This is a genomic window from Streptomyces rishiriensis (assembly GCF_030815485.1).
In the GTDB taxonomy this organism is placed as follows: Bacteria; Actinomycetota; Actinomycetes; order Streptomycetales; family Streptomycetaceae; genus Streptomyces; species Streptomyces rishiriensis_A.
This window is the reverse complement of sequence record NZ_JAUSWV010000002.1, coordinates 3,840,097-4,762,842: the sequence shown is the minus strand read 5'-3', so window position 1 is coordinate 4,762,842 and position 922,746 is coordinate 3,840,097. Positions and strand designations below refer to the sequence as shown.

Sequence of the window (922,746 nt, the reverse complement as noted above, 5' to 3'; positions counted from 1 at the left end):
ACATGGCGGGCGTGGCGGGCAGCGGGCGCGGGCATCGCGGGCATGGCGTGGAGCCCGGGTGGGGGCCAGGGGGCCTGGCCGCCGGGCTGCCGTGCCGGGTGGGTCCGGTGGTGATCCAGGGGGCCGGTCGGTTGGTGGCCGGTGGGCGGGCCGGCTCGTGGCTCGGGGCGGTCAGTTGAGGTCAGTGGGCGGGTCAGTTGGCGGTTCGGCGTGGAAGGAGGGCCATTTCTCGGGCGTTTTTGATCGCTCGGGACAACTGACGTTGCTGTCGGGCGGAGATGCGGGTGACCCGGCGGCTGCGGATCTTGCCCCGGTCGGAGAGGAACCTCCGCAGAAGGTCGGTGTCCTTGTAGTCGATGTACGTGATCTCGGCCTGGTCGAGCGGGTTGGGGCGGGGCTCGGCGGGCCGGCGTTCGCTCTTGCGGGGCATGGGTCAGACCTCCAGGAGGGTGTCGAAGGCGGGCGGCAGCCGCTTCCAGGCGGCCCGGCCCGCGGCGTACTCGGCGTCGGTGAGCAGGCAGGATTCGAGGAGACGCGCCAGGCCGTCGCGGTCGAGACCGGGAGACGTGAAGACCAGGTGCTGGCAGCGGTCGCCGTGCTCGGGGTGCCAGTCCAGCGCGGCGGCGGCCCGGCGCACCGGCGGGACCATGTCCCAGGCCGCGTCGGGCAGGGACGCCAGCCACGGACCGGCCGACTCCAGACACAGCGCTCCGCCGGCCGCGTCCCAGTGGAGCAGGACGTCGGGCTTGTCGGCGAGCCGGAAGCGGCCCCGGCTGCGGGCGGCGGCACAGGTCAGATCCTCCAGCGCCGCGTACAGCCGCTCCGGGTGGAACGGGCGGCGCCGGTGCCAGACGAAGGTGCTCACCCCGTGCGCGTCGGCCTCGGCGGGCAGCAGCGCACAGGCCGGGTGCTGGGCGGCGGCGGCCGACTCGACGTCGAAGCCGGCCAGCACCGCCCGGGCGAGCGCCGACCGCGCGTCGGCAGGGTCGGCCGGCCCGATCGCGACCCGACGGGCCGTCGGGTGCAGTTGCGCCAGCAGTTCGCGGTCCTCGTCGTCGGCCTCCGGGGAGTCGACGACGGCCAGCACGGGCGCGTACTCCAGCTGGCGCGCGAAGGTGTCGGCGACCGTGCGCCGGTCGGTGGCGGCCGCGGCGAGACCGCACTCGGCGAGGTCGTCGCCGTTGCCGAGGCAGGGCAGGAGCAGCGCCGGGTCGACGGCGGTGACGACCCCGGTGAGCGTGAGCCCGCCGGCCACGACCACCTCGGCCATGGCCTTGGGCTCGACGGAGTCCCACAGTTCGACGACCGCGAGACGCGTGCTGCCGTCGTCGGCGAGGCGGCGCAGTTCGGGGACGAGATCCTCGCGCAGGGCGCAGCAGGCGCAGTCGTTCACGAGGGGCGTCTCAGCGGCGGAGAGGATTCCGGTGGCGTCGCCGACGGTCCGTACGACCGTACCCGCCACGGCCGTCGAGAGGTCGTGGTGCAGGACGACGCTGCCCGGGACGTCGGCGAGCAGACGCCTGACCGTCGCCCGGCGGGCATCGGCGTGCAGCCCGCCGACGATGACGACCGACAGGCTCACGCCTCGCCCCGCTTCCCGTAGCGCCGCTCGAAGCGCTCGACCCGGCCGGCCGTGTCCAGGACGCGGGCGGTGCCTGTGTAGAAGGGGTGGCTGACGTTGGAGGTCTCGACGTCGACGACGGGGTAGGTGTTGCCGTCCTCCCATTCGACGGTCTTCTGCCCGACCGCGGCGGTCAGCGTCGAGCGGGTGAGGAAGGCGTGGTTCGCGGCGCGGTCACGGAAGACGACGGGACCGTAGGCCGGGTGGATTCCCTTGCGCATGGCGGAGTTTCAGCGCTCCTCTCGGAAGTCGACGTGACGGCCGACGACGGGGTCGTACTTGCGCAGGGTCATGCGGTCCGGGTCGTTGCGGCGGTTCTTGCGGGTCACGTAGGTGTAGCCGGTTCCCACCGTGGACCGGAGCCTGATGACCGGGCGGAGTTCGTTGCGTGCCATGCTGATACCTTACTGAAAATGAATTCCATTAGCATCATGGTCCTGGAACCGACGAGGAGAGGTACGTCACCCGTGTCCGCCCACTGCATGCTGACCGGCGCCCGGCCGGGCTTCGGCCGTCGCATCTCCCACTCCCACCGGCGCACTTCGCGCCGCTTCGACCCGAACATCCAGTCCAGGCGCTACTGGTTGCCGAGCGAGAGCCGCCGGGTACGGCTGCGGCTGAGCACCAAGGGCATCAAGACCGTCGACACGATCGGCGTGGAAGCGGCCGTGGCACGCATCCGCGCGCGGGGGGTGCGGATCTGATGGCGAAGAAGAGCAAGATCGCGAAGAACGGCAAGCGGCAGGAGACCGTCGCGCGGTACGCGGCACGGCGGGCCGCGCTCAAGGAGACCATCCGGCGGCCGTCCTCGACGGAGGTCGAACGGGAGGCCGCCCGGCAGGAGTTGCGCGCCCAGCCGCGGGACGCCAGCGCGACGCGGGTACGCAACCGGGACCAGGTTGACGGGCGCCCGCGCGGGTACTTCCGTACGTTCGGACTGTCCCGCGTGGGTCTGCGGGCGCAGGCCCACGCGGGGTATCTGCCCGGGGTCCGGAAGTCGTCCTGGTAGGTCACGGGCCGCCCCCGGTGCTCTGCCGGGCCTTGCTGGTAGCTTGCTGCGGTCCCTACCTACCGGTCCGTACGGCCTCACGGTCCGTGCGGCCCACGGTCCGTGCGGTCGACCCGGTCGGCCGGCTACAGCTTGGGAGCTTGCAGTGACTTCGGCGATCTTCACGCGGGGCGCGTCCCGTCGGCCGGTGCGCGCCACGGCCGTTGCCGTGGCCGCCACACTGGCGGGCGTACTCGTGCTGACGGGGTGCAGTGACGACGGAGGGTCCGACGACGGCTCCTCCGCGACGCCCACGACGGCGACCGGCGGCACCGGCGGCACCGGCGACGCGACGGGCTCCGCGTCCGCCTCGGTCTCGGCCTCCGGCGAGCTGGAGGGCAGTTGGCTCGCCACTACGGACGGCAAGGCAGTCGCCCTGATCATCACCGGGAAGCAGGCCGCCCTCTTCGTGACCGGCGGGTCGGTGTGCAGCGGGACCGCCGGCGAGGAGGCGGGCATGCAGATGATCCACCTCAAGTGCACCAGCGGGAAGGACGACCGGACGACCGGCATGGTCGACTCCGCCGACGCGAAGTCCCTGAAGGTCACCTGGTCCGGTGCGGTCGGCAAGGAGACCTTCGCGAAGGCGGAGGACGGCCAGTGGCCGTCGGGACTGCCGACGCCCGGCCTCGGGTAGTCCGGCCGTCCCCTTCGGTGGAGGAAGACTTCGGAGGCCCCAGCGGCCCGGGCGACCTGGACGCGAAGCGGTCAAGAGCGGGGGCGCGCGACACATGCACGCGCGCGTGCGTGATGATCCTTCGAGCACCGTCACGAAACCCTAGGGATCACTCATGCGCGCCGTTCCCCTCACCGTCACCGCCCTCGCCGCGGCCCTGCTCCTCACCGCCTGCGGCGGCGGGGACGACAGCGCGTCCGACACCGACGCGAGCAAGGCCTCCGAATCGACCGGCTCCGGCTCCGCCGGCGGCACCTGCGCCGCCGCCGACCTCGGCCAGGAGGTCGGCCCCGTCAACGCCGCTCCCGCCGCCGGCGACAGCGGCAACGTCACCGTCACGCTCACCAACAAGGGCGCGGAGTGCACCCTGAACGGCTTCCCGACCGTCACCCTCGCCTCCGACGGCGGCTCCGCGGACGTGCCGAAGGACGAGGCCGCCGAGGCTCAGGCGCTGACCCTCCCGGCGCAGGGCACCGCCACCTTCACGATCACCTACGTGCGCGGCGAGGACGGCGGCGACAAGAGCCTCGCCGTCAAGACGGTGAAGTACGGCCTGCCGGGCGCCTCGGCCGACCAGAGCTTCCCCTGGTCGTACGGCGATGTCGCCCTCAAGAGCGGCAAGGTGCCGGACGCGACGGTCAGCGCCTTCCAGCAGGCGGGCGACTGATCCACCGGGCACCTGCCTGTCCCTGCCTGCCCCCACCTGGGGTGCCATGGGAGCCGGGGCCGGGGCGTCACGGGAGCCGGGGCCGGGTGTCCCGGCAGCGCTGGCGTCACGGCAGCGGAGGGGCGGGGGGTGATGTCCCGCGCTCGGGCAGCCTCGCGCGGCTCCGTGGTCGGTGGTGCAGGTCCGCGAGCGGTGGTCGCGGCGCGTGCGCCGGCGCACGCGTGTGGCGGCGGGACATCCCCGGGCGGGGCGTCACGACAGCGGGGGGCGGGGCGTCACGGCAGCCGTGGACGGGATCGCATCCGGGCCCGGTCCGCCGCTTCGGCGCCCTCGGTCCAGCCCGCCTCGTCGGTGACTCCCCGCAGGCGGGTGGAGACCGTTGCCGGGAACATCCGGTCCGTCGCGGCAGTGACCGCGACCTCGCGGGAGGCGAGGACCGGCAGCAGTTCGTCGTTCACCTGGGTCTCGGCGGCGGCGGTGACCTCGCCCAGACGGGTGCCGATGCGGTGGGCGTAGGCGGCGAGGAAGGACTGCCGGAAGGTCTTGGTCCGCTTTCGGCCGCCGGCCCGCTGGGCCGCCTCCGCCCTGGCCATCGCCGACTGCGCCTGCACCAGCAGCGAGGTGTAGAGCAGTTCCACCGACTCCAGGTCGGCCTCGAAGCCGACGACAGTGGAGAAGCCGAAGGGTTCGTTCCACACCGCCCGGCAGTGGTTGGCGTCGGCGACCGCGTTCAGCAGCACCGCCTTCGCCTGTTCGTACGGCGGCTCGACGCCGATCCGGCAGGCGCCCGGCGCGTCCGGGGCCGTGGCCTGGGCGTCGAGCAGCGCCTCGTCGACGCTGTGCCGGGCCATCAGCTCCTGCGCCTTCGCGGTGAGCGCCTCCGCCTCCTGCGGATACCCGGTCGCCTCGGCCTTGGCGAGCAGCGCGCGGATGCGGGTGAGCATGCGCGAGTGCGAGCCCGGGCTGGACTGCCGGTGCGGTTCGCGTTCCTCGAGAGGTTCGAGGGCGGGCAGGCGCAGCAGCAGGCGGTAGAGCTCCAGGACCGTGGTGGCGTGCGAGAAACGGTCGGTGACGGGCGCGGGCGGAGTCTCGGCGGACAGCTCCGCCAGCTGGGCCGCCCAGCGTCGCCCGCGCGCCCGGTCGTCCCGCGCCTGCGTCAGGATCAACTGCGACACCAAACCCACATGGACGTCGTCCAGCTCGCGCCGCACGAGCCGTACGAGGTCGGCGGGCTGCCAGCCACGACGCCAGGCCGTCGCCACGAAATCGGCGCCCCGCCGGGCCAGTTCGGCGTCCGCCGCGCGGTCGGCGGCGAGGAGCGAGGCGCCGGTGTCGAGGGCGGCGTCGGCGGTGTCGTAGAGGGCGGCCCGGAAGGCACGTTCGACGGTGCCCGACGGCTCGCCGGACGACTGGCCGGACGACTGACCGGAGGAGTCGCCAGGGCGGTCGTCACCAGGGGCGGTGTGGTCGGTGCTGCTCACCGGTCGATCGTGTCACGGGGCGCGGCAGCGCATTCCACGGGAGTGACAACCTTGGGTTGACACTCCGCTACTGTCAACCTACGGTTGACACATGACGTCTCCACGACCCGGCACCACCTCGTCCGTCCGTCTCGACGACCTCATCGACGCCATCAAGAAGGTCCACAACGAGCCGCTCGACCAGCTTCAGGACGCCGTCATCGCCGCCGACCACCTGGGCGACGTGGCGGACCATCTGATCGGCCACTTCGTCGACCAGGCCCGCCGCTCGGGCGCCTCCTGGACCGACATCGGCCGGAGCATGGGCGTCACCCGGCAGGCCGCCCAGAAGCGGTTCGTGCCGAAGGAGTCGGCCGGCCTCGACGCGAGCCAGGGCTTCGCCCGCTACACCCCCCGCGCGCGGAACGTGGTCATGGCCGCGCACAACGCGTCCAAGACCGCCGGCAACGCCGAGGGGCTGCCCGCGCACCTCGTCCTCGGCCTGCTCGCCGAGCCGGAGGCCTTCGCGGCGAAGGCGATCGCCGAGCAGGGCGTCTCCCTGGAGGCGGTCCGTGAGGCCGCGACCGCCGCGCTCCCGCCGGCCGCGGACGAGGTGCCCGAGCTGGTCCCCTACGGCCCGGACGCCAAGAAGGTCCTGGAGCTCACCTTCCGCGAGGCGCTCCGCCTCGGCCACAACTACGTCGGCACCGAGCACATCCTGCTGGCCCTGCTGGAGTACGAGAACGGCGAGGGCCTCCTCAGCGGCCTCGGCATCGACAAACCCGGCACCGAACGGTACGTCGCGAAAACCCTGGCCGCGATCTCGACGACACAGGAGCAGGAGCAGAGCCAGGAGCGGGGACAGGAGCAGGAGGGGGGACAGGCGTAGCAGGAGCAGCGGAAGCAGGCGGCAGGAGCAGGGGAGCGGGAGTGGCCGGCAGCGGCCGTTGTCAGACCCTGCTGCCACACTCGCAGCATGGCCGACCGGTGGGCACTCGCTCCGGCCGAGGACGGTGGCGTGGAAGTCGCCCCCCTCGGTCCCGACGGGTTGCCCACCGGTCCGGTGCTACGGGAGGCGGACCTCGCGCGGGCCGTGCGCGAGCGGCCCGACGTCGCCCGCTGGGTCTGGCGTTCCACGGCCGAGGTGTATCCGCGTCTGCTCGCCTCGGGGGTGCGGGTGGAGCGGTGTTACGACGTCGAGGACGCCGAGAGCCTCCTCCTGGGCCACGAGGGGCGCTCGGGTGAGCCCCGGTCGGCGGCGGCCGCGCTGGCCCGGCTGCGCGGCGGCCCCGTACCGCCCGACCCGCCGCAGCGCTCCGCAGTGCCCGGCGCGCAGTCCTCGCTGTTCGAGGCGCAGGACACCGCCGTGCGGCTGCCCCTCGCCGACCTCCTCGCCGTCTATGCCGATCAGCAGCGGCGGCACGAGCTGGCCGAGCACCCCACGCGGATGCGGCTGCTGACGGCGGCCGAGTCGGCGGGGATGCTGGTGGCCGCCGAGATGAACCGGGCCGGGCTGCCCTGGAGCGCGGAGGTGCACCGCGCGGTACTGCACGACCTGCTCGGCGAGCGGTACGCGGGCGGGGGCGAGCCCCGGCGGCTGGCAGAGCTGGCCGAGGAGGTGTCTGCCGCGTTCGGGCGCCGGGTCCGCCCCGACCTGCCCGCGGACGTGGTCAAGGCCTTCGCGCAGGCCGGCATCCGGATCAAGTCCACCCGGCGCTGGGAGATCGAGTCCCTCGACCACCCGGCCGTGAAGCCGCTGATCGAGTACAAGAAGCTGTACCGCGTCTGGGTGGCCCATGGGTGGTCCTGGCTCCAGGACTGGGTGCGGGACGGCCGGTTCCGGCCGGAGTTCCTCGCCCACGGCACGGTCACCGGGCGCTGGGTGACCAACGGCGGGGGCGCCCTCCAGATCCCCAAGGTCATCCGGCGGGCCGTGGTCGCCGACCCGGGCTGGCGGCTCGTCGTCGCCGACGCCGACCAGATGGAGCCGCGCGTACTGGCGGCGATCTCACGCGACCCCGGGCTGATGGAGGTCGCCGGCCGGGAGACCGACCTCTACCAGTCCGTCTCCGACCGCGCCTTCTCCGGCGACCGCGCCCAGGCGAAACTCGCCGTGCTCGGCGCGGTCTACGGGCAGACCTCCGGTGACGGCCTGAAGAACCTCGCCGCGCTCCGCCGCCGCTTCCCGCGCGCGGTGGCGTACGTCGACGAGGCGGCCAAGGCCGGCGAGGAGGGGCGGCTCGTGCGGACCTGGCTCGGCCGGACCTGCCCACCGGCGACCGGGGCCCGGGACGAGGGTACGGAGGAGGCCGGCATTCCCATGGACTCCGCCGGCCTCGGCGGTCGCGGCAACCCGGGCGATCCTGGCGGCTCTGACGGCTCTGGCGGCTCTGGCAGCCCTGGTGGCTCTGGTGGCTCTGGTGGCTCTGGTGGGGACGACGATCCGTTTGGCGACCGGCAGTGGGTGCCGGGGTACGCCTCGAGCAACGCACGCGCGCGTGGCCGGTTCGCCCGCAACTTCGTCGTCCAGGGCAGCGCCGCCGACTGGGCGCTGCTGCTGCTCGCCGCACTACGGCGCACCTGCGCCGGAATGGCGGCCGAGCTTGTCTTCTTCCAGCACGACGAGGTGATCGTGCACTGTCCGCTGGAGGAGGCCGAGACGGTCGTGGCCGCCATCCGGGAGGCGTCCGGCCTGGCCGGGCGGCTGACGTTCGGGGAGACACCGGTGCGCTTCCCGTTCACCACGGCGGTGGTGGAGTGCTACGCCGACGCGAAGTGACAGAGCTCGGCCGAGTGACCGGCTCCAGGCGAGTGACCGGCTCCGGGCGAGTGACCGGCTCCGGGCGAGTGGCTGGTGGGTGGTCGGCCGGCTCCGGTCGGCCACCTCCGTCGGCGTTCACGCCGTCGACGTTCCCTCCGTCGACCTTTGCTCCGTCGACCTTTGCTCCGTCGACGTGCGCTCCGCCGGCGTTGGCTCCGTCGACGTGCGCTCCGCCGGCGTTGGCTCCGTCGACCTTCGCCTCGTCGGCCACCGTCCCGTCGGCCTTCGCGAGTTCGCGGGCGAAGTCCCGTACCAGGTCGTGCGGGGTGTAACGGCCGTAAGTGTGCTCCTCGAGGAGCGCCACGTCGACGAGTCGGTTCAGGGCTGCTTCGGCGCGCGGCTCGTCGGTGCCCGTGAGTCGGGCCAGGAGCGGGATGCCATAGGCGGGCAGGTCCTGCGCGCCGATGCGGCGCAGGGCGAGGGCCGCGTCCCGGTCGGTCTGACGTCCGGAAGCGGCGAGCGCGTCGTGGGCGACGGCAAGAGAGCGGCGGACGCTGAGATCGTCGTACTCCAGATGGGCCAACCTATTTTCGGCGTCCGCCAGTTGATCGGCCAGCCCGTCCGGGGTGAGGGCGCTGCGCGCGGCGAGTCGAGCGGCGACGACGCGCAGCGCGAGCGGGAGGCGGCCGGTGAGGTCGACGAGCGGGTGGGCCGCGTCCAGACCGGCACGCCCCTCGCCCGGGCCGGAGGCCGCGCGCAACAGGGCCGCGCTGTCCTCGCCGGACAGCGGTCCGAGCGGGAAGCGTTGGGCGCCGTCGAGCGTGGTGAGCGGCGAGCGACTGGTGACGATCACCGCGCAGCCGGGGCCCGCCGGCAGCAGCGGGCGGACCTGCGAGGCGGTCGCGACGTCGTCCAGCACGACGAGCGTGCGGGTCGGCGCGAGCAGGGTTCGCAACAACGCGGATGCGGCGTCCGGGTGTTCGGGTATACGCCGGGGTCCCATACCGAGATCGCGCAGCAGGGCGGTGAGCGCCTGGGCCGCGGTGAGGGGGGTCATGCCTGGGGTGGCGCCGTGCAGGTGCAGGTACAGCTGCCCGCTGGAGAAACGTTCCTTCAGAGCGTGTGCCACGCGCAACGCCAGCGCGCTCTTGCCTACGCCGGCCATACCGCTGAGAACGACGACCGGCTTTGCGCCCGCAAGGGTGCGGTGGAGGAGGCGCCGGGTCTCGACGCGGCCCGTGAAGTGAGCCGGTGCCGGGGGGAGTTGCGCGGGCCGGGTGAGCGGTCCGACGGGACCGGGCGTGGCCGACGGTGGTCGCTCTGGCTGGGGACTGCGTTCGGGATCGGGATCGGGTTCGGTATCGGCGGCCGGGATGGGAGCCGAGGCCGACGCCGACGCCTGAATGGGAGTCTGAGACGGAGTCGGAGCCTGCGCGGAAACCGGAGTCGCAGTCGAAGTCGAAGCCGGGTTCAATCCCGAAGCCGAAGGTGAAGGTGCAGCCGAAGCCGAAGGTGCAGGTGCAGCCGAAGCCGAAGGTGCAGGTGAAGCCGGGGGCGAAGGTGAAGGTGCAGGTGAAGCCGGAGTCGGAGTTGAGGTCGGCGTCAGAGTCGGGGAATCGACGGGCGTGGGAGCCAGTATCTGCACGTGGGCGTCGCGTATCGCCGGGCCTGGTTCGATGCCGAGTTCCTCGACGAGGCGGGCGCGCAGGTCGCGGTGGACGGCGAGGGCCTCGGCCTGTCGACCGGTGCGGTGCAGGGCGATCATCAGCTGGCGGTGGTAGGCCTCGCGCAGTGGATGTTCGGCGACCAGGGCCGTCAGCTCCGGGACGAGGCGCTCGAACCGGTCGCCGCCGAGACCGAGTTCGGCGTCGTGGCGCCACTCGAGCAGGAGCAGCCGGGCCTCCCGCAGGCGTCGCACGAAGGCGTAGCCGCCGACCTCGGCCGGGAGTCCGCTCAGCGGGGTGCCTCGCCACAGTGCGAGTGCCGCCGCGCACTCGCGCGCGACGCGTTCCCAGTTCCCGGCGGCGTGCGCGGCACGTGCCGCGGCGACATGTCGCTCGAACACATGGACGTCCAGCTCACCGCGTTCGACTCTGAGCCGATAGCCCGGTGCTATCGCACGCAGCCGCTCGGGGTCGTCGAGCAGCCGGCGCAGCCGGGTGACGTGGTTGTGCAACGAGGCCTGCGCGGACGTCGGCGGCGCGCCGCCCCAGAGCGCCTCCTTGAGCGACTCGACGGGAACGATCCGGCCGGCGTCGAGGAGCAGGGACGTCAGCAGGGCACGTACCTTCGGGCTGCGGACCGTGTCGTAGGGAGGGACGCCCGCCTCGCATTCGGCGTCCGACGTGTCGACCGCGAACAGGACCGGTGTGCCCAGCAGTCCGAACCGCAGCCCGTACCGCCGCATCACGCCGCCCATCACCTTTCCACGCCCGGTCCACACCGGTGCCCGTACCGACTTGCCTTACTTGCCCGAGTTCCCTTGCCGGGTCGCATGATCGAGTCGAATCACCGAGTCGCATTGCCGGGTCGCATGATCGAGTTGCTCGCGTTCGTGATGCGTACCCAGCCCCAACACGGGAACACCAAGTGACCAGTGACGACGCGCATCCGGTCGGCCACATGTTAGCGATCCGTTGGCGCGATCTGATGTGATCACATCATCGGAATCGGCCCGACGGTGCGCGCGTATCCACGCGCAACTCGGGGGAGTGTCGCCGCCGCGGCCGGATCCGGGGGCGCGCGGGGCCTCGGTCGGCGGAGGTGACCGACCGGGCCCCGCGCCCCGTTTCGCGCCGGTCCCTCAGAGCTCTCGACGGAGCCTCAGATGATGGGCGGCCTGCCCAGCCTGGTCAGCCGCCACACCGTCCGCCACTGCATGGGCCGCCTACGTCCGGCCGGCTTGCGCACGCCCTCCGCGAATCCGCCGAACCAGGCCTTGAGGCCACCGAGCGAGCGGGTGCGCAGGAGCGTGACGGCGATCCAGACGCCCAGGTGGACGGGGATGAGGAGCAGCGGAAGGTTGCGCCGGACCAGCCAGACCCGGTTCCGGGCCGTCACCCGGTGGTATATCGCGTGCCGGGCGGGCGAGGTCTTGGGATGCTGGAGCAGCAGCTCAGGCGCGTAGAGGATCTTCCAGCCGGCGTCGGTCGCCCGCCAGGCCAGGTCGGTCTCCTCGTGCGCGAAGAAGAACTCGGCGGGCCAGTCGCCGGTCTCCGCGAGCATGGCCATGCTCAGGGCGTGGCCGCCGCCGAGGAAGCCGGTGACGTAGCCGCCCCGCATCGGGTCCGAGGCGCCGACACGCGGCACATGCCGACGCTGGGTCTCGCCGTGCTCGTCGGCGATACGGAAGCCGACGATGCCGAGTCGTGCGTCCGCGGCGTACAGGTCGCGTATGCGGCTCAACACGTCGGCGTCCACCAGCAGCCCGTCGTCGTCCAGTTCGACGACGACGTCCACATCGCCGTACTCCCTCAGCCGGGCGAGGGCGACGTTGCGACCCCCGGGGCAGCCGAGGTTCTCGTCGACGTCGATCGCGGTGACCTCGCCTGGCAGGGAGAGGCGCCGGGCGAAGTCGGGAAGTGCGCAGCCGTTGCCGACGATCACGATGCGGGCGGGCGCCAGGTCCTGCTTGGCCACCGACTCCAGCAGCGCGTCGACCTCGTCGGGCCGGTTGCCCATGGTCACGACGGCCACGGCGATCCTCGGCTCCGCCATGTCCCCGATGTCCGACACGTCCACCACGTCCCTCACTCCGTCCGGCCCTCGACGCGACCGTGTCCCGTCCACGCGCGGGCCCGTCGTTCACCTAGATGTTGCCTCAGGTGCGGGCGTTGCTCCGACGCCGCCTCATTTTGCCTCCCCTATGTGCCGGTCCGGCCGCGTCGGTCCTGCCTGCGTCGGACGAACTTGAGCCCCGACCAGTCCTCCCCCAGCGCGGCGACCTTGACGTCCACGACGCCGAGGGGGAGGAAGAGGTCGCGGAGGGCGTTCTCGGTGAGGTCGCTGACATGTCCGGCCGCCTTGCGGGGCCAGGCGATCCAGAGCATGGCGTCGTCGGCGAGGTCAAGGACGAGGGCCGGGGTCTCGGCGGCGAGGTGGGCGTGGTCGCGGTAGAAGGCCACGGTGACGTCGGCGTCGCGGGGGCCGCCCGGGGCGACCTGGACGCCGTCGGGGAGTCCGGGGACGTCCCAACCGGCCGGGGCGTGTCGCAGTCGCACCCGGTGGCCGGGCTTGACGCCGAGCTTCCTGGCGAGGGGGGTGCCGGAGTAGCCGCCGGTCGCGGCCGAGTCGCTCACGGGCTCGCCGTAGCCTCGGACCGGACCTGTTCCCGGTCGGAATCACCCCACCCGGAGGAAAGCCGTGCCCTTCCGCTGTGCCGTACTCGACGACTTCCAGAACGTCGCGACGACTCTCGCCGACTGGTCGGCGCCGGCGTCGGACGAGGAGGTGGAGGCCGTCTCCTTCACCGAGCATTTCGATGACGAGGACGAACTCGCCGCGGCGCTGGCCGACTTCGACTGTGTGGTCACTTTGCGGGAGCGCGTCTCCTTCCCGGCGTCGCTGCTGGACCGTCTCCCCCGGCTGCGCCTGCTGATCGCCTCCGGCATGCGCAACTCGGTGATCGATTACGCGGCGGCCAAGGCGAACGGCGTGACGGTGTGCGGTACGGAGAGCTCCTCGACTCCGCCGGTGGAGCTGACGTGGGCGTTGCTGCTGGGCCTCGCGCGCGGGCTGGTGCAGGAGAGCACCGCTCTGCGGGAGGGCGGGCCGTGGCAGTCCACGGTCGGCGCGGACCTGCACGGACGGCGGCTCGGGCTGCTGGGCCTGGGGAAGATCGGCACGTCGGTCGCCCGGGTGGGCCTCGCCTTCGGCATGGAGGTGAGCGCGTGGAGCCAGAACCTGACGGCGGATCGGGCGGCGCAGTCCGGCGTGCGGCTGGCCTCCTCGAAGGAGGAGCTTCTCTCCGGGAGCGACTTCGTGTCGATTCACCTCGCCCTGAGCGACCGCACCCGGGGGCTGCTCGGCCCCGCCGAACTGGCTCTCCTCAAGCCGACGGCGTACCTGGTCAACACCTCGCGGGCGGGGATCGTCGACCAGGCGGCGTTGCTGGCGACGCTGCGGGAGGGCCGTATCGCCGGCGCGGGCGTGGACGTCTTCGACATCGAACCCCTCCCCGCCGACCACCCGATGCGCACGGCTCCCCGCCTGCTGGCGACGCCGCACCTCGGGTACGTCTCCCGGGCGAACTACGAGCGGTACTACGGGCAGGCGGCGGAAGGAGTCCGGGCGTATCTGGCGGGAAAGCCGGCACGCGTACTGAGCTGAGCCAACCGGACACCCGCTGCATGCCTGCCCCGCTGCCTCTGCCTGGCTGCCAGGGGGCCTGCCCGCCCTGCATGCCTGGCTGCCTGTCTCGCGGAGGCGGCAGCCCGGCCGCCACGACCGAGCGTCATCGTGGTGTCGAGGGGCTTCCCCTGATACCGAGCTCGGAAGCCTGATCAAGGCGGAAAGGCTCGTCCAGATTCCGTACTCAACTGCGCATACGCTCAACGAGTTTGGCGATCTTTTCGTTGTGGTTCAATGAATGCGCCGTGATTCGGTTTACGCGGGCGGAGCAGCGTTGATCAAGGAAAAGACCTTCGAGGCCACTTCGGCGCTGCTCACCGAACTGCTGGCCACCCAGCCGCGATATCGGGGCCGGTGGCGCGCACGTGTCCAGCGGGACCGTTCGGGCGGCCGGGTGAGCATCGCCGCCGTGGCTCAAGTCCTGGCCGAACACCTGTGGGATTCCGGCGAGTTCCCCGAGTCCGAGCAGTCCCTCGCCCGCAACCTGAAGGACCGCGTCCGCCGAGCGCTCGACGGTACGATGATCACAGCAGAGACGCTGACCTGGCTTATCGACGCCTTTCGCGTGGACGAGCGCGACGCCGTGTGTCTGCGGGCCACGCACGAAAGCGATTCCGGAAACCGGCCCGACGGAATCTCCGACGCGGTCCAGGAACCCCGGGAAATGATCAGACGCCAATGGCATCGCACGGTGACGGTATTCGAACGCTATTTCCTCGACAGTGAGGGACAGTTGACCGAACGCCGCACCAAGCATGTGATCATGGCTCTCGAGGACGGAGTGGACAGCTACCTGTTCAATCACGAATCCTCCGTGGCGGCCATCGAGGTGTTGCACGGCGGAACTCTCGGACCGGAACATCATTACGACGGCCTGGTTTCCCACGAGATCGCATTCCCCCAGCCGCTCAAGCAAGGTCAGCGCACCTCGTTCGAATACCGGACCGCCTACCGTCCCGCGCCGCAACCCCCTCAGGAGGTACGGCGCCCCGCCCGCGGCCGGATCGAGAACTTCGACATCGCGGTGCACTTCGAGCCGCGTCGGTTGCCCAGTCGGCTCTGGTGGGCGACCTGGTCGGACCACCACCTCGGCGACCCGGTGCAGTTGGAGCCCGCCGAAGTGTGCGAAGCGGGCAGTGCACATCGCTATGTGCCTTTCGTCGAGCGGTCGGTGGTCGGCTTCCGCTGGAACTGGTGAGTGGCGCAACGGAGTTGAGCGCACCCTGTGCGCCGTAAGGGCGCTCCGTGCGCCGTAAGTGCGCCATGCCGCGTGTTCACTTCCCCCGTCAGTCAATCGGACGATCTCGGGGGGACACCGTGGGAATCCTCAACCAGTTCGACGTCATCGACTCCTTCAACCAGCTGATCCCCGGCGCGGCCGGGCACTCCGACAGCTACCTGCGCGAGGTCGCCAAGGCGACCCAGGATCAGGGCCTGCCCGTCGAGATGAACCTGGAGAACAACTCCGACGGCCTCTTCGCCGCGATGCGCGGGCAAGGGGCTCGGAGGTTCCTCGTCGTCCAGCCGTTGGACCGCAAGGCCCGAGGCCTGCGGATGATGCACTACGGCTTCCCGGTCGGCACCAACCTCACCGCAGGCTGGCTCCTCACCGGAACCACCGGCAACCTCAAGCTCTTCGACTACCTCGACCTCACCGCTGTCATCGAGTCCGTCCACGGACTCGCCGTCGCCCCGGCGCTCTACAGCGTCGCGGACAGCACCGGCTTCGCCCGCGAGGAGATCCGCAAGTACCAGAGCGGATTCTTCGGCGTCTGAGCCGCGTCGCCCCACCATCCGGATCCACGACGCTCCGAGCCGTCACGGAAGGACAGCCATGGGCTGGGTCATCTTCTTCGTCTATGTCGCGGGCATCATCGGGACCACCCGCTACGCGATGAGTCTCTTCAACCTGCACTGGGCCGACATCAACGGGTCCGGTCTGAACGGCATCGGCGCCCGCTTCAAGACGATGGTGCCGGGCACTTTCTGGCCCATCGGTCTGCCGATCCTTCTGCTCGTGGCGCAGCAGCGGCAGGGAAACCGCCAGGTCGCCCGGCAGAACGTGGCCAACCTCATGAGGGGCGACGACAGCCCGCGGAACGCCCCCGCGCCGCAGCCCGAGCACCGCACCCGCAACCCGTTCGACGAGATCTGAGCCGCCGACACCCGCTTTCTCCAGGAGGTGACAACGTGCAGTGGCCCCCGGACGTCCGTCATGACACAGCCGTGATCTGGGCAGACACGGATTTCTTCGCCAAGCCGGACTGCTGGGCCACTGCGGCGGCCCGGATCGTCTCGGGCCCCCGAGCGCCCGAGACGGCCGGTCCCGCAGAGAGCGGCGCGGCGATGCGCGCCGTCTCCACCCGAATCGTGCAGGCCCTGCGGGGCTGGGCGAACCGCGCGGCTCTGGAGGTCCGGTACACCGCGCCCGCCTCCGGTCGCCCCCAGGGCATCGACTGCCACCTCATCGCCCGCGCCGCGGGCAGCACGCCGTCCGAGGCCGACGTGGCCGCCCAGCAGTTGCTGGGCGCGGCGGCGCGGCTGCTGCCCGCCGGCTTCGTCGTGGAACCGGCCGACCCGACGGACCTCGTCATCCCCACAGGCCCGGTGACCTGTGCCGAGGTCCGGAGGCACGAGGAGATCGTCGCCCCCGCCCTGGCCGACTACTCCGCCGCCGAGTACTACTACCTGCCCGGGCGGCTGCACGGCGACGGCTCCGCCTGGGATCCGTTCCTGCGTACCCTGCTGCACACCCCGTCCCTCGTGCTGGTCAGCCTGGTCTTCCTGCCGACCGCGCTGTCTCCCCTGGAGAGCGAGGCCTACGGTCACCTCTGCTCCGGCCTGGAGTACGAAGCCACCGCCCGGACCGTCCATGAGTACCTGGGGCCACTGGAACTGCCGCCCGACGACAACGCCCGCCGCGCCCTGGAGGCCTGGCGCCGCTTCGGTGACAGCTCGGCCAAGATCCTGGCGCGGGCCACGGTCGTCGGCGACCGGGCGACCACCGACACGGTTGCCGCCACGCTCGCGGCGGCCGTCGGGTCGTCGTACGAGGTGACCGAACGCGGGATGACCGGCGGCGTGAGCGTCGTGCGGCCCGGCAACGTCGAGGAACTTCGGCTGGCCGCACAGTGCCTGGCCGGCGGCTCGGTCGCGCCCTGGGGCGGCCACCCTGTCTGGCAACTGCCCCTGGCCCCCGAGTCCATACGCCGCGTGCCCTATCTGTTCGGGCCCGAGGAAGCCGCCTCGATGCTCGTCCTCCCGGTTCCCGGCCCCGACGGCTGCCCCGGTCTGGAGGTGTCTTCGCCCGCACTGGAGCAGGTCACCCCGGCGCCCGCGCCCGATCCGGACACCCCCGTGCTCGCCCTGGGCGACCGGATCAGCGGCGGCCCCGCGGCCGCCCTCCACCTCCCGCTCGACGACCTCGTCAGCCACGCCCTGATCGTCGGCGCGCCCAACACCGGCAAGTCGACCACCCTTCAAAGCCTTCTCGTCCAGCTGTGGCGGGACCACAAGGTGCCCTGGCTGGTCATCGAGCCGGTCAAGACGGAGCACCGCGGCATGCTCGCCGTACCCGGCATGGAGGCGCTGCGCATCCACACTCTCGGTGACTCGGAACGTGCACCGTGGCGGTTCAACCCTCTCCAGCCTCCCCCGGGCGTCTCCGTCCACGCGCACATCTCGTCGCTGATGGCCGTCTTCCGCGCCGTAGTGCCCGACATGGACAGCGCGCTGCCGCTCATCCTCGAACAGGCTCTGGAGGAGACCTACGTCCGGGCCGGCTGGGACGGCGGGCGCGAGCTGCCCGGCCCCGTGCCGACCTTGCGCGCACTGCTTCCCGTTCTCGACACGCTCCAGGACGACAGTGCGTACCGAGGCCAGGCCCTCAACGTCTTCCCCGCCCTCGTCACCCGCGTGCGGGCGCTGCTCAGCGGTGAGCACGGCTACATGTTCGACACCGTCGAGCAGACCGACTGGGCCGGCCTCCTCGACCGGCCCGCCGTACTGGAACTGGCCTCCATGGCAGACCCGGCCGCGATCGACATGACCCTCGGCTTCCTGATCTCCCAGTTGTCCGCCTTCGCCCGGCTGCGCGGCAGCCAGAACCGCCGGCTGCGCCATCTCCTCGTGCTGGAGGAGGCCCACCGCGTCTTCGCCCGGCCGACCGGCGGCCCCGACCGCAGGTCGGCGGAGGCGGTCTCCGCCCTCGCCAACGCCCTCGCCGAACTCAGCTCGTTCGGGCAGGGCTTCGTCCTCGTCGACCAGGTGCCCGAACGCCTGGACGAGGCGGCAACCGCCTTGACCGGCGTCAAGATCATGCACGCGCTGCGCAGCGCGCAGAGCCGTCAAGCCATGCTCGACGACATGGGCGCCGGTCCCCGTTCCGCGCAGACCGCGGCCACCCTCCGGCGCGGCCAGGCGCTCGTCACCACCCCCCGCACCAGCGATCCCCTGCTCGCCGGGATCCGGTCCGACCCGGCTGTGGACACCGCACGCGTCGTCGATGACGACTCCGTCGTACGGCATATGGCGGAGCCGACCCGCGCTCTGTCCCGGCTGCTGCCGTACGAACTGTGCTCCCGCGACATCTGCCGGGACGGCTGCGCACCGCCGCGCAGGGAACAAGGGCGGGCCCTCGCCTTCGCCCGGCGCCGGGAGGCACGCGCCGAGGCACACCGGACGCCCCACGGTGAGCCACACCGCACGCCCGCCCTCGGTGACCTCGCCCAGTCCATGGCCCGCGCCTGTGCCGGCGAGGTGGCCGACACGTACTGCGCGATGGTCCACGTGGACCTCGACAGGCCGCTCCCCGGCCTGACCCCTCAGGGGCGGCAGTCCGATCTGACGGCGGTGGTACGCAAGCAGGCGGCACGGGCGGGAGGCGCACGGTGATCCTCCACGACACACCCGAGGACGAGCGGGAACACGAGGAGATGCTGCGTCAGGCTCTCGACGACCACCAGGATGTGCATCCCGACCACCACCGGGAGCGGGGGCGGGTCGCCGAGTTCCGGGACCGGGACGCGGAGTACCGCGAACTGTCCGACCGGCTGCCTCCGTCCGGAGTCGACGTGCTCAGCGACCTGTACCGCGAGGAACTGCGCGACGTCGGGCACGCGATCGACAAGCACGTGGGGTGCTCCCTCGACGAGCTACGGGAGTTCGATTCGTACGCCTCGGAGTCGGGCGCGTCCTCCTTCGACACCCCCGGTCAGGCCGCCGATGCCGTCAACGACGCCCTGTACGACTCCGCCGACGACATGGTCACGTGGCTGGTCGGCGACGACCTGCGCCCCTTCGTCTGCGACGCCGATCTGGGCAGGGCAACCGGTCGCTGGGCCCGCGCCCGCGACCACGCGGACGGCACCGAGGTGACCGGCGTCCGCGTGGTGCTGGCCAGGGACACCGACGATCCGCGCGGTTTCGTGTTCCGCACGGCGTTCCCGATCCCGGCGGATCAGGTACGGGGCGCAGGACGGCGACGGCCATGAAGGACATACGGCAGCAGATCACCGTCGGGATCGTCTGCCTGGTGTGGCTCGCCCTCGCCCTGCTCACCGGTGAGGCACTGTCCCCGGCACCGCTGCGCCTCTTCTCCGCGGCCGGAACCACGGTGGCCATCGTGGCCCTGGCGTACGAGAGGTCCCTGTGGCAGTGGAAGCTCGTACGCCGGTTCACCGGGATCCCGCTGCTGCACGGCACCTGGCGGGGCGAGGTGGTCACCTCCGTCATCCGTGAGGACGGCGACCCGGTGCCCCCGATCCCCGCCGTCCTGCACGTGGTGCAGAGCGCCTCGCGCGTCAGCGTGTCCCTTTTCACCGCGGACTCGGTGTCCACCTCGACCCATGCCTCGCTGCTGCGCGGGGACGACGGCCGATGGTGTCTGCGCTGGCAGTTCACCAATCAGCCCCGGCCCGGGGCCCGACAGCGCAGCCAGCGGCACCGCGGGGTGGCGGAGCTGTGGATCGGCGCCGTACCCGGCGAAGGGCTCAGCGGTGAGTACTTCACCGACCGGCGGACGTACGGCGAACTGACCTTCGTGGAGTGGAGCCCGCGGCGCTACGGCAGCGCGTCTACGGCCCTCGCGGCGACGGACTTCGCGCTCGTGGCGCCATACGCGGCGAGCTGACGCACCCCCTGCCCGCCTGGGCCGTCCCCGCCGTGCCGGGGGCTCCCCCGCTCACCGCTCTCGCGTCCGACCCAGCCCCCGAAAAAAGCAAAAGCCCCAGGTCACGGCGAGTGAGTCCTGAGGCTTTTACAGAGCCGCCTTCGGGATTCGAACCCGAGACCTACGCATTACGAGTGCGTTGCTCTGGCCATCTGAGCTAAGGCGGCACGCTGTCCGCACCATGGTGCGATCAGCAACGTCGGTAAGTCTACACAGTTTCGAGGGGTGCTCCGAACAGCCCCCGGGAGCGGTACTCCCGGGGCCGGCGACGGTGGCTACTTGCAGCGTTTGCCGTCCGTCGGAGGGGTTCCGTGGAGCAGGTAGGTGTCGATCGCGGAGTCGATGCAGGCGCTGCCGCGGCCGTAGGCGGTGTGGCCGTCGCCCTCGTAGGTGAGGAGGCGGCCCGAGGCGAGCTGGTGGGCCAGGGACCGGGCCCAGCGGTACGGGGTCGCCGGGTCGCGGGTGGTGCCGACGACGACGATCGGGGCGGCGCCCTTCGCCTCGATACGGTGCGGCTCGCCCGTGGGGCGCACCGGCCAGTAGGCACAGTTCAAGGAGGCCCAGGCGAGGCCCTCGCCGAAGACCGGGGACGCCTTCTCGAAGGACGGGACAGCCTTCTCGACCTGCTCCGGGGTGGAGAAGGCGGCGGGGAGGTCGAGGCAGTTCACGGCGGCGTTGGCGGCCATCAGGTTGGCGTAGCGGCCGTCGGGGTCCCGCTCGTAGTAGCTGTCGGAGAGGGCGAGCAGGCCCGCGCCGTCCTTGTCCTTGATCGCTGAGGACAGCGCCTCGCGCAGCTGCTCCCAGGTGCTCTCGTCGTACATCGCCGCGATCACGCCGGTGGTGGCGAGGGCCTCGCCGAGTTTGCGGCCGTCCGGGTCGCCGGTGGGGATCGGGTGCGCGTCGAGTGTGCGGAAGAAGGCTTTGAGGTTCTCGCCGACCTTGGCGGGAGCCGTGCCCTTCCCGCCGAGCGGGCAGTCGGACCGCGTGACGCAGTCCTTCGCGAACGACTGGAACGCCGTCTCGAAGCCCGCCGTCTGGTCCAGGTTCAGTCGGCGGGCGGGCAGCGACGGGTCCATCGCGCCGTCCAGGACGAGCCGGCCCACCCGGTTCGGGAAGAGCCCCGCATATGTCGCCCCGAGGAACGTCCCGTACGACGCCCCCACGTACGTCAGCTTCCCGTCGCCCAGGACCGCGCGCAGGATGTCCATGTCACGGGCCGCCTCCACGGTGGAGACGTGCCGCAGCAACCGTGCCGAGTGCGCGCCGCAGCTCTCCGCGAACTCCTTGTATGCGTCGACGAGTTCGCCGGACTCCCGCTGGTCGTCGGGGGTGGTGTCCGTCTGCGTGTAGGTGTCCATCTTGCGCCCGTCGAGGCACTCCACGGGCTCGCTGCGGGCCACGCCCCGCGGGTCGACGGCGACCATGTCGTAGCGGGCGCGGACCCCGGCGGGGTAGCCGATGCCGGCGTACTGCTGGAGGTAGCCGACCGCCGAGCCGCCCGGTCCGCCCGGGTTCACCAGCAGCGACCCGAGCCGCTTGCCCGGGCCCGTCGCCTTCTTGCGGGCGACCGCGAGCCGGACGTCGCCGCCGCCCGGCTCGGCGTAGTCGAGTGGCGCCTTCAGGGTGGCGCACTCGAAGCCCGGCACACCGCAGCCGCGCCAGCTCAGCTTCTGCCCGTAGTACGGCGCGAGCGCCGACGGCGTGGCCCGTGGCAGCGCGACGAGCGCCGCCACCGCCGTGGAACCGGCGGAGCTCGTCGACTCGGCGGCGGAACAGCCGGAGACGAGCAGCGCGGCGAGCGAGAGGAGAGTGACGCCGGTACGGAACCTGCGGGGAGAGCGCCTGATGTACATCCAGCGAGCGTAACTCTGTGCAACGGTGCGAACGCCTTACGTACGCGAACGGACACGGACGAGTGATGCCGTCAACCCGAGATCGACCTGACCGACGCCGACGGGACTTCCCGTCCCCGAGCCGCTCGTCGAGCGTCGGCCCGCGTCGGCTCGACGGGGACGGCGCCGGTTCGCTCGCCGCCTTACGCGTCTACTCGCCGCCTTACGCGTCTGCTGGCCGCCTTCGGCGTCAGCCCGCTCTCAGCGCCATCGTCATCGCCTCCACCGCCAGCAACGGAGCCACATTGCGGTCGAGGGCCTGTCTGCACGCGGCGATGGCCTCGATGCGCCGGAGCGTGGACTCCGGACTGCTGCCACGGGCGAGCCGCTCCAGGGCGTCCTCGGCCTCCACGTTGGCGATCGCGACGCGGGAGCCGAACTGGAGGGCGAGGACATCGCGGTAGAAGGCGGTCAGGTCGGTGAGCGCGAGGTCGAGGCTGTCGCGCTGCGTCCGCGTTCTGCGGCGCTTCTGCTTGTCCTCGAGGTCCTTCATCACCCCCGCCGTACCGCGCGGCATCCGGCCGCCCTGAACCGCGCCCATCGCCGCCTTCAGCTCCTCGGTCTCCTTGCCGTCCATCTCCTCCGCGAGCTGCTTGGCGTCCTCGGTGGCCGCGTCGACCAGCTCCTGGGCCGCCCGCAGGCAGCCGCCGACGTCGTCGACACGCAGGGGCAGTTTCAACACGGACGCGCGGCGTTCGCGGGCGGCGGGGTCGGTGGCCAGTCTGCGGGCCCGGTCGACGTGCCCCTGGGTGGCCCGCGCGGCGGCCGCGGCGACGGCCGGCTCGATGCCCTCTCGCCGGACGAGCATGTCGGCGACGGCTTCGACGGACGGCGTACGCAGGTTCAGATGCCGGCAACGGGAGCGGATGGTGGGCAGCACATCCTCCAGGGAGGGCGCGCAGAGCAGCCAGACCGTCCGAGGGGCGGGCTCCTCGACGGCCTTCAGGACGGCGTTGGCGGACTTCTCGTTCAGCCGCTCGGCGTCCTCGACGAGGATGATCTGCCAGCGGCCCGTAGCGGGCGAGGTATAGGACTTACGGACCGTGTCGCGCATGTCCTCGGCAAGGATCTGCGAACCGACCGCGGCGACGGTGTGGACGTCGGCGTGGGTACCGATGAGCGCCGTATGACAACCGTCGCAGAACCCGCAGCCCGGGACGCCGCCGAGCGCCCGGTCCGGGCTCACGCACTGGAGGGCGGCGGCGAAGGCCCGCGCCACCTGGCCCCGACCGGCGCCGGGCGGGCCGGTGATCAGCCAGGCGTGCGTCATCCTCGACGTCTCGGGCGGTGGGGCGGCGGAGCCGGCCGCGGTGACGAGCGCGTCGGCGTCCCGAGCGGCGGCGGCGAGCTGATCGCTCACTTTCTCCTGCCCGACGAGGTCGTCCCACACGGTCATGCGTCACGCCGCCCTTTCGTCACGTTTCGCGATGCGGCTTCCATTGTGCGGGGCGCCACTGACAATCGAGTCGAGCCCCGGGTGAGCTCGGCGTCCCACCGACGACCGACCGTCGACCGGAGTCTGCCGCCGACGACCGGCCAGCGACGACCGGCAGTCACAGTCGGCAGTCGGCAGTCGCCAGTCGGCGATCGAAGATGGGCGTCCGGCGTCCGACGTCCGACGCCCGATGCCCGATGCCCGACGCCCGACGCCCGACGCCCGACGACAGGACGCCAGGCGGCGCCGGAACGCTCAGCGGCGTCGGCCCCGCCCGCGGCCCTCGTCGTTCCCGTCCTCGTCCCGGCGCGGGCCCAGCAGTTCGTCCGCCAGCGTCGGCAGATCGTCCAGCGGGGTCTCCTCGGCCCAGTCCGGCCGGGGTCGCTGCCGGGGCGCGCCCTCCTCGTCGACCTGCGGCAGCTCGCGCGTGCGGTCGTCGGTCCCGTCCGGCCGCGCCCGGTCGCGTCCGCCTCTGTCGTCACGCTCGTCGCGCTCGTCGCGCTCGTCGCGGAAGTATCCCGGCGGCACCCGGTCCGAGGGCTTCTGGTCCCTTACGGGAGGCAGCACGGCCGTCTCGGCGGCAGGGTTCTCCTCGCGGACCGGAGGCAGTACCGCTGTCTCGTCCTCGGAGCCTCCGGTGCGCACGGGAGGCAGTACCGCCGTCTCGTCAGCCGCCCCCGGCGGGATCGAGGGCTGCGGCAGCTCCGCCGTCACCTCGGCGTCGGCCCCGCCCGCAGTGCCGGAAGGCTTCCCGGATCCGGACGCCTTCCCGGACGGCCGGGAGGGCTGCGCGGGCTCCTCGTCCATCCGGATCGGCGGCAGCACCGCCGTCTCGTCCACCGGTCCGCCCGACGCGTTCGTCGGAGTCACCACCGGCGTCGGCACCGTGACGGCCTCCGGCGGGACGGCCGGAGCCGCAGCCGCCGTGGGGCGCGCCGGCTTCGGTCCGACCTGTGCCGCAGCGGCGGCCTGCTCCGCCGCGCGCCGGGCCTGCTCCGCCCGCAGCAGCGCCTCCTCGGCCTTCCGCTGCTTCTCCAGGCGCCGCGCCTCGGCCTCGGCGCGCAGCCGCGCCTCTTCCTCGGCCTGCTGGCGGCGCCGCTCCTCATCCGCCCTGCGGCGGGCCTCCTCCTCGGCGCGGGCCTTCTCCTCCGCGAGGAGCCGGACCCGCTCCTCCTCGGCACGCCTGCGTGCCTCCTCGGCGCGCAGCCGCGCCTCCTCGGCCTGCCGTTCGGCCTCGCGCCGCTGCGCCTCCTCGAGCTCGCGCCGCTTGCGCTCCTCCTCCTCGGCACGCAGCTTGGCGAGCTGCTCCTGGCGCTCGCGCTCCAGGCGCTCCTCCTCGGCCTTGCGGGCGGCCTCTTCCTCGGCCTTGCGGCGGGCCTCCTCCTCGGCCTTCCTGCGCGCCTCCTCCTGGGCCTTGATCTCGGCCTCGGACAGGGGCAGCAGCTGGTCGAGCCGGTGCCGGACGACAGCGGTGACCGCCTCGGGCTCCTGGGCCGCGTCGACCACCAGATAGCGTCCCGGGTCGGCTGCGGCCAGCGTGAGGAAACCGGCGCGCACACGCGCGTGGAACTCGGCCGGCTCCGACTCCAGCCGGTCCGGCGCCTCCGTGAAGCGCTCGCGGGCGGCTTCCGGCGACACGTCCAGCAGGACGGTCAGGTGCGGGACCAGGCCGTTCGTCGCCCACCGGGAGATCCGCGCGATCTCGGTCGGGGACAGGTCGCGGCCCGCGCCCTGATAGGCCACGGACGAATCGATGTACCGGTCGGTGATGACCACCGCGCCGCGCTCCAGGGCGGGCCGGACGACGGTGTCGACGTGCTCCGCGCGGTCCGCCGCGTACAGCAGCGCCTCCGCGCGGTGCGAGAGCCCGGCGCTGGAGACGTCCAGCAGGATCGAACGCAGCCGCTTGCCCACGGGCGTGGCCCCCGGCTCACGCGTGAGGACGACCTCGTGGCCCTTGGCCCTGATCCACTCGGCGAGCGCGTCGGCCTGTGTGGACTTGCCTGCGCCGTCACCGCCCTCCAGGGCGATGAAGAAGCCCGTCCCGACCGACGTCTGCACCGGGTCGTCGCCACCGAGCAGCGCGTCCCGCAGGTCCTGCCGCAGGGGTACGCCGGAACGGTCGTCGACCTTGGCCAGCACCAGCGCGGCCACCGGCAGCAGCAGCGCGCCGACGAGCATCAGCGTGAACGCCGCCCCGCCGTGCGCGAACACGAACTTGCCGTTCTCCAGCCGGTGCGGCCCGATGAGCGCCGCCACCAGCGGCGCGATCACCACGCCGAGCGCCACCACGACCCGTACGACGGCGTGCAGGTGCTCCGTCGACCGCGACCGGCGGTGCTCCTCGGTCTCCTGGTCGAGCAGGGCATGCCCGGTGTTGGCGGCCACGCCCGCGCCGACGCCGGCCAGGGCCAGGATCAGCAGCACGCTGGTGACGTCCGGGACAAGCCCGGCGGCCAGCAGTGCCACGCCGGTGAAGGCGATGGCGAGCGCGAGCAGCCGGCGCCGCGACAGCGAGGCCAGCACCTTCGGCGCCGTACGGACGCCGGCAACGACTCCGCCGGTCAGGGCGAGCACGAACAGCCCGTACATGACCGGACCGCCGCCCAGGTCCTTGGCGTGCAGCACGGCCACGGCGACGGCGGCGGCGACCGCCCCGGCCACGGCGGCACAGGCGAGGACGAGCAGCGGGATCGCGCCGGTGCGGCCCGCGTCGACGCCGGTGGCGGTCCTGGGCCGGCGCAGCCCCTCGAGCGGCGACCGCGCGCGCGGAGTGCGCACCGCGGGCAGCTCGAGGAAGGTCACGATGGACAGGGATCCGGCGAAGAGTCCCCCGGCGACGTACGAGGCGAGGGCCGCCTGGTGCTGCCCGAACCAGTCGATCCCGGCACCCAGGAGATTGTTGAACAATGCCGCGACGACCAAGGTGGCCGCGCCCAGCGGGATCGTGACGAAGCCCGTGCGCAGCGACAGGCGGCGCAGGGCGTCCATGTGGTCCGGCAACGGCCGTACGGTCGCGCCCTCCAGCGGCGGGGCGGGCAGCAGGGCCGGGGACGCGCTTTCGCGGGCGACCGTCCAGAACCTCTCGGCCACTCCGGTCACGAACACCGTGACGAGCAGCAGGGCCAACGCGTCGTCCGGCATCCAGTCGATCCACAGCGGCGCGACGATCAGCAGGGCGGCGCGCACACCGTCGGCGCCGACCATGGTCCAGCGGCGGTCGAGCGGGCCGTCCGGTGAGGTCAGTGAGGTCAGCGGGCCCAGGAGGACGGCGCCGAAGAGGAGGGTGGCCAGGATGCGCACCGCGAAGACGGTCGCCACCGCGAAGGCCACACCGCGGTAGCCGCCCCCGAAGGAGCCCTCCACGATCGCCGCCTGGAGGACGAGGAGGACGAACACCAGGAGTGCGAGGGCGTCCCCCACACCGCTCACCAGCTGCGCGCTCCAGAGCCGCTTGAGCTGCGGCTCGCGCAACAGGGCGCGCACAGCGCGTTCGCGGGAGTCCGCCACCAAGGCGTCGTCCGCTGCCGGGTGGTGGGCCGTTGGCTGCTCGGCTCGCGTCATGCTTTCAGCCTATCGGCCGCGACTGACAGCCTGTCGCCCCCGTCCACGCGTGCGACCGCCCCGACATCAAAGTGATGCCGGGGCGTGCGTTTAACAAACCGCCGTGGAGGAACCGCGACCGGCTCGCTCGTCGTTCAGGCGTCGCTCGGGGATCCGGCGTCGCTCGTGGTTCAGTCCTCCGACGAGGCCGGGGAAGCCGTCGCCTTCTTGGCGACCGTCTTCTTCGCCGTCGTCTTCTTGGCCGTCGTCGTCTTCGCGGCGGTCTTCTTCGCGGCCGTCTTCTTCGCCGGGGCCGCCTTCTTCGCCGTCGCCTTCTTCGCGGGCGCCTTCTTGGCCGTCTTCTTGGCCGGCGTCTTGGCGCGCTTCTCGGCGAGCAGCTCGTAGCCGCGCTCCGGGGTGATCTCCTCGACGCTGTCACCGGAGCGCAGGGTCGCGTTGGTCTCCCCGTCGGTGACGTACGGGCCGAAGCGACCGTCCTTGACGACGACCGGCTTTTCGCTGATCGGGTCCGTGCCCAGCTCCTTCAGCGGCGGCTTGGCGGCGGCCCGGCCACGCTGCTTGGGCTGGGAGTAGATCTCCAGCGCCTCTTCGAGGGTGATCGTGAAGAGCTGGTCCTCGGTCTGGAGCGACCGCGAGTCCGTGCCCTTCTTCAGGTACGGGCCGTAGCGGCCGTTCTGCGCGGTGATCTCCACGCCCTCGGCGTCCTTGCCCACGACACGCGGCAGCGACATCAGCTTGAGGGCGTCCGCCAGCGTCACCGTGTCCAGCGACATCGACTTGAACAGCGAGGCCGTACGCGGCTTCACGGCGTTCTTACCGGTCTTCGGGGTGCCCTCGGGGAGCACCTCGGTGACGTACGGGCCGTAGCGGCCGTCCCGGGCGATGATCTGGTGGCCGGACTCGGGGTCGGCGCCCAGCTCGAAGTCGCCGCTCGGCTTGGCGAGCAGCTCCTCCGCGAGCTCGATGCTCAGCTCGTCCGGGGCCAGGTCCTCGGGCACGTCGGCCCGCTGGTGGCCCTCGGAGTCCTTCTCGCCGCGCTCGATGTAGGGGCCGTAGCGCCCGACCCGCAGCACGATGTCGTTGCCCACCGGGAACGACGACACCTCGCGCGCGTCGATCGCGCCCAGGTCGGTCACGAGCTCCTTGAGGCCGCCGAGGTGGTCGCCGTCGCCGTTGCCGGCCTCCGCGGCGACGCCTTTCGCCGTGCCTTCGCCGAAGTAGAACCGCTTCAGCCACGGCACCGCCTGCGCCTCACCGCGGGCGATGCGGTCGAGGTCGTCCTCCATCCTGGCGGTGAAGTCGTAGTCGACCAGGCGGCCGAAGTGCTTCTCCAGGAGGTTGACCACGGCGAAGGACAGGAAGGACGGCACGAGCGCCGTGCCCTTCTTGAAGACGTAGCCGCGGTCGAGGATGGTGCCGATGATCGAGGCGTACGTCGACGGCCGGCCGATCTCGCGCTCTTCGAGCTCCTTGACGAGACTGGCCTCGGTGTAGCGGGCCGGGGGCTTGGTGGCGTGCCCGTCGACCGTGATCTCCTCGGCGGTCAGCGGGTCGCCCTCGCCGACCTGGGGCAGCCGGCGCTCGCGGTCGTCCAGCTCGGCGTTCGGGTCGTCGGCGCCCTCGACGTACGCCTTCAGGAAGCCGTGGAAGGTGATCGTCTTGCCGGAGGCGCTGAACTCGACGTCCCGGCCGTCGGCCGCGGAGCCACCGATCTTGACCGTGACGCTGTTGCCGGTCGCGTCCTTCATCTGGGAGGCGACCGTCCGCTTCCAGATCAGCTCGTAGAGCTTGAACTGGTCGCCGGTCAGGCCTGTTTCGGCAGGCGTGCGGAAACGATCACCCGAAGGGCGAATCGCCTCGTGCGCCTCCTGCGCGTTCTTGACCTTGCCGGTGTACGTGCGCGGCTGGGGCGGCAGGTAGTCGGCGCCGTACAGCTGCGTGACCTGGGCGCGGGCGGCGGAGATCGCCGTCTCGCTCAGCGTCGTGGAGTCCGTACGCATGTAGGTGATGTAGCCGTTCTCGTACAGCTTCTGCGCGACCTGCATGGTGGCCTTGGCGCCGAAACCGAGCTTGCGGCTGGCCTCCTGCTGAAGCGTCGTCGTACGGAACGGGGCGTACGGCGAGCGGCGATAGGGCTTCGACTCGACGGACCGTACGGCGAACCGGGTGTTCTCCAGGGCGACGGCCAGGGCGCGGGCGTTCGCCTCGTCGAGGTGGAGGATGTTCGCGTTCTTCAGTTGTCCCAGGGAGTCGAAGTCGCGGCCCTGCGCGACCCGCTTGCCGTCGACGGCCTGGAGGCGGGCGACCAGCGACGACGGGTCCGACGGATCCCCGGCGCGGCCGGTCGAGAAGGTGCCCGTCAGGTCCCAGTACTCGGCAGAACGAAACGCGACGCGCTCGCGTTCCCGCTCCACGACGAGACGGGTGGCGACGGACTGGACACGGCCGGCCGACAGGCGCGGCATGACCTTCTTCCAGAGGACCGGCGAGACCTCGTAGCCGTAGAGACGGTCGAGGATGCGGCGGGTCTCCTGCGCGTCGACGAGCTTCTGGTTGAGCTCACGCGGGTTGGCGACGGCCGCCCGGATCGCGTCCTTGGTGATCTCGTGGAAGACCATCCGCTTGACCGGGATCTTCGGCTTGAGGACCTCCTGGAGGTGCCAGGCGATCGCCTCGCCCTCACGGTCCTCATCGGTGGCGAGGAAGAGCTCGTCGGATTCCTTGAGGAGGTCCTTGAGCTTCTTGACCTGCGCCCGCTTGTCGGCGTTGACCACATAGATCGGCTGGAAGTCGTGTTCGACGTCCACACCGAGGCGGCGCACCTCTCCCGTGTACTGGTCCGGCACCTCCGCGGCGCCGTTGGGAAGGTCACGGATGTGCCCGACGCTGGCCTCGACGATGTAGCCGGGGCCGAGGTAACCCTTGATCGTCTTCGCCTTGGCAGGCGACTCGACGATCACGAGTCGGCGGCCGCCCTTCGCGGTCTCGCTGGTCGGGGACAACTTCGCTCTTCTCTCCGGTCGACGCTGGGGGCCTCGCCCAGGCCTTGCTCCCGGGGTCGGGTCATGGTGACGCTGCGGAGTGTGACGGTACATCCCGCCCCCGTGTCAAACGGGAAAAGCCCGCAACGGCCACTCGAACGGTAACCCGACTACCGCCATTCCTGCCGCCCGGAGTACCGACCGGCTCTTTTCCGTACGACCGGAACCCGTCTTCCCCTTTACTGGCGCCTCCACGTTCACGCGGTGCGGACGCGGGTCCGGCCAGATCGGCGAAGGCGGCCTCGCAGTCGGCCTCGTGGATGGTCCCGCAGGTGGTCCCGCAGGCGGCTTCAGAGCCGGGTGAAGCACCACATCCCGACGGCCAGCGCGGCGACGGAGGCCAGGGTCGCCAGGGTCGCCGATGCGACGGGGCTCACATCGTGGGCCACGGGTTCACGATGCCGTACCCGGATCGCGGTCCACGCCAGCAGCGCGCCCCCGAACAGGGCGAACACCGTCCCTGTGAAGATCGTCGGTCCGCTTTCCATGATCGTCCCCGCCCCTTTTGCTCGGCCCCCGCCTGCCCCGGCCACGGGAGGCTGTCACGCGCGCGCGGCGCCCCGGCGAACCCGAGGTGAACGCCGGGGCTACGGGTGGGGGCGAGGGGTTCGGCGAACCGCCGGCCGGCCGCGGTCGGGGAAGGACCGGCGGGCCCTCGGACCGCGAATGCGGGTGGCCCCAAGACCCGCGGGGCACACCGGTCCGGGTGCGGGCCTTTCCGGCCGACTTCATCGCAGTCGGCGTTGTCGATCGGCTCACACTGCATACGATCTTGGCGGATCGGAGCCGGGAGCGAAGAAAACAGGGAGAGCGGGACCGAACGGCGCGGAGCCGGCTGAAGCCGGCCGCGCTCCAAAGACTCCGGGTGACGTCCCGGATGACATCCGGGACGGGGTCCGGGACGCCGTCCGGGACTGGGCCCGGGATGCGGTCCGGGATGACGTCGTCCCGTGGCATCCGGGACGGCTTATCCTGCGATGCTCCCGTCGACGTGACTTCTGCTGCGATGTTCCCGATGACGTCCCGGGTGCGGTTCCGGGTGCGGTTGCGGGCGCGGTTGCGGGCCGTCCTCCGGATGACGTCCGGTAGCCCGCTCCTACGGACCGGGAACGGCCGGACCGGGGCCGGCCCCGACCGGGTCGGATCCAGCCGGATGCGACCGGGTCACTCCGCCGGTTCGAGGAAACCCTGCTCGACCAGCAGGCGGATCTGTGCCGGAGTACGGTCGCGCAGCAACACCGGATCCTCGTCGACCAGTTGGGCGATGGCGTCGAGAATGCGGCCGGCGCTCAGCGAGCCGTCGCACACGCCGGCGAAGCCCGCGCCGACCGTGTCCACCTTGGTGGCCCGGCGCATGCCGCGGTGCTGACGCAGCACGACGTGCTCCGGGTCCTCGGCGCCAGGCAGCCCGACCTGTTCCTGGACGACCTCCGTGACCAGCCGGAAGCGCCCGGCGAGCAGGGCCGCGTCGTCGTGGGCACGCAGGTAGTCCAGCCGTCCGAAATGCGCCAGGACGGCGTCACCCAACGGTTGTTCCACCGGGTGCGGCCACTCCTCCACCGTGATCACCGGCTCGGCGGCCGACGTCCTGCGCAACGTGATCCAGCCGAAGCCGACGGCCTTCACCTTGCGTGCCTCGAATTCGTCCAGCCAGGTGTCGTAGTGCGCCTGGTACGCGGCCTGGTCGCCCCGGTGATCACCGGCGTCCCTCAGCCAGAGCTCCGCGTACTGCGTGACGTCCTGCACCTCGCGCTGCACGATCCAGGCGTCGCACCCGCGCGGCACCCACGACCTGAGCCGGTCCTGCCAGTTCTCCCCTTCCACGTGCTGCCAGTTGGCGAGGAACTGTGCGAAGCCGCCCTCGCTCAGCCGTTCCCCCGCCCCTTGAACGAGCGAGCGGCACAGATCGTCCCCGCCCATGCCGCCGTCCCGATAGGTCAGCCGGGCGCCCGGCGAGATCACGAACGGAGGATTCGACACGATCAGGTCGTACTTCTCGTCGTCCCGGAGCGGCTCGAACAGCGAGCCCTCGCGCAGGTCCGCCGCCGGAGCCCCGGACAGCGCGAGCGTGAGCGCGGTGATGTGCAGCGCGCGCGGGTTGAGGTCGGTCGCCGTCACCCGCGTGGCGTGCTGGGCGGCGTGCAGCGCCTGGATGCCGCAGCCGGTCCCGAGGTCGAGAGCGGCGGAGACGGGCGTGCGCACGGTGATGCCGGCGAGGGTCGTCGACGCGCCGCCGACGCCGAGGACGACGGCCGTGTCCGCCTGACGGCCTTCGCTTCCGCTGCCGCCCGCGCCACCGACCGCGCATCCCAGGTCGGAGATGATGAACCAGTCCTCGCCGCCGGGCCCGCCGTACGGCCGTACGTCCACGGTCGCGGCGACCTCGTCCTCACCCGTACGGACCAGCCAGCCGCTCTCCACGCACGCGTGTACGGGCAGGAACTCCGCCACGCGCGCGTGCGGCACCGGCTGCTGGAGCAGGAAGAGGCGGACGAGCGTCTCCAGCGGCGTGTCCCCGCGGGTCGCGCGCAGCGCGGGCACGGTCTCGCTGCGCGCGAGGGCCGCGTAGGCGGGCGCGCCGAGCAGTTCGAGGAGACCGTCCGCGGTGAAGGAGGCCGCGAGCAGCGCCTCGCGCAGCCGGGCGGCCACGTCGGGGCGGTCGGCGGAGGGCAGGGGGGAGAGGGTGGCGTTACTCACGCCCCCCATTGTGTCCCGTCACCGCCGGGGGCGCGTTCCCCCGGATCGTTCCCGGCCGCGCGGCCTCAGCTGGTCGTCGCGCGGGCCGAGGCGGAGGACGCCACCTTCTTGCAGCTGGCCTGGTTGGCCATGGCGTTCTTGACGTCACCCTGCTCGAGGTTCTTCAGCGCGGTGTTGCCGCTCTTGCTGAGCTCGCCGAGATCGGTGGCGATGTCCTGCAGGCCGTCGGCGAACTTCGCCTGGTCCTTCGTGTCCAGCGCGTCGACCTGCTTTTTCAGGCCCGCGTAGGAGGTCGAGAGGGTGGTGAGCGCGGAGACGGCGTCCTTCTGCTTCTTCTCGCCGTCCTCGACGCCGGGCGGTGTCCCGGCCTTCTGGACGGCCTGGGCGAGCGCCCCGTAGGCGTCGGACATGTCCTGGAAGGCCTGCGAGTCGGTCTTCTGGACGTTCGCCGGGGCGTTGTTGTCGGTGGCGGCCTGCTTGATCGCGGCGTTGGCCGCGTCGACCTTCGCGTCCTGGGCAGGCAGCGCGTCGCAGACCTGTTTGGCCCAGGCGTCGAGTTCCTTGTTGCCGTCGTCGTCGCTGCTGCATCCGGACAGCGCCAGTACCAGTACCGCACCGCCGGACACCACGGCCGCGAGCTTCTTGTTCACCGGGTTCGTCCCTTCCATGGCTCTCGGCCCCGGAACATACACGGCAACCGGGCGAGAACCCCAGAACGAATGTCCGCTATGCAGGTTATTACAGCCATTTGCACCAGGAGAGAGAAGGCTCACGGCTCCCCCACATACTCAACACAACGGGCGGGCGACGCGACAACGCGCGTCACCCGCCCGCCCCTTGAGCTGGGCACCGGTGGGCCGTACTACGAAATCACCGCCGGATCGGCGGACTTGGACGAGGAACCGGCGTTGTCTTCGTCACCCACGGCGATCCCGCGCCGCTTGGAGACGTACACCGCGACCACGACCACCGCGAGCGCCAGGACCGCGACCAGGATCCGCACGCCGATGCTCTTGTCCTCGCCGTAGCTGAACTTGATCACGGCGGGCGCGATGAGCAGCGCCACGAGGTTCATGACCTTCAGCAGCGGGTTGATCGCGGGACCGGCGGTGTCCTTGAACGGGTCGCCGACCGTGTCCCCGATCACCGTGGCCGCGTGGGCCTCGCTGCCCTTGCCGCCGTGGTGGCCGTCCTCGACGAGCTTCTTCGCGTTGTCCCACGCGCCGCCGGAGTTGGCGAGGAAGACGGCCATCAGCGTCCCGGTGCCGATCGCGCCCGCCAGGAAGGCGCCGAGTGCGCCGACCCCGAGGGTGAAGCCGATGAAGATGGGCGCCAGGACGGCGAGCAGTCCGGGAGTGGCCAGCTCGCGCAGGGCGTCCCGGGTACAGATGTCGACGACCTTGCCGTACTCCGGCTCCTCGCTGTAGTCCATGATCCCGGGGTGCTCGCGGAACTGCCGACGCACCTCGAACACCACGGCACCCGCCGACCGCGACACCGCGTTGATCGCCAGCCCCGAGAAGAGGAAGACGACCGCCGCGCCCGCGATGAGACCGACGAGGTTGTTGGGCTGCGAGATGTCCATCATCAGGCTCATCGGCGCGCCCGGCCCGGAGAGCTGCTCCCCGACGTCCCGCGCACCCGTCGTGATGGCGTCCCGGTACGACCCGAAGAGCGCCGACGCCGCCAGGACGGCGGTGGCGATGGCGATGCCCTTGGTGATGGCCTTGGTCGTGTTGCCGACGGCGTCGAGGTTGGTGAGCACCTGCGCGCCCGCGCCCTGGACGTCACCGGACATCTCGGCGATGCCCTGCGCGTTGTCCGAGACCGGCCCGAAGGTGTCCATGGCGACGATCACGCCGACCGTGGTGAGCAGACCGGTGCCGGCCAGCGCCACCGCGAACAGCGCCAGCATGATCGACGTACCGCCGAGCAGGAACGCCCCGTACACACCCAGGCCGATCAACAGGGCGGTGTAGACGGCCGATTCGAGACCGACGGAGATGCCGGCCAGGACGACGGTGGCGGGGCCCGTCAGCGACGACTTGCCGATGTCGCGCACGGGTCGGCGACTGGTCTCGGTGAAGTAGCCCGTCAACTGCTGGATGACCGCGGCCAGCAGGATGCCGATCGCCACCGCGATGAGCGCGAGAACGCGCGGGTCGCCGTTCTTTCCCTGGATCGCCGCGTCGGTGACGCCGTCGAGGTCGGCGTACTTGCCGGGGAGGTAGAGGAAGACGGCCACCGCGACCAGCGCGAGCGAGATCGCCGCGGAGATGAAGAAGCCCCGGTTGATCGCGGTCATGCCACTGCGGTCGGTGCGCCGCGGGGCGACCGCGAAGATGCCGACCATGGCCGTGAGCACGCCGATGGCGGGAACGAGCAACGGGAAGGCGAGCCCGGCGTCGCCGAAGGCCGCCTTGCCGAGGATCAGCGCGGCGACCAGGGTGACGGCGTACGACTCGAACAGGTCTGCCGCCATGCCCGCGCAGTCGCCGACGTTGTCGCCCACGTTGTCGGCGATGGTCGCGGCATTGCGCGGGTCGTCCTCCGGAATGCCCTGCTCGACCTTGCCGACCAGGTCGGCGCCGACGTCGGCGGCCTTGGTGAAGATGCCGCCGCCCACCCTCATGAACATGGCGATGAGGGCCGCGCCGAGTCCGAATCCCTCCAGCACCTTCGGCGCGTCGGCCGCGTACACCAGCACCACGCAGGAGGCGCCGAGCAGACCGAGCCCCACCGTGAACATGCCGACCACGCCGCCCGTGCGAAATGCGATCTTCATTGCCTTGTGCGAGACGGCGGTGAGATCCTTTTCCGGTTCGCCTTCCGCCGGAGTCGCTTCCCGGGCCGCCGCGGCGACGCGCACATTGCTCCGCACGGCCAGCCACATGCCGATATATCCGGTGACGGCCGAGAACCCGGCACCGATCAGGAAGAAGATCGACCGTCCGGCGCGCTGATTCCAGTCGTCCGCGGGCAGCAAGAAGAGCAGGAAGAACACCACGACGGCGAATACGCCGAGTGTGCGCAACTGTCGGGACAGATAGGCGTTGGCGCCTTCCTGGACCGCGGCCGCGATCTTCTTCATGCTGTCGGTGCCCTCGCCGGCCGCGAGCACCTGGCGCACCAGCACGCCCGCAACCACGAGCGCGGCCAGCGCCACGACCGCGATGACCACCACGAGCAGGCGATTTCCGTCGGTCAGTACTGCGGCTGCGAAGGTTGTGGGTTGATCAAACCGATGAGGGGAAGAAAGCCCCGCCATTCGTCCTCCTTGACGCTTGGGCTGAGCTCAAGATGTGGACGGATTGTAGGTACCGGAACCTGATCAAAACAGTGTGCGGCAAGCGGAATTCGCCTTCGCGCGCGAAACCCGCACGATCTCGCCAGGTAATGCCTTGAGAGCATTGGGGTTCGTGAATTGATTCACGACATTCGAAGCAAGATTCACTTCGCCAAGATTCACTTCACCGAGATTCCAAGATTCATTTCACGGAACCACTGTAAACGCGGTCGGCGAGGTCCGCACATGCCGAAGGGCCCTACGTGGTAGGGCCCTTCGGGTGAGTCGATCGCGAGATCAGGTCAGGACAGCGTCGCGGTCACCGGCGTGGTCGGCCAGGTCATGCGGATCAGCCCACCGTGCTCGCCTGCGGAGACCTCTACGTCGTCGACGAGGCCGCTGATGACCGCCAGGCCCATCTCGTCCTCCTCGGTGTCCACGTCGCCGTCTCCGCCCGAGCCGGGTGCCCGGTCACCGGGCACCGAGCGCGGCGCCTCGTCACCGACCTCGATGGAGAACTGTTTCTCCTCCTCGATCAGCGACACCTTCACCGGCGCGGTGATGCCGCCGGTCTGGTGCAGTCCGACGGCACGGGTGCAGGCCTCGCCGACGGCGAGCCTGACCTCGTCCAGGACGGCCTCGTCCACTCCGGCCCTGCGCGCCACCGCCGCCGCCACCAGCCGGGCGGTCCTGACATGCTCGGGCAGCGCGCTGAAGCGGAGTTCAACGGTGGCCATGCGTCCCCCTCGGAACTACGGGCGTGCTGTCGGGGGGCCGGGCCGCCAAGCCCGGACCCCCTCTTTGTTCAACCAGCCGTGCCGGGCCGCGCGGGCCCGGGACGGGATGGTCAGTCGGTGGCAGCGACCGCTTCGTCGACCGAGGTGTGGATGGGGAACACCTTGGTCAGACCGGTAATGCGGAAGATCTTCAAAATACGCTCCTGGTTGCAGACCAGACGGAGCGAGCCCTCATGGGCGCGCACCCGCTTCAGTCCGCCGACCAGCACGCCGAGCCCGGTGGAGTCGAGGAAGTCCACGCCCTCCATGTCCACGACGAGGTGGAAATTCCCGTCGTTCACCAGCTCGACCAGCTGCTCGCGCAACTTGGGCGCGGTATATACGTCGATTTCGCCACCGACCTCGACGACCGTACGATCGCCGACGGTACGGGTCGACAGAGACAGGTCCACGGATCCTCCAGCACCTTGCTATCGAGCGGTCGCCCCTCGGAACACCTGGGCAGGAGTCCCCGGGACGGTACGCCAGCCGCCATGGCATTCAATCACTTACCGGCAGGCGTGCACGACGCCTTGGCCCCATTGTCCGTCACGCCGGTGACACACTCGGTGCCGATGGCCAAGAATCACCGATCCGATGGACCCTCGCCCGAGGCCGTGCCCCGCCTGTCCCCGGCCACGGTCCTGGACCGGCTCGCCCCGGGACCGAGCCGCGCGTCGCGCATCACTCATACGGAGCACTTGCCCCCGCGTGAGGGCCGCCATGCCGTCTGGCCGGACCGTATTCGTCCCGAGGTCATCGCGGCCGTGCAGGCCTGCGGCATCGAACACCCCTGGGCCCACCAGGCCCGGGCCGCCGAGCACGCCCTGGACGGCGAGTCGGTCGTGGTCGCCACGGGCACCGCGTCCGGCAAGTCCCTGGCCTACCTCGTACCGGTCCTCACGGCCCTCCTGGAGGGCTCCGAGGCCCCGAACGGCCGCGGGGCCACCACCCTCTACCTGGCCCCCACCAAGGCCCTGGCAGCGGACCAGTGCCGCTCCGTGAAGGAACTTTCACAACCGCTGGGCCACGCCGTACGGCCGGCCGTGTACGACGGCGACACTCCGTTCGAGGAACGGGAATGGATCCGGCAGTACGCCAACTACGTCCTCACCAACCCGGACATGCTGCACCTGGGCATCCTCCCGTCCCACCCCCGCTGGTCCTCCTTCCTGAAGTCCCTGAAGTACGTCGTCATCGACGAGTGCCACACCTACCGCGGCGTGTTCGGCTCCCACGTCGCCCACGTGCTGCGCCGCCTTCGGCGCCTGTGCGCCCGCTACGGCTCCTCCCCGGTCTTCCTGCTGGCCTCCGCCACCGCCGCCGAACCCGCGGTGGCCGCCGGGCGCCTCACCGGGCTCCCGGTCGTCGAGGTGGCCGACGACGCCTCACCCCGCGGTGAACTGGTGTTCGCCCTCTGGGAGCCGCCGCTCACCGAGATGGTGGGCGAGAAGGGCGCACCCGTCCGGCGTACCGCCACCGCCGAAACCGCCGACCTGCTGACCGACCTCGCCGTCCAGGGCGTGCGCACCGTCGCCTTCGTCCGCTCCCGACGGGGCGCCGAGCTGATCGCGCTGATCGCCCAGGAACGCCTCGCCGAGGTAGACCGTTCACTGGCCCGGCGTGTCGCGGCCTACCGCGGCGGTTACCTTCCCGAGGAACGACGCGCCCTGGAGCAGGCCCTGCACTCGGGCGAGCTCCTCGGTCTCGCCGCGACCACCGCCCTGGAACTCGGCATCGACGTCTCGGGTCTCGACGCCGTCCTGATCGCCGGCTACCCGGGCACGCGTGCGTCCCTGTGGCAGCAGGCCGGCCGCGCCGGCCGGTCCGGGCAGGGCGCACTGGCGGTTCTCGTCGCCCGGGACGACCCGCTGGACACCTTCCTGGTCCACCACCCGGAGGCGCTGTTCGACCGCCCGGTGGAGTCGACCGTCCTCGACCCCGACAACCCCTACGTCCTGGCCCCGCATCTGTGCGCGGCCGCCGCGGAGCTCCCGCTGACGGACGAGGATCTGGCTCTGTTCGGCCCGGAGACCGAGGGCCTGCTGCCGCAGCTGGAGGCCGCGAAGCTGCTGCGCCGCCGGACCAAGGCCTGGCACTGGACCCGCCGGGAGCGGGCCGCCGACCTCGCTGACATCCGCGGCGAGGGTGGCCGGCCCGTCCAGGTCGTGGAGGCGGGCACCGGCCGACTGCTCGGCACGGTCGACGCCGGCTCCTCCCACACCACCGTCCACGAGGGCGCCGTCCACCTCCACCAGGGCCGTACGTATCTCGTGCGTTCCCTGGACCTGGAGGACTCGGTCGCCCTGGTCCAGGAGGCCGATCCCCCGTATTCGACGGTGGCCCGCGACACGACGTCGATCTCCGTCCTGGAGACGGACGTGGAGATCCCCTGGGGCCAGGGCCGGTTGTGCTACGGCTCGGTCGAAGTCACCAACCAGGTCGTCTCCTTCCTGCGTCGCCGTGTCATCACCGGTGAAGTCATGGGCGAGTCGAAGCTCGACCTCCCTCCGCGAACGCTGCGCACGCGTGCTGTGTGGTGGACCGTGACCGAGGACCAACTGGACGCGGCCCGGATCAACCCCGAGATCCTCGGCGGGGCCCTGCACGCCGCCGAACACGCCTCGATCGGCATGCTCCCTCTCTTCGCGACCTGCGACCGCTGGGACATCGGCGGCGTCTCGGTCCCTCTCCACCCAGACACCCTGTTGCCCACGGTCTTCGTCTACGACGGCCATCCCGGCGGCGCGGGCTTCGCGGAGCGGGCCTTCCACACGGCGCGCTCCTGGCTGACGGCCACCCGCCAGGCCATCGCCTCCTGCGAGTGCGACGCGGGCTGCCCGTCCTGCATCCAGTCCCCCAAGTGCGGCAACGGCAATGAACCGCTGCACAAGAGGGGAGCCGTACGGCTGCTCACGGAACTCCTGCGGGAGGCTCCCGAGGAGAAGGCTCCGGAGCAGCCGGCTCCAGAGGGGGAACCTCCGACAGCGCCGGAGAAGAGGCCCCAGAAGGCGCATGCGAAGGGGGCGACGGCGGCAGCCGGTGAGGTTGCGAGGGCGGAACCGCATCCGCAGGACCCGCCCGCGCCCTGACCTCGGCCGTGAACAGCCCCCGTCCCGACGCCGCCGTCACGTCGGAGATCGCACCGACGACCACGCACCGCACCAGTCGCGCGCCCTGCGCCCGGGCCACCCGCTCCGCCCGGTCACAGGCCCGCGCGGCGCCTTCCGACCAGTTGTCGGCTGCCGCGAGCGCCGCGAGATCGGCGCCGCCCGCGGCGCGGTGCCGGGCCGCCACGGCCTGTCCGAGGGCGAGCACGATCCCGAACACCACACAGAGCACGGCGATCGCACCCACACTCCAGACGGTGGCGGAACCCCGGTCCGCATCCCGGTGGCGCCCACCGAGGACCCGAGCCAACAGATGAGCGTCCTTGCGGCGCCCACCGACGTCTTGGGCCCCCGCGAGCCCTGCGCCACCCACAGCACCACGCCCAGCGTCGCGCCCCGCACCACGCCCAGCGTCGCGCCCCGCACCACGCCCAGCACCGAGTCCCGCGCCGCGCCCAGCGCCAAGCGTCGCGCCGCTCACGGCAGGTCTCCCAGCGTCCGTGGCGTCCGTGGGGCGTCTCCTGGCGCACCCTCGGCCGACTTCACCGTCACCACGGCCTCCTCCGCTGCCGCCACGGCCTCCTCCCGCACCTCGAAGGGCAGGCCCCGCAGGACCGGCGGCTTGGCCACGACCACGACGCGGACGTGGTCGCCCTCCCTGCTGATCGTCACCTCCGCCCCGCGCGGCGCCGTCGCGCGCGTCACCTCGAGGACCGCGTCGGCCGGATCCTGCCGGGCCGCCGCGCGGGCGCCGGTCCTGGCCGCGTCCACGCACTGGATCTGAGCCGCCATGGCCAGCAGCCCCCACACCAGCGCCGTCGCGAACACCACCAGCACCGGCAGCACCACGGCCGACTCCGCCGTCACGAACCCCCGGTCCCCGACGCACTCCCGTCGGCCTGCGCGACGAGGCTCCCGTCCCCCCTCACGCCCCCGCACTGAGCGCCCGCTTCACGATGGCCTGCAGCTGAGCCGCGACCACCTCGCTCGTCACCACCTGGTAGAGGAGCACCGCGAAGCCCACGGCCGCCACGATCCCCATCGCGTACTCGGACGTCACCATCCCCGCGTCACCGCGCGCCGCACGCATCCTGCACACCAGGGCGCTCAGCCGCGCCCACACCGCCTTGTACATCTCAACCCCCGTGAGGTTCCGTTGTGTTGATCTCTGTCTTGTTCGTCTGTTCGGCTGGTCGGCTGGTCGGCTACTTCGCGTCAGACCGTTGGCCGTTGGCCGTTGCCCTTCGCCGTTCGGCCGTTCGGCCGTTCACCGTTCGCCGTTCGGCCGTTCACCGTTCGACCTCCCGCTGGTCGACGGCCGGTTCTTCAGCCACCCGAGCTCTTCAGCCACCCGAGCCGGCGCTCCTCGTTAGTCACGTCATCCAGGCCGTCATCGACCACCTCCTCCCAGCACGCCGCCCGCGAGCCCGATGACGATGGGCAGCACACCGACCGCGATGAAGGCGGGCAGGAAGCAGAGCCCCACCGGCACGGTGACCATGACGGCCGCCCGCCGGGCCCGGGCCGTCGCGGCTCGCGACCAGTCGGCGCGAGTGTCGGCGGCCAGCCGGGCGACCGGTCCGGCCGCGGGCAGGCCCGAGACGTCGGCCCGCTCCAGCAGGCGGGCCAGGGACGCGGCGCCCGGTGTCGAGGCCAACCTCCGCCAGGCGTCGGCCGGTTCGCCGCCCAGCCGTACTTCGGCGGCACCCCGCGCAAGCCCTTCCCCCACGGGACCGCCGAGGGCCTCGCCCACGGCCTGCGCCGCGACCACCGGGCCGGCGCCGGCCGCGATGCACGCTGCCAGCAGATCGGCGGCGAGCGGGAGCTGGCGTGCGGCGAGCTGGGCATCGGCGTCGCTGACCACACCCGCCGCCTGTTGCCGACGGCGCCACCGCCCCAGTCCCACAGCACCGATCAACCCCAGGGCGAGACCGGCGAGGCCGCCGACCATCACCCATCCGGCACCGACCACCAATGCGTCGGGAAGCCACCGCCGGACGGCTTTCCGCAGCAGCCCGGCCCCTCGGGGTGTCGCCGTCCTCCCCGAGGCGAACAGTTCGGTCAGTCGCCGCCGTGCTGTGCGTCGCCGTCGCGCAGTCTCCCACCAGCCCATCAGCCAGCAGAGGGTCACCACGATCCCCACGGCCGCCCCCAGCCTGTGGACAACTTCCACGCTCATGTCTCCTCCGTCCACGTCGCCCGCCTCCCTCTCCGCGCCTCACTTCGCTTCCGCGTGGCGGACGATCCGCAGTGCCCACCACATCCCCACGCCCTCCAGCACGCCGCCGACGAGCAGGCAGCCCAGCCCCGCTCCGGTGTGCAGCAGGACGTGCAGCGGGTCCGCCCCGAGCGCGGCGCCCAACAGGAGGCCGAGGACCGGCAGGCCGGCGAGCATCACCACCGTGGCGCGTGGTCCGGCCAACTGAGCCCGTAGATCCGCACGTTGATCGCGCTCTGCACGCAACGCCGCCTCCAGTCGGTCGAGTCCGGCCGCGAGACCGGCGCCCTGGTCCACGGCAACCCGCCAGCACGCGGCGAGACCCAGCAGCCCGTCGGCACCCGGTTGCCGGGCGGCGGCCGCGAGAGCCCCGGGCACGTCACCGCCGAACCGTGCCGCCGCCAGTACCGCGGGTTGCGCCGCCCCGAGTCCTCCGGAGTCCTGTGCGGCCCGCCGCAGCGCCTCCCCTGGCTGCCGGCCGGTGAGCACCTCCCCGGCCAGCGCCGCGCACAGCGCGATCACCGCGTCCCCTCGGCGCTCGCCCGCCCGTCGGGTCACGGCGGCCCGCCGTGCCCGGCCCAGCAGGGGCACTCCGGCGACCCCCGCGACGACCGGCAGCACCGAACCTCCCAGTACCGCCAGGACCAGTCCCGCGACCGGTGCCCACCATTCGGGTCGCCAGCGCCGCCGGAGCCTCCACAGCTCGCCGGTGAGCTGCCGCCACGGCGCGGGCCCGCTGCCGACCACACCGCCCCCGGCCAGGAGCAACCGCGCCCGCCTGGCCCCTGAGTACGGTCCACCCATCAACCAGGCCGCCGCTCCGGCACAGGCCACGGTGGCAGCCGTCGACATCTCACTCATCACTCCCGACCGTCCCTTCGTTCTCTTCGCCGTTCCCCTCGCCCCGCAGCAGCTCCCGCAGCCGCCCCCATCCCCGCTCGTAGGCGAAGGCGTCCGCCCGCCAGCGCAGTGCCGGCACGGTCCGCACCAGCCCGGAGGGGTCCCGCTCCAGCACGTGCACCTCGGAGATCCGCCGCCGCCCGGCCGGGTCGCGCACGAGGTGCAGGACCACCGACAGAGCCGCCGCCAACTGGCTGTGCAGAGCGGCCCGGTCGAGCCCGGCCGCCGTCCCGAGCGCCTCGAGCCGCGCGGGGACGTCCGCGGCGGCGTTCGCGTGGACGGTTCCGCAGCCGCCCTCGTGACCCGTGTTGAGCGCGGCCAGCAGATGGACAACCTCCGGCCCGCGCACCTCTCCCACCACCAGCCGGTCCGGCCGCATCCGCAGGGCCTGCCGCACCAGGTCCTCGAGCGTGACGAGCCCCGCTCCCTCCTGGTTGGCCGGTCTCGTCTCCAGTCGGACGACGTGCGGATGATCGGGCCGCAGCTCGGCGGAGTCCTCGGCGAGCACAATCCGCTCCCCCGGCCCGACCAGACCCAGGAGCGCGCTCAGAAGGGTCGTCTTGCCGCTGCCGGTACCGCCGCTGACCAGGAACGACAGCCGCGCCCGCATCAGGTCCCGCAGCACGCCGTCCCCGCCCGGCGGCACCGTCCCCGCGGCCACCAGTTCGCCGAGCGTGAACGCCCGGGGCCTCGCGACCCGCAGTGACAGACAGGTGCAGCCGACGGCGACCGGGGGCAGCACCGCGTGCAGTCGTGTCCCGTCGGGCAGCCGGGCGTCGGCCCAGGGCCGGGCGTCGTCCAGGCGCCGCCCGGCCACGGCGGCCAGACGCTGCGCGAGGCGCCGTACGGCCACCGCGTCCGGGAAGGAGACGCCGGTCAGCTCCAGGCCGCCGCCCCGGTCGACCCAGACCCGGTCCGGAGCCGACACCAGTACGTCGGTCACCGCAGGGTCGGTGAGCAGTGGCTCCAGCGGCCCGCTGCCGATCAGCTCTGACCGCAGGTGCTCGGCCGCCCCGAGGAACTCCGCGTCGCCAAGGACCCGCCCCTGTTCACGCAGTGCCTGCGCCACACGCGCGGGCGTCGGTTCGGCACCGCTGTCGGCGAGCCACTGCCGTACGCCGTCGAGCAGTGTGCCGTTTCCTTTCGCCCGTTCGAGGCCGGACGGCGTGCTCATGAGCCACCCGCTTCGATGAGGGCGCGCTCCCAGAACTCCTTGCAGAAGCGGGCGAGTGGCCCGCGCCGGGTCGCGCCGGGCGGCGCCTTGCCGCCGTCCGGACGCAGCAGCCCCGGTTCGACGGGTACCTCACCGGCCAACGGCAGACCGAGCAGCCGGGCCACTTCGCTGTCGTCGAGTCCGGGCCCGAAGGGGCCGCGCACCGCCACCCGCAGGTCGCGCAGCACCATGCCGACGGCGGAGGCCACGCGCTTGCCCGCCGCGACGGCCCGCAGTTCGGCGGGGACCACGAGAAGCCCGAGGTCGAGCTGGGCGAGGATCTCGGCGACGCCGTCGTCGACGCGGCGCGGGAGGTCGACGACGACCGTGCCGCCCCGGCGCCGGGCCGCCGCCAGCACCGCGCGTACGGCCGAGGGCGCGATGGCCACGCAGTCGCCCCGGTCCCAGCTGAGCACCCGCAGCGAGTGCAGCCTGGGCAGCGACTCCTCGAGGGCGCTGCCGCCGACCCTGCCGCGCGAGGCGGCGAACGCCGGCCAACGCAGGCCCTCCGTGCTCTCACCGCCGAGGAGGACGTCGAGTCCGCCACCCAGGGGATCGGCGTCGACCAGAAGGGTGCGCAGCCCTTCTCGCGCGGAGGTGACGGCGAGGGCGCACGCGAGCGTGGACGCTCCGGCGCCGCCGCGACCGCCGATGACGCCGACGGTGAGGGCGGGCCGTCCGACGCCCTCGGCGACGTCGGCGATGCGGTCGACCAGCCACTGTTCACCGTCGGGCAGCATCAGGACGTGGTCGGCGCCGATCTCCACGGCGCGCTGCCACACCCCGGAGTCGTCCTGATCGCGGCCGATGAGGACCACTCCGCGTCGACGGGCGGCCCCACGGACACGGCGTGCCGCGTCGTCGCCGACCAGGACGAGCGGCGCGGACTCCCAGCTGCCCCGGCGTTCCGGCACCGAGTGGTGCACCTCCGGTGTGGCGCCGGCGGCGGCGCACAGGCGCAGCAGATCGTCGAGGAGCTCGGCGTCCTCGGTGACGATCAGTGGCTTGCCCGGTCCGCCTCCGGCGGTGGGCGGCGGGTCGTGTGTGACGGCTCCGGTCACGATTTCCATCCCCCTTCACTGCGGGGCGCGCAGTCGCTGCGGTCCCGCGATTCCGAACGTGTGAAGAACCGGAAGCCGGTCTCCATATGAACGGCCGACAGAATCCGGCCGGACGCCCCCGGCAAACGGAACCGGCCCTCTGGAGCCGGCCCGGAGCGGACGCGTTGGAATCACGGTGCAGCGAACCCGGAAATCGTGTTGATCTTGGTCGAAAACTGTGGACGAGCGGGTGGTTGTGAATATCGCCGTCACCCATACCGGTGAGCACTGCACCCCCTGCTGTGCGACTTCCGCAGAGGAGTCCGACGACTACACACGGTGACGGAGTGCGGGCAAGCAGAAGAGGCGGCCGCAGCCGCCTCGATGCGACCCGAAGGCCGCGTTCAGAACTGGAAAATGCACCCGGACATGCGACGACCCCCGCCGGGGGGGAGAGCGGGGGTCGCCTTCACGGCCGACTCGGGGGGGGAGGAGCCGGACCGCGTTAGCACGGTCGCGAACGATCCGTGACTTCCATGGTGTACCCGAGAGCCTTCTCAGGCAAACCCACGCGCCAAGCTTACGCCGAATGGGCTGCCCCTATGCTCATGGTTGTGGAAAACCACTCCTTGCCCCGCACAGCGGCCTTCTTTGACCTGGACAAGACGGTCATTGCGAAGTCGAGCACGCTCACCTTCAGCAAGTCCTTCTACCAAGGCGGTCTGATCAACCGCAGGGCCGCCCTGCGGACCGCGTACGCCCAGTTCGTGTTCCTCGTGGGCGGTATGGACCACGACCAGATGGAGCGGACTCGCGAGTACCTGTCCGCACTCGTGCGCGGCTGGAACGTCCAACAGGTGAAGGAGATCGTGGCCGAGACCCTTCACGACCTGATCGACCCGCTGATCTACGACGAGGCGGCCTCCCTGATCGAGGAACACCACACGGCCGGCCGGGACGTCGTGATCGTGTCGACCTCGGGCGCCGAGGTGGTCGAGCCGATCGGTGAACTGCTCGGCGCGGACCGCGTGGTCGCCACCCGCATGGTCGTGGGCGAGGACGGTTGCTTCACGGGCGAGGTGGAGTACTACGCCTACGGCCCGACGAAGGCGGAGGCGATCAAGGAGCTGGCCGAGTCCGAGGGCTACGACCTGTCGCGCTGTTACGCGTACAGCGACTCGGCGACCGACCTGCCCATGCTGAAAGCGGTGGGGCACCCGCACGCCGTGAACCCCGACCGGGCCCTGCGGCGCGAGGCCGTTGCGCGGGGGTGGCCGATTCTCGATTTCCACCGTCCGGTGCGCCTCAAGCAGCGGATTCCCTCGTTCTCCGTACCGCCCCGCCCCGCGCTCGTCGCGGTAGCGGCCATAGGAGCGGCGGCGGCCACCGCGGGCCTCGTCTGGTACGCGAGCCGACGCCGGGCGACGACCGTCTGAAAAGGCCGCCCGCGCGCGGGTGGCCCGTCACCACTGGGATCGTCACCACTCAGGATGCCCGTTCCCTACCTGTTTGGGAGCAAAGCAAAGAACTGGTGCCAGCACTTCCGCTTGTCCAGGTCCAGGAGTACAAAGGACTTAACGGCCCGCGAGACCAAGGACATCCGAGAGGATGACCTTAATAACGCATTCGGCCCCACGGACCGCGCATGGCCACTGGGCACCCACGCGACGTCGACCCGTCGATTACGGGCCAGCCGCACCAGGTCACGGGCAAAGTTCCCGGCCTGATGGGCAATATTTCGAGGACGCTTGGTAACCGGGTGAGCATGCCAGCGGCGGTACGACGACTCGTACCGCCGCAACCCTTTGTGAGGCCCCCCGCGTGAGGGGCCTTTCGCGTACCCGGGGTTCACGCGCGCGTGTGGCTCACGCCGCCCCGCGCTGAAGCGCCTCGCACACCGCCGTCGACTCGCGGGCGCCCAGCTCGACCGCCCTGCCGCAGTGGGCGATCCAGGCCGCCATGCCGTCCGGGGTGCCGGAGACGTAGCCCTCCAGGGCCGCCAGGTAGGCCGCCCGCCCCAGTTCGGCGTGCCCCACCTCGGCCGGGCACACCGACTTGGGGTCAAGACCGCTGCCGATCAGGACGATGCGCTCGGCGGCCCGCGCGACCAGGCCGTTGTGGGAGGTGAACGGGCGCAGGGCCAACAGCTCGCCGTGGACGACGGAGGCCGTCACCAGGGCGGGCGCGGAGCCTCCCGCGATGATCAGCTCGGACAGCCCTTCCAGGCGGCCGGCCACCTCGGCGGCGCCCGGCAGCGGCAGCTCGATCAGCGGCTCGTCGACCGCTTCGCCGGCCTGGCGCGGACGTCCGACCTGGTCGTCACCGGTCGCCGCGGCCACCAGGTGCAGCCGCGCCAGCACCCGCAGCGGCGACTGGCGCCAGATGGACAGCAACTGTCCCGCCTCGGCGGACAGCCGCAGAGCCGCACCCATGACGCGCGACTCGTCGTCGGCGCTGAAGTCGGTGCGCCGACGTACCTCTTCCAGCGCCCAGTCCGCGCCGGACAGGGCAGCCGAGCCACGGGCGCCGCGCAGTGCGGCCTCGGAGGTGATCTCGGTGCTGCGGCGGCGCATGACGCGGTGTCCGTAGACCCGGTCAACGGCCTTGCGCATGGTCTCCACGGACTCGGCCACACCGGGCAGGGAACCCAGGGCCGCGAGCGGATCGGCGGACGCGCCTGTCGTACTCATGAGTACGACAGTACGCAACGAGCACGCGGACCCCACGAAGGAGTGGTCTTCTTCACGCACTCCTGCCACGTACAGCGATCACGGCACTACTCTTTGTGAACATGAAAATTGCTTTCGTCGGGAAGGGCGGCAGCGGCAAGACCACCCTGTCCTCCCTGTTCATCCGCCACCTCGTCGGCGACGGTCGGCCCGTGATCGCGGTCGACGCGGACATCAACCAGCACTTGGGCCCCGCTCTCGGCCTCGACGAGGCGGAGGCCGCCGAGCTGCCCGCCATGGGCGACCGGCTCCCGCTGATCAAGGACTACCTGCGCGGCTCCAACCCTCGCGTCGGCTCGGCCGAAACGATGATCAAGACGACACCGCCCGGCGAGGGCTCCCGTTTGCTGCGGGTACGCGAGAACAACCCGGTGTACGACGCCTGCGCACGGCCCGTGGAACTCGACGGCGGCGCCGTCCGTTTGATGGTGACGGGCCCCTTCACGGACGCCGACCTGGGGGTCTCCTGCTACCACTCCAAGACGGGAGCGGTGGAGCTGTGCCTGAACCACCTGGTGGACGGCCGTGACGAGTACGTCGTGGTCGACATGACCGCGGGCTCGGACTCCTTCGCCTCCGGGATGTTCACCCGCTTCGACATCACGTTCCTCGTCGCCGAACCGACCCGGAAGGGGGTCTCCGTCTATCGCCAGTACAAGGAGTACGCCCGCGACTTCGGCGTCGAGCTGAAGGTCGTCGGCAACAAGGTGCAGGGTCAGGACGACCTCGACTTCCTGCGCGCCGAGGTCGGGGACGACCTGCTCGTGACGGTCGGCCACTCGGACTGGGTCCGCGCCATGGAGAAGGGCCGGCCGCCTCGGTTCGAACTTCTGGAGGACACCAACCGCCAGGCCCTGCGTCTGCTCCGGACGACCGTCGACTCGGCGTACGAAAGGCGCGACTGGGAGCGCTACACCCGGCAGATGGTGCACTTCCACCTGAAGAACGCCGAGTCCTGGGGCAATGCGCGGACCGGGGTCGACCTGGCGGCCCAGGTCGACCCCGGATTCGTCCTCGGCGAAAGCCTCACGGCCTCCGTGTGACGACTTCTGAATGACCGCCTCCGGGTGACGGCCTCCGGGTGACCGCCTCCGGGTGACCGCCTTCGGGCGACCGCCTTCGGGCGACCGCCTTCGGGTGACCGCCTTCGGGTCACGGTTCCTGGCGGTGAAGGCCCTTGGCCGTGACGGTTCCGTCAGGTGGCACCCCTCGCTGTGGCGCCTGTCCCGTCCGGGCGCCTACTGCCTGACCGCGGGAGCCCCGGGCACGCCCTTCGGAGCCGGGGCGGGGCTGCCGGGCAGGAAGGACGCCCAGCCGTGCTTCGGGGACTCGCCGACCTCGAGCGTGCGCAGCTTGGCCAGGGCCTTCGGGTCCTGGGCGTCCAGCCAGTCGGCGAGCTGCCGGAAGGACACACAGCGCACGTCCGGCTTGTTGCAGACGTTCTCGACGACCTCCTGGACGGCGCGCATGTACGTGCCGCCGTTCCAGGACTCGAAGTGGTTGCCGATGATCAGCGGCGCGCGGTTGCCGTAGTAGGCACGGTCGAAGCCCTTGAGCAGCCCGTCACGCATCTGGTGGCCCCAGAACTCGCGCTTGTCGGGGTCGCCCTGGCTGGAGGTGCCGGACTGGTTGACCATGAAGTTGTAGTCCATGGTGAGCTGCTCGTAGGAGTGGCCGGGGAAGGGCACGAGCTGCATCGACAGGTCCCACAGGCCCTGCTTCTTGCCGGGCCACACCTGGTTGTTGACGCCGCTGGTGTCGTAGCGGAAGCCCAGCTCGCGGGCGGCCTTCATGAAGTTCTTCTGGCCCTCGAGGCAAGGGGTGCGGGCGCCGATGAGTTCCTTGTCGTAGTCGAAGGGCAAAGGCGCCGCGTCCTTCATCCCGGTGTTGGTCTTCCAGGTCCTCACGAACCGCTTGGCCTGGTCGATCTCCTCCTTCCACTCCTCGACCGACCACTCGCCGACACCACCGTTCTTGCCGCAGAAGTGGCCGTTGAAGTGGGTGCCGATCTCGTTGCCCTCCAGCCACGCCAGACGCAGCTGCTTCACGGTCTCGGCGATGCCCTGCTCGTCGTTGAAGCCGATGTCGGAACGGCCCGGCGAGTGCTGTGGCGGCCTGTACAGGTCGGCCTTCTCCTCCGGCAGCATGTACACGCCGCTGAGGAAGTACGTCATGGTCGCGTGGTTGGCCTTGGACACCTGGCGGAAGTGGGAGAACAACTTCTGACTGTCCTCGCCGGCGCCGTCCCAGGAGAAGACCACGAACTGCGGTGGCTTCTGGCCCGGGTTCAGCCGCTCGGGGCGGGGCAGGTGGGGCTGCGCTCCGGTGTACGCGGTGGAGCCGTCGCCGATCAGGCGGACGACGCTCTTGGGAGCCGGAACCGGTTTCGCCTTCTGCGGGCCCGGCACTCCTTCCTCGGCACCGCGGGAACCCCCGGTTCCCGATCCGCAACCGGCGAGCGATGCGGCGACAGCCGCGGCGACCACTGCGCCCGCGGCGATCCTCTGGGTGGCGGCCATCTTCCGCCCACCTTCTTCCTTCTCTCGGCCAACGCCGACGAGGGCGTTCTCTGGTGACGCGCCGGGACGAGCCGGCAGCGCCGTCAAGGTCGCACGGAGTCGAGAAGGAATTAGTACGACAAGCCGACAAAAAGGCCACTTCACCCTTGGGAGTGATTACATGCCCCATTTGCCGCAAAAATCCATGCTTGGCCTTTACTCTGCATTACGATCTGTTTACCGAGCGTTGATTTTCATCCCGCCGCTGCACGCCGTGACCCACGGCCGCGACCCCCCGCCCCAACCGGGGGACCACATGTTCCGCGACCGCGCTGCCCCGGAGGAGACGGGAACCATGTCCGCCTGCGCCCCCACCCGCACCGCCCACTCGACGCACGCACAGCGCGTCCAGCCACCCCACGCCCCCCCACCGGCCCCGCACCGCCGCTTCCGCATCGCGGGCGCCGACGTGTCCGCCTCGATCGCGGTCTTCCTGATCGCCCTCCCCCTGTCCCTCGGCATCGCCCTCGCCACCGGCGCGCCCCTCCAGGCCGGTCTCGTCGCCGCCGCCGTGGGCGGGATCGTCGCCGGGTCGATCGGCGGTGCACCGCTCCAGGTCAGCGGCCCCGCAGCCGGCCTGACGGTGGTCACCGCCGATCTCATCCAGCGCTACGGCTGGCGCACGACATGCGCCATCACCGTCCTCGCCGGACTCGCCCAGCTGGGTCTCGGCTGCCTTCGCGTGGCGCGCACCGCCCTCGCCGTCAGCCCCGCCATCGTGCACGGCATGCTCGCCGGCATCGGCGTCACCATCGCCGTCGCCCAACTGCACGTCGTCCTCGGCGGCACCCCCCAGAGTTCGGTCCTCGACAATCTCCGTGCTCTGCCCGCCCAGTTGGCCGGACTGCAACCTGCGGCCGTCGCCGTGAGCGCGCTGACCCTGACCCTGCTGCTGCTCTGGCCGCGCATCCCCGGCCGGGTGGGCCGCCTGGTGCGGAAGGTGCCCGCCGCACTCGTCGCGGTCACCGGCGCCACAGCTGTCGCGGCGCTGGCGGGTCTCACCCTGCCCAAGGTGGACCTGCCGTCCTGGAGCAGTCACGCGCTGGCGGGACTGCCCGAGGGACCGGTGCTCGGGATCGTGGCCGCCGTCCTCACGACCACCCTGGTGTGCAGCGTGCAGTCGCTGCTCGGCGCGGTCGCCGTGGACAAGCTGATCGCCTCGCGTCCGGACCTGCTCAGCGCCCGCTCCAGCCGTGTCGGCCGTTCCGACCTGGACCGCGAACTGCTGGGCCAGGGCGCGGCCAACATCGTCTCCGGAGCACTCGGCGGACTGCCGGTGGCGGGCGTGGCCGTGCGCAGTTCCGCAAACGTCCAAGCCGGTGCCGTGAGCCGGAACTCCACGATGTTGCACGGCGTTCTCGTAGTAGTCGCCGCGCTGCTGATGGTCCCCATCCTGGATCTCATCCCGCTCGCCTCACTCGCCGCCCTGGTGATGGCCGTCGGCATCCAGATGGTGTCCCTGCACCACATTCGCACGGTGACCCGCCACCGTGAGGTGCTGGTGTACGCCGTCACCACCCTCGGCGTGGTGTTCCTCGGCGTCCTGGAGGGCGTGACGATCGGCATCGCCGTGGCCGTGGCCGTCGCCCTGCATCGCCTCGCCCGCACCCGCATCACGCACCACGAGCAGGAAGGAGTCCATCACGTACACGTAAGAGGCCAGTTGACGTTCCTCGCCGTGCCTCGACTGAGCCGCGTCCTGCATCTCGTACCCCGAGCCACCCGGGCGGTCGTCGAGTTGGACGGCTCCTTCATGGACCACGCGGCGTACGAGGCCCTACAGGACTGGCAGAAGACGCACACCGCCCAAGGCGGCTCCGTCGAGCTGACCGGCCGCCGCTCCGGTACGGGGTTCGACTCCGGAATCGACGTCGAGGCGTACGCCGAGGCAGGCGTCGGCTCCCGCAGCAATACCAGCGCCGACATCGGTATCGGTACCGGAGAGGGTGACTCGACCGCTCCCCCAGCCCTCGATCCCGCTCGCGTCGGCGAGGCACCTATCGCGGACTGCCGGTGCCGTCCCTGGACGCCATGGCGCAACCACCAGTGCGAAGTCCCACGGGGAACGACGCAGACAGCACAGACACCACAGGCGCCGGAGACCACGTCGGCGCCCACACCGGCACCGGCTTGGGCGCCGCTGACAGCACAGCCGACGGAGGTGACCGCCGCAGCACACCCAGCGGAGGCGGCGGGGTCGCCCGAAGCAGCCCGGAGGAGGGGACGGGAAGAGACGACAGAGTTCACGGAGCTCACAGAGCCGGCGAAGCCAGGAGACTCGGAACAGCCGGAACAGCCGGGGCAGTCGAGGCAATTGGGACAGCCGGAACAGGAAGGGCAGCCGGCCCAGGAAGGGCCGGAGGTCGTCGAGCCGAGTGGGCGTCAACTGGTCCGTGGTATCAGCGCGTTCCAGCGCAACACCGCACCGCTGGTGCGGGGCGAGCTGGCGCGGCTGGCCCGGGAGGGGCAGCAGCCCACCCAGCTCTTCCTCACCTGCGCCGACTCCCGGCTCGTCACCTCGATGATCACCTCCAGTGGTCCGGGAGACCTGTTCGTGGTGCGCAACGTCGGCAACCTCGTGCCGCCGCCCGGTGAGGAGTGCGGGGACGACTCGGTGGCGGCGGCGATCGAGTACGCGGTGGACGTGCTGAAGGTGCGGTCCATCACGGTCTGCGGGCACTCCGGGTGCGGCGCCATGCAGGCACTGCTCGACGCCGAACCGGGCGAAGCGCGGACCCCGTTGCAGCGGTGGCTGCGGCACGGTCTGCCGAGTCTGGAGCGGATGGTCGACGACGGCCGTCCCCGCGCCGGACTGGCCGGGCGTGCGCCGGCGGACGCGGTGGAGCAGCTCTGTCTGACCAACGTGGTCCAGCAGCTGGAGCACCTACGGGCCCACGACTCGGTGGCCCGCTCCCTGCGAAGCGGGGCGCTGGAGCTGCACGGACTGTACTTCCACGTGGGCGAGGCCCAGACGTACCTGCTCGCCGAGATGGCCGCGGGCTCGGGTGAGGCCAAGGGCGAGTTGTTCGGTCATGTGGGAGACGCGGACCTGCCGGCCTGAACCGGCGCGATCGCGATGCCTCACGCGTCCCCGCCCTCTCGCGACTTCGCGCGGGGCGGGGACGCGGGCGGTGCAGCGCGCGGCACGGCTGGATGTGAAAGGCGTTACACGGGCTGAACTACGTCCGGTCCTGGTCCGTGGGTACGGATGACCCCCTGGCCCATCCAGGGGGGCGACCTCCGGCCACCGGGAACAAGGTCGAGAAGCAGTGGACTCCGACAGGTCTAAACCAATTTCCGGTCGGCCCTTGTCACCGGACCCCCGGGTCTGATGAGCTGTGGCCTGGGACACAACGGACACGGACACCCTTCGAGAGGGAGATGTCGTGAGCAACGAATCCTTGGCCGACCTGCTGAGGGAGGAGAGGTAATGACCGACGAACGTTCTTCACTCTCCAACCTGCTCAAGGAAGAGCGCAGGTTCGCGCCGCCCGCCGAACTGGCGGCCGACGCCAACGTCACGGCGGAGGCGTACGAGCAGGCCAAGGCGGACAGGCTCGGCTTCTGGGCCGAGCAGGCCCGTCGGCTGACCTGGGCCAAGGAGCCGACCGAGACGCTGGACTGGTCGAACCCGCCGTTCGCCAAGTGGTTCAAGGACGGCGAACTCAACGTCGCCTACAACTGCGTCGACCGGCATGTGGAGGCCGGGCACGGCGACCGGGTCGCCATCCACTTCGAGGGCGAGCCCGGCGACAGCCGCTCCCTCACCTACGCCGAGCTCAAGGACGAGGTCTCCAAGGCCGCCAACGCCCTGGTGGAGCTGGGGGTCCAGAAGGGCGACCGGGTCGCCGTCTACATGCCGATGATCCCCGAGACGGCGATCGCGATGCTGGCCTGCGCCCGGATCGGCGCCGCGCACTCCGTCGTCTTCGGCGGGTTCTCGGCCGACGCGCTGGCCACCCGGATCCAGGACGCGGACGCACGGGTCGTCATCACGTCCGACGGCGGGTACCGGCGCGGCAAGCCGTCCGCGCTGAAGCCGGCCGTCGACGACGCGGCCGACCGCGCCGGCAACGTCGAGCATGTGCTCGTCGTCCGGCGCACGGGCCAGGACGTCGCCTGGAACGGTGAGCGGGACGTGTGGTGGCACGAGATCGTCGAGCGTCAGTCGGCCGAGCACACGCCCGAGGCGTTCGACGCGGAGCACCCGCTCTTCATCCTGTACACGTCCGGCACCACGGGTAAGCCGAAGGGCATCCTGCACACCTCCGGCGGTTACCTCACGCAGACCGCGTACACCCACCACGCTGTCTTCGACCTCAAGCCGGAGACCGACGTCTACTGGTGCACGGCCGACGTCGGCTGGGTCACCGGCCACTCCTACATCGTCTACGGACCGCTGGCCAACGGCGCGACGCAGGTCATGTACGAGGGCACGCCCGACACCCCTCATCAGGGCCGCTTCTGGGAGATCGTGCAGAAGTACGGGGTGACGATCCTGTACACGGCGCCGACCGCCATCCGTACGTTCATGAAGTGGGGCGACGACATCCCCGCGAAGTTCGATCTCAGCAGCCTGCGGGTGCTCGGCTCGGTCGGTGAGCCGATCAACCCCGAGGCCTGGATCTGGTACCGCAAGCACATCGGCGCCGACCGCACCCCGATCGTCGACACCTGGTGGCAGACCGAGACCGGCGCGATGATGATCTCGCCGCTGCCGGGCGTCACCGCCACCAAGCCCGGCTCCGCACAGACACCGCTGCCCGGCATCTGCGCCACCGTCGTCGACGACGAGGCGAACGAGGTGCCCGACGGCGGCGGCGGCTACCTGGTCCTCACCGAACCGTGGCCGTCGATGCTGCGGACCATCTGGGGCGACGACCAGCGCTTCCTCGACACCTACTGGGCGCGTTTCGAGGGTCGCTACTTCGCCGGTGACGGGGCGAAGAAGGACGACGACGGCGACATCTGGCTCCTCGGGCGGGTCGACGACGTGATGCTCGTGTCGGGCCACAACATCTCCACCACGGAGGTCGAGTCGGCGCTCGTGTCCCACCCGGCCGTCGCCGAGGCGGCCGTCGTCGGCGCGGCGGACGAGACCACCGGACAGGCCATCGTCGCCTTCGTCATCCTGCGGGGCACGGCGAACGCCGAGGACGAGCAGCTCGTCGCCGACCTGCGCAACCACGTCGGCGCCACGCTCGGCCCGATCGCCAAGCCCAAGCGCATCATGCCGGTCGCGGAGCTGCCGAAGACCCGCTCCGGCAAGATCATGCGCCGGCTGCTGCGGGATGTCGCCGAGAACCGCCAGCTCGGGGACGTCACCACGCTGACCGACTCCACGGTCATGGACCTCATCCAGGCCAAGCTCCCGGCCGCGCCCAGCGAGGACTGAGCCGGCGAGGACTGATCCCGTCAGGGAAGGGCGCCCGGCGACCATCGAGCCGGGCGCCCTTTTCGCGCCTATCATGAGGGTTGTCGGATTTATCCGAGCGTGTTCTAGGTAGGCTGAAGAAAAGGTGCGCCGGGAAGTCTGGTCGGCAAGTACTCAGTGCTGCCCACCGACCGGAGGCCCCCACCGTGCCCGCGCCCCGCAACACCGCCCCCCGTAAGGTCCTCGGACGGCTGTCCCTCCCCGAGCGGAACTTCGTCGCGGAGGCACTGCGCGCCGAGACCGTCGGCGGTGTGCTGTTGCTCGTCGCCGCCGTCGCCGCACTGGTCTGGGCGAACGCACCCGGGCTGCACGACAGCTACGAGAGCGTCAGCCACTTCCACCTCGGACCCGAAGCCCTCGGCCTGAACCTCTCGGTCGCGCACTGGGCCGCCGACGGCCTGCTCGCGATCTTCTTCTTCGTCGCCGGTATCGAACTCAAGCGAGAACTCGTCGCCGGCGATCTCAAGGACCCCAGGGCCGCCGCGCTCCCCGTGGCGGCCGCGCTGTGCGGGATGGCCGTGCCCGCGCTCGTCTACACGCTGACCAACATCAGCGGCGGTGGCTCAACGGCTGGTTGGGCGGTGCCCACGGCCACCGACATCGCGTTCGCGCTCGCCGTGCTGGCCGTCATCGGCACATCCCTGCCGAGCGCGCTGCGCGCCTTCCTGCTCACCCTCGCGGTCGTCGACGACCTGCTCGCGATCCTGATCATCGCGGTGTTCTTCACGAGCGGTATCGACTTCGTGGCGCTGGGCGGCGCGGCCGTCGGCCTCCTCGTGTTCTGGCTGCTGCTGCGCAAGGGCGTGAGCGGCTGGTACGTCTACGTCCCCCTCGCGCTCGTCATCTGGGCGCTGATGTACAACAGCGGCGTGCACGCCACCGTCGCCGGGGTCGCGATGGGCCTGATGCTGCGCTGCACGACGCGCGAAGGTGAGGACCAGTCACCCGGCGAGCGGATCGAGCACCTCGTCCGGCCTCTCTCCGCGGGCCTCGCGGTGCCGCTGTTCGCCCTGTTCAGCGCCGGTGTGGCAATCTCGGGCAACGCGCTCACGGATGTCTTCGGCAAGCCGGAGACGCTCGGCGTCGTCCTCGGTCTCGTCGTCGGCAAGACGATCGGCATCTTCGGCGGGACCTGGCTGACCGCGCGCTTCACCCGCGCCTCGCTGAGCGAGGACCTCGCCTGGGCGGACGTCCTCGCCGTCGCGTCCCTCGCCGGCATCGGGTTCACCGTGTCGCTGCTGATCGGCGAACTCGCCTTCGAGGGCGACCCCACCCTGACCGACGAGGTCAAGGCCGCCGTCCTGCTCGGCTCGCTGATCGCGGCGAGCATCGCGACGGTTCTGCTGAAGCTGCGCAACGCCGAGTACCGCCGGATGTGTGAGGCCGAGGAGCGCGACGACGACCTCGACGGCATCCCGGACATGTACGAGGAGGACGACCCGGCCTACCACCTGAGGATGGCGGAGATCTACGACGGCAAGGCCGCCGAGCACCGCCGCCGGGCCGAGGAGCTCGACCGCGAGAGCCGCCCCGAGGAGACTCGCGGAGAGGCCGGGGAGGGGCCGACACGCGCCACGGGCCTACCGAAGTGACGGGCGGGGCAGGCGAGGAGGGCGACCGTCCGGCATGATCTGACGGGACGGTACAAAAGAAGCCAGAAGCAGCACAGCAGCAGGAGAGGGAGAACGCGATGAGCGCACCCGACGGCAGCCCGGTCGGCGCCGAACGCAGCATCGGCCAGCTGTTCGCCTCGGCGACGACCGAATTGTCGGCGCTGGTGCACGACGAGATCGCACTGGCCAAGGCGCAGCTGAAGCAGGACGTCAAGCGCGGGGCCATGAGCGGTGGGGCGTTCTCGGTGGCCGGCGCGGTCCTGGTGTTCTCCCTTCCGATGCTCAACTTCGCGCTGGCGTACGGCATCCGGACCTGGAGCGACTGGAACCTCGCGATCTGCTTCCTGCTCTCCTTCGCGGCGAACGTGCTCGTCGCGCTCGTCCTCGTGCTGATCGGCGTGGTCTTCGCGAAGAAGGCGCAGAAGGGCAAGGGCCCGCAGAAGGTCGCCGCCTCCATGAAGGAGTCGGCGGGCGTCCTGCAGAACGCCAAGCCGCACCCGCGGCCCGAGCTCCCGCAGGACCGGGTCCCGGAAGCCATCGAGGCTGTGGCACGCTCGTCCTCATGACGGACCCCGCCACTCCTCCGGCCCAGCCCGCTTCGGTCGTACGGCCGGACGCCGTCTGCGGCGTGCAGGTCACCCATCGCGAGGTCGCCGCGAACGGTGCCCGCTTCCACATCGCCGAGGTCGGCGACGGTCCGCTGGTCATGCTCGTCCACGGCTTTCCGCAGTTCTGGTGGACGTGGCGGCATCAGCTGGTCGCGCTGGCCGACGCGGGCTTCCGGGCCGTCGCGATGGACCTGCGGGGCGTGGGCGGCAGCGACCGCACGCCGCGCGGCTACGACCCGGCGAACCTGGCTCTCGACATCACCGGCGTGATCCGTTCCCTGGGCGAGCCGGACGCCGCGCTGGTCGGCCATGACCTGGGCGGTTACCTGGCGTGGACGGCGGCCGTGATGCGCCCCAAGCTCGTCCGGAGGCTCGCCGTCGCCTCGATGCCGCATCCCCGGCGCTGGCGCTCGGCGATGCTCGCGGACGTCCGGCAGACGACCGCGAGCTCCCACATCTGGGGGTTCCAGCGGCCATGGATCCCCGAGCGGCAGCTCACCGCCGACGGCGGCGAACTGGTGGGCCGGCTGATCCGGGACTGGTCCGGGCCGCGCCTGCCGGAGGACGACGCGGTGGAGACGTACCAGCGCGCCATGTGCATCCCCTCCACCGCGCACTGCGCCGTCGAGCCGTACCGGTGGCTGGTGCGCTCGATGGCCCGGCCGGACGGCGTCCAGTTCTACCGGCGCATGAAGCGGCCCGTGCGCGTGCCCACGCTGCATCTGCACGGATCCCTCGATCCGGTGATGCGCACCCGTAGCGCGGCCGGCTCCGGGGAGTACGTCGAAGCGCCGTACCGCTGGCGGCTGTTCGACGGTCTCGGCCACTTCCCGCATGAAGAGGACCCGGTCGCTTTCTCCACCGAACTGGTCAACTGGCTGAAGGATCCCGAGCCAGATCGGTGACCGCGCGGTCGCGCCCGGCACCCGGTTCTGAACGCCTGTACGACGACCGGCCAAATGCCCGGCGCATAGGCCAATTGGCCGCTCCGATAGCGGTTATCGACCTTGGGGCAGGGGCAGACGTCGGTGTATGGGCTGGACGCACGACTACAGTGATGCAGCACGCAACCGCCGCTCGGCCAGTGGCCTGAGCCCCCACCAACGAGGTGCCGACCCGCAACTGCCGGGCTCCGAGCTCCGAGTGGGCATTCCGCGCATCCTGCGCCGCCGGGCCCGTTGGGTCTCGGTCCGCTTGCGTCACCCTCGAGGCTGACCCGGCGAAGGATTCGAGGGGCCCTTGGCGGGGCCCCTCGGCAGGATCCTCTCCGGTGTTCGTCAAAGGGCGCAGCTGTCGCTGTCCACCTGCTGGCCCGCGGTACGCCCCTCGGTGATGTCCTGCTGAATCTCGTCCGCGGTGAGGGCGTAGCCGGTTTCGGCGTCGTCGAGGGACTTCGCGAAGACCACGCCGTACACCTTGCCGTCGGTGGTGAGCAGCGGGCCTCCGGAGTTGCCCTGACGGACCGTCGTGAACAGCGAGTACACGTCACGGCGCACGGTGGTGCGGTGGTAGATGTCCGGGCCGTTGGCCGTGATGCGACCGCGCACCCGCGCGGCGCGGACGTCGTACGACCCGTTCTCCGGGAACCCGGCGACGATCGCGTCGTCACCGCTCACCGCGTCCTTGGTGGTGAACTCCAGCACGGGCGCGTCGAGATCGGGTACGTCCAGGACGGCGATGTCGCGCTTCCAGTCGTACAGGACGACCGTGGCGTCGTACTTGCGGCCCTCGCCGCCTATCTGGACGGTGGGTTCGTCGACGCCGCCCACGACGTGCGCGTTGGTCATGACGCGACGCTCACCGAAGACGAAGCCGGTGCCTTCCAGGACCTTGCCGCAGCTCTCCGCGGTGCCCATGACCTTGACGATGGAACGCTGCGCGCGCTTGGCCACCGCGCTGTTCGCCAGGGCCGGGTCGGGCGGCTGGACGTCGGTGATCGGCTCGTTGGAGAACGGGCTGAAGACCTGCGGGAAGCCGTTCTGCGCGAGGACGGAGGAGAAGTCGGCGAACCAGGTGTCGGCCCGGTCGGGCAGCGCGTCGGACACCCCGTGCAGCACCTTGGAGCTGCGGACCTCCTTGCCCAGCGTGGGCAGGGTGGTGCCGGCGAGGGCGGATCCGATCAGCCACGCCACCAGCAGCATCGCCACGACGTTGACCAGCGCGCCGCCGGTCGCGTCCAGCGCGCGGGCCGGCGACCAGGTGATGTACCGGCGCAGCTTGTTGCCGAGGTGGGTGGTGAGGGCCTGGCCGATCGAGGCGCAGACGATCACGACGATGACCGCGACGACGGCGGCCGTGGTGCTCACCTCGGAGTTGTCGGTCAACGCGTCCCAGATCACGGGCAGCAGGTATACGGCGACGAGGCCGCCCCCCAGGAAACCGATCACCGACAGGATCCCGACGACGAAGCCCTGGCGGTAGCCGACGACCGCGAACCAGACGGCCGCTACCGACAACAGGATGTCCAGCACGTTCACCGCTTCGCGCCTCGCCTCGTCAATTCGCGGTCACCACAGGCCGGCCGGGGGTCCGACCCGCCGCGAAGCGGCGATGGGGCACAGCTTCCCCCGGACATACACAGCACGGTGGACACCCTGTCATGACCGCCAGTCGAGCGGGACCTGCTTCTCGCGGTCCCAGGGGCGCTCCCAGCCCGCGAAGTGCAGCAGGCGGTCGATCACACCGGCCGTGAAACCCCACACCAGGGCGGATTCGACCAGAAATGCCGGGCCGCGGTGACCACTGGGGTGCAAGGCCATGGCACGGTTGTCCGCGTCCGTGAGATCCGCCACGGGAACGGTGAAGACGCGGGCCGTCTCCGCCGGGTCGACGACGCCGACCGGGCTCGGCTCACGCCACCAGCCCAGAACCGGGGTGACGACGAAGCCGCTGACCGGGATGTACAACTTGGGCAGCACACCGAAGAGCTGGACGCCGGCCGGATCGAGCCCGGTCTCCTCCTCGGCCTCGCGCAGGGCGGCCCGGAGCGGCCCGTCGCCGTGCGGGTCGCCGTCCTGCGGGTCGAGGGCGCCACCCGGGAAAGAGGGCTGGCCGGGGTGGGAGCGCAGGGAGCTGGCGCGCTCCATGAGCAACAGCTCGGGGCCGCGCTCCCCCTCACCGAACAGGATCAGGACGGCGGACTGGCGCCCCGCGCCGTTCTCCGGGGGCAGGAAGCGGCTGAGCTGGAGGGGCTGGACCGTCTCCACAGCGTGCACCACCGGGTCCAGCCAGGCGGGCAGGCCTTCTTTGCTCAGCGCCACCGCACCGCCCTGCGTGTTGCTCGCACGTGTCATCGGCACACCACCCCCCGTTCTGCCCTGTCCAACGCCCGGGAACCGACAGATCGTTCCGCGGGCCGTCCCCCGATCGTGTGTGTCACGGGTGTCCTGCGGGCCGCACCCGTCGTGCGGGCCGTACCCGTCGCCGCAGGTGTCCTGCGTGCCGTACCCCTTGTACCCGTCGTGCGGCCGGCACGCGTCATGCGAGTCGTACGCGTCGTGGCGGCCGTACCCGTCGCGTGGGCGGCACGCGTCCTGCGGGTCGTCCGCATCGTGCGGGTCGTACGCGTCGTTCGGGTGCCGACCGGCGTCAGCCCTTCCCTCATCCGGCCCCCAGCGGCGGGGCCGGCCTGCCGCCCGCGTCCAGGTAGGACTGGGGCGGGTTCAGACGCTGGCCGGGGAAGCCGCCCTTCTCGTACTTCAGCAGCTTCTTCGCCTTCTCCGGGTCCGTCTCGCCCTCGCCGTACGCCGGGCAGAGCGGGGCGATGGGACAGGCGCCGCAGGCCGGCTTGCGGGCGTGGCAGATGCGGCGGCCGTGGAAGATCACGTGGTGCGAAAGCATCGTCCAGTCACTCTTGGGGAAGAGCGCGCCGACGGCCGCCTCGATCTTGTCGGGCTCGGTCGCCTCCGTCCACCGCCAGCGCCGTACGAGCCGCTGGAAGTGCGTGTCCACGGTGATCCCGGGCCGGCCGAACGCGTTCCCCAGCACCACGAAGGCGGTCTTGCGGCCGACGCCAGGCAGCTTGACCAGGTCCTCGAGCCGACCGGGGACCTCACCGCCGAACTCCTCCACCAGGGCCTTGGAGAGACCCATCACCGACTTGGTCTTGGCCCGGAAGAAGCCGGTGGGACGGAGGATCTCCTCGACCTCCTCCGGAGCGGCGGCGGCGAGGTCCTCGGGGGTGGGGTACTTGGCGAAGAGGGCGGGCGTGGTCTGGTTCACCCGCAGGTCGGTGGTCTGGGCGGACAGAACGGTGGCGACCACCAGTTGGAACGGATTCTCGAAGTCCAGCTCGGGATGGGCATAGGGGTAGATCTCGGCTAGCTCGCGGTTGATGCGACGGGCACGGCGGACGAGAGCGGTACGGGACTCGGGCTTGCCCACCGCGGCACTCCTGCTCACGGCGTCCTTCTCCGCGGCCCCTCTGCCCGGTGCGTCCTTGCGCGCTGCGTCCTTGTCAGTCGGGGCCTTGTCCGTCGGGGCCTTGGTTGCGGCGCGCTTGGCCGCGACCTTCTTGACGGCCGCCTTACCACTGTCGGCCGCTTTCTTCGCAGGCATCTCGTTTGTCACCTTTGACGCTTTCCTACCACCGCCGGGGTCCTGTTCGCCCACAGCGGAAACGCGACGTACAGCCACCCGCCCAGCCCCCTTGGCCTGTGCTCTCACCGGCGTTTTGGACACTCGGCCAGCCTAAAGCCCGACACCGACATCCGCCCCGGACCCTGAAGATCGGCCCCCAATTGGACCCCTGCCGCTTACCTCGGGACACGTGTGCGGCATCCTTGTGACAGATCACACTGTTTTGGAACGTCCAGCAAAATGGGGAACACGGTCCCCTGGTAAGCGGGGGAGCAAGATCCCCTGAGCAGGTCGACAAGGAGAGAACTCGTGGACGACGTTCTGCGGCGCAACCCGCTCTTCGCGGCACTCGACGACGAGCAGGCCGCAGAACTGCGCGCCTCCATGAGCGAGGTGACTCTGGCCCGTGGTGACTCCCTCTTCCACGAAGGTGACCCGGGCGACCGGCTCTACGTCGTCACCGAGGGCAAGGTCAAGCTCCACCGCACCTCCCCGGACGGCCGGGAGAACATGCTGGCCGTGGTGGGTCCCAGCGAGCTGATCGGAGAGCTGTCGCTCTTCGACCCGGGCCCGCGCACGGCGACCGCCACCGCCCTCACCGAGGTCAAGCTCCTCGGTCTCGGCCACGGCGACCTCCAGCCCTGGCTGAACGCCCGGCCCGAGGTGGCCACCGCGCTGCTGCGCGCCGTCGCGCGGCGTCTGCGCAAGACCAACGACGCCATGTCGGACCTGGTCTTCTCGGATGTCCCCGGCCGGGTGGCCCGTGCTCTGCTGGACCTCTCGCGCCGCTTCGGCGTGCAGTCCGAAGAGGGCATCCACGTCGTCCACGACCTGACGCAGGAGGAGCTGGCCCAGCTCGTCGGCGCGTCGCGCGAGACCGTGAACAAGGCGCTGGCGGACTTCGCCCAGCGCGGGTGGCTGCGCCTGGAGGCACGTGCGGTCATCCTGCTGGACGTGGAGCGACTGGCCAAGCGGTCACGCTAGCCGTCGCGTCGGCCACGGCCTACGAGGCCGACGAGGTCGACTGTGTGAGCTTCGTCGGCGGCTCGGTTCGCCGGTCGCCGGTCGCCGGTCGCCGGTCGCCGGTGTGAGCGTGACCGGGGCCGGCGTCCCCGGCTGTCGTTTGTCGGCGGTCGGCGGTCGGCCCTGAGGGGCTTGCCCTCCTTCGCAGGACGGGCTTGTCTCCGCGTCCGCGTCCGCACCGGCCTCCGCCCCCGTGCCGGCGTCCACAGCGTGCCTCCTCCCGCGCTGACTGTCGTGCCGCCTCCCCCGCCGGAAAACGGTCCGCCGGAACGCTTGTGAGGCAGCACAGTGGGCTCATGGCAGAAACGTCTCTCTTCCGAGGCCTCGACTCCCGGGGAAACATCGCGCGCGAAGGCTCCCTCGCGCGCGTGGCCGACGCTTTTCGGCCCGTCGTGCTGGCGGCCCGGGAACGGATCCCGGACGTCTTCGGAGACCGGCTGCACAGCGCGTACCTCTACGGGTCGATTCCGCGCGGTACCGCGCGTGAGGGCCGCAGCGATCTGGACCTTCTCGTCGTCCTGCGGGAGGAGCCGACCGACGCCGACCGGACCGACGGCCGTGCGCTCGACGAGGCCCTCGACAAGGAGTTCCCGCAGATCGACGGTGGCGGGACGCTGCTCGTCGGCCACGCGCGCGTGCTCAGCGACCTGGAGAGACACGACCTGGGGTGGTTCCTCGCGTGCCTGTGCACGCCGCTGCTCGGAGAGGATCTCGCCGAGTACCTCCCGCACTACCGTCCGGACTCCCTGCTCGCGCGCGAGACCAACGGCGACCTCGCCCTCGTCCTGCCGCGCTGGCGCGAGCGCATCGCCTCGGCGGCCGACTCCGAGGAGGCCCTGCGACCTCTCGTCCGGGTCATGTCCCGTCGGCTCGTGCGCACCGCGTTCACGCTCGTCATGCCCCGCTGGAACGGCTGGACGAGCGACCTGCACGAGATGGCGGAGGCCTTCGGCCTCTACTACCCGCAGCGTGCGGAGGAGCTGCGGGCGGCGGCTGTCCTCGGCTACGAGCCGACCGGCGACAGCGCGGTCCTCGCGTCCTACGTCGACGATCTCGGCCCCTGGCTCGCCGAGGAGTACGCGCGCGTGCACGGCGTGAAGGCCGACAGGCCCAAGGAGCCTTAGGCCGGTCCCTGGATGAGCCCGTGCTCCCTCAGGTACTCCAGCTGCGCCCGTACGGACAACTCGGCCGCCGGCCACAGCGAGCGGTCGACGTCGGCGTACACACGGGCGACGACCTGGGCGGGGGTGCCGTAGCCGTCCTCGACGGCCGTCTCGACCTGGGCGAGGCGGTGGGCACGGTGGGCGAGGTAGAACTCCACGACGCCCTGTGCGTCCTCCAGGACCGGTCCGTGGCCCGGGAGGACGGTGTGGACGCCGTCGTCGACCGTGAGGGACCTCAGCCGGCGCAGGGAGTCCAGGTAGTCGCCCAGGCGGCCGTCGGGATGCGCGACGACGGTCGTACCCCGGCCGAGGACCGTGTCGCCGGTCAGCACGGCCCGGTCGGCCGGGAGGTGGAAGCAGAGGGAGTCGGCGGTGTGACCGGGCGTCGGGACGACCCGCAGTTCCAGGCCGCCCACCGTGATCACGTTCCCGGCGGCCAGACCCTCATCGCCCAGCCGCAGCGCCGGGTCCAGGGCCCGCACCTTCGTGCCGGTCAGCGCGGCGAAGCGGGCTGCGCCCTCGGCGTGATCGGGGTGGCCGTGCGTCAGCAGGGTCAGCGCGACGCGCTTGCCGGCCCGTTCGGCGGTGTCGACGACCGCGCGGAGATGGCCGTCGTCCAGCGGGCCCGGATCGATGACGACCGCGAGGTCCGAGTCGGGCTCCGACACGATCCAGGTGTTCGTGCCGTCCAGGGTCATCGCGGACGCGTTCGGCGCGAGGACGTTGACCGCGCGCGGGGTGGCCGGGCCGGAGAGGACCCCGCCTCGCGGCTGTCCGGGGAGAGCGGCTGCGTCGGTCATGCGAACGGGCCTTCCATAGGGCTGGACGGAACGTCACCTGGGCGGCCGGGGCCGGCGACCGGCGCGGCGCATCGAGGCGCTCCAGGCGGCAGGAGGGGCCCGTGAAGGACCCGCCGGTCGCCACGGGGCCGGTGTCGAAGACCGCTCGCGTCCGCCCGCCTGCGGAAGTCCGTGTGCGTCATGCGGAGCCCCCGCGCGCGTCCGTCACGGCGGTCGGGTCCGCCACGGCGGTCGTCTCCGTCGGGATGTGCTTGGTGAACTCGTCGTGCCCCGGCCACGACAGCACGACCTCGCCCTCCTCCAGGCGGGCCCGCGCCAGGACCGGCGTCAGGTCGCGCTCCGGGGCCGCGGCGAGTGCCTCGGCGGCCGTGGCGTACGGGACGAGCCGGCGCAGCGTCGCGATCGTGGGCGGCATCATCAGCAGCTCGCCCCTGTCGTACGAGGCCGCCGCGTCCGCCGGGCGGATCCACACCGTGCGGTCGGCCTCGGTGGAGGCGTTGCGGGTGCGCTGGCCCTCGGGAAGCGCGGCCACGAAGAACCAGGTGTCGTAACGACGGGACTCGAACTCCGGCGTGATCCACCGTGTCCAGGCTCCGAGGAGGTCGGAGCGCAGGACCAGGCCACGGCGGTCGAGGAACTCGGCGAAGGACACTTCACGGGCGGCCACCGCGGCCCGGTCGGTCTCCCAGTCGGCGCCCGTGGTGTCGCCCACGACGGAATCGGGCGTCGGTCCGGCGAGCAGGACGCCGGCCTCCTCGTAGGTCTCGCGCACCGCCGCGCAGACGATCGCCTGGGCCGCCGTCTCGTCGACGCCCAGCCGCTCGGCCCACCACGCGCGCGTGGGGCCCGCCCAGCGGACGTGAAGGTCGTCGTCGCGTGGGTCGACGCCGCCACCGGGATAGGCGTACGCGCCACCGGCGAAGGCCATGGAAGCGCGTCTGCGCAGCATGTGGACGACAGGGCCGCCGTCGGTGTCCTTCAGGAGCATGACGGTGGCCGCGCGCTTCGGGACGACCGGAGTGAGGGCGCCGTCCGCGAGCGCGCGGATGCGTTCCGGCCAGTCCTGGGGGAACCACTGCCCATTCGCCATGGTCGCGAGGCTATCCCGTGGTGCGCGAATGTTCGAGAGGCCCCCGAGGTCAGAGCCCCTCCACGGGGTGCCTGGGGGGACGCCTCCGGGATGCCGGCGCGGCACCCGGGAGGGCGTCCGGAAGGCGCCCACAGGGCGGAGGCGCCTACGGGACGGAAGCGACTACGGGACGAGCTCCACCTGGATCTCGACCTCGACGGGCGCGTCCAGCGGCAGCACCGCGACACCCACCGCGCTGCGCGCGTGCACGCCCTTGTCGCCGAGGACCTCGCCCAGCAGTTCGCTCGCGCCGTTGAGGACGGCGGGCTGGCCGGTGAAGTCCGAGGCCGACGCCACGAAGCCGACGACCTTCACCACGCGCGCGATGCGGTCCAGGTCGCCCGCGACCGACTTGACGGCGGCCAGGGCGTTCAGCGCGCAGGTGCGGGCCAGCTCCTTGGCCTCCTCTGGGGTGACCTCGGCGCCGACCTTGCCGGTGATCGGCAGCTTGCCGTCCACCATGGGCAGCTGGCCGGCCGTGTACACGTACGGTCCGGACCGCACGGCGGGCTGGTAGGCCGCGAGGGGCGGCACGACCGCCGGCAGGGTCAGCCCGAGCTCGGCGAGCCTCGTCTCGACCGCGCTCACGCCTTCGCCCGCTTCAGGTAGGCGACGAGCTGCTCCGGGTTGTTCGGCCCGGGCACGACCTGGACGAGCTCCCAGCCGTCCTCGCCCCAGGTGTCCAGAATCTGCTTCGTTGCGTGGACGAGCAGCGGCACGGTTGCGTATTCCCACTTGGTCATGGGGCCGACTGTATCCGCTGTCGTCGGAGGGCCCGTTCCACGGGCCATGTGGCCGATATCGGCCCCCCTTGTCCACAGTCTCCCGATTGCCTCGGGCGCCGAATGGTTACGCTCGAAGACGTGAGCAGGCTCCAGGTCGTCAGTGGCAAGGGCGGGACCGGTAAGACGACGGTCGCCGCGGCCCTCGCGCTGGCCCTCGCCACGGCAGGGAAGCGGACGCTTCTCGTCGAGGTGGAGGGTCGGCAGGGCATCGCACAGCTCTTCGAGACTCAGGCGTTGCCCTATGAGGAACGCAAGATCGCCGTCGCCTCGGGGGGCGGTGAGGTGTACGCACTGGCCATCGATCCCGAACTGGCCCTTCTGGACTACCTCCAGATGTTCTACAAACTGGGAGGCGCCGGACGGGCCCTGAAGAAGCTCGGCGCCATCGACTTCGCCACCACCATCGCGCCCGGCGTGAGGGACGTGCTCCTCACCGGCAAGGCGTGCGAGGCGGTACGCCGCAAGGACCGCAACGGACGGTTCGTGTACGACTACGTCGTCATGGACGCCCCGCCCACGGGACGCGTCACCCGCTTCCTGAACGTCAACGACGAGGTCGCCGGGCTGGCCAGGATCGGCCCGATACACAATCAGGCGCAGGCCGTGATGCGAGTGCTGAAGTCGTCGGAGACGGCCGTGCACCTGGTGACCCTGCTCGAGGAGATGCCCGTCCAGGAGACCGCGGACGGTATCGCCGAGCTGCGGGCGGCGAAGCTTCCGGTGGGGCGGGTCATCGTCAACATGGTGCGGCCCGAGGTGCTGGACGAGGACGGACTGGAACTCGTACGGAGCGTGACTCGTTCCTCTGTCGCCCGGTCGCTGTCCGCCGCCGGGCTCGGCGGAGCGCGGCGCGGGGGGCACGCCGAGCGGCTGGTGGATCCGCTCCTCCAGCAGGCCGAGGAGTACGCCGAGCGGCACGCGCTGGAGCACGAGCAGCGCGCGGCCCTCGGCGAACTCGACCTGCCACTGCACGAACTGCCGTTGCTCGCCGAGGGCATGGACCTCGCGGGCCTGTACCAGCTCGCCAACGAACTGCGGAAGCAGGGGATCGCATGAGTCCGGACCAGACTCACGACCAGGGAAGCACCCGGCGCATCTCCTCCGCGCCCGTGCTGGACCTCGACCCACTGCTCGACGACCCGTCGACCCGCATCGTGGTGTGCTGCGGCTCGGGCGGCGTCGGCAAGACGACCACGGCGGCGGCGCTGGGGCTCCGGGCGGCCGAGCGGGGCCGCAAGGTGGTGGTCCTGACCATCGATCCGGCCCGCCGGCTCGCCCAGTCCATGGGCATCGACTCGCTGGACAACACCCCGCGCCGCGTCAAAGGCGTCGAGGGGGACGGCGAACTGCACGCCATGATGCTCGACATGAAGCGCACCTTCGACGAGATCGTCGAGGCGCACGCGGACGGCGACCGGGCGACCGCGATCCTGGGCAACCCGTTCTACCAGTCGCTCTCGGCGGGCTTCGCGGGCACGCAGGAGTACATGGCGATGGAGAAGCTGGGACAGCTGCGCGCGCGCGACGAGTGGGACCTGATCGTCGTCGACACACCGCCGTCCCGCTCGGCGCTGGACTTCCTTGACGCGCCCAAGCGGCTCGGGTCGTTCCTGGACGGCAAGCTGATCCGCGTCCTGCTCGCGCCCGCCAAGGTCGGGGGCCGCGCGGGGATGAAGTTCCTGAACGTCGGGATGTCGATGATGACCGGCGCGCTCGGCAAGGTGCTCGGCGGACAGCTGCTGAAGGACGTGCAGACGTTCATCGCGGCGATGGACTCGATGTTCGGCGGCTTTCGTACGCGCGCGGACGCCACGTACAAACTGCTCCAGGCGCCCGGCACGGCGTTCCTGGTGGTGGCGGCTCCCGAGCGGGACGCGCTGCGGGAGGCCGCGTACTTCGTGGAGCGGCTGGCAGCCGAGGACATGCCACTGGCCGGCCTGGTGCTGAACCGCGTGCACGGCAGCGGCGCCGCCCAGCTGTCCGCCGAGCGGGCGCTCGCCGCTGCGGAGAACCTCGACCTCGTCCATACCCGTGCTGCGGAAAATCTTGAAGAGCCCCGCATTGTGGATCAGGACGGCGGGAAAGCTGGTCTTCGTAACTCTCCCGACACGTACGGCAGTTCAGAATCTCCCGCAACCGATCCGGAGCGCGACGCCCCCACCGGCGCGAACCGGCCCACGGCCACCGACACGGACCGGACAGCGAGCGCCGACACGCACACCGGCGTGCCTTCCGGCGCGGACGCGGACCGGACCGTGGACGACCTCACCGCAGCCCTGCTGAGACTGCACGCGGAACGCATGCACCTGCTCTCCCGTGAGCAGCGCACGCGTGACCGCTTCACCGCGCTGCACCCCGAGGTCGCGGTGTCCGAAGTGGCCGCGCTCCCCGGCGACGTGCATGACCTCACGGGGCTGCGGGACATCGGGAACCGGCTCGCGGCCAACCAGCCGGAGCTGCCCGAGGCTGCCGACGCCTGAGCCGAGGGTTCTCCTCAGCCCACCGCCGCGTAGTTCTCGTAGATCTGGTCGTCGTCGAGCGGCAGGATGCCGGCCCCACGCTCGTACTCCGAACGCGCCGTCTCCAGCAGGCGGCGCCAGGAGGTCACAGTCGGACGCCTGCGCAGCAGTGCGCGGCGCTCGCGCTCGGTCATGCCTCCCCACACACCGAACTCGACACGGTTGTCGAGCGCGTCGGCCAGGCACTCGGTGCGTACCGGACATCCGGTGCACACCGCCTTGGCCCTGTTCTGCGCTGCTCCCTGAACGAACAGTTCATCCGGATCGGTAGTGCGGCAGGCAGCCTGCGCACTCCAGTCGGTTACCCAGCCCATACCGGCGCCGTCCTCTCCCGAATCGAGGCTCCCCCACGGCGGCAGCGGCATATTCACCGCCGCCAGTTGAGGACGTTACGGAAGGTGGGCACAGCGCAACACCCCCTTCGGGCCCAATCTTGAATGGCCCGAACGGACTATGCGTAAGCGGCAGATCACCCGGGGGAGTGAGCCCGCGACATATGCGACTTTCCCGGCAACCGGGATAGTTCAGTTGAGTCACAACGGACGCCGGGTGACACACAAGGCGGATTCGGACACGTCCCCATCAGAAAGTCGGGGAACCTCCGGAACGATTCGGGGTCGCCGGACGTATTGATACGTAGCCCTGCTGCTGTGACAGTTGAGAGCAGCTTAGGCCAAGGCATTGACGCGTGTCCGGCGAATGAGAACGTAGGCTGCCCCCATGCCAAAGAAGCGCTCGGGCGGTGGTCTGTCGCCAACGCAGCAGGCCGCCAAGTTCCTCGGTGTCAGTGTGCTCGCGGGAGCCCTGCTGGCCGGTATCGCCCTGCCCGCGTTCGGCGCGCTGGGCCTCGCCGCCAAGGGGTCGGTGGAGTCGTTCGACGAACTCCCGGCCAACCTCAAGACGCCCCCGCTGAGCCAGCGCACCACGATCCTCGACGCCGAAGGCGGCCAGATCGCCACGGTCTACTCGCGGGACCGCACGGTGGTCGACCTCAAGAACATGTCGCCGTACATGCAGAAGGCGATCGTCGCGATCGAGGACTCGCGCTTCTACGAGCACGGCGCGGTCGACCTGAAGGGCATGCTCCGCGCGCTCAACAAGAACGTGCAGAGCAGCGGCGTATCCCAGGGCGCCTCCACGCTCACCCAGCAGTACGTGAAGAACGTCTTCGTGGAGGAGGCGGGCGACGACCCGACGAAGGTCGCGCAGGCCACCGAGCAGACCATCGGCCGCAAGATCAAGGAGCTGAAGTACGCGATCCAGGTGGAGGAGGAGCTCGGCAAGAAGAAGATCCTCGAGAACTACCTGAACATCACGTTCTTCGGCGAGCAGGCATACGGCGTCGAGGCGGCCTCACAGCGCTACTTCTCCACGCACGCCAAGGACCTCACCCTCCCCCAGGCGGCGCTGCTGGCCGGCATCGTCCAGTCCCCGAGCGTCTACGACCCGGTCAAGGACGACGTCACGGCCACCAACCGCCGAAACGTCGTGCTGCAGCGCATGGCCGAGGTCGGTGACATCACCCAGGCCGAGGCCGCGAAGGCGCAGCAGGCCCCGCTCGGCCTGAAGGTCACCCAGCCGAAGAACGGCTGCATCACCGCCGTGAAGGGCGCCAGCTTCTTCTGCAAGTACGTGGAACGCGTCTTCCTCAGCGACCCGGTCTTCGGCAAGACCAAGGAAGTGCGGGCGAAGCTCTGGAACCAGGGCGGCCTGACGATCAGGACGACGCTCGAACCGCAGTCCCAGAAGTCCGTCCAGGACTCGCTCAAGGACCACGTCTACAAGTCGGACAAGGTCGCCGCGGCCGCCACGCTCGTCGAGCCCGGCACCGGCAAGATCCTCGGCATGGGCCAGTCGAAGCCGTACGGCTACGGCAAGAACGAGACCGAGTACAACTACTCCGTCAACGCCTCCATGGGCGGCTCGAACTACGGTTTCCCGACCGGCTCCACCTTCAAGCCGTTCGTGGCCGCGGCCGCGCTGGAGGAGGGCCGCCCGGCGAACCAGAGCTACCCGGCGCCGTACGAGATGCCGTACCCGGACACCGTCCAGACGTGCAGCAGCAAGCCGTGGACCAACGAGGGCAATGACAAGCTGGAGAACGAGAGCGAGTCCGAGAAGGGCCCGTACCAGCTGAAGAAGGCCATGGAACTGTCGGTCAACACCTACTTCGTGCAGATGCTCGCCGACATCGGCATGTGCCCCGTGGTGAAGATGACCGACAAGCTGGGCGTGGTCCAGGGCAACGGCGACAAGGTCCCCGAGGTGCCCTCGTCGATGACCCTCGGCTCCACCGGCCTCTCCCCCCTGACGATGGCGAGCGCGTACGCGGCCTTCGCCAGCCGGGGCATGTACTGCACCCCGGTCGCGATCGAGTCGATCACCCAGACCGTGGGCGGCGCGAAGAAGTCGCTGGAGGTGCCGAAGTCGACCTGCTCGCGCGCGATGAGCGAGAAGACCGCGGACACCGTCAACACGCTGCTGAGCGGTGTGACCGACTCCGGTACCGGCCAGCAGGCCGGCCTGTCCGGCCGCGCGAACGCCGGTAAGACCGGTACCACGGACTCCCGCAAGAACGCCTGGTTCGTCGGTTACACCCCGAACCTCGCGGGCGCCGTCTGGGTCGGCAGCGCCACCCAGAAGGTCGAGATGACCAACATCACCATCGGCGGCGTCTACCACTCCCAGGTCTACGGCGGCGACACCCCCGGACCGATCTGGCGCGACGCCATGACCGGCGCGCTCGAGGGCAAGGAAGCCCCGCCCTTCAACCTCGTCGACATCCCGAAGCCGCCCGACAAGGACCGCGGCAACGAGAACAACGACGACGGCGACAACGGGGACGGCAACACCGGCAACACCGGCAACGAGGACGACGGCTTCCTCACCGGCCTGCTCACCAACGGCACGACGAACGGCGGCAACTCCAACGACGGAGGCACGTTCTTCCAGGGCCAGAGCAACGGAAACGGCAACGGCGGACGCGGCTGAGACTGAGGCGACCGGCCCTCCAGCGAACGGCCCCATTGCGAACGGCCCCTGCTTCTCGTACGGGAATTCTTCTCGTACGGCGAGGTGGGGGCCGTTCGTCGTGCGGGGACCGGTCGCCGTGCGAGGGCCGTTCGTCGTGCGCGGCCGCTCGCCGTGCGGGCGCCGGGCGCCGGGCGCCGTGCGGGCGCCGTACGCCGTGCGGGCGCCGTACGCCGTTTGGGGCCCGTGGCGCTCGGCGGAGGCGGATGTACAGAAGAGGCACGTGCCCGGGGCCAGCCCGGGGCAGAAATCCGGGGGCAGCCCGGGATCAGCCCAGGGATGGACTGGGGGTGGACTGGGGGGCGCTGGGTCAGCTCGGACTCAGCCCGAGGGTGGACTGGGACCGGTTAAACCCGGGGTCAGCCCCCGGGATCAGCCCGGGGGCTGGTCCCGGGGGCGGACCGGCTTGGCCCGGGGTCAGCCCGCGAGCAGCTTCTTCACGACAGCGGCGACGCGGCCGCCCTCGGCCAGACCCGCCACCTTCGGGTTCACGATCTTCATGACGGCGCCCATCGCCCGCGGCCCCTCGGCACCGGCCGCCCTCGCCTCCGCGACGGCCTGGGCGACGATGTCGTGCAGCTCCTCTTCGCCGAGCTGCTTGGGCAGGTAGGTGGCGAGCAGCTCGCCCTCCGCCTTCTCCCGCTCGGCCGATGCGGCCCGCCCACCCTGCGCGAAGGCGTCGGCGGCCTCACGGCGCTTCTTCGCCTCCTTGGTGATCACCTTGAGGACCTCGTCGTCGGAGAGCTCGCGCTTCTCCTTGCCCGCGACCTCCTCCTTGGTGATGGCGGTCAGCGTGAGCCGGAGCGTCGAGGAGCGGAGCTCGTCGCGCTCCTTGATCGCGGCGTTGAGGTCTTCCTGCAGCTTCGACTTGAGCGTGGTCATGCGTGTGATTGTCGCAGGTGTCGGTAGCCGCACGCCCCGATTTAAGGGGCGGCGGGGCAAAGGACGTTGGCGGCGTCTGACACGATGGACGTATGCGCGCGCGATACGGAGTACCACTGTCCATTGCGGCGGCCGGCGCCGCCGGTCTGGTGTACGCGGCGGGCTTCGAAGCCCGCTCGTTCCGCCTGCGACGGGTGACGGTCCCCGTCCTCCCCGCCGGGATGCGTCCCCTGCGCGTGTTGCAGGTCTCCGACATCCACATGGTCGGCGGACAGCGCAAGAAGCAGCGCTGGCTGCGTTCCCTGGCCGGCCTGCGCCCCGACTTCGTGATCAACACGGGCGACAACCTGTCCGACCCGGAGGGCGTGCCCGAGGTCCTGGACGCCCTGGGCCCGCTGATGGAGTTCCCGGGCGCGTACGTCTTCGGCTCGAACGACTACTACGGCCCGCGGCCGCGTAATCCCGCCCGCTATCTCCTCGAGAAGGCCCAGGGACGCCACGGCCTGAACGGCAACCCGCCGGTCGTCGACGTGGTCCACAACCCGTGGGAGGACCTGCGCGAGGGTTTCGACGCGGCGGGCTGGCTGAACCTGACGAACACCCGGGGCGTGCTGAAGGTCGAGGGCGCGTCGATCGAGCTGACGGGTCTGGACGACCCGCACATCAAGCGCGACCGCTACGCGAAGGTGGCCGGCGGCCCGTCGACGTCGTCCGACTTCTCGATGGGCGTGGTGCACGCGCCGTACCTGCGGGTCCTGGACGCCTACACGGCGGACGGCTACCCCCTGATCCTGGCCGGCCACACCCACGGCGGCCAGATCTGCGTCCCCTTCTACGGCGCCCTGGTCACCAACTGCGACCTGGACGCGAAGCGCGTGAAGGGCCTCTCGACGCACACGGCGGAGGGCCACACGTCCTACCTGCACGTTTCGGCAGGCTGCGGAACCAACCGCTACACGCCGGTACGGTTCGCCTGCCCGCCAGAGGTGACCTTGCTGACCTTGGTCGGGAAGGACTAGGAGGGGAAGAGGCGGAGGCCGAAGAGGCGGGAAAGGCGGAAGGGGAAGGCCGAGGGCGCGCGGCGGGGGCGCGGAACAGGTACGGCAGCGCTTTCACTCGGACGGTCCACCCGTATCGCCCCTTTTGCCGCGCTTGCCTAGCGTGAGGGTATGACCGCGCCGATACCCAGGGACATCCCGGATCTGCCCGCGATCCCGCGGACCCACGCGCTACTTCTCTCCTCCGTCCCCGCCTCGGCGGTGGTGGCCCCCGTACGCCGCCCGCTGGCCGCCGTCGTCCGCCTGCTCCTGGCCAGCACGGCTGCCGCGGGCGTGACGCTGGCCTTCATGCTGGGCAGCCCCTTGCGGGTCCTGAGTCACTTCGCGATCCAGAGCAACATCCTGCTGGCTCTGGTCACGCTGCTCTCCGCCCGCCGCGCATGGACGGCCCGTCGCCCCCTCCCCGCCGCCCTGACCGGCGCCGCACTGCTCTACGTCACGATCACCGGCCTGGTCTACCACCTGCTCCTGACGGACGCGGCGGTCCCCTTCTCGGTGACCGGCACGACGACCGCGCCCACCGGCTGGCACCTGGTCGCCGGCCATCTCATCCACACGGTGACCCCGACGGCCGCCGTCCTGGACTGGCTGCTGCTGACGCCCCCCGGCCGACTGCGCCTGCGCCGGGCCGCCACCTGGATGATCTACCCCGTCGCCTACCTGGCGTTCTGCCTCGCCCGCGCCCAGCTGATCCCGGCCGGCGCCCCGGGCCGCTACCTCTACCCCTTCTTCGACGTCGAGGCCCACGGCTACAAACACGCCCTCGCCAACGCCCTGCTCCTCGGCCTCTCCTTCTACGCCCTCGCGGTCGTCCTCGTGGCCCTCGACCACGCCCGCCCGAACCCGCTCAGCCACCGCGCCAAAACCGGATTTCGTCTCGGGCCACCGGTGGGCTAAAGTAAACGACGTCGCCGCGACAAGCAGGACAAGCAGCGACATCGGGGTGTAGCGCAGCTTGGCAGCGCGCTTCGTTCGGGACGAAGAGGTCGTGGGTTCAAATCCCGCCACCCCGACAGTTAAACCGCAGTTCAGAGGGCCCTTACCGAATCGGTAAGGGCCCTCTGGCGTTGCTGCGTGTCTAACTGCGTGACTATCGATTCCTGAGTGGCCGGCTGCGTGACTACGACGGCTACGGCCGCCACGGATCGGTGCCGAAGATGCCGTCCATGGCGACGGCCCCGGTCTGGATGACGGGCCTGATCTGCTTCCGGTAGACCTCCTCCGTCACAGCCGTCCCAGAGTGCCCGACGAGCCGCGAAATCACTTCCAGCGGCACGCCACGGTCAGATAGCAGCGACACGAAGCTGTGCCGGAGCTCCCGCGGAGTCCACTCGTCGGCGTCGATCCCGTCGACGTCCTTGAGTGCCTGGCGGAAGGCGCGGCGGACGTTGGCGGCGTCGAGCGGCTTGCCGACGGCTGAGGAGAAGACGAGCCCGTGTTCCTCCCACTTCTCGTCGGCGGCGAGCCGGTCCCAGCCCTGATCTTCGAATTGCTGCCACAGAGCATCGACGCAGCGCGTCGGCAGAGCGAGCGTGCGCCGGGACTTCCGGGTCTTGGTGTCCCCGCTCTTTCGGACCGAGCGCCACACGGCGATATGCGGAGGCTGCGGCGGGTCGGCATCCGGCTTGCCCTTGAGGAAGACGTGGCCTAATCAGACTGTTCCGCTTGTCGGCCGTCGGCTGCCCTCTCACGCCAGGCTCCTGCACGGAAGCGCGGGCACGAGACCGTGTACACCTGGCCGTTATCGAGGGGTCAGGGGTCGGAGGCCAACGCGCCGACGAGCCGGTCACTTGGGCGGAGCAACGGCCGGGTCTGCCATCGGGAGGCGCACATGCCGGGTCGGGTGAACACCGGTTTGATCTGGCTGAACTTCCAGGTCACCACCCGCGATAGTGGCGACAGGTCGATGGCCCGCAGCTTCCGGGGCTGGAGGTTTGGCCAGGCGTACGGCCTCCGGAAGCGGGCGAGCAGGTCGGACGCGCATACCTCACGAGCCCCAGCAGACCTCAGGACACACCCCGAGTTAGGCTCGCGGCCTTGGCATGGATCTGCCATCCATCTTGGGGGTCGTGGGAATGTCCGTTCTTGTTTCCGTACCGCGCAGAGCGACGAGCGTGGCGTTCGTGGCCGTACTGCTCGCTGGGGGGTCGGTAGCCTGCGGAGGGGGTGCCAAGAGCGATTCCGCGGTTGAAGACCCACCCAAGGTGACTCCCGCGGCGGCCGTGGCGAAGGCTGCGAAGAACCTCGAGGACATCACGTCGCTTCACTATCGGATCAGCGGAACCGTGCCAGCGAAAGGCCGCTTGAATGCCGAGGCCTTTATGAACACGCAACCACTGGCCATGAGTATGAAGATGACCCCTGCGACCGCCCGGGCCGGGGACGGCCAGCTGGAAATCCGGTTCGTCGACGAGGTGATGTACGTCGGCGGGAGTGGGGTGCGTTCCCAGAAGCTGAACGGCAAGAGCTGGCTGAGCGCTGCGCCGGCCACATGGGGAGGCAGCGGGGTGAACAACCAGTCCTACGGCGTGCTGCCGAGCCAGCTGCAGGAAACCCCGACCGCGCAGGCCACGCTTCTGAGCAACTCCAAGGACCTGCGGCTGATCGGCACGGAGACGGTCGACGGCGCCAGGACCACGCACTACAAGGGGACGGTCAACAGCGACGGCCTGATGGGAGAGCGCCTCGATCAGCTCCAACAGCTGGAAGTTTCCGACCCGCTCGTTATGGACTTGTGGATAGACGGCGACGACCGCACCAAACAGTTCCGCGTGCGGGGCAAGCACAGCGACCTGCTTGCCGGCGCCGGAGACGGGCCGCTCGACCTGACCATCACCTTCCTCGACACCAATCAGCCTGTGGCCATCACAGCCCCGCCGACCAAGGACACCGTCCCACTCGCGGACGACGCGCGAGAAGGCTAGTCACTGTCCGGCGGATCATGTGGCCGGGATGGCACCAAGTTAGTTATCGCGGGCCGGAGTGCGCACGGTTGCGAGGCGATTCTGCCCCTCGGGCATGGGCAGGACCGCCAGTGCGGTGTCTGCGATGTTCCGCAGCGTCTCCGGGTCCAGGCCGGCCTTGCCTACCGCCTCGATACCGCGGACCACCGTCAACAGCAGTGCCGCCAACCGCTCCGGATCCGCAGCGCTATCGATGTCGCCGTGGCGCTGGGCGGCGCTGATCTCCGTCCGCAGCAGGGTCAGCAGTGCCGTCATGGTCTCGGCCGACCGTCCGGCGACCGTCGGATCGTGCTGGGCCAGTTCCGCCGCGCCCTTGGCCAACAGGCACCCGCGGCGCTCGGCGTCCGAGGCGGTGTTCTCCGCCATGAGGTGCACGTATCCCGACAGCCGCGCCAGGGCCTCAGCGTCCGGGCCACCTGCCAGCCGCTCTTCGGCCACCTCAACGACTGCGGTGCACCAGTCGCCAAACACACGGTGGAACAGCTTGCCCTTGTCGCCGAATGCGCCGTACAGGCTGCCCTTGCCCAGGCCGGTCGCCTGGGCGATGTCGTCCATCCGGGTTCCTGCATAGCCGGTCGCCCAGAACTGTTCCCGGGCACGCTCCAGGACTTGGCGTTCGTCGAATGCGCGTGGTCTCGGCATGATCTCAGCCTAGCCATTCTTGACTCGATCGTCCATTACTGCCTACGTTATGGACGATCCATTCCACAACTGAAGGGGTTCGACATGCCAGGCGTGCTGCAGGAGAAGGTGGCCGTGATCACCGGAGGGACCAGCGGGATCGGGCTGGCCATCGCCCACCGCTTCGTCCGAGAGGGCGCACGGGTCTTCGTGACCGGCCGGGACATCGCCCGCCTCGAAACGGCAGTCAAGGAGATGGGCCCTGCGGCCACCGGCGTACGATCCGACGTCTCGGTCCTGGCCGACCTGGACGCGCTCTACGCGCGAGTCCGCGAGGAGGCCGGACGCATCGACGTGCTGGTGGCCAACGCGGGAATCGTCGCGGACGCCGCGCTCGGCGCCCACACCGAGGCGAACGTCGACCTCACACTCGCCGTCAACGTCAAGGGCCCACTATTCACCGTCCAGAAGGCGCTTCCGCTGCTGGCGGAGAACGCCTCCATCCTGGTCATCGGCTCAAGCAACAGCGTGCGCCCCAATGAGCATCTCGAGGTCTACAGCGCCTCGAAGGCAGCGTTGAGCAACCTCGTGCACAACTGGGCCCGGCAATCGCGAGAGCGTCGATTCCGGGTCAACGTCCTCAGCCCGGGACCCACGCGGACCCCTGCCCTGCTGCGCGCCGCGGGGCCGGACGTCGACCGGTTCGCCGAGGCCGTCGTGCCACTGGGGCGGCTGGCCGAAGCCGAGGAAATAGCCGAGGCCGCCCTCTTCCTGGCTTCGGACGCCTCGTCGTTCGTCACCGGCGCCGAACTCTTCGCCGACGGCGGCTACACCCGGGCCTGAACGACGGCCGGTGGTGCGCATCCGGTTCCCTCGAAGCGACGGGGCGCACTCCCGGCCGCGCGTGTGCGTCGTACGAGGCCCAGTGCGCTCGAAGCAACGCGATCGTGGCCGCGGCCTCTTTGGATGACGTCGGCCGCCACCCCGACTGCCGGCTCGGCAACGCCGACCTCCGCTGGGTGCTCATCCATCTCGTCGAGGAGACCGGACGGCACGCGGGGCACGCGGGGCCCCCGCACGCGGTCCAACGCCCCGCCACCACAGTTGTAAAGCGTGCGTCCGCCCACGCGAGAGGGGGTGCGCGGCCGGCGCTGACAGGTCACCTCGTGGCCATCGACGAAGCCCGACCGTCGGTTAGGTCCCGGACAAGTCCCCGAGCCGCCCCCAGACAGGCCGGGGATGAAACCATCCCTTCAGAGCTGGAACCCCCGGAAGCCGACCGCGCGTTCGAGACCATAGGCGCAAGCACTGACATTGATGCTGATACTCGGGTTCCGGTGGTCGTGACCCGGGCACTGACTGACGCCCTGCTGGACTGTCTTCGCGTTGTTCTGTCCGGCCGCCGGGATCTGTTCTCATGGCCCCGGCCGGGCGGAACATGACCTGATAGGAGCTTGGTCAGAAGCCCCTTCAATGTCCTGTCTGCGCCACCCGGCCGGCGCCTACCTTCGGCTGGGAAGGCTGTATCAGCATGACATCAGAGGGTGCGGCGGACATCGTGGACCAGGATGTGTTCGGCGGGGTCGACTCCCACACCGACACCGTCCACGTCGCTGTCATCAGCGACAACGGAGGCCATCTCGCCGACGCGGAGTTCGCCACCACCACCGCCGGATACGCGGCGGCCCTGGCCTTCCTGACCGCCCACGGGCGGGTGATCGCGGTCGGGGTGGAAGGCACCTCGTCCTACGGGGCCGGCTTCACCCGGACTGCCCGCTCCCACGGACACCAGGTCATCGAGGTCAACCGCCCCGACAAGGCCGAACGTCGCCGCACCGGCAAGTCCGACCCCATCGACGCCTACGCCGCCGCACGCGCCGCCCTGTCCGGACGCGCCACCAGTTCCCCCAAGGACGACACGGTCGGTGGGATACGCGCCTTGCACAACACCGCCCGCTCGGCCGTCAAGGCCCGCACCGCCGCGCTCAACCAGATCGGCCAGGTCCTCGTCACCGCTCCGGAGGCGATCCGCTCGAAGTACGGGCAGCTCAAGCGCACCGACCGCACCGAGGCCCTGGCTCGGCTGCGACCGGCCGGCGACGCCCTGCACACCGCTGTCCTGACCGCGCTGAAAAGCCTCGCCCGCCGCGTCAAGGAACTCACTGCCGAGCACGAGACGCTGACGCGGGCCCTGGATGCCGAAGTCACCACACACAACCCCGGCCTGCGGGCGACCTACGGTGTCGGCCCCGACACCGCCGCGCAGCTGCTGATCACCGCGGGCGGCAATCCCGAACGGATGCGAACCGAGGCGTCCTTCGCGGCTCTGTGCGGAGCCGCCCCGGTCCCCGCATCCAGCGGCCGAACCAACCGCCACCGCCTCTCCAGGGGCGGGGACCGGACCGCCAACTCCGCGCTCTACCGCATCGCCCTGGTCCGTATGTCCGGCGACGTCCGAACTCGCGCCTACGTCACACGGCAAGTCGCCGCCGGACGGACGAAGAAAGAGGTTATCCGGATGTTGAAGCGGGCCATCGCCCGGGAGATGTTCCGCTGTCTCACCACCACGCTCAACATTCCAGGCATAGCCGACCTACGGCCTCTGCGGCAGGCCAAGAACATCACCCTCACCACCGTCGCCCAGCACTTCGGCGTCTGGCCCACCACCATCTCCAGACTCGAAAGGGGACTCAGCAGGGACGACGACCTCGCTCACGCCTACCGCGACTGGCTCCGAGCCGCTTGACAGCAATAGGAGCATCAACGCACCTGTCGACGATCGACGGTTCGGGCCACACCAGCCAACGGCCAGGCCGGGCACCCCTTGCTCTGATCGATGAAGCACAGACACCGCCAGGTCTGCGCCCTGCGCCAGTCTGGATGACGGGCCGGTTCTGCTTCCGGTGGGCCTCCTCGGTCACGGCCGTCCCAGAGGGCCCGGCCAAGCCTGGAGATCCCCTTCAGTGGGGCGACCCGGTCGGAGGGGAGGGAGCACGAAGCCGTGCTTCCGGAGCCAGTCGGTGATCGCGGAGAAGTCCGGGTCCGCGAGGCCCCGGGCCGGTTCTACGCGATGAAGCAACGAAGGCCCCGGGTGTTGGGCGGAGACCCAGAGACGGTCCATGGAGCCGATCTCGTCGTCGACCCAGATGAACGGTCGGCCGTCGGCCCACTCGACAAGGTGCCGGGTCTTCCCATGGAGGCCGCGCGGGTCCTTCTCGGCATCGGCATGGCCGTCCGGCCACTCCGCCACGGGCAGTTTCGGAAGCCCTATCCGTGGGGCGACAACCTCGTTCGCCTGCTCCAGCCAGGTCGTGGCCCAAACGAGTTGGCAGCCCAAGGCCATGAGACGCGCCCCGATCCCGGGATCAAGCCGATCCAGCAGTGGGTTTCCCTGATCGACAGGTGTCGAGGCGCGGGTGGTGGCGGCAGGTGGGTGATCGGGTGACGACCCGAACGGGATGAGCGGACCATCTACGTCGAGGAAGAGGAGGGGGCGTTCCGCCGCGCTTGTCACAGCCTCACGGTAGCCCGGCACGGGCCGCCCAGGACTGGGCTGTGTTCCACGCCGCCTCCGAGAGCCGACGTGCGATCCGACTCCGGCGCGGCGAGAGGCCTCGACGCGTTTCGCCCGGTGCAGTTTCCGTCCCGTTCGACATCGTGGGCGGCTCTTTCGGCGGTGAGGGTGTCAGAGCTCGATGGCATGGTGTCCGGCATGGAGACACCCATGGCCCCTGACAGCGGGGATGAGGAGCACGCCGTCATCGCGTACTTCCGGCTTGCCGGTGACGGCTTCGGCGACGTCGACCAGCGCGAGCGGATCTACGACGCCGCGCAGGCGATGGAGGCGGCGAGCGAGGAGGCCGGCGTCGGGGAGGTCGACGGGAACGAGTTCGGAGGAGGCGAAGCCGCCGTGTACGCCTACGGGCCCGATGCCGATGCGCTGTTCACGGTCCTCGAGCCGGTTCTGCGCAGCGTGCCGTTCCGACCGGCGCACGTCGTTCTCAGGCGGGACGACAACGAGACACGACGTGTCGATCTGTAGGGCTGCCCGGTAACGCGGGGCGGCGGGGAGCGGGGCATGAGCGCATGCACACGATGCGCGAGGACGAGCGGGCATCACGGTGAGAGCACGGTGCCCAGCCACAGGATGTCGCGGGCTCGGGTCATGGCTACGAAGAGGCCGCTGCGGAGGAGTTCCTCGCGCTCGCGTCGCGTTTCGGATACTTCGGCTTCGGGTGGGCGGGAGCCGTTCGTCAAGGCCGCGTTGTGTTCAGGGAGGTAGACCCGCTTGAACTCCAGTCCCTTGGCCCGGCGGTAGCTGCCGAGTTTGACGGCGTCGACGGGGCGGCCGTCGTAGTGCTCCAGCTGGCATACAGGGATGCCTGCCCGTTCGAGAAGGCGCTGGTAGTGGCCGATGGCGCGCATGGAGGGGCACAGCACTGCGGCGTCGGCGCGCGCTGCGAGCGGCAGGCCCAGCAGGGCTTCCAGGAGAGCTTGGTCGTGCTCGGCCAGGGTCGACCGCGTCACCCGGAGGACGTGTCCGTCGTGGTACGTGAGGTCGACGTCCCGGCGGCCTGGGGTACGCAGCCCGTCGATGTCCTCGAAGGAGTCCTCGGCGACGACGGCGAGCGCCGCGTCCAGGATCTCCTTGCTGTTGCGGTAGTTGGTGCGCAGCACTTGTCCACGGTCACCGCGGATGTCGATGCCGGCATCGGACAGGCGGAAGCCGCCCGGATAGACGGCCTGTTGGCCGTCGCCGACCAGCAGCAGCCCGTTGGGTGCGTCACCGACAAGGGCGTGCAGGAGCCTCACTCCGACCAGGGTCAGATCCTGGACCTCGTCCACGATCACGGCTGCGTAGCGCGGTCGTCCCGGGTGGCGGAGCGCCTCTGCCAGGGCGAGGGAGAGGACGTCGTTGAAGTCGTGCACGCCACGCTCGGCGCGCAGCGCTTCGTACGCCTCGTGCAGCGCCCAGACCGCCTGTCTGTGGGGACGGCGCAGACTCGCGCGGCGTCGCCTGCGGGGCACCGTGGCGTACTCCTCGAAGGAGGTGATGCCTCGGCCCTTGATGACGTGGTCGATCTCCTCCTTCCAGTAGGCCGGGGCCGGGTCGATCTCGGCCAGGCAGCTGTCGCGGCCGACGTGCTTCCAGGCGAGGCTGAAGGCTGTCTGGGCCTTGTCTCCGTGCAACCGGACCGGGACGCCGTGTTCGTTCAGGAACTCCTGGGCCCAGGAGTGGAGGCTGCGGAATTCGACCCGGTCGGCCACGGCGGGAGACATGGCCTTGAGGAAGGTGGCCTGCACGCGAGGCAGGTTGTTGGCGAAGGTGACGTACAGGATGCGGCCGGTGGTGCGCTGGGCGAGATGGGCCGCTCGGTGCAGGCCCACCACCGTCTTACCGGTGCCGGCCGGGCCGCTGATCCGTGCGGGACCCGCCCAGTTACGGCGTACGAGAGCCACCTGGTCGGGGTGCAGGAAGGTCATCCACTGTTCGATCGGGGCCCGCAGCGCTTCCTCGAGAGCCGCTTCGCGCAGACCGTCGAGGTCGAACAGCCCGTCGGGGAGCGCTTCTTGGGACTGTTCCCGTGGTGGGGCCGGGGTCACCCCCGGTGCCACGGCGGAGCCCTCGTGCTCGGGGAAGACCCGCTCCAGGTGATCGGCGATCGCCCGTACGGATTCGGCGCGCAGTCGGTGGCGCTCCGACAGCAGGACCGGTCCGACCTCGTGCTCTCCCAGCAGGCGAATCCTGCCCAGTTCCGCATCGACGCGATGCCCCGCGAAAACCATGAGGGGCTGGACCGCCACCGGAGACATCCCCAGGCTCGCCACCGCCGACTCGGCCGCCTTCGTCACGGCCAGGAGCTTGGCCACGTGGTCGCCACGGGGCTCGCCGCCGACGCGGAGCCTTCCCTCGTGGGCCTCCGGTGCGGAGCGCCAGTTCTTGACGTCGACGACGAACACCCCGCCGGGACCGACCAGCAACATGTCCACGTTGGCCGCCCTGGTCCCCGGCCACCTGCGGTCCACCAGTAATCGCCACCCGCGTGCGGTCAGGACCAACAGCTGCGCCGCGACCCTGCGTTCACCCTCACTCGCGGCTTCCCATCGACGTGCTTGTCGCCGGGCCGCCTGCCACTGCTCCCTCAGCAACCGTTCCTGCCGCCGCGCCTCCTGTGCCCGCCGCGATGCCGATCCACCAGCCGCCATGCCACGCCCCCTCGTACGCAGAGTAGTGATCATAGGACGACCAGCGACGACGAGACAGGGCGCACGACCGACGCGGTTTCGTCACCGCGTCGGGCCTTCGGCTCGGGTAAAGATCGCCGTTTCCCCGTGCCCCGGCCAGAGTCGAGGGTGCGAGGGACGGCGGTGGCGGAGGGTCCCGCCCGTGGAGCGGAGGCGGTGCGGACGGGCAGCGTGGTGGACCAAGCACAGGCGCAGCCGCAGCCGCAGCCGTAGTCGGCGTCGGCGTGCTGCGGCGTGCTTCGGCGTGCTGCGGCGCTCCGTCGGTCGTCGAGAGCGCGGGGTCGATGGCGGCGGTGTTCAGGTCTCTTGGGCGGGCAGTCGTCCGGTCCGGAGGGCGGTGACGAGTGCCTCGTGGTCGCGTTCGTTCTGGTCGGCGTACCGCTCGGCGAAGGTCATCAGCGCGCGGTCGAAGCTGTCGCCGCCGCCCAGATAGGCGGCGATGGCGATCCGGTCGCCGGATCTCGCGTGGGCCCGGGCCAGGGTCGCGCCGCACAGGGCGCCGAAGGTGCGCATACCGCGGGGCACCATGTCCTCGGCCACGGCGACCCACTTCCAGTCCCGCAACTGCCGTACGTAGAAGTCCCGTCGTCGGCCGTCGATGCCCTCGACGCGCTCCCAGCCCAGGAAGATGTCGCTGGTGGCCTGCATCAGGCGTTGTCCGGCGACCACCCGCTCGCCCTGGGTCCGGTACGCGCTCACCCCGGCGTAGGGCGCCAGGACCGACTCGTCGGCCTCCTTGGCCTGGAGGAACAGCGGATCCTCGTCGTCCTTGCCGAGCAGCAGCACGATCCAGCAGCGGGTGCCCACGCTGCCGACCCCGACGACCTTGCGTGCCATGTCGGCCACCCGGTACTGCTCCAGCAGGTACCGCCGGTCCGACTGGATGGATTGGCCGTAGCGCTCGATGAGCCGGCGGATGCCCTTCTCCACGTCGCCGCCCCGTCCCTCACCGGGCATCAGGTCGTCGAGGCGGGTGATGAGCGGTGGGTCGGGGGCGATGAGGCGTCTGCCGTCGACGACGTGGGTGAGCTTGTCGAAGACCTGGAGGGTGTCGTGCGAGAGGGCTTTGGTCACGGCCTGCGCCCACCGCTCGCGGCCCCGCGCGGACAGGTCCGCCCCGAACCGGTCCCGGACCCACTTGACGTCGAACTGGGCGTACCAGACGGCCAGGTTGCCGAGTCCGGCGAAGGAGCGCATGTTCTCGCGGTAGGACCGCACGGTGGCCTCTACGATCGAGGCCCGCTGCTTGGTGCTGAAGCCGTTCGCCCGGCCCGCGATGACGAGGCTCGCGGCCAGGCGCTTGACGTCCCACTCCCAGGGGCCCGGCAGCGTCTCGTCGAAGTCGTTGATGTCGAACATCAGGCGCCGCTCGGGTGAGGCCAGCAGCCGGAAGTTCAACATGTGGGCATCACCGCACAGTTGGGTGCGCAGTCCCGTCGTCGGGGTGTTGGCGAGATCGGACGCCATGATGGCGGCGGCTCCCCGGTAGAACCGGAACGGCGACTCGGACATCCTGGCGTAGCGGATCGGCACGAGTTCGGACAGCCTTGTGGCCGACTGCCTCTCGATGATCTCCAGCGGGTCCCGCCGCCCCGGTCCGGGCGCGAACTCGGCGTGACTCGAGCGGGGCACGTCGGCCCGCGCGGCCTTGCCTAGCGCGGCCCGTTCCTGCGGGGCGCGGTGCCGCACGTCGTCTCCGGCCGGGCGGTTGTCGGTCATGGCTGCGGCTCCATGGGTGGTCTCGCCGGACGCCCGGGGCGGTGGCGGTGGCAGTGGCAGTGGCAGTGGCGGTAGTCATGGCCATGGCGTGGGGCCATGGCGATGTCGTGACTCCCTTCGGACGTCGGGGCTCCCTTCGGCCGATCACGGGCGGTCGGCTCCGCGTGCCCACGCCTAGGGGAACGCGGTCGGCGCCGGCGGTGCGAGCTCCCGGGCGCCCGCCGCGTCGCCGATGTGTGCGCTTCCAGGCCACCAGTGATCCGCGCCGCGGACTTCACCCGCCCAGGGTGATCTCCCGCCCCGGTGACGTCTCAGGCTCGAGGGGGCGGTGCCGCACGTCGCGTATCACCGACGACGACAGCTACGTCTCCACCCCCGACTACGTCTTCCAGTTCGTCCTGACGAGCTGGGGCTGGATCCAGCTGGTTCTCGGAGTGATCGCCATCGCCGTGAGCGCCGGCCGGCCTCTTGCACCGCTCTGGGGGAACGCTGACGCCCGTGCGGCCGGATCACGGCGAACCGCCACCCGGCTGACCCCGCCGCCGAACCGCCACCCGGCTGACTCCGCTGGCGAGCCGCGGAGCCGTTCCGTGCCACCGTTGCGAGACTCCGAGGATGAGTCCCCCAGCAGACACGCACGGTCGTTCGGGAACGGCGCGGATGGTCCTGCTGACCCTCGCGGCGGGCCAGTTCCTGATGGCTCTCGACAGCTCCGTCATGAACGTGTCGATCGCCACCGTGGCCGAGGACGTGGGCTCGACCGTGACCGGGATCCAGGGCGCGATCACGGCGTACACCCTCGTGATGGCCATGCTCATGATCCCCGGCGGCAAGGTCGGCGCGCTGATCGGCCGCAAGCGGGCCTTCATGATCGGCTGTGTCGTCTACGGATGCGGGTCGCTGACCACGGCGCTCGCCCCGAACCTGCCGGTGCTGCTGGTCGGCTGGGCGCTCCTGGAGGGGATCGGGGCGGCGCTGATCCTGCCCGCGATCGTGGCCCTCGTCGCCGGCAACTTCACCGTGGAGCGGCGCCCCGCCGCCTACGGGCTCGTCGCCGCCGCCGGGGCGGTGGCCATCGCGGTGGGGCCGCTCATCGGGGGCGTGGCCACCACGTACTTCTCCTGGCGGTGGGTGTTCGCGGGGGAAGTGCTCCTGGTGTTCGGCATCCTGGTGCTGGCCCGGCGGGTCGCCGACGCGACGCCCGACAGACGTCCGCGCATCGACCTCGTCGGGACCGGGCTCTCCGCCCTCGGGCTCGGGATCTTCGTGTTCGGCGTCCTGCGCTCGTCCCAGTGGGGCTGGTTCCGGCCGAAGCCCGACGCGCCCTCGTGGCTCGGCGTCTCGCCGGTCGTCTGGCTGATGCTCGCGGGCCTGTTGCTGATCTGGGTCTTCCTCCGCTGGGAGACCCGGCTCGTCCGCCGGGGCCGGGAGCCGCTCGTGCAGCCGGCCCTGCTGGAGAACAAGCAGCTCACCGGCGGCCTGACGATGTTCTTCTTCCAGTACCTCGTGCAGATGGGCGTGTTCTTCGTCGTACCGCTCTATCTGTCCGTCGCGCTCGGCCTGTCGGCGCTCAGGACCGGCGCGCGCATCCTGCCGCTGTCGCTGACCCTGCTGGCCGCCGCGATCCTGATCCCGCGGCTCCTGCCGGACGTCTCACCGCGCAAGGTCGTGCGGCTCGGGATCCTGGCGATGTTCGCGGGGGCGGTGATCCTGATGGCCGCCCTCGACGCGGACGCCGGCGCGGAGATCGTCACGGTCCCGCTGCTGCTGATCGGGCTGGGCATGGGCGCGCTGGCGTCCCAGCTCGGCTCGGTCACCGTCTCGGCCGTGCCGGACGAGCAGAGCGCAGAGGTCGGCGGCGTCCAGAACTCCGTCACCAACCTCGGCGCCTCGATCGGTACGGCACTCGCCGGGTCGATCATGATCGCCACGCTGACCACCTCGTTCCTGACCAGCGTCGAACAGAGCCCGGAGGTCCCGGACCGGGTCAAGAGCGAGGCTGCCGTCCAGCTCCAGAGCGGCGTGCCCTTCCTGTCGGACGCCCAGCTCAAGTCCGTGCTCGACGACGCCGACGCGTCCGCGGCCGTGACCGACGCCGCGCTCGACGCGAACTCCGAGGCACGACTCGACGGCCTGCGCGCCGCCCTCGCCGTCCTCGCGCTCGCCGCTCTCCTCGCGCTGTTCTTCACCCACCGGATCCCGACGACCCAGCCGGGCTCGACCGAGCCGTAGCGGGGAGCCACCGCCGTCCGCCGCGTCAGGACCCGCCTGCGGGCCCCGCGCCCGGGCGGGACGACCGCGCGGCGCCGCCTCGGCCCGCGGTTCGCGGCGCGGATCGCTCGACAGTTCCGCGCCGTGGATCGCTTCGCGGTTCCGCGTCGTGGATCGCTCCGCCGCGGTTCGCTCCACGTTCGCTCCGCGCGGACCTGCCCATCGGGCACGAGGGCGGGGACGTGGGGCCAGAGCACGGGTCCAGGGGTCCAGGGGTCCGGCGCGGTTACCGTCATCGGTGTCGCAGTCTGAGGATCGTCACACGCCGCACCGTTCGGCACCGGTCCCTCCCCTCGTGCGGACCGGTGACGAACGGTGCGGGCGGAGTCGACCACGCCATGGACGGCGCGGTTCGCGCGCCGGGCGCGCGGTCGCCCGCGTACGCCCGGAAATGCGCTTCTGTCTGCGGATCCTGCCAGCTGCGGCCCGAACCGAGGAGGATCCGATGTCCGGTCACCCACTTAACCGCAGGTCAGCCATATAAAGTGGTTTTTCCGGTCCGGATTGCACGTGCGGGGTAGTTAGGGGTGGAGGCCTTGAGTTCCGACTCGGGCGCACGCACAGCCTTCGCGGAACGACTCGCGCTGTTGTACAGGGAGGCCGGCAACCCTCCGCTCAAGCGCGTGTCCGAGACGGTCGCCCGGCTCCAGCGGGTCGACGAACGGGGACGCCCCGTCAGGGTGTCCACCCAGCGGATCAGCGACTGGAGACGGGCCAAGAACGTACCCGCGCAGTTCGCCGCCCTCGCCGCGGTGCTGCACGTCCTGATACCCGAGGCGCGGCGCGCGCGGCCCGCACCGGTGTCCACCGGACTGTACGACCTCGGCCAGTGGCAGCGGCTGTGGGAGCGGGCGGTGGCCGATCCGGTCGTCGGTGATGTGGCCGTCGCTTCCGTGACGGAGGACGAGGGCGAGCGGCCGGCGGCCGAGGCTCCGGGCGTCCCCGGCGGGGTGTGCCCCTACCGCGGGCTCGCCTCGTACCGTGAGCAGGACGCCCGTTGGTTCTTCGGCCGGGAGCGGAGCACGGACGCTCTCGTCGGCCAGCTCCGCGCGGCGGAACGCACGGGCGGCATGGTCATGCTGGTCGGCGCCTCCGGGGCGGGCAAGTCCTCCCTGCTCAGCGCCGGTCTCGTGCCCGCCCTGCAGAACGGTGCGGCGGCCGACCGGAACAACGGCGGCCGGGCGACCCGGACCGGCGACTCCGCGCGCGTCCTTCACCTGGTGCCGGGGGCCGATCCGCTGGCCGAGCTGACCAGGGGAATCCCCGAGCTCGCCCCTTTCACCGCCGCATCGGCATCGACCCCTGCGTCCGCGGCGTCCGCATCGGCATCGGCGTCTGCACCGGCGTCCGTGTCCGCATCGGCCACTGGGCGTGCCTCCGCCTCTCGCCCTCGCCCTGGCTCTGTCTCTGGCTCAGACACAGGCACGGCCGCGGCCGCGGCCACCGCCGGTGTCGCCGGCGGGACACCCGGCACCCCTGGCTTCGCGCGGGCCGTACGGGAGGCCGTCAGCGCCTGGGCGCGACGGGTCGCGGCCCCCTCCTCCGAACCTGGTGAACCTTCCGGACCTTCCGATCCAGCCGCCCCCTCCGCCCGCACCGCCCCCTCCGCCCGCACCACCGGCTCCGCCCGCCACGCCACCTCCGCGCCCTCCGGCCTCCCCGCCACCTCCGGCCTCCCCGCGCGGCCGGTCATCATCGTCGACCAGTTCGAGGAGGCCTTCACCCTCTGCCCCGACGAGGCGGACCGGCGGCTCTTCATCCAGCTCCTGCACGCCGCCTGCACTCCCGCCGACCCCACGGACCCCACCGACCCCACCGACCCCACCGACCCGCCCGAGACCACCGGCCCCTGGAGCACCAGGGCCAGCACAGGCACCAAAACCCCCACAGACGCCACCGGCACGGCTCGCGCTGCGTTACCGCCCCCCGTCCTCGTCGTCCTCGGTGTCCGTGCCGACTTCTACGAGGAGTGCCTCAGCCATCCCGAGCTCTCCGACGCGCTCCAGCACCGGCACATGGTGCTGGGGCCGTTGTCCACTTCGGAGCTGCGCGAGGCGGTGACCGGGCCGGCCAGGGCGGTGGGGCTGGAACTGGAGCCGGGGCTGGCCGAGTTGATCATGCGTGAGGTGACCGTCGACGGTCCGCGCGGAGCACACGCGGGCGCGCTACCCCTTCTCTCGCACGCGCTGCTCGCGACCTGGCAGCGCCGGAAGGCGGGACGGCTGACGCTGGCCGGCTACCGAGCGGCGGGCGGTATCCAGGGCGCGGTGGCGGCGACCGCCGAGCGGGCCTGGTCCGGGCTCGACCCGGCGGCGCGGACGGCGGCCCGGCTGCTCCTGATGCGGCTGGTCCGGCTCGGCGAGGACACCCAGGCCACCCGGCGCCGGGGCACCCGCCGGCAACTGGCGGAGGAGTCGGCCGACCCCGGCAAGACGGAGGAGTCGCTCGAGGCCCTGGTGCGCGCCCGGCTCGTGACCCTCGACGCGGAGACCGTCGAGATCACCCACGAAGCGCTGCTGCACGCCTGGCCCCGGCTCCGCGACTGGATCGACGAGGACCGCAGCGACCATCTGCTGCGTCAGCGGCTGGAGGAGGACGGCCGGGCCTGGGACAACTCGAACCGGGACGCGGCGCTGCTCTACCGGGGTTCCCGGCTGGAGCAGGCCCACAGCTGGGCGAAGTCGGCGGGCGACACCTTCCTGACCCGCAGCGCGGTGGAGTTCCTGGCCGCGTCGGTCAGGCTGCGCAGGCGCATCGTGTGGATCAGCCGGGGCGCGGTGTCGGCGCTGGTGGTGCTGGCGATCGTCGCCGTCGGCGCGGCCGTGGTCGCCTGGCAGCAGCGCAACGACGCCGTGTTCGAGCAGGTGGTCGCGGAGGCCGACCGCGTCCAGTACACGGATCCGTCGCTGTCCGCGCAGCTCGACCTCGTGGCGCACGACCTGCGGCCCGGCGACGCGGGCACCAACAACCGCCTGATCTCCATCGTGAACGCGCCGCTGGCCACGCCGCTCCTCGGCCACACCGGCGCCGTCTACCTCACCTCGTTCAGCCCGGACGGCAAGGTCCTGGCCACCGCCAGCTACGACCGGACCGTCCGGCTGTGGGACGTCGGCGACCGGTCCCGTCCCGAGCCCCTGGGCAAGCCCCTCACCGGCCACAGGAGCTGGGTGAGCAGCGCGGTGTTCAGCCCGGACGGCCACACGCTCGCGAGCGCCGGCGACGACGGCACCGTCCGGCTGTGGGACGTCCGGGATCCCGCCCGTCCGCGCCCGCTCGGGAAGCCCCTGACCGGCCACACCGGCACGATCTACCTGCTCGCCTTCAGCCCGGACGGGCGGACCCTGGCCTCCGCGGGCGAGGACCACACCGTACGGCTGTGGGACATGTCGCAGCCGGCCCGGCCGACGGCGCTCGGCACGCTGACCGGCCACACCGCCGCCGTGCGTTCCGTGGCGTTCAGCCCGGACGGGCGGACCCTCGCGGCCGGCGGCGACGACAACACGATCCGGCTGTGGGACACGGCCGACCCGCGCCGGCCGCGACGGATCGACCGGGTCCTGACGGGTCACACCGACACCGTGCACTCCCTGGACTTCAGCCCCGACGGGGACACCCTCGCCAGCGGCAGCACGGACGACACGATCCGGCTGTGGAACGTCACCGACCCCGGCCGGACGACCCAGCTCGGCCCACCGCTCACCGGGCACACCGGCCCCATATGGTCGGTGGCGTTCAACCCCGCCGGGACCATGCTGGCCGCCGGCAGCGCGGACAGCACGGCCACCCTGTGGAACGTCAGCGACCCGGCGTACCCCTCACAGGTCGGCGAACCGCTCGCGGGGGGCAGCGGCGAGATGTACGCCGTCGGCTTCAGCCCCGACGGCCGTACCCTCGCCACCGGCAACGGCGACAGCAAGGTCCGGCTCTGGTCGATCCCCACGTCGGACATGATCGGCCGCAGCGGCTCCTTCCGGCCGGACGGGCGAGTGCTGGCCACGGCCGCCCGCGACGGCAGGGTCCGGCTGTGGAACGTTGCGGACCCCGACCGGCCCGTGACGCTGGGCGCGCCCTTCATGCCCGACGACGGCGGCGAGCGCACCCTCGCGTTCTCGCCCGACGGCCGTACCCTCGCGGTGCTGACGGCCAACCGGGCGGTGTACCTGTGGGACGTCACCGACCCGGCCCGGCCGGTCTCCGCGGGCCCGCCCGTCGAGCTGCGCACCCGGTTCCTGGGCCCCGACGCGCTGGCCTTCGCGCCGGACGGACGCACGCTGGCGACCGCCTACGACGACCGCACCATCCAGCTGTGGGACGTCGGCGACCCCGCCCACGCCACCGCGCTCGGGCCCCCGCTCACCGGGCACCGGGGGTTCGTCAACGCCCTCGTGTTCAGCCCGGACGGCCGCACTCTCGCCAGCGGCAGCGCGGACCACACCGTACGGCTCTGGAACGTGACCGACCCCCGGCACACCAAGGCCGTCGGCAAGCCGCTGACCGGGCACGTCGGCCCCGTCAACGCGCTCGTCTACAGCCCGGACGGCCGAACGCTGGCCAGCGGCAGCGACGACGACACGGTTCGGCTGTGGAACGTGACGGACCCGGCGCAGGCGTCCGGGCGGGGATCGCCCCTCACCGGTCACACCGAGGCGGTGGTGTCGCTGACCTTCAACCAGGACGGCGACACCCTCGCCAGCGGCGGCAACGACAACACGATCAGGCTGTGGAACGTGACCGACCCGGCCGGGGCCTCGGCCATCGGGCAGTCGATGAGCCCCAACGCCAAGACCGGCAACTTCCTGTCCTTCAGCCCCAACAGCCACATGCTCGGCGTCTCCAGCGGCGCCGACACCGTACGGCTGTGGAATCTGGACGTGGACGAGGCGATCACCCGCATCTGCGCGACCACGCGAGGCGTGCTGACGGCCGACAAGTGGCACGAATACCTGCCCCGGCTCTCCTACGAGCCTCCGTGCGAGGACTGACCGGGAAAGTGATCCCGATCACAACGGCAGGGCAGCTGAGAAGTCGGCTCCCGCCGGCCCGGCAGCCTTGTTAGCCTTGGCCATAGCCCGGTCGCTGGTGCATCCCCCGTCGCCAGCGACCGGGCCTTTTCCTGCCCTTCTCCCGCTCCGCTCCCGGCTCTTCCCCGTCCCCTTCCCGGCCGGCCCGTGCCGGTGCGCCCCGGTGCACCCTCGGTGAGTTCCGGCGACCGGGAGTCGTAGGCTGGCGGCGTGCCGATACCCAGCAAAGTGATCGCGGTCCGTGACAGCGAGGGGTGCGAGCGCTCAGGGCGCCTCGGACTCCCAGTACTTTGCCGGGAAGTGTCCTCGTGAGCCGGCGCATCGTCATCGTCACCGCCGTGCACGCGCCTTCGGCCCGCTATCTGCCCGAGGCCTACGAGTCCCTGTGCGCGCAGGAGTTACCCGCCGGCTGGGACTGGCACTGGGTGATCCAGGAGGACGGCACGACGGACGAGGTCGCGCCCCGCGTCCCCGACGACCCCCGGGTGACCTTCCGTCAGGGACGCCCGGGCGGGCCGGGAGTAGCCCGCACGATCGCGCTCGCGCACGCCGAAGGCGAGTACGTGAAAGTCCTGGACGCCGACGACCGGCTCGCGCCCGGCACCCTCGCCCGCGACCTCGCCGCCCTCGAACGCGATCCGGGCCTCGGCTGGGCGACCTCGAGCGCCCGCGACCTCATGCCGGACGGCTCCACGGTCGGCTTCCCCGGCGATCCCGCCGAGGGGCCGATCGAGCGGGGGGCCGTACTCGACCACTGGAAGGCGAACGACTTCCGCGCGCCGGTGCACCCCGCGAGTCTCTTCGTACGGCGGGACCTGCTCACCGCGCTCGGCGGCTGGATGGCCCTGCCGGCGTCCGAGGACACCGGCGTCCTGCTGGCGCTCAACTCGGTGAGCCGCGGCTGGTTCTCGGCGCGGACCGGGCTGCTCTACCGGAAGTGGGACGGTCAGGTGACGAGCCGGTCCGCGCATGTCGACCCCGCCGAACGGGAGGCGCGCATGGCGGTGGTGGAGGCGCGGACCCGGGCGCTGGAGTCCTTCCGCTGGAGCTACCCGCCCCGGGGCACCCCTAGAGACTGATGGCCTGCGAAGGGCAGCGCTCGGCCGCGTCCCGCACCTCCGGGTCGTCGCCCGTGTCCTCGCGTCCCGGCACGACGGCACCGAGGCCGTCCGCCGTGGTGAAGACGGAGGGCAGGCGGAAGGCGCATTCGCCGGAGCCGTAACAGAGTTCGCGGTTCACGGAGACCGTCATACGAGGTGTCTGCCCTGCGGCCGGCTCACTCAACCGGCCCGCCGGCCAGGGCCATCCAGTGGGCGACCCTGCGCAGCGTGGCCTCGTCCACCTGGTCGACCAGGGTGCGGACGGCCCTCTCGTCGTCCGGCGCGAGGTCGTAGAGGCCGGCCCTGCTCAGGCCCGCCATGAGGACCTGCTGCCGACGGTCCTCCATGCGTTCCGCGAGCCTGGCGTGGCCGGGCCGCGCGGCGCCGTCGCCCGGCGGCGGGGGCGCGGCCTCCGGGGCGATCGCGGCCGGGGACGGGTCGAAGCGCTGCCACTCACCGTCCTGCGGGCCCCACAGGGCGACGGCGACCTCGTCGCCCCGGGCCCGTTTGACCTGCGTCATCTCGCCGATCGCGTACAGCACGGGCGTGCGGTCGGGGGATTCGGCGCCCGGTCGCCAGGACCCCGAGACCGGGTCGTGGAACATCGCCACCCAACGGGGTTCGCCCGGTGGCTGAGGGCTGGGGGAACGTCGGGTCGGACGGTCCGGGTCGCTCTCCATGGCACTCGCCCCTTCCGTATCGGCATCCGTTTCGCATCGGCACCGGGCTCCGGCACCGGGCATCGGCACGATAGGGCGACCATAACTGACGGGTCATCAGCTCACCAGACGCCCGGGGCGGGTCGCCTCGTGACGGGTTGCTCACCTGACGACGGGGTGTTCACCTGACGACGGGGTGTTCCCTGACGGGGTGTTCACCGGCGGCCGCCGCGATCGCCGCACGCGTAGGCGCCCGGAGGGCCGCCCGGCTCCGGGTGACAGGGATGCGGACGTCTAGATGCCGCCGGCGGTCTCGCGGGTGAGCGCCACTTCCCGGTCCTCGTTACAGCGCGGGAGGGCGGTCATGTCCACGGCCGGGTGCCTCTGGTGGGCCTGGAGGGCGGCGCTGACCAGCGTCATGAGCAGGTCGATGTCCGTCTCGCACTCCAGATGGACGGTCACCCAGGGCGAACCGGGCAGCAGCCGGATCGCGGTGGAGTGCCGCAGGTCCCTCTCGAACCGGTGGATCGCCTTGCCCGTGAGATGCAGGTCGACACTCTGGTCGGAGTGGAAGTGCGCGATCTCGACCCCGCCCGAGCGCAACGCCCGACCGGTGCCGCAGCTGGGGCGGACCTCCGCGAGGTCCGGCCAGGTCGCCAGTCGTGTCAAGGCACGCGAGGCCGCCGTCATGGTCCCCATCATGAGGCGCTCACCGTCCGGCCACCAGAGGTTGAGGGTGCCTTAACCGAGCTGTATCGCGGAGAGTGGCGCCCTCAGTTGTTCCACGACTCGTCGTAGGGGTCCCGGGGGGCCGGAGTCGGTTTCGCGGTGGTCACCTCGATGAAGGGGATCGGGCCGTCGTTGACCGGGTCGTGGGTGGTGCGAGGGGTGTAGGTGCCGGTGACGGTCAGCCAGGTGTCCGGCTGGAGGACCGGGGGCATGTCGCCCGTCAGGCCGACCTTGACCGGCTGGGCGTCGGCGGCGCAGCAGTTGAGGGCCATGCGGACCAGATAGGGCGTGCCCTCGTGGTCCAGGGCCACGAAGCCGGTCAGGCGGACTTCGCGGCCGGCGAGGGTGCGGCCGTGGTCGTACACGGCTCGGCCCGCGTAGTCGACGACACTCAGGGGCAGCGGATCCGTGGCGGGGAGGGACGGGTAGGCGAGGGGCTCCTGGAGAGCAGTGCCCGTGCGGGTCGCGCTGTACGAGCCCAGGGCCGGCGGCGCGACCAGGATCAGCGCGAGCAGAGGAAGGATCAGAAGCCAGGAAACCCAGGGTTCGGGGTGGGCGTGGTCGGGACGGGCGTGGTCGGGGTCGGCGCGTTCGGAGCGGACGTGCGTTTCCACGTCGGTTTCGTGCCGGTACTGCCGCTCCTGCCTGCCCTTCGTCCTCGTCCTCGTCCTCGTCCTCGTCCTGCGGTGCTCGTACCACGCCGTCGCCAGCGCCGTGACGATCAGGATCGCGCCGGACGCCAGCAGCAGCGGACGCAGGCCCGACTTGACGTAGCGGAGGTACAGGTCGGTGGTGCCGGCGTGCAGCAGGGCCGCGCCGAGGAGGAAGAGAACGGCCGCCTGGGACTGTCGGTTCACAGCAGCACCCATCCCGTCAGGGCCGCCGACCCGATGGCCAGCACGAAGGTCGCCGGGGCGAAACGCAGCGCGAAGCCCCGGCCGAAGGTGCCCGCCTGCATCGCGAACAGCTTGAGGTCGATCATCGGGCCGACCACCAGGAAGGCGAGCCGGGCCGTGAGCGAGAACTGGGTCAGGGACGCGGCGACGAACGCGTCCGCCTCCGAACAGATGGAGAGGACGACCGCCAGAACGGCCAGCGTCAGGACGGCGACCGCCGGGTTCTCCGCGGCCGTGCGCAGCCAGCTCTCCGGAGCGACGGCCTTCAGGGTCGCCGCCGCCATCGCGCCCAGGACCAGGAAGCCGCCCGCGTGCATCACGTCGTGCCGGACCGAGTCCCAGAACGCGGCGCCCTTCGTCTCCCCCTCGTGCGGCGCGTGGGCCGGCAGACGCAACCAGTCCGTGCGGCCCAGCCGTTGCCACAGCCAGCCCATCACGCACGCCACGAGCAGACTGGCGACGAAACGGGCCGCGACCATCTCGGGGTTGCGGGGAAAGGCGACGGCCGTCGCCGTCAGCACGATGGGGTTGATCGCCGGGGCGGAGAGCAGGAACGCGAGGGCCGCGGACGGGGCCACGCCCCGGCGGACCAGGGCGCCGGCCACGGGGACCGACGCGCACTCGCAGCCCGGCAGCAGCGCGCCCGCGGCCCCGGCGACCGGGACGGCGAGCCCTGGGCGGGCCGGCAGGGCGCGGGCGAAGAAGGAGGGCGGTACGTAGACCGCGATCGCCGCCGACAGCAGCACCCCCAGCACCAGGAACGGCAGGGCCTGCACCACCACCGCGACGAACACCGTCGTCCAGCTCTGCATCACCGGGGCGGACAGCGCGCGGCGGATGGGGCTCTGCAGCAGCACCATCAGGAGCAGCACCATGGTGAGGACCAGGGGCGAGGTGAGGCGCGCGGGTTCTTCGGGCGGCGCGGGCGGGGCCTGCGGTCGGTCCCGGCGGGCGCCCTCCTCGGGCGGGGCCGCTCTGGTGATGGCCACGGCTCGCGCACCTCCGGCTTCCGTGTTCTCCCTGACGCCTGTTTCTCGCATCCCCTCCCCTTTCTTACGGGGGTTCCGTACGGGTTGTTCACCCGTGTTCATCTCATCCGTGGAACCTCCCGCCTCGGTGAGGCAGTCTTCTCCCTCGTGAGCGTTCCGAATCAGGGTCGGCCGCCGGGTGCCGCCGGCGCGCACATGGTGGTGTGCGGTGACGACGGTCTGGCGCACCGGCTCGCCGCCGAGCTGCGGGGGGTGTACGAGGAGCAGGTCACGCTTGTCGTGCCGCCCGCCGAGCGGACGGTACGGCCGCCGGTCGTGGGACGGGCCCGCGCCGTGTCGGCGGCGCTGCTCGACCGGGTGGTGAACGCGGCCGTCAACCGGGCGGCGGGCAACGGCACGCCCACCGTCCTGGGCGAACCGGCCGACGGGCAGCGGATCTTGGAGGCCGTGGAGGCCACCGAGGCCGTGCTGGCCGAGGCGGGTGTGGAGCGGGCCGCCGCGCTGGCGCTCGTGTACGACGACGACGAGACCAACATCCGCGCCGCCCTCACGGCCCGTCGGCTCAACCCCCGGCTGCGCCTCGTTCTGCGGCTCTACAACCGGCGATTGGGCCAGCACATCGAGGAACTCCTCGACCAGGCAGCCGCGTTGGCCGCCGAAAGCGCGGGTGGGGCGGGGGACGCCTATGACGCGTTCTCCGGTGACGCCTCGACCACCGTGCTGTCCGACGCCGACACCGCGGCCCCCGCGCTCGCCGCGACCGCCGTCGTCGGCACCAGCAAGGTCGTCCAGACGGACGGGCTGCTGCTGCGCGCGGTGGAGCGGCCGCCGACCGGCCCCGGGGAGTCCGACCCGCCGGGCCTGCCCACGCTCGCTCTGCTCTCCGCCGATGCCGGCGACCCGGCCTTCGCGGACGGTTCCGAGGCCAGCGGCGAGCAGGGGCCGCTGCTGTTGCCCGACGCGGCGGCCGTACGGGAGGCGGCCGTGTCCGGCAGGCGCGGGTCCGTCGTCCTGGAGCAGGTCGCCTACTCCGCCGGGCCCGCGTTGCCCGCCGGGCGGGGCGTCGGGGTCGTGGCGCCGTTCGCCTCGCTGTTCTCGCGGCGGTTGCGGTGGTCGCTGGCCGGACTGGTCGGGTGCGTGTTCGCGCTGGCGGTGGCGTTGTGGCTGGTGACCGGCATCCACCCGCTGGGGGCGCTGTACCTGACGCTGCTGGATCTGTTCGCCATCAACGACCCGGCCGTCGGGGCCACCACCGAACGCCAGGTTCTCCAGCTCCTCTCCGGGCTGATGGGGTTGCTGCTGCTGCCGGTGCTGCTGGCGGCGGTGCTGGAGGCGCTCGGGACGTTCCGTGGGACGGGAGCCCTGCGCCGGCCGCCCCGGGGGCTCGGCGGACATGTCGTGCTGCTCGGGCTGGGCAAGATCGGCACGCGGGTGCTGACACGGTTGCGTGAGCTGAACATCCCCGTGGTGTGCGTCGAGGCGGGGCCGGACGCGCGGGGGCTCGCGGTGGCGCGCCGGCTTCGGGTGCCGGTGGTGCTGGGGGACGTCACGCAGGAGGGGGTGCTGGAGGCGGCGAAGATCCACCGGGCGCACGCGCTGCTCGCGGTGACCAGCTCCGACACGACGAATCTGGAGGCCGCGTTGTACGCGCGGTCGCTGCGGCCCGACCTGCGGGTCGTGCTGCGGCTGTACGACGACGACTTCGCGACCGCCGTCTACCGCACCCTGCGGGCCGCGCATCCGCAGGCGCTGACCCGGAGCCGGAGCGTGACCCATCTCGCGGCGCCGTCGTTCGCCGGCGCGATGATGGGGCGGCAGATCCTGGGGGCGATCCCGGTGGAGCGGCGGGTGTTGCTGTTCGCCGCGCTGCGGGTCGGGGGGCATGCGCAGTTGGAGGGGAAGACGGTCGGGGAGGCGTTTCGGGCGGGGTACTGGCGGGTGCTGGCGCTGGACAGGGGGCGGGAACCGCAGGGTGGGTCGGGGCTGGTGTGGGATCTGGCGGACACGTATGTCCTGCGGGGCTCGGATCGGGTGGTGCTGGCCGCTACCCGGCGGGGCCTGGCGGACCTGCTGCGCCGCAGGCGCCGGGGCTGACCGGGGCTGGCTTCCGCCCCGCCCGGAGGGTTCCTCGCCCCCGCCGCCCCTATCCTTCCCGTCCCCGGGGTGCTCCGCCCCCGGACCCCCGCTCCTCAAACGCCGCAGGGGCTGAGGGCCGGGCACGGGAGGCCGGGAGCCCGCGAGAGGCCGAGGGTGCGGGCAGGGGAACCCTGGGCGCCCGAGGGGCTGAGGCCGGGCAGGGGAACCCTGGGCGCCGGAGGAGTCGAAAGGTTCGGACACGGGAGTCCGAAGGCGCCCAGGGGCTGGAGGTCAGTAGGTCAGCGGGGCAGATGGCGCTCCGCGAATTCCAGTTCCAGTCTTACCTGCTTGATGCGCTCGTCCACCACCAGTGAGCCGTGGCCCGCGTCGTAGCGGTACACCTCGTGCACCGCCCCCCTGGCCTCCAGGCGCTTGACGTAGTTGTCGATCTGGCGGATGGGGCAGCGGGGGTCGTTCACACCGGCCGAGATGTAGACGGGGGCCCGCACCTTGTCGACGTACGTCAGCGGGGACGAGATCTCGAAGCGTTCCGGGACCTCCTCCGGGGTGCCGCCGAGCAGCGTGCGGTCCATCGCTTTCAGGGCCTCCATCTCGTCGTGGTAGGCCGTGACGTAGTCGGCGACGGGGACGGCGGCGATGCCCAGGGCCCAGGCGTCGGGCTGGGCGCCGAGGCCGAGGAGGGTGAGGTAGCCGCCCCAGGAGCCGCCGGTGAGGACCAGCCGGGCGGGGTCGGCGAGGCCCGAGCCCACCGCCCATTCCCTCACCGCCTCGATGTCCTCCAGCTCGATCAGGCCCACCCGGTGCTTCAGGGCGTCCGTCCAGGCACGGCCGTACCCGGTGGAGCCGCGGTAGTTGACGCGGACGACCGCGTAGCCGTGGTCCACCCAGGCCGCCGGGGCAGCGGCGAAGGCGTCGCTGTCGTGCCAGGTCGGGCCGCCGTGGATGTCGAAGACGGTGGGCAGCGGGCCGGTGGCGCCGACGGGTCGCTGGACCAGTGCGTGGATGCGGCCGCCCGGCCCCTCCACCCACACGTCCTCCACCGGGACCGAGCCGGGGGACTTCATGCCGGGCGGGTCCAGGACGACTTCGCCGGTCGTCGAGCGGACCGCCGGCGGCCGGGCCGCGGACGACCACAGGTACTCCACGCTGCCGTCCGGGCGGGCCGTGGCCCCGGAGACCGTGCCCGGCGGGGTCGTGATCCGCTCGAGCGCGGCGCTCGCGAGGTCGTAACGGAACAGCTCGCTGCGGGCCTCGAAGCTGTGCACGATGAGCAGGCCCGAGCCGTCCGGGTACCACTCGGCGCTGACGTCGCCCGGCAGGTCCAGGTCCAGGTCGGTCTCCGAGCAGGTGGCCACGTCCCAGACCAGGGGCTCCCAGCGGCCTCGGCGCTGGTGACCGATCAGCAGCCTGGTGTCGCCGTCGACCGGGGCGAAGCCCAGCACCTCCAGGCCCAGCTCCTCGGCGCCGCCCTTGGTGTCGTCCAGCTCGGCGACCTTCGAGCCGTCGAGGCGCAGGACCCGCAGCGCGGAGTGCATCGCGTCGCCGTGCTCGGTGTGCTCGACGGCGACGAGGGCGCCGTCGTGGGAGAGGTCGCCCACGCCGGCCGACTCCCGGTGGCGGTACAGCTCGAAGGGGGGCTCGCCGTGCCGCGTCACATGGATCGTCGTGCCCTCCTCGTCCGTGGAGCGGCCGACCACCGCGGTACGGCCGTCCCGGCCGAGGGCGAGGCCCGCCGGGTAGGAGGCGTCCAGGCCCGGGGTGGCGGGCTCGTCGGTTCCGCCGTCGAAGGGCTGACGGCGCCAGACGCCGAACTCGTCGCCGTCCTTGTCGTCGAACCACCAGATCCACGCGCCGTCCGGGGAGAGCACGCCGTCCGTGGTGCCGTTGGCCCGGTCGGTCACCTGGCGCTGGTGGCCCGTGGCCCGGTCCCAGGCGTACAGCTCGTACGTCCCCGTCGCATTGGAAACGAACAGGGAGCGGTCAGGCGCGTCCTGCGCCCAGTCGGGCAGCGACACCCGGGGCGCCCGGAAGCGCTTCTCCCAGTCCGGCATCTCCTCGTACTGCTCGGGTGCGGCGGACCCGTTGCTCTCAGTCATGACCCCATACTGCCCGTCCTTGACGACATTGGGACGCCAGGGTCCCCAGGCTGTGGATAACTTCCCACCGACTTCGCACCTTCTTCCCACGGATGAACCCGGCCGAGCCTCACCCCGCGGGTCGCCGCCCGGCGCCCGCCCCGTACCGTGGAGGGCGTGTACCGGTTCCTGCTGACGCCCCGCTGGTGGGGGATCAACGTCTTCGTGCTGCTGGCCATCCCCTTCTGCGTGTTCATGGGGTCCTGGCAGCTGAGCCGGTTCGAGGCGCGGGTGGACGACCACCGCAGCGCGAAGGAACAGGCCGAGTCCGCCCGCACGCAGGCGGCGCGACCGCTGGCCGAGCTGCTGCCCGTCGACAAGGCGACCTCCGGCCGGCGCACCACCGCCACCGGGCACTACGGCACGCAGCTGCTGGTGCCCGACCGCCAGCTGGACGGCAGGGACGGGTACTACGTGCTGACCCTGCTGCGCACCGACGGCGGCGAGGCGCTGCCCGTGGTGCGCGGCTGGCTGCCCGGCAGCGCCGACTCCGCGAAGGCCCCGAAGCCGCCGGCCGGCCAGGTCACCGTCACCGGCACGCTCCAGGCCTCCGAGACGCCGGGCGACAACGGAGTGAGCGCACAGGGCGGTCTGCCGACCGGACAGACGTCGGTGATCAGCGCCGCGTCACTGGTCAACCTGGTGCCGTACGACCTCTACGACGCCTGGATCACGCTCGACACCGCCGACCCGGGGATGACGGCGGTGCCCGCGACCGCGGCGGCCGACACGGGGCTCGACCTGAAGGCGTTCCAGAACCTGGGCTACACCGGCGAGTGGTTCGTCTTCGCCGGGTTCGTGGTGTTCATGTGGTTCCGGCTGCTGCGCCGCGAGGTGGAGTTCGCGCGGGACGCGGAGCTCGGCATCCTCCCGGAGGAGCCCGGCGCCGGATCGGCCGACCGCCGGGAGCCGGTTCAGGAAGACGCCAGCACGCCCGTCCGGTAGAGGGTCCCCGCGCACGCGCCGGACACCGTGGCCACACTCGTCGGGGAGCCGCTCTCGGCCGTGTACGACACGTTCACGCTGCCGTCGGCCGTGCCGTCCTCGGTGTACAGCTGGGCCGCGGTGCCGGAGGTGGTCTCGCCGGTCGTGCTCGACTGCTCGGTCGGGGTCGGGGAGGGGGACGCCGAGCCGCCGCTGTCGCCGCCGCTGCTGCCGCCCGTGCCGGGGCAGGTCTCGGAGGGCACCCAGGCGAACTTCACCTCGTAGGCCGAGCCGGGGGCGAGCGCGTGCTGGGAGACGTAGAGGGAGGGGTCGGGCAGGCCGGCCGCCGCGTCCCCGGAGGTGTGTTCCACGACGGTGATCTTCGAGGCGTCGGCCGCGCCCTGGGCGGTGAACGTCACGGTGACGGCGCCGCTGACGGTGCAGGTCGCGCCGGAGGCGTTCCGGACGTGGAAGGTGCCGTAGACGGTGCCGGCCGAGTCGGGGACGTCGACGCCGGGGGTGCCGGCCTCGAGCTGGTCCGTCGTGCAGGCGGGCGCGCTCGCCGCGGACTCGGAGGTGGGGCCGGCGCCGCCCGAGGCGGTGCCGCTCGCGGACTCCTTGCCCTGGCCGGAGTCGGTGGCGCCGTCCTTGCCCTGCTCACCGGTCGCGCCGGAGGAGTCGCCGACCTTGCCCGAGGAGCCGCCGTCGGGGTCCTTGCCCTGATCCGTGCCCCCCTGCGCCTGTGAGGCCTGGCCGGCGATGGAAGGGTTGGCGTCGGAGCCGCCGGCGTTCGAGACGTGCAGTACGGCCGGGACGGCGGTGCCGAGGAAGAGGGCCGCGGCCGCCATGCCGACGGCCGCCTGCCGCTTGCGGGCCCGCCGCACGGGCACGGCCCGCCGCAGGTGGTCCAGCGAGCCGTCGCGCGGCTCCATCTCCTGGACGGCGTCGTGCAGCATCCGGCGCAGTGCCAGCTCGTCCGAGTCGAGCCCGTCCGGGCTCTGGTCGTCGAGGTGGTGGTTCACGGTTGAGTTCCCAGCGTGCGATTGCTTCGGCTCTTGTGTACGCGACGAGCCCGTCGGCTCGTGCCAGGCGAACGGCTCGTGGCGCTCGTGACTGTCGTGGCTCCCGTGTGGGCCCTGCCCTTCGGCTTCCCCGCTCACGCCGGCGCCTCCATGGCTATGCGCAGGGCGGCGATGCCGCGCGAGCCGTAGGCCTTGACCGAGCCGAGGGAGACGCCGAGGGTCGCGGCGACCTGGGCCTCGGTCATGTCGGCGAAGTAGCGCAGCACCAGGACCTCGCGCTGACGGCGCTGCAGGCCCTTCATCGCCTTGATGAGCGAGTCGCGCTCCAGCTGGTCGTAGGCGCCCTCCTCCGCGCTGGCCATGTCCGGCATCGGCTTGGAGAGCAGCTTCAGGCCGAGGATGCGGCGGCGCAGGGCGGAACGGGAGAGGTTGACGACCGTCTGACGCAGGTAGGCGAGGGTCTTCTCCGGGTCGCGGACGCGCTTGCGCGCGGAGTGGACGCGGATGAACGCCTCCTGGACGACGTCCTCGCAGGAGGCGGTGTCGTCGAGGAGGAGGGCGGCGAGACCGAGCAGCGAGCGGTAGTGGGCCCGGTAGGTCTCGGTGAGGTGGTCGACGGTGGTGCCGGCCGCCTCGGCGTTCTCGGCGGCGACGGTCGCTTCGGCGGCTTCGGCGCCGTCACGCTGGCTGGGGACGCGGGCGGGCCGCGCTGCGGGCATGGGCGCGATCACCGGCATGCCGCCGGGCGTGCCGGGCATGCGGGGTCGGAGGACGGCTCGCGGCGGCCGAAGGGCCGCGCCGCGGGGCGCCACTGGGAGTTCGAGTACCTCTGCCACGCCAGTTGGACACACATCCCCCCGTGGGGGTTGTACGCGTCCGGCGTCTCTTTCGCGTCGACCAAGGCCCCGCGCACCCGTCTCATGTGTCCCGCTCTTCCCCTATATGCCATATGAACGGGCGTCCCCACGCCCGGACCACCGCGTCCCCGAACGCTGTGATCGTTCACACGTCTGCGCACACCCCGCAGGGTGACCGCAAAGACGCTCCCCGCCCTGCGCACGGTTGCGGAGAGCGGGGAGGAAAATCTTCGGATGCCAAAGGTGTCCGATACAAGTGGTTCGGACCGACGACCGGCTCACATTGCACTGGAGATCCTACAAACCCACCAAGCCCTGGTCAGCGCTTTTTATCCGGGAAGCGCCTCGCCGCCGCCGGTGCGAGCGCCTCAGGCCAGCTCGGCCGCCACCAGCTCGGCGATCTGCGCGGTGTTCAGCGCGGCGCCCTTGCGCAGATTGTCCCCGCACACGAACAGTTCCAGCGCCGTCGGGTCGTCCAGGGCCCGTCGTACGCGGCCCACCCAGGTCGGGTCGGTGCCGACCACGTCGGCCGGCGTGGGGAACTCCCCGGCCGCCGGGTTGTCGAACAGGACGACACCGGGCGCCGTCGCGATGATCTCGCGGGCGCCCTCGACGGTGACCTCGTCCTGGAAGCGGGCGTGGACGGTGAGGGAGTGCGTGGTGACCACCGGGACGCGCACACAGGTCACGGCGACCGGCAGCTTCGGCAGCCCGAGGATCTTGCGGGACTCGTCCCGCACCTTCATCTCCTCCGACGACCAGCCGTCCGCGCGCAGCGACCCGGCCCACGGGACGACGTTCAGCGCCACCGGCTCCGGGAAGGGACCGGTGGCGTCGCCGACGGCCCGCCGCAGGTCACCGGGGTTGGTCCCCAGTTCGGTGCCGGCGACCAGCGCGATCTGCCGCCGGAGGGTGTCCACCCCGGCCCGTCCGGCACCGCTCACCGCCTGGTACGACGACACCACCAGCTCGCGCAGCCCGTACTCGGCGTGCAGCGCGCCCAGGGCGACGATCATCGAAAGCGTCGTGCAGTTGGGGTTGGCGACGATCCCGCGCGGCCGGGACCGCAGCGCGTGCGCGTTGACCTCCGGGACGACCAGCGGCACCTGCGGATCCATCCGGAAGGCGCCGGAGTTGTCGACGACGACCACGCCCTTGGCGGCGGCGACCGGCGCCCACTGCGCCGCGACCTCGTCGGGCACGTCGAACATGGCGACGTCGACCCCGTCGAAGGCCTCCTCCGACAGGGCCACCACCTCGACCTCCTCCCCCCGCACGGCCAGCTTGCGGCCGGCCGAGCGCGGGGAGGCGACAAGCCGGATCTCGCCCCAGATGTCGGCCCGCTGGGACAGGATCCTGAGCATGACCGTGCCGACGGCCCCGGTCGCTCCCACGACCGCGAGGGTCGGACGCACCTTGTCGGCCATCAGCGGCCGGTGCCCCCGTAGACGACGGCCTCGTCGCTGTCGGAGTCCAGCCCGAAGGCGGTGTGCACGGCGCGCACGGCCTCGTTGACGTCGTCGGCGCGCGTCACGACCGAGATGCGGATCTCGGACGTCGAGATGAGCTCGATGTTGACGCCCGCGTCGGACAGGGCCTTGAAGAAGTCGGCCGTGACGCCCGGGTTGGTCTTCATCCCGGCGCCGACGAGGGAGATCTTGCCGATCTGGTCGTCGTAGCGCAGCGAGTCGAAGCCGATGCCCGACTTGTTCTTCTCCAGGGCGTCGATGGCCTTGCGGCCCTCGGCCTTGGGCAGCGTGAAGGAGATGTCCGTCAGGCCGGTCGCGGCCGCGGACACGTTCTGCACGATCATGTCGATGTTGATCTCGGCGTCGGCGATCGTCCGGAAGATCACGGCGGCCTCGCCCGGCTTGTCCGGGACACCGACGACCGTGACCTTGGCCTCGGAGGTGTCGTGCGCGACACCGGAGATGATGGCCTGCTCCACCGGCTTTTCCCCTTGCTGCTGTGTCTTGACGAGTGGCTCACTGCTGACCCACGTGCCCTGGAGCCCGCTGAAGGACGAGCGGACGTGGATCGGGATGTCGTAGCGGCGGGCGTACTCCACACAGCGGTGGAGCAGCACCTTGGATCCGGAGGCCGCGAGCTCCAGCATGTCCTCGAAGGAGATCCAGTCGATCTTCCGCGCCTTCTTCACCACGCGCGGGTCGGCGGTGAACACGCCGTCCACGTCGGTGTAGATCTCGCAGACCTCGGCGTCGAGCGCGGCGGCGAGGGCGACGGCCGTGGTGTCGGACCCGCCACGTCCCAGCGTGGTGATGTCCTTCTTGTCCTGGCTGACACCCTGGAACCCGGCGACGATGGCGATGTTGCCCTCGTCCAGCGCGGTCCGGATGCGCCCGGGCGTGACGTCGATGATCCGGGCCTTGTTGTGGACCGAGTCGGTGATGACGCCTGCCTGGCTGCCGGTGAACGACTGGGCGCTGTGGCCCAGGTTCTTGATCGCCATCGCCAGCAGGGCCATGGAGATCCGCTCTCCGGCGGTCAGCAGCATGTCGAATTCCCGGCCGCTGGGCATCGGGGACACCTGCTCGGCGAGATCGATCAGCTCGTCCGTCGTGTCGCCCATCGCGGAAACGACGACGACCACTTGGTGGCCGTTCTTCTTCGCTTCCACGATCCGCTTGGCGACGCGCTTGATGCCCTCGGCATCGGCTACGGAGGAACCTCCGTACTTCTGCACGACAAGGCCCACGTGCGCTCCTCGCTCAGTTTGTCTGTTTCCGCACATACGCCCTTGTACTGCGGGTCGGCTCAGTCTAACGAGCGCCCGAAAACCGCCTCCCGAGTACCGCATGGTGAGACTCGGCGGAACTCGCGGAAGAGGCCGGAAAGAGGCCCGGGCGCCCGTCGTCGGGTCTTCCCTTCCCACTGGAACCGAAGTGATAGCTGTGAATTAAGTTTCAAGCACTATCGTGCGGCTGTGCACGTACTCCTGGTGGAAGACGACGAACCGGTCGCCGAGTCGCTGCGACGCGGACTGCAGCGCTACGGCTTCGGGGTCACCCGGGTCGCCACGGGCGCCGCCGCGCTCGCCCACTCCGGCCCCTGTGACGTCGTCCTGCTGGACCTGGGCCTGCCGGACACCGACGGCCTCGACGTGTGCAAGGCCCTGCGCGAGCGCGGCGACATCCCGATCATCGTGATCAGCGCCCGGAGCGACGAGACGGACCGCGTGGTCGGCCTGGAGCTGGGCGCCGACGACTACGTGTCCAAGCCGTTCGGCGTGCGGGAGGTCATCGCGCGGATACGGGCCGTGATGCGGCGCGTGCGGCCGCGTACGGCGCAGGACGGCACGACCGGCGGCCCGGACCGCTACGGCTCCCGGCTGACCGTCGACCGCAAGGCCGCCCGCGTCCACGTGGACGGCGAGGAGGTCGCGCTCACGCCGAAGGAGTACGACCTGCTGTCCTTCCTCACCGAGGAGCCGGGCGCGCTGATGTCGCGTGAGCAGATCATGGAAGCGGTCTGGGACGCGAACTGGTTCGGGCCGACGAAGACGCTGGACGTGCATGTGGCGGCGCTGCGGCGGAAGCTCGCCGGGGTCGTCGCCATCGAGGCGGTGCGGGGTGTGGGGTTCCGCCTGGAGATAGCCGGCCGGACCGCTCCCGGCCCGGGCGGCCCACCGTCATGATCAAGCAACTCATCCGCAGCTATGTGCTGCTGGTCGCCGTCGCCATCCTGCTGTTCACCGTGCCGGTGGCCTTCACCCTCACCGCCCAGCTGCGCGGCGACACCGAGGTGTCCATCGAACGCGAGGCGACCACCATGGCGCTGCTGCTGGGCAACGGCGACACCGCCTCCTGCCAGGCCCTGGAGGAGATGGCCAGGGCGTACGCCGTGGAGACCGAGGACGAGGTGCAGGCCACCACCACCGCCCGGTGCGGGCCGGCCCTGCCGCGCCCCGAGCGGGACGCGGCGCTGGCCGCGGCGCTGGAACGGGGCCGGCCGACCACCGACTGGGGATCGGACCTCATCTGGGGCCGCGACCTGGTGATCACCGTCCCCGCGAAGGACGGCGGCCAGGTCGTCGGCGCCGTACGGATCGTCTACTCGACCTCGGGGCTCACCCACAGGCTGTGGACGATCTGGGGGTTCCGGGCCGGCCTGGCCGTGGCGGTGCTCGGCGTGGCGGCGCTGATCGGCGCGATCGTCGCCCGCCGCATCACCCGCCCCCTGCGCCAGCTGAACGCCATGGCGAGCAGGTTCAGCGACGGCGACCTGACGGCCCGCTCCCCCGTGACGGGCCCGCAGGAGACGCAGACCCTGGCGCGCACGCTCAACCAGGCCGGCGAGCGCCTGGACACGCTGATCGCCTCGCAGCGCATCTTCGTGGCGGACGCCTCGCACCAGCTGAGGACCCCGCTGACGGCGCTCCGCCTCTCCCTGGACAACATCGCGGACGGCGTCGACGACGCGTTCGTACGGGAGGACGTGGAGCAGGCCACCGCCGAGGTGGTGCGGATGAGCCGGCTGGTCAACGGCCTGCTGGTGCTGGCCAGGGCCGAGGCCAAGGTGACGGCGGCGGAACCGCTGTGCCTGACGGACATCGTGGCGGAACGCCTGTCGGTGTGGAGGCCGGCCGCCGACGAGCGCGGAGTCACCATCGCGCTCGGGGGGAGTGTCGTCGACGACCGGCCGTCTGTGCTGGCCAGCCCCGGCAATCTGGACCAGGTGCTGGACAACGTGCTCTCGAACGCTCTGGAGGTGTCACCCGACGGCGGGGAGATCACCGTCCGGGCCGATGCGCGGGGCGACCGGGTGGTGCTGTCCGTCCTCGACGACGGTCCGGGCATGTCCGACGCGGAGAAGTCCCGCGCCTTCGACCGCTTCTGGCGCGGCCAGGGCCTCACCGGTCGCTCCGGTTCCGGCCTCGGCCTGGCCGTCGTCAAACAGCTGGTGACGGACGACGGCGGGACGGTGGCCCTGACGGACGCTCCCGGCGGCGGCCTCTGCGTGACGGTCAGCCTCCGGGCATCACAGAGGAGTGGTGGTTGACGATCTTCCACTCGCCGTTCCGCTTCTCCCACTCGTAGGTGTAGCGGGCCTTGACCACGCTCTTCCTGCCGGTGTCGTGGTCGGTCAGCGAGAACTGATAGACGCCCGCGTCCAGCACCGAGTTCGCGTCGAGGACGTTGATGTGCGTCTCGATCTTCTTGCCGAACGGCTTGTTCGCGAGGAAGTGCTCGAAGTAGTCGATGCGGCCGGCGCGGTCGGTACGGACCTCGTCGGAGAGGGTGGGCAGCAGCACCGCGTCACCGGCGTAGAGGTCGGCGACCTGCTGCGGATCACCGGTCTGCAACGCCGCGTTCCACGTGTCGAACAGGGCGGCGGCCTGCCTCTTGGTGGGCTCGGCGGGCCGGTTGCCGCCGGCCGCGCTGATCCCGGCCGACACCGTGGCGGCGGTGACGACGGCGGTGGCGGTGACGAGGGCGGCGCGTATGCGGGTCTTGCGGGTCATCGCAACTCCTGTGCGGCTGAGCGCTGTCGGGATGACCCAAGATTCGCGTCCGGCCGGTCAGCGCCCGTGCAGCCCGCGTACAGGGGACGTCCAAGTCCCTGCCAATTCTCAGGAGGCGGCCCTTCCTCCCCGGTCACGGACCAGGCTGACGCCGGCCCCGAGCGACACGACGCCCATCCCGGCGGCCGTCATCACGCCCTGCGCCCCGTCGACGACGAAGGGCGCGACGGCGGCGACCGCGAGGTTGAAGAGGAAGAGGAACCACAGGACGGGACGGGAGGAGAGCAGAGCCTTCATGACGGGCTTCCTTAGCGGCAGTGGTGACAGTGCGGTCCGGGGAGATCCGGAGAAATCCGGAAAGATCCCGGGTTTTCGCTTGCGAGATCAACGATCCCGTCCCCGACCTGCGCAAACGAGGGAGCGCACTCCCGAAGGCATGGTGTAGGCAGGTACACCATGACGATGGATGTTCTGCGCTATGTGGCCTTCGGCACCGATCCCGCGGGTGGCAACCCCGCGGGCGTGGTGCTCGACGCCACCGGTATCGACGACGCGACCATGCTGGCCACGGCGGCCGAAGTCGGCTATTCGGAAACGGCGTTCGTGACGCCGTCCGACGACGGCACCCTGTCCGTGAGGTACTTCAGCCCGCTCGCCGAGGTGCCGTTCTGCGGTCACGCGACGATCGCCACGGCCGTCGCCCACGCCGACCGGCACGGCACCGGACCCCTGACCCTGCGCACCGGCGTGGGCGTCGTCCCCGTCACCACCGCGGTGGCCGCAGACGGTACGACCGTGGCGACCCTGGTGAGCGTCGCGCCGCGCACGGAGCCCCTGGCGGCGGCCGACCTGGCGGAGCTGCTGTCCGCCCTGCGCTGGTCGGCCGACGAGCTCGATCCGGCGCTGCCGCCCCGCGCGGCCTACGCGGGCGCCTGGCATCCGGTCATCGCCGCGGCCGACCGGAGCCGGCTGGCCGACCTCGACTACGACATGCCCGCGCTCACCGCGCTCATGGCCCGCCGGGGCTGGACCACCGTCGACCTGGTCTGGCGGGAATCACCCACCGTCTTCCACGCCCGCAACGCCTTCCCGCCCGGCGGGGTGGTCGAGGACCCGGCCACCGGAGCGGCGGCCGCCGCCTTCGGCGGCTATCTGCGCGAACTCGGACTGGTGGCCACCCCGGCGACCTTGACGATCCATCAGGGCGAGGACATGGGCCGTCCGAGCACCATCACGGTCTCCGTGCCGGCCGAACGGGACACCGGCATCGCCGTCACCGGCGCGGCCGTACCGATCTGACCTGCGGCCGGGTGCCCGGTCGGGGCATCCGGCCGGGCACGGCCGCCGCTACTTCGCCGGGCGTACGCCCAGCTGTCCGCCGATCTCCTCGGCCATGACCCGGCCCGCCTCGAACTCGAGGGTCTCGTCGCCCAGCGCGGACTGGTCGGTGTCGAGGCCGTTCAGCTCCTCGAGGGGCTGGTCCAGGCGGATGTGGGCGAGGACCGAGTGCAGGGCGCGCAGGGTCGCCGAGGCCGTGGAGCCCCAGTTGGAGAAGTAGGAGAACTGCCACCACCACAGGGCCTCCGTGGTGCGGCCCGCGCGGTAGTGGACCATGCCGTGGCGCAGGTCGGCGATGACATCGGCGAGGTCGTCCGAGATCCGGGCCGGGACGGGCGCCTTGCGGGGCTCGTAGGGGTCGAAGACCTCGGAGTAGACGTCGACCGGCTCGAGGAGGCGGGCGAGGTTCTCGCGGAGTTCGTCGGCGTCCGGCTCGAAGCCCGGGTCGGGCTCGTAGCGGTCGTCGGGGACGATGTCCTCGTGGGCGCCGAGGCGGCCGCCGGCCAGCAGCAGCTGGGAGACCTCCAGGAGGAGGAAGGGGACCGCCAGGCCCGGCTCGTCGCCCTTCGCCACCTCCGTGACGGCTACCAGGAAGCTTTCGACCTGGTCCGCGATCTGGACCACGAAGTCGTCCGGGTTGTGTTCGGTCGCGTGCAGCGTGGCGTCAGACATCTAGGAGTCGTCTCCCCTCGAAGGCGCGACCGAGGGTCACCTCGTCCGCGTATTCCAGGTCGCCACCCACCGGGAGGCCGCTGGCCAGGCGGGTGACCTTCAGGCCCATGGGCTTGATCATGCGGGCGAGGTACGTGGCCGTCGCCTCGCCCTCCAGGTTCGGGTCGGTGGCCAGGATCAGCTCCGTGACCGTCCCGTCGGCCAACCGCGCGAGAAGTTCTCGTATCCGCAGGTCGTCGGGGCCCACACCTTCGATGGGGCTGATCGCGCCGCCCAGGACGTGGTACCTGCCGCGGAACTCACGCGTGCGCTCGACCGCCACGACGTCCTTCGGTTCCTCGACCACGCAGATGACGCTCGGGTCGCGGCGCGGGTCGCGGCAGATGCCGCACAGCTCCTCCTGCGCCACGTTGCCGCAGGTCGCGCAGAAGCGGACCTTCGCCTTGACCTCCAGCAGGGCGTGCGCGAGCCGCCGTACGTCCGTCGGCTCCGCCTGGAGGATGTGGAAGGCGATCCGCTGCGCGCTCTTGGGACCGACGCCGGGCAGTCGCCCCAGCTCGTCGATGAGGTCCTGGACCACGCCTTCGTACAACGGACTGCCGTCCTTCCTGGGGTTCCTTGCGGTACGTACCGTAGTTGGCCGAGGCCGGTCTTAGAAAGGCGGACCGGCCCTAGAAAGGCAGTCCCGGGATGCCGCTGCCGCCGCCCAGACCCTGGGCCAGCGGACCGAGCTTCTGCTGCTGGAGCGTCTGCGCGTTCTCGTTGGCCGCGTGAACGGCCGCGACGATCAGGTCGGCGAGGGTCTCGGTGTCGTCCGGGTCCACCGCCTTCGGGTCGATCCGCAGCGCGCGCAGCTCGCCGGAACCGGTCACGGTGGCCTGCACCAGTCCGCCGCCCGCCTGCCCGTCGACCTCCGTGTTCGCCAGCTCCTCCTGGGCACGGGCCAGGTCCTGCTGCATCTTCTGGGCCTGCTGGAGCAGCTGCTGCATGTTGGGCTGGCCACCACCGGGAATCACGATCAGCTCCTGTGTCCTACGACTGTCGGGCGTGCCTTCGGGCGGGTTTTTTCCCGCTCGGCACGAGCCTACGTGGTCTGTGCGGGTGTCGCCCCAGCACTCTTTCGAGTGAGTCGGGTGTGGGGCCTATACCTGATCAAGGCCCACTTCCGGGCGTAAAAGAGATGAAACCTTCCTCTTCGCCACCCATTGGGAGGTAGGAAAGGTCCAGCGCAGCAGCATCATGCGTCACGGGTGTCACGCAACGTGAGCGGTCGGGATCCGTCGGGTTCCATCGGTCCGGATCAGTAGGGAGTGCCGGGTGGGTCAGCAGCCGGAGATGCAGCCCGAGGGTCCGCCTCAGGACGGGCGGAGTGAGGGCGCGGCCGGGCTGCGGCCGGGCGATCTGGCCGGGCGGACGTTTCCGCTCGGGGACTGGGGCGAGCCCGCCGAGCGGCTGGACGAGCTGTACCGGTGGGTGGAGCGCGGGGCGCTGGAGACCTCCGCCTGGTACCTCGCGGACCGGGTGTGGAAGCGGCGGGGCGCCCGGGGGCTGCGCGCCGGGGCGTCGGCCGGAGCGGTGTGCGCGGCCGCGCTGCCGTTGCTGGACCTCACCCGGGTGCTGGGCGGTGTCGCTCCCTGGGGGTATCTGGCGCTGCTGGTCGCGGTGGGGTGCGTGGCGGTGGACCGCTTCTTCGGGTTGACGTCCGGCTGGATAAGGGACGTGGCCACCGCGCAGGCCGTGCAGCGCCGGCTCCAGGTGCTCCAGTTCGACTGGGCCTCGGAGAGCGTCCGGGAGGTGCTGGGCCCGGCGGACGGTACGGCGAGCGAGGCCGCGGAGCGGTGCCTGGCGGTGCTGCGGCGGTTCTCGGAGGACGTCTCGGAGCTGGTGCGTACGGAGACCGCGGACTGGATGGTCGAGTTCCGGACCGGGCCGGCGCCCATGGGGATCCAGGGGGCGGTCGCCTCCGGCGGGCGGGCGGACGTGGGTGGAGGGTACGGACGGTTTCCGCTGCCGCCGGGGGCGAACGCCCGGCCGAACATGCCTCGGCAGCGGCCGCCCGAGCCTCGGTGAGAGGTCGGCTCCGCCGCGTTTCCCGCCCCGCCGCCCCGTCCTCGGGGGCCCTCCCCGTCCTCGGGGCCCGTCACGTCCCCGCCGCCCCGGCCCGTCCTCGGGGGCCCGTCACGCCCGCCGCCCCGGCCCGTCCTCGGGGGCCCGTCACGTCCCCGGGGGCCCCGGCCCCGAATCTCCGCCCCGGAACCTCCGTCGCCGAATGTCCGCCGCCGGGCTTCGGAGGGCGACCGGCACAGGCGCGTGTCCTCCGGGGAGGGTGACCGCACCGACGTTCACCGACGGGTGTAGGTCAGCTTCTCCCCGGTGCCGGTGTTCACCCGGCGCAGGGCGCCGTCGGCGAGCAGCGTGATCTCGGAGGCGGCGCCCGGGCTGCACGAGGAGAGGGGTTCGCCGGCGGTGACCTTGGACGGGCCTATCCTCAACGGGCCTTCGCCGCCCGGCCGTTCGGAGAGAGTGGCGCTGAACTCGCAGTGGTAGCCCTCCCCGTCGGCGACGAGGGCCAGCACCGCGTCGCCCACCTTGCCCTGGGCGAGGGTCAGCCGGCGCGTGTTCGTGCCGCTCTCGTTCTCGATCGTGGTGGTCCAGGTGCCGAGGTAGGCCGCCGGGACGACCCCGTCCGTCGAGGACGGGGAGGGGGACGCGGAGGGGGACGTCGACGAGTCCGGCGAGGGCAGCTCCGAGGCCTTCGCGGAGGACGGCGTCGAGCCACCGGACGCGGTGGGCGCCGGGTCCGCGGTGGCATCGCCGTCGCCGTTCATGAACGCGTACACCGAACCGCCCGCGGCGATCGCGACGATCAGGGCGACCGCGACGAGCAGGGCGGTCGTCCGGCCCTTGCGGCGCGGCGGCTCCTGCGGGCCGGCGGGATCGGCCGGCCCGTACGGGTCGTGCGCCGGAGTGGCGCCGGGGCCCGCCGGGCCGTCCGCGTACGGGTTGTACGGCGCCGCCCGGCCGGGCGCCGCGGACCAGGCGGCCGGCGGCTGGTGCGGGTGGCCGTAGGCGGCCGGCTGCGGATGCTGCTGGGGGTAGCCGTACACCGGGTGGGGCGGGGCTGCCGGACCGCCGGGCGGGAGGGGCTGCCGCGGGATGCCGTCGGCGCCCGCGACCCGCGTGGGGCGGGGATCCGGCGAGGGAGCGCCGCCGCGCGGGCCGGAGTGCTCCGGGAAGGCCTCGGAGGCGGCAGCCGAGTGGTGCGGGAGGGCGGGGCGCGTGGGGTGGCCGGAGTGGGACGAGACGCCCTCCGGGTCCTCCACCTCCAGCAGCCGCACGGCGTGGCGGCCGAGTTGCGCCACGAGGGCGCCGGGCAGCCAGGGGTCGCGGGAGCGGCCGTCGGAGACGGTGTCGTCGACGCCGGTGAGTTCCAGGACGCGGTCGAGGGAGGGGCGGGCGGCCGGGTCCTTGCGCAGACAGGCGCGGACCAGGTCGGCGATGCCCTCGGGGACGCCGGAGAGGTCGGGTTCGTCCTCGGCGATGCGGAACATCAGGGCGTGCGCCCCGCTGTCGGCGGAGCCGAAGGGGAGGGTGCCGGTGGCGGCGTAGGTGATGACCGAGCCGAGGCAGAAGACGTCGCTGGCCGGCGTGACCGCGTCGCCGCGCAGCTGCTCGGGGGCCATGAAGCCGGGCGAGCCGATCACCGCCCCGGTCTGGGTCAGCCGGCTGTCGCCGGTCACGCTCTCCAGCGCCCGCGCGACGCCGAAGTCGATGACCCGGGGCCCTTCGATGGTGACCATCACATTGGACGGCTTGAGGTCGCGGTGGACGATCCCGGCCGCGTGGATGTTGGCCAGCGCGTGCGCGAGCCCGGCGGCGAGGATGCGCACCGACCGCTCGGGCAGCGGACCGTGGTCGTGGCTCACGACCTGCTGGAGGCTCGGCCCGGCGACATAGCCGGTGGCGACCCAGGGCACGGCGGCCTCGGTGTCGGCGTCGAGGACGGGCGCGGTCCAGAACCCGCCGACGCGCTGCGCGTTGCGCACCTCCTGCCGGAACCGCGCGCGAAACTCCTCGCGTGCCGCCAGCTCCCGCCTGACCAGCTTCACGGCGACCGTGCGCCCCCGATCCGAGCGGGCGAGGTAGACCTGCCCCATGCCGCCCGCTCCCAGTCGCGCGAGCAGCCGGTAGCCGCCGATGCGCTGCGGGTCCTCCGGGCCCAGCTTCTCCATCGCAGCGCCGCCTTTCCCGCACATGTGTGATCGAGACATGTGCAACCCAGCCGAGAATAATCCGGCCGTTCGGGGAGTAGGGCGGCGCGGTGTCTACGGTTGCGTAACAGCGGAGTCCAGCCCGTCCAGCACCTTGGACAGCCGTTCCAGTACGTGTACGGCCTCGGCGAGCTCCGTCTCCCCGAACGCCTCCGCCAGCCGGTCGGCGAGGGCCGCGTGCCCGGGGTGGACGCGCGCGACCGCGGCGCGGCCCTCCTGCGTGGGCGCGAGCAGCTTGGCGCGCCGGTGGGCGGGGTTGGGCCGGTACTCGGCGAGGCCCTGCTCCACCAGCAGGTCGGCGACGCGCTGGACGCTCTGCCGGGTGATGCCCATGGCGCGGGCGATGCCGGACACGGGCAGCGGGTCGCCGAGCACCGCGCCGAGCACCTGCCACCGGGCGGCGGTGAGCCCGGCGGGCCCGGCCAGTTCCTCCGCCACGGCGAGGAACTGGCCGTTCAGCCGGAACACCCCGAGGGCACTGCGGCTGAGCAGATCCTGTCGTTCCCGGCTCACCGGCCGGCCGTCGCCTTCTCCAGTACGGCGTACGCCGCCGCGTCGGAGTCGTGGAACAGCCGGTACCAGGCGTCCAGCACCTCGCCCTCGTAGACGCCGAGCAGCCGGAAGATCTCGCGTGCGAAGGCGACCGGCTCGGTGGGACCTGCGGTGATCAGGCCCGTGTCGGTGACGGCGTCCGCCTCGACGTAGCGGTCGGCGCCCCCGTAGCCGGTCGCCGCGAGGTAGAAGGAGACCGCACCGGTGTGGTCGCGGTCGTCGAGCAGGCCTTCGCGGGCGAGTCCCGCGGTGGCCCCGCAGATCGCGGCGACCGGCACCCCGGCGTCGAGGAACGCGCGTGCCGTGCGGGCGAAGGGCGCGAGATCGTCGGAGGTGTCCCAGAGGTCGGCGCCCGGGAGGATCAGCAGCGAGCTGTCCTCGGGCCGTACGGCGTCCAGCGCCAGGTCGGGCCGGATCCGCAGTCCGCCGGTGCTGGTCACCGGCTCCCCGGAGCCGCCGACGGTCCGGATCCCGTACCCGTTCCGTGCGAGGTACGCCGTCGCGAACCCCGTCTCCCAGTCGGCGAGCGTGTCGTACACGGCGAGATGCACCGGCTTGCGGCTCATGGTTCCTCCTCGTGAGCGGATCCCTGCGAGAGCCCGATGACAGCAGCCTGTCATTTCGACAGCAGGCTGTCAATCTGGGGAGAGGCTCTCCGCACGCCCGACAACCTGTCGCGGAATCGCCCCGTCCAGGGAACAGGACGCCGATACCGCTTCCGCATCGCGGACATTTACGCTCGCTGACATGACCCCTCAGTCCAACCCCCAGGCCGGCGCCGCCGTGAAGGCCGCGGACCGCGCGCATGTCTTCCACTCCTGGTCCGCCCAGGAGCTCATCGACCCGCTCGCCGTGGCCGGCGCGGAGGGGTCGTACTTCTGGGACTACGACGGCAAGCGGTACCTCGACCTCACCAGCGGGCTCGTCTACGCCAACATCGGCTACCAGCACCCGAAGGTCGTCGCCGCGATCCAGGAGCAGGCCGCACACCTGACCACCTTCGCGCCCGCCTTCGCCGTCGAGGCCCGCTCGGAGGCGGCCCGGCTGATCGCCGAGCGGACCCCCGGCGACCTGGACAAGATCTTCTTCACCAACGGCGGGGCGGACGCCGTCGAGCACGCCGTGCGCATGGCCCGGCTGCACACGGGGCGCGCCAAGGTGCTGTCCGCCTACCGCTCGTACCACGGCGGCACCCAGCAGGCCGTGAACCTCACCGGCGACCCGCGCCGCTGGGCCTCCGACAGCGCGACGGCGGGTGTCGTCCACTTCTGGGCGCCGTACCTGTACCGCTCCCGTTTCTACGCGGAGACGGAGGAGCAGGAGACCGCGCGGGCGCTCGAGCATCTGGAGACGACGATCGCCTTCGAGGGGCCGGGGACGATCGCCGCGATCATCCTGGAGACCGTCCCGGGCACCGCCGGGATCATGGTCCCGCCGCCCGGCTATCTCGCCGGGGTGCGGCAGCTCTGCGACCAGTACGGGATCGTCTTCGTCCTGGACGAGGTCATGGCCGGATTCGGTCGCACCGGTGAGTGGTTCGCGGCCGACCTGTTCGGTGTGACGCCCGACCTGATGACCTTCGCCAAGGGCGTGAACAGCGGTTATGTGCCGCTCGGCGGGGTCGCGATCTCCGGCGGGATCGCGGAGACCTTCGCCCGGCGGCCCTACCCGGGCGGTCTGACGTACTCCGGGCATCCGCTGGCCTGCGCGGCCGCCGTCGCGACGATCAACGTCATGGCGGAGGAGGGCATCGTCGAGAACGCGAAGAACCTGGGCGCCTCGGTCGTCGAGCCGGGGCTGCGGGAACTGGCCGAGCGGCACGGATGCGTCGGCGAGGTGCGCGGGGTCGGCATGTTCTGGGCGCTCGAACTGGTGAAGAACCGGGAGACCCGCGAGCCGCTCGTGCCGTACAACGCTGCGGGCGAGGCCAACGCGGCCATGGCCGCGTTCGGCGCGGCCGCCAAGAAGGCCGGGGTGTGGCCCTTCGTGAACATGAACCGCACACACTTCGTGCCGCCGCTCAACGTCTCCGAGTCCGAGATCAAGGAGGGCCTCGCAGCCCTCGACACGGCCCTGTCGGCAGCCGACGAGTACACGGACTAGAACCCGGCGGAAGGCCGCGCGGGACCGGACGAGGGCCGCCCCGGGACCGCACGGGCCGCACGGGGGCTGGTCCCGGCCCCGGCGGGCCGGTGGCGCGGGCGGGCACGACGGGTCCGGCCGGGGCAGGGCCAGGACACGGTCACGGCGCCCCCCTCAGGACGCGGGGAACCGCGCGACCGGCCCCCCTCGGACCCTGCCCGACGACGCAGCAATCGTCCAAGGTCTTGTTTTCGTCGAACGCGTAAGGTGGCGTGCTCGTACATACCGACGAGCACGCCACTTTCCCGTACCCGACGATGGAGACGCCGCGACCATGCCCGGCAGCACCGGCAACGGAGCCGTGACGCGCAGCACCCTGCGACAGCAGATCGCCGACGCGCTGCGCGACGAGGTGCTGGGGGGACGACTCCAGCCGGGCCAGGAGTTCACCGTCAAGGAGATCGCCGATCAGTACGGCGTCTCCGCGACCCCCGTCCGCGAGGCTCTCGTCGACCTCTCCGCGCAGGGCCTCCTGGAGGCCGACCAGCACCGGGGCTTCCGGGTCCACGAGTACTCCGTCGACGACTTCCGGGGCATGATCGAGGCGCGCAGCCTGATCATCGAGGGGATGTTCCTCGCCCTCGACGAGGGACGGCAGCGCCACCACAACTACGAGGACCCGCGGACCGCCGCCGCCATAGCGGGGGTGCGCCGCCGCGGCGACGAGGCGCAGCGGGCCGCCGCCGCGGGCGACCTCACCGTCCTCATCGGTTACGACCTGCGCTTCTGGCGCGAGCTGAGCTCCCTGTTCGGCAACCCCTATCTCGCCGACTTCCTGCACCGGCTGCGGCTCCAGTCCTGGGTGTGCACCGTGCAGCAGCTGCGCCGGCCGACCGATCTGCGCGGCCACCTGTGGTCCGGCCACACCGAACTCGTCGACGCCCTGTACGACCGCGACACCGCCACCGCCCGGGCGATGCTCGCCGCGTACAACGAGGACTCCATCGCCCTGATCGAGCGCCTGGCGGCGGAGTGAGCGGGGCGGACGCCCTCGGCCCACCCGCCCCCGCGCCCCGCACCGCACCCGTCGAACTCTCCGTCGTCATCCCCGCGTACAACGAGGAGCGCCGGCTCGGCCGCACCCTGGACGCCGTCACCCGCTACCTCGACGCGGGCGGAAGCCACTGGCGCAGCTGGGAGATCCTGGTCGCCGACGACGGTTCCACCGACGCCACCCGCGACCTCGTCACCGTCCGCCGCGACCCCCGGGTGAAGCTCGTCGCGGGCTCCGGCAACCGGGGCAAGGGCGACGCGCTGCGCCGCGGTGTGGCAGCCGGACGCGGCCGCCAGGTGCTGGTCATGGATGCCGATCTCGCCACTCCCGTCGAGGAGTTGGAGCGGCTCGAGAAGGCGCTCGCCGACGGCAACGCTGCCGCGATCGGCTCACGGGCCGTACCCGGCGCGACCCTCGGGGACCGCCAGCACCGGATACGCGAACTCGCCGGGCGGATGGGCAGCCTGCTCATACGCCGGACGACCCTGCGGGGCACCCGCGACACCCAGTGCGGGTTCAAGCTGTTCGACGGCGACAAGGCCCGCGCCGCCTTCGCCGCCTCCCGCCTCAACGGCTGGGCCATCGACGTGGAGGTGCTGCGCCACTTCGAGCGGCTCGGCTGGCCGGTCGCCGAGGTGCCCGTGCACTGGTCGCACCAGCCCGGCTCGAAGGTCCGTCCGGCGGACTACCTCCGGGTCCTGCGCGACCTGGTCCGGCTCCGGATCCCGGTGCCGCGACCCGGGGACGCGGTGGCCGTCCTGCTGTTCCTCGCGATGGCGACGGCCCTCTGCTCCGGCCGCCTTCCCGACCCGGCCCACCGCTACCTCACCGACTCCCTCCAGGACCAGAACCAGTGGGAGTGGTTCTTCGCGGTGACCGCCGACAACATCGCTCACCTGCGCAATCCCCTGTTCACCGACCTCCAGGGCGCCCCGGACGGCGTGAACCTGATGGCCAACACCACGATGCCGGGCCTGTCCGTCCCGCTCACCCCCGTCACCCTGCTGCTCGGCCCGGCCGTCACGCTGAGCCTGGTGATGACGCTGGGCCTGGCCGCGACGGCCGTCGCCTGGTACCGGCTGATCGTGAAACGGCTCGTCCGCCGACGTGCCGCCGCCTTCGCCGGAGCCGCGCTGGCCGCCTTCGCGCCGCCCATGGTCAGCCACGCCAACGCGCACCCGAACTTCGTCGTGCTCTTCATGATCCCGCCGATCGTCGACCGCGCGCTGCGGCTCGCGGCCGGGGAACGGGTCACCCGCGACGCGGTCCTGCTCGGCCTGATGGCGGCATATCAGCTCTTCCTCGGCGAGGAGCCGCTGCTGCTCGCCGCGATGGGCATGCTGCTGTTCGCGGCCGCCTACGCAGCCGTACGCCCCGACGTCGCACGCAGCGCCGTACGGCCCCTGCTGAACGGCCTCGCGATCGCCGCCGCCGTCTGTCTCCCGCTCGTCGTCTACCCGCTGGCCTGGCAGTTCTCCGGCCCGCAGAGCTACACCGGCATCGACCACGGCACCGCGCCCGGCGTCGCCAACTCCGTCCGGGCGCTGCTCTCCTTCGCCGAGCGCTCCCTGATCGCGGGCGACGCCCACCGCGCCGACGCCCTCTCCCTGAACCCGACCGAACAGAACGCCTTCTACGGCTGGCCGCTGGTCCTGCTCGCGTGCGCGACAGCGGTGGGGCTGCGGCGGCGACCCGTGGTCAAGGCGCTGGCCGTCACGGCGTCGGCCGCGGCCGTGCTGTCCCTCGGCGCGCGCATCCCCCTGCCGTTCACCGACACCACCGTGCCCGGCCCCTGGGCGCCGCTCGCCGGGCTGCCCCTCTTCGGCTCGGTCATCGAGAGCCGGATCGCGCTGGTCTGCGCCCCGGTCCTGGGCATGCTGCTCGCCCTGGCGCTCGACCGTCTCGCCGGGGCCCGTCGGCCGGGCACGCGGTACGCCGGTCTGCTCGCCGTCTGCCTCGCCCTGCTCCCCCTCGTTCCCGCCCCGCTGAAGTCCGAGCCGCGCGCCGAGACGCCCGCCTTCTTCACCGACGGCACCTGGAAGTCGTACGTCCGGGACGGCGAGACGCTGGTGCCGGTGCCGCTCGCCGAACCCGAGGACGCCGAGGCCCTGCACTGGCAGACGGCGGCCGGTCTCGGCTTCCGGATGCCCGGCGGCTACTTCAACGGCCCCTACGGCGGTGGCGACCGGACCGGCGTCTACGGCGTCCCGCTGCGCTTCACGGCGAGCCTGCTGCGGGACGTGCGGTACACGGGCGTGGTGCCGGTGATCGACGCCCCGGCCCGGGCCCGGACCCGCGAGGACCTCGCGTACTGGCGGGCGGGCGCGCTCGTGCTCGTCCCGCAACCGCACGAGGACCGGCTGCGTGAGACGGTGGAGAAGCTGGTCGGCCGACCCGGTGGGAGGGTGGCCGGAGTGTGGGTATGGGATCTGCACGAGGGGAGCTGATGCGTGCCGCACCGACTAGTCTTCCCTGACCGGTCAACGTACTGAGTGAGGAGCTCTCTTTGGCCTGTGACCTGTGGCTGGTGCCGCTCGTCGACGTGTTGTGCCACACCCCCGACAATCCCTTCGCCGACGAACTCGCCCAGTACAACAAGGTGCTGGCCGAGGCGGGTCTGCCGCCCGTGCCGGTGTACCAGTACATGCCGGGGCTGTCCGGCGAGGTCGCCCCGGTGGCCGGCTTCGACTACGACGCCCTGCACTTCCTGCGCCGCGCCTACCTCCTCCAGGTGTGCGGGCTGCCGGTGACGCCGGTGGACGAGCTGGGCGGCGACTACGAGCAGCTCCTGGAGATGTTCGAGGCGACGGCCCAGCAGTCGCACCTGGTCTGGCACTACGACCACGCGGGTGCGTACGTTCCCGTCGACTTCCCGCAGCCCCTGTCCAACGACGAACTCCTCGCGGGCGGCGGACCCCTGGGCTCCGCGCAGTCCCTGCTGCGGGAGCTGGAGTTCGTGGCCCCGTCGATCGGCATCGATCCGGCCAATCCACCGGCGGCGCCCCAACCCCCCGCGGCGCCCACGGAGTTGGAGGAGCCGGCCGTGCCGGCGCCGTACGACTCCAGCCCCTTCGCGCGCGAGCGGCACGTCTGGCTCGGGCTGCACGCGGCGGCGACGCGGAGCCTGGCGCAGGGATCGATGATCGTGTTCAGCTGAGCGGTCGCGTCGAGCGGACGGTCAACGGCCGAGCTGCGAGAGGCCCTTCTGCACGTCCTCTCTGTTCATCACCGGGGTGTAGGAGACCTCCGCCCCGAGGTTGAGGAAGAAGGGCTCGCTGAGCACGGGCATCTGCGCACTCTCCTCCATGTCGAAGAACAGGAAGGCGGTGCGCCGGCCGTGCTCGGTGGTGAAGTAGGCCGCCTCGGGCTTGAGCTGCGCCATGGACTCCTCGATCAGCTTTCCGAGGGTCCCGTTCCTGATGGCCTCGTTGGCCTTCTCCGTGTCCATGGACGCCTTCAGCATCATGCGCATCGCAGTCACTTCCTTCTGGTCGACACACATGTCTCTCGACCTCAGGATATGCCCATACGCACCTTTTACCCATGCCGTCGGAGCCGGGTGCCCGAGGTGCGGCCACCCGCGTGGCCGCCCGCTCGCGCGGGTCGCGGGCGTCACCGCGAACAGGCCACGGGCCGGTCCCGGACGTCCAGGACCGGCCCGTGCCGACGTACCGCCGGGTGTTCTACAGGAACGAGTTGATCTCGATCGTCTCGTCCCGGCCCGGGCCCACGCCGATCGCGGAGATCGGGGCGCCGGACATCTCCTCCAGCGCCTTGACGTACGCCTGGGCGTTCTTCGGCAGGTCGGAGAAGGACTTCGCCTTGGTGATGTCCTCGGACCAGCCGGGCAGGGTCTCGTAGATCGGCTTCGCGTGGTGGAAGTCGCTCTGCGAGTACGGGAGTTCCTCGACGCGCTTGCCGTCGATCTCGTACGCCACGCAGACCGGGATCTGCTCCCAGCCGGTCAGGACGTCCAGCTTGGTCAGGAAGAAGTCCGTCAGGCCGTTCACGCGGGTCGCGTAGCGGGCGATGACCGCGTCGAACCAGCCGCAGCGCCGGTCACGCCCGGTCGTCACGCCCCGCTCGCCGCCGATGCGGCGCAGCGCCTCGCCGTCCTCGTCGAACAGCTCGGTCGGGAACGGGCCCGAGCCGACGCGGGTCGTGTAGGCCTTCAGGATGCCGATGACCCGGCTGATCTTCGTCGGGCCCACGCCCGCGCCCGTGCAGGCGCCGCCCGCGGTCGGGTTCGACGAGGTGACGAAGGGGTACGTGCCGTGGTCGATGTCGAGGAGGGTGCCCTGACCGCCCTCGAACAGCACGACCTTGTCGGCCTCCAGGGCCTGGTTGAGCAGCAGGACCGTGTCGGTGACGTACGGAGCGAGCTTCTCCGCGTAGCCCAGCAGTTCCTCGACGACCTGGTCGACGGCGATCGCGCGGCGGTTGTACAGCTTGGTCAGCAGCTGGTTCTTGCCGTCGAGCGCCGCCTCCACCTTCTGGGTGAGGATCGACTCGTCGTACAGGTCCTGGACCCGGATGCCGACCCGGTTGATCTTGTCGGCGTAGGTCGGGCCGATACCGCGGCCGGTGGTGCCGATCTTGCGCTTTCCGAGGAAGCGTTCCGTCACCTTGTCGACAGTGACGTTGTAGGGGGTGATGATGTGCGCGTTGCCGCTGATCAGCAGCTTCGACGTGTCGACGCCGCGCTCGTTCAGACCGCTCAGCTCGGAGAGCAGGACCGACGGGTCGACAACGACACCGTTACCGATGACCGGCGTACAGCCGGGTGACAGAATTCCCGAAGGGAGCAGGTGGAGTGCGTACTTCTGGTCGCCCACGACGACCGTGTGGCCGGCGTTGTTGCCGCCCTGATAGCGCACTACGTAATCCACCGAGCCACCGAGAAGGTCGGTGGCCTTTCCCTTGCCTTCGTCACCCCACTGAGCACCGAGCAGCACAAGTGCGGGCACGCGCGTACACCCCTTCCGGGTGGGGCATGTCCAAGGCCAGGGGCGTACGCGGTGGCACTTCCCACCGCGTGCACCACGTGCACAGCGACCGTCGTCGGCCGCCGCTTGTCGGACCCGGATGCCCCGGAATAGACCAAGCCCCTGGCGCAATAGCGCAAGGGGCTCTTGCACAAAGATGCTACCCGAGGAAGCGAGGCAGGACCGAGGTGGCGACTTCTCCGACGTCCGATCAGCTGCTGGTGATCATCGATCCGGTCGCCCGGCACACGGACGGGGAGTCCGTTCGAATCGCGAAAGACGTGCTCAGCGCAGGTGCGGCGAGCACGAAGGTCTGCCTCCCGGACGACCCGGAGGAGTTCGCCCGGGCGCTGTCCCGGCGGGGTTCGCGCCGGCCGGTGGTCATCGGTGACGACCGCGCGCTGATGCTCGCGGTGGCCCTGCTGCACCGGCAGCGGACCCTCGCCGAAACCGTACTGTCGGTGGTGCCGGTGGGTGCCGCCCTGGGCGTCTCGCACGCCCTGGGGGTGCCCACGGGGGCGGTGGCGGCGGCCCGGGCCGTCCTGGACGGCGCCGAGCGGCGTCTGGACGTACTGGTGGACGACAGCGACGGGGTGGTGCTGGGCGTGCTGCGGATCCCGCCGGTGCCGCTCGCTCCGCGGCCGGAGCCGTCCGTGGCAGACGCCGGGCTCCCGCAGAGCGGCGGCCACCCCTGGCTGCGGACCTACCAGTCCCTCTTCCGGACCCTGGTGCCGTCCCGGCCGGCGCGGCTCTCCGCCGCCCCGGGCCCGCCGGGACCGGCCCGGCTGCGGATCGAGGTGGACGGGGTGACGCTGATCGACCTCGACCAGCCCGTCGAGGCGGTGTCGGTGACCCCGGGTTCCTCCGGCACGGCGGTCGTGCGGGTACGGCCGCTGTCCCTGGGCGCGGTGGCGGTCCCCCTGGAGGCCCGGGGGCGGACGGTGACCGTCTCGGGCGCGGACTTTCGCTACCGGGCGGACGCGGCGGTCGCCGGACCGGTGCGCGTGCGCACCTGGACGGTGCGCGAGGGCGCGCTGGGGCTGATGCTGCCGGAGCGGTGACCCGCTCGCGCCGCGGACCGGGCTCCCCCTCGCGCGCGACCATGTGCTCGACGTCTCCGAGCGGATGGGCGGCCGCTCGGACCTGTCGGACGCGTTCCTCGCCTCGGTGATCGCCATGCTCGGCCCGATCCGGCCCCGACGGGGACACGGCCGACCCGGGCGGGGAACCCCCGGGCGGCCCGCCCGCGTCCGTCCCGGGCATGGGACAACGTACGCAGGCCGCCGGGGGCTGCCTCGCCATGGCGCTGGGCTGGGGCGCCGGGCTCGCGGTGTGGGCCGTCGGTGTCCGCGACCGCCTCCGGCGCTTCGAGCAGAGCCCCGACTGGAGCGTTCTCTACGCCGAACTGCCGCTGGCCCTGCTGGGCGGGACGGCCGCGGGCCTGGCACTGTGGGCCCTGTTCGCCCGCCTCGGGGGCCGCCTCAGAGGGTCACGCCGAGCCCCTCCAGGCCCCGGATCACGAAGTTCGGCTTGCGCCGCGGCTCCGCCGCCAGGGCCAGGGTCGGGGCCCGTTCCAGCAGGGCCGTCATGGAGGCGGCGAGTTCGATACGGGCCAGCGGGGCGCCGATGCAGTAGTGGATGCCCGCGCTGAAGGAGATGTGCGGGTTCTCGGCGCGGGCGAGATCGAGCCGGTCCGGATCGGCGAAGACGGCCGGATCGTGGTTCGCCGACCCGAAGAGCATGGCGATCTCCGCGCCCCGGGGCACGGTGGTCCCGTCGATCTCGATGTCGTCCAGCACCCAGCGCTCGAAGAGCTGGAGCGGAGTGTCGTACCGCATCAGCTCCTCGACGGCGGAGGGGACCAGCGCGTGGTCGGCGCGCAGCGCGGCCAGCTGCTCCGGGTTCCTGAAGAGCGCCCACCACCCGTTGACGGTGGCGTTCACGGTCGCCTCGTGCCCCGCGTTGAGCAGCAGCACCGCGGTCGAGATCATCTCCTGCTCGGTGAGCCGGTCGCCCTCGTCGTGCGCGGCGATGAGACCGGAGACGAGATCGTCGCCGGGCTCCTTGCGCCGAGCGGCGATGAGCTCCAGCAGATACTCGGAGAACTCCACGGAGGCCCGCACCGCCCTCGCCGCGGTCTCCTTCGACGGGCTGAGCTCGTACATCCCGCAGATGTCGGCCGACCAGGGCCTGAGCGGTCCCCGGTCCGACTCCGGGATGCCCAGCATCTCCGCGATCACGGCGACGGGCAGCGGCTCGGCGACATCGCTCAGCAGGTCGCCCCCGCCGGCCTCCACCAGCCGGTCCACCAGCTCCCCGGCCAGCCGCCGCACGTACGGCTTCAGCCGCTCCACCGTGCGCGGGGTGAACGCCTTCGACACCAGCCGCCGGATCCGGGTGTGGTCGGGCGGCTCCAGATCGAGCATCCCGTGATCGTTGAGCGTGTGGAACGGCTCCTGCTCGGCCGGAGGCGCCGTCCGCCCGAAGTCCTCGTGCGTGAACCGGTGCTGATACGTCCGCCCGAGCCGCCGCTCGCGCAGCAGCGCCGAGACATCCGCGTGCCGCGGCACCAGCCACTGGTCGGTCGGCTCGTAGTAGATCACCCGCCCCCGCTCCCGAAGCTCGGCGTAGGCCGGGTAGGGGTCCGAGACGAACGCGGGATCCCAGGGGTCGAAGGAGAGAGCGTCAGCTACTGCCATGAACGGACGCTAGCCGGTGAACGGACTGCTGACCAGGGGGGTCTTCCCCGTCGGCCACTTCACCGCAGCGCCTCGAAGTGCCCCGAAGCGCAATCCACGGATCCGGTCGGTTCCGGCGTTCGCGCCTTCATGAGTCCGCCGCCCGGGCCGCTTCGACGACGTACAGGCGGACGACGTCGTCATCGCCCTCCCACAGGGGTTTCCGGGGGCGCGCGCGGGTCTGCCAGCACGCTTCCTCCCGCGGGAACGGGAGGCGGTGGCCGGCCGCGCGGTTGCGTCTGGCCCATCTGCGCCAGCGGGCCTCGCGCGGGTCCGGCAGTCGCCACACGTACGGGTCCGGCATCCGTACCTCCCGACCCGCGTCCCGGTCCCGGTCGTTCGGTACGGGACCGTTCTTGTGCCGCAGCCCGGCGAGCGCCTCATAGATCCGCCGGAACATGGGTCCTCTCCGGCCGTTCCCCGAGCGTGAACCGAGCCCACACGCACTTCGTGTGCCGCTGTTGTACATGCCCCCAGGCACTGGCCAGCCGCCCGACCAGCGCGAGGCCGCGTCCACCTTCGTCGTCCGGGCCGCAGGCGCGAGGCGCGGGCAGTCGGTCCCGGTCCGGGTCGTAGACCTCCAGGAACAGGTACGGCCCCTGGAGATACAGCGTGATCCCGACCTGCGCGTGGGACACCCGGCAGTGCGTCACCGCGTTCGTCACGAGCTCGTTCGCCGACAGGGTGACGGCATCGGCCAGTTCACCGCCGACACCCCAGCCCGCGAGGACCTTGCGGACCTGGTTCCGGGCGACTGACACGTGTCTTCTGTGCTTGGGGATACGGAAGGTTTCGGTTTCGGGCATGGGGGTGCCGTACCTCCTGACGTGCTGTCAAGAATGCGCTGTTCGTCGGCGTGCATGTGGAGGCTAGGGCCACAAAGGGAACTGTCGCAAGGAAATGAATCAGCATGTATGCGGCAGTACAACTGTGCGATACCGGGGCTGTTCTACAGTTGGCTTGCGAGAGAGAGGGGTCTGCGATGCCCGCAGGGGGACGTCCGACCGTGCGCAGCAGGCGACTTGGCGCGGCTCTGAGGCGCTACCGGCAAGCGGCCAAACTCGACCAGCCGCAGGCAGCCGAAGTGATCGCAGCCCATCAGACCAGGGTCAGTCGCATAGAAACAGGCCACGTCATCGCACGACCCATCGAGATCCGGGCCATGTTGAAGGCGTACGGCGTGGGTGACCCAGACGTCCGCGAAAAACTCGAGGCGTTGGCACGGCACTCGAAGAACCGAGGCTGGTGGCTCGAACATGCCGCGCATCTGCGACCGGACTACCTCGACCACATCGCCCTGGAGGACGACGCAACCTACATCCGCGACTGGCAGCCCGTTCTGGTTCCCGGCCTCCTGCAAACTCCGGCCTACGCGAAGGCGGTCATCATCGGTGGCCCGAACTACGTCGCTTCGGAACGTGTCGAGCAATTGGTCAAGGTGCGTACGGGTAGGCAGGCCAAGATCGAGGAAGGCGGTGCCTCGTACGCGGCCATCCTCTGGGAAGCGGTCATCGCGCACCCGTTGGTCGACATCAGCGTTCACCGCGGGCAGTTGTCCGCGATCCTGGAGATCGGAAAGCGGAAGAACGTCACGGTGCAGGTACTGCCGTTCAGCGCCGGAGCTGTTGCGGGCACGACTTACGCCTTCTCCTCCTTCAGCTTCGAATCGGAGCCGACGGTCGAAGCAGTGACGATGGAGAACCTGAGGGGTACCTCCATCCTCGAAGCACCTGAGGATCTTGCCGCTTACGCCAATGCATACGACCAACTACGATCGGCAGCACTGTCACCGGACGCCAGTGCGCGGCTCATTCGAAGCGCACTGCAAAGCACCAAGGAAGGCGCATCGTGACCGAGGTCGTAAGCACCTTCTGGAAGTCGTCGTACTCCGGGCAGGAAGGCAACTGCGTGGAGGTCGCAGTGACAGCCACCGGCGGCCGTGCCGTCCGCGACAGCAAGGAGCCGCACGGCCCCCTCCTCACCGTCTCCGGTGAGGGCTGGCGCGCCTTCGTTCAGCAGTTCTGAACGAGTCCGGTACCGCGCGTGCCCTCACAGCGAGCGCCGCGCCTACGCGTCGGTTCATGCGGGGGTGGCGGCATGACGCTGCCGGAGTCCTGGGCGCCGCCCTGCGCCGCTGCCGGGTGTGAGCCGAGCGCCGAGCCGTACCGGGGCCTCGTCCTCGACGGAGTACCGCCCGCGACCTGATCCGGTGGGACCGCCGACCGGGACCGCCGACCGGGACTACCGGGCAGCCGCCGGCCGCGTTTCCCCTAGCCCGGCGTGACCAGCCGGGCCTCGTAGGCGAAGACCGCTGCCTGGGTGCGGTCCCGCAGGCCCAGCTTGACCAGGATCCTGCTCACATGGGTCTTGATGGTCGACTCCGCGACCACCAGCCGGCCGGCTATCTCCAGGTTCGACAGACCCTGGGCGATGAGGACCAGCACCTCCGTCTCCCGTTCGGTCAGCTCGCCGTAGGCCGCCTGCGCGGTCGGCGACAGTCGCGGGGTGTCGGACAGCTTGGAGAACTCCGTGATCAGGCGCCGGGTGACGGACGGGGCGAGGAGCGCCTCGCCGGCCGCCACCACCCGCACTCCGTCGGCCAGTTGGCGGGCCGACGCGTCCTTCAGCAGGAAGCCCGAGGCGCCCGCGCGCAGCGCCTGGTAGACGTACTCGTCCAGGTCGAAGGTCGTCAGTACCAGGACCTTCGCCGAGCCGTCCGCCGCCACGATCTCCCGCGTCGCCTCGATACCGTTCAGCTCCGGCATCCGGATGTCCATCAGGACCACGTCGGGCGCGAGTTCACGGACGCGATCGATCGCCTCCCGGCCGTTGACCGCCTCACCCACCACCTCGATGTCCGGCATCGCGTTCAGCAGGACGGAGAAGCCCTCGCGCACCATCATCTGGTCGTCTGCGATCAGTACGCGGATCGTCATGTTCCACTCTCGCTCGCGGCGGGCACCGGCAGGAACACCGTCACCTCGTAGCCGCCCGCCGGGGTCGGCTCCGCCGTCATCTCACCGTTCAGCATGCCGACTCTCTCCCGCATCCCGGTGATGCCGTGGCCGGCGCCCGGCGAGGGTTTGATCAGGGACGGGTTCGGCGGTGCGCCGTTGACTATGCGCAGCCCCAGGCCGCCCAGCACATAGCCGATCTCCACGCGGGCGCCCGCCCCGGGAGCATGGCGCAGGGTGTTGCTCAGCGCCTCCTGGACTATCCGGTACGCCGACAGCTCCACGCCCTGCGGCAGCTCCCGCACCGCGCCGGTGACCGTCTTCTCCACCTCCAGGCCCGCCTCCCGCACATTGCCCAGCAGCCCGTCCAGTTCGGCGAGTGTGGGCTGCGGGGCGTCCGGGACCTCGTAGTCCTCGGCGCGGACCACGCCCAGGACCCGGCGCAGCTCCGTGAGAGCCGCCACCGCGTTCTCCCGGATCGTGGCGAAGGCCTTCTCCAGCTCCGGGGGCGGGTTCTCCACCCGGTAGGGGGCGGCCTCGGCCTGGATGGCGACCACCGACATGTGGTGGGCGACGACGTCGTGCAGCTCGCGGGCGATCGTGGTGCGCTCCTCCAGCAGGGTGCGGCGGGAGCGCTCGTGCGCGGTCACCGTCTGCTGGGCCGTGACCTTCTCCTCGGCCTGCCGGCGGATGTGCCAGACGGTGACGGCGAGCAGGAGGAGCGCCGAGAAGACCAGCATGGGCGCGACGTTCGTGAAGTAGTGGCCCCAGCTGAAGACGGTCTCGGCGACGAAGCCGTAGGCCGCCGTCAGCATCCACATCCACGCCGCCGTGCGCGGGCGGGTGCGTATCGCCACGACCGTCAGAACGATCAGGTGGGCGGCGAAGCTGCCCGGCAGCCAGGGCCACTCGGTGTACGTGGTGCCGATGACGGCGACGACGGTGGTCCCCGCGAGCGAGAGCCAGAACGCGCCGACCGGCCGCACCAGCGTCAGCAGCACCGGGGCCAGGGCGAGCAGTCCGATCAGGAGACCGAGGCCGCTGCCCTGGGCGTCCGCCCAGCCGATCAGCATCGCCAGGACGCCGGCCGCCCCGACCATCGCGTGCCGGGACCAGGCCGCGTACTCCCGCCTGCGGCCCTTCAGGCGGCCCAGGACGCGGCCTCCGCGCTCCTTGCGGGGCAGCGGGCGATAGGCGAAGGCCTCGTGGAAGAGGTCCTCCCGCAGGCCGCGCAGGGCGCCCACGGCCGCCCGGAACTCCGGACTGCGCGGCCGGTAGACCTCGTAGGAGTCGTCCGGGTCGTCCGGGCGCGTGGTGTGCGTCTGCGTCGTCTCTGTCACGTTCAGAACGGTATGCGGAGCAGGGGGTCGCGGTCGTCACCAGTGAGAGGGGTTCGTGCGGATCCCTCTCAAGTACTACGGGTCCGACGGGGAGGGACTGGACACCGCCGACAGGGGGCGCGGGGCGCCGCCCGACCGAAGGCACGGGGCACCGCGGCGACCGGGGCACCGGGGCGGCATCGCTCAGTACCCCGAGGGTCTCACCAGCCCCGACTCGTACGCGAACACCGCCGCCTGGGTGCGGTCCCGCAGCCCCAGCTTCACCAGGATGCGGCCCACGTGCGTCTTCACGGTCTGTTCGGCCACGAAGAGGTGGTCGGCGATCTCCGCGTTGGACAGGCCCTGCGCGATCAGGGTGAGCACCTCCGTCTCGCGCTCCGTGAGATCGCCGACCCGCTCCTTCAGCGGGGCTCTGGGCTTGCCGTCGAGACGGGAGAACTCGGCGATGAGCTTGCGGGTGATGACGGGGGCGAGCAGGGCGTCGCCGGCCGCCACCACCCGGACGGCCTCGGCGAGCCGGTCGGCTGAGGCGTCCTTCAGCAGGAAGCCGGAGGCCCCGGCCCGCAGCGCGTCGTACACGTACTCGTCGAGGTCGAAGGTGGTGAGCACCAGAACCTTGATGTGCGGGTGCGCGAGAGTGATGCGTTGCGTGGCGTCGATGCCGCCGAGCTCGGGCATGCGGATGTCCATCAGCACAACGTCCGGGGCGAGTTCGTCGACCTTGGCGATGGCGTCCAGGCCGTGCACCGCCTGCCCGACCACCTCGATGCCCGGATGGGCGTTGAGCAGCACGGTGAAGCCCTGCCGGACCATCTCCTGGTCGTCGGCGATCAGTACGCGGATGGTGCCGCCGGTCGTCATGGGGTTCCTTCTCCTGTCGGGGGCGGGGCGCCCACGTCGTGCACATCGTCCTGGTCGTCCTGGTCGTCCTGGTGGTCCGGGTCGTCCGGGTCGTCCGGGTCGTCCGGGTCGTCCGGGAAGACGAGTTCGAGGCCCTCGGGGACACCGGGATCCGCGGAGTCCTCCGCGGACCGGGAGGCGGCGAAGGCGTCCGGGCCGTCGTGGGGCGCGGCCGCGCCGTCCTGCGGGAGGAAAGCCGACACCGCGAATCCGCCGTGCAGGGTGGGATAGGCGTTCACATGGCCGCCCAGCATGACCGCCCGCTCGCGCATCCCGAGCAGACCGTGCCCCGCCCCCGGGGAGGGCGGCACGGGTTCGCGCGGGCGGGAGTTGGTGACCTCCAGGTACAGGCCCCGGGCATGATGGACGACCTCCACCCGCACCTGGGAACCCGGCGCGTGCCGCAGGGCGTTGCTGAGCGCCTCCTGGACTATCCGGTACGCCGACAACTGCACGCCCGGCGGGTACACGGGCGCCTCGCCCTCGACGGTGGCGACCACGTCCAGCCCCGCGGCGCGGGTGTTCTCCATGAGGGCGTCGAGCCGGTCGAGCGTGGGCTGCGGTGTGTCCGGTGCGGCTCCGGTGCCGGCCGCGCCGAGTCCGTAGGGGTCCTCGGGGTTCTCCGAGCGCAGCACCCCGAGCACCCGTCGCAGCTCGCCGAGCGCCTCCAGGGCGTTCTTCCGGATGCCGGCGAGGTTCTCCTTGAGTTCCTCGGACGGGTTGTCCACCAGGTGCGGGGCGACCTGGGCCTGGATGGAGATCACCGACATGTGGTGGGCGACCACGTCGTGCAGTTCGCGCGCGATCCGGTTGCGCTCCTCCAGCAATGTGCGTCGGCCGCGTTCCTCGGCGGTGATCGTCTCCTGTTCGACGAGCTGGGTGCGCGCCTCGCCGAGACCGCGGAAGGCGGCGCCGACGAGCACGACGGCCCCGAAGACGGCGACCGCGGTCAGCCCCGTCGAGGTGTAGGCACCCCCGCCGATCAGGCCCTGGATCAGCCAGGTCGTCACAGCGGTGGCGGTCAGCGCCGCGAAGGACACCCGGGCCCGCATGCGGAGCGCCAGGAACAGGAGCACGAGGGCGTGGGCGAGGACTTCGCTGGTGTTCCACGGCCAAGGGGGACCCGGCAGCGGGTGCCCCACCAGGGCCGGCCGGGCGGACACCGCGGCGACGAAGACGCCGGCCAGCGACAGCGCCCACGCGGGGACGGGCCGCCACAGCGCGAGGGCGACGGCCGCGCCCTGCGCGAAGCCGGTCAGCACTCCCAGTTCCGTGCCCAGGTCGTAGCGGCCCATCTGATCCGTGGCGGCCAGCGCGATCCCGAGGGAGATCCAGCACACCACCACGTACCCGGGCAGCCGCAGCAGACGCCAACCGCGCCGGCGCGGGGCGGCTCCCGCGGAGCGGGACGCGCCGAAGCCGTCGCGCAACGGCTTACGCAGGCGCTGGAAGCGGGCCGGGCCGGTGGGTGCGAGGGCGGCGCGCTCGGACCGGGTGCTGCTCTCCTCGCCGTTCACGGGCTCAACCCTAGGCACTGGGGGCCGCCTTCGACTCCGTCCGGCCGGAACGGTGGTGGACGCGGATCACCCGGGACCCCCGGCCGTCGGAACGGCGTGGCTCGCGCGGCCCGCGTTCGCAGGCGTGGAACGCCGCCCGGCACACCGCCAGCACCAGGGCGAAGACCGGCAGCCACAGCAGCCGGGCCGCCACCCACTCCAGCCCGTCGGGGTCCGTGTGCAGGCCGGTCAGGCGACCCGCGAGAAGGCCCATGGCGGTGGTCGCCATCATGGCCGTCTGGTGCCAGAGGAACACCGTCATCGCCGAGAGGTTGAGCAGCGCGACGGCCGCCCAGGCCAGGGGCCCGCGCATGGCCCGGCGCAGCCGGTCCCGCAGCAGCAGGGCCAGTCCGCACTGGGCGAGACCGAACGTGACGGCGGCCAGCGTGGGCGGGTTGAGGTTGGAGACCGCCGCGCCCGGCACACCCACCATCGACGCCGGGTAACCGGCCCAGCCGACGAGCAACGCCGTGGCGACCGCCCCGCCGACCAGCAGGAGCCGGCCCGACCGGGGCCGCTCCAGCTCGCCGCGGGTCCAGGCCGCTCCGACGGTGTACGGCACCAGCCAGCCCGCCACCACGTTCACCCAGCCCAGCCATGCCGGGCCGCCCAGGCCGAAGCGCACCAGATCCACATGGAGGACGACGGCCAGCGGCCACAGCGGGTTGAGCCGGACCAGCAACGGGGTCGCGGCCGTCAGCACGGCGAACACCAGCAGGAACCACAGTGGGGACAGCGCGAGTTTGACCACGGTGTGCACGGTGACCATGGACGCGCCGCCGAGCAGGAGGCCCACCGCGGCGACCGTCCACACGGCCAGTACGGTGGCGACCGGGACGAACAGCCGCGCCAGCCGGGTCCCGAGCCACGCGCCGTAGGTCCCGCCCCGCGCACGGGCCGAGGCGAGGCTTCGGGTCGCCACATGGCCGCCCACCATGAAGAACACCGCGAGGGTCTGGAACGTCCACGACACCGGAGCCAGCCAGGGCATGGGCCCCAGCGGACTCGCGGCGCGCAGGGTCGCGCCGTCGGCGACGAGTGCCGTCACCAGCCAGTGGCCGAGGACGACGCCGAGGATCGCCAGTGCCCGCAGGGCATCGACGGCCCGGTCACGCTGCGGCGGCGTGGCCGCGTCGATGCGGACGGCGGCCCGCCGCATCCGGAACGACGCCCGCCGCTGCTCACGCTCCTCGGGCCCAGGCACCGGTGACTCACTGCCCTGGACGTCATGCACCGGTGACCTCCGCGGTCGCGCCGAGGACGATCCGGGCGATGTTCTCCAGGGAGGGAGAACCGGGCCGGAAGTAGTCGCTGTGGCCGCCGGAGCCCGCAGCGAAGACACGGGCGCCGAACGACGGGGACAGGGGATCGGTGCCGAAGCCGACCGTCGTGCCGAACAGGTCGGCGCTGACGTGCGGGACGTCCGCCACCCAGTCGTCGGCGCCCCGGGCCGCCCAGATCCGCGCGCGGGTACGCAGGTCGGCCGCCGACTCCGCGCCCGTTCCCGGGCTGCCCAGGAGGACCAGGTCCGTCACCTCCAGGTGCGGGGCGGCGCGGCCGCACACGACCGTGCCGTACGAGTGGCACAGGAGGGTGAACCGGGATCCCGGCGCGGTGACGGCGCGCAGCCCGCGCAGGAACTCCCGCAGCTCTGGGGCCGCTTCCTCGGCGCGGCCCGGCGTGATCACGGCGGCGCTGACCGTGCCCGGGGTGGTGTAGCCGAGCCAGGCCACCACCGCCGTACGGGAGCCGGCGGCAGTCTGTGCGGAGAGCCGGTGGTGCAGTGCGGCCGCACCCGCCCGGAAGCGGCCGAAGGTGTCCAGCGAGGTGTCGGAGCCCGGTACGAGGACGGCGACCCGGTCGGCGTGGGCGAGGTCCCCGAACACCTCGACCGCCCGGCCGGAACCCCGGCCGTCGAAGGAGAGCAGGTGGCGGGACGGGGCGGCCAGCTCCCGCTCGGCGGCGGCACGGTGGCGGTCCCCGTGGGCGGCGGCCATCGCGGACGCCAGCGCGGCGTTGGCCCGGTTGGCGGCGTACGCCTTCTCCAGGGTCGCCGCCGTCGGCGGGGCCAGGGCGGCGGGGGCCGGGGCGGGGATGTCCGGCCGGACCGCCGCCGTGAGGGGGACGACCACGGCGGCGGTGATGAGGACGGCCAACAGGGCGCGGACCCAGTGCCGCCCTCCGTGCGACTTCCCCGCACGGCGCCATCCCCCGCGAAAACGAACCTCCGCCATCCCGCCCCTCCCCCGCCAGTGCGCCCGGCCATCGGGCCTTTCTGGCTTGGAAGTTACGGATCGGCGCTCGTCGTTCGCGTCCCGCTGGGGAGCTCTTCTTCGGCGTAGCTCTCAGGTACTACGGGTACGACCCGGGGGCTTCACGCCGCCGAACCGGGGCCACGGCTACCACGCCAGTTGGGCGATCTCCTCCGCCACGACCGCGCACGCGTCCGCCGCCGGGTCGATCAGCGGGAAGTGGCCGACGTCCTCGAGAAGGGTCAGGCCCACCACCTCCCCGGCCTTCGCCGCCGCGTCCGCGTACGCCTCGGCGACCGCCTGCGGGACGACCAGGTCGGTGCGGCCCTGGACGAGGGTCGTCGCGACACCGGTCGGCAACAGCAGCGCGGGGTCGGCGAACGGCTGCCGCTCCTCGAACCGCTCCTGACCGCCAAGGAGTTGACGGGCCGCTCCGCCGCACACGTCCAGCTTCTCGGCGACCGCGAAGTCGGCGATCGGGGCCAGCGCGACAACGCCCCGCAACCAGGCCGAATCCGCGGTGCGCCAGGGCGCGTCGGCGGGCAGCACATGCCGGGCCGCCGCCCACAGGGCGAGGTGGCCGCCCGCCGAGTGACCGGTCAGCACCGTGCGGCGGGCGTCGGCCTGCGGCACGGCCTCCCGGACGAGGGCGGGGAGGGCGTCGAGGGCCGCGGCCACGTCGTCGAAGGTGTCCGGCCAGCGTCCCGCGACCGGGGATGTCCCCTGCGGGTCGGCGCTCCCGGTGCCCCGCCGGTACTCCACGTTGGCCACGGCGAAGCCGCGCTGGGCCAGGTAGTCCGCGAACGGCGTGATGTGCCGGCGGTCGTAGGGCGCCCGCCAGGCCCCGCCGTGCAGCACGACGACGAGCGGAACGGAACCGCCCGGGCCGACCTGCGCCCGCGGCACGTAGAAGTCGATCACCTGGTCGGGGTGATCGCCGTACGCCGTGGTGACGTCGGGCTCGACGGGCGGATGCGCGAAGGCCGACGCCTCCTCGGCGGCGGCCCGGGCTTCGACAACGTCGTCCGGCATGCTCCAACCTCTCAGCGGCGATGGGTTACTCCCAGGCTTTCGGCACTGGGGGAGGATGTGGCGGACCAGATGAGAATTCGGCCGTTGGCCGGGACGGTATCAGGCCCGTGACGTGCGCCGACACGCGGATATCACGCTCGGTGAGAGGTGCCCGGTCCACATGAACGGTTCTGCTGTTCCGCCGCCCCGGCAGACCCGCCCGCCGGACATCCCCCTGGGCGTGCCCCTAGGTACGCCCAGGAGTCCCGGCCGGTTCAGCCGACCGGGACTCCCTGCCCAACCCGCCGCCGGGTCAGCGCAGTTCCTCCGCCAGCACCCGCGCCGCCCGCTCCACGTCCGCGAAGCCGACGTACAGCGGGGTGAAGCCGAAGCGCAGGACGTCCGGGCGGCGGAAGTCGCCGACCACACCGCGCCCGATCAGCCGTTTCATGACCTCGCCTGCCTCCTCGCAGCGCAGCGCCACCTGGCTGCCGCGCTCCTCGTGAGACACCGGAGTCAGCGACTCGACCCGCCCCTCGGGGACGTACGCGGCCACGCACTCCAGGAAGAAGTCCGTCAGGGCCAACGACTTCGCCCGTACCGCCTCGACCGAGACCCCGTCCCAGACCTCGAGCGCCGCCTCCAGGGCGAGCATCGACAGGATGTCCGGGGTGCCGACCCGCCCGCGCGGAGCGCCTGCCGCCGGCTCGTACGTCTCCCGCATGCCGAACGGCTCGGCGTGCGAGTTCCAGCCGGGCAGCGGGGAGTCGAACCGGTCCTGGAGGCCGCGGCGCACGTACAGGTACGCCGGCGAACCCGGTCCGCCGTTCAGGTACTTGTAGGTGCAGCCGACCGCGAGGTCCACGCCGTGCTCGTCGAGACCGACGGGCAGGGCGCCCGCGCTGTGGCACAGGTCCCAGACCGCGATCGCGCCGACCGCGTGCACCGCGGCGGTGAGCGAGGGCAGGTCGTGCAGCCGTCCGGTGCGGTAGTCGACGTGGTTGAGCAGTACGGCGGCCGTGCGCTCGGACAGCGCCGCGGGCACCTCGCCCGGTGCCACCGCACGCAGGGTGCGGCCGGTGAGACGGGCCGCCGACCCGGCGATGTAGCCGTCCGTGGGGAAGGTCGTCGCGTCGACGAGGATCTCGTCCCGGGCGTCGTCCACCAGACGGACCGCTCCGACAAGTGCCTTGAAGACGTTGACACTTGTCGAGTCGCCGACCACGATCTGACCGGCCGCCGCGCCCACCAGCGGGGCGATCCGATCACCGATCCGCTCGGGCGCCGTCCACCAGCCGCTCTCGTCCCAGGACCGGATCTTCAGCGCGCCCCACTGACGCCGTACGACGTCCTCGACGTGCCCGGGGACGGACCGCGGGAGCGCGCCCAGCGAGTTGCCGTCGAGGTAGACGCCGTCGTCGAGGAGGAACTGGGCGCGCTTGCCCGCCAGCTCGTCGCCGCTGTCCAACTCCTTCGCCCTGAAATCGAGTTGCGCGAATCCGGGGCGCTCAGACATGGGACCTGGCCGTCCACAGCTCGGGGAACACGTTCTTCTGCGCACGCTTCTCGAGCCAGGCCACACCGGCCGAGCCGCCCGTGCCGGCCTTCGCGCCCATCGCGCGGCGGGTGGCGACGAGGTGGTCGTTGCGCCAGCGCCACACCAGCTCGGCGACGTCCGTCAGGGCCTCACCGAGGCGCGCGATCTCGTCGCCCTCGTCACCCGCGTACACGGCCGTCCAGACCGCCTCGACCTCCGCCGAGGGCTCGTACCGCCGCGTGATGTCCCGCTCCAGGACGGCCGACGGGATCGCGTGGCCGCGCCGGGCCAGCAGCCGCAGCACCTCGTCGTACAGGCTCGGCTCGTGCAGCGCCTTCTCCAGCTCCGCGTGGACGCGGGGCGCGCCGCGGTGCGGGACCAGCATGGACGCGGACTTGTCACCGAGCAGGAACTCCATGCGCCGGTACATCGCCGACTGGAAGCCGGAACCCTCGCCGAGCGACGAGCGGTACGAGTTGAACTGCGCCGGGGTCAGCTGCCCGAGCGGCCGCCAGGACGCGTTCAGCGCGTCCAGTTCACGCACGGACCGCTTCAGCGCGTCGATCGCCACCGGCACCCGGTCCTGGCGCAGCGCCTTCGCGGCGGTCTCCCACTCGTGCACGATGACCGTGAACCACAGCTCCATGACCTGGGTGGTGACCAGGAAGACCATCTCTCCGGGATCGTCGGAGAGGGTGTGCTGGAGGTGGGTGAGCACGTCCGCCTTGACGTAGTCCTCGTACGGCGTCGTGCCGGCGAAGTCGAGATGCGGGGTCTCGGGCTCCGAAGCCTCTTGGGGCTGAGCCTGCTGGGACATCGCTGTCTCCTGATGTGTACTCCGGGTAGCGGTCCGCCCCTGCCGTTACCGACACGGGGGCCCCGGTCCCCACCGGCACATATTGCGCAATGCTCTCCCGAAAACGCAAGGCCCGCCTGGTCACACCAGACGGGCCCGGAAGAACGCACAGGTGAACGGCTATCCCAGGGTCTGGGCCGCCGTCGCCGAGGAGTCCTTCAGGAACTGCGAGCAGCGCTCGTACTCCGCCTGCTCGCCGATCGCCTGCGCGGCGCGGGCGAGGCCGTGCAGGGCACGCAGGAAACCGCGGTTCGGCTCGTGCTCCCACGGCACCGGGCCGTGACCCTTCCAGCCGTTGCGGCGCAGGCTGTCCAGGCCGCGGTGGTACCCCGTGCGGGCGTACGCGTACGACTCCACGACGCTGCCCCGCTCGAACGCGTCGTCGGCGAGCTGCGCCCAGGCCAGCGAGGACGTCGGGTACTTCGCGGCGACGTCGGCGGGCGCGGTGCCGTTCGCGAGGAGCTCGCGCGGCTCGGGGTCGTCGGGGAGGTGGGTCGGGGGCGGGCCCCCGAGGAGGTTTTCGTGAAGGGACATGCGTCCAGTCTGCGCCATCCGCGGAGCCCCGGCCCCGGCCCGCCGGGAAACCCGGACGGCCTTCGCCCGGGACGGGGGGCCGGCCGGACCCGGCTAGGACAGCCGGCCCTTGGTCCGCTCCCCCTCGAGAGGCGGCGCCAGCACGCTCCCGTGGGTCCTGCACTCCGGCCTGCGGCAGTCCGGGGCCGGGCGGCGCACCGTCGCGAAGGCGACCACCGCGCCCACCGCCAGCACCCCCGCACAGAGCACCATGGCCCGCCGGAACGCGTCGTCGAAGGCGGCGGCCGAGCGGTACGCCTCCGCGCTCATCCCGGTCAGCAGGGGCAGCGCGGCCACGGCGACGAGACCGGCCGCGCGGGCGGCCGCGTTGTTGACGCCGCTGGCCACCCCGGCCCGTGCGACGTCCACGGAGGCCAGCACGGTCGCGGTGAGCGGGGCGACCAGCGCGACCATGCCGAAGCCCAGCACCAGGACGGCAGGGAGGACGTCGGCGGCGTAGGACGCGCCGGTCCCGACGCGCAGCATCAGGAGCATCCCGGCGGCGCACAGCAGCGGGCCGACGGTGAGCGGGATCCGCGGCCCGATGTGCTCGGCCAGTTCGCCGGAGCGGGCGGACAGCAGCAGCATCAGCACGGTCGTCGGCAGCAGCGCCGTACCCGCTTGCAGGGCGGACCAGCCGGCCACCACCTGGAGCTGGACCGCGGACAGGAAGAAGAAACCGCCGAAGGCCGCGTACACGCACAGGGTGACCAGGTTGACGGCCGTGAACTGGCGGGACGCGAAGATGTCCGGCGGCAGCATCGGGTCGGGGCTGCGACGCTCCACCGCCACGAAGGCGACCCCGGCCACCACTCCGGCGACCGCCGCCCCCGTGACGACCCCTACGGGTCCGCTCCGGGCCTCGATCAGCGCGTAGGTGACGAGGGCGAGCGCCAGCGCGCCCAGGAAGGCGCCCAGCACGTCGAAGCGCGCGTGCGGACTCCCTGTCGCGCTCCCGGCCGCTCCCCCGGGCACATGCCCGGTCCCGGTCCCGCTCCCGGTGGCGGTGGCGGCCGCGCGGGGGCGCGCGGGCCGCCCGTCCGACTCCGGTACGTGGCGCAGTGCGACCGGCACGCACACCGCCGCCAGCGGCACGTTCAGCAGGAACACCCACCGCCAGCCCGGCCCGTCCACCAGCCAGCCGCCCAGGAACGGCCCCACGGCCGCCCCCATGCCGCCGAACCCGGACCACAGGCCCACCGCCCGCCCCCGGTCCTCCCGGTGGAAGGAGGCCTGGATGAGCGCGAGGGAACCCGGCGTGAGGAGCGCGCCGCCGACCCCCTGCAACGCCCGGGCCGCGATCAGCACGCCCGCGTTCGGGGCGATCCCGCACAGCAGCGAGGCGACGGCGAACCACACCACCCCGACCACGAACACCTTGCGCCGCCCGTAGTGGTCGCCCAGGGAGCCGCCCAGCAGGATCAGTCCGGCCAGCGTGAGCAGATACGCGTTGACGGTCCACTGGAGGGCGGCCAGGTCGGCGTCCAGGTCGCGGCCGATGCGCGGGAGGGCCACGTTGACGACGGTCGAGTCCAGCAGGGCCATGCTGGAACCGAGCACGGTGGTGAGCAGGATCCACTTGCCCTGCGGCGAGGCCAACCGGACGTCAGGCATGCCCCAGGTATACAGCGAGCCCGGCGCCGTAGACAGACGCCGGGCTCACCGCTGCCCGTAGCACCTCCGGGGTACCTCCAGAGGGTCCAGGGGTACGGCGAAGGTTCCTTCGGGGACTACTTGATCTTCTGGCCCGCCGAGCGCAGGTGCTGCGTGGCCTCGACGACGCGCGCGGCCATGCCCGCCTCGGCCAGCTTGCCCCAGGTCCGCGGGTCGTAGGTCTTCTTGGAGCCGACCTCGCCGTCGACCTTCAGGACGCCGTCGTAGTTCTTGAACATGTGGTCGGCGACGGGACGCGTGAAGGCGTACTGCGTGTCCGTGTCGAGGTTCATCTTGACGACGCCGTTGTCCAGCGCGGTCGCGATCTCCTCCGCGCTGGAGCCGGAGCCGCCGTGGAAGACGAAGTCGAACGGCTGGGAGCCGGCCGGCTTGCCGTACTTGGCGGCGATGCCCTCGTTCAGCTCCTTGAGCAGGTCGGGACGGAGCACGACGTTGCCCGGCTTGTACACGCCGTGGACGTTGCCGAAGGACGCGGCCAGCAGGTAGCGGCCCTTCTCCCCCAGACCCAGCGCCTCGACGGTGCGCACCGCGTCGTCGACCGTCGTGTAGAGGGAGTCGTTGATCTCGTGGGAGACACCGTCCTCCTCGCCACCGGTCGGGGTGATCTCCACCTCGAGGATGATCTTCGCGGCGGCGGCGCGGGCGAGCAGCTCCTGCGCGATGGCGAGGTTGTCGGCCAGGGTCTCGGCGGAGCCGTCCCACATGTGCGACTGGAAGAGCGGGTTGCGGCCGGCCTTCACGCGCTCCTCGGAGACCGCGAGCAGCGGGCGGACGTACCCGTCGAGCTTGTCCTTCGGGCAGTGGTCCGTGTGCAGCGCGACGGTGACCGGGTACTTCTCGGCGACGACGTGGGCGAACTCGGCGAGGGCGACCGAGCCCGTCACCATGTCCTTGCTGTACTGGCCGCCCAGGAACTCGGCGCCACCCGTGGAGATCTGGACGATGCCGTCGCTCTCCGCCTCGGCGAAGCCGCGCAGTGCCGCGTGCAGGGTCTGCGTCGAGGTGACGTTGATGGCCGGGTAGGCGAACTTGCCTGCCTTCGCCCGGTCGAGCATCTCGTTGTAGACCTCGGGGGTTGCGATGGGCATCTGTCCGCTCCTTGGTATCTGCGGGTTGGCGATCTGTTCGATCTGCGTACTACGGCCCTGACCTAGACCTGGGGTGCGACGTCATCGTCGGCCCCATCTTTCCAGACCTGGGCGAATGGTCCATGCCTGGTCCACGCCCCGGTCAAGTGCAGGTCAATACGGCCCGTCAGTCCAGACCCAGTTCATCCTTCGAGAAGGCGAACAGGTACGGCACGCCCGCGCCCTCGCGGATCTTCTCGTCGGCGCCGGTCGCCCGGTCCACGATCGTCGCCACGGCCACGACCTCGGCGCCCGCCTCGCGCACGGCCTCGACGGCGGCGAGCGGCGAGCCGCCGGTGGTGGACGTGTCCTCGACGACCAGGACGCGCCGGCCCTTGATCTCCGGGCCCTCGACCCGCCGCTGCAGGCCGTGCGCCTTCGCCGCCTTGCGGACCACGAAGGCGTCCAGCCGCCGGCCGCGCGCGGCGGCCGCGTGCAGCATGGCGCCGGCCACCGGGTCGGCGCCCATGGTCAGACCGCCCACCGCGTCGAAGTCCAGCTCGGCGGTCAGGTCGAGCAGCACCTGCCCGACGAGCGGGGCGGCTTCCCCGTCGAGGGTGATCCGGCGGAGGTCGATGTAGTAGTCCGCCTCCAGCCCCGACGACAGGGTCACCTTGCCGTGCACCACGGCCTTGTCCTTGATCTGCTGAAGCAGCGCGCCACGTGTGCCCGACGGCATCACTTCGTTTACGTCCGTCATGCCCCTCAGCTTAAGGGCGGCGGCCGGAGGCGGAACTCAGAGCCGGGTCCAGTGCCACGTGGTGCCGGCCTCCAGCGGCTCCAGGGGCGTGACCAGGCGCGGAAGCGTGTTCAGGCCGTCGGGCGGGCCGGTCTGCGGCTCCACGCACACGGCCGCCTCCTGCTCGTCGTAGACGACGACCCACGCCTCGGGGCTGGTCACCCTCAACTCCAGCCGGCCCGGCCAGGTGAGGCCGACGGCGACACCGCCGGGCATGCCGAAGCAGTCGTCCCACGGGCCGGGCTTCGGCGCGATCCGGTTGCCGGTCGGCAGATGGTCGTCGCCGCGCTCCTCCTGCCACTCGGGGTCGAAGGAGACCCGCACGTCCTGGTCGTCCGGCCCGCCCAGGTTGCGGTTGAACCAGGGGTGCCAGCCGATCTGCGCCGGGAAGGACGAGCCGTGCGTCTCCACGGCCATCGCGAGGGACAGGCTGTCCTCGGTCAGCGTGACCACCTGGGTGACCAGACCGGGGTAAGGCCACGGCTCCACCAGGCGGTACGTCAGCACGGCCTCGTCGGCGGTCCGCCGCGCCACCTTCCAGGCACCGTCGCGGACGGTGCCGTGGATGGCGTTGGGCGCCGCGTTGAGCGGCATCTGGTGAACGGTGCCGCCGTCCCGGAACCGGCCGTCGCGGATCCTGCCGCACCAGGGGACCATGGGGAAACACCCGAACCGATCCCCCTGGCGCAGCAGTTCGAGGCCGCCGACGCGCAGCCCACCGATCCGGCCGCCGTTGTCCGGCTGCACGGTCACCTCCGCGTCGCCCGCGGTCAGCGTGATCTCTTCGTCACTCACGGGACGACCCTACTGGGACGATCGGAGCGGTCGGGTCGCGGACCGGCCGGGACGCCGTGCGGGCAACCGGGCCGCGCCGCCGGCCCCGGCCCCGGGCCGTTCGGTGTCGCAGGCCTCAGCCGCGTCGGCGCAGTGCCCGGCCCACCACGATCGCCGACGCCACGACGAGCGCGGCCGCCGGCGCGGCCCACCGCAGCGTGCTGTTCGGTACGACGGTCTGCGGGGCCGGGACCGGCGCGTAGCGCCCGCGCGGCGGAGCGTGGTCCACCTCCTCGGCGCTGCGCCCGATCATCGTCCGGCGCGCGTGCGCGGCCTCGGCGGCCGGCTCTCCGGGCCCCGTGAGGTCCTCGAGCCCACCGGCCGGCACCTCCGCCTCGAAGACGGCGCCGGGGGTGGGCACGTCGTCGACGTCGTCGACGTCGTCCACGTCGTCCAGGTCCACGTCAGCGACCTCGTCGACGGCGTCCGCGACCTCGTCCACGGCCTGCGCGACCTCGTCCGCGGCGTCCGCCGCCACGGCTTCCGCGGCTTTCACGGCTTCGGCCGCTTCCGCCGCCAGGTTCGCCGCGAAGCGGTTCAGCAGCCGGGTGACCGCCGACTCCACGGCCTCCGGAGGCAGTTCCGCGATCCGGCCGTCCGCCGACGCCGTCCCCTCGAAGCGGAGCGTCGTGCCCGCTCCGGCCTCCCGCAGCCACAGCGTGAGGACCGGTTTCACCACCCCGCTGCCGCGCACCTCGGTCGCGTCGCCCTCCACGGCGTACGCGCCGTCCTCCCGCACGCGCACCCGTACGGCGCCCCGGTACGTGATGGTGTGGCCGCCGACCCGCACCTTCAGCCGCCCCGCGACGGGATCGGTGCCCGCGTCCTGCTGGAGCCCGGGGACCGCCCGGGCCACCTGCGCCGGATCTGCGAGGGCCGCCCTCAACCGCTCGGCCGGAACCGGAACGAACACCTCTTGCTCCATGACACCGGAGCCTACCCAGCGGGCGCCGGAAAGCACCCGGCGAAACCGGGAATCGGCTCCGCCGCGCTCCGGCCGGTGATACACCGCCGGCGCCGGATCAGTACCGCGGATGCACCAGCGTCGAGGGCCGCAGCCCCGTCACCCGGGTCGCCTCCGCCGCCCGCGCGTCCGCCGTCAGCTCCGCCTGGGTCAGGGTGCGCGGCGGCTCCCGCCCGTCGAGGCGCAGCGGCGGGCGGGTACCGGCGGTGGACAGGACGAAGCCCCAGTCACCGGGGGCCCGGGAGCCGCCGGCGCCGCGGTCGGGGCCCGCGCCGCGGTCTGCGTCGCGGCCGTCCACGCGGTAGGGGGCGGTGTGCAGGCCCGCCGCGCGCATCGTCGTCTCGACCGTCCAGAACGCGCGTGGCCGGCCGGCGACCGGACCGGCGTGCACGACGAGCCGGCCGCCCGGGGCGAGGGCCCGGCGGGCGAGACCGTAGAACTCCTGTGAGTAGAGCTTCGTGCTCGCCGTCATGCCGGGGTCGGGCAGATCCGCGACGACCACGTCGTACGTCGCCGGAGGGGCCCCGCGCAGCCACCGGAAAGCCTCCTCCGTGGCGACGTGGACCCGCGCGTCGCCGTAGGCATGGTCGTTGAGGCGGGACAGGGCCGGGTCGGTGCGGGCCAGTCGGACCAGGCCGGGGTCGGTCGCGACGATGTCGACGCGGCGCACGCCGGGGTGGCCGAGGGCCTCGCGGGCGGCCATGCCGTCGCCGCCGCCGAGGATCAGCACGCGCGCGTGCGGGCCGCTCATCGCGGGGCGGACCAGGGCCTCGTGGTACCGCCGCTCGTCGTGGCCCGCGAAGCGGAGGCGGCCGTCCAGGTAGAGGTCGAGGGGGCGGCCGTCGGTGCCGCCGGCGAGCACGATCTCCTGGACGCCGGTCCGCACCGCCACGCGCACGTCGTCGCCGTACACCGCCTGCCGGGCCGCCCGTTCGAAGTCGTCGACGAGGACGGCGGCGGAGGCGAGGACGCCGAGGACGGTGATGTTGGCGACGAGCAGCACCGCGCGCGCCCGGCAGGTGAGGTCGCGGCGGAAGAGGCCCAGGACCAGGGCGGCGCCGGCCACGACGTTGACCCCGCCGGTCAGCAGGGAACTGGTCAGCTGGCCCAGGAAGGGCAGCAGCAGGAAGGGGAAGGCGAGGCCGCCCACCAGCGCGCCCACGTAGTCCGCGGCGAACAGGTCGGCCACCGCGCCGCCCGCGTCCTGGCGGCGGATGCGCTGGATCAGTTCCATGAGGAGGGGCACCTCGGCACCGATGAGCACACCGATGGCGAGCGAGAACGCGACGAGGAGCACACGGGGGCCGTGGGCCCACAGGCCGCCCCAGTCGCCCGTCCACGCGAACACCGCGTACAGCGCCATGGCACTGCACCCGCCCACCAGGGCGAGGGTGGCCTCCAGGGCGGCGAAGCCGGCCGCGGCGAACCGGCGCAGCCGTTTGGCGGCGAGCGAGCCGACGCCCATCGCGAAGACCATGACGGACAGCACGACGGAGGCCTGGGTGACGGAGTCGCCCATCAAGTAGGAGGCCAGTGCGACGAGTTCCAGTTCGTAGACGAGACCGCAGGCCGCGCAGACGAAGACGCACGCGAGAACCAGGAACCGCCCGGTGTCCGGCCGGACCGGAAGCCGCGCGACCCCGTGCGGTGGCGGCTCCCGGTCTTGCCGGACACGGGGCGGGGCCGGCGCGTGCGGTTCGATCACGACTGCGACGTTACGTCACGGCATGGGTGCCCTTCGTCACCCACACGTGTGGAATCCGAGGTCGTTCACGCGGCGGACGTTTGAGGCGCCCGCGCCTCAGAGTGCCTGGGCCGAGGCGCTCACGGACAGGCCGGGAGCGCCCGACCGCACGCCGACGGCCACGCGCGTCCTGGTCGCCACCAGCTCCCCGTCCTGCGGATAGGCGTGCCAGGTGCGCCAGTGCACCTGGCCTTCGCTGCGGTGGGCGAGCAGGGCGGTGAAGGCGTGCGGGCTGCCGGGGAAGACGCCTGCGAGGCCGTGCGGGTGCTCGGAGACGAGGGCCAGGAGTTCCTGGGCGCGGCCCGCGAACTGGCCGGGCGAGAGCTCCTCGACGCGCGCCGCGAACTCGTACTCCCAGTCGCCGACCCGCTTGGCGACGCCCAGCGGGAGCGGGGTGCTGCTGCCGGGGAGGCAGGCCACCGTCTCGGAGCAAGAGCCCTGCTCCTCCTCCAGCAGCACTTGATGCGAGGCGCCGAGCAGTCTGAGCTGCAACGTGGCGCCGGACAGTTCGAGGTCGAGTGTGGCGAGGGCGGGCAGCGGCTCCCGCCCCAGGGCCCAGGCGAGATCGGCCGCGCGCGTGTCGGTGTAGGAGGTGTTCAGGGTCGTGAGCATGGATCGGCTCCGCGGAGACGCAAAGAGGAGAGGGGGCAGGTCGGCGCAATCCGGTCGAAGCCGGGAGAACGGCCCCGGTCGGCCCGGTCCGGAAGGTCGTCCGCAGGGGACGTCCGAAGGGGTCCGAGGGGCTGCGTTGGTGGTTTAGAGGGAATCATGAACTGCGGTGGCTCCACAGCGTTTTTACCCAAGTTCGTGCGGTTTCCATCCCTCGGGGGGACCACAGCTCAATTGTTCAACCACGGCGTACCCCGGGCGGCCCAGGCGTGCATCCGCGCGCCCCACATGAAAGGCGCGACCGGGGGTAGACGATGCGGCCGCCGTCACCGGTGCGACCGCGGAGCCCGTGGTCGGGATCGGGCCCCGCGGTCCGGATGCGGCTCCCCCCGAGGGGAGTCAGCTGCCCCGTGTCAGCTGCCTCCGCCGCATCCGCCGCCTCCGCCTCCGCCGCAGGACGATCCGCCGCCTCCGCAGGACGACCCCCCGCCGCAGGAGTGGCCGCCTCCGTGGCCGCCGGTGTCGCCGCCGCCGGAGCCGCCGTCGCCGGCCCACCAGCTGCCGCCGGCGGCTGCGGAGCCGCCCCCGCCGCTGTACCGGCGCGACCGGCCACCGCGGTGCGACCTCGCGGCGCCGCGCCTGCCGGCGTTGGCCAGCAGGGCTGCCACGAGCACGATTCCGATCACCGCCAGGATGATGCCGAAGACCATGGCGTCACCCTCCTTCCGTGTCCCCCGAAGCGGCCCCCCGTGGGCGCCTCGCGTGGCGCCCGAGCGCCGCGTGAACGGGGGATGCCCGCCTGTCTCAGCTGCCAAAGCAGAGTTGAGGAACTCCAGAGCTTCGGCGCAGGATGACGGGCATGACCTCCACCGCGCGCCCCTTCCTCAACCGCCGTCTCGCCGAGTTCGGGACGACGATCTTCGCCGAGATGTCCGCCCTCGCCGCGGCGACCGGCGCCATCAACCTGGGACAGGGCTTCCCCGACACCGACGGCCCGGAGGAGGTCCGCGAGGCGGCCGTGCGGGCGCTGCGGGACGGCCGCGGCAACCAGTACCCGCCGGGCCCCGGCGTCCCCGAGCTGCGCGCGGCGATCGCCGACCACCAGCGCCGCCGCTACGGCCTCTCCTTCGACCCGGACACCGAGGTCCTGGTCACCGCGGGCGCCACGGAGGCCATCGCCGCCACCCTGCTCGCGCTGCTGGAGCCCGGCGACGAGGTCGTCGCCCTCGAGCCGTACTACGACTCCTACGCGGCCTGCATCGCGATGGCGGGCGCCTCGCGGGTGCCGGTCACCCTGCGCCCGGACCCCGAGCAGGCGCGCTTCCGCCTCGACCTGGACGAGTTGCGCGACGCGGTCACCGGGCGCACCCGGCTGCTGCTGATCAACACCCCGCACAACCCGACCGGCACGGTCCTCACCCGCGAGGAGCTGACGGCGATCGCCGAGCTGGCGGTGGAACGGGACCTGCTCGTCGTGACGGACGAGGTGTACGAGCACCTGGTCTTCGACGAGGCGGAGCACGTGCCGCTGGCGACGCTGCCGGGGATGCGGGAACGGACGGTCACCATCGGGTCGAGCGGCAAGACGTTCTCGTTCACCGGCTGGAAGGTCGGCTGGGTCACGGCGGCGCCCGGGCTGGTCACGGCGGTGCGCTCGGCGAAGCAGTTCCTGACGTACGTGTCGTCCGGGCCGTTCCAGTACGCGGTGGCCGAGGCGCTGGCCCTGCCGGACTCCTACTTCGAGGCGTTCCGCGAGGACATGCGGGTGAAGCGGAACCTGCTGTCGGCGGGGCTCACGGAGGCGGGCTTCGAGGTGTTCCGGCCCTCGGGCACGTACTTCATCACCACGGACATCCGCCCCCTCGGCGCTGTGCTGTCCGAAGGCGGCGACGGCTTCGCCTTCTGCCGCGCCCTGCCGGAACGGGCCGGCGTGGTCGCGATCCCGAACGCGGTCTTCTACGACCACAAGGACGCGGGTGCCCCCTACGTCCGCTTCGCCTTCTGCAAGCGCACGGAGGTCCTGACGGACGCGACGGACCGACTCCGCAAGACATTCGCGCACTGACCGCCGCCGCACGGGGGCCGGTCGTCGTATTCCTCGTCGTCTGCCGCGCCTCACCCGCCCGGAACCCTCACTCCGCAGGCCACCCGTCGAGGCCGTCATTCCGTGGTTGCCACACGAAAGAGACCGACGTACAATTTCTTGTACGTGAAGGAGGGTCGATCATGAAGACCATGACGTATTCCGAGTCGCGCGCACGGTACGCCGAGGTGCTCAACTCCGTCACCGACGACCGCGAAGAGGTCGTCATCACCCGGGCCGGACATGAGCCGGTCGTCATCGTCTCCCTTGAGGACTACGAGTCCCTGAAGGAGACGGCCTACCTGCTGCGGAGCCCGGCGAACGCCCGGCGCCTGCTCGCGTCCATCGACGAGCTGGAAAACGGCGGCGGCACCGTACGCGAGCTGACGACCGACGAGTAAGGGCCGCGAGTGAAGATCACCTTTTCCTCCCGGGCCTGGGAGGACTATCTGTGGTGGCAGCTTCAGGACCGGAAGACCCTGAAGCGCATCAACACACTCATCGCGGACATCGCCCGGAACGGCAACGAGGGGATCGGCAAACCGGAACCGCTCAAGCACGGATTCCAGGGCTACTGGTCACGCCGCATCAACGACGAGCACCGACTGATCTACAAGGCCACCGAGGACGGCGTCCTGATCGCGCAGTGCCGCTACCACTACGAGAGCTGACAGGACTCAGGGATCGAGCACAGCACCTGCTGACCCCTCCTGCGTCACACAGTGCTCACCCAGGCCGACAATGGTTGAAGCGGGTTCTGGATCCTTCAAACCGGACAACAACCGGGACGCGAGCGGACTGGTCCGACGGCAGACCACCCCGGCTCCGCTCCTGGCGAAACCGTTGGACCGTCGAGGGCCGCGACGCCCAACTATTTCGCGGTCTTCCGCCCGGCCGGCACGTACTTCGTCACGACCGACATCCGCCCCCTCGGCGAGTCCGACGGCTTCGCCTTCTGCCGCTCGCTGCCCGAGCGCGCGGGCGTGGTCGCCATCCCCAACGCCGTCTTCTACGACCACCGCGAGGCGGGCGCGCCCTTCGTACGGTTCGCGTTCTGCAAGCGGGTGAGCGTGCTGGAGGAGGCCGCGACCCGGCTGAAGGCGCTGGCCGGCTGAGGCGGGGCCGGACGCGCGCGGGGCGCACGGAAGCAGCCCCACGCGAGCGGGCGCCCGTCCACAGGCTGTGGACGGGCGCCCGCTCGGCGTACCGGCAGGTCGGGGGGACCTACTCGTCGTCCTCGGCCTTCTCGACGTTCTCGGCGCCGTCGCCGGGCTTCTCGTCGCCCTCGGCGACCGCCGACTCCAGGCCCAGCTGTTCCACGAGCCACTTGTCGAACTCGATCGCCGCCCGCACCCAGCTCACCGTCGAGGAGACGAAGAGCTCGATGTTCACACCGGCGCCGATCAGCAGCTGCGCCTCGCCGATGAGACGGACGGTGCCGTCGTCGTGGGTGTGGGTGTAGACCTTGGGCCACAGGGTGCGGCGGTTCCAGTCGTCGATCGACTCGAGCAGCTGCGCCTTCTCGTCGATCCCGTGGGGCCGGTCGTAGAACGTCCGCACCGAGTAGACCGCCTGGTCACCCTCGCCGCGGAACATGAAATACGTACGGAACTCCTCCCACGGCGCCGCGAGGTCACCCTCGTCGTCGACGACGTACTTCAGCTCCATCTGGTCGAGGAGCTGCTTCACGAGATCCTGGTCCGGGACGACGGGGCCCGCCGGTCCACCCTGGGGCTGCGGCTCTGGCTGGCCCCCGAAGTTCGGAATCGAGGACGGGTCGATGCTCACCGTGTTTTTCCCTTCGTACGGATCCCGCCATCCTCCCCCAGGAGGGGCGGGGGATGGCAAGCCGGGCCCGGTGTGTAAGCCGTGGGCTGACAGCATCCGGCCACCGCTCAGCCCTGCGGGGCGGCCAGACGGGTCGCGACCGCGCGCCGGTCGATCTTGCGGTTGGCGCTCAGGGGAAAGGCGTCGAAGTGGGTGAAGGCGCGCGGCAGCATGTACGTCGGCAGGCGGTCCGTGAGGTGGGCGCGCAGGGCCCGGGGGTCCTGCGGGGTACCGGTGTAGGCGGCTTCCAGGCCGGGCTCGGCGCCCTCGGCCGTCCCGACCGTGACCACCGCCTCCTCGACGCCGTCGGCCGAACGCAGCGCGGCCTCGACGTCGCCGAGTTCGATGCGGTGGCCACGGATCTTGACCTGCTGGTCGAGGCGACCCAGATGGAGCAGCGCGCCGTCCACGTCGCGGCGGACGCGGTCGCCGGTGCGGTAGTAGAGGTCGGGTGCGGGCGCCTCCCGGCCCTCGTGCACCGTGGCCCGGCGGCCGTCGAAGCGGACGAAGCGGCCCTGGTTCTCGGCCGGGTCGAGGTAGCCGGGGAAGCGCTGCGGGCCGCGGACGCACAGTTCACCCTCGTCGGCGGGGTGGCCGTCCTCGTTCAGGACCAGGAAGTCCAGGTGCGGGTACGGCGTGCCGATGGGGACCGTGCCGTTGGCGGTGGCGGGCCAGTCGGCGGGGTCGGCGGGCAGGCGGTGCTGGGTGCAGGAGACGGTGACCTCGGTGGGACCGTAGAGGTTCTCCAGCACGCTGCCCGGGGCCGCGGCCTGCCAGACGGCGGCCTGGGCCAGGGTGAGCGGCTCACCGCCGAACAGGGTCCAGCGCAGGGACGGCAGCGAGTCGGGGGCGAGGTCGCGCAGCCGCTGGGCGTAGGTGATCACCGAGGGGACCGAGAACCAGTGGGTGACACCCGTGCGTCGGATGAAGCGGGCCGGGCGGACCAGTTCGGCGCGGGCCGGCACCACGAGGGCCGCGCCGGCGCTCCACGCGGTGAACATGTCCCACGCGGTCGGGTCGAAGGTCAGGTCGAACGTCTGTGAGACGCGGCTCCCGGGGCCGATGCCGTAGCGGTCGACGGCGTAGTCCAGCATCGCCGCCGCGTTGCGCTGGAGCACCGGTACGCCCTTCGGGGTGCCGGTGGAGCCCGAGGTGAACACGATGTAGGCGACGGCGTCCGGACGCGCCTCGTACGGCGAGAGGACGGGATGCGGCTCCCGTTCCGGCTGCGCGCCGCCGGTGTCCTCGTCCGGCTCGGTGAAGGGCAGCACGGGGCACGGGAAACCGACCGAGCGCCCGTGGTCCACCGCGCTCTGCTCCGCCAGCACCGCGTCGAGCGCCGCCGCACGGCCCACGGCGGCGAGCCGGACCGGCGCGACCTCCGGGCCGAGCGGCACGGCGGCCGCGCCCAGACGCTGCGCTGCCAGGTAGGAGGCGTACGCGGCCACGCTGCGGTTGGCCAGGACGCCGATCCGTTCGACGCGGCGACCGTCCAGGGCGGTGAGCAGGCGGGCCGCGGTGTGCTCGGCGAGGCGGCGCAGGGCGGCGTAGGTGAGGACGCGTCCGCCGGTCTCCAGGGCGGTCCGGTCGGGGTGCGCGTCGGCGGACGCGGCGAAGCGCTCGTAGAGGGTGGACACGTCAGCCACGGTCGGGGTCCTCGGGATCCTGGGTGACGTAGGCGTCGTAGTAGACGGGCGTGCCGAGGAAGGACGAGGTGAACACTCCGCCGACATGTGATCCGGTCGCCGCCAGGTACACGTAGGAGAACAACGGCACCAGCGGCACATGACGGGTCGTCAGGGTCTCGTCCAGGGCCGCCCATTCGCCGGCCGCGCGGTCGGCGGGGAGGGCGGAGATCCGGGCGATCTCGGCGTTGACCCCGGGATCGTCGAAGTAGGTGTAGTTGGCGTTGCCCGTCGGGCGCAGGGTGCGCCCGTCGAAGCCGGTGAGGAGCGTCGAGGCGCCGGGCCAGTCGGCGGCCTGGCACATCAGGTACAGGTCGGCGTCGTGGCCTCGGGTGAGGACGGTCGCGTTGTGCTTCGGCCGCTCGATCTCCACCAACTCGACCACGAAGCCCGCCTTCTCCAGGGAGCGTCGGACCGCCCGGGCGCCGGCGGTGAAGTAGTCGCCGTCCCGGCTGAGCAGACGCAGGGTGCGGCCGTCCCAGCCGTCCGGCAGTCCGCGCGGGCCGCCCGCGTGGGGGTCGGGGTAGGGGCGGTGGCCGATGGTGGCCGGGGAGAGGATCGTGTGGGTGATCTCGCCCTGCGCCCGTCCGGGCATCGCGTCGCGCACCGCCTCCTTGTCCACGGCACGGGCGATCTCCCGGCGGACCTCCACGTCGGTCACCCGGGCCGTATTGATCGCCAGGTACCAGACGAGGGGGGTGCGGTCGCGGCGCAGGCGCCGCGCGAGACCGGGGTCCTCCAGGAGCGTCCGGGCCACGTCCTCGGGCGCGTTGTTCTCCGCGACGGCGAAGGCGTCGGCGCCCTCCGATGCGCGGGCGCGCAGGCTCTGCGCGCCCGCCCCGACGGCGAGTTCGATCTCGACGCGGTCCGGGTGGTCGTGCCGTACGGCGTCCGTGGCCGGGTCCCAGTGCGGGTTGCGCTCCAGGACCAGGCGGTCGCCGGGGATGTGCTCGGCGATGCGGTACGGGCCGGAGGCGAGCGGGGCCCTTGCCGTAGCTCTCGCCGGTGTCGGCGTCCGCCGGGACGGGCACGGTCGTCACCAGGGCGGCGGCGAACGGCAGGTCGGGGCGCGGCTCGGGGAAACGGAGGACCAGGACGCGGGCGTCGCGCACCTCCAGGCCCGGGACCTGCTCGGCGCCGTCGGTGAAGGGGCCCGCGTAGGGGCCGTTGCCGTGCAGCCAGTCCTGGAGGTGGTGGGGGCCGCCGGCGAGGCTCTCCTCGAAGGAGCGGGCGATGCCGTGGGCGACGTCCGCGGCGGTGATCTCACGGCCGTCCTCGAAACGCAGGCCCTGCTTCAGGGTGAACTCCCAGGTCCGGCCGTCGCCGTCGACGTCCCGCCCGGGGTTCTCGGCGAGGTCGCCGACCAGCCGCCAGCCGCCCTCGCCGTCCTCGGCGAACATCGTCAGCGTCCGGAAGAGGAGGTGGCCGAGCGCGGTGGCCTGGAGGGTCTGGATGCGCTGGGGATCAAGGTGGTCGTAGTCGCCGTCGCGCAGGATGCGCAGCGTCCCGCCGCGCACCGCCCCCGGCACCGGCCGGGCCGGACCCGCACTGTCGCGCGGGTCCCAGGCGATGGATGTCGTCGTACTCATGAGCGTGCTCCGAGGGATGCGGGGCGGGACGGGGGGTGTGCTCCGAGGGTCGGGGCCGGGCCCGGTACTGCGAAGTCGCTGTTCACGAACAGCAGCGGGCGGGCGGTGTCGAGCAGGCCGAAGGTCTCGACGCGGCCGACGACCAGGGTGTGGTCGCCGACCGGATGAGCGGCCCGGACCGCGCAGTCGAACCAGGCCGCGCCGTCGCTGAGGACGGGGCAGCCGGAGGCCGGGCCCTTCGTCCAGGGGTCGGCCGTGAAGGCCGCCTCGCCGACCGGACGGGCCGGGTCGGCGAAACGGCGGGCGGTCGGCTCCTGGTGGTCGGCGAGGACGGTCACCGCGAACCGGCCCGAGCGCAGGACGTGTCCGTGCGCCCGGGCGCGGTGCCCGATGCCGACGGCGACCAGCAGTGGGTCGAGGGAGAGCGTCATGAAGGCGTTGGCCGTCATGCCGTACGGCTCGCCGTCGGCGAGGGTGGTCACCACGGTCACCCCGGTCGGGAAGCGGCCCGCCGCCCGCCGGAAGAGCGCCGTGCGGTCCGCTGTCGCCGCGGCGGCTGTCACCGGGCGGCCCCCGCCGAGGCCACACGCAGCGCGTTCAGGTGCTCCAGGCCCGCGAGCACCTCGCCGTGGCCCACCCCGAAGTCGATCAGGCAGGCCAGCTCGTCGACGCCCGCCGCACGGGCCCGCTCCACCACGGCCGCCGCCTGCTCCACCGTCCCGAACAGACCGCTGGTCGTGTAGTACGTGTCGAACGAGCGGCGGACCAGGAAGTCGATGTCGGACTCGCGCAGCTTGTCCGGGTCGAAGCCGGACAGGATGCTTCCGGCGGAGCGGGCGATGAGGCCGAAGGAGCTCTTCAGATACGTGGTGAACGGCTCGCGGACCGTCTCCTTCACCCGGTCCGGGTCCTCGCCCAGGTACGTGTGCAGCATCAGCGCCACATGGCCGGGCCGGCCGTCGTGTCCTGGACGGTCGGCGAGCGCCTTGCGGTACAGGGTGATCTTCTCGGTGAGCTGGTCGAAGTCCTGGCCCAGCAGGTGGGTCAGCACGCCTGCGCCGGCCGCGCCCGCCGCCCGGAAGGTCTCCGGGCCGCCCGCGCTGGTCACCCAGACCGGCAGCTCGGGCTGGACGGGCGGCGGGAAGATCCGCACCTCGGCCGGGTTGCCGGCGCCGTCGGTGACGGTCAGCGGCTCACCCCGCCACAGCGCGCGCACCTGCTCCACCGCCTCGATGACGGCGGTCTTGCGGCCCGCGTAGCCCTCGGGACGCAGCGCGAAGTCGACCGCGTTCCAGCCGGACGCCAGCGACAGCCCGACCCGGCCGCCGGAGAGGTTGTCGACGACCGACCACTCCTCGGCGATGCGCACCGGGTGGTGCAGCGGGGCGACCACGCTGCCCGCGCGGATGCCGACCCGCTCGGTGACGGTGGCGACGGCGGCGCCGGTCACCGACGGGTTCGGGTAGAGCCCGCCGAAGGGGTGGAAGTGCCGCTCGGGGGTCCACACGGCGGTGAAGCCGTGCGTGTCGGCGAACTTGGCGCCGTCCAGCAGCAGGTCGTAGCGGCCGCCGCCGCTGCCGTCCACACTGCCGTCGGCGAAGTAGAAGAGACTGAAGTCCATCGCAGGGCCTCTCTGACAGGTCGTCGGCGTCGGTCAGCGCAGGCTGAGCGGGCGCAGGTCGGTCCAGACGGTCTCGATGTGCTCCAGGCACGCGGCGCGGGCGCCGGTGAAGCCGGTGGCGCGCCAGCCCTCGGGGAGAGGCAGCAGGGCGGGCCACACCGAGTACTGCTCCTCGTGGTTGACGACCACGGTGTGCGGCGGCTCGGCGGAGGCGTCGTGGGTCGGGTGTGTGTCGTGCGGCTGGGACATCAGGCTTCTTCCTTGATCTGGATCTGGGGCGGGAGTTCGTACCTGATCCGGGCCAGCGAGGACAGGGCCAGCGGGACCAGCGCCGACGACAGTCCGATCGCGGTGACCAGGACCGTCGTGCGCAGGCCGACGGAGCCGCCGAGGAAGCCGCCGACGAGGGCGCCCAGCGGGGCGATGCCCATGGCGACGAAGCGGTTGGTGGCGGCGACGCGGCCCTGGAGGGTGTCCGGGGTGAGGGTCTGGCGGATGCTGAGGACGGTGACGTTGTTGGCGACGCCGAACGAGGCGAAGAGGAAGTTGATCAGCATCAGGGTGCCGACGGCGACGACGCCGGAGCCGTGCACGGTGGCGAGGCCGAGCATCACCAGGTTGGCGACGGAGGCGGTGGTCAGCATGGTGCGGCCGTAGCCGAACTTCTGGGGGAGCCGGCCCGCGAAGGCCGCGCCGACCAGGAAGCCGGGGCCGAGCGCGGCCATGACGAGGCCGATCTCACCGGCCGACAGACCGAGGGTGCGCGGCATGAACTGGAGGAAGGCGACCTCCAGCGCGGTGAACGACAGGTTGAAGATCGACGCCATCACGGTCATGGCGCGCAGCGGCTCGTTGCCGAACACGAACTTCAGGCCCGCCCACACCTCGCGCAGCGTCCCCGCGGGCGTGGCGCCCCGCGCCTGTTCGAGCCGGTCCTCCTTGTGCCGGATGCCGGCGATGGTGAGCGCGGACACCAGGTAGGACGCCGCTCCGGCCAGCACCGCGACCGGCGCGGTCAGCCACTGCACCAGCACACCGCCGAGCGCCGGCCCGCCGATGGTGGCCGCGGACTGGCTGGCGCCGAGCGCGGAGTTGCCGCGGGTGAGCTGGTCGCGCCCCACGATCTGCGGCAGATAGGCCTGCCCGGCCACGTCGAACAGCACACTGCCGCAACCGGCGAAGAAGCCGAGGACGTACAGCCAGCTGATGCCGAGCCGGTCGGTCCAGTACAGAACGGGTACGACGGACAGCACGAGGGCGCGGCCGAGGTCGGTGACGATCAGGATGTTCCTGCGCCGGACCCGGTCCACGAGCACGCCCGCGAACAACGAGACGAGCAGGTAGGGCAGTTTGACCACCGAGGTGAGCAGGCCGACCTGCTCGGAGGTGGCGGCCAGGGCCAGCACCGCGACCAGCGGCAGGGCGAGTTCGCTCACCTGGGCCGCGAACAGGGAGGCGGTCTGCCCGGTCCACAGCTTGGTGAAGTCGGCGTTGCGCCACACGCCGGCGGCGGGCTGGGCGCCCGCCTCCTCGACTGCGGCGGCGCCCGTGGTGGCGTCCGTCATGGAAGTGCTCCTACTGGGATGGCCCCGCTGGGGGCGTCCTACGGGGGTGGGGGGAAAGGGCGTCAGGACTCGGCGACGACACCGCGCGGGCGACCGGCGGCCGCGTCCTCCAGACGGCGCGCGACCTCGGGCACGTTGGGCTGCTCGAGCATGCTGAAGTGGTTGCCGGGCGACTCGTCGATCAGGAGGGTGCCGCCGACGCGCGGCTGCCAGCCCATGTGCCAGCCCTCGAACAGCTCGGTCTCGGCGCGGATCAGCACCGCGTCGCCGCGCAGCGGTTCGCGCGGGGTGTCCCGGTAGGTGAGCAGGGCACGGGCGTGCCGGGTGTAGAGCCGCACCAGGCGGCGCAGGTCCTCCACCGAGCGGGCGTCGGCCCGCTCGTGACCGGTGCCCTGGGTGAGCCGGACGACGTGTTCGAGGCGGGCCTCGGGGTCGAGGGCCTCCAGCTCGGCCTCGGTGACGTCGATGCGTCCGGCGAAGGCGCCGAGGATGGCGGCGGACTCGCTGGTGGCGTAGCGCGGCGGGACCGGGTCGTCGATGCTGGCGCTGATGATCGTCAGCATGGCGACCTCCTCGCCCGCGGCCTCCAGCTGACGGGCCATCTCGTAGGAGACCATGCCGCCCATGCACCAGCCGCCCAGGTGGTAGGGGCCCTCGGGCTGGACGGCGCGGACCTCGGACAGGTAGAGCGCGGCGATCTCCTCGACGCTGTCCGGACGGGGCACGTCGGGGCCCGCGTACTCGGGAGCCTGGAAGGCGTACAGCGGACGGTCCGGATCGAGGACGTCGACGAGTTCGCTGTAGCAGAAGACACTGCCGCCCAGCGGGTGGACCAGGAAGAACGGCGCCTCGGTCCCGGTCGAACGCAACGGGACGAGAGTGGAGGCGGCCTGCTGCCGCTCGCCGCTGACGATCGCGGCGAGCCGCTCGATGGTGCCGCCCTCGAAGAGCGCGGCGACGGGCACTTCCACGTCGGTGATCTCGGGCAGCCGCATGATGACCCGCAGCGCGGAGATGGAGTTGCCGCCCAGCTCCAGGAAGGCGTCGGTGACGCCGACCTTCCCGACGCCGAGAACGTCCTGCCAGATCGTGGCGAGCGCCTCCTCGGTGGGGGTGCGCGGCGCGACGAACGCACCCGCGGTGGTCTCCTCGCGGCCGGGGGCGGGCAGCGCGAGCCGGTCGACCTTGCCGTTCGGGGTGAGCGGGAAGGCGTCGAGGACGACGAAGGCGCTGGGCACCATGTACTCGGGCAGCGCCCCTGCGGCCAGGGCCCGCAGGTCGGCCGCGGCGGGCGCGGCGCCGGCCTCCGGGGTGAGGTAGGCGGCGAGCCGGGCGTCGCCCGGCTGGTCCCTGCGCGCCACGACGACGACCCTGCCCACCTCGGGGTGGCGGGACAGCACGCTCTCGATCTCGCCGAGTTCGATACGGAAGCCGCGCACCTTCACCTGGTGGTCGGAGCGGCCCAGGAACTCCAGCCGGCCGTCGGGCAGCCACCGGGCCACGTCACCGGTGCGGTACATCCGGGCGCCCGCCCCACCGGCGTACGGGTCGGGCACGAAGCGGTCGGCGGTCAGGTCGCCGCGGCCGGAGTAACCGCGGGCCAGGCCGTCGCCGGCGATGTACAGGTCGCCGGGCACGCCCTCGGGGACCGGCGCGAACGCCTCGTCGAGCACGTACACGCGGGTGCGGGCGATGGGGCGGCCCAGGGTGACGGGCTCGCCGGGCAGGACCCGGTCCAGGCAGGACCAGATGGTGGTCTCGGTGGGGCCGTACGCGTTCCACACCACCGGGAAGCGGGCGGTGAGCTCCCGCGCGAGGTCCTCGGGCAGCGCCTCGCCGCCGGAGACCACCCGCAGCCGTTCGTCCGCGCCGAGTCCGGCCTCGACCAGCAGCCGCCAGCTGGACGGCGTGGCCTGGATGACGCTCGCGCCGGACCGCTCGACGGCCTCCTTCAAACGGGGCCCGTCGACCGCGATGTCGGGCGCGACGATCAGCTCGGCGCCGGTCAGCAGCGGCAGGTACACCTCCAGGCCCGCGATGTCGAAGGAGAGCGAGGTGACCGCCAGCAGCCGGTCGTCCTCGGTGAGTTCGAGGTCGCGGCCGAAGGAGCGCAGCAGGTTGAGCAGCGCCCGGTGCGGGATCTGCACACCCTTGGGGCGACCGGTGGAGCCCGAGGTGTAGATCGTGTACGCCAGGTGCTCGGGGCCCGCCGTGGGCAGCGGGTCGGCGTCGGGCCGGCCGGCGGCGACCGACCGGTTCACCTCGATGACGGTCGTGCCCTCGGGGGCGGCGGGCGCGGTCAGCCCGCTGCCGTTCAGCAGCACCGGCACGCGCGCGTCGTCGAGCATGTACTCCAGGCGCTCGCGCGGGTATCCGGGGTCCAACGGCACGTACGCGCCGCCCGCCTTCAGCACGGCGGTCAGGGCGACGATCAGCTCGACGGAACGCTCCAGGTGGACACCGACCAGGGTGTCCGGCCCGACGCCGAGATCGCGCAGCTCATGGGCGAGACGGTTGGCCCAGGCGTTGAACTCGCCGTAGGTGAGGGCGGTGTCGCCGAAGCGGACGGCGGTGCGGTCGGGGTGCTTGGCGGTGCGCTCGGCGAGCAGCTCGGGCAGGGTGCGGTCGAGGTCCCAGTCGGCCCGGGTGTCGTTCCACCGGGTGAACAGCCGGTCGAGGTCGGCCGGGGCGAGCAGCGCGGTGGCGTGCACGGCGGCGTGCGGGTCGGCGACGAGGGCGGCGAGCGCGTCCGCGTAGTGGCCGCCGACGACGGTGATCCAGGCGTCGGTGAACCGGGCGGCGTCGTAGTTGATCCGCAGCCGGACCTCGCCGGTGACCGGGTCGGTGCCGAAGTTGGCGGTGAAGGGAAAGTTGGTCTGCTCGAAGAAGTCGCCGCCGGTGACGGCGAGGTGGTCGAGCGCCATGTCGTAGCTGCGGAAGCTGCGGTGGTCGACGACCGTCTCGAAGAACTGGGGGCGGCGCAGGTCCTGGAGCATCTGCGCCATCGGGTAGCGGCGGTGCGGCAGGGCGCCGTTCTCGGCGGCGTGGACCCTGCGGGCCAGTTCCAGCCAGCTGGTGGCGGAGACGTCGACGACGAGCGGGAGGGTGTTCAGGAACAGGCCGACGACCTGGTCTCCGTCGGCGGTCTCGGGGCGGCCGTTGCCGACCAGCCCGGTGACGACGCGGCGCCGGCCCGACAGCAGCGACAGCACGCGCGCGTGGGACGCGAACATCACCGACTTCACCGGCACGCGGGCCTCGGCGGCGACCGCCCGCAGCTTCTCCCCGAGCCCCTCGGGCAGCGGCACCTCGTGGACGCGCGCCTCGCGGACGGAGGCGAGCGCCGGGTCCTCGCGGCGGGGCAGGCCGGTGAACGAGGTGTTCTCGAGGACGTCCGCCCAGTACGCGGCGGACTCCTCGCTGGCCAGCGCCTCCTGTTCCAGCGCCAGGTAGTCGCGGAACCGGGTGACCGGGGCGGTCGCCGGGTCGGGGCGGCCGGCGAGCCGGGCGTCGTAGCCGGTGATCAGCTGGGAGGTGACCAGGGACAGGCTCCAGCCGTCCAGGATCGCGTGGTGGAAGCTCAGATTGAGCTGGAAGTCGTCGTCGGCGAAGACGTGGACGTGCAGGGTGAGCAGCGGAGCCCGGGTCGGCGCGAACGGTGTCGCCTTCTCCCGTTCGGTCCACTCCGCCACCCGCCGCCGCTGCTCGCCGTCGTCCAGGCCGCGCAGGTCCTCGACGGTCAGCGGGGTCTGCACCGAGGCGTGCACCAGCTGCATCGGCTTGCTGAAGCGGGTGAGGTCGAAGGAGCTGCGCAGGATGTCGGAGCGCTCGATCACGCCGGCGAGGGTGGCGCGCAGGGCGTCCTCGTCGAAGCGCCCGGACAGCCGGATGGCGGAGATGTCGTGGTAGGTGGGGGTGTCGCCGTCGGCATAGCTGTGGAAGAGCATGCCGGACTGGAGCAGGGTCAGCGGATAGGCGTCGGTGATGTCGTCGTGGGACGGCACGGTTGTTCCTCCGGGTGCGTGGGGCGTCGAGGTGGCGGGCGCGGACTCGGTCAGGACCTGAGGCGGGCGAGGTCCTCCGGGGACAGCAGGCCGAAGGCGGTGACCTCCTGCCGCGCGGGCCCGCTGTCGGTGCGGTCGGCCAGCCACCGGGCGAGGACCTCGACGGTCCGGCTGGTGAACAGCTGCTGGAGCGGGATCTCGCGCCCGGCGTCACGTGCCAGGCCCACGATCCGCACGGCGTGCATCGAGTCGCCGCCGATCTCGAAGAAGTCGTCCCGGGTACCGACCCGCTCCAGTCCCAGGACCCGCTGCCACAGCCCGGCCAGCAACTCCTCCTCGGCGGTGGCCGGGGCGGTGAACGGTGCCGTGGTGCCACCGGTGCGGTCGGGCGCGGGCAGCGCCTTGCGGTCGACCTTGCCGTTGGGGCTCAGCGGCAGCACGTCGAGGATCACGAAGGCGCTGGGCACCATGTGCTCGGGGAGCCGCTCGGCGAGGGCGGAGCGGAGACCGCCGACGGACAGGACGCCGCTCGCGCCGCGCCCGGCTGCCGGGGCGGGCGTCAGGTAGGCGACGATCCGGCGGTCGCCCGGCCGGTCCTCGCGGACCACGACCACCGCCTGGCCCACCCCGTCCAGGGCGAGCAACTCGGCCTCGATCTCGCCGGGTTCGATGCGGAATCCGCGCACCTTGACCTGGTGGTCGGCACGCCCGAGGTACTCGATGTGGCCCTCGGCGTGCCAGCGGGCCACGTCACCGGTGCGGTACAGACGGGCGCCGGACGGCCCGAACGGGTCGGGCACGAAGCGGTCCGCGGTGAGGCCGGGCCGACCGCCGTAGCCACGGGCCAGCTGTACGCCGCCCAGGTACAGCTCGCCGGGCACGCCGATCGGGGCGGGCCGCAAGAGGCTGTCGAGGACGTAGGCGCGGGTGTTGGCGATCGGCGCGCCGATGGGCAGCGCCGGGCCGGTCCAGTCCGGGCGGCACGACCAGCGGGTGACGTCGACGGACGCCTCGGTGGGGCCGTACAGGTTCTCCAGGGCGGCCTCGGGCAGCGCGCGGTGGAAGCGGCGCGCCAGGTCGGCGGGGAGGGCCTCGCCACTGCACACCACCAGGCGCAGCGCCCCGCAGTCGGCGGTGCGGCCCGCGGCGAGGAACGTGTCCAGCATCGGCGGCACGAAGTGGCAGACGGTCACCCCCTCGTCGCGCACCAGGTCGGCGATGTGCCCGGGGTCGCGGTGCCCGCCGGGCTCGGCCAGGACGATGCGGGCGCCGGTCAGCAGCGGCCAGAACAGCTCCCACACCGACACGTCGAAGCTGATCGGCGTCTTCTGGAGCACGGTGTCCGCGCCGGTCAGCCCGTACGCGTCCTGCATCCAGCGCAGCCGGTTGACGATGCCCCGCTGCGGTACCTGCACGCCCTTGGGGCGGCCGGTGGAGCCGGAGGTGTAGATGACGTACGCCAGGTGGTCCGGGCCGGCACCGGGTTCGGGCGCGGTGTCGGGGAAGCCGTCCCCGGCCCGCTCGTCGACGGTGACGACGGTGAGCCCGTCGGCGGCGAACTCCTCCCCGCCGCCGGGGTGCGCGAGCAGCACCGGCACCCGGGCGTCGGCGAGCATGAACGCCAGCCGCTCCCGCGGGTATCCGGTGTCCAGCGGCAGATAGGCACCGCCCGCCTTCAGCACGGCGAGCAGGGCCACCATCAGCTCCAGGGAGCGTTCCAGGTGGACGCCGACGACCGTGTCCGGTCCGACGCCCAGGCCGCGCAGCCGGTGCGCGAGCCGGGCCGCGCGCCGGTGCAGCTCGGCGTACGTCAGCTCGCGGCCGGCGAAGCGGACGGCGACCGCGTCGGCGTGCCGGCCGGCCGCCTCGGTGAGCAGGCCGGTCAGGGTGTCGCCGTCGGGCCAGTCGACGCGCGTGTCGTTCCAGGCGTCGAGGAGCCGGGCGCGCTCGTCGGCGCCGAGCGGGTCGACGAGGGGGACGACGGCGGCGGGGTCGGCGGCGACGGCCGTCAACACGTTGGTGAAGTGCTCGACGAACCGCTCCACGGTGGCCGCGTCGAACAGCTCCACGTCGTGGTCGAGCCAGCCCACCAGCTCGCGCCCGGTGTCGATCATCCGCAGGTTCAGGTCGAACTGGCTGTTGGCGGCGGACACGTCGACGTACTCGCTGTCCACACCCGGCACGTCGAGGGTGCCCAGCTCGACGTTCTGCAGCGCGAACAGCACCTGCACGAGCGGGCTGCGGGACAGGTCGCGCTCCGGGGCGAGCCCGGTCACCAGCCGTCCGAAGGGGACGCGCTGGTGGGCGAAGGCCTCCAGGGAGCTGTCGCGGACCCGGCCGAGCAGTTCACCGAAGGCCGGTTCGCCGTGCAGGTCGACACGGAGGGGCAGGGTGTTGAGAAAGCAGCCCGGCAAGTCCTCGAACTCGGCGCGCGACCGGTCGGCGACCGGGGTGCCGATCAGCAGCCGCTCCTGGCCGCTCCAGCGGGACAGGACGACGCCGTACGCCGACAGCAGGGTCATGAACAGCGTCGAGCCGTGCTCGCGGGCCAGCTCGCGCAGAGCGGTGGCGGTGGCCGCGTCGACGGTCAGCCGGCGGCGCGCGCCCCGGTGGGCGCTCACCGCCGGGCGGGGCCGGTCGGTGGGCAGCTCCAGCACGCGGGGCACACCGTCCAGGTGTCCGCGCCACCAGTGGACCAGTGCGTCCAGCGCGGGCCCGTCGAGCTCGGCGCGCTCCCAGCGGGCCACGTCGGCGAACTGGAGCGCGGGCCACGGGAGTTCCCGGCCCTCGTAGGCGGCGGACAGCTCGCGCAGCAGCACGCCGAAGGACCAGCCGTCGAAGACGATGTGGTGCACGGTGAGCGCGAGGACGTGGTCGCCGTCGGCGATCCGCAGCAGCACGACGCGCAGCAGCGGGCCGCGGGCCGGGTCGAAGGGTTCCTTGACGCTGTCCATGGCCGCGGCGACGGCCGCCGTCCACGGGTCCGGACGGTCCGACAGGTCGGCGACGCGTATCAGGACCCTGGCGCCGTCGACGGCCCGCTGACGCGGGGTGCCGTCCTGCGCGGTCTCGAAGACGGTCCGCAGCACGGCGTGCCGGGCCACGACCGTGTCCACGGCCCGTTGCAGCGCCGACAGGTCCAGCGGGCCGCGCAGCCGCAGCACGACGGGCATGTTGTAGGCCGCGTCGCCGGGCCGCAACTGCTCCTCCAGCCAGAGCCGTTCCTGCGTCCAGGACAGGGGGGCGGGCTCGGCGGGGTCGGTGCGCGGGATGTCCGTGCGGGGCGCGTCCGCAGCCGGGACGGCGTCGGTCAGCAGCTCGGCGAGCGCGGCGACGGTCGGTCGGGCGAAGAGGTCCTGGAGGGTGAGGCGTTCGGCCGCCGGGCCGGGGAAATCACGCCGGACACGGGCCAGCAGCCGGGTCAGCAGCAGCGAGTGGCCGCCGAGCGCGAAGAAGTCGTCGGTGGCGCCGACGCGTTCGCGCCGCAGCAGCTCGCGCCACTGCGCCGCGAGCCGCTCCTGCACGGGCCCGCGCGGGGCGGCGTACGCCCCGGTCGCGGCCTCCGCCCGGTGTTCGAGGGCCAGCAGGGCGGCGCGGTCCAGCTTGCGGTTCGCGGTCAGCGGGAGGGCGTCGACGACGACGTAGGCGGACGGTACGAGGTGGTCGGGGAGCCGGCGGGCCAGTGCGGCGCGGACCGCCGTGAGGTCGGGGGCGGACCGGCCGCCGGTGGCGAGGAACGCGACGAGGCGGTGGTCGCCGTCCCCGTCCGGGACGGCCAGCACGGCGCTCTCCCGCACGCCGTCCAGCCCGTCGAGCACGGCCTCGGTCTCGGCGGGCTCCACCCGGAAACCGCGCACCTTGGTCTGCCGGTCGCCCCGCCCGAGGTAGTCGACGAGCCCGTCGGGCCGCAGCCGGGCCTGGTCACCGGTCCGGTAGACGCGGTCACCGGGCCGCCCGGAGAAGGGGTCGGACCGGTAGCCGGTGCCCTCGCCCTCCTCCGCGTACGACGCCAGATACGGCGTCCTGACGACCAGTTCGCCGATCTCTCCGAGACCGGCGGGGCGGTCTCCCACGAGGACGAGGAGCTGGACGCCGTCGATGCCGGGCCCGAGCGGGACCGGACCTGCGGGCACCGCGTCGGCGGGCGTGTCCGCGCGGTGGGCGAGGTGCACGGAGACCGCCTGCGGGGTCTCGGTGGCGCCGTACAGGTTGAGGAGGTCGGCGTGGGGGGCGAGGCGGGCCCAGGTGCGCAGGGTGCGGCCGCTCAGGGCGTCACCGCCGAAGCCGACGAGACGCAGGGCGGGGTAGACGGCGGGACCCGTAGCGGCGGTGGGAGCGGTAGGAGCGCCAGAAGCGCTGGATGCGATGGGAGCGGTAGGGGCGGTAGGGACGACGGCATGAGCCCGAGGAGCCTCCCCGCCCCCGTCGGCCACACCGGGCCGCTCGGGCGGTCCGGGCCGCTCGGCCGCACCGGGCCGCTCGGTCCGGTGAGCCGGGGCGGTCCGGTAAGCCGGGTCGGTCCGGTGGGCCGGGTCGGTCCGGTGGGACGGGGCGGTCCGGTGGGACGGGGCGGCCGTGCTCGCCGGGTTCTGCGCGTCGGGCGTCCCGTCCGCAGCGGCCCGCTGCGGGCCACCCGTCCGGTCCGCCAGCGCACGCGCCAGGGCCGGGGTCAGGTGGGCGACCGTCGGGGCCGCGGTGGCGAGCCAGCTCGCGACGGCCGCGGTGTCCCGTACGTCCGTGTCGGGGAAGACCGCCGCCGCGCCCGCCCACAGGGGGGCCAGGACGTCCCGCAGGAACGGGTCGTGGCCCAGGCCGGAGAGGGTGGCGAAGCGGTCGGCGGGGCCGAGGCCGAAGCGGCGGGTGTACCAGTCGAGGAAGTGGGTGAGCGGGCGGTGCGTGCCGACGACGCGGCGGGGCCGGCCGGTGGTGCCGGAGGTGAAGGCCACGTAGGCGGGGTCGTCGGGCTCCACCGAGACGGGGGCGCCGTCGGGCAGGCCGGCCAGGGCCCGCTCCAGCGCCTCGCCGGGTTCGATGCGCAAGGCGGGACCGGTGACGAAGCCGGGCAGCGGGCGACCGGGGGCGCAGCTGATCCAGGCCCGCGGGGCCAGTGTCCCGGCGCGGGTGCGCAGGACCTCCTCGGGGTACCGCGCGTCCAGCACCGAGAAGACCGCGCCCGCCTTCACGGCGGCCAGGACACCGAGGACCACCGCCGGGTCGCGCTCGGCGTGCAGCGCGAGCACGTCACCGGGCCGGATGCCGCGCGCGTGCAGCAGCCGGGCCAGGCGGCCGGTGACGCGGTCGACCTCGGCGTACGTCCAGACGCGCGCGCCGGTGACCAGCGCGGGCGCGTCCGGGGTGGTCGCGGCGTGCCGGGCAAGGCGGTCGGTGAGCGGCTCGGGTGCCGTGGGGTCGAGGACGGCGGTGAGGTCGGGACGCAGGGCGGCCGCGCGGTCGGTGGCCAGGTCGAAGCCGCCGACCGGGCGGGCGGGGTCGGCCGCCGCCTGGGCGAGGACCGCGCGCAGCTGGTGCAGCAGGTCGTCGACGCGCGCGCCGTCGTACAGGCCCGCGTCGTACACCGCCTCCAGCGTGAAGCCGCCGCCGGCACCGGCGCCCACGTACAGCGTGAGGTCGAACTTGTTGTCGATGTCCCCGAACGGCAGCTGCTCCACCGTGCAACCGGGCAGCTCGGGCGTCACGGCGGGCGGCAGCATGTTGAAAAAGACCTGCACGAGTCGGCCCCGGGACAGGTCACGCTCCGGGGCGAGGTCGGCGACCAGCCGCCCGAACGGCACCCGCTGCCGGGCGAAGGCCTCCAGAGCGTCGCGGCGGACCCGGCCGAGCAGCTCGGCGAACGTCGGGTCGCCGGCCGCGTCCACCTTCACCGGCAGCGTGTTGAGGAAGCAGCCCACGAGGTCGCGGCTGCCCGCGCCCCGGGTGGACGCCGGTGTGCCGACGACCATCCGCTCCTGCCCGGTCTGCCGGGCCAGCACCACGCCGAAGGCGGCGAGCAGCGCCATGAACGGCGTCGCTTCGTGGGCGCGGGCCAGCGCGCGCACGGCCTGCCCGGCCGCCGCGTCCACCTCGAGCCGACGGCTCTCACCACGGTGGCCGCGTACGGCGGGCCGGGGCCGGTCGGCGGGCAGGTCCAGCACCCGCGGCACGCCGTCGAGGTGCCCACGCCACCATGCCACCAGCTCGTCCGCGGCCTCCTCGCCCAGCTCGGCGCGCTCGGCCGCCACGGCCTCGGCGAAACCCCGGCGCAACGGCTTCAGCGCCGCGTCGGCGTCGGCGTACAGCCGGGACAGCTCGCGGAAGAGGATCGCGAACGAGTGACCGTCCGCGACGAGATGATGGGCCGTCACCGTCAGCAGGTGCGCGTCGTCGGCGTACCGCACGGCGAGCACCCGCAGCAGCGGCCCGTGCGCCAGGTCGAACGGCTCCCGTGCGGCCCGCCGTACGGCGGCCCGCGCCGCCCCCTCCGGGTCGGCGAGTGCCCGTACGTCCTGCGTGCGGACGGGTACCGCCGCCTCGGCGAGGACGCGCTGACGGGGCGTCCCGTCGACGGTCGTGAAGACCGTGCGGAGCGCGTCGTGCCGGGCCACCAGGGCGCCCACGGCGTCTCCCAGCGCCTCCAGGTCGAGCGGCCCGCGCACCCGCAGGGTCACCGGCATGTGGTACGCCACGTCCCCCGGACGCAACTGCTCCTCGAACCAGATCCGTTCCTGGGTCCAGGAGAGCGGGGCGGCATGGTCGGTCATGTGTGATCCTCGGGTGCGCGTCGGAGGGACCGGGTGGGGACGGTGGGTCCCTCGATGAGGTCGGTGAGGCCCGTGGTGAACAGTGCGGCCGTCTCGGCGAGGGTCGCCGGGTCCAGCAGGCCCTCGGGGGCGGTGAGGGCGCCGGTGAAGCTGCGGCCGTCGTCCCAGAGCTCGCAACACAGCTCGGTCTGGGGGCCGAGGGCCGGCGCCGGCAGCGGGGTGAGGCGCAGGGCGGCCGCCCGGGCCGGGGTGGCCACGCGTTGCAGGACCAGCAGGTTCTGGTAGAGCGGGGTGCGGCCGCCGGGCGGGCGGGGTGCGAGCGCGGCGATCTCGTCGGTGCCGAGCGCGGTGTGCGCGAGGACCTCCAGGAGCCGTTCCCGGACCAGCGCGAGCAGCGCAGGGGCGGGCAGGGCCGGGTCGGCGGCGACGCGCACGGGCAGGCCGTTGGCGAAGTAGCCGACCGTGCGCTCGTACGCGGGCGCGCGGTCCTCCACGATGGTGCCGAGCGCGAGATCGCTCCGCCCGGTGATCTTGGCCAGCGCCCGCCACCAGGCGGCGAGCAGCGGCACGAGCACCGGGTGCCGGTCCCGGACGGCCGACGCGCGCAGCGCGGACGTCAGGTCGGCGCCCAGGTCGAGGCGGTGGGCGACCAGGGGACGCGTCCACAGCTCGCGCGTCCCGAGCGCGACGCCGCCGGGCCAGCCGGGCGCGGTCAGCCCGTCGAGCCGCCCGCGCCAGAACTGCCGCGCCTCCTGGGCGCCGAGGCGCTCCCCGCCGGCCGGCGGGGCGGGGGCCGGGGCCGGGGTGCGGCCCTCGTAGGCGGCGGCGAGGTCGGCCACCAGGACGTCCTCGGAGCGGCCGTCGTAGACGATGTGGTGCACCGCGAGGAGGATCAGGTGCCGCTCGGGTCCGGCGCTCAGTACGCCCGCGGCGAGCAGCGGGCCCGTACCCACGTCCCGCACCAGACCCGTCAGTTCGCGGGTCAGGGCGTGCTCGGCGGGGGTGGGGACCGGGGTGCGGTCCCAGTCGGGCGCGGGGGCGGGCGCGGTGAGCAGCGGCGGTGATGCCGGAAGGTCCGCCACCGCCCGGCGCGGACGGGCGCCCTCGCGGGGGAACGTGGTCCGCAGCGCGGGGTGCGCGGCGGCGGTCGCCGTCAGGGCGTCCCGCAGGCGGTCGGCGTCCAGGGGGCCGGTGACCGAGACACGGCTGACGGCGATGTGCCCGGGGGCGTCGGGCACCAGCCGCGAGGCCAGCCAGAACCGGCGCTCACCCGCGGAGAGCGCGGAGGACGGGGCGGCCGGGAGATCGCCGGCCTCCGCCTGCCCGGCGTGCCCGGCCTGCCCGGCCCGGCGGTCCGCCGCGAGCGCCTCCAGCGCCGCCGCGCTCGGGTGGTCGTACACGTCACGGGCCGACAGCCGTACCCCGAGCAGCCGGGAGAGCCGGGCGGCGATCCGCAGCACGTGCAGCGAGGTGGCGCCGGCTTCCAGCAGATCCGCTTCGGGGGGAAGGCCGGTTCGCGCGAGGACGGCACGCACCTCGCGCAGGGCGGGCCCGGCGGCGACGTCGTCCGGTGCGGCCCGGCCCGCCTGTGCGATCCGCTCCGCCACCCGGGCCTCCACGGCCCGCAGGTCCGCCTTCCCGGTGGGTCCCAACGGCACGGGGTGCAGGTGCAGGAAGCGTTCGGGGCGCAGATACGCCGGCAGGACTGCCGCGGCTGCCTGCCGCAGGCCGTCTTCCGGCAGCGGCGCACCGTCCTCGCTCGCGTAGGCGCACACGGTCGCGGTGACGGTGGAGTGCGCGTCGCGCAGCGGGACGAGGAACGCGTGCCGCACGCCGGGGAGGGCGGCGACGCGCCGCTCCACCTCGCCTGGCTCCACCCGGTACCCGCGGATCTTGAACTGGCGGTCGGCGCGGCCGACGTAGGTGAGCCGGCCCCGGTCGTCCATGCGGACGCGGTCGCCGGTGGCGTAGGCCCGCACGGTGCCCCGTCCGGGCACGTCGACGTGGGCGAAGCGACGGGCGTCCTCCTCGGGTCGCTCGAGGTAGCCGAGCGCGAGCCCGTCACCGGCCACCCACAGCTCGCCCTCGGTACCGCGGGCGACGGGCCGCCGGGTGGCGGCGTCGAGGACGGCGAGGACGGTGCCGCGGACCGGGCGGCCGACGGGAATGCCGGACGGGTCCGCGGTGTCGGCGGGGCGCACGTCGTGGGCGCTGACGAAGACCATGGACTCGACCGGGCCGTACCCGTTGGTGACGCGCAGGCCGGGGTGACGGTCGAGGAGGGCGGCGATGTGCGCCGGGGACAGCCGCTCGCCGCCGCACATCAGGTGGCGGACGCCGGTGAAGGCGCCGGGGTCCTCGTCGACGACGAGGTTGACGAGGGAGCTGGTGAGCCACAGCGTGTTCACGCCGTGCCCGGTGACGAGGGAGCGCAGTCCGTCCGGGGTGATCAGCGGCTCGTCCGGTACGACGCAGGCGCCGCCGTTCATCAGCGGCCCGAACGTCTCCAGCGCGCCCGCGTCCCAGTAGGGCGCCGCGAGCAGCGGCATGACGGTGCCGGGACCCAGGTCGGCGTACCCGCCGTCGACGAAGGTGCGGACGAAGGCCCGGTGCGGCAGCAGCACGCCCTTGGGGCGGCCGGTCGAACCGGAGGTGAAGAAGACGCAGGCGGGGTCGTCGGCGCCGACGTCCGTCCGGTCGCCGCCCGCGGGCCGGGCCGAGCGCACGGCCGGGCCGGGCAGCCGCAGGGTCCGTACGTCGGCCGGGAGAGGTCCCGCGTCGCCCGTGGCGTCGAGCGCGACGCGCGCGCCGAGGTCCTCGACGACGCCTTGCAGCCGCCGCGCGGGCCAGGCGGGATCCACGGCGGCGTAGGCGGCGCCCGCCAGCAGTGTGCCGAGCGCGGCGACGACGAAGTCCTCGCCGGCCGTGGCCACCACCGGCACGAGCGTGCGGGGACCGGCTCCCGCGTCCGCCAGGAGGTCCCGCACCGCGCGGGCCCGGTCCACCAGGTCGGCGTAGGTCAGGCGGGTACCGCCCGGTCCGCGCAGGGCGGTGGCCAGCGGGGACCGGGCGGCCTGCCGCAGTACCGCCTCGTGGGCGGTGGCGTCGGCCGGGACGGGACGTCCCGGGCCGACGGCGACCGAGGTGCGCGGACGGGTCATGACGGCCGGCGCGCCGCGCGCAGCGCCTCCGCGAGCTCGGCCGGAGTCGACTGCAGTACGGCGGTGAAGTCGGCCTCGATTTCCCAGAGCTCTTCGATGCGTTCGACGACGAGCACGGCGTGGAAGGAATCCCCGCCCTGGGCGAGGAAAGAGGAGTCGTCGCTGATTTCGCCGCCCAGGACGTCGGCGAAGACCAGTCGGATGCTTTCGGCGTCGATAGCCGGTATGGCGTCAAGCTGCTTCATGTCGCTTTCTCCGTTGTTCCGCCGGCTTTACCGGAAGATCGGGTTCCTAGCTCCAGCCGCTGTCGCCGAAGGGCGCTGCGGCGGGGACGTCGACCCCGTCTGTTTCGGACAGAGCGACACTCGGAGCCCGGTCCGTCGACTCCGCGGTGACGGCTTCCGCCCCGACAGTGAGCCCGGCCGCGACCAGAAGAAGAAAAGCGGCAAACTTGGACTTACCCATGAATAGAACCCCCGTTTTCGCCACACCGTGTGATCGGCCCACCGCGCGGCAGACCTGTTTCACGATGTTGTAATCCCGCCGGATGGCTGTCCAGGAACCCCGGCGCGCATGATGGTGCGAACAGGAAACTGCAGGGGGGAACAATTGGACAAAATCCTGGAAAACGACCCTTCTCAGCTTCTCCAGCAGCTGGCGCCGGATCACATACGGCTTTATCGCTGGGGAGCGACTCAGACTTTTTTCACCGCGGAAGAGGCAGCGACGGCACTGGACACCACCGAGGGCGCGGCGACCACGGCGATCAAGGCGCTGGAGGAATTCCATCTGGTGGACCAGGCGCACGGCTCGGTGAACCTGCAGGGCTTAGGAAATTACGGCCCTTCATGGCGTGTCGTGCACCCTCATCTGGCCGCCGCCAGGATGGCCAACGCCGAATCACAGCTGCGCCGCCGGCTTTTCGAACTGAGCACGCGACGCGATTCCCTGGACGCGCTCGCCTCGGTCCACGTGACCCGGGCGGACGAGCGGGAGGCCACCGAGGTCGTCGAAGTGGTCGACCGGCTCAGCGACGTGATCACGCTCATCGAGCAGGCCAGCGCCGAGTGCGAGCACGAGATGATCAGCTGCCAGCCCGGAGGCGGACGCCCCACGGAGGAGTTGGAGCAGGCGATCGCGCGGGACACCGCGCTGCTCACCAGAGGGGTGCGGATGCGCACGCTCTACCAGCACTCGGCCCGCAGACACGCGCCCACGCAGGCCTATGCGGAGCGGGTCTCGCTGGCGGGGGCGGAGGTGCGGACGATGACCGAACTGTTCGGGCGGGTGATCGTCTTCGACCGCCGGATCGCCTTCGTCCCCCACCATCAGTGCCGCGGCGGCGCGGCAGTGGTGCGCTCGCCGGCCGCCATCGGGTTCCTGGTCAACGCGTTCGACCGGGCCTGGGACCTCGCCGTCCCGTTCGGCGAGCCGGAACACACCCCGGTCGCCGTCGACGACCTGCGTCAGGGCATCCTGCGGCTGCTGAGCAAGGGCCTCAAGGACGAGGTGATCGCCCGCCGCCTGGGCATCTCGCTGCGCACCTGCCGCAAGCACATCGCGGACCTCTTCCAGGAACTGGGCGCCGACAGCCGCTTCCAGGCGGGCTATCTGGCGGCGACCCGCGGCCTGCCCGGAAGCCTCGAGGACGAAGCCTGACCCCGCCGGCCCGATCCCGCCGGCCGATCGGGACATCTCCTCTCCCGGCCGGTGGATCAGCCCGTCCGGCGGGTGAGGGCGCGCGCGTGGGGGCCGGGCCCGTCCAGGGCGGGCAGCGGCGGCAGTCCGGGGGCACGGCCCCCGGAACGGAAGGGGCAGGGGCCGTGGGGTGTTCTCGCCCCACCGCCCCTGCCCGCGACCTGCCGCACGTCAGAGCGTCTTGTCCGGCTTCGCCGTCGCCGGGCCCACGATCAGGCCCTCGCCCTCGCCGAAGGTGTCCACCCGGACCGTGTCACCGTCCTTGACCTCGCCGGCCAGGATCTCCTTGGCGAGCCGGTCGCCGATGGCCGTCTGGACCAGGCGGCGCAGCGGGCGGGCGCCGTACGCCGGGTCGTTGCCCTCGTCGGCGAGCCAGGCCAGGGCCGCGTCGGTGACCTCCAGGGTGAGGCGGCGTTCGGCGAGCCGCTTGGCCAGGCGGTCGATCTGGAGACGGGCGATCCGCTCCAGCTCCTCCTTGTTCAGGGCCGAGAAGACGACCAGATCGTCGAGCCGGTTCAGGAACTCCGGCTTGAAGGAGGCCCTGACCACCTCCAGGACCTGTTCCTTCTTCTCCGCCTCGGTGGACAACGGGTCGACCAGGTACTGGCTGCCCAGGTTCGACGTCAGCACCAGGATGGTGTTGCGGAAGTCGACGGTGCGGCCCTGGCCGTCGGTCAGCCGGCCGTCGTCCAGCACCTGGAGCAGGACATCGAAGACCTCCGGGTGCGCCTTCTCCACCTCGTCCAGCAGGACCACGCTGTACGGGCGCCTGCGCACCGCCTCCGTGAGCTGGCCGCCCTCCTCGTAGCCGACGTAACCGGGAGGGGCGCCGACCAGACGGGCGACGCTGTGCTTCTCGCCGTACTCCGACATGTCGATGCGGATCATGGCCCGCTCGTCGTCGAAGAGGAAGTCGGCGAGGGCCTTGGCCAGTTCGGTCTTGCCGACGCCGGTCGGGCCGAGGAAGAGGAACGAACCGGTGGGGCGGTCGGGGTCGGCGATACCGGCGCGGGAACGGCGTACGGCGTCGGAGACCGCCTGCACCGCCTCCGTCTGGCCGATGAGGCGGCGGCCCAGCTCCTCCTCCATGCGCAGCAGCTTCTGCGTCTCGCCCTCCAGGAGGCGGCCCGCCGGGATGCCGGTCCAGGAGGCGACGACGTCGGCGATGTCGTCCGAGCCGACCTCCTCCTTGACCATGGTGTCCTTCGCGGCCTCCTCCTCGGCCTCGGACGCGGCCTCCAGGTCGCGCTCCAGGGTCGGGATCTCGCCGTACAGCAGCTTGCTGGCGGTGTCGAAGTCGCCGTCCCGCTGGGCGCGCTCGGCCTGGCCGCGCAGGTCGTCGAGCTTCTCCTTCAGCGCGCCGACCCGGTTGAGGGACTGCTTCTCCTTCTCCCAGCGGGCGGTGAGCAGGCGCAGCTCCTCCTCCCGGTCGGCGAGGTCACGGCGCAGCTTGTCCAGCCGCTCGCGGGAGGCGGCGTCCGTCTCCTTGCTGAGCGCCAGCTCCTCCATCTTCAGCCGGTCCACGGACCGCTGGAGCTCGTCGATCTCGACCGGCGAGGAGTCGATCTCCATACGGAGGCGGGAGGCCGCCTCGTCGACCAGGTCGATGGCCTTGTCGGGCAGGAAGCGGGAGGTGATGTAGCGGTCGGAGAGGGTCGCGGCGGCGACCAGGGCCGCGTCCGCGATCTGGACCTTGTGGTGGGCCTCATAGCGGCCCTTGAGCCCGCGCAGGATCGCGATGGTGTCCTCGACCGACGGCTCCGCCACCAGCACCTGCTGGAAGCGGCGCTCCAGCGCCGGGTCCTTCTCGATCCGCTCCCGGTACTCGTCGAGCGTCGTCGCGCCGACCATGCGCAGTTCACCGCGCGCGAGCATCGGCTTGAGCATGTTGCCGGCGTCCATGGCGGAGTCGCCGCCCGCGCCCGCGCCGACGACCGTGTGCAGCTCGTCGATGAAGGTGATGATCTGCCCGTCGGAGTTCTTGATCTCGGCGAGGACGGTCTTCAGCCGTTCCTCGAACTCGCCCCGGTACTTGGCCCCCGCGACCATGGCGCCGAGGTCGAGCGCGACGAGCCGCTTGTTCCGCAGGGACTCGGGCACGTCGCCCTTGACGATCCGCTGGGCGAGCCCCTCGACGACGGCGGTCTTGCCGACGCCGGGCTCGCCGATGAGGACCGGGTTGTTCTTCGTGCGCCGGGACAGCACCTGCACGACGCGCCGGATCTCCTGGTCCCGCCCGATGACCGGGTCGAGCTTGCCCTCGCGGGCGGCGGCGGTGAAGTCCGTCCCGAACTTCTCCAGGGCCTTGTACTGCCCCTCGGGGTCGGCGCTGGTCACCCGGCGCCCGCCGCGGGACTTCTGGAAGGCCTCCTGGAGCTTCCTCGCGGTCGCTCCCTGCCCGCTCAGCACCTCGCCGGCCTGTCCGCCCTTGGCGGCGATGCCGATGAGCAGGTGCTCGGTCGACAGGTACTCGTCGCCAAGGTCGCGGGCCCGGCTCTGCGCGTCGGCGATGACGGCCAGCAGCTCGCGGTTGGGCTGCGGGGGCGCGACGGTCGACCCGGTCACGCTGGGCAGCGCGCCGAGCACCTTCTCGACCCCGGCCCGCACGGCCGCCTGGTCCGCGTCCACGGCGGCCAGGAGGTCGACGATGTTGTCGTTCTCCTGGCCCTGGAGCAGCGCGAGCAGCAGATGGGCGGGGATGAGGTCGGCGTGTCCCTGGGACACGGCCCTGTTGCTGGCCGCGTTGATCGCGTCCCGGCTCCGGTTGGTCAGCTCGGCGTCCACGTTCGCTTTCTCCTCCTGGCGTCAGCAGTCTCCCGTGTCTGACTCAGTCAGCGTACACAAAGTTGAGTCTATTCCGCTCAAGGTGTGCGCGGGAGTCCGGGAAGGGGTTAGGTTCCGGGCCATGGCCGCATACCCCCAGGACCCGGGCGCCCCGGACGCGCCGTATCTCGCCTTCTGGCGCGAACGGCACCTGTGCACCCTGACCACACCACGTCCGGACGGCAGCCCGCACGTGGTTCCGGTCGGAGTGACCTACGAACCCGGGGCCCGCCTCGCCCGGGTCATCGCCGACAAGCGCAGCACGAAGGTCGGCAACGTACTGGCGGCGGGCCCGGACGGCGCCCGGGTCGCGGTGTGCCAGGTGGACGGCCGGCGCTGGGCCACCCTGGAGGGCAGGGCGTACGTACGCGGGGAGCCGGACCGGGTCGCGGAGGCGGAGCGCCGGTACGCCGAGCGCTACGGGCGCACGCCGAGCCCGAACCCCGCACGCGTGGTGATCGAGATCGAGCTGACCCGGGCGATGGGACGCGGGTGACGTGAGGGGCGCCGGTGGCCCGGATGACCAAAACCGATTCCGTCGTTTTTCGGCCAACGCTCAAGCAGGGGCATGTAGGGAAATGTCCCGGTAAACACAGCGGCGTCACCGTGTTCAGGTCACGGTGACGCCGCTGCGGGGGGAAGCACCTGAGCGATCTGTTACGACGGGGGAATCGCGTCAGGCACTGCGGGGGGTGGCTGAGATGGTCTTCACGGGCGCCGTCTCGGGCTCTACGAGCCTGTGGTCCCGCTGGTCCAGGTTCACAAAGATCATTCCGTACCGAATGGCGCACCGCACGGGCTGCGGCGCTCCCCGGGGCTTGCGCAGGCACCGGTAGGCCCGTACGTCCTCGTCCTCGTCGCGCGTCACGACCACCGGCTCGCCGAACACGGTCACCATCAGCGAGTCACCACTGTGGGGGATGGCGGTGACCAGATCGATGAAGTGCCAGCCGGAGCGGTAGGCGGTGGCCATTTCGCGGCGGAAGGAGCGGTCGTCGGGTGGCGTGGTCATGACTCGGCGACCCACGTACTGTCGCTGGGAGCGACCCAAGTGCTGTCACCCGGCACGCCTGCCGCCGTGATCACCCACGTGCTGTCACGGGGCGCGACCCACGTACTGTCCGCGGGCGCTGCGACGGTCTCGGTACCCGTGCTCCAGGTACTGTCGCGCGCCGTGTCACCCGTCGTTCCTGCAAGGCCACTCAGCGCCCCGAAGGCCAAGGCAGCGGAGAAGGCGGCGGCAAGCGCCGAGCGAAGCATTCTCTTATGCATAGTCGGCTTCGTCCTCATTTGAAGGTCACCTCTCCCCCGTCCACTACGACGATGGCCCATTCGGGCACGTCATGGCCACACAATCGATGCATCATGTTCCTGCACGTTCAGGACCCTGGGGGGTGGAGATTTGACGAAAAATGAGACAAAGCAGACACATCCTCATGCGTCGACTGAGCTGTGCGAGGAAGGTCGCCGTCTCTATGGGAACGCTCTTCGGACGGGCCGCATAGCCCGCGCCGACGTGGAGCCTGCTCCGTGTTTGATGGAGTTCGCCCTGCTTCATGCGGACCCTGACGACGCGAACTGGCTACGTCCGGTACCCCCGTCGATCGCCCTGTCCCAGCTGCTCAACCCGATCGAACGCGAGATCACCCGGCGCAGGCGGCTGTCGGTGGAGCTCGCCGACGCTTTCGAGCCGTTCATGACCCTCAGCGCCCAGCCGACGCCCACCACACACTCGATCACGGTGCTGGAGGGCATCGACCGGATCAACGCGGCACTCGATCTGGCCACCTCCCAGTGCCAGACCGAGATGCTCACCGTCCAGCCGAGCCGCCGGCGCCTCGAACACACCCTCGTGCAGGGCCTCGAGCGCGACCGACCGCTGATCGAACGCGGCTGCCGGATCCGGACCCTCTACCAGCACACGGCCCGCTACAGCCCCGAGACGCTGGGCTACGTCTCCCAGTTCACCGACGGCAAGGTGGAGTACCGCACCATCGACGAACTCGTGGAGCGGCTGATCATCTGCGACGAGACCGTCGCCTTCATCCCGACCCGGGACGACGGACAGGTCGCCCTCGAACTCCGCCACCCGGGGCTCGTCCGCTACCTGATCAAGGTGTTCGAATTCATGTGGGGCCGCGCGGTACCGCTGGCCACCGGCGCTCCCTACGAGACCGCCCCCGACGGCATCACGGACATCCAGCACTCGATCGCCAAGCTCCTCGTCGAGGGGCATGTCGACGAGGCCATAGCCCGCCGCCTGGGCATGAACGTCCGCACCTGCCGAGCCCACATAGCGAAACTCGCCACGGCTCTCGGCAGCGGCAGCCGTGCCCAACTCGGCTTCCTCATAGCCCAGTCGGGGATCCTCAAACAGGAACCCTGACCGTGCGGGCGGGCCCGGAACCGAGAACCGGGACCGGCACGCCCGCAGCACCGCTGCCACCCGGCCACCCGGCCACCCGGCCACCCGGCCACCATCCGCCGCCCGTCGCCCGTCGCCCGTCGCCCGTCGCCCACCATCCTCCGCCCGTCGTCTCGAACAGGAGAGAGATTCGCAGTGAACGCGCCGCCGCACTCCCACCACGGCGTGGAGAACCTGTGCGCCGCCGGCACGAGCCTCTACGAGGCGGCCCTGCGCGACGGGCGGGTCAAGACCGAGGAAGCCGAGGCGGCGGCCCCCTGTCTGCTGTCCTTCGGCCTGCTGCACCCGGTCGTGGACGACCCGGACCAGCTCGAACCCGTCTCCCCGGCCCTGGCCCTGCACCGGCTGCTGCGCGCCTCGGGCACCCGTATCGCCGACGAACGGCGACGGGAGGAACGGCTGGCCACCCTCTTCGAACCCCTGATGCGGATCACCGGCAGCCGCACCGCCGCCGCCGATCCCGCCTCCCTGCGACTGCTCAGCGGCACGGAACAGATCAACGGCGCCATCACCGAGGCGACGGCCGAGGCCACGGACGAACTGCTCTGCATCCAGCCCAACGTCCACTACAGCGGCCCGCGCGGCGAGACGGCCCAGACGGTGGCCATGGCCCGCGACCAGGCGCTGCTCGACCGGGGCTGCCGTATCCGCACCCTCTACCAGCACACCCAGCGCCACCAGCCCCTCGTACTGGCCCGCTACGAGCAGCTACGGGGCGACGTGGCGGCCCGCACCCTCGACGAGGTCACCGACCGTCTGATCGTCATCGACGGCAAGGTCGCCTTCATCCCCGCCGGCGAGGACGGCCGACTGGCCCTCGAGGTCCGCCACCCCGCCCTCCTGACGTACTTCACCATCACCTTCGACCGTCTCTGGCGACTGGCCACCCCCATGTACCCCCAGGCCGTGCACCGCCCGTCCCTCAACGGCGTCACCCCCCGGCAGCAGGCCATCGCCGCACTCCTCGTCGAAGGACACACCGACGCCGTCATCGCCGACCGCCTCGGCATGAACATCCGGACCGCCCGTGTCCACATCGCCAAACTCGCCACCACCCTCGGCAGCGAGAGCCGCGCCCAACTCGGCTATCTCATCGGGCAGTCGGGGATCCTTGACCGGGAACAGAACCGGAACCGGGTGACGGAGCAGGCCCAGGAGCAGGTGTAGGCGCAGGAGCAGGTGTAGCAGCGGGAGCAGGTGTAGCAGCGGGCGCGGCGGCCGGGCCCGGGCCTCCGCCCGCCGCCGTGGCACCGAGCGACGACGGCTCCGCCTCCCCGGACGGCCGGTCGAGGCCGACCTGCGCGATCCGCACCCCCAACTGGGTCCGGCTGGCCGCGCCCAGGGTTTCCGAGAGCCGTGCGATGTGCGCACGGCAGGTGCGGACGCTGATGCCCAGCCGCTCGGCGATCACCGCGTCCTGGTGTCCCTCGGCCAGCAGGGCGGCGATGGACTGCTCCCGGTGCGAGATGCCGTCGATCCTGGTCTCGGGCAGTGGCGCGGTGAGCGGGATCGCCAGCCGCCACAGCCGCTCGAAGACCGTCACCAGGTAGGAGACGAGGGCCGGGTGGCGCAGCTCCAGCGCCATCGTGCGGTCGGTGTTCGCCGGGATGAAGGCGACCGTGCGGTCGAAGAGGATGAGCCGGTCGATGACCTCGTCCAGCGTGCGGGCCTCCACCGCGTCGCCCATCAGCTCCAAGTAAGTGAGGAGCCCCTGGCCGTGCCGGGCGACGTGGTTGTAGATGTCCCGCATGCGCACGCCCCGGCCGCGCAACTCCAGCGCCCGGTGCAGGCCTTCCGACAGCTCGTGTTCACGCCGGATGCCGCCGGGCTGCACGGTGAGGACTTCGGTCGTGCACGCCTCGGTCGCCGCGTCCAGGGCGGCCTGGATGCGGGAGGCGCCGTCCAGGACCCGGATCGCCGCACCCTCGCCGGCCGTCCCGCCCCGCGTGGGGCCGCCCAGGCCCGCGTACCACTCGAAGGCGGCGACCGCCGAGCCCATCCGGCGTCCGCTCGCGCTCACCTCGTCGTACAGACCGCGCAGCAGCCGGGTCATGACCTCCTGCGGGGAGGTCGGCACCAGCCAGTCCATGTCGTCGGGATCGGGGTGCAGCAAAGCGAGCTCGAGGAGGCACGGGACCGGCTCGGCGTCGAGCCGCGCCACCCGACCGCGCCGTACGGCCCGGGAATACACGCGATCCCCGGCCTCGCACAGTCGGTCGGCACCGTGTGGATGCTCCTCCGTCCCGTGCCCGGCCATCGCCCATCCCACCCCCGCCGTACGCCTCTTCCGGAGCGCAACTATGCGCGGCCTGGACCGGCTCCGCAACACGGCTGCCCCGGCCGACGCCCCGGAAAACCACCGATCTGTTCCTGTTTCTCCCGGCCTCCTTCCCTCACACTGCAACAAGCTGACGGTGGTGCGGGGCGACGGCCGCAGTGCATCGTTGGTTTCGCTTGCCCCCGGGTGCTCCCCACTCGGGGGAGAGCGCAGCCAACCCGGCCGGACCACGGGGGAGTCCGGCCGGGCTCAGGCCACGGCCGACCCACTGCTCGAGCGGCCTGAAGAGGTCAGCACGGCCCACGAGCCGGCACCGGCGGCGCTCCGGACGCTCACGCCGGGCGAACTGCCTCCCCGCGCCGCCGAGATGGCCCGCGCCTTCGAGGACGGCGCCGACCCACCCGGCGGGGTACGCATCACCGGCATCGGCAGCGGCGCGGCAAGGGCAGGGGCATCGGCGGGGGTATCGGCAGGGGCATCGGCAGGGGCATCGCCATCGGCAGGACCCAGGACGCCCAGGACGAGGCCGGGGGCTTCCATGACTCCTGGACAACGTACGGGTCCCAGCGGGGTGTGTACGTCATCGAGAACACGGTTAGGAGGCGCCGGAGAGGCCGCAGGAGCCCGAGAGGCCGCAGGCCGCCGGAGGGCTTCTCCCGCGTGGCGTCAGCGGTGGGAGCGGGCGGGGGCGCGGGCGCTGTCCGGGCGGGCCGGCGGCCCGCCCGGAGACCGTGGCTCAGATGAGGTCGAGGGCCTGGCAGGCAGCCTTGTACTTGGCGGTGCAGATCTCGGAGACCTTGTAGATGCCGTCGGCGATGATGGTCGACTTGAGGTTGTCCTTCGTCAGCGCGACCACGGTCACCAGCTTGGCCGGGATGTCCTTCTTCGTGGGGCTGTCGACCCGGTCGCGGGTGAGGGCGTCGAACTGGAGGTCGCGACCCTGGACCTTGGCGACGGCGGCCTCGGCGGCGGCCTCGGCCTCACTGGGGTACGGCTTGTAGACGCTCATGAACTGCTCACCGCTGAGGATGCGCTGCACGGCCGCCAACTCCGCGTCCTGGCCCGTGATCGGGGGCAGGTCGCCGCTGCTGACGCCCGCGGCCTTCAGGGCCTTGATGATGCCGCCGGCCATGGCGTCGTTGGCGGAGTAGACGCCGGAGATGTTGGACACGCCCAGCGCCTCGATCGCCTTCGTCATGTTGGCCTCGGCGACCTCGGGGCTCCACTTGTCGGTGTCGTACGACTTCGCCACCGTGACCCGGCCGCTGAGCTCGTTGAGCGCGCCCGCCTTGAACTGCCCGGCGTTGGGGTCGGTGGGCGAGCCGTTCACCATGACGATCTTGTCGCTGGCCTGGACGTTGGGAATGGCCTCCACGAGGGTGCGGCCCTGCACCTCGCCGACGAGCTCGTTGTCGAAGGAGACGTACCCGTCGATCGGCCCCTGGGCCAGACGGTCGTAGGCGATGACGGGGATGTCCGCGTCCTTGGCCTTCTGCACCATCGCCGCGATCGACTTCGAGTCGACGGCGTCGAGCAGGATGACGTCGACCTTCTCGTCGATCATCTTCTGCATCTGGGTGAGCTGCGCCTTGGCTTCCCCGTCGGCGTTCGCGTACTCGGTCCTGCCCTTGTTCTGGGTGAGCTCGGCGACCTTCTTCTTGATGATGGGGTAGTCGAAGTCCGCGTACCGGGTGTTGGTCTTCTCCGGCATCAGCACGCCCACCGTGACGTCGTTGCTCCGGGTCGGTGTCGCGCTGCTGCTGTTCTCCGAGGCTCCCAGCATTCCGCACCCGGCGAGCGACAGGGACATCGTGGAGGCGACCACAGCTATGGCGATACGACGCATTCGGGGCTCACTTCAGGTGCGTTCGGTGCGATTCCGGACACATGGGTGTGACAGGTAGACCCAGGTGTCTGAAAAGACAACGCGGCGGCGGCCGTCGGCGTCAAGCGGAACTACTTAACGAAGTAGCAACATCACACTCCGCTCAGCAGGTGAAGACGCATGGAGACCACGCGGAGACGTTGCGAAGACCTGGACAGAGAACCACCAGACGAGTGGGCAGAAAGTCGCACGATCAAGGCTGTTCCCGATGCGTCACGATCACGAAGGCCTTTTTTCCGACCAGGGGAACGCATGAATCCCGCCAGACTCGCCAAGGCCGTCGGCATGCCGGCCACGACCGGCGGCCTCCTCACCACCGCTGCCGCCGCCGCCCCACCGCCTCGCCCGCGACAACCTGCGCCCCGCCGGTCCACCAGCGCCGGATCCTCGTCGGTACCATCGGCCCTGTCGGCTCCTGACCAGCGGAATCGTCGCTTCCGGCGCTGTTGCGAAGTGGTGACGGAGCGACGATTGATCACCTGAGGGATCCAGGTGAAGATGAGTGCACCGCGAGCCGCCGGGGGGACAAGCAGTACCGGCGGGCGGTCACTTCTCTTCCTTCTGTCGCACGTGCCGCTCGTCGCACTTCGTCGTCGCCACGCTTCTGTTGTTCGCCGCACGTCGTCGTCGCACTTCGTCGTCGTACTTCGTTGTCGTACTTCGCCGTCGTCACGCTTCCAACGCAGGTCATGCCGCGGTCATCCCGGCGTGCCCCTGCTGATCGATTCCTTGGGGGGATTCATCATGTCCGCTCGTTCCGTCGCCGCCCGCCGCATCCGCACCGTGGCCGCGACCGCCGTCGTCACCGCTGTCGCCGGCGCCGCCTTGGTCCCGGGCACCGCGTTCGCCGCCGACAAGGCGGGCGAGCACGCGCTGAGGATGACGCTCGGCGCGCCCGCCCCCACCGGCCCGCTGAAGCGCGGCGGGGCGACGGAGTCGATGATCCTGACGGTCGCCAACTCCTCCGACAAGGCGCAGGACTTCTCCGCCTGGCTGCCGGGCACGCCGGACGGTCCGAGCCCGGTGCTGAAGGACTCCATCGTCTTCGGCGTGACCGCGATCGACGCGCCCGCGACCAAGTCGGCCGTCGGGCGCCAGGACGGCTCGTTCCAGGGGCTGTTCTTCCCGGCCACCGGGAACGCGGCCTCCCACTTCTCCATCCCGGCGAAGACCGAGTACACCTGGAAGGTCACGGTCGGCCTCGGCGCCTCCTACCCCACCAACGACGGTGACTTCACCCTCACCGCCGGGCGGCTGATCGGCGACACCGACGACGACCCGGCCCGCAACACCCAGGTCTTCACGATCGACCCGGCGATCACGCCCGGCAAGCTGAACGTGGCGTGGGAGCAGAAGACGGGTGCCGTCGCCCGACCGGGTCAGCGTGCCGAGCTGGTGCTCGACGCCACGGCCACCGGCCCCGGCGAGTTCCCCGCCGAGCTCCGGCGCACCGTGTCGGCCCAGCAGTTCCGTGAGGGCGCCGGCCATCCCGACTTCGTCCTGGAGGCCGAGGTCGACGGCAAGATCGTCAAGCTGAAGGAGTTCAACGACAGCGAGTGGGAACTCCCGGTCATACCCAAGGGGTTCGGCGCCTCCGCGGGTACCGCGAGCATCAAGCTGTACCTCTCGCTGGGCGAGAAGAGCGACATCAAGAAGGACACCGTCGTCCCGCTGGAGGCGCTGTTCTCCATGGGCGACACCTGGGGCTTCAACGGCGCCGAGACCCAGGTGAAGGCCGGCCCGGCCCTGGCCGCCACGCCGAGCGGTACGCCGTCCACGACCCCGTCGACGTCATCCTCCACGACCCCGTCGACGTCGGCCTCCCCGTCGGCATCCGCCACCGGCTCGGCAGCCGCCACCACGGGTGGCACGACCGGCGGCACGACGAACACCACGAGCGCGACCGGTTCGCTGGCCGCCACCGGTTCGGGCGCGGGCCTCTACGGCGCCCTCGCGGCCGCTCTGCTGGCCGTCGGCGGTGCGGCGGCCTGGCTCGGCACGCGTCGTCGCCGGGCGGCACGCGCCTGATCACCGGACGACCGGCAGACCGGCAGACCGGCAGACCGCGGGGAGTTCGCGCGGAGACACCGGGAGCCACGGGGGAATACGGCGTAACACGGGATGAGGGCCCGGAGGCATCCGCCTCCGGGCCCTCATCCTTCATTCCTCATCCCTCTCGCCTCTTTGTGCCGCCGCCGGCTCAGCGCGCCCCGGGGTCGTACTTCTTCAGCGAGGCCTGGACCTCGGCGGCGTACCCGCCCTCCCACCACGGGACCGTCTCGACCAGCACCGGCTTGGTGCCGGAGGCGAGGACGAGGGCCCGGCCGGGCGGCATCGCGCCGAGGTCGGAGACCTGCAGGACGCGCTCGCGGCGCGTGGACTCGCTGATCGCGCGGTTGCCGGACCAGCCGCCGAACTCCGACTCACGGCTGGTCTGGTACTCGCGCAGCTCGTACTCGCCGGCCAGCTCGCTCAGATCACCCAGGAAGCGGGTGTCCGAGACGCCACCGCCGTAGACGCGGACGTTCGCGGCGGACCACAGCTTCTCCATGCCGCGCTCGCCCCACACCTCGATGCCCTGCGCCCAGGACTGGAGGATCGTCATCAGGATGATCCCGCGCGAGCCGTAGTGCGAGTACAGGTCGGGCAGGTTCCGCCAGCGGCACACGTTGGCCGCCTCGTCGAGGACACCGACGAGGGGCAGCGGGAGACGGCCGCCGCGCTGGGTGGTGGCGTACTCCTCGGCCGCCTCGACGACGGCCACGGTCAGCGCGGTCACCAGTGGCCCGGCGGAGTCGCGTCCCTCGCGGCTCAGCGAGTACAGGGTGCCGCCGCCCCGGACGAACGCGTGCGGGTCGAACTCGCCCGCGTACTCGTCGGCCGGGGGCGTGACCCACCGGTTGACCTCGGGATTGACCAGGCAGGACGCCATCTGCTGGGCGACGCCGTAGATGCCGCTGCGCTGCTTGTCGGGGGCGTTGATCACGCCGGACAGCCCGTCCGCGGACATGGCGTGGCCGGCGCCGCGCAGGATCCGCTCCGGAGCGTCGTCCCTGGGGTTGGACAGCCAGGTGTAGATCTGCGTGATCGGCGCCTTGGCGCAGGCGGCGGCGAGCAGCAGGTTGGCGAGCAGGTCCTGTCCCGCCGGGTCGAAGAAGGCGTCGGTGGAGGCGTTGGCGTCCCGCGAGCCGCTGGCGAAGTGGTCGGCCATCTTGCGGGCCCTGGCCACGTCGGTGACGTACGACAGCGGGTTCCACCACCAGCTCGGCTCCTCCTGCGCGACCTGCTGCGGGTCGAACACCCACACCGGGCCGCGCGCGGTCCGCGGACCCCGGGTCGCGTCCACGATGTCGCGCTTGTTGGAGGTGACGAGGACGGCGCCGGGCCCGTCCAGGATGGCGGGAATGGCCCGCCGGGTCGTCTTGCCGGTCCGCGGGCCCCAGATGTCGACGTGCATGTCCTCGTACGACCCGTACAGCGGCTGACGCCCCTTGACGGACCGTCCGATGAACACGCCCGGCGTGCTCGACTGCACGCCGAGACGCTCGGCGGTGGCGGCCGCGCCCTTCATGGTCAGCTTGCCGAGCTCCTCGCCCTTCGCGAGGTGCCGGGCGGCGCCGTCCACCTTGGGCTTGTTCCTGAACCGCTCCCGCACCCGGTGGGCGACCAGGCCGAGAATCCCGACCACCACCCCCTCGCCGGCCGCGACGGCACTGGCCGCCGAACCCGGCCAGCTGTAGTCGCCCTTGATCACCTCGACGAGGAACGTCAACGGATTGCCGGCCGGCGCGGGCGCGTCGGCGTACCCGGCCCCGACCTTCGCCGCCAGCCAGGCACCGGCGCCGACGAGGAGCACGACCGCGACGGCGATGACGATCTCGAAGGTCCAGTCGTCCTCGGCGCGGGGCTTCTTCTGCTGTTCTGCGGTCACCCGCGGGTCCGTCCTTTCTGGACTTCGGAACTGTCTGGGAAGCTCGGTCGAGCGGTCCGGTCAGGCCCTCGTCGCCGCGAAGGCGAAGAGAGCGTTGTCGGCGGTGACGAGCGTGTAGCCGTTGCTGGTGAACTCCAGGGGGATGTCCACGTCCTCGGGGAGCATGCCGAGAAGCAGGCCGCTCCCCGTCGCCAGGGCCGCGGCCTCCTGGTCGAGTTCCGCGTACAGGACACCCCGGGGCGTCACGGTACGCGGCCGGATGTCCTTGCCGCCCGTGTCCTGCCGCCACAGTTCGACGCCGGTGCGGGTGTCCCACGCCACCGCTTCCTCGGCGAAGTTCACGGCGGCGATCCACCCGTCCCCGTGCTCCGGTCGATCACCGACACGGGCTCGTTCACGCCGGTGCCCCGGGTCGCGTATCCGCGGCCGGTGTCGAGCAGTCGGGCCTCGGCGGGCAGGACGAGATTCCGGCCGCCGCCGATCGGGGCGAGGCCGGGGATCGCCTCGCCCGGGTAGCGGGCCAGCCGGGTCGTGGAGGCCGAGGCCCTGGGCCGGTCCTGGCGGGTCGCCTCCGCGCCCGCCCGACCGTCGTCGCCCCCGCAGCCGGTGACGAGTCCCCGTGACAGGACGGTGCCGGCGGCGACGGCCGACAAGGGGTGCCGTGCGGTGGCCACCGTCTCAGGCGCCCTTCTCTTGGCCCGTGCCGTCGCCTTCGACCGGGTCCGTGCCCGGCGGGATCGGGACGCGGTAGACGCCGGTGATCTGGTCCTGGTAGTCCCACTTGCTGAACTCGACCGTCTTGCCCGGCCGCGGAGCATGGATGATTTTGTGGCCCTTGGGGTCCCAGACCAGGCCCACGTGGCCCGAATGGCCGGCCTCCGGCCGGAAGAAGATGACGTCGCCGGGCTGGGCCTCGGACAGCGACACCTCGTACTTCTTGAGGTAGGGCTCCTGCGTGTACGTCGTCGTGCCGATGTTGATCTTCCCGCCGCTGGCCATGTAGTACACCCACTGCGTGAAGCTCGAGCAGTCGAAGCTGGTGGGGCTCTGGCCCTGGAGTCGCGGAGCGCCGAACACATAGGGGACGCCGATGCCCCGCTGGGCCCAGCCGAGGACCGCGCGGATCACGGGGTCGTCGGCGTCGGGGATGACGCCGGAGGCACCGGCGCCGTCCGGGGCGACGGCCGCGCTGCCGTTCTCCTCCGCGCAGTCGGCGTACTGGGCGTCCTTGCCCTGGTCCTCGTCGACGGAACCCGGAACGGTGCCGTAGTCCGGGTTGGCGGTGATCCGGCCCTTCATCCATGCCTGAGGGTCGACCATGCCGGGGCCCGCGTCCTGACCGCCGACGAACGGGTTGTCGACCCCCGGGACCCGCACCTCCCAGTGCAGGTGGGGCCCGGTGACGTTACCGGTCGCGCCGACCGTGCCGATCTGGTCGCCGCGTTTGACCGTCTGTCCGACGGACACCTTGATCGAAGTCTGGTGGGCGTACAGCGTGATGACGCCGTCGGCGTGCTGGATCTCCGTCTCGTTGCCGTACGAGCCGCCGGGGCCCGCGTGGACGACCTTGCCGTCGGCCGGGGCGTAGATCGGGGTGCCGGAGGTCGCCACGAGGTCGAGGCCGGTGTGGTAGCCGAGGCTCCACATGCTGCCGTTCTCGTGGTACTTGGTGCCGAGGGTGTAGCTGCCCTCCTTCAGGGGCCACTGCCAGCCGGCCCCACCGGTGGGCTGCTTCGCCTCGGGGAAGGCGACGGTGCCGACGCCGGTCGTGTCGAGGGTGCTCGTGGTGTACGCGGCCGGCGCCATGGCCGTGGTGGTCTGCGCGTCGTCGCCCGCGTCCAGCGGCGGGGTGGACCACGAACGGGGGGAGGTCGCGGCGATGCTGAGGGCCGAGCCGGGCTGGGCGTTGTTGCCGACCGGCTCCGGGATGTCCGACTGCTGCCCGAGCGTGGGGAAGTCGGGGTTCTTCTCGACGGTCTCCTTGAGATGGGCGTACCAGCGCTTGATCAGAGCCTGATCGCCCGTAAGGACCCCGTGATAGCGGGTGGCCTGGGTGATGACGACACGCGGGTAGATCGTGTTGGAGGCCGTGGATCCGGAGTAGATCTGCAACGCCTTGAAGGGTGCGGTCTCGGCCTTCTTGGCGTGCAGGAAGTTGGCGGCGGCCCAGGCCGCGTCGTCGATGTTGTAGAGGTCCTTCTTGCCGTCCCCGTTGCCGTCGGCGCCGTAGTCCGTCCAAGCAGGGGTGCCGAACTGGAGGATGCCCATGTAGCCGAGGGAGTTCTTTCCCCCGGGTGCTGCCGACTTGTCCTGACCGAACTTGGTCTCCTGGTACATCTGCCCGGCGATGAGGGCCCAGTCGAGGCCCTCGTAGCGGGCGGCGGCGCGCATCGCGGCGAGGATCATCTTCGGCGGTATCTCGTTGCGTGCCGCCTCGCTCGGCATGTACACCTTGCCGGCCGGCAGGATCGGGTTCGTGGCCGCGGCGTCACCGGTGTTGCCGGCGCTGGCGTTGTCGGCGTAGTCGCCGCAGGCGGCCGCGACAGCGCCGTTCCCGGTCCCGCCGATCATGCCCATGAGGATGATGGTCACCAGGGATATGCCACCGAATGTCAGCAGTCCGCCGCTGCCGCCGAGGATGAGCCAGAGCTTGAGGTTGCTCTTGTCCTTGCCCTTGTCGTCGCCCTGGCCGCCTCCCCCGGACGCGGCCTGACGGGCCTTCTTGGCGGTCTTGGCGATCTTCGCGGCCTTCTGCGCGGCCGCCAGTACGGCGGGTGCCACCATGCCGGATCACTCCCCCGATTCGTCAGAGGCGCCCACGTCGCCGAGACCGAAGATGTCGAAGCCGGAGACGACCCACACGCCGCTCTCCTCCTTGACGGTCACCAGCCACCGGTTGGACTCCGTGACGGTCTGGCCGTCGGTGGTCCGTGCGGCGGTCACGTTCACGACGCTGGAGATCGACCGGCCGCTGTCACGCACCAGGTCGTCCGAGATCATCGCGTCCCGCACGACGGTCGCGGTGCCCTTCGAGGAGCACCGGCCTGCCTCGCACTGGGCCCAGTCCTTGCCGGTGGGCAGGGCGGTCACCTGCTCCATCTGCGTGTCACCGGTGGTCAGTTGCAGCAGCGGGGCGCTCCAGGCGGCCGGCTTGCTGGCGTGGTCGTACGTGTTGAGGCCGGCCATGTACTTCGCCATGACCTCGTGCGCCGCGGCCACCTCGGTGAGCGCGACGATGGGGGTGGCGCCGCCGCTCGGCTGCTGTGTTCCGCCGGATCCGGAGTCCGCGTTCGCTCCGTCCTGCCGTGCGGCCGTGGCGGCGGAAGTCGCCGCGCCGTCGTCGCCGCCCGAATCGTCCCCGTCGAAGACGGTGAACACCGTGAGCACGGCGACCAGCAGAACTCCGAGCACCGCCAGGGCGAGCAGCCCCGAGCGCTTGCCCTCCTCAGGCACATCCACGCTTCCCGCGCCTCCCTTGTGCTGATCCGGTACGGCGGGTGACCGGGACACGGTAGGTGGAGGCGGACGAGGGAGGCCGCGAGGATTCCCGGCAGGGAAAGGCCGCGCCAGAGCCGGGAAAACACGGGAAATCGGTTCCGCTCCGGCCGCCCCGATCACTCGGGACGTGGATCCACCGGCAGCGGGTCGAACGGGTACGCCGTATGCCCGTCCTTGGGTGAACAGGCCGCGAAAGGACCGGAGTCGGCGTCCATCAGGACCCGCAGATGCGGGTCGGCGTGGTGCAGCCACCACGTCGACATGCCGAGCGCCGGATCCTGACGCAGGTGTTCCCAGGCCAGCCAGAGCGCGGAGAGGCGAGCGCCTGCCTCGGGGTGCTCCCACCACGTGGGGCACCAGGTGGCCGTGGCGCCGTTGACCCGGCGGCGGATCATCTGGGCCAAATAGTCGGAGACGAAGACGAAGACGTCCGCGAAGTAGAACTCCGGTTCCTCGGCTGCGGGTTCGGTATTGGTCATCGTTCGACTCCTGCGGGCTGCTGTCGGGGAAGCGTCGGCGGCACGGGCGAAGGCCGCGGCCCGGTCGTGGACCCCGTGGCCCGCGGCCTGCCCGCGCGGGGCGGCGGGACGGGCGACGGGGCGTACGTCGACGCCGGGGAGGGACGCGTTGACGGCGGCGGGCCGCGAGGTCTTCGCCCGTGCGTCCACCATCAGACGATCACCCGGTCCGTCCGCGCGATCAGGTCAGGACGATACCGAGCAGCAGCAGTACGACCACCACGGCGCCCATCACGATGCGCGCCGTCGGGTCCTCGCGTTCCCACAGATCGTGGACGACGGCCCAGCCCGTCAGGCGCGCGGCCCGACCACTGTGGATGTCGGACGCGGACGCCTGCTGTCCCTCGTCCACGACCTCCTCGTCCGCCGACGACGGTTCGGGGTCCTCGTCGAACCCGACCGGCATCCCCTGCTGCTCCTGCGCCACCAGGACCATCTGTTCGAGGAGTTCGGGAATCGTGTTCGGTGTGAGGGGATAGGCGAAGGTGCCGTACGGCGTCTCCACGCACAGGCTGGCCTGCCAGGGGTTGCCGGGCTCGTAGCCGTCGATCCAGGCGTGCCCGGCCTGGAAGACCTGTGGGGCCGGTACGGCGGCGGGGACAGGGGCGGGGACCGGCGCCGGGGCGGGGGCAACTGCGGGGGTCGTAGCAGGGGCCGGGGCCGCACCAGGGACCTGTTGGACCGGCGGAACCTGCTGAGGGATCTCCCAGGTGCGCGGGTCGGGCTGCTCCGGGGATTGCGGCTGCTGCGGGTACTGCGGCTGCTGCGGGTGCCCGTTGTGGTCGGTCAACTCTCGTCCTTCGCCGGGTCCGTCGGGTCCAAGGGGTGGTGCCGGGTGGCGGTAGCCGGGCACCGCGGGCGCACGTGCCCAGCGCATTGTGGGCCCAGGGCGGGCCGGGGCGGCACGGCAGCTTCCCGCCGTGTTCCTGACACTTTTCCCGACCGGTTTCCTCATGGGCACGACATCGGGAATTCCCGCAGTCCCGGCGAGGAAAGCGACACCGGTCCGGTGACAGGTCTTTGTCACACTGCCAAGCGCACCTGGCCGGGCCAGGGCCCGTCGTGCGGTGCGGTCGTGAACCCGCCCAGGCGGACGGGGAACCGACTCGCTGGAGTAACCGACTCGATGACAGACCACAACAGCCCTGCTGGCGCGGTCGGCGGAGGCCAGCCTTCCGGGCAGCCCGGGTCCTTCGGTCCCTCCCAGCAGCCGCCGCAGCAGGCGTGGCAGGGGCAAGGGCAGCAGGCCCCCGTTCCGCAGCCGGCCCCGGCCCCGCAACAGGCCGCCCCGCAGCAGCCGCAGCCGCTGCCCTCCGACGCGGCCCGCGCCCAGGTCGCCGCCGCCTGGGTGCGCAGTACGCCCCGGGCCGGCCAGGCCGCCGTCCCGTCGCTGCCGCCGCGGGAGACGCGGTCCCAGGGCGAGTCGAAGAAGGACAAGCGCGAGCGCGAGCGGGCGGCGCGCAAGGCGGCGTACGAGCAGAAGAAGGCGGAGAAGGAGCAGCGCAAGCGCGGCGGTACGGCGACGGCCGCCACCGCCCCGGCGCCCGCTCCCGCGCCCGTCACGACCGCCCCGCATCCGCCCCAGCACGGCCATCACGCCCCCGCCCACAGCTCTTCCACCATGTCGCTGAGGGCCACGGCCGCCCCGACCACGGGCGCGTCCGCCCCCGGCGCAGGCCCCGTCGGCACCGGCGCCCCCGGCCAGGCCGCCTCGAAGCCCGCCCCCGCGCGCGACTTCGTCGTGCCCAAGCCCGGCGGCCGTATCTCCACCGGCGGCCGCCGCACGCACGTCGCACTCCGCGCCACGCTGCTGATCACCACCTGTGTGTTCGCGCTGGGCTCCTGCGGCGTGATGGGGCTGGTGATCGGCAAGTCCTCCGGTCCCAAGACCGCCGGGCTGGACACCGCCGACGTGAACAAGTACCGCCTCACCGACTTCCCGACCCGGCAGGCGGCCACCTTCGCCGAGCAGTACGCCCTGCTGTGCATGACGTTCTCTCCGGAGACCGCGTCCACCCGCCGGGCGAACCTCGCCCGCTACGCCTCCTCCGGCGTCGACGCCGAATGCGGTTGGAGCGGCGAGGGAACCTCCACGGCCGTCTCCGCCACCTGGGACGGGACCGCCGAGAAACTCGCCGAGTACGGCGACCACGGCCGCTACATCGGGGTCCAGGTCCGCACCGACGACGGCACGCTCACCACGCTCACCGTCCCCGTCTACGTGAAGAGCCTCACGACGGGCGAGGGCATGCGCGTCGCCGGCGATGTCGGCCAGATGCCCCTGCCCGGCCGCGCGGACGTGCCGGAGACGGACCAGGACGACGAGGTCGTGGACGACGCGCTGGGGCAGCAGCTCCAGCAGCAGGTACTGCCTGGCTACTTCGCGGCCTGGGGCGCCTCCGACGCCACCGCGATGACCCGCTTCACCACACCCGACGCTTCGCAGTCGGCCACCTCCGGCCTGGCCGGACGGCTGACGACCCCGACGATCAACGACGTCGTCGCACTCGTCCCGAAGAACGTGCGGAACACCGACCCGTACGCGTACCCCGCCGGACAGGCCGTCGAGATCCGCGTGGTCGTCGACTGGGGTGACCCGAAGGGCGAGACGGTACGCCGCGCCTACCGGATGACGGTGGTGAACACGGCCCAGGGCTGGTTCATCAAGGACATCCGCGGCGGCGTGCTCGACGCGCAGGGCGGACGGGCCGACAGCGAGGGGGGCACGAGCGCCGGTACCGGCGCCGCCTCCCCCTCGACGAGTCCTTCCACCTCCGCCTCTCCCTCCAGCTCCGCCTCCACGACCACTCGGTCGTCCACGGGCCGACCGCCCGGCAAGTCCTGACCGGGACCGCGCCACCCTCGACCCCAACGCCTGCCTACTGCTTCACCACCCGAGAGGAAACACCGTGTACCTGGCCGCCACCACCATGGAGGACATGTTCGGAGAGATCGAGACGATCCTCCGCAACGCCGGCACGATGGTCGCCGTCATCGCCCTCCTCATCCTCGGCATCCGCATGCTCCTGTCGATGAAGCGCGGCGACGGCATGCGCGAGGCCTTCCAGGGCTTCGGCATGATCGCGCTGGCCGCCCTCATCATCGGCGGCGCCACCGGCCTCGCCGGTCTCCTCATCGACCTCGGCGGCCAGATCGGCGGCGGCAACGGCTGACTCCGTCGCCGGATGGACCGTCAGTAGCCGTCCCCACCAGAGGAGTTCGCAGACATGAGCCAGGAGGCACCGGAGCCGCTGGTCGCGTACGACCACACCGATCTGGTCAACCGCCCCAAGAGGATCTGGAACTGGGGCAACATCCCGCTGCCGGGCCTGCTGCTGCCGGCGCTGGGCGCGGCCTTCGGCTTCGGGCTGATCTGGCTCATCGTCCTGTTCACGATGTCGGCGTTCCTGCCGTTCCTCGGCATGTCGATGTGGACGTCGATCCTCTATTTCGGGCCGCCGTTGGCCGTCTACTTCGTCTGGGGACGGCCGCTGCCCTCGGCGCTCACGCTGAGCCAGCAGATCGTGGTGTGGACCGACTGGTGGTTCCAGCCCAAGCGCCTCCAGGGCCTCGCCGCCGACCAGGAGCCGGAGGAACTGCACTGGCAGGTCATCCTCTTCGCTCCCGGCTCGCAGCGCTGGCAGTCCCGTTACGAGGCCGCGCGCCGGGCCGCCGCCGAGCGCGGCAGCGCCTTCTCCACCTACCGCTGACCCTCTACACGTCAACTACCCCAGGGTGACTCCTCCATGTTCATGTTGATCCTTTTGGGCGGGGCGGCCGCCTTCTTCGTGGTCGCCATGATCATGGCCGCCTCGTCGAGCAAGAAGAACGGCCAGGGCGGCTCGCGGCAGTCGTCCCCGGGGCGTTCCAAGCCGTCCGGCTCGTCGGCCGCCGCCCGCCGCGAGGACCTCCGCCTCCCCTACCGCTACGCCGACGACATGATCTTCGTGCACGGCGACTCGGTGTGGACGGGCATCGTCCTGCCCAACGCCATCGACGAGTACCTGAACGCCGGCGAGCTCCAGGCGATGGCCGAGGGCCCCGCCCGCGGTCTGCTCAACCTGGCCCGCGGCGACCGCAACGTCGAGTGCCACTACCGCAAGGTCTACCAGCCGATCACGGCCATGACCTGGGCGGAGGAGCTGAACGCGGTCGCCTGGGAGCCCACCGAGAACTACAAGGCGTACAACCTGCGCAAGGCCGAGTACCAGGAGCGCATCGGCGCCAAGCGCGAACGCAACATCCTGCTGGTGAAGCTGGGCTCGCTCAAGCGCACCAACGGCGGCAGCGGGGTCGTCGCCCAGGACGACGAGCCGTACGACGAGCCCGGCCTGCTCCAAGGCGTCCGCGGCGCCGCCGACCAGGCCGCCGCCACCGCGACCGGCGTCGCCGACGAGTACCTCTCCCCGCACGTCCTCGCCGAGTGGACGCAGGTCGCCGTCGAGGTCCACGAGAGCCTGGAGGGCCTCAAGGGCACCCCGCTCAGCCGCGAGGAGCTCGTCTGGCTGATCCGCAAGCCGCTCCACGGCGACCTGCCGGTCCCGCCGGAGCCGGTGCTCGGCTCACGCGCCTGGGGCCCGAACCAGTTCGACCTGGTCGTCGACTTCTCCGGCGAGAACCGCAAGACGCACATCGTGCTGAACCAGTACGACGAGGTGACGGGCGAGCAGCAGACCAGCTACACCACCACCCTCGTGGCCGCCAACTGGCCCGCGGAGACCCGCTTCCGCCAGTCGACCGCGTGGGCGCGCTACGCCGCCCAGCACGTGGACTTCCCGGTCGAGATCGACATGCGGTTCACGCTCATCCCGTACCTGAAGTTCAAGGACCGCGCCGACAAGATCCGCGGCAACCTGGTCGACGAGATGAACGACATGGCCAACTCCGGCCGCAGCCCCGACACGAAGCTGGCCACCCAGGTCACCCGCGCCCAGGAGCTCGTCGACGACATCGACGAGCACAAGATGCCGGGCATGGAGGCGCAGATCCGCTTCACGATCTCGGCGCACGACGTGAAGGAGCTCGAGCGCCGGCGGCGTGTGCTGGAGATGCAGTTCAAGCAGGACCTGAAGGTCACGCTGCTGCGCCCGACCCGCCAGCAGTGGCGGCTGCTCCAGGCACAACTCCCCGGCGACGCTCCCAAGTTGCCGATCGCGCCCTACCTCCGGCTCCAGGAGGTCGAACAGCTCGGCGCCGGCCTGCCCACCGCGGGCACGGAGCTGGGTGACAACCCCGAGCACCGTTCCGGCAAGCGGCTGGGCTGGGTCGGCAACCTGGTCGGCTGGGCGGGCAAGATGCCGGTCCACTACTCGCTGCACGTCGGCCCGGCCCGCAACGACGGCGGTGGCCTGGCCATAGTCGGCGCCTCCGGCGGTGGCAAGTCCTCGCTGGCTTTGCAGAAGTTCTACGAGGAGTCGGAGTCGGGCGTCCGCTGCCTGGTCATCGACCCGAAGACCGACTTCGCCCAGCTCTGCTACTACCTGGGCTTCGGTGCCCAGGTGAACGACCCGGACTTCGCGAGCGACGCGGAGACGGGCCTGCTCGGCACCCCGGCCAGCAAGTTCCAGCCCGTGAACCCCGAGTTCTGGGCGGAGACGGAGGTCGTCGACCTCCTGAAGGGCCAGGCCGGCGTCCTGGACCCGTGGGTCATCGCCCGGGACGTACCGGCCGGCCGGCTGCTCGCCGAGTCCATGCTCCGCGGCTTCCTCGGCGACGAGGACTACCAGCGCGTACGCCTCCCCGTCATCGAGGGCATGGCGACCGTCATCGGCCGCTACAACTCCGCGATCCGCCAGGCGGTCGAACAGGGCTACACGGCCCGCGACGCCGAACTCGCCGTTCCGCGACCGACGCTGTGGCAGGTGGTCGACGAGGTCGTGGCGGCGTACGACCACGCGGTGGCGTCCGGCGACCGCGAGGCCATCAAGGATTTGAAGCTCGCGCAGATGCTCCTCACCGAGCTGCGCACGCTCCCCTACGCCCGGCTCTCCTTCGCCGAGCGCCCGCAGCCGCTGTCCAGCATGCGCAAGCGCCGCACGGTCATCACCCTGCGCGGCTTCCAGTCCCCCGCGGCCTCCGACCCGCGCAGCTGGAACCCGGCGGAGCGCCTCGCGGCCACGGCCCTCATGGCGGTCGTGGAACTGGGCAGCCAGATGCTCGACGTCGGCTACGAGAAGAACCCGGTGACCGGCGAGATCGGCCTGCGCCCGAAGGCGCTCTTCGTCGACGAGGCATACGTCGTCACCGCCACCGAGTCGGGCCGCGACCTGATGCGCCGCGCGCTGAAGCAGGGCCGCTCCTACCTCGCGGTCACCGTCCTGATCACCCAGCAGGCCATCGACCTGGTCCAGATCGAGGACTCCGAGGCCCGCAGCGGCGGCGCCAACCAGATCCACACGGTCTTCGCCTTCAAGCAGAAGTCGGCGCAGGAGGCGTCCATGGTGGCCCCGCTCCTCGGCCGCCCGGAGAACGACCCGAAGGTCATCGCCGCCCTCCAGGAACTCCGCACCGGTGTCTGCCTCCAGCGCGACGCCGACAAGCGCGTCGGCACGGTCGCCGTCGACCTGGTCTTCAAGGAGATCCTCGCCGCCACGGACACCAACGGCACCACCCGCCCGGCCCGCCAGGGCGTCAACCCGCCTTTGAGCGTCTGGGACTGGACGTTCCTGCAGGAGGTGGAGGAGGACCCGGCACGTTCGGCGACACACGCGGCGGAGACAGCGCCCGTATGACGCCCGGACTTCACTGGCACCCGGTGGCCACCGCACCGCGAACGCACTGGCTGACGGCTGCGTGCTGACCAACTACCCCTCCGAACAGGTGAAGAAGCATGCGAATCAGGCGAGTACTCGTGATCGGCACCACCCTCGTCGCGCTGACGGCGGTGGCGGGGTGCGGGGGCGACGACGACAAGAAGAGCGGTGACAAGGGCTCGTCCGCCAGCCCTTCCGGCAGCACCGGGCAGGACGCGAACAGCAGCCTGCCCAAGGCGGCGGACCTGGCGTCCATCGCCTACTACGTGAACAAGTTCACCCCCTGTCTGGACTTGAAGACAGGCGCCGACTACGACGCCGACCACGACGGCGACAAGACCGCCTGGGGGGCCGACGAGGCGGCGGACCCGTCATGGGGCATCAAGGAACGGGGTGTGTGCAGCGACGGGTCCGGCGACCCGGTCGCCCTCCTCTCCGTGGCGGACATGAAGACATTCCAGACCGCCGCCAAGGCGAACAACGAGCAATTCCTGGTCGGTCAGGACTTCGCGGTCATCCCGGTCGGGGGCCAGGCGATCCAGGAACTGCAGAAGTCCGAGCTCCTGTTCATGACCTGCGATCCGGACTTCTCGGCGCCGAGCGGCTTCGACAAGAGCCCGGGACTCGTCGACGGCTGCGTGCTGAGCAATTACTTCTCCAGCTGAACCGGCCCGCCTGTTCGGCTCCACTCTGTTCCCGCGTTCCCGAAGGATTCCAGATGCCCTCGCGCAAAGCGTTGCAACGGGCCCTCACCAAGGCCGCCACAGCCGTCCGCGCCGTCGTCTTCGTGGCACTGGCCCTGACGGCCGTCTCCCTGGCCATGCCGACCCCGGCGTACGCGGGCTTCTCCTGCGACTTCACGGGCGATGACAGCTACCAGATGGACACGCCCGGCACCAACGGCGAGTCCATGTTCGCCGCGGTCATGCAGTGGGACAAGGACACCAAGCAGTCGACGACGCTCCTGGACGACTCGGGGACGACGACCGGTGCGGTGAAGATGGCGAACCCGCCCGACACGTACACGATGTACGAACTCGACGGCATGCGCGGCATGAACTGGTCCCAGACCTTCAAGGGCCAGGGTGACGCCTCGGAGAACAACGGCGACTGGGGCAGCGGCGCCGACGACTGCTCCGTGATGTCCTACATCAACAACGGCATCGCCGACTCCATCTTCAACGGCACCAAGATCTTCACCCGGGCCGCCATCTCCATCAAGGAGTCCGCCTCCAACCCCAGCCCGCTCGCCGGCCTCTACGAGGGCCGCGACAGCGTCGTGACGACGCTGAAGGAGAACGTACTGCGTCCGGCCGTGCCGGTCATGATCGTGCTGGTCGGCCTGTGGGTGTTCACCAAGTGGCGCAAGGGCGACATGCGCGAGGTGTGGGCGGGCATCTCGTGGTCGGCCCTGACGATCATCGCCGTCACGGCGTTCCTGACGGGCGGCAACTACGACAAGTTCGTGAGCACCGCCGACTCCTACATTGCCCGGACCAACTCCGCTCTGACCGAAGTCGTCCTCGCAGGCGTCTCGGGCGAGACACAGGCGCCGTGCGACCTGGACAAGGGCGCTTACAACCGTGGTCTGCGCATCTCCAGCTGTGCCATGTACGACACGCTCGTCTTCCGTCCCTGGGCCCTCGGACAGTTCGGTGACGCGGGCAAGAACTGCATCTTCAAGAAGGAGGGCGGCGGCGAGATCAAGAACGGCGTCTGCGTCCCTGCCGAGAAGAGCAAAACCTGTGCCTGGGGCAAGGGGGCCCGCTGCGAGGACCTGCGGGTGATCCAGCTCGTGGCCCAGTCGAAGACGAACGTCGACGCCTTCAGCGACAAGAAGCTCGACAAGTTCAAGGACGACTGGATACCCATCCGCCAGGACATAGCGGGCGGCAAGGACAAGGGCGACGACGTCGGGGACATGCACATCTACCCGGTGTCCTTCGACGAGTGGGCCGGAAGGAACGCCGGCAACCGGGTCGGACTCGCCTTCTACTCCATCATCGCCGCGCTCATCGTCGGCCTGATGGTCATCGTCCTCAGCGGCCTGACCCTGCTGTGGCACGCGGTCACCCTGATCCTGGTCATTCTGCTTCCGCTGGTGGCCACGATCGGCATCCATCCCTCTCAGCAGAAGCTGCTGAAGAGCTGGCTGGAGACGTTCATCCACAGCTTCGTGCTACGCGCCGGCTTCGGCGTGATCCTGACCGTGCTGCTGGTGCTCTACCAGATGATCCTGCCGGCCAAGGTCGCCCTCGGCACGCAGTTGCTCATGCTGCTCCTGGTCACCATCGCCATCGTGATGATGCTGAAGAAGCTCCTCGGCGGGAACTTCACCCCGCAGGTCGCGGGCGGCGAGGACATGCTCGGCCTGCGGGACGTCGCGGGCAAGGTGACCGCCATGGCACCGGGTCTCGCCGCCTCCACGGCCAAGACCTCGGGCCGCGTCGCCAGCGGTGGCGCGAAGGGCGTCGCCTGGACGGCGGACCGGGTCGTCACCGGAGGCAAGGGCCGCGGCAAGATGCAGCAGTGGGGCTGGGTCGGTCAGTCCAAGCGCGAGCAGCGCAAGTCCCAGAACCAGGCCTCGGAAACGACACGCATGAAGTACGAGCAGACGCGCGAGGAGCACGAGGCACGCTCGGCGCCGGAGCCGGAGGCGCCCGGCGCGCCCAAGCGCGGTGGCCGGGTCAGCGGCGGCGCAGGCCAGTCGTCCCCGCAGCCGACGACCCCGTCCGAGCCCCGCCCGGCGTCGGCTCCCGCCCCTGCTCCCGTCCCCCGGCAGCCCCAACAGCAGGCCCAGCCGCAAGCGCCCCGCCCCCGGCCCGCACCCGTGGAGCAGCCCCCGACCCCGACCCCGCCATCCCCGCCACCCAGGGACCCGCGCGGCCCCAGCGGTCGCGTCTAGCCCCGCACTGCCGCCTCCGCCTCCCCTCAGCCACCAAGGAGCCATCCGATGCCCGCCCTGACCGCCGACCGCAGTCCCGACCAACTGGTCGCGGAACTGGAGCGGCTCATCGGCGTGGACTGGCCCACGGTGTGGGCCGGGGTTCCGGAGGACGCGGAGAAGCGGGCGAGGTGGTGCGCCGGGTTCGGCTGGCGTCCGCTGTGGGCCGAGGCGGGACTGCGCGTCCGTACGGCCCTGGGCGGCCGCCTGCACCTCGTCTCCGCCACCCCCGGCGGCCCGGTGACCCGGATCGACCACACGGTGTGGTCGGCCCGGTCCCGGGACACGGACGAGAACGCCCACGTCACCGCTGCTGCGGAGGAGCGCTGGACCGCCTGCCTGACCGCCCTGCGCGGCCTGCTGGGAAACCCGACCTGGAACGGCACCTGGGACACACCGGACTTCCCGGAACTGCCGGGTCCCGGAGCCTGGCCCGACGCCGGATGGCGTACGGAATACCGGGACCCGCACCACGTCGCCGTATGGCGGTTCCGAGTGCCACAGGCGCCGGTGTTCGAGCTCAGGGCGACGCTCGGCGCAACGGCGCGACGTGGTCCGGTTCCGGCCGATGCGAGGATCGGACTCGTCTGCCACGACCCCGATCACGTGGAGTCCCGTCGGCAGGCGCGGCGCGGATGAACCGGAGCCGCGCGGAACGCGAGGAAGGTGACAAGCGATGACGACCCTCAAGATCGACCGCAGCGCCGAGCAGCTGGCCGAGGAGCTCCGGGGGCTGGAGCACGTGGACTGGCCGGCCGTCTGGGCGGGCCCGCCGAACCCCGGCCAGGCACTGGACGACTGGTGCGCGCTGTTCGGCTGGCGCCCCCTGCCGGGTGAACGGGTCCTGAGCGTCCACAGCGCCACCGGCCAGCGCATGACGCTGTATCCCGTCCACGGCGGTGGATGGGCGCCGGTGCAGAACCTCAACTGGAGCACCTGGCACCTGCGTGCCGACAGTGCGGACGAGAATGATCTGGTCCTGAGGCGAGCGGCCGAGGCCTGGAACGCGTTCGAGTCGGCGGCGCGCACCGCTCTCGGCGATCCCGCGTTCTCGGGCAGCTGGGACGACCCGGCCTTCCCTGAGCCTCCGCGCGAGCACCACTGGCTCGTGCAGCGCGAGAACCGCCTGGAGGACATGGACCCCTACCGAATGGCCGTGTGGCCGGCCGCCGGTCCGGAGGGCTGCGACACGGTGCTCACCGTGAATCTCGGGCTCGCGCCCCTCCCCGGAGAGACGCGAGGCGCACTGATCAACGTCGACTGCTATCCGCCGGAGGCCTTGTGACCGAGCAGCAACTGGCTGATGAAGTCGTCACGGGCGCGCGCGAGCGGGCCACGTTGGCCCATCTGGACGCAGGCCTGTCGGACGCGGAAGCCAGAAAGATCGTCAGGGAGCTGAAAGCGGGCGCCCTGAGGTCCGGTATCAAAGTGGAGGAACTGACGGAAAAGTTGCCCTCCTACATCGTCGGCCTCGTCGGCGAGATGGACGTCGACCTGCCGGCTCCGGACACGAAGTCCGCTTTCTGGTCCTGGGCCCTCGAAAACCACCCTCAGCTCGGCGAGGGCGAAAAGATCCGCAGCATGCACGTCGCTGCCGCCTACGCCGACGTGGAGAATGCGGCGTCCCACCAGGATGCCGTGCGCTACTTGGAGGGAACCCCCGGCGGTCAGAAGCTAGGTGAACTGCATCTGTGGGACAAGACTCTCCACGGCGCCCTGGGCCTGGACGCGGCCAGTGGTGAGGCCATGGCAGGAAGTGCCTGGGACGCGCTCTCACAGAAATACGCCGCGAAGACGGAGAACGAAGCCCTCTTCTTCATGGCCGAACTCAACCCCGGAACCGTCGCCTACCAGACGGAGTCCCGTCAGCTCCGCCAGGACGGCAAGCTCGACATCATCCAGTTCATGTATCCGGCGCCGACGCAGAAGTACACGGATCTCGCCCCGGAGACCCAGGAGTTGCTGGCTTCCCAGGTCGTCCGCGCCCAGGTCCACACCTTCCCGTACGAGGAGAGCGACCCGAAGTACACGCCACTGACCAAGGCGGGCCACCTGGACCTCCAGCAGCTCGCGGCGCTCCCCACCCCCGAGGCCCAGCGTGCCGCCGTGCTGGAGGTGTGCGCCCGGGTGGCGACCATGGACGGCCCCGCTCGATCGGCCGATGTGGAGAAACTCGTCGAGGAGATCAAGGTCCTGCGCCCGGACCACGAGATCACCCTGCCCAGCGTCGAGGACCAGCAGTGGGCGGCCGAACAGCGCGGCCCCGAACTGGACTCACCGGCAGGACCACCTGCCGTCGCTGTCAGCACCCACGGCCAGTACCTCCCCGGTGTCACGGTCAACGCCAGAACGGGACCGGCCCCGCTCGAGCCGCTCACCCTCCCGGCCCCGGGGGCCGCCGCCGTACAGGCCCACAGCTTCCTGCCCGGTGTCACACCGCAGGCGAAGTCGGTCGTCGCCCCGGGCAGAACCGACACCCCGGCGGCTCCTTCGAAGGCGCCTCCGTCCCCGGAGCAGTCGAACGACGCCGGAAGGGGAATGTGACCCGCCCATGAGCCGCACTCCGGGCAACGCCCGTACCCCTCGAATCCGCCCCCAGGGGTCTCCCGGCACGAAGAGGCAGACGCCCGCCTCCGCACCGCACCGCCTGCGCCGTCTCCTCCACCAGGACAAGAACGATCCCTGGGCGATCAGGCTCCTCCCTCGCATCGTCTTCGGCATCGCGGCCGCCTACACCTTGTTCACCCTGGCCTCCCAGAGCGGCTCGTCCTTCGTCGCGGTCGGCACGCTGATCGTCCTCGGCATCGTCGTCTGGCTGCTCCGCCGCCGCGTCCAGCTTCTGCTGGCGCTGGCCTCGACGACGATCGGCGCCGCACTCACCGGCTACTTCTCGGCCGCAGGCGACGCCGCTCGGTGGAACACGGGCGCGGCAGTCAGCGGACAGGCTGTGTTCGGCTACTGGGCCCTGGCCGGAATGGCCCTCCTCGGCGCCTGGATGGTGAAGGAACACCCGGGCCGACGAGGCGTCACCGTCGTCCTCGCGGATGTGATCCTCGTCATCGCATCCGTCGCCGGGATGTTCCTCCCGGAAGCAGGTGTACCGCTCGGTTTCCTCGGCGTGCTCGGCGTGCTGGCGATACGCGGAAGCAGCGCGAAAGCGGTTACGGGCCGGGCCCGCCAGGCACTCGGCCGCCTGCGGAGGCGCAAAGCCAGTGACCCGGCGGACAGTTGAGGCCCGTGTGAACGTTTCGTCTCGTCACTGTGCCAAGTCGGCACATGCTTTGCAGATGCGTTGCACGGGGTTGACGGAACGTCTTAGGCTCCCCCCCGATCACGTATCACCACGGGGGACGACACACATGCCTATGGCCAGCCATACGGCGCTTCCCGCGCGCCCCGCGCGCGGGCCGGTACGGGGAGCGGGGGCGGGGGCGGGGGCCCACACTCCCGACGCCGCTCTGCCCTGCCAGCGCCGACCGGACGTCTTCCAGCATCCGCTGCTGGAGGCACCCACGGACATTCCGCACACCTCGCCCGAACAGCGCCACCAGCACCTCGTACTGCTCCGCACCGCCCGCGACCTGTGCGCTTCCTGCCCGTTGTGGGCGGAATGCCTCCAGGACGCCGTGGCCCACGCAGAGCCCTACGGCTACGCGGCCGCGACCACGCTCGACGACCGTCGCTGGATCCGCCGCGCCCTCGGTGTCGGCGACGCGAACGGCGACCTGCCCACCCACACGGTGGACGGCCCCGGCGCGGGCCCCGGTTACAGCTCCGGCGAAACGTCCCGCCGCCTGCTCCGCCTGCGCTCCCTCAGCACCGGCACGGCCGCCCGGCACGACGCCGAGCCCGGTCAGCCCGTGCTGGAGCGAATCCTCGACGCTTTCGACGCGCGCCAGGACCAACTGGCCAGGCAGCGCAGTGAGTTGCCTGCCATCCCGAGGCAGTTGCACGAGCACACGACCTCACAGCAGACGCAGGGCGACGGTCACCATTCCAGACGTACCCACCCGGAAAGCAGGAGCGAGGACATGGCAACGGCCGAGTCCGGGCAGCGGATCGCCTTCTCGTACGAGGATCCCGCCCAGGCCGTACGACAGGCTCTGCTGGCTCCTCTGATCCGCTCCGCCCTGCCCACGCTCACCGGCCTGGAGCAGCTGGTCGTGATGCTGGCGAGCGTGCCCGGCGGCGAGATCGCGCCGGAGCTGCCGGACACCATCCGCGGTGCGCGCAAGGCCGTGGAGGCACTGGCTCCGCAAGGCGGCCGGGGTTCCTGCGACCCCGCCGGGACCGCTCCCGACACCGCCGGCCCGCTGCGCGCCCTCACCGGCTCGGTCTCCGTCGAACTCGCCACCACCGACCCGGTGGCGGCCCTGCGCCGCGACTTCCTGGAACCGCTGCTGCGCGAGCTGGCCACATCGCTCGCCAACATCGAGAAGGTGACGACGATGCTGGCCGCGACCGGGGCCCCGGACGGCGACCGGATCCCTCTGGAACCGATCCGCATCGCGCTCCAGGGCATCCGCGCGTGTCTCCCCCACCCCGCCCCGTCCGGCAGGACGTCCGCCGGCACGGGTCAGGCCGCCACCCTCGTGCCCTCCGGCGCCCCCAGCATCCGGGCAGCCGTGGAAACGGCCGTCTCGACCTTCCCCGCCTCCTTCTCGGCCCGTGACGTCCTGCGCGCGCTCCCGCCCGGCGTGTACGGCGACCCCTCCAAGACGATCAGCAACGTGCTGTCCGCCCTCGTCAAGTCGGGCCGCCTTCAGCGCCTCGCCCGGGGCACGTACGCTCGCACCGTCGACGTCCCCATCGACGTCGTCGAACAGGACGAGGCGAAAAGCGCCTGAGCCGGAACTGATCCGGAACCGAGCCGGAAGGACCCAGAGCCCCGATGACCGAACCGACGCCGCCACCCCCCGCCACGGCGGACGCCCAGGTGCACGTCTTCTCCCCCAACGCCGGCCTGATCGACGGCGTCCCGGTCACCGCCCCGCCCTACGGCGACATCCAGGACGTCGTCCTGGCGATCCTCCAGCAACGCGCCCAGCAGCTCGGCGCCCCCACCCCGGCCACCATCACCGACAACCGCTACGGCGGCGCGATCCGCCTCCTGATCCACCCGGACGGCACAACGGAACAGCTGGGCTGAGCCCTGTCCGCCGGGCCCGCACTCAGGCCTGCGGCCCGCTCTGGCCGGGCGGGCGGCTGACCTCGTCGATGTCGGCGAGGATCTTCCGCGTGAGGTCGATGTCCATCTGGAGGATGTCGCGGTCGAACTTCGCCGGCTCCCGCTCGTAGCGTGCCCTGCCCGCCTCGGAGGTGAAGGCGGAGGCGGGGACCGCGTCCTGGCCCGGAGGGATGAACTTCAGGACCTCCTCAGAGGCGGCCAGCGCGTACGCCATCGCACCCCGGTACCTGTGGTGCTCGGATTCGGGTGAGTTGAGCATCTCCAGTCCTGCGCGGCGCGAGACGTCGTGGGCGACCCCGACGAACTCACCGGGGTCGATGATCTCGGACGGCTCAGGGCCACCGAAGGCCGGCGGAGGCGGGGGGATCTCGTCGGCCATCAGGAAGGCGAAGTTCCGGTTGCGGCCGCACTGGGTGCAGGGCCCCTCGTACACGGCGACGATGCCGTCACCGCGCTGCTCCAGGCGGTGCCGGCGGACGAAGTCGGAGCTCCCGCACTCGCATGGATGCAGGTCCATGTACAGGTGCGCTTCAAGTGAGGAACGGGCTCTCAACATGGGATGATCCTAAAGTCTGTTGTGCGGTGTGCATATGTACAGAGCCTGGGGGAGGGCATCACGTGGACACATCGGCCGATCCGCAGATCTTCATGGGGACGCTCGGGCCGGGCGGAACCGTACAGCAGCAGGATCTCGTGTGGGCCGCGAGGCGGGACATGGGCGCGGTGGCAGCCGTCGTCCTGGGGGACGGACTGGCCTCCCTCACCCCGGCCCAGACCGAGGACGGCCGCCAGTATTTCGTGTTGCAGGACAGTCGCGGGGAATCCGCCCAGATCTGGGTGGACGCCATTCCATTGACGACGGGAGCGATCGCCGACACGGCGACAAACACCGCCTCCCAGAACTACGTCATCCGGGTGTCCGACCGCCTTCCGACCGCGATGCTGGGGCGAGTCCTCGCCCACGAACTCGGTGAGCTCGCTGCGGTGCGCGAACGCGCCGCCGAAGGTCTGACCCCCGTACGGGAGAGCCTCCTGCGCGAAGGAGCGGAACTCCCCGCGGACCAGCAGCTGTCCGCAGCGGATCGAGGCCGCATAGGTGAGCTCAACTGGCTCGCCGCGCGTAGCGCGGACCCCGATCTCTCCCCTCAGCAACAGAGGGAAGCGCGTGCGGAGTTCTCGGCGCTGCTTGATCCGTACGGCATCCGCCCGACCGCTGCCATGAGCGACGAGGAAGCGTTCCGCCCCCAGGAGAGGGCGGCACGCGTGCGACACCGGGCGTCGGCCGATTTCCTCTCCGCCGGCTCCCGGCGCTTGGTCACCGCCCTCGCCCACCCCATAGAAAACCTCTCCCCCGCCGACGCCGCCGCCCTCCAGGCCTCCCGGGACGCCGCTCTCCGGGCGGAACGGCAGGTCGAGGCGTTCATCGGGCGGCGGGACGTCACCATGCCCATGCCGGGCTACGACCAGAACGGCCTCCCCCTCCCCCGCGACGAGCTCGAACCCGCCGCCGAACGGTGGGCCGAGTACCGCGCCCAGGTCAGCGAACGCACCGTACGGACGCTGGAGGGGCAACTCGCCGAAGGCCAACTCCCGCTGCGCAAGGTAGTGATCGGTGGCGGGGCGAGTCTCACCGGGCGCGACCCGGAGGCGCTGCTGGTGGACGGCGCGGGCCGCTGGCACCTGGACCCCGGTGACGGGATCGTGCAGTCGGCGGACCAGGACCGCGACCTCGCGCAGTGGATGGGCGTCGACCCGTACGCGGCGGTCGAGGACCCCCGGCACCGCATCTCCATCCACGCCGTCCGGGTCTGGGAGGACCAACTCGCCACGCAGGGCGACGTGGTGAACGGCCACGCCCGTCTGCGGCTGGGCCGGGACGGCGAACTCCTCGCCGAGGTCCGCACGTTGGGCGAGGACGGCACGGAGAAGGCGACCCCCCTCTGGGTGGCGTGCGACGGCACCCCCAGCATCGCCACCGGCCTCACACCGGAACTCGTACCGGGAACGCCGCGTGGAGAATTCGCCGTGGAGAGCCGCATCGAAGCAGTACGGCTGATCGGTGAGCGGCTGCGGGAGTTGGAGGGGCAGGGGTTCGCCGGTGCGGGCGAGATGCGCACCTGGCTGACCCAGGCCGAACGCAGCGGCGCGGACACCGCAACCCTCCTCGGCGCCCTGGACTCGTACGCCGCACTGAAGGACGCCCTCTCGGCCGGCCTGGGCACCGCGGACGAGACCCGCATGAGCAACTGCTTCACCGCTCTCGACTCGACGCAGAAGTGGGAGGCGGCGCGCGAAGCCGCGGAGGGCCGGGCGCTGCTGGGCGACGAGGTCGCCGAGAACCGTTTCGATCCGCAGGCCGCCAAGGAGTGGATCGTCGTGGGTTCCGGCGGCACCGCCGTCGCCAACGCGGAGATCATCCTGATCCGGAATCCGGACACCCACGTCACGATCATCGGCTCGGCGCCGCCGCCGGCGTTGCAGCACCAGGTCCAGTTCCCGGCGATGGAACAGAGATACGGCCATGGCGAGGGCGGCCAGAAGCGCCTGTCCTTCGTCGAGGCACGTGTCGGGGCCATCGAGACCTACCAGGACGAGCAGGGCGAGACCCGTTTCCAGGTCCCCTACGTCGAGAAGGGCACCGGGGAACGGAGAGTGGCCCGCAGCGACGGCTACGTCACCAGCCTCGGCCGCACCAACCCCCTCCCGCCCGCCCTCCAGGTCCTCGCCGACGAGGTGCGGGACCGGGGTGGCGAGATCTCCGGGGACCTGCTGTTCGACAAGGACGACCAGTACATCGGCTACGGACTCACCTTCGCCGTGGACGGCAGGGAACACCGCGTCGACGTGGACGGCGCGGCCTCCTGGCAGCTGCCGCGCGAGATCTTCGCCCCGGAGACGGGAATCCAGGGCCAGTTGAACGGGATGGGCGTCCGCGGCCTGCCCTCCGAGACCGGCAACGCGGCCCCGGGTTTCTCGCCGATCGCCCGCCAGAGCGCCCTGCGCGCACGCGCCGTCGCGGCGGCAGCGGCAGGCGACCCCGACGCCGTACGACGGCTGTCGACGATCCCGGAGCGCTGGCGCCGCCCGGACCTGAGCCAGGACCTGAGCGGGGCTGGCAGCCCGGACCTGAGCCAGGATGGCAACCGGGACCTGGGCCAGGATGGCAGCCGGGACCTGGGCCAGGATGGCAGCCGGGACCTGGGCCGCCAGGACCCGAGCCGCAACGCCAGCCCCGACCCGAACCAGGACCTGAGCCAATTTCAGAGCCTGGACCAGGGCCTGGACCAAGCCCGGGACCAGGGCCGAGGCTCGGAGCCGCCGACCACGAGCCCCCAGAGCCCCGCCCCGCCCGCAGAAACCAAGGAAAAGTCCGAACCCACGGCGGAGCGGACCCCGAGCGCGGAACAGACCCCGAGCGCAGAGCAGCCCCCGAGCGCAGAGCAGCCCCCGAACCCTGTCACCGCCCCAGCCCCAGCACCCGCCCCAGCACCACAACCCGCACCGGCGCAGCCTTCAGCCCCGGGCCCGCCCCCAGCACCGGCCCCAACCCCCGCCCCGTCCCCCACCTCCCGTGTCTCCCCCGCCGCCCCCGCCTCCCCCGCGTCCCGCATCTCCGGCTCGCACCTCTGGCAGCTGGGGATACCGCAGGGCGGCGCCAACCGGGCTCCCGCCCCTGCCCAGGAGCCGCCGCAGCAACAGCCGCCCGGGCACGAACGGCCCGAGCCGGACGTCGGCGTGGGCAGCTGACGGCTGACGGCCGACGGCCGACGGCCGAGAAGAACCGACGGCCGAGAAGAACCGACGGCCATGGACAGACAGTGGGGGAGGGGCCCGGAGACGAATCTCCGGGCCCCTCCCCCACTGTCTGTCCGCGTGCTGCCGCGCCGTCGGTCAGTCGGACGACGGCTGCTGCTGCCGCTTCGGCCGCCAGACCACCAGCGCGCTGGTCTGCTGCACCTCCTGGTACGGCACCAGGTCCCGGCGGTAGGAGGCGTGCACCGCCGCCTCCCGCTGCTGCATCGTCGCGGCCGCGCCGTCCAGCGCGGCCTCCAGCTCCGCCGCCCTGGCCTGGAGCGCGGCCACCTGGTTCTCCAGCTCGATGATCCGCTTGATGCCGGCCAGGTTGATGCCCTCGTCCTGGGACAGAGCCTGCACCGTGCGCAGCAGCTCGATGTCGCGGGCCGAGTAACGGCGCCCCCGGCCGGCGGTGCGGTCGGGGGAGACGAGACCCAGGCGGTCGTACTGGCGTAGCGTCTGCGGATGCAGGCCCGAGAGCTGGGCCGCCACCGAAATGACGTAGACCGGAGTCTCCTGGGTCAGTTCATACGGGTTACGCCGACGGCCGTCCATCACTCTCATGCTCCCTTCGCGGCCTCGAACAGCTCCGCCCGCGGGTCCTCGCCCGCGGTCGCCTCGCGATACGACTCCAGCGCCTCACGAGCCTTCCCCGACAAGTCCTTCGGGACACTCACCTCGACGGTGACCAACAGGTCGCCGCGAGTGCCGTCCTTGCGGACCGCGCCCTTGCCCCGCGCCCGCATGGTGCGGCCGTTGGGCGTGCCGGGCGGAAGCTTCAAGGTCAGGGACGGCCCACCGAGCGTCGGCACCCTGATCTCGCCGCCGAGTGCCGCCTCGGTGAACGTCACCGGGACGGTCACCGTCAGGTTGTCCTCCTTGCGGCCGAACACCGGGTGGGCGCCGACGTGGACGACGACGTACAGGTCGCCCGCCGGGCCACCGCGCTCGCCGGGGGCGCCCTTGCCGCGCAGCCGGATGCGCTGACCGTCCGTCACCCCCGCGGGGATGCGGACCTGCATGGTCCTCGACGACTTCGCGCGGCCGCTGCCCTTGCAGTCCAGGCAGGGATGCTCGGCGATCAGCCCCCGGCCCTTGCAGTCCGGGCAGGGGTCGGTCAGCGAGAAACCGCCACCCGAACCCCTGGCCACCTGGCCCGTGCCGACGCAGGTCGGGCACACGCGCGGGGTGCCGTTCTTGTCGCCCGTTCCCGAACACGCCTTGCAGGGGGCCTGCGAGGACATGCGCAGCGGGACCGTCGCGCCCTCGATCGCCTCCGTGAAGGTCAGGGTGACCTCGGTGTCGATGTCCTGGCCGCGCCGGGGCTGGGTGCGGGTCGTGCCGGGGCCGCCGCGGTTGAACAGGCCGCCGAACACGTCCCCGATGCCGCCGCCGAAGCCGCCCTGGGCACCGCCGCCCTGGGCGCCGCCTCCGAAGAGGTCGCCCAGGTCGAAGTTGAAGTTGCCGCCGGCGCCCGGGCCGGGACGGAAGCCGCCGTTGCCGAAGAGGGCGCGTGCCTCGTCGTACTCCTTGCGCTTCTTGGGGTCACCGAGGACGTCGTTCGCCTCGGAGATCTCCTTGAAGCGCTCCTCCGCCTTGGCGTTGCCCTTGTTGGCGTCCGGGTGGAACTCACGGGCGAGCTTGCGGTACGCCTTCTTGATCTCGGCCTCGGTGGCGTCCTTGGGGACGCCGAGGACCTTGTAGAAGTCCTTCTCGACGAAGTCCTTGGTGCTCATCCTCGACGTCCCTCCTCCCACCGGCTCATCCGATCGAGCTCAGCCCTCGTCCGGGCCACCGCTCTCCTTGTCGTCGGCCGCCTCCGCCTCGTCGGCCTTCGCCGCCTGCGCACCGGGCTGCGGTTCGGCGACGGCCACCCGCGCGGGGCGGATCGTGCGTTCGCCGATCCGGTACCCGGGCTGAAGGATCGCCACGCACGTCGTCTCGGTGACGTCGGGTGCGTAGCTGTGCATCAGGGCCTCGTGGATCGTCGGGTCGAAGGGCTCGCCCTCCTTGCCGAACTGCTGGAGGCCCATCTTGGCCGCGACGGTCTCCAGCGATTCGCCCACCGACTTGAAGCCGCCGACGAATTCGCCGTGTTCCCGCGCGCGGCCGATGTCGTCGAGGACGGGCAGGAGCTCGGTCAGGAGGTTCGCGATGGCGATCTCCTTGACCGCGATCCGGTCGCGCTCGACCCGGCGGCGGTAGTTCTGGTACTCGGCCTGGAGGCGCTGGAGGTCCGCGGTGCGCTCGCCGAGAGCGGTGCGCACCTGGTCCAGCTGGGCCACCAGACCGGCTGTCTGGTTCGCGTCCCCGGCCGGGGCCTCCCCCGCCGCCGAGGCGGAAGAGGGGTCGGCCTTCGGCTCGGCGTCTTCAGGGGTGGCGCCGGAGGGGACGTCAGGCTTCTCCTCGAAGCCCGGAGTCTCCTCCGTCACGCGGCACCGTCCTTGCGCTCGTCGTCCACGATCTCGGCGTCCACGACGTCGTCGTCGCCCTTCGGGGCGTCGGCCTGGGGAGCGTCGGCGCCCTGACCGGCCTGGGCGTCGGCGTACATGGCCTGGCCGACCTTCTGCGAGACCGCGGCGACCTTCTCGGTGGCGGTGCGGATCTCGGCGGTGTCCTCGCCCTTGAGCGCGGCCTTCAGCTCCTCGACGGCGGCCTCGACCTCGGTCTTGACCTCGCCCGGGACCTTGTCCTCGTTGTCCTTGAGGAACTTCTCCGTCTGGTAGACGAGCTGCTCGCCCTGGTTGCGGGACTCGGCGGCCTCGCGACGGCGGTGGTCCTCGTCCGCGTACTGCTCGGCCTCCTGGCGCATGCGGTCGACCTCGTCCTTCGGCAGCGAGGAGCCGCCGGTGACGGTCATCTTCTGCTCCTTGCCGGTGCCGAGGTCCTTGGCCGTGACGTGCATGATGCCGTTGGCGTCGATGTCGAAGGCGACCTCGATCTGCGGGACGCCGCGCGGCGCCGGCGGCAGACCGGTCAGCTCGAACATGCCGAGCTTCTTGTTGTAGGCCGCGATCTCGCGCTCACCCTGGTAGACCTGGATCTGCACCGACGGCTGGTTGTCCTCGGCCGTCGTGAAGATCTCCGAACGCTTCGTCGGGATCGTCGTGTTGCGCTCGATCAGCTTGGTCATGATGCCGCCCTTGGTCTCGATACCGAGGGACAGCGGGGTCACGTCGAGGAGCAGGACGTCCTTGACCTCACCCTTGAGGACACCGGCCTGGAGCGCGGCGCCGATGGCGACGACCTCGTCCGGGTTCACGCCCTTGTTGGCGTCCTGACCGCCGGTCAGCTCCCTGACGAGCTCGGCGACGGCGGGCATCCGGGTCGAACCACCGACGAGAACGACGTGGTCGATCTCGGAGAGGTTGATGCCGGCGTCCTTGATGACGTTGTGGAACGGCGTCTTGCAGCGCTCCAGCAGGTCGGCCGTCAGCTGCTGGAACTGGGCGCGCGTGAGCTTCTCGTCCAGGTGCAGCGGGCCCTCGGCGGACGCCGTGATGTAGGGCAGGTTGATCGAGGTCTCGGTGGACGAGGACAGCTCGATCTTCGCCTTCTCGGCGGCCTCGCGCAGACGCTGGAGCGCCATCTTGTCCTTGGCGAGGTCCACACCGTGGCCGGCCTTGAACTGCTGCACCAGGTAGTCGACGACACGCTGGTCCCAGTCGTCACCACCGAGGTGGTTGTCGCCGTTGGTGGCCTTCACCTCGACGACGCCGTCACCGATCTCCAGGAGGGACACGTCGAACGTGCCGCCACCGAGGTCGAAGACGAGGATCGTCTGGTCGTCCTTGTCGAGGCCGTACGCGAGCGCGGCCGCGGTGGGCTCGTTGACGATGCGAAGGACGTTGAGACCGGCGATCTCGCCGGCTTCCTTCGTCGCCTGACGCTCGGAGTCGTTGAAGTACGCCGGGACGGTGATGACCGCGTCGGCCACCTTCTCGCCCAGGTAGGCCTCGGCGTCGCGCTTGAGCTTCTGCAGGATGAAGGCGCTCATCTGCTGCGGGTTGAAGTTCTTCCCGTCGAGCTCGATCGTCCAGTCCGTGCCCATGTGACGTTTCACGGAGCGGATGGTCCGGTCCACGTTCGTGACTGCCTGGCGCTTGGCCACCTCGCCGACGAGCACTTCACCGTTCTTGGCGAAGGCGACGACGGACGGCGTGGTCCTGGCACCCTCGGCGTTGGTGATGACGGTGGGCTCGCCGCCCTCCAGAACGCTGACGACGGAGTTTGTTGTGCCCAGGTCGATGCCGACCGCACGTGCCATGGTGATCTTCCTCCAGCTGACTTGAGTGGAACGGACTCAAGTGTGCACGAGCCTCCCCTCTGGGTCAACAGACCTGAGTCACACCCACTCAACTCTTATCCGTTCCTTACGCGCAAGGAGGCGTTGACCTGCGGCGATACAGATCGCCCGGTCCGCCGTACACCGGATTCCGGGTGATGCGCATGGTCCTCGGATTGACGTCGGCCCTCGGATTGACGCCGGGGCGCGTACACCGAAGCGGACCCCGATCCGGGGCGAGGGGCGGGGCGAGGGGCGGGGGCACGCTGCGCGCCCCGGGCCCGTCGGTCGCGACGGCCACGCGCGCGTGGCGGCCCGTACACCGCGACCCGCAGCATCCCGAGCACGACGACGAGTACCACGCCGGCCACCCACCACACCGCCCGCGCGTCCGCCCACCCGGCGTGCACCAGCACCCCGACGAGCACCGCGCCGAAGGCCGCCACGCCGAGCAGTACGGTCACCCCCTGCGCGGTCAGCCCCAACCGCCGCAGCCGGTGCGCGAGGTGGTCGGACGTGCCACGCAGCAACGGCCGTCGGGCCAGCCGCCGCGACACCACGACCAGGACGACGTCGGCCACGGCGACCGCGGTGAGCGCGAACAGCACCCCCGCGCCGGCGACCGGAGCGTGTCCCGCGCGGGCGGTCACGGCGGCGGCCGCGAGGAGGAAGCCCGCGAAGAGCGACCCGCACGCCCCGAGGGCGACACGCGCGGGAGGCCAGTTGTGCATCAGGAAACCGGTCAGCGCGGCGGCGAACACGCTCAGCAGCACCGCCAGCCCGTCCATGACCTCGACGGCGGCACAGGCGGCCACCCCGAAGGCGGTGACGACCCCTACGGTTCCGGCCACGCCGTCGGCGTGATCGAGCGAGCGGAAAGCCAGGGCGACGAAGGTGATCCAGCCGACACTTGCCACTCCGGCCACCACCCCGGTGTCGCCGTACGGCACCACGAAGGCGGCCGCGGTCGCGGTGCCGACCACCAGGAACCGCGCGTTGAGCCGCCACACGTCCGCGACCAGCCCGAGGGCGGCGACGGCGCCCCCCGCGGCGAGCAGCACCTCGATGCCGTCCCCGAGCGGGGCGATGCCCGTCCAGTCCCCGGCAACCGCGACGAGACAGGTGGCGAGCACCACGGCGGCGCCCCCGAACAGCGGCACCCGCCGCTGCCGCTGCCGCCGGTCGAGCAACCCCAGGCGCAGGGCGGGCACACGCAGCAGCGCGGCGAGGACGGCGGCGAGGAACAGGGCGGTGATGGCGGCGACGATCCCGTAGAGCACGGATATAAATTAGTCACATATGTATCAATTTGGTACGAATAACACGGCCGAATCGCGACCTGATCCCTACCGGAACCCGACCCTCCCCCACCCTGGAGTCATCCCGGGAACGACCCGGCCCCCCACCCGGACCCGGATTCGTCCCCCACCACCCCCGCCCTGAACCCCACCGGGATCCCAGCGGAACCCCACCGAAATCCCACCGGGATCCGGCCCGAACTCGGCCGGATTCTGAGGCAACCCTGAGCGACTGAGATCACTCCGCACCCCGCTACAGTGCGACGGAGAATACGGGGTAGTCTCAAACGGACTGCATAAGTTACCGCTTAGTAATTTCCCTCGCAGGCCCGAGGAGCCCCCAAATGCAACTCGCCGCGATCATCGTGTCGCTGCTTCTGACCGTGGTCGGCGTCGCCCTGATCGCACGTGCCATCGGCCAGTTCGTCCGGTACTTCAAGCTGGGCCAGCCGCTCCCCGCCGGAGCCCGGACAGACAACCCCTACGCGCGCAGCGTGACGCTGGTACGGGAGTTTCTCGGCCACACGCGGATGAACCGCTGGGGCATCGTGGGCTTCGCCCACTGGTTCGTGGCGATCGGCTTCCTGACGCTGCCGCCGACCCTCGCCCAGGCGTTCGGCCAGCTCTTCGAGGCCGACTGGGTGCTGCCGGTCATCGGCGACTTCCTGCCGTTCGAGCTCTACATCGAGTTCATCGGCGTGATGACGATCCTGGGCATCGTCGTCCTCATGGCGATCCGCCTGCTGAACCTGCCCTCCCGCGCCGGCCGCAAGTCCCGCTTCGCCGGCTCCAAGGCCGGTCAGGCCTACTTCGTCGAGTACGTCATCCTCACCATCGGCCTCGCCATCTACGTGCTGCGGGGCCTGGAGGGCGCACTGCACCACGTGGAGCACTACGAGGCCGGCTACTTCGCCTCGTACCCGCTCGTCCTGGCCTTCAAGGGACTGGGCGTCACCACGCTCCAGAACCTGGTCTACCTCGTCGCGATGATCAAGATCGGGACGTCGTTCATCTGGATGATCGTGGTCTCGCTGAACACCAACATGGGTGTGGCCTGGCACCGCTTCCTGGCGTTCCCCAACATCTGGTTCAAGCGCAACGCCGACGGCGCCACCGCGCTGGGCGCCCTGCTGCCGATGACGTCGGGCGGCAGACCGATCGACTTCACCGATCCCGGCGACGACGACGTCTTCGGCGTCTCCCAGGTCGAGCAGTTCTCCTGGAAGGGCCTGCTGGACTTCTCCACCTGCACCGAGTGCGGCCGCTGCCAGTCGCAGTGCCCCGCCTGGAACACCGGCAAGCCGCTCTCCCCCAAACTGCTGATCATGTCGCTGCGCGACCACGCCCACGCCAAGGCCCCCTACCTCCTGGCCGGCGGCGGCAAGACCGCCGAGGGCGAGGAGAAGGCGACGGCGCAGCAGCTCGAGAACGTGCCCGCGCCCGCCCTCGCCGAGGCCGCACGCCCGCTGGTCGGCACCGCCGAGGAAGGCGGCGTCATCGACCCGGACGTGCTGTGGTCGTGCACCACCTGCGGCGCCTGCGTCGAGCAGTGCCCCGTCGACATCGAGCACGTCGACCACATCGTCGACATGCGCCGCTACCAGGTCATGATCGAGTCCGCGTTCCCCTCCGAGGCGGGCACGATGCTCAAGAACCTGGAGAAGAAGGGCAACCCCTGGGGCCTGGCGAAGAAACAGCGCCTGGAATGGACGAAGGAAGTCGACTTCGACATCCCCGTCGTCGGCCGCGACATCGACGACCTCACCGACGTCGAGTACCTGTACTGGGTCGGCTGCGCCGGCGCCCTGGAGGACCGCGCGAAGAAGACCACCAAGGCCTTCGCCGAACTCCTGCACATCGCCGGCGTCAAGTTCGCGATCATGGGCGGCGACGAGAAGTGCACCGGCGACTCCGCCCGCCGCCTGGGCAACGAACCCCTCTTCCAGGAACTCGGCACCGACAACGTCATGGCCCTGAACACCGCCTTCGGCGAGGAACTCGACGACGACGGCAAGGCCACCCAGGAATCGAAGAAGCCGCAGTCCGCGAAGAAGATCGTCGCGACCTGCCCGCACTGCCTCAACACCCTCGGCAACGAATACCCGCAGCTCGGCGGCGACTACGAAGTCATCCACCACACCCAGCTGCTCCAGCACCTCATCGACGAGGCCAGACTCATCCCCGTCACCCCCGTCGAGGGCCTCATCACCTACCACGACCCCTGCTACCTCGGCCGCCACAACAAGATCTACACACCCCCGCGCGAGATCATCGCCAGCGTCCCCGGCCTGCGCAACGAAGAGATGCACCGCCACAAGGAACGCGGCTTCTGCTGCGGCGCCGGCGGCGCCCGCATGTGGATGGAAGAGCGCATCGGCAAACGCATCAACAACGAACGCGTCGACGAAGCCCTCTCCCTCGACCCCGACATCGTCTCCACCGCCTGCCCCTTCTGCCTCGTCATGCTCACCGACTCCGTCAACGGCAAGAAGAACGAAGGCAAGGCCAAGGACACCGTCCAGGTCGTCGACGTCTCCCAGCTCCTGCTCGAATCCGTCAAGACCCCGGTCGACGACGAGCCCCCGGCGGGCGGAACGGCGACCGAGAACGAGCCGGAGCCGCAGCCGGTGAAGTAACCCGGGTAGCAGTCACCGGGAAGTAACCCGAACGGCTGTACCGCAGCGATACCGACGCCCCCGTGCCCCCCGTGGCCACGGGGGCGTCGCCGTTCGCGCCGCACTCCTCCACCACCCCGACGCCCCGTACGACCTTCCCCTGAAGAACCACTGATTCCCGTCCCGTTACTCCCCTTAGGGGATGTCACAGCTCGGCAGCAAAGCCGTGCCCGGACGGCAGGCCCCGGCACGTGGCTCTCCGGGACCAGGTACGTTCGAAGACGTGGCTGGATTCAGGATCGGACGCGGCGGCCGGGACAACCGTGCCCCGCAAACGCGACCGCAACAACCTCCGTACGGGCAGCAGGCGCCCCAGGGACCGTCGCGGTCCTCAGGGCCGTCGGGACCCTCGGGGCCGTCGTACGGCTACCCGTCGGCCCAGCAGCCGTACCCGCAGCAGCGTCCGCAGTACGGCGGCACGGGTGCGGGCGGCGGCCAGTGGCCGCAGGCGAACGGCGGAGGGTACGGCGGCCAGAACGGCGACGAGCCGGAGTACTTCGGCGGTGACGCCCCGTACGGCGCTCCGGGCGGCCCCGGTGGCCCGGGAGGCGTCCCGCACGACCCGTACGCCGCGAACAATCCGGGCCACACCCAGGCCTTCTCGATCGACGAGCACCACCAGTACGACCAGTACAACCAGGGTGGTACGTATCACGCGGGCTCGGCCCCGGCGGGCCCGGTCGGTCCGCGTCTGCGCTGGAAGGAACTGCTGAAGGGCATCGTCCTCGCCCCCAAGCAGACGTTCCTCCAGATGCGGGACTACACGATGTGGGGCCCCGCCCTCGTCGTCACGTTCCTCTACGGCCTGCTCGCGGTCTTCGGCTTCGACGACACCCGCGCGGACGCGATCAACGCGACGCTGTCCAACGCGATCCCGATCGTCCTGACGACGGCCGTCGCGATGGTGCTGAGCTCCTTCATCCTGGGCGTGGTCACCCACACCCTGGCCCGCCAGCTGGGCGGCGACGGCGCCTGGCAGCCCACGGTCGGCCTCTCCATGCTGATCATGTCGCTCACGGACGCCCCGCGTCTGGTCGTCGCGATGTTCTTCGGCGGCGACGCGTCGTTCGTACAGCTGCTGGGCTGGGCGACGTGGGTGGCGGCCGGCGCCCTGCTGACCCTGATGGTCAGCCGCTCCCACGACCTGCCGTGGCCGAAGGCGCTGGGCGCGTCGTCGATCCAGCTGATCGCACTGCTGTCGATCGTGAAGCTCGGCACGTTCTAGCACCTGGCGGACATCACGAGGGCCCTCGGCGGGTTGGCCGGGGGCCCTTGGCATGCCGTCACCGAGCGCAGCCTCCCACGAGCGCCATACGGAGCAAAAAACCAGAAATACCGCATGTCGCACCATGGCAACTACAGAGCGTAATACATTGTGACTGTTCCCTACACCCTCCTATACAAGGAGTGCGCGTGAAAGCTCGCTTTGGCGTGAGGCGGGGAACGGCGCTCGTGGCCGCCCTGCTGGTCGCCGTCATCGCCCTGATCCTTCCGGGATCGGCAGCCGCCCGGACGGACGACGGCCCCACCCACTCGGACCACTGGGGCGTGATCGCCCGCAACACGATCGGCTCGCCGGTCGCCGAACTCCGCAACGGGCCCTACGGCCCGTTCGGCACGACGGGCGCCGCCGCCAGACCGCCGTACGGGCGAGGCAGTCTCGGCATCGAGGTGGCGGACGACTCCACCACGCTGACCCCTCCCAGCGAGAAGGTCGACTTCGGCAATGAGGTGGACTTCTTCGGCAAGCAGGTGCTGGGGCTGCGCCGAGTCGGTTTCCACGTGTTCCAGACGGGCGAGAACGTCGGCTACGGGGGCCCGACGAACATGCCGAACATCAGGTTCGAGATCGACCCGAACGTGACGTCCACCGACGACTACTCCACGCTGGTGTGGGTGCCGACCGCGTCCCCGGTGACGAACGGCTGGAGCCCCTTCCTCGACGCCACGAGGACGGGCTACTGGTACCTCACGGGCGGCGAGACGGCCTGCACCCAGGCCGCCCGGTGCACCTTCGCCCAGCTGAAGACCTCGTTCACCGCCGTCAACGCCAGACCGACGGTCTACACGGTCGCCGTGGGCAAGGGACGGGACTTCATGTGGATCGGCGCGATCGACGGCCTCCGGCTCAACGACTACGTCTACGACTTCGAGCGCGACGGCGTCAAAGTACTGCGCGCGAAGTGACACGGGACGGCGGGCAGTAACGCGGAGAAACAGAAGGAAACCTCAGCCGGATCGGGCCGGCCGACGCCAGAAACTGGCCGGCCCCGGTCGTTACTACAGGGCTTCCTTGGAGGGCGTGACGGGTTCCCCCGCCTTACGCACGACCGGCAGGACGCTCCACGGGAAGTTGATCCAGTCGTCGGTCCGCTTCCACACGTACTCGCACTTCACGAGCGACTGCGTCTTCTCGTAGATGACGGCGCTGCGCACCTCGGCGACGGCGTCCAGGCAGAAGTCGCGGACGAGCTTGAGCGTCTTGCCCGTGTCGGCGACGTCATCGGTGATCAGGACCTTCTTGTCCGAGAAGTCGATGACGTCGGGGACGGGCGCGAGCATGACGGGCATCTCGAGCGTGGTCCCCACCCCGGTGTAGAACTCGACGTTCACCAGGTGGATGTTCTTGCAGTCGAGGGCGTAGGCCAGCCCGCCGGCGACGAACACTCCGCCGCGGGCGATGCTCAGCACGACGTCGGGTACGTAGCCGTCGTCGGCGATGGTCTGCGCGAGTTCACGGACGGCGGTGCCGAACTGCTCGTACGTCAGGTTCTCCCGCGCCACGTCCGCGCCGCTCACGTCGTCAGCGCTCACACCTGGGTCCGGTGGAAGTTGAGGAACGACCGGGAGGCCGTCGGCCCGCGCTGGCCCTGGTACCTGGACCCGTACCGCTCGCTGCCGTAGGGGGACTCGGCCGGCGAGGTGAGCCGGAACATGCACAGCTGGCCGATCTTCATACCGGGCCAGAGCTTGATCGGCAGGGTGGCGAGGTTGGACAGCTCGAGCGTCACATGACCGGAGAACCCGGGGTCGATGAACCCGGCGGTGGAGTGGGTGACCAGGCCGAGGCGGCCGAGGGAGCTCTTGCCTTCGAGCCGCGAGGCGAGATCGTCGGGCAGCGTGATGACCTCGTAGGTGCTCGCCAGCACGAACTCCCCCGGGTGGAGGATGAACGGCTCGTCGCCCTCGGGCTCCACGAGCCGGGTCAGGTCCGCCTGCTCGACGGCGGGATCGATATGGGGGTACCGGTGGTTCTCGAACACCCGGAACATCCGGTCGAGCCGCACGTCGATGCTCGACGGCTGCACCATGGATTCGTCGTAGGGATCGATCCGTACTCGCCCGGCATCGATCTCGGCCCGGATGTCCTTGTCTGAGAGAAGCACGTCCCGAGGATACGCAAAGCGCGCGGAGCGACCACCATCGGACGACTCCGCGCGCCAGGCCGGCGGCGTCGGCGGCGCCTCCGGCTCTCCTTGCCGCTACCGCTTCTCGAGCGTCACCGGTACGGCACTGCGCAACCGGGTACACCGAGGACACCGGACGAGCCGCCCGGGACCGAGCCGCTCGGCCTGCTGCATCGGGAACGAAGCGGTACTGAACACGTGCCCATCGGCACAGCGGACGACGGTGCGCTCCATCAAGTCCTGAAGTCCCTTCCCCAAGAGCCCTGTCCGGCTGCTACCCACCGGACCACGAAAGCCACATTACGGGACGAACGGGACGACCCTCCAGGCGGCACTCCGACCCCGCCCGACCCCACTTCCACGCCCACACCGTACGCCCCAACTCCGGCCGCCCGCAGCCGCATCCCTCCCCGGAGACGCACGCGGGCCCCGGGGCTTCATCGCCCGGGGCCCGGCATGAGGTAGAGTGACGGAGCGTTCCGACCCGGTGCGAACCGGCGTCTTACGCGGGTGTAGTTTAATGGTAGAACATCAGCTTCCCAAGCTGAGAGCGCGAGTTCGATTCTCGTCACCCGCTCCGTGAAGAAGGCCCAGGTCATCGACCGGGGCCTTTTTGCTGTGCTTGGCGGTCACTCGCCGCGTGTCGGAAACGTGCCGGGAGGGTGATCGTCGGGGGCGGTTCGGAGGGGTGTGGCGTGTCCTGTCGGGCGGCTGTGCGCAGGGCGGCGACGACGGCGCTGGTCGCCGTCTCGGTACGGCGTGTCGCGGCGAACAGCGGGCGCAGGATCGGGTGGTCCTCGATAAGCCGATGGCTGTCCGGCTCGTCGAGGTGTTGACCACCTCTTCGACCCCGTGAGCGAGCACCCGTGTCCGTCCCCGGTGAATGGCCCCCGCGCGCGCCGAAACCGGCACACGGCATCCAGCGGCGTCTGCGGGCATCGGCAGGCATCATGCAGGCGTGATCACCATTCATCTGAAGTACGAGATCGACGCCGACAAGATCGAGGATTTCGAGGAGTACGGTCGCCGCTGGGTCCGGCTCGTCAACCGGTTCGGCGGGACGCACCACGGCTACTTCCTGCCGAGTGAGGGCGACAGCGACATCGCCTACGCCCTCTTCTCCTTTCCCGGCCTGGCCGCGTACGAGCAGTACCGCACGGACAGCATGTCCGACCCGGAGTGCCAGGAAGCCATCCGACTGGCTCGGGACACCGGCTGCATCAGGCGGTACGAGCGCCGCTTCCTCCGGCCGCTCGACGGTGCGTCCCAGCCGACAGGAGGTGTGACGGGTTGAGCGAACCGCGGGCGCAGGATGGCGACGGTGCCGCCCGCGACACCCTCCCCGTCCACAGCCTGTGGACGGGGAGGCGGACAGAACGACTCTCGTCGCCCGTTGATCCCATCTCGACGGCTCGGAAGTCGCTTGTGGGGCAGTCGATCTGACGGACCGTCTGCGCGGTGATGCCACGACGGGGCACTCGACACCGGCGAGTCGAAAGCGAGGTGCGTGTGGGCCGTTCGGTCCGCGCGAACGACAACCGGGAGTCTTCGATGACGAGTTATGGCAGCTCATCCGCCGCGTCCTCCGGATCACGCACCAACGGTCTGGCGATCGCCAGTCTCTGCTGCGGCATCGTCGGACTGTTCATCCTGAACATCGTTTTGGGTCCACTGGCCATCATCTTCGGTGCCGTCTCCCGACGGCAGGCGGCGGTCAGGAACGGCGCCGGAATGGCGAAGGCCGGCATCATCCTCGGCATCGTCGACGTGGTGCTCTGGCTCGTACTCCTGGCCGTCGCCGCCAGCAACGGCGGCTTCAGCTGGTACGTGGGCGGCTGACGGTCGCGGATGCCGCCGAGACGACGCCCGGATGACACCGGATGGCAGCGCGACGGCGTCGGGACGACCGGGACGGCATCGCGGGTACGGGAGAGAAAAGTCCGTTATGGGGCTTTTCTGCGCATGAGCGGTGCCCAGGCGGATACCCGTACGGAATGGTGAGGACACTGAGGCCGCACAGGCGGCACGGCGAGCGCTCGGCCGACCGTGAGGGCGAGACAGGTCGGGGCCCGGCCACCGCCGGTCCCGACGAGCAGGTGGAGCGGCAGGCCCCCGACAAGCCCACCGACCTGCCGAAAGGCTCCTGGTCCGCGGTGCTGAAAGGCACCCTGAAGGAGTTCAAGAAGGACGAGCTGACCGACCGGGCAGCCGCCCTGACCTACTACTCGATCCTCGCGCTGTTCCCCGCGCTGCTGGCGCTGGTGTCGCTGCTCGGGATCGTCGGGCGGTCGGCCACGCAGACGGTCCTGGACAACATCCAGAAACTCGCGCCGGGCGCGGCTCAGGACGTCCTGCGCAACGCCGTGCAGCAGATGCAGGGCAAGGGCGGGATCGGCTCGGTCATGGCGATCGTGGGCCTGCTGCTGGCGGTCTGGTCGGCGTCCGGCTATGTCGCCGCGTTCATCCGCAGCGCCAACGCGGTCTACGACATACCCGAGGGCCGTCCGGTGTGGAAGGTGCTCCCGGTGCGGGTCGGCCTGACCGTGGTGCTCATGGTCATGGCGGTGATCAGCGCGCTGATCGTGGTGTTCACCGGCAGCCTGGCCCGGCAGGCCGGCACCACCCTCGGGCTCGGTGACACGGCGATGACCGTGTGGTCGATCGCCAAGTGGCCGGTGCTGGTGGTGCTGGTCACGGTGATGATCGCGGTCCTGTACTGGGCCAGCCCCAACGCGCGGGTGCGCGGCTTCCGCTGGATCACGCCAGGCAGCTTCCTGGCCCTGCTGATCTGGATGGCCGCGTCCGCCGGGTTCGCGCTGTACGTGGCGAACTTCGGCTCGTACAACAAGACCTACGGCGCCCTCGCCGGGGTGATCATCTTCCTGGTGTGGCTGTGGATCACCAACCTGGCCATCCTGCTCGGCCTGGAGTTCGACGCGGAGATGGTCCGCCAGCGCGCCGTAGCCGGGGGTCACCCGGCCGACGACGAGCCGTACGTCCAGCCACGCGACACCCGCGCGTGGGACGAGGAGGACCACCGCCGCCTCGGATCCTGACCCTCGCGCTCGGGACACGCGCGGTCAGGACACCGGCCGCCGTCGGCCCGGTTCCAGGGAAATGTGGGGGGACAGGGCCCGGAGGAAGTCCGGCGCGTCGAAGATCTCGCCGGCGGAGGCGACACCGACCGTGCGGGTCCGGCCCGTGAGGATGCGGTCCACCGCCTCCACCGCGAGCGGCGCGCTGACGGCGTAGATGTCCCGGCCGCTCGCCACGGCGCGTCGCTCGACGTCGCCGGATCGTACGACGGCCTCGACGAGGAAGGTCTGGTCGGACCGCCCGTTCCCGTCGGTCGCGGTCGGCGCCGGTGTGTCCGCGGTCGCCAGGTCCGTGGCCGCCTCGGTCGTCATATGGGTGCGTACGACAGGGATCGAGAGGTGACTGGGGACGGTGACCACATCCGCCATCGTGAAGTCCTCGACGACCTCCCTGGTGCCCAGTGGTTCGGGGAAGGGCCACTTCAGAAGCGTCGGCCGGTCGTCGTGGTACTCCAGCCGACCGCCGGAGTAGCGGACGCGTCGGCCGCCGCGCCGCTCCCGGGAGACCGCACCGGCGGTGCGTGTACCGGGGGTGGGGTGCCAACCGCTCAGTCCGTACGCGACGGTCGCCTCGTCGGCCGCCGTCCAGTCGCCCATCGCGACGGTGGTCAGCAGGTCGCCGAGCCCACCGTAGAAGGCCATCGCGGGGACGATCACCGCGCCCATCGCACGGGCCCGGTCCGCGAAGTGCGCGAACGTGTCGGCGTTGGCCTCGATCTCGGCCGCCACGTCGACGTACGGGATCCCGGCGCGCAGGGCCGCCTCGATCACCGGAGCGGCGGTCGTGGCGAAGGGCCCGGCGCAGTTGATCACGGCGTCCGCGCCGGCCAGGGCACGGTCGAGCGAGGCGGGGTCCTCCACCGACGCCGGCCGGACCTCCGGCCCGGTTGCGGACGCGGGTGCGGACGCCTCCGCCGCTGCGGCCGCCACCCGCAGCTTCCCGGCGTCACGGCCGGAGAGGACCGGGACGAACCCGCGGTCCCGCAGGTGCGCCACGACGAAGCGCCCGGTGTGGCCGTACGCGCCGTACACCGTCACCGTCCGCCCCGGGCCCTGCTTCGATGCTGATCCTGATACCGGTCCCATGGGTTCTCCCCCGCCCTCGAACGATCAGCGTGATCTCTGGTGATGCGTGCGATCCGTTGATCCGTGATCGGTGTGATCCGTCGAGAACATCCTGGCTACGGCGGGTGGCTCCCGGTGAGTGTCCGGAACGACACGCCCCGTACACTTTCGGACATGGGTACCGTCGCACTGGCCGTAACCGAGGGGATGCTGCACTTCGAACTGTCCATGGCGTACGAGGTGTTCGCCGCCGCTCCGGTCGGCGTCACCGTGCCCTGGTACGACGTCGAGGTGTGCGGGTCGGACGCCGTGCGGGTCGGTCGGTTCCGACTGGAGCCCGACCACGGGCTCGACCGTCTCGGCCGCCTCCGGCACACCGACACGGTGATCGTCCCCGGCTGGGCGGACGTCGACGAGGAGCCGCCCGCCGAACTCGTCGGCGCGGTGCGCGCGGCCCACGAGGCGGGTGCGCGCGTGGCCTCCCTGTGCACGGGCGCGTTCGTACTGGCCGCCGCCGGGCTGCTGGACGGCAGGCGCGCGACCACGCACTGGGCGCACACCGAGGTGCTGGCCGCCCGTCACCCGCTGCTGGACGTCGATCCCGACGTGCTCTATGTGGACAACGGCAGCGTGCTCACCTCGGCCGGCAAGGCCGCCGCGATGGACCTGTGCCTGCATCTGGTCCGTCTCGACCACGGCTCCTTCGTCGCCAACGCCGTCGCCCGCCGTCTGGTGGTGCCGCCGCACCGGGCGGGCGGCCAGGCCCAGTTCGTCGCCGCCCCGGTGCCCACCCGGGACGACCACCCGCTCGCCTCGCTGTTCCCCTGGGCGATCGAACGCCTCGACCGGCCGCTCACCGTGGAGGACCTGGCCCGCCGGGCGGGGATGAGCTCGCGCACGCTGGGCCGTCACTTCAGGTCGGCCACCGGCACCACTCCGCTGCAATGGCTGCTGACCCAGCGGATCCGCCGCGCCCAGGAGTTGCTGGAGACCACCGACGACGTCGTCGACGTCATCGCGACTGCCACCGGCATGGGCACCGCCACGACACTGCGTCGACACTTCAACCGCACGGTCGGCGTGCCCCCGGACACCTACCGCCGGACCTTCCGCTCACGGCCCGGCACCGACCCGACACCGACCACGCAGGTGCCGGTCACCTAGCTGCCCATCAGATAGCTGCCGGTTACACAGGCGCGAGACACACAAGAGCCGGCCACACAGGCGCGGGACACACAGGGCCGGGACACACAGGGCCGGCCACGCCGGTGCCCGCCCCACAGGTTCAGGGCGCGCTGCGCCGAGGAGGTCGGGGCCGTGACCCGGACCGGTGGTGGCCTGGGGTGGCGGCGGGCGCCGGGCCGACGCGGCGTCACGGCGGTTGCCCGTTCCTTCTCCCCGGGCCTGGCCCGAACCCCCGAGCGCCCGGGCCCGAGCCCGGCCCGCGTCCCGTTAAGCCCCCGGGCCACCGGGTACTCGGCAGCGCGTCCGGTAACCGCGACCACCTGTTTCACCTGGGAGAGAAGATGCCCGACTTCGGATACTTCCTGTCGTGCGAGGAGCACAGCCCGGCAGAACTCGTCGAACAGGCCCGGATGGCCGAGCAGGCCGGCTTCGACTCTCTCTGGATCTCGGACCACTATCACCCGTGGAACGACCGGCAGGGCTCGAGTCCGTTCGTGTGGACAGTGATCGGCGCCCTGTCACAAGCCGTCTCGCTGCCCGTCGAAACCGCGGTGACCTGCCCTCTCGTCCGCACCCACCCCGCCGTGATCGCCCAGGCGGCCGCCACCAGCGCGGCCCAGCTGGGCGGCCGTTTCCGGTTGGGGGTAGGTACCGGCGAGGCGCTCAACGAGCACATCCTGGGCACGCCGTGGCCGGAGGCGTCGGTGCGTCTGGAGATGCTGGAGGAGGCGCTGCAGATCATCCGTCAGCTGTTCACCGGCGAGCAGACGAGCCACTACGGCAAGCACTACACGGTGGAGAACGCCCGTCTGTACACGCTGCCCGACGAGCCGGTGCCCATCGATGTCTCCGCCTTCGGCCCGCAGGCCGCGGAGGTCGCGGCACGCATCGGCGACGGCCTGATCACGATGATGCCCGACACCGCCCTGGTCGAACGCTTCCGTCGCGGTGGCGGCGGCACCAAGCCGGTGTACGGCGGGACGAAGGTGTGCTGGGGCCCGGACCGCCAGGAGGCGATCCGCACGGTGCACCACCTGTGGGCCAACGAGCAGCTGCCCGGGGAGCTGCCACAGATCCTGCCCACCCCACGCCATTTCGAGCAGGCGTCCGAGCTGGTCACGGAGGAGCAGGTCGCGGACTCCGTACCGTGCGGCGACGATCCCGACGCGCACATCGAGGCGCTGTCCGCGTTCGTCGACGCGGGGTTCGACACCGTCTACGTCAACCAGATCGGCAAGGACCAGCAGGGCTTCTTCGACTTCTACCGTACGAAGGTGCTGCCGGCACTGCGGGGCTGACAGCCACGACCCGACGTCCCCCGTACGACCACGACGAGGCCGAACTGCTCGTGAGCGGACTGCTCGTGAGTGAACTGCCGTGAGTGGACTGCTCATGGCCGCTGCTCGTTGCCGACTGCCCATGGCCGACTGTCCGTAGCCAACTGCTCGTGGCCGACTGTCCGTAGCCGACTGCCTCGTGGTCGTACGTCCGCCGGGTCGTGCCCGTCCTCGCGGAGGGCCGGCGCGGCCCGGGGTGTCAGTCCCGGACGAGCTGGTCGGCCAGGCGGTGCGCCTGGGCCAGCAGCGTTCCGTACGTCACCAGTGCGTCCGGGTCGTCGGGCACGGCTCCCGGCAGCCGCCGACGGAACTCCTCGAGGGTGCGGTGGAGTTCCGCGACCGCTTCGCGCAGTTGCTCCGCCGCACGATCGCCCGGTTCGCCGGTTCCGCCGGGGTCGCCCGGGGCGAACCGGGTCCGTGCGTAGAGCCGGACGGCACGCGCCGTGTGGCGCAGGAAGTCCGCGTAGGCGCGGGTGATGCCCGCCGGCGGCCGGGCCTCCTCCCCGCGCTCCGCGATCTCCCACACGGTCCGGGTGACTCCCACGGTGTGGACGGCGACCTGGTCGAGCACGATCAGGGCGTCGTCGTAGGCCTTCTCACGCGGGGAGAGGAGCCGGGTGCGACGCCCCCGCGGGTTGCCGCGCATGCTCTCCCGGCTCCAGCCGATCGCCGACCGCGCCTGGTCGACCAGCCGCCCCAGCCGCAGGGCCCGCTCGTGGCGGCTCCCGGCCGCCTGCCCGTCCCACTCGCCGTCGGCCAGCCCGTCGGCCACCGCGTCCAGGATCTCCCGCGCCTCACGGGCCGCGTCCTCCAGTGCGGCGCGGGCGTCACGCAGGTAGACCGGCGGCCTGATGAGCACGTTGACCGCCACCCCGACCACCGCGCCGAAGGCGGCCTCCGTGATCCGCGCGGCCGAAAGGGCGACGCTCACCTGGCCACCGGTCAGCACGAAGAGGGCGCCGGTGGCGGCGTAGACGCCCTGGCTTCCCAGGCGCCGCCACTGGCCGAGCAGCAGCACCGCCGGAAGGACCAGGGCCATGGCGGCCATGGTGCTGCCCAGCGCCAGCGACACGGCCGTCGCCACCACCGTGCCCACCCCGATCGCCGCGAGCTGCTGGAGCCCGTGCGCCACGGACCGATACACCGTCGACTCCACCAGCACGACCGCGACCCACGGCGCCACGAACGCCATCGGGGCGTCGAGCCACCAGCCCACCACCGCCCACGCCAGCCATGCGGCCAGCGCCGCCTTGCCCGCCTGCACCGCCAGGTCCCGCTCCCGGCCCGGGCTCCGCACCGCCCGCCGCACCGCGGCGACGGCGGACCCGGTCCAGCGGCGGACGGCCCGGGCCGCCCAGGTCGCCCCATGTGTCCACTCCATGGGACAGCGAGTGCCACATCTGGGACGAGACGCACCTGCCGATCACGATCTCCCTCGTCGACCTTCAAACGCGAGCGACCCGGGCGACCCGAGTGACTGCCGGGCGACCCGAGGGACCCGGGCGACCCGGCACGGTGTCACGGTCCGAGGATCCGCGGGGCGGGATGCCGATCAGAGGGTCGAACCGGGATCGCCGGGCCGGATGCGGCCCCGCCAGGCGCCCGTCTCGCCGCCGCGCTGCTCGATGTAGTCCTTGAAGCGGTGCAGGTCACCCTTGACCCGGCGGTCGATCATGCCGAGCATGTCCGCACCCTTCTCGGCCATGCCGGTGGGCTCGACGTCCATGGTGAGCTCCACCCGGGTGTGGCTGTCGTCCAGGCGCTCGAACCGGACCGACCCCCGCTGCCGTGACTCGCCGTCGACGACCCGCCAGGTGATCCGGTCGTCCGGCAGCTGGTCGACGATCTCGGTGTCGAACTCCCGCCGCACCCCGCCGATCTTGGTGGTCCAGTGGTTGTGCCGCTCGTCGAGCTGGCGCACCTCCTCGACGCCCTCCATGAAGTTCGGGAACTCCTCGAACTGCGTCCACTGGTTGTAGGCCGTGTGGACGGGGACCTCGACGTCCACCGCTTCCTTCACCGTGCTCATCGTTCCTCCTCCTCGCTGTCGGTCGTTCCGTTCGGCAGACGGCCGGGTACCCGGTGCGCAGGAATGAAGACCAACATATGAGGGCGTATCGCGGCGTATCCCGGCGTCCGGCGGGCACTCGGCCGCCATGAACGCCGAGACAGGAACCCACGGCTCCTACTGGCTGGAGACCGCGCCCCCCGGCGCCGCCGCACCCCCGCCCTCCGGTGACCTCACCGTCGACGTCGCCGTGGTCGGCGGCGGCATCGCCGGGCTCAGCACGGCCTGGGAGCTGGTCCGGCAGGGACGTGAGGTGGCCGTGCTGGAGGCGGACCGGATCGCCGCCGGGGTCACCGGCCACACGACGGCCAAGCTGACCGCCCAGCACACCCTGATCTACGACCATCTGCGGCGCACCCGCGGCCCGGAGGGCGCCGCCCTGTACGCGCGCTCGCAGAGTGAGGCGATCCGGCACGCCGCCGACATCGTCGGCGAACTCGGCATCGACTGCGCATGGGAGGAGGCGGCGGCCTTCACCTACGCCGAGGACCCGCGGCACGTCGCGGAGTTGCGGGCGGAGGCCGAGGCCGCACGCGAGGCGGGGCTTCCGGCCGAGTTCGTGACCGAGACCGAGCTGCCCTTCGCGGTCGCCGGCGCGGTCCGGGTGAGCGGACAGGCGCAGTTCCACCCCCGCAAGTACCTGCTGGCGCTCACCGAGGACCTGGTCCGGCGGGGCGGCACGGTGTACGAGGGGACACGGGTCGTCGGGCTCACCGAGGGCGAACCGTGCGTCCTGCGCACCGAAACCGGTGTGTCGATCCGTGCCCGCGAGGTCGTGGTCGCCACGCACTACCCGGTGTTCGACCGGGCCCTGCTGTTCACCCGGCTCAGTCCGCGCAGAGAACTCGTCGTCGCGGCGGCCATCGACGAGGACCGCGCCCCGCGCGACATGTACATCACGCCGGAGCGGTCCACCCGTTCCGTGCGCACCGCTCCGTACCGCGACGGTGAGCGCCTGCTGATCGTCACCGGGGAACACTTCACTCCCGGCACCGCCGACGCCGAGGAGGGGTTCGCCCGGCTGACCGCCTGGGCCGACGACCACTTCAGCGGGCTCACCTTCACCCACCGCTGGGCCACCCAGGACAACGACTCGACCGACTCGGTACCTCTCGTCGGACCCCTCCACCACGGCAGCCGGCACACCTATGTGGCCACCGGCTTCGGCGGCTGGGGCATGAGTGGCGGCATCATGGCGGGCCGTCTCCTCAGCGACCTGGTCAACGGCCGCGAGGCCGAGTGGAGCGGCCTCTACGATCCGCGCCGGCTGACGTCCGTGGTCCGCGAGGGAGCCACCTTCCTGAAGCACCAGGCCCAGGTGGCCCGGCACTTCGTCGGCGACCGGCTGCCGTCGGTGACGGCCCCCGCGCCGGACGACATCCCCCCGGGTCACGGCGCCGTACTGCGCCTGGGCGGACGGCAGTACGCCGTCCACCGGGACGAGGACGGTTCCCTCCAGGCGGTCTCGGCGCGCTGCACCCACCTCGGCTGCATCGTGGCCTTCAACCAGGGCGAGCAGGCCTGGGAGTGCCCCTGCCACGGCTCGCGCTTCGCCCCGGACGGACAGGTCCTGCAAGGCCCGGCGGTCCAGCCGCTGGAGAAGCGGGACCTTCCGGAGTAGGGGGCGTCCTCCTCGGCTCCGCCCGCGCGTCCGGCGGCCCCGTGGCCCGGACGGCCACACATACGAGCGGCGCGCCCGTGCCCTGGAGGGCCAGGCGCGCCGCCTGTTGCGCGCCGGTGTGCCGAGTCAGGTGTTCATCGGCTCACCGGTTCGGGGTCGGTCAGTGGCGGTTGCCGTGATTGCCGCCGTGGTTGCCGCCGTGGTGACGGTTGCGGCCCCAGGACTCGTCGTCGACGAAGCGGCCGTGGTCGTTGCGCAGGGTGGCGGTGTCGGAGCGGTTGTCCCACACCTCCTTGTGGCGGTCCTGGAAGAGGTCCCCGCGGGTGTCGCGGCCCTCACCGGTGTGGATCCGGACGGTGGCGCGGCCCTCCAGGCGGTAGTGGTCGAAGGTGTAGGCGCGGCCGTCCTCGTTCTCGAGGGTCCAGCCGTCGAGGTTGATCGTGTGGCGCGTGGTGTTGGTGAGTTCCACCCACTCCCTGTTCAGCGAGCTCCGGGAGCGGTCGTCACGTCCGGGGGCGTCGTACTGGACGGCGCTGATCCGCACCTCGGGGCGGTCGGGACGAGCGTGGTCGGACGCGGAGGCCGGCAGTGCCATGGCGCCGACCACGGCGCCGGCCGTGAGGGCGGCGGCGGTCAGGCGACGGGCGGTGACAGAAGCGGAAGTGGACAAAGAGTTCCCCTGGGATGTGCGGGCACCTTTCCACTGCGGCCTTCGAGGACGCCGTGGAAGTCGATGCGATGTGCGGGTGCGGTCGGCTGGCCGCACACACACTCTGTCCACGGGGTGCGGAAGATGGGTGGGAAACGTGGCGTGTGTTACGTGTTGTCCATATCTCTGTGACTCTCGGCTGCAACGTCCATGTAAGTGAACGTGTCGCGAAGTTGACGTCCCGACAGCCGACACCCTCTTACGGGAGCTGACCTGTGCCGCCCGGACGCCATGTCACGCCACCCCACCGGAAGACGGGCCGTCACTCGAAAGTGGGTAACGGTCGGCGTCGGTGAGCGGCGGACGGCGTGGACCGGCGGGTCGCGGCCGCCCCGCGGCATCCGGAGGCGGTCGGCGCGGGGAGCCGGTCGGCGGACGCGAAGCGGGGGCGGACGGCCTAGAGGTAGTCCTCGAGGCGGGCGACCGTGAAACCCTGTTCCTGGATGTGCCGCAGCATGTTCGCCGTCATCTCGGTCATGGTCGTGCCCTTGAGCTCGGACGGTCCACGGAAGTGGGCCAGCACGATGTCGCCCGGGTGGAGCTGCTTGTCGCCGCGCTGGTACTGCATGTTCTTGATCTGCATGGACTCGCGCCACAGGACGATCGCCTCGATGCCGCAGGACGCGGCGGCGGCCCGGGTGTCCTCGTTCCAGTTGCCGTAGGGCGGCCGGAACAGCCGGGGCGCGGTGCCGTATCGATCCTTCAGCTTGGTCTGCTGGCCGCAGATCTCGCGTTTCTGCGCGGCCGCGCCCAGGGTGCGCAGGTTCGGGTGGGTCAGCGTGTGGTTCTGGACGCCGTCGCCGAGAGCCTGGAGCCTGCCGAAGTAGCCGTAGTCCGCGCTGATGGCGGAGTCCGTCAGGAACATCGTGAAGGGGATCTTCAGTTCCCGCATCATCGTCAGGAACTCCGGGTCCTTCTCCGCGCCGTCGTCGAAGGTGAGAAAGACGATCTTCTCCTGGGTGGGTATCTCGCTGATCACCGGCACCGGGCCGGCGGCGGCCGGCAGCCCGACCGGCTTGGCGTCGGGCGGGGCGGGCGCCGCGGCCAGCGGTTCGAGGCCCCACTTGGCGTATGCCGCCTCGACGCCCGCCCGCGCGCCCGCCTCGCCGCCGGGTGACCCGGTGGGCGACCCGGTGGGCGCCACGGAGCGGGACGGGGCGGTGGGGCGGCGGGACTCCGCCGGGGGCTCGGTCGCGCAGCCCGTCGCGACACCCGTCACGAGAAGGACGCAGGCCAGCGCCGCTCCCCTGATCCGCCTGTCCATCGCGTGCACCCCATGTCATCCGTACGCCTCGGCCCGCCCACTGCTTGATGTCGAACGGACGTCCGAGGTTCCGCTCCGGAGCGGACCAGGTGCCGCGTCTCCCCGGCGCGGGCGGACACGGGATGATGGCCGGTATGCGCATCCGCATCGACGCCGTCGACCTGCCCGGCCTCACCCGACCGGCCTCCGCCGACGGCAGGGTCCCCGCGTACGGCAACCTGCACGTCGCCGTGCAGCGCCGCGACCGTCCGGCCGAGCTGCTCGAGCCGCAGCCCGGCGACGCGCCGTCCGCGACCTGGACCCTGGACTGCACCACGAGCGCCTCCCCGAACGGCATCGAGGTCAGGGGGCCCTACGTCCAGGACCGTCTGGGCCGGCGGTTCGTCTACCTGTCGTGGGGAACGGTCGACGGATCGGGCGTCTTCACGATGTTCCGCCGCGCCAAGCTCATGCTCGACGCCGTCCCGGCCGACGTGCTCGACGCCGCCGCCCGGGGCGGACTGCTGGTCGGACGCCTCGGTCTCACCGACGCGCAGGGCGGGCCCCTCTGCGCACGCGTCGAGCCCCCACGCATCACCTGGACCGCCGGACGCGCCGACTAGAGCGCCTTGGCTACGCTTGGCATCAGTGCCTGATTCGGGGCAATCGCGGACAAATGCCCTAAGGAACCGAAGATGGGTCTCGGTGCCGGCCGTCCGGCCGTGAAACGCAGGTCCCGCACCCGCGCGTCCCTGGCGGTCGCCGCCGGTCCCCTCCTGGCCAGGGCCTGCGGCGGAAGCGAGGGGGACGGCGACGGTGACGGCAGTCTCACCGTGGGGGTGCTGCTCCCGGGCGGCGGGGCCTCACGCTTCGGACAGTTCGACAAGCCCCTGCTCCAGCGGCAGCTGAAGCGGCTCTGCCCGGACCGCCCGGCGCCGACCGTCGCCGCCACGTCCGACCCGGCCGTCCAGCGGCAGCAGATCGAGTCCATGATCACCCGACAGGTGGACGTACCGATCCTCGCCGCCGTCGACCCCCAGCTGCTGCGCCCGTCGGTCGAGGCCGCGCACCGGGCCGGTATCCCGGCCGCCGCCTACGACCGGCTCGCCCAGGGCCCGATCTCCGGACACGTGACCTTCGACGGCGCGACGGTCGGCAGGCTCCAGGGCGAGGCGCTCCTGAAGGCCATGGCCGCCGAGGCCCGCGGCGACAGGATCGTCATGACGAACGGCGCCACGACCGAGGACGTCCCGGCGGTCCTGCTCCCGTCCGTCCCGGTGACCGTCGGCACTATCAAGGACACTGTGGTCAAGGACGGTATGTACACCGTCGACCAGCTATGCACCCCCGAGCTCAGGTCCGCCCGCGACAAGGCCGGACTCACGTGACGCGTCTTCCCCGAAGGCGGAAGGAGGTGACCCCGTGGCGGCTCAGCCCTTGCTCGCGTTGCGCGGTGTCTCCAAGCGGTTCGCCGCCGTCCAGGCACTGGCGGACGTCGAGCTGGAGATCAGGGCCGGGGAGGTGGTCGCTCTCATGGGCGACAACGCCGCCGGTAAGTCCACCCTGGTCAAGGTGATCTCGGGGGTCGGCCCAGCCGACCGGGGCGTCATCGAGTGGCAGGGCAGTGCCGTCCAGATCAGGCGTCCGCAGGACGCCCAGATGCTGGGGATCGCGACCGTCTACCAGGACCTCGCGATGTGCGGCAACCTCGACGTCGTCGCCAACCTCTTCCTCGGCCGGGAGATCCACCGGCTCGGCATCCTCGACGAGGTGGAGATGGAACGCCGCACCCGCGAACTGCTCAAGACCCTGTCCATCCGCATCCCGGACGTGCGCGTGCCGCTCGCCACCCTGTCCGGCGGCCAGCGGCAGGTCGTCGCGATCACCCGGTCGTTCCTGGGCGAGCCCCGCCTGATCCTGCTCGACGAGCCCACCGCCTCCCTGGGCATCGAGCAGACGAGCCAGCTCCTCGACCTCATCGAGGAGCTGCGCGACCGGGGCCTCGGGGTGCTCCTCATCAGCCACAACATGGGGGACATCAAGGCCGTCGCCGACCGGGTCGCCGTCCTTCGCCTCGGTCGCAACAACGGCTTCTTCGACGTCACCACCACCTCCCAGGAACAGATCATCGCCTCGATCACCGGCGCGTCGGACAACGCCGTGGCGCACCGCACGACCCGCCCGGAGGAAGCGTGGCCCTGAGGGGGAGGAGAGACCCCGACCACGCCTCGACTCGCTGACACGGCGCTCCGCGGAGTCGCGCGGCCGGGTCCGGGAGTGGCCGCAGCGGCGGCCCGGAGCACCACCCCGGGCCGCCGCCGTCGCGGCAGCGAATCACTGGTGACGCGCGCGAGCCGTCACGACGCGGTGGGGACTTCCGGCGTCTTCCGGCATTGTCCGGCCCTGGAAAGATCGGTGATCTTCCGAAACATTCGAAGATATGGCCAGTGTTCATTTGATCTTGCATTTACCGATCTTGCTCAGGTGAATTGACGAAGAAGCCCCGATAGGCCCTTGAGCAGCGCATATATGCCCCCGCGCATGCCACACAGACTCCGAATGTTTCGAAGCGTAAACCGAAAGTATTGACAGTTGTCGTGCCCCGGCCAACACTGGCGCCGTCATCGGCCGTATGAGGACGAGGAGGAAGCACGCACATGAAAACCGCACCCGCACAGCGACTCAGGCTGCTCATCAGCGGTGTCTGCACCATGCTGCTGGTCGCCGTGGCCGCGCTCACCCTGCCCGGCACCGCACACGCCGACACGGTGGTCACCACGAACCAGACCGGCACCAACAACGGCTACTACTACTCGTTCTGGACCGACTCGCAGGGCACGGTCTCGATGAACCTGGGCTCCGGCGGCAACTACAGCACCTCATGGAGCAACACCGGGAACTTCGTCGCAGGAAAGGGCTGGAGCACCGGTGGGCGCCGCAGCGTCACCTACTCGGGCACCTTCAACCCGTCCGGCAACGCCTACCTGGCCCTCTACGGATGGACGTCGAATCCGCTCGTGGAGTACTACATCGTCGACAACTGGGGCACCTACCGGCCCACCGGCACGCACATGGGGACCGTCACCAGCGACGGCGGTACGTACGACATCTACAAGACGACGCGCTACAACGCCCCGTCCGTCGAGGGCACCAAGACCTTCGACCAGTACTGGAGCGTCCGGCAGTCGAAGCGGACGGGCGGCACCATCACCACCGGCAACCACTTCGACGCCTGGGCCCGCGCCGGAATGCCCCTCGGCAACTTCAGCTACTACATGATCCTCGCCACCGAGGGATACCAGAGCAGCGGCAACTCCAACATCACGGTGGACGGCGCCGGTTCGGGCGGTGGCGGTGGCGGTGGCGGCGGTGGCGGTGCCTGCACCGCGACCCTGTCCGCGGGCCAGCAGTGGAGCGACCGGTACAACCTCAACGTCGCGGTCACCGGTTCCAGCAACTGGACCGTGACCATGAACGTGCCCTCCCCGGCGAAGGTCCTCTCCACCTGGAACATCAGCGCCGCCTATCCCAGCGCCCAGGTACTGACCGCCAAACCCAACGGCAGCGGCAACAACTTCGGCGTCACCATCCAGCCCAACGGCAACTGGACCTGGCCGACGGTCTCCTGCACCGCGAGCTGACCCCCACCCCCCGCACCAGGCTGGAGGAGCACTCCGTATGAGCACCCGACCCCATCACTCCTTACGCGCCCTGGTCACGAGGCTGGTCGTCGTCGCGACGGCCGCCGCGTGCACCCTCACCGTCCAGGCAGCCGCCGCCCCGGCACAGGCCGCCGCGTGCGGCGGGTACGTCGGGCTCACCTTCGACGACGGCCCCGGCGGCACCACGACGGCCCTGCTCAACGCCCTCACCCAGAACGGGCTGCGGGCCACGATGTTCAACCAGGGCCAGTACGCGGCCGCCAACCCCTCCCTGGTCCGGGCCCAGGTCAACGCCGGTATGTGGGTGGGCAACCACAGCTACACCCACCCGCATCTGACCCAGCTCGGCCAGTCGCAGATCGACTCGGAGATCTCCCGGACCCAGCAGGCCGTCGCCGGCGCGGGGGGCGGCACCCCGGTGCTGTTCCGCCCGCCGTACGGCGAGACCAACGCGACCGTGAAGGCGGTCGAGGCCAAGTACGGTCTGACCGAGATCATCTGGGACGTCGACTCGCAGGACTGGAACAACGCGAGCACCGACGCGATCGTGCAGGCCGCCGGCCGGCTCACCAACGGCCAGGTCATCCTGATGCACGACTGGCCCGCCAACACCCTCGCCGCGATCCCGCGCATCGCGCAGGGTCTGGCCGCTCGCGGCCTGTGCGCCGGGAAGATCTCCGCCCAGACCGGCCGGGCCGTGGCCCCCGACGACAGCGGCGGCGGTGGCGGCGGTGGCGGTACCGGTGCCTGCACCGCCACCCTGTCCGCGGGCCAGCAGTGGAGCGACCGGTACAACCTCAACGTCGCGGTCACCGGTTCCAGCAACTGGACCGTGACCATGAACGTGCCCTCCCCGGCGAAGGTCCTCTCCACCTGGAACATCAGCGCCGCCTATCCCAGCGCCCAGGTACTGACCGCCAAACCCAACGGCAGCGGCAACAACTTCGGCGTCACCATCCAGCCCAACGGCAACTGGACCTGGCCGACGGTCTCCTGCACCGCGAGCTGACCCCGGCATTCCCGCAACACCGCCTCCGTGGCGCGGCGACCCCGGTCGCCGCGCCACACCACGGCCCGGCGGCGCCGGTGAGGCATTATCTGTCGTCGCGAAGTAAGAAATGGACGGGACGCACGATGAGTATTTCTCGACCGACAGACGGAGCGTAATTATCGGTCACGCGCTGTCGATCGTGGCGTGCTACTGTCTTTAGCAGTTGCAGTTGTGGTCTCCAGAAGGTTCTTTCCGACGGGGTGATCATCACGGCGACCGGGATCCGCACAGGGTGGATTCCGACACCGTTCCCGAAGGAGATTCAAAATGGCTGCTGGCACCGTGAAGTGGTTCAACGCTGAAAAGGGCTTCGGCTTCATCGAGCAGGACGGCGGCGGTCCCGACGTCTTCGCCCACTACTCGAACATTGCCGCCCAGGGCTTCCGCGAGCTCCAGGAGGGCCAGAAGGTGACGTTCGACATCGCCCAGGGCCAGAAGGGCCCGACGGCCGAGAACATCGTCCCCGCCTGACCCACGCTGACGCGGACACAATAGTTTCGCAGCTGGGGCCCGCACCTTGGGGTGCGGGCCCCAGCTCGCTGCATTCACGCGGTAAAACCCGCGGCGCATCTTTTGCCGTCGACCTGATTCGACGCCATCGCCTTTGGCCCGTTCTCGCGATTCTCAGCGCCGCACCTGTGCCGCGGGAATTCCTTGATACGCGCCGACGCATCAAGGAAGGTCCCATGAACTACGCACGCACGCCCACCCGCAGGAACGATCGCTTCGCCGATCACCGCTCCCGGCCCGACCGCTCCGGCGTTCCTCGCCGCGGCAACGACGGCGGACGCCGGCGGATCTCGCCGCAGGGCGAGTTCGCGCTGCCGAAGACGATCACTCCCGCGCTGCCCGCGGTCGAGTCGTTCGCCGACCTGGCGATGCCGGACCGGCTGCTGGCCGCGCTGGGCCGCGAGGGCATGGCCATACCGTTCCCGATCCAGGCGGCGACCCTCCCGAACTCGCTCGCGGGCCGCGACGTGCTCGGCCGCGGCCGCACCGGCTCGGGCAAGACCCTCGCCTTCGGTCTCGCGGTGCTCGCCCGTACGGCGGGCCGACGCGCCGAACCGCGACAGCCGCTCGCGCTGGTCCTCGTACCGACCCGCGAACTCGCCCAGCAGGTCACCGACGCGCTCGCCCCGTACGCCCGCTCCGTGGGTCTGCGGCTGGCGACCGTGGTCGGCGGGATGTCGATCGGCAGGCAGACCGGCGTGCTGCGCAACGGCACGGAGGTCGTCGTGGCCACGCCGGGGCGGCTCAAGGACCTGATCGACCGGGGCGCCTGCCGACTGGACGCCGTCGACATCACCGTCCTCGACGAGGCCGACCAGATGGCCGACATGGGCTTCATGCCCCAGGTCACCGCGCTGCTCGACCAGGTGCGGGCCGACGGGCAGCGGATGCTCTTCTCCGCCACCCTGGACCGCAACGTGGACCTGCTGGTCCGCCGCTATCTGGTCGACCCGGTGGTCCACTCGGTCGACCCGGTCGCGGGTGCCGTCACCACGATGGAGCACCACGTTCTCCACGTGCACGGCACGGACAAGCAGCAGACGACCACCGAGATCGCGGCACGGGACGGCCGGGTGATCATGTTCCTGGACACCAAGCACGCGGTCGACCAGCTGACCAAGCACCTGCTGCACAACGGCGTCCGCGCCGCGGCCCTGCACGGTGGCCGGTCCCAGCCGCAGCGCACCCGGACGCTGGCCCAGTTCAAGGACGGCCACGTCACGGTGCTGGTGGCGACCAACGTCGCGGCCCGGGGCATCCACGTCGACAACCTCGACCTGGTCGTCAACGTGGATCCGCCGAGCGACCCCAAGGACTATCTGCACCGCGGCGGCCGTACGGCACGGGCCGGCGAGTCCGGCAGCGTCGTGACCCTGGTGACCCCCGACCAGCGGCGCGGCATGAGCCGGCTGATGGTCTCGGCCGGCATCACCCCGCAGATCACCCAGGTCCGCTCGGGTGAGGCGGAGCTCAGCCGCGTCACCGGTGCCCGGACGCCCTCCGGTGTCCCGGTCGTCATCACCGCGCCGGTCGCGGCCACGCCTCGTCGGCGCACACCGTCGTCCTCGTCCCCCTCGTCGTCCTCGTCCCGCTCCTCCTCGTTCCGGGGCCGCCGCGGGCGGCCGAGCCTGAACCGGCCCGCCGTCAACCCGGCGGCCTGATGCCGGACCCGGCCCACTCGGCCGGAAGGCTCCCCCATCTGCGCAGGAGGCACCAGTGACATCGGTCCAGACGCACCCGCTGCGTACGCGGCGGCATCACGACGAGTCCGGCCCCCGGGTCCGTGACGACATGACCGTCGAGGTGGCCCTGTCCGTCATGGCCGGTGCGCAGGTCGATCACCTGATCCTCTGCGACGGCGACGACCAGTGCACGGGCTCGGTCACCCGAGCCCAGCTGGCCGTTCTGCGCGCGGGGGCCACGTACACGGACCGGCTCCGCCTGCGGGACGTGCTCGACGCTGCGGTCCTGCCCTCGTCGAGGCCCTGCTCCTTCTCTCTGTGAGGCAACATGCGCTGTGTCATCGCCCGGTACCCGTTCGACCTCACCAAGGACGGCGTCATCGACTCGATGAAGGGCATTTCGCCCGAGCCCGTCACAGGTGAGTCCGTGACCATCGGCCGCCGCCGGTACCCCGTCAAGCAGGTGGGGGAGATCATCACCCGCCAGGACCGCCGTGACTTCACCGGCGGCGAGGTCGTCCGGGCCATGGCCCGCCTCGGCTTCACCTGCCACGATCACCCCGCCGAACCCGTACAGGTTCTGACGCCGCTGGAGAGCGCTTCGGCGCTGCTCGGCGCCCCCGCGACGTGGGAGGCCTGACGGGTCGAAGACCCGGTAACACCGTGAGGGCCCTGCCGACATCTGTCGGCAGGGCCCTCACCGCGTGGTGGGTCCGCGCGGCGCCCCTGCCCGCCGAAGGATTGAAATCTACTCTGGTGAAGGTAGACATTGGCATGCGGCTTGGGTAGCGTTTCTTTCGTAGACGCGACCAGCCAGTGGTCGGTTCAGAGGAAGGACGGAAACGCATACGCCATCAGGATCGCCCGGCCCGAGGAAGCCTCCGGGTACGGGTACCGCAAGGCCATCGATTGGAAGGTGGTCCCCGGTCACGCAGCCGCGATCCTCGCGCCCCCGCCCCGAGAACGGGCCCGGGTAGCGAAAACAGAAGGTCGGCGCAGCAGTACAGCCGACCGATGGTGTTGAATTTCCCTCGGGGCCCTGGTGCCGTACGGCACCAGGGCCCCTCGACGCGTTGTACTACGAGGTGACATGACAGCAGATACCCCGCTCGGCGGTCGTCTGGAAGACGACGACTATCCCGCGTACACGATGGGCCGGGCCGCAGAGATGCTCGGCACCACTCCGGGCTTCCTCCGAGCCATCGGCGAGGCCCGGCTGATCACGCCGCTCCGCTCGGAGGGCGGACACCGCCGGTACTCCCGCTACCAGCTACGGATCGCCGCCCGCGCCCGCGAGCTCGTCGACAAGGGCACCCCGATCGAGGCCGCGTGCCGCATCGTCATCCTCGAGGACCAGCTCGAGGAGGCTCAGCGCATCAACGCCGAGTACCGCCGCGCCGCGAACGAGACGTCCGACAGCTCCGGCTCCGGCTGAGCTCGCAGCGTCCGGTCCGGGCGCTCGCCCCGGCGCGGGGCGCGGGCGCGCCAGCCGATGACCGTGGCGTCGACCAGCGCGCCGAACGCCACACCGACGAGAAACATCGCGACGCCCTCCGGCAGCACGGGGAACACCAGTCGGCCCGGGTGGCGGTGGCGAGCGGCGGGAGCACGCCCGCCAGGGACTCGCCCGAGCCGTCGACGGCGCCTGCCACGGGCGCCCCCACACCAGCAGGTCCGCGCAGAGCGCCGGGTGGAGACGGGCGAAGACGTCGCCGAGTACCTGGCCCGCACGGTCGCGCAGCCGATGTCGCGGACGTCGCGCGGAAAGGTCCGGCCGAAGCGGTACCGGTCACGGGAAGGCCGTCCGGCACCCGGCACCGGCTTCCCCTGCATGACCTGCGCCACACTCGCCCCACGCGGCTCCTACGGGTCCCGGCGTAGAGGTTCGTACGCGCGCCGTCACTTCCGGCGGTGTTCGGCGGCGGTCTTCAGGTCGTGGAGCCAGGCTTCGAGACCCGCGCCGAGCGCCGCGGTCGCGGTGGGGACATCTGCTTCGACCTGGTCGCCGGTCCAGGTCTCCTCGGTGTGGACGCGGACGCCGCCCTCGACCTCGGTGAAGGTCCACAGGTGGACGCCCTCGTCGATGCGCAGTCCCCGACCGATCGCGGGCCCGCTCCACAGGACGCAGGTCCGGTGACGGAGTTGGCGGACGGTGGAGGTGATCTCGAGGGCGGTGGCGGGGGTGGTGGGCGTGGCGGGCACGGGAGTGGTCCAGCGGAACGCCGAGCCCGTGCCGAGCCGGCCGGTGTCGAGGCGTGCGGCGGTGAGGACGGGCGGCTGCCAGGACGGCCAGCGTTCGACGTCGGTCTGCAGCTTCCAGACGGTGCTCAGCGGCGCCTCGATCACCACGTCGGAGTGGTAGCGGATGCGGGCGGAGGCATCCACCCCCTGGCCTCGGCACTGAGACGTACGGCTGTGCCGGACGGCGGCCGGGGCGGGCGTCACCCGATCGGCCGGGGCGGCGGTGGCCGGGACGGGGATGGCGACCGGGGCGGGGACGGCTGCCGGGGCCGGGGTGGCGAGGGTGCCGACGACGGCGAGTGCGAGCGGGAGCGCGAATGTCAGTGTCCTGGTGCGGGGCATGAGGGTTCCTCGGTCCGATGGCATGGCGGCTCGATGGCTCGATGGCCTCGTGGGCCGGTGTGGCGGGTGTGGGCGGGTCGTTCAGCAGGTGGCGGAGCCTTCAGGTGGAGGAGACCCTCCGGACGGAGAGCGCCCGCGAGGGAGCACCTCTACGGGTGGAGGACGACCTTGCCGGCAACCGTTCCGGACTCGGCCAGACGGAGGGCGTCGGCGATGTCGGCGAGCGGGAGCCGGGCCGCGATCCGGGGTGTCACGTCGCCGCGCTGGAGGGCGGCGAAAACCTCGGTGAGGTCGGCCCGCAGGCGGGCCCGGAAGCGGTTCCTGGCCAGGGCGCGGCCGGCCCAGACGTTGAAGAAGTAGGCGCGGCGGCGGTTGGGCAGCGCGTTCCACAGCCACAGTCGGCCGAGCAGCTTCAGCACGGGCCACTGCTTGGACCCCTCGTCGTCCCGCGTGGAGGCGGTGCCGTACGAGACGAGCGTGCCGCCGGGGGCGAGGAGCCGCCAGGAGTCGACGATGCCCCGGCCGCCGACGTGGTCGAAGACGGCGTCCACGCCGCCGGGGGCGAGTTCGCGGATACGCGCCGCCAGGTCACCGGCGCGGTAGTCGACGGGGGTGACTCCCTGCTGCCGCAGAGCGTCGTGGTGGCGGGTCGACGCCGTGCCGATCACCCGTACACCGGCGGCCCGGGCCAGCTGGACCAGGATCGAGCCGACGCCGCCGTTGGCGCCGTGCACGACGACGGTGCCGCCCGAGCGGATCCGTGCCCTGCGGTGCAGCATCTGCCAGGCGGTGATGCCGTTGACCACCAGGGTCTCCGCCTCCGCCGCGTCGATCCCGGCGGGTACCGGCACCACGTCGGCGGCGTCGACGAGGACATGACTGGCCCAGCCGCCGACCTTGAGCAGGGCGGCCACCCGGGTGCCGGCCAGCTGGGGCTCCACGCCGTCGCCGGTCGTCAGCACCGTGCCGACCAGGTCGTAGCCGGGGACGAAGGGGAAGGGCGGCTGGTCGTAGTAGCGGCCGCGGCGCATCTGCTGCTCGGCGAAGGAGATCCCGGTCGCCTCCATGCGGATCAGCACCTGCCCGGGCCCCGGGGTGGGGACGGCTCCGTGCCGGATCCGCAGCCCTTCCGGCTCGACCTTGCCCGGCAGGACGACCTCGACGAGTCCCTCGGGGTTCATGACGACCTCCAATGAGCGTTACCTCTGCTTGCGTTCGTTAGAAGTTGTAACGCAGAACGCAGGAGGGTGTCAATAACGTTCGTGATAGCCTCTAACTAAATCTTGGGGCTGTAGAAGCGGCAGCCCGAGAGCGTGCGAGTGGAGAGGTGGCGGCAGGGTCATGGCGGAGACGGGCACGACCACCCCGCGCGAGCGCTACCGCGCCCAGGTGCGGGCGGAGGTCAAGGAGCGCGCCTGGGAGCAGATCGCCACGGCGGGGGCGTCGGCGCTCTCCCTCAACGCGATCGCCAAGCAGATGGGGATGAGCGGACCCGCGTTGTACCGGTACTTCGCCGGCCGCGACGAGCTGATCACCGAACTCGTCCGGGACGCGTACCGAAGCCTCGCCGACGCCTTCCGCGCCGCCTCGGCCGCGGGCGGCGGCCTGACCGGGCTGGCACACACCCTGCGCGACTGGGCTCTGGACGATCCCCAGCGGTACTTCCTCGTCTACGGCACCCCCGTCCCGGGCTACCACGCGCCCGACGACGTCACCACGATCGCGTCCGAGATCATGACGGCCCTGCTCGACGCCTGCGCCGGCCTGCCCGCCGACGGCTCCCCGACGCCGCTCGCCGCCCACCTCGAAGGCCTCGGCGACCAGTGGACGGGCGGCCACCCCGCCCCGCCCGCCGCCCTCCAGCGAGCCCTGACCTGCTGGACCCGCCTGCACGGCGTCCTGTCCCTCGAACTGGCGGGCCACTTCACCGGAATGGGCTTCGACCCCGCCCTGCTCTTCACGGCCGAACTCGACGCGTTGACCGGCCGGTCGGCGAGCTGACCGGCCCGATCTCACCCACGGACACGAAATACCCAAGGCCGCACGGGAGTTGACGTCGTCATGACTCAAGGTCCCGCGCCCCGCACCCTGTCCGACGAAGCACTCTCCGAACTGCTCGGCCGACAGCGGTTCGGCACACTCGCCACCGTCCGGCGTACCGGCCACCCGCACCTGACCACGATGGTCTACAGCTGGGACGCCGACGCGCGGATCGTGCGGTTCTCGACGACGGCCGACCGCGTCAAGCTCCGGCACCTGCGCCGCGACCCGCATGCCGCCCTGCACGTAGCGGGGGACGACGTGTGGTCGTTCGCCGTCGCCGAGGGCGAGGCCGAGGTCTCCGAGGTCACGGCCGTCCCCGGTGACGCGGTCGGGCGGGAGCTGCTCGGGATGATCCCGGCGGACGCGCGGCCCGAGGACGAGAACGGCTTCCTGGAGCAGCAGGTCGCCGAGCGCCGCGTGGTCGTCCGGCTGAAGGTGGACCGGCTGTACGGCACGGCGCTCGACATCGACGGCTAGGAACCGTCCGGCGGATCGTGCCCCGGACGCCGCGTACGGGTGCGAGGGGAAGCCTCCCCCGGCACCCGTACCGGCCGCTCGGCTAGAGCGTCACCCTGCTGCCGCCCAGCGTCACCACCAGCTGGCCGGTCGAGGCGAAGGACCAGGCGAGCGCGCCACCGTAGGCGGAGGCGCACCGGGAGCCGTTGGCGCCGGTCCAGAACTGGTTGGTGCTGTCGGCGTCACCGACGGTCTTGTCGTTGGAGCCGCTGACGTTGTACCGGCAGGACGTGTTGTTACGGAACACCGAGGTCCCCGCGTCCCACGAGTAGTTGCGCTCGGCGTTGTCGATGCTCAGGTTGTTCGACACGGCCATCGAGCCCGGGTTGCTGTTGTACGTGAACCCGTGATGGCCGTTGCGGTAGGCGATGCTGCGCCGTACGACGTGGTTGACGGCGATGTCGTCGCCGCCGAGCTTGTAGCCGTTGCGGTCGCCGTTGGTGTTCACGGTGCCGTCGGAGAGGGTGCCGTTGTTGTAGGAGAGGGAGTCCTCGACGGTCACCGGACCGATGGCTCCGGTGTCCGTCTTGGTGTAGAGGTCCCAGCCGTCGTCGATGTTGTTGTGCGCGACGGCGTACCGGAAGACGTTGCCGGTTCCGGTGGTGAGCTTCGCGGCGAACCCGTCGGCGTCCTCGCCGTCGGAGTCGGCGTTGTCGTGCGACTCGGCGCTCAGGACCAGATTGCGGGCCGGCCACTGGGCGGCGGGGGTACTGGAGGCGATCCGGCCGAGCTGGAGCCCGGTGTCGCGGTTGTAGCGGGTGACGGTGCGCTCGATGACGTTGTCGCTGCCGCCGACGTAGATCCCGTTGTCACCGGCGTGTTCCACGACGAGACCGTAGACATGCCAGTACGAGCCGAACAGCTGAAGCCCGCGGTTCGTCGAACTCTCGCTCTGCGCGGAGAAGTTGAGGACCGGCGTCTCACCCGGGTAGGCGGACAGGGTGGTGCGCGCGGCCGCCGTGCCGCTGCTGGTCGCCGGGACGGTGACCGTCGACGACTGGGCGTACGTGCCGCCGCGCAGATAGATCGTGCCGCCCGCGGTGACCCGGCTGATCGCCGAGGTGAGGGTGGTCGGCGCCGACTGGGTGCCGGCCGCGCCGTCCGTGCCGCCCGGTGCGACGTAGATCGCGCCGCCGGCCGGGGGTGTCGTGCTGTCGGCGGTCGTCGCCTCCAGGTAGTCGACGTTGGGCAGGCCCGCCGCGGCGGTCGGGGTGAGCCGGACGGTGTTGCTGCCCGCGTTGAGGGACACGGTGAGCGTCTTGGTCACCCAGGTCGTCCAGGCGCCGGTGCCCTCGAAGGACGGCGTCTGCACGGCCGTACCGTTGACGACCAGGGAGGCCGGGCGGGCCGTGGTGGTGCCGTTGGCGAAGCGGACGTTCAGCGTCGCCGTGCCGGCCGTCGCCGCGTTCACGGTGAACTGGGCGTAACCGCTCGTCGCGTTGGTGCCGTTGCAGAACCCGCTGCCGGAGTAGCCGGTCCAGTCGGAGTCGATGGTGCCGGCGCAGACCGCCGGGGAGGTCTCGGCCTCGTAGCGGGTGGTGGTGGCCGCCTGGGCCGTGGTGCCGGATAGCGCGACGAGCGCCCCTGCCAGCAGGCTGACGCAGGTCGTGACGGATCTCAGCTGCATGATTCATCTCCAGGAACGGAACGAGTGCGGTCGGCCGAACCAGAAAGCGCTTTCCATCGGAAGTTAGGTGCGTGGCGTGAGCGCGTCAAGAGACGCGTACCTGTTCTCTGTTCACATCTGTGGACGGAGACGATGTGCGTGTCCGGGTACGCCCAACCTCCTCAAGGGATCCGTGCAGGAGCGTCACACAGACTGCACACAGTCCTCCGAACGACTCGTTAGCGTTCCGGCCATCGGACCCCCGCGTAGGAAGACCGCAGATGGACTACTGCTCCACGTGTCGCCGGCATCTCAACGGCGCCCTGGTGTGCCCCGGATGCGGGGCCTACGCTCCGGACATCGCGCCGGTCACGGTCGGCCGCGGCATCGCACCGGCCCGGGTCGCGATGCCGACCCGGACAACGGCCCCGTCGCCGTCGCCGACGCGGATGTCCGCTCCCGCGCCGGCACGGACGTCGCCGACGACGACGTACACCGATGTGGCGCCGTCGGCCGCCGCATCGCCCGACCACGAGAGCGAGCCGTCCGCTCCCCCCGCGCCCCAGGGGCGTGCGGCCCGGCGGCGGCAGCTGGCCCGCTGGAAGAAGAACCAGCGCCGGGCCGTGGTCGCCACGGCCGTCGCCCTCGTCGGAGGCGGACTGACCTTCGCCGCGCTGGACCGCCAGACCGGCGACCAGGCGCAGGCGGCCACGGCTCCGGAGACCCCGCCCACGGCGGGCGGTGAGGAACCGACGCTGGAACACACCCGCCCGACGGTGACCCGCTCCGACGCGCACCGGGCCACGCCCTCGACCGGCGCCCCGTCGCGGTCGTCGGCGAACACCCACCCGGACTCGCTCGCCTCCACCCCCGCCACGGAGCCGTCGGCCCCCCGGCAGCAGCGGACCGGATCCTCGTCCTCCGACGGACACGTCACCGCTCCCGCCGGCACGGCCGGCACCACGGACACGACCGGTATGAGCGGAACCGGCGGGCAGCAGTCGTCCGCTTCCACCGCGGACGACGCCGCGGATTCGTCGACCTCGACCTCGACCTCCGCCTCGAACGCCTCCAACTCATCCGGTTCGTCGTCGACTTCGTCTTCCTCGTCTTCTTCGTCCTCCTCGTCGAGCGGCGCGCCCGCGGGGACCTCGCCATCGGACGTCTGCCTGCTCGGACTGATCTGCCTCAGCTGACTGTCCGGACCGGGGGCTGCCCGACCGGGCTGCCGGGCCGGGCTGCCGGGCCGGGCTACCGGGGCGCTTGGGGCGCCCGGGGCCGGGGGAACTTATCGGGGCGGCTGTGAGTTTCTACGTTGCTGTAGATCCTGTGCAGTCACTTGTCTCCGCCCCGACCTTCTGGAGTTCTCATGGCCCTGTGGGACCGCGTCAAGGAGTCCGCGTCGACGATGCAGACCCAGCTCATGTCGAAGAAGAACGACCTCAAGAGCGGCGCCTTCCGCGACGCGAGCATGGCGATGTGCGCCCTGGTCGCGGCGGCGGACGGCACCATCGACCCGGCCGAGCGGCGCCGGGTGGCGCAGCTGATCGCGACCAACGAGGTGCTGCAGAACTTCGACGCCACGGATCTCCAGCGCCGCTTCGACGACAACCTCAACAAGCTGACCACCGACTTCGACTTCGGCAAGGTCAGTGTTCTGCAGGAGATCGCCAAGGCGAAGAAGAAGCCGGCCGAGGCACGGGCGGTCATCCAGATCGGCATCGTCATCGGCGGCGCCGACGGCGACTTCGACAAGACCGAGCAGGGCATCGTGCGGGAGGCCTGCTTCACCCTCGACCTCCCGCCGCACGAGTTCGACCTCTGAGCGCCCTGGACGCCCTGAACACGTGGGGGACTGACGCCGGTTGGAACGGGCCGGCTCGTCGTCCCGGGCCGGGCGGCAGCGGTTCCGCAGGGTGAAGCCGCGCCGGTGAAACGGCCGGCCGGACGATGGTGCGGGACGACCGGATCCACTCCTCCCGCACCCCCGTCGACGTCAGGAGCGGATCGTCCGGTCCTCGCACCGGCGGCGGTCGGCCCGTGTCTGTCGGCGACCGCCCGCCGGCCGAGATCCGTCAGCCGAGATCCGTCAGGCCTGTCGCCGTGCCGTGCTCGTCCCAGTCGACCGCCAGGACGCGGGTCACGGCGTCCCGGTCGATCGGTCCGAACACGTGCGGGAACAGCGTGTCTTCGGCGACCCCGGGCGGCGGGACGGGCGCGGCCGCCTCCCACGCGCAGGTCGCGGTGAGCCGATCCTCGTCGAGCACGAGCGCCAGCAGCGGCCGGGCGCCGGTCCGGTAGAACGCGTTGACGACGGCGAGCGTGGTCCTCTCGTCCGGCGAGCAGTGCACGAACCCGTCCTGCGCGAGCGAGGCGGGCGCGTAGGGCCGCTCGGGGTCGGTGTTCCAGTCGTCGAGCGGTACGACGTGATAAATCATGATCCCGTTATACAAGGGGAGGCCCGGGTGCTCACCGGTCTCCGGGCAGCTGGACGATCTTGACGTTCTCGTCGGGGGACGCGCGTGCTCGACACAGGTGTGTGACGTCCGCCCGGTCCCCGGCCCCGCATCCGGACCTGTGCTACCGTGATAAAAGTGGCAGTTTCGGTTACCAGAGGCTTTTGAGTGCTCTTCGACCATCCGTCGACGGGCACTCTTTTTGTTTTCGGTGCTTTCCCGATCCTGCCGCACCCGGGTCCGCAAGGTGCGGAGTCCGGGCATTGCCCCATAGGGAGATTCAACATGGCATCTGGCACCGTGAAGTGGTTCAACTCGGAAAAGGGCTTCGGCTTCATCGAGCAGGACGGTGGCGGCGCTGACGTGTTCGCCCACTACTCGAACATCGCCACGTCCGGCTTCCGTGAGCTTCAGGAAGGCCAGAAGGTTACCTTCGACGTCACTCAGGGCCAGAAGGGCCCGCAGGCGGAGAACATCCAGCCCGCCTGAACCGCCTGACGCCGCCTGACGCTGACGCTGACGCGATCGGCTGCGCATCACGCGGACTAGTGGCCGGGGCCCGTACTCCTGAGTGCGGGCCCCGGCCCATGGCATTTTGCCCTTTCGAGGAAGGTATCGGATGAACCGCAACAGCTCCGTCCGCTCCCGTACGGACCGGCGCCAGGGCGCCCCCTCCCGTTCGGCCAAGCCCGGGCGGAGTGGACGCGGGAGTCGTCCCGCCGCGTCCGGCGGTGAATTCGCGCTGCCCGTCACCCTCACCCCGGGGCTGCCGGCGGTCGAGTCGTTCGCCGAACTCGACATGCCCGAACCGCTGCTCACCGCCCTCGGTACGGAAGGGGTGACCACCCCGTTCCCGATCCAGGCCGCGACGCTGCCGAACTCGCTGGCCGGCCGGGACGTCCTGGGCCGTGGTCGCACCGGTTCCGGCAAGACCCTCGCCTTCGGCCTCGCGCTGCTGGCCCGTACGGCCGGGCAGCGGGCCGAGCCCCGGCAGCCGCTGGCCCTGGTCCTCGTGCCCACCCGGGAGCTGGCCCAGCAGGTCACCGACGCCCTCACCCCCTACGCCCGCGCCCTGCGGCTGCGGATCGCCACGGTGGTCGGCGGTCTGTCGATCGGCCGGCAGGCGAGCGCCCTGCGCGGCGGCGCCGAGGTGGTCGTGGCCACGCCCGGCCGCCTCAAGGACCTCATCGACCGGGGCGACTGCCGGCTGGACCGGGTCGCCATCACCGTCCTCGACGAGGCCGACCAGATGGCCGACATGGGCTTCATGCCGCAGGTGACGCAGCTGCTCGACCAGGTGCTTCCCGGCGGTCAGCGCATGCTGTTCTCGGCGACCCTGGACCGTAACGTCGACCGGCTGGTGCGGAACTACCTGCACGACCCCGTCGTCCACTCGGTCGACCCGTCGGCGGGCGCCGTCACCACGATGGAGCACCACGTGCTGCACGTGGAGGACGAGGACAAGCACGCCACGACGACGGAGATCGCCGCCCGCGACGGACGCGTGATCATGTTCCTGGACACCAAGCACGCGGCGGACCGGCTGGCGAAGAAGCTGCTGGCGGTCGGCGTGCGCGCCGCGTCCCTGCACGGCGGCAAGTCGCAGAACCAGCGGACCCGGACGCTGGCCCAGTTCAAGGACGGCCACGTCACGGTGCTGGTGGCGACCAACGTCGCGGCCCGCGGCATCCACGTCGACAACCTCGACCTCGTCGTCAACGTCGACCCGCCCGCCGACCACAAGGACTACCTGCACCGCGGCGGCCGTACGGCACGCGCGGGCGAGTCCGGCACCGTCGTCACCCTGGTCCTGCCCAGCCAGCGCCGGGAGATGACGCGTCTGATGGCCGACGCCGGCATCACCCCGCAGACCACCCGGGTCCGCTCGGGCGGGACCGAGCTGACCCGGATCACCGGTGCGCAGGCGCCGTCCGGCGTGCCCGTCGTCCTCACTCCGCCGCCGGCCGCCGAGGAGCGTCCCGCGCGCTCGGCGTCCACCGCGCGCTCGCGCCGTGGCCGTCCCGCGGCCCAGGGCGGCGGCCGTCCCACCGCGCAGGGCGGACGACCCACCGCCCAGGGCCGTCGCCGGGCCCCGGCCAAGGGCAACGGCAACGCCGCGAACGGCCGCTGAGCCCCGGCAGGGGCCCGGCCGGGGCTCACGCCCCGGCGTCCTCCGCCAGCGTGTGCGCGACCAGCGCGTTGGCGTGGCCGTGCCCCAGACCGTGCTCGGTCTTCAGCCAGGACACGAGCTCCATGTGCCGGGTGAGCGGCGAGGCCCGGATCAGGGTCTTCCACTCGGCGATCGGACGTCCGTACTTCTTCTCGATCGACGGGAAATAACTGGCAGGGCCCTTCACAGGTTCAGTCATGTCCGTACGACCGGCGCCGGGGCGGGAAGTGATCGCCGCCGCGGAGTGATTCGCGTCACCTTTCTCCGGCCGTTGCGCGGGACGTCGAGGACGACGAGCGGCGGCGCGACGAACCCGCCGGCGTGCCGGAAGCCGCAGCCCTGGCCTCGCGCCCTTGGATGTGCCCGGGCGTCGGGGGTCAGAGGGGGGCGCCGCCGAAGCCGATCTCGTTGCCGTCCGGGTCGTGGTAGGTGATCTTGCGTACGCCGTTGGAGTAGGTCTCGCGCTGCGTCGGGGTCAGACCGCGCTCGTTGATGGCGGCGACGCGGGTGTCGAGGTCGTCGACGAAGAGCGTGTGCAGGGCGTGGCCCCCGTGACCCGGGCGGTGCTCGATGTACAGGTAACGGTGTTCGGCGAGCTCCCAGACGGCCTCCTTGTCGTTCGGCAGGAACGCCGGCGGGTCGCCGAGCAGCCGCTCGTACCAGGCGAGGGCCGCTGCGTAGTCGTTGACGGGGATGCCTGCGAAGAGGTCGACGGCCATGTCCTCATCGTAGGTCCGGGGGTACGCGGCCACCCGGTGCCACGCAGCCGCCTCAGTCGACCAGCACTCCCCGCAACTCGCCCCTGCGCCGGATGCCCAACTTCCGGTAGGTGCTGGTCAGGTGGGTTTCCACGGTGCGGCGCGCCACGTGCAGGAGCTCCGCTATCTCGGTGTTGGTGCGGCCTTCCGCCGCGAGTTCCGCGATACGGCGTTCGCTGCCGGTGAGGGCCCCGGAGCCGGTGTGGGCGGGGGTGGTGCGGCGGCCGCCGGCGGTGCGCAGGGCCTGTTCGGCGTGGGTCAGGAGGCGGACGCTGCCGAGCCGTTCGGCGCGTTCGGCACCCTCCCGCAGATGGTCGCGGCCCCGCCCGCGTTCACCGGCGTCGGTCAGCTGCCTTCCGTGGGCGAGGAGGGACGCCACGAGTTCCGCCTCGGCCGGGGAGTCCCGCAGCACGGCCACGGCCTCGGCGCCCAGTTCCAGACCCCGTCGGCCCCGGGTCGCCCGCCCCAGGACACGCAACGCGCGTCCCGTCGTGCGCGGGGTGTTCCACACCCGGGCCAGTCGCAGTTCCTCCGTCGCCAGGGCCAGCGCCTCCTGGGGATTGCCCAGGGCCAGCCGGCACTCCGCGGCCGCCGTCCGCCACGGCGTGACGACCGGACTGAGGACGGCGCGGGCGGACTGACGCCGACCGCATTCCAGGAAGTCGTGCAGGGCGCCCGCGACATCGCCCTCGGTGAACCGCAGCACGCCTCGCGCGTAGAGGAACCGGTTGAGCTCCCAGGAGTCGGGGGTGGCGCGCAGGTCGAAGGTGTCGGCCAGCCGGCGGGCCTCCGGCGTACGGCCCGTCTCGACCAGCGCCAGCAGGGTGTGCGCGTCGGCGTTGACGGGGCCGCCGCCGGTGCTCCGGGCGCGGGCCGCCCCGGGGAGGGCGGCGAGCAGGGTGCCGTAGTCCCCCCGCGCCGCCGTGATGTCCCACCTGGTGTCCAGCAGGGCCTTCTCCATCGGGTGCAGCAGGCTCGGATGCTGGCCGGCCAGGCCGCGTTCCACGAGGCGTTCCGCCTCGTCGAGCTCGTCGGCCCACTGGGCCACCGCGGCGGCCGTGCCCAGCAGGAACGGCTCGGCGAGGGGATCCGCGGGTTCCGTCAGGAGCGTGCGCATCCGGCGCATCGCCTCCCGCGCCGGGAGATCGCCCGCGGTCGCCGCGTAGCGCACGAGCAGCGCCTGGCCGGAGGCGCCGACGAGTTCCGGGGAACGCTCGGCGGTGTCGGTGAGCCAGCGGTAGGCCTCCCGGCGGACCGTCTGGTCCTGGTCCGAGAGCAGCGCGGACGCGGTCTGGAGGGTACGCGCCAGGTCGGGATGGGCGGCCAGCCTGGCCTCCAGCCGGCGCAGCACCTCCACCGCCGTACGGACCTCCCCCCGGCCCGCCAGCGCGGTCCCCAGCGCGATGGCCGTACGGACCTGGTCACGGGGTTCGGCGGGCAGGTCGAGCGCCTCGGCCAGCCGGGGGATGCCCGCCGGGGTGTCCGCGGAGGCGTACTCCAGGGAGCCGAGTTCGGTGAGCAGCCGCTGACGCAGGTCGTCGGGCAGCGGCTCCTGGAGGGCTCGGCGCAGATAGCGGACGGCGTCGCCGGGGCGGGCATCGCGCGCGGCCACGGTGGCGGCGTCGCGCAGCACGCGCAGCGCCCAGGGCAGGCCGGCCGGTGCGCTGCCCAGCAACTGCCGGGCCACGGCGTCGAGATGGTCACCGCGGCGCAGCATCGCCTGGGCGAGCGCCCGGTGCGCGTCCTGCCGGCGGGCGGTGGACCAGCCGCCGAGCACGGCGTCCCGCAGCAGCGGGTGCGCGTAGCGGGGCCGGCCGGCCGGGTCCGGGCGCAGCACGCCGAGCCGCGTCATGGCGGTGAACCACCCGCAGACCCGGGCCGGGTCGGCGCCGGAGGCGTCGGCGACGAGGGCGGCGAGGGTGTCGGTGGCGGCATCGGTGGCGGGCAGGGCTTCGTGGACGGTGCCGGAGGTGGCGTCGGAGGCGGACAGGCCTGCGGGATCGGTGTCCTGATCGGGGGCCGGCGCGCGTGCGGGCCCGGGCCCCGGGACCGGGCCGGGAACGGAGACGGGGGCGGGGTCGGGAACGGGGACTGGGCCTGGGCCTGGGCCTGGGCCTGGGCCTGGGACGGTGTTCCGGGCGGCGGTGCTCTCCGGCCACTCGCTGCGCTCTGCCCGCTCGGCTCGTTCCCTCCGTGCCGTGCGCTCGGCACGCTCGGCGTGTTCCCTGCGTTGTTCGGCCTGTTCCAGCGCCGCGAGGGTGCGGGCCACCTCCGCCGTCGCCGGGCCCGCGCTGTCCAGCCACCAGGAGACGGCCGCCGGGTAGGAGCCCGGGTACAGCGCGGCGCACGTCCTCGGGACGGCCGTCGGCGGTGGGGCGCCGCCGAGGTCGTCGAGGAGGGCGTGCAGAAGCAGCGGGCTGCCCGCGCCGGCCCGCACACAGTCCGCCGTCCACCGGTCGGAGGCCGTCGGGAAGGCGGCCCGGACCAGGTCGGCCGAGGCGTTGTCGGTGAGCGGGGCGAGAGTGTGGGTGCGCACCTCGGAGGGGGACAGGGCGTGGGTCAGACCGGCCGGCCGCGGGCCGATGTCGTACTGACTGCGCTCGGTGACCACCAGGAGTACCGGTAATCGGTCGATACGGCGGGCCGCCTCCACGAACCAGCGGCGCGAGGCCTCGTCGGCGAGGTGGACGTCGTCCACGGCCACCATCAGCGGCGTCTCGTCCGCGTAGGAACGCAGCAGCCGCCACAACCGCGCCGCGCTTCCCCGGTCGTCGCCGCCCGGCCCTACGTCCGCGAACTCCGGTACCGAACCGAGGAGGTGGAGCACCGAGGAGAACGCCAGCGTGGTGTCGTCGGGCGAGCAGCGGGCCCTCAGCACCCGCAGGCCGAGGTGGGTGGCCTGCGCGGCGGCGGCTTCCAGGACGGCGGACCGGCCGGTGCCCGTGGCTCCGCGCAGCAGGACGAGCCGGCCCTGGCCGGCCCGGGCCCGCTCCGCCTCCGCCGTGAGCAGCGCCTGTGCGTCCTCGCGTTCCCGCAACGGTCCGGTCATCCCTGCCTCCTGCTGTCGGGCACATCGGACTTGTCCATGTACACGTAGAGGTCGTGCGGTTCGTCACGGGTCCGCGCGGCCGCTGTGGCGAGGCTCACGGTGACCACGTCCACACCGGCCAAAACGGCCTTGACCTGCGACGATGCAGGTGAACCGTGGTGGTGGGGGGCTTGCTCTCGTGGTCCGCCTCGTGGTGCTCCACGATTGCGCGCGCCCCGGAGATCCCAGAAGTCTGGACCGTACCCACCCGTCACCGGTCCCCATCGGACGGCGGGCCCGTGAACTTGGGGGAAACGGTTGCTCAGCTCACCACGGACACCAGAGGCCGGCGCCTCGGTCATCGCCTCGATGGGCGCCGCGGTTCCAGGCCCCGCCATCGGCATGCGGCGGCGGATTCCCGTGGCCGTCCAGGCCCCGGACCCGATCTCCCGCGAGGGCGCCGTCAGCCAGTTGCGCGGACGCCCCGAGGTCGAGGTCCGCGACGAGGTCTCGGCCGCCGCCGGCACGGTGGCGCTGCTCATCGAGGACACCCTCGACGAGGGGGCGCTGGGCCGGCTGCGAAGGATCGTGCGCAGCGAGGGGGCGCGGGCGGTGCTCGTGGTGGGCACGATCCGCGAGACGGAACTCCTCGACGTCATCGAGTGCGGGGTCGGAGCCATCGTCTGGCGCCGCGAGGCCACCGCACACCGGCTGGTGCAGGCGGTGCTGGCCGCCCACCGGGGCGACGGCGACCTGCCCGCCGACCTGCTCGGCCGGCTCATCAGCCAGGTGGGCACGCTGCACCGCGGTGCGGCGGGCAGGCCCGGCGCCCCCTCCCTGGGACTCGCGCCACGGGAGGTGGACGTCCTGCGGCTGGTCGCCGAGGGCCTGGACACCGGAGAGATCGCCAGCAAGCTTTCCTACTCCGAACGAACCGTCAAGAACGTCATGCACGGACTCACGACGCGGTTGCATCTGCGCAACCGGGCGCACGCTGTGGCATATGCCCTGCGGGAAGGCTACATCTGACCGAACGGGCAATCGAAGGCGGACACGCGGGCAGCGGGCCCTGCCCGGACGCCGACCCTGCCGTGCCTGCGGATCCGGGGCCGTCCGGGGCACGATCGTCGGACGGTGGGTGCGGCAAGGCAAGTTGAGGAGCACGACGGTGATCCACGAGGTGGACGAGGTCCTCAAGAAGCTGCTCGAAGGCGGCGCGCTCGCGGGGTCCGGGATCGACGTCTCCTTCGAGGCGCCGACCCGGGACTGGGCGGCCCGACGCAACGCCCCTGTGATCAACGCCTACTTGTACGACATCCGCGAGGACGTGACCCGTCGGCAGCGCGGCCAGATGGCGGTGCGGGACGAGCGGGACGTCATCGTGAAGCGCCGTCAACCACCGCGCTGGTTCCGTCTGTCGTACCTGGTGACCGCCTGGACGCGGACGCCGCAGGACGAACACCGGTTGCTGTCAGCCGTGTTGGCGACTCTGCTGCCGCGCGAGATGCTGGCGGCCGACGAGCTGCCCGGCTCGCTGCGCGCGCTGGGGCTCGCGATGCCCGTGACGGTGGCCGGCATCCAGACCGAGTCCCGTTCCCTCGCCGAGATCTGGTCCGCCCTGGGCGGTGAGCTGAAGCCGTCGCTCGACCTGGTGGTCACGGCGCCCTTCCCGGCGTACCCCGAGTACGACGCCGGGCCGCCGGTCACGGAGGGCGCGGCGGTCCGCCTGCGCGGGATGGACGGTGACCCCCCGGAGTCCGGCGAACGCGCCCACCGCCCCCACCAGGTGGCCGCGGCCCGCGCCGCCCGCGAGGCCGGCGCCCGCCACCCGGACCAGCAGTGACCGGCACGCACACCGCGGCATCCGCGCCCGCCACGAACACCCCCGCACCCGCCACCGAGCCGGTGGCGGCCGACACCGAACCACTCGCGACCGGCTCCGGAGCGACCCCGGGCGGCCCTGTGGGCCCCGGGACGCAGCCGCGCTCCGGGGCTTGCGCAGCCCACGCCGAGGCGGACCGGGGCGACGCGGCCGCCACCCGCCCGTCCGCAACCGGCACCGACGCGTCCGCAACCGGCACCGGCACCGACGCGGTCGCGGCCGAGGCCGGGCCGGGTGGCGTCGACGGCGGGCCGGGTGGGGTCGGGGCCGCCGTCGGCATCGACCCGCCCGTGGGCGGCCCCGGGGGGCACAGCGGGGATCGGCGACTCGATTCCCGGGACGGGGGCGCCGCGTTGCTCGTCCGGCTCGGTGCGCTGCGGGACCGGGTCGGGGCCCTGGTCGACCGGCGGGCGGCCGTCGACCCGACGGCCGCCGATCCGCTGCGCGGCCTGTACCTGTCCGAAGAGGCGGTACGCCATCTGCTCAGCGGCGGTCCGGCCGACGCCGGGTCGGTCGTGGCGCCGGGTCCGGGTCCGGTCGACTCGCTCAGTGCCCTTGCCGTCCGGCTCCGGCTCACCGAGCTCGACGCCGCGATCCTCCTCATCGCCCTCGCGCCCGATCTGGACCGCGACTTCGAGCCGCTCTACGGGTATCTCAACGACGACGTGAGCAGGCGGCGGGCCACCGTGGGTCTCGCCCTCGAACTGTGCGGGGCGCCCGCCCACCGGGCCGCGGCCCGCGCCCGCTTCCACTCCTCGGCGCCGCTGCACGCGTACGGGCTGCTGGACGTGGAGGAACCGGAACGGCCTTTCCTGTCCCGCTCGTTGCGCGTGCCCGACCGGCTGCTCGCCCACCTTCTCGGCGACGACACGCCGGACGCCGCCCTGCACGGACACCTGCATCCGCTGCCCCCGCCGCTGCCCGCCGCCGACGACGAGTTCGTCGTCCGGCTGGCGCACCGGATGCGGGACGGCGGCCCGCTCACCGCCTATCTGCGCGAGCACCGCGAGGGCGACGGCCTCGCGGTGATCACCTCCGCCCTGCGCGCGGCCGGAATCGGGGCCCTCCGCTTCACCGGGCCCGACGACCGCGTTCCCGGCCTGCTGCGCGAGGCGCGCCTCGGCGGCCGGGCGGTCGTGCTGTCCGGGCTGCCGGACCAGCCGGGACAGCTGATCGGCGCGCTGGCCGACGCACCGGACGTCACCGTCCTGCTCACGGACCCGCGCCCCTACGACCCGCACTGGTCCACCCACGATCCGCTGGTCCTGGACGCACCGCGTCGCCGGGCCGGCGGTACGGCTGCCTGGGCCGCCGCGCTGGACTCCGCCGGCACCCCCGACACCGCCCCCGGCTTCGACCTCGCCGCCACCGTCGCCCCCTACCGCCTGGGCGGCGAGCGGGTGGTCCGGGCCGCGCGGGCCGCCTCCGTCCTGGCCGCCTTCGAGGGCGGGCCGCTCACCGCCGACCATGTACGGCTGGCCGCGCGCCAGCAGTCGGCGTCCGGCCTGGAACGGCACGCGCGGCGGATCCGTCCGGACGTCGGCTGGCAGGACCTCGTGCTGCCCGAGCGGCCGCTGACCCAGCTGCACGAACTCGCCCTGCGGGCCCGGCACCGCGACCGGGTGCTCGGCGACTGGCGGCTCAGCGCCGGCGGCGGACGCGGCCGGGGGGTGCTCGGGTTGTTCGCGGGCGAGTCCGGCACCGGCAAGACGCTCTCCGCCGAGGTCGTCGCCGCCGAACTCGGCCTCGATCTCTACGTCGTGCAGCTCTCGTCGGTCGTCGACAAGTACGTCGGTGAGACCGAGAAGAACCTGGAGCGCATCTTCTCCGAGGCCGACCGCACCGACGCCGTGCTGCTCTTCGACGAGGCCGACGCCGTCTTCGGGAAGCGGTCGGAGGTCAAGGACGCGCACGACAAGTACGCCAACATGGAGAGCGCCTACCTGCTCCAGCGGCTGGAGTCCTTCGACGGCATCGCGCTGCTCACCACCAACCTGCGCGCCAACATCGACGAGGCGTTCACCCGGCGCCTGGACCTGGTGGTCGACTTCCCGTTCCCCGACGCCGGGCAGCGGCTCGCGCTGTGGCGGCACGGGCTGCGCCACGTGCCGTGCGCCGCCGACGTCGACCCCGGGCCGCTGGCCGCGGACTTCGAGCTGGCCGGCGGCTCCATCCGCAGCGCGGTCGTCACCGCCGCCTACCTCGCCGCCGGACGCGACGAACCGGTCGGCGACGGCGACCTGCTGGAGGGGGCACGCCGCGAGTACCGCAAGGCGGGCCGCCTGGTGCCGGGCGAAGCCAACTGGTGAGCGCCGGGCGGGCTCACCCACCCGCCGGGGCCTACTGCGCGCGCCACTTCTGGTTGGGCGTGCCCGAGCACGTCCACAGCTGGAGCTTGGTGCCGTTGCCGGTGCCGTTGTCCTTGGCGTCGATGCACTTGTCGGCCTGCGGGTTGACCAGGTCGCCGTACTGGCTCAGCACCCACTGCTGAGCGGGATTGCCGGAGCAGTTCGCCACCTGGATGACCGCGCCGTCGTCCTTCGAGCCCCAGGCGACGTCCATGCACAGGCCGAGCGCGCGCACGGTGCCGTCGCTCTTGAACACCCACTTCTGGTTGGCCGACCCGGCGCAGTCCCACAGCTGGAGCGGGGTGCCGTCCTTGCCCTTGCCGTTCTGCGCGCCGGTGATGTCGATGCACCGGTCCGAGGCCTGGCCGATGATCACGGCGCCGGGTACCGGGGCCGTCGTCTTCGTGCCGCCCGAACCGCTGGATCCGCTCCCGCCGCCGCTGCCCGACTCCGGGGAACCGCCGGACCCGGAACCGCCGCTGCCGTCCTGCTCCTCGGCCGGTGCGGAGGACGTCTGCTGCTCGGGCAGCGGTGCGGCGGAGGCGTCCACCTTCGGCGCGGACGGCGCGGACACGGACGGGCTGGGCAGCGCCGTGCTGCCGGCCTCCGCGAGTTTCTCACTGGCGCTGGTGGTGACCTGCGGCTTGTACGCCAGCCAGATCATCACGAACGCGATCGCCAGGGCCAGCGACAGACTGAGCGCCGTCGCCAGCCAGCGCGGCAGGAACCCGCGCTGCACGAACGTGCCGTCCACCGAGAGCGGCACCGCCCCCGACCGCTGCACGTTCAGCGCGTACGGCCGCTGCTCCTTCGAGCCGAACCAGATGATCTGACGGGGGCGCAGCGTCGTGTCGACGAACACCGCCCGTCCCGGCTCGATCTGCACGCTGCCCGGCCGGAACTCGTACCCGAGGTGGTCACCCATGTCGGTGCCCGCGACGGAGGCCGTCACCCGGGTGTTGCCGATGTTGTCGATCGCGAGCCGGGGCCGGCCGCGGAAGCGTCCCTTGACCGTCGGCGGGACCAGTTCCGCCCGCACCTCGGTGAACGGGGTGACCGTCAGGTTCCCCTCGGGGACCGTGACCGCTTCGGGGTGTTCGGTGGGCGTGATGCGCACCGCGTAGGGGTTGGGGCCGGCCGTCGCGTCCGGGGTGCGCGGCGGGGCGAAGGTCAGTTCGACCGTGCCCGTCGTACCGGGATAGAGACGCAGCGTCTGCGGCTCCACCGTCGTCCAGGGCGCCACGGCGCCCACCGGCTCGAAGCGGTACTCGTCGACGACGTCACCGGTGTTGCGCACCCGCAGCCGTACGGTCGTAGTGCCGCCGGGGTCCACGGTCGCCGCGGCCGGTTCCAGAGAAGTCCACAGAGTCACCTGTCGACGCTATGACGCCGGGCGGGGGCGCGTCAGGAGGCCGTGGGGCACCACCGCTGCCCGAAAGGGACGGGCGGTCCTGCCCCCGCAGACGGTTCACGGCCGCGGGCCCCCATCCCGGCCCGGGCCCCGGGGCCCGGGACTGCGCGGACTGCGCGTCAGACCGTGAAACGGACCGCCTCGAGCTGGAGCTTCTGCTCCATGGGGCTGCCGCCGTAGATCCAGTCCCCCGGCTTGGTGCAGCCGTTGCCCAGCCAGCCGCGGTCCTTGACGTGCGCGTTCTGGCAGACGGAGTCCTCGAGGGTCTTGATCGTGAACCCCTCCATCGCGGCGACCGCCGGCTTGCTGGAGCCCATGTACATGTTGACGCCGTCGGACGCCTTCGACCACTTGTCACCGGTCAGCCAGCCCCCGACCACATGGGCGGCGTTGCCCGTGACACCGCCGGTCCTCGCCGTGGCGATGTTGAGGGCCTTGATCGCCAGGTTCTTGCCGGTCGTGCCGGCGATCGCGCCGTCGCAGACCGGGTCCTGCCAGCCCTTGTCCGCCACATAGGCGCGGTAGCAGATGTGGCGCCCGTCGCTGCGGGCCGCCAGCTTGTTCACGGCGTCGGCCGCCGTCTCCTGCTTGGGCTTCACGGGGGCCTTCGACTCGCTCCCGCCGCCGTCCCCGCTGCCGCCGCCGCTCGCCGGGGCCTCACTGGTGGCGGGGGCCTCCACCACGGCGGGCGCGGTCGGGGTGGGCACCAGCGCCGGGGCGCTGGGCGTGGCCGACGGACTGGGCGCCAGGGTGCTGACGCCCGCCTCCGCGAGTTTCTCGCCGGCACTGCTGGTGACCTGCGGCTTGTACGCCAGCCAGATCATCACGAACGCGATCGCCAGAGCCAGCGACAGACTGAGCGCCGTCGCCAGCCAGCGCGGCAGGAACCCGCGCTGCACGAACGTGCCCTCCACCTCCAGCGCCTGCGCGCCCGACCGGCGCACCGCCAGGTGGTAGCGCTGCTCCTCCTTCGAGCCGAACCAGATGATCTGGCGCGGGCGCAGCGTCGTGTTCACGAACACCGCCCGCCCCGGTTCGATCTGCACGTTGGCGGGCTGGAGTTCGTACGACAGCCGGTCACCGTTGTCGCTGCCGCTCAGCGAGGCGGTGAGCTTGGTGTTGCCGATGTTGTCGATCGCGAGCCGGGGCCGGCCGCGGAAGCGTCCCTTCACCGTCGGTGGGACCAGTTCCGCCCGCACCTCGGTGAACGGCGTGACCGTCACGTTCCCCTCGGGGACGGTCACCGCCTCCGGATGCTCGGTCGGGGTGATGCGCACCGCGTAGGGGTTGGGGCCGGCCGTCGCGTCCGGGGTGCGCGGCGGGGCGAAGGTCAGCTCGACCGTGCCCGTCGTGCCCGGGTACAACCGCAGGGTCTGCGGCTCCACCGTCGTCCAGGGCGCGGTCGGGCCGACCGGCTCGAAGCGGTACTCGTCGACGACGTCACCGGTGTTGCGCACCCGCAGCCGGACGGTCGCGCGGCTGCCGGGGTCGACGGTGACGGAGGCGGGTTCGAGGGAAGTCCACAGGCTCACGCGCCGACGCTACGGGGAGGACCGCGGGCGGGGTCAGAGGCGACGGGGCAGGGTGCGTGCCCTGCCGGGCCGCGACCGGCTGCCCGAGGGGACCCGACGGGCCCTGCGCCACCCCCGGGTCGGCCCCCGTGCTGCCGTCGGTGCCCCCGTCGTACCCGCGGTGACGGGGGCGGCGCGCACGGGTTCCGGCGGCCCGCGCTGCCTTCGAGGGCAACAGCCGTGCCCCGGACCGTGCACCGGAAGCCGTTTCGGGGGACGCGCTTCGCGCGTGACGGTGAAAGACGTCCTGACGCGTACCCCGAGGAGAGCACAGCATGCCGTCCTACCTGTCGCCCGGCGTATACGTCGAGGAGGTGGCCAGCGGCTCCCGCCCGATCGAAGGGGTGGGCACCTCGGTGGCGGCCTTCGTCGGGCTCGCCCCGACCGGCCCCCTCAACGAGCCGACCCTGGTGACCAACTGGACCCAGTACGTGGCCGCGTTCGGTGACTTCACCGACGGCTACTACCTGGCGCACTCCGTCTACGGGTTCTTCAACAACGGCGGCTCGGCGGCGTACGTCGTCCGTGTCGGCGGCTCCTCGGCGGGTGCCGCGGGAGACGCCAAGTCGCCCGCCGCGGTCGCGGGTTCCGGCCCCGCGCCGGCCGCCCTCCCGGCCGGTGAGCCGAAGCAGCTCGGCACGTTCACGGTGACGGCCGTGGCGCCGGGCGAGAACGGCGGCGCGCTGAGCGTGGAGGTCGCGGACGCGGAGGGCGAAGGCCCCGCCGAGCGCTTCAAGCTGATCGTCAAGGACGGCGACAAGGCCGTCGAGACGTTCGACGTGTCGGCGAAGAAGGGCAACCGCTCCTACGTCGTCACCCAGGTCAAGGAGCGCTCCAAGCTCATCACCGTGGCCGAGGCCGCGCCCGCCGCGCAGCTGGCCCGCCCGGACAACCAGACGGTCGCGCTGGCCGCGCCGCCCGCCGGCGCGCCGGCCGGCGCGGTCGAGGCCGCGCAGCCCGTCGGCCCCGCGCAGTACCTGGGCGACAGCTCCGACCGCACCGGCTTCGGTGGCCTGGAGGCCGTCGACGAGGTGTCCATGGTCGCGGTGCCCGACCTGATGGCCGCCTACCAGCGCGGCGCGATCGACCTGGAGTCGGTCAAGGCCGTCCAGCTGGGCCTGATCGCGCACTGCGAGCTGATGGGCGACCGCGTCGCCATCATCGACCCGCCGCCCGGCCTGAACGCCCGTCAGATCCGGGTGTGGCGCCAGGAGACGGCCGGTTACGACTCCAAGTACGCGGCCCTGTACTACCCGTGGATCAAGTCCTTCGACCCGTCCGCCGGCAAGGCCCGGCTGATCCCGCCGAGCGGCCACGTGGCCGGTGTGTGGGCCCGCAACGACTCCGAGCGCGGCGTCCACAAGGCGCCCGCGAACGAGGTCGTGCGCGGCGCGGTGGACCTGGAGATCCAGATCACCCGCGGCGAGCAGGACCTGCTGAACCCGATCGGCGTGAACTGCATCCGGGCGTTCCCGGGCCGGGGCATCCGCATCTGGGGCGCCCGCACCCTCTCCTCGGACCCGGCCTGGCGCTACCTGAACGTCCGCCGGTACTTCAACTACCTGGAGGAGTCGATCCTGATCGGCACCCAGTGGGTGGTGTTCGAGCCGAACGACCACGCCCTGTGGGCCCGGATCCGGCGCAACGTCTCGGCGTTCCTCGTGAACGAGTGGCGCGGCGGCGCGCTGTTCGGCGCCCGTCCCGAGGAGGCGTTCTACGTCAAGTGTGACGAGGAGTCCAACCCGCCGGAGTCGGTCGACCTCGGCCGCGTGATCTGCGAGATCGGCATCGCACCGGTCAAGCCCGCCGAGTTCGTGATCTTCCGGCTGGCCCAGTTCTCCAGCGGCAACGGAGAGCTGGAGGAGTAGGCCCCTCACGCCTCTTCGGCCCTCCGTCGTCGGATCGTCGTCGGATCGAACCTCCTCACCACACTTAGAAGGAAAGCCAGATGAGTCTCCAGCCGGGTGACGCCCTTACTTCACACAATTTCGGCCTCCAGATCGACGGCGTGATGGTCGAGTACCTCGCCGAGGTCAGCGGCCTCAGCCTCGAACAGGACGTCATCGAGTACCAGCAGGTCTCCGCGCAGGGCAAGCCCGTCACCAAGAAGCTGCCCGGCGTGAAGAAGGCGGGCACCTGCACGGTCGTCCGCGGCATGACCCAGTCCGCGGCGTTCAACCAGTGGATCACCGAGTCGATCAACGGCGTGATGGGCACCGCCCGCAAGAACGCCACGATCATGGTGATGGACTACCAGAACAACCCGGTCAAGCGGTACAACATGCGCAACGCCTGGTGCAGCAAGATCGACACCAGCTCGGTGAAGGCCGGCGAGGCCTCCGCGCTGACCGAGACGGTGACGATCACGTTCGAAGAACTGGTCATCGAGTAATGCGGCGCACGGCTGTCCGGGCCGCGGCGGCGAGCGGGGAGCCGCAGGAGGCGCTCCCGGCCACCGCCGTGCCCGAGTCCGAGTCCCTGTCCGGCTCCGCGTCCGCGTTCTCCGCGCCGGGCGCGGCCGCCGCCCCGGCCCCGGCGCCGTACCGGCTCCAGACGGAGTTCCCCTTCGAGCTGCCGCGCGGTTACGTCGACGACGCGGGCACGGTCCACCGCGACGGCGTGATGCGGCTGGCGACGGCGCGGGACGAACTGGTCCCGCTCCGCGACATCCGCGTCCAGGAGAACCCGGCGTACCTGTCGGTGGTGCTGCTGGGCCGGGTCATCACCCGGCTCGGCAGCCTCCCGCTGGTGCACGACGGCGTCGTGGAGAACATGTTCGCCTCCGATCTGGCGTTCCTCCAGGACTTCTACCGCCAGGTCAACGCCGAGGGGCACACCCGCGCCTCGGTGCAGTGCCCCCACTGCTCGGAGCCCTTCGAGGTGGAACTCGGCGGGAGCCGCCTGGGGGAATCGTGACGTACGCGACCGACCGGCTGCACGAGGAGATCGCGTACGTCGCCTACCACTTCCACTGGAGCCAGGACGAGATCCTGGACCTGGAACACCACGACCGGCGCCGCTACGCCGACCAGATCGCGTCCCTGGTGACCCGGGGCGGGGCGGAGGGCTGAGGCATGGGGTTCCTGGAACGGTTCCGGGGCGGCCGCGGGAGCGGACGCGCGGACGGCTCGGGCACGTCACCGGCCGCCGCCACCGGTGCGCCGGCCCCGAGCAGCGGCGCTCCGGCGCCGGTGAGCGGTGTCGGTGCGGTGCCGCGCGTCGTAGCGGCCGCCTGGCCGACGCTTCCGCCCATCCAGCGGGCGGCGTCCGGCGGCACGTCGGGGGTCGCCGACGCCGGGTTCGGCGGCCGGCTGGCCACCTGGCAGAACCCGTCCTTCACCGGCACCGGATTCCAGGCCGTGCTGGACGCGGCGCCTGGCGGGCTGATGAGCAGTCTGCGGACGGCTCCGCCGGCCGCCGAACCCGAGCGGGTGGCCGCACCGCCCCGGCCGACGCCCCTGCAGCGTTCCGTTCCCGCCTCCCCGGCGGCCGCACCCCGTCCGGCCGTGACCGGCCCGGGCGCGACGGCCGGTCCGGGTGCACCGAGTGCCACGGGCGCCAGGCGCGGTCCTACCGCCGGTGCCACGGGCGCTGCGGGTACTGCGGGTACTGCGTCCTCGGGTACGGCACCGCGCCCGGCCGGGTCGGCCGCTTCCCCGTATCCGACGGGGGGCGCTCTGCCTGCGGCTCCGGCTTCCCCGGCGGTGCCTGTGGTGCCGTCCCGCCCGGCGGAGCCGTCCGCTCCCGCCGCCTTCCCGGCGCGGGGCATCCGGGTGTCCCCGGCCGGCCCGGTCCCCTCGACCGGCCCGGCCCCGTTGACGAGGTCCGTGTCGGCGCCGGTACAGCGACGCAGCCTCCCCGCCCGACCGGCGTCCCCGTCCGCCTCCCCGGCATCGGCCCCGGCCCCTGCCTCGTCCGCCGGCGGCGGACCGGCCCGGGCGTCCGGCCGGGGTGCGGACACCGACGGCGCAGGCCCGGCGAGCGCCAAGGAGCCCGCTCCGGGCCCGCGCGGAGGTGTCGCCGCGGCTTCACCGGCGGTGGCGGGCGACTCCGGCGCGGGGGAGGCCCGTAAGGCTGCCCTCCCGCCCGTCGGGCTCCAGCGAGCGGTGCCTCTTCACGACGGTCCGGGGCCCAGCGGCGCCCCGGTGCGAGTACAGCGAGCGGTACCCGGCGCGGTCTCGGGCACGGGTGACGCCGGTGCGACTGCCGCCGGCCCGTCGGCGCCGGGTGGCGTCACACCCGCCGCGCGGGCCGGCACGGCTCTGCCCTCGTCGGCGAACCCGCCCTCCGCAGCGACCGGTTCGGCTTCCTCGGCTGCTTCGCGGGCAGCGGCCGTTCCGGCGGCCGGTTCCACCGGGTCTCCCTCGGCGGGCGCCGGTCACCCCGTGCAGCGTGCTGTTCCGGCGCGTACGGCCCCGTCCGCCTCCCCCGGCGGGGCGCCCGGCGCGAGCGGCCCGGGGGCGCCGGGCAGCGGCCCCGCCGTACCTCGGCCGGGAGGAGCGGAACGTGGCTCGTCGCCGACGTCCGCCGCCGGTCCGCCCGCCCGGACCGTCCCGCCCGCCCCGACCGTCCAGCGCTCCGGCGCGGTCGCTCGGGTTCCGGTGAGCGGACGTCCAGCGGCCGACGCGAACTCCGCTCCGACCGCCGACGCCCCGACCGGGCCGTCGGCCGCCCGTGGTTCGGGTTCCCGATCCGGTTCCGGTCCCGGTACCGACTCGGGTTCCGGTTCCGGACGGGTGCCCGGCTCCGGTTCTGTGCCGGCCCCGGGATCTTCCTCCGCCCCGACCGCCGCTGCGACCTCCGCCGCCGCTCCCGGCCCCACGCGAGGCTCCGGTCCTGCGCCGGGCCCGAGCCCGAGCACCGGTCCCGGTTCGCCCACGCGTCCCGGCCAGACCTCCGGTGGTGGCGGTCGTACGTCGTCCCCCAGCGTGCAACGGGCGGCGACGACGCCGGACTCGTCCACGGGCCGCACCGCTTCCTCGCGTGACGGTGGCCGCGCATCGACGCCCGGCGTGCAGCGCGCCGTGACGGCACCGACCCCGGCCTCCGGAACCGGCCCGAGTTCCGCATCCGCTTCCGGTTCGCGTGCGGCCTCCGGTCCTGGTCCTGCTTCGGCGCCCGGCCCCGCCGTGTCCCCGCCCGACGGTGGCCGCGTGCCGACGCCCGGCGTGCGGCGCGCCACGGCGGCGCCGTCTTCGCCCACAGGCTCCGGCCGCCCCGCCTCGACGCCACGCCCGGCCCCGGGTCCCGGCGATGCCGGCCGCGCATCGACGCCCGGCGGGCAACACGCCGTGGCAGCACCGGCCCCGGCACCTGTCCCGGCGCCGTCCCCGCCGACGACCACGCCTGCGCCCGCGCCACTCCCCGCGCCCACCGGCCTTCGTACGGGACCCATCGACGTGCAACGTTCCGTCTCAGCCCCCGTTGCGGCCACTCCGCCCGCGCGGGCCGCCGCCCCCGCTCCGGGTGGCGTGAGCGATTCGGTGCCGGCGCACACCGGCCCGGCGCTGCCGGCCCGCTCCGCCGCCGACCGAACGGCCCCCGCTGCTGTCTCGACCTCCGCGTCCGCCCACGCATCCACTCCCGGGTCCCCTTCCGCGACGAGCGTCCAGCGGGCGGCCGCCGGGCAGCCCGCCCCCCGGCGTCGCGCGGGCCTCGGTGCTCCGACGAGCCTTCCCCCGGGCCGACCGGGCCCGGTGGCACCGCCCCACCCGCCCACCGCGTCGCCGACGCCTGCCGCGGCACCGGCTGCGGCCCCCGTCCGCACGCCCCAGGTCGCCGATCCCGCCCACCGTGCCGACGCCCCGAGCGCCCTGGCCGAACCGCTCCCTCGGCCACGGCGTGCCACCCCGCTGGGCGCCCCCGTGCAGCGCGCCGCCGTGCCGGTCACCGCCGCCGCGCAGCCCCCACGCACCGCGCCCGCGCGCCCCGCGCTGGGCGCTCCGCTCTCCACCCGCCCCGCCGACGCGGCACCGTTGAACGCACCGCTGAACACACCGAGCGGTATCCCGATCGCGTCCCAGGACGGGGCCTCCCGTACGGCGACCGGTCCCGCAGGCACCGCCTCGGTGCTCCGCCCGCCCACGGCCCCCGTCGTGCAACGCAGCACCGCAACGCCCGGCGCCCCCCAACTCCCCCTCCACACAGCGGCGTCCGGCCACGGCACCGGCATTGGCTCCCCGACGCGTCGTCCGGCACCCCTGCCACAGGACACCTCCCCCGCCCCCATGGGCGCCGCCCCTCACGCGGCCGCCACGACGGCGGCGACCGGACAGGGCCACCGGCACCGCCCCGAGGCTCCCGTCTCCCTCACCGGCAGGCCGCCGGGGCCTGCGGTGTCCCCGGCGCCCTTGCAGCGCCTCGCCGTCAAGGCGCCCGTGCCGTTGCGCCGGACCACGCCGTCCGCGGCCGCCGACCGGCCCGTGGCGCATCCGTATCCCACCCCCGCCCCGGCACCCGCCCCGGCACCCGCGGCCCTGCCCGCCGCCTCCGCCCCGCCGACTCCGTTCGTCCAGCGTCGACCGCTGCCCGCCCCCGTATCGGCGGCCACGGCCCCCGTACGTCCCTCCGCACCACCCGCATCACCGGCCGAGGCGGCACCCGCGCCGGTCCCGGCACCCGCGCCCAGGCCCCTGCCCGCGGCTGCGACGCCGCCCGCCCCCGTGGTGCAGCGGCGCGCCGCCCCACCGCCTCCCGCACCGCCCAAGCCGCCCCGTCGCGCCGGCGGGCCCCCGGCCGACGCCGACCGGGGCGCGGCCGATCCGGCTCCCTCGCGGGCGCATCACGGTTTCGATCCCCGCGACCTCACCGACTTCCAGCTCGACGAGCTGACGCACCGCCTGACCGGCCGCATCACCCGTCTGCTCCGCACCGAACTGCGGCTCGACCGCGAACGCATCGGCAGACTCCGCGACCCCCGCCACTGATCCCCGACGCGCCCGACGCCCCCGACCTCCCCCTCTCCCAGAAAGGCCAGGCTCCCGATGCCCTCCGATCTCGACCCGGGCTCCACCATCTTCTTCACCCTGACCATCGACGGCGAGAGCCTCGGTTTCTTCAACGGGTGTGAGGGGCTCTCGTCGCAGGTGGAGATCGAGCACCGCCAGGAGGGCGGCAACAACGGCTTCGTCTGGCAACTGCCCTCCCGGGTCACGTTCTCCACGATCCGGCTGACCCGGCCGCTCACCCCGGACACCACCAAGGTCGCCAAGTGGATCTCGTCGGTCACCACGGGGGTGACCAGGCCGACCGCGCAGATAGCGGCGCTGCGCGCGGACGGTTCCGAGGTCGCCCGGTGGGGGCTCATCGACGTGCTGCCGGTCAGCTGGCAGGGACCCTCCCTCAGCCCGGACAGCCCGGGTGTGGCCACGGAGGTCCTGGAGATCACCCACCACGGCTTCACGGACTGAGGACCGGCACGGGAAGCGGACCAGGACCAGGACCAGGACGAGGCAGGGAGTAGCAAGCCATGGCCAAGGGAAGCAAAGGCGGCGCCGGCAAGAGCCTGGTCCGTGCCACCCTCGCGATCCACGAACCGCCGGTGGGCACGAGCACGACCCCCGGCGGGCTGATCAAATCCTTCGGGTTCGACTTCAACCCGTCGCAGCTCCAGCTCGGCCGCCGGGCCCAGTGGAAGGTCACCCCCACGGCGGCCGTCCGGGACGGCTCCGTACCGGAGTTCATGGGCCCGGAGCCCCGCGAGATGACCGTCGAGATCTTCCTCGACACCTCGGACCAGCCCGGCAGCAACACCGTCCTGAAGAAGGTCGAGTCGCTGCTGGAGTGCTGCGAGGTCACCACCAAGAGCATCGCCGCCAAGCAGCCCTCGCCGCCGTGGGTGGTGTTCCAGTGGGGTTCGTTCTCCACCGCCCGCTTCACCGCCTACGTCAGCAGCATCGACGTCACGTACTCGCTCTTCGGCACGACCGGCGTGCCGATCCGCGCCACCTGCCAGGTCCGCCTGAACGAGATCCCCAGCAAGACCAAGGGCCAGAACCCGACCTCCGGGGCCCTCACCGCGCAGCGCGTGCACCGGGTCGTCGCCGGTGACTCACTCCAGTCGCTGGCCTGGCGGGAGTACGGCGACGCCTCCGCGTGGCGGTCCATCGCCGAGGTGAACGGCATCGACGACCCCTCCCGGCTGCCGACCGGCATCGAGCTGGTCCTGCCGGCCGCCGAGGAGGTGCGCCACTAGTGGTCCAGTCCGCGTTCTCCAGCGTCATCCAGGTCACCCTCGGGGGCGGTCCCCTCCCCGTCGACATCGCGCCACTCCTCGTCGACGGCTGGGTCGACCAGGGGCTCGGTGTGCCGGCCGCCTTCCGGCTCACGTTCCGCGACCCCGGCCGTCAGGTCCTCGGCAAGCTGAACGTCAAGTTCGGCACCCCCGTCGTCCTCGCCCCGATCGCCGACGGCAAGGGCGCCTCCGACCCGCTCTTCACCGGCGAGGTCTGCGGCCTGGAGGCCGACTACGACGGCACCGGCTCGTTCACCGTCATCCGCGGCTACGACTTCGGCCACCGTCTGATGCGCCAGCGCCGCGTCGCCGCCTACCGCAACCAGAGCGCCTCCGACATCGCCCGCAAGCTGGCCGCCCAGGACGGCGTCCCGGTCGGGAAGATCCAGTCCACCAAGACCGTCTACGAGTTCATCAGCCAGGCCAACGTCACCGACTGGGACTTCCTCGCCCGGCTGGCCGACGAGAACGAGATGGTCATGTCGGTGGACTCCAAGGGCAAGTTCCAGTTCGTCAAGCCGGACCCGGCGTCCGGTGCGCCGCCCACTTCCACCCCCGGCGACAAGAGCCCGTTCGTCCTCGAGGCCGGCACCGACATCCTCCGTCTGCGGGCCGCCGTCACCGCCGCCGAGCAGGTCGGCTCCGTCGAGGCGCGCGGCTGGGACGTGACGACGAAGAAGAAGCTCACCGCGACCGCGCCCGCCAGGACCAACCCGGGCATCAGCATCGGCACGACCCCCGGTGAGGCCGCCGCCAAGTTCAAACCGGCCAAGCTGGTCGACGCGCAGACGCCGTACGACCGGCAGTCGGAGGTGAAGTTCGCGGCCGAGGCCCTCGCCGACGACGTCACCGGATCCTTCGCCGAGCTGGAGGTCATCGCGCGCGGCACCCCGAAGCTCCGCCCCGGGCTGCCCGTCACCCTCGCCGACGTCGGCGCCCCCTTCGAGGGCAAGTACACCGCCACCTCCGTTCGGCACGTCTTCGGCGACGGCAAGCACTACGAGGCCTGGGTGACGGTCAGCGGACGGCAGTGGCGGTCGCTGTACGGCCTGTCCTCCGGCGGCGGGAACGCGTCCAACGGCCTGAACCTGCCCGGCACCGTCAACGCCCTGGTCACCGACGTGGGGGACCCGCTCAGGCAGGGACGCGTCAAGCTTCAGTTCCCCTGGCTCGACGACGCCTACGTCAGCGACTGGACGCGCGTGGCGCAGTGGGGCGGCAAGCGCGGCGGCTCGATCTTCCCCCTCGACGTCGGGGACGAGGTGCTGGTCGCCTTCGACCGGGGCGCCCTGGACCACCCGTACGTCATCGGCGGCCTCTACAACGGCAGGGACAAGCCGACCCCCGTCAAGGACGTGCCCCTGCACGACGGCGCCCGGCAGCGGGCTTCCCGGCACACCCTGTCCGACCGCGAGGGCAACCGGATGGACCTGCTCAGCCAGCGGACCGGCGGTAAGCAAGGCGTACGGCTGACCAGCGGCGACGACAAACTCGTCATCAACCTGGACCGGGCGCAGACCGAGATCACCGTGGACAGCAAGGGCACCGTCAGCATCACGGGCAGCCGCTCGGTGACGGTCAAGGCGGGCACCGACCTCACCCTCACCGCGGGCCGCAACATCGCCATCAGAAGCGGCGGCTCCATCACCCTGCGGGGCAACCTGATCAACATCAGGTCGATGACGGGCATGGTGTCGGTGGACGCGGCGGGCCTGCTCAACCTCAAGGCGGGCGGTGCGGCCACGTTCAGCGCGGGCGCCGCCGTCCAGATCAACTCCACCGCCAACGTGGGCATCCGGGCCGCCACCCTGCTGCTCCAGGGCATGGTCATGGTCAACGCCAAGCCGTACCCGCTGCCGTGACGCGCGGACGGCACGCCGTGAGAATCAGGAGAAGGCAGGTGGCCCTCTGATGGCCGAGCAATTCGTCGGTTCGGGCTGGGCGTTCCCGCTCCGCATCGGCCCCACCGGGGGCATCGCCCTGGTCAGCGGGGAGCGCGAGATCGAGGAGGCCATCCGGCTGATCCTCGCCACCGCGCCGGGCGAGCGCCCCATGCGCCCGGAGTACGGCTGCGCCATCCACGACCTGGTCTTCGCCCCGGTCAACGAGGCGACGGCCGGGCGTATCCAGCACGAGGTGTACACCAGCCTGGACCGCTGGGAACCGCGCATCGAGGTCACCGACGTCGAGGTCACCGCCGGCGCCGAACAGGGCGTGCTCTTCATCGACGTCCAGTACGCGATCCGCGGCACCAACAATCCGCGCAGTCTCGTCTTCCCCTTCTACGTCATTCCGTCCCACGACGAGCCGGGTCTTCCCGGTCCGTCCGGTACGGCTTCCGAAAGCGATCGCTGATGGCCCTGCCCTCCCCGAACCTGGACGACCGCCGCTTCCAGCAGTTCGTCGACGACGCCAAGCGCTACATCCAGCAGCGCGCACCGGAGTGGACCGACCACAACGTCTCCGACCCGGGCGTGACGCTCGTCGAGACGGTCGCCCACATGGCCGACCAGATCGTCTACCGCCTCAACCGCGTCCCCGACAAGAACCACCTGGCCTTCCTGGACCTGGTCGGCATCCGCCTCTTCCCGCCGTCGGCCGCCCGCACGGAGGTGACCTTCTGGCTGTCCGCGCCGCAGGACGAGCCGGTTCTCCTCCCGGTGGGCACCGAGGTGGCGACGGTCCGCACGGAGAGCGAGGAAGCGGTCGTCTTCGCGACGGAACGCGAACTCAACGTCGTGCCCAGCGAGTTGCAGCACCTGGTCGTACAGCACCGGGGTGAGCCGGTCACCGACCGGACCAGCGACCTCACCGAGGGCAAGGACCTGCTCTGCTTCGCCGAGGCGCCGCAGCCCGGCGACTGCATGCTGTTCGGCCTGAGCGCCGCCGTCCCGCACTGCGCGGTGGTCCTGGAACTGGACAGCCGCGTCGACGGCGTCGGCGTCGACCCGCGCCAGCCCCCGCTGGTCTGGGAGGCGTGGACGGAGGACGGCTGGCAGGAGTGCGAGATCGACCGCGACGGCACCGGCGGCCTCAACCGCCCCGGCGAGGTAGTCCTGCACATCACCGGCGGCCACGTCCTGTCCCGCTCCGGCGGCCAGGAGGCCGGCTGGCTGCGCTGCCGCGTCACCGAGCCCCTCCCCGGCCAGCCCTTCTACACGACCTCCCCGACCGTGCGCTCCGCCGAGGTGTTCACGGTCGGCGGCACCGCGCCCGCCGTGCACGCCGAGACCGTCCACGACGAGGCCCTCGGCGAGTCCACGGGCCTCCCCGGCCAGCGCGTCGGCCTCGCGCACTACCCCGTCGTCGGCGACCATCCGCCGCTCCTGCTCCAGACCGCCGAGCACGAGGGCTGGTCCGACTGGCAGGTCGTCCCGCACTTCGCCGCCTCCGGCCCCGACGACCGCCATGTCACCCTCGACGCGGCCACCGGCGAGATCGCCTTCGGCCCGTCCGTCCGCGAACCCGACGGCAGACTCCGCCAGTACGGGGCCGTCGCCCCCAAGGGTTCGGTGATCCGCGCCCGCCGCTACCGCACGGGCGGCGGCCGGGCCGGCAACGTGGCCCGGGGGGCGGTCCAGGTGCTCCGCACCTCCGTCCCGTACGTCTCGGAGGTCGTCAACCGGGAAGCGGCGCGCGGCGGGGTCGACGGCGAGACGGTGGAGGAGGCGAAACTCCGCGCGCCGATCACCCTGCGCGCCCAGGAGCGGGCCGTGACCCTGCGCGACTACGAGGAACTCGCCCGCCGCGCCGCACCCGAGACCGCCCGCATCACGTGCCTGGAGGGGCAGCCCGACGAGCACGGCTCCTACGCGGTACGGGTGCTGGTCGTCCCGCAGGCCGTGCCGGACCCCGGCGGCCGCCTGCGCTTCGAGCAACTGGTGCCCGGCGACTCCCTTCTGGACCGCATCACCCGCCATCTCGACGAGCGCCGCCTGATCGGCACCAGGCTGGCCGTCGGCCCGCCGTACTACCAGGGTGTGACGGTGGTGGCCACGGTGCACGCCTTCCGGGGCGTCGACACGGACCGCGTCCGCCGTCAGGCCCACGACGCCCTCTACCGCCACCTCGACCCGCTGACCGGCGGCGCGGACGGCAAGGGCTGGCCCTTCGGCCGCCCGGTGCAGTCGGGCGAGGTCTTCGCCGTCCTCCAACGCGTCCCGGGAGTGGAGCTGGTCGACCAGGTCATGCTGCACCCCGCCGACCCGCTGACGGGCAAGCGCGGCGAGGCCACCGACCGCATCGACCTGGCCGCCCCGGCCCTGGTGTTCTCCTACGACCACCGGGTGCGAGTGATCGGGGACGGCGCATGAGCGACGCGAACGCACGGAAGGGCACGGGACGTTGAGGGGCTCGGTGGACGGACTCGGCTCCTCCGTCCCGATCGGCGCGATGCTGCCGGCGGTCTTCGCCGACGACGACCTGGCCCAGCGCTTCGTCGGGGGTCTGGACGAGGTGATGGCCCCCATCCTCAACGTCCTCGACTGCCTGCCCGCCTACTTCGACCCGGCCCTCGCCCCGGTCGACTTCACCCGCTGGCTGGCGGGCTGGGTCGGTGCGGAGACCGACGGCACGGAACCGGAACCGAGACTGCGGGCGGCGGTCGCGGCGGCCGCGTACCTGCACCGGGTGCGCGGCACCCGGCGCGGCCTGTCGGAGACGGTCCGGCTTGCCTTCGGCGTGGAGCCGGAGATCTCGGAGAGCGGCGGCGCCGCCTGGAGCGCCCGGCCGCTCGGTCCGGTCCCCGGCGAGCCGCGGCCGCATCTGCACGTCACGATCCGGCTGCCCGACCCCGGCCCGGCGGACGAGCACCGCCTGGACACCCTCGTGGCCGCCGCCCGCCCCGCCCACATGCCGTACTCGGTCAAGGTGACCGCCGCCGAAAGGACCCCGGAGAGATGACCACCCAGAACTGCGCCGAGTGCGGCACGCGGGCCGAGCCCGGCCAGTCGTTCTGCGACGCCTGCGGCGCCGTGCTGAGCTGGACGGACCGCCCCGGGGCGCGCACCGGCGCGGGCCCCGGCCCGGGCTCGGGGTCGACCTCCGGCGCGGGCACGGCCCCGGGGCCCGGGGCGGGCTCGGGATCAGGGTCGGCCGCCGCCGGACCCGGGACAGGCGCCGGAACAGGTGCCGCCGCCGGGTCGGCGCCGGACTCCGGGTCCGCTCCCGGGTCCGCGTACGCGGCCGGGGCCGGAGCCGGGGCCGGAGCTGCGGCCGGGACACCGTCCGTTCATGGATCGGGGTCGGCGTCGGGCTCCGGGTCCGCGTACGGCTCCGGCTCGGCCACCGGCCCCGGCCCGGGTCACGGGTCCGGCGCAGCGGCCGGTGCGGACTCCGGGGCCCCGCGTGGCGGCGCCGGGGCCGGTCAGCGCTCGCCGGAGGGCACCCGGGAGCCGGCGGGCGCCGCGGGGCAGGAGGCCGGTGCGGTCTCGCGTACGGCTGCCGTCCCCGCCGCCACCACCGCTGCCGCTCCCGCCGCCGTATCCGGTACGGCGGTGGCGAACGCGTCGGGACGAGTCTCGCCCCACGCCACTCCCGAGCCCCCGACGACCCGGGCCGCCGCCCCGCCCACCGATGACGACTACGACCCGGACGACGAGGACACCACGGAAACTCCCCTGCCGGTCATCCCGCCGGAGGACGGCGCCGCCGCTCCGTCGGGCGCAGCACCGGCCCCCGCGCACGCTCCCGCCCCCGGCCACACCGGCCCGGCCACACCCGTACCGGCGGCGGCCCCCGCTCCCGCCCTCGGCGACACGATGGCGGCCCGGGCCCGCTCCCTCCTGGTCCCCGTCGCCGACGCGGAGCCCCGCCCCGCCGCGCCCCCGTCCGTGGCCCCGGTCCTGCCGGGCAGGCCGGTCGCGGACCGTCCGCAGGTACGCGCGCCCGGCCCCGTCCAGGGCGAGCAGTACGGCGTCGCGTGCCCCTGGTGCGCCACGCCCAACAACCCCGACCGGCACTTCTGCGTCCGCTGCGCGATGCCCATGACGCTGGAGGACCGCTCCTCGCTCCGCCTGCCCTGGTGGCGCCGTCTGTTCAACCGCAACGGCACGACCCCGTGGGCCGGCGACCGCCCGCGTCTGCGCCGTACGTTCGACCGCATCCTCAGCTGGGTGGTGGCGGCGGTCGTCCTCACCCTCCTGATCATCGCCGGGGTGAACACACCGGCCGCGATCCAGGCCACCCGCGACCACTTCGCCAAGCGCGCGCCGGTCGCCCCGGACTCGTTCGCGGCCTCGCGCTCCTACCCGGGGCACAAGCCGGAGCTGGCCTTCGACAAGATCAACAACAGTTGGTGGGGTCCCGGTGTCTCGCAGTCGGGCGAGGGCGAGTGGATCGAGGCCCGCTTCGACGAGCCGACCCGCCTGCTGGACCTGATCATCACCTCGGGCACGTCGGTCCGCGCCGACCAGCTCAGCCAGTCGGCCCTGCCTCACCGCATCAAGGCGACGATCACGCTGAAGGACGGCAAGACGACGACCAGGGAGATCATCCTGGACCAGAGCTCGGGAGGCCAGCGGCGCGCCTTCCGCGTGGGCGAGGTGACCAAGGTCCGGTTCACCATCGAGTCGTCGTACATGGCTTCCGCGAGCAAGCAGGTGTCGATAGCCGAGATCGAGTTCTTCGGCCGGTCGAGCGCGAACTCGTCGTGACGGCTCGGCGCTCGCCGCGCGACGGCTGACGACACGTGACGGTGTGACGTTCCGGCCCGGCGGTTCAGGGCTCCGGGTGATCGGGAGGCAGGTCTCCCGATGATCCGGAGCCCTTCCCTCGTAGGACGAGGCAGCACCCGCCGACTGCGCCGACGTCGCCGAAGTGCCCCCCGCACGCGGGAAAACGAACGAGTCCCACCCCGTCTGACACGGGATGGGACTCGTTCCACATGGAGCGCCGGGCAGGCCTTGCACCTGCATCTCCCCGCAGGAAGCGGGGCGTCTTTCCTTGGACCACCAACGCAGAGGTCGTTCACCGTTTTTCTTCCGGTGACCGGCTCAAGATCAAGCTTACCCCATCTCCGGGGTGCTCTTGACCATGTACATCGTCACGTCGGACGCCTCGTCAGGCGACGTCGCCGATCTTCAACTCCGGCCCGACGACCAGGGTGACGACGCCCGGAGCGGCCGAGGCGTCGGCGGTGGCCTTCCCGCCGGGCAGCCGGGACGCGAGGACGGCGGCCTGGCTTTCGAGGCCCGCCGGGTAGGTGACGGCCGTTCTGGTCACCGTCTCGGGGGCGTTGCCCGTGCCGGTGACGGTGTATCCGGCGTCCTTCAGCTTCTCCGCGACGGCGGCGGCGCGTCCGGAGACCCCGGTGCCGTTGAGGACCTGGACCCGCACGCTGGAGGCGTACACCACGTTCTTCCTCGCCGCCTCCAACTGCGCCTTGGTGACCTCCTTGTCCTTGGCCAGGGAGGTGAACAGGTCGGCGGCCTGCGGGTACTGCCAGACCACGTTGGCCTTGTCGGTGGGCTGGTCGGCCTCCCGCCCGTAGTTGGGCACGGTGAGGAAGCTCAGGCGGTCGCTCGGTATCCCCTTGAGCTCGTCGGCCAGCCCGTACAGCGGCTTGATGCCGGCCATGTCGGGGTCGGTGGTGAGCGACTTGGTGATCGACTGCAGGAAGCCGTACATGGCGTCCGGGCTCGTGAGCTTGGACTTGGCCTTCTTGGCCAGGGCGTCCATGAACTCCTGCTGGCGGCCGATGCGTCCGATGTCGGACCCGTCGCCGACGCCGTAGCGGACCCGGACGTACGCGAGTGCCGTCTCGCCCTTCACGGTCTGGCAGCCGGCCTCGATGTCCAGGTGGGACTTCTTGTCGTGGATCGCCTGCTTCGGGCAGACCTCGATGCCCTCCAGCGCGTCGACCATGCCCTTGAAGCCGGAGAAGTCGACCGACATGAAGTGGTCGATGCGCAGACCGGTGTTGGCCTCGACGGTCTTGATGCTGCACGCGGCGGCCTCACCGACCTTGCCGTTGCTGCCGCCGAGCGCGAACGCCTCGTTGATCTTGAAGTGGTGCGGGGAGGACGAACTGCCGTCGCCCTTCTCGCAACTGGGTATCTCCACCCACGAGTCGCGCGGGAAGGAGACGACCGAGGCCCATTTACGGTCGGCGGGGATGTGCAGCACCATGAGCGTGTCGGACTGCATGGTGGTCAGGTCCTTGCCGTACTTGGCGTTGGCGCCGTCGCGGCTGTCGGATCCGACGATCATGATGTTCTTGGAACCGGGACTGAGGTTCTCGGGCCGGTTCTCGCCCAGCTTGTCGTCCACGTCGGCGGAGTTGATGTTGTTGTTGAGGTCGTTGTAGACCCAGGCCCCGACCCCGCCCACACCGAGGACGACCACGGACGTCACGCCCGCGCCCCACACGAGGATCCGCCCCCGTCGGGTGAGCCGCGTCCTGCCGGTTCCGCCCGTCCTGCCGGCGGGCCCGCCCGTCCTGCCCCTGCTGCCGCGGCCGGCCGCCTCCACCGGAGTACGCCCGCGCCTCCTCGTCCCGCTCACCGGCGCTCGCTCCTCCGCCTCGGCTGTTTCACCCCGTACACCGTGCTCGGATCGTCGGCGTTGGTCACCGCCGAACGTCGGAACCCTACACGCGTGCAGGAATACGTCCGAAAAGCACAGATGACTCAGGAGACTCACGGAGCCCCCCAAGGGTTGCCCCCGAGGGCAGGTGACCGCCGGGCGCGTCCGACCGTCTTCCGCTCACCGCGGGTGCAGCGGTCCCGCCGTCCGTTCGACCTCCGGCCTCGGCGTGGGCCGGTGCCGTGCGGTGAACGTGGGCACGTACGGCCACATGACCTGTCCGCCTGCGTGCGTCGCGGGAGTCGCCGCCCAGACGACACCGTCGCGGTCGGTCCAGTGCGGCCAGTAGGCGGCGGCGCCACGAGCCATATCGACGCGCAGTCGCTCGACGAGGGCGGCCGGGACCGCCCTGACCCGGGGCGGCGGGGGCCGCCAACCGGGCAACGGCCCCCGGAAGCCGACGCCGTGGCGACGGCGCAGGAGGAACACCTCCACCACGGCGGTGACGGTGACGCCGGCCGGACCCGCGAACAGGGCCGACCAGTAGGACGAGGTCGGGTGCGCGTCGGGCAGGGCCGCCACGGCGTCGACGAGGGCGTAGTGCGCGAGTGCCGTCAGCCAGACGAGCGGGACGCTCGCCAGGGGACGGACGAGGGGATGGCCGCCGACGCCGAAGGCGTTGCGGTGGATGAGGAAGAGGACGGAGCCGGAGAACACCATGAGCCAGGGACCGAAGACCACCAGCGGGAGCAGCCAGGTCGCGCTGTCGGGCTCGTAGTCGTAGCCGTGGATCGCCCAGAGCACGAACAGTGCGCAGAAGAGGGTGGTGATCAGCGCGGTGAGGAAGGGGCGGGCGCACAGCCGGGCCACCGTCACCCGGGTTCCGGGGCGGGCCAGGGCGACGAGCGGGGCGCAGGCCAGGAGCAGCGCCACCGGCCCGGTCGCGAGCATCAGCACCGCGTCGGTGAGCCACTGTTCGGCCGGACCGAAGAGATCGCCGTCCGTGAACAGGCCGATGACGAACACCAGGATGCCCAGTCCCAGCAGCGCCCGGGGCAGCAGCAGCCGTTCGATGAGCGGATCGGCGGCCGGCTCGACGAGGGCGGCCGCCACCGGGGGCTGCCCGAATCCGCCCAGCCCCACCGCGTCGGCCGCGTCGAACCGGAACATCGCGAACGGGCCGTAGATCCTGCGGGCCAGCCGCCAGGGCAGCAGTGCGTCGATCGCCCACGCACCCGGCCCGCTCAGGCGGGCCGGGGCGCGGGTGACGCGGTACGGCGGCCGGTCGTAGGGGTCGGGGGCATCAGGGGGTGCGGTGAAGGGGCGCATGGCACCACTCAGCCTGACATGTGCACCGCCAACGCGCCTTTCGATTAAGGGGCGTTGATCAGGCCGACCGGCGGGACCGAGACCGTGCGGGCACCCTCGGCGCCGCCCAGGACGACCTTGCGCAGGGAGACGTTGTTCTTGGTGTCGCTCTCCTGGAGGCGGTTCGCCGGGTTGGCGACGACCTGGATGTAGTAGGTGCCGTTCGGCAGGCCGGTGATGTCGAAGGACTGGCCGGGACGGTACTGGGTGTACGTGTCACCGGAGCCGACGTCGAGGACCTCCCGCACGGAGATCGAGTTCTGCTGACCGCAGGCGGTCGACAGATCGGTGTTGAACGGGTGCCAGTTGGCGTTCTTCACCGTGTAGTCGATGGCGTCGGTGTTGGCGAGGCAGAACGCCTCCTTGCCGCTCTTGACGATCTCCTTCTGGTCGGCGGCGAGCAGCCGGTAGCTGGCGAAGTCGGTGAAGTGCCAGTGCTCGTGGCCGACCCGGGGGTCCCACTCCATGGTGCCGGCCGGCGCGTAGCCGACCTGCTTGCCCTTGGCGTCGTAGAAGTACTGGTACGAGTCCATCAGGTCCGCGCCCGGCTTGCGGAAGCCGTCCACGACGAGCGGCGCGGGGCCGGCGTTCCAGACGTTGGCGCTGAAGGCGAGGTAGTCCTTGCCGGCCACGTCGCCGTCCTCGCCGTCGGTGACCGCGATGTCCCAGGCGGGCAGCGAACGCAGGTCCGGCTTGGGCACGCCGGCCGGTACGCCCGCCCGGCCGGTGGGCCGCTCGGCGGCGGACTTCAGCGCGGGCGCGACCCGGGAGCCGTCGGTGTGACCGGCGCCGTCGCCCAGGTGGTGGGCGAGACCGCGGGCCTCCAGGGCGTGCGAGAGCGCGGAGGGCGTGGGGGCGTCGGCGCCGCGGGGCCCGTAGTGATGACCACCGTGACCACCCCCCACGCCGGCCATGCCCTCCATGCCTTCCATGCCGGCCATGTCGTGCGACGCGCCATGGCCGCCGTCGGCACCATGGGCGCTGCGGGCGGTGAGACCGGCCCCGCCGCCCCCTCCGGCTCCGCCTTCCCCGCCGTCGCTGATCTCCCGGACGGTCAGTGCGATGGTCGGCCGGTCGTCGGGGATGCCGAACAGGTCGCGGTACTTCTTCGCCACCGCCACCTTGACGGTGTACTCACCCGCCGCCAGATCCAGCGGCCTGTCGTAGTCGAAGGCGGAGGTGTTGGCCGCCCAGCCCTTCTCGACACCCCAGACCGAGCCGAGCGTGAAGGGGTTGGTGGAGCAGCTCTCCGGATAGTGCGAGGTGGCCGGGGCGTCCGGGCGCAGCCGGCCTGCGGCGTTGTTCAGGCAGAAGTTGCTCTTGCTCTTCTGCACCTCCACCCCGGCCGCGTTCCTGATGGAGACCTCCAGGAAGTCCGGGAGACCGCCGAAGTTCTTGACGAGCCCGGCGGGCAGCGTCTTCGTCGTCACCTTCGACCCGTTGCGCAGGATCTGCTGGGCGACGATCGGGTCCTTGTACGACTTGCGCGTCACCTTCAGCTCCAGCGGAGCGTTGTCGACGGTGACGTACGTGCCGAGGTCGAGGTAGACCCCGGGTTCCCCCTCGTACCGGTCGGCGGTCACGGCCTTCGACGCGGCGACGAGCGCGAGCTTCGGCGTCCCGGCCGGGGTCGCGGGCGCGGCCCCGGCGCCGGGAGCGGAGCCGGCTACGGCGGCCACGACGGTGAGCGCGGCCCCCGCGGCGAACGCCGCGCGCTTGGGGCCCTTGCGGTGTTGCGATCTGGTCATCGGTTCCTCGTCTGCGAGTGCCATGGTCAGTGGCATCGGACTGGACAGCCCAGACCTCCGGCCGGGTCGGAACACACCCCTCGCACCCCGGCCGAAGCTTTGAGCAACCTGTGAGAGAGGCAAATGGCCTGCCGGGGTTGCCTGTTGGGTGAGAAACCGACCGAAGAAACCCAGAAGTCGGCGGGTTCCCAGGTGGCGCCGGAAGTCGCGGAGCGGGAAGCAGCACCGGCCGGTGCCCGGGTCGCCGCCGGCCCTCGGCGGGTCGCCGCTCGCCGGCCGTAGCATCTGTGCCATGGCGGACTGGGTGACCCGGCCGGCCACGGCGGACGACGTCGAGGCCGTGGCGGAGGTGCGGGCGGTGGCGATGAGGGCCGATCTGGAGCGGCTCGGGCGCTACGACGAGCACCGTGTGCGACAGCGGCTGCGCGACGGGTTCGTGCCCGCGCACACCCGGATCATCGAGCTGGACGGCGTCCTCGCCGGCTGTGCCGCCCTGCGTCCGGCGGACGACGCGCACTGGCTGGAGCACTTCTACCTCGCGCCGCACGCCCAGGGGCGCGGTATCGGGACGGCCGTCCTGCGGGAGCTGCTCGAAGGGGCCGACCGCTCGGCACTCCGGCTGCGCGTCGACGTCCTCCGCGGCAGTCCGGCCCGTCGCCTCTACGAACGGCACGGCTTCAGGTTCGAACACGAGGTCTCCGTAGACGTGTTCCTGGTACGGGAGCCCCGTGCCCGGCCCCGTTCGCGTCCATCATGAGCCGGTGTTCCGCTTCCTTCGCCTCCTTCGGGCTCCGCTGACCGCGCTTCTCGCCGCCTGTGCCCTGCTCGCCGGGCCCGCCTCCGTCCCCGTCGGGCGGGGGGTCGGCGCGCCGCCCGGGGCCTTCGGGGCGTACGTCGGGTACGACGACGCCGGTGTGCGGCGGATCGCGGCGCTCGACGGGTGGCTCGGGGCGGCCACGCCCCGGGTCGGGCACGCGTATCTGCCGGGGGACCGGTGGAGCAACATCGAGGGGGCGCCCGGGTATCTGGAGTACTGGGCGCGGTGGCGGCGGGAGCGCGCCGACCGGATGTTCGTGCTCAACGTGCCGATGCTGGAGGGCACCGAGGACCATGTGCCCGACCGGGTCGTGCGGCAGGAGCTGCGCAGAGGGGCGCGCGGGGACTACGACGGGCACTTCCGGGTCCTGGCCCGGCGGCTCGTCGCGCTCGGGGTGCCCGATGCCGTGCTGGTCGTGGGGTGGGAGATGAACGGGATCACCTACACCCACCGGTGCGGGCCCGACCCGCTGGCCTGGAAGCGGTACTGGGCGCGGATCGTCGACGCCATGCGGTCCGTGGAGGGAGGGCAGCGGCTCCGGTTCGAGTTCACGCCCAGTCGCGGGCCGGACGCCGTCCCCTGGAGCGACTGCTATCCCGGCGACCGGTACGTCGACGTCATCGGCATGGACGCCTACGACCAACCGCACGGCATGTCCTTCGAGGAGCAGGTCGCCGAGCCGTACGGCCTCGCCGCGCACGTGCGGTTCGCGCGGGCGCACGGCAAGCCGGTCTCGTATCCGGAGTGGGGGCTGTACCGCAACGGCGACAACCCGGAGTACGTGCGGGGCATGCTCACCTGGTTCGCCGAGCACCGGCCGCTGTACCAGACCATCAGCGACTACTGCCCGCACGGCGTGTGGCGGTGTGCCGGCAATCCACGGTCGTCGGCCGTGTACCGGTCCCTGGTCGGGGGGCCGTTCGGCTGAACCCGGCCGCCACGCGGGCCGGCTGCCGTCCTCGACCGCCCCATCGGTCCGATGATCACACAATGGGACGAGAACACCACGCGCGTCTCCCGCGAACGCGTACACACTGGCGGGTGCGCTTCCGTACGGCGACCGGGGCCGCGAGCGGCGCCGCCCTGCCGGCCCTTCTGCTGCCGGCCCTCCTGCTGCTCGCGCTCGCCGCCGTGCCCGCCGACGCCGGGAGCGACGGGTTCCGCAAGGAGGCCGCCCGTGCCGTCCGCGCGCACGAGCGCGCCCGCGCGCAGGTCGACCGGCTGCGCGAGTCCGACGCCTCTCCCACCGAGGTGAAGGACGCCGAACGCCGCCGCAAGGCGGTCCGCGCGGAGCTCTGGGACCTGCTGTGGTCCACCGGCAGGAACTCCGGCGATCCGGTGGCGGTCGACCCGTCCGGACGGGACGGCCGCTGTCCGTTCGGCGAACGGAGCCGCCCGCCGGAGCGTCGCGCCCACGCCTGGACGGCCCCGACCCGCCGCTACTGGCTCTCCGCGGGCTACGCCGCCAAGGGCTCCCGCTGGGCCCACCGGCACACCGGCCAGGACTTCGCCGTGGACTCCGGTACCCCGGTGTACGCCGTCGGCTCCGGCACCGTCCGCGCCACGACCTGCGGCGACGGCTTCGGCAACCAGGTCGTGATCCGCCACCGCGACGGCTACTTCACCCAGTACGCCCACCTGTCGCGCATCGACGTGCGCAAGGGCGGACGCCTCACGGCCGGACAGCGCATCGGTCTGTCCGGGGCGACCGGCAACGTCACCGGGCCGCACCTGCACTTCGAGGTGCGGATCACCCCGTACGTCGGATCGGCGGTGCCGCCCCTGCCGTGGCTGCGCCGGAAGGACGTCCAGGTCACCGCAGCGGCCGTGACGCCCTGACCGCGGGCGGTGGCCGGGGAAGGACTACGCCTGCTGGGGACGGTAGGCGGCCAGCGCCCAGATCACGAACACGTCGATGGCGATCTGGATGACCGCCCAGAACGGCGCGTACGGCAGGAACAGGAACTGCAGGACCAGGCTCAGGGAGGCCAGTGCCAGACCGCTGATCCGGGCCCATCCGGCCCACTCGCCCCCGCTCAGCAGACCCCAGCCGGTCAGCACGGCCACGACGCCCACGATCAGCAGGACCCAGCCCCAGCCGGTCAGGCTCATCTCGTAGACATAGCTGCCGATCCGGGCGTAGACGTCGTCCTGGGCGATCGCGGCGATGCCCTGGAACACGGCGAGGAAACCGCTCACGAACATGAGCACACCGCCGAAGACGACCCCACCGGCAGCCAGTCCACCCCCGGCCGACGGGGGTGAACCCAGGCCCGGCGCAGTGGTGCCCTGGTGGGACGGGTCCCACACCGGGGAACCCTGCGACGGCTGGGAGTGCGGCTGATCGCTCATGGCGCTGTCCCGTCTCTCTGTCGGTGTTCTCCACCGACCCTCCGTCCGGACGGAGCCCGCCACCACGGGGGTGCGCCGTACGGGTGACCCGGCATGCGGACGGACCGGAGCGCGCCTTCACTGGTGGAAGCCCCGCGGACCCCTCAGGAGGAGACAAAATGCCACGCACCACAAGCGTGCTGCTGACGACGGCGGCGATCTGCTGCGCCGCCCTGCTCACCGGCTGCTCGGACGACGACACCCCCTCCTCGGTGTCGTCCGCGGCCAGCAGGGCCGCCTCGGCGGCCGAGTCGCTGGGCAGGGAGGCCACCGCGGCCGCGTCCTCCCTCGCCTCCGGCTTCGCCTCCGAGGCGTCGTCGGCGTTCGCGTCGGCATCGGCGTCGGCGAGCCGGGAGCTGGACGAGATCAAGGACGGCGTCGACGCGAGGTCCGACGTGAAACTCGGCACCCCGGCCACCGACGGGGACGACCGGGCCACCGTGGACGTGACCGTCTCCAACTCCTCCGACAAGTCCAGGTCCTTCTCCGTCCAGGTCGACTTCACCGATTCCGCCGGCAACCGGCTCGACACGGTCGTCACCACCGTCTCCGACGTGGCAGCGGGCAAGACCGGCAAGGCGACGGCGCGCAGCAACCGCACGCTGTCCGGCGCGGTGAAGGCGGAGGTGGCGCGGGCGGTGCGGTACTGACGCGGACCGTCCGCATACTCGCCGCCGACGTGCGCCTCGCGGGGGGGGTGTCGGACAGGCGCTCACGCCATCCAGAAGAAGACGGCCGTCATCCGCTTCTCCTGCAGCGTCGTACCGGAGTAACCGGTCGCGCTGTGCACGAGGTTGGCGTTGTAGAGGAGCAGCCGATTGTGCTTGTGGGGGACCCGTACGTCCTCCTCGAAGGCGTCCGGCGCGACGAACCGGGTGCCGAGCGCTTCGACCAGGTTGTCGTGCGGGGCCTGGACGACGTTCCCGCCGAGCCGCCCGCCGGGCAGCGACTGCCGGTAGAAGCTGGTCCCGCAGTCCTTGGGTACGGCCGGGTTGAGGTACAGGACGGCCGCGTACCGGCAGAGCGCCCGGGAGTCGGCGTGCGGGCGGGGCGCGCTCTCGCCCTCCCCCACCACCTGGATGCAGTTGTGGTTGAGGGTGCCGCCACCGGGCGCCCGCTGCACCCACAGCTTCCCCGCCCCGGTCGCCTTGCGCACCAGCCGCTCACGCGCCCGAGTTCACCGGGTTCGAGACCGGGCATGGTGCGCAGCCCGGGCCAGCTCTCCGCTGTGTACGGGTAGCCCTTGACCCAGTCGTCCTTGGCGAGACACCGATCGCGGATCGCGGTGACATCGGCCTCGGGGAAAACGTCGTCGATCACCCAGTAGTCGCGGCCCTTGGTGGGCTTGCGGTAGGGGAGCACGGGGAGCGTGGCGGCAGCCCGCACGGGCCGGCGGGGCCGCTGTGGCATGGACATGCAGCGAATCTAGGTCGGGCCATCCTCATGACTCGCCCTTCCGTTCGTCCGCACTCCTCCGCGAAGTGGTCAACGTTTCGTCGAGGCGGTCAACGGTTCACCAACCGAGGTCCGCGAACCGCCCTTCTTCGCGGCTCTGTTCCTCCACCCGGAATTGTGGCCTCCATCACAGCCCGGACGGGCCGCGCCTGCTGAAGTGACCGGATGATCGGTCTCATCGTGCGCGCCCTCCCGTTCTGGGTGCGCGAACCTCTGCTCGTCGCCGTCGGCATCCCCTTCAGCGGTCTCCTCTTCTACGCCGCCATCCGGGACCAGGAGTGGATCGGGGCCGCCCTCGGCACCGCCGTCGCCGTGTTCACCGCGGTCCGCATCCACACGATCAGGCGCGCCCTCGAGACCCGCCGCCGGCAGAAGGCGATGGAGGGCATGAAGCGCATCGAAGGCATCTAGGGCGGCGCCCGGAACACACCGGGCCGAGCGGGGGCGCCCAGAGCCTCTCAGTCGTCGACGTCGACGTGGTCGAACGTCCGCAGCATCTCCGTCAGCACCCGTACACAGCCCCGCACCTCCGCGTCGGTCAGATCGCCGCCGACCTCGCGGTTCAGGGTGTGCTCGCGGTTCAGGACGGTGGCGATCAGGGTCCGGCCCTCCTCGGTGATCCGGATCAGGGACGAGCGCTGGTGCGCGGGGTTGGGCAGGGTCTCCACCCACCCGTGCGCCACCGCGTCGTTCACCATGCGCTGCACGAACTGCCGGCTCAGCGCCTGGCTCCGGCTCAGCTGGGGAACCGTCATGTCTCCCTTGCGGCGCAGCAGATCGAGCACGCCGCGCACCCCGACGGAGGCGCCCTCGACGGCCTCGCCCTGCTCGACCTTGCGCAGGGCGCGGCGGTAGAGGGGGCCGACCAGGTCGAACACCTCGGTGAGCCGGTGGCCGAGTTCGTCGGGCGGAAGGGGGGCGTCGGCGGGGAGAGACGGGTCGGTGTCGTTCACCCCCACATGATGCACCCCGGAAAACATGACACCTTGGTTGCCAAAATACGAGCAGAGTGACACCTTGGTTGTCATGACTGCTGCTTCGGACATGAAGTACTTCGCCTCCGCCGACGGGGACCTCGCCTACCGCGAGGCCGGCGCCGGAGAGCTCGTGGTCCTCGTCCACTCGGGATTCGTCGATCACCGGGTCTTCGACGACGTGCTCCCGGCACTCGCCCGCACCCACCGGGTGATCGCGCCGGACGTACGCGGCCACGGCGCCTCCGCCAACGCCACCCGGCCCTTCCGCTGGGCCGACGACCTCGCCGCGCTGCTGCGCCACCTCGACGCGGGTCCCGCCGTGCTGGTCGGGGTCTCGATGGGGGGCGTGATCGTCGGCGACACCCTGCTCGAACATCCGGAACTGGTCCGCGCGGCCGTCGTGGGCGGCGCCTCGACCGGCGAGTTCCAGGACTCCGACCCCTGGCACCGGGAGATCCAGGCCGAGACGTCCCGCGCCCTGGCCGCCGGTGACATCGAGGGCTGGCTGAAGGCGTTCCTGAGCTACGTGCCCGGCCCGCACCGCGCTCTCGACGCGGTGGACCCGGACATCCCGCGCCGACTGGGCGAGATGGCCCTGCACACCCTCTCCAAGCACACACCCGGAGAGCAGGACCGGCTCGTCCGGGTGACCGACACCTGGTCGCGGCTACCGAAGATCGACGTTCCCGTGCTCACGGTGAACGGCGCCCTGGACACCCCCGACGTGATCGCCGCGGCACAGCGCCTGGCCGACACCGTCCGGGACGGCCGGTCCGTGCTGATCGAGGGCACCGCGCACTACCCCAACATGGAGCGGCCCGAGGAGTTCACCGCCGTCGTCACGGACTTCCTGCACGCCCTCTGACCAGCGGCGGGAGCATCCACCGGACCGGGCGTCGGACCGGGCGCCGGGCCGGCCGGTATCCGGTGGAGCAGGTCGGAGGCGCGTGGCAGGCTGTGGGCGTATGGGCGAACAGCCGCGGGTGCGGACAGAGTTCAGGACGGCCGGCGGTACCGTCCGCGGCGTGCGGTCGGCCGACGGCGTCGCCGCCGTGCTCGGCATCCCGTACGCCGCCGCGCCCTTCGGCGTGAACCGGTTCTGTCCGCCCCGGCCCGCCGCCGACCGGAGTGCCCCGCTCGACTGCACGGCGTTCGGACCCGTCGCGCCGCAGTCCGCGGAGCTGCCCGGCTCACCGGTCTGGCGTCCGGGGGACGAGGACGTGCTCACCGTCAACGTGTGGGTGCGGCCCCCGTCGGACGCCGCCCCTCTGCCGGTGCTCTTCTGGATCCACGGCGGCGCCTACACCTTCGGCTCCTCCGCCCAGCCCGACTTCGACGGCACCGCGCTCGCCCGTGCCGGAGTGGTCGTGGTCAGCTGCAACTACCGGGTGGGCTTCGAGGGGTTCGGCCATGTGCCGGGCTTCCCCGACAACCGCGGGCTGCTCGACCAGGTGGCCGCGCTGCGCTGGGTCCAAGAGAACATCGCCGCGTTCGGCGGCGATCCCGGGAACGTCACGGTCGCCGGGCACTCGGCCGGTGCGGGTTCGGCCGTCTGCCTGATGGCCATGGACGCGGCGCGCGGACTGTTCCACAGGGCCATCGCCCACAGCGCGCCCCACGGCCTCTTCACCGTGGAGGCCGCCGCCGCGATCACGTCGAGGATCGCGGCGGCGGCCGGGGTGGCGGCCACGGGACCCGGACTGCTCTCCGCTTCGCCGCAGGCCCTCGTGGCCGCCTCCGACCAGGTCGCCGCAAGGTGCGAGGCTGATCCCGTGACCGCCGTGCAGGCATTCGATCCGGTGGTCTTCCAGCCGGTGATCGACGGCGAGGTGCTCCCCCTCGATCCGCTCGCCGCGCTCGCCTCCGGCATCTCCCGCGAGGTGGACCTCCTGGTGTGCCACACCCTCGAGGAGTACTGGTTCCTGCACGAGGTCGGCGCGGTGCGGGAGGTCGCCTCGGAGGCGGGACTCGCGGAGTTCGCCGAAGCCCTCGCCCTGCCCGCCGAACTGGTCGCAGGATACCGCGCGCTGATGCCCGACGCTCCGGTGCTGGACCGCTACCTGGCGATCTTGGGCGACGCGGTGTTCGGCGAGTACGGCAGCCGGCTCGCCGAGCAGCACGCCCGGGCCGGTGGGCGGGCCCACCTGTCGAGATTCGCCCGCCGACGCGCCCGGCCCGGCGGCGGTACCCGGCCGTGGCACACCGCCGACATCCCCTTCGCGTTCGGCAACCTGGACGCGGCGGGCGCCGACTTCCTCATCGGCGGCGCCCCCGACGCACCGGACCGGGCACTGTCGCGGCGCATGCTCCGCGCCTGGGCCGACTTCGCCGCCCGCGGTGACCCCGGATGGCCCCCGGTCACCGCCGACGGCACCCCGGTGCGGGTCTGGGCCGTGCCGGACGATCACCTGTCCGACGACGGCGCGTGCGCCGTGCGCGCGCTGTGGCGGGACGTCCCCCTCTATGCCGAACGCGAAGCCGCGGCCGGGCTCGTACGCGAACCCACCACCACCTCGTCGCCCACCGCGACCCTGCCCGCCCGCCGTACCTCGAAGTAGGCGCCGAAGGCCACTCCGCCGCCGTCGGCCCGGCGGTAGTCCGCGAGGGTGCGCAGGGGTTCCGGGCCCGAGCGGCGGCCGGTGCGCTGATCGACCATCGTGATGGCGCAGCGGATCGTGTCCTCGGTGAAGGCCAGCTCGGTGCCCGCGATGGTGAGGCGGGCCGCGCCGTCCTCCGTATGGGGGGCGTCCCAGCCGTCCACCACCAGGTTGGGCCGGAAGCGGTTCATCGGGAGGGCTGTGCCTCCGCGTTCGGCGATCCGGTGGTTCAGGGCGTCCAGACTGGCCCGGGAGACCAGGTGCAGGCGGCCGCTGTTGCCGTCCGGGGAACGGACCAGGGTGCTCGGGGCGCCCAGTACGTCGGTGAGCCAGTCGTGCACGTCCGCGCTGTCCGCCCGCACCGGCTCCCGGCCAGGGGCCCGCAACGTCAGCTCGCCCTCCGCCGACTCCGGTGTGATCAGGGCCAGTCCGGGGTCGCCCCACTGCCAGCGCAGGTCGCCCTTCTCGTCGGCGATCGCGTACGTGCGGTCGTGCCGCAGCCCGGTGCTCGTCAGCTCCGCCTCCGAAAGCTCCGTTCCCGCGCAGCCCTTCACCGGGTAGTACGTGATCCCTGTCAATCGCGCGACCGTCATCCCCACGCCCCTCGTCCGTCCGTCTCGGTCCTTCTCGGTCCATCTCAGTCCGTCACCAGCGCCCGTACGAAACCGTCGTACCCTTCTCCGCCCACCGTCTGAACCGCTGTAGCGGTCAACCCGGGGCTGTGGGCGATCAGTGCGGTGAGACCGCGGACCCCCTGGACTCGGGGATCCGTGCTGTCGGCGTCCGTGACCGCGCCCTCGCGCACCACGTTGTCGCCGATTGCCCGTGGGCCTCGTCCATCAACTTTTCACTCCGGACGGTGAGCAGGTTCGGCGCCGCATCCGTACTCCTGTGTGTCCGCCCCCACCGGGCACAGCACATCGACATATCGGCGGTACCCCCGACCGGGCAGGAGGCACGGTGCCAATTTCGCGAAACATGATGGGAACCCTGTTCGTGGGCGGTGCGCTGACCCTGACACTCAGCGCGCTGGCCTACCCATCGATGCTCGGACTTGACACCGTGTCGACCTCCACCGACCGGATCATCGCCAACACCCAGTGGGGCCCACTGACGGAGGGCGACCGCAACTTCGTCGTGGCGGTGCGCGCGGCCGGACTGTGGGAGTACCCGGTCGGGCAGATCGGGCTCCAGAAGGGGCAGAGCAAGGGCGTCATCACCGCCAGCCAGCACCTGATCGACGGCCACGCGGCACTGGACGAGACCTGCCGCAAGATCGCGCCGATGCTGAACATCACGATTCCCAACGTCGCCAGTCCGCAGCAGGAAGGGTTCGTCAACACCCTGAAGGCGGACCAGGGCAAGCAGTTCGACATCGACTTCGCCAACATCCTGCGTCAGACGCACGGCTCGATCTTCAACACGGTGGCGAAGATCCGCTCGACGACGAAGAACACGCTGGTGCGCGCGCTGGCCGACCAGGCCAACGACACCGTCCTGGACCACATCACGGTGATGGAGCAGACCGGCCTGGTCGACTTCGACACCACGCTGTTCAACCAGACCACCCCGCCGAAGCTGCCCAAGTCGGACATGACCCCGCCGGTCCCGCCCGCCGGTCAGCCGCTGATCGTCCTCACCCCGCCGCCGACCGCCACGGCCACCCCCGTGGACATCGGCGCCATCGTGGGCAACGGCGGATAGCCCGCGCGGACCCATGCGAGAGAGCGGCCCGGCCGACAACTGTCGGCCGGGCCGCTCCGGTACGAGGTGCGCGGAGCGGAATGTTTCACTTCCACTTCGGTCCCGGTCAGCACGCCACAGGTTCCCTAGGCCAGCCAGACCGTCGTGTCCGGGCCCAGCCGCCCGTCGCCGTCGAGGGGAACGCTGGTCAGCAGCACCTCGCCCGGCGGCAGCGGCACCGGCACGTCCGACAGGTTGGTGACGCACCGCCAGCCGTCGTGGCGGGCGAAGGCCAGCACACCCGGCGGGGTGTCGTCCCGCAGCCAGCCGAGCTCCTCGCCGTCGAGCAGCTTGCGGCGCAGCCGGAGAGCCGTGCGGTACAGCTCCAGGGTGGAGCCCTGCACCCCCTCCTGGGCCTCGACGGCGTACCGCGCGAAGTACGGCGGCTGCGGCAGCCAGGCACCGGCCGCGCCGAAGCCGTACGACGGTCCCGTCGTCGTCCACGGCAGCGGCACCCGGCAGCCGTCGCGGCCCTTGCGGACACGGCCCGTCTGCTCCCAGAGCGGGTCCTGGAGCACTTCCACGGGCAGCTCGGCGACCTCGGGCAGGCCCAGCTCCTCGCCCTGGTAGACGTACGAGGATCCCGGCAGCGCCAGCATCAGCAGCGTCGCCGCGCGGGCCCGGCGCAGGCCGGCCGCCTCGTCGACGGAGGGGGCGTGGCCGTTCGAGAGGAGCCAGGCGTTCTCGTCCGTGCCCGGAGGCAGCATGAGCCGGGAGGCGTGGCGCAGGACGTCGTGGTTGGACAGCACCCAGGTGGCCGACGCTCCGACGGCGCGGGCCGTGGCCAGGGAGTCGGTGACGACCGTACGGATCTCCTCGGCGTCCCAGCTCGCCTGGAGATAGTCGAAGTTGAACGCCTGGTTCAGTTCTTCGGGGCGGGCGTAGAGGGCACGGCGGGCGCCCGGCACCCAGGCTTCGGCGACGGCCGTGCGGGGCGGTGTGTAGGAGTCGAGGACGCGGCGCCAGTCCCGGTAGATCTCGTGGACCTCGTCGCGGTCGTAGAACGGGTGGGTGCCGGGGGGCAGGTGGGCGAGGACGTCCTCGCCGACGAGTTCCGGTGAACCGAGGTCGCGGAGGGGTTCGGTGAGGTCCTTGGCGAGGGCGTGGGCCACATCCACGCGGAAGCCGTCGACGCCCCGGTCGGACCAGAAGCGCAGGGTGGTGCGGAAGTCCTCGCGGACCTCCTCGTGGTCCCAGTTCAGGTCGGGCTGCTCCCGGGCGAAGAGGTGCAGGTACCACTGGCCGTCGGGGACGCGCTGCCAGGCGCTGCCGCCGAAGACGGACTGCCAGTCGGTGGGCGGGAGTTCGCCGCTCGGGCCGCGCCCGTCGCGGAAGACGTAGCGCTCGCGGGCCGGGGAGCCGGGCCCGGCGGCCAGTGCCTCCTGGAACCAGAGGTGCTGGTGGGAGGTGTGATTGGGGACGAGGTCGACGATCACCTTCAGACCGAGGCGATGGGCCTCGGCCGCCAGCGCGTCGAAGTCGGCCAGCGAACCCAGGCGCGGGTCCACGTCCCGGTGGTCGGCCACGTCGTAGCCGCCGTCGGCGAGTTCGGACGGGTAGAAGGGGGAGAGCCAGAGGGCGTCCACGCCGAGGCCCGCCAGGTGGGACAGCCGGTCGGTGACACCCCGAAGGTCCCCGAGTCCGTCGCCGTCGGCGTCGGCGAAGCTGCGCGGATAGACCTGGTAGACGACGGCCTGGCGCCACCAGTCGGGGCGGTGGGAGGAAAAGTCGGTCATGATCGGAAGTCTGTCCATCTTGCCCGGAAAGTGAACGCACGAACCTTCGGAGTGGATCATTCCGTACGTGACGGAGATGTGACGGAACCTTGAACTCCCCGAGGATTGACGCAGGTTGACAGCGGTCTGTGGTCCGCACGACGATGGGCCCGCGCCGTGGCCCCTGTGACCTGAGGGCCGGGTGTTTCTCCTGATCTGACCAATCAGCCCCGGCCATTCAGCTCTGGCCGATCAGTCCTGGCACTCGCCAAGAATGGGATACGCATGTCCATAGCGAGACGTGTCACCGTGCGCCGCCTGCTGGGGACGGGCGCCGCTTCGCTCACCCTGTGCGCCGCCTCCGTCGCCGCCGCCTCCGGCGCCTTCGCAGGTACCGGCACACCCGGCGGCGACGGCTGGAAGTCCGGCGGCCAGTACCAGCCGGGGACCGGCGCGGGCACCGAGACGGGCACCGACCGCTGCGAGTTCTCGCTCGACGGCACCCACTTCCAGCAGTCGGTCAAGGTCGACGACCAGACCCTCCAGCCGACCACGGACGGCAAGATCCACGTCACGGTCCGCGCGGCCGGCGACGCCTCGACGTGTACCGCCTCCCTCGCCTCCTACCTCGCCCACGGCGCGAGCTTCGGCACCTCCGGCGAGCAGGTCTTCGTCGACTTCGACAGCGTGACCGTCAAGCCCGGACAGACCGACACCCTCGACATCTCCGTGCCCGACGCGGGCTGCTACGCGCAGATCGACCTCTACCGGGGCGCGGTCAAGTTCGACGGCGAACTCGACGCGAAGGACGGCTTCGTCCACGGGGACCTGCCGAAGGGGCCGGATCGTCCCGTCATCAAGGACAAGCTGATCGCGGCCTGGAACGGCGGAACGAAGGACTGCACGGTCACCGAGCAGCCGCCGGCGTCCCCGCCGGCCGGGGGCGGCGGTTCCTCGCCGTCGCCGTCCTCCTCGACCCCGTCGGAGCCGTCGAAGCCTTCGGAGCCGTCGGCCTCGACGTCCGGGAGCACGTCTCCGTCGCCGTCCGCGCCGGAGTCGGAGTCGGAGTCCAGCACGCCCACGCCGTCCGCCTCCGCGTCGACGAGCGCGCCCGCCCCGACGCCGAACGGTGGCGGCGGTGACCTCGCCGAGACCGGCGCGGACAGCAACACCCCGCTGATCGCGGGCGGCGCGGCCGCGCTGCTTCTCGGCGGCGCGGCGATCGTCGTCGCAACCCGCCGCCGCAAGGCGCTGCGCGGCTGAGCCGGCCGGGCTCGCACACTGGGCTGAGCCGGTGCCTCGGCCGGCTCCCCTCAGCGCTGGCTCGGCTGAGCGGCCGGCTCGCTTTGGCTCGGCCTCAGCGACTGGCTCGGCTCGGCTGAGCGGCTGGCTCGGCCCACCGGCTGACTCCGCTGAGGCCGGAGAGGTAGAGCGGCTGGCTCGGCCGACGTGACGCGGGTCTGGGGATACATGTCCCCAGACCCGCGTTCTTCCCTTGAGGGCCTTGGGAAGGGCTCGGAGAGCCCCGGGGCACGACGAGCCCGAAGGCCCAAGCGGCCGGGGCCGGAGGCTGGGAGCACGACGAGCCCGAGGCCCAAGCGGCCGGGGGCTGGGGGCTGGGGCACGACGAGCCCGAGGCCCAAGCGGCCGGAGGCCGGAGGCTGGGGCACGACGAGCCCGAGGCCCAAGCGGCCGGAGGCCGGAGGCTGGGGGCACGACGAGCCCGAGGCCCAAGCGGCCGGAGGCCGGAGGCTGGGGCACGACGAGCCCGAAGGCCCAAGCGGCCGGGGCCGGAGGCTGGGGGCACGACGAGCCCGAAGGCCCAAGCGGCCGGGGCCGGAGGCCCGGAGGCCGGGAACCGGAGGCCCGGAGGCCGGGAACCGGAGGCCCGGAGGCCGGGAACCGGGGAACCCGGGAACCGGGGAACCCGGGAACCGGGGAGCTGCGGAGCCCGGGCTCCGCAGCTCCCCGGGAGCCCGGGACGTGCAGGGGCGGGCAGGGGCGGGCAGGGGCGTGCAGGGCTTGGAGGGGGTCAGCCCTCGACCGCCGTCAGCCACAGCTTCACGTATCGCTCCACGTCCACGTCCAGCGCCACGTCCACGAGGGTCTGCTCGCGTACGCCCTCGTGGATCTCGGACTCGCCGGGGCGCGGGCGGCGGTCGACGACCGTCTGGCCGCGGGCCGGGCCGGGGGCCAGCGAGACCTCCACCGGGAGCAGCTCGGTGGTCAGCCCCGCCGGGTCGGCCACCGCGCAGACCGCGCCCGCGTCGCCGAGGCCGCCGGTGGGCGTCGGATCGCCGGAGGTGGCCGGGTCGCGGTGCGCGAGCAGGTCGCCGGCCAGCCGCAGCCGCGGCTCCGGACTCGCCCGCAGCCGCGCCACGTCCGCCGCCGGCACCAGGACCCGCTTGAAGACGTCCAGGCCGTACATGGTGATCGGCACGCCCGCGGTGAGCAGGATCGCCGCCGCCTCCGGGTCGTGCCACACGTTGAACTCCGCGACCGGTGTGGCGTTCCCGGTCGTCACCGCGCCGCCCATGAACACGATCCGCTCGATGTTGCGGGTCACCTCCGGGTGGGTGCGCAGCAGCAGGGCGATGTTGGTCAGCGGGGCGGTGGGGACGAGGGTGACCGGGCGCGGGGAGGCGAGGATCTCCCGGCGCAGCAGCGTGACGGCGTCCACGTCGGCCGGCCTGCGGGTCGGGGCGGGCAGACCCAGGTCGCCCATGCCGTCCTGCCCGTGCACGTGCGCCGCCGTGCGGACCGGTTCGATCAGTGGCCGCTCGGCGCCCCGGGCGACCGGGATGTCCCCGGCGCCCGCGTACTCCAGCACGGTCAGCGTGTTGCGGACCACGCCGTCCACGTCCGTGTTCCCGGCCACGCACGTCACCGCCCGCACGTCCAGGCCGGGATGGCGCACGGCGAACAGCAGGGCCAGGGCGTCGTCGACGCCCGTGTCGCAGTCGATGATCACGGGAATGGGCTGCTCGGTCACCTTCGGGACTCCTTCCGCACCACGGTCGCCGTCGCCACCGACCCTATGCGGGGGCCCTCACGCCCACAGCCCGGTTCCGCGTGCCGCCGCCCGCTCGCCGATCCGGCGGAGCAGCTCGTCGGCGGGCAGCGCCCCCGGGCGGCGGCCGTCGCGCAGGCGGACGGCGGCCAGGTCGTCCCGCGCCTCCCGCTCCCCGATCACCGCCTGGTACGGCACCAGCCGCGCCGCCCGGATCCGGGCCCCCAGGCTGCCCCGGTCCGGCCCGGCGAGCTCCGCCCTGAGGCCGGCCGCCACCGCCCGCCGCACCAGTTCCGCCGCCCCTTCCTCCTGCGCCGCCGACACCGGCAGCACGACCAACTGGACGGGCGCCAGCCACACGGGGAACGCGCCGCCGTGTTCCTCGAGCAGGTGCGCCACGGCCCGTTCCACACTGCCGATGACACTGCGGTGCACCATCACCGGTCGGTGCTTCGCCCCGTCGGCGCCGATGTAGTGCAGATCGAAGCGTTCGGGCTGGTGGAAGTCGATCTGGACGGTGGAGAGGGTCGCCTCGCGACCCGCGCGGTCGGTGATCTGTACGTCGATCTTCGGCCCGTAGAAGGCGGCCTCGCCCTCGACGGCCTCGTAGGCGACGTCCGCCTGCCGAAGGACCTGCCGGAGCAGGTCGGTGGCCCGCCGCCAGAGCTCCGGGTCGGCGACGTACTTGCCGCCCTCGCCCGGCAGGGAGAGCCGGTACCGGGCCGGGCGGATCCCCAGGTCCGCGTAGGCGCGGCCGATGAGTTCCAGGGCGGACCGGGCCTCGTCGACGGCCTGCTCCAGGGTGCAGAAGATATGGGCGTCGTTCAGCTGGATGGCCCGCACCCGGGTCAGCCCACCGAGCACACCGGACGGCTCGGAACGGTACATGCCGCCCAACTCGGCCATCCGCAGCGGCAGTTCGCGGTAACTGTGGGAGCGGGAGCGGTAGATGAGAGCGTGGTGGGGGCACAGGCTGGGCCGCAGCACGACCTGCTCGGCCCCCAGCTCCATCGGCGGGAACATGTCCTCGCTGTAGTGGTCCCAGTGACCCGAGATCTCGTACAGCTCGCGCTTGCCGAGGACGGGGGAGTACACGTGCCGGTAGCCGGCGGCGCGCTCGGCCTGCCGCACGTACTCCTCCAGAGCGTGGCGTACGACCGCGCCGTCCGGCAGCCAGTACGGCAGGCCCGCGCCCATCAGGGGGTCGGTGTCGAAAAGCCCCAGCTCGCGGCCGAGGCGTCGGTGGTCAGGACCGCGCCGGTCGTGACTGCCCTGGCTGACGTGGTCACCGGGGTCGCCCGGGCTGCCGTGGTCGCCGGGGTCGCCGGGGCTGCCTTGGTCGTCGTGATCGTCGTGGCTGTCGTCTCGTTCGTGCGCCTGGTCTTTCACGGTGGGCTCCCTCGCTCGGGGCGGGGCGAGGGACCAGGGCACGTCGAAGCCCCGGGGCACTCGCCCCGGGGCTTCGGACATCCAGTTCGTGGATCAGCGCGCCGGGACGGGGTCCGGCGTCGTCGTGCGGGACGGCTGGGCGCGCTTCATGCCGGCGACGGTAGCAACGGGGCCCCGCGGAACGCGATCCCTTTTCCCGCGTCGGCCACCCCGGCCGTCACCACCCCTTGACCCACCCCGTCACACCCCCCACCCGCCGCCACCTCCTCCCCCCCAGGCGTACCGCCACCCGCCACCCGCCCGCAGCAACGCCGGTAACCCGTACGGCCCGCCGCGCTGGTCGGCTCGTGGCACCGGTGTTGCCGTGGGAGGAGGCACCCGCGCGCACCCCTGGAGGCACCCCCCGATGGCCCGTCCCACCGCCCTTGCCTCCACGCTTCTCCTCGTCACCTTCGCCACGCTCACCAGCGGCTGTGCCACCCTCGGCCTGGAGCATCCGCCGACCGCCGACCCGGCCACCCCGACCGTCGAGCGGTCCTCGGCCGCACCCACCGCGCCGACCACCGCTCCCGGCCTCACCGAGGCGCAGGCGCGCGCCGCCCTCATCACCGACACCGACCTCGGCGCACCCTGGACCCCGACCCGCGGCGCCGCCACCTGGCGGGACGGCATGCTCAAGGCGACCACCGCCCTCCCCGACTGCCAGAAACTCCTCGACGCCCTCTACGCCGACGAGTTGCTCGGCGGCCCGGCCCGCGCGGTCGTCGGACTCGACGACCCGGACGCCGGCGCCCAGCTGCGCTACCAGCTCAGCGGCAGCCGTCCGGCGGAGATCGACGCCAGGCTGGCCTGGCTGAAGACGATGCCGCAGAAGTGCGCCCGGTTCACGGCCAAGGCGACCGGCGACACGGTGCTGGACGCCGAGGTCTCCGAGCTGCCGCTGCCGGAGGTCGGCGACGCCCGCCAGGGCCTGCGCGTGACCCTGACGGTCTGGGCGACGGCCGAGAAGAACCCCGGCGGCGACCCGACCGCCCTCACCCTGGACGTCGCCGCCGTCCGGGCCGGCGAGGACGCCTTCGCCCTCACCAACGGCGGCCTCAACGACGCGCCCAACGCGGCGACCCAGGCGGCCGTGCAGCTCGGCGTACGACGCCTTGCGGACGTCAGACAACAGGGGAAGGTGCAGGTCTGAGGCGCGCGGAGGGGAAGGGAAAGGCCCAAGGGCCCCAGAGTCCGGGGGGTGCGGGGCGTCCGTACGGGTCCCGGGTGCGGCGTCCGTGCGGGTGCGGGCTCAGTAGGGCAGGTCGTCGTCCAGGCCCGTCCGCAGGGCGACCACCTCGTGGGCCAGCTCCAGCACCGTGCGGCTCTTCGCGAAGGCGTGGCCGCGCAGCAGCGACAGCGCCTCGTCCGCGGCTACGCCCAGCTGTGCCATCACCATCCCGACGGCCCGGTACACGTCGTCGTGGGCGGTGGCCAGCGGGCTGAGCCAGCTGCCGAGGTCGTCGACGTCATACGGTCCGGCCTGCGACAGCTTCACCAGCGCCTCGGTCAGCATGTCGGCCACCACCCGCGCGGTGAGGGCCTCCTCGGCGGCGAGCTCACCGGGCACGTCCCGGTAGAGATCGAGGGTGCCCACGCACGCCTCACGGGCGCCCAGCGGCAGCGCGTACACCGACCGCACCCCGAGGGCCGTCGCCTGCTGGGCGAACACCGGCCAGCGGTTGGCGTCCCGGTTCGACATCAGATCCGCGGCGCAGACCACCGAACCGGTCGCCGCCGCCTCGAAACAGGGCCCGTCCCCCAGGGAGACCTCCATCTCCATCACGTACGCGGCCCGCTCACCGCTCGCGCTCAACGGCACCGGCATGCCGTCGCCGCGCAGTGACATGCTCGCCCCGCTCACCGGCAGCAGCTTCAGCACGGCGTCGCACAGCCGCTGGGGCACCTCGCGCGGGCCCGCGCCGCGCGTCTCCTCGGCGATGACTTCGGCCACCCCGTTCCGATCCCGGTGGCTCATGGTCATCACCTGCCATCAGCTGCGTCGACGGGCCGGCTCATCCCTCGTGGTGCGCCGGGTACCCCTCCCGCTCACCAGGAGAACCTGTCGCGGCTACGGCTTCTCGTACGGATCCGCCGGCTGTTTCACCCGCGTGACCGTGACCGCGTCCAGGACCGGCGGCCAGGCGGCGTCGGAGCCGAGGCTGCCCTTCGGACGCCAGGTGCCGGTGACGGTGACCCAGGTGTCGGCGGGCAGGACGTCGTCGTCCGCGTCCCGGATCTCGACCTTGCCGGTGGTGGCGTCGGCGGCGCAGCAGGTGACGAGGAGACGGGTGACGTACCAGGTGCCGTCGTCGCCGTGGGTGACGAAGCCGGTCATGCGGACGGTACGGCCCTTCAGTGAGCGTCCGCTGTCGTAGATCGCCCGCGAGCTGTACTCCGCGACCGTCAGCTCGACCGGGTTCCCCGCCGGGAGGGCCGGGAAGCCGCCGACGCCCTGCGCGGCCCGCTGGGCGGCCTCACGGCCGGCGCTGTAGGAGCCGAGGGCCGGGGGCGGGAAGAGGAGGAGGGCGAGCGCGGGGAGGGTGAGCAGCCAGGCGACCCGGGGACCCGCGGGCCCGTGGGAATGTCCCTCGTGAGCCGCGTACTCCTCGTCGTCCTCGTGAGCCGCGTACTCCTCGTCGTCCTCGTGAGCGCCGGTCCCGGGGTCGACGCCCGCGTGGTGGGGCGCGGCCGTGTGAGGGAAGTGCGTGCGGTGGCGCAGGATCGCCGTCACGACGCCCAGCAGTACCAGCGCGACCCCGGACACGATCAGGTAGGGCCGCAGGCCCGCCTGCACATAGCGCAGGTAGAGGTCCCCGAAGAGGGTGATCCGCAGGACCGCGCCGCCCGTGAGCAGGAGCAGCACCGCCGGTCCGTACCGCCTCACAGCAGCCACCACCCCACGAGGACACTGGCGGCCAGAGCCACCACCCAGGTCGTCGACGCGAACCGTACGGCGAAGGACCGGCCGAAGGTGCCCGCCTGGAGGGCGAGCAGCTTCAGGTCCACCATCGGACCCACCACCATGAACGCCAGCCGCGCGGTGGGCGGGAAGGCGCTCAGGGAGGCGGCGACGAAGGCGTCGGCCTCGCTGCACACGCACAGCACGACGGCCAGTACGGCCAGCAGCGGCACCGCGAGCCAGGGCGAGGCGGTGAAGACGTCGAGGACCGAGCGCGGGACGGCGATGTTGAAGGTCGCCGCGGCCGCCGCGCCCAGCACCAGGAAGCCGCCCGCGTGCAGGAAGTCGTGCTGAAGGCCGTCGAGGAAGGCGCGGAGGCCGGTGATGTGGGCCGACGGGGCGCCGCGCCCGGGCAGCCGCAGCCACTTCTCCTTGCCGAACCGGGCCCAGAGCCAGCCCATCACCACGGCGGTACCGAGCGAGGCGAGCAGCCGGGCCACGACCATCTTCGGCTGCCCGGGAAAGGCGATGGAGGTCGCGACGAGCACGACCGGGTTGATCGCGGGCGCGGAGAGCAGGAAGGCGAGGGCGGAGGCCGGGGCGACCCCGCGCCGCATCAGGCTCCCGGCCACCGGTACGGAGGCGCACTCGCAGCCGGGCAGCACGGCCCCGGCGATACCGGCCACCGGCACGGCGAGCGCGGGGTTGCGCGGCAGGAGCCGCCGGAACGCCCGTTCCGGCACGAACGCGCCGATCGCCGCCGAGACGACCGTACCGAGCAGCAGGAAGGGCACCCCCTGGACGGCGACGGCGGTGAACACGGTCCACCAGGCGGCCACCGGCGGGGTGTAGAGATCGAGCGCGAGCAACGGCCCGAGGACGGACGCGACGGTCGCGATGGCGACGAGCGCGGCACCGCCCAGCACGGCGTACACGGACGCCCGCACGGCGACCCGCAGGCCGTCGGCCACAGTCCGTTGAATCTGCACGCGGCGCACGCTAACGGCGACGGCTGTGCCTGACCGTCCGCTTTCCCAAGAGAACGCTGTGACGCCGTCCGCCTTCCAGCCCGTCCGGCGAACCAGGACCAGGCCCGTACAGGACCGATGGGGATGCCCGGGCACAGCCCCTAAGGGGACGGGAAGGGGCGGCGGGGTCGAGAGAACTAGAGCGGCGGTTGCGCGGGCGCCGGCCCCAGGGTCGTCGTCCCGGGCGCCGTCCGGTGCCCGAGCCCCGTGCGATACGCGTCGAGCGCCGCCTCCACCCGCCCGGTACGCCGCAGCAGATCCCCGAGCATCCGGCACAGGTCGGCGAGATCCCCCGCCGCTCCCGCCCGCTCCAGCAGGCTCAGGGCGCGTACGTAGTGCTCCTCCGCCGCCTCCGTGTCCCGCGCGTCCTCGGCGATGATCCCGAGCAGCCGGTGCGCCCCCGCCGAGTGCACGGCGCCCCGCTCGGGCGACAGCTCCCCGAGGACGGTGTGCAGCAGCGCGGCGGCCTCCCCCGACTTGCCCCGCCGGTGCAGGACGTCGGCCAGTTCCACGGCGACCTGGCTGCTGTAGAGGGCGGCGCGCTGCGCGGAGAGCATGGCCTGGGCCTGCTTCAACTCGTCCTCGGCACGCTCCAGTTCGCCGTTCTGGGCGTAGACGTAACCGCGCATCCAGTGGCAGTTGGCGAGCTCGGTACGCAGCTGGAGCTGGCGGTAGAGCTCGGACGCCTTGGCCAGCGAGGCGTCGGCCTCCGCGAGGCGGCCCTCGGCGAGCAGGGTTCGGGCGACGGACCGGTGCATGCGGGCGACCAGGGCGGGGTCGCCGACCTGGGGCGCGAGGGCGAGGGCGAACTCGGCGGCCTGCGCGGCGCGGGCCTGGGCGCCCATGTCCATGTACGGGCCGATCACGGAGGCGTAGAGGAGGAGCAGCGCGTCGGGATCGTGCAGCCCGCCCCGGTTGAGCTCGTCGAGGGTGGACTCCAGCAGGTAGACGGCGTAACGGAGTTCACCGGTGAGGTAATGGGCGACGGCGCGGCCGCGCAGGGCGGGGACGCGGGCGGGCAGCGGCGCGTGCGCGAGAGCCGCCTCGGCGCGCTCGAAGCAGCGCAGGGCCGTGTCCAGGTCTCCCGTGTCGATCCCGCACTCCCCGAGGCCGAGCAGCGCGGTGGCCTGCTCCTCCGCCAGCCCGTGCTGCTGCGCCTCCGCGAGCAGCGCGGTGTACTGCGAGGACGCCTCCTCGGCCGCGCCGGTGGCCAGCGCCCGCTGCGCTTCGGTGAGGCGCAGGCGCAGATCGGTGACGAGGCGGGCGGGCCGGCCCGTCGCCAGTTCCTCGAAGTCGACGCCGAGCCGCTCCGCGATGTGTCTCAGCGCCTCGTCGGAGGGCCGCACCCGGCCGGCCTCCAGCGTGGAGACATAGGCGGGGGTGTAGGTCGGCTCGGCCAACTGCCGTTGTGTCAGGCCCCGTTCGACCCGCAACCGTTGCACCCGGCGACCGACGACCTCCGGTTCGTCCCGCTTTCCCACGCCCGGCTCCCCCAACTGCGCCTGTGCCTCTTGCCGTTGGACTATCTCAGCCCCTAGGTTAAACGGCGAGTTAAGCATGCTTAATAGCTGGCTGACGTGAGTATCGCAGTCGCCGACGTTGCGAGGTAGCCGTGCCCGGACGCACATCCGCACGCCTTTCCGCGCCCTGTGTCAGGGCCGTCGCCGCGGCGGTCCTGGCCGTGACCGCCCTGATCACCGCGGCCAACGCGGGCCCTGGGAGAGCGACGGACGCCGGGCCCACCTCACCGGCGGCCCGGCACGAGCCGGCGGAGCGTCGCTAGGGGCTGCCGCCGGCGCGGCGGACTTCCCGCGGCCGTCCGCAGGCGGCCGCTCCCTTCACCGGGGCCTCAGCCCTGCGTCCGAAGCTGCCGCAACTGCTGCCGGACGTGGTCCAGCGCGCCCTCGCGGCGGCCCGGCACCCGGCCGCGCAACTGCGCGATCGCGGGGCCCAGGGCGCGGGCCCGCGGTGCGTCGGGGATCCGCCCCCACTGGTGGTGCGCCCGGTCGACCGCCGCCTCCACGGCAGGCGCGTCGACCGGCTGACCGGCCTCCAGCCGCGCGGCGGCGACCGCCATCCAGATGCGGCAGCTGCGCTCGGCGTCCCCCGCGAACATCGCCAGATCCGCCCGCACCTCACCCCAGTGCAACGCCTCGTCGGACCCGGCCCCGCAGGAGACGGCGGCCTCCTCCTCGAGCCGCGCGGCAAGCACGTCGGCGTCGTCGTGCCGCCCGTCCCGCACGGCGGTGGAGATGGCCGTATGGGGATCGGCAGGTGTGCCGGGGCCGGCGGACGCACCGGCCCCGCCGGGGCCACTCGCCGCAGAAGCGGCGGATACAGCCGGAGCGGGAGCGGCGGAGACAGCGGGAGCGACAGCCGCGCCCAGGCCACCGGCTTCGCCGCGAGCCGCAGGTACGGCCGACATGAAAGGCCTCCCCGAGGCGGCCGAGGCGGCGGGGGACGCCGACGCCGGAAACGCGCCCGGGCCGACGGACACGACGGAAGCTGCCGGTGCCGGCGAGGCAGGACGTGCGCCCGGGATGGCGGGGACCGAGAACCCGGCGGGGAGTGCGGGAGCGGCCGGGGCAGGCGGTGCGGGGGAGGCGGAGGAGGCGACGGGTTCGCGGAAGGCGGGCGAGGCGACGGGATCGCGGAAGGCGGCCGGCACGTCAGAGGCCACCGGCACGCCGGACGGCGTGGGGCGGGACCAGGCGGTGAGTACCAGGTCGCCCACCTCGCCGTCTCCCGCGATGCGGGCCAGGGCCGCCTGGTGGAGCCGTTCGACCGCCGGACGGCCCCCGCTGCGCAGTATCGTCGCGACCGCCTTCATGTACGACGGCGCGGCGACGGCCCGGCGGCCCGGTGGCGGGGCGATCCGCCCGTAGACGGCCACCGCGGGCCCGCAGTCCAGGACGTTCCCCCGCAGCCAGTCCCAGGTCTCGGGGTCCGCGCGCAGATCGAGCACCACCGTCGTGGAGCCGGGCGCCCGCAGCCGCAGCTCCTCCCGGAACCAGTGCCACGGGAACGCCGTGTACCGCACGGTCGGGGGCGTCGTACGGGCGAGCGCGAGGTGGGGCAGCCGCTGCCGCCGGTCGAGCTGGAGCTGGCCCGCGACGAACAGGGTGAGTGGCCCGGGGGCCATCGCGGCGGCCCGCAGCCGGGTGAGAACGGCCTGCGGATCCAGCGGATCGGCGAGTTCCACGACGTTCGCGGTGTCGGTGCCGGCCAGCACGGGGGGTGGCACGGCCGCGAGCACGGGGAGCACGGACGCCGCGTCCACCAGACATCCCTTGCCCATGGGCGAGGCGGCGAGCAGCAGCACCGTTCCGGGCATGGTCCCCTCCCGCATGGTCCCCTCCCCTGTCGATCACGTACGTCAGCACCGTAACCGCTGCGGGTGCAAAGGGGAGCCTCAGGCCTGCAAACGTCCCCCTACGAGGCCTTCGCCGGGCGGCGGCTCCTACGACACGGACGGCACAGGCGGCAGCGGCGCAGGCGGCACAGGCGGCAGCGGCGCAGGACTCACCGGACCGCCGGACCCGCCGGTGTCACCGGATCCACCGGATCCACCGGAAGCCCCGGTGTCACGGGCCGTATCGCGAAGACGGTCGTGTCGTCGGCGAGGCGCCCTCGGCAGTGCCGCAGCGTGCCGTCGCGGACGAAGGCCACCAGCCGGCCCGGCTCGGCCGTCCGGGGATCGCGGGCGAGGGCCGCCGCGACCTCCTCGGCCAGCGGGTAGAACTCACCGGCGCCGTCCCGCGCCTCGGTCACCCCGTCGGTGACCAGCAACAGCGTCTCCTCCGGGGCCACGGCCACCCGCAGCACCGGCGGGGGTCCGGCGTCCTGCGCGACGAGCTCACCGAGGCCGAGGGGGAGCCCCTCGCCGTTCGGCAGGGCCCGTACGCCCTCGGTCCCGCCGACCTCGAGTGTCGGCTCGTGCCCGAACCCGACGATCTCGACCACCCCCGGCTCCCCCACGACGGGCCCGTCCCCCGTCCCTCCGCCACCGCTCCCGGGGAACCCGATCAGCACGGCCGTGGCGAACCGGTCGCCGTCCGCCCACCCGAGAGCCGCGGTGTGCACACGGTGCCGTCGCATCCGGGTCTCCAGCCGGCCGGCCACCGTCGCCAGATCCGCCTCGTGGTACGCGGCCTCGCGGAACGTGCCCAGCAGCGCGGCGGCCGCCTCCACCGCACCGAGCCCCTTGCCCTGTACGTCGCCGAGGAGGACCCGGGTGCCGTGCGGACCGGGCTGGATGTCGTAGAAGTCGCCGCCCACCCGGGCCTCGGCGTCGGCGGCCAGGTAGACCGCCGCGTGGTCGAGGCCGCCCCAGCGCGGCGGCAGCGGACGCAGCACCGTACGGCGGGTCGTGTCGGCGATGTGCATCATGTGCAGCATGCGCCGCTCGCCGCGCACCCGGACCGACGCGGCGAGCACCGACAGCACCCCGCCGACGAGCACCAGCACGAAGTCGGCGGCGCCCTCCCGGTACTCGGACGGCCAGGAGGCGTCGCTGGTCGCGTAGGTGAGCAGGGCGAGCGCCGCGAAGAGCGCCGTCGTCCACACCCCGCAGAGCGCGGCGGCGATGGCGGCGACGAAGACGCACCAGGAGACGACGCGGAACTCGCCGGTGGTGTTGAAGTCGACGTAGGTGATGGCGACGAGCATCACCAGAGGCACCAGCCAGGTGACGCTTCGGCCCCGGATCTGGAGCAGTTGGTGCCGCTGGAGGACGTCCCGGCGCCGGGCCCGCGGATAGCGGTCGAGCAGGCCGTGACCGCCGGACTCCATGAGGTCAGCGAAACACGGGTGCGGAGCACCCGCATCCGGAACCCCGCGCCCGGACCCGGCGCACGGACCCACGGTCCGACCGCGAATCGGACCGCGATCGGACCCACGTTCCGACCCGCGATCGGACCCGCGCTCGGACCCGCGGCCGGAAACCGGGGAGGAAACCGGGGAGGAAACCGGTGCACCCGACTTGCCACCGCCTCGGCGCAGGTGTGCCCTGGTAGGCGGGGGCGACGAGAGAGGAGTGCTCTCATGGCTCATGCGGCACCCGCGTCAGGGGTACGGACACGGACACCGTCCGCACGGTCCCGTACACCCGACGTCTTCAGCGAACGGACCCACCGGGCCGCGGCGTGGGCGACACCCGTGGCACTGGGTCTCGTCTACGGCTACTGGGTCGCGGCCAACAACCGCTCCGGAGGCCCCATCACCGGCTGGAACCTCCTGCTCGGCTTCGTCAGCGCGTTGGTGTTCGCGGCCCTGTGGAGGGGCATCCACGCTCTGGCCCCCCGCATGCGGCGCGAGGTGCACGCCCTGCTGTGGACGGCGTTCGCCGGCTGCGCCTTCGGCTTCCTCTACAGCGAGGCCGGCGCCGCCGTCCTGCGTTCCGTGGGCATGTCCCTGGCGGTCTCGGCGGGCGTCTTCGTGACGCTGTTCTACCGCTTCTACACACACGAGGACGCGGCGGGAAACCGCATCCGCTGATCCGCTCGCCGACGGCGTCCGCACCGGGACGCACACGGGCCCCGGCGTTGTGCGCCGGGGCCCGTGCCTTCCCTCATCCCTCCACTCACCGGCCGACCGGGACCCACTCCCAGTCACCCGACGAGGTTTCTGACGTTCCGCCGACGCTGAAGCTCCAGGAGCCGGAGAAACTGAACGTCCCGGAGGCCGAGACGCCGAACGAGCTGTTGGTGAACGGGTCGTCCCAGTTGGTCCAGTCGCCGTTCTTCCACCGGGGGCACGGGTCGGCGCAGTCGGGCACCCGCGCGCCGCCGGTGTCCACGAAGGCGGCGCTCGCCCAGCCCTGGGCGCCGAAGAGCCAGTACCAGTCCGGGTTGCCGTTGACGCTCTGGCCCTTGACCATGCACTGCACACGGTCGTGACTGCCGGGAGCGAGCGTCGCGACGACGGGCGAGTGGGTGGTGGGTTCCTGTCGCACACTCAGCTCGGAGCCGGAGACGACGGTGCCCCGTATCGAGCCGTTCCCGTCGCCGCCACCGGTCGCAGGAGCTGCCGCCGCAGTGGTTCCCAGTGCCGCGACGACGAGGGTGCCGCCGGTGAGCAGGGCCGCGGCCAGAGTCCGCGGGGCCAAAGTGGTGCGCATGATCGACCTCCTTCTCCCCAGAACCAGGAAACACCCGTTCGGGTGAACCCTCCACCGGAGGGCGTCGGCAGGGGCCCCGCCACGCAAGCTCCGGGGCGCCACCCGGACGGCCGACATGGGCTCGCGTTCCCCGCCCTGACCCCGTTGCCTGGAGAGGTGTCCCCAAGCCTGCGGACCGCCCTCTCGGCCGTCCTCGTCGCGCTGTCCTGCCTGCTCGTGCCGTTCGGCGCGCTCGCGGCCTGGGCGGCGTACGGCCTGACCGACACCCGGGGCTATGTCGCCACGATGGCGCCGCTCGCCTCCGACCCCGCCGTACGGAACGCCGTCGCGGACACGGTCGGTGACGGGGTGGCACGCGAGGCGGGGATGGACCCGGCCTTCCTGCGGGACGCGGTCCGCTCCTTCACCGCGACCCGCGCCTACCGCACCGCCTGGGACGCGGGCAACGAGGCGGCCCACACGGCCGTGATGAAAGCGCTGAACGACGAGAGCGCCGACCGCGACTCCCGCCCGGTGACCGTGGACCTCGCGGCCGTCACCTCGCCCCTGAAGCACCGGATGACCGCCGATCACGTGCCGTTCGCCGACCGCCTGCCGGTGGAACACACCCGTGTCGCACTCCTCCCGCCAGCTGAACTGACCGCTCTCCGGAAGGGCTACCACGTGCTCGACGTAGCCGGTTTCTGGCTGCCCCTGGCAGCCGTCGTGTTCGCGGTGGCCGGTATCTCGGTGGCGGTCTCCCGCCGCCGGGCGGTCACCGCGACGGCCCTCGGCACCGCCCTGGGCGGCGCGCTGCTGGGGCTCGCCGTGGCGGTCGCCCGCCGTCTGACCCTCTCCGACCTGCCCGACGCGACACACCGCCCCGCCGCGGGCGCGGTGTACGACGCGCTCACCGCGACCCTGCGCACGGCGTCCTGGCTGCTGCTCGCGCTGGGCCTGACGGTGGCGGCGGCGACCTGGCTCATCCGCCGGCACTCCCCGGCGGTCCGGCTGCTGCGACGCCGACCAGTGTGCGCAGCGCCCGTGCCAGCTCCGCCTCCGGAGCCGACGCGAGTCCGAGCCTGACCGCGTCGGGGGTGCGGTGCGGGTCGACGGCGAAGGCGGTCCCCGGGGTCACGGCGATACCGTGCGCGGCGGCCGCGGCGGTGAAGGTGTCCGCCCGCCAGGGCGCGGGCAGCTCCCACCAGGCGAAGTAGGCCCGCGGATCGGTCACCACCGCGCCCCCCACGAGCCCCTCACCGCGACGTCCGGCGAGGGGCTCGCCGAGGCGTCGGGCGAGGGGCTCGGTCAGGTTCTCGGTGAGGATCGTCTGACGCCGGGCGGCATCCGCCCGTTTCTCCTCGACGAGCCGTCGCACCACCCCGTCCCCCGTCCACCGCACGGCCGCCTCCAGCGCGAAGCGTCCCGCGCTCCACCCGCCGGACCGCACCGCGGCCGCCACCGCCTCCACCCGGCCCTCGGGAACGACGACAAAGCCGACGGTCAGTCCCGGCGCGACCCGCTTGGACAGCCCGTCGACGACGTGGGTCAGCCCGGGGGCGTGCGCGGCGAACGCGGCGGCGTCCGGACCGAGAAAGGACCAGATGCGGTCCTCGACGACCGGCAGCCCCCACTCGACGACCTTCCGGCCAAGTTCGCCCCGCCGCTTCTCGCTCGTGGTCGAGGACGTCGGGTTGTGGAGCGTCGGCTGAAGGTAGAGAGCGGAGAGCGGGGCGGCGCGATGGGCGGCGGCGAGGGCGTCCGGCCGCACTCCTTCCGCATCGCCCGCGAGCGGGACGAGCACCACACCGAGCCGTCCGGCGATCTCCTTGACCAGCGGATAAGTCAGCTCCTCCACCCCGACCCGGCCGCCCGGCCGGACCAGGGAGGCGAGGGCGGCGGCGATGGCCTGCCGGGCGTTGCCGGTGAACAGCAACTGCGCGGGGTCCGGCCGCCAGCCGGGCACGGCCAGGAGCCGGGCGGCGCTCTCGCGGGCGGCCACGGTCCCGTCGGCGGCGCCCGGACGCATGGCCTCCGTCAGCACGTCGGCCCGCAGCAGCGGCGCGAGGGAGGCCGCGATGATCTCCGACTGACCAGCGGCCGAAGGGTAGTTGAGCTCCAGGTTGACGGGCGCGGAGGTGGCCGTCTCGATGAGCGCCCGCCCCTGCGCGACGGCCGGCGCGGCCCGCACGAAGGTCCCGCGCCCCACCTCGCCCACCACCAGTCCGCGCCGCACGAGTTCGCCGTAGACCCGTCCGGCCGTCGACGGCGCGATGCGGTGCCGCCGGGCGAACCAGCGCTGCGGGGGCAGCTGTTGACCGGGCCGGAGCCGTCCGGCGGCGATGTCGCCGGCGATGCGATCGGCGATGAGACGGAAGTCGGCCATGGGCGGTCAGGCACCTTCCCTCGAGATTGCACCGAGGGCAAAGATCTTATTGCACCGAGAAGTCGGCCCGCCCTACTGTCCCTCCCATGGCACCCTTCCTCGCATACGAGGACAAAGGCACGGATACGCCCCCGGCGCTCCCGCTCGTCCTCGTCCACGGCCACCCCTTCGACCGCACCATGTGGGCCCCGCAGATCGAGGCGTTCTCCACCACCCGCCGGGTGATCGCCCCCGACCTGCGCGGTTACGGCGCGTCCCCGGTGGTTCCCGGCGTCACGCTGCTGTCCGACTTCGCCCAGGACATCGCGGCGCTCCTCGACGAACTGGGAGTGGAGACCTTCGTCCTGGCCGGGCTGTCGATGGGCGGCCAGATCGCGATGGACATGTACCGGCAGTTCCCCGAGCGCGTCCGGGGCCTGGTCCTCGCCGACACCTTCCCGGCCCCGGAGACCCCCGGCGGCAGGCTGGCGCGCAACGAGATGGCCGACCGGCTGCTCGCGGAGGGCATGCGGGGCTACGCCGACGAGGCCCTGGAGAAGATGGTCGCCCCCTACGCGACCCCCCGGGTCAAGGCCCACGTCCACCGCATGATGACGTCGGCGTCTCCCGAGGGCGCCGCCGCCGCACTCCGCGGCCGGGCCGAACGACCCGACTACCGCCCTCTGTTGACCCGCGTCGGCGTCCCCGCCCTGGTCGTGGTCGGCGAGGACGACGAGTACACCCCGGTGTCGGAGGCGGAGACGATGCACGCGGCGCTCCCGCACTCCGAGCTGCGGATCGTCGAAGGCGCCGCCCACCTGCCGAACCTGGAGCAGGCGGGTGAGTTCAACCGGGTGTTGGCGGAGTTCCTGGCGAAGACCGGGGCGTAGCCTTCGGCGGGATGAGGTCGATGCGAGGACGGCTCCTCGGCGCCCGGTGCGCCGGGCTGTCGCTGGCCGGGGTGAGCGTGGTCGTCGGATGCCGGGTCGCCGACACCGATGCCGTGACCCCCGTACCGCAACTGCTGGCCTTCCTGCCCTGGCTGTTGGTGCCCACCGGCGCCGCCGTCGTCCTCTCGCTGCTCGCCCGCTGGCCGGCCGGGCTCATCTGGGGAGCGGTCGTGCTCGGGCTGCTCGCCCGCTTCGTCGAGCCGTACGGGACCGCCGGCAGGCCGGACGGGCCGGCCCTCGCGCGGCTGCGGGTGCTGACGTCGAACGTGGAGTTCGGGTGGGCGACCGATGCCCTGATCCCGCTCGTGCGGCGCGAGAACCCGGACATCGTGTTCGTGGAGGAGTGCGAGTACACCTGCCAGGCGGCGGTGAGGAAGGACCTCGGGGCCGCCTATCCGTACCGGCAGGCGGTCGAGGGCGACAGCTCCGTCGGGTCCGTCATCCTCAGCCGGTTCCCGTTGACGGCCACCGCGGGCGTGCCCGGCAGCATGGGCATGCCCGGGGCGGTGGCCGACGTCGGCGGACGGGCCGTACGGCTCCAGCTCGCGCACCCCAAGCCCCCGCTGCCCCGCCAGGTGTCCCTGTGGAAAGAGGAGCTGGGGCGGCTGCGGGACTTCGCCGCCCGCCACGAGAGCGGCCCGCTCGTCCTCGCCGGGGACTTCAACGCCTCCCAGGACCACGCGGTCTTCCGCCGCATCCTCGGCACCGGACTGCGCGACGCGGCCCGCCTCTCCGGCGACGCCCGCGAGCCGAGCTGGCCCAGCCGCACCGCGCCCGCGTTCGGCGCGCAGATCGACCATGTGCTCGTGTCACGGGACTTCGCGGCGAGCGGCGCCCGCTTCCTCCACCTGGACGGCACCGACCACCGCACCCTGGTCGTGGACATCACCCTCCACCAGGGCCGGTCCCACCAGGGCTGACAGCCGGACGCCCGGGACACCCCGAACGCCCCTGACGCCCCTGACGGGCCGGAGACCCCGGAGGTGCCGGACGCCTACAACCCGCGAGCGGCCTCGGCGGCGGGCTTCCCGGCCGGTTTACCGGACTCCCGCACCGGCGCGGCGGCGGCGGGCGGCGCACCGGCCACCCCCGCGGTCCCGGCGGCGGCCGCGGCGGTGACGACCGCGGCGGCCCGCACCAGGGCACGCCGGCCGATGGCCCCCGCGATGACCTCACCGACGTACTCGTTGTCGCTGGTGTGGGGCACCTCGTGGAAGCAGGCGTCACCACACCGGAAGCGGCAGGTCATGGCGGAGCGTCCGCCGGGATGAGACGGCGTTGCGAGCAGCGGCAGAAGCTTGCGCACCTTTAATCACCCCTTGCGTGCCCTTGGTGTAAGCGTGACGTTAGGGGCACGTATGTGCGGAGGGGGCGCGGCGGGATGAACGGAGAGTGAAGCCCCGTCAGCCACACGGGTGTTGGACTTGCGCGGAGGGGGTGCCGAGGCGGTATTGACACACCTGGATTCCTTACACTCACCCCTGCCCAAGATCACCACCGAGGGCCGCTAACCTTACGTGTCCGTCCTGGCCAGGGATTACGGGCTTCAACTCACGCGAAGGGTTGCGCACATGGGCATTCTCACTCTCCTGCGGAACGCGTTCGGGCGGTCACGCAAGGAGCGGGCCGCCGAGGCAGAGGGTGCGGAACAGGTTCCTTCGCAGGAACAGACCGCCTCCGAGGAGCGGGACCAGGAGTCGAACGGGGCTGCCCCCGAGCCGACCCCGGCCTCCGCACCGACGGTCCCTTCCCCCTCCCCCGAACCCACCCCGAGGGCCACCCCCACGGCCCAGGTCCCGGAACCCCGCCCGGCATCCCAGGACGAACACGACCTCGTCTCAGCAGCCTTCGACAACGTAGCGGTCCCGAAGCCGGCCCAGTCGACCGAGGACCTGCCCACGCCTACGCCCACGGCCGAGCCGGACAAAGCGACCGCGAAGGCCTCCAAGGCCGCCAAGGCCGTAGAGGCCGAGGCCGCCGAAGCGGCAGCGGACGCCGAGCCGACAACGGAAGCCGCGGAAGCCGCAGAGGCCGCGGAGACCGCAGAGACCGCAGAGACCGCAGAGACCGCGGAGACCGCAGAGACCGCGGAGACCGCAGAGACCGCAGAAGCCGCGGAGACCGCGGCTGAAGCGGAACCCCAGGCCGAGACGCCGACGACGGCCGACACGGAGCCGGTGGCCGAGCCGGAGAACGAGCCGGCGGCGGAGAAGCCCGCAGTGGAAACAGCCGCCGAGCCCGAGGCCGCACCGGAACCGGCCACTGTCCCCGCCGAGCCCGAGGCCGCCGAGGCGGAGATCAAGGCTGAGGCCGAGGCCCAGCCCGAGGCTGAGGTCGCGGCTGAGCCCGAGGCCGAGCCCGCGCCCGAGGCCGCACCGGAGCCGGCCACTGCCCCCGCCGAGCCTGAGGCCGCCGAGGCCCAGCCCGAGGCTGAGGTCGCGGCTGAGCCCGAGGCTGAGGTCGCGGCTGAGCCCGAGGCTGAGGTCGCGGCTGAGCCCGAGGCTGAGGTCGCGGCTGAGCCCGAGGTCAAGGCCGAGGCCGACGCCGAGGTCGCCGAGCCCGCAGCGGATACCGACGAGCCCGAGGGCGACGAGGTCAAGGCCGAGCCCGAGGGCGCCGAGGCCGCGGCGAAGGCCGACGAGCCTGCGGCGAAGGCCGACGGGGCCGCGGCCGCCGACGGCGAGGACGCCCCGCAGGGGCCACTCGCGGCCGACAACGAAACCCGCACGGGTGGTGCGGGTGGGAACGACTCGGCCGAAGGCGAAGCCGAGGACGACACCAAGGCCGAAGGCGAAGCCGAGCCCGAGACCAAGCCGGAGGCCACTCCCGCCCCGGCACCGGCCCCGGCACCGGCGGCACCGGCCCCGGCACCGGCCCCCGCCCCTGTCCCCGCCCCGGCCCTCCCCGCCGGCCTCGGCACCGCCTACGCCGCCGCGGCCACCGCCCTGGAGTCGACGAACCTCACCGGCACCCGAGCGAAGCTCTACCTCGTACTGGACCGCTCCGCGAGCATGCGCCCGTACTACAAGGACGGCTCCGCCCAGGCCCTCGCCGAGCAGACCCTCGCCCTCGCCGCCCACCTCGACCCCGAGGCGAAGGTGCACGTCGTCTTCTTCTCCACGGAGCTGGACGGCACCGGCGAGCTGACCCTCACGGACCACGAGAACAAGATCGACGACCTGCACGCAGGGCTCGGCCGCATGGGCCGTACCAGCTACCACGCAGCGGTCGAAGCAGTCCTCAGCCACCACGAGAAGGAAGCCGCGGACACCCCCGCCCTGGTCGTCTTCCAGACGGACGGCGCCCCGGACGCGAAGACCCCGGCCACCCAGTCCCTCACCGACGCGGCGAAGAACCACCCCGCCGTCTTCTTCTCCTTCGTCGCTTTCGGCGAGCACGACAACAAGGCCTTCGACTACCTGCGCAAGCTGAAGACCCCCAACACGTCCTTCTTCCACGCGGGCCCGACCCCGCGCGAGCTGACGGACGCCGAGCTCTACGAGGGCGTACTGGCCGGCTGGCGCCCGTAGGCCCCCTTCGGGGGGTGGAGAGACACGTCCACCCCCCGAAACGCATGTGAGTGGATCTTCGCGGGCCCAGTAGGATTTCGGGCATGGCGGCCACTGGAACCGAGAAGCAGGGTGGCAAGGCGTTCTACGTCTCCACCCCCATTTACTACGTCAACGACGCTCCTCACCTGGGCCACGCCTATACGACCGTCGCAGGCGACGTGCTCACCCGCTGGCACCGCCAGCGTGGCGAGAAGGTGTGGTACCTCACCGGCACGGACGAGCACGGTCAGAAGATCATGCGCACCGCGGAGGCGAACGGCGTCAGCCCGCAGCAGTGGGCCGACAAGCTCGTCGACGAGGCCTGGCGCCCCCTCTGGGAGCACCTGGAGATCGCGAACGACGACTTCATCCGCACCACGCAGCAGCGGCACACCGACCGCGTCCAGGAGTTCGTGCAGGACCTGTACGACAAGGGCGAGATCTACAAGGGCGGCTACGAGGGCCCGTACTGCGTCGGCTGCGAGGAGTACAAGCTCCCGGGCGAGCTGCTCGACGGTGAGGGCGACTTCGCAGGTCAGAAGCTGTGCCCCATCCACAAGAAGCCCGTGGAGATCCTCAGCGAGGAGAACTACTTCTTCAAGCTGAGCGCGTACGGCGACAAGCTCCTCGCCCTCTACGAGGCGAACCCGGGCTTCATCCAGCCCGAGTCCGCGCGCAACGAGGTCGTGAACTTCGTCCGGCAGGGCCTGCAGGACCTCTCCATCTCCCGCTCCACCTTCGACTGGGGCATCCCGATCCCGTGGGACCAGAAGCACGTGATCTACGTGTGGGTCGACGCGCTGCTGAACTACGCCACGGCGGTCGGTTACAACGAGAACCAGGAGAAGTTCGAGGCCACCTTCCCGGCCGACGTCCACCTGGTCGGCAAGGACATCCTGCGCTTCCACGCGGTGATCTGGCCCGCGATGCTGATGGCGCAGGGCCTCCCGCTGCCCGGGAAGATCGCCGCGAACGGCTGGCTGATGGTCGGCGGCGAGAAGATGTCGAAGTCGAACCTGACGGGCATCAAGCCGCAGGACCTGACCTCGCACTTCGGAGTGGACGCGTACCGCTGGTACTTCCTGCGCGCCATCGCCTTCGGCCAGGACGGCTCGTTCTCGTGGGAGGACTTCTCCGCCCGCTACACGAGCGAGCTGGCGAACGACTACGGCAACCTCGCCTCCCGGGTGGCCGCCATGGTCGGCAAGTACTTCGACGGCGTCCTGCCCGAGGCCGCCGCCGACAGCGAGGCCGAGAAGGCGCTGCACGACGGTCTGGCGACCGCGGTCGCGGTGGCCGACCGGAAGATCGGTGAGGAGCTGGACTTCCAGGGCGGCATCCTGGCCGTGTTCGACTTCGTCAAGCAGGTCAACGGCTACATCACGGAGCAGGAGCCGTGGAAGGTCGCGAAGGACGACTCGGCCGAGGGCCGGGCCCGCCTCGCGACCATCCTCTACACCGCCGCGGAGTCGCTGCGCGCGGTCGCCGTGCTGCTTAACCCCGTCATGCCGGACACCTCCCAGAAGCTCTGGGACTCGCTCGGCGCCGAGGCGGTCCTGGGTGCTCTCGCGGACCAGCGGGTCCAGGAGGCCGGCGCCTGGGGCATCCTCCCGGCCGGTACGACGGTCACCAAGGGAGCGGTTCTCTTCCCGCGCCTGGAGGAGAAGCCGACCGCGTAGCGCGCGGACGGCCGACCACGGGTCCGGGACGTACGGCCTCCCGGACCCTGGTCGCAAGGCGGCCGGTGCAGAACGGGCGCGGTGCAAGACGGCCCCTGGTCGGAGGACGCGGAGGAAGAGCCGTAGAGGTTCCCCCGACTCCGGCATGTTCCCGCCAAGCCGTATGGTTTCCGCCATGGCAGTCCCCAACGTCATCCCGATCGCCTACGAGCCGAAGCACCGCACCGAGTCCATCGGGCGGTACGCGGACGGCCAGTTCCTCGCGTCGGTCACGTACGCCTTCCCCGAAGGGTTCCGTCTCGACGACGGCTGGGAAGAGCACAAACGCCTCTACACCGTGCTGCACACCTTCGACGCCGAGGGCCACTACCGCGACTCGGACATCTGGTGTGCCGGCACCTGGGCGCAGCAGCAGCGCAACCCGCACGGCGAGGACTCGGCCCTCACCCGGGCCCGCGTCCGCCTGGCGACCCTCCTGCGCAGCCTGCCCCGCCGCTCCTACACGGACATCGCGGTCCGCCCCTTCCGGCTCACCTTCGAAGGCGTGCTGTTCGGCCTGGTGATCCGCGAGGACAAGGACGAGGACGGCACCCCCGAGACCTGGGCGGAGCTCTACCCCGACCGCCTGGCCTTCGCCGAACCATGGGACGGCACGTACGACACCTGACGGCACCTGACGGCACCTGTCGGCATCCGACGGCTGGTGAACGCGAGGGCCGGGGGCTCGTGGTCACCCGGCCCTCGCGTGTCCGGGGGTGTTACTTCAGGACGCTCGCGCCCGTGGTCGTCGCCAGGGTCGTGGGCAGGTTCTTCGCCGACGTCTCCAGGTCCGCCGTCAGGGCCGGGGTCCAGTTGACCGTCGTCTTCAGGTCCTTCGACGAGGCGGCGTTGTACGCGGCGACGACGTCGGTGACCATGCCGTTGACGAGGTTGCCGGAGCCCTTGACCGCGCCGGTTCCGTCGCCGCTGAGCAGCTTCGCGACCTTGCCGCCGGCCGGGACCTTCCAGTAGTTGTTCTCGGCGACGACCTGGGCCTTGGCGCGCGAGTTGATGCTGTACTGCGTCGCGTAGCCGTTGAGGGTCGTGACGTCGTAGTAGTTGTTGTAGATGTGCACCTGGCCGACCCGGGCCAGCGGGGCGCGCTGGACGATGCCCTTCCAGATGTTGTGGTGGATGGAGACGCGCAGCTTGCCGCTGGGCTCGCTGTCGCTGCTGCCGATCAGCATCGTCTTGTCGTGGTTGGTGAACTGGTTGCGCGAGACGGTCACCAGGTCCGAGCTCTTGGTGATGTCCAGGGCGCCGTCGTGGATCTGGTACTCGCGGCCGCAGTACGTGGGGTTGGCACTGTCGAGGTGCGGCGCGTCGGTGAACGTGTTGTGGTCGGCCCACACGTGGGTCGCCCCGCGCAGGGTGACGGAGTCGTAGTTGGAGTTCCAGTTCCCGTCGTCGCCGTCCGTCGGGTCCCACTGCGGGAAGCAGTCCTCGGTGCCGCCGAAGGTCAGGTTGCGGACGACGACGTTGTCCACGTTCTGGATCTGGAGCATGCCGCCGGAGATCCCGGCGTTGGTGCCGGGCACACCCACGACACTGGTGTTGGCGGGCACCTTGAAGACGATGTTCTTCGCCTGCTTGGTCTGCGCGGCGGCGCGGGCCTTCTCCTGGGTGCCGGAGGGCAGCTTGGAGGTCCCGTACGAGGAGGGGTCGTACGCCTTCAGATAGGCGGACAGCGAGTAGCCCGTGCCCGACGCGTAGTCGGCGCAGGTCAGCTTCTTGCCCGCGTCGTCGGTGTTGGCGTCGATCGTGCCCTTGACCTTGATGATCCGGGGGGTGGTGTCGGAGGCGGACCCCAGCGCCTTCACCAGCTGGGCGCGGGTGGACACCGTGAAGGTGTGCGCGGCGTCGGCCTTGGTGCCACCGGTGGTGCCCGTGCCGGAGGAGGCCCAGCCGTCCTTCGCAGCGAGCGTCTGGTGGTACAGGTCGACGGTCCCGGCGTTCGCGTTCATCACGACGACACCGGCGCCGACGGCCGCGGCCACGGCGGCGGCGGAGACGACGAGGACGCGGCGCGAGCGGAGGGACCGGCGGTGGGAGGGAGCTGCCACGGGGGATCCTTACGGGGAGGAACGGACTTACGTCCTGTCAGTGGTCGCCGCCACGTGAAGAGTTGCCGCGCGAAGAGGATTTTTTCCGTCGCCCCCTCCGCGACTCGATCAAACTCCTTCACGATTCCCCCACCTCCCCCTTAAGGTGCGCATCGGGGACGAACACCTCCCTCCGGGGAGGGATCACCACACATGGATCGGCGTCATCGTCAACTGGGGGATCTTCCATGGCACTCTTCGGCAACGCACACCCGATCGACCCGGCGCAGGCGCAGCAGGACTACGCCCGGCTGCTGGGCCAGGGCGAGCATGTGCAGGCCGCCTTTCTGCTGATCCGCGACACCATCCTGTTCACGGACCGCCGGCTGATCCTCGTCGACAAGCAGGGAATCACCGGCAAGAAGACCGAGTACCACTCCATTCCGTACCGCAGCATCACGCACTTCGCGGTGGAGACGGCCGGCACCTTCGACCTGGACGCCGAGCTGAAGATCTGGGTGTCCGGCTCGTCCGTGCCGATCCAGAAGACGTTCACCAAGGGGGTCGACATCTACGAGGTGCAGGCGATCCTCACGCAGTTCGTCGCGAAGTAGCGCCCGCGTTCAACCCGTCGTTCACCGCCTCGGGCCGCGGTCCGGTCACCGCACCTGGTACGACTACTCGGTGGACCTTCTCGAATCCCACCTCCGGCTCCTCGCCGAGGTCGTCGACGTGGCCGCCGCCGGCTCCCCCTGGGCCCTCGCGGGCGGTTACGCGCTCCAGGCGCACGAGCTGCTCCAACGCCCGCACGCGAACGTGGACTTGGCGACGGAGAGCGCGCAGCCGATGCCCCGGCTGGCCGAGGAGCTGGGCGTGGCGCTCACCGCCCGGGGCAGCCACCGGGCGACGGTCCGGGACGCGGATCCGCTGTCTGCGCACCTGGCCGTGCTGGACCGCACCACGGACACGGTCCTCCGGTTGGCCCTGCACAAGGAGACCTTCTGGAGCCCGCCCGTGCCCACCCCGTACGGTCCGGCGCTCGCTCTCCCGGACGCGGTGGGCACGAAGGTCCGGGCGCTCTACGACCGCGGTCTGGCCGTCGACCTGATCGACGCGAGGGCGGCGTCGGCCCTCTTCACCCACCCCGACCTGGAGGAACTGGCCCGCCGTCACGCCCGTGACGACTTCGACCTGCCCACCCTCCAGACCCGGCTGACGGGTACGGACCACTATCCGGACTCGGCGTTCACGGCGTACGGCCTGACCGAGGACCAGCTCACGGAGGTGCGCGCGTGGGCCCAGAGCTGGTCGACGGACATCGCGGAGCGGCTGCTGGAGGAGGGGGCGTCACCGGACGAGTGAGACGACCGACCGGTACGCCCCGTCCCGAGCGGTGCGCCCCCACTGCACGGATCAGCTCGCGGAGGCCGACGCCTCGGCCGACGCCGTCGCGGACGCGCCCGGCTGGACGGCGTCGTCGGTGCCGTCGTGGGTGGCGTCGGGTTCGACACCCATCGTGATCGAAGCCACGACACCCTTGGCGATGTTCTTCTTGTCGTACTTCAGCTTGAGCAGACCACCCTGGACGCCGCTCTGGTCGTAGATCGTGTCCTCGGTGAGCGTGGTGCGCTCGGTGGTGCTGGTGGAGTACGGCGCCACCTCGGCCGAGGCGAGAACGGACTCCTCGTCCAGGAAGAACTGGCCGGTGTGGCAGGTGTTGCCGCCCTCGTAACCGGCGTCCGTCCACTCGCCGTTGACGTGCACCTTGGTGTGGATGTGGACCGTGCGACCGCGGTACCAGCCCGGGAAGATCGTTTTGAAGGTGACGCGTCCCTGCCGGTCGGTCTTCCAGGTCCCGCGCAGATAGCGCTCGTCGTCGGTGGGCTCCTCGTGCCCGCCGCCACCGCCGCCACCGGCCGGCGGCTCGCCGGTCGGGACTCCGGTCGGCACGTCGGTCGGCGTACCGGTCGGGGTGCCGGAGGGCGCGTCGGTGGGAGCACCGCCGCCACCGCCGGTGGAGAGGCTCTCGTAACCCGAGTAGATGCCGAGGGCGTCGCAGTGCCAGACATCGACGGCGGCGTTCGCGAGGGGCTTGCAGGTCTCGGAGTCGATCACCTTGAGGGCGAGGGTGAGCGGGATGCCCTCCTTGTCCTCGGTGATGTCCTGGCGGATCTTGTCCGCGTCGATGTAGTACGGGCCTTCGGTGGTCTCGGAGGTGAGTTTGTAGCAGACCTCCCCGGCACCGGCGGAAGCGGTGGCCTTGGGCTTGCTCCCGCTCTTCTCCCCGGCGAAGGCGCCGGCGGCGAGCGCCCCGCCCGCCCCGACGGCGACGGCCGCGCCCGCACCGGCGACGACCACCTTGCGGCGGGTCAGATCACGCTTGTGCCGGGGGCCCTGCTGGTCGTTCTCGGTGCCGGCTGTGTTTGCTGTGTTTCCTGAGTTTCCCGTCATGGCCGCGAAGCTAGGAGGCGGGCCTGTCACAGGCGTGGGAACGACCTGTGGAATTCCAAGCGCAGGCAAAAAGCGCCGGGAGGGGCCCGGCCCCGACCGGGGCCGCTCGGCACCAAGCGGTGCCATCGGACACCACCCGGCGCCACCCCGGCATCATTCAGTGCCACTCGGTGCCACTCGGCGCCACTTCGGTGCCATCACGGACACTTGAACAGAGATGGCGCCACAGTCACCCCATCGGGTGCCATCACATTTTCGCAGGTCAGAGCAGTCATAGCGACCGGCCGTCCAAGAAAGACACTCCACCGCTTGCACATGGCGCCATTGTGGTGCCATCATGGCGTCATGGACCTCACCCCGTATGTCGACACTCTCCGCCGCGAACTCGCGGTGGCCGCCGAAGCCGGCGGTGACGAAGCACGCGAGCTGGCGGAGAGGCTCACCGCTCCTCTGGAGTCGGCGACCCGGCTGACCATGCTCCACGTGCTCTCCGCCGCGACGGACGAGATCACCCGCGATCTCGCCCCCGGCTCGGTCGACGTACGGCTGCGCGGGCTCGACCCCCACTTCGTGGTGACACTCCCGGCCGGCGGCGAGCGCGGCATCGTGGAGCCGGTCGCGCCCGCCGAACCGCTCAAGGCCCCGGCCGACGGTGACGAGGGCGGTACCGCCCGCGTCAACCTGCGCCTGCCGGCCCACCTCAAGGCCCGCGCCGAGGAGGCCGCGACCCGGGAGGGCCTGTCGGTCAACGCCTGGCTGGTGCGCGCCGTGTCGGCCGCGGTCGACGGCGGCCCGCGGCAACCGCGCACGACGGAGAAGACCCAGACACTCGGACAGAGCTTCACGGGCTGGGTGCGCTAGCCCCGCTCCCGCCCGCACGCACCACCGCACCCGCACCCGCACCACTTCATTCACCACGTCCCACCAGCGGGGACGCCCTGAAGACCCATGAGGACGGGACAGCCATGCCTTCTTTCGACACTCCCGAAGCGATCTCGGTCACCGCACGCGTGGACGCCGGTTCCCTCCAGTTCACCGCGTCCGACCGCTCCGACACCGTCGTCGAGGTGCGGCCCCGCGACCCGGAGAAGGACCTGGACACACGGGTGGCCGCCCAGACCGAGGTCACGTACGCGGGCGGAGTCCTGACCATCAGGACGCCCAAGCCCACGCTGTTCGGACTCGGCCGCACGGGCACCGTCGACGTGACGGTCGACCTGCCCACGGGCTCACGGATCGACACGACCGGCGCCTGGACCCAGGTGATCGGCGAGGGCCGGCTCGGCGAGGTCCGCGTCAAGAACTCGGCGGGCGACGTCCGCCTCGACACCACGGGCCCGCTGGAGCTGACCGCGGCGCACGGCACGATCACCGTGGACCACGTCGAGGGCTCCGCCGAGATCACCGCCAGCTCCGGCAGCATGCGCGTCGGCTTCGTCGACGGCCCCGCCGTCCTGAAGAACTCGCACGGCAGCACGACCGTCGGCGCCGTGACCGGCGAGCTGCGCGTGAGCGGCGCCAACGGTGACATCGACATCACGCGCGCCGAGGACTCGGTCACCGCCACCACCGCCCACGGCACCCTGCGGGTGGGCGAAGTGGTTCGCGGCACCGTCCAGTTGGAGACCTCCTACGGCGCCATCGACGTCGGCATCCGCGAGGGCACGGCCGCCTGGCTCGACGTCAGTTCCGACTCCGGCCAGGTGCGCAACACGCTCACCGCGTCCGAGTCCCCGGAGAAGACCGAGGACACCGTCAAGATCCGCGCCCGCACCCGGTACGGCAACATCCACATCCGCCGCGCCAAGGCCTGAGCACGCCTTCCCGACCGGCCCCGTCCCCCGCCCACTTCAGCCTTCGAACGGAGGGCCCCATGCCTTCTTCTGTCATGCCCACGTCCAGTCCGAGTCACCGTGACCCGTCGCCCATCGCCGTCTCCACCATCGGTCTGCGCAAGTCGTACGGTGACAAGACCGTCCTCGACGGCATCGATCTGCTCATCCCCGCCGGGTCCGTGTTCGCGCTCCTCGGGCCGAACGGCGCCGGCAAGACCACCGCCGTCAAGATCCTTTCCACGCTCATCAGCGCCGACGGCGGCCAGGCCCAGGTAGCGGGCCACGACATCGCCACGGCACCGGACGGGGTACGTGCCGCGATCGGCGTGACGGGTCAGTTCTCCGCCGTGGACGGCCTGATCACCGGTGAGGAGAACATGCTCCTCATGGCGGACCTGCACCACCTGTCCAAGGCGGAGGGGCGGCGGATCACCGCCGGGCTGCTGGAGCGCTTCGACCTGGTCGAGGCCGCGAAGAAGCCCGCCGCCACCTACTCCGGCGGAATGAAGCGCCGTCTCGACATCGCCATGACGCTCGTCGGCAGCCCGCGGATCATCTTCCTCGACGAGCCGACGACCGGCCTCGACCCGCGCAGCCGGCACAACATGTGGCAGATCATCCGCGAGCTGGTCTCCGACGGCGTCACCGTCTTCCTCACCACCCAGTACCTGGAAGAGGCCGACGAACTCGCCGACCGCATCGCCGTCCTCAACGACGGCAGGATCGCCGCCGAGGGCAGCGCCGAGGAACTGAAGAGGCTCGTCCCCGGCGGCCATGTCCGGCTCCGCTTCGCCGACCCGGCCACGTACCGGAGCGCCGCCTCCGCCCTGCGCGAAGTCGCCCGGGACGACGAGGCGCTGGCCCTGCAGATCCCCAGCGACGGCAGCCAGCGTGAGCTGCGCTCGATCCTCGACCGGCTGGACTCGGCCGGTATCGAGGCCGACGAGCTGACCGTGCACACCCCCGACCTCGACGACGTCTTCTTCGCCCTGACCGGCTCCACCACCGTCCCCCACCAGTCCAAGGAGAACGTCCGATGAGCACTCCCCCGGCTCCCGCCCGCCCGGCCCGGATCTCCCTCGCCGTGCGCGACTCGTCCACGATGCTGCGCCGCAACCTCCTGCACGCCCGGCGCTACCCGTCGATGACGCTGAACCTGCTGCTCACGCCGGTCGTGCTGCTGCTGCTCTTCGTCTACGTCTTCGGTGGCGCGATGAGCGCGGGCATCGGGGGCGGCGGAGCGGACCGGTCCGACTACATCGCCTATATCGTCCCGGGCCTGCTGCTGATGACCATCGGCTCCACCACGATCGGCACCGCGGTGTCCGTCGCCATGGACATGAGCGAGGGCATCATCGCCCGCTTCCGCACGATGGCGATCCACCGCGGATCCGTGCTCTTCGGACACGTCGTCGGCGGCGTGCTCCAGTGCGTCGCCGGCGTGATCGTCGTGGGAGTCGTCGGGGTGGCCATCGGGTTCCGGTCCACCGACGCCACGGCCCTGGAGTGGCTGGCCGCGTTCGGGCTGCTCGTGCTCTTCGCCACGGCGCTCACCTGGATCGCGGTCGGGATGGGCCTGTCCAGCCCGAACGCCGAGGCCGCCAGCAACAACGCCATGCCGCTGATCTTCCTGCCGCTCATCTCCAGCGCCTTCGTCCCGGTCGACGCGATGCCGGGCTGGTTCCAGCCGATCGCCGAGTACCAGCCCTTCACCCCGGCCATCGAAACCCTGCGCGGCCTGCTGCTCGGCAGCGAGATCGGCCACAACGGATGGCTCGCCGTCGCCTGGTGCCTCGGTCTCGCCGTACTCGGTTACTTCTGGTCCCGGTCGCTCTTCGACCGCGACCCGAAGTGACGGGAGAGGAACCGGTCACAGCACTCGTCCCGCTCCGGGGCGGCGCACTCCGACACCACGTCGGCGTACGCCGCCCCGCAGCCGTTCCCTCGGCGGTACCGGCGTACGGGTGTCGGGTGGGGTGTGTGGGGTGGAGCTGTCGGCGTGGAGGAAGGCCCCGGCCAGAAGGCCTGCGGCACCGGCCGGCCGGGCCGGGGTGGTCAGACAGCCGGACGGTCAGGCATTCGGGCCCGGTCAGGCGGACAGGCATTCAGGCGGACAGCGCCGCGAGTTCGGCGTTGGCCCGCTCGGTGACCAGGGCGAGGACACGGCCGGCGGCGGCCAGGTCCGCGGCGGGTATCCCGCCCCAGACGCGGGCGCTGACGGGGGCGGTCTCCGCGCCGACGGCGGCCGTCAGCTCACGCCCCGCATCCGTGGGACGAACGTGCGCGCCGTCCGCGACGAGCAACTGCCTGGCCAGCAGTTCGTCGAGAGTGGCGCGGATGGCGGCCGCGTCGGCCTTGAGGGAGCCCTGGACCTGGCTGACGAGATCGTCCGGCGTCTGCGGGGTGTCGGCGCCGAGGGCGGCGCGCAAGGCGACCTGCTGCTGGAACGTGATGCCGTGCCGCGCCAGGACGTGCTCCAGGACGCCGCGGGCGGCGTAGTGGGCCAGGCCGAGGGCGCGGGCATCGGCGAGGGGGCCGGTGACGGGCTCGGTGGTGGCGGGCTCGGTGGTGGTGGATGCGGTGGTTGACGCGGTGGTGGTCATGGTGTTGCCCCCTGAGTGCTCTCGTCGTCCGGTACGGCTGGAGTACGCACGGGCGAGGTGAAACCCTGCCCATGACGAATAGAGTACTTGGCTACTATGTCCATGGCTACTAATTTGTGAGGCTGCCGTTCTGATGGCTGCCTGTTGCGACGGCTGCCCTTGCGATGACTGCCGTGGCGATGACTGCCGTTTTCCGCGGATACGGCCCCGGCGCCCTAGCTAAGGCACCAGCCGCAAAGTAGCTCTCGGGTGGCCGAACGCGCGCCGTTCCCGGTCCTTGGCGCCGGCGTTGGCCTGATCGGGTGATCGAGGCCAAAGGGGCGGATGTGCGGCAGGAGTGGTCGCCAGAGGAGTTGTTGGCGAACTGGACGCTGGTAGACGGCGACGGGGACCTGGTGGCGAACAAGAGCGGGACGACCCGGCTCGGCTTCAGCCTGTTGCTGAAGTTCTTCGACCTGGACGTCCGGTTCCCCGATGTGCTGGAAGAGGTCCCGTCAGCCGTGGTGGGGTACGTCGTCGATCCGGTGAAGGTCCCGGCCACCGACTTCGCGAAGTACACGCTGGTCGGCGCCCAGAGCGACGGACCGGTCCTCAGGCTGGGTTCGGCGTACCTGCGACGACGTCCACCGCGTGGCGGCGGTGGGCGGCGAAGAGGGGGAGGGCGGCCTGGCGGTCGCGGGCGCGCAGGGCGGCGGCCAGTGCGTGGTGCTCCTGGGGGATGCAGCCGAGGTAGCCCTCGGTGCTGAGGCCGATGCGGGTCAGCAGGAACAGGTGGACCTGGCAGCGGATGGACTCCCAGGCCGCGGCGAGGCGCTGGTGGCCGGTGGCGGCGAAGACGGTGTCGTGGAAGGCGATGTCCAGGCGGACCATGGCGTGCGGGTCCGTCGTGTGCTCCATCAGGCCGGCTGCCTTCTCGATGGCGGCGAGGTCCTCCTCGGACGCGTGGGTGATGACCTGCTGGACGGCGAGGTCCTCGAGCGCGCCGCGCAGACTGTCGAGCTCGGCGACATCCTCGGCGGACAGCGTGGTGACGACGGTGCCGCGGTGCCAGGCGCAGTGCACGAGTCCCTCGCGCTCCAGTACGCGCAGAGCCTCACGCACCGGACCTCTGCTGACCTGCAGGACGCCGGAGAGTTCGACCTCGCGCAGCGGTGCCCCGGGGGCGTACGCGCCGCTGAAGATCGCCTCCCGGATCCGGTCGGCGACTTCGTCGGCCAGTCCGCGACGGCGGGCGGGGGCCACCGCGTCTGTGACTTGCATCTGCTCCATGTCGCAATGTTAACATTCCCCTGTTGTCGTAATGTCAACATTAGGACAAGCGGGTGGCCGGTCGTCCGGCCAGGAAAGAGACGATTTCCATGAAGGTGTTCCAGATCGGTGCCGCCGGAGGTGTCGGCAGGAGGCTCGCCGGCCTGCTGTCCGAGCGCGGTGACGAGGTGACCGGCATGCACCGCAGCCCGGCCCAGGCCGACACGATCCGCGCGACCGGTGCGACGCCGGTGACCGGCGACCTGATCGCCGACTCCGTGGAAGAGCTCGCGGGCAAGCTGGCCGGGCACGACGCGGTGGTGTTCTCGGCCGGCGCCCACGGAACCGGCATGGACAAGACCACCCTCATCGACGGCAAAGGCCTGGAGAAGGCAGCCGACGCGGCTGCCGCCGCCGGGGTGACACGGTTCGTCCTGGTCTCGGTCTTCCCCGATGCGCTGCGCGGCGGCGAGGCCGGTGAGGACTTCGAGCACTACATCAAGGTCAAGAAGAGCGCCGACGTGTATCTGGCGCGCACCGACCTCGACTGGCTGATCGTCCGTCCCGGAACCCTGCTGGACACCCCCGGCAGCGGCCGGGTCACCGCCAGGCCTGCCGTCGAGTACGGCGACGTGCACCGCGACGATGTCGCCGCGTTCATCGACGGGGCTCTGCACGAGCCCGCCCTCAGCCGCGTCGTCGTCGAGCTGACCTCCGGCGACACCCCCGTCGCGGACGCGGTCGCCCGCCTGGCTTCCTGAGCCCGGCGCCCCCACCCACCCCCGCATCCCACACCAGAGAAGGACAACCACCATGACTGCCATCGATTCCTACAGCCACGGCGTCTCGGGCGAGCGCGAGTTCGGCTTCGCCCAGGCCATCAAGGTCGAGCACACGGTCTATGTCTCGGGCCAGCTCTCCCACGACGACGAGGGCAACTTCCTCTACGCGGACGACTTCGAGGCCCAGACCGCGCAGGTCTTCGCCAACCTCGAGAAGGTCCTCGCCCACTACGGCGCCACCCGCAACCAGGTCGTCTCCGAGACCCAGTACATCGTGGACCTGCCGAAGTACAACAACGCGATGGCGGCCGCCAACCTGGCCTACTTCGGCGACCACCGCCCCACCAGCAGCACCATCGGCGTGGCCTCGCTGTTCTTCCCCGGTCAGCTCATCGAGACCAACTTCGTCCTCGACACCCGTCTGCCCGCCTGATGGCGCAGGCGTACTGGAGCTCCGTCTTCACCAGCTCCGCAGACCAGACATGGGCGGTCGTCCGGCAGTTCAACGGTCTGCCCGACTGGCACCCGGCCATCCGGGCGAGCGAGATCACCGGGGGCGGCAACGGGCTTACCCCTGGTGCGGTCCGCCTTCTCACCGGGGTGGACGGCAGCATCTACCGGGAACGGCTCGTGGGCCTGGACGAGGTCGACCGGAAGCTGAGTTACGAGATCGTCGAGGCACCGCTGCCGGTCCGCGGCTACCGCTCGACGCTGCACGTCCAGCCCGTCGCCGACACCGGCGGCGCCTTCCTCAGCTGGCGCGCCACCTTCGACCCGGCCCAGGGCACCACCGCCCAGGAAGCCGCCACGGTCCTCGAAGCGGCCTACGCCCCCGCCCTCGCAGGCCTCCACATGCTCCTCGCCTGACACCGGACGGCAGCCGCCCCGGTCCGACGACACCGATCACGAAAGAAGCGCCCCCGCGTGAGTTCCCTGTTCACCCCCCTCACCCTGCGATCCCTGTCGATACCCAACCGGGTCTGGATGTCCCCGATGTGTATGTACTCCGCCGCCCCCGAGGGCCCGGACACCGGTGCGCCGACCGACTTCCACCTCACCCACCTGGCCTCGCGCGCCGCCGGCGGTGCGGGCCTGGTCATGGCCGAGGCCACCGGCGTGCGGCCCGACGGGCGCATCAGCCCCTGGGACCTTGGCCTGTGGAACGACCGCCAGCAGGAGTCGTTCACCCGCATCACCGCGGCCATCAGGGCCCACGGCGCCGTCCCGGCCATCCAGCTCGCGCACGCCGGCCGCAAGGCGTCGGTGGACAAGCCCTGGCTGTCCGACCGCTACCTGAGCGAGTCCGAGGGCGGCTGGCGGCCCGTCGCCCCCAGCGCGATCGCCTACGACGGACTCGCCGTCCCGCACGAGCTGACCGTGGAGGAGATCCAGCAGCTCGTACGCGACTTCGCGGACTCCGCGCGGCGCGCGCTGGCCGCCGGATTCCAGGTGGCCGAGGTGCACGGCGCCCACGGCTACCTGATCAACTCCTTCCTCTCCCCGGCCGCCAACCACCGCACCGACACCTACGGCGGCAGCTTCGGGAACCGCATCCGCTTCGCCCTGGAGGTGGTCGACGCCGTCCGCGCCGTATGGCCCGAGGACCTGCCGGTGTTCTTCCGCGCCTCGGCCACCGACTGGCTGACCGAGAACCCCGAGGACACCCGCGAGGGCTGGACCGGGGACGACACCGTGCGTCTGACCAAGGAACTCCAGGCCCGCGGCGTCGACCTGCTGGACGTGTCCACCGGGGGCATGGTCCGCGACGCCAGGATCGTCGCCGGACCCAACTACCAGGTCCCCTTCGCCACCCAGGCCCGACAGTCCACCGGCATCCCCACCGCCGCCGTCGGCATCATCACCGAGCCGAAGCAGGCGCAGGAGATCCTCACCAGCGGGCAGGCCGACGCGGTCTTCCTCGGCCGCGAACTGCTCCGCAACCCCTACTGGGCCCAGCACGCCGCGCTCACGCTCGGCGCCGAGCCGAACTGGCCGGACCAGTACGCCTACGTGGTCAAGCGCCCCAAGCACTGACCTCCCCACCCCGTACCGCCACAGCCTCCGCGGCGCCGCCCTCACCAGGGGAAGCGTGCTGCACCACCGCACGGGGAGATCCCTATGAACCACCTACAGGACAAGGTCGTCGTCATCACCGGCGCCTCCTCCGGCATCGGCGCCGTCAGCGCCAAGGCCCTCGCCGCCCGCGGCGCCACGATGGTCGCCGCCGCCCGCGGCCAGGAAGACCTCGACCATCTGGTCGCCGACATCGAGAAGGCCGGCGGCACTGCCACGGCCCGGCTCACCGACGTCACCGACGCCGCGGACATGCAGGCGCTGGCCGACTTCGCCGTCGACACGTACGGGCGGATCGACGTACTCATCAACAACGCCGGACTGATGCTCTTCTCGTACTGGAAGGACCGAGCGCTCGACGACTGGAACCGGATGCTCGACGTGAACATCCGCGGCTACCTCAACGGCGTCCACGCCGTCCTGCCCGTGATGCTCCGCCAGAAGTCCGGCCACATCCTCAACATGGACTCGGTAGCCGGACACCAGGTCGGCGATGGCGCCGGTGTCTACAGCGCGACGAAGTTCTTCGTGCAGGCCATGACCGAGTCCATGCGCAGGGAACTCGGCGTCCGCGAGGGCATCAAGGCGTCCACGATCAGCCCAGGCGTCATCGACACCGGCTGGGCCGACAAGGTCACCGACCCCGCCGGACGCAAGGCCGCCCAGGAGCTCAACACCATCGCCATCAGCCCCGAGGCCATTGCCGAAGCCGTCGTCTACGCCCTCGACCAGCCCGCCGACGTCACCGTCAACGACCTGATCATTTCCCCCACCCGTCAGAACTGGTAAGCGCCAGGCACTCCACGCCGCACGGAAGGAACCCCACCCATGTTCGGTCTTGCCTCCCCCATTCCCCGCTTCCACCTCGCCGTCCCGGTCGACGACCTGGACGCCGCCCGCCGCTTCTACGGCGGGATCCTCGGCCTGGAGCAGGGCCGCAGCGCCGACACCTGGGTGGACTGGAACCTGCACGGCCACCAGTTCGTCACCCACCTCGCCCCGGCCCGCGCCGAACGGATACACAACCCGGTTGACGGCCACGACGTCCCGGTACCGCACTTCGGGCTGATCCTGACCGTCGACGCCTTCCACCGGCTCGCCGACCGGCTGCGCGCCGCGGACACCGACTTCGTCATCGAGCCCTACGTGCGCTTCGCGGGGGAGGCCGGCGAGCAGTGGACGATGTTCCTGCTCGACCCTGCCGGCAACGCCCTGGAGTTCAAGGCGTTCGCCGACGACTCCCAAGTGTTCGCCGCCTGACATCCTCTCTGGACGGTGGAAGGATTTCAGAGGGGCTGCCCATCTATCCCATCGGGCAGCCTCTGTTTCAGCGCCGGCGCCGAACCGGTCGGGCACGTCCGCCTCGGATACGCCGCGCCTCGACCGCCCGGCAATCCCTCCACGCACAGCTCGACTCCCTCGCCGAGGCCGGGGGCACCCGGGTCTTCTCGGAGAAGAATTCCACCCGTGCGACCAAGCGCCCCGAGCTGGAGGCCGCCGTAAAGCTTGCTGGTGAGGTCCGCTCCTCCGGCGTCGCTGTCACCCTCGTCGTCCACGAACACAAGCGACTCGGCCGCGGTATCGAACTCGCCATGCTCGCCGAGGAGCTGAAGGCGAGCGACGTCGGGCTGGAGTTCCTCACCGGGGAACTGAAGGGCTCGCACGACCCGTCCGGCATCGTGTTCACCGTGCTCGCGGCCATGTCCGGTATGGAGCGCGAGTACATCCGGGACCGCACCCTGGAAGGTCACGAGTCCGCGCGTAAGCGCGGCAAGACCATCGGCGGCGCCGGCGTCGCGGACGAACCCATGCCGTCCATGGCCCTGCACCTACGCGACCAGGAGATGAGCCTGCGCGACACGCCAGGCGGCTCGTCATCGCCAGGGGCGCGAAGCGGGGCCGGCACCCCTCGCCCGCCACCGTCATGCGGATGCTGCGTGAACACGACGAACGGGCCGCCACGGCGGCGAGCACGTGGTTACCCCGCTACTTCGCGGCTGGTGTCTGAGGTAGGACAACGACGCCGATACGCCGACGCGCCCCAAGCCGAAGCAGGCGGTGACCCGACAGCGGCACCGTCCCAGCGGGCCCCGGCCCTACCGAGAGGTGACCACGCAGGCCACGCCCACCGCCGGCACGCGGGCGGCAAGGGGGAGGGCGGACACGCCCCCGACCGAGGCCGGCCGGCCCGACGCCCCCGCACCCGCACCCGCACCCGCACCCGCACCCGCACCCGCGGCCGGTTGTCCCAGGGCCGCCCGCGCCACCCGAAGATGCTCCAGCCCTTCCCTCGCCAGCCGCGTGACCTCCTCGTACTCGTCCGCCGTACGGGCCCCGGTCAGCCGGCGCCGCGCCGCGCGATGGCACTCCGCCGCGCCGGTCAGCGCCCGGCCCGCCGCCTCGTCCGCACCCGCCCACGCCCGCGCGTCCGGCGGTACGAGACCGCCACCCAGCCGGATCAGCCAGTGGTTCGCCTCCACCTCCGCGTCCAGGTCGGACAGTCGGGAGGGGCCCGGTGGACCGGACCGATGGGACCGGCCGGGGCGGCGGCCGGCGCGACCGTTCAGACGCCCGGTGCGACCCGTGAGGCGCTGGGCCGCCACCACCGCCACCGCGCCGACGATCAGCAGCACCGACAGCGTGATCATGAATCCCGTGGATCCCATGACTGGCTTCCTCCTTCGCCCGACCTTGCCCGACCTTGCCCGCCGGTCCGTGCCGACGTACCGCCATGAGACGACGCGGCGCTGTGCTCCCCCCTCGGGCTTCCTGTGCGCCTGCGGTGAGGATTCGAGGAGGGGACGGGAGGCCGCGCACCTCGAGCCGACGCCGGCCGTGGCCGCGTCGTGAACCCATGAGGAGAGCCACGCCCCCGACACACAGGTCGGGGGGCGTGGCCCGGAGGGATCCGTCGGCTGGAGATCCGTCGTCGGAGATCCGTCAGCTGTCGGAGACCGAAGAGGCAGCCGACGCCGAGGCGGAATCGGACGCCGAAGCGGACGCGCTCGGCCGCGGCGGCGAACCCTGGCCGTCCTCCGTCGCGTCCGGGTCCACTCCGACCGTGATCGACCCGTGAACGCCCCTCGCGATGTCCCGCTTGTCGTAGCGCAGCTTCAGCAGACCGCCCTGCGTACCGCTCTGGTCGTAGATCGTGTCCTCGGTGAGGGTCGTGCGCTCCGCGGCGTTGCTCGCGTACGGCTCCACCACCGCCGAGGCGAGCACCGACTCCTCGTCGAAGAAGAACTGCCCGGTGTGGCAGGTGTGCCCGCCCTCATAGCCGGCGTCCGTCCACTCGCCGTCCACGTGCACCTTGACGTGGATGTGGACACAGCGGCCCCGGTACCAGCCAGGGAAGACCGTCCGGAAGGTCACCTGACCGTGCCGGTCCGTACGCCAGGTGCCGCGCAGGTAGCGGCTGTCGTCCGTGGGCTCCTGGTGGCCGCCGCCCGGGGGCGCCCCGGTGGGCGCGCCCGTCGGAGGTTCGCCGGTCGGGGGCTCTCCGGTCGGAGCGGGACCGCCACCGCCACCGCCGTTTCCCTGGCCCTCGTAACCCGAGTACACCCCCGCCGCATCGCAGTGCCAGATGTCGACGGCCGCGTTCCGGATCGGTCTGCACGTCTCCGAGTCGATCACCTTCAGGGCGAGGAGGAGCGGGATGCCCTCCCGGTCCTCCGTGACATCCCGGCGGATCTTGTCGGCGTCGATGTAGTAGGGGCCCTCGACCGTCTCCGAGGTCAGGCGGTAACAGACCTCCCCGTCGGAACCGACGCCGGCGCCGGCCGGGGTCGTTCCGCCGCGCTCACCGGCGGCGCCCGCAGCGAAGGCGGTGCCGCCCAGGCCCACCGTCGCGATGCCGCCCGCGGCGACGGCCACGACCTTCCGACGCGATAAGTCCTGTTCGCTGTGTGGTTTCTGAGTTCCCGTCATGAAGCCGGGACGCTAGGGACCAAACCTGTCAGCAGCATAAGGAAGGGCTGTCAGTTCCCGGGGAAAACGAAAGTGGCCCGGAACCGACGCCGGTTCCGGGCCACTTTCGTTCGTACCGCCTGCTTCCGCGGCTTCCGCCGCTTACCGCTACTTGGGCTGCGGCTTGCGCACCGACAGGTGCAGCTCCCGCAGCCGGGCCTCCTCCAGCTCCGTCGGCGCGCCCATCATCAGGTCCTGGGCGTTGCCGTTGAGCGGGAAGGAGATGGTCTCGCGGATGTTCGGCTCATCGGCCAGCAGCATCACGATGCGGTCGACGCCCGGGGCGATACCGCCGTGCGGCGGGGCGCCGAAGCGGAACGCGCGCAGCATGCCGGCGAACTTGTCCTCGACCGTCTCCCGGTCGTAGCCCGCGATCTCGAACGCCTTGAGCATGATCTCCGGCTCGTGGTTCCGGATCGCGCCGGAGGACAGCTCGACGCCGTTGCAGACGATGTCGTACTGCCAGCCCAGGATGTCCAGCGGGTCCTGGGTCTCCAGGGCCTCCAGACCGCCCTGCGGCATCGAGAACGGGTTGTGCGAGAAGTCGATCTTGCCGGTTTCCTCGTCCTTCTCGTACATCGGGAAGTCGACGATCCAGCAGAAGCGGAAGACGTTCTCCTCGAAGTGCCCGGCACGCTTGGCGGCCTCGACCCGCACCGCGCCCATGATCTTCGAGACCTCGTCGAACTCGCCCGCGCCGAAGAACACCGCGTGACCGGCGGCCAGCGACAGGCGCTTGGTCAGCTCGGCGACGTTCTCCTCGGTCAGGAACTTCGCGATCGGGCCGGTCAGCGAACCGTCCTCGGCCACCCGGACCCAGGCCAGCCCCTTCGCGCCCAGCGTCACCGCGAAGTCGCCGAGCTGGTCGAAGAACTTCCGGGACTGAGCGGCGACGTCCGGCACCGGCAGCGCACGGACGTGCTTGCCCGCGAAGGCCTTGAACTCCGAGCCCTCGAAGATGTCGGTGATGTCGGTGAGTTCCAGCTGAGCCCGCAGGTCCGGCTTGTCGGAGCCGTACTTCAGCATCGACTCGCGGAACGGGATGCGCGGGAAGGGGGAGGTGACATGACGACCGCCGCCGAACTCCTCGAACAGCTCCGTCATGAGCTTCTCGATCGGCTGGAAGACGTCCTCCTGCTCGACGAAGCTCATCTCGACGTCGAGCTGGTAGAACTCGCCCGGCGAACGGTCCGCGCGCGCGTCCTCGTCACGGAAACAGGGCGCGATCTGGAAGTAGCGGTCGAAGCCCGAGATCATCAGCAGCTGCTTGAACTGCTGCGGGGCCTGCGGCAGGGCGTAGAACCGGCCCGCGTGCAGACGGGACGGGACGACGAAGTCACGGGCGCCCTCGGGGGAGGTCGCGGACAGGATCGGCGTCGCCATCTCGTTGAAGCCCAGCGCCGTCATCTTGTGCCGCATCGCCGAGATGACCGACGTGCGCAGCATGATGTTGCGGTGCATGCGCTCACGGCGCAGGTCCAGGAAGCGGTACTCCAGGCGCCGCTCCTCGTTGACCCCGTCCTCGGCGTTGATCGTGAAGGGGAGCGGCTGGGCGGCGCCGAGCAGCTCCACCTCGCCGACCTCGACCTCGATCTCGCCGGTCGAGAGGTCCGGGTTGACGTTCTCCGTGCCGCGCGAGACGACCTTGCCGTCGATGCGGACCGTCGACTCCTTGGTCAGCCGGTCGAGGGCCTCGTACGCGGGGGTGCCCGGACGGGCGACGAGCTGCGTGATGCCGTAGTGGTCGCGCAGATCGATGAAGAGGATGCCGCCCAGGTCGCGCCGATTGTGCAGCCAGCCGCTCAGCCGGACGTCGGTGCCGACGTCAGAGGCGCGGAGCTCGCCGCAGGTGTGGGACCTGTACCGATGCATCGTCGTTCATCCAGTCTTCGCGGATCGAGGGCGTGTTTCACGTGAAACAACCCCCAGGGTACCGGGCGGTCACTGATCACCTCCCCGCAATACCGGCGCGGCGATCAGTGGCAGCTTTCGTTCGCATCTTCTTAAAGTGGGGCAATGCGCACTGGCGAGCCGTTGCCCGCCGTGGGGGAGGTCCTCGCCTCCCTCGCGACCGGCCTGTGGCACTGGGACACCGCCACCGGGCTGGTCACGGTCGACGCCGAGGCAGCCCGGCTGCTCGGGCTGCCCCGGGAGGAGACGGTCCTCACCGAGGCCCAGACCCGGGCCCGTCTCCACCCCGTCGACTGGAACGAGATCACCGGGGTGATCCAGCTCGCCGTCGCCGAGGGCACCCTCGCGGAGGTACGCATCCGGATCATGGATGACCAGGGGCGGGTCGTCCGGGTCGTGCGCAGCCGCTCCAAGCCGTCCTTCGACCCGGCGAAGAAGGCGTACGAGCTGATCGGCACCCTCCAGGAGGTGACCGAGCCGACGCCGGGCACCCCCGCGGGACGGACCGCCGTCACCGGCGACTGGCGACGCTCGCGCGAGGCGTTCCTGCTGGACGCGGGCCGGGCGCTGGCGGAGGCGCGATCCACCGAGGAGGTGCTGAGGGTCGCGGCGGGCCTGTCCATGCCGGGCTTCTCACCGGACGGACTCGCCGTCTTCGGTGTGGAGGGCGACCGGCTGACGATCATCGGCCACCACGGACACCGGTCCGGCGACGAGGACCCGTTCAGCCAGATGTCCCTCCACACGGACTATCCGGCGGCCGAGGTCGTGCGCACCGGACGGGCCGTGTATCTGTCCTCCCCCGAGCAGTACAAGGAGCGCTACCCGCTCACCTGGCCGCTGGCCGCGCACTTCGGCCGTCACTCGTGGGCGTTCCTGCCGCTGACGGTGGCCGGCCGCACGATGGGCGCCTGGATGGCCGGCTTCGCGTACCCGGTGGCGTTCACCCCGGACGAGCGGTCCGTGCTGACGACGGTCGCGCGCATGCTGGCCCAGGCCCTCACCCGGGCCGGCCTCGCGGAGACCCAGCGCGAGCTGACCGACGGCCTCCAGCGCTCCATGCTCCCCACGCTCGGCCCCGAGATACCGGGCATGACGCTCGCCGCCCGCTACATACCCACCGGCGGCGGCCTCCAGGTCGGCGGCGACTGGTACGACATGATCCCGCTGCCCAGGGGCCGCTTCGCCCTGGTCATCGGCGACGTCCAGGGCCACGACGTCCGCGCGGCGGGGCTCATGGGCCAGCTGCGCATAGCGGTACGGGCGTACGCCGCCGAGGGTCACCGCCCGGACGCCGTCCTCTCCCGCGCCTCCGGCTTCTTCCACGGACTCACCGACACGGACGGCGGAGCCGGGGCCGATCCCCGTTTCGCCACCTGTCTCTACATCGAGGTCGACCCGGTGACCGGGGTCCTGGAAGCCGCCCGGGCCGGACATCTGGACCCCGCGATCCGCATGTCCGACGGCACCGTGCTGATCCGCGTCACCGCCGGGGGCCTGCCGCTGGGCATCGACCCGGACGCCGACTACCCCACCACCCGGCTCGCCATGGAACCCGGCGAGGCGCTGATGCTCTGCACCGACGGCCTGCTGGAGACCGGCGGCCACGACCTCGACACCGGTTGGCGACGCGTCCGCAAGATCCTCGAGGCACACGAGGGCGATCTCGAGGAACTGGCCGACGCCCTGGTCCAGGCGGTGCACGGTCCTTCCTCCCACCACACCACGGGCCCGCTCGCGGACCGCCGTGAGGACGACATAGCGGTACTGCTCCTGTGCCGCCAGGGCGAGGGCGGCTGCGGTCCGGGCGCCACTCCCGTGCCGGTCCGCCGGCCGGTACGCCGCTCGATGCTGACGGTCGCGCAGGCCGAGCCCGAACGGATCTCCGTGGCCCGGCAGCAACTGCGCGAACTGCTGCACGACTGGACCTGCGAGGACCAGATCGACTCGGCGGTCCTGCTCGTCTCCGAGACCCTGACCAACGTCCTCGTCCACACCGACGCGGACGCGCTGCTCGTCGCCGAGGTCACCGGCGCCCCCGGGGAACGCCGGCTCCGCATCGAGGTCACCGACACCGGCGACGACCTCCCCCACAAGCGCCGCCCCGGTGAGCTGGCCTCCTCGGGGCGCGGCCTGATCCTCATCGAACTGCTCGCGGACACCTGGGGGGTGGCGCCGCGGGGTGAGGGCAAGACCATCTGGTTCGAACTCCACGAGGTCTACGAGCCCTGCGAGCCCTCGGCGGGAGCCCCGTAACGCGTCCGCGGGAGCAAGTGCACGGGTTCAGCGGATCACGGAGGCACCGGGTTGTCCTGGCCGGACGACCGCCCGGGTGACGGGGACGTGACCCAGGGTCAGATTCGAACGCCCGCTCCTAAAGGGTGAACATCCTTGCCAGCGCGGCCAGTTGCGGTGGCATATGCCTATTTTTCATGGCGGAGGTGATGCTCGATGTACGAGCAGAACGACACACCGCCGCCGGACCAGACGGCGGCACGGCAGGACGCGATCGACATCAACGACTTCGTGTTCGTGGCGACGGGGGCGCGACTCAGGAGGCTGACGACACCGGACGGAGAGCACTGGTTCGTGGCAGCCGACGTGGCCACGGAACTCGGGTACGTGAACACGCGCCAGGCGCTGCTTGCGCATGTTGCAGCAGATTGCACCAGGTCCCTGGCCGAGATTGCACAAGGCGTCTGTACAGCAGACGCCTCGCGCAAACTTGCAGCTCACAGGCTGCAAAAGACAATGAAGATGGTGAACCTCAAGGGGCTCATCAGGCTCGTCAACGGTTGCAGCAAGCCCGAGTGCGCCCCGTTCAAAGCCTGGGTCGACGAAGTCATCGAGACGGTCCAACAGCAGGGCTCCTACTCCCTGGAACCGGCCCCCGTGCAACCCGCTCCCACCGGCGGCACCGCGTACCTCATGCCCGAGCAGGTCGCCGACGCCATCGTGCGGCTCGAAGAGCGCAACCTGCGGGTTGACGAGATGCTGGCGGCCGCCGCGGGGGAGCGCAACGAACTGCTGCGGCAGATCACCGACAGCCAGAACAGGATGGCCGACGCGCTGAGGGACATCGCCGAAGCCCTCAGGCGGCCCGGACACAGCGTTGCCGCGCCGGAGTTGACCGCGCAGCAGATTCTCGCCACCTGGAAAGCGAAGAACCTCCTCGTCACGGACGACGTGCACATGGTCGCCGCCGTCCTCGCCCCGGCTCTGTCGCGCGGTGAGGCCCGTTACCGGGTCGAGGAAATCGCCGCCCGGACCGGCATGTCGCAGGATCGCGTCCTCGACTGCCTGCGCATGCTGCTCAGGCGAGGCTGCGTACGGCAGACCGGCTGCGCCGCCGACGGGGCGCCCGTGTACGTGCTGCCGTAGCGAAGCGCACCGGAACAGACAGGCCCGAAGTCGCAAACCAAAGTTGCGGCTTCGGGCCTTGTCACACCGTAGCCGGTTTCCGGCCGGCCGGAGGACTAGATGCCCTCGGCCGTCATCCCGTGCACCGCCGGAACCGTGCCCAGCCGGCCCTTCTGGAAGTCGTCGAAGGCCTGCTGGAGCTCGTCCTTGGTGTTCATCACGAACGGGCCGTAGTGGGCCATCGGCTCACGGATCGGCTGACCGCCCAGCAGCACGACCTCCAGGTCGGGCGTGTGCGCGTCCTGCTTCTCGTCCGCGCGGACCGTCAGCGAGGATCCCGCGCCGAAGACCGCCGTCTGGCCCAGGTGGATCGGCCGGCGCTCGGCGCCGACCGAACCGCGGCCGGCCATGACGTACGCGAGACCGTTGAAGTCCTCACGCCACGGAAGAGTGAGTTCCGCGCCCGGCGCGAGGGTCGCGTGGACCATCGTGATGGGGGTGTGGGTGACACCGGGTCCGGCGTGGCCGTCCAGCCCGCCCGCGATGACCCGCAGCAGCGCGCCGCCGTCCGGGCTCGTCAGGAGCTGCACGTGGCCGCCCCGGATGTCCTGGTAGCGCGGCGCCATCATCTTGTCCTTGGCCGGCAGGTTCACCCACAGCTGGAGGCCGTGGAAGAGACCGCCGGACATGACCAGCGACTCCGGCGGCGCCTCGATGTGGAGCAGGCCCGAGCCGGCCGTCATCCACTGGGTGTCGCCGTTGGTGATGGTGCCGCCGCCGCCCTGGCTGTCCTGGTGGTCGAAGATCCCGTCGATGATGTAGGTGACGGTCTCGAAGCCGCGGTGCGGGTGCCAGGGGGTGCCCTTGGGCTCCCCCGGCGCGTACTCCACCTCGCCCATCTGGTCCATCATGATGAACGGGTCGAGGTGGCGGTAGTTGATCCCGGCGAACGCACGGCGTACCGGGAAGCCCTCGCCCTCGAAACCGCTCGGCGCGGTCGTGACGGTGAGCACGGGACGTGCGACCGCGTCGGCCGATGCGGTGACGCGCGGCAGGGTCAGCGGGTTCTCGACGGTCACTGCGGGCATGTCCGTACCTCCTTGGGCGACGTGCGTCCCAGTTTAGTTGAGCATTGAACTTTCTGCTACCCGTAACGAGGGAAGCCCGTAGGACATTCCCGTGAAGAGGCGGCCATGCGGGGGCGGTGGCGCGGGGGAACCCTATGACACGGCTGTGAGGGGAAAGGGCTGATCCCCGGCGCCCGAGGGCCGACCGGGGATCAGAAGAAGGAGGGCGGAGGGGAAGAGGAGGGGGCCCTCAGCCGTACATCCGCCGCATCGCGAACTCGACCATCTGCTCGACCGCCTTCGCGTCGAACACCATCCGGTGCTCACCCTCCATGTCGAGGACGAAGCCGTACCCGGTGGGCAGCAGGTCGATCATCTCGGAGCCGGTGATCACGAAGTACTTGGACTCCTTGCCCGCGTACCGGCGCAGCTCCTTGAGCGAGGTGAACATCGGGATCACCGGCTGCTGGGTGTTGTGCAGGGCGAGGAACCCGGGGTTGTCACCGCGCGGACAGTAGACCTTGGACGTCGCGAAGACCTGCTGGAAGTCCTCCGCGGCCAGCTGCCCGGTGGTGAAGGCCCGCACGGCGTCGGCGAGGGACGGCGGGGACGGCTCCGGGTAGAGCGGCGGCTGCTGACCGTACCCGCCGTGGCCGCCGGGCATCTGCTGCTGCGGCGGGGCGTACTGCTGCTGTGCAGCACCGCCGTCCATGGGCTGGCCGTATCCGTACATGGGCGCAAGCGTACCGAGCGCGCCCGGCCCGCGGGGCGGTACGGGGGCCCCTTCCGGGGAGTACGGGACGCGTCACACGTCACAGATGACCGGTTCGGGGTTGCGACTTATTACCGACGGGTAGCATCATCGGTAGCTACTTGTTGGTACGTGAACTAGCGCGAGGATCCCAGTCCCTCGCCGATCTCTCTTTACGGAGCCGTCGCCATGGGGCACTACAAGTCGAATCTCCGCGACATCGAGTTCAACCTCTTCGAGGTACTCGGGCGCGACAAGCTGTACGGCACCGGCCCGTTCGGGGAGATGGACACCGAGACCGCGAAGAGCATCCTCGAGGAGCTGACCCGCCTCGCGGAGAACGAGCTGGCGGAGTCCTTCACGGACGCCGACCGCAACCCGCCGGTCTTCGACCCCGAGACCAACACCGCGCCGGTCCCCGCTTCCTTCAAGAAGAGCTACCAGGCCTTCATGGACTCCGAGTACTGGCGTCTCGGCCTGCCCGAGGAGATCGGCGGCACCACCGCGCCGCCGTCCCTGATCTGGGCGTACGCGGAACTCATCCTCGGCGCCAACCCGGCCGTGTGGATGTACTCCTCCGGCCCTGCCTTCGCCGGCATCCTCTTCGACGAGGGCAACGACGTCCAGAAGAAGATCGCGCAGATCGCCGTCGACCGGCAGTGGGGCTCCACGATGGTCCTCACCGAGCCGGACGCCGGCTCGGACGTGGGCGCCGGCCGCACCAAGGCCGTCCAGCAGGAGGACGGCTCCTGGCACATCGAGGGCGTGAAGCGCTTCATCACGTCCGGTGAGCACGACATGTCGGAGAACATCCTCCACTACGTGCTGGCCCGTCCCGAGGGCGCCGGACCCGGCACCAAGGGCCTGTCCCTCTTCATGGTCCCGAAGACGCTCTTCGACTTCGAGACCGGCGAACTGGGCGAGCGCAACGGCGTCTACGCCACCAACGTCGAGCACAAGATGGGCCTGAAGGCCTCCAACACCTGCGAGATGACGTTCGGCGACCGGCACCCGGCCAAGGGCTGGCTGATCGGCGACAAGCACGACGGCATCCGTCAGATGTTCCGCATCATCGAGTTCGCCCGCATGATGGTCGGCACCAAGGCGATCTCCACCCTCTCCACCGGCTACCTCAACGCCCTGGAGTACGCCAAGGAGCGCGTCCAGGGTCCCGACCTGGCGAACTTCATGGACAAGGCCGCGCCGAAGGTCACCATCACCCACCACCCCGACGTGCGCCGCTCGCTGATCACGCAGAAGGCGTACGCGGAGGGCATGCGCGCCCTCGTCCTCTACACGGCCTCCGTCCAGGACGCGATCGCCGTGAAGGAGGCGAACGGCGAGGACGCGAAGGCGGAGCACGCGCTCAACGACCTGCTCCTGCCGATCGTCAAGGGCTACGGCTCCGAGAAGGGCTACGAGCAGCTCGCCCAGTCGCTCCAGACCTTCGGCGGCTCCGGGTTCCTCCAGGAGTACCCGATCGAGCAGTACATCCGCGACGCCAAGATCGACACCCTGTACGAGGGCACCACGGCGATCCAGGGCCAGGACTTCTTCTTCCGGAAGATCGTCCGCAACCAGGGCGCCGCACTGAACTCCCTCGCCGAGGACATCAAGAAGTTCCTCGCGCTGGGCACCGGCGGCGAGGAGCTGGCCGGCGCCCGCGAGCACCTGGCCAAGGCCGCCGTCGAGCTCGAGGCCATCGTCGGCCTGATGCTGACCGACCTCGCGGCCACCGAGCAGGACGTGAAGAACATCTACAAGGTGGGCCTGAACACGACCCGCCTGCTGCTGGCCTCCGGTGACGTCATCGTCGGCTACCTGCTCCTCAAGGGCGCCGCGATCGCCGCCGAGAAGCTCGAGTCCGCCGCGACCAAGGCCCTCTCCGCGAAGGACGTGGCGTTCTACACCGGCAAGATCGCGGCGGCGAAGTTCTTCGCCGCCGACGTCCTGCCGGGCGTCACCCTGGCCCGCAAGATCGCCGCGGGTGTCGAGCTCGACCTGATGGAGCTGGACGAGGCCGCCTTCTAGCACTCAGAGGCCGCGTTCCAGGACGCATCCGCACAACCGCGCAGCACTCCACATTGTCCTCACGAGGGCCCGCTCCCCATCACCGGGGGCGGGCTCTCGTACGTCGTTAAGGTGAACCCCATGAGCGCACCCTCCCGCTTCGACCGCGGCCACACCGACGACCTCATGACGTTCCTGACGGCGAGCCCGTCGCCGTACCACGCTGTGGCGAACGCGGCCGAGCGCCTGGAGAAGGCCGGGTTCCGGCAGGTCTCGGAGACGGACGCCTGGGACGCGGAGACCTCGACGGCCTCCGCGGCGGTCAGCGGTGGCAGGTACGTGCTGCGCGGCGGCGCGATCGTGGCCTGGTACGTGCCCGAGGGCGCCGCACCGCACACGCCGTTCCGGATCATCGGCGCGCACACCGACTCCCCGAACCTGCGCGTCAAGCCGCTGCCCGACACCGGGGCGCACGGCTGGCGCCAGGTGGCCGTGGAGATCTACGGCGGCCCGCTGCTGAACTCCTGGCTGGACCGCGACCTCGGCCTGGCGGGCCGGCTGACCCTGCGGGACGGCTCGACGCGCCTGGTCGACGTCGGCCGTCCGCTGCTGCGCGTCCCCCAACTCGCCATCCACCTGGACCGGGCGGTCAACACCGACGGCCTCAAGCTCGACAAGCAGCGCCACCTCCAGCCCGTGTGGGGCCTGGCGAACGACGTGCGCGACGGCGACCTGATCGCCTTCCTGGAGCAGGAGGCCGGGCTGGCCGCCGGGCAGGTCACCGGCTGGGACCTGATGGCGCACTCCGTGGAGCCGCCCGCCTATCTGGGCCGCGACGAGGAGCTGGTGGCCGGCCCCCGGATGGACAACCTGCTGTCCGTGCACGCCGGTACGGCGGCGCTGACGGCCGTGGCGTCCGGCGGCGAGAGCCTGCCGTACATCCCGGTGCTGGCCGCCTTCGACCACGAGGAGAACGGCTCGCAGTCCGACACCGGTGCGGACGGGCCGCTGCTGGGCAGCGTGCTGGAGCGTTCGGTGTTCGCGCGCGGAGGGTCGTACGAGGACCGGGCGAGAGCCTTCGCGGGCACCGTCTGTCTGTCCTCCGACACCGGTCACGCCGTCCACCCCAACTACGCGGAGCGGCACGACCCCACGCACCACCCGCGGGTGAACGGCGGACCGATCCTCAAGGTCAACGTCAACAACCGTTACGCGACGGACGGTTCGGGCCGGGCGATCTTCGCCGCCGCCTGCGAGAAGGCCGGCGTGCCGTTCCAGAACTTCGTCTCCAACAACTCCATGCCGTGCGGCACGACCATCGGTCCGATCACCGCGGCCCGGCACGGCATCCGCACCGTCGACATCGGCGTCGCCATCCTGTCGATGCACAGCGCGCGGGAGTTGTGCGGCGACGCCGACCCGTACCTGCTGGCCAACGCGTTGGTGGCGTTCCTGGAGGGGTAGCAAGTCGGCTGCCGCGCATGGGAGTCGGGCTCCGGGGTACCCGGATCCGGTGGTGAACCGGAGTGGCCGGTACACCGGACAGGAGGCAACATCATGGGCCTCGGCGGATGCATCATCCTCATCGCCGTGGGAGCCATCCTCACGTTCGCGACCGACTGGGACATGCAGGGCGTCAATCTCGACCTGGTCGGCGTCATCCTGATGATCGTCGGGCTGATCGGCGTGACGACCTTCAGCAGCATCGCCCGGCGGCGCCGTGTGATGGTGCCTCCCACCTCGACCACGGTGGTCGAGACGGAACGGCACCAGCGCGACGGTTACAACGGCGGCTACGGCGTCTGACCGTGCGCCGGGTCAGCTGTCCATCCCGACCAGGACCAACGGCAGCCGGTCCGCCCCGCCCTCGGTGAGGCGGACCGGAACACCCCAGTCCCGCTGGTGGACATGGCAGGCGGGGTACTCGGCGGCGGGGTCGTCGTCGCACGAGGCGGCCGTCGCCGAGACGTGCAGGACGCCCTCCGGGACCGCCGGATCGAGCCGCAGCGTGCGGAAGAGATCCGTGCCCGCGCCCGCGCCCTCGAGCAGCAGCTCGGGCGGGGTCGCGGACACCAGCAGCCGGGTCGACGGACCGTGTGCGGTGTCCGGCTTCTGCCCGGTCGGCGCCTGGAAGATCACGTCCAATCGCAGGTCCCCCGGCGCTATTGCGGTCGCGGCGCGCCGGGTGCGACGGGCCACCGCGCCCGCCTCGACGGCTTCTGCCGGCAGCCGCAACCGGGTCAGCCGGTGCCGGGCCGACTCGACGACCACGATGTCCTCGCCGGCCAGGACGGCTCCGCTGGGCTCCCTCAGGTCCGTCGCCAGGGTCGTGACCTCGTCCGTCGCCGGGTCGTAGCGACGCAGGGCATGGTTGTAGGTGTCGCTGACGGCGACCGAGCCGTCGGGCAGGACGGTGACGCCGAGCGGGTGCTGGAGCAGGGCCCGGCCGGCGGCGCCGTCCCGGTACCCGAAGTCGAACAGGCCGGTGCCGATGGCGGTGTGGACGGCCCCTTCCCGGTCGACCCAGCGCAGCGCGGACGTCTCGGCGTCGGCGAGCCAGAGCCGCTCCCCGTCGGGGGTGGCCGCGAGTCCCGAGGGCTGGGCGAACCAGGCCTCGGCGCCCGGACCGTCGACGAGCCCCTCGTTCGTCGTACCGGCGGCGACGGCCACCGTGCCCTCGGCCGGGTCGTACGCCCACAACTGGTGGACACCGGCCATGGCGATCCACACCCTGTTCCCGAAGAGCGCCACGTCCCACGGTGAGGAGAGGGCGGTCTCGCGGGCCGGCCCGGAGGCCGGCGACCCCCGCCACCACTGCTTTCCGGTCCCGGCCAGGGTCGTCACCTCCCCGGAGACGAGGTCGAGGCGGCGCAGGGCGTGGTTGACCGTGTCGGCGACGACCACGGCGGAGTCGTCGAGCAGGGCCAGACCCTGCGGCTCGTTGAAGGACGCGGTGTCCACCGTCCCGTCGTCGAAGCCCCGCGCCCCCGACCCGATCCGCCGCACCACGGTCTCCCCGTCCTGCGCCAGTTCCACCAGCTGATGCCGGGTGGTGTCGCTGACCAGGAAGTTCCCGCCCGGCAGGACGAGCGCCCCGCCGGGGAAGCGCAGCGCGGTCGGCTCGGGCTCCGGCGCCACATACGGCCCGTCGCCGCGCCGCAGGGTGCCCTTGGCCCCGTGCTCTGCCTCCAGCTCGGTCACGAGTTGCTCGATGGCGTGCACATGCCCCTCACCGGCGTGCTGCGCGACGACGTACCCCTCCGGGTCGACGACGACGAGCGTCGGCCAGGCGCGGACGGCGTACTGCTTCCAGGTGGCGAGTTCGGGGTCGTCGAGCACCGGATGCTCCACCCCGTAGCGCTCCACGGCGTCGACGACGGCCCCGTGCTCCGCCTCGTGGACGAACTTCGGCGAGTGCACCCCGATGACGACGACCGTGTCCCGGTGCTTCTCCTCCAGGTCCCGCAGCTCATCGAGGACATGCAGACAGTTGATGCAGCAGAACGTCCAGAAATCGAGCACCACGATGCGTCCTCGCAGGTCGGCGAGGGTGTACTGCCGTCCGCCCGTGTTCAGCCAGCCGCCCTTGCCGATCAGCTCGGGGGCGCGGACGCGTGCGCGACGGCGGGTCGGGGCCGGGGCGGAGTCGGTCATGACCCAAGAGTGCCACCGGCCACCGACAGTCACGCCAGGGCGTGCCCCGTCGTGGCGTCCACATGGTCCGGAACGTCGTCGTGGCGGTCGCCCACGGAGAGCGTGCCGGTCGGCTCGAAGACGAGGATCTCCGTGGGGACCGGCGCGAACGGCTTGTGCTCCGTACCGCGCGGGACGGTGTACACCGAGTTCCTGGGCAGGACGACGGTGCGCTCGCCACCCGCTTCCCGCAGCGCGATGTGGAGCTCGCCGTCCAGGACGAGAAAGAACTCGTCGGTGTGGTCGTGGACGTGCCACACGTGCTCGCCCTCGACCTTCGCGACGCGCACGTCGTAGTCGTTGACGGCGGTGACGATGCGAGGGCTCCAGCGCTGGGTGAAGGAGGCGAGGGCGGTGGCCAGGGAGACGGGTTCGGTGGTCATGCGCCCAGCGTGCGGGATGCGCAGGCCGCCCCACGAGTGCTAGGAATCGCACATGCCGCAAGAATCCTCGCAGCCCGCTCGGCCGACTCGATCCACTCGGTCGGGCGGGCGGGTACCGCACCGGGTCGCCGTGATCGTGGACGAGGGCACCAATCCCTTCGAGGTCGGGGTCGCCACCGAGCTGTTCGGACTGCCCCGGCCCGAACTCGGGCTGGCCCGGCCGCTGTACGAGGTCGTGCTGTGCACGCCCGCGCGCGAGGTGCGGATGAACCACGGGTTCTTCACCATGACCGGCGGACGTGGCCTGGAGGCGGTGGACTCGGCGGACACCCTCGTGGTGCCCGGTCGGCCGGACAACGTCGTGCCGCGCGGCCCCGACGTCCTCGACGCCATCCGGCGCACCCACGCGCGCGGGGCGCGGGTGATGAGCTTCTGCACCGGCACCTTCGCGCTCGCCGAGGCCGGGCTGCTCGACGGACGCCGGGCCACCACGCACTGGATGTGGGCCGAGACGTTCCGGGCGCTGCATCCGCGGGTGCGGCTGGAATCCGACGTCCTGTTCGTCGACGAGGGCGGCATCCTCACCGCCGCGGGCAGCGCCGCCGCGCTCGACCTGGGGCTGTACGTCGTACGGCGCGACCATGGCGCGGAGATCGCCAACGCGGTCTCCCGCCGGCTGGTGTTCGCCGCGCACCGCGACGGCGGCCAGCGGCAGTTCGTGGAGCGCCCGGTGCCGGACGTGCCGGACGAGTCGCTGGCGCCGCTGCTCGCCTGGGCGCAGGGGCGGCTGGGGGAGCCGCTGACCGTGACGGAACTCGCGGCGCGGGCGGCGGTGAGCCCGGCGACCCTGCACCGGCGGTTCCGGGCTCAGCTCGGCACCACCCCGCTCGCCTGGCTGACGGCGGAAAGGGTGGCGCTCGCCTGCCGGCTGATCGAGCGGGGTGAGCAGCGGCTGGACGTGGTGGCGGCCAGGAGCGGGCTGGGGACCGCCGCGAACCTTCGCGCACGCGTGCGGCGAGAGACCGGACTCAGCCCATCGGCCTACCGGCGGCGTTTCGGACCGGCCGCCGGGGAAGCCGTAACGGCATGAGATTCCTCGTACGCGACCGGCTTCTCGGCTTCGGTGACGACTACTGGATCGAGGACGACCACGGCAACAAGGTGTACCTCGTCGACGGCAAGGCGATGCGGCTGCGGGAGACCTTCGAGCTGAAGGACACCCGTGGACGGGTCCTGATCGACATCCACCAGAAGATGTTCGCCCTGCGGGACACCATGGTGATCGAACGGGCCGGGGAGCCGCTGGCCACGATCCGGCGCAAGCGGCTGTCGCTGCTGCGCAACCACTACCGGGTGGCCCTGGCGGACGGCCGCACCGAACTCGACGTCAGCGGCAAGATCCTCGACCGCGAGTTCGCGGTCGAGTACGACGGCGAGCTGCTGGCCGTCGTCTCCCGGCGGTGGCTGCACGTGCGGGAGACGTACGGCGTCGACGTCGTACGGGAGGACGCGGATCCCGCGCTGCTGATCGCGGTGGCCGTGTGTGTGATCCACCTCGCCGACAAGGACCACGAGGACTAGGCGCGCCCGGGGAAGCGGCTGGCCGGGAGGCCGCCACCCCGCGGTTCTGGCCGCGCGGGCCGACGTGCCCCGCTGAGCGGAGAGGCGGGAGGCGACCGGGAACGGGCGGGCTGGCCAAACAACCGGGAACGGGCAGGCCGGAGGGACGACCGGGAACAGGCAGCCCGGCCGGCGACGGGAAGCGGCCACGCCGAAAGCCGGGGCCCGCGGCGGGGCGCCGGCGGCGGGCCCCCGGGACGGGGGCCGGCCGCGGCTAGGAGCGCTGCGGGGTGCGCAGTCCGAGCACCCGGTCCTTCAGGGCCGGGAACTGCTCCCGGGTCGTGGCGACCCTGGACGGATCGAACTCGACCGTCAGGACCTCCTCGCCGGAGCCCGCCTCCGCCAGCACCTCGCCCCACGGATCCACCACGATCGAGTGACCCGCCTGCGGAACTCCGGCGTGCGTCCCGGCCGTTCCACACGCAAGCACGAACGCCTGGTTCTCCACCGCACGCGCCTGAGCCAGCAGCGTCCAGTGCGCCCGGCGGCGCTCCGGCCAGCCCGCGGGGATGACCAGGGTCTCGGCGCCGGCGTCGACGAGACCGCGGAACAGTTCGGGGAAACGGAGGTCGTAGCAGGTGGCGACACCGACGGTCGTCCCGGGGAGGCGGACCGTCACCAGTTCCTCGCCCGCGCCCATCAGGACGGCCTCGCCCTTGTCGAAGCCGAAGCGGTGGATCTTGCGGTAGGCGGCGGCCAGCTCACCGGAGGGGGAGAAGACGAGAGACGTGTTGTACAGGGGGCCCTCGCCCGCGGCGGAGCCGTCGGCCGGAGCCCGCTCCGGGATCGAGCCCGCGTGCAGCCATACGCCCGCGTCGCTCGCGGCCTTGGCCATCGCCTCGTACGTCGGTCCTTCCAGGGGCTCGGCCTCACTGCCGAACTCCTCGTAGGCGAACGCTCCGGTCGTCCACAGCTCCGGCAGCACCACGAGGTCGGCGGCACCGGCCTGTTCCCGTACCAGCGCGGCGACCCGCACCCGCCGCGATTCAACCGATTCGCCCTCTTCTACAGCGATCTGGATCAGAGAGGCGCGCACACTACCACCGTCCTGGCATTCGAGTCGTCCACACAGGCCTACGATCGTCACACGAAAGCACTGCCGGGGTGCCTCACAGCAGCGTAACTTAGCGTTCCGAGACACCCGCCGACATCTGCCGCCACAAGCCACCTCCCGCTGGCAACGCCGCCACAAGCCACCCGAGTACCGACCGCCGAGGGGTCCCGTTTCCGTGAGTCTGCATCCCACCCTCCAGCCCTACGCCGACGCCTGGACCCACTCCATCGAAGCGATATCCGAGCTGGTGCAGCCGCTGGCGGAAGCGGACTGGAACCGCCGGACGCCGTGCCCCGGCTGGTCGGTGCGCGACATCGTGTCGCACGTCATCGGGCTGGACTGCGAGATGTACGGCGACCCGCGCCCCATCCACACCCTCCCGCGCGACCTGTACCACGTCACCAACGACATCCAGCGCTACATGGAGATGCAGGTGGACGTCCGCCGCCACCACACGGCGCCGGAGATGACGTCCGAGCTGGAGTACACGGTCATCCGCCGCAACCGCCAGCTGCGCAACGAGACGCGCCAGCCCACCACGATGGTGCGCGGCCCGCTCGGCACGGAGCTCACGCTCGAGGAGTCGATGCGCAAGCACGCGTTCAACGTGTGGGCGCACGAGCAGGACCTGCGCGCCGCTCTCGGCCGGCCCGGCAACCTCGACTCGCCCGGCGCGCACATCGCCCGCGACGCGCTGCTCGCCGAGCTCCCGGCCGTCGTCGCCGAGAAGGCCGACGCGCCCCGCAGCTCGGCGGTCGTCTTCGACGTGCACGGGCCGATCGAGTTCCTGCGCACCATCCGCGTCGACATCCAGGGCCGCGGCTCCCTGGAGACGGCCCCGGCGCTCGGCCCGGCCGCCGCCTTCACCCTCGACTGGGAGACGTATGTGCGTCTGGCCTGCGGGCGGGTGACGGCGGAGGCGGTCGCCGACCGGGTGAAGGCGGAGGGCGAACCGGAGCTGACCACCGCGATCCTGCGGAACTTCGCGGTCACCAGGTAGCCGGCGGCGTCCCCCGGCAGACAGAGTCGACAGACTCGACGGAAAGGGCCCGTCGTGCGATCACGACGGGCCCTTTCCGATAGGCGTTACCGGTCCGGCGGGTGTCAGCCCAGCTTGGCGAAGCCGAAGTTGAGCAGCTTCGTCGCGTCGGAGGCACGCACCGTCACGCTGGTGGAGGCCAGCACGGTACCCACGACGGTCTTGCCGTTACGGGTGGCGGCGAAGACGAGGCAGTACTTCGCCTCCGGGCCGGAGCCCGTCTTCACGCCGATGGCGCCGCGGTAGCTGCTCAGCAGCGTGTTGGTGTTGGTCCAGGCCGCCATGGTGCGGGTGGAGCCGGTCTTGGTGATCGTCTTCGCGGTGTACGACTTCTTCGCGACGATCGCCCGGAAGTTCGCGCCCTTCAGCGAGTTGCTGGCGAGCTTCGTCAGGTCCTTGGCGGTCGAGTAGTTCGACCCGTTGCCGATGCCGTCGAACGAGTCGAAGTGCGTCTTGGTCATGCCGAGCGCCTTGGCCTTGCTGTTCATCTTGGCGATGAAGTTCTTCACGCGCGCGGCCCGCGTCGTGCCCGTGCCGAACTTGTCGGCCAGGGCGTACGCGGCGTCACAGCCGGACGGCAGCATCAGCCCGTAGAGCAGCTGACGGACCGTGACCTTGTCGCCGACGATCAGACGTGCGGACGAGGCGTTGTTGGCCACTATGTAGTCGCTGTAGGCCTTCTGGATGGTGACCTTGGTGTCCAGGTTCAGGTTCGTCTGCGACAGCACGACGTTCGCCGTCATGATCTTGGTGGTGGAGCCGGTGGACAGCTTGGTGTCCATGCCCTTGTTGTAGAGCGCGGCACCGTTCGCATTGTTCATCACGAAGCCGGTCTTGGCGGCGATCGTGGGCACCGTGACGGCTTGTGCGGGTGCCGCGGTGAGGGCTCCGGTCGCGAGCACTGCGCCGACGGTGACGGCGACGGACGCGGCCCTGCGGACTCGGAGGCCCTTGGTGGCGGTTATCAACTGAAATACCCCGATTACGTCGAATGCCCCTGCGATGCGGCCAAGTTGGGGAGGGGAAAGAAGAAGGAGCCGCATGTGTGTGACACGTAAGTAGCACAGAAAGTTGTGCGCTTGCTGGACCGAATTTCCGATTACTTGACCCGGCTCTCACCCCGCCCCCGCCCGTCCCGCTTCCCACCCCGCCCCACGCACCCCTCCCGCCCCCGGCGCGGGTCCGCATTCTGGACGGGTTCCCCCGTTGCGTACGTGTTGTATCTATCCTGTGGGCATGCCGTCCTCCGCCCCGCCCGCGCCCGTCCCCGTGAAGCAACCGCCCGCCGCCGACCGCGTGTACGCGCACGTCAAGCACGCTGTACTGGACCGCCGTTACGAGGGGGGCACCCTTCTCACCGAGGGCGAACTCGCCGAGGCCGTCGGCGTCTCGCGCACTCCGGTGCGCGAGGCGCTGCTGCGCCTGGAGGTGGAGGGGCTGATCAAGCTCTACCCGAAGAAGGGCGCCCTGGTCCTGCCGGTCTCCGCACAGGAGATCGCGGACGTGGTGGAGACCCGGCTGCTGGTCGAGGAGCACGCGGCACGGAAAGCGGTTCCCGCGTCGGCCGCGCTGATCGAGCGGCTGGAGGAACTGCTCGCGAGGCAGAAGGCGCAGGCCGCGGCCGGCGATCTGGCCGCGGCCGCCGTGACGGACCGGTGCTTCCACGCGGAGATCGTCCGCAGCGGCGGCAACGACATCCTGTCGAGGCTGTACGACCAGCTCCGCGACCGCCAGCTGCGGATGGGCGTCGCCGTGATGCACTCCCACCCCGACCGGATAGCCAAAACGCTGGGCGAGCACGAGGAGATCCTTCAGGCGCTGCGCTCCGGTGACGCCGAGGCCGCCGTCGAGATCGTGCACCGGCACGTCGGCTGGTTCTCCCACCTGGCCCGCGGAGAGGTCCGATGAGCGCCGGCTCCCGCGGCCTGAACTCCACCCTTCCGGGTGATCCGCCGGGCGGACGGCGCGCGATGGCCATCTGGGGGATCGGGGTCTCGGTCTACTTCGTCGCGGTCATCTTCCGCACCTCCCTGGGGGTGGCCGGCCTCGACGCCGCCGAGCGCTTCCAGGTCAACGCCTCGGCCCTGTCGACCTTCTCCATCCTCCAGCTCCTGGTCTACGCGGGCATGCAGATACCGGTGGGCCTGCTGGTCGACCGGCTCGGCACCAAGAGGGTGCTGACGATCGGCGTCGTGCTGTTCACGGCCGGCCAGCTCGGTTTCGCCTTCTCCCCGTCCTACGGCACGGCCCTCGCCTCCCGCGCTCTGCTCGGCTGCGGGGACGCGATGACGTTCATCAGCGTCCTGCGGCTGGGGACCAGGTGGTTCCCGGCGCGCCGGGGCCCGATGGTCGCGCAGCTGGCGGGACTGGCGGGAATGGCGGGCAACCTGGTCTCGACCCTGGTCCTGGCCCGCCTCCTGCACGGCATCGGCTGGACGGCGGCCTTCGCGGGCAGCGCCCTGGCCGGAGTGGTCGTCCTGGCCCTGCTGCTGCTCTTTCTGAAGGACCACCCCGAGGGGCACGAGCCCGAACCGTTCCCGCACCAGGGCGCGGCGTACGTCCGCCGCCAGATCGCCGCGTCCTGGCGCGAGCCGGGCACCCGCCTCGGCCTGTGGGTGCACTTCACCACCCAGTTCCCGGCGATGGTGTTCCTGCTCCTGTGGGGCCTGCCGTTCCTGGTGGAGGCACAGGGCCTGTCGCGGGCGACGGCCGGTGAACTCCTGACCCTGGTGGTGCTGAGCAACATGGTCGTGGGCCTGGTCTACGGCCAGATCGTCGCCCGCCACCACGAAGCCCGGCTGCCGCTGGCCCTGAGCACCGTCGGCGCGACGGCCCTGATGTGGGCGGCCACGCTCGCCTACCCCGGCGACCGGGCGCCGATGTGGCTGCTCGTGACGCTCTGCGCGGTGCTGGGCGCGTGCGGCCCCGCCTCCATGCTCGGCTTCGACTTCGCCCGCCCGGCCAACCCGCCCGAGCGTCAGGGAACGGCCTCCGGCATCACCAACATGGGTGGTTTCGTGGCGTCCATGACGACGCTCTTCGCGGTCGGCGTGCTGCTGGACGCGACCGGCGACGACTACACGATCGCCTTCTCCTGCGTCTTCGTCCTCCAGGCCGTCGGCGTCAGCCAGATCCTGCGGCTGCGCAGCCGGGCGGCTCGGCGCGAGCGGGAGCGGCTGGTGGCGAGCCGCGTCGAAACGGTGCACGTGCCTGCGTAGAACGGCACGCCCGGCTGGGACGGCTGGGACGGCAGAGACTTGGTGGTCGGCGGGGACTGCGTTGACGGGCGGGAATGCACGCACGGCGGGACGGCGTGGACGGCCGGGACTGAACGCACGGCCGGGACCGTGGGCCGCCGGGACTGCGTGGGCTGCCGGGACTGCCGGACTGTCTGGAACGGCGCGGGCGGTGCGGGCAGCGCGGATGGCGAGGATGGCGGACGGCTCTTCCGGGCGGCCCAGGGCTAAACACGGTTGTCCGGACGGGCGTTCGACGTCTACCGTCGGGCCTCATCGACGTGTAGCTCAGTAGCCAGAGCGCCGGGCTTCAGACCCGGAGGGCGCAGGGGCGGAACCTGCCACGTCGGCTCATCGACGTGTAGCTCAGCAGCAGAGCACCGGGCTCGAGACCCGGAGGGCGCGGGGGCGGCACCCGTCACGTCGGCTTATGAACGACGACGCTGACCAGCAGCACCTCGCAGAGGCCAACCCGGGCTACGCCTCCGGCCAACTGGCCAGGGCGTTCAGCACCGCGCTCGCCCACGAAGACCCCGACACCCGCCGGCGCGCCGGGGAACGACAGCGTGCGTGGCGGTCCGTGCTGGCGGGCATGGCGAACGGCCTGCTCACCATCGGCTCCCGCACACCGGTCCGGGATCTGCCCGCGTGGGTGACACCCGAGGTCCTCCGTGGCGGCTTAGCCACCGGCGCGCCGCGCGCCGGCGGCCCCCTGACGGAGTACGAGGCCGAGGCCGCGCGCCGGGCCGGGGTGCCGCGGGACAGGCAGGCGCTGTTCGCGTACTGGCTGTCCGAGGACGGGCTGGCACAGCTCTACGAACTCCTCGACGGCGGACGGTACGAGGTGACCGTCCCCGAGGAGGCCGCCCTGCTCACCGTGGCCTGGCTGGCCCGGGCCGGGGAGACGGACGCGGCGCTCGGACTCGTCGAGGAACTCGCCCCGTTCGCCGGACGGCTGCGGTTCACGCCCCGCCCCTCCACCCGCCGGGCGCCCGACTCCGACGCGGTGCACCGGCGGACCGTCGCCGAGGCCGGCGAGCGGCTGGCGATACGGCGGACCAGCGAGGCGGTGGAGACGCAGCGGGAGGCGCTGGCCGTGTGGCAGCCGTTCGGCGACGAACTGCTCGCCCACTGGCTGGAGACCGCCGAAGCCGGTCAGCCGACCCGGGTGCTGACGCGCGCCCCCGACGCCGCCTGGCGCGGGCACGGCGCGGAACTGCTGCGCCGCTACCGCGACCTGGCCGGACGTCACACTTACTGCACCAAGCATCTCAAGCCCAAGGAGAACCTGGCCATCCTGCGCGGGGCGCTGGAGGAGACCGTCGCCGGGCGGGAACTGGACGCGCGCCGGCTGGGGCTGCTGCGGCATGCCGTCACGTCCATGGTGCGGCGGCGCGGGCTGCCCGGCTCCGCTCGGCTCGTCGCGCTGCGCCGGGAGCAGGCCGCGCAGGCGGCGCTGCCTTCGCACCACGCGCTGGCGCAGCTGGTGCTGCGGCGGCTCTCCGGGCTGGACCCGCAGGCGGGCGTGGCCGAGGTCGCGCCGCTCGTCGCCGACGTGAGCGAGGAGGAGGCGCGGGAGACGGGGCTGCCCGCGGGGGCGGTGGTTCCGGCCTGTGTCCGGCGGCCCGTCGAGGCAGCGTGGAGCGCGCCCCTGAGCACCCTCGTGGAACGCGGGGTCGTGCCCTCCGCGGAGGTGCTGGCCGAGCTCGTACCGCAGCTCGTCGCCGCCACCACCGCGCAGGCCTACCCCGACCCGGCCCTGCGCACGCTGGCGGCCGCCCATCACCGGGCGTTCGCGGGCCGCCGTTCGCTGCTGCTGCTCAACCTCCAGCGGCAGGTACGGGCGGAGGAACTGCCGTGGGTGCGGGCCGTGGCCGGGCAGCGCGCGGACGGTGCGGCGGGCGCAGTGTCGGCCGTCGCGCTGCGGCAGCTCGGTGAGCTGGCCGTGCAGGGCTTCCCCGGCACGATCCTGCCCAACCCCCTGGTCCGGGAGCTGTCCCTGCTGGCCCGCCAGGCCGAGCTGGACGCTCCGCTGGTCGAGGAGCTGGCCGCGGACATCTTCATGGGCACGTTCACGCCGAAGTTCCTCGCCGCGGCCCGGGTCGCGGCGGAGCTGCTGGGTGGCGGCTCGCTCTACGAGCGCTACTACGCCATCGACTACCGGGCCGTCCACAACCTGGCGATCGCCGAGGCCGGCGAGGCGCTGACGACGTCGTACGGGGCCAGGACCTCGCCCGGGTTCGCGAAGCTGTGCGTCGAGCGGGCCGAGGCCGGCTCGTCCCGGTCGCGGCGCGGAGACGGATCGGTGGCCGCGAACGGCAAGGTGATCGAGCAGGCGCAGATCCTCACCACGCACAACCTGGCCACCCTGGTCCACCGGGTCGGCATCGCCCCGGCCGCGGGCTGGGCGGAGCTGGCCCGCCGCTCTTTCGTCACCGTGTGTCGGCTGACCGGCCGCGTGCACGGCAACCCCCGCCCGCTGAGCACCATCAAGGACGTGGCCTACGCCTGGCGGCAGCTGGTGTTCCACCTGTCCCTGTGCACCCCCGGCGAGCGGGCCCGCATGCCGGGCCGGCTGTCGGAGGAGCTGGCCCGGCACCCCGGCCATGTGGCGGGGCGACTGGCCCCCGCCCTGACCGGCCTGCACCAGGTCGCCGAGGGCGGCCGGGCGGACGAGGGCGCCGGCCGGCTGCTCCTCGGCTGGACCACGGACGGACACTGGCTGCGTCCGGACCCGGCGTCGGCGGGCTGAGACCGCCGGGGCGTGGGCCGCGCTCCCTCGGGATGCGCGGCCCTGCCCGCGGGGCCCGGCCTAACCCCAGGTGATCAGCTTCCTGGGCTGCTCCAGGATCGCCGCCACGTCGGCCAGCACCTTGGAGCCCAGCTCCCCGTCCACCAGCCGGTGGTCGAAGCTCAGCGCCAGTGTCGTCACCTGACGTGGCTTCACCTTGCCCTTGTGGACCCACGGCTGCAGCTTGATCGCGCCGATCGCGAGGATCGCGGACTCGCCGGGGTTGAGGATCGGGGTGCCGGTGTCGACGCCGAAGACGCCGACGTTGGTGATGGTCACCGTGCCGCCCTGCATGGCGGCCGGGGACGTCCGGCCCTCCCTCGCCGTCGAGACCAGCTCGCCCAGGGACTCCGCCAGCTGCGGCAGCGTCTTGGCGTGGGCGTCCTTGATGTTCGGGACCAGCAGGCCCCTGGGGGTCGCGGCCGCGATGCCCAGGTTGACGTAGTGCTTGACCACGATCTCCTGCGCCGCCTCGTCCCAGGAGGCGTTGATCTCCGGATTGCGCTTGACGGCGACCAGCAGGGCTTTGGCGATCAGCAGGAGCGGATTGACCCGCAGCCCCTGCATGTCCTTGTCCTGCTTGAGCTCCTCGACCAGCTTCAGCGTGCGCGTCACGTCGATGGTCACGAACTCCGTGACGTGCGGCGCGGTGAAGGCCGAACCGACCATCGCCGCCGCCGTCGCCTTGCGGACGCCCTTGACCGGGACACGGGTCTCACGAGCCGTGTCGTACGACGGCACGGGCACGGCGGCGGGGGTCGTGGCCGGAGCCTGGGTCACCTGCGGCGCCGGCTCGGCCACCGCGGCGGCCTGGGTCACCGGGGCTGCCGGGGCCACCGCCGCGTGGACGTCCTCGCGGGTGATGATGCCGTCCGGGCCGGACGGGACCACCGTGGCGAGATCGACGCCGAGGTCCTTGGCCAGCTTGCGCACCGGCGGCTTGGCCAGCGGGCGCTCCCGCACGGCGGGCGCGCCGCCGTGGCCGTTCAGCTCCGCCTGGATCGTGTCCGGGACCCGGGGGACGGCGATCTCCGGTCCCTTGCGCGGACGGCGCTTGGTGGAGGACGCGGCCACGCCGTACCCGACGAGGACCGGCTGACGGCCGGAACCCACCGGCTTCGCGGCCTCGGCCTGCGGTGCCGCTGCCCGCGGTGCCTCGGCCTGCGCCGGCTCCGGCTGCTTCTCGGGGGCGGCCGGGGCCTGCGCGGGCGTCTGCACGGCCGCCTGCGCCGGTACCTCGGCGACCGGGGCGGTGACCGGGGCGCCGCCCGCCCCTCCCGCCACGTCCACGGCAATGATCGACATGCCCACGTCGACCGTGGTGCCCTCGGGGAAGTGCAGTGCGCGGACCACCCCGTCGTAGGGGATGGGCAGTTCGACGGCGGCCTTGGCCGTCTCGACCTCGCACACCACCTGGCCGTCCGTCACCGTGTCGCCGGGCTGGACGTACCACTTGAGGATCTCGGCTTCGGTGAGCCCCTCGCCCACATCGGGCATCTTGAACTCGCGTACGGACGCTTCCGTCATCGTCGTCACGACCCTCTCCTCAGTACGCCAGGGCACGGTCGACGGCGTCGAGCACCCGGTCCAGGCCCGGCAGGTACTCCTCCTCCAGGCGCGCCGGCGGGTACGGCGCGTGATAGCCGCCGACCCTGAGCACCGGGGCCTCCAGGTGGTAGAAGCAGCGCTCGGTGATCCGGGCGGCGATCTCCGCGCCGGAGCCGAAGAACACCGGCGCCTCGTGGACGACCACCAGGCGGCGGGTCTTCTCCACCGACGTCTGGATCGCGTCGAAGTCCAGGGGGGACACCGACCGCAGGTCCAGGATCTCCAGGTTCTTGCCCTCCTCTGCGGCCGCGGCGGCGACCTCCTGGCAGAGCTTCACCATCGGGCCGTAGGCGACGAGGGTCAGGTCCGTGCCCTCACGGACGACCTGGGCCCTGTGCAGCGGGCCGGGGATCGCCTCGGGGTTGACCTCGCCCTTGTCCCAGTAGCGCCGCTTCGGCTCGAAGAAGATCACCGGGTCGTCGCTCTGGATGGCCTGCTGCATCATCCAGTACGCGTCGGACGCGTTGGACGGGGAGACGATCTTCAGGCCCGACACGTGGGCGAAGAGGGCCTCCGGCGACTCCGAGTGGTGCTCGACCGCGCCGATGCCGCCGCCGTAGGGGATGCGGACGACGACCGGCAGCTTGACCTTGCCGAGCGAGCGCGCGTGCATCTTGGCGAGCTGGGTGACGATCTGGTCGTAGGCCGGGAACACGAAGCCGTCGAACTGGATCTCCACCACCGGGCGGTAGCCGCGCAGGGCCAGCCCGATCGCGGTGCCGACGATGCCGGACTCGGCGAGCGGGGTGTCGATGACACGGCTCTCGCCGAAGTCCTTCTGCAGGCCGTCCGTCACCCGGAAGACGCCGCCGAGCTTGCCGACGTCCTCACCCATGATCAGGACCTTGGGGTCCTCCTCCAGGGCGCGGCGCAACGACTCGTTGATCGCCTTGGCCAGGGCCAGGTTCTTGGACGTCACGGTCTCCGCCATCTCAGTTGTCCCCCGAACCCGCGGCGAAGCCGCTCTCGGCTTCCGTCGCGAACGATGCCTGGTAGGCCGCGAACTGGGCCCGCTCCTCGTCGACGAGCGCGTGTCCGTCCGCGTACACGTGCTCGAAGATGGCGAAGCGGTCCGGGTCCGGCATGGCGCGGACCGCTTCGCGCACTCGCCTGCCCAACGCCTCGCTCTCCGCCTCGAGTTCCGCGAAGAATCCCTCGTCCGTGTGGTTTGAGGCCTCCAGGTGGCGGCGCAGGCGCAGGATCGGGTCCTTCGCCTCCCAGGCCTCGCGCTCCTCGTCGGCCCGGTACTTCGTCGGGTCGTCGGAGGTGGTGTGGGCGCCCATGCGGTACGTGTACGCCTCGACGAGGGTGGGTCCCTCGCCGTCGCGGGCCCGGTCCAGCGCCCACCTGGTGACCGCGAGGCAGGCGAGGACGTCGTTGCCGTCGACGCGGACGCCGGGGAAGCCGTAACCCTGGGCGCGCTGGTAGAGCGGCACCCGGGTCTGCTTCTCGGTGGGCTCGGAGATGGCCCACTGGTTGTTCTGGCAGAAGAACACGACCGGCGCGTTGTAGACGGCGGAGAAGGTGAAGGACTCCGCGACATCGCCCTGGCTGCTCGCGCCGTCGCCGAAGTAGGCGATCACCGCGCTGTCCGCGCCGTCCTTGGCGACGCCCATGGCGTAGCCCGTCGCGTGCAGGGTCTGGGAGCCGATGACGATCGTGTAGAGGTGGAAGTTGTTGCCGTTGGGGTCCCAGCCGCCGTTGTTCACCCCCCGGAACATGCCGAGCAGGTTGGTCGGGTCGACCCCGCGGCACCAGGCGACGCCGTGCTCGCGGTAGGTCGGGAAGACGTAGTCGTCGTCGCGCAGGGCCCGGCCGGAGCCGATCTGGGCGGCCTCCTGGCCGAGCAGCGAGGCCCACAGGCCCAGCTCGCCCTGGCGCTGGAGCGCGGTGGCCTCGGCGTCGAAGCGGCGGGTGAGCACCATGTCGCGGTAGAGGCCGCGGAGCTCCTCGGGGGTGATGCCGGCGACGTACTTGGCGTACTCGGCGTTCTTCGCGTTCTTGACCCGCTTGCCCTCCGGCGTCAGAAGCTGCACGAGCTCGGGCTCGGCGGCCTTCCTGGCGGTGGTGCGGGTGGTGCGCTCGGTGCCGGTGGTGCCGGCCTTGCTTCCGGCGCTGCGTCGCGGCTTGCGCGCGGCAGTGCTCTCCACGGTCACGTGTGCTCCTCCGTCGGTCCGGCCCCCGGGGTTGCCGGGTACCAGTGCGGCTCACCTGAGTCCGACACCCGTGCACGGGGTGGGTGCCACTCGGTCGGAACAGGTGTGACAGGTGCCCCGGCGAGCGCCCTGCGGTCATCACGTTACCCAGTGCTTCACATTTCTGTGAAACCCCTCTTGACCTGCGTTTTTGCTTGGATTTCCAAGTAAATCGGCAAAGTCGGGAGAGAGCCTGGTCACAGCCTTGCAGGAGGCCGGAGCAACGGCACGTTATCCCGGGCACCCGGTCCACGGGAAGACTCCGTATGTGAGACCGACCGAGTGCGCGAAGAACGAGAATTCACCCTTTTCCTACTCGCCGGCCATGAGATCGTCCGGCGCGGGGTCGGCGGGATGCTCTCCGCGGAGAGCGATGTGGAGGTGTGGGGAGAGGTCGGCACGGCGGCGGACGCGCTGGCGCGCCTCCCCGCCGCCGAGCCCGACGTGGCGGTGCTCGACGTACGGTCCCGGACGGCAGCGGCACGGAGGGGCCGACGCCCCGGTCCACCTGCGTGTGACGCCGCGATGCGTCACCGTTCCCACCCGGCGGCAACCGGAAGCGACCTGAACCGACCGTCTGTGACACCTGTTGACCTTCGGTGACGTTCTGTGACGACGCCCAGCTCACAGCCTCGAATCGTGCCCTAGCATCAGGCGCGTGCCGCGCTCCTGTGTACCACCTTTAGTGCTCCACGCGCCCCCTCTGGGCGCCCTGCTCCGCCGCTACGCCGCCGGCACCGCGCTCACCTGTGAGCCCGTCGACGAGGGGCTGCTGAACCGCGGCTACCGGCTGCGCACCACCCGGGGCCGCTACTTCCTCAAGCACCACTTCGACCCCGACACCGCCGACCCCGCCGCCATCGCCCGCCAGCACCGGGCCACCGAGCGCCTGGCCGACCTCGGCGTCCCGGTCGCTCCCCCGCTTCCCGGCCGCGACGGACACACGGTCGCCGTCGTCGGCGGCCACGCCTACGCCCTGCACCCGTGGATCGACGGCCGCCACCGCCACGGCGCCCAGCTCACCCCCGGCCAGTGCGGCCGCCTGGGAGCGCTGCTGGGGGTGGTGCACGCCGGCCTGGAACACGTCATGCGGGCGGCCCACGGCGAGCGACCTCCCCCGGCTCGCGGAGGTCACGTCCCCCGAAGGCCCGGAGCCGACACGCCCCCGGCGCGCGTTCCGGAAAGCGACCCGGAGCACGGCCTCGAGCGCTCCCCCGAGCACCGCGCCACCTGTCCGGAGCGTCACGCCCGCGGCGCGGTCACCGCCTCCGCCGAGCGCACGGCGCCTGCCGCGCGCACCACGCCCGTCGAGACCACCGCCCCCGCTCCGAGCCCCGACCCCGCCGACACCTTCGTCCTCATCGACGACCTCCTCGCGCGCGTGCACCGCCACCGACCCGCCGACTCCTTCGACGAACTCGCCCGCCACCGCCTGGTGGAGAGGCGCGCGCTGCTGGAACGGCACGCGGACCGGCGTCCCCCGCACGGCGGCCCGGTCGGCTGGGTGCACGGGGACTTCCACCCCTTCAACCTGCTCTACCGCGGTGACGCCCCCGCCGCCATCGTCGACTGGGACCGGCTGGGCGTGCAGCCCCGCGCCGAGGAGGCGGTCCGCGCCGCCGCGATCTTCTTCGTCCGTCCCGACGGGAGCCTCGACCTGCCGAAGGCGAGGGAGTACGCCCGCGCCTACCGACGCGCGGCCGGGGCCACGCCCTGCGAGCTCACGGCGGCCGTGCACCGGGTGTGGTGGGAGCGTCTCAACGACTTCTGGATGCTGCGCTGGCACTACGAGCGCGGCGACACCCGCGCGGACTCCCAGTTCCCGGCGGCCTCGGCCCTCGCCGTGTGGTGGACCCGGGAGTACGACGCGGTGTGCGGCGCGTTCGCGGACTGAACGGGCTCCCCCAAGAGCGGACTGACCCGGGCTCCCCGAAAACGCGACACGCGCGTGTGGAGCCCTGTCACGGGTCCACGCGCGCGTGACGCGGTGACGGCGTACGCCGGTCGGTCAGCCGAGGCCGCCGAGCGTGGTGTTGCCCTGGTCGGCTCCGCCCGTCTCGGTGTCCGTGGGCTGGTCGCTCGGCTCGGTCTCCGTGTCCGTCGGCTCGTCCGACGGCTGGGTCTCGGTCTCCTCGTCGGTCGGCTCGCTGCTGGCCGACTCGGAGGGGGAGGACTCCGGCGTGTCCGAGGGCGTGTAGGACGGCGTCCAGTTCGAGTTGTCGTCCGAATTGGAGCTGTTGTCCGAACTGTCGTCCGTGGACGTGTCCGTCGCCTCGTCGCTCGGCGTCTCGGTGGAGGCGTCGTCCGTCGCGGACTGCGAGGTGGACGGCGAAGGCGAGGTGTCGGCGTCGCCGCTCCCCTTCCCCTGGCCGTTCAACGCGAGCGCGACGCCCGCGGCGATGGCGATCACCGCGAAGACGGCGAGGATCCACAGCTTGCCGCGGCCGCTGCCCTTGTTGCCGTGCCCCTCGAAGCCGCCGTCGTCACCGCCGCCGTAACCGGTGGGCAGGATCGGCTGCGGGATCTGCGAGGTGCTGGAACCGTCGGCGCCGTGGGCCACCGCGGTCGTGCTCGCGAAGCCGCCCGCGGGCGTGCCGCGGCCGTCGGGTGCCCCGACCGGGCCGGTGTTCCAGGTGCCGGTGTGGCCGCCCTGGTCGTACAGCATCTGGAGCCCGTACTGGACCAGGCCGCGCATCTCCTCCGCCGTCTGGAACCGGTCGTCGGGATCCTTGGCCAGGGACCGCATGACCAGACCGTCGAGCTCCGGCGGGCACTGCCCGTCCGAGGTCTGCGACGGCGGCACCGGGATGTCCTGCACGTGCTGGTAGACCACCGACAGCGGCGTCTCGCCGGTGAACGGCGGCCGCAGCGCGAGGAGTTCGTACAGCAGGCAGCCCGTCGCGTACAGGTCGGAGCGGTAGTCGACGGCCTTGCCGAGCGCCTGCTCGGGGGAGAGGTACTGCGGGGTGCCCATGACCATGCCGGTCTGCGTCATCGTCGTGGACGCGCCGTGCAGGGCGCGCGCGATGCCGAAGTCCATCACCTTGACCGCGCCGTTGTGCGTGATGATCACGTTCGCGGGCTTGATGTCGCGGTGCACGATGCCGTGCTGGTGCGAGTAGGCGAGCGCTTCCAGGACCCCGGAGGTGATGATCAGGGCCTGCTCGGGCCCGGGCGCCTCGGCGTTGAGGAGGAGGTCGCGGATGGTGCGTCCCTCGACGATCTCCATCACGATGTACGGCACGCTCTGGCCGCCCACGAAGTCCTCGCCGGAGTCGTACACGGCGACGATCGCGTGGTGGTTGAGGCCGGCCACCGACTGCGCCTCACGCGTGAAGCGGGCCTTGGACACGGGGTCCTCGGCGAGATCGGCGCGCAGCAGCTTCACCGCGACGGTGCGTCCGAGGCGTACGTCCTCGGCCGCGAACACCTCGGCCATGCCACCTCGGCCGAGTCTGCGGGTCAGCCGGTATCGGCCGTCCCCGACCAGTCCGCCGTTGCCCCAGTTCTCCGGCGCATCTGACATACCGCCGCCAGTCGCCTCGGGGTCGGACGGGCCCTGAGCGCGCTGCTGTGCCATCAGTCCTCGCCGTCGTTTCTGCCCGCGGTGCGCGCGGTGTTGTTACGGTCTCCGTCGGCCACGCTACAGCCTCCGCGCAAGCCTCCGGCCCGGGCCGATCCCCGGAACATCGCCCGGGGCGGGCCCGGGCGCCGGTCCACGGCGGACCGGTCATCAAACCTGTACTCCGTACCGACGTGCAAATTCTGTGTACCGGCCGTACGGCACCTGTAACGCTTCCGCGACGCTTCTTTCTCGTAGGGTCACGGAACGGGCACCGAGCTTGACGTGTCGGTGCCCTACGGCAGACTTGGCCGGGAATAGCACTTTCGATCAACGACAGTCAACGGCGCCTGAGGGCCTACGGGGGACGCAGAAGATGAGCCAGGACGGCGCGCAGGGCCGGTACGCGGGGCGGGCGCTCGCCGCCGGCCGGTATCAGCTGCGCGACTTGCTCGGCGAGGGCGGCATGGCCTCGGTGCACCTCGCCTACGACGCCGTGCTCGACCGTCAGGTCGCGGTGAAGACCCTGCACACCGAGCTCGGCCGCGAGCAGGCCTTCCGCGAGCGGTTCCGCCGCGAGGCCCAGGCCGTGGCCAAGCTCACGCACACCAACATCGTCTCCGTCTTCGACACCGGCGAGGACGACGTCGAGGGACTGACGACTCCGTACATCGTCATGGAGTACATCGAGGGCCGCCCGCTCGGCTCGGTGCTCGACGAGGACGTGCGGCAGCAGGGCGCGATGCCCGCCGACAAGGCGCTCAAGATCACCGCGGACGTGCTGGCTGCGCTGGAGATCAGCCACGAGATGGGGCTCGTCCACCGCGACATCAAGCCCGGCAACGTGATGATGACCAAGCGCGGCGTGGTCAAGGTGATGGACTTCGGCATCGCACGCGCGATGCAGTCCGGGGTCACCTCGATGACGCAGACCGGCATGGTCGTCGGCACCCCGCAGTACCTTTCGCCCGAACAGGCCCTGGGGCGTGCGGTGGACGCCCGCTCCGACCTGTACTCGGTCGGCATCATGCTGTTCCAACTGGTCACCGGACGACTGCCGTTCGAGGCCGATTCGCCGCTTGCGATCGCGTACGCGCATGTGCAGGAGGAGCCGGTGGCTCCCTCCTCGGTCAACCGGGCGTTGCCGCCGGCCGTCGACGCGCTGATCGCCCGCGCGCTGAAGAAGAACCCGAACGAGCGCTTCCCGACCGCCGTCGCCATGCGCGACGAGTGCCTGCGGGTCGCCGCCTCCTTCCAGCCGGCCCCGCCGAGCATCGTGCCCGGCGCCCGGACGTCGAACGGCGCGGGCGTCGGTTCCGCGGTGTTCCCGCCGGTCGGCCAGAGCACCCCGCCGCCCCAGGCCGGCGTCCAGACGCCCTACCAGCCCGCGCCGACCCCGAACCCGTACGGCACCCCGACGCCGTCCGCCTCCTACGGCTATCCGCAGCAGGGCTACCAGACGCCCGCGCCGGCGTACGGCCACCAGCAGGCCGCGCACACCCCGCCCGCATACAACCTGAGCCCGCAGCCGTCGACCTCGGTGTCCTCGGGCGGCGGTGGCCGCCGGAACAGCAAACCGGTGCTCATCGGCTCGGCCGTCGTCGCCGTGGTGGCGGTCGGCGGCCTGCTCGCCAGCCTCGCGGTGGGAGGCGGCGACGACGACGCCAAGGGCGGTACCGCCAGCTCCTCGCCCTCGGTGACGAAGGCGGCGGACTACCGGGCACCGGACACCTCCAAGACGATCGAGGCGACGGAGTGCTCGGAGCCGCAGGAGTCGTACAACGACCCCGACAAGATCCGGGTGCCGAACTTCAAGTTCAAGTACATCGGCTCGGTCAAGGAGTGCTTCCAGGCCGCCGGCTGGCAGTACAAGATCACAAAGGTGGACGAGAACACCTACGGCGACGGAGCGGTCATGGACCAGTTCCCCTCCGCCGGCACGGACGTCGACCCGAAGGACATGCCCGAGATCGAGATCAAGGTCTCCACGGGCAACCCGGCGTCCTGACCGTCCGACGTCATGGGAGAAGGGCCCGGCGGCGTACGCGGGGCCCTTCTCGTGTGGACGGCTACGGACAGCTGATCAGCGCTTCAGACGCCAGAGGCACCAGGGGTGCCCGAGGCGCTAGAGGTACGGTCCGCCCGAGCGGCCGCCCGCGCGCGGATCGTCGAGGCCCTCGTGACTCACTCCCGGCGGCAGCGCGCGACGCATCTGCTCCAGCTGGGCACGCGCGGCCATCTGCTGGGCGAAAAGGGTGGTCTGGATGCCGTGGAAGAGGCCTTCCAGCCAGCCGACCAGCTGGGCCTGCGCGATGCGCAGTTCCGCGTCGCTCGGCGTCGAGTCCTCGTTGAACGGCAGGGAGAGCCGCTCCAGCTCCTCGACCAGCTCCGGCGCCAAACCGTCCTCCAGCTCCTTCACCGAGCTGGAGTGGATCTCCTTCAGCCGGGCCCGGCTCGCCTCGTCGAGAGGGGCCGCGCGCACCTCCTCGAGCAGCTGCTTGATCATGCTGCCGATCCGCATGACCTTCGCCGGCTGCTCGACCTGCTCGGTCACCGGGATCTCACGGGAGTCGTCGTCTGCGTCGATGTCACCGAGCGCCATGCCGTCCTGACCTACGACCAGGATCTTCTGGGCGTTCTCCGGCGACCTTTCGTTCCTCGGCATCTCCATGCCGTCATTCTCTCGCACGCCCCCACCTCATCACCGTGGCACCCCCCGGGAAAGGTGATCCACTGTTTCCGTTCGGCGGAGTCCGTAATGCGGCTATGGATCACGGATGTGAGGCTTATTGCGTCTTTTCTTGGCGACTGGTCACCGGGAGGGGGTCACGAACGTGACTCCATGGCAGCAGGCGTGGTGGGCGATGCGGGCCGGCATGGGCGTCGGCGCGGGCGTGCTGGGCATGGTCGTGCTGCTGCCCTACGGCGGAGTCTCGTCGTACGCGGCCGTCGCGCCGTACGGCCCCGCGTCCGCGTCCGCCACCCCCAGCCCCTCCTCCCCCGAACCCGACCGGGCCGGCAGCCGGGCGGGGGAGGGACGCCAGCGGCCCGGACGGGCGGGCGACCACACGGAGGAGGCCGAGGACGAGGCGGAGGAGGAGGCGCGGGACACGGAGGGCGAGGACAGTACGGGTGAGGACGCGGGCGAGGAGAGCGGCGAGGGCGACCTCTCCGGCGACGCCGCCGCGTCCGAGTCGCCGGAGGCCGCCGCTCCCGTGCCCTCGGCGGCGCCACGGGACGCCGTCCGGCGGGCCGCGGAGCAGCCGGAGCGGTCCGCCGGTCCCGTGCTTCAGATCCTGCCGCTCGGCAGCGGACTCGTCCTCATCGGCCTCGGTATCGCCCTCGCCCTGGCAGGCCTGCGGCTGCGCCGCACCTGAGGCCGCCGCCTCGCCGGGCAGCTACGGCCTGGCCCCGGACGTGACCAGCAGGACCTTGCCGACGTGGGAGCTGCCCTCCACGATCCGGTGGGCCTCGGCCGCGTCGCTCATCGGGACTTCGCGGTCGACGACGGGGCGGACGTGGCCCTCGGCGAGCAGTGGCCAGACGTGTTCGCGGACGGCCGCCACGATCGCCGTCTTCTCCTCCAGGGGGCGGGCCCGCAGCGAGGTCGCGCTGATCGCGGCGCGCTTGCCGAGCAGCGCGCCGATGTTCAGCTCGGCCTTGCTGCCGCCCTGCATACCGATGATCGCGAGGCGGCCGTTGACGGCGAGTGCCTGGACGTTGCGGTCCAGGTACTTGGCGCCCATGTTGTCGAGGATGACGTCGGCGCCCGCGCCGTCCGTGGCCTGCTTCAGCTCGGACACGAAGTCCTGCTCGCGGTAGTTGATCAGGATGTCCGCGCCCAGCTCGGCGCACTGGGCCAGCTTCTCCTCGGTGCCCGCGGTGACGGCGACCCTGGCGCCGACAGCCTTGGCCAGCTGGATCGCCATGGTCCCGATGCCGCTGGAGCCGCCGTGCACGAGCAGCGTCTCGCCGGGGCGGAGGTGGGCGATCATGAAGACGTTCGACCAGACCGTGCTGGTCACCTCGGGGAGCGCGGCGGCCCGCCGGAGGTCGACGCCGTCCGGCACCGGCAGCAGCTGACCGGCCGGCACGGCGACCTTCTCGGCGTATCCGCCGCCCGCGAGCAGCGCGCACACCTCATCGCCGACGGCCCAGCCGGAGACCCCGGAGCCGACCTCGACGATCCGGCCGGAACACTCCAGGCCGGGGTAGCGGGAGGCGCCGGGCGGCGGATCGTAGAAGCCCTGACGCTGGAGGATGTCGGCCCGGTTGACGGCGCCGGCCACCACCTCGACCAGGACCTCACCCGTACCGGGTACGGGATCGGGGACCTCGTCCCACACGAGCGCCTCGGGGCCACCGGGTTCGGGAATCGTGATCGCATGCATGAAGGGGACGCTACTCCTCCCCCTCCCGGATGCCGATCATGATCCGCGGCGGCATCGGCGGAATCGGCGGGCCCGGAAAAACGGGATGCGATCACCGATGAGTTCGGACGACGGTAAAGGTCTCCCCATGCGTAGCCCCTGTACGCGGAAGGAACCCCCATGAGCCAGCACACCGCCGGCCTGGCGATCGAGACTGCGGGCCTGGTGAAGACGTTCGGCGCGACCAGGGCCGTGGACGGCGTCGACCTCGCCGTCCCCGCCGGCACGGTCTACGGCGTCCTCGGGCCGAACGGCGCCGGCAAGACGACCACCGTGAAGATGCTGGCCACGCTGCTGCGTCCCGACGGCGGCCAGGCCCGTGTCTTCGGCCACGACGTCGTCCGGGAGGCCGACGAGGTGCGCGGCCTGGTGAGCCTGACCGGCCAGTACGCGTCCGTGGACGAGGACCTCACCGGTATGGAGAACCTGGTGCTGCTCGGCCGGCTTCTCGGGCACGGCAAGAAGGCCGCCCGGGAGCGGTCCGCGCAGCTCCTCGCCGCGTTCGGACTCACCGAAGCGGCCGCAAAGCAGGTCAAGCACTACTCGGGCGGCATGCGACGCCGGATCGACATCGCCGCGTCCATCCTCAGCACACCCGACCTGCTCTTCCTCGACGAGCCGACGACCGGACTCGATCCACGCAGCCGCAACCAGGTGTGGGACATCGTGCGGGCTGTGGTCGCGCAGGGCACCACCGTGCTGCTGACCACCCAGTATCTGGACGAGGCCGACCAGTTGGCGTCCCGGATCGCCGTCATCGACCGGGGCCGGGTCATCGCCGAGGGCACGAAGGGCGAGCTGAAGGCGTCCGTCGGCGCCGGCTCCGTCCATCTGCGGCTGCGCGACGCCGAGCAGCGGCCCGCGGCCGAGCAGGTGCTGCGGCTGGCCCTGGACGTGGACGTCCAGCGGGAGCCGGACCCGGTGGCGCTGACCGCCCGGCTCGACGCGGCCATGGGCGACACGGCCGCGGCACAGGCCGCCCGGGCCCTCGGGGAGCTGGCCCGGGCCGGGGTCGTCGTCGACAACTTCTCCCTGGGTCAGCCCAGCCTGGACGAGGTGTTCCTCGCCCTCACCGGACACGACACGAAGACCGACACCGAGCCGGGGACACGGGCCGATGCCGGAACACCGGCCCACGACCAGAAGGGCGAGGTGGCGGTATGAGCACCGTGACCGGCACGGACGTCCAGGATCTCGCCCCCGTCAGCGCCGAGTCGCTGGCAGAGCTGCTCGTCGCGCGGGAGCGGCCGCCCCGCCCGAGCGCCCTCTCCGCCTCCCTCACCTTCGGCTGGCGGGCGATCCTCAAGATCAAGCACGTGCCGGAGCAGCTCTTCGACGTCACCGCGTTCCCGATCATGATGGTGCTGATGTACACGTACCTGTTCGGGGGTGCCCTGGCCGGGTCTCCGGAGAAGTACATCCAGTTCCTGCTGCCGGGCATCCTGGTGATGTCGGTCGTGATGATCACGATGTACACGGGCGTCTCGGTGAACACCGACATCGAGAAGGGCGTCTTCGACCGCTTCCGGACCCTGCCGATCTGGCGGCCGTCGACGATGGTCGGCTACCTGCTGGGCGACGCGCTGCGCTACACGATCGCGTCCGTCGTGATGCTCACCGTCGGCATGGTCCTCGGCTACCGGCCGGACGGCGGGCTCGCCGGGGTGGTCGCCGGAATCGCCCTGCTGGTCGTTTTCTCGTTCGCGTTCTCGTGGATCTGGACGATGTTCGGTCTGCTGCTGCGCACCGAGAAGTCGGTGATGGGCGTCAGCATGATGGTGATCTTCCCGCTCACCTTCCTGTCCAACGTGTTCGTCGACCCCCGCACCATGCCGGGCTGGCTCCAGGCGTTCGTCAACAACAGCCCGGTCACCCATCTGGCCTCGGCGGTGCGGGGACTGATGGGAGGTGACCGGCCCGGTGCGGAGATCGCCTGGTCGCTGGGGTGGGCCGGGCTGTTCGTGCTGGTCTTCGGGCCGGTGACGATGCGGCTCTACAACCGCAAGTAGTGCCGGGCAGCGCCCGGGGGCACACGTCTCAGGCCGACGGCAGCGGCGGGACCCCGGGCATGCCGGGCGTTCCGAGGGGGGCCCGGCCACGGTCCGGGCCCACCCGCACGATCGTGACCAACCGGTCGGTGGGTTCCAGCCTGCCGATCGCCGGGTCGTCGTAGGCGAGGACGCGGTGCCCGCGGACGACGCTCACCACCAGGTCGTGCGTCTCGCGCGGTCCGCGGCCGGCCTCGGCCTTGGTGACGGGCCGTTCGACGAGGTCCAGCCCGTCGCCCTGCTGGATGAGGTCCTCCATGACCCTGCCCGCCGCCGGGCTGAGGACGGACAGGCCGAGGAGCCGCCCGGCCGCACCGGCGCTGGTGATGACCTCGTCGGCGCCCGACTGCTTGAGCAGCGGGGCGTTCTCCTCCTCGCGGACCGCCGCCACGATCTTCGCCCCGGGATTGAGCTGGCGGGCCGTCAGCGCCACCAGGACCGCCGTGTCGTCCCGCTGGGTCGCGATGACGATCCGCCCCGCCCGCTGCACCTCGGCCCGCCGCAGCACATCACTGCGCGTGGCGTCCCCGACCACACCCTCGTAGCCCTCGGCCGTCGCCGCGTCGATCACCTTCGCATCGGGGTCGATCACCACGACCTGCTCCTTGCGCAGGCCCGCCGCGCAGGCCGTCCGGATCGCGGACCGCCCCTTCGTTCCGAAGCCGACGACGACAGTGTGGTCGCGCAAGGGGACCCTCCGGGATCATGGATTCTGTGGACTCATGGACACGTGTTGCTTCATGACGGGTACGAGCCCGCCGGGAACCATGGTGCCCACCGATCGGATCACCGTCACAGGGGGCACACGATGAAGGACCACGAACGACAGCCGGCCGGCCCGGCCCGGCTCTCCCTCTTCAGGTCCCTCTGGTACCGCTCGCGCAGCGAAGCCCGCGACGACGCGGAGGCGGGTCGCTCCATCACCATGCCCATGCGCATCGGCGTGCCCCCGCTCCAGCAGGTGCTGCGGCGCCTCGCCATGGGCCTGCTGGTGCTGGCCGTCACCACGCTGATCGTCTACGCCGACCGCGACGGCTACCACGACAACTCGGGCGGCGGCATCACCCTCCTCGACGCCGCCTACTACGCCACCGTCACGCTCTCCACCACCGGCTACGGAGACATCACCCCCGTCAGTGACACGGCCCGGCTCGTCAACATCCTCGTCATCACCCCGCTGCGCGTGATGTTCCTGATCATCCTGGTCGGCACCACCCTGGAGGTGCTCACCGAGCGCACCCGTCAGCAGGTCCGCGTCCACCGCTGGCGGGCCCGCACCAGCGACCACGTCGTGGTCGTCGGATACGGCACGAAGGGCCGCCACGCGGTGGAGACCCTCGTCGGCCAGGGCATCGCCAAGGACCGGATCGTCATCGTGGACGCCCAGCGCAAGTCGGCGCTCGCCGCCGGTGACGACGGGCTGGTGTCGGTGACCGGGGACGCCACCCGCTCGGAGACGCTCCTCAAGGCAGAGGTCCAGAACGCCTCCCGGGTGATCGTCGCCCCGCAACGCGACGACACGGCCGCCCTGGTCACTCTCACCGCACGGCAGCTGAACCGGCGCGCGACGATCGTCGTGGCCGCACGCGAGGACGAGAACGTACCGCTGCTCAAACAGAGCGGCGCGGACACCGTGATCACCAGCTCCAGCTCCGCCGGCCGGCTGCTCGGCGTCTCGATGGTCAGCCCTACCGTGGCCAGGACCCTGGAAGATCTGATGACCCTCGGCAACGGCCTGGATCTCATCGAGCGACCGGTCAGCAAGGCGGAGGTCGGCGCGGCGCCCCGCAGCTGCGCCGACCTGGTCGTGGCCGTCGTCCGGGGCAAGGAGCTGCTGGACTACGCCGACCCCCGGCTCACCCGTCTCCAGTGGGGGGACCGCGTGATCACGGTCAGCCGCGCCGTCCCGGTCCCCGAGCAGGCATGAAGATGTTTCACGTGAAACCGGGGGCGGTTGAGGTGGGCCGAGTCGGGCCGTTTCACGTGAAACACGGGTGAATGAGAGCTGTGAGAGCTGAATCAGGACTGTTTCACGTGAAACAGGCGTCGATCCCGGCCGTCGCCCACGGCAGGTCGAGGAGTTCCGTCTCCTGACCCGCGCGCGCTCCGCCCGGCGGCACGACGGCGAGGGCATCGGCCGCCGCGATCCCCCGCAGCATCGCCGGACCGTTGTAATGCAGGGGCACGGCGTGGTCACCCCGCAGGACGACCGGGATCAGCCGGGTGTCGTACGGGTGCCCGTGCGCCGCCTGCCGCAGCGGCAGCGCGTAGGGCTCGGGAGCCGGTCGGGCGGCGAGAGTGCGCAGCAGCGGCTCGGCGAGCGTCAGCAGACCGGAGACGGCCGCGAGCGGGTTGCCGGGCAGGCCGACGAGGTGCTGATCCTCCTTGAGGCGGGCCAGCAGCATCGGGTGACCGGGGCGCACCTGTACCCCGTCGACGAGAAGTTCGGCGTCGAGCCGGCCCAGGATGGGATGCACATGGTCGACCGGCCCCGAGGCGGTGCCCCCGGTGGTGACGATGAGATCGGCACCGGATGCGGTGATGGCCTTGTGCAGGGCCTTCGCGTCGTCGCCGAGCCGGCGTACGGAGACGACCTCGGCGCCCAGCGCCCGCAGCCACGGGGGCAGCATCGGGCCGAGCGCGTCCCGGATCAGCCCGTCGTGCGGGCGCCCCTCGGTGAGCAGTTCGTCGCCCAGGACGAGCACCTCGACCCGGGGCCGGGGGACGGCGGCCAGCGTGTCGTACCCGGCTGCCGCGGCGAGGCCGAGGACGGCCGGGGTCACCACCGCACCGGCACGCAGCAGCTGATCCCCGCTCCGGCACTCCTGGCCCCGCGGTCGGATGTCCTGTCCGTGCTGCATCTCGCGGGTCGGGTGCAGCCGGCCGTTGTCGTCGGTCCGGCCGTGCTCGCTGCGCAGTACCGCGGTGGTGTCCGGGGGGATCCGGGCGCCGGTGGCGATCCGTACGGCTTCGCCGTCGGCCAGGGGCGCGGGCGTCGCGCTTCCGGCCAGCACGCCCTCGTCCCGCACGTGCCAGGGGCCGGGGCCGGCGACCGCCCACCCGTCCATCGCCGAGGTGTCGAAGGAGGGCAGGTCGGTGAGGGCCGTCAGCGGGGCCGCGAGGACGAGGCCGAGGGCGTCGCCGAGGGTCACGGAGACGGGGGCGAGGCGGGCGGCGCCGGACCGTGCGGCGCGGGCGGCGATCGTCCGGGCCTCGGGCCAGGAGGTGGCCCGGTGGCGGTGTTCGGCGGCGTCGCCCCGGTGCCCGCTTCCCGGCGTCCGGTCCGATGAGGAGAGGGAGGGGGCAGAAGGGGTGCCGTGACCGCTGTCCTCGCGGGCTGCGGGGCTGTGTCCGCCGGCCGGGCGGCCGGTGCCGTTGCCGTCCTTCACGAGGGCGAGCGCCTCCTCGACGTCGAGGTCCTCGGCGTCGAGGCCCTGCCGGGTACCGCGGGCGGTCATCCGGCGTCCGGCCCGGAGCCGCCGGACCTGTCGGCCGCCTTCTGCTGCCCGGCGTTCTGCTGCCCGGCCTGCTGATGTGTCTGCTGCTGGCCCTTCTGCTGCTCGGCTGTCTCCTGTTCGGCCTCCTCCGCCCAGCGCAGCGCCAGCGCGGCGGCCTTGCGGGCGGCCTCGGCCACGGCTTCGGGGCCTCCCCGCGCCTGCGCGGCCGCATAGCCGACCAGGAAGGTGGTCAGCGGCGCCGCCGGTCTTGCCACCCCGTGGGCGGCATCGCGGGCGAGGTCGAGAAGGACGCCGGTGTCGACGTCGAGGTCGATGCCCAGCTCGTCCTTGACTGCGGAAATCCATTCATCCAACACGTGGCCATGCTCCCTGATACGTGCCCTGGCGGTGGCGATGTCGTCCCAGGTGTCGCAGTCGAAGGACGCGACCGGGTCGGGGACGCGGGTGAGGTCGAGTCCGGCGGTCAGCCGGCGCAGCGGCAATCCGGTGAGGCCGCCCTCGCCCGCGGTGAGGAGCGCCAGTTCGCGGCGCAGGGCGGCCGTGCGGTACGCGGCGACGAGCGGCTGGTCACGGCCGTCGGCGTCGGTGAGCAGCACGCCCTCGGCCGGGCCGGCGCGCAGGGCGGTCAGCAGTCGCCGTACGGTGTCCGCCGCGAGGAAGGGCAGATCGGCGGAGAGGACGAGGACGTCGTCCGCCGCGGTCTGGCGCAGTCCGGCGTCGAGCGCGGCGACGGGACCCGCGCCGGGCGGGTCCTCGCGTGCCCACCGCACGGGCCGCGCGGTGGGGCGGGGGTCGGCGACGACGACGGTGGTGCGCGCGTCGGCACAGGCGCCGAGCACCCGGTCGAGCAGCGCACGCCCGCCCACCCGTACGCCCGGCTTGTCGGCGCCGCCGAGCCGGCGGGCGCCCCCGCCGGCGAGCACGACGGCGTCGTGGGCGGCGGGCTCGTTCGAGGTCACCCCCCGAGTATGCGGGCCACCCCGGGGATGCGGGTCCGCCCGATCACGGGAAACGCGCGAATCGCCGGGGTGGGCCCGCGATCACAGGGTGCGCAACAGCACCGCCGGCTGCTCCACGCAGTCCGCCACGTGACGCAGGAAGCCTCCTGCCGTTCCGCCGTCGCACACCCGGTGGTCGAAGGTGAGCGAGAGCTGGACGACCTGGCGTACCGCCAGCTCGCCGTCGTGCACCCAGGGCTTGGGAATGATGCGGCCGACGCCGAGCATGGCCGCCTCGGGGTGGTTGATGATCGGCGTGGAGCCGTCGACTCCGAACACCCCGTAGTTGTTCAGGGTGAAGGTGCCGCCGGTCAGGTCGGCGGGGGTGAGCCGGCCGTCCCGGGCCGCCTCGGTGAGCCGGGCGAACTCCGCGGTGAGTCCCTCGGCGGCCCGGGCGTGCGCGTCACGGACGACGGGCACGACGAGTCCCCGCTCGGTCTGCGCGGCGAAACCGAGGTGGACGTGGTCGAACTGGACGACCTCCCGGGCCGCCGTGTCGACGGTGGAGTTGAGCTCCGGGAAACGGGCCAGCGCCGCGGTGCAGATACGGGCGAGCAGCGCGAGGAGGGAGATCTTCGGCCCGCCGGACGCGTTCATGGCCGCCCGGGCCCGCATGAGTTCCGTCGCGTCGGCGTCCACCCAGCAGGTGGCGTCGGGGATCTCGCGCCGGCTGCGGGAGAGCTTGTCGGCGACGGCGCCGCGAACGCCCTTGAGGGGGACGCGGCGGCTTCCGGTGGGAGTGGAGGAACCGGGCGACGGCTGCGCCGCCTGCGCCCGGGGGACCGCCTCCCGCAGCGCGTTCTCCACGTCCGCCCGCAGGATCAGCCCCTCGGGCCCGGAGCCGGTGAGCTCCCGCAGGTCCAGGTTGTTCTCCCGGGCGAGTCGGCGCACCAGGGGCGAGATCACGGGGACGGGACCGTCGGGGACCCGGCCCGGGACGGCAGGGAGAACCGGGGCTGCGGGAACGGCTGCCGGGGCGGCGGCGACGGTCACGGGGGCGGCGGGTTGCGGTCGCGCCGACCGGACCCGGCGTCTGCGTGCGGGTGCCTCCGAGGTGCCGTAACCGACGAGCACGTTGCCCGATCCCTCGGCGCCCTCGGCGGGGACGTCCGGGCCGCCGGAGGCTGGAGCGCCGACCGCGACGGTGATCAGCGGGGCGCCGACGGGCAGTTCGGTGCCCTCCTCGCCGAAGCGGGCGGTGACCACACCTCCGTAGGGGCAGGGCACCTCGACCATCGCCTTGGCCGTCTCGACCTCGACGACCGGCTGGTCGACGGCGACGACATCGCCGACCTGGACCAGCCAGCGGACGATCTCCGCCTCGGTGAGCCCCTCACCGAGGTCGGGGAGCTTGAACTCCAGGACCTGTGCCATCAGTTCTCGGCCTCCCACTGCAACCGCGCCACGGTGTCCAGGATCCGGTCGACGCCCGGCAGGTGGTGGCGCTCCAGCATCGGCGGCGGGTACGGCAGGTCGAACCCGGCGACGCGCAGCACCGGCGCCTCCAGGTGGTGGAAGCAGCGCTCCGTGACACGGGCCGCGATCTCCCCGCCCGGGCCGCCGAAGGACCCCGACTCATGCACGACGACCGCGCGGCCGGTGCGCCGCACCGAGGCGCAGACCGTCTCGTCGTCGAAGGGCACCAGGGAACGCAGGTCGACGACCTCGAGGTCCCAGCCCTCGGCGCGCGCCGCCTCGGCGGCCTCGAGACAGACCGGCACCGACGGCCCGTAGGTGATCAGCGTGGCGCTCCGGCCGGTGCGCCGCACCACCGCGCGGCCGATCGGGTCGACGGGCTGCGGGTCGTCCGGGTTCCAGGAGTCCTTGGACCAGTACAGACGCTTGGGTTCGAGGACCACGACCGGGTCGTCGGAGGCGATGGCGGCGCGCAGCAGGCCGTAGGCGTCGGCGACCGTGGCGGGCGTGACGACATGGAGGCCCGGGGTCGCCATGTAGTACGCCTCGGAGGAGTCGCTGTGGTGCTCGACGCCTCCGATGCCGCCGCCGTAGGGCACCCGGACGGTGATCGGCAGCGGCATACGGCCGCGGGTGCGGTTGCGCATCCGGGCGACATGGCTGATGAGCTGTTCGAACGCCGGATAGGCGAAGGCGTCGAACTGCATCTCCACGACCGGCCGCAGTCCGTACATCGCCATGCCGACGGCCGTGCCGAGGATGCCCGCCTCGGCGAGCGGGGTGTCCGTGCAGCGGTCCTCGCCGAACTCCGCGGCGAGTCCGTCGGTGACCCGGAAGACGCCGCCGAGGACGCCCACGTCCTCGCCCAGGACGTGCACGGAGGGGTCGGCGGCCATCGCGTCCCGGAGGGCGCGGGTGAGTGCCTGGGCCATGGTGGCGGGCTTGAGGGCGACGGTGGTCATCGGTGCGTGCCCTCCTGGTCGGCGTGCTCGGCCTCGAGCTCCGCACGCAGCAGGGCCTGCTGTTCCCGCAGTTGGGGGGTGGGTTCGGCGTACACGTGGGCGAACAGGTCCATGGGGTCGAGGACCGCGTCCTGGTTCATGCGGGCGCGCAGGTCGGCGGCCATCGTCTCGGCCGCGTCCCGCGCGGACTGCTTCGCGTCCTCGTCGAGCAGCCCTCGCGCGGTGAGTTCGCGCTCCAGCAGCTGTATCGGGTCGTGTTCGCGCCAGGTCTCGACCTCGGCGTCCCCGCGGTAGCGGGTGGCGTCGTCGGCGTTGGTGTGCGCCTCGATGCGGTAGGTCACCGCCTCCACGAGCGTGGGGCCGCCGCCCTCGCGCGCGCGCCGTACGGCGTCGGTCAGCACCTCGTGCACGGCGGCCGCGTCGTTGCCGTCGACCAGGCGGCCCGGCATGCCGTATCCGACGGCCTTGTGGGCCAGCGAGGGGGCGGCGGTCTGCTTGGCGAGCGGTACGGAGATGGCGAAGCCGTTGTTCTGCACGAGGAAGACCACCGGGGCCTGCCAGACGGCGGCGAAGTTCAGCGCCTCGTGGAAGTCGCCCTCGCTGGTGCCGCCGTCGCCGACCATGGCGAGCGCGACCACGTCGTCGCCCTTGAGGCGGGCGGCGTGCGCGAGGCCCACGGCGTGCGGAAGCTGGGTGGCGAGCGGGGTGCACAGGGGCGCCACCCGGTGCTCGTAGGGGTCGTAGCCGGTGTGCCAGTCGCCGCGCAGCAGGGTGAGGGCCTCGACGGGGTCCACACCGCGCGCGACGACGGCGAGGGTGTCGCGGTAGCTGGGGAAGAGCCAGTCCCGCTCCTGGAGGGCCAGCGCGGCGGCGACCTCGCAGGCCTCCTGGCCGGTGCTGGAGGGGTAGACGGCGAGTCTGCCCTGCTTGGTGAGGGCAGTGGCCTGCACGTTGTAGCGCCGGCCGCGCACCAGCTGGGCGTACAGCCGGCGCAGCAGCTCCGGGTCGGCCTGCGCGGCCGCGTCGGTGCCGAGAACGCGGTAGGGCTCCGCGTCGGGCAGCAGCGGCGTGGGATCGGTGCGGGGCTGCCAGGCCGGCGGCGGGGTCGGCCGGTACGCGCCCCGTTGCTCCATGACCGTCATGACGGCACCTCCTCGTGGGAGTGGCTACGGGAGGCGCGCCGGTTGTGATGCGCCTCACCTACCGATTGTTCGGTCGTCGGCACATTTTGGCTACAGGGCCCCTCAGGCTGTGGACAAACGGTTCTCCACAACCTGAGATGAATGCAGTACGTCCATGGCAGGGAGGCAGGGGGACATGGCGCCTGAACAAATGGCCGACGGGCCGGAGAACGGCACGTCGCCGCCTCCGGGCAGCCCTCCGCCGTCGACCGGCGCCCCGGCGCCGAGTGCCGCCCCCGCCCAGGGCGGCGCCCCGCTGCCGCCGCCGCGTCCGCTCGACGCGATCGATCAGGACATCCTCCAGATGCTCCAGGCGGACGGCCGCGCCTCGATACGGTCGGTCGCCGAGCGGGTCCATGTCTCGCGCGCCAACGCCTACGCGCGGATCAACCGGCTCATCGAGGACGGCGTCATCCGCGGCTTCGGCGCCCGTGTCGACCACGAGCGCGCCGGTCAGGGCACGAGCGCCTACATCACGCTGAAGATCGTGCAGAACTCCTGGCGAACGGTGCGCGAGCAGCTCAGACTGCTGCCCGGCGCCTCCCACATCGCCCTCGTGGGGGGCGACTTCGACGTCCTGCTCCTGGTGCACACGCCGGACAACAGGGCGCTGCGCGAGGTGGTCCTCACCCGGCTCCAGGCGATCCCGGAGGTGCTCAGCACGCGCACGCTGCTGGTGTTCGAGGAGGAGGACCTGGAGCCGCAGGGGTGAGCCCTACGGGGTCGCGCGCAGCCCCTCGAAGACCAGCCGCACGACGGCGTCGGCGACCTCGATCTCGACCATGCCCCGGCCGCCCGGGCGGTACCACTCGACGATCGAGTTGATCATCCCGAAGACCAGCCGGGTCGCGAGCCGGAACTCCATGTCACCGCGTATGTCCCCGTCGGCGGCGGCCGCCTTCAGCAGCTCGGCGACCCGGTGGTCGAAATCCCGGCGCCGCTCCAGGGCCCACCGCTCGGTGTCGGTGTTGCCGCGCACGCGCAGCAGCAGCGTCACGTACGGCAGTTCGCCGATGAGCACCTCCACCATGCGCCGCACGACGTACTCCAGGCGCTCCGAGGCGTGCCCCACGCGCGCGTGCTCCTCCTCGAGGATCCCGAAGAGGCCGTCGAGGGCCCGGCTGACGGCGCGCCGCAGCAGCTCCTCCTTGCCGGCGACATGGTGGTAGATCGACGACTTGGAGATGCCGGCCGCCTTGGAGAGGTGCTCCATGGAGGTGCCGTCGTAGCCGCGCTCGTTGAAGACCTGGACGGCGACGGAGAGCAGGGTCTCCGGGGTGTACGTATCGCGTTTGGCGGTGGTCACGAGGCGCCCTCCCGCTTCTCGGTGGCGTAGGAGTGGCGGTACAGCGCGAGGGACGGCGCGTAGCGGCCGGAGGGGTCGCGCTCGTGCAGGTCGTCCAGGAGGGAGCAGGCCCAGGTGCGGCCCAGTCTGCGGCTCCACTCGAAGGGGCCGAGGGGGTAGTTCACGCCCAGGCGCATCGCGGTGTCGATGTCCTCCTCGGTGGCCACGCCCTTGGCCACCGCGTCGTGCGCGAGGTCGACGATCCGCGCGACCGTACGGGCGACGATCATGCCGGGGACGTCGCCGATGACGCTGACGTCCTTGCCGAGCGCCTGGAACAGGCCGATCGCCTCGGACATCGTCCGGGTGGAGGTGTCCTTGGAGGCGGACAGGGCGATGCGGGTGGCCTTGCGGTAGTCCAGGGCGAGGTCGAAGTAGACGACGTCCCGGAACTCCACGGAGGTCTGGCCGTCGGCGAGGGCGAGCTGACCATCGCCCGGCAGCACCAGACGGGTGCCGTGGTCGTCCTCCTCCTCGCGGACCTGGATGCCCGCCTCGCGGATCAGCGCGAGCAGTTCGGAGGCGGGGCCCAGGTTCCCCTCGGCGACGACGTACGCGGGCGGCTGTGCCTTCTCCGCGGTGTGCGGTTCGGCGGCTCCGGCCTTGTCCGCGTAGTCGTACCAGCCTTGGCCGGTCTTGCGGCCGAGACGGCCCGACTCGACCAGACGCCGCTGGGCGAGCGAGGGCGTGAAGCGCACGTCCTGGAAGAAGGACCGCCATACGGAGTGCGTGACCGACTCGTTGACGTCCTGTCCGATCAGGTCGGTCAGCTCGAAGGCGCCCATCTTGAAGCCGCCCGACTCGCGCAGGATCGCGTCGATGGTGGCCGGGTCGGCGCCCTGCGCCTCGTAGACGGCGAACGCCTCGGCGTAGAAGGGCCGAGCGATCCGGTTCACGATGAAGCCGGGGGTGTCGGCGCAGGCGACCGGCGTCTTGCCCCAGGCGCGGGCGGTCTCGTACGCGCGGGTGGCCGACGTGACGTCGGTGGCGTACCCGGAGACGACCTCGACCAGCGGCAGCAGCGGCGCCGGGTTGAAGAAGTGCAGGCCCACCAGGCGGCCCGGGTTGCGCAGGGCGCCCCCGACGGCGGTCACCGACAGGGACGAGGTGTTGGTGGCGAGCAGACAGTCCTCGCCGACGACGTCCTCCAGCTGCCGGAACAGCTCCTGCTTGGCCTCCAGCAGCTCCACGACGGCCTCGACGACCAGGGAGCAGTCGGCGAGCTCGGTGACGCTCTCCGCAGGCCTCAGGCGGGCACGTGCCTCGTCCCGGTCGGCGGCGGCGAGGCGGTCCTTCTCGACGAGCCGGTCCAGGCGGGCGCCGATGGCGGCGGCCGCCTCGCGGGCACGGCCGGGCACGGCGTCGTACAGCCGCACGGGGTGACCGGCGACGAGCGCGACCTGGGCGATGCCCTGGCCCATGGTGCCGGTGCCGACGACGGCCACGGGGCTGTTGAGGTCGATTGCTGTCATGTGCGCGATCCTCCCGCACGGGGATTTCCACAGATGCGGCAGGCCCCCTTGTCCCGACCGATCGTTCGGTTACTCTAGCTCTGACTGGCTGTTCCTGCCCAGGTTTCCGCCAGGTCATGAGCTCGACGGAGAGTTCTCAAGACGAGGAGTTGGTCCCGCATGGCCGCCGCCGAACCGACCGCGCACGCTCTGATCGCCCAGCACCGGCCCACCCTCGACCAGGCCCTGGAAGCGATCCGCACCCGCGCGTACTGGTCCCCGCACCCGGAACACCCCAAGGCGTACGGGGAGAACGGCAGCCTGGACGCCGCGGCCGGCAAGGCCGCCTTCGACGCCGTTCTGCACACCCGCCTCGACCTCGGCCAGCCCGGCACCGACGGCTGGGTGGGCGGCGAGGTCTCGCCGTACGGCGTCGAACTGGGCGTGACCTACCCGCACGCGGACGTGGACACGCTGCTGCCGGCCATGCGGGCCGGACAGGGCGCCTGGCGCGACGCGGGAGCGGAACTGCGCGCGGTGGTCTGTCTGGAGATCCTCAAGCGGATCAGCGACCGGACCCACGAGTTCGCGCACGCGGTCATGCACACCTCAGGACAGGCCTTCATGATGGCCTTCCAGGCGGGCGGCCCGCACGCGCAGGACCGCGGCCTGGAAGCGGTGGCGTACGCGTACGCGGAGCAGGTCCGCACGCCCGGCACGGCGGAGTGGAGCAAGCCCCAGGGCAAGCGCGACCCGCTCACGATGACCAAGAGCTTCACGCCGGTCCCGCGCGGGATCGCCCTGCTCATCGGCTGCAACACCTTCCCGACGTGGAACGGCTACCCGGGCCTGTTCGCCTCCCTGGCCACCGGCAACGCGGTCCTGGTCAAGCCCCACCCGCGCGCGGTGCTGCCGCTCGCGCTGACCGTCGGCGTCGCCCGCGAGGTGCTCACCGAGGCCGGATTCGACCCGAACCTGGTCGCGCTGGCCGCCGAGCGCCCCGGCGAGGGCATCGCCAAGACCCTGGCCACCCGCCCGGAGATCAGGATCGTCGACTACACCGGTTCGACCGCCTTCGGCGACTGGCTGGAGACCAACGCCCGTCAGGCGCAGGTCTACACCGAGAAGGCCGGCGTGAACACGGTGATCGTGGAGTCGACGGCGAACTACAAGGGCATGCTCGCCAACCTGGCGTTCTCGCTCTCCCTGTACAGCGGCCAGATGTGCACGACCCCGCAGAACCTGCTGATCCCCCGCGACGGCATCCGCACCGACGAGGGCGCGAAGACCTTCGACGAGGTCGTCGCCGACCTCGCCCGCTCGGTCGACGGCCTCCTCGGCGACGACGCGCGCGCGAACGCGCTGCTCGGCGCCATCGTCAACCCGGACGTCAAGGCCCGCCTGGAGGCCGCCGCGGGCCTCGGCGAGGTCGCCCTCGCCTCCCGCGAGGTGAGCAACCCGGAGTTCCCGGACGCGATCGTGCGCACCCCGGTGCTCGTCAAGCTCGACGGGGCGCGGAAGTACTGGGAGGGAACGGACGACGAGGCCGCCTACATGGACGAGTGCTTCGGCCCGGTCTCCTTCGCCGTCGCTGTCGACTCGGCGGCGGACGCGGTCGCCCTGCTGCGGCGCACGGTGCGCGAGAAGGGCGCGATGACGGTCGGCGCGTACACCACCGACGAGGAGATCGAGCGGGCGATCGAGGAGGTCTGCCTGGAGGAGGCCGCTCAGCTGTCCCTCAACCTCACCGGCGGGGTCTACGTCAACCAGACGGCCGCGTTCTCCGACTTCCACGGCTCGGGCGGCAACCCGGCGGCCAACGCGGCCCTCACCGACGGCGCGTTCGTCGCGAACCGCTTCCGGGTGGTGGAGGTCCGCAGGGACACCTAGTCCTCCAGGGGACGTGCGGTGCGCCCCCGAGGTCGCTCCCTCGGTGGCACAGACGCGCCCCCGGTGGCGCTCCAGTGGTACAGCGTCATGGCCACACTGGTCGCGAGGTTGTAGCTGGAGACCTGGGGGCGCATCGGCAGGGCGAGAAGGTGGTCGGCACGCGCGCGCAGCTCGGCAGAGAGCCCGCTGCGCTCCGAGCCGAAGGCCAGCAGCGCGTCGTCCGGCAGCTTGACGCCCCGGAGGTCGTCCCCCTCCGGGTCGAGGGCGAACACCGGGCCGGCCGGCAGTTCGTCGACGGTCAGCCGCTCCACGGCGGTCGCGAAGTGCAGCCCCGCCCCGCCGCGCACCACGGTCGGATGCCAGGGGTCGAGCGTGCCCGTGGTGACCACCCCGGTGGCCCCGAAACCGGCGGCCAGCCGGATCACCGCGCCCGCGTTCCCGAGGTTGCGCGGGTTGTCCAGGACCACGACGGGAGTGCTCCGAGGCGCGTGCCCCAGCCGCTCCAGATTGGCCTCGCGGGAGGGCCGTACGGCCAGCGCGGCGACCGCGGTGGGATGCGGACGCGGCACCAGGGAGGTGTACGTCGCCTCCGCGACCTCCGTCAGCAGCGCGTCCAGCGCGTCGCGCACGTCCGGGGCGAGTTCGCCGGCGAGGGCGAGCGTCGCCCGCCGGTCGGCGGTGACCGCCACCGGGACCTCGGCCCCGAAGCGCACGGCGTGCTTGAGGGCGTGGAAGCCGTCGAGCAGGACGGAGGCGTCGGCGAGCCGGCGCCACTGGCCGAGCGGATCGGAGCCGGCGGCCACGGGGTCGGTCATGCCGTGAACCCTACGTGGGTGTGCTCGGGGTTCTCCTGGGCGCGCGGCTCCGGTACCGCCGTACGACCGCCGCCGGACAGCAGCGCTCCACGCGCGCGTGCCGCCCATCCGCCCATCCTGTGCAGGAAGGTCGTCGGCAGGAAGACGGCGTCCGTCGCGATCATCGCCAGCGAGAAGAACGGCAGCCCGAGCAGCACGGCGATCACCGCGTGCTCCGTCATCATCAGGGCCAGCAGCACGTTCTTCATCCGCCGGTTGGCGAGCGTGAACGGGAAGGCAACCTGCACGATGACGGTGCCGTAGGTGGCCAGCAGGACCATCGTGCCACTGGCGGCCAGCAGGTCCGCGAGCGCCGGCCAGGGCGAGAAGTAGTCCAGGTGCAGGGGGTAGTACGCGGCGGTGCCGTCCTGCCAGCGCGAACCCTGGATCTTGTACCAGCCGGCCGTCGCGTAGATCAGACAGGCCTCCGCCATGATCACGAACAGGGCGCCGTTGTGCAGAACGTTGCCGATCACGTCGAGCAGGACCCGGGGCTCCGCCGACTTCGTGCGGCGGCCGACGGCCCACCACAGGCCCTGCACCGCCCACGCCGCCCACAGAAGCGCCGGAATGGTCCAGTCGCTGTGGAAGCGGCCCGCCACGGTCACCGTGACCAGGACGAACCCCGTCACGGCCCACAGAACGGGGCCCACCCGGTCCGTGACCCGCTCGCCACGCGCGCGTGCCTCCTGCGCGCGCCGTTCCCGCCGCGCGTCCAGCGACCACACCCGGCCGCACCGCAAGAACACGAGGTAGATCGACATGAGGTGCAGGACGTTGTCCCCGCCGTCCCCCATGAAGACGCTGCGGTTCTGCAGCGACAGGACGCCGACCATGAACAGCACCGACATCGCGCGCGTGCGCCAGCCGAGGAGCAGCAGCCCGGCAAAGAGCAGCGCGAGCAGGTAGACCGCCTCGAACCAGCCCCGCCCGTCCGACCACATCAGTGCCGTGAACGCGCCGTTGGTGTCGATCAGCTGCCGGGCCAGCTCCCAGTCCCAGGGACCGTCGGGGCCGTAGAGCTCCTGACGGTGAGGGAACTCGCGCAGCAGGAACAGCAGCCAGGTGACACTGAAGCCGATCCGGACCACGGCGCTCTGGTACGGCGCGAGCGCCGACCCGGTGACGCGGGCGATGGCGGCGGACACCGTCAGGGAGAACCGGTTCACCGCGCGCCTCCCTCTGTCTCGCCGTCCGGCAGCGACCACCAGGACAGCACGCGGTACACCGGGCTCGTCGACACTTTCTCGGTGCTCCACTTCGGCGGGGTGACGTTGGTGGTCTGCGAACGGACCTGGATCCGCTCGACGACACCGCCGTCACCGGCCGCGCCGCCGCGCTCCAGGCGCAGCGTCACGATGCGGCGCAGGTACGTCTCGGAGAGGGCTCCGCGCAGGCCGACGGGGCGGTTGTCGTTGTCGTGGGTGGCGGTGAAGAAGTCCCAGGCGCGGCGCAGCTCGTTCTGCTCGGTGTGGCTCGGCAGCAGATTGCCGTCGATGGCCCGGCCGTCCTGCGCCGACAGGTCGTACCACCCGGTGGTCCGCGAGCCGCCGTCCACCGTGCGGACCTGGGCACGGACCTGAACGGCGATGTTCTGCTGCAGCGGGTTCGGCGCGAAGAGCTTCCAGTTCTGCTCGAACTCCGGATACATCCAGTCGTCGATCGCCTTGCCGTGTGCCTTGCTGACGGTGTTCGGCGGGGCGACGTGCAGGAACACCATCCCGACATGCACACAGACGGCCACCGCGACGACGGCCAGCGCCAGCGCCGCGCCGACCTGATAGCGGGGGGAGAGGGCGGCCACACCGGTACGGGCCTCCGGTCGCCGGGGCCCGCTGCCGGGACCGGCGGCGGGGTCGCCGAGGACGGCACCGCCAGGACCGCCGACGGAGGCGCCCACGGGAAGACCGGCGGAAACACCGACGGGCTCGGCGGGCTCGGCCCGCGCCACAGGCTCCGAGACGGGGTCGACGACCTCGGGCCGGGAGGCCGGCTCGGAGCCGGGGTCGACGATCTCGGGCCGGGAAGCGGGCTCGGAGCCGGGGTCGACGACCTCGGACCTGGAAGGAGGCTCGGAGTCCGCTCGTCCGGTCCGGGAATCAGGCTCGGGGTCCGCTCGTCCGGTCCGGGAATCAGGCTCGGGGTCCGCTCGTCCGGTCCGGGAATCAGGCTCGGAGTCCGCTCGTCCGGACCGGGAGGCAGGCTCGGGGCTCGGGAGTTCAGCTCGGGGCCGGGGAACGGCGTCCCGGGCGGATGGCGAGTCCGCCTCCGCCTCCCCTGACGTGTTCGGCCCCTTTGGAGAGCCGGACCCTCCGTCGTGCACGTCCATTCCGCCCCGTTCCCCGATACCGGTCTCTTCGCGCTGCGTCGCGCAATCGCGAACGGTACTCAGCCTCACCCGTTCGGCGCAGCCCCCTCCCCGCCGCACCCAGGCCGGGAAAAGGCCGGGGCAGGTTTTCCACAGGGGATGCCCGCAGGTTATCCACAGCGGTTGACACCTTACGACGGCCGTCCCACCATGGAATCGCACGGACCGAACGATCGGTCGGGAGAAGGCTCGGGCAGAGCCGAGGCCGAGGCAGCGAGCCGAGGCCCGAAGTCAAGGGGGACCGCATGGCGACAGCAGCCGCGCACCAGACGGCCCGCACACAGCCGCACACCGAACAGGCCGGCGGGTCGGACGCCGACGAGGCGTACGCGCGCGTCTTCGACGCCACCGTGGCCGCCGACGAACGCATCGAGCCACGCGACTGGATGCCCGACGCCTACCGCGCGACGCTGGTGCGCCAGATCGCCCAGCACGCCCACTCCGAGATCATCGGCATGCAGCCGGAGGCCAACTGGATCACCCGGGCGCCCTCCCTGCGCCGCAAGGCCATCCTGATGGCGAAGGTCCAGGACGAGGCGGGCCACGGGCTCTACCTGTACAGCGCTGCCGAAACGCTCGGCGCCAGCCGCGAGGAACTGCTCGACAAGCTCCACTCCGGCCGCCAGAAGTACTCCTCGATCTTCAATTACCCCACGCTGACCTGGGCGGACGTCGGCGCGATCGGCTGGCTGGTGGACGGCGCCGCGATCACCAACCAGGTGCCCCTGTGCCGCTGCTCCTACGGCCCGTACGCCCGCGCGATGGTCCGGGTCTGCAAGGAGGAGTCCTTCCATCAGCGCCAGGGGTACGAACTGCTGCTGGCCCTCAGCCGAGGCACCCCGGAGCAGCACGCGATGGCACAGGACGCCGTCGACCGCTGGTGGTGGCCGTCGCTGATGATGTTCGGCCCTCCCGACGACGAGTCCGCGCACTCCGCGCAGTCGATGGCCTGGAAGATCAAGCGCCACTCGAACGACGAACTGCGCCCGGCGCTTCGTCGACATCTGCGTCCCCCAGGCGGCCTCGCTCGGCCTCACGCTGCCCGACCCGGACCTGAAATGGAACGAGGAGCGGGGACACCACGACTTCGGAGCCATCGACTGGACCGAGTTCAAGGAGGTCCTCAAGGGCAACGGCCCCTGCAACGAGCAGCGGATCACACAACGCAGGCGCGCGCACGACGAGGGCGCGTGGGTACGAGAGGCGGCCGCCGCCTACGCGGCCAAACACAGCTCTGGGACGGAAGTGGAGCAGGCATGACGAACACCGACTGGCCCCTGTGGGAGGTCTTCGTGCGCTCCCGGCGCGGCCTCTCCCACACCCACGCCGGCAGCCTGCACGCGCCGGACGCCGAATTCGCCCTGCGCAACGCGCGTGACCTGTACACCCGGCGCGGCGAGGGCGTCTCGATCTGGGTCGTGCCGTCATCCTCGATCACCGCCTCCTCGCCGGACGAGAAGGACCCGTTCTTCGAGCCCGCCGCCGACAAGCCGTACCGGCACCCGACGTTCTACGAGATCCCGGAGGGGGTGAAGCACCTGTGACCACGACGACGCACACCCGCACCGCCGCCCTCGCTCTCGGCGACGACGCCCTGGTGCTCTCCCACCGCCTGGGGGAGTGGATGGGCCACGCGCCCGTGCTCGAGGAGGAGGTCGCCCTCGGCAACATCGCCCTCGACCTGCTGGGCCAGGCCCGGATCCTGCTGTCGATGGCCGGCGACGAGGACGAGTTGGCGTACCTGCGCGAGGAACGCGCCTTCCGCAACCTCCAGTTGGTCGAGCAGCCCAACGGCGACTTCGCCCACACCATCGCCCGCCAGCTGTACTTCTCCACCTACCAGCACCTGCTGTACGCGCGGCTGGCGGCCACTGAGGGCCCGTTCGCGGGACTGGCGGCGAAGGCCGTCAAGGAGGTCGCCTACCACCGCGACCACGCCGAACAGTGGACGCTGCGGCTCGGCGACGGGACCGAGGAGAGCCACGGGCGGATGCAACTGGCCTGCACGGCTCTGTGGCGCTTCACCGGAGAGATGTTCCGCCCTGTGGACGGGCTCGGTTTCGCTCCGTCGGAGCTGGAACCGGCCTGGCTGGAGTCGGTGCGGGGCGTGCTGGGACGGGCCGGCCTGGCCGCGCCCGAGGGCTCACGCACCGGAGCCTGGCGCGCGGGCGCGGGCCGCGAGGGCCTGCACACCGAGTCCTTCGGCCGCATGATCGCCGAGATGCAGCACCTGCACCGCAGCCACCCGGGCGCGTCATGGTGACGCTCACCCCGCTGGAGGCGGAACTCCTCGAGGTCGCCGGTTCGGTGCTCGACCCCGAACTGCCCGTGATCACCCTCCGGGAACTCGGCGTCCTGCGCGCGGTGCACGTCCGTGCCGCGGACGCGGTCGAGGTCGAGCTGACCCCCACCTACACCGGCTGCCCGGCGGTGGAGGCGATGTCCCTGGACATCGAACGGGCGCTGCACGCACACGGAGTGCGGGACGTCACCGTGCGCACGGTGCTGTCCCCCGCCTGGTCGACCGACGACATCTCCGCCGAAGGACGCCGCAAACTGCGCGAGTTCGGGATCGCCCCGCCCCGCGTGCGCAAGGCGTCCGAACCGGTCGGCGTCACCCTGGGACCCACCCGCGCCCTCCCCCCGAAGCCCACGGCCGCACGGACGGCGACCGGGACGGCGACGGGACCCGGGACGACGGCCGGAACGGGGGCTTACACGGACACGGACACGGACCAGGCCAGTGGCACGAGCGCGAGCGCGGTCTTGGAGCCGATCAGCTGCCCGCACTGCGGCTCCGCCGACACCGAGCTGCTCAGCCGCTTCTCCTCCACCGCCTGCAAGGCGCTGCGGCGCTGCCTCGCCTGCCGTGAACCCTTCGACCACTTCAAGGAGCTGTGATGGCCCGCTTCCACCCGCTCCAGGTGGCCGCGGTGGACCACCTGACCGACGACTCCGTCACCCTCACCCTCGCGGTCCCCGCCGCGCTGCGCGAGGAGTACCGGCACGCGCCCGGCCAGCATCTCGCCCTGCGCCGCGTGGTCGACGGGACCGAGGTCAGGCGGACGTACTCGATCTGCTCGCCCGCGCCCGAGCCCGACGGCGAGGGGCCCCGCACCCTGCGGGTGGGCGTTCGGCTGGTCGAAGGCGGAGCCTTCTCGACGTACGCGCTGAAGGAGATCGCCGTCGGCGACGAGCTGGAGGTGATGACTCCGGCCGGACGGTTCACCCTCGTGCCCGCGCCCGGACGGTACGCGGCGATCGTCGGCGGCAGCGGGATCACTCCGGTGCTGTCCATCGTCTCGACGCTGCTGGCCCGCGAGCCCGCCGCCCGCTTCTGTCTCGTCCGCAGCGACCGGACCGCTGCCTCGACGATGTTCCTGGAGGAGGTCGCCGACCTCAAGGACAGGTACCCCGAGCGGTTCCAGCTCGTCACCGTGCTCTCCCGGGAGGAGCAGCAGGCCGGGCTGCCGTCCGGGCGGCTGGACCGGGAGCGGTTGACCGGGCTGCTGCCGTCGCTGCTGCCGGTGACGGAAGTGGCGGCCTGGTTCCTGTGCGGGCCGTTCGGGCTCGTCCAGGGCGCGGAACAGGCGCTGCGGGAGATCGGGGTCGCCCGGTCCCGGATCCACGAGGAGATCTTCCACGTGGAGGTCACGGCGCCCCCGGCACCTGTGGCGGCCCCCGCCCACAGCACCGTGACCGCCCGGCTCGACGGCCGGGGCGGCAGCTGGCCCGTGCGGGACGGTGAGTCGGTCCTGGAGACGGTGCTGCGCAACCGGCCGGACGCGCCCTACGCCTGCAAGGGCGGGGTGTGCGGAACCTGCCGGGCCTTCCTGGTCTCCGGTGAGGTGCGCATGGACCGCAACTTCGCGCTGGAGCCGGAGGAAACGGACTCCGGGTATGTGCTGGCCTGCCAGTCCCATCCGCTGACGGAGGCGGTGGAGGTCGACTTCGACCGGTGAGGAACGCGCCGAGGGAGACCGACCGTCTCCCTCGGACCGACCGACTGCCCCCGGACCGACCGCCCCCGTTCCCTTCTTCTAGAACCTGTTCTATCTTGACGCTCCGTCAGATGGGCTGACCGTCGGGAGGACAGGCCGTGGACTTCACCTTCACCGAGGAGCAGCAGGCAGCGGCGGAAGCGGCGCGGGGCGTGTTCGCCGGGGTCGCTCCCGACGGCGTGCCGAGCCCCGCGCTCACCAGGGGCGCCGTCGCCGACGACTTCGACCGCGCACTGTGGGCCAAGCTGGCCTCGGCGGACCTGCTGAGCCTGCTGCTGGACGAGGAGTTCGGCGGGGCGGGCCTCGACGCCATCGCCCTCTGCCTGCTGCTGCGTGAGGCGTCGAAGGTGCTGGCACGAGTGCCGCTGCTGGAGAGCAGCGCGGCCGTCGCCGCCCTACAGGCCTACGGCGGACCGGAGTTGAAGTCGTCCCTGCTCGCTCGGGCCGGCCGGGGCGAGATCGTCCTCACCGTCGCCGCGAACGGCCGCACCGGCCACGACCCCGCCGAACTCGCGGTGACGGCACGGCAGAACAGCACTGTCGGCGCGACCGACGGAACCGGCGGAACCGGCACAGGTGACGAACCCGGTGCAGGCGACGGCCCGGGGGAGCCCGGCGCAGGCGAGTGGCTGCTGGACGGGGTGCAGACGATGGTGCCGTGGGCGTACGACGCCGACTTCGTCCTCGTACCGGCACACACCGGGGACGGCCGGAGCGTCCTCGCCGTCGTCGAACGCGGGCACGAAGGAGCCGTGCTCGCCGAACAGATCTCCACCACCGGTGAGCGGCTCGGCGAACTGCGCCTCGAATCGGTGAAGATCGCCGACCGGAACGTCATCACCGCCGACGGCGCCTGGGAGTGGCTGCGCGCCCTGCTGACCACGGGGACCTGCGCGCAGGCGCTCGGCCTGGGCGAGCGCGTACTGACGATGACCGCCGAGTACGCCGGCAAGCGGGAGCAGTTCGGACACCCCATCGCCACTTTCCAGGCCGTCGCCGTACAGGCCGCCGACCGCTACATCGACCTGCGAGCGATGGAGGTCACTCTGTGGCAGGCCGCGTGGCGGATCGCCTCGGGGGCGCCAGGCCCACTACCGGCCTCCGGAGACGTCGCCGTGGCCAAGATCTGGGCTGCGGAAGGCGTACGGCGGGTCGTGCAGACCGCACAGCATCTGCACGGAGGCTTCGGCGCCGATGTCGACTACCCACTGCACCGGTATCACGCCTGGGCCAAGCACCTGGAACTCTCGCTCGGCCCGGCCGCGGCACACGAGGAGGCCCTGGGCGACCTGCTGGCCGCCCACCTCCTCAGCTGACGCCCGCCCGACAAGACGAACCCGGCCGAGCCGCGACCACCGACCCACCGACCCACCGACCCACCGACCCACCGACCCGACAACGCACCGGTCCGACGGTCTGCCGGTCCGCCGGTCCGCCGGTTCGACGACTTACAGGACCGAGCCCGGGTTGCCCTCGTCCGTGACGACCGGGCGGCCCGCGGCGGCCCAGATCTGCATGCCGCCATCGACGTTCACCGCGTCGATGCCCTGCTGGACGAGATACATGGTGACCTGGGCCGAGCGACCGCCGGAACGGCAGATCACGTGGACCCGACCGTCCTGCGGAGCCGCCTCGGTCAGCTCACCGTAGCGGCCGACGAACTCGCTGATGGGGATGTGCAGTGCCCCTTCGGCATGACCCGCCTGCCACTCGTCGTCCTCGCGGACGTCCAGCAGGAAGTCGTCGTCCTTGAGGTCAGCGACCTCGACCGTGGGCACACCAGCTCCGAAACTCATACGCCCGACGCTACCCGACCCGGCACACGACCCGACCGGTCCCGCCCAGCCCGTCATCTCCGCCCAGCCCACCGACTCGGCGCAGCCCGCGGCTCGGCCAGGTGAAGAGGTTGCCGCCGGCCGGGTTTCCGGCCGGGTTTCCAGCCGGTTCACGACGTCGACGAAGGACCTGCCTGGCCCACCAGCTCGGCCAGCTCCGCCTCGCGGGCGGCCACGTCCGCGAGGAGCTTGTCGGCGATCTCGTCCAGAAGCCGGTCGGGGTCCTCCGGCGCCATGCGGAGCATCGAGCCGATCGCGCCGTCCTCCAGTTCCCGGGCGACCAGCGCGAGCATCTCCTTGCGCTGAGAGAGCCACTCGAGGCGGGCGTAGAGCTCCTCGCTGGGGCTCGGGCTGCGCTCCTCGGGCGCCGGGCCGGCCGCCCACTCCTCGGCCAGCTCGCGCAGCAGCGCTTCCTCGCCACGGGCGTAGGCCGCGTTGACGCGGGTGATGAACTCCTCGCGCCGGGCCCGCTCGGCGTCCTCCTGGGCCAGGTCCGGATGCGCCTTGCGCGCCAGCTCGCGGTACAGCTTGCGGGCCTCCTCGCTGGGCCGTACCCGCTGCGGGGGCCGGACCGGCTGATCCGTGAGCATCGCCTCGGCCTCGGGGAACAGCCCTTCGCCGTCCATCCAGCCGTGGAACAGCTCCTCGACCCCGGGCATCGGCATCACCCGGGCCCGCGCCTCGGCGGCCTTGCGCCGATCCTCGGGATCACCGGTACGGACCGCCCTGGCCTCGGCGATCTGGGCGTCCAGTTCGTCGAGCCGGGCGTACATCGGGCCGAGTTTCTGATGGTGGAGCCGCGAGAAGTTCTCGACCTCGACGCGGAAGGTCTCCACCGCGATCTCGAACTCGATCAACGCCTGCTCGGCGGCCCGCACGGCCTGCTCCAGCCGTGCCTCGGGCCGCGGCTGCTCAGCTTCGGGGGTCGTCACCCGACCAGCCTAGGCCAACGCTCCCCCGAACCCACCCGGCCGCCGTCCCGCAGCGCCCCGCTCGCGTCCCGCTGCCCGGACTCCCCCGCTCCGACTCGGCTCGTCCGCACCTCATACGCCCGTCTCCGCAGCGATCCGTCCCGCCCGTACCGCCGCCACCAGGTCCGAGTGGTCCGCCTCCGTACGGTCGGCGTAGGCGACGGCGAAGGTGGCGATCGCCTCGTCGAGTTCCTCGTTCTTTCCGCAGTAGCCGGCGATGAGGCGCGGGTCGGCGCTGTGGGAGTGGGCGCGGGCGAGAAGCGCGCCGGTCATCCGGCCGTAGTCGTCGACCTGGTCGGCGGCGAGCGCGGCCGGGTCGACGCTGCCCTTGCGGTTACGGAACTGCCGTACCTGGAAGGGGAGTCCGTCGACCGTCGTCCAGCCCAGCAGTATGTCGCTGACGACCTGCATGCGTTTCTGGCCGATGACCACCCGGCGGCCCTCGTGCTCCACCTCGGGCACGTCGAAGCCGGCGGTCAGCAGGTGCGGGACCAGGGCCGAGGCGCGGGCCTCCTTCACCTGAAGGATCAGCGGCTCGTCCCGGTGGTCGAGCAGCAGCACCACGTAGGACCTCGTCCCCACGCTGCCCGTGCCGACGATGCGGAAGGCGACGTCGTGGACCGAGTGGCGGGCCAGCAGCGGGTGGCGGTCCTCGGACAGGGTGGTCAGGTAGTGCTCCAGGGACGCGGCCACCGCGTGAGCCTCCGCGTCCGCGACGCGGCGCAGCACCGGCGCCGCGTCGACGAAGCGGCGGCCGCCGTCCTCCGTCACCTCCGTCGACTTCGCCGCGAACCGCCCACTCGTGTTGGCCCGCGCCTTCTCGGAGACCCGCTCCAGGGTGCCGAGCAGGTCGTGCGCGTCGGTGTGGGAGACCAGTTCCTCATCGGCGATGGCGTTCCACGCGTCCAGCACCGGCAGCTTCGCCAGGAGCCGCATGGTGCGGCGGTAGGAGCCAGCCGCGCCGTGGGCCGCTCTGCGGCAGGTGTCCTCGTCCGCGCCGGCCTCGCGGCCCGCGAGCACCAAGGAGGTGGCGAGACGCTTGAGGTCCCATTCCCAGGGGCCGTCCACGGTCTCGTCGAAGTCGTTGAGGTCGATGACCAGTCCGCCCCGCGCGTCGCCGTACAGACCGAAGTTCGCGGCATGGGCGTCACCGCAGATCTGGGCGCGGATCCCGGTCATGGCGGTGCGGGCCAGGTCGTACGCCATGAGTCCGGCCGAGCCGCGCAGGAACGCGAAAGGCGTCGCCGCCATCCGGCCGACCCGGATCGGGGCCAGCTCCGGGATGCGGCCCCGGCTGGACTCCTCGACCGCCGCCACCGCGTCGGGTCGGGCGGGGTCCAGGTCGAACGCGGCGTGTGCCGAACGCGGCACCCGGCCGCGCAGCGCCTTGCCCTCCACCTTCGGCGACCCCGGGGCCGCCCCCGATTCCGCTCCTGCGGCGGGCGGCCCGGCGGGCCTGTCGGCGAAGCCCCGCACTCGGGGAAGCCTGCGCGCCCCGCCCATCTCCGCGCCCCCACCACCGGCCTCGGTCACGATGACCGCCTCCCCCGCACCCGTACGTCCGTCGGCTCGACGAGCCGATCATCAACTCGTGCCGACCGTACAGCGCGACGACGGCACGGCGGCAGCCCCTGTGGACAACCTCCCGTTTGTGGAAAACCCCTCGCCCGCCCCTGCGGTACAGCCGAGCCGGTACACCCTCTCGCCCTGGCACAACGGCCGCCCGGCAGCGGGTTCACGACGGCGCCGCCACAGCAGCGGGCATGTTTCACGTGAAACACGCCCGTCGGGCGAGAACACCGGCACGCGGAGGCCGGATCGCGATCCAGTCGCGCCGGGCGAGCCCGATCCGAAGTCGCGTCGAACGGAGCCCGATCCGCAGCGGCAGAGCGACCAGGGGGCTGGGCGCCGTAGGGCGGGGCATGTTCGATGCGGCGCGGCCCAGGACCGTGGGCAGGCATGCCGTGCACGGCGATCGCGTAGACGCGGGTCCCGGTCAGCACCCGGCTCCGGACCAGCTCCGGACCGGCTCCGGACCGGACCGACCCGGGGGCGCACCGACCCCGCACCCGGACCCAGGCCCAGGCCCGGGCTGCGAGGCGTGCCTCGGGTGAGGTGAGGGTTCGAGCAGGGCCGCCGCTCAACACCCGGGATGAAGACAGTGCAGTCCGCCGCACCCTCGAAGGGCCCGCCGATGAGCGACGAACCGCGCCCGGCCGGCACTGCCCCTCGGACCTGAGACGTTCCTCACACACCGTGAGCAACCATGACCTGAACCCACATCACCCGGCCCGCATGGCCCGGATCAACCGTGCCGGTCAGTAAGCCTTCCGGGAACGCGAAAGCCCCGCAGGTCTGAGACCTGCGGGGCTTTCAACTGTGCGCGAGGGGGGAGTTGAACCCCCACGCCCTTTCGGGCACTGGAACCTGAATCCAGCGCGTCTGCCTATTCCGCCACCCGCGCATTGGGTGTGTCTTCCGGCTTGTGGGCCTTGCGGCCTGGCGCCTTCCGACACGCAGAACATTAGCACGCGGTCCAGGGTGCGTTCACATCCCTTCTGTGGGGGCAGGGAGCAGGTGGGAGGCCGTCGGCGGCCCCCGTACGTCCCGGCAGTGACTGGTTCACGTATCAACCTCGTACCTAAGGCGGCCGTCTCCCCGGTAGCCGGACAAGGACCACAGCCAGGTGCGGGACACTGGTCCTCGGCCGCCTCTACGATCCTGGGCAGAAGCGGGTGCGCACGAGGGCGTCGACACCCGTCGACGGGTGTCGACAGGGGGAACCAGCCGATTCACCGGCGCGTGGATACGATCAGTAAGCAGTACCAGGCAAGCAGCACGGCACGGGACAGCAGCCACTACGGAGGAGGTGCCCCATGGGAGTCCTGAAGAAGTTCGAGCAGCGTCTCGAGGGTCTGGTCAACGGCACCTTCGCGAAGGTGTTCAAGTCCGAGGTCCAGCCCGTGGAGATCGCCGGCGCGCTCCAGCGCGAGTGCGACAACAACGCGACCATCTGGAACCGGGACCGGACCGTCGTCCCCAACGACTTCATCGTGGAACTGAGCACGCCGGACTACGAGCGGCTCAGCCCCTACTCCGGCCAGCTCGGCGACGAGCTCGCGGGAATGGTCCGCGACTACGCCAAGCAGCAGCGCTACACCTTCATGGGCCCGATCAAGGTCAACCTGGAGAAGGCGGACGACCTCGACACCGGTCTGTACCGGGTGCGCAGCCGTACACTCGCCTCCTCCAGCAGCCAGGCGCCCGAGCAGCCGCCCGCGGGCGGCCGACAGCGCCCCGGCGGATCGGGCGGGCCCGGGTATCCCGGGGCCGGAGCCGGCACCGCCGCTCCGCCCATGCCCTCCGCTCCGCCGCCCGGCGCCCGCGCCGGCGGCTACGGCTACCCGCCCGCCGCGAGCGCCCAGCGCCCCGGCGCAGCGGGCGGTGGTCCGGTCGGGGCTCCGCAGCCCGGGTCGCGCGCCCGCCACTGGGTCGAGATCAACGGCACCCGCCACCAGATCTCCCGCGGGACGCTCGTGATGGGCCGCAGCACCGAGGCAGACGTACGGATCGACGACCCCGGCGTCTCCCGTCGGCACTGTGAGATCCGGACCGGTTCGCCCTCGACGATCCAGGATCTCGGATCCACCAACGGCATCGTGGTGGACGGGCAGCACACCACCCGCGCTACGCTCCGCGACGGCTCGCGGATCGTCGTGGGCAGCACCACCATCATTTACCGGCAAGCCGAAGGGTGAAGCGGGGGCAATGTCAGAGCTGACCCTCACGGTCATGCGGCTGGGTTTTCTGGCCGTACTGTGGCTGTTCGTCATCGTGGCCGTGCAGGTCATCCGCAGCGACCTCTTCGGTACGCGTGTGACCCAGCGCGGTTCGCGCCGGGAGGCCGGGCGGGCGCAGCAGGCACAGCGCCAGCAGGCGCCTCCGCAGCAGCGCCAGCAGTCCGCCGCCGGCCGCACGCGTCGTAACGCACCTACCAAGCTGGTCGTGTCCGAGGGCACCCTCACCGGCACGACCGTCGCACTCCAGGGCCAGACCATCAGTCTGGGCCGGGCGCACGACAGCACGATCGTGCTGGACGACGACTACGCCTCCAGCCGCCATGCCAGGATCTACCCGGACCGCGACGGCCAGTGGATCGTCGAGGACCTGGGCTCCACCAACGGCACGTACCTCGACCGATCGCGGCTGACGACTCCCACACCGATCCCGCTGGGTGCGCCGATCCGTATCGGCAAGACCGTCATCGAGCTGCGGAAGTAGTGCTACATCATGACTGAGTGCGAGCGGAGCGAGCACGCGGCGGCGGCCGGCACCCATGGCCCCGATGTGCTCCCGACCGGAGGGTGGGCAGTGTGGCTCGACACGACCGGCTGTACCCGGGGCCGACGGGCGAGGTGCGCATGAGCCTGTCACTGCGTTTCGCCGCCGGATCGCACAAGGGCATGATCCGGGAGGGCAACGAGGACTCCGGTTACGCCGGGCCCCGTCTGCTCGCCATCGCCGACGGCATGGGCGGCGCCGCCGCCGGTGAGGTCGCCTCCTCCGAGGCCATCTCCACCATCGTCGCGCTCGACGACGACGTCCCCGGCTCGGACGTCCTCACCTCGCTCGGTACCGCCGTCCAGCGCGCCAACGACCAGCTGCGCTCACTGGTCGAGGAGGACCCCCAGCTCGAGGGCATGGGGACCACCCTGACCGCCCTGCTGTGGACCGGCCAGCGCCTCGGGCTCGTGCACGTCGGCGACTCGCGCGCGTACCTGCTGCGGGACGGCGTACTGACCCAGATCACGCAGGACCACACCTGGGTGCAGCGCCTCGTCGACGAGGGCCGCATCACCGAGGAAGAGGCCACCACCCACCCCCAGAGGTCGCTGCTGATGCGGGCGTTGGGCAGCGGTGAGCATGTCGAGCCGGATCTGTCGATCCGCGAGGTCCGGGCCGGCGACCGCTACCTGATCTGCTCCGACGGCCTCTCCGGCGTGGTCTCGCACCAGACGCTCGAGGACACCCTCGCCAGCTACCAGGGCCCCCAGGAGACCGTGCAGGAGCTGATCCAGCTCGCGCTGCGCGGCGGCGGCCCCGACAACATCACGGTCATCGTCGCCGACGTCCTCGACCTGGACACCGGCGACACCCTCGCCGGGCAGCTCTCCGACGTCCCGGTCGTGGTCGGCGCGGTCGCCGAGAACCAGCTCCAGCTGCACGACAACGGCATCATGCAGACCCCGGCAGGGCGCGCCTCGGGCCTCGGCCGCAGGCAGCAAGGGCGCGGCGGGGGCGGCGAGTTCGGTCCGCCCGGCTCCGGCGGCGACATCACCGGTTTCATCCCAACCGACGGCTTCGGCGACTACACCGACGACGACTTCGTCAAGCCCCGCAAGGGCCGTAAGTGGCTGAAGAGATCCTTCTACGGCGTGCTCGCGCTCGCCGTGATCGGCGGTGGCCTGTACGGCGGCTGGCGCTGGACGCAGACGCAGTACTACGTCGGCACCAAGGACAAGCACGTCGCGCTGTACCGCGGTATCAGCCAGGACCTGGCCTGGGTGTCGCTGTCGAAGGTCGAGAAGGACCACCCCGAGATCGAACTCAAGTACCTCCCGGACTATCAGCAGAAGCTGGTCGAGGCGACGATCGCCGAGGGCGATCTGCCCGCCGCTCAGAAGAAGATCGACGAGCTGGCCGTCCAGGCCTCCGCGTGCAAGAAGCAGGCGGAGACCGTCACGGCGAGCAAGACCGGTTCGAAGACCGGCGAGGGCCAGGCCGGCGGCAGCACGGGAACCACGCCTGTCTCCGTCACGTCCAAGGCATCGCCGAGCCCCTCGGCAACCGCGTCCCCGTCCGCACCCGCGACCACTACTCCCACCCCCGGCCCCAGCCTTTCGGAGGAAGAGCAGAAGGTCGTCTCGCGGTGCGGTGAGCAGTAGGCAAGCCGTGAGAGGCCCCGTCACACGATGAGCAGTACTACCAACTCGCCGACGCACCACACGTCAACGATCGGCTCGATCGGCACCCCGAGCCGGCGCAACACCGAGCTCGCGCTCCTGGTGTTCGCCGTCCTGATCCCGGTCTTCGCCTACGCCAACGTGGGCCTCGCCATCAACGAGCAGGTGCCGTCCGGCCTTCTGAGCTACGGTCTCGGCCTCGGTCTGCTGGCCGGCGTCGCGCACCTCGTCGTGCGCAAGTTCGCGCCGTACGCGGACCCGTTGCTGCTGCCGGTGGCCACGCTGCTGAACGGGCTCGGGCTCGTCGCCATCTGGCGGCTGGACCAGTCCAAGCTGCTGCAGCGGATCGAGCAGGCCGGTACCGCCGCGCCGCGACAGCTGCTGTACACGGCGATGGGCATCGCGCTGTTCGTCGTGGTGCTGGTCTTCCTCAAGGACCACCGCGTCCTCCAGCGCTACACCTACATCTCCATGGTCGGCGCGATCTTCCTGCTGCTGCTGCCGCTCGTGCCGGGCCTCGGCCAGAACATCTACGGCGCCAAGATCTGGATCTCGGTGGCCGGTTTCTCCATCCAGCCCGGTGAGTTCGCCAAGATCGTGCTGGCGATCTTCTTCGCCGGCTATCTGATGGTGAAGCGCGACGCGCTCGCCCTGGCCAGCCGCCGGGTGCTCGGCCTGTACCTGCCGCGCGGCCGCGACCTCGGCCCGATCATCGTCGTCTGGATCATCTCGATCCTGATCCTGGTCTTCGAGACGGACCTCGGCACCTCGCTGCTGTTCTTCGGAATGTTCGTCATCATGCTGTACGTCGCCACCGAGCGGACCAGCTGGATCGTCTTCGGCATGCTGATGTCCGCGGCCGGCGCGGTCGGCGTGGCCCAGTTCGAGAGCCACGTCCAGCAGCGTGTCCAGGCCTGGCTCGACCCGATGAAGGAGTACAAGCTCTCCCAGGAGGGCGTCGTCGGCCACTCCGAGCAGGCCATGCAGGCCCTGTGGGCGTTCGGCTCCGGCGGCACCCTCGGCACCGGCTGGGGCCAGGGCCACTCCGAGCTGATCAAGTTCGCCGCCAACTCCGACTTCATCCTCGCCACCTTCGGCGAGGAACTCGGCCTGGCCGGCATCATGGCGCTGCTGCTGCTGTACGGCCTGATCGTGGAGCGCGGCGTGCGGACCGCCCTCGCCGCCCGCGACCCCTTCGGCAAGCTGCTGGCCATCGGCCTCTCCGGCGCCTTCGCCCTCCAGGTGTTCGTCGTCGCCGGCGGTGTGATGGGACTCATCCCGCTCACCGGTATGACGATGCCCTTCCTGGCCTACGGCGGTTCGTCCGTCATCGCCAACTGGGCGCTGATCGGCATCCTGATCCGCATCAGTGACACCGCGCGCCGCCCGGCGCCCGCCCCCGCCTCGAACCCCGACGCCGAGATGACCCAGGTGGTCCGCCCGTCATGAACAAGCCCCTGCGCCGGATCGCGATCTTCTGCGGCCTCCTGGTCCTCACCCTGCTGCTGCGGGACAACTACCTCCAGTACGTCAAGGCGGACAGCCTCGCCGGCGACACCAAGAACCGCCGCGTCAACATCACTCGCTACTCCACCCCGCGCGGCAACATCATCGTCGACGGCAAGGCCATCACCGGCTCGGTCGAGACCACCGGCGACTACAAGTACAAGCGCACCTGGTCCAACGGCGCGATGTGGGCGCCGGTCACCGGTTACTCCTCGCAGGCCTTCGGCGCCAACCAGCTGGAGAGGCTCGAGGACGGCATCCTCAGCGGCAACGACGACCGGCTCTTCTTCCGCAACACCCTGGACATGATCACGGGCAAGGAGAAGGAGGGCGGCAGCGTCGTCACCACCCTCAACGCCGCCGCGCAGAAGGCCGCGTACAACGGCCTGGGCGACAAGAAGGGCGCGGTCGCCGCGATCGAGCCGTCCACCGGCAAGATCCTCGCGCTGGTCTCCACTCCGTCGTACGACCCGTCGAAGTTCGCCGGTTCCTCCGACGCGGACGCCGAGGCGTGGAACGCGGTCCAGAAGAAGAACGACCCCGACGACCCGATGCTCAACCGCGCGCTGCGCGAGACCTACCCGCCGGGCTCCACGTTCAAGGTGGTCACGGCCGCCGCGGCACTGGAGAACGGCGAGGTCTCCGGCGTCGACGAGAAGACCGACACCCCGGACCCGTTCCCGCTGCCGCTGTCCACGAGCAAGCTCACCAACGAGCACGGCGACTGCGAGAACGCCACGCTGCGCTACGCGCTCATGGTGTCCTGCAACACCGTCTTCGCGAAGATGGCCGACAACGTCGGCAACGAGAAGATGATCGAGCAGGCGGAGAAGTTCGGCTTCAACGAGACCGAGCTGGACACTCCGGTGCGGGCCGCCAAGTCCACCTTCCCCGAGGACAACCGGCCGCAGAACGCCCTGGACGGCATCGGCCAGGGTTCCAACGCGGCCACCCCGCTCCAGATGGCCATGGTCGCCTCGGCGGTCGCCAACGACGGCAAGCTGATGAAGCCGTACATGGTCGACCAGCTCAAGGCCCCGAACCTGGACACCCTGGAGACGACGGAGCCCCAGCAGCTGTCCCAGGCCGTCTCGTCCAAGACGGCGCAGGCCCTGCAGGAAATGATGGAGACGGTCGTCAACGACCCGCAGGGCACCGGTGGCAAGGCCAAGATCGACGGTGTCACCGTCGGCGGCAAGACCGGTACCGCCCAGCACGGTCTCAACAACAGCGAGAAGCCGTACGCCTGGTTCATCTCGTACGCGAAGCTGTCCGACGGCAGCGCGCCGGTCGCGGTCGCCGTCGTCGTCGAGGACGGTGCCGCCGACCGCGGCGACATCACCGGCGGCGGTCTGGCCGGCCCGATCGCGAGGAACGTGATGAAGGCAGTCATCGACAGCAAGAAGTGACCCCCATCACGTCGCCTACACATCGGTGCACGTTGCGATACCGGTCCTGTATCGGGTGACGGGCTTGGCCAGGTCACACAGCGCCGTCCGGGTACGGTATGCCCGGACGACAGCCTCCGGCCGCACACGTGTGCCGGTCGGGACCGACGGAGAGGGCTGGTAGGTAGCTATGGAAGAGCCGCGTCGCCTCGGCGGCCGGTACGAGCTGGGCCACGTGCTCGGGCGTGGTGGCATGGCGGAGGTCTATCTCGCGCATGACACCCGCCTCGGCCGCACCGTGGCGGTGAAGACGCTGCGCGCGGACCTCGCGCGCGACCCTTCCTTCCAGGCCCGGTTCCGCCGGGAGGCCCAGTCTGCCGCCTCGCTCAACCACCCCGCGATCGTCGCGGTCTACGACACGGGCGAGGACTACATCGACGGGGTCTCGATCCCGTACATCGTCATGGAGTACGTCGACGGTTCCACGCTCCGCGAGCTGCTCCACTCCGGCCGCAAGCTGCTGCCGGAGCGGACGCTCGAAATGACGATCGGCATCCTCCAAGCCCTGGAGTACTCGCACAGAGCCGGCATCGTCCACCGTGACATCAAGCCCGCGAACGTCATGCTGACGCGCAACGGCCAGGTCAAGGTCATGGACTTCGGCATCGCCCGCGCGATGGGCGACTCCGGGATGACGATGACCCAGACGTCCGCGGTCATCGGCACGGCCCAGTACCTCTCGCCGGAACAGGCCAAGGGCGAGCAGGTCGACGCGCGCTCCGACCTGTACTCGTCGGGCTGTCTGCTCTACGAGCTGCTGACGGTCCGCCCGCCGTTCGTCGGGGACTCCCCGGTGGCGGTGGCCTACCAGCACGTCCGCGAGGAGCCGCAGCCCCCGAGCGTCTTCGACCCCGAGATCACCCCCGAGATGGACGCCATCGTCCTGAAGGCGCTGGTCAAGGACCCGAACTACCGTTACCAGTCCGCCGACGAGATGCGCCTGGACATCGAGGCCTGCCTCGACGGGCAGCCGGTCGGCGCGACGGCGGCGATGGGCTCGGTCGGCTACGGCGGCTACGGCGACGACCAGGCGACCACGGCCATGCGCTCCGCGGACGCCGGCGCCACGTCGATGCTGCCGCCCATGAATGCGGACGACGGCGGCTACGGCTACGACGACCGCCCCGACCGGCGCCGTCAGAAGAAGTCCAACGTCTCGACGATCCTGCTGGTCCTCGCCGCCGTGCTGGTGCTCGTCGGCGCGGTGCTGATCGGCAAGTGGGTGTTCAGCGGCGGCGTGAACAACGAGTCGGTGGCCGTCCCCAACCTGGTCGGCCAGGTCCAGGCCGACGCCGAGAAACAGCTGACCAACAGCGACCTCAAACTGGGCACGGTCACCCAGAAGCCCTGCGCGGACCAGAGCAAGGGCAAGGTCTGCGACCAGGACCCCGACGCCGCGACCAAGGTCGACAAGGACTCCACCGTCAACCTCGTCGTGTCGACCGGGGCGCCCAAGGTGGCGGTGCCGAGTGTCCTCGGCAAGAGCCTGGAAGACGCCAAGGCGCTCCTGGAGGGCGACCAGTACGCGCTCGTCGTCGAGACGAAGCGGCAGGTGTCCACCGAGAAGGAGGGCACGGTCCTGGAGCAGAGCCTGGAGCTCGGCAAGGAGGTGGAGAAGGGGACCACCATCACCCTCACCATCGCCAAGGCCGAGGAGAAGGCGACCGTCCCCGACGTCTCCAACAAGAGCTGCGACGAGGCGAAGGCGCAGATGGAGCAGAACGACCTCAAGGGCAACTGCGTCGAGGTCGACACCCAGGACCAGAACCAGGTCGGCAAGGTCATCCAGACCGTTCCGGCGATCGGCTCCCAGGCCGACAAGGACTCCACGGTCCAGATCCAGATCGGCAAGAGCACCCAGACCCAGGTCCCGTCCAACCTCCAGGGCATGACCGTGAAGGACGCCAAGCAGGCACTCCAGAACGCGGGTCTGACCGTCGGCAACATCACCGGCAACTCGGACGACGACGCCCAGGTCATCAGCTCGGACCCGGCCCCCGGCAGCACCGTCAACAAGGGGCAGACGGTCAATCTGGTCGCCTTCAAGAACGGCGGCAACAACGGCGGCAACAACGGCGGGACCACCTTCTTCGGTGGGACCAGCGGTTAGCCGCACAGCACAAGAGCGTGGGCCCCACCGGACGGATCCGGTGGGGCCCACGCTCTTGTGTTGCGCGCCGGGCAGGAGCCCCGCGGTCCGGCGGTCTAGCTCAGTTCCTTCGGCGGCGTCCGGTCCGCGTCGACCTTCTCCACACGCTCCAACTCCCCCCACACCACGTACCGGTACCGGCTCGTGTACACCGGCGTGCAGGTCGTCAGGGTGATGTAGCGGCCGGCCTTCTTCCTGCCGGACTCCTCGGGGATCCCGCCGAGCACCTCGACGTTGTACTTCGAGGTCTCCGGCAGGACGGCGTACACCTTGTAGACGTACCAGTCGTCCTTCGTCTCGAAGACGATCGGGTCGCCCTTCTCCAGCTTGTCGATGTTGTGGAACTTCGCGCCGTGGCCGTCGCGGTGGGCGGCCAGCGTGAAGTTGCCCTGCTTGCCGCTCGTCGGGAGAACGGCCTTGAAGGGGTCGGTGTAGTAGCCGGCGACGCCGTCGTTGAGGATCTTCGACGAGGTGCCCTTCTCGACCAGCACCTCGCCGTTCTTCATCGCGGGCACGTGCAGGAAGCCGATGCCGTCCTTGGTGTCCAGCGCGCCGGGACCGCCGTCCTGCTGGGCCCAGGTGTCGCGCACCTTGTCACCCTGCCGGTCCGCGTGCCGGTCGGCCACGACGTTCGTCCACCACAGGGAGTAGACGACGAAGAGTCCGAGCACCAGGCCGGCCGTGATGAGGAGTTCGCCGAAGACGCTGACGGCCGACGCGATCCGGCCGCCCCCGCGGCGCCGCGGCTCGGGATCGGACGCGTCCACGCGCGCGTGCTCTTCGTGCTCGGTGTCGCCGGTGGTCGCTGCCACGTTCATCTGCCCCTACTCGACTGCACGCCTACTCGACGAGCGCATCCGGCTTGCCCTTGCTGCGCGGCCGTTCCTCGACCATCTTGCCCCAGACGATCAAGCGGTACTTGCTGGTGAACTCCGGGGTGCAGGTGGTCAGGGTGATGTACCGGCCCGGTCCGGTGAATCCGGACTCCGGCGGCACGGGGTCGAGGACGCTCGTGTTGCTGGGCGCGGTCACCGGCAGCGAGGACGCCATCTTGTAGACGAAGTACTCGTCCTGCGTCTCGACGACGATGTCGTCGCCCGCCTGGAGCCGGTTGATGTAGCGGAACGGCTCGCCGTGCGTGTTGCGGTGGCCCGCGAGCCCGAAGTTGCCGGTCTTCGCGTCGGGCATCGCCGTCTGCAGCGGGCTCTCGCCGTAGTGCCCGACCATGCCCTTGTCGAGCACCTTCTTGTTGCTGATGCCCTCGGCGATCGGCACCACCACGTCCAGCTTCGGGATGTGCAGGATGGCGAAGCCCTGCCCCGGCGAGAACACCCCGGGGGCGCCCTTGCCGTTGGCCCAGTCGTCCTGGAGGCTGCTGGCCTCCTTGTCGGCCTGCGCGTGCGCCCGGACGTTCGTCCACCACAGCTGGTAGGTGACGAACAGCAGCATCAGCACGCCCGTGGTGATGAACACCTCGCCGACCGCCCGGCTGGCGACCACGGCGGCGCTCGGCTTACGGGCCCGCTGCCGACGGCGCGCCTCGACGCGTGACAGCGGCCGCTCGCCCTGCGACGGCGCGTCGGCCCCGTTGTACGACTCGGAGACCTCGTCCGAGCCCCCGTGACGGCCACGGCGGCCCTTGGCGGCCTTTCTGCGGGCCGCTCGGCCACCCGCGGGCGTTCCAGGGGCGGGAGAGGAGGCGGAGGCGCCAGAAGCGGACAGGGGGCCACGGCCGAACGTGGCCGGCGGCGGTATCCGCAGCGCCACCGTCTCCTCGTCGGCCGGCTGCTGGAACGGCTCCCCGGAGTAGGGACCGGCTCCGTAGGCGTCACCGCCGAACGACTCGTACGACGCCGTGCCGTACGAGTCCTCACGCTCGGGGCGCAGCGCGGTCACGCCGTGGCCCTGCCCACCACCGGGGCGAGCCCCGCCGACCTCGCCACCGCGCCCTGGTCGCCGCACTCCACCAGCCAGTTGGCCAGCATCCGGTGCCCGTGCTCGGTCAGCACCGACTCGGGATGGAACTGGACGCCCTCGACGGGCAGTTCACGGTGGCGCAGCCCCATGATGATCCCGTCGTGCGTACGGGCCGTGACCTCGAGCTCGGCCGGGACCGTCGCCGGCTCGGCGGCCAGCGAGTGGTAGCGGGTCGCCGTGAAGGGAGTCGGCAGGCCGGCGAAGACGCCCCTGCCCTCGTGCTCCACCGGCGAGGTCTTGCCGTGCAGCAGTTCCGGCGCCCGGTCCACGACACCGCCGTACGCCACCTGCATCGACTGCATGCCCAGGCAGACGCCGAAGACGGGCACACCGGTGGCCGCGCAGTGCCGGACCATCTCGACGCAGACGCCGGCCTGTTCGGGCGTACCGGGCCCGGGGGAGAGCAGCACGCCGTCGAAGCCGTCCTGCGCGTGGGCCGTGGAGACCTCGTCGTTGCGCAGGACCTCGCACTCGGCGCCCAGCTGGTACAGGTACTGGACCAGGTTGAAGACGAAGCTGTCGTAGTTGTCGACGACAAGGATGCGCGCGCTCACTGGTTGTCCACCGTCACATCGTTGAAGGGAAGCAGCGGTTCGGCCCACGGGAAGACGTACTGGAACAGCGCGTACACGACGGCCACGATCAGCATGATCGAGATCAGCGCCTTGGCCCACGCGTTTCCCGGCAGATGCCGCCAGATCCAGCCGTACATGCCGTCCCTTCCGTCGCATCACGGCACCTGACTCACGCCGTACACCACCAGACTAGCGGCGCAGGGCCTTCGGTTCGCCTGCCTCCACGGGCTGTGTGGAGTCGAGGTGCGCCCAGACGATCAGCCGGTGACTGTGCCCCCATTCCGGATCGCACGTGGTCAACGTCAGGTACCGGCCCGGACGCGTGTACCCCGACTTACGTGGCACAGCGTCGATCACCTCGACGTCCGAGGGCACGGTTTTGTAAGGCCCCTTGTCGACGCGATACGTGAACCAGGTCGTCCCGTCCGTCAGGACCACCGCGTCCCCCCGCCTGAGCTGGGGAAAGTCCTTGAAGGGGTCACCATAGGTACGGCGGTGACCCGCGACGGAGAAGTTCCCGGTCTGCCCGAGCCGCGCGCTGCCCGCGTAGTGCCCCAGCCCCTTCTTCAGGGTGCCGGTCGCCGTTCCTTCGAGCACCGGCTTGTTCCACGTGAAACCAAGACGTGGGATGTACATCACCGCGAAGGGCTTGCCGCTGCGGTACGGCGTCGGCCGCGCGGTGGCGCTCGCGCCGGGGGCGGGGCCGACCGTTCCCTGTGCCCACTGGTCGTGCAGGTCGTCGATCTGGTCGCCCATGACGCGGTCGGCCTGTACGCCGGTCCAGAACAGCGCGTAGCCGACGAAGAGGACGATGACGGTGCCGACGGTGATGCACAGCTCGCTGAACGTCCTGACGATCACCCGCACCGACACAGGCGCCCCCCGGCGGCCGCTACCCCACTACTGCACAGGCTTGGCGTAGTGCAGATCCACTGTGCCCGAGTAGCCGGGCAGAGTCACCGCCCCGTCCTCGGTGACTTTCCAGCCGAGGCCGTAGACGTTCACGTAGACCATGTAGTTCTGGATCGCCGGGGCTTCGGCGAGCGCCTGCTGAAGCCTCTCCGGGTCACCCACCGCCTGGATCTTGTACGGCGGTGAGTAGACGCGGCCCTGGAGGATCAGGGTGTTGCCGACACAGCGCACGGCGCTGGTGGAGATCAGCCGCTGGTCCATGACCTTGATACCCTCGGCGCCGCCCTGCCAGAGCGCGTTCACCACGGCCTGGAGGTCCTGCTGGTGGATGACCAGGTAGTCGGGCTGCGGCTCGGGGTAGCCGGGGAGCTTGGCGGTGGCGTTCGGCGGGGCGTCGTTGAGGGTGACCGTGATGGCCTCGCCCTTGACCTTCTGGGTCCCTGCGTCCTTCTCCAGTCCCGCGAGTTTGTCGTCCTGGGCCCGGGTGCTGCCGTCGTCGGCCTCGGCCAGCGACTCGACGTCGTCGCGCAGCGCCCCGTTCGTCTCGTCCAGCTCGCCGTTCTTCTGGCTGCGCTCCTGGATGAGGTCGGACAGCTTGAGCAGGGAGGCGTCCGTGCGGATGTTGGTGCCCTTGGCCGTGTCGAAGCTGGTGAAGAAGAGCAGGCCGGCGAGTGCGAAGACACCCACGGTGAGGACCCGCACGGGCCGGAAACCGCCCCGTCGGTCGGAGGCGGAGGGAGAGTCGCCGGCGGACTCGGGGTCGGAACCCGTTGTACCTGTCCCGGGGGAGTCGGCAGAATTGCTCAACGTACCCTTATCTCCTTCGGCGCCGTAGAAGCACTACGCTAACGGACGCCCGGGGGAGCCCCTCAGTCCCCTAGCAGCAGCCCCCGAGCCCGATCCAGCACCTGCGCGGCCACGCAGCGCATCGACAGGAGAGACCCTCGTGCCGAAGTCACGTATCCGCAAGAAGGCCGACTACACGCCGCCCCCGGCGAAGCAGGCGACCGCCATCAAGCTGAACAGCCGTGCCTGGGTCGCGCCGGTGATGCTGGCCATGTTCCTCATCGGACTCGCCTGGATCGTGGTCTTCTACGTCACCGACGGCTCGCTGCCCATCGACAAGCTGGACAACTGGAACATCGTCGTGGGCTTCGGGTTCATCGCGGCCGGATTCGGCGTCTCCACGCAGTGGAAGTAGGGGTGGCGGCGGCGGGGGCAGTGCGGGCTCACTAGCTCTGCCCAGGGCTATCCCCTGAGTTATCCACAGCAGTTTTCCACATGGGGAAAAGAAAGACGATCTGTGGATAACTCATCGGAGGTTGACGCCGGTGTGACGTAACTACCGGCTGCCCCCATTACTCGAAAGAGTGTTCGCCCCCTGCCTGACCTGCGCAAACGCGGGACGGCGGCAGGGGGCGAAGCTGTTCCCGCACGTTGTGCACAAGATTCGGCACAGACTGTGGACAACAGTCCGCTCAGGTGAGCTGAACGGTCCTCAGGAGCGTCATCACCACGACGACCGCCAGCACCAACCCGCAGGTCCCGAACTGGACGAGGGCCCGGCGCTCGCGGGGGGCGTGGACCATGCCGGCCCCGATGACGACACCGGCGACCAGACCGCCGATGTGGGCCTGCCAGGAGATACCGCTCCATCCGAAGGTGATGACCAAGTTGATCACCAGCAGGGCGATGACCGGCCGCATGTCGTAGCGCTGGCGCCGCACCAGCACGACAAGCGCGCCGAACAGACCGAAGACGGCCCCGGATGCGCCGAGCGAGGCCTGGTTGGGCTCGGCGATCAGATAGGTCAGCGCACTGCCGGCGAGACCGGAGACCAGATACAGCGCGAGGTAGCGGGCCCTGCCGAGGGCCGCTTCGAGGGGGCCGCCGATCCACCAGAGGCTGAGCATGTTGGACAGGATGTGGATATAGCTGCTGTGCAGGAACATCGAGGTCAGGAGCCGGTACCACTGCCCTTCGGCCACACCCTGAATCTCGCCGTACCCGAGGGTCGGCATGATCGCGCGACCGATCAGGTCGAACCGGTCGGTGAAGCTGTCGCCGACAGCCTGCTGGACCAGGAACATCGCGAGGTTGAGACCGATGAGGATCTTCGTGACCAAGTGCGCATCGGCGGCGACCACGCCTCCCGCGAGCGTGCGAGGTCGCGATGCACTGGGCGCGTGCCCCGTACCGGAGCCCTCGCGGACGCAGGTGGGGCACTGGAAACCGACGGAGGCGCTGACCATGCACTCGGGGCAGATCGGGCGCTCGCACCGGGTGCAGCGAATGCCGGTCTCCCGATCCGGGTGCCGGTAGCAGACGGGCAGGCCGCTCTGCGCGTCGTCCTGCCGGCTGCCAGGCGCCTGGTCCATGGGCTCCCCCAAGTAGGTCGTACGAGTCGTCGGGGCCGAGTGTCGGAGTAGTCGGCGTAGCCGGAAAGGAACCGCCCTGCTCATCCTTACGGACGAGCAGGGCGTTTGGTTCCCAGGGGTGCGCCGTGGGCGTCGCCTCAGCCCTTGCGGCTCTCGACCACGACCGATTCGATGACGACGTCCTTCAGCGGACGGTCGGTGCGCGGGTTGGTCTGGGCGGCCGCGATCGCGTCCACGACCTTCTGTCCGGCCGGTGAGACGACCTCGCCGAAGATGGTGTGCTTGCGGGTCAGCCAGGCCGTCGGGGAGACGGTGATGAAGAACTGCGAGCCGTTGGTGGCCGGCCCGGAGTTGGCCATGGCCAGCAGGTAGGGCCTGTCGAAACGCAGGTCGGGGTGGAACTCGTCCTCGAACTGGTAGCCGGGGTCGCCGGTGCCGTTGCCCAGCGGGTCGCCGCCCTGGATCATGAATCCGCTGATGACCCGGTGGAAGACCGTGCCGTCGTACAGCCTGTCCTTGGACCGCACGCCGGTCGCCGGGTTGACCCACTCACGCTCGCCGGTGGCCAGGTCGACGAAGTTCTTGACCGTCTTCGGGGCGTGGTCCGGGAAGAGCCGGATCTCGATGTCGCCGTGGTTGGTCTTCAGGGTGGCGTACAGGTGCTCGGCCACGGTCTGCCTTCCGTTGTCTCTCTGTTACCCCCAGATCCTCGCACGGCGAGGGCCAGGCATCGCCCGACGGCGCGTTCCGGCCCGTTCCCGCCCGCTCCGGCATCGGACCCGCCTTTTCGGGTACAGAAAAGCATCCGACTCGTCCGGGACGGGAGCGGGCGGCGCCGATCCGTGGCATCGTCGGCTTTGTCGCTCTGTCGACCCTCTGTGACATTGCCCCCGATCCGTCCCCTATCGCATGTGATCAGCACCCGAATGACCGCCCACACATGCCGGGACGGTCCTTGACAGGCATGATCCGTAAAAGGGTGGAAAGTCGAAATACCGTACGCCACCGAGGAGGAGGAACCCGTGACCCGCATCGACAGCGTGCGCGCCGCGACCGGCTCGGCGAGGGACAGCGTGCTGCACGCCGCGGAAGTGGTGGCGCCCTACGCCGACACGGCCAAGGAACGGGCCGCGCTCTACGCGCATGAGGCCCGTGTACGGCTCGCGCCCAAGGTGTCACTCGCCGCAGACCAGGCCCGCGTGCAGTACGTAGCCCACGTCGCCCCACGTCTGGAACAGGCGAAGACCCATGTCCCGCCGAAGGTCGACCTGGCCGCGCAGGAGGCGGCCGCCCGCGCCCGGCTGGCCGCACGACAGGCCGCCGACTACTCCCGGCCGAGGATCGAACAGGCGGTTGCCGCGGCCGGGCCGATGAAGGGCGAGGCCGCCGCCCGAGGTGTCGCCGCGCTCGCCGCTCTGCGCGGCCAGGTGACGCCGAAGGAGATCGAGAAGCTGACGCGCAAGCACCGGCGGCGGGCCAAGGCCGGCAAGCTCGGCAAGGCGCTGATCGTCCTCGGCGCCGTCGCCGGCGGCGCCTACGCGGCCTGGAAGTGGTGGGACAAGCAGGCGAACCCGGACTGGCTGGTCGAGCCGCCCGCCGCCACGGAGGTGCCCGCATCCGGCGGCCTGACCTCGGTGGACGGCAGCGTCGACCCGTCGGTCCTCGACCCCGAGGTACAGGTCAAGGAGGCCGAGGAGGAGGCCGCGAACCGCGACGACCGCAGCTGAGCGGTCGGCGCCGACCTGCGCCCCCACCTCGCCATCTCGCCAAAAAGACCCCGCCCACCTGCGTTTCCGCAGGTGGGCGGGGTCTTGTCGGGTGGAGCCTAGGGGAGTCGAACCCCTGACATCTGCCATGCAAAGACAGCGCTCTACCAACTGAGCTAAGGCCCCGCAAGAGACGTCCGGCCGGAAAACCTCGTACCGGCGGGCGCCGCAGACCAGAGTACCGGGTCACCCGGGGTATCTCGCAAAAAGATGGGGGTCCCCGCGGATGACCACTCTCCGTAAGATGCTCGGACGCGGTTCGCTGGAGCGAACCGCGGTTTCTGGGGAAGCGATGGGGAGACGCAATGGACGCCGCACAGCAGGAAGCGACCGCGAGAGCGCGGGAACTTCAGCGGAACTGGTACGGAGAGCCGCTGGGGGCGCTCTTCCGTAAGCTCATCGACGATCTTGGCCTCAACCAGGCTCGTCTCGCTGGGGTACTGGGCCTCTCGGCGCCGATGCTGTCGCAGCTGATGAGCGGTCAGCGGGCGAAGATCGGCAACCCGGCCGTGGTGCAGCGGGTGCAGTTGCTCCAGGAGTTGGCGGCACAGGTCGCGGACGGCAGCGTCAGCGCGGCCGAGGCGACCGAGCGCATGGACGAGATCAAGCGGTCGCAGGGGGGCTCGGTGCTCAACAACACCACACAGACCACGAGCGGTTCGGGAGCGCCCACGGTCAAGCGCGTCGTGCGCGAGATCCAGTCCCTGCTGCGCTCGGTGGCCGCCGCCGGCGACATCATCGACGCCGCCGACACCCTCGCCCCGACCCACCCCGAACTGGCAGAGTTCCTCCGGGTGTACGGCGCCGGCCGTACCTCCGACGCGGTCACGCACTACCAGTCCCACCAGAACTGAGCCGTCGGCCCGGTCGCCGAAGGGGGTTCGGCAGCCGGGCGGTCGGCAGCTCGGGGACATCACGAAGCGACGAGGCACACGGGGGTCGTATCGCTCATCGCGGGGGAAGCAGAGGGGGAGACCCGAGCGGGACCAGGGGGAGGAGCGACGCACAGCCATGGGTGAGGTCTTCGCCGGACGGTACGAACTGGCCGACCCGATCGGCCGCGGAGGGGTCGGCGCGGTCTGGCGCGCCTGGGACCACCGCCGCCGCCGCTACGTGGCCGCCAAGGTGCTCCAGCAGCGCGACGCGCACGCGCTGCTGCGCTTCGTCCGCGAGCAGGCGCTGCGGATCGACCACCCCCATGTGCTCGCCCCCGCCAGCTGGGCCGCCGACGACGACAAGGTCCTGTTCACCATGGACCTGGTGGCCGGCGGCTCGCTGGTCCATCTCGTCGGCGACTACGGCCCGCTGCCCCCGGTCTTCGTGTGCACCTTGCTCGACCAGTTGCTCTCCGGCCTCACCGCGGTCCACGCGGAGGGAGTCGTGCACCGCGACATCAAACCCGCCAACATCCTGCTCGAAGCCACCGGTACGGCCCGGCCGCGCCTCAGGCTCTCCGACTTCGGCATCGCGATGCGGCTGGGCGAGCCCCGGCTGACCGAGACGAACCTCGTGGTCGGAACGCCCGGCTACCTCGCGCCCGAGCAGATGATGGGCGCCGAACCGGACTTCCCCGCCGACCTGTTCGCCGTCGGCCTGGTCGCGCTGTACCTGCTGGAGGGCGCCAAGCCGGACGCCAAGGCGCTCGTCCAGTACTTCGCCGAGCACGGGACCCCGGGCGCCCCCAAGAGCGTCCCTGAGCCGCTGTGGCAGGTCGTCGCCACCCTGCTCCAGCCGGACCCGCAGGCACGCTTCCGTACGGCCACGGGGGCGCGCAAGGCGCTCGCGGCGGCCGTGGAGCTCCTGCCCGAGCCGGGACCCGACGACGAGCTGATCGAGATCTTCGACCAACTCGGTCCCCTGCCACCGGGTTTCGGCCCCGACGGCCCACCAAGACCACCAAAGCCCCGCCACTCCCTGCGCCCACGCCCTGACACCGTCCCCGAACAGGGCCACCCACCCACCACCACCCCCGACCGGAACCCCCCACCCCCCGCCTCCGGCAGGGACCACCCGAACACCCCACCCGAGTCGGCCGGCCTCGGCGCCACACCCGGTTCGGGCTTACCGGGCGGCGGCGGGCCCCGGTCGCTCGGCCGGGCCACCGATTCACTGCCCGCTCGGCCAGGAGGGGTCCCCGGGGGCCCCGGTACAGCCCCTGCGGGCACCGGATCCCTTCCCCCAAGTCCAGCGGCTCCCCGCGTTCCTGCCCAACCGGGCACAGACGGTCTGCCCTTCCGGCCGGACAGCGCACCGCCTCCGTTCCGACCGGGCACGGGCGGGGGCGCGGGTTCAGACCCGGACCCGGGTACGGGTACGGGTACGGGTACGGGTACAGGTTCGGGCGTGGACGGCGGCCTGAGCACCGGTACCGGTACCGGGTCTGCATGGTCGGGCGGGGAATCCGTACCGTCCGCGCCGGGCCCTGCCCCCGGCTCGGCGCCGAACAACGCACGGCCGCAACCGGATTCGACGCCTGCCGATGCTCGTCGGACCACGAGAGCGACCCACGGTACGGCGACCCCCACCCCTGCCCCCTCCATGTCGGACACCGGCAGCTTCCACCTGCCGCCCCCGCGACCGGCGACCGCCGACTCCCTCTCAGGCCCGGGAGCCCCGGAACCCTCCACTCCACAGCCCCCCGCCTACGCGCCGGCGCCCGGCCCCATGGCTGTGCCCCCGTACGAGCCCACGTTCGTGTTGCCCACCCGTGGGCAGCGCGGTGAGGTGTCCACCGCCTCGTACACCGCGCAGGACCACCAGGCCTCACGGATCCCGCAAGCCTCGCAAGCCCCGCCGGTGCCACCTTCCCCGCAGGTCGTCTCACCGCACGGTCGGCGTCGAGGGCATCGCGCCGCCCGCCGGGGGCGTCCCGGCCCGCCCGCCGGGGTCGTGCTGCCGCTGCTGCTCCTCGCGCTGGCCTGCTACGCCGTGGGGTTCTGGGCGTTGACGCGCATCTGAGCCGCCGCCCGGCGCCGGGCGGCGAGTGTCCATACCCCGAGCACCGTCAGCAGCAGGCTCCCGGTGCCGATGCCGCCCACGGCCACCGCCTTCATCGCGCGGTCGCCGCCGGACGTGCCCGCCCCCGACGCGTCGGCGCCCGCCACGTCCCCGCCCGCCGGAGGCTCGGGGTCCGGGGCGCCGACGTCGAAGAACCCGCGCGGCGCCGACTGCCGCGCGTACCCCGGACCGGCCTGGGTGCTGCCGCTGAGACCTATGCGCAGGGTGAGCCCGTAGGGCCCCTCGCCGAAACGCTCGGCGACCTGCGCGGCGAGGTGCACCACGAGGTAGTACGAGCCCGCGAACCGCAGGGACTTCGTCGGCTCGGTGGGTGCGTACCGGTTGGCGTATCCGACCGGCGGTACGGGCGGCAACGAGGCCGATTTCTGGCTGCCGCCGTAGCCGATGCCCGTGTCCTTCACCGAGGCACGCACCGGGTTGTAGAGCGTCAGGTCAAGGGCGTCGACCACGTACCCGGAGTTCTTGTCCGCGCTGCCCAGGTCGACGGTGGCGGACAGTTGCCGCCCCCAGTCGACGGGCACCTGGTAGAAGAGCGTCTGCCCGGGGACGATCTCGTCGCTCCAGACGCCCTGCTTCACGGCGGCCGCCTCGGTGAAGCCGGCCCCGCCCCGGACCCCGGCCGGCTCGTCCACGGGCGGCGTGGGTGTGGCGGAGTCCCACACCTCGGGCACCCTCGTCGCGGCCGCCTTCGCCAGGGGCGACTCGGAGACGGGCGCGAGCTCCAGGTCCCAGGACTGGGCGTCGGGGAGGTCCGTCCCCTCCTCGCCGCTGCCGCCACCGCTTCCGGTGGGCTCGACGACGACGTAGTACGTACCGGCCTTCTGGCACAGCCCCTTGCCGGGCAGGAGTTCGCGCGCCCCCCAGGCGGTCAGCGGCTGCGGGCTCCTGGCGGCGCCGACGGTCACGGAGTCGGTGGAGCACGTGGTGCTGTCGGAGTCCTGCACGGAGACGCTGATCCCGTCCCCGGCCAAGAGGGCGGCTCCCGCGCGCGGGATCGCCGTGACGGAGACGTACACGTTCGACGTGCCGTCGAGTTCGAGGCGGTAGTAGGCCCTGCCCTCGCGTAGGGAACTCCGGTACGTCGCACCGGGTTCGAGGCGGGCCGCTCCGGTGGTACCCGTCGCCGCGGGGGCGCCGCGGACGTCGTCGGCGAAGGCGTAAGGAGGGACGTCCGGAGCCGCCACGGCGTCCTGTCCGGGCAGTACCGACGACGACCCGCAGAGCACCGCCGCTACGACCGCGCTCCGCACGACGGCCCGCCACACGGCCGCTCCACGCCCCGTACGCCGGGCCATCGACCCCGCCCCCTCGCCTTCGACCGAACGTGGGCCATCCTGCCCCGCACGCGCGCGTGCCACCCCCGCATTCCGTACGAGCGTCCGAAAAGCCCGCCTCTAACCGCGGGCCGGAGGATGCGCAACACAAAACCCCGACCGCGAGCGGCGGCCGGGGTCTGTTCAGTCTTCGGTATCGATACTCACGAACCCGTGGGCACGGAGTCAGTCGCCTCCGTCCACAGATCCTGCTCGGCGCGATCCGCCTGGATCTGGCGGTACACGAGGAGCCCGCCGATGGCGGCCAGTGCGACCAGGAGAAGCTTCTTCACCGCGCGACCTCGTCTTTCCTTGACGTAGGGGACCTCTGGCGCCCGACTATACACACCGACCGAGACCGATCGGTGACCTGCGTCGGCCCCTCAACTCCCGCCTTCGGCAGCGCAGTAGCGGCGGATCACAGCACGGCGACCGGAGGGTGATCACGCCCGCACGGACGGTGAGATTTGCCCACTCTCATCCCAGCTGATCCTCACTTCGGCGCTTTTGGAGGTCCTTGCACCCATCCGGGTGGTGTTCATCAGAACAACACCACGCCGCGAGCGTCGGTCCACCACTTCGAGCCGCCCATACACATCATGAGGAAAGTACGCAAATCGCCCAACCCGAAAGTGAGGGGCCATGCCCGAGAACCGGGTCATGAAGCTGTGGACCGCCATCGTCACCGCCTTCCTCGCGCTGTGCACGGCGCTCGGACTCATCACGACGACCGCCACCACGGCGGCGGCACAGACCGCGCCGACGCGCAGCAGCGAGAGCACGACGACCACGGACACGACGGCGTGGCCGACGGTCGCCGCTCCCTGGGTCTGGGCCCAAGCCCGCTCCCTGCCCCCCACGATGAAGCAGCGCATCCGCGCCGAGGCGCACGGCAAGTCCCCCAGTTGCCGCCACCGCGGCCTCCCGGACACGGAAGCGGCCGAGCACACCACCGCCTCCTGCGACTCCGCGGACCCGGCCGAGCCGGCCACCCCGCTCCAGCGCTGAGTTCCCGGCACGCCACGTGCCGCCTCCCCCGACGTAACGGCGAACTTGCGTACAGCCCGCACGAGCAGGCCCGGCAGCTCCCCAGGAGCCACCGGGCCTTCGCCATGCCCCTGCCACTCCACCAGGGTTACTTCGCCGCTCTACGACACCGTCCTACTCCTCCGGTTCCCACGCGCGGAGCAGGTCGAACAACCCTGCGTCTCCGTCGATCCGCAGTGAGTCGGCCGAGATACGGTCGTACACGAAGAGGACCAGCTCACTGGCCGTGCCGCGGACGGAGACGCCGGCCGGGTCCGGGGCTTCGCCGGCAGCAGCGACCGGCGTCGTGCCGGGCGCAGGGATACGGGTGGAGCGTGCGCCGTCGCCGTCGACCGTCAGGCGCCAGGAGTGGCCCTCGGTGGCGTGGAAGTCGAAAGCGGTGGGCTTGTGCGGCCAGGCACTCGTCGTTGCGACGCAGGTGAACAGGAAATCCTCGACACCGTCGAGTGCCACCTCCTCCGGCAGCGGCTGCGGGGCACCCACAGTGACCTGGGCGTCGTAGGTGTGCACCGCGATCTGCTGGAGCTGGTGCCGGGCGACGGCGCCACAGGTCTGGGGCGACTGCGACGCACCCCACCACGTCCAGCAACCGCGATCCGGGCCGGCCTCCCCCAGTGCGTCCAGCAGCTCCTGCGTCGACGCGGCCAACCAGGCCGACACGGCCTCGCGCTCCCGAGGCGCGGCCGGGGCGCCCTCTGGGACGGACTTGGCCGGAGCGGCGGGCCCTGCGGCTACGGTGGCGGCCCAGGAACGGCGTCCCTCGCCGATGTGCTGCACCAGGTCGAACAGCGTCCACTCCGGGCAGGTCGGCACCTGCACGTCGAGGCTGGGCGCGGAGGCTACCGCGGCGCGGAAGGCGATCGACCGTTCGTCGAGCAGTCGCAACAGCACGGGGAACGCAAGAGTCGTTGTCACAGGGACTCCCTATCACCGCGTTCCGACCATCGGACAGCGATTTTCCCAGCCTCCGCGGCGAGCGCACGGCACGGGCCGGGCGCCCACAGGAGCCTCCGACGCCCGCCACGATGTGCCGGCACTCGCGTACGTCGCCCCGTCCCTCCACACGACCGGTCTCCCGGTCGGATCGCGGCATGATCGACCCGAAAAAACCCCCGGTCCACCGGACCGGGGGTCTTTCTCGTATGTGGGGCTAACAGGATTTGAACCTGTGGCCTCATCCTTATCAGGTCGGTCATACCCTGTCAGGGTCCTAGGCAAATGGCTTTCGTGGCTGGACCCCTCAAGCGCAGAGGTTCAGCATCGTCCGCCGCTGTTCGCCCTTGTTGGTGTCAGCTACTGGTGTCAGCCTCCGTGGGCGGCTTGACAACTGGCTTCGCTGCACCTCACTGCCCATCAAGGCGGCATCGATCATCAGGCAGGCGCAGCCTCGAAGCGTTGAATGTTCATCGCTGGCTTGTCCCATGTGAGGTTGAATCGGTACTGACCACGCTTCTGACGATCAGCCTGCTCAAAGAGCATCCCAATAGTCGCGGTGCCTCCGACTTGCTCCCTGGCCTCACCAAGCGAAGAAACCTCATCGCTCGGCTTGAAAGACGTGTACTCCAGCCGGCCCGCCTCAGGCCAAAAGATCGCGACTGCCACTGGCGGGGAGTGCCTGCGGACTCGGCTGAACACATCCTCGACCGTGTCACTCTCCAGGGCGACCACGATCTCTTCATCCGAGCGGTACCCGCTGGCCTCAAACAAGGCCCGGGTCTCGTGGCGCCTCAGATCGCGAGCCACAGCGAACGCCGCCTTACGCCGAAGTACTTCCTCGTCAGCGGCCACGCCTCCACCTCCGCAGGTTGTCTTCCCAGCGCTCTTCCATCTCGTCCAGCGCCCCCTCATAGCTATCATCCACGACTTCCCATGACTTCTCTCCATAGGGGATGTCACAGATGAGGTCGTGATCGAGCAGGGTCTCACCGCCTTGCGTGACGAGGTGCCGATGGACGGTACCCCGACAACAGTCGATGCGAGCCAACTGCTCCCACTGCCCGGCAACCAGCGTCTCCTGCATGACGGCGTAGTCAACGATCTTCTTGCGATACGTACGAAGCCGCACTACAAGCCGGTCATTCTCACTCAGTTCGATGGGAAACGTTGTTTCCTCGGCAGGAGGCACACCAGGGGGCGTATAGACCTGCGCCGCTGGCTTCCCAGCCATGTCAGCAACCCTGCCGCGTCGCTTCCCGCTGTTGTTTGCCAAGAGGCCCCCCATCCCCTCGAACGAGTGATGAACGCTACACACTTAGCCGAAGCCTCGCGAGGCTCTGGCCAGATTGACACCATCGCGCGATGAATGCACTAGTTGCACGCGACGGCCACGAATGATCGCAGAGAGTCAATGGCCGTCGGCCGGGCAACCTCGTCCCTGGGGGGAACATGGAGCCATACGCTATCGCCGCTATTGCGATAGTAGGCACACTTCTGGGTGCATTGGTCGGCTATCTCCTACAAAGGCGCCAAGCCCGGGAGCAACGAGCCTGGCAAGTGACTGACCTGCGGAGACACGAAAATCTGACCTTGGTCGAATCGTCGGCCGCCACTTTCAATGAGCGTGAAGCTCTCTTGTGGCAGGAGCGACGTGCTCTCTACATCCGATTCCTGGTGATCGTCGATGACTGGCTGGGCGTGCTGAAAGACGCACGGGATCACGGTGGAGTCGCATCGAGCCTAGGCAGCCAGCCAATCCGGACCTCTGAAGATGCACGGCAAGCCTCCCCGTTCGCTTCCGCCCACATCGATGCATCTCAGGCGTTCGCCAAGGGCAACACCGAGATGACGGTACTTGCCGGCACCCCTGTGCTGTCAGTTCTCAGTGATCTTCGTGATGTTCTTTACGCTGCCGCTGCGGCCGCCCTTGAAGGGACGGATCAGCTTCCTGCCGTCTATGAACAGCGTGGGCGCCTGGTCCAAACCATGCGCTACGAACTGACAACCTCGTTCGTGGGAGATCGGCATGCAGTCAACCGGCAGTAGGACGTGAGCCCTCAGCCCACCACTCACCCCAGCTCCCATCCCGTCCGCCGTCGACCCACACACCGTGGAGCAGGCGTGGTTCCTGGCGTCCAGGTGGAGCGCGCCACTGTACGAACGACCTGGACGCCAGGGGCCGCGTCTGCTCGGCTCTGCCTGGGTCGACGGCGGGCGGGATGGGAGCACCCCACGCACGCCACTACGGACCTGAGGCCGCGAGCGGCGCCCCCTCCATCCCGGTGCCGACCGATCCCCAGCCGGAGGCATCGTTCTGACCACGGCCACGCTCGCCTGCTACTCGGCTCACAGCCTTCGGCTAATCCACTCTTGCGCGGCTCGGACACCGGCCGGGCTGGAGCGGGACGAAGGCAGGAGCGCAGGCCCGGCCGGGGGCCGGGCCGCGTGCGGGGAGCGAAGCGAGCCGCCTTGATGAGGTAGAGAAACCTGTAACAGGTGATCTGGCTGCATGATCAAAACTGAGGATCGTAACGGCATCGCGCCAAGGTCAAGACGGACACGCGCTGCCTCCCGGCTGCTGTGGTGTCACCCCCGACCCACCCCGCGTTTCAACTGGCAAGAGCCGGTGACGCCGATCGTCCGTGACCCTGACTCCTCCAAGCCCTAGCCCGGCAAGGTTGCTGGCCACAGCCCTAGTCACAAGTTGGCATGTCTGAAATCGTGAAGTCTCCGACGGGAGACAAAGAGGCACTCGGGTACCAGTAGTTGCCAGCCACAAACTTGAGCCACACGGCTCCATCCGAGTCCCTGCCCACGCACTCAAAGTCGTAGGTCTCTCCGACAGGCATGGGGTACCCGCCAATCTGCGGCTCGGCGCCAGGCCTCCCAGATGACCGAAGAATGCGCGCCTGATCGTCGCCCTCAACGAAGAACGGGTAGGTCAATCGGTCCTCGGAGTCGAAGAAGACGTGGTAGGTCCATGATCCGACCGGAAGTGCCAGCGCCACGCCGAGTGCACACCAGAGCCACCACACCTTCTTGTCAGCTGTGTCGGCGGTCGCCGCCCTTTCCACAGTGAGGAATAGCGCGGCAACCAGCACGGTGAGGAGAGCCAACACCCAGAGAGGGAGTTCTGCGGCTCCAACGATGACTCCGACGCCTCCCGAGATCAACCCGATGATGATGGCCGTTGCATCTCGTCGTGCAGGTGAAGCGAAAAGGTTCCGCACCGCAGTCGTGAAGCGGGCCGCGCGCGAGGCCGGTGGGTTGCCGGCGTCACCGGTCGAGTCGTCCGCCAACTTGCCTCTCCTGTCTCAGCATTAGCTCTGAGGATAGTGCTGTGACCGACAGCCTTCGCAGGGTCAGCAAGTCGTAGAGCGGGCTTGTCCGATCTGGTGCGGGTTCGGACGGGAACCCGGTAACCCTTCCGGTCGCTGCACGAGGGCCGTCCTGAGAGACAGTCACTGGTGTACCCGGCGTCTACTGCCTCGTGGTGTAGAACCCTGAGTATGGGGAGAGAGCGGCAGCAGCGAATGAAGGCGCTCGGGTTGCGTCTTCGGGAACTTCGTACCGGGGCCGGTCTGACAGGTGCCGCGTTGGCACAGCGGGCCAGCGTGGGACAACCGACCGTGTCCAAGGTCGAGAACGGGCGCATGGTTCCCAGCCTCGACGTCCTGCGGCGCTTGGCGCTTGCCCTCGAACTCGACGAGCCGATCACTCGTGAGGTGCGCGACCTACTGGCCGCCATCGAGGCTGCGCCAGACACCGACGAGACAAGTGGCAGCGACGCACTAGCCGGGACGACCCTCGACAACGCGGTCCGGTCCGCACGGCTGGTGCGCTCGTTCCAATGCGTAGTCCTGCCCGCCATGATCCAGAGCGCGGAATACGCCCGCCACGTCTTCGACAGCGCGCCAAGCATGAGCCCTGAAACTGTCGGTCGTGCCGTAGCTGCCCGAGTGGAGCGGCAGAGCCTCTTGTATGAGCCTGGGCGAGAATCGGTATTCGTCCTGACGGAAGCCGTGTTGCGGACCTGGCCTGGGAATCCCTCCCTAATGCTCGCCCAGCTCGACAGGCTGCTGGCCGTCGAGAGTCTGAGCACGGTACGTCTCGGGGTCATCCCCTGGCGCCGCGCTGTGCCGGTCATGCCTCGTAACGGGTTCACCCTGTGCGACCGGCGGGCCGTTGTGGTCGAGACCTTCCGGGGCGAGCGACTGTTGGACGACTCCGCCGAGATCGCCGCGCACGAGGAGACCTTCGTCCGGTTCGAACAAGCCGCGATCTTCGGGGGCGATGCACGGGAGCTCTTGCTCCGGGTGATGCAGGAGTTCCGGGAGTTGGAAGACTTCACCCCTCGTTAGAGGAATAATTCCTCTACATGCCTGGCCCATCAGTCACATACAGGAATACTCTGCTCGCTGTGTCGTCTAGCCCCCTAGACACTGAGGAGTGTTCTCATGCTCAAAAAGTGGTGCCGCATGTTCCCTGGCCTGGCCTGGCAGGTGGCCGAAGCCCGTCACTTCGTCGCCGCCTTGCTCGAGGAGGAGCAATCGAACCTCGTTGACGACGCCGTCCTGGTGGTCGGCGAGCTCGCGGCCAACGCTGTCCAACACTCACGGAGCGGCTGGTATCGCGGGTGGTTCCTCGTGGTCATCGGCTTCAGTGACGACCTGGTGCGTATCGAGGTGATCGACCAGGGCGGCGACGAGGAGCCCATGCTTCGCAGCGTGACCAGCCCCGTAGAGGAAGGCGGCCGCGGGCTGATGATCATCGCAGCCTGCGCCAAAGACTGGGGAGTGAAAGACAGGCCTTCTGGAGCACGCTGCATCTGGGCCGACCTTGCTCGGGTGGGCGCGTGAGAGCGGCCTTCTCGGCAGTACTGCGCGGATGCTTCACGGGCGGTGGAGGGTGAGTCCCCGTGGCGTGCCTCGGCGGCGAGCCAGGTTCTACGTGGTTGGGGTGTATTCGGGACGGCGACTCCCACCGATTCCGTCTAGGGCCCTAGACTCCTGGGTACTTCTAGGAGGTGTGGTCATGTCGGACGAGTTGCAGCGGATCACGGCGATCGAGGATCCGTACCTGCTCCTGCGCGAGGTCACGACCCGGTTGGCCGACGCGCAGCAAGAGGTGACCGAACTCGCCCGGCTCCGTCGGCGCGTTGTTCAGGATCTCCATGCGCAAGGGCTCTCGTATGCCCAGATCGCCGAAAAGGCCGGCCTGAGTCGCGGGCGAATCCACCAGATCCGCCACACTGGGCCGGCTCCCGAAGGTGCGTTCCTCGGACGCGGTTCGGTCACTGTCGCAACTCCACTTCGTCGTGACGACGAACGCGGGCGCACGGTCGTCGCCGTGGACGACGTCAGTTCCGGCAAGCGGCTGGAAGACCTCGCGCGCTCCTACGGGCTCGACGTCACCTCGGAGCACGTGCCGGTGAGCGGGGACCTGGACCTCAACCGTGACGGCCTGATTGTCGTCTGCGGTCCGCGTATGTCTCAGCAGATGTGGGACACCTACGCCCAGGATCCCGTACTGCAATGGGAGCGCGTGGAAGGCGGTCCCTGGACGGTCGTCGACCAACGAACCGGCACCGTCCACCGGTCGGGACAGGACGGCGATCCCGCTCGCTCCTACGATGTCGGATACGTCGGCAGGCTGCCGCGCCCCGACGGCAACGGCTCACTGCTTGCCATCGCCGGTATCCACACGCAAGGCTCCCTCGGCGTCGTGCAACTGCTCGCCTCCGACCTCAACGCGCTCTGGGGCCAGGTGGGCGACCATCGCTTCTCCACGCTGGTCGGCGTCGAGTACGACCCGGAGACCAGCGAACCGCAGTCCGTCGAGCTGCTCACTCCTCTCTACCGGCACGACGAGGAGACGTCGGCGTGAGAGTCACCCTCGCCTCGCTGCCCGCAGAACCAGGGCAGGAGAACGAGGATTTCGCCGCCGTCGCTCCCGGCGCTGCCGTGCTCTTGGACGGCGCAGGCGTGGCCGGGGCAGTGACGGGATGTACGCATGGCGTCGCTTGGTTCTCCGCCACGCTGGGCGGGCTGCTGCTGAGCACGATCACGGCGCATCCCGCCCGGCCGCTGGCCGACTGCCTGGCAGACACGATCACGACCGTCCGGTCCCTCCACGAGGACAGTTGCGACCTGACCTATCGGGCCAGTCCCACTAGTACGGTCGCCGCTGTCCGAGCCGATGCGGACGCTCTTGAGTACCTCGTCCTAGGCGACTCGTCCCTACTCCTCGCCGACAAGGCCGGCGAGGTGGTCGCCGTCACCGATCGGCGCCTGGACGAGGTGAGCAAGGAGCTACGCCGCCCGGTCGATGCCCTGCCCACCGGCTCGCCTAAGCATGCCCTTGCGCTGGCCGCATACAGAGACGCTCTCACCAAGCTGCGCAACCGGCCAGGAGGCTTCTGGATCGCCGGGCCGGAGGCGCGAGCTGCTGGGCATGCCCTCACTGGCACAGTGCCACTGGAGTCCCTAACGTCCGTGACACTGCTGAGTGACGGTGCCGCACGACTCGTGGAACGCTTCGAACTCGCCACTTGGCAAGAGACGTTGATCGTTCTCAACTCCTCCGGGCCAGACGAACTGATCGGCAATGTACGAGAAGCCGAGGCCGAGGATCCCTACGGTCGACGCTGGCCACGCGGTAAGACACGGGACGATGCGACCGTTCTTCACTGGGTGCTGCGCTAGCGCGGACCGATGCTAGGAGCCCCTCGTCATGACCCACAGCATCATGTGATGGACATCACATTCCCTGGCCGATATCAGGCTGACCCGGTTCATGGGTTCTAGGGTCCCCGATTGCGGCGGTTTGGATCTGACCTGCGGTTTCCGTGATTTAGATCCCTGCAATTATCGGTTGTCTATCCAACTCCAAAAACAATGCCACCTTTGGACCCGGTCGCGCCCCTAGACAGGACGCCCGATCAGGCCATCTCCGGGTGATAACGTATTTCTTGCTCCCAAGTAGCTGCCTCCGCGTTGAGGCTCGGCTGTGAAGGGAGGTGAAGAGCGGATGACCGCTGGAGAAGAGCCCGACGAGGGTTCAAGGCCGGCGGAGAGGCAGCGTCGAGGGTTCGGGTCGCGCATCAAAAGTGCCCTGAAGCCTGCGGTCGTGGTCGCACAGCTCGTCTACTACGCACTCTGCGTGTGGCGGGAGCTGTAGGGACCTGACCTCGAAAGACGCGAGGGGCTCCACCTGGCAGGGTGGAGCCCCTCAGCCCACTCCGTTCGGTGGGCCCTGTCGCCGATCTTGCGAACCTGTGACGGGGCCCACCCCTCATGTGGACTGCTATCCGCTACGGTAGCACGCTCGTAAATCCAATTAAGCAATCCCCAACCTAATTGGTCGATGCTTACTAGCGTCACATTGCAACCTAGAAAATTTCACAACGGATTAGTGCCGTCGATAGCTAACCCCGCAAAGCTCCACCGTAATCATTGGTGAAAACATCAGGCGCTCGACGCACGTTGATTGTGCCGCGAATTGGACGCCAAAATAACCCCCTCGGGCACCCCCATCACCCGGCGAAGCATCTTGACAGCAACTTCCGGCGGCCGCAGCACAGGCATCTCGGCAGGTCAGACCCGGTACGGCACGGGATGCTAGGTCCACTGACCACAGCAGGGCCCGTTGCCCCAATAGCGACTGAAGCGCTGCCAAGACGACGGGCGATGCGCGAGCTCCGGCCTCACCAGGCACATTTGCCCCGCTCAAGCGAGACGGTTAGCAAGGCCCCAGCCGGCAGCCCAGCATCTTTAGGTAGCCCTCGCCCGGGAGCCACTCGCGACCTTTCGACCACGGCCGCCCACTCGTACAACGAAGGTAGACAGAGTCACCTTTAGGCCCCTGACCTGCTTGTTTGCATCTCAAGATGCCACGGTGGGCCCTCGCAGCCGCCCACGCGCTACCTCGCCCACTCCACCGTGAGAGCAGTCGCCGAGTCCACGTGCCAGACGGGCCACTCCCCGCTAAGCAACTTGCATACCCCCCTAGACAGTTGAGGAGTGCGAGGTCTAATGTTGCCGTCAACCCCCCTAGACAGTAGCGGCGGGCCGCCGCCTAGTTTGTCTAGGGGGGTATCCAAGGTTGCCAAACAGTGAGGTTCACGAAATGCGTGTCATCCCCGTAGACGTCTCGGCCGCGACGCTCCTCGTCACCAAGCTGCCTGAGGTCAAGGTGAAGGACCGTCAGACTGGTGAGATCGCCGTCGACCCGGTGACCAACGACCGGCTCATGGTTCTGGAGCTGGTGTTCATCGCGGCGGGCGGTTCGGACATGATCAAGGTCACCGTTCCCGAGAAGGGCATCGGTGAGGGCCTGGTGATGGGAGCTCCGGTCATCCTGCCCGGCCTGATCGCCCGGCCGTGGGAGAGCGAGTTCGGCGGGCGGATGCGTCACGGCATCGCCTACCGGGCGGACGCGGTCATGGTCAACGCTCCGGCTCCGGTTCAGGGCTGAGCGCCGTGACTAACACCGTCTGGACGCTGACACTGTGCCTGCTGGCACTCGCCGCTCTGCTGGTCCTGCGCCGCCGCGCACCGGTCGCGTTCTGGTGGCTGGTCGGCTACCCGTTCGTCGCGCTGCGCGTGCTCACCACCTACCGGGCCACGATGGACGCGTGCGGCCTGACGGTCCCGGCCTCGGCCGTGCGTCGGGCCACGGCCCGGATGATCGGGCGGGAAGCGGCCCCGGTCCCGCCTCGGCGGTCGCTGCCGTGGCCGACCGGGTCCGGGCTAGTGATGCGGCTGCGCATGGCGACCGGGCAGGCTCCTGAGGACTTCATGGCCTCGGCGGACCGGTTGCGCCATGCCTGGGCCGCGCACGCTGTGCACATCCGTCCGACCAAGCCGGGTTGGCTCGAACTGCGGCTGATCGGCTGGGACGTGCTCTCCGACGTGCAGCCCGCACGGCGGTGGAAGCAGCGCGGGCCGCTCACCCTTCCGCTGGCGCTTCGGGATGACGGACGGTGGCACGTACGGGACTTCCGCGCTGTGCCGCATGAACTCATCCTCGGCGCAACGCAGTCCGGCAAGTCTGTCTACCTGCGGAACCTGGTGTGCGGCCTGGCCCGGCAACGGGTCGTGCTCGTCGGGGTCGACTGCAAATGGGGTGTCGAACTCGCGCCGTTCGCACCCCGGTTGTCCGCGCTCGCCGACACTCCGGACCGGGCGAACGAACTCCTTGACGTCCTGCTGGAAGAGATGGAGGCACGGTTCCGTCTGATCGGTCTCTCGTCCGCTGCGGGACCGGATGCCGTGCTCACCTCGGACGTGTGGGGGCTGCCGGATGAGGTGCGGCCGGTGCCGGTCGTGGTCGTCGTCGACGAGGTCGCCGAACTCTTCCTCGCCGCGAGCCGCGACGACGAGAAGCGACGCGATGCCATGGTCACCAAGCTGATCCGGATCGCCCAGCTCGGGCGTGCGGCCGGCATCTACCTCGAGGTGTGCGGGCAGCGCTTCGGCTCCGAACTCGGCAAGGGCGCGACCATGCTCCGCGCCCAGCTCACTGGCCGCATCTGCCACCGGGTCAATGACGAGTCCTCGGCAAACATGGCGCTCGCCGACATCTCCCCGGAAGCGGCCCTCGCCGCCACCTCCATCCCGGCCGAACGGCCCGGCGTCGCGATCGTCGGCGACTCCTCCGGCGGCTGGTCCCGCGCCCGCTCACCGCACCTCTCCCTCGACGAGGCGGCGGCCATCTGCCGCGACACGGCCGCACTGGTGCCGGAACTGCCACGCCTCGACTCCTTCCGGCCCGCCGTCGCCGTCGAGTCCTCCAAGACGCTCACCCCGGCCGGCGTGCCCACCGCCCGCCCGGTGACCGAGTAACCGCACCACCCTCCCCACGGCCGGCGTGACCGCCTCACGCCAACTCCCTACCCCTCCCATGCCGCGAACAGGAAGGAACCCGAGCCGATGCGCGCCCAGTTGGCCCGTGTGGACGCCGTGATCGTCCAAGCCGTCATCGCGGGTGCCCTGTCCTTCTCGCACCTTCACGACCTCGCCGACGCGGCCGGACAGGGCGGCTGGAAGGCATGGGCCTACCCCGTCTCCGTCGACCTGCTGCTGGTTGCCGCCTGGCGCCAGATGCGGGAACAGCAGCGCGCCGGACAACCGGCCGGGGGACCGCGGCTGTGGTTCCTGATCGCCCTGGCCGCATCCCTCGGGGCCAACATCGCCACCGCCGGGCTCCTCGACCTGGACGACGTCCCCGCGTCGCTCCGCGTCGTGGTGGCCGGCTGGCCCGCCGTCGCCTTCTTCGGCGGAACCCTGCTCGCCCACACGCCACGCACCCCGGACGCGCCGACGGCCACCGCCACGCCCGAGACGGGCACCGAACCAGCCCACGTTCCGGCTGGGGTCGACGCGCCCGAACATGACCCGCTTCCGGCTCAGGCCACCGGCCCGGACTCCGATTCGGAGCTGGCCGTGACCCCCGAACCGGTCGCGGCTGTCCCCGCCTCGGCGCCTGCCCCGGCCGTCACCCTCCCGCCCGCCCTCGTCGACCGCGTCCAGGCCCTGGCCGAGGAACACCGCGCCACCACCGGTCTCGCCGCCGACCCCGACGCCGTCCGTGCCCGGCTCGGCCTGCCCCCGTCCATGACGCCCTCTGTCGCCGCTCACCTCTGAGAAGGGACGAACACCGTGAACCCGCGCTTCCGCAACGTCCGCCGCATCGGCCCCGTACAGGTCGCCTCCTACATCGCCCGCGGCCGCAACCGCCACCTCGCGACCTGCACCGCACCCCGCTGCGACTTCTCCACCGAGTACGACAGCCGCGCCGCAGCCGAACTCGCCGCCCGCACCCACCGCTGCAAGGCCTGAGAAGGAGATCCCGCCATGGACGTCCCGCTCTGGTTCGCCGTCCTCGTCGTCGCTGTCCTCGGCATCCAGCTCGCCCGCCCGCCGTGGTGGCTGGTCGCCCTGCTCCTCCTCGGCGGCTACCTCGTCGCCAACAGCGTCCTCGCTCCCGCCGTCGCCACGCTCCTCGACTGACCGCCCTCAGAAGGGATCACCCGCGTGTTCACGCCGAAGTACCCGCCGCAGGTCACCGCCCCGGTCCCCGCCACTACAACCGTCTACACCCCGGCTCCTTACGTCCCGGCTCCCGCCCCGGTTCCGCCCGCTCCGCCTTCCGCCCGGCCGACGGTTCAGCTCACTCCCGGAAGCGCGCTCGCCCTCGTCGCCGGTGGCAGCGCCGCCGTCCTGGTCGTCGGCGCGGTTCTGGTCTCCATGCTCCTGGCGGTCGCCGTCACCGCCGCTTCGGTGGCTGTCTGCGCGGTCGTCATCCGCTCCATCCTGCTGAAGGGGAACAGGGCGTGACCGACTCCGCCTCCATGGCGGGCCTGGACCCGGCCACCCTCGCCGACGTGCTGAGGCTGGCCGGGTCCCCCGGCTTCGACCGCATTCAAGACCAGATCCGCCGCACCGGCGGCTGCACCGACCCGATCCACCTGCAAGGCACCACTGTTACCCGCGACAAGGTCACCGGACAGGTCCTCCACACCTACAGCACCGACACCGAACCCGGTGGCCGACTCCGAATCGCCTGTGGCAACCGCCGTGCCTCCCGCTGCCCTTCCTGCGCGTGGACCTACGCGGGCGACACCTACCACCTCATCCGCGCCGGACTGGTTGGTGATCCAGCCAAGGGCACCCCGCACACCATCCGCGATCACCCCCGTGTCTTCGCCACCCTGACCGCCCCGTCCTTCGGACCGGTCCACAACCGCCCCGGGAACCGGCCCTGCCGCTGCGGTACCCGCCACACCGAGGATGCGTCCGAACTCGGCACCCCCCTCGCCCCCGCCACCTACGATTACGTGGGCGCGGTGCTGTGGAACAACCACGCATCCGACCTGTGGCGGTACTTCACGATCTACCTCCGCCGCGAGATCGCCCGCCGGGCCGGCCTCACTCAGACGGCCGCCCGCGAAGCCTCCCGCGTCTCCTTCGGCAAGGTCGCCGAATACCAGAAGCGTGGGGCCGTGCACTTTCATGCGGTGATCCGCTTCGACGGACCCGACGGGCCCGACTCGCCTCCTCCGGCCTGGGCCACCCTCGACCTCCTCACCGATGCGATCCGTTCCGCTGCGGCCCGCGTCGTGGTTGACGTCGACCCGGCCGGTGAGCAGCCCGCCCGAAGCCTGCGCTGGGGCACCCAACTCGACGTCCAGCCGATCGGAGCCTTCGGCGACGGCGAGGAGATCACCGAACAGGCCGTTGCCTCGTACGTCGCCAAGTACGCGACAAAAGCCGCTGAAACCACTGGCACCGTAGACCGCCGAGTCGGCAACAAAGAGGCTCTCATCATCCTCGACGTCCCCGAGCACCCCCGCCGACTCATCGAAGCCTGCCTCGACCTACACCCGCTCTACCCAGACCGCAAGCTCCGAGACTGGGCTCACATGCTCGGCTTCCGCGGCCACTTTTCCACCAAGTCCCGCGGCTACTCCACCACCCTCGCCGCACTGCGCCAGACCCGCGCCGACTACCGCGCAGCCCAGCAACGCGAAGCCCTCGGCCTGCCCGACCCCGAAGCCCTGGGGGCAACCACCCTGACCCTCGCCCGCTGGTCCTACGCCGGCCACGGCCACAGCCCCGGTGAATCCTGGCTCGCCTCCAGCATCCGCCGGGACATCGAACTCAACCGCGAGACCGCCCGCGAAGCCCTGCTCGACCAACCCGCCCCACACCAACCCGCCACGGAAGGAGCCGCCGCATGACCACCGCCGCCCCCGAGCTGCTGACCGTGCCGGAAGTCATGATCCGGCTCAAGGTCGGCCGGACCAAGGTCTATGACCTGATCCGCACTCACAGACTGGCGTCCCTCAAGGTCGACGGCTGCCGCCGCATCCCGGACGACGCCGTGCGCGACCTCATCCGCCGTGGGATCGGGGAGGCCGCCTGATGTCCAAGCGTCGCCCCAACGGCGGGGGAACCATCACGAAGCGCAAGGACGGCCGGTATCACGGGGCCGCGTACGTCACGGACACCGACGGCAACCGCGTCCGAAAGTACGTCTACGGCCGCACCTGGGACGAGACGAACGAGAAGCTCGGCAAGCTCCAGGACCAGGAGCGCAACGGCGTCCCTGTGCCGTCCCGTGCCTGGACGCTTGGCGAGTGGCTGGCCTACTGGCTGGAGCACATCATCAGGCCGGAGCGCGAGCACAACACGTACGTGAAGTACGAGTCCAAGCTGCGGCTGTACCTGCTGCCGCACCTCGGTAAGAAGCCTCTGGCCAAGCTGACACCCGCCGAGGTCCGCACCTTCATGGCCACCCTGAAGCGAGAAAAGGTCGGTGCGTCCACCCGCTTCGAGGTGCTGCGTGTCCTCCGGAACGGCCTCAACGCGGCCATGCGCGAGGAGCTGCTGACGCGCAACGTCGCCCTCCTGGTCGACATGCCCAAGGTCAGTAAGGACAAGGGCTCGGCCTGGAACGCGCGTGAGGCGATCACGTTCCTTCGCTCGGCCCGTGCCCACCGCCTCTACGCGGCCGGCGTCCTGGTGCTCGTCCTTGGTCTGCGCCGGGGCGAGATCCTGGGCCTGCGCTGGCAGGACGTCGACTTCGAAGCGGGGCAGTTCACCCCGGTCAAGCAGGTGCAGCGGGTCAAGGGCGTGGGCCTGGTCCTGAAGGACCTCAAGACCGAGTCCTCACAGGCGGTGCTGCCGCTGCCGGAGTTCTGCGCCCGTGTCCTGGAGGAGCGCCGGGAGCTCCAGGAACTGGAACGCAAGATCGCCGGTGAACACTGGGTGCAGGAAGAGGGGCACGACCTGATTTTTTCCTCCGAGCACGGCGGCATGATCGACCCGATGGGCTTCTCACGGACCTTCGATCGCCTCGTGAAGCGGGCCGGTGTGCGGCGCATCACAGTCCGGCTCGCCCGACACACCTGCGGCACCCTGCTCGCCTTCCTGAAGGTGCATCCCAAGGTCGCTCAGGCGATCCTGCGGCACAGCCAGATCAGCATGACCATGGACGTCTATACACACGTTGTGGGCGACGGCGAGCGGGAGGCTGTGGGCATGCTGGCCGAACTCCTGGAGGACCCGCTTATCGGCTGACCGCAGCCATTCACGGCCGTTGATGTCAGCCGTAGATGTCAAAGACCCCCAACCATGATCGATTGGGGGTCTTTGTGCTGGTGGGGCTAACAGGATTTGAACCTGTGGCCTCATCCTTATCAGGGATGCGCTCTAACCAACTGAGCTATAGCCCCGCCGCGCTCTGCGGTGTGTGTCCCGCGCGCTGACTCCTGAAGATTAGCGCACGACGTGCGCAGTCCCAAAATCGATAGTCGCGGGACGCACGGCAGGGTTTGGAACCGCTACGACGGCAAAGGTCACTCGTCCTCGGCCAGCGTCAGTTCGACGCCACCGACGAAGCCCGCGGACAGGTTGTAGATGAACGCGCCGAGCGTCGCGAGCGCGGTCGCGAGGACGACGTCGATGACCGCGATGATCGCCGTGAACATCAGGACGTGGGAGAGCGACAGGAACGACTGCAGGTCGAAGCCGTTCGACTCGTTCGAGCCGGTCGCCTCGGAGACCGTGCCGCCGACCGTGGAGAACACGCCCATCGCGTCCATGACCATCCACAGCACGGCGGCCGCGACGATCGTGCAGATGCCCAGGGCGATGGAGAGCAGGAAGCTGACCTTCATCACCGACCAGGGGTCGGCCTTCGCCACGCGCAGGCGTGCCTTGCGCACCCGGGGCGTGGTGCGGGCGCCGGTTCGCGGACGCCGTACGGCGCCTGCCGCGGCCGGCGCCGCCGGCGTCTGCGTCGGGTAGGCCTGCGGCGGGTGGTAGGGCCCGGCGGGCTGCTGCGGCTGCCGCTCACCGGGGAGCGGCGACGCCTCCTGCTGGGCCTGCGTGCCTCTGGTGTCCGTCACGGTTCCCCCCTGGGATCCCTTCGATCCTTGCGTGTCGGTCGAGGGTGTGGGCGAGTCGACCGCAGCGGGCTTGATGGCCTTCAACTGGGTCGTGTGGGTGTCCGCCGCACGCCCGTCGGCACCCCCGGCGCCCCGCGCGTCGGTCGTACGCGCGTCCCCCGCCGACGCGGCGGAGCCACGGCCGCCGCCGTTCTTTCCCGTACCGGCAGACGTACCGGCGCCCGTGGCTCCGCTCACGATGACTCACTCCTCGTGCTACTCGGACGAGGGCGACTCACCCTCGTCCGTGCCGGTGGTCGTGGCTGCCTCGGCGGTGTCGTCCACGGCGACCACGCCGTCGACCTCCTCCGCCTCGCGCCCCGCCTCGGCGTTACGTGCGATACCGACGACGGCATCGCGCTTGCCCAGGTTGATCAGTTGAACGCCCATGGTGTCACGGCCCGTCTCCCTGACCTCGTTGACTCGCGTACGAATCACACCGCCGGACAGCGTGATGGCGAGGATCTCGTCGGTCTCCTCGACCACCAGCGCGCCGACGAGCGAACCGCGGTCCTCGACGATCTTGGCAGCCTTGATACCCAGGCCGCCGCGACCCTGGACGCGGTACTCGTCGACGGCGGTCCGCTTCGCGTACCCGCCGTCTGTGGCAGTGAACACGAACGTACCGGGTCGAACAACATTCATCGAGAGCAGCTGGTCTCCCTCACGGAAGCTCATGCCCTTGACACCCGAGGTCGCGCGGCCCATGGGCCGCAGGGATTCGTCCGTGGCGGTGAACCGGATCGACTGCGCCTTCTTGCTGATCAGAAGCAGATCGTCGTCGGCCGAGACGAGTTCGGCTCCGATCAGTTCGTCGTCGGAACCGTCCTCCGTCTCACGGAGGTTGATCGCGATGACACCACCGGCACGCGGCGAATCGTAATCCTTCAGAGGCGTCTTCTTGACCAGGCCGCCCTTGGTGGCCAGCACCAGGTAGGGCGCCGCCTCGTAGTCGCGGATCGCGAGAATCTCGGCGATCGCCTCGTCCGGCTGGAAGGCCAGCAGGTTGGCGACGTGCTGTCCACGCGCGTCCCGGCCGGCGTCGGGCAGCTCGTACGCCTTCGCCCGGTACACCCGGCCCTTGTTGGTGAAGAACAGCAGCCAGTGGTGCGTGGTGGAGACGAAGAAGTGGTCGACGATGTCGTCTTCCTTGAGCTTCGCCCCGCGCACGCCCTTGCCGCCGCGCTTCTGGGAGCGGTAGTCGTCCGTCTTCGTGCGCTTGACGTAGCCACCGCGCGAGATGGTGACGACGATGTCCTCCTCGGCGATCAGGTCCTCGATGGACATGTCACCGTCGTAGGGCACCAGCATCGTCTTGCGGTCGTCGCCGTACTTCTCGACGATCGCGGCCAGTTCCTCGCTCACGATGCCGCGCTGGCGGACCGGCGAGGCCAGGATCGCGTTGTACTCGGTGATCTTCGCCTGGAGTTCGTCGTGCTCCTGGATGATCTTCTGGCGCTCCAGGGCGGCCAGTCGGCGCAGCTGCATCTCGAGGATGGCGTTGGCCTGGATCTCGTCGATCTCCAGGAGCTGCATCAGGCCCGTGCGCGCGATGTCGACGGTGTCGCTGCGCCGGATCAGCGCGATGACCTCGTCGATGGCGTCCAGGGCCTTCAGCAGGCCGCGCAGGATGTGCGCCCGCTCCTCGGCCTTGCGCAGCCGGAAGCGCGTACGGCGGACGACGACCTCGATCTGGTGCGTCACCCAGTGGCGGATGAACGCGTCCAGCGAGAGCGTGCGCGGCACCCCGTCGACCAGGGCCAGCATGTTGGCGCCGAAGTTCGACTGGAGGTCCGTGTGCTTGTACAGGTTGTTGAGGACGACCTTGGCGACCGCGTCCCGCTTGAGGACGATGACCAGGCGCTGGCCCGTCCGGGACGACGTCTCGTCACGGACGTCCGCGATGCCGCCGACCTTGCCGTCCTTCACCAGGTCGGCGATCTTCTGCGCGAGGTTGTCGGGGTTGGTCTGGTACGGCAGCTCCGTGACCACCAGGCACTGGCGGTTCTGGATCTCCTCGACCGCGACGACTGCGCGCATCGTGATGGAGCCACGGCCCGTGCGGTACGCCTCCTCGATGCCCTTGCGGCCGACGACGAGTGCCCCGGTCGGGAAGTCGGGGCCCTTGATGCGCTCGATGAGGGCGTCCAGGAGCTCCTCGTGCGAGGCCTCCGGGTTCTCCAGGTACCACTGGGCGCCGGACGCGACCTCGCGCAGGTTGTGCGGCGGGATGTTGGTCGCCATGCCGACCGCGATACCGGCCGAACCGTTGATCAGCAGGTTCGGGAAACGGGCCGGCAGGACGGTCGGCTCCTGGGAGCGGCCGTCGTAGTTGTCCGTGAAGTCGACGGTCTCCTCGTCGATGTCGCGGACCATCTCCATGGACAGCGGCATCATCTTGCACTCGGTGTACCGCATGGCGGCCGCCGGGTCGTTGCCGGGAGAACCGAAGTTGCCGTTGGAGTCGACCAGCGGCATCCGCATCGACCACGGCTGCGCGAGGCGGACCAGCGCGTCGTAGATCGAGGAGTCGCCGTGCGGGTGGTAGTTGCCCATGACGTCGCCGACGACGCGGGCACACTTGTAGAAGCCCTTCTCGGGCCGGTAGCCGCCGTCGTACATGGCGTACAGGACGCGGCGGTGGACGGGCTTGAGGCCGTCCCGGACGTCCGGCAGCGCGCGGGAGACGATGACGGACATGGCGTAGTCGAGGTACGAGCGCTGCATCTCCGTCTCGAGCCCGACGGGCTCGATGCGCATCACGACGTCGCCGCCCTCTTCAGGGGTGACGGGAGTGTTCTCGTCGGTCATTGCTGGTGAGAATCCTTTCTGACGCGGTCAGCTGAGACCGACTCAGATGTCGAGGAAGCGGACGTCCTTGGCGTTGCGCTGGATGAAGGCGCGGCGCGCTTCGACGTCCTCGCCCATCAGGACCGAGAACAGGTCGTCGGCCTGGGCGGCGTCGTCGAGGGTGACCTGGCCGAGAACGCGGTGTTCCTGGTCCATGGTCGTGATGCGCAGTTCCTCGGCGTTCATCTCACCGAGACCCTTGAAGCGCTGGATCGAGTCCTCGCGCACGCGCTTGCCGCGCTGGCGGCCCATCTCGAGCAGCGCGTCGCGCTCCCGGTCGGAGTACGCGTACTCGATGTCCTCCCGGCCCCACTTGATCTTGTAGAGCGGGGGGCGGGAGAGGAACACGTGCCCGGCCTCGACCAGCGGCCGCATGAAGCGGAACAGGAAGGTCAGCAGCAGGGTGTTGATGTGCTGGCCGTCGACATCGGCGTCCGCCATCAGGATGATCTTGTGATAGCGGAGCTTGGAGATGTCGAAGTCCTCGTGCACACCGGTACCGAAGGCGGAGATCAGCGCCTGGATCTCCTGGTTCTGGAGGATCTTGTCGATCCGCGCCTTCTCGACGTTGAGGATCTTGCCCCGGATCGGGAGGATCGCCTGGTACTGCGGGTTACGGCCGGACTTGGCCGAGCCGCCGGCGGAGTCACCCTCGACGATGAAGATCTCGCACTTGATCGGGTCGTTCGACTGGCAGTCGGAGAGCTTGCCCGGCAGGGACGCCGACTCCAGCAGACCCTTGCGGCGGGTCAGGTCGCGGGCCTTGCGGGCCGCCACGCGCGCGGTGGCCGCCTGGATGCCCTTGCGGACGATGTCCGCCGCCTCCACCGGGTTGCGGTCCAGCCAGTCGTTGAGGTGCTCGTAGACCGCCTTCTGGACGAAGGTCTTCGCCTCCGTGTTGCCCAGCTTGGTCTTCGTCTGACCCTCGAACTGAGGCTCGCTCAGCTTGACGGAGATGATCGCCGTCAGACCCTCGCGGATGTCGTCACCCGTGAGGTTGTCGTCCTTCTCCCGCAGCAGCTTCTTGTCGCGCGCGTACTTGTTGACCAGGTTCGTCAGCGCGGAGCGGAAGCCCTCCTCGTGCGTGCCGCCCTCATGCGTGTGGATGATGTTGGCGAAGGAGTACACGCCCTCGCTGTAACCGCTGTTCCACTGCATGGCGACTTCGAGGGAGAGGCTCTTCTCCTTGTCCTCCGCCTCGAGGTCGATCACCGTCGGGTGCACCGCGTCGCCCTTGCGGGAGTTGAGGTACTTCACGAAGTCGACGATGCCGCCCTCGTAGTGGTACGTGACGGTCTTGACCTCGTCCTTCTCGTCCGCACCCGCCTCGTCCGCCCCGGCGGTGGCCTTCGCCGACTCGCGCTCGTCGGTGAGTTTGATCGTCAAACCCTTGTTGAGGAACGCCATCTCCTGGAAGCGCCGCGAGAGCGTCTCGAAGGAGTACTCCGTGGTCTCGAAGATGTCGGCGTCGGCCCAGAAGGTGACCGACGTGCCGGTCTCGTCCGTGGCCTCGTGCTGGACGAGAGGGGCCGTCGGGACGCCCATCTTGTAGTCCTGCGTCCAGCGGTGGCCGTCGGTGCGCACCTCGACCGCGACCTTGCTCGACAGGGCGTTCACGACCGAGACGCCGACGCCGTGCAGACCACCGGAGACCGCGTAGCCGCCGCCGCCGAACTTGCCGCCCGCGTGCAGCACGGTCAGCACGACCTCGATGGCCGGCTTGCCCTCGGACGCCACGATGCCCACCGGGATGCCGCGGCCGTTGTCGATGACACGGACGCCGCCGTCGGCCAGGATCGTGATGTCGATGGTGTCCGCGTGGCCGGCCAGCGCCTCGTCGACCGAGTTGTCGACGACCTCGTACACGAGGTGGTGCAGGCCGCGCTCGCCGGTCGAGCCGATGTACATACCGGGTCGCTTACGGACCGCGTCCAGACCCTCGAGGACGGTAATGGCGCTGGCGTCGTAAGAGGAGGTGACCTCGCTGGTCGAGGCGGCTGCCCCGCCGCTCGCGCCGGCGTCGATGGACGGGATGTTCTCGTTGGGGTTGCCGGAATCGGCCACGAAGCGCCCTTTCTGGCACAGCACCAGCCAGGCTCGTCGGCAGGTTGCCGGAGCGGCTGCGGCATGTTGCGTTGGTAAGCCTTGATCAGCGTTGCTCAGCTTCTCCCGGGCGGTCCCCACGTTCGGGGCGGGATTGGCTTCCAGTCTACCGGTAGCACTGACACTGATGGGTGTTTGCCGGTACCTGAGTCCGCATGTGCCGCCCTCAACCGGTCTCTTCCGGGTCCCGATATACGGAAGGGGGCTCCAAGAGGCTCACGGAGGCACTCAGCCCTTCGAGGCGTCAACCCTTGGCTACTTGGGAGTCACGTCCGGATTCGCACCCGCACGCAGGCACACACGACGAAGGCCGGGCGGTCCTCAGGGGATCCTCCCGGCCTCGAAAAGCGTGACGCACGTCACCCGTAGGTATCGCCGGGACCGGTGCTTCCAGGGGCCCTGAGGGGGCCGTAGCGGCGCGCGGGACCGTTGGGCCCGAGCACCTTGATCAGCTGCACCGTGCCGTGGCCCAGATCCTCGTTGAGACGCGCGACCAGAGTCGGGGCGAGCAGGCGCAGGTTCGTCGCCCAGGCCGTGGAGTCGCAGCGCACGATCAGCGCCCGCTCGTCCTCGTCGTACTTCTCCGGCACGCAGTGCTTCGCGACGTCCTCGCCGACGATCTGCGGCCACCGGCCCATCACACCGCCCACCGCCGCCGGCGCCTCCCACCCGCGCTCGTTGAGCAGCCGGTTGATCGCCGCGCCCAGCGCCATGGGATCGCGGCCGTCCGCGCGCGCGCCGGAGCGCAGACCGCCACCACGACGCGCCTGCTTCTTCTGCTGCGCCGCGTCCCCCCGCGCGCGTGCCTGCTCGCGGGCCGCCCTGAGCGCCACGCGCGCGAGATCGACCCCGGACGGCTCGGGATCCCGCTTCGCGGCGGGCTCGTCGGCGGTCATACGCGCTCCACCGTCCCCTCGGCCACGGCGTACCTGGCCCCCGCGAGCACATGCGGTACGTCGTCGTCGACCGCCGCCGTCACCAGCACCTGCTCGCCCGGCGCCACCAGCTCGGCCAGCCGCTCCCGCCGACGGACGTCCAGCTCTGCGAAGACGTCGTCCAGTACCAGAACCGGCTCGTTGCCCTCCGCCCGCAGCAGGTCGTACGAGGCCAGCCGCAGCGCCAGCGCGTACGACCAGGACTCGCCGTGGGAGGCGTACCCCTTGGCCGGCAACTGGCCGAGCTTGAGGACCACGTCGTCCCGGTGCGGGCCCACCAGCGTCACGCCCCGCTCGATCTCCTGCTTGCGGACGTCCGCGAGCGCGGCCATCAGCTGCCCGTAGAGGTCTTCACGCGTGTGTGCCTCACCGGGCGCGGACGGCTTGTACTCCAGGGCCACGGGACCGCCGCCCGGCGCCAGTTGCTCGTACGCCTTGTCGGCGAGCGGCTGGATCGCGGCGACCAGGTCGAGGCGCTGGGCGAGCAGCTCGGCGCCCACCCGCGCGAGGTGCTGGTCCCACACGTCCAGGGTCGACAGGTCCATGGAGCGGCCGCCGTGCCGTCGGGCGAGCGCGGCCGACTTGAGCAGCGTGTTGCGCTGCTTGAGCACCCTCTCGTAGTCCGAGCGCACACCCGCCATCCGCGGGGAGCGCGCGGTGATCAGCTCGTCGAGGAAACGGCGCCGCTCACCGGGATCGCCCTTGATCAGCGCGAGATCCTCGGGCGCGAACAGCACCGTCCGTACGATGCCCAGCACATCACGGGGCCTGACCTGCGACGACCTGTTGATCCGGGCCCGGTTGGCCTTGCCCGGGTTCAGCTCCAGCTCGATCAGCTGCTGCCGCTCGCCCTGTCTGATCTGCGCCCGGACGATCGCGCGGTCGGCGCCCATGCGGACCAGGGGCGCGTCCGAGGCGACCCGGTGGCTGCCGAGGGTGGCGAGGTATCCGACGGCCTCGACGAGGTTCGTCTTGCCCTGCCCGTTGGGGCCCACGAACGAGGTGACGCCCGGGTCGAGCGGAACCTCGACCCGGGCGTACGAGCGGAAGTCGGCCAGCGACAGATGCGTGACGTGCATGGTCGTTCGCCGACCTCCCCCAGGGTTGTGGATCGCGGGGCGACCCTGTGGATTACTTCTTCTCGACCGCGTGGCCGCCGAACTGGTTGCGCAGCGCCGCGATCATCTTCATCTGCGGCGAGTCCTCCTGGCGGGAGGCGAACCGCGCGAACAGCGAGGCAGTGATGGCGGGCAGCGGCACGGCGTTGTCGATGGCGGCCTCGACCGTCCAGCGGCCCTCGCCGGAGTCCTGCGCGAAGCCGCGCAGCTTGTCGAGGTGCTCGTCCTCGTCGAGAGCGTTGACGGCCAGGTCCAGCAGCCAGGACCGGATGACCGTGCCCTCCTGCCAGGACCGGAAGACCTCGCGCACGTCCGTGACGGAGTCGACCTTCTCCAGCAGCTCCCAGCCCTCGGCGTAGGCCTGCATCATGGCGTACTCGATGCCGTTGTGGACCATCTTCGCGAAGTGGCCGGCGCCGACCTTGCCTGCGTGCACCGCGCCGAAGTCGCCCTCGGGCTTCAGCGCGTCGAAGACGGGCTGCACCTTGGCGACGTGCTCCGCGTCGCCGCCGTACATCAGCGCGTAGCCGTTCTCCAGGCCCCAGACACCGCCGGAGACGCCGCAGTCCACGAAGCCGATGCCCTTGGCGGCCAGTTCCCCGGCGTGCTTCTCGTCGTCCGTCCAGCGGGAGTTGCCGCCGTCCACGACGACGTCGCCCGGCTCCAGCAGCTCGGCGAGCTCGTCGACGGTCGACTGGGTGGCGGCACCGGCCGGAACCATCACCCAGACCACCCGCGGGCCCTTGAGCTTGCCCACAAGCTCTTCCAGGCTGTGGACATCGGCGAGGTCCGGGTTGCGGTCGTATCCGACGACGGTGTGGCCTGCGCGGCGGATCCGCTCGCGCATGTTGCCGCCCATCTTGCCGAGGCCGACGAGACCGAGCTCCATCAGTTGTTCCTTAGGTCGCTGTGTGGCGTGTGGGGCACCTTCGTACCCATGTCCGAGCCTAAACCCGGACGGTCACGCACACCTGTGGGCATACGCGCTCAGACGTACGACCCCACCTGGGGATTCACCGATGGCTCCTCCCCAGGGACCGCCCCGGTCGTCCACGGCCTGTGGACGACCGGCCGGATCACGGCGCCGGCGTCAGCCGCTGAGGCGCACCGGCATGATCAGGTACTTGTAGGCCTCGTCCGCCTCCGCGTCCAGCGCCGGCTTGCCGCTGAGCAGCGCCGGCTTCGTGGACGTCGTGAAGGACAGCTGGGCGACCGGGGAGTCGATGGCGCTCAGGCCGTCCAGCAGGAAGGTCGGGTTGAAGGCGATCGAGATGTCGTCGCCCTCGAGCTGGGCGTCGACCCGCTCCACAGCCTGTGCGTCGTCGCTGGAGCCGGCCTCCAGGATGAGCACACCCTGCTCGAAGCTGAGCCGCACCGGGGTGTTGCGCTCGGCGACCAGGGCCACGCGCTTGACGGCCTCCACGAAGGGGGCGGTCTCGATCACGGCGACGGAGTTGAACTCGGTCGGGAACAGCGTGCGGTACTTCGGGAGGTCGCCCTCCAGGAGGCGGGTCGTCGTACGCCGTCCCGCGCCCTCGAAACCGATCAGGCCCTCGCCGGAGCCGGAGCCGGACAGCGCCAGGATGACGCTGTCGCCGCTCGTGAGCGCCTTGGCGGTGTCCAGGAGCGTCTTGGCGGGCACCAGGGCGACCGCGGAGGCATCCGGGTTCTCCGGCTTCCACAGGAACTCGCGGACCGCGAAGCGGTAGCGGTCGGTGGAGGCCAGCGTGACCGTGTCGCCCTCGATCTCGATGCGCACACCGGTGAGGACCGGCAGCGTGTCGTCACGGCCGGCGGCGATGGCGACCTGGGCGGCCGCGGAGGCGAAGACCTCGCCGGGGACCGTGCCCGTGGCGTTCGGCATCTGCGGCAGGGACGGGTACTCCTCCACAGGCAGGGTGTGGAGGGTGAAGCGCGAGGAGCCGCAGACCACCGTCGCCCGTACACCGTCTGTGGAGATCTCCACCGGACGGTTGGGCAGGGCGCGGCAGATGTCCGCGAGCAGGCGGCCGGAGACGAGGACCGTGCCCTCCTCCTCGACCTCGGTGTCCACGGAGACCCGCGCGGAGACCTCGTAGTCGAAGCTGGACAGGCTCAGCTGGCCGTCCTGGGCCTTCAGCAGCAGGCCGGCGAGGACAGGCGCCGGCGGACGGGCCGGGAGGCTGCGTGCCGCCCAGGCCACGGCCTCCGCGAGTACGTCGCGTTCCACCCGGATCTTCACTCTTGCCGCCTCCTGCTGTTGCCGGCGTTCTCGCCCTGCCTGGCCTTCGTCGTCTGTCTCGGTGTGGTCGGCCCCGGCGAGGGGCAGGACCAACGAGGACCAGTCTGACGCACCGCACTGTCAGTCGGTGCCCCTCGGGGTCAAGTCGTGACGAGGGGCAGCCGGGCACCGAGGAGCGAGTTGTGCACAGGACCCCCTTCTAAACGGATTTCTCGCTCTCTCTAGTCGGGAGTAGTAGTAGGGGCTGTGGAAACGGTGGATAACCTCGTTTTCCCAGCTCAGAGGCAAGATTTTGTCCACCGGGCCTGTGGGCGGAGGCGGTGGACAACTAGGGCCTTCTGTGGAGAACAGAAAGTTCTGCACACTCCGTGCACAGGCGGAGGCGAGTTGTCCCCAGCGGCGTCCCCAGGTTTACCCGGCTTTCCCACAGGCCGACCCGGCACCTTCGTGTGACGCCTTTCACTCGACTCGGTGAGGAGGCGCGCCAGGTTGCCGAACAGTGGACAGACATGTGGAGAAGCCGGTGATCGCTGGGGACAACCGGCCTCAGCCTGTGGGTTGCCGGTGGACAACTCCGTGCACAGCCTGTGGATCATTTCTTTGTCCACAGGCTGTGGAAATCCTTCGTCCACGAATCCACAGCCAGGTGACCTGGTCCAATGGTCCCGCACCGGGAGCGCCTGTGGACACAGTCTGGACAACTTCCCGGTCCCCAGGGTGTGGACGAGAGAAAGTCACCGAATCTGTGGAGAGTGGCCGTAACCCGGCCGGTAATCGAACACCGGGTGAGCAGTGGACGACGGTCGGCGGAGGCGGTTCGGCGCGGGTTCCGCCCCGGATCGGCCTCGGTTCCGCCCCGGTTCCGCCCCGGATCGGCCCCGGACCGGCCTGTCATTAGCGTCGGATCCGCTTTCGTGTCGGCTTGGGCCGGGGCGGGGATCGGCCTTGGACCGGCCTGGGATCGGCCTTGGATCGATGCGGATGGGCCCGGGGATCGGCCTCGGATCGGTGCGGATGGGCCCGGGACGGGGTGGATGGGGGTCGAGACCGGCCTGGGATCGGCATGGATCGGCCTCGGCTTGGCATCGGACAGGGCCTTGATCAAGCACGCGAACGGCTCGGGAGCGGCCGCCGACGGCGCGCGTGCCCGGCCCGTGCTCGCCCTGTGCGTCCGGCCCCTGCCCGCCCACTACCCGCCCCGCGTTCCGCAGTGCCCGCCGCGCGTTCCGCCCCTGTCCGCCCCGCGCTCGGTTCGCGTCCGCCCCGCGTTCCGCCCGTGCCCGCCCGGCGCTCGGCCCCTGCCCGCCTCCTGCCCGCCCCTGCCCGGGCCCGGAGCGGCGGAAGGCGCCCCTGGAGTTCTGCCTCCAGGGGCGCCCTCAGTGACGTCCGTGCGCGCTGTGCGGTGCCGTCAGCCGTTCTTGATGCGGTTGGTCAGCTCGGTGACCTGGTTGTAGATGGAGCGCCGCTCGGCCATCAGATTGCGGATCTTGCGGTCCGCGTGCATGACCGTCGTATGGTCACGCCCACCGAACAGCGCGCCGATCTTCGGCAACGAAAGGTCCGTCAGCTCGCGGCACAGGTACATGGCGATCTGGCGGGCCGTCACCAGGGCGCGCCCGCGCGAGGTGCCGCACAGGTCCTCCACCGTCAGACCGAAATAGTCGGCGGTGGCGCCCATGATGGCCGTCGAGGTGATCTCCGGGGCGGAGTCCTCGCCGCCGGGGATGAGGTCCTTCAGCACGATCTCCGTCAGGCCCAGGTCCACCGGCTGCCGGTTGAGCGACGCGAACGCCGTCACCCGGATCAGCGCGCCCTCCAGCTCGCGGATGTTGCGTGAGATCCGGGACGCGATGAACTCCAGCACCTCCGGCGGCGCGTTCAGCTGCTCCTGGACCGCCTTCTTGCGGAGGATGGCGATCCGCGTCTCCAGCTCGGGCGGCTGCACATCGGTGATCAGGCCCCACTCGAAACGGTTCCGCAGCCGGTCCTCCAGCGTGACCAGCTGCTTCGGCGGCCGGTCGCTGGACAGCACGATCTGCTTGTTCGCGTTGTGGAGCGTGTTGAAGGTGTGGAAGAACTCCTCCTGCGTCGACTCCTTGTCCGCGAGGAACTGGATGTCGTCGACGAGCAGGATGTCCATCTCGCGGTACCGCTTGCGGAAGCTGTCGCCCTTGCCGTCGCGGATCGAGTTGATGAACTCGTTGGTGAACTCCTCGGAGCTCACGTACCGCACACGCGTGCCCGGGTAGAGGCTCCGCGCGTAGTGCCCGATGGCGTGCAGCAGGTGCGTTTTGCCCAGGCCCGACTCCCCGTAGATGAACAGCGGGTTGTAGGCCTTCGCGGGTGCCTCGGCGACGGCGACGGCGGCCGCGTGCGCGAAGCGGTTGGACGCGCCGATGACGAACGTGTCGAAGAGGTACTTCGGGTTCAGGCGGGCGGTCGGCTCACCGGGGCCGGGCGTCGGCGAGGACTGCTTGGCCGACTGCCCGGGCGGGCCGGACTGGCCGGGGCCGGCCGGGCCACCGCGGTGCGGGTGACCGGGACCGGCCGACGGGTCGGACAGCTCACGCCGTCCGCTGTCGCGCTGGTCGTAGTCGGAGCGCGACGGCTCGTACTCCGAGCGCTTCTGCCCGTACGGCGAGGGATCGTACGGCGGCCGCTCCATCGACTGGGGACGGTAGTCCTGCGACGGGGAGCCGTAGGGGTCCTGCTGCGACGGGGCGCCGTACGGGGCCTGGTTCGAGGACCCGCCGTACGTGTCCTGCGACGAGGGGGAGGCGTAGGGGTCCCGCTCCGGGAAGCCGAGCCGCTGCTGCTGCCAGCTGTGCTCGTCCTGCTGCGGTCGCGGCCAGGCGCCCGGCTCGGGGCGCTGGTACTCCGACGGGTACGCGGGCCGTGCGGTGGGCAACTGGTCCGGGCGCGAGCCGGGGAGCTGGTCGCCGGGCGTCGGGGGCAGCTGCTCGGCACGGTGCCGGCCGTAGCCCTCGTACTGGCTTTCGTACGGCTTGTCGTAGCCGCCGTCGTACCGGTTGTCCTGACCCTCGTACCGGTTGTCCTGACCGTCGTAGGGACCGGCGGGGAGCTCCGACTCCTCGTAGCGCGACTGCTGCTGCGTCGGCGGTGCCGGCGGGGTCGGAGGCTCGCCGGCGGAATCGTCGACGGTGATCGCGATGCGGATCGGCCGGCCGCACTCGCGGCTCAGCGTCTCGCTGACGACCGGGGCGAGGCGCCCTTCGAGGACGCCCTTCGCGAACTCGTTCGGCACGGCGAGCAGGGCGGTGTCGGCGACCAGCGCCAGCGGCTGGCAGCGCCGGATCCAGTGCTCGTCCTTCCCCTCGACACCCTGGCCGCGGCCCTCCCCGAGGAGCTGCTCCAGTACTCGTGGCCACACTGCGGCAAGATCGGCAGGCACGTCAGCCACAGGGCACGCTCTCTCGTGGGTCCCACGAACGTGTGGTTGTGGGACGGTCGGGATTCATATCGGCGGGGCGGGGACAAAGGACCGAATCGGAGTCCAGCCACGGTAGTCAGGGCGACGGGTGCGGTTCAAGTTGTTGTCCCCAGCCTGTGGACAGTGTCTCTCGTGACCGCCGGTTTGACCGAATGGCGCAGCCGCGCGTACCGTAACCAGGTCGAGTTGTCGATGGCTGCTGCCGCCTGCCTCCGATGGGCACAGATCACGTCAGGTGATCGGGAAGCGGTGCACTCGGGCGTTTAACCGCGAGCTACCTCGTGGGCGCACGGTGACAGCCAGGACGGCACCCCGCCACCACCGATTGATTTCTGGAGCCCCCGAGTGAGCAAGCGCACCTTCCAGCCGAACAACCGTCGTCGTGCCAAGACCCACGGCTTCCGCCTGCGGATGCGCACCCGTGCCGGTCGCGCGATTCTCGCGAACCGCCGCAGCAAGGGTCGCACCAACCTGTCCGCCTGAGCCTGATCAGGTCATGACGTCGTGCTGCCTACCGAGCATCGGCTGAGGCGGCGCGAGGACTTCGCGACCGCTGTACGACGGGGTCGTCGGGCCGGTCGCCCGACCCTCGTGGTTCATCTTCGAAGCGGTGCCACGGACCCGCACGCGCCTGGGGAGAGCGCTCCCCCGACGCGTGCGGGTTTCGTCGTGAGCAAGGCTGTGGGCGGCGCGGTGGTGCGCAACAAGGTGAAGCGCAGACTGCGTCATCTGATGCGCGACCGAGTCACCCTGTTTCCCCCCGGTAGCCTGGTAGTCGTACGGGCGTTGCCCGGGGCGGGCGACGCCGACCACGCACAGCTGGCCCAAGACCTGGATGCCGCCCTTCAACGGCTACTGGGAGGGGGCGCGCGATGAAGTACCCGCTGCTGGCTCTGATCAAGCTCTACCAGTGGACGATCAGTCCGTTGCTCGGGCCGGTGTGCAAGTACTACCCGTCGTGCTCCCACTACGGCTACACGGCCATCGACCGGCACGGCGCGATCAAGGGAACGGCACTTACCGCCTGGCGGATCCTGCGGTGCAATCCGTGGTCGCTCGGCGGCGTGGACCATGTTCCGCCGCGCAAGCGCCCGCGGTGGCACGAAATGTTGCGTGACGCCTGGCGTACACGCAGGGGCGGGCCCTCCGCCGCCGAAACGGCCACCGAAGAGAACCTTCCTTCTCCTTCGAGCCCGGCCGCAGAGACACCGTCCCATGCCCAAGGAGCATGATTAGTGGACACGATTGCCAGCCTCTTCAGCTTCATCACGACACCTGTCTCCTGGGTCATCGTCCAGTTCCACAGGGTGTACGGCGCCATCTTCGGCCCCGACACCGGGTGGGCCTGGGGCCTGTCCATCGTGTCCCTGGTGATTCTGATCCGGATCTGCCTGATCCCGCTCTTTGTGAAGCAGATCAAGGCGACGCGGGCCATGCAGACGCTGCAGCCCGAGATGAAGAAGATCCAGGAGCGCTACAAGAACGACAAGCAGCGCCAGTCCGAAGAGATGATGAAGCTGTACAAGGAGACGGGCACCAACCCGCTCTCCTCGTGCCTTCCCATCCTGGCGCAGTCGCCCTTCTTCTTCGCCCTCTACCACGTGCTCAACGGCATCGCCAACGGTGACACCATTGGCGTGATCAACGAGAGCCTCCTGGCGAGCGCGCAGAAGGCGCACATCTTCGGCGCCCCGCTGGCCGCGAAGTTCACGGACAGCGCCTCGGACCTGGTGCCGTTCGACGCCTCGCTGACCAACGTCCGTATCGTCACGGCGATCATGATCGTCATGATGTCGGCGTCGCAGTTCTTCACGCAGCGTCAGCTCATGACGAAGAACGTCGACACCTCGGTGAAGACGCCGTTCATGCAGCAGCAGAAGATGCTGATGTACGTCTTCCCGGTCATGTTCGCCGTCTTCGGCATCAACTTCCCCGTCGGTGTCCTCGTCTACTGGCTGACCACCAACGTGTGGACCATGGGCCAGCAGATGTACGTGATCCGCAACAACCCGACGCCGGGTTCCAAGGCTCAGGCCGCTTACCTGGAGCGCCTGTACAAGCACGTCACGCACCACGGCAAGACCCGCAGCCGCGGCGAGCGGGCCATCGTCAAGGCCATCGTGGCCAAGGGCCGTGACCGCAACGACGCCGAGCGCAAGTTCATCAACGGTCTGACCAAGGTGGGCTTCGCCGCCCAGGCGGACGGCACGGTGATCAAGAGCGAGGCCCAGGCCGCGGTCCAGGCCGAGGACGGCACGCCGACGAGTGCGGCCGCCGCCAGGCGGCAGCAGCCCAAGCGGCAGTCGAAGTCGCAGCGCCAGTCCGCGGCCCCGGCGAAGGGTGCCGGCGAGACGATCTCGCTGAGCAAGTCCGACGAGCCGGAGGACACCAAGGCCTCCGGAGCCGCTGACACGGCCGCCAAGCCGGCCGCTCCCAAGTCCGGTGGCGGAGGTCGCAGCAAGGCCCAGTCCGGGCAGCGCAAGGGCGGCCCGCAGCGCCCCAAGTCCCCGTCCAAGAAGTAAGAAGGAGCTCATCCCGTGACGGAAGGCACCACCTCCGCCGCCGCCGAGGGTGCAGACACCCTGTCCCGCCTGGAGCAGGAGGGCGAGATCGCGGCGGACTACCTCGAGGGTCTGCTGGACATCGCCGATCTCGACGGCGACATCGACATGGACGTCGAGGCCGACCGCGCCTCTGTGTCGATCATCAGCGATGAGGGCACTCGTGACCTGTCGAAGCTGGTCGGCCGGGACGGTGAGGTGTTGGAGGCGCTCCAGGAACTCACGCGCCTGGCCGTGCACCGGGAGACCGGCGACCGCAGCCGGTTGATGCTGGACATCGCGGGCTACCGTGCCCAGAAGCGCACCGAGCTCTCCGAGCTGGGTGCCAAGGCAGCGGCGGACGCGAAGAACAGCGGTGAGCCGGTGAAGCTGAGGCCGATGACACCCTTCGAGCGCAAGGTCGTCCACGACGCGGTCAAGGTCGCGGGCCTGCGGAGCGAGTCCGAGGGCGAGGAGCCGCAGCGCTTCGTCGTCGTCCTGCCCAACTGATTCGGTACGTACGTGTCTCCGGCCCCGTCTGTTGCGCAGACGGGGCCGATCTTTGTCAGCCCGGTAGTTCTGGTGGTCGGCGCTCGAAGCGCTGATGCGGTACGGAAGGACGGTCCCCGTGACGGAGGCAGCGGAGCTCCCGCCTGCGCCTGAGGTGGCACGAGAGGTATTCGGTGATCGCTTCGGTGATGCGGTCCGATACGCCGAGCTCCTGGCCGAGGCGGGTGTGCAGCGTGGGCTCATCGGTCCACGCGAGGTGCCCCGCCTCTGGGAGCGGCACATGTTGAACTGCGCGGTGCTCTCCGAGGTGGTGCCCGAGGGTGTGACCGTCTGTGACGTCGGTTCGGGTGCCGGCCTGCCCGGCATTCCCCTGGCACTCGTGCGGGAGGATCTGAAGATCACCCTGCTGGAGCCGCTCCTGCGACGGACCAACTTCCTCACCGAAGTCGTCGAGCTCCTTGGCCTCGACCATGTGACGGTCGCGCGTGGCCGTGCCGAGGAGGTCATGGGAACGATGCCGCCGGTGCATGTGGTGACCGCCCGCGCCGTGGCGCCGCTGGATCGTCTGGCCACCTGGGGCATCCCGCTGCTGCGTCCCTACGGCGAGATGCTGGCCCTCAAGGGAGACACCGCCGAAGAGGAGCTGAAGAGCGCCTCCACGGCTCTGAGCAAGCTCGGAGCCGTAGGCACCTCGATCCTGCAGGTCGGTGAGGGCGTGGTGGATCCGCTGTCCACGGTGGTACGGGTCGAGGTAGGGGAGAGCCCGGGCGGTGTGAGGTTCGCCGCCAAACGTGCCAAGGCGGCTAGGACCAGTCGCACGCGCCGACGGCGCTGAGACGTACTCCACACAAGCTGCCAAACCCACGCATCACGGAGTGTCGCGAGGGGTCCGGCCGTCGGCGCTGTGCATCGTGTTTCACGTGAAACGTCGCTCTCTGCTCCACGGCATCATCAGCCGCGGCCGCGCCGCAGCCGAACCCCGCGACCGTAAGCCTCTCGGTTCACTCGATGAGGGACGGGAGTTGTCCACAGAGGTGGATTTCTCCACAGAACAACAGGCCTCACTGGTTCATGACCCCGAAGGCATGGGAGGCTCTGTTCATTGCGAGCCTGAAGTCGAGGAGAGTGAATCCTTGCGGTCCGACGCCAACATCGCGGGACCGATGACCGATCCGGTCCCCGGTCCCCGTACCGAGTCCTACGGGGAGGATGTTTCACGTGAAACACCGCCCCCGATGGACGACACCCCGATCGGTCGTGCTGCCCAACTCGCGGTAGAGGCTCTGGGCCGGGCCGGCGAGGGCCTGCCGCGTCCTGAGCAGACCCGTGTGATCGTCGTCGCCAACCAGAAGGGCGGGGTGGGCAAGACGACGACGACCGTCAATCTTGCCGCGTCTCTGGCCCTGCACGGTGGCCGGGTCCTGGTGGTCGACCTCGACCCCCAGGGCAACGCGTCCACCGCCCTGGGTATCGACCACCATGCCGAGGTTCCATCCATCTATGACGTGCTGGTCGACAGTCGTCCGCTCGCGGAAGTCGTGCAGCCTGTCCCCGATGTAGAAGGCCTCTTCTGCGCTCCCGCCACGATCGATCTCGCCGGCGCGGAGATCGAGTTGGTGTCCCTGGTGGCACGCGAGAGCCGCCTTCAGCGGGCGATCCAGGCTTACGAGCAGCCGCTGGACTACATCCTTATCGACTGCCCGCCGTCTCTCGGCCTGCTGACGGTCAACGCGATGGTGGCCGGTGCCGAGGTCCTCATTCCGATCCAGTGCGAGTACTACGCGCTGGAGGGTCTGGGGCAGTTGCTGCGCAACGTCGACCTGGTGCGGGGGCACCTCAACCCCACCCTGCATGTGTCGACCATTCTGCTCACCATGTACGACGGCCGGACGCGCCTCGCGTCGCAGGTCGCGGAGGAGGTGCGCACCCACTTCGTCGAGGAGGTGCTGCGGACGAGCATTCCCCGCTCCGTCCGTATCTCCGAGGCGCCGAGCTACGGACAGACGGTGCTGACCTACGATCCGGGATCGAGCGGTGCTCTCTCCTACCTTGAGGCAGCACGAGAGTTGGCGCTGAGGGGTGTTGGCGTCAGCTATGACGCGACACACGCCCATATCGGCGCCCAGAACAACCCGAACATGGTGGAGGGCATTCAGTGAGTGAGCGACGGAGGGGGCTGGGCCGCGGACTTGGCGCACTGATCCCGGCTGCCCCGACGGAGAAGACACCGGCGCAGGCCGCGCTGGGAGGCGGAGGATCCATGTCCCCCGCAGCCGTGCCGGTTCTGACGACCGACCGCGGGGTCGCCGCGGCGAAGGTGGCCGCGCTGCTGCCTGTTTCACGTGAAACGGAGGATTTGTCGACGAACGGCTCCGTGGAGATGCCCGCGCCGCCCATTGGCGCACACTTCGCCGAGATCCCCCTCGACCACATCGCGCCCAACCCGCGTCAGCCTCGTGAGGTCTTCGACGAGGACGCGCTGCACGAGCTCATCACCTCCATCAAGGAGGTCGGTCTGCTCCAGCCGGTCGTCGTACGTCAGCTGGGCCCCGCCCGCTACGAGCTCATCATGGGCGAGCGGCGCTTCCGGGCCTGCCGCGAGGCCGGCCTGGAGGCGATCCCCGCGATCGTCCGGGCCACGGACGACGAGAAGCTTCTCCTGGACGCCCTTCTGGAGAACCTTCACCGGGCCCAGCTGAACCCGCTGGAAGAGGCTGCCGCCTACGACCAGCTGCTGAAGGACTTCAACTGCACGCATGACCAGCTGGCGGACCGCATCGGTCGATCCCGTCCGCAGGTCTCCAACACACTGCGTCTGCTCAAGCTCTCGTCGGCGGTCCAGCGACGGGTCGCGGCCGGGGTGCTCTCCGCCGGTCATGCCCGGGCGCTTCTCTCGGTCGATGACTCGGAGGAGCAGGACCGGCTGGCCCACCGCATCGTGGCCGAGGGACTCTCGGTACGAGCCGTCGAGGAGATCGTCACCCTCATGGGCTCGCGTCCGCAGACGGCTCAGCGTGCCAAGGGGCCGAGGGCCGGCGGCCGGGTTTCCCCGGCGCTGACCGACCTCGCGACTCGGCTCTCTGACCGCTTCGAAACCCGGGTGAAGGTCGACCTGGGGCAGAAGAAGGGCAAGATCACCGTCGAGTTCGCCTCCATGGAAGACCTGGAGCGGATCCTCGACTCGCTGGCGCCCGGCGAAGGCCCCGTCCTGCAGAAGGGCCTCGTGGAGGGCGACGCCGAGGAGCCGGAAGACTGAGCCGCTGCCCGGCCGAGCGTGTGCCGGACGGGGGACCGGTGAGCGAGCCGTGTCCGGTGTGTACCGGAACACGGCTCGCTTCTTCCTTTCAGGCATTATCGATGGAATCGCATCGTGGATACGATGCGAGGGGGTTGTGGCGCATCCACCTGGCAGTACCTCGGAGCAGGAGGCGAGGGCCATGCGAACGATGAGCCGGACCGGACTGGTGAGCGCCGGACTGGGACTGGGCGCGGTCGGCGGCTTCGTCGGCAGCCTGCTCAGGGAACGCAGCGCTCTGACAGCCGCTCGCGACGCCGCGAGCGAAGGAAGCGAGGAACAGCCTTCATGGGGCGTCGGCTCGTACCGCTCACGCTGGACAACCTTCAAGACCTTCCCAAACGCTGTCGGGCGTGTGTCTTCTGGGAGCTGGACCCCGTCAGCAGTGCGGCCGCGGTAAGGGCGGGCACGCCCGCTCTGGAGAAGGAGTCCTGGATCTCCGCTGTCCTGCTGGACTGGGGATCGTGCGGCCGGGTCGTCTATGTGGATGACGTTCCCGTGGGGTTCGTGCTCTACGCGCCGCCCGCCTACGTTCCCCGCTCCACGGCGTTCCCCACGAGCCCTGTATCGCCGGATGCCGTGCAGTTGATGACCGCGTTCATCATGCCGGGCTACCAGGGGCAGGGGCTGGGCCGTGTGATGGTTCAGACGGTCGCCAAGGATCTCCTGCGGCGGGGCTTCAAAGCGATCGAGGCATTCGGCGACGCACGCTGGAAAGAGCCGGCCTGTGTGCTCCCGGCCGACCATCTGCTGGCGGTGGGCTTCAAGACGGTGCGTCCTCATCCCGCTCACCCTCGGATGAGGCTGGAGCTGCGGACCACCCTCTCCTGGAAGGAGGACGTGGAGATGGCGCTCGACCGGTTGCTGGGGGCGGTCCAGAAGGAGCCGGCGCTGCGCCCGCTCTGACGCCTCAGGCAAGGCAATGGGCCAGCCCTTGTGGGCCGGCCCATTGGTGTTTCACGTGAAACATCGGCCGTCGGTGGGACGGCTCAGTGCGTCGTCACTCGGAGATGAAGGTCTCCAGGTCGCGGACGAGCGCGGCCTTCGGCTTGGCACCGACGATGGTCTTGGCGACCTCGCCGCCCTGGTACACGTTCAGCGTCGGGATGGACATGACGCCGTACTTGGCGGCCGTCCCCGGGTTCTCGTCGATGTTGAGCTTGACGACCTCGATCTTGTCGCCGTGCTCGGCGGCGATGGCCTCGAGCGAAGGGGCGATCTGACGGCACGGCCCGCACCACGCGGCCCAGAAGTCCACCAGGACGGGCTTGTCGCTCTTGAGGACGACCTCTTCGAAGTCGGCGTCGGTCACATTCTTCAGGGTGCCGGCCACAGGGGGCTCCTTAATTCTTGGGCGGTGGGGCGGGGAGAGGGTCAGACGGCGGTCTTCTCGGGCTCGGCCTGCTCCTCGTCGGCGAGGGCGGCGAGGTAGCGCTCGGCGTCGAGAGCGGCGGAGCAGCCGGTGCCGGCCGCGGTGATCGCCTGGCGGTAGGTGTGGTCGACCACGTCGCCGGCGCCGAAGACACCGGTCATGTTCGTCCGAGTGGAGGGCGCGGCGACCTTCAGGTAGCCCTCCTCGTCCAGGTCGAGCTGCCCCTTGAAGAGCTCGGTACGCGGGTCGTGGCCGATCGCGATGAACAGGCCGGTCACCGGGAGGTCGGAGAGTTCGCCCGTCTTGAGGTTGCGCAGCTTCAGCCCGGCCAGCTTCGGGTCACCCTGGATCTCGGCGACCTCGCTGTCCCAGACGAACTTGATCTTGGGGTCGGCGAAGGCACGCTCCTGCATCGCCTTGGAGGCGCGCAGGGTGTCCCGGCGGTGGACGATCGTCACGGACTTGGCGAACCGGGAGAGGAAGGTGGCCTCCTCCATCGCGGTGTCGCCACCGCCGATCACGGCGATGTCCTGGTCCTTGAAGAAGAACCCGTCACAGGTGGCGCACCAGGAGACACCGCGACCCGAGAGGGCGTCCTCGTTCGGCAGGCCGAGCTTGCGGTGCTGGGAGCCCGTGGTCACGATGACGGCCTTGGCACGGTGGATCGTGCCCGCGGTGTCCGTGACGGTCTTGATCTCACCCGTGAGGTCGACGGAGACGATGTCGTCGGGGATCAGCTCGGCGCCGAAGCGCTCGGCCTGGGCGCGCATGTTGTCCATGAGCTCCGGGCCCATGATGCCGTCCTGGAAGCCGGGGAAGTTCTCCACCTCGGTGGTGTTCATCAGAGCGCCGCCCGCGGTGACGGCTCCTTCGAACACGAGCGGCTTCAGCGACGCGCGCGCGGTGTACAGCGCCGCGGTGTAGCCGGCGGGCCCGGAGCCGATGATGATCACGTTACGGACGTCGCTCACGGCTTGTTTCCTCGTCTCTGGACTGCATCGGTTGAGCGGTGGGAGCTACTTGGACTCTCACCCCACCCAACGGATCCTAAGGGGCGTGCATTCCCGGTGTGTCCGGGCACACGGAGGGACGCCACCGTAGGGAATGTCAGGGGCATACGACGCGACAGCGAGAGGGGTCGTCGCCCGTCAGTGACGTGGGTAGGAGCGCGTCAGCAAGACCTTCGCCGGACTCGAGGCCGGATGATCCACACACGTCTTGTCCATGACGTAGGCGTCGATCCGCGTACTGTCGGACGTGTCCGGCAGCACGACCAGAAGAGCGTCCGTCCCCTGGTACGTGCCTTCCTCTACGGCGAGCGCCGCATCGCTGCGTCCGATGCCCTGCTGGACGCACGAGGGCACCACGGGCTGCCGGAAGAGCTGGGGTGGTCCGCCACTGGGGGATGCGACGCCGGACTCTTGAATGCCCAGGCTGTGTGAGCCCCGGGTGTCGGTGGTCTTGGCGAGGAGATCGGTGACCCGACCCTCCAGCCCGCTCGCGAAGAAGGTGTCGGGGCCGGCCGACTGATGAGCCGAAGTACCCGGCCCCCCGCCGTCCGTGAGCGACGACACCAGGACTGAGCCGAGCCCCAGTGCCGCGGCGGTGAGGACCGCCCCGAGGACAGCGATCTTGCGGCGGCCGCCCCGCCGACGCTCCTTACGCCCAGGGCCGGTGGTGGCGTGGGCGCGCCCGGCGGGCCGGTCCGTCGCTGTCGTTGTTTCACGTGAAACATGGAGCGCGTCGGCGTCGCTCGTGAGTGCATCGGCCGTTGGCGAGGCGTCCGCGTTCTCCGGCGCCGTGGAGTTCAGCAGCGCTTCGGCGGCGAGTGCCGCATCGATGCGGTGGGCGACATCGTCCGGCATGCGCGGTGGGCCGGGGAGGGTGCCGAGAAGGCCGCGGATCTCCTCGAGCGACGCATGGACATCCGCGCAGAGCTCGCAGGCTTCCAGATGTCGCCGCACATCGCCGCTCCGGGAGGGAGCGAGCAGTCCCTCGGTGAGGTCGGAGATCTCCGCGACGTCCGGGTGCCCGGTCGTGTCCTTCGTCGAGGTCACGCTCGTCCACCTCCGCCCTTCACAGCAGCTGAATCGCCTGTCCCGGCGTTGCCCGGCTCCTCGTCCCGAGGTTCCGCTGCCGGTGGGACGGATGTCCCCTGCACCCGGTTCCGTCCTGTGCCCTTTTCTCTCTCGCCGCCGAGGGAGTCCGGTCGCAGATGGGTGAGGAGCGGCAGCAGTCTTGCTCGTCCTCGGGCGCAGCGGCTCTTCACCGTGCCGGTCGGCACGTCGAGCACGCGGGCAGCCTCGGCGACCGGGTAGCCCTGCATGTCCACGAGGACGAGGGCGGCTCGCTGGTCGGGAGGGAGAGTGCCGAGCGCTTCGAGGAGCTGGCGATGCAGGTCGTTGCGTTCGGCCGGGGCGGACGCGGGCTCGTGTGGCTCGAGCAGCTGCTCCAGCCGCTCGGTGTCGTCGACCGGGGAGGTCTTACGGGAAGCCGCTTTGCGGGCACGGTCCAGGCAGGCGTTCACCGTGATGCGGTGCAGCCAGGTCGTGACGGCGGACTGGCCGCGGAAGGTGTGGGCGGCCCGATAGGCGGACACGAGGGCGTCCTGGACGGCGTCAGCGGCCTCCTCGCGGTCCCCCAGCGTGCGCAGGGCCACCGCCCAGAGTCGGTCGCGGTGACGCCGTACCAGCTCGCCGAAGGCTTCGTGGTCGCCCTCTACGTGGCGGGTGAGGAGGTCCTGGTCGCTCGCTCCGTCGTATCCGGCGCCTTCCGCCATCGGACCCCCTCCCCCTTCGGTGAGACGTCAGCCCGTGAACTTCACGTCGGTGATGGCCTGCTTGTAGCCCTCGCGACTGTACTCATCCTGCCCGGAGCGCGGCGCGGCGGTGATCCATACGAGGACGTACCGGGTCTTCACCGGTGTCTTGGCGGAGATCTTCAGCTCCTGCCCGGACGTCTGAGCGCCGGCGATCTTCGTCATGGACGTGAGGGGCGCCGACGACGAGAGCGAATCGGCCGCGTAGAGGCTCACGGCGGTGTAGGAACCGCTGTAGTGAAGCCCTATCGAGGCTACCGAGACGCTCTTCGCGGAGCCGAGGTCGTAGACGATGCCCACCCCCTTCTTGAACGGCGCGAGCACGGGCCCGCCGTCGAAGGAGTACGACCGCCAGTACGTGGAGCTGTCGTCGTCGTAGGTGAGCTTCGCGTCCTCGGGGTGCTGGGGCTTGCCGTCCGGGTAGTACTCGGCGGCATCGTGGATCTTGAGCGTCGTGACCGGCTTGGGCGCCGCGCTGTTCTTGTCGCCGTCCTCGGTCGTCTGCGTCTGGTTCGTGTCGTCGGACTGGCTCTGGTCCATCAGAGCGTCCGCCAGTTGCCAGCTGCCCAGACCGAGGGCGGCGATGAGGAGGGCGGAGACCGCCCACTTCAGCGCCTTGCCGGTGCGACTCTGCAGCGGGGGCGGGGCCGTCGGCACCTGCTGGGTGACACCCGGGTGCGGCGCGGGACGGCCGTAGGTGCCCTGCTGGTACGTCGTGCGCTGGTATTCGGGCGGGGCGGTGAAGGCGGGCTCCGGCGGGCGGATGCGGGGCATCTCACCGATGGCCTTCACCAGCTCCTCCGGCGTCGCGCAGGCAGCCTCGTGCCGGGAGGCGGTCGCACCGTCGTTGACGAGGGCGCGCATCGACAGCTCCGACAGGCCCCGGTGAACGCCTGCGCGCACCTGGTCGGGGGCGATCAGCCCGATGTCCTTGGGCAGCCCCGAGAGGCCGTAGGCGTCGTTCTCGTACGGCCAGCGTTGGGTCAGCGCCGCGTAGAGCAAGGCGCCGATCGCCTCGGTGTCGGTGCGCTGAGGCTTGTCGGTGGTGACACCGCGCAGGGCGGCATTCACCGCGAGGCCGCGGATGCGCCACTGACCCGAGGAGGTACGCAGAACGGCGTTGGGGTTCAGACGCAGATGCGCCAGGCCTTCGCGGTGGGCGGCGGCCATGGCGGAGGCGATCTGACTCACCATCTGGTAGGCGTCGTGCGGCTCCAGCGGGCCGGCCGCGAGCAACGCGGTCAGCTCGGTGGCGTCGGGCAACCACTCATGGACCACGTAGACGAGGTCGTTCTCCTCGACGGCGTCCAGTACTTGGACGAAGCGGGGATCTCCGAGCAGGGCCGAGGAGCGGGCCGCTGCCAGCACCGAACGGGCCCGGGTGTGGTCCGCGGGCAGGATGTGGACGCCGACGGCACGACGGAGTTTCTCGTCGACCGCACGCCAACTGCTGAAACCGTCCAGACGGGTGACGCACTCTTCGAGGCGATAGCGTCTGGCGAGCTTGTGACCGCTGTGCAGTTCCGGCGGTGAGGCCTTCCCGGGACGCTCCGCCCCGCCGCTCCCCTGTGCCTCGTCGCTGTCCGTGTCCTGCTCCCGGTTCGTGACCACCCCGTCGGCCGTGGACTGGTCCGCTTGTGCGGTCAGCGGCTTGTCACCGCTGTTGTCTGCCACGTCGACGGCAGCTGTGCTCCGTTCTGCCACCGTCGTTCCTGCCTCCCCATTCAGTGCGCGCCGTCCGGCTTCGTGCGCGCCGTCCGACGCCGAACCCAATTGTGCCCACAGTCCGACGCTATGCACGACACACGGCGGTGGACGATGGTTGTGCGCCTACCCCGTGTCTCAGCGCCCCAGGCGTCCGCGGACCATGCCGACGAGTGAATTGAGCTCCTCGATGCGCATGCGGCGGGCGGCGACGAAGAAGATGCCGAGCAACAGGATCCCGCCGGCCAGCAGCGCGGCGAAGGAACCCAGGACCCCCTGGCCCAGGCTGTGACCGATGCCGTAGCAGGCCACGCCACTGATCAGGGCGGCCGGAACGGAGGCGATGCACAGGCGGGCGTAGGTCCGCAGGACATGGGAGCCGTCGAGGTCACCGCCGAGCCGCTTGCGCAGCCTGTTCCAGGCGACGCCGACGCCGATCGCGTACGCCAGGCCGTAGGAGGCCGCCATGCCGACTACGGCCCAGCGGGCGGGCAGAACGAAGTAACAGAGCGCCGACGCGCTCGCGTTGACCGCGGCCACGATGACCGTGTTGTAGAAGGGAGTCCGGGTGTCCTCGTAGGCGTAGAAGGCGCGCAGGACGACGTACTGCACGGAGTAGGGGATCAGACCGAGGCCGAAGGCCATCAGCATGAAGCCCATGTTCGTGGCTTCGCTGGTGCCGGAGGAACCGAAGATCAGCGTGCACATCGGGATGCCGAGTGCGAGGAAGCCGAAGGCGATCGGGACAATCGCGACGGCCGTGGTGCGCAGACCCTGCGAGATGTCGTCGCGGACCGCGCCGGCGTCGCCCTCGGCCGCCGAGCGGGAGATGCGGGGCAGCAGCGCGGCCATCAGGGAGACGGTGATGATGGCCTGGGGCAGTCCCCAGATCAGCTGGGCGTTGGCGTACGCCGAGAAGCCGGTGCCGTCGACCGGCGAGTCCTTGCCCGCGGACGTGGACAGCTGGGTGACGACGAGCGCGCCCGCCTGGTTGGCCAGCACGAACAGCACGGTCCACTTGGCGAGGGTCGCCGCCTTGCCGAGGCCGTGGCCCTTCCAGTCGAAGCGCAGTCGCAGTCGGAACCCGGTCTCCCGCAGGTACGGGATCATGGCGAGCGCCTGCACGACCAGGCCGAGCAGGATTCCGATGCCGAGGAGCCGCTCACCCTCCGGCGGGATGGTCGTGACCTTCATGCCGGAGTCGGCGGAGGTGCCGTAGACCCAGATGAACATGCCCAGCGTCACGATGATGACGATGTTGTTCAGGACCGGCGTCCACATCATCGCGCCGAACTTGCCGCGCGCGTTGAGGATCTGTCCCATCACCACGTGGACGCCCATGAAGAAGATCGAGGGCAGGAAGTAGCGGACGAAGGTGACGCCGACCTCGTTGGCCGCCGGGTTGCTGGCGACCGAGTCGGACAGGAGGCGGATCAGGACGGGCGCCGCGAAGACCGCTGCGACCGTGAGCAGGCCGAGCGCCACCATGACCAGCGTGAGCAGGCGGTTGGCGTACGCCTCGCCGCCGTCCTCGTCCTCCTTCATGGCGCGCACGAGTTGCGGAACGAAGACCGAGTTGAGGCCGCCGCCGACGGTCAGGATGTAGATCATCGTGGGCAGCTGGTAGGCGACCTGGAAGGTGTCGCCGAGCAGACCGACACCCAGCGCCGAGACGATCAGCGCGGAGCGGACGAAGCCGGTGAGGCGGGACACCATCGTGCCCGCCGCCATGACGGCGCTGGACTTCAGCAGGCCGCCGGCGCGTCCGCCCTTCTTCGCGGCAGGGGCGGCCGCGGCGGGGGGCGCGGCCGGCGTGGCGGTGAGGTTCATGGTCTGGTCGGACGCGGACGAGGCATCCATCGGGGCCTGGTACGCCGGAACCGCTCCCTGTCCCCCGGGAGCGGGCGTCGGGCCGGGCACCGACGGCGAGTCCGCGGAGCGGGCGCCGGCCTGTTGCTGGTCCCGGAAGAGGTGGGCGAAGGCGTCGGGCTGGTGCTGCTCCTCGCCGGAGTGCGTCACCAGGTCGTCCACGCCCACGAACTGCGTCGTACGGGGGTCGTCGCCGTAGGGCAGGTACTGGGTGGGGCCCTCCGGCTCGGGCGCCGGGGTCTGGGCCCATACCCGCGGGTCGGGGGCGTACGGAGACTGCGGGGGCCGTCCGTAGAGCGGCTGCTGCGGCTGCTGCATGCCCGGCGGCGGCGGGGGGTGCGCGGCACGGTCATAGAGCGCCTCGGCGACCGGGTCCTGCGCGGTGAGGTCCTGGGACCGGTAGGGGTCCTGGTCGTAGGCGTCCTGGAGGTACATGTCCGCGGGGTGCTGCGGCGGCACCTGGCCATGCTCGGGCGGCGGGCCCTCGGGGTGGCCCGAGCCGCCCGCGGCCTGGCCGCGGTCACCGTCGTACGGCGCGTTCATGGTTACCCCACCTCATCGTCCCGGGCCGACCGGCCACGACATCCTCAACGGTCCACTCTCTCACCCGTGCCGGACGGGTCTGTGCTTTCCACTGCGGTGTCCGGTGTCTCGTCACTCGGCTGCTCCGGGTCGGCTGTTCCCGCTCGGCCGCCGGACTTCTTCTCGGGACGGTTCGTGTGGTTCCCGGCGTTCTCCGGGCCGTCGGCGGGCTGGCCCGCCTCACCCGCCTCGTCCGGACCGTCCTCGCCGTCCTCGCCGTCCTCGTCGGTCGCGTCGGACTCTTCGGCTTCCCGGGCCGCGGCACGCTTGCGCTGGGTGTACATGCGGAAGCCGGCCAGCACGAGCAGCAGGACGCCGCCGCCGATGACCAGCATCACCGTGGCGGTGATCTCGGTGACCCGCACGTCGAAGGCGACCTCTTCGCCGTACTTCTGGCCGTCCTCGGTGTACAGCTGGGCGACCACCGTCGTCTGGCCGTTGACCTTGGCGGACGTGGTGAACTTCACCGTCGTGGTGTGCCCGCCGGAGACCGTCACGCGCTGCTCGGCGTAGGCCTCGTCGGAGATCTCGAGGCGGGTCGGGTTCTTGGAGGTGAGCCGGAGGACCAGATGGTCGACGCCCTGCACCAGGTTGTTCTGCACGGTCACCGGGATCGTGGCGCTTCGGCCGGAGAGCTTGGTCTCCGACTTGTCGATCAGCTTGACCTGGCCGGTGAGGGTGTCGAGATAGGCCTGCACGCCCTGGCGGAACGAACTCGCGGCGGTGTTCCGGCCCCGCCAGGACGTGGACATCTCCCGGTTTATGGCCCGCCCGAAGGGGGTCACCACCCGCGCCTCGTTGGCGAGGATCACCTTGAAGTTGTCGAGCTTGTCCTGCGTGTACGCGATCTGCTCGAAGGCCGAACGGGGCAGCTCCTGCTTGCGCAGCGAGGACGGGTACGCCGACCTCGACGGCACCTTCGTCGTGGCGTCCGGGTCGGGTTTGGCCTTGGCGGCCGCCGCGAGCTGCTGCGACTGCGACCAGGTGCCGCCCTGGAGCGTGGTGACGGCCTCCGCCAGCGCCCGGGCCTGGGTCGTGGTCGGCATGCGCTGCGGGGCGACGACGACACTGCGCTGCTTGCCGGTCTGAAGGTTCAGGGCCAGGCTCTGGGCGAGGAACTCCTGCACCGCGAGCGTGGAGGTGGACGCATTCGTCAGATCGCCCTGGAACGCCGTCGACAGCCGGGCGTCCGCGACCACCGCCGTGGTGCCGCCGCCGATGGGCCGGGCCGCGGACGGGGTGTAGGTGAGATCGCCGTTCTCCGTCAGGCTGTCGCCGCGCGCGATGACCTTGTCGGCGCCCGCCGAGGTGGCGACCTTGACGATCGACGGGTCGACGGCGCCGTCCACCGGCCAGGCGAAGTCCGTGTTCGGGGTCACATGGAGCACGGTCTCCACGGTGGTGGCGGCGACGTCGGTGGCCGCCTTGAGCTGGCTCAGCGAGCCGGCGACACCGGTGCCGTTGTGGGCGAGCGAGGCCAGGTCGGGATCGGCGAACGGCAGCGCCACGACCTCCTTGCCGAGCACCGCGTTCTGGAGCTCGTGGAGCCACTGCTTGGCGACCGCCTGGTGGGTGCCGGCCGTGGTGGTGTCCCCGTCGCCCCGGACGCGGTAGGTGCCGGTCATGGCGTCGACGGACGCCAGCAGGTCCGGGTCGATCACCCAGGTGACGTCCAGCTCCTTGCCCAGGCTCAGAAGCTGCTCCAGGCGGCCGCCGGGAGAGAGCTCCTTGGCCAGGTCGTCGTTGAGGAAGACCGGCGTCTGCTGGGCGTTCGAACCGGTCTCCGCCGACATGTGGACGCTGGAGACCAGCGGCCACAGCACCGTCGTCCTGGTGGGGGCGTCCGCCTCGTCGGGCTGCCACGGCAGAAAGGTCCGCTGGACGCCCAGCACCCGCTCCCACGGCTGCGCGGCCGTCTCACCCGAGAGGGAGACACCGAGCGGGTAGACGCCGTCGTCGTCCAGGTCGAGCTTGCCGACCGGGACGGAGATGCTGAAGTGCTCGGAGACGCCCGGTGTGAGCTTGGCGAACTCGGCGACGTATTTGCCGCCCACCTCGGAGCCGTCGTCGCCGGAGAGGGCGTCCGCGCGCTTGGCGGCACTGTCGATCGCCGAGCGGGTGGTGAGCGCGGATCCCACTCCCAGACCCACGTGGGCGTCGGTGACCGCCTGCTTGCCGTTGTTCGTGACCGTGCCGGAGACCGTCAGGGTGTCCCCGTCGGTGGGAGCGGCGGGGCTGAGGGAGTCGACGGTGACAGCCACGGTGCCGGCGTCGGAGGCCTCCTTTGCGGACGCCTGGCCGGCGGCCTGCGCGGGGGCGGCGGGCAGCTGGAGCAGACCGGCCAGCAGGGGCGCCCCGGCGAGCAGTGTGCCGGTGCGCCGCAGCCACCGGCGGGCAGGTGAGGGAGTCATCCCCGGAAAGTCTGCCGCCTCGGCCACGCGTTCGCCCGTCCCTCGTCGTCGTCAGTGGTCGTCGGAATGTGCGTCCACGCATCGTAACGATGCGCGCTGAGGGGAAGTGCCGCGGACTGCTCCACAAGATCGTGGAAGCCGGTCGGATCGTCCGCTATCGGCGGGTATGAGGAGAACAGGAGGTCTATGCGTTAAGGGCCGTCCTGCCCGGCTAACAGAGATGATGTCCGCGCACTCTAAATCGGGGCGCCCCCGATCGGCCGGGCCACGTACCCTCTTCTGTTGTGCCGAACGCCAACGAAGACAATCTCAGCGTCCTGAGCCAGGTGCAGCATCGCGCGGTCAGTGAACTGCTGCGGGTCGCCCCTGTCGCCGATGACCTAGCCCGCCGCTTCCAGGAGGCCGGGTTCTCTCTCGCCCTGGTCGGCGGCTCGGTCCGGGACGCGCTGCTCGGCCGGCTCGGCAACGATCTGGACTTCACCACGGACGCGCGACCCGAGGACGTCCTGAAGATCGTCCGGCCATGGGCGGACGCCGTGTGGGAGGTCGGGATCGCGTTCGGCACCGTCGGGGTCCAGAAGGACGCCCGCGTCGGAGACGTTGATCGATGCTTCCAGATCGAGGTCACCACCTACCGGTCCGAGGCCTACGACCGCACCTCGCGCAAGCCCGAGGTGTCGTACGGCGACTCCATCGAGCAGGACCTCGTCCGTCGGGACTTCACCGTGAACGCCATGGCCGTGGCGCTTCCCGAGAAGGAGTTCATCGACCCGCACGGTGGCCTCGAGGACCTCGCGGCCCGCGTGCTGCGCACCCCGGGCACGCCGGAGGAGTCCTTCTCGGACGACCCCCTGCGGATGATGCGCGCCGCCCGCTTCGCCGCCCAGCTCGACTTCGAGGTCGACCCCGAGGTGGTCACGGCGATGAAGGAGATGGCCGGCCGCATCGAGATCGTCTCGGCCGAGCGGGTACGGGACGAGCTGAACAAGCTGATCCTGTCCGCACACCCGCGCAAGGGGCTGGCGCTGCTGGTCGACACCGGCATCGCCGACCATGTGCTGCCCGAGCTGCCCGCCCTGCGGCTGGAGAGCGACGAGCACCACCGGCACAAGGACGTCTACGAGCACACCCTGATCGTCCTCGAGCAGGCCATCGCCCTGGAGGAGAACGGCCCCGACCTCACGCTGCGGCTGGCCGCGCTGCTGCACGACATCGGCAAGCCGCGCACCCGGCGCTTCGAGAACGACGGCCGCGTCTCGTTCCACCACCACGAGGTGGTCGGAATGAAGATGACGAAGAAGCGCATGACGGCGCTGAAGTACTCCAACGAGTTGGTGAAGGACGTCTCCCGGCTGGTCGAACTCCACCTGCGCTTCCACGGGTACGGCACCGGCGAGTGGACGGACTCCGCGGTGCGTCGCTATGTGCGGGACGCCGGACCGCTCCTCGACCGCCTGCACAAGCTGACCCGCTCGGACTGCACGACGCGGAACAAGCGCAGGGCGGCTGCGCTCTCGCGTGCGTATGACGGGCTGGAGGAGCGCATCGTCCAGCTGAAGGAGCGGGAAGAGCTGGACGCGATCCGCCCCGACCTGGACGGCAACCAGATCATGGAGATCCTGGGGGTCGGCCCCGGGCCTGCCATCGGGAAGGCGTACAAGCACCTGTTGGAACTGCGCCTGGAGCATGGACCGATGGAGTACGACGCGGCGGTGGCGGCGCTCAAGGAGTGGTGGTCCGCACAGGACTGACTCTGTGAAACGGGGGTCATGTTTCACGTGAAACATGACCCCCGCGACACGACAGGCGCACATGCGAAGGGGCGGTGTTTCACGTGAAACACCGCCCCTGACTGCAACTGCCCTACTTCTTGTAGTCCTTCAGGCAGAGCAGGAAGTTACTGCTGCCACCGGTCTCGGTGTACTGGTACTGGTAGTCCTTGGCCTGCTCTGCGCACTTGCTGTCGGCCGTGACCTGCGTGTACGTACCCTTGATCTTCGCCAGCACGATGTACTGAGCCTGCGAGGAGTCGCACTTGACGACCTCGAGGTCGGGATTGTCGTCGCTGCTGCTGCCGCGGTGCATGCAGTCGCCGACCGCCGCCGTGTTGGCGTCATCCTTGTTGGATATGTAGACGCCGATGCCCACGCCGATGACCGCGAGAACGATGACGACGTTCTTGATCAGCTTGAAGCCGACCTTGCGGCGGGGCTGCTCCGGCGGGACCGCACCGTAGGGAGCGGCGCCCGGCTGCGGGTAGCCGGGCTGCGGCGGGTACGGCGCCTGGCCCTGGGGCTGGCCGTAGGGCTGCTGGCCCTGCTGCGCGAACGGGTTCTGGCCCTGGGGCGGCGGAGTCGACACTTGGGGTCCCCCTAGAAAACTTAGACGTGTGGCGCGAAATCACTCGCGAAGTAAGACGCACGTAAGTTACCGGGCCCCACTGACAACCCCGTAGCCGAAGGGGAGTCTGTGTCATTGATGTGACACTCGCCGACTTTCAAAGCGGGTCATAGCGGCAGCAATTACGCCGTAGATAACGGCGATCGTGACCACCAATGCGGTGGAACGTCCGTCAGGCGGCAGCATCAGAGCGGCGACAGCGGCGGCGCCTACGAAGGCTACGTTGAACAGGACGTCGTAGAGAGAGAAGATCCGGCCGCGGAAGCCGTCCTGCACGGACGACTGGACGATGGTGTCGGTGGCGATCTTCGCGCCCTGGGTGACCAGCCCCAGCACGAACGCCGCGAAGAACGTGGTGAGCTGGGTGAACGGCGGCATGAGGGCGAGCACCAGGACCGCGGCGGCCGCGGAGCAGACGACGATCCAGCGGGCCGGGCCCAGCCGTCCGGCAGCCGCGGGAGTGACCACCGCGGCGACGAAGAAGCCCACCCCGGACACCCCTGCGGCCAGCCCCAGCAGGGCCAGTCCGTCGGCCGGGTCGGACGACCAGGCGTACCGGCACAGCATCAGCACCATGACGGTCAGGGCGCCGTAGGAGAACCGCATCAGGGAGATCGCGCCGAGCGCCCAGGCGGCCTCCCGGCGTTCGGGCTCGACCAGGTGGCGCAGGCCCGCCGACAGGCCGCGGGCGGTGCCGCTGAGCGCGCTCGCCAGCCGGGGCCAGACCTGATCAGGGTCGGGTCCGAGCAGATCCGCCGCCATGGTCAGGGAGGCGAGCGCCGCGGACAGGTACAGCGCGCAGCCCAGCAGCACCACCGCGGCGTCGGAGTCCGCGATCACCAGCCGGACGACGAAGGCGAGACCACCGCCCGCGACCGCGGCGAGCGTTCCGGCGGTCGGGGAGAGGGAGTTGGCCATGACCAGGCGCTCGCCGTCGACGACGCGTGGCAGAGCCGCCGACAGGCCCGCGAGGACGAAGCGGTTGACCGCGGTGACACACAGAGCGGAGACGTAGAAGAGCCAGTCGGGGACATGGCTGATCATCAGGACGGCCGTCACGGACGCCAGCAGGGCGCGCAGCAGGTTGCCGTGGAGGAAGACCTGTCGGCGCCGCCAGCGGTCCAGCAGGACACCGGCGAAGGGGCCGACGAGCGAGTACGGCAACAGCAGGACCGCCATGGCGGAGGCGATCGCGCCGGCCGAGGTCTGTTTCTCCGGGGAGAAGACGACGTAAGTGGCGAGCGCGACCTGGTAGACGCCGTCCGCGCACTGGGAGAGCAGCCGCACCGCGAGCAGCCGCCGGAAGTTCCCGAAGCGCAGCAGGACGCGCAGATCACGGACGACGGCCATGGGGGACAGCCTCACATACGGGGAGGGTCCCCGGGTCAGGCGACCCGGGGACCCTCCTCAGCCCTGGCAGGAGCGAATTTTCCGTGCGCGTCGAGTCAGCGCTCGACCTCACCGCGGATGAACTTCTCGACGTTCGCGTACGCCTCGTCGTCGAAGTACTGGACCGGCGGGGACTTCATGAAGTACGAGGACGCGGACAGGATCGGGCCACCGATGCCGCGGTCCTTGGCGATCTTCGCGGCGCGCAGGGCGTCGATGATGACGCCCGCGGAGTTCGGGGAGTCCCAGACCTCGAGCTTGTACTCCAGGTTCAGCGGGACGTCACCGAACGCACGGCCCTCGAGGCGGACATACGCCCACTTGCGGTCGTCGAGCCAGGCCACGTAGTCCGACGGACCGATGTGGACGTTCTTCGCGCCCATGTCGCGGTCGGGGATCTGCGAGGTGACGGCCTGCGTCTTCGAGATCTTCTTGGACTCGAGGCGGTCGCGCTCCAGCATGTTCTTGAAGTCCATGTTGCCGCCGACGTTGAGCTGCATGGTGCGCTCGAGCCGGACACCGCGGTCCTCGAACAGCTTCGCCATCACACGGTGCGTGATGGTGGCGCCGACCTGGGACTTGATGTCGTCGCCGACGATCGGGACGCCCGCCTCGGTGAACTTGTCCGCCCACTCCTTGGTACCGGCGATGAAGACCGGAAGGGCGTTGACGAACGCGACCTTGGCGTCGATGGCGGCCTGGGCGTAGAACTTCGCCGCGTTCTCGGAACCGACGGGCAGGTAGCAGACGAGGACGTCGACCTGGCGGTCCTTGAGGATCTGGACGACGTCCACCGGGGCCTCGGCGGACTCCTCGATGGTCTCGCGGTAGTACTTGCCGAGACCGTCCAGCGTGTGGCCGCGCTGAACCGTGATGCCCTTGTTCGGGACGTCGCAGATCTTGATGGTGTTGTTCTCGCTGGCACCGATGGCGTCCGAGAGGTCGAGGCCGACCTTCTTCGCGTCGACGTCGAAGGCGGCGACGAACTCGACGTCACCGACGTGGTAGTCGCCGAACTGCACGTGCATCAGACCCGGGACCTTGGACGCCGGATCGGCGTCCTTGTAGTACTCGACGCCCTGAACCAGCGAGGCGGCGCAGTTTCCGACGCCGACGATGGCTACGCGAACCGAACCCATTCCGGTTGCTCCCTGTGTGTACGAGTGAGGCCCTGAACGGGCGCTCACGTGGCGGTTTCGTCGGGCAGATCCGTCCCGGGGGTGTCCCCGGGGCGGGGCAGGCCGCCCGTCGATCCAGATGTGGTGTTCTGTTGAGCGGGCCCCCCGGAGGCGGAACCTGTCAGGTCCCGTCCGGCCCGCTCGCTCTCGATGAGCTCGTTCAGCCAGCGCACTTCGCGCTCCACGGACTCCATACCGTGGCGCTGGAGCTCAAGCGTGTAGTCGTCGAGGCGCTCCCGGGTGCGCGCCAGGGAGGCGCGCATCTTCTCGAGACGCTCCTCCAGCCGGCTGCGGCGGCCCTCGAGTACGCGCATGCGGACATCGCGTGACGTCTGCCCGAAGAAGGCGAAGCGAGCGGCGAAGTGTTCGTCCTCGTACGCGTCGGGGCCCGTCTGCGAGAGCAGCTCCTCGAAGTGCTCCTTACCCTCCGCCGTCAACCGGTAGACGATCTTGGCGCGACGCCCTGCGAGTGGAGCGGCGAGGGCGTCTTCGTGGGTGTTTCCCGGCTCCTCGATCAACCAGCCGTTGGTGACCAGCGTCTTGAGGCAGGGATAGAGCGTGCCGTAGCTGAACGCACGGAACACACCCAGTGACGTATTGAGTCGTTTGCGCAGCTCATAGCCGTGCATCGGGGACTCACGGAGAAGACCGAGGACGGCGAACTCAAGGATTCCGGCACGCCGGCTCATCGTCGCCTCCTCTCGGTCTTATGTCGCGCTGATGTATCGACTCGATACATCACGACGATAGAACGGCCTTCCGGATGCGACAAGGGGGGAAAGGGTGAACGGGATCACATCACCGATTCGTTGAGGGCAAGTTGCCTGGTTTGGTATGAACTTCGGGCCGAGGCGGGTTTTGACGGTGCGTAGTCTGTGCGCCATGCACACCACCGGGACCCATGAGACGCCGGGGGGCGTCGAGGTCCTCGGTGCAGTACGGGTGAATGCGCGACCGACCACATCCGTACTTCGGGGGGACAGGAAACCAGCCGCCCTTTCCAGGCGCGCACGGATGCGCCTGCCCGAGGAGTAATCGTTCGATGAGCGAGCACCGTCGCAAACCGCCGCAGTCGCAGGAAGGCGGACGTGCCGCGGCCCGACGCGGCCAGTCCGGTCCGTCCTCCGGCCGCCGCGCGGCACCGCGAGGCGCCACCGGATCTCCTTCCGACTACGGGTTGGGTCTCGGGGCCGGAGGCGAAGAGCACTCGCACGGCAACCGCGCCGACGCCCGGCGCGCGTCCCAGAGAGACTCGGGCGGGCGGCGTAGAGCGGCCGAGCCCACAGGAGGCCGTCGGGGAGCCCCGGCCGGCCCCGGACGCGGCAGAGGGCGACCGGCGCCCGACAGCAAGCGCCTGATCGACTACCCGCGCGCCGGCAAGTACGGCTGGCAGCGCTGGATGCCGTCCTGGAAGCTGGTCGCGGGCCTGTTCGTCGGCTTCGTGGGCAGTCTGGTGGCCGTGGCGGGCATCGGGTACGCCATGGTGGGCATCCCGGACGTCGCGAAGACGGCGACGGCGCAGAACAACGTCTACTACTGGAAGGACGGCAGCCAGATGGTTGCCACCGGTGGTGAGACGAACCGGCAGAACATCGGCCTCTCGCAGATCCCGGAGGAGATGCGCTGGGCGGTGATCTCGCAGGAGAACAAGACCTTCTACGACGACAGCGGCATCGACCCCAAGGGCATCGCCCGCGCCGTGTTCAACATGGCCCGGGGCGGCCAGACGCAGGGTGGATCGACGATCACCCAGCAGTACGTGAAGAACGCCATGCTGAACGACCAGTCGCAGACGATCTCCCGGAAGTTCAAGGAGATCTTCGTGTCCATCAAGGTGGGCGCCGAGGTCGACAAGGACCAGATCATGGCCGGCTACCTGAACTCCGCGTACTACGGACGCAACGCCTACGGAATCCAGGCCGCCGCCCGCGCCTACTTCAACAAGGACGCGATCAAGCTCAACCCGGGCGAGTGCGCCTTCCTGGCCGCCATGCTGAAGGGCGCCACCTACTACGACCCCGCCGGCGCGACCTCCGTCGACCCGGTCGGCGCCACGCCCGCGGCCAACAGCAAGCGGGCCGAGCTCCAGATGCAGGACACGCTCGACAAGATGGTCGAGTACGGCCATCTGAAAGCCTCGGTGCGGGCCCAGTACCCCAAGCTCCCCAAGTGGCAGAACCCCCGGTCGAACACGGACCTCAAGGGCCAGGTCGGCTACCTCGTGGACCTGGCCAACGGGTACCTGGTCACCAACAGCAAGAAGACCGGGATCACCCAGGACCTGCTCCAGCAGGGCGGCTACTCGATCTACACGACCTTCGACAAGAACAAGGTCAAGCAGCTCGCGGACTCGGTCGCGAAGGTCCAGAAGGCCAACATCAAGCCGAAGCAACGACCGGACACGGACACGCACGTCCAGTTCGGCGGAGCGTCCGTGGAACCGGACACCGGCGCCATCCGGGCCATCTACGGAGGTGAGGACGCCACCAAGCACTTCACCGACAACGCCGACCAGACCGGTGCCCAGGTGGGCTCGACCTTCAAGCCGTTCGTGCTGGCCGCCGCGATGACGTGGGGCGTGCGTGACCCGGATCTGGGGACGTCGCAGGCGCAGGACGAACGCACGATCGTGTCGCCCAAGAGCCTGTTCAGCGGCAAGAACAAGCTCAAGATCGAGAACTACGACGGTTCGGTCTGGAAGAACGAGAAGGGCGAGGAGTGGCTTCAGACCAATGACGGCAACGTCTCGCTCGGGAGTCCGCCCAAGTACAAGATCGACCTCCGGGAGGCGATGCGCGAGTCGGTGAACTCCGCCTTCGTGCAGCTCGGCATGGACGTCGGTCTGGACAAGGTGAAGGAATCCGCCATCAGCGCGGGCCTGAAGGAGTCCAGCCTGACCAACAGCGGCTTCCCGTCGTTCTCGATCGGCATCTCCGACCCGAGCGCCATCCGGATGGCGGGCGCGTACGGCACCTTCGCCGCCAGCGGCAAGCAGCGCGATCCCTACTCCGTGGAGAAGGTCACGAGCGAGAAGGGCCAGATCTTCACGCACGAGACCGAGACGAAGCAGGCGTTCACCGCGAAGGTCGCCGACAACGTCACGGACGTTCTGAAGACCGTGGTCGAGAAGGGCACCGGTACCAACGCCCAGCTCCCCGGCCGCGAGGTGGCCGGCAAGACCGGTACCACCGACGGCAACAAGTCGGCCTGGTTCGTGGGCTACACGCCGCAGCTGTCGACCGCGGTCACCATGTTCCGCTACGACGACGACGAATCGAACAAGAACCGCACGTTCCTGGAGATGTTCGGAACAGGTGGCCAGGAGAAGATCCACGGTGCCTCCTTCCCAGCGCAGATCTGGCACGACTACATGGCCGAGGCGCTGAAGGGCACGAAGGCGAAGGACTTCCCGGACCCCCAGCCGATCGGCGAGGTCGTGAACGCGGAACCGTCCCCGACTCCGACGCCTTCGGCCACGGAGACCGAAGAGGAGTCGCCGTCGCCGTCCGCGTCCCCCAGCGAGACGGAGGCCGAGCCCTCCCCGTCGGCCACCGAGACCTGCTCCAAGTTCTTCGGTTGCGAAGAGGAGAACGGAGGGACGAGCAACGGGAACGGAAACGGTGGCTCGGGCGAAACCAGCCCGTCAGCCACCGCCACCGAGACGGAAAGCGACATCAGAGGGAATACCAGCAACGGCTTCTTCGGAGGCCCGGGCGGCTGACCGCACCGCTGCCCCACTTGCGTGTTTCACGTGAAACATGCGCATGTTTCACGTGAAACGAGGGCCGCTCCACCGAACGAGGTGGGGCGGCCCTCGGCGTTTTCCTAGGTACGTACGGCAGGATGTCGCTCATGCCCAGTGCAGAATCGACGCCGACGCGCGCGCACGAGCCGGATCCGGTGAAGCCGACCAGCGATGACCCGGTGGCCGCGGCCGGCAGTGAGCTGATCGGCGGTCCCGTCGGCCGCCGGGCCCTGATCGGGACGTCCTGGTGGACTCCCGTACGGATCGTCGCGCTCGTGGCGATCGGGATGTTCGCCCTGGGGCTGATCCAGAAGGCGCCCTGTTACAACGGCGGCTGGTTCTTCGGCGCCACCACCCAGTACACGCACGCCTGCTACTCGGACATTCCGCACCTCTACCAGGGACGCGGGTTCGCCGACGGACTCGTGCCGTACTTCGACAAGCTTCCCGGCGACATGGACTACCTCGAGTACCCGGTGCTGACCGGCGTGTTCATGGAGGTGGCCGGCTGGCTGACGCCGGGCAGCGGCAGCATCCAGGACCAGGAACAGTGGTACTGGATGGTCAACGCCGGGATGCTGATGGCGTGCGCGGCGGTCATCGCCGTCTGCGTGGCCCGGACGCACGCCCGGCGCCCGTGGGACGGCCTGCTGGTCGCCCTGGCGCCCGCCTTCGCGCTGACGGCGACCATCAACTGGGACCTGCTGGCGGTCGCTCTGACGGCCGCGGCGATGCTGATGTGGTCGCGGGGCCGGTCTCTCGCCTTCGGCATCCTGCTGGGGCTCGCCACGGCCGCCAAGCTCTATCCCGTCTTCCTGCTCGGCCCCCTGTTCGTGCTGTGCTGGCGTGCGGGGAAGTGGCGGGACTTCGGCAAGGCCGCCGGTGGTGCGGTCGTCGCCTGGCTGGTGGTGAACCTGCCCGTCATGCTCTTCGCCTTCGACGGGTGGTCGAAGTTCTACCGGTTCAGCCAGGAGCGGGGCGTCGACTTCGGCTCCTTCTGGCTGATCATGGCGCAGAACTCGAGCGATCCACTCACCACCGACAGCGTCAACACCCTCGCCACGCTTCTCGTCGTGGTGTGCGCCGCGGGTGTGGCCGTGCTGGCGCTGACAGCGCCCCGTCGTCCCCGCTTCGCCCAGCTGGCCTTTCTGATCGTGGCCGCCTTCATCCTCACCAACAAGGTCTACTCGCCGCAGTACGTCCTGTGGCTGGTGCCGCTGGCGGTGCTGGCCCGACCGAAGTGGCGGGACTTCCTGATCTGGCAGGCGTGCGAGGTCGCCTACTTCCTGGGCATCTGGATGTATCTCGCGTACACGATGAGCGGAGACGCCCACAAGGGCCTGCCGGCCGACGGCTACCACTGGGCCATCGGCGTGCACCTGCTGGGAACGCTGTACCTGTGCGGCGTGGTCGTCCGCGACATCCTGATGCCGGAGCGGGACGTGGTGCGGCAGGCGGGCGACGACGACCCCTCGGGCGGAGTGCTCGACGGGGCGGAGGACGTCTTCGTGCTCGGTGCCGCGGCGCATCCGCCGCGGCACGCATCCCACTTCGACGGGCCGCAGGTGGACTGGGGCAAACAGGACACCGCGGATCGTTCGCTCTGAGCGAACAGGGTATGACCGGCGGTGTCTGGACCTGCCGACGGGTCAAGGGGAAAGGCCGTACACGGAGTCTCCGTGTACGGCCTTTCCCGTTGCCTGCTGCGCCCTTCGGCGTCGCGCCTCAGCGATCCACGATCCGGTCGAACTGTGTGGTGGTGTGCCGCAGATGGGCCACGAGTTCGTCGCCGACGTGCGGCTCCGGCGCGTCCGAGGGCACGAACAGGATGGACACCTGCATGTGCGGCGGCTCGGCGAACCAGCGCTGCTTGCCGCCCCAGACGAACGGGGACAGGTTCCGGTTCACCGTGGCGAGGCCGGCCCGGGCGACGCCCTTGGCGCGCGGCATGACGCCGTGCAGGGCCTTGGGGGCCTCCAGTCCCACTCCGTGCGAGGTACCGCCCGCCACGACCACCAGGAAGCCGTCCGAGGCCGCCTTCTGCTGCCGGTAGCCGAAGCGGTCACCCTTGGCGACCCGCGTGACGTCGAGGACGGCGCCGCGGTACTCGGTGGCCTCGTGGTCCCCCAGCCACAGCCGCGTGCCGATACGGGCGCGGAAGCGGGTCTGCGGGAACTGCTGCCGCAGGCGGGCGAGTTCGTCGGCCTTGAGGTGGCTGACGAACATCGTGTGCAACGGCAGCCGGGCCGCGCGCAGGCGGTCCATCCAGCCGATGACCTCCTCGACGGCGTCGGAGCCGTCGGTGCGGTCCAGCGGGAGGTGGATGGCGAAACCCTCGAGCCTGACGTTCTCGATGGCGGCGTGCAGCTGCGGCAGGTCCTGCTCGCTGATGCCGTGCCGCTTCATCGAAGACATCACCTCGATGACCACCCGAGCACCCACGAGGCCGTACACGCCGTCGATCGACGACACCGAGCGCACGACCCGGTCGGGCAGCGGGACGGGCTCCTCACCGCGCCGGTAGGGCGTCAGCACCAGGAGGTCGCCGCCGAAGAAGTCCTTGATGCGCGCGGCCTCGTACGTCGTGCCGACGGCGAGGACGTCCGAGCCCAGCCGGGTGGCCTCCTCGGCCAGCCGGTCGTGCCCGAACCCGTAGCCGTTGCCCTTGCAGACCGGGACGAGTCCCGGGAACTGCTCCTGCACGTGCTGGTGATGCGCCCGCCAGCGCGCGGTGTCGACGTAGAGGGTGAGCGCCATGGCCGGACCTGGGACCTTTCTCGTGGCTGCGGTGTGGGGAAACGCGTCAGAGGTGTCAGAGGTATGGAATCACTGAACGTGACGTCAGCGGCGCGACATGTAGATGTCGAGGGCCTTGTGGAGCAGCTTGTTCAGCGGGAAGTCCCACTCGCCGAGGTACTCCGCGGCCTGTCCGCCGGTGCCGACCTTGAACTGGATCAGGCCGAAGAGGTGGTCGGTCTCGTCCAGCGAGTCGGAGATGCCGCGCAGGTCGTAGACGGTCCCGCCGAGCGCGTAGGCGTCGCGCAGCATCCGCCACTGCATCGCGTTCGAGGGCCGGAACTCACGGCCGATGTTGTCCGACGCGCCGTAGGAGTACCAGACGTGGCCGCCGACGATCAGCATCGTCGCCGCCGCGAGGTTCACGCCGTTGTGACGGGCGAAGTACAGCCGCATGCGGTTGGGGTCCTCGGTGTTGAGGGCCGACCACATGCGCTGGAAGTAGGAGAGCGGGCGGGGCCGGAAGTGGTCCCGTACGGCCGTGATCTCGTACAGCCGCTGCCACTCCTCGAGGTCGTGGTAACCGCCCTGGACGACCTCGACGCCGGCCTTCTCGGCCTTTTTGATGTTGCGGCGCCACAGCTGGTTGAAGTTCTTGTGGACCTCTTCAAGGGAACGGTTCGCCAGCGGCACCTGGTAGACGTAGCGCGGCTGGACGTCGCCGAAGCCGGCGCCGCCGTCCTCGCCCTGCTGCCAGCCCATGCGGCGCAGTTTGTCCGCCACCTCGAAGGCGCGCGGCTCGATGAAGTCGGCCTCGATGTCGCGCAGTCGCTTCACGTCCGGGCTCTGGATGCCCGCCTTGATGGAGGTGGCCTCCCAGCGACGGATGATCACCGGCGGGCCCATCTTCACCGAGAAGGCGCCCTGCTGCTTGAGGTGCGCGAGCATCGGTTCCAGCCAGTCGGCCAGGTTCGGCGCGTACCAGTTGATGACCGGGCCCTCGGGAAGGTAGGCCAGGTAGCGCTTGATCTTGGGCAGCTGGCGGTAGAGGACGAGGCCCACGCCGACCAGTTCACCGGTGCGCTCGTCGAACCAACCGAGGTTCTCCGAACGCCACTCGGCCTTCACGTCGGCCCAGGCCGGAACCTGCATGTGGCTCGCCGACGGCAGGCTCTGGATGTATGCCAGATGCTGCTCGCGGCTGATCGTCCTCAGGGTCAGGCTCATTCGGGGCGCTCCTCGGGCTGGTGTGTCCCCATGGGTACAGGGGCTCCGGCTCTCGCGCCGAAGCCTACTGCGCCTCGCGACCAGCCCGACTGGGCGTACGGAACCTGCGCCCCGGCCCGCGTGCGGCCGGGGCGTTCCGTCCTGATTCGTAGGTGTCCTACGCGATGTCCGGTGTCCTACGCGATGTCCGGCGCGGCGGTGTGCGTGGTGCGGGCACCGGCGCCGGTCACGTCACCAGACTCCGCCGAAGAGACCGCCGTGGGCCATTCCGATGAAGAAGCCGAAGGCCGCGGCACCGAGACCCAGGATCAGACCGAAGCGCTCACGGGTGGTCTCGGAGATCCACTGTCCGTACGCGCCGGTCATGATCCCCACCAGGCCGGCCCAGGAGCTGAGCAGATGAAGGCTGTGGAAGAACGACGTGATGAACGCCGTCACGCCGAGCACCAGAGTCACTGCCAGCAGGACGTCCTGGATGGGATGGGCTCTGCCGTCGGTGGCGAAGAGAGATCCGGCGGTATTGGGTCGCAATGCCTGTGCCATGGGGCACCTCCTGCGGAAGCGGCGCATCGTAGCGCCATACACACCCGACGTGTACAGACTGACGGTCATCCACGCCGGATTTCAACCGGAAGCGTGTGTGCAGGTAGTCTGTACCGTCTGCACCGGTGTCTGCCCAGGCATTGCCAGGGAGTCCGCCCAGCTGAGAGCGGGGAAGGCGTAAGCCGAACCCCGATTGTCAGTGGCGGCCGATACCGTTGCGTACGCATCACAACCCTCCTGCCACGGATCGACCGTGGCCGCTGAGTCCAAAGGAGGTGGGTTCCACATGCGTCACTACGAAGTGATGGTCATCCTCGACCCCGATCTCGAGGAGCGCGCTGTCTCCCCGCTGATCGAGAACTTTCTCTCCGTCGTCCGTGAGGGCAACGGAAAGGTGGAGAAGGTCGACACCTGGGGCCGCCGTCGTCTCTCGTACGAGATCAAGAAGAAGCCCGAGGGCATCTACTCGGTCATCGACCTGCAGGCCGAGCCTGCGGTCGTCAAGGAGCTCGACCGCCAGATGAACCTGAACGAGTCGGTCCTCCGGACCAAGGTCCTCCGTCCCGAGACCCACTGAGCTCTCCCGCTCAGCTGATCTCGGGATTCTGAGTAGCAGCACTAGCAGCCAGCAGCAAACCCGCCGAGAGGTTCCCCCATGGCAGGCGAGACCGTCATCACGGTCGTCGGCAATCTTGTCGACGACCCCGAGCTGCGCTTCACCCCCTCCGGTGCGGCGGTCGCGAAGTTCCGTGTCGCGTCCACTCCCCGCACCTTCGACCGCCAGACGAACGAGTGGAAGGACGGCGAGAGCCTGTTCCTGACCTGCTCGGTCTGGCGTCAGGCGGCGGAGAACGTCGCGGAGTCGCTCCAGCGAGGCATGCGCGTCATCGTGCAGGGCCGGCTGAAGCAGCGGTCCTACGAGGACCGTGAGGGCGTCAAGCGCACGGTCTACGAACTGGACGTCGAGGAAGTCGGCGCCAGCCTGCGCAGTGCCACGGCCAAGGTCACCAAGGCCTCCGGCCGCGGTGGCCAGGGCGGCCAGGGTGGTTACGGCGGCGGTGGCGGTGGCGGCCAGCAGGGCGGCGGCTGGGGTGGAAACTCCGGCGCCGGCCAGCAGGGCGGCAGCGCTCCCGCTGACGACCCGTGGGCCACCGGCGCTCCTGCCGCTGGCAACCAGGGCGCCGGCGGCGGTGCCGGTGGCTGGGGTGGAAACTCCGGCGGCGCCGCCAGCGGTGGCTCCGGCGGCGGCTACTCGGACGAACCCCCCTTCTAGGCCGTTCGGGCCCGGGTCTCCGGGCACGTCCGGGTCGAGGGTGGGTTGTATCCCAACTTCTTGATCACACAGGAGAAACACCATGGCGAAGCCGCCTGTGCGCAAGCCTAAGAAGAAGGTCTGCGCTTTTTGCAAGGACAAGGTCACGTACGTGGACTACAAGGACACGAACATGCTGCGGAAGTTCATTTCCGACCGCGGCAAGATCCGTGCCCGCCGCGTGACCGGCAACTGCACGCAGCACCAGCGTGACGTCGCCACGGCCGTCAAGAACAGCCGTGAGATGGCGCTGCTGCCGTACACCGCCCAGGCGCGATAAGGGAAGGGTGACCGACAAATGAAGATCATCCTCACCCACGAGGTCTCTGGCCTCGGTGCTGCCGGTGACGTCGTCGACGTCAAGGACGGTTACGCTCGCAACTACCTGATCCCGCGGAATTTCGCTATCCGCTGGACCAAGGGTGGCGAGAAGGACGTCGAGCAGATCCGTCGCGCTCGCAAGATCCACGAGATCCAGACCATCGAGCAGGCCAACTCCGTGAAGGCCCAGCTCGAAGGCGTGAAGGTCCGTCTGGCCGTGCGCTCTGGCGACGCCGGTCGTCTCTTCGGTTCCGTCACCCCGGCCGACATCGCTTCGGCGATCAAGGCTGCCGGTGGCCCCGAGGTCGACAAGCGCCGCATCGAGCTCGGCTCGGCGATCAAGACCCTGGGCGCCCACGTGACATCCGTGCGTCTGCACCCCGAGGTTGCCGCCAAGGTCAACATCGAGGTAGTCGCGGCCTGATCGCCGCACTTGGCTCGAAGAGCTGGGAAGGGGCCGCACCCCGCGGGGTGCGGCCCCTTCCGCTTGCTTGTTTCACGTGAAACGCCGGTCCTGCACGGTCGGCCGTTTCACGCGACCGCCGGTTTCACGTGAAACGGTCAGCGCGTAGCGCCGGTGATGATCCAGCGACCGGAGCGGGCACGCAGCCAGAGGGTCAGCATCCGGACTGCCATCATCAGCGTCATCGCTCCCCACACCGCGGTGAGACCGCCGCCGAGAACCGGCACCAGCAGGGCCACCGGAGCGAAGACAGCCAGGGTGAGAACCATCGCCCAGGCGAGATAGGTGCCGTCTCCTGCGCCCATCAGTACACCGTCCAGAACGAAGACGATGCCGCAGATGGGCTGGGAGAGCGCTACCACGAGAAGAGCAGGCAGCGCGGCCTCCTTCACCGCAGGGTCACTGGTGAACAGGGGCAGGAACAGTGGTCGGGCGATCACGACCAGCAGGCCGAGCACGACACCCACGGCGACGCCCCACTGAACCATGCGGCGGCAGACGCCACGGGCGCCCTGAGCGTCGTCGGCACCGAGATACCGTCCGATGATGGCCTGCCCGGCTATGGCGATGGCGTCGAGGGCGAAGGCCAGCAGGCTCCACAACCCCAGAGCGATCTGGTGCGCCGCGATGTCGTCGTCCCCGAGACGGGCGGCCACAGCGGTGGCGATCATCAGGATGGCTCGCAGCGAAAGCGTGCGGACCAGCAGGGGAACCCCGGCCTGGGCGGAGGCTTTGATGCCGGCGGCGTCCGGGCGCAGAGACGCGCCATGGCGCCGGGCGCCGCGGACCACCACGGCCAGGTAGACCACGGCCATGCCCCATTGGGCGATCACGGTGCCCCAGGCAGAGCCGGCGATCCCGAGGCCCACGCCGTAGACGAGGACGACGTTCAAAGCGGCGTTGGCGACGAAACCCGCGCCGGCCACGTAGAGCGGTGTCTTTGTGTCCTGCAGTCCACGCAGGACACCGGTCGCGGCCAGTACCACGAGCATGGCCGGGATCCCGAGCGCCGAGATGCGCAGATAGGTGGTGGCGTAGGGGGCGGCGGTGTCCGAGGCGCCGAAGAGTTCCACGAGTGCCGGGGCGGTGGGCAGGGTGGCGGCGATCACGGCGGCGCCGAGCAGTAGCGCCAGCCAGATGCCGTCCATGCCCTGGCGGATGGCTGCCGGCAGGTCACCGGCGCCCACGCGGCGCGCTACGGCGGCGGTGGTGGCGTAGGCGAGGAAGACGAAGATGCTGACCGCTGTCGTAAGAAGAGCGGAGGCGATGCCGAGTCCGGCAAGTTGGGCGGTGCCGAGGTGGCCGACGATCGCGCTGTCGGCCATGACGAACAGCGGCTCGGCGACGAGCGCGCCGAAGGCCGGGACGGCCAGTGCGACGATCTCTCGATCGTGCTGCCGTCGGACGGCCACGGAGGGCGCGGGAGCCTGTGTCATGACCACCAATCTAATCGTCCACAGGTAAGAGGTCCAGTGGCTATCTGACCATTACCTCTCCGTGTGTTGCGTCTCCTGTCGGGCGCCGTTCGAAGAGATCTTGGTCCGACCGGGCAACTTTTTCTTCTGCACAGCCGGTGGATGGGGAAAGGGCAGGTCAGGGACGCTTCGCAAGAAAAGTCGAGGGCTTGTTCACAGGGCTGTCCACCGAGTCGTGCACAGGTTTTGCGGAGTTCTCCACAGCATCGGGGCCGTCGTCCACATGGCCTGTGGATAACCAGATTGGCTGACGGTGCAGACGGGCCTACCGTGGTCCGGCGCCCGCTCCGTCCGTCGGCCGAGAAAACCCTCGTAAAACCGACGCGGCACAAACGGAGTTGGCGCTCTCAATTGTCAGTGCCGTGCCGTAGAAAGAAGGCATGGCGAGGTCCGCTCGGCGGACGGGAGGAGGTCGCTCGGGTGAGCATTTCCGAGCCCTTGGACGACCCGTGGGCCGACAGCGGGCCCAGTGATCGTCTGCCTCCTGCCCGGCGGCGCGGTGAAGGGGGGCGCGGTCGGGACGAGCAGCACGATCGCGGCCGGGACAGCGGCGAGTGGGAAGGCGGTGGCACCGCCTTCGAGCGGGTACCGCCGCAGGATCTCGACGCCGAGCAGTCCGTTCTCGGTGGCATGCTGCTGTCCAAGGACGCCATCGCCGACGTGGTCGAGGTCCTCAAGGGCCATGACTTCTACAAGCCCGCGCACGAGAAGATCTTCCAGGCGGTCCTGGACGTCTATGCCAAGGGCGAGCCGGCCGACCCCATCACGATCGCCGCCGAGCTCACCAAGCGCGGCGAGATCAACAAGGTAGGCGGGGCGTCCTATCTGCACACCCTCGTCCAGACGGTGCCTACAGCCGCCAACGCCGAGTACTACGCCGAGATCGTCCATGAACGCGCCGTGCTGCGCCGCCTGGTCGAGGCCGGCACCCGCATCACGCAGATGGGATACGCGGGCGAAGACGACGTCGACGAGATCGTCAACCGCGCCCAGGCCGAGATCTACGCGGTCACCGAGCAACGCACCAGCGAGGACTACCTCCCGCTCGGCGACATCATGGAGGGCGCCCTCGACGAGATCGAGGCGATCGGTTCGCGCAGCGGCGAGATGACGGGTGTGCCCACCGGGTTCACCGACCTCGACTCGCTGACCAACGGTCTGCACCCGGGCCAGATGATCGTCATCGCGGCCCGTCCCGCCATGGGCAAGTCGACGCTCGCGCTGGACTTCGCGCGCGCGGCGTCGATCAAACACAACCTGCCCAGCGTCATCTTCTCTCTCGAAATGGGGCGCAACGAGATCGCGATGCGTCTGCTGTCCGCCGAAGCCCGCGTCGCCCTGCACCACATGCGCTCCGGCACCATGACGGACGAGGACTGGACCCGTCTGGCGCGCCGGATGCCCGAGGTCTCGTCCGCGCCCCTGTACATCGACGACTCCCCGAACCTGTCGATGATGGAGATCCGGGCCAAGTGCCGCCGACTGAAGCAGCGCAACGACATCAAGCTCGTGATCATCGACTATCTCCAGCTGATGCAGGCCGGTGGTTCCAAGCGCTCCGAAAGCCGTCAGCAGGAGGTCTCGGACATGTCCCGTAACCTCAAGCTGCTGGCCAAGGAGCTGGAGGTCCCGGTGATCGCGCTTTCGCAGCTCAACCGTGGTCCCGAACAGCGCACGGACAAGAAGCCGATGGTGTCCGACCTGCGTGAGTCCGGCTCCATCGAGCAGGACGCCGACATGGTGATCCTGCTGCACCGCGAGGACGCCTACGAGAAGGAGTCCCCGCGCGCGGGCGAGGCGGACATCATCGTGGGCAAGCACCGTAACGGCCCGACGGCCACGATCACCGTCGCCTTCCAGGGCCACTACTCCCGCTTCGTGGACATGGCGCAGACCTGATCCGGTGCTCCTGCGGGGTGTCGGACGGCACGGTCCCCTCTCGCCCTGCAGGCGGTCGAGTCGCGAGGCGGGCGCTCAGCGCCTCGTCTCGTACCTGGTCAGGATCACGCCGCAGGGAAGCGTCCGCGTCTCCACCAGGTTCAGGTTCACCCAGCTGTCCAGCGCGGTGAAGAACGGCGTGCCGCCGCCCACCACGACCGGCGCGGTGGCCAGCACGTACTCGTCAATCAGCCCGGCCCGCATGGCCGCCCCGGCGAGCGTCGCGCCGCCGATGTCCATCGGGCCGCCGTCCTCGGCCTTGAGCCGGGTGATCTCGGCGACCGCGTCGCCGGTGACCAGGCGGGTGTTCCAGTCGACCTTGTCGATCGTCGAGGAGAACACCACCTTCGACATGTCCCGCCAGCGGCGCGCGAACTCGGTCTCCGCCGGGGTGGCGTCGGGCCGCTGGTCGCCGGTCGGCCAGTAGGAGCTCATCGTCTGCCACAGCTTGCGCCCGTACAGCGACAGGTCGGTCGCCTGCAACTGGTCGGACCAGAACTGGAACAGCTCGTCGCTCGGCACGCTCCAGCCGATGTCATCGCCGGGTGCGGCGATGTAGCCGTCCAGGGTCAGGTTCATGCCGTAGATCAATTTCCGCATGGCGCCAGCCTTCCGTGAGTCGGTCTCACGCGCACAGACCGGCGCGGCGCGGGAAACTCATCGGTGCGCGATCTGAGCTCGCATGTAGTCCTGGTGCTCGGTGGCTCAGCCGCAGACTCATCGTTCCGCCGAGGGGATGGCATCGATCTGGCACCGATCTCGGGTGACATCGCGATGAGACAACAGAGAACCAGCAGGTCACGGAAGATCGACATGTCATCGGCGGCGAGATCCTACAGGTGCTCTGGGCGAAATGAGCTCGACGCCGGCCGCGCCGACGGGTGGACTGGGACCATGACGACACCTCAGGAAGAGCTCCTTCCCGGCACCCGGCGGGCGCTGCTGCACCGGATCGCCGTGGCCCAGGCCGAGGGACGGGCTCCGTCGCTGGTCGCCGCGGTCGTGCGGGACGGACGGGCTGTGTGGCACGGGGCGCGGACCTCGGTCGACGGGCACGCTCCGGACGAGAACGTGCAGTACCGGATCGGCTCGATCACCAAGACCTTCACCGCCGTTCTGGTGCTGCGGCTGCGGGACGAGGGAGCGCTCGACCTCGAGGACCCGGTGGAGAAGCACCTTCCCGGGAGCGGCGCGGGAAAGGCCACGGTGGCCCAACTGCTGGCCCACACGGGAGGGTTTGCGGCCGAGTCGCCCGGCCCCTGGTGGGAGCGGACCCCGGGTACGCTGCGGCCCGGGCTCGCGGACGTCCTCGGCGACCAGGCCGCCCCGTTTCCGGCCGGCCGGCGTCATCACTACTCGAACCCCGGTTACTCACTCCTGGGTGCTCTCGTGGAAGAGCTCCGCGGGGCGTCCTGGGAGGGGGTGCTGCGGCGGGAAGTGCTCGAACCTCTGGGTCTCGACCGCACGAGCGTTCGCTCGCAGGCGCCGGCCGCAGGTGGTTGGGCGGTCCATCCCTGGGCCGACGTGCTCCTGCCCGAACCCGTCGAGGACTTCGGGCGGATGGCCCCGGCGGGCCAGCTCTGGTCCACGACAGGCGACCTCGCGCGATTCGCCGCTTTTCTGGCCCGGGGCGACGACCGTGTCCTGCGCGCGGAGACGCTGCGTGAGATGTGGACACCCGCGGCACCGGCCGGACTGCCTGACGTCGCGGACGCAGCCACCTATGGACTCGGGCTGCAGATCCAGCACCGGGACGGCCGGTTGCTCGTCGGCCACTCCGGTTCGGTGCCGGGCTTTTTGGCCACCCTCACCATCGGTGTGGCGGATGACGTGGCCGCGGTGGTGCTCGCCAACTGCACGTCAGGCCTTCTGACGTCACAGGTGGCCGCCGATCTCGTGCGGATCGTCGCCGAGGCCGAGCCGCGGATTCCCGAGCCGTGGCGCCCGCTGCGGAAGGTCGACCCCGCCGATCTGGAGCTGGCAGGACAGTGGCACTGGGGAACCAGCCCCTTCGCCCTGCGGGTGACGGCCGACGGGATGCTCTCCCTCGGACCGGTGACCGGCGGTGGCCGGAGCTCCCGGTTCGTAGCGAACGGGGACGGCACCTGGACCGGGCTGGAGGGTTACTACGCAGGAGAGCTCCTGCGGGCCGTACGGCGGCCTGACGGGAGCGTGGACCACCTGGACCTCGGGTCGTTCGTGTTCACGCGCCAGCCGTACGACGAGAGGGCTGCTGTGCCCGGCGGCGTCGACCCGGAGGGCTGGCGCGGCATCGGATAGCCGCTCGCGAGGAGGAAGCGCCTTGTTTCACGTGAAACAAGGCGCTTTTGTGGGGCGAGGACGCTTCAGAGCTGGAGCTTGAAGCCCACGTGTGACGCGACGAAGCCCAGACGCTCGTAGAAGCGGTGTGCGTCAGCGCGCGTATTGTCGGAGGTGAGCTGTATCAACTGGCAGTGCTCGCGCCGGGATTCCTCGATCGCCCACTCGATGAACCGCGTGCCCAGGCCACTGCCGCGCTCGTCGGCGTGCACTCGCACGCCTTCGACGACCGACCTGGTGGAACCTCGCCGGGACAGGCCGGGGATGATCGTCAACTGAAGCGTCCCGACGACCCGTCCCTCGCGGACGGCGACGACCAGGCGCTGGTTCGGGTCGGCGGTGAGTCGTTCCAGCGCGGTCAGGTAGGGGCCGAGGTCGTCCGGCGACTCGCGCTGTGCGCCCAGGGGGTCGTCCGCGAGCATGCCGACGATCGCGGGGATGTCCTCGGCGACGGCGGCCCGTATTTCAAGATCTCCCATGCTCGCAACCCTAAGCGCCCAGGGCGGCGGCGGGTGTGCTCAGTGACTCCACGACCCGTACCAGCGGGGCCAGTTCGGCGTTCTTGGCGGCTTCGTCGAGTGCCTCGCGAAGGGCGGCGTCATTGGTCGGACGGGCTTCGGCGAGCAGCTTCAGACCGGCGTCGGTGACGTTGGTGTAGATGCCCCGGCGGTCGGTGGGGCACAGGTAGCGCTCGAGCAGGCCACGGTCCTCGAGTCGGGTCACCAGCCGGGTGGTCGCGCTCTGGCTGAGGACCACGGCGTCGGCCACCTGCTTCATCTGCAGATGCCCCCCGTTGCCGTCGTGCTGCCGGCTGAGCACGTCGAGCAGGGAGTACTCGCGCACGCTCAGGTCGTGCCGGGTCTGTAGCGCGCGCTCGATGTGGGCCTCGATCCTCCCGTGCAGCAGGGAGAGGGCGCACCAGCCCTGGGCGAGAGCGGTGAGCGCGGGGTCCGTCGCAGTCATGGGATTCTCCTCCGTCCCGGAGCGGCTGACACCAGGATAGAGCAACCCTGCAATAGACGGCGGTTGCATGTAGCCCGCGTCTGCAACTATTGTGAACGCACGTAAAGCGCATCTGCAATCGTCTGGAAGGTGTTACCTCCTATGCCTCTCGCGCTTCTGGCCCTCGCGATCGGGGCCTTCGGCATCGGTACGACCGAGTTCGTGATCATGGGTCTGCTGCCCGAGGTAGCGGGCGACTTCGGAGTCTCCATCCCCACGGCCGGCTTCCTGGTGACCGGCTACGCGCTCGGTGTCATGTTCGGCGCTCCGCTCATGACGGTCCTCGGCACCAAGGTCTCCCGCAAGCGGATGCTGATGATGCTGATGGGCCTGTTCATCGTCGGCAACCTGCTGTCCGCCGTCGCCCCGTCGTTCGGCGTGATGCTGGTCGGCCGCGTCGTCGCGTCCCTCGCCCACGGCGCCTTCTTCGGCATCGGCTCGGTCGTCGCCGCTGACCTGGTCGCCCCGGACAAGAAGGCGGGAGCCATCGCGATGATGTTCACCGGTCTCACCGTCGCCAACGTCGTGGGGGTTCCGCTGGGGACCCTCGTCGGACAGAGCGTCGGCTGGCGCGTCACCTTCGCCGTCGTCGCCGTGCTCGGCGTCGTGGGCCTGGCAGGCATCGCCAAGCTGGTGCCCGACATGCCGCGAGCCGAGGGGGTGCACCTGCGGCACGAGCTGGCCGCCTTCAAGAACGCCCAGGTGCTGCTCGCCATGGCGATGACGGTCCTCGGCTTCGGCGGCGTCTTCGCTGCCATCACCTACATCGCGCCGATGATGACGCACGTGGCCGGCTTCGCCGACGGATCCGTCACCTGGCTGCTAATCCTGTTCGGCCTCGGCATGGTCGGCGGCAACCTCGTCGGCGGCAGGTACGCCGACCGTGCGCTGATGCCGATGCTGTACGTCTCCCTGGGCGCCTTGGCGGTCGTCCTGGCGCTCTTCACGCTCACCGCGCACAACAAGGGTCTGGCGGCCGTCACCATCGTGCTGATCGGCGCCCTGGGCTTCGCCACCGTCCCGCCTCTCCAGAAGCGCGTCCTGGACCAGGCTCACGGCGCGCCGACCCTGGCGTCGGCGGTGAACATCGGCGCCTTCAACCTCGGCAACGCGCTGTCCGCCTGGCTCGGCGGCCTCGTCATCGCGGCCGGACTGGGCTACACCGCCCCGAACTGGGTCGGCGCCGCCCTCGCCGCGGGCGCCCTGCTCCTCGCCGTCGTCTCGGCCGCACTGGAGCGCCGCGACCACCCCCCTGCCGCTGCCGACGCCGTGGTCACCGGCGGCGTGCCCGTCGAGCGGCGGACCGCCGTCCAGCGGTGAGACACGCCGATCACAGGGCCGTCCCGGTGAGTCGGCGAGCGTCCCTGATCAGCCGGGGGCCTCGACCGCATCGACCTCGGCACCGAGACCTCGGTCACGCCGAACCCAGACAAGCCTCGACAACATCGCAAGGAGAAGCTCCCCCCATGAGCACCACCACCGTCGCGCCTCTGACCATTCACGACGCCGAAGCCCTCGTCACGGCCGCCCGCCGGGCAGCCGAGGCCGCCCGGGTCACGGTCAGCGTCACCGTCCTGGACGCCGGCGGCCATCTGCTGGCCTTCCGGCGCGATGACCGGGCCGTACTGATCTCCGGGGAGACGAGCACGCGCAAGGCGTACACGGCGCTGCAGCTGAACGCCCCCACCGCCGACCTCGTCGACGCCGTGCAGCCCGGTGGCCCCTTCCACACCCTGCCCACCGCGCTCGACCGGCCGCTGCTGTTCATCGCGGGCGGGGTGCCGGTACACCGCGACGGCCGGCTGATCGGTGCCCTCGGGGTCGGCGGCGGCGCCCCGGAGCAGGACCACGGTTTCGCCACGGCCGCCGTGGAGACGCTCGTCTGATCTGACACGTCCGCCGGAACGCCGGTTTCCGACCACCACGGGAACCGGCGTTCTGCCGTCTCGTCCGGCTCAGCCGGCCGCCACCGTCAACGGAGCGAACCTGCGGCGCCAGTCCCCCGGCAACGCCGTGATCCCGTGGGTCATCACGGCGTTGAAGGCGACGGACTCCAGGCCCCGTGCCTTCACCCAGGCCAGCAGTTCCTCGTGCCGTACGTCGATGTCGGTGCGCAGCGGTCGGTCGGTGCGGGCGGCGAGAGAGGTCAGCAGGACCTTCGCGGTCTCCGTGTCCCTGGCGATCAGCGGGCCCACTACCTGGGTCTCCATGTTGGGCCATGCGGCCGCGTAACCGATGATCCGGCCGGCGTCCTCGGCGACCCGCAACTGGTCGGCGAAGGCGGGCAGGCGGGTGATCACGTGCGTCCGATCGGTGCCGAAGACTTCCTCGTCGAGACGGATGATCGCGATGAGGTCCTCGGCCGTGGCCGCGCGGGTGACAACGCCCGACGTCGTTGCGTCCGGTGTGAGACGGCCACGCACCATTTCCGCCCGGCCTGTGGTCTTGAATCCCAGCTCCTCGTAGAGCGGACGGCCGTTCGGCGTGGCGTGCAGAGTCAGCGGGGTGGTGCCCATCAGGGAGACGACGTGCCGCATCAGCCGCCGACCGATGCCCTGCCGGGCGTGGCGTTCGGCCACCAGCACCATGCCGATGGCACCGAGGGTGGGGCGCCCGTGCGGACCGTACTCGGTGACGACGCAGGCAGTGACGAGTCCGCCGTCGGGATCGTCGATGCCGTAACCCCTCCCGGCCGACAGGAGCAGGCCCCACTTGTGCTCCTCGCGCGGCCACCCCCGATCCTCGGACAGGTCGGCGCATGCGGTGAGATCGCGGTGCGTCAGACGACGGACGGGCAAAGCGGAGAGGGAAGGAGTCGGCACGCGGTTCAGGCTGTCCGACCCGTACCGTCGGCGTCCACCGGTTTCCCCGGGGAGGTATGTGCTTTTGGCCATGCATGGCCCATCACCCACGTCCTCGAGCCGACGGCGCGTGACTGTTTCACGTGAAACAGGGCGAACGGCAGCTCGGGAGAACCGCCGTCACGGTCGGGCCGGGACCGCCCGTTAGCCTCGGGCCATGGCGCGACTTCACCTGTTCGACCTCGACGGCACGCTGCTGCACGGGACATCCGCTCCGTTGGAGATCTCCCGCCAACTCGGCCGGGAGGCAGAGACGGTGCTGCTGGAGCGTTCCATCTCGGCGGGGCTGATCGGGCCGCCGGAGTACGCGACGCAGGTCTACGACCTCTGGACGCAGCTCACCGAGGAGCATGTGACGGCGGCGTTCGACGGAGCGCCGTGGCTGGCACGCATTCGTGATGTCTGGGCCGAGATAAGGCGCAGGGGGGAGTACTGCGCGGTCGTGTCGCTCTCGCCTTCCTTCTTCGTGGAAAGACTCACCGGTTGGGGCGCTCACGCGGCGTACGGGTCCCGTTTCCCGGCGGTCCCTTTCACCGAGCGCGTGGACCCGGCGGGAGTGCTCAGCGCCGCGGCCAAGGTTTTGATCGCCGACCGGCTCTGCGCGGAGTTCGGAGTGACACGGGACGACTGCGTCGCTTACGGCGATTCGCTCTCCGACAAGGATCTGTTCGGCGTCGTGCCGGTATCCGTGGCCGTCAACTCGGATCACCATCTGGCGGGCCTCGCGACCCACTCCTACGTGGGGAGAGACCTGTGGGACGCCTACGCATTGGTGTGCCGCGAGCGCTGATGCCGTTCTACGGCACGCGCAGAGATTGACCGGGGCGTCGGACGGGACGTTTCGGTGCCGGGTTCATGACCTCAGCCGAGGTCGGGCGCGTGCATGGCGCGGACGCCCTCGATGTTTCCGTCGAGGTAGTGCCGCAGGGACAGCGGCACGAGGTGGACGGAGGCGATCCCGACCCGGGTGAACGGCACGCGGACGATCTCGTACTCGCCGGCGGGTTCCTCGATCTCGGGGCCGTGTCGCTGGGACGGGTCCATGGACTCCAGACGGCAGACGAAGAAGTGCTGCACCTTCACGCCGGTCGCACCCCCGTCGTCACCGATGTGTTCGACGGTGTCGACGAAGCAGGGCACCACGTCGGTGATCTTGGCGCCGAGTTCCTCGTGCACCTCGCGGTGCAAGGCGTCCACCACGGTCGCGTCGTCCGGTTCGACCCCGCCACCGGGCGTGACCCAGTAGGGATCTACACCGGGCTTGGTGCGCTTGATCAGGATCAGGTTGTCGCCGTCGAGCAGAACGGCTCGTGCGGTGCGCTTGACCACGGGTCGGACGGTCATGGGAGAAATGTGGCCCCGCTGGTTCCACGTGAAACATCGGGAGAGGCCATCGGATGAGCTCATTCTGCGCCGACGCGCGGAAACCGGGTCAGTACCACGCGGTGGCCGCGCCCAGCAGCCACTCATGGGCCCGCGCGATATGCGGCGTCGCCAGCGTTCCGGTGCGCGCCACGAGAACGTACGTCCGTAGCGGCGGCACCGCCGGCTCATGCAGCGCGACGATGTCACCCCGCTCCAGCGCCGCCGCGCACAGATAGCGGGGCAGGACCGCCAGCCCGGCGCCCGCGGCAGTGCACGCGAGGACCGCGCGCAGGTCGGGCACGATGACGGTGCCCGAGGCGGCGGGCCGGGAGTCGAAGACGGAGGCCCAGTAGCGGGACACCAGGGGCAGCGACTCGTGGACTTCGACGACCGGGAGGTTCTCCAGCGCGGACACGCCCTTGCGGCACAGGTTGCCGGCGTCGATCCGCTCGTCCCATTGCGGGGCGGCGACCAGGACGTGTTCCTCGTCGCACAACGGCGTCGCCGTCAGCAGCGACCCGCGCGGTCGCGCCGTGCTGATGGCGAGGTCGTGATGGCCGGCTGCCAGGCCTTCCAGGACCTCCTCGGCGTTTCCGAAGGAGGCACGCAGGGCGAACCCCAGGCCGTCGTCACCGGAGAGTTCGGTGAGTGCCGGAAGAGCTCGCTCCGCGGTGAATTCGGGGGGACCGGCGAGGTGCAGGGTCCGCTCGGCGGCCTCGTCGCCGGGACCGGTTCCGGCGATCTCCACCAGGGCGTCGAGATGAGGAGCGGCCTTGTGGGCGAGCTCGTCGCCGATGCTGGTCGGTGTCACGCCGCGGGCCTGCCGCAGGAACAGGGGGCGGCCCAGCTGCCGTTCCAGCGTGCGGATCTGGGATGTGACGGCCGGTTGGGACAGCCCCAGCAGAGCGGCGGCGCGAGTGAAGGAGCCGGCCCGGTGCACGGTCACGAAGGTGCGCAGCAAGGCCAGATCCATGGGCGTCCTCCCTCTTTCCCGCCTCTCCTCCAGACCTGAGGCAAGGCCCAACTATAAATAAGTCGATAGCTCTCTGCCGCTACTGTGATTGGACACTGACACAGAGTCAACTAGCCTTGTCGACGCGGTTCTTCGCGCGCAGAACCGAGGACGGTCCGAGCCACGAGGGGGGAGGCTCGGACCGTCCGTTGTGCGTAGCGGGGCCCCGACGGGGCGTCCGTAAGGCGGTCACCGTGCCGACTCCTCGAGCGCACGCAGCACATCCGCCACCAGGTCCTCGGGATCCTCGGCACCGACGGACAGCCGGATGAAGCCCTCCGGCACCGCGTCCCCGCCCCAGCGTCCGCGGCGTTCCGCGGTGGAGCGCACCCCGCCGAAGCTCGTCGCGTCGTCCACGAGCCGCAGGGCGTCGAGGAAACGCTCGGCACGCGCGCGCGTCGACAGCGTGAAGGAGATCACGCATCCGTAGCGACGCATCTGCTGCGAGGCGACCTTGTGGGACGGGTCGTCCGGCAGCCCCGGGTACCGCAGCCCGGTCACCTCGGGCCTTTCCCGGAGTGCCTGGGCCACGGCCATGGCGGTGCTGTTCTGCCGCTCGACGCGCATCTGGAGGGTGGCGATCGACCGGTGTGCGAGCCAGGCCTCCATGGGCCCGGGAATCGCCCCGACGATCTTGCGCCAGCGGCGTACGGCTGACATCGGTGTACCGGTCCGCCCGGTGACGTAGCCGAGGAGGACGTCGCCGTGACCGGTGAGCTGCTTGGTGCCGCTGGCCACCGAGAAGTCGGCGCCGAGTTCCAGCGGGCGCTGGCCGAGCGGGGTGGCGAGCGTGTTGTCCACAGCCACCAGAGCACCACGCGCGTGTGCCGCCTCGACCAGCCGCCGGATGTCGCACACGTCGAGCCCCGGGTTCGAGGGGGACTCGATCCACAGCAGCTTCGCACCGTCCAGGACGTCCAGCTGGGCGTCGTCGCCGGTCGGCGCGGTGCGTACCTCGATGCCGTACGCCTCGAGCTGCGCGCGCACCAGGGGCAGCACCTGGTAGCCGTCGTCGGGCAGGACGACGGTGTCCCCGGCCCGCAGCTGGGAGAACAGCACCGACGAGATCGCGGCCATGCCGGAGGCGAAGACGAGCGTCTCGACGTCGTCCCGGCCCGGTGCCTCGAGCTCGCCGATGGCGTGCTCCAGGTGGGTCCACGTCGGGTTCTCGTCACGGCCGTAGGTGTACGGGCCGGTCGGCTCGCCCGGCAGGTGGAAGTGCGCTGCGAACACCGGCCCGGGAAGGGTCGGCTCGTACTTCACCGGCTCGGGCAACCCCGCCCGCACCGCGCGCGTGCCCTCGCCGGGGCCTCTGGAAAGCTCTCCGTCGGTAGCGGATCCGCTCATGCCACTCGTCCTTCCACGTCGTGTCGTACGGCGGCGAGCAGACCGGTGCTCGCCTCCTCCACCATCTCAAGGCACTCCTCGAAGCCGCTCAGCCCCCCGTAGTAGGGGTCGGGGACGTCGAGGTCGTCGACCGCCGCGGGATCGTAGGACCGCAGCAGCCGTATCTTCGCCGCGTCCTCCTCGGTGGGTGCGAGGAGGCGCAGCGCTTTGAGATGGCCGGAGTCGAGGGCTATGACGAGGTCGAGGCGGGCGAACCAGGAGGACGCGAAGCGCCGGGCCGTGTGGCTGAGGGCGTATCCGTGCTCCTCCAGGACGGAGAGGGCACGCGGATCGGCGTTCTCGCCCTCGTGCCAGTCGTCCGTGCCGGCGCTCTCCACCTCGATCAGTCCCTCGAGGCCGGCGTCGTCCACGCGCGCGCGAAGGACCGACTCGGCCATCGGCGAGCGGCAGATGTTGCCGGTGCAGACGAAGCAGACGCGGTAGGTCATCGCGCGCTCAGTCCCCGTCGGGCATGACGACGTTGAGGGCCCAGGAGACGACGGAGATGATCAGGCCGCCCAGGACCGCGGTCCAGAAGCCCTCCACGTGGAAGCTCACGTCGAGCTTGTCGGCCAGCCATGAGGTCAGCAGCAGCATCAGGGCGTTGACCACGAGGGTGATCAGGCCGAGCGTGAGGATGAACAGGGGGAAGGTCAGCACCTTCACAAGCGGCTTGACCAGGGAGTTCACCAGTCCGAAGAGGAGTGCGACGACGATAAGGGTGCCGATCTTCTTGCCCGTGCTGTCACCGGTCAGGGTGATCTTGTCGAGCAGCCAGACGGCGACCGCCAGGGCACCTGCGTTGGCGATCGTCTTGACTACGAAATTCTTCATGTGTCTGATCGTGGCAGAGAGATCGAGAACGAGCACCGGACGAGGGCGGACAAGGTCGATGAAGGCATTCCGGTTGGATGAACTGGAGGCGGAGCGAGCCGCCAACGACGGCGCCTACCTGCAGTTCTTGCGCGAACGGAACATGTCGGTCGGGCTCTACGCGCTCGATGCCGGCGCACATGATCCGCAGAACCCGCACAACCAGGACGAGGTGTACTTCGTCGTGAGCGGACGCGCCTCGATCACGGTCGGCCTGGAGACCACGCAGGTGGCGCGCGGCAGTGTGGTGTATGTCCCGGCCGGGGTCGCCCACAAGTTCCACCACATCAGCGAGGACCTTCGGGTCCTGGTCGTGTTCTCGCCGGCCGAGGGCTGAGCGCTCCCCGCCCGAGCCTGCCGTGGGCATGGCTGTCCGGTGCACGTCCTGACGGGTCCGTCTGCCGGGTGAGCAGTGGTCTCGGGGTTCCCTAGGGGTTCGGTCAGGGGAGGACAAGGGATGCGAGGCCCCCGTCGGCACCCTCTTCGGACCTAGCATCGGCGGCAGGACATCGAAACGCTCCGGCCCGCCAAGGGCGCCGGACATCGACCGAAGATGAGGACAAAGGGCGATGCGAGAGATCTTCGCGGGAATGCCGTGGTGGGTGAAGTGGGTCGCGGTGCCGGTCATCGCCCTCGTCGTGTTCGGCGGCCTCATAGCCAGCTTCGTCGGGTTCGTGATCGGCCTGCTCTTCAAGCTGCTGGTCTTCGTGGCGCTGGTCGGCGGACTGATCTACGTCGTGAGGAAGTTCACGTCGAGTTCCTCGTCGCGCAGCGACTGGTGAGCGGTGCGGGAGGCCGGTGAGCGGTAACAGGAATCGCCTGTTCCCTCGGCCGGGGGAAGTTTCGCCGACAGCCCGTCTGTACGTGGTGGCAGGCGGTTAAAGTCCGGAACTCGTCGTGGGGACGAACCCCGCGAGTGGCGCACATCCCCCCTCCCCGGGTTCCCCACACGGGGACCTCCCCCCTCGCGCTCCGGAAGTGACCCGTGGTCATGGTTGACACCGCATCGGCAGAACCGTTCGCACCCCCCGCCCGGCCCCGTTCCGCCGCCCCCCCGCTGCAACGCCCACCGAACACGAACACCGGCGAGCATCCCCACCCCGCCGCCACCCTGATCGGCTCCGTCCAGCGCGCCATGCGGCTGCTGGAATCCGTCGCGGAGCACGAGTACGGGGCTCCGGCCAAACAACTCGCCCGCGAGACCGAACTCGCGCTGCCGACGGCCTATCACCTGCTGCGCACCCTCGTGCACGAGGGCTATCTGCGACGGGACAAGGGGCTGTTCTTCCTCGGTGAGGCGGCTGAGCGGCTCGGCAGGAGCGGGGCGGCGCAGAAACGTCGCAGCACGGTGGTCGACACCCTCGCCCGGTGGCGCGATTCCATCGGTGTCCCCGTGTACTACGCGAGATACCGCGACGGTGAGATCGAGATCATGTGCGTCTCCGACACCCCGGGCAATCCGGCGGTCGAGGAGTGGGCCGACTTCGGCGAGACCGGCCACGCACACGCCATCGGCCAGTGCCTGCTCTCCCAGTTGGACGAGGAAGCCCGCCGCGACCACCTGGACCGCTACCCGGCGCAGTCGATCACCCCGTACACCGTGCGTGACAACCACTCTCTGCTGCGGCGCCTGGAGCGGATGCGGCGTATGGAACCGGTCGTCGAACGACAGGAGTACGCGCTGGGCACCGTGTGCGCCGCCATTCCGATCACCGTGGGGACCACCGCGGCCACGATGGCGATCTCACTGCCCGCCCATCACGCCGACCGGCTGCTGCCGGCGGCTCGGCAGCTCCAGAGTGAGGTCGGACGACTGCTGGGATCACTGGCGATCTCTATCAGTATCTGAAAACTCACTCCTTGTGATCTGTTGAGTACTTTCTGCAAGATGCGTGCAGTGTCAGAAGGTCCATTCCCGGCCAGTCGGCGGCAAATGACGGGGTAAGGCGATGCGCGAGTCCGTACAGGCAGTACAGGCAGAGGTCATGATGAGCTTCCTCGTCTCGGAGGAACTCTCGTTCCGCATTCCGGTGGAGCTGGGTTACGAGTCGTGTGACCCCTATGCGGTGCGACTCACCTTCCATCTGCCCGGCGATGCCCCGGTGACCTGGGCCTTCGGGCGCGAGTTGCTCATCGACGGGGTGGGCAGGCCGTGCGGTGAAGGAGACGTCCGGGTCTCGCCGGTGGACATCGATGTGCTGGGGGAGGTCCTGATCCGGCTTCAGGTCGGGGGTGACCAGGCGCTGTTCCGTTCCTCGGCGGCTCCGCTCGTGGCGTTTCTCGACCGCACCGACAAGCTGGTGCCGCTGGGCCAGGAGGGTGCTCTCGCCGATTTCGACGCGCATCTGGACGAGGCGTTGGACCGGATCCTGGCAGAGGAGCAGAGCGCCGGCTGACGTGGTGGCGAAGCGAGAGCCGGCGAGTGCTCAGCCGCGGTCGGGGTTGTGCAGGAACGCTTCTTCATGCAGAGCCCGCAAGGGCTGAACGGCCTTGCGGGACGGGTGGGGCGGGTGCCCGAGCGGGACGGTGTCGTCCGCGCTCGGGCACCCTCCGGTTTCAGCGCTTGCGCCGCCTGCCCCGGCCGCCCCGGGCCGGGGCGCTGCCGCCCCCTGCGGCCGTTGCTCCCACCGGCGCCGCAGGAGCCGCTTCGGGAGCCGCCACGGGCGCCTTTCCTGAGCCCGGCCGGTCCGCGGAGACCACCAGCGCCGCCAGGGCCGTGGTGACGGGCACGGAGGCGACCAGGCCGATGGAGCCCACCAGGGTGCGCACGATCTCCTCGGCGACCAGTTCGCTGTTGGCGACGCCGCCCACGCTGCTCTGCGCGATCGAGAAGAGCAGCAACAGCGGGAGCGCGGCACCGGCGTAGGCGAGGACGAGCGTGTTGACCACGGACGCGATGTGGTCGCGGCCGATGCGGATGCCGGCCCGGTACAGGTCGCGCCAGCCCATCGCGGGGTTGGCCTCGTGCAGTTCCCAGACCGCCGACGTCTGGGTGACCGTCACGTCGTCGAGGACGCCGAGCGAGCCGATGATGATGCCGGCCAGCAGCAGACCGCTCATGTCGATCGACGGGTACAGGCCATGGATCAGGCCGGTGTTGTCGTCCGTGTTGCCGGTCAGCGCGGCCCAGTCGATGAACAGCGAGCCGAGGACGCCGATCAGCAGCAGGGAGATCAGTGTGCCGAGCACCGCGACGGACGTGCGGGCCGAGAGCCCGTGACAGAGATACAGCGCGATCAGCATGATGGCGCTCGATCCCACCACCGCCACGACCAGTGGGTTCGACCCCTGGAGGATCGCGGGCAGGACGAAGAAGTTCAGCACCATGAAGCTGATGGCCAGCGCGACCAGCGCCATGACGCCCCGCAGCCGCCCGACGACCACGACGGCGACCGCGAAGATGATGGCCAGGACCGCCATCGGAATGCGGCGGTTCACGTCGGTGACCGAGTACTGGAGATCCCTCGGAGCGGAGGGCTCGTAGGCCACGACGACCTTCTCGCCCTGCTCCAACTGCCGCGACTGGTCCGGCTGGACGATCTCGGTGAACGTACGGCCCTTGTCGTCGCCGGTGTCCACGCGGATCGTGGCGCGCTTGCAGTCGCCGCTCGCCTGTTGCTGAGCGGAGGAGCCTTCCGCCGTGGAGGTGTCGCCGGTAGGAGTGTCGCCCGAGGCGTTCACCGAAGCGCAGCTCACGCTCACGACCTTGGTGACCGTGGCCTGTTGGGTCTGTCGGTCGAAGCCGACTCCGGTGCGTTCGTGCGCCGGGGCTCCGCCGGGCCACAACACCACGAGCCCCACCAGAACGGCGGCACCGAACGGGATGAGGATGGCCGCGATGACCTTGCGCAGGTGCTGGGAGACCGGGGCGGCCGGGCCGTGACTGTGGCTGTGCGAATGGCCGTGCCCACCGTCGGACCCGGAGCCGTGTCCGCCGTCGGAGCCGGAGCCGGAGCCGGAACCGGTGCCGTGCCCGTCGCCCGGGCCGTGGCCGTGACCGCCGCCGTGGCCCTCACCGGAGCCGTTCCCGGGGCCGCCGCCATGAGCACCGTCGTGGCTGTGCCCCTGACCGTGTTCGCGCTCGAAGCCGTACCCGCCACCGGAGCCAGAAGCTGTGCGGCTCGGACCGGGAACAGCCGCACGGCGGCCGCCGGAACCGGATCCAGGGCCATGCCCGGTACGAGGGCCTGAGCCAGGACGAGGGTCGGCACCGTGGTCGGGGCCGTACTCCTGCCCGGCAGCGGATCCGCCCCCGGCCCCCCGGTCGCTCCCGTATCCGCGGCCGTACCCGTACGCCTGGTCGCCCCCGTACGCCTGGTCGTTTTCGGGCCCTTGTCCGCTCCCGTCTCCCGGCCCGCTCCGGTATCCCCGGCCGTTCCCGTTCCCGTTCCCGTCCCCTGGACCGGGTCCGTACCCACGGCCGGTTCTCGACTCGGCCCCGCTCCCCGACCCCGCTTCGGTCGCCGACCGTGTTCCCGGGCCGGACCCGGGGCCTTCACCCGGACCGCCGGGAACTCCGACGCGTCTCAGTCCGCCGAGTCCGCCGGCGTATCCCGGACCGTGGCCGGGGCGAGGGGGGTGATCGTGACCGTTGCCGAAGTCGTGGTCGCCTCTGGGACCGCTGCCAGAACCGCTTCCGGAGCCAGTGCCGGAGCCGGTGCCAGTGCCGCCGGCGGCGCCCGGTCGGCGGGGCGGCTCGGGCGGTGGGAACGGGGGCTGGTGTGTCGTGGTCACCGACCGATCATCGCAAGAACGACACGGGCCCTCTGTTCACCGCGCCAGAATTGACGCTAGCGTGGAGCCAACCTTTGCACACGCGGGAGCTCGGAGCACCGGGCTGAGAGGGCGCTGACCTCCGTCTTTGCGATGTTTCACGTGGAACGTCTCTCGAATCGAGTGATGTTTCACATGAAACGTCGGCAGGCGGTAGCCGCTGCGTCGACCGCCGAACCTGTTACCGGGTAATGCCGGCGTAGGGAGTAGGTCTCATGACCAACAAGGACGCACGCACGCCTGCCTTCACGCAGAACGCGGCCAGCGAAAGCTCGGTCGACGTGAACGCGTCGGAGGCCGGGAAGTCCATCGGCTGGCACAAGGGGTACGTCGAGGGCGCTCGCTCCGATCTCCGGGTGCCGGTCCGTCAGGTGCATCTCACCAACGGTCAGTCGGTCACCCTGTACGACACCTCGGGCCCGTACACGGATCCACTGGTCGAGACCGACGTTCGCAGGGGCCTGTCGCCGTTGCGCGAGAACTGGATCATTGCCCGGGGCGACACCGAGGAGTACACGGGCCGTCCGGTCCGCCCCGAGGACGATGGCATCAAGCACACCTCGCCGCGCGGCGGTCTGCGCAACCTCGACGCGGTCTTCCCCGGTCGGCCGCGACTTCCGCGCCGCGGCCGGGGCGGTGAGGCGGTCACCCAGCTCGCGTATGCGCGCCGGGGGGAGATCACACCCGAGATGGAGTTCGTGGCCATCCGAGAGAACGTTTCCCCCGAGGTGGTGCGGGAGGAGATCGCGGCGGGCCGCGCGGTGCTGCCGGTCAACATCAATCACCCGGAGATCGAGCCGATGATCATCGGCAAGCGGTTCCTGGTGAAGGTCAACGCCAACATCGGCAATTCGGCGGTGACGTCCTCCATCGAGGAGGAGGTCGAGAAGATGACCTGGGCGACCCGTTGGGGCGCCGACACGGTCATGGACCTGTCGACCGGCCGCAACATCCACACCACCCGCGAGTGGGTGCTGCGCAACTCCCCCGTCCCCATCGGCACGGTGCCGCTGTACCAGGCGCTGGAGAAGGTAGACGGTCGCGCCGAGGAACTGACCTGGGAGATCTACAAGGACACCGTCATCGAGCAGGCCGAGCAGGGCGTGGACTACATGACGGTCCACGCCGGTGTCCGTCTCGCGTATGTTCCGCTCACCGCCAACCGCAAGACCGGCATCGTGTCGCGCGGCGGTTCGATCATGGCGGCCTGGTGCCTCGCGCACCACAAGGAGTCGTTCCTCTACGAGAACTTCGAGGAACTCTGCGAGATCCTCGCCGCCTACGACGTCACGTACTCCCTGGGCGACGGATTGCGGCCGGGTTCCATCGCGGACGCCAACGACGCCGCCCAGTTCGCGGAGTTGAGGACGCTCGGGGAACTCAACCGGATCGCGAAGCGTTTCCATGTTCAGACGATGATCGAGGGCCCGGGCCATGTCCCGATGCACAAGATCAAAGAGAACATCGACCTTCAGCAGGAGATCTGTGATGAAGCTCCGTTCTATACGCTCGGCCCGCTGACGACGGACGTCGCGCCGGCGTACGACCACATCACCTCCGGCATCGGCGCCGCGATGATCGCCTGGTGGGGCACGGCCATGCTCTGCTATGTCACGCCCAAGGAGCATCTGGGCCTGCCCAACCGTGACGACGTCAAGACCGGCGTCATCACCTACAAGATCGCCGCCCACGCGGCCGACCTCGCCAAGGGGCACCCCGGCGCGCAGGAATGGGACGACGCGCTGTCCGACGCCCGCTTCGAGTTCCGCTGGGAGGACCAGTTCAACCTCGCTCTCGATCCGGACACCGCACGGGAGTTCCACGATGAGACCCTGCCCGCGGAGCCGGCGAAGACGGCGCACTTCTGCTCGATGTGCGGACCTAAGTTCTGCTCGATGAAGATCAGCCAGAGCATCAACGAGCGGTTCGGCTCCGGGGCGGCCGACGGGGCCTCGGCGGAGGAGATCGCCGAGGGGATGCTGGAGAAGTCGAAGGAGTTCGCGGCGAGCGGGAACAGGGTGTACCTGCCGCTGGCCGACTGACTGGCGTATTCGCACGGGCGCTGTCCCTCGAGGTCTCACACCTGGGACAGCGCCTGAGCGGCCCCGGCTCAGGACAACGCCGCGAGCGGTTCTCACCCAGGGGGACGGCATGTTTGCGATCGGGGGGAGCGGGGCCTTGGAATGGGTGAAGTCGACGACGCCGGTCCGGTCATTGGCCTGGCAGGGTGATGAGCTGGTCGATGTGGTGGGGGGACGGGCCTGGAGCGCCGACGGGGTGGAGCGCCGGATCGCCGGCGACCACGGTCCCGGTTTCGACCGATGTGTCATATCGCCGTCCGGCCGCTACAGCGTCGTGTACGCGGAGCGGGGGACCGAAGCGCTGTTGCTGGAGGGCACCCGGCCCCTCCGTGGACTGACGCGTAGTCCGGACCACGCCGAGGACTACGACTATCCCGTGGCCCTGGGGATCCTGGCGGACGGCCGGGAGATCCTGGTCCACTGCCCCGAGGAGTCCGGCGTGCTGCAGATCGAGGACGTGGCGTCGGGGCAGCGGATCACCACCGGCGCCCGCGAAGCGAGGGACGTGTTTCATTCCCGGCTGTCGGTGGCCGGGGACGGCAAGCACCTGCTGGTGGCGGGCTGGGTCTGGCATCCGTACGGGATCGTCGAGGTGTTCGATCTGGAGAGCGCCCTGACAGACGCGGCCGTACTGGACGGGCACGGTGTGTTGCCGTTGCAGCCGGGTATCGACGCCGAGGTGGAATCCGCTTGCTGGCTCGACGCCGACCGGCTGGCGGTGGCGACCGGAGACGAAGTCCTCGCGGACGAGGACGTCCCCGAACTCGGACGCCGCCACATCGGAGTGTGGTCACCGTCCCGGCGCACATGGCTGCACCGGAACCCCGTCGATTTCGAGGTCGGCACGCTGCTCGCGGGGGGCGGTCGCCTCGTCTCCTTGCACGGCCACCCTCGGCTGATCGACGTCACGACAGGTGAAGTGGTCGCGGAATGGCCCGAGCTGAGGGTGTCGCGCCGCGAGGGTGCCTACGGAGTCACCCACATACCGACACCGGTCGCGGCTTTGCGTCCTGACGGCATGCTTTTGGCGGTCGCCCAGGAGCAAGGCATCGCGTTCGTTCGGTTGCCTCAGGGCGGCGGCTCGGCAGACTTGCCTCCATGACAGCGCGATTCCTGAGCAAGGGTGCCAATCTGCCGGTCGACGCGCCGGACGTACGGGTCGAACTGAGCTGGGCCGAGGGGGCCGGTGGGCCGGACATCGATGCCTCGGCGCTGCTGTTGGCGCAGGACGGACGGGTGCGTGACGACGGCGATTTCGTCTTCTACAACCAGCCGCTGCACGCTTCCGGCGCCGTGCGGCATGCGGGAAAGCGGCGCGAAGCCGGTGTCATGACCGACACCGTCCAGGTGGACCTGCGCGCGATCGAGGGCGCCATCACGCGGGTGGTGCTGTGCGCGTCGGCCGATGGCGGCACCTTCGGTCAGGTGAGCGGCCTGACGTTGCGGCTGCTCGGCGGCGACGGGCGCTCCGAAGTGGCCCGCTTCGAGATGCAGGCCGACACGGAGACGGCGTTCATCGCCGGCGAGCTGTATCTGCGCGAAGGGCGATGGAAGTTCCGTGCGGTCGGGCAGGGGTACGCCTCTGGCCTTTCCGGGGTGGCCACGGACTTCGGGATCACGGTCGACGAGGAACCGGAGCAGGCGGTCAGCCCACCGGACCGCCCGGCGCTCGCCCCACCTCCGGTCACCCCGCAAGCAACCAGCACCCCGCAAGCCGGCACCCCGCAAGCCGGCACCCCGCAAGCCGGCACTCCCCGAGCAGCCGTCACTCCGCCCGGGCTCACCCCACCGACAAGCACGCCACTCACCAGCGCCCCACCGACCGGCCCCCGTCCGACCAAGGGGGAGGAACGGCTTCCTGTCGACATGCGCAAGCGGCTGTCGCTGCGCAAGGAGCAGGTGGCCGTCAGCCTGAGCAAGCGGGGAGCGACGGGGATCAGCGCGCGGGTGGTGCTGGTCCTCGATGCCTCCGGGTCCATGTCGTTCCTGTATTCACGGGGTGTGGTGGCGGACGTCGTCGAGCGTATGGCGGCCGTGGCGGCACAACTCGACGACGACGGCGAGATGCAGGCCTGGACCTTCGCCAGCGATGCCGCGCGCCTTCCCGACCTGCGGTTGGGTGAACTCCCCGAATGGCTGCGGCTGCATGTGCGGGTGGGTGAGATCAGTCTGTTCCGGCGCGGCAAGAAGCCGCGTAAGGGGATGGAGCCCGGGCAGGTCGACATGCGCTCGGTCGGCATCCAGAACGAGGAACAGAAGGCGATCGCCCAGGTCAGGTCGTATGTCCGGGAAAATCCGGCAGCTGCCCCGACCTTGGTGCTGTTCTTCTCCGACGGAGGGGTCTACCGCGACGCGGCGATCGAGCGGGAGCTGCGGGCGGCGGTCGAGGAGCCGATCTTCTGGCAGTTCGTCGGACTCGGCCGGTCCAACTACGGGGTCCTGGAACGGTTCGACACGCTGCCCGGACGCCGCGTCGACAACGTGGGGTTCTTCTCGGTGGACGACATCAGCACCGTTCCGGACCAGGAGCTCTACGACCGACTGCTGTCCGAGTTCCCCAGCTGGATCACCGAGGCCGGTCGGGCGGGCATCCTCTGACCGGCGCCGGACGATCGATCATATGGAGGTATGGACGTATGGCGGTCGGCCCGATGGCCGGAGGTGTGACTCGGGGCTGCCCGTCTCCGTGCCTCCGTCCGGTCACAGGGCAGCACTGAGCACTGAGCGTGCACCGCAGGGCGGCACCGATCCTGGACCGGCTCGTCACCAAGGCCGATCGGTGCCGGGCGTACGGCTTGCGCTCCCCTTGGCGGGGTCGGCAGGGGGCGCAAGCCGAGTGCCTAGTCCGGCTGGTGCTCCGGGCCGCCGAAGTCCGGGCTGGTGTAGTCCGGGCTGCTGAAGCTCGGGCGCGGGCCGGTCGAACGGCCGTCGTCCGGGCTGCTGAATCCCGGGCGGTCATAGCCGATCTTCGGGAGGCGGCTGATCGGAGCCGGTGGAGCCGGGGCGGGGTGCAGGGCCGCCGCCGCTCCGGGATCGGCGAGTGCCTCCCGGAGGAACGGCAGGATGCCGCGCTCCAGCAGGGCATCTCGCCAGGCCTCCTTGGCCTGGTCGACCTCCTGGCTCAGTTCGCCGTACGGTCCTGCCTCCAGGGAGGGCCGGTTGCGCAGGGCGGTGAGCAGCAGCGCGACGGTGGCGACGAGGATCGCGGCCACGGCCACGGCCCCGAACGTCCAGCCGGCGGTGACCATGGTCCGGGCGAACGCCTGCTCGGGGTCGAGCGCCCTGAGGAGATAGCCGACGAGCAGGAAGATCACTGCGGCGGCGCCGGCGAGGACGGGGGTGAGGACGGCGGCGACGGCGCCCGCTCCGGCGGCTTCGGCGGCCTGGACCGCCTCCCCCATGGTGGTCGCGAGCCCCATCGCGGCCGCGCCGGGCTCCGTGGAGCCGGTCTCGGACGGGGACGACGGGGTGGACGGCGCGGGATGGCGCAGTTCCTCGCGGACCTTCACGTAGTGCTGGTACTCGGCCGCCGCGGCCACGGTGATGAGTGCGGAGGCGTTGAGCGCCATGGTGCGCAGTTGTTCGGGGTTGAGCCGCTGTCCGACCGCGGCCAGTTCCGGGTGGTGTGGGGCGGAGCGCAGCGCCTCGTCGAGGATCCGCTCGTACTCCTGGCGGTCCTCGCTGTTCAGGTGCTGCGGAACGCTGTTCATCTGCATCCCCCGATGCTCCGTAGGGCTTGGGGCTCGCATGCCAACGAGCCGTCGGGCAGAAACGGAGGGGAGCCTGCTACGGATAACCCGATGGTAGAGCGGTGACGGCATGGGGTGACAGGGGGTTTGCCGAAATTGGCCCCTGGCCTGCGATGTCGCCGACGGCTTCACAGTGGGGTACTTCTGCCCCGGGAACCGCTCCGGGAGCGCCTGGCAGACGCCCCGGGAACGCTCAGATCTCCAGGGGCAGTTGCTGGACCAGCAGTTTTCCGGCCATCGTCACGCCGCCGTCCATCGCGATGGCCAGCCCGTCCGCGTAGACGTGCGGCCCCTCGACGTGCGGACCGCCGTTGTCCTCGCCGTCCTCGGAGCCGACTTCGCCCAGAAGGTAGGGAATCGGGCTGTGGCCATGAACGATACGGGTGCCGCCGTACGTATCGAGCAGGGAGCGTACGGCGTCGGCGCCGCCCTCGTCGCGGAAGGAGAAGCGCTTGGTGAACTTGCGGAACAGGTCCCACACCTCGTCCGCGTCATTGCGCGTGATCGTCTCGCGGACGGTGTCGTTGACCGCCTCGATCGAGTCTCCGTAGTCGAGGTAGGCGGTGGTGTCCGAGTGAACGAGCAGGTGGCCGTCGACCTCCTCGACCGCGTCGAGGCGGGCCATCCATTGGAGGTGGTGGTCCTGAAGACGGTCCATGTCGTACTTCTGGCCGCCGTTGAGCAGCCAGGCCGCCTGGAAGGTGGCGGTGCCCGCACCGGAGTTGACGGGCGTGTCACCGAAGCGCTTGGCGCCGAGCAGCAGCAGTTCGTGGTTGCCCATGAGGGCCTTGCAGTACCCGCCGGCCGCGGCGGCCTCGGCGGACAGCCGCATGACGAGATCGATGACGCCGATGCCGTCCGGGCCACGGTCGGTGAAGTCGCCCAGGAACCACAGCCGGGCGGTGCCCGCGCACCAGTTGCCGGCGGAGTCGACCAAGCCCTTCTCCTGCAGCGCGGCCACCAGTTCGTCGAGGTAGCCATGGACGTCGCCGACGACGAACAGCGGTCCCGGACCGGTCGCCGGCAGCGGGGCCTGGACCGCCGCCGGGTCCACGGCCACCTGGAGGGTGTCGCCGCGCCGGGTGATGACGGGCAGGTCGCGCTGGGTGGGCGTGTATCCGTCCGGGTGCTCCAGCGGCTCCTCGAGAGGCGGCGCGGCATTGCCGGGGTCTGTGCCGGGGTCGTACGGACCGGTCTCGTGGACGTACGCGGGCACCCGGAAGTCGCGCAACGTCGCCGTCCGCTCCACCTCGGGTCCCTGACCGGCCCCCTGAGTCATCAGACCCCTCCACCATCGCGCCGCATCTGCACCCTTCGGGCTGCCTGGTCGCAGCGGCCCGCGGTGCCGTGCGTCCATCATAGGAATGCGGATCGTGCCGTGTGATGACCCAGGGGTGGTGAATCGGAGCAAGGCTCCAGTTCATCGCGGCTTTCGCCCCGATTGGGCCGGGCTTCGGCAGTGCGCACTCACCCGGCGCACACCTTGCCCACACCCGCACCCCACCCCCCGCGGGCTGCTCCGTCGGACGGACCGGAGGACGCATCGGCCGCGCAAGGGTGTTTTCGGCGACCGGAGCGAGGCCGATGAGGCGGGTGTTGCCGAAGCGGCATCCGATGTCTTCCACACTGCCGGAAATCGCCCGTACGTGCCTCCCGCCAACTTTCGTTGACGCGGCCCGCGCCATCCCTACGGCCCCACCCGAATGCCGCGGGCCGTCCCATCCCGCCCCATTTCGCGCTGTCCCGCATCGCCCCACCGCGGTCCCGCCGCAAACCCCCACTGCCCCGGACCGCCCCCCACATGGTCCGGTCCGCCCCCTCCGGACCACTCCCGCACGGTCCGGTCCGCCGCCCCAGTCGTCGCGGGCACGGTCCGGTCCGTCCCCTCCGGACCGCCCCCGCACGGCCCGACCCGCCGCCCCGGCCGTCGCGAACGGGCCTCGCCCGCCGCCGCTTGCCCGAACGAGCCGCCGCTCGCGACGACCCACGCCGTGGCGTCGGTCGGGGCGAGCGGCGGCGGGGCTACTTCTCCTCCGGAGCCCGAGGTGGGCTGACCGTGGTCCGAGGGGGGCGTCGTTGCGAAGACGTTCGTACGAACAGTTCCGTAGGTATCACCTGCTCGACCGGACGGTCCGCTTCCACGCCCTCGATCGCGTCGATGAGGAGTTGGACCACCGCCGTGCCGATGCGGCGCGGCTTCAGCGAGAGGGTCGTCACGGGCGGCTCGGTGTTGGCGTACACCATGGACTCGCTGCAACACACGATCAGCAGGTCCTCGGGCACCCGCAGCCCGTAGCGGCGGGCCGCGGCGAGCAGGTCGGTGCCGTTGGGGTCGAACAGTCCGTAGACGGCGTCGGGGCGGTCGGGGCGGGCGAGCAGCCGGTCGGCGGCCACGGCGCCCGCGCACGGGTCGTGCGCGGGGTAGGCCTCGTAGACCGGATCCTGGCCGACCCGCTCGCACCACCGCAGGTACGCGCTGGTCGACAGGTGGGTGTACGTGTCCGTAGTGGTGCCGGTGAGGAGGCCGATGCGCCGGGCGCCGGCGTCGGCCAGGTGGTCGAGGATGTCGAGGACGGCGGCTTCGTGGTCGTTGTCCACCCATGCGGTGACCGGGAGCGTGCCGGCCGGGCGGCCGTCGGAGACGACCGGTAGGCCCTGCCGGACCAGCTCGCTGACCACCGGATCCTGGTCGGACGGATCGATGACGACCGTGCCGTCCAGGGCGACGTTGGACCACACGTCGTGGCGCGAGGTCGCCGGGAGGATGACGAGCGCGTAGCCGCGGGCGAGCGCGGCCGAGGTCGCGGCGCGCGCCATCTCCGCGAAGTACGCGAACTCGGTGAAGGTGAAAGGTTCATCCCCGTACGTCGTCACGGTCAGGCCGATGAGGCCCGACTTGCCGGTACGGAGGGTTCGGGCCGCCGCCGAGGGGCGGTAGCCGAGTCGGTCGGCGACCTCGCGGACATGGCGTCGGGTGGCGTCCGGGAGCCTGCCCTTGCCGTTGAGGGCGTCGGAGACGGTCGTGATGGAGACTCCGGCGGCGGCAGCCACGTCCCTGATGCCCGCCCGGCTCGGCCGGCTGCCTCGGCGTGATGTTTCCGCGCGGCTCACCTGGTGCTTCCCTGCTGCTGTCATGGCGAGCCGATAGTAGGGCTCATTCGGTGGGGTAGGGCGGACGCATATGCACGCATTGACAGGCACGTTTCTGCAAGGCCAGATAGGGTCAAGTGCCTTGGATGCAAAGGCAGTTAGCTCAGTCAATACCAAGACGTGACGCATCGGCACGGATGAGCCTGCCAACGCACTGATGTTTCGAAGAGGTCTCAACTCACCTGCACGAGGGATGCGCGCCACGGAGCGCACTACCGGCGCGTAGATATATGTGTAGCGCGCCCCTGAGGCGTACGCCTTCGTGCGGCTTCGTCCGCAGAAGTCGCAGAGGTCTCTCCGTTTCAGGCGCCGGTCCCCTGCTCAGCTGTTCGCACCCGCGCCGAATCCTCATAAGGTGAGCAGTATTGAGCCGGTGGTGTCACGAGGAGGACTGCGGTGAGCGAGACGAGCCCCAAGCTGCGCGCCGAGCTGGAGGGGATCCCGACCTACAAGCCGGGCAAGCCGGCCGCGGGTGGCGGTCCCGTGGCCTACAAGCTCTCCTCCAACGAGAACCCCTATCCGCCGCTGCCGGGCGTGATGGAGACGGTGACGGCGGCGGCCGCCACCTTCAACCGCTATCCGGACCTGGCCTGCACGGTTCTGATCAACGAGCTGTCCGACCGGTTCGGGGTCCCCGCCTCCCACCTGGCGACCGGCACCGGCTCGGTCGGTGTGGCCCAGCAGCTGGTCCAGGCCACCTCGGGCCCCGGCGACGAGGTGATCTACGCCTGGCGGTCCTTCGAGGCCTACCCGATCATCACGCAGATCAGCGGCGCGAAGGCGGTCCAGGTGCCGCTGACGCCGGGGGACGTGCACGATCTGGACGCGATGGCCGACGCGATCACCGAGCGGACCCGGCTCATCTTCGTCTGCAACCCCAACAACCCCACGGGCACGGTCGTGAAGCGGGCCGAGCTGGAACGGTTCCTCGACCGGGTGCCGCGTGACGTGCTGGTCGTGCTCGACGAGGCGTACCGGGAGTTCATCCGCGACCCCGAGGTGCCGGACGGCGTGGAGCTGTACCGGAAGCGCCCCAATGTCTGTGTCCTGCGGACCTTCTCCAAGGCCTACGGCCTCGCCGGTCTGCGCATCGGCTTCGCCATCGCCCACGAGCCGGTGGCGGAGGCCCTGCGCAAGACGGCGGTGCCCTTCGGTGTGAGCCAGCTCGCGCAGGAGGCCGCGATCGCCTCGCTGCGCGCCGAGGACGCGCTGCTCGGCCGGGTCGGTTCCCTGGTGTGCGAGCGCCTGCGGGTGGTCGAGGGGCTGCGCGCGCAGGGCTGGACGGTGCCCGAGACCCAGGCCAACTTCGTGTGGCTGCGGCTCGGCGAGCACACGGTTCCCTTCGCGGCCGCGTGCGATCGGGCCGGCGTCGTGGTGCGGCCGTTCCCGGGTGAGGGCGTGCGGGTGACGATCGGCGAGAACGAGGCGAACGACATCTTCCTGAAGGTGGCGGACGCGTTCCGCAAGGAGCTGTAGCGAGGTACCCGTACCGGTTTCGGCTGGTCAGAAGGGGTCGCAGGGGGGTTTCCGCGGGTAGGCGGGGACCCCCCTTCGTCTTTCGAAAATCGGTGCGGCATACTAGCTTGTGAATGTGAACGCTTTCACAAGCGTGATCCACGAGCGTGAGGTAAGGAGTGACGACGTGGACCTGGCTCTGGCGCCGGAGACACTGGCGCGCTGGCAGTTCGGCATCACCACCGTCTACCACTTCCTCTTCGTCCCCCTGACGATCTCCCTCGCGGCCCTCACCGCCGGGCTGCAGACCGCCTGGGTGCGCACGGAGAACGAGAAGTACCTCAGGGCGACGAAGTTCTGGGGCAAGCTCTTCCTGATCAACATCGCGATGGGTGTCGTCACCGGCATCGTGCAGGAGTTCCAGTTCGGCATGAACTGGTCCGACTACTCGCGTTTCGTCGGGGACGTCTTCGGTGCCCCGCTCGCCTTCGAGGCCCTGATCGCCTTCTTCTTCGAGTCCACCTTCATCGGCCTGTGGATCTTCGGCTGGGACAAGCTGCCGAAGAAGATCCACCTGGCCTGCATCTGGATGGTCTCGATCGGCACGATCCTTTCGGCGTACTTCATCCTCGCGGCCAACTCGTGGATGCAGCACCCTGTCGGCTACCGGATCAACAAGGAGAAGGGGCGGGCCGAGCTCACCGATTTCTGGGCCGTGCTGACCCAGAACACCGCGCTCAGCCAGGTCTTTCACACCATGTCCGCGGCCTTCCTCACCGGCGGCGCCTTCATGGTCGGCATCGCCGCCTTCCACCTGTACCGCAAGAAGCACATCCCGGTGATGAAGACCTCGCTGCGGCTGGGCCTGATCACCGTGGTCATAGCCGGCCTGCTCACCGCCATCAGCGGTGACACCCTCGGCAAGGTCATGTTCAAGCAGCAGCCGATGAAGATGGCCGCCGCCGAGGCCCTGTGGGACGGCGAGGCGCCCGCGCCGTTCTCGGTCTTCGCCTACGGCGACGTCGAGGAGGGCCACAACAAGGTCGCCATCGAGATCCCCGGCCTGCTGTCCTTCCTCGCGAACGACGACTTCAGCTCGTACGTCCCCGGCATCAACGACGTGAACAAGGCCGAACAGGAGAAGTACGGTCCCGGCGACTACCGGCCCAACATCCCCGTCGCCTACTGGGGCTTCCGCTGGATGATCGGCTTCGGCATGACGTCCTTCGCGCTCGGCCTGGCAGGACTCTGGCTCACTCGCAAGAAGTTCCTGCTGCCGCAGCACCTGAGGGTCGGCGAGGACGAGGTGCCGCATGTGGTGCTGTTCAGGAACAAGGCGCTCAGCCCCAAGCTCACCAAGCTCTACTGGCTGGCGGCGATCTGGACCCTGGGCTTCCCGCTGATCGCCAACTCCTGGGGCTGGATCTTCACCGAGATGGGCCGCCAGCCCTGGGTCGTCTACGGGGTTCTCCAGACCCGTGACGCGGTCTCGCCCGGGGTCTCCCAGGGCGAGGTCCTCACGTCGATGATCGTCTTCACGGCGCTCTACGCGATCCTCGCCGTCATCGAGGTCAAGCTGCTGGTGAAGTACGTGAAGGCCGGCCCGCCCGAGCTCACCGAGGCCGACCTCAACCCGCCCACGAAGATCGGCGGCGACTCCCGGGACGCCGACAAGCCGATGGCCTTCTCCTACTAGGCCGAGGGAGCTGTACAGACATGGAACTGCACGACGTCTGGTTCGTCCTGATCGCCGTCCTGTGGACCGGCTACTTCTTCCTGGAGGGCTTCGACTTCGGGGTCGGCATCCTCACCAAGCTGCTCGCCCGCGACCGGCCCGAGCGGCGGGTGCTCATCAACACCATCGGACCCGTCTGGGACGGCAACGAGGTGTGGCTGCTCACGGCGGGCGGCGCGACCTTCGCCGCCTTCCCCGAGTGGTACGCCACCCTCTTCTCCGGTTTCTACCTGCCCCTGCTGCTCATCCTGGTCTGTCTGATCGTGCGCGGCGTCGCCTTCGAGTACCGGGTGAAGCGGCCCGAGGAGAACTGGCAGCGCAACTGGGAGACCGCGATCTTCTGGACTTCGCTCCTTCCCGCATTCCTGTGGGGCGTCGCCTTCGGCAACATCGTGGGCGGCGTCAAGATCGACCAGGACTTCGAGTACGTGGGCAATGTCTGGGACCTGCTCAATCCGTACGCGCTGCTCGGCGCGGCCTGGTGACTCTGACGCTGTTCACCTTCCACGGTGCGGTGTTCACGGCTCTGAAGACCGTCGGCGAGATCCGGGAACGGGCACGGAAGCTGGCGCTGAAGGTGGGGCTCGCGACCGCCGTGTGCGCTTCGGTCTTCCTGCTGTGGACGCAGGTCGACAGTGGTGACGCGAAGAGCCTGGTCGCCCTGGTCGTGGCGGTCGGCGCCCTGGTCGCGGCACTCGTGGCGAACCAGGCGGGACGCGAGGGCTGGTCGTTCGCGCTCTCCGGCGTCACCATCGTGGCCGCCGTGGCAATGCTCTTCCTGACGCTCTTCCCGAACGTCATGCCGTCCTCGCTCGACGAAAGTTGGAGCCTCACGGTGACCAACGCCTCGTCGAGCCCGTACACACTGAAGATCATGACCTGGTGTGCGGGGATCGCCACGCCGGTCGTGCTGCTCTACCAGGGCTGGACGTACTGGGTGTTCCGCAAGCGGATCGGTACGCAGCACATCGCCGAGGCCGTGCACTGAGTCTGATGTGGGGGCGTTTCACGTGAAACACCCCTCATGAGGAGAGAGCATGTTTCACGTGAAACATGCTCTTTGAGAAGAGGGTGTTTCACGTGAAACCGATCGACCCGCGTCTCCTTCGGTACGCCCGCGCCACCCGCCTCTTCCTGGTGGCGGTCGTCGGTCTGGGTGCTGCCGGAGCGGCCCTGGTCATCGCGCAGGCGATGCTCGTCGCCGAGGTCGTGGTGGGAGCCTTCCAGCACGGTCTGTCCATTACCGAACTGGGCACTCCCCTGCTGCTGTTGGTAGCCGTGGCGATCGGCCGGGCGCTGGTGGCCTGGCTCACCGAACTCGCCGCGCACCGTGCGAGTGCCGCCGTGAAGTCGGAACTGCGGGGGCGGCTGCTGGAGCGGGCCACCGCACTGGGCCCGAACTGGCTCAGCGGCCGGCGCACCGGCTCCCTGGTCGCCCTCGCCACGCGGGGCGTGGACGCCCTCGACGACTACTTCTCGCGCTATCTGCCGCAGCTGGGGCTGGCGGTGGTCGTACCGATCGCGGTGCTCGCACGGATCGTGACCGAGGACTGGGTGTCCGCCGCGATCATCGTCGGGACGCTGCCTCTGATCCCCGTCTTCATGGTGCTGATCGGCTGGGCCACGCAGTCGCGGATGGACCGTCAGTGGCGCCTGCTGTCCCGGCTGTCCGGACACTTCCTGGACGTTGTCGCCGGGCTGCCCACGCTCAAGGTGTTCGGACGGGCCAAGGCGCAGGCCGAGTCGATCCGGCGCATCACCGGCGAGTACCGGCAGGCGACCATGCGGACGCTGCGGATCGCCTTCATCTCGTCGTTCGCGCTGGAGCTGCTGTCGACGCTCTCGGTGGCCCTGGTGGCCGTGTCGATCGGCATGCGGCTCGTGCACGGCGAGATGGACCTGTACATCGGCCTGGTGATCCTCGTGCTGGCGCCGGAGGCGTATCTCCCGCTGCGGCAGGTCGGGGCGCAGTACCACGCGGCCGCCGAGGGACTGGCCGCCGCCGAGGAGATCTTCGAGGTGCTGGAGACACCGGCACCCGAGTCCGGCGCGGTCGCGGTGTCCGAGGGAGGGATGGCCTTCGAGGGAGTGACCGTCCGCTATCCCGGGCGCTCCACCGACGCCGTCACGGACGTGTCGTTCACCGTCGCACCGGGTGAGACGGTCGCGCTGGTCGGGCCGAGCGGTGCGGGCAAGTCGACCCTGCTGAACGCACTACTGGGGTTCGTGAGGCCGGACGAGGGCCGGGTGCTGGCCGGGGGAGTCGACCTCGCGGTGGCCGACCTGGAGCAGTGGCGCTCTCGGATCGCGTGGGTGCCACAGCGCCCGCACCTCTACGCCGGCACGATCGACGAGAACGTACGGCTGGCGCGTCCCGACGCCGACGACGAGGCCGTACGCCGGGCGCTGGCGGATGCCGGGGCGCTGGAGTTCGTCGAGGCGCTTCCCGCCGGGGCCGGCACCCTGCTGGGCGAGGACGGGGCCGGGCTGTCCGCCGGGCAGCGGCAGCGGCTGGCGCTGGCCAGGGCGTTTCTCGCGGACCGGCCCGTGCTGCTGCTGGACGAGCCCACCGCCGCGCTCGACGGGGAGACCGAGGCGGAGGTGGTGGCAGCCGTGCGGCGCCTCACGGTCGGTCGAACGGTCCTGCTGGTCGTGCACCGACCGGCCCTGTTGGCGGCGGCGGACCGAGTGGTGCGGCTGGCCGAGGCCGGGACACCCGTGCCCCAGGGGACCGCGCCCAAGAGCCCTCCCGCCCCGCTGGAAGAGGCGGCTGTCCCGCCCGTCACCGGTGAGTCCGGAACGGGACTCGCCGCGAGCGGCGGGGGCGTCCTCGCCCGGGTCCGCGCCATGGCAGGCGCCCGACGCGGCCGACTCGCCCTCGCGCTGCTGCTCGGCAGTCTTGCCCTCGGCAGTGCCGTGGGGCTCATGGCCACCTCCGGATGGCTCATCTCGCGGGCCTCGCAGCAGCCACCGGTGCTGTACCTGATGGTGGCCGTGACGGCGACCCGCACCTTCGGTATCGGGCGGGCGGTGTTCCGGTACGCGGAGCGGCTCGTGTCGCACGATGCCGTGCTGCGGATGCTGGCCGATACCCGGGTCGCCGTCTGGCGTCGGCTGGAGCGGCTGGCGCCCGCGGGGCTGCGCTCGACCCGCCGGGGTGACCTGTTGACGCGGCTGGTCGCCGATGTGGACGCCCTTCAGGACTACTGGTTGCGCTGGCTGCTGCCCGCCGGTTCGGCGGTCGTCGTCTCGGCCGGGTCCGTCGCCTTCACGGCGTGGCTGCTGCCCGAGGCGGGAGCGGTGCTCGCCGCCGGACTGCTGACGGCAGGCGTCGGCGTCCCTCTGATCACCGGCGCCGTGGCGCGCCGGGCCGAGCGCCGGCTCGCCCCTGCCCGAGGGGTGCTGGCCACCCGCACGGCCGACCTGCTCACCGGCACCGCCGAACTGACCGTCGCGGGCGCGTTGCCCGTCCGTACCGCGGGGGTGCGCGCGGCCGACTCCGTGCTCACCCGGATCGCCTCACGCGCGGCGACCGCCACCGCCCTCGGCGACGGGCTGACGGCGCTCGTGTCGGGGCTGACCGTCACGGCCGCCGCCCTCGTCGGTGCCCAGGCGGTCGCCGACGGACGGCTGAGCGGAGTGACCATGGCCGTGGTCGTCCTCACCCCGCTGGCCGCCTTCGAAGCCGTCCTGGGGCTGCCCCTCGCCGTGCAGTACCGCCAACGGGTACGCCGGAGCGCCGAGCGGGTGTACGAGGTCCTGGACTCCCCCGAGCCCGTGCGGGAGCCGGAGCGGCCCCGTCGGGCGCCCGCCTCGCCCTTCCCGCTGGTCCTCCGGGGGCTGGCCGCCCGGCACGCCGGTCAGGACCGGGACGCACTCGCCGGCGTCGAACTCACCCTGACGCGGGGCCGCCGGATCGCCGTCGTCGGGACGTCCGGCTCGGGCAAGACCACGCTCGCGCAGGTGCTGCTGCGGTTCCTGGACGTCGGCGCGGGTTCGTACACGCTCGGCGGGGTGGACGCGCACACCCTGGACGGCGACGACGTACGCCGGCTCGTCGGGCTGTGTGCGCAGGACGTGCACCTCTTCGACAGCTCGGTACGCGAGAACCTCCTGCTCGCGAAGAAGGGGGCGAGCGAGGAGGAACTGCGGGACGCCCTGGCCCGAGCCCGGCTGCTGGAGTGGGCCGACAGCCTGCCCGGCGGGCTCGACACGCTCGTGGGCGAGCACGGCGCCCGGCTCTCCGGCGGGCAGCGGCAACGGCTCGCGCTGGCCCGGGCGTTGCTCGCTGACTTCCCCGTCCTGGTGCTCGACGAGCCGGCCGAGCATCTGGACCTGCCGACCGCCGACGCCCTCACCCGGGACCTGCTGGCCGCCACCGAGGGCCGCACGACCCTGCTCATCACCCACCGGCTGGCCGGTCTCGAGGCGGTCGACGAGGTGGTCGTGCTGGACGAGGGACGAGTGGTGCAGCGGGGTTCCTACGCAACGCTGGCGGCCGTGGAGGGACCGTTGCGGCGGATGGCCGAACGGGAGGAGGCCGCGGAGCTGTTGGCGGCGGCGTGACGACCGTCGAGCCCCGCCCGGCTTGCCGTGGCAAAGAGGGATGTCCAGGATCCGGGCATGTCCACGGATCCGCTTCCCGCTCCTCTGCCTGAACCGCGCTCCACGCCGGAGCGGACCGGTGAGGCCGCGGTGGAATTGACCGGGCCCGGTACGCGCTGATCGGCATCGTCGGCGAGGGCCACGAAAGGCCGACCGACGTCGCCTTCCACGGTGTCGACGAGGCCTACCGCCCGCCGTGTCGGCCCACGGCCCGAGGGGCGCAGCTGGCCGCGTCAGGCCCGCGCATCGGGGCGGACGGCGCCGGTACGACGGTGGTGTGACAGGCGCCGTACTGAGCCATCGGGGGCGGGCCGTCCCCCAGGCGTACGACTTGAACAGGACCGGGGCCGGCAACCGGGTCACGATCGCTGACATGCAATCATTTCGCCGTCGCGCCCCGCTCGTTCTGGTTCTGCTGTGCGCCTCCGGGCTGCTCGCGACCCGGCCCACGGCCGCCGAGGGAGAGTCCGGTGACGGCTCGGATTCCCGGATCAGCGCGCAGGTGGCACGGCTGTACGAGGACGCGGCGGTGGCGACGCAGCGGTACGAGGCAGGACGGCGCGAGGCGGATAAGCAGCAAGGGCGGGCCCGGCAGGCGGAGGAACTCCTCGCCCGTGAGCGGCGGGAGATCACCGTGCTGCGCGAGGACCTGGGCCGTGTCGCCCGCGCCCAGTACCGCGGCGGTGGCGGTCTGCCGGTCGTCGCGCAGATGCTTCTCGCGGGCAGCCCCGACACACTGATGCGCGGGCAGCACGTCTTCTCGCAGGCGAACCTCGCGGTCGACAACGCGATCGGCAGGAACCGGCGGGCGGAGGCACGGCTGGCGGCCGACGAGGCGAAGGCCGTCAAGGCCTGGCAGGCGGTGGAGCGTCGAGCCTCCGAACTCGCCCGGCTGAAGAAGGACATCGACGCCAAGCTCGACCGGGCACGATGGCGCTTGCAGGGCCGTGCGGACGCCTCGGTGGCGGCGGGTTCCTGCCGCGGTGCCGTGCGCCTGGACCAGCCGCCGACGCATTTCGCGGTCGACTGGGTCACGCCGGTCGAGACGTACGCCCTGTCCGCGTCCTACGGCAGCGGCGGCACGCGTTGGGCGAACCGGCACACCGGGCAGGACTTCGCGGTGCCGATCGGGACGCCGGTGCGGGCGGTCGGCGCGGGCCGCGTGACGCGGGTGGCGTGCGGAGGCGCGTTCGGGATCGAGGTCGTGGTGCGGCATGCCGACGGCTACTACACGCAGTACGCGCACCTCGCCGCCGTCACCGTCGACCAGGGCGACGGAGTGACCACGGGGCAGTGGGTCGGGCAGTCCGGCACATCGGGCAACTCGACCGGCCCGCACCTGCACTTCGAGGTGCGGGTCACGCCCGAGGCGGGCTCGGCGCTCGACCCGGTGCCCTGGCTGGCGGCACGCGGAGCACCCGTCGGCTGAGGCCCTTCCCGCGCACCCGACCCGATCGGGCACAGGATGTCGGGTCCGGCCGGATGTCCGCCGCCTAGCGTGGGGATCGCCACAGCGGAAGGAGACCGGAGTGCTGGAGCGGCTCAATCAGGCCATGGAGTACATCGAGGGCCACCTCGACGAGCCGATCGACGTGGCGGCGCTGGCGCACGGCGCGGCCACCTCGGAGTACCACCTGCGCCGGATGTTCTCCGCGCTCGCCGGCATGCCCTTGTCGGAGTACATCCGGCGCAGACGGCTGACCGTTGCGGGCGCCGAGGTGCTCGGCGGAGGGGACTCACTGCTCGTGATCGCGGTGCGCTACGGCTACGGCTCGGGTGAGGCGTTCGCCCGGGCGTTCCGAGCCGTGCACGGTGTCGGGCCCGGCGAGGCCCGACGGAACGGCGCCGCGCTCGTCTCACAGCCCCGGCTGGCCTTCCGTCTCACCGTCGAAGGGAGCAGCAGCATGCGCTATCGCATAGTGGACCGGCCGGACTTCACCGTCGTCGGTCTCAAGGCCCGGGTGCCTTTGGTGCACCAGGGGCCGAACCAGGCGATCATCGACTTCGTCAGGGGGATCGACCCGCAGGTCCTGGAGCGCCTGGAGAAACTGTCGGACCAGGAACCCCAGGGCGTCGTCGCGGTCTGCGACGACCTGGATCCGAGCCGGGCCGAGGGCACCGAACTCGACTACCACCAAGGGGTGATCACCTCCGCGCCCCCTCCCGCGGGCACGATCGCCCTGGACGTACCGGCCGGCAGCTGGGCGGTGTTCACCACTTCCGGTCCGGCCCCGCAGGCCATCCAGGAGCTGTGGCGGGACGTCTTCACGCAGTGGTTCCCGTCCAACCCCTACCGCAGCCGCCCCGGTCCGGAGATCCTGCGCACCCGGCTGTCGCCGGACGGGACCGAGGCCGACGCCGAACTGTGGCTGCCGGTGGAGCGGGAACGGGGCTGAGTCCGTCGGGGAGGATCACTCCCGCTCGGCGATCAGCCGCTCGATGACGACGGCGACCCCGTCCTCGTTGTTGGCGACGGTCCGTCCGGAGGCGGCCGCGAGTACGTCCGGGTGCGCGTTGCCCATCGCGTACGACCGGCCGGCCCAGGTGAGCATCTCGACGTCGTTCGGCATGTCCCCGAAGGCGACGACCTCCTCGTGGGAGATGCCGCGTTCCGCGCAGCACAGGGCGAGCGTGCTGGCCTTGGAGACTTCGGGGCCGCTGATCTCCAGCAGGGCGCTGGGGCTGGAGCGGGTGACGTTGGCGCGGTCGCCGATGGCCAGCCGGGCGAGGGTGAGGAAGGCGTCGGGGTCGATCGTCGGGTGGAACGCGAGGATCTTCAGTACGGGCTCGCCGGCCCCGGGCGCGTCCGGCGCCAGCAGACGCTCGGCCGGGGCGAGGGTGTCGGGTATCTCCATGTGCATCTTGGGATACTCCGGCTCCTGGTAGAAGCCGTACGTCTGCTCGATGGCGTACATGGTGCCGGGCGCCGCCTCCCGCAGCAGCCGTACGGCGTCCAGCGCGTTCTCCCGCGCCAGCTCGCGCACCTTCACGAACCGGTGGGCGCCGGGGCCGCCGTGCAGGTCGACCACGGCGGCACCGTTGCCGCAGATCGCCAGGCCGTGCCCGTGGACGTGCTCGCTGACCACGTCCATCCAGCGGGCCGGGCGGCCGGTGACGAAGAAGACCTCGATGCCCGCCTCCTCGGCGGCGGCGAGGGCGGCGACCGTGCGCGGGGAGACCGACTTGTCGTCGCGCAGCAGAGTGCCGTCGAGATCGGTGGCGATCAGCCGGGGCGGGAGGGCGGCGGCCGGGGTCTCGGGCTGTCGAGTCGCTGAGGTCACCGACCCATTCTCGCGCATATGCCCGCACGGTCGGGCGGGGGCCCGCACACATGAGACGCCGCCGGGACGCGGATGACCGGATGCCGAGGTCAGCGCAGTTGCGCCGGGGCCTCCATGGCGATCTGCTCGAAGACCTTCTGGTCCGCGGCGAAGACCGAGTCGGCGATCGGCGAGTGGACCACGATCTCCGTGAAGCCGAGCTCCCGGTGCCGGCCCGCGAAGTCGACGAAGGCGTCCAGGGACTCCAGCGGACGCCCGCGGTCCGGGGTGAACCCGGTGAGCAGGACCTTGTCCAGTTCCTGCACGTCCCGCCCGATCTCGGCACAGGCGTCGGTGAGCTTCTCCAGCTGGCCGCGAATGGCCTGAACCGACTGCTCAGGAGTGCCGCTCTCGTAGAGCTTGGGGTCGCCCGTGGTCACCCAGGCCTGTCCGTACCGCGCAGCGAGCCGCAGCCCGCGGGGTCCGGTCGCGGCGACCGCGAAGGGCAGCCGGGGGCGCTGGACGCAGCCGGGGATGTTGCGCGCCTCGTGCGCCGAGTAGTGGTCGCCCTCGTAGGACACCGAGTCCTCGGTGAGCAACCGGTCCAGCAGCGGTACGAACTCGGCGAGGCGGTCGGCCCGCTCGCGCGGCGTCCACGGTTCCTGGCCGAGGGCGGTGGCGTCGAAGCCGGTGCCGCCCGCGCCGATCCCCAGGCTCACCCGGCCGGCGGAGACGTCGTCCAGGGAGATCAGCTCCTTGGCGAGAGTCACCGGGTGCCGGAAGTTCGGCGAGGTCACCAGCGTGCCCAGCCTCAGCCGGTCCGTGACGGCCGCGGCGGCGGTCAGCGTCGGGATCGCGCCGAACCACGGGCCGTCACGGAAGGTGCGCCAGGACAGGTGGTCGTAGGTGTACGCCGTGTGGAAGCCGAGCTGCTCGGCCCGTGTCCAGGTGGATCGGCCCCCTTCGTGCCAACGCAGGTAGGGGAGGATCACGGTGCTCAGACGCAGACTCATGTCGTCGAGCGTATGCGGACGAGCCCGTTTCACGTGAAACAGTCACCGTGTGCGTCCGCCCAGCCACGGACTGAGGCCGACCAGGATGAACTCCTTGTGCACGCGGTCGTGCGGCAGCGGGACCATCAGGAAGTGACCGGGCGGGAAGCGTCGGGCCTTCACCCACGCGTGGCCCTCGTAGAGGGAGCGGAGGAAGGCGGGTACGTCGTCGCGGTCGACATCGGGGCACTCGACGCCGTCGACGGTGATCAGGGCGTCGTCGTCGGGGTAGAGCCGCACGCTCACGCTCGGGCGGCCGCCGAGCTCGACGTAGGCCTCGTGCGGCAACGAGCCGTCGGGGTCGGTGGTGACGCCGACGCCGGCGGAGCTGCGGCGGGAGGTCTGATCGGCGCCGATGTCGTGGGTGACCTCGATCTCGAGCGCGTACCGGGCGGCGATCGACCGGAGGACGGCGACGGCGGCCTCAGTGCTGGGGAGGTGGTCCATATCTGTGATCATGCCGAAGGCAGGCCGGGTGCGGCAGCCGGAGGGGCTCTTCAGTGTGGCTCCGGAAAGCGCAGGTATCGCGGGGGTACGGCCTTCGTCAGCCACACGCCGTTCGCACTGACGTGGAAGACATGGCCGTCGCGGTGCATGGCTCCCGCGTCGACGGCGAGGACCACGGGGCGGCCCCTGCGCGCTCCGACCCGGGTCGCGGTCTCCCGGTCGGCCGACAGATGCACGTCGTGCCGGTTCATCGGCCGCAGCCCCTCGGCCCGGATCGCTTCCACGGAGCGCGCCACCGTCCCGTGGTAGAGGTAAGACGGCGGGGTCGCGGGGGGCAGTCCGAGGTCGACCTCGACGCTGTGGCCCTGGCTGGCGCGGATCCGGGTGCCGTCGACAGCGAAGCGCTTCTTGTCGTTGGCGGCGACGACATGATCCAGTTCGTCCCGGGTGAAGCGGAATCCGTGCGCGGCGCAGGCCGCGATCAACTCGTCGATCTCCACCCAGCCGGCCTCGTCGAGCGTGAGGCCGATTCGCTCCGGCTGGTGCCGCAGGTGTTTCGAGAGGTACTTCGACACCTTCACGGTGCGTCTCTCGTCCCCGTCCTTTTCGTTCATCCGCTCAGCATGACGCGAGAGACGCAGATCACGCACACTCTTTTGGGGCCGAGGTTTGGTCCACAGCCAACTGTAGTTATCCACAGGCTAGTTGGCTTTTCTGTGGACAACTGACCTCCCTCTCAGCCCTTTTCGCCAAGTGCTCCGAGTGAACCACTACTTGGGACCAGTCCGTCCAAGGCGCGGGCACGCACCTCTCGTTCGGCGGCGAGCGCGACGAAGGCCGCGGCGTTCGCCGGGCCAACCAGCGCCTCGACGGCCCGCATCGTCTCCACCGGAAGAGCGACCGTCCGTGTCACCGGCAGCGGTGGCGGGCGTTTCCCCGCCCCGAGGTGCCGGCGCAGGTGGCGACCGGCGAACAGGCGCATGGCCCGCGCCAGTTCGGCGTCCACGGTCTGCCGGGCGAGCGGGCGCAGACGTCGGACGAGCGAGGCCGCCTCGGCCGCGTCGTCCTCGGTCGGGCGGTGCGGTCCGTCGAGACAGCGCGCGAAGACGTGCTCGGTGGTGAACTCCAGGAAACGGGCCGCGATCTGCTCGACCTGGCTCCTCAACTCCCGCAGATGCGCGGTGATCGCGCCGAGGGGAACCCCGGCGGCATGCAACTCGACGGCCACCGACAGCTCTTGGGGACTGGGTACGAGGAAGACCTCCTCGTCACCGGCGACGGGTTCCAGCACGCCGAGCGCCACGGCGTCGGCGATCGCCCTGTCGTCGGAGGCCCCGCCGAAGCGGGCGGTCAGGTCCGCGCGGGAGACGCGGGAGGGCTCCTCGTCCGTCCACGGACCGTCGACCTCGGCCACCAGCCCCAGGACACCGGCCAGGTCACGACCGGTGTCGTGGGCGTCCAGAAGTTCCTTGATGGAGGCGAGCGTGTAGCCGCGGCCGAGGAGGTCGGCGATCTGGTGGAGACGAGTGCGATGGGTGTCGGAGTAGTGGTTGGCCCGCCCCGAACGCTCGGGGCGGGGGAGCAGGCCGCGGTCCTGGTAGGCGCGGACGGTGCGGACGGTGGTGCCGGTGAGGTGCGCCAACGTCTCTATGCGGTACGGGGGTCCGGCGTCCGGGTCGGCGCTCACGGCGTCCTCCACCGCGCGCTCGTCGGTGTGGCGGACACCCCGCCCGCCGACGGGCGCGGCGGCGCCGTGCGGCGGCTCACAGCGGCGGTCCCACCCGCGCCAGCGCCCGCAACGCCCTGGGCAGGAAACGCGACAGCGCGTACGAGGCCCGTGCCTCCGGGGTGACCGGAACCATCGCCTTGTTGAGCACGACCGCCCGCAGGATGGCGTCCGCGACCTTCTCCGGCGGGTAGTTCCGCAGGCCGTACACGCGCGTGGAGCGTTTCTGGCGCCGTCGCTCCTCCTGCGCGTCCACGCCCACGAAGGTCGCCGTGTCGGTGATGTTGGTGTTCACGAGGCCGGGGCAGATCGCGGTGACGCCGATGTCCTGACCGGCCAGTTCCGCGCGCAGACACTCGCTCAGCATCAGCACCGCCGCCTTGGAGGTGCTGTAGGCGGGCAGCGCCTTGGACGGCTGATAGGCGGCCGCCGAGGCGGTGTTGACGATGTGGCCGCCCTGCCCGCGCTCGGCCATCTGCCGGCCGAAGAGGCGGCAACCATGGATGACGCCCCACAGGTTGACGTCCAGGACCCTGCGCCAGTCCTCGGGCGTCGTGTCGAAGAACGAGCCCGACAGCCCGATACCCGCGTTGTTCACCAGCACGTCCACCACGCCGTGTTCCGCGTGGACCTTCGCCGCGAGTTCCTCCATCGCCTGCTCGTCGGAGACGTCCACCGCCTCCGACCAGGCCTCGGGCGCACCGGCCAGGAGCGACAACTCGGCGGTGCGGGCCGCGCCCTCGGCGTCCCGGTCGACGGCGATCACCCGGGCGCCCGCCTCGGCGAACGCGAACGCGGTGGCCCGCCCGATGCCGCTGGCCGCACCGGTGACCAGCACCAGCTGACCGCCGAAGCGCTCGGCGTACCGGCCGGTCGCCGGCGTGCGTGCCGGTGCTTGCGCGCCGTCCCCTCGGGCTTCTCCCGCCGTCTCGTCCTCCCGCTCCTTCTCGACCGACGTGACGAAGTCGTCGATCCAGGAGGCGAGCCGGTCGGGCCGGGTGCGCGGGACCCAGTGTCCGGCGGGCAGGGTGCGCCGGGTCAACCGCGGTACCCAGTCCTCCAGTCCGTCGTACAGCCGCTCCGACAGGAACCGGTCCCCCGAGGGCGTGATGAGCTGCACGGGCGCGTGGGCGTACGCGTCGGCGCGCGGACGGCGCAGACGGGGCCGTACGTTGTCCCGGTACAGCCAGGCTCCGTGCGCCGCGTCCGACGCCAGCGACGGCGTCGGGTAGTCACCGGCGGGAACCTTCTCGATCCGCCGCAGGATGCCCGGCCAGCGCTTGCCGAGCGGGCCGCGCCAGGCCAGTTCGGGCAGCGCGGGGGTGTGCAGCAGGTACACGTACCAGGACTTGGCGCCCTGACCGAGGAGTTGACCGACCCGGCGCGGAGTCGGCCTGGTCAGCCGCTTGTCGATCCAGTGGCCGAAGTGATCGAGGGACGGCCCGGACATCGAGGTGAAGGAAGCGATGCGGCCCCTGGTGCGCTCGACGGTCACGAACTCCCACGACTGCACCGAGCCCCAGTCGTGCCCCACGAGATGCACCGGCCGGTCCGGGCTGACGGCGTCCACGACAGCCAGGAAGTCGTCCGTGAGCTTCTCCAGGGTGAACCCGCCCCGCAGCGGCTCGGGGGCGCTGGAACGGCCGTGCCCCCGGACGTCGTACAGCACCACATGGAAGCCGTGCCGGTCCACCAGCCGGGACGCGACCTCGGACCACACCTCCTTGCTGTCCGGATAGCCGTGCACCAGGACGACCGTCGGCCGTCCGGGCTCCCCCAGCTCGGCCACGCACAGCTCGATCCCGCCGGTTCGCACCCGCCGCTCACGCGCACCCTCTGGCAACGTCACTTCCCCTCCGCCTTCCGCGCCGTGTCCGTTGTCGCCTCCGTACCCGCCCAGCGCCTGACATGCGGGAGGTCGTCGTCCAGCCAGAACGCGCTCTCCGCGGGGTCCGCGGAGTCGCTGACGACGAGGATCTCCTCGAACTTCGCGCCCGGAATCCGAGGTGCGGTTCGACCGCCCACAGGCCCGGCCGCGGCGGATGGCCGGAGAAGCGGTACGGCGACCACAGCGGCGACCACCCCTCCCGATGGCCGCGCAGCGCGTCGGACAAGCCGCTGCATCCGCCGGAATCCCCGCAGCTCGGCGGAGAGTCCGTGCGGCCCGGTCGTCCGTGCCGTCGTCATGCCACCCCGTCCCACCCAGTCCCCGTCGACTGCGCCACCTGGCCGTAACTTGACATCGCCGAATGTGACAGTTGTTAGAGGCCGCGTCAATAGGAGGGTGCGGGACCTGTGGAAAACCCGCTCCGGCCGCCCCCGTAGCTCTCAGGCATGGCATCCCCTACGGACCCGTACATCTGAGGTCTGAGGTGAAGACGGCTCTGAGGTCTGACGATTTTCGTGGCGTGCGTCACTAATTTTGATGACGTGACTGTGATCGTGACCGAAAGCCTGAGCAAGCGGTTCCCCCGGGTGACCGCTCTTGACCGGCTCTCTGTGGACGTCGGGCCCGGTGTGACCGGCCTCGTCGGAGCCAACGGGGCCGGCAAGTCCACTCTGATCAAGATCCTGCTGGGTCTGTCGCCCGCCACGGAGGGCCGAGCCGAAGTGCTCGGCCTCGACGTCGCGAGCAAGGGCGCCGACATCCGCGAGCGGGTCGGCTACATGCCGGAACACGACTGCCTGCCGCCCGACGTCTCGGCCACCGAGTTCGTCGTGCACATGGCCCGCATGTCCGGCCTGCCGCCCACCGCCGCGCGGGAGCGCACCGCGGACACCCTGCGCCATGTCGGCCTGTACGAGGAGCGCTACCGTCCCATCGGCGGCTACTCCACCGGCATGAAGCAGCGCGTGAAGCTCGCCCAGGCCCTCGTCCACGACCCGCAGCTGGTCCTCCTGGACGAGCCGACCAACGGCCTCGACCCGGTCGGTCGTGACGAGATGCTGGGGCTCATCCGCCGTATCCACACCGACTTCGGCATCTCGGTCCTGGTCACCTCCCACCTGCTGGGCGAACTGGAGCGCACCTGCGACCACGTCGTGGTCGTCGACGGCGGCAAGCTCCTGCGCTCCAGCTCCACCACCGACTTCACCCAGACGACCACCACCCTCGCGATCGAGGTCACCGACACCGACGACCACCCGGACGGCACCCGCGCGGTCCGCGAGGCGCTCCGCGCGCGGGGGGTGGACGTCCTGGACGGCAGCAGCGGCCTGCCGGGCGCCGGCCATGTCCTGCTGCTGACCGCGCAGGGAGAGGACACCTACGACGTCGTCCGGGACGTGGTCGCCGACCTCGGCCTCGGCCTGGTCCGCATGGAACAGCGCAGGCACCACATCTCCGAAGTCTTCACGGACAGCGACACCAGCAACGACCAGCAGCGGAAGGAGGCCGTCGGCCATGGCAGTTGAGCACCCGGTCACCGCCCCCTCGGGTGATCAGACCCGCATCCACAACATCGGCTACCGCAGCTACGACGGTCCCCGTCTCGGCCGTGCCTACGCCCGCCGCTCCCTCTACTCGCAGTCCCTGCGCGGCGCCTACGGCCTCGGCCGTTCGGTGAAGTCGAAGGTGCTGCCGATGCTGCTGTTCGTGGTGATGTGCGTGCCCGCGGCCATCATGGTCGCCGTCGCGGTCGCCACGAAGGCCGACGAACTCCCGGTGGACTACACGCGGTACGCGATCGTCATGCAGGCCGTCATCAGCCTGTACGTCGCCTCGCAGGCGCCCCAGTCCGTATCGCGCGACCTCCGCTTCAAGACCGTGCCGCTGTACTTCTCGCGGCCCATCGAGACCGCGGACTACGTACGCGCGAAGTTCGCGGCGCTGGCCTCGGCCCTCTTCGTTCTCACCGCCGCCCCGCTGCTGGTGCTGTACATCGGCGCGCTGCTCGCCAAGCTCGACTTCGCCGACCAGACCGAGGGATTCGCTCAAGGACTCGTCTCCGTGGCCCTGCTCTCCTTGCTCTTCGCCGGCCTCGGCCTGGTCATCGCCTCGGCGACCCCGCGGCGCGGCTTCGGCATCGCCGCCGTCATCGCCGTCCTGACCATCTCCTACGGCGCCGTCTCCACGCTCCAGGCCATCGCCGACGCGCAGAACAGCACCGGTTCCATTCCCTGGATCGGCCTCTTCTCGCCGGTCACCCTCATCGACGGCGTGCAGTCCGCGTTCCTGGGCGCCACCTCCGCCTTCCCGGGCGGGATCGGCCCGTCCCACGGTGAGGGCGTCGTCTACGTCCTCGTCGTCCTGGGCCTCATCGCCGCGAGCTACGGCCTGCTGATGCGCCGCTACCGAAGGGTCGGACTGTGACCACGCTCACCATCGACCACGTCTCCCGCTGGTTCGGCAACGTGGTCGCCGTCAACGACATCACCATGACCATCGGCCCCGGCGTCACCGGGCTGCTCGGCCCCAACGGCGCCGGAAAGTCCACCCTCATCAACATGATGGGCGGCTTCCTGGCCCCTTCCACCGGCACGGTCACCCTCGACGGGCAGCCGGTCTGGCGCAACGAGGCCATCTACCAGCACATCGGCATCGTCCCCGAACGGGAAGCGATGTACGACTTCCTCACCGGACGCGAATTCGTCGTCGCCAACGCCGAGTTGCACGGCCTCGGTGCCAAGGCGGCACAGAAGGCACTGGCCACCGTCGAGATGGAGTACGCACAGGACCGCAAGATCGCCACGTACTCCAAGGGCATGCGACAGCGTGTGAAGATGGCGTCCGCCCTGGTGCACGATCCCTCGCTGCTGCTGCTCGACGAGCCCTTCAACGGCATGGACCCGCGCCAGCGCATGCAGCTCATGGACCTGCTGCGGCGCATGGGCGACGAGGGCCGCACCGTGCTGTTCTCCTCGCACATCCTCGAAGAGGTCGAGCAACTCGCCTGGCACATCGAGGTCGTCGTCGCGGGCCGGCACGCGGCCAGCGGCGACTTCCGCAAGATCCGCCGTCTGATGACCGATCGCCCGCACCGCTATCTGGTGCGTTCCAGTGACGACCGCGCGCTCGCGGCCGCGCTGATCGCCGATCCTTCGACGTCCGGCATCGAGGTCGACCTCGCCGAGGGCGCGCTGCGCATCCAGGCCGTCGACTTCGGCCGCTTCACCGCACTGTTGCCGAGGGTCGCCAGGGACCACGGCATCCGGCTGCTGACGGTCTCGCCGTCCGACGAGTCCCTCGAGTCCGTGTTCTCGTACCTGGTCGCGGCGTAGGAGGCCCTGATGTACGACCCCACAGTCGCCCGGCTCACATACCGGGCTCTGCTCGGCCGACGCCGGGCCCTCATCCTGGGCGCCCTGCCCCTCCTGCTGATCGCGATCTCCGTGGTGGTGCGCGGTCTCGCCGGCGCCGACGACCAGACGGCGTCCGACCTGCTCGGCGGACTCGCGCTCGCCACCATGGTGCCGATCATCGGCGTCATCGCGGGCACGGGCGCGATCGGCCCGGAGATCGACGACGGCTCCGTGGTGTACCTGCTGTCCAAGCCGCTGAAGCGGCCGACGATCATCTTCACCAAGCTGATCGTGGCGATCGCGGTGACGATGGTGTTCTCGGCGCTGCCCACGCTCATCGCCGGCTTCATCCTCAACGGCAACGGCCAGCAGATCGCCGTCGCCTACACAGTGGCCGCGCTGGTCTCCTCCATCGCCTATGCGGCGGTCTTCCTGCTGCTGGGCACGGTGTCCCGGCACGCGGTGGTCTTCGGTCTCGTCTACGCCCTCGTCTGGGAGGCCCTGTTCGGCTCCCTGGTACCGGGCGCGCGCACGCTCAGCGTCCAGCAGTGGTCGCTGGCCGTCGCCCACAAGGTGGCGGGCGGTGACCTCGTCACCTCGGACGTCGGACTGACCACGGCGACGGTACTGCTGGTCGTGGTGACCGTGCTGGCTACCTGGTACGCGGGACAGAAGCTCCGGTCGCTGACACTCGCCGGCGAGGAGTGACCCGCCCTGTCGGGGCGGGAGCGGTGGGCCGTCTTGACGGCGGCTTCACCCGCGCCCCGGCACACTGGGCCGAACGGACATGGCTAGGAGGACGGGGATGGCGGACGACGAGCCGGGGAGCGGCGGTCGCGAGCGGCCCGAGGACGAGGTCTGGAACGACCTCGTGCTGGACGAGGACTTCATACGCACCGCCGAGACGTCCGAACCGTCCGCCCGGGCCCGGATGCTGGCCGCACGCTGGCGGGCGGAGGAGCCGGAGCCGCAGCCCTGGCGCTCCGACGAGCCGCCCGCGGGCTGGTTCTTCAGCAAGGCACGTCGGCGCAGGTGGCGCCGCCGGTAGTCGCCGCTCGGTCCCTGTCCTCGCACGGGCGTTTTATTCGGTGGCGCCCAACTCGTCCTGCGGGCACAGTGGTTGTACCCGCAGGGCCGGAAGGGTTCCGGCGGTAGAGACCGGGAGGAGCTCGACGATGTCCATGCACGGCAGTCCGTCGAGTTCCCTTCAGGGCAGCCAGGGGCGGGTTCCGGAGTAGTTAGCCCTCCGTCGAACCCGACCCGCACTGGGGAGCTGCCCGGGGCGGCCGCTTCGAGCACGCGATTGTCGCTCTCGCGTGGGCCGCCCACCCGGAGGATTGGCCGAGAGGCAAGGCACCGGCTTGCTAAGCCGTGGTCGGGGGTGACCCCGCGCACGTTCGATCCGTGCATCCTCCGCGAGGCGTTGGCACTGGGACGTGGCGATGGTCGTGCCGATGGCTCGGCCCGACGCCGTCGGGTGGCCGGGTTGCCCCGTTGCGGGGGGCCGGGTTGCCGGGTGATGCTGGTGGGTTTCCGGTGCGGGCCCGTCGTGGCGGCCCGCGCAGATCCCCCGCGCCCCTGATCGTCTACGGCGATCGGCGCGAGCTCACCGGCCCGGTGGTTTCCGTGACCCGGTTCGGGATCGCTTGCGGCGATCGGCGGGAGTTCGCGGGGCCGTTGGTTTGCGTGAGCCGGGTCGTGATCGCTTGCGGCGGTCGGGTGCCCGCGCTGCCTACGTGGGCAGCATGCCTTCCAGGGTTACGGCGATGCCGTCGTCGTCGTTCGAGGCGGTCACCTCGTCGGCTACGGCCTTCAGTTCCTCGTGGGCGTTGGCCATGGCTACGCTGTGGGACGCCCAGGCGAACATCGGGATGTCGTTGGGCATGTCGCCGAAGGCGATCGTGTCGGCGGCCTTCAGGCCCAGCCGGCGGGCCGCCAGGGAGAGCCCCGTGGCCTTGGAGAGGCCCAGGGGGAGCAGTTCCACGATGCCCGCGCCGGCCATGGCGACCGTGACGAAGCCCCCCGCGGCCTTCCGGGCCGCCGCGGCCAGTGCGTCGTCCGACAGCTCGGGATGCTGTATGTAGATCTTGCTCAGCGGGGCCGACCAGAGGTCGGACGCATCCTTGAACGGTGTCGATGGCAGGGTGCCGGTGACCGCGTAACCAGGGCCGACCAGCACGTCTCCGTCCAGACCGTCACGGCTGGCCGCGAGGTACAGCGGGCCGACCTCCGCCTCGATCTTGGCCAGCGCGACACCGGCCAGCTGCCGGTCCAGGGTCACCGAGGTCAGCAGGCGGTGCGCGCCGGCGTCGTAGACCTGGGCGCCCTGGCCGCAGACCGCGAGGCCGTCGTAGCCGAGATCGTCGAGGATGTGCCGGGTCCACGGGACCGCCCGGCCGGTCACCACGATGTGCGCGGCGCCCGCCGCGGTGGCCGCGGCGAGGGCGTCGCGGGTGCGCCGCGAGATCGAGTCGTCGGAGCGCAGCAGCGTCCCGTCGAGGTCGGTCGCGACCAGGCGGTAGGGGAACGCGGCGGTCACTTGGTTACCGGCTCCAGGATCTCCCGGCCGCCGAGGTACGGGCGCAGCACCTCGGGCACGTACACGGAACCGTCGGCCTGCTGGTGGTTCTCCAGGATGGCGACGATCGTGCGCGGGACGGCGCAGAGCGTGCCGTTGAGCGTGGCCAGCGGGCGGACCTTCTTGCCCTCGCGGACGCGGATCGACAGCCGGCGGGACTGGAACTCGGTGCAGTCCGAGGTCGAGGTCAGCTCGCGGTACTTGCCCTGGGTCGGGATCCACGCCTCGCAGTCGAACTTGCGGGCCGCCGAGGAGCCGAGGTCACCGGAGGCGACGTCGATGACCCGGAACGGAAGTTCCAGCGCGGACAGCCACTGCTTCTCCCACGCCAGCAGACGCTGGTGCTCGGCCTGCGAGTCCTCGGGCGTCACGTACGAGAACATCTCGACCTTGTCGAACTGGTGGACGCGGAAGATGCCCTTGGTGTCCTTGCCGTGCGAGCCGGCCTCGCGGCGGAAGCAGGGCGAGAAGCCCGCGTAGCGCAGCGGCAGCCGGTCCGCGTCGATGATCTCGTCCATGTGGTACGCGGCGAGCGGGACCTCGGAGGTACCGACCAGGTAGAGGTCGTCCTTGTCGAGGTGGTAGACGTCCTGGGCCGCCTGCCCGAGGAAGCCGGTGCCCGCCATGGACTGGGGTCGCACCAGCGCCGGAGTGAGCATCGGCGTGAAGCCGGCGGCCGTGGCCTGGGCGATCGCCGCGTTGACCAGGGCCAGCTCCAGCAGGGCGCCGACGCCGGTGAGGAAGTAGAAGCGGGAGCCGGAGACCTTCGCGCCGCGCTCGACGTCGATCGCGCCGAGGATCTGACCGAGCTCCAGGTGGTCCTTGGGCTCGAAGCCCTCGGCGCCGAAGTCGCGGATCGTGCCGTGCGTCTCCAGGGTGACGAAGTCTTCTTCGCCGCCCACGGGCACGTCGGGGTGCACGAGGTTGCCGAGCCGCTGGAGGAGCTCCTGGGTCTCGGCGTCGGCGGCGTCGCGCTCGGCGTCGGCCACCTTGACGTCGGCGGCGAGCTGGCTCGCCTTCTTCAGGAGCTCGGCCTTCTCGTCCGCGGAGGCCTTGGGGATGAGCTTGCCGAGCGACCGCTGTTCGGCGCGCAGCTCGTCGAAGCGGACGCCGGACGACCTGCGCCGCTCGTCGGCGGACAGGAGGGAGTCGACGAGCGCGACGTCCTCTCCACGGGCACGCTGGGAAGCGCGCGCACGGTCGGGGTCCTCACGGAGCAGGCGAAGGTCAATCACGCGGCCAAGGCTACCCGTGCGGGGTTGCGGCTCACGACACCATTCCGCACCGTGCGCGGCCGGGTCCGAATCATGGCTTACGGTGCGTTATGTGCGAATTGCCCAGCGTGTCAATATAAAGTGTCTCACTCCCTGGGACGGGGCATGCGGCGGGCGTCCCGTTGACCTGATTCCCTTGCGGCGGCGGGGACTTGGGGGTCGATGTTGTCCACAGGCGGCTCCGGTCCCGGAATAGTTATCCACAGGGTGTGCGAAAGATCTGTGGATATTGGAATTGATCATTCCGATACCGCTGTGTCGGGTGGGTAATTCCTTGCCCAAACCTGGCTCGGACCCACTTTCGGGTGGAAATGGGTCGCCCAAAGGATTGATCGAAGGAAACAGGTGGACGAAGGGTGGCCCGGGGGGCGGGTGCCGCAGTGGGGCGCCGCAGGGCGATTTGTCGACTGAAGGGCACTTCGTTGTCGACTTGTCCCCAGGTCGAGAAGCGGCCCTGTGGATAACTTCTGTGGATAACGAAGATGTGCAGATAGGACCGGCCGAAACGGCTCCCGCAACCAGCCGGAATGGGTCCGGACCCGGCCGGAGCGGCTCCCGGACCCCATCGGAGCGGCTGCTAGAACCGGCCGTCCTGGCAGCGCGCCACCCAGTCCGACGCCGCGACGAACTCCAGGTCCGAGGTTCCTGGCAGTGGAGCCGCCACGTCCGCCGCGCTGACTTCCGCACGCGGGTACGAACCCAGGAAGCGCACCTCACGGCAGATTCGCTTGAGCCCCATGAGGGCTTCGGCCATCCGGCGGTCGGAGATGTGTCCCTCGGCGTCGATGCAGAAGCAGTAGTTGCCGATACCGGCGCCGGTCGGGCGGGACTGGAGCAGCATGAGGTTGACGCCCCGGGTGGCGAACTCGCCCAGCAGGTCGCGCAGGCCGCCGGGGTGGTCGTCGCGCTGCCACAGGACGACGGACGTCTTGTCCGCGCCGGTCGGTGCCGCGGGCCGAGCGGGCCTGCCCACCAGCACGAACCGGGTCTGGGCGTTCTCGGCGTCGTGGATCTCGGTCTCCAGGGCGGTCAGCCCGTACCGGGCGGCCGCGAACTCGCCCGCGAAGGCGGCGTCGTAGCGGCCCTCCTGGACCAGCCGGGCCGCGTCCGCGTTCGAGGCGGCCGACTCCCATGCCGCCTCGGGCAGGTTCGCCTTCAGCCAGTTGCGCACCTGCGGCTGCGCGGCCGGATGCGCGGAGACCGTCTTGATGTCCGTGAGCTCGGTGCCGGGCCGGACCAGCAGCGCGAAGGTGATCGACAGCAGCACTTCGCGGTAGATCATCAGCGGTGTGCCCGCGACCAGCTCGTCCAGGGTCGTGGTGATCCCGCCCTCGACGGAGTTCTCGATGGGCACGAACGCGGCCTCGGCCTCGCCGGTACGCACCGCGTCCAGCGCGGACTGCACCGACACGTACGGGATCAGCTGCCGGGTGGCCGCCTCCGGAAGCGTGCGCAGGGCGACCTCCGTGAAGGTGCCCTCGGGGCCGAGATACGCATAGCTCGCTGGCATGACCTCACCCTAATGGCCCTTGCCGAAGCAGGGGTACGTGTCTCATGACAGCCCCACGCAGGAATGAATCCGCCCCGGGAGGCGTAACTTCCCGTTCCCGGACTCACGCCTCCAGCAGGCGCTGGCCCACGTACTCGCCCTCCGCCGCCCCGCCCGGGACCGCGAACAGGCCGCTCGCCTCGTGGCGGATGTACTTCGACAGGGCGTCGCCGCGGTCCAGCTTGCGCTGCACGGTGACGAAGCCGCGCAACGGGTCCGCCTGCCAGCAGACGAACAGCAGGCCCGCGTCGGGGGCGCCGTCCGGGTCGATGCCGTCGTGGTAGGAGAAGGGCCGGCGCAGCATGGCCGCTCCGCCGTTCTGGTCGGGGCGGGTGATACGGGCATGTGCGTTGATGGGGACGACCAGATCCCCGTTCGCGTCGGTCTTCTCCAGGTCCATCGCGGTCGTCTCGGTGCCACCGGACAGGGCGGCTCCGTCGGCCTTGCGGCGCCCGATGACCTGCTCCTGTGCCGTGACCGGCAGCTTCTCCCAGTCGTCGAGGAGCATGCGGATCCGGCGTACGACGGCGTAGGAGCCGTCGGCCATCCAGGCCGGGTCCTTCGTGCTCTGCGCCGGGACGAAGATGCGCTGGTCGAAGTCCGGATCGGCCGGCTTGGGATTGCGGGTGCCGTCCAGCTGGCCCATCAGATTGCGTGCCGTCATGGGATGGGCGGTGGCGCCCGGCGTCCGGTTGAAGCCGTTCATCTGCCAGCGGACCTTGGCCGCCTCCCCCGCGTCCTTCTGGATGGCGCGCAGGGCGTGGAAGGCCACCAGGGCGTCGTTCGCGCCGATCTGCACCCACAGGTCGCCGTTGCTGCGCGCCTTGTCGAGGTGGTCGGAGGAGAACTCGGGGAGCGGGTCCAGGGCGACCGGACGCTGCTTCTCCAGGCCGGTGCGGGCGAAGAAGCTGTTGCCGAAACCGAAGGTGACCGTCAGCGAGGAGGGCCCCGCGTCCTGTGCCACGCCGGTGTCGCCGGTGGCGGTGGCCTCGCCCGCCATCAGCCGCCGGGCCGTCTCCGACCAGCGGCGCAGCAGCGCGGCGGCCTCCTTGCGGCCCGCGCCGGCCGCGAGGTCGAAGGCGACGAGATGGCCGCGGGCCTGGAGGCCCTGGGTGATGCCCGGCTGATGTTTCACGTGGAACATCGCTTCGCCGGAGCCGATCGAGGACAGCGGTGTCGCCTGTGAGGGAGCGGCCGTGTAGCCGACGGCGCCGCCGACCGCACCGAGCGCGAGCCCGGTGGCTCCGGCGGTGCCGAGCAGCCTGCGCCGGGTCAGCCCCTCGGAGGCCCGCTCGGGGGAGGGGGGCTCCGAGGAGGCGCCTTCTGCTGCGTCCACGGGTGTACGGGTCTCGGGCAGGGACTGCGGAATGGACTGGTCGGGCATGGGGCGGTTCAGCCGATCTGCGCGTTCTTGGAGACGGTCACCTGGTCGATGTCGGAGGTCCGTACGGTCACGGAGATCTCCCACTCGCCGGCCACGGGGAGCTGGACCCCGGAGGCCGACCAGTGGCCGGTGGTGATGTGGTCGGGGACGACGGGCAGCGGCCCGATGTCCTTGGCCTCGAGGGTGAAGGCGACCTTGACCTCGGGCACGTCGAAGGCGCGGCCGTTGGGCCGGGTCACATAGACGTGCATCTCGTTGGCGCCGGTGAGCGCGGGGTCGAGGTCGACGCTGACCACTCCCTTGCCGTCCGTACCACCGGTGTCGAACGACATGTCCAGGGTCAGGGCACCCGAAGCGGTGTCCCCCTCGGAGGACGAGGAGGCGGAGGACGAGGTCCGGTTGGCCGCGGCGGCGTCCTGCTCCGTACGGCCGGGTTCGGTCGACGTCAGGAGGGTGGTGACGGCGAGCACCACCACGGCGATGCCTGCCTCGGCGAGCACCGAGCGGCGCAGGCCGAAGCGGTGGGTGTCGGAGTCCCGCAGCCGCTTCTGCCGGGTGGCGTCGACGGCGGCCTGCTGCCGGGCGAGCTGCGCGGCCCGCTCGGCGTTCCCGGAGCCGGGCTCGGGATCGCCGGATGAGGGCTCGGCGCCGCCGGACGTCTGCTTCGCGGTGTCGCCGGTCCCGGCCGACGCCGTGACGCGCTCCTTCTCGGGTGCGGAATCCCGTACCGCTTCCTTGGTCGTCGTGTCCGCCAGCCGTGCCGTCCACCGCCGCGAGATCGACGCGACGCCGACGAGCAGCGCCACGAGCCCGATCTTGACGAGGAGCAGCTGGCCGTAGCGGGTGTCGGTGAAGGCGGACCAGGAGCCGAGCTGGCGCCAGGACTGGTAGGTGCCGGTGGCGACCACGACGAGGACGCTGCCGAAGGCCAGCCGGGAGAAGCGGCGCGCGGCGGGGGCCTCGACGGGCCGGTCGGCGGGCGCCCGGTAGAGGGCGATGAGCAGCGCGGTGAGTCCGCCGAGCCAGGTGGCGACCGCCAGCAGGTGCAGCACGTCGACCGGCATCGCGATGCCCGGCTGCAGTCCGGTCGAGGCGTGTTCGGCCATGGCCCAGCTGGCCGCGAGCCCGGCGGCGACGACGGTTCCGCCGATGGCGAGTCCGAAGGCGAGGTCCCGCTTCTCCTCGCCCTCGCGCTTGTCGTACGCGCCGAAGAGCACGGCGATGAACAGCGCCGCCGCGGCGAGCAGGAGCAGTCGCGACACCAGAGCCGCGCCCGTCTTGGTCTGGAGGACCTCGCCGAGGAGGTCGAGGTCGAAGACATCGCCGAGCCTGCCGGAGCCGGTGTAGGAGCCGCGCAGGAGAAGCAGGAACAGGGTGGCCGCGGTCATCGCGACCCAGCCCGAGACGACGGACCGTTGCAGGGCCCGTACTCCGGTGCCGCGCTGCCAGCAGGCGAGCACGAAGGCGGCCCCGCCGGTCATCAGGATGAACCCGGCGTACGACACGTACCGGCCGAAGTCGTAGAGCCGGCCGACCACGCCGCCTCCCGCCTCCTGGTCGGACACCGAGACGCTGGTCTCGGAGGGGGAGCCGATGGAGAAGGTGTAGGCGCCGGCGACGGGGTGGCTGTCGGCGGACACCACCTGGTAGGTCACCGTGTAGGTGCCGTCGGGCAGCCCGGAGTGCAGTGGCACGGCGTAGGTGGTGCCGCTCACCTCGGACGGTTTTCCGGTGTCGACCCGGGCGCCCTTGGGGTCCAGGACGCGCAGCGAGTCGTCGTTCATCGAAACGGTCTCGGAGAAGGTCAGCGACACCTGTGTGGGCGCCTTGTCGACCACCACCCCCTGCGCGGGGTCGCTGCCGGTCAGCGCGGCGTGCGCGGATGCGGGCCCGGCGCCGGCCAGGAGCGCGCCGGTGACCGCCAGGAACAGCAGCACGAGCGTCCGGACGCGCGGGGCGATGGTCTGCGTCAAGGTGGTCCCCTCCCTCAGTGGCCGGTCTTGGGGTTGTACGTGGCGGACTTCACCGGCATCTCGACCGCGACGGGGTCGGACACGGCGAAGTGCAGCTCGACGGTCACCGTCCCGCCCTGCACCGGCCTGCTCTTCAGCTTCTCGAACATCAGATGGTTTCCGCCGCTCTTGAACACGAGTTGACCGTGCGCGGGCACGTCCAGGGACGTGACCTCCTGCATCGACGACCCGACGGTCTCGTGGAGGGTGACGCTGTCCGCCGCGGCGCTCGTGACGGAGGTCAGCTCATCCTTCGTACCGCCCTTGTTGACGACGGTCAGGAAACCGGCGGCCATGGTGTCGGAGGCGGGCTGCGGGATGTAGGCGGCCTGCACGGACAGTTCGGCCCGCCCGTCGGAGTCGGACCCGCACCCCGAGAGCAGCAGCGCCCCGGTGATCACGGCGGTGGGTACGGCGAGCAGCCGTGCGGGCCCGGCGGGCCGGACAGGCCTCACGGGTTCGCGCCCTTGACGATCTTGGGGAGGTCCTTGGTGTAGTCGTCGACGGTGGCGTCCTCGCCGTAGAGGAGGTAGCCCCCGTCCGTCTTCGGGGAGAAGGCGACGACCTGGGTGCCGTGGGTGGAGACGATCTTGCCGTTCTTGTCCTTGTGCGGTGCTTCGACGGAGATGCCGAGGGTGCGGGCGGCGGCCTGGATGGTCGCGAACTTCCCGGTCAGACCGACGGCCTGCGGGTCGATGCCCTTGAGCCAGGTGCCGAGGGCGGCCGGGGTGTCGCGGTCGGGGTCGGTCGTGACGAACACGACGCGCAGCGCGTCCTGCTCGGCCTTGGGCAGCTGCTTCTTGGCGACGGCGATGTTGTTCATCGTCAGCGGGCAGACGTCCGGGCAGTTGGTGTAGCCGAAGTAGATCAGCGTCGGGTGGCCCGCGGTCTCCTTGCGGAGGTCGTAGCTCTTGCCCCGGGTGTCGGTGAGGACCAGGTCGGGCTTGGTGAAGGGCTGGTCGAGCACGGTCGCGGCCTGCTGCTTGCCGTCCTCGGAGACGGCGGCGACGGGGCTGCTCCCGCTGTCGCCGCTGCCACAGGCGGAGAGGGTGAGAGTGGCGGCGGCGAACAGCGCGGCCACGGCGAACGTCTTCTTGCGCATAGGAAAATGTCCCAGATGTGTGAACTCCGGCGCGCACCGGGGTGTACGGGGCGAGATGTACGACAGGGCGTACGACCCGGGTGCGCACCGTCGAGGAGCAGGCGTCGGGCGACGGCGGCCGCCCGACGCGGGAGGTGGGGCTCAGGCCTCGTTCGTGGTCCGGCGACGGCCGGCGAGGACGCCGTACGCCACCCCGGCGGCGCCGACGACGATGCCGACCACGCCGAGGACCCGGGCGGTGGTGTCACTGCTGTCGGAGTCGGAGGCCGCGTCGGTCGTCGAGGAAGCAGCCTTGGCGTCGTCGGAGGCGTCGTCGGCGGTCGTGCCGTGGGAGTGCTCGTCCTCGGAGGCGGCGGCCAGGGCGAGCACGGGGGCCGGGTTCTCCGGCTCCTCTGCGCCGTCCTCCTGGACCTCGATCCAGCGCACGATCTCCTTGTTGGAGTACGTCTGGACCGCCTTGAAGACGAGTTCGTCGGCGTCCTCGGGGAGCGCGCCGATGGAGACCGGGAACTTCTGGAAGTAGCCGGCCTCGATGCCCTTGGCGGTGGCGGTCCAGGTGATCCTGGAGACGGCCTCGGAGATCTGCTTGCCGTGCAGCTCGATGGGCTTGGCGAGCTTCGCCTTGGTGACCTCGATCTTCCAGCCGTTGATCGGCTCGGGCATCGCGGAGGCCAGCGGGTGGTCGGTCGGGAAGGTGACCTCGAGCTTGGTGGTCGAGGCGTTGTCCCGCTCGTTGGGAACCTTGAAGTCGACGACCGCGTAGCCGCCCTTGGCGGCGGTGCCCTCGGCGGCGACGCTGACGTGCGCGAAGGCGGGCGCGGACAGGACGAGAACGGCGGAACCGGCGACGGCAGCGGCGGCGGCGACGCGGGAGGCGGTACGAGAGACCTTCATGACAGCGAGCACTCCACTCTGAGTGAATCTGCGGGTGGGAGAGGCGTGGGCACGGAAATGCGCACGCGCGCGTGCCGCACGACGGCGGCCGTTCCCCCCGGATGCGGTGGAGTGCTGGTCGTGTCGTGTCAGGCAGCGAGGACGAGAAGGGATACGGCCGGCGGGCCGCGCCTGATCACCGAGTGCTGGAGTGCGGTGGTACGGGGGACCGGCGTCGCCGCGAGCAGGGCGGTGCGCGGGACGCGCGGTGCCGCTCCGGGTGCGGCGGGCAGTCCGGCGAGCAGGGCGCGCACCAGTGCCAGCGCCCCGCGCAGGGAGCGTACGAGGGCCCCCTCGGCGACACCGTGGGCCGACAGGGCGAGCAGCCGCAGCACGGCCTTGTCGCCCCGTCGCAGCAGCCATCCGGCCGCGACGGCCGCGAGGACGTGACCGAGCAGCATGGGCAGGGACGGCAGCAGGGACATCGAGGTGCCGGCGGTGGTCAGGGCGTCCGCGGGATGATGCGCGGTCCCCATCCCGCTCATCCCGCTCATGTCCGTACCGGCCCCGGTGCTCGGGTAGAGCCGCGCGTCGACGAGGATCCGCTGGGCCTGGGCGGGACTGATCGCGGCCGCCGTGGCGCCGCACACCAGCCGGGCCGCCCGTTCGACGAGCGTGGCGTCGGACACGGCCGAGGCCGTGGTGGAGGCGGAAGCCGAGACGGAGGCGGCGTGCTGGCCGAGTCCGAACAGCGTGTGCAGCACGGTCTGCCCGACCGCGAGCAGTACGGCTATGCCCGGCAACGACCGCTCGCGTCCGGCGAGCGGCAGCACGACCGCGACGGCGCCCAGGAAACCCGCTCCCAGTGTCCACAGCGGAACCGTGGCGCACGAGGCCAAAGTGTGCCCGGCCGCGGCCAGCACGACGCAGACCGCGGCGAACACCGCGGTCCGCAGCAGCCGTAGATCGCGACCTGAGCGCGCGCTGTGGGGGGCAGACATGGCGGGCTCATCATCGCACTGGCCTCACCGCGTCCATACGGCAGGTCCACAAGATTCCGTACGATGCGGAAGATCAGCTTCTGTTGTGACTGGTGCGACTGATGACCGTGAGTCCTACATACACCGATTTCAGGGCCGCAGGCATCCCCCATATGGGCGGCATCACGTGGAATTCACGCTTACACAGGGCCTTGAGGGGCAATACGTATCGGTATGTCGAGCCGCGGCCTGGAGGCTGGAGCATGAGCATCTGGTGGTCACTCCATCTGCGGCGCGATGCCGCGAGCGTGCCGCTCGCCCGCCGCCTGCTGCTCGGCACCATGGAGACGGCGGGCGTCGATCCCGACGTCAGTTACGACCTCTCCGTCGCCCTGAGCGAGGCCTGTGCCAACGCCGTCGAGCACGGCGGAGGCGCAGCGCGGGGCGGCTGTTCGGAGGCGTACCGCGTCACCGCCTATCTGGACGGCGAGAAGTGCCGCATCGAAGTCGCGGACTCGGGGCCGGGTTTCGCCGGCGGGCGCACCACCCGCGTCGACCGCTCCGTCCACCACGACACCTACGCCGAGCAGGGCCGCGGTCTCTATCTCATCCAGGAACTCGCCGATCACGTCCACATCGGCAACAAGCCGGGGCGCAGCGGCGCGGTGGTGAGCTTCGACAAGATCCTCAAGTGGCGCAAGGACGCTCCCCTCATGGCGGTCTGACCGTTCGTCGGACGGGACGGGCGTCGATCCCGGCCGGTCAGGGCCGGCAGTGGCCTTTCGTGGAGCCGGAGTTCAGCTTTCTCAGCACTCACAGGTCGCTCTCAGCGTTCCCCCATGTCGCTGACGGGTGACCTTCCTACGTTCATGTCCATGACGGGAAACCACAAGGACTCCACCCTCACCCGGCGCCGCGCCCTCGCGGTGACCGGCGGCACGGTCGCGGCCGGCGGGCTCGCCGTCGCCGGTTACCAGTCGGCGTTCGCCGACACGGCCGCCGATGCCGAGGCGAGCGTGTCGGCGTCCGCCACCTCGACCTCCACGAGCAGCAGCTGCATGACGCTGATGACGAGCGTCACGGAAGGCCCCTACTACCTCGATGGCGCCTTGGTGCGCAAGGACATCACCGAGGGCAAGAGCGGTGTGCCGCTGACCCTGCGTCTCACCGTCGTCGACGCCACCGACGGCTGTACGCCCGTCTCCGGAGCCGCTGTCGAGATCTGGCACTGCGACGCCTGGGGCTACTACTCCGGCTACACGACCGCCAACCCCGGCGGTTCGGCCCCGGCGGAGAGCGAGGACGGCTCCACCGCCGACGACGACACCTACCTGCGCGGTTACCAGGTCGCCAACGCCAACGGGGTCGTCAAGTTCGAGACGATCTTCCCGGGCTGGTACACCCCGCGCACCTGCCACATCCACCTCAAGGTGCACACGGGCGGCCAGAAGGAGGACGGCACCTACGAGGGCGGCAAGGTCAACTACACCGGCCAGCTCTTCTTCCCCGACGACATCGCCGAGGAGATCTTCACCCTGGAGCCCTACTCCCGGCACTCCGGCAGTTACACCACCCTCGACAACGACATGGTCTACGACGGCGGTGGCACCGCCAGCGGCCTGCTGACCCTGAAGGCTGTGCACAAGGCCGACCCCTCCAAGGGCTACAAGGGATCCATCACCCTGGGCGTCGACCCCGACGCCGAGAACACCGGAGCGGGCGGCGGGGGCGGCGGGACGCCCCCGAGCGGCGGCGCCCCGACGGGCACCCCGCCGAGCGGCGCCCCGTCGGCCTCCGCCTCCTCATAGGGTCGGTACATGACAAGTCGTGAGGACGAGGCGCTCGCGCAGGCCGCGGTGGCCGCGCTGACCGGGGAACTGGCCCTGGCTCCCAAGCCGGGCCTGCCCGACCCACGCGACCTGGCCGCCCGCGTCACCCGCAAGGACCACTGCGGGTTGCGCTGGTCGGCCAAGGCGCTCGCACCCGGCCTCGCGGCGATGGCCGCGGCCGCCCGCCGCACCGGCGAACCCACGCCCCGGCTCCGCGCGGAGCTGGGCGCGATCGGGAGGTGCACCGAACACTCGGTGGGCCTCGCCGGCGGCGGGCACCGGGGTGCGCTGTGGACGCTCGGCCTGCTGGTCGCGGCCGCCGCCCTGGACACCCGCGCGCGGGGCGTCGAGGTCGCCGCGACCGCCAAGCGGATCGCCGCCCATCCCGACCGGGCCGCCCCACGGCGCCCCTCGCGGGGTGCGACGGTCTCGGCGAAGTACGGCGCCGCCGGTGCCCGCGGCGAGGCACGCGCCGGATTCCCGCACGTACGGCGGGCCCTGGACGCGCTCGCAGCGGCCCGCGCGGCCGGTGCGGACGAGGCCGACGCACGGCTCGACGCCCTGCTCACCATCATGTCCACCCTCCAGGACACCGAACTCCTGCACACCGCGGGCCCCCTGGGACTGCGTCATGTACAGGCCGGCGCCCGCGGGATCCTCGAGGCGGGCGGCACAGCGACCCCGGCAGGCCGGGCGGCCCTGTCCGACCTCGACACCGACCTCCACGCGCGCGCGTGGAGCCCACGCGGCAGCGCGGGCCTCCTGGCGGGCGCGCTCTTCGTGGACTTCCTACCGGTCACCGCACTCACCCGGGCGGCCTGAGCCGGACACCGACGACGGGCGTCGGGGTTGGGTGACGGGTGACGGGTGACGGCATCGGGCATCGGGCGCGTCGAGGGTGGGTGAAGGCGGCAGCCTCCGGGTTGCTCCAGAGAGCGCTCAGGGCTGTGCGGACGGGTGGGCGGGCCCAAGGCTGCGTAGGCGGACGCCGGTTGGGCTCGGGCGGGCGGAGGCCGTCGCAGGGTTTGCTCAGGGCTGCGCAGGCGGGCGCCGGGCGGGCACACGCGCGTGAAGAGTGTGCGGGGTCGTCAGCTCGCCGGGACCGACATGACCGACGGCCCGGTCGTCCGGCCGGCTGCGGCCCGCCGGGCCGCCGGACCCATCGCGTACGACGCCGCGACCATCGCCCCGCCCAGCAGCAGCCAGCCCGGCGTGCCCCACTCGACCAGCAGCCAGGTCAGGACCAGCGGTCCGAGGGTGCGGGCCACCGTGACGCCGGTGCCGAACAAGCCCTGGTACTCGCCGACGCGGTCGGCCGGGGCCAGGTCGAAGGAGAGCTGCCAGGAGCCCGCGGACTGACCCATCTCCGCGACCACCTGAAGCAGCGACCCCAGCACCAGCACGCCCGCCGCCACCCATGGCGAGGCACCCGCGGACAGGGCGAACACCGCGCAGGCGGCGCCCATCACCCAGCCCGCCCGACGCACCGCGCGCGTGGCGCTCGCCAGCCCCGTCACGCCACGCGCCGCCCGCACCTGGAACGCCGTCACCACGGCCGTGTTGAGCACGAAGAGCGCGGAGACCAGCCAGGCGGGCGCCCCGGTCCGCTCGGTGATCCACAGCGGCAGCACCAGACTCAGCAGCGGCATCCGCAGCAGCAGCACGGTGTTCAGCAGCGCCACCAGGGCGTACGGCCGGTCCCGCAGCACACCCAGGCCGCTCCCGCGCGCCCGGACGGCCCCGGGAGCCACCCGGGGCAGCCGGGCGAGCAGCGACGCGCACAGCAGGAAGCTCACCGCGTCGACCACGAACACCCCGAGGTACGCCTCCCGCGTCCCGGCGTGCAGCGCGAGCCCGCCGAGCCCGGCGCCCACCGCCAGACCGGCGTTCAGCGTCGCCTGGAGCCGTGCGAGCAGCCCCGTCCGTTCCCCGGCGGGCACCAGCCCGGCCAGCAGGGCCTGTCGGGCCGCCGCGAGCCCCGACTGCGCGGCCGCGTACCCGCACGCCACGAGCACGAACGGCACGAAGCCCCGTACGAGGGTGAAGGACGCCACCGCGAGCCCCGTCGCGAGGGCCAGCAGCACCGCCGTCCCGCGTGTCCCGCGCCGGTCGGCGAGTCGCCCCAGCGGCACCCCGGCCAGCGAGCCGACCGCCCACCCGAGGGTGAGTCCCAGGCCCACGCGCGCGGGGGCGAGACCGATCATCCGGGTGAAGTACAGGGCCGACGTCGTGTAGTACGCGCCGTCCCCGACCGAGTTGCTCAACTGGGCGAGCGCGAGCAGCCGCGCGGGGCGAGTCTTCGACATACCGATGACGCTAGAGGCGCAGTGGGCCGCTCGACAGCACCAATCACGGACCGCAGTACTGGCCCAATCCGGACGGTCGCGCTCGCTTTCCGGCCCCTTACGCTCCGGCCCCTTCCGGGCAGTCCCCGTCCGGTCAGTCCCCGTCCGGTCAGTCCCCGTCCGGTTCCGATCCCGGTCAGTCCCCGTCCGGTTCCGATCCCGGTCAGTTACGGCCCAGGACCTTCGTCAGCGCGTCCAGCGCCTCCGGATACAGCCGCTCCCGGGGGGTCCCGTACCCCACGACCAACCCCTGGGGGTGTCCCGCGCCGGGAGTGTGCCAGTGCTCGCCGAGACGGCCCACCGCGAGCCCCTCCGCCTCCGCGCGGGCCAGCACCTCCGCCTCGTCGTCGACCTCCACGAGCGCGTGCAGCCCGGCCGCGATCCCACGCACCCCCCGCCGCGCGCCCACCCGTTCCAGGAGCAGGTCCCTGCGGCGGCGGTAGCGCAGCCGGCACGCGCGTACGTGCCGGTCGTAGGCGTGGCCGACGATCAGCTCGGTCAGCGCGAGCTGTCCGATGGTCTCGGTGTGGTGGTCGCTGTGCAGCTTGGCGTCGGCGACCGCGTCCACCAGCTGCGGCGGCAGCACCATCCAGCCGAGCCGCAGCGCGGGCCCGAGCGTCTTGGAGGCGGTGCCCAGATAGACGACCTGTCCCGGCGCCATCCCCTGAAGCGCGCCGACCGGCTGCCGGTCGTAGCGGAACTCCCCGTCGTAGTCGTCCTCGACGATCAGCCCGTCACGCGCGCGTGCCCACTCCGTCAGCGCCCGTCGTCGCCCCGGGTGCAGCGTCACGCCGGTCGGATACTGGTGGGCGGGTGTGACGACCACGGCTCCGGCGTCGCCCAGTTCCCCGACGCGCACCCCCCGCTCGTCCACCGGCACCGGCGTCACGGTCCCGCCGTTGCGTCGTACGACCTCGCGGTGGAAGGGCAGCCCCGGGTCCTCCATCGCGATCCCGACGCCGTCCAGCACGCGCGTGAGGAGCGCGAGGCCCTGCACGTATCCGGAGGTGATCACGATCCGCTCGGGCGGCGCGATGACGCCCCGGGCCCGCCCCAGGTACCCCGAGAGGGCGGTGCGCAGCTCGATGCGACCGCGCGGGTCGCCGTAGTCGTACGCCAGGGAGGGCGCCGTCGCGATGGCCCGGCGCAACGCGCGCAGCCAGGCCGCTGCCGGGAACGCTCCGACGTCCGGGCTCCCAGGCCGCAGGTCGAAACGCGGCTCACGCGCGCGTGCGGCGGCGCCCGGCGGTTCGGCGGCGTCGGACGGCAGTGCCGCGACCCGGGTGCCCGAGCCCTGCCGCGCCGTCAGATAGCCCTCGGCGACGAGCTGGTCGTAGGCGGCCTTCACCGTGTTGCGCGAGATGCCGGTCTCGGCCGCGAGCCGCCGGGTGGCGGGCAGCCGGCTGCCGGGCGCGAGGCGTCCCTCCCGCACGGCGTCCCGCAGAGCCCGCTCCAGCCCCGCCCGCCGCCCTTCGGCAGCGTCCGGATCCAGGTGCAGGTCGACACCGACACCGGACCAGAAGTCGTTCACGCAGTCTCCCCCTAGACAGAAACGCCCCTGGACGGAAGCCCCCTCGCCGGCCAGCGGTCCTACCGAAGTCCCCGTACGAAAGCCCCGGTAGAAGCCCCGTACGGAAGCCCCGTGCAGATGTCCTCCCGTACGGCAGTCCTCCGGGACAGGTGAATGGCCGGGCACTCACCAGTACCCGGCCATCGATCAGCGATGTGTCAGCCGTTCAGCGAGGCCATCCAGGCCTCGACCTCGTCGGAGCGGCGCGGCAGGCCGTCCGACAGGTTCCGGTTGCCGTCCTCCGTGACGAGGATGTCGTCCTCGATCCGGACGCCGATCCCCCGGTACTCCTCGGGCACCGTCAGGTCGTCGGCCTGGAAGTACAGGCCGGGCTCGACCGTCAGCACCATGCCGGGCTCCAGCGTCCCGTCGACGTACGACTCCACGCGCGCGGCGGCGCAGTCGTGGACGTCCATGCCGAGCATGTGTCCGGTGCCGTGCAGCGTCCAGCGGCGCTGGAGACCCAGCTCCAGGACGCGCTCGACCGGGCCCTCGACCAGGCCCCACTCGACGAGCCGCTCGGTCAGCACGCGCTGCGCGGCGTCGTGGAAGTCGCGGTACTTGCCGCCGGGCCTGACGGCCCCGATACCGGCCTCCTGGGCGTCGTACACGGCGTCGTAGATCTTCTTCTGGATCTCGGTGAAGCGGCCGTTGACCGGCAGCGTGCGCGTGACGTCGGCGGTGTAGTACGTGTGGGTCTCGACGCCCGCGTCGAGCAGCAGCAGATCGCCGGAGCGGACCGGGCCGTCGTTGCGCACCCAGTGCAGCGTGCAGGCGTGCGGACCGGCGGCGGCGATGGTGCCGTAGCCGATGTCGTTGCCCTCCACGCGGGCGCGGAGGAAGAACGTGCCCTCGATGTAGCGCTCGCTCGTCGCCTCGGCCCTGTCGAGGACCTTCACGACGTCCTCGAAGCCGCGGACCGTCGAGTCGACGGCCTTCTGGAGCTCGCCGATCTCGAAGTCGTCCTTGACGAGGCGGGCCTCGGAGAGGAAGACGCGCAGTTCCTCGTCGCGCTCGGCGGTGACCTTGTCGGTCAGGGCCGCCTCGATGCCCGCGTCGTAGCCGCGCACGACCCGCACCGGGCCGGTGGCCTCGCGCAGCTTGTCCGCCAGCTCGCGCACGTCGGAGGCCGGGACGCCGTACAGCTGCTCCGCCTCGGTGAGCGAGTGCCTGCGGCCGACCCACAGCTCGCCCTGGCCGGACAGCCAGAACTCGCCGTTCTCGCGGTCGGAGCGCGGCAGCAGGTAGATCGTGGCCCGGTGGCCGCCGGCGACGGGCTCCAGCACGAGGACGCCGTCCTCCGTCTGGTTGCCGGTGAGGTACGCGTACTCGACGGAGGCGCGGAAGGCGTATTCCGTGTCGTTGGAGCGGGTCTTCAGGTTGCCCGCGGGGATCACCAGGCGCTCGCCGGGGAAGCGCGCGGAGAGCGCGGCCCGGCGGGCGGCGGTCTCGGCGGCCTGGGCGATCGGTTCCAGGTCACGCAGCTCCGTGTCGGCCCAGCCGGACTTCATGCTCTCGGCCAGCTCGTCGGAGACGCCTGGGTACAGGCCGTTCTTCCGCTGCTTCATGGGCTCCTCAGACTCAGTCTCCGGGGTCTCCGGGGTGAGTTCGTCGGCCACGGTCATCCTCCTAGATACGGCACTGGACCCCCTCCATCGTACGGACGTACGTAAGGGGGCCCAGGGCCGAAGGGCCTGTCACGGCCTGTGACGGCGGCTCACTCGAAACGGGCGGCGAGCAGCACCACGTCCTCGCTGCCGTCCCGCTCGGCCGCCCCGTCCGGCAGAAGGGTGCGCAGTACGTGGTCGGCGATCGCGCCCGGGTCGTGCCGCAACGCCTTCGGGACCCCGGCGGCGGCCGCTTGCAGCCGGGCGAAGGCGCGGTCGACGGGCTCGCCGGTGCGGTGCAGCAGACCGTCCGTGTAGAGCAGAACCGTCTCGCCCGGCTCGGCCTCCAGCTCGACGCTCGGCGCCTCCCAGCAGGCCAGCATGCCCAGCGGGGCGGAGACGGAGGTCTCGACGAACTCCGTGCGCCGCTCGCCGACCAGCAGCGGCGGGCAGTGCCCCGCGCCGGCCAGAGTGATCTTGCGCAGGGCGGGTTCGCAGTAGGCGAACAGGGCGGTGGCGGACCGGGCGGGCTCGGTCAGCCGCAGCAGCAGCTCCAGGTCGGACAGGACGGCGACGGGGTCCTCGCCCTCCATCACCGCGTACGCCCGCAAGGAGGCGCGCAGTCGGCCCATCGCGGCGACCGCGCTCGGCCCCGCGCCGGTGACGGACCCGACGGCGAGGCCCAGCGCCGCGTCCGGCAGCGGCAGCGCGTCGTACCAGTCACCGCCCCCGCGCGGGCCGGTGTGGTGCCGGGCGGCGAGCTGGACGCCGGGCACGCGCGGCAGCCTGGAGGGCAGCAACTCCTCGGCCATCGTCTGCATGCACGCGCGTGTGCGCTCGAGCTCCGAGAGCCGCGCCAGGTGCTCGGCGGCGTACCGGACGTACAGGCCGATCAGGTGGCGCTGGCGCTCGTTCGGCTCGGCGGGCTCGTCGTAGAGCCATACGGCCGCGCCCAGACGGCCGGGGGCGCCGTCCGTCTGCAGGGGCAGTGCGTAGCTCGCGGCGTAACCGAGGCGGGCGGCCACCTCCCGGTGGCGGGGGTCCATGCCGTCCTCGGCGAAGAGGTCGGGCTCGGCGATCTCCCCCTCGCCGCCGGGCAGCCCCTCGAGGATGCGGCCGTAGGACAGGGCACTGCGCGGCACGGTCTCGATATGGCCGAGGTCGGCGCGGCCGAGGCCCAGTCCGATCATGCGGTCCGGGCCGAGCCCATCGGCGGGCTCGAGGACGACGAGACCGCGCCGGGCGCCCACGAGGGCGGCTCCGGCGTGCAGCAATTCCTCGAGCCCGGTCGGCAGCGCGTCCGTGCGGGCCAGGCGTTCGGTGAGTTCGTGGAGGGTGGTGAGATCGGAGACCCAGCCGGCGAGCCGGTCCGTCAGAAGGGCGCCCGGGCCGGTGGGGCCGGGCGCGCCGGAGGGGGCAGCAGGGACCGTCGGGATGCCCGGGGTGGCGGGCGCGGGCGCGACAGTGTGTGCGGGCGAGGGAACCGTTGAATCGATTCCAGCCACTTTCGGAGGGTGAGGGGCGTTCATGGCGTCCGGCTCTCGGACCGGAGCGTATTGCTCAAAAGCATCGCAAACCCCCATGTCATTCTGCGCCGCTAGCGGTGTCTCCACATGTACACGCACTCGTGAGGGGATGTCCAGCATTGTCCTGCTGGGATTGCTGGTGTCCGTGGGCTCTTGGGGAGAATCGGGCACAGTTCTTCCGGCTCCCTTGCAGAATTGTAAAGTTGGCTTAAAAATGCCTCGGGTAACGGGTGATTGCGGTCGACTGGGCTTGCTCCACGGAGCGTCACAGCGGTCTTGATGGGTACGTACTCGGTAAGGGCCAGGTGTCGTCGGGAGCCCGTTGGGAGCCTTCCGGAACCTGGTGACCGGCCCGGGCGTCATAGTCATCGACGACCGTGCCCCATCCTCCCGTGGCGGAGGCGGAGAGAAATACGCGCGACGGCAAACGCCAGACTTCGCCACCCCACGCCACGCCCAGGCATGAGATGGATGCAAGTCGGACGGAGTGGCCGCGGAAGCAGCCACCGCTCGACCCTGAGGGGTTCCCCCTGTCCCGTACAGGGGTGTGATGCGCCAACAGGTACGCACAGTGAAGTGATCGACACACGATGTGATGTGGCCCACGGTGTTGCCAGCGGTGCAACGGAAAGGAACGAGCGCTCATGCGCGAGATCCTCGGAAAGCGACGCAGGCTCCTGTCCCAGTCCAGCGACAGAGGACCTGAGTTGATCGACTCGGCCCTGACTTTCGCGACGGAATGGCAGTGGCCCGTCCTCCCGGGCGTGACGGCGGACCCGCAGGGGCGTTCCCGCTGCGGCTGTCCCGACCCGGAGTGCACGGTCCCCGGTGCTCACCCCTTCGACCCCGGCCTTCTCGTGGCCACCACCGAAGCGCGCATGGTGCGCTGGTGGTGGACCAACCGGCCGACCGCACCGATCATCCTGGCCACCGGGGGCACGGCCCCCTGCGCGGTCAGTCTCCCCGCCCTCGCGGCCTCGCGCGCGCTCGTGGCGCTCGACCGGCAGGGCATCCGCCTCGGCCCGGTGGTCGCCTCGGCCACCCGCTGGTCGATCCTCGTCCGGCCGTACACGATGGAGCAGCTGGGTGAGCTGCTCTACGCCAAGGACTTCGTGCCCGGCTCCCTCCGCTTCCACGGCGAGGGCGGCTACATCGCCCTGCCCCCGTCCGAGACGGGTCACGGCGAGGTCCGGTGGGAGCGCGCGCCGCTGCCCGGGTCGGCCTCGCCCTGGGTGCCCGACGTCGAGGCCGTGGTGGACGCCGTCGTCGACGCCCTCACTCGTACGGGTGTGAGCGCACCCGAGTTGTAGGGGTGTCGGGCGCGCGCCGGACAGAACACCGGCGATCGCCCTCTATCTTCCGCTACATGAACCTTCGTCTCCTCGCCCTCGGGGGCGCCGTGGCAGGCGCGATCGCACTGCCCCTGGCCATGGCGTCCGCGGGGCCGGCCGGCGACGAAGGGCGTACGGCCGGCGCGGCCGAAGTGGCCGATACACGTGCCGTCGGCGGTGCGGATCCCAAGGCGCCGCCCGTCCGGCCCTCCCGGTCTCCGCTGCTGCTCGGCCTGGGGCTGGCCACCGCCGCCCGCTGCGGCCCCGAACTCACCTCCCCGGACGGCGTGGAGGCGCAGACCTGTGTGCTGTCCCAGGGCGAGGACAGCTGGGCGCGCACTTACTACCGCAACGCCACCGGACGCGCCCTGGACGCCTTCCTGAGCCTCATGGGACCCGAGGGCCGCACGGTGCGGACGCGCTGCGCGGTGGGCGCCGAGGACGAGCCGGAATCCTGCGAGACACCCCATGAGCGAACCCGGGGGGAACTGGCGGCGTACACGGCGGTCGCGGAGTTCGCGCGAGCGACCGGCGACGGGCCGCTGCTGCTGCGCTCCGGCAGCAACTCCCAGTCGGACGCAGGCAGTTGACGTGCGATCGCACACTGTGAACGGCGCCGGGCATGAAAAGACCCGGTTGCTGACGACGGGGGATGCATCAGCAACCGGGCACCTCGAACGGTAACAAGAGATCCGCTCCGCGCAAATTCGATCTTTTGTTTTCATCGGTATTCCGGACACCGGCGAATCGGCGCTTCTCGCGCCGACTCACCCCGCACGGGCGGGAGTTGTGAGCGGAGTCACGCCACCCGCCGACGCGCGGAGTGCTGACCGGTCGGTCAGTTCGGCCGGGGCCCGTCCCCGTGTGTCAGCTGAGCGTCACCTGTCGGTTGGTCAGGCCGCCCCGCGCCCGACGCTCGTCCGCCGTGAGCGGCGCGTCCGAGGCCAGCGCGGTGGCGAGCCGCTCGGCGAACTCGGCGGCCGGCTTCTCCACGTCGTCCGCCGTGACAGCGCTGGGCAGGTCCCAGACCGGCACCGTCAGCCCGTGCGCCCGGAAGGAGCCGACCAGACGGGTGCCCTCGCCGAGGCTCGAACGCCCCGCCGCGTGCAGCCGCGCGAGGGCGTCCAAAAGCCGCTCCTCCGGGTGCGGCATGACCCAGCGCAGGTGGTTCTTCTCCGGCGTCTCGCACCAGTACGCGGAGTCCACACCGGTCAGCTTCACGGTCGGGATCGCCGCGGCGTTGGCCCGCTCCAGGGAGGCGGCCACCTCCGGCGCGGCGTTCTCCGGGTCCGGGACCCAGAACTCGAAGCCGCTGTGGACAACTGGCTCGAACGCGCCTTCGGCGGCCAGCAGATCCTGCATCCGCGGACCGTCGGCCGGGGCGCGGCGCGCCTGCACCGGGGTGCCGGGGTCCGCCTCCAGGGCCCGTCGCAGGGTGTCGGCCAGGTCGCGGCTGATGTCGCCCGACGGCGTGTCGTTCTGCAGGCCGAGCAGCACCGAGCCGTCGTCGCGGCGCAGGGCGGGCCAGGCCATCGGCAGCACCGTGGCGAGCGTGACGGACGGGACGCCCTCGGGCAGACCGTCCTTCAGCGTCAACTCGACCGTGGCGGCCGGCACCAACTCACGCAGCGCCACCCAGTCGCCCTCGCCCGGCAGGCCCTCGAAGGGACGCTGCACCAACTCGGTCACGGCATGTGCGGCGGCCCGGCCGTGACAGGCCTTGTAACGGCGGCCGCTGCCGCAGGGGCAGGGCTCCCGTGCGCCGACGACCGGGATGTCCGCGTCGGTGGGCTGCGGCCGCTTGGCCTTCGTCTGGGGGCGCTTCTTGGCCATCTGGGTGTCTCCCGGGTACGGCTCGTCTGGTACGGCGGGAGCCTAGCCGTTCGCACGCTCCGTCACGGGAACCTGTGGACGGCGCGGGGCTGTGGGACGACGATCCCGTCCGGCCGCTCCCGACCGGCCGTCTCCGGTCTAGTCCAGGTCTTCGAACGCGTCCGCGAAGTCCAGGCCGGGCATCGAGGCCACCGACGGGGCCGCGACCCGGGACGCGAAGTCGTCGCGGCGGCAGCCCGCGTCGGGGTCGTACACGTCCGCGTGGACGACGACCCACACCGTGACCTCGCCGCGGGCGTCGTCCCGGACACCCCAGTCGTCGGCCAGCGCCGTGATGATGTTGAGCCCGCGGCCGCCGTGCGCGGTGACGGAGGGGGTGGCCGGGGCCGGACGGGTCGGACCGCCGCCGTCGGTCACCTCGACCACCAGTCGGCCACCCGGATCGACACGCCACGCGGCCCGGACGTCGCCGTCCCCGGCCAAGGCGTCGCCCAGGGGCCTGCCGTGCTTGCACGCGTTGCTCAAGAGTTCGGAAAGGATCAGTACGGCGTCGTCGATGACCGATTCCGACACCCCGCCCGTGCGCAACTGATCGCGCATGCGGTGTCTCGCGTTCCCCACGCCCGCAGGGCCATGGGGTACGGCCATGCTCGACGACGCGGGCACCTCCTGTGCCACCACCAACGCCACCCCCGAGACCTCCTTCGCCCCACGCCACGGTGTGGATGCCCCATTGGCCTGTACCGGAAACCGGCCAATGCGGCTCCGGAGACGCATTCGTCCTGATCGAACACGTACCGAACGCGCCGGAGCACTCCCTGTGAGGGGCCTGTCAGTGAGTGGCTGAATTTGGACGGTATGGCTGAGAACGGAGGATGCTGTAAGGGCGCTGTGGGGTCAAGAGGTAAGGACGGGGCTTCCGTGTCTCTTGTGACTGTTGTGACCTTCACGGCCGGTCGGTGTTGTCACCCGCGTCGGCCGGTCGCGGCTCGGCGGCCCGGTCGGCGCGGGCTCAGCGGCCCAGTCGGCGCAGCACCTCGCGCGGGCGGTTGGTGATGATGGCGTCGATGCCCAGCTCGACGCAGAGATCCACGTCCGCCGGCTCGTTCACGGTCCACACGTGCACCTGGTGACCGGCCGCCTTCAGGCGCTCGATGTACGCCGGATGGTTGCGCACGATCCGGATCGAAGGGCCGGCGATCCCGACGCCGGCCGGCAGTCGCCCGTCGCGCAGCCTGGGCGAGACGAACTGCATCAGGTAGACCGTCGGCACCGTGGGCGCGGCGGCACGCACGCGATGCAGCGAGCGCGCCGAGAAGCTCATGATCCGCACGGGCGACGCGGCCGCCGAGGCCGGCGCCTCCAGGCCGAACCGCTTGAGCAGCACCAGCAGCCGCTCCTCCACCTGTCCGGCCCAACGCGTCGGATGCTTGGTCTCGATGGCCAGTTCCACCCGGCGCCCCGCGTCGGAGACGAGCTCCAGCAGGCGCTCCAGGGTCAGGACGGACGTCTCCTCGCGGTCCTCGGGCCGGACCTCCCAGTCGGGATCCTCCACGCGCGCGTGCCAGGCCTCGCGGGCCTCCCGTGTCTTCCAGGAGCCGAAGTCCAGCGCCGCGAGATCGGCGAGTTCCAGGGCGGAGACCGCCCCACGGCCGTTGGACGTACGGTTGACGCGACGATCGTGTACGCAGACGAGATGGCCGTCCGCGGTCAGCCGTACATCGCACTCGAGGGCGTCCGCACCGTCCTCGATCGCCTTCTTGTACGCGGCCAGGGTGTGCTCGGGGGCCTCCTCGGAAGCCCCGCGGTGGGCGACGACTTGAATGTGGTGCTGCCGTGCGTGGGTCACCGCGTCATGGTGCCATCGGCGCCCGGTCGTCTGAGAACCCTCTGAGATGTTTCGATGATGCGCACTTATTGTGCGTAATGACCTATATAAGGAATGGCCAAGGACCCACAGCAACCGCTTATGGTGCTCTGACGGCCCGTGGGAAAAGCTGAGACGTACAAAAGCACATGCACAGCTTCAGCGCGCGAGGTCGACGACAAGAGCGTGCGAAAGCGCGACGAGCGCGCCGACGAGTGTGACCCAGTGCGACCGACGACAACAGCCGTGGATCGAGGAGAAGAGCTGTGAGCACCGAGAACGAGGGCAAGAACGAGGGCACCCAGGTACCCCCGGCCCCGTCCGCACCCCCCGTGCCGGTGGAATCTCCCTCGGCCTCCCCGCAGGCGCCCGCGCCCGACGCCGGCGCGCCCACGACTCCGCTCCCGGCGGCGCCCGCGCAGGCACCGGAAGTCGGTCACGCCGCCTCGGGAGCGCCCGAGGGCCACTGGCCGCCGCCGACCGCGCCGCAGGGAGCGCCGGCCCCGGGCGAGGGCGACTGGCCGCCGCCGACCGCGCAGCAGGCCGCCCACGCCCCGCAAGGGGCCCCGGCCGCCGCCGACGACTGGCCCCACCCGGCCCCGGCGACGCCCCACTACGCCGACAACGGCGCGGGCACGCACGCGTACGGCGCCCCTGGCGCGGACGACGTCGCTGCCGGCGGTTCCGGTCAGGTCGGTGGCCCGGGCGGCCCCGGTGGCCCGGGCGGGACCGTGTGGGGTGCCTCCTACCAGCAGCCCGCGCCCAAGTCGGGCCGTGGCCGCGGCGGGCTCGTCGCCGCGATCCTGGTCGCCGCGCTGGTCGCGGGCGGCCTGGGCGGCGGACTCGGCTACACGCTGGCCAAGAACGACGACGACACCGGCTCGACGACCGTCGCCGCGTCCACCAACGGCGGCGACGTCAAGCGCGACCCGGGCACGGTCGCCGGGGTCGCCGCCAAGGCGCTGCCCAGCACGGTCACCATCGGAGGCGGAGTCCAGCAGCGGCGAGGGCGGTACCGGTACCGGCTTCGTCTTCGACACCCAGGGCCACATCGTCACCAACAACCACGTCGTCGCGGACGCGGTCGACGGCGGCAAGGTGACGGCCACCTTCCCGGACGGCAAGAAGTACGACGCCGAGGTCGTCGGACACGCCCAGGGCTACGACGTCGCCGTCATCAAGCTCAAGAACGCCCCTTCGGACCTGAAGCCGCTCACCCTCGGCGACTCCGACAAGGTGGCGGTCGGCGACTCGACGATCGCGATCGGCGCTCCCTTCGGCCTGTCCAACACGGTCACGACGGGCATCATCAGCGCGAAGAACCGCCCGGTGGCCTCCAGCGACGGCACCAGCAGCGCCGCCTCCTACATGAGCGCCCTGCAGACGGACGCCTCGATCAACCCGGGCAACTCCGGCGGTCCGCTGCTGGACGCCTCGGGCAACGTCATCGGCATCAACTCCGCGATCCAGTCCACCGGCAGCGGCGGACTGGGCGGCACCACCCAGTCCGGCTCGATCGGCCTCGGCTTCGCCATCCCGATCAACCAGGCCAGGTACGTCGCCCAGCAGTTGATCAAGACCGGCGAGCCGGTGTACGCCAAGATCGGCGCGTCCGTCTCCCTCGCGGAGTCCACGGAGGGCGCGAAGATCACCGACACGGCCGAGGGCGGTAACTCCGCGGTCGAGTCGGGCGGCCCGGCGGACCAAGCGGGTCTCAAGCCCGGCGACGTCATCGTCAAGCTCGACGACATGGTGATCGACAGCGGTCCCACCCTCATCGGCGAGATCTGGACCCACCAGCCCGGCGACAAGGTCACGATCACCTACGAGCGCGACGGCAAGTCCCACACCGTCGACCTCACCCTCGGCTCCCGCAAGGGCGACAGCTGACGCCCACGCGCGCGTGCCGACCTGCCGGTCCCGTCCCCGCGCCGCCGATCACGAACGGCGGCGCGGGGTGGCCGGCCCGAGCGTCCCGAAGGAACGGTCCTGAAAGACGCGAGGACCCGAACGTCCCCGCGGGCCCGGATCCGTTGACCACCGCCGACTACGACTCACTACGACCCACACGACTCCCGTCCTCGCGGAGACCGGTCGCCTCACCAGGTCGGCCGGCGTGGGTCCCCCGTCGATACCGGCATCGCCATCGGCCGACCGGTGAGACAGCGATAGCCGAGCCATGAGCCCGCTTACGGGCGAAGACGGCTGAAATCACCAGTCAGCGCGTGGAATGGGCTGCTTTCGACCGGAACGGTGTGAGTTCGGGATGGCGACTATTCGGTGGGTACCCGGACAGTCCAACGCCATGGATCAGGACTCTCGGCAGGAGACGATCATGACCGATCAGACTCATACGACTATGGAGTCGCACCCGGACATCGCGGAGATGCGGGAGCGCCATGCCAGGGCCGAGCGCGCGGTGACGACGCAGCAGGGGCAGGCTGTCGAGGCGCTGGCCCTCGTCACCGGGCTCTACCTGGCTGCCTCGCCCTGGATCGCAGGCTTCAACGGTTTCAGCACCCTGGCCGTGAACAACCTGATCACGGGCGTCGCTTACGCACTGCTTCTGGGCGGGTTCGGGCACGCCTACGAGCGCACCCACGCCCGGGCATGGGCCGCAGCGATGATCGGCATCTGGACCATCGTGGCGCCCTGGGTGGTGGCCGGGAACGTGGACACCACACGCACCGTGGTGAACAACATCATCGTCGGCATCATCGCTCTGGTGCTCGCGCTCGCCACCAGCTCCGCGGCGGGCGAAACCGACCGGGGAGGCCGTGGCCGCTCGACCCGGATGGCTCGCTGACGCGGCGCTCCGAGCCGATACGACGGCTGACACGACGGTGACCGCGGGCTCCCGCGGTCACCGTCCTCATTTCCGAAGGCAGGACCGACGACTGACCGGGTGGTCCGCCCTTCCCGATTCGTTTGCCGCAGACCCCGGTGGGGACCCGTGGTCGCCCGTGCTCCGACCGGAGCCGGGCAAGAGCACGCGAGCGACGGCAGGGCGGCCGGCGACCGACCAGGACTGGAGTGGCACATGAGCACAGCGGCTGACAACCGCCTGTCACGACGTCTGCACGGATTCCTCCGCAGTACGAAGAAAGACTATTCGGCCGGGGCCGAGCGACCGCTGGGCGGCTATCTGACAGCCATGGCGGGATTCGGGGCGTACACGGCGGCCTGGGCGACGGTGGTGCGGCTTCGTGGGCGCCCTTTGCCGGACCGGCCCGCTCCTTCGGACATCGTGCTGACGTCGCTGGCCGCCTTCCGGCTGAGCCGGCTGCTGAGCAAGGCGTCGGTGACCAGTCCGCTGCGGGCGCCCTTCACCCGCTACGTCGGTCCGCAGGGCCCGGCCGAACTGCACGAGGAAGCCCGGGCCGAAGGGGGCAAGGACACCGTCGGAGAACTGATGACCTGCCCCTTCTGCATGAGCGTGTGGGTGGTCTCGACCCTGACCGCGGGCCAGTTGCTCTGGCCCCGCGCCACGCGCACCGCCATGGGCGGACTCGCGGCCCTCGCCGGGGCGGACGCGCTGCAACTGGCCTACGCGGCCCTGGTGGACAAGACCCAGGGCGAGTGACTCCCGGCATGACGCGGCCCGACGCCGGGCTGGGCGCCTGTCGCTGAGGGCCCCCTGCGGACCACGCCCCCGAGCAGCGTCCGGGCCCGGTACGCTGTACCCGCTCCGCCCCAGGTGGGCCGGGGCGCGGGTGGGTTGCCCGAGCGGCCTAAGGGAACGGTCTTGAAAAACGCGCGAGCGTGACAGCGTTCCTGTGGACCCGGCTCCTGCTCATTGCGCAGGTCATAGACGCGCTGCTCAGCAGGGGTGCCCCTCAGTGAGGGCGTGCTGGACGCGTTTCACAGGTAGTTCCCCCTTTGGTGTATCCAAGCAGGCGTACCGGCGGGTCGGGCCCGACTCTGGAGTCATGCACAGATCCAGGGTGGTCGTGGAGCCGCCGGATAGCCGTGGCCTGCGACAGGTCCGTGTGGGTGGTGAAGCGGTGGGCGCGGCCTGGTCACCGCACGATCTTCGGAAGGTCCTCGTCCACGAAGGCTTCCCGGATGACGTGGACCTCAAGGATCGTGCGCTCATCTCCTGGCGCGAGGCGGGCAGCGACAGTTGGCCCGACCGCCCAAGCAAGAGACGCACGACCGCTGGACTCATGATGATGGGCTTGGCCGGATCGGCGGCCTTCTTCATTGCTATTGGCAGTGAGGATGCCTTCGGCGCGCTGACTTTCGCGTCGCAGGTGAGCGGCTTTTTTCTCTTCCTCGCGGGCGTTGGCCAGCTACTGGCAGCCTGCGCTGTGCTGGACTTCTGGGGCAAGCGGACGATGCGGTACTCGGGGTTGCTGGTCTTGGTCTGTGTCTTCGTTGCGCTCCTGGTCAATTCCATGCTGGTGATCCTTTGGTCCCAGAAGATGGAATTCACGCCCTGGGCTTTCAGCTACGTTCCGCTGATGGTGTGGTCCTTTTGGGTAATGTGGATCGTCCTTCGGGAGAAGGCTTGGCGGGGGGCCCCGCTCCCCAGGCAAGTCACTGCGGGGGTACTGGCGACCGCTCTGTTAGCCGGCGGGAACTTCGCCTACTCGGCTGCGTATCAGCCGTATGCGACGAAGCCGCAAATCACGCTCAGTGCCAAGTTCGGAAAGCCTCAGCTGGACCCTCGGGAGCCGGTCATCTACATTCCAGTGACGTTCGACCTCCATAACACGGGAAAAGTGTCCGTCACGGTCCTTGGTAGCGTGTTCTGGGTGCGTGGTAGGGCGTCGAAATCCGAGACTGGTAAGGACGGGCTGGATGGGGCCAGGAAGGACGCAGAGTCGTTCGAGGACAGTGAGCTGTATGCCGCGTCGCCGAAGTGGCATCTCATCATGACTGGGCTGATCAGCCCACCTGGAGACTGGTTTGACCCGGGGACGGGGCAGGCCGAGGAAGCAGTGGTTCAGGTACCGAAAGGGGCTGACTACGAGAGTCTGGAGGTCAGCGGGGAAGTCACCCTGATCAGGAAAGACCGGGGAAAGGTTGACGACTCCTTCCTGACCCCTCGACTTTCGTGGGTGAAGGGGGAAACGGACATCTTTGAGTGTCCGCCAAAGAAATGCGGCGACTATGTCCTGTACGTGGGAAAACTGACCCACAACAATAACATTATCAATGTGACGCGCAGGGACCGCTACGTCTTCGAGGCGCGGTCGCTTGGCGAGGGGGCGAGCACATTCGAGGTCATCGCTCCACTCAATTCCCGAGGCAAGGTGTCCTATGACTACGAGAGAGATGAGACATACGGATTGGAGACCATCCCTAGCGGAGCTGCCGTCATCCCGTTCGCTGCCGTCCTGAAATCCGTCGCCTAGCGGACGATACTGCCGTTGGTGTGCGTGGTCGTTGGTGACGATTCCTTCTGTGCGAAAGCAATGCGTGTGGATAGCGCAGAGCCCCGCTTAACCTCAGCCTGGGCCAACGGGGCTTCGTAATAGGATTAGATCCTCAGTCGGCTGCTCGTGCGTTGGCCAGCACGGCTCTGCCGGAGCAGTTGCAGGCTTCCGTGCGTCGCTGCGGAACAGCAGATCAGGTGGTGATGGGACCGGCAGCCGCCGATGCTCGGAACCGACCCAGTGGACCCCGAGTGGACCACGCCCCGAGCAGCGTCCGGGCCCGGTACGCTGTACCCGCTCCGCCCCAGGTGGGCCGGGGCGCGGGTGGGTTGCCCGAGCGGCCTAAGGGAACGGTCTTGAAAACCGTCGTGGCAGCGATGTCACCGTGGGTTCAAATCCCACACCCACCGCACTGCATGCGAACGGCCCCTGACCTCGGTCAGGGGCCGTCGCGCTGTGCTGTGCGTTGCCCGGTCGCCACCGTGGTTCCCCGAAGCCCCCTGGGCGGCTGCTGATCTCATCCGTGCTTCTTGCTCCGGCGTTCCGCTGAGCCTGAATCGACGCGGGGCGAGGTGGGGTCCTCCGTCTGGCGGGCCCGGCGTTGTTCCTCCGGCGCTCCCGGGCCGGGCGGAGGCGTGAGACACCTGGCGGCTCGCACCAGCCGTGCCCGGGGCGTCAGGGTTCTGGGCGGTGTGTGGTCATGCGGGCCGCCGAGGTGATCGTCGCCCGCGCCTCCCGTGGGGTCAGGCCGGTCCGTACGGCGGCGTCGACCAGGTCCTCGGTCAACTCAGGGCCGATGCCGTCCTCGTAAGCCCGGCAGGCCGCCCAGAACAGCCGCGTGTTGCGCTGCCCCTCGTGGGCGGCCAGGACGAACTGGACCAGGCCCCGGCCGTGTGCGCCGCCCGCCGTCGAGCCGGGACCGGGGCGGGAGGAGCGCGGCGGTGGCAGCAGCAGGCGCAGGAGGGAGCGCGGGCAGGGTGCCGGGGTGAGGTGGGCGGTGCCGGGGGCGGTGGCGTAGACGCCGTGGGTGGTGCGGGAACCGGGGCCGACCAGGTAGCCGCCGGCGCCCCGGATGTCGATGCCGGGAGCGAGCCGGCCGGCCGAGTTGGGGACGACGACGTCCGGCGGGCCGGTGAGCCACAGGTGCCGCCCGCCGGACGGGGTGAGGACGACGATCGTGGGCGGGATGGTGAAGAGGTGGCGCAGGGCCAGTTCGCGCAGGGCGGCCGTGGAGTCCGTGTCCGACTTGGTGTCCAGGTCGACGCCGATGAGGTGGTGCGGGGACAGGCCGCAGGCGATGCCGTAGCCGGTGGCCCAGGGCGCGGCGGCGAACAGTGCGCGGATGCGGGCCGGATCGGTCGAGGCGTCGTACACGCCGTGGCCGAAGCGGCCGCACTCGCCGTGGCAGGGCGGCCCCGCGGGCTCGGGGGCGGCGCGGTGGGGGGAGCGCAGGGCCGGGAGTTTCGTCCGGGACAGCGGGATGACGGACAGGCCGCGTTCGGCGGCCGACAGGGCGTGGGCGAGGGCCAGGGTGGTGGCCTGCCGGGGGTACCGGTCGGTGGTGGCCATGAATCCAGTGTCGTACGCGTGTTCGATAAAGGGAAGAGGGTGGGCCGCGACGCGCCCGGCGGTGGTCGGCGGGGGCCAAAAGGCGGCGGGGTGCTGAAGGAACGCTTCGCCCCTTGTGGGGCCCGGGGGGCGCGTGTCCGACTTGCCGGGGGTTATGGCGGATAGGACGGGAAAAGTGATGCTGGGGGTTTATCGACTTGTCATCACGCTTGAGTGCGAATCACGGCTTCCGGGGTGGTTCGGCGGGGGCCGGTGGGCAACTCTGGACTCGCGACGTCGTCACAAGTGCCGGGGTGGTCGGCCAACTGCCCAGGTCAAAGCCGTACTTCATGCACTCGGGTACTCACGTACTTCCGTTCTGGAGGAACCACATGGCAAGCATCCGTACCGCCCGTGTCATCGCCGCCGTCTCCGCCCTCCCGCTGGCAGCCGCCCTCCTCACCGGCGTCGCGGTGGCGGACAACGGCGGCTTCGCGGACGACGGATCGAACGCGGGTGTCGCGAGCATCGTCGGCAGCGGTGTCGGGCACGACAACCGCGGGAATTCGGCGACCACACAGCAGAACGCCGTCGGCTCGGGCGCCTCGAACCAGAACAACACCGCGCAGGTCAACGGGTCCGCGTTCACGGCGATCAACCAGGGCAACAGCAATGTCGGGGTCTCCTTCACCCCCCTGTGGTGGTGATCCGAGAGAGCCGGCTCCCGGAGTCGGCCGCGGGGGAAGGGAGGGGGCTTCGGGCCCGGTGGGGGGTGCGGGGCGGGTAGGGGTGCGGGGCGGGTAGGGGGTGCGGGGCGGGTAGGGGTGTGGGGCGGGTAGGGGGTGCGGGGGGTGACACGTCTGCGCGGCGGTACTTCGGTGCCGCCGCGCAGGCGTTTGCGTACGCGGAAGTGACCTTGACAGAGGCCCTTATCTGACGGACAGTCAGAAACCGTGTCCGGTAAGTCGGCAAGCCTTTCCCGCGGAAGGAGTACGGCCGTGGACGACGAGCTCCACGCGCGGCTCGACGACGAGTTCCACGCGCGGCTCAAGGCCTACGAGGGCCGCCCCGCGGCGGTCGCGGGCGCCGGCCGGGACCCTGTCAACGCGCCCATGATCCGGCACTGGTGCGAGGCGATGGGCGACCGGAACCCCGCGTACACCGGCCCCGGCGCGATCGCCCCGCCCACCATGCTCCAGGCGTGGATCATGGGCGGTCTGAGCGGCCACGAGGGGCGCGCGCAGGCCTACGGGGAGCTGCTCTCCCTCCTCGACGACGCGGGCTGCACCTCGGTCGTCGCCACCGACTGCGAGCAGGAGTACCTGCGCCCGCTGCGGCCGGGGGACGAGGTCGCCTTCGACACGGTGATCGAGTCGGTCTCGCGGCGGAAGACCACCAGGCTGGGCACCGGGTATTTCGTCACGACCCGGACGGACATCCGGGTGGGCGAGGCGCCGGTCGGCACCCACCGCTTCCGCATCCTCAAGTACGCGCCGACCGGGCGCGGGCAGAAGGCGCGGGACCGGCAGGAACCGTCGCGGCGGCCGCGTCCCGTCGTCAACCGGGACAACGCCGGCTTCTGGGAGGGCGTCCGGCGTCACCGCCTCCTGGTCCAGCGGTGCACCGCCTGCGCCACGCTCCGCTTCCCCTGGCTCCCCGGCTGCAACGCCTGCGGCTCGGCGCGGTGGGAGGGCGTCGAGGCGAGCGGCGAGGGCACGGTCTTCTCGTACGTCGTGATGCACCACCCCCCTTTCCCGGCCTTCTCCCCGCCGTACGCGATCGGCCTGATCGAGCTCGCCGAGGGTGTTCGCATCGTCAGCAACGTGGTCGACGTGCCCTACGACAAGGTGCGGATCGGCATGCCGGTGGAGCTGGAGTTCCGGTCCTACGACGACGAGGACGGCGAACTGGTGCTCCCGGTGTTCCGGCCCCGCGCGGGGGAGACGGCCGCGTGAAGGCCGGTGACGAGCTGCCGCCGCTGGAGATCGGGATCACCCGCACCCTGATCGTGGCCGGCGCCCTCGCCTCGCGGGACTACCAGGACGTCCACCACGACCCCGAACTGGCCCGCCGGAAGGGGTCCCCCGACATCTTCATGAACATCCTGACGACCAACGGCCTGGTCGGCCGCTACCTCACCGACCACTTCGGCCCGACGGCCGTGCTCCGCAAGGTCGCCGTCCGGCTCGGGGCGCCCAACCACCCGGGGGACACCATGGTGTTGCGGGGCAGGATCGAGGAGGTCGACGGAGACACCGCCGTGGTGCGGGTCACCGGGGACAACGGGATCGGCCGGCACGTCACCGGGACGGTGACGCTCACGGTCCCGTCCGACGCACGGCCGGGAGGCGCGGAGTGAGTGTGCGCACGCGGGACTCCCTCGGCGGCCGGGCGGCCATCGTGGGCATCGGGGCCACGGAGTTCTCCAAGGACTCCGGACGCAGCGAACTGCGGCTGGCGGCGGAGTCGGTGCGGGCGGCTCTCACCGACGCGGGACTCACGCCCGCCGATGTGGACGGCCTGGTGACGTTCACGATGGACACGAGTCCGGAGATCACCGTGGCGCAGGCCTGCGGCATGGGCGAGCTGTCCTTCTTCTCGCGGGTCCACTACGGCGGCGGGGCGGCCTGCGCGACCGTGCAGCAGGCGGCGCTCGCCGTCGCGGCCGGAGTGGCCGAGGTCGTGGTCTGCTACCGCGCCTTCAACGAGCGGTCGGGGCGGCGTTTCGGATCGGGTGTGCGGCACCGCGAGCCGTCGGCGGAGGGGACGGCGCTCGGCTGGACGCTGCCGTTCGGGCTGCTCACCCCCGCCTCCTGGGTGGCGATGGCGGCGCAGCGCTATCTGCACGCGCACGGGCTGACCCCGGAGGACGCGTTCGGACCGGTCGCCGTCACGGCCCGCCGTCACGCGGCGGCCAACCCGGCGGCGTATTTCCACGGCCGCCCGATCACCCGCGCCGACCACGCGGCCTCGCGCTGGATCGCCGAGCCGCTCAGGCTGCTGGACTGCTGCCAGGAGACGGACGGCGGCCAGGCGCTGGTCGTCACCTCGGTGGAGCGGGCCCGGGACCTGCCGCGGCCGCCCGCCGTGGTCGCCGCGGCCGCCCAGGGCGCCGGCCGGTCCCAGGAGCAGATGACCAGCTTCTACCGTGACGACCTGACGGGCCTGCCGGAGATGTCGGTGGTCGCCCGCCAGCTGTGGCGCAGCTCCGGTCTGGCGCCGGCCGACATCGACGTGGGGATCCTGTACGACCACTTCACGCCGTTCGTGCTGATGCAGCTGGAGGAGTTCGGCTTCTGCGCCCCGGGCGAGGCCCCGGCCTTCGTCGCGGAGGACCGGCTGCCGCTGAACACCCACGGCGGCCAGCTCGGCGAGGCCTACCTCCACGGGATGAACGGTGTGGCCGAAGCCGTACGGCAGCTGCGCGGCACGTCCGTGAACCAGGTGGAGGGGGCCGCCCGGACCCTGGTGACGGCGGGGACCGGGGTGCCGACGTCGGGCCTGGTCCTCACCTCGGACGGGGCCGCGGACGGCTGAGCACCCAGGGGTCATCCCGTAGTAGTCGCCGCCGTCTCGTCCACCTTCAGGAGGTGGGGCCGGCACCACCCCTACAACCTGAGAGGGATCCCGCTTCGGGACCTGCGGCCGATCCGCCCGAGCGGGCCGCGAACCTAGCGTGGAGCCATGACCACACCCGTCTGCACCAGCGCTTCGAACGGCATGACGCGGCCTGCTGCGTACCCGTCCTTCGCGTCGTACGTCAGGGCGCGTCAGCCGGTGCTGATGCGCACCGCGCGGTCGCTGACCGCGAACCCGAGCGATGCGGAGGACCTGCTGCAGACCGCTCTCGCCAAGACGTACGTCGCGTGGGAGCGGATCGAGGACCACCGGGCGCTCGACGGCTACGTCCGCCGGGCCCTGCTGAACACCCGCACGTCGCAGTGGCGCAAGCGCAAGGTCGACGAGTTCGTGTGCGACGAGCTGCCGGAGCCGGATCCGGTCGGCCCCGCGGACGACCCGGCGGAGCGGCAGGCGCTGCACGACGCCATGTGGCGGGCGATCATGAAGCTGCCCGCGCGGCAGCGGGCCATGGTCGTCCTCAGGTACTACGAGGATCTCAGTGAGGTCCAGACGGCCGAAGTGCTCGGTGTCTCGGTGGGCACCGTGAAGTCGGCGGTGTCGCGGGCGCTCGGCAAGCTGCGCGAGGATCCCGAGCTGGTGGTCGTCCGCTGACGGGAGCGGATCTTCCGGCCGGCGCCGTGATCCCGGCTCCCACGTGACCTGATCGATCACCGCTCCCTAGTGACATACCGCGCGGTATGTGCGCAGAATCAGCACAACCGTTACCACCGCGTAGGCAATGTCGCCGCCATGGGAGGACGCCGTGCTGAGCACCATGCAGGACGTACCGCTGACCGTCACCCGCATTCTCGAGCACGGTGTGCAGGTGCACGGCCGCTCCCGGATCACCACCTGGACGGGTGAGAGCGAGCCGCAGCGGCGCAGTTTCGCCGAGGCGGGCACCCGGGCGGTGCAGCTGGCGAACGCCCTGCGCGACGACCTCGGCGTCCGCGGCGACGACCGGGTGGCGACGCTGATGTGGAACAACGCCGAGCACGTCGAGGCGTACTTCGCGATCCCCTCCATGGGTGCGGTGCTGCACACCCTCAACCTGCGCCTCCCGGCCGAGCAGCTGGTGTGGATCGTCAACCACGCAGCCGACAAGGTCGTCATAGTCAACGGCTCGCTGCTCCCGCTGCTCGCGCCCCTGCTGCCGAAGCTGCCCACCCTCGAGCACATCGTCGTCTCGGGTCCGGGCGACCGCTCGCTCCTCGAGGGCGCCCACGCGCGCGTGCACGAGTACGAGGAGCTGATCGCGGACAAGCCGCGGACCTACGACTGGCCCGAGCTGGACGAACGCCAGGCCGCCGCCATGTGCTACACCTCCGGCACCACGGGCGACCCCAAGGGCGTGGTCTACAGCCACCGTTCGATCTACCTGCACTCCATGCAGGTGAACATGGCCGAGTCGATGGGCCTGACCGACCAGGACACCTCGCTCGTCGTCGTCCCGCAGTTCCACGTCAACGCCTGGGGTCTGCCGCACGCCACCTTCATGACCGGGATCAACATGCTGATGCCGGACCGCTTCCTCCAGCCCGCGCCCCTCGCCGAGATGATCGAGAGCGAGAAGCCGACCCACGCGGCCGCCGTCCCCACCATCTGGCAGGGCCTGCTGGCCGAGCTCACCGCCAAGCCGCGCGACGTCTCCTCGCTCACCCAGGTCACCATCGGCGGATCGGCCTGTCCGCCCTCCCTCATGACCGCCTTCGACGAGCTGGGCATGCGGGTCTGTCACGCCTGGGGGATGACGGAGACCTCCCCGCTCGGGACCGTCGCCCGTCCGCCGGCCCACGCGGTCGGCACCGACGAGGAACTCGGCTACCGCCTCACGCAGGGCCGCTTCCCGGCCGGTGTCGAGGGCCGCCTCACCGGCCCCGGTGGCGAACGCCTCCCCTGGGACGGCGAGTCCGCGGGCGAGCTCGAGGTACGCGGCACATGGATCGCCGGCGCCTACTACAACGGCCCCGACGGCGAGCCCCTGCGCCCCGCCGACAAGTTCAGCGAGGACGGCTGGCTCAAGACGGGCGACGTCGGCACCATCTCCCCCGACGGCTTCCTCACGCTCACCGACCGCGCCAAGGACGTCATCAAGTCCGGCGGCGAGTGGATCTCCTCGGTGGACCTGGAGAACGCGCTGATGTCCCACCCCGACGTCGCCGAGGCCGCCGTCGTGGCCGTCCCGGACGACAAGTGGGGCGAGCGCCCGCTGGCCACGGTCGTCCTCAGGGAGGGCGCCACCACGGACTTCGAGGCCCTGCGCGCCTTCCTCGCCGCCGAGGGGCAGATCGCCAAGTGGCAGCTCCCGGAGCGCTGGACGATCATCGAGTCCGTCCCGAAGACGAGCGTGGGCAAGTTCGACAAAAAGGTGCTGCGGAGGCAGTACGCGGAGGGCGAGCTGGACATCACCCGGCTCTGACCTCGACCGAGCCGCGACAGCGGCAGCGGTAGCCGACAGGGCACCAGACGCGGCATCGAACACGACACACCGAACACGGCACCGGTCGCGTCGGCCGGCGCGGTCGTTCACGGGTGTCGAGTACGCCGCCGGTCACGGTTCTCGCGCGCCCTGCCCGGCGTACGCCGTTCTTCCGCTCGTAGGCCGCCATGGACCGTGGGCCGCCCTCATGACCATGGGCGGCCCTCATGGCCATGGGCGGCCCTCATGCCCTGGGGGCGGCCTTCACGCTCGTGGGTCGGTGTCACCGGCGTACGGCCGTCACCGGCGTACGGCCGTGGCCGTCCAGCCAAGGAGCAGCCACGCGCCCGCCACCGCGACGACGCCACCCCAGCCGAAGTGGGTGAAGGCGAGGCCGGCCAGGGCCGAGGCGGTCGCGCCGCCGGCGAACCCCGCGACGACATAGGCGCTGTTCGCGGTGGCCGGGGCGGAGGTGGTCGTCAGGGCGAGGGTCTGGTTGGCGACGTGGGAGGCGACGAGCGCCGCGTGGATCACGATCGCGGCCACGAAGAGGGCCACGAGCACCTGCCCGCCCAGCCAGAACAGCGGGACCGAGACGGCGGCGAGAAGATACGCGTTGCGTACGACCTTCGCCGCCCCGAAGCGGTCGACCAGACCGCCCGCCAGCGGTGCGACGACGCTGGCCGCCAGCCCGAAGAGGCCGAAGAGGCCGGCGGTCGCGGTCGACAGGCCGTAGGGCTCCTCGCCCGTCAGCAGCAGGGCCAGCGAGGTCCACAACGCACTCCACGCGCCGTACATCCCGGCCTGCCGCACGCAGGCCCGCCACAGGTCGGGCGAGCGCCGCACCAGGCCTGGCATCGCGGTGAGGCCGGCGAAGAGGTGCCCTTCGCGGAGGCGGTGGCGTTCGGAGGGGAGGGCGGCCGCGGTCAGCAGGCCCAGGACCGTGGTGAGCACGGCCGCGCCCACGAACACCGTCCGCCAGCCGAAGGCCTGCCCGGCGAGCCCGCCGAGGACGCGTGCCGCGACGATGCCGGTGAACAGCCCGGCGATGACGGCGGCCACGTGCCGGGCGCGCCGGTCGGCGGGAGCGCGGGCGGCGACCAGCGGCACGAGAAGCTGCGGGACCACGGTCGCGGCCGAGGCGACGAACACGGCGGCGGCGAGCGCTCCGGTCCCGGCGGCCGCGGCCGCCGCGACCAGGGCCGCCGCGGTGACCAGGGAGAGGACGGCGACCAGACGGCGCCGGTTCACGCGGTCGCCGAGCGGGGCGAAGACGAGCAGACCGGCCGCGTAGCCGAACTGGGCGACCGAGGCGATCCAGGCCACGGCCGAGGGCGCCGAGCCGAAGTCGTGGGCGATGAGGGGGAGCAGCGGGGCCGCGAGGTAGATGTTGGCGGCCGTGACGGCGGTGCAGAGGGCGATGAGGACGAGGAGCAGTTCCCTGCGGCGACCCGTGGCCCCCGAGGGCGCGACTCCCCGCGCTTCTACTGCCTCCACAGCCTCTACGGCTTCTACGGCTTCCACGGCTTCCACGGCTTCCGCAGTTCGTGCGGCTTCCGCAGCTTCTCGGACTGCTCGGGGTTCCGTGACTTCGGGCGACATGGTGCGGTGCTCCCACTCCGACATCTGACATCTGACATCTGGCTTATTGGCTTGTCGCTGGGCTTGGGGGTCGGGGCGGCATCCGGCATCTGGCCCGACCGGCAACCAACCAGTTGGTTGGAACGGAGGGAGAACAGTCTGGAGCGGGAGTGAATTCCCTGTCAACCAACTAGTTGGTTGGCTGCTCTCGCTACGATGGCTCCATGGCAACCACCAGGGATCCCGAGGCCACCCGCGCCCGGATCTTCGACGCCGCCGTCGCGGAGTTCGCCCGTTACGGCATCGCGGGCGCCCGAATCGACCGCATCGCCGCCGAAGCCAAGGCGAACAAGCAGCTCATCTACGCCTACTTCGGCAACAAGGCCGAGCTGTTCTCCCAGGTCCTCGGTCGCTCCATGGTGGACCTCGCCTCCGCCGTCCCGGTCGACCCGGACGACATCGAGGGCTGGCTCGACCGGCTGATGGACTACCACGCCGCCCACCCCGAGCTCCTGCGCCTCCTGTACTGGGAGGGCATCGAGTACGGCAGTACCGAGCTGCTGCCCGACGAGGCGCAACGCCAGAAGCACTACGCGCTCAAGGTCGCCGCCGTGCAGGACGCGCAGGACAGGGGAGTGATCTCCGACGCGATCCCGGCCCGCGACCTCTTCTTCCTGCTGATCGCCATGGCCAACTGGGCTGCGTTCGTCCCGCAGATGAGCCGCATCCTGGCGGGCTCCGAGGACGCCGACCGCGACCGCCTGCGCGCCTCCATCAAGGAGGCGGCGCGGCGGATGGTCGCCCGGTAGGTCCGGTAGGTCCGGTAGGACGGGTGGGCCCGGTAGGACGGGTGGGCCCGGGCGCCCGGTGGGCCGGGTCGCACGGGCCTAGTTGGTGCCGATGCGGGCCAGCAGGTCCACGATCCTGGTCTGCACCTCGGCGCTCGTCGACCGCTCGGCGAGGAAGAGGACCGTCTCCCCCGACGCCAGCCGCGGCAGGTCCGCCGGGTCGACGGCAGCCGTGTAGACGACCAGCGGCGTGCGGTTGAGCTGGCCGTTCGCCCGCAGCCAGTCGAGGATCCCGGCATGGCGCCGGGACATCTGCATCAGGTCCATCACGACCAGGTTCGGCCGCAGCTGCCCGGCGAGCGTGACGGCGTCCGCGTCGCTCGCCGCCCGCGCCACCTGCATCCCGCGCCGCTCCAGCGTGGACGTCAGGGCGAGGGCGATCTCGGCGTGCTCCTCGATGAGCAGCACCCGCGGCGGATGCTGCTCGCTGTCGCGCGGCGCGAGGGCCTTCAGCAGGACGGCGGGATCGGCGCCGTACGCCGCCTCGCGCGTCGCCTGTCCGAGCCCCGCCGTGACCAGCACGGGAACCTCCGCGGCCACCGCTGCCGTACGAAGCGACTGCAACGCGGTACGGGTGATCGGCCCGGTCAACGGGTCCACGAACAGCGCGGCCGGGAAGGCGGCGATCTGCGCGTCGACCTCTTCGCGCGAGTGCACGATCACCGGCCGGTAGCCGCGGTCGCTGAGCGCCTGCTGCGTACTGACGTCCGGCGCCGGCCACACCAGCAGCCGACGCGGGTTGTCCAGCGGCTCAGGCGGCAGTTCGTCGTCCAGGAGCTGCGGCCGCGGCGGATCCGCCACCTCGACGGCCCCACCGGGACCGTCCAGCGGCTCGGGCCCCTCGGCGGCGTTCTCGTCCGGCGCCCCTATGGCGTACGACCGTCCGGCGCCCTCGGTCCCCGGCCCACCGGGCACGAGCCGTGACTGACCCGCCAGGGAGGGATGCGGTACGGGTGCCGGCGCGGCCGCGGGCGTGGCTGCCGTGACGGGCTGTGCCGGGGCCTGCGCCGCGACGGGCTGCTCGGCCGACGGGTGCGGACGCGCCGTCTGCTCCGGGCGCGTCGCCGGGTCGGGCGGAGTGCCCAGCTTGCGGCGCCGTCCGGAACCGCCGGGGGCGTGCGGAGCGGGGGTGGCGGTGGCCTGCGCCGTCGGCAGCCCCGGCTGCGAGGGCCGCAGCGCCTGCGCCTGCTGGGCGTGCTGCGCCTGCTGGGTGTGCTGTGCCTGGTGCAACTGCTGTGCCTGCTGAACCTGCGCGGCCTGCCGGGTGAACGGCACGCCCTGACCCAGGGTGCGCACGCTGATCGCCCGCCCCTGCGTCGAGTTGGGGTCCATGGGCCGGCCCGTTGCGGCCTCCGCGGGCAACGGCTGAGCCGCGCGCGGCTGTCCGGCGCCGGTCTCGGGCGGGAGCGGGGTACCACCGCTGGGCGTTGCCGGTGCGGGCTGCGTCGCCGCGGGGGCCGCGGCAGGCGCTGCCTCGGCCGGAAGCGGCTGACCCGGTCCGGGCACGTTCGGCACGGGGCCGGGGGCCGCCTGGCCCGCAACCGCCTGCGCGGGGAGCGGCGGACCTGCGGTCGGCTGCCCCGGCAGCGGCTGCCCAGGGACGGGCGCGACCGGCGGAACCGGCTGCGCGGCGGCGACGGGCTGCCCCGCTTGCCGCGGCTGGGACGGCGCCTGGGGCTGCGGCTGAACCTGTGCTGCCGGGGCGGCGCCCTCCCCTGCCTGCGCGACGGCCCGTCGACGGCGACCCGTGGGCGCGTTCGTGGGGTGCGGCTGGGGCGGGGTGTGGTCGTCGGCCTGGTCGTGCGGGACGGCGTCGTGCCGCCCGTGGTCGAGCCCGGAACCCTCGGCGCCCTGGACCGGCGCCTGAGCCTGGACCGGCGCCTGAGCCTGAACGGGAACTGGTGCCTGCGCGGGAATCGGTGTCTGAACGGGCACCGGTGCCTGCGCGGGAATCGGTGCCTGGGTGGGCGCCTGAACCGCACCCGGCACCGAACCGGGCACCGGGACCGGCCCTACGGCCCGGGCTGGCTGGGCGGTTTGGGCAGGCTGTGCGGGCTGGGCGGCCGCAGTCGTGCCGACGGAGCCGTCCGGCACCCGGTCGGCGTCCGCGGGGGGCAGGGCGAACACCGAGCGCGGCCCGGCCTCCTGCGCGGCGGCACGCTCGTTGGCGGCGGCCAGTGCGCGCCGTCGCCTGCCCGTCGGCTGCCCGTCCTCCGTCTCCGCCCGGGTCAGGGCTCCCGGACCCGTCCCCGGCGCCTCGGCCGGTGCGCCCGCGAGCGCCGGCAGGGCGGGCTGCAACGCGTTCTGCGGCTGCCGGCCGTCCGGTGCGTGGGGGGCACGCTGGCCACCCGGCGCCGGTACGCCCTGCGGCGGAACGGTGCCGCCGAGTCCCGTGCCCGAGGCCGCGGTCCCCGCCGCGTGCTCGGCGGCGGTGACGACGGCGCCCTCGCTCACCGCTCCGTCGACCCCTGGGAGCATCCCCGCGTCGGCCCCCATGACGGCGACCTCGGCAGACCGCCCACGCCGCCGTCCGGTGCCGCCGGAGCCCTCCGCTCCCTCGGCCTCGTCCGCGACGGGCGACACCTCGGCCGGCGTCTCCTCCGCGGCCGGGGCCCCGGCCCGCCTGCGCCGCCGTCCGGTCGGAACCGTCGGCTCCACTTCGGCGCCGCCCTCCGCGCCCGGGACGTCACCCTCCAGGAAGGCGTCCACGGAGGCCCGCCGGGCCCGTCGGCGCCCAGCGGCGCCGTACTCGTCCGGAACGTCCTCCTCCGCGGCCATGGCGGCCGCGGGAGCCGCCGGGGCGGGCCCGTCACCGGCCGCGAGCGCGGGCAGAGCCATGGCCGCCGGAGCCGCCACGGCCCCCGCGCCACCGCCCAACGGCACCTCGAGCACGTACGCGCTGCCGCTCATGCCCGGCACCTCGTGCGTCTGGAGCACGCCTCCGTGCGCCCGCACGATCCCCCGCACGATCGGTTCGTGCACGGGGTCGCCGCCGGCGTAGGGCCCGCGCACCTCGATGCGTACGACCTCGCCGCGCTGGGCGGCCGCCACCACGACCGTGTTGTCCATGTAACCGCCCGCCGAGACGGGCGCGTTGCCGGTGGCGTCGACGCCCGCGACGTCGGCCACGAGGTGCGCGAGCGCGGTCGCGAGGAGCCGCGCGTCGACCTCGGCCTCGATGGGCGGCGCGTGCACGGCGAACTGCACCCGTCCCGGCCCGATGAGATCCACCGCGCCGTCGACACCGGCGGCGACCACGGCGTCGAGCATCACCTTCGACCGGGCGACGACCTCCGCCCCGGTGTCCAGGCGCTGGTAGCCGAGCACGTTGTCGATGAGGGTGGTGATCCGCGAGTAACCGGCGGACAGGTGGTGGAGCACCTGGTTGGCCTCGGGCCAGAGCTGACCGGCGTCGTCCGCCGCGAGCGCGGCCAGCTCGCGGCGCAGTTCGTCGAGGGGCCCGCGCAGGGACTCCCCGAGCAGGGTGAGCAGCTGCTCGTGCCGCCCGGCGAGCGCCTCGTACCGGTCCTTCTCGCGCTCGCCGAGGGAGGCGTAGCGCTCCTCGCCGGCCGCGAGTTCCTCCTCGTGCCGCTCGCGGAGCTCCTCGAGCTCGGCGACGTGCTGCTGGCGCAGCGCGGTGAGATCGGAGGCGTGCTCCTCGGAGAGCTTCTCCAACTCCTCCGCGTGCCGCTTCTCGACGCCGTCCTTCTCCTCGGCGAGGGCGTCGAAGGGCCGGCGGTCGGTGAAGGTCATGACGGCGCCGACGAGCTGATCACCGTCGCGCACGGGCGCGGTCGTCAGATCGACCGCGACCCTGTCCCCGCTCTTGGACCACAGCACCTGCCCGCGCACCCGGTGCTTGCGGCCGGAGCGCAGGGTGTCGGCGAGCGGCGACTCGTCGTACGGGAACGGCGAGCCGTCGGCGCGCGAGTGCAGCACGAGGGTGTGCAGCTCCTTGGCGCCGAGGTCACTGGCCCGGTACCCCAGTATCTGGGCGGCGGCCGGGTTGACGAGGACGATCCGCCCGTCGGTGTCGGTGCCCACGACGCCTTCGGAGGCGGCCCTCAGGATCATCTCGGTCTGCCGCTGCGAACGCGCCAGCTCGGCCTCGGTGTCGACGGTCCCGGACAGGTCGCGTACGACGAGCATCAGCAGTTCGTCGGAGGCGGAGGAGTAGCCGTAGCCGTCGTAGGCCTGCTGGCCGTTCTCGAGGTTGGCGCTGGTGACCTCGACCGGGAACTCGCTGCCGTCGGTCCGGCGCGCGACCATCCGGGTCGGCTTGGTCCGCCCGCGCGGGTCCATGTGATCGGGCCGCCGCATGGACCCCGGGATGAGCTTGGAGTCGAACTGCGGCAGCAGGTCGAGCAGCCCCCGGCCGACCAGTGCGGTGCCCGGGGTCTCGAACGCCTCGAGCGCGATGGTGTTCGCGTTGACGACGGTCCCGTTGGCGTTGACCAGCACCAACGCATCGGGGAGCGCGTCGAGTATGGCTGCGAGGCGAGCAGCGCCTCGGGATGGCCTGCTGCTCACGAGTCGCTTCCTCCCTGTTACCGCACCTTGCCGACCGTTCGGGCCATCTTGCCAACCGGCCCGCACCGTGTCACGCGAGGGAGTCTAAGGGCTGGGGTCCCGTCGGCGGCGCCGGATGAGAGGGAGCTCGCACGACGAAGTGACACAGAACGTGTGTCCGCACCCGTCGTGGCCTGTCCTTGCGCACGGCGGACCGCCCCGCGCCAGCCCCGCCGCCTGCCCATACTTCGCGGGACCTTCGCGCGACCTTTACGGAACCGGTGCTTCCGCCACGCGTCCCCTGTAGTCACCTGTACGAGCACGACAACGAAGACGGAGGACCGCCGCGAACACTCGCGCATCGACGCATCGACGCATCGCCGCATCGCCGCATCGCCGCATCGCCGCATCGCCGCATCGCCGCATCGCCGCATCGGGCCGTCGGGGCACCCGGCCGTCGGGGCATTGGGCCGTCGAGTCATCGGGCCGTCGAGTCATCGGGTGCAGGGCCACGGATCCGAGGCCCTGGACACCGGACGCGGCCTCGGATCCGAGGCTTCGTACACCGGACGTGCGTCAGCGGGTGGCCGGGCGCAGGTCGGGCAGCAGCGGCACGAGCCGGTCCCACCGCTCGATCCGGCAGCCGTTGCTGCGGTCGTACGTCGCGTCGACCGGGCGCCCGGCCCAGCGGCCCGTGACGTGGGCGGTGGCCGGCCCGCCGTACCGCATGGTGCAGACGCCGTCCTCCGGCGCGGGCGCGAAGACGTCCCGGCCCCAGCGGGTGTTGCGGTCAACGGCGCGGCAGGCGTCTCCCACGTCCGGGTGACTGCCGCCTGCCGGGTGGCAGTACACCTGGAACGTCCCGTCCGAGCGCCCGTCGGCGTGCCGGACGGTGACCGTGAGGTGATCACCGGAGACCCGGTCCTCCTCCCGGGCGGGCGGAGGCGCGAGGGAGGTGACGTCGGCGAGGGCCGTGACGGCCTCGGCCGTTCCGGAGGCGTAGGCGGTGACAGGCCCGGTGGCGCACGAGGCGACCACGACGGCACCGGCGGCGGAGAGGGCGACGGCGAGCCGTCGGAGCGGGGTGACCTGGAACATGACAGGACTAACGCCGAGCCCCCGACGACGTTGCGCCCCGCCAACCGCTTTGCCCTGCGACCCACCTGCCTAGTACCGTGGACGCCGATTGGTGACACGCCGCTCGACTGTGTCATCATCTGCACGCACCACTCGCCCACACGCGAGCGGTTGTGCTGGAGGCGTCGCCTAGTCCGGTCTATGGCGCCGCACTGCTAATGCGGTTTGGGACTTCAATCCCATCGAGGGTTCAAATCCCTCCGCCTCCGCGCGATCACCGAAGCCCCGGTCCACACGACCGGGGCTTCGTCGTTTCCGAGAGTGCCCTCAGAGAGGCGTTTCCGCAGCTCACAAGCGGTATGGCAAACGGATTTCACATGTCGGCGGCAGTCATGTAATGTTCTTCCTGTCGCCGCGAGCGGGCCGCAAGGGCCGAGAGCGGAGACAGAAAAACCGAATAACAAGCACTCGTAGCTTAACGGATAGAGCATCTGACTACGGATCAGAAGGTTGCAGGTTCGAATCCTGCCGAGTGCACAGTTGTCCAGAGGCCTGAGGATCACTCCTCAGGGCCTCTGGTTTTTGCCTTGAGTGTCAGTGGGGGCCGGTAGCCATGGCCAGGGACCCGGCCACCCGTACCGCCTTCACGACCTCGCTCCTGACCCGAGCAAGCGTTTCCTTCAGCCGGCAGGCACGTCGCCGTGCGCCCGGCCCCTGGCGTGGAGATCAGCCGGCACTTCGGCACATCCCGGCGCCGCACCGGGGCGCGGCAATTGCCAATGTAAGAGTCCGTTTCGACTGCTGACGATCACGGCGGCATTGCGCATCATCGGCAGCCCTCGTGCCGTGGCAACCTGCCTGGTGACACAGCTATTTGGAGCCGGAGGTACACCGCGCGTGGCGGCGAAGACCAATCCCACTGTCAGGAGACGCCGTCTGGGGGCCGAGCTTCGCCGGCTCCGCGTGGCCAGCGGGTTGAAGAGCACAGAAGTGGCTGAGCGGCTCATGGTCTCCCAGCCCAAGATCAGTCACCTGGAGAACGGCAACCGCGCCATCAGCCCACGGGATGTGCGCGACCTGTGCGACATCTACGAAGTGATGGACGAGCATCTCATCGACTCCCTGATGGAGATGGCCAGGGAATCCGCGCAGCGGGGCTGGTGGCACCCCTACGGCGACCTCTCCGACCGTGTCTACATCGGCCTGGAGACGGACGCCGCTTCGCTGCACACTCACGCGCCCACGATGGTGCCCGATCTGCTGCAGACCCCCGCCTACGCCCAGGCTGTCATCGGGGAGACGGTCCCACGGCTCACTGCCGAACAGGCCGCCACGCAACTCAAGGTCCGGCTGCGCCGCCAGCATCGGATCTACGACCCGGCCTTCCCGCTGCGCCTGTGGGTCGTCCTCGACGAATCGGCGCTGCGCCGCGTCATCGGCAGCCCGGACGTCATGCATGAACAACTGGAGCACCTGAAAGCACTCAGCGCGGAGCCGAACATCACGGTGCAGGTCCTTCCCTACACGGCCGGCGCCCACCCGGGCCTGTCAGGACAGTTCTCCGTTCTGCGGTTCGCCGACAGCCCCGGGGCAGCGGTGGTGTACGTGGCGCGGTTCACCAGCGATCTCTACCTGGACAAGCCGTCCGACGTGCGGCACTACAACGCGATGTACGACCACCTCCAGGCGCAGGCCCTCACCCCGGTCAGCAGCCGCGAATTCATCACCCACCTCGCCGGGGCGTACGCCGACGCGGCGATCCATGCCTGAATGCGGGCGTCCCTGGAGGCGATCGCGGAGGATCCGAGTGGTCCAGTCGATCAGTGCCCTCACCGAGCTGTTCTCCGCCGGCCCGGTGTTCACCCGAACAGGCCGTCGGTGAGACACGGCAACCGGTCCAGGTCGCCCGTGCGTCAACGACCCCGGCGTATACACACCGGGGTCGCCCTTCCGGGCCGGTCGCACGTGAGAGTGTGCCGACCCTCTTCCATGCTATGCCCGGTGCACATTTCGGGCACAGGCTGTCTCGCGGCCCTCGTGGGTCAGGTCTCGTCGGTTTGCGTGCGGCCGTTTCCGGAGGACCGACTGGTGACCAGCCAGGAGCGCGCGGGTTCTGCTGCGCGGGCGGTGTCCACCGTCAGGTGGAGGCGGGTTCCGCCGGTTTCCGTGCTGACGGGATAGCTGCGCTGCTCGGACGAGGCGAAGCAGCGACGGAGAACCTCCGCGACTCGGCGGGCGGCCTCGGGTGACGAGGCGATGAGACGCACGTCGACGTTCCCGGCAGAGGGCGGTTCCGGTGACTCCACGATGTGACTCCGTTCCGGCCTGCCCACGGTTTCCGTCGGGGAACCGGCCGGATCATCCGTCGTGCCGCCCGGCTCGGCGTCGTCGACGGCGGGCGACGCGGAAGGCGTTGCCGCTCGTCGGTTCTTCGCCCGCAGGCGGCCGATCCCCGGCAGCGCATCGCCGTACCGATAGCCCGCGATCCTCGCGTCGTGCTGCGCGTTGAGCTGATGGATCAGGGCGGCTCCCATGACGATCAAGGCGATGATCAGTGCCGTCGTGACGACGGTCTCCACGTCCTCACCTCCCTCGTGCGGAGCACGCCGGAGAGGCCGTGTTCGGTGGAGGCTTCGACTCTGCTTTCGCGGTCATGGTGCGCACCTGTCCCCGGGCTCGTCATCGACGTTCCGGTCCTGTCGCTCGCCGAGAACGGCACCAGCATCTGACTCCGGTGTGCGAGGTGCTCCCGGTACTCCCGACCCTACTCCGCTGGAAGGCCCCTGCGGGTGGAGCGTCCGACCGGCCGTGCTCACCCACGACGCGTCCGTCCGGGGCACCTCGCGGGGACCTCGCCCTCGTTGCCGGGCGCCGTGTGCCTCCGGCTCGGTGAGCACTCGTCGGCTCCGGACAGTGCCTCGGGACGGGGCCGTACGGAGCCGGTGGGGGAGGAGGAGCGCACGGTGCGGGTTCATCAACCGACGGGAGGGTCCGTCGGCCCGGCCGAGGGGTACGCTCGAAGGTACCGAGGATATTTCGCGCACCGGCTGCCACGCTCGTGTCGTTTTCGGCGATCGAATAGGCCGGGCCGACCGTGGTCGCCCCGGGGCAGGGTCCGCGTCATGACTGCGACCATCTCCCGCTCGCCGACACCCGAGGACCGGCTCTCGTCGTCCTCTCCTGTTGCTTCCTCTCTCCGCCTCTCGCTGGCGCCTGCCGACGCCGCGCCGGCCCTCCTGGACGGCGCATGGTGGCCCCGCTCCCGCGATCTCGGGACGGAACTCCCGATGCTGACGGCCGCCCTGGAGCCGCTGTGGGGGCGGATCACCCGGGTCACGGTGAACCCCACCCACTGGCCGGTCGTCCCGCGCAAGGTGCCCGTCGCCGGGCACGTGGTGCACGTGGGCTGGTTCCTCGCCGAGCAGGACCCGCACGAACTGCTCCTGCTCTCCTACCGTGTGGGCCGCTGGAACCTCCTGGTGGTCCCGCCGCCGACGGACCCCGTCTCGGCCGCCTGGCTGATGTCCGCCGCGAGCAGCCCCCTGGGCACCTCGACCGCGAGCCGGCTGATGGAACAGGCCGCGCGCCTGCGGAAGGCGACGGAGAGCGACCGGTCCCTGGAGGCGGTCTGGGACTCTGAGGGAGGGCACGGGGCCCGCGATCCCGCCGTGTGGCCACGGATCCGGGCGGCCAGGGCCGAGCGCGGAGATCGAGCCGCGGTACCCGCCGCGACCCCGGGTCGGCCGACGGGGATGTGACGGCCATGGAAACCTTCGCGACCGTGGTCGTCATCATGGCGATGATCGCTCTGGGTGTGCTCCTCATCCGCCTGGCCAACCGGCAGCACGCGATGGGGCCGCCACCTTCCACCGAGGCCGCTGCTGGGTGGTCTGGGCGGCGACACGGCACCCGGAAGGGAGTGAGGTGAGTCCCCATGACCCCCATGACCCCCATGACCCCCGCCAGGCTCCTGGCGGACACCAACAGGGAGCCGATGGTCCCCGGCATCGCGGTCCTGCGGATGGAGACGACGCCGAAACGCACGGGGACGTTCGACGGCGCGTGGTGGCCGCGGTCACGTGACCTCGACAGTCAACTGTCCGGGCTGCTCGCGGCGTTGACCGACCGGCTGGGTCCGCTCGCCCGTGTCGGCCTCGACGCGGGCGCCTGGGACGAAAGACCGGGCCATCTGTCCGTGGACGGCCGGACCGTCCGCATCGACTGGTCGGCCGTCGGCGACGACACCATGATCGTCACTCGGGGCGACCAGGACCACTTCATGTTCCTGGTGATCCCTCCGCAGACGGCTCCCCCGCTCGCTCGCGCCGCGATGGCCATGGCTGTACGAGACGACAACGATGCCTCGGCCGAACGGATCCTGACCGCCACCGGCGTCAGCCCCGCCGACCGGACCCGCGTGCTGCCCGGTGCTCCCGGCTGGTAGCCGGCCGGACCGCTCATCGCGCACTCCGGCTCCGGAGCCCGCCTCCAGCCACCGCGTTCAGGGACCGAGGGCACCACCTCGGTTCATCGAAACAGGAGTCCATGCCTGTTCGCCACCGCGCACGCGCACCCCCATGTGTCCGAACAGAGGAGCCATGGCCCTTCCCCAACTGAATGTCTACCGGCACGAACGCAGCACCCGTGCTCTGATCACCCACGCGGGAGAGACGGACCTGGCCACGGCCGGGGCGCGACCGGGTCGGATTCCCGCTGCCGCGGGCGGTGCACGGTGACTCCCCCGCCCGGGCGGCAGCAGCCGTCGTCCGGTGACGGAAGCACATCGTCCGCCCAGGACGCGCTACGTCTGCGCCGGCTGAACCGCTGGCAGGCCGAGACCCTCCGGGAGGATCTGGCCGATCTGTACGTGGAGTCCTCCCGGGCGCAGCCCGGCGAGGGGTACCGGGGCCGGGAGGCGTTCCTGCGACGCCTTACAGAAGCCATCCGGCGGCCCGGTTTCGCCCTGCTGATCGCGGAGAGCACCGCTTTCGCCGGGTGCGTCTACGGGTTCCCGGTACGGCGCGAGGGGACGTGGTGGCGGGGTTTCGACGGGCCCCTTCCGCGGAGCGTCGAACAACTCACGGCGTCCGGGCACGTCTTCGCGATCACCGAGACAGTGGTTCACCCCCACGCGGACGACAAAGGCCTCGCCCGCCGCCTTCAGCACCGCCTGCTCGCCGACCATCACGCCTCGCTCGGGGCGACGTTGGTGGAACAAGCCGACTCGGCGGTCTGCAACGCCTTCCTGTCGTGGGGCTGGCAGGACATCGGGCTGGTTCGTCGGCCGTCGGACCAGCAACTCCTCCGGCCGTCGGACCCCGTGGTGCTGCGAGCCCTGGTCCTTCCCTTCGGGCTCGGGCCGCCTACGGCCACCCACCTGGACGGGCTCGCCCACGAGAACCGCACCCAGCGGCATGGCTGACGAACGGCACTCCGTGCGGTGCTTCCGGCGGGGCATCGCATGGCCGACGGCTCCGCCCGTTCCGGGGGTATGCCGCGCGGTCATAATTGCGAATCAGCGTATTAACACAGCGCTGTCCGCTGTCTGAATGAGTGGGGAACGCCCCTGTTTCATTGCTGCCGACGCAAGGATATTTCTGCGTAATATGCGGCAGCAGTGAAAAGGCTTTCCGGGTGATCGGTAGGGCCCGGGTATGCCACGGCCCCCACAGAAAATGGCCTTTTGATGAAGCTGAAAAACCCTCAAGTGGCCGGCCGCCGAACTCTGTCCGGTGTGCTGGCCTCCGCCCTCGCGGCGACGGTTTCCGCTGCGATGGTCTTCCTGACACCGACGGCCGCATCGGCGATCGCCTTGCCCGTACCTCTGGGCACAACCGCCAGCTACTCCGTTCTGGCGGGTCAGGGAGTCACCAACACCGGCAACTCGGTGCTCGCCCACGACCTCGGGACGCACCCGAGCCCGGCCATCACCGGATTCCCGCCCGGCCAGGTGGGAGGCGCCATCCACGCAGCGGACGCTGCGGCACTCCAGGCCAAGGCCGACCTGCTCGTGGCATACAACAACGCCGCGGGCCAAGCCGTGGACTTCGCACTTCCGGCCGGAATCGGCGGAGGTCCGGCGCTGCTTCCCGGCGTCTACCACGCCACAGCCGGTGTCGGCATCACCGGCGACCTGGTCCTGGACGGTCAGGGCAGCTCCGACGCGGTCTGGGTGTTCCAGATTCCTGAATCCCTGACGACGGCGACCTCCAGCCGGATCCTCCTCACCAACGGCGCTTCGGCGTGCAACGTGTTCTGGCAGATCGGCGAAGACGCGTCGCTCGGCGTCACCACCAGTTTCGTGGGCACCCTCATGGCCGAGAACTCGATCACCGTGAACCAGGGAACGAACGTCGAGGGCCGGTTGCTGGCTGAGGTAGGTTCTGTGACCCTCAACAACAACCGGATCTTCCTCGGCAGCTGCGCGGCCTCCACCACTGGTGGTGCGACGGCGGGAACGACCACCGGCACCACCACCGGCACCACCACCGGCACCACCACGGGCACGACCGCCGGCACGACCACCAGCGGGGGGCTTCTCGGCGGCGGCCTCGTCAGCGGTGGCCTCGTCACCGGTGGTCTCCTGGGCGGGCCCATCGTCGGGACCGGCGGCACCTCGGGCAACACCGCCGGCAACTCGTCCGGAAACACCGCGGGCAACACGGCCGGGAACAACGCGGGCAACACCGCCGGGAACACCACCGCCGGGAACACCACCGGCGGGAACACCGCGGGCAACAGTGCGGGGAACACCACCGGCGGGAACGGCCCCGGCGGGAACGGCCATGCGCCGGGCGGACCGGGCGGACCGGGCCACGGCGGCAACGGTGGCAACGGTGGCAACGGAAAGCCGGACCACGGCGGCAAGCTCGACCTCGGGCAGTACCTCCACCCCGGTCAGTCCGACCACGGCAAGTACGAGCACGGTCAGTCCGACCACGGCAAGTACGAGCACGGTCAGTCCGACCACGGCAAGGACGACCACCGCCCGGACGACCACCGCCCGGACGACCACGGCAAGCAGTCCGACGAGAACTTCGGTTACGACGACGTGCCCCAGGGCCACCAGGGCGACGACCACTCCAAGGACTACGAGGGCTAGACAGCGCACTGCGGTCGGTCCGCTCACGGGATGACGGCGCGCGGCGGGATTCTCAGCGAGTCCGCCGCGCGCCGTCGGTGGCAGCCGGCGAAAAGCCAGGCGCGAGCAGCTGATGAAGAAAGACAGGTAGGCGGTGTCGAGCGGAATCGACTCAGCGGACGTGCGGGAAATCCAGCAGTCCGACTCCGGTCCGGCCACACGGGAATGTCCTGACGCCCTGGCCGCGCCCCCCGGGCTGCCGAGAGGCGCCCGCGCACTGAAAGCAGGGCTGTACACCGCCGTGGCTCTGTGCTTGGCGGCGAGTTTCGTCCACGTATTCCTGGTTTTCCTTCACGTGGCACCGGCCAACACCGTCTCCAAGAGATACAGCCCGCTGATCAATGCATGGGTGTACCCCTTCTTCGAACAGAATTGGCGGCTTTTCGCTCCGGACCCCGAATCCGTCAACCGGCAGATTCTGGCGAGAACCGCGCACACCGGTTCCGACGGATCGGTTCGGGTGAGTCCCTGGTTCGACCTGACCGCGGTGGACCGCTCCGCCGTCGTGCACGATCCGCTCCCGAGCCACACGGCACAGAACATGTTGCGCCGCGCCTGGGCCGGCTACGTCGACTCGCACGGAGCGGACGACAGGGCGCGTACCGAACGCGCCCTGATGATGCAGAAGTACCTGGGCAACATCGCCGCGGACCGTGTCGCCGCCCGCGAGGACGGCGCCTTCGACTTCATTCAGCTCCGCGTCGTCACACGGCCCATCCCCGCGCCCGGCCCCGCCGCCGGCAACCGCCCGGCGACGCCGGTCGAGAACCGGCTGCTGCCCTGGTGGAAGGTGACCCGCCATGGAAAGTGACGCACAGAGGTCCGCGTCCGTCGGCGCCGGCCGGTGGCTCGCCGACCGGATCACCGCCGGGTGGGACTTCCTGACCGGCCGCCCGGTCTCCTTGTACGCGGCGTCGGTGCTGCGTATCGGCTACGGACTGCTCTACCTGATCTTCCTGCTGCGCGAGTTCCCGCACCGTGACGAGATCTGGGGTCCGGGTTCCGCGTGGACGCCCGCCCTGGCACAGCAGCTCTTCGAGCAGACGGGCTGGTTCAGCGTTCTGACCCTGTCCGACAGCCGTGCCTACTTCGAGCTCTGCTACGTGCTGGCGCTGGTCACGGCCGCACTGTTCATGCTGGGCTGGCGAACCCGTGCCCTGTCGGTCCTCTTCGCCGTTGTGGTGACCTCGTTCCACAGCCGGGCGATCTTCATGACGGACGGCGGCGACAACCTGGTCCTCCTGATGTCCCTCTACCTCGTCCTCACCGCGTGCGGCCGACGCTGGTCCCTGGACGCACGCGCAAACAGGCTGAAGGCGGTCCGTGCGAGCAGCGGGTCGGAACCGGCCGGGAATCCCTTCGCGCGGCAACTTCGCGACGCCCGAACCGCTTTGATCACGGTGGTGCACAACTGCGGCATGTTCGTGATCGCGGTGCAGGTCTGCGTTCTCTACGGTTCAGCCGGCCTGTACAAGGTCCAGGGAGCTTCCTGGGGCGGCGGCACCGCGCTCCACTACGTCCTGAACCTCGAACTGTTCCAGCCCTGGCCCGCCATCTCCCACTTCGTAGACGAGTACCCGCTCGTGGTCGCCGTCGCCGGCTACCTGACCGTGCTCCTGCAAGTGGCCTTCCCGTTCGTCCTCTTCGGCAGGCTCAAGTACCCCGTACTGGCCATGCTGCTGGGCTTGCACATCGGCATCGCCGCACTCATGGGGCTGCCTCTCTTCTCCGGCGCGATGATCGTCGCGGACGCCGTGTTCCTTCCCGACCGCTTCTACACCTTTCTGCCTCATCTCTGCCGACGCGTGGTGCAGCGGACGGACAGCAGCGGGTCGGTACCCGGGCCAGCAGCAGGACCCGGGACCGTGCCCGCGCAAGGCGGGCCCGGCGTACTCGGCTCGAAGCATCGAGTCGTACTCCCCGCAGGGCGGAAGGACGCCACGCTCCCCGAGCCCGCGTCCACCACCCAGGTGCCCCCGAAAAGCAGTTGAGTCGGAACCGAGCTGGACAATCTCGAAGGGCCCCACTGCAAGTAGTGGGGCCCTTCCACGGCAGGGGCCAGGTCTGCTGAGGCTGGGACGGGCGCGGATAGTCGGCTGGTCCGGATTTGACGGCAGTCCTGACGGCAACGACGGCAACGACGGCACGCAGAGGCACACGGGGCGGTGCCGACAGCTCCGTCGAGGACGAGGACGAGGAAGAGGCAAGCGGCACTGACAACGGCCCCGGACCAGGTGGAGCGGGCGGTGCCTCGCTGCTGGGCCGGGAGAGCCGCGATCGAGGGCGTCCTGGCCGGACGGTGTCAGGAGTCCGTCCGCGCAGGTGCTTGGGCCGTCCGCGGGACGTCGAGAGCGCGCCCGGCGCGAGGGGCGAGACATGACCGGCCCGGGCCCTTTCCGTCGGTGAGGGGGGAGGGGAGACTGTCCGGCATGCCCGTCTCGTTGCATCACATCGTGATCGATGCTCATGATCTGCCCGGTCTCGCCCGGTTCTGGGCCGAGGTGCTGGGGTGGCGGATCCTGTCCGAGCGGGAGCGGGAGGTGGTCATCGGGGTGGACGAGGCGGCTCCGGTGGGGATCTGCTTCATGCCGGGGCCGGATCGCAAGGTGGGCAAGAACCGGCTGCATCTTGATCTGACGTCCGCGGCGGAGGACCGGGAGGCGGAGATCGAACGCATCCTCGGGCTCGGCGCTCGCAGGGCGGACGTCGGGCAGAGCGGCGACGAGTCGTGGACCGTGCTGGCCGATCCCGAGGGGAACGAGTTCTGCGTGGTCCGCCCGAAGACGACCCTCGTTCAGTAGACGATGACTCTCCAGCGCTCGACCCACAGCAGCCACGCGCCCCCCGTGCCGCGTACCTGGACGCGGTCGGGTTCCACCTGGCAGGCGGTTCCGTAGAGCGTGGCCTCGGGGAGGTCGACCCTGACGACGTCGTGGACCTCGAGGTCGTCCTCGACGGGGCGGGTCCATGTGTGGGCACAGTGATCGCAGCCGTAGCGGACCACATCGCGTCCCGCGAGGGTCGACGGGCTGCCGTGGCGGACCGCCTCGACGAAGCACCGGGGGCACGGGTCGGCCGTGTGTGCGCCTGCTGATCGGGACATCGTTCGATCCTGCTGTACGGCGGAGAAGGGCGGCAACCGCAATCAGTCGCCTCCAGGCGGAGTTCCTCCCGGTAGGTGTGGGCGAGGGTGGTGGCACGGGTGAACCAGTCCGTCAGGACGGCGGTCTCCTTGGGGGAGTAGTCCGCGAAGAGGGCGTTGAGACGGGCGTAGTACGGCTCGTAGAGGGCGTGGACGCGGGCGACTGTCTGGCGGCGCTGGTCACCTGGGGGCTGCATGTCGCCGGGTGGGGGAAGCCGCCGGGGGTTCGGCCGAGGTCGGAGTGGGGGATGCGGGTCCGGGACCCGTGGGCCCGGGGCGGTCATCCGGGGTGTGTCGGATGCCGGCTCGCGGGGCGTGCGTCCAGGGTCCCGGCCGTGGTGTCAGTGCCTGGGCCTACCGTGGTGGGTGATGGCACAGGCATGGAAGTGCGCGGGGTTGCGGTGGTCGGCGGAGGGGCCGGAGCTGAGGTGGGACGGAGGGCGTCGTAGCCCGCTGTCCTGGGGGAAGCGGGTCTCCTTCGCCGTGGTGGAGGGAGCTGTGCGGGAGTGTGCCGGGGCTCGTGGGCACGCGTGTCCCCGGCGGGTGGTCGTGCCGGGGAGGAGCGCGGGCGGGCGGTGCGAGGAGTGCGCGCGGCTGGACCGGGCGCACTCGGTGGCCGCGGACCGGGTCGCCGACGACCCGCGGCCGTACCGCGTGTATCTCGCGTGGTTCGGGCCCGGTCTGGTCAAGGTCGGGATCACGGCGGTCGAGCGGGGCCCGGCGCGGTTGCTGGAGCAGGGGGCCGTCTGCTTCAGCTGGCTCGGCGCAGGGCCCCTGATGGCCGCCAGGCGCACGGAGGAGTTGCTGCGGGCCGCTCTGCGGGTGCCGGACCGCATTCCCTACGCCCAGAAGCGCGCGGTACGGGCGGCGCTGCCGGAGACGGAGGGGGAACGGGCCGAGGAGATCGGCGCGGTGTACGCGCGGGCCGTGGAACTGGGCGGCTGGCCGGAGTCGTTGGAGCGCGCGCCCTTCCGACCGGTCGATCATGTGCGGGCGTTCGGGCTGGCCGGAGCACCGGCGGCGGTCGGAGAGGTGGGCGAACTCGTCCCCGGGGGAGCGCTGGACGGTGAACTCGTGGCGGCAGCCGGGCCCGATCTGCATCTCGCCGCCCCGGGCGGAGTGGTCGTGCTCGACACGCGGTTGATACGGGGGTGGCCGCTGATGCCGGTGGTGGGCGGTGAACCCGGCTTCCCGGTACGGCACTTCGAGGCCGGGGCGGACCATCGTCAGGACGGGCTGTTCTGAGAGGCACGCGCGCACCCGCGACGCGCCGGGCAAAGAGTTGGATCCCGGAAGGATCCCTTTAGGCAAGGAGGCTGGACCGGGGCGGTGCGCCCGGTCGATCGTGGGTGACATGAGCGAACAGCGCGTAGCACCTGTTGCCGCCTTTCAACCCCCCTACTACGCCGTGGTCTTCACCTCCCTGCGCACCGAGGGGGACGCGGGGTACGGCGGGACCGCCGAGCGGCTGGGCGAGCTGGTCAAGGACGTCCCGGGGTTCCTGGGCGAGGACTCGGCGCGCACCCCGGGCGGACTCGCGATCACCGTCGCGTACTTCCGCGATCTGGACGCGATCGAGCAGTGGCGGATGCAGCCCGAGCACCGGATGGCCAAGGAGTACGGACGTGCGCACTGGTACGAGCGGTACTGCTTGCACATCGCCAAGGTGGAACACAGCCACGGGTATGAGCGGACCCCCCAGGCGATCCTCACGGAACACACGTCCTGAGGGCCGCACAGCATGCCGTACCGGGCATACCGCCCCCGGCGGTCGATGCGGAGCAAACGGTTCCCAGGTGTTGCCTGAGAGGTGCCTGTGCGTTTCTCAGGGAAATCACAGATTAGTGAAAGAGTGCTCTCAGGGGACCCGGTCAAGGTGTTCACCATGACCACGACCTCGCCCCAGGGGCGCACCGAACTGCTGAGGCCGGACGGGAGCCCCGTCCGAGTGCTTGTGGTGGACGACGAGCTGTCGATCACCGAACTGCTGTCCATGGCCCTGCGCTACGAGGGATGGCAGATCCGGAGCGCGGGAGACGGCACGGGTGCCATCCAGACCGCGCGGGAGTTCCGTCCCGACGCCGTCGTCCTCGACATGATGCTCCCCGACATGGACGGGCTGACCGTCCTGGGGCGGCTGCGTCGTGAGTTGCCCGAGGTGCCGGTGCTGTTCCTGACGGCGAAGGACGCGGTCGAGGACCGGATCGCCGGCCTCACCGCCGGCGGCGACGACTACGTCACCAAGCCGTTCAGCCTCGAGGAGGTCGTGGCGCGGCTGCGTGGGCTCATCCGGCGCTCCGGCGCCGCCGACCGGCGCTCCGACTCGGTGCTCGTCGTCGGCGACCTCACCCTCGACGAGGACAGCCACGAGGTGTCGCGGGCCGGGGACAACATCCACCTGACCGCCACCGAGTTCGAGCTGCTGCGCTTCCTCATGCGCAACCCGCGGCGCGTGCTCAGCAAGGCCCAGATACTCGACCGCGTCTGGTCGTACGACTTCGGCGGTCAGGCCAACGTCGTCGAGCTGTACATCTCCTACCTGCGGCGGAAGATCGACGCGGGACGCGAACCGATGATCCACACCCGGCGCGGCGCCGGGTACCTGATCAAGCCCGCCGTGTCATGAGCGGGCGACGACGGCCGCGTGCGCAGAAGAGACGAGCGGGACAGCCGCGCACCCTGCGGACGCGGCTCGTCGTCGTGTCCGTGACCCTGATCGCCGTCGTCTGCGCGGTGATCGGCGCGGTGACCACTCTGGTGCTGCGGGATCACCTGTACGGGCAGCTGAACGGCGCCCTGAAGGAGGTCGCCGCGCGTGCTTCGGGCGGGCCCGTCGGAGGCCCCGGCGGCAAGGGCGACAGCAGCGCCAAAACCGACGGGCCCGAGCAGCAGCAGACGACCCGGATCGACCAGTTCGTCACCCAGGGTCCGCAGCCCGGCGGCAGCACCCTCGCAGCGAAGGTCGAGAACGGCTCCATCACCAGCGCCGTGGTCGGCGAGAAGAAGAACGACGACAACAACATCCCGCAGATGAACGCGGACCCCCTCTCCGAAGCCGCGATCAGAGCGCTCGGCTCGGTTGCGCAGGACGGTAAGCAGCACACCGTCGACATCCCCGGGCTCGGCACGTACCGCGTCCAGTACGTCGACGGCAACAAGGGCACCTACTACGTCGGGCTCCCCACCTCCGACGTCGACGGCACGATCAGCACCCTGATCCTGGTCGAGATCAGCCTCACCGTCTCGGGCCTCATCGCCGCCACCCTCGCGGGCACCGTCATGGTCAGTGTCGCCACCCGCCCCCTCCGCAAGGTCGCCGCGACCGCCACCCGGGTCTCCGAACTCCCCCTGCACACCGGCGAGGTCAATCTCAGCGAGCGGGTGCCCGAGTCCGAGACCGACCCGCACACCGAGGTCGGACAGGTCGGAGCCGCGCTGAACCGGATGCTGAACCACGTACACGGCGCGCTGCACGCCCGCCAGGAGAGCGAGATGCGGGTCCGTCAGTTCGTCGCGGACGCCAGCCACGAGCTCCGTACGCCGCTCGCCTCCATCAGGGGATACGCCGAGCTGACCCGGCGCGGCCGGGAAGAGGTCGGACCCGACACCCGGCACGCCCTCGGGCGCATCGAGTCCGAGGCCGGCCGGATGACCTTCCTCGTCGAGGACCTGCTCCTGCTCGCCCGGCTCGACGCGGGCCGCCCCCTGCAGTTCGAGCAGACCGACCTGGTCCCGCTGGTCATCGACACCATCAGCGACGCCCGCGCCGCCGGACGCGACCACGTCTGGCGCCTCGAACTTCCCGACGAGCCCGCGCTCGTCTCCGCCGACGCGGCACGCCTTCAACAGGTTCTCGTCAACCTGCTCGCCAACGCCCGGACGCACACCGCGCCCGGTACGACCGTCACCGCACGCGTGCAGCGCCGCGGGCCGTGGCTCTGCGTGGACGTCCAGGACAACGGTCAGGGCATCCCGGCCGATCTGCTCCCGCACGTCTTCGAACGGTTCGCCCGCGGTGACTCGGCGCGCTCCCGTACCACCGGTTCGACCGGTCTCGGCCTCGCCATCGTGCAGGCCGTGGCGACCGCGCACGGCGGCGCCGTCACGGTGGACAGCGTGCCCGGACAGACGGTCTTCACCGTGCATCTGCCGGCCCTTGCCCCCGCCGTTCCCCAGCCCTCCCCCGAAACGAACTGGCAACTCGACTCACAGGTCGAGCACAGTGCCACCACATGGGTGCAACAGGGCGCCTGACGAAAGTCGATGTCATGCGAACCGACTCTTCTCCCGGCACCCTGCCGGCGCGGGAGCACCTCCCGGCCGCCACAGCCGGTACGCCTGTCCTGGACGTAGTGATCCCCGTCTACAACGAGGAGAAGGACCTCCAGCCGTGCGTCCAGAGACTGCACGACCACCTGACGCGTACGTTCCCGTACTCCTTCCGCATCACGATCGCGGACAACGCGTCGACGGACACCACCCCCGTGGTGGCGCAGCGGCTGGAGGCGCGCATCCCGGAGGTCAAGAGCTTCCGGCTCGAGCAGAAGGGCCGCGGCCGTGCGCTGCGGACGGTCTGGTCGGCCTCGGACGCCCCGATCCTCGCGTACATGGACGTGGACCTGTCCACCGACCTCAACGCGCTGCTGCCGCTGGTGGCACCGCTGATCTCCGGCCACTCGGACCTGGCGATCGGCTCCCGGCTGGCCCGTAGCTCCCGTGTGGTGCGCGGGCCGAAGCGGGAGTTCATCAGCCGCGCCTACAACCTCATCCTGCGCGGCTCGCTCCAGGCCCGTTTCTCGGACGCGCAGTGCGGGTTCAAGGCGATCCGGCGTGATGTCGCACAGATTCTGCTCCCGCTGGTGGAAGACACCGGCTGGTTCTTCGACACTGAGATGCTGGTGCTCGCCGAACGTGCCGGCCTCCGTATCCACGAGGTGCCGGTCGACTGGGTCGACGACCCGAACTCCACGGTGCACATCGTGAAGACGGCGACGGACGACCTGAAGGGGGTATGGCGCGTGGGCCGGGCGCTGGCCACCGGTTCGCTCTCCCTGGACCGGCTGACCAGGCCGTTCGGTGACGACCCGCGCGACCGCGACATCATGGACGTACCCAAGGGCCTGGCCCGCCAGCTCGTCGGCTTCTGTGTCGTGGGTGGCCTCTCCACCCTCTTCTACCTGCTGCTCTACACCGTGTTCCGGCAGTTCGGCGGATCGCAGATCGCCAACGCGCTGGCGCTGCTGGTGTCGGCCGTCGCCAACACCGCCGCCAACCGCCGGCTCACCTTCGGGGTGCGCGGCCGGGGCGGGGCCGTCAAGCACCAGGCCCAGGGCCTCGTCGTCTTCGGCATCGGACTCGCGCTGACCAGCGGCTCGCTCTTCGCCCTGAACACGGCGACCTCCAGCCCCGCGCACTCCACCGAGCTGGCCGTGCTCATCGCCGCCAACCTCGCGGCGACCGTGCTGCGCTTCCTGCTCTTCCGCGTCTGGGTGTTCTCCGACCGGCGCGAGGGCGACGAGCCGGCGAACGGCGTGCCGGCCGCCCCCCGCGCCTCCGCGGCGGCCCCCGGCGCATCCGCCCCCCGGGCCTCGGCGCCGGCCCCCGGCGCATCCCTCCCCCATGCCTCCCCACCGGTGTACCCGACCGGCGCTCCGCAGGCCGGCGGCCCGTCCGCGCCGCTGCCGCAGCGGCACATCCTGCACCCGCACGACCACGACACGACCGCTCAGTTCCGCGCCGGCGAAGCCGCGGACGGCACCTGGAGGGACGCCACCATGCAGATGCTGCCGGTGCGCCGCCCCCATGACACCGACCCGGGGGACGCCCGATGACCACCGACCTCGATCAGACGACCGCCTGGGATCCGCCGCCTGCCACGGCGCCGGCCGGCGCGGATCCCGACGCCCGGGAGACCGCCGTCCCGGCCCCCGGGTCGGGTGAGCCGAAGCAGCCCCTGCACCGCAGACTGTGGCGCGGACGCCCCGAGGACCCCCGCTGGGCGCGCCCGGCCTTCCTCGCCCTGCTGGCCGCCACCCTCCTGCTCTACCTGTACGACCTGAGCGCCTCCGGCTACGCCAACTCCTTCTACTCCGCGGCCGTCCAGGCCGGCAGCCAGAGCTGGAAGGCCCTGTTCTTCGGCTCGCTGGACGCGGGCAACGCCATCACCGTCGACAAGCCCCCGGCCGCACTGTGGCCGATGGCGCTGTCGGTCAGGCTCTTCGGCCTGAACTCGTGGGCGATCCTCGTCCCCGAGGTGCTGATGGGCGTCGGCACGGTCGCCGTCGTGTACGCCTCGGTGCGCCGCCGGTTCAGTGCCGGGGCCGGTCTGATCGCGGGCGCCGTGCTGGCGCTGACGCCGGTCGCCGCGCTGATGTTCCGGTTCAACAACCCGGACGCGATGCTGGCCCTGCTGATGGCCGTGGCCTGCTACATGGTGGCCCGCGCGCTGGAGGACGGCCGTACGAAGTGGCTGGTGTGGGCCGGCGTCGCGATCGGTTTCGCGTTCCTCGCCAAGACCCTCCAGGCCTTCCTGATCCTGCCGCCGCTGGCGATCGTGTACGCGGTGTGCGCGCCGGTGGGCCTGAAGAAGCGGTTCGGCCAGCTGGCCGTCGCCACCGGCGCGCTGATCGTGTCCGGCGGCTGGTGGGTGGCGATCGTCGAGCTGTGGCCGGCCTCCTCCCGCCCGTACATCGGCGGCTCGCAGAACAACTCCTTCCTGGAGCTGACCTTCGGCTACAACGGTCTCGGCCGCCTGAACGGCGAGGAGACCGGCAGCGTCGGCGGTGGCGGTGGCGGCGGAGGCACCGGCCAGTGGGGCGAGACCGGCTGGGACCGGATGTTCAACTCCGAGATCGGCGGCCAGATCTCCTGGCTGCTGCCGGCCGCGCTGGTCCTGCTGGCCGGCGGTCTGGTGGCCACCCGGAAGCTGAAGCGGACGTCGACGACCCGCGGCCTGTTCCTGGTGTGGGGCGGCTCGCTGCTGATCACCACGGTCGTCTTCAGCTACATGGCGGGCATCTTCCACCAGTACTACACGGTGGCCCTCGCTCCGTACATGGCGGCCGTGATCGGCATGGGCGCGGGTCTGCTGTGGGAGAAGCGGTCCGAGCTGTGGGTGTCGATCACCCTCGCGGCCTCGGTCGTCGCGGCGGCGTCCTGGTCGTACGTCCTGCTCGGCCGCACCTCCGACTACCTTCCCTGGCTGAAGTGGCTGGTGCTGATCGGCGGTCTGACCGCCGCGCTCGGCCTGACCTTCGCGGGACGGATCAACCGCCGGCTCGCCCTCGCGGCGGCCTCGGTGGGCCTGGTGGCTGCGCTGGCCGGACCGACGGCGTACACCGTCAGCACGCTCCAGGAGGGCCACACCGGTTCCATCGTGACCGCCGGTCCGTCCGGCGCGAGCATGATGGGCGGCGGCGGCCCGGGTGGCGGCGGTGGCGGTGGCCGAGGCGGGTTCGGCGGTGGCCAGAACCAGAACGGCAACACCCAGAACCAGGGCCAGGGCCAGAACCAGCAGGGCGGCGGCACCGGCGGCTTCCCCGGCGGGGGCATGCCCGGCCAGAACCAGCAGAACGGCAACGGCGGCACGCAGGGCCAGGGTCAGAACCAGCAGGGCGGTCCCGGCGGTCAGACCGGCGACGGCGGCGGCATGGGCGGCGGTGGCGGTGTCGGCGGTCTGCTCAACGGCGCCTCGGTCACCGACGAGGCCAAGAAGCTGCTGGAGGCCGACTCCGGCGAGTACACCTGGGCGGCGGCCGCGATCGGCGCCCAGAACGCCGCGAGCTACCAGCTCGCCACGGGTGACGCGGTGATGGCGATCGGCGGCTTCAACGGCACCGACCCGTCCCCGACGCTGGCGCAGTTCAAGCAGTACGTGACCGACGGCAGGATCCACTACTTCATCAGCGGTGGCTCCGGCGGCGGCATGAGCGGCGGCAGCGACGGCACGTCCTCGCAGATCACCTCCTGGGTCACGGCCAACTTCAAGAAGGTGACGGTCGGTTCGGCCACCTTCTACGACCTGACGCAGAAGGCGAGCAGCTGACGTTCGGCGTGCAGTGAGCAAGGGCGGTGACCGACCGAGGTCGCCGCCCTTCTCCATGTCCCGGACAACTCTGTTGTACGGCGTATGTCTCTAGTTCTACGGTGTAGAGCATGACCCCCTCCCCGTCCTCCTCCCCGCGCCCGGCCCCGGCCCCGGCCTCGTCCCCGTCCCCGGCCTCGTCCCTGCCGGACAGCGCCTCGGGCCACCCCCGGCGCTGGCTGATCCTCGGTGTCATCTGCCTCGCGCAGCTCACCGTGCTCCTCGACAACACCGTCCTGAACGTCGCGATCCCCTCGCTCACCCGGGAGCTGGACGCGGCCACCGCCGACATCCAGTGGATGATCAACGCGTACTCGCTGGTGCAGGCCGGTCTGCTGCTCACCGCCGGCAGCGCCGCCGATCGCTACGGCCGCAGGAAGATGCTGGTCGCGGGCCTGGCGCTGTTCGGCATCGGTTCGCTGGCGGCGGGCCTGTCGGAGACCACCGCCCAGCTGATCGCGGCGCGGGCCGGTATGGGGGTGGGCGGGGCGCTGCTGTTCACCACCACCCTCGCCGTGGTGATGCAGGTCTTCGTGCCCGAGGAGCAGCCGAAGGCGATCGGCATCTGGGCCGCGGTGAACTCGCTCGGCTTCGCCACCGGGCCGCTCATCGGCGGCTTCGTGCTCAACCACTTCTGGTGGGGCGCGATCTTCCTGATCAACCTGCCGGTGGCGGCGCTGGGCCTGGTGGCCGTCGTCGCCCTGGTTCCCGAGACGAAGAACCCGCAGGGCGACCGTCCCGACCTGTTCGGCGCGTTCCTGTCGACCGTCGGTATGACCTCGCTGGTCTTCGCGATCATCTCCGGCCCCTCGCACGGCTGGACGTCGTCACGGGTCCTGGTGAGCGCGGGGCTGGCGGTCGTCGTCCTCGCGCTCTTCGCCTACTGGGAGGCGAGGATCCCGTACCCCATGCTGGACCTGGCGTTCTTCCGCGACCGGCGGTTCACGGGCGCGGTCGCCGGCGCGGTGCTGGTCACCTTCGGGATGGGCGGCGCGCTGTTCCTGCTCACCCAGCAGCTTCAGTTCGTCCTCGGCTACGGCCCCTTGGAGGCGGGCCTGCGGACCGCGCCGCTGGCGCTGACCGTGGTCGCCCTCAACTTCACCGGACTGTCGGCGAAGGTGATGACCCGGCTCGGTGGGCCGGTGTCGGTGCTGGTGGGGATGGCGCTGGTGGCCGGCGGTCTGACGGCCATCGCCACGCTCGCCCCGGGCGGCTACCCGGGGATGCTGGCCGGGTTGCTGCTCATCGGCGCGGGGACGTCGGTCGCGAGCCCGGCGATGGCGTACGCGATCATGAGTTCGATCCCGCCGGCGAAGGCGGGGGTGGGCGCGGGCGTGAACGGGACGCTGGCGGAGTTCGGCACCGGGCTGGGGGTCGCCGTGCTCGGCGCCGTCCTGAACGCGCGGTTCGCGGCGGTGTCCCTGCCGGTGGCGCTGGCGGCGGCCGACTCGGTGGCGGAGAAGGCCCGGGTGATCGACTCGTTCTCCTCCGGGCTGGAGGTCAGCCTCCTGATCGGCGCGGCCGCCGTACTGCTGGGCGGAGTGGTGGCCGCGGCCCTGCTGACCCGGGCGGAGCGCGAGAAGGCGTCGCCGGTACCGGCCACCCCGTGATCCTCCGAGGCTTGGGAGGCCTGGGAGCCTTGCGATCACTGTGAGCCCCGTGCGGAACGGGGCCCACAGGGCCCGAGCCGACGGAGCCGCATGTCAGGACCGGTCCCCCGCGCCACGACGGCAGGCCTCGGCCTAGCATCTTCCCCAGTTACCGGAAGGAAGGTGCCTCGCCATGGCCGAGACCGCCAAGGGTGCCGCGCAGCGCAGTGTGTGGCTGGAGGGCAAGGCGCGTCGGCGTGGCCGTGGCGGGGGGCAGCCCTCCGGACTCGACCGCGACCGGATCACCGCGGTCACCGTGCGGCTCCTGGACGCGGAGGGGCTCGCGAAGTTCTCCATGCGGCGGCTCGCGGCCGAGCTGAACGTCACGGCGATGTCCGTGTACTGGTACGTCGACACCAAGGACGACCTGCTCGAACTCGCCGTGGACGCCGTCTTCGGCGAGCTGACGGCGTTGCCCGACCCGACGGACGAGGACGCGGACTGGCGTGAGCAACTGCGCGCGCTGGCCACGGAGTACCGCGGGCTGCTGGTCCGCCATCCCTGGCTGTCGCCGCTGGCCGGCCACTACCTCAACATCGGCCCCCATTCGCTGGTCTTCTCCCGCACGGTTCAGCAGGTCGTCCGCCGCACCGGCCTGCCCGCGCACGGCATCACCGGCGCGATCTCGGCCGTCTTCCAGTTCGTGTACGGCTACGGCACGATCGAGGGCCACTTCTTCGCGCGGGTCGCGGACGCCGGTCTCACCCCGGACGAGTACTTCCGGCAGGCCATGACCGCGACGGCCGGCGCCCCGCAGACCGCCGAGATCATCGAGGAGTCGAAGAACCTCATGGCGGCCCGCGGCGGCGACACGGTCGAGGAGATGATGAGCCGCGACTTCACCTTCGCCCTTGACCTGCTGATCGCGGGCATCGAGGCCATGGTGGAACGCGGCTGACGCCGCGGTGACCCGAGGCCCCGTCCGGCCGCCCGGACTACTGGTCGGTGACCAGGCGGGCCGGGAAGCCACCGGTGGCGACCGGGCCCCAGCGCTCCGGCGTGATCCGGATGATCGACTTGCCCTGCTTCAGCATGGCCTGCCGGTACTCGTCCCAGTCGGGGTGCTCGCCGGCGATGTTGCGGTAGTACTCCACGAGCGGCTCGACGGAGTCGGGCGTGTCGATCACCTCGGCGGTGCCGTCGATCTGCACCCACGGCCCGTTCCAGTCGTCGCTGAGCACGAGGACGCCGACCCGGTCGTCCCGCTTGGCGTTGCGCGTCTTGGCCCGCTCGGGGTAGGTGGAGACGACGATCCGCCCCGAGTCGTCGACCCCGCAGGTCAGCGGCGAGGCCTGGGAGCCGCCGTCGGCGCGCCGGGTCAGCAGGATCGCGCGGTGCCGGGGCCGTACGAAGTCCAGCAACTCGTCCAGGGAGACCTTGGTGTTCGTCGCGATGTTCGGTGCCATGAGGTCAGCCTAGGCGCAGCGGTGCCCGTTCCGGCCGACCCGCCGTGCCTACGCCTGGGGCAGGGCGTCGCCCTGCACCGCCTGGACGTCCAGCTCCACCTTCAGGGTCGTGCCGATGGCCGCGATGCCCGCCTGGACGACCTGGTTGTAGTTCATCGCGAAGTCCTCGCGGTGCAGCTCCGCCGTGGCCCGGAAGGCGGCCCGGGTGCCGCCCCAGGGGTCGGAGCCGGTGCCCAGGTAGGCGAGGTCCAGGTCGACGGGGCGGGCGACACCGTGCAGCGACAGCTCGCCGTGGACGGTCCAGCGGTCCTGGCCCGCCGGGGTCAGACCGCTGGAGCGGTAGGTGATCTCCGGGTACGTCTCGACGTCCAGGAAGTCCGCCGAGCGCAGGTGGGTGTCCCGTATGGCGTTGCCGGTGTCGATGGAGGCCGCCCGGATCACCGCCTCCACGCGGGACTGGGCGATGTCGTCCGGGGCGACCTCGATCACCGCCGAGAACTCCGTGAACCGCCCGCGGACGCTGGAGATGCCCAGGTGCTGGGCGACCGCCCCGACGGACGAATGCGCCGGGTCGACGGTCCAGGGCCCTGGCGGGGGCAGTTCCGTGCCGCCCCGCCGGGCCAGGGTCACGGTCCCCGCCTCGGCACGACCGCTCGCCGTCACGATCGCGCTGGAGGCCGCGGGCGCGTACCCGACGGCCGTGACGATGACGGTGTACGCCCCCGGTGCGAGCGCGGTCGTGTCCCGTACGGCTCCTTCCGCGTCCGCCTCGGCGCGCAGCACCTGGCCGCCCGCCATGTCGGTCACCGTGACGACCGCGTGCGACACGGCCCACCCGTCCCGCGTACGGATCTTCGCGGTCAGTCCCATCTCATGCACTCCTCGAACTGGAACCGGCCCGGTGCGGGGCGAACGCCCGCACCGGGCCGGAGCCGATAACTGTCGGAACTACTCGCCGGGATGGGCGAGTTCGATGTCGTGGCCGTCGACGCCGGCGCCCGCCACGGTCAGCGCGGTGGCCACCGGCGGGTAGCCGGTCGCGATGACCGTGTACTCGCCGCCGTCGAGGTCGGCGAAGGCGTACGCGCCGTCCGCGCCGGTGGTGGCGGTGCCGACCACGTTGCCCGCCGCGTCCACGAGCGTCACGCGCGCGTCGGCCAGCGGACCGTACGGCGCCCGGACGACGCCCTGGAGCTGGGCGCCCGCGTCGAGGACGACCTCCACGCGGGTCACGCCCGTCGCGCCGATCTCGACCGGCAGGGCGCGCGGCCGGAACCCGACGGCGTTCACCGCGACGGTCACGGCACCCGGCACCAGCTCCGCGAAGGAGAACTCGCCCTGCTCACCGGTGGCCGCGGTGGCCAGCAGATCGCCGCGCACATCGGTGACGATCACCATGGCGTCCTTGACGGCCTCACCCGACTCGGCGGCGCGCACGACACCGCCGAGCCCGCTGGTCCCGCTGAGCAGGATGTCGTACGCGACCGGCTCGCCGTTCACGACGATCGTGGAGGCCTGCGGCTGGAAGCCGTCGGCGGAGGCGATCAGCACGTACGAACCCGTGCCCGGCGCGTCCAGTGCGTAGGAACCGTCGGCCTGCGCGACCGAGCGGCCCAGCTGGCGTCCGGCGAGCGAGATCAGGGTGACGGCGGCCTGCGGGACGGGAGTGCTCTCCGCGCCGCGGACGAAGCCGTGCACGGGGACACCGCCCGAGGGCGCCTGGAGGGGCTCGGCGGTGGCGACGGCGGCGAGCCGCTGCGTGGCCTGGGGAGCGTTCTCCCGGCCCGGCTCGGCAGCCGTCTCGGCCACCGCCCAGCTGGGCACCTGCTCCTCGGCGCGAGCCGTGACCGCGGCCGGAGCCGCAGCCGTGGCGGTGTCCGTGGTCTCCGCCTCCGGGGTGGCCGCCTGCGCCATGGCGCCCTTGGTCCGCAGCGGTACCTCCTTGATGAACAGGGTGATCAGGAAGGCGAGCAGGGCCAGGGCGGACGCGATCATGAAGACGTCCGCGATGCCGTGGCCGTACGCGCTCTCCATGACGGTGCGCAGCGGCGCGGGCAGCTTGTCCATGTCCGGGATCGAACTGGAAGAGCTCGAACCGGAGGCGAGGGAGGCGTACTTCGGGCCGAGGTCGGTGATGCCGTCCTTGGCGTAGTCGGTGATCCGGTTGGCCATGACGGCGCCCAGCGCCGAGACGCCCATCGCACCGCCCAGGGACCGGAAGAAGGTGACCGTGGAGCTGGCGGAGCCGAGGTCCTTCGGCTCGACCTGGTTCTGCGTCGAGAGCACCAGGTTCTGCATCATCATGCCGACGCCGAGGCCCACCAGAGCCATGAAGACCGCGGTCTTCCAGTACTCCGTGTCGTAGCGGATGGTGCCCAGCAGACCGAGGCCGGCCGTGATGAGCACCCCACCGCTGACCAGCCAGGCCTTCCACTTGCCGGTCTTGGTGATGAACTGCCCGGAGACGGTGGAGGAGATGAACAGGCCGCCGATCATCGGGATCGTCATGACGCCCGACATGGTCGGGGACTTGTCCCGGGCCAGCTGGAAGTACTGGGCGAAGAACACCGTGCCGGAGAACATCGCGACGCCGACGAACATCGAGGCGATGGAGGAGAGGGTGATCGTGCGGTTGCGGAAGAGACGCAGCGGGATGATCGGCTCGGTGGCCTTCGACTCGACGAGCACGAAGATCAGCCCGAGCAGGATCGAGCCCGCGACCATCACGGCCGTCTGCCACGACAGCCAGTCGTACTTGTCACCGGCGAAGGTGACCCAGACCAGCAGCAGCGACACCGCGGCGGAGATGAAGAACGCGCCGGCCCAGTCGACCTTCACGTCCCGCTTCACCGTGGGCAGGTGCAGGGTCTTCTGCAGCACGATCAGCGCGATGACGGCGAAGGGGACGCCGACGTAGAAGCACCAGCGCCAGCCGAGCCAGCTGGTGTCGGTGATGACGCCGCCGAGCAGCGGACCGCCGACGGTGGCGACGGCGAAGGTCGCGCCGAGGTAGCCGGAGTAACGGCCGCGCTCACGCGGGGAGATCATCGCCGCCATGACGATCTGCGCGAGGGCGGACAGACCGCCGACGCCGACGCCCTGCACGACACGGCAGGCGATCAGCATGCCGGGGTTCTGCGAGAGCCCGGCGGCCGCGGATCCGAGCACGTAGATGACCAGCGCTATCTGGACGAGCGCCTTCTTGGGGTACAGGTCCGCGAGCTTGCCCCAGAGCGGGGTGGTCGCCGTCATCGACAGCAGGGTGGCGGTCACGACCCAGGTGTAGGCGGACTGGCCGCCGCCGAGATCGCCGATGATCTCCGGCAGGGCGTTCGAGACGATCGTGGACGAGAGGATCGCCACGAACATCCCGAGCAGCAGCCCGGAGAGGGCCTCCATGATCTGCCGGTGGGTCATCGGAGTGGCCTCGGCGGAGCCGTGGGACCCTCCGCCGTGCTTCGCGTGAGCCCGCACACCGGCTGGTGTGGTCGTTGCCATGGGCTTCCTTTTCCTATGTTGCTTGTGCGGGTGTACGGGTGGTTCGGGTCTGTTCGCCTACGGGAACGGGAGGCGGCGGCGCGGGCGGTGCCGGTGGCCGGTGCGTGACCGTCCGGCAGTCGCCGAAGCTGGCGCGCAGCCGGGTCAGCAGGGCGATGAGCCGGCCGACCTCGGCGTCGGTCCAGTCGCCGAGCCGTTCCGCCAGCAGCTCGGTGCTCCGGCGGGAGAGCTCGACGAGCATCGCGTGGCCCGCGGGCGTGAGGTGCAGGATGCGGGAGCGCTTGTCCGCCGGGTCGGGGGAGCGTTCGATCCAGCCCCGGTCGGCGAGGTGCGCGGCGTGTCGGCTGGTCACGGACATGTCGACGGCGAGCAGCTCGGACAGCGCGCTCATGCGCATCTCGCCGTGGCGGCCGAGAAGCGCCAGTACGCCGGCCGAGCCCGCGGAACAGTCGGGCGGCAGGATCCGCCCGAGATCACGCTTCACCGCCCCGACGGCACTGAGCTGACGCGCCAGCTCCTCGTACTGCGCCTGCCCCGCCATCACACCTCCCGATTTGTTGCTTAGGGCAACCATAGGAGCGGTTGGTTGCTACAGGCAAATAAAAACCCGGTGAGGCCCGCAAAAAGTTGGCAAAGGCAAGTATTGCGAGGGTAAATGTGCAGGTGAGGGCGTTGCGCCAGCCCGATCCGGGCAGGGCGGGGGCCCTGCGGGGACGTGCGGACGGGGTCGGGGACGTGCGGACGGGGCTGTGGGACGGGCTGTGCGGACGGGCGGGGCCGTGTGGACGGGGTCGGCGTTGCCAGGGGCGGCGGCTGGGTGGCCGGCGGGGCTCGGCGCCGAGGGCGGTCGGGGGTGGCCGAGGGGGTCAAGCGGCGCGGGCGTCCGACGGGCTCCGGGCCGTCTTCCGGAGTTGGGCGACCGGTCCGAGCCGTCCCCCGGTGCCTGGTGAACCGGCGGGTGGCGGCTGGCGGTGATCAGCAGCGAGCGTGTCCGGTGAGGGCCGAGCGTGCCCGCGGCGGGGTGATCCCGTGCGGGGCGGCCTTCAGGGGCGGGGCGTTCTCGTGCGGGCGGCCCTCGGCGGGCGGGGGTGACCCTGCGCGGTCGGCCCTCGGCGGCGGGGGTGACCCTGCGCGGTCGGCCCTCGGCGGCGGGGGTGACCCTGCGCGGGCGGCCCACGGCGGCGGGGTGACCCTGCGCGGGCGGCCCTCGGCGGCGGGGTGACCCTGCGCGGTCGGCCCCGTAAGGCGGGGCGTTCCATCGGGTCGGCTGTCCTTGGCGTCGTCGGCGGATGCCGGGCGAGGTGGCCGGCCGGCGCGAGAACGACGGACGTGCTCCGGGGGGACGGACGTGCTCCGGGAGCCCAAGTGGGCGGTCGTGTCCGGAGGGTTCGATCCTCCGGACAGCCACCCCCACTTGGGCCGCCCCGCGCATTTTCGCTAGTGTCTCGGCCCATGGCTAACACGCAGGGCCCCCAGGGCAACCACGACCCCGCCGGCAGCACCCAGATGTTCCGCGCGTTCGTCGACGACGGCGCCCCCCGGGCCGCCCAGCCGGCACCCACCCAGTCCGGGCCCCGTATCGGCCTGATCGTCGGCATCGTCGCCGCGGTCGTGATCGTCGCGGCGGTCGCCTGGCTGGCACTGAAGTAACCGCCGGACCGCACCGGGCAGTGTGACGGGTTGGCGGGATGACGGGGTGACGGGGTGACCCAGCGGGTCGACCGTCGGGTCGCCACAGCGGGGTCGGCTCGCACGCCCCCGTCTCTCGGCTGACGGGGTCGGCTCGCGCGCGCCCGTCTCTCGGCTGACGGGGTCGGCTCGCACACCCCCGTCTCTCGGCTGTCCGGTGCCGTCCGTTCACTCCCACCGGACCGACACGTCCCGCGTCTCGATGTGCATGCCCAGCGGTACGCGCCACGCGTCGACGCAGACCGTCCAGGTCCTCTCGTCGCGCGTGCCCGCGGCGATCGGCGTCGGGAGCGCGACCGTGGACTCGCGTGTCGCCCAGTCGATGCCGAGCGCGTCGACGACATGGGTCCCGAAGGTGACAGTGCCCGAACGCACGGCGGTGCCGCCGGAGTTGCGGAAGGTGAGGGTCACATCCTCGCACCATCGCTGATCCGTACCCGCGCGAACGGGATCGCCCACGGTCAGCGAGGCCGGTCCGGCGGGCGTAGCGCTCGGAGGGGCCGTGGGTGCCGGTGCGGGCACGTCCGGCGGCGTACCGCCGGTGGCGGAGCCGCCCTCGGCGCCCGGTACGCCCGGGGTGCCTGAGACCCCCGGGGCGGTGGTTTTCTGTGGGGCGCCGGATCCGGCGTCGCCCGCCGCGGTGTCTGCCGGCCCTTGTCCGGCCTTTTCTCCCGCCGGGGTCCCCGGACGACCGGCCTTCCCCGCGGGGGAGCCGCTCCCGTCGTCCAGCGGGACGAGTCGCACTCCGCCCGTGGGATCCGCCGGGCCTCCCGCACGCGTGCCCGGGAGCGCCGTGTCGCCCGCTCCGCCGACGGCGACGTAGCCGCCCGTGTGCCCGTCTCCCCCGCAGCCGGCCGGCAGAACCACCGCCGCCGCCAGCACGACGGCGGCCGCCGACGCGCCCCATACGGCGCCCCGGCGGCCACGTGCCCGTGTCGGACTTCGCATCGCGCCAGTTTCGCTGACGCTCCGTCAGGAGGGAAGTCCCCGGCCGGAGTCCGGCTAGTCGGAGATCAGGCCCTCGCGCAGCTGCGCCAGGGTGCGGGTCAGGAGGCGGGAGACGTGCATCTGGGAGATGCCGACCTCCTCGCCGATCTGCGACTGGGTCATGTTGGCGAAGAAGCGCAGCATGATGATGCGGCGCTCGCGGGGCGGGAGCTTGGCCAGCAGCGGCTTCAGCGACTCGCGGTACTCCACGCCTTCCAGGGCCGTGTCCTCGTAGCCGAGGCGGTCGGCCAGGGAACCCTCGCCGCCGTCGTCCTCAGGGGCCGGGGAGTCCAGCGAGGAGGCCGTGTAGGCGTTGCCGACCGCCAGGCCGTCGACGACGTCCTCCTCGGACACGCCCAGTACCGCGGCGAGTTCGGCGACCGTCGGCGAGCGGTCCAGCTTCTGGGAGAGCTCGTCGCTGGCCTTGGTGAGGGCCAGGCGCAGCTCCTGGAGCCGGCGCGGGACGCGCACCGACCACGAGGTGTCGCGGAAGAAGCGCTTGATCTCGCCCACGACCGTCGGCATGGCGAACGTCGGGAACTCCACGCCCCGTTCGCAGTCGAAGCGGTCGATCGCCTTGATCAGGCCGATGGTGCCGACCTGGACGATGTCCTCCATCGGTTCGTTGCGCGAGCGGAAGCGGGCCGCCGCGTAGCGCACGAGGGGGAGGTTGAGCTCGATGAGGGTGTCCCGGACGTACATGCGCTCGGGGCTGTCCTCGGCGAGGGTGGCCAGTCGCAGGAACAGGGAGCGGGACAGGGTGCGGGTGTCGATGGCCCCTGTCGTGAGTACCGGGGCCGGAGTGGCCTCGGGGGCCGTGACGTCGTCGAGCACGTCGAGCACGGCGGGCTCGACGGGCGCGCTTGGCGCGGACTCGCTCTTTGTGAGCGTGAGCACCTCGGAGCTGCCCTGATCTGCGGACATGCCACCCCCTTTGGGTCGCGGGACGGTCGCGGCGAACATTCCCGCTTGAGGAACGTCAGCCTTCACCTGAATACCGGAGCCGAAGCCCCGGCAAACGCGCTTCCGGCAGAATGTCACATGTCGGCAACACGCTGTAGTGACATGTCGACATGTGAGTGACGAATCAGCCCTGGAAAGAGGGGGTCTGACGGCATTTCAGCGCCGATCCGGCGGGAAGGGGCCGGTTGAGCGATTCGCTCCCAGCGGTGACGACTCGCTCAGGCTTCCGAGCCCTGATCGAGTGACGTGTCCTTCGGGTCCCGCGTCACGCCTCGATGCGGTTCGCCGAGCGGAGCCGCTGGAAGCTGCGCGCGAGCAGCCGGGACACGTGCATCTGGGAGACGCCGAGTTCCGCACTGATCTGGGACTGCGTGAGGTTGCTGTAGTAGCGCAGGAGCAGGATGCGCTGCTCGCGCTCGGGAAGCTGGACCAGGAGGTGGCGCACGAGGTCGCGGTGCTCGACGCCGTCCAGCGCCGGATCCTCGTACCCGAGGCGGTCCAGCAGGCCCGGCAGGCCGTCGCCCTCCTGGGCCGCCTCCAGCGAGGTGGCGTGGTACGAGCGGCCCGCCTCGATGCAGGAGAGCACCTCGTCCTCGCCGATGCGCAGCCGCTCGGCGATCTCGGCCGTCGTCGGAGTGCGGCCGAAGGCGGTCGTCAGGTCCTCGGTCGCGCTGTTGACCTGCACCCACAACTCGTGCAGCCGGCGCGGTACGTGGACCGTGCGGACGTTGTCCCGGAAGTACCGCTTGATCTCACCGATGACCGTCGGCATGGCGAACGTCGGGAACTGCACGCCCCGGTCCGGGTCGAAGCGGTCGATGGCGTTGATCAGGCCGATGGTGCCGACCTGGACGACGTCCTCCATGGGTTCGTTGCGGGAGCGGAAACGGGCGGCCGCGTAGCGCACGAGCGGGAGGTTGGCCTCGATGAGCGCCCCGCGCACCCGGTTGTGCTCCGGCGTGCCCGGCTGGAGCTCCTTGAGCTCGCCGAAGAGCAGCTGGGTCAGCGCCCGGGTGTCGGCGCCCCGGCGCCGCTCGGGCGGCTGGACGGCTTCGGCAGGGGCTTCCTGGACGGCTTCCTGGACCGTTTCCAGGGCAGGCGCGGGGGCGGGTGCCGGGGGTGCCTCTTGCTGAGGCGGCGCAGTACTGGCCGACACGGTCAACGCCACCTCTTCGTCAGGTCAACATCGGTCAACTCATCCGTCAAAAGCGGTCATAGCATCACAAGACATGTGCACTGTGTGCAAGCACCCCATAACGCCGTGTTGAGGGAGAAGTTGAGCCGCGCACCCTGCTGCGCGACATGCCAAAGCCCCCCGCTTTTCCGGCGGAGGGCTCCGAACTGCCGAGAGAACTGCCGAGAGAACTGCCTGAACGGCGGCTCAGAACTCGTAGTCGGCGACCACCCAGGTGGCGAACTCGCGCCACAGGGCGACGCCCGCCTGGTGGGCCGGGTGCTCGATGTACCGCTTCAGCGCGTCCGCGTCCTCGACCGCCGAATTGATCGCGAAGTCGTAGGCGATGGGCCGGTCGCTGATGTTCCAGCCCAGCTCCCAGAAACGGAGTTCCTCGATCCGGTCGCCGAGTGCCCGGAAGGCGGCTTCGCCCTGCACGACCCGGGGGTCGTCGCGCTCGACGCCCTCGTTGAGCTTGAAAAGGACCAGGTGGCGGATCATGGGCACTCCCCGTGCGAGCCTACTCGGCCCCGTCGGCGAGCCAGGTGAAGAAGTCGCCGACGGCCTTGGCGGCGTCCGATATGCCCTGGAAGCCTATCTGGACGTAGTCCGCGGCCTTCGCCGGGTCCGTGATGATCACGTAGAGCACGAAGACCACGAGTACGTAGACGGCGATCTTCTTGGCGTTCACCGCCACCTGGCCTCCCCTGTATGTGCCCGTCCGGGCCCTGTTGACGGCGGCGAGTGTAACCGGAAGTGCGATTTTCACACCGCTTTTGAACGTCCACGGCGCGTTCGTGAACCGTTCGGGGGTCCTCGTCCGATGAGGGGGTGAACACCGGTGCGTGCCGGACGGAGTGGAAGAGAAGGGAAGGGGAGGAAAATGCTGGGAGTCCTGGAACCGCTGGCCGTCGCCCCGATGGTCCTCGTGGCGCTGCTGTACCTGTGGGCGATGATCGACTGCGTCCGTACGCCCACCGAGCGCGTCCGGTACGCCCCGAAGGCACTGTGGCTGCTCTTCATGCTCAGCGCCCCGCTGGTCGGCGGCCTCGCGTGGACGTACCTGGGCAAGCGGCCCGCACCACGCGAGAGCCCGGAGTGCACGACAGCCGCGGAGAGCCCGGAGCACGCGACGAAGGGCCCGGCTCACAGAGAGCCGGACCCTTCCAGAAGCGGTAGCGGAGGGATTTGAACCCTCGGTGACTTGCGCCACACTCGCTTTCGAGGCGAGCTCCTTCGGCCGCTCGGACACGCTACCGAGGGAGACCTTACAGCAAGGCCGCCCCCGGTTTGAAATCGGTATTCGGGGGGTGGATCAGCGGTCGCGGAAGAACTCCGTGAGGAGTCCCGCGCACTCTTCGGCGAGGACGCCTTCGACGACCTCGGGGCGATGGTTGAGCCGTCGGTCGCGGACGACGTCCCAGAGGGAGCCGGCCGCGCCCGCCTTGTCGTCACGGGCGCCGTAGACGACCCGGTCCACCCGGGACTGCACGAGCGCGCCCGCGCACATCGTGCACGGTTCGAGGGTCACGACGAGCGTGCAGCCGGACAGCCGCCACTCGCCCAGCGCGGCCGCCGCCCGCCGGACGGCGAGCACCTCCGCGTGGGCCGTCGGATCGCCGCCGGCCTCCCGTTCGTTGTGGGCCCTGGCGAGGACCGTCGTGCCGTCCGGAGCCAGCACGACGGCGCCGACCGGGACGTCCCCGCCCCGGGCGGCCAGCCGTGCCTCGTCCAGGGCGAGCCGCATCGTGGCCCGCCAGCGGTCGCGTACGGGATCCGGCGCCGTCCCCGGCGCGGTCAGCGGACGGTCTCCAGGACCTCCGAGGCGCCCAGGGCGTCCGCGATCTCGGTGACCGCGTCCGCGGACAGGGCTCTCAGCTCCTTCTCCCCGACGCCGAGGTCGTCGAGGATGCCGGCGTCGCCGACCGGGCCGTGTGGCACGGCCTCGGCGGAGCTGCCGTTCACGGTGCCGACGGCACCCTCGTCCTCGTCCTCGTGGTCGGCCTCGTCGTCGGCCCCGTCCTCACCGTCCTCGGTGCCGTCGAGGTCCAGGGCGTCCAGGTCGTCGACGTCACCCGGGTCCCTTCCGAGCAGTTCGTCGGTGAGGAGGATCTCGCCGTACGAACTGCGAGCGGCGGCGGCGGCGTCGGAGACGAAGATGCGAGGGTCCTCCTCGCCGTCGATGCGGACGACCCCGAACCAGGAGTCCTCCTGCTCGATCAGCACGAGCACCGTGTCGTCGTCGGGAGAGGCTTCCCGGGCCAGGTCGGCCAGATCCGACAGGGTCTCCACATCGTCGAGCTCTGTGTCGCTCGCTTCCCACCCGTCTTCGGTGCGCGCGAGCAGTGCGGCGAAGTACACCGTGACTCTCCCACTGGTCTTAGGCGTGCCGGTTGGGGGTCCCCCCGGCGGAGGTTGCGGGCGGAGAGAGCTCAGGCTCCGAGCCCCGCCCACTCGGAATCGTGGCAGAAACAAGGCGTCCAGGGGACGTCTTCGGCTCCCTGTGTCCGGTGGTTTTGATCGCGTGCCCACGAGTACGCCCACGAGGACGTCCATGAGCACGTCCATGAGACGTCCGTGAGTGACTCACCAGCGCTCTCGTTGCCGCCACCAGCGGATCGTACGCGGCTTTCCCGTGCGCCCACGTGAGCCCGCCCCACGCGACACCCGTGACGGTGGCGATCTTCCCCGTATGCCCCAAGTCCCGTACGCCTGCGGCTACCAGCGGAAGGTGCGCATCCGCATCGCGTGGCGCAGGCGGGCGGTCTTGGCGCGGCGCGGCTGGACCCGGTCGCGCAGTTCGCGGGCCTCGGCCAGCTCGCGCAGGAACCGGGCGCGGCGCCGACGGCGCTCTGCGTCGGTCTCCTCCGGCCGCGCCCCTCGCGGCGAGTCGTCGTCGGGCGGGTAGGGCAGCTCAGGCATCAGCACATCACTCCGGGTACCCCCGGTTCGTCTCCGTACCTTTCTTCCGCTTTCCCTCCGCCGGGCGGTTTGACGCCGCCAACGGCTCAACCGGAGGGCAGGCCGAAGGGGAGGGGTTCACTGTGCGTGGGGGGCGCTGGGCGGGTTCGGCCCGGTTACTGTTGTGGACATGCGTCTCCACGTCGTCGACCACCCCCTGGTCGCTCACAAGCTCACCACGCTCCGCGACCAGCGCACGGACTCCGCGACCTTCCGCCGGCTGGCCGACGAACTGGTCACCCTGCTCGCCTACGAGGCCACGCGTGACGTGCGTACCGAGCAGGTCGACATCAAGACGCCGGTCTCTGCGACCACCGGCGTGAAGCTCTCCTACCCGCGCCCGCTGGTCGTGCCGATCCTGCGTGCGGGCCTCGGCATGCTGGACGGCATGGTCCGGCTGCTGCCGACCGCCGAGGTGGGCTTCCTGGGGATGATCCGCAACGAGGAGACGCTCGAGGCGTCCACGTACGCCACGCGCATGCCGGAGAACCTCCTCGGCCGCCAGGTGTACGTCCTGGACCCGATGCTGGCCACCGGCGGCACCCTGGTCGCCGCTATCCGCGAGCTGATCCGGCGCGGCGCCGACGACGTGACGGCCGTGGTGCTGCTCGCCGCCCCGGAGGGCGTGGAGCTCATGGAGCGCGAGCTCGCGGGCACCCCGGTCACCGTCGTCACGGCGGCGGTCGACGACCACCTCAACGAGCACGGTTACATCGTCCCGGGCCTGGGCGACGCGGGCGACCGGCTGTACGGCGCGGCCGAGTAACGCGGCGGCCCGAGCGGGCCGAGACATCCGTCTCGCTCGGACCATCGGACGGCGATGCGGGAAGGGCTGCTGCTAGCAGCCCTTCTTCGTGCTCGCCGTCGGCTGTGGCGCGGCCAGCGCCGTCAGCGCCTTGACCGAGGCCGCCTGGCTGGTCAGCGCCTTGAACTGGTTGCCGATGATCAGATCGAGGGCGGTGCCCGCGCGGGCCGCGTCGGTGCGGCGTTCGGCGGTCGTGAGCTGCGTGGCGAGTACCGGCAGCGAGGTGTTCAGCGAGGACGCCGGGCCGAGCAGTATCCCGGTGCCGGTGACCTTCTTGTCGTACTGCTTGATGGCGTTGCCCACCTCGCCGATCTTGAAGCCGCGTTTCTTCAGCTCGTCCGCGGTGGTCTTGGCGAGGCCGCTGCGGGTGGTGGCGTTGAAGACGTTCACGGTGATCTGCGCGGGTTCGGGCGCCGTGCCCGCGACGGCCGCGGCAGCGGACACGGAGGCCGCGGGGCTCGCCTTGGTCGTCTTCGGCGAGCAGCCGGTCCCGGCGGCCGTGGCCGTCCCGCCGCCGCCCGTGAAGACGTCGATGAGCTGAAGAGTGCCCCAGCCGGCCACGCCGAGCACGGCGCCGCAGGCAACGACCACGACGGCCAGTCGGCCGCGTCGTCGGTGGGGGCGCATGCGGGGGTATTTGTCCCCCGTGATCCGGTACTTGCCGCCCATGCCGGGGGGAGTCAGCATGCTCATGAGCGCAGCGTAGTGCGCCCCGGCGGCCGTGACGAATAAACGATCATCCGACGCCGCTCGAGGCGCGGGAAAGCACCCGAAAGGGTCAACCCGGAGGGTCGGCCGGGGCGGAAACGGGCTTTCTGGCGGTGGATCAGTCCAGCTCGAGCACGCGCGCGTGCAGTACCTGTCGCTGCTGGAGCGCCGCCCGCACCGCGCGGTGCAGTCCGTCCTCCAGGTACAGGTCGCCCTGCCACTTCACGACGTGCGCGAAGAGGTCGCCGTAGAACGTGGAGTCCTCCGCGAGCAGGGTTTCCAGGTCGAGCTGCTGCTTGGTGGTCACCAGCTGATCGAGGCGGACCGGGCGCGGCGCGACGTCCGCCCACTGCCGGGTGCTTTCCCGGCCGTGGTCGGGGTACGGCCGGCCGTTTCCGATGCGCTTGAAGATCACACGGAAAGCCTACCGGTCCCGACGTTCCGGGCGCAGCCATGGAGACGGAGTGCGACGCTGGAAAAGACGTGATGAACAGGGGTAAAACGGAACGAGGGTCTGCTGATGACCGGGTCGACGAGCGCCGCCGACATCGCCGCCGGGTACGCCTTCACCGGGCCCGCCCTCGACCTGGGCGCGCTGCTGTGGGACGGGACGTGCCTGCCCGAGTCCCCCGTCCGCATCCCCCTCCCCATGTTGAACAGGCACGGACTGGTCGCGGGTGCCACCGGCACCGGAAAGACCAAGACGCTCCAGCTGATCGCCGAGCAGCTCTCGGCGCAGGGCGTGCCGGTCTTCCTCGCCGACGTCAAGGGCGACCTGTCCGGGATCTCCGCGCCGGGAGCGGCGAACGACCGGGTGCGGGGACGGGCGGCGGAAGTCGGCCAGAAATGGACGGCGACCGGCTTCCCGGCCGAGTTCTACGCCCTCGGCGGTCTCGGCCACGGCATCCCGCTGCGGGCCACGATCACCAGCTTCGGCCCGGTGCTGCTCGCCAAGGTGCTCCAGCTCAACCGCACCCAGGAGCAGTCCCTGGGCCTGATCTTCCACTACGCCGACCGGAAGGGCCTGGAGCTGCTCGACCTCAAGGACCTCCGGTCGGTCGTCGCCTTCCTCACCTCGGACGAGGGCAGGGCGGAGCTGAAGGGCATCGGCGGGCTGTCGACCGCCACGGCCGGGGTGATCCTGCGGTCCCTGACCGCCTTCGAGGCCGAGGGCATGGCGAGCTTCTTCGGCGAGCCGGAGTTCGACACGGCCGAGCTCCTGCGCACCGCCTCCGACGGCCGCGGTGTCGTCTCGGTCCTGGAGCTGCCCGCCGTGCAGGAGAAGCAGCGGCTCTTCTCGACCTTCCTGATGTGGCTGCTGGCCGACCTGTTCCACGACCTGCCCGAGATCGGCGACGCCGACAGGCCGAAGCTCGTGTTCTTCTTCGACGAGGCGCACCTGCTCTTCGACGACGCCTCGAAGGCGTTCCTCGACTCCATCACGCAGACCGTCCGGCTGATTCGCTCGAAGGGGGTCGGCGTGTTCTTCGTCACGCAGACCCCGAAGGACGTGCCCGGTGACGTCCTCGCCCAGCTCGGCAACCGGGTCCAGCACGCTCTGCGGGCCTTCACGCCGGACGACCAGAAGGCTCTCAAGGCCACGGTGAAAACGTTCCCCGACTCGTCCTACGACCTGGAGGAGCTGCTCACCGGGCTCGGTACCGGCGAGGCCGTCGTCACGGTCCTCAGTGAGAGGGGCGCCCCGACGCCGGTGGCCGCGACCCGGCTGCGCGCTCCCGAGTCCCTGATGGGGCCCGTCGACGGGCCGGCCCTCGACCGGGCGGTGCGGGAGTCGCGGCTCCACGAGCGGTATGCACAGGCTGTGGACAGAGAATCCGCGTTCGAGAGACTGGCGGCCCGGCCCGCCGAACAGCCGCAGCCGCAGCCGCAGCCGCAGCCGTCGGCGAGGGGGACGGGGGAGACGGGTGGGGCGAGCAGGGATGCGAAGGCGGCCAAGGTCGCGAAGCCGGCGAGGGAGCCCGGGTCCCCGCAGCGCGTGGAGGATCGCTCGGTCGTCGAGCAGGTCGTCGGCAGCGGCATGTTCAAGTCGCTGGCCCGTTCCTTCGGCACGCAGATCGGCCGCGAGATCACCCGTTCGCTCTTCGGTACGGCCAGGCGGAGGCGGTAGCCCGCCCCCGCCGACCGGTCAGCGGTCCCGGCGCTCCGGGGACTGCTGCGGTTTCGCTTCCTTCACCTGCGGTTTCGGTGTGCTGCGCGTGGCCTCCGCGCGCAGCAGGGCGCGCAGGATCGCGTACGGGTCTGTGGGCATGGCTCTTTCCCTCGCATGTTCTTCGCGCGAACGTGGCGTGTCAGCCGGTGGGCCTGGGAACGGCGTCCGTCAGCAGCGCAGAACCACGGTGCGCAGGGCGCGCAGGGCGTACGACGGCCGGTGCGGCGCGGGGCGGGGAGCGTCGGCCGGGACGCCGGGCGCCGCGACCGGGAGGGCGGCGGGGCGCAGCGGGGCGGCGGGCCGGTGAAAGCAGGGGGCCGGTCGCAGCGCCGTGTCGAGCGTGTCGTACTCGGCGATCTCGGCGGCGGCGAAGGGTGCCGCCGAGACCTCGGCGGCCGCACCCGGCACCAGCAGGGCGAGCAGCAGCGCGAGCGTCCGCAGCCAGGTGCGGCTGAGGGGGCGGCGTGCTGCGGAGCTCATGAGAGGTCATCTCCCCCCGACACGCCCTGGGTTCAGCATGCAGGGGGTCGGATCCGCCCGTTCGGCGCACAACCGGTTTGGCCCGGTGGGGCTCAGCGGGCGCGGCTTGGTCCTCTCCGGTGGGACTCAGTCGGGTTCGGCCCGCTCCGGTTCAGCGCTCGGCCCGCTCGGATCCGGCCCCGCGGTCCGGTGGGGCCCGGTCTGGTGGGGCTCGGTCTGGTGGGGCTCGGTCCGGTGGGGCTCGACCCGGTCCGGTCAGGCTCGGTCGGATCCGGCCGGTGGGGCTCGGTCCAGTCCGGCTCGGTCGCGTCCAGCCGGGCCCGGCTCGGTGGGGTTCGTGCCGATGGGGTTCGGCCCGGTTGGGCTCGGTGGGCGTGGGCCGGTCGCTCGGGTCGGCCGAGCCGGAGTCCGGCCGGGCCGCTGTCCGGTTGGCTCGCTGTCCGGTCGGGTCGGCCGGGCCGCTGTCCGGTTGGCTCGCCGTCCGGCTGGGTCGGCCGGGCCGCTGTCCGGTTGGCTCGCCGTCCGGTCGGGCTACTGCTTCGCGGTCCTGTCGGCCTTGTTCGCCTTCTCCGCCTTGGCCGCCGCCTTCATCTCCTGCTTGTGCGCCCGTACCTTGGTCAGCGACTCCGGGCCGGTGATGTCGGCGACGGAGCGGAAGGACTCCGGCTCGCCGTAGGCGCCGGCCGCCTCGCGCCAGCCCGTGGGCCGCACCCCGAGCTGCTTGCCCAGCAGCGCGAGGAAGATCTGCGCCTTCTGCCTGCCGAAGCCGGGCAGTTCCTGGAGCCGTCCGAGCAGCTCCTTGCCGCTGCTCACGTCCTTCCAGACGGCACCGGCGTCCCCGTCGTAGTGCTCGACGAGGTACTGGCAGAGCTGTTGGACGCGCTTGGCCATGGAGCCGGGGTAGCGGTGCACGGCCGGCTTCTCGGAGAGCAGCGCGGCGAAGGCCTCCGGGTCCTGGGCGGCGATGTCGTGCGCGTCCAGGTCGTCGGCGCCGAGCCGGTCGGCGATCGTCCGGGGTCCCTTGAACGCCCACTCCATCGGAACCTGCTGGTCCAGCAGCATCCCGACCAGCGCGGCGAGCGGGGACCGCCCGAGGAGCTCGTCGGCCTCGGGGTCCTGCGAGAGGTGAAGGATGACGTCCATGCGTCGATGATCCCGCCTGGGCCGTCAGGTCGCGCGCCAGTACCCCAGCGCGTGCAGCCGCTCCTTCGGGAGGCTCAGCTCCTTGCGCAGGTAGACCGACAGCGTCCTGGTGGTGCGGGTGTCGCAGGCGATCCAGACGTACGGGTCGGGGGTGGCCCTCAGCAGGGCGGGCAGCTCGGCCTTCACCCGCTCGACGAGGTGGGCGCCGGAGTCCGCCCGGGGCACGTGCCGTATCTCGTGGCGTACGGGGTCGGTCCGGAAGGGGAGGCCGTCCGGGCCGTCGGGCGAGCCCTCGAACCAGACGGTCGCCGGGGCGGAGCCGAGCGCTCCCTCGCCCTCGCCGAGCAGGGAGTTGATGGCGGGCAGGGAGGCCGGGTCGCCGATCACGAGAACGTGCGAGGGGGCCGGAGAAGGCGCTTCGAAGCCGGTGCCCTGGACGGTCGCCTCGATGGTGTCGCCGGGCGTGGCCGCCCGCGCCCAGTCGCTGGCCGCGCCCTCGTGCAGCGCGAACTCCAGGGCGAAGGCGCCGGCCGCCGGGTCGGGGTCGACCAGGGTGTAGGCGCGCTGGTGCGGCCGGCCCGCGTTCTCGAACCAGAGCCGGATCCAGATCGTCGGGTGGACGCCGGTGGCGGCGAGCAGCCCGCCGTCCGAGAGACGCAGCCGGCGGTACTCCCGGGTGACCTCCTCCACGCCCGTGACCGTGAGCGTGAAGTCCTTCGCCCGCATCAGTCTGAGGACCGTGCCCTCCCAGCCCCGCCCCTGCGCCATGACCCCGCCACCCCTCGCGTACGATTTCGACACAACTTACTTAGGCAAGCCTAACCTAAAGCAAAAAGGGGCCAGAGGGTGACCAGCGAGATCTACCGTGACGCATGGGGCGTCCCGCATCTGCGTGCCGACAGCGCCCACGCCCTCGCCCGCCTCCAGGGATCCGTCACCGCACGCGACCGCGCCTGGCAGCTGGAGGTCGAACGGCACCGGGCGCGCGGCACCTCGGCGTCCTTCCTCGGCCCCGAAGCCCTCTCCTGGGACTGTTTCGTGCGTCGCGCCCGCCTCGACGACACGGCGAGACGCTGCTTCGAGGAGCTGGAGAGACGGGACGCGGAGACGGCGGACTGGGTGCGGGCGTACGTCGACGGGGTCAACGAGGGGCTGGCCGCCGCCGACGCCCCCGAGTTCACCCGGGTCGGACTCGCCCCCGGCCGCTGGGAACCGTGGACCCCGCTCGCCGTCTGGCTGGCCACCCACATCCTGTTCGCCGGGTTCCCCGCCAAGCTGTGGCGCGAGGAGGCCGTCCGGCATCTCGGTCCCGAGGCGGTCGGCCTGTTCGCCACCGACGGGCCCGGCACCTCCGGCAGCAACGGCTGGCTGGTGGCCGGTGCCCGGACGGTCACCGGGCAGGCGGTCATCGCCGGCGATCCGCACCGCTTCATCGAGGACCCCGGCGTCTACCAGCAGATCCGTCTGGCCTGCGACGAGTTCGACGTCGTCGGGCTGGCCGTGCCCGGCGTCCCCGGCATCGCCCACTTCGGCCACACCGGCACGGTCGCCTGGGCCATCACCAACGCCATGGCCGACTACCAGGACCTCTACCGCGAACGGCTGCGCCGCACCGGTGCGGGAGTCGAGGCGCTCGGCCCGGACGGCACCTGGCGGCGGGTCGCCCGGCACACCGAACTCGTACGGGTGGCGGGCGAGGAGACCGTCGAGGTGGAGGTGCTGGAGACCGAGCGGGGACCGGTGATCGCGGGCGGTCCGGAAGGCCTCGACGACGGCACCCCGCTCGCGCTGACCCTGCGCCACCCGCCCCGCGTCACCGCCGACCTGGGCTTCCAGGCGCTCCTGCCGCTGCTCCGGGCCCGCCGGGTCGCCGACGTGGACCGCGCCTTCGACCTCTGGGTCGAGCCCGTCGACGTCGTCCAGGCCGCCGACACCGAGGGCGGCCTGCTGCACCGGGTCGCGGGCCGGGTGCCGCTGCGCGCCGAGGCGAACGGCGTCCGGCTGGCGACCGCCTGGGAGCCCGGCCACGAGTGGACCGGCTGGCGCGAGATGCCCCGCGCGGGACTGTCCGACGGCGTCGCGGTGATGGCCAACCAGCGGGGCCCCGCCGCGCGGCTGGGCGTCGAGTTCGCCCCGCCGCACCGCGCCGACCGCATCCGGGCCCTGCTCGGGGAGCGCAGGCAGTGGTCGGCGTCCGACATGCCGGCCATCCACACCGACACCCGTCTGGCCTCCGCCGCGCCCCTGCTGGACCGGCTGTCCGCCCTCGACGACCTGACCGGCCCGGCCGCCGAGCTGCGCGAGCGGCTGCTGAGCTGGGACCGCCGGATGGACGCCGACAGCCAGGACGCGGCACGGTTCGCGGCCCTGCGCAGCGCCCTGGTCCGCCGTCTCGCCGCCCACCCGGCCTTCGCGGCCCTCGCGAACCCGCCCGCCTACCCGGAGGTCTTCCTCCCCTGGCTGGCCCTCCTCCCGCGCGTCGGCTTCGCCCTCGAACACCTCCTGCGCGCCGAGGAGCTGTACGGCATCGACCGGGCGGCACTCGTACGGGAGGCCGTCGAGGAGGTCGCCGGCCGGCCCGCCGCCCGGTGGGGCGACACCCACCGCCTGGCCCCCTGGCAGGCGCTGCCCGACCCCGGGCGGCAGGCCCCGGCCCTCTCCGGCGACCACGACTGCGTGCTGTGCACCTCGGCCGTGCCCGGGTGGACCGACCTGGCCGCGCGTGGCCCGGCCGCCCGCTACGTGTGGGACCTGGCCCGCCGCGAGGACAGTCTGTGGGTCGTTCCGTACGGCGCTTCCGGCCTCCCCGGCCATCCCCACCACCACGACCAGCTCCCCCTGTGGCTCAAGGGCGAACTGGTCCCGGTCGTCACCGACTGGGCACAGCTGAAGAAGGAGAGCGACGATGAGTGACCCCCAGAACCGCCGGAACCCCCGGGACACCCGGGACACCCGGGACCGCCGAGACGGCCAGGACCGCCAGGACGGCCAGGACGGCCAGGACCGTGAGAACAGCCGAGGCGACGGAGGCAGCGGAGGCGTCAGGGCCAGCCTGGGCAGCCGGGGTGTCCCCGTGCACGAGCAGGTGGTCGACGGGTTCGGGACCGTCGTCATCCGCCCGCTCGACGCCGAGGGCGACGCGGACGTCGTCCACGGCTGGGTGAGCGAGGAGCGGGCCGTGTTCTGGGGCATGAACGGCCTGACGCGGGAGCAGGTGGCCGAGATCTACGCCCACATGGCCGGCCTCGACACGCATCACGCCTTCCTGACCGAGCTGGACGGCGAACCGGTCGCCCTCCTGCAGACCTACGAGCCGGCCGAGGACCGGGTCGGCGAGTGCTACCCGGTCGAGCCCGGGGACATCGGCGTCCACCTGCTGATCGCGCCGGCCGGCGGGCGAGGGGCGCGGCCGGGCTGGTCGGCGGCGCTGCTGGGGGTGTTCGCGTCGTACGTGCTGGTCGGCCTGGACCGGCCGCGCGTCGTGGTGGACCCCGATGTGCGCAACGAGAAGGCGGTCGCCCGCTTCTTCCGGCAGGGCTTCGAGGCGGGGCCGGTCGTCACGCTGCCCGAGATCGACCTGCCGGACGTGTACCTGCCGGAGAAGAAGGCCCAACTGGCGTTTCTGCGCCGGGAGGTAGCGTTCCCCGGGTGACAGACCCGGCGGAAGCAGACCCGCTCACCCCCGAAGACCTCGTCGCCCATTACGGCCTGGAGCCGATCCCCCGCGAGGGAGGCCTGTTCCGCCGTACCTGGGCGGGTCCGGAGGGGCCGGACGGCCGGCCCGCGGGCTCCGCGATCGTCGCGCTGCTCACCGCCGAAGACTTCTCGGCCCTGCACCGCCTGCCCACCGACGAGGTCTGGCACTTCTACCTCGGCGACCCGCTCACGCTGCTGCTCCTCGCCCCCGACGGGACCTCCCGTACGGCGGTGCTCGGCCCGGACCTCCTCGGCGGACAGCAGCCGCAGCTCACCGTGCCGGCACGCACCTGGATGGGCGCGCGGGTGGCCGCCGGGGGCGCCTGGACCTTCTTCGGCTGCACGATGGCCCCCGGCTTCACCTACGGGGACTACGAACACGGTGACGCGGCCGCCCTCACGGCGCGGCACCCGGACCGGGCCGCCCTCATCGCGGAACTGTGCCGTCCATGACGATGCTGGCGGGCCGGGTGGCCCTGATCACGGGTGCGGGCGGCGGGATCGGGCGCGGCATCGCGCTGCGGTTCGCCCAGGAAGGGGCGGCGGTGGCGCTGCACTGCCGCACGGGGACCGAGGCGGCTCACGCGCTCGCCGAGGAGATCGCCGGCGAGGCCGGCGCGCGGGCCGTCGTGCTGGCCGGTGCCGACCTGACCGTCGAGGACGAGTGCCGCGAGGTGGTGGCCCGGGCCGCCGAATGGGGCGGCGGGCGGCTCGACGCGCTGGTCAACAACGCGGGCGTACAGCCGGTGCAGGGCCTGCCAGGGATGTCGGCGGCCGACTGGCGGGCCGTCGTGGACACCAACCTGACCAGCGTCTTCGCCTGCACGCAGGCGGCGGCGGAGGTCATGCGGGAGCGCGGGGGCAGCATCACGCACATCGCCTCCGTCGAGGCGGCGAGGCCGGCTCCCGGGCACGCCCATTACGCCGCCTCCAAGGCCGCCGTCGTGATGCACGCGCGGGCGGCGGCACAGGAGTACGGGCCGTCCGGCATCCGCGTGAACACGGTCTCGCCCGGGCTGATCGACCGGGAGGGGCTGGCCGAGGCGTGGCCCGAGGGCGTGCGGCGGTGGCGGGAGGCGGTCGCGGTCGGCCGGCTGGGCCGCCCCGAGGACGTCGGTGACGCCTGCGTCTTCCTGGCCTCGCCGCTCGCGTCCTGGATCACCGGGCACGACCTGGTGGTGGACGGCGGGGTGTCGGCGCGGCCGACGTGGTGAACCGGATGCCCCGTGCATGCGTACGTATCTCCGAGCACACGAGTGTCGGGTCTCAGGCAAGGCGGAGCGGTGACGTGGGCGAAGGGCGAGATGGCGGACGACACGGCGGCGGGCGACCCGGCGGCCGGGGACACGACGGCGGCCGCAGGGGACTTCAAGGGCTGGTGCTGCTGGGCACCGTGCTGGTCCTGCTCCTCCTCGGCGGCGGACCGGCCTCCGCGCACGCGGCTCTCCGCGGTGCCGACCCGGCGGACGGAAGCGTCGTCAAGACGGCCCCCGGCGCCATCACCCTCACCTTCACCGAGTCCGTAGGTCTGCTCGACGACTCCTTCCGCGTCTTCGACCCCGACAACCGACGGGTCGACACGGGCGAGGCGGGCCACGCGGACGGCCGCGCCGACACCGCCCGGATCAAGCTCCCCGCGAAGCTCGGCACCGGCACCTTCACGGTGGCCTGGCGCGTGGTGTCGGAGGACAGCCATCCGATCGCCGGAGCCTTCACCTTCTCGGTGGGCACGCCGTCCGCGACCCCACCGGCTCTGCCCAGCACCTCCGTGGAGAACCCGGCCACCGGAGGCCTCTTCAACATCGGCCGCTGCCTCGCGTACGTCGCCGCGGCGCTCCTCATCGGCACGGCCGCCTTCATCGCCGTCTGCCGCCCCCCGGACGTCCGGCCGCTGCGCAGGCTGCTGCTGGCCGGCTGGTGGGCGCTCGCCGGGTCCACGGTGTTCCTGCTGCTGCTCCGCGGCCCCTACGAGAGCGGCACCGGCCCCACGCAGGCGCTGGACCCCTCGGGTCTCGCCCGCACGCTGGGCACCCGGCCGGGACTGGCCCTGGTGGCGCGCCTCGTGCTGCTCGCGGCGGTCGCGGCCGTTCTGCTGTGGCGGCGCAAGGCCCTCCGGGAGGGGGAACGGCCGTCCCGCGCGGCGCTGCTGACCGGCGCCGCGCTGGCCGGGTGCCTGGCACTGACCTGGGCCGCCGCCGAACACGCGTCGGCCGGCATCCAGGTCCCGGCGGCGATGACGTCCACGGTGCTGCACCTGCTGGCGATGGCGGTGTGGCTGGGCGGCCTGGCGGCCCTGCTCACCTTGTTCTACCGCGCGTCCGTCCCGTCGCGGGTGGTCGGCCGCTTCTCGCAGCTGGCGGGGCTCTCGGTGAGCGTCCTGGTGGTGACGGGCGTGTACCAGTCCTGGCGTGGCCTCGGCTCGGTGTCCGCGCTGACCGACACGACGTACGGGCGGATCCTGCTGGCCAAGCTGGCCGCGGTGACGCTGCTGCTGATCGCGGGGGCCCGGTCGCGACGGACGGTGACAAGGGAGAGGACGGCGAGGAACGTGACGGTGGAGGCTGTCGAGGTGCGCGAGGAGCGCGAGGCCCGGGTACCGGAGACGGTGGGCGGCCGGGCCGAAGGCGCGGCGGACGGTCGGCCGGTCGGCCGGGCGGCCGGTACGGCCGACGCCCCGGCGGGCGGCCCGCCGCCGTCCGAGAAGCCCCGGCCGCCGGCTCTCGGGGCCCTCACGCCGGCCGAGGACGCCCAGCGCCGGGCGTTGCGCCGCTCCGTGCTGGCCGAGGTCGTCGTCTCCGTCGTCGTCCTCGTCTTCACCACCGTCCTGACGGGCACCCTGCCGGGACGGGCGGCGGCCGAGGCGGCGACGGCGGAACAGTCCGCCGGGCTGCCCGTGGCCTCGGTGACCACCATTCCGTTCGTCATCGGCTCCGGGGCGCCCGGTGTCCGCGGCGTCAGCGGCAAGGTGCAGGTCACCCTCGATCCGGGCCGGGTCGGCGACAACGGCCTCCAGGCCGTGGTCTACGGCCCCGACGGCGGCTTCGTGAGCATTCCCGAGCTGCGCGTCTCCTTCAGCCTGCCCGGCCAGGACATCGGCCCCCTCGACGCCAAGGTCGGCGACCGGGGCGGCTACTGGGCCGCCGACGCGGTCAACCTGCCGCTGCCCGGCGCCTGGGAGATGAAGGTGACCGTGCGGGTGTCGGAGACCGACCAGGTGAGCGAGTCCGAGCGGGTGGAGATCGGCCGCTGAGACGCGGGCCGTCCTTCCCGGGGCCGTCCTGCGCGGAGCCGCCCTTCGCGGGCGGCCGGTCAGCGTGCCGGGTCGGGAGTGGCGTGGCGGGCCGCGAGGGCACGTTCCTCGTCCTCGAGCCGACGGGAGCACCGGGCGTCCGGGTCGTAGGCGACGGCCGTGCTCACACAGGTGCAGAACACCCGGGCGTCGCGGGTGACCCGGCTGGTGACGCGGAAGGTCGAACGGCGCAGGTCACCGATGGTGGTGGTGATGGTGACCGGCTCCGGCTGGAGGACGAGGGGTTCCGTGTAGTCGAGTTCGTGGCGTGCGTAGACGAACCGCGGGCGGATCTCCTGGCCGGGCAGTCCGGGGCGCAGATAGAACATGTCGATATGGGCGTCCTGGATCATCTCCAGCAGCCGGACGTTGTTCACATGGTGCATGGAGTCCAGGTCGCTCATGCGCACCTGGCGGAGATAGAGGTGCGGCCGGCTGTCCGGCACCTCGAGGGGCGTGCGCCCGGTGCCGGTGCGGCGGATGTCGGACGGCAGTTCATGGGTCAGGGTCACGGTGTCACTCCTCGGAACAGCGGAACAGGGTCCCGGCCTCCTGGCCGGTACGCGGTACCGGTGCCGGGGCTGCGGGGACTGCGGGTCTACAGGGCCCGCTCGATGAGGTCGGCCGCGGCTCCCGCTCCGCCGGCCGCCGCGATCTCCCGGCGCATGGCGGAGACGCCCGCGCGGATGTCCCGGTCGGACGAGACCCGCAGGACGGCCTCGCGCAGCGCCTCGGGGGTGACGCTCTCGCGCGGCAGGTGGATGCCCAGCCGGAGGCGTTCGATCTGGGCGGCGTTGACCCGCTGCTCGGCCATCTGCGGGACGGCGACCAGCGGGACGCCGTAGTGCAGGGCCTCCATCGTGCCGCCCATCCCGGCGTGGGTGACGAAGGCGTCGGCGTGCGCGAGCACGGCCAGTTGGGGCACGTGGGGATGGACCTCGACGGTCTCCGGCAGCGGGCCCAGCCCGTCCGTCGGGACGGCGCCGACGGACATGACCACATGCCAGGGCAGCTCGGCGAACGCCTCGACGCAGGACCGGTAGAACTCCGGCCGCCGGGTGAACTGGGAGCCCAGCGAGACCAGCAGGACGGGCAGATCGGGCCGCGGCGGCTGCCAGGAACCCTGGTACGAGCGGTCCCCGAGCGCCGGTCCCACGTACGCGACGCGCTGTGCCGCGACGGTGTCCGCCCTGCGCTGGAAGGCCCGCGGGAAGAACGCGACGGCGTGTTCGGGCCGTACGAGGTCCTGGATCCGCGCGGCGTCGATCCCGTGGTCGGCGAAGGCCGCCGCCAGTCGCGCGAAGCCCGGCAGCTGCGGAAGTCCGGGCACGCCGAAGAACTCGGGGACGATGCCGTCGTAGGCGAGATGGGTGGGCGACGCCACGACGGTCGGCACCTCCCATCGTGTCCCCAGCAGCAGGCCCGCGAAGGCGTAGATGTCGCACAGCACCAGGTCCGGACGGTCCTTGCCGAATGCCCGGTTCAGCGCGGGCAGGGCCGTCAGCGCCACCTCGACGACCCGCGCGAACCCCTCGCCCATGTCCTCCGGCGCGTCCGAGCCGTCTCCCGCGTCCGGGTAGAGCACGGGCTCCGCACCGGCCGCCTTCACCTGGTGCACGAAGTCCTCGGGGACGGCGTAACTGACCCGGTGCCCCCGCCGGACGAGCTCCTCGACGACCCCCAGGGTCGGATTCACGTGCCCGTGCATCGGCACGTTGAACACGGCGATGTGGGCGGGGAAGCGGGCAGGGGTGTGCGCGGGGATGTGCGCGGGATTCGGATGAGTACCAGGCACGACACACAACTCCTGTCCGGCACGGGGGCCGGGGCGGGGGATTCGGGGACGGGGCGCCCGAGCGGCGGACGCGGAGTCCCGATTAAAGGCGCACCGACACCGTTCCTGACCGCAAACCTGCGGCAGTGTCACCCCATCAGGGAGCCTCCACGGCCGCGCGTTGACACCTGCGGGACACCGGAGAGGTACCTGGCGGCGCGCACGGTGACGCCGCGGACGTGACCGCCGGTCCGATCGGCCGTTGGGGGTACAGGACGTCGTCCCCCAGCGGCCGGCCCACGACGGGACCGGCCCACGACACGGACGGCCCACGACAGGAGCAGTCTCATGCCCGGATCGCATCTGCCCTTGATGGAAGAGGGGATGGCCCGCTGGCCGTTCGGCCCGCCCAACGCAGGGATCGCCCTGGACCTCGCGGGGGCCCCACCGCCACTGGACGAGCTGCGGGCGTTGGTGGAGGAACGCTGGAAGGCGCTGCCCAGGCTCACCCAGACCCTGGTCGCTCCCGGCGGCGCCCGGACCGGCCCGGCCCGGTGGACCGGCCGGCACCGCTGGGAGCGGCGGGACGGCCACGACCTGGCCCGGCAGCTCGACAGCGCGGACCTCACCCTGCGGGACGCGGTCCGGCAGTGGTTCCACACCCCGTTCCCTGCCGGCCGGCCGCCGTGGGGCCTCCACCTGCTGCGCGGGGAGACGGAGGGGGAGTTCTCCCTGCTGTTCCGGATGCACCACAGCCTGCTCGACGGCCGTTCCCTGACGACCCTGCTGCGCGCGCTCTTCGACGACGGCCGGCCGCTGGACGGCGGCGCGTCCGTGGCGGCGCCCGGCTCCCGGCGGCGGACGGTCGGCCCCGGCCCGACGGGGGGCGGCCCGCCGGGTCTGCTCACCACGGGCCGCGCGGTGCCCCTGCCGCACCGGGGGCCCCGCGAACCCGCGTACACCGTCGTACGGCTGCGCGCCGACGTGCTGCGGGCCGCGCGCGCGGCCGTCTCCGTGGGAGCGGCCGGTCCCGGCCGCCCGGCGACCACGAACGAGGTGTTCCTGGCGACGGTCTCCGGAGTCCTGCGTGCCTGTCTGTCGGCTGCGGAGCGCGATTGCGCCGCCGCCCCCGATGCGGCGTCCGCCGGCGGTGGCCGGACTCCGGAGCCGAGGCAGGTGTGGCTGTCGGTCCCGGTCGACGAGCGGCCCGACGACTGCGGCGAATTCCTCGGCAACGCCTTCGCCAACGTGCGGGTCCCCGCACCGGTGACGCTCGCCGACCCGGCGGCCCGTCTGACCGCGTGCATCGGCCTGCTGACCACCGTCACCCGGCCCCGGCGCACCGCCGAGAAGCTGGTCGAGGGCACGCTCGCGGCGGTTCCCGGGGCAACCCTGGCGCTGGCCGGCGGGACGATCTTCGCGCCCGCGTACGCGCCGGCGGCCTGCTCCTACGTCCACCTGCGCGAGCAGGGGCAGACCCTGGCCGGACGGCCGCTGCGCCACCTCACCATCGTCCCCATGGTGCCCCCGGCCGACACGGCGACCTTCGCTCTGGGCGGCTGCGCCAAGGGCCACACGCTGAGCGTCGCGACCAACTCCGGCGGCCAGGACGCCGGCCTGCTGGCCGAGGCGTTCCTGGACGAGCTGGCCCTGCTCGCCGAGGGCGCCCGCTGACCTGTCGGGAGCGCACATGTCGAAGGGCCCCACCGTTTTCTGTGGGGCCCTTCGGCGCGCGCGAACCGGGACGGCCCGTGGCCGCCGACTGCGGGGCCACCGTGACCGGCCGGAGCTAGCTCGCCTGGCGTCGATCCACACCCATGCCCGAGAGGGATGCCTGCGCATCCTCGATCAGGAAGATCTCGTCCTCCCCGAAGTCCGGGGCCTGGAAGGGGTTGGTCGTCGGAGGCGGCGATGCCGCGGTGGCATAGCGAGTCGCCCCTTCCGGAGCGGAGAACAGCGAGGTCGGGTCGATGAGAGGTCTCCCATTCGTTACAGGGCCGTGGACGGACCTGGCGTGCCGTGACCGGGCACAGCGGTCCTACAGCTTGCTCATCTTGGTGTACGGGCTCAGGATCCGCATTTGCGCCGAACCGAAATCCACGAGTGCCGCGATTCCGTCCTCGATGCCGATCACGCGGCCGAGACCGTACATGTCGTGCGTCACCTGGTCGCCCACCTCGAAGTGCTTCGGGGACGGAGCGGCCGGGGCCTTGAAGGGGCTGGTGGGCAAGTATCGCTTCGGTGCCGATGGCTTTGTCATTGACTCCAGTATGGGCCTGCATGCGCCGCTCGTAGCGGTCGTCTTTCTCCCCTGTTCGTCACAGACCCGGACAGCGATCACCGCTGCGGCCGGGACAGGGACAGTCGCGCGCCTCTGACCTGGGGCTTCGCCGGTGAGCCCTCGAAAGCGCCCGCTCGACCCCAGCACAGACCGTTACCTTCGGAAGCCACTTCACGCGCGTGGACCCGGGTGGGTGGTGACGTCGGGTACGTGGGGCCATCCGGTGCGTGGTGACGTCCGTGTCGGCGGTCGGCGGTCGGCACGCGGCACTGGGGGCGGCCGGGGCGGACGTCCCGGATCCGCGGACCGGTCCCGGAGGCGAGGAGCGCGCGCCGCCGATGCCGTCGCCGCCGTCCGGACCCACGGAACCGGCAGGAACCGAGCCGGCAGGCGGGCGGGGCAAAGTCGAAGGGCCCCACCGCGAACGGTGGGGCCCTTCGACTTCGTGCCCGGTGAGGCACTGGCGGAGGATACGAGATTCGAACTCGTGAGGGGTTGCCCCCAACACGCTTTCCAAGCGTGCGCCCTAGGCCACTAGGCGAATCCTCCGCGGCAAACAATACAAGACGTTGAGGAGTGCTCGCGAACTCGTTCCCCCCGCTCAGATCCTGTAGCCTGTGCGCAGCCCCTCACGCGGCGCTATCTGACTGAACTCCCCCAGGGCCGGAAGGCAGCAAGGGTAGGTCGGCTCTGGCGGGTGCGTGGGGGGCGCTTGCGTTCCCGGTGGGAGCCGGGCGCCGGATCCGCGCGGGACCCGATGTCGGTGGTCGCCTATAACCTCGTATGCGTGTCGTCTCTCGCGCTGTACCGCCGCTATCGCCCGGAGTCGTTCGCCGAGGTCATCGGGCAGGAGCATGTCACCGGCCCGCTGCAGCAGGCGCTACGGAACAACCGGGTCAATCACGCGTACCTGTTCAGCGGGCCGCGCGGGTGCGGGAAGACCACCAGCGCGCGGATCCTGGCCAGGTGCCTGAACTGCGAGCAGGGGCCCACTCCGACCCCGTGCGGGGAGTGCGAGTCGTGCAAGGACCTGGCGAGGAACGGCCCGGGGTCCATCGACGTCATCGAGATCGACGCGGCTTCGCACGGCGGTGTGGACGACGCCCGTGACCTGCGAGAGAAGGCCTTCTTCGGGCCCGCCCGCAGTCGCTACAAGATCTACATCATCGACGAGGCCCACATGGTCACGTCGGCCGGCTTCAACGCGCTTCTCAAGGTCGTCGAGGAGCCGCCGGAGCATCTGAAGTTCATCTTCGCGACCACCGAGCCGGAGAAGGTCATCGGGACCATCCGGTCGCGGACCCACCACTATCCGTTCCGGCTCGTGCCGCCGGGGACGCTGCGGGACTACCTCGGCGAGGTCTGCGGGCAGGAGGCCATCCCCGTCGAGGAAGGCGTGCTGCCGCTCGTCGTGCGCTCCGGCGCGGGTTCCGTGCGTGACTCCATGTCCGTCATGGACCAGCTGCTCGCCGGCGCGAGCGACGCCGGTGTGACGTACGCCATGGCCACCTCCCTGCTCGGCTACACGGACGGCTCGCTGCTCGACTCCGTCGTCGAAGCCTTCGCCACCGGTGACGGCGCCGCCGCCTTCGAGGTGGTCGACCGGATCATCGAGGGAGGCAACGACCCCCGGCGCTTCGTCACCGACCTGCTGGAGCGCCTGCGGGACCTCGTCATCCTCGCCGCCGTCCCGGACGCGGCCGACAAGGGGCTCATCGACGCCCCCGCCGACGTGATCGAGCGCATGCAGGCCCAGGCCGGCGTCTTCGGCGCCGCGGAGCTGAGCCGCGCCGCCGACCTGGTCAACGAGGGGCTGACCGAGATGCGGGGCGCCACCTCGCCCCGCCTCCAGCTCGAGCTGATCTGCGCGCGCGTGATGCTGCCCGCCGCCTACCGCGACGAACGCTCCGTCATGGCCCGCCTCGACCGCATCGAGCGCGGCGTGAACCTCTTGCCGGGCGGCGCGGGGCAGGGGGCGGTGCCCGGAGCGCCCGCGATGCCGACGATGGGTTACGTGCCCGGGCCCGAGGCGCACGGCGGCGCCCCCTTGGCCGGGGGTGCGCCGACCCCGCACGGTGGCGGGGCAGCGGCCGCCCGGGCCGCGGTACGGGGTCCGGGTCCGGGTCCGGGTCCGGGGCAGGGTCCGGGGCAGGCGCCGGGCCGGCCGGCCGAGCCCGCCGCGCAGACCCCGCCAGCGCCCGTCCAGCCTCCGGCCGTGCCACCCGCCGCCGCCCCGGCCCACGCCACCGCACCCACTCCCTCTCCCGTCGCGGCTTCCGCCCCGCCGGTGGAGGAGATGCCGACCGCCGGCCCTCAGGCCCCGGCCCAGCCCGCGCCCGGTTCCTGGCCCACCGCCACCGCGGCGGGCAGCGGGCGCCGCCCCGGCGGCTGGCCCACGGCCGCGTCGGCGGGCAGCGGCCGTCCCCCGGCGCAGGCGGCCCCCGCTTCCCCTCCGGCGGCCCCGGCCGGTCCCCCGGCTCCGGCAGCCACCCCCGCGCCCACCCCCGCGGCGGGCGGGTACGCGCCCCCCGTCGGCGGCCTCGACCCCCGCATGCTCTGGCCGAACATCCTGGAGGCGGTCAAGAACCGCCGTCGCTTCACCTGGATCCTGCTCAGCCAGAACGCCCATGTGGCGGGCTTCGACGGCACGACCCTCCAGCTCGGCTTCGTCAGCGCCGGCGCCCGCGACAACTTCACGAGCAGCGGCAGCGAGGACGTGCTGCGGCAGGCGCTGGCCGAGCAGTTCAGCGTCCAGTGGAAGATCGACGCGGTCGTCGACCCCTCCGGCGGTTCGGGGCCCCCGCCCGGCGGCGGCTTCGGTGGCGGTGGCGGTGGTGGCGGAGGCGGTGCGCCCGGCGGCTACGGCAGCCCCGGCGGCCACAACAGCCCCGGTGGCTACGGCGGCGGTGGCGGCGGAGGTTCGGCCGCCCCCTCGGGCATGGCCGCGCCCCAGGCGCCGGCCGCTCCCGCCGCCCCTGCCCGGCACGCGTCGTCGTCGGCCTCGGCGTCGGCCCACGCCGCGCCCGCCCCGGCGCCGTCGCGTCCGCCCGCCCCGGAACCGGTGGCTCCGGAGGACGACACCGCGGAGGACGACGACCCCGATCTCAATGAGTCGGCCCTCTCCGGGTACGAACTGATCGTGCGCGAGCTCGGAGCGACGGTGGTGGAGGAGTTCACCAACGAGTAGCGGGAGGAAGTCCGGGGGAGACACGGACGTCCCCTCGGCGACGCCTCACCCTCCGGCCCGGTTGCCCGGAGGAGCCCTTGGAGGAACGCACGACGTCGTCCCCTCCCGGCTTTCGGAAGCCCGCACAAAACGCCCCCGTCCCCGCCCGTTAGGCTGACCCCCGTGAACGTCCTCGTCATCGGCAGCGGCGCCCGCGAACACGCCCTGTGCCGCTCACTGTCCCTCGACCCCGCCGTCACCGCGCTGCACTGCGCCCCCGGCAACGCCGGCATCGCCGAGGTGGCCGAGCTGCACCAGGTCGACGCCATGGACGGCGAGGCCGTGTCCGCGCTGGCCGTCGAGCTCGGCGCCGAGCTGGTCGTCGTAGGCCCGGAGGCGCCGCTGGTCGCCGGGGTCGCCGACGCCGTGCGCGACGCGGGCATCCCGGTGTTCGGCCCCTCCAAGGAGGCCGCGCAGCTCGAGGGCTCCAAGGCGTTCGCCAAGGACGTGATGGCCGCGGCCGGTGTGCCGACCGCCCGCTCCTACGTCTGCACCACCCCGGAAGAGGTCGCCGAGGCCCTCGACGCCTTCGGCGCGCCGTACGTCGTCAAGGACGACGGTCTGGCCGCCGGCAAGGGCGTCGTCGTCACCGACGACCTGGAGACCGCCGCGGCGCACGCGGCCGGCTGCATGGGGGTGCCTTCCACACCGTCCGGGCAGCGGGGAAGCGTCGTCATCGAGGAGTTCCTCGACGGCCCGGAGGTCTCCCTCTTCGCGATCACCGACGGGGTGAGCGTCGTCCCGCTCCAGCCCGCCCAGGACTTCAAGCGCGCGCTCGACGGCGACGAGGGCCCCAACACGGGCGGCATGGGCGCCTACTCGCCGCTGCCCTGGGCCGACCCGAAACTGGTCGACGAGGTCCTGGAGACCGTTCTCCAGCCGACCGTCGACGAGATGCGTCACCGCGGCACCCCCTTCTCGGGACTGCTCTACGCGGGCCTCGCGATCACCGGCCGCGGCATCCGGGTCATCGAGTTCAACGCCCGCTTCGGCGACCCCGAGACGCAGGTCGTCCTGGCCAGGTTGAAGACCCCGCTGGCCGGTGTGCTGATGGCGGCCGCCACCGGCGGCCTCGCCGACCTGCCGGCCCTGCGCTGGAGCGACGACGCGGCCGTCACCGTCGTCATCGCCTCGCACAACTACCCCGGCACCCCGCGCACCGGTGACCCGATCTCCGGCCTCGCAGAGGTGGCCGCCGAGGACGCCCCGCACGCCTACGTCCTGCACGCCGGGACGAAGTACGACGGTGCCGACCGCGACACGGTCGTCAGCGCGGGCGGGCGCGTACTGTCCGTCACCGCGACCGGCACGGACCTCACCGAGGCCCGCGAGCGCGCGTACGAGGCGGTCGGCCGCATCGGGCTCGACGGCTCGCAGCACCGTACGGACATCGCCGCGAAGGCGGCGGCAGGCGCATGACCCGCGCCGCGGCGCACGTCGGCAGGCGGCCCGCACGGTCAGGCGAACAGCGCCTCAGCAGGCGACAGCAGGGATCTCCCAGGCCCCGGGCCACCATGGAACTCCGCACGGAGGACCCGTGGAACCCGGGGCCTGATCTTTGCCCACCGTCATCCACCTTTCCCCAAAGCCATTCCATCGTGTGACCGCTGAGCTATCCGGCTGACGTGGGCCGGAGTGCCAACTAGGGTGCGGCGCAAGCGTTCCGGCGCGGGTTCCGGCACTTGGCCCACCGGCATTGCGATGTCAGTGGTCGGTGCCACAGTGGGGGAGTGACCACTGCGAAGACAGCCGGGGGAAACAGGACCGTAGGGAGGGGGTGAGGTCCGGTCGTGACCGGTACGGGAGTCGAGATGGGCGCGCAGGCCGCGCGGGCCCGGGCACTTGCGGTGCTTCGCATCCGCAGCCGGGCGCTCGCCGTCGCGCTGCTGCCCGCGGCCGCCGCGGTGATCCTGCTGGCGGGCCGTTCCACCGGGCACTTCGTGGGCCCGGGATGGGACACCGCCCGCTGGGCCGTGTCCGTCGTCGCGCTGGTCGTCCTGCTGGCTGCCGGTGTCATCGGCCTGGTCGTCGCCCGGGCGCGCCCCGCCGTCAGCCCCACGGTCGCCGTCGCCGAGGAGGCGGCCCCCGACCTCTACCGGCTGGTCCGCGACCTCGCCGACCGTCTCGACGTCCCCGCGCCCTCCGCGATAGCGCTCACGCCGGACTGCGACAGCTGGCTGGAGGACCGTACCCACCGGGCCCACGGCCCGTCCCCGTCGCGCGGTGCGGACGAGATAGCCGGTCCGGGCGGCTCCCACGGCCCCCTGCACCGCCGTACGACGGCGACACCCGTCCTCGTCATCGGCTCGCCTTTCCTGTGGTGGATGCGCGTCGGCGAGCTGCGTGCCGTGCTGGCCCCGGTCGTCGCCGGTACGGGCCCCTCGGCGCACCCCGACATAGCCGCGGCCCGGCGCTTCGTGCGCGGGCTGGACGCCGCGGTGGCCGTCTGCGCCTACCGCGGCGACCGGTATCCCGCACTGCGCCCGGCCTGCTCGGGCATCGGCTGGGTCGCGCGCCTGATGCTGCGCGGCTGCCAGCTCCACGCCGGCGAGATGGAGCGGGGCGTCGCCGCAGCGGCCTCCGAGCGCGCACAGACTGTGGACTACGGACTGCGCATCGTCGCCCAGGAGCAGGTGGGCCTGGCCTACGCGGGCTGGGACCGGCTTCTGACGCGGGTGGCGCTGCCCGCCTGGCGGATGGGCCGCTGGCCCTCCCGGCTGGACGCGGGCGTCGTCGCCGCCCTCACCGAGCTGTCCCGGCGCGACCGGCTGGCCGAGGGGTTCACCTCCCGCCTCGGCGAGCGCCCCGCCTGCGACCTCCTCGAAGAGCCCGGCACGATCGACGAGGCCACCTCGCTGCTCGCCGCCCGCCTCTTCCACGGCGGGCCCGCGGACCCGGGCCCGGACTGGTCGCCGGTGGCCTGGGAGGACTATCCGGACGAGGTCGTCGACCGCAAGTGGCGTACCGACGCCGCCCGGCTCCACCGAGTCCTCGACATCCTCGGCGTCCGCCGCCCCCACGACCCGACCGGCACGGTCCGCCCCGGCGGCCCCACGCTGGCCCGGGTCCTGGATCACCTGACGGACAGACCGACGGACCGGCCCACCGCCGCGGACGGCCCCGAGCCGACCCACCTGACGGCACCGCCCGCTTCAGCGGCCCCCTTCGACCCGGCGGCGACACGTGCCTCGGTCCCACGTGACGCCACGGCAGAGCCGAGCGCCCCTACACGCCCGGCATCCGGCGCCGGACCAAGCCCCGACGCGCCCACGTCTCCTCACGGATCCGCGGACGTCAATGACCCCATGGGTCCTCGCGCCGCTGGCTCTACGGTCGCCGGTGAGCCCGCCGCTGAGCCCGCCGGTCCTGCCGCTGTTGCCACTGCTGGCTCTACGGGTGCCACCGACCCCGCTGGTCCTGGCGCCGCTAGCGCCGATGGCTTTGCGGGCCTCAGCGAGCCCACTGGCCCCGGCGTCACCGGCGTCAACCCCATGGAGCCGAGCCCCACCGGCCCCATGGATCCCACGGAGCCCACCAGCCCGACCGGTCTCCCGGTCACGCCGACACCTGCCGGGCACCCCGCCTCCGCCTCCGGCCATGCCTCCGCTCCCGTGCCCGTCCCCGCCTCGGCCGACCCAAACGTCGTGCCGGACCCCGACCAGGCAGGGAACCCCGACCAGGACGCGAACCTCGACCAGGGCCCCGCCCCGGCCGTCGATCCGCCCCAAGCACCGGCCCCCGTCACCGCTCCGGAGTCCGCGCTCCTCGCCGGTGACGAGGAGCCCCCGCCGCCGAACCCCCGCAGCCTTGCTCTCGCCGCCGGGCTCGGGGCCGAGCTGGGGCGCGAGGAAGCCGCGGCGGCGGCGGCCGCGCCGCCCGCTCAGGCCGGTCCTCCGGCGTCCGGGCAGGGCCCCGACATGGCGCTCTGGGACGAGGAAGCGCTTCCGCTCTTCCCCCTCCAGCCGCCGCGCACGGACCGCGAGCTCCTGGCCGATCACGTCACGGCGATGGTCTGCTGCGCCGCGATGGACACCGTCGGCGCGGTTCCGGGTCTCGACTGGCTCGACGGCCCGACCCTCCTGGTCGACGGCGAGCGCGTGGCCGATCTGGCCCCCCGGGTGCTCAGCCTGGTCGAGGACGGCGACGCGGTCCCCCTGCGCACCTGGCTGGTGGAGCTCGGCATACGCCCGGAGAAGCCGGTTCGGCTCGGCTGAGCGGGCCGGAGCACCGGCGCCGCCCCGCGCCGCCCAACCCCGGACGGCCTGGCCCCGGACAACCCCCGGCAGCCAAACTCGCCCAAGCACTAACGGAGCTCTATATTCCACTTTCGGCCAATTCGCAACGAATAGTGACTGCCTGCGCGCGTCATGTGATGTGCTGGGACCGATCGAGCCCATGGCAAGGGCTTGCGACATAGGACAAACGCGCAAGGCGGTCACGTACGGCGTACGCACCAGGCACCACGGGGGCACAAGGGAGGGGAGCACCATGGGACCCGGACCAGGACCGGAACACATCCGCCGATGGGAGTCGGGAGCACTGGCCCACGCCGTGACGGACCCCTTCGGACAGGGCCCCGTCCCCTGGCTGCGGGGCAGCGAGACGTACTTCGACGACACCGGCCACGTAGTGCCCTGGTACGTGGACGCCGTCCCGGCCCCCGCCGAGGGCGGCCCGCGCGTCCCGGCCCCCCGCGCCTCCTCCTCGGCGGGCGGTCCCCGATCGGCCGACGACGTGCGCCGCCAGATCAAGGGCTTCGTCTCCACCGGCGCGGTCGCCCCCGGCGAAGCCGTCGACTTCCACATCACGGTCGACCCGCCCCAGGAATTCAGCGTCGACGTCTACCGCATCGGTCACTACGACGGCGACGGCGCCGCCAAGATCACCACCAGCCCGCGCCTCTCCGGCATCGTCCAGCCCCCGCCGCTGACCGCCGACCGGACGGTCTCCTGCCACCACTGGTGGCTCTCCTGGCGCCTTCAGGTCCCCTCCTACTGGAACGTCGGCGCGTACGTGGCCGTCCTCACCACTGTCGACGGCTACCGCTCCCACGTCCCTTTCACGGTCCGCGACCACCACCCCGCCGATCTGCTTCTGCTGCTCCCCGACATCACCTGGCAGGCGTACAACCTCTACCCCGAGGACGGCCGCAGCGGCGCGAGTCTCTACCACGCGTGGGACGACGACGGCCGTCTCCTCGGCGAGGCCGACGCCGCGACCACGGTCTCCTTCGACCGCCCCTACGCCGGCGCGGGCCTGCCCCTCCACGTCGGCCACGCCTACGACTTCATCCGCTGGGCCGAGCGCTACGGCTACGACCTCGCCTACGCAGACGCCCGCGACCTGCACGCCGGTCACATCGACCCCACCCGCTACCGCGGCCTGGTCTTCCCCGGCCATGACGAGTACTGGTCGACGAGCATGCGCCGCACCGTGGAACTCGCTCGTGACAGCGGCACCTCACTGGTCTTCCTGTCCGCCAACTCCCTCTACTGGCAGGTGGAGTTGGGCCCCTCCCCGTCCGGCGTCCCCGGTCGCCTGCTGACCTGCCGCAAGCGCAAGGGCCCCGGCAAACCCGTCCTCTGGCGGGAGATCGACCGTGCCGAACAGCAGCTGGTCGGCATCCAGTACGCGGGCCGGGTGCCCGAGCCCCACCCGCTGATCGTCCGCAACGCCGACCACTGGCTGTGGGAGGCGACCGGCGCGTGCGACGGCGACGGCATCGAGGACCTGGTCGCGGGCGAGGCCGACCGCTACTTCCCGCGCACCCCCCTGCCACCCCACGAGGACCGCATACTCCTCGCCCACTCCCCGTACGCCGACAGCGAGGGGGTCCTCCGCCACCAGGAGACCTCCCTCTACCGGGCCCCTTCGGGCGCCCTGGTCTTCGCCTCCGGCACCTTCGCCTGGTCCCCGGCCCTGGACCGCCCCGGCCATGTGGACCCCCGCGTCCAGCGCGCCACGGCCAACCTCCTGGACCGCATCTGCAAACGCGACTGACACCCCTACGCCCGCCGGCCCGACCCGCTGTCCTCGAGCGATCCCGATGTACGGGACAATCGACCCACTAGGACAGAACCACGGGGAGGAACCGTGTCCGGATTCGTAGAAAAGCCCGAGCCCCTTCAGGTGCCGGGCCTGGTGCATCTGCACACCGGCAAGGTGCGCGAGCTGTACCGCAACGAGGCGGGCGACCTCGTGATGGTCGCCAGCGACCGCACCTCCGCCTTCGACTGGGTGCTGCCGACCGAGATCCCCGACAAGGGACGTGTCCTCACCCAGCTGTCCCTCTGGTGGTTCGACCAGCTCCGCGACCTGGTCCCGAACCACGTCCTGAGCACGGAACTGCCGGCCGGCGCCCCCGCCGACTGGGCCGGCCGCACCCTGGTCTGCAAGTCGCTCCAGATGATCCCCGTCGAATGCGTGGCCCGCGGCTACCTCACCGGCTCGGGCCTCGTCGAGTACAAGGAGTCCCGCACGGTCTGCGGCCTCGCCCTGCCCGAGGGCCTGGTCGACGGCAGTGAACTCCCCGCGCCGATCTTCACCCCGGCCACCAAGGCCGCCGTCGGCGAGCACGACGAGAACGTCTCCTACGAGGAGGTGGCCCGCCAGGTCGGTGCCGAGACCGCCGCCCAGCTCCGCCAGGCGACCCTCGCCGTCTACGGCCGCGCCCGCGACATCGCCCGCGACCGGGGCATCATCCTCGCCGACACCAAGTTCGAGTTCGGCTTCGAGGGCGAGAACCTGGTCATCGCCGACGAGGTCCTCACCCCGGACTCCTCCCGCTTCTGGCCCGCCGACCAGTGGCAGCCCGGCCGCGCGCAGCCCTCGTACGACAAGCAGTTCGTGCGCGACTGGCTGACCTCGGCCGAGTCCGGCTGGGACCGGGCGAGCGAGCAGCCCCCGCCGCCCCTGCCGCAAGACATCGTCGACGCGACCCGCGCGAAGTACGTCGAGGCCTACGAGCGCCTCACCGGCACCAGCTGGGCCTGACGCGAAAGGCCCCGGTCGATGACCGGGGCCTTTGCGATGGAGCGGACGACGAGGCTCGAACTCGCGACCTCAACCTTGGCAAGGTTGCGCTCTACCAACTGAGCTACGTCCGCACTGCGCCGTGGCGCGAGGCCAACTATACCCAACCCCGCTCCCGGGCGAGCCGCACCGCCGCGTGACGGTTCTCCGCCCCGAGCTTGGAGACGGCCGACGACAGGTAGTTCCGTACGGTCCCCTGGGACAGCGCGGCCCGCTCGGCGATCTCCGCGACGGGCGCCCCGTCGGCGGCGAGTTCGAGAACCTCCGCCTCACGCGAGGTCAGCGGTGAATCCCCGGCGGCGATCGCGTCGGCCGCCAACTCCGGGTCGACGTACCGGTTCCCGGCGTGCACCGTACGGATGATCTCCGCGAGCCGCTGTGCGCTCACCGTCTTCGGGACGAATCCCCGCACACCCGCCGCGAGCGCCCGCTTGAGATGCCCGGGCCGGCCGTGGCTGGTGACGATCAGTGCCTGGCAGTCGGGCAGTTCGGCGCGCAGGGATGTGGCGACGTTCACACCGTCGGTGCCCGGCATCTGCAGATCCAGGACGGCGACGTCGGGCCGGTGCGCCATCGCCATCGCCAGCGCCTCCGGTCCGGTGGCCGCCTCGGCGACGATCACCAGGTCGTCCTCCAGGGAGAGCAGCGCGGCCAGCGCACCCCGGATCAGATGTTCGTCGTCGGCGAGCAGCACCCGCACGGTCATGAAGCGCCCTCTCTCACAGCGGCCTTTCCGCTCAACGGAACCTCGGCGACGACCCGGAAGAGGCCCGTCCCGACGAATCCGGCCTCCAGCGTCCCGTCGACGCCCCGTAGCCGCTCCCGCAGCCCGGTCAGCCCCGACCCGTCGCCGTTCCCGGTGGTGGAGGGCCCGGCGCCGTCGTTCTCCACCGTCAGCACCACGCGTCCCTCCTCTGTCCGCAACGCCACAGCGCAGCGCCCGGCGTCTCCGTGCCGCAGCACATTGGTGGTGGTCTCCCGCACCACCCAGCCGAGCGCCGACTGCACCTCGGCGGGCAGCCCGCCCGCCTCCCCGCTCACCTCGCACGCGATGCCCGCCGCCCTCAACACTCCTTGGGCTCCGGCAAGTTCGACTCCGAGATCGGCCTCCCGGTAGCCCCGCACGACAGCGCGCACCTCCCGCTGCGAATCCTGCGCTATCCGCTGCACCTCGATCATCTGCTCCACGGCCTCCGGCCGCCCGCGCCTGGCCAGCTGCACGGCCAGCTCGCTCTTCAGCGCGATCACCGCCAGGTTGCGCCCCATCACGTCGTGCAGATCCCGTCCGAACCGCAGCCGTTCCTCGGCGACGGCGAGCCGGGCCTCGACCTCCCCGGCCCGGTCCGCCTCCCACAGCACCGCCAGGTTCCAGGCGCTGCAGCGGCAGGCGAACAGCGAGAAGCAGGTCGCGAAGGCGGTCAGCAACCCGACCATGAAGATCCCCGCCGCATCCGGTTCGGCCCAGCCGAAGGCGGCCATGAGGACCACGGCGAACAGGGCGGAGTGCCGCAGGAACCGCCGGATGGGCACCACGAGTCCGTACAGCATCCCGAAGGGCAGCATCGCGGCTCCCATGCAGAGCCGGGTCGTCACCGGGTCGGCGCCGCCCACCACGGCGAGCACCAGGGCCAGCGCCAGTCCGAGGGCCAGCAGCCCGGCCGCGGGATACAGCGCGCGAGGCGGCAGCTCGGCGCGCCGGAGGTAGTGATCGAGGACGGGCCGCGTCAGACGGTTCGCCTCGGCGCACTGGAGGGCGGCCGTCAGCATGAGCAGCCCGCCGACGAGCAGCGGCCCGGGACGCCTGTCCAGCCCGCCCACCAAGGGCAGCGCCAGCCAGGCGAAGGAGAAGAACCAGGCGGTGAAGTACCAGGTGCCCAGGGTCTGCAACTCGACCCGCTCAGCCTTGCTGCGGTCCCGCCAGTGACGCCGCTGCCACCCCCGAATGCGGCCCAACATCCTTGCCTCCCCCTGTTGTTCAGCCCGCCGGGATCCCGGCTCGTCCCCGTGCGGCCGCGGCGGGGTCAGCGCCGGGGCTCCCATCGGAACCACCGCCGTACAGCAAACACCGCCAGCAGGGTCCAGGCCAGTGCGGTCGCCAGGGCGCCCAGGGCCTCGTACGCCGACAGGCTTCCGGTCCAGCCGCCGCGTATCAGGGTGATCACCGGGGACAGCGGCAGCAGTTCGCAGACGGAGGCGAGCCGGTCGGGCAGCATTTCCAGGGGGACGGTCACGCCGGAACCCATCATCGACAGGAGCACCATGGGCATGGTGGTGACCTGCGCGCTCTCCACGGTCCGGGTCACCACCGCCGTGACGGCCGCGAGCGCCGCGCACATCGCCAGGCCCGACAACAGGCCCAGGACCGCGAGATGGGGCGCCTTCGGGGCCGGCACATCGAGCAGGACCGTGGTGCCGGCCACCAGCACCAGGGACTGCACCAGCCCCGTGGCGACGACGGGCAGCGCCGACCCGCCAAGGATCTCGGGGTCCCGCAGCTCACCGGTCCGCAGCCGCTTCAGCACCAGTTCCTCGCGCCGGGCCGTGTAGATGGCCGTCAGCGCCGAATACACCCCGAACAGCAGCGAGAAACCGATGGCGGCGGGCAGCAGCACCAGGCCGGCGCTGAGCCCGACGTCCTCCACGTCCATGTCCTCGACCACCGACGCCAGGCTCACCGGCAGCACCAGCGGAATGAAGACGGCCGCGCGATGATCGTGCTCTTGCTCCGCCCGAGCAGCGTCAGCTCGGCGCGCGCGAGGGCGGCCATCCGGCTCGCGGGAGTCGTGACCGAACGGCCGCCCGCACGGGCCGCCGAGTCCTTCACCGTTGCCCCGCTCATGCCGCGACCTCCTCGGTCTCGTCGCTCTTCGACGCCTCCCGGGCGATCCCCAGGAACGCCTCCTCCAGCGAGGCCGACCGCACGTCCAGCCTCCGCAGCGCGACCTGGGCCCGCTCGGCCCACACCAGGAGTCCGGTGGCCGCCCGCTGGAGCTCCCGGGTGCGCAGCCGTATGACGCGCCCGTCGATCTCGTGACCGCACACCCCCAGCTCGCCCAGCGGAGGCAGATCGCCCACGAAGTACCCCTCGGGCAGTTCGAAGGTGATCCGGGACGGCTGGCCGCCGGTCACCTCGGCGGGTGTCCCGGCGGCCGCGATACGGCCTTCGTGCAGGATGGCCAGCCGGTCGGCGAGGTTCTCCGCCTCCTCCAGGTAGTGCGTGGTCAGCAGCACCGTCGTACCGGCGTCGCGCAGCGCGCGCACCAGGGCCCAGGTGTCCCGGCGCCCCTCGGCGTCCAGGCCGGTCGTCGGCTCGTCGAGGAACAGCACCTCGGGTTCGCCGAGGACCGCGAGCGCCAGGTCGAGGCGCCGCCGCTCACCGCCGGACAGCTGCTTGACCCGGACGTCGGCCCGCGCGGCGAGCCCGACCAGCGCCAGCGCCTCTCCGACGGGACGGGCGCCGCTCACACAGCCGGCCCACATGCGGGCGGTCTCGGCGACGGTCAGTTCGGAGGGGAAGCCGCCCTCCTGGAGCATCACGCCGGTGCGCGGCCGGACGGCGGCCCGCTCGGTGTACGGATCGTGGCCCAGAACTCTGATCCGCCCGCCGTCGGGGCGCGCGAGCCCCTCCAGCAACTCGACCGTCGATGTCTTTCCGGCGCCGTTGGTGCCGAGCAGCGCGAAGATCTCACCGCGGTCGACGTGGAAGGAGATCCCACGCACCGCTTCGAACCCGCCCCCGTACACACGCCGGAGGTCGGTGACCTCCATCACGCGTTCATTCGTGTCCATGCCCCAAGCGTCCCCGCGGGCGGAGGCCGGCAGCAGTGCGAGCTGTCACCACTCCGTATGACAAATGTCAGACGGCCCCTCGGGTCGCGCACCGCCGGTCGGGCACTGCGGTCGCGCACCCCGTCAGGACGCACGAAAAGACCCCGGTCCAGAGGACCGGGGTCTGATTCCCGAGCGGACGACGAGGCTCGAACTCGCGACCTCAACCTTGGCAAGGTTGCGCTCTACCAACTGAGCTACGTCCGCATTGCCTCCGACCGGCTTTCACCGATCGGCGCGAGCACCACCCTACCTGATCCACGACAGTGGTCAGACAGGTCATGCAGAGCGGGTGACAGGGATCGCACACTGCGCCTTCCCCCTGGAAGGGGGATGTTCTACTACTGAACTACACCCGCGTGTACTCCGTGAGCCGGGCTTTTCGGCCTTGCCCCTCGGCGTGCTCCAGACTCTAGCTGACCAGGAGGGGTGCAGCGCAAGTCGGTACGTCCGAGGGGCCCGTGACCGGCCGTCGGCCCGCGGTCCGGGGTGAGCCGATCACCGCCGTCGGCTCACTGGGCGTCGGCGAACGCCTCGTAGACCTTCTTGGGGATGCGGCCGCGCGCCGGCACCTCCAGCTTGTTGGCCTGGGCCCAGGCCCGGACGGCCGCGGGGTCGGGGGCGACCTCCGTCTGCTTGTACGCCTTGCCGGACCTCGACCGCTTGCGGCCGGCGTCCACGTAGGGCTCGAGAGCCTTACGCAGTTTTTCGGCATTGGCTTCATTCAGGTCGATCTCGTACGACTTGCCGTCGAGTCCGAAGGCGATCGTTTCCGCCGCTTCCGAGCCGTCGATGTCGTCAAAGAGAGTGACCACGACCTTCTGCGCCACGAATATCGGTCCCTTCGTGCGACAGCTCTGCGATGACGTGCGAGGACGTCATGGAGATGTCGACTGTCCGCCTGTTATGGGGCAAAGTATCGGCTATTGCCAATTCATTTGTACAGTGCCCGGCATTGCATTGTGAAGCTCGACTAAATCTGCCCGCGTGTCCCAGGGCAATAGGGAACGTCGGTGCACCCCGGATCTTTCCCTGAAATTTTCGCGAAGGCACTGGTCCGATACCTGATCGTGATGGCCATCACGTAGTTTCCTACAACTCTACTCGCGTAGAAATTTTGTACGGGTAGTCTGAAGACACCTGTTGGAGACACCCGCAGGCACCTGCTCAGCACCACACCACCGGGAGTGCCAGTGGCACGCGTCGTAGTCGACGTCATGCTCAAGCCGGAGATCCTCGACCCCCAGGGCCAGGCGGTGCAGCGCGCACTGCCGCGGCTGGGTTTCGAGGGCATCTCCGACGTACGTCAGGGAAAGCGATTCGAACTGGAAGTTGACGGGCCGGTCGACGAGGCCGCCCTCGCCCGCATCCACGATCTTGCGGAATCCTTCCTCGCGAACACCGTGATCGAGGACTTCATCGTGAAGGTCGAGTCCGAAGAAGCAGCCGCGGGGGCCGCGAAGTGACCGCTCGTATTGGCGTCGTCACTTTCCCGGGCAGCCTTGACGACCGGGACACTCAGCGTGCGATCCGGCTCGCGGGTGCCGAACCCGTCGCTCTCTGGCACAAGGACAAGAACCTCCATCAGGTCGACGCCGTGGTGCTGTGCGGTGGTTTCTCCTACGGGGACTATCTGCGCGCCGGCGCCATCGCGCGCTTCTCGCCGGTGATGGAGACGGTCATCGAGCAGGCGAAGGCCGGGCTTCCGGTCCTCGGCATCTGCAACGGCTTCCAGATCCTCACCGAGGCCCACCTGCTGCCCGGCGCGATGCTCGGCAACGACCACCTCCACTTCATCTGCCGCGACCAGAAGCTGCGGGTGGAGAACGCGGGGACCGCCTGGACCGCCGACTACGAGGCGGGGCAGGAGATCCACATCCCGCTGAAGAACATGGACGGCCGGTACGTCGCCGACGAGCACACCCTCGACAAGCTCGAGGCCGAGGGCCGGGTCGTCTTCCGCTACCTGGACGTGAACCCCAACGGCAGCCTCCGTGACATCGCCGGCATCACCAACGAGGCCGGCAACGTCGTCGGTCTCATGCCGCACCCGGAGCACGCCGTCGAGCCCCTCGTCGGGTCCGGCCGCACCGACGGCCTCCCGTTCTTCACCTCGATCCTCAAGAAGCTGGTCAACGCATGAGCCGGACGCCTCTGGACACGGTCGAGCACGCGGCCGAGACCCCCGACGTCGAGCTGCCCTGGGCCGAACTCGGTCTGAAGAAGGACGAGTACGAGCGCGTCCTGGAGATCCTCGGCCGCCGTCCCACCGGCGCCGAGCTCGCCATGTACTCCGTCATGTGGTCCGAGCACTGCTCGTACAAGTCCTCCAAGGTCCACCTCCGCCAGTTCGGCGAGAAGGCCCCCCAGTCCGACGCGCTGCTCGTGGGCATCGGCGAGAACGCGGGCGTCGTCGACGTCGGCCAGGGCTACGCGGTCACCTTCAAGGTGGAGTCGCACAACCACCCGTCGTACGTCGAGCCCTACCAGGGCGCGGCCACGGGCGTGGGCGGCATCGTCCGCGACATCATCGCGATGGGTGCGCGTCCGGTCGCGGTCGTGGACCCGCTGCGCTTCGGCGCCGCCGACCACCCCGACACCAAGCGTGTCCTTCCCGGCGTCGTCGCCGGCATCGGCGGCTACGGCAACTGCCTGGGCCTGCCGAACATCGGCGGCGAGGTCGTCTTCGACGCCTGCTACCAGGGAAACCCGCTGGTCAACGCCGGTGCCATCGGCGTGATGCGGCACGAGGACATCCACCTCGCGAAGGCGTCCGGCGCAGGCAACAAGGTCATCCTCTACGGGGCCAGGACCGGCGGCGACGGCATCGGCGGCGCGTCGATCCTCGCCTCCGAGACCTTCGACGACGCCAAGCCGTCGAAGCGACCGGCCGTGCAGGTGGGCGACCCCTTCCAGGAGAAGCTGCTCATCGAGTGCACGCTGGAGGCCTTCCGGGAGAAGCTCGTCGTCGGCATCCAGGACCTCGGCGCGGCCGGCCTGTCCTGCGCCACGTCCGAGCTGGCCTCCAACGGCTCCGGCGGCATGCGCGTGACGCTGGACGACGTACCCCTGCGGGACTCGACCCTCTCTCCCGAGGAAATCCTCATGAGCGAGTCGCAGGAGCGCATGTGCGCGGTCGTCGAGCCGGCGAAGGTCGAACGGTTCCTGGAGATCTGCGACAAGTGGGACGTCATCGCGACCGTCATCGGTGAGGTCACCGACGGCGACCGGCTGGAGATCTTCTGGCACGGCGGCAAGATCGTCGACGTCGACCCGCGGACCGTGGCCCACGACGGCCCGGTCTACGAGCGGCCCTACGCCCGCCCGGAGTGGCAGGACGCGCTCCAGGCGGACGACGCGAACCGGCTGCCCCGGCCCATCTCCGGCGCCGAGCTCAAGGACCAGGTGCTCAAGCTGGTCGCCTCGCCCAACCAGGCGTCCAAGAAGTGGATCACCTCGCAGTACGACCACTTCGTGCAGGGCAACACCGTCCTCGCGCAGCCCGAGGACTCGGGCATGATCCGGATCGACGAGGAGACCGGCCTCGGAGTCGCCATCGCGACCGACGGCAACGGCCGGTACGCCAAGCTTGACCCGTACGCGGGCGCTCAGCTGGCCCTCTCCGAGGCCTACCGGAACGTGGCGACGACCGGCGCCAAGCCGCTCGCCGTCTCCGACTGCCTGAATTTCGGCTCGCCCGAGGACCCGGCGGTCATGTGGCAGTTCGCGGAGGCCGTCCGCGGCCTCGCGGACGCCTGTCAGCAGCTGGGCACCCCGGTGACCGGCGGCAACGTCTCCCTCTACAACCAGACGGGCGAGGTGGCCATCCACCCGACCCCGGTGGTGGCCGTGCTCGGCGTGATCGACGATGTCGCGCGCCGTACACCCGTCGCCTTCCGGGAGGAGGGCCAGCTGCTCTACCTCCTCGGCGACACCCGTGAGGAGTTCGGCGGCTCGGCCTGGTCCCAGGTCGTCCACGACCACCTCGGCGGTCTGCCCCCGAAGGTCGACCTGGAGCGGGAGCGGCTGCTCGGCGAGATCCTGATCTCCGCCTCCCGCGACGGCATGATCGACGCCGCGCACGACCTGTCCGACGGCGGCCTGATCCAGGCGGTCGTCGAGTCGGCGCTGCTCGGCGGCAAGGGCGCGCGGCTGGTCGTACCGGACGGTCTCGACGCCTTCACGCTTCTCTTCTCCGAGTCCGCGGGCCGTGCCGTGGTGGCCGTCCCGCGCTCCGAGGAGCTCCGCTTCAACGACATGTGCGGGGCGCGCGGCCTGCCCGTCACCCGCATCGGTGTCGTCGACGGTGACACGGTCGAGCTCCAGGGCGAGTTCGAGCTGTCCCTCGAGGAACTGCGCAAGGCCCACGAGGAGACCATCCCGGCGCTGCTCGCGTAAGCACCAGCGGCATCTGTACGGCGCTGGAGGCCTCGCCCGTTCCCACGGGCGGGGCCTTCGGCGTGGCCGTCGCACGGTCGCGCCGGCCGGGACGGCCCCGGTGTCACCGGCGCCCACTAGGCTCACCGCCATGCCCCCGGCCAGGAAGCGCACGCGCGCGTACGACCCCGTCAAGATCCGTGCCGCGGTCACCGCGCAGTTCGGGAACGTACGGCGGGCCGTGGCCGGTCTCGGCCCGGAGCAGCTCGCGCTGCCCACGCGGCTGGCGGGCTGGACCGTACGGGACCTGGCCGCGCACGTGACCATGGCGGTGGCGACCGTCGGCCGCAACCTCGACCGGGACGAGCCGGCGAAGGCGGAGCTCACCCTCCTGGAGTGGCCGTTCGCCACCGCCCGGCGGGCCGCCGACATCTCCGACGGCACGCGGGATCTCGCCGACGCGAACCCCGACCTGGACGCCCTGTTCGCCCGCACCGAGGAGCGCTTCGCCGAGGCCCTCGCCACCGCGCCCGGCGACCGCCTCCTCGCCGCCCGCACCGGCGCGATGACCCTTGCCGACTACCTCGTCACCCGGACCGTCGAGCTCGTCGTCCACAGCGACGACCTGAACGCCGCGGTCCCCGGCCTGGACATCCCGTACGACCGCCAGGCGCTCGCCGCCGCCACCCGGCTGCTCGCCGACGCCCTCGCCCTCAGGGCGCCCGGCGGCGCGACGGAGGTGCGGATCCCGCCGTACGCCGTCGTGCAGTGCATCGAGGGCCCCCGGCACACCCGGGGCACCCCGCCCAACGTCGTCGAGACCGACCCGCTGACCTGGATCCGGCTGGCGACCGGCCGGGTGACCTGGCCGGACGCCGTGGAACAGGCGAAGGTCGCGGCGAGCGGCGAGCGGGCCGACCTCACGGCGCTGCTGCCCCTCCTGTCCTGAATCCGACCCCAGAGGGAACCGATCGCCCCACTCGCCCCGTCGAACCGGCATGTACCGGCAGAGGCAGAGCCCTACGCACACGTACAAGCGGCGCATGACGCTGACCGCGGCCCTCCTGCTGATCCCGCTCGCCGCGGCCTGCGGCAGCGAGAAGGCGGGCGAGCGGCCCGGCAGCGGAGCGGTGAGCGCCGAGCAGCCCCTCACCGGTGTCCGCTGGAACGTCGACAGCGTCACCGTGGACGGCACCACCCACCGGGCCCCGGCCGGCGCGCATGTCGAGATCCAGGACGGCAGGGCGGCGGGCAGTTACGGCTGCAACAACTTCACCGCGAAGGCCGCCGTCGAGGGTGACAGCGTCCGGTTCAGCGACGCCAGGTCGACCAGGATGGCCTGCGCGGCCCAGCCCATGGACTTCGAGCGGACGCTGGCCGGCACCCTCGCCGAAGGCGCCCTCAGCACCGAGGTCGACGGGACCACGCTGACGCTCGCCACGGCCGACGGCGATCAGGTCCTGCTGACCAGGAAATGACGTCCGGCCGGCCCTGCGGCTCCGGTGGAGCGCGCCCGCCGGCCCCGATGGTGTGCGACACCTCACTCGCGCCTGCGGAACGGGCGCCGGGCCGGTCGCCGCCGAGGCGCGCCCGACCGCCCATTGGATCAGCAATTCGGCCATTGACCTGCGCAAACGAGTGAGTCCTGGCAGTGGTGGCCGATGCATGATCGAGTTACCCGTCGGTATCCCCAATTCGGACCAGTGGTCGATCTCGCCTACACTCGGAGGCGTGCCACGTGGTGACGGTCGACTCAGTCATGATCTGCTCCCCGGCGAGAAAGGACCCCAGGACGCTTGCGGCGTCTTCGGAGTCTGGGCTCCCGGTGAAGAGGTCGCCAAGCTCACTTACTTCGGGCTCTACGCCCTACAGCATCGGGGTCAGGAATCCGCGGGAATCGCGGTCAGCAACGGCTCCCAGATCCTCGTCTTCAAGGACATGGGCCTCGTGTCCCAGGTCTTCGACGAGACCTCGCTCGGTTCGCTCCAGGGTCATATCGCGGTCGGACACGCCCGCTACTCGACCACCGGTGCCTCCGTGTGGGAGAACGCCCAGCCGACGTTCCGTGCGACCGCGCACGGCTCGATCGCGCTCGGTCACAACGGCAATCTCGTCAACACCGCCCAGCTCGCGGAGATGGTCGCCGACCTGCCCAAGCAGGAGGGCCGCAGCCCGCGCGTCGCGGCGACCAACGACACCGACCTGCTCACCGCGCTGCTTGCGGCCCAGGTCGACGAGGACGGCAAGCCCCTGACCATCGAGGAGGCGGCCCACCAGGTCCTTCCGCAGGTCAAGGGCGCCTTCTCGCTCGTCTTCATGGACGAGCACACCCTCTACGCCGGCCGCGACCCGCAGGGCATCCGTCCGCTGGTCCTCGGCCGCCTGGAGCGCGGCTGGGTGGTGGCCTCCGAGTCCGCCGCCCTGGACATCTGCGGCGCCGCCTACGTCCGTGAGATCGAGCCCGGCGAGTTCATCGCCATCGACGAGAACGGACTGCGCACCTCGCGGTTCGCGGAAGCGAAGCCCAAGGGCTGCGTCTTCGAGTACGTGTACCTGGCCCGTCCGGACACCGACATCGCCGGCCGGAACGTGTACCTCTCCCGCGTGGAGATGGGCCGCAAGCTGGCCAAGGAAGCGCCGGTCGACGCCGACCTGGTGATAGCGACCCCGGAGTCCGGCACCCCCGCCGCCATCGGTTACGCGGAGGCCTCCGGCATCCCCTTCGGCGCGGGTCTCGTGAAGAACGCCTACGTCGGGCGGACGTTCATCCAGCCCTCGCAGACCATCCGCCAGCTCGGTATCCGCCTGAAGCTGAACCCGCTGAAGGAAGTCATCAAGGGCAAGCGCCTGGTCGTCGTCGACGACTCGATCGTGCGCGGCAACACCCAGCGAGCCCTGGTCCGCATGCTCCGCGAGGCGGGCGCGGCCGAGGTCCACATCCGGATCTCCTCGCCGCCCGTGAAGTGGCCCTGCTTCTTCGGCATCGACTTCGCCACGCGTGCGGAGCTCATCGCCAACGGCATGACGATCGACGAGATCGGCACCTCCCTGGGCGCCGACTCCCTCTCCTACATCTCCATCGACGGCATGATCGAGGCGACCACCATCGCCAAGCCGAATCTCTGCCGCGCCTGCTTCGACGGCGAGTACCCGATGGATCTCCCGGACCCCGAGCTGCTCGGCAAGCAGCTCCTGGAGACCGAGCTGGCCGCGGGACCCGCAGCCACGGCCGCGGCTGACGCCATCCGTCGCCCGTAGCGCCGCAGAGCCCCGTTTCACCAACCCGAAAGATCCCAGGCAATGTCTTCTGTGTCTGATCAGTCCCCTCCGGCGACGGGCAGTGCTTCCGGTGCGTCCTACGCCGCTGCCGGAGTCGACATCGAGGCGGGCGACCGCGCCGTCGAGCTGATGAAGGAGTGGGTGAAGAAGACGCAGCGCCCCGAGGTACTCGGTGGGCTCGGCGGCTTCGCCGGCCTCTTCGACGCCTCCGCCCTCAAGCGTTACGAGCGTCCGCTCCTCGCCTCCGCCACGGACGGCGTCGGCACCAAGGTCGACGTCGCGCGTCAGCTGGGTGTGTACGACACGATCGGCCACGACCTGGTCGCCATGGTCATGGACGACATCGTGGTGTGCGGCGCCGAGCCGCTGTTCATGACCGACTACATCTGCGTCGGCAAGGTCCACCCCGAGCGGGTCGCCGCCATCGTCAAGGGCATCGCCGAGGGCTGTGTGCTCGCCGGCTGCGCCCTGGTCGGCGGCGAGACGGCCGAGCACCCGGGTCTGCTGGGCGAGGACGACTTCGACGTCGCCGGGGCCGGTACCGGCGTCGTGGAGGCCGACCGGCTGCTCGGCCCGGATCGTATCCGCACGGGTGACACGGTGATCGCCATGGCGGCGTCCGGCCTTCACTCGAACGGGTACTCCCTGGTCCGGCATGTCCTGCTGAAGCAGGCCGGGCTGTCCCTGGAGGCGCGGATCGACGAGCTCGGCCGCACCCTCGGCGAGGAGCTGCTGGAGCCCACCAAGATCTACTCGCTGGACTGTCTGGCGCTCACCCGCACCACGGACGTCCACGCCTTCTCGCACATCACCGGCGGCGGCCTCGCGGCCAACCTGGCCCGGGTGATCCCGGACGGGCTGCACGCCGTCGTGGACCGCTCCAGCTGGACCCCGGCCCCGATCTTCGACCTGGTCGGCAGGACCGGCTCCGTCGAGCGCCTGGAGCTGGAGAAGACCCTGAACATGGGCGTCGGCATGATGGCGATCGTGCCCGAGGAATCCACGGACGTGGCCCTGGCGACGCTGGCGGACCGCGGCGTGGACGCCTGGGTCGCCGGCGAGATCACCGAACGCGGCGAGCACCCGACGGGCGCGGAGCTGGTCGGGAACTACGCCGGCTGAGGCTCCGTCGGGCCCGCCACCGGGCGGGCCCTGGGCCGCGTAGGCAGCACAAGACCCGGTCGGTGACCGAAGTCACCGACCGGGCGGGTGCTCAGTACGAGGTCAAGCGCCGCGACGGTGTTGCGAGGAGTCCTCGCCGTCATCCTCGTCGTCGTCCCCGTACAGCTCGGCGTACCGTGCGTACGGGTCGTCGTCCTGCTCATCGTCATCGTCATCGTCCTCGAATGGCTCAGCATTCGGCGGAATATTCGATGGCGATGCGCCCAGCTCTTCGGCCAGGCGCGAGAGATCTGTCCCGCCGCTGTTGTACTTCAGCTGGCGGGCGACCTTCGCTTGCTTGGCCTTGGCCCGGCCGCGCCCCATGGCTCGACCCCCTCAACGACGGGGCTCGACGGCCCCAGGTTGACACGCGTTCATGATCCAGGACGGCCCCTCCGTGGAGAGCCCGTCGTAGGGCTCCCACGGTACCTGAGCCCACGCCCGTACGGTACGTCGCCCGTGGCACGCGCGTGTGCGCAGCACCGTTCGGTCGCCCCGTCCTTGCTGGTCAGTGGCGATTTTAACCACTTATCGGCGGCCGACCCGCCGGGAAGAGTGAGAGTTCTCTCCAACTTTCCACCCGGCGGTACCGCCGAAACCCCCGGACGGGTCGCCGCGGAGCCCTACGGGAGGGTCACCAGCCGCGTGCCTGGGCGGCTTCGTGCATGCGCTGCTCGGCGATCCGGTCGGCCGCGGCGGCCGGCGGAATCCCGTCCGCCTTCGCACGTGCGAAGATGGCGAGCGTGGTGTCGAAGATCTTCGCGGCCTTCGCCCTGCACCGCTCGAAGTCGAAGCCGTGCAGCTCGTCGGCGACCTGGATGACCCCGCCGGCGTTCACCACGTAGTCCGGCGCGTAGAGGATCCCGCGGTCGGCGAGGTCCTTCTCCACGCCCGGGTGGGCGAGCTGGTTGTTGGCCGCGCCGCAGACGATCTTCGCCGTGAGCACCGGCACGGAGTGGTCGCTCAGCGCACCGCCGAGCGCGCAGGGCGCGTAGATGTCGAGCCCCTCGAACTCGATCAGGCGTTCGGTGTCGGCGGCCACCCGCACCGTGGGGTGCTTGTCGGCGATCCGCCGGACGGCTTCCTGGCGCACGTCCGTGATCACGACCTGGGCGCCCTCCGCCAGCAGGTGCTCCACCAGGTGGTGGCCGACCTTGCCGACGCCCGCGATGCCGACCGTACGGCCCCGCAGCGTCGGGTCGCCCCACAGGTGCTGCGCGGAGGCCCGCATGCCCTGGTAGACGCCGAAGGCGGTCAGCACGGACGAGTCGCCGGCCCCGCCGTTCTCGGGCGAGCGGCCGGTCGTCCAGCGGCACTCGCGCGCCACGACGTCCATGTCGGCGACATAGGTGCCGACGTCGCAGGCGGTCACGTACCGGCCGCCGAGCGAGGCCACGAAACGGCCGTACGCGAGCAGCAGCGCCTCGGTCTTGATCGTGTCGGGGTCGCCGATGATCACGGCCTTGCCGCCGCCGTGGTCCAGGCCGGCCATGGCGTTCTTGTACGACATGCCGCGCGCGAGGTTCAGCGCGTCGGCGACGGCCTCCGCCTCGGTCGCGTACGGGTAGAAGCGGGTGCCGCCGAGGGCGGGGCCCAGAGCGGTGGAGTGGAGGGCGATGACGGCCTTGAGGCCGCTGGCGCGGTCCTGGCAGAGCACGACTTGCTCATGACCGCCCTGGTCCGAGTGGAACAGGGTGTGCAGTACATCAGCAGGTGCGCCGGAAACGTCGGTCACTGTGGTGACTCCCGGGTATCGAGCGGCGGTCGGAACGGAGGCACCGTAAGGGTGGCGGGGCCTGTGGACTGAGAGTAGAGCCTGCGTGGCCCGCCGATCTCGCAGTGTCGGGGATCACCTTCTCCCGGAGTACCGCCGTGGGACGATTCGCAGGGTTTCCCGATCGGCCGATGGGGGAGGGAGCAGGCGTGCCCAAGGTGTCCTCGGTGATCGTTCCGTACGCGGTCTATCTGCGCGTGTACGAGCCGCTGGCCGCCTTCGCTGAGCCCGAGCGCACCCACTGGACGCGCTACGCCGGCCGCCCCGACCTCCCGACCTACCAGGACGAGCTGCGCCGCTCGCTGGCCGATCTGCTGCCCACCCCGCCGGTCGCGGTGCCCGTGCACGAGAGCGGCGACGCGTTCGTCGTCCAGGTGGACGGGGTGCTCTGCGTCTGCCCCTGGCGCACCCGGCTGCGCGGCTGGCTGGCTCTGACGGAGCTGGACGAGGAGCTGCCCCGGCCGGTCCTGGAGGCGGCGCTCCCCGAGGTGGTCCGCCAGGAGGCCGCCAAGGACCACGAGCGGTGGCTGGAACACAACCCCGACGCCCGCCCGTGGATCCGTACGGCCGTCTGGCAGGTGCCGCTCAACTGGTTCGTGCTCGTCTCCGACGAGGAGCGGGAGTACGAGAAGGGGACGGCGGAGGTGCCCCCCGTGCTGCGCTACCGCACCCCGATGGTGCAGGCGCGGCGCCGGGTGGCCCGGTCGCTGCGGACGCTGAAGGACGCCATGGACGAGGGGCCGCTCATCGACGGCCTGGTGGACGTGGGCCGCTGGCTCGAGGAGTTCCACCCGCGTTCGCTGGTGGAACTGGATTACGGCGGCCTGGTGCATGTGCTGCCGGCCGGTGATCTGGAGGACGATCACTCGGCGAAGGACGTGGCCGAGGGCATCGAGGCGCTGCGGACCGGGGACGGCGCTGCGGCGGGCGAGGCCTACGGGCGGCTCGTGGAGCGCTGGCGGTCGGTCCGGGAGCGGCGTTCCGCGAACTGACGTCCGCCGCGGGGAGCGGGGCCGCGGGGTCCGCGGCCGCTGTGAGCTGACGATGTGACAGATACGACAGCGCTTTCCATAGTGACCTACGTCACGGCCGTGAACCAGTGGAACAGCGTACGGTCAACCGCACTTCACGGAACTGACGGGACGTAGGTCCCGATCCGGGCTTATGTCGTAAGGGTGATGGAACGCACGTACGCGACCCTTGCGCCGCTTGCCCCTCCTCGTGCCAAAATAGGACAAGGAGTCCGGGGAGGGCTCCGTCCGCCTGCTTATGCTCCACTGTGGGGGGAAATCTCAGCATTGCAGCGCTTTGGGGGGACTGATGCCTCCTGATCGTCCTGTGACTGATCGTCACAGTGGCGTGACTGTCCGCTATGGCATGGTCCATCGGCTTCCGTCGCCGATGAACACCTGGGGGGCAATTCCATCGGTTTGGCCGACGCGGCTGGACGGATGGTGTAGTTGTAGTGCCGAGGACAAGCCGTTCGTCCTATAACCGACTCGACTCGCGTCCGCCATTTCGGGCAACGCGGGTCAAGGTGCAGAATTTAGAGGAAAGAACCGAGAAGGTTCGGTTCTCCCGAGGAGGCCGCTCATGACCGCTCGCACCCCTGATGCTGAGCCGCTGCTGACCCCCGCTGAGGTCGCCACCATGTTCCGCGTCGACCCCAAGACGGTCACGCGGTGGGCGAAGGCCGGCAAGCTCACATCGATTCGTACGCTCGGCGGACACCGCCGTTATCGCGAGGCCGAGGTCCGCGCACTGCTTGCGGGTATCCCGCAGCAGCGCAGCGAGGCCTGAACAAGTGAATAACCGGGCAACACGTCAGGTCCCCCAACCTGTTCGGACGCCCGAAACCTAGCTACAAGCGACGTGGGTCCTGCCCCAACAGGCCCCTCGCCCACACGGAACGTCGTCGATCGCGCTGGACTCCGCCGGGTCCAGCGCGATCTTTTTTGTGTGCTCGGGGCTGCTTGCGGGCGCTCGACGGGTTGTATCAGGTGGCTCTGTGCGCGGCCTTGTCGGAGTCTGGGGAGGCTCTGGGAGGGTTCCGGGGGGCATCCTCCGGAGTGGTGCAATTGCACATATAAAATTGACCAGTTGTAGGAGCCTGGTAAGAACCCGGGTTTTCAAAACTCATGCCGTGACACCCGTCACATGCCAGGAGCCTTGTTGCCTCTGACTCATGTGCGCTAGGGGAAGCTCCCGTTCCAGCTGCCCACGCAGGTAAGGCCGTTGACGCGTGCGCCGGCGCGCGGGGCGGTCGCGAGGGCTCGGGTCACGCCGTCGAGGGGCTCTCGCCTTCCACGGCCCTCTCAGGGGCCTCCGTGCCCCCTGGGGCGCCGTCCATCGCCAGCCGCAGCAAGCGGTGGCAGATCGGACAGTGGCGGGTCAGATGCCGGTAAGGGGTCGCGGCCGACAGATGTGCGCGAAGCAGTGCCCGTGTCTCGTGCCTGACCGATGCCGCCATGCCCCACCTCCCTCGGGGCCCCGCGGGAACGGGCCCCGGTTTCTGGGGTACCGGGGGAAGGGTGACGGCGTCAAGACACCGGCGGACAACGTCCGGCGGACGACGCAGAGAGCCCGGATCCGAAGATCCGGGCTCTCTGCCACTCACGAGTGAGGCCCGCGTCCCTCGAGGGGGAAGCGGGCCTCACTCTTCACTGCGGTCCTGACGGGATTTGAACCCGCGGCCTCCACCTTGACAGGGTGGCGAGCACTCCAAACTGCTCCACAGGACCAGGTTTTGCGGCACTTGATGTTGCGCTGTGCTGCGAGAAGGACTGTACAGGAGGGTGAGCCCGCCGGTCGAACTCACCCTCCGTGCGGGCGCCGTCACGGCGCCAGCGCGTCGATCGCCTTCACGATCCGCTTGTCGGAGACGGGGTACGCCGTGCCCAGCGCGTGGGCGAAATAGCTGACCCGGAGCTCCTCGATCATCCACCGGATGTCCAGGACCTGCTGGGGAACCGGCCGGCCCCGCGGCAGCTGCTCCAGCAGCCACGCGTACTCGTCCTGCATCTCGTGGACCTTCTCCATGCGGCTGGTGTCCCGCTGGACGCCGGTCGGCATCTGCTGGAGGCGCCGGTCCGCGGCCACCAGGTAGCGCATGAGGTCGGGCAGGCGGCGCAGCCCCGCCGACGTCACGAAGCCCGGCTTCACGAGGGCGTCCAGCTGTGTGCGCACGTCGGCCAGGTTCGCGAGCAGCACGGGGCTGCGTACGCCCTTCAGGCGGCGTTCACAGGCCTGCCAGGCGGCCAGGACCTGCTGCACCTGCCCGACCGTCCGCACCGTCGTGTCGACGATCTCCGCGCGCACCTTGTCGTAGAGCTTGCGGTACGACTCCTCGTCCCAGGCCGGACCGCCGAAGTCGGCGATCAACCGGTCCGCCGCCGCCGTCGCGCAGTCGTCGAACAGTGCCTGGATCGAACCGTGCGGATTCGCGGACAGCGCCAGCTTCTGGGCGTTCGTCAGCTTCTCGGATGCGAACTTTGCCGGGTTGACCGGGATGGAGCGAAGGATCAGCCGACGCGTGCCCTTCCACATCGCCTCCGCCTGCTCCGCCTCCGTGTCGAAGAGGCGCACGGACACGGTGTCCCCGTCGTCGACGAGCGCCGGGTACGCCTTCACCGGCTGGCCCGCGCGGCGGGTCTCGAAGACGCGGGTGAGCGAGCCGATCGTCCAGTCCGTCAGGCCCGAACGCTCCAGCGACTCGCCGCCCTGCCGCTCGGCGATGGCCGCGGCCGCCTGCGAGATGGCCTGCCTCGCCTTCGGTTTCAGCCGGAGCTTCAGGGTCTCGAGGTCCTTGTCCTCGGCCAGCTTGCGGCGCCGCTCGTCGACGATCCGGAAGGTGATCCTCAGATGGTCGGGGAGCCGCGACCAGTCGAAGTCCTCGGCCTCGAACGGGACGCCGACCATGCGCCTCAGCTCACGCGCCATGGTCGTCGTGAGCGGCTCCTGCAGGGGCACCGCACTGTCCAGGAAACGCTTCGCAAAGTTCGGCGCCGGTACGTAGTGGCGGCGGATCGGCTTGGGGAGGGAACGGATCAGCTCCGTGACGACCTCCTCCCGCAGGCCCGGGATCTGCCAGTCGAAGCCCTCGTCCGTGACCTGGTTGAGGACCTGGAGCGGGATGTGGACGGTCACGCCGTCCGCGTCCGCGCCCGGCTCGAACTGGTAGGTGACCCGGAACTTGAGCTGACCCTGGCGCCAGGAGTCCGGATAGTCGGCCTTGGTGACCGCTTCCGCCGACTCCCGGATGAGCATCTCCCGCTCGAAGTCCAGGTACTCGGGCTCCTCGTGCCGCTTGTGCTTCCACCAGGAGTCGAAGTGCGCGCCGGACACGACGTGTTCGGGCACCCGCTGGTCGTAGAAGTCGAACAGCGTCTCGTCGTCCACCACGATGTCCCGGCGCCGGGCACGGTGCTCCAACTCCTCGACCTCGCTGAGGAGCCGGCGGTTGTCGGCGAAGAACTTGTGGTGCGTGCGCCAGTCGCCCTCGACCAGCGCATTGCGGATGAACAGGTCGCGGGAGGTCTCCGGGTCGATCCGGCCGTAGTTGACCTTCCGCTGGGCGATGATCGGGACGCCGTACAGCGTGACCTTCTCGTCCGCCATCACGGCGGCCTGGTCCTTCTCCCAGCGCGGCTCGCTGTACGTGCGCTTCAGCAGGTGCCCGGCGAGCGGCTCGACCCACTCCGGCTCGATCCGCGCGTTGACGCGGGCCCAGAGACGGCTCGTCTCCACCAGCTCGGCGGACATGACGAAGCGCGGCTGCTTCTTGAAGAGGGACGAACCCGGGAAGATCGCGAACTTGGCGCTCCGCGCGCCCAGGTACTCGTTCTTGTTGCCGTCCTTCACGTCCTTCATGCCGATGTGCGAGAGCAGGCCGGCGAGGAGCGAGACGTGGACACTCTGTTCGGGCGCGTCCTCCTCGTTCAGATGGATCCCCATCTGTTTGGCGACCGTGCGGAGCTGTGTGTAGATGTCCTGCCACTCACGGATGCGCAGGAAGTTCAGGTACTCCTGCTTGCACATACGCCGGAAGGAGGAGGACCCCCGCTCCTTCTGCTGCTCGCGGACGTACCGCCACAGGTTGAGATAGGCGAGGAAGTCGCTCGTCTCGTCCTTGAAGCGGGCGTGCTGCTGGTCGGCCTGGGTCTGCTTGTCGGCCGGGCGCTCACGCGGGTCCTGGATGGACAGCGCGGCGGCTATCACCATGACCTCGCGCACACAGCCGTTCTTGTCGGCCTCCAGCACCATGCGGGCGAGGCGCGGGTCGACGGGCAGCTGGGCCAGTTTGCGGCCGGTCTGGGTGAGCCGCCGACGGGGGTCCTTCTCGGCCGGGTCCAGCGCGTTCAGCTCCTGGAGCAGCTGTACGCCGTCGCGGATGTTGCGGTGGTCCGGCGGGTCGATGAAGGGGAACTTCTCGATGTCGCCGAGGCCCGCCGCGGTCATCTGGAGGATGACGCTCGCCAGGTTGGTACGGAGGATCTCCGCGTCCGTGAACTCCGGACGGGCGAGGAAGTCGTCCTCGTCGTACAGCCGGATGCAGATGCCGTCGCTGGTCCGGCCGCAGCGGCCCTTGCGCTGGTTCGCGCTGGCCTGCGAGATCGGCTCGATGGGCAGCCGCTGGACCTTGGTGCGGTGGCTGTAGCGGCTGATCCGGGCGAAGCCGGGATCGATGACGTACTTGATGCCCGGGACGGTCAGGGACGTCTCGGCCACGTTCGTCGCCAGAACGATCCTGCGGCCCGTGTGCTGCTGGAAGACCCGGTGCTGCTCGGCGTGCGAGAGCCGGGCGTAGAGGGGCAGCACCTCGGTGAAGCGGTACTTCTTCTTCTCCAGCGCGTCGGACGTGTCCCGGATCTCCCGTTCACCGGAGAGGAAGACGAGGATGTCGCCCTTCCCCTCGCCCATGAGCTCTTCCACGGCGTCGGTGATCGCGGTGATCTGGTCGCGGTCGGCGTCCTCGGCGTCCTCTTCGAGGAGCGGCCGGTAACGGACCTCCACCGGATACGTCCGCCCGCTGACCTCGACGATCGGGGCTTCGCCGAAGTGCCGGGAGAAGCGTTCCGGGTCGATGGTCGCGGAGGTGATGACGACCTTGAGGTCCGGGCGGCGGGGGAGCAGCTGGGCCAGGTAGCCCATCAGGAAATCGATGTTGAGGGACCGCTCGTGGGCCTCGTCGATGATGATCGTGTCGTACGCGCGCAGCTCACGGTCGGTCTGGATCTCCGCGAGCAGGATGCCGTCCGTCATCAGCTTCACGAAGGTGGCGTCCGGGTTCACCTGGTCGGTGAACCGCACCTTCCAGCCGACGGCCTCGCCGAGGGGTGTGCTGAGTTCCTCCGCGACCCGCTCGGCGACGGTGCGGGCGGCGATCCGGCGGGGCTGCGTGTGCCCGATCATGCCGCGGACGCCGCGCCCCAGTTCGAGACAGATCTTGGGGATCTGGGTGGTCTTGCCGGACCCGGTCTCACCGGCGACGATGACGACCTGGTGATCACGGATGGCGGCCGCGATCTCGTCCTTCTTCTGGCTGACGGGGAGCTGCTCGGGGTACGAGACGGCGGGTACCCGGCCGCGCCGCAGGACCATCCGCTCCTCGACCTGTGCGACCTCCGCCTCGATCTCGGCGAGGACGGCGGCACGGGTCTCCGGCTTGCGGATCTTGCGCGCGCCTTCGAGCCTGCGCCCGAGCCGGTGCGCGTCGCGCAGGGACAGCTCGGTCAGGCGGGAGGCGAGGTCACCGAGGGCGGGGGTGCCCGGAGCGGAGGCGCCGGGAGTGGGGTGCGTAGACATACGCGATCCAGGATCTCATCTCGGCGAAAGAAGGGGCGAGTGCTTTTGGCGCGGCCCCGTCCTGCGCACAGCGACGAAAACCCCCTCCGGTCACCCGGAGGGGGTTTTCGTTCTGGTGGCTGGGGCCGGGGTCGAACCGGCGACCTATCGCTTTTCAGGCGATCGCTCGTACCAACTGAGCTACCCAGCCACGAGGTTTCACGTGAAACCTCAGCGGTCCTGACGGGATTTGAACCCGCGGCCTCCACCTTGACAGGGTGGCGAGCACTCCAAACTGCTCCACAGGACCCAGCTGTTGTGTACGACAGTGTCGCACACGGTGTTGCGTGCCCCCAACGGGATTCGAACCCGTGCTACCGCCTTGAAAGGGCGGCGTCCTAGGCCGCTAGACGATGAGGGCTATCGGCCCGCCTGGGCGCTTCTCAGCGCGTCGGGGACGTCATGAGCATATGGGATGGCGGGGGGTATCGCCAAAACGGTTTACGGGGCCGTCCTGGAAGGGGTCGCGGAGGGGCGGACGGACGGGCCGGTGGAGGGGCTGAGCGGCGGGCCGGTGGAGGGGGTCGGGGACGGACTCGGGGAGGAGCTCGGGGACGGACTCGGGGACGGTGCGGCTCCGGGCAGGTTCTCCTTCGGGAGGTGGCGGCTGACCTCGGCCGTCGTCAGGCCCAGGCCGCCGAGTTTGATCTCGTCCCAGGCCTGGAGGCGGCGGGTGCCGCGGTCGAAGTAGAGGATCGACGCCTCGATGGGGTCCGGGTACTTGCCCTCCACGGCACGCAGGCCGCTGCCGCCCGTCGAGCCCTCGACGCGCAGCCGCGTGCCCTTCTTCATGACCTCCATGTCCTCGTGGTGGAGGTGGCCGGCCAGGACGAGTGGCACCTCGCCGTCCGTGCCCCGGGCGGCGGAGGGCTCGTGGGCGATGGCCACGTCCGCCGGGGTGCCGGCGTCCCGCTGGGCGCGCAGGGCCTGGGCCAGCCGGGCGCCCGCCGCCTCCTGGGACTCCTCGGCGCCGGGCGCGGAGGAGCGGTCGGGAGTGAACTGGGGGTCGCCGATGCCCGCGAAGCGCAGCCCGGCGAGAGTGACCGCGCGGCCGTCGTCGAGGACGTGCACGTTCTTCATGCCCTCGAGGTAGCGCTGGGTGACGAGCGAGTCGTGGTTGCCCCTGACCCACACGTACGGCGCGCCCAGGGTGGCGATGGGGTCCAGGAAGCCGTTCTCCGCCGCCGAGCCGTGGTCCATCGTGTCGCCGGAGTCGACGATCACGTCGACCTTGTACTGCTCCACGAGCGAGACGATGATCTTCCAGCTCGCGGGGTTGAGGTGGATGTCGGACACGTGCAGCACCCGGACCGTGGTCGGGTCGGGCTGGAAGGCGGGCAGCGTGGAGGTGACGTCGTAGAGCTTGGTCACGTTGGTGACCAGGCGGGCGAGTTCCTGCTGGTAGACGTCGAACTCGGTGACGATGCTGCGTGCGTTGCCGACGAGCGAGGGTGCGGAGGACAGCAGGCCCGAGAACCGCGGCTCCAGCACCGACTTGGGGTTCCAGGTGGCGTACGCGGTCGCGCCCGAGGCGGCCAGCAGGGTCAGGGCGAGACCGCCGGCGGCCAGGGCGCGGCGGGGCCTGCGGTAGACGGCGAGGCCGAGCGCGGTGGCACCGGAGACCACGGCGACGACCGAGCGGAGCGCGAGGTCCAGGGTGCCCTGCTCGATGTCGCGGGCGACCTCGTCCTGCAGGCCGGAGAGGCGTTCGGGATGGTCGACGAGGGCCTGCGAGCGCTCGGGGTCGAGCTGGTCCACGTTCACGTCGAGGCGGACCGGGGCGTTGTGGCTGTCCAGGCTGAGCGCGCCGAGCGGAGAAATGTTGATCTTCGTGCCGCCGGTGACGGACGGGCGCAGGGTCATCGTCGTGTTCATGGGGCCGACGGACACCCGGACGTCCCCGACGATCAGCAGGCCGAGCCAGGCGCCGATGAGGACCACGGCGGTCAGCCCGAGAGCCCGGATCCAGGGGCTGGGCCGGGCGGCGAGTTCGGGGACCGGGTTCCGGCGCCCGGCGGACTCGGGACGCTTCAGGAGTGCGGTGGGGAGGCGGGCGCGGACCATTGGTGCCCTATGCCCCGGTCCGGGCGCTGGTATGCGGACGGTCGGTGACCTCCCCCGACCGCGTCGTACCGGACAATGGTCCTGTGCTGGAGATGACGCGCGAGGAGTTCGAGGAACTGGTCGCCGAGGCGCTGGACCGGATTCCGCCGGAGTTGACGCGACTGATGGACAACGTCGCGGTGTTCGTCGAGGACGAACCGGCGGCGGACGATCCCGAGCTGCTCGGGCTGTACGAGGGGACCCCGCTGACGGACCGCGGGGAGTGGTACGCCGGTGTGCTGCCGGACCGGATCACGATCTACCGGGGGCCGACCCTGCGGATGTGCAGCACACGGGAGGACGTCGTCGCGGAGACGGAGGTGACGGTGGTGCACGAGATCGCCCACCACTTCGGCATCGACGACGCGCGGCTGCACGCCCTCGGCTACGGCTGAGCCGTACGGCACAGGGGCGCGCGTCGGCGCGTGTCTTCTTGCGGGCGCCGGGAGTTGACACGTCGACTCCTTACGCCTGCCCCGGAGGTGGCCCCGTGCGCCCCTTGTACGTACCCGTTCGTCTGGCCGCGACGGTCCTGGCCGTCGCCGCGGCCGCCGGCTGCATGAGCGTGGGACACGAGGAGGGCGATCGGGCCAAGCCGTCGCACTCGGCGGGACACCCCGGCGGTGAGGCCCCCGGCGGGGTCTCGGCGGGCTCGGGGGGCGGCCTGGGGATGGGCGCGGCGGACGGCGACGGCAAGCACGGGCACCGAAAGGGTGACAAGGGCGGGGCGAGTGCCTCGGCGTCGGCCTCGGCGGCGCCGTCGGCGGGGCGGAGCGCGCCGGCCTCGGCGGGGCCGGTGCGGCCGGGGACGAGCCACCGGCCGGGGGCGCCGACGCCGACCGGGGCGCAGCAGCCCGCGCCCACGCGCTCGCCGGACCCGGAGCCGCCCGCGCCCACGCCGGAGCCGCCGTCGCCCACGCCGGAGCCAACGGTCGCCGAGCCGTCGTCCTCGGCGCACGAGGGCGACGGAGGAGCGGCGGCGCAGCTGGTGGACCGGGAACCGGCACCGGAGGCGGGCACGCCCGCCTAGGAACAGGTGTTCCGGTCCGGGCAGGGTGTCCGTCCCGGGCGGGTGCGCCTTCCGGGCGGGACGTCCGCCGCACCTGCCGGTCGGGGTGTCCGCCCGGGCGGGTCGTCCGTCTCGCGCAGGCCCTTCGGTCCGGGTCCGCCCGGGGCCTTCCGCTCGGACCCGAGAGGGCCGCTGAGCTGCGGTGATGGGGCTCGGTTTGCCTTCGGTGGCCAGGGTGCTTATAGTGGTAGATCGTTTGATCCCATTTGCCCGGCGCCACCGCAGAGCGCGCCGTGTGGCGCGTACTCTCCCTTGCCGTGGCTGACCGCATAGAGGCGGTCGTAGTGCAATGCGACACGGAGTTGACGGGCGCGTGCCGACTTGAGACTCCGGAAGGTTTCGCATTCGCATGTCCATTTCCAGTACTGATCACTCCGTCGTGCCCGAGAACAACGACGAGCCGATCACCCTCGAGGCGATCGAGGTCACCGAGACCGTCGGGACCGCTGAGGCCATCGAGGCAGCAGTCGAGGCAGCCGTCGAGGCGACTCCCGAGACCCCCGAGGCCCCCGGACTCACCTTCTCCGACCTCGGGCTCCCCGAGGGCGTCGTGCGCAAGCTCGTGCAGAACGGCGTGACCAGCCCCTTCCCGATCCAGGCGGCGACCATCCCGGACGCCCTGGCCGGCAAGGACATCCTCGGCCGTGGCCGCACCGGCTCCGGCAAGACCCTCTCGTTCGGTCTGCCGCTGCTGGCGTCGCTGTCCGGCGGCCACACCGACAAGAAGAAGCCCCGCGGCATCATCCTGACGCCGACGCGTGAGCTCGCGATGCAGGTCGCGGACGCGCTTCAGCCGTACGGCGACGTACTCGGCCTCAAGATGAAGGTCGTCTGCGGCGGTACGTCCATGAGCAACCAGATGTACGCCCTGGAGCGCGGCGTCGACGTCCTCGTCGCCACCCCGGGCCGTCTGCGTGACCTCATCAACCGTGGCGCCTGCTCGCTCGAGAACGTCCAGGTCGCCGTTCTCGACGAGGCCGACCAGATGTCCGACCTGGGCTTCCTGCCCGAGGTCACCGAGCTGCTCGACCAGATCCCCGGCGGCGGCCAGCGCATGCTGTTCTCGGCCACGATGGAGAACGAGATCTCCACGCTGGTCAAGCGCTACCTGAGCAACCCCGTCACGCACGAGGTCGACAGCGCCCAGGGCAACGTCACGACCATGTCGCACCACATCCTGATCGTGAAGCCCAAGGACAAGGCGCCGGTCACCGCCGCGATCGCCTCCCGCAAGGGCCGCACGATCATCTTCGTCCGCACCCAGCTCGGCGCCGACCGTATCGCCGAGCAGCTCTGCGACTCCGGTGTGAAGGCCGACGCGCTGCACGGCGGTATGACGCAGGGTGCGCGCACCCGCGTGCTCGAGGACTTCAAGAAGGGCTACGTCAACGCGCTCGTCGCGACCGACGTCGCCGCCCGCGGCATCCACGTCGACGGCATCGACCTGGTGCTCAACGTGGACCCGGCGGGCGACCACAAGGACTACCTGCACCGCGCGGGCCGCACGGCGCGAGCCGGCCGCACCGGCACGGTCGTCTCCCTCTCGCTGCCGCACCAGCGCCGTCAGATCTTCCGTCTGATGGAGGACGCGGGCGTCGACGCCGGGCGTCACATCATCCAGGGCGGCGCCGCCTTCGAGCCGGAGGTCGCCGAGATCACCGGCGCCCGCTCGATGACGGAGGTCCAGGCCGAGTCCGCGGGCAACGCGGCGCAGCAGGCCGAGCGCGAGGTCTCCGAACTCACCAAGGAGCTGGAGCGCGCGCAGCGGCGTGCGACCGAGCTGCGTGAGGAGGCCGACCGTCTGGTGGCCCGCGTGGCGCGCGAGCGCGGCGAGGACCCGGAGGCGGCTGTCGTCGCGGCCGCCGAGGCGGTCGTCGAGCAGAACGCCGTGACGGAGGCGCCGGCCGTGGCCGCGGTCTCCGAGCAGCCCGCCGAGCGTGCCGCGTACGAGCAGCCGCGCCAGCGCCGCGACGAGCGGGGCAACTACGAGCGCCGTGACGACCGTCGCGACGACCGTGGCGGCCGTTCCTTCGAGCGCCGTGACAACGACCGTGGCGGTTTCAACCGTGACGACCGCGGTGGCTTCAACCGTGACCGCCGTGACGGCGAGCGCGGCGGCTTCCGCCGTGACGACCGTCGCGACGACCGCGGTGGCCGTTCCTTCGAGCGTCGTGACGACCGCGGCGGCTTCAACCGTGACCGCCGTGACGACCGTGGCGGCGCCGACCGTGGCGGCCGTTCCTTCGAGCGTCGTGACGAGCGTCCCGCGGGCGGCTTCAACCGCGACCGTCGTGACGACCGCCGTGACGACCGTCGCGACGAGCGTCCCTCCGGCGGCTTCCGCCGCGACGACCGCCCCTCGGGCGGCTTCAACCGCGACCGTCGTGACGAGCGTCCCTCGGGCGGCTTCCGCCGCGACGACCGGCCCACGGGCGGCTTCAACCGCGACCGTCGTGACGAGCGTCCGTCCACCCACCGTGGCAGCGACCGTCCGTTCAACCGTGACCGCCGCGACGACCGCCCGGGCTTCCGCTCCGGCGGCCACGACCGCCCGTTCGGTCGCCGTGACGACCACCGTGGCACCGGCTCCGGCTCCGGCTCGGGCTCCGGCACGACCGGCCGCCGCGACGACAAGCCGCGCTGGAAGCGCAACGGCTGACGTCGGCCCAGGCGAGTGAACGCCGTGGCCCCCACCGCACACCGGTGGGGGCCACGGCGTTTTCGTCGAGGGCGCTTTCTGGCCAAGTTGTGACGTGTGTCACGACTCCGGCTGGGGAATTGCTGGGGGCATGACAGATGACGGCACAGCGGGCCGGCAGTCTCCCGGGAAACTCTCGGACGAAGAGCTGCTGGCCGAACTCGGTTACACCCAGGTCCTCGCCCGCCGCATGTCGGCGTTCTCCAACTACGCGGTCTCCTTCACGATCATCTCGGTCCTGTCGGGCTGTCTGACGCTGTACCTGTTCGGTATGAACACGGGCGGTCCTGCGGTGATCACCTGGGGCTGGGTCGTCGTGGGGCTGATGACCCTCTTCGTCGGCCTGTCCATGGCCGAGATCTGTTCGGCGTACCCGACCTCGGCGGGCCTGTACTTCTGGGCGCACCGGCTGGCGCCCCCGCGATCGGCGGCGGCCTGGGCCTGGTTCACGGGCTGGTTCAACGTGCTGGGCCAGGTCGCGGTGACGGCGGGCATCGACTTCGGGGCCGCGTCCTTCCTCGGCGCCTATCTGAACCTCCAGTTCGGCTTCGAGGTGACACCCTGCCGTACGGTCCTGCTCTTCGCCGGGATCCTGGTGCTGCACGGGCTGCTGAACACCTTCGGGGTGCGGATCGTCGCCCTCCTCAACAGCGTGAGCGTGTGGTGGCACGTGCTGGGCGTGGGCGTCATCGTCGGCGCGCTGGCCTTCGTCCCCGACGAGCACCGTTCGACGTCCTTCGTGTTCGGCGAGTTCGTGAACAACACCGGCTGGGGCAGCGGCGTGTACGTCGTCCTGCTCGGCCTGCTGATGGCCCAGTACACCTTCACCGGGTACGACGCCTCCGCCCACATGACCGAGGAGACGCACGACGCGTCGACGGCCGGCCCCAAGGGCATCGTGCGGTCCATCTGGACCTCGTGGATAGCGGGCTTCGTGCTGCTGCTCGGCTTCACCTACGCCATCCAGTCCTACGACGCCGCGCTCGCCTCCCCGACCGGCGCGCCCCCCGCCCAGATCCTGCTCGACGCGCTCGGCGCGACCGCCGGCAAGCTGCTGCTGCTCGTGGTGATCGGCGCCCAGCTGTTCTGCGGGATGGCGTCCGTGACCGCCAACAGCCGCATGATCTACGCCTTCTCACGGGACGGCGCGCTGCCGTACTCGCACATCTGGCACACGGTCAGCGCGCGCACCCGCACGCCCGTCGCGGCGGTCTGGCTGGCGGCCGGCGGCGCGCTGCTGCTGGGCCTGCCGTATCTGATCAACGTGACCGCGTACGCGGCCGTCACCTCGATCGCCGTCATCGGCCTCTACATCGCGTACGTCATCCCGACCCTGCTGCGCCTCCGCAAGGGCGACGCCTTCGCGCGGGGGCCGTGGCACCTGGGCCGCTGGTCGAGGGCGATCGGCGTGGTGTCGGTGGTGTGGGTGGCCGTCATCACCGTCCTGTTCATGCTGCCCCAGGTCTCCCCGGTCACCTGGGAGACCTTCAACTACGCCCCGATCGCCGTCCTCGTGGTGCTGGGCTTCGCGGGGGTGTGGTGGCAGGTCTCCGCCCGGAAGTGGTTCCTCGATCCCGCGCACGAACGGACCATCGCGCGCGAGGCGGCACGGGCGGGGGCACCCGCCGAACTGCCGGAGCGGTGACCGGTCCCCCTCGCTTCGCGTCGCCCGGCGCGCCCGTGTCTCCGATACCCGATCGGAGACACGGCCACGTCCGGCTATGCTCGGGGAGGCAACATCGCCTGGGCCCTTAGCTCAATTGGCAGAGCAGTGGACTTTTAATCCATTGGTTGTGGGTTCGAGTCCCACAGGGCCTACCGGCGGCAGGCGGGGGAAACCCCTTTTGCCTGCGACGCGGCGCTCGGGTCGACCTCGGTCGACCCGAGCGCTGTTTCCGTTCCGGGCCGTACCGCTCGCGGCGCGGCAGGGCGGGCGGGGCGCGGTGCGGCGGTGGGCCCGCGGATCAGTGGTCGGAGTAGCTGAAGTCCCCGATGGTCCAGGCGCTGACGTCCTCGATCGCCACGCGGTACATCCCGCCCGTCTCCGGGATCCCCACCGTGCCCTGGAGGATCCGGGCGACATGGAAGTGCAGGTGCGTGGGCGGCCCGTCCTTCTTCGGGGGGGTGTCGAAGACGGCGGAGAACTCGGCCAGCTGGGCGGAGTTCGTCAGCACCTCCGACACCCGCTGCCTCCACATGGCTTCGGTGGCCAGTCGACCGGTGATGACAGCACCACCGGTGACCACGGTCAGGGGCATCTGATTGCTGTGCCCGGACTCCACAAGGGCGGCGATGTCAACGATCAGCTCGTCAGGCTTCGGCATGAGATCGCATTCTAGGCCTCACCTCGTCGCGGCGAGCGGCCGGTAGGTGATGTCTGATCGTTGCGCACGAGAAAAGCTGTTCTTGTCAGGGGAGGTATCCAGCCCCTGGTTGGTCGGTTCCGCCCGCCATGGAGGCCGGCGCAGGGCCGGCGGCCCCGAACTGCCGAGCCGGGGCAGGCGCGTGACCCGTAACGGGAGATGAACATGTCGTTGTTCGTTCGAACGGCAGCATGGTAGAAATGCCGTCATGGATGTCGCAGACCGTCTCGACCTGACCCTCCGCCTCGTGCAGGGACACGGCACGGGCCAAGGACATGACACGGGGCAGGACCGTGGGCATGGCCGGGCGCCGGGGCGGGTCTCCGTCGTCGAGCTCGCCCAGCGGCTCGGGGTCTCGGAGATGACCGTGCGCCGGGACCTGGACGTGCTGGAGCGCCAGGGGCTGGTGCGGCGGGTGCACGGCGGGGCCGTCGCCGGGCGGCCTCGCGAGGAGGGCGGCGGCTTCGAGGCCCGGCAGGCGTGGCAGGCGGCGACGAAGGACCGGCTCGGCGCGGCCGTCGCCGGACTCGTCGAGCCGGGGTCACGGGTGCTGCTGGACGCCGGGACCACCACCGTGCACGTGGCGGAACACCTGGCCGCGCGGGGCCCGTTGACCGTGGCCGTGCTCAGCCTCCAGGCCGCGCTGCGGCTGGCCGACCGGCCGGGCATCGACCTGCTGGTCGTCGGCGGCAGGTCCCGCCCGGGTGAGCGGTCGTTCGTCGGGCCGCTGGCCCTGCGCACCCTCGAGTCCCTGGCCTTCGACGTGTTCGTGATGTCGATCGGCGGGGTGCACGCCGCACACGGCTGGTCGGAGTTCTCCCTTGAGGACGCGGCCGTCAAGCAGGCGGGGCTCGGCCAGGCGGCTCGTACGGTCGCCGTCGCCGACGCGACCAAGCTGGGCGTGCGCGCCTTCAGCCAGGTCGCCCCGCTGGACGCCGTGGACTCCTTCGTCACCGACGCCGCCGCGGCGGACCCCGCCACCCATCCCGGCGGCCCGCAGACCCTGGCCGCCCTGCGGGAGGCCGGCGTCGAGACCCGGCTGGCCTGAACCCACCTCAGGAGACCCCGTGGAACCGCTGATGATCCTGGTCGCCGGCCCGTACCGTTCGGGCACCGGCGACGACCCCGCGAAGCTCGCGGCCAATGTGAGGGCGATGAACGAGGTCGCGCTCGTCCTGTTCCGCGCCGGGCATCTGCCCGTCACCGGCGAGGCGCTCGCGCTGCCCCTGCTGGAGACGGCGGGCGGCGCCGCCCCCGGCGACCCGCTGTTCGACGCACTCTTCCACCCCGTCGCCGAACGCCTGCTGGAGCGCTGTGACGCCGTGCTGCGCATCGGCGGTCCTTCCGAGGGTGCGGACCGGATGGCCGAGCAGGCCCGTGCCCAGGGCAAGCCGGTCTACGCCGACCTCGCCGACGTCCCCGACGCCCGCACCGCCGATCCCGCCGCCCACCTCCCCGAAGGCCAACGATGACCGAGCACGTCACCACCTCGCCCGCCCCCGCCCCCGCCCCCGGCTCCCGGGGCGCGCCGGCCCGCCCCGCCCCCGGCACCCCCGGCATCGACCTCCCCGACCCCCGCGGCCGTACCGGACTCGACCGCCACGGACGCGACCTCACGGGCAACGAGCGGGTCCGCGTCCTCGACGTGGAGGTCCTCGCCTGCGACTGGTCCGTCCTGCGCCGCACCACCTTCGACTACCGGCACAGCGACGGCCACTGGAGCCGCGAACAGCGCGAGACGTACGACAGAGGCGACGGGGCCACGATCCTCCTCTACGACCCCCACCGCCGTACCGTCCTGCTCACCCGGCAGTTCCGGCTGCCCGCGTACGTCAACGGACATCCGGACGGCATGCTGCTGGAGGCGGCCGCCGGGCTCCTGGACGGCGACGACCCGCGCGAGGCGATCCGCCGCGAGGCGGCCGAGGAGACCGGCCGGGCGGTGCACGACGTCGAGCATGTCTTCGACGCGTTCATGAGCCCCGGTTCGGTCACCGAGCGCCTCAGCTTCTTCGCCGCCCCCTACGACGCCTCCGCCCCCGGAGCGGACACGGCGGGCGTGGCGGCCGAGGGCGAGGACATCGCCGTCGTCGAACTCCCCTTCACCGAGGCCCTCGGCCTCGTCCGCACCGGCGCGATCGCGGACGCGAAGACCATCATGCTGCTCCAATGGGCCGCGCTGGACGGCCCGTTCGCGCCGCCCGCGGTCAGCCCACGCTGAGCCCGGTGAGGTCGGCCAGCGCCAGCGTGTGCTGGGTCTGCAGGACCTTCGCGCGCAGGTAGCGGACATTGTGCGGGGTGGTGAAGACGCCCGTCGGGACCCGGTCCTGGACGTCGATGCCCAGGTCGCGCAACTGGCCTGCCTTGTCCGGGTTGTTGGACAGCAGATCCAGGCTCGTGATGCCCAGCGCGCGCAGCATCTGGGCGGCGGCCGTGTAGTCCCGGTCGTCCTCGGGCAGGCCGAGCGCGGCGTTCGCCTCGTAGGTGTCCAGGCCCTGGTCCTGGAGGGCGTACGCGTCGAGCTTGTTGTAGAGACCGATGCCGCGGCCCTCCTGACGGAGGTAGAGCAGGACACCGCCCGTGACGGCTATGCGCTCGACCGCCTCGCGCAACTGCGGCCCGCAGTCGCAGCGGGCGGAGCCGAAGACGTCACCGGTCAGGCACTCGGAGTGCAGCCGGACCAGGGGGGTGGCGCCGGCGGCCGGCTCGCCGAGGACGACGGCGACGTGCTCCTGGCCGTCGGCGAGACCGTGGAAGGTGACCAGTTCGGCGTCGACGGAGTAGCCGTCGGGGAAGCGCAGCGGCACCCGGACGCGGGCGCGCGGGGTGGCGGCGGGGGTGTCGGGCATGCGGTCTCCCGGGTCCGGAGGACGGTGACAGGGCGGCACAGGGCCACCCTGTGCTTCAGATTTGAAGCAGATCCAACGAGCCGAGACCCTACCCCATGCTTTAAATTTGAAGCAACCGGTGTGTGGCGCCCCTCACAGGGCCCGCGGTCAGGGAGTCCCGGTTCCCGAGCAGGGCGACGAGCGCCGGCGCCACGGGAGGTCCTCGGGCGCCGTCTCGCCGTCGCCGTTCTCCTGGAACCCGCGTGCGACCTGCGTGAAGATCTCCTCCAGCTGTCCCACCTGCTCGGGGGTGAGCCGGTCGAAGAGGGCCGCGCGAACCGTCCCGACGTGGCCGGGCGCGACGTTCTCCAGCACCGTCATGCCCTCGTCCGTCAGGACCGCGACGCTGCCGCGCTTGTCCCAGCGGCAGTCCTCGCGCCGCACCAGCCCGTCCTTCTCCAGCCGGGACACCGCATAGGTCAGCCGGCTGCGGGTGATCTTCAGCCGTTCCGCGAGGTCGGTCATCCGCAGCCGCCGTTCCGGGATGTCGGAGAGGTTGGCGAGGATGGAGTAGTACAGGTGGGGCATGCCGGCCTCCTGCTGGAGCTGCCGGTCGATCGCGTCCTCGAGGAGGAGGTAGCCGGCAACATACGCGCGCCAGGCGCGTTGCTCCTCGGGGGTGAGCCAGCGAGTCGTCATGCCCCCAGTGTAAGTTTGTTTCAAACTTGAACCAAGTCCTGCCCGTCAAGTCCTGCCCGTCAGCCCTGCCCGTCACCCCACCGGAGAGCCGCGTCGATGCCGTACCCGTACGTCCTGCTGTCCGCCGCCGTCTCTCTCGACGGCTACCTGGACGACACCACGCCCGAGCGCCTGCTTCTCTCCGGCCGCGCCGACTTCGACCGTGTCGACGAGGTCCGGGCCTCGGTCGACGCCATCCTCGTCGGCGCCGGCACGATCCGCGCCGACAATCCCCGGCTCCTCGTGAACTCCCCCGAGCGCCGCGCCGCCCGCGTGGCCGCCGGGCGGCCTGCGTACCCCCTCAAGGTCACCGTCAGCGACTCGGGCGAGCTGGATCCGGCGGCGAACTTCTGGCACACGGGCGGCGAGAAGATCGTGTACACGACGGAGAAGGGCGCCGACCGGATCCGTGCGCTGGGCATCGCCGCGGACGCCGTCCCGCTCGGCCCCGAAGTGGACTGGCGCCGCCTCCTCGAACACCTCCACGACGTCCGCGGCGTACGGCGGCTCATGGTCGAGGGCGGCGGCACCGTCCACACCCAGCTGCTCCGGCAGGGCCTCGCCGACGAGCTCCAGCTCGTCCTCGCCCCGCTCTTCGTGGGCGACCCGTCCGCGCCCCGCCTCTTCGGGCCCGGCGGCTACCAGGGCGGACGGCTGCGCCTGGTGGAGTCCCGGCGTATCGAGGACGTCGTCCTGAACCGCTACGAGCCCACCGCACCCGGCACGGGACCGCTGCCCGCCGCGGCCGACCGGCACTGGCTGGCCCTGGCCTGCGCCCTCGCGGCCGACTGTCCGCCGTCGGAGACCGCCTTCAGCGTCGGCGCCGTGATCGTGGCCGCCGACGGCACGGAGCTGGCGCGCGGCCACTCCCGCGAGGCCGGCGACCCGGTCGTGCACGCCGAGGAGGCCGCCCTCGCGAAGCTCGACCCCGCCGATCCCCGGCTGCCCGCGGCCACCGTCTACAGCAGCCTCGAACCGTGCGCCCGCCGATCCTCCCGCCCGGCGCCCTGTGCCCGCCTCATCCTCGACGCCGGAGTGGGCCGGGTGGTCACGGCCTGGCGCGAGCCGGACACCTTCGTCACGGACGCGGACGGAACCGGTCTGCTGGCGGGCCGGGGCGTCGACGTCCTCGTGCTTCCGGAGTACGAGGAGCGGGCGAAGGAGCCGAACCGCCACCTCCTCTGAGGCCGCCGGGGCCCCGGTGATCAACCGATGTGCTTTCTGCCCCGCCGATGGCGTACAGTTGTGTTCATCGCCGCGGGGTGGAGCAGCTCGGTAGCTCGCTGGGCTCATAACCCAGAGGTCGCAGGTTCAAATCCTGTCCCCGCTACTGATGAACCGAAGGCCGGAATCCGAAAGGGTTCCGGCCTTCGGTGTTTTCGTCGCGCATCCCATCCCCTTACTGCCGGTGACCGGGCGACCGCCCTGCGCATTACAACTGAGTTACCATCACCACTCCTATGACTGACGGGGCGTTTACGGGGCATGGCGGGGGGCGGTCAACTCGCCCGTTTTTCACCGCTGGTGGCCTAAAAGTCCAGGCCGGGAATGATGTTGATCAAGAGGAACGGCTTGGAAACCCACCCCCGGGTCTATTAACGTTCGATAACGCAGCGCGGTCGTCCCAGCCGGCACCAGAGTCGGCTCCGTGCGGCACGTGCCGAATCCCGCAAGGGAACCGGGGAACCACCACCTTGGGGTGAATCACGCGGAAGCCGTCGTGAACTCGCAGAGTCCACGACCGGTATACGCGCGTAGGAGACCTTCCCGCTCCGAACCCGTCAGCTAACCCGGTAGGCGACGGAAGGAAAGGAGTGCGCCCGCGTGGCGTCCAACCCGCCTGCCCCCGAGGCCCCGTACGCGCCCAGCCAGCCGTCCACCGACACCTTCGGCTACGGCGGCTATCGCACCGACGAGGGACCTTGGGAGGAGTGGAACCCCACCGCGGAGTCCACTCGCCCGGTACGCGGCAAGCACCGCGTCGCCAAGCAGCGCGGCGGCGGATTCGCCCGCAGCTCCACCGTCCTCGGTGTCGGCGTCATCGCCGCCGTCAGCGCGGGTGGCATGGCCAGCGCCAACACCGGCAAGGCCCCGGTCTCCATCTCGATGCCGGACCTGCCCAACGTCGGTTCGCTCATCTCCGACGACGACGAGCCCGTCCAGGAAGCCGCGCCGGCCCTCGCCGGCTTCGGCTCCGAAGCCGCCCTGGACACCGAGGAGAGCGCCGCCGACGCCGGCGAGGCGCTGCGCAGCCGGATCATGGCGCAGGCCGAGTCGCAGCAGTCCCAGGTCGAGGTCAAGGCACTCGCCGCAGCGGCCGAGGCCGAGGCCGACGCCGCCGCCAAGGCCGAGAAGGAGGCGGAGGCCAAGGCCGCCGCCGCGAAGAAGAAGGCCGCCGAGGAAGCCGCCGCGAAGGCCGAGGCCGCGCGCCTGGCCGAACTGGCCAAGCAGTACACGCTGCCGACCTCCTCGTACACCATCACCTCGACCTTCGGCCAGGCCGGTTCCCTCTGGTCCTCCGGCTACCACACGGGTCTCGACTTCGCCGCGCCGACGGGCACCCTCATCAAGGCCGTCCACAGCGGCACCATCACCGAGGCCGGCTGGGCCGGTTCCTACGGCTACCGCACCATCCTGACCCTGGACGACGGCACCGAGCTGTGGTTCTGCCACCAGTCGTCGATCAGCGTCAGCGTCGGCCAGAAGGTCGCCACCGGTGATGTGATCGGCCGGGTGGGCGCGACCGGGAACGTCACCGGGGCCCACCTCCACCTCGAGGTCCACCCGGGCGGCAGCGCCGACGGCATCGACCCGGCGGCCTGGCTGCGCGGCAAGGGCCTCAACCCCTGAGCCGCCCGTCCGGACACCCCTGATGCACCCCGCAGCCCTGACGCCCTCCGCGTCGGGGCTGCCGGTCCGTGCCAATCCGCTGGGGCTGATCCGCTGTGCCGGGCACCCCGTTCGGCTGTGCTGTTCACATGTTCTTCGCGTCACGCGCGGAATGGGCGGACCGTCGGCTTCCGTTGAGACCGAGCATGACGTCTCTTCGCACACTCGGCTCCTCCGACCTCGAGGTCTTCCCGCTCTCCCTCGGCGGCAACGTCTTCGGCTGGACCGCCGACGAGGCGGCCTCCTTCGCCGTACTCGACGCCTACGCGGCCGCCGGCGGGAACTTCGTCGACACCGCCGACTCCTACTCGTCCTGGGTCGAGGGCAACAGCGGTGGTGAGTCCGAGACCATCATCGGCAGCTGGCTGAAGGCCCGGGGCAACCGCGACGACGTCGTGATCGCCACCAAGGTGAGCCAGCACCCCGAATTCCGCGGCCTGTCCGCCGACAACATCAAGGCCGCCGCCGACGCCTCGCTCCGCCGTCTGGGCACCGACCACATCGACCTCTACTACACGCACTTCGACAAGCCCGAGGTGCCCGTCGAGGAGATCGTCGGCGCGCTCGACGAGCTGGTGAGGGCGGGCAAGGTACGGCACATCGCCGCCTCGAACATCTCGCCCGAGCGCCTGCGGGAGTCCCTGGAGTTCTCCGACCGTGAGGGCCTGGCCCGGTACGTCGCCCTCCAGCCCCACTACAACCTGGTCTCCCGCGACACCTACGAGGGCGCCCTCCAGGACGTCGCCGGCCGCTTCGGGCTCGCCGCCGTCCCGTACTTCGCGCTGGCCGCCGGCTTCCTCACCGGCAAGTACCGGCCCGGTACGACCGTGCAGAGCGCCCGCGCCGCCGGCGCCGCCAAGCACCTCGACACGGAGCGCGGCCGGAACGTCCTCACCGCCCTGGACGAGATCGCCCGGGCCCACGACAGCCAGATCCCCACGGTCGCTCTGGCGTGGCTCGCCGCGCAGCCGACGGTGGCCGCGCCGATCGCGTCCGCGCGGACGGTCGAGCAGCTGCCGGCGCTGCTGGCGGTGGCCGAACTGGAGCTGACGGCGGAGGAGATCACCCGGCTGACCCGGGCCTCCGCCTGACCTGTCTCGTCCCGGCCCGCCCTACTGGTGCGGGCGGGGCGCGGGGTACTGAGCGGGGTAGCCCACCGGATGACCGGGTGCGGATCCCTGCGCTGGAGCATGCACGGGACCGGTTCCGGGACCGGTTCCGGGACCGAGTACGGGGCTGTGCACTGCGGGATACCCGTAGCCGTACCCGTACGACTGCCCCGCCGGAGCTCCGTACGACTGTCCCGCCGGATTCCCGTACGCCGGCCCCGCTGGGTGCGGGAACCCGGCGAGGTGGCTCTGCCCGTGGGCCGGGCCCGGGCCGTGCCCGTACGCCCCGTACACCGGCCAGGGCGGCGCGGTCACCCGTACCGGCGGGGCCGTCATCCGGGCCGCGTGGTCGAGCGCGGGCCGGGCGACGTCCCTCCGCCTCAACAGTTCGTTGAGCAACTCCCGCTCGCGTACGAGGAAGTCCGCGCCGGCCCGGCCCTTTCGGCCGCGGTGCCGCAGGAACGCGAGCGACGTCGCGTACGCCTCGTACCGCGCCACCTCCCGTGCCGCCGGTTTGCCCAGGTGGCGACCGGCGTACTCCCGGGCCAGCCGCCGGGCCCGCATCGAGCCGAGCGCGTACGGCTCGGCCGGAGCGAGCCAGCCGGCGGCCGCGTAGGCGGGCAGTTCCTCGCGCACGGTGCGCAGCTCGCGTTGCCGCGTCCACACCACCAGCCAGGTCAGCAGCCCGAACGCGGGCACCATGAACGCCGCGTACACCGCGAAGAAGCCGAACTCGCCGAACGACGATGAGCCGTTCCACAGGGCGTGCATGCCCATCGCGAGGAGCAGCCCGCACAGCGGGACCAGCACGCGCCGCAGGTGTTGACGGTCCCCGAAGAGCGCGGCGACGCCGAAGCCGATGCCGGTCAGAACGGTGAACAGGGGGTGCGCGAACGGCGACATGATGACCCGCACGAAGAAGGTCGCGGCGGTGACGGAGGCGATGCCCGTGTCGCCCGTGAGCTGGTCGGTGCCGAAGGCGGTGCCGAGGTAGAGGATGTTCTCGGTGAACGCGAAACCGGTGGCGGTGACCCCGGCTATCACCACGCCGTCGACGATCCCGGTGAAGTCGCGCCTGCGGAAGAGGAACACCAGCAGGACGGCGGCGGCCTTGGCGGACTCCTCTACGACCGGCGCTATGACGGTCGCTCCGAGGGTGTCCGCGCCGGACGGGTCGGCGGTCGCGGTGGCTATCCACCGGGTCGCGAAACTGTTGGCGATGATGGCTATCAGCGCCGCCGCGCACGCGCCCCAGGCGAAGGCGAAGACCAGGTTCCGCCAGGGTCCCGGCTCGACCCGGTCCAGCCACCGGAAGGCGGCGACCAGCAACGGCACGGGCAGCACGGCCAGGCCGAGCCCCACCAGGAACCCTTGCGTACCGGTCTGTTCGCGCACCAGCGCGAGGATGACCAGGCCGGACAGCGCGAGCAGGGTGATCAGCGCCCCGTACCGCACCCACCTGTGCTGCCACCAGTGAGCGTGCCGGAGCACACCGTCCTCGGGCGGGCCGCCGGGATGCGGCGGACAGGGCGGAAACTGAGGACTGATGGCCACGGCATCGACCCTAACGAGGGAGAGGACTGTGGTGGAGGTGCAGGTCGGTCGGTGATCCTTGGCTGATGTTGTCGGCCGACCCCTTGTGCGGTCAGCGATTCCCGGGCCGGACGCGGTGCTGTACGCGACGGAAGAGCAGATCGTTCACGACGTGACCCTTGTCCAGCCCCTGTCCCTCGAAACGGGTCAGCGGCCGGAAGTCGGGCCGTGGCGCGAACCCGCCGTCGGCCCGGGTGTTCTCGAAGGCGGGGTGCGCGGTCAGCACCTCGAGCATCTGTTCGGCATACGGTTCCCAGTCCGTGGCGCAGTGCACGATCGCGCCCGGTTTCAGCCGTGTCGCGGCCAGGTCGAGGAACTCGGGCTGGATCAGGCGCCGTTTGTGGTGGCGCTTCTTCGGCCAGGGGTCGGGGAAGTAGACGCGCAGCCCGTCGAGCGAATCCGCCGGCAGCATCTCGCGGAGCAGGATGATCGCGTCGCCGTTGGCCACCCGGACGTTGGTCAGCCCGGTGCGGTCCGCGAGATTGAGCAGATTCCCCTGGCCCGGTGTGTGCACGTCCACCGCGAGGATGCCGGTGTCCGGGTCGGCGGCCGCCATCTGCGCGGTCGCCTCACCCATGCCGAAGCCGATCTCCAGCACGACGGGGCGGTCGTCGCCGAACAGCTCGGCCAGATCGACGAAGTGCCCGTCGATGTCGAGCCCCCACTTGGCCCACAGCCGCTGCAACGCGTCCGCCTGCCCGGCCGTCACCCGGCTGCGGCGGGGCTGGAAGCTCCGGATCCGCCGCTCGAAGTGCGACCCGGCGGGGTCGGCCTTGGGCCCGTCGGGAAAGCGGGGCTCCCCCTTGGCCCGGGTGTGCCGAACGGACTCGCCCGGGTGGTGCTCGCCGCCGGGAAAGGGCTGGGGGACTTCGGGGGTGCTCACGGAATCAGACACAGTGAAGTCGATTTTACGGGTCGGCTCCAGGTGCCTGCCGCGCCCGGCAGCCCGGTCTGCGGTCCGCTGTCGAGGCGAGCGCGGTTCCGGACCGGGAGCCCGGCGCTTCGGTCCGGCGTCGAGCCGAGCGGCGGTACCGGACCGGGTGCCCGGCCCCCGGCCCCCGGCCCGGCGCCGAGCCGAGCGTGGTACCGGACCGCTCATGCGTCGGCCAGTGCCACCAGGGCGCGGCGGGCCACCTCGCGTCCGATCGGCAGGGAGGCGGTGGCCGCGGGTGAGGGCGCGTTCAGCACGTGGACCGCCCGTGGCCCCTCCCGTATCAGGAAGTCGTCCACCAGAGAGCCGTCCCGCAGCACCGCCTGGGCCCGCACCCCGGCCGCCGCCCGCACCAGGTCCCCCTCCTCGACCGCCGGCAGCAGTCGGCGCACCGCGTCCACGAACGCCCCCTTCGACACCGACCGCCGCAGCTCCCCGACCCCGTACCGCCAGTGCTGCCGGCCCATCCGCCACACCCCGGGCCAGGCCGCCGTCGCCATCGCCTCGCGGGGCCGTACGACACCCCAGCCGTACCCCTCCCGGGCCAGCGCCGGCACGGCATTGGGGCCGACGTGCACACCTCCGTCGATCCCCCTGGTCAGATGGACGCCGAGGAACGGGAACGCCGGATCGGGAACCGGGTACACCAGCCCGCGCACCAGCTCCGGCCGCGCCAGCTCGTAGTACTCACCCCGGAACGGCACGATCCGCACCTCGGGCTCGTCCCCTGTCAGCCTGGCGACCTCGTCCGAGTACAGCCCCGCGCAGTTCACCAGCACCCGCCCCCGTACGACGTCCCCGCGCGCGGTGAGCACGGCCACCCCGCGCTCCGGCCGCCGGTCGATCCGCACGGCCCGCGCGCCGTACCGGATCTCCGCCCCGGAGGCCCTGCCCAGCTGCCGTGCGACAGCCGTGTAGTCGCAGATCCCCGTCGTCCGCACGCGTATCGCGGCCAGCCCGCGTACCTCGGGCTCGTACTCCGCGATCTGGGCGGCGCCCAGTTCCCGGACGGGAATCCCGTTCTCCCGGCCGCGCTGCACGAGCGCGTGCAGCCGGGGCAGCTCCGCCCGGTCCGTGGCGACGATCAGCTTGCCGGTGACGGAGTGCGCGATGCCGTACTCGGCGCAGAACTTCGTCATCTCCGCCGCGCCCCGCACCGCGTAGCGCGCCTTCAGCGACCCCGGCCGGTAGTAGATCCCGCTGTGGACGACCCCGCTGTTGCGCCCCGTCTGGTGCCGGGCCACCCCGGGTTCCTTCTCCAGCACCGTCACCCGCGTACCCGGCGCGGCACGCGTGATCGCATACGCGGTGGACAGCCCGACGATGCCGCCGCCGACCACGAGCACGTCACAGTCGTAAGCGATCTCCGACACGTGCACCACCTCCCGGCTTCGATAGTGCACTGCGCCACTGACAACGCCTTCAAACCCGGGCAGGCGGCATGCCGGTCGCGCGCCGCCCCTACGCCGGGGTCATCAGCAGGGGCCGGGCCCGCTCGCGCAACTCCACCACCCGGGGCTCGTCGCCGTAGGGCTCCAGCCGATGCAGGAGATCCTTGACGTATTCCGTGGTGCGGGCGGAGGAGATCCGCCCGGCCACCTCCACGGCCCGCACCCCCTGAGCACAGGCGGCGTCGAGGTTGCCCGACTCCAGTTCGGCGACCGCCGAGACGACGAGCCGCAGCCCGTGCGAGCGGACGAACTCCTCCGTCGGCTGCGACAGTGCCTGCTCGGTGAACCTCCGCACCTGGCGCGGCGCCTTCAGGTCGCGATAGCACTCGGCCGCGTCGGCGGCGAAACGGTCGTAGGAGTAGAAGCCGAGCCAGGACGGGTCGTGGTCGCCGTCACGGGAGCGCTCCAGCCAGCCCTCGGCGGCCTTCAGCGCCGCCCCGGCGGCCTGCGCGTCTCCCGCGCGGGCGTGTGCGCGTGCCTCGACGAGCCGGAAGAAGCTCATGGTGCGGGCCGTGGCCAGCCCCCGGTTGCGCTCCAGCGCCGCCTGCGCGAGATCGACGCCCTCGTCGCCGAAGCCGCGGTACGTGGCCTGGAGGGACATGGAGGCCAGGACGTAGCCCCCGAGAGGGACGTCGGCCGCCGCCCGGGCCAGCCGCAGCGCCTGGATGTAGTAGCGCTGCGCGGCCTCCTGCTGACCGGTGTCGAAGGCCATCCACCCGGCCAGCCGGGTCAGTTCGGCGCTCGCCCCGAACAGGGCCCGGCCCACCTCGTCGGAGTACGAGCCGAGCAGCAGCGGGGCCGCCTCCACCCGCAGGCACTCCGGCACCATGGACGAACGCCAGTCGCCGCCCCCGTACTTGGAGTCCCAGCGTCTGGCGTCCTCGGCGGCCTCCCGCAGCTTCTGCACATCGCTGTGGCCGACTTTGAGCGGCGCGCCGGACTCCTCCACGAGGTGTACGTCGCGTGCCACCGAACTGTCGGCCGGGGTTATCAGCCACCGTGAGGCGGGCGTCGCGTACGCGCTTACTGCGAACGATCCGGCCAGCGACTGCCAGATGCCCCCGGAACCGGCCCGGCGGCCGGCGAGGTCGAGGCGGTAGAGCTCCGTGGCGGAGCGCACGGCCTGGTTGACGTCCCTGGGGAAGGCGAGGCCCACTTCGGGCGCGGGATCCGCGTCCGCCAGGCCGATCTCGTGGAGCGGCACCGGACGGCCGAGCTTCTGACCGATGGCGGCCGCGATGAGGTGGGGCGCGGCGCCCTGCGGCACCATGCCCTTCGACACCCAGCGCGCCACGGACGTCTTGTCGTAGCGAAGAGTCAACCCGCGTTGAGCGCCAAGATCGTTGACGCGTCGCGCGAGTCCTGCGTTGCTGATTCCCGCGAGGGCGAGAACGGCGCCGAGTTTTTCGTTCGGCCCGCGTTGCTCCCTGGACATTGCGCCACCCCTCGACACAGACGGCTGCCGCGCTGGCATAACCATGCGGCATTCGTAAACCCAGCGTAGTTCGCCGCATCCCAAGCGTTAAGGGGCATTCTTCCGGTTGGCGGGATTGTGGTCCGCACGAAAATCCGGGCGCAGGTACGGACCGTTGCGGCGTGCTCCCGCTGTGTGGCCGTGCGCCCGGCCGTGCGCTCTTCTCCGGCCACCACGGGAGCGGTTCCATGGGCCGTGCGTGGGTCGGCCCGCTGTACTGGATCCAGTGGGCTGGGGGACACCGCCGCCTTCATCCCCGCGGGCGGCGGAACGGTCCGGGAGACGGCGTCCGTCTCCCGGACCGGCGCGAGCCCCAGTGGGGCACGCGTGTGTGTACGGAGCGTGTGCGAAGCCTGCGCGGGACGTTCTCGACGCGCGGCGCCCCAAGGGGATTTGGCCGAAAATCGACCCTCTGTTCTGCGGGGGACAACGCCTCCCACCATGGAAATCGAGGGCGCGCAGGGCGTCTTGGGGGAGCGTACCGGGGGCGCATTCACGTCGCAGACGCCGGGGTGCGCAAGGACTCCCCCGGCGCCGCCGCCGCGTCGACACGGGCGCAGTCCCCGGATCGCGAGCGGCGCCGCCTCCTTCTACGGCGCGTTCTTCGTGGCAGCATGGTGAACCGTTCGTGCGGTGCACTTGGTTGTCCACAGCCTGTGGAGGCGTCCATGCGGTGGTTGGTGGGATGGAGCAGCACCGCCACGGGCGCGCTCGGAGCCGTCTCCTACGACGGCCGTCACGACGACGACGTGGCGTACGGCGGGCGGGTCGGCCACGACGGCGAGACCCTGCACCCGGTCGGCTCCCAACTCCTGTGGGGCGACCCCGATCCGCTGTGGGCCGTCGGCGACTGGCGCCCCGACGAGGTGCGGATGGTGAAGGCCGACGCCCAGACCCGGGTCGCGGTCCTCGGCACCTGCGGCGCGACCGACGAACAGCTGCGCATCGGCCTGTTCGCCGCGCGCGGAGGGGCACTTCGGCATCTGACGGCGTGGCCGGGCAGCTACACGGCGATCGTCCAGGTCGGCCGGCGCATCACCGTCTGCGGCGATCTGGCGGGCGCGCGCCCGGTGTTCCACACGCCCTGGGCCGGCGGCACGGCGTACGCGACGGCGGCGCTGCCGCTGGCCGACCTCGTCGAGGCCAACCTCGACTTCGGGCACCTGGCGGCGCTCCTGGCCGCGCCCGACGTGCCGGCCGCCCTGCACGACTCCACCCCGTACGACGGCGTGCACCGCATTCCGCCGGGGCACGCGCTGATCCTCCGCGCCGGGGCCCGTGAGGTCGTCGGGTACGAGCCGGTCGCCTCGCTCGCGGTGGCGGCGCCCCCGGCCGATCCGGAGAGCTCGGTCGGCGCCGTACGCGACGCGCTCATCGAGGCGGTACGCGTGCGTCTGGCCGCGCCCCGGCACGTTCCCGACATCGACCCCGGCCCCGTGCCCGGGATGGGACCCGCGGAACGGCGTGCCGCGCGCGGGATGCCCGTTCCGGGCATCGGCGCCGACCTCTCCGGCGGTCCGGCCTCGGGCACGCTGGCGCTCCTCGCGGCGGGCCTGCCGGGCATGCCGGGCACGCTGCTGGGACACGGCACGGGCGCGGGGGAGCGGCTGCTGGCCGTCACCTTCAACGACCTGGCGGTCGGCGGACGCGAGGCCGAGCTGGAGCGGGCCGGAACCCTCGCGGCCAACCCGCGTCTGCACCACGTCGTGGTGGCGGGCGGCGAGGAGGCCCTGCCGTACGCCGACCTGGACGGCCCGCTGACCGACGAACCCGGCCCGAGCCTGGTCACGGCCGCCCGTCACCGGGCGCGCCTCGCCGCGGGCAGCGCGGACCACTTCACGGGCTACGGCGCCCGGCAGGTGCTGGACGCCCACCCGGCCCGCCTCGCGGACCTGTTGATGGACCGCAAACGCCGCCACCTGGTGCGTCCGGTGGCGGCGCTGACGAAGGCCGACGGCTCGGTGCTGGTCCCCGCGCGCGTGTACGGCGCGGCCCGCCGGCTGGCCCGTACGCCGTACCGCGCGGGCGTGGAGGGCCTGGCCGAACGCCTCCTGGACCGCAGTTTCAGCTCCGACGGCCCCTCAGGCGCCGTAGGAGCCTCCCTCGCCGCCCTCACCTGGGGTGGCGCGGGCCCTGCCGCGCGCTGGCTGACGGGGGAGGCGCTGGCTGAAGTATCGGTTCGCCTCCAGGGGGCGGCGCACCGCACCGGCGTCGGTCCCGGCCAGCGTCCGGGCGACTACCGGGCCCGGTCGGCCCTTGCCCGGCACGCCATGGACCTGCGCGTCCTGGAACAGGCCGCCGAGATCCGCTCCCAGCGGCTGCACGCGCCGTTCCTCGACAACCAGGTCGTCCGCGCGTGCCGCGCGCTTCCCGAGACCCTGCGGGTGCAACCGGGGGCGCGTGCCGCGATCCTGCGCACGGTCCTGAAGGGCGCCGGCGTCACCGACCTCCCGCCCGGCTGGGGCGCGCCCTCCCAGGAGTCCGCCACCGCGGCGGCCCGGGCGGGCCTGCGCATGGCCATGGACCCCCTGCTCACCCTCTTCGAGGCCCCCCTCCTCGCCGAGGCGGGCCTGATCGAGGCGCGAGTGGTCCGCAAGGCCCTCCGGGCCGCGGCGGCGGGCGAACCCCTCCCCCTGGACGGCCTGGCCGATCTGATCTCCCTGGAACTCTGGCTGCGCCGCCTGCTCTCCCGCAGGGGCACCTGCTGGACGGGCACACCGGCACGCGCGCGTGCGGTACCGGCGGGCATCGCCCCCCAGAGACGCGCGGTCTCCTCCGGAGGATGAGACACCCACCGCCCGCAAACCCCGTGCCCCACGCCTCACCCCCGGTGACAATGAACGGGTGCGGTACAGAATTCTGGGCGTCACCCAGACAGCGGACGACCAGGGCACCCTCGTATCCGTACCCGGGCCCCGGCTCCGCGCCCTCCTCGCGGCCCTGGCCCTGCGCCCTGGCCGCATCACCGCCCCGGAGACCCTCATCGACGAGGTGTGGGCCGATACCCCGCCACACGACGCCCCGGCCGCCCTCCAGGCCCTGATCGGCCGGCTCCGCCGTGCCCTCGGCAAGGACAGCGTCGCCTCCGCCCCGGGCGGGTACCGCCTCGCCGCGACCGAGGACGACGTCGACCTCTTCGTCTTCGAACGGCTCGTACGCCAGGGCAACGAAGCACTGCGCCGGGGCAACGCGCCCACCGCCGCCCGCATCCTGGACGACGCCCTCGCCCTGTGGCGCGGCCCCGCCCTCGCCGACCTCCCCGACCGCACCGCGGCCACCCGCCCCGAGGCCCTCCGGCTGGAGGCCACCCGCGCCCGTGCCGAGGCGGACCTCCTCCTCGGCGACGCCCGCGAAGCCGTACCGCGCCTGACGGAACTGGCCGCGGCGCACCCGTACGACGAGCCGCTGCACGCCCTCCTCATCCGCGCCCTGCGCGACACCGGCCGCGCAGCCGACGCCCTCGCCATGTACGAGACCGTCCGCCGCACCCTCGCCGACGGCCTCGGCACCGACCCGGGCCCGCAACTGCGCGCCCTGCACACCGAACTCCTCAACCGCCCGGAGCCGACCCACGGCACCCCACCGGCGCGCAGCCGCGGACCGGTCGCGGCGCCGACGCCCCGCACCTCGCTCCGACTCCCCGAGCGCACCGGCAACATCCGTCCGCGGCTTACCTCCTTCGTGGGCCGGGAACCCGAGCTCGACGCCATCCGTTCCGAATTGCACAGGGCCCGCCTCGTCACGCTCACCGGACCGGGCGGCTCCGGGAAGACCCGCCTCGCCGAGGAAGCCGCCGCCGGGCTTCCACAGGCCTGGCTGGCCGAGCTGGCGCCGCTCGACCGGCCGGAGGCGGTGCCGGGCGCGGTGGTCAGTGCCCTCGGTCTGCGCGAGACCGTCCTGATGACCACCGAGCTGGCGTCCCCGCAGGACGACCCCGTCGCCCTGCTCGTCGAGTACTGCGCCCCGCGCAGCCAACTCCTGATCCTTGACAACTGCGAACATGTCATCGGCGCGGCCGCCGCCCTCGCCGAGACCCTCCTCACCCGCTGCCCCGGGCTCACGATCCTCGCCACCAGCCGTGAACCCCTGGGCGTTCCCGGCGAGTCGGTCCGCCCGGTCGAGCCCCTCCTCCCCGACCAGGCGCGCCGCCTCTTCACCGAGCGCGCGACCGCCGTCCGCCCCGATGCGGCGGCCGCCCTGCGGGACGAGGAGGCGACCGCGGAGATCTGCCGGCGGCTGGACGGACTGCCGCTCGCCATCGAACTGGCCGCCGCCCGGCTCCGGTTGCTGACCCCGCGACAGATCGCCGACCGCCTCGACGACCGCTTCCGCCTCCTCACCTCGGGCAGCCGCACCGTCCTGCCCCGCCAGCAGACGCTGCGTGCCGTCGTCGACTGGTCGTGGGACCTGCTCGACGAACCGGAGCGCACCCTGCTGCGCGAGCTGTCGGTGTTCGCGGGCGGCTGGGACCTGGAGGCGGCGGAGGCCGTGTGCACCGGCCCGGTCACGGAGCTCGTCGGCGCGCTCGTCGACAAGTCCCTCGTCGTGGCCGCACCGTGCGGGCGCGGCGGCGGGGGCGGCATGCGCTACCGCATGCTGGAGACGATCCACGAGTACGCCACCGAACGCGCCGCCGAGCTCCCCCGGTGCCGCGCGGCGGCCCGAAGGCGCCACCGTGCGTGGGTGCGCGCGCTCGTCGAGCGGGCCGACCCGCTGCTGCGCTCCGCCGGGCAGCTCCCCTGGATCTCCCGCCTGGAGACCGAGCTGGACAACATCCGCGTGGCCCTCCAGCGCGCGCTCACGGCGGGCGACGAGGAGGAGGCCACCGCCCTGTGCCTCGCCACGGGCTGGTTCTGTTGGCTGCGCAACTACCGCCACGAGGGCGCCGAGTGGAGCGACCGCACCCTGCGCCTCGGCGTCGTCCTGGACACGCTGCGGGAACCCGCGCCCGACGGGCCGTTCACCGCACCCGCCGACCTCGTCGCCCGCATCGCCGCCATCGACCCCGTCGAGGCCCTGCTCGGCACACCCGCCGCCACCGACGACGCCCATCCCCGGCACGCCCAGCGGATGAACCTGCGGATGCTGAACCTGTTCCTGCTGTCGGAGGCCGAACCGAAGGAGATGGTGGCGGACCCGCGCTACCAGGAGTACCTGGCCCGTCTGCGCGCCGACTACGAGCCGGGCGGCCCGATGGCGGCGCGGATGCCCGGCCTCCTCTGGCCGCTGACGGCCTTCCAGATGCGGGACATGGTGGACGTCCGGGGGGTCCTGGACCGGGCCGTCGCCAACTGCCGGGTCCACGGCGGTGACTGGGAACTCGGCTGTGCCCTGATGTTCCGCACCCACATGGTCGTCGACTCACCCGGCGGGCTGCGCGGCGTGGACGACGACCTGGCGGAACTGCGGGTGCTCAGCCTGCGCGTCGGCGACCGCTGGATGCGGGCCCAGGTGTGCGGCGCGGCCGGCGAGGCGGAGATGGCCCGCGGCCGGTTCGCGGAGGCGGAGCTGGAGTACCGCGAGGCGCTGCGCCTCGCCTACGAGGTCGGCGCGTACGCCGAGTCGCCGTTCCTCATGGCCCGGCTCGCGGAGATCGCCTACCGTCTTGGCGACGTCGACGGCGCCCTGGCCGCGCTGGACGAGGCGAGCAACGCCGCCGACCGGTACGGGGTGCCGGACGTCCGGGCGTTCGTCCTGCTGCTGCGCTCCCACATCGCGCTGTACGAGGACGACATGGCCCTCGCGCGCGTGCTCTGCGACGAGGTCAAGGTGGCGGCCGGGGCGGGCACCCCGCCGCCGCAGTTCACGGCGGCGCTGACCATGCTCGACGCGGAACTCACCGCCGCCGAGTCCGGCCCGGAGCACGGTCTGCCGATGCTCGCCGACACGCTGCGCCAGGCGGTGGCCGACCAGTGCGCCGAGGCGGTCACGTCGTCGATCCTGGACGGCGCGGCGGATCTGCTGGGCCGGCTCGGCGACCACCCGCGCGCGACCCGTCTCCTCGCGGCCGCCGACGCCCTGCGCGGCCCCCATCCGCGTCCCGCGCCGCAGGGCACGCGGGCGGAGGGGACCGAGGCCGCGGCCCGCGAGGCCCTGGGCGCCGAGCGGCACGCGGCCGAGCGCGCCCTGGGCACCGCCTTGACGGTGACGGACGCCCTGCGCGAGCTCACGATAGGCGTGCGCGACCATCCGGCCGGACCGTCGGCCGTGACCGTACCGGCGTCTACGCGCAGGTGAACGCGGAGTCCGCCCAGTCCGCGAGCGCCACCGAGTCCAAGCCGCTGTGCGGCTCGACGACCAGACGCACGGTGGTGCGGCCGGCGAGGTTCACATGGACGGGCACGGCCGGGTCGCCGCCCCTGATCACCCCGGACGCCCAGACCCGGCGCCCGTCGGCGTAGACGGCGAAGGAGACCTTGCCGAGCTTCAGCGTCAGATCGTCGACGCCGACGAGCGCGTCGTAGGAGGTGCACGCCCGGTTGAGGTCGACGGTGACGGAGGAGTCGCCGTGCACGGTCACCCCGCGCTCGTACCGCCGGTCCGCGATGGACAGCCCGTACCGCTGCCACACCCAGCTGCTGCCGCCGAGCCGGATCTCGGGTCCGGCCCCGTCACCGCTGACGTCGAAGGGCAGCCCGCTCAGCGCGTACACGGCCGGGGCGGGCTCGGGCGTGGGTGCCGTGGTGGGCGTCGGCGTCGGCGTGGGGGTCGGGACGGGCCTCGGAGCCGGGACGGGGGTGGGTGTCGGGCTGGGCGTGGGGGCCGACGTCGGCGTGGGCGTCGGCTCGGGGGTGCGGGTCGGTGTCGGAGCGGCCGCCGGGACGATCGCCGCAGGCTCCGGCCCGCGCTCCTTCGTGGGCGCCGGCGCGGGCGTCGGTTCCTCGGGCTGTGCCACCGGAGCCGGTGCGGAGGCCGGGGGCCTCGCCTCGGGCTGCTTCGCGGGACCGCCGTGGCCGACGAGCGCGAGGGCCACCGCTGCGGCGGCCACCGCGACCACACCGGCCGCGATCCCGGCCTTCACGGGGGCGCCCAGCCCCTCCGAGGCCACCGCTCCGCCCCCCGCGCCCGCTCCGCTCGACGAACCGCTCGCCGCGGCGGCCGCACCGGCGGCGCCCGCCGCCCCCGCTCCCGCACCGCCGGCGATGAGCGCCACCGCCTTGGCGTACCCGGCGGCGCCGAACCAGCCGATGACCGCGACCGGTACGACGGCGGGAATGCTGCTGGCGACCTCCTCGATCTGGAGGGCGGCCAGCCGGCACTTGACGCACTCCTCCAGATGTTTGCGCAACCCCCGTTCGGCGCGGGTGCGCAGCCTGCGACGGGCATACGTGCCGAGCTGGTCGGCGTAACCGGCGCACTCCTCGTCGCTGGTGAGGGTGGCGCTGACATGGGCCTGCAGGTAGGCCTGCTTGAGGCCCTCACGAGCGCGGCTGGCGAGCACGCGCGTGCCGTTGGCGTCGAGGCCGAAGAGCATGGCGACCTCGCTCGGCGACTCGTCCTCGACCTCGGTGTGCCACAGCACCGCCTGCCAGCGCTCGGGCAGCGAGCGGAAGGCCTGCATGGCCATGGACTGCTCGGCCTCGTGCATCGCGCGCACATCGGCGCCCAGCTCGAGGCCCGCTCCGAAGGAGCCGATGGACGCGGTGTCGTCGGCCGCTTCGGAGGAGCGGGCGGACTGCGCGGCGAACACCGCGAAATCGTCGACCAGTTGCTCCCGCTTCGCCGACCGCGTCCAGCCGGCGGCCACCCGCCGGACGCAGGTGAGGAGGTAGGCGCGGACGGCGTACTCGGGCCCCGAGCCGCCGCGTACCGCCTGAAGCATGCGGGCGAAGACCTCGGCGGTCAGGTCGTCGGCGGTGTGCGCGTCCCGGCAGCAGGTGCGGGCGTAGCGGCGTACGGCGTCGGCGTGACGCCGGTACAGCTCCTCGTACGCCGTGTCGTCGCCCGAGCGCATCCGGCCGATGAGGTCGGTGTCGGCCGGCGGCAGGTCCCGCGGCGGCAGGACGACCTCGGCGCGCCGCTCCCGCTGGGCCGGAACGCTGCCCTCGGACGGGTCGCCGAGAAGCGGGCGGGCCGGCGGACGTGCCACCGGATCGCCCGGGCGGCCCCGGGGTCCGCTCGCGCGTCCACCCTGGCTCGGTACCTGCGGTGAGGTCAGGCCCTCGGCGCCCGTGTCACCGTCACCGGACGGACCGAGCGCATCGTCCCCACCGTCACCACTCATCGCGGAAAGCCCCCGCCGCCGGCCCAACCAGTCCTGACCACCGGGTCAGAGTGCCATATTGGCTTTCGTTCAGGGCCTCGTGGGACGGGCCGTCCACTCGTCCGTGGGGACCTGACGCAATCCAGTACTGGCCTTCACCCACACGGGGAAGGCTCAACTGTCGTGCCGCGGGCGCCAGTTGAGCCGCCCGTCCGGAATGCCCTGAATATCCCGCACCGTGGACGGGGGCGAGGGGCACGCGGCGCCCCCGCCCCTCCGTCACTCTTTCGAGCCACCCGCCCGGCAGCCTCTGAGGCTGCCGGGCCGCCGGCCCCGGCCACTCACGAAGAGGGACGTGACCGCAGACCCTCCAGCAGGATGTCCAGCAGCCGCGCCGAAGCCGCCGCCTGCTGAGCCGGATCCGGCAGCGAGGGCGCCGCCGTCGCGATGACCAGCAGCACATCCGACACGGACACATCGGTGCGCAGCTCGCCCGCCTCCCGCGCCCGTTCCACCAGCAGCCCCACGACCTCGAGCAGCGCCGCCGCTCCGGCGTCGTCGACAGCGGCCGTCGTGCCGTCGCCCGCGACGAGGCGCAGTTCGCCGCCGCCCGGCTGGGTCCGCTGCTGCGGCACCCGCGCCTCGTCGGCCGGCGCACCCTCGCCGCCGTCCTCCGCGACACCGACCCGCAGCACCTGCGGCGGCAGCAGCCGCCCGGCGCCGGACGCCACGGACGTCCGCAGGAAGCGCGACAGCGCCGACCACGGTTCGTCCTCCTGGCCGAGCGCCGCCCGCGCCTGATCGGTCAGCCGGGACGTCTCCTCCTCGGCGATCCGCCGCACCAGGACGTCCTTGCTCGGGAAGCGCCGGTACACCGTGCCGACCCCGACCCGAGCGCGCCGGGCCACGTCCTCCATCGGCGCGCCGTAACCCAGCTCGCCGAAGACTTCGCGCGCCGCCCGTAGTACGTGCTCCAGATTGCGCTGTGCGTCCACACGCAGCGGTGCCGTCCGCGCGCTCTCTCCGCGTCCGTTGCCGACCGCCGCACCGACCGCGCCGCCTGGTGAAAGGGCTGACGTGGACGACCAATGCGAGTTGTGAGTGTGCATGATTGTTCCCCCGGTAATGACGTCTCCCCCCGGAGACTCTCCCCGCCATGGAAAGTCGGGGGCGTGGAACACAGGGGACGGCCTCCCGGGCCCGCCCGTCGCAGACCCGCAGAGCACTTCCCCCTGACACCCCGTCGACACACGAACATAGTTGAGAGGGAGTCAATTCAGAAGGGGCAGGTTCCGCACGGAGCGCCCCCCGATCGGAGTACGGGCCGTATACGTCCCGATTGCACCCCTTCCCGCACCCCGCCGCACAGCACCTGACCTGCCCTCCTGCCCTCCACTCCGGTGTTTCGGCCAACCCTGCGCACGCCCGACTCGCGGTCACACAAATTGTCGGGGCTGTGGACAAACTCCGGCGTCCGGTGCGTCATGGGATGGTGAAGGAACGTGCGCGCATTCTCGTTGTCGGCGGCGGCTACGTCGGGATGTACACGGCCCTGCGGCTCCAGCAGAAGCTGAAACAGGAGCTCGGCCGGGGCGAGGCCGAGATCACGGTGGTCACACCCGACCCGTACATGACCTACCAGCCCTTCCTCCCCGAGGCCGCCGCGGGCTCCATCTCCCCGCGGCACGTCGTCGTGCCCCTGCGCCGCGTGCTGCCGCACTGCCGGGTCATCGTCGGTGAGGTCACCACCGTCGACCACGCCAAGCGCAGCGCGACCCTCACCACCCTCGCCACCGACGAGGAGGGCACCGGCCCCCAGCAGCTGACGTACGACGAACTGGTCCTCGCGCCCGGTTCCGTCTCCCGCACGCTGCCCATTCCCGGCCTGGCCGACCACGCCATCGGCTTCAAGACCGTCGAGGAGGCCATCGGGCTGCGCAACCACGTCATCGAACAGATGGACATCGCCTCCTCGACCCGCGACCCCGCGATCCGCGACGCCGCCCTCACCTTCGTCTTCGTCGGCGGCGGCTACGCGGGCGTGGAGGCGCTCGGCGAGCTGGAGGACATGGCCCGCTACACCACGCGGTACTACCACAACGTCCAGCCCGAGGACATGAAGTGGATCCTGGTCGAGGCATCCGACCGGATCCTGCCGGAGGTCGGCTCCGACATGGGCCGCTACACGGTCAGCGAACTGCGCCGCCGCAACATCGACGTACGGCTGGAAACCCGCCTGGAGTCCTGCACCGACCGCATCGCGGTCCTCAGCGACGGCGCCCGCTTCCCGACCCGCACGGTCGTGTGGACCGCGGGTGTGAAACCCCACCCGCTCCTCGCCGCCACCGGCCTCCCGCTGACCGCGCGAGGACGGCTGAAATGCACCCCCGAGCTGACCATCGAGGGCGCCACGCACGCGTGGGCGGCCGGAGACGCCGCCGCCGTCCCGGACGTGACGGCCGACGAGCCCGGCACGGAGACCGCCCCGAACGCCCAGCACGCCGTCCGGCAGGCCAAGGTCCTCGGCGACAACATCGTGCGCTCGCTGCGTGGTGAACCCCTCCGGCCGTACTCCCACAAGTACGTCGGCTCCGTCGCCTCGCTCGGCCTCCACCAGGGCGTCGCCCACGTCTACGGGCGCAAGATCAAGGGCTACCCGGCCTGGTTCATGCACCGGGCGTACCACCTCAGCCGCGTGCCCACCTTCAACCGCAAGGCACGCGTGCTCGCCGAATGGACCCTCTCGGGACTCTTCAAGCGGGAGATCGTTTCCCTGGGATCCCTCGAACATCCCCGCGCGGAGTTCGAACTCGCTGCCGGTGGAAAGCCTTCTGACGAGTCCTCCGGCGACCCGAAGGGGTCGTCCTGACCGGACCCAGGAACTCCACCGACCGCCCCCACGTCTGACGAATGTCGGCCCGCACGGCGGCCACACTGCCAGACTGCTCCCTGCTCCAGTCCCTCCCGAGCCCTTCCCGGCGGGCCACCACCCGCCCCCGACCCACAGGCCGTTCCACATGCTCCACACCCGGGTGCTGTAACAATGTGCGGCCACCGCCGCGCGGTCCCGCAGCCCAGGCCGGGCCCGGAGCCGGGCCGCCGACGACTACACGAGGCATGGATTCGTGAACTTCACGCGCTGGAGCGCCCGGCTCCCCGGAACGCAGCGCCGCGCCGCCGCGCGAGCCGACCACCCGGTCACCACGACGGACCGGCGGAGCGAGGGCTCCGTACCCGCGGCCCGCGCCGAACGGCTCACCGACGAGCCGCCCCCGGTGCCCGCCGTCGACGAGCTCCCGGTCCGTGAGGTCCTCGACCGCGTCCCGGCTCTCGTCGCGCTCGTCCACGGCGCCGACCACCGCCTCGCCTACGTCAACGACGCCTACGCGGCGGCCTTCGGCGCACGCCCCTGCGGCGAACCCGCCGCCAAGGCCCTGCCCGAACTCCGCGATCTCGGCCTCATGCCCCTCCTCGACCAGGCCCTGCGCAGCGGCAAGCCCCGCACGCTGAAGTCCCGCAAGGCCCCCGACGGCCGCTCCTACACCTTCACCTGCACCCCGGCCGCCGAGAACAACGGCAAGGGCACCGTCCTGATCTTCGCCACCGACGTCACCGACCACGCCGAGGCCGCCGAACGCCTCAGAACCAGTGAACGCCGCCAGCGCGAGACCGCCGTCACCCTCCAGCGCTCCCTCCTCCCCCAGGAACTCGAGGAGCCCGACGACCTGCGCATCGCCGCCACCTACCAGCCCGGCGGCACCGAGGCCGCGGTCGGCGGCGACTGGTACGACGTCATCACCCTCGGCGGCGGCCGCACCGCCCTCGTCATCGGCGACGTCATGGGCCGAGGCGTCCGCGCGGCAGCCGTCATGGGCCAGCTCCGCACGGCGGTCCGGGCGTACGCCCGCCTCGACCTGCCCCCGCACGAGATCCTCCAGCTCCTCGACGGCCTCGCCACCGAGATCGACGCCAACCAGATCGCCACGTGCGTGTACGCCATCCACGACCCCAACGAGGGCCGGCTGGTCTACGCCTCCGCGGGCCACCTGCCCATCCTGGTCCGCGACGACAGCGGCACCGTCCTGCGCGCCGACGAACCCACCGGCCCGCCCCTGGGCACCGGCGGCTGGATGCACGCCTCCGGCTCGATCCCCCTCGGCCCCGGCTCGACGGCCGTCCTCTACACCGACGGCCTGGTCGAGCGCAGGGACGAAGACCTCGACGAAGGCATCGCCTCCCTGGAACGCGCCCTGTCCGGCGCGACCGGCACCCCCCAGGTCGTCTGCGACCGCCTGGTCCGCTCGGCCGGCGTCACCGCCGACCACGACGACGACGTCGCCGTCCTGGTCCTCCAGCACCCGGCCCGCACCGGCCCCGACGGCGAGCTCTTCCGCAACGCGGCCCTGGAGCTCCTCGGCGGCGTCGAGGCCGCCCCACGCGCGCGTGCCTTCGCCTCCGGCGTCCTGACCAGCTGGCGCTTCCCGCCCGACCTGCACGATCTCGGCGTCCTCGCCGCCAGCGAACTCGTCGCCAACTCCCTCCAGCACGGCACCCCGCCCATGCGGCTGCGCCTGCGCCGCACCGACCGCCGCCTGATCATCGAGGTCACCGACGGCGACGACCACCTCCCGCGCCGCCGCCGCGCCGAACCGGGCGACGAGTCCGGCCGAGGCATCGCCATCGTCGCCACGATCGCTTCCCAGTGGGGCAGCCGCCGCACACCGGGCGGCGGAAAGGCCGTGTGGTGCGAGTTCGTCCTGCCGAAGCCTGCGGACTGACGACCGAGTGACATCCGGGACGACAGGGAGCACGCCCCGGCCGGGTCACGGTCACCCGCCGATACGAAAGGCGGCCGCCGCCCTCCCGGACGACGACCGCCTCCCCACCCGCCTCACGCCTCGGCGGCCACCGGCTCCGCCACCGCGCCACCTCGCGCGACCACCCGCTTCCGCGCCAGCCACGGCTGATCCTGGACGGCGGTCAGCTGCCGCCCCAGCCGCAGCGCCAGATAGGTGATCCCCAGCGAGAACAGCAGGAACGTCACGATGTACGGCGCGTGCAACGACGCCCCCATCGGCCCGCCCACCGCCGGCCCGACGGCCAGCGCGAGCTGCTTCACCAGGGCGAACGCCGAGTTGTACTGCCCCGCCAGGCCGGCCGGCGCCAGGTCGGCCACCAGCGGCGCGACCGTCGGCGACAGCATCGCCTCACCCAGCCCGAACAGCGCGTACGTCGACACGAACGCGGCCGTCGCCATCTCGCGACTGCCGTGGCCGAGCCCCGCGTACCCAGCGACGACCCACGCGACGGCCCAGATCAGCCCCACGACCGCGATCACCCGGGACCGCTTCTGCCGCTCGACGAACTTCAGCACGGCGAACTGCGCGACCACGATCATCGCGGTGTTGGCGGCGAGCGCGGTCCCGAGCGCGGACGTCGAGATCCCGGCGGCCTCGACCCCGTACGCGCTCAGCCCCGACTCGAACTGTCCGTAACAGGCGAAGAACAGCACGAAGCCCAGCACACACAGCTGCACCATGGCCCGGTTGCCCAGCAACCGCTTCCAGCTGCCCCCCGCGGACTGCGGGGCGTCCCCGACCTGCGGAGCGTGCGGCAGCCGTACGGTCGACATCACGACCGCCAGCAGCAGGAACATCGCCGCCTCGATGGCGAACAGCAGCGTGAAGGAGGACACGCGCGAGGTGTCGACGAGATGCCCGCCGATCAGCCCACCCACCCCGAGCCCTAGGTTCTGCAGGAAGAACTGCGTCGCGAACGCCCGTGACCGGGTCTCCGAGGTCGAGCAGTCCACGATCATCGTCGCCAGCGCCGGCTGCATGACGGCCTGCCCGGCGCCGAGCGCGGCCGCGGCGGCCAGTACGGCGGTGGCGTCACCGGCGAGCCCGAGGCTCAAAGCGCCCAGCGCGGCGGTCACCAGGGCGGCGAGCAGGACCGGCAGTGGACCGCGCCGCACGATCGCCCTGCCGGCGAACGGCAGCACGATCAGCGCGGCCACGGCGAAGACGGCGAGAACCAGCCCCGCGGTCATGGCACCCAGCCCCCGCACCTGCGCCACATAGACGTACAGGTAGGGGACGGTGAAGCCGAGCCCGAACGCGCTGAGCGCGTTGCCCACGTGGATCCGGCGCATCGCTGCGCCCCTCGCCCTGGTCACGTTCACCTCTCTCAGGTAGTCGTCTGCGGTACGGCGTCCGAGCAGCGTCACTACTTCCACTGCCTCAGTACTTAGTGCCGAAGACTTCAAAGCTAAACTTAGAAGCTAAACTGTACACCTAGAAGAACTTCAAGGCGAACGAGCCCCGTGCGATACTTGCGCCCATGGGCGACACCCCCGGCACGGTCGGCACCGGCAGCGGCGGCGAGCCGACCCTCGAAGAGCAGATCGCGGCGTACCAGCGCGAATTCCAGGACCTCGACCCCCAGGTCGAGAAGATCGTCTCGGCGCTCTCCCGTCTCAACCGCCGGATGAACGTCGCCTACGGCCGTCAGACCGCGGACCTCGGCATCAGCAACGCCGAGTGGGAGGTCCTCAAGGCCCTGGTCCTCTCCGGGGCCCCGTATCGCCTGGGACCCAGCGATCTGGCCAAGCGCCTCGGCCTGACGCCGGCCGCGATGACCCACCGCATCGACCGCATGCTGGCCGAAGGACTGGTGACCCGTGAGCGCGACGAGTCCAACCGTGTACGCGTGATCGTCGAGCTGACGCCCGAGGGCCGCGAGAAGTGGCTGGAGGCGATGCGCATGGCGACGGTCTTCGAGGAGGATCTTCTCCAGGACCTCTCCGCGGACGAGCGGACGGTCCTGGGCGAGGTCCTGACCAGACTCCTGCGCCGGGTGGAGCACGCCCAGCCGGACGCCGGCGGCCGGCTCAGCGACCTCGACTGAGCACTCCTCCCAGGGCCGGATAAAAGATCTTGACAGGGGTGGTTGACATCCCTACCTGAGGGCCGTAGAGTTCTTCGGGTTGCCGGGGAGCCGTAACGGTTCTTCGACAGCGACTCCGCCGCAGTAGCGGCACCACAAACCACCAGCACGATCTCCCGACGGGGTTGAATTCGGCGTGCCCGAATTCAATTCGATTTGGGATCGGCAGCCCGATTAGGAACTGCCGAGCGGATCCGCTAAGGTTTGAGACGTCGGAACGGCCCAACAGCCGGGAAGGCAAACCCCCTCTGACTGGGAATCAGCGCCGAAAGGTTCTGATAGAGTCGGAACCGCCGGAAAGGAAACCGCGAAAGAAAAGCGGGAACCTGGAAAGCACCGAGGAAATCGGGTCGAGAAAAGATCTGATAGAGTCGGAAACGCAAGACCGAAGGGAAGCGCCCGGAGGAAAGCCTGAGAGAGTCTCTCGGGTGAGTACAAAGGAAGCGTCCGTTCCTTGAGAACTCAACAGCGTGCCAAAAATCAACGCCAGATATGTTGATACCCCGTCCCCGGCAGTGATAGCCGAGGATGAGGTTCCTTTGAAACAAAACACAGCGAGGACGCTGTGAACGGCCGGGCTTATTCCGCCTGGCTGTTCCGCTCTCGTGGTGTCGACCGGATTACCGGTAAACATTCACGGAGAGTTTGATCCTGGCTCAGGACGAACGCTGGCGGCGTGCTTAACACATGCAAGTCGAACGATGAACCACTTCGGTGGGGATTAGTGGCGAACGGGTGAGTAACACGTGGGCAATCTGCCCTTCACTCTGGGACAAGCCCTGGAAACGGGGTCTAATACCGGATAACACTTCCACTCGCATGGGTGGAGGTTAAAAGCTCCGGCGGTGAAGGATGAGCCCGCGGCCTATCAGCTTGTTGGTGAGGTAATGGCTCACCAAGGCGACGACGGGTAGCCGGCCTGAGAGGGCGACCGGCCACACTGGGACTGAGACACGGCCCAGACTCCTACGGGAGGCAGCAGTGGGGAATATTGCACAATGGGCGAAAGCCTGATGCAGCGACGCCGCGTGAGGGATGACGGCCTTCGGGTTGTAAACCTCTTTCAGCAGGGAAGAAGCGAAAGTGACGGTACCTGCAGAAGAAGCGCCGGCTAACTACGTGCCAGCAGCCGCGGTAATACGTAGGGCGCAAGCGTTGTCCGGAATTATTGGGCGTAAAGAGCTCGTAGGCGGTCTGTCACGTCGGATGTGAAAGCCCGGGGCTTAACCCCGGGTCTGCATTCGATACGGGCAGACTAGAGTGTGGTAGGGGAGATCGGAATTCCTGGTGTAGCGGTGAAATGCGCAGATATCAGGAGGAACACCGGTGGCGAAGGCGGATCTCTGGGCCATTACTGACGCTGAGGAGCGAAAGCGTGGGGAGCGAACAGGATTAGATACCCTGGTAGTCCACGCCGTAAACGGTGGGAACTAGGTGTTGGCGACATTCCACGTCGTCGGTGCCGCAGCTAACGCATTAAGTTCCCCGCCTGGGGAGTACGGCCGCAAGGCTAAAACTCAAAGGAATTGACGGGGGCCCGCACAAGCAGCGGAGCATGTGGCTTAATTCGACGCAACGCGAAGAACCTTACCAAGGCTTGACATACACCGGAAACGTCTGGAGACAGGCGCCCCCTTGTGGTCGGTGTACAGGTGGTGCATGGCTGTCGTCAGCTCGTGTCGTGAGATGTTGGGTTAAGTCCCGCAACGAGCGCAACCCTTGTTCTGTGTTGCCAGCATGCCCTTCGGGGTGATGGGGACTCACAGGAGACTGCCGGGGTCAACTCGGAGGAAGGTGGGGACGACGTCAAGTCATCATGCCCCTTATGTCTTGGGCTGCACACGTGCTACAATGGCCGGTACAAAGAGCTGCGAAACCGTGAGGTGGAGCGAATCTCAAAAAGCCGGTCTCAGTTCGGATTGGGGTCTGCAACTCGACCCCATGAAGTCGGAGTTGCTAGTAATCGCAGATCAGCATTGCTGCGGTGAATACGTTCCCGGGCCTTGTACACACCGCCCGTCACGTCACGAAAGTCGGTAACACCCGAAGCCGGTGGCCCAACCCCTTGTGGGAGGGAGCTGTCGAAGGTGGGACTGGCGATTGGGACGAAGTCGTAACAAGGTAGCCGTACCGGAAGGTGCGGCTGGATCACCTCCTTTCTAAGGAGCACTTCTTACCGAGTTCGCTCGGTCAGAGGCCAGTACATCGGCGTACGTCCGGTGCTGGTTGCTCATGGGTGGAACGTTGATTATTCGGCATTTTCAGTCATCTCGGGCTGCAAGTACTGCTCTTCGGAGCGTGGAAAGCTGATCACGAGTGGGTGGGGTGCCGGGCACGCTGTTGGGTATCTGAGGGTATGGCCGTATGGCTGCCTTCAGTGCCGGCCCCAGTGCACTCCAGCTCAGGTTGGGGGTGATGGGTGGCTGGTCGTTGTTTGAGAACTGCACAGTGGACGCGAGCATCTGTGGCCAAGTTTTTAAGGGCGCACGGTGGATGCCTTGGCACCAGGAACCGATGAAGGACGTGGGAGGCCACGATAGTCCCCGGGGAGTCGTCAACCAGGCTTTGATCCGGGGGTTTCCGAATGGGGAAACCCGGCAGTCGTCATGGGCTGTCACCCATACCTGAACACATAGGGTATGTGGAGGGAACGCGGGGAAGTGAAACATCTCAGTACCCGCAGGAAGAGAAAACAACCGTGATTCCGGGAGTAGTGGCGAGCGAAACCGGATGAGGCCAAACCGTATACGTGTGAGACCCGGCAGGGGTTGCGTGTACGGGGTTGTGGGATCTCTCTTTCACAGTCTGCCGGCTGTGAGACGAGTCAGAAACCGTTGATGTAGGCGAAGGACATGCGAAAGGTCCGGCGTAGAGGGTAAGACCCCCGTAGTCGAAACATCAACGGCTCGTTTGAGAGACACCCAAGTAGCACGGGGCCCGAGAAATCCCGTGTGAATCTGGCGGGACCACCCGCTAAGCCTAAATATTCCCTGGTGACCGATAGCGGATAGTACCGTGAGGGAATGGTGAAAAGTACCGCGGGAGCGGAGTGAAATAGTACCTGAAACCGTGTGCCTACAAGCCGTGGGAGCGTCGCGCATCGAGTTTACTCGGTGCGTCGTGACTGCGTGCCTTTTGAAGAATGAGCCTGCGAGTTTGCGGTGTGTTGCGAGGTTAACCCGAGTGGGGCAGCCGTAGCGAAAGCGAGTCCGAATAGGGCGTTTCAGTAGCACGCTCAAGACCCGAAGCGGAGTGATCTAGCCATGGGCAGGTTGAAGCGGAGGTAAGACTTCGTGGAGGACCGAACCCACCAGGGTTGAAAACCTGGGGGATGACCTGTGGTTAGGGGTGAAAGGCCAATCAAACTCCGTGATAGCTGGTTCTCCCCGAAATGCATTTAGGTGCAGCGTCGTGTGTTTCTTGCCGGAGGTAGAGCACTGGATAGGCGATGGGCCCTACCGGGTTACTGACCTTAGCCAAACTCCGAATGCCGGTAAGTGAGAGCGCGGCAGTGAGACTGTGGGGGATAAGCTCCATGGTCGAGAGGGAAACAGCCCAGAGCATCGACTAAGGCCCCTAAGCGTACGCTAAGTGGGAAAGGATGTGGAGTCGCACAGACAACCAGGAGGTTGGCTTAGAAGCAGCCACCCTTGAAAGAGTGCGTAATAGCTCACTGGTCTAGTGATTCCGCGCCGACAATGTAGCGGGGCTCAAGCGTACCGCCGAAGTCGTGTCATTGCAGCAATAGGGCCAACGCCCGCTGTGATGGGTAGGGGAGCGTCGTGTGCCGGGTGAAGCAGCACCGGAAGGTAGTTGTGGACGGTTCACGAGTGAGAATGCAGGCATGAGTAGCGATACACACGTGAGAAACGTGTGCGCCGATTGACTAAGGGTTCCTGGGTCAAGCTGATCTGCCCAGGGTAAGTCGGGACCTAAGGCGAGGCCGACAGGCGTAGTCGATGGATAACCGGTTGATATTCCGGTACCCGCTGTGAAGCGTCAAACATTGAACCAGGCGATGCTAAGTCCGTGAAGCCGTTCCGGACCCTTCGGGGAATGGAAAGTGGTGGAGCCGACGGACCAGACTTGCAGTAGGTGAGTGATGGGGTGACGCAGGAAGGTAGTCCATCCCGGGCGGTGGTTGTCCCGGGGTAAGGGTGTAGGACGAACGGTAGGCAAATCCGCCGTTCACGTAGTCTGAGACCTGATGCCGAGCCGATTGTGGCGAAGTGGATGATCCTATGCTGTCGAGAAAAGCCTCTAGCGAGTTTCATGGCGGCCCGTACCCTAAACCGACTCAGGTGGTCAGGTAGAGAATACCGAGGCGTTCGGGTGAACTATGGTTAAGGAACTCGGCAAAATGCCCCCGTAACTTCGGGAGAAGGGGGGCCATCACTGGTGAGAGGACTTGCTCCTCGAGCTGGGGGTGGCCGCAGAGACCAGCGAGAAGCGACTGTTTACTAAAAACACAGGTCCGTGCGAAGCCGTAAGGCGATGTATACGGACTGACGCCTGCCCGGTGCTGGAACGTTAAGGGGACCGGTTAGTCACTCTTCGGGGTGGCGAAGCTGAGAACTTAAGCGCCAGTAAACGGCGGTGGTAACTATAACCATCCTAAGGTAGCGAAATTCCTTGTCGGGTAAGTTCCGACCTGCACGAATGGCGTAACGACTTCTCGACTGTCTCAACCATAGGCCCGGTGAAATTGCACTACGAGTAAAGATGCTCGTTTCGCGCAGCAGGACGGAAAGACCCCGGGACCTTTACTACAGTTTGATATTGGTGTTCGGTTCGGCTTGTGTAGGATAGGTGGGAGACTTTGAAACGTGGACGCCAGTTCACGGTGAGTCGCCGTTGAAATACCACTCTGGTCGTGCTGGATGTCTAACCTGGGTCCGTGATCCGGATCAGGGACAGTGTCTGATGGGTAGTTTAACTGGGGCGGTTGCCTCCTAAAGAGTAACGGAGGCGCCCAAAGGTTCCCTCAGCCTGGTTGGCAATCAGGTGTTGAGTGTAAGTGCACAAGGGAGCTTGACTGTGAGACCGACGGGTCGAGCAGGGACGAAAGTCGGGACTAGTGATCCGGCGGTGGCTTGTGGAAGCGCCGTCGCTCAACGGATAAAAGGTACCCCGGGGATAACAGGCTGATCTTCCCCAAGAGTCCATATCGACGGGATGGTTTGGCACCTCGATGTCGGCTCGTCGCATCCTGGGGCTGGAGTCGGTCCCAAGGGTTGGGCTGTTCGCCCATTAAAGCGGTACGCGAGCTGGGTTTAGAACGTCGTGAGACAGTTCGGTCCCTATCCGCTGCGCGCGCAGGAATATTGAGAAGGGCTGTCCCTAGTACGAGAGGACCGGGACGGACGAACCTCTGGTGTGCCAGTTGTCCTGCCAAGGGCATGGCTGGTTGGCTACGTTCGGGAGGGATAACCGCTGAAAGCATCTAAGCGGGAAGCCTGCTTCGAGATGAGTATTCCCACCCCCTTGAGGGGTTAAGGCTCCCAGTAGACGACTGGGTTGATAGGCCGGATGTGGAAGCCCAGTAATGGGTGAAGCTGACTGGTACTAATAGGCCGAGGGCTTGTCCTCAGTTGCTCGCGTCCACTGTGTTGGTTCTGAAACCACGAACGGCCCCATGCCATGGTCACGGTATGGTGCGGCTGCATGAGTTTCATAGTGTTTCGGTGGTCATAGCGTAAGGGAAACGCCCGGTTACATTCCGAACCCGGAAGCTAAGCCTTACAGCGCCGATGGTACTGCAGGGGGGACCCTGTGGGAGAGTAGGACACCGCCGAACAAATATTACGGGAAACCCCCGCACCTCACGGTGCGGGGGTTTTCTGCTTTCCAGGGACTTTCCGGTGGCACTACGGTGATCCACATGAACTACGTTATTCGGTCTGTTCGTGCCGATGAATGGCGCGCGGTGAGGGCCCTGCGGCTGGCGGCGTTGCGTGATCCGGTCGCCCATCTGGCCTTCCTGGAGACGTACGAGGAGGCCGAGGCGAAGCCCGACTCCTTCTGGAAGGAGCGGACGGCGGGGGCCGCCGAAGGTTCGGAAGGGGCGCAGCAGATCATCGCGGAGGGGCCCGACGGGGAGTGGGTCGGGACGCTGACCGTGCTGTGGGAGGAGGCCGGCACGGCCGACTGGGCCGGGCTGCCGGTGGAGCGGCGGCAGGGGCATGTGGTCGGGGTGTTCGTGCGGCCGGAGTCCCGGGGGATAGGGCTGACCGAGGTGCTGTTCGACGCCGGCCTCGAGTGGGCGTGGGCGCGTGGTGCGGAGCGGGTACGGCTGATCGTGCACGAGGACAACGGTCGGGCGCAGGCCTTCTATCGCAGGGCGGGCTTTGTGCCGAGCGGGGTGGTCGTACAGCTGGCGGGGGATCCGGACGCACGGGAGCTCGAGTTCGTGGTCGAGCCCGGCCAAGGAGAGGTGTCCGGGAGGGGTTAGCCCCGCCGAGTGGACTGAGGGATGTGGATCCAGGGTGTGGTCACACCGGTAGTTCGGCGTGGGGCCAGCGGCTGCGGGCCTGTTCGCGGGAGCGGAGCAGGGCCAGGGTGGGCAGGCCGCGGTCGGTGCCGGTGGTCAGCAGGTCCGGGAGCTGGGGGATGGGGGCCACGGCCGCCACATCGTCGAGGACCAGGGACATTGGTGGGTCGAGGCGACCGGAGGATGACCGTTCGGCCATGCGCCGGCCGCGCTCGACCACGCTGGAGACGAGGGCTGTCAGGAGCGGCATCGCGCCGGGATCGGTCCTGGGGTCCTCGATTGATTCACCGAGCACATAGAGACTTCCCCCTTCGTCCACGAAGGAATCCAAGGCGAGGGCGTCAGTTCGGTTGGGAGTGCACGCCTCGCGGATGTTCACCGTGGACAGGGCGGAGAGGGCACGGGAAGTCAGTTCCTGGGCGATGTCGCGGCGTTCGGGGTGTGCGGTGAGGGCGGCTTCGAGTTCGCCTGCCGCGCCCGGGGCGGCCTTGGGGTTGGTCCGCAGGGTGCGGACGGCTTCCTGGACACCGGTGCCCTGGGACCAGCGGTGGACGTGACGGATGGTGCGGCCGTCGATCGCCGCGGCGTGCAGGTAGCTGCGCAGGAGGGTTTCGGCGGTGTCGCTGACCGCCTGGTCGAGCCGCGAGGTGGGGCGCACGGGCGCGAGGAGTGCCACGGCGCGCGAGATCGCGGTCTGTTTGTCCTCGCAGCCTGTGGTGGGGGACCAGTGGAGGCGGGCAGGGGTGTCGCAGAGGTGGCCGGGGTCGTACAGGTGGACCGGGCCGAGTTTGGCTCTCGCGTCCTTGGTCTCCTGCCAGAGGGTGGGGCTGGAGGTCAGGATGAGGGCGGGCCCCTCGGCGTCCCGGATGGCCTGGATCGCGGTCGCGTGGCGGGTTGCCGCCGGGGCGTAGTGTGCCGCGCCCTCGAAGCGCTGGGCTTCCCACCCGGCGGCCCGTTCCCCTGGGACGGCCGGGAACAGGGCGGCGGCCGCGGTTGGAGAGGGCTGGGGCTGCCGCGACCGGGGGGACGGTGACTGCGAGGCATGCGGCGCGGCCGGCGTCGGCTGAGCAAGCTGCGTCGGCTGGAGGGACTGCGTCGGCTGGAGGGGCTGGGGCGGGCTGGGGGCCGGCGGCTCGGTGTCCGTCGTGGGGTCGGTCTCGGCCCGTTGGGTCGGTACCTCGTGAGGGGTCGGGGGCGGCACGGTTTCCTCGACGGATGTCGGTGCCGGGTCCGCGCCCTTTGTCGCTCGTACCGCCCGCCACCGGGCGAGTGTCCCCATCACGAACACCGTGAGCACGAGCAGGATCATCACCTGGCCGATGAACAGGCCCCAGAACAGCCCGTAGCCCGAGAAGTCCGCCGCCTCCGCCTCAGGCCAGGCGCCGGGGATGTCGTGGGGCTGCGCGATGAGGTGCCGCATGGCCAGCGGGGTGCGGGTGAAGGTCACGCCCGCGGGCCAGGAGCCGTGGGCGAAGAGGGCCGCCAGGCCGGTCGCCGTCCAGACCAGCAGGGTCATGCCGAGCAGGAACGCGAGTATGCCGACCAGCAGGCCGTCCGGGATGCCTCCCTGGACGTGGCCGGAGCTGTCGCGGCGCTGCTCGTCTCCCGGTCTCATGACGGCCTCCTCTCCCGCGCTAAGCCACCGTCGACTCGGACGAGCCGTCCAGGTCGGCCAGGTGCTGTTCCATGAAGGCCGCCGCTCGCCGTTCCTGTTCCAGTTCGGCGGCGAGCAGTGCGTCGTCGTCGGACATGGTGCGTTCGGTCGAGGATTCGGTCATGGCCCGGTCGGTGAAGACGAGTGGTCGTTCCGTCTCGGTGACCAGGTGTTTCACCACCTGCACATTGCCGTTGACGTCCCAGACCGCGATGCCCGGGGTGAGGGTGGGGATGATCTCCACCGCCCACCGCGGCAGACCGATGACCCGGCCCGTGGCCCTCGCCTCGTCCGCCTTCTGGGCGTAGATGGTCCGGGTCGACGCCATCTTCAGGATGGCCGCGGCTTCCTTGGCCGCCGCTCCGTCCACGACGTCGGACAGATGGTGGACGACCGCCACGAACGACAGGCCGAGGCGACGGCCGAACTTCAGCAGCCGCTGGAACAGCTGGGCCACGAACGGGCTGTTGATGATGTGCCAGGCCTCCTCGACCAGGAAGATGCGCTTCTTCCGGTCGGGGCGGATCCAGGTGTGCTCCAGCCAGACGCCGACGATCGCCATCAGGATGGGCATGGCGATCGAGTTGCGGTCGATGTGGGACAAATCGAACACGATCAGCGGGGCGTCCAGGTCGATGCCGACCGTCGTGGGGCCGTCGAACATGCCCCTGAGGTCACCGTCGACCAGGCGGTCCAGTACCAGTGCCACGTCCAGACCCCAGGCCCGTACGTCGTCTATGGCGACGTTCATCGCCTCCGCCGACTCCGGTTCCGGGTGGCGCAGCTGCTCGACGATGTCGGTCAGGACCGGCTGGCGTTCCACGATCGTCTCGTTGACGTAGGCGTGGGCCACCTTGAGCGCGAAGCCGGCGCGCTCGTCCAGGCCGTGGCCCATCGCCACCTCGATGATCGTGCGCAGCAGCGCGAGCTGACCCGTCGTGGTGATCGACGGGTCCAGGGGGTTGAGGCGGATGCCGTGGTCCAGGGCGGCCGTCGGGTCCAGGCGGACTGGAGTTATTCCCAGCGCCTGTGCGATGAGGTTCCATTCGCCGACGCCGTCCTCGCCCTGCGCGTCCAGGACGACGACCTGGCGGTCGCGGAAGCGCAGCTGGCGCATGACGTACGTCTTCTCCAGCGCCGACTTGCCGTTCCCGGACTCGCCGAGGACGAGCCAGTGCGGGGCGGGGAGCTGCTGGCCGTACAGCTGGAAGGGGTCGTAGATGTAGCCCTTCCCGGAATAGACCTCGCGGCCGATGATGACGCCGGAGTCGCCCAGGCCGGGGGCGGCCGTGGGCAGGTACACCGCCTGGGCCTGGCCCGTGGAGGTGCGTACCGGCAGCCGGGTCGTCTCGACCTTGCCGAAGAGGAAGGAGGTGAAGGCGTCCGTGACGACGGACAGTGGATCCCGCATCAGCTCATCAGCCCCTACCGTCGGATTCCGGTGGCGAACGGGAGCGTGTTCACGAACGCCCGGTGGTGCTCTCGGTCGCACCATTCGAGCTTGAGGTACGACTTGCCGGCCGACGCCCTTATCGTCCGTTTGTCGCGGGCGAGGGCCTCGGGACTGCGCGAGGAGACGGTGATGTAGCCGACCAGGTTCACGCCGGCGGCGCCGGACGCGAGGTCCTCGCCGCGCTGGTCGAGCCGGGAGTGGGCCGCCACGTCGCGGGGGTCGACGGTGCGGTTCATCTTGGCGGCGCGGCTCGCCTCGGCGTCGTCGTTCGTCTTCTCCGTCAGCATGCGTTCGATGGCGACCTCGGTGGGTTCGAGGTCCATGGTCACGGCGACGGTGCGGATGACGTCCGGCGTGTGGACGAGGAGCGGTGCCAGGAAGTTGACGCCCACCGGGGTCATCGGCCACTCCTTCACCCAGGCCGTGGCATGGCACCAGGGGGCCCGGGTCGACGACTCGCGGGTCTTGGCCTGGAGGTACGTCGGCTCCATGGCGTCGAGCTCGGCCGGCCAGGCGTTGCGCTTGGTCATCGCCTGGATGTGGTCGATGGGATGGTCCGGGTCGTACATGGAGTGAACGAGCGAGGACAGCCGGCCCTGGCCGAGGGGCTGTCGGACGCGGATGTCCGCCTCCTGCAGGCGGGAGCAGATGTCCGTCAGCTCGCGGGCCATGACGACCGCCAGGCCCGCGTCGCGGTCCAGCTTGCGGCCCGACCGGGGGCGGGCGGCGCGCGCCATGGCGTGGGCCTCGGCGGACAGTTCGCGGGTGTAGTGCATGCAGGCGACGAGGTAGGCGCGGTGCTGCTCGCTGCTCGTGGACACCATGGACTGGAGCTGGTCGTAGGAGCGGGCCAGCCAGTCGGGGGACTTCTCGTCCCCGCGGACGGCGACGTCCTTCGCGTGGGCGTCGGGGTCGGCGGGGAGGGTGCGGGCGAGCATCTGGAGCCGGGTCACGAAGCCGTCGCCGTTCGCCACGTGCTTGAGGAGGGTGCCGAAGCGGTCGACCAGGGCCTCCTGGTCCTCGCTGTCGCGCAGGCCGACGCCCGGGCCCTCGATCTCGATGGCGGCCGTGACCGTACGGCGGTCCGCGTGCAGGAGCACGGCGATCTCGTCGGGGCCGAAGGGGGCGGCCAGCCAGTTGATGCGGCCGATCCCCGGGGGCGGGCCGATCTCGATCTCCTGGCCGTCGAGCCGGGTGCCCGCCTCCATGACGGTCGAGCGGTAGGTGGTGCCCTGGCGGAGGGTGCGCTTGTAACTGCGGTTGATCTCGAACCACTTGTAGAACGTGCGGTGCTTGTACGGCACGTAGACGGCGGCCAGCGCGATCATCGGGAAGCCGCTCAACAGCACGATCCGCAGGGCGAGGACGGGGACGAGGAGGCCGCACATCATGCCGAGGAACGCGCCGACGACGATGAGCGCGATCTCGCCGGTCTCGCGGTTGCGGCCGACGATCGCGTTCGGCCGGGCGCGGCCGATCAGATATGTACGGCGGGGCGTGACCGCATGGGACACGTGGGACTCGGTCGTCAACGCCCTTCACCTCCCGTGCGGTTGTTGCTGCTGTTGCGGGTGTTGCTCGCGTGCGGGGTGTTGACCGGGCTGCTCGCGCGGGGTGCGGGTGCGGCGGAGGGGACAGATCCGCCGCCCCCGTTCGGGGTGCGCGAACTGTGCGCGGCCACGCCGCCGGAGGCGGGGTTGGAGGGGCGGGCGCCGGAGGAGCCGGACTGGCCGCCGCCGTTGTTGTCCGCACGGCTGCTGTGCGTCTTGATGCCCTGGGCGACGAGGGTCGCCGGGGAGCTGATGACGGCCGCCGCCTTGCTTTCGGCGCCCTGCATGATGCGGTTGTTGCGGGAGCCCGCGATCTCGTCGCCGAAGCCGGGGACGAAGCGGTAGATCATCGCGCTGGCGAAGATGGCCAGCAGGATGATGGAGAGGCCGGAGACGACGGCGGAGAAGGCGTTCGGGCCGTCGGCGGAGGACAGCGCCCCGGCGAGGCCGAGCACGATCACGATGACCGGTTTGACCAGGATGACCGCGATCATGATGCCGGCCCAGCGGCGGACGTGGCTCCACAGGTTCTTGTCGACCAGGCCCGCGTAGACGACGGTGCCGAGCAGGGCGCCCACGTAGAGGAGCGCGGCCCGGATGACGAGCTCCAGCCACAGCACTCCGGCCGCGAGGATCGACACCAGGGAGACGACGATCAGCATGATCGGCCCGCCGCCGATGTCCTCGCCCTTGGCCAGGGCCGCGGAGAAGGTGCCGAAGAACGTGTCGGTCTGGTTGCCGGTGGTCTTCGCGAGGACGTCGGTGATGCCGTCGGTGGCGGACACGACGGTGTAGAGGATGAGGGGGGTGAAGGCGGAGGCCAGGACGGTCAGCCAGAGGAAGCCGACGGCTTCGCCGATGGCGGTGGTCAGGGGGACTCCGCGCACCGCCCTCTTGGTGACGGCCAGCAGCCACAGCAGGAGGGTCAGGACGGTCGAGGCGGCGAAGACGACGGCGTACTGCTTGAGGAACCGCTCGTTGGTGAAGTCGACGTTCGCGGTGTCCTTGACGGCCTCGCTGAGCTTGTCGACGGTCCAGGACGCGGCGTCGGCACAGCCCTTGGCGAGCGAGGAGAGGGGGTCGAGGGTGTCGGAGATGCCGGGGTTGGTGGTCGTGCCCGAGTTCGCGTTGCCCTTTTCGCAGTACTTCTTGGCCTCGCCGGAGATGAGGCTGCAGTCCAGGCTGTCGGACGGAGAGGGCGACGACGAGGGTGCCGGGTCGGGCGTAGGGGCCGCGAAGGCGCGGGTGGCCAGCAGGACGGCCGAGGTCTGGACGGCCGTCACGACTCCGGCGAGCGTGAGCAGGCGGCGCGGGTTAGCGGGCATAGGTGAACCCTCCGTACTCCTCGATGGCCTTGCTGATCTCGTCGGAGGTGGCGGCCTGGTCGTCGCCGGGGACGGGCGCGGGGCCGTCCTTCTGCTCGTCGCTGACGATCTTCCAGTCACCGTCGGTCCACTGGAGGTCGAACGTCCACGTCTTCCATGACGAGGTGACCGGGTCGGTCGAGCTCGTCCCGGACATGCCGATGAGGCCCAGGTACCAGACGGCGACCTTGGCGGTGGTGGCGGAGTAGGCCTGGGGTGTGGTTCCCACGGGGATCACCCGGGAGACGAAGGTGCTGCCCTGCGGGGCGTTCCCGTCGGCGTCCAGGCCCATCTTCGCGAGGAAGTCGGTCGAGTACGCCCGGTCCATCGCGCCCTGGAGCTTGGCCGCCGCGGCAGCGGTGTAGACGGTGTCGACGAGGGCGTGGCGGCCGTCCGTCCGGAACATCCCGGTCGAGCCGAGCGCCACCGCGTAGTTGGCGGCGGCCGACTGGGCACCCTGCTGGGTGTGCGCGAAACCCGAGGGGACGCCGCCCGTCTTCGATTCCACCGGCTTCGTGCCGGTGGGCGCCGTGCTGGTCGTTTCCGGTTTGTCGCCGGTCGAGCCGCCTGCCGAGGTCGAAGAGGAATCGTCTCCTCCGCGGTTCGCGAACGCGATCGCCGCGATGAGGAGGACGACGACGCCGACCACCGTGACCAGGCTCCGCGAGGACGAGCGGCCGCCTTTGCGGGTAACGCCGTAGGGGTCGTTCTCGGGCAGCCGGAGGCGGGTCCGGCCGTATCCGTGACCCTCGTCGGAGCGTGCCGATTCGCCGTAGTCGTGTTCGTCGCCGGGAGTCATGCCGCGTGAGCCCCCTCGCTGCCGTACCGGGACGCGTACAAGTACGACGGTAGCCGTGCTGGTTCCCGCGCGGGCGCGGTGTGGTGACTCGACATCAGGGACATCAGGGAAACGCAACCTCAGCCGGTGGGCACGACAGGTGGGTGGGGACGGCGGGCCGGGCGTGCCCGGACGGGACTGGGGGTGGTGCGGAGGCCGCGGCTACACGGCCATGCCGTACACGATGGTGAACAGTGTCCCGAGGGAGCCGATGATGAAGACCCCTGTCAGCCCCGCGATGATGAGGCCCTTGCCCTGTTCCGCGCTGAAGGTGTCCCGCAGGGCGGTCGCGCCGATGCGCTGCTTGGCCGCGCCCCAGATGGCGATGCCGAGGCAGAGGAGGATGGCGACCGCCATCACGACCTCGATCATCACCTTGGCCTCGTTGCCCAGGCTGCCGAAGGGCCCCCAGTCCGGAGCGATCCCACCGATGATGGTGTTGATATCGCCTTTGTCGGCCGCGAACAGCATGTAAGTCACCGCCCCTGATGGGTAGTTCCGCAGTTCCTCTGCGGGTGTGCAGAGGTCACGCCTCATTCTCGCCGACAAAGTCGCCGTCGTATGTCGACTTGGCGTCTTTGACGGACGGGAGTCGTACGAATAGCTCGTATGGTCACTCTGTGTATCACGGCAGGTTACGCCGGGCAATGAGGCCGGAGCGGAACCTGTGGTGTGGTTCCGTCGTTAGCCCACTTCACGGCCCCGCCCCGTTTCTGACGGCCGGTCGGGTGAGCGTACGTTTCGATGTTCTCATGACGTGGCGCACACCGGGCATGGCGAACGGGCCACGGCCGGCTGCCGGGGCCCGTTCGTCCTTTCACCACGTGTGGCCCCCACGGCCCACGGTGGCTGTTCTGTTGGGGCTGGCGGGGTTGTGCCGCGTCGTTCCGCGGTGTCCTGCCCGTTCCGCCTGACGGCGGGTCAGCCGGTGAAGGCGTCCGTGCCCTGGGGGGTGCCGAGGCCGGTGGGGCCGTCGTAGCCCGACTTGGCGGTGCAGAGGTAGGCGGCGGAGGAGGAGCAGGTGCCGTTGCTGCCGCTGGTGACGTCGTTCAGGGCGGAGGAGCCGGCGGCCGCGTAGGGGTAGGAGGCCGGGTAGTCGCTGCTGCCCGGGGTGCCGGCGAGGGCGTAGACGGCCGCGATGAGGGGCGCGGAGGCGCTGGTGCCGCCGAAGGTGTACCAGCCGGCGGTGACGCCGTAGGAGTCGTAGACCGAGACGCCGGTCGCGGGGTCGGCCACGGCCGAGACGTCGGAGACGGTGCGCTTGGAGCAGCCGGTGTCGGTCTGCCAGGTCGGCTTGGTGTCGTAGGCGGAGCAGCCGGAGCCGGTGCCCTCGGTGGAGCTGGTGTTCCAGACCTTCTCGGTCCAGCCGCGGGTCGTGGAGGACGTGGACAGGGCGGTGCCGCCGACGGACGTCACGTACTGGGAGGCGGCCGGGTATTCGGCGCCGTAGCCCTCGTCGCCCGCGCTGACGGTGATGGCGACGCCGGCGTGCTTGAAGTACGAGGTGTCGTACGAGGTGTCCGCGGAGGACTCCGCGCCGCCGTAGCTGTTGGAGACGAATTTCGCGCCCAGTGCCACGGCCTCGTTCACGGCCTTGCCGAGGTTGGCCATGGATGCGGAGGTGGCCTCGACCAGCAGGATCTTGCAGTTCGGGCAGACCGCGCTCGCCATGTCGAGGTCGAGGGACTCCTCCTCGGCCCAGCCGCTGTCGGCGCCGGGGAGGGAGGTGGTGGAGCCGCTCTGGCTCACCTTCTTGAAGCAGCCGTTGGCGACGGTGCAGGCAGGGAGGCCGTAGTACGTGCGGTACTTGGCGAGGTCGGCGGCGGCGTTGGGGTCGTCGTAGGCGTCGACGACGGCGACGGTCTCGCCGGATCCGTTGCTCGAGGCCGCGTCGGTCACGCCGTAGGCGTCCTGGAGGTCGGACGGGCCGTAGCCGGTGGGGCTCGCGGCGGCGGCCTTCGGGGTGACCTTGGCGGCCTTGCCGGTCTCTGCGGCGCGTTCCTTCTGGAAGGCGGTGGCGCCGCCGGTCACGCGGAAGGAGTGGCACACCACATCACCCTGGTGCTTGGGGGTGGCGCAGGGGGTGGCCGCCCAGGTGACCTTGGCGGGCGCGGGGGTGGTGGTGGTCGTGGGTGCCGCGCTCGCGTGGGCCGCGGTGCCGAGTCCGGCGAGCACGAGGGCGGCGGCGCCGAGGGCAGAGGCGCCGATGCGGCGCGATCTGCCGGATATGGCGTGGGAGTCGGGGGAAGTCGTCGTACGCAACGGACAGCTCCTGAAGGTGGGGTGACAGGGGCGGTGCGGGTGGGGGTGATGCGTGCCACCGGTACGTGGTCCCCGGTGGCGGGCGGCGGCCCGCCGACGACTGTTCCTTTGTTGAGTACGCGACAACAAGACGAGCGGCGGAATCCTGACTTCCGCCTTACTGAAGGGGGTTCGGGGATTGCTGATCAATGGCCGGTGGATGGCGCGGCGATGGCCGGCGCTTGACCCCGGGTGCGCGGGTGGCGCTCCCTCGTGCCGGGAGTACAGTCTGCTCGCCGTGTCCCGTGCCGGACCGGGCAGCGCGGCTCCCTTGTCCTCTGTGGGTGCCGGCCGGGTGACGACATGACCAGTACGCAGGACCGGCCCGAGCTGACCGCGGCGCCCGGTCCCGACGCCGCGGCGCCGGAGCGGGTCCAGGAGCGCGTCGCGCGCATACGCCGCCGGCTGGAGCGGCTGATCGGCATCGCGGCGACCGAGGGCAACGCGCTCACCGCCCTGCGCAACGGAGACGAGATATTTCCGGCGATGCTGGCGGCCATCCGGTCCGCCGGGCACACCGTGGACATGATGACGTTCGTGTACTGGCGGGGGGAGATCGCCCGCGAGTTCGCGCGGGCGCTCGCCGACCGGGCCCGGGCGGGGGTGCGGGTGCGGCTGCTGCTGGACGGGTTCGGCAGCCGGCTGATCGAGAAGGAGCTGCTGGAGGAGATGGAGCGGGCCGGGGTGCAGGTGGCCTGGTTCCGCAGACCCCTGACGCTGTCGCCCTTCAAGCAGAACCACCGCTGCCACCGCAAGGTCCTCGTCGTGGACGAGCAGACGGCCTTCACCGGCGGTGTCGGCATCGCCGAGGAGTGGTGCGGCAACGCCCGCAACGAGCGCGAATGGCGCGACACCCATGTCGAGGTCCGCGGGCCGGCCGTGGACGGCATCGCCGCCGCGTTCGCGCAGAACTGGGCCGAATGCCATGACGAGCTCTTCGACGAACGCGACCGGTTCGTCCCGCACCGCCCGCAGGGCGACGCGGTGGTGCAGGTGGTCCGCGGGTCGGCCAGTTTCGGCTGGCAGGACATGCAGACCCTGATCCGGGTGATGCTGGAGTCGGCCGAGGACCGTTTCCGGCTGGCCACCGCCTACTTCTCACCGGACGTCTTCTTCATCGAACTGCTGTGCGCCGCCGCCCGGCGTGGTGTGGAGGTGGAGATCCTGCTGCCCGGTCCGCACACCGACAAGCGGGTCTGTCAGCTGGCCGGTCAGCACTACTACGAGGACCTCACCGCCTGCGGCGTGAAGATCCACCAGTACCAGCCGACGATGATGCACGCCAAGGTCATCACCGTCGACGGTGTCGCCGCGCTGGTGGGCTCGACCAACTTCAACCGCCGGTCCCTCGATCACGACGAGGAGATCATGCTCGCCGTGCTGGACCAGGAGTTCACGGCCACGCTCGACGGTCACTTCGACGAGGACCTGAAGTCCGCGACGCTGATCCGGGAGGGGCGCTGGAGACGGCGCTCCCTCCTTCAGCGGGCGCGCGAGGCCGCCGTCGTGCCGATCCGCCGTTTTCTGTGACTCCGGTCAGACGTTTCCCGGTTTTCGGCCGATCCGTATTCCCGGGAAACCGGTACCTATGCATTTCAAGATTTGAGGGCGTGAAGGGAATTTGGTGGGGCACATGAATCAGCGGAGGTTGATAATCATGGTTCCCCTGCTTCTTGTTCTGCTTCTCGCCCTGATCCTCTTCGGTGCCGGTTTCGCTCTGAAGGCCCTTTGGTGGATCGCGGTCATCGTGCTGGTGGTCTGGCTGGTGGGCTTCGTGGCCCGCCCTGCCGGACATGGTGGCCGGAAGGGCCGTTGGTATCGCTGGTAAACAGCAGCACACAATACCGAAGGGCCCCGCCGACCAACGTCGGCGGGGCCCTTCGGTATGCCCCGCGCTATTCGTTCCGGCCGCTTTCCGGCACACCCTCGACGAAGTGGTCGAATTCGCCCGCCCGAACGCCCAGGACGAACGCGTCCCACTTTCGGCGGTCCGGAGGAGGCTCGGGTTCGACCCCGGCGAGGGCCTCTCCGCCGTCGTGGCGCCGGAAGCGGACGGCGGGCACGGGCGGGGACTGCACCGGATGCGGGCGTGTGCGGCGGGCCGGGGGGTATCCGAGCTCGGTGGAAAGAGTGGAAAGGTGCTGTGGGCCGAGTGCGGGTAGCGTCGTGGGGGAAGCATGCGTCTGACGTTTCTCTCACCTTCGTGGGACACAGTGAACCCGATGAAGCGAAACGCCCTGCTCGGTGCGGTCGTGCTGCTGGCCGTCACCTCCGCCTCCGAGGCGGCCGCCGACGGTGGGCCCGGCCCCCTGGGGGTGACGGCCGTCGCGGCGGACACGGCGCAGTCCGCGCGGGTCGGCGCGCTCTTCGCCGCCGCCGATGCCGACGCGGGCCGGCTCGCCGGTGAGCACTTCTGCACCGCCTCCGTGGTGCACAGTCCGCACCGCGACCTCGTCGTCACCGCCGCGCACTGCCTCGGCGGGGCGGGCGAGCTGGTCTTCGCCCCCGGATACCGGGACGGCAAGGCCCCCTACGGCACCTGGCGGGTCCGGCGGGTCTTCCTGCCCGACGGGTGGGCGCAGGGGCAGGACGAGGACAGCGATGTGGCCTTCGCCGTCCTCGACGAGCGGGGCGGCGAGGGCGTCGAGGACGTGGTCGGCGGCAACCGGTTCGCGACGGGTACGACCACCGGGGCGACCGCCGTGACCGTCACCGGCTATCCCGACTCGCTGGAGGTGCCGGTCCGCTGCACGAACCGGCCCACCGTCCACAACCCCACCCAGCAGCGCATCGACTGTCCCGACCTCACCGGCGGGACCAGCGGCAGCCCCTGGGTGAACGGCGACGGGGAGGTGGTCGGCGTCCTCGGCGGGCACGAAGAGGGCGGGGCGACGGCCGACATCTCGTACAGCGTGGTCCTGGGCTCGGAGGCCGCGGAACTCTACCGGGACGCGGTCTCCGGCCCCTGAGGCCTCAGGGGCCCTGAGGCGTCAGGCGATGCGGTGGACGAGCTGGGTGGACAGCTCGTAGCGCGCGCCGACGACGGCCAGCTCGCCGGCGGAGATCTTCGCGGCGAGGTCGGGTTCCGCGGCCAGGCGGGAGCGGACGGCTCGTATCTGGGCGTCGACGGTGGAGTCGACGCGGGCGTCTCCCTCCTTCGTGCGGTCGATGTACGGGTTGATCTCGTCGGCCAGGTACTGGATGTGCCGGGGCAGTCCCGCCCCGGTGAGGTCCGCCTGGACCGCCGCCTTCACCGCGCCGCACGACTGGTGGCCGAGGACCACGACCAGGGGGATGTCCAGCTCGAGCACGCCGTACGCGACGCTGCCGAGCACGGCCTCGTCCAGGACCTCGCCCGCGCTCCGGACGGTCATCAGATCGCCCAGGCCCTGGTCGAAGACCAGCTCGGGCGGCACCCGGGAGTCGATGCAGCCGAGGACGAGGGCGAAGGGCTGCTGACCGGACGTCAAGCTCTGCCGGACGGCGGGTGTCTCGTCCGGGTGCCGCTCGTGGAAGGTGCGCCAGCGGCGGTTGCCGGCCGCCAGTTCCCGCAGGGCCTCCCCGGCCGTGCCGGGACGGGGCGTGGCGCGGGGACCGCCGCCGGACGTGGCGCCGGGCGTGGCGGCGGACGCGGAGGCGGTGCCGAGGGCCGCGCCGCCCAGGGCCACGGCACCGGCGATGCCACCGCGCAGCAGGGCGCGACGGGCGGGGCTGGAGTAGGTGTCTTCGGTGATCACGGGGTGGAACGTATGTCCGAGCCCGAAGGCCGGTGCCCGCGTTGCCCGATCATGGCGGCGGATGGGGAATCCGAGGCCGATCGATGGTGGACGCTTGGGCCGTCCCATGCCCGCCCTTTACGCGACCCGGCGGGTGTCGCGCGGAGAAGGGCCGGGAACGCTCCGCGGCGCGCGGCCGGGCCTGACGACCCGTCTGACCGGATGAGGTGCCCCTCGGGCGCGTAACCCCCTTGCGAAAGGGGCGAGTCGGGACGGGTCGTGTGGCGCCCGGGGCGAGGGGGCGCCACGTGCGGTTTCCCCTTGTTCGTGATCACCCCGCGGCGCGGCAGCCGCCCCTACACTGTCGGGGGCGGACTCCTGGGCGACGAGGGGCGGTTGACGGTGCGTAAGGCGTGGATCCTGGCGACCGTCGCCGTCAGTGGCGGTGTCGCCTTCATGATGGCGCTCGTCATCGGGGTGTACCTGGTCGGCGGGAGCGTCACGAGCGGGGTGGGCGGTGCGGGCAGAGCACTGGCCAAGGGCGCCGTGCCCGCCGCCTACCGGACGCTCGTGGAGAAGTGGGGCAACCTGTGCTCCGCCATCAACCCCGCGCTGCTCGCCGCCCAGCTCTACCAGGAGAGCGGGTTCAACCCGAGGGCGCAGAGCGCCGCCGCCGCGCAGGGGATAGCGCAGTTCATCCCGGGCACCTGGGCCACGCACGGCATCGACGGTGACGGCGACGGCGACCGCGACGTCTGGGACCCGAATGACGCGATTCCGTCGGCCGCCTCCTACGACTGCCAGCTCGCCTCGTACGTGAAGGACGTCCCCGGGGACGCCACGCACAACATGCTGGCCTCGTACAACGCGGGGGCCTACGCGGTCATCAGGTACGGGGGCGTGCCGCCGTACAAGGAGACCCAGAACTATGTGAAGACGATCACGACTCTGGCGGAGTCCTTCGCCGCGCCCGTCAGCCGGGTGGATCCGTCCGAGCAGGCCGCGGGGGCCATCTACTACGCCCAGAAGAAGCTCGGCACGCCGTATCTCTGGGGCGGCAACGGCACGGCTGACCAGGGAGGACGCTTCGACTGCTCCGGGCTGTCCAAGGCCGCTTACGAGAGCGTCGGGATCACGCTGCCGCGCGTCGCCAACGACCAGTACAACGCGGGGCCGCATCCGCGGCGCAGCGAGTTGCTGCCGGGGGACCTGGTGTTCTTCTCCACCGATCCGAACAACTCGCGGGCCATCCACCACGTGGGGATCTACGTGGGCGGCGGATACATGATCAACGCGCCCTACACGGGGGCCGTCATCCGGTTCGACCCCATCGACACGGCCGAGTACTTCGGGGCCACGCGCGTCACCGAAGATGGCGCGAAAGCGCTCCCCACGACCGTCTGAAGGACGCCCGCACCCGGTCCCTGAGCTGCGGGGATCTATCTCTCTTCGATAACGTCTGAGTGATCATTCAGTGGAGAGTGGAACGTATCAACCGGGGCCGTGCGTTCCTGTTGGAGCGGGCGCATGTGAGGTGTGCCGAGCAGAACACGACGAAGGGGCCGCAGCACCATGGCTGGACTCGCCGAATCCGGGTCGAACCCCGACGTCGACCTCCTCTATGACATCAACGGGCTCGCCAAGGACGCTCCCCACTGGCTCGACCGGACCGTCGAGTTCGTGGGCGAGTACGGGCTGCTGCTCGCCATGGTGCTGCTGATCCTGTGGTGCTGGTGGGGGGTGCGGCGGCGGCCCGGCGGGGCCGAGGAGGCCGCGTCCTCCGTCGCCGCCCTGATCTGGGCGCCGCTCGCCGCAGGTGTCGCCGTGCTGGTGAACGTGCCCATACGGGGATTCGTGGAGCGGCCCCGGCCCTTCCTCGACCATCAGGGGCTCGAGGTGCTCGTCTCCGGCAAGACCGACTACTCCTTCGTGAGCGACCACGCCACTCTCACGATGGCCATGGCCGTCGGGCTGTTCGTCGCCCACCGCAGATTCGGGCTCGTCGGCATAGGGATCGCCCTGCTCGAGGGGTTCTGCCGGATCTACATGGGCGTGCACTATCCGACGGACGTCGTCGGCGGGTTCGCGCTCGGGACCGCGGTGGCCCTGCTGCTGTCGCCCGTCGCCTCGATGCTGCTCACCCCCGTGCTCAAGGCCGTCGACCGGTCGCGCCGGGTCGGATGGGTCGTACGGAGCCGGGCCGCCCGGGACGGACAGCGGGACGGGTTCGTCCCCGGCTCCCGGACCGAGGTCGCCGCCGAGGAACGGGACCTCGCGGCCTAGCCGGGTCAGCACCTCGGAAGGCTCGGTCAGCGGGTCGGAGGGCTGGAACGGCAGGTCTGAGGGCTGGGGCGCCAGGTCAGAGCGCTGGTGCGGCAGGTCAGAGGGCTTGGGGGTAGCTGAAGAAGCCGTTCGGGTCGTACTGCTTCTTCAGCTGGGTCAGACGCGGCAGCGCGTCGCCGTAGTACGCCTTGCGCCAGTTCGCGAGGGTCGGGTCCGCGTAGTTCTGATAGGCCGCGCCCGAGGCGTACGGGGCCATCGCCTTGTGGGCCGTGTTCAGCCAGGACTGGGCGGCCGTCCCCGCCGTGCCGGCCCGCCACGCCCCGATGTACTGCGCCAGCATGCGGGAGCGGCGGTGGACGAACGCCGTGGCCGTGGGCGAGACGCGGTTCACCGCGCCGCCCCAGCGCGGTGAGGGCGATGCTGCCCGAGCCGCCCTGGACCGACTTCATCTGCTTCAGGAGGGTCTGGACGCCCGCCGTCGAGAGCGAGACGTCGAAGAAGTCCGAGCGGGCCGCGTACGTCTCCCGGCCCAGCGCGCCCTGCGGGGAGCGGCCCGGCGTCGAGCCCGGCAGATGGCACTGGGCGTCGGAGGAGAACGACGAGCAGCCGGCGTAGATCTCCATCGCCGCCTCGTACGTACGGCGGCGCAGGGAGACGTTCGTCGCGGGGGCGCCCACCCGGTCCGCGAGGCGGTCGACCGCGTTCTGGAGCTGGCCGTACGTGCCGATGCAGAACGCGGCCACGGAGATGGTGGGGGTGCCGCCGGTCGCGTTCGCCAGGTGGAGGGAGGACCAGATCTCGTCGGGCTGGGACGGGCCCCACTCCTGCCAGGCCTTCACCACCGCCGCCGCCTTCGACCAGGGCCAGGTGAGGTAGCCCGTCACCGCCTGGGGCGCCGGGTGTGTCCTGAACTCCAGCTCGGTGACGACGCCGAAGTTGCCGTTGCCGGCTCCGCGCAGGGCCCAGAACAGGTCCTTGTTCGTCGTCGCGTCGGCGGTGAGCTGCTTGCCGTCCGCGGTGACGATCGTGGCCCGGGTGAGGCTGTCGCAGGTCAGGCCGTAGGCGCGGGAGACGACGCCGTGGCCGCCGCCCAGCACCAGGCCGGAGACGCCGACCGTCGGGCAGGATCCCGCCGGGATCGTCACGCCCTTCGCGGCGAGCGCCCGGTAGACGTCGATGAGTTTCGAGCCCGCGCCGACCACGGCCGTGGTGCCGCTCGTCCGGACCCGGTTCAGCTTGGAGACGTCGATGATCAGCCGGCCGTCGCCCGAGGACCAACCGCCGTAGGAGTGGCCGCCGTTGCGGATCGCGGCCTTGATCCCGTGGGCGCGGGCGTAGGCCACAACCGTGCGGATGTCGTCGGCGTGGGCGACGTACGCCACCGCCGCGGGCCTGAGGTCGTCGAAGCGGGTGTTGTAGAGCTGGCGGGCCGCGGCCCAGGAGGCCTCGCCGGGGCGGACCAGGGTGCCGTCCAGGCCGCGGGCGAGCGCGGTCCAGTTGGCCGGGACGGCGACGCTGGTCGTGGTCAGCGGGGCCGTGGTGCCGGTTCCGGTGGCCGTGGGGGACGCGCCCGCACTGCCGCCGTTCGCCTTGCACCCGGTCGCTGCCGCCGCGACCGCGGCCGTGCCGCCCGCGATGAACGTACGCCGTTCCATGTTCGTGCGCCTTCCCTCGGCCGCCTGTCGGCTTCGTGCGGCTTCATGGAGCGAGACGGGGTCATGGGACCACAGGTTCCAGCGACGTCCGGCGGTGACGGAACGGTGACGTCAGCCGGTCGGACGGTCGTCAGTCGGCCGTTCGGTACGGCTGGTCGGGGTCCGGTCCGTCCTGCGGCGCCCGCCGGCCGGTGCCGGTGGGTCAGCCGCCCGTGTGCCGCTCTCCGTCCGCTCTCGCCATGCTTCTCGCCCTGCGGGCCGGGCCGCGCCAGCCGCAGGTACAGCGGGCCAGACAGAACCTGCCCTGTTCGACGGTCGTGGTGCTGTGATCCCCGTCGGTGCGGGGGCGGGGCGATCCGTCCTGCTGCGTCACAGGACAACGTTACCCAGGATCGGCAACCGACCCGTACGGCGGTCGCAAGCCCTCGGACCGGCGTGACGGCGGCACTTACCCGTCGTTAACCGCAACGACAGGAAGTCCGTGACGGACGTACCGGTTGGGGGTGTACAGGCCATGGCGGAGCGGCGGCGCGGGCTGATGGGTGCGGGGGTCCTATCGGGGCTCGTGGCTGGGGTCTGTGCGGGTGTCGCCGGATGTTCCGCCGGTGGGGCCGCCGCGGAGGACGGCCGGGCGGCCGATCCCGTCGAGACCTTGCACCGGGCCGCCGACACCCTCGTGGCGGCGGGTACGTCGAAGGCCCGTACCTCGATGGAGATGGCCACCGGCGGCACCCGGGTGACCATCCGGGGTCAGGGTGTGTACGACTACCGCACGCAGCGCGGCGCGCTGAAGGTGCTGCTGCCGCAGGATCCGGCCGGGACCAGTGAGCACCGTCCCATCACCGAACTCCTCGCACCCGGCGCGCTGTTCATGAAGAACCGCGGGGCGGGGGTGCCGGACGACAAGTGGGTGCGGGTGGAGACGGCGGCACTGTCCGACGGGAATCTGGTGACCGGCGGGGCCACCGATCCGTTCGCCGCCGCGGAGGTGCTGCGGGGGACGCGTACGGCGACGTACGTGGGGAGGACGGAGGTGGCCGGGACGGCGGTGCGGCACTACCGCGGGACCGCCGATCTGGCGTTCGCCGCCGACAAGGCGTCCGCGGGCGGACGGGACGCGCTGCGGGCGGCGGCGAGCGGGTTCGCCACCGCGCGGGTGCCGTTCGACGCCTACCTCGACGACGAGGGGCGCATCCGTAAGGTCCGGCACCGGTTCAGCTTCGTGAACGGGCAGCAGAAGGAGGCCGTCGCGGTCGCCTCCACAACCCTGTTGTACGACTTCGGAGCGCCCGTCGAAGTGCGGCTGCCGGCCGCCGAGGACATCTACGCGGGGCGGATCGCGGAGGAGTGAGGGTGCCCGTGCCGGGCCGACCGGTCGGGTGTACGAGCGTTTTCGGCCAGCGGGTGGGCACAAGGACTAGCCCGTCCGTGCCATGCGCGCGGTGTACGGCGCTCCCTACTCTAGGAAGTCGGTGACGGCAGGGACGAGGTGATGCGCGTGGCTCCGGGCGGCGGTACGGCAGTTCAGGACCACGAGGCCCTCGCCGAGATCGAGCTGTGCGGGGAGCTGATCATCGCCGCCTCCGCGGCCGGGGAGGAACGGCTCAGTCTCGAGAGCATCGACCAGGTGCTGCGGGTGGGGGAGGAGAGGGCGGGCGGTGAGCCGCGGCCGGGCGCGGGCGCGACCGCCGGTTCTGGCCCCGGTACCGCGCGAAGGTGCTGATCAGGTACGCAGCAGACGGCCGATGGCCTTGGTCGCCTCTTCCACCTTCGCGTCGATCTCGTCGCCGCCCCTGAGCGCGGCGTCGGCGACGCAGTGGCGCAGGTGTTCCTCCAGGAGCTGGAGCGCGAACGACTGCAGCGCCTTGGTGGAGGCGGACACCTGGGTGAGTATGTCGATGCAGTAGGTGTCCTCGTCGACCATGCGCTGAAGGCCGCGGATCTGGCCCTCGATGCGGCGCAGGCGTTTGAGGTGTTCGTCCTTCTGCTTGTGGTAGCCGTGGACCGTCCCGGGCGCGTGGTCCGGTTCGGCGCCTGCGGGGGCCGTGGGCTCGCCGGCCTCTGTGGTCGTCATCCTGTCCTCCAGCGCTCCGGCCCCGCATACATACCCCTACTGGGTATATCGTACCGAACTTCGGTGGGTATACGGCCCGAGCAGGGGCTTCGCCGGTCGCCGACCCGTCGGTCGCCCCCCTCCCGGTCGCTGTCTCCGATGCGCGACACTGGTGGACGGCCCGTTAGCCGTGGCCGGATGATGCGCCTAGCATCAGCCTGACCGAAACCGATGCATCCTGAGGACCCCACGTGCGCTTTCGTCTGACCCCCAGGGAGACGAGCTTCTACGACATGTTCGCCGCATCCGCGGACAACATCGTCACGGGCTCGAAGCTCCTGATGGAACTGCTCGGGGCGGACCCCGCCGGCCGGGCCGAGATCGCAGAGCGTATGCGGGCCGCGGAACACGCAGGTGACGACGCCACGCATGCGATCTTCCACCAGCTGAACTCCTCGTTCATCACGCCGTTCGACCGTGAGGACATCTACAACCTCGCGTCCTCCCTCGACGACATCATGGACTTCATGGAGGAGGCCGTCGACCTGGTCGTCCTCTACAACGTCGAGGAACTGCCCAAGGGCGTCGAGCAGCAGATCGAGGTGCTGGCGCGGGCGGCCGAGCTGACGGCCGAGGCCATGCCGAACCTGCGGACCATGGCGAACCTCACCGAGTACTGGATCGAGGTCAACCGGCTCGAGAACCAGGCCGACCAGATCCACCGCAAGCTGCTCGCGCATCTCTTCAACGGCAAGTACGAGGCCATCGAGGTGCTCAAGCTGAAGCAGATCGTGGATGTGCTGGAGGAGGCCGCCGACGCCTTCGAGCACGTGGCCAACACGGTGGAGACCATCGCGGTCAAGGAGTCCTGAGCACTTAATGGACACCTTTGCTCTGATTGTGACCATCGGCGTCGCACTCGGATTCACTTACACGAACGGTTTCCACGACTCCGCCAACGCCATCGCCACGTCCGTTTCGACCCGGGCGCTGACGCCTCGGGCGGCGCTGGCCATGGCGGCGGTGATGAACCTCGCCGGTGCGTTCCTCGGCAGCGGGGTCGCGCACACCGTCAGCAAGGGGCTGATCGAGACGCCCGAGGGGTCGAAGGGGATGGGAATCCTCTTCGCCGCGCTGATCGGGGCGATCGTCTGGAACCTCGTCACCTGGTACTTCGGGCTGCCCTCGTCGTCCTCGCACGCGTTGTTCGGTGGCATGGTGGGCGCGGCGCTCGCCGGCGGCACGGAGGTCATCTGGTCCGGCGTCCTCGACAAGGTCGTCATTCCGATGTTCGTCTCGCCGGTGGTGGGGCTTGTCGTCGGTTACCTGGTGATGACGGCCATCCTGTGGATGTTCCGCCGGTCCAACCCGCACAAGGCGAAGCGGGGCTTCCGGATCGCTCAGACGGTCTCGGCCGCGGGTATGGCGCTGGGCCATGGTCTCCAGGACGCGCAGAAGACGATGGGCATCGTGGTGATGGCGCTCGTCATCGGCGATGTGCAGGGGGCCGACGATCCGATTCCGGTGTGGGTGAAGATCGCCTGTGCGGTGATGCTTTCGCTGGGGACGTACGCGGGTGGGTGGCGCATCATGCGGACGCTGGGGCGGAAGATCATCGAGCTTGATCCGCCGCAGGGGTTCGCCGCGGAGACGACCGGGGCGTCGATCATGTTCACTACGGCGTTCCTGTTCAAGGCGCCCATCTCCACGACGCATGTGATCACTTCGGCGATCATGGGTGTCGGGGCGACCAAGCGGATCAATGCCGTGCGGTGGGGTGTCGCCAAGAACATCGTCCTCGGCTGGTTCATCACGATGCCGGCGGCGGGGATTGTCGCTGCGTGCGCGTTCTGGATCGTGAACTTGGCGTTTCTGTAGGCGGGTCTTGCCCACCCGCCCGCCCGACTCGGTGGTGGGAGTGTCCCCGTCACGGGGCTCCGCCCCGGACCCCGGCGGGGACTCCGCCCCGGACCCCGCGGGGACTGCGTCCCCTGCACCCCTTCGGGGACCGCCCGCCCGGCGCGGTGGGGAGACAGCTCCGGTCACGGGGCTCCGCCCCGGACCCCGGCGGGGACTGCGTCCCCTGCGCCCCGGATGTTCCCCGCCCGCCCGCCCGACTCGGTGGTGGGAGTGTCCCCGTCACGGGGCTCCGCCCCGGACCCCGGCGGGGGCTCCACCCCATGCACCCCGGATGTTCCCCGCCCGCCCGGCCCGGTGGGAAGGCAGCTCCGGTCACGGGGCTCCGCCCCGGGCCCCGGCGGGGGCTCCGCCCCCTGCACCCCTGCGGGGACTGCGTCCCCTGCACCCCTGCGGGGGCTCCGTCCCCTGCACCCCTGCGGGGGCTCCGTCCCCTGCACCCCTGCGGGGGCTCCGTCCCCTGCACCCCTGCGGGGGCTCCGTCCCCTGCACCCCTGCGGGGGCTGCGTCCCCTGCACCCCTGCGGGGACTGCGTCCCCTGCACCCCTGCGGGGACTGCGTCCCCTGCACCCCTGCGGGGACTGCGTCCCCTGCACCCCTGCGGGGACTGCGTCCCCTGCACCCCTGCGGGGACTGCGTCCCCTGCACTCCGGATTTCGCCGCCCGCCCGCCCGGCTCGGTGGTGGGAGTGTCCCCGTCACGGGGCTCCGCCCTCTGCGCCCCGGGTGTTGGCCCGCCTGCCCGGCTTGGTGGGGAGGCGGCTCCTGTCACGGGGCTCCGCCCCGGGGCCCGGCGGGGACTGCGCCCCGTCACCGGGTTTCGCCCCTGCACCCCTGCGGGGGCTCCGCCCCTGTACCCCGACGAGGGCTGTGCCCCCCCGCACCCCGGATTTCCCGGCCGCGTCGCCGAGGCACACGTGGGCCCGCCCTCCGGGTGGAGGGCGGGCCCTTTGTGTCCTCGCGGTGGCACCGCCATGCAGCACCGCGAGGGGTCCGGGAGGGGTCCGGGAGGGAGGAGGTGGGAGGGGTGGTCAGCCGAAGCGGCCTGAGATGTAGTCCTCCGTTGCCTGGACCGAGGGGTTGGAGAAGATGCGCTCCGTGTCGTCTATCTCGATCAGCTTGCCGGGCTGGCCGACGGCGGACAGGTTGAAGAAGGCCGTGCGGTCCGAGACGCGCGCCGCCTGCTGCATGTTGTGCGTCACGATGACGATCGTGAAGCGTTCCTTGAGTTCGCCGATCAGGTCCTCGATCGCCAGGGTGGAGATCGGGTCCAGGGCCGAGCACGGCTCGTCCATCAGGAGGACCTTCGGTTCCACGGCGATGGCGCGGGCGATGCACAGCCGCTGCTGCTGGCCGCCGGACAGGCCCGAGCCGGGCTTGTTGAGGCGGTCCTTGACCTCGTTCCAGAGGTTCGCGCCCTTGAGGGACTTCTCGACGACGTCCGCCAGCTCGCTCTTCTTGTACGAGCCGTTCAGCCGCAGGCCCGCCGCCACGTTGTCGAAGATCGACATGGTGGGGAACGGGTTCGGGCGCTGGAAGACCATGCCGATCTCGCGGCGCACCGAGACGGGGTCGATGCCCGCGGCGTACAGGTCCTCGTCGTCCAGGAGCACCTTGCCCTCGACCCGGCCGCCCGACGTCACCTCGTGCATACGGTTGAGCGTGCGCAGGAACGTCGACTTGCCGCAGCCGGAGGGGCCGATGAAGGCGGTCACCGAGCGCGGCTCGACCGTCATCGAGATGTCCTCGATCGCCTTGTGGGATCCGTAGTAGGCGGTCAGACCGCTTACGTCGATTCGCTTCGCCATTTTCTCTACTTCACTTCCAGTCAGTCGCTGAGGGGGCCCCGTGCGGCGGTTGCCGCGCATCGCTGCGTTCAGCGACCGGTCTTGGGGGCCTTCCAGCGGGCGATACCGCGGGCCACCATGTTGAGGATCATCACGAAGGCGATCAGCGTGAGGGACGCCGCCCAGGCGCGGTCGTAGGCCGCTGTCGAACCCGCGCTCTGTGAGTACTGCTGGTAGATGTACAGCGGGAGGGACGCCTGCGCACCCTCGAAGGGGTTCGCGTTGATGAACGGGTTGCCGAAGACGAGGAGGAGGACCGGCGCCGTCTCGCCCGCGATACGGGCGATCGCCAGCATCACGCCCGTGATGATCCCGCCGATCGAGGTCGGGACCACCACCTTGAGGATCGTGCGCCACTTCGGGACGCCCAGGGCGAGGGAGGCCTCGCGCAGCTCGTTCGGGACGAGCTTCAGCATCTCCTCCGTGGACCGTACGACGACCGGCATCATCAGGATCGCGAGGGCGAGAGAGCCCGCGAAGCCGAAGGGCTGCATGTCGAGCATCAGCATCAGGCTGAGGATGAACAGGCCCGCGACGATCGACGGGATGCCGGTCATGACGTCCACGAAGAACGTGACCGCCTTGGCGAGGCTGCCGCGGCCGTACTCCACCAGGTAGATCGCCGTCAGGATGCCGACCGGGGCGCCGATCGCGGTGGCCAGTCCGACCTGCTCCAGGCTGCCGAGGATCGCGTGGTAGATGCCGCCGCCGGCCTCGCTGTCCGCCACCACGCCCATCGAGTGGGTGAGGAAGTAGACGTCCAGGACCTTCACGCCGCGCTGGATCGTCGTCCAGAGGAGGGAGACGAGCGGGACCACGGCCAGCAGGAACGCCACCCAGACCAGGCTCGTCGCCACCCGGTCCTTCGCCTGGCGGCGGCCCTCCACCTTCGCGGCGATGCCGAAGGTGCCGAGGATGAACAGGATGCCGGCGATCAGGCCCCACTGGACCTTGCTGTCCAGGCCACCGGCGAGGCCGATGACGAGGGCGAGGACGAGCGAGCCGGCCGCGATGGCCCACGGGGACCACCGGGGGAGGCTGGCGCCCTGAAGCGTGCTCGGGGACTTGTCGGCTACTGCTGCGTGGCTCATGCGTTGGCCCCCGAGTACTCGCTGCGGCGGGCGATGATCATGCGCGCCGCGCCGTTGACCAGCAGGGTGATGACGAACAGGACCAGGCCGGAGGCGATGAGCGCGTCACGGCCGAACTCCGTCGCCTCGTTGAACTTGCTGGCGATGTTCTGGGCGAAGGTGCCGCCGCCGGGGTTGAGGAGGCTGGCGTGGATGTCGAAGTCGGGGGAGAGGACGGTGGCGACCGCCATCGTCTCGCCCAGCGCGCGGCCGAGGCCGAGCATCGAGGCCGAGATCACGCCGGAGCGGCCGAAGGGCAGCACCGACATGCGGATGACCTCCCAGCGGGTGGCGCCCAGCGCCAGGGCCGCCTCCTCGTGCATCTGCGGGACCTGGCGGAAGACCTCGCGGCTGACGTTGGTGATGACCGGGAGGATCATCACGGCCAGCAGGATGCCCACCGTGAGCATCGAGCGCGGCGCGCCGTCGTCCCAGGAGAAGACGCCGGTCCACCCGAGGTAGTGGTTCAGCCAGCCGAACAGACCGTCCATGTGCGGTACGAGGACGAGGGCGCCCCAGAGGCCGTACACGATGGACGGGACGGCGGCGAGCAGGTCGATCACGTACGCGACGGGACCGCTCATGCGGCGCGGGGCGTAGTGGGTGATGAAGAGGGCGATCGAGACGGCGATCGGGACCGCGATGACCATCGCGATGATCGATGAGACGACCGTGCCGAAGGCCAGGACCGCGATGCCGAACCTCGGCGGGACGAGGCTGGTGTTCCACTCGAAGGTGGTGAGGAAGTTCGCGTCGTCCTCGCTGATGGCGAGATAGGCCCGGTAGGCGAGGAAGACCGCGATCGCGGCCATGATCGCCAGCAGGAAGATGCCCGAGCCGCGGGAGAGGGCGAGGAAGATCCTGTCACCGGGTCGGGTGGCGCCGCGCGCCGCGCGCTTCTGCTCGGCCGTGGCGGCCGGCGGGACGGCGGGCGGAGGCGTGTCGTCCGTGTCTGTGTTCTGTGTGGCTGTGTCCATGGAGGTCTCCGGTCTGCGGAGCCGCCTGCGGTGGTGGGGGCGGCTCGGGTGGGGCCGGGTTACGGGCGGCCCCTGGCGGCGGTGCACCGGACGGGTACGGTCCGGACCGGGTCGTGCCCGGCGCCGGACCGCACCGCTGGGATCAGCTCAGGCCCTCGATGGTGGTGCGGACCTTGGCGATGATGGCGTCGGGGATCGGCGCGTAGTCGATGCCCGAGAGGATGCCCTGGCCGTCCTCACTGGCGATGTAGCGCAGGAACGCCTTGGTGGCCGGCAGGGTGGCGGCCTTGTTGCCCTTGTCGCAGGCGATCTCGTACGTGACCAGGGTCAGCGGGTAGGCGCCCTCGGCCTTGGTGTTGTAGTCCAGCTTCAGCGACAGGTCGCTGCCGGTGCCGACGACCTGGGCGGCGGCGACGGCCTTGGTGGCGCCGTCGGAGGAGGCCTTGACCGGGGCCGAGGCGCCCGTGTCGACGGCGACGGTGCCCAGACCGTCCTTGGCGTACGACAGCTCCATGTAGCCGATGGCGCCGTTGGTCTGCTTGACGCCCTGGGCGACACCGGAGGAGCCGGCCGCGGCCTGGCCGCCCTTGGCCTGCCAGGCCTTGCCGCCCTCGTACTTCCAGTTGTCCGGGGTGGCGGCGATCAGGTACTTGGTGAAGTTGTCCGTGGTGCCGGACTCGTCCGAGCGGTGGTACGGCTGGATCTTCAGGTCGGGCAGCTTCGCGTCGGGGTTGAGCTTCGCGATCGCGGCGTCGTTCCAGTTGGTGATCTTGCCGTCGAAGATCTTCGCGATCGTCGCGGCGTCCAGGACGAGGTTGTCCACGCCCGAGACGTTGTAGGCGACGGCGATCGGGCCGGCCACCATCGGCAGGTCGATGCCCTGGCCGCCGGAGCAGACCGCCTTGGACGCGGTGACGTCCTCGGGCTTGAGCGCGGAGTCCGAGCCGGCGAAGGCGACCTGGCCCTGGGTGAACGCGGTGACACCGGCGCCCGAGCCCGAGCCCTTGTAGTTCACCTGGACGCCCGAGCAGGCCTGGGTGAAGTTCTTGACCCACGCGTCGATCGCGTTCTTCTGCGCGGAGGAGCCGTCGGCGAGGAGCTGGCCCTTGGCGTCGTCACACTTGATGGAACCGGCGGCCGCGGTGGCGGAGGTGCTGCTGCCGCTGCTGGAGCCGGTGTCGTCGGAGCCGCACGCCGTGAGGGCCAGGGCGCCGGAGACGGCGAGAGCACCGAGGGAGAGAGCCCGCCGGTTCATGCGCTGAAGCTTCACTTGAGGAAGATCCTTCCAGGAGCCGCCGTCCTGAATCCGGCGGCGTGCGGAGTCTGCAGAAGTCTGCTCGGCACGGACACGACCCCCCGGGTCGCGCACCGCACCGCGTAAGGCCGAAATTAGGCAGAACAGGTGAAGGCGCTCACGGGCGCGGGTGAACGGGGGGTGAACCCCTGACGGCGGCGCGGTTAGGTCACGGAACGCTTACGTCGAGGACACGAGGAGATTCCGGCGGCCGGCTGCGTCCGCCCGCCCGTCATGCCGGGTGCGGGGTGCGGTGGGCTCTGTGTTCGCCCGCCCGTCGTGCCGGGGGCAGGATGCGGCCGACGTGTCCGCCGCATCCTGCCCCTGGGATGCGTCCGCCGCGTCCGCCGCCCGTCATGTCAGGTGCAGGACGTGCAGCAGCGCGTCCACGAGGGTGCGGTCCCTCGGCTGGGTGAGCCGGTCGCGGGCGGCCGGCGGTGGGAGCCAGAGGAGACGGTCCACCTCGTCGTTCGGCGTGAACGCGCCGGACACGGCCTCGGCCGCCCAGTAGCTGACCTGCTTGGGGCGGCCGTTCGCCTCGTAGTCCACGGTCGGCAGCCGGCTACCGGGCGCCGCCCGGTGGCCCGTCTCCTCGAGGACCTCCCGCAGGGCCGCGGCGAGCGGGTCCTCGTCACGTTTCAGCTTGCCCTTGGGGTGCGACCAGTCGTCGTACCTGGGCCGGTGGACGAGACAGAGCTCCAGCCCGCCGTCCGCGGGGGAGCGGCGCCACAGCACGCAGCCCGCCGCCCGGACGGGGCTGTCGTCGGCGTTGTCCGCGGTACTCACCTCGTCTCCACCACCTGTCCGGTCAGGGTGCGCCGATGGTCTGCTTCTGCCACGACCGCTGGAACGCGAACCGCGCCGCCTCCACCTCGTGCCGCTGGTCCGCGTGCAGCACGCCGAGCGCGTACGCCGTCGCCGGCGCGATCCGCGGGGTGCGGGCGGCCTGGGCAGCGGCGGAGGACGCCTCCGAGGCGTCGCGGTGCCGGTCGAGGGCCTCGCCCGCCGAGAGCAGGCGGACGTCCGGCGGGGTGCTCCGGCCGTGCACGACCTCGCAGGCGTAGCGGTGCAGCCGCAGCAGCAGGCGGACCTGGTCCCAGGGCGCGTCCTGCGGGTGCGGGGCCGGGTCCGCGGAGAGGCCGTGGATCAGGGCCGCCGCGTTGTAGGGGCTGCCCGCGGTGACGAGCGGCAGTGCCGTGACCGCGTCGGCGAGGCGTTCCTCGGCCGCTGCGGCCAGCGGGCGCAGGGCCGTGGCGGGGGCGGTGGGAGTGAGCGGGACCTCGCTGGCCAGGACGGCGACCTTGTCGGCGACGGCGTGGAAGCGGGCGGAACCGAGGGCCTGCAGGGCGGTGGAGTGGGCCCGAGTGCGGGCGAGGGTGAGCTGACGGTCCAGCAGAGCGCCCGCCTTCGCCGCGCCCACCGTGAGGTTGCCGCGGTCCGGGGCCGCCGGGTGGGCGCCGGCCCGGCCGTTCGCGTCCGGGGCCGCCGAGCCGACGGTGCCACCCGGTTGGCCGGGCACCGGCGCCGCGCCCGACAGCCGGTTCAGCGCCAGCAGCAGCCGCTCCAGGCGGGCCCCGTACGCGTGCTCCAGGGCCAACGTGCCGGACAGCCACGCCAGTTCGGGGCGTATCCCCTCCGACCACTCGGGTTCGAGGAGCGGCCGGAAGGTGTGCAGACTGCCGCTGATCCGACGGGCCGAGCGGCGCAGGGCACGCACCGCGTCGACGCGCACCTCCGCGCTCGCCGGACCGCCCGCCGAGGCGCCCGGCGAGCCGTTCGCCACGCCACCGCCGGTCTCCCGGTGCAGGCGCAGTGCGCGGAGGAACTCCGTGGCCTGGCCCCGGAGATAGCCCGCCAGGGCGTCTCCGGTGGTCACGGGCCCGGCCGTGGAGTCCGTCAGGTCAGGGTGTCGCTGTGCCACGCCGGCGCCTCCGGGCGTCTATGAGCGTCTCCTGGATGTTGCGCAGGGGCGCGCCGTCCGCGTCGTGCGAGTGCCGGATCCACTCGCCGTCCGGACCGAGGTGCCAGGAGGCGGTGGAGTCGGACATGCCGGTTTCCAGGAACCGGTTCAGGGACGCCCGGTGGGCCGGGTCGGTCACCCTGACCAGGGCCTCGATACGGCGGTCGAGGTTGCGGTGCATCATGTCGGCGCTGCCGATCCAGACCTCGGGCTCCCCGCCGTTGCCGAACCCGAAGACCCGCGAGTGCTCCAGGAAACGGCCGAGGATCGAGCGGACCCGGATGTGGTCCGACAGCCCCGGCACGCCCGGGCGCACCGCGCAGATGCCGCGCACCCACACGTCGACCGGCACGCCCGCCTGGGACGCGCGGTAGAGGGAGTCGATGAGGGCCTCGTCGACGATCGAGTTGACCTTGATGCGGACGTGCGCGGGCCGTCCCGCGCGGTGGTGCTGGATCTCCTTGTCGATGCGGGCGATCAGGCCGTCCCGCAGGGACTTGGGGGCGACGAGGAGACGGCGGTAGGTCTCGCGGCGGGAGTAGCCGGAGAGCCGGTTGAAGAGGTCGGAGAGGTCCGCGCCGACCTGCGGATCGGCGGTGAGCAGGCCGAGGTCCTCGTAGAGCCGGGCCGTCTTCGGGTGGTAGTTGCCGGTGCCGACGTGGCAGTACCGTCGCAGCGTGTCGCCTTCCTGACGGACCACCAGCGACAGTTTGCAGTGCGTCTTCAGGCCGACGAGCCCGTAGACGACATGGCAGCCGGCCTCCTCCAGCTTGCGCGCCCACTTGATGTTGGCGTGCTCGTCGAAGCGGGCCTTGATCTCGACCAGGACCAGGACCTGCTTGCCGGACTCGGCGGCCTCGATGAGCGCGTCGACTATCGGGGAGTCGCCCGAGGTCCGGTACAGGGTCTGCTTGATGGCGAGGACGTCCGGGTCCAGCGCCGCCTGCTCCAGGAAGGCCTGCACGGACGTCGAGAAGGAGTCGTACGGGTGATGCAGCAGGACGTCCCGGCTGCGCAGGGCCGCGAAGATGTCCGGCGGGGACGCCGACTCGACTTCGGCGAGGTCGCGGTGGGTGCCGGCGATGAACTTCTTGTACTTCAGCTCGGGCCGGTCGAGACCGTGGATGCGGAAGAGACCGGTGAGGTCGAGCGGGCCCGGCAGCGGGTAGACCTCGGCCTCGCTGATCTTCAGCTCGCGCACCAGCAGGTCGAGCACCTCGCGGTCGATGGACTCCTCGACCTCCAGGCGCACCGGCGGCCCGAAGCGGCGCCGCATGAGCTCCTTCTCCAGGGCCTGCAGGAGGTTCTCGGCGTCGTCCTCCTCGACCTCGAGGTCCTCGTTGCGGGTGAGCCGGAAGGCGTGGTGCTCCAGCACCTCCATGCCCGGGAAGAGCTCCTCCAGGTGCGCCCCGATGACGTCCTCGATGGGGACGTACCGGCCGGGGGAGCTCTCCAGGAAGCGGGACAGCAGCGGCGGCACCTTGACGCGCGCGAAGTGCTTGTGGCCGCTGACCGGATTGCGCACGACGACCGCGAGGTTGAGCGAGAGACCCGAGATGTACGGGAAGGGGTGCGCGGGGTCGACGGCGAGCGGGGTCAGCACCGGGAAGATCTGGTGCCGGAAGAGCGTGAACAGGCGTGCCTGCTCCTTCTCCGTGAGCTCGCCCCAGCGGACCAGGTGGATGCCCTCCTCCGCGAGGGCTGGGGCGATGTCCTCGTGGTAGGTCGCCGCGTGCCGGGCCATGAGCTCGCGCGAGCGGGCCCAGATCATCTCCAGCACCTCGCGCGGCTGGAGCCCGGAGGCCGAACGGGTGGCGACCCCGGTGGCGATACGGCGCTTCAGACCGGCCACCCGGACCATGAAGAACTCGTCCAGGTTGCTGGCGAAGATGGCGAGGAAGTTGGCCCGCTCGAGGAGGGGCGTGTCCGGGTCCTCGGCGAGTTCCAGGACGCGTTCGTTGAAAGCGAGCCAGCTGCGCTCCCGGTCGAGGAAGCGGCCCTGAGGCAGCTGCGGGCCGTCGTACGGCGCTTCCTCGTACGTGTCGAGGTCGGCGTCGATGTCGGGCTCCAGATCGGAGACCACGGCGGAGACGGTGTGCGGGCGGTGCGCGGCTATGGAGCCCACGGAGGGCTGCGCGTGCTGGACCTCGGCCTGGGCGTCTGACTGGCTCATGGACCCATTCTTCCGCGCCAGGAGCGTGACAGGCGCGTCGGAACGTGCGGGCGGGATCGCGTAGGACTCGCCATGGGGCTGATTTCCCCCGGGAGGCGGCGAAGGCTCGGGCACGGCGGGCTTCATTTGCCGAGCGTCGCAAGGTCGTCTGAACCGATGGTTACGGCGACATGGCGTGCGGGATATCGGGGAGCGGCTCGCGGGGGTCGATGTCGTGGAGCGACGGTGTGCGGGCCGGTCCGCGTGGGACGACGGTGTGCGGGCCGGTCCGCGTGGGGCGAGGCGGGGTGGGCTGGGGCCGGCGGGTGGGCTGGGGGTGGGGCGTGGGTGGGCCGGGGTGATCCCGGGGTGTGTGGCGGGGTGGGCCCGGGGATGGGCTGGGGTGATCCCGGGGTGTGCGGTGGGGCCGGGGGCTGCGGGTCGGTTTCTCTCCCCCCGCTCAGGGGCCCGCGCACCCCGGGGCCGGCGGTGGGGTCAGGCCGGGCAGGGGCGGGCCGTGCGGTGGCGCAGGAGGAGGAACGCGGCGGCGACGGCGAGGGCGGCGACGGTCAGGACGACGCCGGTCTCCACCAGCTGGATCGGCCAGTAGTGCGACTCGGGGTGGTAGGTCGTGTAGGAGCCGGTGATGCCCAGGTCGTCGAGGCAGCGCCGCGCTTCGGCGGCCGTGCCGTCACAGGTCCAGTAGCCGATGTCCGGGGTGCGCCGCCCGTGGATCAGCACTCCGTTCTCCAGCTCCCAGGCGTTGTCCGGATAGTCGACCGTGCCCGCCGTGGAGGTGCGGGTGACGGCCGGCCAGAACGAGCCGCGGTACTGCGCCACGACGAAGGCGAGCAGCCCGGTCGCGGCGACGGAGACGGCCAGCGCGGGCAGCGCGCGGCGCAGCAGGAGCGCGGTGAGCACGCCGACGGCGAGCGCGCACAGGACGTACGCGAGGCCGGCCGGTCCTCGTGAGAGGTAGGCGTCGTCGCCCATCCACCCGTTGTACGTGAGGAAGCGGTTGGCGCCCCAGGCCCAGCGGTACACCAGGACCAGCACGGTGACGCCGGCGGTCAGGGCGAGCGCGGGGACGGCGAGCTTGGCGGCGAGCCAGCGGGCGGGGGTGATGCCCTGGGCCCAGGCGAGGCGCGCGGTGCCGTTCTCCAGCTCGCGGCCGATCAGCGCGCCGCCCGCGAAGGCGGCCACGCCGAGGAAGCAGGAGGAGATCAGCAGGCCGACCCAGCCGAGCGACTCGCTGTACCCGACCCAGCCGACCGTCATGTCGCACAGGTCCTGGCCCGCACGCTCACAGGCTTCCCAGGCCGCGACCTCCTCCTGGACGGCGACCGCTGTGAGCCACACCAGCCAGCCGCTCAGGGCCAGTACGACGGCGGCCCAGACAAGGAGTGCGGTGCGGTGCAGACGCAGCACGGTGCGGGCGGTGCCCCAGGCGGTACGGCCGACGCTGCTGCTGCTGATGCGGCCGGCCGGTCCGGCGGGGGCGGCGGCGGGGGCGACGGCGGTCATGCGGCGGCCTCGGTGCGGACGCGTGCGGGGGCGGCGGTCGAGCGCTTGAGCAGGACGAACGCGGTCACGGCGAGGGCGGCGGCCACGGCCAGCACGAGGGCGGTCGTGGTCAGCTGGAGCGGCCAGTAGTGGGACTCGGGGTGGTACGTGGTGTAGAAGCCGGTGGCGTCGAGGTCGGCGTACACCGTCTTGCAGCCGGCGACGATGGTGGACCCGCAGCCGGGGTCGGCGATGTGCGCGCCGGTGGCGGTGACCAGGCCCGAGTCGACGTTGAGCCCCGAGCCCCGGTAGCCGTCGGCGAGGCTGGTGACCTGGGTGACCGCCGGCCACAGGTGGGGCATGAGCTGGTCGGCCAGGAACCGCAGGGCGGCGACGCAGGCGAGGGCGAGCGTGAGAGCGGGCAGCGTACGGCGCAGCAGCACGCCCGCGAGGGCGCCGCCGGCCAGGCCGGTCAGGGCGAAGGCGACGGTGGTGGGGCCGTTGGCGTGCAGGGTGAGGTTGGCGTACCAGGCGTCGGCGGTGTCGATACGGCCGTCGCCCGCCGTCCACATCACGCGGTGCAGCGCGACCAGCAGGCCGGTGCCCGCGGTGACCAGGACCGCGGGCACGATCAGCTTGGTGGTCAGCCAGCGGGTCGGGGACAGGTTCTGCGTCCAGGCGAGCTGCGCGGTGCCGTGCTCGAGCTCGCGGCCGAACAGCGCGGCGCCCGCCCAGGCGGCGACGACGAAGGGGAGCGCGGTCAGCGCGGCGGTCGTGTACGCGTACACGTCCTTGTAGCGGACGATCGAATCCTGGTCGTAGCGGCAGGAACCACCGGTGTCACAGGACTTGTCGTACTCCCGCCAGGCCGTGGCCGCCGAATCGGTCAGCGGACCCCCCAGCCACAGAAGGACGACGGCGAGGACGGCGACGGCACCGATCCACAGGTACAGGGCGGGCCGGTGCAGGCGGAGCAGCCAGCCCGCTCCGGGGGTGGTCCTGGTGGTCTCCGAGAGGGTCGGCGACGGGGCGAGGGCGGTCATACGGCGGCCTCCTCGGGCTCGGTCGGGGTGAGCGGGGCGGCCTGCGGGTTGCGCAGATAGGCGAGGACGAGTTCCTCCAGCGAGGGCGTCGACGTGCGCCAGTCGTCGGCGAGCGGGCCGGCGGGGCGCACCAGGGCGGTGAGCTGGCGGCCGGTGACCCGGGACTCGACGACGGTGTGCGGGGCCAGCTCCGGCAGGCCGCCCGGGGTGCTGTCCGCGGAGCCGTCAGGTGAGCCGTCCGCGGTGGGCCCGGTGGAGCCCGCGGTGGTGCTCACGCGCGTGTGGGCGGCGAGGAGGTCGTCGATCTCACCGGCGAGGCGCACCCGGCCGCCGCCGACCAGCAGCAGGTGGTCGCAGGAGTCCTCCAGTTCGGCGACCACGTGCGAGGACATCACGATCGTCGTGCCGTACTGCGCCGCGCGCGCCATCAGGGTGCCCATCAGCTCGTGCCGGGCCAGCGGGTCGAGATCGGCCATCGGCTCGTCGAGGAGGAGCAGCTCGGGCCGCTTGCCGAGGGCGAGGGCGAGCGCGACCCGGGTGCGCTGGCCGCCGGAGAGGGAGCGGATCTTCTTCCCGGGGTCGAGGTCGCCCGCGGCGACGATCCGCCCGGCGGTCTCGGCGTCCCAGCGCCCCGGGTTGAGGTCGGCGCCCACGCGCAGTGTCTCGGCGACGGAGAGCTGGGGGTACAGCGGCTTGTCCTGGGCGACGTAACCGACACGCGCGCGTGCGGACGCGGGGTCCCCACCGAGGACGGTGACCCTGCCCTCGGTGGGGGCCAGCAGGCCGGCGGCGAGGGCGAGGAGCGTGGACTTGCCCGCGCCGTTGGGGCCGACGACGGCACAGACGCGCCCGGCGGGGAGGCGGAACGTGCAGTCGCGCAGCGCCCAGCCCCCGCGTCGGCCGAAGCGCTTGCCGAGCGCGGTTGCCGCCATGGCGGTGTCGGTCATGAGGGGTCTCCAGGATCGATGTCGTTCCGGTCGTGCGGGTTGCGTGGGTCGTGCACGCCGGTTCGGCTGTGCCGGTCGGGCGCGTCGGTCGGGGTGTGCCGGTCGGTTCGGCCGTCGGTGTCCGGTACGGCGAAGTGCTCGTCGAGTACGGCGGTGAAGAGCGCGGCCACGTCGTCGCGGTCCAGTGCGGCCTCCCGGGCCCGGACGGCCCAGGCGTCCAGTTCCGCGCGCAGGGGGGAGTCGGCCGGGGTGGTGTTCAGCCCGCGCCGCACGAAGGTGCCGACACCGCGCCGGGCCTCCACCAGCCCGTCGCGCTCCAGTTCCCGGTACGCCTTCAGCACGGTGTTCGGGTTGATGGCGGTCGCCTCGACGACCTCGCGGGCGGTGGGCAGCTGGTCGCCGGCCTGCAGCACGCCCAGGCGAAGGGCCAGCTTCGTCTGCTGGACGATCTGGACGTAGGTGGCCACGCCGCTGTGCCGGTCGATGCGGTATTCGACCACTGGACAACCACCCTTTCACTAATTGAGTAGTGAAAGGGTGGTGGAAGGTGGTGCGGGAAGTCAAGAAAAAATTCCTCCGGTCACCGTGAACCGATCGGCGGGGCCCGTCCGATGAGGGGATGTGAGCGAAACGAGAAGCGACGGGGAGCTGCTGCGGGCCATCGCGGCAGACCGGGACCGTCACGCCTTCGAGGAGCTGTACCGGCGGTACGCGCCGTGGCTGACCGCGCGCCTGCGCGGACGCTGCGCGGACGCCGGGACGGTCGACGACGTCGTGCAGGAGACCTTCCTCGCGGTGTGGCGCGGCACCGCCCGCCACCGCCAGGAGGGTTACTCCGACGACGCCGCCGGCTGGCTGTGGCGCATCGGCTCGCGGCGGCTCGTCGACGCCGTGCGCGGCGACGGGGCGCGCGGCCGACTGCGCCAGGCGCTGTACCGGCTGCGCCACCGGGACGAGGCCTCGGCGGAGGAACGCGTGCTCGCGGGGGTGGAGCACGGGGACCTCGCCGGGGCCCTCACCCGCCTCTCGCCGGAGCTGCGGGCCGTCCTCCAGGCGACCGTCATCGACGGGCTCACCACCCGGGAGGCGGCCGTTCTGCTCGGCATCCCGCCCGGCACCGTCAAGACGCGGGCCCAGCGTGCCCGCAAGCAACTGCGGGAGGCGCTGGCATGAGACGGCACAGGGGCGGAACGGACCTGCGCGGGCGCGTGGGCGGCGGACAGTCGAGGGAGGTCGTGGCATGACGTGGCATGTGGCTGAAGAGGATCTGCGGGCTTACGCGCACGGCGAGTTGACGCCGCCGCTGCTGTGGTCGGCCGACACCCACCTCTCCGGGTGCGCACAGTGCCGGGCCCGGCTCGCGGACACCACCGACCCCGTCGCGCTGGACGTCGGCTGGGAGCGGCTGGACGCCGAGCTGGACGCGCCGCGGCAGGGCCTGCTCGAGCGGCTGCTGGTGCGGCTCGGCGTGGCCGACCACACGGCGCGCCTGCTGACGGCGACGCCGGTGCTCCGCCGCTCCTGGCTCCTGTCGGTGCTGTTCCTGCTCGTCATGACGGTGCTGGCGGTGCGGGTGGCGGATCAGCCCGCGCTGTTCCTCGCCCTCGCCCCGCTGCTCCCGCTCGCCGGGGTCGCCCTGTCGTACGGCCCGTCCCTGGACCCGACGTACGAGATGGCCGTCGTCTCCCCGCTGCACGGCTTCCGGCTGCTGATGATCCGCACGGTCGCGGTGCTCACCGCGGGCCTGGCGTTCAACGGCCTGGCGACGCTGGCCCTGCCGGGGTACGGGCTGGCGGCCCTGGCCTGGCTGCTGCCCGCGCTCGCCCTCACCGCGACGGGACTCGCGCTGACCGCCCGGCTGGGTCCGGTCGTCGCGCCCGCCCTGGTCGGCGGCGGGTGGGTGTCGCTGCTGGTGGTGGCGAAGAGCCAGGTGCACGCCCACGACACGCTCGCCCCGTTCACGGTGGCCGGCCAGTCGGCCGCCGCGGCCGTGACGGTCCTCGCCGCCCTCCTGCTCTACCAGGCCCGTGACCGCTTCGACGCGCGCCCGCTGGGCGGCTTCCCGGACGGCGGCCCCGCGTGACGCGGCCGTCCGCCCCCGTGACCGCCGCCCCGGCCCCGCCCGCCCACCGGACTTCCAGGAGCTCCACATGACCACCGCCTCCGCCGGCCCCGCCACCCTGACGGCCACCGACCTGTCCCTGCGCTTCGGCGGGACCCGTGCCCTCGACGGGATCTCGCTGCGGCTGACACGCGGCGTCACCGGGCTGCTCGGCCCCAACGGCGCCGGAAAGACCACCCTGCTGCGGGTGCTGGCCACGGCCGTGCCGCCCGACGGGGGCACGTTCACGGCCCTCGGGCACGACCCGGGCACCGCGTCCGGCCGCCTCGCCCTGCGGCGCACGCTCGGCTATCTGCCCCAGAGCCCCGGCTTCCACCCGGATTTCACGGCCTTCGAGTTCGTCGACTACGTGGCCATCCTGAAGGAGCTGACCGACCGAGCCGCCCGGCTGCGCGAGGTGCGGCGCGTGCTGGAGGCCGTCGACCTCTCGGACGTGCGCGGCACACGCATCAAGCGGCTGTCCGGCGGCATGCGGCAGCGCGTCGCCCTGGCCGCCGCGCTCGTCGGCGACCCCGGCTTCCTGGTGCTGGACGAGCCGACCGTCGGCCTCGACCCCGAACAGCGCATGCGCTTCCGCGAGTTGATCGCCCAGGCGGGAGAGGGCCGCACGGTACTGCTGTCCACCCACCAGACGGAGGACGTGGCGATGCTCTGCCATCGCGTCGTGGTGCTGGCCCGGGGCCGCGTCCGCTTCGAGGGCACCCCGGCCGACCTGACCGCCCGCGCGGCCGGCCGGGTCTGGAGCAGCACCGAACGGGATCCGAACGCCCTGGCGGGCTGGCGCACCGGCACCGGAAGCTTCCGCAACATCGGCGATCCGCCGGCCGGCGCCCAGCTCCTCGACCCCACCCTGGAGGACGGCTACCTGCTCGCTCTCGACGGCGAGAGCGCGCAGGTGGCGGCGTGAGCACCACGACCCCGACGATCAGCGAACCCGGCCGCACGCTCACCGAGCCGCCGCGCGAAGGGCGTCGCACCGGAGCCGTCCTCGCCCTCGCCCGCTTCGAGGCCCGCGAGCTGCTCCAGCAGATCCCGGTGCTGTTCTCCTTCTTCCTGTACGTCGTCCTCGTCGGCCTGCGGCTGATGAGCAAGGACGGCATGGACGACTTCCCCGTCCTCAACACGGTCGACCGCCGTACCCAGGCGGCACCTCTGCTGTTCGCCCTCGCCCTGTTCATCTGCGTCAACGCGGCCGCGCTGCGCTCGCGCAAGCACGGCACCGCGCAGCAGTTCGGGGTGCTGGCCATGGAACCCTGGCGGCGGACTCTCGCCCATGTGCTGTCCGTGATCCCCTTCGCGGGGCTCACCGCGCTCGTCGTCGCGGCCGAGTACACCCGGGAGGCGCTGAAGCCCGGCGCGATCGGTCACGGCTCCTTCGGGGAACTGGCCGTCGGCCCCCTGAGCGTCCTGCTGGCAGGCGTCATGGGTGTGCTGCTGGCCCGGCTGCTGCCCTCCTCGTTCGTGCCCATACTGTTCGTCATCGCGGTGTACGTGATCGGCGTCCTGGTCTCCGGGCTCATCGACGTCGAGCAGGACGGGGTGCGCCGGCTCGACCCGATCCAGTTCTTCTCGTCCAGTGGCGGCGATCCGGTCCCGAGCGACCTGCTGGGCCGCCCGGCCGGTTGGCACGCCCTGTACGTGACGGGCCTGTGCGCCGTGCTGGCCTGTGCCGCCCTGCTGGTCGCCGGCGGCCGCACCCGGGCGGTCAAGGCGGCGACCGCGCTCGCCCTCGCGGCCACCGCGGCCGGCGTGATCGGCCAGGTCCCGCGCGACACGGCGGCTCTGGACGCGGCGCGCAGGACCGCGTCCGACTCTCCGCAGAAGGTCCAGTCGTGCTTGACGCACGACCACTCGACGTACTGCTCGTTCCCCGAGTGGAGCGGTGTGCGGGACGACTGGGCCCAGGTCGTCGACCGCGTCAGGTCCGGGGCCGGCGGCACGGCGGCGGACGCCGGCCTGACGGTCCGCCAGCGCATCTCCACCGACGGGGGTCTGGAGACGGACGGTGCCCTGGACCCCTCCACCACTCCCGGCGAGGTGACGATCGGCACGCGCTGGGGCGGCAACCGCGTCCCCGAGTTCGCGGTCGGTGTCGCCACGGTCCTGGTGGGAGGCTCCGAGGAGGTGACGACCGAGCCGATGTGCGACGCCCGCGCGGTGACCATCATGTGGCTCGTCCTGGGCCACGACCCCACCCCGATGGCCACCTTCCGCGACGTGCGGCTGGACGACAGCACCACCGGCTCGGGCGTGGTCCTGGCCCCGACGAACGGACTGAGCCTCACGGGCGCGCAGACGACGGTGATCGGGGAGCTGCTGGAGCGGCCGCGTGCCGAGATGACGGCCCGGGTCAAGGCGCACTGGACGCAACTGACGTCCGCCAGGACGACGACCGCCCGGGCCGCGCAGCTGCTGGGCGTCGAGGTGCCGAAGGAGGCGGAAGAGTGCACGGAGTAGCGCGAGCGGAATCGACGGTGGTCCCGCCGGGTCTGCTGCGGTCCCTGGTGCCGCCGGTGTGGCGCGGCCTGCCCTGGCGGGCGCTGACCACGGTCGGCGGGCTGGGTCTGCTGCTCGCCGGCGCCACCCGGCTGCCGGAGCACGCTCCGGACGCCGAACTGGGGCGGCTGGTGCTGCGCCTCATTGCCCTCACCGGCGCGCTGGGCCTGGCCTTCGTGCTGGACGACCCGGCCCGCGACACCACGGCGACGACACCGGTGGGCCGCCCGCGGCGAACCGTGCTGCGGCTGGCCTTCGTCGCGCCCCTGCTGGCCCTGTGGTGGGCGGCGGTGCTGCTCCTGACCCCCGCTCCTGCCCGCCCGGCGCTCGGCCCGGCCACGCTCGAGGCCGCGGGGATGGCCGGTGCCGCCCTCGCCCTCGCGACGATCGCCGTCCGTTTCACCCGGACGGCGGAGGTGGGCAGGGGCGCGGCGATCCGGCTGGGCGCTGCGGCCGCGGTGGCGGTGCTGGTCCCTAACCGGTGGGGCCTGCTGGGCACGTCCCAGGACCCCTACTGGGCGGCGACGCAGGTGAGATGGGCGTTGCTGCTGGGGGTGACGGTCACGCTGAGCGTGCTGTGGACACCGGAGCCGCTGCGGGGCGGGCGACCCCGCAGACACGGGTCGGGCCGGCTCGGCCCGTCCGGAGGCGGTCCCTCCGGGTGACCCGGGCTGGGATCCCGGCCCTGCCTGCCCGGCTCACGTCTCGGTCCGGTACATCAGGTCCGTCTCGTGGGTGACGAATCCCAGCCTCTCGTAGACCGACACCGCGGCCTTGTTGTCGGCGTCGACGTACAGCATCGCCGTCGGCAGGCCCTGCGCCGCGAGGTGCCGCAGGCCGATCGTGGTGAGGGACTTGCCGAGGCCGCCCCCCTGCGCGCCGGGGGCGACGCCGAGGACGTACACCTCACCGAGCTGCTCCTCGGCGTGCACCTTCGTCCAGTGGAAGCCGACGAGCCGCTCGCCGTGGAAGGCGAGGAAGAAGCCGGCGGGGTCGAACCAGGGCTCCGAGCTGCGGGCGTCCAGGTCGCGCTGGGTGAGGGAGCCCTGTTCGGGATGGTGGGCGAAGGCGGCCGCGTTGACGGCGAGCCAGGCGGAGTCGTCCTTCCCGGGGACGAAGGACCGGACGGTCACGCCGTCGGGCAGCACCGGATCGGGCAGCGCGAGGTCGGTCAACGGCCGTCGCATCTGGCGCAGTTCGCGGAACAGGGAGAGCCCCAGGACCTGGGCGAGGTGCCGGGCGGCGGAGTGGCCGCCGTGGGCCCACACCCGAAGCCGCTTGCCGGAGGCGGCGAGCAGGGCGGAGCCGAGCGCGCGGCCGTGTCCGTGGCCGCGGTGCGAGGGGTGGACGACGAGTTCGGCGGCGGGTGCCTCGACCGGATCGGTGTCCTCCAGCTGGGCGTAGCCGACGAGTTCGTCGCCGAGCGTGAGGACCAGGTGGGAGACGCCTTCGCGGGCGCCTCCGCGCAGCTGTAGGCGGCCCTGTTCGGACACCGCCTGCTGGCCGTCCGTCCGGGCGGCCTCCGCGAGCAGTTCGAGGACGGCCTCGGTCTGTTCGGGGGGGAGCTCGGAGTGGGTCTCGATGGATCGGGAGCCGGGGATCCGTGCGATGTCGTCGCTGGTCATGCGTACGAGGGTAAGGGGCGGGCCGGGCAAAGTGGCGGCAGGAGGAGAGCCGGAAGGACGCGGTCCGCGAAGGGGGAGCCGAGGGTATGCGAAGGGCAAAGGGAAACCAGGATGTAACCAAGAACCCCCTGTCGCGCTACGCGCGTTGACCCTAGGCTGCGCCGGACGGGGCCACGTCCTCATACGTCTCTCGGGGCCGGTCGGACCCGGGGGACGCAGACACCACAGGCAGACACCTCAGGGGGGCGCATGCCAGCCACTTCCCAGCCGCATCCGAACGGCAGACGTCGTACATACCGTCTTCTCGCGGCCGCCGCGGGCCTCGCCACCGCCGGTGCCATGGCCGCCGCGCTCCCGGCGGACGCGCACGACGCCAAGCACTCCAAGCCGCTGCCGAGCCGTTACCAGGATGTGCAGCTGCTGTCCTTCAACGACCTGCACGGCAACCTCGAGCCCCCGTCCGGCTCCTCCGGCCGTGTCACGGAACTCCAGGCGGACGGCACGACGAAGACGATCGACGCGGGCGGTGTGGAGTACCTTGCCACGCACCTGCGTGAGGCCCGCAAGGGCAACGCGTACTCGGTCACCGCGGCCGGCGGCGACATGGTCGGCGCCTCGCCGCTGATCTCGGGTCTCTTCCACGACGAGCCCACCATCGAGGCGCTGAACAAGCTCGACCTGGATGTCACGTCGGTCGGCAACCACGAGTTCGACGAGGGCGCCGGGGAACTGGCCCGGCTTCAGAACGGCGGCTGCCACCCGACGGCCGGCTGCTACACGGACAAGCGTTTCAAGGGCGCCGACTTCCCCTACCTGGCGGCCAACGTCCTGTCGGAGAAGACCGGCAAGCCGATCCTGCAGCCGTACTTCGTCTGGAAGAAGAAGGACGTCAGGATCGGCTTCATCGGCGTGACGCTGGAGGACACCCCCGGTGTGGTGTCCGCCGAGGGCGTCAAGGGCCTGAAGTTCAAGGACGAGGTCGAGACGATCAACAAGTACGCCAAGGTGCTGCAGAAGCAGGGCGTGAAGTCGATCGTGGCGCTCATCCACGAGGGCGGGCTGCCGGCCTCGGCCTCCTACAACTACGACTGTGACTCCGCGGGCGCGGGCTCCGGCATCTCCGGCCCGATCGTCGACATCGCGAAGAACATCACGCCGTCGGTGGACGCGCTGGTGACGGGCCACACACACGCCGCGTACGCGTGCACGATCCCGGACCCGTCGGGAAAGCCGCGCACGGTCACCTCGGCCGCGTCCTTCGGCCGTCTGTACACGGACACCACGCTGACGTACGACCGGTTCACCGGTGACATCGCGCGTACGGCGGTCAAGACGGCGAACCACGTGGTCACCCGGACCGTCGCCAAGGCGCCCGACATGACCGAGCTGATCACCAGGTGGAACACCCTGGCGGCCCCCGTCGGCAACCGGGCGATCGGCTACATCTCCGGGGACGTGCCGAACACCGGCACGGAGTCCCCGATGGGCGACCTGATCGCGGACGCCCAGCTCTGGTACGGCAAGGGACTCGACCCGGAGACGGACCTCGCGCTGATGAACCCGGGCGGCGTCCGGGCAGGTCTCACCTATGCCGCCAAGGGCGCTGAGGGCGACGGCGTGGTGACCTACGCCGAGGGCTTCACCGTCCAGCCGTTCTCCAACACCGTGAACCTCCAGGACTTCACCGGCGCTCAGCTGGTACAGGTCCTCAAGGAGCAGGTGAGCGGGACGAACGCGAGCGCGCCGAAGATCCTTCAGCCGTCCGCCAACCTGACGTACACGCTGGACCTGACGAAGAGCGGCGCCGACCGTGTCGTCACGGACTCCATCAGGCTGAACGGCGCGGCGATCGACCCGGCCGCCACCTACCGCGTTTCCACGAACAGCTTCCTCGCGGGCGGCGGCGACGGCTTCACCACGCTGGGTCTGGGCACCAACGACCTCGTCGGCGCCGACGACCTGACCGCCCTGGAGCAGTACCTGCTCGCCAACTCCTCGGCCGCGGGCCCGATCGCCCCGCCGACGGCGAACCGGATCGCGATCGTGCAGTAACCCTTTCGGCAGGACACCAAGAGGCACCCAGAGGCGGCCGCGTCACCGACGCGGCCGCCTCTTCGTATTAAAACCTGTGTGAGTTCACGGTTGGTTCCCACTGCCGTCTGAAAACTCGTCTCAGCCGCAATTCATCGAGGTCTCAGCGGAATCGGCCTTTTCTTCTCCGGTCGTCCCGTAGTGTTTTCCATGTCGAAAGCGAACGACGCGAAAGCGAAGTGAGCGAACACAACGAACGGAGAACGTCATGAGCTTCCACAAGGTCACCCCCGTCAAGAAGGCCCGTAAGACCGCTGCCGCCCCGGCTCCGAAGCCTGTGGCCAAGAAGAAGGCCGCGAAGAAGGTGACCCCGAAGCGCCGCCCGGTCTCCCACAAGGGCTGAGATAGCAGTCGCACTGTTGCAAACCCGCGACAAATAAGCCACGCGTAAAGCGAACATAATCGGCACCTGATAAATGGAGAGGTAATTCCCATGAGCTTCCACAAGATCACCCCCGTCAAGAAGACCCGCAAGACCGCCGCCGCCCCGGCTCCGAAGCCCGTGGCCAAGAAGAAGGCCGCGAAGAAGGCGGCCCCGAAGCGCCGCCCGGTCGCGCACAAGGGCTGACGGCACGCCACGAGGCGGGGCCACCGGCGAGACCCGGTGACCCCGCCTCGGCCATGCCTTGCCGTATCCGCAGGGATCCGTGCCCGCAGAGGTTCGTACCCGCAGGGATTCGTGCCCGCAGAGGTTCGTGCCCGCAGAGGTTCGTACGAGCAGGAATGCGTACGAGCAGGGAGTCGAGGGAGTTGCTGACATGAGGGAAGCGCGTGCGGCCTTCCGCCGTTTCTGGCCGCTGACGCGCGGCGACCGCAGGTGGATGCTGGTGATCGTGGCGTGCGTGGTGGTGTCCGCGCTAGCCGAGACGGCCTCCATCCTGCTGTTCGCCGAACTCACCGACAACGCCCTCGAGGCCGGCTCGCTCGCCGCCTTCTGGGGACCGGCCGGAGCCTGGCTGGGCGTCGCCGCACTGGGCGCGCTCGTCGGCTACCTGGGCAACTCGCTCGCGACCTGGACGGCGGAACGGTTCGTCCTCCGGTTGCGCGCGGACGTCTTCGGCCATGTCCAGGACCTTCCACCCCACTTCTTCCAGCGACACCGCCGCGGCGACTTGGTGGAACGCCTCACGGGAGACGTGGAGGCCATCGAACAGCTGGTCGTGTCGGGCGTGGTCGGCACGATCGCCGCGGCCTTCTCGGCGGTCTTCTACGCGGCGGCGGCCCTGTGGCTCCGCTGGGACCTGGCCCTCGCCACCTTCGTCCTCGCCCCGCTCTTCCTGCTCGCCGCCCGCCGCTTCTCCGGCCGCATCAAGCAGGCCTCGCAGGACGAACGCGTCGCCGACGGCGCGATCACCTCGGTAGTGGAGGAGTCCCTGGGCAACGTCGTGCTGACCCAGGCCTACAACCGCCGCCGGGACGAGGAGCGACGCCTCGACAAGGAGGCCCGCGCGTGGATGCGGGCCAGTGTGCGCGGGGCGCGGCTGAGCGAGATGTACGAGCAGTTCGTCGAGGTGGTCGAGACCCTCTGCGTCCTGTCGGTGATCGGCCTGGGCGTCTGGGAGATCTCGGCCGGCCGGATGACCCTCGGCGCCCTGCTCGCCTTCGCCGCGTTCGTCGGCTACCTCTACCCGCCGGTCCGCAACCTCGGCCAACTCGGCCTGACGGTCACCGCGGCCACGGCGGGCGCGGAACGCATCGCGGAACTCCTGGACGCGCAGCCGTCGGTGAAGGACCCCGACGTCCCCGTCCCCGCCTGGCCGGTCCGGGGCCGGGTCAGCCTGCACGGCGTCTCGTTCCGCTACCCCGACGCGGCGCGCGAGTCGCTGCGGGACGTGACCTTCACGGCGGGTCCCGGCGAACTGGTCCTGGTCACGGGCGCGAGCGGCGCCGGCAAGTCGACCCTGTCCAAACTCCTCACCCGCTTCTACGACCCGGACACGGGTGTCATCCGCCTGGACGGAGTCCCGCTCACGGACGTCCCGCTGGAGTTCCTCCGCGAGAACACGGCCCTGCTCCCGCAGCAGACCCTCGTCCTCAACGGCACGATCCGGGAGAACATCGAGTGCGGCCGCCCGGGCGCCACGGACCCGGAGATCGAGCGAGCGGCCAGGTCGGCCGCCGCCCACGAGTTCATCGTCGCCCTCCCCGACGGCTACGACACCCACATCGCCCCCGGCACCGCGGCCCTCTCCGGCGGCCAGCTCCAGCGGATCGCCATCGCCCGCGCGATGCTCCGCGCGGCGCCGGTCCTCGTCCTCGACGAACCCACCGCCGGCCTCGACTCGGTGGCCGCCCGGCAGATCGTCCAGCCCCTGCGCCGTCTCATGTCCGGCCGCACCACCATCATGATCACCCACGACCTGAGCCTCGCCCCCGACGCCGACCGCATCCTGGTCGTGGACGAGGGACGGCTGCTGGACGCGGGAACGCACGACGAGTTGATGACCCGCTGCGAGGCCTACACCAGGCTGGTCCAACCCTGGTCGGAGACGACCGGGAAGCCCCCGGCGGCACGCACGGAGAAGAAGGAACTCACCGACGACACCCTGGTACTGCGCCTCTGAAGCGGCACCGCGACCCGGGGCCACCGCGACCCGGGGCCACCGCGACCCGGGGCCACCGCGGCCCGGGGGCGCGGCAGCCAGGGGCACGGAGCCGGCAGGGGGATGTCAGGAGGCCGTGGGGGTCCAGTCGCCGAGCCAGTCGGCGACCTCCTGGGCGGCGGCCTGGGCGTCGGTCAAGAGGGGCCGGTCGGCGCTCGCGGCGCCCGCGCCCGCGCCGGTGTTCTTGTACTCCGCGAACCGGTCGTCCTTCCAGGAGAAGCCGCCCATGTCGGACCAGGGCGTGGTCTTGATCGCGGCGCTGAGGGAGGTGTTGCGGACGGTGGTCTGCGGGTCGAGGGTCGCGTCGCCGCCCGCGTGCCAGTTGCGGCCGAGGAAGAAGCTCCGGTCGGACACGTCACCGTTCACCGTGGAGTTGGCGATCAGGATGCCCTTGCGGCCCGCGGCCGTGCTGGGGGCCGTGACATAGCCGGCCGAGGTGCCGTTCCAGCGCTTCTTCAGGGTGATGACGGACTTGTCGATCACCGCGGTGGCACGGCCGAAGACGAAGTCGGTGTTGCCGACGACGTAGGAGTTGGTGATGTAGACGCGGCCCAGCTTGTCCTTGGCCGCGGTGTCACCAGCAGGGTGTCCTGGTCGCCGCTGACGATGACGCCGTCGAGGAAGACCTTGTCGGCGGAGGTGCGCAGGGCGACCGCCTGGTTGGCGATGTCCTGGTGGGCCGCCTCGTCGAAGTCGTTGGAGATGGTCAGGTTACGGGCCTGGAAGTCGTCGCCGTCGACGGCGACGGTCGCGCTGCCCCCGGTGCCGTAGGTGCCGGAACCGTCGGGCTTCGGCGTACCGGACGCGTTGTCGTAGACGATCGTGGTGTCCTTGCGGCTGCCGCCGGTGCCCTGGACGGTGACGTGCGGCTTGTTGGACGGGACCTTGACCAGTTCCCGGTACGTGCCCGGCTTGACGGCGATGACGACGCGCGCGGGGTTGTTCGCCGGTACGGCGTTCACGGCGGCCTGCACGGTCGTGTACTGCCCGCTGCCGTCCTTGGCGACGGTGAGCGTGGTGGCGGCGGCCGCCTTCGTGGTGGCCGTCGTCGTACTCGCGGAGGTGCCGATGGAACCGCGCGGGCCCGCGCCCGACTTGAGGAGCGCCGGGACGTCGGCCGCCTTGTCGAGCGTGTACGCGTAGTACGTCTTCGGGTCCCAGGCCGCGCCGGTGCCGCCGCTCTCGTTCTTGCCGGTCGTGCCGGAGAAGACGTTGCCGCGCTGGACGAGGGTGGCGGTGGCGTCCCGGACGACGGGGTTGGTCAGGCCCTGGAAGGAGGAGTTCTCCAGCACCATGTTCGTCGCGCCGCGCGAGTAGTTGCCGTACGAGGACTTGATGTCCGTCCCCGCCACGTCCTCCAGGAAGTTGTTGTACAGGTGCGCGTGCGCGACGTTGTCCGTGGAGGGGTTGCGCTGTTCGGTCTCGCGGATCCAGTTGTGGTGGATCGTGATGTCGGCGGTGACGTTGTCGGTCCAGCCGATGCCGAACGCCTTGTTGTCCTGGCTCAGCTTGTTCCAGGAGACCGTCAGGTAGGTCGTGTCCTTGCGGCTGTCGATGAGTCCGTCGGCCATGTGCCGGATGTCGTTGTGATCGATCCAGACGTGGTGGGCGCCGTCCATCTGGATGCCGTCGAAGTCGTGTTCCTTGTCGTTCCAGACGCCCTGGTAGGCGTCCCGGATCGTCAGGTTCCGGATGATCACGTTGTGGACGCCCTGGCCGAGGAAGAAGCCGCCGCCGACGATGTGCCCGGCGGTCCCGGACCCCACGATCGTCTTGTCCGACTGGACCTTGATCTCTTTCCCGACCGGGTCCATGGTGATCGTCGCGGCGACGACGATGACGTACGGCTCGGCGGCCGTCGCGTACTTCTCGAGGTCGGCGAGTGTCTTCACGGTGACGGTCTTGCCGTCGCGCCCTCCGTAAGTGCCGTTCTGGCCCAGGGCGTTGACGGAGGCGAAGCCGTCGGCGGTGGCGGTCGCCCAGGCGGGCGCCACCGCGGTCGCGGCCGCTGCCCTCGCCTGCGCGTCGGCGCCGAAGAGCCCGGCGTCCGTGCCGTAGGCGAGGGTGCCGGCGGCGGTGAGGGCGAGAGGTACGCCGATCGCGAGGGCGGTGCGACGCCTGCGGTGTCGGGGCCTGCTGGTGCCGCTGCTTCGGTGCGCGCTCATACGACATTCCGTTCCGTGCGGGGCGGGGGGAGTTGATGCGCTCCTGGGTCGCCGCCCGGATCGGAAAGGTTGCCGAACACACGGAATTGCGGGAGGAGAGAGCCGTCCGCCCCCTACGGGGCGAGAGCGGGGCCCTCCGGTGGAGGGGTCGGAGCCCCCGGCAGCCGGACCGTCGCCACCGTGCCGCCGCCGTCCGCGCGGCCCAGAGTGACCTGGCCCCCGGCCTGTTCCACCGTGCGGGCGACGATCGAGAGGCCGAGGCCCGAGCCCGGGAGGGCCCGCGCGCTGGGGGAGCGCCAGAAGCGGTCGAAGACGTGCGGGAGTTCCTCGACGGGGATGCCGGGGCCATGGTCGCGGACGGTCAGCGTCCCGTGGCTCAGCCGGACGTCGATCGTGCCGCCCTCGGGGCTGAACTTCACCGCGTTGTCCAGGATGTTGACCACCGCCCGCTCCAGCGCGGCCGGCTCCGCCCGGGTGTACCAGGGTTCCAGCGAGGCCGTGATGGTCAGCTCCGGGCCGCGCAGCCGGGCCCGGCGCAGCGCCGACTCCACCGCGTCCTCCAGCGAGACCACCTGCACACGTTCACCGCGCTGGCCCTCGGACCGGGACAGTTCCTGAAGGTCGCCGATGAGTGACGCCAGCTCGGTCATCTGCGCCGTCACGGAGGCGAGGAGCGCCTTGCGGTCCGCCGGGGGGATCGGGCGGCCCGTCTCCTCGCTGCGGGTGAGGAGCTCTATGTTGGTGCGCAGGGAGGTGAGCGGGGTGCGGAGCTCGTGCCCTGCGTCCGCGATCAGCTGCTGCTGGAGCTCATGGGAGTTGGCGAGGGCCGACGTCATGGAGTTGAAGGAACGGGAGAGGCGGGCCACCTCGTCGTCGCTGTCGCTCTCGACGGGGATCCGGATGCTCAAGTCCTCCGTCCGGGCCACGTGTTCGACGGCTTCGGTCAGCTTGTCGACGGGCCGCAGCCCGGCCCGGGCGACGGCCAGACCGGCGGCGCCGGCGCCTACGACTCCGATGCCGGAGACGAGAAGGAGGATGAGAGCGAGCTCGTTGAGGGTGGACTCGGTGCCCTTGAGGGAGACCGCGAGTTGCAGGGCAACACCCTGTGAGTCGTTCTGGTCGGCTCCCAGATACATCGTCAGCACGCGTACGTCGTTGCCGTCGTCATCGGTGCCGTTGCGGAAGAGGGCCTGTCCGTTCTTCGCGTCCTTGATCACGTCCTTGTCGGACCCCGTGACCTTGACCGTGCCCGGGGAGGTCGGGTCGACGCAGGGAGAGCCTTCCTCCTTGATGGCCTGAACGTAGTTGTTCCGGCCGGGGAAGAGCTGGGTGTTGTTCTCCTGAGGGTTCTGCGTGCACCTCTGCAGAAGCGAGTTGACCGTGCCGGGCCTCCGCGCCATTTCCTCCAGATCATCGTTGACCTGCTGGTACAACTTCCCCTGCACGATGAACCAGCACGTCACCGAGACCGCCGCCACCGCGAAGGCGACCGCCGCCGCCACCAGCATGGCCAGGCGTGACCTGATCGGCAGGGAGCGGAACCGCCGTACGACCCTGTTCACTCCGCCCCGCCCTGTCGCAACACGTACCCGACGCCCCGCACGGTGTGCACGAGACGCGGCTCTCCGCCCGCCTCCGTCTTGCGGCGCAGGTACATCACGTAGACGTCCAGCGAGTTGGACGAGGGCTCGAAGTCGAAGCCCCAGACCGCCTTCAGGATCTGCTCACGGGTGAGCACCTGGCGCGGGTGGGCCATGAACATCTCCAGGAGGGTGAACTCCGTGCGGGTCAGTTCCACGGGGCGTCCGGCGCGGGTGACCTCGCGGGTCGCGAGGTCCATGCGCAGGTCGGCGAAGGTGAGGGCCTCGTCCTCCTCCACGGCGCCGGCTCCGGCCGCCGCCGCGTAGGAGCTGCGCCGCAGCAGGGCCCGTACCCGGGCGAACAGTTCGTCCAGCTCGAAGGGCTTGACCAGGTAGTCGTCCGCCCCGGCGTCCAGTCCCGTGACCCGGTCGCCGACCGTGTCGCGGGCCGTCAGCATCAGGATGGGCGTGGTGTCGCCGGCCCCGCGGATGCGGCGCGCGGCGGTGAGGCCGTCCATGCGCGGCATCTGGATGTCCAGCACCACCAGGTCGGGCTGGTAGGCCGTCGCCTTCTCCAGCGCGTCCGCGCCGTCCACGGCGACCTGCGTGTCGTAGCCCTCGAAGGCCAGGCTGCGCTGGAGTGCTTCGCGCACCGCCGGCTCGTCGTCGACGATCAGGATGCGCTGGGTGTCACGGTCGCCTTCGGCGGGGCTCATGGGCGTGGATTCCTCGGGTGCGGTGGGACGACGGGAGGCCGGACCTGCTGAACGTGCTGAGTGTTCTCAGCCTCGCACGGTTCCCGGTGTGCGCGTGAAGAGTGGTTCGGGGCGGGATCAGCCGCGCAGCGCCGCGAGCCGGTTGAGCGGCACCTTGCGCTGGTGCGGGCGGGCCGCGCTGGTGCGCAGCCCCATCAGCTGGGGGGCCGCCACCTCCGGCGCGCGGGCCGGCACGACCGGCGGTTGCAGCTCGTACGCCACGTCGAGGGCCAGGCCGAGGTCGGCCGCACCGAAACCGGTCACCGTGTGCGAAACCTGCTTGATCATGACGTACTCCCTGACTCGGTGGTGGTTTGTCAGCTGTCGGAGCCGCCGGCCCGCAGCGTGGCGAGGTCGGCCTTGACGGTGTTGATCGGGATGGCGAAGCCGAGGCCGACGCTGCCGGCGTCGGCGGACGAGGAGGAGTCCGTCGCGGCGGAGTACATCGCGGAGTTGATGCCGATGATGTTGCCGCCGGCGTCGATGAGCGCGCCGCCGGAGTTGCCGGGGTTCAGGGAGGCGTCCGTCTGGAGCGCCTTGTAGGTCGTCGTGGACGTACCCGTGTCGCCGTTGAACTGCTGGCCGCCGAACTGGAACGGCCAGTTGCCGTCGCCGCCCTGGCCCTGGCCCTGGCCCTGGCTCTGACTCTGGCTCTCGTCGGTCGAGACGGTCACGTCCCGGCTCAGCGCGGAGACGATGCCGCTGGTGACGGTGCCGGTCAGGCCCTCGGGAGAGCCGATCGCCACGACCGTGTCGCCGACCTTGACGCCGTCGGAGTTGCCGAGGGTCGCCGCCTTCAGGCCGGACGCGTTCTCCAGCTTGATGAGCGCGAGGTCCTTCTTGCTGTCCGTGCCGACGACCTTGGCCGTGTACGACTTCCCGTCGCTCGTCGTCACCTTGATCGAGTCGGCGCCGGAGATGACGTGGTTGTTGGTGATGATCTCGCCGCCGCTGGTGATGATCACACCCGAGCCGGTGGACGTCCCGTTGCTGAGCGTGGCGCTGACCTCGACGACGCTCGGACTGACCGCCGCGGCGATGGTGGCCACGTCACCCGTCTTGCTGGAGGGCACCACGCTCGTGGTGGTGGACGAGGAGACCACCTCGTCCTTGCCGGTCAGCTCCTGGATGCCGTAGGCCGTGCCGCCGCCTATGGCCGCCGCGACGATCGCCACGGCGGCGAGCAGCGCGAACGGACCGCGGGCGCGCTTCTTCCGGGCGGGCGCGGGTTCCGAGACCACGGGGGTGAGGAGAGCCGTTCCGCCGCCGCTGCCGCCGTTGTCGGCGCCGCCGGCCGCTGCCTGGGTCTGCCACACCGCGGTGGGCTCGACGGCCGGCTGCTGCTGTCCGGGCTGCTGCACGGGCTGCGCGACCGGCTCGTACGCCGGCGGGGGCGGCCATTCCGGGTTCACCGGGGAGGCCATGGGAGAGGAGGCGTGCTGCTGGGCGCCCTCGTACGGGGCCTGGTACGGGTTCTCGAAGTTCTCGTACTCGCCGCTGCGGCGGATGCTCTCGGTCATGGGAAGAAGCTTCTCGCCCGACCATGAGAGCTCCCTGAGTGCTCCCTGAGAAGCCCGCGAGAACCTCGTATGCCCGATATGAAGAGCGATCCCGGAGAAGGGCGGAGCCTCTCAGACGCGTCTCAGGCGCGTCTCATCAGGGCTCGTACGGGGACCGTACGGGGTTCGAGACGCGTCTCACGCAGGGTTGGTACGGGGGTCGCACGAGCCTGTGGAGAGCCGCCCGGGGAGCACGGGCCGCTCGTGGAGGGCTACTCGCAGCCGCAGGACCGCCGGACCACCAGCTGCGACGGGAACACCTTCAGCCGCTCACGCCGCGACCCCGCGACCCGCAGACCGTCGTCCAGGACGAGGTCGACCGCCGCCCGGGCCATCGCCGAGCGGTCCGATGCGATCGTTGTCATGGGCGGGTCGACGAGGGCCGCTTCCTTGATGTCGTCGAAGCCGATGACCGCCAGCTCACCGGGCACGTCGATGCGCAGCTCGCGCGCCGCGCGCAGCAGACCGATCGCCTGGTCGTCGGTGGAGCAGAAGACGGCCGGCGGCCGGTCCGGGCCCGCCAGCAGCTCCAGGGAGACGCGGTAGGCGTCGTAGCGGTTGTACGGCGCCTCGAAGAGGCGGCCCTCCGTGCTGACTCCGGCCTCGTCCATCGCGCGCCGCCAGCCCTCGACGTGGTCGGAGACCGGGTCGCCGACGGAGGGGGTCTCCGCGGTGCCGCCGACACAGGCCACGTACGGGTAGCCGTGCTCCAGGAGGTGGCTCACGGCGAGCTGGGCGCCGCCCAGGTCGTCGGTGACGACGGCGACGTCGTCGATGGCCTCGGGGCGTTCGTGCAGCAGCACCACCCGGGCGTCCCAGGCGTCGATCTCCGCGGCCGCCAGGTCGTTCAGCGCGTGGCTGACGAGGATGAGGCCCGAGACGCGCATCCCGAGGAACGCCCGCAGATAGTGGACCTCGCGCTCGGCGACGTAGTCGGTGTTCCCGACCAGCACCATCTTTCCGCGCTCGGAGGCGGCCTGCTCGACCGCGTGGGCCATCTCGCCGAAGAAGGGCTGACGGGCGTCCGGGATGATCAGGCCTATGAGGTCGGTGCGCCGGGACGCCATCGCCTGGGCGACCCGGTCGGGCCGGTACCCCAGTTCCTTGATGGCGGCGAGTACACGCTCGCGCGTGGCCGGGGCGACCGGCCGGGGTCCGTTGTTGATGACATAACTGACGACGGCGGTCGAAGTCCCCGCCAGTCGCGCCACATCATCCCGAGTCACCTTGGCCACGCGCGGAGTCTACGCGGATGGACCCGCTCCGGGCAGGGCGTACAGGACCTTCCCTGTGCGCGAGCAACGCCCTTCCCGAGCGGGCGCCGGGCTTACCGGCGGGTACTACGCCTCCGCCGAGACCTCTGCGGCGTCGAGGGCGGCCACGTTGTCCGCATCGTCCGGTTTTGCCTGCTCCGACCGGTCCGCCTTGGCCTTCGCGTCGTCACTCGCGCGCTCCCCCTTCTCAGGGGTAACGAATCGATAACCGACGTTCCGGACGGTTCCGATCAGCGACTCGTGCTCGGGGCCGAGCTTGGCGCGCAGACGTCGTACGTGGACGTCGACGGTGCGGGTGCCGCCGAAGTAGTCGTAGCCCCAGACCTCCTGGAGCAGCTGTGCGCGAGTGAACACCCGGCCCGGGTGCTGGGCCAGGTACTTCAGGAGTTCGAACTCCTTGAAGGTCAGGTCCAGGACCCGTCCCTTCAGCTTCGCGCTGTAGGTCGCCTCGTCGACCGACAGGTCGCCGTTGCGGATCTCCATCGGGGAGTCGTCGTTGACGATCTGCTGGCGGCCCATCGCCAGTCGCAGCCGGGCCTCGACCTCGGCCGGTCCCGCGGTGTCCAGCAGTACGTCGTCGATGCCCCAGTCGGCGGTGACGGCGGCGAGGCCGCCCTCGGTCACGACCAGGATGAGCGGACAGCCGGGCCCGGTGGAGCGCAGGAGCTGGCAGAGGCTGCGGACCTGGGGCAGGTCGCGACGGCCGTCGATCAGGATGACGTCGGCGCCCGGCGTGTCGACGAGGGCGGGGCCTTCGGCCGGGGCCACCCGCACGTTGTGCAGCAGCAGTCCGAGAGCCGGGAGCACCTCCGTCGACGGCTGGAGAGCGTTGGTCAGGAGCAGCAGAGAACTCATACGTCTGGTTCCTCCTCGGTCCCTGCGAGGACATTGCGGCACTGCGGCTTTTGCGGCACTGCTCTGCGTTCTCGAAGGGCCGTACACCAGCGGTCACCTGGCGTTTCCCGCCCGGTTCCCATTTCGTATACAACGCTTCCGAAAGCACAAAAGGACCCGGGGGCTTCGCTGCCCGAGTCCTCTGTCCAGCAGAATAGCCCACATGAGCAGCGGTCCGGCAGGTCATGTGGCACGTTCCACCGTTCGTCCGGATTCCGAGACGGGCACGCGGGCACCATTGCGGACGTTTCTGCCCACCGCCGACGGGATTGCCGTCGATTCCGTATACGAACCGGGTGCGGTCGTATACGACGCCTCCGCGCCATCCACCCGTCACCCGGTGTTCGTCGTCGCCCACGGGTTCACCGGGGACGTGGACCGCCCGCACGTGCGGCGCGTGGCGTCCGCCCTCACCCGGTACGGCGCCGTCGTCACCTTCTCCTTCCGGGGTCACGGCCGCTCCGGCGGACACTCGACGGTCGGCGACCGCGAGGTCCTCGACCTGGCCGCCGTGGTGGAGTGGGCACGCTCGCTCGGGCACGCGCGCGTGGTGACCGTCGGCTTCTCGATGGGCGGCTCGGTTGTCCTGCGGCACGCAGCGCTGTACGAGGGGACGGTGGACGCCGTCGTCTCGGTGAGCGCCCCCGCCCGCTGGTACTACCGGGGCACCGCCCCGATGCGCCGGCTGCACTGGATGGTCACCCGCCCCGAGGGCCGCCTGGTCGGCCGCTACGGCTTCCGCACCCGCATCCACCGCCGCGACTGGAACCCCGTACCGCTGTCCCCGGTCGAGGCGGTCCCGAAGATCGCGCCCACCCCGTTGCTGATCGTCCACGGCGACCAGGACGGCTACTTCCCCCTCGACCACCCCCGGATGCTGGCCGAGGCCGCCGCCGACCACGGCGAACTCTGGGTGGAGCACGGGATGGGCCACGCCGAGCACGCGGCCGGCGACGGCCTGCTGGCCCGGATCGGGGACTGGGCGGTCGCGCGGGCGGGCTAGCCTGACCGTGTACACAGCCGATTGATTGAGGAACCTGATGCCCAAGGTCACGGTGCGCTACTGGGCGGCGGCCAAGGCCGCGGCCGGAGTCGCCGAGGAGCCGCACGACGCGGCCACGCTCGCCGAGGCACTCGACGCCGCACGTGCGCGACACCCCGGTGAACTCGTGCGTGTCCTGCAGCGATGCTCGTTCCTCGTCGACGGTGACCCCGTGGGCACCCGCGAACATGAGACGGTACGGCTGGCCGACGGCGGCACGGTCGAGGTGCTCCCGCCGTTCGCAGGAGGGTGAGATGACCGACCAGCCGTACGACGATCAGGGCTACGAGGAGTACGACCCCTACGATCCCTACGCCCAGCAGCAGCGGCAGGCTCAGCAGCCGCAGCAGGCCGTGCAGCAGTCCTGGCCGGGGCAGCAGCAGGGGTACGAGGACCCGCAGGCCCACCTCCAGCACACGCAGCAGTGGCAGGGCGAGACCTGGGAGACGAGCGTCCAGGCGCCGATCACCCCGGCCGACCCGGCCCAGACCGCCTATCTGCCCCCGCAGACGGGTGAGGCGCCGGTCTACGGCAGCTCGCAGCCCGGTTACGGCAACGCTCCCGCGTACGACGACGCCTCCGGATACTCCTCCGGCTACGGCGACTCCTCTGTGTACGGCGACTCCTCCTCGTACGGCGACTCCTCCGGGTACGGCGGCTCCCCGTCTTACGGCGCCGGCGCCGGGGCGGGCGCCCCCCTGCCGCCGGAGAACCCGGCCCAGCCGCAGCACCAGGCTTACGATCACGCTCAGGCGCAGCACCAGTCCCAGCCGCAGTACCAGGTTCAGGCGCAGGCCCAGGATCACGCTCAGGCGCAGCACGAGGCCCGGGTGCGGCACCAGGCCCGGGCGGAGAACTGGCAGACCCCGGCCCCGCAGCACGCCGCCCCCCTGCCCCCGGCGCCCGCCGCCCCCTTTGCTCCCGCCCCTGTTCCGGAACCCGTGACCGGAGGCACCGGCATGACCTACGGCCCCGCCACCCTGGCAGGCAACGCCCGCGTCACCGACGCCCAGCGGGCCCGCCTCGAAGGGCGTTCGCCGATCATCGAGCCGGGGATGCAGCCCGCCGCGCTCACCGCGCTGCTCGGCCTGCTCCTGTCCGGTGCGGCGGCCGTCGGCTCGTACGCCCTGCTCGTCCCGCTCGTCGCGCTCCAGGCCGTCACAGCGGCGGGCTGGTTCCGGCTGAACGGCATGTGGCCGGCCCGCCAGGGCATCGCGCTCGCCTTCCTGGGCGCGCTGGTGTCGGACGCGGCGCTCCTCGCGGCGGGCCGGGAGAACGCGCCCGCCGCGATCTTCGGCACCCTCGGTGTCTGGGTGCTGCTCTGCCTGGTGCTCCAGCTGCGCTCGCACGCCGATCCCGACGAACGCATGTACGGGCTGATGGCGACCGTCGCCTCCTCCGCGCTGGCCGTCCTGGCCACCGGGCACCTCGGCGCCGAGCCGGACGCGGTGACGGTCGGCACGGCCGCGGTGGCGGTGGCCGTCCTGGCCCGGGCCCTGCCGCTGCCCACCCCCGCCTCCGTCGTGGTGGCCCTGCTCGCCGCGGCGGGCGCGGGCATCGCGGTCGGCGGGATGACCGGCCTGGGCGCCAAGGGCGCGCTGCTCGGCGCGGGCGCGGCGGTCTGCGCGCTCGTCGGCCACCGGGTCGCGAGCTACGACTACCCCTCCCGCTTCGTCCACCTCACGGCGGGCGTGGCCCTGCCGCTGGCCGCGGCCGCGCCGGCGGTCTACGTGCTCGGGCGGGCGCTGGCGTAACGGGCGCGCGCAGGGCTGAGCGGTGATCGGGCGGCGGGTAAGGGGCAAAGCGCGGTCATGCTCTGTCACAGGTGATCGACAAATCGGCGGGTCCGCTTCCGTGCGGGGTTACCTTGAACCGTTGTCAATGAACCGTTCAGGCCATCCGGGTGGGGGAACTACCGCATGCGTGCGCTTCGAATACTGCTGGTCGTCGTCGTGGTCCTGGGCGGCCTGTTCGTGCTCGCGGACCGCCTCGCCGTGAACTTCGCGGAGGGCGAGGTGGCCGACAAGCTGAAGGCCAACGAGGGCCTCGCCACCACCCCGGACGTGTCCATCAAGGGCTTCCCGTTCCTCACCCAGGTCGTCGGCGGCTCGCTGGACGACGTCGAGGTCGGCATGAAGGACTACGAGGCGGCGACCGGCAAGAGCGGTCAGTCGATCCGCATCGACGACCTCCAGGCGGACATGAAGGGCGTGGAGTTCTCCGGCGACTACAGTTCCGCCACCGCCTCCAGTGCCACCGGCACCGCGTCCATCACCTACGCCGAGCTGCTGAAGACGGCGAAGTCCGAGCCGACGCAGGTGATGCAGGGGGTCACCGCAAACGTGGTGGGTCTCTCCGACGGCGGCAACGGCAAGATCAAGGTCGCTGTCGAGGCCACCGTGCTCGGCACCAAGCTGCCGCAGCCCGTGTACGTCCTCAGCACGGTGACCGTCGAGGGCGACACCGTCCGCGTGCACGCCGACTCGCTGCCCAGCTTCGGCGGGGTCCGGGCCGCCGAGAGCGAGGTGCGCTCGATCACCGACTTCGAGCAGAAGATCGACGACCTGCCCGGCGGCATCCAGCTCGACAAGGTCCAGGCGGGGACGAACGGTGTGGACATCTCGGTGAAGGGTTCGAACGTCAGGCTGGCCGGGTAGGGCTGACCCCGGACCGGGGTCGGACCGGCTGCACCGGGGTCGGACCGGCTTGCACCGGGGTCGGACCGGCTCGGACCGGCCAGGACAGCCATCGGCCGTGGCCCGTCCCCGGTGGACGGCGAACGTCCGACTGGCGAGACGACACCTCCGTAGCGCGGGAGTGACGACGGACACAAGCGCCCGGAAGCCGTACGACGACGGCCCGGGCGCTTTTCGCGTCCCACTATCCGGACGATCGCATCTCACCATTCGGAGCGCTGGTGACATGCCCGCCTGTCCGTCCCTACGATCGTCGGCATGATGCAGCGACAGGCGGATCTCACGAAGCGGCGGGCAGTAGACCTGTGCCGCGTCGCCGCCATGCTCTGTCGCACTTTCTGAGCGGAAGCGCCGCCGGCCTTCCGCGCCTCCCGGCGCCCTCATTTCGAGGGCATCCGTGTGTCGGCCGCAGGCAAGACCCGGCCGCGCACCCCTCTTTCTTGCACACCCCCGCCGCAACTGCCCCGGAGGAGAACGAGCATGAGCCGCAGTGACGTCCTGGTCGACGCCGACTGGGTCGAGGCCAACCTCGACAATGCCGACATCGCCATCGTCGAGGTCGACGAGGACACGTCCGCGTACGAGAAGAACCACATCCGGAACGCCATCCGGATCGACTGGACCACGGACCTGCAGGACCCGGTCCGCCGTGACTTCGTCGACCAGGAGGGCTTCGAGAAGCTCCTGTCGGCCAAGGGCATCGCCAACGACACGCTGGTGATCCTGTACGGCGGCAACAACAACTGGTTCGCGTCCTACGCCTACTGGTACTTCAAGCTCTACGGCCACGACAACGTCAAGCTTCTCGACGGTGGCCGCAAGAAGTGGGAGCTCGACGCCCGCGAGCTGGTCGAAGAGGTGCCCGAGCGCCCCGAGACCTCCTACCGGGCCAAGCCGCAGAACAAGGCCATCCGCGCCTTCCGCGACGACGTCGTGGCGGCCATCGGCTCGCAGAACCTGGTCGACGTCCGTTCGCCCGACGAGTTCAGCGGCAAGCTGCTCGCGCCGGCCCACCTGCCGCAGGAGCAGTCGCAGCGTCCGGGTCACGTCCCGTCCGCCCGCAACATCCCGTGGTCGAAGAACGCCAACGACGACGGCACCTTCAAGTCGGACGACGAGCTCAAGGAGCTCTACGCCGACGAGCAGGTCGACCTGGCCAAGGACACCATCGCGTACTGCCGCATCGGCGAGCGCTCGGCCCTCACCTGGTTCGTGCTGCACGAGCTGCTGGGCGTGGAGAACGTCAAGAACTACGACGGCTCCTGGACCGAGTACGGCTCCCTCGTCGGCGTCCCGATCGAGCTCGGCGCCAACAAGTAATCATCCCGACACCGACCTGAACGACCTCTGGAGAAGCACATGTGTGGAGCGAAGGCCGGCGGCCCGGACGCCTCGACGATCAAGCCCGGTGAGACCACGATCCAGGGTCAGGTGACCCGGGACGGCGAGCCGGTGACGGGCTACGTCCGTCTGCTGGACTCGACCGGCGAGTTCACCGCGGAGGTCCCCACCTCCGCCACCGGACAGTTCCGCTTCTACGCGGCCGAAGGCACCTGGACCGTCCGCGCCCTCGTTCCCGGCGCCACCGCCGACCGCACGGTCGTCGCCCAGCAGGGCGGTCTCGCGGAGGTCGCGATCGCGGTCTGAGCCCCGGCTCCGGCACCGACGACGAGAAGGGCCGCGCCCCCGGGTCGAACACCCGCGGGCACGGCCCTTCTCGTCGTACCGGGCTCCGCCCGTCGGCTCGGGGTATGGGGTGTACCCATCCGGTTGCGCCCGCCCCGATCGGCTCCGCCGGTTTTATCCTGGACCTATGTACGCCCGCCGTCGGCACGTCTACTTCGCCATGATGGGCAGCTGTGTGGCGCTGTTCGTCCTGGCCTGGGGGGTCGTGCGTCTCTGGTCGATGCCCGTGGCCGTCGGGATGTGTGTGGTGGCCATGGTCATCCCGCCGCTCGCCGCGATGGTCGCCAATCGGCGCGGCCCCGAGGACCGCTGGTGGGACGACCCCTCCGGCGACCCGAAGTCCGACGAGTGGTGGGACGAGCTGGACGGCAAGAAACGCCGCCCCCAGGACCGGCCCTAGGCAGGACACGGTCCGGGTCGTGTCCTAGTAGACGAGCGCCTGGACGCCGTCGGTCAGCGCCTCCTGCACGAACACCTGCGCCCCCGCGATGCGTACGCCCTCGATGACGTCCTTCTCCGTGATGTCCCGGCGGGCCGCGCACTGGGTGCACAGGGTGAGCCGGCCCCCCGCCAGGATCGACTCGAGCAGGCCGGGCAGCGGGGCCGCGTGCGGCAGCTCGAACTCGGCGGCCCGGCCCGGCAGCGCGAACCAGGCGGACTCCCCGGTCAGCCAGAGGGACACCTCGACCCCGCTGGCCACGGCGACGGCCGCGACCGTGAACGCCTGAGAGCACCGTTCGGGCGCATCGGCCCCTGCCGTCACCTTGATCACGAGCTTCTTCGCCATGCCTGAATCGTAATCAACTCGACTACAACTCCTTGTGTTGACCATGGGTCTCCTGTGGAGCGCGATACGGAATACGCGCTTCACGCTTCTGAGGGGGATGTTGTGGAAGGTCCTGAAAGGGCCGAAGAGGTAATAGGTGAAATCGGGATCGTCGAGGCAGACGGAGCAGCAGAGGGCGTCGCCGTGGAAACGGCCGCGGCTCCGGACGCTGCGGCAGAAGCGCCTCTTCCGCGTCCCCGCCGTCGCCGCGGCCGTACGACGCTGCTGATCGCCGGAGCCGCCGCGCTCGGTGTCGTCGCCGGCGTCTGCGCCGGATTCATCGTCCAGGCCGACCGCGAACCGACCGCGCTGCCGCCGCTCTCCCAGCCCGTGCTCGAACAGGGCAAGGGCGAGGTCGAGCCGCTGTCGGCGGCGCAGGACCGGCGGGTCAAGACGGACGGCGACCTGCGCAAGCTGCTGATCACGCGCCCCAAGGGAGCCAAGGACACCGCGTTCGCGGTGGACAGCGACGGCTGGGCGGACCTGGCCACCTACGCGGCGGAGTACACGCGGCCGGGCACCACGTTCAACAACCTCGTCGACGACGAGTTCCGCCGCGCGGCCATGGCCTCGTGGCGGGTGGGCGAGTCGTACAACGTCGAGATCGCCCTCGTGCAGTTCCGGCAGGAGAGCAAGGCGGCCGCGTCCGAGTGGGCCGAGAACGGCGAGTACTGGGCCGAGGACGAGGACGACACCCGCAGTTGGCCCATTCCCGGCGCGGAGGACAACGGGACGGCGTACGTGCACGACACACCCGAGCAAGAGGCGGGCTACCTCCCGATGTACACGGCCGAGGCCTACGCCTGGCGCGGTGACATCTGCGTCGAGATCCAGGTCTACGACAGCAAGCCGATCTCCAAGGCGAAGATCATGGACCTGGCCCAGCGGCAGGTGGGGAAGCTGTGAGCGAGAACCCCGAGAACAACTCCCGGAACAACCCCGAGAGCCCCGAGAACAACCCCGCGAGCCCCGTGAGCCCCGTGAGCCCCGCGACCTCGGAGAAGCCCGAGACCGGTCTCGGGAGCCCGGAGGTCGTCGAAGGCGTCGGCGCGGACGCCGAGCCCGCCGTCGTGAAGCCCGCCCGCAAGGTCCGCCGCCCCGGCCGGATCGCCGCAGTGGCCGGATCCGCGCTGCTGGCCTGCGCGGTCGTCGGCGGCGTCGGCTACACCGTCGTGACCGTCCAGGACGCCGACCGCGACGCAGGCAAGCCGACGTGGAAGTACGCACCGCCGGTCGCCCGGGACGACGAGAAGACCAAGCGGGACGGTGCGGCGGAGTCGGGGCTGAGCGCCCTGCTGCTGCCCTATGGCACCGACGGCTACGAGCGCGGCCCCGACCTCGCCGAGTTCGGCCCGGACGCCGAGTTCAGCGGAGCGCAGGCCACCGCCCTGCGCAAGGAGTCGATCAAGGATCTGCCCGGCACGTCCCGCCGGCAGCTGGAGAAGCTGATCGACAAGCAGCACATCGAAGGCGTGGCGATGCGCAGTTACGTCGTCGGCCGGCTCGACTACAACATCACGGACGCGATCACGGTCGAGGTCAACCTGTCGCGGATGGAGAACCGCACCGCGGTACGCGAGGCGGCGACGTCCTTCAACGGCTTCCTCGCCGCCACGGACGTTCTGCGCAAGGGTCCGAAGATCGCGGGCAACAAGGACGCGCAGTGCTTCCTGACGCCCAAGGCCAAGGACAAGGACAAGGAACTGGGCGTCGCGCTCTGCACCGCCTATGTGGGAGACGTGCTGGTCAGCGTCACCGCGGACGCTCCCGGCACGCTCGACGCGAAGTTCGTCGCCAAGTTCTTCACCGCACAACTCGACCGCATCGACGACCCGGGACAGGCCGTATGACCGAGCAACAGCAGACGCCGGCCACCGCCGACCGGCCCGTCGAGACGGCCGTCGAACCGTCCGTCGCGACGATCGACGCGGCGCGCCCCGAGCCGGCCGACGTGACGGCCACCGCCGAGCCGGGGACGACCGAAGCGACGGCCACCGCCGGGCCGGGGACCGCCGAAGGGCTCCAGGGCGCAGAAACGGCCGCCGCTCCGCAGGGTCCCGTCGCGCCGAAGGACCGACGGGTCCTGCGGGCCCTCGTGCGCTGGACCGCCGCCGTCACGGTGTTCGCCGCGCTCGGAGCCGGGACGGCGTACGGGATCACGAGCATGGAGCGCACGGACGTACCCGGTCTCGCCACCGAGTCGGACGGCCGCTGGGTCTATCCGGAGATCACCAGGCCGCCGCTTCCCTCGGGCAGCCCCAGCCCGTTCGACGCCAAGAACTGGGCGCAGGCCCACTACGCGGACCTGCGCACGCTGCTGCTGCCCGCGCCCGAGGGGGCGACGGACGACAAGACGCTGCACGGCGTCGACGGCTGGCTGCCGACCAAGGACTTCCTGACGGTGTTCGAGACGGAGGGGGACCGGGACGACGTCGGCCGGCTGCTCACCGACCACGGACTGCGGCACACGGCGGCCCGTGGCTGGACGACCCCGGACGGCACCCGCACCCGTGTCTACCTGCTCCAGTTCGACACGGAGACGGTGTCCAACCTCGTCTTCAACCGACTCACCTCCTACGGCGCTCCCCTGCACGCCGTCGAGGGCGCCACCGCCGCGATGTTCGACGAGGCGTACCCCACCGCCGGCGACCTCACCGACGTCACGCGTTACTCGTACGACGAGGCGAAGCCGTACGGCGACGAGCAGGTGCGGCAGGCCTACCTCCGCGCGGGCGATGTCGTCGCCCTGGTCGTCCAGTCCCGCAAGGGCACCGCGGCGCCCGTCCCGTTCCAGCAGACCGTCACCCTGCAGAGCCAGCTGCTGGGCTGACCCCCGTGAGGCCCCGTGAGTCCCCGTGAGGGAGTACCTCACGGGGAGGGCCGGTCCCCGGCCGCGTAAGCTGGGGGCCGGCCCTGTAGTACGTACCCCGAAGCACGCTCATCCGAGGAGCACCCCGTGGAGATCTTCTTCGAAGCCCTGCTGGTCCTGGTCTGCGTCGGCACCCTCGCCTTCGCCGGTCTGACCGTGAAGAAGCTGTACCAGGGCCAGCGCTGACCACCACGTCCAGGAACTGTCACTCATGATCGAGATTCCGTCCGACCTCCACAAGGACCTCGTCCCCCTCGCTTTCCTGCTGGGCAGCTGGGCGGGCGCGGGCGTGCACGACTTCCCCGGTTCGGAGAAGTGCAACTTCGGGCAGGAGGTCACCTTCGGCCACGACGGCCGGGACTTCCTGGAGTACCACTCCCACACCTGGGTCCTGGACGGCGAGGGCAACAAGGTCCGGCCCCTCGAGTCGGAGTCCGGCTTCTGGCGGGTCGACGCCGACCGCAAGGTCGAGGTGACCATGGTCCGCGACGACGGCGTGGTCGAGATCTGGTACGGCGAGCTGGCCGACAAGAAGCCGCAGATCGACCTCGTCACCGACGCCGTGGCCCGCACGGCCGCCTCCGGCCCCTACACCGGCGGCAAGCGCTTGTACGGCTATGTCAAGAGCGACCTCATGTGGGTCGGCGAGAAGCAGACCCCCGAGGTCGAGCTGCGCCCCTACATGTCGGCGCACCTCAAGAAGGTCGTCACCCCGGAGGACGTCGAGCGCTGGGCGAAGGCTCTTCCCGACGACATGCCGGACGACGGGATCGCCTTCTTCAAGTAGTTCTAGACTCTTCGGTGTGGTGAGCACTGAAAGCACTGACTGGAAGAGCGACCTGCGGCAGCGCGGCTACCGGCTGACGCCGCAGCGCCAGCTTGTCCTCGAAGCCGTGGACACCCTGGAGCACGCGACCCCCGACGACATCCTCGTGGAAGTGAGGAAGACGGCGTCGGGGGTCAACATTTCCACCGTGTACCGGACCCTGGAGCTCCTGGAGGAGCTGGAGCTGGTCAGCCACGCGCACCTGGGACACGGGGCGCCGACGTACCACCTGGCGGACCGGCACCACCACATCCACCTCGTGTGCCGGGACTGCGGCAACGTCATCGAGGCGGACGTGCAGGTGGCCGCGGAGTTCCGGGACAAGCTGCGCGAGACCTTCGGCTTCGACACGGACATGAAGCACTTCGCGATCTTCGGACGCTGCGAGGACTGCACGCTCAAGGGTTCAATTACCAAGTCGTAGGCTTGGGTCCATGAAGAGCCCCTTGCTGTCCCTGCCCGGCGCCGTTCCCGCCGAGGGCGTGGACGAAGGCGTCGCCGGCCACTACGGCGACCTGTTCCGCGAGCAGCGCGCCCTCGCCGACGGCGCCGGTTTCGTCGATCTCTCGCACCGTGGAGTCGTCGCCGTCTCCGGCGAGGACCGGCTGAGCTGGCTGCACCTTCTCCTCACCCAGCACGTCACCGACCTCCGCGTCGGCGAGGCCACCGAAGCGCTGATCCTCTCCGCGAACGGCCACATCGAACACGCGCTCTACCTGGTGGACGACGGCCTGACGGTCTGGGCGCACGTCGAACCCGGCACCCAGGAGGCGCTGATCGCGTACCTGGAGTCGATGAAGTTCTTCTACCGGGTCGAGGTCGCCGACCGCACCGCCGATGTCGCGGTCGTGCATCTTCCCGCGGGTTCCATCGCCCCCGTCCCGCCGGGCGCCGTCGTCCGGGAGACCGCCTACGGCAGGGATCTCTTCCTTCCCCGCGCCGATCTGGAGACGTACGCCGGGCAGACGGGTCCGCCGGCCGGGATCCTCGCCCACGAGGCCCTCCGCGTCGAGCACCACCGCCCGCGTCTCGGCTTCGAGACCGACCACCGCACGATCCCGCACGAGCTCGGCTGGATCGACACCGCCGTGCATCTGCAGAAGGGCTGCTACCGCGGGCAGGAGACGGTGGCCCGGGTGCAGAACCTCGGCAAGCCGCCCCGTCGTCTCGTCTTCCTGCACCTCGACGGCAGCGAGGTCCACCTGCCGGTCGCCGGTACCGAACTGCGTGTCGCCGACGAGGGCCCCGACGGACGCAAGATCGGCTTCATCACCACGTCCGTACGCCACCACGAACTCGGCCCGGTGGCTCTGGCCCTGGTGAAGCGGAACGTGCCGGTGGACGCGCCGCTGCTGGCCGGGACGACCGCGGCCGCGCAGGAAACGGTCGTGGAACCCTAGGGGGCCCGGTGCACGGGGTCCTGGCGGCAGGGGCCGGATCAAGGCCCCGGCCGCAACGGACTCAGGCCGCAGGAGAACCTGGCACGGGTCATGACCGCAGGGGACCCCGGCCGCACGGGGTTCTGGATCAGGGAGGCCCTGGAGAAGGGAGGCCCTGGATCAGGGCCCTGGATCAGGGAACCCTAGACCTCGATCAGCACGGTGAACGGGCCGTCGTTCGTCAGTGACACGCGCATCCGCGCGCCGAACCGGCCCGTCGCCACCGTCGCGCCCAGCTCCCGGAGCCGGGCGACGACCTCGTCGACGAGCGGCTCGGCCGTCTCGCCGGGAGCGGCCGCGTTCCAGGTGGGCCGACGCCCCTTGCGCGCGTCGCCGTAGAGCGTGAACTGGCTGATCACCAGCAGCGGGGCGTCGATGTCGCTGCACGACTTCTCGTCGTGCAGCATGCGGACGGACCAGAGCTTGCGGGCGAGCCGGGCCGCCTTCTCCTTCGTGTCCTCGTGGGTGACCCCGACCAGGACGCACAGTCCCTCGCCGCTGATCTCCCCGACCGTCTCGCCGTCCACGACGACGCTCGCGCCGTCCACCCTCTGCACCACCGCTCGCATGCGGACCATGATGCCGGGTGCGCCGCACCGACCCGCAGGGGGCCCATTTTCGTTCCTTAAGCCCCCATCTGGGGCCGTTCGGGGGGACTCGGTAACCCAGCGGTCGATCGGGGTGGCACGATGCTTCCCACACGCCGGTCGAGGGGACGGTAAGAAGGACATGAGCACACCGAGTACCGGGCGGCCTGCGACACATCGGCCGCCGACACAGCGCAGTGACAGCCCCGTGCTGCCCGCGGAGACACCCGAGCACGACCTGACCGGACTGAGCCTGCCCGAACTGCGCACCCTGCGCCGGGACGCCCAGCGCAACGAGGCCGACCTGAGCTATGTACGACGGCTGCTCCAGGGCCGTATCGACATCCTGCGCGCGGAGCTGGCCCGCCGCTCTCCGACGGGTGCGGCCTCCGTGGTGGAGCGGCTGTCGGAGATCCTCACCGACGCCCCGGCCCGGCACCGCTCCTCGGCGCGCCACGTGACCCTGGGCACCCCGCACGGCGCGGAGTACCGGCGCCTGGCCGCCGACATGCTCGCCGACGTCGAACTCTCCGACCTCGACGCGCGCACCGATCCCGAACTCCACGACGCGATGGCCTGCCTGGTCCGCTACGAGCAGCAGGTCTCGAGCCGCCGCCAGCGCCTCCAGCGCACGGCCGACGAGTCGGGTGCGGAGATCACGAGGCGGTACCGGGAGGGAGAGGCGCAGGTGGAGGATCTCCTGGTGTGACTCGGGCGAGGGGTCGGGCGGGGCGCACCCCGGGCGGGACGGCGGGGCCGTAAAAATCTGCGCGTCACCCGCCCGCCCCTGCCTACGGTGATCCCCATGACCCGCCGAACCGTCCAGCAGCCCCTCGACGTCCGCCCGATCACCGACGCGGAGCTTCCCGACTGGACCCGTGCCGTGAACACGGGCTTTCTGCGCCCGCCCACCGTCCCCGACCAGATGCTCGCCGACCGGCGTATCGCGTTCGCCGGCTCCCGTGTCTCCGGCGCCTTCGACGAGGGCCGGTGCGTGGCGACGTTCCGCTCGTTCGACCAGGAGCTCACGGCGGTCGGCGGCGCCCCCGTCCAGGCCGACGCCATCTCCAACGTCACCGTCGCGCCCACACACCGCCGCCGCGGGCTCCTCACCCGGTTGATGGCGGCCGACCTGACGGCGGCGAAGGAGCGCGGGGACGTCGTGGCGACCCTGATAGCCGCCGAGTACCGGATCTACGGCCGGTACGGCTTCGGTCCGGCGACCACGATGACCGAGTGGTCGATCGACGTGCCGCGGGCCGGACTCGACCCGAACTGGCCCGGCCCGCAGGACGGCGGCCGGATCGACTTCGCCGACGGCGAGGAGATCCGCCGGATCGGCCCCGAGCTGCATGAGCGGCTGTGTCGCGCGCAGCCGGGCGCGATCAGCCGGGACGAGCACTGGTGGGCGGCCCGCACCGGGCAGCTGTGGCTGTACGGCGATGCGTGGGTCGAGCCGTTCTTCGTGGTCTACCGCTCGGCGGACGGTGTCGTGGAGGGCATGGCCTCCTACCGGACGGACGACGAGTGGAACGACGGCAAGCAGCCGCTGAACACGGCGACGGTGAACTGGCTGAGCGCGGTGACCCCGGCCGCGGAGCGCGCTCTGTGGTTCTACCTCTGTTCCATCGACTGGATCAGCCGGGTGAGGACGGGCTGGCGCTCACCGGACGACCTGCTGCCGCAGCATCTGCCGGACCCGCGCGCGGCGCGCATCACCACGCAGGCGGACTGGCTGTGGGTGCGGATCCTGGATGTCGTACGGGCCTTGGAGGCGCGGACGTACGACGCGTCGGGCGCGTTGGTTCTCGAGGTCGTCGACCGGGCGGGCCTGGCCGGAGGCCGCTTCCTGCTGGACGCGACGCCCGACGGCGCCTCCTGCACGCCGACCACCCGTGGCGCCGACCTCACCCTGGACGTGGCCGAGCTGGCGAGGCTGTGGCTGGGCGACGAGTCCGTTGGGCGGCTGGCGGCGCTGGGCCGGCTGCGGGAAGAACGAGCGGGCGCCGCCCGGGAGGCCGACGCCCTGCTGCGTACGTCCGGGCGGCCTTGGTGCCCGGACATGTTCTGACGGCTCCTTCCTGAGCGCCTGAGTTGCTGTGTGCTCGTGTGCTTCCGTGTCTTCGACTGCGGGTATCCGTAGCTGTTCAGTTGTGGCTGTGCGAGCGATCTGAAGTTGTGGCTGTGCGAGCGATGTTCGGTTGTGGCTGTGCGTCGGCGCCGACTGCTCGGGCTCCCGGCTCCCCTCCGGAAGGGTGCCCGACCGGCCAACCGTCTGAAAGTTTGACCATGTTGTTGAAGTTGGCTGCCAACTTCACTGTAACTATGTCCGCTTGGAAGCGTCCTATAACCATCTCTCTTTGAACTGCCCAAAGATGGCGAGAAGTTGTAGTGTGCGGACGTGGAGCCGGAACATGCCTCCGTCAATGGGCGGAGGAGGGCGGTGCGGCCGCAACGGTCACACCACGAGGTGGCCGACGAGCTGCGCACCCGGATCAGGACCGGAGTGCTGCGGCCGGGTGAGCGCATGCCGACGCAGGCCAAGCTGGCGGACGAGTTCGGTGTCGAGCGGGGTGCCGTACGCCAGGCGCTGCGCATTCTTCAGTCGGAGCAGCTCCTCACCAACGTCTCCAAGGGAAGTCCGGCGACGGTCGCCGCGCGGCCGGGTGCGGCCGGCCTCCCGTTCGGCCCCGCGGCGACACCGCAGCCCTCGATGGTGGCGCTTCCGCCGCGGATCACCGAGGCCTTCGCGGCCGACCACGTCGAGGTCGACGCCCTGTGCCTGACGGCCGTCTCGCTCACGGCCGCCATCGGTGAACCCCTGCGGCAGATCCACGCGGGGCGACTGAAACCGGCCAAGATCGACGTCCGTGTCCTGTTGCCGTCCCGGAACATCGAACTCGCCTTCCCGGCGCCGGTGGACATCGCGGAGACCGGGCGGCTCCAGCGCCGCTGGCTGGCCCACCGCAACGCCCAGGGCCAGGTGCTGCGGCACAACCTGCTCACCCTGCGCTCCACGCACGGCATCGACGTGCACGTCACCTTCCGCGCACTGCCCTTCACCCCGCCCGTGAAGCTGTACCTCCTCAACGGGAGGGAAGCGCTGTTCGCCTACTACACGGTCGAGCGCGGCGAGCAGACGATCGACCACGAGCACCTGGAGATGTACGACGCCGAGGGCACGCGGTCGGTGCTGTTCGCCTTCGAACAGGGCGCCGGCCCGCGTGACACGACCTTCGTGAAACAGTCCCACCTGTGGTTCGACGCACTGTGGGAGACGATCAGCTCGGAGCTGGTGCTCACGAGCTGACGGCGGGCCCGGTGGCGAGGAGGGCGAGGATCACGGCGCCGGCGGAGCTGATGACCGGGCTCTTGGCCTTGATGCCGACGCTGAGCAGGAGCAGACCGAGGGCGCCGGCGGTGCCGTACTTCCACTGGATGGTCTGTTCGACTCCGACGACGAAGGCGGCGCAGAGGAGGACGAGGACGGGCATGGTGGTTCCCCCCTTCGGATACGGGGGTGGGAGGCAATCTTTCCGCCAACTCACCCAAGTTGGTTGCCAACTATGGCTATGTTGTCCCCACTTGGTAGCAACCGCTAAACAACTTCCAAACAACTCCCGCCATGTGGATCTAAGTTGTAGCGTTTGGTCGTGACCCAGGAGAACGTGGCAGTGAACGGCAGCAGGCTCTCACCCCGTGAGATCGCCGATGTCCTGCGCGAACGCATCCGCGTCGGGAACCTCAGGGCCGGGGACCGGTTGCCCACCCAGGCAGAGCTCGCCGACGAGTTCGGGGTCGAGCGCGGCACCGTCCGCCAGGCCCTGCGGGCACTCCAGGACGACGGGCTGCTCACCAACGTGAGCAAGGGCAGTCCGCCGCGGATCGCGGAGCCGCCGGCGCCTGACCGCGGCGAGCCCCAGCCCACGATGGTGGGCCTGGCCCCGCGGCTGACCGCGGCCTTCGGGGTCCCGCATGTGCGTATCGACGCGGCCTGCCTCACCGCGGAGAGCCTGATCCCGGCCCTGGGGGAGCCACTGCGGCTGATCCACGCCGGCAGCATCCGGCCCCAGAAGATCGACGTCCGCATCCTGCTGCCGTCCCGGGACATCAGCCTCGCCTTCCCGGTCCCGGTCGAGGGCCGCGGCGCCGACGAGGACCCGGTTCACCAGCGCTGGCTGTCGATGCGCAACGCACAGGGGCAGGTGCTGAGTTACAACCTGCGCGCGCTGCGTTCGCACGGGGTGGACGTGAACATCACCTTCCGCGCGCTGCCGTTCACCCCGCCGGTGAAGCTGTACCTCCTCAACGGCCAGGAGGCGCTGATCGCGTACTACATGGTCACGCGCCGGGAGGAGCCCACCGACACCGGAACCCTCGAGATGTACGACGTGCTGGGCACCGAGTCCCTCCTCTTCTCCTTCGAGAAGGCCACCGGCCAGCGCGACGCCGCGTTCGTGGAGCAATCCCAGAAGTGGTTCGACGCCCTCTGGGAAACCATCACGACGGACCTGACACTCTCCTAGTGACCTCTGATGCGACGCAGACCGGACAGGTGGCAGCCGGCACGGGTAGTGAGACGGGGAACGGGACCGCGGACCTGCGGGAGTTGATCGCCCGCGCGAAGGTCGTGCTGTGGGACTTCGACGGGCCGATCTGCCGGCTCTTCGCCGGCCACCCGGCGAAGGGTGTCGCCGACGGCCTCGTGGAGTGGCTCGAGGGGCGGGGCCTGCGCGGCCTGCTGAGGGAGTCCGAGCGGGAGTCGCCGGACCCGCAGGTCGTGCTGCGCGCGGTGTACCGCCGGCATCCGGGCAGCGACCTGCTCGCAGAGCTGGAGAAGCGCCTCACCCAGGAGGAACTGAAGGCGACGTCCACGGCGATGCCCACGGCGTGGGCGGACCCCTTGATACGGACACTGGCCGCACTGAAGCTGCGGCTGGCCATCACCACGAACAACTCACCGCAGGCGGCGGCCACCTACCTGGCCGGCCGCGGTCTCGCCTCCTGCTTCGCGCCGCACATCTACGGCCGCACCCGCGAACTGCGTCTCCTCAAGCCCGACCCGTACTGCCTGAACCGCGCCCTGAGCGCCATGGGGTCGGCGCCCGGCACCGCCCTGATGATCGGCGACGCCCCCTCCGACTTCGAGGCCGCCGGCGAGGCGGGCGTGCCCTTCCTCGGCTACGCGCGCAACGAGCGCAAGGAGAAGCTGCTCAGAGAAGCCGGCGCCACGACGGTGGTGGGATCGCTGGAGCCACTGCTGAACGCGGTCAGGTCAGGCGGCTCGGAGCAGCAGTAACACGAGCACGACGGCCGCTCCGACGGCAAGCACGTCGCGCCGGGCCCGTACGCCCACCGTCACGGTGAGGACCAGCATCACGCCCACCGCTCCCAACTTGGCCTGCGCCGTCCATCCCGCGAAGAACGCGAGGAGTTCCCAGAGTGCCGATAACAGGAGCACGACCTTCCACCTCCCTGCCATTCTCAGTGAAGCCTGCAAGTCGCGGTCCAATTGGCCTGGTTGACTTGAAATGGATTTCCCCTGGTCCGCTGATCCTTAATCGGCCTGTCCAGTGCGGGAGTTGACTGAGATTGGTTTGCGATTGGACGGAGAGCGGTACGGTCGCTGTGTGGAAGCACAGCAGGGAGGTGACGGCGGCGGCCGGGAGTTCCACCGGGTCGCCGACGAGCTGCGTGCCCGGATGACGAACGGGACGTATCCGCTGCGCTCCTTCCTGCCGTCCCAGCGTGACCTCGCCGAGGAGTTCGGAGTCTCCAGGGACACCGTGTCCCGCGTGATGCGGGAACTGGCCCACGAGGGCTGGATCGCGTCCCGTCAGGGCAGCGGGTCCCGGGTGGTCAAGAAGCAGCGGACAGAGCCCGCCACGCCGAAAGTCACCCGGCAGCTGCGGGGAGCCACGCTGGGACCGCTGCTCAGCGAGGCATTCGAGCAGCCCGAAGTCACCTTGGACGTCTACACCTTGACGTCGGAGTCCTTGGACGCGCACATCCGGTTGCAGGCCGAGCGGATTCTCCAGGGTTCCATCGCTCCCCGGCACATCGGCCTGCGGATGCTGCTGCCCTCCGAGGAACTGGTGCTGCCCTACCCGAGGGCGAAGGACGACAAGGACGACGACCGGCTGCGCATCCGGTTGCACGAGATCACGAACCAGCGCACCGAGTCACTGAGCGAGGTGCTGGGACTGGTGCAGTCCGAGGTGCCGTCCGTCGACGTCGACATCCAGATCCGGCACGCCCCGCTGACCCCCGCCTTCAAGCTCTACCTCCTGAACGGGGTCGAGGCGCTGCACGGACCGTACGAGGTGATCGAACGGCAGATCGCCGTGGGCGCGGGCGAGGAGGTTGCCGCTTTCGACGTGCTGGGTCTCGGCGCGACGCTGACCCGTCATGTGAAGGACGAGGACGCGCACTCCCCGGGCACCGTCTTCGTCGACTCCTGGCAGGCGTGGTTCGACTCCGTCTGGAACCTTCTCGCCGAATAGCCTCTACCGCTGCGCTAGCATGCCTCAATCGCGCGAGCAAGCGCTCCCGTCCGTACGTATGAGACGGTGAACAAGCCGCCTCGAACGGCCGACGTGAGTGAGTGGCGGAACCACCATTCGGCTCAGCTGATCATCCCTCCGGTCGTGCGGCGCGTTTACCGTTTGCCCTACCCTGCCAGCGCGAGTACCGGAGCGGCCAGTGGTCGACCATCTTGTTCCCCCTCGTCACCTGGGGGAACGGGCCGCCGAGGACGTGTCCGGAGCGCTGCGGACCTTCGTCAGGGCCGCCGAAGCCACCCAGGCGTCCAGTGGCCACCACAACCGCAACCACGTGCTGCCGCTGACGGAGGATGTCGCCGCTCTCGTGGGCCGTGCGCCGGGGACCTCGGTGATAGTGCGGATCAAGCGGTCCGACGCGCTGTCCGTGGTGATCAGGACCTGGCGGGAGGAGGGCGCGATCCTCGACGCTGTCCACGGCGTCCTGCCGCACGCACCCGAATGCCTGCTCAGGACGCCGGGTTACGCCATCCACAGCTACCTGGAGGGTGTGCCGCTCTCCACCATCTGCGGAAACGGTAAGCCAGTCGACACGTTGCTGGTGAAGGCGCTGGCCGAGCTGCTGGCGCGGATGGCCCAGGTGCGTCGGCAGGCACTGCCGCCGCTGCCGGATTCCTGGCCCGCCAACCACAGTGACAGCCAGGCGTTCCTGAGGACCCTGGCCCTGCGCGCCGACGAACAGATCCGCAAGCCCAACTGGGACGAGTTCGGCGGTCTGTTCAAGGCCCTGGGCATCTCCGACGACGCCCTGCTGGGACTGGCCGCAGCCGTGCCCGCGATGACCCGGCGGCCGTACAGCCTGCTGCACGCGGACCTGCACCGGGACAACCTGATCGTGTCCTACGGCGGCGACCCGCCGCTCATCTGCGTCGACTGGGAGCTCGCCACCTACGGTGACCCGCTGCACGACCTCGCCACCCACCTGGTGCGCATGCACTACCCGGACCACCAGTGGGACGAGGTGATCGAGGCGTGGGCCGGCGCCATGCGGAAGTACCGGCCCGCTGCGGTCAAGGGCCTCTACAAGGACCTGCCCCACTACGTCGACTTCGAGCGGGCGCAGTCCGTCTATCCGGACGTGATGCGAGCGGCGAGGTCGCTCCAGGAATCGTTCACGCAGAAGGGCTGTGACGAGGCGACGGTGGAGGTGCGCCGGGCGCTGACAGCGGCGGCGGAACCGTTGCGGCTCCGGAGCACGCCCACGCACGGCGAGATCGAGGGGGCCCTCATCAGGTGGCTAGCCTCGCGGAGCGACCGGGGAGGCAGCGGGCGGCACTGGCTCACCGACGTCTCCGCCTGGCGGCCGGACCGGCGTATGGCGGAGAACCCCCGGTTCCCGGTGTCCGCCGTGCGGGCGGCGTTGCTCGCGGAGGGGGCCGCCCCGGCGCACCGGGTGTTCAAGGGAACCGCGCATCTCAACTCCGTGGTCTGGGTGCGCGACGTTCCCCACCCCGTGGTCGTGCGCCGCAAACTGCCCGACGTCACACGGCGCGAGCCGAGTTACCTGAGCGAGCACGCCGTCCTGAAGGCGATCCAGGAGTCGGGCGCCCGGGTCGCGGCGCCGCAGGTGCTGGCCCTGGGCGAGAGTTACCGGGACGACGCCTTCACCATCCACACCTACGTCGGCACCAGCGTCGACCAGCCGCCGAGCCACCCGGTGAACGGACTGCTCCCGCACGAGGCCGACGCACTCGTCGACCAGTTGTGCGAACTGACGCGGGTGGACCACAGAGGGCTCGATCCGCAGGCAGGCGACGTCGAGTTCTACGCGTGGCTGAAGGAGCAGCTTGTCGGCCTCGTGCGGAACCTGCCGAGGGAGTCGCTGCAACTGGCCCGCACGCTGGGGCTGCCCGACGAGCGTCGACTGCGGGAGATCCTCTCCCGGCACCGGCTGAGTCACCGGGCGGCCGCCCTGCTGCACGGCGACCTCAACCCGTGGAACCTGGTGCGCCGGGACGACCACCGGGCGCTGACCATCATCGACTGGGAGATGGCCCTGGTCGGCGATCCCCTCTACGACCTGGTCCGGCACATGCACCTGACACCGACCCGGCCGGAGATCAGGGACCGCATGTTCCGCCGCTGGGAACGGAACATGCCCCCGCAGTGCAGCACGGACTGGCGGCTGGACTGGCCGGTCTACCGCTGGATCGAGATCATCCGGTCGGCCTACGTCGATCTCGACCGGCTGGTGACCAGGACGGGCCTGGACGCCCCCAACGTCCGCCGGGCCGTGGACTCCTATGCCGAGACGCTGGCCGCGGCCACCGCTTCCCTCGGCCTTCCGGCCTCCCGGACGACCAACCCCTACCTCGCGCTGGCCCTCACCCGGAGCCGGTCCTGATCCCGGCCGCCCGTGCGCGGGTGGGTGAACCGGGACCGGCGCCGGTCCCGGTTCACATCCCGAGCACCACCTTCCCCAGCAGTTCGCGCCCCTCGATCGCCGCGTGCGCCGCGGCGGCCTCCGTCAGCGGGAACTGGGCGCCGATCACGGGCCGCAGCCGCCCCGCGGCGGCCTCCGCGAGGACATGGGCGGTCAGGCGGCGCGCCTCTGCCTCGCCGAACTGCACGTCGCCGATCCCGAACAGGGTGACGCCCCGGCGTTCCGCCTCCGCCGCGTCGACCGCGGCGAAGCCTCCCGTGGGCGCCCCGTGCGCGGAGAAGCGGCCACCGTCGGCGGTCAACGGGAAGGCGGCGAGGCCGAGTTCGCCGCCGACGCCGTCCAGTACGACATCGGCGGCGGCCTCGCCGGCGCCTTCGGCAACGGTCCCGGCAGCCGTTTCGGCGGCGGCCTCGGCATCCGTCTCGGCAGCGGGTTCGCCGACTGTCCCGGTGGCGCGGGTGGCCGCCGGCCGGCCCAGGGCCTCCCGCGCCCGCTCCGCCCAGTCCCGCTCCGACACGTCCACCACCGCGTCCGCCCCCAGCTCCCGCACCAGCGCCGACTTGCGCGCCCCCCGTGCCGCGGCCACCACCCGGGCGCCCCGGGCGCGGGCCAGCTGGATGAGCACGGTCCCCATACCGCCCGAGGCGCCGAGGATCAGGACCCGGTCACCGGGGGCCACGGCGGTGCGTTCCAGCAGACCGGCGGCCGTCACCCCGTCGTGGACGAGTGCCGCGGCCGTGCGCAGGTCCACGCCGTCCGGGACGGGCGTCGGCGCGGTGGCCGGGACCGTCACGCGCTCGGCGTAGCTGCCGTCCACGAAGGACGTCACCCTGCGGCCCACCCACTCGGCGTCCACGCCCGCGCCGACCGCGGTGACCGTGCCGGCGACGCCGCCACCGGGCACGTAGGGCGGCTCGACGGGAAAGTAGGCGCGGAAGCGGCCGGTGCGGACCTGGGTCTCCACGAAGAGCGTGTCGGCGTGGGCGACCTCGATCAGGACCTCGCCCGGGCCCGGAACCGGGTCCGGCAGCTCCACCGTGGTCAGGACCTCCGGGCCGCCGAACGCCTTCACCTGTGCTGCTCGCATGACATACCTCCACTGCGGTGCCGTTGGATGCGCGTGCATGGAGTCTTCGACCTCAACCGCGGTCGAGGTCAAGCGGGAACGCGTGCCGACCGGCCCCGTAGGCTCGGTCCATGAGCGAGACCGGGCTGCGCGAGCGCAAGCGGCAGCGGATGTACCAGACCGTGTCGGACGTCGCCGTCCGGCTCTTCATCGAGCGCGGCTTCGACGCGGTGTCCGTCGCCGAGGTCGCGGCGGCGGCCGAGATCTCCAAGCCGACCCTCTTCCGGTACTTCCCGGCCAAGGAGGACCTGGTCCTGCACCGGATCGCCGACCACGAGCAGGAGTCGGCCCGGGTCGTCACGCAGGGACGGGCCGAGGGGGTCGCACCGCTGCCCGCCCTGCGCCGGCACTTCCTGGCCGGCCTCGCCGCCGGCGACCCCGTCACCGGCCTCAACGACCACCCGCAGGTGCGCGCCTTCTACGCCATGCTCTACGGCACGCCCTCCCTGGTCGCCCGTCTCCATGGCTACCTGGAACGCTCGGAGACCGCCCTCGCCGACGCCCTCGCGGACGAGTTGCCCGACGCCCTCGACGCCCGGCTGGCCGCAGGTCAGATCATCGCCGTCCGCCGGATCCTCGCCGAGGAGAACTGGCGGCGGATGGCGGCGGGCGAACGGGTGGAGGACGTACGGGGGGACGCGGAGGCCGCGGTGCGCCGGGCGTTCGCGGTGCTGGCGGCGGGTCTGCCCCGGCTGGCTGACCCCGAGGCGACGACTGTGACCGAGTAAGAAATATTACTCGGTCACGCTTTTCGTTACCCTTGCCCCATGACCACATCCGAGCCGGTCCCCGAGGGCGACCGGAAGAGCCCGCCGGACCTCGGCACCGCCTTGCACGACGAGCGCGCCCACCACGACCTCTGCCGTGCCGCCCTCACCGCGATGGTCGAGGGCGCCGACCTCCAGGTCGTCACCGGCGAGGACGTCTCCGCCTCCGGCGCCGACGCCGAGGTCCTCGGACACCGGCTGCGCAGCCACGCCAAGGCCCTGCACGAACTGCCCGACGGCCCCCTGTTCTTCGGCCGGCTGGACTTCGCGCCCGGCACCGGCGGTGCGCACGAGGGCCTCGCCCACCACATCGGCCGGCTCCGCATCAGCGAGCACCCGGCGGCCCCGCCCCTCGTCGTCGACTGGCGCGCCCCCGTCTCGCGCGCCTTCTACCAGGCGAGCACCCGCGACCCCCGGGGTGTGGCCGTCCGGCGGCGGTTCGGCTGGGCCCCCGGCAGCCGGGGCGACTCCGCCGACCTCACGGGCCTGGAGGACGAGCGCCTCGACGCGGGCGGGCAGGCCGACCGGGAGCGGAGCGGGCGTCACGGGCCGGTCGGGGCGGGGCGGCCCGGCGGCATCGTCGCCCGGGAGATCGAACGGCCCCGCGTCGGCCCCATGCGGGACATCGCCGCCACCATCCAGCCCGAGCAGGACGAACTCGTCCGCGGGGAACTCGCCGAGTCCGTGTGCGTGCAAGGCGCTCCCGGCACCGGCAAGACCGCCGTGGGCCTGCACCGGGCCGCCTACCTCCTCTACACCCACCCGCGGAGCATCCAGCGCGGCGGACTGCTGATCCTCGGCCCCCACCGCGCTTTCCTCTCCTACATCGCCGAGGTGCTCCCCTCCCTCGGCGAGACCGGCGTACGGCAGTCGACCCTGCACGACGAGATCGCCCGCCGGACGGCCACCGGGACCGACCCCGACCGGACCGCCGCGGTCAAGCACGACGTCCGGATGGCCGAGGTGCTGCGCCGGGCGGTGTACGGGCGGGTGACGGCCGACCGCGCCGAGGACCTGTCCGTCCCCGACGGCTCCTACCGCTGGCGGATCGCGGGCGACCGGCTGAGGGACATCGTCGCCGGGGTGCTCGCCGAGGAGCCGCCGTACGAGGTCGGACGCGAGCGGGTGCGCAGCCGGATCGTGCGCCGGATCCAGGAGCAGGCGGAGCGCCGGAGCGGGCCGCGTCCGGCCTCCTGGACGCGCCGTGTCGAACGGGCCCGCCCGGTGAGCGTGTGTGTGGAAGCGCTGTGGCCGAAGGCGCGCCCCGAGGAGGTGCTGGCCCGACTCCTCGCGGACCCGGAGGAGTTGGCGCGGGCCGCGGACGGTGTCCTGGACCCGGCGGAGCAGCGGGCCCTGCTCCGGCCGCAGCCGCCCCGCTCACCGAGGACGGCGCGCTGGTCGTCCGCCGATCTCGTCCTCCTCGACGAGATCGCCGGCCTTCTCGACCACCCTGAGGGGTACGGCCATGTCGTCGTCGACGAGGCCCAGGACCTCTCCCCGATGGAGTGCCGGGCGGTCGCCCGCCGGGTCCGCTTCGGCTCGCTCACGGTGCTCGGCGACCTGGCCCAGGGCACCACCCCCTGGGCGGCGGACTCCTGGCGGACGCAGATGGCCCATCTGGGCAAGCCGGAGGCGACGATCGTCCCGCTGACCACGGGCTTCCGGGTGCCGGCCGCGGTCCTCACCCTCGCCGGCCGGCTGCTCGACCTCCTCGACGCCGACGTGCCCCGCGCCGACTCCCTGCGCCGGGACGGCGAACTGCGCGTCCGGCGAGCCGACGGCGGCCTGATCCCCGCGGTCGTCGCCGCCGTGCGCGACGCACTCCCGCGGGAGGGCTCGATCGGCGTCATCGCCGCGGACTCCCAGGTCGACGAGGTCCGCGAGGCGCTGACCGGGGCCAACATCCCGGCCTCCGGCCCGGAGGAGCCGGCCACGCGCGTGACGGTGGTTCCGGCGACCCTCGTCAAGGGCCTCGAGTACGACCACGTCGTCGCCGTCGAACCGGCGGCCATCGCGCAGTCGGAGCAGCGCGGCCTGAACCGGCTCTACGTGGTGCTGACCCGCGCGGTCTCGCGACTGGAGGTGGTGCACGAACGGGAGTTGCCCTGGGAGGTCTGAGGAGCGGTGTGCGAGGCCGGCCTCAGTCCCAGTTCTCCAGGGCCTCCCGCGTCGTCCGGTACCCCCGCTCGATCAGGTCCGGAACGCCGACGGCCGACCAGGAGGAGTGGCCGGTCGCGTCGATGGTGACGGCCAGGTCGGCGTGGCGGCCGTGGGCCGGGTGGTCGGGACGGGACTCGAGCCAGCGGCGCCAGCGGGTGTTGCCGCGGCCGAAGCCCACGGCGATGACCCGCTCGGCGCCGAGCCGGTGCGCGGCCCACACCGGAGACGGCGACAGCACGGCGCCGTCGACGCAGAGCGCGCCGCCCTTCTCCAGGCGAACCGGCGGGAACAGTCCGGGTACGGCGCTGCTGGCGCGGACGGCCGCCGTCAGCGAGCCGGAGTCGACCAGCCGGGGTGTCGTGGACCGCAACTCCGTGACGACCGCGCCGAACCGGATCGGCAGGTCCTCGATCAGCAGGTCGCCGAGCATCTCCTCGATGTTGCGGGCCAGGGGAGTGGTGTCCAGGAGGCCGAGGCGCGGGGTGATCACGGCGGACCCGAAGTCCGCCCACTGCGCGCGCAGCAGCCGCCCGGTGATCCGCTCGCTGCCGATCCCCGCCGCCCAGGCGCCGCCGATCAGCGCCCCCGCGCTGGACCCGGTCACCACGGACACCTCGATCCCGGCCTCCTCGACGGCTCGCAGGACACCGGCGTGCGCGGCGCCGAGGACCGCCCCGCTGGACAGGACCAGACCGACGGTGGGCGACTGCGAGGACACGTGCGCGTTCCCCTTCCGGGGGTGCAGGGGTGGAGTGTTCGGGTGAAGTGCCGGTGTGGAGTGCCGGTGTGGAGCGTCGGGGTGGGGCGCTCAGTCTGGAGTGGCGCGACACACTATTGCAAGCAGGTGCTTGCAATAGTTAGCGGGACTGGTGCACAGTGGAGGCATGGCATCGCTCAACGTCGGCAATCTCGGTGAGTACCTGCGCGAGCAGCGGCGCAACGCGCAGCTGTCGCTCCGGCAACTCGCCGAAGCCGCCGGCGTGTCCAATCCGTACCTGAGCCAGATCGAGCGCGGGCTGCGCAAGCCGAGCGCGGAGGTGCTCCAGCAGGTCGCCAAGGCGCTGCGGATCTCCGCCGAGACGCTGTACGTGCGGGCCGGCATCCTCGACGCGGAGCGGGACGGGCAGGAGTACCGGGACGGCGCGACCCGCGCGGTCGTGCTCGCCGACCCCACGCTGACCGAGCAGCAGAAGCAGGTGCTGCTCCAGATCTACGAGTCCTTCCGCAAGGAGAACGGATTCGCGGACGGCGACGGGGCGGCGGACCCACGGAACCCCGAGAGCGACGCCGACCCGCAGCAGACGGCCGGTTGACCGGACCAGGGGACCGGCCGCACCGCTGCGGACCTGCACGACCCTCAGCCGAATACGACGTATGTGAATCCGGGAGGACCTTCACCATGGCCATCACCGACGACCTGCGCAAGACCTTCAGCGACCCGACTCCGTTCTACTTCGCCGCAGGCACCGCCGATCTGGCCCTCCAGCAGGCGAAGAAGGTGCCGGGCCTGGTGGAGCAGCTGCGCACCGAGGCGCCGGCCCGTTTCGAGGCCGTCCGCAACACCGACCCCAAGGTCGTGCAGGAGAAGGCCGGCGCCCGCGCCAAGGAGGCGACCGCCAAGGCCAAGGAGGCGCAGGAGACCCTGCAGACCAAGGTCACCGACTTCATCAGCAGCCTCGACGGGGACATCAAGAAGATCGGCAGCACCCTCGACGCCGACCTGAAGAAGTTCGGCGAGTCCGCCCAGGACTTCGCGCTGCGCGGGGTCGGCGTCGCCGCCGAGTACGCCGTCAAGGCCCGTGAGGCGTACGAGAAGGTCGCCGAGCACGGCGAGCAGGCCGTGAAGACCTGGCGCGGCGAGGCCGCCGAGGAGATCGAGGAGCTCGCCATCGCGGTCGAGCCCAAGTCGGAGTCCAAGCCCGCACCCGTGGCCCAGCCCGTCGTGGTCAAGGACCAGCCGAAGCCCGCCGCGGTCGAGACGCCGTCCGAGACCGCCGAGAAGAAGGCCGCGGCCGCCAAGAAGGCTCCGGTCCGCAAGCCCGTCGCGAAGAAGACGACGCCGCCGGCCAAGTGAGACGCACGGCCGGGACGGACACGGCGGACAGGGACATACGGTCACGGGCCGGGCACTCATGTGGTGCCCGGCCCGTTGTACGGGTAGCGGGAGCGTGGTTGCGGGTACGGTGACCGCGTAAGGACGAGCGAGTCGAATCGCGTCGAGTCGGGTGGTGGACGTTGTGCTGATCGAAGGCTTCGCCGGGCTGGTGTGGCTGCTCTACCTCGCCATGCTGGTCCTCGCCGTGGTGGCGCTGGTGATGGCCGCTCTGTTCCGTGACGACGCCTACCGGGCCGCCGGCAAGCAGAACAAGGGCTTCTGGCTGATCATCCTCGGCGTGACGGTGGCGGTGAACCTCCTGGTGCCGATGCTCTTCCTCCAGCTCGCGGGACTCGTCGCCACGATCGTCTTCTTCGTGGACGTGCGGCCCGCCCTCCGGCAGATGGGCGGTGGCGGCGGCTGGGGCCGCAGGCGCGGCGGCAGCAGCAGCGACGGCCCGTACGGCCCGTACAACGGCGGCCGCTGACCACCCCGGAAACACCTCCCGCGCCCCCGCAGCCCCCACCCGGGGGCCGGGGGCGCCGCACGTGGACGGCTCGGCCACCTGACTCAGCCGCGCGGGTTCCGGGCGGCGGGAGATCGGCGCCGGACGACCGGTGGCGCGTGATCGGTGCCGGGAAACCCGTTGCGCGTGACCGGTGTTGGACGATCGGCGGCGCGTGACCGCGTCGGACAGGCCGTGGCGCGTGACCGGTGGCGAGTGACCGTCGTCGGACGACCGGTGGCGCGTGATCGGTGCCGGACACCCCGTCGCGCGGGGTCGGTGCCGGACAAACCCGTGACGCGTGACCGTTGTCGGACGACCCGTGGCGCGTGACCGCGTCGGACAGGTCGTGGCGCGTGACCGCGTAGGACGACCGGTGGTGGATGAGCGGTGTCGGGTTACGGGACCCGGTCCAGCAGGACCAGGGCCACGTCGTCCGTCAGTTCGCCGCCGTTGAGCTCGCGCACCTCGTTCACCGCGGCCCGCAGCAGCGCCTCGCCGCTCAGTCCCTCGGAGAGCTGGCGGCGGATCATCTCCACCATGCCGTCCTGGCCGAGCCGTTCCCGGCCCTCGCCGATCCGGCCCTCGATGAGGCCGTCGGTGTACAGCATCAGGCTCCACTCGGCGCCCAGCTCGACCTGCATCCGCGGCCAGCGGGCGCCCGGCAGCAGACCGAGGGCGGGGCCGTTGTTGTCGAACGGCAGCAGGCGTGCGGGCCGATCCGGGCGGGCGATCAGCGGCGCGGGGTGGCCGGCCAGGCACAGGCCCGCCCGGCGGCCGTCGGGCGCGATGTCCACCGTGCACAGCGTCGCGAAGATCTCGTCGTCGTCGCGCTCGTGCTCCAGCACCTGCTGGAGCGTGTTCAGCAGTTCGTCACCGCACAGGCCCGCCAGCGTCAGCGCCCGCCAGGCGATGCGCAGCTCGACGCCGAGCGCCGCCTCGTCCGGGCCGTGCCCGCAGACGTCGCCGATCATGGCGTGCACGGTGCCGTCGGGCGTGCGGACGGTGTCGTAGAAGTCGCCGCCGAGCAGCGCGCGCGAGCGGCCGGGGCGGTAGCGGGCGGCGAAGCGCAGCGGGGAGCCCTCCAGCAGCGGCGTGGGCAGCAGGCCCCGCTCCAGGCGGGCGTTCTCCTGCGCGCGCAGCTTGCCCTCGGCGAGCCGCCGCTCGGCCGTGTCGGAACGTTTCCGCTCCACCGCGTAGCGGATCGCGCGGCTCAGCAGCCGACCGTCCAGCTCGTCCTTGTAGAGGTAGTCCTGGGCGCCCACGCGTACCGCCTGGGCGCCGCGCTCGGCGTCGCCGGACGCGGTGAGCGCCAGCACGGCGTGCCGGGGCGCGAGCCGGAGCACGTGCCGCAGGACGGCGAGCTCGTCGTCCGACTCGGCCGCCTTGCCGGGCGCCGGCAGTGCCAGGTCCAGCAGGATGCAGTGGACGTCATGGGTCAGCAGCCGCTCGGCCTCGGTGAGGTTGCGGGCGGTGCGGACCCGGATCGGCTTGCCGTCCGCGTCCAGCAGGTCGTGGACGATCGGCGCGGCCGTGGGGTCGTCCTCGATCAGCAGCAGGGTGAGAGTGGTGTGGGCACTGCCCCCACCGGTGGCGCTCACGCTGGTCGTGCCTGCGCTGCTGGTCGGGTTCACGCCTTGGGGGACGCCGTCGGCGGGCGTCGCGTTCAGCGCGGTGTGCTGCGCGCCGTGGTCGTGCGTGGTGTCGTTGCGGTTCTCGGCCGTGGTCGCCTCGTTGCGAACGGTTTCTTCCCTGGAGGGGCCGCCGACCATGGGCGCGGCCTGCGCCTGACCGCTCTCCACGGCCGGGATCGCTCTCTGCCGCGGTACGGGTACGGGCATCGTCTTGAGTTCCTTCCCTCCCCCCGAGGGCTGGCGGGGACGAGGGACCTCGACCCACCGACGGGGACCATAGCGGCAGAAGGCGCCGCAACGGAATGGTGTGAGGCAGGCCGCTTGATCTCTGGCCACTGTCATATGCCGCGTTCTGTACCGCATTTGGGCAGGGCGGGTGTGGTGCGGGGATGACGAACGTCACGTCCGCGCGGGGTTTGGCGGCAGGGCGGAGGTGGCCTGGGTCACGTGCGGGACGGCGTCCCGGGGGACCGCCCGGCCGCCGGGCCTCACGCGTCCGGCCGGACCACCCCGAGTATCGGCATCGAGCCCGCTCCCGCGAGCGTGACCGTGCGGCCCGGACGCGGAGCGTGGATGATCGCGCCGTCGCCCACGTACAACGCGACGTGGCTGGCGTCGGCGAAGTAGATGATCAGGTCGCCGGGGCGCATGTCCCCGACGGCGATGTGCGGCAACTGCTTCCACTGCTCCTGTGAGGTGCGGGGTATCGCCTGCCCGGCGCTCCGCCAGGCCTCGGAGGTCAGTCCGGAGCAGTCGAAGCTGTCCGGGCCCTCCGCACCCCACACATACGGCTTGTCGATCTGGGCGGTGGCGAACTGCACGGCCTTCTTGCCCTGGACGGACGCCGCGCTGTTGATCTCGTCGAGGACGCCGGTGCCCAGCCAGGCGGTCTGTGCCTCCTGCGCGACCTGCGCCTCCAGTTGTTCGAGGCGCTCCTTCTCCTTCTTCTCGAGCCGGGACTGGAGCTGCTCGGCCGCCGCGATCTGCTTCTCGATCCTCTTCTGGGCCGCGGCCTTCGTCTTGCGGCCCGCCTCCAGCTTCTGCCACTGGGTGGAGGCGTCCTGGGAGTACTGCTCCAAGTCCTGCTGCGTACGGGTGAGTTCGCCGATCAGGCCCTTGGTCGCGCGCTGGCCCTGGAGCACCCGGCCCGCGCCGTCGAGGAACTCCGACGGGTCGTCGGTCAGCATCAACTGCGCCTCGTCCGGAAGACCGCCCGTGCGGTACTGGGCGCGGGCCGCGGCACCCGCGCGGTCCTTGAGGTCGTCCAGCATCTCCTGGCCCGCGACGATCTTCTTGGCCAGCTCGACGATCTCCGCCGACTGCTTCTTCGCCGCCTCCTCGGCCGCGTTGTAGGCGTCGGTGGCGACCGCGGCGTCGTGATAGAGCGCTTCGAGCTTGGTGCGGACGGCCTCGAGGTCCTTGTTGGACGCGGTGGAGGGCAGCGGCGGGGTCGTGGAACTCGCCGAAGGTGACGGTGTGGGGCTCGGGCTTGCGAACGCGGTGCCGGGCGCGCCCAGCACGGTGACCGCGCAGACCACCGTCACAGCAGCCGCGAGCAGACCGCGCTTGCCCGTTCCCATATCCCGTCCCCCAACGCCTGATTAACCGTCAGTAACATATGGTGCCCGGGGGATCGTGCCACGTCACGGCCGAAAACGACAGAGGTGACGACGGAACGCCGCTGCGGCACAGCGACCGAAGCAGTCCTTCCCCTCTTCGCCACCCCGCCATGACGATCTCCCCGTCAGTGTGACGAACGACTCATGGAGATCGTTCCCGGTGTCCGCGGTCGGAACGGGTTCAGTTCATGCTCCGGCCCGGGGTGCCAACGCTCCCCACCGCACCGTCACTTCCCCCTGCCGCCACCGCGCCGGCCCGTCCGTGACCGGCCAGTCGGCCGTCAGCTCCCGTACCGCGCGGATCCACCGCTGACGGGCGCCGTACGACGCGTAGGGCGCGGCGGCCGCCCAGGCGCGGTCGAAGTCGCGCAGGAACGCGTGCACCGGTTCACCCGGGACGTTGCGGTGGATCAGCGCCTTGGGCAGTCGCTCCGCCAGGTCCGAGGGCCGCTCCAGCGACCCCAGCCGGGTCGCGAACGTGACCGTGCGCGGCCCTTCCGGCCCGAGCGCGACCCACACGTGCCGTCGTCCGATCTCGTCGCAGGTTCCTTCCACGAGCAGGCCGCCCCGGGACGCGGCCGCAGGGTCGGCGGGCGCGAGCCGCGCGCACAGCCGCTGCCAGACGGCGGCGACCTCGTCCTCGTCGTACTGCCGCAGCACGTTCGCGGCCCGTACGAGGTGTGGCCGCCGGGGCACCGGGATCTCGAACCCGCCGTGCCGGAAATCCAGTCCCTCACGCTCGTAGGGCTTGGCGGCAGCCACCCGCGCCGGTTCGATCTCGACGCCCACGACACGCGCGCGTGGAGCGACGGAACGCAGCCGCCGCAGCAACTCGACGGCCGTCCAGGGCGCCGCCCCGTACCCGAGGTCGACGGCGAGCGGCTCGGCGGCGCGGCGCAGCTCCGCGCCGTGCGTCGCGGCGATCCAGCGGTCCATACGGCGCAGCCGGTTGGGGTTCGTCGTCCCGCGCGTGACCGTGCCCACGGGGCGGGCGGGTGCCCGGGATGTCATGCCTACGAGGGTAGTGCGGCGCCACGTATCGGCCGGTCCGCAGGGTCGGCCCGTCCACTCGGCCGGTCCGCGGAGAGCCCGTGCCCCGCGTGAGGACGAGGCACTTTCGGGCCGACAGCGGGGGTCCGGGGGCGCCGGACCCCCGGGTCGGGGAGGTGGACCCAGGGTCGGGGAGGTAGGGGGCGGCGGGCGCGAGTGCAAGGGGCAAGGGGGAAGGTGAGAGCAGCCCGGCGTCGGCGACGCGCTTCCGTGTCGAACGGTTGAGCGATAGGGGGTAATGAGTGTGCAAAAACCGCTCCCTTCCGAAATCCGCACGGAATGGGAGCGCCTTCTTCCGGTGTTGCAGCACCTTGGAGGGCCCCACACCCTTATTCCGGCATGCCCGCAGCAAGGAGGAACGCCCCGTGAGCCAGTACACCAACAGGCTCGGGCGTCGCTCTACGGCGGCACCCCCGCGGCTCAGGCTCCACCGCCGCCCCCGCCGCGTCGCGATGCTCTCCGTGCACACCTCTCCGCTCCACCAGCCCGGCACCGGCGACGCGGGCGGCATGAACGTCTACATCGTCGAGCTGGCGCAGCGCCTCGCCGCGATCAACATCGAGGTCGAGATCTTCACGCGCGCGACCACCGGCGGCCTCCCGCCGACCGTCGAGCTGGCCCCCGGCGTCCTCGTCCGGCACATCGACGCCGGCCCCTACGAGGGCCTCGCCAAGGAAGACCTCCCGGCCCAGCTGTGCGCCTTCACGCACGGTGTCATGCAGGCCTGGGCCGGTCACCGCCCCGGCTACTACGACCTCGTGCACTCACACTACTGGCTCTCCGGCCACGTCGGCTGGCTGGCCGCCCAGCGCTGGGGCGCCCCCCTGGTGCACGCCATGCACACCATGGCCAAGGTCAAGAACGCCAACCTGGCCGACGGCGACACCCCCGAGCCCGCCGCGCGCGTCATCGGCGAGACCCAGATCGTCGCCGCCGCCGACCGCCTCATCGCCAACACGGCGGAGGAGGCCGACGAACTCGTACGGCACTACCACGCCGGCCCCGGCAAGGTCGCCGTGGTGCACCCCGGCGTCAACCTCGACCGCTTCTCCCCGGCGGACGGCCGGGCCGCCGCCCGCGCCCGTCTGGGCCTGCCCCAGGACGCCCTGGTCCCCCTCTTCGCGGGCCGCATCCAGCCCCTGAAGGCCCCGGACGTGCTGGTGCGCGCGGTGGCCGTCCTGCTCGACGAGCGCCCCGAATTGCGCTCCCGCATCGTCGTCCCGGTCGTCGGCGGCCCCAGCGGCAGCGGCCTCGCCAAGCCGGAGCGACTGCAGAAGCTGGCCGCGCGGCTCGGTGTCGCGGACGTCGTACGGTTCCGTCCGCCGGTCGGCCAGGATCAGCTCGCGGACTGGTTCCGGGCCGCGTCCCTGCTGGTCGTGCCCTCCTACAGCGAGTCCTTCGGGCTGGTCGCCATAGAGGCGCAGGCGGCCGGCACCCCCGTGCTCGCCGCGTCCGTCGGCGGGCTCCCGGTGGCCGTGCGGGACGGCGAGACGGGCTTCCTGGTGCAGGGCCACGACCCGGCCGCCTACGCGCGCGTGCTCGCCCGTTTCGCCGACGCCCCCGACCTCACCGACCGGATGGGCGCGGCTGCCACCGCACACGCCCAGTGCTTCGGCTGGGACACGGCGGCCGCCGCCACCGCCGACGTCTACGCGGCCGCGACCCAGTCCCACCGCCGTCGCGTACGCTCCGAGCATGGGTGACGTGGAGAAGACGGCCGCACAGGTCATCGAGGATTTCCTGAAGGACGCGGAGCTGGAGTGGGAGAGCCCGGCGCCCGGCAACTACGTGGTCCAGCTCCCCGGCACCCGCAAACTCAAGACGACCGTCTCCCTCATCGTCGGCCGCCACTCCCTCTCGCTGAACGCCTTCGTCGTCCGGCACCCCGACGAGAACGAGCCCGGCGTCCACCGCTGGCTCCTGGAGCGCAACCTCAAGCTGTACGGGGTGAGTTACGCCGTCGACCGGCTCGGCGACGTCTACGTCACCGCGCGCCTGCCCCTCGCCTCGGTCACCGCCGACGAGATCGACCGCCTCATGGGCCAGGTCCTGGAGGCCGCCGACGGCGCCTTCAACACGCTTCTGGAGCTGGGTTTCGCGAGCGCCATCCGCAAGGAGTACGCGTGGCGCGTCTCGCGCGGCGAACCGACGCGCAACCTGGACGCGTTCGCCCATCTGACGCAACGCCCGGCCGACTGACCCCGAAGACACGGTCAGGAAGGTCAGAAGGCCCAGCCAGGAAGGTCACGAAGGTCACGAAGGCAAGAGCGGTCAGGACGGTCGGGAGGGCTTCCGTCGATCCCCGTACCGCCCGGGCGTGACCCCGACCAACTTCCGGAAGTGCCGGGTGAGATGGGCCTGGTCGTAGAAGCCGGCCGCCGCCGCGACGTCACCCGGCGGCCGCCCGTCGAGCAGGAGCCGGCGGGCGAGGTCGACCCGGCGGGCGGTGAGGTACTGGTGCGGCGCGATGCCGTACGCCGTGCTGAACGCCCTTACCAGATGGGCCGGATGGGCTCCCACGAGCCCGGCGGCCTGGTCCAGTGTCAGGCCCTCGACGACATGTTCGTCGAGCAGCTCGCGCAGGCGGCGCGCGAGGTCCGGGTCGCGTCGCTCGGCGGCGGTACGCAGCCCCGCGCGCAGATGGGTCCGCAACCGCTCGCCGATGAGGGTGAGCCGGCTGTCGGCCTCCAGCTCGTCGCCGGGCCGGGCGAGCGCGGAGTGCAGCTGCCCGACCCGTCGGCGCAGCACGGGATCACGCAGGTCCGGGGCGTCGACGGCGGCCCCGATGAGCTCTTCGCCGAGCACCTCGGCGTCCAGGTACAGGACCCGCTTGCGGAAGCCGCCCGAGGTCGCCGGTGAGCCGTTGTGCGGCACGTGCGGCGGCAGCAGGGACACGGTGTCGTGCGGGGTGCCGTGCTCGTGCCGGTCGAGGTCGTACCGTACGGCGCCGTCGTCGACGATCAGCAGCGTCCACGCCTCATGGACGTGCATCGGGTACGCGTACTCGGTGAAGTGGGCGTGGAAGACCTCCACGACGCCCGGGACGGCCGGGCGCCAGGCGGAGACTTCCTGCCGGGCTGCCATGCAAAGAACGTACAAGACGAAGCCGTACGGCGATCGGCAGTCTCATCCCATGACCACGAGCACGAACACGACCACCGACGCAGTCCCGAGCACGGGCGCACCCCGGAGCACGAGCCCGACCGAGAGCACGAGCCCGACCGCGGGACCCGTCCGCTTCGACACGAAGATCGCCGTCCTGCTGCGCGAGGACCTGGAGACCTGGCAGCGCCTCAACGTCACCGCGTTCCTGGTCAGCGGCCTCGGTACGGCCGTGCCCGAGGTGATCGGGGAGCCGTACGAGGACGCGGACGGGGTGGGGTACCTGTCGATGTTCCGCCAGCCGGTGCTGATCTTCGAGGGCGCGAAGGAGACGCTGGCCGCCGCTCACGCGCGCGTGCTCTCCCGGGCCCTCCCGCGCGCGGTGTTCACGAGCGACCTCTTCGCCACCGGCCACGACCGCGACAACCGCGCGGCGGTGCGTGCCGTGCCGACGGCAGGCCTGGATGTCGTGGGCCTGGCGGTCTACGGACCGAAAAACGCGGTGGACAAGGTGCTCAAGGGCGCGCGGATGCACCCCTGACACTTCCTACGCCCCCTGCATCCGTACGCCGCCTCGGTCCCTGGCCCCCTGCGTTCCTACGCCGCCCAAGCCCCCGCGCCACCCAGGTCTCCTGGCCCCCCAGGTTCCCGACGTCCGTGCCCGCTGCTCAGACGGCGCTGGCCGCGGGTTCGGCGGCGGCGCCGGCCGTCCCGCCGGCGACGGTCCCCCCGACCTGCCCCCGGACGTCGCCCTCCCCCGGAAGCCGCCGCATCAGCACGGCGTATCCGACCCCCGCCGCCGTCCCCACGACCGCGCACATCCCCCACAGCCACTCCGCTCCGAACCGGTCGATCACGAAGCCGGACATCACCGGGGCGACCAGGGAGGCCACGGCCCAGGAGAGCGTGTACATGCCCTGGTAACGCCCGCGCCCGTGGGTGGGGGAGAGGCGGACGACGAGCCCCGTCTGGGTCGGCGCGTTGACGATCTCCGCCAGGGTCCACACGCAGACGGTGAGCGCGAAGACGCCGACCGACCCGGCGAAGGCGGTGAGCCCGAAGCCGTACCCCGCGAGCACCGAGGAGACGACCAGCAGCCGCCGCGGATCCCGGTGCTCGATGAACCGGGTCACGGGAATCTGCAACACGACGATGAGGACACCGTTGACGGCGATCGCCAGGCCGTAGTCGGCCGGTGTGAACCCGGCCGCGCCCATCGCCACGGGCAGCCCCACGGCCCCCTGCTGGAAGACGAGCGCGACGAGGAAGGACAGCCCGACGACGCTCATGAACCGGCCGTCCCGCAGCACGGCGCCGAGCCCGACGCCGTCCTCCTGCACCGCCTTGGCCTCCCGCTCGGGCCGGGACTCGGGCAGCTTGAGGAAGACGACGACCGCGCAGACGAGGGTCATCCCGGCCTCGAGCAGGAACCCGGCGCGGTAGCTGACCTCGGCGATGAACCCGGCAGCCATGGAGGAGACGGCGAAGCCGAGGTTGATGGCCCAGTAGTTGAGCGAGAAGGCGCGGACCCGGTCCTCGGGCCGCACGATGTCGGCCATCATCGCCTGCACGGCCGGCCGGGAGGCGTTCGAGGCCATGCCGACCAGGAAGGCGACGCCGGCGATGGCGACGGGATGCTCCACGAACCCGAGCAGCGCCACCGAGGCGGCGGTCGAGGTCTGCGCGACGAGCAGGGTGGGCCGCCGCCCGAGCCGGTCCGCCATGACCCCGCCGGCGAGCGACGAGACGACCCCGCCCAGCCCGAGCAGCGAGGCGACGAGCCCGGCGTAGGAGGCGGAGTAGCCGCGGTCGAGGGTCAGGTACAGCGCCATGAAGGTGGCGACGAAGCCGCCGAGCCGGTTGACGAGGGTGCTGGTCCACAGCCACCAGAACTCTCGCGGCAGCCCGGAGAGGGTCTCGCGGGCAGCACGTCTCAGGACGGCGACGGACATGACGGAATCCCCCGGGTGTAAGTGGCTCTGGTGTAAGTGGCTCTGGCGGCGCTCAGAACTTACGAGAGGCGAAGCGCGGGAGGCCACTCAATTAACAGATCCCGTCAACCGTCGGAGGGCCTGTCCGCTGTACGAGCGGGCGCACAACGCATCGGAGCGGTGGATTACGCTCATACGCATGGCCGACGCACCGTACAAGCTGATCCTCCTCCGTCACGGCGAGAGCGAGTGGAACGCGAAGAACCTGTTCACCGGCTGGGTGGACGTCAACCTCAACGAGAAGGGCGAGAAGGAGGCGGTCCGCGGTGGCGAACTCCTGAAGGATGCCGACCTCCTCCCCGACGTGGTCCACACGTCGCTCCAGAAGCGCGCGATCCGCACGGCCCAGCTGGCCCTCGAATCCGCCGACCGCCACTGGATCCCGGTCCACCGCTCCTGGCGCCTGAACGAACGCCACTACGGCGCCCTCCAGGGCAAGGACAAGGCGCAGACCCTCGCGGAGTTCGGCGAGGAGCAGTTCATGCTCTGGCGCCGCTCCTACGACACCCCGCCCCCGCCGCTGTCGGACGACTCGGAGTTCTCCCAGGCCTCCGACGCCCGTTACGCGTCGATCCCCCCGGAGCTCCGCCCCCGCACGGAGTGCCTCAAGGACGTCGTCGTCCGCATGCTCCCCTACTGGTACGACGGCATCGTCCCGGACCTCCTGTCGGGCCGCACGGTGCTGGTCGCCGCCCACGGCAACTCGCTCCGAGCCCTCGTCAAGCACCTCGACGGCGTCTCGGACGCCGACATCGCAGGCCTGAACATCCCGACGGGCATCCCCCTGGCCTACGAACTCGACGCGGCCTTCAAGCCGATCAACCCGGGCGGCACCTACCTCGACCCCGAGGCGGCCGCAGCGGCGATCGAGGCAGTCAAGAACCAGGGCAAGAAGAAGTAAGCAGAGCCGAACAAGCCCCCTACCTGCGGGTTCTCCGTCGGTAGGGGGCTTTTTGGTGGGCCTGGGCCTGGGCCCGGGCCGTCAGCCGGTTGACGTCTTGTCGCGTCGTTTCGGCGGCGTCGAAGGCGGTGGCTACAGCCTTGCGGTTCACGTACGCATCGGGGACCACCGGACGACCACCACACTGACGCCAACTTGAGGTGGGGGGCAGCCGGATATCGGTTGGGGTTGTGGCATGTCCATGGGAAAGGATGGGCGGATGATGCGACCCGCGCGTGCGCTGCTCCCCCTTCTCCTGCTGCCGGTTCTCCTCGCAGGATGCGACGCGGACCAGGACGGTGGGACGTCCGCCGACCTCGACGCCGCCGCGCGCGTCTGGGGCGTCGCGCCGGAACTCGTCTATGTCACCGAGGTCTCCGGTTACACCCTGCTCCAGGGGTCGATCGGGGAGTACGACGACGAGTTCTCCGCCGCGTACCGGTCGGAGAAGGGCGCCACCGAGTTCGGCCTCTTCGCAGGGCGCGGCACGCTGACAGCGGAGAGCTGCCCCAAGCAGCCGCTGGGCGAGGTGTCGGAGAAGCAGGTCACCTGCGAGCAGGACGGCGACGCCTGGTACCGCAAGGCAGGTGGCAGCCACGAATACGCGGTGCCCGACGGCGACGTGCTGATTCGCCTGATCGCCGACGCGGACGAGGTCGACCGCGCCATTCTGCGTAAGGCGGCCGAGGCGGTCCACCGCCCGGACGACGCCGAACTGGCCGCACTGCTGCCGGCCACCGACGGCGCGGACATCTGAGAAGACGGCACGAAGCCGCCTGCCGGCCCATTCCCTGACCGACCCGCGGAAGCGGACGGACGGGCGGGCGGGGACGCGGGACGATCTGAGAAGCGGTCTACGTCCAGTCTTCGCGATCATGCCCCCGGCCTGCGCAAACGGCGCGGTCGGGGGCTTTTCGCTGTCTCGGGGCCGTCTTTCGGACCGTCGGCCGTTGGGTGGGTCCGCGTCAGGTCCCGGGGCGGAGGCCGTCGTACTGGGGCAGCGCGGCGAATGCGCAGGGCACCTCGGGCGGCAGCGTGCTGGGCCCCTGGAGGGGTCCCGGCGTCGAGATCACCCGGCGACGGCCGGGCGGCGAGCCGGACAGGGCCGCCACGAGTGACCCTTTCTTCTGATGTACGGGGATCAGTCGATGTGGCCCGATATCGTCACCGACGCGTCACAGGTCGGCTCTCGGAAGAACCCGAACGCATGCCCCTTCTGTCTGGGTTGACGGATGACAGGCAGACGAGTGGGTGCCGGGTCGATGCCTCCGGCCATGCGGATCCGGGGGCGGCATGCAGTACGGAAACACCAGCGAGAACGCGATCACCAACGCCATCACCAACACGAACACGAACACGTACGCGAACCAGAGCGCGAACGAGAACGCCAACAGGAACGGGAACCGGTACATGCGTGGGAACAGCTTCGGGATTCGGGGTTCCGTGATGGCGGCCGTCGTGGCCTCGGCCGCTCTGGTGGTGACCGGATGCGGTGCGGGGGAGTCCCCCGGCGCTTCGACCAGCGCTTCGGCCGGCGCTTCGGCCGGTTCCGCTTCGGCGGGTGCGGCCTCCGTCGGTCCCGCTTCCGCGACACCCGGCCACGCCACCCCCTCTTCCGTCACCTCCCCTTCCGTGGCGTCCCCCGCCGCGAGCGCCGCTGCCGTGACGCCCGCCGTGGACAGTTCCTCCGGCGGTGCCACGCCGGTCTGTTCGGCGGGGAGTCTGAAGGTCGCCGCCCGGCAGGCCGCCGATCGGCCGGACGGTACGGGGACCGGGGCGGCCGTCGTCGAGTTCACCAACGGCTCGGCCAAGGCCTGCGTCCTCAAGGGCCACCCGACCGTCGCGGGCGCCGGCAACGGCTCTCCCGAGAAGAACTCCCCGCTCTCCGTCACGACCACCGGATCCGCCTCGCCGGTGACGCTGGCCCCCGGCGGCAGGGCGTGGGTGAAGCTGACCTTCGTACAGGTGCAGGGGGAGGCCGACGGGTTCTGCGAATCCGGGGCGGAGCCCGTGGTGTACCCCACGATCGTCGTCGGACTGCCGGGCGCGGGCAAGCATCAGGTCGCCCTGGACGACGGACAGTTCGCGGAGTGCGACAACAAGGTGACCGTCACCGCCGTATCCGCCGTGAAGCCTTCCTGACCGGCTCTCACACCTCCAACGGCACCGAATGGATCTCGTCCGCCGTGTGGCCGGTGCGCTCGTGGACGCGGAGGACGGCGTCCGCGGAGGGCGCCTCGGAGAGGCAGTAGACGGTTCCGGACTCCGGGTCCGCCCAGGCTCGTTCGAAGTGGACGCCTTCCTCGCCCTCGACGGCGAGGTCCGCCTGGTGGGCCTCGAGGAGCTGGTCGGCGGTGATGCCCTGCATGCCGTGGTGGACGTCCATGAAGCGGGTCATGACTGCCCGCCCCCTTCCGGTCTTCGCCGTGCGTGAATCTGCGCCTGTCCTTCCTCCATGCTGCGCTCGCGTTCCCCGCGCGGCGACCCGGCGGCGGGCGGTCCGGGCATGGCGAAGGGCCGGTGCCGATCAAGGAGTCGGCGCCGGGCCCCTCGTTCACATGCGTTCGCCGTGCGTCGTCAGCCGCACTGGCAGGGGTTGCCCGACTGGCACCCGCAGCCGCACCCCGAACCGCAGCCGCACGCGCCGATGAGCATCAGGTTCCTGATCTCGGCGGGCTGCTCGGTCGGGCGTTCCTGTGCGGGGTCGGGCGTGGGAGTGACGGGGGACTCGGCCATGGGTTCCTCCCGGAGGCGTAGGACCTGTGCCCATTGCATGCCCGTTCCGCTGGGCGCATCAACGGCTCAATGGCGCACAGTGGCCTGCACACGCCCCTGAGGACATCCGGCACGCCCCGCGGACGACCCCGCGGTCACCCGTCAGTGGTCCCGTTCCCGGTTCCGTCCGACGTGGCCCGCTTTCAGGTTTCAGCCGTGCGTGGTCCGGTCCCGGTTCCAGCCGCCCTGGCTCCGCCCCGGTTCCACTCGTCATGGCCCGTCGCGGTCCGGGTTCAGGCCTCCGCGGTCGCCGGCCCCGTCCCGTTCCCCTCGTCATGGCCCGTCCCGGGCCGGGTCAGGCCCCCGCGGCGGCCGTGCCCGTTCCCGTGCCCGCTCCGGTCGTCGGCTGGATGTCGGGCTGGATCTCCGGCTGGAGCTCGTCCGCGTGCTCGCCCGTCACCAGGAACACCACGCGCTTGGCGACGGCCACCGCGTGGTCGGCGAAGCGCTCGTAGTAGCGGCCCAGCAGCGTGACGTCGACGGCCGTCTCGATGCCGTGCTTCCAGCGGTCGTCCAGCAGGTGCTGGAAGAGGGTGCGGTGCAGGAGGTCCATCTCGTCGTCGTCCGACTCGAGCTGGAGGGCGAGGTCGACGTCCTTGGTGACGACGACCTCCGCAGCCTTCGCCATCAGGCGCTGCGCGAGCTGGCCCATCTCCAGGATCGTGGCGTGCAGGTCCTGCGGGACCGCGCGGTTCGGGAAGCGCAGCCGCGCCAGCTTCGCCACGTGCTGGGCCAGGTCCCCGGAGCGCTCCAGGTCGGCCGACATCCGCAGCGACGTGACCACGATCCGCAGATCCGTCGCCACCGGCTGCTGCCGGGCCAGCAGCGCTATCGCCCGCGCCTCCAGGTCGTGCTGGAGCTCGTCGACCCTCTTGTCGGCCTCGATGACGCTCTCGGCGAGCTTCAGGTCGGCGTCGAGAATGGCGGTCGTGGCGCGTCCGATCGCCGACCCGACCAGCCGGGCCATCTCCACCAGGCTGTCGCCGATCGAGTCCAGTTCCTCGTGGTACGCGTCCCGCATCAGGGTTCCCTCTCGTACGTCGTGCTCGGGGTTCGGGTTCGGTTCCGGGGGCCGGAACCGGCCGCGAACCGGGCCGGGACCGGCTGCTGCACCGGCGCCGAACGGCCGTGGATCCGGTGCTGCGAAGCCCACGGTGCCACGCTCCGCCCCGTACGCGTCGATTTCCGGCACCCCGAATGAACCACTACTGGCTCCAAGGTGAACTCTGGGCGACGAGTGTTCGAGGTCGCACCTCGATAGCTGTGGCCAGGACCGATCGCGTGCCTAACCTGGTGCCATGGACGTGAACGCGGCGGTCGCCGCAGCGGCAGCGATCGCCGGAGTACTCACCGGTGTCATCGCCATGCTGGCGTTCCGCTGGAGCGAGCGGGAGCAGAAGCGCCCCACGCGCACCTCTCTGCACACGGACGCGGTGCTTCCGCCGGGTGTGGACACCGTCCTCTCCGTGCTTCGCTCCTCCGCCGTCGTGCTCGACGAGGCTGACGCCGTCGTGAAGGCCAGCTCCGCCGCCTACGCCCTCGGGCTCGTGCGCGGTGGCCGGCTCAGCGTCGAGCCCATGCTCAAGATGGCCCGGGACACCAGACGCGACGGAGAGATACGCCAGGTCGAGCTGGACCTTCCCCGGCGCGGGACCGGGCGCGGCGAGGCTCTCGCCGTGTCCGCCAGAGTGGCTCCGCTGGGATCCCGGCTGGTCCTTCTGCTGGTGGAGGACCTCACCGAGGCCCGTCGTATCGAAGCGGTCCGGCGGGACTTCGTGGCGAACGTCAGCCATGAGCTGAAGACGCCGGTCGGAGCGCTCTCCCTCCTCTCCGAGGCCGTCATGGACGCCTCGGAGGATCCGGAGGCGGTGGAGCGGTTCGCCGGCCGTATGCAGATCGAGGCCACCCGGCTGACCAGCCTGGTGCAGGAGCTCATCGACCTCTCGAGGGTCCAGAACGACGATCCTCTCGAGGACGCCGAGCCGATCGGCATCGACGAGCTGGTCGCCGAGGCGGTCGACCGCTGCCGTCACCAGGCCGGGACCAAGCAGATCACCATGGCCGCCGGCGGCACCGCCGACCTGCGCGTCTGGGGCAACCGGGGCCAGCTGGCCGCCGCCCTCGGCAACCTGGTCGAGAACGCCGTCAACTACTCACCCGCCCGGACCCGCGTCGGCATAGCCGCCCGCCGGGTGGGCGCGCCGGGCGGGGACCTGATCGAGATCGCCGTGACCGACCAGGGGATCGGCATCTCCGACAAGGACAAGGAGCGCATCTTCGAGCGCTTCTACCGCGTCGATCCGGCCCGCTCCCGTCAGACGGGCGGTACGGGGCTCGGGCTGGCGATCGTCAAGCACGTGGCCGCCTCGCACGGCGGGGAGGTCACGGTGTGGAGCGCCGAGAACCAGGGCTCCACGTTCACCCTGCGCCTACCGGAGACGGGCGTGGCCCGCGACCGTGCGCATCAGCATGCCGACCCGGACGAGATCGACGACGTCGACGACCTCGATGACGCCGACGACCTCCACGAGGTCGGCCACTCCTCCCCTCATCGCCCGACCCAGACTTCACCCCGCGCCTCATCCCCCGATTCGTCCGCGTACCGGACGCTTTCCGCCCCGGAGGTCCTTCCGTGACCCGAGTGCTCGTCGTCGAGGACGAGGAGTCCTTCTCCGACGCCCTGTCCTACATGCTCCGCAAGGAAGGCTTCGAGGTCGCCATCGCGGCCACCGGGCCCGACGGACTCGACGAGTTCGAGCGCAACGGCGCCGACCTCGTGCTTCTCGACCTGATGCTGCCGGGTCTGCCCGGTACGGAGGTGTGCCGTCAGCTGCGCGGCCGCTCCAACGTCCCCGTGATCATGGTGACCGCGAAGGACAGCGAGATCGACAAGGTCGTCGGCCTGGAGATAGGAGCCGACGACTACGTCACCAAGCCCTTCTCCTCGCGCGAGCTGGTCGCCCGTATCCGGGCCGTCCTGCGCCGCCGGGGCGAGCCGGAGGAGGTGACCCCGGCGGCCCTGGAGGCCGGCCCGGTCCGCATGGACGTCGACCGGCACGTCGTGACGGTCTCCGGCTCCAAGGTCGACCTCCCCCTCAAGGAGTTCGACCTCCTGGAGATGCTGCTGCGCAACGCCGGGCGCGTCCTGACCCGTATGCAGCTCATCGACCGGGTCTGGGGCGCCGACTACGTGGGCGACACCAAGACCCTCGACGTCCACGTCAAGCGCCTGCGGGCCAAGATCGAGCCCGACCCGGGCGCGCCGAGGTATCTGGTGACGGTCCGCGGCCTGGGTTACAAGTTCGAGCCGTAGACCGGCCCGCCGTGGCCGCCGTGGCCGCCGTGGCCGACGGGCGGAGTCGGCGCAGTGCCGCGAGGCCCGCGCCGCGGTGCGAGGGGTGCGTCCGGGACGGACATGGAGCAGGAAGGGCGGCGCCCCGTGCGGGGTGCCGCCCTTCCTGCGTGCGTGTGCGTGGAGGTCAGTGGCCGGCGGTCGCCGACTCCGACGCGGACGCGGAGGCGGAGGCCGTGTCCGACGGGGACGCCGATCCCGACCCGGCGGTACCGCCCTCGGCTGCCGAGCCGGAGGCCGACTCGGACGGGGACGCCGACGCGCTCGCGGAGGGGGACTCCGCGGCGCTCGGGATGTCGGTGGGGCCCCACTTGGAGAAGTAGCTCTCGGCGGGGACGACGAAGGCGCGCAGGCTGACCTCGCCGGTCTCGCTGAAGGTGAAGGTCACCTTCTGCGCGTCGCCGTCCTTGACGGCCTCACGGCTGCTCGGCAGGACGGCGGACGCGTTGTTCGCGCCGCCGATGACGACCGAGCCGCCGGCCGGGACGGTGAGCTTGCCCTTGCCCTTGGCGGGCGAGAGCTCGGCGGACTTGCCGCCGTCGAGGGTGATGGACTCCAGCGTCTGCGCCTTGCTGCCGCTGTTGAAGACCGTCGCCGAGATCACGGCGGGACCGGTCGACTCCAGGTCGGGCTGGGTGATGACGACGACGTTCTGAAGCTTGATGTCGCCGACGCTGGCGGCGGCGTTGTCCGGCTTGATCTCCAGGGTCTGGGAGTCGTTGCCGGCCCCACAGGCGGCGAGCGAGGCGATCGAGAACGCGATGGCGGAAGCGGCGAGGGCGCCGCGTCGAAGGCTGCTGCTCACGGCGGCGGCAACTCCTTGTACACGCGGGCGGCTTTCCTTTGGATAAAGCCGTCCTAAGGGTCTGTCAGCGGGCTTAGGTTACCGAGCCGTTCTCGTGCCGCCGCACCCGACCCGCCTCTAGAGCGATCCCATGCCGCGACGGACGCGCCGGACGGCCTCCGGCACCACCCGTCCGGACGGCCACAAGCGACCCGCGAGTCACATCGGCTTCACTTGCCGTCTTCTCGTTCTCCGCCCGTCGTCATCCCCTCTCGTTCGCCACTCGTTCCCCTCTCGTTCCCTCCGTCTTCTCCTGCCTTCTCCTCACCTTGCTGTCGTCTTCCGCGTCCTCTTCCCCTCCCCGTCCTCTTCTTGTCCTCTTCCGGCTCGTCTTCCGGCTCGGGGGCGCATTCGCATAACCGTGCCGGACCTCTGCTCGCGGATTTTCGGTGAAGGAATGCGAGGTCGTCCCCGGAATTGATCACGGGCCGGGTCGAGGGTCGATGATCAATTCCGGAAACGGCTTGTATCCGGCCACGTGAACCGAACGGAGTAGCGGAAGTCGCACTCCTGGAAGCGGACATATGTGGACGTTCGGCCGTTCGGGCGGGGCTTCCGATGCGTGTAACGTGCGCGTTTCTCCTCCCTCGGAGAGCACCTCCGACCTGCGAATACCTGCTTCCGCGGCCCCTCCGCAGCACGTTCCTGTCGCTGTTGTCAAGCCCCGAGATATGCCCTGACCTGCGAAAACGCCATTCAGAACCCGCAGTTTCCGTGTTACCCTGGATAGCCACGGAAGGGGTACCTGTCACATGACGTTCAAGGTTGGCGACACCGTGGTCTATCCCCATCACGGGGCCGCGCTGATCGAGGCTATCGAAACTCGCCAGATCAAAGGCGTGGACAAGACCTACTTGGTGCTGAAGGTCGCCCAGGGTGACCTGACGGTACGTGTGCCAGCGGACAATGCGGAGTTCGTCGGCGTACGTGATGTGGTCGGTCAGGACGGGCTGGACCGGGTCTTCGAGGTGCTGCGTGCGCCGTACGCCGAGGAGCCCACGAACTGGTCGCGTCGTTACAAGGCAAATCTGGAGAAGCTCGCCTCCGGCGATGTCATCAAGGTCGCGGAAGTCGTGCGTGACCTGTGGCGTCGTGAGCGCGAGCGCGGACTCTCCGCCGGTGAGAAGCGCATGCTCGCCAAGGCCCGCCAGATCCTGGTGAGCGAGCTCGCTCTCGCGGAGAACACCAACGAGGACAAGGCCGAAGCACTGCTCGACGAGGTGCTCGCGTCCTGAGCTCGCGTTTTCGTGTGCTGACGCCGGCCCGAGACCGGCCTCGGCACACCGAAGAACACGCGCCTGAAGAACACTGAAATGCCGCGGTGCCCGATGACGAATTCCCCGTCGCCGGGCGCTGCGGCATGTCCGCGCCGGGGCAGCCACCGTACGCCCTGCCCGACAGGGCTGGTCGGTCGATATTGCCCCGTACCGCCCCCGACCATGCGCCCGATGCCTCGATACTTGATGCGCCGGGCCCGGGCTGCTGCCCCGACCGGCACGTCACGGAAGGGTCCGGTCAAGGCGTCGCGCCCGGCACTTCCAGGGCCATACCCACGCCGGGCCGGAACACAAACCTGACAGGAACCGATGTCTGACGATTCGCGTCCCTCCCCCGCGCCCACCCGCACGGCCGCGGTGATTCCGGCCGCCGGGCGGGGCGTCCGCCTCGGTCCGGGCGCCCCCAAGGCGCTCCGCACGCTGGGTGGCACGCCCATGCTGATCCACGCGGTACGCGCCCTCGCCGCCTCCCGAGCCGTGTCCCTGGTCGTCGTCGTCGCCCCGCCGGACGGCACCGCAGAGGTGAAGTCGCTGCTCGACGCGCACGCGCTGCCCGACCGGACCGACTTCCTGGTCGTGCCCGGCGGCGAGTCCCGTCAGGAGTCCGTGAAGCTCGGCCTGGACGCGCTGCCGCCCGGCCACGACATCGTCCTCGTGCACGACGCCGCCCGGCCCCTCGTCCCCGTCGACACGGTGGACGCCGTGATCGAGGCCGTACGCGAGGGCGCTCCCGCGGTCGTCCCGGCGCTGCCGCTCGCGGACACCGTCAAGGAGGTCGAGCCGGCCGATACCGTCGGCGACCCCGAGCCGGTCGTCGCGACGCCCGAGCGGGCCCGCCTCCGTGCCGTGCAGACCCCGCAGGGCTTCGACCGCGCCACCTTGATCCGCGCCCACGAGACGGTCACGGAGAACGTCACCGACGACGCGAGCATGGTCGAGCAACTGGGGCTGACGGTCGTGGTCGTCCCCGGCCACGAGGAGGCCTTCAAGGTCACCCGGCCCCTGGACCTGGTCCTCGCGGAGGCGGTCCTGGCCCGCAGGAGGCTCAACGATGGCTTCTGAGACGCGGCCCCTGCTTCCCCAGGTCGGCATCGGTACCGACATCCACGCCTTCGAGGAGGGCCGCGAGCTGTGGTGCGCGGGCCTGAAGTGGGAAGGGCAGGGCCCCGGACTGGCCGGGCACTCCGACGCGGACGTGGTCGCGCACGCCGCCTGCAACGCGCTCTTCTCCGCGGCCGGCCTCGGTGACCTGGGGCAGCACTTCGGCACCGGGCGCCCCGAGTGGTCCGGCGCCTCGGGCGTCACCCTGCTGACGGAGGCGGCCCGGATCGTCCGCGCGGCCGGGTTCGTCATCGGCAACATCGCCGTACAGGTCGTCGGCCCCCGTCCCAAGATCGGCAAGCGGCGGGACGAGGCGCAGAAGATCCTGTCCGAGGCGGCGGGCGCGCCGGTGTCGGTCTCCGGTGCGACGACGGACGGGCTCGGGTTCCCCGGGCGCGACGAGGGCCTGCTGGCGATCGCGACGGCGCTGGTGGCGCGTACCGGCTGACCGGCGGCACCCGCACCCCGGCCGACATATGCCATGGCATGTCACGAATGTGTGGCCCTTGGGTGGAAGGGGCTCGGGGCATCGCTCCGCGCCCACTACCCTGGAGTGGTGACCATTCGCCTGTACGACACCAGTGCCCGGCAGATCCGTGACTTCGCCCCGCTCCAGCCGGGTTGTGTCTCGATCTACCTCTGTGGCGCCACCGTGCAGGCGGCCCCGCACATCGGGCACATCCGTTCGGGCCTCAACTTCGACATCATGCGCCGGTGGTTCACCCACCGCGGCTACGACGTCACGTTCATCCGCAACGTCACCGACATCGACGACAAGATCATCGTCAAGTCGCACGACCAGGGCCGGCCCTGGTGGTCGATCGGGTACGAGAACGAGCGGGCGTTCAACGACGGCTACCAGGCACTGGGTTGCCTGCCGCCGAGCTACGAACCCCGCGCGACCGGGCACGTGCCGGAGATGATCGAGATGATGCGCGGGCTCATCGAGCGCGGTCACGCCTACGCGTCCGAGGGCAACGTCTACTTCGACGTGCGCTCGTTCCCGGAGTACCTCCAGCTGTCCAACCAGGAGCTGGACAACCTGCTCCAGCCCTCGGCGGACGGCGAGACCGGCAAGCGCGACCAGCGCGACTTCGCCCTGTGGAAGTCGGTCAAGCCCGGGGAGCCGAGCTGGGAGACCCCCTGGGGCCGCGGGCGTCCCGGCTGGCACCTCGAGTGCTCGGCGATGGCGCACAAGTACCTGGGATCCGTCTTCGACATCCACGGCGGCGGCCTCGACCTGATCTTCCCGCACCACGAGAACGAGATCGCCCAGGCGAAGGCCTACGGCGACGAGTTCGCGCGGTACTGGGTGCACAACGCCTGGGTCACCATGAGCGGCGAGAAGATGTCGAAGTCGCTGGGCAACAGCGTCCTCGTCTCCGAGATGGTGAAGCAGTGGCGCCCGATCGTGCTGCGCTACTACCTCGGTACGCCGCACTACCGCTCGATGATCGAGTACAGCGAGGAGTCGCTGCGCGAGGCCGAGTCGGCGTTCGCGCGGATCGAGGGCTTCGTGCAGCGCGTCGTCGAGAAGGCCGGGGGCGTCGTCGAGCCGGCGGCCGAGGTGCCGCCCGCCTTCGCCGAGGCGATGGACGACGACCTGGGTGTTCCGCAGGCGCTCGCCATCGTGCACACGACGGTCCGGCAGGGGAACTCGGCCCTCGCCGCCGACGACAAGGAGGCCGCCGTGGCGCGCCTCGCCGAGGTCCGTGCCATGCTCGGCGTCCTCGGTCTGGACCCGCTCGACGCCCACTGGGCCGGTGAGGAGAGCCGGGGTGAGGACCTGCACGGCGTGGTCGACAGCCTCGTACGACTCGTCCTCGACCAGCGGGAGTCGGCCCGCGGGCGCAAGGACTGGGCGACCGCGGACGCCATTCGTGACCAGCTCGCCCAGTCCGGCCTGGCCATCGAGGACGGCCCGCAGGGGCCGCGCTGGAGCCTCGGCCCGCGGTAGGGGCGGCCCCAGGGCCTGTCCTTGATCGACTGTGCCGCCCGGCCTTCCGGGCGGCACACTGCATAAGACGTACGTACGAAAGCTCACGGAGACGAGAGACTCATGGCAGCCAACAACCGCCGCATGTCCGGCAAGAAGGGCGCGCAGGTCGGCAGTGGCGGCCAGCGGCGCCGGGGCCTGGAAGGCAAGGGACCGACCCCGCCCGCCGAGATGCGCAAGAAGCACAAGGCGAACCGCATCGCGACCGCCAAGGCGAAGCAGGCCGTGCGCCGGCCCGCACAGCGCGGCCGCGGCGGCAAGGGCACGTCCGAGATGGTCGTCGGCCGGAACTCCGTCGTCGAGGCGCTGCGCGAGGGCGTGCCCGCGACGATGCTCTACGTGCAGCAGTTCATCGACAACGACGAGCGGGTGCGCGAGGCGCTCCAGCTCGCCAGCGAGCGCGGCGGCATCCACCTCATGGAGGCCCCGCGTCCCGAACTGGACCGCATGACCAACGGCCTCAACCACCAGGGCCTGGTCCTCCAGGTCCCGCCGTACGAGTACGCGCACCCCCGAGGACCTGGCGTCGGCCGCCTACGACAACGGCGAGGACCCGCTGATCGTCGCCCTCGACGGCGTGACCGACCCGCGGAACCTGGGCGCCGTCGTCCGCTCCGTCTCCGCCTTCGGCGGTCACGGCGTCGTCGTCCCGGAGCGCCGCGCGGCCGGTATGACGGCCGGTGCCTGGAAGACGTCCGCCGGTGCGGCCGCCCGCACCCCGGTCGCCCGCGCCACCAACCTCACCCGCGCCCTGGAGGCCTACAAGAAGGCCGGCATCGCGGTCGTCGGCCTGGCCGCCGACGGCGAGCACGAGGTCGGCACGCTGAAGGCCCTGGACGGTCCGGTGGTCATCGTCGTCGGCAGCGAGGGCAAGGGACTCTCCCGGCTGGTCGGCGAGACCTGCGACTACCGGGTACGGATCCCGATGCCGGGCGGCGCGGAATCCCTCAACGCCGGTGTGGCGGCCGGGATCGTGCTGTACGAGGCGGCTCGCCGCAGGGGCTGAGGCAGGCCGGGCTCGGCCGGCCCGGGCCGACCGAGCCCGTCGGTCCGAGCCCGTCGGTCCGAGGCCCGTGCAGCCGCGCCAGTCCGGGTGGCGTGCGAGGGCGACAGAGGGAAACGGTTCACTCGGACGGGTTAATCCCGCCGAGTCGTGCAACCTTGACGGAGCCCGGACAGATCCGGCGGGTCAAAGCAGTGTCCTAAACACACGTCACTCGGTTAGATGAGTGTGGACACCAGAACACCCCGCACACCCACGGGGGACCGCTCGTCGGGATTCGACGACGCTCCCGCGCTGAGCATGGTGAAGGTGCCGAGCGATCCGGCGCAGATCATCGTCAGCCACGCGAGCTTCCGCGTGCAGCTGGGCGCGTCGGCGCGGCGTAACCAATCCCCGCGGATCGCCCGTCACGTGAGCGCCATCGATGACACCGCGCGCATCTCCGCCGTCGGGGCGGCGGGCAGAGCGGGCGCCGCTTCCGGTGGCCGTCGGCGGGCGGTCGTCTGGAGCGGCAAGTCCGCCCCGGACGACACCGGGGCCCACCGGCTGCTCCAGGCCGTGCGGGCAGGCAGTGTCGGCCACGGCGGACCGCCCGGCGCCGACGCCGGAGCCACCCAGGTCATCCCCCGCGTCGACATGGGCGACCCGGGTTACGACGGCGGCCTCGCCGCGCAGACCCTGGAGACCCCGATCGTCGGCGCCCAGCGGACGCCCGTCGACGGCGAGCAGCGGATCCTGCCGAACATGCGCGGCGTCGGCAGCGCCTACGACGAACCCGGCTACGACGACGCCCAGTTCGAGGACTTCGGGGAAGTCGACGACGATCCCGAACCGGCGCCGCGCGGTCGGCGGCAGGGCGACGATCCCGCCCGGCACGCCTACTACCCGGGCCGCCGGATGAACCTCGGCGTGGTCCTGCTCCCGCTGCGCATCTTCCTCGGCTTCATCTCCATCTACGCCGGCATGGGCAAGCTGTGCGACCCCGTCTACTTCGACGGCGGCAAGCGCGGCTCCATGGTGAAGTGGCTCAATACCCTGCACCCGTGGGAAGTCGCCGAGCCGCTGCGCCAGTTCGCCCTGCACCACCCCGTCGGCTCCGGCCTCGTCATCGCCTTCCTCCAGGTCGTCGTGGGCGTCCTCACGGTCCTGGGGTGCTGGCAGCGGATCGCCGCGGTCGTCGGCGCCGGACTCTCGGCCGCGCTCATCGTCACCGTCAGCTGGAAGACCGTCCCGGTCTACGACACCCCCGACATCATCTACCTCGCCGCCTGGTCGCCGCTGATCATCGCCGGCGCCCCGGTCTACTCGGTGGACGGCCGGCTCGCCGCCGGTGCGTGGCGCCGGCTCGGCCCGCGCTCCGACCTGTGGGAGCTGCGCCGTTACGTGCTGCGCCGCGGCGTTCTGGTGACCGCGATCGCCGTCGGGCTCACCCTGCTCGTCGGCTCGCTGCTCGGCGGCGCCGTCCGCGACGCCGACCGGGTGGTCGTCCCCGGCCCGGGCGAGCCCCCGCGCAACGAGCTGCCCGGCTCGCCGCTGCCGGAGAAGTCCGGCACGCACAAGGCGTCCCGCGAGCCCTCCGCGTCCAGCTCGCCCACCCAGGGCGCCACTTCGGCGGCCCCGACGGCGGGTACGGACAGCGAACCCTCCGAGGCGCAGGACTCCGGCACCACCGGCAGCGGGGACGCCGGCGCGCCCAGCCAGACGCAGGGCACCGCGGGCGAGGCTCCGCCCGAGCAGTCCACCCCGGTGGAGCAGGCCCCCGCCACCAGCTCGGGCCCCACCTCCGGCGGCTCGGCGACGTCAGGCGGTTCGACGGGTGGCGGCAGCGGCTCGGACGGCGGTTCCTCGTCCTCCGGCCAGCCGGGCCTGGTCGGAGGCCTGCTCGGCTAGGACGGAGCTGAAGGACCGAGGGTGCCGTGCGCTGAAACAGCGCACGGCACCCTCGAGGTTTTCAGGGGGGCGAAGAACTGCGCGACCGGCCCCCACCGGGTCGGCAACGGCAAGGAACCGCTCCACCCGTCCAGCGGCTCTCAGCGGCTCAGCGCCGCCAGCTCCTTCGCCGCCTCCGTGAGGTCCTTCGCGGTGTCGATGGCGCGCCAGTACGCCCCCTGCGGGAGCGGGAACCCGGCCAGCCGCCGTTCGCGGGCGAGGTGCGGGAACGTCGTCCGCTCGTGGTCCCCGCGCTCGGGGAGCAGCCCGGCGAAGGCGGGGGAGAAGACGTAGACGCCGGCGTTGATCTCGTACGTGGTGGGCGGCGCCTCGATGAAGTCCGTGATGTGACCGAACCCGTCCGTCTGCACCGCACCCCACGGAATGCGGGGACGGGCCAGCGCGAGGGTCGCTATGGCGTCGCGCTCGGTGTGGAAGTCGGCCATCTCGCGCAGCGAGAAGCGGGTCCAGATGTCGCCGTTGGTGGCGTACCAGGGCCGGTCGGGGTGGGGCAGGTGGGCGGCCGCGTACTTCAGGCCGCCGCCGCGGCCCAGGGGCTCGGTCTCCACGACGGTGGTGACCTTGACGGGCAGGTCGGCCGACTTCAGCCAGTCCTGAAGGACCTCGGCGAGGTGGCCGCAGGAGACGACGACGTCGGTGACGCCCTCCTCGGCGAGCCAGCGCAGCTGATGGCCGATGATCGGCGTCCCCGTACCGGGGATCTCGACCATCGGCTTGGGCCGGTCGTCGGTGTACGGGCGCAGCCGGGACCCCTGGCCACCGGCCAGGATGACGGCTTGCGTGGGGCGGGACGCGGCGTGCGGATCGGTCATGCCCGCACTGTACGTGCCGCTTGTTCCGGGGCGTGCGGCTCCCCCGGTGGGAGGGGAACCGCACGCCCGGGTCGTTACGGCCCGGGGCCCGGTGGCTCAGCCGCGGGCCGCCAGGACGCCCGAGGCGAAGGACGTGTCGCACACCGGGCGGGAGTACGACTGGGCGCGCGAGGGGCCGTACAGGCGGACGGCCGCACGGCCCAGGGCGCGGGCGATGGAGGAGCAGTGTTTCGCCAGCGACGGCCTGCCGTTCACGGCGGCCTGGAGGTGGGTCAGGGCTACGCCCGGATCCTTCTCCTGGAGCTCGGTCAGCAACTGGTCGCGCAGTACTTCCTGCGGGGCCTTGGCGGCCCGGTGCGAGGACTGCTGCGCGGCGGAGACGTCGGAGGCGGTGAGCACCGAATCCGAGGGGTTCCCCGACCAGTTGACCCGGGTGACCGCGAGGGTCCCGGAGAGCACCATGACGACGGGCAGGACGAGGGCGAGCGAGCGGCCGATCCGGCGGGCTGGGCCGCCCTGGCCGCGGCGCGTGCGCTGGGTGGTGGAGTGGTTCGCGGAGTGCTTCACGCGTGAGAGGGTAGCGTGCAGTAATGATCCGGCGACATTGAGTCACCCGTACGGGGGATGAACCCGTGCCCCCTTTTGGGTAAGGGGTTGACGGACCTCGGTCGGAATGTCCGCTGTGCCGGGGATTTTCGCGAGCACGGAAAAGGGCCCCGCAGCAGGCTGCGGGGCCCTTTTCGTCAGACCGGGTGAATCACCCGGCTTCAAACCGGGTCAGTCGGAGAGGCGCGCGCCCGTCGAGGTCGAGAAGACGTGGGTCTCGCCCGCGCGCGGGACGACGTGCAGCGTGCTGCCCTTCTCCGGGACGTCACGGCCGCCGACGCGGACCACGAGGTCCTTCGACTCGCTGCCGACCTTGGCGGTGCCGTAGACGAAGGCGTCGGAGCCGAGCTCCTCGACCACGTTCACGACGACCGCGAGACCCGTGTCGGCGTCGGCGCCGGCCACGTCGAAGTGCTCGGGGCGGACGCCGACGGTGACCGTCTTGTCGGTGGCGGCGGCGAGCGCGTCGCGCTGGACCGGGACCACCGAGTTGCCGAACTTCACGCCGCCGTCGGCGATCGGCACCTCGACGAGGTTCATCGCCGGCGAGCCGATGAAGCCGGCCACGAAGAGGTTGGCGGGCCGGTCGTACATGTTGCGCGGGGTGTCGACCTGCTGGAGCAGACCGTCCTTGAGGACCGCCACCCGGTCGCCCATGGTCAGGGCCTCGACCTGGTCGTGGGTGACGTAGACGGTGGTGATGCCGAGGCGGCGCTGCAGCGAGGCGATCTGCGTACGCGTCGAGACGCGGAGCTTGGCGTCCAGGTTGGACAGCGGCTCGTCCATGAGGAAGACCTGCGGCTCACGCACGATGGCGCGGCCCATCGCGACGCGCTGGCGCTGACCACCCGAGAGGGCCTTCGGCTTGCGGTCCAGGTACTCGGTGAGGTCGAGGATCTTCGCGGCCTCTTCGACCTTCTGCCGGATCTCCGCCTTGTTGACGCCGGCGATCTTGAGCGCGAAGCCCATGTTGTCGGCGACCGACATGTGCGGGTAGAGGGCGTAGTTCTGGAACACCATGGCGATGTCCCGGTCCTTGGGCGGCAGGTGCGTGACGTCGCGGTCGCCGATGCGGATCGCACCGCCGTTGACGTCCTCGAGCCCCGCGAGCATGCGGAGCGAGGTGGACTTGCCGCAGCCGGACGGGCCGACCAGGACGAGGAACTCGCCGTCCGCGATGTCGATCTCGAGAGCGTCGACGGCGGGCTTGGTGGAACCCGGGTAGATCCGGGTCGCCTTGTCGAATGTGACAGTGGCCATGGTGAAAGGCCCCCTTCTACCGGCAGGAACGTGCCGGACGATCCGTTGTAGGAAGGTGGTTGGTGTAGTCCACATGAGCGAACTGGGTCAGGACGGTACCTGGCGTTTCCCGGTCTGTCAGTACCCGCAGGCATGTGAACTTCGCGGAAACTTTCGAGTGGCGACGAGTGGCGTCGAGTGGCGTCGAGTGGCTCGCCGGCCCGGAGCGGTGCGGACGGTGGAAGTCCGTGGCCAGGGGAAAGCGGGGCTGTGTACAGTGGAGCCGCCCTCGCGCGTGCGCGGTGGCGCGCGATGCCTCCTTAGCTCAGCTGGCCAGAGCAGCTCACTTGTAATGAGCAGGTCGTCGGTTCGAATCCGACAGGGGGCTCCACGAAAAGCCCAGGTCAGCTCCGGTGCGGCCTGGGCTTTCCGCTGCCCCCGGCCGACGTTTCGCCGATACTGGGCCGGGTGAGACGGCTCAGCGGGCTTTCCGGCGTCCGGCGGGCGGTGTGGGCGTACGTCCGCAGCGCGCCCGGCACCTATGTGTGGCTGACGGTCCTGTTCGTCACGACGGTGGCCCTGCACCACATGTCACCGGAGTTCGAGCAGGAGTTCCTGCGGCAGCGGTCCACCAACATCCATGAGCTGTCCCGTCATCCGGTGCGGGTGCTGGTGGCGAGCGCGATGTGGATCGACGGCGGGTACTGGCTGCCGTACGCGGTGCTGTACTCCGTCTTCCACGCCCCGGCCGAGCGTTGGCTGGGGACCGCGCGGTGGCTGGCGGTGTGCGCGGCCGCGCATGTGCTGGCGACGCTGATCAGCGAAGGCGCGCTGGCGAAGGCGATCGGGGACGGTCTCGCGCCGCAGTCGGCCGTCAACACCCTGGACGTCGGGGTGAGTTACGCGCTGTCGGGTGTGGTGGCGGTGCTCGTCCACCGGATCCGCCCGCCCTGGCGGTACGGATGTCTGGCGGCCGTTCTCGTCTTCTACGGCTTCCCGCTGGCCGCCGGGCCCACCTTCACCGACCTCGGCCACTTCGTCTCCGTCCTCGTCGGGCTGGCGTGCTATCCGCTGGTCAGAGGGCGCGAAAGAGTACGGAATCCGAAGGAGACAGCGCCTGTGCCGCCGGGTTAACGTCCGGCCATGAGCAGCTCGGCAAGCGGTGTCGTGAACGGCGTCGTCAACGGCGGCATCTCCTTCTGGTACGCGGACGACGGCCTTCCGGCGGTGCGGGAGCCGCTCGCCGGCGACGCCTCCGCCGACGTCGTGATCGTCGGCGGCGGGTACACGGGGCTGTGGACGGCGTACTACCTGAAGAAGGCGGCGCCCTTCCTGCGGATCACCGTCCTGGAGCAGAGGTTCTGCGGATACGGCGCCTCGGGGCGCAACGGAGGCTGGCTGTACAACGGCGTCGCGGGCCGGGACAGATACGCGAAACTGCACGGCCACGAGGCCGCCGTACGGCTCCAGCGGGCGATGAACGACACGGTCGACGAGGTCGTCCGGGCGGTGGCGGAGGAAGGCTTCGACGCCGGTGTCCACCAGGGCGGGGTGCTGGAGGTGGCCCGGACCCCCGCGCAACTGGCGCGGCTGAGGGACTTCCACGCGCGCGAGCTGTCGTACGGGGAGGACGACCGCGAGCTGTACGGCGCCCGGGAGACGGCGCAGCGGGTGCGGGTGGCGGGCGCCGTGGGGTCGAGCTGGACCCCGCACGGGGCGCGGGTGCACCCGGTGAAGCTGGTCAAGGGGCTCGCGGCGGCCGTGGAGGCGCTGGGGGTGGAGATCCGTGAGTCGACGCCGGTGACGGAGATCGTTCCGGGTCGGGCGGTGACGCCGTACGGGACCGTGCGGGCGCCGTACGTGCTGCGCTGCACGGAGGGGTTCACGGCCGCGTTGAAGGGCGAGCGGCGGACCTGGCTGCCCATGAACTCCTCGATGATCGCCACCGAGCCGCTCACCGACGAACAGTGGGCCGCGGTCGGCTGGTCGGGGCGGGAGGCGCTCGGTGACATGGCGCACGCCTATATGTACGCCCAGCGCACGGTGGACGGCCGGATAGCGCTCGGCGGGCGCGGGGTGCCCTACCGGTTCGGCTCGCGGACCGACAACGACGGACGCACGCAGCTCGAGACCGCCGGGGCGCTGCGCGAGATCCTGGTCGGGTTCTTCCCGGCGCTGGCCGGGGTGCGGGTCGAGCACGCCTGGTCGGGGGTGCTGGGCGTGCCGCGCGACTGGTGCGCGACGGTGACGCTGGACCGGGCCACGGGGATCGGCTGGGCGGGCGGTTACGTCGGTTCCGGTGTCGCCACCGCCAATCTGGCCGCCCGGACTCTGCGGGACCTGGTGCGGCTCGACTCCGGCCAGGAGGGCCGCACCGATCTCACCGGCCTCCCCTGGGTCGGTCATCAGGTGCGCAGGTGGGAGCCGGAGCCGCTGCGCTGGCTGGGGGTGCGGGGCATGTACGCGACCTACCGGGCGGCGGACCGGCGGGAGTCCGAGCGCCACGCGGCGGGCTCCTCACGGCTGGCACGGCTCGCGGACCGCGTGGCGGGGCGCCACTGACGCGGACAGGCGCGCGCCTCTCGGGAGGCGGTGACGGCCGAGGTCCGGGGACGGTCAGCCCACCGACTCCGGGACGGCCGTGTCCGCCGGGGCGTGCCTCGGCGGCCCGGTGGTGACCATCAGGCCCGCCACCAGGCCGGCCAGCAGCATGATCCCGGCGGCCCACCAGATGGCCACCGTGTAGCCGTGCACGGTTCCCTCGGCCGCGACCTGCGCCCGGCGCGCGGGGCCGGTCGAACGGGCCGCGATGTAGGCGGCGCCACTGGTGGTGGCGATCGTGTTGAGCAGCGCGGTGCCGATGGAGCCGCCCACCTGCTGCGAGGTGTTGACGGTGGCGGAGGTGACGCCCGCGTCCTGCGGAGCGACCCCGGCGGTGGCCGTGGCGAAGACCGGCATGAAGGTCAGGCCCATGCCCAGGCCCATCAGCAGCAGCGCCGGCAGGATCTCGCTGGTGTAGGAGGAGTGCACGGTCATCCGGGTGAGGATCACCATGCCGCCCGACGCGAGGAGCATGCCGGGGACCATCAGCATGCGCGGTGCCACGCGGTTCATCAGCCGGGCGGAGATCTGGGTGGAGCCGATGATGATCGCGAGGGTGAGGGGGAGGAAGGCGAGGCCGGTCTTCACGGGGGAGTAGCCGAGGGCGACCTGGAGGTAGTAGGTCATGAACAGGAAGAGCCCGAACATGCCGATGATGGCCAGACCCATGGTCAGGAAGCAGCCCGCTCGGTTGCGGTCCCTGATGATGTGCAGGGGCAGCAGCGGACTCCGCGCCTTCGTCTGCCACCACACGAACGCGGTGAGCAGGACGATCCCGCCGGCGAAGAGCCCCAGCACCAGGGGGTCGGTCCAGCCGCGCGGCTCGGCCTCGCTGAAGCCGTAGACGATCGCGACCAGCCCGCCGCAGCCCAGTACCGCGCCGGGCACGTCGAGCCGGACGTCCGCGTGGCCGGGGCGGTCGTGGAGCAGCACGAGGGCGCCGAACACGGCGACGACGGCGATGGGCACGTTGACGTACAGGCACCAGCGCCAGTCGAGGTACTCGGTGAGCAGGCCGCCGAGGATGAAGCCGATCGCGGCGCCGCTGCCGGCGAGGGCGCCGTAGATGCCGAAGGCCTTGCCGCGTTCCTTGGGGTCGGTGAACGTCGTCGTCAGGAGGCTGAGCGCGGACGGGGCGAGTACGGCCGCGAAGACGCCCTGGAGGGCCCGGGCGCCGAACAGCATGGCCGAGCCGGTCGCCGCTCCGCCGAGTGCGGAGGCGACGGCGAAGCCGATCAGCCCGATGACGAACGTGCGTTTGCGGCCCACCAGGTCGGCGATGCGGCCGCCGAGCAGCAGCAGGCCGCCGAAGGCCAGGGTGTAGGCGGTGATCACCCACTGGCGGTCGCCGTCCGAGATGCCCAGGTCCTGCTGGGCCGAGGGCAGCGCGATGTTCACGATCGTCGCGTCCAGGACGACCATGAGCTGGGCGAGGGCGATGATCACCAGGCCCCACCAGCGGCGGGGATCGGGTGCGGTGTCGGCGGAGGATTCACCTGTCCGGGTGACACTCATTCCGACAGAACACCATGAATCATCCCCTATCGCATCCTTGAGCCGGTCGTCCCTGGCGGGTCACGGCACCAGGACGACCTTCCCCACCGTTCCGCGGGTCTCCAGCGCCCGGTGTGCGGCGGCGGCCTCGGCGAGCGGGAACGTCTGCACCGCCGGGGTCAGCCGGCCGGCGGCCGCCTCGGCGAGGGCGCGGGTCTCCAGGGCGCGCAGGCCGCCCGCCTTCTCGATCATCACGGGTCCCAGGACCGACCGGGAGACCCCCTCGACGAAGTAGCCCTTCCCGTCGCGGACGCCCTCCGCGGACCAGCCGAAGACGAGGTGCCTGCCCGCGGGACCGAGGAGGGCGACGGCCGCCCGGGCGACGTCGCCGCCCACCCCGTCGAAGACGACGTCGGCGGACCGGCCGCCCAGGTGGGCGCGGACCTCGGCGGGCCAGGCGGTGTCCGTGTAGTCGACGGCGAGATCGGCGCCGTTCGCCGCGACCCGGGCCACCTTCTCCGGACCGCCGGCCAGCCCGACGACGGTCGCGCCCGCGTTCTTGGCGTACTGCACGAGGAGCGTGCCGATGCCGCCCGCGGCCGCGGGGACCACGACGACGGACGCGGGCCCCGGCTCGGCGAACTGGAGGATGCCCAGCGCCGTACGGCCCGTGCCGATCATCGCGACGGCCGCGGCGGGGTCCAGGTGCGGCGGGATCTCGTGCGCGCGGTCGACGTCGGTGACGGCGCGTTCCGCGTATCCGCCGGGCGCGAAGCCGAGATGGGCGACGACGCGCCTGCCGAGCCAGCTGTCGGGGGTGCCCGCGCCGAGCGCCTCGACGACACCGGCGATCTCCCGGCCGGGCACGGTGGGAAGGGCCGTCGGCGCGGGGGCGGGGCCCTGGAGGCCCTCACGCAGGGCGGTGTCCAGGAGGTGGACGCCCGCCGCCTCGACGGCGACGCGGATCTGGCCGGGACCGGGCACCGGGTCGGCGACCTCCTCGTAGCGGAGGTTCTCGGCGGGGCCGAAGGCATGGAGACGGATGGCGTGCACAGGGATCCCCCGGTGGGTGGTGGGTGGCGGGCGGTTGCCCGGCCTCTCCCAGCCTCCAACCTGAACCTTGCTCGAGGTCAAGGGCGTTCGCGCCCGCGTGGAGGGGATGGGCGGCGGGGATTGTCGGTGGCGGGGTGCAGCATGGGGGCATGGCGAGGACAGGAACGACCGGGAGAACCGGTGGCAGGACCGGCGGCGGTACCGGTGCGGCGGTCAAGGGCGCGCGGCGACCGGAGGTGCGGCTGCCGCCGCTGGAGCCGTTCGGGGGCGGGGAGCTGGAGCCCGACGGCGACTACGACGGCGTGGAGCTGCGCGAGCTGGACCTCGCCGGGCAGGACGGCGGGGGCGCCCGCTTCATGGACTGCGCCCTGACGGGCTGCGCGCTGGACGAGACGCGGCTGCGCCACAGCCGCTTCCTCGACTCGGTCCTCGCCGGCATCCGCGGCGTCGGCACCGACCTGGCGGAGGCGACGCTGCGCGATGTCGAGCTGCTCGACGCCCGGCTGGGCGGGACGCAGATGTACGGCGCCGTCCTGGAACGGGTGGTGATCCGCGGCGGCAAGATCGACTACCTGAACCTGCGCCAGGCGCGGCTGCGGGACGTGGTCTTCGAGTCCTGCGTCCTGGTGGAGCCCGACTTCGGCGGCGCCCGTCTGGAACGCGTCGAGTTCGTCGACTGCGCCCTGAAGTCCGCCGACTTCACCGCGGCGGCCCTGGCGGACGTGGATCTGCGCGGAGCCGTGGAACTGGGCCTCGCGGGGGGCGTGGACCGTCTGTCGGGCGCGGTGATCAGCGCGGCCCAGCTGCTGGACCTGGCACCCGTGCTGGCGGCGGAGCTGGGAATCAGGGTCGAAGGCTAGCCCACCCGGGGGAAGCGGGCCTGCAGCGTCCAGATCGCCGGGTTCTCGGCCAAATCCTCGTGCAGGTCGGTCAGGTCGGCGAGGAGGTCGTGCAGGAAGTCGCGGGCCTCGCGGCGGAGTTCGGCGTGGGAGAAGGTGAGCGGAGGCTCCTCCACCGGCATCCAGTCGGCCGCGATGTCCACCCACCCGAAGCGGCGCTCGAACAGCATGCGGTCGGTGGACTCGGTGAAGTCCAGTTCGGCGTACTGCGGGCGGGAGGCCCGGGAGCCCGCCGGGTCCTGGTCGATCAGCTCCACGATGTCGCACAGCGCCCACGCGAAGTCCAGCACCGGCACCCATCCCCAGGCTGTGGACACCTCGCGGTCCGCCTTGGTGTCGGCGAGATAGACGTCGCCGCAGAACAGGTCGTGGCGGAGGCTGTGGACGTCCGCGCGCCGGTAGTCCTTCTGCGGCGGGTCCGGGAAGCGGTTGGAGAGGGCGTAGCCGATGTCGAGCACGTAGGCGATGGTGTCACGCCTCCGCGCCGAGGCCGGTCGTCCCCATAGGATCACTGACATGTCCCGATCCGTGCGTCTTGTCCCCGCGGTGGCCGCCGCGACGCTCGTGCTCGCCCTGACCGCGTGCGACGACGAAGGCGCGCCGGACACCTCGGGCGCCCAGGCCCGGGACGTCTCGGGCGCGCCTGGCGTCGGTGACCCGTACTTCCCCGAGGCGGGCAACGGCGGCTACGACGTCTCCCACTACGGCCTCACCCTCGCCTACACCCCCGACGGCGACGAGCTCACCGGCACCGCCGTCGTCACCGCCCGCGCGACCGAGGACCTCGCCGCCTTCGACCTGGATCTGGCGGGCATGAAGGTGGAGGAGGTGACCGTCGGGGGCGATCCGGCCGAGTTCCGGCGGGAAGGCCAGGAGCTGATCGTCCGGCCGTCCGGCGCCCTGTCGGACGGGAAGACGTTCGAGGTCCGGGTCCGCTACTCCGGCAGCCCTCGGACGATCACCGACCCCGACGGCTCGAAGGAGGGCTGGCTGCGCACCGCGGACGGAGCGCTCGCCCTCGGCGAGCCGACCGGCTCCATGGCCTGGTTCCCCGGCAACCACCACCCCTCCGACAAGGCGTCGTACGACATCGCCGTCACCGTCCCGAAGGGCCTGACGGCCGTCTCCAACGGCGAGTTGCGCCGTACGACGACAACGGACGACGGCCGCACGACCTTCGCCTGGCACACCGCCGAACCGATGGCGAGCTATGTGGCGACCCTCGCGATCGGCCGCTACACCGTCACCCGCTCCACCGTCCCTCGCTCCACCGGCACCGGCACCGGCTCTGCGGCGAAGGGCGGGCTGCCGGTGTACGTCGCCGTGGATCCGTCCCAGGTGGCCGCGAGCCGCAAGGTGCTCGCCCGGCTCCCCGAGGTCATGGAATGGGCGGAGTACCGCTTCGGCCCCTACCCGTTCTCCTCCGTCGGGGCGATCGTCGAGCGCCCCGAGGACGTCGAATACGCCCTGGAGACCCAGAACCGTCCCGTCTACCCCGGCGCCCCCGACACCGTGACCCTCGTCCACGAGACCGCCCACCAGTGGTTCGGCGACTCCGTCACGCCGAAGAGCTGGCAGGACATGTGGCTCAACGAGGGCCTGGCGACCTACGCCGAGTGGCTGTGGACGGAGGACGAGGGCGGCGCCACGGCGGAGGAGACCTTCACGGAGCTGTACGGCCACGGCGAGGACGAGTACGAGGACCTGTGGGCGTTCCCGCCCGCGAAGCCGACGAGCGCGGCACACGTCTCCGACACCCCCGTCTACCTGCGCGGCGCGATGGTGATCCACCGGATCCGTCAGACGGTCGGCGACGACGCCTTCCACGACATCGTCCAGGGCTGGGCCGCCGCCCACCGCCACGGCAGCGCCGCGACCGACGACTTCACGGCCTACGTCGAGGAACAGGCGCCGGACGAGGACTTCGACACGATCTGGGCGGACTGGCTGTACGGGGAGGGCAAGCCCGCGCACCCGTGAGCCGTCACGCCGGGTGCGGACCCGGACCCGGACCCGGACGACGGTGGCCGCTCTCCGCCTCCCACGCGTCGAGCAGCCGGGCGAGGCCGGGCGGCCACACCGGCTCCGCCTCCCGCGCGAGCTCCTCACGCGTCCACCAGCGCCAGCCGAGGATGCCGTCCCTGGCGTGCTCGGCCGCGAGGTCGGCCCCGCCGGGTTCGCGACGCGGGCCGGGGGAGACGTAGATGTGCTCGTACTGGGTCACCAGGATGCCCATGCGCGTGAAGTCGTGTTCCCAGGTGCACAGCAGCGGTCCCGGCTCCAGGTCCGCCCACCCGGTCTCCTCGCGCAGTTCGCGCCGCGCCCCCTCGGGCGGCGACTCGCCCTCCTCCAGCCCGCCGCCGGGCAGCGCCCAGTGGATGCCGACGTCGGCGTCGTGATAGCGGAAGAGCAGGACGGCGCCCTGCGGATCGACGACGGCGACCCGGGCCGCACGCCGGGACCTGCGCAGCGGCTTGCGCAACACGGCGCAGGGCCGGCCGAGTCGAAGGTCGGGCCGGTGACCGATGACCTGATACCCGAGGGCGGTCCAGAAGGCGAGCCCCGTGCCGTTGGCGTCGAGCACGGCGAGCCGTAGGGCGTCGCGACCGGCCGCCCGGAAGCGGTCCTCGACCTGCTGGACGATCCGCCTGCCGTGGCCCTGCCCCTGCGCGGCCGCGTCCACCATCAGCAACCCGACCCACGGATCGGGATCGGCCGGGTCGGGATGCCGGTCGAGCGTGACCACGACCCCCACCAGCCGGCCCCGGCTGCGGGCGAGCAGTACCTCCACACCCTCGTGCGCCAACTCGCGGGCGAGCGCCGCCGCCACCTGCTCCGGCCGGATGTCGTCCGGGTCCGGGAAGTCGCCGCTGAGGGCGTGGAACGCGTGCTGGGAGGCGTAGAGAGCGGTGAGTTCGGTGAGCAGGGGCCCGGGGATGTCGTGGTCGGCGGTGAGCGGGAGCGGGCTGAGGAGCATGGACAGCACGCTAGTCGGGCGGCCCCGGCCGCACGCGGCGGTCCTGCCCGGTGTCACATCCGCGTCGCCTGCGGTGTCTTCATGCCGAACACGACGAACACGAAGAACACGACGAACACATCGAACACGACGAACAGGCCGAACAGACGGGTGGCAACGGGCCCACGGCCCAAGGAGCCCACGAGCCCACGAGCCCGACAGGCCCAACGGGCCGCCGGACAAGGAGAACAGCATGACACCGCGTATCCCGAAGGCCGAGCTTCCGACCGAGATGCGGGAGGATCTGATCAAACAGCTCGGCGCCGTGCCCGAGCCCCTCGAGGTGGTGTTCAACAACCCCGAGGTTGCTCTGTCCAGCCAGGAGATCTCGGAGAAGGTGGCGTCGTGGAACGCGGCCGACGAGAGCCTCAAGACGTTCGCGCACATGGCCGTCGCCGCGCAGGTCGGGTGCAGCTGGTGCCTCGACATCAACTACTTCATGGCGCTGAACCAGAGCCTGGACCTGACCAAGGCGAGCCAGGTACCGCGCTGGCGGGAGGCGGACGTGTTCACGCCGCTGGAGCGGGACGTGCTGGAGTACGCCGAGGCCATGACGAACACGCCGACGACCGTCACCGACGAGCTGTCGGCGCGGCTGCTCGAGCGGCTCGGCCCGGCGGCGCTGGTCGAACTCACCCTGTTCATCGGCTTCGCCAACCTGTCGACCAGGAGCAACACCGCGCACGGGATCACGTCGCAGGGCTACTCCGAGGTGTGCGAGCTTCCGCTGGCGGCGCGTCCTGCGGAGTCCCGGGCTGCGTCGACGGTATGACCGAGTCCCCTTTCGTCGCCCATCGCAGTCTGCTGTTCACGGTCGCCTACGAGTTGCTCGGGTCGGCCGCCGACGCCGAGGACGTGCTTCAGGAGTCCTGGCTGCGGTGGGCCGACGTAGACCACGCCCAGGTGCGTGACCCGCGGGCGTACCTCGTCCGGATCGTCACCCGGCAGGCGCTCAACCGGCGGCGCGCGTTGTCGCGCAGCCGCGAGGAGTACGTGGGCGAGTGGCTGCCGGAGCCGCTGCTGACCAGCCCTGATGTCGCCGATGACGTCGAGCTCGCGGAGAGCGTCTCGATCGCGATGCTGACCGTCCTGGAGACGCTCGGGCCGACGGAGCGGGCGGTGTTCGTGCTCCGTGAGGTCTTCGACCTGGCGTACGGCGAGATCGCCGAGGCGACGGGCAAGTCCTCGGCCGCGGTACGGCAGATCGCGCGGCGGGCCCGCGAGCACGTGGCGGCCCGGCGGCCGCGGATGCAGGTGAGCCGGACGGAACAGCAGGTCGTGGTGGAGCGGTTCCTGGCCTCCTTGCGCACCGGGCGGCTGCACGAGTTGATGGAGGTGATGGCGCCGGACGTGGTGCTGATCGCCGACGGCGGCGGGATCGCGCCCGCGGTGCAGGCCCCGGTCCACGGGGTCGAGTCGGTGGCGGCGCTGCTCGCGCGGGCGGGCCGGCCGGCCGTGGCCGCGTTCGAGACGACGACCGTGTGGCTCAACGGGGCGCCCGCGGGCCGGTTCGAGATCGAGGGCGAGCCGACCGTGGTGAGCGTCGTGGTGGAGGACGGCCTGATCACCCGGGTCTATCTGATGAGGAACCCGCGGAAGCTGACCCGGCTGGACGAACCGGCCGAGCTCGCCCGCTGAAGCCCGCGGAGCCCCCGGCCGGTGGCCGAGGGCTCCGATGAGGCGTGCGCGTGGGCGCAGGACTCAGACGCTCACGCCGAAGTCCTGGGCGATACCCACGAGGCCCGACGCGTAGCCCTGGCCGACCGCGCGGAACTTCCACTCCGCGCCGTTGCGGTAGAGCTCGCCGAAGACCATGGCCGTCTCGGTGGCCGCGTCCTCCGAGAGGTCGTAGCGGGCGATCTCGGCGCCGCCGGCCTGGTTGACGATGCGGATGTAGGCGTTGCGGACCTGGCCGAAGTTCTGCGAGCGGTTCTCCGCGTCGTAGATCGAGACCGGGAAGACGATCTTCTCGACGTCGGCCGGGAGACCGGCCAGGTTGACGTTGATCGCCTCGTCGTCGCCCGCGCCCTCGCCGGTGCGGTTGTCGCCCGTGTGGACGATGGTCTGGTCCGGCGTCTGCTTGTTGTTGAAGAAGACGAAGTGACCGTCGGAGTAGACCTTGCCCTGGGGGTTGACCGCGATCGCCGAGGCGTCGAGGTCGAAGTCCGTGCCGGTGGTGGTGCGGACGTCCCAGCCGAGGCCCACGGTGACGGCGGTCAGGCCCGGAGCCTCCTTGGTGAGCGAGACGTTGCCACCCTTGGACAGGCTTACAGCCATGGTTGGGAGTCCTTCCCTCGTTGCGTACGACTTCGTACGGGGGCTTCGTACGGGCACGAAGCTACAGCTATCCCTATGAACGCAGCGAAGGGTGCTGAAGGTTCCCCGCCACACCGCGCTTCTTTACTTTCTTTACCAAGATGACCCCGTGACGGGTTCCGCGGATATTCGCGTGACGTGGGGACGCCACGAGCGGGAACATGGTCGGCATGTCTGGTCCCTATCTCGTCCGCGGCTCCGTCTCGCTTCCCGAGGCCGAGCTCATGTGGCGTTTCTCGCGGTCTTCGGGGCCGGGCGGGCAGCACGTCAACACCAGCGACTCGCAGGTGGAGCTCCGCTTCGACCTCGCGCGCACCGAGGCCCTGCCCGAGGTGTGGAAGGCGCGGGCGCTCGAGCGGTTGGCCGGTCGGCTGGTCGAAGGCGTCGTCACCGTCCGCTCCTCCGAGCACCGCTCCCAGTGGCGCAACCGCGAGACCGCCGCCGTGCGCCTCGCGGCGCTCCTCGCGGAGGCCACCGCCCCGCCGCCCAAGCCGCGCCGGCCCACCCGGATCCCGCGCGGGATCAACGAGCGCCGGCTGCGGGAGAAGAAGCAGCGCTCGCAGACGAAGCGCGGCCGGGACGGCCGGGACTGGGGCTGATCCGCCGGGACCTTCCGGCCCCGGCGGTGGGAGGCGCGGCGCGACCTGTTCGGCGTGCCCTGCGAACGGGAGCGGTGGCTAGTCCAGGGCGAGGACGCCGACCGTCTCCCCCTCGCTGGTCTCCCCGCTCTTCCGGAAGCCCAGTCCGAGATAGAAATCCGCGGGGCCGTTCTCGCCCTCGTGCCAGGTCACGTACATCTCCGCGGTGCCCCGGCGGCGCAGTTCCGCTGCGACGGACTCCACGGCGAACCGGCCGTAGCCGCGGCCCTGTTCGGCGGCGGCGATGTTCAGCCGCCACAGCCCGGAGCGGATCGGGCCGCCGTCGCCGCGGCCGTTCCAGTCGATGTCGAGGAAGGCCATCAGAAAGCCGACGGGACGGTCGCCGTCCACGATCAGCCGTGGCCAGGCGACCCCCGCGGGATGGACATGGGCCTCCGCGAGCGACTGCATCACCGGAGAGACCGCGAACTCCTGGCCGGGGCGTACCCGAATGCCGGTCGCGGCCTCGAAATTCGAGGGGGTGACTTTCTCGAGGCGGGGCCCTGACGTCTTCATGCGGGCAGCCTAGGCGGACCGTTCGTCCGGTGGCCACGGCATTTCCCGTGTCACCCCAACTGGCGGTAACGGCCCCGGAAATACATCAGCGGGCCGCCGTCCGCGTTCGGCGCCGACGCGGTGAGCACGCGGCCGATCACCAGGGTGTGGTCGCCGGCCGTGACCCGCTGCTCGGTGCGGCACTCCAGGGTCGCCAGGGCGCCGTCGACCAGGGGCGCGCCGGTGACCTCGCCGCGGACGCGGGGGAGGTCCTCGAAGAGCAGCCGGTCGCTGATACGGCCCTTCATGGCGAAGCGGCCCGCGATGTGCCGCTGGTTCTCGGAGAGCACCGACACCGCCCACAGGGGCTGCTCGTCGAGCAGGTCGTCCATGCGGGAGCCCGTGCGCAGACCGACCAGGACCAGGGGCGGGTCCAGGGAGACCGACATGAACGCCGTCGCGGTCATGCCGACGTCCTCGCCGTCGGGCGCCCCGGGGTCGTCCGGGTCGAGGGACGCTTCCCGGGCGGTCACCAGGACCACGCCGTCGGCGAGCCGGGACATGGCGGCGCGGAACTCGTCGTTGCTCACTCCCTCAGCATGCCTGGAGGGAGTCTCGGACACGGTGGTGAGCGCGGCCGGCTCGAGTAGGTCTGGGGACATGTCAGAAACGCTAGTGTCCGTCCGGTGTCCGCCGCATCGGACCTCCGCCCGAGTACGGTCGTAGGACCGTGGACCGATCGGCCCCGGATCCCGTTCGGCGCCCGCCCGGACCTGTTCGTGCCTGTGCGTGTTCAGGAAACACACAGGAAAACGCGGAAACTCCACTCAAATGTTCACGTTCAGCTGTGACTTGAGTCACAAGAAGCACTAATTGTTGACCCTGTGTACCGAGTGGGCAGCGCGCTGTGATTCAGTGGCGGAGGCGTCACAAGGAGACACACACAGACAACAGAGCACCAGAAGCGACGTTACGCCGAAGACAACCCTTGATTCGCTGCGAAGTCTCGGGGGGAGGGCGAAACATATGGAGACCGAGTCGGAGCCCTACGTCCGCCTTGCGTCCCTGCGACAGCTGCACCAGGTCATGGCCGACATGAACACGGCCCGCAGTCTGGCCGACACCTTGCAGACCGTCGCCGACGGCGTGGTCACGGCACTCGGGTACGAGCTGGCGTGCGTCAATCTCGTGCGCCCCGACGGCGATCTCGTGGTCGCCGCCTTCGCCGGCAATCCGGCTGCCGAGGCCCTCATCACGGGCCGGGTCGGCTCGCGTGAATCCTGGGACCGGCGCCTCGCCATGGGTGAGGCCTGGGGCGACCTGATCTTCATACCGCACACCGAGGGCTGGGTCCTCGACGACGACGACGTGCCCCAGTGGTACACCGACGGACCCGCGCCCCGCTTCGAAGACGAGTGGCACCCCTCGGACCGCCTCTTCGCCCCGATGTACATGCCCGCCGTGCCCGGTAGCGGAGGCGCTTGCGGTGAGCTGATAGGCGTCCTGTCCGTGGACCGGCCGCGCAACGGCCGGCGGCCCGGCGCGTGGGGGCGCGAAGCCCTCCAGATGTACGCCTTCCAGGCCGCCATCGCGGTGAGCAACGCGCGTCTACGTGCGAACATGCAGCGGGCACTGGTCCGGCTCGAGCGCGATCAGCAGGCCCTGCGCGCCAGTGAGGAAAGCTTCCGGCAGGCCTTCGAGTACGCCCCCTCCGGCATGGCGATAGCCGAGATGGGCGGCGACCAGCACGGACGGATACTCCGGACCAACGACGCCCTGTGTCGCCTGCTGGGCCGCCCCGCCTCCGCGATGCGCCGTTACTCCTTCTCGGACCTCGTGCACCCCGAGGACATAGGCACCCTGCTGCGCACGTCCGCCGAGGGCGGACGCGCCGAGCTCCGCCTCGGCCGCCGGGACGGCACCTACCTCTGGGTCAGCCTCCGCAACTCCGTCGTCGCGGACGCCGCCGACGGGCCCCGCTTCCTCCTCACCCACGTCGAGGACATAGAGGACCGCAAGCGCCGCGAGCTCCAGCTCGCCCACCGGGCCTCGCACGACTCCCTCACCGGCCTGCCGAACTCCGCCGAACTGCGCTCGCGGCTCTCCGCCCGGCTCTGTCAGCGCCCGCAGTCCACCCTCCCCGCCGCCGTCGACGCCATGGACACGGCCTACGGTCACGCCGCCTTCGACGCCAATGGGCACGGTTTCGACTACCGGCCCGGCGGCACCGAGACCTTCGACGGCTACGACCACCATGTGCACACCGCGGCCCCGGAGGAGGGCCGCGACGACGGCGCCAAGGGGCTCGCGGTCCTCTTCTGCGACCTCGACGGCTTCAAGTCGATCAACGACCGGTTCGGCCACAACGCGGGCGACGCGGTCCTCATCGAGGTCGCCCGCCGGCTCTCCCGCCAGGTCCGCGACGGCGACACGGTCGCCCGGCTCGGCGGCGACGAGTTCGTGATCCTCGCCGACGGCCTCGGCCGCGCCGACGCGGCCGACCTCGCCGTACGGCTGCGCAACGAGATCATCCAGCCGATCCGCGCCGAGGGCCGGGCCGTGCGGGTGGGCGCGAGCTTCGGCATCGGCTGGGCACATTGCGGGATGACCGCGGACGAAGTGCTGAAGTCCGCCGACGAACGCATGTACGTCGAGAAACGATCTCGTCCCAAACAGCACCGGCGTGCGGGATGATCACCAGGTCAGCGAGCTGATGCGATCAGAGTCACCTGTTCGGGCCATCGGAAGCGGGTAGGCTCGCCAGTCTGACCGCACCATCGCATCCGACCCGCACCTGCTGAGGAGTACCAAGGGATGACGTCCGGCAACAACGGCGCGAGCACGCCCGAGGACGACGACCCGTTCGGCTACCTCTACGCCGACGGCCAGGCCAACGGCGCGCAGCCGCCCTCCGGTGGTGGCTACGGCTACCCCAACTCGGTCAGCAGAGTGCGCGCGGTCGGCGAGCGCCGTAACGGACAGCAGCAGACCGCGCAGTACGGGCAGCCGCCCACGGTCCCTCAGCAGCAGGGCGCGTACGGCCAGCCGAGCGCGCACTACGCCGCGCCCGAGAACTTCGGCGGCGGCCCCTCCACCGGCCGCCAGCCCGCGCAGAACGGCGGCGGACGCGGTCGGGGACCCAACACCAAGGGCCTGCTGATCGGCGCGGTCGCGGTGGTCGCCGCGGTCGTGATCGGCATCGTGGTGGCCATGGCCAACGGTGACTCCGGCGACGACGACAAGGCCGGCGACCAGGCGTCCACCCCGGCCTCCGCCTCGGCGAGCCCCTCGCCCAGCGAGTCGGCCGGCGACGACGCGAACGAGGCCGAAGTGCCCACGGTCGACGCGAAGGCGCTGAACCTCGGCGGCAGTGCCGCGCTGGCCTCGGACGTCGAAGGGGCGCAGGCGGCCGGCGGCGTCTACGTGGGCAACCTCAACCAGGTCGGCAACTCCGTGACCTGGACGGTGAACGGCATCCCGTCGGACGGCGCCTACACCCTCTTCGCGCACTACAGCGTGCCGGGTGAAGACCAGGAAATGACGCTCACGGTCAACGGCAAGACGTTCGGCACCAAGTTCCCGCTGAAGAATTACGCGAAGGCGGCAGCCGGCGACTTCGTCAAGGGCTGGACGACGAGCTTCACGTATCCCACGCTCACCAAGGGCACCAACACGCTCACCCTCTCCTGCCAGGACGGCGACAAGTGCAACGTCCTGCTGGACCAGTTGTGGGTGAAGGCGGGCCAGGTCACGAGGTGAGCCCCCGGGCTCAGGCCGCGGCGGCCTCTGCGGTCACCCTGACCCGCCCGAGCAGCTCCTCGTAGGCCGCGCGGTCGAACTCACCCGCCGCCGGGGCCAGTACGGTCGCCGCGGACAGGGCGAGGGCGCGGGCCAGGCGGTCCGGCCAGGGCAGCCGTTCGACCAGGCCGGAGAGCAGCCCGGCGGACGCGGAGTCACCGGCGCCGGCCGGGTTGCCGTGGACGCGGGCGGGCGGAGCGGCTCGCCAACGGCCTTCCGGGGTGGCCGCGATCAGGCCCCCGGGACCGAGCGAGGCCACCACGGACCGCGCCCCGCGCCGACGGGCGTCCTGGACGGCGCCGGGCGGCTCGTGCGAGCCGGTGAGTTCGGCCAGCTCCGCGGCGTTCGGTTTGACGATGTCCGGGCGGGCGGCGACGCCGCGGCGCAGCGGCTCACCGCTCGTGTCCAGCAGCACGGGGACACCCGCGGCCCGTGCCCGCCGCACCAGCACCGCGTACGCGCCCACCGGCACCCCCGGTGGAAGACTGCCGCACAGGGCCACCGCGTCGGCGCCGACGAGCAGTTCCTCGTACGCCTCCTGGAAGGCGGACCACTCGGCCGGTGCGATCACCGGGCCGGGTTCGTTGAGCTGGGTCGTGTCGCCGGTGCGGGCGTCGACGACCGCGACCGTGCGGCGGGTGGTCCCGGCGACCGGGACGAACGCGTCCAGCACCCCGGCCGTACCGGTGAGCCGGTCCTGGACGGCCCGGCCGGTGGGGCCGCCGACGAAGCCGGTCACCGTCACCTCGTGGCCGAGGGCGGCCAGCACCCGGGCGACGTTCAGCCCCTTGCCGCCGGGCCGTTCCCGCACGTCGGTCACCCGGTGCGAGGCGTGCGGCCGCAGCGCGGGCACACGGTAGGTGAGGTCGAGAGCGGTGTTCAGGGTGACGGTGAGGATCACCTGGCGGCCTCCCCCGGCTGGCATGCGTACATGAACGGTTCCCGGAACCTTCCGACTTCCGGAGGCCTGATCATGCCAAAGAGACGGCGACCGGCCCAGAGCGCGGGTCGGCCACCGTTCCTGTGCGGGGGGGTGTCTCTATGTCCTTCGTCAAGGACGTGGTGCCTGGTGTGCGGGTGTTTGGGGTGTCATGCGGCGAGGGTGATGGCGGGCGTTCTGGACTCGTAGTAGGTGCCGTCACGGAGCATGGCGAACAGGACGCTGATGCGTTGGCGGGCGAGTCGGAGGAGGGCCTGGGTATGGGTCTTTCCGCGCGCTCTTTGCCGGTCGTAGTAGGTGCGGGAGGCCGGGTCGGCGTTCATGCAGGCGAAGGCGGAGAGGAACATCGCACGTTTGAGCTGCCGGTTTCCGCCTCTGGGTGCGTGTTCGCCGTGGATCGAGGTCCCCGACGACTTCGTCGTGGGGGCGAGGCCGGCGTAAGAGGCGAGGTGGGCGGCACTGGGAAAGGCGGTCCCGTCTCCGACGGTGACCAGTAGGACTGCGGCGGTCCTGACTCCGATGCCCGGCATCGAGGTCAGGACCGGGTGAAGAGGGTGGGCCTCCAGCAGGCTGCTGATCTGGGCTTCCAGTGCCCGGCGCTGGTCGTGGACCGCGGCGAGCGAGGCGGCCAGGGACGGGATCACGATGTCGAGGGTGCCGGTTCCTGGGACCACGACGGTCTGTTCGTCGAGGGCGTCGAAGATGTCGTCGATCAGCCGCGCGGCCATGCGCGGGGCCTTGGGCCTGATGAGTTCGGCGAGTCTGCGGCGGCCGGCTTTCCGCAGAGCTGCCGGGGAACCGTAGCGCTCGAGGAGCCAGGTGACAGCCGGGTGGTCGAGCCGGGGTCCGAGCACGCGCTCGAGGCTGGGGTGGAACTGCGTGAGCAGGCCGCGTATCCGGTTGCTGGTGCGGGTGGCCTCGGCCGCGAGGTCCTGGTCGAAGCCGGTCAGCACCGTGAGCTCGGCGGTGATCTCGTCGGTCAGCTCCAGCGAGCGCAGCGTGTGAGGCATCGTCCGGGCCGCGTCGGCGATCACTGCCGCGTCCTTCGCGTCGGTTTTCGTCTCGCCCGGATAGAGGTCGGCGATCCGCCGCATCGCGAGTCCGGGCAGGTAAGCGACCTCGCATCCGGTGTCGCGGGCGACGGTCAGCGGCAGAGCCCCGATCGAGGCGGGCTGATCCACGATCACCAGGACGGTGCCGAACTTGGCTTTGAGCTTGTCGAAGACGGCCCGCAGCTTCGGCTCGCTGTTGGGCATCGGCTTGTCGAAGACCCTCTTCCCAGCCGGGGTGAGCCCGTGACCGTGGTGAGCGGTCTTGCCGACGTCCATCCCGAGGAAGACGCCCACGCCTTCGATGTCGAACATCGCAGCCTTTCCAGGTCGTTGACCGTGCCGGCCAGGGCGGTGGCACCGTGCTCGCGCATCCACGTTATGCAGACCTGCCGCCCACGTCTGTGCCCGGCATTGCGCCGGACCGGGCGGTGGCCGGGTCTCTCATCAGCGTCTCCGACGGCACCCCACGGCCCCGGCGACACCACCCCCCAGGTCATTCCTTCGACAGAGGGGACACAGTCATACCGGGCCCGGAGGCCAGCAGCCCCATTGCAGGACCGCGAAGAACATAACGGGGGGGGACGTTTCACGCCAGTTGGGGATCGACCACCCAATCCCCCTTGCGCATCACGCCCTTGAGGTCGAAGTTCTCGTCCAGCAGGACCAGGTCGGCGTCCTTGCCGGGCTCCAGCGAGCCCACCCTGTCGTCGATGCCCAGCAGCCGGGCCGGGTTCGCGGACAGCGCGGCCACCACGTCCTCGACCGGCAGCCGGTCGATCGTCACCGCCCGCTGGAAGGCGCGGTCCTGGGTGAGGGTGGAGCCCGCGATCGAGCCGCCCTCCACCAGCCGGGCCACGCCCTCGCTGACCTCGACCTCCAGCGGGCCGAGCAGATAGCGGCCGTCGCCGATGCCGGCCGCGTCCATCGCGTCCGTGATGAACGCGACCCGGCCCGGACCGGCGTGCCGGAACGCCAGCTCCAGGGCGGCCGGGTGCAGGTGGGTGCCGTCGTTGATGAGCTCGACCGTCACCCGCTCGTCCTCCAGGAGCGCGGCGATCGGGCCGGGGGCGCGGTGGCCGAGCGGCGGCATCGCGTTGAAGAGGTGCGTGGCGACGGTGGCCCCGGCCTCGATGGCCTGGACCGTCTGCTCGTACGTCGCGTCCGTGTGCCCGACGGCGGCGATCACGCCGTGCTCGGCGAGCAGTCGTACGGAGTCCAGGCCGCCGGGGAGTTCCGTCGCGAGGGTGACCATGCTCGCCCGGCCCCGCGCCGCGTCGATCAGCTTGCGCACCTCGGCCGGGTCCGGGTCGCGCAGCAGGGCCTCGGAGTGCGCGCCCTTGCGGCACGGCGAGATGAAGGGGCCCTCGAAGTGGATGCCGGCCAGGTCGCCCTGCTCGGCCAGCTCGCTGAGCAGACCGGCCTGGCGGACCAGGAAGTCCATGTCGTCGGTGACGGTCGAGGCGACGAGGGTGGTGGTGCCGTGCAGACGGTGGGTGTGGATGGCCTTCTGCACGTCCTCGGCGGTGCCGGAGAAGGAGGCCCCGCCGCCGCCGTGGTTGTGCAGGTCGACGAAGCCGGGGACCAGCCAGTGGCCCGTCACGTCGACGACGTCCCCGTCCGGGGTCCGGTGCGGGGCGTCGTCGACGATCTTCGTGCCGTCGATCGTGACGCGGCCGCCGGGCACCGTGCCGGTGGGGAGTACCACCCTGGCGCCGGTGAGCACCCGCCTCCGTGCGCCGGTCGCGGGCTGCGGGTGCGTGGTGGCTGGTCGCGCAGTTCCCCGCGCCCCTAGGGGGGTGGCCATCAGGGTGATACCTCCATGCCGTCGGTTGTGTCGAGGAGATCCCAGGCCAGGAGGCCCGCGCCCAGGCAGCCGGCGGTGTCGCCCAGGGCCGCCGGGACGATCGCCGGCAGTTTCTGGAAGGTCACCCGCCGGCGGACCGCGTCCCGTAGTGGTGTGAACAAGGTTTCCCCCGCCTCCGCGAGGCCGCCACCGATGACGAGGGTGCGCGGGTCCAGCAGAGTGAGGGCGGTGACCAGGCCGTCGGCGAGCGCGTTCACGGCCGTCTGCCAGACCCGGACGGCGTTCGGGTCGCCGGACGCGACGGCCTTCGCGCAGTCCGCGGCGTCCGCCCCCGGATCCCCGCAGGCCGCCGCCCATGCCTCGCTGACCGCCGCCGCCGAGGCGAAACGCTCCAGGCAGCCCCGCTGTCCGCACGGACACGGGACTCCGCCGGGCCGTACGACGATGTGGCCGATCTCGCCCGCGAAGCCGTGGGCGCCCGCCTCCACCCGGCCGTCGACGCCGATCGCGCCCGCGATGCCGGTGCCGAGCGCCACGAAGAGGAAGCGGTCCGCGCCCCGGCCGGCACCGATCCGGCCCTCGGCCAGGCCGCCGGTGCGCACGTCGTGCCCGAGGGCGACGGGCGCGCCGAGGCGGTCGGCGAGCAGGGCGCGCAGGGGTATGTCCCGCCAGCCCAGGTTGGCGGCGTAGGCGGCGACGCCGTTCGTCTCGTCGACGATGCCAGGCACCGCGACGCCGGCCGCGGCCGCGGGCTCGCCGAACTGCCGGACGCCGTGGGCGCGCAGCTCGGCGGCGAAGTCGAGGATGCCGGCCACGACCGCGTCGGGTCCGCGCTCACGGCCGGTGGGCCGGCGGGCCCGGTGCAGCAGGGCGCCGTCCGCGCCGACCAGGGCGGCCTTCATCCCGGTGCCGCCCACGTCGAGGGCGATGACATGTCTCACGGGGACAGTGTGGACCGAGGACCGGTAAGAGGTCTAGTCCACTCACGGGTGTGGGGGGTACCGTGCCGCCCCGGAGGCCCGAAAGAGGTCTAGTCCACATGGGTGGTGTAGACCTTAATCCGGATAACGGTCCATTGGTATGATCAATCAGTTGGGAGCCTCACGGTGCAGCGGCGGGCGCGGAAGTCAGGAACGATCACGGGAACGGTCGCGGGGGTGTCCGCCCTCGGCATGGCCGCGGTCCTCACCGGCTGCGGACTGTCCGGAGACTCCGACGACGTCACGCTGAGACTCGTCGCCGCCGACTACGGCGACAGCAGCGCCAACAGCTCGCAGAAGTACTGGGACAAGCTCGTCGAGGCGTACGAGAAGGACCACCCCGGAGTCACCGTCGACGTGAGCGTCTACTCCTGGAACGACGTGGACGCCAAGGTCAAGGCGATGGTCGACGCGGGCAAGGCCCCCGACATGGCCCAGATCGGCGCCTACGCCGACTACGCGGCCGCCGACCGGCTCTACAAGGTGAGCGACGTGCTCTCCATCCCCGTCGAGGCCGACTTCGTCTCCCGGCTCGCCGACGCGGGCGAGGTGCACGGGGTGCAGTACGGCATGCCGTTCGCCTCCTCCACACGACTGCTGTTCTACAACAAGACCCTCTTCGCCAAGGCCGGTCTGACCCCGCCGACCACCTGGGCCGAGCTCGCCGAGGACGCGGAGGCGCTCAAGGACGAGGGCGTGAAGTACCCGTACGCGCTGCCCCTCGGCTCCGAGGAGGCGCAGGCGGAGACCCTCCAGTGGATGCTCAGCGGCGGGGGTGGCTACACCCAGACCGTCAGCGCCTACAGCATCGACTCCAACCGAGAACGTCGAGACCTTCGACTGGCTGAAGGACGAGCTGGTCGGCAAGGGCCTCACCGGGCCGGTCGCGCCGGACAAGCTGAACCGGGCCGCCGCCTTCGCCGCGTTCGCCGCCGGCGACGTGGGCATGCTCAACGGGCACCCCTCGCTGATGAAGGCGGCAGAGAGCAAGGGCGTGAAGTTCGGCATGGTGCCGATGCCCGGCGTCGCAGGCCCGACCAAGGTGTCCATGGGCGTCGCCGACTGGATGACCGCCTTCAAGCAGAACGGCCACGCCGAACAGGTCGGCGACTTCCTCGACTACGTCTACAGCGAGAAGAACGTCCTCGACTTCTCCCGTGAGTACGATCTGCTGCCGGTCACCAACTCGGCCTCCCAGGTCATGGAGGCGGCCAAGGAGGACGCCGACCTCAAGCCCTTCCTGGAGCAGCTCCCGCTCTCCGAGACCTATCCCGTCGGACGGACCTCCTGGGCGAGGGTCAGCGCGGAGATCAAGAAGCGGATCGGCCGGGCCGTGACCGCGAACGGCGACCCGGCGGGCGTCCTGGGCGAACTCCAGACCACGGCCACGACCCTGGAATCCGGCTCCGACGGCTGAGCCGCCGGGGCACAGCACACCGGGCCGCCGGGCCGCTGTCGGTGGCGGGCGTTACCGTGCGGACATGGAGCGGCGAGCGGAAGCGGACGAGCTGGGGGCGGCGGAGCGGGACGTCCTCGCCCTGGAGCGGCGCGGGTTCCTCGGCCCCGGCGCGAAGGAACGGGCGATACGCGAGGAACTGGACCTGTCCCCGGTCCGCTACTACCAACTCCTCAACGCCCTCCTGGACGACCCCCGCGCCCTGGCCCACGACCCGGTCACGGTGAACAGACTGCGCAGGGTGCGGGAGGCGAGGCGGGGGGAGCGTTAGCCGCGGGCGTGCGTTGGCTATCGTCGCCGTATGGGCACCCACGAGACGCACTCCACGGAACCCGAACCTCTCCCCCTTCCGGTTCCGGTCACACCGGCGGGCCGCGCCGCGCTCGACGCGATTCTCGGCCGGCCCTCCACCACCCTCGTCGCGCTCGACTTCGACGGCACCCTCGCCCCGATCGTCGAGAACCCGGCGGACGCCCGGGCCCACCCCGACGCCGTCCCGGTGCTGACGGCCCTCGCGCCGAAGGTCGCCGCAGTCGCCGTCATCACGGGACGGCCCGCCGAGGTCGCCGTCCGGCACGGCGGGTTCGCCGGGGCCGAGGGACTGGAGCACCTCTGCGTCCTCGGCCACTACGGCGCCGAACGCTGGGACGCCCGCACCGGCGCCCTCAGCGCCCCGCCACCGCACCCGGGAGTGGCCGCGGTCCGCGCCGAACTCCCGCGGGTCCTGGCCGCCGCCGGGGACCCGCCGGGCGTCGCCGTCGAGGAGAAGGGCGGCCGGGCCGTGGCCGTCCACACCCGTCGCGCCGACGACCCCCGGGCCGCCTTCGAAGCCCTGCGCGCCCCGCTCACCGACCTGGCCGGCCGGCACGGCCTGATCGTCGAACCCGGCCGGATGGTCCTGGAGCTGCGCCCGCCGGGCATGGACAAGGGCGTCGCCCTGCTGGAGCACGTCCGCGAGACCGGCGCGCGGTCCGTCCTGTACGCCGGTGACGACCTCGGCGACCTGCCCGCCTTCGCCGCCGTGGAGAAACTCCGCGCGGACGGCGTTCCCGGGCTGCTGGTGTGCAGCGGCAGCACCGAGGTCGGCGAACTGGCGGAGCGCGCCGACCTCGTCGTCGCCGGGCCCGCCGGGGTCGTGAGCCTGCTGCGGGAGCTGGCCGGTCAGCTCGGCTGAATCTCCCGCAGGGCGTTCAGCTGCTCCAGGAACCACTGGGCCGGGGGAAGCGCGGTCGCCGCGGCGGACAGCCGCTTCGTGCGCTCGGCCCGCTCCCCCGGCTTCATGGTCAGCCCCTCGTGCAGGGCGTCGGCGGTCTCCAGGACGTCGTACGGGTTCACCGTGATCGCGTCCTCGCGCAGCTCCCAGTAGGCCCCCGCCTCCCGGGACAGCACCAGCGCGCAGCCCTCGTCGGAGACGACCGGCACCTCCTTGGCGACCAGGTTCATACCGTCGCGGATCGGGTTCACCAGGGCCACGTCGGCCAGCCGGTAGGCGGCGAGGGAGCGGGCGAAGTCGTCCTTGAGGTTCAGCAGGACCGGGGTCCAGCCGGGCGTGCCGTAGGCGTCGTTGATCTCCTCGGACAGGCGCTGTACCTCGGTCATGTAGTCGCGGTAGACGGCGAGGTCCTGGCGGGAGGGGTAGGCGAAGGCCACGTGGACGACCCGCTCGCGCCACTCCGGGTGGTCGTCGAGCAGCTGCCGGTAGGCCAGCAGCCCGCGCACGATGTTCTTCGAGAGTTCGGTGCGGTCGACCCGGACGATCGTCCTGCGCCCCTCGCCGATCTCCGCGCGCAGCGCCGCCATGCGCTCGTCGACGTCCGGCCGGTGCGAGCGCTCGCGCAGGAAGTCGGCGTCCGCGCCGAGGCCGTGCACGCCGATCCGCGTCCGGCCGGGACCGCCCACGAACTCCGTGCAGCAGGCGGAGAACGCGTCCGCCCAGCGCCGGGTGAGGAAGCCCAGGCGGTCCGCGCCGAGCATCCCGCGCAGCAACTGCTCGCGGACGTCCCCCGGGAGCAGCGCGAAGTAGTCCACCGGCGCCCACGGCGTGTGCGAGAAGTGGCTGATGCGCAGGTCCGGGCGCAGCTCACGCAGCATCCCCGGCACCAGGCACAGGTGGTAGTCCTGGACGAGGACGGCCGCGCCGTCGGCCGCCTCCTGGGCCAGCGCCTCCGCGAACGCCCGGTTGTAGGCCTCGTACGACGCCCACTGCCGGCGGAACTCCGCGTCGAAGGCGGGCTCCAGCGGCGTCTGGTAGAGCAGGTGGTGGACGAACCAGAGCACGGAGTTCGCGATGCCGTTGTACGCGTCGGCGTGCACGTCGGCCGGAATGGCCAGCATGCGCACGCCCTCCTCGCCGACCCCGCGCAGGACCGCCTCCCGGTCGCCGTCGGAGAGGGCCGAGCACACCCAGAGGGCGCCCGCGTCGGGGCCGATGGCCGACAGGCCGGAGACCAGCCCGCCGCCGCCGCGTTTCGCGTGCAGCGAGCCGTCCTCGCGCACTTCGTAGGAGACCGGGCCGCGGTTGGACGCGACCAGCACCTCGGCGGTCGGGGCAGTGTCGTGCGTGGAAGCCATACGCCTCAACCTAGCCCGGTCGGGAAACGCTCAAACGTACGGTCGCGCTGCGTGGACGGGCCGTGTCCGGCGGTATATCGCCGCGTCTGGCTGGATACAGCCGTTATCGGCGCTGTTGCCGTGTACGGCCCGTCCGACGGTTCACGCGACCTTGCGGGTCGCGTACTCCGCGATCTCCGCCATCGGCGGCCGTTCCTCGGTGTCCACGGAGTAGGTGCGCGGCTCGAAGCCGTCCGTGCTCCGTTCGAACTGGGTGAGGGACGGGCGGATCAGGTGCCCGCGGGCCAGCCGGAGCTGGGCGGTGCGGTAGATGGCCGCCGCCATCCGGCCCAGGGCCTGTCCGTCCTGGTGACGGTGCTTGCGCACGCCGATGTCGACCTGGGCGAGGGCGTCCAGGCCCACCAGGTGCAGGGCGTCGACCAGCATGCCCAGCTCCACGCCGTAACCGACGGGGAAGGGCAGCTGCTCCAGCAGACCGCGGCGGGCCGCGTACTCGCCGCCCAGCGGCTGCACGAACCCGGCCAGCTGCGGCCAGTGCATGTTGAGCAGCGGGCGGGCCATCAGCTCGGTGACCCGGCCGCCCTGGCCGGCCGCGCCGCCCAGCGGACGGTCGTACATGCCCTTGACCAGGTCCACCCCGGGGTCGGTGAGCAGCGGGCCGACGATCCCCGAGACGAAGTCCGAGGAGAACTCCCTCAGATCGGCGTCGATGAAACAGACGATGTCCCCGGTGGTGACCAGCAGGGAGCGCCACAGGACCTCGCCCTTGCCGGGCACGGCCGGTATCCGCGGCAGGATGTCGTCCCGGTGGACGACCCGCGCGCCGGCCGCCGCGGCCACCTCCGACGTGCGGTCGGTCGATCCCGAGTCGACGACCACGATCTCGTCGACGAGCGGGACCTGGTGCATGAGGTCGTGACGGATGATCGCGACGATGTCACCGACCGTCTCCTCCTCGTTCAGCGCGGGCAGGACGACGGACACCGACTGGTTGGTGGCGCGCTTCGCGGCCAGGATCCGGTGCAGCGGACGATCGGTCGCGGACCAGGAGCGGGTGGCCAGCCAGCGCTCAGTTTCTTGAAGCACAGTCTGCGGCTCCTCACTGTCTTGATCACACCGGGTGCACAGGACGTGACCGTGTGATCCATCTCGCGGTACGGACGACTATCTCAACTGTCCTGGCCTTCGGTTACAGTCTTGAACAACGCGGATGACCATCGCATGTCCGAGGTCGCTCCCGTTCACAACTTCATACCGCTCATCCAGAGGGGCAGAGGGATACGGCCCGATGAAGCCCCGGCAACCCTCCAGCCGGTCTCGTAACGCTCACCGATCCACGTGGTGACCGCTCCGCGAGGCTCCCGGCTCGGGAAGGTGCCAAATCCGTCTCACGGCGAGATGCGTCGTGAGAAAGATGAGGAGAAAGGGCCTCGCCTCACATGGCTGCGCAGACTGTTGCAAGCACCACCGACTCTACGACGTCCTCTGCTGTCGACCTCGGTCCGGCCACTGCGTTGAGCTGCCGCGAGTGCGGACACCGCGTGCCCCTCGGCCCGGTCTTCGCCTGCGAGGAATGTTTCGGCCCGCTCGAGATCGCCTACGACTTCTCCTCCTACGACACGGAGGAGCTCCGCAAGCGCATCGAGGCGGGACCCGCGAACATCTGGCGCTACGCGCCGCTGCTGCCCGTCCCGGCGGACGTGGCCGACCAGCCCAACATCAACCCTGGTTGGACCAAGCTCGTCCAGGCCGACAACCTCGCCCGTGAACTGGGCGTCGACGCCGGCAAGCTCTTCGTCAAGGACGACTCCGGCAACCCGACGCACTCCTTCAAGGACCGGGTCGTCGCCCAGGCCATCGAGGCCGCCCGCGCGTTCGGATTCACCACTCTGTCCTGCTCCTCCACGGGCAACCTGGCCGGTGCCGTCGGCGCCGCCGCCGCCCGGGCGGGCTTCCGGTCCTGCGTGTTCATCCCGCACGACCTGGAGCAGGGCAAGGTCGTCATGGCCGCGATCTACGGCGGCGAGCTCGTCGGCATCGAGGGCAACTACGACGACGTCAACCGCTTCTGCTCCGAGCTCATCGGCGACCCGGCGGGCGAGGGCTGGGGCTTCGTCAACGTCAACCTGCGGCCGTACTACGCCGAGGGCTCCAAGACGCTGGCGTACGAGATCTGCGAGCAGCTCGGCTGGCGGCTGCCGGACCAGCTGGTCGTGCCGATCGCCTCCGGCTCCCAGCTGACGAAGATCGACAAGGGTCTCCAGGAGCTGATCAAGCTCGGACTCGTCGAGGACAGGCCGTACAAGATCTTCGGCGCGCAGGCCGAGGGCTGCTCCCCGGTGTCCGTCGCCTACAAGGCCGGGCACGACGTGGTCCGCCCCCAGAAGCCGAACACCATCGCCAAGTCGCTGGCCATCGGCAACCCGGCGGACGGCCCGTACGTCCTCGACATCGCGCGGCGCACCGGCGGTGCGGTGGAGGACGTGGACGACGAGCAGGTCGTCGACGCCATCAAGCTGCTGGCGCGGACCGAGGGCATCTTCGCGGAGACCGCCGGCGGGGTGACGGTGGGCGTGACGCGCAAGCTGATCGAGAACGGTCTTCTCGACCCGACGCTCACCACCGTCGTGCTGAACACCGGCGACGGCCTGAAGACGCTGGACGCGGTGGCCGGCACCGGTCTGACCGCGACCATCCGCCCGAACCTGGAGTCGTTCCGGGACGCGGGTCTCGGCTGAGAATCTGATGTCCGTGCGCGGGTCGCGGGGCTGGTCGCAGCCCACCCGGCGGCAGCCGCACGATCCAGCAGCCCCGCGCCCCTTCGGGGGCGCTCCGCCTGACCGGAGGTCGAAAGTCATGAGCGTTACCGTCCGCATCCCCACCATCCTCCGCACCTACACGGGTGGCGCCGCCGAGGTGAAGGCCGAGGGCGGCACCCTCGGCGAGGTCGTCTCCGATCTGGAGAAGAACCACACCGGCATCGCCGCCCGGATCCTGGACGACCAGGGCAAGCTGCGCCGGTTCGTCAACGTGTACGTGAACGACGACGACGTCCGGTTCGAGCAGGGTCTGGAGACGGTGACTCCGGACGGTGCGGGCGTCTCGATCATCCCGGCCGTCGCCGGCGGCTGACCCGTGTTCAGTACCCATCGGTAGTAACCGTCGGTAACAGCGATTACCGAGCGTTCATCGAATTGCCCTCTCCGCGATAGAAGCGGAGGGGGCAATTCAATGTGGTTGAGCGCGGTACAGTTGGGGAACCCGGTCCTGATCCACGGATCCGGCGTCTTTTCTCTCCGCCCCACGCCCGACAAGAAGCAGCCAATGTGCGCGCCTCTTTCGTGGCTTTTGCGGCTTATGTAGGGCCCGACTTGCCCTCAATTCAGGCGAATTCTCGCCACATTCCGGATCCCGCACGTCCGGAATTCTCGTCCGACTGACCTGTTGCAGACGGCAGTTGGACAGATACATTCAGCCGCGGTCGACGCGTTCCGGCGCACGCCCCCAAGCCAACCGGGGGGTGAGGTCTGACCCGGATCCGCGAAGTGTGGATCTGTGCAAGGGCCAGTAATAGGGGAGTTAGGCATGGCTCAGGGCACCGTCAAATGGTTCAACGCGGAGAAGGGGTACGGCTTCATCGCGGTCGACGGTGGTGCGGATGTTTTCGTCCACTACAGCGCGATTCAGATGGACGGCTACCGCACCCTGGAAGAGGGTCAGCGGGTCGATTTCGAGATCTCGCAGGGTCAGAAGGGGCCGCAGGCGGACATGGTCCGGCTCGCGACCGGCTGAAGCACGCGCCGACTGAAAGCGTCGTTCTTCTGTACAACTGACGAAGGGCTCGCACTCCCACGGGGGGCGAGCCCTTCGGTCTGTCCCGGGACTGCGCGGGGGTGCCCGGCGGCGACCGCGAGGCCCCCGTGGGAGGTGTCCGGAAGGGGCCCGGTCCGGCGGAGGCGCTTGCACTCTCATGGGTCGAGTGCTAATCATTGGCGTTAGCACTCTGAAGGTGAGAGTGACAACGAGGACCGGGTCGGTGAGGCCCGCAGGCCAGGTGGGGCAAGGAACCACGAGGCCGGCGAGCCGTCCGTCGCGGGCGCCAGCGCGGTCCGGAGCAATCCACCCCAGTCCGGGAGGACCACTTCACATGGCCAAGATCATCGCGTTCGACGAGGAGGCACGGCGCGGCCTCGAGCGCGGCATGAACCAGCTCGCGGACGCCGTGAAGGTGACGCTCGGCCCCAAGGGCCGCAACGTCGTCCTCGAGAAGAAGTGGGGCGCACCCACGATCACCAACGATGGTGTTTCCATCGCCAAGGAGATCGAGCTCGAGGACCCGTACGAGAAGATCGGCGCCGAGCTGGTCAAGGAAGTCGCCAAGAAGACGGACGACGTCGCCGGTGACGGTACGACCACCGCGACCGTCCTCGCCCAGGCCCTGGTCAAGGAAGGCCTGCGCAACGTAGCCGCCGGCGCCAACCCCATGGCCCTCAAGCGCGGGATCGAGAAGGCCGTCGAGGCCGTCTCCGGTGCCCTGCTCGAGCAGGCCAAGGATGTCGAGACCAAGGAGCAGATCGCCTCCACGGCCTCCATCTCCGCCGCCGACACCCAGATCGGCGAGCTCATCGCCGAGGCGATGGACAAGGTCGGCAAGGAAGGCGTCATCACCGTCGAGGAGTCCCAGACCTTCGGTCTGGAGCTGGAGCTCACCGAGGGTATGCGCTTCGACAAGGGCTACATCTCGGCGTACTTCGCCACCGACATGGAGCGTATGGAGGCCGTCCTCGACGACCCGTACATCCTGATCGCGAACTCCAAGATCGCCAACGTCAAGGACCTGCTCCCGCTCCTCGAGAAGGTCATGCAGGGCGGCAAGCCGCTGCTGATCATCGCCGAGGACGTCGAGGGCGAGGCCCTGTCGACGCTGGTCGTCAACAAGATCCGCGGCACCTTCAAGTCCGTCGCGGTCAAGGCCCCGGGCTTCGGCGACCGCCGCAAGGCGATGCTGAACGACATCGCCATCCTCACCGGTGGCGAGGTCATCTCCGAGGAGGTCGGTCTCAAGCTCGAGAACACGACCATCGACCTGCTCGGCAAGGCCCGCAAGGTCGTCATCACCAAGGACGAGACCACCATCGTCGACGGTGCCGGGTCCTCGGACCAGGTCGCCGGCCGGGTCAACCAGATCCGCGCCGAGATCGAGAACAGCGACTCGGACTACGACCGCGAGAAGCTGCAGGAGCGCCTGGCGAAGCTCGCCGGAGGTGTCGCGGTCATCAAGGCCGGCGCCGCCACCGAGGTGGAGCTCAAGGAGCGCAAGCACCGCATCGAGGACGCCGTCCGCAACGCGAAGGCCGCCGTCGAGGAGGGCATCGTCGCCGGTGGTGGCGTTGCGCTCATCCAGGCGTCCGCCGTCTTCGAGAAGCTGGAACTCGAGGGTGACGAGGCGACCGGCGCCAACGCCGTGCGCATCGCGCTCGAGGCCCCGCTCAAGCAGATCGCCGTCAACGGTGGTCTCGAGGGTGGCGTCGTCGTCGAGAAGGTCCGCAACCTGCCCATCGGTCACGGCCTGAACGCCGCGACCGGCGAGTACGTCGACATGATCGCCGAAGGCATCATCGACCCGGCGAAGGTCACGCGCTCTGCCCTGCAGAACGCCGCCTCCATCGCCGCGCTGTTCCTCACCACCGAGGCCGTCATCGCCGACAAGCCGGAGAAGTCCGCCGCGCCTGCCGGTGGCGGTATGCCCGGCGGTGACATGGACTTCTGATCGACCTGACGGTTGATCGCCTGTCCTTCACGCCGAGGGCGGCACTTCCCGGAAACGGGGGGTGCCGCCCTCGGGCGTTTCCGGGGTGCCGAGATCGCGGCGAGGGGCGTCAGGTGCTGCGTACGGCCCCCGGTGGTCCCTCCGTCCCCAACCGGTGCACGAACGCGTCGTACGACATCGACAGGCCGGACGGCGCCGCCTCACGAGCCCGCGCTTCGTCGGCGTCGGCCTCGTCCCGCATCCGCCGAAGCTCTTCCGGTTCGCTGATCACCGGGATGCTGCTGTCCTTTCCGGGTGTCTCCGGGACATCGCGGCTCGGATGCCCGCCGCATGGGCGTGGACGGTCGAGGTGGGTACCGGCGCCGGGGGGTGAGCGGGTCCGCACTCGCCCCGGCAGCCGCCGCACAGGCCGCCGGGCAAGGACTCCGAGCGGCCCGGGAGACCGCACTTCGCGCACTCCAGCATCCGGCGGGGCGGGCGTGGGACAGGCGGCTCCGGTGGGAGCTTGTCCGTCAGGCGGCGGCGCAGCAGGGCCGCCGGGCTGTGGACGGGAGTGGGCAGTCCTGCGGTCAGGGCGGCGGTGAGCGTCTCCTCGGTGGCTCCCCGCGCGAACCACTCCTCCACCAGCGGGGCGAGCCGCGCGCAGTCGGCGGCGGAGAGCGAGAGGACGGGGGCTGTGCGGCCGAGGGCGGCGAGGAGGACGTGGGCGCGGGAGCGGGTGGCGGCCCGGGCTCGTTCGGGGTCCGCCGACTCCTCCGGTACGTCACCTCGCGTGAACGTCGCCCACCAGCCGTCGTCACGTGCGGTACGGGTGAACCACGTTCGGGTGATCCAGCGCGACTCGCCCGAAGCGGTCGCCATACGTTCCCGGCCTCGCCTCAAGTGCCCGGCCTGCTGGATGCGGTTGAGGGCTGTGCGCAGGGCGCACTGACCGTACGGGAGCTGCTTGGCCAGCGTCTTCACGGAGATGTCCGTACCGTCGGGCAGCCGGTCGAGATATGCGGCGATGGCCGCTTCGCGGGGCGGGAGGTGCGCGAAGTCGTTCCTGGTGCGGGGGAGTTGTCCCGGCGCGGCGCGCTTTCCGTAACCCGGATTGGCCATCGGGTGCGGGGATACGTGCGCGAGCGGGGAGGCGGCACTAAGCTTGGCGTCAGCCACGGATCGACTGCTTTCGATCTTGTAGGTCAAGCCCCCGCAGGTGTTGGCGCACCTGGCGGGGGCTGTTTCGTTATGCGCACGCTAGGGGGTGGTGACCTTCCGTGGCAAGTCGGTCGCTCCACGTCAACTCGCCGGGTGGGAGGGTGGGTTGGGACCCTCCTACCGATCCATGCAAAGAGGGCTCGGAGCTGGGCGCTTGAGCTTCGGGGCCGGTGTGGATCAGTTGTCCTTGAGGTTCTCCACGAACGCGGCCCATGCTTCGGCCCGGAACGCGAGCTTCGGGCCGAGGGGGGTTTTGGAGTCCCGGACGGGGACGAGGGTGGGGTGGCCGGGGGCGACCTCCAGGCAGTTGCCGCCCTCTCCGCCGCTGTAGCTGGACTTGTGCCAGGTGGCGGTGCTCAGGTCGTACTCACGGCTGCGGTTGTCCATGCTCGTAATCCTGCGCCACCGACTCCAGCAGAGCCAGTGAATCCTGCGGGGAAAGCGCCGTTGCCTGGAGCAGGTTGAACGTCAGGGTGTGGCGGGCGACGGTGGCCGGATCGTCCAGCAGCCTTCCCATGTCCGGGCCCTCGACGAAAGAGAGCGGGGGAGCGTCCTCGAACTCCATGAGTTTCAGGGCGCCGGTCATCGACGCGTGTGCACCGGAACCGAACGGCAGTACCTGAACGATGATCCGATGCTTGCGGATCAGCTCCGCCACGTGACGGAGTGCCTCCGCCATCACTGGCCCTCCGCCCACCATCCGGTGGAGCACCGCTTCATCGAGGATCGCCCACAACAACGGCGTTGTTGGGTCGTCGAGGACATGCGCCCGTTCGAGGCGGGCAGCCACCGATTCGCCGATCTCGGTGGCGGGAGCGGTCGGCTTGTACGCGCGGAACACCGCAGCGGCGTATCCCTTCGTCTGCAGAAGCCCTGGGATCAGCATCTGCGCGTACTCCTTGATCGTTACGGCGATCGCCTCCGCCTCCGCCGCCTCCGCGAAATGGTCCGGGTACTTCGACTTGGCCAGCGCCTGGCAGTTGCGGACGAAGAAGCCGCCCGTGCCCAGGATCTCGTCTATGTGGACGGCGTATTCGAGCTGCATGCGCCTTGTCCCGGCCTCCAACTGGCCGATGAACGAACCGCTGACGAAGAGCGGCTCGCCCAGTTCGGTCTGGCTGAGGCCCTGCTGCTCGCGTGCGTGCCGCAATTCCGCGCCCAGTAACGCTCGCGGGGACGATGACGGATCGAGGTCCTTCGGTCCTGGCATGGCGACTCCCTGTCACACAGGTGGGTTTGTTGGGACGCCGTATCTGGCCAGGTTAGGGGTGTGGTCGCCACGCTGTGTGGTGAAAGGGAACACTCAGCGTGGAGGAATGGGCGAGATGGAGACGACAACGGGTGAGCGGCCCGCGCGGACGGTTCAGGAAGCTGTGGATCAGTTGCGGGCCGCCCTGCACGAGGTGGGGATCGTCCTGCCGTCGTTGCGGATCGACCCGGTCTCGGGCGCGCACGGGGACCCGTACGCCCTGGTGGACCTGGGCCGCTGCAACCTGGGCGTGGCCTCTCGGCTGGCCGCGGCGCTGCGCGGGGCGGGGGCGGGCGCGTGAGCGGGGTGTACGTCCGGGACGCGAGGAGCGGGCGGGTGGGGGAGGTCATGGAACGGCTGGAGGATCGGGTGGTGCTGCGGCCGGTGGGTGGCGGGCGGGAGTGGGACTGTCTGCCGGAGGACGTGGAAGCGGCGGCGCCGGGTGACGTGCTGCGGGAGAGGGTGCGCCGGCTGAACCGGGACACCCGTTCCCGGCAGGCGGCCGTCGGTCAGGAGGCGGTGTAGTACGAGGCGATGGCGGGCCGGCCCGTGTAGTCGGGGCCGGGGGGCGGGGCGGTGCGCCAGGTGGGCCGGGAGGTCGACGCCGAGTTCACCGGCGTAGCTGTTGACGCCGGTGAGGCCGCGCTCCCGGTTCATCGTGTTGTCGGCGACGACGGAGGACCGTTCCAGCTCGGAGGGCGAGAGCAGGGAGGGGGCGGCGGCCAAGGCTTCGGCATGGCGCCATGTCGGGCAGCCGGACCGCGTGGCCGGGATCACAGGACCTGTCTCCCGGGGCGCGGAATGGCTCGGAGGACCGTGGGGTTTCAGTGGGATAGGCACTCAATGCGTGTGCACATACCAACTGGTCTTTCGTCCCGAGGAGCCCCCCACGTGAGCATCACCTCGCCCGCCGCTTCGCGCGCCGCCGAGATCCTTTCCCGCCCGGTGTCCATCAACGGACTCACCGTCCCTAACCGCATCGCCATGGCGCCCATGACGCGCATGTTCTCCCCGGACGGCATTCCCGGCGAGGACGTCGTGTCGTACTACGGCCGTCGGGCCGCCGCCGGTGTCGGACTCATCGTCACCGAAGGGACGTACGTCGGGCACGAGTCCGCGGGGCAGAGCGACCGGGTGCCGCGGTTCCACGGTGCGGAGCAGCTCGCGGGCTGGGCGAAGGTCGCGGAGGCCGTGCACGCGGGCGGCGGAACGATCGTGCCGCAGCTGTGGCACATCGGGATGGTGCGCAAGCAGGGCGAGCCGCCGTACGCGGACGCGCCCGCCGTCGGCCCCTCCGGTATCCGTGTCGACGGAACCGAGGGCACCGGCAAGGCGATGACCCAGCGTGACCTGGACGACGTCATCGGCGCGTTCGCCGAGGCCGCGGCCGCCGCCGAGCGCATCGGCTTCGACGGCGTCGAGCTGCACGGAGCCCACGGCTACCTCATCGACCAGTTCCTGTGGGCCGGCACCAACCGCCGCACCGACGCCTACGGCGGCGACGCCGTGGCCCGTGCGAAGTTCGCCGCCGAGGTCGTGGCCGCGGTGCGGGAGACCGTCTCGGCCGATTTCCCGGTCATCTTCCGCTACTCGCAGTGGAAGCAGGAGGTGTACCGGGCGCGACTCGCCGAGACGCCGGAGGAGCTGGAGGCCATCCTCGCCCCGCTCGCCGCCGCCGGCGTCGACGCCTTCCACGCCTCCACCCGCCGCTACTGGCTCCCGGAGTTCGACGGTTCGGACCTCAACCTCGCGGGCTGGACGAAGAAGCTCACCGGCAAGCCCACCATCACGGTCGGCTCGGTGGGCCTGGACGGCGACTTCGTCAAGGGCTTCGCGGGCGAGGGCGCCCCGGTCAAGGGGATCGACGACCTCCTCGACCGGCTGGAGCGCGACGAGTTCGACATGGTGGCCGTGGGGCGTGCGCTGCTCCAGGACCCGGAGTGGGCGGCCAAGGTGCTCGACGGACGCCTCGACGAGCTGAAGCCCTTCGACGCCGCCGCGCTGCGCACCCTCAGCTGAGTCCCACCCCCTCCCGACCCGTTGACGTCGACTCGCTGAGCGTCCACCCGTCGGGCCCCAACTCGCGGGTATGGTCCGGGAGATGAGAATCCTGCATCTCTCGGACACCCATATCGGCCGCGTCGACGGGCCCGACGGCCGTCGCGTCGACGCCGCCGACTCCCTGCGGCTGCTGCTCGGGGAGCTGCGTCACCAGCGGGACGTGGACGCGGTCGTCGTCCCCGGCGACCTCGCCGACGACGGTTCGGTGGCGGCGTACACGACCGTGCGGGAGCTGATCGGCGGCTTCGCGCGTTCGCTGGACGCGCCGGTCTTCTACACGACCGGCAACCACGACGAGCGGTCCGCCTTCGCCAAGGTGCTGGGCAGCGGCCACCCGGACGCCGTCCTCGCCTTCCCCGGCGCCGAGCGGGCCGCCGTCAGCACGGTGGGCGGCTGGCGGCTGGTCACCCTTGACTCGCTGGTGCCGGGGGAGGTGTACGGCCGGCTCGGGTCGGCTCAACTGGCCTGGTTGCGGGAGGTGTTGGGCAGTCCGGCCGAGCTGGGCACCGTAGTCGCCTTCCATCACCCCCCGATCAGCCTCGACGTCTCGGCGACCCAGCGGGTCTTCGGACTGCGCGACCCCGAGGAGCTGGCGGAGGTGATCCGGGGGAGTGACGTCCGCGTACTGCTCACCGGGCACTTCCATCTCCAGCTCTTCGGGCTGCTGGCCGCCGTGCCGGTGTGGGTGACGCCCGGGGTCGTCAACCGCATCGACCTGACCACCGCGCCCGGCACCGAACGGGCGGTGCGTGGGGCGTCCGCGTCCCTGGTGGAGCTGGGCGGGACGACGGGGCCGATGTTCCACACCCTGCACGCACGGGATCCGCGGGCCCACGAGACGGTCTACGAGCTGGACGAGGAGCGGACCCGGGAGGTCATCGCGCGGCACGGCTGAGTTCCGGAGGCCGTTCCGCCTCGCCGCCTCGTCCGGCGTCGGTGTCGGTGTCGGTGTCGGTCCTGGCGGTGCCGTCACGGGAAATTTAGCTTGCTTAACTCAATCAATCTCCATAAGCTTGCTTGAGTCAAGCAGTTCTACCCTCGTGCATCCGACGGAGGCCCTGTCATGTCCGACGCCCTCGCCCGACCCGCTGCGGCGGAGACATCCGCTCCACCGAGGTCCAACGCCGTCGTGGCGGTGCTGGCCCTGGCCGGGATCGTCGTCTCGCTGATGCAGACGCTGGTCATCCCGATCGTCCCCGAGCTGCCCAAGCTGCTGGACGCGTCCGCCTCCGACACCGCCTGGGCGGTCACCGCCACGCTGCTCGCCGCCGCCGTCGCCACCCCGGTCGTGGGGCGGCTCGGCGACATGGTCGGCAAGCGGCGGATGCTGCTCACCAGCATCGTGCTGCTGGTGTCCGGCTCGGTGGTCTGCGCCCTCGCCGACTCGCTCGTCCCGATGATCGTCGGCCGTGCGCTCCAGGGTCTGTCGGCCGCCGTGGTGCCGCTGGGCATCAGCATCCTGCGGGACACCGTCACCGCCGAGAAGCTCGCCGGTTCGACGGCGGTGATGAGCGCATCCCTCGGCGTGGGCGGCGCGCTCGGTCTGCCCACAGCCGCCTTCATCGCGGACAACTGGGACTGGCACATCCTCTTCTGGACCTCCGCCGCCCTCGGCGTCGTCTCCTTCCTGCTCGTGCTGGTGTTCGTCCCGGCATCGCAGAACCGCGTCGGCGGCCGCTTCGACCTCGTCGGCTCGCTCGGTCTGTCCGCCGGGCTGGTCTCGCTGCTGCTGGCCGTCTCCAAGGGCGCCGACTGGGGCTGGACCTCCGGTACGACGCTGGGCCTGGGCGCCGCCGCCGTCCTGGTCCTGGCCGCCTGGGGCTGGTGGGAGCTGAGGGCCGACCAGCCGCTGGTCGACCTGCGCACCACCGCCAGGCCCCAGGTGCTCTTCACCAACCTCGCCTCGATCGCCCTCGGCTTCTCGATGTTCGCGATGTCCCTGGTCCTGCCCCAGCTGCTCCAGCTGCCCGAGCAGACCGGCTACGGCCTCGGCAGGTCGATGCTGACCGTCGGTCTGGTGCTGGCCCCGCAGGGCCTCGTCATGATGGTCATGTCCGCCGTGTCCGCCAGGATCACCAAGGCCAAGGGCCCCAAGGTGACCCTGATGATCGGCGCGCTGATCGTCGCCTCCGGCTACGGCCTGAACATCGCGCTGATGTCCGAGGTCTGGCACCTGGTCCTGGTGTCCTGCGTCATCGGCGCCGGTATCGGCTTCACGTACGGCGCGCTCCCGGCCCTGATCATGGGCGCCGTGGACCCGTCCCAGACGGGCGCGGCCAACAGCCTCAACACGCTGATGCGGTCCCTGGGCACCAGCTTCGCCAGCGCCATCGCCGGTGTGATCCTCGCCCAGATGACCACCGACTTCGGCGGCTACGCCCTTCCCTCGGAGAACGGCTTCAAGGTCGTCATGGCCATCGGCGCCGGCGCGGCCCTGGCGGCCTTCCTCCTCGCCATGTTCATCCCGAAGCGCAAGGCCCCGGCCGGGCGCCCGGTGGTGGATGGCGCCGAGGAGGCCGCCCCGGTCACGGCGTGAGGGCCAACCGACGTGCCGGAGGCGGCTGTCACCCACACGAGGGGTGACAGCCGCCTCCGGCACTTTCCCCGATCACCGCCCGTTCCACGAGCAGCCGCCCTTTCAGGAGTGATCCATGACGACACCCGACGCCACCGACGCCACCGACCGTCTCGTCGCCCGCACCAGCGCCGGTGCGGTACGAGGACGCCGCGAGGAGGACCTCACGGTCTTCCGCGGTATCCCCTTCGCCGCGCCTCCCGTCGGCGAGGCCCGGTTCCAGGCCCCCCGCCCGCCCGACCCGTGGGACGGGATACGGGACGCGTACGCCTTCGGCCCGCCGCCCCCGCAGGAGGCGGGCATCCAGGGCCGGGCGGCGCTCCTGGACATCCCGGCAGGCGACGACTGGCTGACGGTCAACGTCTGGACCCCGGACACGCGGCCGGACCCGTCGGCCGCCCGGCCGGTGATGGTGTGGATCTACGGCGGCGCCTACAAGCTCGGGCACTCCGGCAGCCCCGGCTACGACGCGCAGCACCTCGCCCGCGCCGGCGACCTGGTCATCGTCACCTTCAACTACCGCGTCGGCATAGAGGGGTTCGCGCGGATCGAGGGCGCGCCCGCCAACCGGGGACTGCTGGACCAGGTCGCCGCGCTGGAGTGGGTGCGGGACAACATCACGGCGTTCGGCGGCGATCCCGGCCGGGTGACCCTGTTCGGCGAGTCGGCGGGCGCCGGTTCGGTGGCCGCGCTGCTGGCCATGCCGAGCGCCCGGGGCCTCTTCGGGCGGGCCGTCGCGCAGAGCGTGCCCGGCACCTACTTCTCCGACGAACTGGCCCGTGATCTCGCGAGCGCGATCGCCGCGGAGGCCGGCCTGCGCCCGACGGCCGCCGACCTGGCCGCGGTGGACCCGCGCACGCTGACCGAGGCCGGTGCGGCGCTGGGCGCGAAGATGGCGCAGCGGGTGGACCGGTGGGGGCAGGTCGCGCCCACGGTCACGCCGTTCTCGCCCGTGGTCGACGGCGAGATCCTGCCGACGACCCCCTGGCAGGCGCTGGCGGCGGGCGCCGCCCGGGACGTCGAGCTGGTCGTCGGACACAACGCTCAGGAGTTCCGCCTGTTCCTCGCCATGGGAGGCCTGCTCGGCAAGGTGACGGAGCAGCAGGCCTCCGCCGCGTTGCGCCTGTTCGCCCCGGGCGGGGGAGCGGAGGGCGAACAGGCCTACCGGTCGGCCTTCCCGGACGCGGATCCGGGTGAGCTGTACGAGCGGGTGCAGTCGGACTGGCTGTTCCACATACCTTCCCTGCGCCTGGCCGAGGCGCAGGTGGCGGGCGGCGGCCGGGCCCACGTCTATGAACTGACCTGGCCCGCCCCGGGAGCCGGCGGCGCCCTGGGCGCGTGCCACGGCCTGGACATCCCGCTGCTGTTCGGCACCTACACGGCGGACCTCGGAAATCTGCTGTTCGCCGGGGCGGAGGTGACGGACGAGGCGCGTGCCCTGACAGCGGTCTTCCAGCGGTCGTGGACGTCCTTCGCGCGGACGGGAGACCCGGGCTGGCCGGCCTACGACCCGGAGCGCAGGCTGGTCCAGGTGCTGGACGCGGAGCCGGAGGTACGCCCCTACCCGGAGGAGACGTCCCGCCGGCTGTGGGAGAGCCACGGCTTCCCGCCGCTGCCGCTGCTGGACGGCGGTGCCGGCTCCTAGGGTGCCTCCAGGCCGCCGGTCCGGCAGCGCCCCGCAAGGGACCTAGAGGTTGCCGAGGGGTTCGATGTCGACCTTCACCGGGGTGCCCCAAATCCGCAGCACCTCGTAGTCGGTGAACTCGTGCACCAGGCGGTAGGCCATCGCGGGCCGGGATCCGCGGCGCAGGGCGGCGATGTAGAGCTCGGCCTCGCGGCGGTCCCGGCGCGGGGTCCCGCAGAGCTGCCACTCCTGGCCGGTCCACAGCTCCGCCAGCCAGCGCTGCTGGGGCTGCGGCCGGTCGGCGCGGGTGCCGTAGCGGGAGGTGGAGGGGGTGGGGGCGGTGTAGGGCGCCTGGGGGCCGGGGCCGTTGAACTCGGCGCGGCGGGCCGCCCGGCGGCGGGTCTCGCAGAGCAGGCACAGGTCGGGGGCCGCCTCGTCGACCGGGCCGTGCGGATGCTCGGCGCAGCGGGTGGTGGGCGTGGCGCCGACCACGCTGTCGTCCAGCAGGTTCAGGGCACGCCGCAGATCGGCCTTGACCTCGTGCAGCCGGGTGTCCGGGGTGTCCGCGGTGAGCGCTTCGCCGTGCTCGCCGAGGAGCCGGAGGGCACGGCCGAGCGCGGTGAGCTGGGCGTGGTTCATGGCTCCAAGGGTAGGGCGGGCACGGCGGGCGACGGCTCGCGGCCGATCCGCGCTCCGCAAGCGGATGCCGCTGACCCTTTCGGTGACGATTCAGGGGGCGCCGGCAGGAGGCGCCGGCAGGACCACACCGCGACTTCGTCAGCCGGATCCGGATCGGCGAGGCGCCGACCCACCAGGCCTCCCGCCCCGCTCCGGCATTGGCCCCGGCTCCGGCTCCGGCTCCCGCTCCCGGTCGGCCTCCGCGCCCAGGCTGCGGCTGCGGCTCCGGCTCCGCGCCCCCTGTTCCGGCTGCGACTCCCGGGCGGGCTCCGCACCCGCCCCCGCTTCGGCTTTGTCCCCCACTCCGGCTCCGGCTATCGCTCCCGCTCCGCTCCGCTCCGGCATTGGCCCGGGCTCCCGCTCCCGGTCGGCCTCCGCGCCCAGGCTGCGGCTGCGGCTCCGGGTCCGACTCCGCGCCCCCTACTCCGGCTGCGGCTATCGCTCCCGGTCGGGCTCCGCGCCCAGGCTGCGGCCCGGGTCCGGATCCGCGCCCCCTGTTCCGGCTGCGGCTCCCGGGCGGGCTCCGCACCCGCCCGCGCTCCGGCTTTGTCCCCCACTCCGGCTCCGGCTATCGCTTCGGGTCCGGCTCCGCGCCCCCTGTTCCGGCTGCGGCTCCCGGGCGGGCTCCGCACCCGCCCCCGCTCCGGCTCCCGCCCCCGCTCCCGCCCCCGCCCCCGCTCCCGCTCCCGCTCTTGCCTTCGCACCCGCTCTCGCCCCCCTCCCCGTCTCCGCTCCTGCTCGGGTGGGGAGGGGTGGTGGTCCTTGCTCGGTCGGTGATGCCGAAGGCGTAGGTCGCCGCGAAGCCGACCGCGTATCCCGTCAGGAGTCCGCCCGCGTAGACCGCCGCGGTCAGGCCCAGCCCCCGGTTGCCGGCCAGCAGCGGGAACAGGGCCCAGCCGGACGGGCCGATCGCCGTCGCACCCACCTGGTCGCCCAGCATCGCGAAGAAGCCGACGAAGGCGCCGCCGGCCGCCCCGCCCGCGCAGGCGGTGAGGAAGGGGCGGCCCAGCGGGAGCGACACCCCGTAGATCAGGGGCTCTCCGACGCCCAGCAGCCCGGCCGGGAGCGCCGACCTGATCGTCGTGCGGAGAGATGTGTCGTGGCGCAGCCGCACGTACACCGCCACCGCCGCGCCGACCTGGCCCGCGCCCGCCATCGCCAGGACGGGCAGCAGGACCGTGTAGCCCTGCTGGTCGATCAGGGTGGTGTGGATGGGGATGAGGGCCTGGTGCAGGCCGAGCATCACCAGCGGCAGGAAGAGGCCGCCGAGCACCAGACCGGCGAAGGCGCCCGTCGTCGCCAGCAGCCAGTTCGCCGCCGTGCCGATGGCCGACGACACCAGGCCGGCCGCGTACATCAGGCCGTACAGCGTGGCGAGCCCGGAGACGAGGACCGTCAGGGTCGGCGTGAGGAGGACGTCGAGCGCCTCCGGAACCCGGCCGCGGCACCACTTCTCGACGCGGGTCGCGAGGAGCGCGGCGGCCAGCGCGCCGAGGACCCCGCCCTGACCGGGGGCGAGGGTCACCCCGAATGCCGTCACCTTCGCGACCCCCGGGTAGACGACGATTGCGGCGACCGCGCCGCCCAGGATCGGGGTGCCGCCGAACTCCTTCGCCGTGTTGTGGCCGACGAAGACGGCGATCAGCGCCATGAACGCGGAGGCGACGGCGGTCAGGGCGGGGCTGAGGCCGGGCAGCCACCCGGCGTTGAGCAGCAGACCGTTCACACCGGCGAGGACGCCGCAGCCGATGAGGGCGGGGATCAGCGGGACGAACACGGCGGCCAGCCGGCGCAGACCGGCCTTGAACGGGGTCGCGTTGCCCCTGCGCCGCTCCTCCCGCAACCGGGCGCCGCGCGCGCCCAGTTCGGCGGCGGTGGACGGCTGGGCGAGCAGCTGCTCGAAGTCGGCCGTCACCCGCGTCACCACGCCCGGCCCGAGGACCACCTGGTACGAGCCGCCATCGACGACGACCCCGAGCACCCCGGGCACGGCCCGCAGCGCCTCCTGGTCCGCGTGGGACGGATCGGCGAGCCCCAGCCGCAGCCGGGTCATGCAGTGGGCGACGGACAGGACGTTCGCCGGGCCGCCCACCAGGGGCAGGATCGCGGCGGCGGTGGAGGAGGAGTCGATTCGCACCCCCCGAGCGTGCGGCTCAGCCGCGCGCCGCACCGAGCGCGGCGCGCAGATGTCCCCCGGACTCCTCCAGAAGGCGGGCGGCCGTCGGCCCGTCCACGCCGGCCAGCAGGGCGAGGATCGCGTTCTTCACCTCGCCGTCGGTGGCCGCGAGGGCGGCCTCGATCTCCGGCTCGGCCGCCCCGGTCGCCAGCGCGACGATCCGCCGTGAACGGGCGCGCAGCTTCTCGTTGGAGGCGCGGACGTCGACCATCAGGTTCCCGTAGGTCTTGCCCAGCCGGATCATCGTGATCGTCGAGATCATGTTCAGGACCAGTTTCTGGGCGGTGCCCGCCTTCAGCCGGGTGGAGCCGGTGAGCAGCTCCGCCCCCACGACCACCTCGATGCCGTGCTCGGCGGCGGCGGCCAGCTCGCTGTCCGGGTTGCAGGCCAGCCCGACGGTCAGGGCGCCCCGGGCCCGCGCGTAGCGCACGGCGCCGACGGCGTACGGGGTGCGGCCGGAGGCGGAGACGCCGACCACGGTGTCGTCGGGCGTGAGTACGAGGGCGGCCAGATCGGCTTCGGCGAGCTCCGCGGAGTCCTCGGCGCCCTCGACGGAGGTGACCACCGCCGCCGGGCCACCGGCGATCAGCCCGACGACCTGGCCGGGCCCGGTGTTGAAGGTCGGCGGGCACTCGGAGGCGTCGAGCACCCCGAGCCGTCCGGCGGTGCCGGCACCGGCGTAGACCAGCCGGCCACCTCGGGCCATGCGGGCGGCGACGGCGTCGATGACGGCGGCGATCTGCGCAAGCCGCGCCCCGACGGCGGTGGGGACCTCGGTGTCCTCCCCGTTCATGAGGCGGGCGATGTCGAGGGTCGGGAGCCGGTCGATCTCGGCGAGATCGGAGCGGAAGGCTTCGGTGGTGAGGGTTTCGAGCGCGGCGCGCAGCTCGCTGGGGTCGGGCTGGGAGGTCATCGGAGGTGGCTCTTTCCGGTGCGGGTCGGGACAACTGTCTGCACCACCACGGTCTACCGGTGCCGGTGCGCCAACGCCTCGTACGACGCGGCCAACGCCGGCGCGGCCGTCGCGTAGGTGCGCTGGGCCACCCCCACGAACAGGCAGTCGACCACCAGCAGCTGACTTGTCCGGGACGACATCGCCGCCGGGCGCAGCTCGCTCTCGCGCGCGGTCGACGTGGCCAGCACGTGATCGGCGTACTGCGTCACCGCGCTGTTCGGCCGTCCGGTGACGGCGACGGTGGTGGCCCCGTGCTCGAACGCCACCCGCAGCGGTTCGATGACGTCGCGCGTCGCACCGGAATGCGTGATGGCGATCGCGAGGTCGCCGGAGGCGAGTTGGACCGCGGTGGTCACCGCGAGGTGGGTGTCGCTGTGGGCGTGCGCGATGAGCCCGATCCGCAGGAGCTTCTGGGTGAGGTCCTGGGCGACGAGCCCGGACGCCCCGACGCCGTACACGTCGATGCGCCGTGCGGCCGCCGCCGCGGCGACGGCGGCCTCGAGCTGGCCGGTGTCGAGGGCGGCGGCGGTGTCGGCGAGGGTCTGCCGTTCGTCGTGGGCGAGTTTGGCGACCACGTCCGCCAGCGGATCGTCGACGGCGATGTCGGTGGTGAGGGCGGGCGCCCGCCCGGACCGCTGGTGCGCCGCCAGCCCGGCGAGGGCGAGCCGCAGGTCGCGGTAGCCGGGATAGCCGAGGAGGCGGGCGGTGCGCACGACGGTCGCCTCACTGGTGCCGGTGTGTTCGGCGAGGCCGGTGACGGTGAGAGCGGCGCAGCCCGCCGGGTCGTTCGCGACGGCTTCGGCGACGCGGCGCATGGAGCGGGTCAGGGAGGGGGCCAGGGTGCGGACCTTGGCGGCGAGGGCGGCGGGATCGGGACTGAAGGTTTCCTTCACGGCCTTGGTCACCTCTGAAAGCTATTTTCTGTTCGGGCTCGGGGTCAAGAGTGCGCACAATGGGGGCATGGACCCCATCAGCCCCCTGGAACAGGCGTTGCACACGGCACGCGCCCTCGTGCTGGCCGACCTGGCCTCGGGCGAGGTCGCCGCGGCGGACGTGGTGTCGTTGGTCGAGGACTCCGTGGTGCAGCGGCGCTGGTGGGTCGAGCAATGGCCGGACGGCGTGGCGTACGTGGCCGGACTCGTGGCGCAGGACGTGCAGGACGCGCTGCTGGAACGGCATGGGCGCTGGCCCGTCTGCCCGGTCTGCGGCTCCGGCGACCCGCACGCCCTCGAGGTCGAGCCCGAACTCGGCCCCGATCCGCACTGGGTGTGCCACAAGGCGGGGGTGAAGGTCGCCTCGGTGGGCTCGCTGGGGCCGGCCCTGGGAAGCGGGTCGTCCTCGTGAGGCTCTCGTGACCGTCTACATCGACCCGCCGGACTGGCCGGGGCACGGCCGCATGTGGTCCCACCTCGTCAGCGATGTCTCGTACGGCGAACTGCACGCGTTCGCCGAGGCGTTGGACGTCCCGCGACGCGCCTTCGAGCGCGATCACTACGACATCCCGTCGCACCGCTACACCGAGGTGGTGGCGGCCGGCGCGGTAGAGGTGAGCAGTCGCGAGGTGGTGCGCCTGCTGACGGCGGCCGGCCTCCGCAGACGCAAGTTCGCGGGAAGGTAGACAAGCCGGAAGGCAGACGGACCGGAAGGCGGGCAAGCCGGGGGGCACGCCGACCGGGAGCCAGGTGGGCCGGCAGGCGGGCGGGCCGGGAGGCGGCGGGTCGCGACAGGGCCGGGCGGGGGTTCGGGTGCGGGCGTTCCGGGCGGCGGCGACCCTTACGCCGGGTGCTCCCGCCCGCGCAGCTCGTACGCGTCCTCCTCGTCGCCTCCGCCGACCTTGACGAACCCGGCCCGTTCGAGCACGTGCCGGGAGGGGGCGTTGGTCCGCCCGACGACCGCGAACAGGCGTCGTACGTCGTCCCGCGCCAGCGCCCAGCCGGCCAGCGCGCGCAGCGCCTCGGTCGCGTAGCCGTGGCCACGGGCCGCCTCGACCAGGTCGTAGCCGATCTCCGTACGGCCGTCGTCGTCGGGGGCGGCGTGAAAGCTCACGCTGCCGACGGCCCGGCCGTCCTCCCGTCGCACCAGGACGTACATGCCGAACTCCGGCCGGTGCACGCCGGACACGAACGCCCGCACCATCGTCCCGGCGGCGTCCCGCGTCCCCTCGAACGGTCCGCCCCCGAGCCAGACGAAGCCGCCGCCGCCGCCCGCCCGCAGTCCGGCGGCGGCGCTGGGCGAGACGCCCTCGAGGGTGAGGCGTCCGGCGGGGATGCGCGGGGTGGTCACGAGGTGAGCAGTTCCAGCTCGCCCCGCAGGTTGTAGCGGGCCGTGGCCTCCCACCGCTCGCTCCCGTACGGCGTCCTGAACAGCCGGGGCAGGTCGAGGAGTTGACGCAGGATGTCCGCCCGGCCGGCCCGGAAGGCGTCGCTGGGGACGAAGTGGTACTCCTCGCGGACGGCGGCGGTGTAGGCGGCGTACGCGGTCGGCGGGGCGGCGAGGATCGCGAGGTCGGCGTCGCACAGCACCTGGCCGTCGAGGTCGTCGTCGGACGGATCGTGGGTGACGGTGAGCCGGACGAGCCTCGCGACCTCGGCGGTCCGCTCCGGCGACACACCCGCCTCGGGCAGGGCGCGCTCGGCGAGACGGGCGGAGCGCTCCTCGTTCTCGGACCGGTCGGGAAGGTAGACGGCGTCGTGGAACCAGGCGGCCAGCCGGACGACGTCCGGGTCGGCGGCGTGCTCCGCGAGCACGTCGACGCGGTCGAGGACGTCGGTGAGGTGCTTGAGCGTGTGGTAGCGGCGCTGCGGCTCCTGCCAGCGGGCGAGGAGGTCGTCGCAGTACGGCGCCGGGTCGGGACCGGCGGCCGGGCCCCGGGTCCTGTCCAGGGTGTGGCTGAAACGGGTGCGCAGGGCGTCGAGATCGGCCATGGCCCCATTGTCGCGCGTGCGGCGGGGGTTCTCCGGCGTATTCTTGAATTGGACTAGACCTGTAGCCGCCCAGTGGGGCCGATGAACGCCGACGAATGGGGTGCCATGAGCAAGCGTGCAGTTCTGGAGGTGATCGCCCTCGACGTCGAGGACGCGGTCGCCGCCCAGACCGGAGGCGCGGACCGCCTCGAGCTGGTCACCGACATGGCCGCCGACGGGCTCACCCCGCCGGTCGCGGTCTTCGCCGCGATCCGGGCCGCCGTCGACCTCTCCCTGCGCGTGATGCTCAGACACTCCGACGGCTTCGCGGCGGGACCCGCCGAGCAGATCGACTCCCTGGTACGGGTCGCCGGCGAGCTGCGGACGGCCGGTGCGGACGAGTTCGTGCTCGGATTCCTCGACGCGGACGGCGGGGCGGACCTGGCCGCGGTGGAGCGGATCGTCGCCGAGCTGGACGGCTGCCGCTGGACCTTCCACCGCGCCCTCGACCACGCCGGCGACCGCGACGCCCTGCGCAAACAGCTCGACGGCCTGCCCGGCCTGGACACCTACCTCACGGCCGGTTCCGCCACCGGCGTCGACACCGGCCTGCCCACCCTCCTCGCCGAGGCGGCACGGGGCGGGGAGCAGGGGTACGAGCAGCAGCTCCTCGTCGGCGGCGGGCTGCGCCTCGACCATGTGCCGGTGCTGAGGGCGGGAGGCGTCGACGCCTTCCACATCGGCGGCGCGGCCCGGCCGGACGGCTGGACCGGGCCCGTGTCGGCGGCCGCCGTGCGGGAATGGCGGCTCGCGGTGGACGGGAAGCAGGACGAGCGGGACGCGTAGACGCGGCCGGGCCGGTCAGGCGAGCTGGGGCGGCAGCGCGGCCGCGTGCGTCACGATCAGGCCCGACACCGCTCGGGTCAGCGCCACGTACAGCCGCCGCAGGCCCGTCCGCTCGTCCGGCTCGCCGTCGACCACCGCCCGGGGCTCGTCCAGGACGACGTAGTCGTACTCCAGACCCTTGGCCAGGGAGGCCGGGACCAGGGTGAGGCGGGTCTCGGCCGTCGTCTCCTCGCCCGGGGCGAGGAAGCCGATGCCCGACGCCGTCAGCGCCTCGGCCAGCTCCGGGATCCGGGCGTCGGCCGCGATCAGGCCCGTCGACCCCTCGTTGCGCAGCAGCTCCTCGCAGGCCGCGACGACCTCGGCGGTGCCGGTCACCGGCCGGAGGTCGAAGAAGCCGGGGTTCTCGCGGACCGAGGCGACGGGGGTCAGACCCGGCGCGATGTACGGGAGCAGACGCGAGGCGTAGGTGATGACGTCCGTCGGCACGCGGAAACCCGCCGTCAGTTCCTCGATCACCGCCTCCGCCTTGCCCAGGTGACCGAGGGCCTCCTGCCAGCTGCGGGTCGCCCACGGCGTGGTGCCCTGCGCCAGGTCGCCCAGCACGGTCGCCGAACCCGTCGTACAGCGGCGGCCGACCGCCCGGTACTGCATGGGGGACAGGTCCTGCGCCTCGTCCAGGACCACATGTCCCAGGGAGTGGGTGCGCTCGACGAGGTCGGTCGCCTCGTCGATCAGCACCGCGTCCGCCGCCGACCACCTGGCCGCCTTCACGGACCGGGCCGGCCTTCTGCCGGATCCCGGCAGCGCCCACAGGATGGTCTTCTGCTCGTCCTCGGTCAGCACGCCCTTCGCGTGCTCGGCGAGGAAGTCCGCGTCCGTGAGCAGCCGAAGGACCAGCTTCGCCGGTTCGACGGCCGGCCAGACCTCCTTCACGGCCGCCTTCACCGCGCTGTTGCGGGCGACGGCGTCCTGCACCCGGTCGTCCGGTGCCTCGCCCGAGCGTTCCATCTGCACCAGCACGGCGTGCGCGATGCGCTGCGGCAGGGCCTCGCGGGCGGCGCCGTAGCGGATGCCCCGGTCCAGCAACTCCCGGACCATCTCCTCGATCTCGTACGCCGGAAGCCGCCACCGCCGCGAGCCGCGCACGACGACGAGCGGTTCGCCCGGCATGCTGACGTGCGAGTACAGGGCGCGCCGCAGCACCTCCGCCATCCTCGCGTCCCCCTTGACCATCGCCGCCGCCGCGTCGTCCGTGCCCCGCACCTCGACGTGGGCCACCAGGTCGTCGACCGTGCCCTGGCGCACCGCCAACTCGCCCAGCGCCGGCAGCACCTGCTCGATGTAGTGCAGGAACGACCGGTTCGGTCCGATGACCAGCGTGCCGGTGCGGGCGAGCCGCTCGCGGTGGGCGTACAGCAGATACGCCACCCGGTGCAGACCGACGGCCGTCTTACCGGTACCCGGGCCTCCCTGGACGCAGACCGTCCCGCCCAGCCCGCTGCGCACGATCTCGTCCTGCTCGGGCTGGATGGTGGCGACGATGTCACGCATCGGTCCGACACGGGGCCGCTCGATCTCCCGCTGGAGCAGCTTGCTGGTCCGCGCCGTCTCCGCCGGGTCGGACAGATGCTCGTCCTCGTAGGCGGTGAGGTCGCCGCCGGTGTACCCGAAGCGGCGGCGCAGCCCGACGTCCATCGGGTCCTTCTTCGACGCCCGGTAGAACGGCTGCGAGACCGGCGCACGCCAGTCGACGACCATCGGGTCGCCGTCGCCGTCGTGCACATGCCGTCGCCCGATGTAGAACTGCTCCCCCTCCGCGCCCTCCGCCCGCTCGGCGCCGGGAGCGTGCAGGTAGTCGAGCCGGCCGAAGAACAGCGGGGTGTCGCTGAGGTCGGCGAGCGCCTTGATCCGCTCGCCCATCTGGCGTTCCAGGATCCGGGCGTTGACCCAGTTCGCGGTGACGTCGCTGATGTCGAGGGCTTCGACGTCCTCGCGCATGGCGCGCAGCGCCCGCCGGGAGGAGCTGAGGTGGGCGCGTTCGCGGGCGAGCGGATCGTCGTCGACGGACGTGGACGGTGTGGACGGCGTGGACAAGGGGGTGCCTCCGGACCGGCTGAGGGGGCGCTGGGGTGGGTCCGTCCGGTTTCCGTCCGGACGGCGGCACTCCGGAAAGGGAGGCGGGCAAGAGCGGAGATTGTAGGTGAACGAGAGAGAGGCGTGCCAACGCGTTTATCGGGACGCCTCCCGGTGCCGGCCCGCTCCGTCCACCGGGAGCCCTCCCACCCCTGCCCGACGGCCGTCCGTCCCGTAGGGGACACCCCGCCCGCAGGTGTACCGGAGTAGTACGCCGAATGGGGACCTGGGACCGATGCCCGCTTTACGCCGCGGCTCGCATCATGGAGACATGAGTGCTGCGACCATCACCCCGGCCCCCGGTCGCCCGTCCGGCGCGACCTCCCTGTCCGATACGCCCGACCTGCACCGCCACCGTCTCGGCGACGCCCTGCGCGCCGTGAAGGTCTTCGCGGGCGCCGCCTTCGACGTGATCATTCTCGGCGGGTACGGCGAGGAAGCGGGCGTCCGCCGCCGCGGATGACTCAGGCCTCACCCGCGAGCAGCTCGTCCGCGTCCATGATCCGGTACGCGTAGCCCTGTTCCGCCAGGAAGCGCTGGCGGTGCGCCGCGAAGTCCTGGTCGAGGGTGTCCCGTGCCACCACCGAGTAGAAGTGGGCCTGGTGGCCGTCCGCCTTCGGGCGCAGGACCCGGCCCAGTCGCTGGGCCTCCTCCTGACGGGAGCCGAAGGTGCCCGACACCTGGATGGCGACCGTCGCCTCCGGCAGGTCGATCGAGAAGTTCGCGACCTTGGACACCACCAGGACGCTGATCTCACCCTGCCGGAAGGCGTCGAAGAGCTTCTCGCGCTGCGCGTTGGAGGTCTCGCCCTTGATCACCGGAGCGTTCAGGTGCTCGCCCAGCTCGTCCAGCTGGTCGATGTACTGGCCGATGACCAGGATCTGCTGGCCCGCGAAGCGGCGGACGAGCGCCTCCGTCACCTTGCGCTTCGTCGCCGTCGTCGCGCAGAAGCGGTACTTCTCCTCCGCCTCGGCGGTCGCGTACGCCAGCCGCTCGGAGTCCGTCAGGTTCACCCGGACCTCGACGCAGTCCGCGGGCGCGATGTAGCCCTGCGCCTCGATCTCCTTCCACGGCGCGTCGAACCGCTTCGGACCGATCAGGGAGAACACGTCCGACTCACGGCCGTCCTCGCGGACGAGGGTCGCGGTCAGGCCGAGACGCCGACGTGCCTGGAGATCCGCCGTGAACTTGAACACCGGAGCCGGCAGCAGGTGCACCTCGTCGTAGAGGATGAGCCCCCAGTCCCGGGAGTCGAACAGCTCCAGGTGCGGGTAGACGCCCTTCCGCCGGGTCGTGAGCACCTGGTACGTGGCGATGGTGACCGGCCGGATCTCCTTGCGCGTCCCGCTGTACTCGCCGATCTCCTCCTCGGTCAGCGACGTCCGCTTCACCAGCTCGTGCTTCCACTGCCGTGCGGAGACGGTGTTCGTGACGAGGATCAGCGTGGTCGACTTCGCCTGGGCCATCGCCCCGGCGCCGACCAGGGTCTTGCCCGCACCGCACGGCAGCACCACGACCCCGCTGCCGCCGTGCCAGAAGTTCTCCACCGCCTGCTTCTGGTAGGGCCGCAGCGCCCAGCCGTCCTCGGCCAGCTCGATCGGATGCGCCTCGCCGTCGACGTATCCCGCGAGGTCCTCGGCCGGCCAGCCGAGCTTCAGCAGCGTCTGCTTGATCTGACCGCGCTCGGAGGGGTGCACGGCGACGCTGTCCGGGTCGATCCGGACGCCGACCAGCGGAGCGACTCGCTTGGAGCGCAGGATCTCCTCCAGCACCGGCCGGTCGGTGGTGGTGAGCACGAGGCCGTGCGCCGGGTGCTTGCTCAGGGTCAGACGGCCGTAGCGGTCCATCGTCTCGGCGATGTCGACGAGCAGCGCGTGCGGCACCGGGTAGCGGCTGTACTGCACGAGCGCGTCCACGACCTGCTCGGCGTCGTGCCCGGCGGCCCGCGCGTTCCACAGGCCCAGCGGCGTCAGCCGGTAGGTGTGGATGTGCTCCGGCGCGCGCTCCAGCTCCGCGAACGGCGCGATGGCACGACGGCAGTCGTCCGCCTGCTCATGGTCGACCTCCAGGAGCAGAGTCTTGTCCGACTGGACGATCAGCGGTCCGTTCACGTACGCCATCCCTTCCGCACGGGCCAAACCTCCAGTGTGCCGTACGGCGCGCCGTAGCGGTGGCCCGCTTCTTCCCGGCGGCCCCGCGCAACCCTGACCTGCGTTCGTGGGTCTGACCGGGGGAGCAGCGCGATCGACGCGACGCGGTGGGGAGTCACGGTATGTCGGTCCTGTCGTTCCGCAGAGGTGCGGTCGGCGTGGGAGCCGCGGCGGTGCTGGCGGCCACGGGCACCTGGGTGATGTGGCCCGCGGACATCGACGGGCGGTTGTGGGGCGAGGTACGGCCGGTGATCGAGGCCAGGATCGCGGCGGAGTCGCGGGGCGGCGAGACCGCGCCCGCGCTCCGGGCCCGCTGGTTCTGCCGGGCGGAGGCGCTCGAACTGGAGGAGCACGCGGGCGAGGTGCGGGCCGGCGTCAACACGCTGTGCGTCGAGTACGGGGTGCAGGGCGACGGCCTGGTCGAGTGCGGCGCCGGACAGTATCCGCAGGTGGTGCGTTTGCGGCGGGACGAGGTGGCTGCCGGGGGCTACCGGGTCGTCTCCCGCGAGGAGCCGCCGGACGGCGACGGTTACGGGCGGTGGACGGAATCCCACTTCGGGGTCTTCACCAGGCCCTCCCTCCAGGACCCGATGTCGTCCCGCGCCCTGGAGGCCACGGCCCGCGCCCACTTCGGCCTGCCCGCGGACGCCTCCGTCGCAGAATGCTGACCGGCCGGGCCCCGGCCCGACGCCATCCGACCGGCGGTCCCTGAACCGGCGGCCGGGTGCCTTGCGGCCGGGTGTCCGGCGGTCGTGCGTCTGCCGGTCGTTTCGGGGTCAGTCGTCCGCCAGTTCCGCGACTCCCGTGATCCGGTGCAGCGGGTACGTGCGGACTTCGTCCGCCGTGTGGTCGTACGCCGTCACGAAGCCCCCCTCCACCCGGACCGGGGCGATGACGCGCTGGCTGGCGGTGCCTTCGGCGTTGACGTAGCCGATCCACAGGGCCTCGCCGGTGAGGACGGCGGCCTGCATGGTGGCGAGGGTCTCGGCGGAGCTGGTCCGGGGCAGTTCGCCCGGGGCGAGCGGGGCGGCGTCCTCGGCCGGCTTGCGGGGAGCCGTGGCGGCCAGGTCGCCCGCTCTGATCGCGCGGATCGCCGCGGTGAGCAGGGTGGTGTCGGGCACCGGCGGACCGTCCGGCACCGGCTCGGGGGCCGTGCGGGGCGGGGTGCGGTGGGCATGGGCGCGGGTGATCAGGACATCCCCCTCGGCCGACTCGGCGGCGGGCGCGAAGCCCATCGAGCGCAGACCCTCGAGGAGGGCCGCCGGGTCGGCCTGGGTCGCGAGCACCGTCGGGGCCAGGCGGCGCAGGCGCAGGGCGGCGGCGCGCTTGTCGGCCAGGATCTCGTTCAGCAGGGCGTCGTCGTCGCAGCGGACGTAGGCCGAGGCCGCGCCCACCCGCAGATGGCCGTGCCGACGGGCCACGTCGTCGATCAGGTACGCCAGCGGCTGCGGCACCGGCGTACGGGAGTGCTCGGCGAGGAAGGCGTGCAGGTCGGAGGCGCTGCGGCCGGCGTCCAGGGCGCGGCGCACCGAACCGGGTGTGAAGCGGTAGACGGTCGCGCCGCCCTTGGACTCGACATCCGCGAGGACGCTCAGCACGTCGGCCAGCGGGCGCCGCAGCGGGCCGGGGGCGACCGCGGTCAGGTCGGCCTGGAGCAGGACGTGGTCCAGGGGCTCGGGCAGCAGCGGGGCGAGCAGACGGGCGGCGGCCGCCGTGGCCACGGCCTGCTCGGGAGGCGAGAGGGGCGCGGCGGAGGATCCGGCGGCGGTCGCGCGGTGCGGCACGGGGAGCTTGTCGCCGGGGCCGGTCGGGCCGGTCGGGCCGGTCCGCGCGGTCGCGGCGGCGGTGGCCGGTCCGGTCGCGGACCGTGCCCCCAGCAGCGCCCGCCCGTGCGCCGACAGCGCGCCGCGGCCGGTCACGCCCAGCAGCTCGGCCTCCGTCAGGGTCCAGCGGGCCAGCCGGGAACGCAGGTCGTCGTCGCCCTCGGAGCCCTGCGAGCCCTGTTGAGCCTGCGGGCTCTGCCGGCTCTGCGGTCCGCGCAGCGGGCGCTCCCAGCGCAGCCGGGCCAGCACCGCCTCCGGGTCCGGCGCGGCGCCCTCGGGCAGCCCGGCCAGCAGGGTCAGCACGCGATGGCGCACCTCGGGCGCGGCGGACCGGTCCAGGCCGGGCCCCAACGCCGACAGGGCCCGTTCCTTGAGGTCCCGGCCGCCGACCACCCCGGACGTCCGGGTCGCCGCCAGCCAGGCCTGCGCGAGCTGCGCCCACCGGTCGGCGGGGGCCCGCTCCAGCCACTCGTCGTACTCCGGGGTGGCCGCGTACCGCTCCTCGGCCTCCCCGTCCGAGGCGAGCAGCCCGGCCGCGTACGCCAGCTCCACCCAGAACGCGGCCATCGGCTCGGACACGTCGAGGGCCACGGCCGTCCGCTTGAGGTCGCGCACGCTCAGCCCGCCGGCCCGCAGGACCGCGGGGCCGCCCTCGTGCCAGTCCTTCAGCAGCTCCTCCACGGTCGCCAACGCCGTGTACGCCTGCCCGGCCGCCGTCGCGTCCACCACCTGTGGACGGTGCGTGGCGAGTGCCTCGACCGTGGGCGGCACGGGTTCCGCCGCGCGGTGGGCCCGGCCCTCGCGCAGGTGCAGGGCCACCTCGCGGGGCAGGACGACGGTTCCGGGCGCCGTAGGCAGCAGCAGCCCGCGATCGAGCAGCCAGCGCAGCCGTGCCCCCGGATCGGCCGTGACCTGCCCGTACGGTGGCCCCCACATCAGCCGCTTCAGGACGTCGACGGAGTCGGCGGGCGCCTTCGCGAGCAGGGCGGCCATCTTCCTGCGGTGCGTGAACAGGGCGGTGAGCGCGCCGGCGGCGGACACCGAGTCGTGCGTGGACGGCAGCCCGGCCGCCACCACCAGCTCCTGGATCCGGCCCGGGGACATGCCCGCCGTCGCCTCCCGCACGCTCGGCCCGAGCCCCGTCGGGGAGGGGTGCTGCGCGGACGGCGCGAGCAGTTCCCGGGCGGTGCGGACGAGGCGGAGGCTGCCCTCGTCGCCCCAGACCAGGGCCTGTTCCCGCAGCGCGGCCAGGGCGCCGGGCAGGGCGTCGGCGACCGCCTGGTCGCGGGTGTCGCCCGCCATCAGACCGAGCAGTTCGGCGTACGTCGCCGGGTCGCCGGCCACGGCCAGCGCCTCCGCGGTCTGGAGGGCGAACCGGTCGAGCCGCTCCAGCGCGCGGACGACGGAGGCGCGGGTGCCGGCGCGGGTGGCGAGCTGAGTGAGGTCGGTGGGGACCGGGGTGATGAGGTCGGGGCGGGCGCGCAGGAGTGCGGCAAGGGAAGCGTCGTCCCGGGCGCGGAGCGCTGCCGCTAGGGAACGGGGGGCCCGCTGGTCCTCGGTGCTCATCTTGCCCACGGTAGCGGTTGGCGTCCCCCGGGGGCTGCGCCCCCGGACCCCCGCTTCGGCCCTGGAGGGGCCTCGTCCCCGATCGCCGGACGGGCCGGGTGGTGCGGGCCGGTGTCCGACCGGTGGCGTCGCACGGGCTCGGTGATGCGGGGCGGCGGCATGGAAGGAGCGGTGCGGGGGAGGGGAGGCGGTAGCTTCTTCTCGTGGGGATCGAGAGCGACCAAGTCGTCTACGAGTATCTGAGCCGGGTCGGGGATGTCGCGCAGCAGCGGCAGTTGTCGTCGGCCACGCGGATGAGGCTCGTCTCCGAGCTGCGCAACGAGATCGACCGGCGCCGGGCGAAGGCGGTCGTCGACTCGCCCGCCGCCGTCCGCCGCATCATCGACCGCCTCGGCAGTCCCGACGACATCGTCGCCGCAGCGGCCGGTCGCGGCGGCGACGCGCCGCAGACGCCGGCGCCGCCCTCCGTGCCCGCGCAGCGCGACCGTGAGGACGAGCCGGAGCGGCCGAAGGGCATCCGGCGGGTCGTGCCGCGGCCCCGGACCGGCGCGCCGCCCCCCGCCGCCCCCGCCGCCCCCGCCGCGCCTTCCGACGTGGCGTCCCCGCCGCACCGCGCCCCGGCGCACGAGCTGGGCGACGGCCGCGGGACGCCCGACTGGTGGCTGAACGAGCCGACCCCGCTGGGCATCGGCGAGGACGTGCCGGGGTTCGTCGGCGGAGTGGAGATCGCGGATCTGCTCAAGCCTCCGCGGCCCAGGAAACTCGAGGAGGAGGGGGAGGAGCGGGAGGAAGAGGGTGAGGGGGAACCGGGTGCGGACGGCGGCGGCGGTCGGCCGCGTCGGCGTCGGCTGCGGCTCCTTCGGCGCTCGTCCTCGGGTGAACGGGCCCGCTGGAGCAACCCCCTGCTGCTGATCGCCGCCGGTGCTCTCGTCGTCGGCGCGGCGCTCGGGAACTGGTTCGGGCTGATCCTCGGGTGGCTCATCGCCTACGCCTCGCGCCGGCTGACCGAGCGGGAGACGAAGTTCGCCGTCATGGGGCTGCCGGGGCTCGCGATCACGGCCGGGATCGTCTGGCTGTGGGGACGGTCCGAGGGGCGCTGGGGCGACCCCGTCGCGGACGGGCACATGAACGACGCCGTCGCCCAGACCTGGCCCTGGGTGATCCGGGGCGCGGCCGTGGCATCGGCGCTGTTCCTGGTCTGGCGGTCCCAGAAACGCAGGTAGGAGGGCCGCGCCGACCAGGCAGAATGGGCCGCATGACGTCACCCCTGCTCACCGTCGGCTTCGACCTCGACATGACCCTCATCGACTCCCGGCCCGGCATCCGCGCCACCTATGCGGCGCTCGCCGAGCGGACGGGGACGTACATCGACGCCGATCTGGTGGTCACCCGGCTCGGGCCGCCGCCCGAGACCGAGCTGGCGCACTGGTACCCGGCGGAGCGGGTCGCGGCCGTCGCAGACCTGTACCGCTCCCTGTACCCCGAGCACGGCGTCACCGGCGCGACCGCGCTGCCCGGCGCCCGGGAGTCGATCGCGGCGGTGCGGGCGGCCGGCGGCCGGGCGATCATCGTCACGGCCAAGCACGAGCCCAACGCCAAGCTCCAGGTGGAGTATCTGCGCCTCGGCCCCGACGCGGTCATCGGCAACCTCTGGGCGGAGCAGAAGGCGCAGGCGCTGCGTGAGCACGGCGCGAGCGTCTACGTCGGCGACCACGTGGGCGACGTGCTCGGCGCGCGCGCCGCCGGGGCGCTGTCGGTGACCGTGCCGACCGGGCCGATCGATGCGGAGGAACTGCGGAGCGCCGGTGCGGATGTCGTGCTCACCGACCTCACCGAATTCCCGGCCTGGCTGGCCGGTCACCTCGAGACCTATCGCACGGCGCCCCGCGCCTGACGCCGGCCCGCGGCGACCGATCGCAGGACGCCCGCGCCCGCGATGAGGAATCCGACGCCCATGAACATGCTCAACCCGAACATGTACGTCGGAAAAGGCGTCGTATCGAGAAGGAGTGGGGCGACTGTGACCAGTGTGGCCACGGCGCCGACGAAGAACACGATGGCACCGGCACGGATCAGTCGGTCACCGGGAGCGGCGGAATTCGTTTGGGTTTTGTCACGCACCGGACCAGGGTAGTTCCCTGCGCGAAGGAACAACCGGGGGACGTCTTGTCACCGGCCCGAAGACCATTAGCCTTGGTACCGGCGGGTCGTGGTCGACCCGCCCGAGTGCTATCCAGAGCCGTTCAGAGCTGTTTCGGAGTTCGGGAAGCAGCTTTCCGACGAGTACGAGGACGAGGACAGACGTGCCTACCGGCAAGGTCAAATGGTTCAACACCGAGAAGGGCTTCGGCTTTCTCTCCCGTGACGACGGCGGTGACGTCTTCGTCCATTCCTCCGTCCTGCCTGCCGGAGTCGAGGCGCTGAAGCCGGGCCAGCGAGTGGAGTTCGGCGTCGTCGCCGGACAGCGCGGCGACCAGGCGCTCTCCGTCGTCGTTCTCGACCCGACCCCCTCGGTCGCCGCCGCACAGCGCAAGAAGCCCGACGAACTGGCCTCCATCGTCCAGGACTTGACCACCCTCCTCGAGAACATCACCCCGATGCTCGAGAAGGGCCGTTACCCGGAGAAGACCTCCGGCAAGCAGATCGCCGGTCTGCTGCGCGCGGTCGCCGACCAGTTGGACGTCTGACCGGTACCGGCCTCAGGCGAATCCGCAGCCGTCACGGGAAAGCGAGCGCGTCCGGGCCGAGGGGCGGCAACAGCCCCTCGGCCGCCGCGCGGGTCAGCAATCCCCTGACCGCCGCATAGCCGTCCTCGCCCAGGTCCGCCGTGAACTCGTTGACGTACAGACCGATGTGCTGGTCGGCGACGGACGGGTCCATTTCCTGAGCGTGTTCCATGACGTACGGACGGGAGACCTCCGGGGCGTCCCAGGCGGCGCGCACGGAGGCGCGGATCGAGTCGGCGAGCCCGGCGAGGGTCTGCCCGCCCAGCGAGCGCTTGGCGATGATGGCGCCGAGCGGGATCGGCAGGCCGGTCGTGGCCTCCCAGTGTTCGCCCATGTCCGCGAGCTTGTGCAGCCCGTAGTCGCGGTAGGTGAAGCGGGCCTCGTGGATCACCAGCCCCGCGTCGACCTTCCCGTCCCGCACGGCCGGCATGATCTCGTGGAACGGCATGACGACGATCTCGCCGACGCCCTCCGGGACCGTCTCCGCCGCCCAGAGCCGGAACAGCAGGTACGCCGTCGACTTCTCGGACGGTACGGCGACCGTACGGCCGGTCAGTTCGAGCCCGGCCTCCCTCGTCAGCACCAGCGGGCCGCAGCCCCGGCCCAGCGCGCCCCCGCACGGGAGCAGCGCGTACCGGTCCAGGACGTACGGCAGCACGGCGTACGACACCTTCAGCACGTCGAACTCGCCGCGCTCGGCCATGCCGTTGGTGATGTCGATGTCCGCGAACGTCACGTCGAACCCGGGTGCGCCCGGCACACGGCCGTGGGCGAGGGCGTCGAAGACGAACGTGTCGTTGGGGCAGGGCGAGTACGCGATCTTCAGATCGTCACCGGTCATGTGGGTTCCAACTCTCCAGGACGGGTGTGAGCTTCCCGAAGGCCGTGGTCAGGGCGGCGAGCGCCGTGCCGATGCGCCAGGCGTCGCGGTCGCGGGGGCCGACGGGGTTCGAGACCGCGCGGATCTCCAGCACGGGCACGCCGTGCGCGGCGGCGGCCTCGGCGACCCCGAAGCCCTCCATCGCCTCGGCCAGGGCGCGCGGGTGCAGTGCGCGGAGGGCGGCGGCCCGGGCGGCGCTGCCGGTGACCGTCGAGACGGTCAGGACGACGCCGGTCAGGGCCCCGGTGGCGGCCGCGGCCTCTCGTACGAGGGACGCGGGCGGACGGTGGGTGACGGTGCCGAAGCCCAGCTCGGTGACGGGCAGGAAGCCGTCGGCGGTCTCGGCGCCCAGGTCGGCGGCGGTGATCTCGTCGGCGAGGACCAGCGAACCGACGGGGGCGGCGGGCGCGAAGCCGCCGGCGATGCCCGTCGAGACGACCAGGCCGTAGGGGTCGCCCCCCAGCGCGGCGGCCGTGAGGGCCGCCGAGACGGAGGCGGCGGCCAGGGCCGGGCCGACCCCGGCGGCGAGCAGGTCGCAGGACTCGCCCGCGCGGTGCAGGATCGCACCGGGCAGGCGCACCTCGGGGCCGGACCCGGGCAGCGCCCGGGCCACCGCGTCCCGCTCGGCGGGGACCGCGGTGGCCACGAGGACGCGGGTACGGGACGTGGTCAGTCGTCCTTCTTGAGCTTGAACGACCACAGGCCGGTCACCGCCTGGCTGTCCTTCTTGCCGTCGCCTGCCTTGATGGAGACGAGGGTGGAGTCGCCCTGGGCGCCGTACTGGGCGTTGAAGAACACGCTGCCCGGGATCGTGCGGTAGGTCTTGTCGCTGTCCTCGGTGAGCGGCTGACCGTTCATCAGGATCGTCCAGCGCTTGTCGGCCACGTCGGGGTCGACGCCGAAGCGGACGGTCTCGTCCGGGTCGACGGTGATCGACTCGATGTCCTTGTCCGCGAGGCACTTGGTCAGCGCGGCGGCCTGGAGGGTGTCGCGCTCCCCGCCACAGGTGGCCTCGGCGCTGACCGAGGTGTGGCCGACGGTGATCGTGGACAGCGGGGTCGGCTTGTCGCAGGCCGACAGGACGAGCAGTCCGGCACAAACGGCGCCGGCGGCGGCGACGACGCGGCGGCGTCGCGCAACGCCAGGTACATCAGCGGCTCCGCCGCGGGGCATCGTGGTCATGGCGGAAGGCTATCGGGCACGCCCAGCCCTCTCTTTACGTGGGGGGCGGCGAGGCTGTGTGTCGGGCCACGCGGTTACGCCACGCGAGGCTTCGCACCGCTCCCGTGCCGCACCGAGGACAGCAGACCGCGGACCGTGGTCAGCCAGCCCAGCGCGACCACCGCGGCGGCCACCGACAGGCCCAGCGCGCCGTTCAGCGGCATCACGATGCCGACCGCGCCGCCGAACACCCAGCAGACCTGGAGCAGCGTCTCCGAGCGGGCGAACGCCGAGGTGCGCACCAGCTCGGGCACGTCCCGCTGGATCAGCGCGTCCAGCGACAGCTTGGCCAGGGCCTGCGAGAACCCGGCGACCGCCGCCATGCACGCCACCAGGAACGCCCCGAAGAACGCCGCGGCGACGATCGCCGCGCCCAGCACGACCGCGACGACCGTCACGATGATCAACTCCGGGGCCTTGGACCGCAGCCACGCCCCCACCGCCGTGCCGAGCGCGTTGCCCACGCCCGCCGACACCGCCACCATGCCCAGCGACACGGCCGCGCTCTGCCCGGTCAGCGGGTGCTCGCGCAGCAGGAACGCCAGGAAGAAGGTCAGGAACCCGGACAGCCAGCGCAGGGCCGCGTTGGCGCCGAGGGCGTGCGTGACGGCGATGCCGACGGTCCTGAGACCCGGGCGCTTCACCGGCTGCCGGTGCGGCCCGTGCAGGTGCTGCTCGTCGGCGGCGAGCAGCGCCACGGCCTCGCCCTTGGCGGAGTCGACCTTGCGGGGCAGCGAGAAGGACAGGAAGGTACCGGCCACGAAGATCACGAAGGCGCCGTAGAGGGGATAGCGCGGCCCGAGGGCCTGGAGTCCCGCCCCCACGGGCGCGGCGATACCGGTGGCGAGGAGGCCGCCGAGGGTGACCCGCGAGTTGGCCCTGACCAGGGAGAACCGGGGCGGCAGCAGCCGGGGTACGACGGCGCTTCTGACCACCCCGTACGCCTTGGAGGCGACGAGCACCCCGAGCGCGGCCGGATACATCTCGATGCTGCCGGTGACGACGGCGCCGGACAGCACGAGCGCGAGGAGCGCCCGGGCGAGCATGGCCCCGGCCATCGCTGCGCGCCGCCCGTGCGGGAGCCGGTCGAGGAGCGGGCCGATGACGGGGGCGAGGACGGTGAAGGGGGCCATGGTGATGGCGAGGTACAGCGCGACGCGCCCACGGGCCTCGTCGGTGGGCACCGAGAAGAACACGGTGGAGGCGAGCGCGATGGTGATCATGACATCGCCGGCGCCGTTCACGCCGTGCAGCTCGATCAGCTTGCCGAGGCCGGACTCGCCGGCGCCGTGCGCGTGGGTGGCCTTGCGGATTCCGCGGGCGGCGCCGGTGAACGGGAAGTGCAGGGCACGGCCGACCGCGCGGACGGACCCGCTCATCCGGCCCGAACCGCTCACCCGGCTCCTCCCCTTGTTCCCCTTCGTCGCACCGGTACCGGTGGCGTCCTGGGGTGTCCTCGCGGCTGCCACCCCGTCATAGTGCCCCGGAAAAGCGGTACGTAGTGCGGTTACCGCGCGTATGGGCGTGTGATCGTCCGCGCGCCGGGCGCGTCCGGAGGGTGTTCGGCGCCGGTTCGGCGGCTTCTGTGAGCGGGAAACGTCCCGTCGGTGTAGGCCGAGCGTCCGCGAGCAGGTAGCGTGCGTAGCGCGCCGTGGCGATTGTTCTCGGCCGCGCGCCTCCCGGCCATCCCGCAGAATGGATGACAGCAGGTGCGCCCGAGCGCGATCGGGCGCGGACGTCGACGCGGCCCTCCCCCAGTGCTCAAGAGCCTGGGAGGTACCCCCAGCCGCTCCGTCCGCACCCGCCGCCTTCAGGCCGGCGCACCGAGAGACGGCGTAGGAGAGAAGCGATACCTGTGAGCGCAGCGACCACGCGAAGCCGCACCCCCGACCGCCTGTGCGCCGAGGCCGTCGACCTCGCACGCGCCGCAGCCGAGGAGGCAGCCGCCCCCGGCGTGGTCGGTGAGCATGCGGGATTCGTCTCCGAGGGCGACCGGGTGGTCACCCACTACTTCGAGTGCAAGGAACTGGGCTACCGCGGCTGGCGCTGGGCGGCGACCGTGGCACGGGCCTCCCGCGCCAAGACCGTCACGCTCGACGAGGTCGTCCTGCTGCCCGGCCCGGACGCGGTCCTGGCCCCCGAATGGGTTCCGTGGAGCGACCGCCTGCGCCCCGGCGACATGGGTCCGGGCGACCTCCTTCCCACGGACGCGGAGGACCTGCGTCTGGAGCCCGGGTACACCGGCGAGGACGATCCGCGCCTTCAGCCGGGCTACTTCGACTCGGACGAGCCGACGCCGAACTCGCCCCTCTCCGAGGAGATGGCCGAGCTGGTGGAGGCGGAGGACGCGGAGGTGACGCCGGCCCCGCCCGCGGCCCTCCCGGCGGCTCCGCGCCGGGGCACCATCGCGGCGGTCGCCGAGGAACTGGGCCTGCGTCGCGCCCGGGTCCTCTCCCGCTACGGCCTGCACACCGCGGCCGATCGCTGGGAGGACGGCTTCGGCCCCAAGACGCCCATGGCCCAGGCGGCCCCCGCATCGTGCGTGAGCTGCGGTTTCCTCACGCCCATCGGCGGCTCCCTCGGTCAGGCCTTCGGCGTCTGTGCCAACGAGTTCTCCCCGGCCGACGGCCGGGTGGTCTCCCTGGCGTACGGCTGCGGCGGCCACTCGGAGGCGGCGGTCATGCCGACGCCGCCGCGGCCGGCACCGCCGGTGATCGACGAGACCCGCGTCGACCCGTTCCCGCTCCGCCCGGCCGCCGACTCGGGCTCCGTCCCGGAGAAACCGGACACGGACACAGCAGAACTGGGCCACTCCTAGCCCCACCAGGCCCCTCGGCGTACCGGTCCTGGTTCCTCAGGGCCCCGTCCCGGCCCCCGGGACCTGCCCCTGCTTCTCGGGTGCCTGCCCCGGTTCCTCGGGGTGCCCGTCCTGGTTCCCTGGGGGCCCGCTCCGGGGCCTCGGGGTGCCCGCTCCGGGTCCTCGGGGTGCCCGTCCTGGTTCCTCAGGGCCCCGTCCCGGCCCCCGGGACCTGCCCATGCTTCTCGGGCGCCTGCCCCGGTTCCTCGGGGGCCCGTCCCGGCCCCCGGGGGCCTGCCCCTGCTTCTCAGGGGCCTGCACCGGTTCCTCGGGGTGCCCGTCGCCGCTCTACCGGCGGTCATCTCGGCGCTCCGCAGGACCGACCAGGCTTTTCCTGGGTGACCCGGGTCCCTGCCGAGGTCGGTCCGGGGCCCGCCTTCCGTGCCACTTCGGAACCGTCGCCCGGTGTGCTTCGTGGGGCTCCCGGCGGGGTCTCGGGGGCGGCGGAAGGCAGTTGTTGTGGGATTGTGATGTGGGGTGGCCCGGGGTTCCGGTGTGGGGCCGTGGGGCGTTCTGTCGGTGCTTCGGCGCGCGGTACCTTCGAGCCCACGCCGATGAGGAGAGTGATCGTGAGCAAGTTCGTGCGGCCGGCACCCGAGGGCGCGGACCCCTTCGGCACGGCCCGCCTGCGTCGCGGGGTGCTGGATGCCTGGGCCACGAGCCCCGCGCGTTTCCGGGAGGACGCCAACGCCGAGGAGGACCTCGTCCTCGGCGGGTACCGGGACCGGCTCGTCGTCGAGCTCGCTCAGAACGCCGCCGACGCCGCGGCCAGGGCCGGCGTGCCGGGCCGGCTGCGGCTCACCCTCAGAGACGGCGTCCTCGTCGCCGCCAACACCGGCGCACCCCTGGACGCCACCGGTGTGGAGTCGCTCGCCACCCTCCGCGCCTCCGCCAAGCGTGAGGCCCGGCAGTCGGCCGTGGCCGTCGGGCGGTTCGGTGTCGGCTTCGCGGCCGTCCTCGCCGTGACCGACGAGCCCGCCGTCGTCGGGCGGCACGGCGGTGTCCGCTGGGACCTCGCCGAGGCCCGCGCGCTCGCCACGGAGACCGCCCGGCACAGCCCGGGACTCGGCGACGAGATCCGGCGCCGGGACGGGCATGTGCCCCTGCTCCGGCTGCCGTTCGCCGCCCAGGGCACCGCCCCCGACCCGTACGACACGGCCGTCATCCTGCCGCTGCGGGACACCGCGGCCGCCGACCTCGCCGAACGTCTTCTCGCCGCCGTCGACGACGCGCTCATGCTGGCCCTGCCGGGCCTGGAAGAGGTCGTGATCGAGATCGGCGAGGAGGCGCCCCGCGTCCTGCGCCGGGACGCCGACGCCGACGACGACGCCCTCACCGTCGTGACGGACACCCGGGACGGGACCACCCGGTGGCGCGTCGCCGCCGCGCACGGCCCCCTCACACCCGATCTCCTCGCCGACCGCCCGGTGGAGGAGCGGCTGCGCCCCCACTGGTCGGTCACCTGGGCCGTACCGGTGGACGACGACGGTTCGCCCGCCCGCCCCCGCACGACCCCCGTCGTGCACGCCCCCACGCCCAGCGACGAGCCCCTCGGCGTCCCCGCCCTGCTCATCGCCTCCTTCCCGCTCGACACCACCCGCCGGCACGCCGCCCCGGGTCCGCTCACCGACCACCTGGTGCAGCGCGCGGCGGACGGGTACGCCGGACTCCTCGCCGGCTGGCGACCGGTGGGCGTTGGGATCATCGACCTCGTGCCCGGCCCGCTGGGCAAGGGGGAGCTCGACGGGGCGCTGCGCCAGGCGATCCTCGAGCGGCTGCCGCGCACCGCGTTCCTGCCGCCCGCCGTCCGGCCCGTCCCCGAGGACGAGGCCGAGGACGCGGTCGAGTTGCCGGAGGCGCTGCGTCCGCGGGACGCCGAGGTCGTCGAGGGCGCCGGCGCCGACACCGTGCGGGTGCTGGCGGAGGTGCTGCCGACCCTGCTGCCCGCCGGTCTGGAGCGGCGCGTCGAGCTGCGCACTCTCGGGGTCGCCCGGATCCCGCTCGCCGACGCCGTGGACCGGCTGGCCGGTCTGGAGAAGGACCCGGAGTGGTGGTACCGGCTCTACGACAGCCTGGCCGGTGTGGACCCGGACCGGCTCTCCGGGCTGCCGGTGCCGCTGGCCGACGGGCGGACCACCATCGGCCCCCGCCAGGTGCTGCTGCCCACGGCGGACGCGGCCGGTCCCGACCCGGAGATCCTCGCCCGCCTCGGCCTCAAGGTCGCCCACCAGGACGCCGCGCACCCCCTCCTGGAGAAGCTCGGCGCGCTGCCCGCGACCCCGCGCGCCGTCCTGACCACCCCGCAGGTGCGGGCCGCCGTCGCCGCGTCCCTGGACGACGACCGCGGCGCCTGGGACGACCAGGACACGCCGGACGCCGAGGAACTCGCCGACACCGTGCTGGCGCTGGTCCGCGACGCGGGCCTGGAGCCCGGCGACGAGCCCTGGCTCGGCGCCCTCGCGCTGCCCGACGAGGAGGGGGAACTCGTCCCCGCCGGTGAACTGGTGCTGCCGGGCAGCCCGTTCGCCGCCGTCGTCCGGGAGGACGAACTCGCCTTCGTGGACGCCGAACTGGCGCAGAGGTGGGGCGAGCAGCCCCTGGCCGCCTGTGGCGTCCTCGCGAACTTCGCACTCGTCCGCGCCACCGACGTCGTCCTCGATCCGGATGAACTGGAGCCCCGGGAAGGGGACTTCGCCGAACCCGACGACGCGGGTCTGCTGGACGCCGTCGACGTGTGGTGCGAGGACATCCTCGACCGGTTCCCGGACAGCCCGGTGCCGCCCGTCGCCACCGAGCTGGTCGCCGTCCGCGATCTCGACCTCGTCGACGAGGACCGCTGGCCCCAGGCGCTCGCGCTGCTCGCCCGGCCGCCCCTGCGGGACGCCCTCACCCAGCCCGTCCGGATCCTGCTGCCCGACGGCACCCATGAGGTCGTCCGGCCGTACACCGCCTGGTGGCTGCGCGGGAACCCGGTGCTCGACGGCCGGCGGCCGGCGGGTCTGCTGGCGGCCGGCGGGGATCCGCTCCTGCACGGCCTGTACGAGGAGGCCGATGCCACCGGCTTCGACGACGAGCAGGTGCTGCGCGCCCTCGGCGTGCGGACCTCGGTGGCCGCGCTCCTCGACGAGCCCGGCGGCGCCGCCGAACTCCTCGACCGCCTCGCCGACCCGGAGCGCCCGGTCTCGGCCGCCCAACTGCATGGGCTCTACGGTGCGTTGGCCGAGTTGGATCCCGAGCAGGTGACCCTCCCGGACGAGCTGCGGGCCGTGGTCGACGGGCGGGTCGAGGTGGTGGACGCTGCCGACGCGGTCGTCGTCGACTCGCCCGATCTGCTGCCGTTCACCGAGGGTGTGCCGCTGCTTCCGGTACGGCCCGCCCGGGCCGCCGAACTGGCAGAACTGTTCCAGGTGCGGCGCCTGAGCGAGTCCGTGACCGGACGGGTCGACTCCGAGGGCGCCGAGCACGACGTCCCGGAGCCGGTGCGGGCGCTGCTCGGGCCGGGCACGCCCGGCACGTACGTCGAGCACGAGGAGCTCGTCGTCGACGGCGTGGAGATCGACTGGCGGCTGACCGACGACGGCGTCCTGCACGCCGCGACCCTGGAGGGCGTCGCCGCCGGGCTCGCCTGGGCGGCGCGTCAGTGGCCGCGCCGCTTCGAGGTCGCCGCCCTGCTGGAGGACCCGTCACGGACCGCGGAACTGGCCCGCGACCGCTGGTTCGACTGACGCGGACCCGCTGCCGGGGCGGGAGCGGATCGGCCGGGGGTGGTGGGGCGTGGCGGGTGTGAAGATTTTTTCCACGAATTTCTCACGTCACGTACAACCATCCGCCCCCGGCAGGCATCTGATCACTTGAGTCAAGAGACTCCACCATCACTTCGGGTTCCGGATGTGACGACGAGTCGTGCGAACGACCACCGTCCGGACCCCTCTCCTCAGGGGGAAACTTCATGCGCATACGAGCCACTGTGGCCGCCGTCACCGGCGCCCTGGCCCTGTCCGCCCTCGCTGTGCCGGCCGCCCAGGCCACCAGCAGCGACTCGCACAACCCCGTCGACACCCTGAAGGCCCTCCACGCGGCCACCTCGGGCAAGAGCGCCTTCACCGGTTCCACCGCCGACACCGGCACCCCGTACGCGCTGGACGCCAAGTTCGGCAACGTCAGGATCAACGGCGGCAAGCCGATCGTCGCCGGCACCAGCGGCAAGGTCACGGCCCCGGTCACCTTCACGGTCACGCACGGCGCGGACGTCGACGTCACCGCGGCCGACACCGAGCTGGACCTGGTCGTCTACCGCGGCGCGTACGACAACCCGGTCAACATGCTCGTCGGCGACGACTGGCCGTCCTGCACCAACACCTCCGCCACGGTCGCCAGCTGCAAGGGCACGCTCGACATCTACCCGGGTGAGGAGCTGGTCAACGCCGACGCCACCACCTGGAAGGCGCTCGGCTACGTCATCGACTGGAACGACGTCGACCCGTACAGCGACGACGACGTCGACTGGACCAAGGTCGGTTACGCCGAGGGCGACGCCCTGGCCACCACCAAGCTCCAGCGGCTGTCCAAGCTGACGGTCAACGCGGCGCCGGAGCCGGTGAAGAAGGGCGCGACCATCACCGTCACGGGCAGCCTGACCCGTGCCAACTGGGACACCGCCAAGTACAGCGGCTACGCCGGCGTCTACACCCAGCTCCAGTTCCGCAAGAAGAACTCCACCACCTACTCCACGGTGAAGTCGGTCAAGACCACCTCGACCGGCGGTCTGAAGACCACCGTCAAGGCGAGCGTGGACGGCTACTACCGCTGGAGCTTCGTCGGCACCACGACCGCCCCGGCGGTCAAGGCCGCGGGTGACTTCATCGACGTCAAGTAGCACGCCGTAGCGGAAGGCGGCCGGCTCCGGAGTTCCGGGGCCGGCCGTTCGCCGTTCCCGGGAGGCAGGAACCGCGCGAACTGCGCATACGCCCCCTCGCTCTCGCCCCGGCCTCCCCGGGCCGCTCCGACGGCGGCGCCGGGCGGCACCTCGACCGGCGCCCTGAAGACCACGGTCGAGGCCGCCGCCGACGGCTCCTACCGCTGGGGCTTCACCGGCACCGCGACGACCTCTGCGGTCAGCGCGCCGGGCGATTTCGTCGACGTGGAGCAGGCGCCGCGGGACCGGCCGGGGCCGGGAAGCGGCGGTCGACCCACTTCCAGGAGAACTCCAGGGCGACCGCCGCCACCGCGGCCACCCCGACCGCGATCCACGGCATGGTCATCCCGACCAGCTTCAGTGCGAAGAAGTCCTGGAGCCACGGGACCACCAGCACCAGCACGAACGCCGCTCCCATCGAGGCCACCAGCAGCACCCGCCACCAGGTGTAGGGCCGGGCGATGATCGCCAGCACCCACATCGAGATCAGGAACAGCGTGAGGGTCGCCGCACTGGTCTCCGCCTCCAGGGAGCCCGCGCCGGCGTAGTGGTGACGGGCGACCAGGTAGGTGACGAAGGTCGCGACCCCGGCCACCACCCCGCCGGGAACCGAGTACCGCATCACCCGTCGGACGAAGTGCGGGCGGGCCCGTTCCTTGTTGGGGGCGAGGGCGAGGAAGAAGGCCGGGATGCCGATGGTGAGGGTGGACAGCAGCGTCAAGTGCCTCGGCAGGAAGGGGTATTCGACCTGCCAGCAGACCACCAGCAGGGCCAGCAGCACCGAGTAGACCGTCTTCACCAGGAACAGGGTCGCCACGCGGGTGATGTTGCCGATGACCCGTCGGCCCTCCGCCACCACCGAGGGCAGGGTCGCGAAGCTGTTGTTCAGCAGCACGATCTGCGCGACCGCCCGGGTGGCCTCGGATCCCGAGCCCATCGCGACGCCGATGTCGGCGTCCTTCAGCGCGAGGACGTCGTTGACGCCGTCCCCGGTCATCGCGACCGTGTGCCCGCGCGACTGGAGCGCGCCGACCATGTCCCGCTTCTGCTGCGGGGTCACCCGGCCGAACACCGTGCCCTCGTCCAGGGCCCGGCCCATGCCCTCGGGCTCGGCGGGCAGCCGGCGCGCGTCGACCGTACGGCCGTCCAGCCCGAGCTTCGTGGCCACCGCCCCCACCGACACCGCGTTGTCGCCGGAGATGACCTTGGCGCGGACGTCCTGCTCGGCGAAGTAGCGCAGGGTGTCGGCGGCGTCCGGCCGCAGCCGCTGTTCGAGGACGACGAGTGCGGCGGGCCTGGCCCCGCGCGCGGGTTCGGGGTCGTCGAGGTCGCGGGCGGCGCGGGCCAGCAGCAGCACCCGCAGGCCCTGCTCGTTCAGCCGCTCGGTCTCGGCGAGGGCGGGATCGCCGTCGGCCAGCAGCACGTCGGGCGCTCCCAGCAGCCAGGTGCCGTTCTCCCCGTTGCCCTCGCTGAAGCTGGCGCCGCTGTACTTGCGGGCGGAGGAGAAGGGCAGCGACTCGGTGCAGCGCCAGTCCTCGGCGTCCGGATAGGCGTCGATGATCGCCCGGAGGGAGGCGTTCGGCCTCGGGTCGGACTCCCCGAGGGCCCCGAGGACCTGCCGCACGTACGTCTCGTCGTAGCCGTCGAGCATGCTGAGCTCGGTGACGTCCATGCCGCCCTCGGTGAGGGTGCCCGTCTTGTCCAGACAGACCGTGTCGACGCGGGCGAGGCCCTCGATGGCCGGCAGCTCCTGCACCAGGCACTGTTTTCGGCCGAGCCGGATGACGCCGATCGCGAAGGCGACCGAGGTGAGCAGGACCAGCCCCTCGGGGACCATGGGGACGATGCCTCCGACGGTGCGGGCGATGGACTCCTTGAGGTCGTTGTTCTTGACGAAGAGCTGGGTGACGACCAGGCCGAACGCGGCCGGGACCATCATCCAGGTCACGTACTTGAGGATCGTGGAGATGCCGGAGCGCAGCTCGGAGTGGACGAGCGTGAAGCGGGAGGCCTCCTCGGCGAGCTGGGCGGCGTAGGCCTCGCGGCCGACCTTCGTGGCCTGGAAGGCGCCGCCGCCGGCCACCACGAAGCTGCCCGACATGACCTGGTCGCCCGGCCGCTTGACGACGGGGTCGGCCTCGCCGGAGAGCAGCGACTCGTCGATCTCCAGCCCGTCCGCCTCGACGCACACCCCGTCCACGGCGATCTTGTCCCCGGGGCCGATCTCGATGAGGTCGTCGAGGACGAGGGCGGAGGTGGAGACCTCCACGGCGGTGCCGTCGCGGCGCACGGTGGGCCGGGCCTCGCCGACGACCGCGAGGGAGTCCAGGGTCTGCTTGGCCCGCCACTCCTGGATGATGCCGATGCCGGTGTTGGCGAGGATCACGAAGCCGAACAGGCCGTCCTGGATGGGGGCGACGAACAGCATGACCACCCACAGGACACCGATGATCGCGTTGAACCGGGTGAACACGTTCGCCCGGACGATCTCGCCGACGGAGCGGCTGCTGCGCACGGGTACGTCGTTCACCTGGCCGCGCGCGACGCGGTCCGCGACCTCGGCGGCGGTGAGGCCGGTCGCCGTCGGCGCGGAGGCGGGGGCGTCGGTGTGGGCCATGGGATCGACGGTACGTGCGGATCTGGGCGTTCACCCCCCGAGGGCGCCGAAGATCCGACCTCGGGAGGACGGGCGCGGCGCCGTCCGGTACTTCGGTAGTAGCCACCCGGGACTGCCGGAGGAGCTCCTGGCCGGTGGTGGGGGCGGGGAGCCCCTAGTCGGTGACGGGGCCCAGGGGCCCGGTCGGCTCGCGCGCCGCGTCCCGTTTGATCGCCGCGTCGCGTTTGCGGACGTACCAGATGCCGATGAGGCCGAGTCCGGCGCCGGCGAGACACGTCCAGATCCACCACAGACGGCCGTGGTCGTCGTACCAGCCGTAGAAGGGGAGCTGGACGAGGAAGAGGACGAACCAGAGGATCGCGCCGCCGGTGACGGTGGCGACCACAGGGCCCTCAAGGGGCTCGGGCGCCTCGTGTTCAGGGATCCACTTCTTCATGGTGCTCAGCTTACGAGGCGGTCGGGTCTACGCGCGGAGATGGCCGATCCGAACGTTATATGTTCATACTGAAACGGTTTGGTACTGACCACTTCTCTTCGTAGGAAACGCCAAAAGATGCCCACGTCGGCCCCCGCCAAGGTCCCCGCCCCGGAACAGCCGGGAGCCACGCCTCTCTTCGGCGCCCTCGACCGTTACTTCAGGATCACCGAACGGGGCAGCACCCTGCCCCGCGAGATCCGGGGCGGTTTCGCCACCTTCTTCGCCATGGCGTACATCATCGTGCTGAACCCGATCATCCTCGGCAGCGCGAAGGACATGTACGGGCATCAGCTCGACAACGGTCAGCTGGTCACCGCCACCTGTGTGACGGCCGCCTTCACCACGCTCCTCATGGGCGTGATCGGCAACGTGCCCATCGCCCTCGCTGCCGGCCTCGGGGTGAACTCGGTGGTCGCGCTCCAGCTCGCCCCCCGGATGTCCTGGGCCGACGCCATGGGCATGGTCGTGCTCGCGGGCTTCGTCGTCATGCTCCTGGTCGCCACCGGTCTGCGTGAGCGCGTCATGAACGCGGTGCCCTTCGGCCTGCGCAAGGCGATCAGCATCGGTATCGGCCTGTTCATCATGCTGATCGGGCTCGTCGACTCCGGCTTCGTCAGCCGGATCCCGGACGCCGCCCACACCACCGTCCCGCTCCAGCTCGGCGCCGACGGTCACCTGAACGGCTGGCCGGTCCTCGTCTTCATCCTGGGCGCGCTGCTCACGCTGGCCCTGATCACCCGCAGGGTGCCCGGCGCGATCCTGATCTCGATCGTCGCGATGACGGTCCTCGCGCTGATCATCAACGCGGTGGCGACGATCCCGTCCTGGGGCCTCACCACCCCCGAGTGGCCCGGCAACCCCGTCGCCACCCCCGACTTCGGGCTCATCGGCGAGTTCAGCCTGTTCGGCGGCTTCGGCAAGGTCGGCGTCCTGACCGGCGTCCTCTTCGTCTTCACGGTCCTGCTGTCGTGCTTCTTCGACGCGATGGGCACGATCATGGGCGTCAGCGACGAGGCCAAGCTGACCAACGCCAAGGGCGAGATGCCCGGCATCAACAAGGTCCTCTTCGTCGACGGCCTCGCGGTCGCCGCGGGCGGCGCCAGCTCCTCCTCCGCCACCACCGCCTTCGTGGAGTCCACGGCGGGTGTCGGTGAGGGCGCCCGCACCGGGCTCGCGAACATCGTCACCGGCGGGCTCTTCACCGTCGCGCTGTTCCTCACGCCGGTCGCCACGATGGTCCCGTCCCAGGCCGCCACCCCGGCCCTGCTCGCGGTGGGCTTCCTGATCCTGGCCGGTTCGGTCAAGGACATCGACTGGGCCGACCTCACCATCGCCATCCCGGCCTTCATCACCATGGTGATGATGCCGTTCACCTACTCGATCACCAACGGCATCGGCATGGGCTTCATCACCTTCGTGCTGCTGCGCCTGGCGACCGGGCGCGGCCGGGAGGTCCCGGCGCCGATGTACGTGGTCTCCGCCGTCTTCGCCTTCTACTACCTGATGCCGGCCCTCGGCCTCACCTGATGCCGGCCCCCGGGCTCCCTGATCCCCGCCCGCATGCGGCGCGGCTCAGGTGAGCCCGTAGAACTTCTCCGTCTCCTCGACGGCGGTCTGGAACCGTTCGTCGAAGTCATCGCGAATGAGCGTCTGGACGACATAGTCCTGGACGCTCATTCCCCTTTTCGCGGCATGCTGCCGGAGCCGTTCGAGCAGCTCCCCGTCTATCCGCAGGCTGAGCACACTGGTCCCCATGAGACGAGGGTCGCGGCCGCGTACCGCAGTCCGGTCACTTTCCGCTGCCTACTCACTCGTTCGAGTGACGAAGAGGTTTCCGTGGCCGGGCTCACGGGAATCCCGGCGCCCCCAGCTTGTTTAGCCAGGGTAATGAGTTATCCTAAAGAGATGCCTGACCTCACCCATGGCGACAACGCTGCCGCCGTGAACTCCCTGCGTTCAGCCGTGATGCGGCTGTCCCGTCGGCTCAAGCACCAGCGGGTCGACGAGTCGCTGAGCCCGACCGAGATGTCGGTGCTCGGCACCCTCTCCCTCTGCGGCAGTGCCACCCCGGGCGAACTCGCCCGCAAGGAGCATGTGCAGCCGCCGTCGATGACCCGCATCGTGGCGCTGCTGGAGGCCAAGGGTCTGGTCCGGCTGGAGCCGCATCCCGAGGACCGGCGCCAGAAGGTCGTCACCAAGACCGAGCAGGCCGAGGCCATGCTCGGGGAGAGCCGCGCCAAGCGGAACGCCTTCCTGGCCACCCTGGTCGACGGCCTCGACGAGGACGAGTGGGCGAAACTGCGCGCCGCCGCCCCCGTGCTGGAAAAGCTCGCACACCTGTAGGCAGCCAAAGAGGAGGCACCCTTTTGAGTTCGGGATCCGGAGCAGACTCCGCCCCCGCACCGACCACCCACGAGACCCTTGCCGAGGAGCCCGCCACGGGCGCCCGCAAGTCATCCATGTTCAGCTCTCTGAAGGTCAGGAACTACCGCCTGTTCTTCATGGGCCAGGTCGTGTCCAACATCGGCACCTGGATGCAGCGCATCGCCCAGGACTGGCTGGTCCTCAGCCTCACCGGCTCCGCGACCGCCGTCGGCGTCACGACCGCCCTCCAGTTCCTGCCGATGCTGCTCTTCGGCCTCTACGGCGGTGTGCTCGTCGACCGGCTGCCCAAGCGCCGGACGCTGCTGTTCACCCAGTCCGCGATGGCCCTCACCGGCATCGCGCTCGCCGTCCTCACCCTCTCGGGCCACGTCCAGGTCTGGCACGTCTACGTCGCCTCCTTCGCCGTGGGCCTCGCGACCGTCCTGGACAACCCGGCCCGCCAGACCTTCGTCTCCGAGATGGTCGGCCCCGACCAGCTCCAGAACGCGGTCAGCCTCAACTCCGCGAACTTCCAGTCCGCCCGGCTGGTCGGTCCCGCCGTGGCAGGCGTGATGATCACCGGCGTCGGCACCGGCTGGGCGTTCCTCTTCAACGGGCTGTCCTTCGTCGCCCCGCTCGCCGGTCTGCTGCTGATGCGCTCGCGCGATCTGCACGCCGTCTCGCGCGCCCCGCGCGGCAAGGGCCAGCTGCGGGAGGGGCTCCAGTACGTCGCCGGGCGTCCCGACCTGATCTGGACGATCGTCCTCGTCGGGTTCGTCTCCACCTTCGGCTTCAACTTCCCCGTCTACCTGTCGGCCTTCGCCGACGACGTCTTCCACGCGGGCGCGGGCTCCTACAGCCTGTTCAACACGCTGATGGCGGTGGGCTCCCTGGCGGGCGCCCTGCTCGCGGCCCGGCGCGGCACGGCCCGGATGCGGGTGCTGGTCGCCGGGGCGGTGGCCTTCGGCGCGATGGAGATCGTCGCGTCCCTCGCTCCCTCCCTGTGGCTGTTCGCCCTGCTCATGGCCCCCATCGGCATGTTCGGCATGACGGTCAACGTCACCGCCAACAGCAGCGTCCAGATGAGCACCGACCCGGCCATGCGCGGCCGGGTGATGGCCCTCTACATGATGGTGTTCATGGGCGGCGCCCCGATCGGCGCCCCGATCGCCGGCTGGATCACCGACGCGTACGGAGTGCGGGCGGGCCTGGCGGCGGGCGGCGTCGTCTCGGCCGCCGCGGCCGTCACCGTCGGCCTGGTCCTGGCCCGGATGGGCAACCTGCGCCTTGCGGTGGGCTGGAACCACGGCCACCCGAGCGTGCGGTTCGTGCCCCGGGAGAACCGGGAACTCGCCGCGGTGGCATGACGTCGTACGACGTCACCCGGAGGAGGCGGCGGGGGGCCGCACCCTCCGGGCCAGCACCTGCCCCGGCCACGCGTGTTCGCCGACGGTGTACGCCTCGGTCGAGGTGAAGCCGTTGGCCTCGTAGTAGGCGACGAGCCTGCGGTCGTCGCCCGCGTAGCAGTCCACCCGCAGCAGGCCGACGCCCGCCCGCCGGGTCTCCTCGGCGGCGTGCGCGAGCAGGGCGCTGCCCACGCCGTGCCCCTTGAAGCGGCGGTCGGAGGCGAGCCAGTGGATGTACCGCTCGGGCTCCCCCGGCGGCGGGAGATGGGCCAGGTACGCCCCGGGCGAGTCGGTGAGGGTGAGGGCGGCGGCCGGCACGCCGTCGGCCTCGGCGACGTACACCCAGCCCTCGTCCACGTAGCGGGCGACCGACTCCACCGTCCTGGGGCTCCGGGACAGGGGCTTCGTCCCCCACTGGCCGGGCCGCCCCTGCGCGGCCAGCCACTCCACACTGCTGTCGAGCATGCCGAGTATCGCGGGGACGTCGTCCGGTCCGCCTTCTCTGATCGTGATCCGCATGACGCGCATTATCCCGGGCGGGCGCCTCCGCCGACGGGGAAAATCGGGGCCATGAGACTCTTCGCCGCCGTGCTGCCCCCGGACGACATCGCCGACGAACTCGCCGTCGAGGTCGCCCGGTTGCGCACGCTGCCCGGTGCGGACGGGCTGCGCTGGACGGGCCGGCCCGGCTGGCACTTCACCCTCGCCTTCTACGGTGAGGTCGACGACGGCCTCGTACCGGAACTGTCGGCACGGCTGGGCCGGGCCGCACACCGGGGCAAGCCCTTCGGCCTGGCCCTGCGGGGCGGGGGACAGTTCGGGCACGGGCGGGCGCTCTGGGCCGGGGCCGCCGGGGACGTACCGGCGATGCGGCTGCTGGCCGACCGGGCGGAGGCGGCGGCCCGGAAGGCGGGCGTGGAGACGGGGGAGCACCGCCGCTACAAGGCCCACCTCACGCTGGCCCGCAGCCGGGAGGCGGTGGACGTGCGGCCGTACGTCGAGGAGCTGGACGCCTTCGAGGGCAGCACCTGGACGGTGGGCGAGCTGGTGCTGGTGCGCAGCAGCCTGCCGAAGTCCGGCGTCGCCGGGGAGCAGCCCCGTTACGCGCCGGTCGGGCGCTGGGCGCTCGGTGGGGCCGGTTAGGCTCGACCCGTGGACCCGAAGACCCGGAACCGGATCATGGCCGGTGCGCTCGTGTTGTTGTTCGTCGTGGTGGCCTTGGCGGCCGCGCTCGGTAGATAGGCCGAGCGGGCCGTCGGGGAACCGCGCGCCGTTCGCCGTGTGCGGACCGTGTGCGGCCGGTCGCGCGGTTCCCGCGCCCCGTCGGGGCGCACCCTCTACCAGGCGAAGGCCTCCGGGGACGGGCCCGGCCCGGGGAAGATCTCGTCCAGGCCGGCCAGCAGTTCCTTGCCCGGCTCCAGTTCTACCGCGCGCAGGGCGGAGTCGAGCTGCTCGGCGGTGCGCGGGCCGACGATCGGGCCGGTCACACCGGGCCGGGTGAGCAGCCAGGCCAGGGCGGCCTCGCCGGGCTGCACGCCGTGCTTCTCCACCAGGTCCTCGTAGGCCTGGATCTGCGCGCGAGCGGTGGGGTCGGCGAGGGTGTCGGCGGCCCGCCCGGAGGCGCGGCGGCCGCCCTCGGCCTGCTTCTTGATGACCCCGCCGAGCAGACCGCCGTGCAGCGGCGACCAGGGGATGACCCCGAGGCCGTACTCCTGCGCGGCCGGGATGACCTCCATCTCGGCGCGCCGCTCGGCCAGGTTGTACAGGCACTGCTCGCTGACGAGCCCGATGGTGCCGCCCCGGCGGGCGGCGGTCTCGTTGGCCTGGGCGATCTTGTAGCCGGGGAAGTTGGACGACCCGGCGTAGAGGATCTTGCCCTGCTGCACCAGTACGTCGATGGCCTGCCAGATCTCGTCGAAGGGAGTGCTGCGGTCGACGTGGTGGAACTGGTAGAGGTCGATGTGGTCGGTGCCGAGCCGCTTGAGGCTGGCGTCGACGGCCCGCCGGATGTTCAGCGCGGAGAGTTTGTCGTGGTTCGGCCAGGCCTCGCCGTCGGCGGCCATGTTGCCGTACACCTTGGTGGCGAGGACGACCTGGTCGCGGCGCCCGCCGCCCTTCGCGAACCAGCTGCCGATGATCTCCTCGGTACGGCCCTTGTTCTCGCCCCAGCCGTACACGTTCGCGGTGTCGAAGAAGTTGATGCCCGCGCCGAGCGCCGCGTCCATGATGGCGTGGCTGTCGGTCTCGTCGGTCTGCGGGCCGAAGTTCATGGTGCCGAGGACGAGGCGGCTGACCTTGAGTCCGGTACGTCCGAGCTGCGTGTACTTCATGGGACACAAGCCAACGGCCTGGAGTGCGCTCGATGCAAGGGGGACCGGCCGGGGAACAGGTCATTCGCGGGGGAAGCGGTCGGTCTCGAGGGTGAGGACGGCCACGGTGCAGATGAGGTCGAGGTCGTCGCCGAAGTCGGCCTTCCTCCCCGTGATGTCTCAGCCCGCGTACCGCCCGCCCAGACCCCACCCCTGGTGCATCGCCTCCGCGAAGGCCGATGCCAGCCGGTGTTCGCCGTTCGCGTTCGGGTGGGTGCCGTCGTAGGTGTCGGTGTCGATGTCCCAGGTCTGCGGGACCGAGGCCAGCAGGATGGGGGAACCCTGCTCGTCCAGGTCGGCTGCCGTCTTCGCCAGGAGTTCGTTGAAGCGGGCGACCTGGGCGGCGAAGGGCTCGTCGTTCGCGGCGCGGACGTTGGGGATGACCGGCAGCCACACCATGGCGATCCGCGGGTTCGCCGCGCGGGCCTCCGCGGTGAAGGCGCGCGCGTTCTCCGCGGTCTGCTCGGCGTTCGTGTAGAAACCCAGGTCGATCAGGCCGAGCGAGACCAGCAGGATGTCCGCCCGTGACGTCCGCACCGCTTCGCCGATCAGCGGGGCCATGTGCAGCCAGCCCTCACCCCAGCCGGCCAGATGACCGCGCGGGAATTCCGGATCGGCGTAGGCGTACGACGCGGGGGAGTCGGTCGCCTTGTCGTAGAGCGCCTCGCGGGGGCCGGCCAGCGTGAACGGGCCGCCGTAAGTGGCGCACAGGTGCCGCCACAAGCGGTAGCGCCAGGTGTGCTCGCCCGAGCTGCCGATCGTCATCGAGTCGCCTACGGGCATGAACCTGAGCATCCGCTCATGATGGGGGATCGGCAAAGGATCACCGCCGCCGGGGGCGTGTGAGACCGGCCACGAATCCGTGAACGGCAGTACGGGATGGCAGGCTTGTGGAATGCGCCGATCTTTCGCCGTCCGAGCCGGAGCCCTTCTCGCCGGGGCCCTCCTCTCGGGTGCCTGCACCGTGCTCGCCGCGTCCACCGCGCCCTCCGCGTACGCGGCCGACGGGGACAAGGGATTCACCATCGAGGATCCGCGCATCACCGAGTCCAGCGGTCTCGCCGCCTCGCGGCAGCACCCGGGTGTCTACTGGACCCACAACGACAGCGACGACGGCCCCTATCTCTACGCCGTCGACAGCGCGACCGGGAAGACCGTCGCCCGGCTCACCCTGACCGGCGTCGGCACGCCGCGCGACGTCGAGGCGATCTCGATCGGTCCGGGCAACGAGATCTGGGTCGGCGACATCGGCGACAACCTCGGCGGCACCTGGCAGTACGTGTGGATCTACCGGCTGCCCGAGCCGGCGAAGCTCGTCGACCAGACCGTCAAGGCCACGCAGTACGTCGTGAAGTACTCCGACGGGCCCCGCGACGCCGAGTCGCTCCTCGTCCACCCCAGGACGGGGCGGGTCTACATCATCGACAAGAAGGAGGACGGCGGGCACCTCTACGAGGGGCCGGCGGACCTCTCCGCCTCCGGGACGAACGTCTTCAAGCCCGTCGCGGCCGTCGACCTCTGGGCCACCGACGCCGCCTTCTCCCCGGACGGCGGCCGGCTCGCCGTCCGCGGCTACTTCGGCGGCATCTCCTATGCCTGGAACGGCGGGAAGATCAAGCGCGAGGGGCGGCTCGACGTGCCGCTCCAGCGGCAGGGGGAGTCCGTCAGCTTCTCCGCCGACGGCACCAGGCTCATGTACGGGAGCGAGGGTTCCGGGAGCTCGGTGGTGGCGGAGGACGCGCCCGAGGGCGCCGGGTCGGGCACCAGGTCGCCGTCCGGCGGCGGCAGTTCCAGTGCCTCGGACGAAGGTGACGGATCCGCGGCCTCCGGCAGCGTGAAGTTCGGCGCGCTGGCGGTCGCCGCGGTCTGTGTCGCCGTCTTCGGTCTCCGCCGGCTCCGGCGCCGCGACTGAGCACCTTCCCGCGTCCTTCCCGCGGCCTCTCCGCGTTTTCCCGTGGAACCGCTGCTGCCGCTCTTCTTGACGTGGTCATGGTGTGTCAGTTTCCTGGGGGGTGCGCGGTGTGTGGGAGCGCTCCCATGTGTTTCGGGCCCGCGCCTCCCGAGAGGAAGCAGCGAGATGTTCCGCAGCTTGCGAAGAGTGCTGTGCGGCCTGGCCGCCGCGCTTGTGATCCCGCTGGGAGCCGGAGCGCAGTCGGCCCACGCGGCGGACACCGCCGCGGCCGAGGCCGGCGCCGGTTACTGGCACACCAGCGGCCGGCAGATCCTGGACGCCGCCGGGCAGCCGGTCCGGGTCGCCGGGATCAACTGGTTCGGCTTCGAGACCGGCAACTACGTCGTCCACGGCCTCTGGTCCCGCGACTACAAGAGCATGATCGACCAGATGAAGTCGCTGGGCTACAACACGATCCGCATCCCCTACAGCGACGACATCTTCAAGAGCACGACCGTCGCCAACAGCATCGACTTCAGCAGCGGGAAGAACGCCGACCTCCAGGGCCTGAACCCGCTCCAGATCCTGGACAAGATCGTCTCGTACGCCGGTCAGGACGGCCTGAAGATCATCCTCGACCGGCACCGGCCGGACGCGGGCGGGCAGTCGGCGCTCTGGTACACGTCCGCCGTCCCCGAGTCGACGTGGATCGCCAACCTCAAGGCGATCGCGACCCGTTACAAGGGACAGGACGCGGTCGTCGGCATCGATCTGCACAACGAGCCCCACGATCCCGCCTGCTGGGGCTGCGGGGACACCGCGACCGACTGGCGGCTGGCCGCTCAGCGGGCCGGCAACGCGGTGCTGTCCGTCAACCCCGCCCTTCTGATCTTCGTCGAGGGCGTGCAGACCTTCAACGGCGTCTCCGGCTGGTGGGGCGGGAACCTGATGGGCGTCGGCCAGTACCCGGTGCAGCTCGACGTGGCGAACCGGGTCGTGTACTCGGCCCACGACTACGCGACGAGCGTCGCCCAGCAGAGCTGGTTCAGCGACCCCGCGTTCCCCGCGAACATGCCGGGGATCTGGGACAAGTACTGGGGCTACATCTTCAAGCAGAACATCGCACCCGTGTGGGTGGGTGAGTTCGGCACCACGCTCCAGTCGACGGTGGACCAGAAGTGGCTTGCCGCCCTGGTGAGTTACCTTCGGCCGACGTCGACGTACGGCGCCGACTCCTTCCACTGGACCTTCTGGTCCTGGAACCCCAACTCCGGTGACACGGGCGGCATCCTCAAGGACGACTGGCAGACCGTCGACACCGTGAAGGACGGGTACCTGGCGAGCGTCAAGGCGCCGGGCTTCCCGGGGACCGGCAGCGGAGGCGGAGGCGGTGGCGGAGGGGGCGGTACGGCCGCCTGCGCCGCCACGTACACCGTCAGCAGCGACTGGGGCGGTGGCTTCAACGCCGAGGTGAAGGTCACCAACACCGGGACCACGGCGATCGGTTCGTGGAAGGTGACCTGGACCTGGAGCGGCGCCCAGCAGGTGACGAGCATGTGGAACGCCTCGTACACCCAGAGCGGGGCGAGCGTGACCGCGGTGAACGCCGCGCACAACGGGGCGGTCGCGGCGGGTGGTTCGGCGAGCTTCGGGTTCGGCGGGACACCCGGGGGCGGGGGTGCGCCCAGCGTGAGCTGCACGGCGGCCTGACCGCACGGCGGCGTGACCTGCACGGCGGGCTGAGCTGTGCGGCCGGATGAGGAAGGGCGCCCGGTGTGCACCGGGCGCCCTTCGTCGTCGTACGGGTCTCGCTGTACGGGTCTCGCCGTAACGGTCTGGCTGTACGGGTCCCCGTCGTACGGAGTCCGGCGTACGGCGGACGACTACAGCTTGTCGATCACGTAGTCGATGCTCTTCGTGAGCGCCTCGACGTCGGCCGGGTCGACCGCCGGGAACATCGCGACGCGCAGCTGGTTGCGGCCGAGCTTGCGGTACGGCTCCGTGTCGACGATGCCGTTGGCGCGCAGCACCTTGGCGACCGCGGCCGCGTCCACGTCGTCGGAGAAGTCGATCGTGCCGATGACCTGCGAGCGCTTGGCCGGGTCGGCGACGAACGGGTTGGCGTACTTGACGTCCTCGGCCCAGCCGTACAGCGTGCGCGCGGAGGTGGCGGTGCGGCGCACCGACCAGTCCAGGCCGCCCTGGCCGTTGATCCACTCCAGCTGCTGGTTCAGCAGGAAGAGGGTGGAGAGGGCCGGGGTGTTGTACGTCTGGTTCTTGCGGGAGTTGTCGATCGCCGTCGGCAGGCTGAAGAACTCGGGGATGTGCCGGCCGGACGCGTGGATCCGCTCGGCGCGCTCGATGGAGGCCGGGGAGAAGACGCCGATCCAGAGGCCGCCGTCGGAGGCGAAGGACTTCTGCGGGGCGAAGTAGTAGACGTCCGTCTCGGCGATGTCGACCGGGAGGCCACCGGCGCCGGAGGTGGCGTCCACCAGGACGAGGGAGCCCTCGTCGGCGCCCGGCACGCGCCTGATCGGGGCGGCGACGCCGGTGGAGGTCTCGTTGTGGGTGAAGGCGTAGACGTCGACGCCCGCCTCGGCCGCGGGCTCCGGGTGCGTGCCCGGGTCGGCGGAGACGACCGTCGGCTCCGCGAGCCAGGGAGCCAGCTTGGCGGCCTTGGCGAACTTGGACGAGAACTCGCCGAACGTGAGGTGCTGCGACTTGTTCTCGATCAGACCGTGGGTCGCGATGTCCCAGAACGCGGTGGAGCCGCCGTTGCCGAGGACGACCTCGTAGCCCTCGGGGAGGGAGAACAGCTCGGAGATGCCCTCGCGTACCTGGCCGACCAGGTTCTTGACCGGGGCCTGACGGTGAGAGGTGCCGAGGAGGGACGTACCGGTGGCGGCCAGGGCGTCCAGCGCCTCCACCCGCACCTTGGAGGGGCCCGCGCCGAATCGACCGTCGGCGGGCTTGATGTCAGCAGGAATCCGGATCTCAGCCACGAAAGCGAGGTTAGCCGGTAGGGGAAACCTGGGTGAAACCTGGTCCGTCGGGTGAGACGGGTTTCTTCTGTGATGCCGGGGGCTGAGTCCCGGGCCTCCCTTCGGCCCGGACGGCCTCCTCCTCGAACGCCGGACGGGCTGGTTGGGTGGACCCATGACAGATCTCGAAGCCGATCTGCGCAAGGTCGTAGGGGGCGAGGTCGCGTTCGACGTGACCTCCCGGGCGCTCACCACCATGGACGCGTCCAATTACCGGCGCGTTCCGCTCGGGGTCGTGGCGCCCCGGGATGCCGACGACGTCGCGGCGGTGCTCGCGGTGTGCCGGTCGCACGGTGTGCCGGTCGTCGCACGCGGCGGGGGTACGTCCATCGCCGGGCAGGCCACCGGCACCGGCGTGGTGCTGGACTTCACGCGCCACCTGAACCGGTTGGTCGACCTGGATCCGGCGACGCGGACGGCCGTCGTGCAGCCGGGGCTGGTCCTCGACCGGCTCCAGGAGGCCGCCGCCCCGCACGGGCTGCGCTTCGGCCCCGACCCCTCCACCCACAGTCGCTGCACGCTCGGCGGGATGATCGGCAACAACTCGTGCGGCTCCCATTCGGTGGCGTGGGGGACGACGGCGGACGGCGTGCGCGAGCTGGAGGTCGTCACCGCGCGCGGGCGGCGGCTGCGGCTCGGGCGGGGCTGGGCGGGGGCGCCGGACGGCCTGCGGGCACTGGTGGACGGGGAACTGGCCCGGCTGCGGACCGGCTTTCCCGAGCTGCCCCGCCGTATCTCGGGGTACGCGCTGGACGCGCTGCTGCCGGAGAACGGCGCCGACGTCGCCCGGTCCTTCTGCGGCAGCGAAGGCACGCTCGGCGTGCTCACGGAGGCCGTCGTACGGCTCGTCGAGGCTCCACGCGCGCGTGCGCTCGCGGTGCTCGGCTACGCCGACGAGGGCGCCGCCGCCGAGGCCGCGGCCGGGCTGCTGCCGTTCGGACCGCTGACGGTGGAGGGGATGGCGGCCGACCTGGTGCCGCCGGGCGCGGCGGGCGGACTGCCGCGGGGCGGGGCCTGGCTGTTCGTGGAGACGGGCGGCGGATCGGAGAGCGAGGCACGCGCGCGTGCGCAGGCCGTCGTCCGCGCGGCGGACGTCCTGGACGCGCGGATCGTCCGGGACGCCGCCGGGCAGCGGGCGCTGTGGCGGATCCGCGAGGACGCGAGCGGGACGGCGACCCGCATGCCGGACGGCACGGAGGCCTGGCCCGGCTGGGAGGACTGCGCGGTGCCGCCGGCCCGGCTCGGCGCCTATCTGCGGGACTTCCGGGCGCTGCTCACCGACCACGGGCTGCGCGGCACGCCGTACGGGCACTTCGGGGACGGCTGCATCCACGTCCGTATCGACTTCGACCTGCTGACGGGGCCGGGGATCGCCCGCTTCCGCCGGTTCTCCGAGGAACTGGCCGAGCTCGTCGTGTCCCACGGCGGCTCGCTCTCCGGCGAACACGGCGACGGACAGGCCCGCGCCGAGCTGCTGCCGAAGATGTACGGGACGGAGATGGTCACGCTGTTCGAGCGGGCCAAGGCGGTCTGGGACCCGGACGACCTCCTCAACCCGGGGATGCTGGTGCGCCCCGCGCCCCTCGACGGCAACCTGCGCTTCGCCGTGCTCCCGCGCGAGCCGGTCGACGTGGCCTTCGGCTATCCGTCCGACGGCGGTGACTTCTCGGCGGCGGTGCGCCGGTGCGTCGGCGTCGCGAAGTGCCGTACGACGACCGCGCCGGCGTCGGTGCCGGGCTCGGGCTCCGGCTCCGGCTCGGGGGTGATGTGTCCGTCGTTCCGGGTCACGGGCCGGGAGGAGCACTCCACGCGCGGGCGGGCCCGTCTGCTGCACGAGATGCTGGCCGGTGAGCTGGTGACCGACGGCTGGCGCTCCACGGAGGTCCGGGACGCCCTCGATCTGTGCCTGTCCTGCAAGGGCTGCCGCTCCGACTGCCCCGTCGAGGTGGACATGGCCACTTACAAGGCGGAGTTCCTGCATCACCACTACGAGGGCCGTCGGCGTCCGGCCGCCCACTACAGCATGGGGCGGCTGCCGGTGTGGCTGCGATGGGCGAGCCGGCTGCGGCTGGCCGCCCCGCTCAACGCGCTCGCCTCGGTCGGCCCGTCGGCGAGCCTTGCCAGGCGGCTGGGCGGGATCGCGGCCGAGCGGGACATCCCCCGGCTGGCGCGGGAGACGTTCAGCGGGTGGTGGCGGCGCAGGGAACCCGCCCCCGAGCCGGGGCGGGCGGGCGACCTGGTCGTCCTGTGGCCCGACACCTTCACCGAGCACCTGTCGCTGTCCGTGGGCCGGGCCGCCGTGCGGGTCCTGGAGGCGGCGGGGCTGCGGGTGGCGCTGCCGCCGACCCTGCGGATGCGCGGGCGGCCGGTGGGCGACGGCCGGTCGAGGAGCGGGGCCGCGCTGCTGACCGCCCGCCGGGGCCGGGTCTGCTGCGGGCTGACGTACGTCTCCACCGGCCAGCTCGACCACGCGCGCGTGGTGCTGCGCCGCACGCTCGACCTGATGGAGCCGGTGCTGGAGACGGCCGCGCCGGTGGTCGTCCTGGAGCCGAGCTGTGCGGCCGCCCTGCGCACCGACCTGCCCGAGCTGCTGCACGACGACCCGCGCGCGGCCCTTCTCGCCGCCCGCGTCCTCACCTTCGCGGAGGCCTTGGAGCGGCACGCGCCCCACTGGACTCCGCCCCGCCTGGACCGTCCCGCGGTCGGCCAGACCCACTGCCACCAGCATGCCGTCCTGGGCGACGCGGCCGAGCGGCGGCTGCGCGAGGCCGCCGGTCTCACCGGCGAGCTGAGCGGCGGGTGCTGCGGCCTCGCCGGCAACTTCGGCTTCGAGAAGGGCCACTTCGAGGTGTCGGCGGACTGTGCGGAGGAGCAGCTGCTGCCGGCCGTGCGGGACGCCCCCGAGGGTGCGGTGGTCCTCGCGGACGGCTTCTCCTGCCGCACCCAACTGGACCAGCTGGCGGGGATCCGGGGCCAGCATCTCGCGGAGGTGCTGGCGGAAGGCCTGGAGGACGAAAGGCCGGGCGGACAGGCGGACCGCTCGCCGGGCGGACAGGCGGGCGGACAGGCGGGCGGACAGGCGCACCGCCGGAAGGGCGCGGGCGGAAGGGAGGGCGCGGACTGAGGGGAGGGCGCGGGCGGAAGGGAGGGCGCGGACTGAGGGGAGGGCGCGGGCGGAAGGGAGGGCGCGGACTGAGGGGAGGGGCTGAGGGCAGGAGAAGGGGGAGGACGGAGGGGGGAGGGAGGGGAGGAGTGAGGTAGGTGGCTTGTGCGCGTGGTGGGCGTGGCTGAGCCCGGGACGGGCGCGGCCGACTCCTACGCTGGCCGGGACGGTCGCCCGGCGATGCGAACGGGCGATGCGACGAACACTCGAAGGAGCCCGGCGTATGAGTCTGCGTGTCCGGTCCATCACCCGTGACGAGCACCTTGCGTTCGTCGCGGCCCGCCCCTCGGCCAGCCATATGCAGATCCCGTCGTGGGGCGAGGTGAAGGCGGACTGGCGGGCGGAGAGCCTGGGCTGGACCGACGGGACCGGTGCGCTGGTGGGGGTGGGACTGGTGCTGTTCCGGCCGCTGCCGAGGCTGCGCCGGTATCTGGCGTATCTGCCCGAGGGGCCGCTCGTCGACTGGCACGCCCCGGATCTGGTCGAGCGCTGGCTGGAGCCGATGCTCGCGTGGCTGAAGGCGCGGGGGGCCTTCTCGGTGAAGATGGGCCCGCCCGTCGTCGTACGTCGCTGGAGCGCCGAAGCGGTCAAGGCGGCCATCGCCGACCCGGGCGCCCACCGGCTCCGGGACGCCGAGGCGAGCTCGTACGAGCCGCGCGCCTTCGACGTCGCCGACCGGCTGCGCCGCGCCGGGTGGCAGCAGACCGAGCCCGGCGCGGAGGACGGCTTCGCGGCCGGACAGCCCCGCTACGTCTTCCAGATCCCGTTCGCGGGACGCACGCCCGAGGACCTTCACAGCGGTCTCAACCAGCAGTGGCGGCGCAACATCAAGAAGGCCGAGAAGGCGGGCGTGAAGGTCGTCAGGGGCGGTGCGGAGGACCTCGGGGCGTTCTACGCGCTGTACACCGAGACCGCCGAACGCGACCGGTTCATCCCGCGCCCCCTGTCCTACTTCCAGCGTATGTGGAGCGCGCTGAACGCCGAACATCCCGACCGTATGCGGCTGTACCTCGCCCACCACGACGGCGAGGTCCTCGCCGCGGCGACCATGCTCACCGTCGGCGAGCACGTCTGGTACTCGTACGGCGCCTCCACCAGCCGCAGGCGCGAGGTCCAGCCCAACAACGCCATGCAGTGGCGCATGATGACCGACGCCCATGAACTGGGCGCCGCCGTCTACGACCTGAGGGGGATCACCGACACCCTGGAGGAGTCCAACCACCTGCTCGGCCTGCTCCGCTTCAAGGTCGGCACGGGCGGCCAGGCCGTGGAGTACCTGGGCGAGTGGGACTTCCCGCTCAACAGGCTGCTGCACAGGGCACTGGGCCTCTACATGGCGCGCAGATAGCCGCCCACGCGGCCCTGGACGACGCGAGCCCTCACGCGGCTTCGGACGACGCGACGGCGAGCCCGGCCGGCGAGCGGCGTCCCCGTCTCACAACGCGACCCGCCGAGCATCTCGCCGCCACGTCTCACACCACAAGACAGCGGCATAACGGGTTCACACACCTGACGAAGTCCATTACCCTGGACTTGCCAGTGCAGCATGATGTACATACCCCGAGCCGAGCACCAGGACCGCCCGTGACTGCCCCCGACACCGCCGCCACACCCCAGCTCGCCCCCGGCGCCACGGCGACCGGCGCTCCCGGGAGCCCGGGCCGTCTGGGCGCCCTCGGTCCGGTCGGCCTCGTACTCGCCGGAGGCATCTCGGTGCAGTTCGGCGGCGCGCTGGCGGTGACGCTGATGCCGAGAGCGGGAGCGCTGGGCGTGGTGGCGCTGCGCCTGCTGGTGGCGGCGGTGGTCCTGCTCGTCATCTGCCGGCCACGGCTGCGCGGCCACTCCCGCACGGACTGGGGCACGGTCGTCGTCTTCGGCGTCACGATGGCCGCGATGAACGGCCTCTTCTACCAGGCGGTGGACCGCATCCCGCTGGGCGCGGCGGTGACGCTGGAGGTCCTCGGCCCCCTCGCGCTGTCGGTCGTGGTCTCGCGCCGCCCGCTGAACCTGATCTGGGCGGGCCTGGCCCTCGTGGGCGTCTTCCTGCTCAGCGGGGGCGGTGGGCACGGCGGGGACGGCGGCGGGTTCGGCGGCGGCCTCGACCTGGTGGGTGTCGCGTTCGCGCTGGGCGCGGGGGCCATGTGGGCGGCGTACATCGTCTTCAGCGCCCGCACGGGCCGCCGCTTCCCCCAGGCCGACGGGCTGGCCCTCGCGATGGCGGTGGGCGCGGTGCTCTTCCTCCCCCTGGGCCTCGCCGAGTCGGGCACGAAACTGGCCGATCCGGTGACGCTGGGCCTGGGCGCGGCGGTGGCCCTGCTCTCCTCGGTCCTCCCCTACACCCTCGAACTCCTCGCCCTGCGCCGCATGCCGGCCTCCACCTTCGCGATCCTGATGAGCCTGGAACCGGCCGTCGCCGCCACCGCGGGCTTCCTCATCCTCGACCAGGCCCTGACCACGATCCAGGCGGGCGCGATCGCACTGGTCGTCGCGGCGAGCATGGGCGCGGTCCGCACACAGGTCGGCCGGCCCAAGGCGGCGGTCCCGGAGGCCTGACGGACACCTCGGCCGGGGCGCTCGGCGACTCCTCCCGGCTGCGGCAGCATCAGCCGCAGCGATCGGCGATCGGCGATCCAGGACATGCCGAGTGCCGTCGCCCCGAGTGGCTCGACCCCCGTTCGCTCGCGGGCCGCGCGTGGTGGCCGGGCCCGCGCGAACCAGGCGCCCTCGCCCCCGGCCCACGGGTGCGGTGGCCGGGGAGGCCCGCGCGGACCAGGCGCCCTCGCCCGGACGGACGCCGATTCCCGTGTGCGGCGGCTCCACACTCGCGGCGCGGTTCCCGGCGCACGGCGAGAGCGACGAAGCGGCCGCGGCAGGGCACCGCTGCCGGTCGGCCGGAGCCGTGCGTACGACGTTTATCCCAAGGCGTCGGCGTCGCCCTGGCCGGCACGCCGGCCCAACTGACCTCCCCGGCCACCGCTATGACGTTGATGGCGACCGCAGCCCCCGGACGTGGGGTCTGCACGCGTCCCGCACATGGGGTCTGCACAGCCCCCGCACATGGGGTCTGCACAGCTCCCCGCCGTGGGTCTGCGTGGGCCCCGCACATGGGTCTGCCCGTGACCCGTACGGGGCCCGCAAACGGACCCGTGCGGGTCTCGGGGAAATTCATGCAAGCATGCTTGATTGTTTCTTGTCCCGCTGCCATGCTCCACCCCATGGCCGACCCGACGCCCGTGCTCGACGACCTCCGTGCCGAAAGCGACGAACTCGACCGGCTGGTCGCCGGGTTGAGTCCCGAGCGATGGACGCTGCCGACCCCCGCCCCCGGCTGGACCGTCGCCCACCAGATCGCGCACCTCGCCTGGACCGACCGCTCCTCCGTGCTGGCGGTGACCGATCAGGGCGCGTTCGCCCGCGAGGTCGAGAAGGCGCTCGCCGCGCCCGGGGACTTCGTCGACAACGGTGCGCGGGAGGGGGCCGCCAAGCCGCCCGGGCAGTTGCTCGCGGACTGGCGGGCCGGGCGCGAAGCCCTGGCGGACGCCCTGCGAAAGGCGCCGTCGGGAGCGCGCTTCCCCTGGTACGGCCCGCCCATGTCGGCCGCCTCCATGGCCACCGCCCGGCTCATGGAGACCTGGGCCCACGGCCGGGACGTGGCGGACGCGCTGGGCGAGGAGCCCGTACCCACCGACCGGCTCCGGCACATCGTCCGCCTCGGCGTCCGCACCCGGGACTTCGCCTTCGGCGTGCACGGTATGCCCACGCCGTTCGCGGAGTTCCGCGTGGAACTCCGCGGCCCGTCCGGCGATACGTGGACGTACGGCCCCGAGGACGCCACGGACCGCGTGACCGGCACCGCCCTCGACTTCTGCCTCCTGGTCACCCAGCGCGCCCACCCGACCGACCTCGCCCTGCGCGCCGAGGGCCCCGACGCCGACCGCTGGCTGGACATCGCCCAGGCCTTCGCGGGCCCGCCCGGCGGCGGCCGCGCGCCGAAGGGAGCCGTCCGGTGACGGTCCTGCGGATAGGCAACGCGTCCGGCTTCTACGGCGACCGCTTCGACGCCCTGCGCGACATGCTCACCGGCGGCGAACTCGACGTCGTCACCGGTGACTACCTCGCCGAGCTGACCATGCTGATCCTCGGCCGGGACCGGCTGAAGAACCCCGCCGGCGGATACGCCCGCACGTTCCTCCGGCAGCTGGAGGAGTCCCTCGGCCTCGCCCACGACCGTGGCGTACGCGTCGTCACCAACGCCGGAGGCCTCAATCCGGCCGGACTCGCCGACGCGGTGCGGCAGTTGGCGGAACGGCTGGGCGTCCCGGTGCGTGTCGCGCACGTCGAGGGCGACGACCTCGGCGCCCGGTATCCGGGCAGCCTCACGGCGCACGCCTATCTCGGCGGCTCCGGCATCGCCGCGTGTCTGCGCGAGGGCGCGGAGGTCGTGGTCACCGGGCGGGTCACCGACGCGGCCCTGGTCACCGGCCCCGCCGCCGCCCACTTCGGCTGGGGGCCCGGGGAGTACGACCGCCTCGCGGGCGCCGTCGTCGCCGGACACGTCCTGGAGTGCGGGACGCAGGTCACCGGCGGCAACTACGCCTTCTTCGCCGAGGGCGGCCGTGACCTGCGACGGCCCGGCTTCCCGCTCGCCGAGCTCCACGAGGACGGCAGCTGCGTCATCACCAAGCACCCCGGCACCGGCGGCTTCGTCGACGTCGACACGGTGACCGCCCAGCTGCTGTACGAGACGACGGGCGCCCGGTACGCCGGGCCCGACGTCACCGCCCGCCTGGACACCGTACGGCTCACCCAGGACGGCCCCGACCGGGTACGGATCCACGGCGTACGCGGGGAAGCCCCGCCCCCGGCCCTCAAGGTCGGCCGCACCCGCCTCGGCGGCTTCCGCAACGAGGTCGTCTTCGTCCTCACCGGCCTGGACATCGAGGCCAAGGCCGCTCTCGTGCGGGAGCAGATGGCCCAGGCTCTCCTCAAGTCCCGCCCTGCGGAGGCGCGTTGGGAGCTGGTCCGGACCGACCGGGCCGACGCCGACACCGAGGAGACCGCGAGCGCACTGCTGCGGCTCGTCGTCCGCGATCCCGAACAGGACTCCGTGGGACGGGCGTTGAGCGGCGCGGCCGTGGAGCTGGCGCTGGCGGGCTATCCCGGCTTCCATCTGCTCGCGCCGCCCGGGAAGGGCGCCCCCTACGGGGTGTTCGAGGCGGCGTACGTGCCGCAGGAGGACGTCGAGCACATCGCCGTCCTCGATGACGGCCGCCGCCTGCCCGTAGCCGCACCCCCGGCCGTCGGCACCCGCGTACTCGAGGAGGTCCCGGAACCGGACCTGCCGGATCCGCCACCCCCCGGCCCCGTACGGCGGGCGCCCCTCGGGCTGGTGGCCGGCGCCCGCAGCGGTGACAAGGGCGGCGACGCCAACGTGGGCGTGTGGGCCCGGACGGACGAGGCCTGGCGCTGGCTCGTGCACGAACTGACGACCGACAGGTTCCGGCAGCTGATCCCCGAGAGCCGCGAGCTGACCGTCACCCGTCACACCCTGCCCCGGCTGCGTGCCCTGAACTTCGTCGTCGAGGGCCTTCTCGGCGCCGGCGTCGCCGCCCAGCACCGCTTCGACCCGCAGGCCAAGGCGCTCGGCGAATGGCTGCGCTCCCGACACCTGGACATCCCGGAGGCCCTCCTGTGACGGCTCTGACGTCCGCCCTGGACACCCAGGGCCCCGACTACCGCGCGCACCGCGAGGCCATGCTCGCCAAGCTCGCCGACCTCGAGACCGAGCACGCGAAGGCGCTGGCGGGGGGAGGGGAGAAGTACGTCGCCAGGCACCGTGCGCGCGGCAAGCTCCTCGCCCGGGAGCGCATCGAGCTGCTCCTCGACCCCGACACGCCGTTCCTGGAGCTGTCGCCGCTGGCCGCCTGGGGCAGCGCCTCCCCCGAGTACACCGTGGGCGCCTCCCTCGTCACCGGCATCGGGGTCGTCGAGGGCGTGGAGTGCCTCATCACCGCCAACGACCCGACGGTGCGCGGGGGTGCCAGCAACCCCTGGTCCCTGAAGAAGGCACTGCGCGCCAACGACATCGCCCTCGCCAACCGGCTGCCCTGCATCAGCCTGGTGGAGTCGGGCGGCGCCGACCTGCCGTCGCAGAAGGAGATCTTCATCCCGGGCGGGGCCGTCTTCCGCGACCTGACCCGGCTCTCCGCCGCCGGGATCCCGACCATTGCCGTCGTCTTCGGGAACTCGACCGCGGGTGGCGCGTACATCCCCGGCATGTCCGACCACGCGATCATGGTCAAGGAGCGCGCGAAGGTGTTCCTGGGCGGTCCGCCCCTGGTGAAGATGGCGACCGGCGAGGAGAGCGACGACGAGTCGCTGGGCGGCGCCGAGATGCACGCGCGCGTGTCCGGCCTCGCCGACCACTTCGCCGTCGACGAGCGGGACGCGCTGCGGCAGGCGCGCCGCGTGGTGGCACGCCTCAACCACCGCAAGGCGTACCGGGATCCGGGTCCGGCCGTCCCTCCCAAGTATGACGAGGACGAACTCCTGGGCATCGTCCCCGGCGATCTGCGGACCCCCTTCGACCCGCGCGAGGTGATCGCCCGGCTCGTCGACGCCTCCGACTTCGACGAGTTCAAGCCCCTCTACGGAACGAGCCTCGTCACCGGCTGGGCGACCCTGCACGGCTATCCGGTCGGCATCCTGGCCAACGCCCAGGGCGTGCTCTTCAGCGCGGAGTCCCAGAAGGCCGCCCAGTTCATCCAGCTCGCCAACCAGCGCGACATCCCGCTCCTCTTCCTGCACAACACCACCGGCTACATGGTCGGCAGGGAGTACGAACAGGGCGGCATCATCAAGCACGGCGCGATGATGATCAACGCCGTCGCCAACTCGAAGGTCCCGCACCTGTCCGTCCTCATGGGCGCCTCGTACGGGGCGGGCCACTACGGCATGTGCGGGCGCGCCTACGACCCCCGGTTCCTCTTCGCCTGGCCGAGCGCCAAGTCGGCGGTGATGGGCCCGCAGCAGCTCGCCGGGGTCCTGTCGATCGTCGCCCGGCAGTCGGCTGCCGCGAAGGGTCACCCGTACGACGACGACGCGGACGCCGCCCTGCGCGCCATGGTGGAGCAGCAGATCGAGTCCGAGTCGCTGCCCATGTTCCTGTCCGGGCGGCTGTACGACGACGGTGTCATCGACCCGCGCGACACCCGCACCGTTCTCGGCCTGTGCCTGTCGGCCGTCCACACCGCGCCCTTCGAGGGTGCGCGGGGCGGCTTCGGCGTCTTCCGGATGTGAGGCTCATGATTACTTCCGTTCTGGTGGCTAATCGCGGCGAGATCGCCTGCCGCGTCTTCCGGACCTGCCGCGAGGCGGGCATCCGCACCGTCGCCGTGCACTCGGACGCCGACGCCGACGCCCTCCACGCGCGCGTGGCCGACGCGGCCGTACGGCTGCCGGGCAGCACGCCCGCGGACACCTACCTGCGCGCCGACCTCGTGGTGAAGGCCGCGGTGAGCGCGGGCGCGGACGCCGTGCACCCGGGCTACGGCTTCCTCTCCGAGAACGCCGACTTCGCGCGCGCCGTCCTGGACGCCGGCCTCGTCTGGATCGGGCCGCCGCCCGAGGCGATCGAGGCGATGGCGTCCAAGACCCGCGCCAAGCAGCTCATGGGGCTCGCCCCGCTCGCCTCCGACGAGGTGACGGAGGCAGATCTGCCGGTGCTGGTGAAGGCGGCCGCGGGCGGTGGCGGACGCGGTATGCGCGTCGTACGCCGCCTGGCGGAGCTGGACGCAGCGCTGGCGGGCGCCCGGGCCGAGGCCGCGAGCGCGTTCGGCGACGGCGAGGTGTTCGTCGAGCCGTACATCGAGAACGGCCGCCACGTCGAGGTGCAGATCCTCGCCGACACACACGGCACGGTGTGGGCGCTCGGTACCCGCGACTGCTCCCTCCAGCGGCGTCACCAGAAGGTGATCGAGGAGGCGCCGGCGCCGGGCCTGTCCGAGCGGTCGGCGGAGGAACTGCGCGCGCTGGCCGTGCGCGCCGCGCGGGCCGTCTCGTACGTCGGCGCCGGCACCGTCGAGTTCCTGGTCGCCGGCGGCCGTGCGCACTTCCTGGAGATGAACACCCGCCTCCAGGTCGAACACCCCGTCACGGAGGCGGTCTTCGGCCTCGACCTGGTGGCCGAGCAGATCCGGGTCGCGGAGGGCGCCGCCCTGGACCCCGAGCCCCCACGCGCGCGCGGTCACGCCGTCGAGGCGCGTCTGTACGCCGAGGACCCGGCGAACAACTGGACCCCGCAGACCGGCACCCTGCACCGTCTGACCGTCCCCGAGGACGTCCGCCTGGACACCGGCTTCGGCGACGGCGACGACATCGGCGTCCACTACGACCCCATGCTCGCCAAGGTCGTCGCCCACGCCCCCACGCGCGCGGAGGCGATCCGCAAGCTCGCGGGAGCCCTGGAACGCACGGTCCTGCACGGCCCGGTGACCAACCGCGACCTGCTGGTCCGTTCCCTGCGCCACGCCGAGTTCACCTCCGCCCGTATGGACACCGGCTTCTACGACCGGCATCTCGGCGACCTCACCGTCCCGGCCCCCGACCCGTACGCCCCGCTGGCCGCCGCGCTCGCGGACGCGCGCACCCGCTCGCCGTCGGGCGGCTGGCGCAACCTGCCCTCCCAGCCGCAGTCGAAGCGGTACACGGTGGCGGGCGAGGAGACGGAGGTCCGCTACCACCACACCCGGACCGGCCTCACGGCCGAGGGCGTGCAGGTGGTGCACGCCGACCCGGGCCTGGTCGTCCTGGAGATCGACGGCGTACGGCGGCGCTTCGAGGTCGCCCGCTACGGCGACCGCGTCCACGTCAACGGCACCGCCCTCACGGCGCTGCCGCGCTTCCCCGACCCGCAGGCCCAGCACGCCCCCGGTTCCCTGCTCGCGCCGATGCCCGGCACGGTCGTCAAGCTCGCGGACGGTCTCATCACCGGATCGAGTGTCCGAGCCGGTGAACCGCTGCTGTGGCTCGAAGCGATGAAGATGCAGCACGTCATCTCGGCCCCGGTGGAGGGCACGGTGACGGCCCTGCCGGTGACGACAGGACAGCAGGTGCGGGTCGGCACCCTGCTGGCGGTAGTGCAGGAGACGCAGTAGACGCCGGAGACGCGAGACGCAGGAGACGCAGGAGACGCAGGAGACGCAAAAACGCAGGAGATGCAGGAGACCTAAGGGCGTGGGGCGCCAGATCATGCGGCTACGCCGCGTGGGCGCGACCGGCCACGACGAACCCGCACGCGAAGGAGCCCCATGACCACCCTCATCGAATCCGACGAGCACAAGGCACTCCGCAAGGCAGTCTCGGCCTTCGCCAAGAGCCACGCCCACGACACCGGCTCCGGAGCCGATACCGGCTCCGAAGCCGACTCCGGCGCCGGTTCCGGCTCCGCTCGGACCGGCCTCTGGCGGGAGGCCGCCGAACTCGGCTACATCGGCGTCAACCTGCCGGAGGAGTACGGCGGTGGAGGCGGCGGCATCACCGAGCTCTCCCTGGTCCTCGAAGAGCTCGGCGCCGCGGGAGCCCCGCTGCTGATGATGATCGTCTCCCCGGCGATCTGCGGCACGGTCATCGCCCGCTTCGGCACCGAGGCCCAGAAGCGGGAGTGGCTGCCGGCCCTGGCCGACGGCAGCCGTCTCATGGCCTTCGGCATCACCGAACCCGACGCCGGCTCCAACAGCCACCGCATCACCACCACCGCCCGCCGGGACCCCGCGAGCGGCGACTGGCTGCTGACCGGCCGTAAGGTCTTCGTCTCCGGCGTGGACATCGCCGACGCCACGCTGATCGTCGGCCGCACCGAGGACGCCCGCACCGGCAGCCTCAAGCCCTGCCTGTTCATCGTCCCGCGCGACGCCGAAGGCTTCTCCCGCCGCCGGATCGACATGGAACTGACCAGCGTGGAGAAGCAGTTCGAGCTCGTCCTGGACGAGGTGCGGCTCCCGGCGGAGGCGCTCGTCGGCGACGAGGACGCGGGTCTTCTCCAGCTCTTCGCCGGACTCAACCCCGAGCGCATCATGACGGCCGCCTTCGCGATCGGCATGGGCCGCCACGCGCTCTCCAAGGCGATCGAGTACGCGCGCGACCGTACCGTCTGGAAGAGCCCGATCGGCGCCCACCAGGCCATCGCACACCCCCTCGCGCAGGCCCACATCGACCTCGAGCTGGCCCGCCTGATGATGCAGAAGGCGGCCCATCTGTACGACGCGGGGGACGACGTCGGCGCCGGAGAGGCCGCCAACATGGCCAAGTACGCGGCCGGGGAGGCCTGCGTGAAAGCGGTCGACCAGTCCGTGCACACCCTCGGCGGCAACGGCCTCACGCGCGAGTTCGGCCTCGCCAAACTGATAACCGCCTCCCGGGTGGCCCGGATCGCCCCGGTGAGCCGGGAGATGATTCTCAACTACGTCTCCCACCAGACCCTGGGTCTGCCCAAGTCGTACTGACCGCAGCCGGCAACCGTCGTGTCCGGCGCGCGAGGAGGAACCATGTTCCGCAGCGAGTTCGCAGACGTCCCGCCCGTAGACCTCCCCATCCACGACGCCGTGCTGGGCCGTGCCGCCGAGTTCGGCGAACTGCCGGCGCTCGTCGACGGCACGGACGGCACCACGCTCACGTACGAGCAGGTGGACCGGTTCCACCGGCGGGTCGCCGCCGCGCTCGCCGAGGCCGGGGTCCGCAAGGGCGACGTACTGGCCCTGCACAGCCCCAACACCGTCGCCTTCCCGCTCGCCTTCTACGCGGCCACGCGCGCGGGCGCCACGGTCACCACCGTGCACCCGCTCGCCACCGCGGAGGAGTTCGCCAAGCAGCTCGGCGACTGTGCCGCCCGCTGGATCGTCACCGTCTCCCCGCTGCTCCGGACAGCACGGCGGGCGGCCGAACTCGCGGGCGGCGTCAAGGAGATCTTCGTCTGCGACACCGCCGCCGGGCACCGCTCGCTCGTCGACATGCTCGCCTCGGCGGCCCCCGAACCGCAGGTGGACATCGACCCGGTGGAGGACGTGGCGGCCCTGCCGTACTCCTCCGGTACCACCGGTGTCCCCAAGGGCGTGATGCTCACCCACCGGCAGATCGCCACCAACCTCGCCCAGCTGCGGTCGGCGATGTCCGCCGGCCCCGGCGACCGCATCCTCGCCGTGCTGCCCTTCTTCCACATCTACGGCCTGACCGCCCTGATGAACGCGCCCCTGCGGCAGGGTGCCACCGTCGTGGTGCTGCCCCGCTTCGACCTGGACACCTTCCTCGCGGCCATCCAGAACCACCGCATCACCGGCCTGTACGTGGCCCCGCCGATCGTCCTCGCCCTCGCCAAGCACCCGGCGGTCGCCCGGTACGACCTGTCGTCCCTGCGGTACGTCGTCAGCGCGGCCGCACCCCTGGACGCCGGCCTCGCCGCCGCCTGCGCCGAGCGCCTGAACCTGCCACCGGTCGGCCAGGCGTACGGCATGACGGAACTGTCCCCGGGCACCCATGTCGTCCCGCTCGACGCCATGCGGGACGCCCCCGCGGGCACCGTCGGCAAGCTCATCGCCGGCACCGAGATGCGGATCGTCTCCCTCGACGACCCCGACAAGGACCTCGAAGCCGGCGCGGCCGGCGAGATCCTCATCCGGGGGCCGCAGATCATGAAGGGTTACCTGGGGCGTCCCGACGCGACCGCCGACATGATCGACGACGCCGGCTGGCTGCACACCGGCGACGTGGGGCGGGTCGACGCGGACGGCTGGCTGTTCGTCGTCGACCGGGTCAAGGAACTGATCAAGTACAAGGGCTTCCAGGTGGCGCCCGCCGAACTCGAGGCGCTCCTGCTCACCCACCCCGGCATAGCGGACGCGGCCGTCATCGGCGTCTACGACGACGACAACAACGAGGTGCCGCACGCGTACGTGGTCCGCCAGCCCACGTCACCCGGTCTGTCCGAAGGAGAGATCGCGATGTACGTCGCCGAACGGGTCGCCCCCTACAAGCGCGTCCGCCGGGTCACCTTCATCGACGCCGTGCCCCGCGCCGCCTCCGGGAAGATCCTGCGCCGCCGACTGAGGGAGGATGCATGACGACCGCCCTGGTCGGACGGAACCGTGTCCGAGGAGTCGAGACCCTCAGCCTCGACTCGCCCGCCACCCGCAACGCCCTCTCGCGCGCCCTCGTGAGCGAACTGGCGGACGCGCTCGGGGCCTGCGAGAAGGACGACGACGTACGCGCCGTCGTCCTCACCCACACCGGCAACACCTTCAGCGCGGGCGCCGACCTGAAGGACCCCCCGCCACCGCACGCGGTGCCAGCGCTGCTCCGGCGGATCCTCGAGCTGCGCAAGCCCGTGGTGGCCCGGGTCGCCGGGCATGTGCGCGCGGGCGGTCTGGGCGTGCTCGGCGCCTGCGACCTCGCGTTCGCCTCCGGGACGGCGACCTTCGCGTTCACGGAGGTGCGCATCGGGGTCGCGCCCGCCGTCATCTCACTGCCGCTGCTGCCTCGCGTCGACCCGCGCGCCCTCTCCCGCTACTGCCTCACCGGCGAGACCTTCGGAGCGGCCGAGGCCGCCCGGATCGGCCTCGTCACCCAGTCGGCAGGCGACGGCGACCTGGACGAGGTGCTCGCACCCGTCCTCGACGGCCTGCGCCGGGCCGCGCCCACGGCCCTGGCCAGGACGAAGGAGCTGCTCACGGCTAAGGTGCTGGAGGCCTTCGTCGAGGACGCGGGCGAGATGACCAGGCTCTCGGCCTCGTTGTTCGCCGGCCCCGACGCCCGCGAGGGACTGACGGCCTTCCTCGAACGACGGGATCCTCCATGGGTGTTGTGACCACGGACGACCGCACCCCGGACGACCGCGGGCCGGGCGGTGACCGCGGGCCGGGCGGTGACCGCGGGCCGGGCGACCGTGTGCCGGGCGACCGTGTGCCCAAGCAGGACCGCAGCCGGGCCACCCGGCAGCGGCTCCTGGCGGCTGCCGTGGCCTGCCTCGCCGAACGCGGCTGGGCGGGCTCCACGGTCACCGTCGTCGCCGAACGCGCGGGTGTCTCCCGGGGCGCGGCCCAGCACCACTTCCCCACCCGCGAGGACCTGTTCACCGCGGCGGTCGAGTACGTCGCCGAGGAACGCTCGGACGCGTTGCGCGCCCTGTTCCCGCAGGGCGCGACGGGCGACCGGCGGATGGTCGTCACCGCCCTGGTGGACCTCTACACCGGCCCTCTCTTCCGCGCCGCCCTGCACCTGTGGGTGGCCGCGTCCGACGAGGAGCAGCTGCGCCCGCGCGTGACCGAGCTGGAGGCCCGCGTGGGCCGCGAGAGCCACCGCATAGCCGTCGAGCTCCTGGGCGCCGACGAGTCCGCGCCCGGCGTCCGTGAGACCGTCCAGGGCCTGCTGGACATGGCCCGCGGCCTCGGCCTCGCCAACCTGCTCACCGACGACGCGGGGCGCCGCGAGCGAGTGGTGACGCAGTGGGCGCGGCTCCTGGACGACGCCCTCGGCAAGATCTGAGCGCCCGAGGGGACGGTCCCGACGATCCCGTCAGGGGCTGAGCCGCTCCACCCGCCAGCTTCCGTCGGCCCGCGCCACGTAGCGCAGCCGGTCGTGCAGCCGGTTCAGGCGGCCCTGCCAGAACTCCACCGACTCCGGAGCCACCCGGAAACCGCCCCAGTGCGGCGGCACCGGCACCCGCTCGCCCTCCGGGTAGCGGGCCGCCAGCTCGGCGTAGGAGGCGTCGAGATCGGCGCGGCCGGCGATCACCGAGGACTGGGCGCTGGCCCAGGCGCCGAGCTGGGAGCCGTGCGGCCGGGTCCGGAAGTAGGCGGCGGTCTCGTCCCGCCCGGTGCGCCGCGCCACGCCCCGCACGATGACCTGCCGGGCCATCGGATGCCAGGGGAAGAGCAGCGAGACGTACGGGTTCTCGGCGAGGTCGCGGGCCTTGCGGGAGTCGTAGTTGGTGTAGAAGACGAAGCCCTGCTCGTCGAAGTGCTTCAGCAGCACCGTGCGCGAGCCGGGCCGGCCCTCGGCGTCCGCGGTGGAGACGACCATGGCGTTCGGCTCGAAGAGATGGGCCTCGACGGCGGCGTCCTTGAACCAGCGGGCGAACTGCTCCACGGGCGTGGCGGCCAGCCCTGCCTCGGAGAACCCCTCGGCCCGGTACTGCTTGCGCATGGCGGCGGGATCGGGGACGGGGCCGGGGGAGACGGCGTCTTCGTCGGTCACGTGGTCATCTTGCCGCATGGCCCGCCGCCGCAGACCGACCCACCAGAGGTGGCACTGAGTGCCGCGAACACTCCCCAACGGTGGCACTCGGAGATATGGTGCAGAGGCGCCCGTAGCCGCCGGCCCGCCCCGGTGGGGTGCCGGTCGGGTGATCGACGGCCGCACGGGGCATCAGTGGAGTACCGCCCAGGACCGCGAGTCCTCGCACCCCAGGTGCACAGGACCGCGGAACCGCCGGCGCAGCCCGTCGCACGTCCGCCGTCCCCCCACAACCGCAACCGCCGCAAGCCGCCGCACAGCACGGAACCACCCGCCCGTCGCGCCCCGTCGCACCCGTCCCGTCCCCCACCCTGCGGTCGCCCCGTCCGTCCGACCCGCCTGTTCGACCCGTCCGTTCGTCCCGTCCGTTCCACCCCTTCCGTCCCGCACATCCCGTCGCACACATCACGAGGAGCCGCCCGATGTCCGACTTCGTACCCGGACTCGAAGGAGTCGTCGCGTTCGAGACGGAGATCGCCGAACCCGACAAGGAGGGCGGCGCCCTGCGGTACCGGGGCGTCGACATCGAGGACCTGGTCGGCCACGTCTCCTTCGGGAACGTCTGGGGCCTGCTCGTCGACGGCGCCTTCAATCCCGGACTGCCGCCCGCCGAGCCGTTCCCGATCCCCGTCCACTCCGGCGACATCCGCGTCGACGTGCAGTCCGCGCTCGCCATGCTCGCGCCCGTCTGGGGCCTCAAGCCCCTCCTCGACATCGATGCCGAGCAGGCCCGCGCGGACCTCGCCCGCGCCGCCGTCATGGCCCTCTCCTACGTCGCCCAGTCCGCGCGCGGACAGGGCCGGCCGATGGTCCCGCAGCGGGAGATCGACAAGGCGCAGTCCGTCGTCGAGCGGTTCATGATCCGCTGGCGCGGCGAGCCGGACCCCAAGCACGTGGCCGCGGTCGACGCCTACTGGACGTCGGCCGCCGAACACGGCATGAACGCGTCCACGTTCACGGCACGCGTGATCGCCTCCACGGGCGCGGACGTCGCCGCCGCCCTGTCCGGCGCCGTGGGCGCCATGTCGGGCCCGCTGCACGGCGGCGCCCCCTCCCGCGTCCTCGGCATGATCGAGGAGATCGAGCGGACCGGGGACGCGGACGCGTACGTCAAACAGGCCCTCGACAAGGGTGAGCGGCTCATGGGCTTCGGTCACCGCGTCTACCGCGCCGAGGACCCACGCGCGCGTGTGCTGCGCCGTACGGCCCGCGAGCTGGGCGCGCCCCGCTTCGAGATCGCCGAAGCCCTGGAGAAGGCGGCCCTCGCGGAACTGCACGCCCGGCGCCCGGACCGGGTCCTGGCGACGAACGTCGAGTTCTGGGCGGCCATCATCCTGGACTTCGCCGAGGTCCCGGCGCACATGTTCACCTCGATGTTCACCTGCGCCCGTACGGCGGGCTGGTCGGCGCACATCCTGGAGCAGAAGCGCACCGGCCGCCTGGTCCGGCCCTCCGCCCGCTACATCGGCCCGGGCTCCCGCAGCCCTCGGGAGATCGAGGGCTACGGGGCCATCAGCGGCTAGGGCGGGCCCGGCCGACGGAGCACGGCGTCACGCGGGGCTGAGCAGCTCCGCGTGGTGCCGTTCGGCCACCAGCGGGTGGGCCCGCAGCTTGCCCTTCAGCTCGTTGAAGCCGTACTCGGCGAAGAGCGGGTTGGCCGGGTCGTCGGTCACACCGGGCGCGGTGGAGGCGTGCGGGAAGGGCAGCGGCTCGACGCGGGCGTCCAGACGCGGGTTGTAGAAGAAGGGCACGGAGAACCGCTCGACGGCACTCGGCGGAGACACGACCCGGTGGTTGGTGGCCACGAGATACCCGTTGGTCGCCACCTCCAGCAGCTCACCCAGGTTGACCACGAAGGCGCCCGGCAGCGGCGGGACGTCGTGGAACAGCCCGTCCGCGCGCTGCACCTGGAGCCCGCCGACCCGGTCCTGGAGCAGCAGCGTCAGGAATCCGTAGTCCTTGTGCGCCCCGACGCCCTGACCGGCGCCGTCCCCCGCGCTTCCCGGATACCTCACGAGCTTCAGATGCGGATGCGCCCGCTCCCCGAAAGCCCGGTCGTAGAAGTCGACGGGCGCGCCGATCGAGGCGAGCAGCTCGTGCAGCAGCTTCTCGGCGACGGCGCTCAGCCGCTCGATCCAGGCGAGCGCGGCCTCGCGCAGCGCGGGCAGCCCGGCCGGCCACTGATTGGGCCCCTCCAGCCACCAGTAGGCGGGCTCCCCGGGGCCGGGGACGCGGGCGGGCCGCTCGGCCCCTATGTCGAGCTGGTCCCGCCAGTCCTGCCGTCCGCCGGTCCGCTCGTCACCGGTCCGCGTGTAGCCGCGGAAGTGCGGCGAGTTCACGTTGTCGATGGCGAGCCGCTCGGCCTCGGGCAGCGCGAAGAAGGCGCGCATGGCGGACAGCAGCTCGCCCGTCTCCCGCTCACCGACCCCGTGCCCGACCAGTTGGAAGAACCCCACGTCGTGCGCGGCGCCGTGCAGCTGCGCGTGCAGCAGCGCCCGCGCCCGGGGACCGCGGTCGGCGGCGGAGAGATCGATGATCGGCAGTTGCTGGTACGACGGATTCGTCATGGTTCGTCCGCAGGTGTACGGGGGCCCGGCCGCCGCCGTGGGTGGGGCGGCGCACGGGTGCCAAGTGGGCGGGAGGGAGACGCGGGCGGCTGGGGACCGCGGGAAGGGCTGGAAGGCTCAGAGGGAGCGTCGACAGCCCATGCTCGTGACGCGGACGTAGTCCACGTGGCGGCGTCGAACGAGCGAAAGCATGCGCCCAGCGTACTGCCTGACGAAAGATCCGTACGTGGCGCGGATCACGCCCCGCAAACCCTGCGGGCGGCGGGCCGGAAAGGCGGAGGGCCCGGAAGCGGAGGGCGGAAAGGCGGAGGGCGGAGTAGCGAGGGCGGAGAAGCAGGCGACCCGCGAGTCTGGTCCTCGCTCAGGAGGGCCGGCCGGACGTACCGGCGACTCGCGGGTCGGGTGACTGCGTTGAATTGGCCGGTTGCGTGCAACTCACACACGCTGGTCCGGCACCGCACTCAGTGGGCGACGGGCCCTAGCCCGCAGCCACCTCCGACGTCCGGTGTGCATACATGCTTCGGACCACCTCCTTTCCTTCGGTACGGCCCACCCTAAGAACCCGTCCCCGGTCGCTCAAGTGTTTTTTCCCGGATGTTGACTCGGCGGACCGGGAGGCGATTCCCTGCTCGCGTGACTGGTCTTCGTCTGCGCACCGAGCCCGTGGCCGGTGAGGCCGCGCTCGAGCAGTGGCGGTACGTCCACAACACGATCGTGCCGCCGGCCGCGATGTCCCTCGACGAGGTGCGCGAGCGCGCGGGCCGCTACCGGCTGGAGAACGCCTACGCCGGTGACGTCCTCGTCGGCTGCTCGACGGTGCGGCCGCCCGAGGGCGAGGAGGCGGTGGCGACCGTCATCGCGCGCGTGCTGCCCGGGTACCGCGGGCGCGGCCACGGCGCCGCCCTGTACGACCACGCTCTCGCCCGCGCGCGCGTGCTAGGCGCCCGGGTGGTGGAGACGTGCGTGCTGGCCGTCAACGAGGACGGCCTGCGCTTCGCGCGGGCGCGCGGTTTCGTCGAGGTCGAGCGGTACGTGCTCGACGGCGGGACGGCGGAATGGGTCGACCTGCGGCTCCTGCCCCGCAAGGCCGGGGCGCGATACAACGATTCCTCTGCAATCTTGCGGGAACCATATGTGGGCTGCGTCACGTTCGAGTTGAATGAGGGCAAGTGAGCGAACCTGCCAGGGGGTCCAGGTGAGTGCTTCCCGACGTAGTGGGACCACCGACGAGCTCGGGCCGGACGAGCCGGAGCGGCCGGGCGGCGACGGTCCCACGCCCCCGGAAGGCGCGGAGGCGGCCGGTCCGGTCGGTCCGGACGGCACCGATCTCCTCGCCGCGCTGCTCGACGGCATGGACGCGGCGCTCTGCGCGTTCGACGGCGACGGCATCGTCACCCACTGGAACCGCGAGGCCGAGCGCATCCTCGGATGGACCGCCGCCGAGGCGGTCGGCCGGCACGGCTTCGCGGGGTGGGCCGTGCGCGAGGCCGACGCCGAGGACATCGAGGGGCGGCTGATGTCCGCCATGCACGCGCCGGGCCGTCAGGTCCACGAGTTCGCGCTGCTGACCAAGGACGGCGGCCGTGTCCTCGTGCGCAGCCAGTCCGCCGCCGTGCGCGGGCCCGACGGCAAACCCGCGGGGCTGTACTTCGCCTTCAGCGAGGTGCACGCCCAGATCGACCTGGAGCGCTCGATCGCGCTCAGCGAGGCCCTCTTCGAGGACGCCTCCTGGGGCGTCGTCCTGGTCGACGCCGACCTGCGCCCCGCCGTCGTCAACGCACACGCCGCCCGCGCGCTCGGCACGGGCCGTACGGCCGCGCTGGGCCGGCCCCTGGGCGACCTGCTCACCCAGGGCGTCGAGGAGCTGGAGAACGCGCTGACGCACGTCCTCGCCGAGGGCGCTCCGCCCGCCCCCGCCGAGCTGTGGGTCGGGGTGCGCACCCCGGAGGGCGAGAAGCGGCGCTGCTGGCGCAGCGGCTTCCTGCGGCTGGCCTCGCCGCTCGCCGAGGAGCCGGTGCCCCTCGGGGTCGGCTGGATGTTCCAGGACGTCACCGAGGCCAAGCAGGGCGAGCAGGAGGCCTCGCTGCTGCGCTTCCGCACCAACCAGCTGCACCGGGCGGCGCGCGCGGCCGCCGAGTGCGAGAACCCCGCCGAGGCGGCCACCGTGCACCTCGACTTCGCGCTCGCCGGATTCGCCGACCACGCCCTGGTCGACCGGGTGATGGGGGGCGCCACGGCCGACGCGGAGGGGGCCGGGCCGCCGAGGCTGATGCGGGTCGCGGCCACCCCGTCGGGCGGGCCGGGCCCCAGCGCGCTCACCGGCCACACGGGCCTGCCCCTCCGCTACGGCGAGACGCACCCCGCGCTGCAGTGCGTGGCGCGGGCCGGTTCGGTGCGGGCCGGGGTGGGTTCCGCGCCGTCCGACGAGGCGCGGGAGTGGGCCAGGGCGCGCCTGTGGCCCGACGACACGGTGCACGCCCTGTGCGCGGTGCTGCGCAGCCGGGGCCGCACCCTCGGCGTCGTGACGTTCCTCCGCGGCGGCGGCCGTACGGCCTTCGAGCGTTCCGACGCGACCTACGCCGAGGACGTGGCCGGCCGGATGGCCGCGGCCCTGGACCTCGCCGATCTGACCGACGCGGCCCGGGCGACGGGCCGGGACGACGGCGCCTGACCGCGCGGCGGGAGGCCGGGAGGTGGTCCCCGGGCCGCTTGGCGCCGGCGGCGCCGTTCAGTGGCGGTAGAAGATCCGGTCCCGGTACTCCTCCATGATCCGTCCGTTCCAGTCGTGGCCGCCGTCGACGTTGCCGGAGCGCAGCAGCGGGGGCTCGATGCCGCGCTCGGCGAGGACGCCGGCCGCAGTGGCCATCACGGCCTGGAGGAGGGCCGAGGTGACGACCGTGGAGGCGGGGGCGAAGGGAGCCGGGACGGTGTCCAGGGTGAGCTCGGCGTCGCCGACCGCGATCTTCGAGTCGAGGACGACGTCGCAGTGGTCCTTCAGGAACGTTCCGGAGACGTGCCGGGACGTCGTCTGCGCGGCGTAGGCCACCGACGTCAGGCCGATGACGCGGACGCCCAGGGCGCGGGCGTGCTGGGCCATCTCCACGGGCAGGGCGTTGCGCCCGGACAACGAGACGATGACGAGGGCGTCGCCCGCGCGCAGGGGCGAGGTGTCCAGGACGGCGCCGGCGAGGCCCCCGACGCGCTCCAGGGCCGAGCCGAGAGTGGCGGGTGTGACGTCGACGCCGACCACGCCCGGGACGGCGAGCAGGTTCATCAGGGCCAGGCCGCCCGCGCGGTAGACGACGTCCTGGGCGGCGAGGGAGGAGTGTCCGGCGCCGAAGGCGAACAGGCGGCCGTCGGCGGCCACGGTGTCGGCGAGGAGCGTGCCGGCCGCCTCGACGGACTCGGCCTCCTCGTCGCGGGCCCGCTGGAGCAGGGCGATCGCGGCGTCGAAGAACTGGGCGGCGAGCTTGCGGTCGCTCATCCGGGGGCCCCTTTGCCCTAGCGGGTGTCCGTGTCGCGGATCACCGTGCGGTCTGGACCAGTGCGCTGTCAATACGCCCGGTGACGGTGGGGCGACCGGGGCGGCGGCCGGCCTCGCGGCAGGGGTGCGCGCCCCGATGTAACCGCCCCGTTCCCACGGCGCGGCACGCTTGTCAGTGGTATCCGGCAGAATTGAGTCAGGGCCAGCGCACGCGCCGGAGAGCCGTCCAGCCTTCGGCAGAGCTAATCGAGGGGCACACATGTCCGGACTGATCGACACCACGGAGATGTATCTCCGCACCATCCTCGAGCTGGAAGAGGAAGGCGTAGTGCCCATGCGAGCCCGGATCGCCGAACGCCTCGACCAGAGCGGGCCGACGGTCAGCCAGACGGTGGCGCGCATGGAGCGCGACGGCCTGGTCTCCGTGGCCAGCGACCGGCACCTCGAGCTCACCGACGAGGGCCGCCGGCTGGCCACGCGCGTGATGCGCAAGCACCGCCTCGCCGAGTGTCTCCTCGTCGACGTCATCGGCCTGGAGTGGGAGCAGGTGCACGCCGAGGCCTGTCGCTGGGAGCACGTGATGAGCGAGGCCGTCGAGCGTCGCGTGCTGGAGCTGCTGCGGCACCCGACCGAGTCGCCGTACGGCAACCCGATCCCGGGCCTGGAGGAGCTGGGCGAGAAGGACGGCGCCGACCCGTTCCTGCACGAGGGCATGGTCTCGCTGGCCGACCTCGACCCGGGCCTGGAGGGCAAGACCGTCGTCGTACGCCGCATCGGCGAGCCGATCCAGACGGACGCGCAGCTGATGTACACCCTGCGCCGCGCGGGCGTGCAACCCGGTTCGGTGGTGAGCGTGACGGAGTCGGCGGGCGGTGTCCTGGTGGGCAGCGGCGGCGAGGCGGCCGAGCTGGAGTCGGACGTCGCGTCCCACGTGTTCGTCGCCAAGCGCTGAGCTCCGTCGCGGCGGGCGCGGGACGTCGTCGGGGCGATCGCCGGTCGTATGCGAAAACCCTGAGCATTGTTCAACTCCTGTGGGGCATGGGGAAGTTGAGGTCGTCCGTCGATCTCGTCGAATCGCAGATTCCCTGTGTCGAATCGCAGCGCTCCGGCGCTTCACGTGCCAGGCTGTCGCGTGGGGCATATGACCTGAGGGGGGCCGGATGCCGTGCCGCGGAGCAGTGGAGAGCCCCGGTGCCGTACGGCACCGGGGCTTGTCCTCCCCTGTACTGACCCGGAGCCCCGAGCTCTCAGGGTCATTCCCCGCGGACCGATTTCCCCGAGCGGTCCGCCTCCCGATGAAGGTCTCCCCTCGGCGGCGGGGATCATTCCTTGAGTGTGGTCACTCGAACGAGGGGTGTTGTGCGCGGAGAGTGCATTTCTCGAAAGGCCATTCGATAGCCTGCGGGTGATTGAAGGCAGTACGAAGGCATCGGAAGCGCAGTGGTACGACGGCTAGGGGGTGCCAGGACCTATGGCGCGACGCATCGACGTGACCGGGGCGGGCGGCGTACGCCTGGCCGCCTGGGAGTTCGGTGATCCGCCCAAGGGCGACCCGGCGACAGCGGTGACGGAGGCCGTGATTCCGCCCCAGTCCGTGCGGAAGCCGGAGGGGGGCAGGCCCGCCGGGTCCATCGACGACGACGCCGAAAGCAGGCCGGGCGTCCTGTTACTGCACGGTCTGATGGGCCGGGCCTCGCACTGGGCCTCCACCGCCCGCTGGCTCTCCGAGCGGCACCGCGCGGTCGCCCTCGACCAGCGCGGCCACGGCCAGAGCGCGAAGTCGTCGGAGGCCGCCTTCACCCGCGAGGCCTACGTCGAGGACGCGGAAGCCGCCCTGGAACAGCTCGGTCTCGCCCCCGCCGTTCTCATCGGCCACGCCATGGGCGCGCTCACCGCGTGGCAGCTCGCCGCCAAGCGCCCCGACCTGGTGCAGGGCCTGATCGTCTGCGACATGCGGGCCTCCGCGCTGGGAGCGGCCTCGCAGCGCGAGTGGGGCGACTGGTTCAAGTCCTGGCCGGCCCCCTTCGCCACACTCGCCGACGTCCGCAAGTGGTTCGGCGAGGACGACCCGTGGGTGGAGCGCCCGAACCCGTCCCGGGGCGAGTTCTACGCCGAGGTGATGCAGGAGTCGCCGGACGGCTGGCGTCCGGTGTTCGAGCCCGAGCAGATGCTCAAGTCCCGCGAGACCTGGGTCCACGACGCGCACTGGGAGGAACTCGCCCAGGTCCAGTGCCCGGCGCTCGTGGTGCGCGGCCTGGACGGCGAGCTAGGCCGGGCCGAGGCCCAGGAGATGGTCCGGGTCCTGCCGCGCGGCGCGTACGCGGAGGTCGCCGACGCCGGGCACCTCGTCCACTACGACCAGCCGGAGGGGTGGCGCACGGCGATCGAACCGTTCCTCGACGCGGTACTCGCCCCCGAAGCGCCCTGACGCCCCCAAGCGCCCGACGCCCCGAAGCCCTGAGCCCCGAACCGCCGTGAGGCTCCCCGCCCGCTTCACGGTCCGGAGCCCTGTGACCCCCGCCGAGCACTCCTGCGCCCGCCGGATCTCGGACTCAGCCCGACGGACCCTCGGACTCAGCGGCGGAGCCCTTCGAGGCCGGGCGGCCGGTCGCTCCCGGCGGGCGGGCGGTCCGGCGGGCGGGCGGTCAGCCCTTGCTCACCGCCGTCAGGATCTCCGGGAGGCGCGTCGCCGTCCGGGGAGCTGCCAGGCGCAGCCCCAGCAGCGTGATCGCCGCGCCGTACACCGCGCCCCCCGGCAGCAGCAGCCACGTCCAGGAGTCCCCGCCCTCGGTGATGTGCAGCCAGATCGTCACCGCGATGACGGGCGCGCACAGCAGGGCCGCCGAGACCATCCCGCCGAAGATGGCGATCCAGGCCAGACCTGCCTGACCGGGAGCCACGTTCTTGTAGCCCTCCTGCGGAATCGAGTAGGGGAAGCGGGCCGAGGTCCAGGCGCCCGTCGCCAGCATCGCGCCCAGCAGCGCCAGGGACAGCCCCAGCGCCTCGGGCAGCCGGGACCAGTCGCCGAGCATCGCCGTCGTCAGCACGGTCACCAGCGTCGCGTACGGCAGGGTGATCAGCAGCAGGGCCAGCGCCCGCGCGCGCAACTCGACGTAGGCGTCCCGGCGTGAGGAGATCGTCATCGCGACCATCCAGAACGCGGACGTGTCCTGGCCGAACTGGTTGTACATCTGGATGCCGAGCATTCCGGCGGCGAAACAGGCGAAGTAGATCGAGCCGGTGCCCTGCAGGGCGTTGAAGACGGGCACGATCAGCCCGATGGCCAGCGAGGTCACCCAGGCCGCCTTCGTCTTCGGGTCGCGCCAGATGTAGCGCAGGCCCCGCTCCATCACCGTGCCGGTGCGCCCGCCCGGCAGCAGCCGCCCGAGCCCCGCCGAGCTCCGCCGCTCCCGCGCGGCCGGCTCCGCCGCCTGGAGGGTGGAACCGTCGGGCGAGATCATCAACCGCGTCAGGCTCCGCGTCCACATCCGCACCAGCAGCACCAGGGCGCCCGCGCTGACGGCGATCTGCGCGGCGGCCGACCCGTACGCACCCTCGCTCACCGAGTCCACCGCGCCGATCGCCGAGGCGGGCGGCAGCCAGCGCAGCACGTCCGCCGCCGGATCGAGCTGCCCCAGACCCGACGCCCCGAGCCGCTGCGCCCCGAAGTTGACGACCTGCGCCCCGATCGCGATGACCAGTCCGCTGAGCACCGCGAGATCGCGTCCCCTGCGGCTGGTCAGCAGCCGGATGTTGGCGGCGGCCACGGCCCGGGCGAGCGCCACGCACACCAGCAGCCCGAGGACGACGGCGAGGACGCCCACCGCCCAGGCGGCGGCCCCGTGCGCCACGGACACCACCGACCCCACCAGCATCAGCAGCGTGAACAGCGGTCCGATGCCCACCAGCGAGGCCGCCAGCAGCGCCCGCACCAGCGGCCGGGGCCGCAGCGGCAGCATCACCAGCCGGGTCGGGTCCAGGGTCTCGTCACCGCTGGGGAAGAACAGCGGCATCACCGCCCAGCCCAGCCCCAGCACCGCCACGAGGAGCACCACCAGCGACACGGCGTGGTCGTGCCCGCGCAACGCGATCAGCCCGAGCAGCTGGAGCGCGGCGAACAGCAGGGTGACGACGGCGGAGGCGACGTACGCGGCCCGCCGCCCGCCCGACTGGCGCAGCCCGTTGCGCAGCAGCGACAGCTTCAGCCGTACGACGGTGGGGACGAGGCCCGGCGGGGAGGTCGGCTCGCTCACCGGGCCGCCCAGCCGCCCAGCCAGTCGAGGTCGGAGCCGGTGTCCCGGCCCTGTGCCCCGACGAGTTCGAGAAACGCCTGCTGAAGGGAGGGTGCGGACCCCCGCACCTCCTCCAGCGTCCCGTGCGCCCGGATCCGTCCCGCCGCCAGCACCGCCACCCAGTCGCACAGCGACTCGACGAGCTCCATGACATGGGAGGAGAAGACAACCGTCGCCCCGGACGCCGTGTACCGCTCCAGCACGCCCCGGATGATCTGTGCGGACACCGGGTCGACGCCCTCGAACGGCTCGTCGAGGAAGAGCACTTCGGGGTTGTGCAGCAGTGCGGAGGCGAGCCCGATCTTCTTCCGCATGCCGGTCGAGTAGTCGACGACGAGCTTGTGCTGGGCCCCGGCCAGATCGAGGACGTCGAGCAGCTGAGTGGCCCGCTTGTCGACCTCGGGGCCCGGCAGCCCCCGCAACCGGCCGCTGTAGGCGAGCAGTTCACGTCCCGACAGCCGTTCGAACAGCCGCAGCCCCTCCGGCAGCACGCCGATCCGTGCCTTCACCTCGACGGGATCGCGCCACACGTCGTGCCCGACCACCTCGACGGACCCCTGATCGGGCCGCAACAAGCCGGTCACCATCGACAGGGTCGTGGTCTTCCCGGCGCCGTTCGGCCCGACGAGCCCGATGAACTTCCCGGACGGCAGCTCGAGATCGATCCCGGCGACGGCGACCTGCTGCCCGAACCGCTTCCAGAGGTTACGCACGCGTACGGACGTCATGCACGAACCCTACGGCCAGGGAAGCGCCCTCACGGGGCCGCCGCTAGCGATCCCGCCCGCACGCGTAGGCGAGCGGCGAGATCAACTCCTCCGCGTCCGGCAGCCACCGGTTCGCGGCGGTGGGCCGGCATGCCCACTGCACGGCGCCCCGGGACCCGAACCGTGTGGGCGGAGCGGCGACGTACATGCCCTCGCCGAGCGTCAGAAGATCGAGTGCGCCCAGTGACCAGCCCAGCTTGCGCACCAGATCCGGCACCTTCGCCGACGCTCCCGGCAACACGAAGAAGTGCATCCGCCGGTCCGGCGTCAACGTGACGGGACCGAGCGTCAACTGCATCCGCTCCATCCGCGCCAGCGCGAGGAACCCGGCCGTCTCCGGAACGGAGATCGCGTCGAACGTACGCCCGGTCGGCAGCAGGATCGAGGCGGTCGGCTGTTTCTGCCACATCCGCCGCGCGACCGTCGCGCTGCCGGTGGCCTGGGTCGCCCAGTCAGGGCGCGCGGCGTGCGCGCCCGGCGCCGCACACGCGCCGTCGCCGCAGGAACAGCGCTGCATTCCGTCGACGGGTTCCAGCCAGGTGCCGGGGAACACGTCCCAATGACGTTCCTCGGCGTAGCGAACAGCGGTCTCGAGCAGCGATTCCCCGCGCTGCTTCGGGATTTGAGTGGCTTCGGCGCCCGCGATGGTGTCTTCCACGATGAACACAACTCTAGCCGTCACCAGGGGTTACGCCCGCCCCATTGCGCGGGGGAGGAGCATCGATTCCGCGTCCGGGGCGCATGGGTGCACGAGTGGGGGCGCGCGGGAGGAACGGGCGCGGGAGCGGGTATCCAGGGAGAGGGGGCGGGCTTCCGCCGTTTAACCGGCAATTCTCTGTATTCCTCAGCAAGTCACGGCAATCCTCACATGCCTCGCATTTTCGCTGCAGCTGTGGGGCATTGATCTTCTCGGCCGGAACTTTTCGGTGGAAGACACGTCAACTCGGTGTGTGGACGGGCACCCGCCGTCCCGGTCACCGCAGCCACAGGGGGTAGTGCCCATGGCCGCAAGGCCGCTAGTCGCCCGGCAGCCGAACGAACGGTTGCAGGCGCTCATCCAGGAGGCGGGGTGCTCGAACGCCGGGCTCGCCCGCCGCGTCAACATGTGCGGCGCCGAGCACGGTCTCGACCTGCGCTACGACAAGACGTCCGTGGCCCGTTGGCTGCGGGGACAGCAGCCGCGCGGCCGCGCACCGGCGATCATCGCGGAGGCGCTGGGCCGCAAGCTCGGCCGTACGGTCACGATCGACGAGATCGGCATGGCCAACGGCAAGAACCTCGCCTCGGGCGTGGGTCTGCAGTTCTCACCGACGGTACTGGGGGCCATCGAGCAGGTCTGCGAACTGTGGCGCAGCGACGTGGGCCGACGCGACTTCCTCTCCGGTTCGTCCGTGGCCGCCTCGGCGTTGGTCGAGCCCAGCCGCGACTGGCTGATCTCCTCGCCCGACGCGCAGGTGGCGCGGTCCGCCGGGCCACGGGTGGGCGTCTCCGACGTCGCGGCCGTCAAAGCGATGACCCAGGCGCTCGTCGACCTGGACCACCAGTACGGCAGCGGGCATGTGCGCCCGGTCGTCGTGCACTACCTCAACAGCGTCGTCTCGGGGCTGCTGGCCGGCTCCTACCGGGAAGCGGTGGGCCGGGAACTCTTCGCGGCCGTGGCCCGGTTGACGGAGCTGGCCGGCTACATGGCCGTCGACACCGGCCAACCCGGCCTCGCCCAGCGCTACTACATCCAGGCCCTGCGCCTCGCCCAGGCGGCGGGCGACCGGGGGTACGGCGGATACGTGCTCGCCGCCTCCATGAGCCACCTCGCCGCACAGCTCGGAAACCCGCGGGAGATCGCGCAGTTGGCGCGCGCGGCGCAGGAAGGAGCGCGGGGACGGGTGACGCCGCGTGCGGAGGCGATGTTCCTCGCGGCGGAGGCGCGCGGCCACGCACTGCTCGGAGACGCGCGCGGAGCGCAGGCGGCGTCCGGGCGCGCCGTGTCGGCGCTGGAGGCGGCCGACTCCTCCACCGGGGACGACCCCGCGTGGATCGCCCACTTCGACGAGGCCTACCTGGCCGACGAGTTGGCGCACTGCCACCGCGACCTGGGCCAGGCCGAGGCGGCGGCGCGCTGCGCCGAACAGTCCCTGGCCGGGCACCCGGAGAGCCGTGCGCGCCGGCGCGCGATCGGTTACGTCCTGCTGGCGACCGCGCAGGTGCAGCAGCGCGAGATCGAACAGGCCTGCCACACGGGGCTGAAGGCGGTCGAGCTTCTGGAGACGCTCCGCTCCAACCGCGGCGCGGAGTACCTGGAGGACCTCCAGCAACGCCTGGAACCGTTCCGGGACGAGTCGGTGGTAAGGGAGTTCGGGGCGCGCCTGGAGTTGAAGACCGCGGCGTGAACGGACGGGGCGCCGCCGCGTGAACACGCGGGAAACGGCACTGCTGCGCGGAAGGAGGGACGGATACAGCGCACGGCGCTCCTGATCCGTCACCGATGTCACCGCCGAACCCGGTGGCAGGGAGATCACGATCTGAGCTGCGTGGCACGGGGTTCCGGGGACCCGGTAGCGTGAGCCGACGATTCCGAAGGTCCCCCATTCGTAGGAGTCCCGGTGACGCAGAGTGGACAGGGTGAGGAGCCCTCGGCGCAGCCCGCGCGCGAAGGCATCGTGCTGCCCTCCGACGGCGGGGAACCCCTGCTGCCGGGAATGACGACGAACGCACCGCGGCAGGCGCCCCGCCAGGGACCGCCACCCGGACCGCCGCCGGGCCGGCAGTCCGATCAGTACGGCGCCCAGCAGTACGGCGCCCAGCAGTACGGGCAGGACGAGTACGGCCAGGGCGAGTACGGGCAGCAGCAGTACGGGCGACCGGACTACGGGCACGCGGACTACGGACAGCACGGCCAGGGTCAGCACCCGCCCCAGGGGCAGCCCGAGTACGGGCAGCAGGCGCCGGCCGGGGGACAGACGTGGGGCGACCCCTGGGGTCCCGGCGGGCAGCAGTCCGCCCCGCGGCAGCCCGCCCCGGGCTGGCCGCAGCCGGCGGACCAGGCGGACGGGCCGGGCCGGACGGACCAAGGACACCAGCAGCAGCACCAGCAGCAGTACCCGCACCAGCCACAGGCCCAGTGGAACGGCGGACAGCCTGACCCGTGGAACGGCGGCACCCCGGCGGGCGCCGGTCCGCTCCCGCCGGAGGGCGCACCGGCTCCGGGCGCACCCCTGCCGCCGGCCGCCCCCGCTTCCGCCGACGAGGGCGCGACGCAGTACATACCGCCGGTCCCGGCCGACCCGGCCGCCGACGGCCGTGGCCCGTACCCGTCGGCGTACGCCGCGCCCGGTGCCGCCGACGAGGGCGCGACCCAGTACCTGCCGCCGGTCCCGGCCGACCCGGCCGCCGACGGCCGTGGCCCGTACCCGTCGGCGTACGCCGCGCCCGGTGCCGCCGACGAGGGCGCCACCCAGTACCTGCCGCCCGTCCCCGCCGCCCCCGTCGACGAGGGAGCGACGCAGTACATACCGCCGGTCGCACCGGGCGCGCTGCCGCCCGAGGTCCCGGCCGAGTCGACCCGGTACCTGGGCCGCACCCCGCAGAACGGACCGGGGCCGATGCCCGCCCCCGGGACGTACTCCGACTCCGAGCCCACGCAGTACATCCCGCCCGTCGCCGCGCAGGCCGACGGGGACCGGCAGCCGCCCGCCGAGTTCGAGAACCTCTTCCGCAGCGGGCCGGGCAGCGACAGCCCGGCCGGGTCCACCCAGCAGCTCCCGCGCTTCTCCGAGCCGGACGCCCCCGGTCCCGGTCGCGGCCACGGTGGCGCGCCGGGCTACGGCGCCGGGCCCGCCGCCCGTTCCCCGCAGCCCGGCTACACCCCGCCCGGTGACCCGGCGGCGGGCGGGCGGCGCGGGGCGCGGGGCGACGGCGGCGGCCGGGGAGGCCGTACCGGCTCGCGGCTGCCGTTGTTCGCGGCGGTCGGCGTGGCCCTCGCGGTCGTCGGCGTCGGCGCGGGCGCGTTGCTGGCGGGTGGGGGAGGTGGCGAGGGCGACGACAACAAGACCGTCGCCGCGTCGTCCCCCGCGGCCGAGGGGTCCGCGTCGGCGTCCACCGGCGCGGCCGAGCAGCAGGCCGTCGAACTCGACAAGCTGCTCGCGGACAGCGGCAGCAGCCGGGCCAGTGTGATCAGCGCGGTGGCCGACGTGAAGGCGTGCGGCAACCTCGCCCAGGCCTCCGCGGACCTGCGGGACGCTGCGAAACAGCGCACCGAACTGGTCACCAGGCTGTCCGCGCTGAAGGTCGACCAGTTGCCGGACCACACGGCGCTGACCACCGCGCTCACCAAGGCGTGGCAGGCGTCCGCGTCCGCCGACAACCACTACGCGGCCTGGGCCGACCAGGTCGCCGGCAACAAGAACAAGAGCTGCAAGAAGGGCTCGGCCCGGACGACCTCCGAGACCCAGGCCGGCAACCGGGCGAGCGGTACCGCCAGCTCCGAGAAGACGCAGGCCGCCAAGTTGTGGAACAAGATCGCGCGGACCTACGGCCTCACGGAGCGCCAGCCCGTCCAGTTGTAGACGCGGACGGTTCGGACGGACGGTTCCGGACGCGGGCAGCCGTGCACGCGGACCGGGGCCGTCGCGAAGGCGGTCCGGGCGGGCCGTCGCGAGGGCGGTCGGGGAGGGCCGTCGCGAGGGCGGTCGGAGCGGGCCGGTTCGGCTCTGTTCCGCCGGGCGGGGCAGGCCCCCGGGCGGGGCAGGCCCCCGGGCGGGGCAGGCCCCCGGGCGGGTCAGTCGACGTCCGCCTTCTCCAGCGTCTTCGTCACGTCCACGAAGCCCTTCTTGGCGGCCACCAGCCGGCCCTCCCGCACGGCCTGGAGGGTGACCTCGGCGTTGACCAGGCGGGGGAAGCCGATGGAGGCGAGCTGGTCGGTGAACTCCCAGCGGAGCGTCGGCGTGAGTCCGCCCGTGGTGATCTCCAGACCGTCGTCCAGGGCGCCCCGTACGGAGTGGGCGGTCACCTCGCCGCCGTCCAGCGACTCCACGGCCTGCCGGAACACGGTGTAGGCGATCCAGGTGGTCTGCACACCGGTGTCCGTGGGGTCGATACGGGTGTCCGAGAACGCCTCCTCACTGATCACCGTCTTCATCGGCGCCCAGGCGGGGTCGCTCGTCACCGGGTACCAGCCCGTGACGTAGGCCCCCTCGAAGGGGCCGGCGGCGGCGCCGGCGGCGTTGATCACCGTCTGGTCGACGCTGCCGAGGACGGTGCCGGCACGGACGTCGGGGTAGTCGTCGCGGGTGCGCCGGAAGGAGTCCATGAAGGTGGCGGTGCGGTCCCCGAGCGCGGTCACCACGCACCCCTTGCCGTCCCCCGCCTTCCCGCCGGTCGCGTTCTCCATGGCGGCCTCGGCCTGCGTCGAGTACTCCGTCGCGTCCTCCGGCGCCCGCTGGTCCTCGGCCTTGCCGTGCCCGCCGGCGGTCAGTCCGGCATTGAGCATCGGGGGCAGCGCGTCGCCGGCGATGGTGTCGGGGCGGACCAGGGAGACAGGGCCGCAGGTCGCGCCGAGCTCCTTGCCGAGACCGGCCAGCAGCGAGGGCTGGCCGCCGTTCACCGGGTAGGACAGCGGGCTGGTGAACTCGGCGTTCGTGACGCCGTAGCCGCCTATGTAGGGGATGCCGGCGCCTTCCAGGTGCGGGAGGAAGGCGTCGGAGTGCTGGCTGTAGGAGCCGACCACGGCGACCGCGTGCTCCTTGACGGCGCGCCGCGCGCAGGGCCGCGGCGGACACCGTGTCGTTGTGGTCGTTGCAGGTCAGGACTTTGAGCTGACGGCCGTTCAGCCCACCGTTCGCATTGATCCAGCGGGCGTAGGCGAGGGCGAAGGCGGGCATGCCGGGCTTGTTGGTGGCGGACGTCCCCTCGGGCGCCCAGGTCATGACGACGACCGGGCCGTCCCCGGAACCCCCCGTGACACCGGGGACGACCCCGCAGCCGACGGCGAGCGACGCACAGGCGGCCAGGGCACCCGCCGAGAGGGCGGTCGCTCTGACGGACCTGGTGAAGCGGAAGGACCTGGGGAGGAAGGTGCTTCGCGTTGATGTGCGTCGCTTGCCGGTCATGGACACACACCATTCCGTCACATCACTAACCCTGGAGTGACCCACGGTCGACGGTCGGTGACGGCAAGGTGAATTGCAGGGGCACCCGAGGTGCGCGGGACGGGGAAACGTACGATCTACGACCGTGCAAGGTTCGGAGAACTCTTCCCGTCGCGGCCGTCGCTCCTCCACCATGGGCGGCATGCCACTCAACGACATGCCGTGGTGGCGCTGGCGCAGCAATGTGCGCTCCGCGCTGCACATGCTCTCCGACCCGGTGTTCCAGCAGAACGTCTGGCTGGCCGGCGTCGAGGGGTACGGGGACGTCACCGACGCCGTGTACCGCCTCGTCGAGGACACCTGGCTCGACAACTGGTCCGCCGAGAAGTACGTCGGCACGATCTTCCGCGACTCGCAGGAGGCGGCCCTCGTGGACACCGCCGTGCTGCGGGTGCTGCGGATCATGCACCAGGTCGGGCCGGACGCCCTGGTCTCCGCGTACGTCGACCATGAGGCGTGGCCGGAGGCGGTACGGGCGGCGCGGGACGCACACGTGCGGATGGCGGCCAGTGACGGCGACGACGCCGACGCCCCGCCGCGCACCCTCGAGGTGCTGCGCATCATGACGCGGGCCGCGTAGGCCGGGCAGGCCGCGAGCGGGACCGGGGTAAGGGGGCGGACGCCGTGTTCCGTCCTGCGGGACGATTGCCCACGGCGCTGGCCGGTGTGCGACCCTGTCGGGCATGAACGCGCAGCCCACCCGAGCCGCGGCGACCGCCGCCGACCAGTACGTCCTCACCCTTTCCTGCCCCGACAAGCAGGGCATCGTGCACGCCGTGTCGAGCTACCTCTTCATGACCGGCTGCAACATCGAGGACAGTCAGCAGTTCGGCGACCACGACACGGGCCTGTTC

General features: G+C 71.3%; 793 protein-coding genes, 24 tRNA genes, 3 rRNA genes, 1 other RNA gene, 24 pseudogenes and 2 riboswitches (1 of these 847 only partly in view). Of the genes and pseudogenes, 438 read left to right on the top strand and 407 right to left on the bottom strand.

All coding sequences use genetic code 11. The features are described from left to right. Positions 1-193: 193 nt before the first annotated feature. The 4 genes from rpsR (QF030_RS23685) to rpmG are packed head-to-tail and all read right to left on the bottom strand — an operon-like array spanning position 194 to position 2,016. The gene (gene rpsR, locus QF030_RS23685; protein WP_307164648.1) at positions 194-430 is read right to left on the bottom strand and encodes a 30S ribosomal protein S18; all 237 of its coding nucleotides are present in this window, start codon (positions 428-430) and stop codon (positions 194-196) included. Between the two features lie 3 nt (positions 431-433). Further along, positions 434-1,582 (bottom strand): CobW family GTP-binding protein, encoded by a 1,149-nt coding sequence (locus tag QF030_RS23680; protein ID WP_307164647.1) that lies wholly within the window; start codon positions 1,580-1,582, stop codon positions 434-436. Next, on the bottom strand, positions 1,579-1,842 hold the full coding sequence (locus QF030_RS23675) for a type B 50S ribosomal protein L31 (RefSeq protein WP_307164646.1): 264 nt from the start codon (positions 1,840-1,842) through the stop codon (positions 1,579-1,581). Before QF030_RS23675 ends, QF030_RS23680 begins: the two co-directional genes overlap by 4 nt. A gap of 9 nt (positions 1,843-1,851) precedes the next feature. Continuing rightward, entirely contained in the window at positions 1,852-2,016 is a 165-nt protein-coding gene (gene rpmG, locus QF030_RS23670) for a 50S ribosomal protein L33 (RefSeq protein WP_307164645.1), read from the bottom strand. 72 nt (positions 2,017-2,088) lie between these two features. Here rpmG and rpmB point away from each other — a divergent pair, with 72 nt between their 5' ends. The 4 genes from rpmB to QF030_RS23650 all read left to right on the top strand — a co-directional run bounded on the left by rpmB (position 2,089) and on the right by QF030_RS23650 (position 4,012). Then, the gene (rpmB, locus tag QF030_RS23665; protein WP_307167667.1) at positions 2,089-2,325 is read left to right on the top strand and encodes a 50S ribosomal protein L28; all 237 of its coding nucleotides are present in this window, start codon (positions 2,089-2,091) and stop codon (positions 2,323-2,325) included. Then, positions 2,325-2,630: a 30S ribosomal protein S14 gene (gene rpsN, locus QF030_RS23660; protein ID WP_307164644.1), complete on the top strand. Its 306-nt coding sequence runs from the start codon at positions 2,325-2,327 to the stop codon at positions 2,628-2,630. The genes rpmB and rpsN overlap by 1 nt, the downstream gene beginning before the upstream one ends. Before the next feature lie 145 nt (positions 2,631-2,775). Continuing rightward, positions 2,776-3,306 carry a hypothetical protein gene (locus QF030_RS23655; protein WP_307164643.1) on the top strand — a complete coding sequence of 177 codons (531 nt, stop codon included), beginning with the start codon at positions 2,776-2,778 and terminating at the stop codon, positions 3,304-3,306. A 154-nt stretch (positions 3,307-3,460) separates the two neighbouring features. Continuing rightward, complete coding sequence (locus QF030_RS23650; RefSeq protein WP_307164642.1) at positions 3,461-4,012, top strand: DUF4232 domain-containing protein; 552 nt, start codon at positions 3,461-3,463, stop codon at positions 4,010-4,012. 275 nt (positions 4,013-4,287) lie between these two features. On the opposite strand, the gene QF030_RS23645 is transcribed toward QF030_RS23650, so the two are convergent. After that, positions 4,288-5,493: a DUF2786 domain-containing protein gene (locus tag QF030_RS23645; RefSeq protein ID WP_307164641.1), complete on the bottom strand. Its 1,206-nt coding sequence runs from the start codon at positions 5,491-5,493 to the stop codon at positions 4,288-4,290. A gap of 91 nt (positions 5,494-5,584) precedes the next feature. Between QF030_RS23645 and QF030_RS23640 the strand changes: the two genes are divergently transcribed. After that, positions 5,585-6,361, top strand: coding sequence for a Clp protease N-terminal domain-containing protein (locus tag QF030_RS23640; RefSeq protein WP_307164640.1), 777 nt, complete (start codon positions 5,585-5,587; stop codon positions 6,359-6,361). A gap of 87 nt (positions 6,362-6,448) precedes the next feature. After that, positions 6,449-8,251, top strand: a complete 1,803-nt coding sequence (locus tag QF030_RS23635; protein ID WP_307164639.1) for a bifunctional 3'-5' exonuclease/DNA polymerase — start codon at positions 6,449-6,451, stop codon at positions 8,249-8,251. Here QF030_RS23635 and QF030_RS23630 read toward each other — a convergent pair. The 3 genes from QF030_RS23630 to QF030_RS23620 all read right to left on the bottom strand — a co-directional run bounded on the left by QF030_RS23630 (position 8,211) and on the right by QF030_RS23620 (position 12,531). Next, positions 8,211-10,652 carry a BTAD domain-containing putative transcriptional regulator gene (locus QF030_RS23630; protein ID WP_373428796.1) on the bottom strand — a complete coding sequence of 814 codons (2,442 nt, stop codon included), beginning with the start codon at positions 10,650-10,652 and terminating at the stop codon, positions 8,211-8,213. The two genes, QF030_RS23635 and QF030_RS23630, sit on opposite strands and share 41 nt — an antisense overlap. Positions 10,653-11,056: 404 nt before the next feature. Further along, positions 11,057-11,950, bottom strand: a complete 894-nt coding sequence (locus tag QF030_RS23625) for a glycosyltransferase family 2 protein (protein ID WP_307167666.1) — start codon at positions 11,948-11,950, stop codon at positions 11,057-11,059. 146 nt (positions 11,951-12,096) lie between these two features. Next, complete coding sequence (locus QF030_RS23620) at positions 12,097-12,531, bottom strand: DUF3052 domain-containing protein (protein ID WP_307164638.1); 435 nt, start codon at positions 12,529-12,531, stop codon at positions 12,097-12,099. A gap of 64 nt (positions 12,532-12,595) precedes the next feature. On the opposite strand from QF030_RS23620, the gene QF030_RS23615 reads away from it, so the two are divergent. From QF030_RS23615 to QF030_RS23585, 7 genes are all read left to right on the top strand, one after another. Continuing rightward, positions 12,596-13,561 (top strand): D-2-hydroxyacid dehydrogenase family protein, encoded by a 966-nt coding sequence (locus tag QF030_RS23615; RefSeq protein WP_307164637.1) that lies wholly within the window; start codon positions 12,596-12,598, stop codon positions 13,559-13,561. Positions 13,562-13,856: 295 nt separating this feature from the next. After that, positions 13,857-14,780 carry a hypothetical protein gene (locus QF030_RS23610; RefSeq protein WP_307164636.1) on the top strand — a complete coding sequence of 308 codons (924 nt, stop codon included), beginning with the start codon at positions 13,857-13,859 and terminating at the stop codon, positions 14,778-14,780. Between the two features lie 119 nt (positions 14,781-14,899). Further along, positions 14,900-15,358: a hypothetical protein gene (locus tag QF030_RS23605; RefSeq protein WP_307164635.1), complete on the top strand. Its 459-nt coding sequence runs from the start codon at positions 14,900-14,902 to the stop codon at positions 15,356-15,358. A 58-nt stretch (positions 15,359-15,416) separates the two neighbouring features. Beyond that, positions 15,417-15,737 carry a hypothetical protein gene (locus QF030_RS23600; protein ID WP_307164634.1) on the top strand — a complete coding sequence of 107 codons (321 nt, stop codon included), beginning with the start codon at positions 15,417-15,419 and terminating at the stop codon, positions 15,735-15,737. A gap of 71 nt (positions 15,738-15,808) precedes the next feature. Then, positions 15,809-18,475, top strand: a complete 2,667-nt coding sequence (locus QF030_RS23595; protein ID WP_307164633.1) for an ATP-binding protein — start codon at positions 15,809-15,811, stop codon at positions 18,473-18,475. Continuing rightward, a complete protein-coding gene (locus QF030_RS23590) occupies positions 18,472-19,074 on the top strand; it encodes an RNase A-like domain-containing protein (RefSeq protein ID WP_307164632.1) in 603 nt (200 codons plus the stop codon). The genes QF030_RS23595 and QF030_RS23590 overlap by 4 nt, the downstream gene beginning before the upstream one ends. Next, the gene (locus QF030_RS23585) at positions 19,071-19,712 is read left to right on the top strand and encodes a Cap15 family cyclic dinucleotide receptor domain-containing protein (RefSeq protein WP_307164631.1); all 642 of its coding nucleotides are present in this window, start codon (positions 19,071-19,073) and stop codon (positions 19,710-19,712) included. The genes QF030_RS23590 and QF030_RS23585 overlap by 4 nt, the downstream gene beginning before the upstream one ends. A gap of 132 nt (positions 19,713-19,844) precedes the next feature. Here the strand turns inward: QF030_RS23585 and QF030_RS23580 are convergent. The 11 genes from QF030_RS23580 to bldG all read right to left on the bottom strand — a co-directional run bounded on the left by QF030_RS23580 (position 19,845) and on the right by bldG (position 36,855). Continuing rightward, positions 19,845-19,918, bottom strand: a tRNA-Thr gene (locus QF030_RS23580). Positions 19,919-20,026: 108 nt separating this feature from the next. Beyond that, complete coding sequence (locus tag QF030_RS23575; RefSeq protein WP_307164630.1) at positions 20,027-21,604, bottom strand: alpha/beta hydrolase; 1,578 nt, start codon at positions 21,602-21,604, stop codon at positions 20,027-20,029. 229 nt (positions 21,605-21,833) lie between these two features. After that, entirely contained in the window at positions 21,834-23,039 is a 1,206-nt protein-coding gene (locus tag QF030_RS23570; RefSeq protein ID WP_307164629.1) for a DNA polymerase III subunit delta', read from the bottom strand. A 294-nt stretch (positions 23,040-23,333) separates the two neighbouring features. Further along, entirely contained in the window at positions 23,334-26,642 is a 3,309-nt protein-coding gene (gene tmk, locus QF030_RS23565) for a dTMP kinase (RefSeq protein WP_307164628.1), read from the bottom strand. A 170-nt stretch (positions 26,643-26,812) separates the two neighbouring features. Next, complete coding sequence (topA, locus tag QF030_RS23560) at positions 26,813-29,644, bottom strand: type I DNA topoisomerase (protein ID WP_307164627.1); 2,832 nt, start codon at positions 29,642-29,644, stop codon at positions 26,813-26,815. Positions 29,645-29,973: 329 nt separating this feature from the next. After that, positions 29,974-30,171, bottom strand: coding sequence for a hypothetical protein (locus QF030_RS23555; protein WP_307164626.1), 198 nt, complete (start codon positions 30,169-30,171; stop codon positions 29,974-29,976). A gap of 676 nt (positions 30,172-30,847) precedes the next feature. Next, positions 30,848-32,389, bottom strand: a complete 1,542-nt coding sequence (locus QF030_RS23550) for a class I SAM-dependent methyltransferase (RefSeq protein WP_307164625.1) — start codon at positions 32,387-32,389, stop codon at positions 30,848-30,850. A gap of 56 nt (positions 32,390-32,445) precedes the next feature. Next, entirely contained in the window at positions 32,446-33,048 is a 603-nt protein-coding gene (locus tag QF030_RS23545) for a small secreted protein (protein ID WP_307164624.1), read from the bottom strand. A gap of 194 nt (positions 33,049-33,242) precedes the next feature. Beyond that, positions 33,243-35,648, bottom strand: coding sequence for a sodium-translocating pyrophosphatase (locus QF030_RS23540; RefSeq protein WP_307164623.1), 2,406 nt, complete (start codon positions 35,646-35,648; stop codon positions 33,243-33,245). Between the two features lie 320 nt (positions 35,649-35,968). Then, on the bottom strand, positions 35,969-36,403 hold the full coding sequence (locus QF030_RS23535) for an ATP-binding protein (RefSeq protein WP_307164622.1): 435 nt from the start codon (positions 36,401-36,403) through the stop codon (positions 35,969-35,971). Between the two features lie 110 nt (positions 36,404-36,513). Beyond that, the gene (gene bldG / locus QF030_RS23530; RefSeq protein ID WP_009189842.1) at positions 36,514-36,855 is read right to left on the bottom strand and encodes an anti-sigma factor antagonist BldG; all 342 of its coding nucleotides are present in this window, start codon (positions 36,853-36,855) and stop codon (positions 36,514-36,516) included. Between the two features lie 81 nt (positions 36,856-36,936). Between bldG and QF030_RS23525 the strand changes: the two genes are divergently transcribed. Beyond that, entirely contained in the window at positions 36,937-39,534 is a 2,598-nt protein-coding gene (locus QF030_RS23525) for a DEAD/DEAH box helicase (protein WP_307164621.1), read from the top strand. Here the strand turns inward: QF030_RS23525 and QF030_RS23520 are convergent. The 7 genes and pseudogenes from QF030_RS23520 to ssd all read right to left on the bottom strand — a co-directional run. Continuing rightward, positions 39,488-39,862 (bottom strand): annotated as a pseudogene (locus tag QF030_RS23520) (Rv3654c family TadE-like protein); the annotation flags it as partial. The gene QF030_RS23525 and the pseudogene QF030_RS23520 sit on opposite strands and share 47 nt — an antisense overlap. 167 nt (positions 39,863-40,029) lie before the next feature. Next, positions 40,030-40,491, bottom strand: coding sequence for a TadE family type IV pilus minor pilin (locus tag QF030_RS23515; RefSeq protein ID WP_373428795.1), 462 nt, complete (start codon positions 40,489-40,491; stop codon positions 40,030-40,032). Beyond that, complete coding sequence (locus QF030_RS23510; RefSeq protein ID WP_307164619.1) at positions 40,478-40,687, bottom strand: DUF4244 domain-containing protein; 210 nt, start codon at positions 40,685-40,687, stop codon at positions 40,478-40,480. The genes QF030_RS23515 and QF030_RS23510 overlap by 14 nt, the downstream gene beginning before the upstream one ends. A gap of 255 nt (positions 40,688-40,942) precedes the next feature. Next, on the bottom strand, positions 40,943-41,731 hold the full coding sequence (locus QF030_RS23505) for a type II secretion system F family protein (RefSeq protein WP_307164618.1): 789 nt from the start codon (positions 41,729-41,731) through the stop codon (positions 40,943-40,945). Between the two features lie 39 nt (positions 41,732-41,770). Continuing rightward, positions 41,771-42,622, bottom strand: coding sequence for a type II secretion system F family protein (locus QF030_RS23500; protein ID WP_307167665.1), 852 nt, complete (start codon positions 42,620-42,622; stop codon positions 41,771-41,773). 1 nt (position 42,623) lies between these two features. After that, positions 42,624-43,844 carry a TadA family conjugal transfer-associated ATPase gene (locus QF030_RS23495; protein WP_307164617.1) on the bottom strand — a complete coding sequence of 407 codons (1,221 nt, stop codon included), beginning with the start codon at positions 43,842-43,844 and terminating at the stop codon, positions 42,624-42,626. Continuing rightward, positions 43,841-44,953 (bottom strand): septum site-determining protein Ssd, encoded by a 1,113-nt coding sequence (gene ssd / locus QF030_RS23490; protein ID WP_307164616.1) that lies wholly within the window; start codon positions 44,951-44,953, stop codon positions 43,841-43,843. Before ssd ends, QF030_RS23495 begins: the two co-directional genes overlap by 4 nt. A 572-nt stretch (positions 44,954-45,525) precedes the next feature. Between ssd and QF030_RS23485 the strand changes: the two genes are divergently transcribed. Then, on the top strand, positions 45,526-46,359 hold the full coding sequence (locus QF030_RS23485; protein WP_307164615.1) for an HAD family hydrolase: 834 nt from the start codon (positions 45,526-45,528) through the stop codon (positions 46,357-46,359). A gap of 429 nt (positions 46,360-46,788) precedes the next feature. Here the strand turns inward: QF030_RS23485 and QF030_RS23480 are convergent, their stop codons facing one another. Continuing rightward, positions 46,789-47,613 carry an oxidoreductase gene (locus QF030_RS23480; protein ID WP_307164614.1) on the bottom strand — a complete coding sequence of 275 codons (825 nt, stop codon included), beginning with the start codon at positions 47,611-47,613 and terminating at the stop codon, positions 46,789-46,791. Positions 47,614-47,714: 101 nt separating this feature from the next. On the opposite strand from QF030_RS23480, the gene QF030_RS23475 reads away from it, so the two are divergent. Continuing rightward, positions 47,715-48,695, top strand: a complete 981-nt coding sequence (locus QF030_RS23475; RefSeq protein WP_307164613.1) for an ATP-binding protein — start codon at positions 47,715-47,717, stop codon at positions 48,693-48,695. 195 nt (positions 48,696-48,890) lie between these two features. Here the strand turns inward: QF030_RS23475 and QF030_RS23470 are convergent, their stop codons facing one another. Next, positions 48,891-50,171, bottom strand: coding sequence for a polysaccharide deacetylase family protein (locus QF030_RS23470; protein ID WP_307164612.1), 1,281 nt, complete (start codon positions 50,169-50,171; stop codon positions 48,891-48,893). Positions 50,172-50,505: 334 nt separating this feature from the next. On the opposite strand from QF030_RS23470, the gene QF030_RS23465 reads away from it, so the two are divergent. From QF030_RS23465 to QF030_RS23440, 6 genes are all read left to right on the top strand, one after another. Next, entirely contained in the window at positions 50,506-53,271 is a 2,766-nt protein-coding gene (locus QF030_RS23465) for a bifunctional SulP family inorganic anion transporter/carbonic anhydrase (protein ID WP_307164611.1), read from the top strand. 369 nt (positions 53,272-53,640) lie between these two features. Then, positions 53,641-55,605, top strand: coding sequence for an acetate--CoA ligase (gene acs / locus QF030_RS23460; RefSeq protein WP_307164610.1), 1,965 nt, complete (start codon positions 53,641-53,643; stop codon positions 55,603-55,605). Between the two features lie 185 nt (positions 55,606-55,790). Next, positions 55,791-57,236, top strand: coding sequence for a Na+/H+ antiporter NhaA (nhaA, locus tag QF030_RS23455; protein WP_307164609.1), 1,446 nt, complete (start codon positions 55,791-55,793; stop codon positions 57,234-57,236). A gap of 98 nt (positions 57,237-57,334) precedes the next feature. After that, positions 57,335-57,823 (top strand): phage holin family protein, encoded by a 489-nt coding sequence (locus QF030_RS23450; protein WP_307164608.1) that lies wholly within the window; start codon positions 57,335-57,337, stop codon positions 57,821-57,823. Continuing rightward, complete coding sequence (locus QF030_RS23445) at positions 57,820-58,770, top strand: alpha/beta fold hydrolase (protein ID WP_307164607.1); 951 nt, start codon at positions 57,820-57,822, stop codon at positions 58,768-58,770. Before QF030_RS23450 ends, QF030_RS23445 begins: the two co-directional genes overlap by 4 nt. Positions 58,771-58,897: 127 nt before the next feature. Further along, complete coding sequence (locus QF030_RS23440) at positions 58,898-59,080, top strand: hypothetical protein (protein ID WP_307164606.1); 183 nt, start codon at positions 58,898-58,900, stop codon at positions 59,078-59,080. A gap of 62 nt (positions 59,081-59,142) precedes the next feature. On the opposite strand, the gene QF030_RS23435 is transcribed toward QF030_RS23440, so the two are convergent. The 3 genes from QF030_RS23435 to nth all read right to left on the bottom strand — a co-directional run bounded on the left by QF030_RS23435 (position 59,143) and on the right by nth (position 62,422). Next, complete coding sequence (locus tag QF030_RS23435) at positions 59,143-60,342, bottom strand: MarP family serine protease (protein ID WP_307164605.1); 1,200 nt, start codon at positions 60,340-60,342, stop codon at positions 59,143-59,145. 120 nt (positions 60,343-60,462) lie between these two features. Continuing rightward, positions 60,463-61,158, bottom strand: a complete 696-nt coding sequence (locus tag QF030_RS23430; protein ID WP_307164604.1) for an NUDIX hydrolase — start codon at positions 61,156-61,158, stop codon at positions 60,463-60,465. 307 nt (positions 61,159-61,465) lie between these two features. Next, positions 61,466-62,422 carry an endonuclease III gene (nth, locus tag QF030_RS23425; RefSeq protein WP_307164603.1) on the bottom strand — a complete coding sequence of 319 codons (957 nt, stop codon included), beginning with the start codon at positions 62,420-62,422 and terminating at the stop codon, positions 61,466-61,468. Between the two features lie 330 nt (positions 62,423-62,752). On the opposite strand from nth, the gene QF030_RS23420 reads away from it, so the two are divergent. Then, the gene (locus QF030_RS23420) at positions 62,753-63,427 is read left to right on the top strand and encodes a Crp/Fnr family transcriptional regulator (protein ID WP_020129286.1); all 675 of its coding nucleotides are present in this window, start codon (positions 62,753-62,755) and stop codon (positions 63,425-63,427) included. Positions 63,428-63,762: 335 nt separating this feature from the next. Continuing rightward, a complete protein-coding gene (locus QF030_RS23415) occupies positions 63,763-64,590 on the top strand; it encodes a nucleotidyltransferase domain-containing protein (protein WP_307164602.1) in 828 nt (275 codons plus the stop codon). On the opposite strand, the gene QF030_RS23410 is transcribed toward QF030_RS23415, so the two are convergent. The 4 genes from QF030_RS23410 to QF030_RS23395 form a co-directional block, all read right to left on the bottom strand. Continuing rightward, entirely contained in the window at positions 64,587-65,429 is an 843-nt protein-coding gene (locus tag QF030_RS23410; RefSeq protein ID WP_307164601.1) for an MBL fold metallo-hydrolase, read from the bottom strand. The two genes, QF030_RS23415 and QF030_RS23410, sit on opposite strands and share 4 nt — an antisense overlap. A 178-nt stretch (positions 65,430-65,607) precedes the next feature. After that, on the bottom strand, positions 65,608-66,519 hold the full coding sequence (locus QF030_RS23405; protein ID WP_307164600.1) for an NUDIX hydrolase: 912 nt from the start codon (positions 66,517-66,519) through the stop codon (positions 65,608-65,610). Positions 66,520-66,681: 162 nt separating this feature from the next. Beyond that, positions 66,682-67,146, bottom strand: coding sequence for a RidA family protein (locus tag QF030_RS23400; RefSeq protein ID WP_307164599.1), 465 nt, complete (start codon positions 67,144-67,146; stop codon positions 66,682-66,684). Next, positions 67,143-67,301 carry a DUF4177 domain-containing protein gene (locus QF030_RS23395; protein ID WP_020129281.1) on the bottom strand — a complete coding sequence of 53 codons (159 nt, stop codon included), beginning with the start codon at positions 67,299-67,301 and terminating at the stop codon, positions 67,143-67,145. Before QF030_RS23395 ends, QF030_RS23400 begins: the two co-directional genes overlap by 4 nt. Positions 67,302-67,421: 120 nt before the next feature. On the opposite strand from QF030_RS23395, the gene QF030_RS23390 reads away from it, so the two are divergent. Together QF030_RS23390 and QF030_RS23385 are read left to right on the top strand one after the other, a co-directional pair. Then, positions 67,422-68,399: an ArsA-related P-loop ATPase gene (locus tag QF030_RS23390; RefSeq protein WP_307164598.1), complete on the top strand. Its 978-nt coding sequence runs from the start codon at positions 67,422-67,424 to the stop codon at positions 68,397-68,399. Continuing rightward, entirely contained in the window at positions 68,396-69,823 is a 1,428-nt protein-coding gene (locus QF030_RS23385) for an ArsA family ATPase (protein ID WP_307164597.1), read from the top strand. The genes QF030_RS23390 and QF030_RS23385 overlap by 4 nt, the downstream gene beginning before the upstream one ends. Positions 69,824-69,837: 14 nt before the next feature. On the opposite strand, the gene wblA is transcribed toward QF030_RS23385, so the two are convergent. After that, positions 69,838-70,176: a transcriptional regulator WblA gene (wblA, locus tag QF030_RS23380; protein WP_062651442.1), complete on the bottom strand. Its 339-nt coding sequence runs from the start codon at positions 70,174-70,176 to the stop codon at positions 69,838-69,840. A 406-nt stretch (positions 70,177-70,582) separates the two neighbouring features. Here wblA and QF030_RS23375 point away from each other — a divergent pair, with 406 nt between their 5' ends. Beyond that, entirely contained in the window at positions 70,583-72,853 is a 2,271-nt protein-coding gene (locus QF030_RS23375) for a transglycosylase domain-containing protein (RefSeq protein WP_307164596.1), read from the top strand. Positions 72,854-73,309: 456 nt separating this feature from the next. Here the strand turns inward: QF030_RS23375 and QF030_RS23370 are convergent, their stop codons facing one another. Then, entirely contained in the window at positions 73,310-73,774 is a 465-nt protein-coding gene (locus tag QF030_RS23370) for a GatB/YqeY domain-containing protein (protein ID WP_307164595.1), read from the bottom strand. 92 nt (positions 73,775-73,866) lie between these two features. Between QF030_RS23370 and QF030_RS23365 the strand changes: the two genes are divergently transcribed. The 3 genes from QF030_RS23365 to QF030_RS23355 all read left to right on the top strand — a co-directional run bounded on the left by QF030_RS23365 (position 73,867) and on the right by QF030_RS23355 (position 75,845). After that, a complete protein-coding gene (locus QF030_RS23365) occupies positions 73,867-74,793 on the top strand; it encodes a metallophosphoesterase (RefSeq protein WP_307164594.1) in 927 nt (308 codons plus the stop codon). Positions 74,794-74,943: 150 nt separating this feature from the next. Then, a complete protein-coding gene (locus QF030_RS23360; protein ID WP_307164593.1) occupies positions 74,944-75,729 on the top strand; it encodes a Pr6Pr family membrane protein in 786 nt (261 codons plus the stop codon). Positions 75,730-75,771: 42 nt separating this feature from the next. Beyond that, positions 75,772-75,845 (top strand) — tRNA-Pro (locus QF030_RS23355). A gap of 116 nt (positions 75,846-75,961) precedes the next feature. On the opposite strand, the pseudogene QF030_RS23350 reads toward QF030_RS23355, so the two are convergent. Beyond that, a pseudogene (locus QF030_RS23350) lies at positions 75,962-76,477 on the bottom strand (tyrosine-type recombinase/integrase); the annotation flags it as partial. A 430-nt stretch (positions 76,478-76,907) separates the two neighbouring features. On the opposite strand from QF030_RS23350, the gene QF030_RS23345 reads away from it, so the two are divergent. Further along, positions 76,908-77,756 (top strand): LppX_LprAFG lipoprotein, encoded by an 849-nt coding sequence (locus tag QF030_RS23345; RefSeq protein ID WP_307164592.1) that lies wholly within the window; start codon positions 76,908-76,910, stop codon positions 77,754-77,756. A 39-nt stretch (positions 77,757-77,795) separates the two neighbouring features. Here QF030_RS23345 and QF030_RS23340 read toward each other — a convergent pair whose 3' ends face one another. After that, positions 77,796-78,437 carry a TetR/AcrR family transcriptional regulator gene (locus tag QF030_RS23340; RefSeq protein WP_307164591.1) on the bottom strand — a complete coding sequence of 214 codons (642 nt, stop codon included), beginning with the start codon at positions 78,435-78,437 and terminating at the stop codon, positions 77,796-77,798. Between the two features lie 84 nt (positions 78,438-78,521). Here QF030_RS23340 and QF030_RS23335 point away from each other — a divergent pair, with 84 nt between their 5' ends. The 3 genes and pseudogenes from QF030_RS23335 to QF030_RS23325 all read left to right on the top strand — a co-directional run bounded on the left by QF030_RS23335 (position 78,522) and on the right by QF030_RS23325 (position 81,162). After that, complete coding sequence (locus tag QF030_RS23335; RefSeq protein ID WP_307164590.1) at positions 78,522-79,259, top strand: SDR family NAD(P)-dependent oxidoreductase; 738 nt, start codon at positions 78,522-78,524, stop codon at positions 79,257-79,259. 32 nt (positions 79,260-79,291) lie between these two features. After that, positions 79,292-79,483 (top strand): annotated as a pseudogene (locus QF030_RS23330) (mycothiol transferase); the annotation flags it as partial. A gap of 464 nt (positions 79,484-79,947) precedes the next feature. Next, positions 79,948-81,162 carry an IS110 family transposase gene (locus QF030_RS23325; RefSeq protein ID WP_307164589.1) on the top strand — a complete coding sequence of 405 codons (1,215 nt, stop codon included), beginning with the start codon at positions 79,948-79,950 and terminating at the stop codon, positions 81,160-81,162. Positions 81,163-81,333: 171 nt separating this feature from the next. Here the strand turns inward: QF030_RS23325 and QF030_RS23320 are convergent, their stop codons facing one another. Continuing rightward, positions 81,334-81,930 carry an HAD domain-containing protein gene (locus QF030_RS23320; RefSeq protein WP_307164588.1) on the bottom strand — a complete coding sequence of 199 codons (597 nt, stop codon included), beginning with the start codon at positions 81,928-81,930 and terminating at the stop codon, positions 81,334-81,336. A 69-nt stretch (positions 81,931-81,999) separates the two neighbouring features. On the opposite strand from QF030_RS23320, the gene QF030_RS23315 reads away from it, so the two are divergent. Beyond that, on the top strand, positions 82,000-82,458 hold the full coding sequence (locus QF030_RS23315; RefSeq protein ID WP_307164587.1) for a hypothetical protein: 459 nt from the start codon (positions 82,000-82,002) through the stop codon (positions 82,456-82,458). A 74-nt stretch (positions 82,459-82,532) separates the two neighbouring features. Here QF030_RS23315 and QF030_RS23310 read toward each other — a convergent pair whose 3' ends face one another. Together QF030_RS23310 and QF030_RS23305 are read right to left on the bottom strand one after the other, a co-directional pair. Then, complete coding sequence (locus QF030_RS23310) at positions 82,533-84,623, bottom strand: nuclease-related domain-containing DEAD/DEAH box helicase (RefSeq protein ID WP_307164586.1); 2,091 nt, start codon at positions 84,621-84,623, stop codon at positions 82,533-82,535. A 336-nt stretch (positions 84,624-84,959) separates the two neighbouring features. Continuing rightward, positions 84,960-86,381: a DUF2252 domain-containing protein gene (locus QF030_RS23305; protein ID WP_307164585.1), complete on the bottom strand. Its 1,422-nt coding sequence runs from the start codon at positions 86,379-86,381 to the stop codon at positions 84,960-84,962. Between the two features lie 77 nt (positions 86,382-86,458). Between QF030_RS23305 and QF030_RS40770 the strand changes: the two are divergent. From QF030_RS40770 to QF030_RS23290, 4 genes and pseudogenes are all read left to right on the top strand, one after another. After that, positions 86,459-86,851: pseudogene (locus QF030_RS40770) on the top strand (DUF7144 family membrane protein); the annotation flags it as partial. 145 nt (positions 86,852-86,996) lie between these two features. After that, positions 86,997-88,613, top strand: a complete 1,617-nt coding sequence (locus QF030_RS23300; RefSeq protein WP_307164584.1) for an MFS transporter — start codon at positions 86,997-86,999, stop codon at positions 88,611-88,613. A 566-nt stretch (positions 88,614-89,179) separates the two neighbouring features. Continuing rightward, on the top strand, positions 89,180-93,634 hold the full coding sequence (locus QF030_RS23295) for an nSTAND1 domain-containing NTPase (RefSeq protein WP_307164583.1): 4,455 nt from the start codon (positions 89,180-89,182) through the stop codon (positions 93,632-93,634). A 347-nt stretch (positions 93,635-93,981) separates the two neighbouring features. Next, on the top strand, positions 93,982-94,752 hold the full coding sequence (locus QF030_RS23290; RefSeq protein ID WP_307164582.1) for a glycosyltransferase family 2 protein: 771 nt from the start codon (positions 93,982-93,984) through the stop codon (positions 94,750-94,752). On the opposite strand, the gene QF030_RS23285 is transcribed toward QF030_RS23290, so the two are convergent. The 5 genes from QF030_RS23285 to QF030_RS23265 form a co-directional block, all read right to left on the bottom strand. Further along, positions 94,742-94,924 (bottom strand): ferredoxin, encoded by a 183-nt coding sequence (locus QF030_RS23285; protein ID WP_307164581.1) that lies wholly within the window; start codon positions 94,922-94,924, stop codon positions 94,742-94,744. The genes QF030_RS23290 and QF030_RS23285 overlap by 11 nt on opposite strands. Before the next feature lie 25 nt (positions 94,925-94,949). Then, complete coding sequence (locus QF030_RS23280) at positions 94,950-95,453, bottom strand: hypothetical protein (RefSeq protein WP_307164580.1); 504 nt, start codon at positions 95,451-95,453, stop codon at positions 94,950-94,952. Positions 95,454-95,726: 273 nt separating this feature from the next. Next, positions 95,727-96,122 carry a luciferase domain-containing protein gene (locus QF030_RS23275; protein ID WP_307164579.1) on the bottom strand — a complete coding sequence of 132 codons (396 nt, stop codon included), beginning with the start codon at positions 96,120-96,122 and terminating at the stop codon, positions 95,727-95,729. Positions 96,123-96,205: 83 nt separating this feature from the next. Next, a complete protein-coding gene (locus QF030_RS23270) occupies positions 96,206-97,018 on the bottom strand; it encodes a TIGR03943 family putative permease subunit (protein WP_307164578.1) in 813 nt (270 codons plus the stop codon). Continuing rightward, positions 97,015-98,046 (bottom strand): permease, encoded by a 1,032-nt coding sequence (locus QF030_RS23265; protein ID WP_307164577.1) that lies wholly within the window; start codon positions 98,044-98,046, stop codon positions 97,015-97,017. The genes QF030_RS23270 and QF030_RS23265 overlap by 4 nt, the downstream gene beginning before the upstream one ends. Before the next feature lie 195 nt (positions 98,047-98,241). Between QF030_RS23265 and QF030_RS23260 the strand changes: the two genes are divergently transcribed. Further along, entirely contained in the window at positions 98,242-100,140 is a 1,899-nt protein-coding gene (locus QF030_RS23260) for an NAD-binding protein (RefSeq protein ID WP_307167664.1), read from the top strand. A 281-nt stretch (positions 100,141-100,421) separates the two neighbouring features. Here the strand turns inward: QF030_RS23260 and QF030_RS23255 are convergent, their stop codons facing one another. Further along, positions 100,422-102,239 carry a S9 family peptidase gene (locus QF030_RS23255; protein ID WP_307164576.1) on the bottom strand — a complete coding sequence of 606 codons (1,818 nt, stop codon included), beginning with the start codon at positions 102,237-102,239 and terminating at the stop codon, positions 100,422-100,424. Positions 102,240-102,395: 156 nt separating this feature from the next. Between QF030_RS23255 and QF030_RS23250 the strand changes: the two genes are divergently transcribed. Then, a complete protein-coding gene (locus QF030_RS23250; RefSeq protein ID WP_307164575.1) occupies positions 102,396-103,223 on the top strand; it encodes an SURF1 family protein in 828 nt (275 codons plus the stop codon). Here the strand turns inward: QF030_RS23250 and QF030_RS23245 are convergent. From QF030_RS23245 to QF030_RS23230, 4 genes are all read right to left on the bottom strand, one after another. Then, a complete protein-coding gene (locus QF030_RS23245) occupies positions 103,193-104,224 on the bottom strand; it encodes a hypothetical protein (protein WP_307164574.1) in 1,032 nt (343 codons plus the stop codon). The genes QF030_RS23250 and QF030_RS23245 overlap by 31 nt on opposite strands. A 134-nt stretch (positions 104,225-104,358) precedes the next feature. Next, positions 104,359-104,982, bottom strand: a complete 624-nt coding sequence (locus QF030_RS23240; RefSeq protein ID WP_307164573.1) for a SigE family RNA polymerase sigma factor — start codon at positions 104,980-104,982, stop codon at positions 104,359-104,361. A 467-nt stretch (positions 104,983-105,449) separates the two neighbouring features. Next, positions 105,450-106,508 (bottom strand): aspartate-semialdehyde dehydrogenase, encoded by a 1,059-nt coding sequence (locus QF030_RS23235; RefSeq protein ID WP_307164572.1) that lies wholly within the window; start codon positions 106,506-106,508, stop codon positions 105,450-105,452. Further along, a complete protein-coding gene (locus QF030_RS23230; RefSeq protein ID WP_307164571.1) occupies positions 106,508-107,797 on the bottom strand; it encodes an aspartate kinase in 1,290 nt (429 codons plus the stop codon). Before QF030_RS23230 ends, QF030_RS23235 begins: the two co-directional genes overlap by 1 nt. A 228-nt stretch (positions 107,798-108,025) precedes the next feature. On the opposite strand from QF030_RS23230, the gene QF030_RS23225 reads away from it, so the two are divergent. After that, positions 108,026-108,736: a response regulator transcription factor gene (locus tag QF030_RS23225; RefSeq protein ID WP_307164570.1), complete on the top strand. Its 711-nt coding sequence runs from the start codon at positions 108,026-108,028 to the stop codon at positions 108,734-108,736. Next, entirely contained in the window at positions 108,733-110,100 is a 1,368-nt protein-coding gene (locus tag QF030_RS23220) for a sensor histidine kinase (protein WP_307164569.1), read from the top strand. The genes QF030_RS23225 and QF030_RS23220 overlap by 4 nt, the downstream gene beginning before the upstream one ends. On the opposite strand, the gene QF030_RS23215 is transcribed toward QF030_RS23220, so the two are convergent. Continuing rightward, a complete protein-coding gene (locus QF030_RS23215) occupies positions 110,066-110,563 on the bottom strand; it encodes an SgcJ/EcaC family oxidoreductase (RefSeq protein ID WP_307164568.1) in 498 nt (165 codons plus the stop codon). The genes QF030_RS23220 and QF030_RS23215 overlap by 35 nt on opposite strands. A 108-nt stretch (positions 110,564-110,671) precedes the next feature. After that, positions 110,672-110,860 carry a hypothetical protein gene (locus QF030_RS23210; RefSeq protein WP_307164567.1) on the bottom strand — a complete coding sequence of 63 codons (189 nt, stop codon included), beginning with the start codon at positions 110,858-110,860 and terminating at the stop codon, positions 110,672-110,674. Positions 110,861-111,025: 165 nt separating this feature from the next. Here QF030_RS23210 and QF030_RS23205 point away from each other — a divergent pair, with 165 nt between their 5' ends. Continuing rightward, entirely contained in the window at positions 111,026-111,862 is an 837-nt protein-coding gene (locus QF030_RS23205) for a PhzF family phenazine biosynthesis protein (protein ID WP_307167663.1), read from the top strand. A 48-nt stretch (positions 111,863-111,910) separates the two neighbouring features. Here the strand turns inward: QF030_RS23205 and QF030_RS23200 are convergent, their stop codons facing one another. From QF030_RS23200 to QF030_RS23190, 3 genes are all read right to left on the bottom strand, one after another. Beyond that, positions 111,911-112,573 (bottom strand): DUF5063 domain-containing protein, encoded by a 663-nt coding sequence (locus QF030_RS23200; protein WP_307164566.1) that lies wholly within the window; start codon positions 112,571-112,573, stop codon positions 111,911-111,913. Continuing rightward, on the bottom strand, positions 112,566-113,165 hold the full coding sequence (gene recR, locus QF030_RS23195) for a recombination mediator RecR (RefSeq protein ID WP_010350858.1): 600 nt from the start codon (positions 113,163-113,165) through the stop codon (positions 112,566-112,568). Before recR ends, QF030_RS23200 begins: the two co-directional genes overlap by 8 nt. 79 nt (positions 113,166-113,244) lie before the next feature. Next, positions 113,245-113,589 (bottom strand): YbaB/EbfC family nucleoid-associated protein, encoded by a 345-nt coding sequence (locus QF030_RS23190; protein ID WP_307164565.1) that lies wholly within the window; start codon positions 113,587-113,589, stop codon positions 113,245-113,247. Between the two features lie 319 nt (positions 113,590-113,908). On the opposite strand from QF030_RS23190, the gene QF030_RS23185 reads away from it, so the two are divergent. Continuing rightward, a complete protein-coding gene (locus QF030_RS23185; RefSeq protein WP_373428910.1) occupies positions 113,909-114,643 on the top strand; it encodes an SLATT domain-containing protein in 735 nt (244 codons plus the stop codon). 272 nt (positions 114,644-114,915) lie between these two features. On the opposite strand, the gene QF030_RS23180 is transcribed toward QF030_RS23185, so the two are convergent. The 3 genes from QF030_RS23180 to QF030_RS23170 form a co-directional block, all read right to left on the bottom strand. Continuing rightward, the gene (locus tag QF030_RS23180; protein ID WP_307164563.1) at positions 114,916-116,805 is read right to left on the bottom strand and encodes a serine/threonine-protein kinase; all 1,890 of its coding nucleotides are present in this window, start codon (positions 116,803-116,805) and stop codon (positions 114,916-114,918) included. 93 nt (positions 116,806-116,898) lie between these two features. After that, on the bottom strand, positions 116,899-117,357 hold the full coding sequence (locus QF030_RS23175) for a MarR family winged helix-turn-helix transcriptional regulator (protein WP_307164562.1): 459 nt from the start codon (positions 117,355-117,357) through the stop codon (positions 116,899-116,901). Then, positions 117,354-117,962, bottom strand: a complete 609-nt coding sequence (locus tag QF030_RS23170; protein WP_307164561.1) for a type 1 glutamine amidotransferase family protein — start codon at positions 117,960-117,962, stop codon at positions 117,354-117,356. The genes QF030_RS23175 and QF030_RS23170 overlap by 4 nt, the downstream gene beginning before the upstream one ends. Before the next feature lie 181 nt (positions 117,963-118,143). Here QF030_RS23170 and QF030_RS23165 point away from each other — a divergent pair, with 181 nt between their 5' ends. The 4 genes from QF030_RS23165 (at position 118,144) to QF030_RS23150 (ending at position 123,689) form a co-directional block, all read left to right on the top strand. Continuing rightward, positions 118,144-119,499, top strand: coding sequence for an aspartate aminotransferase family protein (locus QF030_RS23165; RefSeq protein ID WP_307164560.1), 1,356 nt, complete (start codon positions 118,144-118,146; stop codon positions 119,497-119,499). 313 nt (positions 119,500-119,812) lie between these two features. Continuing rightward, positions 119,813-120,514 carry a GntR family transcriptional regulator gene (locus QF030_RS23160; RefSeq protein ID WP_307164559.1) on the top strand — a complete coding sequence of 234 codons (702 nt, stop codon included), beginning with the start codon at positions 119,813-119,815 and terminating at the stop codon, positions 120,512-120,514. Next, on the top strand, positions 120,511-122,979 hold the full coding sequence (locus QF030_RS23155; RefSeq protein ID WP_307164558.1) for a dolichyl-phosphate beta-glucosyltransferase: 2,469 nt from the start codon (positions 120,511-120,513) through the stop codon (positions 122,977-122,979). Before QF030_RS23160 ends, QF030_RS23155 begins: the two co-directional genes overlap by 4 nt. Positions 122,980-123,038: 59 nt before the next feature. After that, positions 123,039-123,689: a hypothetical protein gene (locus tag QF030_RS23150; protein WP_307164557.1), complete on the top strand. Its 651-nt coding sequence runs from the start codon at positions 123,039-123,041 to the stop codon at positions 123,687-123,689. Between the two features lie 21 nt (positions 123,690-123,710). Here the strand turns inward: QF030_RS23150 and QF030_RS23145 are convergent, their stop codons facing one another. Next, complete coding sequence (locus QF030_RS23145; protein WP_307164556.1) at positions 123,711-124,004, bottom strand: hypothetical protein; 294 nt, start codon at positions 124,002-124,004, stop codon at positions 123,711-123,713. A 211-nt stretch (positions 124,005-124,215) separates the two neighbouring features. Beyond that, on the bottom strand, positions 124,216-125,499 hold the full coding sequence (locus tag QF030_RS23140; protein WP_028806748.1) for an adenylosuccinate synthase: 1,284 nt from the start codon (positions 125,497-125,499) through the stop codon (positions 124,216-124,218). A gap of 206 nt (positions 125,500-125,705) precedes the next feature. Here QF030_RS23140 and QF030_RS23135 point away from each other — a divergent pair, with 206 nt between their 5' ends. Continuing rightward, the gene (locus QF030_RS23135; RefSeq protein ID WP_307164555.1) at positions 125,706-126,578 is read left to right on the top strand and encodes a diacylglycerol kinase family protein; all 873 of its coding nucleotides are present in this window, start codon (positions 125,706-125,708) and stop codon (positions 126,576-126,578) included. 420 nt (positions 126,579-126,998) lie between these two features. Here QF030_RS23135 and QF030_RS23130 read toward each other — a convergent pair whose 3' ends face one another. The 3 genes from QF030_RS23130 to QF030_RS23120 form a co-directional block, all read right to left on the bottom strand. Continuing rightward, entirely contained in the window at positions 126,999-128,216 is a 1,218-nt protein-coding gene (locus tag QF030_RS23130; protein WP_307164554.1) for a cytochrome P450, read from the bottom strand. Positions 128,217-128,343: 127 nt separating this feature from the next. After that, entirely contained in the window at positions 128,344-128,655 is a 312-nt protein-coding gene (locus tag QF030_RS23125; RefSeq protein ID WP_307164553.1) for a hypothetical protein, read from the bottom strand. After that, on the bottom strand, positions 128,636-129,061 hold the full coding sequence (locus QF030_RS23120; protein ID WP_307164552.1) for an ATP-binding protein: 426 nt from the start codon (positions 129,059-129,061) through the stop codon (positions 128,636-128,638). The genes QF030_RS23125 and QF030_RS23120 overlap by 20 nt, the downstream gene beginning before the upstream one ends. A gap of 176 nt (positions 129,062-129,237) precedes the next feature. Here QF030_RS23120 and QF030_RS23115 point away from each other — a divergent pair, with 176 nt between their 5' ends. Both QF030_RS23115 and QF030_RS23110 read left to right on the top strand, forming a co-directional pair. Next, the gene (locus QF030_RS23115) at positions 129,238-130,107 is read left to right on the top strand and encodes a helix-turn-helix domain-containing protein (protein ID WP_307164551.1); all 870 of its coding nucleotides are present in this window, start codon (positions 129,238-129,240) and stop codon (positions 130,105-130,107) included. Then, complete coding sequence (locus QF030_RS23110; protein ID WP_307164550.1) at positions 130,104-130,280, top strand: DUF397 domain-containing protein; 177 nt, start codon at positions 130,104-130,106, stop codon at positions 130,278-130,280. Before QF030_RS23115 ends, QF030_RS23110 begins: the two co-directional genes overlap by 4 nt. A gap of 245 nt (positions 130,281-130,525) precedes the next feature. Here QF030_RS23110 and QF030_RS23105 read toward each other — a convergent pair whose 3' ends face one another. From QF030_RS23105 to QF030_RS23020, 18 genes are all read right to left on the bottom strand, one after another. Continuing rightward, positions 130,526-131,191, bottom strand: a complete 666-nt coding sequence (locus tag QF030_RS23105; RefSeq protein ID WP_307164549.1) for a response regulator — start codon at positions 131,189-131,191, stop codon at positions 130,526-130,528. Beyond that, positions 131,188-132,549 carry a sensor histidine kinase gene (locus QF030_RS23100; RefSeq protein ID WP_307164548.1) on the bottom strand — a complete coding sequence of 454 codons (1,362 nt, stop codon included), beginning with the start codon at positions 132,547-132,549 and terminating at the stop codon, positions 131,188-131,190. Before QF030_RS23100 ends, QF030_RS23105 begins: the two co-directional genes overlap by 4 nt. A 183-nt stretch (positions 132,550-132,732) precedes the next feature. Then, positions 132,733-133,410 (bottom strand): response regulator, encoded by a 678-nt coding sequence (locus QF030_RS23095; protein ID WP_307164547.1) that lies wholly within the window; start codon positions 133,408-133,410, stop codon positions 132,733-132,735. After that, a complete protein-coding gene (locus QF030_RS23090; RefSeq protein ID WP_307164546.1) occupies positions 133,407-134,966 on the bottom strand; it encodes a histidine kinase in 1,560 nt (519 codons plus the stop codon). The genes QF030_RS23095 and QF030_RS23090 overlap by 4 nt, the downstream gene beginning before the upstream one ends. Before the next feature lie 10 nt (positions 134,967-134,976). Beyond that, positions 134,977-136,164 carry an acyltransferase family protein gene (locus QF030_RS23085; RefSeq protein ID WP_307167662.1) on the bottom strand — a complete coding sequence of 396 codons (1,188 nt, stop codon included), beginning with the start codon at positions 136,162-136,164 and terminating at the stop codon, positions 134,977-134,979. Between the two features lie 67 nt (positions 136,165-136,231). Then, entirely contained in the window at positions 136,232-137,239 is a 1,008-nt protein-coding gene (locus QF030_RS23080; RefSeq protein ID WP_307164545.1) for an alpha/beta hydrolase, read from the bottom strand. Between the two features lie 165 nt (positions 137,240-137,404). Further along, positions 137,405-138,289, bottom strand: coding sequence for an alpha/beta hydrolase (locus QF030_RS23075; protein WP_307164544.1), 885 nt, complete (start codon positions 138,287-138,289; stop codon positions 137,405-137,407). Between the two features lie 292 nt (positions 138,290-138,581). Next, positions 138,582-139,784 (bottom strand): kynureninase, encoded by a 1,203-nt coding sequence (gene kynU / locus QF030_RS23070; RefSeq protein ID WP_307164543.1) that lies wholly within the window; start codon positions 139,782-139,784, stop codon positions 138,582-138,584. After that, the gene (locus QF030_RS23065; RefSeq protein WP_307164542.1) at positions 139,777-140,622 is read right to left on the bottom strand and encodes a tryptophan 2,3-dioxygenase family protein; all 846 of its coding nucleotides are present in this window, start codon (positions 140,620-140,622) and stop codon (positions 139,777-139,779) included. The genes kynU and QF030_RS23065 overlap by 8 nt, the downstream gene beginning before the upstream one ends. Before the next feature lie 159 nt (positions 140,623-140,781). Beyond that, positions 140,782-141,195: a DUF3151 domain-containing protein gene (locus QF030_RS23060; protein ID WP_307164541.1), complete on the bottom strand. Its 414-nt coding sequence runs from the start codon at positions 141,193-141,195 to the stop codon at positions 140,782-140,784. A 93-nt stretch (positions 141,196-141,288) separates the two neighbouring features. Further along, complete coding sequence (locus QF030_RS23055) at positions 141,289-142,848, bottom strand: MFS transporter (protein ID WP_307164540.1); 1,560 nt, start codon at positions 142,846-142,848, stop codon at positions 141,289-141,291. 116 nt (positions 142,849-142,964) lie between these two features. Beyond that, on the bottom strand, positions 142,965-143,996 hold the full coding sequence (gene fbaA / locus QF030_RS23050; protein ID WP_307164539.1) for a class II fructose-bisphosphate aldolase: 1,032 nt from the start codon (positions 143,994-143,996) through the stop codon (positions 142,965-142,967). 166 nt (positions 143,997-144,162) lie between these two features. Further along, a complete protein-coding gene (gene pyrE, locus QF030_RS23045; protein ID WP_307164538.1) occupies positions 144,163-144,735 on the bottom strand; it encodes an orotate phosphoribosyltransferase in 573 nt (190 codons plus the stop codon). Between the two features lie 36 nt (positions 144,736-144,771). Continuing rightward, positions 144,772-145,569, bottom strand: a complete 798-nt coding sequence (locus QF030_RS23040) for an aldose epimerase family protein (protein WP_307164537.1) — start codon at positions 145,567-145,569, stop codon at positions 144,772-144,774. A 115-nt stretch (positions 145,570-145,684) separates the two neighbouring features. Beyond that, a complete protein-coding gene (locus tag QF030_RS23035) occupies positions 145,685-146,533 on the bottom strand; it encodes an SRPBCC domain-containing protein (protein WP_307164536.1) in 849 nt (282 codons plus the stop codon). A gap of 97 nt (positions 146,534-146,630) precedes the next feature. Beyond that, positions 146,631-148,277, bottom strand: a complete 1,647-nt coding sequence (locus QF030_RS23030; protein ID WP_307164535.1) for a polyamine aminopropyltransferase — start codon at positions 148,275-148,277, stop codon at positions 146,631-146,633. A gap of 96 nt (positions 148,278-148,373) precedes the next feature. Further along, positions 148,374-148,928 (bottom strand): DUF2617 family protein, encoded by a 555-nt coding sequence (locus tag QF030_RS23025; protein ID WP_307164534.1) that lies wholly within the window; start codon positions 148,926-148,928, stop codon positions 148,374-148,376. A 410-nt stretch (positions 148,929-149,338) separates the two neighbouring features. Further along, complete coding sequence (locus tag QF030_RS23020; RefSeq protein ID WP_307164533.1) at positions 149,339-149,635, bottom strand: hypothetical protein; 297 nt, start codon at positions 149,633-149,635, stop codon at positions 149,339-149,341. Between the two features lie 140 nt (positions 149,636-149,775). Between QF030_RS23020 and QF030_RS23015 the strand changes: the two genes are divergently transcribed. The 4 genes and pseudogenes from QF030_RS23015 to QF030_RS23000 form a co-directional block, all read left to right on the top strand. Beyond that, positions 149,776-150,990 carry a pyridoxal phosphate-dependent aminotransferase gene (locus QF030_RS23015; protein ID WP_307164532.1) on the top strand — a complete coding sequence of 405 codons (1,215 nt, stop codon included), beginning with the start codon at positions 149,776-149,778 and terminating at the stop codon, positions 150,988-150,990. A 161-nt stretch (positions 150,991-151,151) separates the two neighbouring features. Beyond that, complete coding sequence (locus QF030_RS23010) at positions 151,152-151,409, top strand: type II toxin-antitoxin system Phd/YefM family antitoxin (RefSeq protein ID WP_307164531.1); 258 nt, start codon at positions 151,152-151,154, stop codon at positions 151,407-151,409. Positions 151,410-151,418: 9 nt separating this feature from the next. Further along, complete coding sequence (locus QF030_RS23005; protein WP_307164530.1) at positions 151,419-151,679, top strand: Txe/YoeB family addiction module toxin; 261 nt, start codon at positions 151,419-151,421, stop codon at positions 151,677-151,679. Between the two features lie 204 nt (positions 151,680-151,883). Next, a pseudogene (locus QF030_RS23000) lies at positions 151,884-152,123 on the top strand (aminotransferase); the annotation flags it as partial. Positions 152,124-152,232: 109 nt separating this feature from the next. Here QF030_RS23000 and QF030_RS22995 read toward each other — a convergent pair. From QF030_RS22995 to QF030_RS22945, 12 genes and pseudogenes are all read right to left on the bottom strand, one after another. Next, the gene (locus tag QF030_RS22995) at positions 152,233-152,796 is read right to left on the bottom strand and encodes a YbjN domain-containing protein (protein WP_307164529.1); all 564 of its coding nucleotides are present in this window, start codon (positions 152,794-152,796) and stop codon (positions 152,233-152,235) included. Between the two features lie 107 nt (positions 152,797-152,903). Further along, complete coding sequence (locus QF030_RS22990) at positions 152,904-154,481, bottom strand: amino acid adenylation domain-containing protein (RefSeq protein ID WP_307164528.1); 1,578 nt, start codon at positions 154,479-154,481, stop codon at positions 152,904-152,906. Next, positions 154,474-155,505, bottom strand: a pseudogene (locus QF030_RS22985) (ABC transporter substrate-binding protein); the annotation flags it as partial. The pseudogene QF030_RS22985 and the gene QF030_RS22990, both read right to left, overlap by 8 nt. 25 nt (positions 155,506-155,530) lie before the next feature. After that, positions 155,531-155,920, bottom strand: a pseudogene (locus tag QF030_RS40610) (ABC transporter substrate-binding protein); the annotation flags it as partial. A gap of 185 nt (positions 155,921-156,105) precedes the next feature. Next, positions 156,106-156,672 carry a flavin reductase family protein gene (locus QF030_RS22980; protein WP_307164527.1) on the bottom strand — a complete coding sequence of 189 codons (567 nt, stop codon included), beginning with the start codon at positions 156,670-156,672 and terminating at the stop codon, positions 156,106-156,108. Further along, on the bottom strand, positions 156,669-157,730 hold the full coding sequence (locus QF030_RS22975; RefSeq protein ID WP_307164526.1) for a MupA/Atu3671 family FMN-dependent luciferase-like monooxygenase: 1,062 nt from the start codon (positions 157,728-157,730) through the stop codon (positions 156,669-156,671). The genes QF030_RS22980 and QF030_RS22975 overlap by 4 nt, the downstream gene beginning before the upstream one ends. 33 nt (positions 157,731-157,763) lie before the next feature. Continuing rightward, a complete protein-coding gene (locus QF030_RS22970; protein ID WP_307164525.1) occupies positions 157,764-157,979 on the bottom strand; it encodes an MbtH family protein in 216 nt (71 codons plus the stop codon). Next, positions 157,979-159,295: an MFS transporter gene (locus QF030_RS22965; RefSeq protein ID WP_307164524.1), complete on the bottom strand. Its 1,317-nt coding sequence runs from the start codon at positions 159,293-159,295 to the stop codon at positions 157,979-157,981. The genes QF030_RS22970 and QF030_RS22965 overlap by 1 nt, the downstream gene beginning before the upstream one ends. Positions 159,296-159,357: 62 nt before the next feature. Beyond that, positions 159,358-163,299, bottom strand: a complete 3,942-nt coding sequence (locus QF030_RS22960) for a non-ribosomal peptide synthetase (RefSeq protein WP_307164523.1) — start codon at positions 163,297-163,299, stop codon at positions 159,358-159,360. Between the two features lie 50 nt (positions 163,300-163,349). Continuing rightward, complete coding sequence (locus QF030_RS22955) at positions 163,350-170,057, bottom strand: non-ribosomal peptide synthetase (protein WP_307164522.1); 6,708 nt, start codon at positions 170,055-170,057, stop codon at positions 163,350-163,352. Then, positions 170,054-173,218, bottom strand: coding sequence for an amino acid adenylation domain-containing protein (locus tag QF030_RS22950; RefSeq protein WP_307164521.1), 3,165 nt, complete (start codon positions 173,216-173,218; stop codon positions 170,054-170,056). Before QF030_RS22950 ends, QF030_RS22955 begins: the two co-directional genes overlap by 4 nt. After that, positions 173,215-173,463, bottom strand: a complete 249-nt coding sequence (locus QF030_RS22945) for an acyl carrier protein (RefSeq protein WP_307164520.1) — start codon at positions 173,461-173,463, stop codon at positions 173,215-173,217. The genes QF030_RS22950 and QF030_RS22945 overlap by 4 nt, the downstream gene beginning before the upstream one ends. 364 nt (positions 173,464-173,827) lie before the next feature. On the opposite strand from QF030_RS22945, the gene QF030_RS22940 reads away from it, so the two are divergent. After that, the gene (locus tag QF030_RS22940) at positions 173,828-174,877 is read left to right on the top strand and encodes a helix-turn-helix transcriptional regulator (RefSeq protein WP_307164519.1); all 1,050 of its coding nucleotides are present in this window, start codon (positions 173,828-173,830) and stop codon (positions 174,875-174,877) included. A gap of 210 nt (positions 174,878-175,087) precedes the next feature. On the opposite strand, the gene clpB is transcribed toward QF030_RS22940, so the two are convergent. Next, complete coding sequence (clpB, locus tag QF030_RS22935; protein ID WP_307164518.1) at positions 175,088-177,700, bottom strand: ATP-dependent chaperone ClpB; 2,613 nt, start codon at positions 177,698-177,700, stop codon at positions 175,088-175,090. Positions 177,701-177,821: 121 nt separating this feature from the next. On the opposite strand from clpB, the gene QF030_RS22930 reads away from it, so the two are divergent. After that, complete coding sequence (locus tag QF030_RS22930) at positions 177,822-178,235, top strand: pyridoxamine 5'-phosphate oxidase family protein (protein ID WP_307164517.1); 414 nt, start codon at positions 177,822-177,824, stop codon at positions 178,233-178,235. 180 nt (positions 178,236-178,415) lie between these two features. On the opposite strand, the gene QF030_RS22925 is transcribed toward QF030_RS22930, so the two are convergent. Continuing rightward, positions 178,416-178,751 carry a hypothetical protein gene (locus QF030_RS22925; RefSeq protein ID WP_307164516.1) on the bottom strand — a complete coding sequence of 112 codons (336 nt, stop codon included), beginning with the start codon at positions 178,749-178,751 and terminating at the stop codon, positions 178,416-178,418. A gap of 525 nt (positions 178,752-179,276) precedes the next feature. Here QF030_RS22925 and QF030_RS22920 point away from each other — a divergent pair. Together QF030_RS22920 and QF030_RS22915 are read left to right on the top strand one after the other, a co-directional pair. Further along, complete coding sequence (locus tag QF030_RS22920) at positions 179,277-180,125, top strand: helix-turn-helix transcriptional regulator (protein ID WP_307167661.1); 849 nt, start codon at positions 179,277-179,279, stop codon at positions 180,123-180,125. A 174-nt stretch (positions 180,126-180,299) separates the two neighbouring features. Then, positions 180,300-181,331, top strand: a complete 1,032-nt coding sequence (locus QF030_RS22915; protein WP_307164515.1) for a helix-turn-helix transcriptional regulator — start codon at positions 180,300-180,302, stop codon at positions 181,329-181,331. Here the strand turns inward: QF030_RS22915 and QF030_RS22910 are convergent. Both QF030_RS22910 and QF030_RS22905 read right to left on the bottom strand, forming a co-directional pair. Then, positions 181,255-182,421: a helix-turn-helix transcriptional regulator gene (locus QF030_RS22910; RefSeq protein WP_307164514.1), complete on the bottom strand. Its 1,167-nt coding sequence runs from the start codon at positions 182,419-182,421 to the stop codon at positions 181,255-181,257. The genes QF030_RS22915 and QF030_RS22910 overlap by 77 nt on opposite strands. A 757-nt stretch (positions 182,422-183,178) precedes the next feature. Next, positions 183,179-184,288, bottom strand: coding sequence for a sugar ABC transporter substrate-binding protein (locus tag QF030_RS22905; protein ID WP_307164513.1), 1,110 nt, complete (start codon positions 184,286-184,288; stop codon positions 183,179-183,181). A gap of 783 nt (positions 184,289-185,071) precedes the next feature. Between QF030_RS22905 and QF030_RS22900 the strand changes: the two genes are divergently transcribed. Next, positions 185,072-186,355 carry a hypothetical protein gene (locus tag QF030_RS22900; protein WP_307164512.1) on the top strand — a complete coding sequence of 428 codons (1,284 nt, stop codon included), beginning with the start codon at positions 185,072-185,074 and terminating at the stop codon, positions 186,353-186,355. A 172-nt stretch (positions 186,356-186,527) separates the two neighbouring features. On the opposite strand, the gene QF030_RS22895 is transcribed toward QF030_RS22900, so the two are convergent. The 7 genes from QF030_RS22895 to QF030_RS22865 all read right to left on the bottom strand — a co-directional run bounded on the left by QF030_RS22895 (position 186,528) and on the right by QF030_RS22865 (position 193,064). Next, on the bottom strand, positions 186,528-188,258 hold the full coding sequence (locus QF030_RS22895) for a type IV secretory system conjugative DNA transfer family protein (protein WP_307164511.1): 1,731 nt from the start codon (positions 188,256-188,258) through the stop codon (positions 186,528-186,530). Between the two features lie 60 nt (positions 188,259-188,318). Then, positions 188,319-188,600, bottom strand: a complete 282-nt coding sequence (locus QF030_RS22890; protein ID WP_307164510.1) for a hypothetical protein — start codon at positions 188,598-188,600, stop codon at positions 188,319-188,321. Beyond that, positions 188,597-188,932, bottom strand: a complete 336-nt coding sequence (locus QF030_RS22885; RefSeq protein WP_307164509.1) for a hypothetical protein — start codon at positions 188,930-188,932, stop codon at positions 188,597-188,599. Before QF030_RS22885 ends, QF030_RS22890 begins: the two co-directional genes overlap by 4 nt. Before the next feature lie 4 nt (positions 188,933-188,936). Beyond that, complete coding sequence (locus tag QF030_RS22880; protein ID WP_307164508.1) at positions 188,937-191,042, bottom strand: peptidoglycan DD-metalloendopeptidase family protein; 2,106 nt, start codon at positions 191,040-191,042, stop codon at positions 188,937-188,939. Between the two features lie 6 nt (positions 191,043-191,048). Further along, entirely contained in the window at positions 191,049-191,717 is a 669-nt protein-coding gene (locus QF030_RS22875; protein ID WP_307164507.1) for a hypothetical protein, read from the bottom strand. A gap of 155 nt (positions 191,718-191,872) precedes the next feature. Continuing rightward, entirely contained in the window at positions 191,873-192,427 is a 555-nt protein-coding gene (locus tag QF030_RS22870; RefSeq protein ID WP_307164506.1) for a DUF4913 domain-containing protein, read from the bottom strand. A gap of 28 nt (positions 192,428-192,455) precedes the next feature. Further along, positions 192,456-193,064 carry a hypothetical protein gene (locus QF030_RS22865; RefSeq protein ID WP_307164505.1) on the bottom strand — a complete coding sequence of 203 codons (609 nt, stop codon included), beginning with the start codon at positions 193,062-193,064 and terminating at the stop codon, positions 192,456-192,458. A 336-nt stretch (positions 193,065-193,400) separates the two neighbouring features. On the opposite strand from QF030_RS22865, the gene QF030_RS22860 reads away from it, so the two are divergent. The 12 genes from QF030_RS22860 to QF030_RS22805 all read left to right on the top strand — a co-directional run bounded on the left by QF030_RS22860 (position 193,401) and on the right by QF030_RS22805 (position 207,119). Beyond that, the gene (locus QF030_RS22860) at positions 193,401-195,119 is read left to right on the top strand and encodes a conjugal transfer protein (protein WP_307164504.1); all 1,719 of its coding nucleotides are present in this window, start codon (positions 193,401-193,403) and stop codon (positions 195,117-195,119) included. Positions 195,120-195,183: 64 nt separating this feature from the next. Next, positions 195,184-195,447 carry a hypothetical protein gene (locus QF030_RS22855; protein WP_307164503.1) on the top strand — a complete coding sequence of 88 codons (264 nt, stop codon included), beginning with the start codon at positions 195,184-195,186 and terminating at the stop codon, positions 195,445-195,447. A gap of 54 nt (positions 195,448-195,501) precedes the next feature. Beyond that, a complete protein-coding gene (locus QF030_RS22850; RefSeq protein ID WP_307164501.1) occupies positions 195,502-195,984 on the top strand; it encodes a hypothetical protein in 483 nt (160 codons plus the stop codon). 36 nt (positions 195,985-196,020) lie between these two features. Further along, positions 196,021-199,005 carry an ATP-binding protein gene (locus QF030_RS22845; protein WP_307164500.1) on the top strand — a complete coding sequence of 995 codons (2,985 nt, stop codon included), beginning with the start codon at positions 196,021-196,023 and terminating at the stop codon, positions 199,003-199,005. A gap of 98 nt (positions 199,006-199,103) precedes the next feature. Then, positions 199,104-199,691, top strand: a complete 588-nt coding sequence (locus QF030_RS22840) for a hypothetical protein (RefSeq protein WP_307164499.1) — start codon at positions 199,104-199,106, stop codon at positions 199,689-199,691. A gap of 53 nt (positions 199,692-199,744) precedes the next feature. Continuing rightward, positions 199,745-201,931, top strand: coding sequence for a hypothetical protein (locus tag QF030_RS22835; RefSeq protein ID WP_307164498.1), 2,187 nt, complete (start codon positions 199,745-199,747; stop codon positions 201,929-201,931). Between the two features lie 48 nt (positions 201,932-201,979). After that, positions 201,980-202,609, top strand: coding sequence for a hypothetical protein (locus QF030_RS22830; RefSeq protein ID WP_307164497.1), 630 nt, complete (start codon positions 201,980-201,982; stop codon positions 202,607-202,609). Between the two features lie 37 nt (positions 202,610-202,646). After that, positions 202,647-203,255: a hypothetical protein gene (locus QF030_RS22825; protein ID WP_307164496.1), complete on the top strand. Its 609-nt coding sequence runs from the start codon at positions 202,647-202,649 to the stop codon at positions 203,253-203,255. After that, complete coding sequence (locus QF030_RS22820; RefSeq protein WP_307164495.1) at positions 203,252-204,514, top strand: hypothetical protein; 1,263 nt, start codon at positions 203,252-203,254, stop codon at positions 204,512-204,514. Before QF030_RS22825 ends, QF030_RS22820 begins: the two co-directional genes overlap by 4 nt. A gap of 7 nt (positions 204,515-204,521) precedes the next feature. Next, a complete protein-coding gene (locus QF030_RS22815; protein WP_307164494.1) occupies positions 204,522-205,202 on the top strand; it encodes a hypothetical protein in 681 nt (226 codons plus the stop codon). Between the two features lie 133 nt (positions 205,203-205,335). Further along, positions 205,336-206,817 (top strand): WhiB family transcriptional regulator, encoded by a 1,482-nt coding sequence (locus QF030_RS22810; RefSeq protein WP_307164493.1) that lies wholly within the window; start codon positions 205,336-205,338, stop codon positions 206,815-206,817. Positions 206,818-206,861: 44 nt separating this feature from the next. Further along, positions 206,862-207,119 carry a hypothetical protein gene (locus QF030_RS22805; RefSeq protein ID WP_020129155.1) on the top strand — a complete coding sequence of 86 codons (258 nt, stop codon included), beginning with the start codon at positions 206,862-206,864 and terminating at the stop codon, positions 207,117-207,119. A 22-nt stretch (positions 207,120-207,141) separates the two neighbouring features. On the opposite strand, the gene QF030_RS22800 is transcribed toward QF030_RS22805, so the two are convergent. Beyond that, entirely contained in the window at positions 207,142-207,675 is a 534-nt protein-coding gene (locus tag QF030_RS22800; RefSeq protein ID WP_307164492.1) for a hypothetical protein, read from the bottom strand. Between the two features lie 101 nt (positions 207,676-207,776). Here QF030_RS22800 and QF030_RS22795 point away from each other — a divergent pair, with 101 nt between their 5' ends. Next, positions 207,777-210,905, top strand: coding sequence for a hypothetical protein (locus QF030_RS22795; protein WP_307164491.1), 3,129 nt, complete (start codon positions 207,777-207,779; stop codon positions 210,903-210,905). Between the two features lie 144 nt (positions 210,906-211,049). Here QF030_RS22795 and QF030_RS22790 read toward each other — a convergent pair whose 3' ends face one another. From QF030_RS22790 to QF030_RS22770, 5 genes are all read right to left on the bottom strand, one after another. Further along, positions 211,050-211,508, bottom strand: a complete 459-nt coding sequence (locus tag QF030_RS22790) for a heat shock protein transcriptional repressor HspR (RefSeq protein ID WP_307167660.1) — start codon at positions 211,506-211,508, stop codon at positions 211,050-211,052. A 5-nt stretch (positions 211,509-211,513) separates the two neighbouring features. Further along, positions 211,514-212,689, bottom strand: a complete 1,176-nt coding sequence (gene dnaJ, locus QF030_RS22785; RefSeq protein WP_307164490.1) for a molecular chaperone DnaJ — start codon at positions 212,687-212,689, stop codon at positions 211,514-211,516. 39 nt (positions 212,690-212,728) lie between these two features. Then, on the bottom strand, positions 212,729-213,385 hold the full coding sequence (gene grpE / locus QF030_RS22780; RefSeq protein WP_307164489.1) for a nucleotide exchange factor GrpE: 657 nt from the start codon (positions 213,383-213,385) through the stop codon (positions 212,729-212,731). Continuing rightward, a complete protein-coding gene (gene dnaK, locus QF030_RS22775) occupies positions 213,382-215,220 on the bottom strand; it encodes a molecular chaperone DnaK (protein ID WP_307164488.1) in 1,839 nt (612 codons plus the stop codon). Before dnaK ends, grpE begins: the two co-directional genes overlap by 4 nt. A 95-nt stretch (positions 215,221-215,315) precedes the next feature. Further along, entirely contained in the window at positions 215,316-216,518 is a 1,203-nt protein-coding gene (locus tag QF030_RS22770) for an undecaprenyl/decaprenyl-phosphate alpha-N-acetylglucosaminyl 1-phosphate transferase (protein WP_307164487.1), read from the bottom strand. A gap of 362 nt (positions 216,519-216,880) precedes the next feature. Between QF030_RS22770 and QF030_RS22765 the strand changes: the two genes are divergently transcribed. From QF030_RS22765 to QF030_RS22755, 3 genes are all read left to right on the top strand, one after another. Further along, positions 216,881-219,172: a heterodisulfide reductase-related iron-sulfur binding cluster gene (locus QF030_RS22765; protein ID WP_307164486.1), complete on the top strand. Its 2,292-nt coding sequence runs from the start codon at positions 216,881-216,883 to the stop codon at positions 219,170-219,172. Positions 219,173-219,353: 181 nt separating this feature from the next. Next, positions 219,354-220,436: a Yip1 family protein gene (locus tag QF030_RS22760; protein WP_307164485.1), complete on the top strand. Its 1,083-nt coding sequence runs from the start codon at positions 219,354-219,356 to the stop codon at positions 220,434-220,436. A 188-nt stretch (positions 220,437-220,624) separates the two neighbouring features. Next, positions 220,625-221,398, top strand: a complete 774-nt coding sequence (locus QF030_RS22755) for a hypothetical protein (protein WP_307164484.1) — start codon at positions 220,625-220,627, stop codon at positions 221,396-221,398. 93 nt (positions 221,399-221,491) lie between these two features. Here the strand turns inward: QF030_RS22755 and QF030_RS22750 are convergent, their stop codons facing one another. Both QF030_RS22750 and dcd read right to left on the bottom strand, forming a co-directional pair. Next, complete coding sequence (locus QF030_RS22750) at positions 221,492-222,025, bottom strand: phosphoribosyltransferase (RefSeq protein ID WP_373428794.1); 534 nt, start codon at positions 222,023-222,025, stop codon at positions 221,492-221,494. Continuing rightward, positions 222,022-222,597 (bottom strand): dCTP deaminase, encoded by a 576-nt coding sequence (gene dcd, locus QF030_RS22745; protein WP_307164483.1) that lies wholly within the window; start codon positions 222,595-222,597, stop codon positions 222,022-222,024. Before dcd ends, QF030_RS22750 begins: the two co-directional genes overlap by 4 nt. A gap of 527 nt (positions 222,598-223,124) precedes the next feature. Between dcd and QF030_RS22740 the strand changes: the two genes are divergently transcribed. The 4 genes from QF030_RS22740 (at position 223,125) to QF030_RS22725 (ending at position 225,674) form a co-directional block, all read left to right on the top strand. Then, positions 223,125-223,195: transfer RNA gene (locus QF030_RS22740), tRNA-Gly, on the top strand. Between the two features lie 381 nt (positions 223,196-223,576). Further along, positions 223,577-223,912, top strand: a complete 336-nt coding sequence (locus QF030_RS22735; protein ID WP_307164482.1) for an NIPSNAP family protein — start codon at positions 223,577-223,579, stop codon at positions 223,910-223,912. Between the two features lie 257 nt (positions 223,913-224,169). Next, positions 224,170-224,457 carry a DUF4190 domain-containing protein gene (locus QF030_RS22730; protein ID WP_307167658.1) on the top strand — a complete coding sequence of 96 codons (288 nt, stop codon included), beginning with the start codon at positions 224,170-224,172 and terminating at the stop codon, positions 224,455-224,457. Between the two features lie 155 nt (positions 224,458-224,612). Continuing rightward, positions 224,613-225,674 (top strand): YihY/virulence factor BrkB family protein, encoded by a 1,062-nt coding sequence (locus QF030_RS22725; RefSeq protein ID WP_307164481.1) that lies wholly within the window; start codon positions 224,613-224,615, stop codon positions 225,672-225,674. A 24-nt stretch (positions 225,675-225,698) separates the two neighbouring features. Here the strand turns inward: QF030_RS22725 and QF030_RS22720 are convergent, their stop codons facing one another. Further along, positions 225,699-226,799 (bottom strand): saccharopine dehydrogenase NADP-binding domain-containing protein, encoded by a 1,101-nt coding sequence (locus QF030_RS22720; RefSeq protein ID WP_307164480.1) that lies wholly within the window; start codon positions 226,797-226,799, stop codon positions 225,699-225,701. 153 nt (positions 226,800-226,952) lie between these two features. On the opposite strand from QF030_RS22720, the gene QF030_RS22715 reads away from it, so the two are divergent. Both QF030_RS22715 and QF030_RS22710 read left to right on the top strand, forming a co-directional pair. Then, entirely contained in the window at positions 226,953-227,942 is a 990-nt protein-coding gene (locus tag QF030_RS22715; RefSeq protein ID WP_307164479.1) for a helix-turn-helix domain-containing protein, read from the top strand. A 362-nt stretch (positions 227,943-228,304) separates the two neighbouring features. After that, a complete protein-coding gene (locus tag QF030_RS22710) occupies positions 228,305-229,261 on the top strand; it encodes an LLM class F420-dependent oxidoreductase (RefSeq protein ID WP_307164478.1) in 957 nt (318 codons plus the stop codon). 238 nt (positions 229,262-229,499) lie between these two features. Here the strand turns inward: QF030_RS22710 and QF030_RS22705 are convergent, their stop codons facing one another. Together QF030_RS22705 and QF030_RS22700 are read right to left on the bottom strand one after the other, a co-directional pair. Then, on the bottom strand, positions 229,500-230,681 hold the full coding sequence (locus QF030_RS22705; protein WP_307164477.1) for an aromatic acid exporter family protein: 1,182 nt from the start codon (positions 230,679-230,681) through the stop codon (positions 229,500-229,502). Between the two features lie 171 nt (positions 230,682-230,852). After that, entirely contained in the window at positions 230,853-231,329 is a 477-nt protein-coding gene (locus QF030_RS22700) for an SRPBCC family protein (protein WP_307164476.1), read from the bottom strand. Positions 231,330-231,456: 127 nt separating this feature from the next. On the opposite strand from QF030_RS22700, the gene QF030_RS22695 reads away from it, so the two are divergent. Beyond that, a complete protein-coding gene (locus tag QF030_RS22695) occupies positions 231,457-232,989 on the top strand; it encodes an FAD-dependent oxidoreductase (protein ID WP_307164475.1) in 1,533 nt (510 codons plus the stop codon). A gap of 160 nt (positions 232,990-233,149) precedes the next feature. Here the strand turns inward: QF030_RS22695 and QF030_RS22690 are convergent, their stop codons facing one another. Both QF030_RS22690 and QF030_RS22685 read right to left on the bottom strand, forming a co-directional pair. Continuing rightward, positions 233,150-233,659: a lamin tail domain-containing protein gene (locus QF030_RS22690; protein ID WP_307164474.1), complete on the bottom strand. Its 510-nt coding sequence runs from the start codon at positions 233,657-233,659 to the stop codon at positions 233,150-233,152. Between the two features lie 436 nt (positions 233,660-234,095). Then, the gene (locus QF030_RS22685) at positions 234,096-234,962 is read right to left on the bottom strand and encodes a polysaccharide deacetylase family protein (protein WP_307164473.1); all 867 of its coding nucleotides are present in this window, start codon (positions 234,960-234,962) and stop codon (positions 234,096-234,098) included. Between the two features lie 134 nt (positions 234,963-235,096). Here QF030_RS22685 and QF030_RS22680 point away from each other — a divergent pair, with 134 nt between their 5' ends. The 10 genes from QF030_RS22680 to QF030_RS22635 all read left to right on the top strand — a co-directional run bounded on the left by QF030_RS22680 (position 235,097) and on the right by QF030_RS22635 (position 243,281). Then, positions 235,097-235,564: a DUF5990 family protein gene (locus QF030_RS22680; RefSeq protein ID WP_307164472.1), complete on the top strand. Its 468-nt coding sequence runs from the start codon at positions 235,097-235,099 to the stop codon at positions 235,562-235,564. 72 nt (positions 235,565-235,636) lie between these two features. Then, the gene (locus QF030_RS22675) at positions 235,637-236,329 is read left to right on the top strand and encodes a substrate-binding domain-containing protein (RefSeq protein WP_307164471.1); all 693 of its coding nucleotides are present in this window, start codon (positions 235,637-235,639) and stop codon (positions 236,327-236,329) included. A 34-nt stretch (positions 236,330-236,363) separates the two neighbouring features. Further along, complete coding sequence (locus QF030_RS22670; RefSeq protein WP_307164470.1) at positions 236,364-237,143, top strand: ATP-binding cassette domain-containing protein; 780 nt, start codon at positions 236,364-236,366, stop codon at positions 237,141-237,143. Positions 237,144-237,598: 455 nt separating this feature from the next. Then, the gene (locus QF030_RS22665; protein ID WP_373428793.1) at positions 237,599-238,582 is read left to right on the top strand and encodes a glycoside hydrolase family 11 protein; all 984 of its coding nucleotides are present in this window, start codon (positions 237,599-237,601) and stop codon (positions 238,580-238,582) included. Between the two features lie 37 nt (positions 238,583-238,619). Beyond that, positions 238,620-239,612: a polysaccharide deacetylase family protein gene (locus tag QF030_RS22660; RefSeq protein WP_307164469.1), complete on the top strand. Its 993-nt coding sequence runs from the start codon at positions 238,620-238,622 to the stop codon at positions 239,610-239,612. A gap of 309 nt (positions 239,613-239,921) precedes the next feature. Continuing rightward, positions 239,922-240,125, top strand: coding sequence for a cold-shock protein (locus QF030_RS22655; RefSeq protein WP_020133169.1), 204 nt, complete (start codon positions 239,922-239,924; stop codon positions 240,123-240,125). A gap of 215 nt (positions 240,126-240,340) precedes the next feature. Continuing rightward, a complete protein-coding gene (locus QF030_RS22650; protein ID WP_307164468.1) occupies positions 240,341-241,825 on the top strand; it encodes a DEAD/DEAH box helicase in 1,485 nt (494 codons plus the stop codon). Positions 241,826-241,880: 55 nt separating this feature from the next. After that, positions 241,881-242,168 carry a CBS domain-containing protein gene (locus QF030_RS22645; RefSeq protein WP_307164467.1) on the top strand — a complete coding sequence of 96 codons (288 nt, stop codon included), beginning with the start codon at positions 241,881-241,883 and terminating at the stop codon, positions 242,166-242,168. 6 nt (positions 242,169-242,174) lie between these two features. Next, positions 242,175-242,486 (top strand): SCO5918 family protein, encoded by a 312-nt coding sequence (locus QF030_RS22640; RefSeq protein ID WP_307164466.1) that lies wholly within the window; start codon positions 242,175-242,177, stop codon positions 242,484-242,486. 450 nt (positions 242,487-242,936) lie between these two features. Continuing rightward, positions 242,937-243,281: a helix-turn-helix domain-containing protein gene (locus QF030_RS22635; RefSeq protein ID WP_307164465.1), complete on the top strand. Its 345-nt coding sequence runs from the start codon at positions 242,937-242,939 to the stop codon at positions 243,279-243,281. A 464-nt stretch (positions 243,282-243,745) separates the two neighbouring features. Here the strand turns inward: QF030_RS22635 and QF030_RS22630 are convergent, their stop codons facing one another. Both QF030_RS22630 and QF030_RS22625 read right to left on the bottom strand, forming a co-directional pair. Further along, positions 243,746-244,429, bottom strand: coding sequence for an SRPBCC family protein (locus QF030_RS22630; protein ID WP_307164464.1), 684 nt, complete (start codon positions 244,427-244,429; stop codon positions 243,746-243,748). 149 nt (positions 244,430-244,578) lie between these two features. Beyond that, the gene (locus tag QF030_RS22625) at positions 244,579-245,610 is read right to left on the bottom strand and encodes a medium chain dehydrogenase/reductase family protein (RefSeq protein ID WP_307164463.1); all 1,032 of its coding nucleotides are present in this window, start codon (positions 245,608-245,610) and stop codon (positions 244,579-244,581) included. A 160-nt stretch (positions 245,611-245,770) separates the two neighbouring features. Here QF030_RS22625 and QF030_RS22620 point away from each other — a divergent pair, with 160 nt between their 5' ends. After that, on the top strand, positions 245,771-246,430 hold the full coding sequence (locus tag QF030_RS22620) for a TetR/AcrR family transcriptional regulator (protein WP_307164462.1): 660 nt from the start codon (positions 245,771-245,773) through the stop codon (positions 246,428-246,430). Between the two features lie 60 nt (positions 246,431-246,490). Further along, entirely contained in the window at positions 246,491-246,949 is a 459-nt protein-coding gene (locus tag QF030_RS22615) for a PPOX class F420-dependent oxidoreductase (RefSeq protein ID WP_307164461.1), read from the top strand. 82 nt (positions 246,950-247,031) lie between these two features. Here the strand turns inward: QF030_RS22615 and QF030_RS22610 are convergent, their stop codons facing one another. After that, complete coding sequence (locus QF030_RS22610; protein WP_307164460.1) at positions 247,032-248,615, bottom strand: carbohydrate-binding protein; 1,584 nt, start codon at positions 248,613-248,615, stop codon at positions 247,032-247,034. A 260-nt stretch (positions 248,616-248,875) separates the two neighbouring features. On the opposite strand from QF030_RS22610, the gene QF030_RS22605 reads away from it, so the two are divergent. After that, positions 248,876-249,790, top strand: coding sequence for an SCO2400 family protein (locus tag QF030_RS22605; protein ID WP_307164459.1), 915 nt, complete (start codon positions 248,876-248,878; stop codon positions 249,788-249,790). A gap of 173 nt (positions 249,791-249,963) precedes the next feature. Continuing rightward, entirely contained in the window at positions 249,964-250,419 is a 456-nt protein-coding gene (locus QF030_RS22600) for a tellurite resistance TerB family protein (RefSeq protein WP_307164458.1), read from the top strand. Between the two features lie 250 nt (positions 250,420-250,669). Here QF030_RS22600 and QF030_RS22595 read toward each other — a convergent pair whose 3' ends face one another. Then, entirely contained in the window at positions 250,670-251,032 is a 363-nt protein-coding gene (locus tag QF030_RS22595) for a DUF952 domain-containing protein (RefSeq protein WP_307164457.1), read from the bottom strand. 303 nt (positions 251,033-251,335) lie between these two features. On the opposite strand from QF030_RS22595, the gene QF030_RS22590 reads away from it, so the two are divergent. Further along, a complete protein-coding gene (locus QF030_RS22590; RefSeq protein ID WP_020133270.1) occupies positions 251,336-251,539 on the top strand; it encodes a cold-shock protein in 204 nt (67 codons plus the stop codon). Between the two features lie 130 nt (positions 251,540-251,669). Continuing rightward, positions 251,670-253,181 carry a DEAD/DEAH box helicase gene (locus QF030_RS22585; protein WP_307164456.1) on the top strand — a complete coding sequence of 504 codons (1,512 nt, stop codon included), beginning with the start codon at positions 251,670-251,672 and terminating at the stop codon, positions 253,179-253,181. Between the two features lie 25 nt (positions 253,182-253,206). On the opposite strand, the gene QF030_RS22580 is transcribed toward QF030_RS22585, so the two are convergent. The 3 genes from QF030_RS22580 to QF030_RS22570 form a co-directional block, all read right to left on the bottom strand. Then, complete coding sequence (locus tag QF030_RS22580; protein ID WP_081552666.1) at positions 253,207-253,419, bottom strand: DUF4287 domain-containing protein; 213 nt, start codon at positions 253,417-253,419, stop codon at positions 253,207-253,209. A gap of 178 nt (positions 253,420-253,597) precedes the next feature. Continuing rightward, positions 253,598-253,939, bottom strand: coding sequence for a VOC family protein (locus QF030_RS22575; protein ID WP_307164455.1), 342 nt, complete (start codon positions 253,937-253,939; stop codon positions 253,598-253,600). A 52-nt stretch (positions 253,940-253,991) separates the two neighbouring features. After that, a complete protein-coding gene (locus QF030_RS22570) occupies positions 253,992-257,027 on the bottom strand; it encodes a helix-turn-helix transcriptional regulator (RefSeq protein WP_307164454.1) in 3,036 nt (1,011 codons plus the stop codon). A 348-nt stretch (positions 257,028-257,375) separates the two neighbouring features. On the opposite strand from QF030_RS22570, the gene QF030_RS22565 reads away from it, so the two are divergent. The 3 genes from QF030_RS22565 (at position 257,376) to QF030_RS22555 (ending at position 261,197) form a co-directional block, all read left to right on the top strand. Then, positions 257,376-258,035 (top strand): helix-turn-helix transcriptional regulator, encoded by a 660-nt coding sequence (locus QF030_RS22565; protein ID WP_307167656.1) that lies wholly within the window; start codon positions 257,376-257,378, stop codon positions 258,033-258,035. Between the two features lie 139 nt (positions 258,036-258,174). After that, complete coding sequence (locus QF030_RS22560) at positions 258,175-258,849, top strand: DUF4255 domain-containing protein (RefSeq protein ID WP_307164453.1); 675 nt, start codon at positions 258,175-258,177, stop codon at positions 258,847-258,849. Between the two features lie 329 nt (positions 258,850-259,178). Then, positions 259,179-261,197 carry an ATP-binding protein gene (locus QF030_RS22555; RefSeq protein WP_307167655.1) on the top strand — a complete coding sequence of 673 codons (2,019 nt, stop codon included), beginning with the start codon at positions 259,179-259,181 and terminating at the stop codon, positions 261,195-261,197. Between the two features lie 31 nt (positions 261,198-261,228). Here the strand turns inward: QF030_RS22555 and QF030_RS22550 are convergent, their stop codons facing one another. Then, complete coding sequence (locus QF030_RS22550; protein WP_307164452.1) at positions 261,229-262,608, bottom strand: ricin-type beta-trefoil lectin domain protein; 1,380 nt, start codon at positions 262,606-262,608, stop codon at positions 261,229-261,231. A 158-nt stretch (positions 262,609-262,766) separates the two neighbouring features. Continuing rightward, positions 262,767-264,179, bottom strand: a complete 1,413-nt coding sequence (locus QF030_RS22545) for a hydrolase (protein WP_307164451.1) — start codon at positions 264,177-264,179, stop codon at positions 262,767-262,769. 314 nt (positions 264,180-264,493) lie between these two features. Here QF030_RS22545 and QF030_RS22540 point away from each other — a divergent pair, with 314 nt between their 5' ends. The 12 genes from QF030_RS22540 to QF030_RS22485 all read left to right on the top strand — a co-directional run bounded on the left by QF030_RS22540 (position 264,494) and on the right by QF030_RS22485 (position 279,104). After that, positions 264,494-266,086 carry a phage tail sheath family protein gene (locus QF030_RS22540; RefSeq protein ID WP_307164450.1) on the top strand — a complete coding sequence of 531 codons (1,593 nt, stop codon included), beginning with the start codon at positions 264,494-264,496 and terminating at the stop codon, positions 266,084-266,086. Positions 266,087-266,166: 80 nt separating this feature from the next. After that, the gene (locus QF030_RS22535; RefSeq protein WP_020132887.1) at positions 266,167-266,610 is read left to right on the top strand and encodes a phage tail protein; all 444 of its coding nucleotides are present in this window, start codon (positions 266,167-266,169) and stop codon (positions 266,608-266,610) included. Next, on the top strand, positions 266,610-267,134 hold the full coding sequence (locus tag QF030_RS22530) for a hypothetical protein (protein WP_307164449.1): 525 nt from the start codon (positions 266,610-266,612) through the stop codon (positions 267,132-267,134). The genes QF030_RS22535 and QF030_RS22530 overlap by 1 nt, the downstream gene beginning before the upstream one ends. Beyond that, positions 267,131-267,289 (top strand): DUF6760 family protein, encoded by a 159-nt coding sequence (locus QF030_RS22525; protein ID WP_307164448.1) that lies wholly within the window; start codon positions 267,131-267,133, stop codon positions 267,287-267,289. The genes QF030_RS22530 and QF030_RS22525 overlap by 4 nt, the downstream gene beginning before the upstream one ends. A 2,625-nt stretch (positions 267,290-269,914) precedes the next feature. Then, entirely contained in the window at positions 269,915-271,144 is a 1,230-nt protein-coding gene (locus QF030_RS22520; protein WP_307164447.1) for a hypothetical protein, read from the top strand. A gap of 57 nt (positions 271,145-271,201) precedes the next feature. Next, on the top strand, positions 271,202-271,627 hold the full coding sequence (locus QF030_RS22515) for a phage tail protein (RefSeq protein WP_020132884.1): 426 nt from the start codon (positions 271,202-271,204) through the stop codon (positions 271,625-271,627). Positions 271,628-271,686: 59 nt separating this feature from the next. Continuing rightward, entirely contained in the window at positions 271,687-272,412 is a 726-nt protein-coding gene (locus QF030_RS22510) for a CIS tube protein (RefSeq protein WP_307164446.1), read from the top strand. Beyond that, on the top strand, positions 272,412-274,313 hold the full coding sequence (locus QF030_RS22505) for a VgrG-related protein (protein ID WP_307164445.1): 1,902 nt from the start codon (positions 272,412-272,414) through the stop codon (positions 274,311-274,313). Before QF030_RS22510 ends, QF030_RS22505 begins: the two co-directional genes overlap by 1 nt. A 49-nt stretch (positions 274,314-274,362) precedes the next feature. Next, the gene (locus QF030_RS22500) at positions 274,363-274,806 is read left to right on the top strand and encodes a GPW/gp25 family protein (RefSeq protein WP_020132881.1); all 444 of its coding nucleotides are present in this window, start codon (positions 274,363-274,365) and stop codon (positions 274,804-274,806) included. Further along, positions 274,806-276,764: a putative baseplate assembly protein gene (locus QF030_RS22495; RefSeq protein ID WP_307164444.1), complete on the top strand. Its 1,959-nt coding sequence runs from the start codon at positions 274,806-274,808 to the stop codon at positions 276,762-276,764. The genes QF030_RS22500 and QF030_RS22495 overlap by 1 nt, the downstream gene beginning before the upstream one ends. Positions 276,765-276,795: 31 nt before the next feature. Beyond that, complete coding sequence (locus QF030_RS22490) at positions 276,796-277,353, top strand: phage tail protein (RefSeq protein WP_307164443.1); 558 nt, start codon at positions 276,796-276,798, stop codon at positions 277,351-277,353. Continuing rightward, a complete protein-coding gene (locus QF030_RS22485; protein ID WP_307164442.1) occupies positions 277,350-279,104 on the top strand; it encodes an NADase-type glycan-binding domain-containing protein in 1,755 nt (584 codons plus the stop codon). The genes QF030_RS22490 and QF030_RS22485 overlap by 4 nt, the downstream gene beginning before the upstream one ends. 231 nt (positions 279,105-279,335) lie before the next feature. Here the strand turns inward: QF030_RS22485 and QF030_RS22480 are convergent. The 4 genes from QF030_RS22480 to QF030_RS22465 all read right to left on the bottom strand — a co-directional run bounded on the left by QF030_RS22480 (position 279,336) and on the right by QF030_RS22465 (position 284,090). Continuing rightward, positions 279,336-279,408: transfer RNA gene (locus tag QF030_RS22480), tRNA-Gly, on the bottom strand. 102 nt (positions 279,409-279,510) lie between these two features. Then, positions 279,511-280,953: an LCP family protein gene (locus QF030_RS22475; protein WP_444875792.1), complete on the bottom strand. Its 1,443-nt coding sequence runs from the start codon at positions 280,951-280,953 to the stop codon at positions 279,511-279,513. A gap of 201 nt (positions 280,954-281,154) precedes the next feature. Further along, positions 281,155-282,303 (bottom strand): hypothetical protein, encoded by a 1,149-nt coding sequence (locus QF030_RS22470; protein ID WP_307164441.1) that lies wholly within the window; start codon positions 282,301-282,303, stop codon positions 281,155-281,157. 44 nt (positions 282,304-282,347) lie between these two features. After that, positions 282,348-284,090 carry a lysyl oxidase family protein gene (locus QF030_RS22465; protein ID WP_307164440.1) on the bottom strand — a complete coding sequence of 581 codons (1,743 nt, stop codon included), beginning with the start codon at positions 284,088-284,090 and terminating at the stop codon, positions 282,348-282,350. A 292-nt stretch (positions 284,091-284,382) separates the two neighbouring features. On the opposite strand from QF030_RS22465, the gene QF030_RS22460 reads away from it, so the two are divergent. From QF030_RS22460 to QF030_RS22450, 3 genes are all read left to right on the top strand, one after another. Next, entirely contained in the window at positions 284,383-284,847 is a 465-nt protein-coding gene (locus QF030_RS22460; protein WP_307164439.1) for a GNAT family N-acetyltransferase, read from the top strand. Between the two features lie 4 nt (positions 284,848-284,851). Continuing rightward, complete coding sequence (locus tag QF030_RS22455) at positions 284,852-285,835, top strand: glycoside hydrolase family 26 protein (RefSeq protein ID WP_307164438.1); 984 nt, start codon at positions 284,852-284,854, stop codon at positions 285,833-285,835. A gap of 113 nt (positions 285,836-285,948) precedes the next feature. After that, positions 285,949-286,746 (top strand): M23 family metallopeptidase, encoded by a 798-nt coding sequence (locus tag QF030_RS22450; protein WP_307164437.1) that lies wholly within the window; start codon positions 285,949-285,951, stop codon positions 286,744-286,746. 24 nt (positions 286,747-286,770) lie between these two features. Here the strand turns inward: QF030_RS22450 and QF030_RS22445 are convergent, their stop codons facing one another. Next, a complete protein-coding gene (locus QF030_RS22445; RefSeq protein ID WP_307164436.1) occupies positions 286,771-287,259 on the bottom strand; it encodes a DUF7144 family membrane protein in 489 nt (162 codons plus the stop codon). Positions 287,260-287,417: 158 nt separating this feature from the next. Here QF030_RS22445 and QF030_RS22440 point away from each other — a divergent pair, with 158 nt between their 5' ends. Continuing rightward, positions 287,418-287,948: an FxLYD domain-containing protein gene (locus QF030_RS22440; protein ID WP_307164435.1), complete on the top strand. Its 531-nt coding sequence runs from the start codon at positions 287,418-287,420 to the stop codon at positions 287,946-287,948. A 62-nt stretch (positions 287,949-288,010) separates the two neighbouring features. On the opposite strand, the pseudogene QF030_RS22435 reads toward QF030_RS22440, so the two are convergent. Next, positions 288,011-288,714: pseudogene (locus QF030_RS22435) on the bottom strand (DUF6445 family protein). A 204-nt stretch (positions 288,715-288,918) separates the two neighbouring features. On the opposite strand from QF030_RS22435, the gene QF030_RS22430 reads away from it, so the two are divergent. Then, entirely contained in the window at positions 288,919-289,164 is a 246-nt protein-coding gene (locus QF030_RS22430; protein ID WP_307164434.1) for a hypothetical protein, read from the top strand. A gap of 47 nt (positions 289,165-289,211) precedes the next feature. Here QF030_RS22430 and QF030_RS22425 read toward each other — a convergent pair whose 3' ends face one another. Further along, entirely contained in the window at positions 289,212-289,733 is a 522-nt protein-coding gene (locus QF030_RS22425) for a MarR family winged helix-turn-helix transcriptional regulator (protein ID WP_307164433.1), read from the bottom strand. 46 nt (positions 289,734-289,779) lie between these two features. On the opposite strand from QF030_RS22425, the gene QF030_RS22420 reads away from it, so the two are divergent. Both QF030_RS22420 and QF030_RS22415 read left to right on the top strand, forming a co-directional pair. Further along, positions 289,780-290,595: an alpha/beta fold hydrolase gene (locus QF030_RS22420; protein WP_307164432.1), complete on the top strand. Its 816-nt coding sequence runs from the start codon at positions 289,780-289,782 to the stop codon at positions 290,593-290,595. A gap of 100 nt (positions 290,596-290,695) precedes the next feature. Beyond that, positions 290,696-292,288, top strand: coding sequence for a carboxylesterase/lipase family protein (locus tag QF030_RS22415; RefSeq protein WP_307164431.1), 1,593 nt, complete (start codon positions 290,696-290,698; stop codon positions 292,286-292,288). Here QF030_RS22415 and QF030_RS22410 read toward each other — a convergent pair. After that, on the bottom strand, positions 292,192-292,905 hold the full coding sequence (locus tag QF030_RS22410) for an MOSC domain-containing protein (protein ID WP_307164430.1): 714 nt from the start codon (positions 292,903-292,905) through the stop codon (positions 292,192-292,194). The two genes, QF030_RS22415 and QF030_RS22410, sit on opposite strands and share 97 nt — an antisense overlap. Before the next feature lie 418 nt (positions 292,906-293,323). Here QF030_RS22410 and QF030_RS22400 point away from each other — a divergent pair, with 418 nt between their 5' ends. Continuing rightward, entirely contained in the window at positions 293,324-294,031 is a 708-nt protein-coding gene (locus QF030_RS22400) for a DUF4142 domain-containing protein (protein ID WP_307167653.1), read from the top strand. Positions 294,032-294,156: 125 nt separating this feature from the next. Here QF030_RS22400 and QF030_RS22395 read toward each other — a convergent pair whose 3' ends face one another. After that, positions 294,157-295,806: a glycoside hydrolase family 13 protein gene (locus QF030_RS22395; RefSeq protein ID WP_307164429.1), complete on the bottom strand. Its 1,650-nt coding sequence runs from the start codon at positions 295,804-295,806 to the stop codon at positions 294,157-294,159. 264 nt (positions 295,807-296,070) lie between these two features. Between QF030_RS22395 and QF030_RS22390 the strand changes: the two genes are divergently transcribed. Further along, positions 296,071-297,048, top strand: a complete 978-nt coding sequence (locus QF030_RS22390; protein WP_307164428.1) for an LAETG motif-containing sortase-dependent surface protein — start codon at positions 296,071-296,073, stop codon at positions 297,046-297,048. A 769-nt stretch (positions 297,049-297,817) separates the two neighbouring features. On the opposite strand, the gene QF030_RS22385 is transcribed toward QF030_RS22390, so the two are convergent. Beyond that, positions 297,818-298,777, bottom strand: a complete 960-nt coding sequence (locus QF030_RS22385) for a nucleoside hydrolase (protein ID WP_307164427.1) — start codon at positions 298,775-298,777, stop codon at positions 297,818-297,820. A 57-nt stretch (positions 298,778-298,834) separates the two neighbouring features. Next, positions 298,835-300,184 carry a threonine--tRNA ligase gene (gene thrS, locus QF030_RS22380; RefSeq protein ID WP_307164426.1) on the bottom strand — a complete coding sequence of 450 codons (1,350 nt, stop codon included), beginning with the start codon at positions 300,182-300,184 and terminating at the stop codon, positions 298,835-298,837. A gap of 406 nt (positions 300,185-300,590) precedes the next feature. Between thrS and QF030_RS22375 the strand changes: the two genes are divergently transcribed. Then, positions 300,591-301,376, top strand: a complete 786-nt coding sequence (locus tag QF030_RS22375; protein ID WP_307164425.1) for a hypothetical protein — start codon at positions 300,591-300,593, stop codon at positions 301,374-301,376. A gap of 99 nt (positions 301,377-301,475) precedes the next feature. On the opposite strand, the gene QF030_RS22370 is transcribed toward QF030_RS22375, so the two are convergent. The 6 genes from QF030_RS22370 to QF030_RS22345 form a co-directional block, all read right to left on the bottom strand. Further along, positions 301,476-302,201 carry a GAF and ANTAR domain-containing protein gene (locus tag QF030_RS22370; protein ID WP_307164424.1) on the bottom strand — a complete coding sequence of 242 codons (726 nt, stop codon included), beginning with the start codon at positions 302,199-302,201 and terminating at the stop codon, positions 301,476-301,478. Positions 302,202-302,294: 93 nt separating this feature from the next. Beyond that, entirely contained in the window at positions 302,295-303,110 is an 816-nt protein-coding gene (locus QF030_RS22365) for a TIGR03943 family putative permease subunit (protein WP_307164423.1), read from the bottom strand. Further along, complete coding sequence (locus QF030_RS22360) at positions 303,107-304,114, bottom strand: permease (protein WP_307164422.1); 1,008 nt, start codon at positions 304,112-304,114, stop codon at positions 303,107-303,109. Before QF030_RS22360 ends, QF030_RS22365 begins: the two co-directional genes overlap by 4 nt. A gap of 176 nt (positions 304,115-304,290) precedes the next feature. Then, a complete protein-coding gene (locus QF030_RS22355; RefSeq protein ID WP_307164421.1) occupies positions 304,291-305,634 on the bottom strand; it encodes a helix-turn-helix domain-containing protein in 1,344 nt (447 codons plus the stop codon). A 368-nt stretch (positions 305,635-306,002) separates the two neighbouring features. After that, positions 306,003-307,502 (bottom strand): hypothetical protein, encoded by a 1,500-nt coding sequence (locus QF030_RS22350; RefSeq protein ID WP_307164420.1) that lies wholly within the window; start codon positions 307,500-307,502, stop codon positions 306,003-306,005. Between the two features lie 173 nt (positions 307,503-307,675). Next, positions 307,676-308,944 carry a PP2C family protein-serine/threonine phosphatase gene (locus QF030_RS22345; RefSeq protein WP_307164419.1) on the bottom strand — a complete coding sequence of 423 codons (1,269 nt, stop codon included), beginning with the start codon at positions 308,942-308,944 and terminating at the stop codon, positions 307,676-307,678. A 252-nt stretch (positions 308,945-309,196) separates the two neighbouring features. On the opposite strand from QF030_RS22345, the gene QF030_RS22340 reads away from it, so the two are divergent. After that, on the top strand, positions 309,197-309,649 hold the full coding sequence (locus QF030_RS22340) for a hypothetical protein (protein WP_307164418.1): 453 nt from the start codon (positions 309,197-309,199) through the stop codon (positions 309,647-309,649). 85 nt (positions 309,650-309,734) lie between these two features. Here the strand turns inward: QF030_RS22340 and QF030_RS22335 are convergent, their stop codons facing one another. Further along, a complete protein-coding gene (locus tag QF030_RS22335) occupies positions 309,735-310,271 on the bottom strand; it encodes an SH3 domain-containing protein (RefSeq protein ID WP_307164417.1) in 537 nt (178 codons plus the stop codon). 156 nt (positions 310,272-310,427) lie between these two features. On the opposite strand from QF030_RS22335, the gene QF030_RS22330 reads away from it, so the two are divergent. Further along, positions 310,428-311,336, top strand: coding sequence for a hypothetical protein (locus QF030_RS22330; protein ID WP_307164416.1), 909 nt, complete (start codon positions 310,428-310,430; stop codon positions 311,334-311,336). Here QF030_RS22330 and QF030_RS22325 read toward each other — a convergent pair. Continuing rightward, entirely contained in the window at positions 311,233-312,636 is a 1,404-nt protein-coding gene (locus QF030_RS22325) for an aminotransferase-like domain-containing protein (protein WP_307164415.1), read from the bottom strand. The two genes, QF030_RS22330 and QF030_RS22325, sit on opposite strands and share 104 nt — an antisense overlap. Before the next feature lie 86 nt (positions 312,637-312,722). Here QF030_RS22325 and QF030_RS22320 point away from each other — a divergent pair, with 86 nt between their 5' ends. After that, a complete protein-coding gene (locus QF030_RS22320) occupies positions 312,723-313,505 on the top strand; it encodes an alpha/beta fold hydrolase (protein WP_307164414.1) in 783 nt (260 codons plus the stop codon). A gap of 11 nt (positions 313,506-313,516) precedes the next feature. After that, positions 313,517-314,485: an endonuclease/exonuclease/phosphatase family protein gene (locus tag QF030_RS22315; protein ID WP_307164413.1), complete on the top strand. Its 969-nt coding sequence runs from the start codon at positions 313,517-313,519 to the stop codon at positions 314,483-314,485. Positions 314,486-314,562: 77 nt separating this feature from the next. Here the strand turns inward: QF030_RS22315 and QF030_RS22310 are convergent. Beyond that, positions 314,563-314,871 (bottom strand): annotated as a pseudogene (locus QF030_RS22310) (phosphatase); the annotation flags it as partial. Positions 314,872-315,136: 265 nt separating this feature from the next. On the opposite strand from QF030_RS22310, the gene QF030_RS22305 reads away from it, so the two are divergent. From QF030_RS22305 to QF030_RS22295, 3 genes are all read left to right on the top strand, one after another. After that, positions 315,137-317,095: a VWA domain-containing protein gene (locus tag QF030_RS22305; RefSeq protein WP_307164412.1), complete on the top strand. Its 1,959-nt coding sequence runs from the start codon at positions 315,137-315,139 to the stop codon at positions 317,093-317,095. 83 nt (positions 317,096-317,178) lie between these two features. Continuing rightward, positions 317,179-318,795, top strand: coding sequence for a methionine--tRNA ligase (metG, locus tag QF030_RS22300; RefSeq protein ID WP_307164411.1), 1,617 nt, complete (start codon positions 317,179-317,181; stop codon positions 318,793-318,795). A gap of 175 nt (positions 318,796-318,970) precedes the next feature. After that, complete coding sequence (locus tag QF030_RS22295) at positions 318,971-319,462, top strand: hypothetical protein (RefSeq protein WP_307164410.1); 492 nt, start codon at positions 318,971-318,973, stop codon at positions 319,460-319,462. Positions 319,463-319,553: 91 nt separating this feature from the next. Here QF030_RS22295 and QF030_RS22290 read toward each other — a convergent pair whose 3' ends face one another. Next, complete coding sequence (locus QF030_RS22290; protein ID WP_307164409.1) at positions 319,554-320,897, bottom strand: pectate lyase family protein; 1,344 nt, start codon at positions 320,895-320,897, stop codon at positions 319,554-319,556. Between the two features lie 227 nt (positions 320,898-321,124). On the opposite strand from QF030_RS22290, the gene QF030_RS22285 reads away from it, so the two are divergent. Together QF030_RS22285 and QF030_RS22280 are read left to right on the top strand one after the other, a co-directional pair. Next, a complete protein-coding gene (locus QF030_RS22285; protein ID WP_062644937.1) occupies positions 321,125-321,490 on the top strand; it encodes a PH domain-containing protein in 366 nt (121 codons plus the stop codon). Positions 321,491-321,560: 70 nt separating this feature from the next. After that, positions 321,561-322,238, top strand: a complete 678-nt coding sequence (locus QF030_RS22280) for a hypothetical protein (protein WP_307164408.1) — start codon at positions 321,561-321,563, stop codon at positions 322,236-322,238. A 51-nt stretch (positions 322,239-322,289) separates the two neighbouring features. Here the strand turns inward: QF030_RS22280 and QF030_RS22275 are convergent, their stop codons facing one another. Beyond that, positions 322,290-323,327, bottom strand: coding sequence for a dioxygenase family protein (locus QF030_RS22275; protein WP_307164407.1), 1,038 nt, complete (start codon positions 323,325-323,327; stop codon positions 322,290-322,292). Between the two features lie 345 nt (positions 323,328-323,672). On the opposite strand from QF030_RS22275, the gene QF030_RS22270 reads away from it, so the two are divergent. The 4 genes from QF030_RS22270 to QF030_RS22255 all read left to right on the top strand — a co-directional run bounded on the left by QF030_RS22270 (position 323,673) and on the right by QF030_RS22255 (position 327,017). After that, positions 323,673-324,188: a toxin-antitoxin system HicB family antitoxin gene (locus QF030_RS22270; RefSeq protein WP_307164406.1), complete on the top strand. Its 516-nt coding sequence runs from the start codon at positions 323,673-323,675 to the stop codon at positions 324,186-324,188. 104 nt (positions 324,189-324,292) lie between these two features. Then, positions 324,293-325,141: a DUF4097 family beta strand repeat-containing protein gene (locus QF030_RS22265; protein ID WP_307164405.1), complete on the top strand. Its 849-nt coding sequence runs from the start codon at positions 324,293-324,295 to the stop codon at positions 325,139-325,141. Between the two features lie 74 nt (positions 325,142-325,215). Next, positions 325,216-326,202, top strand: a complete 987-nt coding sequence (locus tag QF030_RS22260) for an ATP-binding cassette domain-containing protein (RefSeq protein WP_307167652.1) — start codon at positions 325,216-325,218, stop codon at positions 326,200-326,202. After that, positions 326,199-327,017, top strand: coding sequence for an ABC transporter permease (locus QF030_RS22255; RefSeq protein WP_307164404.1), 819 nt, complete (start codon positions 326,199-326,201; stop codon positions 327,015-327,017). Before QF030_RS22260 ends, QF030_RS22255 begins: the two co-directional genes overlap by 4 nt. 250 nt (positions 327,018-327,267) lie before the next feature. Here QF030_RS22255 and QF030_RS22250 read toward each other — a convergent pair whose 3' ends face one another. Further along, a complete protein-coding gene (locus tag QF030_RS22250) occupies positions 327,268-327,765 on the bottom strand; it encodes a MarR family transcriptional regulator (RefSeq protein ID WP_307164403.1) in 498 nt (165 codons plus the stop codon). A 302-nt stretch (positions 327,766-328,067) separates the two neighbouring features. Here QF030_RS22250 and QF030_RS22245 point away from each other — a divergent pair. Continuing rightward, positions 328,068-328,313: pseudogene (locus tag QF030_RS22245) on the top strand (DUF4158 domain-containing protein); the annotation flags it as partial. A 43-nt stretch (positions 328,314-328,356) separates the two neighbouring features. Here QF030_RS22245 and QF030_RS22240 read toward each other — a convergent pair. Beyond that, on the bottom strand, positions 328,357-329,034 hold the full coding sequence (locus QF030_RS22240) for a GntR family transcriptional regulator (RefSeq protein ID WP_307164401.1): 678 nt from the start codon (positions 329,032-329,034) through the stop codon (positions 328,357-328,359). An 89-nt stretch (positions 329,035-329,123) separates the two neighbouring features. Here QF030_RS22240 and QF030_RS22235 point away from each other — a divergent pair, with 89 nt between their 5' ends. The 7 genes and pseudogenes from QF030_RS22235 to QF030_RS22205 all read left to right on the top strand — a co-directional run. Then, a complete protein-coding gene (locus QF030_RS22235; protein ID WP_307164400.1) occupies positions 329,124-329,774 on the top strand; it encodes an NAD(P)H-binding protein in 651 nt (216 codons plus the stop codon). A 52-nt stretch (positions 329,775-329,826) separates the two neighbouring features. Further along, positions 329,827-330,228, top strand: a complete 402-nt coding sequence (locus QF030_RS22230) for a RidA family protein (protein WP_307164399.1) — start codon at positions 329,827-329,829, stop codon at positions 330,226-330,228. Continuing rightward, the gene (locus tag QF030_RS22225; RefSeq protein WP_307164398.1) at positions 330,228-330,662 is read left to right on the top strand and encodes an SRPBCC family protein; all 435 of its coding nucleotides are present in this window, start codon (positions 330,228-330,230) and stop codon (positions 330,660-330,662) included. Before QF030_RS22230 ends, QF030_RS22225 begins: the two co-directional genes overlap by 1 nt. Positions 330,663-330,719: 57 nt before the next feature. Beyond that, positions 330,720-331,829, top strand: a complete 1,110-nt coding sequence (locus QF030_RS22220; protein ID WP_307164397.1) for an NADH:flavin oxidoreductase/NADH oxidase — start codon at positions 330,720-330,722, stop codon at positions 331,827-331,829. A gap of 84 nt (positions 331,830-331,913) precedes the next feature. Next, on the top strand, positions 331,914-332,657 hold the full coding sequence (locus tag QF030_RS22215) for an SDR family oxidoreductase (RefSeq protein WP_307164396.1): 744 nt from the start codon (positions 331,914-331,916) through the stop codon (positions 332,655-332,657). Between the two features lie 39 nt (positions 332,658-332,696). Next, entirely contained in the window at positions 332,697-333,128 is a 432-nt protein-coding gene (locus QF030_RS22210) for a VOC family protein (protein ID WP_307164395.1), read from the top strand. After that, positions 333,044-333,583 (top strand): annotated as a pseudogene (locus QF030_RS22205) (recombinase family protein); the annotation flags it as partial. The gene QF030_RS22210 and the pseudogene QF030_RS22205, both read left to right, overlap by 85 nt. Positions 333,584-333,964: 381 nt before the next feature. Here the strand turns inward: QF030_RS22205 and QF030_RS22200 are convergent. The 3 genes from QF030_RS22200 to aspS all read right to left on the bottom strand — a co-directional run bounded on the left by QF030_RS22200 (position 333,965) and on the right by aspS (position 337,706). Next, positions 333,965-334,534: a hypothetical protein gene (locus tag QF030_RS22200; RefSeq protein WP_307164394.1), complete on the bottom strand. Its 570-nt coding sequence runs from the start codon at positions 334,532-334,534 to the stop codon at positions 333,965-333,967. A gap of 274 nt (positions 334,535-334,808) precedes the next feature. After that, on the bottom strand, positions 334,809-335,795 hold the full coding sequence (locus tag QF030_RS22195; RefSeq protein ID WP_307164393.1) for an intradiol ring-cleavage dioxygenase: 987 nt from the start codon (positions 335,793-335,795) through the stop codon (positions 334,809-334,811). A 147-nt stretch (positions 335,796-335,942) separates the two neighbouring features. Next, positions 335,943-337,706 (bottom strand): aspartate--tRNA ligase, encoded by a 1,764-nt coding sequence (aspS, locus tag QF030_RS22190; protein ID WP_307164392.1) that lies wholly within the window; start codon positions 337,704-337,706, stop codon positions 335,943-335,945. 144 nt (positions 337,707-337,850) lie between these two features. Between aspS and QF030_RS22185 the strand changes: the two genes are divergently transcribed. Both QF030_RS22185 and QF030_RS22180 read left to right on the top strand, forming a co-directional pair. Further along, on the top strand, positions 337,851-340,001 hold the full coding sequence (locus tag QF030_RS22185; protein WP_307164391.1) for an ATP-binding SpoIIE family protein phosphatase: 2,151 nt from the start codon (positions 337,851-337,853) through the stop codon (positions 339,999-340,001). 195 nt (positions 340,002-340,196) lie between these two features. Continuing rightward, on the top strand, positions 340,197-341,126 hold the full coding sequence (locus QF030_RS22180; RefSeq protein WP_307164390.1) for a BRO-N domain-containing protein: 930 nt from the start codon (positions 340,197-340,199) through the stop codon (positions 341,124-341,126). A gap of 95 nt (positions 341,127-341,221) precedes the next feature. Here QF030_RS22180 and QF030_RS22175 read toward each other — a convergent pair whose 3' ends face one another. After that, on the bottom strand, positions 341,222-342,193 hold the full coding sequence (locus QF030_RS22175) for a pirin family protein (RefSeq protein ID WP_307164389.1): 972 nt from the start codon (positions 342,191-342,193) through the stop codon (positions 341,222-341,224). 229 nt (positions 342,194-342,422) lie between these two features. Then, complete coding sequence (locus QF030_RS22170; protein WP_028806966.1) at positions 342,423-342,905, bottom strand: SseB family protein; 483 nt, start codon at positions 342,903-342,905, stop codon at positions 342,423-342,425. Positions 342,906-343,112: 207 nt separating this feature from the next. Here QF030_RS22170 and QF030_RS22165 point away from each other — a divergent pair, with 207 nt between their 5' ends. From QF030_RS22165 to QF030_RS22155, 3 genes are all read left to right on the top strand, one after another. Continuing rightward, complete coding sequence (locus QF030_RS22165; RefSeq protein ID WP_307164388.1) at positions 343,113-344,954, top strand: acyl-CoA dehydrogenase; 1,842 nt, start codon at positions 343,113-343,115, stop codon at positions 344,952-344,954. Positions 344,955-345,074: 120 nt separating this feature from the next. Next, positions 345,075-346,397: a M18 family aminopeptidase gene (locus tag QF030_RS22160; protein WP_307164387.1), complete on the top strand. Its 1,323-nt coding sequence runs from the start codon at positions 345,075-345,077 to the stop codon at positions 346,395-346,397. Between the two features lie 93 nt (positions 346,398-346,490). Continuing rightward, positions 346,491-346,739, top strand: coding sequence for a DUF6458 family protein (locus tag QF030_RS22155; RefSeq protein ID WP_054242050.1), 249 nt, complete (start codon positions 346,491-346,493; stop codon positions 346,737-346,739). A 12-nt stretch (positions 346,740-346,751) separates the two neighbouring features. On the opposite strand, the gene QF030_RS22150 is transcribed toward QF030_RS22155, so the two are convergent. Together QF030_RS22150 and QF030_RS22145 are read right to left on the bottom strand one after the other, a co-directional pair. Then, a complete protein-coding gene (locus tag QF030_RS22150; RefSeq protein WP_307164386.1) occupies positions 346,752-348,587 on the bottom strand; it encodes an NHL domain-containing thioredoxin family protein in 1,836 nt (611 codons plus the stop codon). Positions 348,588-348,616: 29 nt separating this feature from the next. Continuing rightward, entirely contained in the window at positions 348,617-349,009 is a 393-nt protein-coding gene (locus QF030_RS22145; RefSeq protein ID WP_307164385.1) for a cupin domain-containing protein, read from the bottom strand. Between the two features lie 52 nt (positions 349,010-349,061). On the opposite strand from QF030_RS22145, the gene QF030_RS22140 reads away from it, so the two are divergent. Next, positions 349,062-350,099, top strand: a complete 1,038-nt coding sequence (locus tag QF030_RS22140) for a GlxA family transcriptional regulator (RefSeq protein ID WP_307164384.1) — start codon at positions 349,062-349,064, stop codon at positions 350,097-350,099. Beyond that, a complete protein-coding gene (locus tag QF030_RS22135; protein WP_307164383.1) occupies positions 350,096-350,590 on the top strand; it encodes an LURP-one-related/scramblase family protein in 495 nt (164 codons plus the stop codon). The genes QF030_RS22140 and QF030_RS22135 overlap by 4 nt, the downstream gene beginning before the upstream one ends. A gap of 253 nt (positions 350,591-350,843) precedes the next feature. Here QF030_RS22135 and QF030_RS22130 read toward each other — a convergent pair whose 3' ends face one another. Beyond that, on the bottom strand, positions 350,844-351,665 hold the full coding sequence (locus tag QF030_RS22130; protein ID WP_307164382.1) for a carbon-nitrogen family hydrolase: 822 nt from the start codon (positions 351,663-351,665) through the stop codon (positions 350,844-350,846). 193 nt (positions 351,666-351,858) lie between these two features. Here QF030_RS22130 and QF030_RS22125 point away from each other — a divergent pair, with 193 nt between their 5' ends. Then, entirely contained in the window at positions 351,859-352,683 is an 825-nt protein-coding gene (locus QF030_RS22125; RefSeq protein ID WP_307164381.1) for a maleylpyruvate isomerase family mycothiol-dependent enzyme, read from the top strand. A 104-nt stretch (positions 352,684-352,787) separates the two neighbouring features. On the opposite strand, the gene QF030_RS22120 is transcribed toward QF030_RS22125, so the two are convergent. Next, the gene (locus QF030_RS22120; protein ID WP_307164380.1) at positions 352,788-353,690 is read right to left on the bottom strand and encodes a D-alanyl-D-alanine carboxypeptidase family protein; all 903 of its coding nucleotides are present in this window, start codon (positions 353,688-353,690) and stop codon (positions 352,788-352,790) included. A 268-nt stretch (positions 353,691-353,958) separates the two neighbouring features. On the opposite strand from QF030_RS22120, the gene QF030_RS22115 reads away from it, so the two are divergent. From QF030_RS22115 to QF030_RS22100, 4 genes are all read left to right on the top strand, one after another. After that, positions 353,959-354,630, top strand: a complete 672-nt coding sequence (locus QF030_RS22115) for a GntR family transcriptional regulator (protein WP_307164379.1) — start codon at positions 353,959-353,961, stop codon at positions 354,628-354,630. A gap of 62 nt (positions 354,631-354,692) precedes the next feature. Then, positions 354,693-355,940 (top strand): MFS transporter, encoded by a 1,248-nt coding sequence (locus QF030_RS22110; RefSeq protein ID WP_373428908.1) that lies wholly within the window; start codon positions 354,693-354,695, stop codon positions 355,938-355,940. Between the two features lie 373 nt (positions 355,941-356,313). Then, positions 356,314-356,385: transfer RNA gene (locus QF030_RS22105), tRNA-Ser, on the top strand. Positions 356,386-356,388: 3 nt separating this feature from the next. After that, positions 356,389-358,710, top strand: a complete 2,322-nt coding sequence (locus QF030_RS22100; protein ID WP_307164377.1) for a hypothetical protein — start codon at positions 356,389-356,391, stop codon at positions 358,708-358,710. Positions 358,711-358,770: 60 nt separating this feature from the next. Here QF030_RS22100 and QF030_RS22095 read toward each other — a convergent pair whose 3' ends face one another. From QF030_RS22095 to pdhA (QF030_RS22085), 3 genes are read right to left on the bottom strand one after another with little or no spacing between them, the layout of a single operon-like run. After that, on the bottom strand, positions 358,771-360,285 hold the full coding sequence (locus tag QF030_RS22095; protein ID WP_307164376.1) for a dihydrolipoamide acetyltransferase family protein: 1,515 nt from the start codon (positions 360,283-360,285) through the stop codon (positions 358,771-358,773). A gap of 10 nt (positions 360,286-360,295) precedes the next feature. Beyond that, positions 360,296-361,288, bottom strand: a complete 993-nt coding sequence (locus QF030_RS22090; RefSeq protein ID WP_307164375.1) for an alpha-ketoacid dehydrogenase subunit beta — start codon at positions 361,286-361,288, stop codon at positions 360,296-360,298. Position 361,289: 1 nt separating this feature from the next. After that, on the bottom strand, positions 361,290-362,513 hold the full coding sequence (gene pdhA, locus QF030_RS22085; protein ID WP_307164374.1) for a pyruvate dehydrogenase (acetyl-transferring) E1 component subunit alpha: 1,224 nt from the start codon (positions 362,511-362,513) through the stop codon (positions 361,290-361,292). A 321-nt stretch (positions 362,514-362,834) separates the two neighbouring features. Here pdhA (QF030_RS22085) and QF030_RS22080 point away from each other — a divergent pair. After that, positions 362,835-363,040 (top strand): annotated as a pseudogene (locus tag QF030_RS22080) (DNA-binding response regulator); the annotation flags it as partial. Between the two features lie 197 nt (positions 363,041-363,237). Next, on the top strand, positions 363,238-364,446 hold the full coding sequence (locus tag QF030_RS22075) for a phosphotransferase (protein WP_307164373.1): 1,209 nt from the start codon (positions 363,238-363,240) through the stop codon (positions 364,444-364,446). 114 nt (positions 364,447-364,560) lie between these two features. Here QF030_RS22075 and QF030_RS22070 read toward each other — a convergent pair whose 3' ends face one another. Beyond that, positions 364,561-366,132 carry a protein kinase domain-containing protein gene (locus QF030_RS22070; RefSeq protein WP_373428792.1) on the bottom strand — a complete coding sequence of 524 codons (1,572 nt, stop codon included), beginning with the start codon at positions 366,130-366,132 and terminating at the stop codon, positions 364,561-364,563. 358 nt (positions 366,133-366,490) lie between these two features. On the opposite strand from QF030_RS22070, the gene QF030_RS22065 reads away from it, so the two are divergent. Further along, entirely contained in the window at positions 366,491-368,122 is a 1,632-nt protein-coding gene (locus QF030_RS22065) for a Stk1 family PASTA domain-containing Ser/Thr kinase (protein ID WP_307164372.1), read from the top strand. A 117-nt stretch (positions 368,123-368,239) separates the two neighbouring features. Here the strand turns inward: QF030_RS22065 and QF030_RS22060 are convergent, their stop codons facing one another. After that, on the bottom strand, positions 368,240-368,785 hold the full coding sequence (locus QF030_RS22060; RefSeq protein WP_307167650.1) for a bacterial proteasome activator family protein: 546 nt from the start codon (positions 368,783-368,785) through the stop codon (positions 368,240-368,242). A 163-nt stretch (positions 368,786-368,948) separates the two neighbouring features. On the opposite strand from QF030_RS22060, the gene QF030_RS22055 reads away from it, so the two are divergent. Continuing rightward, entirely contained in the window at positions 368,949-369,491 is a 543-nt protein-coding gene (locus QF030_RS22055; RefSeq protein ID WP_307164371.1) for a hypothetical protein, read from the top strand. Between the two features lie 21 nt (positions 369,492-369,512). Here QF030_RS22055 and QF030_RS22050 read toward each other — a convergent pair whose 3' ends face one another. Next, complete coding sequence (locus QF030_RS22050; RefSeq protein WP_307164370.1) at positions 369,513-370,505, bottom strand: NAD(P)H-quinone oxidoreductase; 993 nt, start codon at positions 370,503-370,505, stop codon at positions 369,513-369,515. Positions 370,506-370,664: 159 nt separating this feature from the next. On the opposite strand from QF030_RS22050, the gene QF030_RS22045 reads away from it, so the two are divergent. Next, complete coding sequence (locus QF030_RS22045; protein WP_307164369.1) at positions 370,665-371,708, top strand: ATP-binding cassette domain-containing protein; 1,044 nt, start codon at positions 370,665-370,667, stop codon at positions 371,706-371,708. Further along, on the top strand, positions 371,705-372,553 hold the full coding sequence (locus QF030_RS22040) for an ABC transporter permease (RefSeq protein ID WP_307164368.1): 849 nt from the start codon (positions 371,705-371,707) through the stop codon (positions 372,551-372,553). Before QF030_RS22045 ends, QF030_RS22040 begins: the two co-directional genes overlap by 4 nt. Positions 372,554-372,581: 28 nt before the next feature. Here the strand turns inward: QF030_RS22040 and QF030_RS22035 are convergent. Continuing rightward, positions 372,582-373,289: pseudogene (locus QF030_RS22035) on the bottom strand (potassium channel family protein); the annotation flags it as partial. Between the two features lie 111 nt (positions 373,290-373,400). Between QF030_RS22035 and QF030_RS22030 the strand changes: the two are divergent. After that, on the top strand, positions 373,401-374,519 hold the full coding sequence (locus QF030_RS22030; protein ID WP_307164367.1) for a potassium channel family protein: 1,119 nt from the start codon (positions 373,401-373,403) through the stop codon (positions 374,517-374,519). 103 nt (positions 374,520-374,622) lie between these two features. On the opposite strand, the gene QF030_RS22025 is transcribed toward QF030_RS22030, so the two are convergent. The 5 genes from QF030_RS22025 to pdhA (QF030_RS22005) form a co-directional block, all read right to left on the bottom strand. Further along, complete coding sequence (locus tag QF030_RS22025) at positions 374,623-376,050, bottom strand: molybdopterin molybdotransferase MoeA (RefSeq protein ID WP_307164366.1); 1,428 nt, start codon at positions 376,048-376,050, stop codon at positions 374,623-374,625. Then, positions 376,047-377,009, bottom strand: a complete 963-nt coding sequence (locus QF030_RS22020) for an NTP transferase domain-containing protein (RefSeq protein WP_307164365.1) — start codon at positions 377,007-377,009, stop codon at positions 376,047-376,049. Before QF030_RS22020 ends, QF030_RS22025 begins: the two co-directional genes overlap by 4 nt. 81 nt (positions 377,010-377,090) lie before the next feature. Further along, the gene (locus QF030_RS22015) at positions 377,091-378,422 is read right to left on the bottom strand and encodes a dihydrolipoamide acetyltransferase family protein (protein WP_307164364.1); all 1,332 of its coding nucleotides are present in this window, start codon (positions 378,420-378,422) and stop codon (positions 377,091-377,093) included. Beyond that, positions 378,422-379,426 (bottom strand): alpha-ketoacid dehydrogenase subunit beta, encoded by a 1,005-nt coding sequence (locus tag QF030_RS22010; protein ID WP_307164363.1) that lies wholly within the window; start codon positions 379,424-379,426, stop codon positions 378,422-378,424. The genes QF030_RS22015 and QF030_RS22010 overlap by 1 nt, the downstream gene beginning before the upstream one ends. After that, on the bottom strand, positions 379,423-380,568 hold the full coding sequence (gene pdhA / locus QF030_RS22005; RefSeq protein ID WP_307164362.1) for a pyruvate dehydrogenase (acetyl-transferring) E1 component subunit alpha: 1,146 nt from the start codon (positions 380,566-380,568) through the stop codon (positions 379,423-379,425). Before pdhA (QF030_RS22005) ends, QF030_RS22010 begins: the two co-directional genes overlap by 4 nt. A 175-nt stretch (positions 380,569-380,743) precedes the next feature. Here pdhA (QF030_RS22005) and QF030_RS22000 point away from each other — a divergent pair, with 175 nt between their 5' ends. Then, positions 380,744-381,319 (top strand): Lrp/AsnC family transcriptional regulator, encoded by a 576-nt coding sequence (locus QF030_RS22000; protein WP_307164361.1) that lies wholly within the window; start codon positions 380,744-380,746, stop codon positions 381,317-381,319. 3 nt (positions 381,320-381,322) lie between these two features. Here QF030_RS22000 and QF030_RS21995 read toward each other — a convergent pair whose 3' ends face one another. Further along, positions 381,323-381,913, bottom strand: coding sequence for a TetR/AcrR family transcriptional regulator (locus QF030_RS21995; protein WP_307164360.1), 591 nt, complete (start codon positions 381,911-381,913; stop codon positions 381,323-381,325). Further along, positions 381,910-383,424 carry a 3-hydroxyacyl-CoA dehydrogenase gene (locus tag QF030_RS21990; protein WP_307164359.1) on the bottom strand — a complete coding sequence of 505 codons (1,515 nt, stop codon included), beginning with the start codon at positions 383,422-383,424 and terminating at the stop codon, positions 381,910-381,912. Before QF030_RS21990 ends, QF030_RS21995 begins: the two co-directional genes overlap by 4 nt. Before the next feature lie 159 nt (positions 383,425-383,583). On the opposite strand from QF030_RS21990, the gene paaN reads away from it, so the two are divergent. After that, on the top strand, positions 383,584-385,293 hold the full coding sequence (paaN, locus tag QF030_RS21985; RefSeq protein ID WP_307164358.1) for a phenylacetic acid degradation protein PaaN: 1,710 nt from the start codon (positions 383,584-383,586) through the stop codon (positions 385,291-385,293). On the opposite strand, the gene QF030_RS21980 is transcribed toward paaN, so the two are convergent. Genes QF030_RS21980 through QF030_RS21970 form a run of 3 tightly spaced genes read right to left on the bottom strand, consistent with a single transcriptional unit; the run spans position 385,290 to position 388,161 of the window. Further along, positions 385,290-386,108 carry a TrmH family RNA methyltransferase gene (locus QF030_RS21980; RefSeq protein WP_307164357.1) on the bottom strand — a complete coding sequence of 273 codons (819 nt, stop codon included), beginning with the start codon at positions 386,106-386,108 and terminating at the stop codon, positions 385,290-385,292. The genes paaN and QF030_RS21980 overlap by 4 nt on opposite strands. Further along, positions 386,105-387,316, bottom strand: coding sequence for an HTTM domain-containing protein (locus tag QF030_RS21975; protein ID WP_307164356.1), 1,212 nt, complete (start codon positions 387,314-387,316; stop codon positions 386,105-386,107). Before QF030_RS21975 ends, QF030_RS21980 begins: the two co-directional genes overlap by 4 nt. After that, the gene (locus QF030_RS21970) at positions 387,313-388,161 is read right to left on the bottom strand and encodes a DUF5819 family protein (RefSeq protein ID WP_307167649.1); all 849 of its coding nucleotides are present in this window, start codon (positions 388,159-388,161) and stop codon (positions 387,313-387,315) included. The genes QF030_RS21975 and QF030_RS21970 overlap by 4 nt, the downstream gene beginning before the upstream one ends. A gap of 599 nt (positions 388,162-388,760) precedes the next feature. Between QF030_RS21970 and paaA the strand changes: the two are divergent. The 6 genes and pseudogenes from paaA to QF030_RS21940 all read left to right on the top strand — a co-directional run bounded on the left by paaA (position 388,761) and on the right by QF030_RS21940 (position 393,832). Continuing rightward, a pseudogene (paaA, locus tag QF030_RS21965) lies at positions 388,761-389,775 on the top strand (1,2-phenylacetyl-CoA epoxidase subunit PaaA). Beyond that, positions 389,772-390,059: a 1,2-phenylacetyl-CoA epoxidase subunit PaaB gene (gene paaB, locus QF030_RS21960; protein ID WP_266798034.1), complete on the top strand. Its 288-nt coding sequence runs from the start codon at positions 389,772-389,774 to the stop codon at positions 390,057-390,059. Before paaA ends, paaB begins: the two are co-directional and overlap by 4 nt. Further along, positions 390,056-390,778: a 1,2-phenylacetyl-CoA epoxidase subunit PaaC gene (gene paaC, locus QF030_RS21955; protein WP_307164355.1), complete on the top strand. Its 723-nt coding sequence runs from the start codon at positions 390,056-390,058 to the stop codon at positions 390,776-390,778. The genes paaB and paaC overlap by 4 nt, the downstream gene beginning before the upstream one ends. Continuing rightward, on the top strand, positions 390,772-391,416 hold the full coding sequence (paaD, locus tag QF030_RS21950) for a 1,2-phenylacetyl-CoA epoxidase subunit PaaD (RefSeq protein ID WP_307164354.1): 645 nt from the start codon (positions 390,772-390,774) through the stop codon (positions 391,414-391,416). The genes paaC and paaD overlap by 7 nt, the downstream gene beginning before the upstream one ends. Further along, complete coding sequence (locus QF030_RS21945) at positions 391,416-392,477, top strand: 2Fe-2S iron-sulfur cluster-binding protein (protein WP_307164353.1); 1,062 nt, start codon at positions 391,416-391,418, stop codon at positions 392,475-392,477. Before paaD ends, QF030_RS21945 begins: the two co-directional genes overlap by 1 nt. Positions 392,478-392,614: 137 nt before the next feature. Further along, positions 392,615-393,832 (top strand): acyl-CoA dehydrogenase family protein, encoded by a 1,218-nt coding sequence (locus tag QF030_RS21940; RefSeq protein WP_307164352.1) that lies wholly within the window; start codon positions 392,615-392,617, stop codon positions 393,830-393,832. A gap of 132 nt (positions 393,833-393,964) precedes the next feature. On the opposite strand, the gene QF030_RS21935 is transcribed toward QF030_RS21940, so the two are convergent. The 4 genes from QF030_RS21935 to QF030_RS21920 all read right to left on the bottom strand — a co-directional run bounded on the left by QF030_RS21935 (position 393,965) and on the right by QF030_RS21920 (position 397,786). Then, positions 393,965-394,294, bottom strand: a complete 330-nt coding sequence (locus tag QF030_RS21935; RefSeq protein ID WP_307167648.1) for a rhodanese-like domain-containing protein — start codon at positions 394,292-394,294, stop codon at positions 393,965-393,967. A 167-nt stretch (positions 394,295-394,461) separates the two neighbouring features. Further along, a complete protein-coding gene (locus QF030_RS21930; RefSeq protein WP_307164351.1) occupies positions 394,462-395,283 on the bottom strand; it encodes a J domain-containing protein in 822 nt (273 codons plus the stop codon). A 111-nt stretch (positions 395,284-395,394) separates the two neighbouring features. After that, positions 395,395-396,825 (bottom strand): DUF2252 domain-containing protein, encoded by a 1,431-nt coding sequence (locus QF030_RS21925; protein ID WP_307167647.1) that lies wholly within the window; start codon positions 396,823-396,825, stop codon positions 395,395-395,397. Positions 396,826-397,702: 877 nt separating this feature from the next. Then, a tRNA-Leu gene (locus tag QF030_RS21920) sits at positions 397,703-397,786 on the bottom strand. Positions 397,787-398,198: 412 nt separating this feature from the next. Here QF030_RS21920 and QF030_RS21915 point away from each other — a divergent pair. The 6 genes from QF030_RS21915 to pknB all read left to right on the top strand — a co-directional run bounded on the left by QF030_RS21915 (position 398,199) and on the right by pknB (position 406,349). Further along, a complete protein-coding gene (locus tag QF030_RS21915) occupies positions 398,199-399,080 on the top strand; it encodes an FhaA domain-containing protein (protein WP_307164350.1) in 882 nt (293 codons plus the stop codon). A 10-nt stretch (positions 399,081-399,090) separates the two neighbouring features. Beyond that, the gene (locus tag QF030_RS21910) at positions 399,091-399,603 is read left to right on the top strand and encodes an FHA domain-containing protein FhaB/FipA (RefSeq protein ID WP_307164349.1); all 513 of its coding nucleotides are present in this window, start codon (positions 399,091-399,093) and stop codon (positions 399,601-399,603) included. Between the two features lie 92 nt (positions 399,604-399,695). After that, on the top strand, positions 399,696-401,267 hold the full coding sequence (locus tag QF030_RS21905; protein ID WP_307164348.1) for a Stp1/IreP family PP2C-type Ser/Thr phosphatase: 1,572 nt from the start codon (positions 399,696-399,698) through the stop codon (positions 401,265-401,267). A gap of 27 nt (positions 401,268-401,294) precedes the next feature. Continuing rightward, complete coding sequence (locus tag QF030_RS21900; protein ID WP_307164347.1) at positions 401,295-402,734, top strand: FtsW/RodA/SpoVE family cell cycle protein; 1,440 nt, start codon at positions 401,295-401,297, stop codon at positions 402,732-402,734. Further along, positions 402,731-404,200 (top strand): peptidoglycan D,D-transpeptidase FtsI family protein, encoded by a 1,470-nt coding sequence (locus QF030_RS21895; RefSeq protein ID WP_307164346.1) that lies wholly within the window; start codon positions 402,731-402,733, stop codon positions 404,198-404,200. The genes QF030_RS21900 and QF030_RS21895 overlap by 4 nt, the downstream gene beginning before the upstream one ends. A 169-nt stretch (positions 404,201-404,369) precedes the next feature. Next, entirely contained in the window at positions 404,370-406,349 is a 1,980-nt protein-coding gene (gene pknB, locus QF030_RS21890; RefSeq protein ID WP_307164345.1) for a Stk1 family PASTA domain-containing Ser/Thr kinase, read from the top strand. A gap of 95 nt (positions 406,350-406,444) precedes the next feature. Here pknB and QF030_RS21885 read toward each other — a convergent pair whose 3' ends face one another. The 6 genes from QF030_RS21885 to QF030_RS21860 are packed head-to-tail and all read right to left on the bottom strand — an operon-like array spanning position 406,445 to position 410,659. Further along, positions 406,445-407,206, bottom strand: a complete 762-nt coding sequence (locus tag QF030_RS21885) for a class E sortase (RefSeq protein WP_307164344.1) — start codon at positions 407,204-407,206, stop codon at positions 406,445-406,447. Between the two features lie 22 nt (positions 407,207-407,228). Further along, a complete protein-coding gene (locus QF030_RS21880) occupies positions 407,229-408,284 on the bottom strand; it encodes a class E sortase (protein ID WP_307164343.1) in 1,056 nt (351 codons plus the stop codon). Continuing rightward, on the bottom strand, positions 408,281-408,919 hold the full coding sequence (locus tag QF030_RS21875) for an aminodeoxychorismate/anthranilate synthase component II (protein WP_307164342.1): 639 nt from the start codon (positions 408,917-408,919) through the stop codon (positions 408,281-408,283). The genes QF030_RS21880 and QF030_RS21875 overlap by 4 nt, the downstream gene beginning before the upstream one ends. Continuing rightward, the gene (locus QF030_RS21870) at positions 408,916-409,077 is read right to left on the bottom strand and encodes a hypothetical protein (RefSeq protein WP_307164341.1); all 162 of its coding nucleotides are present in this window, start codon (positions 409,075-409,077) and stop codon (positions 408,916-408,918) included. Before QF030_RS21870 ends, QF030_RS21875 begins: the two co-directional genes overlap by 4 nt. Positions 409,078-409,129: 52 nt before the next feature. After that, positions 409,130-409,807 (bottom strand): class E sortase, encoded by a 678-nt coding sequence (locus tag QF030_RS21865; RefSeq protein ID WP_307167646.1) that lies wholly within the window; start codon positions 409,805-409,807, stop codon positions 409,130-409,132. A 33-nt stretch (positions 409,808-409,840) separates the two neighbouring features. Then, positions 409,841-410,659 carry a DUF881 domain-containing protein gene (locus tag QF030_RS21860; protein WP_307164340.1) on the bottom strand — a complete coding sequence of 273 codons (819 nt, stop codon included), beginning with the start codon at positions 410,657-410,659 and terminating at the stop codon, positions 409,841-409,843. Between the two features lie 139 nt (positions 410,660-410,798). Between QF030_RS21860 and crgA the strand changes: the two genes are divergently transcribed. Further along, positions 410,799-411,053 carry a cell division protein CrgA gene (crgA, locus tag QF030_RS21855; RefSeq protein ID WP_054242100.1) on the top strand — a complete coding sequence of 85 codons (255 nt, stop codon included), beginning with the start codon at positions 410,799-410,801 and terminating at the stop codon, positions 411,051-411,053. Positions 411,054-411,330: 277 nt separating this feature from the next. On the opposite strand, the gene QF030_RS21850 is transcribed toward crgA, so the two are convergent. Both QF030_RS21850 and QF030_RS21845 read right to left on the bottom strand, forming a co-directional pair. Beyond that, entirely contained in the window at positions 411,331-412,230 is a 900-nt protein-coding gene (locus tag QF030_RS21850; protein WP_307164339.1) for a rhomboid family intramembrane serine protease, read from the bottom strand. A gap of 137 nt (positions 412,231-412,367) precedes the next feature. Then, the gene (locus QF030_RS21845) at positions 412,368-412,901 is read right to left on the bottom strand and encodes a peptidylprolyl isomerase (protein ID WP_307164338.1); all 534 of its coding nucleotides are present in this window, start codon (positions 412,899-412,901) and stop codon (positions 412,368-412,370) included. A 351-nt stretch (positions 412,902-413,252) separates the two neighbouring features. On the opposite strand from QF030_RS21845, the gene QF030_RS21840 reads away from it, so the two are divergent. After that, complete coding sequence (locus tag QF030_RS21840) at positions 413,253-413,957, top strand: DUF5324 family protein (protein WP_307164337.1); 705 nt, start codon at positions 413,253-413,255, stop codon at positions 413,955-413,957. Between the two features lie 92 nt (positions 413,958-414,049). Here QF030_RS21840 and QF030_RS21835 read toward each other — a convergent pair. Continuing rightward, a tRNA-Ala gene (locus tag QF030_RS21835) sits at positions 414,050-414,122 on the bottom strand. Positions 414,123-414,301: 179 nt separating this feature from the next. Between QF030_RS21835 and QF030_RS21830 the strand changes: the two genes are divergently transcribed. Together QF030_RS21830 and QF030_RS21825 are read left to right on the top strand one after the other, a co-directional pair. After that, the gene (locus QF030_RS21830) at positions 414,302-414,850 is read left to right on the top strand and encodes a helix-turn-helix domain-containing protein (RefSeq protein WP_307164336.1); all 549 of its coding nucleotides are present in this window, start codon (positions 414,302-414,304) and stop codon (positions 414,848-414,850) included. 157 nt (positions 414,851-415,007) lie between these two features. Then, positions 415,008-416,954, top strand: a complete 1,947-nt coding sequence (locus QF030_RS21825; protein WP_307164335.1) for a serine/threonine-protein kinase — start codon at positions 415,008-415,010, stop codon at positions 416,952-416,954. Here the strand turns inward: QF030_RS21825 and QF030_RS21820 are convergent. Then, positions 416,918-418,309, bottom strand: coding sequence for a hypothetical protein (locus QF030_RS21820; protein ID WP_307164334.1), 1,392 nt, complete (start codon positions 418,307-418,309; stop codon positions 416,918-416,920). The two genes, QF030_RS21825 and QF030_RS21820, sit on opposite strands and share 37 nt — an antisense overlap. Before the next feature lie 182 nt (positions 418,310-418,491). Then, on the bottom strand, positions 418,492-418,620 hold the full coding sequence (locus tag QF030_RS21815) for a DLW-39 family protein (protein ID WP_003999697.1): 129 nt from the start codon (positions 418,618-418,620) through the stop codon (positions 418,492-418,494). A 349-nt stretch (positions 418,621-418,969) separates the two neighbouring features. Between QF030_RS21815 and QF030_RS21810 the strand changes: the two genes are divergently transcribed. Next, complete coding sequence (locus tag QF030_RS21810) at positions 418,970-419,335, top strand: DUF6344 domain-containing protein (protein WP_307164333.1); 366 nt, start codon at positions 418,970-418,972, stop codon at positions 419,333-419,335. A gap of 153 nt (positions 419,336-419,488) precedes the next feature. Here QF030_RS21810 and QF030_RS21805 read toward each other — a convergent pair whose 3' ends face one another. The 3 genes from QF030_RS21805 to QF030_RS21795 all read right to left on the bottom strand — a co-directional run bounded on the left by QF030_RS21805 (position 419,489) and on the right by QF030_RS21795 (position 421,541). Next, on the bottom strand, positions 419,489-420,289 hold the full coding sequence (locus QF030_RS21805; protein WP_307164332.1) for a maleylpyruvate isomerase N-terminal domain-containing protein: 801 nt from the start codon (positions 420,287-420,289) through the stop codon (positions 419,489-419,491). Between the two features lie 456 nt (positions 420,290-420,745). Continuing rightward, on the bottom strand, positions 420,746-421,162 hold the full coding sequence (locus QF030_RS21800) for a hypothetical protein (RefSeq protein WP_307164331.1): 417 nt from the start codon (positions 421,160-421,162) through the stop codon (positions 420,746-420,748). After that, complete coding sequence (locus QF030_RS21795) at positions 421,152-421,541, bottom strand: DUF7718 family protein (RefSeq protein ID WP_307164330.1); 390 nt, start codon at positions 421,539-421,541, stop codon at positions 421,152-421,154. Before QF030_RS21795 ends, QF030_RS21800 begins: the two co-directional genes overlap by 11 nt. A gap of 326 nt (positions 421,542-421,867) precedes the next feature. Here QF030_RS21795 and QF030_RS21790 point away from each other — a divergent pair, with 326 nt between their 5' ends. Then, complete coding sequence (locus tag QF030_RS21790; protein ID WP_307164329.1) at positions 421,868-422,356, top strand: hypothetical protein; 489 nt, start codon at positions 421,868-421,870, stop codon at positions 422,354-422,356. Between the two features lie 647 nt (positions 422,357-423,003). Here the strand turns inward: QF030_RS21790 and QF030_RS21785 are convergent. Next, positions 423,004-423,609 (bottom strand): hypothetical protein, encoded by a 606-nt coding sequence (locus tag QF030_RS21785; RefSeq protein ID WP_307164328.1) that lies wholly within the window; start codon positions 423,607-423,609, stop codon positions 423,004-423,006. A 210-nt stretch (positions 423,610-423,819) separates the two neighbouring features. Here QF030_RS21785 and QF030_RS21780 point away from each other — a divergent pair, with 210 nt between their 5' ends. The 13 genes from QF030_RS21780 (at position 423,820) to QF030_RS21720 (ending at position 434,394) form a co-directional block, all read left to right on the top strand. After that, a complete protein-coding gene (locus tag QF030_RS21780; RefSeq protein WP_307164327.1) occupies positions 423,820-424,671 on the top strand; it encodes a Scr1 family TA system antitoxin-like transcriptional regulator in 852 nt (283 codons plus the stop codon). A 96-nt stretch (positions 424,672-424,767) separates the two neighbouring features. After that, positions 424,768-425,169, top strand: coding sequence for an ATP-binding protein (locus tag QF030_RS21775; protein WP_307164326.1), 402 nt, complete (start codon positions 424,768-424,770; stop codon positions 425,167-425,169). Positions 425,170-425,344: 175 nt separating this feature from the next. Next, positions 425,345-426,196 (top strand): sigma factor-like helix-turn-helix DNA-binding protein, encoded by an 852-nt coding sequence (locus QF030_RS21770; protein WP_307164325.1) that lies wholly within the window; start codon positions 425,345-425,347, stop codon positions 426,194-426,196. Beyond that, positions 426,193-427,014: a protein phosphatase 2C domain-containing protein gene (locus QF030_RS21765; protein WP_307164324.1), complete on the top strand. Its 822-nt coding sequence runs from the start codon at positions 426,193-426,195 to the stop codon at positions 427,012-427,014. Before QF030_RS21770 ends, QF030_RS21765 begins: the two co-directional genes overlap by 4 nt. Before the next feature lie 1,423 nt (positions 427,015-428,437). Beyond that, positions 428,438-428,785 (top strand): SCO3933 family regulatory protein, encoded by a 348-nt coding sequence (locus tag QF030_RS21760; protein WP_054239926.1) that lies wholly within the window; start codon positions 428,438-428,440, stop codon positions 428,783-428,785. Between the two features lie 5 nt (positions 428,786-428,790). Beyond that, on the top strand, positions 428,791-430,155 hold the full coding sequence (locus QF030_RS21755) for an FtsK/SpoIIIE domain-containing protein (protein WP_307164323.1): 1,365 nt from the start codon (positions 428,791-428,793) through the stop codon (positions 430,153-430,155). A gap of 87 nt (positions 430,156-430,242) precedes the next feature. Continuing rightward, on the top strand, positions 430,243-430,956 hold the full coding sequence (locus QF030_RS21750) for a DUF2637 domain-containing protein (protein WP_307164322.1): 714 nt from the start codon (positions 430,243-430,245) through the stop codon (positions 430,954-430,956). A 15-nt stretch (positions 430,957-430,971) separates the two neighbouring features. Next, a complete protein-coding gene (locus QF030_RS21745; RefSeq protein WP_307164321.1) occupies positions 430,972-431,151 on the top strand; it encodes a mobile element transfer protein in 180 nt (59 codons plus the stop codon). A gap of 15 nt (positions 431,152-431,166) precedes the next feature. Continuing rightward, entirely contained in the window at positions 431,167-431,322 is a 156-nt protein-coding gene (locus QF030_RS21740) for a hypothetical protein (RefSeq protein ID WP_167795700.1), read from the top strand. Positions 431,323-431,346: 24 nt separating this feature from the next. Then, positions 431,347-431,649: a SpdD protein gene (locus QF030_RS21735; protein ID WP_307164320.1), complete on the top strand. Its 303-nt coding sequence runs from the start codon at positions 431,347-431,349 to the stop codon at positions 431,647-431,649. Further along, positions 431,646-433,052, top strand: a complete 1,407-nt coding sequence (repSA, locus tag QF030_RS21730; RefSeq protein ID WP_307164319.1) for a replication initiator protein RepSA — start codon at positions 431,646-431,648, stop codon at positions 433,050-433,052. The genes QF030_RS21735 and repSA overlap by 4 nt, the downstream gene beginning before the upstream one ends. Beyond that, positions 433,049-433,237, top strand: coding sequence for a helix-turn-helix domain-containing protein (locus QF030_RS21725; RefSeq protein WP_307164318.1), 189 nt, complete (start codon positions 433,049-433,051; stop codon positions 433,235-433,237). The genes repSA and QF030_RS21725 overlap by 4 nt, the downstream gene beginning before the upstream one ends. Next, positions 433,237-434,394 carry a tyrosine-type recombinase/integrase gene (locus QF030_RS21720; RefSeq protein ID WP_307164317.1) on the top strand — a complete coding sequence of 386 codons (1,158 nt, stop codon included), beginning with the start codon at positions 433,237-433,239 and terminating at the stop codon, positions 434,392-434,394. The genes QF030_RS21725 and QF030_RS21720 overlap by 1 nt, the downstream gene beginning before the upstream one ends. 78 nt (positions 434,395-434,472) lie before the next feature. Here QF030_RS21720 and QF030_RS21715 read toward each other — a convergent pair. The 9 genes from QF030_RS21715 to dnaA all read right to left on the bottom strand — a co-directional run bounded on the left by QF030_RS21715 (position 434,473) and on the right by dnaA (position 447,911). Further along, positions 434,473-434,549: transfer RNA gene (locus QF030_RS21715), tRNA-Ile, on the bottom strand. A 123-nt stretch (positions 434,550-434,672) separates the two neighbouring features. Continuing rightward, positions 434,673-435,461, bottom strand: coding sequence for a DUF3566 domain-containing protein (locus tag QF030_RS21710; RefSeq protein WP_307164316.1), 789 nt, complete (start codon positions 435,459-435,461; stop codon positions 434,673-434,675). An 18-nt stretch (positions 435,462-435,479) separates the two neighbouring features. After that, positions 435,480-438,074 carry a DNA gyrase subunit A gene (gene gyrA / locus QF030_RS21705; RefSeq protein WP_307164315.1) on the bottom strand — a complete coding sequence of 865 codons (2,595 nt, stop codon included), beginning with the start codon at positions 438,072-438,074 and terminating at the stop codon, positions 435,480-435,482. A gap of 42 nt (positions 438,075-438,116) precedes the next feature. Continuing rightward, complete coding sequence (gene gyrB / locus QF030_RS21700; protein ID WP_307164314.1) at positions 438,117-440,201, bottom strand: DNA topoisomerase (ATP-hydrolyzing) subunit B; 2,085 nt, start codon at positions 440,199-440,201, stop codon at positions 438,117-438,119. 374 nt (positions 440,202-440,575) lie between these two features. Beyond that, entirely contained in the window at positions 440,576-441,112 is a 537-nt protein-coding gene (locus QF030_RS21695; RefSeq protein ID WP_307164313.1) for a DUF721 domain-containing protein, read from the bottom strand. Beyond that, positions 441,109-442,230, bottom strand: coding sequence for a DNA replication/repair protein RecF (gene recF / locus QF030_RS21690; protein WP_307164312.1), 1,122 nt, complete (start codon positions 442,228-442,230; stop codon positions 441,109-441,111). Before recF ends, QF030_RS21695 begins: the two co-directional genes overlap by 4 nt. A gap of 52 nt (positions 442,231-442,282) precedes the next feature. Beyond that, entirely contained in the window at positions 442,283-443,158 is an 876-nt protein-coding gene (gene gnd, locus QF030_RS21685) for a phosphogluconate dehydrogenase (NAD(+)-dependent, decarboxylating) (RefSeq protein WP_057606303.1), read from the bottom strand. A gap of 201 nt (positions 443,159-443,359) precedes the next feature. Beyond that, a complete protein-coding gene (gene dnaN / locus QF030_RS21680) occupies positions 443,360-444,490 on the bottom strand; it encodes a DNA polymerase III subunit beta (RefSeq protein ID WP_307164311.1) in 1,131 nt (376 codons plus the stop codon). 1,408 nt (positions 444,491-445,898) lie between these two features. Beyond that, the gene (gene dnaA / locus QF030_RS21675) at positions 445,899-447,911 is read right to left on the bottom strand and encodes a chromosomal replication initiator protein DnaA (protein ID WP_307164310.1); all 2,013 of its coding nucleotides are present in this window, start codon (positions 447,909-447,911) and stop codon (positions 445,899-445,901) included. A 375-nt stretch (positions 447,912-448,286) separates the two neighbouring features. On the opposite strand from dnaA, the gene rpmH reads away from it, so the two are divergent. From rpmH to QF030_RS21630, 9 genes are all read left to right on the top strand, one after another. Beyond that, a complete protein-coding gene (gene rpmH, locus QF030_RS21670) occupies positions 448,287-448,424 on the top strand; it encodes a 50S ribosomal protein L34 (RefSeq protein WP_020130646.1) in 138 nt (45 codons plus the stop codon). Between the two features lie 21 nt (positions 448,425-448,445). Further along, entirely contained in the window at positions 448,446-448,817 is a 372-nt protein-coding gene (rnpA, locus tag QF030_RS21665) for a ribonuclease P protein component (RefSeq protein WP_078615780.1), read from the top strand. Continuing rightward, positions 448,814-449,173 carry a membrane protein insertion efficiency factor YidD gene (gene yidD, locus QF030_RS21660; RefSeq protein WP_307164309.1) on the top strand — a complete coding sequence of 120 codons (360 nt, stop codon included), beginning with the start codon at positions 448,814-448,816 and terminating at the stop codon, positions 449,171-449,173. The genes rnpA and yidD overlap by 4 nt, the downstream gene beginning before the upstream one ends. 3 nt (positions 449,174-449,176) lie before the next feature. Further along, positions 449,177-450,463 (top strand): membrane protein insertase YidC, encoded by a 1,287-nt coding sequence (gene yidC, locus QF030_RS21655; protein WP_307164308.1) that lies wholly within the window; start codon positions 449,177-449,179, stop codon positions 450,461-450,463. Positions 450,464-450,478: 15 nt separating this feature from the next. Further along, positions 450,479-450,991 (top strand): Jag family protein, encoded by a 513-nt coding sequence (locus tag QF030_RS21650; RefSeq protein WP_307164307.1) that lies wholly within the window; start codon positions 450,479-450,481, stop codon positions 450,989-450,991. Between the two features lie 118 nt (positions 450,992-451,109). Next, positions 451,110-451,826: a 16S rRNA (guanine(527)-N(7))-methyltransferase RsmG gene (rsmG, locus tag QF030_RS21645; protein WP_307164306.1), complete on the top strand. Its 717-nt coding sequence runs from the start codon at positions 451,110-451,112 to the stop codon at positions 451,824-451,826. Positions 451,827-452,076: 250 nt separating this feature from the next. Beyond that, a complete protein-coding gene (locus QF030_RS21640; protein WP_307167645.1) occupies positions 452,077-453,150 on the top strand; it encodes an AAA family ATPase in 1,074 nt (357 codons plus the stop codon). Then, positions 453,147-454,247, top strand: coding sequence for a ParB/RepB/Spo0J family partition protein (locus QF030_RS21635; protein ID WP_307164305.1), 1,101 nt, complete (start codon positions 453,147-453,149; stop codon positions 454,245-454,247). The genes QF030_RS21640 and QF030_RS21635 overlap by 4 nt, the downstream gene beginning before the upstream one ends. A gap of 327 nt (positions 454,248-454,574) precedes the next feature. After that, positions 454,575-455,192: a GNAT family N-acetyltransferase gene (locus QF030_RS21630; RefSeq protein ID WP_054242119.1), complete on the top strand. Its 618-nt coding sequence runs from the start codon at positions 454,575-454,577 to the stop codon at positions 455,190-455,192. Between the two features lie 94 nt (positions 455,193-455,286). Here the strand turns inward: QF030_RS21630 and trxA are convergent, their stop codons facing one another. From trxA to QF030_RS21595, 7 genes are all read right to left on the bottom strand, one after another. After that, entirely contained in the window at positions 455,287-455,619 is a 333-nt protein-coding gene (gene trxA / locus QF030_RS21625) for a thioredoxin (protein WP_062644855.1), read from the bottom strand. A gap of 41 nt (positions 455,620-455,660) precedes the next feature. After that, positions 455,661-456,629: a thioredoxin-disulfide reductase gene (gene trxB / locus QF030_RS21620; protein WP_307164304.1), complete on the bottom strand. Its 969-nt coding sequence runs from the start codon at positions 456,627-456,629 to the stop codon at positions 455,661-455,663. Between the two features lie 177 nt (positions 456,630-456,806). After that, positions 456,807-457,715 (bottom strand): hypothetical protein, encoded by a 909-nt coding sequence (locus QF030_RS21615; RefSeq protein WP_307164303.1) that lies wholly within the window; start codon positions 457,713-457,715, stop codon positions 456,807-456,809. Further along, a complete protein-coding gene (sigM, locus tag QF030_RS21610; RefSeq protein ID WP_307164302.1) occupies positions 457,712-458,437 on the bottom strand; it encodes an RNA polymerase sigma factor SigM in 726 nt (241 codons plus the stop codon). The genes QF030_RS21615 and sigM overlap by 4 nt, the downstream gene beginning before the upstream one ends. A gap of 27 nt (positions 458,438-458,464) precedes the next feature. Next, a complete protein-coding gene (locus tag QF030_RS21605; RefSeq protein WP_307164301.1) occupies positions 458,465-460,180 on the bottom strand; it encodes a protein kinase family protein in 1,716 nt (571 codons plus the stop codon). Positions 460,181-460,318: 138 nt separating this feature from the next. After that, positions 460,319-462,592, bottom strand: a complete 2,274-nt coding sequence (gene murJ, locus QF030_RS21600) for a murein biosynthesis integral membrane protein MurJ (RefSeq protein ID WP_307164300.1) — start codon at positions 462,590-462,592, stop codon at positions 460,319-460,321. 44 nt (positions 462,593-462,636) lie between these two features. Continuing rightward, positions 462,637-465,069 (bottom strand): DUF6049 family protein, encoded by a 2,433-nt coding sequence (locus QF030_RS21595; RefSeq protein ID WP_307164299.1) that lies wholly within the window; start codon positions 465,067-465,069, stop codon positions 462,637-462,639. A gap of 257 nt (positions 465,070-465,326) precedes the next feature. On the opposite strand from QF030_RS21595, the gene QF030_RS21590 reads away from it, so the two are divergent. Further along, positions 465,327-466,793, top strand: a complete 1,467-nt coding sequence (locus tag QF030_RS21590) for a CCA tRNA nucleotidyltransferase (RefSeq protein WP_307164298.1) — start codon at positions 465,327-465,329, stop codon at positions 466,791-466,793. A 112-nt stretch (positions 466,794-466,905) separates the two neighbouring features. Here QF030_RS21590 and QF030_RS21585 read toward each other — a convergent pair whose 3' ends face one another. From QF030_RS21585 to QF030_RS21570, 4 genes are all read right to left on the bottom strand, one after another. After that, a complete protein-coding gene (locus tag QF030_RS21585) occupies positions 466,906-467,403 on the bottom strand; it encodes an LppU/SCO3897 family protein (protein WP_307164297.1) in 498 nt (165 codons plus the stop codon). 111 nt (positions 467,404-467,514) lie between these two features. Further along, positions 467,515-468,792 carry an MFS transporter gene (locus QF030_RS21580; RefSeq protein WP_307164296.1) on the bottom strand — a complete coding sequence of 426 codons (1,278 nt, stop codon included), beginning with the start codon at positions 468,790-468,792 and terminating at the stop codon, positions 467,515-467,517. A 95-nt stretch (positions 468,793-468,887) separates the two neighbouring features. Next, complete coding sequence (locus QF030_RS21575; protein ID WP_307164295.1) at positions 468,888-469,970, bottom strand: inositol-3-phosphate synthase; 1,083 nt, start codon at positions 469,968-469,970, stop codon at positions 468,888-468,890. 44 nt (positions 469,971-470,014) lie between these two features. Then, positions 470,015-470,698, bottom strand: coding sequence for a PadR family transcriptional regulator (locus QF030_RS21570; RefSeq protein WP_307164294.1), 684 nt, complete (start codon positions 470,696-470,698; stop codon positions 470,015-470,017). 353 nt (positions 470,699-471,051) lie between these two features. Between QF030_RS21570 and QF030_RS21565 the strand changes: the two genes are divergently transcribed. Together QF030_RS21565 and QF030_RS21560 are read left to right on the top strand one after the other, a co-directional pair. Continuing rightward, positions 471,052-473,730 (top strand): transglycosylase domain-containing protein, encoded by a 2,679-nt coding sequence (locus tag QF030_RS21565; protein ID WP_307164293.1) that lies wholly within the window; start codon positions 471,052-471,054, stop codon positions 473,728-473,730. A 131-nt stretch (positions 473,731-473,861) separates the two neighbouring features. Further along, positions 473,862-475,361 carry a glycosyltransferase family 87 protein gene (locus QF030_RS21560; RefSeq protein WP_307164292.1) on the top strand — a complete coding sequence of 500 codons (1,500 nt, stop codon included), beginning with the start codon at positions 473,862-473,864 and terminating at the stop codon, positions 475,359-475,361. A gap of 118 nt (positions 475,362-475,479) precedes the next feature. Here the strand turns inward: QF030_RS21560 and QF030_RS21555 are convergent, their stop codons facing one another. The 3 genes from QF030_RS21555 to QF030_RS21545 form a co-directional block, all read right to left on the bottom strand. Beyond that, positions 475,480-476,511 (bottom strand): alanine racemase, encoded by a 1,032-nt coding sequence (locus QF030_RS21555; RefSeq protein ID WP_307164291.1) that lies wholly within the window; start codon positions 476,509-476,511, stop codon positions 475,480-475,482. An 84-nt stretch (positions 476,512-476,595) separates the two neighbouring features. Next, a complete protein-coding gene (femX, locus tag QF030_RS21550) occupies positions 476,596-477,717 on the bottom strand; it encodes a peptidoglycan bridge formation glycyltransferase FemX (RefSeq protein ID WP_307164290.1) in 1,122 nt (373 codons plus the stop codon). A 231-nt stretch (positions 477,718-477,948) separates the two neighbouring features. Further along, a complete protein-coding gene (locus QF030_RS21545; protein WP_307164289.1) occupies positions 477,949-478,260 on the bottom strand; it encodes a hypothetical protein in 312 nt (103 codons plus the stop codon). Between the two features lie 286 nt (positions 478,261-478,546). Here QF030_RS21545 and rpsF point away from each other — a divergent pair, with 286 nt between their 5' ends. From rpsF to rplI, 4 genes are all read left to right on the top strand, one after another. Further along, positions 478,547-478,837 carry a 30S ribosomal protein S6 gene (rpsF, locus tag QF030_RS21540; protein WP_006604399.1) on the top strand — a complete coding sequence of 97 codons (291 nt, stop codon included), beginning with the start codon at positions 478,547-478,549 and terminating at the stop codon, positions 478,835-478,837. A 78-nt stretch (positions 478,838-478,915) separates the two neighbouring features. Next, positions 478,916-479,533, top strand: a complete 618-nt coding sequence (locus QF030_RS21535; RefSeq protein ID WP_307164288.1) for a single-stranded DNA-binding protein — start codon at positions 478,916-478,918, stop codon at positions 479,531-479,533. An 82-nt stretch (positions 479,534-479,615) separates the two neighbouring features. Further along, the gene (gene rpsR / locus QF030_RS21530) at positions 479,616-479,852 is read left to right on the top strand and encodes a 30S ribosomal protein S18 (RefSeq protein ID WP_020130672.1); all 237 of its coding nucleotides are present in this window, start codon (positions 479,616-479,618) and stop codon (positions 479,850-479,852) included. A gap of 18 nt (positions 479,853-479,870) precedes the next feature. After that, positions 479,871-480,317: a 50S ribosomal protein L9 gene (gene rplI, locus QF030_RS21525; protein WP_062644830.1), complete on the top strand. Its 447-nt coding sequence runs from the start codon at positions 479,871-479,873 to the stop codon at positions 480,315-480,317. Between the two features lie 137 nt (positions 480,318-480,454). Here rplI and QF030_RS21520 read toward each other — a convergent pair whose 3' ends face one another. Next, entirely contained in the window at positions 480,455-481,792 is a 1,338-nt protein-coding gene (locus QF030_RS21520; protein WP_307164287.1) for an MATE family efflux transporter, read from the bottom strand. Positions 481,793-482,251: 459 nt separating this feature from the next. Here QF030_RS21520 and dnaB point away from each other — a divergent pair, with 459 nt between their 5' ends. Beyond that, positions 482,252-483,730, top strand: a complete 1,479-nt coding sequence (gene dnaB / locus QF030_RS21515; RefSeq protein WP_307164286.1) for a replicative DNA helicase — start codon at positions 482,252-482,254, stop codon at positions 483,728-483,730. 75 nt (positions 483,731-483,805) lie between these two features. Here dnaB and QF030_RS21510 read toward each other — a convergent pair whose 3' ends face one another. Further along, positions 483,806-484,369: a dihydrofolate reductase family protein gene (locus QF030_RS21510; RefSeq protein ID WP_307164285.1), complete on the bottom strand. Its 564-nt coding sequence runs from the start codon at positions 484,367-484,369 to the stop codon at positions 483,806-483,808. 294 nt (positions 484,370-484,663) lie between these two features. Here QF030_RS21510 and QF030_RS21505 point away from each other — a divergent pair, with 294 nt between their 5' ends. Then, positions 484,664-486,049: a serine hydrolase domain-containing protein gene (locus QF030_RS21505; RefSeq protein WP_307164284.1), complete on the top strand. Its 1,386-nt coding sequence runs from the start codon at positions 484,664-484,666 to the stop codon at positions 486,047-486,049. Between the two features lie 65 nt (positions 486,050-486,114). On the opposite strand, the gene QF030_RS21500 is transcribed toward QF030_RS21505, so the two are convergent. Together QF030_RS21500 and QF030_RS21495 are read right to left on the bottom strand one after the other, a co-directional pair. Beyond that, positions 486,115-486,567 carry a GNAT family N-acetyltransferase gene (locus QF030_RS21500; RefSeq protein ID WP_307164283.1) on the bottom strand — a complete coding sequence of 151 codons (453 nt, stop codon included), beginning with the start codon at positions 486,565-486,567 and terminating at the stop codon, positions 486,115-486,117. Positions 486,568-486,577: 10 nt separating this feature from the next. After that, positions 486,578-487,051 carry a MarR family winged helix-turn-helix transcriptional regulator gene (locus QF030_RS21495; protein ID WP_307164282.1) on the bottom strand — a complete coding sequence of 158 codons (474 nt, stop codon included), beginning with the start codon at positions 487,049-487,051 and terminating at the stop codon, positions 486,578-486,580. Between the two features lie 141 nt (positions 487,052-487,192). Here QF030_RS21495 and QF030_RS21490 point away from each other — a divergent pair, with 141 nt between their 5' ends. Both QF030_RS21490 and QF030_RS21485 read left to right on the top strand, forming a co-directional pair. After that, the gene (locus QF030_RS21490; RefSeq protein ID WP_307164281.1) at positions 487,193-488,410 is read left to right on the top strand and encodes an MFS transporter; all 1,218 of its coding nucleotides are present in this window, start codon (positions 487,193-487,195) and stop codon (positions 488,408-488,410) included. A gap of 146 nt (positions 488,411-488,556) precedes the next feature. Beyond that, a complete protein-coding gene (locus QF030_RS21485; protein ID WP_307164280.1) occupies positions 488,557-488,976 on the top strand; it encodes a GlcG/HbpS family heme-binding protein in 420 nt (139 codons plus the stop codon). A gap of 69 nt (positions 488,977-489,045) precedes the next feature. On the opposite strand, the gene QF030_RS21480 is transcribed toward QF030_RS21485, so the two are convergent. Then, positions 489,046-489,912, bottom strand: a complete 867-nt coding sequence (locus tag QF030_RS21480; protein WP_307164279.1) for a GNAT family N-acetyltransferase — start codon at positions 489,910-489,912, stop codon at positions 489,046-489,048. Positions 489,913-490,108: 196 nt separating this feature from the next. On the opposite strand from QF030_RS21480, the gene QF030_RS21475 reads away from it, so the two are divergent. After that, positions 490,109-490,741, top strand: a complete 633-nt coding sequence (locus QF030_RS21475) for an HAD family hydrolase (RefSeq protein WP_307164278.1) — start codon at positions 490,109-490,111, stop codon at positions 490,739-490,741. A gap of 71 nt (positions 490,742-490,812) precedes the next feature. On the opposite strand, the gene QF030_RS21470 is transcribed toward QF030_RS21475, so the two are convergent. From QF030_RS21470 to QF030_RS21450, 5 genes are all read right to left on the bottom strand, one after another. Further along, the gene (locus QF030_RS21470; protein WP_062644805.1) at positions 490,813-491,295 is read right to left on the bottom strand and encodes an NUDIX domain-containing protein; all 483 of its coding nucleotides are present in this window, start codon (positions 491,293-491,295) and stop codon (positions 490,813-490,815) included. 88 nt (positions 491,296-491,383) lie between these two features. Then, positions 491,384-492,289: a LysR family transcriptional regulator gene (locus QF030_RS21465; protein WP_307164277.1), complete on the bottom strand. Its 906-nt coding sequence runs from the start codon at positions 492,287-492,289 to the stop codon at positions 491,384-491,386. 228 nt (positions 492,290-492,517) lie between these two features. After that, positions 492,518-493,675, bottom strand: coding sequence for a cystathionine gamma-lyase (locus QF030_RS21460; protein ID WP_307164276.1), 1,158 nt, complete (start codon positions 493,673-493,675; stop codon positions 492,518-492,520). Continuing rightward, positions 493,672-494,163: a low molecular weight protein-tyrosine-phosphatase gene (locus QF030_RS21455; RefSeq protein ID WP_307164275.1), complete on the bottom strand. Its 492-nt coding sequence runs from the start codon at positions 494,161-494,163 to the stop codon at positions 493,672-493,674. Before QF030_RS21455 ends, QF030_RS21460 begins: the two co-directional genes overlap by 4 nt. A 7-nt stretch (positions 494,164-494,170) precedes the next feature. After that, on the bottom strand, positions 494,171-494,548 hold the full coding sequence (locus QF030_RS21450) for a phage holin family protein (RefSeq protein ID WP_307164274.1): 378 nt from the start codon (positions 494,546-494,548) through the stop codon (positions 494,171-494,173). Positions 494,549-494,606: 58 nt separating this feature from the next. Here QF030_RS21450 and QF030_RS21445 point away from each other — a divergent pair, with 58 nt between their 5' ends. From QF030_RS21445 to QF030_RS21430, 4 genes are all read left to right on the top strand, one after another. Beyond that, the gene (locus QF030_RS21445) at positions 494,607-494,924 is read left to right on the top strand and encodes a cupin domain-containing protein (protein WP_020130690.1); all 318 of its coding nucleotides are present in this window, start codon (positions 494,607-494,609) and stop codon (positions 494,922-494,924) included. Positions 494,925-495,156: 232 nt separating this feature from the next. Further along, entirely contained in the window at positions 495,157-495,369 is a 213-nt protein-coding gene (locus tag QF030_RS21440) for a DUF5326 family protein (protein WP_307164273.1), read from the top strand. Positions 495,370-495,578: 209 nt separating this feature from the next. Further along, complete coding sequence (locus tag QF030_RS21435; protein WP_373428791.1) at positions 495,579-496,436, top strand: IclR family transcriptional regulator; 858 nt, start codon at positions 495,579-495,581, stop codon at positions 496,434-496,436. 100 nt (positions 496,437-496,536) lie between these two features. Continuing rightward, positions 496,537-496,983 (top strand): SsgA family sporulation/cell division regulator, encoded by a 447-nt coding sequence (locus QF030_RS21430; RefSeq protein WP_307164272.1) that lies wholly within the window; start codon positions 496,537-496,539, stop codon positions 496,981-496,983. A 160-nt stretch (positions 496,984-497,143) separates the two neighbouring features. On the opposite strand, the gene QF030_RS21425 is transcribed toward QF030_RS21430, so the two are convergent. Continuing rightward, positions 497,144-498,379, bottom strand: a complete 1,236-nt coding sequence (locus QF030_RS21425) for a YibE/F family protein (RefSeq protein ID WP_307164271.1) — start codon at positions 498,377-498,379, stop codon at positions 497,144-497,146. Between the two features lie 1,196 nt (positions 498,380-499,575). Here QF030_RS21425 and thiC point away from each other — a divergent pair. The 3 genes from thiC to QF030_RS21410 all read left to right on the top strand — a co-directional run bounded on the left by thiC (position 499,576) and on the right by QF030_RS21410 (position 504,039). Further along, positions 499,576-501,402: a phosphomethylpyrimidine synthase ThiC gene (gene thiC, locus QF030_RS21420; protein ID WP_307164270.1), complete on the top strand. Its 1,827-nt coding sequence runs from the start codon at positions 499,576-499,578 to the stop codon at positions 501,400-501,402. A gap of 145 nt (positions 501,403-501,547) precedes the next feature. Further along, positions 501,548-502,543 carry a hypothetical protein gene (locus tag QF030_RS21415; protein ID WP_307167643.1) on the top strand — a complete coding sequence of 332 codons (996 nt, stop codon included), beginning with the start codon at positions 501,548-501,550 and terminating at the stop codon, positions 502,541-502,543. Beyond that, entirely contained in the window at positions 502,540-504,039 is a 1,500-nt protein-coding gene (locus tag QF030_RS21410) for a VWA domain-containing protein (protein WP_307164269.1), read from the top strand. The genes QF030_RS21415 and QF030_RS21410 overlap by 4 nt, the downstream gene beginning before the upstream one ends. A 242-nt stretch (positions 504,040-504,281) precedes the next feature. Here the strand turns inward: QF030_RS21410 and QF030_RS21405 are convergent, their stop codons facing one another. The 3 genes from QF030_RS21405 to QF030_RS21395 all read right to left on the bottom strand — a co-directional run bounded on the left by QF030_RS21405 (position 504,282) and on the right by QF030_RS21395 (position 508,325). Next, positions 504,282-505,157 carry a hypothetical protein gene (locus tag QF030_RS21405; protein WP_307164268.1) on the bottom strand — a complete coding sequence of 292 codons (876 nt, stop codon included), beginning with the start codon at positions 505,155-505,157 and terminating at the stop codon, positions 504,282-504,284. Positions 505,158-505,383: 226 nt separating this feature from the next. Further along, complete coding sequence (locus tag QF030_RS21400) at positions 505,384-506,469, bottom strand: metallophosphoesterase (RefSeq protein WP_307164267.1); 1,086 nt, start codon at positions 506,467-506,469, stop codon at positions 505,384-505,386. Positions 506,470-507,212: 743 nt separating this feature from the next. After that, positions 507,213-508,325, bottom strand: coding sequence for a LacI family DNA-binding transcriptional regulator (locus tag QF030_RS21395; RefSeq protein ID WP_307164266.1), 1,113 nt, complete (start codon positions 508,323-508,325; stop codon positions 507,213-507,215). 411 nt (positions 508,326-508,736) lie between these two features. On the opposite strand from QF030_RS21395, the gene hisC reads away from it, so the two are divergent. The 6 genes and pseudogenes from hisC (at position 508,737) to QF030_RS21365 (ending at position 518,531) form a co-directional block, all read left to right on the top strand. Beyond that, on the top strand, positions 508,737-509,816 hold the full coding sequence (gene hisC, locus QF030_RS21390) for a histidinol-phosphate transaminase (RefSeq protein WP_307164265.1): 1,080 nt from the start codon (positions 508,737-508,739) through the stop codon (positions 509,814-509,816). Positions 509,817-509,982: 166 nt separating this feature from the next. Next, positions 509,983-511,491, top strand: coding sequence for a cytochrome ubiquinol oxidase subunit I (locus QF030_RS21385; protein ID WP_307167642.1), 1,509 nt, complete (start codon positions 509,983-509,985; stop codon positions 511,489-511,491). A gap of 20 nt (positions 511,492-511,511) precedes the next feature. Further along, positions 511,512-512,518, top strand: a pseudogene (cydB, locus tag QF030_RS21380) (cytochrome d ubiquinol oxidase subunit II). A gap of 92 nt (positions 512,519-512,610) precedes the next feature. Beyond that, positions 512,611-516,096 (top strand): thiol reductant ABC exporter subunit CydD, encoded by a 3,486-nt coding sequence (cydD, locus tag QF030_RS21375; protein ID WP_307164264.1) that lies wholly within the window; start codon positions 512,611-512,613, stop codon positions 516,094-516,096. Between the two features lie 412 nt (positions 516,097-516,508). Next, positions 516,509-517,564, top strand: a complete 1,056-nt coding sequence (locus tag QF030_RS21370) for a M23 family metallopeptidase (protein ID WP_307164263.1) — start codon at positions 516,509-516,511, stop codon at positions 517,562-517,564. A 100-nt stretch (positions 517,565-517,664) separates the two neighbouring features. Continuing rightward, positions 517,665-518,531, top strand: coding sequence for an AraC family transcriptional regulator (locus QF030_RS21365; protein WP_307164262.1), 867 nt, complete (start codon positions 517,665-517,667; stop codon positions 518,529-518,531). 15 nt (positions 518,532-518,546) lie between these two features. Here QF030_RS21365 and QF030_RS21360 read toward each other — a convergent pair whose 3' ends face one another. The 7 genes and pseudogenes from QF030_RS21360 to QF030_RS21330 all read right to left on the bottom strand — a co-directional run. Beyond that, a complete protein-coding gene (locus QF030_RS21360) occupies positions 518,547-519,434 on the bottom strand; it encodes an HAD hydrolase family protein (RefSeq protein ID WP_307164261.1) in 888 nt (295 codons plus the stop codon). A gap of 71 nt (positions 519,435-519,505) precedes the next feature. Continuing rightward, positions 519,506-520,408: an LLM class flavin-dependent oxidoreductase gene (locus QF030_RS21355; RefSeq protein ID WP_307164260.1), complete on the bottom strand. Its 903-nt coding sequence runs from the start codon at positions 520,406-520,408 to the stop codon at positions 519,506-519,508. 42 nt (positions 520,409-520,450) lie between these two features. Next, positions 520,451-520,894, bottom strand: a complete 444-nt coding sequence (locus QF030_RS21350) for a hypothetical protein (RefSeq protein ID WP_307164259.1) — start codon at positions 520,892-520,894, stop codon at positions 520,451-520,453. Positions 520,895-520,944: 50 nt separating this feature from the next. Next, positions 520,945-521,508, bottom strand: coding sequence for an RNA 2'-phosphotransferase (locus tag QF030_RS21345; RefSeq protein WP_307164258.1), 564 nt, complete (start codon positions 521,506-521,508; stop codon positions 520,945-520,947). A gap of 122 nt (positions 521,509-521,630) precedes the next feature. After that, positions 521,631-522,581: a MerR family transcriptional regulator gene (locus QF030_RS21340; RefSeq protein ID WP_307164257.1), complete on the bottom strand. Its 951-nt coding sequence runs from the start codon at positions 522,579-522,581 to the stop codon at positions 521,631-521,633. Positions 522,582-522,657: 76 nt separating this feature from the next. Beyond that, positions 522,658-524,469 carry an SDR family oxidoreductase gene (locus QF030_RS21335; protein WP_307164256.1) on the bottom strand — a complete coding sequence of 604 codons (1,812 nt, stop codon included), beginning with the start codon at positions 524,467-524,469 and terminating at the stop codon, positions 522,658-522,660. Continuing rightward, positions 524,466-524,731: pseudogene (locus QF030_RS21330) on the bottom strand (M24 family metallopeptidase); the annotation flags it as partial. The pseudogene QF030_RS21330 and the gene QF030_RS21335, both read right to left, overlap by 4 nt. Positions 524,732-525,056: 325 nt before the next feature. Here QF030_RS21330 and QF030_RS21325 point away from each other — a divergent pair. The 6 genes from QF030_RS21325 (at position 525,057) to QF030_RS21300 (ending at position 529,277) form a co-directional block, all read left to right on the top strand. After that, complete coding sequence (locus QF030_RS21325) at positions 525,057-526,034, top strand: ABC transporter ATP-binding protein (RefSeq protein WP_307167641.1); 978 nt, start codon at positions 525,057-525,059, stop codon at positions 526,032-526,034. Next, positions 526,024-526,932 carry an ABC transporter permease gene (locus tag QF030_RS21320; protein ID WP_307164255.1) on the top strand — a complete coding sequence of 303 codons (909 nt, stop codon included), beginning with the start codon at positions 526,024-526,026 and terminating at the stop codon, positions 526,930-526,932. The genes QF030_RS21325 and QF030_RS21320 overlap by 11 nt, the downstream gene beginning before the upstream one ends. Beyond that, on the top strand, positions 526,929-527,840 hold the full coding sequence (locus QF030_RS21315; RefSeq protein WP_307164254.1) for an ABC transporter ATP-binding protein: 912 nt from the start codon (positions 526,929-526,931) through the stop codon (positions 527,838-527,840). Before QF030_RS21320 ends, QF030_RS21315 begins: the two co-directional genes overlap by 4 nt. Before the next feature lie 9 nt (positions 527,841-527,849). Further along, positions 527,850-528,569 carry an ABC transporter permease gene (locus tag QF030_RS21310; protein ID WP_307164253.1) on the top strand — a complete coding sequence of 240 codons (720 nt, stop codon included), beginning with the start codon at positions 527,850-527,852 and terminating at the stop codon, positions 528,567-528,569. A 97-nt stretch (positions 528,570-528,666) separates the two neighbouring features. Then, complete coding sequence (locus tag QF030_RS21305; RefSeq protein WP_307164252.1) at positions 528,667-528,909, top strand: SGM_3592 family protein; 243 nt, start codon at positions 528,667-528,669, stop codon at positions 528,907-528,909. A gap of 283 nt (positions 528,910-529,192) precedes the next feature. Next, a tRNA-Ser gene (locus tag QF030_RS21300) sits at positions 529,193-529,277 on the top strand. A gap of 316 nt (positions 529,278-529,593) precedes the next feature. Here QF030_RS21300 and QF030_RS21295 read toward each other — a convergent pair. The 9 genes from QF030_RS21295 to QF030_RS21255 form a co-directional block, all read right to left on the bottom strand. Continuing rightward, positions 529,594-530,400, bottom strand: a complete 807-nt coding sequence (locus tag QF030_RS21295; protein WP_307164251.1) for an HAD family hydrolase — start codon at positions 530,398-530,400, stop codon at positions 529,594-529,596. Further along, positions 530,397-531,674: a serine--tRNA ligase gene (serS, locus tag QF030_RS21290; protein WP_307164250.1), complete on the bottom strand. Its 1,278-nt coding sequence runs from the start codon at positions 531,672-531,674 to the stop codon at positions 530,397-530,399. The genes QF030_RS21295 and serS overlap by 4 nt, the downstream gene beginning before the upstream one ends. Positions 531,675-532,290: 616 nt before the next feature. After that, positions 532,291-533,223, bottom strand: coding sequence for a prephenate dehydratase (gene pheA, locus QF030_RS21285; protein WP_307164249.1), 933 nt, complete (start codon positions 533,221-533,223; stop codon positions 532,291-532,293). Positions 533,224-533,326: 103 nt separating this feature from the next. Then, positions 533,327-534,646 carry an iron uptake transporter deferrochelatase/peroxidase subunit gene (efeB, locus tag QF030_RS21280; protein ID WP_307164248.1) on the bottom strand — a complete coding sequence of 440 codons (1,320 nt, stop codon included), beginning with the start codon at positions 534,644-534,646 and terminating at the stop codon, positions 533,327-533,329. A gap of 8 nt (positions 534,647-534,654) precedes the next feature. Then, positions 534,655-536,619 (bottom strand): copper resistance CopC/CopD family protein, encoded by a 1,965-nt coding sequence (locus QF030_RS21275; RefSeq protein WP_307164247.1) that lies wholly within the window; start codon positions 536,617-536,619, stop codon positions 534,655-534,657. 14 nt (positions 536,620-536,633) lie between these two features. Next, positions 536,634-537,113: a copper chaperone PCu(A)C gene (locus QF030_RS21270; RefSeq protein ID WP_307164246.1), complete on the bottom strand. Its 480-nt coding sequence runs from the start codon at positions 537,111-537,113 to the stop codon at positions 536,634-536,636. Continuing rightward, entirely contained in the window at positions 537,110-537,760 is a 651-nt protein-coding gene (locus QF030_RS21265; RefSeq protein WP_307164245.1) for an SCO family protein, read from the bottom strand. The genes QF030_RS21270 and QF030_RS21265 overlap by 4 nt, the downstream gene beginning before the upstream one ends. A 141-nt stretch (positions 537,761-537,901) precedes the next feature. Then, a complete protein-coding gene (locus QF030_RS21260) occupies positions 537,902-538,654 on the bottom strand; it encodes a YcnI family copper-binding membrane protein (RefSeq protein ID WP_307164244.1) in 753 nt (250 codons plus the stop codon). 128 nt (positions 538,655-538,782) lie between these two features. Then, positions 538,783-539,634 (bottom strand): hypothetical protein, encoded by an 852-nt coding sequence (locus tag QF030_RS21255; protein WP_307164243.1) that lies wholly within the window; start codon positions 539,632-539,634, stop codon positions 538,783-538,785. Between the two features lie 242 nt (positions 539,635-539,876). Here QF030_RS21255 and QF030_RS21250 point away from each other — a divergent pair, with 242 nt between their 5' ends. The 3 genes from QF030_RS21250 to QF030_RS21240 all read left to right on the top strand — a co-directional run bounded on the left by QF030_RS21250 (position 539,877) and on the right by QF030_RS21240 (position 542,264). Beyond that, positions 539,877-540,338: an ATP-binding protein gene (locus QF030_RS21250; protein WP_307164242.1), complete on the top strand. Its 462-nt coding sequence runs from the start codon at positions 539,877-539,879 to the stop codon at positions 540,336-540,338. 150 nt (positions 540,339-540,488) lie between these two features. Next, positions 540,489-541,421: an intradiol ring-cleavage dioxygenase gene (locus QF030_RS21245; protein ID WP_307164241.1), complete on the top strand. Its 933-nt coding sequence runs from the start codon at positions 540,489-540,491 to the stop codon at positions 541,419-541,421. 9 nt (positions 541,422-541,430) lie between these two features. Further along, complete coding sequence (locus QF030_RS21240; protein WP_307164240.1) at positions 541,431-542,264, top strand: triphosphoribosyl-dephospho-CoA synthase; 834 nt, start codon at positions 541,431-541,433, stop codon at positions 542,262-542,264. A gap of 266 nt (positions 542,265-542,530) precedes the next feature. On the opposite strand, the gene QF030_RS21235 is transcribed toward QF030_RS21240, so the two are convergent. The 4 genes from QF030_RS21235 to QF030_RS21220 form a co-directional block, all read right to left on the bottom strand. Then, complete coding sequence (locus tag QF030_RS21235) at positions 542,531-543,748, bottom strand: MFS transporter (protein WP_307164239.1); 1,218 nt, start codon at positions 543,746-543,748, stop codon at positions 542,531-542,533. A gap of 202 nt (positions 543,749-543,950) precedes the next feature. Next, positions 543,951-545,318, bottom strand: coding sequence for a MocR-like pyridoxine biosynthesis transcription factor PdxR (pdxR, locus tag QF030_RS21230; protein WP_307164238.1), 1,368 nt, complete (start codon positions 545,316-545,318; stop codon positions 543,951-543,953). A 197-nt stretch (positions 545,319-545,515) separates the two neighbouring features. Beyond that, positions 545,516-546,982, bottom strand: coding sequence for an aminopeptidase P family protein (locus tag QF030_RS21225; protein ID WP_307164237.1), 1,467 nt, complete (start codon positions 546,980-546,982; stop codon positions 545,516-545,518). A gap of 92 nt (positions 546,983-547,074) precedes the next feature. After that, positions 547,075-548,610 carry a PP2C family protein-serine/threonine phosphatase gene (locus QF030_RS21220; protein ID WP_307167640.1) on the bottom strand — a complete coding sequence of 512 codons (1,536 nt, stop codon included), beginning with the start codon at positions 548,608-548,610 and terminating at the stop codon, positions 547,075-547,077. Between the two features lie 524 nt (positions 548,611-549,134). On the opposite strand from QF030_RS21220, the gene QF030_RS21215 reads away from it, so the two are divergent. Both QF030_RS21215 and QF030_RS21210 read left to right on the top strand, forming a co-directional pair. Beyond that, on the top strand, positions 549,135-549,800 hold the full coding sequence (locus QF030_RS21215) for a bifunctional DNA primase/polymerase (RefSeq protein ID WP_307164236.1): 666 nt from the start codon (positions 549,135-549,137) through the stop codon (positions 549,798-549,800). Positions 549,801-549,856: 56 nt separating this feature from the next. Beyond that, entirely contained in the window at positions 549,857-550,411 is a 555-nt protein-coding gene (locus tag QF030_RS21210) for a hypothetical protein (RefSeq protein WP_307164235.1), read from the top strand. Positions 550,412-550,688: 277 nt separating this feature from the next. On the opposite strand, the gene QF030_RS21205 is transcribed toward QF030_RS21210, so the two are convergent. The 3 genes from QF030_RS21205 to QF030_RS21195 all read right to left on the bottom strand — a co-directional run bounded on the left by QF030_RS21205 (position 550,689) and on the right by QF030_RS21195 (position 553,503). Then, complete coding sequence (locus QF030_RS21205; protein ID WP_307164234.1) at positions 550,689-551,654, bottom strand: DUF5926 family protein; 966 nt, start codon at positions 551,652-551,654, stop codon at positions 550,689-550,691. 138 nt (positions 551,655-551,792) lie between these two features. Further along, positions 551,793-552,431, bottom strand: a complete 639-nt coding sequence (locus QF030_RS21200) for an ATP-binding protein (protein WP_307164233.1) — start codon at positions 552,429-552,431, stop codon at positions 551,793-551,795. Between the two features lie 235 nt (positions 552,432-552,666). Continuing rightward, positions 552,667-553,503 (bottom strand): glycerophosphodiester phosphodiesterase, encoded by an 837-nt coding sequence (locus QF030_RS21195; protein WP_307164232.1) that lies wholly within the window; start codon positions 553,501-553,503, stop codon positions 552,667-552,669. A 284-nt stretch (positions 553,504-553,787) separates the two neighbouring features. Here QF030_RS21195 and QF030_RS21190 point away from each other — a divergent pair. The 5 genes and pseudogenes from QF030_RS21190 (at position 553,788) to QF030_RS21170 (ending at position 559,312) form a co-directional block, all read left to right on the top strand. Further along, positions 553,788-555,411: pseudogene (locus tag QF030_RS21190) on the top strand (trypsin-like peptidase domain-containing protein). Positions 555,412-555,856: 445 nt separating this feature from the next. Next, the gene (locus QF030_RS21185; protein WP_307164231.1) at positions 555,857-556,327 is read left to right on the top strand and encodes an SPW repeat protein; all 471 of its coding nucleotides are present in this window, start codon (positions 555,857-555,859) and stop codon (positions 556,325-556,327) included. Positions 556,328-556,561: 234 nt separating this feature from the next. Beyond that, complete coding sequence (locus tag QF030_RS21180) at positions 556,562-557,104, top strand: DUF1360 domain-containing protein (RefSeq protein ID WP_307164230.1); 543 nt, start codon at positions 556,562-556,564, stop codon at positions 557,102-557,104. A 346-nt stretch (positions 557,105-557,450) separates the two neighbouring features. Further along, positions 557,451-558,881, top strand: a complete 1,431-nt coding sequence (locus QF030_RS21175; RefSeq protein ID WP_307164229.1) for a hypothetical protein — start codon at positions 557,451-557,453, stop codon at positions 558,879-558,881. A gap of 344 nt (positions 558,882-559,225) precedes the next feature. Continuing rightward, a tRNA-Ser gene (locus QF030_RS21170) sits at positions 559,226-559,312 on the top strand. Positions 559,313-559,577: 265 nt separating this feature from the next. Here the strand turns inward: QF030_RS21170 and QF030_RS21165 are convergent. Next, on the bottom strand, positions 559,578-560,471 hold the full coding sequence (locus QF030_RS21165; protein ID WP_307164228.1) for a bifunctional DNA primase/polymerase: 894 nt from the start codon (positions 560,469-560,471) through the stop codon (positions 559,578-559,580). Between the two features lie 371 nt (positions 560,472-560,842). Here QF030_RS21165 and QF030_RS21160 point away from each other — a divergent pair, with 371 nt between their 5' ends. The 6 genes from QF030_RS21160 to QF030_RS21135 all read left to right on the top strand — a co-directional run bounded on the left by QF030_RS21160 (position 560,843) and on the right by QF030_RS21135 (position 566,490). Continuing rightward, positions 560,843-561,157 carry a hypothetical protein gene (locus QF030_RS21160; RefSeq protein ID WP_307164226.1) on the top strand — a complete coding sequence of 105 codons (315 nt, stop codon included), beginning with the start codon at positions 560,843-560,845 and terminating at the stop codon, positions 561,155-561,157. A gap of 291 nt (positions 561,158-561,448) precedes the next feature. Next, the gene (locus tag QF030_RS21155) at positions 561,449-562,405 is read left to right on the top strand and encodes a bifunctional MaoC family dehydratase N-terminal/OB-fold nucleic acid binding domain-containing protein (protein ID WP_307164225.1); all 957 of its coding nucleotides are present in this window, start codon (positions 561,449-561,451) and stop codon (positions 562,403-562,405) included. After that, on the top strand, positions 562,402-562,809 hold the full coding sequence (locus QF030_RS21150) for a MaoC/PaaZ C-terminal domain-containing protein (RefSeq protein ID WP_307164224.1): 408 nt from the start codon (positions 562,402-562,404) through the stop codon (positions 562,807-562,809). Before QF030_RS21155 ends, QF030_RS21150 begins: the two co-directional genes overlap by 4 nt. After that, a complete protein-coding gene (locus QF030_RS21145) occupies positions 562,806-563,987 on the top strand; it encodes a lipid-transfer protein (RefSeq protein ID WP_307164223.1) in 1,182 nt (393 codons plus the stop codon). The genes QF030_RS21150 and QF030_RS21145 overlap by 4 nt, the downstream gene beginning before the upstream one ends. Positions 563,988-564,134: 147 nt before the next feature. After that, positions 564,135-564,683, top strand: coding sequence for a SigE family RNA polymerase sigma factor (locus tag QF030_RS21140; protein WP_307164221.1), 549 nt, complete (start codon positions 564,135-564,137; stop codon positions 564,681-564,683). Positions 564,684-564,834: 151 nt separating this feature from the next. After that, positions 564,835-566,490, top strand: a complete 1,656-nt coding sequence (locus tag QF030_RS21135; RefSeq protein WP_307164220.1) for a long-chain fatty acid--CoA ligase — start codon at positions 564,835-564,837, stop codon at positions 566,488-566,490. Positions 566,491-566,790: 300 nt separating this feature from the next. Here the strand turns inward: QF030_RS21135 and QF030_RS21130 are convergent, their stop codons facing one another. Then, a complete protein-coding gene (locus tag QF030_RS21130; protein WP_373428790.1) occupies positions 566,791-567,987 on the bottom strand; it encodes an MFS transporter in 1,197 nt (398 codons plus the stop codon). Positions 567,988-568,295: 308 nt separating this feature from the next. On the opposite strand from QF030_RS21130, the gene QF030_RS21125 reads away from it, so the two are divergent. Beyond that, positions 568,296-568,880: a TetR family transcriptional regulator gene (locus QF030_RS21125; protein ID WP_307164218.1), complete on the top strand. Its 585-nt coding sequence runs from the start codon at positions 568,296-568,298 to the stop codon at positions 568,878-568,880. A gap of 78 nt (positions 568,881-568,958) precedes the next feature. On the opposite strand, the gene QF030_RS21120 is transcribed toward QF030_RS21125, so the two are convergent. Together QF030_RS21120 and QF030_RS21115 are read right to left on the bottom strand one after the other, a co-directional pair. Then, positions 568,959-573,449 (bottom strand): hybrid sensor histidine kinase/response regulator, encoded by a 4,491-nt coding sequence (locus tag QF030_RS21120; protein ID WP_307164217.1) that lies wholly within the window; start codon positions 573,447-573,449, stop codon positions 568,959-568,961. Positions 573,450-574,004: 555 nt separating this feature from the next. Further along, complete coding sequence (locus QF030_RS21115) at positions 574,005-574,526, bottom strand: SSI family serine proteinase inhibitor (RefSeq protein WP_307164216.1); 522 nt, start codon at positions 574,524-574,526, stop codon at positions 574,005-574,007. 157 nt (positions 574,527-574,683) lie between these two features. Between QF030_RS21115 and QF030_RS21110 the strand changes: the two genes are divergently transcribed. The 3 genes from QF030_RS21110 to QF030_RS21100 all read left to right on the top strand — a co-directional run bounded on the left by QF030_RS21110 (position 574,684) and on the right by QF030_RS21100 (position 576,275). After that, positions 574,684-574,774: transfer RNA gene (locus QF030_RS21110), tRNA-Ser, on the top strand. Positions 574,775-574,969: 195 nt separating this feature from the next. Further along, positions 574,970-575,042 (top strand) — tRNA-Arg (locus QF030_RS21105). A gap of 360 nt (positions 575,043-575,402) precedes the next feature. Then, positions 575,403-576,275, top strand: coding sequence for a helix-turn-helix domain-containing protein (locus QF030_RS21100; protein ID WP_307164215.1), 873 nt, complete (start codon positions 575,403-575,405; stop codon positions 576,273-576,275). Positions 576,276-576,547: 272 nt separating this feature from the next. Here the strand turns inward: QF030_RS21100 and QF030_RS21095 are convergent, their stop codons facing one another. Next, the gene (locus QF030_RS21095; protein ID WP_307167638.1) at positions 576,548-576,811 is read right to left on the bottom strand and encodes a hypothetical protein; all 264 of its coding nucleotides are present in this window, start codon (positions 576,809-576,811) and stop codon (positions 576,548-576,550) included. An 816-nt stretch (positions 576,812-577,627) separates the two neighbouring features. Between QF030_RS21095 and QF030_RS21090 the strand changes: the two genes are divergently transcribed. The 7 genes from QF030_RS21090 to QF030_RS21060 all read left to right on the top strand — a co-directional run bounded on the left by QF030_RS21090 (position 577,628) and on the right by QF030_RS21060 (position 584,447). Next, on the top strand, positions 577,628-578,263 hold the full coding sequence (locus tag QF030_RS21090; protein ID WP_307164214.1) for a DUF5994 family protein: 636 nt from the start codon (positions 577,628-577,630) through the stop codon (positions 578,261-578,263). 176 nt (positions 578,264-578,439) lie between these two features. Then, entirely contained in the window at positions 578,440-578,949 is a 510-nt protein-coding gene (locus QF030_RS21085) for a DUF5994 family protein (RefSeq protein ID WP_307164213.1), read from the top strand. Between the two features lie 288 nt (positions 578,950-579,237). Continuing rightward, the gene (locus QF030_RS21080; RefSeq protein ID WP_307164212.1) at positions 579,238-579,927 is read left to right on the top strand and encodes a hypothetical protein; all 690 of its coding nucleotides are present in this window, start codon (positions 579,238-579,240) and stop codon (positions 579,925-579,927) included. 312 nt (positions 579,928-580,239) lie between these two features. After that, on the top strand, positions 580,240-581,607 hold the full coding sequence (locus tag QF030_RS21075; protein WP_307164211.1) for an ice-binding family protein: 1,368 nt from the start codon (positions 580,240-580,242) through the stop codon (positions 581,605-581,607). Positions 581,608-581,824: 217 nt separating this feature from the next. Continuing rightward, a complete protein-coding gene (locus QF030_RS21070) occupies positions 581,825-582,457 on the top strand; it encodes a DUF5819 family protein (RefSeq protein WP_373428907.1) in 633 nt (210 codons plus the stop codon). Beyond that, complete coding sequence (locus QF030_RS21065; RefSeq protein ID WP_307164209.1) at positions 582,447-583,637, top strand: HTTM domain-containing protein; 1,191 nt, start codon at positions 582,447-582,449, stop codon at positions 583,635-583,637. Before QF030_RS21070 ends, QF030_RS21065 begins: the two co-directional genes overlap by 11 nt. A 438-nt stretch (positions 583,638-584,075) precedes the next feature. Then, positions 584,076-584,447, top strand: coding sequence for a VOC family protein (locus QF030_RS21060; protein WP_307164208.1), 372 nt, complete (start codon positions 584,076-584,078; stop codon positions 584,445-584,447). Here QF030_RS21060 and QF030_RS21055 read toward each other — a convergent pair. After that, on the bottom strand, positions 584,441-584,749 hold the full coding sequence (locus QF030_RS21055) for a hypothetical protein (protein ID WP_307164207.1): 309 nt from the start codon (positions 584,747-584,749) through the stop codon (positions 584,441-584,443). The two genes, QF030_RS21060 and QF030_RS21055, sit on opposite strands and share 7 nt — an antisense overlap. Positions 584,750-584,826: 77 nt before the next feature. On the opposite strand from QF030_RS21055, the gene QF030_RS21045 reads away from it, so the two are divergent. The 9 genes from QF030_RS21045 (at position 584,827) to QF030_RS21005 (ending at position 595,418) form a co-directional block, all read left to right on the top strand. Next, positions 584,827-585,237, top strand: a complete 411-nt coding sequence (locus tag QF030_RS21045) for an HGxxPAAW family protein (protein WP_373428906.1) — start codon at positions 584,827-584,829, stop codon at positions 585,235-585,237. Beyond that, positions 585,158-586,033 (top strand): DUF2797 domain-containing protein, encoded by an 876-nt coding sequence (locus QF030_RS21040; protein WP_307164206.1) that lies wholly within the window; start codon positions 585,158-585,160, stop codon positions 586,031-586,033. The genes QF030_RS21045 and QF030_RS21040 overlap by 80 nt, the downstream gene beginning before the upstream one ends. A 109-nt stretch (positions 586,034-586,142) precedes the next feature. After that, entirely contained in the window at positions 586,143-586,517 is a 375-nt protein-coding gene (locus QF030_RS21035; RefSeq protein WP_307164204.1) for an antibiotic biosynthesis monooxygenase family protein, read from the top strand. A 156-nt stretch (positions 586,518-586,673) separates the two neighbouring features. Next, positions 586,674-587,414: a response regulator transcription factor gene (locus QF030_RS21030; protein WP_020131327.1), complete on the top strand. Its 741-nt coding sequence runs from the start codon at positions 586,674-586,676 to the stop codon at positions 587,412-587,414. Next, positions 587,411-589,042 (top strand): sensor histidine kinase, encoded by a 1,632-nt coding sequence (locus QF030_RS21025; protein WP_307164203.1) that lies wholly within the window; start codon positions 587,411-587,413, stop codon positions 589,040-589,042. Before QF030_RS21030 ends, QF030_RS21025 begins: the two co-directional genes overlap by 4 nt. Before the next feature lie 14 nt (positions 589,043-589,056). Beyond that, entirely contained in the window at positions 589,057-590,619 is a 1,563-nt protein-coding gene (locus QF030_RS21020; protein ID WP_307164202.1) for a bifunctional glycosyltransferase family 2/GtrA family protein, read from the top strand. Further along, entirely contained in the window at positions 590,616-592,832 is a 2,217-nt protein-coding gene (locus QF030_RS21015; RefSeq protein WP_307164201.1) for a glycosyltransferase family 39 protein, read from the top strand. Before QF030_RS21020 ends, QF030_RS21015 begins: the two co-directional genes overlap by 4 nt. Before the next feature lie 110 nt (positions 592,833-592,942). Next, positions 592,943-594,481 carry an MFS transporter gene (locus QF030_RS21010; protein WP_307164200.1) on the top strand — a complete coding sequence of 513 codons (1,539 nt, stop codon included), beginning with the start codon at positions 592,943-592,945 and terminating at the stop codon, positions 594,479-594,481. A 172-nt stretch (positions 594,482-594,653) separates the two neighbouring features. Next, entirely contained in the window at positions 594,654-595,418 is a 765-nt protein-coding gene (locus QF030_RS21005) for a TetR/AcrR family transcriptional regulator (protein ID WP_307164199.1), read from the top strand. Positions 595,419-595,455: 37 nt separating this feature from the next. Here the strand turns inward: QF030_RS21005 and QF030_RS21000 are convergent, their stop codons facing one another. The 4 genes from QF030_RS21000 to QF030_RS20985 form a co-directional block, all read right to left on the bottom strand. Beyond that, positions 595,456-595,926 (bottom strand): PPOX class F420-dependent oxidoreductase, encoded by a 471-nt coding sequence (locus tag QF030_RS21000; RefSeq protein WP_307164198.1) that lies wholly within the window; start codon positions 595,924-595,926, stop codon positions 595,456-595,458. Between the two features lie 48 nt (positions 595,927-595,974). Then, positions 595,975-596,796: a YceI family protein gene (locus tag QF030_RS20995; RefSeq protein ID WP_307164197.1), complete on the bottom strand. Its 822-nt coding sequence runs from the start codon at positions 596,794-596,796 to the stop codon at positions 595,975-595,977. Positions 596,797-596,874: 78 nt separating this feature from the next. Continuing rightward, the gene (locus QF030_RS20990; RefSeq protein WP_307164196.1) at positions 596,875-599,424 is read right to left on the bottom strand and encodes an MFS transporter; all 2,550 of its coding nucleotides are present in this window, start codon (positions 599,422-599,424) and stop codon (positions 596,875-596,877) included. A 13-nt stretch (positions 599,425-599,437) separates the two neighbouring features. Continuing rightward, positions 599,438-599,965, bottom strand: a complete 528-nt coding sequence (locus QF030_RS20985; RefSeq protein ID WP_307164195.1) for a MarR family winged helix-turn-helix transcriptional regulator — start codon at positions 599,963-599,965, stop codon at positions 599,438-599,440. A 911-nt stretch (positions 599,966-600,876) separates the two neighbouring features. Between QF030_RS20985 and QF030_RS20980 the strand changes: the two genes are divergently transcribed. After that, positions 600,877-601,074 carry a hypothetical protein gene (locus tag QF030_RS20980; protein ID WP_054242212.1) on the top strand — a complete coding sequence of 66 codons (198 nt, stop codon included), beginning with the start codon at positions 600,877-600,879 and terminating at the stop codon, positions 601,072-601,074. Positions 601,075-601,281: 207 nt separating this feature from the next. Here the strand turns inward: QF030_RS20980 and QF030_RS20975 are convergent, their stop codons facing one another. The 5 genes from QF030_RS20975 to QF030_RS20955 all read right to left on the bottom strand — a co-directional run bounded on the left by QF030_RS20975 (position 601,282) and on the right by QF030_RS20955 (position 604,934). Continuing rightward, complete coding sequence (locus QF030_RS20975; RefSeq protein WP_307164194.1) at positions 601,282-602,061, bottom strand: hypothetical protein; 780 nt, start codon at positions 602,059-602,061, stop codon at positions 601,282-601,284. A gap of 54 nt (positions 602,062-602,115) precedes the next feature. Further along, positions 602,116-603,024: an RNA polymerase sigma factor SigF gene (locus QF030_RS20970; protein ID WP_307164193.1), complete on the bottom strand. Its 909-nt coding sequence runs from the start codon at positions 603,022-603,024 to the stop codon at positions 602,116-602,118. 304 nt (positions 603,025-603,328) lie between these two features. Continuing rightward, entirely contained in the window at positions 603,329-604,225 is an 897-nt protein-coding gene (locus QF030_RS20965) for an RNA polymerase sigma factor SigF (protein ID WP_307164192.1), read from the bottom strand. A gap of 219 nt (positions 604,226-604,444) precedes the next feature. After that, positions 604,445-604,738 (bottom strand): Dabb family protein, encoded by a 294-nt coding sequence (locus QF030_RS20960; RefSeq protein WP_307164191.1) that lies wholly within the window; start codon positions 604,736-604,738, stop codon positions 604,445-604,447. A gap of 19 nt (positions 604,739-604,757) precedes the next feature. Then, the gene (locus QF030_RS20955) at positions 604,758-604,934 is read right to left on the bottom strand and encodes a hypothetical protein (RefSeq protein WP_020131312.1); all 177 of its coding nucleotides are present in this window, start codon (positions 604,932-604,934) and stop codon (positions 604,758-604,760) included. 186 nt (positions 604,935-605,120) lie between these two features. Between QF030_RS20955 and QF030_RS20950 the strand changes: the two genes are divergently transcribed. Beyond that, complete coding sequence (locus QF030_RS20950) at positions 605,121-605,429, top strand: PLDc N-terminal domain-containing protein (RefSeq protein ID WP_307164190.1); 309 nt, start codon at positions 605,121-605,123, stop codon at positions 605,427-605,429. Here QF030_RS20950 and QF030_RS20945 read toward each other — a convergent pair. From QF030_RS20945 to QF030_RS20930, 4 genes are all read right to left on the bottom strand, one after another. Then, positions 605,411-605,495: transfer RNA gene (locus QF030_RS20945), tRNA-Ser, on the bottom strand. The two genes, QF030_RS20950 and QF030_RS20945, sit on opposite strands and share 19 nt — an antisense overlap. Before the next feature lie 57 nt (positions 605,496-605,552). Further along, positions 605,553-605,984: a tRNA adenosine(34) deaminase TadA gene (gene tadA / locus QF030_RS20940; protein ID WP_307164189.1), complete on the bottom strand. Its 432-nt coding sequence runs from the start codon at positions 605,982-605,984 to the stop codon at positions 605,553-605,555. Between the two features lie 50 nt (positions 605,985-606,034). Beyond that, positions 606,035-606,598 carry a tRNA adenosine deaminase-associated protein gene (locus QF030_RS20935; protein WP_307164188.1) on the bottom strand — a complete coding sequence of 188 codons (564 nt, stop codon included), beginning with the start codon at positions 606,596-606,598 and terminating at the stop codon, positions 606,035-606,037. Positions 606,599-606,955: 357 nt separating this feature from the next. Then, a complete protein-coding gene (locus QF030_RS20930; RefSeq protein ID WP_307164187.1) occupies positions 606,956-607,159 on the bottom strand; it encodes a hypothetical protein in 204 nt (67 codons plus the stop codon). A 169-nt stretch (positions 607,160-607,328) separates the two neighbouring features. Here QF030_RS20930 and upp point away from each other — a divergent pair, with 169 nt between their 5' ends. Then, positions 607,329-607,964 (top strand): uracil phosphoribosyltransferase, encoded by a 636-nt coding sequence (gene upp, locus QF030_RS20925; protein WP_307164186.1) that lies wholly within the window; start codon positions 607,329-607,331, stop codon positions 607,962-607,964. A gap of 72 nt (positions 607,965-608,036) precedes the next feature. On the opposite strand, the gene QF030_RS20920 is transcribed toward upp, so the two are convergent. Together QF030_RS20920 and QF030_RS20915 are read right to left on the bottom strand one after the other, a co-directional pair. Continuing rightward, positions 608,037-608,672 carry a LytR C-terminal domain-containing protein gene (locus QF030_RS20920; RefSeq protein WP_307167637.1) on the bottom strand — a complete coding sequence of 212 codons (636 nt, stop codon included), beginning with the start codon at positions 608,670-608,672 and terminating at the stop codon, positions 608,037-608,039. Between the two features lie 157 nt (positions 608,673-608,829). Then, positions 608,830-609,126 carry a type II toxin-antitoxin system VapB family antitoxin gene (locus tag QF030_RS20915; protein WP_004943146.1) on the bottom strand — a complete coding sequence of 99 codons (297 nt, stop codon included), beginning with the start codon at positions 609,124-609,126 and terminating at the stop codon, positions 608,830-608,832. A 105-nt stretch (positions 609,127-609,231) separates the two neighbouring features. Here QF030_RS20915 and QF030_RS20910 point away from each other — a divergent pair, with 105 nt between their 5' ends. Further along, on the top strand, positions 609,232-610,839 hold the full coding sequence (locus tag QF030_RS20910) for a helicase HerA-like domain-containing protein (RefSeq protein WP_307164185.1): 1,608 nt from the start codon (positions 609,232-609,234) through the stop codon (positions 610,837-610,839). An 18-nt stretch (positions 610,840-610,857) separates the two neighbouring features. Here QF030_RS20910 and QF030_RS20905 read toward each other — a convergent pair whose 3' ends face one another. From QF030_RS20905 to QF030_RS20890, 4 genes are all read right to left on the bottom strand, one after another. Beyond that, positions 610,858-610,980 carry a hypothetical protein gene (locus QF030_RS20905; protein WP_307164184.1) on the bottom strand — a complete coding sequence of 41 codons (123 nt, stop codon included), beginning with the start codon at positions 610,978-610,980 and terminating at the stop codon, positions 610,858-610,860. Between the two features lie 69 nt (positions 610,981-611,049). After that, positions 611,050-611,361 carry a hypothetical protein gene (locus QF030_RS20900; protein ID WP_307164183.1) on the bottom strand — a complete coding sequence of 104 codons (312 nt, stop codon included), beginning with the start codon at positions 611,359-611,361 and terminating at the stop codon, positions 611,050-611,052. A 531-nt stretch (positions 611,362-611,892) separates the two neighbouring features. After that, entirely contained in the window at positions 611,893-612,504 is a 612-nt protein-coding gene (locus tag QF030_RS20895; protein ID WP_307164182.1) for an HhH-GPD-type base excision DNA repair protein, read from the bottom strand. 24 nt (positions 612,505-612,528) lie between these two features. Then, a complete protein-coding gene (locus tag QF030_RS20890) occupies positions 612,529-613,272 on the bottom strand; it encodes a siderophore-interacting protein (protein ID WP_307164181.1) in 744 nt (247 codons plus the stop codon). Between the two features lie 78 nt (positions 613,273-613,350). Here QF030_RS20890 and QF030_RS20885 point away from each other — a divergent pair, with 78 nt between their 5' ends. The 5 genes from QF030_RS20885 to QF030_RS20865 all read left to right on the top strand — a co-directional run bounded on the left by QF030_RS20885 (position 613,351) and on the right by QF030_RS20865 (position 619,450). Further along, positions 613,351-615,417: a penicillin acylase family protein gene (locus QF030_RS20885; protein WP_307164180.1), complete on the top strand. Its 2,067-nt coding sequence runs from the start codon at positions 613,351-613,353 to the stop codon at positions 615,415-615,417. Next, positions 615,410-616,156: a GNAT family N-acetyltransferase gene (locus tag QF030_RS20880; RefSeq protein ID WP_307164179.1), complete on the top strand. Its 747-nt coding sequence runs from the start codon at positions 615,410-615,412 to the stop codon at positions 616,154-616,156. Before QF030_RS20885 ends, QF030_RS20880 begins: the two co-directional genes overlap by 8 nt. Continuing rightward, a complete protein-coding gene (locus QF030_RS20875) occupies positions 616,153-616,653 on the top strand; it encodes a cupin domain-containing protein (protein WP_307164178.1) in 501 nt (166 codons plus the stop codon). The genes QF030_RS20880 and QF030_RS20875 overlap by 4 nt, the downstream gene beginning before the upstream one ends. Further along, on the top strand, positions 616,650-617,414 hold the full coding sequence (locus tag QF030_RS20870; protein ID WP_307164177.1) for an SDR family NAD(P)-dependent oxidoreductase: 765 nt from the start codon (positions 616,650-616,652) through the stop codon (positions 617,412-617,414). Before QF030_RS20875 ends, QF030_RS20870 begins: the two co-directional genes overlap by 4 nt. A gap of 164 nt (positions 617,415-617,578) precedes the next feature. Next, positions 617,579-619,450 carry a copper resistance CopC/CopD family protein gene (locus QF030_RS20865; RefSeq protein WP_307164176.1) on the top strand — a complete coding sequence of 624 codons (1,872 nt, stop codon included), beginning with the start codon at positions 617,579-617,581 and terminating at the stop codon, positions 619,448-619,450. Between the two features lie 59 nt (positions 619,451-619,509). Here QF030_RS20865 and QF030_RS20860 read toward each other — a convergent pair whose 3' ends face one another. Together QF030_RS20860 and QF030_RS20855 are read right to left on the bottom strand one after the other, a co-directional pair. Further along, positions 619,510-620,001 carry an acyl-CoA thioesterase gene (locus tag QF030_RS20860; protein ID WP_307164175.1) on the bottom strand — a complete coding sequence of 164 codons (492 nt, stop codon included), beginning with the start codon at positions 619,999-620,001 and terminating at the stop codon, positions 619,510-619,512. An 86-nt stretch (positions 620,002-620,087) separates the two neighbouring features. After that, on the bottom strand, positions 620,088-621,284 hold the full coding sequence (locus QF030_RS20855; RefSeq protein WP_373428789.1) for a macrolide family glycosyltransferase: 1,197 nt from the start codon (positions 621,282-621,284) through the stop codon (positions 620,088-620,090). A 327-nt stretch (positions 621,285-621,611) separates the two neighbouring features. Between QF030_RS20855 and QF030_RS20850 the strand changes: the two genes are divergently transcribed. After that, positions 621,612-622,937, top strand: a complete 1,326-nt coding sequence (locus QF030_RS20850; RefSeq protein WP_307164174.1) for a wax ester/triacylglycerol synthase domain-containing protein — start codon at positions 621,612-621,614, stop codon at positions 622,935-622,937. Positions 622,938-623,301: 364 nt separating this feature from the next. Here QF030_RS20850 and QF030_RS20845 read toward each other — a convergent pair whose 3' ends face one another. Further along, entirely contained in the window at positions 623,302-623,523 is a 222-nt protein-coding gene (locus QF030_RS20845; RefSeq protein ID WP_028807083.1) for a hypothetical protein, read from the bottom strand. A gap of 482 nt (positions 623,524-624,005) precedes the next feature. Beyond that, a tRNA-Ser gene (locus QF030_RS20840) sits at positions 624,006-624,093 on the bottom strand. A gap of 71 nt (positions 624,094-624,164) precedes the next feature. Here QF030_RS20840 and ffs point away from each other — a divergent pair. The 6 genes from ffs (at position 624,165) to QF030_RS20810 (ending at position 633,763) form a co-directional block, all read left to right on the top strand. Continuing rightward, positions 624,165-624,263, top strand: an RNA gene (gene ffs, locus QF030_RS20835) — signal recognition particle sRNA small type. Positions 624,264-624,331: 68 nt separating this feature from the next. Further along, on the top strand, positions 624,332-626,731 hold the full coding sequence (locus QF030_RS20830) for a DNA polymerase III subunit gamma and tau (RefSeq protein WP_307164172.1): 2,400 nt from the start codon (positions 624,332-624,334) through the stop codon (positions 626,729-626,731). Positions 626,732-626,893: 162 nt separating this feature from the next. After that, entirely contained in the window at positions 626,894-628,189 is a 1,296-nt protein-coding gene (gene purD, locus QF030_RS20825) for a phosphoribosylamine--glycine ligase (protein ID WP_307164171.1), read from the top strand. A gap of 392 nt (positions 628,190-628,581) precedes the next feature. Then, positions 628,582-630,984, top strand: coding sequence for a hypothetical protein (locus tag QF030_RS20820; protein WP_373428905.1), 2,403 nt, complete (start codon positions 628,582-628,584; stop codon positions 630,982-630,984). Between the two features lie 274 nt (positions 630,985-631,258). Continuing rightward, positions 631,259-632,770: a N,N-dimethylformamidase beta subunit family domain-containing protein gene (locus QF030_RS20815; protein WP_307164169.1), complete on the top strand. Its 1,512-nt coding sequence runs from the start codon at positions 631,259-631,261 to the stop codon at positions 632,768-632,770. Positions 632,771-632,863: 93 nt separating this feature from the next. Continuing rightward, positions 632,864-633,763 (top strand): phosphoribosylaminoimidazolesuccinocarboxamide synthase, encoded by a 900-nt coding sequence (locus QF030_RS20810; protein ID WP_307164168.1) that lies wholly within the window; start codon positions 632,864-632,866, stop codon positions 633,761-633,763. 37 nt (positions 633,764-633,800) lie between these two features. Here QF030_RS20810 and QF030_RS20805 read toward each other — a convergent pair. From QF030_RS20805 to QF030_RS20770, 8 genes and pseudogenes are all read right to left on the bottom strand, one after another. Then, positions 633,801-633,876: transfer RNA gene (locus tag QF030_RS20805), tRNA-Gly, on the bottom strand. Between the two features lie 23 nt (positions 633,877-633,899). After that, positions 633,900-634,508 (bottom strand): response regulator transcription factor, encoded by a 609-nt coding sequence (locus QF030_RS20800; RefSeq protein ID WP_307164167.1) that lies wholly within the window; start codon positions 634,506-634,508, stop codon positions 633,900-633,902. Further along, entirely contained in the window at positions 634,505-635,758 is a 1,254-nt protein-coding gene (locus tag QF030_RS20795; RefSeq protein ID WP_307164166.1) for a sensor histidine kinase, read from the bottom strand. The genes QF030_RS20800 and QF030_RS20795 overlap by 4 nt, the downstream gene beginning before the upstream one ends. 65 nt (positions 635,759-635,823) lie before the next feature. After that, positions 635,824-636,641: pseudogene (locus QF030_RS20790) on the bottom strand (ABC transporter permease). Further along, positions 636,638-637,591: an ABC transporter ATP-binding protein gene (locus tag QF030_RS20785; RefSeq protein ID WP_307164165.1), complete on the bottom strand. Its 954-nt coding sequence runs from the start codon at positions 637,589-637,591 to the stop codon at positions 636,638-636,640. Before QF030_RS20785 ends, QF030_RS20790 begins: the two are co-directional and overlap by 4 nt. A gap of 173 nt (positions 637,592-637,764) precedes the next feature. Continuing rightward, positions 637,765-637,837: transfer RNA gene (locus QF030_RS20780), tRNA-Gly, on the bottom strand. Positions 637,838-637,917: 80 nt separating this feature from the next. Next, positions 637,918-637,989: transfer RNA gene (locus QF030_RS20775), tRNA-Gly, on the bottom strand. 153 nt (positions 637,990-638,142) lie between these two features. After that, entirely contained in the window at positions 638,143-638,460 is a 318-nt protein-coding gene (locus QF030_RS20770; RefSeq protein WP_054242238.1) for a histone-like nucleoid-structuring protein Lsr2, read from the bottom strand. Positions 638,461-638,823: 363 nt separating this feature from the next. Here QF030_RS20770 and purS point away from each other — a divergent pair, with 363 nt between their 5' ends. The 7 genes from purS (at position 638,824) to purM (ending at position 646,408) form a co-directional block, all read left to right on the top strand. Continuing rightward, positions 638,824-639,096: a phosphoribosylformylglycinamidine synthase subunit PurS gene (gene purS, locus QF030_RS20765; RefSeq protein WP_307164164.1), complete on the top strand. Its 273-nt coding sequence runs from the start codon at positions 638,824-638,826 to the stop codon at positions 639,094-639,096. Then, positions 639,093-639,773, top strand: a complete 681-nt coding sequence (gene purQ / locus QF030_RS20760) for a phosphoribosylformylglycinamidine synthase subunit PurQ (RefSeq protein ID WP_307164163.1) — start codon at positions 639,093-639,095, stop codon at positions 639,771-639,773. The genes purS and purQ overlap by 4 nt, the downstream gene beginning before the upstream one ends. Then, positions 639,770-642,028 carry a phosphoribosylformylglycinamidine synthase subunit PurL gene (gene purL, locus QF030_RS20755; RefSeq protein WP_307164162.1) on the top strand — a complete coding sequence of 753 codons (2,259 nt, stop codon included), beginning with the start codon at positions 639,770-639,772 and terminating at the stop codon, positions 642,026-642,028. The genes purQ and purL overlap by 4 nt, the downstream gene beginning before the upstream one ends. Positions 642,029-642,158: 130 nt before the next feature. Then, positions 642,159-642,956 carry a maleylpyruvate isomerase family mycothiol-dependent enzyme gene (locus QF030_RS20750; RefSeq protein WP_307164161.1) on the top strand — a complete coding sequence of 266 codons (798 nt, stop codon included), beginning with the start codon at positions 642,159-642,161 and terminating at the stop codon, positions 642,954-642,956. A gap of 94 nt (positions 642,957-643,050) precedes the next feature. Continuing rightward, the gene (locus QF030_RS20745) at positions 643,051-643,485 is read left to right on the top strand and encodes an META domain-containing protein (protein WP_307164160.1); all 435 of its coding nucleotides are present in this window, start codon (positions 643,051-643,053) and stop codon (positions 643,483-643,485) included. 253 nt (positions 643,486-643,738) lie between these two features. Then, positions 643,739-645,265, top strand: a complete 1,527-nt coding sequence (gene purF, locus QF030_RS20740; RefSeq protein WP_307164159.1) for an amidophosphoribosyltransferase — start codon at positions 643,739-643,741, stop codon at positions 645,263-645,265. A 42-nt stretch (positions 645,266-645,307) separates the two neighbouring features. Next, on the top strand, positions 645,308-646,408 hold the full coding sequence (gene purM / locus QF030_RS20735) for a phosphoribosylformylglycinamidine cyclo-ligase (protein WP_307164158.1): 1,101 nt from the start codon (positions 645,308-645,310) through the stop codon (positions 646,406-646,408). 102 nt (positions 646,409-646,510) lie between these two features. Here purM and QF030_RS20730 read toward each other — a convergent pair whose 3' ends face one another. Together QF030_RS20730 and QF030_RS20725 are read right to left on the bottom strand one after the other, a co-directional pair. After that, positions 646,511-646,771 carry a DUF3073 domain-containing protein gene (locus QF030_RS20730; RefSeq protein WP_307164157.1) on the bottom strand — a complete coding sequence of 87 codons (261 nt, stop codon included), beginning with the start codon at positions 646,769-646,771 and terminating at the stop codon, positions 646,511-646,513. Positions 646,772-647,081: 310 nt separating this feature from the next. Beyond that, the gene (locus tag QF030_RS20725; RefSeq protein WP_307164156.1) at positions 647,082-648,182 is read right to left on the bottom strand and encodes a Leu/Phe/Val dehydrogenase; all 1,101 of its coding nucleotides are present in this window, start codon (positions 648,180-648,182) and stop codon (positions 647,082-647,084) included. A 188-nt stretch (positions 648,183-648,370) separates the two neighbouring features. On the opposite strand from QF030_RS20725, the gene QF030_RS20720 reads away from it, so the two are divergent. Together QF030_RS20720 and bldC are read left to right on the top strand one after the other, a co-directional pair. After that, positions 648,371-649,213, top strand: coding sequence for a hypothetical protein (locus tag QF030_RS20720; protein ID WP_307164155.1), 843 nt, complete (start codon positions 648,371-648,373; stop codon positions 649,211-649,213). A gap of 601 nt (positions 649,214-649,814) precedes the next feature. Beyond that, the gene (bldC, locus tag QF030_RS20715; protein ID WP_003949541.1) at positions 649,815-650,021 is read left to right on the top strand and encodes a developmental transcriptional regulator BldC; all 207 of its coding nucleotides are present in this window, start codon (positions 649,815-649,817) and stop codon (positions 650,019-650,021) included. Positions 650,022-650,499: 478 nt separating this feature from the next. Here bldC and QF030_RS20710 read toward each other — a convergent pair whose 3' ends face one another. The 7 genes from QF030_RS20710 to QF030_RS20680 all read right to left on the bottom strand — a co-directional run bounded on the left by QF030_RS20710 (position 650,500) and on the right by QF030_RS20680 (position 657,128). Further along, complete coding sequence (locus tag QF030_RS20710) at positions 650,500-650,691, bottom strand: DUF6274 family protein (RefSeq protein ID WP_307164154.1); 192 nt, start codon at positions 650,689-650,691, stop codon at positions 650,500-650,502. Between the two features lie 196 nt (positions 650,692-650,887). Further along, positions 650,888-650,962 (bottom strand) — tRNA-Asp (locus tag QF030_RS20705). Between the two features lie 94 nt (positions 650,963-651,056). Continuing rightward, positions 651,057-655,025 (bottom strand): ATP-dependent RNA helicase HrpA, encoded by a 3,969-nt coding sequence (gene hrpA, locus QF030_RS20700; RefSeq protein WP_307164153.1) that lies wholly within the window; start codon positions 655,023-655,025, stop codon positions 651,057-651,059. 113 nt (positions 655,026-655,138) lie between these two features. Continuing rightward, positions 655,139-655,215 (bottom strand) — tRNA-Phe (locus QF030_RS20695). Between the two features lie 24 nt (positions 655,216-655,239). Further along, positions 655,240-655,314, bottom strand: a tRNA-Asp gene (locus QF030_RS20690). A gap of 38 nt (positions 655,315-655,352) precedes the next feature. Continuing rightward, positions 655,353-655,425: transfer RNA gene (locus tag QF030_RS20685), tRNA-Glu, on the bottom strand. Between the two features lie 80 nt (positions 655,426-655,505). After that, on the bottom strand, positions 655,506-657,128 hold the full coding sequence (locus QF030_RS20680; protein WP_307164152.1) for a metallophosphoesterase family protein: 1,623 nt from the start codon (positions 657,126-657,128) through the stop codon (positions 655,506-655,508). Between the two features lie 83 nt (positions 657,129-657,211). On the opposite strand from QF030_RS20680, the gene QF030_RS20675 reads away from it, so the two are divergent. The 5 genes from QF030_RS20675 to QF030_RS20655 all read left to right on the top strand — a co-directional run bounded on the left by QF030_RS20675 (position 657,212) and on the right by QF030_RS20655 (position 662,752). Further along, complete coding sequence (locus QF030_RS20675) at positions 657,212-657,562, top strand: metallopeptidase family protein (protein WP_307164151.1); 351 nt, start codon at positions 657,212-657,214, stop codon at positions 657,560-657,562. A gap of 95 nt (positions 657,563-657,657) precedes the next feature. Further along, on the top strand, positions 657,658-658,197 hold the full coding sequence (locus QF030_RS20670; protein ID WP_307164150.1) for a hypothetical protein: 540 nt from the start codon (positions 657,658-657,660) through the stop codon (positions 658,195-658,197). Between the two features lie 388 nt (positions 658,198-658,585). Next, positions 658,586-660,895 carry a DEAD/DEAH box helicase gene (locus QF030_RS20665; protein WP_307164149.1) on the top strand — a complete coding sequence of 770 codons (2,310 nt, stop codon included), beginning with the start codon at positions 658,586-658,588 and terminating at the stop codon, positions 660,893-660,895. A 130-nt stretch (positions 660,896-661,025) separates the two neighbouring features. Further along, entirely contained in the window at positions 661,026-662,579 is a 1,554-nt protein-coding gene (locus tag QF030_RS20660) for an amino acid permease (RefSeq protein ID WP_307164148.1), read from the top strand. Positions 662,580-662,679: 100 nt separating this feature from the next. After that, a tRNA-Lys gene (locus tag QF030_RS20655) sits at positions 662,680-662,752 on the top strand. A 146-nt stretch (positions 662,753-662,898) separates the two neighbouring features. Here the strand turns inward: QF030_RS20655 and QF030_RS20650 are convergent. After that, positions 662,899-663,258: a hypothetical protein gene (locus tag QF030_RS20650; RefSeq protein WP_307164147.1), complete on the bottom strand. Its 360-nt coding sequence runs from the start codon at positions 663,256-663,258 to the stop codon at positions 662,899-662,901. Positions 663,259-663,505: 247 nt separating this feature from the next. Between QF030_RS20650 and QF030_RS20645 the strand changes: the two genes are divergently transcribed. The 3 genes from QF030_RS20645 to QF030_RS20635 are packed head-to-tail and all read left to right on the top strand — an operon-like array spanning position 663,506 to position 665,518. Further along, a complete protein-coding gene (locus QF030_RS20645; RefSeq protein WP_307164146.1) occupies positions 663,506-664,345 on the top strand; it encodes a DeoR/GlpR family DNA-binding transcription regulator in 840 nt (279 codons plus the stop codon). Between the two features lie 31 nt (positions 664,346-664,376). Further along, a complete protein-coding gene (locus QF030_RS20640) occupies positions 664,377-664,769 on the top strand; it encodes a DUF4406 domain-containing protein (protein ID WP_307167635.1) in 393 nt (130 codons plus the stop codon). Then, positions 664,766-665,518 carry an NUDIX domain-containing protein gene (locus tag QF030_RS20635; RefSeq protein ID WP_307164145.1) on the top strand — a complete coding sequence of 251 codons (753 nt, stop codon included), beginning with the start codon at positions 664,766-664,768 and terminating at the stop codon, positions 665,516-665,518. Before QF030_RS20640 ends, QF030_RS20635 begins: the two co-directional genes overlap by 4 nt. Here QF030_RS20635 and QF030_RS20630 read toward each other — a convergent pair. Then, positions 665,505-666,146 (bottom strand): GTP cyclohydrolase II, encoded by a 642-nt coding sequence (locus tag QF030_RS20630; protein WP_307164144.1) that lies wholly within the window; start codon positions 666,144-666,146, stop codon positions 665,505-665,507. The genes QF030_RS20635 and QF030_RS20630 overlap by 14 nt on opposite strands. Positions 666,147-666,293: 147 nt before the next feature. Next, positions 666,294-666,824: a MarR family winged helix-turn-helix transcriptional regulator gene (locus QF030_RS20625; RefSeq protein ID WP_307164143.1), complete on the bottom strand. Its 531-nt coding sequence runs from the start codon at positions 666,822-666,824 to the stop codon at positions 666,294-666,296. A gap of 96 nt (positions 666,825-666,920) precedes the next feature. On the opposite strand from QF030_RS20625, the gene QF030_RS20620 reads away from it, so the two are divergent. From QF030_RS20620 to QF030_RS20605, 4 genes are all read left to right on the top strand, one after another. Next, positions 666,921-668,048 carry a dihydrofolate reductase family protein gene (locus QF030_RS20620; protein WP_307164142.1) on the top strand — a complete coding sequence of 376 codons (1,128 nt, stop codon included), beginning with the start codon at positions 666,921-666,923 and terminating at the stop codon, positions 668,046-668,048. Positions 668,049-668,119: 71 nt separating this feature from the next. Beyond that, positions 668,120-668,193: transfer RNA gene (locus QF030_RS20615), tRNA-Met, on the top strand. Positions 668,194-668,511: 318 nt separating this feature from the next. Next, positions 668,512-668,678, top strand: a riboswitch (cyclic di-AMP (ydaO/yuaA leader). A 9-nt stretch (positions 668,679-668,687) separates the two neighbouring features. Next, a complete protein-coding gene (locus tag QF030_RS20610) occupies positions 668,688-669,713 on the top strand; it encodes a M23 family metallopeptidase (RefSeq protein WP_307164141.1) in 1,026 nt (341 codons plus the stop codon). Positions 669,714-669,898: 185 nt separating this feature from the next. Then, positions 669,899-670,843, top strand: a complete 945-nt coding sequence (locus tag QF030_RS20605; protein ID WP_307164140.1) for an aldo/keto reductase — start codon at positions 669,899-669,901, stop codon at positions 670,841-670,843. 21 nt (positions 670,844-670,864) lie between these two features. Here the strand turns inward: QF030_RS20605 and QF030_RS20600 are convergent, their stop codons facing one another. The 4 genes from QF030_RS20600 to QF030_RS20585 all read right to left on the bottom strand — a co-directional run bounded on the left by QF030_RS20600 (position 670,865) and on the right by QF030_RS20585 (position 676,271). After that, a complete protein-coding gene (locus QF030_RS20600) occupies positions 670,865-672,409 on the bottom strand; it encodes a PrsW family intramembrane metalloprotease (protein ID WP_373428903.1) in 1,545 nt (514 codons plus the stop codon). Positions 672,410-672,506: 97 nt separating this feature from the next. Then, positions 672,507-673,349: a tRNA (guanosine(46)-N7)-methyltransferase TrmB gene (gene trmB, locus QF030_RS20595; RefSeq protein ID WP_307164139.1), complete on the bottom strand. Its 843-nt coding sequence runs from the start codon at positions 673,347-673,349 to the stop codon at positions 672,507-672,509. Positions 673,350-673,549: 200 nt separating this feature from the next. Beyond that, complete coding sequence (lhgO, locus tag QF030_RS20590; protein ID WP_307167633.1) at positions 673,550-674,767, bottom strand: L-2-hydroxyglutarate oxidase; 1,218 nt, start codon at positions 674,765-674,767, stop codon at positions 673,550-673,552. A 79-nt stretch (positions 674,768-674,846) separates the two neighbouring features. Then, positions 674,847-676,271 (bottom strand): MFS transporter, encoded by a 1,425-nt coding sequence (locus tag QF030_RS20585; RefSeq protein WP_307164138.1) that lies wholly within the window; start codon positions 676,269-676,271, stop codon positions 674,847-674,849. A 707-nt stretch (positions 676,272-676,978) separates the two neighbouring features. Between QF030_RS20585 and QF030_RS20580 the strand changes: the two genes are divergently transcribed. Together QF030_RS20580 and QF030_RS20575 are read left to right on the top strand one after the other, a co-directional pair. Further along, positions 676,979-679,096 (top strand): asparagine synthase-related protein, encoded by a 2,118-nt coding sequence (locus QF030_RS20580; protein ID WP_307164137.1) that lies wholly within the window; start codon positions 676,979-676,981, stop codon positions 679,094-679,096. A gap of 58 nt (positions 679,097-679,154) precedes the next feature. After that, positions 679,155-682,547 (top strand): AfsR/SARP family transcriptional regulator, encoded by a 3,393-nt coding sequence (locus tag QF030_RS20575; RefSeq protein ID WP_307164136.1) that lies wholly within the window; start codon positions 679,155-679,157, stop codon positions 682,545-682,547. Here QF030_RS20575 and QF030_RS20570 read toward each other — a convergent pair. Next, positions 682,534-684,534: a sigma-70 family RNA polymerase sigma factor gene (locus tag QF030_RS20570; protein ID WP_307164135.1), complete on the bottom strand. Its 2,001-nt coding sequence runs from the start codon at positions 684,532-684,534 to the stop codon at positions 682,534-682,536. The genes QF030_RS20575 and QF030_RS20570 overlap by 14 nt on opposite strands. A gap of 320 nt (positions 684,535-684,854) precedes the next feature. Further along, positions 684,855-685,622, bottom strand: coding sequence for a TetR/AcrR family transcriptional regulator (locus tag QF030_RS20565; protein ID WP_307164134.1), 768 nt, complete (start codon positions 685,620-685,622; stop codon positions 684,855-684,857). A 380-nt stretch (positions 685,623-686,002) separates the two neighbouring features. On the opposite strand from QF030_RS20565, the gene QF030_RS20560 reads away from it, so the two are divergent. Next, the gene (locus QF030_RS20560; RefSeq protein WP_307164133.1) at positions 686,003-687,382 is read left to right on the top strand and encodes an NAD(P)/FAD-dependent oxidoreductase; all 1,380 of its coding nucleotides are present in this window, start codon (positions 686,003-686,005) and stop codon (positions 687,380-687,382) included. A 256-nt stretch (positions 687,383-687,638) separates the two neighbouring features. Beyond that, a complete protein-coding gene (locus QF030_RS20555) occupies positions 687,639-689,291 on the top strand; it encodes an ATP-binding SpoIIE family protein phosphatase (RefSeq protein WP_307164132.1) in 1,653 nt (550 codons plus the stop codon). A 113-nt stretch (positions 689,292-689,404) separates the two neighbouring features. On the opposite strand, the gene QF030_RS20550 is transcribed toward QF030_RS20555, so the two are convergent. Next, positions 689,405-690,664: an MFS transporter gene (locus QF030_RS20550; protein ID WP_307164131.1), complete on the bottom strand. Its 1,260-nt coding sequence runs from the start codon at positions 690,662-690,664 to the stop codon at positions 689,405-689,407. Between the two features lie 188 nt (positions 690,665-690,852). On the opposite strand from QF030_RS20550, the gene QF030_RS20545 reads away from it, so the two are divergent. The 5 genes from QF030_RS20545 to QF030_RS20525 all read left to right on the top strand — a co-directional run bounded on the left by QF030_RS20545 (position 690,853) and on the right by QF030_RS20525 (position 697,909). Beyond that, on the top strand, positions 690,853-691,419 hold the full coding sequence (locus QF030_RS20545) for a MarR family winged helix-turn-helix transcriptional regulator (RefSeq protein WP_020665696.1): 567 nt from the start codon (positions 690,853-690,855) through the stop codon (positions 691,417-691,419). 672 nt (positions 691,420-692,091) lie between these two features. Then, positions 692,092-693,617: ribosomal RNA gene (locus tag QF030_RS20540) — 16S ribosomal RNA — on the top strand. Positions 693,618-693,924: 307 nt separating this feature from the next. Beyond that, positions 693,925-697,047, top strand: a 23S ribosomal RNA gene (locus QF030_RS20535). Between the two features lie 91 nt (positions 697,048-697,138). Then, a 5S ribosomal RNA gene (gene rrf, locus QF030_RS20530) occupies positions 697,139-697,255 on the top strand. Together the 16S, 23S and 5S rRNA genes form the textbook arrangement of a ribosomal RNA operon. Positions 697,256-697,339: 84 nt before the next feature. Further along, entirely contained in the window at positions 697,340-697,909 is a 570-nt protein-coding gene (locus QF030_RS20525) for a GNAT family N-acetyltransferase (RefSeq protein WP_307164130.1), read from the top strand. A gap of 40 nt (positions 697,910-697,949) precedes the next feature. Here the strand turns inward: QF030_RS20525 and QF030_RS20520 are convergent, their stop codons facing one another. From QF030_RS20520 to QF030_RS20490, 7 genes are all read right to left on the bottom strand, one after another. Continuing rightward, a complete protein-coding gene (locus QF030_RS20520; RefSeq protein ID WP_307164128.1) occupies positions 697,950-699,563 on the bottom strand; it encodes a type VI secretion protein in 1,614 nt (537 codons plus the stop codon). 19 nt (positions 699,564-699,582) lie between these two features. Beyond that, positions 699,583-701,013: an ATP-binding protein gene (locus QF030_RS20515; RefSeq protein ID WP_307164127.1), complete on the bottom strand. Its 1,431-nt coding sequence runs from the start codon at positions 701,011-701,013 to the stop codon at positions 699,583-699,585. Between the two features lie 14 nt (positions 701,014-701,027). Beyond that, complete coding sequence (locus tag QF030_RS20510; RefSeq protein ID WP_307164126.1) at positions 701,028-702,587, bottom strand: SCO6880 family protein; 1,560 nt, start codon at positions 702,585-702,587, stop codon at positions 701,028-701,030. Further along, a complete protein-coding gene (locus QF030_RS20505; RefSeq protein ID WP_307164125.1) occupies positions 702,584-703,930 on the bottom strand; it encodes a hypothetical protein in 1,347 nt (448 codons plus the stop codon). Before QF030_RS20505 ends, QF030_RS20510 begins: the two co-directional genes overlap by 4 nt. Continuing rightward, the gene (locus QF030_RS20500; protein ID WP_307164124.1) at positions 703,920-704,768 is read right to left on the bottom strand and encodes a hypothetical protein; all 849 of its coding nucleotides are present in this window, start codon (positions 704,766-704,768) and stop codon (positions 703,920-703,922) included. Before QF030_RS20500 ends, QF030_RS20505 begins: the two co-directional genes overlap by 11 nt. A gap of 201 nt (positions 704,769-704,969) precedes the next feature. Continuing rightward, positions 704,970-705,278: a hypothetical protein gene (locus tag QF030_RS20495; protein ID WP_003991275.1), complete on the bottom strand. Its 309-nt coding sequence runs from the start codon at positions 705,276-705,278 to the stop codon at positions 704,970-704,972. Positions 705,279-705,728: 450 nt separating this feature from the next. After that, positions 705,729-707,069 (bottom strand): S53 family peptidase, encoded by a 1,341-nt coding sequence (locus QF030_RS20490; protein WP_307164123.1) that lies wholly within the window; start codon positions 707,067-707,069, stop codon positions 705,729-705,731. Between the two features lie 342 nt (positions 707,070-707,411). Here QF030_RS20490 and QF030_RS20485 point away from each other — a divergent pair, with 342 nt between their 5' ends. From QF030_RS20485 to QF030_RS20470, 3 genes are all read left to right on the top strand, one after another. Beyond that, the gene (locus QF030_RS20485; protein ID WP_307164122.1) at positions 707,412-708,638 is read left to right on the top strand and encodes a phospholipase D-like domain-containing protein; all 1,227 of its coding nucleotides are present in this window, start codon (positions 707,412-707,414) and stop codon (positions 708,636-708,638) included. A 127-nt stretch (positions 708,639-708,765) separates the two neighbouring features. Beyond that, the gene (locus tag QF030_RS20480) at positions 708,766-708,936 is read left to right on the top strand and encodes a hydrophobic protein (protein WP_171398097.1); all 171 of its coding nucleotides are present in this window, start codon (positions 708,766-708,768) and stop codon (positions 708,934-708,936) included. A 394-nt stretch (positions 708,937-709,330) separates the two neighbouring features. Further along, positions 709,331-710,077 (top strand): trypsin-like serine peptidase, encoded by a 747-nt coding sequence (locus QF030_RS20470; RefSeq protein WP_307164121.1) that lies wholly within the window; start codon positions 709,331-709,333, stop codon positions 710,075-710,077. A 21-nt stretch (positions 710,078-710,098) separates the two neighbouring features. On the opposite strand, the gene QF030_RS20465 is transcribed toward QF030_RS20470, so the two are convergent. Then, positions 710,099-710,845, bottom strand: a complete 747-nt coding sequence (locus tag QF030_RS20465) for a carbonic anhydrase (RefSeq protein ID WP_307164120.1) — start codon at positions 710,843-710,845, stop codon at positions 710,099-710,101. Positions 710,846-711,220: 375 nt separating this feature from the next. Between QF030_RS20465 and QF030_RS20460 the strand changes: the two genes are divergently transcribed. Continuing rightward, complete coding sequence (locus QF030_RS20460; protein WP_307167632.1) at positions 711,221-712,228, top strand: C40 family peptidase; 1,008 nt, start codon at positions 711,221-711,223, stop codon at positions 712,226-712,228. Between the two features lie 168 nt (positions 712,229-712,396). Continuing rightward, positions 712,397-713,107 carry a phosphatase PAP2 family protein gene (locus tag QF030_RS20455; protein ID WP_307164119.1) on the top strand — a complete coding sequence of 237 codons (711 nt, stop codon included), beginning with the start codon at positions 712,397-712,399 and terminating at the stop codon, positions 713,105-713,107. A 97-nt stretch (positions 713,108-713,204) separates the two neighbouring features. Here QF030_RS20455 and QF030_RS20450 read toward each other — a convergent pair. After that, a pseudogene (locus tag QF030_RS20450) lies at positions 713,205-714,762 on the bottom strand (FAD-binding oxidoreductase). Between the two features lie 514 nt (positions 714,763-715,276). Between QF030_RS20450 and QF030_RS20445 the strand changes: the two are divergent. Beyond that, a complete protein-coding gene (locus QF030_RS20445) occupies positions 715,277-716,113 on the top strand; it encodes a hypothetical protein (RefSeq protein WP_307164118.1) in 837 nt (278 codons plus the stop codon). 141 nt (positions 716,114-716,254) lie between these two features. Further along, positions 716,255-716,485 (top strand): hypothetical protein, encoded by a 231-nt coding sequence (locus QF030_RS20440; RefSeq protein WP_307164117.1) that lies wholly within the window; start codon positions 716,255-716,257, stop codon positions 716,483-716,485. Here the strand turns inward: QF030_RS20440 and QF030_RS20435 are convergent, their stop codons facing one another. Further along, a complete protein-coding gene (locus tag QF030_RS20435; protein WP_307164116.1) occupies positions 716,486-716,836 on the bottom strand; it encodes a metal-sensitive transcriptional regulator in 351 nt (116 codons plus the stop codon). Positions 716,837-717,066: 230 nt separating this feature from the next. Here QF030_RS20435 and QF030_RS20430 point away from each other — a divergent pair, with 230 nt between their 5' ends. Further along, positions 717,067-717,687, top strand: coding sequence for a DUF47 domain-containing protein (locus QF030_RS20430; protein WP_171398087.1), 621 nt, complete (start codon positions 717,067-717,069; stop codon positions 717,685-717,687). Between the two features lie 7 nt (positions 717,688-717,694). Beyond that, positions 717,695-718,693: an inorganic phosphate transporter gene (locus QF030_RS20425; protein ID WP_307164115.1), complete on the top strand. Its 999-nt coding sequence runs from the start codon at positions 717,695-717,697 to the stop codon at positions 718,691-718,693. Between the two features lie 1,069 nt (positions 718,694-719,762). Here QF030_RS20425 and pstB read toward each other — a convergent pair. The 11 genes and pseudogenes from pstB to QF030_RS20370 all read right to left on the bottom strand — a co-directional run. Continuing rightward, complete coding sequence (pstB, locus tag QF030_RS20420) at positions 719,763-720,539, bottom strand: phosphate ABC transporter ATP-binding protein PstB (RefSeq protein ID WP_307164114.1); 777 nt, start codon at positions 720,537-720,539, stop codon at positions 719,763-719,765. A 68-nt stretch (positions 720,540-720,607) separates the two neighbouring features. Beyond that, the gene (pstA, locus tag QF030_RS20415) at positions 720,608-721,669 is read right to left on the bottom strand and encodes a phosphate ABC transporter permease PstA (protein ID WP_307164113.1); all 1,062 of its coding nucleotides are present in this window, start codon (positions 721,667-721,669) and stop codon (positions 720,608-720,610) included. Next, positions 721,666-722,685 (bottom strand): phosphate ABC transporter permease subunit PstC, encoded by a 1,020-nt coding sequence (pstC, locus tag QF030_RS20410; protein ID WP_307164112.1) that lies wholly within the window; start codon positions 722,683-722,685, stop codon positions 721,666-721,668. Before pstC ends, pstA begins: the two co-directional genes overlap by 4 nt. Before the next feature lie 142 nt (positions 722,686-722,827). Then, positions 722,828-723,955, bottom strand: a complete 1,128-nt coding sequence (gene pstS, locus QF030_RS20405; RefSeq protein WP_307164111.1) for a phosphate ABC transporter substrate-binding protein PstS — start codon at positions 723,953-723,955, stop codon at positions 722,828-722,830. Between the two features lie 378 nt (positions 723,956-724,333). After that, positions 724,334-724,765 carry an NUDIX hydrolase gene (locus QF030_RS20400; protein ID WP_307164110.1) on the bottom strand — a complete coding sequence of 144 codons (432 nt, stop codon included), beginning with the start codon at positions 724,763-724,765 and terminating at the stop codon, positions 724,334-724,336. Positions 724,766-724,787: 22 nt separating this feature from the next. Continuing rightward, complete coding sequence (locus QF030_RS20395) at positions 724,788-725,900, bottom strand: CHAD domain-containing protein (RefSeq protein ID WP_307164109.1); 1,113 nt, start codon at positions 725,898-725,900, stop codon at positions 724,788-724,790. Further along, positions 725,881-728,238 (bottom strand): RNA degradosome polyphosphate kinase, encoded by a 2,358-nt coding sequence (locus tag QF030_RS20390; protein ID WP_373428788.1) that lies wholly within the window; start codon positions 728,236-728,238, stop codon positions 725,881-725,883. Before QF030_RS20390 ends, QF030_RS20395 begins: the two co-directional genes overlap by 20 nt. Positions 728,239-728,586: 348 nt before the next feature. Next, positions 728,587-729,615: a hypothetical protein gene (locus QF030_RS20385; protein ID WP_307164107.1), complete on the bottom strand. Its 1,029-nt coding sequence runs from the start codon at positions 729,613-729,615 to the stop codon at positions 728,587-728,589. Then, positions 729,612-730,637, bottom strand: coding sequence for an ABC transporter permease (locus QF030_RS20380; RefSeq protein WP_307164106.1), 1,026 nt, complete (start codon positions 730,635-730,637; stop codon positions 729,612-729,614). The genes QF030_RS20385 and QF030_RS20380 overlap by 4 nt, the downstream gene beginning before the upstream one ends. Further along, on the bottom strand, positions 730,634-731,584 hold the full coding sequence (locus tag QF030_RS20375) for an ABC transporter ATP-binding protein (protein WP_307164105.1): 951 nt from the start codon (positions 731,582-731,584) through the stop codon (positions 730,634-730,636). Before QF030_RS20375 ends, QF030_RS20380 begins: the two co-directional genes overlap by 4 nt. Before the next feature lie 131 nt (positions 731,585-731,715). Further along, positions 731,716-732,084 (bottom strand): annotated as a pseudogene (locus QF030_RS20370) (GntR family transcriptional regulator); the annotation flags it as partial. Between the two features lie 121 nt (positions 732,085-732,205). Between QF030_RS20370 and QF030_RS20365 the strand changes: the two are divergent. From QF030_RS20365 to QF030_RS20345, 5 genes are all read left to right on the top strand, one after another. Next, a complete protein-coding gene (locus QF030_RS20365; RefSeq protein WP_142264985.1) occupies positions 732,206-732,757 on the top strand; it encodes an RNA polymerase sigma factor in 552 nt (183 codons plus the stop codon). Positions 732,758-732,824: 67 nt separating this feature from the next. After that, positions 732,825-733,667, top strand: a complete 843-nt coding sequence (locus QF030_RS20360; protein ID WP_307164103.1) for a zf-HC2 domain-containing protein — start codon at positions 732,825-732,827, stop codon at positions 733,665-733,667. A gap of 67 nt (positions 733,668-733,734) precedes the next feature. Continuing rightward, complete coding sequence (locus QF030_RS20355) at positions 733,735-734,613, top strand: ABC transporter ATP-binding protein (protein WP_307164102.1); 879 nt, start codon at positions 733,735-733,737, stop codon at positions 734,611-734,613. After that, on the top strand, positions 734,610-736,163 hold the full coding sequence (locus QF030_RS20350; protein ID WP_307164100.1) for an ABC transporter permease: 1,554 nt from the start codon (positions 734,610-734,612) through the stop codon (positions 736,161-736,163). Before QF030_RS20355 ends, QF030_RS20350 begins: the two co-directional genes overlap by 4 nt. After that, positions 736,151-736,867, top strand: coding sequence for an ABC transporter (locus QF030_RS20345; RefSeq protein ID WP_307164099.1), 717 nt, complete (start codon positions 736,151-736,153; stop codon positions 736,865-736,867). Before QF030_RS20350 ends, QF030_RS20345 begins: the two co-directional genes overlap by 13 nt. A gap of 33 nt (positions 736,868-736,900) precedes the next feature. On the opposite strand, the gene mshD is transcribed toward QF030_RS20345, so the two are convergent. Next, complete coding sequence (gene mshD, locus QF030_RS20340) at positions 736,901-737,827, bottom strand: mycothiol synthase (RefSeq protein WP_307164098.1); 927 nt, start codon at positions 737,825-737,827, stop codon at positions 736,901-736,903. 249 nt (positions 737,828-738,076) lie between these two features. Here mshD and QF030_RS20335 point away from each other — a divergent pair, with 249 nt between their 5' ends. From QF030_RS20335 to QF030_RS20320, 4 genes are all read left to right on the top strand, one after another. Continuing rightward, positions 738,077-739,879 carry a bifunctional metallophosphatase/5'-nucleotidase gene (locus tag QF030_RS20335; protein ID WP_307164097.1) on the top strand — a complete coding sequence of 601 codons (1,803 nt, stop codon included), beginning with the start codon at positions 738,077-738,079 and terminating at the stop codon, positions 739,877-739,879. Between the two features lie 247 nt (positions 739,880-740,126). Beyond that, positions 740,127-740,261 (top strand): hypothetical protein, encoded by a 135-nt coding sequence (locus QF030_RS20330; RefSeq protein ID WP_307164096.1) that lies wholly within the window; start codon positions 740,127-740,129, stop codon positions 740,259-740,261. 90 nt (positions 740,262-740,351) lie between these two features. Next, complete coding sequence (locus QF030_RS20325; RefSeq protein WP_307164095.1) at positions 740,352-740,486, top strand: hypothetical protein; 135 nt, start codon at positions 740,352-740,354, stop codon at positions 740,484-740,486. A gap of 190 nt (positions 740,487-740,676) precedes the next feature. Next, entirely contained in the window at positions 740,677-742,482 is a 1,806-nt protein-coding gene (locus QF030_RS20320) for an ABC transporter ATP-binding protein (RefSeq protein WP_307164094.1), read from the top strand. Positions 742,483-742,587: 105 nt separating this feature from the next. Here QF030_RS20320 and QF030_RS20315 read toward each other — a convergent pair. From QF030_RS20315 to QF030_RS20285, 7 genes and pseudogenes are all read right to left on the bottom strand, one after another. Further along, a pseudogene (locus QF030_RS20315) lies at positions 742,588-744,686 on the bottom strand (pectinesterase family protein). A gap of 113 nt (positions 744,687-744,799) precedes the next feature. Further along, positions 744,800-746,248, bottom strand: a complete 1,449-nt coding sequence (locus QF030_RS20310; protein WP_307164093.1) for a HAMP domain-containing sensor histidine kinase — start codon at positions 746,246-746,248, stop codon at positions 744,800-744,802. Next, positions 746,245-746,982: a response regulator transcription factor gene (locus QF030_RS20305; protein WP_020130372.1), complete on the bottom strand. Its 738-nt coding sequence runs from the start codon at positions 746,980-746,982 to the stop codon at positions 746,245-746,247. Before QF030_RS20305 ends, QF030_RS20310 begins: the two co-directional genes overlap by 4 nt. 117 nt (positions 746,983-747,099) lie before the next feature. Next, positions 747,100-747,309: a hypothetical protein gene (locus QF030_RS20300; protein WP_307164092.1), complete on the bottom strand. Its 210-nt coding sequence runs from the start codon at positions 747,307-747,309 to the stop codon at positions 747,100-747,102. A gap of 29 nt (positions 747,310-747,338) precedes the next feature. After that, a complete protein-coding gene (locus tag QF030_RS20295) occupies positions 747,339-748,541 on the bottom strand; it encodes a S1C family serine protease (RefSeq protein ID WP_307164091.1) in 1,203 nt (400 codons plus the stop codon). A gap of 251 nt (positions 748,542-748,792) precedes the next feature. Beyond that, positions 748,793-749,815, bottom strand: coding sequence for a LacI family DNA-binding transcriptional regulator (locus tag QF030_RS20290; protein WP_307164090.1), 1,023 nt, complete (start codon positions 749,813-749,815; stop codon positions 748,793-748,795). A gap of 105 nt (positions 749,816-749,920) precedes the next feature. Continuing rightward, the gene (locus tag QF030_RS20285) at positions 749,921-750,709 is read right to left on the bottom strand and encodes a winged helix-turn-helix transcriptional regulator (RefSeq protein ID WP_307164089.1); all 789 of its coding nucleotides are present in this window, start codon (positions 750,707-750,709) and stop codon (positions 749,921-749,923) included. A gap of 202 nt (positions 750,710-750,911) precedes the next feature. On the opposite strand from QF030_RS20285, the gene QF030_RS20280 reads away from it, so the two are divergent. The 8 genes from QF030_RS20280 (at position 750,912) to QF030_RS20250 (ending at position 756,572) form a co-directional block, all read left to right on the top strand. Next, positions 750,912-751,751, top strand: a complete 840-nt coding sequence (locus tag QF030_RS20280) for an alpha/beta hydrolase (RefSeq protein ID WP_307164088.1) — start codon at positions 750,912-750,914, stop codon at positions 751,749-751,751. Between the two features lie 37 nt (positions 751,752-751,788). Continuing rightward, positions 751,789-752,043, top strand: coding sequence for a MoaD/ThiS family protein (locus QF030_RS20275; RefSeq protein WP_020130366.1), 255 nt, complete (start codon positions 751,789-751,791; stop codon positions 752,041-752,043). Between the two features lies 1 nt (position 752,044). Further along, the gene (locus QF030_RS20270; protein ID WP_307164087.1) at positions 752,045-753,544 is read left to right on the top strand and encodes a hypothetical protein; all 1,500 of its coding nucleotides are present in this window, start codon (positions 752,045-752,047) and stop codon (positions 753,542-753,544) included. 165 nt (positions 753,545-753,709) lie between these two features. Beyond that, complete coding sequence (locus tag QF030_RS20265; RefSeq protein ID WP_307164086.1) at positions 753,710-754,447, top strand: LmeA family phospholipid-binding protein; 738 nt, start codon at positions 753,710-753,712, stop codon at positions 754,445-754,447. 297 nt (positions 754,448-754,744) lie between these two features. Next, positions 754,745-754,828, top strand: coding sequence for a putative leader peptide (locus tag QF030_RS40605; RefSeq protein ID WP_351766844.1), 84 nt, complete (start codon positions 754,745-754,747; stop codon positions 754,826-754,828). Positions 754,829-754,966: 138 nt separating this feature from the next. Further along, positions 754,967-755,806, top strand: coding sequence for a sulfurtransferase (locus QF030_RS20260; RefSeq protein ID WP_307164085.1), 840 nt, complete (start codon positions 754,967-754,969; stop codon positions 755,804-755,806). Positions 755,807-755,845: 39 nt separating this feature from the next. Then, entirely contained in the window at positions 755,846-756,133 is a 288-nt protein-coding gene (locus QF030_RS20255; RefSeq protein WP_010351646.1) for a DUF1416 domain-containing protein, read from the top strand. Positions 756,134-756,299: 166 nt separating this feature from the next. Next, the gene (locus tag QF030_RS20250) at positions 756,300-756,572 is read left to right on the top strand and encodes a DUF3099 domain-containing protein (protein WP_307164084.1); all 273 of its coding nucleotides are present in this window, start codon (positions 756,300-756,302) and stop codon (positions 756,570-756,572) included. A gap of 24 nt (positions 756,573-756,596) precedes the next feature. Here QF030_RS20250 and QF030_RS20245 read toward each other — a convergent pair whose 3' ends face one another. Further along, the gene (locus tag QF030_RS20245) at positions 756,597-756,959 is read right to left on the bottom strand and encodes a DsrE family protein (protein ID WP_062645526.1); all 363 of its coding nucleotides are present in this window, start codon (positions 756,957-756,959) and stop codon (positions 756,597-756,599) included. A 183-nt stretch (positions 756,960-757,142) separates the two neighbouring features. Here QF030_RS20245 and QF030_RS20240 point away from each other — a divergent pair, with 183 nt between their 5' ends. From QF030_RS20240 to ygfZ, 6 genes are all read left to right on the top strand, one after another. Continuing rightward, complete coding sequence (locus QF030_RS20240; RefSeq protein ID WP_307164083.1) at positions 757,143-757,904, top strand: hypothetical protein; 762 nt, start codon at positions 757,143-757,145, stop codon at positions 757,902-757,904. Further along, a complete protein-coding gene (locus QF030_RS20235; RefSeq protein WP_307164082.1) occupies positions 757,901-758,848 on the top strand; it encodes a hypothetical protein in 948 nt (315 codons plus the stop codon). The genes QF030_RS20240 and QF030_RS20235 overlap by 4 nt, the downstream gene beginning before the upstream one ends. After that, a complete protein-coding gene (locus tag QF030_RS20230) occupies positions 758,845-759,828 on the top strand; it encodes a hypothetical protein (protein WP_307164081.1) in 984 nt (327 codons plus the stop codon). The genes QF030_RS20235 and QF030_RS20230 overlap by 4 nt, the downstream gene beginning before the upstream one ends. Before the next feature lie 250 nt (positions 759,829-760,078). Then, entirely contained in the window at positions 760,079-760,654 is a 576-nt protein-coding gene (locus QF030_RS20225) for an FABP family protein (protein WP_062645524.1), read from the top strand. Between the two features lie 16 nt (positions 760,655-760,670). Beyond that, a complete protein-coding gene (locus tag QF030_RS20220) occupies positions 760,671-761,117 on the top strand; it encodes a Fur family transcriptional regulator (protein ID WP_142264967.1) in 447 nt (148 codons plus the stop codon). Between the two features lie 10 nt (positions 761,118-761,127). After that, entirely contained in the window at positions 761,128-762,093 is a 966-nt protein-coding gene (ygfZ, locus tag QF030_RS20215) for a CAF17-like 4Fe-4S cluster assembly/insertion protein YgfZ (protein WP_307164080.1), read from the top strand. A gap of 182 nt (positions 762,094-762,275) precedes the next feature. On the opposite strand, the gene dtd is transcribed toward ygfZ, so the two are convergent. Next, positions 762,276-762,701: a D-aminoacyl-tRNA deacylase gene (gene dtd, locus QF030_RS20210; protein WP_307164079.1), complete on the bottom strand. Its 426-nt coding sequence runs from the start codon at positions 762,699-762,701 to the stop codon at positions 762,276-762,278. A 160-nt stretch (positions 762,702-762,861) separates the two neighbouring features. Here dtd and QF030_RS20205 point away from each other — a divergent pair, with 160 nt between their 5' ends. From QF030_RS20205 to QF030_RS20195, 3 genes are all read left to right on the top strand, one after another. Then, a complete protein-coding gene (locus QF030_RS20205) occupies positions 762,862-763,428 on the top strand; it encodes an RsiG family protein (RefSeq protein ID WP_307164078.1) in 567 nt (188 codons plus the stop codon). 96 nt (positions 763,429-763,524) lie between these two features. Next, positions 763,525-764,790, top strand: a complete 1,266-nt coding sequence (locus QF030_RS20200; protein WP_307164077.1) for a GNAT family N-acetyltransferase — start codon at positions 763,525-763,527, stop codon at positions 764,788-764,790. A gap of 372 nt (positions 764,791-765,162) precedes the next feature. After that, positions 765,163-766,029, top strand: a complete 867-nt coding sequence (locus QF030_RS20195) for a FadR/GntR family transcriptional regulator (protein ID WP_307164076.1) — start codon at positions 765,163-765,165, stop codon at positions 766,027-766,029. Here QF030_RS20195 and QF030_RS20190 read toward each other — a convergent pair. Continuing rightward, positions 766,019-766,213, bottom strand: a complete 195-nt coding sequence (locus tag QF030_RS20190; RefSeq protein ID WP_020130348.1) for a hypothetical protein — start codon at positions 766,211-766,213, stop codon at positions 766,019-766,021. The genes QF030_RS20195 and QF030_RS20190 overlap by 11 nt on opposite strands. Before the next feature lie 153 nt (positions 766,214-766,366). Between QF030_RS20190 and QF030_RS20185 the strand changes: the two genes are divergently transcribed. Next, entirely contained in the window at positions 766,367-767,245 is an 879-nt protein-coding gene (locus QF030_RS20185) for a GntR family transcriptional regulator (RefSeq protein ID WP_307164075.1), read from the top strand. Beyond that, positions 767,245-768,018: an HAD family hydrolase gene (locus tag QF030_RS20180; protein WP_307164073.1), complete on the top strand. Its 774-nt coding sequence runs from the start codon at positions 767,245-767,247 to the stop codon at positions 768,016-768,018. The genes QF030_RS20185 and QF030_RS20180 overlap by 1 nt, the downstream gene beginning before the upstream one ends. Here the strand turns inward: QF030_RS20180 and QF030_RS20175 are convergent. Continuing rightward, complete coding sequence (locus tag QF030_RS20175; protein WP_307164072.1) at positions 767,995-768,180, bottom strand: hypothetical protein; 186 nt, start codon at positions 768,178-768,180, stop codon at positions 767,995-767,997. The genes QF030_RS20180 and QF030_RS20175 overlap by 24 nt on opposite strands. A 169-nt stretch (positions 768,181-768,349) precedes the next feature. Between QF030_RS20175 and QF030_RS20170 the strand changes: the two genes are divergently transcribed. Next, the gene (locus QF030_RS20170; protein ID WP_307164071.1) at positions 768,350-769,222 is read left to right on the top strand and encodes a GntR family transcriptional regulator; all 873 of its coding nucleotides are present in this window, start codon (positions 768,350-768,352) and stop codon (positions 769,220-769,222) included. Between the two features lie 199 nt (positions 769,223-769,421). Next, complete coding sequence (locus tag QF030_RS20165; RefSeq protein ID WP_373428787.1) at positions 769,422-771,623, top strand: phosphotransferase; 2,202 nt, start codon at positions 769,422-769,424, stop codon at positions 771,621-771,623. Positions 771,624-771,675: 52 nt separating this feature from the next. Here QF030_RS20165 and QF030_RS20160 read toward each other — a convergent pair whose 3' ends face one another. Next, entirely contained in the window at positions 771,676-772,749 is a 1,074-nt protein-coding gene (locus QF030_RS20160; RefSeq protein WP_307164070.1) for a zinc-binding dehydrogenase, read from the bottom strand. Between the two features lie 110 nt (positions 772,750-772,859). Between QF030_RS20160 and QF030_RS20155 the strand changes: the two genes are divergently transcribed. After that, positions 772,860-773,516, top strand: a complete 657-nt coding sequence (locus QF030_RS20155; protein WP_307164069.1) for a TetR family transcriptional regulator — start codon at positions 772,860-772,862, stop codon at positions 773,514-773,516. Positions 773,517-773,555: 39 nt separating this feature from the next. Next, positions 773,556-775,673: a HelD family protein gene (locus tag QF030_RS20150; RefSeq protein ID WP_307164068.1), complete on the top strand. Its 2,118-nt coding sequence runs from the start codon at positions 773,556-773,558 to the stop codon at positions 775,671-775,673. Between the two features lie 22 nt (positions 775,674-775,695). Here QF030_RS20150 and QF030_RS20145 read toward each other — a convergent pair whose 3' ends face one another. Beyond that, on the bottom strand, positions 775,696-776,433 hold the full coding sequence (locus tag QF030_RS20145) for a patatin-like phospholipase family protein (RefSeq protein ID WP_307164067.1): 738 nt from the start codon (positions 776,431-776,433) through the stop codon (positions 775,696-775,698). Between the two features lie 166 nt (positions 776,434-776,599). Between QF030_RS20145 and QF030_RS20140 the strand changes: the two genes are divergently transcribed. The 3 genes from QF030_RS20140 to QF030_RS20130 all read left to right on the top strand — a co-directional run bounded on the left by QF030_RS20140 (position 776,600) and on the right by QF030_RS20130 (position 778,297). Then, positions 776,600-777,028 (top strand): helix-turn-helix domain-containing protein, encoded by a 429-nt coding sequence (locus QF030_RS20140; RefSeq protein ID WP_307164066.1) that lies wholly within the window; start codon positions 776,600-776,602, stop codon positions 777,026-777,028. Between the two features lie 86 nt (positions 777,029-777,114). Continuing rightward, positions 777,115-777,789, top strand: coding sequence for a hypothetical protein (locus QF030_RS20135; protein WP_307164065.1), 675 nt, complete (start codon positions 777,115-777,117; stop codon positions 777,787-777,789). 163 nt (positions 777,790-777,952) lie between these two features. Beyond that, complete coding sequence (locus QF030_RS20130) at positions 777,953-778,297, top strand: DUF2516 family protein (protein ID WP_307167630.1); 345 nt, start codon at positions 777,953-777,955, stop codon at positions 778,295-778,297. A gap of 416 nt (positions 778,298-778,713) precedes the next feature. Here QF030_RS20130 and QF030_RS20125 read toward each other — a convergent pair whose 3' ends face one another. The 3 genes from QF030_RS20125 to QF030_RS20115 form a co-directional block, all read right to left on the bottom strand. Then, a complete protein-coding gene (locus QF030_RS20125; protein WP_307164064.1) occupies positions 778,714-780,156 on the bottom strand; it encodes a PP2C family protein-serine/threonine phosphatase in 1,443 nt (480 codons plus the stop codon). A 281-nt stretch (positions 780,157-780,437) separates the two neighbouring features. After that, a complete protein-coding gene (locus QF030_RS20120; protein ID WP_307164063.1) occupies positions 780,438-781,529 on the bottom strand; it encodes a C40 family peptidase in 1,092 nt (363 codons plus the stop codon). 225 nt (positions 781,530-781,754) lie between these two features. Further along, positions 781,755-782,579: a class I SAM-dependent methyltransferase gene (locus QF030_RS20115; protein WP_307164062.1), complete on the bottom strand. Its 825-nt coding sequence runs from the start codon at positions 782,577-782,579 to the stop codon at positions 781,755-781,757. 404 nt (positions 782,580-782,983) lie between these two features. Between QF030_RS20115 and mshA the strand changes: the two genes are divergently transcribed. Together mshA and QF030_RS20105 are read left to right on the top strand one after the other, a co-directional pair. After that, on the top strand, positions 782,984-784,321 hold the full coding sequence (gene mshA / locus QF030_RS20110) for a D-inositol-3-phosphate glycosyltransferase (protein WP_307164061.1): 1,338 nt from the start codon (positions 782,984-782,986) through the stop codon (positions 784,319-784,321). Then, positions 784,314-784,817, top strand: coding sequence for a YbjN domain-containing protein (locus tag QF030_RS20105; RefSeq protein ID WP_307164060.1), 504 nt, complete (start codon positions 784,314-784,316; stop codon positions 784,815-784,817). The genes mshA and QF030_RS20105 overlap by 8 nt, the downstream gene beginning before the upstream one ends. 72 nt (positions 784,818-784,889) lie before the next feature. Here QF030_RS20105 and QF030_RS20100 read toward each other — a convergent pair whose 3' ends face one another. Then, positions 784,890-785,702, bottom strand: a complete 813-nt coding sequence (locus QF030_RS20100; protein ID WP_307164059.1) for a helix-turn-helix transcriptional regulator — start codon at positions 785,700-785,702, stop codon at positions 784,890-784,892. A 49-nt stretch (positions 785,703-785,751) separates the two neighbouring features. Here QF030_RS20100 and QF030_RS20095 point away from each other — a divergent pair, with 49 nt between their 5' ends. After that, positions 785,752-786,261, top strand: coding sequence for a DUF2000 domain-containing protein (locus QF030_RS20095; RefSeq protein ID WP_307164058.1), 510 nt, complete (start codon positions 785,752-785,754; stop codon positions 786,259-786,261). Positions 786,262-786,388: 127 nt separating this feature from the next. On the opposite strand, the gene QF030_RS20090 is transcribed toward QF030_RS20095, so the two are convergent. Continuing rightward, positions 786,389-787,672, bottom strand: a complete 1,284-nt coding sequence (locus tag QF030_RS20090) for an MDR family MFS transporter (RefSeq protein WP_307164057.1) — start codon at positions 787,670-787,672, stop codon at positions 786,389-786,391. Positions 787,673-787,850: 178 nt separating this feature from the next. On the opposite strand from QF030_RS20090, the gene QF030_RS20085 reads away from it, so the two are divergent. Beyond that, positions 787,851-788,612 carry a phosphoglyceromutase gene (locus tag QF030_RS20085; RefSeq protein ID WP_307164056.1) on the top strand — a complete coding sequence of 254 codons (762 nt, stop codon included), beginning with the start codon at positions 787,851-787,853 and terminating at the stop codon, positions 788,610-788,612. Between the two features lie 259 nt (positions 788,613-788,871). After that, entirely contained in the window at positions 788,872-789,408 is a 537-nt protein-coding gene (locus QF030_RS20080; protein ID WP_307164055.1) for a hypothetical protein, read from the top strand. A gap of 418 nt (positions 789,409-789,826) precedes the next feature. On the opposite strand, the gene QF030_RS20075 is transcribed toward QF030_RS20080, so the two are convergent. Then, positions 789,827-790,273, bottom strand: a complete 447-nt coding sequence (locus QF030_RS20075; protein WP_307164054.1) for a hypothetical protein — start codon at positions 790,271-790,273, stop codon at positions 789,827-789,829. Positions 790,274-790,283: 10 nt separating this feature from the next. Between QF030_RS20075 and QF030_RS20070 the strand changes: the two genes are divergently transcribed. Next, on the top strand, positions 790,284-790,793 hold the full coding sequence (locus QF030_RS20070) for a DUF4232 domain-containing protein (protein WP_307164053.1): 510 nt from the start codon (positions 790,284-790,286) through the stop codon (positions 790,791-790,793). A 7-nt stretch (positions 790,794-790,800) separates the two neighbouring features. Here QF030_RS20070 and QF030_RS20065 read toward each other — a convergent pair whose 3' ends face one another. The 3 genes from QF030_RS20065 to phoU all read right to left on the bottom strand — a co-directional run bounded on the left by QF030_RS20065 (position 790,801) and on the right by phoU (position 792,447). Continuing rightward, positions 790,801-791,049 carry an SCO4226 family nickel-binding protein gene (locus QF030_RS20065; RefSeq protein WP_307164052.1) on the bottom strand — a complete coding sequence of 83 codons (249 nt, stop codon included), beginning with the start codon at positions 791,047-791,049 and terminating at the stop codon, positions 790,801-790,803. Positions 791,050-791,228: 179 nt separating this feature from the next. Continuing rightward, on the bottom strand, positions 791,229-791,387 hold the full coding sequence (locus QF030_RS20060) for a hypothetical protein (RefSeq protein WP_199825037.1): 159 nt from the start codon (positions 791,385-791,387) through the stop codon (positions 791,229-791,231). A 334-nt stretch (positions 791,388-791,721) separates the two neighbouring features. Continuing rightward, positions 791,722-792,447: a phosphate signaling complex protein PhoU gene (gene phoU / locus QF030_RS20055; RefSeq protein ID WP_307164051.1), complete on the bottom strand. Its 726-nt coding sequence runs from the start codon at positions 792,445-792,447 to the stop codon at positions 791,722-791,724. 277 nt (positions 792,448-792,724) lie between these two features. On the opposite strand from phoU, the gene QF030_RS20050 reads away from it, so the two are divergent. Both QF030_RS20050 and QF030_RS20045 read left to right on the top strand, forming a co-directional pair. After that, complete coding sequence (locus tag QF030_RS20050; RefSeq protein ID WP_307164050.1) at positions 792,725-794,062, top strand: sensor histidine kinase; 1,338 nt, start codon at positions 792,725-792,727, stop codon at positions 794,060-794,062. Next, a complete protein-coding gene (locus QF030_RS20045) occupies positions 794,059-794,739 on the top strand; it encodes a response regulator transcription factor (RefSeq protein WP_007382946.1) in 681 nt (226 codons plus the stop codon). The genes QF030_RS20050 and QF030_RS20045 overlap by 4 nt, the downstream gene beginning before the upstream one ends. Before the next feature lie 166 nt (positions 794,740-794,905). Here the strand turns inward: QF030_RS20045 and QF030_RS20040 are convergent, their stop codons facing one another. Then, positions 794,906-795,583, bottom strand: a complete 678-nt coding sequence (locus QF030_RS20040; RefSeq protein ID WP_307164049.1) for a DUF461 domain-containing protein — start codon at positions 795,581-795,583, stop codon at positions 794,906-794,908. A gap of 791 nt (positions 795,584-796,374) precedes the next feature. Here QF030_RS20040 and QF030_RS20035 point away from each other — a divergent pair. The 6 genes and pseudogenes from QF030_RS20035 to QF030_RS20010 all read left to right on the top strand — a co-directional run bounded on the left by QF030_RS20035 (position 796,375) and on the right by QF030_RS20010 (position 802,889). Then, positions 796,375-796,857, top strand: coding sequence for a CarD family transcriptional regulator (locus tag QF030_RS20035; protein WP_003953493.1), 483 nt, complete (start codon positions 796,375-796,377; stop codon positions 796,855-796,857). Between the two features lie 351 nt (positions 796,858-797,208). Continuing rightward, entirely contained in the window at positions 797,209-797,961 is a 753-nt protein-coding gene (gene ispD, locus QF030_RS20030) for a 2-C-methyl-D-erythritol 4-phosphate cytidylyltransferase (RefSeq protein WP_307164048.1), read from the top strand. Next, the gene (ispF, locus tag QF030_RS20025; RefSeq protein WP_307164047.1) at positions 797,951-798,448 is read left to right on the top strand and encodes a 2-C-methyl-D-erythritol 2,4-cyclodiphosphate synthase; all 498 of its coding nucleotides are present in this window, start codon (positions 797,951-797,953) and stop codon (positions 798,446-798,448) included. The genes ispD and ispF overlap by 11 nt, the downstream gene beginning before the upstream one ends. Before the next feature lie 108 nt (positions 798,449-798,556). Then, complete coding sequence (cysS, locus tag QF030_RS20020) at positions 798,557-799,957, top strand: cysteine--tRNA ligase (RefSeq protein WP_307164046.1); 1,401 nt, start codon at positions 798,557-798,559, stop codon at positions 799,955-799,957. A gap of 102 nt (positions 799,958-800,059) precedes the next feature. Further along, positions 800,060-801,002: pseudogene (rlmB, locus tag QF030_RS20015) on the top strand (23S rRNA (guanosine(2251)-2'-O)-methyltransferase RlmB). A gap of 219 nt (positions 801,003-801,221) precedes the next feature. After that, positions 801,222-802,889 carry a DoxX family protein gene (locus QF030_RS20010; protein ID WP_307164045.1) on the top strand — a complete coding sequence of 556 codons (1,668 nt, stop codon included), beginning with the start codon at positions 801,222-801,224 and terminating at the stop codon, positions 802,887-802,889. A 140-nt stretch (positions 802,890-803,029) separates the two neighbouring features. On the opposite strand, the gene QF030_RS20005 is transcribed toward QF030_RS20010, so the two are convergent. The 3 genes from QF030_RS20005 to QF030_RS19995 form a co-directional block, all read right to left on the bottom strand. Further along, positions 803,030-803,761, bottom strand: a complete 732-nt coding sequence (locus QF030_RS20005) for a nucleotidyltransferase family protein (RefSeq protein WP_307164044.1) — start codon at positions 803,759-803,761, stop codon at positions 803,030-803,032. A 96-nt stretch (positions 803,762-803,857) separates the two neighbouring features. Beyond that, positions 803,858-804,328 (bottom strand): hypothetical protein, encoded by a 471-nt coding sequence (locus QF030_RS20000; RefSeq protein WP_307164043.1) that lies wholly within the window; start codon positions 804,326-804,328, stop codon positions 803,858-803,860. 210 nt (positions 804,329-804,538) lie between these two features. Next, positions 804,539-805,627: an ABC transporter ATP-binding protein gene (locus tag QF030_RS19995; RefSeq protein ID WP_020130312.1), complete on the bottom strand. Its 1,089-nt coding sequence runs from the start codon at positions 805,625-805,627 to the stop codon at positions 804,539-804,541. 293 nt (positions 805,628-805,920) lie between these two features. On the opposite strand from QF030_RS19995, the gene QF030_RS19990 reads away from it, so the two are divergent. The 3 genes from QF030_RS19990 (at position 805,921) to QF030_RS19980 (ending at position 808,168) form a co-directional block, all read left to right on the top strand. Continuing rightward, a tRNA-Thr gene (locus tag QF030_RS19990) sits at positions 805,921-805,997 on the top strand. A 77-nt stretch (positions 805,998-806,074) separates the two neighbouring features. Further along, entirely contained in the window at positions 806,075-806,740 is a 666-nt protein-coding gene (locus tag QF030_RS19985) for a rhomboid-like protein (RefSeq protein ID WP_307164042.1), read from the top strand. A gap of 9 nt (positions 806,741-806,749) precedes the next feature. Next, complete coding sequence (locus tag QF030_RS19980) at positions 806,750-808,168, top strand: NAD(P)/FAD-dependent oxidoreductase (protein WP_307164041.1); 1,419 nt, start codon at positions 806,750-806,752, stop codon at positions 808,166-808,168. Positions 808,169-808,222: 54 nt separating this feature from the next. On the opposite strand, the gene QF030_RS19975 is transcribed toward QF030_RS19980, so the two are convergent. Together QF030_RS19975 and QF030_RS19970 are read right to left on the bottom strand one after the other, a co-directional pair. Further along, positions 808,223-809,722 (bottom strand): MFS transporter, encoded by a 1,500-nt coding sequence (locus QF030_RS19975; RefSeq protein ID WP_307164040.1) that lies wholly within the window; start codon positions 809,720-809,722, stop codon positions 808,223-808,225. Between the two features lie 60 nt (positions 809,723-809,782). After that, the gene (locus tag QF030_RS19970; protein ID WP_307164039.1) at positions 809,783-810,754 is read right to left on the bottom strand and encodes a zinc-binding dehydrogenase; all 972 of its coding nucleotides are present in this window, start codon (positions 810,752-810,754) and stop codon (positions 809,783-809,785) included. 149 nt (positions 810,755-810,903) lie between these two features. Between QF030_RS19970 and QF030_RS19965 the strand changes: the two genes are divergently transcribed. Beyond that, a complete protein-coding gene (locus tag QF030_RS19965; protein ID WP_307164038.1) occupies positions 810,904-811,614 on the top strand; it encodes a pentapeptide repeat-containing protein in 711 nt (236 codons plus the stop codon). Here QF030_RS19965 and QF030_RS19960 read toward each other — a convergent pair. Beyond that, entirely contained in the window at positions 811,611-812,111 is a 501-nt protein-coding gene (locus tag QF030_RS19960; protein WP_307167629.1) for a hypothetical protein, read from the bottom strand. The two genes, QF030_RS19965 and QF030_RS19960, sit on opposite strands and share 4 nt — an antisense overlap. A 58-nt stretch (positions 812,112-812,169) precedes the next feature. Here QF030_RS19960 and QF030_RS19955 point away from each other — a divergent pair, with 58 nt between their 5' ends. Next, positions 812,170-813,633, top strand: a complete 1,464-nt coding sequence (locus QF030_RS19955; RefSeq protein WP_307164037.1) for a M1 family metallopeptidase — start codon at positions 812,170-812,172, stop codon at positions 813,631-813,633. 4 nt (positions 813,634-813,637) lie between these two features. Here QF030_RS19955 and QF030_RS19950 read toward each other — a convergent pair whose 3' ends face one another. After that, positions 813,638-814,630, bottom strand: coding sequence for a GNAT family N-acetyltransferase (locus QF030_RS19950; protein WP_307164036.1), 993 nt, complete (start codon positions 814,628-814,630; stop codon positions 813,638-813,640). Positions 814,631-814,683: 53 nt separating this feature from the next. Beyond that, positions 814,684-814,812: a hypothetical protein gene (locus QF030_RS19945; protein ID WP_307164035.1), complete on the bottom strand. Its 129-nt coding sequence runs from the start codon at positions 814,810-814,812 to the stop codon at positions 814,684-814,686. Between the two features lie 50 nt (positions 814,813-814,862). Between QF030_RS19945 and QF030_RS19940 the strand changes: the two genes are divergently transcribed. Beyond that, on the top strand, positions 814,863-815,441 hold the full coding sequence (locus tag QF030_RS19940; RefSeq protein ID WP_307164034.1) for a carboxymuconolactone decarboxylase family protein: 579 nt from the start codon (positions 814,863-814,865) through the stop codon (positions 815,439-815,441). After that, positions 815,438-816,307, top strand: a complete 870-nt coding sequence (sigJ, locus tag QF030_RS19935; protein ID WP_307164033.1) for an RNA polymerase sigma factor SigJ — start codon at positions 815,438-815,440, stop codon at positions 816,305-816,307. Before QF030_RS19940 ends, sigJ begins: the two co-directional genes overlap by 4 nt. A gap of 63 nt (positions 816,308-816,370) precedes the next feature. Here the strand turns inward: sigJ and QF030_RS19930 are convergent, their stop codons facing one another. Further along, the gene (locus tag QF030_RS19930) at positions 816,371-816,946 is read right to left on the bottom strand and encodes a TerD family protein (protein ID WP_121402233.1); all 576 of its coding nucleotides are present in this window, start codon (positions 816,944-816,946) and stop codon (positions 816,371-816,373) included. A gap of 200 nt (positions 816,947-817,146) precedes the next feature. Here QF030_RS19930 and arfB point away from each other — a divergent pair, with 200 nt between their 5' ends. Continuing rightward, complete coding sequence (gene arfB, locus QF030_RS19925; RefSeq protein ID WP_307164032.1) at positions 817,147-817,584, top strand: alternative ribosome rescue aminoacyl-tRNA hydrolase ArfB; 438 nt, start codon at positions 817,147-817,149, stop codon at positions 817,582-817,584. Between the two features lie 78 nt (positions 817,585-817,662). Here the strand turns inward: arfB and QF030_RS19920 are convergent, their stop codons facing one another. Beyond that, a complete protein-coding gene (locus QF030_RS19920; RefSeq protein ID WP_307164031.1) occupies positions 817,663-818,139 on the bottom strand; it encodes a GNAT family N-acetyltransferase in 477 nt (158 codons plus the stop codon). Between the two features lie 50 nt (positions 818,140-818,189). Further along, positions 818,190-818,780, bottom strand: a complete 591-nt coding sequence (locus QF030_RS19915) for a flavin reductase family protein (protein ID WP_307164030.1) — start codon at positions 818,778-818,780, stop codon at positions 818,190-818,192. Between the two features lie 364 nt (positions 818,781-819,144). On the opposite strand from QF030_RS19915, the gene cdgB reads away from it, so the two are divergent. Beyond that, positions 819,145-820,812 (top strand): diguanylate cyclase CdgB, encoded by a 1,668-nt coding sequence (gene cdgB, locus QF030_RS19910; protein ID WP_307164029.1) that lies wholly within the window; start codon positions 819,145-819,147, stop codon positions 820,810-820,812. A gap of 120 nt (positions 820,813-820,932) precedes the next feature. Continuing rightward, the gene (locus QF030_RS19905) at positions 820,933-821,877 is read left to right on the top strand and encodes a carbohydrate-binding protein (protein WP_307164028.1); all 945 of its coding nucleotides are present in this window, start codon (positions 820,933-820,935) and stop codon (positions 821,875-821,877) included. A 10-nt stretch (positions 821,878-821,887) separates the two neighbouring features. Here the strand turns inward: QF030_RS19905 and QF030_RS19900 are convergent, their stop codons facing one another. The 4 genes from QF030_RS19900 to QF030_RS19885 all read right to left on the bottom strand — a co-directional run bounded on the left by QF030_RS19900 (position 821,888) and on the right by QF030_RS19885 (position 826,653). Then, positions 821,888-822,817 carry a 1-phosphofructokinase family hexose kinase gene (locus tag QF030_RS19900; RefSeq protein ID WP_307167628.1) on the bottom strand — a complete coding sequence of 310 codons (930 nt, stop codon included), beginning with the start codon at positions 822,815-822,817 and terminating at the stop codon, positions 821,888-821,890. Between the two features lie 188 nt (positions 822,818-823,005). Next, on the bottom strand, positions 823,006-824,220 hold the full coding sequence (locus QF030_RS19895; RefSeq protein ID WP_307164027.1) for an IS110 family transposase: 1,215 nt from the start codon (positions 824,218-824,220) through the stop codon (positions 823,006-823,008). 274 nt (positions 824,221-824,494) lie between these two features. Then, positions 824,495-825,712 (bottom strand): N-acetylglucosamine-6-phosphate deacetylase, encoded by a 1,218-nt coding sequence (gene nagA, locus QF030_RS19890; RefSeq protein WP_307164026.1) that lies wholly within the window; start codon positions 825,710-825,712, stop codon positions 824,495-824,497. Continuing rightward, on the bottom strand, positions 825,712-826,653 hold the full coding sequence (locus QF030_RS19885) for an ROK family protein (RefSeq protein ID WP_307164025.1): 942 nt from the start codon (positions 826,651-826,653) through the stop codon (positions 825,712-825,714). Before QF030_RS19885 ends, nagA begins: the two co-directional genes overlap by 1 nt. 165 nt (positions 826,654-826,818) lie before the next feature. Between QF030_RS19885 and QF030_RS19880 the strand changes: the two are divergent. The 3 genes and pseudogenes from QF030_RS19880 (at position 826,819) to otsB (ending at position 829,322) form a co-directional block, all read left to right on the top strand. Next, positions 826,819-828,109 (top strand): annotated as a pseudogene (locus QF030_RS19880) (ABC transporter substrate-binding protein). Positions 828,110-828,173: 64 nt separating this feature from the next. Continuing rightward, positions 828,174-828,419, top strand: a complete 246-nt coding sequence (locus tag QF030_RS19875) for a DUF3263 domain-containing protein (RefSeq protein WP_307164024.1) — start codon at positions 828,174-828,176, stop codon at positions 828,417-828,419. A gap of 30 nt (positions 828,420-828,449) precedes the next feature. After that, positions 828,450-829,322 carry a trehalose-phosphatase gene (gene otsB, locus QF030_RS19870; RefSeq protein ID WP_307164023.1) on the top strand — a complete coding sequence of 291 codons (873 nt, stop codon included), beginning with the start codon at positions 828,450-828,452 and terminating at the stop codon, positions 829,320-829,322. Here the strand turns inward: otsB and QF030_RS19865 are convergent. Together QF030_RS19865 and QF030_RS19860 are read right to left on the bottom strand one after the other, a co-directional pair. Beyond that, on the bottom strand, positions 829,310-830,719 hold the full coding sequence (locus QF030_RS19865; protein WP_307164022.1) for an alpha,alpha-trehalose-phosphate synthase (UDP-forming): 1,410 nt from the start codon (positions 830,717-830,719) through the stop codon (positions 829,310-829,312). The genes otsB and QF030_RS19865 overlap by 13 nt on opposite strands. Positions 830,720-830,860: 141 nt before the next feature. Continuing rightward, positions 830,861-831,805 carry a glucosyl-3-phosphoglycerate synthase gene (locus QF030_RS19860; RefSeq protein WP_307164021.1) on the bottom strand — a complete coding sequence of 315 codons (945 nt, stop codon included), beginning with the start codon at positions 831,803-831,805 and terminating at the stop codon, positions 830,861-830,863. Between the two features lie 169 nt (positions 831,806-831,974). Continuing rightward, positions 831,975-832,140: riboswitch (SAM riboswitch) on the top strand. An 18-nt stretch (positions 832,141-832,158) separates the two neighbouring features. On the opposite strand from QF030_RS19860, the gene thrC reads away from it, so the two are divergent. The 4 genes from thrC (at position 832,159) to groL (ending at position 836,489) form a co-directional block, all read left to right on the top strand. Beyond that, positions 832,159-833,457: a threonine synthase gene (gene thrC / locus QF030_RS19855; protein ID WP_307164020.1), complete on the top strand. Its 1,299-nt coding sequence runs from the start codon at positions 832,159-832,161 to the stop codon at positions 833,455-833,457. A gap of 118 nt (positions 833,458-833,575) precedes the next feature. Next, a complete protein-coding gene (locus tag QF030_RS19850; protein WP_307164019.1) occupies positions 833,576-833,851 on the top strand; it encodes a MoaD/ThiS family protein in 276 nt (91 codons plus the stop codon). A gap of 453 nt (positions 833,852-834,304) precedes the next feature. Beyond that, positions 834,305-834,511, top strand: a complete 207-nt coding sequence (locus QF030_RS19845; protein ID WP_007493268.1) for a cold-shock protein — start codon at positions 834,305-834,307, stop codon at positions 834,509-834,511. A 355-nt stretch (positions 834,512-834,866) separates the two neighbouring features. After that, positions 834,867-836,489 carry a chaperonin GroEL gene (gene groL, locus QF030_RS19840; protein WP_307164017.1) on the top strand — a complete coding sequence of 541 codons (1,623 nt, stop codon included), beginning with the start codon at positions 834,867-834,869 and terminating at the stop codon, positions 836,487-836,489. A gap of 109 nt (positions 836,490-836,598) precedes the next feature. On the opposite strand, the gene QF030_RS19835 is transcribed toward groL, so the two are convergent. The 4 genes from QF030_RS19835 to QF030_RS19820 form a co-directional block, all read right to left on the bottom strand. After that, a complete protein-coding gene (locus QF030_RS19835) occupies positions 836,599-836,760 on the bottom strand; it encodes a hypothetical protein (protein ID WP_307164016.1) in 162 nt (53 codons plus the stop codon). After that, entirely contained in the window at positions 836,757-837,590 is an 834-nt protein-coding gene (locus QF030_RS19830; RefSeq protein WP_307164015.1) for a hypothetical protein, read from the bottom strand. Before QF030_RS19830 ends, QF030_RS19835 begins: the two co-directional genes overlap by 4 nt. A gap of 276 nt (positions 837,591-837,866) precedes the next feature. Then, positions 837,867-838,076: a DUF397 domain-containing protein gene (locus QF030_RS19825; protein WP_307164014.1), complete on the bottom strand. Its 210-nt coding sequence runs from the start codon at positions 838,074-838,076 to the stop codon at positions 837,867-837,869. Continuing rightward, positions 838,057-838,899 (bottom strand): helix-turn-helix domain-containing protein, encoded by an 843-nt coding sequence (locus QF030_RS19820; protein ID WP_307164013.1) that lies wholly within the window; start codon positions 838,897-838,899, stop codon positions 838,057-838,059. The genes QF030_RS19825 and QF030_RS19820 overlap by 20 nt, the downstream gene beginning before the upstream one ends. Before the next feature lie 115 nt (positions 838,900-839,014). On the opposite strand from QF030_RS19820, the gene QF030_RS19815 reads away from it, so the two are divergent. The 6 genes from QF030_RS19815 to QF030_RS19790 all read left to right on the top strand — a co-directional run bounded on the left by QF030_RS19815 (position 839,015) and on the right by QF030_RS19790 (position 845,219). Then, positions 839,015-839,239, top strand: coding sequence for a hypothetical protein (locus QF030_RS19815; protein ID WP_307164012.1), 225 nt, complete (start codon positions 839,015-839,017; stop codon positions 839,237-839,239). A 35-nt stretch (positions 839,240-839,274) separates the two neighbouring features. Next, the gene (locus QF030_RS19810; protein ID WP_307164011.1) at positions 839,275-839,463 is read left to right on the top strand and encodes a hypothetical protein; all 189 of its coding nucleotides are present in this window, start codon (positions 839,275-839,277) and stop codon (positions 839,461-839,463) included. 366 nt (positions 839,464-839,829) lie between these two features. Next, positions 839,830-840,957: an NADH:flavin oxidoreductase gene (locus QF030_RS19805; protein ID WP_307164010.1), complete on the top strand. Its 1,128-nt coding sequence runs from the start codon at positions 839,830-839,832 to the stop codon at positions 840,955-840,957. A gap of 82 nt (positions 840,958-841,039) precedes the next feature. Continuing rightward, a complete protein-coding gene (locus QF030_RS19800) occupies positions 841,040-841,894 on the top strand; it encodes a metallophosphoesterase (RefSeq protein WP_307164009.1) in 855 nt (284 codons plus the stop codon). Between the two features lie 168 nt (positions 841,895-842,062). Then, positions 842,063-843,535 (top strand): MFS transporter, encoded by a 1,473-nt coding sequence (locus QF030_RS19795; RefSeq protein ID WP_307164008.1) that lies wholly within the window; start codon positions 842,063-842,065, stop codon positions 843,533-843,535. Between the two features lie 115 nt (positions 843,536-843,650). Further along, positions 843,651-845,219, top strand: a complete 1,569-nt coding sequence (locus QF030_RS19790) for a carboxylesterase/lipase family protein (RefSeq protein WP_307164007.1) — start codon at positions 843,651-843,653, stop codon at positions 845,217-845,219. 42 nt (positions 845,220-845,261) lie between these two features. Here QF030_RS19790 and QF030_RS19785 read toward each other — a convergent pair whose 3' ends face one another. The 4 genes from QF030_RS19785 to QF030_RS19770 all read right to left on the bottom strand — a co-directional run bounded on the left by QF030_RS19785 (position 845,262) and on the right by QF030_RS19770 (position 849,912). Further along, positions 845,262-845,837 (bottom strand): hypothetical protein, encoded by a 576-nt coding sequence (locus tag QF030_RS19785; protein WP_307164006.1) that lies wholly within the window; start codon positions 845,835-845,837, stop codon positions 845,262-845,264. Between the two features lie 607 nt (positions 845,838-846,444). Beyond that, positions 846,445-848,013 (bottom strand): PTS transporter subunit EIIC, encoded by a 1,569-nt coding sequence (locus QF030_RS19780; RefSeq protein ID WP_307164005.1) that lies wholly within the window; start codon positions 848,011-848,013, stop codon positions 846,445-846,447. A gap of 16 nt (positions 848,014-848,029) precedes the next feature. Continuing rightward, the gene (gene murQ, locus QF030_RS19775; RefSeq protein WP_307164004.1) at positions 848,030-848,965 is read right to left on the bottom strand and encodes an N-acetylmuramic acid 6-phosphate etherase; all 936 of its coding nucleotides are present in this window, start codon (positions 848,963-848,965) and stop codon (positions 848,030-848,032) included. A 53-nt stretch (positions 848,966-849,018) separates the two neighbouring features. Then, a complete protein-coding gene (locus QF030_RS19770; protein ID WP_307164003.1) occupies positions 849,019-849,912 on the bottom strand; it encodes a MurR/RpiR family transcriptional regulator in 894 nt (297 codons plus the stop codon). Between the two features lie 55 nt (positions 849,913-849,967). Here QF030_RS19770 and QF030_RS19765 point away from each other — a divergent pair, with 55 nt between their 5' ends. Next, the gene (locus QF030_RS19765; RefSeq protein WP_307164002.1) at positions 849,968-850,351 is read left to right on the top strand and encodes a hypothetical protein; all 384 of its coding nucleotides are present in this window, start codon (positions 849,968-849,970) and stop codon (positions 850,349-850,351) included. Positions 850,352-850,358: 7 nt separating this feature from the next. Continuing rightward, the gene (locus QF030_RS19760; RefSeq protein ID WP_307164001.1) at positions 850,359-850,625 is read left to right on the top strand and encodes a DUF4031 domain-containing protein; all 267 of its coding nucleotides are present in this window, start codon (positions 850,359-850,361) and stop codon (positions 850,623-850,625) included. A gap of 155 nt (positions 850,626-850,780) precedes the next feature. On the opposite strand, the gene QF030_RS19755 is transcribed toward QF030_RS19760, so the two are convergent. After that, the gene (locus tag QF030_RS19755; RefSeq protein ID WP_373428786.1) at positions 850,781-851,290 is read right to left on the bottom strand and encodes a GNAT family N-acetyltransferase; all 510 of its coding nucleotides are present in this window, start codon (positions 851,288-851,290) and stop codon (positions 850,781-850,783) included. Further along, the gene (locus QF030_RS19750) at positions 851,287-851,931 is read right to left on the bottom strand and encodes an HD domain-containing protein (RefSeq protein WP_307164000.1); all 645 of its coding nucleotides are present in this window, start codon (positions 851,929-851,931) and stop codon (positions 851,287-851,289) included. Before QF030_RS19750 ends, QF030_RS19755 begins: the two co-directional genes overlap by 4 nt. Positions 851,932-852,036: 105 nt before the next feature. Here QF030_RS19750 and QF030_RS19745 point away from each other — a divergent pair, with 105 nt between their 5' ends. Continuing rightward, the gene (locus tag QF030_RS19745) at positions 852,037-852,756 is read left to right on the top strand and encodes a copper homeostasis protein CutC (RefSeq protein ID WP_307163999.1); all 720 of its coding nucleotides are present in this window, start codon (positions 852,037-852,039) and stop codon (positions 852,754-852,756) included. A gap of 15 nt (positions 852,757-852,771) precedes the next feature. Here the strand turns inward: QF030_RS19745 and QF030_RS19740 are convergent, their stop codons facing one another. Further along, positions 852,772-854,850, bottom strand: coding sequence for a HelD family protein (locus tag QF030_RS19740; protein ID WP_307163998.1), 2,079 nt, complete (start codon positions 854,848-854,850; stop codon positions 852,772-852,774). Between the two features lie 310 nt (positions 854,851-855,160). On the opposite strand from QF030_RS19740, the gene QF030_RS19735 reads away from it, so the two are divergent. Beyond that, positions 855,161-855,352 carry a hypothetical protein gene (locus QF030_RS19735; RefSeq protein WP_307163997.1) on the top strand — a complete coding sequence of 64 codons (192 nt, stop codon included), beginning with the start codon at positions 855,161-855,163 and terminating at the stop codon, positions 855,350-855,352. A 1-nt stretch (position 855,353) separates the two neighbouring features. On the opposite strand, the gene QF030_RS19730 is transcribed toward QF030_RS19735, so the two are convergent. After that, positions 855,354-857,000, bottom strand: a complete 1,647-nt coding sequence (locus QF030_RS19730; protein ID WP_373428785.1) for a DNA repair helicase XPB — start codon at positions 856,998-857,000, stop codon at positions 855,354-855,356. 161 nt (positions 857,001-857,161) lie between these two features. Here QF030_RS19730 and QF030_RS19725 point away from each other — a divergent pair, with 161 nt between their 5' ends. Further along, positions 857,162-857,707 (top strand): hypothetical protein, encoded by a 546-nt coding sequence (locus tag QF030_RS19725; protein WP_307163996.1) that lies wholly within the window; start codon positions 857,162-857,164, stop codon positions 857,705-857,707. 108 nt (positions 857,708-857,815) lie between these two features. Here QF030_RS19725 and QF030_RS19720 read toward each other — a convergent pair whose 3' ends face one another. Then, the gene (locus QF030_RS19720) at positions 857,816-860,428 is read right to left on the bottom strand and encodes a helicase C-terminal domain-containing protein (RefSeq protein WP_307163995.1); all 2,613 of its coding nucleotides are present in this window, start codon (positions 860,426-860,428) and stop codon (positions 857,816-857,818) included. A 203-nt stretch (positions 860,429-860,631) separates the two neighbouring features. On the opposite strand from QF030_RS19720, the gene QF030_RS19715 reads away from it, so the two are divergent. Both QF030_RS19715 and QF030_RS19710 read left to right on the top strand, forming a co-directional pair. Next, a complete protein-coding gene (locus QF030_RS19715) occupies positions 860,632-861,651 on the top strand; it encodes a hypothetical protein (RefSeq protein ID WP_307163994.1) in 1,020 nt (339 codons plus the stop codon). 32 nt (positions 861,652-861,683) lie between these two features. Next, complete coding sequence (locus QF030_RS19710) at positions 861,684-862,322, top strand: HAD family hydrolase (RefSeq protein WP_373428784.1); 639 nt, start codon at positions 861,684-861,686, stop codon at positions 862,320-862,322. Here the strand turns inward: QF030_RS19710 and QF030_RS19705 are convergent. After that, positions 862,298-862,549, bottom strand: a complete 252-nt coding sequence (locus QF030_RS19705) for a hypothetical protein (RefSeq protein WP_307163992.1) — start codon at positions 862,547-862,549, stop codon at positions 862,298-862,300. The genes QF030_RS19710 and QF030_RS19705 overlap by 25 nt on opposite strands. Positions 862,550-862,731: 182 nt before the next feature. On the opposite strand from QF030_RS19705, the gene QF030_RS19700 reads away from it, so the two are divergent. Next, a complete protein-coding gene (locus QF030_RS19700; protein ID WP_307163991.1) occupies positions 862,732-863,115 on the top strand; it encodes a cold-shock protein in 384 nt (127 codons plus the stop codon). A gap of 31 nt (positions 863,116-863,146) precedes the next feature. Here QF030_RS19700 and QF030_RS19695 read toward each other — a convergent pair whose 3' ends face one another. The 4 genes from QF030_RS19695 to QF030_RS19680 form a co-directional block, all read right to left on the bottom strand. Continuing rightward, positions 863,147-863,995 (bottom strand): 1,4-dihydroxy-6-naphthoate synthase, encoded by an 849-nt coding sequence (locus QF030_RS19695; protein ID WP_307163990.1) that lies wholly within the window; start codon positions 863,993-863,995, stop codon positions 863,147-863,149. Continuing rightward, positions 863,985-864,734 carry a futalosine hydrolase gene (locus QF030_RS19690; protein WP_307163989.1) on the bottom strand — a complete coding sequence of 250 codons (750 nt, stop codon included), beginning with the start codon at positions 864,732-864,734 and terminating at the stop codon, positions 863,985-863,987. The genes QF030_RS19695 and QF030_RS19690 overlap by 11 nt, the downstream gene beginning before the upstream one ends. Beyond that, a complete protein-coding gene (locus QF030_RS19685) occupies positions 864,704-865,216 on the bottom strand; it encodes a DUF2771 domain-containing protein (protein WP_307163988.1) in 513 nt (170 codons plus the stop codon). Before QF030_RS19685 ends, QF030_RS19690 begins: the two co-directional genes overlap by 31 nt. 74 nt (positions 865,217-865,290) lie before the next feature. Then, on the bottom strand, positions 865,291-866,724 hold the full coding sequence (locus QF030_RS19680; protein ID WP_307163987.1) for an MFS transporter: 1,434 nt from the start codon (positions 866,722-866,724) through the stop codon (positions 865,291-865,293). A gap of 386 nt (positions 866,725-867,110) precedes the next feature. On the opposite strand from QF030_RS19680, the gene QF030_RS19675 reads away from it, so the two are divergent. The 3 genes from QF030_RS19675 (at position 867,111) to QF030_RS19665 (ending at position 872,988) form a co-directional block, all read left to right on the top strand. Next, the gene (locus QF030_RS19675) at positions 867,111-868,073 is read left to right on the top strand and encodes a DUF3027 domain-containing protein (protein ID WP_307163986.1); all 963 of its coding nucleotides are present in this window, start codon (positions 867,111-867,113) and stop codon (positions 868,071-868,073) included. A gap of 608 nt (positions 868,074-868,681) precedes the next feature. Next, on the top strand, positions 868,682-871,837 hold the full coding sequence (locus QF030_RS19670) for a sacsin N-terminal ATP-binding-like domain-containing protein (RefSeq protein ID WP_307163985.1): 3,156 nt from the start codon (positions 868,682-868,684) through the stop codon (positions 871,835-871,837). A 224-nt stretch (positions 871,838-872,061) separates the two neighbouring features. Next, positions 872,062-872,988, top strand: a complete 927-nt coding sequence (locus QF030_RS19665; protein ID WP_307163984.1) for a hypothetical protein — start codon at positions 872,062-872,064, stop codon at positions 872,986-872,988. Between the two features lie 238 nt (positions 872,989-873,226). Here QF030_RS19665 and QF030_RS19660 read toward each other — a convergent pair whose 3' ends face one another. Beyond that, a complete protein-coding gene (locus QF030_RS19660) occupies positions 873,227-875,644 on the bottom strand; it encodes an HAD-IC family P-type ATPase (RefSeq protein ID WP_307163983.1) in 2,418 nt (805 codons plus the stop codon). Between the two features lie 154 nt (positions 875,645-875,798). Continuing rightward, the gene (locus tag QF030_RS19655) at positions 875,799-876,080 is read right to left on the bottom strand and encodes a DUF2530 domain-containing protein (RefSeq protein WP_307163982.1); all 282 of its coding nucleotides are present in this window, start codon (positions 876,078-876,080) and stop codon (positions 875,799-875,801) included. 117 nt (positions 876,081-876,197) lie between these two features. Here QF030_RS19655 and QF030_RS19650 point away from each other — a divergent pair, with 117 nt between their 5' ends. Then, positions 876,198-877,649 carry an NCS2 family permease gene (locus QF030_RS19650; RefSeq protein WP_307163981.1) on the top strand — a complete coding sequence of 484 codons (1,452 nt, stop codon included), beginning with the start codon at positions 876,198-876,200 and terminating at the stop codon, positions 877,647-877,649. Positions 877,650-877,694: 45 nt separating this feature from the next. Here the strand turns inward: QF030_RS19650 and QF030_RS19645 are convergent, their stop codons facing one another. Beyond that, positions 877,695-877,877 carry a ribbon-helix-helix protein, CopG family gene (locus QF030_RS19645; protein WP_057600791.1) on the bottom strand — a complete coding sequence of 61 codons (183 nt, stop codon included), beginning with the start codon at positions 877,875-877,877 and terminating at the stop codon, positions 877,695-877,697. A gap of 150 nt (positions 877,878-878,027) precedes the next feature. Between QF030_RS19645 and QF030_RS19640 the strand changes: the two genes are divergently transcribed. Both QF030_RS19640 and QF030_RS19635 read left to right on the top strand, forming a co-directional pair. Further along, a complete protein-coding gene (locus tag QF030_RS19640) occupies positions 878,028-878,465 on the top strand; it encodes a MarR family winged helix-turn-helix transcriptional regulator (protein ID WP_307163980.1) in 438 nt (145 codons plus the stop codon). Between the two features lie 116 nt (positions 878,466-878,581). Then, the gene (locus QF030_RS19635; protein ID WP_307163979.1) at positions 878,582-879,853 is read left to right on the top strand and encodes an MFS transporter; all 1,272 of its coding nucleotides are present in this window, start codon (positions 878,582-878,584) and stop codon (positions 879,851-879,853) included. A gap of 12 nt (positions 879,854-879,865) precedes the next feature. On the opposite strand, the gene QF030_RS19630 is transcribed toward QF030_RS19635, so the two are convergent. Then, a complete protein-coding gene (locus tag QF030_RS19630) occupies positions 879,866-880,411 on the bottom strand; it encodes a GNAT family N-acetyltransferase (RefSeq protein ID WP_307163978.1) in 546 nt (181 codons plus the stop codon). Between the two features lie 51 nt (positions 880,412-880,462). Between QF030_RS19630 and thpR the strand changes: the two genes are divergently transcribed. Continuing rightward, complete coding sequence (gene thpR, locus QF030_RS19625) at positions 880,463-881,035, top strand: RNA 2',3'-cyclic phosphodiesterase (RefSeq protein ID WP_307163977.1); 573 nt, start codon at positions 880,463-880,465, stop codon at positions 881,033-881,035. A gap of 194 nt (positions 881,036-881,229) precedes the next feature. On the opposite strand, the gene QF030_RS19620 is transcribed toward thpR, so the two are convergent. Both QF030_RS19620 and QF030_RS19615 read right to left on the bottom strand, forming a co-directional pair. Next, complete coding sequence (locus tag QF030_RS19620; protein ID WP_307163976.1) at positions 881,230-882,222, bottom strand: aldo/keto reductase; 993 nt, start codon at positions 882,220-882,222, stop codon at positions 881,230-881,232. A gap of 159 nt (positions 882,223-882,381) precedes the next feature. Then, positions 882,382-883,056, bottom strand: a complete 675-nt coding sequence (locus QF030_RS19615) for an SGNH/GDSL hydrolase family protein (protein WP_307163975.1) — start codon at positions 883,054-883,056, stop codon at positions 882,382-882,384. A gap of 100 nt (positions 883,057-883,156) precedes the next feature. Here QF030_RS19615 and QF030_RS19610 point away from each other — a divergent pair, with 100 nt between their 5' ends. Together QF030_RS19610 and QF030_RS19605 are read left to right on the top strand one after the other, a co-directional pair. Next, positions 883,157-884,173: a WD40 repeat domain-containing protein gene (locus QF030_RS19610; RefSeq protein ID WP_307163974.1), complete on the top strand. Its 1,017-nt coding sequence runs from the start codon at positions 883,157-883,159 to the stop codon at positions 884,171-884,173. Between the two features lie 165 nt (positions 884,174-884,338). After that, complete coding sequence (locus QF030_RS19605; RefSeq protein ID WP_307163973.1) at positions 884,339-885,862, top strand: cellulase family glycosylhydrolase; 1,524 nt, start codon at positions 884,339-884,341, stop codon at positions 885,860-885,862. Positions 885,863-886,035: 173 nt separating this feature from the next. Here the strand turns inward: QF030_RS19605 and serC are convergent, their stop codons facing one another. Next, positions 886,036-887,154 (bottom strand): phosphoserine transaminase, encoded by a 1,119-nt coding sequence (gene serC / locus QF030_RS19600; RefSeq protein WP_307163972.1) that lies wholly within the window; start codon positions 887,152-887,154, stop codon positions 886,036-886,038. A 154-nt stretch (positions 887,155-887,308) separates the two neighbouring features. Between serC and QF030_RS19595 the strand changes: the two genes are divergently transcribed. The 11 genes from QF030_RS19595 to QF030_RS19545 all read left to right on the top strand — a co-directional run bounded on the left by QF030_RS19595 (position 887,309) and on the right by QF030_RS19545 (position 903,889). Then, positions 887,309-890,317 carry an FAD-binding and (Fe-S)-binding domain-containing protein gene (locus QF030_RS19595; RefSeq protein WP_307163971.1) on the top strand — a complete coding sequence of 1,003 codons (3,009 nt, stop codon included), beginning with the start codon at positions 887,309-887,311 and terminating at the stop codon, positions 890,315-890,317. 262 nt (positions 890,318-890,579) lie between these two features. Next, complete coding sequence (locus QF030_RS19590; RefSeq protein ID WP_307163970.1) at positions 890,580-891,704, top strand: lipid II:glycine glycyltransferase FemX; 1,125 nt, start codon at positions 890,580-890,582, stop codon at positions 891,702-891,704. A 236-nt stretch (positions 891,705-891,940) separates the two neighbouring features. After that, entirely contained in the window at positions 891,941-892,909 is a 969-nt protein-coding gene (locus QF030_RS19585) for an EamA family transporter (RefSeq protein ID WP_307163969.1), read from the top strand. Positions 892,910-893,571: 662 nt separating this feature from the next. After that, entirely contained in the window at positions 893,572-894,366 is a 795-nt protein-coding gene (locus QF030_RS19580) for a TIGR03084 family metal-binding protein (protein ID WP_307163968.1), read from the top strand. Then, positions 894,363-896,051, top strand: a complete 1,689-nt coding sequence (locus QF030_RS19575; protein WP_307163967.1) for an acyclic terpene utilization AtuA family protein — start codon at positions 894,363-894,365, stop codon at positions 896,049-896,051. Before QF030_RS19580 ends, QF030_RS19575 begins: the two co-directional genes overlap by 4 nt. Continuing rightward, on the top strand, positions 896,048-897,655 hold the full coding sequence (locus QF030_RS19570) for an acyl-CoA carboxylase subunit beta (protein WP_307163966.1): 1,608 nt from the start codon (positions 896,048-896,050) through the stop codon (positions 897,653-897,655). Before QF030_RS19575 ends, QF030_RS19570 begins: the two co-directional genes overlap by 4 nt. A gap of 5 nt (positions 897,656-897,660) precedes the next feature. Continuing rightward, positions 897,661-899,511: an acetyl/propionyl/methylcrotonyl-CoA carboxylase subunit alpha gene (locus tag QF030_RS19565; protein ID WP_307163965.1), complete on the top strand. Its 1,851-nt coding sequence runs from the start codon at positions 897,661-897,663 to the stop codon at positions 899,509-899,511. A gap of 153 nt (positions 899,512-899,664) precedes the next feature. Beyond that, the gene (locus QF030_RS19560) at positions 899,665-900,858 is read left to right on the top strand and encodes an acyl-CoA dehydrogenase family protein (RefSeq protein ID WP_307163964.1); all 1,194 of its coding nucleotides are present in this window, start codon (positions 899,665-899,667) and stop codon (positions 900,856-900,858) included. A gap of 42 nt (positions 900,859-900,900) precedes the next feature. After that, positions 900,901-902,469, top strand: coding sequence for a 4-coumarate--CoA ligase family protein (locus QF030_RS19555; protein WP_307163963.1), 1,569 nt, complete (start codon positions 900,901-900,903; stop codon positions 902,467-902,469). Then, positions 902,466-903,212: an enoyl-CoA hydratase family protein gene (locus tag QF030_RS19550; protein ID WP_307163962.1), complete on the top strand. Its 747-nt coding sequence runs from the start codon at positions 902,466-902,468 to the stop codon at positions 903,210-903,212. The genes QF030_RS19555 and QF030_RS19550 overlap by 4 nt, the downstream gene beginning before the upstream one ends. Further along, complete coding sequence (locus QF030_RS19545) at positions 903,200-903,889, top strand: TetR/AcrR family transcriptional regulator (protein ID WP_307163961.1); 690 nt, start codon at positions 903,200-903,202, stop codon at positions 903,887-903,889. Before QF030_RS19550 ends, QF030_RS19545 begins: the two co-directional genes overlap by 13 nt. A 30-nt stretch (positions 903,890-903,919) precedes the next feature. Here QF030_RS19545 and pdxH read toward each other — a convergent pair whose 3' ends face one another. After that, positions 903,920-904,618, bottom strand: coding sequence for a pyridoxamine 5'-phosphate oxidase (gene pdxH / locus QF030_RS19540; protein ID WP_307163960.1), 699 nt, complete (start codon positions 904,616-904,618; stop codon positions 903,920-903,922). Between the two features lie 443 nt (positions 904,619-905,061). Here pdxH and QF030_RS19535 point away from each other — a divergent pair, with 443 nt between their 5' ends. Next, the gene (locus QF030_RS19535) at positions 905,062-906,162 is read left to right on the top strand and encodes a citrate synthase 2 (RefSeq protein WP_307163959.1); all 1,101 of its coding nucleotides are present in this window, start codon (positions 905,062-905,064) and stop codon (positions 906,160-906,162) included. Positions 906,163-906,189: 27 nt separating this feature from the next. Here the strand turns inward: QF030_RS19535 and QF030_RS19530 are convergent, their stop codons facing one another. Beyond that, entirely contained in the window at positions 906,190-907,206 is a 1,017-nt protein-coding gene (locus tag QF030_RS19530) for an isopenicillin N synthase family dioxygenase (protein ID WP_307163958.1), read from the bottom strand. Between the two features lie 633 nt (positions 907,207-907,839). Between QF030_RS19530 and QF030_RS19525 the strand changes: the two genes are divergently transcribed. Both QF030_RS19525 and QF030_RS19520 read left to right on the top strand, forming a co-directional pair. After that, on the top strand, positions 907,840-908,379 hold the full coding sequence (locus QF030_RS19525) for a GNAT family N-acetyltransferase (RefSeq protein WP_307163957.1): 540 nt from the start codon (positions 907,840-907,842) through the stop codon (positions 908,377-908,379). Continuing rightward, positions 908,366-909,877 carry a PAS domain-containing protein gene (locus QF030_RS19520; protein ID WP_307163956.1) on the top strand — a complete coding sequence of 504 codons (1,512 nt, stop codon included), beginning with the start codon at positions 908,366-908,368 and terminating at the stop codon, positions 909,875-909,877. The genes QF030_RS19525 and QF030_RS19520 overlap by 14 nt, the downstream gene beginning before the upstream one ends. 57 nt (positions 909,878-909,934) lie before the next feature. Here the strand turns inward: QF030_RS19520 and QF030_RS19515 are convergent, their stop codons facing one another. Then, entirely contained in the window at positions 909,935-910,690 is a 756-nt protein-coding gene (locus QF030_RS19515; RefSeq protein WP_307163955.1) for an SIS domain-containing protein, read from the bottom strand. Between the two features lie 259 nt (positions 910,691-910,949). Between QF030_RS19515 and QF030_RS19510 the strand changes: the two genes are divergently transcribed. Continuing rightward, on the top strand, positions 910,950-911,642 hold the full coding sequence (locus QF030_RS19510) for a metal-dependent transcriptional regulator (protein ID WP_307163954.1): 693 nt from the start codon (positions 910,950-910,952) through the stop codon (positions 911,640-911,642). A 519-nt stretch (positions 911,643-912,161) separates the two neighbouring features. Continuing rightward, complete coding sequence (locus QF030_RS19505) at positions 912,162-913,118, top strand: alpha/beta fold hydrolase (RefSeq protein ID WP_307163953.1); 957 nt, start codon at positions 912,162-912,164, stop codon at positions 913,116-913,118. 217 nt (positions 913,119-913,335) lie between these two features. Here QF030_RS19505 and QF030_RS19500 read toward each other — a convergent pair whose 3' ends face one another. Genes QF030_RS19500 through QF030_RS19490 form a run of 3 tightly spaced genes read right to left on the bottom strand, consistent with a single transcriptional unit; the run spans position 913,336 to position 916,416 of the window. After that, on the bottom strand, positions 913,336-914,943 hold the full coding sequence (locus tag QF030_RS19500) for a transporter (protein WP_307163952.1): 1,608 nt from the start codon (positions 914,941-914,943) through the stop codon (positions 913,336-913,338). Beyond that, positions 914,940-915,710: an ABC transporter ATP-binding protein gene (locus tag QF030_RS19495; protein ID WP_307163951.1), complete on the bottom strand. Its 771-nt coding sequence runs from the start codon at positions 915,708-915,710 to the stop codon at positions 914,940-914,942. The genes QF030_RS19500 and QF030_RS19495 overlap by 4 nt, the downstream gene beginning before the upstream one ends. 43 nt (positions 915,711-915,753) lie before the next feature. After that, positions 915,754-916,416 carry a bifunctional DNA primase/polymerase gene (locus QF030_RS19490; protein ID WP_307163950.1) on the bottom strand — a complete coding sequence of 221 codons (663 nt, stop codon included), beginning with the start codon at positions 916,414-916,416 and terminating at the stop codon, positions 915,754-915,756. A 334-nt stretch (positions 916,417-916,750) separates the two neighbouring features. Between QF030_RS19490 and QF030_RS19485 the strand changes: the two genes are divergently transcribed. Beyond that, a complete protein-coding gene (locus tag QF030_RS19485) occupies positions 916,751-918,136 on the top strand; it encodes a transcriptional regulator (RefSeq protein ID WP_307163949.1) in 1,386 nt (461 codons plus the stop codon). A gap of 213 nt (positions 918,137-918,349) precedes the next feature. Further along, the gene (locus QF030_RS19480) at positions 918,350-920,311 is read left to right on the top strand and encodes a hypothetical protein (protein WP_307163948.1); all 1,962 of its coding nucleotides are present in this window, start codon (positions 918,350-918,352) and stop codon (positions 920,309-920,311) included. A gap of 212 nt (positions 920,312-920,523) precedes the next feature. Here the strand turns inward: QF030_RS19480 and QF030_RS19475 are convergent. Further along, positions 920,524-921,853 (bottom strand): annotated as a pseudogene (locus tag QF030_RS19475) (ABC transporter substrate-binding protein). 172 nt (positions 921,854-922,025) lie between these two features. On the opposite strand from QF030_RS19475, the gene QF030_RS19470 reads away from it, so the two are divergent. Continuing rightward, positions 922,026-922,472 (top strand): SCO4402 family protein, encoded by a 447-nt coding sequence (locus tag QF030_RS19470; RefSeq protein WP_307167626.1) that lies wholly within the window; start codon positions 922,026-922,028, stop codon positions 922,470-922,472. A 103-nt stretch (positions 922,473-922,575) separates the two neighbouring features. Beyond that, on the top strand, positions 922,576-922,746 hold the beginning of the coding sequence (purU, locus tag QF030_RS19465; RefSeq protein WP_307163947.1) for a formyltetrahydrofolate deformylase. 714 nt of this gene lie beyond the right edge of the window; only the first 171 of its 885 coding nucleotides appear in the window; its start codon is at positions 922,576-922,578; its stop codon lies beyond the right edge, outside the window.

Coding starts and splice junctions, on each gene's coding strand:
- QF030_RS19610 (WP_307163974.1), top strand. CDS start 883,157: ATGCGCCGATCTTTCGCCGTCCGAGCCGGAGCCCTTCTCGCCGGGGCC.
- QF030_RS22335 (WP_307164417.1), bottom strand. CDS start 310,271: ATGCGCACCACTTTGGCCCCGCGGACTCTGGCCGCGGCCCTGCTCACC.
- QF030_RS22810 (WP_307164493.1), top strand. CDS start 205,336: ATGGCCAGCCATACGGCGCTTCCCGCGCGCCCCGCGCGCGGGCCGGTA.
- QF030_RS19635 (WP_307163979.1), top strand. CDS start 878,582: ATGTTCAGCTCTCTGAAGGTCAGGAACTACCGCCTGTTCTTCATGGGC.
- QF030_RS21490 (WP_307164281.1), top strand. CDS start 487,193: ATGCCTCTCGCGCTTCTGGCCCTCGCGATCGGGGCCTTCGGCATCGGT.
- QF030_RS19820 (WP_307164013.1), bottom strand. CDS start 838,899: ATGCCAGGACCGAAGGACCTCGATCCGTCATCGTCCCCGCGAGCGTTA.
- QF030_RS22530 (WP_307164449.1), top strand. CDS start 266,610: ATGCGGCGCACGGCTGTCCGGGCCGCGGCGGCGAGCGGGGAGCCGCAG.
- QF030_RS22375 (WP_307164425.1), top strand. CDS start 300,591: ATGGCCCGTCCCACCGCCCTTGCCTCCACGCTTCTCCTCGTCACCTTC.
- QF030_RS20120 (WP_307164063.1), bottom strand. CDS start 781,529: ATGGGAACGGGCAAGCGCGGTCTGCTCGCGGCTGCTGTGACGGTGGTC.
- QF030_RS21345 (WP_307164258.1), bottom strand. CDS start 521,508: ATGAACGAAAAGGACGGGGACGAGAGACGCACCGTGAAGGTGTCGAAG.
- QF030_RS22110 (WP_373428908.1), top strand. CDS start 354,693: ATGGCCATCTGGGGGATCGGGGTCTCGGTCTACTTCGTCGCGGTCATC.
- dtd (WP_307164079.1), bottom strand. CDS start 762,701: ATGCGAGCGGTGGTGCAGAGGGTGGACGGCGCGAGCGTCGTCGTGGAC.
- QF030_RS21240 (WP_307164240.1), top strand. CDS start 541,431: ATGACAAGTCGTGAGGACGAGGCGCTCGCGCAGGCCGCGGTGGCCGCG.
- QF030_RS20905 (WP_307164184.1), bottom strand. CDS start 610,980: ATGCCCACAGACCCGTACGCGATCCTGCGCGCCCTGCTGCGCGCGGAG.
- QF030_RS22710 (WP_307164478.1), top strand. CDS start 228,305: ATGCCCGACTTCGGATACTTCCTGTCGTGCGAGGAGCACAGCCCGGCA.
- QF030_RS23060 (WP_307164541.1), bottom strand. CDS start 141,195: ATGTCCCTTCACGAAAACCTCCTCGGGGGCCCGCCCCCGACCCACCTC.
- QF030_RS20495 (WP_003991275.1), bottom strand. CDS start 705,278: ATGCTGTTCGCGGCCGACAAAGGCGATATCAACACCATCATCGGTGGG.
- QF030_RS21310 (WP_307164253.1), top strand. CDS start 527,850: ATGTACGACCCCACAGTCGCCCGGCTCACATACCGGGCTCTGCTCGGC.
- QF030_RS21165 (WP_307164228.1), bottom strand. CDS start 560,471: ATGGCCACCACCGACCGGTACCCCCGGCAGGCCACCACCCTGGCCCTC.
- QF030_RS23430 (WP_307164604.1), bottom strand. CDS start 61,158: ATGACACGTGCGAGCAACACGCAGGGCGGTGCGGTGGCGCTGAGCAAA.
- QF030_RS21460 (WP_307164276.1), bottom strand. CDS start 493,675: ATGAGCGGATCCGCTACCGACGGAGAGCTTTCCAGAGGCCCCGGCGAG.
- QF030_RS20980 (WP_054242212.1), top strand. CDS start 600,877: ATGGCTAACACGCAGGGCCCCCAGGGCAACCACGACCCCGCCGGCAGC.
- QF030_RS23285 (WP_307164581.1), bottom strand. CDS start 94,924: ATGACGGTCTCCGTGAACCGCGAACTCTGTTACGGCTCCGGCGAATGC.
- QF030_RS22260 (WP_307167652.1), top strand. CDS start 325,216: ATGCCCACGTCCAGTCCGAGTCACCGTGACCCGTCGCCCATCGCCGTC.
- QF030_RS20890 (WP_307164181.1), bottom strand. CDS start 613,272: ATGGCGCAGGGGCGGGGCTGGGAGGGCACGGTCCTCAGACTGATGCGG.
- QF030_RS22695 (WP_307164475.1), top strand. CDS start 231,457: ATGAACGCCGAGACAGGAACCCACGGCTCCTACTGGCTGGAGACCGCG.
- QF030_RS22000 (WP_307164361.1), top strand. CDS start 380,744: ATGGCGCCTGAACAAATGGCCGACGGGCCGGAGAACGGCACGTCGCCG.
- QF030_RS23600 (WP_307164634.1), top strand. CDS start 15,417: ATGGGCTGGGTCATCTTCTTCGTCTATGTCGCGGGCATCATCGGGACC.
- QF030_RS23065 (WP_307164542.1), bottom strand. CDS start 140,622: ATGTCCCAGCAGGCTCAGCCCCAAGAGGCTTCGGAGCCCGAGACCCCG.
- QF030_RS21350 (WP_307164259.1), bottom strand. CDS start 520,894: ATGGACCACCTCCCCAGCACTGAGGCCGCCGTCGCCGTCCTCCGGTCG.
- QF030_RS20520 (WP_307164128.1), bottom strand. CDS start 699,563: ATGAGACCGGGAGACGAGCAGCGCCGCGACAGCTCCGGCCACGTCCAG.
- QF030_RS22250 (WP_307164403.1), bottom strand. CDS start 327,765: ATGACCACCACCGCGTCAACCACCGCATCCACCACCACCGAGCCCGCC.
- QF030_RS22065 (WP_307164372.1), top strand. CDS start 366,491: ATGAGCCAGGACGGCGCGCAGGGCCGGTACGCGGGGCGGGCGCTCGCC.
- QF030_RS22900 (WP_307164512.1), top strand. CDS start 185,072: ATGTCCGCTCGTTCCGTCGCCGCCCGCCGCATCCGCACCGTGGCCGCG.
- QF030_RS20850 (WP_307164174.1), top strand. CDS start 621,612: ATGCCCGGATCGCATCTGCCCTTGATGGAAGAGGGGATGGCCCGCTGG.
- QF030_RS20930 (WP_307164187.1), bottom strand. CDS start 607,159: ATGCCTGAGCTGCCCTACCCGCCCGACGACGACTCGCCGCGAGGGGCG.
- QF030_RS23125 (WP_307164553.1), bottom strand. CDS start 128,655: ATGTTCCGGCGGATCTATGAGGCGCTCGCCGGGCTGCGGCACAAGAAC.
- QF030_RS23345 (WP_307164592.1), top strand. CDS start 76,908: ATGTCCGTTCTTGTTTCCGTACCGCGCAGAGCGACGAGCGTGGCGTTC.
- QF030_RS20140 (WP_307164066.1), top strand. CDS start 776,600: ATGGCATCGCTCAACGTCGGCAATCTCGGTGAGTACCTGCGCGAGCAG.
- QF030_RS20960 (WP_307164191.1), bottom strand. CDS start 604,738: ATGATCCGCCACCTGGTCCTTTTCAAGCTCAACGAGGGCGTCGAGCGC.
- QF030_RS22575 (WP_307164455.1), bottom strand. CDS start 253,939: ATGGCCGTCGACCTCTTCGCAGGCATCCCCGTCAACGACTACGCAGCG.
- QF030_RS22830 (WP_307164497.1), top strand. CDS start 201,980: ATGCCCGCCCTGACCGCCGACCGCAGTCCCGACCAACTGGTCGCGGAA.
- QF030_RS21900 (WP_307164347.1), top strand. CDS start 401,295: ATGAGCAGTACTACCAACTCGCCGACGCACCACACGTCAACGATCGGC.
- QF030_RS20255 (WP_010351646.1), top strand. CDS start 755,846: ATGTGTGGAGCGAAGGCCGGCGGCCCGGACGCCTCGACGATCAAGCCC.
- QF030_RS19785 (WP_307164006.1), bottom strand. CDS start 845,837: ATGAACCACGCCCAGCTCACCGCGCTCGGCCGTGCCCTCCGGCTCCTC.
- QF030_RS20330 (WP_307164096.1), top strand. CDS start 740,127: ATGAGCTTCCACAAGGTCACCCCCGTCAAGAAGGCCCGTAAGACCGCT.
- bldC (WP_003949541.1), top strand. CDS start 649,815: ATGACCGCTCGCACCCCTGATGCTGAGCCGCTGCTGACCCCCGCTGAG.
- QF030_RS23550 (WP_307164625.1), bottom strand. CDS start 32,389: ATGGGGGGCGTGAGTAACGCCACCCTCTCCCCCCTGCCCTCCGCCGAC.
- QF030_RS22725 (WP_307164481.1), top strand. CDS start 224,613: ATGGTGAGGACACTGAGGCCGCACAGGCGGCACGGCGAGCGCTCGGCC.
- QF030_RS19940 (WP_307164034.1), top strand. CDS start 814,863: ATGACACCGCGTATCCCGAAGGCCGAGCTTCCGACCGAGATGCGGGAG.
- QF030_RS20795 (WP_307164166.1), bottom strand. CDS start 635,758: ATGTTGGGCCGCATTCGGGGGTGGCAGCGGCGTCACTGGCGGGACCGC.
- QF030_RS20435 (WP_307164116.1), bottom strand. CDS start 716,836: ATGACGACCACAGAGGCCGGCGAGCCCACGGCCCCCGCAGGCGCCGAA.
- QF030_RS21485 (WP_307164280.1), top strand. CDS start 488,557: ATGAGCACCACCACCGTCGCGCCTCTGACCATTCACGACGCCGAAGCC.
- QF030_RS22680 (WP_307164472.1), top strand. CDS start 235,097: ATGCGCATCCGCATCGACGCCGTCGACCTGCCCGGCCTCACCCGACCG.
- QF030_RS19560 (WP_307163964.1), top strand. CDS start 899,665: ATGACCACCCTCATCGAATCCGACGAGCACAAGGCACTCCGCAAGGCA.
- QF030_RS20380 (WP_307164106.1), bottom strand. CDS start 730,637: ATGACCGCCCTCGCCCCGTCGCCGACCCTCTCGGAGACCACCAGGACC.
- QF030_RS20545 (WP_020665696.1), top strand. CDS start 690,853: ATGGGCGACACCCCCGGCACGGTCGGCACCGGCAGCGGCGGCGAGCCG.
- QF030_RS22100 (WP_307164377.1), top strand. CDS start 356,389: ATGAACGACGACGCTGACCAGCAGCACCTCGCAGAGGCCAACCCGGGC.
- QF030_RS23080 (WP_307164545.1), bottom strand. CDS start 137,239: ATGGCGGAGGTTCGTTTTCGCGGGGGATGGCGCCGTGCGGGGAAGTCG.
- QF030_RS22625 (WP_307164463.1), bottom strand. CDS start 245,610: ATGAACCCCGAGGGACTCGTCGAGGTCGTCCTGCCGGGCAAGGTCGAG.
- QF030_RS20155 (WP_307164069.1), top strand. CDS start 772,860: ATGAGCGAGACCGGGCTGCGCGAGCGCAAGCGGCAGCGGATGTACCAG.
- QF030_RS20305 (WP_020130372.1), bottom strand. CDS start 746,982: ATGAGCCCCGCCGAAGGCGACCGTGACACCCAGCGCATCCTGATCGTC.
- efeB (WP_307164248.1), bottom strand. CDS start 534,646: ATGCCCGACCAGTCCATTCCGCAGTCCCTGCCCGAGACCCGTACACCC.
- QF030_RS23260 (WP_307167664.1), top strand. CDS start 98,242: ATGGTGGTGTGCGGTGACGACGGTCTGGCGCACCGGCTCGCCGCCGAG.
- murQ (WP_307164004.1), bottom strand. CDS start 848,965: ATGACCTCCCAGCCCGACCCCAGCGAGCTGCGCGCCGCGCTCGAAACC.
- rpmG (WP_307164645.1), bottom strand. CDS start 2,016: ATGGCACGCAACGAACTCCGCCCGGTCATCAGGCTCCGGTCCACGGTG.
- QF030_RS19505 (WP_307163953.1), top strand. CDS start 912,162: ATGGCGCGACGCATCGACGTGACCGGGGCGGGCGGCGTACGCCTGGCC.
- QF030_RS22090 (WP_307164375.1), bottom strand. CDS start 361,288: ATGGCGGAGACCGTGACGTCCAAGAACCTGGCCCTGGCCAAGGCGATC.
- aspS (WP_307164392.1), bottom strand. CDS start 337,706: ATGCATCGGTACAGGTCCCACACCTGCGGCGAGCTCCGCGCCTCTGAC.
- QF030_RS19735 (WP_307163997.1), top strand. CDS start 855,161: ATGAGTGCTGCGACCATCACCCCGGCCCCCGGTCGCCCGTCCGGCGCG.
- QF030_RS20550 (WP_307164131.1), bottom strand. CDS start 690,664: ATGCGCCGGATCCACGTGGGCAACGCGCTCAGCGCGTTCGGGCTCGGC.
- QF030_RS22215 (WP_307164396.1), top strand. CDS start 331,914: ATGAACCACCTACAGGACAAGGTCGTCGTCATCACCGGCGCCTCCTCC.
- QF030_RS23335 (WP_307164590.1), top strand. CDS start 78,522: ATGCCAGGCGTGCTGCAGGAGAAGGTGGCCGTGATCACCGGAGGGACC.
- QF030_RS23450 (WP_307164608.1), top strand. CDS start 57,335: ATGAGCGCACCCGACGGCAGCCCGGTCGGCGCCGAACGCAGCATCGGC.
- QF030_RS22135 (WP_307164383.1), top strand. CDS start 350,096: ATGAGATTCCTCGTACGCGACCGGCTTCTCGGCTTCGGTGACGACTAC.
- fbaA (WP_307164539.1), bottom strand. CDS start 143,996: ATGCCCATCGCAACCCCCGAGGTCTACAACGAGATGCTCGACCGGGCG.
- QF030_RS22540 (WP_307164450.1), top strand. CDS start 264,494: ATGCCGTCCTACCTGTCGCCCGGCGTATACGTCGAGGAGGTGGCCAGC.
- QF030_RS21795 (WP_307164330.1), bottom strand. CDS start 421,541: ATGGCTGGGAAGCCAGCGGCGCAGGTCTATACGCCCCCTGGTGTGCCT.
- QF030_RS22685 (WP_307164473.1), bottom strand. CDS start 234,962: ATGGACAGGCGGATCAGGGGAGCGGCGCTGGCCTGCGTCCTTCTCGTG.
- QF030_RS20085 (WP_307164056.1), top strand. CDS start 787,851: ATGGCCGACGCACCGTACAAGCTGATCCTCCTCCGTCACGGCGAGAGC.
- QF030_RS22870 (WP_307164506.1), bottom strand. CDS start 192,427: ATGGTGGACGCACGGGCGAAGACCTCGCGGCCCGCCGCCGTCAACGCG.
- rpsN (WP_307164644.1), top strand. CDS start 2,325: ATGGCGAAGAAGAGCAAGATCGCGAAGAACGGCAAGCGGCAGGAGACC.
- femX (WP_307164290.1), bottom strand. CDS start 477,717: ATGAGCCTGACCCTGAGGACGATCAGCCGCGAGCAGCATCTGGCATAC.
- QF030_RS20095 (WP_307164058.1), top strand. CDS start 785,752: ATGACCACGAGCACGAACACGACCACCGACGCAGTCCCGAGCACGGGC.
- QF030_RS22140 (WP_307164384.1), top strand. CDS start 349,062: ATGCCGCAAGAATCCTCGCAGCCCGCTCGGCCGACTCGATCCACTCGG.
- QF030_RS20160 (WP_307164070.1), bottom strand. CDS start 772,749: ATGCGAGCAGCACAGGTGAAGGCGTTCGGCGGCCCGGAGGTCCTGACC.
- QF030_RS22230 (WP_307164399.1), top strand. CDS start 329,827: ATGACTGCCATCGATTCCTACAGCCACGGCGTCTCGGGCGAGCGCGAG.
- kynU (WP_307164543.1), bottom strand. CDS start 139,784: ATGTCTGAGCGCCCCGGATTCGCGCAACTCGATTTCAGGGCGAAGGAG.
- QF030_RS21450 (WP_307164274.1), bottom strand. CDS start 494,548: ATGAAGAATTTCGTAGTCAAGACGATCGCCAACGCAGGTGCCCTGGCG.
- QF030_RS20710 (WP_307164154.1), bottom strand. CDS start 650,691: ATGGCGGCATCGGTCAGGCACGAGACACGGGCACTGCTTCGCGCACAT.
- QF030_RS22180 (WP_307164390.1), top strand. CDS start 340,197: ATGTACGAGCAGAACGACACACCGCCGCCGGACCAGACGGCGGCACGG.
- QF030_RS22060 (WP_307167650.1), bottom strand. CDS start 368,785: ATGGAGATGCCGAGGAACGAAAGGTCGCCGGAGAACGCCCAGAAGATC.
- QF030_RS20260 (WP_307164085.1), top strand. CDS start 754,967: ATGAGCCGCAGTGACGTCCTGGTCGACGCCGACTGGGTCGAGGCCAAC.
- QF030_RS22835 (WP_307164498.1), top strand. CDS start 199,745: ATGCCCTCGCGCAAAGCGTTGCAACGGGCCCTCACCAAGGCCGCCACA.
- QF030_RS19550 (WP_307163962.1), top strand. CDS start 902,466: ATGACGACCGCCCTGGTCGGACGGAACCGTGTCCGAGGAGTCGAGACC.
- QF030_RS19555 (WP_307163963.1), top strand. CDS start 900,901: ATGTTCCGCAGCGAGTTCGCAGACGTCCCGCCCGTAGACCTCCCCATC.
- QF030_RS22800 (WP_307164492.1), bottom strand. CDS start 207,675: ATGGACCTGCATCCATGCGAGTGCGGGAGCTCCGACTTCGTCCGCCGG.
- tadA (WP_307164189.1), bottom strand. CDS start 605,984: ATGCGGCTCGCCCTGGACGAGGCACGGCTGGCCGCCCGGGGCGGGGAC.
- sigJ (WP_307164033.1), top strand. CDS start 815,438: ATGACCGAGTCCCCTTTCGTCGCCCATCGCAGTCTGCTGTTCACGGTC.
- QF030_RS21320 (WP_307164255.1), top strand. CDS start 526,024: ATGGCAGTTGAGCACCCGGTCACCGCCCCCTCGGGTGATCAGACCCGC.
- QF030_RS22610 (WP_307164460.1), bottom strand. CDS start 248,615: ATGCAGCTGAGATCCGTCACGACCTGCGTCAGCCTGCTGGCAGGGGCG.
- QF030_RS20745 (WP_307164160.1), top strand. CDS start 643,051: ATGACGCTGACCGCGGCCCTCCTGCTGATCCCGCTCGCCGCGGCCTGC.
- QF030_RS21200 (WP_307164233.1), bottom strand. CDS start 552,431: ATGCGTCTCCGGAGCCGCATTGGCCGGTTTCCGGTACAGGCCAATGGG.
- QF030_RS23280 (WP_307164580.1), bottom strand. CDS start 95,453: ATGGAGAGCGACCCGGACCGTCCGACCCGACGTTCCCCCAGCCCTCAG.
- QF030_RS23540 (WP_307164623.1), bottom strand. CDS start 35,648: ATGGCGGGGCTTTCTTCCCCTCATCGGTTTGATCAACCCACAACCTTC.
- QF030_RS22850 (WP_307164501.1), top strand. CDS start 195,502: ATGAGCCAGGAGGCACCGGAGCCGCTGGTCGCGTACGACCACACCGAT.
- pyrE (WP_307164538.1), bottom strand. CDS start 144,735: ATGACGGACGTAAACGAAGTGATGCCGTCGGGCACACGTGGCGCGCTG.
- QF030_RS22730 (WP_307167658.1), top strand. CDS start 224,170: ATGACGAGTTATGGCAGCTCATCCGCCGCGTCCTCCGGATCACGCACC.
- QF030_RS21770 (WP_307164325.1), top strand. CDS start 425,345: ATGTCGGACGAGTTGCAGCGGATCACGGCGATCGAGGATCCGTACCTG.
- QF030_RS20985 (WP_307164195.1), bottom strand. CDS start 599,965: ATGGCGGGGCAGGCGCAGTACGAGGAGCTGGCGCGTCAGCTCAGTGCC.
- QF030_RS19765 (WP_307164002.1), top strand. CDS start 849,968: ATGGACCCCATCAGCCCCCTGGAACAGGCGTTGCACACGGCACGCGCC.
- QF030_RS20480 (WP_171398097.1), top strand. CDS start 708,766: ATGGTTCCCCTGCTTCTTGTTCTGCTTCTCGCCCTGATCCTCTTCGGT.
- QF030_RS21395 (WP_307164266.1), bottom strand. CDS start 508,325: ATGACAGCAGCAGGGAAGCACCAGGTGAGCCGCGCGGAAACATCACGC.
- QF030_RS23630 (WP_373428796.1), bottom strand. CDS start 10,652: ATGGGCGGCGTGATGCGGCGGTACGGGCTGCGGTTCGGACTGCTGGGC.
- QF030_RS21175 (WP_307164229.1), top strand. CDS start 557,451: ATGCACAGATCCAGGGTGGTCGTGGAGCCGCCGGATAGCCGTGGCCTG.
- QF030_RS19930 (WP_121402233.1), bottom strand. CDS start 816,946: ATGGCTGTAAGCCTGTCCAAGGGTGGCAACGTCTCGCTCACCAAGGAG.
- QF030_RS23130 (WP_307164554.1), bottom strand. CDS start 128,216: ATGGCAGTAGCTGACGCTCTCTCCTTCGACCCCTGGGATCCCGCGTTC.
- QF030_RS20035 (WP_003953493.1), top strand. CDS start 796,375: ATGACGTTCAAGGTTGGCGACACCGTGGTCTATCCCCATCACGGGGCC.
- QF030_RS21740 (WP_167795700.1), top strand. CDS start 431,167: ATGGACGTCCCGCTCTGGTTCGCCGTCCTCGTCGTCGCTGTCCTCGGC.
- QF030_RS20660 (WP_307164148.1), top strand. CDS start 661,026: ATGACAGATGACGGCACAGCGGGCCGGCAGTCTCCCGGGAAACTCTCG.
- QF030_RS20455 (WP_307164119.1), top strand. CDS start 712,397: ATGGCTGGACTCGCCGAATCCGGGTCGAACCCCGACGTCGACCTCCTC.
- QF030_RS21030 (WP_020131327.1), top strand. CDS start 586,674: ATGACCACGACCTCGCCCCAGGGGCGCACCGAACTGCTGAGGCCGGAC.
- QF030_RS23200 (WP_307164566.1), bottom strand. CDS start 112,573: ATGTCTGACGCCACGCTGCACGCGACCGAACACAACCCGGACGACTTC.
- QF030_RS22255 (WP_307164404.1), top strand. CDS start 326,199: ATGAGCACTCCCCCGGCTCCCGCCCGCCCGGCCCGGATCTCCCTCGCC.
- QF030_RS19545 (WP_307163961.1), top strand. CDS start 903,200: ATGGGTGTTGTGACCACGGACGACCGCACCCCGGACGACCGCGGGCCG.
- QF030_RS20115 (WP_307164062.1), bottom strand. CDS start 782,579: ATGACATCCCGGGCACCCGCCCGCCCCGTGGGCACGGTCACGCGCGGG.
- QF030_RS21055 (WP_307164207.1), bottom strand. CDS start 584,749: ATGTCCCGATCAGCAGGCGCACACACGGCCGACCCGTGCCCCCGGTGC.
- QF030_RS23465 (WP_307164611.1), top strand. CDS start 50,506: ATGTCCGCCTGCGCCCCCACCCGCACCGCCCACTCGACGCACGCACAG.
- QF030_RS22325 (WP_307164415.1), bottom strand. CDS start 312,636: ATGGCCGACTTCCGTCTCATCGCCGATCGCATCGCCGGCGACATCGCC.
- QF030_RS21370 (WP_307164263.1), top strand. CDS start 516,509: ATGCAATCATTTCGCCGTCGCGCCCCGCTCGTTCTGGTTCTGCTGTGC.
- pstC (WP_307164112.1), bottom strand. CDS start 722,685: ATGGACACAGCCACACAGAACACAGACACGGACGACACGCCTCCGCCC.
- QF030_RS23570 (WP_307164629.1), bottom strand. CDS start 23,039: ATGACCGTGTGGGACGACCTCGTCGGGCAGGAGAAAGTGAGCGATCAG.
- QF030_RS19830 (WP_307164015.1), bottom strand. CDS start 837,590: ATGGCCAATCCGGGTTACGGAAAGCGCGCCGCGCCGGGACAACTCCCC.
- QF030_RS21560 (WP_307164292.1), top strand. CDS start 473,862: ATGCCCAGTGCAGAATCGACGCCGACGCGCGCGCACGAGCCGGATCCG.
- QF030_RS22070 (WP_373428792.1), bottom strand. CDS start 366,132: ATGGCACAGCAGCGCGCTCAGGGCCCGTCCGACCCCGAGGCGACTGGC.
- QF030_RS19620 (WP_307163976.1), bottom strand. CDS start 882,222: ATGAAGTACACGCAGCTCGGACGTACCGGACTCAAGGTCAGCCGCCTC.
- QF030_RS21575 (WP_307164295.1), bottom strand. CDS start 469,970: ATGGGTTCGGTTCGCGTAGCCATCGTCGGCGTCGGAAACTGCGCCGCC.
- QF030_RS22510 (WP_307164446.1), top strand. CDS start 271,687: ATGGCCAAGGGAAGCAAAGGCGGCGCCGGCAAGAGCCTGGTCCGTGCC.
- QF030_RS23025 (WP_307164534.1), bottom strand. CDS start 148,928: ATGCTCACGACCCTGAACACCTCCTACACCGACACGCGCGCGGCCGAT.
- sigM (WP_307164302.1), bottom strand. CDS start 458,437: ATGGCGGAAGGCGCCGGATACGACGGAGCGAGCGACCAGGACCTCCTC.
- QF030_RS20300 (WP_307164092.1), bottom strand. CDS start 747,309: ATGATCAAGCAGGTTTCGCACACGGTGACCGGTTTCGGTGCGGCCGAC.
- QF030_RS23095 (WP_307164547.1), bottom strand. CDS start 133,410: ATGACGACCGGCGGCACCATCCGCGTACTGATCGCCGACGACCAGGAG.
- QF030_RS22040 (WP_307164368.1), top strand. CDS start 371,705: ATGAGCACCGTGACCGGCACGGACGTCCAGGATCTCGCCCCCGTCAGC.
- QF030_RS22640 (WP_307164466.1), top strand. CDS start 242,175: ATGCGCTGTGTCATCGCCCGGTACCCGTTCGACCTCACCAAGGACGGC.
- QF030_RS21750 (WP_307164322.1), top strand. CDS start 430,243: ATGCGCGCCCAGTTGGCCCGTGTGGACGCCGTGATCGTCCAAGCCGTC.
- QF030_RS22495 (WP_307164444.1), top strand. CDS start 274,806: ATGGCCCTGCCCTCCCCGAACCTGGACGACCGCCGCTTCCAGCAGTTC.
- QF030_RS22950 (WP_307164521.1), bottom strand. CDS start 173,218: ATGACCCGTCCGCGCACCTCGGTCGCCGTCGGCCCGGGACGTCCCGTC.
- QF030_RS20565 (WP_307164134.1), bottom strand. CDS start 685,622: ATGCACACTCACAACTCGCATTGGTCGTCCACGTCAGCCCTTTCACCA.
- QF030_RS20975 (WP_307164194.1), bottom strand. CDS start 602,061: ATGCGAAGTCCGACACGGGCACGTGGCCGCCGGGGCGCCGTATGGGGC.
- QF030_RS19965 (WP_307164038.1), top strand. CDS start 810,904: ATGGCGAGGACAGGAACGACCGGGAGAACCGGTGGCAGGACCGGCGGC.
- ssd (WP_307164616.1), bottom strand. CDS start 44,953: ATGGAAATCGTGACCGGAGCCGTCACACACGACCCGCCGCCCACCGCC.
- QF030_RS20640 (WP_307167635.1), top strand. CDS start 664,377: ATGATCCTGGTCGCCGGCCCGTACCGTTCGGGCACCGGCGACGACCCC.
- QF030_RS21355 (WP_307164260.1), bottom strand. CDS start 520,408: ATGAGTCTGCGTCTGAGCACCGTGATCCTCCCCTACCTGCGTTGGCAC.
- QF030_RS22115 (WP_307164379.1), top strand. CDS start 353,959: ATGCCGTCCTCCGCCCCGCCCGCGCCCGTCCCCGTGAAGCAACCGCCC.
- QF030_RS23220 (WP_307164569.1), top strand. CDS start 108,733: ATGATCAAGCAACTCATCCGCAGCTATGTGCTGCTGGTCGCCGTCGCC.
- QF030_RS22805 (WP_020129155.1), top strand. CDS start 206,862: ATGACCGAACCGACGCCGCCACCCCCCGCCACGGCGGACGCCCAGGTG.
- QF030_RS23480 (WP_307164614.1), bottom strand. CDS start 47,613: ATGAGTACGACAGGCGCGTCCGCCGATCCGCTCGCGGCCCTGGGTTCC.
- QF030_RS23445 (WP_307164607.1), top strand. CDS start 57,820: ATGACGGACCCCGCCACTCCTCCGGCCCAGCCCGCTTCGGTCGTACGG.
- QF030_RS23055 (WP_307164540.1), bottom strand. CDS start 142,848: ATGCCTGACGTCCGGTTGGCCTCGCCGCAGGGCAAGTGGATCCTGCTC.
- QF030_RS21020 (WP_307164202.1), top strand. CDS start 589,057: ATGCGAACCGACTCTTCTCCCGGCACCCTGCCGGCGCGGGAGCACCTC.
- QF030_RS19795 (WP_307164008.1), top strand. CDS start 842,063: ATGTCCGACGCCCTCGCCCGACCCGCTGCGGCGGAGACATCCGCTCCA.
- dnaK (WP_307164488.1), bottom strand. CDS start 215,220: ATGGCACGTGCGGTCGGCATCGACCTGGGCACAACAAACTCCGTCGTC.
- QF030_RS22945 (WP_307164520.1), bottom strand. CDS start 173,463: ATGAAGCAGCTTGACGCCATACCGGCTATCGACGCCGAAAGCATCCGA.
- QF030_RS20250 (WP_307164084.1), top strand. CDS start 756,300: ATGTACGCCCGCCGTCGGCACGTCTACTTCGCCATGATGGGCAGCTGT.
- QF030_RS20485 (WP_307164122.1), top strand. CDS start 707,412: ATGACCAGTACGCAGGACCGGCCCGAGCTGACCGCGGCGCCCGGTCCC.
- pstA (WP_307164113.1), bottom strand. CDS start 721,669: ATGAGCCACGCAGCAGTAGCCGACAAGTCCCCGAGCACGCTTCAGGGC.
- QF030_RS21555 (WP_307164291.1), bottom strand. CDS start 476,511: ATGGCGCTCACCCTCTACGTCGACACCGCGCGCTGGCGGGCGCATCAC.
- QF030_RS22210 (WP_307164395.1), top strand. CDS start 332,697: ATGTTCGGTCTTGCCTCCCCCATTCCCCGCTTCCACCTCGCCGTCCCG.
- QF030_RS23485 (WP_307164615.1), top strand. CDS start 45,526: ATGCTCATGGTTGTGGAAAACCACTCCTTGCCCCGCACAGCGGCCTTC.
- thiC (WP_307164270.1), top strand. CDS start 499,576: ATGACCAACAAGGACGCACGCACGCCTGCCTTCACGCAGAACGCGGCC.
- QF030_RS21885 (WP_307164344.1), bottom strand. CDS start 407,206: ATGAACGTGGCAGCGACCACCGGCGACACCGAGCACGAAGAGCACGCG.
- QF030_RS21440 (WP_307164273.1), top strand. CDS start 495,157: ATGCGAGAGATCTTCGCGGGAATGCCGTGGTGGGTGAAGTGGGTCGCG.
- QF030_RS22050 (WP_307164370.1), bottom strand. CDS start 370,505: ATGCATGCGATCACGATTCCCGAACCCGGTGGCCCCGAGGCGCTCGTG.
- QF030_RS21205 (WP_307164234.1), bottom strand. CDS start 551,654: ATGGCCAAGAAGCGCCCCCAGACGAAGGCCAAGCGGCCGCAGCCCACC.
- QF030_RS23185 (WP_373428910.1), top strand. CDS start 113,909: ATGCAGCCCGAGGGTCCGCCTCAGGACGGGCGGAGTGAGGGCGCGGCC.
- QF030_RS23575 (WP_307164630.1), bottom strand. CDS start 21,604: ATGTACATCAGGCGCTCTCCCCGCAGGTTCCGTACCGGCGTCACTCTC.
- QF030_RS23075 (WP_307164544.1), bottom strand. CDS start 138,289: ATGCCGGACGACGTTGTCGAAGCCCGGGCCGCCGCCGAGGAGGCGTCG.
- QF030_RS22170 (WP_028806966.1), bottom strand. CDS start 342,905: ATGTACGGATACGGCCAGCCCATGGACGGCGGTGCTGCACAGCAGCAG.
- QF030_RS20560 (WP_307164133.1), top strand. CDS start 686,003: ATGGTGAAGGAACGTGCGCGCATTCTCGTTGTCGGCGGCGGCTACGTC.
- QF030_RS20355 (WP_307164102.1), top strand. CDS start 733,735: ATGACCACCGCCTCCGCCGGCCCCGCCACCCTGACGGCCACCGACCTG.
- QF030_RS23650 (WP_307164642.1), top strand. CDS start 3,461: ATGCGCGCCGTTCCCCTCACCGTCACCGCCCTCGCCGCGGCCCTGCTC.
- QF030_RS19580 (WP_307163968.1), top strand. CDS start 893,572: ATGGCCGACCCGACGCCCGTGCTCGACGACCTCCGTGCCGAAAGCGAC.
- QF030_RS20665 (WP_307164149.1), top strand. CDS start 658,586: ATGTCCATTTCCAGTACTGATCACTCCGTCGTGCCCGAGAACAACGAC.
- QF030_RS21400 (WP_307164267.1), bottom strand. CDS start 506,469: ATGACTCAGGGGGCCGGTCAGGGACCCGAGGTGGAGCGGACGGCGACG.
- QF030_RS23180 (WP_307164563.1), bottom strand. CDS start 116,805: ATGGAGAAGCTGGGCCCGGAGGACCCGCAGCGCATCGGCGGCTACCGG.
- QF030_RS23365 (WP_307164594.1), top strand. CDS start 73,867: ATGCGCGCGCGATACGGAGTACCACTGTCCATTGCGGCGGCCGGCGCC.
- QF030_RS19710 (WP_373428784.1), top strand. CDS start 861,684: ATGACGTCACCCCTGCTCACCGTCGGCTTCGACCTCGACATGACCCTC.
- QF030_RS20910 (WP_307164185.1), top strand. CDS start 609,232: ATGACCGGGTCGACGAGCGCCGCCGACATCGCCGCCGGGTACGCCTTC.
- QF030_RS21065 (WP_307164209.1), top strand. CDS start 582,447: ATGGAAAGTGACGCACAGAGGTCCGCGTCCGTCGGCGCCGGCCGGTGG.
- QF030_RS20190 (WP_020130348.1), bottom strand. CDS start 766,213: ATGCCCGTCCTCGTCCTCCTCTGCGCCGCCTTCGTCGTCGGAGTCGAA.
- QF030_RS22720 (WP_307164480.1), bottom strand. CDS start 226,799: ATGGGACCGGTATCAGGATCAGCATCGAAGCAGGGCCCGGGGCGGACG.
- purL (WP_307164162.1), top strand. CDS start 639,770: ATGAGCCGGACGCCTCTGGACACGGTCGAGCACGCGGCCGAGACCCCC.
- QF030_RS23160 (WP_307164559.1), top strand. CDS start 119,813: ATGCCCGGCAGCACCGGCAACGGAGCCGTGACGCGCAGCACCCTGCGA.
- QF030_RS21820 (WP_307164334.1), bottom strand. CDS start 418,309: ATGGCCCGGCGTACGGGGCGTGGAGCGGCCGTGTGGCGGGCCGTCGTG.
- QF030_RS22860 (WP_307164504.1), top strand. CDS start 193,401: ATGACAGACCACAACAGCCCTGCTGGCGCGGTCGGCGGAGGCCAGCCT.
- QF030_RS20820 (WP_373428905.1), top strand. CDS start 628,582: ATGGGCGCGCAGGCCGCGCGGGCCCGGGCACTTGCGGTGCTTCGCATC.
- QF030_RS22395 (WP_307164429.1), bottom strand. CDS start 295,806: ATGACCGACTTTTCCTCCCACCGCCCCGACTGGTGGCGCCAGGCCGTC.
- QF030_RS21005 (WP_307164199.1), top strand. CDS start 594,654: ATGGCCGAGACCGCCAAGGGTGCCGCGCAGCGCAGTGTGTGGCTGGAG.
- QF030_RS19815 (WP_307164012.1), top strand. CDS start 839,015: ATGGAGACGACAACGGGTGAGCGGCCCGCGCGGACGGTTCAGGAAGCT.
- QF030_RS23495 (WP_307164617.1), bottom strand. CDS start 43,844: ATGAGCACGCCGTCCGGCCTCGAACGGGCGAAAGGAAACGGCACACTG.
- QF030_RS19660 (WP_307163983.1), bottom strand. CDS start 875,644: ATGGCCCACACCGACGCCCCCGCCTCCGCGCCGACGGCGACCGGCCTC.
- QF030_RS21945 (WP_307164353.1), top strand. CDS start 391,416: ATGGCCCGCTTCCACCCGCTCCAGGTGGCCGCGGTGGACCACCTGACC.
- QF030_RS22635 (WP_307164465.1), top strand. CDS start 242,937: ATGACAGCAGATACCCCGCTCGGCGGTCGTCTGGAAGACGACGACTAT.
- QF030_RS20285 (WP_307164089.1), bottom strand. CDS start 750,709: ATGAGTTCTCTGCTGCTCCTGACCAACGCTCTCCAGCCGTCGACGGAG.
- QF030_RS21505 (WP_307164284.1), top strand. CDS start 484,664: ATGACGACACCTCAGGAAGAGCTCCTTCCCGGCACCCGGCGGGCGCTG.
- QF030_RS22185 (WP_307164391.1), top strand. CDS start 337,851: ATGCGCACTGGCGAGCCGTTGCCCGCCGTGGGGGAGGTCCTCGCCTCC.
- QF030_RS20515 (WP_307164127.1), bottom strand. CDS start 701,013: ATGCGGGATCCACTGTCCGTCGTCACGGACGCCTTCACCTCCTTCCTC.
- hrpA (WP_307164153.1), bottom strand. CDS start 655,025: ATGTCTACGCACCCCACTCCCGGCGCCTCCGCTCCGGGCACCCCCGCC.
- cdgB (WP_307164029.1), top strand. CDS start 819,145: ATGGAGACCGAGTCGGAGCCCTACGTCCGCCTTGCGTCCCTGCGACAG.
- QF030_RS23210 (WP_307164567.1), bottom strand. CDS start 110,860: ATGAAGGCTCTGCTCTCCTCCCGTCCCGTCCTGTGGTTCCTCTTCCTC.
- QF030_RS19640 (WP_307163980.1), top strand. CDS start 878,028: ATGCCTGACCTCACCCATGGCGACAACGCTGCCGCCGTGAACTCCCTG.
- QF030_RS23470 (WP_307164612.1), bottom strand. CDS start 50,171: ATGGCCGCCACCCAGAGGATCGCCGCGGGCGCAGTGGTCGCCGCGGCT.
- QF030_RS19655 (WP_307163982.1), bottom strand. CDS start 876,080: ATGAAGAAGTGGATCCCTGAACACGAGGCGCCCGAGCCCCTTGAGGGC.
- QF030_RS20360 (WP_307164103.1), top strand. CDS start 732,825: ATGACGTGGCATGTGGCTGAAGAGGATCTGCGGGCTTACGCGCACGGC.
- QF030_RS22445 (WP_307164436.1), bottom strand. CDS start 287,259: ATGAGCGATCAGCCGCACTCCCAGCCGTCGCAGGGTTCCCCGGTGTGG.
- QF030_RS20230 (WP_307164081.1), top strand. CDS start 758,845: ATGACCGAGCAACAGCAGACGCCGGCCACCGCCGACCGGCCCGTCGAG.
- QF030_RS23635 (WP_307164639.1), top strand. CDS start 6,449: ATGGCCGACCGGTGGGCACTCGCTCCGGCCGAGGACGGTGGCGTGGAA.
- QF030_RS22485 (WP_307164442.1), top strand. CDS start 277,350: ATGACCACCCAGAACTGCGCCGAGTGCGGCACGCGGGCCGAGCCCGGC.
- QF030_RS22015 (WP_307164364.1), bottom strand. CDS start 378,422: ATGGCACAGGTCCTGGAGTTCAAGCTCCCCGACCTCGGTGAGGGGCTC.
- mshD (WP_307164098.1), bottom strand. CDS start 737,827: ATGACCAGCGACGACATCGCACGGATCCCCGGCTCCCGATCCATCGAG.
- QF030_RS19565 (WP_307163965.1), top strand. CDS start 897,661: ATGATTACTTCCGTTCTGGTGGCTAATCGCGGCGAGATCGCCTGCCGC.
- QF030_RS20270 (WP_307164087.1), top strand. CDS start 752,045: ATGACCGACCAGCCGTACGACGATCAGGGCTACGAGGAGTACGACCCC.
- QF030_RS23370 (WP_307164595.1), bottom strand. CDS start 73,774: ATGACCACGCTCAAGTCGAAGCTGCAGGAAGACCTCAACGCCGCGATC.
- QF030_RS19530 (WP_307163958.1), bottom strand. CDS start 907,206: ATGACGAATCCGTCGTACCAGCAACTGCCGATCATCGATCTCTCCGCC.
- QF030_RS22910 (WP_307164514.1), bottom strand. CDS start 182,421: ATGGCCGGGCACGGGACGGAGGAGCATCCACACGGTGCCGACCGACTG.
- QF030_RS21500 (WP_307164283.1), bottom strand. CDS start 486,567: ATGGGAGATCTTGAAATACGGGCCGCCGTCGCCGAGGACATCCCCGCG.
- QF030_RS20335 (WP_307164097.1), top strand. CDS start 738,077: ATGCCAGCCACTTCCCAGCCGCATCCGAACGGCAGACGTCGTACATAC.
- QF030_RS19745 (WP_307163999.1), top strand. CDS start 852,037: ATGAGCAAGCGTGCAGTTCTGGAGGTGATCGCCCTCGACGTCGAGGAC.
- recF (WP_307164312.1), bottom strand. CDS start 442,230: ATGCACGTCACGCATCTGTCGCTGGCCGACTTCCGCTCGTACGCCCGG.
- QF030_RS20470 (WP_307164121.1), top strand. CDS start 709,331: ATGAAGCGAAACGCCCTGCTCGGTGCGGTCGTGCTGCTGGCCGTCACC.
- QF030_RS20995 (WP_307164197.1), bottom strand. CDS start 596,796: ATGGGACTGACCGCGAAGATCCGTACGCGGGACGGGTGGGCCGTGTCG.
- QF030_RS23385 (WP_307164597.1), top strand. CDS start 68,396: ATGAGTCCGGACCAGACTCACGACCAGGGAAGCACCCGGCGCATCTCC.
- QF030_RS19955 (WP_307164037.1), top strand. CDS start 812,170: ATGTCCCGATCCGTGCGTCTTGTCCCCGCGGTGGCCGCCGCGACGCTC.
- QF030_RS21830 (WP_307164336.1), top strand. CDS start 414,302: ATGGACGCCGCACAGCAGGAAGCGACCGCGAGAGCGCGGGAACTTCAG.
- QF030_RS22195 (WP_307164393.1), bottom strand. CDS start 335,795: ATGACGGGAACTCAGAAACCACACAGCGAACAGGACTTATCGCGTCGG.
- QF030_RS19800 (WP_307164009.1), top strand. CDS start 841,040: ATGAGAATCCTGCATCTCTCGGACACCCATATCGGCCGCGTCGACGGG.
- QF030_RS22655 (WP_020133169.1), top strand. CDS start 239,922: ATGGCTGCTGGCACCGTGAAGTGGTTCAACGCTGAAAAGGGCTTCGGC.
- QF030_RS21405 (WP_307164268.1), bottom strand. CDS start 505,157: ATGCAGATGAACAGCGTTCCGCAGCACCTGAACAGCGAGGACCGCCAG.
- thpR (WP_307163977.1), top strand. CDS start 880,463: ATGAGACTCTTCGCCGCCGTGCTGCCCCCGGACGACATCGCCGACGAA.
- QF030_RS22840 (WP_307164499.1), top strand. CDS start 199,104: ATGCGAATCAGGCGAGTACTCGTGATCGGCACCACCCTCGTCGCGCTG.
- QF030_RS23475 (WP_307164613.1), top strand. CDS start 47,715: ATGAAAATTGCTTTCGTCGGGAAGGGCGGCAGCGGCAAGACCACCCTG.
- QF030_RS22315 (WP_307164413.1), top strand. CDS start 313,517: ATGAGGTCGATGCGAGGACGGCTCCTCGGCGCCCGGTGCGCCGGGCTG.
- QF030_RS19995 (WP_020130312.1), bottom strand. CDS start 805,627: ATGGCCACTGTCACATTCGACAAGGCGACCCGGATCTACCCGGGTTCC.
- QF030_RS22275 (WP_307164407.1), bottom strand. CDS start 323,327: ATGACGGGAAACTCAGGAAACACAGCAAACACAGCCGGCACCGAGAAC.
- QF030_RS20385 (WP_307164107.1), bottom strand. CDS start 729,615: ATGACCGCCGTCGCCCCCGCCGCCGCCCCCGCCGGACCGGCCGGCCGC.
- QF030_RS23675 (WP_307164646.1), bottom strand. CDS start 1,842: ATGCGCAAGGGAATCCACCCGGCCTACGGTCCCGTCGTCTTCCGTGAC.
- QF030_RS22285 (WP_062644937.1), top strand. CDS start 321,125: ATGGCACTCTTCGGCAACGCACACCCGATCGACCCGGCGCAGGCGCAG.
- QF030_RS21125 (WP_307164218.1), top strand. CDS start 568,296: ATGGCAACCACCAGGGATCCCGAGGCCACCCGCGCCCGGATCTTCGAC.
- QF030_RS21060 (WP_307164208.1), top strand. CDS start 584,076: ATGCCCGTCTCGTTGCATCACATCGTGATCGATGCTCATGATCTGCCC.
- QF030_RS22705 (WP_307164477.1), bottom strand. CDS start 230,681: ATGGAGTGGACACATGGGGCGACCTGGGCGGCCCGGGCCGTCCGCCGC.
- QF030_RS20585 (WP_307164138.1), bottom strand. CDS start 676,271: ATGTCCAGGGAGCAACGCGGGCCGAACGAAAAACTCGGCGCCGTTCTC.
- paaB (WP_266798034.1), top strand. CDS start 389,772: ATGACGAACACCGACTGGCCCCTGTGGGAGGTCTTCGTGCGCTCCCGG.
- QF030_RS21510 (WP_307164285.1), bottom strand. CDS start 484,369: ATGCGGAAATTGATCTACGGCATGAACCTGACCCTGGACGGCTACATC.
- QF030_RS19975 (WP_307164040.1), bottom strand. CDS start 809,722: ATGAGTGTCACCCGGACAGGTGAATCCTCCGCCGACACCGCACCCGAT.
- QF030_RS23085 (WP_307167662.1), bottom strand. CDS start 136,164: ATGCGGCGGGCCGCCGTCCGCATCGACGCGGCCACGCCGCCGCAGCGT.
- rpsR (WP_020130672.1), top strand. CDS start 479,616: ATGGCGAAGCCGCCTGTGCGCAAGCCTAAGAAGAAGGTCTGCGCTTTT.
- QF030_RS20325 (WP_307164095.1), top strand. CDS start 740,352: ATGAGCTTCCACAAGATCACCCCCGTCAAGAAGACCCGCAAGACCGCC.
- QF030_RS20880 (WP_307164179.1), top strand. CDS start 615,410: ATGAGTGACCCCCAGAACCGCCGGAACCCCCGGGACACCCGGGACACC.
- QF030_RS21000 (WP_307164198.1), bottom strand. CDS start 595,926: ATGGCACCGAACATCGCGACGAACACCAAGGTCTCCCTGGACGAGTTG.
- QF030_RS20505 (WP_307164125.1), bottom strand. CDS start 703,930: ATGCCCGCTAACCCGCGCCGCCTGCTCACGCTCGCCGGAGTCGTGACG.
- QF030_RS20680 (WP_307164152.1), bottom strand. CDS start 657,128: ATGGTCCGCGCCCGCCTCCCCACCGCACTCCTGAAGCGTCCCGAGTCC.
- pknB (WP_307164345.1), top strand. CDS start 404,370: ATGGAAGAGCCGCGTCGCCTCGGCGGCCGGTACGAGCTGGGCCACGTG.
- QF030_RS20010 (WP_307164045.1), top strand. CDS start 801,222: ATGAGTGTGGACACCAGAACACCCCGCACACCCACGGGGGACCGCTCG.
- QF030_RS21140 (WP_307164221.1), top strand. CDS start 564,135: ATGACCACACCCGTCTGCACCAGCGCTTCGAACGGCATGACGCGGCCT.
- QF030_RS21115 (WP_307164216.1), bottom strand. CDS start 574,526: ATGTTCCAGGTCACCCCGCTCCGACGGCTCGCCGTCGCCCTCTCCGCC.
- QF030_RS19495 (WP_307163951.1), bottom strand. CDS start 915,710: ATGACGTCCGTACGCGTGCGTAACCTCTGGAAGCGGTTCGGGCAGCAG.
- QF030_RS20105 (WP_307164060.1), top strand. CDS start 784,314: ATGGGTGACGTGGAGAAGACGGCCGCACAGGTCATCGAGGATTTCCTG.
- QF030_RS21895 (WP_307164346.1), top strand. CDS start 402,731: ATGAACAAGCCCCTGCGCCGGATCGCGATCTTCTGCGGCCTCCTGGTC.
- QF030_RS20525 (WP_307164130.1), top strand. CDS start 697,340: ATGAACTACGTTATTCGGTCTGTTCGTGCCGATGAATGGCGCGCGGTG.
- QF030_RS19515 (WP_307163955.1), bottom strand. CDS start 910,690: ATGAGCGACCGCAAGCTCGCCGCCCAGTTCTTCGACGCCGCGATCGCC.
- QF030_RS23585 (WP_307164631.1), top strand. CDS start 19,071: ATGAAGGACATACGGCAGCAGATCACCGTCGGGATCGTCTGCCTGGTG.
- QF030_RS21535 (WP_307164288.1), top strand. CDS start 478,916: ATGGCAGGCGAGACCGTCATCACGGTCGTCGGCAATCTTGTCGACGAC.
- QF030_RS20895 (WP_307164182.1), bottom strand. CDS start 612,504: ATGGACGTCATCCTTCACCTCTCGCAGGACCCCGAGGCCGACGAGCTC.
- QF030_RS22425 (WP_307164433.1), bottom strand. CDS start 289,733: ATGTTTTCCGGGGTGCATCATGTGGGGGTGAACGACACCGACCCGTCT.
- QF030_RS20730 (WP_307164157.1), bottom strand. CDS start 646,771: ATGGGGCGCGGCCGGGCCAAGGCCAAGCAAGCGAAGGTCGCCCGCCAG.
- QF030_RS22600 (WP_307164458.1), top strand. CDS start 249,964: ATGGCCCTGTGGGACCGCGTCAAGGAGTCCGCGTCGACGATGCAGACC.
- QF030_RS23020 (WP_307164533.1), bottom strand. CDS start 149,635: ATGGTCTTCGGCATCATCCTGGCGGTGATCGGAATCGTGCTCGTGGCA.
- QF030_RS20950 (WP_307164190.1), top strand. CDS start 605,121: ATGCTGGGAGTCCTGGAACCGCTGGCCGTCGCCCCGATGGTCCTCGTG.
- QF030_RS21545 (WP_307164289.1), bottom strand. CDS start 478,260: ATGGCACAGGCATTGCGACCCAATACCGCCGGATCTCTCTTCGCCACC.
- QF030_RS19865 (WP_307164022.1), bottom strand. CDS start 830,719: ATGGCTTCCACGCACGACACTGCCCCGACCGCCGAGGTGCTGGTCGCG.
- QF030_RS22515 (WP_020132884.1), top strand. CDS start 271,202: ATGCCCTCCGATCTCGACCCGGGCTCCACCATCTTCTTCACCCTGACC.
- QF030_RS19535 (WP_307163959.1), top strand. CDS start 905,062: ATGTCCGACTTCGTACCCGGACTCGAAGGAGTCGTCGCGTTCGAGACG.
- QF030_RS21305 (WP_307164252.1), top strand. CDS start 528,667: ATGGCGGACGACGAGCCGGGGAGCGGCGGTCGCGAGCGGCCCGAGGAC.
- QF030_RS20200 (WP_307164077.1), top strand. CDS start 763,525: ATGACCCGCCGAACCGTCCAGCAGCCCCTCGACGTCCGCCCGATCACC.
- QF030_RS22845 (WP_307164500.1), top strand. CDS start 196,021: ATGTTCATGTTGATCCTTTTGGGCGGGGCGGCCGCCTTCTTCGTGGTC.
- QF030_RS22955 (WP_307164522.1), bottom strand. CDS start 170,057: ATGACCGACCATGCCGCCCCGCTCTCCTGGACCCAGGAACGGATCTGG.
- QF030_RS22880 (WP_307164508.1), bottom strand. CDS start 191,042: ATGGTGGCACCCGCCGTACTGGCGGCCGCGCAGAAGGCCGCGAAGATC.
- QF030_RS21435 (WP_373428791.1), top strand. CDS start 495,579: ATGGTTGACACCGCATCGGCAGAACCGTTCGCACCCCCCGCCCGGCCC.
- phoU (WP_307164051.1), bottom strand. CDS start 792,447: ATGCGGGACGCGTACCACGAGGAACTGGACTCGATCGGCGACAGCCTG.
- tmk (WP_307164628.1), bottom strand. CDS start 26,642: ATGACGCGAGCCGAGCAGCCAACGGCCCACCACCCGGCAGCGGACGAC.
- QF030_RS22650 (WP_307164468.1), top strand. CDS start 240,341: ATGAACTACGCACGCACGCCCACCCGCAGGAACGATCGCTTCGCCGAT.
- QF030_RS23275 (WP_307164579.1), bottom strand. CDS start 96,122: ATGACGGCGGCCTCGCGTGCCTTGACACGACTGGCGACCTGGCCGGAC.
- QF030_RS23415 (WP_307164602.1), top strand. CDS start 63,763: ATGGCAGAAACGTCTCTCTTCCGAGGCCTCGACTCCCGGGGAAACATC.
- QF030_RS19470 (WP_307167626.1), top strand. CDS start 922,026: ATGGGCGGCATGCCACTCAACGACATGCCGTGGTGGCGCTGGCGCAGC.
- QF030_RS21850 (WP_307164339.1), bottom strand. CDS start 412,230: ATGGACCAGGCGCCTGGCAGCCGGCAGGACGACGCGCAGAGCGGCCTG.
- acs (WP_307164610.1), top strand. CDS start 53,641: ATGACCGACGAACGTTCTTCACTCTCCAACCTGCTCAAGGAAGAGCGC.
- QF030_RS22010 (WP_307164363.1), bottom strand. CDS start 379,426: ATGACCACCGTCGCCCTCAAGCCCGCCACCATGGCCCAGGCACTCACC.
- QF030_RS22340 (WP_307164418.1), top strand. CDS start 309,197: ATGGCTCATGCGGCACCCGCGTCAGGGGTACGGACACGGACACCGTCC.
- QF030_RS23410 (WP_307164601.1), bottom strand. CDS start 65,429: ATGACCGACGCAGCCGCTCTCCCCGGACAGCCGCGAGGCGGGGTCCTC.
- QF030_RS22570 (WP_307164454.1), bottom strand. CDS start 257,027: ATGACCGGACCGTTGCGGGAACGCGAGGACGCACAGGCGCTGCTCACG.
- QF030_RS23545 (WP_307164624.1), bottom strand. CDS start 33,048: ATGGAAGGGACGAACCCGGTGAACAAGAAGCTCGCGGCCGTGGTGTCC.
- QF030_RS20445 (WP_307164118.1), top strand. CDS start 715,277: ATGGCGGAGCGGCGGCGCGGGCTGATGGGTGCGGGGGTCCTATCGGGG.
- QF030_RS22235 (WP_307164400.1), top strand. CDS start 329,124: ATGAAGGTGTTCCAGATCGGTGCCGCCGGAGGTGTCGGCAGGAGGCTC.
- QF030_RS20265 (WP_307164086.1), top strand. CDS start 753,710: ATGCGTGCGCTTCGAATACTGCTGGTCGTCGTCGTGGTCCTGGGCGGC.
- QF030_RS23255 (WP_307164576.1), bottom strand. CDS start 102,239: ATGACTGAGAGCAACGGGTCCGCCGCACCCGAGCAGTACGAGGAGATG.
- murJ (WP_307164300.1), bottom strand. CDS start 462,592: ATGAACGCGCCGTACGACGGTGACCGCGGCCAGGCCGCGGGCGGCTCG.
- QF030_RS22265 (WP_307164405.1), top strand. CDS start 324,293: ATGCCTTCTTTCGACACTCCCGAAGCGATCTCGGTCACCGCACGCGTG.
- QF030_RS19685 (WP_307163988.1), bottom strand. CDS start 865,216: ATGACCACGATGCCCCGCGGCGGAGCCGCTGATGTACCTGGCGTTGCG.
- QF030_RS22565 (WP_307167656.1), top strand. CDS start 257,376: ATGGGCGCCGCGGTTCCAGGCCCCGCCATCGGCATGCGGCGGCGGATT.
- QF030_RS23405 (WP_307164600.1), bottom strand. CDS start 66,519: ATGGCGAATGGGCAGTGGTTCCCCCAGGACTGGCCGGAACGCATCCGC.
- QF030_RS20500 (WP_307164124.1), bottom strand. CDS start 704,768: ATGACTCCCGGCGACGAACACGACTACGGCGAATCGGCACGCTCCGAC.
- QF030_RS23205 (WP_307167663.1), top strand. CDS start 111,026: ATGGATGTTCTGCGCTATGTGGCCTTCGGCACCGATCCCGCGGGTGGC.
- QF030_RS21245 (WP_307164241.1), top strand. CDS start 540,489: ATGACGGGAAACCACAAGGACTCCACCCTCACCCGGCGCCGCGCCCTC.
- purM (WP_307164158.1), top strand. CDS start 645,308: ATGTCTTCTGTGTCTGATCAGTCCCCTCCGGCGACGGGCAGTGCTTCC.
- QF030_RS20785 (WP_307164165.1), bottom strand. CDS start 637,591: ATGGACACGAATGAACGCGTGATGGAGGTCACCGACCTCCGGCGTGTG.
- QF030_RS19650 (WP_307163981.1), top strand. CDS start 876,198: ATGCCCACGTCGGCCCCCGCCAAGGTCCCCGCCCCGGAACAGCCGGGA.
- QF030_RS23215 (WP_307164568.1), bottom strand. CDS start 110,563: ATGACCCGCAAGACCCGCATACGCGCCGCCCTCGTCACCGCCACCGCC.
- QF030_RS19905 (WP_307164028.1), top strand. CDS start 820,933: ATGACGTCCGGCAACAACGGCGCGAGCACGCCCGAGGACGACGACCCG.
- QF030_RS21760 (WP_054239926.1), top strand. CDS start 428,438: ATGCGTGTCATCCCCGTAGACGTCTCGGCCGCGACGCTCCTCGTCACC.
- QF030_RS23625 (WP_307167666.1), bottom strand. CDS start 11,950: ATGGCGGAGCCGAGGATCGCCGTGGCCGTCGTGACCATGGGCAACCGG.
- QF030_RS23500 (WP_307167665.1), bottom strand. CDS start 42,622: ATGTCGACGGCTGCCACCGTGGCCTGTGCCGGAGCGGCGGCCTGGTTG.
- QF030_RS19485 (WP_307163949.1), top strand. CDS start 916,751: ATGGCCGCAAGGCCGCTAGTCGCCCGGCAGCCGAACGAACGGTTGCAG.
- QF030_RS20125 (WP_307164064.1), bottom strand. CDS start 780,156: ATGCCCGTACCCGTACCGCGGCAGAGAGCGATCCCGGCCGTGGAGAGC.
- QF030_RS22815 (WP_307164494.1), top strand. CDS start 204,522: ATGAGCCGCACTCCGGGCAACGCCCGTACCCCTCGAATCCGCCCCCAG.
- QF030_RS19720 (WP_307163995.1), bottom strand. CDS start 860,428: ATGAGCACCGAGGACCAGCGGGCCCCCCGTTCCCTAGCGGCAGCGCTC.
- QF030_RS21235 (WP_307164239.1), bottom strand. CDS start 543,748: ATGTCGAAGACTCGCCCCGCGCGGCTGCTCGCGCTCGCCCAGTTGAGC.
- QF030_RS20870 (WP_307164177.1), top strand. CDS start 616,650: ATGACGATGCTGGCGGGCCGGGTGGCCCTGATCACGGGTGCGGGCGGC.
- QF030_RS20990 (WP_307164196.1), bottom strand. CDS start 599,424: ATGGCAACGACCACACCAGCCGGTGTGCGGGCTCACGCGAAGCACGGC.
- QF030_RS21215 (WP_307164236.1), top strand. CDS start 549,135: ATGCGCGAGATCCTCGGAAAGCGACGCAGGCTCCTGTCCCAGTCCAGC.
- QF030_RS21470 (WP_062644805.1), bottom strand. CDS start 491,295: ATGACCGTCCGACCCGTGGTCAAGCGCACCGCACGAGCCGTTCTGCTC.
- QF030_RS23300 (WP_307164584.1), top strand. CDS start 86,997: ATGAGTCCCCCAGCAGACACGCACGGTCGTTCGGGAACGGCGCGGATG.
- QF030_RS22825 (WP_307164496.1), top strand. CDS start 202,647: ATGACGACCCTCAAGATCGACCGCAGCGCCGAGCAGCTGGCCGAGGAG.
- QF030_RS22200 (WP_307164394.1), bottom strand. CDS start 334,534: ATGGGATCCACGGGATTCATGATCACGCTGTCGGTGCTGCTGATCGTC.
- QF030_RS21265 (WP_307164245.1), bottom strand. CDS start 537,760: ATGCGCAAGAAGACGTTCGCCGTGGCCGCGCTGTTCGCCGCCGCCACT.
- QF030_RS20060 (WP_199825037.1), bottom strand. CDS start 791,387: ATGGCCGAGTCCCCCGTCACTCCCACGCCCGACCCCGCACAGGAACGC.
- QF030_RS22370 (WP_307164424.1), bottom strand. CDS start 302,201: ATGAGCCACCGGGATCGGAACGGGGTGGCCGAAGTCATCGCCGAGGAG.
- QF030_RS21160 (WP_307164226.1), top strand. CDS start 560,843: ATGGCAAGCATCCGTACCGCCCGTGTCATCGCCGCCGTCTCCGCCCTC.
- QF030_RS23105 (WP_307164549.1), bottom strand. CDS start 131,191: ATGACGATCCGCGTACTGATCGCAGACGACCAGATGATGGTGCGCGAG.
- QF030_RS22765 (WP_307164486.1), top strand. CDS start 216,881: ATGCAACTCGCCGCGATCATCGTGTCGCTGCTTCTGACCGTGGTCGGC.
- QF030_RS20050 (WP_307164050.1), top strand. CDS start 792,725: ATGGACGTGAACGCGGCGGTCGCCGCAGCGGCAGCGATCGCCGGAGTA.
- QF030_RS20650 (WP_307164147.1), bottom strand. CDS start 663,258: ATGCCGAAGCCTGACGAGCTGATCGTTGACATCGCCGCCCTTGTGGAG.
- nth (WP_307164603.1), bottom strand. CDS start 62,422: ATGCCTGCGAAGAAAGCGGCCGACAGTGGTAAGGCGGCCGTCAAGAAG.
- QF030_RS22620 (WP_307164462.1), top strand. CDS start 245,771: ATGGCGGAGACGGGCACGACCACCCCGCGCGAGCGCTACCGCGCCCAG.
- QF030_RS21720 (WP_307164317.1), top strand. CDS start 433,237: ATGTCCAAGCGTCGCCCCAACGGCGGGGGAACCATCACGAAGCGCAAG.
- QF030_RS20970 (WP_307164193.1), bottom strand. CDS start 603,024: ATGTCCGCAGATCAGGGCAGCTCCGAGGTGCTCACGCTCACAAAGAGC.
- QF030_RS20320 (WP_307164094.1), top strand. CDS start 740,677: ATGAGGGAAGCGCGTGCGGCCTTCCGCCGTTTCTGGCCGCTGACGCGC.
- QF030_RS21015 (WP_307164201.1), top strand. CDS start 590,616: ATGACCACCGACCTCGATCAGACGACCGCCTGGGATCCGCCGCCTGCC.
- QF030_RS19915 (WP_307164030.1), bottom strand. CDS start 818,780: ATGTCCCCAGACCTACTCGAGCCGGCCGCGCTCACCACCGTGTCCGAG.
- QF030_RS21870 (WP_307164341.1), bottom strand. CDS start 409,077: ATGTACGGCTGGATCTGGCGGCATCTGCCGGGAAACGCGTGGGCCAAG.
- QF030_RS22630 (WP_307164464.1), bottom strand. CDS start 244,429: ATGCCCCGCACCAGGACACTGACATTCGCGCTCCCGCTCGCACTCGCC.
- QF030_RS21825 (WP_307164335.1), top strand. CDS start 415,008: ATGGGTGAGGTCTTCGCCGGACGGTACGAACTGGCCGACCCGATCGGC.
- QF030_RS20570 (WP_307164135.1), bottom strand. CDS start 684,534: ATGAGTGGTGACGGTGGGGACGATGCGCTCGGTCCGTCCGGTGACGGT.
- QF030_RS22975 (WP_307164526.1), bottom strand. CDS start 157,730: ATGGACTTCAGTCTCTTCTACTTCGCCGACGGCAGTGTGGACGGCAGC.
- QF030_RS23535 (WP_307164622.1), bottom strand. CDS start 36,403: ATGGCCACCGTTGAACTCCGCTTCAGCGCGCTGCCCGAGCATGTCAGG.
- QF030_RS22440 (WP_307164435.1), top strand. CDS start 287,418: ATGCCACGCACCACAAGCGTGCTGCTGACGACGGCGGCGATCTGCTGC.
- QF030_RS21220 (WP_307167640.1), bottom strand. CDS start 548,610: ATGCTGGACATCCCCTCACGAGTGCGTGTACATGTGGAGACACCGCTA.
- QF030_RS19850 (WP_307164019.1), top strand. CDS start 833,576: ATGAGCGTTACCGTCCGCATCCCCACCATCCTCCGCACCTACACGGGT.
- QF030_RS22460 (WP_307164439.1), top strand. CDS start 284,383: ATGGCGGACTGGGTGACCCGGCCGGCCACGGCGGACGACGTCGAGGCC.
- QF030_RS21225 (WP_307164237.1), bottom strand. CDS start 546,982: ATGACCGTGGCCGACGAACTCACCCCGGAGACCCCGGAGACTGAGTCT.
- QF030_RS22270 (WP_307164406.1), top strand. CDS start 323,673: ATGGACCTCACCCCGTATGTCGACACTCTCCGCCGCGAACTCGCGGTG.
- QF030_RS21445 (WP_020130690.1), top strand. CDS start 494,607: ATGAAGGCATTCCGGTTGGATGAACTGGAGGCGGAGCGAGCCGCCAAC.
- nagA (WP_307164026.1), bottom strand. CDS start 825,712: ATGGCCACCCCCCTAGGGGCGCGGGGAACTGCGCGACCAGCCACCACG.
- QF030_RS21090 (WP_307164214.1), top strand. CDS start 577,628: ATGACTGCGACCATCTCCCGCTCGCCGACACCCGAGGACCGGCTCTCG.
- QF030_RS20005 (WP_307164044.1), bottom strand. CDS start 803,761: ATGACCGATCCGCACGCCGCGTCCCGCCCCACGCAAGCCGTCATCCTG.
- QF030_RS22605 (WP_307164459.1), top strand. CDS start 248,876: ATGGACTACTGCTCCACGTGTCGCCGGCATCTCAACGGCGCCCTGGTG.
- rpsR (WP_307164648.1), bottom strand. CDS start 430: ATGCCCCGCAAGAGCGAACGCCGGCCCGCCGAGCCCCGCCCCAACCCG.
- QF030_RS23240 (WP_307164573.1), bottom strand. CDS start 104,982: ATGCCCGGCACGCCCGGCGGCATGCCGGTGATCGCGCCCATGCCCGCA.
- QF030_RS22675 (WP_307164471.1), top strand. CDS start 235,637: ATGGGTCTCGGTGCCGGCCGTCCGGCCGTGAAACGCAGGTCCCGCACC.
- QF030_RS20605 (WP_307164140.1), top strand. CDS start 669,899: ATGACGTCTCTTCGCACACTCGGCTCCTCCGACCTCGAGGTCTTCCCG.
- QF030_RS20580 (WP_307164137.1), top strand. CDS start 676,979: ATGCGGTGGTTGGTGGGATGGAGCAGCACCGCCACGGGCGCGCTCGGA.
- QF030_RS23035 (WP_307164536.1), bottom strand. CDS start 146,533: ATGGAGCAAGAGGTGTTCGTTCCGGTTCCGGCCGAGCGGTTGAGGGCG.
- QF030_RS19845 (WP_007493268.1), top strand. CDS start 834,305: ATGGCTCAGGGCACCGTCAAATGGTTCAACGCGGAGAAGGGGTACGGC.
- QF030_RS20135 (WP_307164065.1), top strand. CDS start 777,115: ATGGCCATCACCGACGACCTGCGCAAGACCTTCAGCGACCCGACTCCG.
- QF030_RS19920 (WP_307164031.1), bottom strand. CDS start 818,139: ATGAAGACGTCAGGGCCCCGCCTCGAGAAAGTCACCCCCTCGAATTTC.
- QF030_RS22350 (WP_307164420.1), bottom strand. CDS start 307,502: ATGCGGGAGGGGACCATGCCCGGAACGGTGCTGCTGCTCGCCGCCTCG.
- metG (WP_307164411.1), top strand. CDS start 317,179: ATGGCGGCCACTGGAACCGAGAAGCAGGGTGGCAAGGCGTTCTACGTC.
- QF030_RS22970 (WP_307164525.1), bottom strand. CDS start 157,979: ATGTCCCAGCCGCACGACACACACCCGACCCACGACGCCTCCGCCGAG.
- QF030_RS22615 (WP_307164461.1), top strand. CDS start 246,491: ATGACTCAAGGTCCCGCGCCCCGCACCCTGTCCGACGAAGCACTCTCC.
- QF030_RS21085 (WP_307164213.1), top strand. CDS start 578,440: ATGACCCCCATGACCCCCATGACCCCCGCCAGGCTCCTGGCGGACACC.
- rplI (WP_062644830.1), top strand. CDS start 479,871: ATGAAGATCATCCTCACCCACGAGGTCTCTGGCCTCGGTGCTGCCGGT.
- QF030_RS21455 (WP_307164275.1), bottom strand. CDS start 494,163: ATGACCTACCGCGTCTGCTTCGTCTGCACCGGCAACATCTGCCGCTCG.
- QF030_RS23010 (WP_307164531.1), top strand. CDS start 151,152: ATGAAGACCATGACGTATTCCGAGTCGCGCGCACGGTACGCCGAGGTG.
- QF030_RS19520 (WP_307163956.1), top strand. CDS start 908,366: ATGAGGGCAAGTGAGCGAACCTGCCAGGGGGTCCAGGTGAGTGCTTCC.
- QF030_RS22175 (WP_307164389.1), bottom strand. CDS start 342,193: ATGCCCGCAGTGACCGTCGAGAACCCGCTGACCCTGCCGCGCGTCACC.
- QF030_RS21360 (WP_307164261.1), bottom strand. CDS start 519,434: ATGCGCGAGAATGGGTCGGTGACCTCAGCGACTCGACAGCCCGAGACC.
- QF030_RS22470 (WP_307164441.1), bottom strand. CDS start 282,303: ATGCGCCCCTTCACCGCACCCCCTGATGCCCCCGACCCCTACGACCGG.
- QF030_RS22025 (WP_307164366.1), bottom strand. CDS start 376,050: ATGACCGCCCGCGGTACCCGGCAGGGCCTCGACGCCGAGGACCTCGAC.
- QF030_RS21980 (WP_307164357.1), bottom strand. CDS start 386,108: ATGACCGACCCCGTGGCCGCCGGCTCCGATCCGCTCGGCCAGTGGCGC.
- QF030_RS20630 (WP_307164144.1), bottom strand. CDS start 666,146: ATGCCCGACACCCCCGCCGCCACCCCGCGCGCCCGCGTCCGGGTGCCG.
- QF030_RS21010 (WP_307164200.1), top strand. CDS start 592,943: ATGACCCCCTCCCCGTCCTCCTCCCCGCGCCCGGCCCCGGCCCCGGCC.
- QF030_RS21810 (WP_307164333.1), top strand. CDS start 418,970: ATGCCCGAGAACCGGGTCATGAAGCTGTGGACCGCCATCGTCACCGCC.
- QF030_RS21990 (WP_307164359.1), bottom strand. CDS start 383,424: ATGACAGCAATCGACCTCAACAGCCCCGTGGCCGTCGTCGGCACCGGC.
- QF030_RS22295 (WP_307164410.1), top strand. CDS start 318,971: ATGGCAGTCCCCAACGTCATCCCGATCGCCTACGAGCCGAAGCACCGC.
- QF030_RS22165 (WP_307164388.1), top strand. CDS start 343,113: ATGGGGCACTACAAGTCGAATCTCCGCGACATCGAGTTCAACCTCTTC.
- QF030_RS19645 (WP_057600791.1), bottom strand. CDS start 877,877: ATGGGGACCAGTGTGCTCAGCCTGCGGATAGACGGGGAGCTGCTCGAA.
- QF030_RS23395 (WP_020129281.1), bottom strand. CDS start 67,301: ATGACCAAGTGGGAATACGCAACCGTGCCGCTGCTCGTCCACGCAACG.
- QF030_RS20205 (WP_307164078.1), top strand. CDS start 762,862: ATGAGCACACCGAGTACCGGGCGGCCTGCGACACATCGGCCGCCGACA.
- QF030_RS21025 (WP_307164203.1), top strand. CDS start 587,411: ATGAGCGGGCGACGACGGCCGCGTGCGCAGAAGAGACGAGCGGGACAG.
- QF030_RS21725 (WP_307164318.1), top strand. CDS start 433,049: ATGACCACCGCCGCCCCCGAGCTGCTGACCGTGCCGGAAGTCATGATC.
- QF030_RS20750 (WP_307164161.1), top strand. CDS start 642,159: ATGCCCCCGGCCAGGAAGCGCACGCGCGCGTACGACCCCGTCAAGATC.
- ygfZ (WP_307164080.1), top strand. CDS start 761,128: ATGAAGAGCCCCTTGCTGTCCCTGCCCGGCGCCGTTCCCGCCGAGGGC.
- QF030_RS21630 (WP_054242119.1), top strand. CDS start 454,575: ATGGGGCGTCGGCTCGTACCGCTCACGCTGGACAACCTTCAAGACCTT.
- QF030_RS23555 (WP_307164626.1), bottom strand. CDS start 30,171: ATGGAAAGCGGACCGACGATCTTCACAGGGACGGTGTTCGCCCTGTTC.
- QF030_RS19605 (WP_307163973.1), top strand. CDS start 884,339: ATGTTCCGCAGCTTGCGAAGAGTGCTGTGCGGCCTGGCCGCCGCGCTT.
- QF030_RS21250 (WP_307164242.1), top strand. CDS start 539,877: ATGAGCATCTGGTGGTCACTCCATCTGCGGCGCGATGCCGCGAGCGTG.
- QF030_RS23145 (WP_307164556.1), bottom strand. CDS start 124,004: ATGCGCATGATGCTGAAGGCGTCCATGGACACGGAGAAGGCCAACGAG.
- QF030_RS20065 (WP_307164052.1), bottom strand. CDS start 791,049: ATGACCCGCTTCATGGACGTCCACCACGGCATGCAGGGCATCACCGCC.
- QF030_RS23015 (WP_307164532.1), top strand. CDS start 149,776: ATGACGGGCATGACCTCCACCGCGCGCCCCTTCCTCAACCGCCGTCTC.
- QF030_RS40605 (WP_351766844.1), top strand. CDS start 754,745: ATGATGCAGCGACAGGCGGATCTCACGAAGCGGCGGGCAGTAGACCTG.
- QF030_RS21580 (WP_307164296.1), bottom strand. CDS start 468,792: ATGGCCGTCGTCCGTGATCTGCGCGTCCTGCTGCGCTTCGGGAACTTC.
- QF030_RS20645 (WP_307164146.1), top strand. CDS start 663,506: ATGGATGTCGCAGACCGTCTCGACCTGACCCTCCGCCTCGTGCAGGGA.
- QF030_RS19630 (WP_307163978.1), bottom strand. CDS start 880,411: ATGCGGATCACGATCAGAGAAGGCGGACCGGACGACGTCCCCGCGATA.
- QF030_RS20275 (WP_020130366.1), top strand. CDS start 751,789: ATGCCCAAGGTCACGGTGCGCTACTGGGCGGCGGCCAAGGCCGCGGCC.
- QF030_RS23505 (WP_307164618.1), bottom strand. CDS start 41,731: ATGAGCGTGGAAGTTGTCCACAGGCTGGGGGCGGCCGTGGGGATCGTG.
- QF030_RS23375 (WP_307164596.1), top strand. CDS start 70,583: ATGCCAAAGAAGCGCTCGGGCGGTGGTCTGTCGCCAACGCAGCAGGCC.
- QF030_RS23310 (WP_307164586.1), bottom strand. CDS start 84,623: ATGGCGGCTGGTGGATCGGCATCGCGGCGGGCACAGGAGGCGCGGCGG.
- QF030_RS19595 (WP_307163971.1), top strand. CDS start 887,309: ATGACAGATCTCGAAGCCGATCTGCGCAAGGTCGTAGGGGGCGAGGTC.
- arfB (WP_307164032.1), top strand. CDS start 817,147: ATGGTCGGCATGTCTGGTCCCTATCTCGTCCGCGGCTCCGTCTCGCTT.
- pdxH (WP_307163960.1), bottom strand. CDS start 904,618: ATGCGGCAAGATGACCACGTGACCGACGAAGACGCCGTCTCCCCCGGC.
- QF030_RS20150 (WP_307164068.1), top strand. CDS start 773,556: ATGACCACATCCGAGCCGGTCCCCGAGGGCGACCGGAAGAGCCCGCCG.
- QF030_RS21210 (WP_307164235.1), top strand. CDS start 549,857: ATGAACCTTCGTCTCCTCGCCCTCGGGGGCGCCGTGGCAGGCGCGATC.
- QF030_RS22030 (WP_307164367.1), top strand. CDS start 373,401: ATGAAGGACCACGAACGACAGCCGGCCGGCCCGGCCCGGCTCTCCCTC.
- QF030_RS22345 (WP_307164419.1), bottom strand. CDS start 308,944: ATGGAGTCCGGCGGTCACGGCCTGCTCGACCGCTATCCGCGGGCCCGG.
- QF030_RS22930 (WP_307164517.1), top strand. CDS start 177,822: ATGGCCGCATACCCCCAGGACCCGGGCGCCCCGGACGCGCCGTATCTC.
- ispD (WP_307164048.1), top strand. CDS start 797,209: ATGTCTGACGATTCGCGTCCCTCCCCCGCGCCCACCCGCACGGCCGCG.
- upp (WP_307164186.1), top strand. CDS start 607,329: ATGCGTCTCCACGTCGTCGACCACCCCCTGGTCGCTCACAAGCTCACC.
- QF030_RS19750 (WP_307164000.1), bottom strand. CDS start 851,931: ATGGCCGATCTCGACGCCCTGCGCACCCGTTTCAGCCACACCCTGGAC.
- QF030_RS20090 (WP_307164057.1), bottom strand. CDS start 787,672: ATGTCCGTCGCCGTCCTGAGACGTGCTGCCCGCGAGACCCTCTCCGGG.
- QF030_RS22320 (WP_307164414.1), top strand. CDS start 312,723: ATGGCACCCTTCCTCGCATACGAGGACAAAGGCACGGATACGCCCCCG.
- QF030_RS19590 (WP_307163970.1), top strand. CDS start 890,580: ATGAGTCTGCGTGTCCGGTCCATCACCCGTGACGAGCACCTTGCGTTC.
- QF030_RS22240 (WP_307164401.1), bottom strand. CDS start 329,034: ATGGAGCAGATGCAAGTCACAGACGCGGTGGCCCCCGCCCGCCGTCGC.
- QF030_RS22580 (WP_081552666.1), bottom strand. CDS start 253,419: ATGACTGAACCTGTGAAGGGCCCTGCCAGTTATTTCCCGTCGATCGAG.
- QF030_RS23305 (WP_307164585.1), bottom strand. CDS start 86,381: ATGACCGACAACCGCCCGGCCGGAGACGACGTGCGGCACCGCGCCCCG.
- QF030_RS21775 (WP_307164326.1), top strand. CDS start 424,768: ATGCTCAAAAAGTGGTGCCGCATGTTCCCTGGCCTGGCCTGGCAGGTG.
- QF030_RS22905 (WP_307164513.1), bottom strand. CDS start 184,288: ATGCGTCGTATCGCCATAGCTGTGGTCGCCTCCACGATGTCCCTGTCG.
- QF030_RS22415 (WP_307164431.1), top strand. CDS start 290,696: ATGGGCGAACAGCCGCGGGTGCGGACAGAGTTCAGGACGGCCGGCGGT.
- QF030_RS22225 (WP_307164398.1), top strand. CDS start 330,228: ATGGCGCAGGCGTACTGGAGCTCCGTCTTCACCAGCTCCGCAGACCAG.
- dnaJ (WP_307164490.1), bottom strand. CDS start 212,689: ATGAGCACCAAGGACTTCGTCGAGAAGGACTTCTACAAGGTCCTCGGC.
- QF030_RS19895 (WP_307164027.1), bottom strand. CDS start 824,220: ATGTTCGACATCGAAGGCGTGGGCGTCTTCCTCGGGATGGACGTCGGC.
- gnd (WP_057606303.1), bottom strand. CDS start 443,158: ATGGAGCTCGGTCTCGTCGGCCTCGGCAAGATGGGCGGCAACATGCGC.
- QF030_RS21255 (WP_307164243.1), bottom strand. CDS start 539,634: ATGTCTGCCCCCCACAGCGCGCGCTCAGGTCGCGATCTACGGCTGCTG.
- QF030_RS23120 (WP_307164552.1), bottom strand. CDS start 129,061: ATGCCCGAAACCGAAACCTTCCGTATCCCCAAGCACAGAAGACACGTG.
- QF030_RS22790 (WP_307167660.1), bottom strand. CDS start 211,508: ATGGACGGCCGTCGGCGTAACCCGTATGAACTGACCCAGGAGACTCCG.
- QF030_RS23325 (WP_307164589.1), top strand. CDS start 79,948: ATGACATCAGAGGGTGCGGCGGACATCGTGGACCAGGATGTGTTCGGC.
- QF030_RS20620 (WP_307164142.1), top strand. CDS start 666,921: ATGCCGTACCCGTACGTCCTGCTGTCCGCCGCCGTCTCTCTCGACGGC.
- QF030_RS19790 (WP_307164007.1), top strand. CDS start 843,651: ATGACGACACCCGACGCCACCGACGCCACCGACCGTCTCGTCGCCCGC.
- QF030_RS20815 (WP_307164169.1), top strand. CDS start 631,259: ATGGGACCCGGACCAGGACCGGAACACATCCGCCGATGGGAGTCGGGA.
- QF030_RS22045 (WP_307164369.1), top strand. CDS start 370,665: ATGAGCCAGCACACCGCCGGCCTGGCGATCGAGACTGCGGGCCTGGTG.
- QF030_RS22965 (WP_307164524.1), bottom strand. CDS start 159,295: ATGACGGACGCCACCACGGGCGCCGCCGCAGTCGAGGAGGCGGGCGCC.
- QF030_RS23360 (WP_307164593.1), top strand. CDS start 74,944: ATGACCGCGCCGATACCCAGGGACATCCCGGATCTGCCCGCGATCCCG.
- QF030_RS22760 (WP_307164485.1), top strand. CDS start 219,354: ATGTCACAGCTCGGCAGCAAAGCCGTGCCCGGACGGCAGGCCCCGGCA.
- QF030_RS22500 (WP_020132881.1), top strand. CDS start 274,363: ATGGCCGAGCAATTCGTCGGTTCGGGCTGGGCGTTCCCGCTCCGCATC.
- QF030_RS22925 (WP_307164516.1), bottom strand. CDS start 178,751: ATGACCACGCCACCCGACGACCGCTCCTTCCGCCGCGAAATGGCCACC.
- QF030_RS20845 (WP_028807083.1), bottom strand. CDS start 623,523: ATGACAAAGCCATCGGCACCGAAGCGATACTTGCCCACCAGCCCCTTC.
- QF030_RS20625 (WP_307164143.1), bottom strand. CDS start 666,824: ATGACGACTCGCTGGCTCACCCCCGAGGAGCAACGCGCCTGGCGCGCG.
- QF030_RS21695 (WP_307164313.1), bottom strand. CDS start 441,112: ATGACCGCCGACGAGCCCGCCGCGAAGCGGGATCCCGAGCCGTCCGGG.
- paaN (WP_307164358.1), top strand. CDS start 383,584: ATGGCCGCCGCCGAACCGACCGCGCACGCTCTGATCGCCCAGCACCGG.
- QF030_RS19950 (WP_307164036.1), bottom strand. CDS start 814,630: ATGCTCCTCAGCCCGCTCCCGCTCACCGCCGACCACGACATCCCCGGG.
- QF030_RS21180 (WP_307164230.1), top strand. CDS start 556,562: ATGAGCACAGCGGCTGACAACCGCCTGTCACGACGTCTGCACGGATTC.
- QF030_RS21465 (WP_307164277.1), bottom strand. CDS start 492,289: ATGGATCTGGCCTTGCTGCGCACCTTCGTGACCGTGCACCGGGCCGGC.
- QF030_RS20100 (WP_307164059.1), bottom strand. CDS start 785,702: ATGGCAGCCCGGCAGGAAGTCTCCGCCTGGCGCCCGGCCGTCCCGGGC.
- gyrA (WP_307164315.1), bottom strand. CDS start 438,074: ATGACCGACGAGAACACTCCCGTCACCCCTGAAGAGGGCGGCGACGTC.
- QF030_RS23640 (WP_307164640.1), top strand. CDS start 5,585: ATGACGTCTCCACGACCCGGCACCACCTCGTCCGTCCGTCTCGACGAC.
- QF030_RS20295 (WP_307164091.1), bottom strand. CDS start 748,541: ATGACCGAGAGCATCCGCCGCAGCGGCGAGTACGAGAACTTCGAGAAC.
- thrC (WP_307164020.1), top strand. CDS start 832,159: ATGGCTGCGCAGACTGTTGCAAGCACCACCGACTCTACGACGTCCTCT.
- QF030_RS22535 (WP_020132887.1), top strand. CDS start 266,167: ATGAGTCTCCAGCCGGGTGACGCCCTTACTTCACACAATTTCGGCCTC.
- QF030_RS20080 (WP_307164055.1), top strand. CDS start 788,872: ATGATGCGACCCGCGCGTGCGCTGCTCCCCCTTCTCCTGCTGCCGGTT.
- QF030_RS21475 (WP_307164278.1), top strand. CDS start 490,109: ATGGCGCGACTTCACCTGTTCGACCTCGACGGCACGCTGCTGCACGGG.
- QF030_RS22660 (WP_307164469.1), top strand. CDS start 238,620: ATGAGCACCCGACCCCATCACTCCTTACGCGCCCTGGTCACGAGGCTG.
- QF030_RS21035 (WP_307164204.1), top strand. CDS start 586,143: ATGAGCGAACAGCGCGTAGCACCTGTTGCCGCCTTTCAACCCCCCTAC.
- QF030_RS22420 (WP_307164432.1), top strand. CDS start 289,780: ATGACTGCTGCTTCGGACATGAAGTACTTCGCCTCCGCCGACGGGGAC.
- QF030_RS22305 (WP_307164412.1), top strand. CDS start 315,137: ATGGGCATTCTCACTCTCCTGCGGAACGCGTTCGGGCGGTCACGCAAG.
- otsB (WP_307164023.1), top strand. CDS start 828,450: ATGGGCACCCACGAGACGCACTCCACGGAACCCGAACCTCTCCCCCTT.
- QF030_RS22150 (WP_307164386.1), bottom strand. CDS start 348,587: ATGACCGACTCCGCCCCGGCCCCGACCCGCCGTCGCGCACGCGTCCGC.
- QF030_RS19665 (WP_307163984.1), top strand. CDS start 872,062: ATGCGCATACGAGCCACTGTGGCCGCCGTCACCGGCGCCCTGGCCCTG.
- QF030_RS22585 (WP_307164456.1), top strand. CDS start 251,670: ATGAACCGCAACAGCTCCGTCCGCTCCCGTACGGACCGGCGCCAGGGC.
- QF030_RS22700 (WP_307164476.1), bottom strand. CDS start 231,329: ATGAGCACGGTGAAGGAAGCGGTGGACGTCGAGGTCCCCGTCCACACG.
- QF030_RS19875 (WP_307164024.1), top strand. CDS start 828,174: ATGGAGCGGCGAGCGGAAGCGGACGAGCTGGGGGCGGCGGAGCGGGAC.
- QF030_RS22465 (WP_307164440.1), bottom strand. CDS start 284,090: ATGACCAGATCGCAACACCGCAAGGGCCCCAAGCGCGCGGCGTTCGCC.
- QF030_RS22155 (WP_054242050.1), top strand. CDS start 346,491: ATGGGCCTCGGCGGATGCATCATCCTCATCGCCGTGGGAGCCATCCTC.
- QF030_RS21640 (WP_307167645.1), top strand. CDS start 452,077: ATGGGAGGCTCTGTTCATTGCGAGCCTGAAGTCGAGGAGAGTGAATCC.
- QF030_RS23165 (WP_307164560.1), top strand. CDS start 118,144: ATGACCCCTCAGTCCAACCCCCAGGCCGGCGCCGCCGTGAAGGCCGCG.
- QF030_RS22160 (WP_307164387.1), top strand. CDS start 345,075: ATGAGCGCACCCTCCCGCTTCGACCGCGGCCACACCGACGACCTCATG.
- QF030_RS20800 (WP_307164167.1), bottom strand. CDS start 634,508: ATGACCGTGCGGGTGCTGCTCGCCGACGACGAACATCTGATCCGGGGT.
- QF030_RS22590 (WP_020133270.1), top strand. CDS start 251,336: ATGGCATCTGGCACCGTGAAGTGGTTCAACTCGGAAAAGGGCTTCGGC.
- pheA (WP_307164249.1), bottom strand. CDS start 533,223: ATGCCAGCGAGCTATGCGTATCTCGGCCCCGAGGGCACCTTCACGGAG.
- QF030_RS21565 (WP_307164293.1), top strand. CDS start 471,052: ATGAGCGAGCACCGTCGCAAACCGCCGCAGTCGCAGGAAGGCGGACGT.
- pstB (WP_307164114.1), bottom strand. CDS start 720,539: ATGGCGAAGCGAATCGACGTAAGCGGTCTGACCGCCTACTACGGATCC.
- QF030_RS20280 (WP_307164088.1), top strand. CDS start 750,912: ATGAGCAGCGGTCCGGCAGGTCATGTGGCACGTTCCACCGTTCGTCCG.
- rpsF (WP_006604399.1), top strand. CDS start 478,547: ATGCGTCACTACGAAGTGATGGTCATCCTCGACCCCGATCTCGAGGAG.
- QF030_RS21910 (WP_307164349.1), top strand. CDS start 399,091: ATGTCAGAGCTGACCCTCACGGTCATGCGGCTGGGTTTTCTGGCCGTA.
- QF030_RS21915 (WP_307164350.1), top strand. CDS start 398,199: ATGGGAGTCCTGAAGAAGTTCGAGCAGCGTCTCGAGGGTCTGGTCAAC.
- QF030_RS23340 (WP_307164591.1), bottom strand. CDS start 78,437: ATGCCGAGACCACGCGCATTCGACGAACGCCAAGTCCTGGAGCGTGCC.
- QF030_RS23440 (WP_307164606.1), top strand. CDS start 58,898: ATGGGCTGGACGCACGACTACAGTGATGCAGCACGCAACCGCCGCTCG.
- QF030_RS23170 (WP_307164561.1), bottom strand. CDS start 117,962: ATGAGCCGCAAGCCGGTGCATCTCGCCGTGTACGACACGCTCGCCGAC.
- QF030_RS20425 (WP_307164115.1), top strand. CDS start 717,695: ATGGACACCTTTGCTCTGATTGTGACCATCGGCGTCGCACTCGGATTC.
- QF030_RS20225 (WP_062645524.1), top strand. CDS start 760,079: ATGATCGAGATTCCGTCCGACCTCCACAAGGACCTCGTCCCCCTCGCT.
- QF030_RS22390 (WP_307164428.1), top strand. CDS start 296,071: ATGTCCATAGCGAGACGTGTCACCGTGCGCCGCCTGCTGGGGACGGGC.
- QF030_RS21040 (WP_307164206.1), top strand. CDS start 585,158: ATGGCACAGGCATGGAAGTGCGCGGGGTTGCGGTGGTCGGCGGAGGGG.
- QF030_RS20245 (WP_062645526.1), bottom strand. CDS start 756,959: ATGGCGAAGAAGCTCGTGATCAAGGTGACGGCAGGGGCCGATGCGCCC.
- groL (WP_307164017.1), top strand. CDS start 834,867: ATGGCCAAGATCATCGCGTTCGACGAGGAGGCACGGCGCGGCCTCGAG.
- QF030_RS19725 (WP_307163996.1), top strand. CDS start 857,162: ATGTCGGTCCTGTCGTTCCGCAGAGGTGCGGTCGGCGTGGGAGCCGCG.
- pdhA (WP_307164362.1), bottom strand. CDS start 380,568: ATGACGGTCATGGAGCAACGGGGCGCGTACCGGCCGACCCCGCCGCCG.
- QF030_RS21430 (WP_307164272.1), top strand. CDS start 496,537: ATGCGCGAGTCCGTACAGGCAGTACAGGCAGAGGTCATGATGAGCTTC.
- QF030_RS19980 (WP_307164041.1), top strand. CDS start 806,750: ATGAGCAGCTCGGCAAGCGGTGTCGTGAACGGCGTCGTCAACGGCGGC.
- QF030_RS22665 (WP_373428793.1), top strand. CDS start 237,599: ATGAAAACCGCACCCGCACAGCGACTCAGGCTGCTCATCAGCGGTGTC.
- QF030_RS21520 (WP_307164287.1), bottom strand. CDS start 481,792: ATGACACAGGCTCCCGCGCCCTCCGTGGCCGTCCGACGGCAGCACGAT.
- QF030_RS23525 (WP_307164621.1), top strand. CDS start 36,937: ATGGCATTCAATCACTTACCGGCAGGCGTGCACGACGCCTTGGCCCCA.
- QF030_RS22920 (WP_307167661.1), top strand. CDS start 179,277: ATGGAGTTCGCCCTGCTTCATGCGGACCCTGACGACGCGAACTGGCTA.
- QF030_RS21410 (WP_307164269.1), top strand. CDS start 502,540: ATGACAGCGCGATTCCTGAGCAAGGGTGCCAATCTGCCGGTCGACGCG.
- QF030_RS19615 (WP_307163975.1), bottom strand. CDS start 883,056: ATGCTCAGGTTCATGCCCGTAGGCGACTCGATGACGATCGGCAGCTCG.
- QF030_RS20375 (WP_307164105.1), bottom strand. CDS start 731,584: ATGACCGACACCGCCATGGCGGCAACCGCGCTCGGCAAGCGCTTCGGC.
- yidD (WP_307164309.1), top strand. CDS start 448,814: ATGAAGTACCCGCTGCTGGCTCTGATCAAGCTCTACCAGTGGACGATC.
- QF030_RS21260 (WP_307164244.1), bottom strand. CDS start 538,654: ATGAAGGTCTCTCGTACCGCCTCCCGCGTCGCCGCCGCCGCTGCCGTC.
- QF030_RS19510 (WP_307163954.1), top strand. CDS start 910,950: ATGTCCGGACTGATCGACACCACGGAGATGTATCTCCGCACCATCCTC.
- QF030_RS22145 (WP_307164385.1), bottom strand. CDS start 349,009: ATGACCACCGAACCCGTCTCCCTGGCCACCGCCCTCGCCTCCTTCACC.
- QF030_RS21780 (WP_307164327.1), top strand. CDS start 423,820: ATGGGGAGAGAGCGGCAGCAGCGAATGAAGGCGCTCGGGTTGCGTCTT.
- QF030_RS20390 (WP_373428788.1), bottom strand. CDS start 728,238: ATGAAGCCCGCCGTGCCCGAGCCTTCGCCGCCTCCCGGGGGAAATCAG.
- QF030_RS21570 (WP_307164294.1), bottom strand. CDS start 470,698: ATGAGCCGGCGTGCCGGAATCCTTGAGTTCGCCGTCCTCGGTCTTCTC.
- QF030_RS21495 (WP_307164282.1), bottom strand. CDS start 487,051: ATGACTGCGACGGACCCCGCGCTCACCGCTCTCGCCCAGGGCTGGTGC.
- QF030_RS22430 (WP_307164434.1), top strand. CDS start 288,919: ATGATCGGTCTCATCGTGCGCGCCCTCCCGTTCTGGGTGCGCGAACCT.
- ispF (WP_307164047.1), top strand. CDS start 797,951: ATGGCTTCTGAGACGCGGCCCCTGCTTCCCCAGGTCGGCATCGGTACC.
- QF030_RS21185 (WP_307164231.1), top strand. CDS start 555,857: ATGACCGATCAGACTCATACGACTATGGAGTCGCACCCGGACATCGCG.
- QF030_RS23510 (WP_307164619.1), bottom strand. CDS start 40,687: ATGTACAAGGCGGTGTGGGCGCGGCTGAGCGCCCTGGTGTGCAGGATG.
- paaD (WP_307164354.1), top strand. CDS start 390,772: ATGGTGACGCTCACCCCGCTGGAGGCGGAACTCCTCGAGGTCGCCGGT.
- QF030_RS20635 (WP_307164145.1), top strand. CDS start 664,766: ATGACCGAGCACGTCACCACCTCGCCCGCCCCCGCCCCCGCCCCCGGC.
- QF030_RS20920 (WP_307167637.1), bottom strand. CDS start 608,672: ATGGGCGGCAAGTACCGGATCACGGGGGACAAATACCCCCGCATGCGC.
- QF030_RS19695 (WP_307163990.1), bottom strand. CDS start 863,995: ATGACCGGTGACGATCTGAAGATCGCGTACTCGCCCTGCCCCAACGAC.
- QF030_RS22715 (WP_307164479.1), top strand. CDS start 226,953: ATGGGTACCGTCGCACTGGCCGTAACCGAGGGGATGCTGCACTTCGAA.
- QF030_RS20440 (WP_307164117.1), top strand. CDS start 716,255: ATGCGCGTGGCTCCGGGCGGCGGTACGGCAGTTCAGGACCACGAGGCC.
- QF030_RS22595 (WP_307164457.1), bottom strand. CDS start 251,032: ATGATTTATCACGTCGTACCGCTCGACGACTGGAACACCGACCCCGAG.
- QF030_RS19825 (WP_307164014.1), bottom strand. CDS start 838,076: ATGGACAACCGCAGCCGTGAGTACGACCTGAGCACCGCCACCTGGCAC.
- wblA (WP_062651442.1), bottom strand. CDS start 70,176: ATGGGCTGGGTAACCGACTGGAGTGCGCAGGCTGCCTGCCGCACTACC.
- QF030_RS21925 (WP_307167647.1), bottom strand. CDS start 396,825: ATGGGCGGGGCGCGCAGGCTTCCCCGAGTGCGGGGCTTCGCCGACAGG.
- QF030_RS23235 (WP_307164572.1), bottom strand. CDS start 106,508: ATGGCCGACAAGGTGCGTCCGACCCTCGCGGTCGTGGGAGCGACCGGG.
- QF030_RS20900 (WP_307164183.1), bottom strand. CDS start 611,361: ATGAGCTCCGCAGCACGCCGCCCCCTCAGCCGCACCTGGCTGCGGACG.
- QF030_RS23115 (WP_307164551.1), top strand. CDS start 129,238: ATGCCCGCAGGGGGACGTCCGACCGTGCGCAGCAGGCGACTTGGCGCG.